The organism is Vibrio alginolyticus NBRC 15630 = ATCC 17749 (assembly GCF_000354175.2).
Lineage (GTDB): Bacteria > Pseudomonadota > Gammaproteobacteria > Enterobacterales > Vibrionaceae > Vibrio > Vibrio alginolyticus.
The window spans coordinates 2,595,217-3,334,467 of sequence record NC_022349.1; the positions used below are offsets into that span (position 1 = coordinate 2,595,217).

Annotated in this window: 656 protein-coding genes, 13 tRNA genes, 3 rRNA genes, 2 other RNA genes, 1 pseudogene, 1 riboswitch and 1 other annotated feature (1 of these 677 only partly in view); of the genes and pseudogenes, 409 read left to right on the forward strand and 266 right to left on the reverse strand. The window is 44.7% G+C overall.

Annotated elements, in window-relative coordinates; translation table 11 throughout:
• The 11 genes from N646_RS11955 to N646_RS12005 all read left to right on the forward strand — a co-directional run.
• On the forward strand, positions 1-206 hold the end of the coding sequence (locus N646_RS11955; protein WP_017820722.1) for an outer membrane beta-barrel protein. The gene continues 313 nt to the left of window position 1, outside the view; the window shows 206 of its 519 coding nt (coding positions 314-519); its start codon lies off the left edge, out of view; its stop codon occupies positions 204-206.
• A 64-nt stretch (positions 207-270) separates the two neighbouring features.
• Positions 271-2,973, forward strand: coding sequence for an SLBB domain-containing protein (locus N646_RS11960; RefSeq protein WP_005379474.1), 2,703 nt, complete (start codon positions 271-273; stop codon positions 2,971-2,973).
• Positions 2,974-3,155: 182 nt separating this feature from the next.
• A complete protein-coding gene (locus N646_RS11965; RefSeq protein ID WP_005379476.1) occupies positions 3,156-4,133 on the forward strand; it encodes a Wzz/FepE/Etk N-terminal domain-containing protein in 978 nt (325 codons plus the stop codon).
• Between the two features lie 81 nt (positions 4,134-4,214).
• Positions 4,215-5,492: a lipopolysaccharide biosynthesis protein gene (locus tag N646_RS11970; RefSeq protein ID WP_005379478.1), complete on the forward strand. Its 1,278-nt coding sequence runs from the start codon at positions 4,215-4,217 to the stop codon at positions 5,490-5,492.
• 54 nt (positions 5,493-5,546) lie between these two features.
• Entirely contained in the window at positions 5,547-6,563 is a 1,017-nt protein-coding gene (locus tag N646_RS11975; RefSeq protein WP_005379479.1) for an ATP-grasp domain-containing protein, read from the forward strand.
• A gap of 111 nt (positions 6,564-6,674) precedes the next feature.
• Positions 6,675-8,120 carry an asparagine synthase-related protein gene (locus N646_RS11980; protein WP_005379482.1) on the forward strand — a complete coding sequence of 482 codons (1,446 nt, stop codon included), beginning with the start codon at positions 6,675-6,677 and terminating at the stop codon, positions 8,118-8,120.
• Positions 8,117-9,229, forward strand: coding sequence for a glycosyltransferase (locus N646_RS11985; RefSeq protein ID WP_005379484.1), 1,113 nt, complete (start codon positions 8,117-8,119; stop codon positions 9,227-9,229). Before N646_RS11980 ends, N646_RS11985 begins: the two co-directional genes overlap by 4 nt.
• Before the next feature lie 33 nt (positions 9,230-9,262).
• On the forward strand, positions 9,263-10,345 hold the full coding sequence (locus tag N646_RS11990) for an EpsG family protein (RefSeq protein WP_005379486.1): 1,083 nt from the start codon (positions 9,263-9,265) through the stop codon (positions 10,343-10,345).
• A gap of 8 nt (positions 10,346-10,353) precedes the next feature.
• Positions 10,354-11,442 carry a glycosyltransferase gene (locus N646_RS11995; RefSeq protein WP_005379488.1) on the forward strand — a complete coding sequence of 363 codons (1,089 nt, stop codon included), beginning with the start codon at positions 10,354-10,356 and terminating at the stop codon, positions 11,440-11,442.
• Positions 11,439-12,701, forward strand: a complete 1,263-nt coding sequence (locus tag N646_RS12000; protein WP_021034099.1) for a TolB-like translocation protein — start codon at positions 11,439-11,441, stop codon at positions 12,699-12,701. The genes N646_RS11995 and N646_RS12000 overlap by 4 nt, the downstream gene beginning before the upstream one ends.
• Complete coding sequence (locus N646_RS12005; RefSeq protein ID WP_017820723.1) at positions 12,698-13,507, forward strand: glycosyltransferase; 810 nt, start codon at positions 12,698-12,700, stop codon at positions 13,505-13,507. The genes N646_RS12000 and N646_RS12005 overlap by 4 nt, the downstream gene beginning before the upstream one ends.
• A gap of 115 nt (positions 13,508-13,622) precedes the next feature.
• On the opposite strand, the gene N646_RS25085 is transcribed toward N646_RS12005, so the two are convergent.
• A complete protein-coding gene (locus N646_RS25085; protein WP_017820724.1) occupies positions 13,623-14,630 on the reverse strand; it encodes a sugar transferase in 1,008 nt (335 codons plus the stop codon).
• A 239-nt stretch (positions 14,631-14,869) separates the two neighbouring features.
• Positions 14,870-16,186 carry an MBL fold metallo-hydrolase gene (locus tag N646_RS12015; protein WP_017820725.1) on the reverse strand — a complete coding sequence of 439 codons (1,317 nt, stop codon included), beginning with the start codon at positions 16,184-16,186 and terminating at the stop codon, positions 14,870-14,872.
• A gap of 1,145 nt (positions 16,187-17,331) precedes the next feature.
• On the opposite strand from N646_RS12015, the gene wecA reads away from it, so the two are divergent.
• The 13 genes from wecA to galU all read left to right on the forward strand — a co-directional run bounded on the left by wecA (position 17,332) and on the right by galU (position 31,991).
• A complete protein-coding gene (gene wecA / locus N646_RS12020) occupies positions 17,332-18,414 on the forward strand; it encodes a UDP-N-acetylglucosamine--undecaprenyl-phosphate N-acetylglucosaminephosphotransferase (RefSeq protein ID WP_017820726.1) in 1,083 nt (360 codons plus the stop codon).
• Between the two features lie 61 nt (positions 18,415-18,475).
• Positions 18,476-19,759, forward strand: coding sequence for a UDP-N-acetylglucosamine 1-carboxyvinyltransferase (locus tag N646_RS12025; RefSeq protein ID WP_017820727.1), 1,284 nt, complete (start codon positions 18,476-18,478; stop codon positions 19,757-19,759).
• Between the two features lie 122 nt (positions 19,760-19,881).
• Complete coding sequence (murB, locus tag N646_RS12030; protein WP_017820728.1) at positions 19,882-20,823, forward strand: UDP-N-acetylmuramate dehydrogenase; 942 nt, start codon at positions 19,882-19,884, stop codon at positions 20,821-20,823.
• Positions 20,824-21,151: 328 nt separating this feature from the next.
• Positions 21,152-22,090 (forward strand): oligosaccharide flippase family protein, encoded by a 939-nt coding sequence (locus N646_RS12040; RefSeq protein ID WP_017820729.1) that lies wholly within the window; start codon positions 21,152-21,154, stop codon positions 22,088-22,090.
• 173 nt (positions 22,091-22,263) lie between these two features.
• Positions 22,264-22,605, forward strand: a complete 342-nt coding sequence (gene pssD / locus N646_RS23765) for a PssD/Cps14F family polysaccharide biosynthesis glycosyltransferase (RefSeq protein ID WP_315972168.1) — start codon at positions 22,264-22,266, stop codon at positions 22,603-22,605.
• Positions 22,592-23,059 (forward strand): PssE/Cps14G family polysaccharide biosynthesis glycosyltransferase, encoded by a 468-nt coding sequence (gene pssE, locus N646_RS12045; protein WP_017820730.1) that lies wholly within the window; start codon positions 22,592-22,594, stop codon positions 23,057-23,059. The genes pssD and pssE overlap by 14 nt, the downstream gene beginning before the upstream one ends.
• Positions 23,060-23,062: 3 nt before the next feature.
• Positions 23,063-24,028 carry a glycosyltransferase family 4 protein gene (locus tag N646_RS12050; protein ID WP_017820731.1) on the forward strand — a complete coding sequence of 322 codons (966 nt, stop codon included), beginning with the start codon at positions 23,063-23,065 and terminating at the stop codon, positions 24,026-24,028.
• The gene (locus N646_RS12055; RefSeq protein ID WP_017820732.1) at positions 24,022-25,155 is read left to right on the forward strand and encodes a glycosyltransferase family protein; all 1,134 of its coding nucleotides are present in this window, start codon (positions 24,022-24,024) and stop codon (positions 25,153-25,155) included. Before N646_RS12050 ends, N646_RS12055 begins: the two co-directional genes overlap by 7 nt.
• Complete coding sequence (locus N646_RS12060) at positions 25,152-26,366, forward strand: O-antigen ligase family protein (protein ID WP_017820733.1); 1,215 nt, start codon at positions 25,152-25,154, stop codon at positions 26,364-26,366. The genes N646_RS12055 and N646_RS12060 overlap by 4 nt, the downstream gene beginning before the upstream one ends.
• A 254-nt stretch (positions 26,367-26,620) precedes the next feature.
• Positions 26,621-28,726 (forward strand): YjbH domain-containing protein, encoded by a 2,106-nt coding sequence (locus N646_RS12065; protein ID WP_017820734.1) that lies wholly within the window; start codon positions 26,621-26,623, stop codon positions 28,724-28,726.
• 100 nt (positions 28,727-28,826) lie between these two features.
• Entirely contained in the window at positions 28,827-29,993 is a 1,167-nt protein-coding gene (locus N646_RS12070; RefSeq protein WP_017820735.1) for a nucleotide sugar dehydrogenase, read from the forward strand.
• A gap of 66 nt (positions 29,994-30,059) precedes the next feature.
• Positions 30,060-31,064: an NAD-dependent epimerase gene (locus tag N646_RS12075; protein WP_005379520.1), complete on the forward strand. Its 1,005-nt coding sequence runs from the start codon at positions 30,060-30,062 to the stop codon at positions 31,062-31,064.
• Positions 31,065-31,112: 48 nt separating this feature from the next.
• Positions 31,113-31,991 (forward strand): UTP--glucose-1-phosphate uridylyltransferase GalU, encoded by an 879-nt coding sequence (gene galU, locus N646_RS12080; RefSeq protein ID WP_005379521.1) that lies wholly within the window; start codon positions 31,113-31,115, stop codon positions 31,989-31,991.
• 97 nt (positions 31,992-32,088) lie between these two features.
• Here the strand turns inward: galU and tpiA are convergent, their stop codons facing one another.
• Complete coding sequence (gene tpiA / locus N646_RS12085; RefSeq protein ID WP_005384863.1) at positions 32,089-32,859, reverse strand: triose-phosphate isomerase; 771 nt, start codon at positions 32,857-32,859, stop codon at positions 32,089-32,091.
• A gap of 269 nt (positions 32,860-33,128) precedes the next feature.
• Here tpiA and N646_RS12090 point away from each other — a divergent pair, with 269 nt between their 5' ends.
• The 3 genes from N646_RS12090 (at position 33,129) to N646_RS12100 (ending at position 34,914) form a co-directional block, all read left to right on the forward strand.
• Entirely contained in the window at positions 33,129-33,476 is a 348-nt protein-coding gene (locus tag N646_RS12090) for a 5-carboxymethyl-2-hydroxymuconate Delta-isomerase (RefSeq protein WP_017820736.1), read from the forward strand.
• A gap of 162 nt (positions 33,477-33,638) precedes the next feature.
• A complete protein-coding gene (locus N646_RS12095) occupies positions 33,639-34,061 on the forward strand; it encodes a DUF805 domain-containing protein (RefSeq protein ID WP_017820737.1) in 423 nt (140 codons plus the stop codon).
• 586 nt (positions 34,062-34,647) lie between these two features.
• Positions 34,648-34,914 (forward strand): GIY-YIG nuclease family protein, encoded by a 267-nt coding sequence (locus N646_RS12100; RefSeq protein WP_374041202.1) that lies wholly within the window; start codon positions 34,648-34,650, stop codon positions 34,912-34,914.
• Here N646_RS12100 and N646_RS12105 read toward each other — a convergent pair.
• The 3 genes from N646_RS12105 to glpX form a co-directional block, all read right to left on the reverse strand.
• Positions 34,908-35,258: a DUF3135 domain-containing protein gene (locus tag N646_RS12105; protein ID WP_017820739.1), complete on the reverse strand. Its 351-nt coding sequence runs from the start codon at positions 35,256-35,258 to the stop codon at positions 34,908-34,910. The genes N646_RS12100 and N646_RS12105 overlap by 7 nt on opposite strands.
• A gap of 161 nt (positions 35,259-35,419) precedes the next feature.
• On the reverse strand, positions 35,420-36,040 hold the full coding sequence (locus N646_RS12110) for a helix-turn-helix transcriptional regulator (RefSeq protein ID WP_005379532.1): 621 nt from the start codon (positions 36,038-36,040) through the stop codon (positions 35,420-35,422).
• A gap of 699 nt (positions 36,041-36,739) precedes the next feature.
• Positions 36,740-37,747, reverse strand: a complete 1,008-nt coding sequence (gene glpX, locus N646_RS12115; protein WP_005383180.1) for a class II fructose-bisphosphatase — start codon at positions 37,745-37,747, stop codon at positions 36,740-36,742.
• A gap of 348 nt (positions 37,748-38,095) precedes the next feature.
• Here glpX and zapB point away from each other — a divergent pair, with 348 nt between their 5' ends.
• Positions 38,096-38,338, forward strand: a complete 243-nt coding sequence (zapB, locus tag N646_RS12120; protein WP_005379536.1) for a cell division protein ZapB — start codon at positions 38,096-38,098, stop codon at positions 38,336-38,338.
• A 135-nt stretch (positions 38,339-38,473) separates the two neighbouring features.
• On the opposite strand, the gene rraA is transcribed toward zapB, so the two are convergent.
• The 7 genes from rraA to priA form a co-directional block, all read right to left on the reverse strand.
• A complete protein-coding gene (rraA, locus tag N646_RS12125) occupies positions 38,474-38,980 on the reverse strand; it encodes a ribonuclease E activity regulator RraA (protein ID WP_005379537.1) in 507 nt (168 codons plus the stop codon).
• 76 nt (positions 38,981-39,056) lie between these two features.
• A complete protein-coding gene (locus tag N646_RS12130; RefSeq protein WP_005379538.1) occupies positions 39,057-39,974 on the reverse strand; it encodes a 1,4-dihydroxy-2-naphthoate polyprenyltransferase in 918 nt (305 codons plus the stop codon).
• 1,448 nt (positions 39,975-41,422) lie between these two features.
• The gene (hslU, locus tag N646_RS12135) at positions 41,423-42,754 is read right to left on the reverse strand and encodes an HslU--HslV peptidase ATPase subunit (RefSeq protein WP_005397950.1); all 1,332 of its coding nucleotides are present in this window, start codon (positions 42,752-42,754) and stop codon (positions 41,423-41,425) included.
• 23 nt (positions 42,755-42,777) lie between these two features.
• A complete protein-coding gene (gene hslV / locus N646_RS12140) occupies positions 42,778-43,329 on the reverse strand; it encodes an ATP-dependent protease subunit HslV (protein ID WP_017820301.1) in 552 nt (183 codons plus the stop codon).
• 115 nt (positions 43,330-43,444) lie between these two features.
• Positions 43,445-43,993 (reverse strand): cell division protein FtsN, encoded by a 549-nt coding sequence (gene ftsN / locus N646_RS12145; protein ID WP_017820300.1) that lies wholly within the window; start codon positions 43,991-43,993, stop codon positions 43,445-43,447.
• Between the two features lie 227 nt (positions 43,994-44,220).
• On the reverse strand, positions 44,221-45,228 hold the full coding sequence (gene cytR, locus N646_RS12150; protein ID WP_005379543.1) for a DNA-binding transcriptional regulator CytR: 1,008 nt from the start codon (positions 45,226-45,228) through the stop codon (positions 44,221-44,223).
• A gap of 324 nt (positions 45,229-45,552) precedes the next feature.
• Positions 45,553-47,757, reverse strand: coding sequence for a primosomal protein N' (priA, locus tag N646_RS12155; protein WP_017820298.1), 2,205 nt, complete (start codon positions 47,755-47,757; stop codon positions 45,553-45,555).
• A gap of 296 nt (positions 47,758-48,053) precedes the next feature.
• On the opposite strand from priA, the gene rpmE reads away from it, so the two are divergent.
• The 29 genes from rpmE (at position 48,054) to rplQ (ending at position 62,391) form a co-directional block, all read left to right on the forward strand.
• The gene (gene rpmE, locus N646_RS12160) at positions 48,054-48,275 is read left to right on the forward strand and encodes a 50S ribosomal protein L31 (RefSeq protein WP_005379546.1); all 222 of its coding nucleotides are present in this window, start codon (positions 48,054-48,056) and stop codon (positions 48,273-48,275) included.
• 456 nt (positions 48,276-48,731) lie between these two features.
• Entirely contained in the window at positions 48,732-49,043 is a 312-nt protein-coding gene (gene rpsJ, locus N646_RS12165; protein ID WP_004410492.1) for a 30S ribosomal protein S10, read from the forward strand.
• A 14-nt stretch (positions 49,044-49,057) separates the two neighbouring features.
• On the forward strand, positions 49,058-49,687 hold the full coding sequence (gene rplC / locus N646_RS12170; RefSeq protein ID WP_005379555.1) for a 50S ribosomal protein L3: 630 nt from the start codon (positions 49,058-49,060) through the stop codon (positions 49,685-49,687).
• 17 nt (positions 49,688-49,704) lie between these two features.
• Positions 49,705-50,307, forward strand: coding sequence for a 50S ribosomal protein L4 (gene rplD / locus N646_RS12175; RefSeq protein ID WP_005379556.1), 603 nt, complete (start codon positions 49,705-49,707; stop codon positions 50,305-50,307).
• Positions 50,304-50,606, forward strand: coding sequence for a 50S ribosomal protein L23 (rplW, locus tag N646_RS12180; RefSeq protein ID WP_004398471.1), 303 nt, complete (start codon positions 50,304-50,306; stop codon positions 50,604-50,606). Before rplD ends, rplW begins: the two co-directional genes overlap by 4 nt.
• 15 nt (positions 50,607-50,621) lie before the next feature.
• Positions 50,622-51,446, forward strand: a complete 825-nt coding sequence (gene rplB, locus N646_RS12185; protein WP_005383168.1) for a 50S ribosomal protein L2 — start codon at positions 50,622-50,624, stop codon at positions 51,444-51,446.
• A 21-nt stretch (positions 51,447-51,467) separates the two neighbouring features.
• Complete coding sequence (gene rpsS / locus N646_RS12190; protein ID WP_004394525.1) at positions 51,468-51,746, forward strand: 30S ribosomal protein S19; 279 nt, start codon at positions 51,468-51,470, stop codon at positions 51,744-51,746.
• A gap of 10 nt (positions 51,747-51,756) precedes the next feature.
• A complete protein-coding gene (rplV, locus tag N646_RS12195) occupies positions 51,757-52,089 on the forward strand; it encodes a 50S ribosomal protein L22 (RefSeq protein ID WP_005383164.1) in 333 nt (110 codons plus the stop codon).
• An 18-nt stretch (positions 52,090-52,107) separates the two neighbouring features.
• Entirely contained in the window at positions 52,108-52,806 is a 699-nt protein-coding gene (gene rpsC, locus N646_RS12200) for a 30S ribosomal protein S3 (RefSeq protein ID WP_005383161.1), read from the forward strand.
• A gap of 11 nt (positions 52,807-52,817) precedes the next feature.
• A complete protein-coding gene (gene rplP, locus N646_RS12205; RefSeq protein WP_005379577.1) occupies positions 52,818-53,228 on the forward strand; it encodes a 50S ribosomal protein L16 in 411 nt (136 codons plus the stop codon).
• A complete protein-coding gene (gene rpmC, locus N646_RS12210; protein WP_005379576.1) occupies positions 53,228-53,419 on the forward strand; it encodes a 50S ribosomal protein L29 in 192 nt (63 codons plus the stop codon). The genes rplP and rpmC overlap by 1 nt, the downstream gene beginning before the upstream one ends.
• Entirely contained in the window at positions 53,419-53,673 is a 255-nt protein-coding gene (rpsQ, locus tag N646_RS12215; RefSeq protein WP_005379575.1) for a 30S ribosomal protein S17, read from the forward strand. The genes rpmC and rpsQ overlap by 1 nt, the downstream gene beginning before the upstream one ends.
• 162 nt (positions 53,674-53,835) lie before the next feature.
• Complete coding sequence (gene rplN, locus N646_RS12220; RefSeq protein ID WP_004410450.1) at positions 53,836-54,207, forward strand: 50S ribosomal protein L14; 372 nt, start codon at positions 53,836-53,838, stop codon at positions 54,205-54,207.
• Positions 54,208-54,220: 13 nt separating this feature from the next.
• Positions 54,221-54,538, forward strand: coding sequence for a 50S ribosomal protein L24 (gene rplX, locus N646_RS12225; protein ID WP_005379574.1), 318 nt, complete (start codon positions 54,221-54,223; stop codon positions 54,536-54,538).
• Positions 54,539-54,561: 23 nt separating this feature from the next.
• The gene (gene rplE, locus N646_RS12230; protein WP_005379573.1) at positions 54,562-55,101 is read left to right on the forward strand and encodes a 50S ribosomal protein L5; all 540 of its coding nucleotides are present in this window, start codon (positions 54,562-54,564) and stop codon (positions 55,099-55,101) included.
• 17 nt (positions 55,102-55,118) lie between these two features.
• Positions 55,119-55,424 (forward strand): 30S ribosomal protein S14, encoded by a 306-nt coding sequence (gene rpsN / locus N646_RS12235; protein ID WP_004410442.1) that lies wholly within the window; start codon positions 55,119-55,121, stop codon positions 55,422-55,424.
• Positions 55,425-55,453: 29 nt separating this feature from the next.
• Positions 55,454-55,846: a 30S ribosomal protein S8 gene (rpsH, locus tag N646_RS12240; protein ID WP_005379572.1), complete on the forward strand. Its 393-nt coding sequence runs from the start codon at positions 55,454-55,456 to the stop codon at positions 55,844-55,846.
• A gap of 13 nt (positions 55,847-55,859) precedes the next feature.
• Entirely contained in the window at positions 55,860-56,393 is a 534-nt protein-coding gene (rplF, locus tag N646_RS12245; protein WP_005379570.1) for a 50S ribosomal protein L6, read from the forward strand.
• Between the two features lie 9 nt (positions 56,394-56,402).
• Positions 56,403-56,756 (forward strand): 50S ribosomal protein L18, encoded by a 354-nt coding sequence (rplR, locus tag N646_RS12250; RefSeq protein WP_005379568.1) that lies wholly within the window; start codon positions 56,403-56,405, stop codon positions 56,754-56,756.
• A gap of 14 nt (positions 56,757-56,770) precedes the next feature.
• Positions 56,771-57,274, forward strand: a complete 504-nt coding sequence (gene rpsE, locus N646_RS12255) for a 30S ribosomal protein S5 (RefSeq protein WP_004745894.1) — start codon at positions 56,771-56,773, stop codon at positions 57,272-57,274.
• A 7-nt stretch (positions 57,275-57,281) separates the two neighbouring features.
• Positions 57,282-57,458 carry a 50S ribosomal protein L30 gene (gene rpmD / locus N646_RS12260; protein WP_005379565.1) on the forward strand — a complete coding sequence of 59 codons (177 nt, stop codon included), beginning with the start codon at positions 57,282-57,284 and terminating at the stop codon, positions 57,456-57,458.
• 5 nt (positions 57,459-57,463) lie between these two features.
• Positions 57,464-57,898: a 50S ribosomal protein L15 gene (gene rplO / locus N646_RS12265; RefSeq protein ID WP_005383155.1), complete on the forward strand. Its 435-nt coding sequence runs from the start codon at positions 57,464-57,466 to the stop codon at positions 57,896-57,898.
• 20 nt (positions 57,899-57,918) lie between these two features.
• Positions 57,919-59,253 carry a preprotein translocase subunit SecY gene (gene secY / locus N646_RS12270; protein WP_005379562.1) on the forward strand — a complete coding sequence of 445 codons (1,335 nt, stop codon included), beginning with the start codon at positions 57,919-57,921 and terminating at the stop codon, positions 59,251-59,253.
• 38 nt (positions 59,254-59,291) lie between these two features.
• A complete protein-coding gene (gene rpmJ / locus N646_RS12275; protein WP_000868186.1) occupies positions 59,292-59,405 on the forward strand; it encodes a 50S ribosomal protein L36 in 114 nt (37 codons plus the stop codon).
• A 149-nt stretch (positions 59,406-59,554) separates the two neighbouring features.
• On the forward strand, positions 59,555-59,911 hold the full coding sequence (gene rpsM, locus N646_RS12280) for a 30S ribosomal protein S13 (RefSeq protein WP_005383154.1): 357 nt from the start codon (positions 59,555-59,557) through the stop codon (positions 59,909-59,911).
• Between the two features lie 18 nt (positions 59,912-59,929).
• Complete coding sequence (rpsK, locus tag N646_RS12285) at positions 59,930-60,319, forward strand: 30S ribosomal protein S11 (protein WP_001118870.1); 390 nt, start codon at positions 59,930-59,932, stop codon at positions 60,317-60,319.
• A gap of 27 nt (positions 60,320-60,346) precedes the next feature.
• A complete protein-coding gene (gene rpsD, locus N646_RS12290) occupies positions 60,347-60,967 on the forward strand; it encodes a 30S ribosomal protein S4 (protein ID WP_005383146.1) in 621 nt (206 codons plus the stop codon).
• Between the two features lie 24 nt (positions 60,968-60,991).
• Positions 60,992-61,984: a DNA-directed RNA polymerase subunit alpha gene (locus N646_RS12295; protein WP_005383143.1), complete on the forward strand. Its 993-nt coding sequence runs from the start codon at positions 60,992-60,994 to the stop codon at positions 61,982-61,984.
• Between the two features lie 26 nt (positions 61,985-62,010).
• Positions 62,011-62,391 carry a 50S ribosomal protein L17 gene (gene rplQ, locus N646_RS12300; RefSeq protein WP_005383141.1) on the forward strand — a complete coding sequence of 127 codons (381 nt, stop codon included), beginning with the start codon at positions 62,011-62,013 and terminating at the stop codon, positions 62,389-62,391.
• A 135-nt stretch (positions 62,392-62,526) separates the two neighbouring features.
• Here the strand turns inward: rplQ and N646_RS12305 are convergent, their stop codons facing one another.
• Together N646_RS12305 and N646_RS12310 are read right to left on the reverse strand one after the other, a co-directional pair.
• Positions 62,527-63,006: a DUF2780 domain-containing protein gene (locus N646_RS12305; RefSeq protein WP_017820297.1), complete on the reverse strand. Its 480-nt coding sequence runs from the start codon at positions 63,004-63,006 to the stop codon at positions 62,527-62,529.
• 153 nt (positions 63,007-63,159) lie between these two features.
• Entirely contained in the window at positions 63,160-63,780 is a 621-nt protein-coding gene (locus tag N646_RS12310) for an FKBP-type peptidyl-prolyl cis-trans isomerase (RefSeq protein WP_005383137.1), read from the reverse strand.
• A 232-nt stretch (positions 63,781-64,012) separates the two neighbouring features.
• Between N646_RS12310 and N646_RS12315 the strand changes: the two genes are divergently transcribed.
• Positions 64,013-64,609 carry a LysM-like peptidoglycan-binding domain-containing protein gene (locus N646_RS12315; RefSeq protein ID WP_017820296.1) on the forward strand — a complete coding sequence of 199 codons (597 nt, stop codon included), beginning with the start codon at positions 64,013-64,015 and terminating at the stop codon, positions 64,607-64,609.
• A gap of 91 nt (positions 64,610-64,700) precedes the next feature.
• Here N646_RS12315 and N646_RS12320 read toward each other — a convergent pair whose 3' ends face one another.
• Positions 64,701-65,162, reverse strand: coding sequence for a GNAT family N-acetyltransferase (locus N646_RS12320; protein WP_017820295.1), 462 nt, complete (start codon positions 65,160-65,162; stop codon positions 64,701-64,703).
• Positions 65,163-65,304: 142 nt separating this feature from the next.
• Here N646_RS12320 and dbpA point away from each other — a divergent pair, with 142 nt between their 5' ends.
• Positions 65,305-66,684, forward strand: coding sequence for an ATP-dependent RNA helicase DbpA (gene dbpA, locus N646_RS12325; protein WP_017820294.1), 1,380 nt, complete (start codon positions 65,305-65,307; stop codon positions 66,682-66,684).
• A gap of 54 nt (positions 66,685-66,738) precedes the next feature.
• Here dbpA and N646_RS12330 read toward each other — a convergent pair whose 3' ends face one another.
• On the reverse strand, positions 66,739-67,317 hold the full coding sequence (locus tag N646_RS12330) for a Crp/Fnr family transcriptional regulator (protein WP_017820293.1): 579 nt from the start codon (positions 67,315-67,317) through the stop codon (positions 66,739-66,741).
• Positions 67,318-67,414: 97 nt separating this feature from the next.
• Positions 67,415-69,376 (reverse strand): 2',3'-cyclic-nucleotide 2'-phosphodiesterase, encoded by a 1,962-nt coding sequence (gene cpdB / locus N646_RS12335; protein ID WP_017820292.1) that lies wholly within the window; start codon positions 69,374-69,376, stop codon positions 67,415-67,417.
• 275 nt (positions 69,377-69,651) lie between these two features.
• Here cpdB and cobA point away from each other — a divergent pair, with 275 nt between their 5' ends.
• From cobA to cysC, 5 genes are all read left to right on the forward strand, one after another.
• Positions 69,652-70,527 (forward strand): uroporphyrinogen-III C-methyltransferase, encoded by an 876-nt coding sequence (gene cobA / locus N646_RS12340; protein WP_017820291.1) that lies wholly within the window; start codon positions 69,652-69,654, stop codon positions 70,525-70,527.
• 59 nt (positions 70,528-70,586) lie between these two features.
• Positions 70,587-71,495, forward strand: coding sequence for a sulfate adenylyltransferase subunit CysD (gene cysD, locus N646_RS12345; protein ID WP_005379592.1), 909 nt, complete (start codon positions 70,587-70,589; stop codon positions 71,493-71,495).
• A gap of 18 nt (positions 71,496-71,513) precedes the next feature.
• Entirely contained in the window at positions 71,514-72,944 is a 1,431-nt protein-coding gene (gene cysN / locus N646_RS12350; protein WP_017820290.1) for a sulfate adenylyltransferase subunit CysN, read from the forward strand.
• A 250-nt stretch (positions 72,945-73,194) separates the two neighbouring features.
• Positions 73,195-74,919 carry an SLC13 family permease gene (locus N646_RS12355; RefSeq protein WP_017820289.1) on the forward strand — a complete coding sequence of 575 codons (1,725 nt, stop codon included), beginning with the start codon at positions 73,195-73,197 and terminating at the stop codon, positions 74,917-74,919.
• 24 nt (positions 74,920-74,943) lie between these two features.
• Positions 74,944-75,561 (forward strand): adenylyl-sulfate kinase, encoded by a 618-nt coding sequence (gene cysC / locus N646_RS12360; protein WP_017820288.1) that lies wholly within the window; start codon positions 74,944-74,946, stop codon positions 75,559-75,561.
• Positions 75,562-75,650: 89 nt separating this feature from the next.
• On the opposite strand, the gene N646_RS12365 is transcribed toward cysC, so the two are convergent.
• The 7 genes from N646_RS12365 to N646_RS12395 all read right to left on the reverse strand — a co-directional run bounded on the left by N646_RS12365 (position 75,651) and on the right by N646_RS12395 (position 81,279).
• Entirely contained in the window at positions 75,651-76,556 is a 906-nt protein-coding gene (locus tag N646_RS12365) for a TIGR03899 family protein (protein WP_005379599.1), read from the reverse strand.
• Between the two features lie 322 nt (positions 76,557-76,878).
• Positions 76,879-77,373 carry a DUF3299 domain-containing protein gene (locus N646_RS12370; protein ID WP_005379600.1) on the reverse strand — a complete coding sequence of 165 codons (495 nt, stop codon included), beginning with the start codon at positions 77,371-77,373 and terminating at the stop codon, positions 76,879-76,881.
• Between the two features lie 4 nt (positions 77,374-77,377).
• Complete coding sequence (locus N646_RS12375; RefSeq protein ID WP_017820287.1) at positions 77,378-78,637, reverse strand: ABC transporter permease; 1,260 nt, start codon at positions 78,635-78,637, stop codon at positions 77,378-77,380.
• Entirely contained in the window at positions 78,634-79,362 is a 729-nt protein-coding gene (locus N646_RS12380) for an ABC transporter ATP-binding protein (protein ID WP_017820286.1), read from the reverse strand. The genes N646_RS12375 and N646_RS12380 overlap by 4 nt, the downstream gene beginning before the upstream one ends.
• 52 nt (positions 79,363-79,414) lie before the next feature.
• Positions 79,415-80,068, reverse strand: a complete 654-nt coding sequence (zrgA, locus tag N646_RS12385; RefSeq protein ID WP_017820285.1) for a zinc uptake protein ZrgA — start codon at positions 80,066-80,068, stop codon at positions 79,415-79,417.
• A gap of 133 nt (positions 80,069-80,201) precedes the next feature.
• On the reverse strand, positions 80,202-80,501 hold the full coding sequence (locus N646_RS12390; RefSeq protein WP_005379608.1) for a DUF2607 family protein: 300 nt from the start codon (positions 80,499-80,501) through the stop codon (positions 80,202-80,204).
• 226 nt (positions 80,502-80,727) lie between these two features.
• On the reverse strand, positions 80,728-81,279 hold the full coding sequence (locus N646_RS12395; protein WP_005383122.1) for a YtfJ family protein: 552 nt from the start codon (positions 81,277-81,279) through the stop codon (positions 80,728-80,730).
• 215 nt (positions 81,280-81,494) lie between these two features.
• Between N646_RS12395 and N646_RS12400 the strand changes: the two genes are divergently transcribed.
• Complete coding sequence (locus N646_RS12400; protein WP_017820283.1) at positions 81,495-81,695, forward strand: DUF1107 domain-containing protein; 201 nt, start codon at positions 81,495-81,497, stop codon at positions 81,693-81,695.
• Between the two features lie 70 nt (positions 81,696-81,765).
• On the opposite strand, the gene msrA is transcribed toward N646_RS12400, so the two are convergent.
• Positions 81,766-82,404: a peptide-methionine (S)-S-oxide reductase MsrA gene (gene msrA, locus N646_RS12405; RefSeq protein ID WP_017820282.1), complete on the reverse strand. Its 639-nt coding sequence runs from the start codon at positions 82,402-82,404 to the stop codon at positions 81,766-81,768.
• A 167-nt stretch (positions 82,405-82,571) separates the two neighbouring features.
• On the opposite strand from msrA, the gene tamA reads away from it, so the two are divergent.
• Genes tamA through N646_RS12425 form a run of 4 tightly spaced genes read left to right on the forward strand, consistent with a single transcriptional unit; the run spans position 82,572 to position 88,849 of the window.
• Positions 82,572-84,284 (forward strand): autotransporter assembly complex protein TamA, encoded by a 1,713-nt coding sequence (tamA, locus tag N646_RS12410; protein WP_005383121.1) that lies wholly within the window; start codon positions 82,572-82,574, stop codon positions 84,282-84,284.
• Entirely contained in the window at positions 84,281-88,045 is a 3,765-nt protein-coding gene (gene tamB / locus N646_RS12415; RefSeq protein WP_017820281.1) for an autotransporter assembly complex protein TamB, read from the forward strand. The genes tamA and tamB overlap by 4 nt, the downstream gene beginning before the upstream one ends.
• Positions 88,046-88,089: 44 nt before the next feature.
• Entirely contained in the window at positions 88,090-88,437 is a 348-nt protein-coding gene (locus N646_RS12420; protein WP_005379626.1) for a gamma-glutamylcyclotransferase family protein, read from the forward strand.
• 49 nt (positions 88,438-88,486) lie between these two features.
• Positions 88,487-88,849, forward strand: coding sequence for a DUF2799 domain-containing protein (locus N646_RS12425; protein WP_005379633.1), 363 nt, complete (start codon positions 88,487-88,489; stop codon positions 88,847-88,849).
• Positions 88,850-88,922: 73 nt separating this feature from the next.
• On the opposite strand, the gene ppa is transcribed toward N646_RS12425, so the two are convergent.
• Positions 88,923-89,453 carry an inorganic diphosphatase gene (gene ppa, locus N646_RS12430; protein ID WP_005379635.1) on the reverse strand — a complete coding sequence of 177 codons (531 nt, stop codon included), beginning with the start codon at positions 89,451-89,453 and terminating at the stop codon, positions 88,923-88,925.
• A 127-nt stretch (positions 89,454-89,580) separates the two neighbouring features.
• A complete protein-coding gene (fbp, locus tag N646_RS12435) occupies positions 89,581-90,597 on the reverse strand; it encodes a class 1 fructose-bisphosphatase (RefSeq protein ID WP_005383114.1) in 1,017 nt (338 codons plus the stop codon).
• A 312-nt stretch (positions 90,598-90,909) separates the two neighbouring features.
• Here fbp and mpl point away from each other — a divergent pair, with 312 nt between their 5' ends.
• The 5 genes from mpl (at position 90,910) to thiQ (ending at position 96,483) form a co-directional block, all read left to right on the forward strand.
• Positions 90,910-92,268: a UDP-N-acetylmuramate:L-alanyl-gamma-D-glutamyl-meso-diaminopimelate ligase gene (gene mpl, locus N646_RS12440; RefSeq protein WP_017820280.1), complete on the forward strand. Its 1,359-nt coding sequence runs from the start codon at positions 90,910-90,912 to the stop codon at positions 92,266-92,268.
• Positions 92,269-92,273: 5 nt separating this feature from the next.
• Positions 92,274-92,912: a flavin prenyltransferase UbiX gene (locus tag N646_RS12445; protein WP_017820279.1), complete on the forward strand. Its 639-nt coding sequence runs from the start codon at positions 92,274-92,276 to the stop codon at positions 92,910-92,912.
• 37 nt (positions 92,913-92,949) lie between these two features.
• Positions 92,950-93,086, forward strand: a riboswitch (TPP riboswitch).
• 72 nt (positions 93,087-93,158) lie between these two features.
• Positions 93,159-94,151: a thiamine ABC transporter substrate binding subunit gene (gene thiB, locus N646_RS12450; RefSeq protein WP_017820278.1), complete on the forward strand. Its 993-nt coding sequence runs from the start codon at positions 93,159-93,161 to the stop codon at positions 94,149-94,151.
• 41 nt (positions 94,152-94,192) lie between these two features.
• The gene (thiP, locus tag N646_RS12455; protein ID WP_017820277.1) at positions 94,193-95,779 is read left to right on the forward strand and encodes a thiamine/thiamine pyrophosphate ABC transporter permease ThiP; all 1,587 of its coding nucleotides are present in this window, start codon (positions 94,193-94,195) and stop codon (positions 95,777-95,779) included.
• Positions 95,779-96,483, forward strand: coding sequence for a thiamine ABC transporter ATP-binding protein (gene thiQ, locus N646_RS12460; protein WP_005379648.1), 705 nt, complete (start codon positions 95,779-95,781; stop codon positions 96,481-96,483). The genes thiP and thiQ overlap by 1 nt, the downstream gene beginning before the upstream one ends.
• An 18-nt stretch (positions 96,484-96,501) precedes the next feature.
• On the opposite strand, the gene N646_RS12465 is transcribed toward thiQ, so the two are convergent.
• Positions 96,502-97,449 (reverse strand): LysR family transcriptional regulator, encoded by a 948-nt coding sequence (locus N646_RS12465; RefSeq protein ID WP_005379650.1) that lies wholly within the window; start codon positions 97,447-97,449, stop codon positions 96,502-96,504.
• A 92-nt stretch (positions 97,450-97,541) separates the two neighbouring features.
• On the opposite strand from N646_RS12465, the gene N646_RS12470 reads away from it, so the two are divergent.
• Entirely contained in the window at positions 97,542-98,618 is a 1,077-nt protein-coding gene (locus N646_RS12470; RefSeq protein ID WP_017820276.1) for an alkene reductase, read from the forward strand.
• 63 nt (positions 98,619-98,681) lie between these two features.
• Here the strand turns inward: N646_RS12470 and N646_RS12475 are convergent, their stop codons facing one another.
• The 4 genes from N646_RS12475 to argR form a co-directional block, all read right to left on the reverse strand.
• Positions 98,682-99,119, reverse strand: a complete 438-nt coding sequence (locus N646_RS12475) for a universal stress protein (protein WP_017820275.1) — start codon at positions 99,117-99,119, stop codon at positions 98,682-98,684.
• Positions 99,120-99,164: 45 nt separating this feature from the next.
• Positions 99,165-101,744, reverse strand: coding sequence for a TRAP transporter permease (locus N646_RS12480; RefSeq protein WP_017820274.1), 2,580 nt, complete (start codon positions 101,742-101,744; stop codon positions 99,165-99,167).
• Positions 101,745-102,035: 291 nt separating this feature from the next.
• Positions 102,036-103,004, reverse strand: coding sequence for a TAXI family TRAP transporter solute-binding subunit (locus tag N646_RS12485; RefSeq protein WP_005379657.1), 969 nt, complete (start codon positions 103,002-103,004; stop codon positions 102,036-102,038).
• 405 nt (positions 103,005-103,409) lie between these two features.
• On the reverse strand, positions 103,410-103,880 hold the full coding sequence (argR, locus tag N646_RS12490; RefSeq protein ID WP_005379659.1) for a transcriptional regulator ArgR: 471 nt from the start codon (positions 103,878-103,880) through the stop codon (positions 103,410-103,412).
• A gap of 359 nt (positions 103,881-104,239) precedes the next feature.
• On the opposite strand from argR, the gene mdh reads away from it, so the two are divergent.
• Positions 104,240-105,175 carry a malate dehydrogenase gene (gene mdh / locus N646_RS12495; RefSeq protein ID WP_005379660.1) on the forward strand — a complete coding sequence of 312 codons (936 nt, stop codon included), beginning with the start codon at positions 104,240-104,242 and terminating at the stop codon, positions 105,173-105,175.
• A gap of 113 nt (positions 105,176-105,288) precedes the next feature.
• Complete coding sequence (locus tag N646_RS12500; protein WP_005379661.1) at positions 105,289-105,480, forward strand: hypothetical protein; 192 nt, start codon at positions 105,289-105,291, stop codon at positions 105,478-105,480.
• A 94-nt stretch (positions 105,481-105,574) separates the two neighbouring features.
• Here N646_RS12500 and ispB read toward each other — a convergent pair whose 3' ends face one another.
• Entirely contained in the window at positions 105,575-106,546 is a 972-nt protein-coding gene (ispB, locus tag N646_RS12505) for an octaprenyl diphosphate synthase (protein WP_005383097.1), read from the reverse strand.
• A gap of 256 nt (positions 106,547-106,802) precedes the next feature.
• On the opposite strand from ispB, the gene rplU reads away from it, so the two are divergent.
• The 6 genes from rplU to folA all read left to right on the forward strand — a co-directional run bounded on the left by rplU (position 106,803) and on the right by folA (position 110,738).
• Complete coding sequence (gene rplU, locus N646_RS12510) at positions 106,803-107,114, forward strand: 50S ribosomal protein L21 (RefSeq protein WP_005383096.1); 312 nt, start codon at positions 106,803-106,805, stop codon at positions 107,112-107,114.
• A gap of 20 nt (positions 107,115-107,134) precedes the next feature.
• Positions 107,135-107,392: a 50S ribosomal protein L27 gene (gene rpmA / locus N646_RS12515; protein WP_005383095.1), complete on the forward strand. Its 258-nt coding sequence runs from the start codon at positions 107,135-107,137 to the stop codon at positions 107,390-107,392.
• A 212-nt stretch (positions 107,393-107,604) separates the two neighbouring features.
• Complete coding sequence (cgtA, locus tag N646_RS12520) at positions 107,605-108,780, forward strand: Obg family GTPase CgtA (protein WP_005383091.1); 1,176 nt, start codon at positions 107,605-107,607, stop codon at positions 108,778-108,780.
• A 195-nt stretch (positions 108,781-108,975) separates the two neighbouring features.
• Positions 108,976-109,776: a threonine/serine exporter family protein gene (locus tag N646_RS12525; RefSeq protein WP_005379664.1), complete on the forward strand. Its 801-nt coding sequence runs from the start codon at positions 108,976-108,978 to the stop codon at positions 109,774-109,776.
• Positions 109,776-110,249, forward strand: coding sequence for a threonine/serine exporter family protein (locus N646_RS12530; RefSeq protein ID WP_005379665.1), 474 nt, complete (start codon positions 109,776-109,778; stop codon positions 110,247-110,249). Before N646_RS12525 ends, N646_RS12530 begins: the two co-directional genes overlap by 1 nt.
• A 9-nt stretch (positions 110,250-110,258) precedes the next feature.
• Positions 110,259-110,738, forward strand: coding sequence for a type 3 dihydrofolate reductase (gene folA / locus N646_RS12535; RefSeq protein ID WP_017820272.1), 480 nt, complete (start codon positions 110,259-110,261; stop codon positions 110,736-110,738).
• Positions 110,739-111,007: 269 nt separating this feature from the next.
• Here the strand turns inward: folA and apaH are convergent, their stop codons facing one another.
• From apaH to lptD, 6 genes are all read right to left on the reverse strand, one after another.
• Positions 111,008-111,814, reverse strand: coding sequence for a bis(5'-nucleosyl)-tetraphosphatase (symmetrical) ApaH (gene apaH, locus N646_RS12540; protein ID WP_017820271.1), 807 nt, complete (start codon positions 111,812-111,814; stop codon positions 111,008-111,010).
• A 15-nt stretch (positions 111,815-111,829) separates the two neighbouring features.
• Positions 111,830-112,210 (reverse strand): Co2+/Mg2+ efflux protein ApaG, encoded by a 381-nt coding sequence (gene apaG / locus N646_RS12545; RefSeq protein WP_005379668.1) that lies wholly within the window; start codon positions 112,208-112,210, stop codon positions 111,830-111,832.
• 75 nt (positions 112,211-112,285) lie between these two features.
• Entirely contained in the window at positions 112,286-113,095 is an 810-nt protein-coding gene (gene rsmA / locus N646_RS12550; protein WP_005379669.1) for a 16S rRNA (adenine(1518)-N(6)/adenine(1519)-N(6))-dimethyltransferase RsmA, read from the reverse strand.
• Entirely contained in the window at positions 113,092-114,090 is a 999-nt protein-coding gene (gene pdxA, locus N646_RS12555; protein ID WP_005383085.1) for a 4-hydroxythreonine-4-phosphate dehydrogenase PdxA, read from the reverse strand. The genes rsmA and pdxA overlap by 4 nt, the downstream gene beginning before the upstream one ends.
• The gene (gene surA, locus N646_RS12560; RefSeq protein ID WP_005379672.1) at positions 114,080-115,363 is read right to left on the reverse strand and encodes a peptidylprolyl isomerase SurA; all 1,284 of its coding nucleotides are present in this window, start codon (positions 115,361-115,363) and stop codon (positions 114,080-114,082) included. Before surA ends, pdxA begins: the two co-directional genes overlap by 11 nt.
• A 59-nt stretch (positions 115,364-115,422) precedes the next feature.
• Positions 115,423-117,768 carry an LPS assembly protein LptD gene (gene lptD / locus N646_RS12565; RefSeq protein ID WP_005379673.1) on the reverse strand — a complete coding sequence of 782 codons (2,346 nt, stop codon included), beginning with the start codon at positions 117,766-117,768 and terminating at the stop codon, positions 115,423-115,425.
• A 266-nt stretch (positions 117,769-118,034) separates the two neighbouring features.
• Here lptD and djlA point away from each other — a divergent pair, with 266 nt between their 5' ends.
• Positions 118,035-118,889, forward strand: a complete 855-nt coding sequence (gene djlA, locus N646_RS12570; protein ID WP_017820270.1) for a co-chaperone DjlA — start codon at positions 118,035-118,037, stop codon at positions 118,887-118,889.
• A 142-nt stretch (positions 118,890-119,031) separates the two neighbouring features.
• Here djlA and N646_RS12575 read toward each other — a convergent pair whose 3' ends face one another.
• From N646_RS12575 to leuA, 5 genes are all read right to left on the reverse strand, one after another.
• The gene (locus N646_RS12575; RefSeq protein WP_017820269.1) at positions 119,032-119,814 is read right to left on the reverse strand and encodes a DUF547 domain-containing protein; all 783 of its coding nucleotides are present in this window, start codon (positions 119,812-119,814) and stop codon (positions 119,032-119,034) included.
• A 335-nt stretch (positions 119,815-120,149) separates the two neighbouring features.
• Positions 120,150-120,752: a 3-isopropylmalate dehydratase small subunit gene (leuD, locus tag N646_RS12580; protein WP_005383071.1), complete on the reverse strand. Its 603-nt coding sequence runs from the start codon at positions 120,750-120,752 to the stop codon at positions 120,150-120,152.
• Positions 120,753-120,763: 11 nt separating this feature from the next.
• Positions 120,764-122,164, reverse strand: coding sequence for a 3-isopropylmalate dehydratase large subunit (leuC, locus tag N646_RS12585; protein WP_005379681.1), 1,401 nt, complete (start codon positions 122,162-122,164; stop codon positions 120,764-120,766).
• Positions 122,165-122,358: 194 nt separating this feature from the next.
• Entirely contained in the window at positions 122,359-123,450 is a 1,092-nt protein-coding gene (gene leuB, locus N646_RS12590; protein WP_017820268.1) for a 3-isopropylmalate dehydrogenase, read from the reverse strand.
• 82 nt (positions 123,451-123,532) lie between these two features.
• On the reverse strand, positions 123,533-125,080 hold the full coding sequence (leuA, locus tag N646_RS12595; RefSeq protein ID WP_005379685.1) for a 2-isopropylmalate synthase: 1,548 nt from the start codon (positions 125,078-125,080) through the stop codon (positions 123,533-123,535).
• A gap of 519 nt (positions 125,081-125,599) precedes the next feature.
• Between leuA and N646_RS12600 the strand changes: the two genes are divergently transcribed.
• The 8 genes from N646_RS12600 (at position 125,600) to N646_RS12635 (ending at position 136,426) form a co-directional block, all read left to right on the forward strand.
• Positions 125,600-126,397 (forward strand): SH3 domain-containing protein, encoded by a 798-nt coding sequence (locus tag N646_RS12600; RefSeq protein ID WP_017820267.1) that lies wholly within the window; start codon positions 125,600-125,602, stop codon positions 126,395-126,397.
• 152 nt (positions 126,398-126,549) lie between these two features.
• Positions 126,550-127,098, forward strand: coding sequence for a phosphatase PAP2 family protein (locus N646_RS12605; protein ID WP_017820266.1), 549 nt, complete (start codon positions 126,550-126,552; stop codon positions 127,096-127,098).
• 3 nt (positions 127,099-127,101) lie between these two features.
• Entirely contained in the window at positions 127,102-128,148 is a 1,047-nt protein-coding gene (locus N646_RS12610) for an MJ1255/VC2487 family glycosyltransferase (RefSeq protein ID WP_017820265.1), read from the forward strand.
• Positions 128,149-128,703: 555 nt separating this feature from the next.
• On the forward strand, positions 128,704-129,663 hold the full coding sequence (gene calR, locus N646_RS12615) for a LysR family transcriptional regulator CalR (RefSeq protein WP_005379693.1): 960 nt from the start codon (positions 128,704-128,706) through the stop codon (positions 129,661-129,663).
• Between the two features lie 293 nt (positions 129,664-129,956).
• Positions 129,957-131,765, forward strand: coding sequence for an AMP-dependent synthetase/ligase (locus N646_RS12620; RefSeq protein WP_017820264.1), 1,809 nt, complete (start codon positions 129,957-129,959; stop codon positions 131,763-131,765).
• 449 nt (positions 131,766-132,214) lie between these two features.
• Positions 132,215-133,939 (forward strand): acetolactate synthase 3 large subunit, encoded by a 1,725-nt coding sequence (locus N646_RS12625; RefSeq protein ID WP_017820263.1) that lies wholly within the window; start codon positions 132,215-132,217, stop codon positions 133,937-133,939.
• 1 nt (position 133,940) lies between these two features.
• Positions 133,941-134,435: an acetolactate synthase small subunit gene (gene ilvN, locus N646_RS12630; RefSeq protein WP_005379697.1), complete on the forward strand. Its 495-nt coding sequence runs from the start codon at positions 133,941-133,943 to the stop codon at positions 134,433-134,435.
• Between the two features lie 110 nt (positions 134,436-134,545).
• On the forward strand, positions 134,546-136,426 hold the full coding sequence (locus N646_RS12635; RefSeq protein ID WP_017820262.1) for a sensor domain-containing diguanylate cyclase: 1,881 nt from the start codon (positions 134,546-134,548) through the stop codon (positions 136,424-136,426).
• 54 nt (positions 136,427-136,480) lie between these two features.
• Here the strand turns inward: N646_RS12635 and N646_RS12640 are convergent, their stop codons facing one another.
• Positions 136,481-137,125: a GntR family transcriptional regulator gene (locus N646_RS12640; protein WP_017633473.1), complete on the reverse strand. Its 645-nt coding sequence runs from the start codon at positions 137,123-137,125 to the stop codon at positions 136,481-136,483.
• 199 nt (positions 137,126-137,324) lie between these two features.
• Positions 137,325-138,737 carry a pyruvate kinase PykF gene (gene pykF, locus N646_RS12645; RefSeq protein WP_005392243.1) on the reverse strand — a complete coding sequence of 471 codons (1,413 nt, stop codon included), beginning with the start codon at positions 138,735-138,737 and terminating at the stop codon, positions 137,325-137,327.
• A gap of 433 nt (positions 138,738-139,170) precedes the next feature.
• Between pykF and N646_RS12650 the strand changes: the two genes are divergently transcribed.
• The gene (locus tag N646_RS12650) at positions 139,171-139,932 is read left to right on the forward strand and encodes a DeoR/GlpR family DNA-binding transcription regulator (protein WP_005379701.1); all 762 of its coding nucleotides are present in this window, start codon (positions 139,171-139,173) and stop codon (positions 139,930-139,932) included.
• 110 nt (positions 139,933-140,042) lie between these two features.
• Positions 140,043-141,875: a glutamine--fructose-6-phosphate transaminase (isomerizing) gene (gene glmS / locus N646_RS12655; RefSeq protein WP_017820261.1), complete on the forward strand. Its 1,833-nt coding sequence runs from the start codon at positions 140,043-140,045 to the stop codon at positions 141,873-141,875.
• An 84-nt stretch (positions 141,876-141,959) separates the two neighbouring features.
• Here the strand turns inward: glmS and N646_RS12660 are convergent, their stop codons facing one another.
• Positions 141,960-143,042, reverse strand: a complete 1,083-nt coding sequence (locus N646_RS12660; protein WP_017820260.1) for a glycerol dehydrogenase — start codon at positions 143,040-143,042, stop codon at positions 141,960-141,962.
• A gap of 353 nt (positions 143,043-143,395) precedes the next feature.
• Here N646_RS12660 and dhaK point away from each other — a divergent pair, with 353 nt between their 5' ends.
• The 3 genes from dhaK to ptsP (N646_RS12675) are packed head-to-tail and all read left to right on the forward strand — an operon-like array spanning position 143,396 to position 147,506.
• The gene (gene dhaK, locus N646_RS12665) at positions 143,396-144,454 is read left to right on the forward strand and encodes a dihydroxyacetone kinase subunit DhaK (protein WP_017820259.1); all 1,059 of its coding nucleotides are present in this window, start codon (positions 143,396-143,398) and stop codon (positions 144,452-144,454) included.
• A 15-nt stretch (positions 144,455-144,469) separates the two neighbouring features.
• On the forward strand, positions 144,470-145,105 hold the full coding sequence (dhaL, locus tag N646_RS12670; protein ID WP_005379705.1) for a dihydroxyacetone kinase subunit DhaL: 636 nt from the start codon (positions 144,470-144,472) through the stop codon (positions 145,103-145,105).
• Between the two features lies 1 nt (position 145,106).
• Entirely contained in the window at positions 145,107-147,506 is a 2,400-nt protein-coding gene (ptsP, locus tag N646_RS12675) for a phosphoenolpyruvate--protein phosphotransferase (protein WP_017820258.1), read from the forward strand.
• An 80-nt stretch (positions 147,507-147,586) separates the two neighbouring features.
• Here the strand turns inward: ptsP (N646_RS12675) and dhaR are convergent, their stop codons facing one another.
• The 5 genes from dhaR to N646_RS12700 form a co-directional block, all read right to left on the reverse strand.
• Positions 147,587-149,512: a dihydroxyacetone kinase operon transcriptional regulator DhaR gene (gene dhaR, locus N646_RS12680; protein WP_017820257.1), complete on the reverse strand. Its 1,926-nt coding sequence runs from the start codon at positions 149,510-149,512 to the stop codon at positions 147,587-147,589.
• A gap of 145 nt (positions 149,513-149,657) precedes the next feature.
• Positions 149,658-150,188 (reverse strand): MltR family transcriptional regulator, encoded by a 531-nt coding sequence (locus N646_RS12685; protein WP_005379708.1) that lies wholly within the window; start codon positions 150,186-150,188, stop codon positions 149,658-149,660.
• Positions 150,189-150,274: 86 nt separating this feature from the next.
• Positions 150,275-151,423: a mannitol-1-phosphate 5-dehydrogenase gene (locus tag N646_RS12690; RefSeq protein WP_005379709.1), complete on the reverse strand. Its 1,149-nt coding sequence runs from the start codon at positions 151,421-151,423 to the stop codon at positions 150,275-150,277.
• Between the two features lie 111 nt (positions 151,424-151,534).
• Complete coding sequence (locus tag N646_RS12695) at positions 151,535-153,487, reverse strand: PTS mannitol transporter subunit IICBA (protein ID WP_005379710.1); 1,953 nt, start codon at positions 153,485-153,487, stop codon at positions 151,535-151,537.
• Between the two features lie 597 nt (positions 153,488-154,084).
• Entirely contained in the window at positions 154,085-155,848 is a 1,764-nt protein-coding gene (locus N646_RS12700; RefSeq protein ID WP_017820256.1) for a lysophospholipid acyltransferase family protein, read from the reverse strand.
• A 233-nt stretch (positions 155,849-156,081) separates the two neighbouring features.
• Between N646_RS12700 and N646_RS12705 the strand changes: the two genes are divergently transcribed.
• The gene (locus N646_RS12705) at positions 156,082-156,801 is read left to right on the forward strand and encodes an SIMPL domain-containing protein (RefSeq protein ID WP_005379714.1); all 720 of its coding nucleotides are present in this window, start codon (positions 156,082-156,084) and stop codon (positions 156,799-156,801) included.
• Positions 156,802-157,024: 223 nt separating this feature from the next.
• Positions 157,025-157,300 (forward strand): hypothetical protein, encoded by a 276-nt coding sequence (locus tag N646_RS12710; RefSeq protein ID WP_005383040.1) that lies wholly within the window; start codon positions 157,025-157,027, stop codon positions 157,298-157,300.
• A 95-nt stretch (positions 157,301-157,395) separates the two neighbouring features.
• On the opposite strand, the gene N646_RS12715 is transcribed toward N646_RS12710, so the two are convergent.
• The 6 genes from N646_RS12715 to rpsU form a co-directional block, all read right to left on the reverse strand.
• A complete protein-coding gene (locus N646_RS12715) occupies positions 157,396-158,199 on the reverse strand; it encodes a MetQ/NlpA family ABC transporter substrate-binding protein (RefSeq protein WP_005383039.1) in 804 nt (267 codons plus the stop codon).
• Positions 158,200-158,461: 262 nt separating this feature from the next.
• A tRNA-Ile gene (locus tag N646_RS12720) sits at positions 158,462-158,537 on the reverse strand.
• Between the two features lie 155 nt (positions 158,538-158,692).
• Positions 158,693-160,555, reverse strand: a complete 1,863-nt coding sequence (rpoD, locus tag N646_RS12725; protein WP_005395986.1) for an RNA polymerase sigma factor RpoD — start codon at positions 160,553-160,555, stop codon at positions 158,693-158,695.
• A gap of 99 nt (positions 160,556-160,654) precedes the next feature.
• Complete coding sequence (gene dnaG, locus N646_RS12730; RefSeq protein ID WP_005379719.1) at positions 160,655-162,421, reverse strand: DNA primase; 1,767 nt, start codon at positions 162,419-162,421, stop codon at positions 160,655-160,657.
• Between the two features lie 149 nt (positions 162,422-162,570).
• Positions 162,571-163,014 (reverse strand): GatB/YqeY domain-containing protein, encoded by a 444-nt coding sequence (locus N646_RS12735; protein ID WP_005379720.1) that lies wholly within the window; start codon positions 163,012-163,014, stop codon positions 162,571-162,573.
• A 27-nt stretch (positions 163,015-163,041) separates the two neighbouring features.
• Complete coding sequence (rpsU, locus tag N646_RS12740; RefSeq protein ID WP_001145625.1) at positions 163,042-163,257, reverse strand: 30S ribosomal protein S21; 216 nt, start codon at positions 163,255-163,257, stop codon at positions 163,042-163,044.
• A gap of 230 nt (positions 163,258-163,487) precedes the next feature.
• On the opposite strand from rpsU, the gene tsaD reads away from it, so the two are divergent.
• A complete protein-coding gene (gene tsaD, locus N646_RS12745) occupies positions 163,488-164,504 on the forward strand; it encodes a tRNA (adenosine(37)-N6)-threonylcarbamoyltransferase complex transferase subunit TsaD (RefSeq protein WP_005379854.1) in 1,017 nt (338 codons plus the stop codon).
• 176 nt (positions 164,505-164,680) lie between these two features.
• Positions 164,681-165,496 carry an alpha/beta fold hydrolase gene (locus N646_RS12750; protein ID WP_005379855.1) on the forward strand — a complete coding sequence of 272 codons (816 nt, stop codon included), beginning with the start codon at positions 164,681-164,683 and terminating at the stop codon, positions 165,494-165,496.
• A 34-nt stretch (positions 165,497-165,530) separates the two neighbouring features.
• Here N646_RS12750 and plsY read toward each other — a convergent pair whose 3' ends face one another.
• Positions 165,531-166,142 (reverse strand): glycerol-3-phosphate 1-O-acyltransferase PlsY, encoded by a 612-nt coding sequence (gene plsY / locus N646_RS12755; protein WP_005379857.1) that lies wholly within the window; start codon positions 166,140-166,142, stop codon positions 165,531-165,533.
• A gap of 250 nt (positions 166,143-166,392) precedes the next feature.
• Here plsY and folB point away from each other — a divergent pair, with 250 nt between their 5' ends.
• Genes folB through N646_RS12770 form a run of 3 tightly spaced genes read left to right on the forward strand, consistent with a single transcriptional unit; the run spans position 166,393 to position 168,049 of the window.
• Positions 166,393-166,752, forward strand: coding sequence for a bifunctional dihydroneopterin aldolase/7,8-dihydroneopterin epimerase (gene folB, locus N646_RS12760; protein ID WP_005379859.1), 360 nt, complete (start codon positions 166,393-166,395; stop codon positions 166,750-166,752).
• The gene (gene folK / locus N646_RS12765; protein WP_005387457.1) at positions 166,749-167,231 is read left to right on the forward strand and encodes a 2-amino-4-hydroxy-6-hydroxymethyldihydropteridine diphosphokinase; all 483 of its coding nucleotides are present in this window, start codon (positions 166,749-166,751) and stop codon (positions 167,229-167,231) included. Before folB ends, folK begins: the two co-directional genes overlap by 4 nt.
• Before the next feature lie 14 nt (positions 167,232-167,245).
• The gene (locus tag N646_RS12770) at positions 167,246-168,049 is read left to right on the forward strand and encodes an undecaprenyl-diphosphate phosphatase (protein ID WP_017820255.1); all 804 of its coding nucleotides are present in this window, start codon (positions 167,246-167,248) and stop codon (positions 168,047-168,049) included.
• A gap of 52 nt (positions 168,050-168,101) precedes the next feature.
• Here N646_RS12770 and N646_RS12775 read toward each other — a convergent pair whose 3' ends face one another.
• Positions 168,102-169,322, reverse strand: coding sequence for a multifunctional CCA addition/repair protein (locus N646_RS12775; protein ID WP_005379907.1), 1,221 nt, complete (start codon positions 169,320-169,322; stop codon positions 168,102-168,104).
• A 137-nt stretch (positions 169,323-169,459) separates the two neighbouring features.
• On the opposite strand from N646_RS12775, the gene N646_RS12780 reads away from it, so the two are divergent.
• The 3 genes from N646_RS12780 to ggt all read left to right on the forward strand — a co-directional run bounded on the left by N646_RS12780 (position 169,460) and on the right by ggt (position 173,766).
• Entirely contained in the window at positions 169,460-171,076 is a 1,617-nt protein-coding gene (locus N646_RS12780; protein WP_017820254.1) for an ExeA family protein, read from the forward strand.
• Positions 171,076-171,762 carry a general secretion pathway protein GspB gene (locus N646_RS12785; RefSeq protein ID WP_017820253.1) on the forward strand — a complete coding sequence of 229 codons (687 nt, stop codon included), beginning with the start codon at positions 171,076-171,078 and terminating at the stop codon, positions 171,760-171,762. The genes N646_RS12780 and N646_RS12785 overlap by 1 nt, the downstream gene beginning before the upstream one ends.
• A gap of 273 nt (positions 171,763-172,035) precedes the next feature.
• Positions 172,036-173,766, forward strand: a complete 1,731-nt coding sequence (gene ggt / locus N646_RS12790) for a gamma-glutamyltransferase (RefSeq protein WP_017820252.1) — start codon at positions 172,036-172,038, stop codon at positions 173,764-173,766.
• Between the two features lie 88 nt (positions 173,767-173,854).
• On the opposite strand, the gene N646_RS12795 is transcribed toward ggt, so the two are convergent.
• The 3 genes from N646_RS12795 to N646_RS12805 all read right to left on the reverse strand — a co-directional run bounded on the left by N646_RS12795 (position 173,855) and on the right by N646_RS12805 (position 176,716).
• Positions 173,855-174,466 (reverse strand): TIGR04211 family SH3 domain-containing protein, encoded by a 612-nt coding sequence (locus tag N646_RS12795; RefSeq protein WP_005379900.1) that lies wholly within the window; start codon positions 174,464-174,466, stop codon positions 173,855-173,857.
• Between the two features lie 178 nt (positions 174,467-174,644).
• Entirely contained in the window at positions 174,645-175,904 is a 1,260-nt protein-coding gene (locus N646_RS12800; RefSeq protein WP_017820251.1) for an inorganic phosphate transporter, read from the reverse strand.
• A gap of 131 nt (positions 175,905-176,035) precedes the next feature.
• Entirely contained in the window at positions 176,036-176,716 is a 681-nt protein-coding gene (locus N646_RS12805) for a TIGR00153 family protein (protein ID WP_005379896.1), read from the reverse strand.
• Between the two features lie 212 nt (positions 176,717-176,928).
• Between N646_RS12805 and N646_RS12810 the strand changes: the two genes are divergently transcribed.
• Complete coding sequence (locus N646_RS12810) at positions 176,929-178,461, forward strand: CYTH and CHAD domain-containing protein (protein ID WP_005379894.1); 1,533 nt, start codon at positions 176,929-176,931, stop codon at positions 178,459-178,461.
• A gap of 40 nt (positions 178,462-178,501) precedes the next feature.
• Here N646_RS12810 and N646_RS12815 read toward each other — a convergent pair whose 3' ends face one another.
• A complete protein-coding gene (locus N646_RS12815) occupies positions 178,502-179,275 on the reverse strand; it encodes a potassium channel family protein (RefSeq protein ID WP_005387432.1) in 774 nt (257 codons plus the stop codon).
• A 105-nt stretch (positions 179,276-179,380) separates the two neighbouring features.
• On the opposite strand from N646_RS12815, the gene N646_RS12820 reads away from it, so the two are divergent.
• The 3 genes from N646_RS12820 (at position 179,381) to hldE (ending at position 185,091) form a co-directional block, all read left to right on the forward strand.
• On the forward strand, positions 179,381-180,637 hold the full coding sequence (locus tag N646_RS12820) for a methyl-accepting chemotaxis protein (RefSeq protein WP_005379890.1): 1,257 nt from the start codon (positions 179,381-179,383) through the stop codon (positions 180,635-180,637).
• 112 nt (positions 180,638-180,749) lie between these two features.
• Positions 180,750-183,593: a bifunctional [glutamate--ammonia ligase]-adenylyl-L-tyrosine phosphorylase/[glutamate--ammonia-ligase] adenylyltransferase gene (glnE, locus tag N646_RS12825; protein ID WP_017820250.1), complete on the forward strand. Its 2,844-nt coding sequence runs from the start codon at positions 180,750-180,752 to the stop codon at positions 183,591-183,593.
• A 67-nt stretch (positions 183,594-183,660) separates the two neighbouring features.
• On the forward strand, positions 183,661-185,091 hold the full coding sequence (gene hldE / locus N646_RS12830; protein WP_017820249.1) for a bifunctional D-glycero-beta-D-manno-heptose-7-phosphate kinase/D-glycero-beta-D-manno-heptose 1-phosphate adenylyltransferase HldE: 1,431 nt from the start codon (positions 183,661-183,663) through the stop codon (positions 185,089-185,091).
• Positions 185,092-185,268: 177 nt separating this feature from the next.
• Here the strand turns inward: hldE and tolC are convergent, their stop codons facing one another.
• On the reverse strand, positions 185,269-186,633 hold the full coding sequence (gene tolC, locus N646_RS12835; protein ID WP_017820248.1) for an outer membrane channel protein TolC: 1,365 nt from the start codon (positions 186,631-186,633) through the stop codon (positions 185,269-185,271).
• 229 nt (positions 186,634-186,862) lie between these two features.
• Here tolC and nudF point away from each other — a divergent pair, with 229 nt between their 5' ends.
• The 6 genes from nudF to parC all read left to right on the forward strand — a co-directional run bounded on the left by nudF (position 186,863) and on the right by parC (position 193,875).
• On the forward strand, positions 186,863-187,513 hold the full coding sequence (gene nudF, locus N646_RS12840; protein ID WP_017820247.1) for an ADP-ribose diphosphatase: 651 nt from the start codon (positions 186,863-186,865) through the stop codon (positions 187,511-187,513).
• Positions 187,513-187,956 carry a DUF1249 family protein gene (locus N646_RS12845; protein WP_017633603.1) on the forward strand — a complete coding sequence of 148 codons (444 nt, stop codon included), beginning with the start codon at positions 187,513-187,515 and terminating at the stop codon, positions 187,954-187,956. Before nudF ends, N646_RS12845 begins: the two co-directional genes overlap by 1 nt.
• Positions 187,957-188,017: 61 nt before the next feature.
• A complete protein-coding gene (cpdA, locus tag N646_RS12850; protein ID WP_017820246.1) occupies positions 188,018-188,824 on the forward strand; it encodes a 3',5'-cyclic-AMP phosphodiesterase in 807 nt (268 codons plus the stop codon).
• 47 nt (positions 188,825-188,871) lie between these two features.
• On the forward strand, positions 188,872-189,456 hold the full coding sequence (gene yqiA / locus N646_RS12855) for an esterase YqiA (RefSeq protein WP_017820245.1): 585 nt from the start codon (positions 188,872-188,874) through the stop codon (positions 189,454-189,456).
• 249 nt (positions 189,457-189,705) lie between these two features.
• Entirely contained in the window at positions 189,706-191,586 is a 1,881-nt protein-coding gene (gene parE, locus N646_RS12860) for a DNA topoisomerase IV subunit B (RefSeq protein ID WP_005387417.1), read from the forward strand.
• 3 nt (positions 191,587-191,589) lie between these two features.
• A complete protein-coding gene (gene parC / locus N646_RS12865; protein ID WP_017633605.1) occupies positions 191,590-193,875 on the forward strand; it encodes a DNA topoisomerase IV subunit A in 2,286 nt (761 codons plus the stop codon).
• Between the two features lie 37 nt (positions 193,876-193,912).
• Here the strand turns inward: parC and degS are convergent, their stop codons facing one another.
• From degS to zapG, 3 genes are all read right to left on the reverse strand, one after another.
• Positions 193,913-194,977: an outer membrane-stress sensor serine endopeptidase DegS gene (gene degS, locus N646_RS12870; RefSeq protein WP_017633606.1), complete on the reverse strand. Its 1,065-nt coding sequence runs from the start codon at positions 194,975-194,977 to the stop codon at positions 193,913-193,915.
• A gap of 190 nt (positions 194,978-195,167) precedes the next feature.
• Complete coding sequence (locus N646_RS12875) at positions 195,168-196,535, reverse strand: Do family serine endopeptidase (protein WP_017820244.1); 1,368 nt, start codon at positions 196,533-196,535, stop codon at positions 195,168-195,170.
• Between the two features lie 200 nt (positions 196,536-196,735).
• Positions 196,736-197,179 carry a Z-ring associated protein ZapG gene (zapG, locus tag N646_RS12880; protein ID WP_005379861.1) on the reverse strand — a complete coding sequence of 148 codons (444 nt, stop codon included), beginning with the start codon at positions 197,177-197,179 and terminating at the stop codon, positions 196,736-196,738.
• Between the two features lie 195 nt (positions 197,180-197,374).
• Here zapG and zapE point away from each other — a divergent pair, with 195 nt between their 5' ends.
• The 8 genes from zapE to sspB all read left to right on the forward strand — a co-directional run bounded on the left by zapE (position 197,375) and on the right by sspB (position 204,084).
• Positions 197,375-198,478 carry a cell division protein ZapE gene (gene zapE / locus N646_RS12885; protein WP_005387411.1) on the forward strand — a complete coding sequence of 368 codons (1,104 nt, stop codon included), beginning with the start codon at positions 197,375-197,377 and terminating at the stop codon, positions 198,476-198,478.
• 251 nt (positions 198,479-198,729) lie between these two features.
• Positions 198,730-199,158 (forward strand): 50S ribosomal protein L13, encoded by a 429-nt coding sequence (rplM, locus tag N646_RS12890; RefSeq protein ID WP_005372872.1) that lies wholly within the window; start codon positions 198,730-198,732, stop codon positions 199,156-199,158.
• Positions 199,159-199,173: 15 nt separating this feature from the next.
• Positions 199,174-199,566, forward strand: coding sequence for a 30S ribosomal protein S9 (rpsI, locus tag N646_RS12895; RefSeq protein ID WP_005372876.1), 393 nt, complete (start codon positions 199,174-199,176; stop codon positions 199,564-199,566).
• A 693-nt stretch (positions 199,567-200,259) separates the two neighbouring features.
• A complete protein-coding gene (gene petA, locus N646_RS12900; protein WP_005372877.1) occupies positions 200,260-200,850 on the forward strand; it encodes a ubiquinol-cytochrome c reductase iron-sulfur subunit in 591 nt (196 codons plus the stop codon).
• A complete protein-coding gene (locus N646_RS12905) occupies positions 200,850-202,115 on the forward strand; it encodes a cytochrome b (protein WP_005372880.1) in 1,266 nt (421 codons plus the stop codon). The genes petA and N646_RS12905 overlap by 1 nt, the downstream gene beginning before the upstream one ends.
• Positions 202,112-202,849 carry a cytochrome c1 gene (locus tag N646_RS12910; RefSeq protein WP_005372881.1) on the forward strand — a complete coding sequence of 246 codons (738 nt, stop codon included), beginning with the start codon at positions 202,112-202,114 and terminating at the stop codon, positions 202,847-202,849. Before N646_RS12905 ends, N646_RS12910 begins: the two co-directional genes overlap by 4 nt.
• Before the next feature lie 96 nt (positions 202,850-202,945).
• On the forward strand, positions 202,946-203,581 hold the full coding sequence (gene sspA / locus N646_RS12915) for a stringent starvation protein SspA (protein WP_005372897.1): 636 nt from the start codon (positions 202,946-202,948) through the stop codon (positions 203,579-203,581).
• A 17-nt stretch (positions 203,582-203,598) separates the two neighbouring features.
• Complete coding sequence (gene sspB / locus N646_RS12920; RefSeq protein WP_005372898.1) at positions 203,599-204,084, forward strand: ClpXP protease specificity-enhancing factor; 486 nt, start codon at positions 203,599-203,601, stop codon at positions 204,082-204,084.
• Positions 204,085-204,155: 71 nt separating this feature from the next.
• Here the strand turns inward: sspB and N646_RS12925 are convergent, their stop codons facing one another.
• Genes N646_RS12925 through N646_RS12940 form a run of 4 tightly spaced genes read right to left on the reverse strand, consistent with a single transcriptional unit; the run spans position 204,156 to position 207,606 of the window.
• Positions 204,156-204,824 carry a BON domain-containing protein gene (locus tag N646_RS12925; protein ID WP_005372899.1) on the reverse strand — a complete coding sequence of 223 codons (669 nt, stop codon included), beginning with the start codon at positions 204,822-204,824 and terminating at the stop codon, positions 204,156-204,158.
• Between the two features lie 21 nt (positions 204,825-204,845).
• On the reverse strand, positions 204,846-205,436 hold the full coding sequence (locus tag N646_RS12930) for a phosphoheptose isomerase (protein WP_005372901.1): 591 nt from the start codon (positions 205,434-205,436) through the stop codon (positions 204,846-204,848).
• Positions 205,437-205,439: 3 nt separating this feature from the next.
• Complete coding sequence (locus tag N646_RS12935; RefSeq protein ID WP_005372903.1) at positions 205,440-205,808, reverse strand: YraN family protein; 369 nt, start codon at positions 205,806-205,808, stop codon at positions 205,440-205,442.
• On the reverse strand, positions 205,795-207,606 hold the full coding sequence (locus N646_RS12940; RefSeq protein ID WP_005372905.1) for a penicillin-binding protein activator: 1,812 nt from the start codon (positions 207,604-207,606) through the stop codon (positions 205,795-205,797). The genes N646_RS12935 and N646_RS12940 overlap by 14 nt, the downstream gene beginning before the upstream one ends.
• Before the next feature lie 68 nt (positions 207,607-207,674).
• Between N646_RS12940 and rsmI the strand changes: the two genes are divergently transcribed.
• The 16 genes from rsmI (at position 207,675) to lpxC (ending at position 225,935) form a co-directional block, all read left to right on the forward strand.
• Entirely contained in the window at positions 207,675-208,538 is an 864-nt protein-coding gene (rsmI, locus tag N646_RS12945; protein WP_005372907.1) for a 16S rRNA (cytidine(1402)-2'-O)-methyltransferase, read from the forward strand.
• A gap of 168 nt (positions 208,539-208,706) precedes the next feature.
• Positions 208,707-209,088: RNase P RNA component class A (rnpB, locus tag N646_RS23290), an RNA gene on the forward strand.
• A gap of 175 nt (positions 209,089-209,263) precedes the next feature.
• Positions 209,264-210,214, forward strand: a complete 951-nt coding sequence (gene rsmH / locus N646_RS12950) for a 16S rRNA (cytosine(1402)-N(4))-methyltransferase RsmH (protein ID WP_005372918.1) — start codon at positions 209,264-209,266, stop codon at positions 210,212-210,214.
• Positions 210,215-210,219: 5 nt separating this feature from the next.
• Positions 210,220-210,537 carry a cell division protein FtsL gene (ftsL, locus tag N646_RS12955; RefSeq protein ID WP_017821489.1) on the forward strand — a complete coding sequence of 106 codons (318 nt, stop codon included), beginning with the start codon at positions 210,220-210,222 and terminating at the stop codon, positions 210,535-210,537.
• On the forward strand, positions 210,534-212,327 hold the full coding sequence (locus N646_RS12960) for a penicillin-binding transpeptidase domain-containing protein (RefSeq protein WP_017821488.1): 1,794 nt from the start codon (positions 210,534-210,536) through the stop codon (positions 212,325-212,327). The genes ftsL and N646_RS12960 overlap by 4 nt, the downstream gene beginning before the upstream one ends.
• 62 nt (positions 212,328-212,389) lie before the next feature.
• Positions 212,390-213,871 carry a UDP-N-acetylmuramoyl-L-alanyl-D-glutamate--2,6-diaminopimelate ligase gene (murE, locus tag N646_RS12965; protein WP_017821487.1) on the forward strand — a complete coding sequence of 494 codons (1,482 nt, stop codon included), beginning with the start codon at positions 212,390-212,392 and terminating at the stop codon, positions 213,869-213,871.
• A complete protein-coding gene (locus tag N646_RS12970; protein WP_017821486.1) occupies positions 213,868-215,232 on the forward strand; it encodes a UDP-N-acetylmuramoyl-tripeptide--D-alanyl-D-alanine ligase in 1,365 nt (454 codons plus the stop codon). The genes murE and N646_RS12970 overlap by 4 nt, the downstream gene beginning before the upstream one ends.
• Positions 215,232-216,314, forward strand: coding sequence for a phospho-N-acetylmuramoyl-pentapeptide-transferase (mraY, locus tag N646_RS12975; protein ID WP_005372931.1), 1,083 nt, complete (start codon positions 215,232-215,234; stop codon positions 216,312-216,314). The genes N646_RS12970 and mraY overlap by 1 nt, the downstream gene beginning before the upstream one ends.
• A 39-nt stretch (positions 216,315-216,353) precedes the next feature.
• Complete coding sequence (gene murD / locus N646_RS12980; protein ID WP_017821485.1) at positions 216,354-217,667, forward strand: UDP-N-acetylmuramoyl-L-alanine--D-glutamate ligase; 1,314 nt, start codon at positions 216,354-216,356, stop codon at positions 217,665-217,667.
• Between the two features lie 18 nt (positions 217,668-217,685).
• The gene (gene ftsW, locus N646_RS12985; protein WP_005372933.1) at positions 217,686-218,882 is read left to right on the forward strand and encodes a cell division protein FtsW; all 1,197 of its coding nucleotides are present in this window, start codon (positions 217,686-217,688) and stop codon (positions 218,880-218,882) included.
• Positions 218,869-219,936 (forward strand): undecaprenyldiphospho-muramoylpentapeptide beta-N-acetylglucosaminyltransferase, encoded by a 1,068-nt coding sequence (gene murG / locus N646_RS12990; protein WP_005372941.1) that lies wholly within the window; start codon positions 218,869-218,871, stop codon positions 219,934-219,936. Before ftsW ends, murG begins: the two co-directional genes overlap by 14 nt.
• 23 nt (positions 219,937-219,959) lie before the next feature.
• Positions 219,960-221,417 (forward strand): UDP-N-acetylmuramate--L-alanine ligase, encoded by a 1,458-nt coding sequence (gene murC / locus N646_RS12995; protein ID WP_005372944.1) that lies wholly within the window; start codon positions 219,960-219,962, stop codon positions 221,415-221,417.
• A gap of 192 nt (positions 221,418-221,609) precedes the next feature.
• Entirely contained in the window at positions 221,610-222,392 is a 783-nt protein-coding gene (locus tag N646_RS13000) for a cell division protein FtsQ/DivIB (protein WP_005372945.1), read from the forward strand.
• Positions 222,385-223,647, forward strand: coding sequence for a cell division protein FtsA (gene ftsA, locus N646_RS13005; protein ID WP_005372946.1), 1,263 nt, complete (start codon positions 222,385-222,387; stop codon positions 223,645-223,647). The genes N646_RS13000 and ftsA overlap by 8 nt, the downstream gene beginning before the upstream one ends.
• Positions 223,648-223,677: 30 nt before the next feature.
• Positions 223,678-224,916, forward strand: coding sequence for a cell division protein FtsZ (gene ftsZ / locus N646_RS13010; RefSeq protein WP_017633617.1), 1,239 nt, complete (start codon positions 223,678-223,680; stop codon positions 224,914-224,916).
• A gap of 101 nt (positions 224,917-225,017) precedes the next feature.
• Entirely contained in the window at positions 225,018-225,935 is a 918-nt protein-coding gene (gene lpxC, locus N646_RS13015; RefSeq protein ID WP_005381871.1) for a UDP-3-O-acyl-N-acetylglucosamine deacetylase, read from the forward strand.
• 113 nt (positions 225,936-226,048) lie between these two features.
• Here lpxC and N646_RS13020 read toward each other — a convergent pair whose 3' ends face one another.
• On the reverse strand, positions 226,049-226,507 hold the full coding sequence (locus N646_RS13020) for a DUF721 domain-containing protein (RefSeq protein WP_017821484.1): 459 nt from the start codon (positions 226,505-226,507) through the stop codon (positions 226,049-226,051).
• A 407-nt stretch (positions 226,508-226,914) separates the two neighbouring features.
• Here N646_RS13020 and secA point away from each other — a divergent pair, with 407 nt between their 5' ends.
• The 5 genes from secA to carB all read left to right on the forward strand — a co-directional run bounded on the left by secA (position 226,915) and on the right by carB (position 235,989).
• On the forward strand, positions 226,915-229,644 hold the full coding sequence (gene secA, locus N646_RS13025) for a preprotein translocase subunit SecA (protein ID WP_005381868.1): 2,730 nt from the start codon (positions 226,915-226,917) through the stop codon (positions 229,642-229,644).
• 155 nt (positions 229,645-229,799) lie between these two features.
• Positions 229,800-230,198: an 8-oxo-dGTP diphosphatase MutT gene (gene mutT, locus N646_RS13030; protein WP_005387387.1), complete on the forward strand. Its 399-nt coding sequence runs from the start codon at positions 229,800-229,802 to the stop codon at positions 230,196-230,198.
• Positions 230,199-230,308: 110 nt separating this feature from the next.
• Entirely contained in the window at positions 230,309-231,118 is an 810-nt protein-coding gene (dapB, locus tag N646_RS13035) for a 4-hydroxy-tetrahydrodipicolinate reductase (protein WP_005381860.1), read from the forward strand.
• Positions 231,119-231,599: 481 nt separating this feature from the next.
• Positions 231,600-232,739, forward strand: a complete 1,140-nt coding sequence (carA, locus tag N646_RS13040) for a glutamine-hydrolyzing carbamoyl-phosphate synthase small subunit (RefSeq protein WP_017821483.1) — start codon at positions 231,600-231,602, stop codon at positions 232,737-232,739.
• Between the two features lie 16 nt (positions 232,740-232,755).
• Positions 232,756-235,989, forward strand: coding sequence for a carbamoyl-phosphate synthase large subunit (gene carB, locus N646_RS13045; protein ID WP_005381854.1), 3,234 nt, complete (start codon positions 232,756-232,758; stop codon positions 235,987-235,989).
• Positions 235,990-236,064: 75 nt separating this feature from the next.
• On the opposite strand, the gene N646_RS24435 is transcribed toward carB, so the two are convergent.
• Both N646_RS24435 and N646_RS13055 read right to left on the reverse strand, forming a co-directional pair.
• On the reverse strand, positions 236,065-236,484 hold the full coding sequence (locus N646_RS24435) for a hypothetical protein (RefSeq protein ID WP_169644219.1): 420 nt from the start codon (positions 236,482-236,484) through the stop codon (positions 236,065-236,067).
• Positions 236,474-237,388 carry a hypothetical protein gene (locus N646_RS13055; RefSeq protein ID WP_017821481.1) on the reverse strand — a complete coding sequence of 305 codons (915 nt, stop codon included), beginning with the start codon at positions 237,386-237,388 and terminating at the stop codon, positions 236,474-236,476. The genes N646_RS24435 and N646_RS13055 overlap by 11 nt, the downstream gene beginning before the upstream one ends.
• A 249-nt stretch (positions 237,389-237,637) precedes the next feature.
• On the opposite strand from N646_RS13055, the gene N646_RS13060 reads away from it, so the two are divergent.
• Complete coding sequence (locus N646_RS13060; RefSeq protein ID WP_017821480.1) at positions 237,638-238,417, forward strand: TSUP family transporter; 780 nt, start codon at positions 237,638-237,640, stop codon at positions 238,415-238,417.
• On the opposite strand, the gene N646_RS13065 is transcribed toward N646_RS13060, so the two are convergent.
• From N646_RS13065 to gltB (N646_RS13110), 10 genes are all read right to left on the reverse strand, one after another.
• Positions 238,359-239,213, reverse strand: coding sequence for a LysR family transcriptional regulator (locus N646_RS13065; RefSeq protein ID WP_017821479.1), 855 nt, complete (start codon positions 239,211-239,213; stop codon positions 238,359-238,361). The two genes, N646_RS13060 and N646_RS13065, sit on opposite strands and share 59 nt — an antisense overlap.
• Before the next feature lie 128 nt (positions 239,214-239,341).
• Complete coding sequence (locus tag N646_RS13070; RefSeq protein WP_005387377.1) at positions 239,342-239,962, reverse strand: TRIC cation channel family protein; 621 nt, start codon at positions 239,960-239,962, stop codon at positions 239,342-239,344.
• Between the two features lie 69 nt (positions 239,963-240,031).
• Positions 240,032-240,853, reverse strand: coding sequence for a vitamin B12 ABC transporter substrate-binding protein BtuF (gene btuF / locus N646_RS13075; RefSeq protein WP_017821478.1), 822 nt, complete (start codon positions 240,851-240,853; stop codon positions 240,032-240,034).
• Complete coding sequence (locus N646_RS13080) at positions 240,853-241,806, reverse strand: cobalamin biosynthesis family protein (protein WP_017821477.1); 954 nt, start codon at positions 241,804-241,806, stop codon at positions 240,853-240,855. The genes btuF and N646_RS13080 overlap by 1 nt, the downstream gene beginning before the upstream one ends.
• A gap of 11 nt (positions 241,807-241,817) precedes the next feature.
• Positions 241,818-242,513 carry a 5'-methylthioadenosine/S-adenosylhomocysteine nucleosidase gene (gene mtnN, locus N646_RS13085; RefSeq protein ID WP_005381837.1) on the reverse strand — a complete coding sequence of 232 codons (696 nt, stop codon included), beginning with the start codon at positions 242,511-242,513 and terminating at the stop codon, positions 241,818-241,820.
• A 63-nt stretch (positions 242,514-242,576) separates the two neighbouring features.
• Positions 242,577-243,005 carry a DUF1499 domain-containing protein gene (locus N646_RS13090; RefSeq protein ID WP_017821476.1) on the reverse strand — a complete coding sequence of 143 codons (429 nt, stop codon included), beginning with the start codon at positions 243,003-243,005 and terminating at the stop codon, positions 242,577-242,579.
• 90 nt (positions 243,006-243,095) lie between these two features.
• Positions 243,096-244,508 carry an FAD-dependent oxidoreductase gene (locus tag N646_RS13095; protein ID WP_005381833.1) on the reverse strand — a complete coding sequence of 471 codons (1,413 nt, stop codon included), beginning with the start codon at positions 244,506-244,508 and terminating at the stop codon, positions 243,096-243,098.
• Between the two features lie 20 nt (positions 244,509-244,528).
• Positions 244,529-248,992 carry a glutamate synthase large subunit gene (gene gltB, locus N646_RS13100; protein WP_017821475.1) on the reverse strand — a complete coding sequence of 1,488 codons (4,464 nt, stop codon included), beginning with the start codon at positions 248,990-248,992 and terminating at the stop codon, positions 244,529-244,531.
• A 448-nt stretch (positions 248,993-249,440) separates the two neighbouring features.
• Positions 249,441-250,910 (reverse strand): glutamate synthase subunit beta, encoded by a 1,470-nt coding sequence (locus tag N646_RS13105; protein WP_017821474.1) that lies wholly within the window; start codon positions 250,908-250,910, stop codon positions 249,441-249,443.
• On the reverse strand, positions 250,910-255,460 hold the full coding sequence (gene gltB, locus N646_RS13110) for a glutamate synthase large subunit (RefSeq protein WP_017821473.1): 4,551 nt from the start codon (positions 255,458-255,460) through the stop codon (positions 250,910-250,912). Before gltB (N646_RS13110) ends, N646_RS13105 begins: the two co-directional genes overlap by 1 nt.
• 551 nt (positions 255,461-256,011) lie before the next feature.
• Between gltB (N646_RS13110) and N646_RS13115 the strand changes: the two genes are divergently transcribed.
• From N646_RS13115 to N646_RS13130, 4 genes are all read left to right on the forward strand, one after another.
• Positions 256,012-256,971: a TIGR01212 family radical SAM protein gene (locus N646_RS13115; protein WP_017821472.1), complete on the forward strand. Its 960-nt coding sequence runs from the start codon at positions 256,012-256,014 to the stop codon at positions 256,969-256,971.
• 35 nt (positions 256,972-257,006) lie between these two features.
• Entirely contained in the window at positions 257,007-258,752 is a 1,746-nt protein-coding gene (locus N646_RS13120; RefSeq protein ID WP_017821471.1) for a sensor domain-containing diguanylate cyclase, read from the forward strand.
• 237 nt (positions 258,753-258,989) lie between these two features.
• Entirely contained in the window at positions 258,990-261,344 is a 2,355-nt protein-coding gene (arcB, locus tag N646_RS13125) for an aerobic respiration two-component sensor histidine kinase ArcB (RefSeq protein WP_005381826.1), read from the forward strand.
• Between the two features lies 1 nt (position 261,345).
• Positions 261,346-261,819, forward strand: coding sequence for a hypothetical protein (locus tag N646_RS13130; protein ID WP_017821470.1), 474 nt, complete (start codon positions 261,346-261,348; stop codon positions 261,817-261,819).
• Positions 261,820-261,904: 85 nt separating this feature from the next.
• Here N646_RS13130 and arcA read toward each other — a convergent pair whose 3' ends face one another.
• The gene (gene arcA / locus N646_RS13135; protein ID WP_005381824.1) at positions 261,905-262,621 is read right to left on the reverse strand and encodes a two-component system response regulator ArcA; all 717 of its coding nucleotides are present in this window, start codon (positions 262,619-262,621) and stop codon (positions 261,905-261,907) included.
• Between the two features lie 361 nt (positions 262,622-262,982).
• Here arcA and N646_RS13140 point away from each other — a divergent pair, with 361 nt between their 5' ends.
• Together N646_RS13140 and N646_RS13145 are read left to right on the forward strand one after the other, a co-directional pair.
• Positions 262,983-263,390 (forward strand): DUF3293 domain-containing protein, encoded by a 408-nt coding sequence (locus tag N646_RS13140; protein WP_017821469.1) that lies wholly within the window; start codon positions 262,983-262,985, stop codon positions 263,388-263,390.
• 64 nt (positions 263,391-263,454) lie between these two features.
• A complete protein-coding gene (locus N646_RS13145; protein ID WP_005381822.1) occupies positions 263,455-263,937 on the forward strand; it encodes a putative 4-hydroxy-4-methyl-2-oxoglutarate aldolase in 483 nt (160 codons plus the stop codon).
• Here the strand turns inward: N646_RS13145 and N646_RS13150 are convergent.
• Positions 263,934-264,404, reverse strand: coding sequence for a hypothetical protein (locus N646_RS13150; protein WP_017821468.1), 471 nt, complete (start codon positions 264,402-264,404; stop codon positions 263,934-263,936). The two genes, N646_RS13145 and N646_RS13150, sit on opposite strands and share 4 nt — an antisense overlap.
• A 436-nt stretch (positions 264,405-264,840) precedes the next feature.
• Positions 264,841-264,960 (forward strand) — a sequence feature (Thr leader region).
• Here N646_RS13150 and N646_RS23785 point away from each other — a divergent pair.
• From N646_RS23785 to N646_RS13170, 5 genes are all read left to right on the forward strand, one after another.
• Positions 264,852-264,905: a hypothetical protein gene (locus N646_RS23785; RefSeq protein WP_229601119.1), complete on the forward strand. Its 54-nt coding sequence runs from the start codon at positions 264,852-264,854 to the stop codon at positions 264,903-264,905. (Overlaps the previous feature by 54 nt.)
• Positions 264,961-265,013: 53 nt before the next feature.
• Entirely contained in the window at positions 265,014-267,473 is a 2,460-nt protein-coding gene (thrA, locus tag N646_RS13155; RefSeq protein WP_017821509.1) for a bifunctional aspartate kinase/homoserine dehydrogenase I, read from the forward strand.
• A 20-nt stretch (positions 267,474-267,493) separates the two neighbouring features.
• A complete protein-coding gene (gene thrB / locus N646_RS13160; protein ID WP_017635074.1) occupies positions 267,494-268,450 on the forward strand; it encodes a homoserine kinase in 957 nt (318 codons plus the stop codon).
• Positions 268,447-269,727, forward strand: coding sequence for a threonine synthase (gene thrC / locus N646_RS13165; RefSeq protein WP_005381818.1), 1,281 nt, complete (start codon positions 268,447-268,449; stop codon positions 269,725-269,727). Before thrB ends, thrC begins: the two co-directional genes overlap by 4 nt.
• Positions 269,728-269,866: 139 nt before the next feature.
• The gene (locus N646_RS13170) at positions 269,867-270,526 is read left to right on the forward strand and encodes an NADPH-dependent FMN reductase (RefSeq protein WP_005382842.1); all 660 of its coding nucleotides are present in this window, start codon (positions 269,867-269,869) and stop codon (positions 270,524-270,526) included.
• Positions 270,527-270,636: 110 nt separating this feature from the next.
• Here N646_RS13170 and grcA read toward each other — a convergent pair whose 3' ends face one another.
• A complete protein-coding gene (gene grcA, locus N646_RS13175; RefSeq protein WP_005381814.1) occupies positions 270,637-271,014 on the reverse strand; it encodes an autonomous glycyl radical cofactor GrcA in 378 nt (125 codons plus the stop codon).
• Positions 271,015-271,340: 326 nt separating this feature from the next.
• Here grcA and nfo point away from each other — a divergent pair, with 326 nt between their 5' ends.
• The 3 genes from nfo (at position 271,341) to N646_RS13190 (ending at position 273,860) form a co-directional block, all read left to right on the forward strand.
• On the forward strand, positions 271,341-272,225 hold the full coding sequence (gene nfo / locus N646_RS13180; RefSeq protein ID WP_017821508.1) for a deoxyribonuclease IV: 885 nt from the start codon (positions 271,341-271,343) through the stop codon (positions 272,223-272,225).
• Between the two features lie 289 nt (positions 272,226-272,514).
• Positions 272,515-273,195, forward strand: coding sequence for a uracil-DNA glycosylase (gene ung / locus N646_RS13185; protein ID WP_005382846.1), 681 nt, complete (start codon positions 272,515-272,517; stop codon positions 273,193-273,195).
• Positions 273,196-273,308: 113 nt separating this feature from the next.
• Positions 273,309-273,860 carry a hemerythrin domain-containing protein gene (locus N646_RS13190; RefSeq protein WP_017821507.1) on the forward strand — a complete coding sequence of 184 codons (552 nt, stop codon included), beginning with the start codon at positions 273,309-273,311 and terminating at the stop codon, positions 273,858-273,860.
• A gap of 236 nt (positions 273,861-274,096) precedes the next feature.
• On the opposite strand, the gene N646_RS13195 is transcribed toward N646_RS13190, so the two are convergent.
• Entirely contained in the window at positions 274,097-274,282 is a 186-nt protein-coding gene (locus N646_RS13195) for a DUF3545 family protein (protein WP_005381805.1), read from the reverse strand.
• Positions 274,283-275,003: 721 nt separating this feature from the next.
• On the opposite strand from N646_RS13195, the gene N646_RS13200 reads away from it, so the two are divergent.
• Together N646_RS13200 and yaaA are read left to right on the forward strand one after the other, a co-directional pair.
• Positions 275,004-276,437 carry an alanine/glycine:cation symporter family protein gene (locus N646_RS13200; protein ID WP_005381800.1) on the forward strand — a complete coding sequence of 478 codons (1,434 nt, stop codon included), beginning with the start codon at positions 275,004-275,006 and terminating at the stop codon, positions 276,435-276,437.
• Between the two features lie 110 nt (positions 276,438-276,547).
• Complete coding sequence (yaaA, locus tag N646_RS13205) at positions 276,548-277,324, forward strand: peroxide stress protein YaaA (protein WP_017821506.1); 777 nt, start codon at positions 276,548-276,550, stop codon at positions 277,322-277,324.
• A gap of 109 nt (positions 277,325-277,433) precedes the next feature.
• Here yaaA and srmB read toward each other — a convergent pair whose 3' ends face one another.
• Together srmB and N646_RS13215 are read right to left on the reverse strand one after the other, a co-directional pair.
• Positions 277,434-278,657 (reverse strand): ATP-dependent RNA helicase SrmB, encoded by a 1,224-nt coding sequence (gene srmB, locus N646_RS13210; RefSeq protein WP_005381797.1) that lies wholly within the window; start codon positions 278,655-278,657, stop codon positions 277,434-277,436.
• Between the two features lie 107 nt (positions 278,658-278,764).
• Positions 278,765-279,484: a tRNA1(Val) (adenine(37)-N6)-methyltransferase gene (locus N646_RS13215; RefSeq protein WP_017821505.1), complete on the reverse strand. Its 720-nt coding sequence runs from the start codon at positions 279,482-279,484 to the stop codon at positions 278,765-278,767.
• Positions 279,485-279,814: 330 nt separating this feature from the next.
• On the opposite strand from N646_RS13215, the gene brnQ reads away from it, so the two are divergent.
• Positions 279,815-281,125 carry a branched-chain amino acid transport system II carrier protein gene (gene brnQ, locus N646_RS13220; protein ID WP_005381792.1) on the forward strand — a complete coding sequence of 437 codons (1,311 nt, stop codon included), beginning with the start codon at positions 279,815-279,817 and terminating at the stop codon, positions 281,123-281,125.
• 86 nt (positions 281,126-281,211) lie between these two features.
• On the opposite strand, the gene fldB is transcribed toward brnQ, so the two are convergent.
• Positions 281,212-281,730, reverse strand: coding sequence for a flavodoxin FldB (gene fldB / locus N646_RS13225; protein WP_005381790.1), 519 nt, complete (start codon positions 281,728-281,730; stop codon positions 281,212-281,214).
• Positions 281,731-281,887: 157 nt separating this feature from the next.
• Between fldB and xerD the strand changes: the two genes are divergently transcribed.
• From xerD to N646_RS13260, 7 genes are all read left to right on the forward strand, one after another.
• A complete protein-coding gene (gene xerD / locus N646_RS13230) occupies positions 281,888-282,805 on the forward strand; it encodes a site-specific tyrosine recombinase XerD (protein ID WP_005381788.1) in 918 nt (305 codons plus the stop codon).
• A gap of 59 nt (positions 282,806-282,864) precedes the next feature.
• Complete coding sequence (gene dsbC, locus N646_RS13235) at positions 282,865-283,653, forward strand: bifunctional protein-disulfide isomerase/oxidoreductase DsbC (RefSeq protein WP_005381786.1); 789 nt, start codon at positions 282,865-282,867, stop codon at positions 283,651-283,653.
• 43 nt (positions 283,654-283,696) lie between these two features.
• Entirely contained in the window at positions 283,697-285,436 is a 1,740-nt protein-coding gene (recJ, locus tag N646_RS13240) for a single-stranded-DNA-specific exonuclease RecJ (protein WP_017821504.1), read from the forward strand.
• A gap of 173 nt (positions 285,437-285,609) precedes the next feature.
• A protein-coding gene (prfB, locus tag N646_RS13245; RefSeq protein WP_102949721.1) for a peptide chain release factor 2 occupies positions 285,610-286,708 on the forward strand; the annotation gives its coding sequence in 2 pieces (ribosomal slippage) (positions 285,610-285,684 and positions 285,686-286,708; 1,098 coding nt in all).
• Between the two features lie 34 nt (positions 286,709-286,742).
• Positions 286,743-288,275 carry a lysine--tRNA ligase gene (lysS, locus tag N646_RS13250; RefSeq protein WP_017821503.1) on the forward strand — a complete coding sequence of 511 codons (1,533 nt, stop codon included), beginning with the start codon at positions 286,743-286,745 and terminating at the stop codon, positions 288,273-288,275.
• Positions 288,276-288,517: 242 nt separating this feature from the next.
• Positions 288,518-289,852: a cyclic-di-GMP-binding transcriptional regulator VpsR gene (vpsR, locus tag N646_RS13255; protein ID WP_017635067.1), complete on the forward strand. Its 1,335-nt coding sequence runs from the start codon at positions 288,518-288,520 to the stop codon at positions 289,850-289,852.
• A gap of 527 nt (positions 289,853-290,379) precedes the next feature.
• Positions 290,380-290,631, forward strand: a complete 252-nt coding sequence (locus tag N646_RS13260) for a hypothetical protein (RefSeq protein ID WP_005381776.1) — start codon at positions 290,380-290,382, stop codon at positions 290,629-290,631.
• A 131-nt stretch (positions 290,632-290,762) separates the two neighbouring features.
• Here the strand turns inward: N646_RS13260 and N646_RS13265 are convergent, their stop codons facing one another.
• On the reverse strand, positions 290,763-291,797 hold the full coding sequence (locus N646_RS13265) for an NADP(H)-dependent aldo-keto reductase (protein ID WP_017821502.1): 1,035 nt from the start codon (positions 291,795-291,797) through the stop codon (positions 290,763-290,765).
• 154 nt (positions 291,798-291,951) lie between these two features.
• Between N646_RS13265 and N646_RS13270 the strand changes: the two genes are divergently transcribed.
• Positions 291,952-292,263, forward strand: a complete 312-nt coding sequence (locus tag N646_RS13270) for a DUF6482 family protein (RefSeq protein ID WP_005381772.1) — start codon at positions 291,952-291,954, stop codon at positions 292,261-292,263.
• A gap of 15 nt (positions 292,264-292,278) precedes the next feature.
• On the opposite strand, the gene mutH is transcribed toward N646_RS13270, so the two are convergent.
• Positions 292,279-292,959 (reverse strand): DNA mismatch repair endonuclease MutH, encoded by a 681-nt coding sequence (mutH, locus tag N646_RS13275; protein ID WP_017821501.1) that lies wholly within the window; start codon positions 292,957-292,959, stop codon positions 292,279-292,281.
• Positions 292,960-293,577: 618 nt separating this feature from the next.
• On the opposite strand from mutH, the gene rppH reads away from it, so the two are divergent.
• The 5 genes from rppH to N646_RS13300 all read left to right on the forward strand — a co-directional run bounded on the left by rppH (position 293,578) and on the right by N646_RS13300 (position 298,916).
• On the forward strand, positions 293,578-294,099 hold the full coding sequence (gene rppH, locus N646_RS13280) for an RNA pyrophosphohydrolase (RefSeq protein WP_005381953.1): 522 nt from the start codon (positions 293,578-293,580) through the stop codon (positions 294,097-294,099).
• A gap of 2 nt (positions 294,100-294,101) precedes the next feature.
• Positions 294,102-296,348 carry a phosphoenolpyruvate--protein phosphotransferase gene (ptsP, locus tag N646_RS13285; protein WP_017821500.1) on the forward strand — a complete coding sequence of 749 codons (2,247 nt, stop codon included), beginning with the start codon at positions 294,102-294,104 and terminating at the stop codon, positions 296,346-296,348.
• A gap of 6 nt (positions 296,349-296,354) precedes the next feature.
• Complete coding sequence (locus tag N646_RS13290) at positions 296,355-297,146, forward strand: sulfite exporter TauE/SafE family protein (protein ID WP_005385965.1); 792 nt, start codon at positions 296,355-296,357, stop codon at positions 297,144-297,146.
• An 87-nt stretch (positions 297,147-297,233) separates the two neighbouring features.
• Complete coding sequence (lgt, locus tag N646_RS13295) at positions 297,234-298,055, forward strand: prolipoprotein diacylglyceryl transferase (protein ID WP_005381948.1); 822 nt, start codon at positions 297,234-297,236, stop codon at positions 298,053-298,055.
• A 9-nt stretch (positions 298,056-298,064) separates the two neighbouring features.
• Positions 298,065-298,916 carry a thymidylate synthase gene (locus N646_RS13300; protein ID WP_017636170.1) on the forward strand — a complete coding sequence of 284 codons (852 nt, stop codon included), beginning with the start codon at positions 298,065-298,067 and terminating at the stop codon, positions 298,914-298,916.
• Between the two features lie 70 nt (positions 298,917-298,986).
• On the opposite strand, the gene N646_RS13305 is transcribed toward N646_RS13300, so the two are convergent.
• Both N646_RS13305 and N646_RS13310 read right to left on the reverse strand, forming a co-directional pair.
• Positions 298,987-300,129, reverse strand: coding sequence for a flavohemoglobin expression-modulating QEGLA motif protein (locus N646_RS13305; protein ID WP_017636169.1), 1,143 nt, complete (start codon positions 300,127-300,129; stop codon positions 298,987-298,989).
• Positions 300,130-300,276: 147 nt separating this feature from the next.
• Positions 300,277-301,422 carry a Na/Pi symporter gene (locus tag N646_RS13310; RefSeq protein ID WP_025768431.1) on the reverse strand — a complete coding sequence of 382 codons (1,146 nt, stop codon included), beginning with the start codon at positions 301,420-301,422 and terminating at the stop codon, positions 300,277-300,279.
• Between the two features lie 386 nt (positions 301,423-301,808).
• Between N646_RS13310 and nhaR the strand changes: the two genes are divergently transcribed.
• Positions 301,809-302,699: a transcriptional activator NhaR gene (nhaR, locus tag N646_RS13315; RefSeq protein ID WP_017821499.1), complete on the forward strand. Its 891-nt coding sequence runs from the start codon at positions 301,809-301,811 to the stop codon at positions 302,697-302,699.
• 288 nt (positions 302,700-302,987) lie between these two features.
• Positions 302,988-303,296, forward strand: coding sequence for an ArsR/SmtB family transcription factor (locus tag N646_RS13320; protein ID WP_005381940.1), 309 nt, complete (start codon positions 302,988-302,990; stop codon positions 303,294-303,296).
• A 304-nt stretch (positions 303,297-303,600) separates the two neighbouring features.
• Here the strand turns inward: N646_RS13320 and rpsT are convergent, their stop codons facing one another.
• A complete protein-coding gene (rpsT, locus tag N646_RS13325) occupies positions 303,601-303,861 on the reverse strand; it encodes a 30S ribosomal protein S20 (RefSeq protein ID WP_005381938.1) in 261 nt (86 codons plus the stop codon).
• Between the two features lie 305 nt (positions 303,862-304,166).
• Between rpsT and murJ the strand changes: the two genes are divergently transcribed.
• The 6 genes from murJ to ispH all read left to right on the forward strand — a co-directional run bounded on the left by murJ (position 304,167) and on the right by ispH (position 311,771).
• On the forward strand, positions 304,167-305,729 hold the full coding sequence (gene murJ / locus N646_RS13330; protein ID WP_005381936.1) for a murein biosynthesis integral membrane protein MurJ: 1,563 nt from the start codon (positions 304,167-304,169) through the stop codon (positions 305,727-305,729).
• Between the two features lie 69 nt (positions 305,730-305,798).
• Entirely contained in the window at positions 305,799-306,734 is a 936-nt protein-coding gene (gene ribF, locus N646_RS13335; RefSeq protein WP_017821498.1) for a bifunctional riboflavin kinase/FAD synthetase, read from the forward strand.
• 64 nt (positions 306,735-306,798) lie between these two features.
• Complete coding sequence (gene ileS / locus N646_RS13340) at positions 306,799-309,627, forward strand: isoleucine--tRNA ligase (RefSeq protein WP_017821497.1); 2,829 nt, start codon at positions 306,799-306,801, stop codon at positions 309,625-309,627.
• 72 nt (positions 309,628-309,699) lie between these two features.
• Entirely contained in the window at positions 309,700-310,206 is a 507-nt protein-coding gene (lspA, locus tag N646_RS13345) for a signal peptidase II (protein ID WP_005385948.1), read from the forward strand.
• A 144-nt stretch (positions 310,207-310,350) separates the two neighbouring features.
• On the forward strand, positions 310,351-310,782 hold the full coding sequence (fkpB, locus tag N646_RS13350) for an FKBP-type peptidyl-prolyl cis-trans isomerase (RefSeq protein ID WP_005381922.1): 432 nt from the start codon (positions 310,351-310,353) through the stop codon (positions 310,780-310,782).
• Between the two features lie 23 nt (positions 310,783-310,805).
• Positions 310,806-311,771, forward strand: a complete 966-nt coding sequence (gene ispH / locus N646_RS13355) for a 4-hydroxy-3-methylbut-2-enyl diphosphate reductase (RefSeq protein WP_005381920.1) — start codon at positions 310,806-310,808, stop codon at positions 311,769-311,771.
• A gap of 46 nt (positions 311,772-311,817) precedes the next feature.
• Here ispH and N646_RS13360 read toward each other — a convergent pair whose 3' ends face one another.
• From N646_RS13360 to N646_RS13375, 4 genes are all read right to left on the reverse strand, one after another.
• Positions 311,818-312,288, reverse strand: a complete 471-nt coding sequence (locus N646_RS13360) for an arsenate-mycothiol transferase ArsC (RefSeq protein ID WP_017821496.1) — start codon at positions 312,286-312,288, stop codon at positions 311,818-311,820.
• Positions 312,289-312,362: 74 nt separating this feature from the next.
• Positions 312,363-313,091 carry a two-component system response regulator BtsR gene (btsR, locus tag N646_RS13365; RefSeq protein ID WP_005381917.1) on the reverse strand — a complete coding sequence of 243 codons (729 nt, stop codon included), beginning with the start codon at positions 313,089-313,091 and terminating at the stop codon, positions 312,363-312,365.
• Between the two features lie 31 nt (positions 313,092-313,122).
• On the reverse strand, positions 313,123-314,793 hold the full coding sequence (locus N646_RS13370) for a sensor histidine kinase (RefSeq protein ID WP_005381915.1): 1,671 nt from the start codon (positions 314,791-314,793) through the stop codon (positions 313,123-313,125).
• Positions 314,794-314,985: 192 nt separating this feature from the next.
• The gene (locus N646_RS13375) at positions 314,986-316,470 is read right to left on the reverse strand and encodes a carbon starvation CstA family protein (protein WP_005381914.1); all 1,485 of its coding nucleotides are present in this window, start codon (positions 316,468-316,470) and stop codon (positions 314,986-314,988) included.
• A gap of 280 nt (positions 316,471-316,750) precedes the next feature.
• Here N646_RS13375 and N646_RS13380 point away from each other — a divergent pair, with 280 nt between their 5' ends.
• Positions 316,751-317,092, forward strand: coding sequence for a DUF2799 domain-containing protein (locus N646_RS13380; RefSeq protein ID WP_005381912.1), 342 nt, complete (start codon positions 316,751-316,753; stop codon positions 317,090-317,092).
• A 115-nt stretch (positions 317,093-317,207) separates the two neighbouring features.
• Positions 317,208-317,480 (forward strand): hypothetical protein, encoded by a 273-nt coding sequence (locus tag N646_RS13385; protein ID WP_005381911.1) that lies wholly within the window; start codon positions 317,208-317,210, stop codon positions 317,478-317,480.
• 51 nt (positions 317,481-317,531) lie between these two features.
• Here N646_RS13385 and murQ read toward each other — a convergent pair whose 3' ends face one another.
• Both murQ and N646_RS13395 read right to left on the reverse strand, forming a co-directional pair.
• Positions 317,532-318,461, reverse strand: coding sequence for an N-acetylmuramic acid 6-phosphate etherase (gene murQ, locus N646_RS13390; RefSeq protein WP_005381910.1), 930 nt, complete (start codon positions 318,459-318,461; stop codon positions 317,532-317,534).
• Positions 318,462-318,497: 36 nt separating this feature from the next.
• A complete protein-coding gene (locus tag N646_RS13395) occupies positions 318,498-319,610 on the reverse strand; it encodes an anhydro-N-acetylmuramic acid kinase (RefSeq protein WP_017821495.1) in 1,113 nt (370 codons plus the stop codon).
• 99 nt (positions 319,611-319,709) lie between these two features.
• Here N646_RS13395 and nagZ point away from each other — a divergent pair, with 99 nt between their 5' ends.
• The 3 genes from nagZ to tyrA all read left to right on the forward strand — a co-directional run bounded on the left by nagZ (position 319,710) and on the right by tyrA (position 323,126).
• Positions 319,710-320,693: a beta-N-acetylhexosaminidase gene (nagZ, locus tag N646_RS13400; protein ID WP_017821494.1), complete on the forward strand. Its 984-nt coding sequence runs from the start codon at positions 319,710-319,712 to the stop codon at positions 320,691-320,693.
• A 207-nt stretch (positions 320,694-320,900) separates the two neighbouring features.
• Positions 320,901-321,977, forward strand: coding sequence for a 3-deoxy-7-phosphoheptulonate synthase (locus N646_RS13405; RefSeq protein WP_017821493.1), 1,077 nt, complete (start codon positions 320,901-320,903; stop codon positions 321,975-321,977).
• 21 nt (positions 321,978-321,998) lie between these two features.
• Positions 321,999-323,126, forward strand: a complete 1,128-nt coding sequence (gene tyrA, locus N646_RS13410) for a bifunctional chorismate mutase/prephenate dehydrogenase (RefSeq protein ID WP_005381901.1) — start codon at positions 321,999-322,001, stop codon at positions 323,124-323,126.
• 77 nt (positions 323,127-323,203) lie between these two features.
• Here the strand turns inward: tyrA and N646_RS13415 are convergent, their stop codons facing one another.
• From N646_RS13415 to ettA, 3 genes are all read right to left on the reverse strand, one after another.
• Complete coding sequence (locus N646_RS13415) at positions 323,204-324,205, reverse strand: M23 family metallopeptidase (RefSeq protein WP_005381900.1); 1,002 nt, start codon at positions 324,203-324,205, stop codon at positions 323,204-323,206.
• Between the two features lie 39 nt (positions 324,206-324,244).
• Positions 324,245-324,604: a PilZ domain-containing protein gene (locus N646_RS13420; RefSeq protein ID WP_017821492.1), complete on the reverse strand. Its 360-nt coding sequence runs from the start codon at positions 324,602-324,604 to the stop codon at positions 324,245-324,247.
• A gap of 230 nt (positions 324,605-324,834) precedes the next feature.
• Positions 324,835-326,502 (reverse strand): energy-dependent translational throttle protein EttA, encoded by a 1,668-nt coding sequence (gene ettA / locus N646_RS13425; RefSeq protein ID WP_005381894.1) that lies wholly within the window; start codon positions 326,500-326,502, stop codon positions 324,835-324,837.
• Positions 326,503-326,866: 364 nt separating this feature from the next.
• Here ettA and sltY point away from each other — a divergent pair, with 364 nt between their 5' ends.
• Entirely contained in the window at positions 326,867-328,813 is a 1,947-nt protein-coding gene (sltY, locus tag N646_RS13430; RefSeq protein ID WP_031777190.1) for a murein transglycosylase, read from the forward strand.
• A 13-nt stretch (positions 328,814-328,826) separates the two neighbouring features.
• A complete protein-coding gene (gene trpR, locus N646_RS13435; RefSeq protein ID WP_005381892.1) occupies positions 328,827-329,135 on the forward strand; it encodes a trp operon repressor in 309 nt (102 codons plus the stop codon).
• Positions 329,136-329,245: 110 nt separating this feature from the next.
• Here the strand turns inward: trpR and yjjX are convergent, their stop codons facing one another.
• Both yjjX and pheA read right to left on the reverse strand, forming a co-directional pair.
• Entirely contained in the window at positions 329,246-329,779 is a 534-nt protein-coding gene (yjjX, locus tag N646_RS13440) for an inosine/xanthosine triphosphatase (RefSeq protein WP_017821490.1), read from the reverse strand.
• 24 nt (positions 329,780-329,803) lie between these two features.
• Positions 329,804-330,982 carry a prephenate dehydratase gene (pheA, locus tag N646_RS13445; protein ID WP_017636154.1) on the reverse strand — a complete coding sequence of 393 codons (1,179 nt, stop codon included), beginning with the start codon at positions 330,980-330,982 and terminating at the stop codon, positions 329,804-329,806.
• Between the two features lie 108 nt (positions 330,983-331,090).
• Between pheA and N646_RS13455 the strand changes: the two genes are divergently transcribed.
• Positions 331,091-332,295 (forward strand): IS3 family transposase gene (locus N646_RS13455; RefSeq protein WP_102949714.1). Its coding sequence is split into 2 segments (ribosomal slippage): positions 331,091-331,442 and positions 331,442-332,295, totalling 1,206 coding nucleotides; the frame shifts between segments, so codons are not numbered across the junction.
• A 223-nt stretch (positions 332,296-332,518) separates the two neighbouring features.
• On the opposite strand, the gene hpf is transcribed toward N646_RS13455, so the two are convergent.
• The 3 genes from hpf to bamD all read right to left on the reverse strand — a co-directional run bounded on the left by hpf (position 332,519) and on the right by bamD (position 335,528).
• Positions 332,519-332,845, reverse strand: a complete 327-nt coding sequence (gene hpf / locus N646_RS13460) for a ribosome hibernation-promoting factor, HPF/YfiA family (protein ID WP_005381889.1) — start codon at positions 332,843-332,845, stop codon at positions 332,519-332,521.
• A 325-nt stretch (positions 332,846-333,170) separates the two neighbouring features.
• Positions 333,171-334,652 (reverse strand): MltF family protein, encoded by a 1,482-nt coding sequence (locus N646_RS13465; RefSeq protein WP_017821955.1) that lies wholly within the window; start codon positions 334,650-334,652, stop codon positions 333,171-333,173.
• Between the two features lie 147 nt (positions 334,653-334,799).
• On the reverse strand, positions 334,800-335,528 hold the full coding sequence (gene bamD, locus N646_RS13470) for an outer membrane protein assembly factor BamD (protein WP_005381876.1): 729 nt from the start codon (positions 335,526-335,528) through the stop codon (positions 334,800-334,802).
• 136 nt (positions 335,529-335,664) lie between these two features.
• On the opposite strand from bamD, the gene rluD reads away from it, so the two are divergent.
• From rluD to N646_RS13535, 13 genes are all read left to right on the forward strand, one after another.
• Entirely contained in the window at positions 335,665-336,642 is a 978-nt protein-coding gene (rluD, locus tag N646_RS13475; protein ID WP_005381875.1) for a 23S rRNA pseudouridine(1911/1915/1917) synthase RluD, read from the forward strand.
• 1 nt (position 336,643) lies between these two features.
• Positions 336,644-337,372: a peptidoglycan editing factor PgeF gene (gene pgeF, locus N646_RS13480; RefSeq protein ID WP_005381874.1), complete on the forward strand. Its 729-nt coding sequence runs from the start codon at positions 336,644-336,646 to the stop codon at positions 337,370-337,372.
• Positions 337,373-337,516: 144 nt separating this feature from the next.
• Positions 337,517-340,090 carry an ATP-dependent chaperone ClpB gene (clpB, locus tag N646_RS13485; RefSeq protein WP_017821956.1) on the forward strand — a complete coding sequence of 858 codons (2,574 nt, stop codon included), beginning with the start codon at positions 337,517-337,519 and terminating at the stop codon, positions 340,088-340,090.
• 523 nt (positions 340,091-340,613) lie between these two features.
• A 16S ribosomal RNA gene (locus N646_RS13490) occupies positions 340,614-342,166 on the forward strand.
• 95 nt (positions 342,167-342,261) lie between these two features.
• A tRNA-Ala gene (locus N646_RS13495) sits at positions 342,262-342,337 on the forward strand.
• A 10-nt stretch (positions 342,338-342,347) separates the two neighbouring features.
• Positions 342,348-342,423, forward strand: a tRNA-Glu gene (locus tag N646_RS13500).
• Between the two features lie 266 nt (positions 342,424-342,689).
• Positions 342,690-345,579: ribosomal RNA gene (locus N646_RS13505) — 23S ribosomal RNA — on the forward strand.
• Between the two features lie 94 nt (positions 345,580-345,673).
• A 5S ribosomal RNA gene (gene rrf / locus N646_RS13510) occupies positions 345,674-345,790 on the forward strand.
• Together the 16S, 23S and 5S rRNA genes with 4 tRNA genes alongside form the textbook arrangement of a ribosomal RNA operon.
• A gap of 77 nt (positions 345,791-345,867) precedes the next feature.
• Positions 345,868-345,944: transfer RNA gene (locus N646_RS13515), tRNA-Asp, on the forward strand.
• Positions 345,945-345,979: 35 nt separating this feature from the next.
• Positions 345,980-346,056 (forward strand) — tRNA-Trp (locus N646_RS13520).
• A 473-nt stretch (positions 346,057-346,529) separates the two neighbouring features.
• Entirely contained in the window at positions 346,530-346,862 is a 333-nt protein-coding gene (locus N646_RS13525; protein ID WP_005381768.1) for a DUF1904 domain-containing protein, read from the forward strand.
• A 12-nt stretch (positions 346,863-346,874) separates the two neighbouring features.
• Positions 346,875-347,711 (forward strand): penicillin-insensitive murein endopeptidase, encoded by an 837-nt coding sequence (gene mepA / locus N646_RS13530; RefSeq protein WP_017821957.1) that lies wholly within the window; start codon positions 346,875-346,877, stop codon positions 347,709-347,711.
• A gap of 323 nt (positions 347,712-348,034) precedes the next feature.
• Complete coding sequence (locus tag N646_RS13535; RefSeq protein WP_005381765.1) at positions 348,035-348,343, forward strand: hypothetical protein; 309 nt, start codon at positions 348,035-348,037, stop codon at positions 348,341-348,343.
• Positions 348,344-348,385: 42 nt separating this feature from the next.
• On the opposite strand, the gene N646_RS13540 is transcribed toward N646_RS13535, so the two are convergent.
• The 3 genes from N646_RS13540 to rdgC form a co-directional block, all read right to left on the reverse strand.
• Positions 348,386-348,640, reverse strand: a complete 255-nt coding sequence (locus tag N646_RS13540) for a YfhL family 4Fe-4S dicluster ferredoxin (RefSeq protein WP_005381763.1) — start codon at positions 348,638-348,640, stop codon at positions 348,386-348,388.
• Positions 348,641-348,642: 2 nt separating this feature from the next.
• Positions 348,643-350,043 (reverse strand): prephenate-dependent tRNA uridine(34) hydroxylase TrhP, encoded by a 1,401-nt coding sequence (trhP, locus tag N646_RS13545; RefSeq protein WP_005381754.1) that lies wholly within the window; start codon positions 350,041-350,043, stop codon positions 348,643-348,645.
• A gap of 165 nt (positions 350,044-350,208) precedes the next feature.
• Entirely contained in the window at positions 350,209-351,123 is a 915-nt protein-coding gene (gene rdgC / locus N646_RS13550; RefSeq protein ID WP_017821958.1) for a recombination-associated protein RdgC, read from the reverse strand.
• Between the two features lie 224 nt (positions 351,124-351,347).
• Here rdgC and phoB point away from each other — a divergent pair, with 224 nt between their 5' ends.
• The 4 genes from phoB (at position 351,348) to tnpA (ending at position 354,901) form a co-directional block, all read left to right on the forward strand.
• Positions 351,348-352,037: a phosphate regulon transcriptional regulator PhoB gene (gene phoB / locus N646_RS13555; protein WP_005381752.1), complete on the forward strand. Its 690-nt coding sequence runs from the start codon at positions 351,348-351,350 to the stop codon at positions 352,035-352,037.
• A 40-nt stretch (positions 352,038-352,077) separates the two neighbouring features.
• A complete protein-coding gene (gene phoR / locus N646_RS13560) occupies positions 352,078-353,376 on the forward strand; it encodes a phosphate regulon sensor histidine kinase PhoR (RefSeq protein WP_005383667.1) in 1,299 nt (432 codons plus the stop codon).
• Positions 353,376-354,335 (forward strand): PstS family phosphate ABC transporter substrate-binding protein, encoded by a 960-nt coding sequence (locus N646_RS13565; protein WP_017821959.1) that lies wholly within the window; start codon positions 353,376-353,378, stop codon positions 354,333-354,335. The genes phoR and N646_RS13565 overlap by 1 nt, the downstream gene beginning before the upstream one ends.
• A 131-nt stretch (positions 354,336-354,466) precedes the next feature.
• Positions 354,467-354,901 (forward strand): IS200/IS605 family transposase, encoded by a 435-nt coding sequence (gene tnpA, locus N646_RS13570; RefSeq protein WP_017633711.1) that lies wholly within the window; start codon positions 354,467-354,469, stop codon positions 354,899-354,901.
• An 82-nt stretch (positions 354,902-354,983) separates the two neighbouring features.
• Here tnpA and ppx read toward each other — a convergent pair whose 3' ends face one another.
• Together ppx and ppk1 are read right to left on the reverse strand one after the other, a co-directional pair.
• Positions 354,984-356,489 carry an exopolyphosphatase gene (ppx, locus tag N646_RS13575; protein ID WP_005381749.1) on the reverse strand — a complete coding sequence of 502 codons (1,506 nt, stop codon included), beginning with the start codon at positions 356,487-356,489 and terminating at the stop codon, positions 354,984-354,986.
• Positions 356,473-358,563, reverse strand: coding sequence for a polyphosphate kinase 1 (gene ppk1 / locus N646_RS13580; protein WP_017820555.1), 2,091 nt, complete (start codon positions 358,561-358,563; stop codon positions 356,473-356,475). The genes ppx and ppk1 overlap by 17 nt, the downstream gene beginning before the upstream one ends.
• A gap of 207 nt (positions 358,564-358,770) precedes the next feature.
• Here ppk1 and N646_RS13585 point away from each other — a divergent pair, with 207 nt between their 5' ends.
• The 4 genes from N646_RS13585 to phoU are packed head-to-tail and all read left to right on the forward strand — an operon-like array spanning position 358,771 to position 364,229.
• On the forward strand, positions 358,771-360,975 hold the full coding sequence (locus N646_RS13585; RefSeq protein ID WP_017820556.1) for an ABC transporter permease subunit: 2,205 nt from the start codon (positions 358,771-358,773) through the stop codon (positions 360,973-360,975).
• 30 nt (positions 360,976-361,005) lie between these two features.
• The gene (pstA, locus tag N646_RS25220) at positions 361,006-362,679 is read left to right on the forward strand and encodes a phosphate ABC transporter permease PstA (protein ID WP_017820557.1); all 1,674 of its coding nucleotides are present in this window, start codon (positions 361,006-361,008) and stop codon (positions 362,677-362,679) included.
• Positions 362,680-362,681: 2 nt separating this feature from the next.
• Complete coding sequence (gene pstB, locus N646_RS13595; RefSeq protein ID WP_017820558.1) at positions 362,682-363,500, forward strand: phosphate ABC transporter ATP-binding protein PstB; 819 nt, start codon at positions 362,682-362,684, stop codon at positions 363,498-363,500.
• A 30-nt stretch (positions 363,501-363,530) separates the two neighbouring features.
• On the forward strand, positions 363,531-364,229 hold the full coding sequence (gene phoU / locus N646_RS13600; protein ID WP_005381744.1) for a phosphate signaling complex protein PhoU: 699 nt from the start codon (positions 363,531-363,533) through the stop codon (positions 364,227-364,229).
• Between the two features lie 62 nt (positions 364,230-364,291).
• Here phoU and ppk2 read toward each other — a convergent pair whose 3' ends face one another.
• The 3 genes from ppk2 to N646_RS13615 form a co-directional block, all read right to left on the reverse strand.
• Positions 364,292-365,068, reverse strand: a complete 777-nt coding sequence (ppk2, locus tag N646_RS13605; RefSeq protein WP_005381743.1) for a polyphosphate kinase 2 — start codon at positions 365,066-365,068, stop codon at positions 364,292-364,294.
• Between the two features lie 70 nt (positions 365,069-365,138).
• Positions 365,139-365,882, reverse strand: a complete 744-nt coding sequence (locus N646_RS13610; RefSeq protein WP_102949775.1) for a copper homeostasis protein CutC — start codon at positions 365,880-365,882, stop codon at positions 365,139-365,141.
• A 283-nt stretch (positions 365,883-366,165) separates the two neighbouring features.
• Positions 366,166-366,777: a peroxiredoxin C gene (locus tag N646_RS13615; RefSeq protein ID WP_005381738.1), complete on the reverse strand. Its 612-nt coding sequence runs from the start codon at positions 366,775-366,777 to the stop codon at positions 366,166-366,168.
• Positions 366,778-366,977: 200 nt separating this feature from the next.
• Between N646_RS13615 and N646_RS13620 the strand changes: the two genes are divergently transcribed.
• The 3 genes from N646_RS13620 (at position 366,978) to aceA (ending at position 371,553) form a co-directional block, all read left to right on the forward strand.
• Positions 366,978-367,883, forward strand: a complete 906-nt coding sequence (locus tag N646_RS13620; RefSeq protein WP_005383681.1) for a hydrogen peroxide-inducible genes activator — start codon at positions 366,978-366,980, stop codon at positions 367,881-367,883.
• Between the two features lie 606 nt (positions 367,884-368,489).
• Positions 368,490-370,118 carry a malate synthase A gene (gene aceB, locus N646_RS13625; RefSeq protein ID WP_017820561.1) on the forward strand — a complete coding sequence of 543 codons (1,629 nt, stop codon included), beginning with the start codon at positions 368,490-368,492 and terminating at the stop codon, positions 370,116-370,118.
• 121 nt (positions 370,119-370,239) lie between these two features.
• Positions 370,240-371,553, forward strand: coding sequence for an isocitrate lyase (aceA, locus tag N646_RS13630; protein ID WP_005381733.1), 1,314 nt, complete (start codon positions 370,240-370,242; stop codon positions 371,551-371,553).
• A 123-nt stretch (positions 371,554-371,676) separates the two neighbouring features.
• Here the strand turns inward: aceA and N646_RS13635 are convergent, their stop codons facing one another.
• A complete protein-coding gene (locus tag N646_RS13635) occupies positions 371,677-372,126 on the reverse strand; it encodes a CBS domain-containing protein (RefSeq protein WP_017820562.1) in 450 nt (149 codons plus the stop codon).
• Positions 372,127-372,438: 312 nt separating this feature from the next.
• Here N646_RS13635 and N646_RS13640 point away from each other — a divergent pair, with 312 nt between their 5' ends.
• The 8 genes from N646_RS13640 (at position 372,439) to N646_RS13675 (ending at position 380,591) form a co-directional block, all read left to right on the forward strand.
• Positions 372,439-373,605 carry a trypsin-like serine protease gene (locus N646_RS13640; protein ID WP_017820563.1) on the forward strand — a complete coding sequence of 389 codons (1,167 nt, stop codon included), beginning with the start codon at positions 372,439-372,441 and terminating at the stop codon, positions 373,603-373,605.
• 268 nt (positions 373,606-373,873) lie between these two features.
• A complete protein-coding gene (gene queA / locus N646_RS13645) occupies positions 373,874-374,926 on the forward strand; it encodes a tRNA preQ1(34) S-adenosylmethionine ribosyltransferase-isomerase QueA (RefSeq protein WP_005381728.1) in 1,053 nt (350 codons plus the stop codon).
• 147 nt (positions 374,927-375,073) lie between these two features.
• Positions 375,074-376,210 carry a tRNA guanosine(34) transglycosylase Tgt gene (tgt, locus tag N646_RS13650; RefSeq protein ID WP_005381727.1) on the forward strand — a complete coding sequence of 379 codons (1,137 nt, stop codon included), beginning with the start codon at positions 375,074-375,076 and terminating at the stop codon, positions 376,208-376,210.
• Positions 376,211-376,387: 177 nt separating this feature from the next.
• Positions 376,388-376,717 (forward strand): preprotein translocase subunit YajC, encoded by a 330-nt coding sequence (gene yajC, locus N646_RS13655; protein ID WP_005381725.1) that lies wholly within the window; start codon positions 376,388-376,390, stop codon positions 376,715-376,717.
• A 21-nt stretch (positions 376,718-376,738) separates the two neighbouring features.
• Entirely contained in the window at positions 376,739-378,595 is a 1,857-nt protein-coding gene (gene secD, locus N646_RS13660) for a protein translocase subunit SecD (RefSeq protein ID WP_017820564.1), read from the forward strand.
• A gap of 14 nt (positions 378,596-378,609) precedes the next feature.
• Positions 378,610-379,557: a protein translocase subunit SecF gene (gene secF / locus N646_RS13665; RefSeq protein WP_005383689.1), complete on the forward strand. Its 948-nt coding sequence runs from the start codon at positions 378,610-378,612 to the stop codon at positions 379,555-379,557.
• A 164-nt stretch (positions 379,558-379,721) separates the two neighbouring features.
• On the forward strand, positions 379,722-380,138 hold the full coding sequence (locus N646_RS13670; protein WP_017633921.1) for a hypothetical protein: 417 nt from the start codon (positions 379,722-379,724) through the stop codon (positions 380,136-380,138).
• Between the two features lie 141 nt (positions 380,139-380,279).
• Positions 380,280-380,591: a hypothetical protein gene (locus N646_RS13675; RefSeq protein WP_017633920.1), complete on the forward strand. Its 312-nt coding sequence runs from the start codon at positions 380,280-380,282 to the stop codon at positions 380,589-380,591.
• Between the two features lie 70 nt (positions 380,592-380,661).
• On the opposite strand, the gene suhB is transcribed toward N646_RS13675, so the two are convergent.
• Entirely contained in the window at positions 380,662-381,465 is an 804-nt protein-coding gene (gene suhB / locus N646_RS13680) for an inositol-1-monophosphatase (protein WP_005381722.1), read from the reverse strand.
• A 231-nt stretch (positions 381,466-381,696) separates the two neighbouring features.
• Here suhB and trmJ point away from each other — a divergent pair, with 231 nt between their 5' ends.
• The 20 genes from trmJ (at position 381,697) to N646_RS13780 (ending at position 400,479) form a co-directional block, all read left to right on the forward strand.
• The gene (gene trmJ / locus N646_RS13685) at positions 381,697-382,416 is read left to right on the forward strand and encodes a tRNA (cytosine(32)/uridine(32)-2'-O)-methyltransferase TrmJ (RefSeq protein WP_005383693.1); all 720 of its coding nucleotides are present in this window, start codon (positions 381,697-381,699) and stop codon (positions 382,414-382,416) included.
• A 125-nt stretch (positions 382,417-382,541) separates the two neighbouring features.
• Positions 382,542-383,048, forward strand: coding sequence for a Fe-S cluster assembly transcriptional regulator IscR (iscR, locus tag N646_RS13690; protein WP_005381720.1), 507 nt, complete (start codon positions 382,542-382,544; stop codon positions 383,046-383,048).
• A gap of 28 nt (positions 383,049-383,076) precedes the next feature.
• Positions 383,077-384,291: an IscS subfamily cysteine desulfurase gene (locus tag N646_RS13695; protein ID WP_017820565.1), complete on the forward strand. Its 1,215-nt coding sequence runs from the start codon at positions 383,077-383,079 to the stop codon at positions 384,289-384,291.
• A 38-nt stretch (positions 384,292-384,329) separates the two neighbouring features.
• Positions 384,330-384,713 carry a Fe-S cluster assembly scaffold IscU gene (iscU, locus tag N646_RS13700; RefSeq protein ID WP_005381718.1) on the forward strand — a complete coding sequence of 128 codons (384 nt, stop codon included), beginning with the start codon at positions 384,330-384,332 and terminating at the stop codon, positions 384,711-384,713.
• Positions 384,714-384,783: 70 nt separating this feature from the next.
• Positions 384,784-385,107: an iron-sulfur cluster assembly protein IscA gene (gene iscA, locus N646_RS13705; RefSeq protein WP_005381717.1), complete on the forward strand. Its 324-nt coding sequence runs from the start codon at positions 384,784-384,786 to the stop codon at positions 385,105-385,107.
• 55 nt (positions 385,108-385,162) lie between these two features.
• Entirely contained in the window at positions 385,163-385,678 is a 516-nt protein-coding gene (gene hscB / locus N646_RS13710) for a co-chaperone HscB (protein ID WP_017820566.1), read from the forward strand.
• 21 nt (positions 385,679-385,699) lie between these two features.
• A complete protein-coding gene (gene hscA / locus N646_RS13715; RefSeq protein WP_017820567.1) occupies positions 385,700-387,553 on the forward strand; it encodes a Fe-S protein assembly chaperone HscA in 1,854 nt (617 codons plus the stop codon).
• 13 nt (positions 387,554-387,566) lie between these two features.
• Positions 387,567-387,905, forward strand: coding sequence for an ISC system 2Fe-2S type ferredoxin (gene fdx, locus N646_RS13720; protein ID WP_005381713.1), 339 nt, complete (start codon positions 387,567-387,569; stop codon positions 387,903-387,905).
• Positions 387,906-387,949: 44 nt separating this feature from the next.
• Positions 387,950-388,144: a Fe-S cluster assembly protein IscX gene (iscX, locus tag N646_RS13725; RefSeq protein ID WP_005381711.1), complete on the forward strand. Its 195-nt coding sequence runs from the start codon at positions 387,950-387,952 to the stop codon at positions 388,142-388,144.
• Between the two features lie 161 nt (positions 388,145-388,305).
• A complete protein-coding gene (gene pepB, locus N646_RS13730) occupies positions 388,306-389,604 on the forward strand; it encodes an aminopeptidase PepB (RefSeq protein ID WP_017820568.1) in 1,299 nt (432 codons plus the stop codon).
• Positions 389,605-389,699: 95 nt separating this feature from the next.
• Complete coding sequence (ndk, locus tag N646_RS13735) at positions 389,700-390,125, forward strand: nucleoside-diphosphate kinase (RefSeq protein ID WP_005381702.1); 426 nt, start codon at positions 389,700-389,702, stop codon at positions 390,123-390,125.
• Positions 390,126-390,498: 373 nt separating this feature from the next.
• Positions 390,499-391,626 (forward strand): bifunctional tRNA (adenosine(37)-C2)-methyltransferase TrmG/ribosomal RNA large subunit methyltransferase RlmN, encoded by a 1,128-nt coding sequence (locus tag N646_RS13740; RefSeq protein WP_017633913.1) that lies wholly within the window; start codon positions 390,499-390,501, stop codon positions 391,624-391,626.
• Between the two features lie 435 nt (positions 391,627-392,061).
• Complete coding sequence (gene rodZ / locus N646_RS13745; protein ID WP_005383707.1) at positions 392,062-393,012, forward strand: cytoskeleton protein RodZ; 951 nt, start codon at positions 392,062-392,064, stop codon at positions 393,010-393,012.
• Positions 393,013-393,018: 6 nt separating this feature from the next.
• A complete protein-coding gene (gene ispG / locus N646_RS13750) occupies positions 393,019-394,137 on the forward strand; it encodes a flavodoxin-dependent (E)-4-hydroxy-3-methylbut-2-enyl-diphosphate synthase (protein WP_005381699.1) in 1,119 nt (372 codons plus the stop codon).
• 26 nt (positions 394,138-394,163) lie between these two features.
• On the forward strand, positions 394,164-395,432 hold the full coding sequence (hisS, locus tag N646_RS13755; RefSeq protein WP_005381698.1) for a histidine--tRNA ligase: 1,269 nt from the start codon (positions 394,164-394,166) through the stop codon (positions 395,430-395,432).
• 126 nt (positions 395,433-395,558) lie between these two features.
• Positions 395,559-396,173 (forward strand): YfgM family protein, encoded by a 615-nt coding sequence (locus N646_RS13760; protein WP_005381697.1) that lies wholly within the window; start codon positions 395,559-395,561, stop codon positions 396,171-396,173.
• A 12-nt stretch (positions 396,174-396,185) separates the two neighbouring features.
• Positions 396,186-397,346, forward strand: coding sequence for an outer membrane protein assembly factor BamB (gene bamB, locus N646_RS13765; RefSeq protein ID WP_005381696.1), 1,161 nt, complete (start codon positions 396,186-396,188; stop codon positions 397,344-397,346).
• A 167-nt stretch (positions 397,347-397,513) separates the two neighbouring features.
• Positions 397,514-399,010 (forward strand): ribosome biogenesis GTPase Der, encoded by a 1,497-nt coding sequence (gene der / locus N646_RS13770; RefSeq protein ID WP_017820569.1) that lies wholly within the window; start codon positions 397,514-397,516, stop codon positions 399,008-399,010.
• Between the two features lie 59 nt (positions 399,011-399,069).
• Complete coding sequence (locus N646_RS13775; protein ID WP_031777263.1) at positions 399,070-399,945, forward strand: alanyl-tRNA editing protein; 876 nt, start codon at positions 399,070-399,072, stop codon at positions 399,943-399,945.
• Positions 399,946-400,254: 309 nt separating this feature from the next.
• A complete protein-coding gene (locus N646_RS13780) occupies positions 400,255-400,479 on the forward strand; it encodes a zinc ribbon domain-containing protein (RefSeq protein WP_005381691.1) in 225 nt (74 codons plus the stop codon).
• A gap of 13 nt (positions 400,480-400,492) precedes the next feature.
• Here N646_RS13780 and xseA read toward each other — a convergent pair whose 3' ends face one another.
• A complete protein-coding gene (xseA, locus tag N646_RS13785; protein ID WP_017633909.1) occupies positions 400,493-401,824 on the reverse strand; it encodes an exodeoxyribonuclease VII large subunit in 1,332 nt (443 codons plus the stop codon).
• Between the two features lie 231 nt (positions 401,825-402,055).
• On the opposite strand from xseA, the gene guaB reads away from it, so the two are divergent.
• From guaB to N646_RS13810, 5 genes are all read left to right on the forward strand, one after another.
• Positions 402,056-403,522 (forward strand): IMP dehydrogenase, encoded by a 1,467-nt coding sequence (gene guaB, locus N646_RS13790; RefSeq protein WP_017633908.1) that lies wholly within the window; start codon positions 402,056-402,058, stop codon positions 403,520-403,522.
• A gap of 99 nt (positions 403,523-403,621) precedes the next feature.
• Positions 403,622-405,175, forward strand: a complete 1,554-nt coding sequence (guaA, locus tag N646_RS13795) for a glutamine-hydrolyzing GMP synthase (RefSeq protein ID WP_005383721.1) — start codon at positions 403,622-403,624, stop codon at positions 405,173-405,175.
• Between the two features lie 165 nt (positions 405,176-405,340).
• Positions 405,341-406,864 carry a Na+/H+ antiporter NhaC family protein gene (locus N646_RS13800; protein ID WP_005381684.1) on the forward strand — a complete coding sequence of 508 codons (1,524 nt, stop codon included), beginning with the start codon at positions 405,341-405,343 and terminating at the stop codon, positions 406,862-406,864.
• A 212-nt stretch (positions 406,865-407,076) separates the two neighbouring features.
• Positions 407,077-408,780, forward strand: a complete 1,704-nt coding sequence (locus N646_RS13805) for a chitinase (protein ID WP_017820571.1) — start codon at positions 407,077-407,079, stop codon at positions 408,778-408,780.
• A gap of 182 nt (positions 408,781-408,962) precedes the next feature.
• Positions 408,963-409,553 (forward strand): acetate uptake transporter, encoded by a 591-nt coding sequence (locus N646_RS13810; protein WP_005381682.1) that lies wholly within the window; start codon positions 408,963-408,965, stop codon positions 409,551-409,553.
• 100 nt (positions 409,554-409,653) lie between these two features.
• Here N646_RS13810 and N646_RS13815 read toward each other — a convergent pair whose 3' ends face one another.
• On the reverse strand, positions 409,654-411,201 hold the full coding sequence (locus N646_RS13815) for an alanine/glycine:cation symporter family protein (RefSeq protein ID WP_005381681.1): 1,548 nt from the start codon (positions 411,199-411,201) through the stop codon (positions 409,654-409,656).
• Between the two features lie 307 nt (positions 411,202-411,508).
• A complete protein-coding gene (locus tag N646_RS13820; RefSeq protein ID WP_017820572.1) occupies positions 411,509-412,765 on the reverse strand; it encodes a D-amino acid dehydrogenase in 1,257 nt (418 codons plus the stop codon).
• Positions 412,766-412,871: 106 nt separating this feature from the next.
• On the opposite strand from N646_RS13820, the gene N646_RS13825 reads away from it, so the two are divergent.
• From N646_RS13825 to N646_RS13840, 4 genes are all read left to right on the forward strand, one after another.
• The gene (locus N646_RS13825) at positions 412,872-413,783 is read left to right on the forward strand and encodes a LysR substrate-binding domain-containing protein (RefSeq protein WP_017820573.1); all 912 of its coding nucleotides are present in this window, start codon (positions 412,872-412,874) and stop codon (positions 413,781-413,783) included.
• A 117-nt stretch (positions 413,784-413,900) separates the two neighbouring features.
• Entirely contained in the window at positions 413,901-415,169 is a 1,269-nt protein-coding gene (locus N646_RS13830; RefSeq protein ID WP_005381677.1) for an O-acetylhomoserine aminocarboxypropyltransferase/cysteine synthase family protein, read from the forward strand.
• A 208-nt stretch (positions 415,170-415,377) separates the two neighbouring features.
• Entirely contained in the window at positions 415,378-416,709 is a 1,332-nt protein-coding gene (locus tag N646_RS13835; RefSeq protein WP_017820574.1) for an aspartate aminotransferase family protein, read from the forward strand.
• Entirely contained in the window at positions 416,700-417,536 is an 837-nt protein-coding gene (locus N646_RS13840; RefSeq protein WP_017820575.1) for a BKACE family enzyme, read from the forward strand. Before N646_RS13835 ends, N646_RS13840 begins: the two co-directional genes overlap by 10 nt.
• A 78-nt stretch (positions 417,537-417,614) precedes the next feature.
• Here the strand turns inward: N646_RS13840 and N646_RS13845 are convergent, their stop codons facing one another.
• The 4 genes from N646_RS13845 to N646_RS13860 all read right to left on the reverse strand — a co-directional run bounded on the left by N646_RS13845 (position 417,615) and on the right by N646_RS13860 (position 422,492).
• A complete protein-coding gene (locus tag N646_RS13845) occupies positions 417,615-418,982 on the reverse strand; it encodes a Na+/H+ antiporter NhaC family protein (protein ID WP_005381672.1) in 1,368 nt (455 codons plus the stop codon).
• A gap of 180 nt (positions 418,983-419,162) precedes the next feature.
• A complete protein-coding gene (locus N646_RS13850; RefSeq protein WP_005383738.1) occupies positions 419,163-419,750 on the reverse strand; it encodes a DedA family protein in 588 nt (195 codons plus the stop codon).
• 204 nt (positions 419,751-419,954) lie between these two features.
• Positions 419,955-421,490, reverse strand: a complete 1,536-nt coding sequence (locus N646_RS13855) for a bifunctional GNAT family N-acetyltransferase/carbon-nitrogen hydrolase family protein (RefSeq protein WP_005381670.1) — start codon at positions 421,488-421,490, stop codon at positions 419,955-419,957.
• A 120-nt stretch (positions 421,491-421,610) separates the two neighbouring features.
• The gene (locus N646_RS13860; protein ID WP_005381669.1) at positions 421,611-422,492 is read right to left on the reverse strand and encodes a LysR family transcriptional regulator; all 882 of its coding nucleotides are present in this window, start codon (positions 422,490-422,492) and stop codon (positions 421,611-421,613) included.
• A gap of 398 nt (positions 422,493-422,890) precedes the next feature.
• Here N646_RS13860 and N646_RS13865 point away from each other — a divergent pair, with 398 nt between their 5' ends.
• Complete coding sequence (locus N646_RS13865) at positions 422,891-423,454, forward strand: porin family protein (protein ID WP_005383742.1); 564 nt, start codon at positions 422,891-422,893, stop codon at positions 423,452-423,454.
• 121 nt (positions 423,455-423,575) lie between these two features.
• Here N646_RS13865 and N646_RS13870 read toward each other — a convergent pair whose 3' ends face one another.
• The 3 genes from N646_RS13870 to N646_RS13880 all read right to left on the reverse strand — a co-directional run bounded on the left by N646_RS13870 (position 423,576) and on the right by N646_RS13880 (position 427,029).
• The gene (locus tag N646_RS13870; protein WP_005383744.1) at positions 423,576-424,715 is read right to left on the reverse strand and encodes a lipase family protein; all 1,140 of its coding nucleotides are present in this window, start codon (positions 424,713-424,715) and stop codon (positions 423,576-423,578) included.
• A gap of 3 nt (positions 424,716-424,718) precedes the next feature.
• Entirely contained in the window at positions 424,719-425,270 is a 552-nt protein-coding gene (locus N646_RS13875) for a DUF6795 domain-containing protein (RefSeq protein ID WP_017820578.1), read from the reverse strand.
• Between the two features lie 991 nt (positions 425,271-426,261).
• Entirely contained in the window at positions 426,262-427,029 is a 768-nt protein-coding gene (locus N646_RS13880) for a hypothetical protein (RefSeq protein ID WP_017820579.1), read from the reverse strand.
• Positions 427,030-427,357: 328 nt separating this feature from the next.
• Here N646_RS13880 and N646_RS13885 point away from each other — a divergent pair, with 328 nt between their 5' ends.
• From N646_RS13885 to N646_RS13900, 4 genes are all read left to right on the forward strand, one after another.
• On the forward strand, positions 427,358-428,002 hold the full coding sequence (locus N646_RS13885) for a recombinase family protein (protein WP_017820580.1): 645 nt from the start codon (positions 427,358-427,360) through the stop codon (positions 428,000-428,002).
• A 147-nt stretch (positions 428,003-428,149) separates the two neighbouring features.
• The gene (locus tag N646_RS13890) at positions 428,150-428,350 is read left to right on the forward strand and encodes a hypothetical protein (protein WP_005479249.1); all 201 of its coding nucleotides are present in this window, start codon (positions 428,150-428,152) and stop codon (positions 428,348-428,350) included.
• A 751-nt stretch (positions 428,351-429,101) separates the two neighbouring features.
• Positions 429,102-429,545, forward strand: coding sequence for a hypothetical protein (locus tag N646_RS13895; RefSeq protein WP_017820581.1), 444 nt, complete (start codon positions 429,102-429,104; stop codon positions 429,543-429,545).
• Between the two features lie 167 nt (positions 429,546-429,712).
• On the forward strand, positions 429,713-430,210 hold the full coding sequence (locus N646_RS13900) for an RNase H family protein (protein WP_017820582.1): 498 nt from the start codon (positions 429,713-429,715) through the stop codon (positions 430,208-430,210).
• Positions 430,211-430,260: 50 nt separating this feature from the next.
• On the opposite strand, the gene N646_RS13905 is transcribed toward N646_RS13900, so the two are convergent.
• The 3 genes from N646_RS13905 to smpB all read right to left on the reverse strand — a co-directional run bounded on the left by N646_RS13905 (position 430,261) and on the right by smpB (position 433,025).
• The gene (locus tag N646_RS13905; protein WP_226977252.1) at positions 430,261-431,994 is read right to left on the reverse strand and encodes a site-specific integrase; all 1,734 of its coding nucleotides are present in this window, start codon (positions 431,992-431,994) and stop codon (positions 430,261-430,263) included.
• 111 nt (positions 431,995-432,105) lie between these two features.
• Positions 432,106-432,473, reverse strand: a transfer-messenger RNA (tmRNA) gene (gene ssrA, locus N646_RS23800).
• 66 nt (positions 432,474-432,539) lie between these two features.
• Positions 432,540-433,025 (reverse strand): SsrA-binding protein SmpB, encoded by a 486-nt coding sequence (smpB, locus tag N646_RS13910; RefSeq protein ID WP_017820584.1) that lies wholly within the window; start codon positions 433,023-433,025, stop codon positions 432,540-432,542.
• A gap of 119 nt (positions 433,026-433,144) precedes the next feature.
• Between smpB and N646_RS13915 the strand changes: the two genes are divergently transcribed.
• Together N646_RS13915 and N646_RS13920 are read left to right on the forward strand one after the other, a co-directional pair.
• On the forward strand, positions 433,145-433,588 hold the full coding sequence (locus tag N646_RS13915; protein WP_005381641.1) for an SRPBCC family protein: 444 nt from the start codon (positions 433,145-433,147) through the stop codon (positions 433,586-433,588).
• Positions 433,578-433,937, forward strand: coding sequence for an RnfH family protein (locus tag N646_RS13920; protein WP_005381640.1), 360 nt, complete (start codon positions 433,578-433,580; stop codon positions 433,935-433,937). The genes N646_RS13915 and N646_RS13920 overlap by 11 nt, the downstream gene beginning before the upstream one ends.
• A 101-nt stretch (positions 433,938-434,038) precedes the next feature.
• On the opposite strand, the gene bamE is transcribed toward N646_RS13920, so the two are convergent.
• The 5 genes from bamE to nadK all read right to left on the reverse strand — a co-directional run bounded on the left by bamE (position 434,039) and on the right by nadK (position 439,307).
• Positions 434,039-434,398, reverse strand: coding sequence for an outer membrane protein assembly factor BamE (gene bamE / locus N646_RS13925; RefSeq protein WP_017820585.1), 360 nt, complete (start codon positions 434,396-434,398; stop codon positions 434,039-434,041).
• Positions 434,399-434,640: 242 nt separating this feature from the next.
• Positions 434,641-435,123 carry a GNAT family N-acetyltransferase gene (locus tag N646_RS13930; protein WP_005381636.1) on the reverse strand — a complete coding sequence of 161 codons (483 nt, stop codon included), beginning with the start codon at positions 435,121-435,123 and terminating at the stop codon, positions 434,641-434,643.
• A 21-nt stretch (positions 435,124-435,144) separates the two neighbouring features.
• Positions 435,145-436,809: a DNA repair protein RecN gene (gene recN / locus N646_RS13935; protein WP_005383750.1), complete on the reverse strand. Its 1,665-nt coding sequence runs from the start codon at positions 436,807-436,809 to the stop codon at positions 435,145-435,147.
• A gap of 166 nt (positions 436,810-436,975) precedes the next feature.
• Positions 436,976-438,157 carry a DUF3103 domain-containing protein gene (locus N646_RS13940; RefSeq protein ID WP_017820586.1) on the reverse strand — a complete coding sequence of 394 codons (1,182 nt, stop codon included), beginning with the start codon at positions 438,155-438,157 and terminating at the stop codon, positions 436,976-436,978.
• Between the two features lie 265 nt (positions 438,158-438,422).
• Positions 438,423-439,307, reverse strand: a complete 885-nt coding sequence (gene nadK / locus N646_RS13945; protein ID WP_005381631.1) for an NAD(+) kinase — start codon at positions 439,305-439,307, stop codon at positions 438,423-438,425.
• 146 nt (positions 439,308-439,453) lie between these two features.
• Here nadK and grpE point away from each other — a divergent pair, with 146 nt between their 5' ends.
• The 4 genes from grpE to dnaJ all read left to right on the forward strand — a co-directional run bounded on the left by grpE (position 439,454) and on the right by dnaJ (position 445,356).
• A complete protein-coding gene (grpE, locus tag N646_RS13950; protein ID WP_021034134.1) occupies positions 439,454-440,050 on the forward strand; it encodes a nucleotide exchange factor GrpE in 597 nt (198 codons plus the stop codon).
• Positions 440,051-440,467: 417 nt separating this feature from the next.
• The gene (locus tag N646_RS13955; protein ID WP_005381625.1) at positions 440,468-441,742 is read left to right on the forward strand and encodes a dicarboxylate/amino acid:cation symporter; all 1,275 of its coding nucleotides are present in this window, start codon (positions 440,468-440,470) and stop codon (positions 441,740-441,742) included.
• Between the two features lie 347 nt (positions 441,743-442,089).
• On the forward strand, positions 442,090-444,003 hold the full coding sequence (gene dnaK, locus N646_RS13960) for a molecular chaperone DnaK (RefSeq protein ID WP_005381623.1): 1,914 nt from the start codon (positions 442,090-442,092) through the stop codon (positions 444,001-444,003).
• A 204-nt stretch (positions 444,004-444,207) separates the two neighbouring features.
• Entirely contained in the window at positions 444,208-445,356 is a 1,149-nt protein-coding gene (gene dnaJ, locus N646_RS13965; RefSeq protein WP_005381620.1) for a molecular chaperone DnaJ, read from the forward strand.
• Positions 445,357-445,425: 69 nt separating this feature from the next.
• Here the strand turns inward: dnaJ and N646_RS13970 are convergent, their stop codons facing one another.
• Complete coding sequence (locus tag N646_RS13970) at positions 445,426-445,857, reverse strand: type IV pilin protein (protein WP_017820588.1); 432 nt, start codon at positions 445,855-445,857, stop codon at positions 445,426-445,428.
• A gap of 103 nt (positions 445,858-445,960) precedes the next feature.
• Between N646_RS13970 and N646_RS13975 the strand changes: the two genes are divergently transcribed.
• From N646_RS13975 to tadA, 6 genes are all read left to right on the forward strand, one after another.
• Positions 445,961-446,470 (forward strand): GspH/FimT family pseudopilin, encoded by a 510-nt coding sequence (locus tag N646_RS13975; protein WP_017820589.1) that lies wholly within the window; start codon positions 445,961-445,963, stop codon positions 446,468-446,470.
• Positions 446,451-447,068 carry a PilW family protein gene (locus N646_RS13980; RefSeq protein WP_017820590.1) on the forward strand — a complete coding sequence of 206 codons (618 nt, stop codon included), beginning with the start codon at positions 446,451-446,453 and terminating at the stop codon, positions 447,066-447,068. Before N646_RS13975 ends, N646_RS13980 begins: the two co-directional genes overlap by 20 nt.
• The gene (locus tag N646_RS13985) at positions 447,065-448,318 is read left to right on the forward strand and encodes a hypothetical protein (RefSeq protein ID WP_017820591.1); all 1,254 of its coding nucleotides are present in this window, start codon (positions 447,065-447,067) and stop codon (positions 448,316-448,318) included. The genes N646_RS13980 and N646_RS13985 overlap by 4 nt, the downstream gene beginning before the upstream one ends.
• Complete coding sequence (locus tag N646_RS13990; protein WP_005381606.1) at positions 448,308-448,718, forward strand: type IV pilus modification PilV family protein; 411 nt, start codon at positions 448,308-448,310, stop codon at positions 448,716-448,718. Before N646_RS13985 ends, N646_RS13990 begins: the two co-directional genes overlap by 11 nt.
• Positions 448,719-449,006: 288 nt before the next feature.
• Complete coding sequence (locus N646_RS13995; RefSeq protein WP_017820592.1) at positions 449,007-450,566, forward strand: AbgT family transporter; 1,560 nt, start codon at positions 449,007-449,009, stop codon at positions 450,564-450,566.
• A 212-nt stretch (positions 450,567-450,778) separates the two neighbouring features.
• Positions 450,779-451,327: a tRNA adenosine(34) deaminase TadA gene (tadA, locus tag N646_RS14000; protein ID WP_017820593.1), complete on the forward strand. Its 549-nt coding sequence runs from the start codon at positions 450,779-450,781 to the stop codon at positions 451,325-451,327.
• Between the two features lie 588 nt (positions 451,328-451,915).
• Here tadA and mltF read toward each other — a convergent pair.
• Entirely contained in the window at positions 451,916-453,493 is a 1,578-nt protein-coding gene (gene mltF, locus N646_RS14005; RefSeq protein WP_031777268.1) for a membrane-bound lytic murein transglycosylase MltF, read from the reverse strand.
• Between the two features lie 299 nt (positions 453,494-453,792).
• On the opposite strand from mltF, the gene purL reads away from it, so the two are divergent.
• On the forward strand, positions 453,793-457,686 hold the full coding sequence (gene purL / locus N646_RS14010) for a phosphoribosylformylglycinamidine synthase (protein WP_017820595.1): 3,894 nt from the start codon (positions 453,793-453,795) through the stop codon (positions 457,684-457,686).
• 296 nt (positions 457,687-457,982) lie between these two features.
• Positions 457,983-458,291, forward strand: a complete 309-nt coding sequence (locus tag N646_RS14015; protein ID WP_017820597.1) for a DUF3622 domain-containing protein — start codon at positions 457,983-457,985, stop codon at positions 458,289-458,291.
• Between the two features lie 90 nt (positions 458,292-458,381).
• On the opposite strand, the gene N646_RS14020 is transcribed toward N646_RS14015, so the two are convergent.
• The 3 genes from N646_RS14020 to N646_RS14030 form a co-directional block, all read right to left on the reverse strand.
• Positions 458,382-458,822 (reverse strand): hypothetical protein, encoded by a 441-nt coding sequence (locus N646_RS14020; RefSeq protein WP_017820598.1) that lies wholly within the window; start codon positions 458,820-458,822, stop codon positions 458,382-458,384.
• 118 nt (positions 458,823-458,940) lie between these two features.
• Entirely contained in the window at positions 458,941-461,127 is a 2,187-nt protein-coding gene (locus N646_RS14025; RefSeq protein WP_017820599.1) for a TonB-dependent receptor domain-containing protein, read from the reverse strand.
• 262 nt (positions 461,128-461,389) lie between these two features.
• A complete protein-coding gene (locus N646_RS14030; RefSeq protein ID WP_017820600.1) occupies positions 461,390-462,457 on the reverse strand; it encodes a succinylglutamate desuccinylase/aspartoacylase family protein in 1,068 nt (355 codons plus the stop codon).
• Positions 462,458-462,787: 330 nt separating this feature from the next.
• On the opposite strand from N646_RS14030, the gene N646_RS14035 reads away from it, so the two are divergent.
• A complete protein-coding gene (locus tag N646_RS14035; RefSeq protein WP_017820601.1) occupies positions 462,788-463,327 on the forward strand; it encodes a DUF3332 domain-containing protein in 540 nt (179 codons plus the stop codon).
• A 64-nt stretch (positions 463,328-463,391) separates the two neighbouring features.
• Here N646_RS14035 and N646_RS14040 read toward each other — a convergent pair whose 3' ends face one another.
• Positions 463,392-464,864 (reverse strand): aminoacyl-histidine dipeptidase, encoded by a 1,473-nt coding sequence (locus N646_RS14040; RefSeq protein ID WP_017820602.1) that lies wholly within the window; start codon positions 464,862-464,864, stop codon positions 463,392-463,394.
• A 1,024-nt stretch (positions 464,865-465,888) separates the two neighbouring features.
• Between N646_RS14040 and N646_RS14045 the strand changes: the two genes are divergently transcribed.
• The 14 genes from N646_RS14045 (at position 465,889) to pgpA (ending at position 478,763) form a co-directional block, all read left to right on the forward strand.
• Positions 465,889-467,178 carry an NCS2 family permease gene (locus N646_RS14045; protein ID WP_005381592.1) on the forward strand — a complete coding sequence of 430 codons (1,290 nt, stop codon included), beginning with the start codon at positions 465,889-465,891 and terminating at the stop codon, positions 467,176-467,178.
• A gap of 263 nt (positions 467,179-467,441) precedes the next feature.
• A complete protein-coding gene (gene gpt, locus N646_RS14050; RefSeq protein ID WP_005381590.1) occupies positions 467,442-467,906 on the forward strand; it encodes a xanthine phosphoribosyltransferase in 465 nt (154 codons plus the stop codon).
• 90 nt (positions 467,907-467,996) lie between these two features.
• Positions 467,997-469,244 (forward strand): esterase FrsA, encoded by a 1,248-nt coding sequence (frsA, locus tag N646_RS14055; RefSeq protein WP_017820603.1) that lies wholly within the window; start codon positions 467,997-467,999, stop codon positions 469,242-469,244.
• 115 nt (positions 469,245-469,359) lie between these two features.
• Positions 469,360-469,749 (forward strand): sigma factor-binding protein Crl, encoded by a 390-nt coding sequence (crl, locus tag N646_RS14060; RefSeq protein ID WP_005381584.1) that lies wholly within the window; start codon positions 469,360-469,362, stop codon positions 469,747-469,749.
• Between the two features lie 121 nt (positions 469,750-469,870).
• Positions 469,871-471,010, forward strand: a complete 1,140-nt coding sequence (gene proB, locus N646_RS14065) for a glutamate 5-kinase (protein ID WP_017820604.1) — start codon at positions 469,871-469,873, stop codon at positions 471,008-471,010.
• Between the two features lie 17 nt (positions 471,011-471,027).
• Positions 471,028-472,278: a glutamate-5-semialdehyde dehydrogenase gene (locus N646_RS14070; protein WP_017820605.1), complete on the forward strand. Its 1,251-nt coding sequence runs from the start codon at positions 471,028-471,030 to the stop codon at positions 472,276-472,278.
• Between the two features lie 206 nt (positions 472,279-472,484).
• Positions 472,485-472,934, forward strand: a complete 450-nt coding sequence (nrdR, locus tag N646_RS14075) for a transcriptional regulator NrdR (protein WP_005381578.1) — start codon at positions 472,485-472,487, stop codon at positions 472,932-472,934.
• Between the two features lie 7 nt (positions 472,935-472,941).
• Positions 472,942-474,069: a bifunctional diaminohydroxyphosphoribosylaminopyrimidine deaminase/5-amino-6-(5-phosphoribosylamino)uracil reductase RibD gene (gene ribD, locus N646_RS14080; RefSeq protein WP_017635684.1), complete on the forward strand. Its 1,128-nt coding sequence runs from the start codon at positions 472,942-472,944 to the stop codon at positions 474,067-474,069.
• 8 nt (positions 474,070-474,077) lie between these two features.
• Positions 474,078-474,731: a riboflavin synthase gene (locus tag N646_RS14085; protein WP_005383626.1), complete on the forward strand. Its 654-nt coding sequence runs from the start codon at positions 474,078-474,080 to the stop codon at positions 474,729-474,731.
• Between the two features lie 173 nt (positions 474,732-474,904).
• Positions 474,905-476,014 (forward strand): bifunctional 3,4-dihydroxy-2-butanone-4-phosphate synthase/GTP cyclohydrolase II, encoded by a 1,110-nt coding sequence (gene ribBA, locus N646_RS14090; RefSeq protein WP_005381573.1) that lies wholly within the window; start codon positions 474,905-474,907, stop codon positions 476,012-476,014.
• Positions 476,015-476,183: 169 nt separating this feature from the next.
• The gene (gene ribH / locus N646_RS14095; protein WP_005381572.1) at positions 476,184-476,654 is read left to right on the forward strand and encodes a 6,7-dimethyl-8-ribityllumazine synthase; all 471 of its coding nucleotides are present in this window, start codon (positions 476,184-476,186) and stop codon (positions 476,652-476,654) included.
• Positions 476,654-477,121, forward strand: a complete 468-nt coding sequence (gene nusB / locus N646_RS14100; RefSeq protein WP_005381571.1) for a transcription antitermination factor NusB — start codon at positions 476,654-476,656, stop codon at positions 477,119-477,121. The genes ribH and nusB overlap by 1 nt, the downstream gene beginning before the upstream one ends.
• 78 nt (positions 477,122-477,199) lie before the next feature.
• A complete protein-coding gene (thiL, locus tag N646_RS14105) occupies positions 477,200-478,165 on the forward strand; it encodes a thiamine-phosphate kinase (RefSeq protein WP_017820606.1) in 966 nt (321 codons plus the stop codon).
• 91 nt (positions 478,166-478,256) lie between these two features.
• Positions 478,257-478,763, forward strand: coding sequence for a phosphatidylglycerophosphatase A (gene pgpA, locus N646_RS14110; protein ID WP_005381569.1), 507 nt, complete (start codon positions 478,257-478,259; stop codon positions 478,761-478,763).
• Positions 478,764-478,821: 58 nt separating this feature from the next.
• Here pgpA and dxs read toward each other — a convergent pair whose 3' ends face one another.
• From dxs to xseB, 3 genes are read right to left on the reverse strand one after another with little or no spacing between them, the layout of a single operon-like run.
• Positions 478,822-480,687: a 1-deoxy-D-xylulose-5-phosphate synthase gene (gene dxs / locus N646_RS14115; protein WP_017820607.1), complete on the reverse strand. Its 1,866-nt coding sequence runs from the start codon at positions 480,685-480,687 to the stop codon at positions 478,822-478,824.
• Positions 480,688-480,707: 20 nt separating this feature from the next.
• Complete coding sequence (gene ispA / locus N646_RS14120; RefSeq protein ID WP_005383621.1) at positions 480,708-481,592, reverse strand: (2E,6E)-farnesyl diphosphate synthase; 885 nt, start codon at positions 481,590-481,592, stop codon at positions 480,708-480,710.
• Positions 481,593-481,613: 21 nt separating this feature from the next.
• Positions 481,614-481,856, reverse strand: coding sequence for an exodeoxyribonuclease VII small subunit (gene xseB / locus N646_RS14125; RefSeq protein ID WP_005381566.1), 243 nt, complete (start codon positions 481,854-481,856; stop codon positions 481,614-481,616).
• 263 nt (positions 481,857-482,119) lie between these two features.
• Here xseB and pomA point away from each other — a divergent pair, with 263 nt between their 5' ends.
• The 7 genes from pomA (at position 482,120) to rlmM (ending at position 489,014) form a co-directional block, all read left to right on the forward strand.
• Positions 482,120-482,881, forward strand: coding sequence for a flagellar motor protein PomA (gene pomA / locus N646_RS14130; RefSeq protein WP_005381564.1), 762 nt, complete (start codon positions 482,120-482,122; stop codon positions 482,879-482,881).
• A gap of 14 nt (positions 482,882-482,895) precedes the next feature.
• A complete protein-coding gene (locus tag N646_RS14135) occupies positions 482,896-483,843 on the forward strand; it encodes a flagellar motor protein MotB (protein ID WP_017820608.1) in 948 nt (315 codons plus the stop codon).
• Positions 483,844-484,054: 211 nt separating this feature from the next.
• Positions 484,055-485,503, forward strand: coding sequence for a tRNA uracil 4-sulfurtransferase ThiI (gene thiI, locus N646_RS14140; protein WP_005383617.1), 1,449 nt, complete (start codon positions 484,055-484,057; stop codon positions 485,501-485,503).
• A 510-nt stretch (positions 485,504-486,013) separates the two neighbouring features.
• A complete protein-coding gene (locus N646_RS14145; RefSeq protein ID WP_005383616.1) occupies positions 486,014-486,934 on the forward strand; it encodes a transcriptional regulator GcvA in 921 nt (306 codons plus the stop codon).
• Entirely contained in the window at positions 486,915-487,538 is a 624-nt protein-coding gene (locus N646_RS14150; protein WP_017820609.1) for an alpha/beta fold hydrolase, read from the forward strand. Before N646_RS14145 ends, N646_RS14150 begins: the two co-directional genes overlap by 20 nt.
• Positions 487,528-487,926 (forward strand): DUF423 domain-containing protein, encoded by a 399-nt coding sequence (locus N646_RS14155; protein WP_017820610.1) that lies wholly within the window; start codon positions 487,528-487,530, stop codon positions 487,924-487,926. Before N646_RS14150 ends, N646_RS14155 begins: the two co-directional genes overlap by 11 nt.
• Positions 487,923-489,014 carry a 23S rRNA (cytidine(2498)-2'-O)-methyltransferase RlmM gene (rlmM, locus tag N646_RS14160; protein WP_017820611.1) on the forward strand — a complete coding sequence of 364 codons (1,092 nt, stop codon included), beginning with the start codon at positions 487,923-487,925 and terminating at the stop codon, positions 489,012-489,014. Before N646_RS14155 ends, rlmM begins: the two co-directional genes overlap by 4 nt.
• Positions 489,015-489,078: 64 nt before the next feature.
• Here the strand turns inward: rlmM and N646_RS14165 are convergent.
• The 6 genes from N646_RS14165 to queF all read right to left on the reverse strand — a co-directional run bounded on the left by N646_RS14165 (position 489,079) and on the right by queF (position 497,883).
• Positions 489,079-490,283 (reverse strand): IS3 family transposase gene (locus tag N646_RS14165; RefSeq protein WP_102949714.1). Its coding sequence is split into 2 segments (ribosomal slippage): positions 489,079-489,932 and positions 489,932-490,283, totalling 1,206 coding nucleotides; the frame shifts between segments, so codons are not numbered across the junction.
• 134 nt (positions 490,284-490,417) lie between these two features.
• Positions 490,418-491,200 carry a flap endonuclease Xni gene (gene xni, locus N646_RS14175; RefSeq protein WP_005381982.1) on the reverse strand — a complete coding sequence of 261 codons (783 nt, stop codon included), beginning with the start codon at positions 491,198-491,200 and terminating at the stop codon, positions 490,418-490,420.
• 58 nt (positions 491,201-491,258) lie between these two features.
• The gene (ppnN, locus tag N646_RS14180; protein ID WP_005383611.1) at positions 491,259-492,635 is read right to left on the reverse strand and encodes a nucleotide 5'-monophosphate nucleosidase PpnN; all 1,377 of its coding nucleotides are present in this window, start codon (positions 492,633-492,635) and stop codon (positions 491,259-491,261) included.
• 291 nt (positions 492,636-492,926) lie between these two features.
• Positions 492,927-494,492 carry a GGDEF domain-containing protein gene (locus tag N646_RS14185; protein ID WP_017821754.1) on the reverse strand — a complete coding sequence of 522 codons (1,566 nt, stop codon included), beginning with the start codon at positions 494,490-494,492 and terminating at the stop codon, positions 492,927-492,929.
• A gap of 98 nt (positions 494,493-494,590) precedes the next feature.
• Positions 494,591-496,873, reverse strand: a complete 2,283-nt coding sequence (locus N646_RS14190) for a tetratricopeptide repeat protein (RefSeq protein ID WP_017635678.1) — start codon at positions 496,871-496,873, stop codon at positions 494,591-494,593.
• Positions 496,874-497,037: 164 nt separating this feature from the next.
• Positions 497,038-497,883 carry an NADPH-dependent 7-cyano-7-deazaguanine reductase QueF gene (gene queF / locus N646_RS14195; protein ID WP_017821755.1) on the reverse strand — a complete coding sequence of 282 codons (846 nt, stop codon included), beginning with the start codon at positions 497,881-497,883 and terminating at the stop codon, positions 497,038-497,040.
• A 108-nt stretch (positions 497,884-497,991) separates the two neighbouring features.
• Between queF and syd the strand changes: the two genes are divergently transcribed.
• Both syd and N646_RS14205 read left to right on the forward strand, forming a co-directional pair.
• Positions 497,992-498,537, forward strand: coding sequence for a SecY-interacting protein (gene syd, locus N646_RS14200; protein ID WP_005381970.1), 546 nt, complete (start codon positions 497,992-497,994; stop codon positions 498,535-498,537).
• Between the two features lie 2 nt (positions 498,538-498,539).
• On the forward strand, positions 498,540-499,316 hold the full coding sequence (locus N646_RS14205; RefSeq protein WP_005383605.1) for a Zn-ribbon-containing protein: 777 nt from the start codon (positions 498,540-498,542) through the stop codon (positions 499,314-499,316).
• A 126-nt stretch (positions 499,317-499,442) separates the two neighbouring features.
• Here N646_RS14205 and N646_RS14210 read toward each other — a convergent pair whose 3' ends face one another.
• From N646_RS14210 to metN, 3 genes are read right to left on the reverse strand one after another with little or no spacing between them, the layout of a single operon-like run.
• Positions 499,443-500,252 carry a MetQ/NlpA family lipoprotein gene (locus tag N646_RS14210; protein WP_005381966.1) on the reverse strand — a complete coding sequence of 270 codons (810 nt, stop codon included), beginning with the start codon at positions 500,250-500,252 and terminating at the stop codon, positions 499,443-499,445.
• A gap of 32 nt (positions 500,253-500,284) precedes the next feature.
• Positions 500,285-500,962, reverse strand: a complete 678-nt coding sequence (locus tag N646_RS14215; protein ID WP_005383604.1) for a methionine ABC transporter permease — start codon at positions 500,960-500,962, stop codon at positions 500,285-500,287.
• A complete protein-coding gene (gene metN / locus N646_RS14220) occupies positions 500,952-501,986 on the reverse strand; it encodes a methionine ABC transporter ATP-binding protein MetN (protein ID WP_017635676.1) in 1,035 nt (344 codons plus the stop codon). The genes N646_RS14215 and metN overlap by 11 nt, the downstream gene beginning before the upstream one ends.
• Positions 501,987-502,327: 341 nt before the next feature.
• Between metN and gmhB the strand changes: the two genes are divergently transcribed.
• The 4 genes from gmhB to treC all read left to right on the forward strand — a co-directional run bounded on the left by gmhB (position 502,328) and on the right by treC (position 507,275).
• Entirely contained in the window at positions 502,328-502,879 is a 552-nt protein-coding gene (gene gmhB, locus N646_RS14225) for a D-glycero-beta-D-manno-heptose 1,7-bisphosphate 7-phosphatase (RefSeq protein WP_005381961.1), read from the forward strand.
• 74 nt (positions 502,880-502,953) lie between these two features.
• A complete protein-coding gene (gene treR, locus N646_RS14230) occupies positions 502,954-503,901 on the forward strand; it encodes a trehalose operon repressor TreR (protein WP_017821756.1) in 948 nt (315 codons plus the stop codon).
• Between the two features lie 176 nt (positions 503,902-504,077).
• On the forward strand, positions 504,078-505,502 hold the full coding sequence (gene treB / locus N646_RS14235) for a PTS trehalose transporter subunit IIBC (protein ID WP_005383602.1): 1,425 nt from the start codon (positions 504,078-504,080) through the stop codon (positions 505,500-505,502).
• 87 nt (positions 505,503-505,589) lie between these two features.
• Positions 505,590-507,275 carry an alpha,alpha-phosphotrehalase gene (gene treC / locus N646_RS14240; protein WP_017821757.1) on the forward strand — a complete coding sequence of 562 codons (1,686 nt, stop codon included), beginning with the start codon at positions 505,590-505,592 and terminating at the stop codon, positions 507,273-507,275.
• Positions 507,276-507,379: 104 nt separating this feature from the next.
• On the opposite strand, the gene N646_RS14245 is transcribed toward treC, so the two are convergent.
• From N646_RS14245 to N646_RS14255, 3 genes are all read right to left on the reverse strand, one after another.
• The gene (locus N646_RS14245) at positions 507,380-508,279 is read right to left on the reverse strand and encodes a hypothetical protein (RefSeq protein ID WP_017821758.1); all 900 of its coding nucleotides are present in this window, start codon (positions 508,277-508,279) and stop codon (positions 507,380-507,382) included.
• Positions 508,280-508,410: 131 nt separating this feature from the next.
• Complete coding sequence (locus N646_RS14250; RefSeq protein ID WP_017821759.1) at positions 508,411-509,931, reverse strand: winged helix-turn-helix domain-containing protein; 1,521 nt, start codon at positions 509,929-509,931, stop codon at positions 508,411-508,413.
• A gap of 90 nt (positions 509,932-510,021) precedes the next feature.
• On the reverse strand, positions 510,022-510,624 hold the full coding sequence (locus N646_RS14255) for a YitT family protein (RefSeq protein ID WP_017821760.1): 603 nt from the start codon (positions 510,622-510,624) through the stop codon (positions 510,022-510,024).
• A 347-nt stretch (positions 510,625-510,971) separates the two neighbouring features.
• Between N646_RS14255 and glyA the strand changes: the two genes are divergently transcribed.
• Entirely contained in the window at positions 510,972-512,222 is a 1,251-nt protein-coding gene (glyA, locus tag N646_RS14260) for a serine hydroxymethyltransferase (RefSeq protein ID WP_005381985.1), read from the forward strand.
• 461 nt (positions 512,223-512,683) lie between these two features.
• On the opposite strand, the gene lipA is transcribed toward glyA, so the two are convergent.
• The 12 genes from lipA to leuS form a co-directional block, all read right to left on the reverse strand.
• Positions 512,684-513,649, reverse strand: a complete 966-nt coding sequence (gene lipA, locus N646_RS14265) for a lipoyl synthase (RefSeq protein ID WP_005391329.1) — start codon at positions 513,647-513,649, stop codon at positions 512,684-512,686.
• Positions 513,646-514,308 carry a lipoyl(octanoyl) transferase LipB gene (lipB, locus tag N646_RS14270; protein ID WP_005384137.1) on the reverse strand — a complete coding sequence of 221 codons (663 nt, stop codon included), beginning with the start codon at positions 514,306-514,308 and terminating at the stop codon, positions 513,646-513,648. The genes lipA and lipB overlap by 4 nt, the downstream gene beginning before the upstream one ends.
• A gap of 176 nt (positions 514,309-514,484) precedes the next feature.
• Positions 514,485-514,763, reverse strand: coding sequence for a DUF493 family protein YbeD (gene ybeD / locus N646_RS14275; RefSeq protein WP_005384135.1), 279 nt, complete (start codon positions 514,761-514,763; stop codon positions 514,485-514,487).
• Between the two features lie 139 nt (positions 514,764-514,902).
• The gene (locus tag N646_RS14280) at positions 514,903-516,081 is read right to left on the reverse strand and encodes a serine hydrolase (protein ID WP_005384132.1); all 1,179 of its coding nucleotides are present in this window, start codon (positions 516,079-516,081) and stop codon (positions 514,903-514,905) included.
• A gap of 91 nt (positions 516,082-516,172) precedes the next feature.
• Complete coding sequence (locus N646_RS14285; protein ID WP_017635670.1) at positions 516,173-516,976, reverse strand: septal ring lytic transglycosylase RlpA family protein; 804 nt, start codon at positions 516,974-516,976, stop codon at positions 516,173-516,175.
• Positions 516,977-516,978: 2 nt separating this feature from the next.
• On the reverse strand, positions 516,979-518,100 hold the full coding sequence (gene rodA / locus N646_RS14290) for a rod shape-determining protein RodA (RefSeq protein ID WP_005373004.1): 1,122 nt from the start codon (positions 518,098-518,100) through the stop codon (positions 516,979-516,981).
• Positions 518,100-520,016 (reverse strand): penicillin-binding protein 2, encoded by a 1,917-nt coding sequence (gene mrdA / locus N646_RS14295; protein WP_017821761.1) that lies wholly within the window; start codon positions 520,014-520,016, stop codon positions 518,100-518,102. The genes rodA and mrdA overlap by 1 nt, the downstream gene beginning before the upstream one ends.
• Positions 520,017-520,045: 29 nt before the next feature.
• Positions 520,046-520,516: a 23S rRNA (pseudouridine(1915)-N(3))-methyltransferase RlmH gene (gene rlmH / locus N646_RS14300; RefSeq protein ID WP_017821762.1), complete on the reverse strand. Its 471-nt coding sequence runs from the start codon at positions 520,514-520,516 to the stop codon at positions 520,046-520,048.
• A gap of 4 nt (positions 520,517-520,520) precedes the next feature.
• Positions 520,521-520,838 carry a ribosome silencing factor gene (gene rsfS / locus N646_RS14305; RefSeq protein ID WP_005373015.1) on the reverse strand — a complete coding sequence of 106 codons (318 nt, stop codon included), beginning with the start codon at positions 520,836-520,838 and terminating at the stop codon, positions 520,521-520,523.
• A gap of 88 nt (positions 520,839-520,926) precedes the next feature.
• Complete coding sequence (holA, locus tag N646_RS14310) at positions 520,927-521,946, reverse strand: DNA polymerase III subunit delta (RefSeq protein WP_017821763.1); 1,020 nt, start codon at positions 521,944-521,946, stop codon at positions 520,927-520,929.
• A 5-nt stretch (positions 521,947-521,951) separates the two neighbouring features.
• A complete protein-coding gene (locus N646_RS14315; protein ID WP_005373019.1) occupies positions 521,952-522,491 on the reverse strand; it encodes an LPS-assembly lipoprotein LptE in 540 nt (179 codons plus the stop codon).
• A 152-nt stretch (positions 522,492-522,643) separates the two neighbouring features.
• Positions 522,644-525,217 carry a leucine--tRNA ligase gene (leuS, locus tag N646_RS14320; RefSeq protein ID WP_005384121.1) on the reverse strand — a complete coding sequence of 858 codons (2,574 nt, stop codon included), beginning with the start codon at positions 525,215-525,217 and terminating at the stop codon, positions 522,644-522,646.
• 153 nt (positions 525,218-525,370) lie between these two features.
• Between leuS and N646_RS14325 the strand changes: the two genes are divergently transcribed.
• Positions 525,371-525,841: a zinc ribbon-containing protein gene (locus tag N646_RS14325; protein WP_005373024.1), complete on the forward strand. Its 471-nt coding sequence runs from the start codon at positions 525,371-525,373 to the stop codon at positions 525,839-525,841.
• An 83-nt stretch (positions 525,842-525,924) separates the two neighbouring features.
• Here the strand turns inward: N646_RS14325 and lnt are convergent, their stop codons facing one another.
• From lnt to miaB, 5 genes are all read right to left on the reverse strand, one after another.
• Positions 525,925-527,442: an apolipoprotein N-acyltransferase gene (lnt, locus tag N646_RS14330; RefSeq protein WP_017821764.1), complete on the reverse strand. Its 1,518-nt coding sequence runs from the start codon at positions 527,440-527,442 to the stop codon at positions 525,925-525,927.
• A 32-nt stretch (positions 527,443-527,474) separates the two neighbouring features.
• Positions 527,475-528,374 (reverse strand): CNNM family magnesium/cobalt transport protein CorC, encoded by a 900-nt coding sequence (corC, locus tag N646_RS14335; protein WP_005384118.1) that lies wholly within the window; start codon positions 528,372-528,374, stop codon positions 527,475-527,477.
• A 105-nt stretch (positions 528,375-528,479) separates the two neighbouring features.
• A complete protein-coding gene (gene ybeY, locus N646_RS14340; protein WP_017821765.1) occupies positions 528,480-528,944 on the reverse strand; it encodes an rRNA maturation RNase YbeY in 465 nt (154 codons plus the stop codon).
• Between the two features lie 2 nt (positions 528,945-528,946).
• The gene (locus tag N646_RS14345; protein ID WP_005373033.1) at positions 528,947-530,044 is read right to left on the reverse strand and encodes a PhoH family protein; all 1,098 of its coding nucleotides are present in this window, start codon (positions 530,042-530,044) and stop codon (positions 528,947-528,949) included.
• Between the two features lie 73 nt (positions 530,045-530,117).
• A complete protein-coding gene (gene miaB / locus N646_RS14350) occupies positions 530,118-531,542 on the reverse strand; it encodes a tRNA (N6-isopentenyl adenosine(37)-C2)-methylthiotransferase MiaB (RefSeq protein WP_005373038.1) in 1,425 nt (474 codons plus the stop codon).
• Positions 531,543-531,799: 257 nt separating this feature from the next.
• Here miaB and N646_RS14355 point away from each other — a divergent pair, with 257 nt between their 5' ends.
• A complete protein-coding gene (locus tag N646_RS14355; RefSeq protein WP_017821766.1) occupies positions 531,800-532,978 on the forward strand; it encodes a 2-octaprenyl-3-methyl-6-methoxy-1,4-benzoquinol hydroxylase in 1,179 nt (392 codons plus the stop codon).
• A gap of 135 nt (positions 532,979-533,113) precedes the next feature.
• Here the strand turns inward: N646_RS14355 and N646_RS14360 are convergent.
• From N646_RS14360 to lolB, 10 genes are all read right to left on the reverse strand, one after another.
• A tRNA-Leu gene (locus tag N646_RS14360) sits at positions 533,114-533,198 on the reverse strand.
• A 53-nt stretch (positions 533,199-533,251) separates the two neighbouring features.
• Positions 533,252-533,326 (reverse strand) — tRNA-Gln (locus N646_RS14365).
• Between the two features lie 50 nt (positions 533,327-533,376).
• Positions 533,377-533,461, reverse strand: a tRNA-Leu gene (locus N646_RS14370).
• Positions 533,462-533,490: 29 nt separating this feature from the next.
• A tRNA-Leu gene (locus tag N646_RS14375) sits at positions 533,491-533,575 on the reverse strand.
• Positions 533,576-533,621: 46 nt separating this feature from the next.
• Positions 533,622-533,698 (reverse strand) — tRNA-Met (locus N646_RS14380).
• A 284-nt stretch (positions 533,699-533,982) separates the two neighbouring features.
• A complete protein-coding gene (gene ychF, locus N646_RS14385; RefSeq protein ID WP_005393178.1) occupies positions 533,983-535,074 on the reverse strand; it encodes a redox-regulated ATPase YchF in 1,092 nt (363 codons plus the stop codon).
• 10 nt (positions 535,075-535,084) lie between these two features.
• Entirely contained in the window at positions 535,085-535,675 is a 591-nt protein-coding gene (gene pth / locus N646_RS14390) for an aminoacyl-tRNA hydrolase (protein WP_005384112.1), read from the reverse strand.
• A gap of 150 nt (positions 535,676-535,825) precedes the next feature.
• Positions 535,826-536,770 (reverse strand): ribose-phosphate pyrophosphokinase, encoded by a 945-nt coding sequence (locus N646_RS14395; protein WP_005393176.1) that lies wholly within the window; start codon positions 536,768-536,770, stop codon positions 535,826-535,828.
• A gap of 27 nt (positions 536,771-536,797) precedes the next feature.
• The gene (ispE, locus tag N646_RS14400; RefSeq protein ID WP_021034139.1) at positions 536,798-537,670 is read right to left on the reverse strand and encodes a 4-(cytidine 5'-diphospho)-2-C-methyl-D-erythritol kinase; all 873 of its coding nucleotides are present in this window, start codon (positions 537,668-537,670) and stop codon (positions 536,798-536,800) included.
• The gene (gene lolB / locus N646_RS14405; protein ID WP_017819988.1) at positions 537,667-538,305 is read right to left on the reverse strand and encodes a lipoprotein insertase outer membrane protein LolB; all 639 of its coding nucleotides are present in this window, start codon (positions 538,303-538,305) and stop codon (positions 537,667-537,669) included. The genes ispE and lolB overlap by 4 nt, the downstream gene beginning before the upstream one ends.
• A 134-nt stretch (positions 538,306-538,439) precedes the next feature.
• Between lolB and hemA the strand changes: the two genes are divergently transcribed.
• From hemA to ybaK, 8 genes are all read left to right on the forward strand, one after another.
• A complete protein-coding gene (gene hemA / locus N646_RS14410) occupies positions 538,440-539,696 on the forward strand; it encodes a glutamyl-tRNA reductase (RefSeq protein ID WP_017819987.1) in 1,257 nt (418 codons plus the stop codon).
• 29 nt (positions 539,697-539,725) lie between these two features.
• The gene (gene prfA, locus N646_RS14415) at positions 539,726-540,814 is read left to right on the forward strand and encodes a peptide chain release factor 1 (protein ID WP_005382222.1); all 1,089 of its coding nucleotides are present in this window, start codon (positions 539,726-539,728) and stop codon (positions 540,812-540,814) included.
• Between the two features lie 3 nt (positions 540,815-540,817).
• Positions 540,818-541,672: a peptide chain release factor N(5)-glutamine methyltransferase gene (prmC, locus tag N646_RS14420; protein WP_017819986.1), complete on the forward strand. Its 855-nt coding sequence runs from the start codon at positions 540,818-540,820 to the stop codon at positions 541,670-541,672.
• Positions 541,673-541,712: 40 nt separating this feature from the next.
• Positions 541,713-542,096 carry a SirB2 family protein gene (locus N646_RS14425; protein WP_005382225.1) on the forward strand — a complete coding sequence of 128 codons (384 nt, stop codon included), beginning with the start codon at positions 541,713-541,715 and terminating at the stop codon, positions 542,094-542,096.
• Positions 542,097-542,102: 6 nt separating this feature from the next.
• Positions 542,103-542,912 (forward strand): SirB1 family protein, encoded by an 810-nt coding sequence (locus N646_RS14430; protein WP_005384098.1) that lies wholly within the window; start codon positions 542,103-542,105, stop codon positions 542,910-542,912.
• A gap of 53 nt (positions 542,913-542,965) precedes the next feature.
• Positions 542,966-543,817, forward strand: coding sequence for a 3-deoxy-8-phosphooctulonate synthase (kdsA, locus tag N646_RS14435; RefSeq protein WP_005384095.1), 852 nt, complete (start codon positions 542,966-542,968; stop codon positions 543,815-543,817).
• A gap of 219 nt (positions 543,818-544,036) precedes the next feature.
• A complete protein-coding gene (ushA, locus tag N646_RS14440; protein WP_017819985.1) occupies positions 544,037-545,719 on the forward strand; it encodes a bifunctional UDP-sugar hydrolase/5'-nucleotidase UshA in 1,683 nt (560 codons plus the stop codon).
• Between the two features lie 102 nt (positions 545,720-545,821).
• The gene (gene ybaK, locus N646_RS14445; RefSeq protein WP_005384092.1) at positions 545,822-546,295 is read left to right on the forward strand and encodes a Cys-tRNA(Pro) deacylase; all 474 of its coding nucleotides are present in this window, start codon (positions 545,822-545,824) and stop codon (positions 546,293-546,295) included.
• 64 nt (positions 546,296-546,359) lie between these two features.
• Here the strand turns inward: ybaK and rluF are convergent, their stop codons facing one another.
• The 3 genes from rluF to N646_RS23820 all read right to left on the reverse strand — a co-directional run bounded on the left by rluF (position 546,360) and on the right by N646_RS23820 (position 548,466).
• On the reverse strand, positions 546,360-547,517 hold the full coding sequence (gene rluF / locus N646_RS14450; RefSeq protein ID WP_017819984.1) for a 23S rRNA pseudouridine(2604) synthase RluF: 1,158 nt from the start codon (positions 547,515-547,517) through the stop codon (positions 546,360-546,362).
• Between the two features lie 94 nt (positions 547,518-547,611).
• A complete protein-coding gene (gene smrA / locus N646_RS14455; RefSeq protein ID WP_005382233.1) occupies positions 547,612-548,193 on the reverse strand; it encodes a DNA endonuclease SmrA in 582 nt (193 codons plus the stop codon).
• A gap of 132 nt (positions 548,194-548,325) precedes the next feature.
• A complete protein-coding gene (locus N646_RS23820) occupies positions 548,326-548,466 on the reverse strand; it encodes a DUF3149 domain-containing protein (RefSeq protein WP_005382236.1) in 141 nt (46 codons plus the stop codon).
• 259 nt (positions 548,467-548,725) lie between these two features.
• On the opposite strand from N646_RS23820, the gene N646_RS14465 reads away from it, so the two are divergent.
• A tRNA-Pro gene (locus N646_RS14465) sits at positions 548,726-548,802 on the forward strand.
• 185 nt (positions 548,803-548,987) lie between these two features.
• On the opposite strand, the gene N646_RS14470 is transcribed toward N646_RS14465, so the two are convergent.
• Together N646_RS14470 and N646_RS14475 are read right to left on the reverse strand one after the other, a co-directional pair.
• On the reverse strand, positions 548,988-549,371 hold the full coding sequence (locus tag N646_RS14470; protein WP_005384085.1) for a hypothetical protein: 384 nt from the start codon (positions 549,369-549,371) through the stop codon (positions 548,988-548,990).
• A 151-nt stretch (positions 549,372-549,522) separates the two neighbouring features.
• Positions 549,523-550,395 (reverse strand): TraB/GumN family protein, encoded by an 873-nt coding sequence (locus tag N646_RS14475; RefSeq protein ID WP_005382001.1) that lies wholly within the window; start codon positions 550,393-550,395, stop codon positions 549,523-549,525.
• A 494-nt stretch (positions 550,396-550,889) separates the two neighbouring features.
• Between N646_RS14475 and N646_RS14480 the strand changes: the two genes are divergently transcribed.
• Both N646_RS14480 and N646_RS14485 read left to right on the forward strand, forming a co-directional pair.
• Positions 550,890-553,541 (forward strand): beta-N-acetylhexosaminidase, encoded by a 2,652-nt coding sequence (locus tag N646_RS14480; protein ID WP_017819982.1) that lies wholly within the window; start codon positions 550,890-550,892, stop codon positions 553,539-553,541.
• 439 nt (positions 553,542-553,980) lie between these two features.
• Positions 553,981-554,673 (forward strand): oligogalacturonate-specific porin KdgM family protein, encoded by a 693-nt coding sequence (locus N646_RS14485; protein ID WP_017819981.1) that lies wholly within the window; start codon positions 553,981-553,983, stop codon positions 554,671-554,673.
• A gap of 65 nt (positions 554,674-554,738) precedes the next feature.
• Here N646_RS14485 and N646_RS14490 read toward each other — a convergent pair whose 3' ends face one another.
• Positions 554,739-555,188 carry a DUF411 domain-containing protein gene (locus N646_RS14490; protein ID WP_017819980.1) on the reverse strand — a complete coding sequence of 150 codons (450 nt, stop codon included), beginning with the start codon at positions 555,186-555,188 and terminating at the stop codon, positions 554,739-554,741.
• 21 nt (positions 555,189-555,209) lie between these two features.
• Positions 555,210-557,906 carry a heavy metal translocating P-type ATPase gene (locus tag N646_RS14495; RefSeq protein WP_017819979.1) on the reverse strand — a complete coding sequence of 899 codons (2,697 nt, stop codon included), beginning with the start codon at positions 557,904-557,906 and terminating at the stop codon, positions 555,210-555,212.
• Positions 557,907-558,381: 475 nt separating this feature from the next.
• Here N646_RS14495 and chiP point away from each other — a divergent pair, with 475 nt between their 5' ends.
• The 4 genes from chiP to N646_RS14515 all read left to right on the forward strand — a co-directional run bounded on the left by chiP (position 558,382) and on the right by N646_RS14515 (position 563,431).
• Positions 558,382-559,503 carry a chitoporin gene (chiP, locus tag N646_RS14500; protein ID WP_017819978.1) on the forward strand — a complete coding sequence of 374 codons (1,122 nt, stop codon included), beginning with the start codon at positions 558,382-558,384 and terminating at the stop codon, positions 559,501-559,503.
• A 123-nt stretch (positions 559,504-559,626) separates the two neighbouring features.
• Positions 559,627-560,223, forward strand: a complete 597-nt coding sequence (locus N646_RS14505) for a YccT family protein (protein WP_005382008.1) — start codon at positions 559,627-559,629, stop codon at positions 560,221-560,223.
• A 177-nt stretch (positions 560,224-560,400) separates the two neighbouring features.
• On the forward strand, positions 560,401-561,828 hold the full coding sequence (gene gltX, locus N646_RS14510; RefSeq protein ID WP_005384075.1) for a glutamate--tRNA ligase: 1,428 nt from the start codon (positions 560,401-560,403) through the stop codon (positions 561,826-561,828).
• Between the two features lie 640 nt (positions 561,829-562,468).
• Entirely contained in the window at positions 562,469-563,431 is a 963-nt protein-coding gene (locus N646_RS14515; protein WP_006743033.1) for an OmpA family protein, read from the forward strand.
• 114 nt (positions 563,432-563,545) lie between these two features.
• Here N646_RS14515 and N646_RS14520 read toward each other — a convergent pair whose 3' ends face one another.
• The 3 genes from N646_RS14520 to N646_RS14530 all read right to left on the reverse strand — a co-directional run bounded on the left by N646_RS14520 (position 563,546) and on the right by N646_RS14530 (position 565,717).
• Positions 563,546-564,052, reverse strand: coding sequence for a hypothetical protein (locus N646_RS14520; protein WP_005382011.1), 507 nt, complete (start codon positions 564,050-564,052; stop codon positions 563,546-563,548).
• Positions 564,053-564,331: 279 nt separating this feature from the next.
• Positions 564,332-564,408, reverse strand: a tRNA-Arg gene (locus tag N646_RS14525).
• 175 nt (positions 564,409-564,583) lie between these two features.
• Complete coding sequence (locus tag N646_RS14530; protein WP_017819977.1) at positions 564,584-565,717, reverse strand: flagellar assembly protein FlgT; 1,134 nt, start codon at positions 565,715-565,717, stop codon at positions 564,584-564,586.
• Positions 565,718-565,886: 169 nt separating this feature from the next.
• On the opposite strand from N646_RS14530, the gene N646_RS14535 reads away from it, so the two are divergent.
• Together N646_RS14535 and flgP are read left to right on the forward strand one after the other, a co-directional pair.
• A complete protein-coding gene (locus N646_RS14535) occupies positions 565,887-566,525 on the forward strand; it encodes a FlgO family outer membrane protein (RefSeq protein ID WP_005382013.1) in 639 nt (212 codons plus the stop codon).
• 9 nt (positions 566,526-566,534) lie between these two features.
• Positions 566,535-566,966 carry a flagellar assembly lipoprotein FlgP gene (gene flgP, locus N646_RS14540; protein ID WP_005382014.1) on the forward strand — a complete coding sequence of 144 codons (432 nt, stop codon included), beginning with the start codon at positions 566,535-566,537 and terminating at the stop codon, positions 566,964-566,966.
• 102 nt (positions 566,967-567,068) lie between these two features.
• On the opposite strand, the gene N646_RS14545 is transcribed toward flgP, so the two are convergent.
• The 3 genes from N646_RS14545 to flgA all read right to left on the reverse strand — a co-directional run bounded on the left by N646_RS14545 (position 567,069) and on the right by flgA (position 568,699).
• The gene (locus N646_RS14545) at positions 567,069-567,494 is read right to left on the reverse strand and encodes a flagella synthesis protein FlgN (RefSeq protein WP_005382015.1); all 426 of its coding nucleotides are present in this window, start codon (positions 567,492-567,494) and stop codon (positions 567,069-567,071) included.
• A gap of 27 nt (positions 567,495-567,521) precedes the next feature.
• Complete coding sequence (gene flgM, locus N646_RS14550; RefSeq protein ID WP_017819976.1) at positions 567,522-567,836, reverse strand: flagellar biosynthesis anti-sigma factor FlgM; 315 nt, start codon at positions 567,834-567,836, stop codon at positions 567,522-567,524.
• A gap of 116 nt (positions 567,837-567,952) precedes the next feature.
• Positions 567,953-568,699, reverse strand: a complete 747-nt coding sequence (flgA, locus tag N646_RS14555) for a flagellar basal body P-ring formation chaperone FlgA (RefSeq protein ID WP_005382020.1) — start codon at positions 568,697-568,699, stop codon at positions 567,953-567,955.
• A 75-nt stretch (positions 568,700-568,774) separates the two neighbouring features.
• Between flgA and N646_RS14560 the strand changes: the two genes are divergently transcribed.
• From N646_RS14560 to N646_RS14640, 16 genes are all read left to right on the forward strand, one after another.
• Positions 568,775-569,701, forward strand: a complete 927-nt coding sequence (locus N646_RS14560; RefSeq protein WP_005382022.1) for a chemotaxis protein CheV — start codon at positions 568,775-568,777, stop codon at positions 569,699-569,701.
• A gap of 11 nt (positions 569,702-569,712) precedes the next feature.
• On the forward strand, positions 569,713-570,540 hold the full coding sequence (locus N646_RS14565) for a CheR family methyltransferase (RefSeq protein ID WP_005382024.1): 828 nt from the start codon (positions 569,713-569,715) through the stop codon (positions 570,538-570,540).
• A 303-nt stretch (positions 570,541-570,843) separates the two neighbouring features.
• The gene (flgB, locus tag N646_RS14570) at positions 570,844-571,239 is read left to right on the forward strand and encodes a flagellar basal body rod protein FlgB (RefSeq protein ID WP_005382026.1); all 396 of its coding nucleotides are present in this window, start codon (positions 570,844-570,846) and stop codon (positions 571,237-571,239) included.
• Positions 571,240-571,244: 5 nt separating this feature from the next.
• Complete coding sequence (gene flgC / locus N646_RS14575) at positions 571,245-571,658, forward strand: flagellar basal body rod protein FlgC (protein WP_005393132.1); 414 nt, start codon at positions 571,245-571,247, stop codon at positions 571,656-571,658.
• 17 nt (positions 571,659-571,675) lie between these two features.
• Positions 571,676-572,386 carry a flagellar hook assembly protein FlgD gene (gene flgD / locus N646_RS14580; protein ID WP_005382029.1) on the forward strand — a complete coding sequence of 237 codons (711 nt, stop codon included), beginning with the start codon at positions 571,676-571,678 and terminating at the stop codon, positions 572,384-572,386.
• A gap of 30 nt (positions 572,387-572,416) precedes the next feature.
• Positions 572,417-573,730: a flagellar hook protein FlgE gene (gene flgE, locus N646_RS14585; RefSeq protein ID WP_005382030.1), complete on the forward strand. Its 1,314-nt coding sequence runs from the start codon at positions 572,417-572,419 to the stop codon at positions 573,728-573,730.
• Positions 573,731-574,060: 330 nt separating this feature from the next.
• Entirely contained in the window at positions 574,061-574,810 is a 750-nt protein-coding gene (gene flgF / locus N646_RS14590; protein WP_005382031.1) for a flagellar basal-body rod protein FlgF, read from the forward strand.
• Between the two features lie 18 nt (positions 574,811-574,828).
• The gene (flgG, locus tag N646_RS14595) at positions 574,829-575,617 is read left to right on the forward strand and encodes a flagellar basal-body rod protein FlgG (protein ID WP_005382032.1); all 789 of its coding nucleotides are present in this window, start codon (positions 574,829-574,831) and stop codon (positions 575,615-575,617) included.
• A 30-nt stretch (positions 575,618-575,647) separates the two neighbouring features.
• The gene (flgH, locus tag N646_RS14600; protein ID WP_005382033.1) at positions 575,648-576,427 is read left to right on the forward strand and encodes a flagellar basal body L-ring protein FlgH; all 780 of its coding nucleotides are present in this window, start codon (positions 575,648-575,650) and stop codon (positions 576,425-576,427) included.
• 43 nt (positions 576,428-576,470) lie between these two features.
• A complete protein-coding gene (locus N646_RS14605) occupies positions 576,471-577,562 on the forward strand; it encodes a flagellar basal body P-ring protein FlgI (protein ID WP_005393118.1) in 1,092 nt (363 codons plus the stop codon).
• 16 nt (positions 577,563-577,578) lie between these two features.
• Positions 577,579-578,505, forward strand: a complete 927-nt coding sequence (flgJ, locus tag N646_RS14610) for a flagellar assembly peptidoglycan hydrolase FlgJ (RefSeq protein WP_031777218.1) — start codon at positions 577,579-577,581, stop codon at positions 578,503-578,505.
• 160 nt (positions 578,506-578,665) lie between these two features.
• Complete coding sequence (gene flgK, locus N646_RS14615) at positions 578,666-580,606, forward strand: flagellar hook-associated protein FlgK (protein ID WP_017819974.1); 1,941 nt, start codon at positions 578,666-578,668, stop codon at positions 580,604-580,606.
• A 13-nt stretch (positions 580,607-580,619) separates the two neighbouring features.
• On the forward strand, positions 580,620-581,813 hold the full coding sequence (gene flgL, locus N646_RS14620) for a flagellar hook-associated protein FlgL (RefSeq protein ID WP_005382037.1): 1,194 nt from the start codon (positions 580,620-580,622) through the stop codon (positions 581,811-581,813).
• 427 nt (positions 581,814-582,240) lie between these two features.
• The gene (locus tag N646_RS14625) at positions 582,241-583,395 is read left to right on the forward strand and encodes a flagellin (RefSeq protein WP_005382038.1); all 1,155 of its coding nucleotides are present in this window, start codon (positions 582,241-582,243) and stop codon (positions 583,393-583,395) included.
• A gap of 506 nt (positions 583,396-583,901) precedes the next feature.
• Complete coding sequence (locus tag N646_RS14635; RefSeq protein ID WP_017819972.1) at positions 583,902-585,035, forward strand: flagellin; 1,134 nt, start codon at positions 583,902-583,904, stop codon at positions 585,033-585,035.
• Positions 585,036-585,151: 116 nt separating this feature from the next.
• A complete protein-coding gene (locus tag N646_RS14640; RefSeq protein ID WP_017819971.1) occupies positions 585,152-586,276 on the forward strand; it encodes a flagellin in 1,125 nt (374 codons plus the stop codon).
• Between the two features lie 96 nt (positions 586,277-586,372).
• On the opposite strand, the gene crr is transcribed toward N646_RS14640, so the two are convergent.
• The 5 genes from crr to cysZ all read right to left on the reverse strand — a co-directional run bounded on the left by crr (position 586,373) and on the right by cysZ (position 591,303).
• On the reverse strand, positions 586,373-586,882 hold the full coding sequence (gene crr / locus N646_RS14645) for a PTS glucose transporter subunit IIA (protein WP_005382041.1): 510 nt from the start codon (positions 586,880-586,882) through the stop codon (positions 586,373-586,375).
• A gap of 121 nt (positions 586,883-587,003) precedes the next feature.
• A complete protein-coding gene (gene ptsI, locus N646_RS14650) occupies positions 587,004-588,728 on the reverse strand; it encodes a phosphoenolpyruvate-protein phosphotransferase PtsI (RefSeq protein ID WP_005389298.1) in 1,725 nt (574 codons plus the stop codon).
• A gap of 140 nt (positions 588,729-588,868) precedes the next feature.
• Positions 588,869-589,126: an HPr family phosphocarrier protein gene (locus N646_RS14655; protein WP_005382043.1), complete on the reverse strand. Its 258-nt coding sequence runs from the start codon at positions 589,124-589,126 to the stop codon at positions 588,869-588,871.
• A gap of 300 nt (positions 589,127-589,426) precedes the next feature.
• Positions 589,427-590,395 (reverse strand): cysteine synthase A, encoded by a 969-nt coding sequence (gene cysK / locus N646_RS14660; RefSeq protein WP_005382045.1) that lies wholly within the window; start codon positions 590,393-590,395, stop codon positions 589,427-589,429.
• Between the two features lie 164 nt (positions 590,396-590,559).
• Positions 590,560-591,303, reverse strand: a complete 744-nt coding sequence (gene cysZ / locus N646_RS14665; protein ID WP_031777216.1) for a sulfate transporter CysZ — start codon at positions 591,301-591,303, stop codon at positions 590,560-590,562.
• Between the two features lie 251 nt (positions 591,304-591,554).
• On the opposite strand from cysZ, the gene zipA reads away from it, so the two are divergent.
• From zipA to N646_RS14680, 3 genes are all read left to right on the forward strand, one after another.
• Complete coding sequence (gene zipA, locus N646_RS14670; RefSeq protein ID WP_017819969.1) at positions 591,555-592,511, forward strand: cell division protein ZipA; 957 nt, start codon at positions 591,555-591,557, stop codon at positions 592,509-592,511.
• A 90-nt stretch (positions 592,512-592,601) separates the two neighbouring features.
• Entirely contained in the window at positions 592,602-594,614 is a 2,013-nt protein-coding gene (gene ligA / locus N646_RS14675; protein ID WP_017819968.1) for an NAD-dependent DNA ligase LigA, read from the forward strand.
• A gap of 510 nt (positions 594,615-595,124) precedes the next feature.
• Positions 595,125-596,534 carry an OprD family porin gene (locus N646_RS14680; RefSeq protein WP_005382055.1) on the forward strand — a complete coding sequence of 470 codons (1,410 nt, stop codon included), beginning with the start codon at positions 595,125-595,127 and terminating at the stop codon, positions 596,532-596,534.
• Between the two features lie 40 nt (positions 596,535-596,574).
• On the opposite strand, the gene N646_RS23830 is transcribed toward N646_RS14680, so the two are convergent.
• The 6 genes and pseudogenes from N646_RS23830 to bcsE form a co-directional block, all read right to left on the reverse strand.
• Entirely contained in the window at positions 596,575-596,757 is a 183-nt protein-coding gene (locus tag N646_RS23830; protein ID WP_021707681.1) for a hypothetical protein, read from the reverse strand.
• Between the two features lie 617 nt (positions 596,758-597,374).
• The gene (locus N646_RS14685) at positions 597,375-597,836 is read right to left on the reverse strand and encodes an NfeD family protein (protein WP_017634826.1); all 462 of its coding nucleotides are present in this window, start codon (positions 597,834-597,836) and stop codon (positions 597,375-597,377) included.
• Between the two features lie 3 nt (positions 597,837-597,839).
• The gene (locus tag N646_RS14690) at positions 597,840-598,757 is read right to left on the reverse strand and encodes an SPFH domain-containing protein (RefSeq protein ID WP_005382060.1); all 918 of its coding nucleotides are present in this window, start codon (positions 598,755-598,757) and stop codon (positions 597,840-597,842) included.
• Between the two features lie 153 nt (positions 598,758-598,910).
• Positions 598,911-600,536: a cellulose biosynthesis protein BcsG gene (gene bcsG, locus N646_RS14695; protein WP_017819967.1), complete on the reverse strand. Its 1,626-nt coding sequence runs from the start codon at positions 600,534-600,536 to the stop codon at positions 598,911-598,913.
• Positions 600,536-600,712, reverse strand: coding sequence for a hypothetical protein (locus N646_RS24795; protein ID WP_017819966.1), 177 nt, complete (start codon positions 600,710-600,712; stop codon positions 600,536-600,538). The genes bcsG and N646_RS24795 overlap by 1 nt, the downstream gene beginning before the upstream one ends.
• Positions 600,709-602,291: pseudogene (gene bcsE, locus N646_RS14700) on the reverse strand (cellulose biosynthesis protein BcsE). Before bcsE ends, N646_RS24795 begins: the two are co-directional and overlap by 4 nt.
• A gap of 470 nt (positions 602,292-602,761) precedes the next feature.
• On the opposite strand from bcsE, the gene N646_RS14705 reads away from it, so the two are divergent.
• Genes N646_RS14705 through N646_RS14730 form a run of 6 tightly spaced genes read left to right on the forward strand, consistent with a single transcriptional unit; the run spans position 602,762 to position 613,514 of the window.
• Positions 602,762-602,959 (forward strand): hypothetical protein, encoded by a 198-nt coding sequence (locus tag N646_RS14705; RefSeq protein WP_021034149.1) that lies wholly within the window; start codon positions 602,762-602,764, stop codon positions 602,957-602,959.
• Positions 602,956-603,735: a cellulose biosynthesis protein BcsQ gene (gene bcsQ / locus N646_RS14710; RefSeq protein WP_005382068.1), complete on the forward strand. Its 780-nt coding sequence runs from the start codon at positions 602,956-602,958 to the stop codon at positions 603,733-603,735. The genes N646_RS14705 and bcsQ overlap by 4 nt, the downstream gene beginning before the upstream one ends.
• A 3-nt stretch (positions 603,736-603,738) precedes the next feature.
• Positions 603,739-606,378 (forward strand): UDP-forming cellulose synthase catalytic subunit, encoded by a 2,640-nt coding sequence (bcsA, locus tag N646_RS14715; protein WP_017819965.1) that lies wholly within the window; start codon positions 603,739-603,741, stop codon positions 606,376-606,378.
• Positions 606,368-608,653 (forward strand): cellulose biosynthesis cyclic di-GMP-binding regulatory protein BcsB, encoded by a 2,286-nt coding sequence (gene bcsB / locus N646_RS14720; RefSeq protein WP_017819964.1) that lies wholly within the window; start codon positions 606,368-606,370, stop codon positions 608,651-608,653. Before bcsA ends, bcsB begins: the two co-directional genes overlap by 11 nt.
• Positions 608,653-609,759: a cellulose synthase complex periplasmic endoglucanase BcsZ gene (gene bcsZ, locus N646_RS14725; protein ID WP_017819963.1), complete on the forward strand. Its 1,107-nt coding sequence runs from the start codon at positions 608,653-608,655 to the stop codon at positions 609,757-609,759. The genes bcsB and bcsZ overlap by 1 nt, the downstream gene beginning before the upstream one ends.
• A complete protein-coding gene (locus N646_RS14730; protein ID WP_017819962.1) occupies positions 609,750-613,514 on the forward strand; it encodes a cellulose synthase subunit BcsC-related outer membrane protein in 3,765 nt (1,254 codons plus the stop codon). Before bcsZ ends, N646_RS14730 begins: the two co-directional genes overlap by 10 nt.
• A gap of 60 nt (positions 613,515-613,574) precedes the next feature.
• On the opposite strand, the gene N646_RS14735 is transcribed toward N646_RS14730, so the two are convergent.
• The 3 genes from N646_RS14735 to N646_RS14745 form a co-directional block, all read right to left on the reverse strand.
• Positions 613,575-614,429 carry a co-chaperone YbbN gene (locus N646_RS14735; RefSeq protein ID WP_017819961.1) on the reverse strand — a complete coding sequence of 285 codons (855 nt, stop codon included), beginning with the start codon at positions 614,427-614,429 and terminating at the stop codon, positions 613,575-613,577.
• Between the two features lie 472 nt (positions 614,430-614,901).
• Positions 614,902-615,729, reverse strand: coding sequence for an SDR family oxidoreductase (locus N646_RS14740; RefSeq protein WP_017819960.1), 828 nt, complete (start codon positions 615,727-615,729; stop codon positions 614,902-614,904).
• Between the two features lie 44 nt (positions 615,730-615,773).
• Positions 615,774-616,688 (reverse strand): TIGR01777 family oxidoreductase, encoded by a 915-nt coding sequence (locus N646_RS14745; RefSeq protein WP_005382076.1) that lies wholly within the window; start codon positions 616,686-616,688, stop codon positions 615,774-615,776.
• Positions 616,689-616,942: 254 nt separating this feature from the next.
• On the opposite strand from N646_RS14745, the gene N646_RS14750 reads away from it, so the two are divergent.
• The 6 genes from N646_RS14750 (at position 616,943) to yfcE (ending at position 620,189) form a co-directional block, all read left to right on the forward strand.
• Entirely contained in the window at positions 616,943-617,677 is a 735-nt protein-coding gene (locus N646_RS14750) for a DUF1538 domain-containing protein (RefSeq protein ID WP_005382077.1), read from the forward strand.
• The gene (locus tag N646_RS14755; protein ID WP_005389639.1) at positions 617,674-618,465 is read left to right on the forward strand and encodes a DUF1538 domain-containing protein; all 792 of its coding nucleotides are present in this window, start codon (positions 617,674-617,676) and stop codon (positions 618,463-618,465) included. The genes N646_RS14750 and N646_RS14755 overlap by 4 nt, the downstream gene beginning before the upstream one ends.
• A complete protein-coding gene (locus N646_RS14760; RefSeq protein WP_005382084.1) occupies positions 618,455-618,805 on the forward strand; it encodes a P-II family nitrogen regulator in 351 nt (116 codons plus the stop codon). Before N646_RS14755 ends, N646_RS14760 begins: the two co-directional genes overlap by 11 nt.
• A complete protein-coding gene (locus N646_RS14765) occupies positions 618,802-619,209 on the forward strand; it encodes a CBS domain-containing protein (RefSeq protein ID WP_005382085.1) in 408 nt (135 codons plus the stop codon). Before N646_RS14760 ends, N646_RS14765 begins: the two co-directional genes overlap by 4 nt.
• 149 nt (positions 619,210-619,358) lie before the next feature.
• The gene (locus N646_RS24970) at positions 619,359-619,568 is read left to right on the forward strand and encodes a hypothetical protein (RefSeq protein WP_005382086.1); all 210 of its coding nucleotides are present in this window, start codon (positions 619,359-619,361) and stop codon (positions 619,566-619,568) included.
• A gap of 75 nt (positions 619,569-619,643) precedes the next feature.
• Complete coding sequence (gene yfcE / locus N646_RS14770) at positions 619,644-620,189, forward strand: phosphodiesterase (RefSeq protein ID WP_017634822.1); 546 nt, start codon at positions 619,644-619,646, stop codon at positions 620,187-620,189.
• Between the two features lie 39 nt (positions 620,190-620,228).
• On the opposite strand, the gene N646_RS14775 is transcribed toward yfcE, so the two are convergent.
• Genes N646_RS14775 through N646_RS14790 form a run of 4 tightly spaced genes read right to left on the reverse strand, consistent with a single transcriptional unit; the run spans position 620,229 to position 622,736 of the window.
• On the reverse strand, positions 620,229-620,507 hold the full coding sequence (locus tag N646_RS14775; protein WP_005382088.1) for a SelT/SelW/SelH family protein: 279 nt from the start codon (positions 620,505-620,507) through the stop codon (positions 620,229-620,231).
• Positions 620,508-620,528: 21 nt separating this feature from the next.
• Entirely contained in the window at positions 620,529-621,284 is a 756-nt protein-coding gene (locus tag N646_RS14780) for a sulfite exporter TauE/SafE family protein (protein ID WP_017819959.1), read from the reverse strand.
• A 46-nt stretch (positions 621,285-621,330) separates the two neighbouring features.
• Positions 621,331-621,846 carry a transmembrane regulator ToxS gene (gene toxS / locus N646_RS14785; RefSeq protein WP_005382091.1) on the reverse strand — a complete coding sequence of 172 codons (516 nt, stop codon included), beginning with the start codon at positions 621,844-621,846 and terminating at the stop codon, positions 621,331-621,333.
• An 11-nt stretch (positions 621,847-621,857) separates the two neighbouring features.
• Positions 621,858-622,736, reverse strand: coding sequence for a transcriptional regulator (locus N646_RS14790; protein WP_017819958.1), 879 nt, complete (start codon positions 622,734-622,736; stop codon positions 621,858-621,860).
• A 271-nt stretch (positions 622,737-623,007) separates the two neighbouring features.
• On the opposite strand from N646_RS14790, the gene htpG reads away from it, so the two are divergent.
• From htpG to hemH, 3 genes are all read left to right on the forward strand, one after another.
• Positions 623,008-624,912, forward strand: a complete 1,905-nt coding sequence (gene htpG, locus N646_RS14795; protein WP_017819957.1) for a molecular chaperone HtpG — start codon at positions 623,008-623,010, stop codon at positions 624,910-624,912.
• Between the two features lie 320 nt (positions 624,913-625,232).
• Entirely contained in the window at positions 625,233-625,877 is a 645-nt protein-coding gene (adk, locus tag N646_RS14800; protein ID WP_005382094.1) for an adenylate kinase, read from the forward strand.
• A 167-nt stretch (positions 625,878-626,044) separates the two neighbouring features.
• Positions 626,045-627,007 (forward strand): ferrochelatase, encoded by a 963-nt coding sequence (hemH, locus tag N646_RS14805; protein ID WP_017819956.1) that lies wholly within the window; start codon positions 626,045-626,047, stop codon positions 627,005-627,007.
• A 49-nt stretch (positions 627,008-627,056) separates the two neighbouring features.
• Here hemH and N646_RS14810 read toward each other — a convergent pair whose 3' ends face one another.
• Positions 627,057-628,445: a peptide MFS transporter gene (locus N646_RS14810; RefSeq protein WP_005382097.1), complete on the reverse strand. Its 1,389-nt coding sequence runs from the start codon at positions 628,443-628,445 to the stop codon at positions 627,057-627,059.
• A gap of 333 nt (positions 628,446-628,778) precedes the next feature.
• Between N646_RS14810 and rfaH the strand changes: the two genes are divergently transcribed.
• Positions 628,779-629,279, forward strand: coding sequence for a transcription/translation regulatory transformer protein RfaH (gene rfaH, locus N646_RS14815; protein ID WP_005382098.1), 501 nt, complete (start codon positions 628,779-628,781; stop codon positions 629,277-629,279).
• A gap of 115 nt (positions 629,280-629,394) precedes the next feature.
• Here rfaH and asnB read toward each other — a convergent pair whose 3' ends face one another.
• From asnB to nagA, 4 genes are all read right to left on the reverse strand, one after another.
• On the reverse strand, positions 629,395-631,059 hold the full coding sequence (gene asnB, locus N646_RS14820) for an asparagine synthase B (protein WP_005384979.1): 1,665 nt from the start codon (positions 631,057-631,059) through the stop codon (positions 629,395-629,397).
• A 230-nt stretch (positions 631,060-631,289) separates the two neighbouring features.
• Positions 631,290-632,879 carry a cation:proton antiporter family protein gene (locus tag N646_RS14825; protein ID WP_017819955.1) on the reverse strand — a complete coding sequence of 530 codons (1,590 nt, stop codon included), beginning with the start codon at positions 632,877-632,879 and terminating at the stop codon, positions 631,290-631,292.
• Between the two features lie 81 nt (positions 632,880-632,960).
• Complete coding sequence (gene nagC, locus N646_RS14830) at positions 632,961-634,175, reverse strand: DNA-binding transcriptional regulator NagC (RefSeq protein WP_005382105.1); 1,215 nt, start codon at positions 634,173-634,175, stop codon at positions 632,961-632,963.
• A gap of 2 nt (positions 634,176-634,177) precedes the next feature.
• The gene (gene nagA, locus N646_RS14835) at positions 634,178-635,314 is read right to left on the reverse strand and encodes an N-acetylglucosamine-6-phosphate deacetylase (RefSeq protein ID WP_005384983.1); all 1,137 of its coding nucleotides are present in this window, start codon (positions 635,312-635,314) and stop codon (positions 634,178-634,180) included.
• 489 nt (positions 635,315-635,803) lie between these two features.
• Here nagA and nagE point away from each other — a divergent pair, with 489 nt between their 5' ends.
• Positions 635,804-637,297 carry an N-acetylglucosamine-specific PTS transporter subunit IIBC gene (nagE, locus tag N646_RS14840; RefSeq protein ID WP_005384985.1) on the forward strand — a complete coding sequence of 498 codons (1,494 nt, stop codon included), beginning with the start codon at positions 635,804-635,806 and terminating at the stop codon, positions 637,295-637,297.
• Between the two features lie 276 nt (positions 637,298-637,573).
• Positions 637,574-639,244: a glutamine--tRNA ligase gene (glnS, locus tag N646_RS14845; protein WP_005382124.1), complete on the forward strand. Its 1,671-nt coding sequence runs from the start codon at positions 637,574-637,576 to the stop codon at positions 639,242-639,244.
• Positions 639,245-639,466: 222 nt separating this feature from the next.
• On the opposite strand, the gene fcrX is transcribed toward glnS, so the two are convergent.
• A complete protein-coding gene (gene fcrX, locus N646_RS14850; protein WP_005382141.1) occupies positions 639,467-639,916 on the reverse strand; it encodes a ferric iron uptake transcriptional regulator FcrX in 450 nt (149 codons plus the stop codon).
• A 200-nt stretch (positions 639,917-640,116) separates the two neighbouring features.
• Between fcrX and N646_RS14855 the strand changes: the two genes are divergently transcribed.
• Positions 640,117-640,620: a DUF4442 domain-containing protein gene (locus N646_RS14855; protein ID WP_017819954.1), complete on the forward strand. Its 504-nt coding sequence runs from the start codon at positions 640,117-640,119 to the stop codon at positions 640,618-640,620.
• 52 nt (positions 640,621-640,672) lie between these two features.
• Here N646_RS14855 and fldA read toward each other — a convergent pair whose 3' ends face one another.
• From fldA to N646_RS14870, 3 genes are all read right to left on the reverse strand, one after another.
• Positions 640,673-641,206 (reverse strand): flavodoxin FldA, encoded by a 534-nt coding sequence (gene fldA / locus N646_RS14860; protein WP_005382146.1) that lies wholly within the window; start codon positions 641,204-641,206, stop codon positions 640,673-640,675.
• Positions 641,207-641,254: 48 nt separating this feature from the next.
• Complete coding sequence (locus N646_RS14865; RefSeq protein ID WP_005393038.1) at positions 641,255-641,476, reverse strand: DUF2788 domain-containing protein; 222 nt, start codon at positions 641,474-641,476, stop codon at positions 641,255-641,257.
• Positions 641,477-641,588: 112 nt separating this feature from the next.
• Complete coding sequence (locus N646_RS14870) at positions 641,589-642,356, reverse strand: alpha/beta fold hydrolase (RefSeq protein WP_017819953.1); 768 nt, start codon at positions 642,354-642,356, stop codon at positions 641,589-641,591.
• A 92-nt stretch (positions 642,357-642,448) separates the two neighbouring features.
• On the opposite strand from N646_RS14870, the gene seqA reads away from it, so the two are divergent.
• Positions 642,449-642,991 (forward strand): replication initiation negative regulator SeqA, encoded by a 543-nt coding sequence (seqA, locus tag N646_RS14875; RefSeq protein WP_005382149.1) that lies wholly within the window; start codon positions 642,449-642,451, stop codon positions 642,989-642,991.
• Positions 642,992-643,083: 92 nt separating this feature from the next.
• Complete coding sequence (gene pgm / locus N646_RS14880) at positions 643,084-644,730, forward strand: phosphoglucomutase (alpha-D-glucose-1,6-bisphosphate-dependent) (protein ID WP_005382154.1); 1,647 nt, start codon at positions 643,084-643,086, stop codon at positions 644,728-644,730.
• 61 nt (positions 644,731-644,791) lie between these two features.
• Here the strand turns inward: pgm and N646_RS14885 are convergent, their stop codons facing one another.
• On the reverse strand, positions 644,792-645,565 hold the full coding sequence (locus tag N646_RS14885) for a DUF1853 family protein (RefSeq protein ID WP_017819952.1): 774 nt from the start codon (positions 645,563-645,565) through the stop codon (positions 644,792-644,794).
• A 231-nt stretch (positions 645,566-645,796) separates the two neighbouring features.
• Here N646_RS14885 and N646_RS14890 point away from each other — a divergent pair, with 231 nt between their 5' ends.
• Positions 645,797-646,555, forward strand: coding sequence for a Nif3-like dinuclear metal center hexameric protein (locus N646_RS14890; protein ID WP_005382162.1), 759 nt, complete (start codon positions 645,797-645,799; stop codon positions 646,553-646,555).
• A 91-nt stretch (positions 646,556-646,646) separates the two neighbouring features.
• On the opposite strand, the gene N646_RS14895 is transcribed toward N646_RS14890, so the two are convergent.
• Positions 646,647-647,936, reverse strand: a complete 1,290-nt coding sequence (locus tag N646_RS14895) for a citrate synthase (protein WP_017819951.1) — start codon at positions 647,934-647,936, stop codon at positions 646,647-646,649.
• A 396-nt stretch (positions 647,937-648,332) separates the two neighbouring features.
• On the opposite strand from N646_RS14895, the gene sdhC reads away from it, so the two are divergent.
• From sdhC to sucD, 8 genes are all read left to right on the forward strand, one after another.
• Entirely contained in the window at positions 648,333-648,725 is a 393-nt protein-coding gene (gene sdhC / locus N646_RS14900; protein ID WP_017634811.1) for a succinate dehydrogenase cytochrome b556 subunit, read from the forward strand.
• Entirely contained in the window at positions 648,719-649,063 is a 345-nt protein-coding gene (sdhD, locus tag N646_RS14905; protein ID WP_005382169.1) for a succinate dehydrogenase, hydrophobic membrane anchor protein, read from the forward strand. The genes sdhC and sdhD overlap by 7 nt, the downstream gene beginning before the upstream one ends.
• Positions 649,064-650,830: a succinate dehydrogenase flavoprotein subunit gene (sdhA, locus tag N646_RS14910; RefSeq protein WP_005382172.1), complete on the forward strand. Its 1,767-nt coding sequence runs from the start codon at positions 649,064-649,066 to the stop codon at positions 650,828-650,830.
• Positions 650,831-650,845: 15 nt separating this feature from the next.
• Complete coding sequence (locus N646_RS14915) at positions 650,846-651,556, forward strand: succinate dehydrogenase iron-sulfur subunit (protein WP_005382174.1); 711 nt, start codon at positions 650,846-650,848, stop codon at positions 651,554-651,556.
• A gap of 171 nt (positions 651,557-651,727) precedes the next feature.
• Positions 651,728-654,553 (forward strand): 2-oxoglutarate dehydrogenase E1 component, encoded by a 2,826-nt coding sequence (gene sucA, locus N646_RS14920; RefSeq protein ID WP_005382176.1) that lies wholly within the window; start codon positions 651,728-651,730, stop codon positions 654,551-654,553.
• A 28-nt stretch (positions 654,554-654,581) separates the two neighbouring features.
• Positions 654,582-655,790 carry a 2-oxoglutarate dehydrogenase complex dihydrolipoyllysine-residue succinyltransferase gene (gene odhB, locus N646_RS14925; RefSeq protein WP_017819950.1) on the forward strand — a complete coding sequence of 403 codons (1,209 nt, stop codon included), beginning with the start codon at positions 654,582-654,584 and terminating at the stop codon, positions 655,788-655,790.
• A gap of 213 nt (positions 655,791-656,003) precedes the next feature.
• Positions 656,004-657,170, forward strand: coding sequence for an ADP-forming succinate--CoA ligase subunit beta (sucC, locus tag N646_RS14930; RefSeq protein WP_005382179.1), 1,167 nt, complete (start codon positions 656,004-656,006; stop codon positions 657,168-657,170).
• Entirely contained in the window at positions 657,170-658,042 is an 873-nt protein-coding gene (gene sucD, locus N646_RS14935) for a succinate--CoA ligase subunit alpha (protein ID WP_017819949.1), read from the forward strand. The genes sucC and sucD overlap by 1 nt, the downstream gene beginning before the upstream one ends.
• A gap of 119 nt (positions 658,043-658,161) precedes the next feature.
• Here sucD and znuB read toward each other — a convergent pair whose 3' ends face one another.
• Positions 658,162-658,947 (reverse strand): zinc ABC transporter permease subunit ZnuB, encoded by a 786-nt coding sequence (znuB, locus tag N646_RS14940; RefSeq protein WP_005382183.1) that lies wholly within the window; start codon positions 658,945-658,947, stop codon positions 658,162-658,164.
• Positions 658,940-659,728 carry a zinc ABC transporter ATP-binding protein ZnuC gene (gene znuC / locus N646_RS14945; protein WP_005382185.1) on the reverse strand — a complete coding sequence of 263 codons (789 nt, stop codon included), beginning with the start codon at positions 659,726-659,728 and terminating at the stop codon, positions 658,940-658,942. Before znuC ends, znuB begins: the two co-directional genes overlap by 8 nt.
• A 78-nt stretch (positions 659,729-659,806) precedes the next feature.
• Between znuC and znuA the strand changes: the two genes are divergently transcribed.
• The 5 genes from znuA to N646_RS14970 all read left to right on the forward strand — a co-directional run bounded on the left by znuA (position 659,807) and on the right by N646_RS14970 (position 667,837).
• Positions 659,807-660,694 carry a zinc ABC transporter substrate-binding protein ZnuA gene (gene znuA / locus N646_RS14950; RefSeq protein ID WP_017819948.1) on the forward strand — a complete coding sequence of 296 codons (888 nt, stop codon included), beginning with the start codon at positions 659,807-659,809 and terminating at the stop codon, positions 660,692-660,694.
• 202 nt (positions 660,695-660,896) lie between these two features.
• On the forward strand, positions 660,897-664,274 hold the full coding sequence (locus N646_RS14955) for an AraC family transcriptional regulator (RefSeq protein ID WP_017819947.1): 3,378 nt from the start codon (positions 660,897-660,899) through the stop codon (positions 664,272-664,274).
• 832 nt (positions 664,275-665,106) lie between these two features.
• Entirely contained in the window at positions 665,107-665,334 is a 228-nt protein-coding gene (locus tag N646_RS14960; RefSeq protein WP_005382190.1) for a FeoA family protein, read from the forward strand.
• Entirely contained in the window at positions 665,334-667,610 is a 2,277-nt protein-coding gene (feoB, locus tag N646_RS14965; protein ID WP_017819946.1) for a Fe(2+) transporter permease subunit FeoB, read from the forward strand. Before N646_RS14960 ends, feoB begins: the two co-directional genes overlap by 1 nt.
• Positions 667,607-667,837 carry a FeoC-like transcriptional regulator gene (locus tag N646_RS14970; protein ID WP_005382192.1) on the forward strand — a complete coding sequence of 77 codons (231 nt, stop codon included), beginning with the start codon at positions 667,607-667,609 and terminating at the stop codon, positions 667,835-667,837. The genes feoB and N646_RS14970 overlap by 4 nt, the downstream gene beginning before the upstream one ends.
• 109 nt (positions 667,838-667,946) lie before the next feature.
• On the opposite strand, the gene N646_RS14975 is transcribed toward N646_RS14970, so the two are convergent.
• From N646_RS14975 to argS, 3 genes are all read right to left on the reverse strand, one after another.
• The gene (locus N646_RS14975) at positions 667,947-668,468 is read right to left on the reverse strand and encodes a YqhA family protein (RefSeq protein ID WP_005446434.1); all 522 of its coding nucleotides are present in this window, start codon (positions 668,466-668,468) and stop codon (positions 667,947-667,949) included.
• A 150-nt stretch (positions 668,469-668,618) separates the two neighbouring features.
• The gene (locus tag N646_RS14980; protein ID WP_005382194.1) at positions 668,619-669,047 is read right to left on the reverse strand and encodes an HIT family protein; all 429 of its coding nucleotides are present in this window, start codon (positions 669,045-669,047) and stop codon (positions 668,619-668,621) included.
• Between the two features lie 124 nt (positions 669,048-669,171).
• Positions 669,172-670,905 (reverse strand): arginine--tRNA ligase, encoded by a 1,734-nt coding sequence (argS, locus tag N646_RS14985; RefSeq protein WP_005388349.1) that lies wholly within the window; start codon positions 670,903-670,905, stop codon positions 669,172-669,174.
• Between the two features lie 220 nt (positions 670,906-671,125).
• Here argS and N646_RS14990 point away from each other — a divergent pair, with 220 nt between their 5' ends.
• The gene (locus N646_RS14990) at positions 671,126-671,722 is read left to right on the forward strand and encodes a VOC family protein (protein ID WP_017819945.1); all 597 of its coding nucleotides are present in this window, start codon (positions 671,126-671,128) and stop codon (positions 671,720-671,722) included.
• Between the two features lie 72 nt (positions 671,723-671,794).
• On the opposite strand, the gene N646_RS14995 is transcribed toward N646_RS14990, so the two are convergent.
• From N646_RS14995 to purU, 3 genes are all read right to left on the reverse strand, one after another.
• The gene (locus N646_RS14995; protein ID WP_017819944.1) at positions 671,795-672,163 is read right to left on the reverse strand and encodes a hypothetical protein; all 369 of its coding nucleotides are present in this window, start codon (positions 672,161-672,163) and stop codon (positions 671,795-671,797) included.
• 4 nt (positions 672,164-672,167) lie between these two features.
• Complete coding sequence (locus N646_RS15000; RefSeq protein ID WP_005382202.1) at positions 672,168-673,787, reverse strand: S1 family peptidase; 1,620 nt, start codon at positions 673,785-673,787, stop codon at positions 672,168-672,170.
• A gap of 206 nt (positions 673,788-673,993) precedes the next feature.
• Positions 673,994-674,827 carry a formyltetrahydrofolate deformylase gene (gene purU, locus N646_RS15005; protein WP_005382206.1) on the reverse strand — a complete coding sequence of 278 codons (834 nt, stop codon included), beginning with the start codon at positions 674,825-674,827 and terminating at the stop codon, positions 673,994-673,996.
• 218 nt (positions 674,828-675,045) lie between these two features.
• Between purU and N646_RS15010 the strand changes: the two genes are divergently transcribed.
• From N646_RS15010 to rnd, 7 genes are all read left to right on the forward strand, one after another.
• Entirely contained in the window at positions 675,046-676,986 is a 1,941-nt protein-coding gene (locus N646_RS15010) for an ATP-dependent DNA helicase (RefSeq protein WP_005382210.1), read from the forward strand.
• 29 nt (positions 676,987-677,015) lie between these two features.
• Positions 677,016-677,717 (forward strand): tRNA (adenosine(37)-N6)-threonylcarbamoyltransferase complex dimerization subunit type 1 TsaB, encoded by a 702-nt coding sequence (gene tsaB / locus N646_RS15015; protein ID WP_017819943.1) that lies wholly within the window; start codon positions 677,016-677,018, stop codon positions 677,715-677,717.
• Positions 677,718-677,777: 60 nt separating this feature from the next.
• Entirely contained in the window at positions 677,778-678,083 is a 306-nt protein-coding gene (locus N646_RS15020) for a hypothetical protein (RefSeq protein WP_017819942.1), read from the forward strand.
• Between the two features lie 41 nt (positions 678,084-678,124).
• Positions 678,125-678,682, forward strand: coding sequence for a Slp family lipoprotein (locus N646_RS15025; RefSeq protein ID WP_017819941.1), 558 nt, complete (start codon positions 678,125-678,127; stop codon positions 678,680-678,682).
• 6 nt (positions 678,683-678,688) lie between these two features.
• The gene (locus tag N646_RS15030; protein WP_005382215.1) at positions 678,689-679,543 is read left to right on the forward strand and encodes an alpha/beta fold hydrolase; all 855 of its coding nucleotides are present in this window, start codon (positions 678,689-678,691) and stop codon (positions 679,541-679,543) included.
• A gap of 106 nt (positions 679,544-679,649) precedes the next feature.
• A complete protein-coding gene (gene fadD, locus N646_RS15035; RefSeq protein WP_005382216.1) occupies positions 679,650-681,341 on the forward strand; it encodes a long-chain-fatty-acid--CoA ligase FadD in 1,692 nt (563 codons plus the stop codon).
• A 79-nt stretch (positions 681,342-681,420) separates the two neighbouring features.
• The gene (rnd, locus tag N646_RS15040) at positions 681,421-682,539 is read left to right on the forward strand and encodes a ribonuclease D (RefSeq protein WP_031777213.1); all 1,119 of its coding nucleotides are present in this window, start codon (positions 681,421-681,423) and stop codon (positions 682,537-682,539) included.
• A gap of 77 nt (positions 682,540-682,616) precedes the next feature.
• Here rnd and minE read toward each other — a convergent pair whose 3' ends face one another.
• The 3 genes from minE to minC are packed head-to-tail and all read right to left on the reverse strand — an operon-like array spanning position 682,617 to position 684,374.
• The gene (minE, locus tag N646_RS15045; RefSeq protein WP_005388332.1) at positions 682,617-682,880 is read right to left on the reverse strand and encodes a cell division topological specificity factor MinE; all 264 of its coding nucleotides are present in this window, start codon (positions 682,878-682,880) and stop codon (positions 682,617-682,619) included.
• 2 nt (positions 682,881-682,882) lie between these two features.
• Positions 682,883-683,695, reverse strand: coding sequence for a septum site-determining protein MinD (gene minD / locus N646_RS15050; protein ID WP_005388331.1), 813 nt, complete (start codon positions 683,693-683,695; stop codon positions 682,883-682,885).
• A gap of 16 nt (positions 683,696-683,711) precedes the next feature.
• The gene (minC, locus tag N646_RS15055) at positions 683,712-684,374 is read right to left on the reverse strand and encodes a septum site-determining protein MinC (protein ID WP_005382304.1); all 663 of its coding nucleotides are present in this window, start codon (positions 684,372-684,374) and stop codon (positions 683,712-683,714) included.
• 197 nt (positions 684,375-684,571) lie between these two features.
• On the opposite strand from minC, the gene N646_RS15060 reads away from it, so the two are divergent.
• The 4 genes from N646_RS15060 to N646_RS15075 all read left to right on the forward strand — a co-directional run bounded on the left by N646_RS15060 (position 684,572) and on the right by N646_RS15075 (position 688,362).
• On the forward strand, positions 684,572-684,853 hold the full coding sequence (locus N646_RS15060; protein WP_005382303.1) for a YcgL domain-containing protein: 282 nt from the start codon (positions 684,572-684,574) through the stop codon (positions 684,851-684,853).
• Positions 684,854-684,901: 48 nt separating this feature from the next.
• Positions 684,902-685,873, forward strand: a complete 972-nt coding sequence (locus tag N646_RS15065; RefSeq protein ID WP_005388330.1) for a lytic murein transglycosylase — start codon at positions 684,902-684,904, stop codon at positions 685,871-685,873.
• An 87-nt stretch (positions 685,874-685,960) separates the two neighbouring features.
• The gene (locus N646_RS15070; RefSeq protein ID WP_017634801.1) at positions 685,961-686,905 is read left to right on the forward strand and encodes a LysR family transcriptional regulator; all 945 of its coding nucleotides are present in this window, start codon (positions 685,961-685,963) and stop codon (positions 686,903-686,905) included.
• 257 nt (positions 686,906-687,162) lie between these two features.
• Positions 687,163-688,362 carry a NupC/NupG family nucleoside CNT transporter gene (locus N646_RS15075; protein WP_005382298.1) on the forward strand — a complete coding sequence of 400 codons (1,200 nt, stop codon included), beginning with the start codon at positions 687,163-687,165 and terminating at the stop codon, positions 688,360-688,362.
• Between the two features lie 68 nt (positions 688,363-688,430).
• Here N646_RS15075 and folD read toward each other — a convergent pair whose 3' ends face one another.
• Positions 688,431-689,291: a bifunctional methylenetetrahydrofolate dehydrogenase/methenyltetrahydrofolate cyclohydrolase FolD gene (folD, locus tag N646_RS15080; RefSeq protein ID WP_005382297.1), complete on the reverse strand. Its 861-nt coding sequence runs from the start codon at positions 689,289-689,291 to the stop codon at positions 688,431-688,433.
• Positions 689,292-689,494: 203 nt separating this feature from the next.
• On the opposite strand from folD, the gene N646_RS15085 reads away from it, so the two are divergent.
• Positions 689,495-689,571: transfer RNA gene (locus N646_RS15085), tRNA-Arg, on the forward strand.
• Positions 689,572-689,756: 185 nt separating this feature from the next.
• On the opposite strand, the gene N646_RS15090 is transcribed toward N646_RS15085, so the two are convergent.
• The 17 genes from N646_RS15090 to N646_RS15170 are packed head-to-tail and all read right to left on the reverse strand — an operon-like array spanning position 689,757 to position 704,971.
• Positions 689,757-690,980, reverse strand: coding sequence for a beta-ketoacyl-ACP synthase (locus N646_RS15090; RefSeq protein ID WP_017819940.1), 1,224 nt, complete (start codon positions 690,978-690,980; stop codon positions 689,757-689,759).
• Positions 690,977-691,702: a 3-oxoacyl-ACP reductase FabG gene (gene fabG / locus N646_RS15095; protein ID WP_017819939.1), complete on the reverse strand. Its 726-nt coding sequence runs from the start codon at positions 691,700-691,702 to the stop codon at positions 690,977-690,979. Before fabG ends, N646_RS15090 begins: the two co-directional genes overlap by 4 nt.
• Positions 691,699-692,163 carry a hotdog family protein gene (locus N646_RS15100; RefSeq protein WP_017634799.1) on the reverse strand — a complete coding sequence of 155 codons (465 nt, stop codon included), beginning with the start codon at positions 692,161-692,163 and terminating at the stop codon, positions 691,699-691,701. The genes fabG and N646_RS15100 overlap by 4 nt, the downstream gene beginning before the upstream one ends.
• The gene (locus N646_RS15105; protein WP_017819938.1) at positions 692,156-693,343 is read right to left on the reverse strand and encodes a beta-ketoacyl-[acyl-carrier-protein] synthase family protein; all 1,188 of its coding nucleotides are present in this window, start codon (positions 693,341-693,343) and stop codon (positions 692,156-692,158) included. The genes N646_RS15100 and N646_RS15105 overlap by 8 nt, the downstream gene beginning before the upstream one ends.
• 20 nt (positions 693,344-693,363) lie before the next feature.
• On the reverse strand, positions 693,364-693,975 hold the full coding sequence (locus N646_RS15110) for a DUF3261 domain-containing protein (protein WP_017819937.1): 612 nt from the start codon (positions 693,973-693,975) through the stop codon (positions 693,364-693,366).
• On the reverse strand, positions 693,972-696,314 hold the full coding sequence (locus N646_RS15115) for an MMPL family transporter (protein ID WP_017819936.1): 2,343 nt from the start codon (positions 696,312-696,314) through the stop codon (positions 693,972-693,974). The genes N646_RS15110 and N646_RS15115 overlap by 4 nt, the downstream gene beginning before the upstream one ends.
• Entirely contained in the window at positions 696,286-696,906 is a 621-nt protein-coding gene (locus tag N646_RS15120) for a LolA family protein (RefSeq protein WP_017819935.1), read from the reverse strand. The genes N646_RS15115 and N646_RS15120 overlap by 29 nt, the downstream gene beginning before the upstream one ends.
• Positions 696,906-697,352 carry an acyl-CoA thioesterase gene (locus N646_RS15125; RefSeq protein WP_005388315.1) on the reverse strand — a complete coding sequence of 149 codons (447 nt, stop codon included), beginning with the start codon at positions 697,350-697,352 and terminating at the stop codon, positions 696,906-696,908. The genes N646_RS15120 and N646_RS15125 overlap by 1 nt, the downstream gene beginning before the upstream one ends.
• Positions 697,352-698,905, reverse strand: coding sequence for an HAL/PAL/TAL family ammonia-lyase (locus N646_RS15130; protein WP_017819934.1), 1,554 nt, complete (start codon positions 698,903-698,905; stop codon positions 697,352-697,354). The genes N646_RS15125 and N646_RS15130 overlap by 1 nt, the downstream gene beginning before the upstream one ends.
• Positions 698,889-700,595: a glycosyltransferase family 2 protein gene (locus N646_RS15135; RefSeq protein ID WP_017819933.1), complete on the reverse strand. Its 1,707-nt coding sequence runs from the start codon at positions 700,593-700,595 to the stop codon at positions 698,889-698,891. The genes N646_RS15130 and N646_RS15135 overlap by 17 nt, the downstream gene beginning before the upstream one ends.
• Positions 700,588-700,956: an ApeI family dehydratase gene (locus N646_RS15140; RefSeq protein WP_005396010.1), complete on the reverse strand. Its 369-nt coding sequence runs from the start codon at positions 700,954-700,956 to the stop codon at positions 700,588-700,590. The genes N646_RS15135 and N646_RS15140 overlap by 8 nt, the downstream gene beginning before the upstream one ends.
• 10 nt (positions 700,957-700,966) lie before the next feature.
• Positions 700,967-702,367 carry an AMP-binding protein gene (locus tag N646_RS15145; RefSeq protein ID WP_017819932.1) on the reverse strand — a complete coding sequence of 467 codons (1,401 nt, stop codon included), beginning with the start codon at positions 702,365-702,367 and terminating at the stop codon, positions 700,967-700,969.
• Positions 702,368-702,371: 4 nt separating this feature from the next.
• Positions 702,372-702,932 carry a COG4648 family protein gene (locus N646_RS15150; RefSeq protein WP_017819931.1) on the reverse strand — a complete coding sequence of 187 codons (561 nt, stop codon included), beginning with the start codon at positions 702,930-702,932 and terminating at the stop codon, positions 702,372-702,374.
• Positions 702,932-703,189: an acyl carrier protein gene (locus tag N646_RS15155; RefSeq protein ID WP_005382279.1), complete on the reverse strand. Its 258-nt coding sequence runs from the start codon at positions 703,187-703,189 to the stop codon at positions 702,932-702,934. The genes N646_RS15150 and N646_RS15155 overlap by 1 nt, the downstream gene beginning before the upstream one ends.
• A gap of 15 nt (positions 703,190-703,204) precedes the next feature.
• Entirely contained in the window at positions 703,205-703,465 is a 261-nt protein-coding gene (locus N646_RS15160; protein WP_005382278.1) for a phosphopantetheine-binding protein, read from the reverse strand.
• Positions 703,466-703,478: 13 nt separating this feature from the next.
• Positions 703,479-704,246 carry a lysophospholipid acyltransferase family protein gene (locus N646_RS15165; RefSeq protein WP_005388305.1) on the reverse strand — a complete coding sequence of 256 codons (768 nt, stop codon included), beginning with the start codon at positions 704,244-704,246 and terminating at the stop codon, positions 703,479-703,481.
• Complete coding sequence (locus tag N646_RS15170; RefSeq protein WP_017819930.1) at positions 704,243-704,971, reverse strand: beta-ketoacyl synthase chain length factor; 729 nt, start codon at positions 704,969-704,971, stop codon at positions 704,243-704,245. Before N646_RS15170 ends, N646_RS15165 begins: the two co-directional genes overlap by 4 nt.
• A gap of 76 nt (positions 704,972-705,047) precedes the next feature.
• Between N646_RS15170 and N646_RS15175 the strand changes: the two genes are divergently transcribed.
• The 13 genes from N646_RS15175 to N646_RS15235 all read left to right on the forward strand — a co-directional run bounded on the left by N646_RS15175 (position 705,048) and on the right by N646_RS15235 (position 721,626).
• Positions 705,048-705,446 (forward strand): hypothetical protein, encoded by a 399-nt coding sequence (locus tag N646_RS15175; RefSeq protein ID WP_005382272.1) that lies wholly within the window; start codon positions 705,048-705,050, stop codon positions 705,444-705,446.
• Between the two features lie 27 nt (positions 705,447-705,473).
• Positions 705,474-706,541: a class I SAM-dependent methyltransferase gene (locus tag N646_RS15180; protein ID WP_017819929.1), complete on the forward strand. Its 1,068-nt coding sequence runs from the start codon at positions 705,474-705,476 to the stop codon at positions 706,539-706,541.
• A gap of 7 nt (positions 706,542-706,548) precedes the next feature.
• Complete coding sequence (locus N646_RS15185; RefSeq protein ID WP_005382268.1) at positions 706,549-707,793, forward strand: NAD(P)/FAD-dependent oxidoreductase; 1,245 nt, start codon at positions 706,549-706,551, stop codon at positions 707,791-707,793.
• 210 nt (positions 707,794-708,003) lie between these two features.
• A complete protein-coding gene (locus N646_RS15190; protein WP_017819928.1) occupies positions 708,004-708,744 on the forward strand; it encodes a transglycosylase SLT domain-containing protein in 741 nt (246 codons plus the stop codon).
• A 99-nt stretch (positions 708,745-708,843) separates the two neighbouring features.
• The gene (locus N646_RS15195; protein WP_017819927.1) at positions 708,844-710,052 is read left to right on the forward strand and encodes a DEAD/DEAH box helicase; all 1,209 of its coding nucleotides are present in this window, start codon (positions 708,844-708,846) and stop codon (positions 710,050-710,052) included.
• A 250-nt stretch (positions 710,053-710,302) separates the two neighbouring features.
• A complete protein-coding gene (locus N646_RS15200) occupies positions 710,303-710,965 on the forward strand; it encodes a potassium channel family protein (protein ID WP_005388291.1) in 663 nt (220 codons plus the stop codon).
• Positions 710,962-712,329 (forward strand): TrkH family potassium uptake protein, encoded by a 1,368-nt coding sequence (locus tag N646_RS15205; RefSeq protein ID WP_005388288.1) that lies wholly within the window; start codon positions 710,962-710,964, stop codon positions 712,327-712,329. The genes N646_RS15200 and N646_RS15205 overlap by 4 nt, the downstream gene beginning before the upstream one ends.
• A gap of 360 nt (positions 712,330-712,689) precedes the next feature.
• Entirely contained in the window at positions 712,690-715,674 is a 2,985-nt protein-coding gene (locus tag N646_RS15210) for a M6 family metalloprotease domain-containing protein (protein ID WP_017819926.1), read from the forward strand.
• A 172-nt stretch (positions 715,675-715,846) separates the two neighbouring features.
• The gene (locus N646_RS15215) at positions 715,847-716,659 is read left to right on the forward strand and encodes a hypothetical protein (RefSeq protein ID WP_017819925.1); all 813 of its coding nucleotides are present in this window, start codon (positions 715,847-715,849) and stop codon (positions 716,657-716,659) included.
• 176 nt (positions 716,660-716,835) lie between these two features.
• Positions 716,836-718,305 carry a protein adenylyltransferase SelO gene (locus N646_RS15220; RefSeq protein ID WP_017819924.1) on the forward strand — a complete coding sequence of 490 codons (1,470 nt, stop codon included), beginning with the start codon at positions 716,836-716,838 and terminating at the stop codon, positions 718,303-718,305.
• Positions 718,306-718,517: 212 nt separating this feature from the next.
• On the forward strand, positions 718,518-719,516 hold the full coding sequence (locus tag N646_RS15225; protein WP_017634784.1) for a TRAP transporter substrate-binding protein: 999 nt from the start codon (positions 718,518-718,520) through the stop codon (positions 719,514-719,516).
• Between the two features lie 70 nt (positions 719,517-719,586).
• Positions 719,587-720,261 carry a TRAP transporter small permease gene (locus tag N646_RS15230; RefSeq protein ID WP_005384308.1) on the forward strand — a complete coding sequence of 225 codons (675 nt, stop codon included), beginning with the start codon at positions 719,587-719,589 and terminating at the stop codon, positions 720,259-720,261.
• A 3-nt stretch (positions 720,262-720,264) separates the two neighbouring features.
• Positions 720,265-721,626: a TRAP transporter large permease gene (locus N646_RS15235; RefSeq protein ID WP_005382255.1), complete on the forward strand. Its 1,362-nt coding sequence runs from the start codon at positions 720,265-720,267 to the stop codon at positions 721,624-721,626.
• Positions 721,627-721,659: 33 nt separating this feature from the next.
• Here the strand turns inward: N646_RS15235 and N646_RS24975 are convergent, their stop codons facing one another.
• The 3 genes from N646_RS24975 to N646_RS15245 all read right to left on the reverse strand — a co-directional run bounded on the left by N646_RS24975 (position 721,660) and on the right by N646_RS15245 (position 725,068).
• Complete coding sequence (locus tag N646_RS24975) at positions 721,660-721,842, reverse strand: hypothetical protein (protein ID WP_021034161.1); 183 nt, start codon at positions 721,840-721,842, stop codon at positions 721,660-721,662.
• A 78-nt stretch (positions 721,843-721,920) separates the two neighbouring features.
• Positions 721,921-723,258 carry a sigma-54-dependent transcriptional regulator gene (locus N646_RS15240; protein WP_017819922.1) on the reverse strand — a complete coding sequence of 446 codons (1,338 nt, stop codon included), beginning with the start codon at positions 723,256-723,258 and terminating at the stop codon, positions 721,921-721,923.
• A 4-nt stretch (positions 723,259-723,262) separates the two neighbouring features.
• A complete protein-coding gene (locus N646_RS15245; RefSeq protein WP_017819921.1) occupies positions 723,263-725,068 on the reverse strand; it encodes a sensor histidine kinase in 1,806 nt (601 codons plus the stop codon).
• A 526-nt stretch (positions 725,069-725,594) separates the two neighbouring features.
• Here N646_RS15245 and tig point away from each other — a divergent pair.
• The 7 genes from tig (at position 725,595) to N646_RS15280 (ending at position 734,532) form a co-directional block, all read left to right on the forward strand.
• The gene (tig, locus tag N646_RS15250; RefSeq protein ID WP_005382251.1) at positions 725,595-726,902 is read left to right on the forward strand and encodes a trigger factor; all 1,308 of its coding nucleotides are present in this window, start codon (positions 725,595-725,597) and stop codon (positions 726,900-726,902) included.
• 105 nt (positions 726,903-727,007) lie between these two features.
• Complete coding sequence (clpP, locus tag N646_RS15255; RefSeq protein WP_005382347.1) at positions 727,008-727,634, forward strand: ATP-dependent Clp endopeptidase proteolytic subunit ClpP; 627 nt, start codon at positions 727,008-727,010, stop codon at positions 727,632-727,634.
• Between the two features lie 70 nt (positions 727,635-727,704).
• Positions 727,705-728,985 (forward strand): ATP-dependent protease ATP-binding subunit ClpX, encoded by a 1,281-nt coding sequence (gene clpX, locus N646_RS15260; protein ID WP_005382345.1) that lies wholly within the window; start codon positions 727,705-727,707, stop codon positions 728,983-728,985.
• A 130-nt stretch (positions 728,986-729,115) separates the two neighbouring features.
• Complete coding sequence (gene lon, locus N646_RS15265) at positions 729,116-731,467, forward strand: endopeptidase La (RefSeq protein WP_005384300.1); 2,352 nt, start codon at positions 729,116-729,118, stop codon at positions 731,465-731,467.
• Positions 731,468-731,658: 191 nt separating this feature from the next.
• Complete coding sequence (locus N646_RS15270; protein ID WP_005382341.1) at positions 731,659-731,931, forward strand: HU family DNA-binding protein; 273 nt, start codon at positions 731,659-731,661, stop codon at positions 731,929-731,931.
• A 201-nt stretch (positions 731,932-732,132) separates the two neighbouring features.
• Entirely contained in the window at positions 732,133-733,992 is a 1,860-nt protein-coding gene (ppiD, locus tag N646_RS15275; RefSeq protein WP_017819920.1) for a peptidylprolyl isomerase, read from the forward strand.
• A 255-nt stretch (positions 733,993-734,247) separates the two neighbouring features.
• Positions 734,248-734,532: a ComEA family DNA-binding protein gene (locus N646_RS15280; RefSeq protein ID WP_031777211.1), complete on the forward strand. Its 285-nt coding sequence runs from the start codon at positions 734,248-734,250 to the stop codon at positions 734,530-734,532.
• A gap of 98 nt (positions 734,533-734,630) precedes the next feature.
• Here the strand turns inward: N646_RS15280 and rrtA are convergent, their stop codons facing one another.
• The gene (rrtA, locus tag N646_RS15285) at positions 734,631-735,182 is read right to left on the reverse strand and encodes a rhombosortase (protein WP_005382331.1); all 552 of its coding nucleotides are present in this window, start codon (positions 735,180-735,182) and stop codon (positions 734,631-734,633) included.
• 3 nt (positions 735,183-735,185) lie between these two features.
• Between rrtA and N646_RS15290 the strand changes: the two genes are divergently transcribed.
• Positions 735,186-735,800: a tRNA-uridine aminocarboxypropyltransferase gene (locus N646_RS15290; protein ID WP_017819919.1), complete on the forward strand. Its 615-nt coding sequence runs from the start codon at positions 735,186-735,188 to the stop codon at positions 735,798-735,800.
• 6 nt (positions 735,801-735,806) lie between these two features.
• Here the strand turns inward: N646_RS15290 and N646_RS15295 are convergent, their stop codons facing one another.
• The 3 genes from N646_RS15295 to N646_RS15305 all read right to left on the reverse strand — a co-directional run bounded on the left by N646_RS15295 (position 735,807) and on the right by N646_RS15305 (position 739,034).
• Positions 735,807-737,129: an anti-phage deoxyguanosine triphosphatase gene (locus N646_RS15295; protein ID WP_017819918.1), complete on the reverse strand. Its 1,323-nt coding sequence runs from the start codon at positions 737,127-737,129 to the stop codon at positions 735,807-735,809.
• Positions 737,130-737,144: 15 nt separating this feature from the next.
• The gene (gene yfbR, locus N646_RS15300; protein ID WP_021707675.1) at positions 737,145-737,729 is read right to left on the reverse strand and encodes a 5'-deoxynucleotidase; all 585 of its coding nucleotides are present in this window, start codon (positions 737,727-737,729) and stop codon (positions 737,145-737,147) included.
• 90 nt (positions 737,730-737,819) lie between these two features.
• Complete coding sequence (locus tag N646_RS15305) at positions 737,820-739,034, reverse strand: pyridoxal phosphate-dependent aminotransferase (RefSeq protein ID WP_005384283.1); 1,215 nt, start codon at positions 739,032-739,034, stop codon at positions 737,820-737,822.
• Positions 739,035-739,251: the final 217 nt, after the last annotated feature.

Consider the following 739,251-nt stretch of genomic DNA (forward strand, 5'->3'; position numbering starts at 1 on the left):
CACTTTACGGTTTAGCTGGGTATTCAAGCGTTCAGCTTGATCTACAAAATGTAGGTTCTCACAAAGAACAAGGATTTAGTTTTGGGTTAGGTATGCACTACGCTTTAAATAACCAAAGCGCGGTGATATTTGAGTTCGTTGATAACGTCTCTGAAGACCAAGTTCGCCTTAACTCGATTACACTGGGTTTTCAGCACCGATTCTAATTTAAATACCTAGAGCTCAAACTTGGGGCTAGGGTCTTTTATTCAATTATTATAGTGACATACCATGTTTAAAGGATATTTCTCTATTGCCGCTTTTATATTGGCAAGTACGTTTGCGTCTTATTCAATGGCACAAACACCCACTCCAGAACAAATGAAAATGTTTCAAAATCTACCCGCCGACCAACAAAAGGCCTTGGCGAGTAAGTATGGTTTCTCCATTCCTTCTAGTTCATCTTCAAACAAGTCTCCTTACGAAAATCCTCAAGTAATCCAACCTAGAACTGAAGCTAGTGGCGCTGCATCTTCCAATATCGAAGAACAATGGCTCAAAAAAGGTGAGCAGGAAGAGATTAAACGCTTTGGTTTAGATCTTTTTGCTGGTTCTCCAAGCACCTTTGCTCCGATCAGTGATGTTCCTGTGCCAGCAAATTACACCGTGGGTGCAGGTGATGAAATCATTGTGCAGTTATTTGGTAAAGATAATGAAACGCATCGTTTACGCGTAAATCGTGCGGGCACAATCAACTTCCCTTCACTTGGGCCAGTAAATGTTGCAGGCATGCACTTTTCTGATGTTCGAGACTCTCTGACGCAACGTGTAAAAGAGCAAATGATTGGTGTGCGCAGTGATATCTCATTGGGTGAATTACGCACCATGCAAGTGTTTGTAATGGGGGATGCATATAAACCTGGTGCCTACACGGTTAGCGCATTAACGACAATTTCACAAGCTATCTATTACAGTGGCGGTTTTGGTGAAAGTGGGGCGCTGAGAGATATCCAGCTAAAGCGTGATGGTAAAATCATTCGTAAGTTGGATATGTATGACCTTTTACTAAAAGGTGATGCAAGTAATGATGTGCGCTTACTACCGGATGATGTTGTTTTAATTGGTTCTGTTAAGGATACAGTGTCTATAGAAGGGGAGATCAACCGTCCGGCAATTTATGAAGTCAAGGCCGGTGAAACTTACCAACAACTTATTCAGATGGCAGGTGGTTTTACTGCGAATGCTCATGTCGAGCAGTTGGAGATAAAACGCTACGCTTCACATGACGCTCGTGAGGCTTTGACGCTTGATTTCAATAAAACGCAAGATCGAAAGAGTAAAGTTAAAAATGGCGACGCCATCAAGATCTTGAAAAAAAGCGAAGAGCTTACTCGTTACGTGCAGATAGAGGGGGATGTTCGTCATCCTGGCTATGTGGAATGGCGCAATGGGCTTCGTGTTGCTGATCTTTTCAAGTCTGTTGACTCAGCTTTTAATTCTACAGCTGATGTTAACTATGCTGTTGTGGTAAGAGAGATTAATCCGCAACGTGATATTGAAGTGTTCCAACTAAGCTTAGCCAACGCAATTCTATCACCAGGTAGCCAAGACAACCTCCAGTTACAATCACGAGATCGCATATTGGTTTTCAACCGCTTTAATAACGAAGACTTGGATACATTCGCAACACAAGAGTCTGTTTCAAAAGCAAAAACGCTAGAACAAGCGCAAGAGCAAGCTGAGCTAGAACAACAGAAAGAACAAGAAGTGATGAGTTCTTCTGTTGCCGTTTCGCATTCAGTAAACGGTACGTTGAACAACCAGAGCACCACAGAGCAAGCGAAACCAGCTAAAATCATTTTCCGTGGTAAAGAGATTACAGAGGAAGACTTTGAAAAGCTGAAGCAAAACACTCGTCGCACTTTGCTTGCACCAGTATTGTTACAACTCCAACAACAGTCTCGTTTGGGGTTAGCCCCTCAAATTGCTGAAGTCTTTGGTGAAGTGAAGCACCCAGGACGCTACCCGATTACTCCAAGAATGACGGTATCAACGCTTATTGAAGCAGCTGGTGGTTTGACTTACAACGCATTCACAATTAATGCAGAATTAGCACGAACCGCGATTAATAGTGCGGATGAGCGTGCGTATATTGATGTTGAGCGTATTGATTTGCGTAAAGCAATCCAAGGCAGTGCTTCGGACGATGCAATTATCGTAGGCCGAGATCGTTTGAACATCCTAGAAAAGCCAAATGTGAAGCTACAAAGCACAGTCACTTTACAGGGTGAAGTTCGTTTCCCTGGAACCTATACCGTGCGCCAAGGTGAAACCTTAAGTGAGCTATTGGATCGAGCGGGTGGTCTCACAGAGTTCGCTCACCCCCAAGGAGCGATATTTACGCGTGAAGCATTGCGTTTACAAGAGCAGAAGCTTTTAAACCAATACGCCGCAGATATGCGAAAAGAAACAGCGAAGAAGACGTTCCGAGCCGATAGTAATATAGGTTCTGTAATTTCAGACCCAGAAAAAACACTAGCATTTGTTGAGGAAGCAAGTCGCAGCAAAGCACTTGGCCGTATGGTGGTACAGTTAAACCGTATCTTAAAGGGGGAACGCTCAGCAGACTTTATGTTAGAAGATGGAGACTTCCTCTTTGTTCCGACTTTCCGAAACACCGTTTCGATAATGGGTGAAGTTCAGGTTCCAATTACCTACTTGTTAGACAACAAGCTTGACGTCGATGATTACCTGAACAAAGCGGGTGGTGCTAAAAAACAAGCGGACGAAGACCGCATTTTTGTAGTGCGTGCAGATGGTTCTGTTTATAAGCCTTCATCTGGTTATTGGTTCGGAAATAGCAAAGAAGAACTAAAAGCTGGTGATACTATTGTTGTACCAATTGATACCGACTACCGTGATGCATTAAGCACATGGACTGCAGCAACGCAGATTCTTTATCAGACGGGTGTTGCGATTAATGCTCTGAAGTAAATGACTCCACCCTAGTTCTAGTTTGAATTAGGGTGGGAATTATTCATTGATAGCAATAGGTTCAGGCTCAGATATCTGAGTATACCTAATGGCTATAGCTATTGATTTATTGGCTGGAGCTCAGCCTCATCAAAGTCATTCTATTAGCGAAGATTTCGCTATAGCGAAGGAAATTTGATTAAATGGAACCACAACAAGAAAAGCAGGCTCAACAATTGGTTAGATATCCACATTCCAATGAGTTATACGACGCGCCTATTGATTTGCGCGAATTATTCAAGTCCTTGTGGCGAGGCAAATGGGTTGTAATTGCAACAACTTTTACTTTTGCTGTTGGCTCTGTGATCTATGCATTGAGCCTACCAAATGTTTATAAAGCGGATGCGCTGTTATCTCCAGCGGAAAGTGCTGGCGGTGGTGGGCTCTCGAAAATGGCAGGCCAATTGGGTGGGTTGGCTGCTCTTGCAGGAGTAAATCTTGGTGGAGGAGGTGCGTCTCAGACAGACCTTGCTGTCCAAGTTATGAAATCTCGTCAATTTGCTGAAGCGTTCATTGAGAAGTACGATCTATTGGTTCCTTTAATGGCGGCAAAAGACTGGGACCTAAGCAAGAATCAGCTTGTTTTAGATGACGAAATATATAACTCTAAGACTGGCATGTGGGTGCGAGAACCAGATGGTTTAAGAGGACCTAAACCAACACCACAAGAGGCTTATGAGGTATTTAGTAAAAATGTCTTAAGCGTAAATAAAGATGATGAAACTGGTTTGTACACAGTATCTGTACAACACTTTTCTCCTTATTTAACAAAGCAGTGGGTAAACTGGTTGATTGAAGATATTAATAAGGTTATGAGAGAGAGAACTATTTCAGAGGTATCTCAAAACCTTACCTACTTAAATACTCAATTACAAAAAACTTCAGTTGCTGAGATGCAAAGCACTTTTTATAGTCTAATTGAGGAACAAACAAAAAGCTTAATGTTAGCTGAAGTTCAAGATGAGTTTATATTTAAAACAGTAGATCCTGCTGTTGTTCCTGAGCTTAAGAGTTCGCCAAATCGTGCATTAATTTGCGTAATAGGAACTCTTTTAGGGGGGATATTAGGTATGATAATTATACTTGTAAATTATTCTTTTAAAGAAGATGAGATAAGTTAGAGCTATAAATTTAAATAGGCTTAACAGATCTTTTATTATTAACTATATAATAACGAATTATATTTTATTAAGATAAGATAATTGAATATTTTTAAGAGCAATAAGAACTCCGAAGTTGCAAGTGTATTCAAAGGAATGCTTACTCTGGCAAAAGGTGCTGTGTTTGCCAGAATTATAGGTTTAGTTAGTATTCCAGTTTTAACCCGAATCTATTCTCCAGAAGATTACGGTGTTTTAGCTCTTTACACGTCACTGATAGCTATATTAGCGCCTATTTTTACCTTTCGGTATGTGCAAGCAATTCCTTTACCCAAAACTGATAAGATGGCAATAAATCTTTTTTCGGTATGTCTAGCTCTGATATTGATGAGTTCTCTTTTTATTGCAGTAATACTATTTTTCTTCAGTGAAACTATCCTGAACTGGTTTGATATGAGAGCGCTTGCTCCATGGTGGCCTGTAATTGTACTTGGTGCAGCAGGAACTGCCTTATATGAACTATTTAGTCTTTGGGCTACTAGGAAAAAGCAATATAAAATAATAGCCAAAACACAAGTAACTCAATCTTTTTTTGGCAATCTTACAAAAATTTTAATGGGTTTGTTCAGTTTTAAGCCTGCAGGTCTACTGATCGGTCAGTTTATTGCTCAAAGCGGTGGTGTGGGAAGTTTTATTAAACAATCATTGCCAGATTTTATAAAGCTAAAAAGTCAGGTTACTAAGAGTCGTTCTACTTTTATATCTAGTTATTATCGTGGCTTTCCAGTATTTCGATTGCCATCTCAAATTCTGATGTCTTTGTCATTACAAGCTCCAACCTTAATGATGGCAGCATTATTTAGTAAAGAAAGTACAGGACAACTTAGTCTAGCTATGGTTGCACTAAATCTACCTATAACCCTTATAGTTAGGGCTGTATCTAAGGCTTATTATGCTGAAATATCGTCAATAGGAAAGAATAATATTGAAAAAATCCGCAGAATTACATTCTCTGTACAAAAGAAATTATTTTTAATTGGATTCCCTTTGACGATAGTGACGATGTTTGTGGCTGAGTATGCGTTTGTTGTCATTTTTGGTAATGAGTGGTTAAAAGCTGGACAAATGGCGGTAGTGTTAGCTCCTTTTATGTTGTTACAATTTACTTCCTTACCCTTGATTGAAGCAATAAATGTTGTTGGTTCTCAAATTCATTTTCTTATTTTAAGCATTGTCAGAGTGTTAGGTCTAATAATTATGTTTGTAGGTTCGATTTATTTTCATGTTCAAGAATCTACTTTTTTGATTATGTTAAGCGCTTATCTTACTTTATTTTACCTGTTCACATCTTTTTTTGTTGTCTTTTCTATGAGAAAGTAAGTTAGTCTCAGTATTTATTAAAAGCACAAGAACGAAATATTAATTGGAGAAAAAATGTTAGCTATTCACTCTCGTTCGGGTAGCTTCAGTGACAAATGGATTGATTATTGTCAGCTGAATGATATTAACTATAAAATAGTGGATTGCTACTCCGACGATATTATTGAACAACTAGAAGGTTGCTATGGTGTTATGTGGCATTGGGGACACAATGATCACAGGGCCGTATTGTTTGCGCGTCAATTAAGCTACTCATTGGCGGCAGCTGGTAAGCGAGTATTCCCAGATCCTGCAACAGCTTGGCACTTTGACGATAAAGTAGGTCAGAAGTATTTATTAGAAGCTATAAAAGCTCCATTAGTTCCTAGCCACGTCTTTTATGATAAAGATGTGGCTTTAAATTGGGCTTCAACAACAACCTTCCCTACGGTATTTAAACTTAGAGGAGGAGCTGGAGCTGAAAATGTGCATATTGTAAGGTCCGAAAGTGAAGCTCAAAAATTCATAAGAAAAGCCTTTGGAAAAGGGTATAAAGTAAAAAATAGGATCAACTTTTTAAAGGAGCGCTATTGGCACTTTAAACGCGATAAAACTCTAAGCAGCTTTTTAAATATTAGTAAGGGCTTTGCTAGGTTAGTTATTCCGAAAGAGGCTGAAAAAAACTTTCCAGTAGAAAGAAATTACGCATATTTTCAAGAGTTTATTCCTAACAACGATCATGATATTAGAATCATTGTTATAGGTAAACGAGCGTTTGCGATCAAGCGAATGGTAAGGGAAGGAGACTTTCGAGCTTCTGGTAGTGGTAATATTATTTACGACCCGCATCAAATACCCAAAGAATGTTTGAAAATTGCTTTTGATGTAACAAAGAAGTTGAACTCCCAGTGTCTTGCTTTTGACTTTGTTACGTTGGATGACAAACCTCTCATTGTTGAGTTGAGTTACTCTTTTGCGCGAAAAGGATATCTTGACTGCCCCGGGTATTGGAACAATGAACTAGAGTGGATTGAGGGAGCATTTTCTCCTGAATTCTTCATGATCGAAGACTTCATAAGCAAGAAGCTTTAAGCGTTTATATTCTTCTCTCAAATTAGTATAAATATTTAGAGTGGTAATTATTTTCAGGGCGGAACAAATTAAAAAACTTCGCCTATAGCAGTTTATTAAGGTTTTAGTAGCATGAGTAAGCTAGGTCTGGGAACTCGAACTTTCTACTCAGAGGGTGAGAATTGTATCAACTATAAAAAGCATATTTCTAAGTTTGATCTTCAAGGGCGTTTAGTAGATCCTATTTCGGTTATGGAGTTTTTGATGAAAAACTACATATTCTCGAACCGAACTATGGTTCAAGGAATTGAACGAACACCTTGGATGGCAAAGCGTGCGTCAAAAGATAGTGAGTCTTGGAGTTATTTAGATTTGCCTCCTCATCTTAAAGATAAAAAAAGTTCTCCAGAAGTAGCAAAAAAGCTAAAACAGTTACTAGAAATTGAAGCCCTTGAATTCCTTAACGGAAAAAGGAATATAGGTATTCTACTATCTGGTGGTATGGACAGCCGAATTGTTGCTGCTATCGTGAGGGAGCTACAGGTTACAGGTAAATATACTGGCGATGTTACCGCTTTAACATGGGGTTTAAAGGACTCTCGTGATGTAGTATATGCGCAGCGAATTGCACAAAGCTTTGGCTGGGAATTCAGCTATAAGCCTTTGACTGAAGAGGTGCTTTACAACAATATTTTTCTCACAGCTGAACGAGGCGCAGAATATTCTCCCGTGCATTTGCATGCAATGGCAGATGTTTCAAAAACTATTGGTATCGATGGAATTTTGGCTGGTAGTTATGGTGACAGTATTGGTAGAGGCGAATATTCTGGCAGAAAAACTTCTGAGCTGCCTCATATACTTGACCGACATATGAATCATTTTGCTTTTCTTCGAGCTTCTGTTGAAAAGGCGGCTATTCATGGTGTTCGAGCAGACTTAGAACGTGAGCGGTCTCGATTCCCTGGGCGAAGTGAGATGTCTTATCGAGAGATAGAAATGCAACAGCATTATATGCGCCGCCAGTTGAACGCTTGCATGGAAGTTATTGATGACAGAATTCCTTTGTACCAGATGTTTACTTCACCGGATGTATTTGGGTTTATGTGGTCGTTAGATCCTAGTTGTCGTACAGACGATAACTATGAACACTTACTTGAGTTGTTGCCTGGAAACTTATTGGATATTCCTTGGGCTAGGACAGGGCGTCGTTACAACAAAGCTAACAGTATCGTAGAAGATACGCTCACTAGTCGTAACAATTGTTATGGGAAATGGTTGAGACACGACCTAAGGAGCACCGTTTTGAATGAGATTAATAGTGGTGTATTGCAAGAGTTAGGTATATTTAATGAGAAGTCTTTAGATATGTGGGCAAAGCACTGGCCTAAAACAACTTATGCTAAGGCAGATCGTCTTGATGAAAAAATGGCATGGTTAGCATCATTTTCAGTTTTCGTTAGAAACAATAACCTTAAGTCACAAGTAAACAAATATAGTGCACTTGATGACTTCAATCGACTAAAGGCTTTTGCTTACACCAAGCTATATCATACAGCACTGAAGGTCAGCAAACGATGAGAAAATCAATAACATTTATTATTGGTGGCTTACGTGGCGGTGGTGCAGAGAAAGTTTGTGTAACTTTAGCGAACGGTCTTGTTAATCAGGGGTACTCTGTAGACTTAGTCGTATTGAGTCTAAACGGTGCTGTCAGAGAAAAAGAGCTAGCTTCCGAAGTGAACTTAATTAATTTAGACGTTAAGCATACCCGTTATTCAGCCGTTGCTATTTCTCGCTATCTTAAGCAAGCAAAGCCTAAAATAGTTTTATCTTTTAACCGCCAAATATCAGTAATGTTGGGTCTGATACGAAGTATCATGAGACTGAAATTTACATTGATTTCAAGAAATATCATTTTCTTATCTATAGCTGAATCAAAGAAAAAAGGCCTATGGCACGGTTTTATTGTTAAACATTTGATTAAGAAGTTTTATGCACTGTCTGATTATTTTATCGCTCAATCTTCTGCAATGAAAGTAGACTTGATTGATTACTTAGGTGTCGAAGCATCCAGAGTTGAAGTGATCAACAATCCTGTTTGCCAAATTGTTGCGAACTATCAGAAGCAAGTGTCACTTGGCACTATCGTAAATGAAGCCAGTATTGAAGACTATTTGCTATGTGTGGGAAGACTGGAAGAGCAAAAAGCTTTCCATTATGCGATTGAAGCCTTCTCGAAAGTGGCACCAAGGTATCCAGAGCTCCGCTTGAAGATTGTTGGGCAAGGAGGCTTGGAGAGTGAACTGAAGAAGTGCGCCGCTAAGTTTAATGTACTTAAAAGAGTAGACTTTGAGGGGTTTCAGGGTGATATGATTCCTTATTATGCCAATGCAAAGGCAACGTTATTAACTTCATTATTTGAAGGCTTCCCAAACGTGCTTGTTGAATCGATAACACTTGGGACTCCAGTTGTTTCATTTGATTGCCCAAGTGGTCCAAGCGAAATCATTGAAGATGGCATAAATGGATATTTAGTCGGCTATCAGGACGTAAATGAGTTAGCAGAAAAAATATCACTAGTCTGTGATGGCAGTATTATTAGAAAAAAAACACAAAGTACATCTGAACGATATACTATAGAGAAAATTTTGCAAAGTTATCAGTCTTTAATTGAAGCTAAGTCTTAATGCTCTTATCTTTTTACTAAAGGTTGAATTATAGTGGCAATATACTTCTTTCCATTCTTTCTGATTATGTTTTTTTCTATTATTTCTGTTAATAGAAGTCAGAGTGTAATCAATTTATCGCCAGCACTTTATATATTACTTGTGCTTTTTGTTGGCATTAGATATGCCTCAGTTGATTACTTTAACTACGAAGAAATTTACTATTATGTCGACAATGTTTCAGAGATGGGATTTCCAAACTATATCCCATCTTCTGGAGAAAAACCGACGGAAAGCCTTTATGCATTCTTAACACTATTTATTAAGTCATTTGGTGGTAGTTTCGAACTATTTGTTTTTTTTATTGCTTCTATATCTATAGGGATAAAGCTCTATGCATTTAAAAAAATGTCGAACTTCTTTTACTTATCAGTACTTTTATACATAGCTATCTGGATGCGGGCAGACTTAGGGCAAATACGGAATGGTTTGTCTTCTGCGATTACTTTAATGGCCGTCTACTATTTATACCATAGCAGGAAGTTGATTTTTACTCTCGCCGCGACATCATCTTTACTGGTACATATTGCTGCAGTGTTATCTTTTTTATTGATTTTTATGAAAAAGCTCGCGCGTCCGTGGATGCTGTCTTCAGTGCTCGCAGCATCCTTTGTTATGGCTGCTGCTGGTGGGTTCGGGATGACAATTGTTCTCTATATTGCTGAGTTTATGGGGCTGGGTAATGAATTTAGACTCGTCAGATACATGGATTCAAAGTTTGCTGAGTCATATTCTATATTTGGCGGTACCGTTTTAGTTCATTTATTAATTTCTGTATTAATCCTCTTGTTTTACAAGAGATTGGTTAAGGTAAACAAATATAATTCTATTCTAATACCCATGTATGTTTATGGATTTTCGATGATGCTGTTTTTTATCGATTATGGGATTATGTTTGCTCGTATAAAAGATCTTTTCTGTACACCAGCTTCCATCATAATATTGCCTTCTATTGTGTTGATTTTTCATAGAAGGTCTAGGCCGCTTATATATTTATCTTTAATAGCATTTTCTGCACTAATGTTTGTCACTACAGTTCAAAACGCAGAACCATATCAAACAATAATATTTAATTAGGTACAAACATGAGAATCCTCTTTGTTGTCAGTACATTGAAACACTCTGGCCCAACAAATCAATTGCTTAATATCATAAACAACCTTGATAGAAACATTTTTGAACCACACTTGATCACATTGTCTCCGGAGCCTCAACATAATAGCCGCTGGAAAGACTACGAAAGTGCAGGGGTCAATCTGTATTCTTTGAATCTATCTAGAATTAAAGGCATGTTTCTAGCTAGCTCAACACTGAAGAGTTTAATCAAAGAGATCCAACCAGACTTAATCCATACTCAGGGCATCCGAGCTGACAGTCTTGCCTCTTCAATTGCAGGTAGCATTCCATGGGTTATGACATCGAGAAACTTTCCACCTGAGGACTATATTAGTAAGTTTGGTCGAATTAAAGGAGCGTTGATGGTTAAGCAGCACTTTTCTGCTATGAAAAAGTGTCACAACTTAGTGTCATGCTCTAAAACGATCCAAGCACAGCTAAAGAGTGTTGGCATCGAGAGTGATGCGATTCAGAATGGTGTAAAAGACTTTGTAGAAAGCTCACAGGCTCCTTCGGTTTTGCAAGAATACGAGAAACCGGTTTACATTTCTGTGGGAAGTTTAATTCCAAGAAAAAACATGGAGTTATTGATAGATGCGTTTAATAGGCTACCCAATAAAAGTGCAGGTAGTTTGATTATTCTTGGCGATGGCCCTCTTAAAAATGACCTTCAGGTCAAAGCTGGGCCCAACGTGGGTCTTTTGGGCAATGTATCCAATGTAAATGAATATCTTGCTGCTTCGGATTATTTTGTATCTACTTCATTATCTGAAGGCTTACCAAATACAGTCTTAGAAGCTCTATCCGCAGGTTTGCCTGTAATATTATCAGACATTGACTCCCACCAAGAGATAGCACAAGAATCTAAACAAGCGTGTCAATTATTTTCTTTAGATTCCGGTACGCTTCATCTTAAACAAAAGTTGTCTCAAGCACCGATCGACTTTGATGAAAACTCAAAAAAAGAGGCGAGACGACTCGCAACAGAAGTGTTTTCTGCGAAGCAAATGTCTGAAAAGTATCAAGAACTATATCGTAAAATTTTGGAGGCACAGTGAGTAGTTATAGCGGGTTGGAACGTAATATTGCCAGAGTACTGAGGCGCTTTCCTGCGATCAAAGAGTTTGCAAAGTTCTGTTACTCTAGATTAATGTATGTTCGAGCTAAAAAGTCTTACAAGTTCAAATCTGAAGTGAGCCCTATCGCTTATTCCAACCAATCAAGGGAAAGCTTTTTTGGCTACTACGATAAGTCCCCGGAAAACAGCCTAGGAATGGTAATTACCCAATTATCTAGTCGCTCAACTAGTCTTTTACCTTCAATAGAAAAAAGTGTAGAAGTTGCTGTATTTGATAATAATCAAGAAATGTTATTAAGCTTGTCTGTCAATGCCTACAACTGGCAGCAAGGTTGCAGAGCGCATTGGCTAAATGAAGATCTTTTCATTTTCAACGACTACGATAGCGAAAGAAACATTTACATTGCGAAAATCTATTCAGTAAGTGAAAGAAAGCAAATTAAAGAGTTTAGCCATGCGGTGCAGGATTCTTTCAAAGACGAGTATTTTATTTCGCTAAACTATAAACGTCTGATGACTTTAAGGCCGGACTATGGTTACCGAAATACCTCACTACTAAAAGACAAAGAATTGCGTGATAATACCCAAGATGGATTATGGTTTGTAGATATTAAAACTGGTAATACGAAACTATTATTTTCTCTAGATGATGCTTGTAAAATAAATCCCACTCCAGACTTTCAGAGTGCGGTGCATAAATTTAATCACGTGATGATCTCACCATCAGGTGAACACTTTATATTTATGCATCGATATTTACTAGGTAAGCGTCGTTTCGATCGCTTGCTCAAGTTTGATATTACAACAGGAAATGTCACCTTGTTGAGTGACTTTGGTATGGTAAGCCACTGTTTTTGGGTTAACGAGTCAACGGTGCTTGGTTTTATGCGGGGTCCTAATGGAGTTGATGGTTATTGGCTTATTGATGTGGCTTCTGGCAACTTTACTCCATTCCAGCATGAGAAACTTTCAGGTTATGGGGATGGGCATCCTCATGTAGTCGGAGATTGGTTTGTGACTGATACATATCCAGACAAAGCTAGAATGCAGCATCTTCTTCTCTGTAACCTTGTCACTGGTGAAGTTAAACCAATTGGTGAGTTTTTCCATGGATTTGAGTTTTCAGGAGAAACAAGGTGCGACCTCCATCCTCGATTATCATCATGCGGGACGGCCGTTTTCTTTGATTCGGTATTTAGCGGTAAGCGTCAACTTTACAGAATGGATCTACCTAAATGAAATTTAGTGTTTTGCTCTCTGTCTATACCCAAGAGAGTCCCTCATACTTAAAAGAAGCAATGGAAAGTATTTGGGAGCGGCAGACCTTAAAGCCAGATCAGATAGTTTTAGTGAAAGATGGGCCTCTATGTTCTGAGTTAGAAGATGAAATTGTATCGTGGAAGGTCAAGCTTGGTGATGTTCTAACACTTGTTGAGTTGCCACAGAACATTGGGTTAGGGGGTGCATTAAATGCGGGCTTGAAAGCTTGTCGAAACGAATTAGTTGCGAGAATGGACACCGATGATATCGCATTGCCGCAACGTTTCGAAAAGCAAGTTGAATTTATGCTTCGAAATCCGAGTATTGCTGCCTCTAGCGCAACGATTGAGGAGTGGGATGAGAGTTTTAGCTTTCGTATTTCTGAACGCAAGTTACCAGTTAGTTCAGCAGAGTTACGCAAGTTCGCTATTCGTCGTAGCCCTCTTAGCCATCCAGTTTCTATTTTCCGAAAGTCGATTATAGAATCCGTAGGTGGGTATCCAGACTTACGGAAAGCTCAGGATTATGCTTTGTGGAGTCTTTTATTGAGTAAAGGATATCAGCTAACTAATTTACCTGACACATTGTTGAAAATGCGCTCGGGCAAAGAGATGCTTACTCGCAGAGGGTATTTTTACTTCAAGCAAGAGTGTAGGTTAATGCGCTATCAAAAAAGAATAGGTTTCTTATCAACGAAAAACTTGATAGTAAACACTTCATTAAAAGCGGTGCTGAGGCTTTCTCCAAGGTTTACTAAAAAGATTATCTATAGATTTGCAAGATAATTGTTAGCATACTTTTTAAGATATAACTAACTAAAGTAAATACAAAAAGAGCAGCGACCGTAAGGCGCTGCTCTTTTTTCATATCTATGATCCGTTCGATTAAATTCGCCGTGTTTTAGCGACCCATCCCAAATAACACCGTTTTGACTGTAAGGAAAAGAATCTTCACTTCCATCATCCAGTTTTGGTGTTTGATGTAATAGACATCGTATTTATGCTTCCAAATAGCATCTTCTACCGATGCGCCGTAAGGGTATTTTACTTGAGCTAGGCCAGTGACCCCAGGTTTAACGGCGTGACGAAAGCGATAGTAAGGAATGGCTTTTTCTAACTCAGAGATGAACACTTCACGTTCTGGGCGAGGGCCAACCATCGACATCTCTCCCTTTAGTACGTTGATTAACTGAGGGAGCTCATCAATGCGAGTTTTACGAATAAAACAGCCGACTTTCGTTACGCGAGCGTCATTTTTTGTTGCCCATTGGGCTCCGTTCTTTTCTGCATCGTTTCGCATCGAGCGAAACTTAATCACTTCAAACTCTTCATTATACTGGCCGGTACGACGCTGTTTAAAGAATACCGGACCTGGCGATTCAAGCTTGATGAGTAGTGCCGTAATAAGCCCTACTGGAATAGCAACCCATGACAGCATGAAAACAAACAACAGATCGATGAAGCGTTTTTGCCAGCTGTTCTTACGATTAGAAAGGATAGAAAAAGCTTTTTGGTGTAAGAAGTAGCCGCTGTGCAAAAGCTCAGTTTCAGTATATCCGAGTGAACGGTCAAAATAGCTCACTAATGGCTCAACCCAAGCACCTAGCTCTGTCGCCGCGACAAGAAACGCTTGCTGTTCAGGATCTAGATGCGAGCTTTTGAAGTGGCAAAGCGTTTTGCTCTTGAAGTCTCTAAGAGAATAGTTATTAACCTGAGCGTTAATCTCAGGATGCCTCTTAAGTACTTGAGCAATTTTTGCTTCGTCTTCTTTTGGACAGTAGATATAAAGGCAAGCATTTGATTCACTTGCGGATAACTCGTCCAATGCTGATGTTATGCTGATAGAATTATGCTTAGTTAATTCAGAAGCTTCTCGTTCTTGAAGCGTGTCGCTCATACTGTCTGTCATAGGAATGGAATAAGTTGTTATCGACTAGCCAATTGCTTACAAGTCGGCGATTATAATTTATTTCGTATAGAAATTATATCCCTGAATCCAGAACATGCTCATAACTTTGTTAATTTTCTTGAACCTGAGTCCTTGTTCATGACTTGTTTTTGAATCTTAACGTAATTATATCAATGAACTCGAAAAACTATGTTTGCGATATATTATATTGTCTCGAAATTAAATGATTGTTCATTTCACTATATAACGCAGTTATATCCGAGGGTTATCAGTTGTTGATAAAGCGATCTTTTCGACGCTTGTTCACCATGAATAAGGTGAACTTCTTTCGGAGGAGTAGGAATACCAGAAACAAACTGTATTAAATCTTCCCTATCCGCATGTGCAGAGTAACCTGACATGGTATGTACTTGAGCCTCCACTCTAACGCGCCTTCCTTCAATCAATATGTTCTCTTCTCCATCCTGAATTCGCCGACCTAGCGTCCCTTCTGCTTGATAGCCTGCAAATAACACATCATTTCTTTTATCTGGCAGCAATGCTTCTAAATAATTGACGACACGTCCACCTTCACACATACCAGAGGCCGCAACTACGATAGCAGCTTCTGCCGTGCTCGCGAGTCGATTGACGAGCTTTAAATGGTCAGTGTGGCTTTCGACGGTAATACATTGATCAAACGCAAGAGGGTGTCGGTGATGCTCGAGCCGCTCTTTCGCTTCAGCTCCCCAAAGCTTTTTAAATTGCCTATAGGTAGTAGTTACCTTTTTAGCCAAAGGAGAATCGAGAATAATAGGCAGAGAATCTTGCAAGGCGTGCTCATGAATAAGCTTTTCTATATCAAACAGTAACTCTTGAGTTCTCCCGACGCTAAAAGCAGGTATAACAATTACGCCACCATCCTGAAGTGCGTGCTCAATAATAGAAAGCAATCGCCTACTGCGAGACTCAACATCTTCGTGAACTTTATTGCCGTATGTTGACTCGATAAACAAATAGTCAGCTTTTTCAGGCGATACCGGGTCAGGTAGGAGAGGCGTGTTGCGAGGTCCCAAATCCCCTGAGAACACAACAACTTCATTGTTTGATAAATGAAACTCAACATATGCAGACCCTAAAATGTGTCCTGCTGGTTGAAAGCGAAGATAGGTATGTTCTTCTATCTCTATCCATTGGGAGTAAGAGCAAGGGCGAATAAGCGTTCGAATAAAATCGAGCAAGCTTTCCCTTTGATGGCGCCTCATGCCTAATTGGAGCTTTAATCCATCTTCTAACATAAGCGGTACGAGCTCAGCGGTGGCTTTCGTACAGTAGATAGGTCCCTTATAACCTGCAGCCAATAGCCAAGGTAGCCGACCAACATGATCGATATGAGAATGGGTTAGAGCAACCGCTTTGAGATCAGAGATAGAAAAGTCGATATTCAAACTCTCCTGCTGAGCATTATCTTGACCTTGTAGCAAACCACAGTCGATCAGCACACTTCCATTTTGTAATACGAGCTCGTGACAAGAGCCTGTAACCGTATTTTTCCCACCGTGGTGCAGTACTTTCATAACGAAACGACGCCTTTTCCTTTGTTAACCCACGCTTACGAGTATTTGCTTTTATATAGCGACACCTCGCGACGTAAAGACGGCTCAGTCAATCGCGCAATGAACAAGGTAAGCAGAAAGTGGTGAATAAGTGAGCGCATTGTAGGCAAGGATAATGAGAGTAAGAAAACAGCAAAACCGAAAGTTTAGAGAGACTTAGATATTCGTCATAAATTTGACTGTGTAGTATTGCAACCTGTTGTGATGCAATTCATATTATTGCAACTATTTTCACTTAGGCTTCTGAGATTAACGCGCTAGCTATACAAACATCAGCTATGCCGGAAGGAGTTTAATAATTAGTAAGTCAACAAAAAAGCGTCACGTTTATGGCGAGTTAAGTGTCAGAAAAAAGACATTTTTTTGCAAGCTTTTTGCACGTTCTACTTTTAGTTGCAACGTGTTTACTATACAATTCGTCTCCTGTTTGGAAACGCAACCATTAAACACTACGTATAAAACTTGCTTCTAGGAGCCAGACCTAGGGGCGGTAGCGTGCCTAAATCATCTGTTAGTCTCTTTCCTAACAGAAGAGAGACCAAGCAAGATAATTATTTAATAATAATAAGCACCTAAGTGCATTTCTGGCAAGATTGATTTATAAAAAACGAGAACTATTACAAATTTATGTAATTCCCTTTTGTCAGAGGGACGCTCAAAGCTAACAAAGTGGCGAGCAAATGTTGGTTAGGCATAGGTTACAATTTAAATCTCCATTTCTCATACCTATCAAAACCAAATACTAGGTTTATAGAAGTACATAACTACCGGTCCAAACCGTCAGTTAGTATGTTCAGCTTTGTATTTGGCCTGCCTATAAAAGGCTGAGAACCGATGGCCGTCACGAGCTAGTGTCGGTGGAACTCAGTTACTTACATATTCAATATTAGAAATTAGCGTTTGCAATGCGTTACAACCCACGTTGGCTAATGTGGTTTTGTCACGCCAAAAAATCACCTGCTCATTCTTAGAGTTCGGCGTGTCTAGATACGAGCGAAGCAAGAATCTGCAGTATCGGACCTGTGATGCAATGGAATCCGTAAAGGGAATCAGTCGGATGCGTTATAGATTTACCTCAAACTTATTTAATAACACAGTTGGCTATCATGAATAATGCATATTTATTTGTATTTATTTTGTCGTTCGTTCTACTTTTTGTTATGCGCAAGGTTGCTAAGCGCGTAGGTCTAGTAGATAAACCCAATGCAAGAAAGCTTCACCAAGGAGTAGTACCCCTTGTAGGAGGCATCTCCATTTTCTCTACTATACTGGTCGGGTTCCTTCTGTTCCTACCAATGAATGACAACCTATCACTCTACTTATCTTGTTCGGCTGTGCTTATAGTGCTCGGCGCATTAGATGACTACTACGATGTAAGTTTCAAAATTCGTCTTATTATCCAAGCTGGAATATCCCTTGCGATGATTTACATCGGAGGCCACAGCTTACACGATTTAGGCTACTTAATGGGGAGCGAAACCATTGCCCTTAATGAAGTCGCTGGCGCAGTGATCACCGTTATTGCGGTAATAGGCGCAATTAACGCATTTAATATGGTTGATGGCATAGACGGCTTGCTGGGCGGGTTAGCCTCGGTCACCTTTACAGCATTAGGTATTGTGTTTGCCTACAACGGAAACGAATATTTAGCCACGATCTGTTTAATGATCGTGACTGCGATGCTTCCTTACATCTTCATGAACTTAGGTTTCCCACTTGGTCGTCGCTTTAAAATCTTTATGGGTGATGCTGGCAGTATGTTTATCGGCTTTACAGTGGTCTGGATGCTGATTCGCGGCACGCAAGAACCAGGAGCGGTAGCCTTCAAGCCAGTCACAGCACTGTGGTTAATAGCTTTACCGTTGATGGACATGGCAACCATTATGATCCGTCGTATTCGTAAAGGTCAGTCACCATTCCAACCAGACAGAGAACATCTACACCATATTTGTCAGCGTATTGGGCTTTCACCAGGTGCAACGTTAATTTTCATCTGTTCGATGGCATCGATTTGTGCTGCGGTAGGCTTATGGGCTGATTTTACTAATGTAAGTGAATCAATAATGTTTATTACTTTTTTGGTTCTATTTGGCTGCTATTTCTTTTTAATCTCTCATATTTGGAAGTTCTTAACATATTTTAATAAAGTGTTTAATAAAAACCTCCATATAAGAACGGAACTAAAGTAACGGTTTGATTTTAGGCTAGCGTTATTATTATTTTATAATTTAATTTTTTGGAAAAATTGAGATGACTTTATATAAAGATATACTTGAAGTTGAGGGTGGACAGGTCCCTAAAGGTATTGTAACTGTATCTGGAGCTAAAAATTCTGCTACACGTCTTTTAGCTGCTGCCACTATTTGTGACGAACCTGTGACTTTAACCGGGTATCCGACAAACTTAGTTGACTCAAAGCATAAAGAAAGATTCCTTAATAATAATGGCGTAAAGACTAAAATTGATGGAGACTCTCTATATATTAATTCTGAAGCTTATGAGCCACGTAAACTCGATGATTATTTCTACCCAATTCGAACAACATATCTGTTAGTTGCAGGACAACTCAAGCGATCTAGAAAAGCTTACATACCGTATCCTGGAGGGTGTAATATAGGCGCGAGAAAATATGATGTACATATATCTATTTGGGAAGAGTTCGGTTGTAATGTCGAGGAAAAGGAAAATTGTATAGTTGTAACTGCTCCTGAAACGATAGAGTGTTGTCAATTCGAGTTTCCTATCTCGACTGTTGGAGGAACAGAAAACGCTCTCTTAATGGCCTCTATAGCCAAGGGCACCTCTGTATTATCTAATGCCTATATAACTCCGGAAATAGAAGATCTAATAGAGTTTTTAAGAAGAAGTGGTGTGGAAATAAATGTAATTGGACAAAGTTATATTAAAGTCACAGGCTGCAATGTATTAAAAGGGCATACTTATCACGTATTACCGGATAGGATAGAAGCATTAACATGGCTAGTATATGGTGCAATATCCGGAGGGGATATTTTAATAAAAAATGTTCCTTTTTCCTCTATGGAAATTCCATTAATGTACCTTAAGAATGCTGGGGTCGATTTTTTTCAAAATAGCGATAGTATTTATATTGGTCCTTCTTGTATGGTGGATGGGCATGCTCATTCATTCGAAGTCGCATGTGGCACCCACCCTGGAATTATTTCGGATATGCAGCCTTTTTACGTGATGTTAGGGTTAATGTCTGTAGGTAAATCTAGAATTCATGATTATAGATATCCAGAGAGAATTAGCTACTTGTCTGAGTTACAGAAATTTATAAACTTAGAACTAGAGGCATCTGTTGGACAGATAACAACGAATGGCCCTGTGATATTTAATGCATCCGATGCTTCAGCAACTGACTTACGCGGTACTATGGCTGCGGTTTTAGCTGCATTATGTGCTCCTTCTGGAGTCTCCAGAATTACAGGAGTTTCAATGGCACTACGTGGATATAATGATCTCATTATTAAATTAGATGGTTTGGGTGTGAAAGTGAAATATTCTAAATAATTTCTTGTTCTTAGTTATTAAAAGTAAATATAAGTTTTCCCTTGACGGACTTTAACTATTAAGGGGGAACTTAATAAATTATCTTTCACATGGATTAGGTGTTGAGAATTTTCTCCTTAAAAATGAATATAAAAGAAAATGTTAGTCTTAGTTCTTTTTCTCATTGGAAAATTGGTGGTAAAGCAAAGTATTTATCAATAGTAAACAATGAAAAAGAAATTTTAGAAGCGATAGAGTTTGCTAAGGTGAGAAATTTACCTTGGTTAGTTGTTGGAAATACATCAAATTTATTGTTTTCGGATTCTGGATTTGATGGTGTCTTAATTAAACTAGATGGAAAGTTTAAAGATATAAGTCTTTCCAACGATGGGGTTGTAAACATTGGATCTGCATGCTTTACCCCAACTACTGTAAGGAAATTAATTGCTAAAGGTTTTTCTGGATTGGAACACTTAATTGGCATACCTGCCTCATTTGGTGGAGTGATCTATATGAATGCTGGTAGCCAAAGAAAGTCTATTTCGAGTAATATACTCTCGGTATTATCTATTGATGAAAGTGGAAATATTATAGAGAGAAGAGTAGATAAATGTGCTTTTGATTATAGAGAAAGCTGTTATCAGTCATTGAATGAAATTATATTAAGTTGTAAATTGAAGTTACAGCCTGGATGCAAAATCGAGTTGAGAAGGAAATGTCTCGAAATTCTTAAAGAAAGGCGAATGAAGTTCCCTCGTAAAGAGCCTAGTTGTGGTTCCGTATTTGTTAGTAATCCGAAAATGTATGAAACTATTGGTCCTCCAGGAAAAGTTATAGAAGATGTTGGTCTAAAAGGATATAAGTTTGGTGGAGCTCAGATTTCGGCCATGCACGCAAACTTCATAGTTAACCGAGGAAAAGCTAGTGCAATAGATGTTCTAACCTTAATTAAGTTAGCATATAATGAAGTTTATCAGAAGACCGGATTTAGACTTAAGTCAGAAGCTATCTATATAACTAGAAGTGGAGAGCAATATAGAGCAGATATAGTTGCTAATAATCTAAAGAGATTTGTGGAGCTATAGTTATGGGCACCGATACTTTTAGGAAAAGTATAGCTAGATTGATCGGTAGTTCGTTCCTTGCAAAAGTGATATCAATATCTTTAACTCCAATATTAACCAGACTGTACGAACCAGAAGATTTTGGAGTTTATACAGCAGCGATGTCAATCATGACAGTATGTGGAGGATTAATATCACTTCGGCTTTGTGATGCTATACCTATTGCAAAGTCCAAAAGACAAGCAAGAGGAATTACAGAGCTATCTATTTTAATTAGTTTTTTTTGGCTCCAGTTTCATATTTTTTTGTTTCACCTTTCTATAATTCAAGTGAAGTCACGTTTAAATATATGGAAATATCAATTATCATATTTGGTGCTATATTGATTTCTGTATATGAAACTCTAACCTTTTACTCCGTTAGAAAGGCTGAGTATAAAGTCATTTCCATAACTCAGCTGCAACAGTCAGTTGCTGGTGGAGGAGTTAAAGTACTAGGTGGCTTGATTGGAGCTGGCAGTATTGGCCTTATTTTCGGCTCTGCGTTTCAACAAGGCTTTGGCATAGCATATATGCTAAAAAAATATAAATTATTTAATAGTAGTTTAGATGTGTTTTGTCGAAAAAGACTGCTGTTAAATTATGCAATATTTAGGAAGTATAAAGAGTATCCTCGTTTTAGGTTACCATCTAGAACTGTTCTTGCTATATCTCAAGCATTACCAATAATATACTTTACGAAGGAATATGGTAATGAATCAGTAGGTTTTTTAGGGTTGGCAATGTCAATGATATCTATCCCTGCTACTATGATTATAGGCAATGTAAGAAAAGTTTATTACGGGGAAATATCTAAGATAGGATTGTCTGAATCACAAAGAATTATGTCTTTGACATTGAGTATAATAATGAAAATGCTAGGTTTAGCTATAGTTTTTTCATTGATTTTATTTTTGTTTGCGGAGCAAGCATTTTCCGTATTATTTGGTGATAATTGGGTTGAGGCTGGGCTTTATTCTAAGGTTTTATCAATTCAAGTCGCAGCCAACTTTGTCGCTGGTCCAATTGTAGATGCATTTAATGTTATAGGTAAGGTAAGGTATTATTTCTATTTTAATCTCTTTAAACTGATACTTGTAGCTACTTCATTGTTTTTTTCATCTTTATTTTCTTTGTCTGAGATAGATACACTGGTTTTCTTATCTATATCAGTAGCATTATATTATATTATACAATCTATATGCATACTTACTCTTATTGGTCGGTTGGGATATAAAACTTATAGATAATCAGTGATTTTTATTCTTTGAGGTTTTGTTTTGGAAAAGAAAGGTCGAGTGATAGTTTGTTTTGGTAAAGGTGGACATGAAGCTCAAGCACTACGCCTCGTAAAAAATTAAAAGAACGAGATGATAGACTAAAATTTTTTGCCTTTACTGATTCGGAAAATATTAGTGTTGATATTTTTGATAAATGTTATTTAGCTACTGAAGTTCGAGATAAGTATGATGCGAAATTAATGAATATGATTAATGCATCTATAAAAAATATTAAAATTTCTTGGTATCTTGTTAGAAAAAATAATACAACAGGGATAATATCATGTGGTCCAGGTATCGCTGTTATCCCAGCTTTAGTCTTTAGGCTATTTGGGAAAAAAGTTATTCATATAGAAACATGGTCTAGGTTTACAACTAAGTCAATGGCAGGTGCCTTGATGTACTATTTATCAACAGACTTTTATATTCAGAATGAATCATTATCTGAATTATACCCGAGGGCTAAATATTGTGGAAGGCTTTAACATATTTGTTACGGTAGGTACAACTCCATTTCCATCTTTGGTCGAACATTGTAAGGATATAATTGTTAGAAATAATTGGAAGGCTGTTATCCAGGCGCCGGGATATGATGCCAATAATAATGTTCAATCTATAGAGTTTAATTCTTTCGTTAGTGATATTAATGAACTATATAATACTGCGGACTTAGTGATTTGTCATGCTGGGGCTGGCACATGTTATAAGTTGGCCGAATTAGGAAAAAGATTTATTGTTGTACCTAACTTAGAGCGTTCAGATAAACATCAATTAGATTTGGCTGGATATTTTGATAAGAAAAATTATGCTGTGGTTTGTTATGACTTGCTAGAACTTAAAAGTGCTATTAATAAGACTATATCCAATTCTTGGAATCCTAGCAAATATAATAAAGAAGAGTTTTTCTCTACAGATGAAATTATTTCTAAACTGGTATAGTAAATGAAAACATTAGTAATAACTAACATGTATCCAGACTCAAGAGGAAATAAAGGTATATTTGTAAAGGAACAAGTTGAAAGCTTAATAAGGTTTCATGGTTTAAACGTTGATGTATTCAACTTGGATAAACCTAAATTTGGTTTTTTTAGAAAGTATATATGTAATATTTTTCCTCTTGCCAAAAAAATATTTAAATATAATCCTAACATTATTCATATACACTATGGACTATCATTTTTCCCTGTTTTACTTCTACTGCCAATTATTAAACTTAAAGGTATTAAAGTAATTGTTACATTTCATGGCTCAGATGTTTTAGGTGGTTCAAGCTTAGTAAAGCTAATCAGCCAGTTAGCGTTTTATCTTTCTAATAAATCAATTGCAGTTAGCGATGAATTAAACGGTGTTCTAACTAATAAGCTAACAGAAAGCTCAAATAAGCTTTCTGTTATACCATGTGGTATAGATACTGATTTTTTCAATCCTAATAACAGGAACATACAAACTAACGAAAAAATTATTATATTTCCCAGTAGCCCTGATAGGCCTGAGAAGAACTTTGACTATTTTCTAGATGTATTTACTAATATATCAAAATCCCACAATGTTAAATATAGAGCACTTGAAAACTTGTCGAGGAAAGAAGTCAAGGAATTGTATAGTATTTCATCTTTAATGCTTCTCACATCGGATAGAGAAGGCTCACCACAAGTTGTTAAGGAGGCCTATGCATCCGGATTGCCTGTAATTAGCCGAAATGTAGGTGATGTCGAGAGGTTAAGCCATATTTGTACAGGAGTTTATGTGGTTAATTCAAAAGAAGAAATGATAATTAAGGTTGGCGAAGTATTAAAAGCTTATGAATTGGAAGGCATGAAAAGTGATGAGACAGAAAGTGTATTTTTAAACACTTATTCAAATAAGATAATATCTGGAAAAATAATGGAGTTATATAAACAATGTTGACATTTTTAGCTTTCACTATGGACCAGGGAATTGGAGGACACTATTATAGTTTAAAAGCTCTTTCTGAACAGTATGTTGACTCAAAGGTAGTAATTATTGGTCATACAAAACCAAGGGTGAAATATGATAATCTTACTTTTATATCAATAAGAGATAATGGATATTGTGGTGCCTTTAGTTTATTATATAAAATAATAAATGTAAACGATACATTACATTGTTTTGATGAGCATTCATTTAGCTTTGCTAGAGTCGTATCTATCTTTAAAAATAATCCTTTAGTCCTTACTAAGTGTGGAGGTAAACCTTTACGTTACTATCCAAGGTGCTATTCTATATCAGTGTTTTCAAAAGAAGACCAAGAGCATTTTCATAATAAGAACGTTTCAAGTTATTTGATACCTAATAGAATCAATAGAAACGAAATTATGGCTCTTGTAAATGAAAGAACGAAGGATAATTTGTTTTTCGAGCGTTCCTTTGAAAGAAGAGCAATATGCATTGCCCGAGTTGGAAGAAAGTATCGTAAAAAAATATTATCGGCAATTAATCTAAGTTATAAACTAAAAAAATTAGGACATGATCTTAGTGTAGATGTTGTTGGTGTATTGGAGGATGGGCATGTCTTAAGTGAATTAAAAGACTTGTGTAATTATTTATCTATACAAGATCGAATATTTTTCCATACTGATAAAAAAGTTACGACGGATGCTGTACGCTGGTTACCTGATTTTGACTTTTCAATTGGTACAGGGCGAGGTGCTATGGAAGCCATGTGCTTAGGTGTTCTCACACTAGCTCCAGTCTCCAACTTGGATATACCAATTTTTGTTGATGACAATACTTTTGGTTCTTTATTTGAAAAGAATTTCTCTGAAAGATCTGTTTCAACCCTCTCTGAGTCAGAAGCATTGACCAAGATATCTAATTTATTTACGAAGTCTGATTTTAATAGAGAGAGATTTTTCTATCAAAATATATTTAATGAATATTTTGATATATTGTCGGCACCAAAAAAATATGATGAAATATATTCAAAAGCTCAGCGGCAGAGTTTTTCTGGGATTGTTGATGTGTTTTGTAACTTCATTTACCTTAAGTATATAGAAAGGCAGAAGTTAAAATGACAACAGTTTTATGGGGTTTGCTCTCTCTTTTATGGTTATTAAAAACTATATTAGTATCATATGATTCTGTTGCGATTGGTATTATTGTTCCATTAATAATTGATATTCTTGTGATATTGTTTTTGGTTGGAGGTGACCATTTTAGAAACACGTTAAATAAAGGTGGGATTTTTAAGGTTTTAATTTATGTAAACATTTTTTTGATTTTTTCTACTGCTATTGGTGTTATTCAAGGATATTCTTTACTTACGTCTGTTTCTACTTATATTAGGCTTGTTACTTGTCAATGTATATTTATATTCGGTTGCCTATCATACTCTATTCCCAGAGTTAGAAAATGGTTTTTTGTAGTCGTTTTTTTATCAGTATTTATACACTTAATTGCTGGTGCTCTTGGGCCTGTACTTGCTCTAGGAGCAGAAGAAATTGATGGTGTGGTAAGGTATTCCGGGTTGGCTGGGAAAATAAATATTTTGGCCAATTTTGCTCTATTTTTTGCTGTTTTATTTTATGTTTATTATGATTCATCAAAAAGTAATTTGACCCTGTTAGCATTCTTATTGTCTGTTTTTGTTGTGTTCGTTACAGGAACAGTAAAGAATGCTATTATTCTTATATTATTTATAAGTTACTTGTCTTTGGTAAAGTCTAATCGAAAAATCATTATCATTCCTTTGTTTTTTATTATTATTGTCCCTATCGGTATATATATATTTCAACATACTTCTATCTCCGCTAGAGTGTCTGAATTTGTGGAAACAGGAATAAGTATTAATATTGAACAAGGAGAAAAAGTAGGGAACTCTTTTAACTGGAGGTTGATGCATTGGCGGTTGCTATTGTCTGACTGGTTTAATGAACATTTCTGGTTTGGAACTGGTTTAGGGCATTATGTGGTTTTGGATGCTTTAACAACTCAATCTGGTATTACTTTTGATCCTCATAATGATTGGATTAAATTTTTGTTGGAGTTCGGCTTTTTGGGTTTTCTATTTTTTATTTATTTCTTATGGAGATTACTACAGTTTACATTTTATCTTTCTAATAAAGATCCTCTATCGAAGGGTGTTTTTTACTCATTGTGTGCTAGTCTAATCGCCATGCTCTCTGCTAATGTGGTATATAGTTTACCTATATTTTATTATTTTTGGGCTTTATTAGGTTTTAGTTATTATAAGGGGTTAACTAATAACGAAGACAATTCCAACTAAGATGTATCATTAAAGCATATCATATGGTGATGCCAGTGTTTATATATGGCTAATGATTTAACCAAAATTATAAGTGCTTAGATATTGCTATTAACTAAAACTTATAAAGATACTCATTATGGACGATGAACTTGCTTAGTGCTCTACTCGGTATTTTATTAAAGTGATTTGGAAGTATCACATGCTAAAAGTAAGATGAGCTATTGAAATCGTAACTTTACTTAAGTGAAAACGTGAAATATTTGAATGAAACAATGATAAATAAAATTATAGCAGCTACATTGGTAAGTGGGACTTTATTTTCTTTCTCTCAATGTGCATATGCAGAAACTCCAGCTATATTAGTAAAAGAATTACCTTCTAACCAAAGTTTTACTGGTTTGACTTTTATACCCAATGCCCAAGTTCAAAACTACGGGAGCTTTGGCTTTGACTTTGCACATGGGTTACCGCTTAGGAATAACGTCTCTGATATAGAGTCTTTAACGTTCTCTCTCGGACTAATCGAAGGGTTAGAGGCACAAGGCCGAATCGTGACTGAAGACTATAGTTCTAATGGGTTTGTTGTGGGGAGTGTTAGAGACCTATCAGCCTCTTTTAAGTATCAACTTCCTTTTTTTAAAGATTTTAATAAACTCAAGTTGGCAGTTGGCGTGCAAGATCTTGGAGGAGAGTTAAACTACTTTAATACGAATTATATAGTTGCTGACTACTCTTTCGATTTTGCTCCAGTTCGAATGTCGTTGGGGTATGGTCAGTCAGACATTCCGCTTGGTGTTATGGATGGCCCATTTGGTGGTGTTGAGTACCAACCATTCAATTTCATTCAGTTGGTAGGTGAGTACGACTCAGAAGAGTTTAATTCTTCAGTAAAGATTTTTACGCCAAAAGAGCTGCTCCCGTATGATATAACAGCTTCTCTTAGTTATCAGGTCTATTCAGGCCATGACACTGATACTAAAAATGTATGGAATGCCGCTTTTTCAATCCCTCTGATATCTGATTACACACGCTCAGTTAGCTTTTCTCAAAGCGATATGTCTTTGAGAGATAAGCTTTTTGTAGAACAGAAGAAGTTTCAAGATGCTTCGATCTCAACTTTGGTGAGTGCGTTAAAAAACGAAGGTTTCGTTAATGTTCAAGTGGGGTTAGTCAATGGTAGAGTCGTGGTGGCTTTAGAGAACCGTCGATACAACCATAATCAAGCAGATGGATTAGGTGTAGCTCTGGGGATTGTATCGAGTCATTTTGGTCAAAATGCAGCGCAAGATATTGGCGCTGCATCGGATCAATTTGAACTTGTGATGCTTGCCAACCAAAAACCAGTGGTCAGCGTTTTGTCTAACTCTAACTGTTACCAAAGTTTTGTCAATGGTAGCGCAGCTTGTGATGACATTCAGTTTATCACGCGCGATTTGTCGGAAAGATTAGACATGGTTGATTGGAAAACGGAGCGAGTTAATTCAGGCACTTTAGATTCGCAGATAGTACTTTCCCCTATGGTAAGGCATGGCGTAGCAACCGAGTACGGTGTGTATGATTACTCTTTTGCCATGTCCAGCAACTTATACACCTACCTATGGTCTGGCGCGGCAATAGATGTTCGTCATATTTTACCTTTAGCAGAAAGTGATGATTTTGAAGAGGGTGGGTATTTCGAAGACAGCGCGTATGAGAGCGAGATTGATCGTGTAATGGTGCATCAGTTCTTCCGTTTACCATATGTCGATATTGCTAACCAGGTCTCTCTAGGCTTGGTTAAGTCGGATTATATCGGTGCGCGTAGCGAATCAGCTTGGTTCTCTCAATCGGGTAACCATGAGTTGGGACTAGAGATGAGCTACTTCCAACATCAAGACGAAAAAGACAAAAATGGTTATGCGAATCCAGATCGCCAAACCTTTTTAACTCGTTACACATTCTCCATGCCAGAGTGGGATTGGCAGTTTAACGCAACTGCTGGCGAGTTTTGGAAAGGGGATGTTGGCGCAAAATTCACGACCTCACATTGGTTTGAAGACATAGAAGTATCTGCAAGTTATCAGGTGACAAAGTTTAACGATACAGACGAAGAGCAGTTTGTCACTGTGTCGGTAAAGCTGCCATTAACGCCATGGCGTGATATGTCTCCGGGAGTGATACAAGTTCGTGGTAACGAGGCTTATGATTTCAACGTTACGACGCGAGTTGGCAACGATTATAATTACTTAGCGGCAGGCCAAGGGGATGAACTTGTGATGGATAATAGCATGCTTCGTCGCTACTTTAACCGAGGCCGTTATGGCCAAGAGTACTTTGAGCAGAACAAGCTGCGCATTCGCAACGCGTATTTGCGTTATTTGGGTTCTCAGTTAAATTAAGTTCTTGTCGCGAGTTTGAGCTTTCTAATTATTCACCACACTCTACCGAGAGTGTCGGTGTTTTGATATGCTAGCGTCAGTTAAATAATAGGAAATAAAAATGAAAATTGCTGTAGCAGGCACGGGCTACGTCGGTTTGTCCAATGCCATGTTATTGTCACAAAACCATGAGGTTGTGGCGGTTGATATTATCCAAGAAAAAGTGGACTTGTTGAATGACAAGAAATCTCCAATTGTTGATGCGGAAATCGAACATTTCCTTGCAAACAAAGAACTCAACTTTATCGCGACGATAGATAAAGAGCTGGCTTACAAAGACGCGGAGTTTGTTGTTATTGCCACACCTACGGATTATGACCCTCAAACGAACTACTTTAATACTTCTTCAGTTGAAGCAGTGATTAAAGATGTGATGGCAATTAATCCAGATGCAGTTATGGTGATTAAGTCGACTGTACCTGTGGGTTATACTGCGCGCATTAAAGAGGAACTCGGTTGTCAGAATGTTATGTTCTCTCCGGAGTTTCTTCGCGAAGGCAAAGCTCTTTACGATAACCTACACCCGTCTCGCATCATCGTTGGAGAGCGCAGCGAACGTGCAGAGAAGTTCGCTAACCTTTTGGTCGAAGGTGCGGTAAAAGAAGACATCTCGGTTCTGTTTACTGACTCTACAGAAGCAGAAGCGGTTAAGTTGTTCTCAAACACGTATCTTGCGATGCGCGTAGCTTATTTCAATGAGTTAGATTCGTATGCTGAAGCTCATAATCTTGACGCTCGCCAAATTATTGAAGGTGTTGGCTTAGACCCTCGTATTGGCAATCACTACAACAACCCGTCATTCGGTTATGGTGGTTACTGCTTACCAAAAGATACAAAGCAATTGTTAGCAAACTACCAAGAAGTTCCTAACAACATCATTGGTGCAATCGTTGATGCAAACCGCACGCGTAAAGATTTTATTGCAGACTCAATTATCAAACGCCAGCCAAAAGTGGTGGGTATCTACCGCTTAATTATGAAGTCTGGTTCAGATAACTTCCGCGCTTCGTCAATTCAAGGCATTATGAAGCGTATTAAAGCGAAAGGTATTGAAGTAGTGGTGTACGAGCCAGTACTTCAGGAAGATGAGTTTTTCCACTCTGTCGTTATCCGCGATCTTGAAGAGTTCAAACAAGTGTCAGATGTTATTGTTTCTAACCGCATGGTTGAAGAACTTGCTGATGTGGCTGATAAAGTTTATACCAGAGACCTGTTTGGTAGCGACTAATCAAAATGACATTATAATAAGCCAGTCGTAGTGACTGGCTTTCGTTTTATTAAGGTAATCAATCTGATGAAATACTTAGTGACAGGTGCGGCCGGTTTTATTGGTAGTGCAACCGTAGAGAAGCTAAATGCTGCAGGGAATGAAGTTGTTGGTATCGACAATCTAAACGATTATTACGATGTAAACTTGAAGCTTGCTCGATTGTCCCGTATTGAACATCCTATGTTCAAGTTTTTGAACGTTGATATTGCTGATCGCTCTGTGATGGAAACACTCTTCTCGACAGAGAAATTTGATCGTGTTATTCATTTGGCCGCGCAAGCTGGCGTACGTTACTCTTTGGAAAACCCTCATGCTTACGCAGACTCTAACCTAGTAGGACATTTGAATATCCTTGAAGGTTGTCGTCAAAATGATGTTAAGCACTTAGTGTATGCATCATCTAGTTCTGTATATGGCTTAAATGCCAAGGTACCATTTGCTACATCTGATAGTGTTGATCACCCGGTGTCACTGTATGCGGCAACCAAAAAGTCTAATGAGCTAATGGCTCATAGTTATTCGCATCTATACGATATTCCGACCACAGGCCTGCGTTTCTTTACCGTTTACGGTTCATGGGGACGCCCTGATATGGCTCCTTTTATTTTCACTAAAAAGATTCTTGATGGTGAAACCATTGATATTAATAACAATGGTGATATGTGGCGCGACTTTACTCATGTTGATGATATTGTCGAAGGTGTGGTTCGTATTTCGGATGTGTTGCCTGCACGTAATGATAGCTGGACCGTTGAAGATGGTACTCCTGCAAGTAGCTCTGCGCCTTACGCCGTTTATAACATAGGCCATGGTTCACCGATTAACCTAATGGATTTTGTTAAAGCGATTGAAGATGAACTGGGTATTGAAGCTAAGAAAAACTTCCGAGAAATGCAACCCGGTGATGTCTATCAAACCTATGCGGATACAGAAGACTTATTTTCTGCGACTGGCTACAAACCAAAAGTAACTGTAAAAGAAGGAGTTGCTGAGTTTGTCTCTTGGTATAAAGAGTTTTACAACAAATAATAAATAGCGAGCTGAGTGCTCGCTATTGGTTGAGTTAGGTTTAATAAAATGATTAAAAAGTGTTTATTCCCTGCGGCGGGTTACGGTACACGTTTCCTTCCTGCGACTAAGTCGATGCCGAAAGAAATGATGCCAGTGGTAAACAAGCCATTGATTGAATACGGTGTTGAAGAGGCGATTGAAGCCGGTATGGATGGTATGTGCATCGTCACTGGTCGTGGTAAGCACTCGTTAATGGATCACTTTGATAAAAACTACGAGCTAGAGCATCAAATTAGCGGTACAAGTAAAGAAGCGCTGCTTGATGATATTCGTTCTTTGATTGATTCTGCGAGTTACACTTACATCCGTCAGCGTGAAATGAAAGGCTTAGGTCACGCTATTCTTACGGGACGTGAATTGGTCGGTGATGAACCGTTTGCTGTTGTGCTTGCGGATGACCTATGTGTGAATGGGGACAAAGGCGTTCTAGCGCAAATGGTTGAGCTGTACAAACAGTTCCGCTGTTCAATCGTTGCGGTACAAGAAGTGCCGGAATCAGAAACGCATAAATACGGTGTGATTGCTGGCGAGATGATCAAAGATGATATCTTCCGCATTGATAACATGGTTGAAAAGCCAGAGCCAGGCACTGCACCTAGCAATCTAGCGATTATTGGTCGCTACATTCTGACACCTGATATCTTTGAACTGATTGAAAATACAGAGCCAGGTAAAGGTGGTGAGATTCAAATCACCGATGCGCTGATGCAACAAGCTCAATCTGGTTGTGTTTTGGCATACAAATTTAAAGGTCAGCGCTTTGATTGCGGTAGCGTAGAAGGCTACATTGAAGCCACAAATTACTGCTACGAGAACCTTTATAAGAAAGATTCCAGTGCGGAGCTCGCGAAAAAGCCAACCGTGAAAATTGCTGAGCCAGCGTAAGTCGGAACTTTCTATTAGGTACTCCGACGGTACAACACAAACAAAAAGGGATGCATGATGCATCCCTTTGTTATTTCTACTCTCAGTAAAAACGAGATTAAGCTTTTGCTTTAGCCGCTGCTTTAGCGATTGCTGCGAAGCTTTTAGCGTCTAGAGAAGCACCGCCAACGAGAGCGCCGTCGATGTCTGGTTGTGAGAAGTAAGCTTCAGCGTTTTCTGGCTTAACAGAACCACCGTATTGGATGATTACTTGTGCTGCAACTGCTTCGTCTTTTGCTGCGATTAGTGCGCGGATAGAAGCGTGGATGCGTTGTGCATCTTCAGCTGTTGCTGCTTTACCAGTACCGATAGCCCAGATTGGTTCGTAAGCGATGATTGCGCCGTTTAGAGCTTCAACACCGTAAGTGTCGATAACTGCGTTGATTTGACGGGCACATACTGCTTCAGTTTCGCCAGCTTCGTTTTGCGCTTCAGATTCACCGATACAGAAAACAGGTGTTAGACCGTTTTCTTTTAGGAAGTTGAATTTCTTAGCGATGAACTCGTCAGATTCGTTGTGGTATTCACGACGCTCTGAGTGACCGATGATGATGTGAGTAGCACCGAAATCTTTCAGCATTTCTGGAGACATATCGCCAGTGAACGCACCGCTGTTGTTTAGGTCAGTGTTTTGAGCACCTAGGATGATCTTGTTACCGCCTTCAGCGATTACGCGCTCTGCTAGGTCGATGTAAAGTGCTGGTGGAGCGACTGCTACGTCAACACCTTCAACGCCTTCAAGTTCAGCGTTAAGACCAGTTAGCAGCTCAGTTACCATTGCTTTGCTGCCGTTTAGTTTCCAGTTACCCATCACTACAGGACGACGCATAGGAATATCTCCCTTATCTTTAATGTAAATAGTCAATTAATGTAAAAAATCTACGTAGGAATATAACAGAATAATGTGAACAGATCATGATTGGCGTCATGTCTTGTCCGGCTTTCTTTACTGATTCGACCAAGCATCGATCCTGTTATTTTTGTCAAAAGCAACCGATTGGTGATCGCGTAGACAGAATGATAGTTCATTCCTCGGAAATTGCTGCTGAGATTGGTATTACTACGCGCTGGAATTAATTGTTGTAGAAAGGAATCAAAATGCCAAATCTCGTTTTAGAGTATTCAAACTCGGTGGAAGAACGCGTCAATGTTCAGGGGTTGCTGGAGGATTTACATAAAACGGCGTTAGAAAGTGGCCTCTTTGAACTCGCGTCAGTGAAATCTAGAACGCTCCGGTGCCACAATTGGTTAATAGGAGAGGAGGGTGATAGCCTCGACTTTATCCATATCAACTTTGATTTGTTATCTGGTCGCTCCCAAGAACAAAAGCGAGAACTGTCACGAGCCTTGATGGCGACACTTCAAGAGCAAGCTAGTCACGTGCACAGTTTAACGGTCAATATCCGAGACATGGATATAGATAGCTTCCAAAAGGTAGTGAACTAGGTGGTGCTGGATTGCCCGAGAATAGCGAGAGGTTATTGTTACGAATTCTCAGCCTGGCTCTGCTTGTTATATGGGCGTTGTGGGCACCCAAGCTATCGGTGTCCTTTCCAAACTATATCGACTCGGCTAATCTATAACCTTTCTACTTTGGGGTAAAATTTGATGTCGACTAAAGAGTTACTGTTTTCTTTTCAAGGACGTATAAACCGTAAAAACTACTGGATTTGGAACGTCATTTACTATGTGTCCATTCTAGGCTTTGGTGCCGGTATCAGCCAGCTGCTTCCTACTCTCTCCTATGTGCTTCTTCCTATTTTCTTGGTGGTTCTGCTGATCCCTGATTTGGCGATCACCACCAAGCGTTGGCACGACCGTAACAAATCGATCTATTGGCTAGCACTGAATATTCCGTTGATTATCGGACGAATTGCCACGCCAATGACCAGCCCTGCCGCGCAAGAGCCGTCGACCCCACAGATGTTCGTTGCTTCCATTTCTCTGATTTGTGGTTTATGGATTCTAATTGAATGTGGTTTCTTAAAGGGAACATCAGGACCAAACCAATATGGCCCTGAGCCGGAGTAATTGCTTCAAGTATCGTGCGTGCTGAAAGTAGATTCTTAGTCGCGCTAAGGCTCGCTAGAATGACAAACTCTTTTGATTTAGAGACTGTTAAAGCCACTGTCATTCTGAACAGCGAGGAACGAGTGTGATTCAGAATCTATCATCCGATTGTACGGTGGTTTAGGTGAGCGGGAAAGAATAGGAGCTTGCTGTTACTAGATTCTTAGTCTCGTTAAGGCTAGCTAGAATGACAAACTCTTTTGATATAGAGACTGTTAAAGCCATCATCATTCTGAGCAGCGAGGAATGAGCGTGATCCAGAATCTATCGTCCGGTTGAGCAGTGGTTAAGCTGAGCGGGAAAGAATAGGAGTTTACTGTTGGCAGGTTCTTAGCCTTGCCGAGACTCGCTAGAATGACGCTCCCCTTTGGTTTAGAGGTTGTTAAAGTCATCGTCATTCTGAACAACGAGGAACGAGTGTGATTCAGAATCTACGCACAGAGTGCTCCGAGTTTGAAATAAACTGACTGAGCTCGCGAATTACAATGGAAAAGTAACAGCGAATAATGAAGGAGAATGAATCATCGATAAGACACCTTGCGTTTATATCCTAACGTCAAATAACAACGCTGTTCTCTACATAGGTGTTACCAGTCAGCTGCCCCAAAGATTATGGCAACATAAAAATGGAGTAGTGGAAGGATTTACTAAGAAATACAACGTTCATAAGCTCGTTTACTTTGAGTTATTCGACGATATGGCTAATGCTATAAACCGAGAAAAGCAGCTCAAGCAGTGGAAGCGTGAGTGGAAGTTAGCCTTGGTAAGAGAAACGAACCCTAACTTTCTCGATCTATCTACTGAGTATCAGTAAAAGTCATTCCTATCTTTAAACGCATTTAAGCTAACCACATCCGCTTTTTTTGTCGGTGCCGCTTCCCCTTCTAGCGCTGCTTTGAACTTTACGACCTGTTTTCGCAACTCGTTCATCAATACCACATTGGTGTGATGAGGGTTTTTACACGTGCTGATGACTCTATCAATGTGGCTTTGTTGAGCCCACAATCTTTCTTTCATATCTTCTGATGCGCTTTCGATCATCTCTTTCGCCATCTCATGACGAAATTGCTCAAAAGCTTCTGGGTCTCGCTCTGCCATTCGAACCATTTCATCGAATGGAGGAAGCGTTTGGGGTGGGATATGACGTAGAGTAGACATCGATGCTCTCCAAATCCTTATGGAAATTGCTTTTAGTTACTAAAAAGCCTATACCACTAGAAAGAGGAGAGAGAATGAATTCTTCAGCCGTCTCACTTATAAGAGAAGCTTTCAAGCTTGAGATTGAATAAGTGCGGCATGTCGATGTTTGGTTGTGGTGGTTACTGCAGTTGTTGGATGCGGTAAACGCAGCGTCTTTGGCCACTAATGATGTGTTCGGTACGCTCTACTTTGGTGTCACGTCCAAGTAAAGACTGAAAGACACTTAATTCTGATTGGCACAAGCTTGGGCAGCGAGTTGCGGCTTTACAAATCGGACAGTGATTTTCGATTAAGATAAATCCGTTCTCATCTTTCTCGAGTTCAGCCATATAGCCTTCTTGCTCTCTTAATGTGACAAGTGTTTCTAGTTTGCTTTGCAGAGAGTCGCATTGCTCAAGATGCTGACGATAACTTTGTAACGTGAGTTTTTCCCTTTCTGATGTGACTTTTTCCAGTCCATCTTTGCCAAAGATATGTTCGACAGCTTCTATAAACTGAATGGTCAACTCACCGTGACGGTCAGCAAATTGCTCATGACCTTTTTGAGTGAGAGACCAATGACGAGCAGGGCGACCAACTTTCACTTTTACGTCATGGATAGAAAGAATGCCATCATCTTCTAAACTTTGCAGGTGCTGACGAGCCCCCATGGTTGTCATACCTAGCTCAGAGGAGAGTTGTTTTGCAGTGACGGAGCCATCACGCTTAACGATTTGCAATATCCTATCTACGGTCTTCATATACCCACCATTTATACGTCAGTACATATTATGCGCGATAGGGTTAGTAAAGAAAAGTGTTGACTTAATTTGAGTGTGGATTTGTAGGGGCTATGTTCATATGAGCCAATATATGTCGTCATTCTGAACGGCGAGAAATAAGGTGATTCAGAATCTATCGTCCGATTGTGCAGCGGTTAAGGTGACCAGGAAAGAATAGGAGCTTGTTACAACTAGATTCTTAGTCTCGCTGGAGCTCGCTAGAATGACGAGTTTTTTCGATTTAGAGCTTGCTATGGTAGCCGTCATTCTGAACAGCGAGGAATAAGGTGATTCAGAATCTATCTTCTGGTTGAGCAGTGGTTAAGGTGACCAGGAAAGAATAGGAGCTTGTTACTACTAGATTTTTAGTCTCGCTAGAATGACGAGTTCTTTTGATTTAGAGCTTATTAAAGTCTCCGTCATTCTGAACAGCGAGGAACGAGGTTATTCAGAATCTATTTTTTGGTTGAGTAGTGGTTGAGGTGTTCAGGAAAGAATAGGAGCTTGTTACTACTAGATTCTTAGTCTCGCTGCGGCTCGCTAGAATGACGAGTTCTTTTGATTTAGAACTTATTAAAGTCACCGTCATTCTGAGGAACGAGTGTGATTCAGAATCTATTGCCCGTTGTGCGGAAAGAAAGGCTCAAACTCAGATTGAGCGAGAGCCTCGAGAAATGCTTAAAGAATAATATCACGCACTTCTGGATCTTTACGATCTAGGTAGTGAGTCGACTTAATGCGACGAATAGTACGGCATCGACCACGCACGAGCAGCGTTTCTGTGGTTGCAATATTGCCTTGACGAGAGATACCTTCCAGCAAGTCACCTTTAGTGATGCCTGTAGCTGAAAATACCACATTGTCGCTACGAGCCATGTCTTCCATTTTGAGTACAACATTTGCTTTTACGCCCATTTCATCGCAGCGTTTTAGTTCATCTGCACCGTAAATGCGGTTTTCTTCAGTATCGCCTTTTACTTCGTGACGAGGAAGCAGGCGACCGTGCATGTCACCGTCTAGCGCTCGAATTACCGCTGCTGATACAACCCCTTCTGGCGCACCGCCAATACAGTACATCATGTCCACTTCACTGTCTGGCATACAAGTTAGAATAGAGGCAGCGACGTCACCATCAGGCACCGCAAAAACACGTACGCCCATTGCTTGCATTTCTGCAATAACGTCATCGTGGCGAGGTTTCGCAAGGGTAATAACGACTAGGGTATCAAGTGGCTTGTTCAGGGCTTTTGCTACGTTCTCTAGGTTTTCTTTTAACGGCTTTTCTAAGTCAATTACGCCTTTTGCACCAGGGCCAACAACCAGTTTTTCCATGTACATATCTGGCGCTTTAAGAAAGCTGCCTTTCTCACCTGCGGCAAGTACGGCTAGTGCGTTCGATTGTCCCATTGCCGTCATACGCGTTCCTTCAATCGGGTCGACTGCAATATCTACCTCATCACCACCAATACCCACTTGCTCACCAATGTACAGCATTGGCGCATCATCGATTTCACCCTCACCAATGACAATTTCACCACTGATATCTGTTTTGTTCAGTAGCGTGCGCATAACTTCAACAGCTGCGCCATCGGCTGCGTTTTTATCGCCACGGCCAAGCCATTTGTAACCAGCCAGAGCTGCACCTTCAGTCACACGGGAAAATGCCATTGCTAAATCGCGTTTCATGATGTCTCCAAGTAAGCAAGAGGGAAGAAGAATTTGCGCGGCGATTCTATCACAAGGTCGAGTAAACGTTTGCCTTTTTGCGAGGCTTTTACTTTATCTAACTTGAATTTGATCAATACTTAGGGCGATTTTCAGCGTAGCGAGACGCAAAATCCTTGCTCAAAAATGCTTCGGCGACAAGAAAAGTCAGCGTTTAGTGAGATTGCGCTGATTTTTTGACCGAATGATGCAAAATATCGAATATAGTGAGTGTTTCTCATCGCGACGCTGAGTAGAATGAACCTTATATAGGTTAGGTGTGCATCAATCTCGCACATCGTCCCAACGGAATAACATAGGTAGGCCAAGATGTCTTTTGAAGTACTAGAACAACTAGAATCTAAAATTCAAACTGCAGTTGACACAATCACTCTTCTTCAGATGGAAGTCGAAGAGCTGAAAGAAGATAAAGCTAAACTTGCGGAAGAAGCGAACGAGCTTCGCTCTCAACGTGAAGAGCTAGAGCAAAAAGCACAACAAGCACAGCAAGAGCACGCACAATGGCAAGAGCGCATTCGTGCACTACTTGGCAAAATGGACGAAGTGGAATAATTCGGCTTCTTCATTCCAAATTAAAAACACCCGCGTTAAGCGGGTGTTTGTGTTTTAGGGAAGTAGAAAATGTTAAGACAAGGCTAGGCGCTAAGAGCCAAGAGAAGACCCTATAACTTAGACACCTAAGACTCGCTATGCTTCTTCATCCAACTCTAAATCAATATTCAATGGTTCAGGCGACAGGATAATTCCGGTGCTATCAGCATAAATATAATCTTCAGGTAAGAAGCTGACGCCGCCAAAGTTGACTGGTACATCCAATTCGCCAATCCCCTGACTGGTCGCTCCAACAGGAATAGAAGCGAGGGCTTGAATGCCTAAGTTCATATCTTCAAGTTCATCTACTTCACGAACACAGCCATAAACGACAATGCCTTCCCACTCGTTTTCTTCCGCAATGGTTGCGATTTCTGCATCGATAAGGGCTTTACGTAGGGAACCGCCACCGTCAATTAACAAAACGCGACCAAGTCCATCTTGCTCTAATGTCTCGCGGATCAACGAATTATCTTCAAAACACTTGATGGTGGTGATTTGCCCGGCAAATGAAGCGCGACCGCCAAAGTTACTGAACATTGGTTCAACCACATCTACCTGATCGAGGTAGATATCACAGAGTGCTGAGGTATTGTATTCCATAGCGTACCTTTCTAAACAGAAATTGGTTGTCTTTGAGTATATCTAGGCATTAAGTCAATGCAATGACAATCCTTTTTTAACTTACTAGAGTTTGAGCTACCACAATTGTTGCAAACAAAACGTTGGTGACTAAAGAGCATTTCACGATGACTGGCATCATTGGTGCTATCTGAGCGGGCTTTTGTGTATGCCAAACCGCTTTACCATGATCGGCCACGAAATAAATACTAAGTAAAAATGGCAAGCTAATCCAAACGGGTTTGTCTTGAATTAACAAGTAAGCCGCAAAGGCAAGAATAGCACCGCCAAGTAAAACAAAGTGGTAATGCTTGGCTTTGCGTTGACCCAATCGCACTGCGACTGTGCGTTTACCACACTCTCGGTCGTTCTCGATATCACGCATATTGTTGATGTTGAGTACTGCAACGGCGAGTAAACCGCAGCCTAGAGCAGGTAAGAATAGCGTGGTATCTACGTGACCAGTATGCAAGAAATAAGTACCGGATACGCCGAGTAAACCAAAAAACAAGAAAACTGAAATATCGCCAAGCCCCACGTAACCGTATGGTTTGCTACCCATGGTATAAGCAATGGCTGCGAGAATGGCCAGAATTCCCAGCCCGATAAAAGTGACAATGCTTTCCAGTGAACTTAGTGAATAGAAAACCAACACCAAGCCTGAAATGGCGGTCAGAGCGATGTTAAAGATAATCGCCTGTTTCATCTGTTTCGCACTTACCGCGCCTGACTGCATCGCTCGTAATGGGCCGAGGCGTTTGTCGTTATCTGTACCTTGAACGGCATCGCCATAGTCGTTTGCCAGGTTGGACAGAATTTGCAGCAATGTCGCGGTTACGAAAGCCATGATGGCAATCGTCAGTGAGAAATGACCCGCCGAGTAGGCGAGTACGCTACCTGTTAAGATAGAGACCAATGCCAGAGGTAATGTTTTTGGGCGAGCGGCTTCAAGCCAGATCTGTAGAGATTGTTTCATGGAAATTTCGTGCTAGTAACCAATGTGCCCAGTATAAGCACAAAGAGGCAGATACGCTATTGACCTAAAACAACTCAACTAGAAGTCAAAGAGTCATTCAGAATCTATCATCCGATTGTGCAGTGGTGAAGGTGAGCGGGAAAGAAAGGCGTTTGCTGTTACCAGATTCTTAGTCTCGCTTGAGCTCGCTAGAATGACCAGGTCTTTTGATTTAGATGTTGTCAAAGTCACCGTCATTCTGAGCAACGAGGAACGAGGTGATTCAGAATCTATCATCCGATTGTGCGGTGGTGAAGGCGAGTGGGGAAAGAAAGGCGTTTGCTGTTAGCAGATTCTTAGTCTCGCTTAAGCTCGCTAGAATGACGAGCTCTTTTGATTTAGATGTTGTCTAAGTCACCGTCATTCTGAACAGCGAGGAACGAGGTGATTCAGAATCTATCGTCCCAATAGTGCCGTGGTTAAGGTGAGTTGGAAAGAATAGGCGTCTGCTGTTAGCAGATTCTTAGTCTCGCTTGAGCTCTTAGAATGACGAGATCCTTGATTTGGGTGTTGTCTAAGTCACCGTCATTCTGAACAGCGAGGAACGAATGTGATTCAGAATCGATCATCCGATTGTGCGGTGATTAAGGTGAGCGAGGAAGAATAGGCGTCTGTTGTTACCAGATTCTTAGTCTCGCTTGAGCTCGCTAGAATGACCAGGCCTTTTGATTTAGATGTTGTCTAAGTCACCGTCATTCTGAACAACGAGGAACGAGGTGATTCAGAATCGATCATCCGATTTTGCGGTGATTAAGGTGAGCGAGGAAGAATAGGCGTCTGTTGTTACCAGATTCTTAGTCTCGCTTGAGCTCCCTAGAATGACCAGGCCTTTTGATTTAGATGTTGTCTAAGTCACCGTCATTCTGAACAACGAGGAACGAGGTGATTCAGAATCTATCATCCGATTGTGCGGTGGTGAAGGCGAGTGGGGAAAGAAAGGCGTTTGCTGTTAGCAGATTCTTAGTCTCGCTTAAGCTCGCTAGAATGACGAGCTCTTTTGATTTAGATGTTGTCTAAGTCACCGTCATTCTGAACTGCGAGGAACGAATGTGATTCAGAATCGATCATCCGATTGTGCGGTGATTAAGGTGAGAGAGGAAAAATAGGCGTCTGTTGTTACCAGGTTCTTAGTCTCGCTAGATCTCGCTAGAATGACCAGACCTTTTGATTTAGATGTCGTCTAAGTGACCGTCATTCTGAACAGCGAGGAACGAGTGTGATTCAGAATCCATCATCCGATTGTGCAGTGGTTAAGGTGAGAGAGAAAGAATAGGCGTCTGTTGTTAGCAGATTCTTAGTCTCGCTTGAGCTCGCTAGAATGACGAGAGCTTTTGATTTAGATGTTGTCAAAGCATTCTCAACAAAAAGCCCAGAAACAAGGTTCTGGGCTTTGGTGGGATAGATTGCGGTTAAAGAATAAAGCGGCTTAGATCTTCATCTTCAATCGTGTCGCCTAGGCGCTCTTTCACATAAGCGGAATCAATAACGAATTTAGCGCCAGATTGCTCCGCTGCGTCGTAAGAGATTTCATCCATCAAGCGTTCCATTACGGTGTGTAAGCGACGAGCACCGATGTTTTCTGTGCTTTCGTTGACCGTCCATGCCGCTTCCGCGATTTGCGTGATGCCGTCTTCTGTGAATTCGATGTCCACATCTTCCGTTTTCATCAACGCAACGTACTGCTCTGTTAGAGAGGCTTTTGGTTCTGTCAGAATGCGTTTGAAGTCGTTACTGCTTAGTGCTTCTAGCTCAACACGAATTGGTAGACGACCTTGCAATTCTGGGATCAAGTCAGATGGTTTTGCCACTTGGAATGCACCAGATGCAACAAACAGAATGTGGTCTGTTTTTACCATGCCGTGCTTAGTTGATACCGTGCTGCCTTCAATCAATGGAAGTAGGTCGCGCTGAACACCTTCGCGTGAAACGTCTGGGCCTGAGCTTTCGCCGCGTTTACAGATTTTGTCGATCTCATCGATAAATACGATGCCGTTGTTTTCAACGTTGAAAATCGCTGCTTCTTTCAGCTCTTCTTGGTTAACCAGTTTTGCCGCTTCTTCTTCCGCTAACGCTTTCATTGCGTCTTTGATTTTCAGCTTACGTTTTTTCTTAGTGTCGCCAGCGAGGTTTTGGAACATGCCTTGCAGCTGGTTAGTCATCTCTTCCATACCAGGAGGCGCCATGATCTCTACGCCCATTTGTGGTGCGGCTACGTCGATTTCAATTTCTTTATCGTCTAGTTGGCCTTCACGCAGTTTCTTACGGAAGATCTGGCGAGTGTGAGAAGACTCTTCCGTTTGCTCTGCTTGACCCCAGCTATCACGTGCTGGTGGCAGTAGCGCATCAAGAATGCGTTCTTCCGCTTGCTCTTCTGCGCGGAATTTCACTTTCTCCATCGCTTGTTGATGCGTCATTTTCACAGCGACATCTGTTAGGTCACGGATGATGGTTTCAACTTCTTTACCAACGTAACCCACTTCGGTGAATTTTGTCGCTTCAACTTTGATGAAAGGGGCATTTGCCAGTTTTGCGAGGCGTCGTGCGATTTCAGTCTTACCAACACCAGTAGGGCCAATCATCAAGATGTTTTTTGGCGTCACTTCGGCACGCAAGCTTTCTTCAAGCTGCATGCGGCGCCAGCGGTTACGAAGTGCAATCGCAACCGAACGCTTGGCTTTTTCTTGACCGATAATGTGGCGGTTCAATTCATGAACGATTTCGCGAGGCGTCATTTCAGACATATTCTTTCCTTACTTCGTTACGATTACGCGGTTGGTTTTTCAGGCTCTACTGCTGAGTCTAGCTCTTCTACCGTGTGGTGATGGTTAGTGAAGACACAAATATCACCCGCGATATTGAGAGCTTTTTCCGCGATCTCACGAGCATCTAGATCTGTGTTTTCTAGTAGGGCGGTTGCGGCAGCTTGTGCGTAAGCACCACCAGAGCCAATCGCAATCAGGTCGTGTTCTGGCTGTACGACATCACCATTACCGGTAATGATTAACGATGCGGTTTCGTCGGCAACGGCAAGTAATGCTTCGAGCTTGCGCAAAGCACGATCGCTACGCCAGTCTTTGGCTAGCTCAACTGCCGCTTTGGTTAGGTGACCTTGGTGCATTTGCAGTTTGCTTTCGAAGCGCTCAAAAAGGGTGAAGGCATCCGCAGTACCGCCGGCAAAGCCCGCTAGTACTTGGTTGTTGTATAGGCGGCGAACTTTGCGCGCATTACCTTTCATTACGGTATTGCCTAGAGATACTTGGCCATCACCCGCGATGACGACTTTATTATTTCGACGTACAGATACAATGGTAGTCACAGTCGACCTCTTGATTATTTCTCTTTGGATTTAATTCAGTATATGGGGGAGGAGAAATGGGGATTCAAGGGGGCAAAAAGAAAGGCCCTAGGATCTTAGCTCCTAGGGCCTGAGTTTAAAGATTTTCTTTCCAAATCGCGCACGGCTCGATTTTCGCGCGTTGCAGTTTATGACGGTCACGTTCTGCATCACGTTTGAACTTATACGGACCTAGCACCACGCGATACCATGAACTGCCTTCTTTCTTACGAATCTTGCTCGACATCCCTTGGAACGCGATTGCAAGCTTGCGCTCTTCGGCTTGTGCCTGAGTTTTGTACGCGCCACACTGCATGATGTAAGGAATTTTAGAAACTTCAATTTCTTTGGCCACAACTTCAACTTCACGTTTCGGTAGTGACTCAACATATTCCCATTTTTCTTCTGGTGGTGGCGGCAAGTCTTTTTTCGGCTTTGGTTTGCTTACAGTGGTTGTTGGCTGCTTCACGACTGGTTGTTTAGGTTCTGGGTCGCTACTCAAAAGGTAAAGACCATAGCCAAAACCGCCCACGAGCAAGATAGCGAGCAGGCCACTGCGCCAAGGTTTTTTTCTTCTCGGCGGCTGTTTTTTTGTCGACTTTTTTGGGGCGCCTCGCCCCCGTCTTACATAATCTCTATTTGCCACGGTTATTTCTGGTCATCAAGGATTCTTGCAAATATGTTAATCCAGAACGAGTTGAGAAAACACCCTATTGATAGAATCTTGATAGCTAAAGCGCGACAACGCCCGAGTGTAGGGGAGTGTGTTTCTGTTCTCGCTTATATTTATTCGGGGATATACAAAAAGCAGGAGGGGTAAATAAAAAAGCGGCGCCTTAGCACCGCTTTGGGGATGAATACCTAATCTTTAGGTTAAGGGCGCTGTGGTGGCGCTGCACTTCCACGAATGACGAGATTAGTTTCAAGCAGACGCGAGCCTGAATGCACGTCGTGGCCTTTTAACATCTCGAGCATCATTAGCATCGCTTGTCGACCAATCTCATAGCGAGGTTGAGAGATGGTGGTCAACGGTGGATCGCAGTACTGAGCGAAGTTAATGTCATCAAAGCCCACAACAGAGAGATCTTGCGGTACTCGTAAGCCAAGCTTTTTCGCTTCTTGAATTGCGCCGATGGCCATTGTGTCACAGTGGCAGAAAATAGCCGTTGGTGGTTCTGGCAATTCGAGCAGTTTACGAACGGCTTTTGCTCCGCCATCAAAAGAAAACTCAGTAATGACACTATATTGTGGATCTTTATTGATGCCGGCACGGCGCAGGGCTTGTTGGTAGCCTTGCTGGCGGAACTGACACAATATTGCTGTATCTGGTCCAGAGATTTGAGCAATGCGTTTATGACCTAATTGAGTCAGGTAATTCACCGCTTCAAATGCTGAGGTCAGGTTATCAATATGTACTGTCGGAAGCTCGAGCTCTGGCGCAAATTCACACGCCATTACCATCGGAGGTAAGTTCTTTTGCTCTGGCTTACTGACATCGAATGGTAGATCTGTACCAAGCAGTAGCATTCCATCTGCCTGCTTAGTAAATACGAGGTTAACGAAAGAGCTTTCGCGTTTCTTCTGTTGTCCGCTATCGCCCAGCAGGACTAGATAGCCATGTTCCATGGCTGCATCTTCAATACCGCGAATAATTTCAGAAAAATAAGGATCACAGATGTCGGGAACGATAGTAACAATGGTTTTTGATTCGTTTCTACGTAAGTTACGCGCTAATGAGTTTGGAGAATAACCCGCTTCAAGTACGGCATCTTCTACTCTCTTTCTTGTAGAAGAAGAGACTTTCTCTGGATTCATTAAGGCTCGAGATACCGTAGCCGTAGACACTCCCGCAAGCTGGGCAACATCCTTCATTGTCGCCATAGTTTTTAACCTCTCATTTATTTTTTGCCAAGATGACGTTATTCCGGTTTGAAATCAGAGTAATCAAACCGAGTTAGAGCTGTATTTGCTCTTCGCTCAGTTCGTGTTAACGAGTGGGAAAATGGATTCTTCACCGCGATATCAATTTGTGGGAATAGTCATTGTTTTAATCTAAGCCTGTGCAAACAAGTCACTTTAGACTTTTCTAATTTGGATAGTCTATTCATTTCTAAAGTGAAAGTTACGGTCTGTTTAACAAAAATTGTAATCTTGGTGTGATTCTGGTCACATTAAATGGTAATTCATTACATAGTTAAACGTTTGCTAGCTGAGATCTTGTGGTTCTATGTCTAAATTCCAGCGTACTTTCTTAGCATTTGGCAACAACTCAATAGCAGGTTTGGCACTGGTTAATAACTTTTGCATCAATGAACGATGCTGAGTTTGCAGTAATAGTTGCCAACGGTATTTACCAGCCCGCTTGGCCAAAGGTGAAGGAGTAGGGCCTAACACCATGCAGGAATCATCGAACAGAGGGTGTGACTCTAACGTAAAGCGAACCTGACGCAGGAAGTCTTCAACTACCTCACTTTGGTTCGCCTCTGCTTTAAACAGAGTCAAGAAACTATAAGGTGGAAGCTGAGCCAATTTGCGTTCTTCCAGAGCAGTCATAGCAAAGTGGCGATAGTCTTTTTGAAGCAGGGCCTGCAGCAAGCTGTGCTCAGGATGGTGGGTTTGTAGGATAACCTCGCCAGGTTTACTTGCGCGGCCGGCACGACCTGCGACTTGAATAAACAACTGCGCTAGTCGCTCGGAAGCGCGGAAGTCACTACTATAGAGAGAGCCATCAACATCCAAAAGAGCAACGAGCGTTACATTTGGAAAATGGTGCCCCTTAGCCAGCATTTGGGTGCCAATCAGAATTTGATGTTCACCTTTACGAATCGATTCAAGGGCATCTTCCAAACTACCTTTGCGACGTGTGCTGTCTCTGTCGATGCGAATGGCGTTGTATTCTGGAAATAACTGAGCCAATTGTTGTTCGAGTTGTTCCGTTCCTACGCCGACGGTAACCAATTGGGTTGAACCACACCCCTGACACTGATGAATTACCGGTTGTTGTGAGCCGCAGTGATGGCAGCGTATTTCGTTGCTGTAATGGTGGAACGTATAGTACGCATCACAGCGTTTACATTCTGCAATCCAACCGCATTCATGGCACATCAAAGCGGGCGAAAAGCCTCGGCGGTTAAGAAACAACATTACTTGATTGCCAGCTTTTAAATGCTTGCGCATCTCGGCAATCAGTTGGGCAGATAAGCCACTTTCTAAATACTGACCTTTTACATCTAACACTTTATTGGTGGTTGGCACGGCAGAGCCAGCTCGTTGGGTTAGTGTTAAATGGTGATATTTGCCTGACAAGGCATTGTGCAATGTCTCCAGTGCAGGTGTGGCTGAGCCCAGAACAATCGGAACTTGTTCTTTATGAGCGCGCATTACAGCAACATCGCGTGCATGATAACGCAAGCTATCTTGCTGTTTGTAAGAGGTGTCATGTTCCTCGTCCACAATGATAATCCCGAGATCAGCAAAAGGCGCGAGTAGGGCAGAGCGTGTGCCGATAATGATTCCGGCCGCTTTGTCGCGTGCAGAAAGCCACGCATTCAGACGCTCCGTCTCGTTTAACCCGGAGTGGATGACGTCAACTGGCACATTAAAACGGCGTTTAAAGCGGTTGATGGTTTGGGGCGTTAAGCCAATCTCTGGTACTAAAACCAAGGCTTGTTTCCCTTGCTCTAAAACTGGCTTGATAAGGTTTAAGTAAACTTCGGTTTTACCAGAGCCAGTTACTCCCTCTAATAAATAGCAAGCAAAGCCTGTTTGGCTATTTACACTTGCAATAGCCAGCGCTTGTTCGTGGTTGAGCTTTGGCTTTTCGACGTCGCATTCAACGTGCTGTCCCCACTGGGTGATTACAGGCTTCTTCTCGATACGTTCAATCCAGCCTTTCTCTTCTAAAGACTTTAGTACTGTTGAGGCTATCTCTTGGTCGACAAATTCCTGGTGAGGCAAAGCGCCGTTAACCAACATTTGCAAGACCTTCTGTTGTTTGACCGCTCGACGATCAAGCCCTTGCATCAGCTTGTCTTTACCGGATTCGGTAATTTGCCACTCTTGTAGCGTCGCAAAATCTGCAGGCTTTCCTTTACGTAGAGCTGCTGGCATCGCATTGTGTAGCGTATCTCCAAGTGGGTATTGGTAGAACTGGCTGCACCAAGTCAGCAACGAATAAAGCTTTTCAGACCATATCGGCTGAGAATCAAGAACTGCTTTGATTGGCTTGAGTTGCTCTTTGGGAAAGTCCGAGTGATTAACCATCGCGGTGACGATGCCAACTAACGTTTGGCGTCCAAAAGGTACGGAAACGCGTCCACCAATGATCGGAAACAGGTGCCCCGGAATGGCGTAATCAAATTGTTTGTCGAGCGGAACGGGTAATGCCACTCTAGCAATGGTTGGACGCATAAATTCTTAGCTATTAAAAAAGAGGGAAAGGAAATGAGAGTCTATTAAAATCGGTATGGAAATTCGAGTAAAGCAATGCGATTCAGCGTGAATCGTGCCTCTATGATTAGTCTGGCTAAAAAAGTGGCGAAAAAGTTGCCAAATGTGTTGATCCGAGCAATGTGATTCTTTACTATATCGCGCCTTGAGATATGGCTTCGGCAATTAGTTGATGCGGTATCCCATTTTATTATTAATTGCGTGTGGTGTGCGGCTTAGATTCGTATAGCGACACGGCCTACTATTGAGGTTATCCCATGAAAGCTGGTATCCACCCAGAATACAAAGCAGTAAAAGCGACTTGTTCTTGCGGCAACTCTTTTGAGTTCAACTCTACTCTAGGTAAAGAGTCTATCCACCTAGACGTATGTGACAAGTGTCACCCATTCTACACTGGTAAGCAACGTATCGTTGATACAGGCGGCCGTGTTGATCGCTTCAACAAACGTTTCGGTGCACTATCAAGCGGTAAGAAATAATAGCAGCCGCTATTACGATTACAGTTTAGAAAAGGACGCTTCGGCGTCCTTTTTGTTTTAATGGCTACCAAGCGAAGAGGAATGTATGGGGTTTGGAATATTCCCGATTATTTTTCACTCAGCGCTTGCAACCTAAAGTGTGATCTGTATAATGCAGCGCACTGGTTAAGCCAGTTGTGAACCAATGAGCAGTGAGGAGCGAGCAAATCTAAGGATTTGTGAGGTAATGTATACTCAGCTTATGTTCGCGGTTAATACAATTAGCTATCTTTTCTTCGGAAAAACTATCCTCAAAGGTGACTTTGGCATATAGGGATAGTTAATCGAAAATTAACTGACAATGCGTCCTAATCTTGGATGCTACGGTTTCACATAAATCAATCGGCATTCTCTCGTCTTGACGAGTTTGAGTGGCGATATTGTTTGTGTAATTTATTAAATTTGGAGCTCTGTCTCATGCAGAACCAACGTATCCGTATCCGCCTAAAAGCTTTCGATTACAAACTAATCGATGCTTCTACAGCGGAAATCGTTGAAACAGCTAAGCGCACTGGCGCACAGGTTCGTGGTCCAATCCCACTGCCAACTCGTAAAGAGCGTTTCACAGTTCTTATCTCTCCACACGTTAACAAGAAAGCACGTGACCAGTACGAAATCCGTACTCACAAGCGTCTAATCGACATCGTTGAGCCAACAGACAAGACTGTTGATGCTCTAATGCGTCTAGACCTTGCTGCGGGCGTTGACGTTCAAATTAGCCTAGGTTAAGGGAGATTAGAAGTATGATTGGTCTAATCGGTCGTAAAGTGGGCATGACCCGCGTATTTACTGAAGAAGGCGTTTCTATCCCAGTAACAGTTGTTGAGGTTGAAGCTAACCGTGTTTCTCAAGTGAAAACTCTTGAAACTGACGGCTACGCAGCAATCCAGGTTACAGCTGGTTCTAAGAAAGCTAACCGTGTAAACAAAGCTGAAGCAGGTCACTTTGCTAAAGCTGGCGTTGAAGCTGGTCGCGGTCTTTGGGAATTCCGTTTAGAAAACGGCGAAGAGTTCGAAGTTGGTTCAGAACTAACTGTTGAACTATTCAACGAAACTAAGAAAGTAGACGTTACTGGTACATCTAAGGGTAAAGGTTTCCAAGGCGCTGTTAAGCGTTGGAACTTCCGTACTCAAGATATGACTCACGGTAACTCATTGTCTCACCGTGCTCCTGGTTCTATCGGTCAATGTCAGACTCCAGGTCGCGTATTTAAAGGCAAGAAAATGGCAGGTCACATGGGTGCTGAGCGTGTAACGACTCAAAACCTAGAGATCGTACGTGTTGACGCTGAGCGCAACCTGCTTCTTATTAAAGGTGCAGTCCCAGGCGCAACTGGCGGCAACGTGATCGTTAAACCAGCTGTTAAAGCATAACGTCTCAGGAGTAAGTAATGGAACTAATGGTTAAAGGTGCCGATGCACTAACTGTTTCCGAAACTACTTTCGGACGTGAGTTTAACGAAGCTCTTGTACACCAAGTAGTTGTTGCGTACGCAGCAGGTGCTCGTCAAGGTACTCGTGCTCAAAAAACACGTTCAGAAGTTTCTGGCGGTGGCGCTAAGCCATGGCGTCAAAAAGGTACTGGCCGTGCGCGTGCTGGTACAATCCGTAGCCCAATCTGGCGTACAGGTGGTGTTACTTTTGCTGCGAAACCACAAGATCACAGCCAAAAAGTAAACAAAAAAATGTACCGTGGTGCTATGAAGAGCATTCTTTCTGAGCTTGTTCGTCAAGAGCGTCTAATCGTTGTTGATAACTTCTCAGTTGAAGCACCAAAGACTAAAGAGCTAGTTGCTAAGCTTAAAGAGCTTGAGCTAACTGACGCTCTAATCGTGACTAGCGAAGTAGATGAGAATCTATTCCTAGCTGCTCGTAACCTATACAAAGTTGACGCACGTGATGTTGCTGGTATCGATCCAGTATCTCTAATCGCGTTTGACAAAGTTGTAATGACTGCAGAAGCAGTTAAGCAAGTAGAGGAAATGCTAGCATGATCACTGAAGAGCGTATCCTAAAAGTTCTACGTGCACCGCACATCTCTGAAAAAGCAACTATGGCAGCTGAGAAAGCGAACACTATCGTTTTCAAAGTAGCTAAAGATGCGACTAAAAAAGAGATCAAAGCAGCTGTAGAAAAGCTATTTGAAGTTGAAGTTAAGTCTGTAAATACTCTTATCACTAAGGGTAAGACCAAACGTCAAGGTCTACGCCAAGGTCGCCGCAGCGACGTTAAGAAAGCGTACGTTACTTTGAAAGAAGGTCAAGATCTTGACTTCGTTGGCGGCGCGGAATAACAGGAGTAGTTAAAAATGGCTATTGTTAAATGTAAGCCGACTTCCCCTGGTCGTCGTCACGTTGTTAAAGTTGTTAACGCTGACCTACACAAGGGCAAGCCATACGCACCTCTTCTAGAGAAAAACTCTAAGAACGGTGGTCGTAACAACAAGGGTCGTATCACAGTACGTCACATCGGCGGTGGTCACAAGCACCACTACCGTGTAGTTGACTTCAAACGTACTAAAGATGGTATTCCAGCGACAGTTGAGCGTCTTGAATACGATCCAAACCGTAGCGCAAACATTGCTCTAGTTCTTTACAAAGACGGTGAGCGTCGCTACATCCTAGCACCTAAAGGTGTTGTAGCTGGTGATGTTATTCAGTCTGGTGTTGATGCACCAATCAAAGCTGGTAACACTCTACCAATGCGTAATATCCCAGTAGGTTCAACAGTACATAACGTTGAACTTAAGCCTGGTAAAGGTGGTCAGCTAGCTCGTTCGGCTGGTGCTTACGCTCAAATCGTTGCTCGCGACGGTGCGTACGTAACTATCCGTCTACGTTCTGGCGAGATGCGCAAAGTTCTTTCTGAAGGCCGTGCAACAATCGGTGAAGTTGGTAACTCTGAGCACATGCTACGTGAACTTGGTAAAGCAGGTGCATCACGTCATCGCGGTATCCGTCCAACGGTTCGTGGTGTTGTAATGAACCCGATTGACCACCCACATGGTGGTGGTGAAGGCCGTACTTCTGGTGGTCGTCACCCAGTATCTCCTTGGGGTATGCCTACTAAAGGCTTCAAGACTCGTAAGAACAAACGCACTGACAAGTACATCGTACGTCGTCGTAACAAGTAATCTATATAAAGAGGAATCGCCATGCCACGTTCTCTCAAGAAAGGTCCTTTTATTGACCTACACTTGCTGAAGAAGGTAGAGAAAGCGGTGGAAAGCGGAGACAAAAAGCCTATTAAGACTTGGTCCCGTCGTTCAATGATCATCCCTACGATGATCGGTTTGACCATCGCTGTCCATAATGGTCGTCAGCACGTACCAGTATTTGTAACTGATGAAATGATCGGTCACAAACTGGGTGAATTCGCACCAACACGTACTTACCGCGGTCACGCTGCGGATAAGAAAGCTAAGAAGCGCTAAGGAGTAGATAATGGAAGCAATTGCTAAACATAACTTTGCTCGCATTTCGCCTCAGAAAGCTCGCTTAGTTGCGGATCTAATCCGTGGTAAATCTGTTGACCAAGCTCTAGAAATCCTAACGTTCAGCAACAAAAAAGCTGCTGCACTAGTTAAGAAAGTTCTAGAGTCTGCTATCGCTAACGCGGAGCACAACGAAGGTGCAGATATTGACGATCTGAATGTCGCAAAAATCTTTGTAGATGAAGGCCCAACCATGAAGCGTATTATGCCTCGTGCTAAAGGTCGTGCGGATCGTATCTTGAAGCGTTCAAGCCACATCACTGTTGTTGTAGCAGATCGCTAGAGACTAGGAGAGTAAGCAATGGGTCAAAAAGTACATCCAAATGGTATTCGTCTAGGCATCGTTAAGCCTTGGAATGCTACATGGTTTGCTAACACCAAAGATTTCGCTGACAACCTAGACGGCGACTTCAAGGTACGTCAGTTCCTTACAAGTGAACTGAAAAAAGCGTCTCTATCACGTATCGTTATCGAGCGTCCTGCTAAGAGCATCCGTGTGACTATTCACACTGCTCGTCCAGGCGTTGTTATCGGTAAGAAAGGTGAAGACGTTGAGAAGCTACGCGCAGCTGTAGCTAAAATTGCAGGTGTACCAGCGCAAATTAACATCGCTGAAGTACGTAAGCCTGAACTAGATGCGCAACTTGTTGGTGACAGCATCGCGTCTCAGCTAGAGCGTCGTGTTATGTTCCGTCGTGCTATGAAGCGCGCAGTACAAAACGCAATGCGCCTAGGCGCTAAAGGTATCAAAGTGGAAGTAAGCGGTCGTCTAGGCGGCGCTGAAATCGCACGTTCAGAGTGGTACCGTGAAGGCCGTGTGCCTCTACACACTCTACGTGCTGACATTGATTACGCAACTTCTTCGGCTCACACTCAATACGGTGTGATCGGCATTAAAACTTGGATCTTCAAAGGTGAAATCCTAGGTGGTATGCCAGCAGCTAACGCTGTAGAGCCTAAAGGCGACAAGCCTAAGAAGCAGCGTAAAGGCCGTAAGTAAGGAGTCGACAGATGCTACAACCTAAACGTACTAAGTTCCGTAAGGTTCAGACTGGTCGTAACCGTGGTCTAGCTAAAGGTACTGATGTAAGCTTCGGCGAATTCGGTCTTAAAGCTGTTGGCCGTGGTCGTCTAACTGCTCGTCAAATCGAAGCGGCACGTCGTGCAATGACACGTCACGTTAAGCGTCAAGGTAAAATCTGGATCCGTGTGTTCCCAGACAAACCAATCACAGAAAAACCACTTGAAGTTCGTCAAGGTAAGGGTAAAGGTAACGTTGAGTACTGGGTAGCCCAAATCCAACCTGGTAAGGTTATGTACGAAATGGGTGGTGTACCTGAAGAATTGGCACGTGAAGCGTTCCGTCTTGCGGCACGTAAACTGCCTTTCAAAACTACATTTGTAACTAAGCAGGTGATGTGATGAAAGCACAAGATCTACGCGAGAAAAGCGTTGAAGAGCTTAACGCTGAGCTAATGAATTTGCTACGCGAACAGTTCAACTTGCGCATGCAAGCTGCGACTGGTCAACTACAGCAAACTCATACTCTGAAAGCTGTACGCCGTGATATCGCACGTGTGAAAACTGTTTTGACTGAGAAGGCAGGCGCATAATGAGCGAAGTAAAACGTACTCAACAAGGTCGTGTTGTTAGCGACAAGATGGACAAGTCTATCACTGTTGCTATCGAACGTTTCGTAAAACACCCAATCTACGGTAAATACGTAAAACGTACGACTAAAGTACACGCACATGACGAGAACAACGAGTGTGGCCTAGGCGACACAGTTGAAATCGCAGAGTGTCGTCCACTGTCTAAGACTAAGTCTTGGACTTTGGTAAAAGTTCTAGAAAAGGCGAAGATTTAATCTCGTTAATTCTATGAAACTAAAGCGGCTCCAAAATATTTTTGGAGCCGTTTATTTTTTGACTACCCAATCACAAAAAAGGGTGGTACAATTCGCGTCCCTTTTAAAGAGGCAGCCCGACCCGTGATGGGTCTAGTTATTAATATTTAGCGGAGCACTAACATGATCCAAATGCAAAGTATGCTGGACGCAGCTGATAACTCAGGCGCACGCAGCGTAATGTGTATTAAGGTTCTGGGTGGCTCTCACCGCCGTTATGCACATATCGGTGACGTCATCAAAGTTACTGTGAAGGAAGCAATCCCTCGCGGTAAAGTTAAAAAAGGTGATGTTCTGAAGGCGGTGGTAGTGCGCACCCGTAAAGGCGTACGTCGTCCTGACGGTTCTGTCATTCGCTTCGACCGAAATGCTTGCGTATTGCTAAACGACAATACTGAGCAACCAATCGGTACACGTATCTTTGGTCCTGTGACACGCGAACTTCGTGGCGATAAGTTCATGAAGATCGTTTCACTGGCTCCAGAAGTTCTGTAAGGAGCACGTAGAAATGGCAGCTAAAATCCGTCGTAATGACGAAGTAATCGTTCTTGCTGGTAAAGACAAAGGCAAGAAAGGTAAAGTAACTAAGGTTCTAGCAACTGGTAAAGTTATCGTTGAAGGTATCAACCTAGTTAAGAAACATCAGAAACCTGTTCCAGCTATGGGTATCCAAGGCGGTATCGTAGAGCAAGAAGCAGCTATCGACGTTTCTAACGTGGCTATCTTTAACGCAGCTACTGGTAAAGCTGACCGTATCGGTTTCCGTTTTGAAGACGGCAAAAAAGTTCGTTTCTTCAAGTCTAACGGCGAAACCGTTTCTAACTAATAGAAGTAATTTGGAGTTCTACTATGGCGAAACTGCATGATTACTACAAGTCGTCTGTAGTCGCTGAACTGACCAAACAGTTCGGTTACACAAGCGTCATGCAAGTCCCTAGAATCGAGAAAATCACCCTAAACATGGGTGTTGGTGAAGCAATCAACGATAAGAAACTGCTAGAAAATGCAGCGTCTGATATGGCAACGATCTCTGGTCAAAAGCCACTTATCACAAAAGCGCGCAAATCTGTTGCAGGTTTCAAAATCCGTGAAGGCTACCCTATCGGTTGTAAAGTAACCTTGCGTGGCGAACGTATGTGGGATTTTCTTGAGCGTTTAATTAACATCGCTCTTCCACGTGTACGTGACTTCCGTGGTGTTAGCGCTAAGTCTTTTGACGGTCGCGGTAACTACAGCATGGGCGTTCGCGAGCAAATCATCTTCCCGGAAATCGACTTTGATAAAGTTGATCGAGTACGCGGTCTAGACATCACTATTACGACGTCTGCTGGTACTGATGAGGAAGGCCGTGCTCTGCTGGCTGCCTTTAACTTCCCATTCCGTAAGTAAGGTGAAGGGTTACTGTTATGGCTAAAAATTCAATGAAAGCACGTGAAGCAAAACGTGCGAAGCTAGTAGCTAAGTTCGCTGAAAAGCGTGCAGCGCTAAAAGCTATCATCAGCGATGTAAACGCATCTGAAGAAGATCGTTGGAACGCGGTTCTTACACTGCAATCTCTTCCACGTGATTCAAGTGCATCACGTCAGCGCAACCGTTGCAACCAAACTGGTCGTCCACACGGTTACCTACGTAAGTTCGGTCTAAGCCGTATTAAGGTTCGTGAAGCTTGCATGAAAGGCGAGATTCCGGGTCTTCGTAAGGCTAGCTGGTAATTGCCACTTAATCATTTGGAGTAAATCATATGAGCATGCAAGATCCGATTTCGGATATGCTGACCCGTGTTCGTAACGGTCAGGCAGCAAACAAAGTTGCTGTAAAAATGCCTTCTTCAAAGCTTAAAGTTGCAATTGCTGCACTACTAAAAGCTGAAGGTTACATCGTTGACTTCGCTGTTGAAGGCGAAGCAAAACCTGAGCTAGAAGTTACACTTAAGTACTTCCAAGCTAAACCAGTAATCGAGCAACTTAAACGTGTTTCTCGTCCAGGTCTACGTGTTTACAAGAAGAAAGATGAACTTCCTTCTGTAATGGGTGGTCTTGGTATTGCTATCGTTTCTACTTCCAAGGGTCTTATGTCAGACCGCGCTGCACGTAAAGCAGGTCTTGGTGGTGAAATCATCGCTTACGTAGCTTAATAAGGAGTAGACTATGTCTCGTGTTGCAAAAGCACCTGTCGCTATTCCAGCTGGCGTAGAGGTGAAACTAAACGGCCAAGAAATCACTGTAAAAGGTGCGAAAGGCGAACTAACTCGCGTTCTTAACAACGCAGTTGTAATCGCTCAGGAAGAAAATAACCTGACTTTCGGTCCTAAAGAAGGTGTTGCTAACGCATGGGCTCAAGCAGGTACTGCTCGCGCTCTAGTTAACAACATGGTTGTTGGTGTTACTGAAGGCTTTACTAAGAAGCTAACTCTTAAAGGTGTAGGTTACCGTGCTGCTATCAAAGGCAACGCTGTAGGTCTAACACTAGGCTTCTCACACCCAGTTGAGCACGAGTTGCCAGCGGGTATTAAAGCTGAATGTCCAAGCCAAACTGAAATCGTGATCACTGGTGCTGACAAGCAACTAGTTGGTCAAGTTGCGGCTGACATTCGTTCTTACCGTGAGCCTGAGCCATACAAAGGCAAAGGTGTTCGTTACGCAGATGAAAATGTGCGTACTAAAGAAGCTAAGAAGAAGTAAGGTAACACTATGGATAAGAAAGCATCTCGCATCCGTCGTGCTACACGTGCACGTCGTAAGATTGCAGAACTGGGTGCGACTCGCCTAGTTGTACACCGTACTCCTCGTCACGTGTACGCACAGGTTATCGCGGCTAACGGCTCTGAGGTTATCGCAGCAGCTTCTACTGTAGAAAAAGCGATCCGTGAGCAAGTGAAATACACTGGTAACGTTGATGCAGCTAAAGCAGTGGGTAAAGCTATTGCTGAGCGCGCTCTAGAGAAGGGCGTAACTGCAGTTGCATTTGATCGTTCTGGTTTCCAATACCACGGTCGAGTAGCGGCGCTAGCAGAATCTGCTCGCGAAGCTGGTCTGAAATTCTAAGGTAGGGTTGGAAGATGGCTAAAGAACAACAAGTTCAAGCGAATGATTTGCAAGAAAAGCTAATCGCAGTTAACCGTGTTTCTAAAACGGTTAAAGGTGGTCGAATCATGAGCTTCACTGCACTAACAGTAGTTGGTGACGGTAACGGTCGTGTAGGTTTCGGTTACGGCAAAGCTCGTGAAGTACCTGCAGCGATTCAAAAAGCAATGGAAAAAGCGCGTCGTAACATGACTACGATCGCTCTAAACGAAGGCACTCTTCACCACCCAGTGAAAGGTCGCCATTCGGGCTCTAAAGTTTACATGCAGCCTGCTGCAGAAGGTACTGGTGTTATCGCAGGTGGTGCGATGCGTGCAGTACTAGAAGTTGCTGGTGTACACAACGTACTATCTAAAGCGTACGGTTCTACGAACCCTATCAACATCGTTCGTGCAACGATCGATGCACTAGGTAGCATGAAGTCACCAGAAATGGTTGCTGCTAAACGTGGTCTAACTGTTGAATCTATTTCGGAGTAAGAACACCATGGCAACTATTAAAGTAACTCAAACTAAAAGCTCAATTGGTCGTCTGCCAAAGCACAAAGCTACTTTGCGCGGTCTAGGTCTTCGTAAAATCAACCACACAGTAGAACTTGAAGATACTCCGTGTATTCGCGGTATGATCAACAAGGTTTACTACATGGTTAAAGTTGAGGAGTAATCAGAATGCGTTTGAATACTCTAGCACCGGCTGCTGGCGCGAAAACTTCTGCGAAGCGAGTAGGTCGTGGTATCGGTTCAGGCCTAGGTAAAACTGGTGGCCGTGGTCACAAAGGTCAAAAATCACGTTCTGGCGGCAGTGTTCGTCCAGGTTTCGAAGGCGGTCAGATGCCTCTGAAACAACGTCTACCAAAATTCGGTTTCACTTCTCGTAAGAGCCTAGTGTCTGCTGAAGTTCGTCTAGCTGAGCTAGCGAAAGTTTCTGGTGACGTAGTTGATCTAAACAGTCTTAAAGCTGCTAACATCATCACTAAGAACATCGAGTTTGTAAAAGTTGTTCTTTCTGGTGAAATCAACAAAGCAGTGACTGTTAAAGGTCTACGTGTGACTAAAGGCGCTAAAGCTGCAATCGAAGCTGCAGGCGGTAAAATCGAGGAATAATCTCGAGGAACGAGGTACAGATGGCTAAGAAACCAGGACAAGATTTTCGTAGTGCTCAGAGCGGCTTAAGTGAACTAAAGTCGCGCTTGTTATTCGTAATTGGTGCACTTTTAGTATTCCGAGCCGGCTCTTTTGTGCCGATTCCTGGTATTGACGCTGCTGTACTTGCCGATTTGTTCGAACAGCAAAAAGGTACCATCGTTGAAATGTTTAACATGTTCTCCGGTGGTGCTCTTGAGCGTGCATCTATATTAGCATTGGGCATCATGCCGTATATTTCGGCATCTATTGTTGTCCAATTGCTAACTGTAGTTCATCCAGCGTTAGCTGAACTCAAAAAAGAGGGTGAAGCAGGCCGTCGTAAGATAAGCCAATACACACGCTACGGCACGCTTGTACTTGCAACCTTCCAAGCTATAGGTATTGCAACTGGCCTACCAAACATGGTCGACAATCTGGTTGTTATCAACCAAACCATGTTTACGCTAATTGCTACCGTAAGTTTAGTAACCGGTACCATGTTCTTGATGTGGTTAGGTGAACAAATTACAGAGCGCGGAATTGGTAACGGTATTTCGATACTGATTTTTGCAGGTATTGTTGCTGGATTGCCTTCTGCAATCGGTCAAACAATCGAGCAAGCGCGTCAAGGTGAATTGCATGTACTTCTTCTGTTGCTAATCGCGGTATTAGCTTTTGCAGTAATTTACTTCGTTGTTTTCATGGAACGTGGTCAACGCCGAATCGTCGTTAACTATGCGAAACGTCAACAAGGTCGTAAAGTGTTTGCTGCGCAAAGCTCGCACTTGCCTCTTAAAATTAACATGGCAGGTGTAATTCCAGCGATTTTTGCATCAAGTATTATCTTGTTCCCAGGAACATTGGCTCAGTGGTTTGGTCAAAACGGTGAGAGCAGCGCGTTCGGTTGGTTAACTGACGTGTCTTTGGCTCTTAGCCCTGGTCAACCGTTGTATGTAATGCTTTATGCAGCAGCAATTATCTTCTTCTGTTTCTTCTACACGGCGTTGGTTTTCAACCCGCGTGAAACAGCAGATAACTTGAAGAAGTCTGGTGCATTCGTACCCGGTATCCGCCCAGGTGAGCAGACAGCGAAATACATTGATAAAGTAATGACACGTTTAACCCTTGCTGGTGCACTGTACATTACCTTTATCTGTCTGATTCCCGAGTTCATGATGGTCGCGTGGAACGTACGTTTCTACTTCGGCGGTACATCGCTACTAATCGTAGTTGTTGTAATTATGGACTTTATGGCACAGGTACAGACTCATCTGATGTCTCAACAGTATGATTCTGTGTTGAAGAAAGCGAATCTGAAAGGCTACGGCCGTTAATCCGGCGGTAGACTCAGTTTCATTTACGGAGTTTAGCAATGAAAGTTCGTGCTTCCGTTAAAAAAATCTGCCGTAACTGTAAAGTAATCAAGCGTAACGGTGTCGTTCGCGTGATTTGCAGTGAGCCAAAGCACAAACAGCGCCAAGGCTAATTAGCAGAAATTTTTACTTGAAAATGAAGGTTGGGTCGAGTATATTCCTCGGCCTACCTTTTGCGTGCAAAAGAAGTAGTATTCCGCAGCGTATCCATAACGGGCTTTGCTGCGGCTAATTCTTTTATAGAAACACTTAGGAGTGAATAATGGCCCGTATAGCAGGCATTAACATTCCTGATCAGAAACATGCAGTAATCGCTCTAACAGCGATCTACGGCATCGGTAAAACTCGCTCTCAAGCTATCCTAGCTGAAGTGGGTATTGCTGAAAATGTTAAGATCAGTGAACTAACTGAAGAGCAGATCGATCAACTGCGTGATGGTGTAGCTAAGTACACTGTAGAAGGTGATCTACGTCGTGAAGTATCTATGAACATCAAGCGTCTTATGGACCTTGGCTGTTACCGTGGTCTTCGTCATCGTCGCAGTCTACCACTACGTGGACAGCGTACTAAAACCAACGCTCGCACCCGTAAGGGTCCGCGTAAGCCGATCAAGAAATAATCGGGAAGGTAGAGTACAATGGCTAAACAACCAACTCGCGCTCGTAAGCGCGTACGCAAGCAAGTTGCAGATGGCGTTGCGCACATCCATGCTTCTTTCAATAACACAATCGTAACCATTACTGACCGTCAAGGTAACGCTCTTGCATGGGCTACTGCAGGTGGTTCTGGTTTCCGTGGTTCTCGTAAGTCTACTCCGTTCGCTGCACAGGTTGCTGCTGAGCGTTGTGCTGAAATGGCTAAAGAATACGGCCTAAAGAACTTGGAAGTTATGGTTAAGGGTCCTGGTCCAGGTCGCGAATCTACTGTTCGTGCACTAAACGCCGCTGGTTTCCGCATCACAAACATCGTTGATGCTACACCAATCCCTCATAACGGTTGTCGTCCACCTAAGAAACGTCGCGTATAACGTTTCTAGGACAATTGGAGAAGAATCATGGCAAGATATTTGGGTCCTAAGCTGAAGCTTAGCCGTCGTGAAGGCACTGACTTATTCCTTAAGTCTGGTGTTCGCGCGATCGATACCAAGTGTAAAATTGATAACGCACCAGGTGTACACGGCGCTCGTCGCGGTCGTCTATCTGAGTATGGCGTTCAGCTTCGTGAGAAGCAAAAAGTACGTCGTATGTACGGCGTTCTAGAAAAACAATTCCGTAACTACTACAAAGAAGCTGCTCGCCTAAAAGGCAACACTGGTGAAAACCTACTTCAGCTTCTTGAAGGTCGTCTTGATAACGTAGTTTACCGCATGGGCTTTGGTGCAACTCGCGCAGAAGCACGTCAGCTAGTTAGCCACAAAGCTATCCTAGTAAACGGTAAAGTTGTAAACGTTCCTTCTTTCAAAGTAGCGGCTAATGACGTTGTTTCTATTCGCGAGAAAGCTAAACAGCAAGCTCGTATCAAAGCAGCTCTAGAAGTTGCTGAACAACGTGAAAAACCAACTTGGATTGAAGTAGATGGTGGCAAGATGGAAGGTACATTCAAGCGTATGCCTGAGCGTTCTGATCTATCAGCTGACATCAACGAACAATTGATCGTCGAGCTTTACTCTAAGTAAGGTTTAAACTAAAGAGAGGACACAATGCAGGGTTCTGTAACAGAATTTCTTAAGCCACGTCTAGTTGACATCGAACAAATCAGCTCGACTCACGCAAAAGTAACTCTTGAGCCATTAGAGCGTGGCTTTGGTCATACTCTGGGTAATGCACTTCGCCGCATCCTTCTATCTTCTATGCCAGGTTGTGCTGTAACAGAAGTAGAAATTGAAGGCGTACTTCATGAGTACAGCACGAAAGAAGGCGTTCAAGAAGATATTCTTGAAATTCTTCTAAACCTTAAAGGTTTGGCTGTGCGCGTTGCCGAAGGCAAAGATGAAGTGTTCATTACTTTGAACAAATCAGGCTCGGGCCCTGTGGTTGCAGGTGACATCACCCATGATGGTGATGTAGAGATCGCTAACCCTGAACACGTAATTTGTCACCTAACGGATGACAACGCTGAGATCGCAATGCGTATCAAAGTTGAACGTGGTCGTGGTTATGTTCCAGCTTCTGCGCGTATCCATAACGAAGAAGACGAGCGTCCTATCGGTCGCCTACTAGTAGATGCTACTTACAGCCCAGTAGACAAAATTGCCTACGCTGTAGAAGCAGCTCGTGTAGAACAGCGTACTGATCTAGACAAGCTTGTTATCGATATGGAAACAAACGGTACTCTAGAACCTGAGGAAGCAATCCGTCGTGCAGCTACTATCCTAGCTGAACAATTGGATGCATTCGTAGATCTTCGTGATGTACGAGTTCCTGAGGAGAAGGAAGAGAAGCCAGAATTCGATCCGATCCTACTGCGTCCTGTAGACGATCTTGAACTAACAGTTCGCTCTGCTAACTGTCTGAAAGCAGAAGCGATTCACTACATCGGTGATCTAGTACAACGTACTGAGGTTGAGCTACTTAAAACGCCTAACCTTGGTAAAAAATCTCTTACTGAGATTAAAGACGTACTTGCGTCACGTGGTCTGTCTCTGGGCATGCGCCTAGAAAACTGGCCACCTGCATCAATCGCTGAAGATTAATCGATACTAGTTAGAAGGATTAGGTCATGCGCCATCGTAAGAGTGGTCGTCAACTCAACCGCAACAGCTCACATCGCAAAGCGATGTTCAGCAACATGGCTAGCTCTCTAGTACGTCATGAAGTTATCAAGACTACTTTGCCAAAAGCAAAAGAGCTACGTCGCGTAGTTGAGCCTTTGATTACACTAGCTAAGACTGACAGTGTTGCTAACCGTCGTCTAGCATTTGCACGTACTCGTGACAACGAAGTAGTTGCAAAACTATTTAACGAACTAGGTCCACGTTTTGCTGCTCGTCAGGGCGGTTACACTCGTATCCTAAAAGCTGGCTTCCGTGCTGGTGATAAAGCTCCAATGGCTTACATTGAGCTTGTAGATCGCCCAGCTGCTGAAGAAGCTGCTGAGTAATCAGTTCGTAAGAACGAGAAAGCCGAGCATTAGCTCGGCTTTTTTGTATCTGTAATTCAGTAAACCTTTATATCCAGCCTGCATTTATTTCAACCCATGCAGACTGGCAATTTAAAAAGTGATTATCACTTACGCTTATTTACTAGTATTCCACAATCCGCCCAACGAACTTAGAAGCCCTTCGCTAGCGCCTTGCTTGTTCAAGTAATCCAAGATGACTGGAGCAAACTGACTGATCATAGATGGGTCTAAACCTAACGTATCGAATGCACTTTTGACTGCACTGATATTCTCAATATTTCCTAGTAAGCTTTGTGCTCCTTGCAAGTTTGAAAGTCCAGGAATCAAAGACTGTAATTCACTACTATTTTCTTGCGAAAGCTGGCTTTGAGCCAAAGCGAGTAGCGCACCACTGCCTCCGGCTGCTTGCTCAGTGGATACTGGTAATTGGCTAGTTAGCATGTCTGTTAATGGAGATGACTCGGTGTTCAAGCTGCTGCCGACCATGTCCATCAGGCCACTTTCTTTACTTTTTTGAGTGACTGAATCTAAGAATGCGTGCGCACTACCAATGTTGATTGATAGGAGTGCTAGAGTTAGGAGTGTTTTACGCATAGTACCTCCAAAGGTTGAGCGTTTTTTAAAAGTGATTTTATTTTTAAAGGCTATCAGAGTGAAAGGTTCAGAGGTGAGAAAGTCTATTCAGTTTAGACAAAAAAACGGCGCTAGTGCGCCGTTTTATTTAATCATAATTGAAAATGGTTTCAATTAGATAATATCTAATAGTTCTACTTCGAAAACTAAAGCTGCAAATGGAGGGATAGCCGCACCAGCGCCACGCTCACCGTACGCAAGATCTTGTGGTACGTATAGCTTCCACTTAGAGCCAACAGGCATTAGTTGTAGTGCCTCTACCCAACCTTTGATTACACCTGTAACAGGGAATTCAGCAGGTTGACCGCGAGATACAGAGCTATCGAATACAGTACCGTCAGTTAGCTCACCGTGGTAGTGAACGCGAACTGAGCTTTCTGCTGTAGGAACTGCACCAGTACCTTCAGAAATGATTTCGTACTGAAGACCAGAGTCTAGAACGTTAACTTCAGGTCGTAGAGCGTTGTCTTTTAGGAACGCTTCGCCTTCTGCTGCCGCAATTTTTGCTGCTTCTTGGCGAGCTGTTTCTGCACGAGTGTGAAGTTCTTGTAGTGCTTTGTTGATTTCATCAATTTCGATTGATGGCATGTCACCAGTTAGTGCTGTTGCAATACCCGCTGCGATAGCATCAACGCTAAGACCTTCAAGACCAGAGCCTGCAAGTTGCTGACCCATTTGCAGACCAATGCCGTAGCTTGCTTTTTGTTCTGCAGTTTCAAATTTAATTTCAGACATGAATGTCGCTCTTATTAGGAGTGATAAAGGTAACAGGATATCAGTTTCGAGCTTAGGTTTAAATGATTGCGACTGAATGCTTAATTGAGGCGGCCAGGTTGTGACTTATCTCTTACTCCAAGTGAAATTTCTGCTAATTTAATCCCAATTCCATTTTAGTTTGGTGAAAAACATATACTCTCCGCGTCGGTATTTTTATACTGACCGTAGAAGTATTAAGGGACTCATTACAATGAATCGTCGCAGAAAGAAAAAGCAGCAAGTCGACTATGTCGAATTGGTTAAACAAAAATTCGCTGCTATCGACTGGAAGCAGCCGTTCAACAAAGAGCAATGGTTGGAGCGTATACAGCCTGTTAAGCAGTTTTGGTTGCGTCTGCCTAAATTTCATCAGCGTGCTTTGATGGTCTTAGTGCCATTGATTCTGGTACTCCTTGTTATTCCTTTGCCAAATAAAACAGATCAACCAGTTGAGCAGACTGAGGTCGATCATCAACGCGTAGCGATTGAGCTGAACGCGCAGAGTTTAAGCCAGCAGAGAACCTCTCAGAACTCTGGACCGAAATCTGAAGACTGGAAAGAGTACACGGTTAAAAATGGTGATACATTAGCGCAGGTTTTCAGAAGTAATCAGCTCTCTATGGCGGATCTTAGCGCTCTAGTCAAAATAGAAGGCAGTGATAAGCCGCTAAGCCAAATAAAGCAGGGACAGTTGATTCGCTTTAAGCTTAGTGACGAAGGCGAGTTAGATATGCTACAGCTGGAAAAAAGCGGGCGGTCCGTTATGTTTTTCCGTTTATCGGATGGGACCTTTGGACGTAACAAGTAAACGCTTCAAATGAAAAGACGCGAAGATATAGCGTCTTTTTAGTTAGTTTTTCATAGCGATTAGTTTTCATAGTAACCAATCGAGTTGAAGCTTATAGCGCTACGGATTCTTTCCGCATATCCACATGAGGGATACCATCTTCAAGATAGCACTCTGAGATAACCTTGAATCCATGACTAGCATAAAACTGGATGAGGTGTTCTTGAGCACCTATATCTATTGTCTGTCCTGGCCATAATGTTTCGCATTGTGCCAAGGCCTTGTCCAATAATTTATGACCTAAGCCACCGCCTCGCGCGGTCTGCTTTGTCACCACTCGACCAATACTCACATTGTCATACGTAGTGCCTGCGGGCAGTAATCTTGCGCAAGCAACCAGTTCATCACCGTGATAGCCTATTAGATGATAAACGCCTTCCAGCGTGTCCTTACCATCAAGTTCAGGGTAAGGGCAGGTTTGTTCAACAACGAATACATCCACACGCAATTTCATCATTTCATACAGCTGCGTGGTTGTTAGCTGAGCAAAGGGCAAAGTAATCCAAGTGAGCATGTTGTTATCCGTAATGAGAATAGAGTGACTGACTTTACTTTGTTTTGAGCTCATACTCATTAACAAAGGTTAATTAGCACTGGTTTTCCCACCAAATCTGGTGATAATGTGCCCTCTTTCCATCTCACCTGAGGATATCCCCGTGAGCAAACAAACATTCGATCAAGTTGGGCTTAACCCAGCGTTACTCGCCACACTTGATTCCCTGAACTATACCCACATGACGCCAATTCAAGCTTTGAGCTTGCCTGCAATCCTAAAACATCGTGATGTCATCGGGCAGGGTAAAACGGGCTCAGGTAAAACCGCTGCATTTGGTTTAGGGGTTTTATCGAACCTCAACGTCAAACGCTTTCGTGTCCAGTCATTAGTATTGTGTCCAACACGTGAGCTTGCAGATCAAGTAGCGAAGGAAATTCGTACTTTAGGTCGCGGCATTCATAATATTAAAGTGCTTACTCTCTGCGGTGGGATGCCTATGGGGCCACAAATTGGTTCGTTAGAGCATGGTGCGCATATCCTAGTTGGTACTCCTGGTCGTATTTTGGATCACCTTGAAAAAGGCCGAATTGATCTTAGCGAACTGAATACCTTGGTGCTAGATGAAGCTGATCGCATGTTGGACATGGGTTTCCAAGACGCATTAGATGCAATCATCGATGCAGCGCCAAAGCAGCGTCAAACTCTACTTTTCAGTGCTACTTTTCCAGAAAAAATTGAGCAAATTGCGCAGCGTATAATGCAGACACCGGAAGTGATTAAGGTGGAATCGACGCATGATACTTCAAGCATTGCGCAGTACTTCTATAAAGTTGAAGGCTCGGAAGCGCGTGATGAAGCATTGGCGAATTTGCTGCTGACTCACCAACCAGAGTCCGCGGTTGTTTTTTGTAATACCAAAAAAGAAGTGCAAAGTGTCGCAGATGAGTTGCATCACAAAGGATTCAGCGTTATCGATATCCATGGGGACTTAGAGCAGCGTGAACGCGACCAAGCATTGGTGCAGTTTGCTAACAAGAGTGTGTCTATCCTTGTTGCAACAGACGTTGCGGCGCGTGGTTTGGACGTTGATAATCTTGATGCTGTCTTTAACTTTGAGCTATCGCGCGATCCTGAGGTTCATGTGCACCGTATTGGTCGTACAGGTCGTGCGGGTAGTAATGGTTTAGCGTTTAGCTTTTTTGGTGAGAAAGACGGTTTACGTGTAGCTCGTATTGAAGAATACCTAGAGATGGACGTGGTACCAGCAACATTGCCTGCCAAATCAAATCAGCAGCCATACCAAGCGAAAATGGTGACGATTAACATTGATGGCGGTAAGAAACAGAAAGTACGACCGGGTGATATTTTAGGTTGTTTGACAGGAAAAAATGGTATTCCAGGCTCTCAAGTCGGAAAGATTCACCTGTTCCCTGTGCGCGCTTATGTTGCCGTCGAAAAGTCTGTAGCTAAAAAGGCTCTACAAACCATTAGTAACGGCAAGATGAAAGGGCGCCAGTTCCGGGCGCGAATTCTTAAATAGCTCAAATAGCAGAGAAAAAGCTCTTCGTTTGAAGAGCTTTTTTCTTTTTTGAGTTTATTTGAGAGTGTGATCTTTGGTTAAGCGTGCTTTGATTCGACTCAAACTGATTGGCGTAATGCCCAGGTAGGCCGCAATTTGACTATCGGTAATACGTTGCTTTAAATCTGGGTAATGAGCGCAAAATAATTGATATCGTTCCTCTGGAGAGTAGAGCAACATAAAGCGTTCTTTGTTCTCTTTATTAACCAGTTGGTTTTCGAGTAGCTTTAAGTAAATGGCGTGCTTTTCTGCTCGCCAGTGATGCAACGTTTCAATTGGCAAGCAAAATAGCTGACAAGCGCTCAGCGTTTCCAATAAGTAAGGCGAAGGTTGGTCCTTTATTATGCTCTCAAACCCGATAACCCAGTCCTTCTCCCAATAAAATTCTTTACTGAATTCTTTGCCGTGCTCAGTAAGATAGCTTGCGTGGCATAGCCCCTCAATGATGAAGTAAAGGTGTGAGCTAAACTCCCCTTGGTGATTAAGAATGTGGCGTGTAGGCAGTTCGAGCAACTCACCATTTTCAATAAGTTGGTTTGCTTCTGTCTCTAAAAAGCCATGTTTGACTAAGTCTGAAAAAAGATCGCTGTGCATGTGATAACTCAGAAACGGTTTTCTTTATTTTAACGGGTTTTATTGATAACAAAAAAGCGGCTCATGAGAGCCGCTTAGTGTTGCTGTCAAATCAACCTTATTTATTCAAATCGATTTGATAAATCGCGAAACCAATGTCATCTGTTGACACGCGCTTCATTGGGTATTGTCCTTTCTCTTTGATGAATTGCGCCGCTTTATCGCTAGGGGAGGTTTCGAAACGAATATCTAGCTTGTTATCGGACTTAATCGGTGCGAAAGACCAGTTGTTGTCAGCGCTTGGTGTCACTTCTCCTTTTTCTTCACTCACGCGAGAAATATAAGTGGCGACGACAGAGCGGTTTTCATCTGGTGCGTCAAATGCAATGAAATCTGGGCCTGTACCAGGGAAAGTATTGCTATAAGCACGGTAGTTATTGGTTGCGATGATGAAATCTTGCTTCGGATTGACAGGCTTACCATTGAACGTCAGGTTCACAATACGCTGAGAATCTGGATTAATCACTTTACAATCCGCATCGTACTTCGGCGGTTGGGTAACGTCGATTTGGTAGTTAACCCCATCAATAACATCGAAGTTGTAAGTACGGAAATTATCCCAATCAATCAAAGATTGCGGTTTAGGATTGTTGATGTCGATGTGGTTGAATTGACCCGCACTGCACTCTAGCCATTCGCGAACTTCTTTACCTTTCACTTTCATCGCAACCAAGGTGTTTGGATATAAGTAAAGATCGGCCGCATTACGGAAGGTGAGCTGACCGGATTCTACTTCTGTAAAGTTATTCGGATCGTTCTTACGACCGCCGACTTTAAATGGTGCTGCCGCACTCAGTACTGGAATGTCAGAAAGGTCTGGGTCGCCTTGAATAAAGCGTTCTACGTAGTCTTTCTGAGCAAGGTTAACGATTTGAATGGTGGGGTCGTCCTGCACTAATGCCAAGAAGCTGTACATGACATCACTTGCTTTGCCGATTGGTTGGTTTACAAATTCACGAGTGCCTTTGTGATCTTCTTCTAACGCTTTCACAATATCTGCATCGGCTTTAGCTAATGACTTCTTATTTACTTTATCGAAGATAGGGCGTGCTTCTGCTTGGCCTTCGACGACTTGCCATCTGCCGTCTTTCTCTTTCAGCATCAAATCCATCACACCTACATGACTTCCCCAGCGACCAGGCATCACTGACGTTACACCATTGATGGTCCCTTTATCTATATCAACACCAGGTAGGTTTGCGAAGTCTTTCCCTGGGAAGACGGCGTGAGAGTGACCAAAAGCAATCGCATCAATACCTTCAACTTCTGTGAGGTAGTAAACAGAGTTTTCTGCGCCTAGTTTGTATGGATCAGTAGAAATGCCCGAGTGTGGAATCGCCACAATCACGTCTGCGCCTTCTTTCTTCATTTGAGGAATCAGTTTCTCTGCTGTTTCCTTAATGTCTTTAGCAAAGACTTTGCCTTCTAAGTTCTTCTTATCCCACACCATAATTTGTGGTGGTACAAAGCCGATGTAACCCACTTTTATTTGATGCGCTTCGCCGTTTGTGTCTTTAAATGTGTGAGTTTTGATGAGGTAAGGCTTGAAGTAATGCTCACCGGTTTGTTTATCAAATACGTTTGCGTTGATGTAAGGGAAGTTTGCCCCCTTCAACGTCTTTTGTAGAAAATCTAAGCCATAGTTGAACTCATGATTGCCAATATTGCCCACATCGTAGTCTAGCTGGTTCATCGCTTTGTAGACTGGGTGCACGTCGCCGGGATTAATCCCCTTTGCCGCCATGTAATCGCCCATTGGGCTGCCCTGAATTAAATCACCGTTATCTACTAGTACCGTGTTTTCTGCCTCGGACTTAGCTTGTTTCACTATTGTTGCTGCGCGACTTAAACCGATTTGCTGTGATGGTTGGTCTTTGTAGTAATCGTAATCCATCACGTTGGTGTGAATGTCGGTGGTTTCGATAATACGAAGCTTGATGGTATCGGCCATTGCTGGGCCAGCAAGCGTTAGCATGCCGCTTAATACTGCGAGGGAAATAGGATGAACTGCCACTTTCATTTGGTGCTCCAATTCAATGATAAGGGGAAATCGTACTGCGTAATGTATCAAACACAGATGCAACTTGATGATAAAGATACAGAAAACTGTGAACATTAATCAGTTTACTGAACCTTATTCATATTAACCGCCGACTTTTTCACGCTTTTGAATGAGACCAAACAAAAACTTCTTAGCAGATTTTTGAATAAAAAATGAAATTTTAGAATTTCAGGTAATATAAACGCCCCGCCATAATGCTTGCATAACGATATCAATGGACGATGAGCAAGCACATGGCAACGAACGATTCAGTCACTTCTTTTCCTAAACCAAAGCCCCGGTTAGTTTCTGACAACCCAGTCGCTGGTGTTACTCGTTTTGCAAAGCAATCGCTACAGCCTGGTGAAGTCGCCTTAGTAGGTGCAGGACCAGGCGATCCTGAACTTCTGACGGTGAAAGCACTGAACTGCTTGCAGCAAGCTGACGTGGTTTTGTACGACTACTTGGTGTCTGAAGAAATCATGGCATTGATTCCAAGCGATACGATTTTAGTGTGCGTTGGGAAGCGAGCTGGGCATCACAGTGTGCCGCAGGAGAAGACGAATCAGCTTTTGGTGGATTTTGCCAAGCAGGGCTACAAAGTAGTGCGCATTAAAGGTGGTGATCCGTTTGTATTCGGTCGTGGTGGTGAAGAGTTAGAAGTGCTTGCAGATGCTGGCATTCGTTTTCAAGTTGTCCCTGGCATTACCGCAGCAGCTGGCGCAACCGCTTATGCTGGTATTCCACTGACTCATCGTGATTATGCGCAATCGGCCATCTTTGTGACTGGCCACTTGAAAGAAGAAAGTGATGAGATGGATTGGTCCACGTTGGCGCGTGGGAATCAGACTTTAGTGATCTACATGGGGCTGATGAAATCACACTATATTCAGAATCAACTCATTAAGCATGGCCGTTCAGCGTCGACTCCGATTGCCATTATTGAGCGTGGCACGCAGATTCAACAAAAAGTATTTACGGGAGAACTCTCCCAACTCTCTGATTTATCGAAGGAAGCACAATCGCCATCTTTGATTGTTGTCGGAGAGGTAGTGCGACTGTCTCAAAAGTTAGACTGGTTTTTGTCTAGTACTGAATTCAACAAAAGTGCTATTGCCAACTCCATATAATTTCAGACCAAAGATTAGAGACGTAATGCGCCTTCAAGCTTAAAAAGGAAATACAAAACATGGACCAACAACGTTTAACTCACCTTAAACAACTCGAAGCGGAGAGTATCCACATCATCCGTGAAGTTGCGGCTGAGTTTGATAACCCAGTCATGATGTATTCGATTGGTAAAGACTCATCAGTGATGCTGCACCTTGCGCGTAAAGCTTTTTACCCAGGTAAGATTCCATTTCCATTGCTGCATGTTGACACCGATTGGAAGTTCCGCGAGATGATTGAATTTCGTGATCGCACCGCGGCCAAATACGGTTTTGAGCTTTTGGTACATAAGAATCCAGAAGGTCTAGCCATGGGCTGTAGTCCGTTTGTTCATGGTTCTTCTAAGCACACTGACATCATGAAGACTCAAGGCTTAAAACAAGCGCTGAACAAGTACGGTTTTGATGCGGCCTTTGGTGGTGCGCGCCGCGACGAAGAGAAATCACGGGCGAAAGAGCGCGTGTATTCATTCCGCGATAAGAACCATACATGGGATCCTAAAAACCAACGTCCTGAGCTATGGAAGACGTACAACGGCCAGGTCAATAAGGGTGAGAGCATTCGTGTATTCCCGCTGTCTAACTGGACTGAGCTTGATATCTGGCAATACATCTATTTAGAAAACATCGAGATCGTGCCGCTTTACCTCGCGGACAAACGCCCAGTTGTTGAACGCGATGGCATGCTGATCATGGTTGATGATGATCGTATGGAGCTTCAACCGGGTGAAGTGATTGAAGAGAAGAGTGTGCGCTTCCGTACCCTTGGTTGTTATCCATTGACTGGGGCCATCGAGTCTGAAGCAAACACTTTAACTGGCATTATCGAAGAGATGCTGGTGGCAACGTCGAGTGAGCGCCAAGGCCGAGCGATCGACCACGATCAGTCAGGATCGATGGAGCTTAAGAAACGTCAAGGTTACTTCTAAAGGATCTAAGGAAAGATAATGAACAGTGCAGTTGAAGCTCAATTAGCCGAGCTTGGTATCGAAGGCTATTTAACACAACACCAGTACAAGTCGTTACTTAGATTCTTGACTTGTGGCTCGGTGGATGACGGTAAAAGTACATTAATCGGTCGCTTACTCCATGACTCAAAACAAATTTATGAAGATCAGCTAGCGGCAGTGCACTCAGACAGCCAACGTGTGGGTACCACGGGTGAAAAGCCTGACCTTGCGTTGTTGGTCGATGGCTTACAAGCTGAGCGTGAGCAGGGGATCACGATTGATGTGGCTTACCGCTATTTCTCGACGCAGAAACGTAAATTCATCATTGCAGATACTCCTGGACACGAGCAGTACACACGTAACATGGCTACAGGTGCATCGACATGTGACTTAGCTGTGATTCTGGTTGATGCACGTAAGGGCATTCTCGATCAAACTCGTCGTCACTCTTTCATTTCCAACCTGTTGGGCTTGAAGCACTTTGTTGTGGCGATCAACAAGATGGACTTAGTGGATTACTCGCAAGAGCGCTTTGAAGAGATCCGCGACGAGTATTTGAAGTTCTCTGAGAATCTGACAGGGGATATTGATATTCAAATCATCCCGATCTCAGCGCTTGAAGGGGACAATGTGGTGGATAAAGGCCAAAACCTGACTTGGTTTAAAGGCCCATCATTGCTTGAGCTTCTTGAAACGGTCGATGTGGATCAAGAAAAAGGCGCGGGTGAATTCCGCTTCCCTGTGCAATACGTTAATCGTCCTAACCTCGATTTCCGTGGTTTTGCGGGGACCATTTCTTCTGGTTCGATCAAAGTCGGTGATGCCATTAAAGCATTGCCATCGGGTAAAACGTCAACTGTGGCACGTATTGTGACATTTGATGGTGATATCGAAGAAGCTCGTGCCGGATTAGCTGTCACTCTGACGCTAAGCGATGAGATCGATATTAGCCGTGGCGATTTGATTGTTCTAGATAATGCTCAAGTGGAAACCACAAACCATTTGCTTGCCGATGTGGTATGGATGACAGAGCAACCCCTGCAACCGGGTCGTGACTATGACATCAAAATCGCAGGTAAGAAAACCGTAGGTCATGTTGAAGCGATTCGTCATCAATATGACATTAATAATCTCTCGACTCATAGCTCGGCAGAGCTGCCATTGAATGGTATTGGTTTGTGTGAATGGTCTCTTAATGAGTCAGTCGCGCTGGACAATTATCAAGACTGTGCAGATACCGGTGGCTTTATCATTATCGATCGTCTGACAAACGTGACGGTTGGTGCTGGCATGGTTAAAGAGAGCCTCGCCGTGGTTGAGCGCGATTTGACGGGCATCTCTGCGTTTGAAGTTGAGCTTAATGCGCTTGTCCGTAAACACTTCCCACACTGGGAAGCAAAAGACGTCAGCCAGTTTCTGAAAAAGTAACTGGCTCACCCAAGTACGATAATTTCAGGCACTGTTTGCTGTTGTACTTGGGGTGTCGCTACCTAACTGAATTGCGAAATGTCGTTAGGTATTCTCCTAATACCAGAATGCTTCGGTGGAGCCCAAGAAACCGAGCATTCTGATGTTCTTTTCGCTTGCGCTGATTTTTGTCTGTTTACTCGTTTGTCGGTGATTCATGGATAAATGAGTCGTTGTTGTGCCCTTTAGGGCTATTTGGTAAGGAAAGGCTATGTGGGAACAAGGGTTTGTGTTAGCGATTTTGCTTGGCATTATCACTTGCTTGCTTGTCACGAAAATTAAGCCTAGTTATGTCTTTGCGGGTGCCGCTTTTATTGCATTCATGGCTGGGATGATGGATTCAGCCACTATCGCATCCAATTTTACCAACTCTTCATTGTTAACCCTGGTTCTATTGATTCTTGCATCCTGTGCTCTAGAAAAAACACTGCTGATCAGTTGGGTGAGCCGAAGTATCTCTGAGGGCCAGTTAGGCAGCGTGATTGCTAAGCTCGGTGTGTCGACCGCCTTGCTTTCTTCATTTACGAATAATACCGCTGTGGTTGTCTCATTGATTGGGGCGATTAAGCGTAATCAGCAGCATGCACCTTCGAAATTACTTATTCCCTTGTCTTACGCCGCCATTTTTGGTGGCACGTTAACTTTGATTGGTACGTCGACTAACTTAATCATCAACAGCTTTGTCGAAGACGCAGGCTTACCGAGCCTGAGCTTTTTTACACCTACGATGATAGGTTTGGCTGTGCTGGTGGGAGGGATGCTGATTCTTATCCCGCTCAGCTACTTGCTACCGAATTATGATGATCAAAACCAAGAAGATTTACCTTACTTTCTTGAGTCTCGCGTTGAGCCTGGATCACCGCTAGTTGGGCGTACGATCAGCGAGAATAATTTACGTGCGCTGCGCAAACTGTTTCTTGCAGAAGTGGTGCGCGATGGTGTTACTGTTTCTTCTGTGGGACCGGATTTTGTGCTCAACGCAAAAGACCGCCTGTTATTTTGTGGCGATGTTGAGAGCGTCGCGACCCTGCAAGAAATTCCGGGCCTCAAGTTGTTTGGTCAGCAGCACTTAAATGGGCAAAACTTTATCGAAGTTGTGGTGAGCTCGTCGGCGACGTTTTGCTACAAAACCCTCAAAGAGAGCCGATTCCGCGACCGATTCGATGCCGTTGTTGTGGCGATTCGCCGAGGCCACGAACGCCTAGAAGGTGGCTTGGGTAGTATTACCTTAGCGCCAGGAGACACGTTAGTTCTGGTTCCAGGAAAGCGTTTTGAGTCTGAACGCCGAGCTCATCGTAAAGAGTTTGTTTTAGTGCATGACTTGGACTCTAGCGCTCGGCTTGATACGAATAAGTCTTCCATTGTATTACTGGGCTTTGCAGCCGTAATTGGATGCGCTCTATTAGAGTTAGTGCCGATTATTAAAGGTCTAGCTGTGTACCTTATCGCGCTTATTGCGTTTGGTATTGTGCAGATTTCAGAACTGCGCCGCCGTTTTCCGATCGATATCGTCGTGATTGTCGGTTCCGCTTTGTCTATTGCTCAACTGATGATCTCTTCTGGATTGTCAGAAAGAATGGGAGTGATGTTTATTGAAGCGTTTAATGGCTGGGGAGTATTTGGTGCCTTGGTGGCGACTTATATCATGACATTGGTACTCACTGAATTGGTGACAAACAATGCCGCGGCTGCGCTTTCTTTTCCTATCGGCTATAGCATGGCGGTGGGTTATGGCGTGGATCCGATGCCATTCATCATGGCGGTTTTGTTCGGCGCGAGTGCGAGCTTTATCTCTCCCTACGGTTACCAAACTAACCTGCTGGTGTACAGCGTAGGAAATTACAAATTGACCGACTACGTGAGAATTGGAGTGCCAATTTCGATTGTGTACTCTGTATTAGTACTTACTTTGATCCCGGTCTTTTTCCCGTTTTAATTCCGATATTTACAAGGATACGTTATGACTGCCGAAACGACGGTAAAAGATGAAAACATTGTTTGGCACCAGCATTCGGTTGATAAACAGTTTCGTGCTGAATTAAAGAAGCAAAAACCTGCCGTATTGTGGTTCACTGGTTTATCTGGAGCGGGTAAATCAACCGTAGCAGGGGCGTTGGAAAATCGCCTTGCAGCATTGGGTTACCACACCTATTTATTGGATGGTGACAATGTACGGCATGGTTTGTGTAGCGATTTAGGTTTTTCTGAACAGGACCGTCGCGAGAACATTCGTCGCATTGGTGAACTGGCGAAGTTGATGGCAGATGCGGGTTTAATTGTTCTGTCGGCGTTTATTTCACCGCATCGTGCAGAGCGGAAGTTAGTGCGCGATTTATTGCCAGAAGGCGAGTTTATTGAAGTGTATGTCAATGCATCTCTAGAGGTTTGCGAAGGTCGAGATCCTAAGGGTTTATACCGTAAAGCCCGTGCGGGAGAGATTCCTAATTTCACTGGTATTGATTCGGAATATCAAGCGCCAGAGTACCCTGAAATCGATTTGCCCGCAGGAGAAAAGAGTGTCGAGGAGTTGGTGGATTTGTGCTTAATCGATCTTAAACAACGCGGTGTGATCCGATAAAAAAGCATGTAGATCATAGGTGACCTAAAGCTCTTTGAGCGGCTGGAGAAGTATTTGGATCATAGGTGGTCAAATGCTTCTCCAACTGGCTAGACAGTATGATGAACCGTACTTTTAGCTTCACTATGGACACTAAATCTATGATTTAACAGTGCAAGCATTTGATCGTAGTATTCGGCATGTGGTTTGTTTCCGAGCAAGGTACAGAGCTCATTGCCTGTGGGTGTGAAGCGGTAATATAAAAGGCGGACACCTTTACTGTTTACGTTCAGCGACAAGTTTTTACCTTGGTAGGTGAGGACCAACGGTGTCTCGATACTAATTTCGCCAGATTCAAGTTCGGCACTGTGAAGCAGCCCTAATTCAATTAAGAGCAACAAGCTTGAATACGGCAGTTGAAAACTTCCCATATTTAGGCTGTTGGCGACGTCTCGCTTGCCGAAGCTAAATATGCCTCCTTGCGCTTTGTAACCAATCAGCAGTTTTCTGCTGTGATCCCCTCCAAAACTGCACGCTAAAGAGGCGGCTCTTTGCAGAGTTTGTGCTTCCTTTGGTGACATATCTTTGAGGGTTTTCAACGCTTTCATGGATGTTGAACCCGGATTGGTCACTTCACGCTTCATCACTTGAGCCCATAGCTTTTGCATCGCGCTGTTATGGATGTCTTGAGCCATCTCAAAAAATCGATGCAACCAATCTTGGTCTGGCTCTCCCGCTGTCTCATCTCGGCATGAACTGTGCGCTAATTTTAAAATCTGTTCTAAGTTTTTTTGTCGCTGTTCTTGGCGTCTTTGCTCTCGCAATTGGGCTCTTTCAAACGCAGATTTGGCTGGCGGTTCGGTTTGCAGTAAGGCGTCAAGACCGTGTATTTGGGCTATGGTTTTTACCTTACTAGCACTGTCTTTTATGTAGCCTTGTTTCTTTTCTTGTTGCGTATTTTTTTTTGTGTCTGACTGATGTTCGATGACAACAGGTTGCTTTGTCGGGTCTGCCATTCGTTTTCCTACCAAGAACTGCGCGGTTCGCACGTTTAAATTTACACCTTATCTGACCAAGCGACCAGACAGGAGTTCTCAGTTTTTGAACGAATAGGGCTATTCAAAATGATAATGAGTTGTTAAAATTGTTATCGTTATTTTGGAGGGGCTATGAAGTTCTCAGAAGCAGGTAAACTCAAAAAGCACCTGTCGATAGCGTTTCTTTTGGTTATTTATGTGGGCGTATTAGCGTATTTATCTCGTTATATCGTGTAGCACAAAGCTAAAAAAGGCGCCAGTGTGACGCCTTAGGTGTAGCGAGGCTTATCGACGACTTAAATTACATATCGTCGTAGGCTTCTATTTCTGATCCCTCAATAACGTAAGCCGTTTCTGCCAGTTCGTGGTTTATCGTCTCGGTTTTCAACGTTCCAACCACATATATGACATCCCACAACTCTTGAACAGGCGCGCCTTTCGGAAACTTCACGTAAATGATCTGGTTTGGAGGCGGTGGTGGCACGTGAATACAAGCTCCAAAATATGGCACCAATAAAAATTCGGTGACGGTATCGGCATCACCTTCAAGTGGGATAACAAACCCCGGAATTTTAACTTGGCTTCCGTTCAGTTCTGGTCGAACGTTACCAATCTTGGACTGCTGGGCTGCACCACCACTGTGATCAGATGCGGGCATGCCTATACTGTCGAACAATTTACGCTCTTTTTCTGGAACAAGGTCAATCCAGTCAAGCTTCAATGGTTCTTCGCTGGCCATAACAGGCGCTGTGAATGCGACGACCAGCAAGCAACTTGCGAGTATTTTTTTCCACATTTTATTAAATCCTTATTGTCATTCCGTCACTCAGTGACTGTCGGTAGGCGCGGAGTGCGGGAATGAAACCAATCACAATACCAGCGCATTGTACGAAACCTAATAGCATCCACTCATAAGTAGATAAGATGCTTAAGGTGAGATGTATTCCATAGTGCTGTTGGATGATCGGCTGCGCGATAGCAAGAATGGCATACAGCCCAGTAACGCCAGTAATAATACCAGCAGCAGTAAGCAAGCTGGCTTCACTAATTAAGAGTGAGAAAACATGACGAGGCCTTGCTCCCATGGCACGCAAAATCGCCATTTCACGGCGGCGTTCCTGTAGGCTAGTTAATAGACTGCTTAACATACCTAACAACCCTGCGATCACGACAAAACCAGATACTGCCATTAGGGCTTGCTCTGCAACCGACATCATTCCCCATAACTCATGCAACGCAACGCCGGGCATAATGGCGCTGAGCGGCTCTTTGGGGTAGGTGTTAATTTGTCTTTGCAGGGCGAAAGTTTGAATACGAGATTTCAAACCAACGAGCATAGCGGTAATTTGTTTGGGCTGAAAGTCTCTGTTTTTGAGATCTTGTGCCTTGGGTGTCGGGCCCAAACGCGCACCACTTTCCCATCCGACGTGAATGGCTTCGATGGCTTCCAATGATACATGGACAGTTTTGTCGACTGGTGTTCCTGTAGGTGCAAGGATACCGACAACTTTAAATGGCAGATTGTCATGACGGCTAAAGCCAACGTCGCTAATGCCGTGGGCAATGATGATTTCGCTACCGATATCATAACCAAGTTGTTTAGCGACATCAGAACCTAGCACGGTTTCAAATAAACCATGGAATTCTCTACCCTTGCTAAATGTTAGTGGTTGCTTACTTCCAAACTTGTAATGCTCAAAGTAACTGTGATTGGTTCCCATAACTCGGAAGCCTTTATGCGAGTCGCCAAGCGAGATTGGAATAGCCCAATCGACTGAACGATGATTGGCAAACTCTTGGTAGCTTTTCCAATCGATGTTGTTGGTCGCATTACCAATACGAAACACAGAATAGAGCAATAGGTTCACTTGCCCAGAGCGTCCACCAATAATGAGGTCAGTGCCTGAAATTGTATTGGCGAAGCTATCCTTGGCTTGAGTTCGGATACGCTCGACGCCCAAGAGGAGTACCACTGAAATCGCAACGGTCATGATGGTTAGAATTGCCGTCGCTTTGCGGTTCATCAAGCTTTTCCAGGCGAGCTTTACAACAGCACTCATGATATGGCTCCTAGGCTAGATACTTGATTAATGTCGGGTAGATTGAGCGTGCGATCGAATAAGGGTTCGAGTGTTGGGTCGTGGCTAACGAATACCAGTGTGGCATTGGCTTGATTCGCTTGCTCCATAAGGAGCTCAATAAATGCTTTGCGATTGTCATAGTCTAAAGCTGAGGTTGGTTCGTCAGCGATCACTAACTCTGGATGTCCTATCAGAGCTCGAGCCGCAGCCACACGTTGTTGTTGACCAATACTCAATTCAGAGACAGGGCGTGTATGAAGCTCGTTTGGCAGGTGCAGTCGTTCTAGTAGGGCCTGAGCCTGTTCATTTAACGTTTGAGATGAGGCACCTAAATGGGCACGGTCACGTCGTATTTTACTGAACTGACATGGCAATAATACGTTTTCAAGTACGTTAAGGTACGGCAATAAATTGAACTGTTGAAAGATGTAGCCAATATGATTGGCGCGAAAGCGGTCTCTCTGACTGGCACTTAAACTAGCAAGGTCAGTATCGAGTACAGATAGAGAGCCTGAAGTTAATGTGTTAATCCCCGTCAACAAAGCGAGCAAGGTCGATTTACCGCAGCCACTTGGACCTTTGATAAACACATGCTCGCCTTGTGTAATGTGTAATTTAGGGATGTGGATGGTTGCGTTGATTGAACCGGGCCAGAAAAATTGGGCATCCTCTAGCTCGACAACATTTGGTGTGGTTTCAGTCATATTAAATCACCAAAGCTTTGGCGTGTAAGTAGGTACTTACACGCCACTCGTGTTATTTGATTACGATTTGGGTGTTATCTTTGCTTAATTTAATTGCTGATTGCATGGTATCAGTGAATATATTGACGCTGATGGACTCTGTAGTTGGGAACTGGTTAAACCAATCGGTTTGGATTTGGCTAAGCTGATTAACTTGTTCGCAACTGAAGCGATATTGCACCGAAAATTCACCGTGACCGCCATGATCGTGCGCCTCATCATGATCGTCATGGTGGTCATGTTTATCATGATGTTCATTATGATCATGGTGTTCGTGCCCTTCATGATCGTGATGTGCATGGTCATCATGGTCGTGCTCACTATGATCATGTTCCTCATGAGTTTCGCTTAGGTTGTGGCTCACGTAAGCTTCTTCAACATTACAATCAGCTTGTGAGTTAATAGCGAACAATGCGTTGCTGTCTTCGAGTGTAGCGACGGCTTGTTTAAGCGCTTGCTCTTGTTGCGCGTTTTCTGGAGCATGTTCGAAACCCACAACATCAGCTCCAGGAGCTGTAATCTCTACTAACAGATCTTTGCCATCTTGGGCGATATTAAACTCGACGTGACCATGCACATGAGCACCATGCTGGCGGTATTCGTTTGCATTCGCTGCTGTCGATAAAGTGAGGCCAATAGCAAGGGCTAAAACGTGTTTTGATGACATTGTATTTTTCCTAATTTTACTGGCATTAACCAAAGGCGGTATTGCTCAGATTCGAGTTTCACTAAGTTATTGTTCCTGACACACTAGGTGCGGAAATGAACTCAATAATTTTGAGTGTGGAATAGTTTGGAAATTAAGCAAAATAAGGAGGGGCACGAGCAGCGCCAAGAACTTCTTCGCCGTACACGAGATGCAAAAAAACATGATGATGCTGGGCGCGCGTAAAAGTCGGTGTAGAGAGGGTAGGTTGTACCTTTGCTATACCGTGCTGAACACCAGAAAATAGTTGGCAATGATGATGGGTATGATGGTCGGGCGTCAGATCGACTTGATGAAGTACAACCGCAAAGTTCCAAGCGATCAGCAACGCAACACTGAAAAATAAAGCAGTGCGATACCAATATCTTAGTGTTTTTTGCTGGTGGTGGTACATCTGAGCTCCTCTTACCGACTGTTATAATATAACACCCATAATGAATAAAAGTTCACTCTTTTGTTGGCTAGCAGAAAAATTTAACTCCACACATGCGTGCCGAAAAATATTGGTAATACTCTCTGTGGAAGTGTCGCACTTATAAAGAGCAGAGTTATCACTGCCCATGCTTCTAATCAAATTCATATAGCTCCTTACAACAAGAATAAGGAGCCATTCAATGAAGCTAGATGTTCTGTTTAATAAGCTCAATGACTTTTGTTATCTCATCTTGCTCAAGTGCGCCCTCTTTGACAAACAGAACTTTGCCCGTTTTGTCTTGAACAATAATGGCCGAGCTTTCTTCTTTCAGGTCCCAAGTATTAGCAACTACGCCATTTTCATCAAGAACCATGGATGACCAAGGAAACTCTTTTTTGCTGTCTTGAGCTGAAGACTTCACGAAAGAGCCTGTCCCCCAAATTGCATCATCTTGGTTGATGATAGTCGTCGTCTGGTAGCTTTCTTGTGGAAAATTTGCCGCTGTTATTGCCGACATTAAAGGGGCATTCATCTCTTTTGAACTGCTACGGCCTGCGATGGCTTGAATAACACGAACTTTGCCTTGCATATGTTGAGTTGCCCAGGGTTGGTATGCAACGCCTTCGCCTTGTAAAACAATCTCGCCGTAAGCGGCAACATTGACAGGAGGAACGCTTTTACCCACTGACAAGTTGTGTGCAAAGGTCAAGCTTGGCGTTAAGGCCAGTAGTAGAGGTAGGAGAGTCTTAGTTTTCATATTGTTATATTCCGTACGAGGTTTGGAAGCTTCCAGTATATATCCAGATCTTAGAAATTTGTAGGACCGTTGATAACATTTATTTAACGTATGGAGTGGTGTAATCTTGCGTTATATTTAGAATTTGCTAAAATGATTTCCGTCGCAAATTGCGCATTAAGATTGCAGAGGAAAAATAAGCAATCCGTGTTTTCTCAAAGGAATTGAGGTGAGTTATGCTACGTGAGTTTGCTGTATATCGACCATTACAAGTGGCCCGTTTTGTTAAAACGTTGTTCAAAGGTCAGTTTTTTATTGTTGGGGTTGGCTGTTTTAAGTTCGACAATGGCAAAGTGTTACTACCTGACGTCAACGATCATAAAAGGCTCACCATCTTTAAAGAAGTCAACCAAGTGATAGCATCATTATCGGCTTAGTTAGCTTGGTACCCACTTAGATTTAGAAAAGAGCGACCATATCGGTCGCTCTTTTTGTTGCTGGTTAGGTTTATCCTTGGAGGCTTGGTGGGAAGCAAACTCCCGTTCCTCCGATGCCACAGTAACCATCAGGGTTTTTCGCCAAATATTGCTGGTGGTAGGTTTCCGCAAAGTAATACGGACCTGCTGGTTGTATTTCGGTGGTGATGTTCGCGCGTTGCTCTTCTTGCAGTGCTTGCTGATACAAGAGTTTCGATTTCTCTGCGCTCTCGAGTTGCCCCGTCGAATAAGTGTAAATTGCAGAACGATATTGAGTACCTAAGTCGTTACCTTGACGCATTCCCTGAGTTGGGTCGTGTTTTTCCCAAAAAACAGCCAGTAGCTTTTCTAATGAGATGACGCGTTCATCGAAAACGACTCGTACGACTTCTGTATGACCCGTTTTACCTGTACAGACCTCTTCATACGTGGGATTGGGTGTGTACCCCCCAGCGTAACCGACCGAAGTAGATACAACGCCGTCGAGTTGCCAAAATACGCGCTCAGCGCCCCAAAAACAGCCCATTCCGAGCAAAATCTGCTGTTGGTGTGACGCAAGAGGCGCCTTTAGGTTAGATTTATTTACAAAATGATGATCGTCAATCTGCATTGGTTGATCTCTACCTGGCAAGGCATCTTCTATACTGATCAATGTTTGTTTGTTGAGCATGGTATTTGTCCTTCAATACGTGTCTTAAATTTGCGAACTTTTTCATTTCGTCTGTATCTGATGCTGTGATGACATAGACCGCGTTAAACCTATTAATATTACAGACTTAGAATCTAATTGGCGTTATCATTATTTACGTTTACTTAACCTCATTCAGCCATAAAAGCATGATAAAAAAAGCTCTCCCCACCATTGTTGGCCTGTTTGCCTTTTCTCATGGTGCCTATGCCGATGTTTCTTTGACTTTGAAAGGCATTGATGGCGCTTTAGAAGAGAATGTCAGTGCGTATCTATCATCTATTCCAGAGAAGGATTACTCCACTTCTCTGCGTTTTCAAGCGAGATTAGATCAAAGTATCACTGAAGCGCTTAACGCGCTTGGGTATTATCATGCAAAAATTTCATACTCTATTCCTGAAGCGAATGATGAGTTAATTGTGCTCATCAAGCCGGGCTTGCCAGTGAAAGTGAAAGTCATGGATGTGGTCATCACTGGAGAGGCCAAGGACGATGAAGAATTTGCAAAACTTATTGAGCGCTCTCCGCTCAAAGTTGGCCAAGTTTTGAATCAAGGCCAATACGACAGCCTTAAGTCAGGCATTCGTAACTTGGCGCTTCAGCGTGGTTACTTCAATGGTGAGTTTACGCTAAGTCGATTAGAGGTTATCCCTGATCTGAACGAAGCTAATGTCCGTTTGCACTACAGCAGTGGAATACGTTTCAATTTTGGCGACGTTTCTTTTATTGGCAACCACATCTGGGAAGACCGTGTCGCATCACTACAACCTTTTAAAGAAGGGGACCCATACAACGTTTCGAAGCTGGGCGAGTTTAACCAGAAGCTATCAAATACGGAGTGGTTTTCCTCAGTTTTTGTTGAGCCTGAATTGGATAGGCTTGATGATGGCCGAGACTTGCCAATTAAAGTGTCTTTATCTCCTGCTTCTAAGAATCAGATCGAGACGGGTATTGGTTACTCAACGGATGTCGGCGTTCGAGGAACGTTGAAGTGGAAGAAACCTTGGGTGAGCTCCCGAGGACACAGTTTCAACACTGCTTTATCCCTATCTAAGCCAGAGCAAACCGTGACTGCTTCTTACAAAATTCCTTTAGAAGATGTCGCTAACGATTATTATCAAGTTCAATATGGGCTTAAAAACCTAGACAACCGTGACACGCAGAGTATCGAGTCTAACCTTGCAGTGGAGCGTCATTGGTTAGCAGACGGTGGTTGGCATAATACCGTTTATGTTCGTCATTTGTACGAGAGCTTTACGCAAGGTTTACAAGATGATGAATTCAACTTCGTACTTCCAGGTGCGACATTTTCTCGGACTAGGGTTCGAGGGGGCAATATGCCAATGTGGGGAGACAAGCAAAGCATCACTATTGAGTATGGTGATACCGCTATGCTTTCTGAAACTAGAGTGCTCCGCTTAATTGGCTCGACTTCTTGGATTCGTGGTATTGGAGAGAATCATCGTGGTTTGTTCCGCTTAGAAGGTGGTGCGAATATTACCGATGAACTTGAAAAACTATCACCGTCGCTGCGTTTCTTCGCTGGTGGTGACAATAATATTCGTGGTTACGGCTATGAATCTATTTCACCTGTGGATGAGAGTGGCGCCCTGACGGGGGGTAAATACATTGTTAGCAGTACATTAGAATACCAATATCGTGTTTATGGAAACTGGTGGGCTGCAACGTTTTACGATATTGGTGATGCGTTTAATGAAACACCAGATTGGAAATCAGGTGCTGGTGTTGGTATCCGCTGGGCGTCTCCGGTGGGCCCTGTTAGTTTTGATTTTGCATGGGGGTTGGATGCAAAACCAGAACGAGAGTTTCGTATCCACTTCTCATTGGGGCCTGAGCTATGATCAAAATGATGTTTAAGTGGACCAAATGGCTGTCGCTCAGTTTGATTGGTCTATTGCTGTTGCTCATCATTATTGTCGCGACAGTTTTATTTACCCACCCAGGCCTCAAATTTGCCTTGTGGGGAGCCGAAAAAGCACTACCACAATTGCAGATTGAAAAAGTGCAGGGTTCATTGTTTCCTCGCTTCGAACTGCATAACGTCAGTTTTGTCGATGAGTCTTTGAATATCGACGCCAAAGTCGAGCGTTTAGCTTTGGCAGTGAACTTCCGCTGTTTCTTTGACCCTAAGGTCTGTGTCGATGAGTTAAGACTGCAGGGGCTTGACTTTAAGATGCCAGAGCTACCGCCAGCAAGCGAGGAGCAAGAGGAAACGCCACCACTGCGTTCTATCAGTACGCCAGTGCCAATTTTTGTTAATAAAGTCAGCTTTAATGACATCAATGTCAATGTGCTGGGCAATCAAATTGATTGGCAAACATTCTCGACCGCTTTGTCGATGCAGGGTGATCGTTTGGTGATCGCACCTACCGCGTTGAAAGACATTAATGTGGCTTTAGCACCAAGTGAGGCTAAACCTGAAGCGGCTGCCGAGGAGCCGAAAGAAACTGACGTTACGCCGCAAGATATTGTGTTACCCGAAGTATGGATTCCACTGACGGTTGAAGCGCGTCGTCTTGATATTCACAATTTCAAACTGGCGGGTGAAACGCCAGTGATCGTCAATCATCTTGGTTTGGTTGCAAGAGCAGGCGGTGAACGTGTTGATGTCAAAACGTTAGAGCTCGACATGCCAGAAGTGGAAGGCAAGTTGAGCACACAAGTGACGCTTTCTTCTGATTACCCTATCAAAGCGCAATTGGACGCGTTAGTGAAGCAAGCGGATGCGAAGGGACAAAAACTGTCGCTTTCGGTCTCGGGTTCGGTTGGTGATTTGTCACTAAATGCTACGCTTTCTGAGCTTGTACAAGCGGAGATCAAAGGTGATATTCAACCGCTTAAAACACAGTTGCCGTTTGATGTCGCGATTAAAAATGTACAGGCGCAATGGCCGCTATTTGGACAAAGCGATTACCAGGTTTCTGTACCAAGCTTGGCGGCAAAAGGCTCACTTGATGGCTACGAAGTCGCATTAGAAACCAAAGCTTCGGGCAAAGATATTCCCGCCGTTGATGTCGCACTAAACGGCAAAGGTACGCTAGAGCAAATTGACCTCGAAAGCCTTGTAGTGAAAACCTTAGGGGGCGAACTCTCTGGGAAAGTCATGGCCAATTGGGCCGCGCCAATCAACTGGCAAGCTGACTTGAACCTGAAAAACATTCAACCAGGTTTACAATGGAAAGAAGCTGAAGGGGATATCAGCGGTAACCTTTCGACTTCGGGGTCGTTAACAGAGCAAGGCGGTTGGCAAGTCAGTTTGCCTAAGTTAGACATTGACGGCATTTTGCGAGGGTATCCGCTGAATGTTGAAGGGCAACTTGAAGCGTCTGATAAAAACGGCAAAGGCGACGACATCCAACTTACCACTCAGGGTTTAGCGCTTTCTCATGGTCCAAACCAACTCAGTGCAAAGGGTAAGATCGATAAGCAAATTCTGATGGATGTTGAGGTTAACTTCCCTGATTTTGCGAAAAGTGTTCCGGATCTTGCAGGTAAAATGCAAGGTAAAGTCGCACTACGTGGTAGCTTGAAAGAACCAGACATCAATCTTGATCTCGCTTTAAATCAGATAAACTGGCAGCAACAGGCGAACGTAGAAACGATCACCTTAAAGGGTGATGTGAAGCCTCTGCCAGCACCAAAAGCGAACATAAGCCTAATTGCGAACAACATTACCTATGACGACATAAAAGTTGATAGTGCTGACCTTGAAGTCTCTGGGGATGAAAAACTGCATCAACTGACGCTCGATGTAGTGTCTGACCTGGTGTCGACCAGTTTAGAAATTGAAGGGACATTCCAGCAGAAACCAGAAATGATTTGGAATGGGGCGCTGCGCCGCTTGACGCTGAGCTCGCAACAAGGCCCGTGGGCGTTGCAAAAATCGACCGCGGTGAAGGTCAATATCGACAAACAGATCGCGAACGTTCAAGCGCATTGTTGGTTGCAAGCGGAGTCGAGCGTATGTCTAACCGAAGACATTAGTGTCGGTAAGAGTGGCCAGGCGAAGTTAGCCATCAATGATTTTGATTTTGACCAAATCAAACAATTCCTGCCGCCAGAAACCAAGCTGCAAGGCTCGGTTAATGCACAGGCTTTTGCTAAATGGGCACCAGAGAAAAAGCCTGAAGTAACCTTAAGTGTCAATATGCCAAAAGGCCAAGTTGAACAAGCGCTTGAACAGCCAATTAAAGTCGGTTGGGAAAGCTTCAACTTTAAAGCAGCATTAGCGAAAGACAAGCTTGATGCCGAGTGGCTATTTGATGTGAAAGATAACGGTGACTTGTCTGGTAAGGTTTCTTTACTGAATGTCTCGTCTGAAAAGCCCACTATTGATGGTAAGGTTTCACTCTCTACGTTCCACTTGGACTTCTTGGCACCGTTGATTGGTGAGTACAGCTTGTTTAAAGCAAACATGAATACTGACCTAGCGATATCAGGTGACGTTATGCATCCGAAGGTGAACGGTCAGTTCTTGATTGACCAAATGAAGCTACAGGGTGAAGTCACACCGATAGATATAAACTCAGGGCAGGTCGTCATCAACTTTAAAGGTCATCAAGCGGACTTGAATGCCGGAATTTTAACCCCGGATGGTGAGTTGAACGTTACCGGTGATGCCGACTGGCAGGACTTACAGAACTGGCGCACTAAAGCGCGTGTATTTGCTAAAGAGCTCAATGTTGATTTGCCTCCAATGGTAAAAATCAAGGTTGAGCCTGACATGACAATAGATGTGACCCCTCAGCTTGCGAAAATTGAGGGTGATATTAATTTGCCATGGGGAAGAATTGTCGTCGAAGAGCTTCCACCAAGTGCGGTAGGTGTATCGAGTGATACCGTTATTCTCGATAAAAACTTGCAACCAGTGGACGATGTGGCTGCGATGCCGTTTGATGTGGAAACGAACATCAACATTAAAATTGGTGATGACTTCCAACTTGCCGCTTTTGGCTTAAAAGGTGGGTTGAAAGGGAACCTAAACGTGACACAAAAAGACAAAGGTCCTTTCATCGTTGGTGAAGTGAATGTTGTTGACGGTTCTTATCGTTCGTTTGGTCAGGACTTATTGATTAAAGAAGGTAAGATCCTGATGAATGGTCCACCAGATCAACCTTACTTGTCTATCAAAGCGATTCGTAATCCAGACAATACCCAAGATGATGTCATTGCGGGGGTACAAGTGTCGGGCCCAGCATCTGATCCGAGTATAGAAATTTTCTCAGAGCCCGCGATGAACCAAGCCAATGCACTTTCTTATCTACTTCGTGGTCAAGATATTGATGGTGAAGCCGGTGGTAATGCAATGACGACTACCTTAATTGGTTTAAGCTTGGCGAAGAGTGGTCGTGTGGTTGGTGAAATCGGTGAAGCCTTTGGCGTACAAGATTTACAGCTGGACACTGCTGGGTCGGGCGATGATTCGCAAGTGACGGTGAGTGGTTATATTCTGCCAGGTTTGCAGGTGAAATATGGTGTCGGCATCTTTAACTCCCTAGGTGAGTTCACTGTGCGTTACCGATTGATGCAAGACTTGTATTTAGAAGCGGTATCTGGTGTAGATAGCGCCGTTGACCTACTCTATCAGTTTGAGTTCGATTAAAGTGCTTTAACCTAAGCATACACAGTCATGACTAAGGAGTGGTTATGCAGCATTTGATTTTTGTCTACGGCACGTTACGCAAGGGAGAGTACAACCATCAGTATTTGCGCTCGGCGCAGTTTCTTGGTTTACATGAAACGGATGCTCAATTTGCAATGTATGACTTAGGCCCTTATCCAGCGTTGTCTGATGGGCAACGCTCGATTCAAGGTGAGGTGTACCTGATTGACAGTGAAACCTTATCTGAGCTAGATAGGTTAGAAGATGTGCCAGTGGAGTATCGCCGAGAGAGCATCGTCACGCCGTTTGGCCAAGCTTGGATCTACTTATATCAAGATACTGAGCAATTAACCGAAGAAATCGCTTCCGGAGATTGGTGTCAAAAGGTGTGAGCTATACTGACATTATCAATAGCAACGAGCTAAACACTAAGGAGTCACGATGAAAACATTCGTAATTGGATCAATGGCGTTGCTTCTTGCTGCATGCGCACAAACAACACTACCGACTTCGAATAATGTGACCGATTGGCAAGTGTTTGGTAAGCAGTCAGCTTTAGATGGATTACGGGAGTTATCTGAGGAGCGAATTGCGAAGCTGGATGATGTTAACCATGCGACGGCAGAACTGATAATGGCTTATCAAGCGGGTTACCAGCAAGGCAAGCAAGAGTATTGCGAGCAAAGTGCTTATATGCTCGGTGTTATCGGGCGGCCGTATTTTGGCATTTGTGATGATGTTGACCCCTTCTTTCAACATGACTACGACGCTGGACGAATGTCTTCAGCAGGCGCACCTATCTAGTTGACACAGGTAAGATGAAAGCAAAAGAGCTGCCCTAGAGCAGCTCTTGTTAATTTTGTATCAGCAGTGATGCTTATTTTTTCTGAGCTCGCTCGTAAGATTCTAGGATTTCAGCTTTGGCGGCAGCAACATCTGCCCAACCATCCACTTTCACCCATTTGCCTGCTTCAAGCTCTTTGTAACGCTCAAAGAATTGCGTGATCTGCGCTTTCAGTAGTTCTGGGATATCGTCCACATCTTGGATGTGCTCGTACTCTTTCGAGATTTTTGAGTGGGGAACCGCAAACACTTTTGCATCTTCACCCGATTCATCTGTCATCTTCAAAACGCCAACAGGACGGCAGCGAATGACTGAACCTGGCATGAGTGGGTATGGTGTTGGTACCAATACGTCGACTGGGTCGCCATCAAGAGACAGGGTATTGTTCACGTAGCCATAGTTGCATGGGTAGAACATTGGTGCAGACATGAAACGGTCGACAAATACAGCACCAGAGTCTTTATCTACTTCGTACTTGATTGGATCTGCATTTGCAGGAATTTCGATCACGACATAGATATCTTCAGGCAGCGACTTGCCTGCTGGTACATGGTTTAAGCTCATTAGAATATTCCTTTTCATTAACGATGAGTCACACAAAAGCGGCTTCATCTGATGATAAATTCGCGTTTCACTTTAGCGACAAAAACGCGGCAGGTAAACACCTGCCGCGTTGGACAAAGGTCTGAAATTATTCTTCGTCGCGGTGCAGTTCAAGGAACTCTTCAACTTTGCGAACCATGTTCTTCGAACCCACAAAGAAAGGTACACGCTGGTGCAACTCAGTAGGCTTGATGTCCATAATGCGATTCACGCCGTCCGATGCAATGCCGCCAGCTTGCTCAATGAGGAATGCCATAGGGTTACATTCGTAAAGCAGGCGTAGCTTGCCTTGTGGGTGGCTTTGTGTGCTTGGGTAAAGGTAGATACCACCTTTCAGTAGGTTGCGGTGGAAATCAGCAACCAGCGAGCCAATGTAGCGAGAAGTGTATGGGCGACCGTCTTCTGGCACGTTTTCTTGGCAGTACTTGATGTACTTCTTCACCCCTTGAGGGAAACGAATGTAATTACCTTCGTTGATGGAGTAGATCTTACCATCATCAGGAATCATCATGTTTTCATGAGAAAGACAGAAGCTGCCGATAGATGGGTCGTAAGTAAAGCCGTTTACGCCGTTACCAGTTGTGTATACCAACATGGTGGAGGAGCCGTAAATTACGTAGCCCGCAGCCACTTGTTTGTGACCAGGTTGTAGGAAGTCTTCTTCAGTTGGTGGAGTACCGATTGGAGAAACACGACGGTAAATCGAGAAGATAGTACCAACAGAGACGTTCACATCGATGTTAGAAGAACCATCAAGTGGGTCCATCAGTACTACATATTTGGCGTTTTGGTTGAGTTCTTTATTGAACGCAACTGCTTCGTCTTCTTCTTCACTGGCAACGCCACACACTTGATCACGAGCTTCAAGCGCGGCTTTGAACTTATCGTTCGCGTAAACATCGAGCTTTTGCTGATCTTCACCTTGGACATTTTCCGTGCCTACAGCACCAGTGATATCACCGAGACCCGCTGCGTTGATTTCGCGGTTAACGATTTTTGCAGCTAAACGAATGGAGGCTAAAAGGGATGATAGATCACCGCTAGCGTGGGGGAAATCCGCTTGTTTTTCGACAATGAACTCGCCTAGGGTGCGCAGTCCTGACATGGTTAATCCTTACATTTTCATTTCATTGGGGGTAGTGCGCAAGTGAGCATCTCTTTATGGATGTTAAACGATTGCGCTGGATGTAAGTTTAAGTCGCAGATCTTTTTAATGGTAATGAAGTAACTGTTTGAGATCTCAATTTATTTGTAGACTTGTTTGAGGGATTCATCAGTAAGCAAGAGGTTGTACAGTCTGTGTTCAACCTTGTCATATTTGTGAAAGGGACTGCAAGAAGAAGGCTAAAGTCACTCGCTTTTCAGGCGGTAATCGCGATAATGAAAGCATTAACAAACGCATTACAAGGTTTAGTTTATGCACATTCATATCTTGGGTATCTGTGGCACATTTATGGGCGGCGCAGCGATTCTAGCGCGCCAATTAGGACATAAAGTCACTGGTTCTGATGCCAACGTTTATCCGCCAATGAGCACACTGCTTGAGTCTCAAGGTATTGAAATTATTGAAGGCTTTGACCCGTCTCAACTCGACCCTCAACCAGATCTTGTGGTGATTGGTAATGCGATGAGCCGTGGCAACCCTTGTGTCGAGCATGTGCTCAACACTAACATGCGTTACACCTCTGGCCCGCAGTGGCTCAACGAGTTTTTGCTGCATGATCGTTGGGTATTGGCGGTATCGGGTACACATGGGAAAACGACCACGTCGAGCATGCTTGCCTGGATACTTGAAGATTGTGGTTATCAACCGGGTTTCTTAGTCGGTGGGGTACTCGGTAACTTCGGAGTGTCTGCTCGTTTGGGTGAAAGCATGTTTTTTGTCGTTGAAGCCGACGAATATGACAGTGCTTTTTTCGATAAGCGTTCTAAGTTTGTGCATTACCATCCTCGCACTTTAATCATGAATAACCTTGAGTTCGATCATGCTGATATCTTCGATGATCTAGAAGCGATCAAGCGCCAATTCCATCATTTAGTGCGAACTGTACCGGGCAATGGATTGATCTTAGCGCCGAGGAAAGATCAAGCGTTAGCGGATGTATTAGAGCGTGGCTGCTGGACTGAAAAACAGTTCTCTGGTGAGAATGGTGACTGGCAAGCGCACAAATTAGTGCTTGATGGCTCAAAATTTGACGTTGCGTTGCAAGGCGAGAAGGTTGGTACCGTCGAATGGAATTTGGTGGGTGACCACAATGTGGATAATGCGCTGATGGCAATCGCTGCTGCACGACATGTTGGAGTCACTCCGGATCTTGCTTGCCAGGCATTAGGGCGTTTCATCAATACCAAGCGCCGTTTAGAGCTGAAAGGTGAAGAACAAGGTGTGACGGTTTACGATGATTTTGCGCATCACCCAACGGCAATTGAACTTACTGTCGGTGGTTTGCGTAACAAGGTAGGTGAAAAACGCATCCTTGCTGTGTTAGAGCCGCGGTCTGCCACCATGAAGCGTGGTGTACACAAAAACACACTTGCAGAGTCACTACACAGTGCAGATGAAGTCTTCTTGTTCCAGCCAGATAATATCGAGTGGTCTGTGCAAGACATTGCCGACCAATGCAAACAGCCAGCGTTTGTCGATGCGGATATAGATAACTTTGTAGCCAAGATCGTCGAACGTGCGCGACCAGGTGACCAAATTCTAGTCATGAGCAACGGTGGCTTTGGTGGTATTCACGGAAAACTTCTTGAGCAGTTAAAACAAAAAGCCTGATTGATATGCAAAACAAAACACAACCCTCTCACAAAAAAGCCATCACGTTGGCATTAACGGGGGCTTCTGGTGCTCCCTACGGCCTTCGTCTTTTAGAATGCTTGGTTGCGGCGGATTATCATGTCTACGTTCTGATTTCTTCGGCGGCTCGTGTCGTGATGGCAACCGAACACAACCTTAAGCTGCCAAGTGGGCCAGAAGCCGCAAAGCAAGCGTTGGTAGAGCACCTGAACTGCAATCCAAATAACATCACCGTTTGCGGTAAAGACGATTGGTTCTCGCCGGTTGCGTCTGGTTCTGCTGCACCTAAGCAAATGGTGGTTTGCCCATGCTCAGCAGGAAGCGTTGCGGCCATAGCACACGGTATGTCGGACAACTTGATCGAACGGGCCGCTGATGTAGTAATGAAAGAGCGCGGGCAGCTGTTGCTCGTGGTTCGCGAAACACCATTTTCAACGCTACATCTGGAGAACATGCACAAACTGTCGCAAATGGGCGTCACCATCATGCCAGCAGCTCCGGGCTTCTACCATCAGCCAAAGAGCATTGAAGACTTAGTGGATTTTATGGTGGCAAGAATTCTTGACCACTTAGGTATTGAGCAAGGTTTGGTGCCTCGTTGGGGTTATGACCAGCGCTCGTGAGCTGATTGTGTAACCACTCAAATACCTTTACAATCCATCCAACTCATCGGGGAGCAAACCCATTTAGCATTGAGTCAATCAATGCATTGGGGCGCTGAGACCTAAGTGTTTAACTAGGGACCCGTATTACCTGAACCAGATAATGCTGGCGTAGGAATTGAGTCTGGATATTGGAAATCCTTAATAGCCGCCTCAAACCCTGTGCCGCTCAACTTATTTCTCTGAAATACTCATGGAGAGCGAGCAGTGAAACCCACTCTAAATCTGATTGCCTTAGCTGCAATCGCCTCTACTTCAGCGTTTGCCGCTGAAAACACATTAACCATCTATACCTACGACTCTTTTGCCGCAGATTGGGGGCCGGGTCCTAAAATCGAGCAAGCTTTTGAAGCAAAATGTGGCTGTGACGTTAACTTCGTGGCATTAGACGATGGTGTGTCGATCCTGAATCGTCTTCGTCTTGAAGGCGGTAATAGCAAAGCCGACATCGTGTTAGGTTTGGATAACAATCTGATGGCAGAAGCGAAGAAAACCGGTCTGCTTGCCGAGCACAATGTGGATACGGCTAACACAGTGTTACCAAACGGTTGGAGTGACACGACGTTTGTACCGTACGATTACGGCTACTTCGCGTTTGTGTACAACAAAGAGAAACTGGCTAATCCGCCGAAAAGCATGAAAGAGCTGGTGGAAACGCGCGACGATCTGAAAGTGATTTACCAAGATCCGCGGACTTCAACGCCGGGCCAAGGCTTAATGCTATGGATGAAATCTATTTATGGCGACGATGTGACGCAAGCGTGGCAGAAGCTAGCGAGCAAAACCGTAACGGTCACGAAAGGTTGGTCTGAGGCGTATTCTATGTTCCTCAATGGTGAGTCCGATTTAGTGCTTTCTTACACCACTTCACCTGCGTACCACTTAATTGCGGAAAACGATTCGAAGTTTGCTACGGCGAATTTTGCTGAAGGCCACTACATGCAAGTTGAAGTAGCCGCCAAAGTGAAAGGGGCAAAAAATTCAGAACTTGCTGATCAATTTATGAGTTTCATTTTAAGTGATGAGTTCCAATCGGCGATGCCAACGGGTAACTGGATGTACCCAGTCACTGACGTTGAGTTACCTAAAGGTTTTGAAACTTTGAGTGTTCCAAGCAAGTCGTTGAGCTTTAGTGCTGATGAAGTGGCAAAAATGCGTAAGTCTTGGATTCGCGAATGGCAAAGCGCATTGACGTTTTAGCTGACGTTTCCATCCTCATCTGAATGAGATAGGTTTTACCTTTGAATTCTGTTCCAAAAATAGGTTTAGGGGTCGCGATGATCATCGCGACCTTTGTTATTTCTGCCCTAGGTGCTTTGATTGTTCAAGCCCCTTCACTTGATGTGTCTGTGGTATGGGGCGACCCGTACTATCAACATGTCACCAAGTTCAGTTTCTACCAAGCGTTTCTTTCCACATTGCTCAGTGTTGGCTTTGCCATTCCAGTAGCGCACGCACTTTCGCGTCGCCAATTTATTGGTAAATCATTACTGCTTAAGCTGTTTGCATCGACACTGGTTTTGCCGGTTTTGGTTGGTGTTTTTGGGCTGTTAGCGATTTATGGCAACAGTGGTTTGTTGGCGCAGTGGTTGCAAAGTTTCGACACTAAACTGCCATTCTCTATTTACGGTTTGAACGGCATTTTACTCGCCCATGTGTTCTTTAATTTACCTTACGCGGCACGATTGCTTCTGCAAGCCTTGGAGTCTATTCCTGCCGAGCAGCATAAGCTTTGCGCGCATCTTGGGATGAGCCATTGGGATAAGTTTCGTTGGGTAGAATGGCCGCGTTTAAGGCAGCAGCTTCCCCACGTTTGTGGGTTGGTGTTTATGTTGTGCTTTACCAGTTTTGCCACTGTAATGGCGTTGGGGGGCGGGCCAAAATCCACCACCATTGAATTGGCCATTTACCAAGCGATTAAGTTTGATTTTGATTTACAAGCTGGGGCGTTATTGGCGCTGTGGCAGATGCTGTTATGTGGACTGCTTGCTATTGGAGTGCAGAAGTTAACAAGGCCTGTTTCTATCAGTGCTGGAAGCACATCGGTACAGCAATATTTAACGAAGGATCATGGGTGGTCAAAAGCTTGGGATAGCTTTTGGATCATAGGTGCCTTTTTACTGGTAATACCGCCGTTATTGATGGTGTTACTGAGTGGCATCAACCAACAAGTTTGGACAGTATTAACCGATGAGCGTTTTTGGTCTGCGCTATTGAACTCCCTCAAAGTCGCCTGTGTCGCTAGCGCGCTTGCGGTCGCTGCAGGGGTGTCCATACTATTGACCAGTCGCCGTTGGCGGTTGCAGTACAAAAACACGCGAGCCGATCAGATTGAGTTAATCGGCACCGTTATTTTGGTGACTCCAGGTCTGGTGATTAGCACCGGTTTATTCTTACTACTGCGCGCATTTACCGATGTTTTTAGCTTGGCATTTTTTGTCGTGATTTTGGTGAACGGTTTGATGGCTTTGCCTTACGTGATCAAAACGCTAGCGCAGCCAATGCTGCACATTGAACAACAGTATCAGTATGTATGTGCCAGCTTAGGCATGCGTGGCTGGCAACGGTTTAAAGTGGTGGAGTGGCAGGCGCTACGCAAGCCGTTTGCACATGCGTTTGCGATCAGCTTTATGTTTGCAATAGGGGATTTAAGTGCCATAGCACTGTTTGGTGGACAAGAGTTTCGTACCTTACCTCTGTATTTGTTCCAGTTGCTTGGCAGTTATCAGATGGACGCAGCTGCGGTGGTATCGGTGACCCTATTGTTGTTGAGTGTGGGCTGTTTTGCCTTGATTGAGAAAGTATTGAAAACGAAGGAGAGAGCGTAATGTTAGTGTTGGATGATGTGCAGTACACCTACCAACGTGAACTGTTTCGTTTTGACTTAACGATTGAGCAAGGACAGATTGTGTCGCTGATGGGACCAAGTGGGGCAGGGAAGTCAACCTTGCTGGCGTTGGTGGCAGGATTCATCCATCCTGACCGTGGTGATATTTGTGTTGATGGTGAGTCCATTGTGCGTAAAGAGCCTTATCTGCGTCCGTTCTCTATGTTGTTCCAAGAGCACAATTTGTTTGCTCACTTATCGGTGCGTGACAACATCGGTTTGGGCTTACACCCAGGGCTAAAGCTTACGGTGGACCAAAATCGTCAGATTGAACAAGCCGCGCAGCAAGTTGGTGTTGCAGAGTACCTCGACCGTTTGCCAGAGCATCTTTCTGGTGGCCAGCGTCAACGTGTTGCCTTAGCGCGTTGTTTTGTTCAGCCTCATCCCATGTGGCTATTGGATGAGCCGTTCTCGGCGCTTGATCCGGTGTTGCGTGAAGAGATGCTGAGCTTGGTAAAAAAACTCGCAGCAGAGCGGGGAATAACTGTATTGATGGTCACGCACCATTTAAGCGATGCCAAAGCGATTGCCAGCCACTTTGTGTTTGTGGCAGATGGTAAAGTGGAAGCCGCGGGTGATATGTCTGCATTGAGTGAACAGCATGCTAGTGAGAAGCTTGCGGCATTTATCCGAGCAGCATGCTAGTGCCTGATAGTTGCTAGGTTATGCTTCTCCGCAACACAAACCATGCCGAGGGCCAAATTCAAATTGAGATCTTAAGCTCATGATATGGTCAATCATTGCTTGTACACGCCGTGGGCGGTTTGCTCCAGGACGATACACTAAATAAATAGGCATTGGTACCGTGTGCCATTGCGGTAACACTCTGACTAAGGTGCCACTTTCTAGCTCTTGCGTCATGTTCTGCACAGGTAAGTTAGCGATGCCTAGTCCTTTAAGTGCGCCTTTCAATATTGCTTCTACAGTTGTACTTGAGAAGTTACTGGTTATTGAAACATTGACGGTATTATCGTGTGAGATCAGCGTCCAAGGTCCTATTTCTGAAACATATTGATACCTCAAACAGTTATGTTTTGTCAGGTCTTCTGGCGTTTCAGGTACGCCGAACTCAGCTAAATACTCAGGGCTAGCAGCCAGGACTCGAGTGGTATAGCCTAATTTTTTCGCGATTAATCGATCATCAACTATCTGACCGACTCTAATTGCCATATCAAAGCCGTGTGAAAACAGATCAACAAAATCGTTCGATGCTTCTAACGCAATTTGTACTTTTGGCCATTGTTTTAAAAATGGCAAAAAGATGTGCTCCGCCATATACGCATCCAACGCTGGTGGCGCGGAAATACGCAGCCGGCCTTGGATCTGTTGTTCCATCTCCTGAACGTCATGGCCAATTGAGTGGAATTCCTCAACTAAGCTTGCAGCACGCTCTAAAACCATTTGGCCAGCTTCGGTGATCACTAACTTTCGGGTTGTGCGCTCTAGCAGTTTGGCTTCAAAGTGTTGTTCGAGTTTGGTTATGGCTTTGCTAACAGTAGATTTTGGTAGGTTTAACTCCAGTGCGCACTTGGTTAAGCTCAGTAGTCGACAGCTTGTGACAAAGATAGAAAGCGTTCTAAAGTCAATTGTTTCTAAATTGCGAACAATCACTTTCAATTATCCATATTGTTTCAATATTAATCTGATTATAGTCTGGCACCTCATCCTTAGCCATCAAGTTATTGTCATTTGAGGTAAACAACATGTCCAACTCTGTAGACTTATTTTCTCCTATCGAACTCGGTCAATTAGCATTAGATAACCGTGCCATTATGGCGCCTTTAACGCGAGCTCGTGCTGGTGCGGACCATATTCCTAATGACCTTATGGTTGAATACTACGCTCAACGTGCGAGTGCCGGACTTATCATTGCTGAATGCACCATGGTGATGGAAGGTACGTCTGCTTTCATGGCAGAGCCGGGCATTTACAGCGAAGAGCAAATCGCAGCTTGGAAAAAGGTAACGGATGCGGTTCATGAGAGAGGCGGTAAGATTGTACTGCAAATTTGGCATGCGGGACGAGCTTGTCATCCTGATCTGAATGAAGGAAAAACACCTGTAGCGGCGAGCGCATTGGCCATTCGTGATGAATTAGTCCATACCCCTTCGGGTAAGCAAGCATATACGGTACCACGAGCACTCGAAGTGGATGAGATAGCTTCCATTGTTGCGGCGTTTAAACAAGGTGCAGAAAACGCCAAGAAAGCCGGCTTTGATGGGGTCGAGATACATGGCGCCAATGGTTATCTTATTGATAACTTCCTTCGTGACGGTTCAAATTTACGTACCGATGAATACGGTGGCTCGGTTGAAAATCGTGCTCGATTTTTACTTGAGATAGTGAAAGAAGTCGTTGAGGTGTGGGGACCTGGAAGAGTCGGTCTGCGTACATCTCCGCTAAATGGATTTAATGACATGAAAGACAGTGATCCAGTTGGCTTGGTGAGTTACTTAGCAGAGCAACTTAATTCTTTCGATCTTGCTTATTGGCACGTGATGCGTGCGGATCTGAAAGGCGTACAAAAAGCAGATGTTCTCAAGCCAGCACGCGAAAACTATCAAGGTCACTTAATGGCGAACGTGGGCTACAGTGCACAAGAAGCGGCAACAGCAATTGCAGAAAACAAAGTTGATGTGGTCGCATTTGGCGTTCCCTTTATCGCAAACCCAGATTTAGTTGAGCGATTTAAGAAAAATGCACCTCTTAATGAGGCGAAACCAGAACATTTTTATTTGGGTGGAGCAGAAGGTTATACCGATTACCCAGTGATGGCATAACCCTTACTTGTTTAATATAAAAAGGACGCTAATGTTAGCGTCCTTTTTCGTTTCTGTATTTACTTAGCCTTGCGGTTTTACGACCATCACATTGATTGGAGAATATTCCACAACCTTACTCGCGACAGAGCCAAGCATTACTTTATTGATTTTAGAGCGCTTGTGGCTTGGCATAATGATGAGATCTGCGCCTAAACGTTCTGCATAATCAAGAATGGTCGCGTAGGCCTTGCCTTCAGCAACATGCACTTGGTAAACCACATCTTCAGCAATATGCTCATTAGCGAAAGCTTTTAGTTGCTGCTTCACGTCTTGCTTCATTTTGGCCGCAGCATCTTTCGGAAAGTATGTGGCAACCATCGACATGTGAATACCAGGTAGTACCGTCAGAAGATGGATTTGAGCATTTGCTTGCTTTGCCTGCCAAACCGCTAGTTCAACCGCTCGGTCTGAAAAGCCTTGGTCATTTAGATCAACCGGAACAAGAATTTGTTTGTACATTCAATGTCTCTCATTAAGGCCCCTTTATCCTCGGGGCCAAATCGGTTATGCGCTCAATTGTTCCTTACGAGCACGACGTTTTTGGTTCATGGCAAGCACCAGCAAAATCATTAAGCATGGTACAAACACCCACTCTTTCATCGGACGGTCTGCATCCTGGATAACCCACTTGATTTCCCAATCAAAGTCGATACCTGCGGACTCTGCTGGACTACCAAATTCAACCATATCGACAATCATTTTGTTGTCACTTTCGGTCAGCATCAGACCCATAGATGAAATACGTGCGTCTGCTGTTGTCGCACTGTCTTCGAATGGAAGACGAACCGTTTTCTCAATGTAGTCGCCCTCAAGGTTTTCACCGGCAACACGTAACTCCAATGATTCTCCTACATTTAGTGTTTCCGTGATTTGAGCTACCTCAACGCCAGGAGAAAGAACTTTCGCTGGGTACAGCATGTCCCACCAAAAACCTGGACGGAAAAACGAAAACGTCAGTACTAATAATAGGACTGTTTCCCACCACTTGTTACGCGTGAACCACCACCCTTGAGTTGCCGCAGAGAATATCAGCATTGCAATGATCGATGAGATGACCGTGAGTGCCAAATGCCACCAAGAGTCGATCCCCATTAACAATAACTGGGTATTGAACACAAACATGAACGGCAAAATAGCGGTTCGAATATCGTAAGTAAAACCTTGGATACCGGTACGAATTGGATCTGATTTCGCAATTGCGGCTGCTGCAAAAGCTGCAAGACCTACAGGTGGGGTATCGTCGGCCAAAATACCAAAGTAGAAAACGAACAAGTGCACCGCTATCAACGGAATAATCAAGCCATGCGCCGCGCCGAGCGTAACAATAACCGGCGCCATTAGCGTAGAGACCACGATGTAGTTCGCCGTTGTTGGCAGACCCATCCCCAGAACCAAGCTAATGATGGCGGTAAACAGCAGCATAAGAATGATACTGCCACCAGAGATAAACTCGACGAAGTCGGTCATCACTAGGCCGATACCCGTTAGTGTAACAACACCAACAACGGTGCCCGCTGCCGCGGTTGCAACGCCGATACCAATCATATTACGCGCACCAGAAACTAAGCTCTCGGCAAGATCGACAAAGCCATCTTTGGTTTGCTGAAGCATGTCACCTTGCTTTGACAGCAGTGCAATCAACGGACGTTGAGTCAGCAAAATGAAAATCATGAACACCGTTGCCCAGAATGCCGAAAGGCCAGGTGAGAAACGTTCGACAGTCAAACACCAAACCAATACGACGATAGGGAGTAGGTAGTGCAAGCCTGACTTAACGGTTGGGCCAGGATCAGGTACTTCTGTTAATTCTGCATCAATCTCAATTGCGCCATCTTGCACGTGATTTGCTGAGACTTTCACCAACCCAACGTACGCGATTAATAGTGCGACGGTAACAATTGGTGTCGCGGCATCGCCAAAGACGTCCTTTGTCCAACCCACTCCGTAGTAAACCAATGCGCTGATCACACACAATCCTAAGATTGTGCCAGTAAAGGACAGCAGACTTTGTACTAGTGTTGGGTTGTGGCGACGAGGAAGGCCTGTCATGCCTGCTTTACATGCTTCAAGGTGAACAATGTAAATTAAAGCAATATAAGAGATTAGCGCTGGAAGTAGGGCAGCTTTAATCACCTCAACGTAGGAGATACCGACGTATTCCACCATCAAAAATGCTGCTGCACCCATGATTGGCGGTGTTAACTGACCATTGGTTGAAGCCGCTACCTCTACCGCACCCGCTTTTGTGCCGGGAAAGCCAACACGCTTCATCAGTGGAATGGTAAAGGTGCCAGTTGTTACTACGTTTGCGATTGAAGAACCAGAAACCAGACCAGATAAACCTGATGCAACAACGGCCGCTTTAGCTGGACCACCTTTCATATGGCCAAGCAACGAGAAGGCAACTTTAATGAAGTAAGCACCAGCACCAGCGCGTTCCAGCATTGCTCCAAACAATACAAACAAGAAGACAAAAGAGGTAGAAACACCTAGCGCAACTCCAAATACGCCTTCAGTTGTTAGCCACAAGTGAGACATGGCCTTGTTCAAGCTTGCCCCTTTGTGCGCGATAACGTCAGGCATGTAAGGGCCTGCAAAGGTGTAAGTAAGGAAAACAGCAGCCACGACCATTAATGGTGGACCAAGTGCTCGGCGTGTTGCTTCTAAAAGGAGGAGCATACCGATAACAGCAACAACGATATCAACTGTTGTCGGTGCGCCTGAGCGTCCTGCTAGCTCGGTATAAAAAAGGTATATATAGGCTGCTGAAAAGCTGCCAGCCAACGCGAGTATCCAATCAACAAGAGGGATATGATCGCGAGGAGAATTCTTCATCGCTGGATAAGCAGTGAAAGCCAAAAAGATCGCGAAAGTAAGGTGGATAGATCGCGCTTCCGTGTCGTTCAGTACGCCAAAATTGAAAATAAATGGTAACGGGGATGCGTACCATAATTGAAATAGTGACCAACACAGAGGAACAAACCAAAGGATTCGTCCTTGCATTCCCGAAGGGCTACGTGCACCTGTGTCTGCCTGAGCCACCATTTCTTGCACATCTTGTGACGGAGCTTGATTCGTCGCCATGTACTTTTTCCTTATTATTGATGGTCCTGTCTGATTTTTATCGAGAACCACACTTCGCCTCTATCAGTGTAGTGAATGGAGCGAAGTTTGCTTTCGAGTATTTTGCTGCCTGAACTCAAAGTGTTGATTGTTGGATACTCTGTTAGGCGGCGTTTAAGTTTTCTTGGGTATGAGCTCGCAGTTTTCAGAAGAAAACTGGCGAATGAAGCATACAGTTAGAACGTGCTACAACCTGTATGCTCAAACAGGCAGAAAATATTCTTTCCTGCCTGTATGTAGAGTCTGAGGAAATTACTTAATTAGACCCATTTCTTTGTAGTATTTTTCTGCACCTGGGTGAAGAGGAATAGAAAGACCAGCTTTCACCATGTCTTCTTTCTTCAAGTTTGCGAATGCAGGGTGTAGACGTTTGAAGGTATCAAAGTTTTCAAACACAGCTTTTGCCACGTTGTAAGCGACATCGTCTGAAACATCAGAGGTCGTTACCATTGTTGCTGCAACACCAAAGCTGTTTACGTCTTTGTCTGTACCGCGGTACATACCAGCCGGTACTGAGCTAAAGGCGTAGTATGGGTTGTCGGCAACAATTTTATCGATTTTAGGGCCTGTTGCTGAAACTAGCTTCGCATCACATGATGTGGTTGCTTCTTTGATTGAACCGTTCGGGTGGCCGACCATGTAAATGAAGGCGTCAATTTTGTTATCACAAAGCGCCTGAGAGCGTTCAGAGCCTTTTAGCTCAGACGCCAATTTGAAGCTGTCGTTTGTCCAACCCATCGCTTCCATGACAACGCCCATCGTTGCACGGTCACCAGAGCCTGGGTTACCGATGTTTACGCGCTTACCTTTCAGGTCTTCAACGTTTTCAATACCTGAATCTGCACGCGCAATGATGTTGAAAGGTTCTGTATGAAGAGAGAACATTGCGCGTAGCTTCTTGTACGGGCCTTGTTCTTCAAACTTGCTCGTACCGTTGTAGCCGTGGTACTGCCAATCCGATTGCACGATACCAAAATCTAATTCGCCTGCACGGATAGTGTTAACGTTGTAAATTGAGCCACCAGTCGATTCTACTGAACAACGGATGTTGTGGTCTTTACGACCTTTATTTACCAACTTACAGATAGCACCACCAGTTGGGTAGTAAACACCTGTCACAGAGCCAGTACCGATGGTAATAAACTCTTGAGCGTTAACTGCGCCTGCGCCCATTACGGCTGCAGCGATAGCGCCTACTTTGAGAAGTTTGTTAAATGCCATGAATTTCCCTTCCTTATATTCATTATTTACCCGGAAATAACCATAAATCACTTCTGGAGTTTCCTATTTGGAAACGGCACCTTTTTCAATCCAATCGTTTGAAAAAGCGAGCGAATCATAACAAAAAATTGGCAGAAAATTATCCAATTGTTAAATGTTATAGTTGATAAGTCTGAATTTTGTATCAGGGGATAGGATTCAATTTGTGATTTAATTCTTTTTATAACAATTACTTAATTAACATTTAGTGACTGAAATGAAAAAGATCAATTGCGTGATGTTAATCACAAAATGGATGGTTAAAGAATGAGCGGAGTAAGCAAAAAATTTACATAAATTATGGGCTACAAAATGAGACTTCTTTTATAACCCACAATGAGTTAGCTGATTGAAGCTTTATAGAACTTAACCAGTATATTCGAACAGCTCGCACACTGATTTGAAGAGTTGCTCAGTCGTAATTGCCATGGTTGGCGTAATGAAAATGGTATCGTCACCTGCGACAACACCAAGAATACCTTCGGATTTACCGAGTGAATCAAGCAAGCGAGCAATCAACTGTGCTGCACCTGGGCCGGTGTGAATTACTACTAACGCTGCGTTACGATCGATGTCTAGTACCAGTTCACGCAGAGAGCTGCTGACTGTTGGGACACCTAGCTCAGCAGGAAGACAGTAAACCATTTCCATTTTTGCATTGCGCGTACGGACGGCGCCAAATTTAGTCAGCATACGTGAGACTTTAGATTGGTTGATACTCTCAAACCCTTGCTGTTTGAGTGCGTCAACAATCTCGCCCTGTGAGCCAAAGCTTTCTTCTTTTAACAGGGCTTTAAAGGCGCGAACTAAGTTGTCTTGTTTTTCTGAATTGCGCATAGTCATTACAAATCTCTTATTACGGGTCAGCAATTTTGCATATTCTCGCATATATATTCAGGCGGTGCCAAAGAGTCCCAGGATTATGTTAGATGCGTCACTGTAAACTATATACCACATAGAATTCTTTAGCGCGCTGAAGTAGGGCTGTATCTGTTTTCTTGAATTCCTTGTCATTTCAACAGAATAAAAGAATAATCCAAGCCCCATTTGTAGCACGGTAACAGCGAGTTGCGCGAGGTCGCAAAGCTAGCGTTAATTGATTGTAATCAAGTTGTGATTCCGATAGCTTTATTTAAGTTGGTTACAAACTACCCTACGAATACGTTTATAAGAGAAATACTCTCAAGGAGAACTACATGAAAGTAGCCGTTATTGGTGCCGCTGGTGGCATCGGTCAAGCCCTGGCCCTTCTACTTAAGAACCGTCTTCCTGCTGGTTCTGATCTAGCCCTATATGATATTGCTCCAGTAACTCCTGGTGTGGCCGCTGATCTTAGCCACATCCCTACGCCAGTTTCTATCAAAGGTTACGCTGGTGAAGATCCTACTCCAGCACTAGAAGGCGCGGATGTTGTGCTAATTTCTGCTGGTGTTGCGCGTAAGCCAGGTATGGATCGTGCGGATCTATTTAATGTAAACGCTGGTATCGTTAAATCGCTAGCGGAGAAGATTGCGGTTGTTTGTCCGAAAGCTTGTGTTGGTATCATCACAAACCCTGTAAATACAACAGTGCCAATTGCTGCTGAAGTTCTTAAAAAAGCGGGTGTTTATGATAAGCGTCGTCTATTTGGTGTAACAACGTTGGATGTTATCCGTTCAGAAACGTTTGTTGCTGAGCTTAAAGACAAAGATCCAGGTGACGTTCGCGTGCCAGTTATTGGTGGTCACTCTGGCGTAACGATCTTACCTCTACTGTCTCAAGTAGAAGGTGTTGAGTTTACAGCTGAAGAAGTAGAAGCATTAACGAAACGTATTCAAAATGCAGGTACTGAAGTTGTAGAAGCTAAAGCGGGTGGTGGTAGTGCAACACTATCAATGGGCCAAGCTGCATGTCGCTTTGGTCTGTCTCTGGTTCGTGCTCTTCAAGGTGAAGAAGGCGTAGTTGAGTGCGCTTACGTTGAAGGCGACGGCGAACACGCGACTTACTTCGCGCAACCTGTGAAACTGGGTAAAGAAGGCGTTGAAGAAGTACTAAGCTACGGCAAACTCAGCGATTACGAAAAGTCTGCATTAGACGGTATGCTAGAAACACTAAATGGCGACATCAACATTGGTGTTGAATTCGCAAAGTAATCTAGAAAGCCTATATAAGAAGAAAGCCGATCATTTTGATCGGCTTTTTTGATCCTTGATTTCTCAACTTCGTAAAAATGGTCGAATAAAACCACGTAGTGAAGGAGAAGATGATGGAAGCGAGTCGAATCCGTAAAGGCATGGTTGTTGAGTGCCAACAAGGCGTCGGTACGATATTAGTGGTCGATCATGAAGCAGAGACAGTATTATTGTCCAAACAAGGGACTGAACAGCAGCTCGCCGTTAGCTTTGATGAAATAGAAGATGATCCACAACTGCATGGCGGTAGTGACAGATATTACTAGCGCCTCGGGGCGTCGTCATTAGGTATCAAACGTAAAAAAGGAAGAGCATGCTCTTCCTTTTAGCTATAAGCCTTGCGTTATGGGTAGCTATTGATTACTTCGTGCGTTGTACAGCGACATGAGCCAGAGTAACAAGCGCTTGTTTGTATTCAGACTCTGGCAACACTGATAGTTCTGCGATTGCTTTGTCTGCTTCTTCTAGAGCTTTTTGCGTTGTGTATTCCAGAGAGCCTGCTTCTTTCATGACCGCAAGAATTTCTTCTAAGCGATCCATGCCATTCGCTTTCTCAATCGCTTCACGAATCATGATGGCGTTTTCTGGTGTGGTATTACGCATAGCATGGAGTAGAGGTAAAGTTGGCTTGCCTTCGGCCAAGTCATCACCCACATTTTTACCCATGTCTTCGCCATCAGAAGTGTAATCCATGACGTCATCAATGAGCTGAAACGCAGTGCCTAGATACTTACCGTAATTTTGCATTGCGATTTCCACATGCTCAGGAGCATCATTTAAGATTGCACCGATTTGAGTTGCGGATTCAAATAAGCGCGCAGTCTTAGAGTAGATGACTTGCATGTAGCTTTCTTCTGTCGTGTCAGGGTCGTTACAGTTCATCAACTGCTGTACTTCACCTTCGGCGATCACGTTTACGGCATTGCTCATTAGTTTAAGGATCTTCATGGATCCTAGTTCCGTCATCATCTGAAATGAGCGTGTATAGATAAAGTCCCCAACTAATACGCTAGCCGCATTGCCAAATGCTGCATTCGCAGTGGCTTTACCACGGCGCATGTCTGATTCATCTACCACGTCATCATGCAGCAAAGTCGCTGTATGGATGAACTCAATAAACGCAGCTGCCATTGTATGACCATTGCCTTGGTAACCAAGTGCACGGGCTGACAGTATCGCTAAAAGCGGTCTTAGACGTTTGCCTCCACCACTCACGATATAAAAACCGAGCTGGTTGATTAAAGAGACATCAGAATTAAGTTGGGCTTGAATTGTTTCATTCACTTTTGCCATGTCATCGGCAGTAAGCGCTTGGATAGTTTTAAAATCCATCGTATATCCGGCTGAAGTTAGACCCTGCAAGGCTTATTCGATTTATATAATTGTCGAATAATACACTAAAAAACGTTGATTAATACATTACTAAAGGGCATGATTGCCGCACTTTTCTTTGGCGATTAGCTTTTCGCCAATTTTTTCAAAATATGGCTTGTCATAGGAGCATCTATTCTGTAGAATCTGCGCCCTATTGATGATTAGTTTAGCGCACACCCTCAAGAAAGGCTGTGCGGAAAAAGCGGAGTAAAATATGTACGCTGTTTTCCAATCTGGTGGTAAACAACACCGTGTAAGCGAAGGTCAAACTCTTCGTTTAGAGAAATTAGACGTTGAAACTGGTGCAACTGTAGAATTTGATAAAGTTCTTCTTGTTGCTAACGGCGAAGACATCAAAGTTGGTGCTCCTCTTGTAGAGGGCGGCAAAATTGTTGCTGAAGTTGTACAACACGGTCGTGGCGATAAAGTTAAAATCGTTAAGTTCCGTCGTCGTAAGCACTCTCGTAAGCAACAGGGTCACCGTCAGTGGTTCACTGAAGTGAAGATCACTGGTATCAACGCTTAATCTATTAGGAGAGTTTAACAATGGCACACAAAAAAGCTGGTGGTTCTACTCGTAACGGCCGCGATTCAGAAAGCAAACGTCTAGGTGTTAAGCGTTTCGGTGGTGAATCTGTACTTGCAGGTAACATCATCGTTCGTCAACGTGGCACTAAGTTCCACGCTGGTAACAACGTAGGTATCGGTAAAGACCACACTCTATTCGCTCTTACTGAAGGTAAAGTGAAGTTCGAAGTGAAAGGTCCTAAGAACCGTAAGTTTGTAAGCATCGAAGCTGAGTAATTAGGTTTTTAACCAAATTACTTAATAGCTTTAAGCTGAATTCAAAAGCCCTGCCGAATCGGCGGGGTTTTTTATTTGTGGCAGTCGACATATCGAAGTTTCTCGCTAAGATCCTAAGCGATTTGAATCTGGGAGCTTAGATCTGTCATCTGCTAAAATTGTCGGATGACATAGTAAGATTTAATCCACGCACGAAGTAGTCGGAGTAAAAGATGAAGTTCGTAGATGAAGCGGTAGTAAAAGTTCAGGCTGGTGATGGCGGTAGTGGCGTTGTCAGTTTCTGGCGTGAAAAATTCATCACTAAAGGTGGCCCTGATGGCGGTGATGGCGGTGACGGTGGTGATGTTTATATCCAAGCTGATGAAAACCTAAATACTCTGATTGATTACCGTTTCCAGCGCTTCTACGAAGCTGAGCGTGGTGAAAACGGTCGCGGTGGTAACTGTACAGGTAAGCGTGGTAAAGACATCGTTCTTCGTGTACCTGTGGGTACGCGCGCTGTGGATATCCACACAAATGAAATCGTGGCGGAAGTTGCTGAACACGGTAAGAAAGTGATGATCGCAAAAGGCGGTTGGCACGGTCTAGGTAACACGCGTTTCAAATCTTCAGTAAACCGCGCGCCTCGTCAGAGAACATTGGGTACAAAGGGTGAAGTACGCGAAATTCGCCTTGAGCTATTGCTTCTTGCTGATGTGGGTATGCTTGGTCTACCTAATGCTGGTAAATCAACCTTTATCCGCGCAGTATCAGCAGCAAAACCGAAAGTCGCTGATTACCCATTCACGACTTTGATCCCAAGCTTGGGTGTCGTAAGTGTCGTACCAGAGAAAAGTTTTGTTGTTGCAGACATCCCTGGTTTGATCGAGGGTGCAGCAGATGGCGCTGGCCTTGGTATTCGATTCTTGAAGCACTTAGAGCGTTGTCGAGTGTTGCTGCACATGATCGATATTATGCCAATTGATCAGTCCGATCCGGTGCAAAATGCATTGACGATCATTGATGAACTAGAACAATACAGCGAAAAACTGGCAAGTAAGCCGCGCTGGTTAGTGTTCAACAAAGTTGATCTAATGCCTGAAGAAGAAGCGAATGAGAAGATCCAAGAAATCTTAGACGCACTAGGTTGGGAAGACGAGTACTTTAAGATCTCGGCGATCAATCGTAACGGTACTAAAGAGCTTTGTTACAAACTGGCTGACTTTATGGATAACCTACCTCGCGAAGAGGAAGAAGTGGCTGAAGAAGATAAAGTTAACTTCATGTGGGATGATTACCATAAAGATGCGATGGCGGGTAAAGACGTTATCACTGAAGATGACGACGACGATTGGGATGACTGGGACGATGAAGAAGATGACGGTCACGTTGTCTACGTTCGTGACTAATCAGAACGGTCAAACAATGCCTGTTTGCCTATAATTCATTAAGCCGCAATTATCTATTGCGGCTTTTTTTGTATCTAAATCATATTTAGGTGATGTGATTTACGGCACAATAACCGATACGTCGTGTTTTTTGAGGGTTAGTTTGGCCCTCGCGCGTATGAATGAGTAACACCCTAAAAGGAATTAGACTTATTTATGACTCTAGAAACCATACCGCCTAGAGAGTTGGCGGTATCTACTCAACGATCGATTTCTCGTCTTGTCGCCCAAGCCGGACAAATGCTACTTGCTCATGGTGCTGAAAGTACTCTTGTGAGCGATATTATGCGTCGTATTGGCCTTGCTTGTGGGGTGAATGAAGTTGCGGTAGCACTATCAGCTAATGCATTGGTTGTGACGACGGTAATGGATGGGCATTGCATCACCACCACCCGAAGCTGCGCTGATCGTGGCATCAATATGCGCGTTATTACGCAAATTCAACGAATCTGTATCATGATGGAACGTGGTTTGCTCGATTCAACCATGGCGCAGAAAAAGCTGAACGCTATCAGTCCAGAGCGTTATAACCGCTGGTTGGTGGTGTTTATGATTGGCTTGTCTTGTGCGGCATTCAGTCATCTAGCTGGTGGTGATTGGGGAGTCTTCATCATGACCTTTTTAGCTTCAGCTGGTGGCATGATCGTTCGCCAAGAAATTGGTCATCGTCATTTCAACCCTCTATTGAACTTTGCTGCGACCGCTTTTGTGACTACCTTAATTTCAGCACAGGCGGAAATTTACCAAATCGGTAATCTACCTACCGTAGCAATGGCATCGTCAGTATTAATGCTTGTACCTGGTTTCCCACTCATTAACTCTGTCGCAGATATGTTGAAAGGCCACATTAATATGGGGATTGCTCGATTTGTGATGGCTAGTTTACTAACGTTGGCGACATGTTTGGGGATCGTTGCTGCGATGAGTGTAACTGGAATTTGGGGGTGGGCTATCTAATGAGTTTATTTGATTTGATGTTTGGCCTGTTGAATGACATGTTTTTTGCGGCGATTCCCGCCGTAGGATTTGCATTGGTTTTTAACGTGCCACAAAGAGCTTTAGTGTATTGCGCTGTTGGTGGTGCGATTGGTCATGGTAGCCGCTACTTGATGATGCAGTTTGGCATTCCTATTGAGTGGGCAACCTTTTTTGCCGCGACGTTAGTTGGGATGATTGGTGTGTACTGGTCTCACCGTTTTCTCGCGCATCCAAAAGTGTTTACTGTGGCTGCTTTGATCCCGATGGTGCCGGGTGTGTTTGCGTACAAAGCAATGATCGCTATGGTAGAGATCAATCATGTTGGCTACTCACCCGAGCTTGTCGCAACCTGTATGGAAAACTTTCTTAAGGCCATGTTTATTATTGCAGGTTTAGCTGTTGGTCTTGCGGTTCCAGGGCTGTTATTCTATCGCCGCAGACCAATTGTATAAGGACCTAACATGATCATTAGTATGATTGCCGCGATGGCCGACAATCGCATCATTGGCAAAGACAATCAAATGCCTTGGCATCTTCCCGCCGATTTCGCTTGGTTTAAGCGTTGTACCATGGGAAAACCGGTTTTGATGGGACGCAAAACCTATGAGTCTATTGGTCGCCCTTTACCTGGTCGCTTGAATATTGTTATCAGCCGTGATGAGACACTAAAGATCGAAGGCGTCACTACCGTAACATCGATTGAGCAAGCTTTGGACGTGGCTGGTGACGTGGAAGAAGTGATGATCATTGGTGGTGGTGCGATTTACGCATCTTGTCTGCCGATGGCCAATAAACTGTATGTAACACACATTGAAGCCGCGATTGATGGTGATACTCAGTTCCCAGACTGGGGAGATCAATTTAAGGAAACTTACTCAGAAATGTATCAAGCCGATGAGAAGAACGCCTACAACATGCGCTTTACTGTGTTAGAAAAGTAATTCGAGATTAACACCGCGTAGTTAATACGGTAATGCCGTTCGTATAACAGCGAGCGGACATTCCAACCTACCGTCATCCTGAAAAGCGACGAAAGAGCGAGATTCAGGAGCCTCTATACGAGTACTTTGTTGTCAAAGGTATTTCTATCTATTCGCAGCGCGAGGATATTAGATTCCTAGTCTCGTTAAGGCTCGTTGGAATGACCCTACAGGAGGTGTTAAGTGACAAGTATTCTTCCTACTATGGATTATCGACTGTTATTCAGTGTTTAACTTAACGCATCCTGAGTAAAAATTTTCTTATCTTCCCAACGGATCATGGTTAGGCTTCCGCCCCAAACGCAGCCAGTATCTAGCCCGATGACTTCGTTGTTCATATAGCCTTGTAGTGCAGCCCAGTGCCCAAAGAGCACCGCTTTGTTTAAGTGGATACGTTTAGGCACATCAAACCATGGAATAAGTTCGTTACCGGAAACTTGTTGCGGTGGCAATTTACAATCCATATCCAAACGACCATCAGGGAAACAAAAGCGCATCCGCGTAAAAGCATTGATAATATAACGGTATCGGTCCAAACCCTGTAGAGAGTCATCCCAGGAATCAGGTTGATTGCTGTACATGTTTTTTAATAGCCAAGGCAGCTCTTCACTTTGGATGATGCGCTCAACTTCACGGGCACACTTTCTCGCTGTTTTTAGATTCCACTGCGGTGATATGCCAGCGTGACACATCACGAACTCGTCATGCTCGGCCAATAGAGGTTGCTGAGCTAGCCATGTCAGTAGTTCCTCTTTGTCAGGGGCCGTGAAAATAGGTGCGGTTCTATCTTTGTCTTTGACCTTTTTTATCCCGTGAGCCACTGCAAGAAGGTGAAGGTCGTGATTACCAAGCACGACGATTGCGCTTGCGCCAAGTGACTTCACAAAGCGTAACGTTTCTAGTGATTTAGGCCCTCTGGCGACCAAATCACCAGCAAGCCAAAGTTGGTCTTTTTTCGCAGAGAAAGATACTTTTTCTAGTAGTCGCTGCAATTCATCAAAACAGCCTTGGATGTCACCAACAATATAGGTAGCCACTGAATCTCCAATTTACTAATTTAAAACATTTGGAACAGCCAAGCGAAATGGTTCGATTTCGGTGATGAACTCTTGCCCTTTCTCATCCAGCATTTTGTAGTGTCCTTGCATAACGCCGACAGGGGTTTCTAACGCGGTTCCGCTACTGTACGTGTATTCATCATTGCTTGGAATAAAGGGCTGCTGGCCTACCACTCCGTCACCTTCAACCGTCATTTGCTTGCCATTCGAGTCTGTGATTAGCCAGCGGCGGCTCACTAACTGTACGGTTTGCTGGCTAAGGTTTTTGATGGTGATGATATAAGCGAAAACGTAGCGTTGTAGCTCTGGGTTGGACTGTTCTTCGATGTATTTGGTGTGAACTTGAATTTTGATGCAAGGTTGAATGACGTCCATGTGCACTCCTCAGAAACGTAATATCCCAATAATAATAAGCCAAACCTACAAGGGTTTGGCTCATTGTTTGAGTTCTTAGTGCTGCGGGTTATCCGCAAGCCAGTTCGCCATTGCGACGAATTGTTCTAGCGTCAGGTTCTCTGGACGCATGCTTGGATTAACACCTAGCTCTTCTAGTACTTCTGTGCTTAACAACGATTTGTAGCAGTTACGAACTGTTTTACGACGTTGGTTAAAGCCTTCACGACAAACGCGATCGAGCAAACGCAGATCTTTCGCCGGGCATGGCAGCTCTTCGTAAGGCACTAAACGAACAACGGCAGAATCCACTTTCGGTGGTGGAACGAATGCCGTTGGCGGTACTTCCAGTACTGGTACCACTTTACAGTAGTACTGAGCCATTACCGTCAAACGGCCGTAAGCTTTGCTGCCAGGGCCGGCGGCTAAGCGGTTTACCACTTCTTTTTGCAGCATAAAGTGCATGTCTTGAATGTCTTTATGGAACTCAAAAAGGTGGAACATCAATGGTGTAGAGATGTTGTATGGCAAGTTACCAAAAATGCGCAGCTTGTTGTTTGGCTTCACTAGTTGAGTGAAGTCAAAACGCATAGCGTCACCCTCATGGATGGTCAACTTATCTGCCAGTTCAGGGTGAGTACGTAGGCGTTCCGCCAGATCGCGGTCTAATTCGATAACTGTGAACTTATCTACTTCACGACCTACTGGCTCAGTGATTGCACCAAGACCAGGACCGATTTCAACCAGGTTTTGACCTGGTTTTGGGTTAATCGCTGATACGATTCCATCAATAATGTATGGATCGTTCAGGAAGTTTTGACCAAAACGTTTACGCGCTTTGTGTCCTAAATGGACATCATTTCTCATTGTTTCTTCTCTACCAAATCTATCGCATGCGTGAGCGCTGTTCGGAAACTCCCTGTATCCGCTTGACCTGTCCCTGCCAGATCTAATGCAGTACCGTGGTCCACCGATGTTCTAATAAAAGGTAGACCAAGAGTAATGTTTACTGAACGACCAAAGCCTTTGTATTTTAATACTGGCAACACTTGATCATGGTACATGCCTAAAACAGCATCAGCATCATTTAAATATTTTTCATTGAAAATGGTATCAGCCGGCAGAGGGCCGATCAGGTTGATACCTTTTTCTTGTCGAATTTTTTCCAGTGTCGGAGTGATGGTTTCGATCTCTTCACGACCTAAGCAGCCATCTTCGCCAGCATGAGGGTTAAGCCCGCAAACGTAGATGTTTGGTTGTGCGATAGCAAACTTTTCTACAAGGTCTTTATGAAGAATATCGATGATTTTTTCTAATCGCTCTTCGGTGACAGCTTTGGACACATAAGCTAAAGGAATATGTGTTGTAACCAGCGCCACGCGTAGTCCTTCCGTTGCTAGCATCATTACGACTAGCGGCGTTTGTGACTTCTCGGCGAAAAATTCAGTATGACCACTGAATGCAACACCTGCGCGATTAATCACCCCCTTATGAACAGGGCCGGTGACAATAGCATCAAATTCATCATTCATACAGCCTAAAGCCGCTCTTTCTAGCGTTTTTAGTACATAGTGGCCATTCGCTTCATTGAGCTCGCCTGCGACCGCAGGTTCTGATATTTGGATATGGTCAACGATAAGCGTGCCCGCTTTTTGTGCTTTAGGTGCTTCTTCTGGATTGTAATCAGACAGTTGGACTTCGATGCCAAGCTGCTTGGCTCGCTCCGTCAGCATATTCTTATCGGCACAGACGACAATTTGGTGCGCCCAATCTTCTTTCGATAGGGCAAGCACTAAGTCTGGGCCGATACCCGCAGGTTCCCCTGCGGTTACGACAATTCTACGAATTGTATTAGTTGTCATTGTTGTCATCCACGATTTCAACAAACGCACTTGCGCGTAGCTCTTGCATCCATGCGCCCGCTTCTTCATTAAATTTACGATTAAATAGAATACGGTAAGCTTTGTTCTTCATCGCTGAGTCAGTGCGGTCAACTTGGCGACGATCCAACACTTCAACGATATGCCAGCCGTGAACGGTTTTGAACGGTTCGCTGATTGAGCCAACTGGCAGAGTTTCTACTTGGTGCTTAAATTCTGGCACGTAAAGATCTGGTGTTTGATAACCTAGTTCACCGTCTTGTGCTGCCGAGCCAGGATCTTGACTGTATTGTGTTGCCAATTGAGCGAACGTTGCTTCACCGGCTTTGATGCGGCGTACAAATTCATTCAGTTGCTTCTTCGCCCCTTCGTCGCTCAGAATCACGGTTGGTTTAATCAAAATATGACGCGCATTTACTTCCGTTACCGCAACCGTTTCTAGGCCTTTTACATCCTCTATTTTTAGGATGTGGAAACCAACGCCACTACGGAAAGGACCAATAATGCTGCCTTTGTTTTGCATCTTGATCTGATCAGCAAAGATGGTTGGCATCTCTTCTTTACGCATCCAGCCCCAGTCACCACCTTGTAAAGCTTTAGGACCTTTTGAGTAGGTGTAGGCCATCTCCGTAAAGTCTGCACCTTCGTTTAGCTTTTTCGCGAGCGCTTTAGCTTCTGCTTCTACAGCTGACTTTTCTTTATCGTCAGAGAAGCGCAGTTGAATGTGTCCAATTTTGTATTGAACAGTCGCATTGGTTTCTTGTGATAGTTGCTCAGCAAGGCTATCGACCTCTGCTGGAAGGATATTAATACGGCGACGAACCAGTGCATTGCGAGCTTCTGATGCGGCGATTTCCTTACGAATTTGTTCGCGGAATTCTGGGTAACTTAAACCTTCACTTTCTACAGAAGCAGCGAGTTGTTCTACCGATTGCTCATTATTACGTGCGATCTCTGCAATCGCTTGGTTTAAACGGTTGTCGTCAATACGCACACCAATACGGTCTGCTTCTTGGCCTTGCAACGTATCAATGATAAGTTTTTCAACGACTTGTTCTTTTAACACGCTGGTAGAAGGTAAGCTCTTTCCACTTTGACGAGCGTTGGCTTGCAGCGTTTTCATCGCTGTTTCGATGTCGCTTTGTAGAACTACACCGTCATTCACGATGACCGCAACCTTATCGATCTCTACTGGTGCTGCAACCGCTCCGCAAGAGAGTAGGGTCGTGAATAAGATTGATTTCCAAATTTTCATTTAAAATTCCGTCAGTATTTTTGAATAGGCGTCTTATTCATTTAAGACGCCTATTTTGATTAATTGTTCAGATAGAATGGGCGGCCGTACTTAATCGCGTTGTCAGAACCATCCAGTTCTTTGACAGCAGTGTCTTCACGCTGGTTGGTCGCAAAGCCTTGAATACCGAAGTTAACGCTGAAGTTATTTTCGTATTCAGGTGATGCCCCGGTGCTGCCGATAGCTTGGTCTTCCCAACCAAGCAATTGGTTTGAGTAAGTGACGCCAATGTACCAACAGTCAGATTGGTAACGTAGGCTCGCTAACCATTCTAGGTCCGCATTTTCATTGAGGTCGTAGTAGTATTGACCACTCGCAGACCAGTTCGGGTTGAACTCGTAGGCCGCTACAATACCTGCTTGAGAAATACCTTTACGAGTAATTGTGTCTAGGTTTTCGAGAATGATCGTATCTTCGATGTATTCACGCGTAACGTAGCGATAGTTACCCTGAATAAAGCCGCCGTTGAATTGGTATTCCAAGGTACTGTTTGCCAACTGCATGGAGCTCAAATCAATATCGTATTGAATTCCACCGTGATAGAACAAGTAATCGTTGTAGTTGAAATCAGCTTCAATCGCCCATGATGAGTAATTGGTGGTCTCATCCGGAAGATTTGGGCTGTTGCTCAGTTTGGTCTTTTTATCGAAGTAGTAAATCTGACCAAATGAAACGTTAAGACGCTCTTTATAGTCATCATCAAAGAAGCGAGTACTCGCACCGTAGCTTAACTGGTTCGCCGAGGCGATTTTATCAATGCCACTGTACTTACGACTGCGGAATAGCCCGTAGTAGTCGGTTTGTAGCAAGGTGGTATCGTAGTTGTAGATGTTGGTTTGATCTTCTTCAGGTACGTACAAGTACTGTAGCTGAGGCTCCAGTGTTTGTGTGTAGCCCTTGATCCAGCTTGTATCTCGCTCTAAGTAAAGTTGCGCATGCGTACGGAACTCAGGAATAACACGAGAAACTTCATCATCCAACTGGTTTTGCAAGTTTACATCTGTCAAACCCGTTAAGTCTTGAGAGTAATACGTAGAGAGCACACGCGCTTCTGTTGTCCACGTTGCCCATGAGTTTGAGAGTGGTAATGTAAGCCCTGGTTCAATGTGAACACGGGTCGCATTTGGTCGCGCAGCATCGCTGGTATCGAAGCGGCTCACTTGGCTCTTCACGTCAAAGTTAAGGTAGTCTCCCCACAACGGCGTGTAGTAGTTCAAGTCTAACTGAGGAAGCAGGCGATAAGGGCGGTTCTCTTCTTTCAATAAGATTTGGAAGTCACGAACGGTTAACGAGGCATCCCAGAAGTCAGAACGATATTGTACTTGTCCTTCTTGAACCAGTTGACCATCTTCACGGTTACCAATGTCGGAGTCGAGATCGAGGAAGTAATCAATATCACTCACTTTTGAGTAATCGACTTTGACTATCCACTGTTTATTGATGATACCGTCGTGTTTAACTTGGTAGCCCCAACGAGACTCGTCCTGATATTTGCGATCACTATTGAGGTATTCGCCTTTGATTTCCCCATTTCCCCAACCATCTGTTAGGTAGCGGAAATCAGTATCGAGTTTTGTACCACGTTGCTGCATATAGAGCGTGGTGAGTGTCATGTCATATTGAGGCGCGATGTTCCAATAGAATGGCACCTCGACTTCCATACCATCACTAGAACCATACGATAAAGAAGGGAAGAGGAAACCCGTTTTGCGCGTATCTCCAATTGGCATGGTTAGATACGGCACATAGAAAACAGGCACATCTAACACTTCAAATCGAGGATGGTGCAGCGTCGCTGTCTCTTCATCTTGGTCAACATCGATGCCTGACGCAACCAATCGCCATGAATTATCGCCTTGAGGGCACGATGTGATAGAGCCGTCTTCGAGTTCATAAACCGACTGACCTGTGCGAGCGATATAGGCTGCAGTGCCTCGGCCTTGTTGGCAAAGGAACTGATAATCGGTGTTCTCAAGTGAAAACGTATCTTGATTAATGTCGTTAGTAACACGATCAGATCGAGCTTTGACTTGGCCGTCATTGAAAGTCACGTTGCCTTCGGCAACCACGACGTTGTCTTGTTGGTGCAGCGTTACGCTATCTGCGGTAATTTTCTTCTGGCCTTGGGTGACTTGTACATTACCTGAGTACTGAGCTTTGTCACCATTGATGGCTTGCAGGGTGTCAGCTTCTACCACTACTGGGGTATTAAGAGCGTCCTCCTCGCCACTTGTATCGACCAAACATTGATCTGTGGCGGGCATTTCCTGCACACTATCATGGATATTCGCTTCAGCTTGAGTGGTGGGTACAAACAAGGCGGTGCTGATAGAGGCCGCTAAAAATGTGCGGGAGAAATGTTGCATTGAATTGAACTTTCCTGTGTCACTACTACTCGATGGCTATAGGGCTTGTTGTACCCTAGCGTAATAGCCAAATGAATCAACTATAGTCGCATTTATCCCAGCGTATTGATTCACTGTGGCATAATGACGACAAAATAGCTGCAAAGATAAGCAGGCGAAATGGCCTAGCCGAAATAAAACTAATTCCATTATCATAAAGGAAATCGTTGCATCCGGCACTATAAGACCGCCGTCGTCGATAAAAATTCATTGATAGAGAACACATAATGCATATTTTTGGCAAAATTCTGGGTGCCTTTTTTGGCTTGTTACTTGGCGGGCCGCTAGGTTTACTCTTTGGCTTATTTATTGGCCATCAATTCGATAAAGCACGTCGCTTGAGTCAAGCCGGGTTCTCTACTGGCGGCTTTGGAAAAGGGCCAAGTCAAGCTCAGCGCCAAGAAGAGTTTTTTAAAGCGGCGTTTGCGGTAATGGGACATGTGGCAAAAGCGAAAGGCCAAGTCACCAAAGAGGAAATCCAACTGGCTTCAGCCATGATGGACCGCATGAATTTGCATGGCGAACAGCGTCGCGCAGCGCAAGACGCGTTTCGTGAAGGTAAAGACAGCGACTTTCCGTTAGAAGATGTTCTTGTTCGTGTGAAAATTTCGACAGCTGGTCGCTTTGACTTGTTGCAATTTTTCTTAGAGCTGCAAATCTCGGCGGCCTTTGCAGATGGCTCGATCCACCCGAGTGAACGAAATGTACTACACAAGATTGCACGTGGTTTGGGTTTCTCTTCTGAGCAATTAGAGCGTCGTTTGCAAATGCAAGAAGCCGCATTTCGTTTCCAAAGCCAGGGCGGTTTTCATGGTCAGCATCAAGGCCAATCTTCAGGTGGTAGCTGGCAACAAGCTTCACAAGCGGATCAGTTGGCCGACGCGTACAAAATTCTGGATGTGTCTTCAGATGCAGACAGTAAAACCGTTAAGCGTACTTATCGTAAACTGATGAACGAGCATCACCCGGACAAATTGATGGCTAAAGGTTTACCACCAGAGATGATGAACGTCGCGAAAGAGAAATCTCAAGAGATTCAAAACGCTTACGATCTTATTAAGAAGGTTAAAGGCTTTAAGTAGTCGGACGTTTTCTATCAAACATTTGGATGTAAAAAAGGGCACTCAGTGCCCTTTTTTTTCATGTCTTAGTCTTTGAGTTGCCGGTGTCTTTAGCTTTTGGCCTATTATGTCCCTAATGCTAATTGACCTCACATCCCCCAGTTTAGTTGGCTTGATTCAAGTCCCAATCGTATTCGTATTTCACTTTGCCAGAGAAGTTTTTGTATTGCGGTGCGTACTTTGCGATGTGTTTGAAGATTTGTTTTTCTCCACCAAAGTCCGTTGCAAACCAATCATAAATAGAAGACAGCTGTGCCGTGTTACCTTGGATAGATACGCCTTTGCTGCTGTTGATAAATGTTTTGGCGGCACTATCCAGTAGAGCTTGCGTGTTGCCAGCAGTGAATGCTTGAGATTGCAGATTAGGGCATCCTAGGCTGGCACAGTTAACCGCGTAATGCGTTCTTGGGTCATTCCAAATTGGACGCAAAATTCGATGTTCAATATCGTTTAAAGTTAGATCCTTCCCATTGACCACGACCACATCGTCTCCCCAAGGACCAAAGCTAAATAAACCACCTAGCTTGGTGATTGATTCGACTGGATAGTTATCCAAAATAAGATCTACCGTGATGGCGTTGTAAAGGTTTACCCAATAGGCATATTGCTCTGCTTGGTTGTATTGTAGAGGGTCTAGTTTTGCCAAACGCTGGATGTATTGTTTCAGCTTAGTTTTATCGACAGAGGAGACTTGGCTATAACGAAACAAGGTATTCTCGCCTTGTTCAACTAAATAAGTATCGAGCAGTTGTTGCCATTCTTGATGAGAAATTTGGGTTTGGTTGGCTTGATTCGATTGTTTCCAATATGGCCATAAGTCGGATTTAGGCGCGGACAATGTCGAGAAAGAAACCAGAGCACACAACAGCAATAACAGACGCTTCATAGAGATACCTTTGAATGAGATATTGTTGATAGTGTAGACCAGTTTAGTGCTTGTTTTCTTTCAGTAATCAGTGGCCTTTATTCGCTGTCATTCCGAGGAGCATAAGCGATATCAGGAATCTAATATCCACAAACTCTTGAGTAAAGACAGTATGAATCTGTACAGTGCGCTCTGGTAGTCGATCCTGAATCACGCTCCTTCGTCGCTGTTCAGGATGACGAATTTCAACAGAGGCGTTCGGCATTCCGTAAGCAAAGCGATATGAGATCAGTCACCCAAAACAAATCAAGGGCCGACAATTGCCAGCCCTTGATTTGTGTATTTACTAACGCGTCTTAACGCAAGAAGCTTGGAATATTCGCTTCGTACTCAGCAATCTTATCTTCGTGTTGAAGGGTTAGGCCAATGTTGTCCAAACCGTTTAGCAAGCAATGACGACGGAACGAATCGATTTCAAAACCATATTCTTTGCCGTTGGCACGAACGACATTCGCTTCTAGGTCGACCTCGACTTCTGCACCTTCATTTGCCTCAACAAACTGGAAGATTTCATCCACTTCTTGTTCAGTCAAACGAACTGGCACCATTTGGTTGTTGATCGAGTTGCCGTAAAAAATATCGGCAAAGCTTGGTGCGATCATCGCTTTGATGCCGTAATCCGCTAGTGCCCACGGTGCGTGCTCACGAGATGAGCCACAGCCGAAGTTTTCACGAGCCAGCAAGATAGACGCGCCTTGGTAGCGAGGTGCGTTCATCACGAACTCTGGATTTGGCTGTTCGCCAGCATCGTCTAGGAAGCGCCAGTCATGGAATAGGTGCTTACCAAACCCTAGGCGGGAGACCTTTTGTAGGAACTGCTTTGGAATGATGGCATCAGTATCAACGTTCGCTGCATCTAGAGGAACAACTAAGCCTGTGTGTTGTTTAAAGCCTGACATTGGTTTGCTCCTTAGTCTAGTTCACGAATATCTACAAAGTGACCAGCAATTGCTGCTGCCGCTGCCATCGCAGGGCTCACTAGGTGGGTACGGCCATCACGACCTTGGCGGCCTTCAAAGTTACGGTTTGAAGTAGACGCACAACGTTCATGTGGGCCCAAACGGTCATTGTTCATTGCTAGACACATCGAGCAACCTGGTAGGCGCCACTCAAAGCCCGCTTCTTTAAAGATAACGTCCAAGCCTTCCGCTTCTGCTTGCGCTTTTACTTGCTCAGAGCCAGGAACGATCAGCGCTTGAACGTGAGGCGCGACTTTGCGACCTTTCGCTACTTCAGCGGCTGCGCGCATGTCTTCGATACGTGAGTTAGTACAAGAACCAACGAAGACTTTATCGACGTTGTAATCAGACAATGACTTGCCTGCCTCTAGGCCCATGTAAGCCAATGCTTTTTCTGCCGATGCCTTTTCTACTGGGTCGGCAAAGCTTTCTGGTGCTGGGATAGGTTGATCTACCGCGATCACTTGGCCTGGGTTAGTACCCCAAGTGACTTGTGGTTTAATGTCTGCTGCGTTTAGCGTCACGACTGCATCAAACTGAGCATCATCGTCCGTTTTTAATGTCTTCCAGTATTCTACTGCTGCATCAAAGTCGGCACCTTGAGGTGAGAATTTACGGCCTTTGATGTATTCGAACGTGGTTTCATCTGGCGCAATCAAACCGGCTTTCGCACCTAGCTCTATCGCCATGTTACATACGGTCATGCGGCCTTCCATTGAAAGGTCAGTGATCGCTTCACCACAGAATTCAACCACGTAGCCTGTACCGCCAGCTGCTGTAGTTTCACCGATGATTGCTAGCACGATATCTTTCGCCGTGATACCCGGAGCCACTTTGCCTTTTACTTCGATCTTCATCGTTTTGGCGCGCGCTTGTTTTAGCGTTTGAGTTGCTAATACGTGCTCAACTTCTGATGTACCAATACCAAAAGCGAGAGAGCCGAATGCACCGTGTGTAGCCGTGTGCGAGTCACCACAAACAATGGTCATGCCCGGTAGGGTAATACCAAGCTCTGGGCCCATAACATGCACAATACCTTGGTATTTATGGTTGATGTCGTAAAGCGTAACGCCAAACTCTTCACAGTTTTTCGATAGCGTTTCCATCTGGATACGAGCCATCTCACCCGATGCGTTGATGTCTTTGGTGGTTGTCGAAACGTTGTGGTCCATGGTGGCAAAAGTTTTGCTGACCTGACGCACTTTACGACCTTTTTCACGCAAGCCGTCAAATGCTTGCGGAGACGTCACTTCGTGTACCAAGTGACGGTCGATGTACAAGATTGGGTTTTCCCCTTCTGCTGCGACGGCAACGTGTGCGTCGTAGACTTTTTCGTATAATGTTTTGCCCATTGTTTGCTTCCTTTCCTCATCGCCGTTGCCGCAATAACTGCGTTAGCGACACCCGTTTATCCAGTTATTTAGCTTATTTAGCGAACTAAACGCCTTAATATAAATGGGCTTGCTGCCTTGCTATTGCACCAATGACTTAGAGGAAAGCCATTGGTTGACCGAGGATTTAGTATTTATTATGAATCTGTTTTGTATTAAGAGTTTAAGACGTACTCAGCGATCTTATCGCCCATCTCAGACGTCGAAAGTGCTGGGTTGTCACCAGCAAGGTCACCCGTTAGTTCCCCCGCTGATAGCGCTTTTGAAACTGCCGTTTCGATGTCTTGTGCCGCCGTTTCCTCACCTAGGCTATAACGTAGCATCAGTGCCGCAGACAGGATTTGTGCCACAGGGTTAGCGATGTTCTTACCTGCGATATCTGGTGCACTGCCACCTGCTGGCTCGTACAGACCGAATTTGCTTTCGTTTAGACTTGCTGATGGCAACATACCCATAGAGCCTGTGATCATCGCACATTCATCAGAAATGATGTCGCCGAAGATGTTTGAACACAGCATTACGTCGAACTGAGCAGGGTCTTTGATAAGCTGCATAGTCGCGTTATCAATGTACATGTGTGACAACTCGACATCTGGGTAGTCTTTTGCGATTTCTTCGACTACTTCACGCCATAAGATAGAGCTTTGTAGAACGTTCGCTTTGTCGATAGAGCACACTTTCTTGCGACGTAGACGAGCAGAGTCAAAAGCGATTTTTGCAATACGTTCGATCTCAAAGCGGTGGTACACCTCAGTATCAAATGCTTTTTCTGTTGCGCCTTCACCTTCACGACCTTTCGGTTGGCCGAAGTAGATACCACCCGTCAGTTCACGGACTACCACGATGTCAAAGCCGCGACCCGAGATGTCTGCACGTAGCGGTGAGAAAGCTTCAAGACCTGAGTGAATTTGCGCTGGACGTAAGTTACAGAACAGTTGGAAGTGTTTGCGTAGTGGAAGTAGGGCACCACGTTCAGGTTGGTCATTTGGTGGTAAGTGCTCCCACTTAGGGCCGCCAACCGAGCCGAATAAGACTGCATCAGACTCTTCACATGCTTTTATTGTGCTCTCTGGAAGTGGACAACCGTGATTGTCGATCGCGATACCACCGACATCATGCTCGTCACGCTCAAACGCAATACCATGTTTCTTTTCGATTGCATCCAATACTTTATGTGCCTGCGCCATTACTTCCGGGCCAATGCCGTCACCGGGTAGGACGGCAATTTTGTACGATTTGTCTGTCATGTTAATCCTTTAAGTTTTCTAATTTTGAGCTTAATTATTTCAACGAGCGTGTTCTTTCCTGAGCCGTGTAGCCCGGTTGTTATTACACAGTCGCAATCTTTTTCTGCTTCATTTCTTCGATTTTATCTGCACGATGAATGCTGTTAATAACGTGCAATAATGCTTGGCCGGAAGCCTCAACGATGTCGGTGGAAACACCCGTACCGTGGTATTTGCGACCTTTGTAGTTGGCAATGATGTCTGCTTGACCCAAACCATCTTCACCTTCACCTTTCGCGGTTAGGTCGAATTTATCCAGAACGATGTCGTAGCCTGTCACGCGGTAGATACATTGGTATAGCGCATCAACTGGGCCATTACCGACCGCTGCTTCACACATTTCTTCATCACCGCATTGCATTTTGATGCTGGTGGTAGCCATTACGCTGCCAGACTGCACGCTTAGGTAGCTCAATTTGTAGAAGTCATCTTCTTCACGCAAGTTCGAGAAGTGCATTAGGGCTTCTAGGTCGTAATCGAACACTTGGCCTTTGCGATCAGCAAGTTTCAAGAAATCCGCATACAGCGCGTCTAGGTTGTACTCGTCTTCGTTGTAACCCATGGTATCCATATGGCTCTTCACGGCAGCGCGACCGCTGCGGCTGGTTAGGTTCAGAGCTTGGTTTTTTAGGCCAATAGACTCAGGGGTCATGATTTCGTAGGTATTCTTATTCTTCAACATGCCATCTTGGTGGATGCCTGAAGAGTGGCTAAACGCATTTGCACCCACAATTGCTTTGTTGCTTTGAATAGGCATATTGCATAGCTGGCTAACCAACTTACTGGTGCGGTGAATTTCATCATGCTTAATGCCAGTGTGAACGCCCAAAAACTCTTGACGAGTCTTGATGATCATTGCGATCTCTTCAAGTGAACAGTTACCCGCTCGCTCTCCAATGCCATTGATCGTGCCTTCTATCTGACGTGCGCCAGCTTGAACGGCGGCAATAGAGTTGGCAACTGACATCCCCAAATCGTCGTGACAGTGAACGGAGATGATCGCTTTATCAATGTTCGGAACGCGGTTAAATAGGGTTTCAATAATCCCACCAAACTCACTTGGTACGGTGTAGCCAACGGTATCTGGAATGTTGATTGTACTCGCACCTGCATTGATGGCGGCTTCTACCATGCGACATAGGTTGTCGATTGGAGTACGACCAGCATCTTCACAAGAAAACTCGACATCATCAGTGTAGTTACGTGCATGTTTAACGGCGTTGACTGCCATTTCTAGTACATCGTCGTAGCTGCGGCGTAGTTTGTCTTCTACGTGAATGGTGGAAGTGGCTAAAAACGTGTGGATACGGAATTGGTCAGCCACTTTTAAGGCTTCAGCGGCAGCATCAATGTCTTTCGCAACGGCACGCGAAAGGGCACAAACTCGACTGTTTTTTATGTTTTTTGCGATGGTTTGTACAGACTCGAAATCACCTGGTGAAGAGATTGGGAAGCCAGCTTCGATAACATCAACGCCGAGTCTTTCCAGCGCATAGGCAATCTGCAGTTTTTCTTTAACCGTCAAGCTTGCTGACAACGCTTGCTCGCCATCACGCAATGTGGTGTCGAATATAATGACCTGATCGTTCATGTTTGCTTCCTTCCTGATTTCTGCACTTTCGCGCAAGTGAATCGTTTACTTCCAGTATTTAGATATAAAAAAACCCGCATTCTCATGCGGGTTCTTAGAAATTGGTGTGGTTATTTTTCTTCCACAGCCTACCCGCGCGAACTGGTCACGATCAGGAGGAGGCTAAGCAGGATAGAAAAATGAGCTGACATAGTTGTTAAGCTTTCCACATAATTAAGTTAACAAATTAGTACCGCACTCCATGAAGCGCGTCAACCCTAAAGTCGATTTTTTATTCATATCGGATGAGTCTTTTCGTTTGCTTGAGAAAAATGATGCACTAAGTGAAACGGCATGATGCGATAGAAACGTGCTAGAAGAAGTAAGTTCTCATCAAGTTTGCGACGTTTCATTACCAAAACAAGCATCGGGATTGCGACTTGTCACACAAAGGTCCGAATTGTTTGGCAAAAGTTTTGAATGACCATTTATAGTAGTGCAGTTGCACTAGGTAAAAGAAATATAAGGGTTAGGGAAAGAATGAGGTTAACAAAACAATTTGGACGTTCAGCCATAGTATTTACTCTGGTCAGCTTGTCGGGTTGTCAGCTGTTTCAATCGCAGACCTATGTGGAAGTGGCTTCCCCCGTTGTTATGAATAATCACTCACAGAGCGTCATGGTCATCAATGATCAAATGGATCGATTTTTGAGTTATGAAGGACGCGAATCGTTCTTGAATCAGATGCTTGTTGCCCTTGAGTCTGACAGCCGAAATAAGTTTAAAGGTAAAGATCCGGAAACGTATTCTTGGTGGAAGATCCGTGTCCAGCCTAGTGAGAAACAGCAAGCGGAAGTTTTCCGACCAACCACTGAAGGTGTCGATACCTCAAACCCAGTAGAGTTTATGGATGTCTCTTACCGCTCTAAGACCACATTAAACCTACGCTCCAAACCGAGTCTTGAAGGGGCAAAGCTTGGCGTATTATCGAAAGGGGAAGTCTTTAATGTGCTAGCAAAAGTGGTTGATCAACCTTGGTTTCTCGTTGAACAGAAAGGAGTGATAAAAGGTTATGTCCATAAGGATTATGCGCGCAGCAATGTGATAAATCGTGACATTTTATCTACTCAGCCTAACCCTCTACTAGAGCCTAAATCGAGTAAAACGGAGCAAACGAGTATAGAGCATGAACTGTCGGGAAACTATACTTGCCGCTCACTGAGCTATGAGCTTACAAAAGATGGCGACATGACGACGGGCTCTTTGCGCGCCTGCCGCAAGAAGAGAAAAGTCTGGTATATAGACACCCCTCAACCGCAACCAGCAAACCCTTCTTAATGTTCTATTTTTATGGTTATGCCCAATAGATAAATTGTTGGGCACACCTTAATTTGGCCTTTGTCATTAATTGTCCAAATTCCCGTCATGCTGTTGTCACCTAAACCTCCTACTTTTCACACAAAGGTGTTGTCAAAGTAAGGAAAGGTCACATGCGAACCATAGAGACAATTACACAGCCAATTGCAACCATTGCTAAGTTTGATTTAGCGCTCTCTAGTGTTTGTCTTAAGCACCGTTTTAATCAAAAAGTCGCCAATATCAGCAAAGGAGTCTCCCACAGTGGTGACGGGCACCTTTACTTGGTGTTGGGTTTATTAGCTTGGTATTTAGATAAGGAGCAAGGAGTCTGGTTTTTACTGGCGGGTTTACTTGCTTTTGCTATCGAGCTACCAATTTATTGGACGCTGAAAAATAGTTTTAAGCGTCGTCGCCCTGAAGAGCTTAGTGCACTCCTTCCTGCTTTTATTACTCCCTCTGATCGCTACAGTCTTCCTTCAGGACACACTGCCGCTGCGTTTGTCATGGCGACGCTGATTGACCATTTCTATCCGAGCCTAGGCGTTGCTGCATTCTTTTGGGCAAGTTTAATCGGAACCGCGCGAATCTTATTGGGTGTGCACTTTTTTACCGATGTCATCATTGGTGCACTGCTTGGCAGTCTTTGTGGTGGATTAGCGATTGCGATGTTAGGAGGCTAATTGATGAAAATCTTGTACGGTGTTCAAGGGACAGGAAACGGACATATTGCACGCGCAAGGGCGATGAGTCATGCGTTTAAAGAGCACAATGTTGAGGTCGACTTTTTGTTTTCTGGGCGAGCGCCGGAAAAATACTTTTCAATGGAAGCATTTGGCGATTACCAGACTCGCCGAGGCTTCACCTTTATTACCGAAAAAGGCTCTGTAAACTACGCGAAAACAGCATTGAATAACAATTTGGTGCAGTTTTTCAAAGAAGTTAAGCAACTCGAACTGTCGTCCTACGATCTTATCATTAATGATTTCGAACCTGTGACTGCGTGGGCAGCCAGACAACAAAATAAGCCTTCTATTGGTATCAGCCACCAAAATGCTTTCCGTTATCCGGTGCCACTAAAGGGAGCAAGTTGGTTAGATAAATCCGTCATTGAATACTTTGCGCCTTCTCAACACCACCTTGGTTTGCATTGGCATCATTTTGATCAACCTTTGTTACCACCGATAGTGCATACCGTCGATAGCCAAGCAGAAAACGACGACTTCGTGTTGGTGTATCTACCGTTCGAATCGATTGAAGATATCTCGGACTTATTGTTCCACTTTAATCAACAAGCGTTTATCTGTTATCACCCGGATGTGATCGAATGTGAGCAGGTAGAAAACATAGAACTGCGCCCTTTATGCCACAGCAACTTCCAGCATCATTTGCATCGCTGTAGTGGTGTCATTGCTAATGGTGGGTTTGAGCTTCCTTCAGAAGCCTTGTCTTTGGGGAAAAAATTGTTACTAAAGCCACTCGCGGGTCAATTCGAGCAGCAGAGCAATGTTGCGACCTTAGAAGATTTAGGGCTTGCGATGTCGATGGAGAGCTTAGACATTTCCGCAGTACGCCAGTGGCTAAAGGAGCAACAAGCCGAAAGTGTGAAATACCCAGATGTTGCTCAGGCTATTGTTCATTGGGTACTGCAAGGTGCATGGGATTCAAAAGCAGAGTTATCCAGACAGCTGTGGGAGCAGGTTGATTTTCCAAGTTACGTGTCGAACATTTAAGTACGTTGTTCTAAGTACATTGTTCCTTCCATTTTTGACACGATTTTGTTGCAGCCTTTCTGTTTGGAAGGCTGCATTTTTATTCTTCCTCTCTCATTTCTATTCAGTGTGTATTTGCTGATAATTTGACTGATAAGTGCAAAATTCAATCAGAGATATAGCTGTCATCTGTTGTTCTTATTCCAACTAATAACTTAGCTAAATGCATGCTTGTGTTGACCGCCTGTCCTATCAATTTGCTAAATACGTCCTCAAAGAATGCATTTTTACGTGTTTTATAGTTTTTTATGTTTTTATCAAGTCTTTGTTATTTAACAAATAAATACCTAATTGGCTAAAATTTACTGATTAAATATCAATCTAGTTGCGAAACCGCAATCGATTAGTTGATAGTACAGTTCGAGCCGGAAGTATCCGGACGATAAATATAATAAAAAGTTAGGTTATCTATTCGTAAAATGATTCGAATCCAGCCGCCGTCTTTTGTGCGAGATGGGATTCTATTCGTTATGAATTTAATGAACAAAGTTGACGATTACAAAAGAGGCGCACTCAATGTTAGAGAAGAAAGACGCGATGAGCGCAATTGCTAGCTACCGTATGGAAAGCACTTTGCGTGGTGTAGATTTAAACCTACTGACAGTATTTGATGCTGTAATGCAAGAGCAAAATATTACTCGTGCAGCACATAACCTAGGCATGTCTCAACCGGCGGTAAGTAACGCCGTGGCACGCTTAAAAGTGATGTTTAACGACGAGCTATTCATGCGCCAAGGCCGTGGTATTCAGCCTACGCAACGAGCACGTCAACTGTTTGGTCCTATTCGCCAAGCACTGCAGCTGATTCGCAATGAACTTCCTAGCTCCGTATTCCAGCCAGAATCTTCGACTCGCTTATTCAAGCTTGCGATTTGCAGCCCTTGTGACATGCGTTTTGCTCCGAAGATCATGGCAAAAGTGAATCAACAAGCACCAAACGTTCAGCTTCATCTAGATGCAGAATTTGACCGTTTGTTGTCTGAGCGTATGCGCTACCAAGAAATTGATTTCGTGATCGACTACGCTCGTTTTGATGAGCAAGGTTTCTCAAGTACTGAAATCTTCAAAGATGAATTAGTGGTTATCGCATCAAAAACCCACCCACGCATTCAAGGTGGTGTGACGGCTGAGCAACTGCTTAACGAAAAGCATGCGAAGTTATCGAAAGTGCATGGCCAACGTAGTTTCTCAGAGCAAGCGTACCGTGAACTGGATTGCCAAGCGGCGTATGAAGGTTCTAGTTTAAGCAACCTACTATACGTGGTGGGTCAATCTGAGCTTGTGACTATTGCACCACGTTGGATGGCGGAAAATGCGGTAAACAGCGATCAACTGCAAATTCTTGATTTCCCATTTGCGAACAAAGAAATCAGCGGATTCTTAAGCTGGCATGAATCAAGTGAAAAAGATAAAGGCCACATTTGGCTACGCGATCAACTGATGATCACTTGTGGTGAAGTCGTTGCCGCAAAATAAGATGACGTTTGGTCTTCTCGATTAGACCATATTGGTAATCATCAATTTTTACAATTCATTGGTCCCCGAGCGATTTTTGTCTCTCGGGGCTTTTTGTTTTCGTAATAAACAATCTAAACAGTAAGTTAAATAGAGTAATCATTCAGCAATTTTAGGTACGTTCGCGACGTATAAGTGATAGTTGTCTCTTATTAGTGATAAGTTTGATACTGGTCAGTTGCGTTTTAGCAAGCCGTGAGTACACTTGTTCGCTCAATTAGCTTACGCCTGTAAGCCAAAAGGTAAGTAAAAGAATGGCCAAGTTAGATTTTCATATCGTTAAACGTATTCGTGAACAAATTGCGAACGGTGGTACACGCGTTGCACTCAAGCATAAAGTGGGTGAGGAGTGGCAAGGTATTACGTGGACGCAATTTGGTCAGCAAGTTGATGCTTTATCACTTGCACTTTTGGCTCAGGGATTAGGAGTCCAAGATAAGATCGGCATTTTCTCGAACAACATGCCGCAATGGACGATCGCTGATATCGCAGCACTGCAATTACGCAGCGTGACAGTACCTATTTACCCAACCAATACTGCCGCCCAGTCGGCGTACATCATTAACAATGCAGACGTCAAAGTTCTGTTTGTTGGTGAACAGCCTCAATTTGATGCAGCAGTGAGCATTTTCGACCAGTGCGAACAGTTAGAGCTCATTGTTGCGATGTCTGATGATATAGAACTTGGCGAGCATGATTTCGTTATCTCTTGGCAAGCATTTGTTGCCAAAGGCGACGCTACATATCAAGTTGAATTGGACGCGCGTTTAGATCAGGCAAAAGAAGATGATCTACTCACGCTGATCTACACCTCGGGTACAACAGGCCAGCCAAAAGGCGTTATGTTGGACTACGCAAACATTGCGGCGCAATTGGAAGGGCACGATCAGCGCTTGAGCCTTTCTCAAAGTGACGTGTCATTATGTTTCCTTCCGTTATCACACGTATTTGAGCGCGCTTGGACCTTTTATGTATTGTACAAAGGGGCGACCAACTGCTATTTGCAAGACACCATGCAAGTACGTGATGCACTGAGCCAGGTGCGACCTACCGTGATGTGTGCCGTACCGCGTTTCTATGAGAAGATCTTCTCTGCGATTCATGAGAAAGTGTCTCGCGCGCCGATTCATCGTAAGATCATGTTTACTTGGGCAGTCAACATGGGCGCAAAAATGGCCGCTTGTCATCAAGAAAAACGTCAGCCATCGCTCTTGCTGCGTAAGTCATACGCTTTGGCGGATAAGTTGGTTCTGAGCAAACTGCGTGCGCTACTTGGCGGGCAAATCAACTTTATGCCTTGTGGTGGTGCAAAGCTGGATGAAACCATCGGTCGATTCTTCCATGCGATTGGTATCAACGTTAAGTTGGGCTACGGCATGACTGAAACCACGGCGACAGTATCGTGTTGGGATGATAAATGTTTTAACCCCGACTCTATTGGTATGTCGATGCCTGGCGCACAGGTTAAGATTGGCGAAAACAACGAGATTCTGGTTCGTGGTCCAATGGTGATGCGTGGCTATTACAAAATGCCAGAAGAGACGGAAAAGACCTTTGATGAGCACGGTTTCCTAAAAACGGGCGACGCTGGTTACATTGATGAAAATGGCAACTTGTTCATCACCGATCGTATCAAAGAGTTGATGAAAACTTCAGGTGGTAAATACATCGCTCCACAAATGATTGAAGGTGCGATTGGTAAAGACCACTTCATCGAGCAAATCGCAGTCATTGCGGATACTCGTAAGTTTGTTTCTGCGCTTATCGTGCCTTGTTATGACTCGCTAGAAGAGTACGCGAAAGAGCTGAATATCAAATATCACGATCGCGTTGAGTTGATTAAGCACCACCAGGTGGTCGAAATGCTTGAGAAGCGGGTGAACGATCTTCAAAAAGAGTTGGCAAAGTTTGAACAAGTGAAGAAGTTTAAACTGTTACCAAGAGCTTTCTCTATGGATGATGGTGAGTTAACGCCAACTCAAAAACTTCGTCGTAAAGTCATCAATGACAAATACCAAGATGAAATTGAAGAAATGTATAAGGAAAAGTCGGATAAAAAGTAACTTAAGCTGACTTAGATTTTATATTGATGAAAAAATCCCCAGTGATGTGATCGCGCATTGCTGGGGATTTTTGTTTGCATTGATTTTTTCTGCTTTGCTCGTCAAATAACGCTATTTCGCACCCTATAGCTAAAACCTTATGAAATAATGTTCTTTTTTTGAGCGTTAATTTTTTAGGTTGTACTGTGAAATAGGAGATGTGTGGCTGCTATTCCTACTAACATTCTAATTACTAGTATCTTGTTTAAAAAGTAGACCAATCTCTCATTAGACCCTTTGATAATAAAACGTTACATTTGTTGGGTAACCTTGCGGGATGTTATGACGAACGCAAGACATAGCCGAAAACGTGGAAGTATTTCGATTAGGCTACGAATAAGACCTAGACTATGTAAAACCAGACCAATCCGTTGACCTTACGGTGAGGAAACTGGCTAAGGAGAGCAATTATGACAGCAATGTTGTCAGGCGCAGAGATGGTGGTTCAATCTCTGATAGAAGAGCACGTAGAGCAGATCTTTGGCTACCCAGGTGGCTCTGTTTTGGATATCTACGATGCACTGCATGCCAAAACCGATCAAATCAAACACGTACTTGTAAGGCATGAGCAAGCCGCCACTCATATGGCAGATGGTTACGCTCGAGCTACCGGTAAACCGGGTGTCGTACTTGTGTGCTCGGGGCCGGGCGCGACCAATACCATTACGGGTATTGCAACCGCGTATATGGACTCTATCCCAATGATCGTTATCTCGGGTAACGTACCGAATAGCCTAATTGGTAATGATGCTTTCCAAGAGTGTGACATCGTCGGTGTCTCCCGCCCAGTGGTCAAACACAGCTTTTTAGTAAAAAAAGCGGAAGATATTCCTGAAACAATCAAAAAAGCGTTTTATATCGCGACTACAGGTCGACCTGGTCCAGTTGTGATTGATTTGCCAAAAGATGTGATGAACCCGCAAATCAAACTGCCTTATCAATATCCAGAAACGCTTTCAATGCGTTCTTACAAGCCGACAACTTCGGGCCATAAAGGCCAGATTAAAAAAGCGCTTAAATCGCTATTAGAAGCGAAAAAACCAGTGCTTTATATCGGTGGTGGTGCGGTGATTTCTGGCGCTCATGAACATATTTTAGAGCTTTCCGACAAACTGAACCTACCCGTTGTGAGTACTTTGATGGGCTTGGGGGCATTCCCGGGTACACATAAAAACTCACTGGGCATGTTGGGTATGCACGGCACTTACGAAGCTAATATGGCAATGCATGAAGCGGATCTTATTTTTGGTATAGGTGTGCGTTTTGATGACCGTACAACCAACAACCTTGAAAAGTACTGCCCAAACGCAAAAGTGATGCATATTGATATCGATCCGTCATCGATCTCGAAAAACGTGAAAGTGGATTTGCCGATCGTAGGTTCTGCGGAAAAAGTGCTGACAACCATGCTCGGGCTGCTTGCAGAGCAAGGTAGTGGAAATGATCAAGGTGCTATCACTGCATGGTGGGATGACATTCAAGTATGGCGTGACCGCAACTGCTTGTCTTATGAAACGTCTCCAGAACGAATCAAGCCACAGCAAGTAATTGAAACGCTGCACAAGCTAACTAATGGTGACGCATATGTGGCGTCTGATGTGGGCCAGCATCAGATGTTTGCGGCGCTGTACTACCCATTCAATAAGCCGCGCCGTTGGATAAACTCTGGTGGTCTTGGCACCATGGGATTTGGTCTTCCGGCTGGCATGGGCGTGAAGTTTGCCATGCCACAAGAAGAGGTCGTGGTTGTGACTGGTGACGGCAGTATTCAGATGAATATTCAAGAATTGTCGACAGCCATGCAATACGACATTCCAGTGAAGATCATCAACCTGAACAACCGATTCTTAGGCATGGTAAAACAGTGGCAAGACATTATTTATCAAGGTCGTCACTCTAATTCTTACATGAGTTCTGTTCCTGACTTTGCAGCGATTGCAGAAGCTTATGGTCACGTCGGTATTCGTATCGAAACGCCTGATCAGCTCGAAGAAGGGCTACAAAAAGCGTTGGATATGAAAGATCGTCTGGTGTTTGTGGACATCAACGTAGACGAAACCGAACACGTATACCCGATGCAAATCAAAGGTGAGGGTATGGATAAAATGTGGCTAAGCAAAACGGAGAGAACTTAATATGAGACACATTATTTCATTGCTATTGGAAAACCAACCGGGTGCGTTGTCTCGTGTTGTTGGTTTGTTCTCTCAACGTGGTTACAACATTGAATCTTTGACGGTATCACCGACTGATGATGAAACCCTGTCGCGAATGAACATTACCACGACATCTGATGAGATGCAGTTGGAACAAATTCAGAAGCAGTTACACAAATTGATCGATGTGCTGAAAGTGCAAGAAGTCACCGAGTATGAGCACATTGAGCGTGAACTGATGATGGTGAAAGTGAAAGCCAGTGGTTTTGCGCGAGCAGAAGTGAAGCGGACGGCAGACATCTTTCGTGGCCAGATCGTGGATGTCACGGCTTCCCAATACACCGTACAACTTGCGGGTACGAGTGAAAAGCTAGATGCCTTCATTCAAGCGATATCCGAAGTGACCGAAGTTGTCGAAGTTGCTCGTAGTGGTGTCGTTGGCATTGCGCGAGGAGAGCGAGCTCTCAAACCTTAACTCTCTGATTGCATATAGAAAAGCCACTTAATCTAAGTGGCTTTTTTGTTTAGAAAATAACAATTAATGATATAATTGTCGTTTTAGTAAGCATGATAGGCATTAGACGTGTGAAAGTACCTAAGCGAGTCGGCACCTTATTGGCGACAGCACTATTTTTTAGTGCACTCACTGCCGCTTACTACTATCAGAAATATCTGACGTTGTTAGAAAACAATGTTGAGAACACCGCTCAAGAAGCGTTACATCAATTGGCCTATACTGGCCGTGAATACAGCAATATTCAGGATCAAATCGAAACGATCAGTGACCTACTTGGTCACAGCCAAAGTCTGTATGAATATCTGCGCCAACCTAACCGGGTGAACCGTTCCATCTTAGAAGACATGTGGATCTCGGTCGCAATCAATCAAAAGTTGTATAAGCAAATTCGCTTTCTTGATGTTTCTGGTCGAGAAAAAGTGAGGATTAATTATGAGATTGAAACAGGCGCTGCGTTGCCCGCGATCAAATTGCAAAATAAGTCAGAGCGAGATTACTTTCAATTCGCTAAGAACTTAGACGATGGCGAAATCGCTTCGTGGGGGATAGGTTTAGAACGAGAGTATGGCGAGTTAGTCTATCCCTATAGCCCGTCACTGCGTATTTTGATGCCTATTTCGCTTAACGGAAAGCGCGAAGGGTATCTTGTGCTTAATGTTGATATTGACTATTTATCCTCTCGACTCAACTATTCGTCAGTGCTTGATTTCCATATTGAGCTGATTAAGAGTGACGGATTTTACATTGATAGCCCTAAATCAGCTCGTTTGTATGGCCATATAATTCCCGCTCGCTCTCAATTTAATTTTGGCCGGATGTACCCAAACATTTGGCGTAGTTTAAATTCAAAAGATTCGGGCTATGCTTACAATGGTTCGAATTTGGTCGCGTATCGCACCATCCAGTTTGTTTCTAGCGAACCTCTTCATCTGGTTATTGATCTTACCAATGAGCAGTTATTATCCCGAGCTCAGAGGGATATTGATGACTTAATCCAAGAAGCGTTTTTTGTTCTAAGTTTGGTGCTCGGCTTCACTTTGCCGACGGCAGCCCTTGCTCTGCATTATCGGCGTCATAGTATGGAATCGAAGTTGGCTCGAGCTGCTCTTGATGGTATGACTGCGGTGATGATCTCGGATGTTTCACATAGAATCATCATGGTTAATCAAGAGTTTGAAAACATGATGGGTTACTCAACCAAGCATGCCCAAGGTTGGAGTGCACATCATTTAATTCTCTTACCTGAAGATCTCGAAGCAAACCTGAGTATCTGGAAAACACTGAAGAGTGAACACGTATGGGAAGGGGAGATTCGTTGTCGAACTAAGTTTAATCAAGTCTTTACTGCAATAATGCGTATTCAGGCGAATTTAACCAAATCAGGTAAAGTGAGTTATTACATTACGTCGCTGGTGGATATCTCTGGGCAAAAAGAGTTAGAAGAAAAATTACGAAACCTAAGCGAAAAAGATGGCTTGACGGGGTTGTGGAACCGCCGAAAATTTGAAGAGCAATTGGCGCAATATGCGGGGATTATTGAACGCTATCCTGATAGCCCTCCTGCTTGTTTGGCGTTGTTTGATATTGACCACTTTAAACGTATTAATGACGAGCTTGGCCACGACGAAGGAGACAAGGTGATTTGTAGTGTCGCAGAAACCCTCCTAGAAGAAGTCCGCAGCACAGATTTTGTATCTCGTGTCGGTGGTGAGGAATTTGCAGTGATTATGCCGCATACAACACTAGAAGAGGCTGAAATTGTATTGAACAGGCTACGTGTCGCGGTTCAAATGCGTAGTGATAGAGGCATTACTGTCAGTGCTGGGTATAGTGATTTAACCTCTGATCGTACAAGAACGTATAAATGTGCTGATATTGCTTTGTATGAGTCAAAAAGTGCAGGGCGTAACTGCGTATCGCTATGTCATAGTTATGATGATATTGCTTAGTGCTTTTACAAAAACGAAAAAACGGGGATAGACCCCCGCTTTTTAGTCTCAGCGTTATTCGCTAGCCAGTATGCGACATTGGTTGTCGATGGCGGCTTCGATACACTGTATTGATTGTCTCAAATAACGCTCTAGATAACCTAAAGCATCCTGACTCTTTTTGTCTAGCGATGCCTTCATCAGTATTTCTTGCTCATCGAGATTACAGTGCCCAGGGTTCCCTGTGCCTAAAATCTGCATCGCGAAGTATTGGTAGCGTTTAATTTGCGTGAGTAGATCGCGGAAAAACCCAAACATATTGACAGAGCCAGCACCTTCAAACAGCGCAGTAAGAAACTGATTTTGGCGCTCTTCCCATTCCCTCCAGCAAAAGCTTTCGCCAGGTTTTACTCGGGATAACTTGTGATAAGCAGTTAGTACATCCAGTTCCCATTTTTCATCGCCAATCATAATTGCCTTACTGAGTAAGCATGCGGAGACCATTTGCAGGCTTTCGTACAAGTCATGTAACTCATCTTTACATACAGGTGCAACCCAGCAGCCTTTTTGCGGCTCGAGTTTGACGTATTTGCTCCAAGATAATTGCACCAATGCTTCTCGAATGGGTGACGCTCCTACGTTGTACTTCTCTTTGAGTTCGGCAACCACGAGTTTTTGACCTGGTTTAAGCTCGCCATCGAGAATATCCTGACGGATCATTCTTAATACTTTGTCGGTAAGAGTGGGACTAGACACATACACCTCATAGAAACTTTAATCGTGACGATAAAATTAAACAGTACGAAATTCTGATAGAGGTAAATAATACAATTAGCCTATTATGAGAGCAAGAAAGCCATATAAAAAAGGAGGGCATAAGCCCTCCTTCTCAAGAAACTGAAGTGTTAAAAGTTCAGTCTTATAGCACGTGTACAGAAGCTGTGTTCGTAGTACCTGAAGCAACTAGAGCGCCAGAAACCATAACAACGATATCGCCTTTGTTACCTAGACCTGATTCTAGAGCAAGTTCTTTACCCGCTACGTAGAATGCGTCAGTGCTTTCGATTGAATCAACAACTACAGGAGTAACACCTTTAGTTAGAACTAGCTGTGCAGCAGTTTTCTTGTTAGTTGTTAGCGCTAGAATGTTTGCAGTTGGGAAGTACTTACGTACTGAACGTGCAGACTTACCGCCTTCAGTTGCAACAACGATAAGTGGAGCAGCTAGTTTCTCAGCTGTGTCTACTGCACCTTTACATACTGCTTCAGTGATGCGTAGGCGTGGGCTGTCTAGACGAGAACCTAGTTCAGCTTTTAGCGCTGAGTCAGTACGGTTCGCGATTTGAGCCATGATAGTTACCGCTTCAACAGGGTATTTACCTTTCGCCGTTTCACCAGAAAGCATTACTGCGTCAGTACCGTCCATTACCGCGTTAGCAACGTCGCCTGCTTCCGCACGAGTAGGACGTGGGTTGTTGATCATAGAATCAAGCATTTGAGTTGCTGTGATAACCATCTTACGTGCACGGTTACACTTCTCGATCATCATTTTCTGAGCGAAGATTACTTCTTCAGCTGGGATTTCAACACCTAGGTCACCACGTGCAACCATGATGCCGTCAGAAAGCTCTAGGATCTCGTCGAAGTTATCAACACCTTCCTGGTTTTCGATCTTAGAGATGATGTGGATGTTCTCGCCGCCGTTTGCAGCAAGTACTTCACGGATTTCTTGAACGTCAGACGCTTTACGGATGAAAGAAGCTGCTACGAAGTCAACGCCTTGCTCACAACCAAACTTAAGGTCGTTCTTATCTTTTTCAGATAGTGCAGGTAGGTTTACAGAAACGCCAGGAAGGTTAACACCTTTGTTTTCGCCTAGTGCACCGTTGTTAAGAACTTTACATTTAACTTCAGTTTCAGTCTTAGAGATAACTTCCATCTCGATTAGACCGTCGTCTACTAGGATAGTGTTACCTACGTTTAGGTCGGCTGCGAAACCAGCGTAAGTTACTGCAACTTTATCTTTGTTACCTACAACTGAAGTGTCAGTTGTGAAAGTGAATTCTTGACCTGCTACTAGATCAACATCGTTACCGCCTTCTAGCTTGATAGTGCGGATTTCTGGACCTTTAGTATCTAGAAGAATTGCTAGTGGTTTGCCAGTAGCTTCCATTACTTTACGGAAGTTCGCGATACGAGTGCCGTGTTCTTCGTAGTCACCGTGAGAGAAGTTAAGGCGCATTACGTTCATGCCTGCGTTAACTAGTTCAGTTAGCTTCTCTACAGATTCTGTTTTAGGGCCAATCGTACATACGATTTTGGTCTTTTTCATGGAAGATACTCTCCGGTAAGTATAGTTACAATTTGAAAGTCGGTTATTTACTCTGAAGTCAGGACGTTTTTGATGACATTTAGTACCTGTCACCCACCGATTTTTCGTCTCATTATTAGAACTTCAGATTCTGAAAGTCTTTCACCAAGTTTAGTCATTTTATGACTAAAAGATCGGCGATTTTGGTTACCTTTTTGTGACTAATCCCACTTTATATGCAGAAAGTTGCAAAAAAATAGCCTTCAATTCTGTAATTTTTTTTCTTTTCGGTGGCGAATTCTACCACTGAATGAATCCAATATCACTGTTTAAGAATTGTCTTAGGACAAGGTTTTATCGAGAAATATTAATTTTTTGGATCGAAATAAATGGACTTAAAAGTTTCGGTTTGACTATAATAAGTTTCACATCGAAACTTAAAATCAAAACTTAAATGTCGAAACGAAATACTCAATTAAGAAGACACGCCATATCTAACTTGGTTTCTGAACTAGGAGAAGTCAGCGTTGATGAACTTGCTCAGAAATTCGAAACCTCAGAGGTCACGATTAGAAAGGATTTAGCTTCTTTAGAGAAAAACGGCCAACTTCTACGCCGCTATGGCGGTGCGATTGCTATCCCAAAGGAAGTCATTCACGAAGAATTGGGCGCTAATGTTTCGACTCGAAAGTTAAGCTTAGCAAAAGCAGCAGCATCATTGATTCGCGATCATAATCGCATCGTGATCGACAGTGGCAGCACGACTGCCGCGCTGATTCAACAGTTGAATGACAAACGTGGCTTAGTGGTCATGACCAACTCGTTGCATGTTGCTAACGCCCTAAATGAATTAGAGAGCGAACCGACACTGCTGATGACTGGCGGTACTTGGGATACGCACTCAGAGTCCTTTCAAGGCAAAGTGGCCGAATCTGTATTACGAGCTTACGACTTTGACCAACTATTCATCGGTGCGGATGGCATCGATCTCGAGCGTGGAACCACGACATTTAATGAGTTGGTTGGCTTAAGTAAGGTAATGGCAGAAGCGTCACGTGAAGTGATCGTAATGATCGAGTCCGAAAAAATCGGCCGTAAGATCCCAAACTTAGAGCTCGCTTGGCATCAAGTTGATGTGTTGGTGACCGATGCAGATATCCAAGCAGAGCATAAAGTACAGATTGAACAACATGGCGTGAAAGTCATTTGCGCCTAATAATGTAATCAGTTTCATATTTTACTTCCCTCTGGATAAAGGCCTTTGCTTGCTGCCTCTATTTGAAATCATGGCTAGGGAAGAACAAAACTACAAACGGAGATAAACACATGTGTGGAATCGTAGGTGCAGTAGCACAACGAGATGTTGCAGAAATTTTGGTTGAAGGTCTACGCCGCTTAGAGTACCGCGGTTACGACTCTGCTGGCGTTGCGGTTGTTGATGGCGAATCAAACCTAACGCGCGTTCGTCGCTTGGGTAAAGTACAAGAATTGGCTGATGCAGTAGAAGAAGCAAAAGTGATCGGCGGAACTGGCATTGCGCACACTCGTTGGGCGACGCACGGTGAACCTTCTGAAATCAATGCTCACCCACACATGTCTGGTGATATCGCAGTGGTACATAACGGCATCATCGAAAACCATGAAGAGCTGCGTGAGTTGCTTCAATCTCGTGGCTATGTGTTTGAATCGCAAACGGATACAGAAGTTATCGCACACATGGTTGAGTGGGAACTTCGTACTTCAGAAACGCTATTAGAAGCGGTACAAAAAACAGCAAAACAACTTGAAGGCGCATACGGCACGGTAGCGTTGGATAGCAAAGATCCTTCACGCATCGTAGTAGCGCGTTCAGGCAGCCCGATCGTGATCGGTTTTGGTGTAGGTGAAAACTTCCTAGCGTCTGACCAACTTGCATTACTTAACGTTACGCGCCGTTTCATGTACCTAGAAGAAGGTGACGTAGCAGAAATTACTCGCCGTGAAGTCACTGTGTTTGATGCAACGGGTGAGCTAGTTGAGCGTGAAATTGTTGAATCTAATGCAGAGCATGATGCAGGTGATAAAGGCCAATACCGTCACTTCATGCAAAAAGAAATCTATGAGCAACCTAAAGCGTTGATCAACACAATGGAAGGTCGTATCACGTCAGATTCTGTTGTGACAGACGCGATCGGTGTGCACGCGGCAGACATTCTAAGCAAAGTAGAACACGTACAAATCGTGGCGTGTGGTACGTCTTACAACGCAGGTATGACGGCACGTTACTGGTTTGAAGACATTGCAGGTGTTAGCTGTGATGTAGAAATTGCGTCTGAATTCCGTTACCGCAAGTTTGTGACTCGCCCAAACAGCCTATTGATCACGTTGTCTCAGTCTGGTGAAACCGCTGATACCCTAGCAGCACTTCGCCTAGCAAAAGAGAAAGGTTACATGGCAGCGATGACCATTTGTAACGTAGCTGGCTCTTCTCTGGTTCGTGAATCAGATTTTGCGTTCATGACTCGCGCTGGTGTTGAAATCGGTGTGGCTTCAACCAAAGCGTTCACGACTCAACTTTCTGCACTACTTATGCTGGTAACGGCACTAGGTAAAGAGCAAGGCCGCATCAGCAAAGAGAAAGAAAAAGAGATTGTTGAAGCGCTGCATGCACTTCCTAAGCAAATAAACGCGGCACTTTCTTTCGAGAAAGAAATTGAAGCACTAGCAACGGATTTTGCAGACAAGCACCACACATTGTTCCTAGGCCGTGGCGAGTTCTACCCAATCGCGATGGAAGCGTCTCTAAAACTGAAAGAGATCTCTTACATCCACGCAGAAGCGTACGCGGCGGGTGAACTAAAACACGGTCCTCTGGCTCTAATTGATGCTGACATGCCAGTTGTTGTGGTTGCACCAAGCAACGACCTACTTGAAAAGCTAAAATCAAACGTTGAAGAAGTGCGTGCGCGTGGCGGCCTTCTATACGTATTCGCAGATGCAGACGCAGGCTTCGAAGGCGATGAGACAATGAAGATCATCACTATGCCTCACGTTAGTGAAATCACGGCGGCGATCTACTACACCATCCCAATGCAGTTGCTGTCTTACTACGTAGCACTGATCAAAGGTACGGACGTAGACCAACCACGTAACCTAGCGAAAGCGGTAACGGTTGAGTAATTACGCTTAACAGCAAAAATCCTGAGCGGCACATGCGAGAGTATGTGCCGCTTTTTTATTTAAACCCATTTTAAGGTTTGTGAGTTATTGACCCAACTGGTGAGCGGTTAGAATTGCAGAGTAGACATTTTCTGCCGTCACTGGGAATGGCATATTGTGGATGGTTTCTCCCTCGGCCGTTGAGGCTTCGGCGACCTCGCGCAACTTAGCGTGGTTAAGCTCTTTAACGCCCATATCAAATAAGTTGGTTGGTAGACCTACAGAGCGGCAGAATGCAAGAACCGTATTAATCTCTTCCATCGCTGCGTTTTCTAGTACCAGCTGAACTAGTGTGCCGAACGCGACTTTCTCACCATGATAGAGATGATGACACTCTTCAAGCTTAGTTAGGCCGTTATGAATAGCGTGAGCACCCGCTAGACCACTGCTTTCAAAACCGATACCGCTAAGGTATGTATTGGCTTCAATAATGTTTTCTACCGCTTTGGTGCTCACACCATTTTCTACTGCAGCTTTTGCTTTTACACCATCTTCAAGCAAGGTTTCATAGCAAAGTTTCGCAAGCGCTTGTGCTGAACGCGTCGCTAACCCACCAGCCATTGTTGCCTTACCAGAAGTCATGTTGGCACGAGCTTCAAAGTAGGTGGAAAGCGCGTCGCCCATCCCCGATACAAGTAAGCGAACAGGGGCTTTGGCGATGACTGACGTATCCATGATGACCATGTCTGGGTTTTTAGGGATCATCAAATATTCTGCAAATTCACCTTCAGGTGTGTATATCACCGCAAGCGCTGAGGTTGGCGCATCAGTCGAGGCAATCGTAGGAACCACCACGACAGGAATTTTTGTGTAAAACGCAACAGCCTTTGCTGTATCTAACGTTTTACCACCACCAATACCGACAATGACATCGTGTTTCTGAGTGGCACAAATGTCCGTGATGCGTTCAATCTCAACGCGTGAACATTCGCCACCAAAAATGTTCATAGCGAGTGGAAGCTTTTCGTCAGCAAAACTTTGTTTGACGTCATCACCAACCAGGTTAGTCACGAACTCATCGGCAATTACTAACGGACGTTCACCCAATGTTTTCACATAGTGAGCGATAGATGTAAGTACTTGTTCACCTTGGACGTATTTGCTTGGGCTGATAATAATTTTGTCCATAATTCAAACCTTTAACCTTTTTTATGTGTGTTTTGGACTGCAATGAATATCCATTGTAGGGATAAGGTTTATATTAGGTTTGGTGTGGTAAGTGGTGAAGGATATCTCTGGTTTTGTTCCATGCTTTTATGACCTTTGTGTCAAACCGACTGCCAGAAGTAATAAGAATCAGCATGCTTTATGGCGACGATCACTATTCAGGAAAATTTGTCGTTTTTCGTTTCATATTGAAACAATAATGCCGAAGTTTTTGTTTCAATATGAAACGGATTGATTTTTGTTGAGCACGCATTTTCTCTGTTTAAGATGAATTCATACCCTACATAAAAATATAAATGGAATGAGATAGAACGATGAAAAAGTTAATTAACCAAGTTGATGATGTTGTATTGCAGCAAATGGAAGGTCTGGCTTTATCTCGCCCAGAGCTAAAAGCGAACTACGAACCTCGTTACATGTGGCACGAGGAAACACCGGGGCAAGTGGCACTGGTTTCTGGTGGTGGCTGTGGTCATGAACCTTTGCACGCAGGTTTTATTGGTAAAGGCATGCTGACAGGCGCCTGCCCTGGAGAGGTATTTACTTCACCAACGCCAGATCAAATGTACGAATGTGGCAACCAAGTGAATACTGGTGAAGGCGTGCTATTTATCATTAAAAACTACACCGGAGACGTGTTGAACTTTGAAACGGCTGTGGAGCTGCTTCATACCGATGGCATCAAAGTTGGGTCGGTGTTGGTGGATGACGATGTTGCAGTCAAAGACAGCCTGTATACCGCTGGTCGCCGTGGCGTAGCTGGAACGGTATTGGTTGAAAAGTTAGTTGGGGCTGCCGCGAGCAAAGGTTATTCGTTGGAGCAATGTGAAGCACTGGCTCGTCGCGTTAATAATCACTGTCGTTCATTTGGCGTGGCGCTTAATGCTTGTGTTGTACCCGCAGCAGGTAAACCATCTTTTGTTCTGGAAGATGATGAAGTGGAGTTTGGTGTTGGTATCCATGGTGAACCAGGTATCAAGCGAGTGAAATACACCGATGTCGATACGTTAGTGGATGAAATGTTTGCTGAAGTTGCTGAAAACACACCTTATCAGCGCACATTGCATATTTGGAATCGTGACGAAGGTGAATGGGATGAAGTGGAATCCAGCATTGAGCCTTTCGCCGCTGAACACGACTACATCGTGATGGTGAATGGTATGGGTGGTACGCCAACTTCAGAGCTTTACGGAGTGTACCGCCGTCTGGCTCATAACTGCGAGCAAGCAGGGTTCCGTATCGTGCGTAATATGGTTGGTAACTTCTGTACGTCACTCGATATGGAAGGCGTTTCGATTACGTTGTTGAAGGCAGATAAAGAGATGTTGGAGCTGTTCGATGCTCCTGTCGATACGGCCGCGATCAAGTGGTAAGAGGGGGGAGCAAACATGCAAATTGAAAAACAACATATCGTTCACTGGCTAGAGTTATGTGCAAAAACGTATCAAGAGAATCAAGATTTTCTGACCGACCTTGATCGTGATATTGGTGACGCAGACCATGGTCTCAATATGAACCGTGGCTTTAAAAAAGTTGCTGAAAAACTGCCGCAATTTGCGGACCAAAATATCGGCAGCATTCTCAAGAATACGGGCATGACCTTACTTTCTAGTGTTGGTGGGGCAAGTGGCCCGCTGTATGGCACGCTGTTTATTCGCACGGCTGCCGCTGTCGGAACCCGAGAGCAACTAACGTTTGAAGAGTTGGTCGATGCACTAAAAAGCGGTGTGGATGGCGTGGTGTCTCGTGGTAAAGCGGAACTGGGTGATAAAACCATGTGTGATGTTTGGTTACCCGTTTTAGTTAGCGTGAAGGCGTCGTTAGAAAATGGCATGAGCGCCGATCACTTACTTAATGAAATGGTTGAGCTAGCAGAAACGAACGCGGTTGCCACGATTGAAATGTTGGCGAAAAAAGGGCGAGCAAGCTATTTAGGTGAACGCAGTATTGGTCACCAAGATCCCGGTGCAACCTCTTCTTTGTTAATGATTAAAGCACTACAGCAGGCAATAGCAGGTAATTAAGATGGTGGGAATTGTAGTTGTATCTCATAGTCGTCGACTTGCCGAAGGGGTGGCAGAACTTGCCACCCAAATGACGCAAGGCAAAGCCAAGCTTGCGATTGCTGCTGGGATTGATGATCCAGAGAACCCGATCGGAACCGATGCCATTGCCGTGATGGAAGCGATTGAGCAGGTACAAGATCAACAAGGGGTTGTTGTGTTGATGGATCTTGGCAGCGCGTTGCTTAGCACGGAAATGGCTCTGGACCTGATTGATGATCATGTGAGGGAAAATGTCACCCTTATCTCGGCACCTATTGTTGAAGGAACCATGGCGGCGTCGGTGGCTGCCGCCGCCGGACTGCCTTTATCGACGGTAGTCGAAGAGGCACAGAATGCGTTAAGCGTAAAACAAGAGCACCTTGGTGATCAGCCACTAACATCCGCTGAGATAGCGCCAGTATCAGAGAACTTTGAGCAAGAATGGACATTTGATTGGGTAGTGCAAAATCCGCATGGATTACATGCTCGTCCCGCTGCGGCCATTGTTGGTGCACTCGCGCCTTTTGACTGCCAATTATGGTTGAAAAAAGGCGAGCGCCGTGTGAACGCGAAAAGCTTAAACAGCATTGCGAAACTTGGCGTTCGTAGCCAAGAGACGATCACGCTGTGCGCACTCGGCTCTCAATCCAGTGAAGCAATCAAGGCATTTGAAGCCTTAGCTTATGAGCACTTCGGAGAAAAAGAGGCGGTTGAGCAAGGCATTATCGAACCTGAAGAAAGTTCAGATACTCTGCTCGATGGCATGGCCTCAAATCAGATTGAAGGTGCTGTTGTTGGTATTCGAGTCAATGACGGTATCGCTACTGCTCCTGCTGTCCTTTTTACTCATGAAATGCCAGCAGTGCCTGAACGTGATTTCCAAAGTGAACAAGATGAAATTGAACGGGTTAAGCGTGCGATAGGCGTGGTTGTTCAACATTTGCAGGAGCAAGCGAAGCAGCCGAAAGGGGAAATATTTGCTGCTCATAGCATGATGCTCAGTGACCCAGAATTATGGGCATCGGTCGAGTCGCGAATTCAAACGGGCATGATAGCCGAGCAAGCTTGGGTAGAATCACTGCAAACGTTGGCCGAAGAGTTTCGCCAGGCAGAAAGTCAGTACATGCGGGAACGCGAAGCAGATGTGCATGATATAGCACGCCAAGTTATGGTCGAAATGACAGGCGTAACGCCTAATGCCATCGACATTCAGGAACCGAGTATTTTGTTGGCCCGCGACCTGATGCCTTCTGATGTGGCCGGGCTTGATAAATCGAAAGTGCTTGGTATCTGTTTGAGTGAGGGAGGGAAAACCTCTCACAGTGCGATTCTTGCTCGTGCGATGGGGATTCCTGCCATCGTTAAAGCTCAGGGCTGCCTTGATGCTGTGCGTGCTGGTCAAGTGGTGACTATTGATGGCTTCCGAGGGCATTTATGGTTCTCTCCTTCAGATGCCGTACTGCAGGAATTAGAAGCTCAGCAAATTGAGTGGCAAAGCATCCGACAACGTGCATTAGCGAGTGCTCAGCAAGCCGCAGTCACCTGTGATGGTGTCCATATTCCAGTACTCGCCAATATTGGTGGACCGAAAGATATTGATGATGCACTAACATCAGGAGCTGAGGGCGTTGGTCTATTTCGGACTGAGTTTCTATTTCAAAACAGTGATGAGTTGCCGACTGAGGAAGCGCAATACCAAGTGTATCGTGATATTGCAGCCGCACTTGGTGATAAGCCACTTACGATTCGTAGTCTAGATGTTGGCGGTGATAAGCCTTTAGCCGCTTATCCTATGCCAGCAGAAGATAATCCATTTTTAGGTTTGAGAGGGGTGCGGTTGTGCCTTCAACATGAGTCATTGTTTACCGCTCAACTTCGAGCCATTCTGAGAGCCTTTCACGAGCAACCGAATATTCAATTGATGATACCGATGGTGGCTCAGGTTGAAGAAGTGAGAAAAGTAAAAGTGCTGTTGGCGCATCAAGCAAACCAACTCGGCTTGGATGCGACTCATTTGCCCGTTGGTATTATGATTGAGGTACCAGCCGCGGTGTTAAATGCTGATGCGTTAGCCCAAGAAGTCGACTTTTTCTCTATCGGCACCAATGATTTGACTCAATATGTTATGGCCGCCGATCGAGGTAACGCTGCTGTTGCTGAATTGGTGAACTACTTTGAACCATCGGTACTAAAAGCCATTGAGCTCACGTGTGCAGCAGGCGATCGCGCGGGCATACCGGTTAGTATGTGTGGTGAGATGGCTGGCGATCCAAATGCCACAGAAACATTGCTCCGCGTGGGGTTGCGAAAATTCAGCGCCAGTTCGAGCATGCTACCGGGACTAAAAGCGCAGATTCGTCAGTTGTCTGTCGATGTTTAATCGATACCTTATCGTTAGTACACCTGTACCGGCGTGCTTACGCCGGTTTTACTTTTGTTATAGGAACGCCAATTCACGACTTAATACAGCTTCATTTGCTCCTGCAGCCCAAACTTATTAATTTTTCTCCATAAGGTCGTGCGGCCAATTTGCAATGCTTTCGCCATATCATGCATTTTGCCATCACACTGATTCCAAGCCTGAACAATCGCTCTTCTCTCGGCTTCTTCTAACGTGATTACTGGCGTATTTTCTGCGGTATGGCAAGAATTCAGTTTAATGTCTTCAGGAATATCGTTCAGCTTGATTAAGTTGGAACTGCGGTTAAGCAAAATTCGCTCAGTTCGGTTTCTTAATTCAGAGTTGTTGCCTGACCAACGAAAATTCATCAACGCTTCCAGTGCGACTGGCTCTATCGAGATCGTCACATTGTGGCGGCGTTCATAATGGCTGATAAGCTGCTGGACGAGAAATTCAATGTCTTCTTTACGCTTTCGTAGTGGCGGAATATGCAGCTCGTTCGAGGAGATTTCATAATAAAGTTGCCGACCAAATGAGCGCTGAGTGACATACTCGCTGATCTCTGAAGCGGTGCTGGTAATAAGTTGAAAGTCTACGGGGATCAATCGCAAACTGTCGCTGCGGCTGACGAGCCCAGTTTTTAACAACTTAAGTAGCACGGCTTGTAAATCGGGCGACAGATATTCCACCTTTTCTAAAAAGAGCGTACCGCCATGGGCGAGCTCAAACTTTGAAGGCATGCCTTGCCCTTCGTCGTACCCCAGGGTTTCTTTGACCAGTTGCTCTGTATTGATGGAGCGGCAGTTGAGCGTAATGAATGGTCCTTCTTTGTAGGCGCTTTCGTTATGAATCGCCATGGCGAGAGTGGCTTTTCCTACGCCTTCTTCACCTGTAATTAGAATCGGTGATTTTGACTTTATGGCCCGTTTTGCCACGGTAATGACATGCTTCATTTTTCGTGAAATGACGGGCAAAGTGCTGAACGTATAGCGCGCACTGCCACCTATTTGTTGTTGAGCAAGTTCGCGAATTTTATCGATAGGGTGCAAGAACAATAAGTGTGTGCCGTCGTTGAGTGGACGCAAGGTGATGATCGCCTCAACAAACTCGCCACGAACCTCTACCGTTGTGAGTTTACGGTTTATGCTCGCACCTGACTCAATACTAGTAAGGACATTCGGTGGGAAGCGCAAAACAGAAAAGACTTCTTTATCCAAGACCTGACTGGCTTCAATGTTTAACAAACGCTCGGACTGGTGATTTACCATGGTGATGCGATTTTCTTCATCCCACGCTAGAAGGCCGTCATCCATGCACTCTAACGTTGCGTTATGCGCACAAGTGAGGCGGTTCATGTTTTCTTGTTCCGACTGAATGTGGATTTGCAAGCTGACTTCTTTCGCGCTCGACGCGATGATGACTAAGTCTTCTTTCTTATAGCTTTCCGCTTTTCTGAAAAGGCATGTTGTACCGCGTAATTTTCCAAATTGGTCAAAAACAGGCGCCGCTACAGAGGCATAAGAGTGCAAGTGGCGATTGAAATGTTCTGCAGCAAAAACTTCACATGGGATGTGAGTGTTGATACAGAGATTGACTGCATTTGTGCCAATTTTCCCTTCAGACAGAAAGCAGCCTTGTTTAATACCGAGTGCTTGCATCTCTTGTCGCATAGAGTCGTGCCCGACGGTGGAGAGAATACAGCCGTTGCCATCAGTCACCATCAATAGCAGGTCTTCGTCTCCTAGCATATCGTAAGTGTCTTCAAGTACGGTAGTGGCGCATTCGATGAGGTGCTCGTTGCGTTTCATCAGAGATGAGAAGGTAAAACCAGAGGCAATATGTGGTTTTGACCAGGTATAAGGGCTGCATTGCTTTATGCAACGCTCCCACGACTCGAGGACGGGAGTGCGGGAAAATTCTGGAGATACCCAGTGGTGTTTCTGGAAAAACTCCCACTTAGTTTTAGTGTCTTCGATTGAAAGCATGCGATCCCGTTTCAATACTAGCGATAGATTGGTCTGATGTTACAGAGACATCGGAATATGGACTGTGATGGCTTTCACGCATGTTGTATAGAAGAATGTGCAAAAAGAGGGGCGAGTTGAGGAGGCTTCCGTGCCAGTTTTTCGATTAAAAAGGGCTGTCTTTGCCGAGCTCATTGCAAATCTCGACAATGGCAAGTGAGAGCCCTGACTTAATGATTTGTTGTTGACGTTGCAGTTGTAGCTGATAAAACTCAAGGTCGATGTCGTCATCTGGTTCGCTGACTTCCAGTTGCACCATGCCCATTTTCTTCACCAAGTGCAGTTTCTTAATTGGTTCTAGAATATTCGGGTCAGTGAATTCGTAATCTGAAGCGTCACTATTGAGTTGGTTTTTGAGTTTGATGATGTCTTCGATGTCGTGGTAGATGTCATCGGGGAGCACTCCCAAGCCAAACAATAACTTCAAACGAACAGACAGATCGCCCAGCGGTCCAGAGTCTTGTAGCAGCGGACCGACAACCGATTGAACAGCGAAGTTATCTTTACGAAAGATTCTTTGCACCAACCCGTCGATCGAATCGTTAAAAACGTCGACTGCTGCAATGAAAAAGCCTCGTACCGATGGTGCGCTGTTTAATCGCTCAATGATCTCGGTTTCGTTGATGTTATCTGCCATATACTGAATACATTTCTAATTATTAGCTATCCCAACTCTTCAAGCAGAGAAGGACATAGAAGGGGAGCCGAGCTCCCCTAGGTAAATCAAAGTTGGTTGTAAAGTGTCTCGATTTGAGCCACTTCATCGCTGTCTTCTGCAAGACCTGTGTATGTCGCTAGCGTCTTCTTCACACCCACTTCTTTTAATGAGTTTTGTAGCTCTACGGCTTGTGGGTCAGTGTCGTTAGTGTACTTCAACGCAGCGGCAATGCCTTTCAAAAGTGTTTGATTTTCAGTGCCATACTCAATTGTACCGAGTAAAGGCTTCACTAATCTATCGTTTGCACCCAATTTTCGAATTGGTTGACGACCTACGCGGTCCACCTCATCCACTAAGTATGGGTTGGCAAAGCGTCCTAAAATCTTCTCGATGTAGGCGTTGTGCATGTCACGGTCGAAGCCGTAACGTTTGATCAGCACTTCACCACTTTCTTGCATCGCCTGTTTTACTTCAGCGTGAATGCTTGGGTCTTCAATTGCTTCACGAATGGTACGATGGCCTTTCAAGCAACCTAGGTAAGCGGTAATGCAGTGGCCTGTATTGAGAGTGAATAGCTTGCGTTCTACGAATGCCATTAGGTTGTTGGTTCTTTCCATGCCAGCTATGTCAGGGATTTCGCCCTTGAATTGCTGCTCATCCACAATCCATTCGCTAAAACTCTCTACAGTAACTTCTAGTGGGTCATCGTTCGCCGCTTCTGCTGGTGGTACGATACGGTCTACCGCTGAATCGACAAAGCCAACCAACTCGTCTGCTTTCGCGTGCAATGATTCATCCAAGTGTTTGTACACTTCACCTTTTAGGTGTGTGGTGCCACGAACCATGTTTTCACACGCTATGATGTTCAATGGTTTATCGTTACCTGCTGCAAAGCGTTTAGCAATGCCGGTAGCGATGGTTTTTGCAATGATGTCCAGTACGTTAGGGCCAACCGCTGTTGTTACCAAGTCGGTTTTTACAATGCGGTCAATGACATCTTCACTGGCTGAGTTTACTGCGGTGACGTGAGTTACTGTGTCGATTTGGCACTCAGTACCGACCACTTTTACTTTGTATTCTTGCTTGTGACTCAGTTGATCGACGAGTGGTGCGTCTACATCTGCAAATGTGACCTCGACTTCTGCATCTGCTAATAGTTTACCGATGAAGCCACGACCAATGTTACCTGCGCCAAAATGAACTGCGTTTTTCATAATTCTTACCTACCAATGTCTAAAATGTTGACTTACGAAACTAGGGGGAGGCCAACCGCATAGGGGGTGACAGCTGACCTCATTTGCCTCAGGAGCAAATTAAAGGGGTAATTAAGCCGCTTGTTGACCGCCAAGGATGTTTAGAATCTCTTCCACATCGTTGGTGCTGGTTAGCTTCTCAATTGCCTCCGGCTCATCGAGCGCGTTCGTAATGGTGGTAATCACCTGGATGTGCTCATCGTTCTTAGCGGCAATGCCGATAACCAGTTTCGCTACATCATCGTCGTCTTCAGTAAATTGGATACCCGATGGGTATTGGCAGATTACAATGCCAGTTTTCTTCACGCGGTCTTTCGCTTCTACCGTACCGTGAGGTACTGCGATAGATTCGCCTAGGTAAGTTGGAACCAATGCTTCACGCTCAAACATCGCGTCTACGTATTCTGGTTCTGCGTAGCCAAGTTCGACCAACTTGTTGCCCGCGAAGCGAATCGCTTCTTCTTTGTTGGCAGCTTTCAAACCTAGGTGAATGTTTTCACGCTGGATTTGGAACACCGACGTTTGCTGTGGCTCGAAGTTGTCGTCGTTTGCTGCCACGAGCGAAACTTTTACCATTTGGTCGTCATTGGCTGCGGATTGGTTTTGCGCTGCTAGTAGTTTGGTGACTAGCTGGTTGTACATCTCGCTGTCTAGGAAGTTAGTCAATGAAATGTGGTGTGCGTTTGGAGCATGCTTACGTGCACGATCCGTTAAGTCTTTATGAGTAATCACGATATCTGCACTCTCTGGTAAGCTGTTAATGGCAAGGTTGGTTACGTGGATGTTCAGACCTGCGTCTTGAACCTTTTTGCGTAGCATGCTCGCGCCCATTGCACTCGAGCCCATGCCCGCATCACAAGCGACAATGATGCTTTGTACTGTCGCTAGGTCTACGTCACCTTTGCTTTGGCTGTTTACCACCGCATCGTTTTTAGATGCAGATTTCATGTCTTTCATTTGTGATGTTGCTTTTTCTAGTGCTGCTTCATCACCGTCTTCTTCTGTTGACGTTTGAGTCTTCATTAGCAGTGCTGCTACGGCGAATGACACGCCTGTTGCTGCTGCAATAGACGCTAGAACACCAACGATTGAGCCTTTCTGAGTCATCAACAAGATTGCAAAGATTGAACCTGGTGATGCTGGAGAAACGATACCTGCGTTAAAGATAGTTAGAACGAATACGCCAGTCATACCACCTGCGATAGCCGCAAGGATTAGGCGAGGGTTCATTAGGATGTATGGGAAGTAAATCTCGTGGATACCGCCGAAGAAGTGGATGATTGATGCACCACCTGCCGTTTGACGAGCCGTACCTTTACCAAACACCATGTAAGCTAGCAGGATACCTAGTCCAGGACCTGGGTTTGCTTCGATTAGGAAGAAGATCGATTGACCTGTTTCAGACGCTTGTTGGATACCCAGTGGAGAGAAAATACCGTGGTTGATCGCATTGTTTAGGAACAGGATCTTCGCAGGTTCAACGAAGATTGAAGTCAGTGGTAGCAGGTGAGCAGAAACTAGGAAGTTAACGCCAGCCGCCAAGCCACCAGAAAGAATCTTTACGAATGGACCGATAAAGATGAAGGCAAGGATCGCACATAGCATGCCGATGATGCCCGCAGAGAAGTTGTTAACCAACATCTCGAAGCCACTTTTTACTTTACCATCGATGTAGTTATCGAATTTCTTGATAGCCCAGCCGCCCATTGGGCCGACCATCATTGCCCCCATAAACATTGGGATGTCTGTGCCGACAATCACACCCATTGTTGTGATTGCACCGACTACCGCACCACGATCGCCACCAACTAATTTACCACCGGTGTAACCGATAAGTAGTGGCAGCAAGTAGGTAATCATTGGGCCAACCATAGAGGCTAACGTTTCGTTTGGTAGCCATCCAGTTGGGATAAATAGAGCAGTGATAAAGCCCCACGCGATAAACGCGCCGATGTTTGGCATTACCATGTTTGACAGAAAACGACCAAAATTTTGTATCTTGATCTTGGCATCTGGTGATATCATAACAATTCCCCGTTCGATGTTCTGATGAATCTTGTTGTAGTAAACGGTTCGCCAAAACCGTTTGTTTGATTGCTTAGTACCCAATCAATTTACCACACATTTTCCAATTGGAACTGACAACGGGTTTTTCGTGATCTACGCCCGCATTTCTTAGGCTGAGAAACGGTTTTTAAGTGACCAAGTTCAACTTATTAACTTGTAACTTAATAACAAAAAGCCACTTTTAAATCTGTCAATAAAAATCTTAGTGATCAATCCGATCTTCTGACAAATTTAAAATCAAAATACTTTGTGACTTTGATCACTTTTGGTTTTTTTTGAAATTCGAATTAAATACTTGTAATGATCAATGTCACGTTTTGTGTTGAGTTGTGGTGGATTTAAAGTGTGACCTGGATCTGTTTTTGTTTTTTGTGAAAGTTTGTGACGGAATTGGTGAGATAAATGCTATCTAGATCTTTCGATAGATTGTATCTATAAGAGTCTTTTCGGCGCACTTCACGGAGCACGCCTAATTAGTTGATGAAAGGGTAAATAAAGAGAGTCGCCACACGGTTCTTCTTGTGATTCCCAACTCTCTACTTATAATCACTGTTCTTAATCATCGTTGCTATTAGTATGATAGACGAGGTAGTCATGAGCTTGCTCGCGTCCCATATACCTTGCCAACGTCTTTTCTTGAACATCGCGCAAATCCACCATAATCAATCCATCTAGAGCGTTATTGAATGCAGGGTCGACGTTGAAGCATACCAGCTTGCCATTGAGGCTTAAGTACTGACGCAGCAAAACGGGCACTCCTTTCCCTTCATCGATTCTGGCAATGACACGTGACAATAGCTGTAAATCACCCAGAGCGGTGAGCATGCTGGTATTCCAGTCACGGTGGTGCTCAGGAAGTGGGTTAGAAGGCGTGACGTATTCTGCACAGTTGTTGTCGTAGTGGTGCAGTGTCATTGATTGAGCCAGTAATTGACGTGCAGTATCGCTATAATCGTTGCTAATGCTTACCGGACCAAATAGGTGAGTGTAATCTGGGTTTTGATGAACGAACGTTGCGATGCCTTTCCACAGTAGCAGTAGCGCGCTCATGCTCTTTTGATATTGATGTGCAATCACAGAGCGCCCCATCTCAATGGATTTACCCATTTGGTCGATAAAGCGTTGGTCATAGTTAAACAACGTTCGTGAATACAGACCTGCTACGCCGCGCTTTTCAATCAGTTGATCAACCAGACCTAAACGATACGCGCCCACCAAGCATTGGTTCTCTCTGTCCCACACAAACAGATGCAGGTAATCATGATCGAAATGGTCAATGTCTATTGCTAGTCCAGTCCCTTCGCCAACTTGTCGGAAATTGAGCTCACGTAGGCGACCAATTTCATGCAGTAGGGAAGGGATACTCTGCGACTCCGTGCAGTAAACATCGAACTCACCACTTGTTAGCAGCTTGGACTCTTTTGGTAAGTTGTTCAGCTCTTCAAGCAATTCGCCTACGGGTAACCCTGCCGCTATTGGAGAGAGCATTTCTGATGAAGAAGAAGGCTTCACTGAATGGGTTTCACGATTGAGCAAGTAAGTGTTGAGCCGCAAATAGTTCACCACTTGATCATCGTTAAGTGTGTTGATCTCTTTGAATTTGATCACTTGGCCAAAAGATAAATCGATGGTTTGCGCATGTTTGTTTAGCAACTCTCGACCAAGCAGTAGGGTACGCAAAAGTGGATGGATTTTCCCTGCCATATAGAAGCGTTTCGAGTTCTGGCCACTGATGAATACTGGAACTGTCGTTGCTTTGTTTTTGCGAATTAGGCTACTTACGCTTCGACTCCACGCTTTGTCTTCCAAGCGTTGCTGTTTGGCATCGACTAACTGGGAAACCTCACCGGCAGGAAAGACAAGCAATAAGCCGCCACTTGCGAGGTGTTTATTAGCCGCTCTGAGGGCCTTCATATTTGATTTGACGGCGTCTTTGCCTTCAAACACATCGACACCAATGAAGAGCTGATCTAACTCTGGTACGGTTTTCAGGTATTGATTGGCTAGAATTTGGATATCGTCTCGTACCATCAACAAGAGTTCGGCCAAGATGACGCCTTCCACACAACCAAGCGGGTGGTTCGCCACAATGACGGTAGCACCTTGTTTAGGCACTGAGTCGAGTGAACCATGAGCAATGCGATAATCGATACCTAAAATATCCAACGTGAAGCGGAGAAAAGTTTTGGTATCGGCATTAACGGGGCGTTGAGCGTAGAACTTATCAAGCTGGTTTAAACCGGTTGCCCATTCAGCAACGTTTTCACCAATGCCAAACGGCGTTTTACGAGGGAGACGAAAAGGGGTTGAACTATCCATATTTACCTCAGCGTACAAGTTGCTGATTGGATAGTAGAAATTACAGATGACAGTTAAGAGGCAAAAGCATGAGCCTTTGGTGACAAACCAATGAAGCTTTATTGACTAAAGAAAACGGTATATCACTGTGCTATGAATCAAAACTCGCGTTATGTCTCCCTCTTAAAACAATAGATAGGCTATCTTATCTAGAACAAAGATTAAGCTAAGTTGATATTTATCAGGGGGAAATAATGGAACGAGTTTCCAATAAAGCAGCACTTTGGATTGGGCTAAGTTTGATACTTGGTCTTGGCATCCTTGGCTATTTTATGCAGCAGACGGCGGTGAAATACCGAGCCTATGAAAGAGTCGTGACAGTAAAAGGTTTGTCGGAGCGTGAGTATCCTGCTGATACGGTGATTTGGCCGATTCAATTTACTCTAGCGAGTAATGATATGGGAGCCATGTTTGATGAAATTGACCAGCAAACCCGTTTGATTTTGGACTTTCTAAGTGCCAAAGGGCTTCCTGAAACCAGCGTTTCCCTTTCTTCCCCAGCGGTCATTGACAGAAAAGCACAGCAATATGGGAGCGAGCAAGACATTGAGTATCGTTATTTGGCCTCGCGAACCGTTACGGTTTACAGCCAGAGTGTTGATGTTGTTCGAGCGGCAATCAATGAAATAGGTGAGCTAGGAAAACAAGGCGTTTTGCTTAACCAAGATCCTTATGCAAATCGTGTTGAGTACAGCTTTACTAAGCTGAATGATGTGAAGCCAGACATGATCGAAGAAGCGACTAAGAATGCGCGTGAAGTGGCTGAGAAATTTGCGAAAGACTCACAGAGTTCACTGGGTAAGATCAAACGTGCAACTCAAGGGCAGTTCTCGATTTATGACCGAGACAGCAACACGCCTTACATTAAGAAAGTACGAGTGGTATCGACGGTTCAATATTACTTATCTGATTAAAGTTGCGCTCATATAGTCAATAGTTGGTCGTTCCATCACCTTCTATTTGTAGAGGTATCTATGCTCTGTGATAGGGAAATCAGTCTTCGATGACGCTATATACAAGTACTTTTTTATAAAACTAAGTTCTTAACAGTGATGAGGTGAGTTTGATAATAATCAAGCTCACTTGTTTCTTATGAGCGTAAGTTAGTATGACTTATTGCTAGAAGGAATTAGTATCATGGCATACAAGCACTTTATTAGAGAACTACTGGGTTTAGCGATTGTTGTCTCTGTCGTCTTTGGCGTATTAGGCGTGATGTTAGAGCTCTTCGCACTGACGGCACTTTGGGAGCATCAGCAAACGATAGCCGATGTTTTCTTCCATGAATCTCTCTACTTCATCGTATTTTTAATCCCACCATACTTCCTCTGGAAGTTGATTAACCGTCCTGAATTGGTTTCTGCTGACCAAGCTTATTTGGCAATGAAGTTAGAGGCTGAAAGTCGACAATGAGTCGATTTAGTGAGTAATGAAAAGAAGAGGCTATGAGCAAACATTAGCCTCTTTTCTATCTGATTCGTGGAGCAAAATATTCGCTGCTTTATTGATTAAAAAGCTGCTTCGATTGTGCCTTTGAAAGTGCGATCGAGGTAATCACGAATCGCTTGAGATTGATAAATAGAAACGAACTTTTTATACGCTTCATTATTTTTGTCTGCGTCACGAGTGGCGATGACCATGACTGCTAATGGGGCGTCTTTTGCTTCAAGATAGATACTTTGTTTCTTCGGATCTAAACCAGAAGACATTACGTAGTTCATTGTAATCGCAGCCGCGTCCACATCATCTAATGTTCTTGGTAGCTGAGCGGCATCTACCTCGACAAATTCAAATGATTTTGCGTTTTTTGTGATATCAGTTAGGGCGGCTTTATGGCCAACACCCTGTTTCAGCTCAATTAAACCTGCATCGGCGAGTAGCAACAGACCACGACCACCGTTGGTAGGGTCATTTGGAAGCGCTATACGTGCATTGTTTGGAAGCTCTTGCAGTGAGCGATACTTATTGGAATAAAGCCCCATACGCATAAGAATGGACTGACCAATTGATACTAATTGGGCGTTATGGCTACTGTTGAAGTTGTCTAAAAATGGCTGGTGCTGATAGCTATTAATATCGATGCTACCATCGCTAAGAGCGGCATTAGGTGTCACGTAGTCAGAAAACTCAATGACTTCGACATTCAAACCTTGCTTTGCTGCCTCCTTCGCTACCGCCTCGACTACTTGTGCATGTGGTCCAACTGTCGCGCCCACTTTAATGACAGAGTCATCTTTTTCTCCACAAGCGCTTAAGCCGACTACTGTCGTGAGAATCAAAGCTAGTTTCTTTAAGTGACCAATACTTTTCATTGTAGCTCCATTTTTTGTTTTAGACGTCCATACGTTTATATGTCCATACTATCAGAAGTTGTCTGAGGGTCAATGGTTTAAATTACGAGCAGACATTTTGTTTCGATTGCTCGTATAGAAAGCCAGATAATAGTTAAAGAAGAGGGGAAGAAGAAAAGCTATTACGAGGTTAGTGACGAGTTACCGCAACCGAAACTGTACCCAAAGATATAAGATACAAAAAAGGCGTAGTAGGTATTAACCTGCTACGCCTTTCGAAATATGGTGGCCCCTCGCAGACTTGAACTGCGGACCAATCGATTATGAGTCGACTGCTCTAACCACTGAGCTAAGGGGCCTTAATAGGACAACGATTATAGGGGAAGCGTTGCAAGGTGTCTAGATACCAACTAGGGCAATTGCGCTTAGTTTTTATCCACTTAGAACAGTAGATAATAAAAAAGGTGACCTAAAGTCACCTTTTTTGATTTCTAAAAGCTTGTATGCGCTGCGATTATTCGTCTAGGAAGCTGCGCAGAGTCTCTGAGCGGCTTGGGTGACGAAGTTTACGTAGTGCTTTTGCTTCGATCTGACGGATACGCTCACGAGTAACGTCGAACTGCTTACCAACTTCTTCTAGAGTATGGTCAGTGTTCATGTCGATACCAAAGCGCATACGAAGTACTTTCGCTTCACGTGGCGTTAGACCTGCAAGCACGTCTTTTGTTGCCACTTTAAGGCTAGTTGCTGTTGCAGAATCTAGCGGAAGTTCTAGCGTTGTATCTTCGATAAAATCACCTAGATGCGAATCTTCGTCGTCACCGATTGGTGTCTCCATTGAGATAGGCTCTTTAGCGATTTTTAGAACTTTACGAATCTTGTCTTCTGGCATTTGCATGCGCTCTGCCAGTTCTTCCGGTAGTGGCTCGCGACCCATCTCTTGCAACATTTGACGAGAAATACGGTTTAGCTTGTTGATCGTTTCGATCATGTGTACCGGGATACGAATCGTACGTGCTTGGTCCGCGATTGAACGAGTGATTGCCTGACGGATCCACCACGTTGCGTAAGTCGAGAACTTGTAACCACGACGATATTCGAACTTATCTACCGCTTTCATCAGACCGATGTTACCTTCCTGGATCAGATCCAAGAACTGTAGGCCACGGTTGGTGTATTTCTTCGCGATAGAAATTACAAGACGCAAGTTCGCTTCAACCATCTCTTTCTTCGCACGGCGAGCTTTTGCTTCACCGATAGACATACGACGGCTGATGTCTTTAATGTTCTGTACGTTTAGAGAAGTCTCTTCTTCAATCATTTTTAGCTTAGCGATTGAACGACGGATTTCTTCTTCGTTACGTTTGATCTTTTCAGCGTATGGCTTGTCTGAAGCAAGAACTTCATCCAGCCAAGCTTCACTTGATTCATTACCAGTGAACAGCGCGATGAATGATTTCTTCGGCATTTTGCCGTATTCAACCACTGACTTCATGATCAGACGCTCTTGTGTACGAACGCGATCCATAGCAGTACGCAGTTCATTCACTAGGTGATCAAACTGTTTAGGCGTTAGACGAAACTCGCGGAATACGTCTAGCATCATTTCATTAGCAACGGTTGCTTTCGGGCTGTTATAGCCGTACTCGTTGATTGCTAATTGAAGATTTTGATAGGTGCTGCGTAGTTGGTTGAATTTCTCTAGCGCTAATTCAGGATCGATACCTACATCTTCTTCAGAATCATCTGAATCGTCATCGCTATCTTCGTCGTCATCAACGTCTTCATCGTCTTCTTCTTCTAACTGAGATTCAGTCAGTTCAGAACCGATGTGTGTTGCCGTTGGTGCAGCGGTGTCGTCAGCATCTGGATCTACAAAACCTGAAATTAGGTCTGTAAGACGTAGTTCTTCAGCTTGAACTTTGTCAAATTGCTCAAGAATGTACGGAATTGTGCCTGGGTATTCAGCAACAGACGATTGAACTTGGTTAATACCTTCTTCAATACGTTTTGCGATGTCGATTTCGCCTTCGCGAGTTAGAAGTTCGACAGTACCCATCTCACGCATGTACATACGTACTGGGTCTGTTGTACGACCAATCTCACTCTCTACGCTAGAAAGTGCAGCGGCTGCAGCTTCGGCTGCATCTTCATCGGTAATATTTGTGTCATCGTTCAGTGCTAAATCATCAGCATCAGGAGCAGTTTCTACTACCTTAATGCCCATGTCGTTGATCATCTGAATGATGTCTTCTACCTGTTCTGAATCTACGATTTCAGCAGGTAGGTGGTCATTTACTTCGGCGTAGGTCAGATAGCCTTGTTCCTTGCCTTTAATAACAAGTGACTTTAGCTGTGACTGCGGATTGTGATCCATAGACGGTATCCAACTTCGTAATCTGGTGAAGGAATCAGTATGCGAAATGCAAACCACTTACTATAACAAATTAAATCGTTGCTGACTAATTAAACAGGGTTACGCTTTTAAATCTAGCATAAGTGCTAGCAGCTCCCTTTTCTCTTCGGCTGATAAACCGACACTTCTTGCTTTGGCCTGCAGGTTTTCAATTTGTTTTTCTACGCACTGGGCAATAATTTTATCCAGTGAGTCTAAAAAGATTTCTTCTTGGTTGTCCTCATCGAGTGGAATGTCCCAACTCGCGAGACGAGACAGAAGGGTCTCATTTTGGCTGTTTCGCCAATGCTCTAATAATTGGCCTGTGTTGATATGGGGATGCGCTTGGCATTTATCAAGTACATCAACAAATAAACTTAGACCAGGAATGGGCAAATCTCTAACGCTAGTTAGATCTGGCACCATACTTACGTATTGTGGGTTTTGAATCAGTAACGCGATCACTTCTCGCATCGGCGTTCGCTTGATTTCTTTATGAGGTTGAGGCCTTTTATCCTCTTTACCTTGTTTTGAAATTAGCTGCTGTAGTTGGCGTTCATCAACCAAACCCAAACGGCGGCCAAGCAATTCTCTCAAGTATAGTCTTAAAGTGCCGCCAGGGACTTTATCAATGAGAGGAACCGCAAGAGTACTCAGTTTTGCCATGCCTTCTTTCGTGCTCATATCGACCTGCTGAGTCAATGAGCTGAACATGAATTCAGACAAGGGCATCGCATTAGACACTTGCTGCTCAAATGCTTGTTTTCCGTTTTGTCGGATATAAGAGTCGGGATCTTCTCCATCCGGCAAAAACATGAATTTTAACTGGCGACCATCAGTTAGGTAAGGCAATGCATTTTCCATGGCACGCCACGCGGCTTCACGGCCTGCGCGGTCACCGTCATAACAACACACGACGGTGCTTGTTTGCCTGAATAACACTTGCAAGTGATCGCCCGTTGTCGAGGTTCCCAATGAGGCAACGGAATAATCTACGCCATATTGAGCAAGCGCGACAACATCCATATAGCCTTCAACCACTAAAATTTGTGGTGGCTCACGGTACGCTTGTAGTACTTCATAAAGGCCATACAACTCTTTACCTTTATGAAATATCGGGGTTTCGGGTGAGTTGAGATATTTTGGTGTCCCATCACCTAATACTCTACCACCAAAGCCTATTACTCGGCCGCGTCTGTCTCGAATAGGAAACATCACTCGACCACGGAATCGGTCGTAGCGGTTGCCTTTATCGTTTTCAATCAACATGCCGCCTGTGACGAGCATGTCTTGGTTTTCTTTATTTTGGCCAAAGTTCTTACGAACTAAATCCCATTCATCAGCCACATAGCCGATGCCAAACTTCTGGACGATTTCACCAGACAGGCCGCGATCTTTTAGATACTCAATCGCCACCTTACTTGCTGGCTGTTTGAGTTGGTTACGATAAAATTGAGCAATGCTGCCCATTAAGTCGTACAGGTTACGTTTTTCACTGCTGCTTGCTTGTGGGCCTGACTGAAACGAACCATTACCGCCGCTACGTTGTTCGCGAGGAACATCTAAACCCAAGTATGAAGCGAGTTCTTCAATGGCTTCGACGAATTCTAGTCGGTCGAATTCCATCAAAAAATCGATGGCATTTCCATGCGCGCCACAACCAAAACAATGGTAGAACTGCTTTTCTTGACTGACACTGAATGAGGGTGTCTTTTCGTTATGGAACGGGCAGCATGCGCCGTAGTTTTTGCCTTTTTTCTTAAGTTTCACACGTGCGTCGATGATATCGACAATATCAAGTCGAGCTAGAAGGTCATCGATAAAACTGCGAGGGATGTGTCCAGCCATAAAACCTAACAAAAAAAGAAGATGATGAGTGGAGTGAATGCCTTAAAAGAATGAGCGTATTGCCCATTGATTTCATTCCATCCATCCAGATACAAACAAGCCGTGCGCTCCAAAGGATAGCACGGCTTGCTGCAATTGGGTGGGGTACCTTAAGCCAATTTAGCGCGAACTAAACCGCTTACTTTACCCATATCTGCACGCCCTTGAATTTGCGGTTTCAGAACGCCCATTACTTTGCCCATGTCTTGCATGCCAGCTGCGCCAGATTCAGCAATCGCGTTCTCGATGAGAGCCGCTACTTCTTCGTCTGTCAGTGGTTGAGGCATAAAGTCCTCAAGAACGGTAATTTCTGCTTGTTCCGCATCAGCAAGATCTTGACGACCCGCTGCTTCAAACTGCGCTACAGAGTCGCGACGTTGTTTAACCATCTTGGTCAATACTGCAAGAATGTCGTCATCGTTCAGAGTAATCTGTTCGTCAACTTCACGTTGCTTGATTGCTGATAGGGCTAAACGAATAGTACCAAGGCGCAATTTGTCCTTGGCTTTCATCGCTAATTTTTGCTCTTCTTTGAGTTGATCAATCAGAGCCATAACTAAATTCCTTTTGGAGCTCAGTTATTAGTACAGGCGAACGCGACGAGCGTTTTCGCGAGCTAGCTTCTTAGCGTGACGCTTTTGAGCTGCTGCTTTAGCGCGTTTGCGAACTGTAGTTGGTTTTTCGTAGTGCTCACGACGACGCACTTCAGAAAGGATACCTGCTTTTTCGCAAGAGCGCTTAAAACGACGTAGAGCAACGTCGAACGGTTCGTTTTCACGTACTTTAACTACTGGCATATGCCTTTCACCTCAGGGGTTATTCGTTAACGCTGGTATTCAACAGACCAAATCACAATTGTTAGGTCTCTTACCAGCTTGATCAAAAATGGTGCGGAATTTTAATCCGATCACAACTACTTTGTAAAGCCTTTTGTCGATTATTGTCTGTACAAAATTTGTTTGCAGCACCAAGGCGAGGTAATATGACGCCCAAATTTCCTCTATACAGAAAGCATACTGAGAAAACCATGCGCATTATTGGTATTGAAACCTCTTGTGACGAGACTGGCATCGCAATTTATGACGATGAAAACGGTCTCTTGTCACACAAGCTATATAGCCAAGTAAAACTGCACGCAGATTACGGCGGTGTGGTGCCTGAGTTGGCTTCACGTGACCACGTAAAGAAAACCATTCCTCTTATTAAAGAGGCACTAAAAGAAGCGAACTTAACTTCAAAAGACATCGATGGTGTCGCGTATACCGCGGGGCCTGGTCTTGTTGGGGCGCTATTAGTGGGTGCGACTATCGGTCGCAGTATTGCTTATGCTTGGGGAGTGCCAGCGGTACCTGTTCATCATATGGAAGGTCACCTATTGGCCCCAATGTTGGAAGATAACCCTCCACCGTTCCCGTTTGTGGCGGTATTAGTATCGGGCGGTCACTCTATGATGGTGGAAGTGAGAGGCATCGGTGAGTACAAAATTCTAGGTGAGTCGATTGATGATGCGGCGGGCGAAGCGTTTGATAAAACAGCGAAGCTAATGGGTTTGGATTACCCAGGCGGTCCACTATTATCTAAACTGGCGGAAAAAGGTACACCGGGCCGCTTTAAGTTCCCGCGCCCAATGACGAATGTGCCAGGTTTGGACATGAGTTTCTCTGGTCTAAAAACCTTTACGGCTAACACGATTGCTGCAAACGGTGATGACGAGCAAACCCGCGCGGACATCGCATTGGCATTTGAAGAGGCTGTGTGTGCTACGTTGGCTATTAAATGTAAGCGCGCGCTTGAGCAAACAGGCATGAAACGCATTGTTATTGCTGGTGGTGTGAGTGCTAACCGTCGTTTGCGAGCTGAGTTAGAGAAGTTAGCGAAGAAAGTTGGCGGCGAAGTTTACTACCCACGTACTGAGTTCTGTACAGATAACGGTGCGATGATCGCTTACGCAGGCATGCAGCGCTTGAAGAATGGCGAAGTGGCTGATATGTCAGTAGAGGCTCGTCCACGTTGGCCAATTGATCAACTAACACCTGTCGCTTAGTCAAATTTATGCGGTAGGTTTGAAACCGGTTCTTTGTAATAAAGGTCTCTGCTCCTCAGAGGCCTTTATTTTTAATTATTCAATGAACCGCCTCGTTTTACATTCTGACTGATGCGATCAGTTCGCGATTGTTTCAGTGCTAGGATGACGTGGAAGAATAAGAAATGGATATAACAATGAATAAGTTTGAAATTGAAGGTCAGCAACTTGCTTATCTAGATAAAGGTGAGGGCCCTGTGCTTCTATTTGGTCATAGTTACCTTTGGGATAGCCAAATGTGGGCGCCACAAGTTGAGGTTTTAAGCCAGTCATTCCGTTGTATTGTGCCAGATCTTTGGGCACATGGTGAATCGGACGCTGCACCTGCATCGACACAGTCATTGGCCGACTATGCACAACATATGTTGGCATTGATGGATCATTTAGATATCGAAGAATTCTCGATAGTGGGCTTATCTGTTGGCGGCATGTGGGGAGCTGAGCTAACGGCTCAAGCGCCGCAACGTGTTAAGTCACTGGTATTGATGGATACCTTCATTGGCTGGGAGCCAGAAGTTACGTATAAAAAGTATTTTGCAATGCTTGATACCATCAGCCAAGTCCAAGCAGTGCCTGCGCCAATTATTGAAGCCGTTGTGCCGCTGTTCTTTGCCAACAACGTCAATCAGGATAACCCTAAACTTGTCGCTTCATTCAAACGCAGTTTAGAAGAGCTGAACGGTGAGCGTGCGGTGGAAGTAGCTCGCATGGGGCGCATGGTGTTTGGTCGCCGTGATGTGATTGAAGATTCGGAAAAATTCGCTCTGCCGACGTTAATTGCGGTGGGCTGTGAAGATAAGCCTCGCCCGGTTTTCGAATCGTATTTAATGAAAGACTGTATCACGGGCAGTGAGTTGGTAGAAATTCCGCAAGCGGGACACATCAGTTGTTTAGAACAGCCGGAGTTCGTCAACCAAATGTTGTTGAACTTCCTGAATCGAGTTCATGCGTAACCAATGCATCCCTCTTTAAACGAAAAACTCGGCATTAAGCCGAGTTTTTTTGTGTCAGTTTCTTCTCGCCGATTTTTGGCTCGTCGCCAGACAAAAGCCGACGAATATTTTGATGATGCTTAAATACGATTAAGCAACACAGCATAGCAACAGGTAACGTGTATTGCGGTTTAAACATCCAAGTATAAAACGGAGTGACCAAAACCGTGACGAGAGCCGCTAAGGATGAATAGCGGAATAGCGCGGCTACTGACAGCCAAGTTAACATCACCAATCCTGTTAAGTCCAAACCAATCGGAGCGATAGCGCCAAGCGCGGTTGCGACACCTTTTCCGCCTTTAAAGTGGAAAAAGATGGGGTACATGTGGCCAAGACAGGCAGCAATGGCGATGACGCCAAGAATGATAGGGTCGATACCAAGAAAGTATCCGCCCCACACGGGGATAGTGCCTTTGAGCATATCGCACAACAAGACTGAAACAGCGGCTCCTCGTCCGCCAATACGCAATACGTTCGTTGCTCCAGGATTGTTAGATCCCACACTGCGTGGGTCTGGCAGTTTTAAGAGTCGACAGATCAAAACCGCACTGGAAACCGAACCTAATAAATAGGCGGCCATTGTCATTATCAGTGCCAGTGCGTCCATAGAAGTCCTTGATGGATTGGAATTTAATGCTCGGTTCCCGCGTAGTTGCTATCATACCCCGAATTTACATAATGCAGAAATCCTCACTGTGATAGAGCTTGCATTATGTGATTTCTTGTATATAAAGATGCTTTCGCAGTTTATACCTAAGTAACATTGTGATGACCAAAGTAAATGTTACTTAGGTATAGAATACTACGATCAAATTACCCCTCACGGGTATCCGACCTCTGTAATAGAAGGACATAAGATGGCTCTGGATAAAGTTTTTATTGAACAGTTAGAAGTAATCACCACAATTGGCGTGTACGACTGGGAGCAACAAATCAAACAAAAGTTGGTTCTAGATATTGAAATGGCACACGATAATAAACCTGCGGGCAAAAGTGATGATGTGCAAGATGCACTGGATTATTCGCAGGTGAGTGAGGCGGTACTTAACCACATTGAAAATGGTCGTTTCTTACTGGTCGAGCGCGTGGCTGAAGAAGTAGCAGAGCTTATCATGCTGCGTTTCTCAGTGCCTTGGGTGAAAATCCGCCTAGCGAAGCCTGGCGCCGTGCCGCAAGCACGTGCTGTTGGTGTGGTAATTGAGCGAGGCCGAGCATGATCACCACCTATATCGGTGTTGGGACGAACGTAGAAAGAGAGCAACATGTGCTTGCTGCGTATCAGGAGCTGCAACGGCTTGGAGAAAATCTCCTCGTATCACCGATATATGAATGCGAACCTATTGGTTTTAGCAGCAAGAATTTCTACAACTTTGTCGTTGCAATGCGTACCGAGTTGTCATTAGAAGAGTTGAGCCATCAACTACGCGAGATTGAATTTAAGTGGGGACGCGAAGAAAACGCGCAAAAGTATCAGGATCGAACACTGGATCTCGATATAGTGTTGTTCGGTGAGCGCGTCTCCAAGAAAAAACCTGAGCTACCTCGCAGTGATATCTACAAATATCCTTTTGTCACAAAGCCGCTGTATGATCTCGAACCGCAATTAGTGATCCCAGGCGATGGACGCACAGTCGCAGACATTTGGCATGCTATGCAGCCAGTCGATTCGCTCAAACCCGTTTCCTTTCATTTTTAATTTGAGTTGTTTACATGAGTTATTTTGAAGCCTTTATTTTGGCTCTGATTCAGGGGCTGACAGAGTTTTTGCCTATTTCAAGCTCTGCCCATTTGATCCTGCCTTCCGCTATTTTAGGATGGGAAGACCAAGGTCTAGCCTTTGATGTTGCTGTTCACGTCGGTACATTAATGGCTGTCGTGATCTATTTTCGTCATGAAGTAATCACTTTGTTTCAAGCGTTATTTGCTTCGATCTTTAAAGGAGATCGCAGTAAAGAAGCTAAATTGGCTTGGATGATCGTGATTGCGACGATTCCAGCTTGTGTGTTCGGCTTATTGATGAAAGACATCATTGAAGTGTATCTACGTAGCGCTTACGTCATCGCGACTACTACGATCGTATTTGGCCTGTTGCTATGGTGGGTAGACAAAAACGCTAAACTCGTTGCCGATGAATACCAAACGGGTTGGAAGAAAGCTGTATTTATCGGTATTGCTCAAGCCTTAGCGATGATTCCTGGAACTTCACGTTCAGGGGCGACCATCACAGCAGCGCTTTACCTTGGCTTTACTCGAGAAGCGGCTGCCCGATTTTCGTTTTTAATGTCGATCCCAATCATTACATTAGCTGGTAGCTACTTAGGCATGAAGTTAGTGACCAGTGGTGAACCTGTCCATGTTGGTTTCTTAATGACTGGCATTATCACATCGTTTATCAGTGCGTACATCTGTATCCACTTCTTCTTGAAGATGATTTCACGAATGGGCATGACACCGTTTGTGATTTACCGTCTCATTTTGGGCGTCGGTTTGTTCGCTTTTCTATTAAGTGCATAATTGATGTTAACGAAAAACGCCCGCGAAATCCGCGGGCGTTTTTGTTTGTTCGTTACTTCTTAAGTGCTGCTTTCACTGCTTCAATACGTCGTTTTTCTTGCTCGTCACGAATCGCAGGGCCTTTAAAGCCCTCTTTGATAATGGCTTGAACGTCAACTGCCGCTGCTGCTTGGTAGGCTTGCCTAAAAATATCCGCCTGTGGATATGGTTGCGTTTCCAGTCCTTTACGACCAGCGTGATCCGCTTGGCAGCAAAGCAAGATATCTTGCAGACGTTCGGACTTACGCCACACATCAAGTTTATTGAGTATTTTAATTATGGTTTGTGGTTTAAGTTCAGCCGCGCGATGAATATTGGAGTGCTGTTCGCACACCATCAAGGCTAAATCACGAAACTCATTTGGTACCCGGACACGTTCGCACAGCTTTTTGATCAGTTTTAATCCTGTATGGCAATGCATTTTGTGGCTTGGCCATTCGCTCTCTGGCGTCACGCCCTTACCCAAGTCATGCACTTGGGCGGCAAACCTGACGGGGAGTGAGTTACTCAATTTTGCGGCTTGCTCTGCCACCATCAAAGTATGGATGCCAGTATCGATTTCTGGATGCCACTTCTCAGGTTGAGGTACGCCAAATAGTGCATCAATTTCAGGTAACACCACGGTTAATGCACCACAGTCTCGTAGAACCGATAAGAAAATATCAGGGCGAGGAGTAGAGAGAGATTTATGCCATTCTTGCCAAACACGCTCGGGAGTCAGTGTGCTCAGCTCTCCGGACTCTGCCATGTGACGCATTAACCGCATGGTTTCGTCGGCAACCGTAAAGTTTAGATCAGCAAGCTTCGCTGCGAAGCGAGCGACACGTAAAACGCGTAGAGGGTCTTCAATAAAGGCGTCTGATACATGGCGTAGCAGTTTATCGTTGAGATCTTGCTGGCCACCATATGGGTCATGGATCGTGCCATCACTCTCCATTGCCATCGCGTTAATGGTTAAATCACGACGTATCAAATCTTCTTCTAAGGTGACGTTTTGATCGAAGAAACATTCAAAACCAGTGTAACCAGAACCTGACTTTCTCTCTGTTCGTGCAAGGGCATATTCTTCTTTACTTTTGGGATGCAGAAATACAGGAAAGTCTTTACCAACGGCGGTGTATCCTTGGGACAGCATCATCTCGGGCGTCGCGCCTACGACCACCCAGTCGTTGTCATAACTATCAATTCCGAGCAATTTATCTCGAACTGCGCCACCTACTAAATAAACTTGCACGAATTACCTCTTAATTTATGGATATGCCGTTGGACATTGTAGCAAGCAATGGTACTTTTCTTTACTCCTAAGAATAGAAGAAGAGCGTTTATACCATGTCTGACTATTCCCAGGTGGTTTTTTAGCTGGAGAGCCTAATGTATAAGGACTTTTTTGGGTTTGTCGAACAACCATTTTCGATTGTTCCAAACTCACGTTATTTGTATTTAAGCCAACGTCACAAAGAGGCAATCACACATCTCCAAGCTGGGCTAGGCGATGGCGGTGGCTTTGCTATGCTTACTGGCGAAGTAGGTACAGGCAAAACGACCGTCGCAAAAGCGATGCTGGCGAATTTGGGTGATAACACCAAAGCGGGTCTTATTCTCAATCCCACGTTTTCGAGTAGAGACTTGCTCGAAGCCATTTGCGATGAGTTCAAAATCACCTATCCGCCAGATGCAAACCTCAAACAGCTAAACCAGGTTATCCATCAATATTTGCTGCGTAATTATCGTTCAGGCTGGCAGACATTGCTGGTCATTGATGAGGCTCAACACCTTGCCGCCGACGTTCTAGAGCAGTTGCGCTTGTTGACCAACTTGGAAACCGATACCAGAAAATTGCTCAAAGTGTTGTTGGTCGGGCAGCCTGAATTGCAGCGGTTATTACAAACAACACAACTACGCCAACTTGCCCAGCGTATTACCGGGCGTTATCACCTGTTGCCGTTGGATGAAAAAGAGACAGAAGATTACATCGCATTTCGACTACATACAGCAGGTGGCGACCAGCAACTGTTTAATCGTGCTTCTTGTAAACTTATAGCCAAATACAGTCACGGTATACCGCGGCTCATCAACCTTATCTGTGACAAATCCCTCAACATTAGTTATCACCAGGGTAATGTGGTGGTGGATAAGCAAACCGTTCAGCAGGCCTGTGAAGAGGTGATGCAGTTTCAGGCAGATATTTATCAGCAAGATAAAAAAGAGCGCCGGACTTTCCGTTGGCCTGCTTGGGGCTCTGTCACGGTAGGCCTTATTGCTGCATTAAGTACGGGGTGGGCGGTCGTGAATTATATGCCAGCTCAAGCGACGTCAGTGTTGACACAAGTGACGGAGCCAAGAGTAGAGCCAACACCAACCGTCGTCAGCCAACAGTTAACGGATGAGCAGCGTGCTTTATTGTTAACACAAAAACAGTCGAACCTCGCTGTAAATGATTTGTATCGTTTGTGGGGGTATCAAGCATCGGTTCGCGATAACCTTTGTTTGTCAGAACCGCAGTCGACTATGCGTTGTGAGCGTAAAATGGCGACTTGGCCGCTGTTGATGCAACAAAATCGCCCTGTGATCTTGGAGTTGAATTATCAAGGTGATGTTGGGTATGTCATTCTATATGCCGTCGGTAATGACCAAGCTGAAGTGCTCAATGGTAAGCAGCGTCTCCGTCTGCCAATTTCATGGTTAAAGCCGTTGTGGCAGGGCAATATTATCGAACTGTGGCATGCTCCGCTGAATGAAACATTACGTTTAGACATGGAAGGCCCTGCGATTGAAGTATTAGACCGATTATTAGCAGAAGCGGTGAGTGAGCCACTGCTTGAAACGTCTATTTTTGATGGTGCGATGAAAGAGCGAGTCGAGTTATTTCAACGCTGGCAAGGAATTGGTGTCGATGGTATTGCAGGTAAGCGAACGCTAGACCGACTTCAGCAAAATGTTCAGCCAGATGCGCCTCAACTGGCGAGAATAGAGAAGGAGGACGCATAATGTCAGCTGTGAAACATATAGGTCTGTTCTTGCTGCCAATCACTGCTTCTGCTATTGGAGTCGCTTGGTACTTAGATCTCTTTGCACCGAGTGTTGAAGTAGATACAACGTCCCCGATAGAAAAGGTCGAAGTGGTATCACCTTTCAAAGTATTAGACTATCCAGAGAACACCCAGTTGGCCCAATTGCCAAGAGAGTGGCCAAGTGCAGAGCTATCGCGTGATTTTGGTACATTTACCACCCCCGATGAATACACGAGCCATACACCAAGCAGAGATGAAACACGCAACTCAGCATCAACCCAAACGACTTCTCCTGCTGAAGAGGACCTCGGGTTGTCTTTGGATGATCTGGATTTATCCTCATTATCTCCTGATTTAGCTAGGAAGGTCGAAAATGCCTTATCCCGAGATGATGACAACTCTTCATCACAAACGGCACGCGTGAACGATTTAGAGCGCAACGCTCACCAGTGGCAAGGGCGTCTACCTGCGCTTAATTTGCAAACCCATATGTACGCTAGTGATGAAAATCGCCGTTGGGTGAAAATTAACAATGTTGAGTATCATCAAGGGGATGTCGTTGATGATCAGGTCACTCTAAGAGAAATACAACCGCAAGCTGTGATTGTTGAGTTCCAAGGTGAGCAAATTCGTATACCAGCGTTGTATGAGTGGAAAGGCTAACTCTTGTAGAAACACATCAAGCCAGCGAAATCATATCGCTGGCTTTTTATTTTTCAGAGCATCTTTTGCATCTATTCTGGTGATGATTTTTAGATACTCAAACAAGCAAAATATAGCTTTTCTCAGTCGTTTAAATAGCACCAATATCATTCATCTATTGATAGCGCGATTCCAGTCAGCGTTGTGTAAAAAGACACCATTTTCACGAACTTCGGAGTAATGACTTGGTCCACGTTAGACCCCATCACATAATAGGAGTCTAAACAGAGACACATGCGTATTCTGATTTTTTCTTTAAGCATTGTTGCATCGACAAGCTATGCAGCAAAGCCAGACCCATTCCCAGTTACACCAGATAGTCGCGGGCAAGATTTCATGGTCAGTGCGACGAATCCTTACGTGAGCAGTACCGGTTACTCAATATTGAAAGAAGGCGGTAACGCTGTTGATGCCATGGTCGCGATGCAGATGGTGATGTCTGTCGTTGAGCCAGATATGACCGGAATTGGCGGCGGGACTTTCGCGCTGTTTTATCAACATGACGAGAAAAAATTTCTGGCCCTTGATGGTCGAGATGAAGCGCCCTCTAGCGCGAACCCTGAAATGTTTGTTGAGAATGGGGAAGTACTCAGTCGCAACGAAATATTAGGCCCTCGTTCTGTTGCGGTTCCGGGCACGTTGCGGTTGCTTTACACCACTCATGAACAATACGGCAAGTTGCCATGGGCAGAGCTGATTAAGCCGGCGATTACATTGGCGAGCAATGGGTACGCGATGAACAGCTACACCTACGACATCGTAGTAAGAGAGCAAAGCCGACTTGAGCAAGATCCGGAAGTGAAAGCCTTGTATTGGCAAGGGGACGATATTAAGCCGACGGGAACCTTGATGAAGAACCCTAAGATGGCTGAGACGCTGAGGAAGATCGCGCAACAAGGCGATAGTTACCTTTATGGTGGTGAGCTTGGTCAGCACATCGTAGAGACGGTTAATAGTCGTATTGACGACCAACACGAGAAGTTGTCTTTAGAAGATTTTAAACATTACCAAGTGAAGCAGCGTGACATCATTGAGAGCGACTACCGTGGGAATAAAATCGTCTCTTTTGGTTACCCTGCATCCGGTGGTCTGATGGTCTCCCAAAGCCTTGAGCTACTTGAGCCTTACGAACTCTCACAAATGGCGAAGACGGATGTTGAGCCTTGGCGCTTAATGACTGAGGCGATGCGCATTGCTAAGGCTGACCGTATCGCGTATGCCGGCGACCCAGATTTTGTCGAAGCGCCAACGGGTGAATTGCTGTCCAGAGAGTACTTGGATGAGCGTCGTGGACTTATTCCAAGTGAAGGGGTAGCAAAAGAGAATCCAAAAGCAGGGCACGTCACCGCAACACAATACGCGCAGTACCAAGGTTTTGAGAGCAAAGATACAGGGCATATTTCTATCGTCGATAGAGATGGAAATGCAATAGCAATGACTAGTACGGTAGGAACGGGTATGGGCTCGGGTGTGATGGTCGATGGCGTTATCTTGAACGCGCAGATGGCTAACTTCTCACCTCTGCCAACGGTTAACGGCAAACCTACGCAAAACTCAATTGAAGCGGGCAAGCGTCCACGTTCGGCTATTACGCCATTAATGGTGATGGACAGTGATGATAATTTGCGTTTGGTGGTTGGGTCACCAGGTAGTTCACAAATCCCGGGGTATGTACTAAAAACCGTGGTTGGGGTGCTGGATTGGAACTTATCAGCGCAAGAGGCTATTGACTTACCAAACATCCAGTATGGCACTAAGATAGACCGCACCAAGTCTTATGACCCGACTGGTTTGCTGGTGGAAAAGAAAACGTTCGCAGAAATGTTGGTGCCTGAGTTTATGGAGCTTGGCTACCCAGTGCACGTTATTCCAGTGGTAAGCGGTTTGAATGCAATTGAGCTAAAAGATGGCAAGCTTTATGGCGCAACGGATCGTCGTCGAGCCTCTAGTTCAATGGGGGAGTAGTACTCACTTCTATCAAACGAAGCAAACTAAAAAGCCAGTCAATATCGACTGGCTTTTGCGTTCTTTTTAAAGATAAAAGCGTAAGGGTTTATGCCCAACCCGCAGGAGAGCGCTTTCTACGAGGCATGACATGCGGAAGAATCAAACCAAATAGTAAACCTAAACCTGCGACACCGCCGCCATAAGTGAAGTACTTAAGCAGCATGTCATCTTTTTGTGTATCCAGTTTTGCGCGTAGCTCGCGGTTTTCTGTTTCAACAGAAGTAAGCTGATCACTGATCTCAGAGTATTTATTTTCTAGATCTGAAATTTGTTGGTTACGTGTTTCGAGAGAGGTAACAAGACCGGCTTTCTCTGCATCAGAAGTTTGACGAGCATTAGCAAGCTGCTCTTTTACTTCGGCTAGCTCTTTCTCAATGCGAGGAAGGCGAATTGCCATGCTCTCTTGGTTTGTCACAAACTTGCTTTGTACCCAACCAGTGCGACCACGGTCATCACGAACTTGCGTATAGCCAGTATCTCGGTTGGTTTTAATCAGTTGTACTTTAGAACCGGCGTTAACACTACCGATAATACGGTAGGTGTTATTTGGACCTGAGTGCATAAAAGTGAAGAGGTCATCAGAAATATAACGGTCTGCTGCTAGGGCCGCTGGCGCTGCTAGCAAAGTAAACAAAACCGTGATGATTAGTTTTTTCACAGTAAATCCCTTAACGATTTTTCTTGGAGACAGCGTTGGCACCGAATGATTGGAGCCGGAAATAGACGAATAGTATGCAGTTTCAAACCTCGGTGCAACAAAGAAGGGAGGCAAAGCCTCCCTTTCTGTGCGTTTGAGTCAATAATGACAAAGCGCTTACATTCTATTGACGAGTGTCTTAAGCGAACATCGCTTGAAGTCCGTAGAAGAATACTACGGCCAATAACGCACCCGCTGGTAGTGTAACGATCCATGATGCCACGATGTTACGAACTACGCCTAGGTTCAGTGCTGCGATACCACGAGCAAAGCCAACACCGAGAACCGCACCAACCAATGTTTGAGTGGTTGAAATTGGCAGGCCTGTACCAGACGCTAGAACTACCGTACATGCTGTTGCTAGCTGTGCTGCAAAACCGCGGCTAGGCGTTAGCTCAGTGATGCCTGTACCAACGGTTGCCATTACTTTGTGACCCAGTGTTGCAAGACCGACCACGATACCAATACCACCAAGAGGTAGAATCCACCAAGCGATGGCGCTTTTCGTGCTGATTTCGCCCATGTGTTCAACAGTCGATACGACAGCAGACAGTGGACCAATGGCGTTTGCAACGTCGTTTGAACCGTGTGCAAATGCCATCGCACAAGCGGTGATAACCATCAGAACGCTGAAGATACCTTCCACGCCAGAAAAGCTGCGGTCCTCTTCGCGATTAGCGAATTTTTTCTGGATGTATACGTAGCCGCCAATCATCACAAGTGCTGAAACTGCTGCTGCCCACATCCAGGCTTCACCATTGGTCAGGTGAAGACCAACGTGTTTTAGACCTTTTTTGATGGTTACAAGTGCAATCACCATTGTTGTGATGAACATGTAAACAGGTACAAAACGTTTCGCGTTAAACAGAGGGTTCTCAGTATCAAAAATCAGGCGCTGTGCGCTGACAAAGATAACGTAAGCAAAGAAACCTGAAATCACTGGCGTAATAATCCAGCTACCAACAATGCCTTGAACGCTGCCCCAGTCAACCGCTTCAGTACCTACTGATACGCATGCAAAACCAATGATTGCACCGATGATTGAGTGAGTCGTTGATACTGGCCAGCCCATGTAAGAAGCAAGAAGCAGCCATGTACCTGCTGCTAAAAGCGCAGACATCATGCCGTAGACAAGAACATCTGGTTGACTAGCAAATAAAGAAGTTTCGATTACACCTTTACGGATAGTGTCGGTTACTTCACCGCCTGCAAGGTAAGCACCTGCAAATTCGAAGATCATCGCAATGATGATAGCTTGTTTTACAGTTAGCGCTTTTGAACCTACAGATGTACCCATCGCATTAGCAACGTCGTTCGCGCCAATACCAATCGCCATCATGAAACCAAAAATCGCTGCAACAATAATCAGGACAGTGCCGTAGTTCGCAAGGATATCCATCGTAATACCTAGTTGTTTTATAACAAGCGGAACAAAATTTTACGCGCGCCAAACCATAAGACGATGAAAATAGTCATCGTCCCTATGACACGTGTTAATTATGCTCTTCGTTATGTCGTTAACTTTATGTTTTAAGATCGAGATAGCATGACTTCCAAACGAGCACCTACGCGCTGCGCTTGGTCGGCAATACCACCTACCCATTCAAGAATCTTGTACAGGAACATGACATCGATAGGGTTCATGTCAGCTTCAATCACCATCAACTGTTGGCGAAGTTCAATCTGCATGGCATCGGTATCATCTTCGATAACGTCTAATTGATGAATCATTTCAGCGACGAGCGTCACTTCACGGCCTTTGAAGCCGGTTTCTAGCAATTCATCAAGTTCATTGATTACCTTTTGCGCCTGATCGGCAGCATCAAGACAACGTTGAACGTAAGCGAGGAAGTTTGGTTGGAGAGCCTCAGGGATGACAAGTTGACGACCATATACACGGCCAGCAATGTCTTTTGCCAGGTTTGCAAGTTTGTCCTGTTGAGTCAAAAGCTCAAGCATGTCAGTACGGTCGACTGGCATGAACAAACCGCGAGGCAGTTTTAGACGGATTTCACGTTTCAGCACATCCGCTTCTTTCTCTAGGTGAGAAATTTGTGCACGGATTTCTGCTGCTTTTTCCCAATCACCCTTTGAAGATACTTCAAAGAATTTCACCAAGTGTGAACAACATTCGTTGACACACACAACGTGGCGTTGCAAAGGCTTAATTGGGGACTTTGCAAATAACCCCATAATTGTATTTACTGGCATGGTCATTCAACCTAATAACTATAACCTTAAAAAAACATACACCATTTCTGAGTGCTTGGCGAAATGTTGAACGATGGCTATAAAGGCGCGCATGGTAACGCATTAAATCGCTCATTAAAACTGTTTTAGATCATCAATCCGGCGATATTTCTCTCTTGCCGTGTGAGAAATTACGCAATATCCTGTTTCTATCTGCTTTGAAAGGTATAGCTATGGAAACCGAAATAGAACTGAAGTTTTTTGTTTCTCCTGAATTTTCAGAAACTTTAAAAGAAAAAATTTCTGAGACAAAAGTACTTCAGCATAGTTGTCGTGACTTGGGTAACACCTATTTTGATACTGCCGATAAATGGCTTCGAAAGCACGACATTGGTTTAAGAATTCGCCGTTTTGATGATGTATTCGTCCAAACCGTAAAGACAGCAGGACGCGTCGTCGCAGGCTTACATCAAAGACCAGAATACAATGCTGAGCACACTAGCGACGAGCCTAATCTGTCGCTTCATCCTCTAGATATTTGGCCTCCAGGTAAAGATGCAGAAACGCTGCAATCCGAGCTTATGCCATTATTCTCGACCAACTTCACACGTGAACAATGGCTGATTGGCATGCCCGATGGCAGTCAGATTGAAGTTGCCTTTGACCAAGGCTTAGTTGTAGCCAAAGGTGAAGACGAAGAAGAGAAGCAAGAGCCGATTTGCGAAGTTGAACTGGAACTTAAGTCAGGCCAAACCGAAGCTTTATTCACGCTGGCACGCAGCTTTTGCGAGCAAGGCGGTATGCGTTTGGGTAACTTGAGCAAAGCGGCGAAAGGTTATCGACTTGCAAGCGGTTATGCGGGTGATGAAGTAAAATCATTGGCACTTGTGGACAGTAGTCCGACGGATACCGTTGAATTTTGCTTGATCAACTCTTTAGAGCACGCTTTGTCTCATTGGCATTATCACGAGCAAATTTATGCTGAGCGTGACAGCGTGGAAGCACTGCGTGAAATCAGTAATGCCATTCGTTTCATTCGTCAAACATTGACTATTTTTGGCGGGATTGTCCCTCGTCGCGCGAGTGCGATTCTGCGCCAAGAGCTTAAATGGTTGGAAGAAGAACTGAGTTGGTTAGATGAGCATGCACACCTTGAAGAGCTCTTAGATGACAAAGGCAATGTGCTGCGTAAGTTGGATGCGCGTAAGTTCTTAGTATCTGAGCTGACTCAGCAGTTACAAGAGTTGCCAAGCCGTGAAGAAGTGCTAGGGTTGCTCAATTCCGCGCGTTACACAGGGTTACTGCTGGATCTAAGCCGCTGGATCTTAGCACGCGGTTGGCAGCCATTTCTTGATGAAAAAGCACGTGAAAAAATGGCAAGTAACATCATGCCGTTTTCAGTTACTCAGCTCGATCGCACTTGGGCTGAGCTAATGGAAGCTTTCCCAGCAGAGCGCGATTTGACGGCGCAAGAGTACGTTGATCAGCGTTATCGCTTATTGCGTAACCTCTATACTGGTATTGGTTTCGCGAGTTTGTATAACTCGGATGAGCGTAACAGCTTCCGTTTACCATGGGCGGATCTAGTGCATGGTATCGATGATCTGCTAATGCTGAACCACTTACTCCCGTTGGTTGATATGCTGGAAGACGCAGAAAAAGAGCAGTTAGAACGCTGGTTGCACCGTCAAGAGCGCTCAATTTTGCATGCAATGGATCAAACCCGAGCGATCAGTGTGGAAGTTCAGCCTTATTGGCGTGAATGATCGTTCTGGTGATAAGAACAAAAAATAGGACCGCATGGTCCTATTTTTTTGTCTCTGTTTTACGTTGTTGTAGCTCTTTTTCCATGAAATCGAGTCGTTCTAGTATTTGCGCTTGTTGGCTTAGGAGCTGCTCGAGCATACGTTCTTTATTGATTGAACTGTGCGTCTGTTGTTTCGTTGGGGCAGTAAGGATAGAGGTGATAAGACCCGAGATCATACCAAAGATACCCACCCCGCAAACAATGATGATGACAGCCAAAAACTTTCCTATGGAGGTCACTGGATAATGATCGCCGTAACCAACCGTTGAGATTGTTACAAATACCCACCACAAAGCATCGGCGCCAGTACGAATATTCGCTTCTGGGTTTTTCGCTTCGATAAACAGCATTGCACTAGAACCGAGTGTTATGAGGATAACCATCAATAGCAGTATAGAGGCGACCGTGGTTTCGCGGCGGTTTTCTTTGAGCTGATGCAAAATGAACTTTGACGAACGCAGTACTAATACCACTCGCATAATATGAAAAATACGAGCAAAGCGCAGGGGCTCTATCAATGGGATGCTCGCTACGAAATCTATCCAATGACGTTTAAGGAATAACCAGCGATCTGTGGACCGGATCAAATCAATGGTGAGCTGTAGTAGAAAAATACTACAGATTATGAAATCCAGACCGATAAGAACTTGACGGGTTTCGTGATCGATCGGGAAAAACAACAAGCCAGAGATCACAAATAGTGCCATAAAAGACAATATTAGTGACAACAGGCCCATCGGTCGTGTGCTGTCTTTGATATCATTGTTTTTCATACGAAGCTCAAAATAAATCGCGTAACCACGCAAAGCGCGAACATAACTATAAGTAATATAAAGATTATAGATAAAGACTATATAAGACTCGGTGGAGAACTGACAATGGAAAAGCTGGCATTTAAGCCATGGGAAAGGGTCATATCCGACATTCGACTGGTGCCTAAAATGGTCATGTTGATGGTCTTCAGTACTGTCCTGATCGTGGCAAAACAACTGTGGGACGCAAACACTTTTTACGACTCACTTTTAGCGGCGACACAAAACGCGCAAGTTGCCCAACAGCATTATGAAGCATATTTAACGCAAGTTGCTTGGCAAACCGCCTTATTGATTGTGGTTTTTGTCGTGCTCTTATTAGCGGCGGCTAGAGTGATGTTGCGTCAAACACAGTATCTGAGCGACGCGATCAAACTGATGGCGAGCAAGAACCTCTCTGTTCCATTTGGTATGGATTGTAAAGATGAATACGGAGACGTGGCACGTGAATTAGAAAAGACACGTCGACAATTGCACGATGTGATTCAAATGCAAATTAATGCGTCTGATGAATTATCAACGCTCACCGAAGTCATGACGCTGAGCATGTCGGAAACGAAGGAATCGGCGCAAGAAGAGTTTAACGAAATTGATCAACTTGCTACGGCGATGAGTGAAATGTCGTCGACGGTCCAAACGGTTGCGGAACATGCCCAGACGGCATCTTCTCTAACAGAGCAAGCTTCCGCACAAGCAATTTCTGGTCAGCAGTTCTTGCAAAGTACAATGGCGAAAATGAGTGAACTTTCGTCGGATATCGCTTCATCGGCACAAGCGGTTAACCAAGTTGAAGAACGTGTTGAAGCCATTGGTAGCGTTGTAGGGACGATTCAAGGCATTTCTGAACAAACCAACCTGCTTGCACTGAATGCGGCGATTGAAGCGGCGCGAGCTGGCGAGGCTGGGCGGGGTTTTGCTGTGGTTGCAGATGAAGTTCGTAACCTTGCCCAACGTACACAACAAGCGACGGTAGAAATTCAAGAGATGATCGCACAGCTGCAAACCAGTGCTGAATCTGCGGTAGAACTCATGGAAAAAAGCGTTGTAGAAGCGGCAGATGGAAACGAGCTGGTTTCTAATGCTGGATCTGAGCTCGATGGTATTGTTGGGCAAGTGACGCAAATCAATGACATGAACTTCCAGATCGCGACGGCGTCTGGTCAGCAAAGCAGTGTTGCAGAAGAGATGAGCCAAAACCTCACCAATGTACGTGAGTTGGTTGAAGCCTCAGTTGTTGTTGTTACCGAGCTGCTAGAAACCTCTGAAATGATGCAAAATAATGCAGGTGAGCTAGACAAGAAGATCAAATCTTTCCAAGTTTAATATTCGATCCCGAACTTTTGATAAAACGCCCACAAACCTTTTGTGGCGTTTTTATTTGCTTTCAGTCTGGTATAAAGAATGAGTTACCGTGCTTTTCAAACAAGGAAGAAAAATGCAGCTGCCTTCGCCACTGATTTCTATCGCTGAATCTGCCGTACAAAACGCCCAAGACGCAGGTTATTTTCCCCTTTGGCCCGATGAGGTTGCGCAGCAATTTCGTTATGTGGCGGGCTTAAGCCAGTTTATAACTGAAGCCATTCATCGCGATGAAGTCCTAGCCCGTGAGTTGCCAAGTATGTTAGCGCAGCCAAGTCGTCAGGAGTCTTACCGCTCACGCCTTGCTGAACTGTTGGAACAATGTCCTGATGAGATGTCTGGTCATCGCGTATTGCGTCAGTTTCGCAATCGAGAAATGGTGTACATTGCGTGGAAGGATTTCACGCATGCATGGTCTCTAGAGACGTCTTTAAGCCACTTATCTGAGTTGGCAGAAGCGATGATTTTTGAAACCTATCAATGGCAATATCAAGTGTGTTGTCAGGAGTGGGGCACGCCAACAAGTGAGGACGGTGAAGTGCAGCCGATGTTAATTATCGGCATGGGGAAACTGGGTGGTGGCGAGCTAAACTTTTCTTCCGATATTGATCTAATTTTCACGTACCCAGAGAATGGCGAAACCCAAGGCGCACGCCGAAGCATTGCCAATGCCCAGTTCTTTACTCGTCTTGGTCAACGCATCATCAAAGCGCTCGACCAACAAACCTTCGATGGTTTTTGCTACCGCGTCGACATGCGACTTCGCCCATTTGGAGAAAGTGGCCCCTTGGTAATGAGCTATGCCGCACTTGAAGATTATTACCAAGAACAGGGGCGAGATTGGGAACGCTACGCGATGATCAAAGCTCGGGTGATGGGATGTGAGATGTACCCGCAGTATCAAGAGCTACGCCAAATGCTGCGCCCTTTTGTTTTTCGTCGTTATATTGATTTCAGTGCGATTCAATCTTTGCGACGAATGAAGTCGATGATCAGTAGCGAGGTTCGCCGCCGAGGGTTGAATAACAACATTAAGCTAGGTGCGGGTGGCATCCGAGAAATTGAATTTATCGCTCAAGTTTTTCAATTAATTCGAGGTGGTCGAGAGCCTTCTTTGCGTAATCGAGGGCTGTTGGAAACGCTGCAAGGCATTGAAGAGCTGGCATTGCTTACTCCACAAGAAGTCAGCGATCTAGAAGCCGCATACAAGTACTTGCGTCAATTAGAAAACTTGTTGCAAGCAATGGCGGATAAGCAAACCCAGACGCTGCCTGATTGCGAAACCGAACGCTTAAAGCTCGCCACCGCGATGAAAATGAGCTGTTGGGAGCAATTAATTGAGCAAACCCAGCAGCATATGGCAAATGTTCACCAAGTTTTTGAATCACTAATTGGTGATGATGAAGAAGACGAGGGGACTACCGTTGCTCGTCATTTTCATGAGCTATGGGATATGGCCGACAAACAAGACGTTCTTGAGCATATCCTGCTGCAAGATATTCAGATTGAAGACTTTGCTTCATGCGCGAAAACCATCATCAACTTTAAAACCGATCTGGCCAAAAAAACGTTAGGCCCACGTGGACGCGAAGTGCTCAATCGTTTGATGCCGAAAGTGTTTGATGCGGTCTTTGCCCATCCTGATGCACAGTTTGGTTTATCTCGTGTACTTCATTTGCTACACAACATCTGCACTCGCACAACTTACTTGGAATTATTGGATGAGCATCCAGCGGCTCTGGTGCAGCTCGTACGTTTGTGTACCGCAAGCCCAATGATTTCAGAGCAGCTGTCTCGTTATCCTATCTTGCTTGATGAGTTAATCGACCCTGCGCAGCTGTACAATCCCATTCCATTAGACAGTTACCGTACAGAGCTGCGTGATTATTTGGCGCGTATTCCTGAAGATGATATGGAACAGCAAATGGAAGCGTTGCGTCAGTTTAAGCAAATTTGTATTTTGCGTATTGCAGCGGCAGATATTGCTGGCGCATTGCCAGTGATGAAAGTGAGTGACCATTTAACTTATTTAGCGGAAGCTATCGTGGATGCGGTGATCTGTCAGGCTTGGTTGCAAGTATCTGAAAAGTATGGCGAGCCAACGCATGTGAAAGATCGTGAAGGCAAAGGCTTTGCTGTAATTGGCTATGGTAAAGTCGGAGGGTGGGAGCTCGGCTATAACTCCGACTTGGATATTGTCTTCATGCATGACTGCCCAGTCAATGTCTACACTGACGGCAAAAAAGAGATTGATGGTCGTCAGTTCTACCTTCGTTTAGCACAGCGTATCATTCATATTTTCTCCACTCGCACCGCTTCCGGTATTTTATACGAGGTCGATACCCGATTGCGTCCGTCCGGTGCATCGGGTTTGTTGGTTAGCCCAACGGACGCGTTCGACGACTATCAACATCAAGACGCGTGGACATGGGAGCATCAAGCACTTGTCCGCGCGCGCATGATTTATGGTGATGAACCACTGGCGATCGCATTTCACAATACGCGGCATGATGTGTTGTGCAAAGCACGCGATCAAGCTGAACTGAAAAAAGACGTTGTCAAAATGAGAGAAAAAATGCGCGGTCATCTTGGGGGGAAAAAGCCAGGCCGCTTTATGCTCAAGCAAGATGTGGGTGGGATTACCGATATCGAATTTCTCGCTCAGTACCTAGTGCTCAACTATAGTCACGATAAGCCGAAATTGACGCGTTGGTGTGATAATGTGCGCATCTTTGAAACGCTCATTGCGCAAAATGTCATGGACGAAGACCAAGCAATGCAGTTGATACGTGCTTACACGACAATGCGCAACGAAATACACCGACGAAATCTACTCAATTTAGACGCTGATGTGGTGGAAGACAAGTTTGTTGCCGAAAGGGAGTGGGTAAAACAGGCTTGGAATCAGTGGTTCAGTTAAGACCATATATTTAGCCTCGATAAGGGCTGTGATAAACTCACTTCGATTTAATTTTTGGAGACCAACAATGAAACCAATTCTACCTGATTACAACAGCGCTGGTGTGCTCATCATCGGTGATGTCATGCTAGATCGTTACTGGTATGGCCCAACCGGGCGCATTTCTCCTGAAGCGCCGGTTCCTGTTGTAAAAGTAGAAAACAATGAAGAGCGTCCTGGTGGTGCTGCGAACGTTGCGATGAACATCGCATCACTAGGTGGCCATGCTCACATTGTTGGTCTAACTGGGGAAGATGAGCCTGCAAAAGTGCTGACGGAGACGCTGAGCTCACTCAATGTGAAGTGCGATTTCGTTGCACTGCCTGATTACCCAACGATTACGAAGCTTCGTGTAATGAGCCGTGGACAACAGCTTATTCGTCTCGACTTCGAAGACAAGTTTGAAAACACAGATTCTGCGCCAGTGTTATCTCGAATGGATGCCGCACTGCCAAACGTTAAAGCCGTGATTATGTCTGACTATGCAAAAGGCTCGTTAGAGCATGTTCAGGCATACATTCAAAAAGCGCGCGCAGCAAATATTCCGGTTTTCATTGACCCGAAAGGTGCGGATTTTGAACGCTACCGTGGCGCAACACTTCTTACGCCAAACATGAAAGAGTTCGAAGACGTTGTAGGTAAAGTGAAATCTGACCAAGAGCTAGTAGAGAAAGCACTGGCTTTGGTTGAAGAGTTTGAATTTGAAGCGCTTTTGGTGACACGCAGCGAAAACGGAATGACCTTGATTCGTCGTGGTCAGGAACCGTTCCACCTTCCAACTCAAGCGAAAGAAGTGTACGACGTGACAGGTGCGGGCGACACGGTTATCTCTGTATTGGCAGCGTCTGTTGCCGCAGGCAAATCATTTGAAGAAGCGTGTGCACTAGCAAACGCAGCGGCAGGTGTTGTAGTTGGTAAACTAGGCACGTCAACGCTTTCTGAGATTGAATTAGCTGAAGCGGTACATGGCAGCCAAGACACGGATTACGGTGTTATTTCAGAAAAAGCACTGATCGAAGCGGTGAAAAAAGCACGTGCTCGTGGCGAGAAAGTCGTTATGACAAATGGCTGCTTTGATATTCTACACGCTGGCCATGTGTCTTACTTAAACCATGCTGCTGAACTGGGCGATCGCCTAATCGTTGCGGTAAATACCGATGAGTCAGTAAAACGCCTTAAAGGCCCTGGTCGTCCGGTAAACCCAACCGATCGCCGCATGGCGGTGTTGGCAGGTTTGGGCGCTGTGGATTGGGTTGTACCATTTAGTGAAGATACGCCGCAGCGTTTGATCTCAGAAGTTCTACCAAGCTTGCTAGTAAAAGGCGGTGACTACAAACCAGAAGATATTGCTGGTGGTAAAGAAGTCATTGCGGCGGGTGGTGAAGTTCGTGTATTGAACTTTGAAGATGGCTGCTCGACCAGTGAAATCATTAATGCAATCAAAGGCGGTAAGGGCTAAGCCTGCTGTTTGTTAGCATTGAAATGCTATTTGCTCATAAAGGTCGCTAAGTGCGGCCTTTATGATACTTGATGCTAAGAGACACTTTTAGGCTCTGAACTACAAGTAATAAAAAACGCCAGCTGATAACTCAACTGGCGTTTTTATTTATTAAGACCTGAAGTATTCAATTCGCGGTTATTTTGCCGCTTTCAAACCTGCATCAACGTCTAAGATGTCTTGTTCGCTTAGCGTACCAACTGCTTGGCGTAGCTGAAGAACACTTAAAATGTAGTCGTAACGAGCGTTCGATAGGTTTTTGTTCGCATCGTATAGACGACGAGTCGCGTCCAGTACATCAACGATAGTACGAGTACCTACATCAAAGCCAGCTTCTGTTGCTTCTAGTGCAGAGCGTGCAGAAATAACCGCTTGCTCATACGCACGTAATGCGCCGATAGAGGCGTTAATGTTGTTGTTTTGTGCGCGAACATCTTTGACTACGCTACGGTACTGTGCTTCAAGATCTTCGCTTGCTGCCACGTATGCGTATTCAGCTTGTTTGGTTTGAGAGGTTACGTTACCACCTGTATATAGCGGTACAGCAAGGTTCACACCGATATTGAAGTTGTCACTAGTACGGTCACTATTGGCATTGCGGTTTAGGCCACTATTGAATGTGTTGTCCGTTCCTGAGTAATCTCCGTAATTGTAACCACCATCTAGAGAGAGCGTTGGTAAGTGGCCAGAGCTTGCTAGTGAAATATTGTCACGCGCGATGTCTTGAAGAATACGTGAAGATAGCAAGGTCAGGTTTTTGGTTTTTGCTTCATCAATGAGTGATTCAGCTGGTACGGTCGATGGGCTAGCGGTGAAGCGGCCAGTATCCAAAATGTTGAGATCTTTGTGCTCTTGGCCTGTAATTTCACGCAGTGACTCGTAGCTATTAGTTAGCGCGTTTTCTGCCAACACTTCGTCCGCTAGCACTTGGTCGTACTGAGCTTGTGCGTCATGCACGTCAGTGATTGCAGACAAACCTACTTCAAAACGCTGTTTAGTTTGCTCTAATTGACGACCCACTGCGGCTTTTTCTGCTCGTACGAAAACAAGATTATCTTGCGCGCGTAGAACTTCAAAATATGCTTGTGACACGCGAAGGATCAGTGCCTGTTGCGTCGCTGCGTAAGTCGCGTCTGCTTGGCGAGCGCTTTTCTCAGCAGTATCTAGAGAGATCCAAGATGCGCGATTGTATAGAGTTTGTGAGAAACTTACCCCAGCAGTTAGAGCATCTTGATCATTCGATGATTTGCCCAGAGCGCCATCGTTATAATCGTTGTCACCACGAGTTAAATTGTAACCCGCAGTAAGGTTAATTTGTGGTAATAGAGCACTACGGCTTGAGGTGATTGCTTCGAAAGCTTGGTCACGTTGTGCTGCTACACTGAGCAATTGTGGATCATTTTGTTTTGCCAAGTCGTAGATTTCAGCCAAAGAGTCTGCGAACGCAGACGTACTCATGCTACCTAGCGCTGCACTGATAAATAGTGGAAGCAATTTTTTCATTTTCTATTCCCGCGGTCCATAGATTGGTTAATTCTCAGTAGTTTAACTCAATTTGCACGATATTTACTCTAAAGTTTGCACTTTTTTACACGTAATTATCCACTTGTGCAATAAATTTTTAGCAAAGACTTAAATTAATTTGTAACTATTATACAAAAAGTTGAGCCAAGTCCTTTGAGCAAGCGAATAACAATGAGTAAACTACAGGATTCACTCAGAGAGGTGTTGAATGCAACAGCGTGACAAACAACAACAAGATTTTACTTCGCGAGATGTAAAAGTCATCTCGAAAGAAACCTTATTTGAAGGTTTTTTCAAAATGGTGAAATACCGCTTTCAGCATAGGCTATTTGCTGGTGGTTGGAGTGGAGTTGTCGAACGAGAAATGTTCGAGCGTGGTCACGCAGCAGCGATGCTTCCTTATGATCCAAAGACGGACCAGGTCGTAATCATTGAACAGATTCGTATTGGCGCGTTGGAACATGAACACCCTTGGCAGCTAGAAATTGTCGCCGGTATGATTGACCGCGATGAATCTGCTGAAGCCGTAATTCGTCGAGAGGCTGTCGAAGAAGCGGGGATTCAGGTGGGGCGCGTTGTACCTGTCACTTCTTATTATCCTTCGGCTGGTGGTTGCTCGGAAAAGCTAGACGTCTTTGTTGGTGAAGTGGATGCGTCTAAAGCGCACGGCATTCATGGTTTAGACTATGAGAATGAAGATATCCGAGTTCATGTCATGAGTCGTGAAACGGCGTATCAATGGGTGAAGGACGGGAAATTTGAAAATGGTGCGTCGATTATTGCGTTGCAATGGCTGCAATTACACCATCAAGAGTTAAAGTCAGAATGGGGACAATCCCAAACGGTGGAGAGTGAGTAATGGCACAATTGGCTGAAAAACAACAATATCATGTTGATTTAGCTGGTCTTATGAGAACGTATGAGACCAACTACGCTAAGTTGAACGCCTTATTGCCTGCTTCTGCCGAAGTTGGGGATGTACGTTGCTACCAAGCGGCGAACATGGTTTACCAATTGACCGTGAATGAAATCACAAAATACACCACAGTTGTTGAGATATGTCAGAGTGATGAAACGCCAGTGTTTCCTTTACCGACGATGTCTGTCAGGCTTTATCATGATGCGAGAGTAGCCGAAGTATGCTCAAGCGGAGAGTTCTCTCGCATAAAAGCTAAGTATGATTATCCCAATGACCAACTGATGCAGAAAGATGAAAAGCATCAATTAAACACATTCCTCGGTGAATGGCTGACGTTTTGTTTACGAAGTGGTATCAGTAGAACACCACTTGCCTTCAATTGATCGTCACGTCACTAAAGGAAAATAACAAATAACGATATAGTGGACGAATCAGGTTTTCATTTTGCAATCATCTAGTGACAGCATCAAACTTTTACAAATTACGGATACTCATCTGTTTGCTGCCGATGAGGGAGGTTTGCTAAGCGTAAAAACAGTCGATAGCTTTAATGCTGTTGTTGCTGATGTTTTACGCCGCAACGTGGCGTTTGATTACATCTTGGCGACGGGCGATATTTCCCAAGACCATAGTGCAGAATCTTATCAGCGCTTTGCCAACGGCATTGAACCGCTAGAGAAAGACTGCTTTTGGCTACCTGGTAATCATGATTACAAGCCTAATATGGGCAGTGTTTTGCCTTCGCCACAAATCAAAGCCGCAGAGCATGTGTTGCTTGGCGAGCATTGGCAGTTAATTCTTTTAGACTCGCAAGTTGTTGGCGTTCCTCATGGGCGCTTGAGTGATCAGCAATTAACGCTACTCGAAGAAAAGCTAGCCGAACACCCAGAAAGACACACACTTGTTTTGTTGCATCATCACCCGTTACTGGTGGGAAGCGCGTGGCTTGATCAACATACTTTAAAAGATGCCGAAGCGTTTTGGCAGGTTGTCGAGCGTTTTGATAACGTGAAAGGCATTCTCTGTGGTCATGTTCATCAAGATATGAATGTGCTTCACAAGGGCATTCGAGCGATGGCAACACCCTCAACTTGTGTTCAGTTTAAGCCTAACTCGGATGATTTTGCCCTTGATACCACTTCGCCTGGTTGGCGGGAGCTGCAACTACACGCTTGTGGCGATATTACGACCCAAGTAGGTCGGCTTCCTGATGGCCAGTTCCAACCAGACTTCTCTTCTAACGGCTACTAACGCGCCCGAGCTCTCTGTTCGGGCTCGCTTTTTTGTGCGAGATATCTATGAGTAAACCTTCACTTCTTCTCTATATCCATGGCTTTAATAGCTCTCCACTCTCCATGAAAGCGAATGTGATGAGAGCCTACTGCGAGCAACATAGGCCTGATATTAAGGTGATTGTTCCCCAGTTACCTTGTTATCCTCAGCAAGCGGCGAAAATGTTGTTGGATATTATCGAGCAATATAAAGACGACTATAAAATTGGTCTAGTGGGCAGCTCATTAGGCGGTTTTATGTCAACGTGGCTAAATGACAAGTTTGGGTTTAAAGCGGTAGTGGTCAACCCCGCAGTCAAGCCTTATGAGTTGCTAGTAGATTATTTGGGTAAGCAAACTAACCCATATACGCATGAAACCTATACACTTGAAGCTTGTCATATTGACGAGTTAAAAGCTCTTGATGTACAAAGCATCGCGTCGCCACATTCTTTTTGGTTATTGCAACAAACAGAAGATGAGGTTTTAGACTATCGACAAGCGGTAGATAAGTTTGCAGACGCTAAGCAAACAGTAGAACAAGGCGGTGATCACAGTTTTGTAGGCTTTGAGCGTTATCCTGCACAGATTATCGAATTTCTAGAACTGTAATTCGAAAGCGATTGGAAAAGGCTCATAGTTTTTATTGATATATCCAACCGTTTCTTGACATGGGCGGTATGCTTTCCGACTATGTTTTGCCAAAAGATCTTAAGGGTCGAGGACCCTGGCTACTTTGTTATGCATCATGTTTACAAACTCTTAGTGATGTGAACAGGGTGGCTTTTTCGTTTCCTGAGTATGGGTACGCCCATTGGTGATACTCAGGCAACAAGTAAACTTTGAGAATAATTCCGTATTATGACTGAACAATATAATGCTGGTGCCATTGAAGTACTGAATGGCTTAGAGCCAGTACGTCGCCGACCAGGGATGTATACGGATACAGCGCGCCCAAACCATTTGGGCCAAGAAGTTATCGACAACAGTGTCGATGAAGCGCTAGCCGGACATGCCTCAAAAGTACAAGTCATCCTACATGCTGACCAATCACTCGAAGTGATCGATGATGGTCGAGGCATGCCTGTTGATATCCACCCAGAAGAGAAAGTATCAGGCGTAGAGCTAATTCTATGTAAGCTACATGCGGGTGGTAAGTTCTCTAACAAAAACTACCAATTCTCTGGTGGTTTGCACGGGGTAGGTATATCTGTAGTAAACGCGTTGTCAAAACGCGTTGAAGTAACAGTTCGTCGTGATGGTCAAGTGTATGAAATTGCATTTGAACACGGCGAGAAAGTGTCTGATCTGACCGTAACTGGCACATGTGGTCGTCGCAATCGCGGTACCAGCGTACATTTCTGGCCTGATGCGAAGTACTTCGATTCGGCTAACTTCTCTGTGACGCGCTTAGTCAACAACCTGCGCGCAAAAGCGGTTTTGTGTCCGGGCTTAGAAATCACATTAACCGACAAAGTTAATGGCAAAGACTATAAGTGGTACTACGAAGACGGTCTTAAAGACTATCTTGCGGAAGGTGTAAAAGGCTATCCAGTTATTCCTGAAGAACCATTTACTGGTGAGTTCTTGGCGGATACTGAAGCGGCAAACTGGGCGGTAATTTGGCAGCCAGAAGGCGGTGAAATGATCACCGAAAGCTACGTTAACCTAATCCCAACCGCTCAAGGTGGTACGCACGTTAATGGTTTACGCCAAGGCTTGTTGGAAGCGATGCGCGAATTCTGTGAGTTCCGTAATCTATTACCTCGTGGTGTGAAGCTAACGGGTGATGACGTTTTCGACCGCTGTTCTTACGTGCTGTCGGTTAAAATTCAAGATCCACAATTTGCAGGCCAGACCAAGGAACGTCTCTCTTCTCGTCAAACCGCGGCATTTGTCTCTGGCGTTGTAAAAGATGCGTTCAGTCTTTGGTTGAACGAAAAGCCTCAGCTCGCAGAGCAATTGGCAGAAGTCTGTATCGCTAACGCGCATCGTCGTATGCGAGCGGCGAAAAAAGTCGTACGTAAGAAAGTGGCTTCTGGCCCGGCACTGCCAGGTAAGTTGACCGACTGTTCTGCACAGGACTTAAGTCGCACGGAAATCTTCTTTGTGGAGGGTGACTCTGCGGGTGGCTCGGCAAAACAGGCACGTGACCGTGAATTCCAAGCCGTGATGCCACTGCGTGGTAAGATCTTGAACACGTGGGAAGTCTCTGCCGATCAAGTTCTTGCGTCTCAAGAAGTACACGATATCTCAGTTGCTTTGGGTATTGACCCAGATAGCGACAACCTCGAGAGTCTTCGTTACGGTAAGATCTGTATCCTTGCCGATGCGGACTCGGATGGTCTTCACATCGCAACGCTGCTTTGTGCTCTATTTACTCGTCACTTCCGCGCACTAGTGGAAGCGGGTCATATCTATGTGGCGATGCCGCCTCTGTATCGAATCGACTGCGGGAAAGAAGTGTTCTACGCCCTCGATGATGATGAAAAAGATGGCATTTTAGAGCGCTTGTCGAAGAAGAAAGCCAAAATCAACGTGCAACGATTCAAAGGTCTGGGTGAGATGAACCCACTTCAGTTGCGTGAAACCACCATGGATCCGAACACGCGTCGCTTAGTGCAGTTAACCATTGACGACTCTACGGCGACCATGGAAATGATGGACATGCTGCTAGGTAAAAAGCGTGCAGATGACCGTCGTTCTTGGCTACAAAACAACGGCGACTTGGCAGAGGTGTAACGGATGTCTACAGAAATTACCTACGATGGCGTCGAACAATTGCCAATGCGCAAGTTCACTGAAGACGCTTATCTGAACTACTCGATGTACGTAATCATGGACCGCGCCTTGCCATACATTGGTGATGGCTTAAAGCCGGTTCAACGACGCATCATTTATGCGATGTCAGAGCTTGGTCTCTCTGCATCAGCAAAATACAAAAAATCTGCACGTACCGTTGGTGACGTGCTAGGTAAATACCATCCGCACGGTGATTCAGCGTGTTACGAAGCGATGGTATTGATGGCTCAGCCATTCTCTTACCGCTATCCATTAGTGGATGGTCAAGGTAACTGGGGTGCGCCAGATGATCCGAAATCATTTGCGGCAATGCGTTATACCGAAGCAAAACTGTCTAAGTTTGCTGAAGTATTGCTTGGCGAACTTGGTCAGGGCACGGTTGAATGGCAACCTAACTTTGATGGCACAATGAAAGAGCCACAAATGTTGCCAGCACGTCTGCCTCATATCCTGCTTAACGGTGTAACCGGCATTGCCGTTGGTATGGCAACAGACATCCCACCGCACAACGTTCGTGAAATCGCAGATGCGACTATTCATTTGATCGACAACCCGAAAGCAGAACTGCCGGACGTGATGCAGTATGTCAAAGGTCCGGATTACCCAACAGAAGCAGAAATTATCTCGCCGCAAGCGGATATCGAGAAGATTTACCGCAACGGTCGTGGCAGCATCAAAATGCGCGCGGTTTGGCATAAAGAAGGTTCTGATATTGTTATCACTTCTTTGCCTCACCAAGTATCGGGTGCCAAACTGCTTGAGCAAATCGCTAACCAGATGCGTGCGAAGAAGCTGCCAATGGTTGACGATCTTCGTGACGAATCGGATCACGAGAACCCAACGCGTATCGTTGTGGTGCCTAAGTCAAACCGTGTCGATTGTGACTTGTTGATGAACCACTTGTTCGCATCAACGGATCTTGAGCGCAGTTACCGCGTTAACTTGAACATGATTGGTTTGGATAACCGTCCTCAAGTTAAAGGTCTGGTGCAAATTCTATCTGAGTGGATCGAGTTCCGTCGTACGACTGTGCGTCGTCGTTTACAACACCGTCTAGACAAAGTAATGGCTCGTCTACACATCTTGGAAGGTTTGTTAGTTGCTTACCTCAACCTAGATGAAGTGATTGAGATCATCCGTACTGAAGACGATCCAAAAGCGGTGCTGATGGAACGCTTTGGTATTACCGATATCCAAGCGGATGCAATTTTAGATACCAAACTTCGTCATCTAGCGAAACTAGAAGAGATGAAGATCCGTGGTGAGCAAGACGAGCTAGAGAAAGAGCGTGAGAAGCTAGAACAGCTACTCGGTTCTGAGCGTCGTCTGAACACACTACTGAAAAAAGAAATCAAAGCAGACGCAGAGAAATACGGTGATGACCGTCGCTCTCCAATGGTTGAGCGTGCAGAAGCAAAAGCGCTGACTGAACGTGACCTCGTACCAAGTGAGCCAATCACGGTTGTGCTTTCTGAGAAAGGTTGGATTCGTCACGCGAAAGGCCATGACGTGGATGCCGAAGGCTTAAACTATAAGTCGGGTGATAAGTATTTAGCGCATGCTCGAGGTAAGAGTAATCAGCCTGCGGTATTCCTAGGTAGTGACGGTCGAAGTTACTCTCTGGAATCGCACTCACTGCCTTCTGCTCGTAGTCAAGGTGAGCCGATTACCGGTCGCTTGAATATTACGGCTGGTAGCAGTATTCGCCAAGTCATCATGAGTGAAGAAGATCAGCTGTGGCTGGTGGGTTCAGATGCAGGTTACGGCTTTGTATGTAAAGGCGCGGACTTGCTGTCTAAAAACCGCAGCGGTAAAGCGCTCGTCACTTTACCTGCCAACTCTGAGATCATGACGCCAAAAGAGATTGAAGATTTAGACTCTGATGAAATCTTAGCAATCACTAACCAAGGTCGCATGCTGCTGTTCCCAATCAAAGACTTGCCACAACTGGCGAAAGGTAAAGGGAATAAGATCATCAACATTCCTGCAGCTAAAGCAAAAGAGCGAGAAGAAGTACTATCTCACTTAATGTCTTTACCAAAAGGTGCATCGTTAACGCTGTACGCGGGTAAGCGAAAGTTGGGTCTTAAACCGTCTGACCTTGATAACTTCCGTGGCGAACGTGGTCGCCGAGGTGGGTTATTACCGAGAGGTTTGCAGCGAGTCACTCGCATTGAAGTTGAGCTAGATGATTCCGATACGACGGAAACACCGAGCGATAGCGAGTAACGCACAAATAAAAATCCCAGCCAATGGCTGGGATTTTTTATGCTTCTTGCTTGTCTTCAGCAATGGTGACTTTCAAGGTCATCTCTTTTCCTTTGCGAATGATACCGACGTCCACGGTGGTGCCAGGCCGTAAATCGGTGACGATATCCATAACGCTCTGACGCCCCTGAACCTTATTGCCATCAATACTGATAATGATATCTTGTTTTTGAAAGCCAGCCGCATTTGCTGGACCATTTGGATCAATACCAAGTACGACAATACCACCTATGTGTTCATTTCCAAGTAGGCGAGCAGTGACCGCATTAATGTCTTGGCCGTCGATTCCAATATAACCACGAATCACGCGGCCATCAGCGATGATTTTCTGCATGATCTTACTGGCTAGCGGCGCAGGGATCGCAAAAGAGATCCCGTAAGTTTCTAAATCTGTCGCTTGCTGAAAAGAGGCGGTATTAATGCCGACGAGCTCGCCTTGTGTGTTCACTAGGGCTCCACCAGAGTTACCTTCATTGATGGCGGCATCGGTTTGAATGAATGCTTGACGACCATCGCTAATAGATGAACGACCTGTGGCAGAAATAATGCCGAACGTTGTGGTTTGTCCAAGGTTGTATGGGTTACCGATGGCTAGTACTACATCGCCCACTTGTGGTTTGTAATTAGAGTTCAGAGGGATTACGGGCAAATTCGAACCTTCGACACGCAGCACGGCTATATCAGTACGCTTATCTGTCCCCACGAGCTGAGCCGCTGCGGCTCTGCCGTCTTGTAATGCCACAACAATTTGATCAGCTTGAGCAACCACATGATAGTTAGTAATGATGTAGCCTTTCTCACTAACAATGACCCCTGACCCCAGGCCTTGAGTTGAGAGTTTACTACGATCATTCTCAACATACTTACGACTGTAGATGTTTACCACGGCAGGCGCTGCTCTTCGGACCGCTTGATTAAACGTCAATTCGACTGATGCGATATTAACAGGTTGAGGATCAAGCGCGGCAGGAATTACGTTGTTGCGCAAAGATGGAACCGCCAGTAATACCACTGCGGCAGTAGCCAAGCCTAAAAAGACAGAACGTAATAAAAAGCTGAGCATATCCTCTCCATGCGTGAGCGCCAAAATGGCATCGAAGATGAAGAATAGCATTACATTGAAAAATAACAAAAGGGCAGCACGTCATCGCGCTGCCCTTTTCATTAGTTATTGAGCGATAAGGAAAAGTGATCGAGCCTTATCACTCAGTACTATGCATCGAAAACCTTATTTTCTATCACTTTGAAAGTGGTTAACGAATGACAAGATAAATAGTACGTTCACCACGTTGAATATTAAGAGCCAGTACACCTTTGTGTTTCTCTACGATTGTACGAAGCTCGGCAAGGTTTTTCACTCGTTGACGGTTCACTCCGATAATAATGTCACCTTGTTGTAATTGATATTGAGCAGCCGGAGAGTTATCTGCAACGCTCGATACTTTAACACCTTGGATTACATCACTTGGTGTTGTATTGCTTAACTCCGCACCTTTGAGTCCCTCATGTAATGTCTCCGCTTTAGCTTTCATATTCGTAGATTCGCCAAGCGTTACATTAAAGGTTTTATTCTTACCATCTCGAACCACACCTAATGTGATTTCTTTACCTGCGCCCAGTGTTGCCACTTTTGCGCGGAGCTCTGAGAAAGTATTAATCGCTTTGCCGTTCACCGATACAATTACGTCACCGGCTTTTAACCCTGCTTTATCGGCTGCGCTGTCCGGTACGACTTGACCAATAAAGGCCCCTTTACTCGACTCGTAACCCAGTGCATCAGCTAGCTCAGAGGTTACTTCGCCACCTTGCACACCCAACATGCCGCGTTTGACTTCACCAAACTCTAGAATTTGATCAGTGAGGTTTTTCATCATGTTTGATGGAATCGCAAAGCCAATACCCACATTACCGCCGTTAGGGCCTAAAATCGCAGTATTAATACCGATCAGCTCACCATTAAGGTTGACCAATGCACCACCAGAGTTACCGCTGTTAATTGCGGCATCGGTTTGGATGAAGTTTTCGAAGTTTTCAACGTTTAAGCCACTACGGCCAAGGGCTGAAACAATACCCGAAGTTACGGTTTGACCGAGCCCAAATGGGTTACCAATCGCAACCGTAAAGTCACCGACACGCAGTTTGTCGGAATCCGCGACTTTAATCTGCGTTAAGTTTTTCGCTTTCTCTAATTTAAGTAACGCAACATCGGCCATTTCATCACCGCCAACGAGCGTAGCGTCATACTCGCGCCCGTCAAAGAGGCGAACTCGAATCTCATCTGCGCCCTTGATCACATGGTAGTTAGTGACAATATGGCCTTTCTTCGCATCAATAATGACACCAGACCCTAAACCTCTGAACGGGCGCTCTCGCCTTTGTTCCATAGGAAAGTCTGGGCCAAAGAAAAATTGAAATTGCTCGGGAATGCGGCTGGTTTGTACTTGTTTACCTTCTACAGCAATACTCACAACAGCTGGGGTCACCTTCTCAAGCATTGGTGCCAAGCTAGGTAACTGTTGGCCATCCACATTCAAAGGTAATGCGGCAGTGGCTTGAACTGGGGCAATAATCGAACCCAAACTCAGAGATAGAACGGTGAGCGCAAGCAGTGGTTTTTTCATCCAATAACTCCTCTTGAAACATGTCTGCCAAAAAGAAATATCCGAACGGTTAGTTCACTTTGTTAATAACTAATATAGGGTCTAGTTCGGACAATCAAAAGGGGAGGCAGTGCACACCCAAGTTAGAGCGAAGGTGAGGGGAAAAAGTTCAAAAAAGGGCCGATACAAATGTATCGGCCCTAGATAGAAGTAAGAGAGGATTATGATGCTTTTGCGGTTACCGCTTCGGGAGCATTAATGATTTCTTTCTCTTGATCCTTCAAAAGACCGGTGGCGCCATTAGCGTAGTCTTTTGGTTGTTCGTTAAACTCTGGTTGATCTTCTGCAATGGTTTCAGACGACATTGCCGTTTTCTTATCAAACGGGTTGTCTTGTTCTGGTAAGTTTGGCAAAAGCTCAGAAGAGGTCTTGGCCATATGTTGGTATAGCTTGGTGTAATCTTTACCTAGGGTGTCCAACATTTCTGCGGTTTGTGCAAAGTGATCGACGAGCTCTTGACGTTGTTGCTCTAATTCAAACTTGGCCGCTTCAAGTTCTTTCTGCACAGACTTTTGTTTTTTGTATTCAGGGGTGGTTAGTCTACTAATGACTACGCCTACGATTGTACCGACCAGCAAACCCACAATGGCATAAATCCAAGGCATAACTGCTCCTTATAGTTGTTTTAACAAGTCTTTTACTACTTAGTTACACGCGGTGCTCGTCCATGTTACTATGGCTTGAACAGCCGATAAAGAAAAATAGCAGTATGTCTTCGGGGACTGATAACTACTTCTCTCTATTCTCAAAGTTGACCCCGAGGTAACCCTTTTCTCTATACCTCTATACGACTTAATACGATGACACCACTACAACAATATCAAAAAGACATAGCAGAACACGGGTTTCAGCGTGATGAAGCTCAGTATCAAGCGGTCGTTGCATTAGACAAGCTTTACCATGCTATCGTTGAATTTCAGTCAGCGCCTGTTCCTCAGCTTTCCAAATGGCAAAAGCTAATGGGGAAAAAAATCGACAAGCCTGAACCACCAAAAGGTCTTTACTTTTGGGGTGGGGTAGGTCGCGGTAAAACCTACCTTATGGATGCATTTTTTGATGCTTTACCGACCCAAAGAAAAATGCGCGTCCACTTCCATCGATTTATGTATCGAGTACATGATGAGTTGAAGCTGTTAGGTGATGTCGAAAATCCGCTATCAAAAGTGGCGGATAAATTTAAAGAAGAAGCCGATGTGGTTTGCTTTGATGAATTTTTTGTTTCCGACATTACTGATGCGATGATCCTTGCAACGCTACTTCAAGAAATGTTCAAGCGGCAGATGATCCTAGTCGCGACTTCAAACATTGAGCCGCAGAACTTATATCGTAACGGTTTGCAAAGAGCGCGCTTTTTGCCCGCGATCGATATGATTTTGGCACGTTGTGAAGTGTTGAATGTCGATAGTGGCGTTGATTATCGCTTAAGAACGTTAGAACAGGCTGAAATATACCATTACCCGCTTGATGAGCAGGCTAGCATAAACCTTAACAAATATTATCAGCAGCTGACTGGAGAGCGTCAGTTTGTTGCTCATCAAATCGAAGTTAACCACCGTCAACTAGCGGTGATTGAAGCAAGTGACGGGGTGCTGCATGCGTCGTTTGCTCAGTTGTGTCAAACTGCTCGCAGTCAAAATGACTACATTGAATTGTCTCGTATTTACCACACTGTATTACTGGCAGATGTTCAACAAATGAACCGAAAAATAGATGATGCGGCGAGACGCTTTATCGCGCTGGTCGATGAGTTTTACGAGCGCAATGTTAAGTTGATTATTTCTGCTGAAGTGCCAATGGCCGACTTATATACTGACGGGCAGTTAGAGTTCGAATTTAAGCGCTGTTTGTCTCGGCTTACTGAGATGCAAAGTCATGAGTATCTCGCGCGTGAACATTTGGCCTAGATCCAATGGGTTCTTAAAAAAGTGAAGAAAAAATTAGTGATTTGGCGCAAAAAAAGGTGATTTTTTCTTCGCTCTTCTCTATAATCCTGCGACCCACCGTTACTGCAGACCTGATTATCGAAGTTATTTCGAAATTGAAGGTCGAGAGTACCAACGACTCGAAGGGGTGATGACTGGGCTCTTAGACAGTGTGGGAGCACTATTGGGTGTTCCTTTAAAGTTTAAAATTTAATTAACGGGTTATTGTTAGCATGAAAACTTTCGTTGCTAAACCAGAAACTGTAAAACGCGACTGGTACGTTGTAGACGCTGAAGGTAAAACTCTTGGCCGTCTAGCAAGTGAAATTGCATCTCGCCTACGTGGCAAACATAAAGCTGAATACACTCCTCACGTTGACACTGGTGATTACATCATCGTTATCAACGCTGAGAAAGTTGCTGTAACTGGTAACAAAGCTAAGAACAAAGTGTACTACCGTCACTCTGAATTCCCAGGTGGTCTAAAATCTATCACTTTTGAAAAGTTGATCGATCGTAAACCTGAGATGGCTCTTGAGCTTGCAGTTAAAGGCATGCTTCCACGTGGTCCTCTAGGCCGTGCTATGTACCGTAAGCTAAAAGTTTACGCGGGCGCTGAGCACAACCATGTTGCTCAACAACCACAAGTACTAGACATCTAATTGGGGATTTCGAAAATGGCAGAGAATCAATACTACGGCACTGGCCGTCGCAAAAGCTCAGCTGCACGTGTTTTCATTAAACCAGGCAGCGGTAACATTGTAGTAAACAAGCGTAACCTTGACGAATACTTCGGTCGTCCAACAGCACGTATGGTTGTACAACAACCTCTAGAGCTAGTTGAACTAACTGAAAAGCTAGACCTTTACGTAACAGTTAAAGGCGGCGGTATTTCTGGTCAAGCTGGTGCTATCCGTCACGGTATCACTCGCGCGCTTATGGAATACGATGAGTCTCTACGTCCTGCTCTACGCGCAGCTGGCTACGTTACTCGTGACGCTCGTTGCGTTGAACGTAAGAAAGTTGGTCTACGTAAAGCACGTCGTCGTCCACAGTTCTCTAAGCGTTAATTTCCTCTTATCGGGAATTATGCTTTCAGAGTTACTCTGGAAACTGTGTACCAAAAGCTCGGCTCTATGCCGGGCTTTTTTGTATTTAAAGACATCATACTTGTCTTCAAGCAACGAACAGCCTTCACTTATCATCACACTCCGAGCAGGCCTTCTTATTCGTCCTCTTCGTCGAAAGGTTGTCAGTGCCGTTTTATATGTGTGCCTTATTTAATCGCGACTCACCACGCTTTCTCTTGTGATGCAGCATAGATGTATTCATCAGCAGGAATGTCTTTGTATCTTATTCTTCCTGTAACATGTTTTAAAATGACTTACGTTCCTTTTTGAGCATTCTGCGTGCTACAAAATTGAAAATATAAACACAGTAAGCTGAACGCGTAATACGAAATATTTCTCTGTGTAATTAACTGAAAACTACCAAGATAAAAGGTTTTATCCGCTTTCAGCGGGGCTTCTATGTGGTGCTTTCTTGTTACAAATCACATCAATTTTTTATAATTCTGCCGCTTTTGTGACGACGCGAGCGATTTGCCTCACAAATGTTACAAAAAGGTAGCTTTATCTTGTCAAAAAGTAGGGTTTTCTTTATCATTTCCCTCCAATAAATAGAACTAAATTCATTATTTGTTAGCCATGCTCTTATAAGCGGAATAATAACGATCCAAAGGGAGCAAATGGGAGAATGTTTGGATGAGCAACGCGCCTTTAAATAACGGTCGCAGGCGTTTTCTAACCGCTACAACGGCAGTTGTTGGTGGGTTAGGGGCAGTCGCCGTCGCCGTGCCTTTTATCAAATCATGGAATCCGAGTGCTAAAGCCAAAGCGGCGGGCGCACCAGTGGAAGTGGATATAAGTAAAATTGAACCAGGTCAGCTGGTTCGTGTTGAGTGGCAGGGAAAACCTGTATGGATTGTTCGCCGCACTCAAAGCGTTCTGGATAACTTAAAATCGATCGGTGATAAGCTTCGCGATCCACAATCTGAAATGGAGCAGCAGCCTGAGTACGCTCAGAATGAGTTTCGTTCGATTAAGGAAGAGTTTTTCGTCGCAGTTGGTTTCTGTACCCACTTAGGTTGTTCACCAACCTATCTACCTGACTCTTTCTCAGAGCAGGTGCAGGGCGTAAGATCTGGCTTCTTCTGTCCTTGTCATGGTTCTAAGTTCGACATGGCTGGTCGAGTGTTCCAAGGAGTACCTGCTCCGTTGAACCTTGTCGTTCCTAAGCACATGTATTTGAGCGATACCAAACTCATTGTGGGTGTTGATGAGGGAGATGCATAATGCAAGCAATGTTAGATTGGGTTGAAAAGCGTATTCCTGCAATGAATGCTTATAAAAAGCATTTGTCTGAATACCCAATGCCTAAGAACTTCAACTTTTGGTACCTTTTCGGTTCTCTGGCGATGCTGGTTCTTGTTAACCAAATCCTAACGGGTATTTGGCTAACGATGAACTATGTTCCTTCAGGTGACGGTGCATTTGCGTCTATCGAATACATTATGCGTGATGTAGAGTACGGTTGGCTTCTGCGTTACATGCATTCCACTGGCGCGTCAGCGTTTTTCGTTGTTGTGTATCTTCACATGTTCCGTGGTTTGATCTACGGTTCATACCAAAAACCTCGTGAACTATTGTGGATCTTCGGTATGTTGATCTTCCTTGTTCTCATGGCTGAAGCGTTCATGGGTTACCTACTTCCATGGGGTCAGATGTCATACTGGGGTGCGCAGGTAATCATTTCCCTGTTTGGTGCTATTCCTGTTATCGGTGATGACCTAACGCTTTGGATTCGTGGTGACTACATCATCTCTGGTGCAACGCTAAACCGTTTCTTCGCACTACACGTTATTGCACTGCCTATCGTTTTGCTTCTTCTTGTTGTTTTGCACGTATTGGCGCTGCACGAAGTAGGCTCAAACAACCCGGATGGTATCGAAACTAAGCTGCCAAAAGGCTCAATGGGCGACGATTACAAAACGCAATTCAAGTTCCACGATTACTACACGAAGAAATATGACATCATTGATTCGATTCCTTTCCATCCGTACGGCACGGTTAAGGACTTGGTCGGTGTTGCTGGTTTCTTGTTCTTCTTCTGTTACGTGCTGTTCTTTAACCCAGAAATGGGTGGGTACTTCCTTGAGCCGCCTAACTTTGAAGCTGCAAACCCATTGAAGACACCAGAGCATATTGCTCCGGTATGGTACTTCACGCCGTTCTACGCAATCCTACGTGCGGTTCCAGACAAACTATTAGGTGTTATCCTAATGGGCGCGTCAATTGCAGTGCTGTTCGTTCTACCTTGGTTGGATCGTTGTAAAGTTCGTTCATACCGTTACCGTAGCAAACTTCATCTATTGAATATTGTACAGTTCACTATCGCCTTTATCGCTCTAGGTATTTTAGGTGCGTTACCAGCGACACCAACGTACACACTACTATCTCAGATCTTTAGCTTGTGTTACTTCATGTTCTTTGTGTTGCTGTTCTTCTACAGCAAAAATGAAGCAACCAAACCATTACCAGAGAGGGTGACATTCAAATGAAGAAGTGGATTGTAATTCTATTTGCTATGTTGCCATCACTAGCGATGGCAGCTGGGGCCAATGTTCCGCTGGATAAAGCGAATGTTGACCTTACGGATAAAGCTTCGCTACAAAACGGCGCGAAGTTGTTCATGAACTACTGTTTTGCTTGTCACTCTACGCAATACCAGCGTTACGAGCGTGTAGCAACAGACTTGGAAATTCCAACAGACTTAATGAAAGAAAACCTGATTTTCAATCCTGAAGCGAAAATCGGTGATCTAATGGTCAATGCTATGCCACCGAAGCAAGCGGCAAACTGGTTTGGTGCTCCACCACCAGATCTTACGTTGGTTGCACGAGTTCGTGGTGCTGATTGGTTATACACTTACTTACGCTCTTTCTATGTTGATCCATCTCGTCCATTCGGCGTGAACAACATCGTCTTCCCGAGTGTTGGTATGCCGCATGTGCTTGAAGAGCTACAGGGCATCCCGACGCCGATTTACGATACGAAAATCGTAGATGGCGAAGAAGTACAAGTTGTTGTTGGTACTGAAACCGATGGCACGGGTGAGCTGAGTGAAGGCGAATATGACAAAGCGGTTGGCGATCTCGTTAACTTCTTAGTTTATTCAGGTGACCCAGTGCAGCTTGAGCGTCATGCTCTAGGCTGGTGGGTAATGGGCTTCTTAGTGCTTCTAACCATCGTTGTTGTGATGCTCAAGAAAGAGTATTGGCGCGATGTGCATTAATTGTGCTAAAATACCGTGCTAATTCCCAATTTTAATTGATGTACAATGGAGGCTTAGCCTCCATTGTTTTTATTTGTAAGTGTACTGGAGGGCTCCATGGCTGTAGCTGCCAATAAACGTTCTGTGATGACTCTTTTCTCAAGTGCATCAGATTTGTATAGCCATCAGGTTCGCATTGTACTAGCTGAAAAAGGCGTAAGTGTTGAAGTTGAGCTTGTTGACGAAGCAAACCTTCCTGCTGAGCTTGTTGAGCTAAACCCATATAAATCAGTGCCAACTCTTGTTGACCGTGAGCTAGCTCTTTACGATTCAAAAATCATCATGGAGTACTTGGACGAGCGCTTCCCTCATCCACCTCTAATGCCGGTTTACCCTGTTGCTCGTGGCAACAGCCGCTTGATGATGTACCGTATCGAACGCAACTGGTATTCACTCGCTGAAAAAGTGATGAAAGGTAATGCGGAAGAATCAGAAAAAGCACGCACAAAGCTGCGTAATGATCTTCTGACGTTAGCGCCAATTTTTGCTGAATATGAGTACTTCATGAGCGAAGAATTCAGCTTGATCGATTGTTACCTAGCTCCACTATTGTGGCGTTTGCCTCAACTTGGTATCGATCTTGTTGGCCCAGGTTCAAAAGAAATCAAGGTATACATGAACCGCGTATTTGAACGTGATTCGTTCCTTGCTTCTTTGACTGAAGCTGAACGTGAAATGCGCCTAGTTCGCTAAGCGATTTAAAACACGTTATGGATATTGCAAAAATGACTGCTCGCCGCCCGTATATGCTTCGCGCATTTTACGAGTGGTTAGTAGACAATGACTTGACTCCTCACTTGGTTGTGGATGCAACAATGCCAGGGGTGCGTGTCCCGGTTGAATTTATTCAAGATGGTCAAATTATTTTGAATATTGCGCCACGTGCAGTGGGTAATCTTGAGTTAGGTAATGATGCGATTACCTTCCATGCTCGCTTTAGCGGTCGTCCGCACTCAGTGATCGTGCCTGTGTATGCTGTTCAAGCTATTTATGCACGTGAGAATGGTGCTGGTACTATGTTTGAACCAGAAGAAGCGTACACTCACATCGAAGAAGAAGCGATGACCGAGGAAGAATCATCCCCATCGTTCACAACGGTTAGTGATGAGCCTTCTGAGTTAGTTTCTGATTCAGATGCCGAAGAGGACGATGCTCCTCGACCAAAAGGCAAACCAAGCTTAAGAGTGATTAAATAATAAAAAAGCAGCGTAACGCTGCTTTTTTCTTTTTAACTTGTTGAAGATGATTTCAAGCCAGACTTTGGAAATTACTCACTAATCGTAAAGACTTCGACGTTCTCTTCACTTTCTGTGCTTGCCTCACTTTCTATTGTTTGTACACCGTCACTCGGTAAGTCTACTTCAACAGGCTCCATTTCGCCGTATTGGAACCCTTTAATGACTTGTTTTACGCCTGAGATATTACGCGCGATTTCTGTCGCTCGATCGCCTTGCTCTGGCGTGACATAACCAAACAGAAAAACATCGCCATCTTCGGTGATCACTTTAACCTTAACACCATTAAGCTCAGAATCAGTAAGCAAAGCTGACTTTACTTTGGTTGTGATCCAGCTGTCATTGCTAATCTGGGTAACAGTGAGTGGCTCTTTTTGTTTGATTTGATTGTGTATGACTTTTACACCACTAACTTCTCGAGCCCTTCGCTCTAAAGCAAGGATAAGGTCTTGTGTCGGAGCTTGTCCCATAAGGACTACAGTCCCATTATATGAACTGGCAACGACACGAACTTCACCTTTAAACGGTGCTTTATTGCCGATCGCCGCAACTTCGAATTCGATGTTATTGTCCTGCCAGATTTGTTTTGTCGTGCGTGTGTCCGTGACAATATTCGCTGTGGTTGCTGCACCTGCGATAAACAAACCTGCGCAACCACTTAAACTCAATGCTGTTAATAAGATAACGAGGCTACGTAGCATAATTCTGATTCTCAGTCTTGGTTACTCTTCGTGAGCAGGGAAAAGCACCTGGTCAATAAGATCACAAAGACAATGGAGTGTTACCATATGTACTTCGTGAATACGTGCAGTGCGGTGTGATGGAATACGAATTTCGACGTCGTTCTCACCGAGCAGTCCTGCCATCTCTCCGCCATCTTTTCCTGTTAGCGCGATAATCGTCATGTCTCGAGTTACGGCTGCTTCCATCGCTTTGATAATATTTTTACTGTTACCGCTAGTCGACATGGCAAGCAAAATGTCGCCTGGTTGACCAAACGCTCGTACCTGTTTTGAGAAGATTTCCTGGTAGTGGTAATCGTTGGCCACTGCGGTTAGGGTGGTATTATCGGCGGTTAAGGCCATTGCTGGTAGGCTAGGACGCTCAGTTTCAAAACGGTTTAAAAGACAAGAAACAAATTGTTGAGCGTTTGAAGCACTGCCGCCATTACCACAACATAAAATTTTATTGCCATTAAGCAGGCTCGACACCATCGCTTGAGCTGCATGAGTAATGGCATCAGGCAGCGCCTCTGCTGCTGCGATTTGAATTTGAATACTTTCTGTAAAGCTGTCTTTAATGCTGTCTAGCATCGCTTATCCTTCAGAGATTGCGTTTTCTATCCAGTTGATATCTCGCCCATTATCATGAATGGCGATGACATCAAATCGATAATCGATATTGTGTTTTAAGCGCTTTTGTTGGCTAAGCCAAACTTGTGCGGTTTTGACTAGCTTGCGCATTTTAGCGTGCGTCACCATTTCTGCTGCCGAGCCAAAGTGATTGTTCTTACGGTATTTGACTTCAACAAACACAATAGTTTCACCTTGTTGGAAGATTAAATCAATCTCACCGACCTTAGTCAGAAAATTTTGTTCAATAAAGTTTAAGCCCTGGCGTTGTAAATACTGCTTCGCCAGAGCTTCATATTGATTTCCGATTTGGCGCTTACTAAAGAGCCCCACGCTCAGCCCAGCTTAGCTCACGCTGTACAACACAATTATTGTCGATACTTAAAATACCGGTTTGGCCGCCAACTGAGTAGCCCGGAACGACCTTCATTTGTGGCAGCTCCCCAATCAATTTATACGCATCCATACCCAGTGCTTTCAAACGTTTTTCCATGTTAGATTGCTCTGACCACAACTCGTTCATTTCAGCGGTCACGCTAGGGTCTGGGTCAATCAGCAATGGAATATCGCTGTAGATGATGCCTGTTAGATCTTCGTAAGTCGCGCCGCCACTGTTGCTACGCGAGCTAGAGAAAATTTGTGGCGCTTTGGCGTCTGGATTAATCGCTACCTCAATAAACGGCTTAATCAAGGTCAGTTCCGTGCTTCTAGCAACAATATAAACCGCATCGACATCACGACGGCTACGTGGCTGTGTTTCAAGCTTGATACGCATTAGTGATTGCATCTGAGCAATACGTTGTTTGCTTTCTTGTAGGCCAAATACTTCATTGATGTCTTTTTGAAGTTGGCGCTTGTCACCAAAATAACTTGCTGCGACTTTATTAGAGCTGTACTTGCGCCACTCTTTGTTGAACGCTTCAGTTACACGTTCACCAAAGCTGCCCTTTGGTGCCAGAATCAGAGGGAAGTTATAGCCTTCGCTGAACAAGTGTTTCGCTGCTTGTGCGGCTTCTTGTTCCGGTGATAATGCCAAGTAGCAAATATTGCTATCTGGTTGCACATCTTCGGGAATATTTAGCGCAAGGGCTGGAATCGTAGGACCATTTTCTGAGCCATCCATGGTTGTGTGCAATAGCTCAACGTTCTCTTTTTCTAGAGGACCAACAACAAAATCGATGTTTTCATTGATCAAACGTTGTTTAATTTGGTCGGCGTTATACGCATTAGTGTCTATTACCGTGAGGGTAGCGCTTGGATCACGGTTACGATCATTCATCATCGCAAACACAAAACCATCACGAATTAATTGCGCTTGTGGCGAGAACTTACCAGTAAGCGGCAGTAACAAAGCGGTGTTGTTTGGTTTAACAATGTCTAGAGAGAGAATGTTTTGAATCTCTTCTGGTGTGTAGATAGCGGCTGGGTGCGATGGGTTCTCGTTTAACCAGCGTTCTAGGGTATTTTTTAGTTGGGATAAGTTGCCCGACAGCGTTTTCGCATAAATAGCGAGTTGTAGCCAACCATCCAAAACATCTTCATTTGGCTCTGTTTCTAATGAGGTCAGTTCGTACTCGGAGTAGCTGCCAAAGTTCATCCAAATACGGCTAGAAATCTCTCTCTGCTCCGCGGACGATGCATATTGACCAAATGCAACCAGTTGGCGGTTTGCCTCAAACGCTTGGTTAAGACCTTGATAAGCGTCGGCACGCATCAAGTAATAGTCTTTCCATTGCTCATTTGGCAACTTCCACCAAGGTTTAAAATTCAACAATTGCAGCAACTGAGAGTAATTACCCTGTTTTTGCTGTATGGTCGCACGCGCTAGTTGCCACTCTGCTTGCTGAACTTCGGTTAACTGTTGACGAGCCAGGCGCTTGATCAACATTTCTGCTTGATCAAACTGGTTTGCTTGAATCGCGGCTTTGGTTGCCATGATCAACCAGTCATTTTGTAAACTGCCTTCCGTGCTATCAGCTTGGATCATATAGTTCTGAACAGACTGAGTAGGCTCAAGTGTTACATCAACGCCATCAGGCTGTCTTGGACCTGAAGAACAGGCGGCGAGCGTAATTGCTAGTGCAACAGGAGTAAGTATGCGTGGTACACTGAGTCTCTTATGGTTAATCATTGCCGTGAGTTCTCTATAATTTTGTACAAAATTGTCTCTATATTAATCGTTGAAGTGATGGTAAACAAATGACAGATAAAAATAAGTTGCCGAATGAGGGGCCAACTCTCTATATCGTACCGACTCCAATCGGAAATTTAGCGGATATCACCCAACGTGCTATCGAAATTCTGTCGACTGTGGACATCATTGCCGCTGAGGATACTCGACATACGGGGAAATTACTGTCTCACTTCAATATTCAAACCAAAACTTTTGCTCTACATGACCACAATGAGCAGCAAAAAGCACAAGTTTTGGTAGAAAAGCTGCTTTCCGGTCAGTCTATCGCATTAGTTTCTGACGCTGGTACGCCACTTATCAGCGACCCAGGATACCATTTGGTGACAAAATGTCGTCAAGCGGGCGTTAGAGTTGTGCCTCTTCCAGGTGCCTGTGCGGTCATTACGGCGTTAAGTGCCTCTGGCTTGCCATCGGATCGCTTTAGCTTCGAAGGTTTTTTACCACCGAAAAGCAAAGGTCGTAAGGATAAATTCCTAGAGATTGCTTCGGTAGAGCGTACGTGTATTTTTTACGAGTCACCGCACCGTATTTTAGACTCTCTACAAGACATGTTAGACGTTCTTGGCCCAGATAGAGAAGTTGTGTTGGCAAGAGAGCTAACAAAAACCTTTGAAACCATTCAAGGCATGCCGTTAGGTGAGCTGATTGAATGGGTGAAAAGTGACGATAACCAACAGCGTGGTGAAATGGTATTGTTGGTACATGGCCATCGTGAAACAACAGACGACTCACTACCTGAAGATGCTTTACGCACGTTAGGGATTTTGACCAAAGAGCTGCCTTTAAAAAAAGCAGCTGCTTTGGTGGCAGAAATACATAACTTGAAGAAGAATGCGCTATATAAATGGGGCTTAGAAAACTTAGACTAAGTGCCGCTAGCGAGATAAATGGTCAATGAGGGTTGATGTTTAGGCATCGGCCTTTTTATTAATCTATTTTTGGCACGTTGACTAAAAAGTCATCACTTAGTGCATTCATTTCATCATATCTGTGATCTAACTAGACTCTGAAGTGAGAACTCTATACAATCCGCCCTCGGAGCTGACTGGGTAGTCGCTGCTTTGTTGATGTCCTTCGGGAGACTGACAAAGGGGAGGAAAGTCCGGGCTTCATAGAGCAAGGTGCCAGGTAACGCCTGGGGGGCGCAAGCCTACGACAAGTGCAGCAGAGAGAAGACCGCCGATGGCCCGTAAGGGTACAGGTAAGGGTGAAAGGGTGCGGTAAGAGCGCACCGGACGACTAGCAATAGTTCGTAGCAGGGTAAACTCCACCTGAAGCAAGACCAAATAGGCCTCCACATTGCGTTGCTCGCGTAAGGAGGCGGGTAGGTTGCTCGAGCCAGTGAGTGATTGCTGGCCTAGACGAATGGCTACCGCCGCGCAAGCGGAACAGAACCCGGCTTATGTGTCGGCTCCACCTATTCGAGACCCATCTCTACTTCGGTAGTGATGGGTTTTTTGCATTTAATTGACGCAAACTATGTCATTACCAATAAACTTGGCGTAAATCACGTCTAACTTTAGACTTGTGGTGGCGATGATGTAGGAAATCAGTACACTAAAGAATCGCTTCAAGATCATTCAACGAGAAAGCTATGACCGAAACCTTCCAACATATTTCCGTGTTATTAAATGAATCCATTGATGGCTTAGCTATCAAACCAGACGGCGTCTATATTGATGGAACATTTGGCCGTGGCGGTCACAGCCGGACAATTCTATCTAAACTCGGTGAAAATGGCCGACTGTACAGTATCGACCGTGACCCTCAAGCGATCGCTGAGGCAGGCAAAATCAATGACCCTCGCTTCACCATTATTCATGGTCCATTTTCTGGTATTGCTGAGTATGCTGAAGAGTATGGACTAGTTGGAAAAGTAGATGGTGTTCTGCTGGATTTAGGCGTTTCTTCTCCTCAGTTAGACGACGCAGAGCGTGGCTTTAGCTTTATGAAAGACGGTCCGCTAGATATGCGTATGGACCCGACATCAGGTGTTCCAGTATCTCAATGGTTGATGGAAGCAGACCTCGATGATATCACTTGGGTCATTCGCGAGTTTGGGGAAGATAAACATGCGCGCCGTATTGCAAAAGCGATTGTTGCCTACCGTGAAGACGAAGAAAATGAGCCAATGGTTCGCACTGGTCAGCTGGCAAAATTGATTTCAGATGCCGCACCGAAAAGTTTTAAAGAGAAAAAACACCCTGCGACTCGTGCTTTCCAGGCTTTTCGTATTTACATCAACAGTGAGTTAGAAGAAATTGATACGGCACTTAAAGGCGCGGCGAGCATTCTGGCTCCTGAAGGCCGTTTATCTGTGATTAGCTTCCACTCTCTGGAAGACCGTATGGTCAAACGTTTTATCCGTAAAGAGAGCAAAGGGCCTGAAGTGCCACACGGTATTCCAATGACGGAAGAGCAAATTCGTGCTCTTGGTAGTGCGAATATGAAAGCGGTGAGCAAAGCGATTAAGCCAAGCAAACAAGAAATTGAAATGAACCCTCGCTCGCGCAGCTCTGTGTTAAGAATTGCGGAAAAGCTTTAATTATTATGACGAAATCCACTCCTAATCTTGCTAAGTTGATTGCAACAGATCTCCTCACTGTTGGTCGCTGGCCATTACTGTTGTTGCTATTGATCGTGGCATCGGCAATGGGAGTGGTATTTGCTACCCACCATGCGCGTCAAGCGATCACCGAAAAAGACCATACGTTGGTTGAACGAGAACGATTAGATAGCGAATGGCGTAACTTAATGTTGGAAGAAACTGCCCTCGCGGAACACAGTCGTGTTCATGACCTTGCCAAAAAAGAACTTGAAATGAAACGACCTGATGGCGATAAAGAAGTGGTTGTCACGCTCAAATGATTAGAAAAAAATCCAACACGAAACAAGCCAATAAGCGTAAACCTGTAGCAAAAGAGAAAGCGGCTACGGGGGATAAGAAAAACGATAACAAAGCAGTGAAAGTGGCGGTCGAAGAATCTTTCTTGATTCGTTGGCGCTTCCATCTATTACTGTTTTTTGTTTTTTGTGCATTTGCCCTTTTGGTGGCACGCGTAGCCTACATCCAAATCATTGAGCCAGATAACCTGATTAAACAAGGTGACCTACGTTCGGTTCGTGTTAAATCCATTCCTTCTGCTCGCGGTATTATTTCGGATCGAAATGGTGAGCCGCTTGCTGTCAGTGTACCGGTTGAGGCTGTTTGGGCAGATCCTGCCACGATTTTTAAAGAAAACGCGTTAAGCCAGACCAAAAGTTGGCATGCATTAGCGGATGTTCTTGGTATTGACCGACAAGGGTTAATAGACAAAATCAAGCGCAATGAAAAACGCCGCTTTATCTACTTGCAGCGCCAGGTCAGTCCGGCCATGGCGAACTATATTCGTGAGCTAAAGCTGCCAGGTGTTGGCCTTAAGTCGGAATCTCGTCGTTATTATCCTGCAGGTGAGGTTAGTGCTCACTTAGTCGGTGTGACAGGCATTGACGGGCATGGCCTAGAAGGTGTGGAGCGTAGCTACGATGAGTGGCTCACTGGCGCGGCGGGTAAGAAAACTATTCGTAAAGACCGTTATGGTCGTGTTGTGGAAAACATTGCTTGGCAAGACAAGCAAGAAGGTAAATCACTTCAGTTAACCATCGATCAGCGCCTACAGGCGATTGCGTATCGTGCGATTAAGCAAGCCGTTGCGGACCACCGCGCCACTTCAGGTTCTGTTGTCATGTTGGATGTAAAAACGGGCGCCGTATTGGCCATGGTTAATGCTCCTTCTTACAACCCTAACAATCGTAGCGATTGGCAAAGCTATCAAATGCGTAACCGAGTGATCACGGACTCAATGGAGCCCGGTTCGACCATTAAGCCTTTCGTTATTTTAGCCGCCTTAGAAAATGGGATAGCGGATAAAGATACCATCGTAGATACCGGTAATGGTGTTCTACGTTTAGGTGGTAGTCGAGTCAGAGATGTCTCTCGCGTAGGTAAAGCGAGCTTGACCACGATCCTTAAAAAGTCGAGTAATATCGGTGTGACGAAGCTAGCAATGCAAATGCTGGTAGAGGCGCTTCTTGGGCTGTACAGTTCAGTGGGTTTTGGTGAGCTTTCTGGCCTAAACCTAGTTGGGGAAGTGACGGGTATTTTTCCTACACGAACTCGTTGGTCGCCAATTGAGCGCGCCACGATTGCGTTTGGTTATGGTCTATCAATTACACCAATCCAGCTAGCCCATGCTTATGCGACGCTTGGAAACCTTGGCAAATACGAGCCTATTCATATTATCGAAAGCAATGATCATGACATGTCACGCCAAGTGGTGAGTGCGAAGTATGCGCGTCAAGTATTAGACATGTTGGAAACCGTAACTCAAAAAGGGGGCTCGGCTCGCAGAGCGGCAGTTCCTGGTTATCGAGTAGGAGCGAAAACGGGTACATCACGTAAAGCTTCTGCCGGTGGGTACAGCGACGAGTACATCACCTACACGGCTGGGCTTGCTCCGGTTAGCGATCCGCGAATTGCTTTAGTAGTGATCGTAAACGAGCCTCAAGGCGATGACTACTATGGTGGTTCGGTAGCGTCTCCTGTCTTCTCTGAAATCATGAAAGGCGCGCTACAAATACTCAATGTTGCACCTGACGAAAACAAATTCCAACAGTAAGCCCTGTGGTTTACTGAGCAAACAAAATTAAGAAAACCTGAGCCAAAGCTCGGAGAACAAATATGACTAAAGCCATCAGTATGGACGTGCTGCTTTCCCCTTGGGTGGATTGCCCTAGCTTATCGTCCGTTCTTGTTTCTGAATTGGAGCTCGACAGCCGAAGAGTTCAACCTGGAACCACGTTTGTAGCAGTGATTGGCCATGTTGTGGATGGGCGTAAATTCATTGCCTCTGCAATTGAGCAAGGTGCAAATGCAGCCCTGGCGCAAGCCTGCGATGTCAAAACACATGGTACGGTGGAAATCATTGATGATGTTCCCGTCATTTACATTGATAGGTTGGACCAACGTTTATCCGCAATTGCTGGAAAGCTTTATGCTTACCCTGATATGGATTTGATTGGTGTCACCGGCACCAACGGCAAAACCACCATTACCCAGTTAATAGCGCAATGGCTAGAACTGCTTGACCATAAAGCGGCGGTAATGGGAACAACAGGAAATGGCTTCCTCAATAACTTGCAACAAGCTGCGAATACAACGGGGAATGCCGTTGAAATTCAGAAAACGCTTTCCTCTCTCGCAAATCAACAAGCCACATACACCGCGCTAGAAGTATCTTCCCATGGCCTGACGCAAGGTCGTGTCAAAGCACTATCATTTGCGGCGGGCGTGTTTACTAACTTAAGTCGTGACCACTTAGATTATCATGGCACGATGGAAGAGTATGCCAATGCAAAGCTTGGGTTGTTCACGCAACACCAATGTAAACGTGCCATTATCAATGTTGATGATGAAGTAGGTCATCAATGGGCGTCGCAGTTAAGTAATGCGATCGCTATTTCGCTCAAGCCGAACACTGAATTTGAAAGCGCAATTTGGGCGACGGAAGTTAGTTACGCGGAGTCAGGGATTACTATTAAGTTCGATGGTAAATTTGGCTCAGGTGAATTGCACGCGCCTTTGATTGGTGAGTTTAATGCAACCAACTTAATGCTCGCTTTTGCGACCTTATTAAGCTTAGGTATAGAGAAACAAGCGTTACTCGAAACCGCAGGTCAACTGCAACCTGTACTCGGCCGAATGGAGTTATTCCAAACTAAGGATCGTGCCAAAGTCGTGGTCGATTATGCCCACACTCCTGATGCTTTAGAAAAAGCGCTGCAAGCTTTACGAGTTCATTGTGAAGGCCAGCTGTGGGCTATTTTTGGCTGCGGTGGCGATCGCGATGCAGGTAAGCGCCCAATGATGGCGGAAATTGCAGAGCGTCTAGGCGACAGAGTGGTGTTGACTGACGATAACCCACGCAGCGAAGATCCGGTTCAGATTGTGAAAGACATGTTAGCTGGGCTGTCAAAACCTGCTGAAGCGATTGTTCAGCATGACCGCTTCAAAGCACTGTCTTATGCCATTGAAAATGCTTCGCCAAACGACATTATCTTGTTAGCAGGGAAGGGCCATGAAGATTATCAGATTCGTAATGGCGAAACGATTCATTACTCCGACCGCGAGTCCGCAATGCAACTTTTAGGATTGAACTCATGATCAAAGTAACGTTATCTCAAATTGCAGACATCACTCGTGGCGAGCGATTCGGCGACGATCTACTTATCGACGCGGTTTCTACTGATACACGAACGATTGATCGTGGGGCTCTATTTGTCGCGTTAGTAGGTGAGCGCTTTGATGCGCACAACTTTTGCCAACAAGCGGTAGATGCAGGTGCCGGTGCTTTACTCGTAGAAAAACGCTTAGATGTGAATGTGCCGCAAATTGTGGTGTCGGATACCAAACTTGCATTGGGTGAGTTTGCTTCTTGGGTGCATCAAGCATGCCAAACACCTACCGTTGCTATCACCGGAAGTTGCGGTAAAACGACCGTAAAAGAAATGGTTGCGAGTATCCTGCAATTGAAAGGCAAAGTGTTATTCACGGCGGGTAACTTCAATAATGATATTGGTGTTCCGTTGACATTATTGCGCTCACAGCAGGATGATGATTATGCCGTGATTGAGCTTGGTGCTAATCATATAGGTGAAATTGCTTACACTACTCAGTTAGTAAAACCAGATATCGCGTTAGTGAACAATGTAGCCGCCGCTCACCTTGAAGGCTTTGGTTCTATCGATGGCGTGAAACAAGCCAAAGGTGAAATTTACCAAGGCCTTTCAGCTGGTGGTATTGCGATTGTTAACCTAGACAGCAATGGTGAAGCCAAGTGGGATGAAGTGTTAGCAGATAAGAAAGTCATTACTTTTTCACAAAGTAATACTGATGCAGACTTCTTCGCTTCTAATATCGTATTGAACGCCGCAGGTGAAGCAAGCTTTGACTTACATATCGCAGCAAGCTCACAAGAAATTGAACTGTCTCTGGGTATTATAGGTCAACACAACGTTGCGAATGCGATCGCTGCTTCTATTATTGCGTTACAAATGGGCGCCACATTAGAAGAGGTTCGTGCTGGCCTTAAACATTTGAACAAAGTGAAAGGTCGCGTCGAGGTTGAAGCGCTGAGCGAAAAGATAAAACTGATTGACGACAGCTACAACGCGAGCGTGCCAGCCATGAAAGCGGCAGTTGATTTATTGGCCGCTTTCCCAGGTCAACGCTGGCTGATTTTAGGTAATATGGCGGAATTGGGCGAGGAAAGTCTTGCACTTCATCGTCAAGTCGGGGAACATGCTGCCCCACAAAAATTTGAACATGTTCTCACATATGGTGCAGACGCCAAGGTGATCAGTGATCTTTGCCAAGGCATTCATTTTGAGACGCACCAAGAGATGATTGAATACATCAAGCAGCATCTAGACCAAGCCGTTCCTGAAAACCATACGATATTGGTGAAAGGAGCGAACGGTGCACGTATGTTTGAAGTCGCTGCTGCTTTGAAGGAGTATTATTAATGATTATTTGGCTTGCCGAGCTGCTACAGCCATACCTGTCTTTTTTCCGATTGTTTGAATACTTGTCTTTTCGAGCAATCCTAAGCGTATTAACCGCTCTAGGTCTGTCATTATGGATGGGACCAATCATGATCAAGCGTTTGCAAATGCTGCAAATTGGTCAGGTAGTGCGTAACGAAGGTCCGGAATCTCACTTTAGTAAGCGTGGTACCCCAACAATGGGCGGTATCATGATCTTAGCGGCCATCTCAATCACGATTTTGCTATGGACAGACTTATCCAATCCTTACGTATGGGCGGTACTGACAGTCTTACTTGGCTACGGTGCGGTCGGATTTGTTGATGATTATCGTAAAGTGGTACGCAAAAATACCGATGGCTTGATCGCGCGTTGGAAGTACTTCTGGCAGTCGTTGATCGCGTTTGTCGTCGCTTTCGCATTGTATGCTTACGGTAAGGACACAGCAGCAACTCAGCTAGTGGTGCCATTCTTTAAAGACATCATGCCGCAGCTTGGTTTGATGTATATCATTCTGACTTACTTTGTCATTGTAGGTACAAGTAACGCGGTCAACCTGACTGATGGTCTAGACGGTTTGGCAATCATGCCAACGGTTCTTGTTGCAGCAGGCTTCGCGGTTATTGCATGGGCGACCGGTAACGTTAACTTCTCTGAATACCTTCATATACCATACTTACCACATGCTTCTGAGTTAGTTGTCGTATGTACAGCAATCGTAGGTGCAGGCCTTGGTTTCTTGTGGTTTAACACGTACCCAGCACAAGTGTTCATGGGCGATGTGGGCTCACTAGCGCTTGGCGGTGCATTGGGCACCATTGCTGTTCTAGTTCGTCAAGAGTTGGTGTTGGTGATCATGGGTGGCGTATTTGTAATGGAAACGCTATCAGTCATCCTGCAGGTAGGTTCTTACAAATTACGTGGTCAGCGCATTTTCCGTATGGCACCAATTCACCACCACTACGAATTGAAAGGTTGGCCAGAACCTCGCGTAATCGTGCGCTTCTGGATTATTTCTATGGTTCTTGTTCTGATTGGTCTTGCGACATTGAAAGTGCGTTAATCGCGCTTTCCAAGAACAAGATTTACAGTGTGATCAAATATGGAACGTTGGCAAAACATACATAGTGTTGTCGTCGTAGGGCTCGGTATTACCGGGCTCTCTGTCGTTAAACACCTAAGAAAAAATCAGCCACAACTTGTGGTCAAAGTCATTGATACTCGTGTAAACCCTCCAGGTGCAGAGCGCTTGCCGGAAAGTGTTCAACTGCATAGTGGTGGTTGGAATACGGACTGGCTTTCTGACGCGGATCTTATCGTGACCAACCCTGGTATTGCGCTAGCGACACCAGAGATCCAAGCCGTATTAGCAAAAGGTACGGCAGTAGTAGGTGATATCGAGTTATTCGCTTGGGCGGTGCAGAAACCCGTAATTGCGATTACGGGCTCAAACGGTAAGAGCACAGTAACCGACCTCACAGGTGTGATGGCTAAGGCTGCAGGTTTGGATGTTGGCGTTGGTGGTAACATCGGTGTGCCTGCACTGGATTTGTTAGAACAAGACGCAGACCTATATGTACTCGAACTCTCGAGCTTCCAGTTAGAAACGACGTCAAGCTTAAAGCTCAAAGCCGCTGCGTTTCTGAATCTTTCTGAAGATCATATGGATCGTTATCAAGGCATGTCTGACTATCGACAAGCCAAGTTGCGTATTTTTAACCATGCTGCTCTTGCGGTCGTGAACCGTGATGATCAAGAAACCTTCCCAGACGCAGAGATGCCATTGGTGACATTTGGCAGCGACAATCAGGACTTTGGTCTCGAGGTGGATGGCAACCGTACTTGGCTGCTCGATCACGGTCAACGAGTTGTCGCAAGTGATGAGCTTAAGTTGGTTGGTAAGCACAACTTATCTAACGCTCTGGTTGCTTTAGCGCTATTAAAAGCTGCGGACGTAAACTATCACAAAGCATTGAATGCACTTAAAAATTACACGGGACTGACACACCGATGCCAGGTGGTTGCGGATAATCAAGGCGTCAAATGGGTGAATGACTCTAAAGCAACTAATATTGCCAGCACTATGGCTGCGCTATCTGGTTTGGAATCGACAGGCAAGCTCTACTTACTCGTTGGTGGTGTTGGCAAAGGTGCTGACTTCTCGCCATTAAAACCGATCTTCGCGACGCTTAACTTGCAACTGTGTTGCTTTGGCGCTGATGGCGATGAATTTATGCCACTGCATGAATCTGCAATACGTTTCGACACTATGGAAGATGTGATTCAACAAGTATCTTCGCAGTTAAAACCAGGTGATATGGTGATGCTGTCTCCTGCATGTGCTAGCTTTGATCAATTCGACAACTTTATGGCAAGAGGTGATGCTTTCGCTGCTCTTGCTCAGAAATATGCATAATTAAAGGTTACACACTTCGTGGGTTTAGGTAACGTTAAACGCAGTATTGGCAATTGGCTCAAGCATCCAGCCCCAGAGGCGATGTTTGATCGTCAGTTAGTGTGGATTGCACTGGGTTTGATGTTGACTGGTTTGGTCATGGTAACCTCTGCATCATTTCCAATCAGCTCTCGATTAACGGAACAGCCGTTCCACTTTATGTTTCGTCATGCGACGTTTCTCGTGCTGGCGTTAGGGACCTCCGCTGTTATTTTGCAAGTGCCTTTGCAAGAGTGGTTTAAGAAGAGCCATTACTTACTTTGGGCTTCTTTCGCACTGTTGATCATCGTGCTCTTGGCGGGTAAGTCGGTTAATGGTGCGTCTCGTTGGATTCCCCTTGGGCTGTTTAACCTTCAGCCAGCGGAAGTCGCGAAGCTATCGCTGTTTATCTTCATGTCTGGTTACTTAGTTCGAAAGCAAGACGAAGTACGACAAACGTTCTTTGGTGGCTTTATGAAGCCAATCATGGTGTTTGCCTTCTTTGCAGTATTACTACTTGGTCAGCCAGACTTGGGGACGGTCGTCGTGATGCTGGTCACGCTGTTTGGCATGCTTTTTATCGCAGGTGCAAAACTAACCCAGTTTCTCGCCTTGATGGTGGCAGGTATCGGCGCTGTGGTAGGTTTGATTCTCGTCGAGCCATACCGTATGCGACGAGTAACCTCCTTCCTTGACCCGTGGGAAGATCCATTTGGCAGTGGCTATCAGTTGACTCAGTCTTTGATGGCGTTTGGTCGTGGTGAATGGTTCGGACAAGGTCTCGGTAATTCAATTCAAAAACTGGAATATCTACCGGAAGCGCACACCGACTTTGTGTTTGCCGTACTTGCTGAAGAGCTTGGTTTCGTAGGCGTAGTGCTGGTCTTAATGCTGATTTTTAGCTTGGTGCTAAAAGCGGTTTACATCGGCAAGCGTGCATTTGAAGAAGGCGAAATGTTCGGAGGTTATCTGGCTTTCGGAATTGGTATTTGGTTTGCGTTTCAAACCTTGGTTAATGTTGGAGCTGCCGCCGGTATTGTTCCAACTAAAGGTTTAACACTTCCACTCATCAGTTATGGTGGTTCTAGTCTAATAATTATGTCCGTCGCAGTGTCCATACTACTGCGTATCGATTACGAATGCCGCTTGAAACGCGAGCAACAACAATCAGAACAACAAGCTAATGAAACAAAATAAACGTTTGATGGTGATGGCTGGTGGTACTGGCGGTCACGTATTCCCAGGTTTGGCGGTAGCAAAACAGCTTCAAGAACAAGGTTGGGAGATCCGTTGGTTAGGTACGGCGGATCGAATGGAAGCGGATTTGGTGCCAAAACATGGCATTGAAATCGACTTTATCAAAGTGAAAGGGTTACGAGGTCAAGGCGTTAAACGTCTTCTTGCAGCACCATTTCAAATTATCAATGCCATTATGCAGGCTCGTGCTCACATGAAACGCTGGCAGCCAGACGCAGTGCTTGGTATGGGCGGTTATGTTAGCGGCCCGGGTGGTATTGCCGCTTGGATGAGTGGTATTCCTGTTGTTCTGCATGAACAAAATGCAGTAGCAGGTTTAACGAACCAATGGTTATCGAAAATCGCTAAGAAGGTTTTTCAGGCTTTCCCAGGCGCTTTTCCAAATGCCGAAGTGGTTGGGAACCCAGTTCGTGAGGACGTGACTCAATTAGCAGCGCCAACTGAGCGCATGCAAGAGCGCCAAGGTCCAATTCGCATTTTGGTGATGGGTGGCAGCCAAGGCGCACGTATTCTTAACCAAACTCTGCCAGAAGTGATGTCGAAATTGGGCGAAGATTACTGTATTCGTCATCAAGCGGGTAAAGGTTCCGCCGAAGAAGTGAATGCAGCATACCAAGCTAATGGTGTGGTAAATGCAGAAGTAATGGAATTCATTGATGACGTTGCAGAAGCTTACGCATGGGCTGACCTTTTAGTTTGTCGCTCTGGAGCGTTAACCGTTTCTGAAGTCTCGGCGGCAGGTGTAGGCGCTATTTTTGTTCCATTCATGCACAAAGACCGCCAGCAAGCACTTAATGCTGACCACTTGGTGGATTGCGGCGCGGCGAAAATGATTGAACAACCAGATTTAACCGTTGAGTCTCTGACTCAGCAGATCCAACAATTGGATCGCCAAGCTTTACTTACAATGGCTGAGCAAGCGCGTGGCGCTGCAAAATTGAATGCTGACCGAGTTGTCGCACAAGCCATTGTCGCTTTGACCGAAAAGCGTTAACCGAATTATTGAGAATAGAATTGATGACAATCCAACATACACAAGACTTAGCTCAGATTCGCGCAATGGTGCCAGAGATGCGCCGCGTGAAATCCATCCACTTCATCGGTATTGGTGGTGCGGGCATGAGCGGCATTGCAGAAGTGCTGTTGAACGAAGGCTACCAAATCACAGGTTCTGATCTATCAGAGAACGCTGTGACAGAGCGTTTGGTATCAAAAGGTGCGACGGTATTTATTGGTCATCAAGCCAGTAATGTAGAAAAAGCCAGTGTGGTTGTTGTGTCAACGGCGATCAACGAAGAAAACCCAGAAGTGATGGCGGCACGTGAATTACGCATCCCTATTGTACGCCGCGCAGAGATGTTGGCTGAATTGATGCGATTCCGTCACGGTATTGCCGTTGCGGGTACACACGGTAAAACCACGACGACCGCTCTTGTTACTCAAATCTATTCTGAAGCCGGTCTTGATCCAACGTTTGTGAATGGCGGTTTGGTGAAAAGCGCAGGTACAAATGCGCGTCTAGGCTCGAGTCGTATTCTAATTGCAGAGGCAGATGAAAGTGACGCGTCATTCCTGCACTTGCAACCAATGGTGAGCATTGTTACCAATATCGAAGCCGATCATATGGATACCTATGGTGGTGACTTTGAAACCTTAAAGCAAACCTTCATCGATTTCCTTCATAATCTACCGTTTTACGGCCAAGCAATTGTTTGCATTGACGATCCTGTGGTTCGAGAGTTAATCCCACGTATTAGTCGTCAAGTGATAACTTACGGTTTTTCTGAAGATGCCGACGTACGTATTGAAGATTATCGTCAAGAGGGACAGCAAGGCAAATTTACGGTAGTACGTAAAGGGCGAGCTAACTTAGATATCACGCTGAATATTCCAGGTCGTCACAATGCATTGAATGCGTCTGCTGCGATTGCGGTTGCTACTGAAGATGATATTGAAGACGATGCGATCCTAAAGGCAATGGCTGGTACTCAAGGTACGGGAAGACGTTTTGATCACCTTGGCGAGTTTGATACTGGCAACGGCCATGCAATGCTTGTTGATGATTACGGCCATCATCCAACAGAAGTGGATGTAACCATTAATGCAGCACGCAGTGGGTGGCAAGACAAGCGTTTGGTGATGATTTTCCAACCGCACCGTTATAGCCGTACTCGTGATTTATACGATGATTTCGCGAATGTGCTTGAACAGGTGGATGTATTGATCATGCTGGATGTTTACGCAGCGGGTGAAAAGCCGATTGCAGGTGCTGATGGGCGCGCTTTATGTCGCACAATTCGCAGCCGAGGCAAGGTAGATCCGATTTTTGTTCCAGAAATCGAGCAATTACCTTCAGTTTTAGCTAACGTTATACAAGACGGCGACCTAATCTTAACGCAAGGTGCGGGTGATATTGGTAAAGTGGCGAAACAGCTGGCAGGTCTTAAATTGAATATAAACACGATGCTTGGCTGACACATATTGTTGATGCGAAGGACAGATAAAGACTCAGATCTCGATTTTGCGTCAATATCATTGTGATTTATTGCTATCAGTGTTTGATAGTTTACAAGAGCTCAGTATAATCCCAAGGTTAAAGTCAAGACTTTTACCTCTGCGTAATTATATGGGTAAAAAGTACACGACAAAAGTCAGGAAACGAAGACGTTGTTGAATATTGCACTGAATGACGAGCGACCAAACACGGGTAACAACCGTGGTCGCCAAGAAAAAATCTTGGGTGCGTTATTTTTCGTTGTGGTTGTGACTTTAATTTGTTCTGTTTTGTACGCGGCGATCAGTTGGATGTGGGATGACCAAAGGTTACCTCTCTCCAAAATAGTACTTCAGGGGAAACTGGAGTATGTCCAAGCTGACGATGTGCAGGCTGCATTTAGTCGAATTGATCACATCGGTACATTTATGTCCCAGGATATTGATGTATTACAGCAAAGTGTCGAAGCTCTGCCATGGGTAGCGCATGCTGCAATCCGAAAGCAGTGGCCGGATACAGTAAAAGTTTTTTTGACGGAGCATCAACCAGAAGCCATTTGGAATGGCAACGAACTGTTAGATAAAAACGGGTTCGTTTTTGATGGAGATGTTGCTCTGTTGCAAGAAGAAAAAGTGAAGCTGTACGGACCCAAAGATAGCGGACCGGAAGTCTTACAGACTTACCGTGATTTGAGTCCTAAGTTTCAGCAATTGGGGTTAGCGATATCGTCTCTGGTATTAAACGAGCGACGAGCTTGGCAAATCATCCTTGATAACGGTATTCGATTAGAGCTCGGTAAAGAGTCTCTTCTTGAGCGTATAGAGCGCTTTTTTAAGCTCTATAACAAGCTTGGCAGTGACACGCAAAGAATCAGTTATATCGATCTTAGGTACGATACAGGAGCCGCAGTTGGTTGGTTTCCTGAACAAGAGTTAGAAGAGAGTACAGATGACTAAGGCCGCTGATGACAACATTATTGTTGGTCTTGATATAGGCACTGCAACCGTATCGGCTCTAGTGGGTGAGGTTTTACCAGACGGTCAAATTAATATTATTGGCGCAGGTAGTAGCCCCTCACGCGGCATGGATAAAGGTGGCGTGAATGATTTGGAGTCGGTTGTAAAATCAGTACAACGTGCAATTGATCAAGCTGAATTAATGGCAGAGTGCCAGATCAGCCGAGTCTTCATTTCGTTGTCTGGTAAGCATATCGCAAGCCGAATTGAAAAAGGTATGGGCACGATTTCTGATGAAGAGGTGTCTCAAGAAGACATGGATCGCGCTATCCATACCGCAAAATCGATTAAAATCGGTGATGAACAGCGAATTCTTCATGTGATCCCGCAGGAGTTCACCATTGATTACCAAGAAGGAATCAAAAATCCGCTTGGTTTATCTGGGGTAAGAATGGAAGTGAGTGTCCACCTTATCTCATGCCATAATGACATGGCACGCAATATTATTAAGGCGGTAGAACGCTGCGGCCTTAAAGTAGAACAACTCGTATTTTCTGGGCTTGCTGCTAGTAATGCAGTAATCACCGAGGATGAAAGAGAGCTTGGAGTTTGTGTGGTTGATATTGGCGCCGGCACGATGGATGTGGCCATCTGGACTGGCGGTGCGTTACGTCACACAGAAGTATTTTCGTACGCAGGAAATGCTGTAACCAGTGATATTGCTTTTGCTTTTGGTACGCCAGTGAGCGATGCTGAAGAAATAAAAGTCAAATATGGCTGTGCTTTGAGTGAACTGGTCAGTAAGGATGACACGGTTAATGTACCAAGCGTAGGTGGACGACCATCACGTAGCCTGCAACGTCAAACGTTGTCAGAAGTGATTGAGCCACGCTACTCTGAGCTTATGGGACTGGTTAACCAAACTATCGACTCTGTACAAGCAAAATTGCGCGAAGAGGGTATCAAGCACCATCTGGCTGCGGGAGTTGTACTCACCGGCGGTGCTGCGCAAATGGACGGAGTGGTAGAATGTGCGGAACGCGTATTCCGCAATCAAGTAAGGGTCGGCAAACCGCTCGAAGTCAGCGGATTAACTGACTATGTAAAAGAGCCGTACCATTCTACGGCAGTTGGATTACTTCATTACGCAAGAGACATGCAGTCTAGCGACGATAGCGATTATAATGAACCTAAACGCTCATCTGTAACTGGCTTTTTCGATAAATTGCGTAACTGGATACAAAAAGAGTTTTAACCTGAGTTGCAGGATAAACGGAGACAACACATGTTTGAACCGATGATGGAAATGTCTGACGATGCAGTAATCAAGGTCGTTGGGGTTGGTGGCGGCGGTGGTAACGCCGTTGAACACATGGTGCGTGAATCCATCGAAGGTGTGGAATTCATCAGCGTCAACACTGATGCGCAAGCACTTCGTAAGACAAGCGTTGGCAATGTTATTCAGATCGGTGGTGATATCACTAAAGGTCTGGGTGCAGGTGCTAATCCACAGGTTGGCCGTGACGCAGCTCTCGAAGACAGAGATCGAATTAAAGATTCCCTGACTGGCGCCGATATGGTGTTTATCGCAGCTGGTATGGGTGGCGGTACCGGTACTGGTGCAGCGCCTGTTATTGCTGAAGTGGCTAAAGAGCTTGGCATTCTAACAGTAGCGGTAGTAACTAAACCGTTTAGTTTTGAAGGTAAAAAGCGTTTGGCATTTGCTGAGCAAGGTATCGATGAGCTCTCTAAGCATGTTGACTCTTTGATCACGATTCCAAACGAAAAGCTACTTAAAGTACTTGGTCGTGGTGTAACACTACTAGAAGCTTTTGCAAGCGCTAACGATGTTCTTAAGAATGCCGTTCAAGGTATTGCTGAGCTAATTACTCGCCCTGGCATGATCAACGTCGACTTTGCGGACGTAAGAACTGTAATGTCTGAAATGGGTCACGCAATGATGGGTAGCGGCATCGCCAAAGGTGAAGACCGTGCTGAAGAAGCGGCTGAAATGGCAATTTCTAGCCCACTTCTGGAAGACATCGATCTAGCGGGCGCTCGTGGTGTTCTTGTCAATATTACTGCTGGTCTGGATATGCGTCTTGACGAGTTTGAGACGGTTGGTAATACAGTGAAGGCATTCGCTTCTGACAATGCGACTGTTGTTATCGGTACTTCTCTAGACCCTGATATGACTGACGAAATCCGCGTAACAGTTGTAGCGACAGGTATTGGTAATGAGAAAAAGCCAGATATCACGCTAGTTGCGGGTGGTAAAGCTAAAGTGGCACCGACGCCGCAAGCTCAACCACAGCAACAAGCAGCGGCAACGCAAGCTGAAGAAAAACCGGCACAGACCTTGCAAAATAATCAAGTGCAAGAGAAGCCACAGGTAACTCCTCAGCCGACAAACACTGCTCCTTCTTCTCCAGCTTCGTCGAGCCAAAGTTCTGCGGCTCCAAAGCAAGAAAAGGAAAGTGGTTATTTAGATATACCGGCATTTTTGCGTCGTCAGGCTGATTAATCTTTAACCCATAAATTTGACATGGCTCAAAATTATGGTAGCATTCACGGTCGACGTTACAGACGGCCGTGTTTTGTAGCAAATTTTTGAGAGGCAAGCAGATGATCAGACAACGTACTCTGAAAGAAATAGTGAAAACAACTGGTGTGGGTCTCCACTCTGGTCGTAAAGTCACACTTACTCTGCGCCCGGCTGCTGCAAATACAGGTATCATTTACCGTCGTACAGATGTAAATCCACCTGTAGATTTTCCAGCTGATCCAGCTTCGGTTCGTGACACCATGCTTTGTACTGCATTGGTAAACGATGAAGGTGTGCGTATTTCAACTGTTGAGCACTTGAATGCGGCACTTGCTGGTATGGGCATCGATAACATTGTTGTCGAAGTAGACGCACCTGAAATTCCGATCATGGATGGTAGTGCAAGCCCATTTGTATACTTGCTACAACAAGCAGGTATCGAAACGCAAAATGCGCCAAAACGCTTCATCCGCATCAAAAAGCCAGTTCGTTTTGAAGATGGTGATAAATGGGCAGAATTTGTACCATTTAACGGCTTCCGTATGGACTTCGAAATTGAGTTTAATCACCCAGCGATTGAATCAGACGAGCAACGTTTGCTGTTTGATTTCTCGTCAAAAGGCTTTGTTCGTGAGATTTCTCGAGCACGTACGTTTGGCTTTATGCGTGATATCGAATATCTACAATCTCAAAACCTAGTTTTGGGTGGTAGTTTTGACAATGCTATCGTTTTGGATGATTACCGTATTCTTAATGAAGAAGGTCTACGCTTTGAAAATGAGTTTGTGACTCACAAAGTGTTGGATGCGATTGGTGACCTTTACATGTGTGGCCACCCAATCATTGGTGAATTCCGTGCCTTTAAATCTGGCCACGGTTTAAATAACCAACTGTTACGTGCTGTTCTTGCAGATCAGGAAGCGTGGGAGTGGACTACATTCGAAGAAGAAGTCGGCTCACCAGTAGCATTCGCAGAACCAAATATGGTGCTTGCGTAAATACTTGGCATTAGAATTAATAAAAAACCAGGCTTATGCCTGGTTTTTTGCTATTTGGCTTTAATCCTGGATTTATCAATAACATTCAAGTTTTCAGCATATTGAAATAACGTTCACTTACGATCTTCCTTTTCTGCTATATCGGCTAATCGTTTTAAACGCTCTTGAATTTTCGGTGGCGCCATGTCGGCAATCGTCATTAATGACTTTGCTGCAGATGCGGTTAGTGGTGGACGCTTAGGTCTGTCGTCTTGTTGAAAGCGGTTTCGATATAGTGAAGGATTGATCCTCACTTCAACGCTCATCAGCTTGGCAAAGCCTTGAGTACGAAGTTTATTTAGGATCATGAGGCGATCGTAATCGATCTTCATTTTGATCGCGGCACTAGAGACATCGATCAATAGATGGCCGTTACGAACATTCGCTACTCGGCAATGATCGGCCGTCCCCGTGGGTAAGACCTCTTGCAAAGCTTGGTTAAGCTGTAAGATTTCTCCAGCATGTTCTTGAATCTGCTTGAACTGTGACTCAGCAATAACATCTTCAGTCGAGGTTGGACGGTGATCACGCATAGGTAAAATCTAATTTTGTTGAGATATAGCTATTCTAGAGCAGCTTTCTATCAAGGTATAGTTTACATTAACGTCTTTAGCTTCAGTTTTACAATGTAGCAAGGTAAAAAGCAAAGTTTGCTCTGGATGGATTACACATATTGCGGTATGCAATATCGGCTAATCAGTCACCACTTTAAGTAAAAACTTCAGAGTGCTTCAAACAAATACGTCTATTTATGGTTGTATCGATTAAAAATCCTTACACTAAGCCACATTGTTTCAAAACTTAGCCTTGAAATATGGATGTTTGAACTCAATATCTTTGATAAATGATTTATCTCAGTATTCTTAGTTCCAAACTGGCAGAGACTGAAGGCATTATGAGTAGATCGGGAACGGTCTGAATAAAGAGAGATTCACGAAAAATGATAACTAAGCTACTGACAAAAGTGATTGGCAGTCGCAACGACCGAACACTGCGCCGCCTTAGAAAAATTGTAAAAGAAATTAATAACTTTGAGCCAACATTCGAAGCTCTAAGTGACGAAGAGTTAAAAGCAAAGACGGTTGAGTTCCGTGAGCGCCTAGAGAAGGGTGAAACTCTTGATAAACTACTTCCAGAAGCTTTTGCTACGGTTCGTGAAGCATCTAAGCGTGTCTACGGTATGCGCCACTTCGACGTCCAGCTTATCGGTGGTATGGTTCTAAATGCGGGTCAAATCGCTGAAATGCGTACGGGTGAAGGTAAAACGCTGACGGCAACGCTCCCTGCTTACCTAAATGCCCTAGCTGGTAAAGGCGTTCATATTGTAACAGTGAACGATTATCTAGCTAAACGTGATGCAGAGACAAACCGCCCTCTGTTTGAATTTTTAGGTATGACTGTTGGCGTAAACGTGCCAAACATGCCTCCTCAAGAGAAAAAAGAAGCGTACCAAGCTGACATCTTGTACGGAACGAACAATGAATTTGGTTTTGACTACCTTCGTGACAATATGGCTTTCCGTAGCGAAGATCGCGTACAACGTGAACGCTTCTTTGCAGTTGTCGATGAGGTGGACTCAATCCTAATTGATGAAGCTCGTACCCCTTTAATCATTTCTGGTCCTGCTGAAGATAGCTCTGAGCTATACACCCGAATCAACCTTTTGATCCCGCATCTTAAAAAGCAAGACAAAGAAGACTCTGAAGAATATCGTGGTGATGGTCACTACACTGTTGATGAGAAATCAAAGCAAGTATACCTCACAGAAACGGGCCAAGAGTACGTTGAAGAACTGTTGGTGAAAAATGGTCTTATGGAAGAGGGTGACACACTTTACTCTCCGACTAACATCAGCATGTTACATCACGTGAATGCCGCTTTGCGTGCTCATGTGTTGTTTGAGCGCAACGTTGATTACATCGTTACTGACGAAGGTGAAGTAGTAATTGTTGATGAACATACTGGTCGTACAATGCCAGGTCGTCGTTGGTCTGAAGGTCTTCACCAAGCAGTAGAAGCGAAAGAAGGCGTTAAGATTCAAAACGAAAACCAAACTTTGGCTTCGATTACCTTCCAGAACTATTTCCGCTTATACGAAAAACTGTCTGGTATGACAGGTACTGCGGATACTGAAGCGTTTGAGTTCCAATCTATTTATGGCTTGGAAACGGTGGTTATCCCAACCAACAAACCAATGATTCGTAACGATATGCCGGATGTAGTGTACCGTACCGAAGCTGAGAAGTTTGCTGCAATCATTGAAGATATCAAAGAGCGCGTTGCGAAAGGTCAGCCAACATTGGTTGGTACCGTATCGATTGAAAAATCAGAACTTCTTTCTAACGCATTGAAGAAGGCTAAGATCAAACACAACGTATTGAATGCAAAATTCCATGAGAAGGAAGCGGAAATTGTCGCTGAAGCGGGTATGCCTGGTGCGGTAACTATCGCGACCAACATGGCCGGTCGTGGTACGGACATTGTGCTTGGCGGTAGTTGGCAATCAAAAGTGGAAGCTTTGGAGAACCCAACTCAAGAACAAATCGATGCGATTAAAGCAGAGTGGAAAGTGGTACATGATCAAGTACTAGATGCTGGTGGTCTACACATCATTGGTACTGAGCGCCACGAATCTCGCCGTATTGATAACCAGCTACGTGGTCGTTCTGGTCGTCAAGGTGATGCGGGTTCATCGCGCTTCTACCTATCTATGGAAGACTCTTTGTTACGTATTTTCACTTCTGATCGTATGGCGAGCCTTATTCAAAGTGGTATGGAAGAAGGTGAAGCTATTGAATCGAAAATGCTTTCTCGCTCAATTGAAAAAGCACAGCGCAAAGTGGAAGGTCGTAACTTTGATATCCGTAAGCAGCTACTAGAATACGATGATGTGGCGAACGATCAGCGTAAGGTTGTCTACGAGCTGCGCGACGAATTGATGAACGTTGAAGACATCAGCGGTATGATCGAGCAAAACCGTGAAGATGTGCTAACCGCGGTTATTGATGAGTACATCCCGCCACAATCACTAGAAGATATGTGGGACGTTGAAGGTCTGCAAGAGCGCTTGAAAGCAGACTTCGATCTTGATGCGCCAGTGAAGCAATGGCTTGAAGAAGACGATAAGCTTTACGAAGAGGCGCTACGCGAGAAGATCATCAATCTAGCCGTTGAAGTGTACAAAGAGAAAGAGGAAGTGGTGGGTGCGCAAGTGCTTCGTAACTTCGAGAAATCGGTTATGCTTCAAACTCTGGATACGCTTTGGAAAGAGCACTTGGCAGCAATGGATCACTTGCGTCAGGGTATTCACTTACGCGGCTATGCGCAGAAGAACCCGAAACAGGAATACAAGCGTGAATCGTTTGAACTGTTTGAAGGTCTACTAGAAGCGCTGAAAACTGATGTGATTACTGTTCTATCTCGCGTTCGAGTTCAGCAACAAGAAGAAGTTGAACGTATGGAAGAGCAACGTCGTGCGCAAGCTGAAGAGGCCGCTCGTCGTGCTCAAGCGCAACACGCAGCAGCACAAAACCCTCTTTCTGAAGGTGAAGAATCTGAAGAAGGTTCAAGTCAGCCAATGGTACGTGATGAACGTAAAGTAGGTCGCAATGAGCCTTGCCCTTGTGGTAGTGGTAAGAAGTATAAACAGTGCCACGGCAAGATCGACTAACGTATTAGTCAGATAATTTTTTAAAGAGTCGCCTAGGCGGCTCTTTTTTTAAGCAAATTCTGTGGCTGTCGAATTTCATAAGTTTTGATAGCATCGGATAGTTTTAGAGATGCAAAGACCGTTGAAGTGTAACGGCTTGAGAGTTAGGAACCCCTATGAAAAGAATTCACATAGTCGCGGCTATTATTTTTAACCAAGACAAATCAAAAATTTTTATTACAAAGCGTCCAGACGACAAGCATAAAGGCGGGTTTTGGGAGTTTCCCGGCGGGAAAGTCGAGTCAGGAGAAAGTATTGAACATGCTCTAGCAAGAGAACTTGAAGAAGAGGTAGGAATTGAAGTTACTGAGCAAGCCCTTTTCGAGCATTTGGAATATGACTATCCAGACAAATCACTTAAGTTTGATTTTATTACGGTATCTAAGTTCAGTAATGAGCCTTACGGCCGAGAAGGTCAAGAAGGTCGCTGGGTTGAGATAAGAGAATTGGGTAACTATGCCTTTCCTGAAGCGAACGTGCCTATCTTGGAGCGTGTCGTAAAAGAGTTCGCTTAAGCCTGATGAACTTGCTTGTGGTAACCACGGTATGTTGTTAGTTTAAACAGATTAAGCGAAACGAGAGAACGAGAGCAAACCTCGTTATCCAGAGAAGGAGAGAAAGCGCAATGGTTCGTATTGCAATCGCAGGAGCAGCAGGCCGAATGGGCCGTAATTTGGTTAAAGCTTCACACCTTAACCCAGAGGCGACAGTGAGCGCGGGATCAGAACGACCTGAGTCCTCACTTGTCGGTGTCGATATCGGTGAACTTTGTGGTGAAGGCAAATTCGATGTGTTCTTAACGGATGATCTTGCTAAAGACGTCGATAATTTTGATGTAATCATCGATTTTACTGCCCCAGTAAGTACGTTGGCGAATCTTGAACTGTGTAAGAAGCATGGAAAGAGTATTGTGATTGGGACGACTGGTTTCAGTGATGCAGAGCGTGAACTGATTGACGAAGCCGCTAAGCAAGTGCCTGTTGTCATGGCTCCTAACTACTCTGTTGGTGTGAACCTAGTATTTAAGCTTCTTGAGAAAGCAGCCAAAGTGATGGGCGACTACTGTGATGTTGAGATTGTCGAAGCACATCATCGTCATAAAGTTGATGCTCCTTCTGGTACCGCTATCGGGATGGGCGAAGCCATTGCTGGTGCGATGGGCAACAAGCTGAATGATGTAGCTGTCTATGCGCGAGAAGGTATCACAGGTGAACGTACTAAAGATGAGATCGGCTTTGCTACAATTCGCGCTGGCGATATCGTCGGTGAGCACACAGCCATGTTTGCTGATATCGGGGAACGAGTGGAGATAACGCACAAAGCGACCGATCGTATGACGTTTGCTAATGGCGCCGTCAAGGCCGCTGTTTGGTTGAGTGCCAAACCAGCGGGCTTTTATACCATGACAGATGTTTTGGGATTGAATGAACTCTAAATACATAATTATTCGCCGGCGGTAGCCGGCTTTTTTATATCTATAGAATTATTTGTAAATGAAATGATTCTAACAGAAAGTATTTTGGTGCTTACTTTTGTCGTTGTTTTGGTTGTTTTGTGGGTGTTTTGGGTTTTGATATCTAAAAACTAATGTCTTTTTTGTCGAGTGAACGTTTGCGTGAAAAATTCATACTTTTTTGTGATCTCTAAAAAGTTCAAATTTGTAAAATTCATTAAACCTCTATGCCTCTCTATGTAATAGCATGTAAAAGTTATCTTTTTGGGCCTTACTGATTCAAAATGACCTTACTCGCTAGAAATTAATCATTTATTTTTGATTGTAGGTTGACAGGTTTCGAGTCCAACTTTAGAATACCGCCAATTTGTCTGAAATACCTATTTATGTAGATTTTATAGGTAAAGGAAGGCATGTTTGCAGTTTGATTTATTTTTTTTGCATTTTTATTCTGGAGGTTGTCTTGGGTAAATTAGCACTGTTGGTCCTAGAAGATGGGACAGTGTTCCGCGGAGTGTCCATAGGGGCAGATGGTCTTTCCGTTGGTGAAGTCGTTTTTAATACCTCGATGACGGGGTATCAAGAAATCCTCACTGATCCTTCCTATTCTCAGCAAATCGTCACTCTCACTTATCCTCACATTGGCAATACCGGAACCACTTCCGAAGATGAAGAATCCTCTTCCATTCATGCACAAGGCCTTGTGATTCGCGATCTTCCTCTAATCGCTTCTAACTTCCGTAACGAACAATCCCTCTCTGATTATCTTAAGTCTCAAAATATCGTTGGCATCGCTGATATCGATACTCGTAAGCTCACTCGTATCCTGCGTGAAAAAGGTGCTCAAAACGGCTGTATTGTTGCGGGCAACAACCTCGACGAAGCTTTGGCACTAGCGAAAGCAAAAGAATTCCCAGGCTTAAAAGGAATGGACCTTGCGAAAGAAGTTACAACAAAAGAAGCGTATCAATGGAAGCAAGGTTCGTGGACGCTTGAAGGTGGACTTCCAGAGGCGAAAGATGACAGCGAGCTGCCATACCACGTTGTCGCTTACGACTTCGGCGCAAAACGCAACATCTTACGAATGTTGGTTGACCGTGGCTGCCGCTTAACGGTTGTACCTGCAGAAACGTCAGCGGAAGAAGTTCTGGCACTAAATCCAGATGGCGTATTCTTATCAAACGGCCCTGGTGACCCAGAACCATGTACTTACGCGATTGAAGCAACCAAAGTGTTCCTAGAAAAAGGCCTGCCAATTTTTGGTATTTGTCTAGGTCACCAAATTCTGGCGCTAGCATCAGGTGCGCAAACGGTGAAAATGAAGTTTGGTCACCACGGTGCAAACCACCCAGTAAAAGATTTAGAGCGTAACGTTGTGATGATTACCTCGCAAAACCACGGCTTTGCGGCAGATGAAGCAACATTACCGGAAAACTTACGTGCTACTCACGTATCGCTATTTGATGGCTCTTTGCAAGGTATCCACCGCACAGACAAGCCAGCATTTAGCTTCCAAGGTCACCCAGAAGCGAGCCCTGGTCCACATGACGCGGCACCGCTATTTGACCACTTTATCGAACTAATCAAAAAACACAGCGCTTAATTCGGAGTAGTAGATAATGCCAAAACGTACTGACATTCAAAGTATTCTAATTCTTGGTGCTGGTCCGATTGTTATCGGTCAGGCATGTGAGTTTGACTACTCTGGCGCACAAGCGTGTAAAGCTCTTCGCGAAGAAGGCTACCGAGTTATCCTAGTTAACTCTAATCCAGCAACGATTATGACTGACCCAGAGATGGCAGATGCGACTTACATCGAGCCGATTCAGTGGGAAGTTGTACGCAAGATCATCGAGAAAGAACGTCCTGATGCAGTTCTGCCAACTATGGGTGGTCAGACAGCACTTAACTGTGCGTTAGATTTAGAGAAGCACGGCGTTCTCGCAGAGTTTGGCGTAGAGATGATTGGTGCAACGGCTGATGCAATCGACAAAGCGGAAGACCGTTCTCGTTTTGATAAAGCGATGAAGTCTATCGGCCTTGAGTGTCCTCGCGCAGATACAGCGAAGAGCATGGAAGAAGCTTACAAAGTTTTAGATATGGTTGGCTTCCCTTGTATCATCCGTCCATCGTTCACCATGGGTGGCACTGGTGGTGGTATCGCGTACAACAAAGAAGAGTTCGAAGAAATCTGTCGTCGTGGTCTGGACTTATCTCCGACCAACGAACTTCTTATCGATGAGTCACTCATCGGTTGGAAAGAGTACGAAATGGAAGTCGTTCGTGACAAAGCGGACAACTGTATCATCGTATGTTCAATCGAGAACTTTGACCCAATGGGCATCCATACGGGTGACTCAATCACGGTTGCTCCAGCACAAACACTGACTGACAAAGAATACCAGCTTATGCGTAATGCATCGCTAGCTGTTCTGCGTGAAATCGGTGTTGAAACAGGTGGTTCAAACGTACAGTTTGGTATCAACCCGAAAGATGGTCGTATGGTCATCATCGAGATGAACCCGCGTGTATCTCGCTCTTCTGCGCTAGCATCAAAAGCAACAGGCTTCCCAATTGCGAAAATTGCCGCGAAACTGGCTGTTGGCTTTACGCTAGACGAACTACAAAACGACATCACAGGTGGTGCAACACCTGCGTCATTTGAACCAACTATCGACTACGTCGTAACTAAGATCCCTCGCTTTAACTTCGAGAAATTTGCTGGTGCAAACGATCGTCTGACAACTCAGATGAAATCGGTTGGTGAGGTAATGGCGATTGGTCGTAACCAACAAGAATCTCTTCACAAAGCACTGCGTGGCCTAGAAGTTGGCGCAACTGGTTTTGATGAGATGGTCGATCTGGAAGCGCCAGATGCACTGACTAAGATTCGTCACGAACTTAAAGAAGCAGGTGCAGAGCGTATCTGGTACATCGCCGATGCATTCCGAGCGGGTATGTCAGTCGACGGTGTGTTCAACTTGACTCAAATCGACCGCTGGTTCCTGGTTCAAATCGAAGAAATTGTAAAACTCGAAGAACAAGTCAAGGCGGGCGGCTACGCAGGTTTGACCAAAGAAGTGCTTCGTCAGATGAAACGCAAAGGCTTCTCTGATGCTCGCTTGTCTAAATTGCTTGGTGTCGCTGAAAGTGAAATTCGCCGTGCTCGTGAGCAGTTTGATATTCATCCGGTTTACAAACGTGTGGATACATGTGCAGCAGAGTTTTCTTCTGACACGGCTTACATGTACTCATCTTACGATGAAGAATGTGAAGCAAACCCAACAGACAAAGATAAGATCATGGTTCTTGGTGGCGGTCCAAACCGTATCGGCCAAGGTATCGAATTCGATTACTGTTGTGTTCATGCATCACTTGCGCTGCGTGAAGACGGTTACGAAACCATTATGGTTAACTGTAACCCAGAAACGGTATCTACTGACTACGATACGTCTGATCGTCTGTACTTCGAGCCAGTAACTCTGGAAGATGTACTGTCTATCGCTCGCGTTGAAAAACCAAAAGGTGTGATTGTTCAGTACGGTGGTCAAACGCCACTTAAACTGGCTCGTGCTCTAGAAGCGGCTGGTGTGCCAATCATTGGTACTAGCCCAGATGCTATCGACCGTGCGGAAGACCGCGAACGCTTCCAAGCCGCTGTTGACCGTTTAGGTCTACTTCAGCCAGAAAACGCGACAGTAACAACGATGGAGCAAGCGGTTGAGAAATCGAAAGAAATTGGCTTCCCATTAGTTGTTCGTCCATCTTATGTACTCGGTGGTCGTGCGATGGAAATCGTATACGACGAGCAAGACCTGCGTCGCTACTTCAACGAAGCAGTAAGCGTATCGAACGAGTCTCCAGTTCTGCTAGACCGTTTCTTGGATGATGCAACCGAAGTTGATATTGATGCTATCTGTGACGGTGAACGCGTCGTTATCGGTGGTATCATGGAGCACATCGAACAAGCGGGTGTTCACTCTGGTGACTCTGCATGTTCACTGCCTGCATACACGCTAAGTCAGGAAATTCAAGACAAGATGCGTGAGCAAGTTGAGAAGTTAGCATTCGAACTCGGTGTACGCGGTTTGATGAACACGCAGTTTGCTGTGAAAGACAACGACGTTTATCTAATTGAAGTGAACCCTCGTGCTGCTCGTACGGTACCATTCGTATCGAAAGCGACAGGCGCTCCTCTAGCGAAAATCGCTGCACGTGTAATGGCGGGTCAATCTCTAGAGTCACAAGGCTTTACTAAAGAGATTATCCCTCCTTACTACTCAGTGAAAGAAGTGGTTCTGCCGTTCAACAAATTCCCTGGTGTTGACCCTCTATTGGGCCCTGAAATGCGCTCAACAGGTGAAGTAATGGGTGTGGGTGCAACGTTCGCAGAAGCTTACGCGAAAGCAGAGCTAGGTTGTGGTGCGGTTTATCCTGAAGGTGGTCGTGCGCTACTGTCTGTACGTGAAGGTGATAAAGAGCGTGTTGTTGACCTAGCTTCTAAGTTAGTGAAACTGGGTTACCAGTTGGATGCGACACACGGTACTGCTGTAATTCTGGGCGAAGCGGGTATTAACCCACGTTTGGTAAACAAAGTACACGAAGGTCGTCCACACATTCTTGACCGCATCAAGAACAACGAATACACCTATATCGTAAACACGGCTGCTGGTCGTCAAGCGATTGAAGATTCGAAAGTTCTACGCCGTGGTGCACTGGCAGAAAAAGTGAACTACACAACGACACTGAATGCAGCGTTCGCTACATGTATGTCTCATACTGCAGACGCAAAAGCGTCAGTAACTTCGGTTCAAGAGTTGCACGCTAAAGTGAAAGCGAGTCTAGACGCGTAACAGATAAAAATCAGTAAGCTCATTAATCAGGGCTTACATGACAACCTCATTGCCCGCTCATTTGAGCGGGCTTTTTTATATCGAGGTTTTTCTAAAATGAAGAGCATTAAAGTGTGCTAGGAACGATTGGTATGCTTCGCTTTTGAAGATCATTAAGCTAATGATGGCAAGCAATGTACCCAAAGATGAAGAAATAGTACTACCACTTGCTGCAACAAAATTAATGCTGCAAGTGAGAATGATAAAAGAGATAGTAAGTAAGTTTATTTTTGCAGCAATACTTAATCCTTTGCTTATTGTCAGAATGTTTGGAATGCATACAACAACAACCGTAATAGCTCCCAATGTAAGAAGGTAAGTATCTAGAGCAATGTGTTGAGTGAAAGAAAACCAGTCATTCCAAATGCTCAAGCTAATAGCCAGACCAATAGTCAATGCCAAGTATAAACATATACTTAGTGAGATGTTTGCTATGCTAATTGATTTAGTATTCAACTTTCAATTCCTCATAGATTCCAATTGCAAGATTTCTTAACTCTCCCGAATAACCGCTTCCTACTATGCTAATTGAGCCTCCAATTGCATCTAGAAGCTGATGAGAAATGGATGCGGATATTGTTGCTTGTGAATACCTCTTAGGAATTTCTCCTGACAACATTAGCTGTTTACGAGCTTTATTCGAAATGCTCGGAAGGTTTTTACGGATGATTTCTTTAGTTAATCTTGTTCTTTCTTGTCTGTTTAAGCCTTTTAGAATCTCGGGAACGCCTTTCTTAGTGGTTTGCTTAAGAGATTGAACCATTTTTATCGTTTGATATCCACTAGCGCCCGCTCCAGCTAAGGAGATGTAATCTAAAGCTTTAGTTGTATTTTGATACCACTCATTACTGTCTATATCCGATAATTTGTCTGGTGATTTAGATACCATACGGGTTCTTGCTACTCCAATAGCACATTGAGCTGTGGCAGCAACAGTAGCGGCGTGTGAGATATAGGACATAGTTACGCCCACAGGACCACTTACTGGTATTGTTAGCCCCGAACCAACTACCCCAATCCAGCCAATCGCTGCACCAATACAGCTAATGCTCGCTGATAGAAGCTCTTGATTGAATCTTGATTTTGACTCTTCCTGTTTTATTTTTTTTGCAAATTCTTGAGATGATTGTAATTTTATCGGTTCTCGTAGAATGATAAAGGTAGGATTGATATGGCATGTGGATTTAAAGTCTCTTAAGCGTACAACGGTGAATTTGTTATCAATATAAATTACACCCGCACCGCTAGTCTCTGGTTTAGCGTCAATAACGCTGAATAGCTGATTAACATTCACTATCTGTTCGATTTTTAAGCGTAATTGCTGCTCTTTTATTGATGGTCGAGTTAGTAAGGCTTCCATTATTTTCGTTTTTTATCAGATTAAATATTTCCTATTAAGACAGCATTTTCTTTTTCTATCAAAATATTAAGAGGCTCTTGAGGTGAGGCTCTATATTTGGATGTAATTGATATTTTTAATGTATCATTCTCTAGATTTATTGACTGATGAAAATTAGGAATAGATTGGTGTCTTGACTTTCCATTGGTAGTTTTGTGAATAAGTGCTACCGTTTCTTCCTCTTTGATACCTCTTCAAAAAGGAAGTGTAGTGGAAATCACGGTTGAAATTTTGTTGGCCTTATTTTTGGTTGCGACTGCCGCAGGCTTTATTGATGCGATGGCTGGTGGGGGAGGGCTCATTACGCTCCCTGCGCTTTTGGCTGCGGGGTTGAGTCCGACTCAAGCTCTAGCAACCAATAAGTTACAAAGTTCGTTTGGCAGTTTCTCTGCTAGCTGGTATTTCGTGCGTAACGGTATTGTTAGCTTAAAGGAAATGCGTTTTGCGATACTCTGCACTTTTATAGGCGCTGCAATCGGTGCCGAGGCTGTGCAGTTTATTGATGCTAGCGTACTCACCAGTTTGATCCCTGTTCTTTTGATAGCCATTTCCCTCTATTTTTTACTCGCGCCAAGTACGCGAAAAATCGATGGAGAACCAAAGTTATCTGAAGCGATGTTTGCGCTATGCATTGGTGGCGGAATCGGTTTCTATGATGGCTTTTTTGGCCCTGGGACTGGATCTATTTTTACTGTTTGTTTTGTTGCACTAGGTCACTTTTCTTTGGTCGAAGCCACAGCTAGAACCAAAATCCTCAATTTTACGTCAAACATAGCGGCACTACTCTTTTTTATCTTAGCTGGGTTGCCAGTGTGGAAGCTTGGCTTAACTATGGCTGTTGGCGGTTTTCTTGGTGCTCAGTTAGGGGCGAAGGTCGTGGTAAGTAAAGGACAAAAATGGATTCGTCCTCTAGTTATAGTGATGTCGATGCTTATGGCAACGAAACTTCTTTGGCAACAACATCAGCAATGGATTCTGTCAGTGCTTTAACTCGTTCGCTGCGATATGTGCTGTGACGTAAGCAGATATGTATTGGTCGAACTAACTGATCTAGCTCTTCAAAGTCATAGCAGAACTTAGATGTGATATTAAGTGTCGTTAGGATAGATTTAGGGATTAAAGCGGGAGCCATACCTCCCAAAGCCAGTTGTGCTGCCGCAGTATACGAATCCATTTCCATCAAAGGTTCGATTCCGTGTTTGGATAAAATAGCTTGTTGATATGTGTTGGCAGGGTTAGTTAGGTCATTGGTCAAAATAGCTTTAGGTAGTTGTGAAAGTGAATGTCGACTGACAATTGAGAAAGGTTCATCGGCGAGGTGAAGGCTCATTAATCCATGATGAGGTGGTAGATAGCCAGCGCAAAATCCCAATGTTGCTTTGCCTGATTTCACATTCTCAATAATGCGTGGCGTATGATTGGTCGATATTCGTATGTACTGATCATGGGCAAAGTGTTCTGCCATGATCATGCTGAGGTATCCAGCGACTAAGGTTTCAGAGCAGTCTATCTTGATCAAAGAAGTATCTTCTATTTGTTGTTGATCATAGATCTGACCTCTTAACTCATTGAACGTTGGCTCGATCGTGTTGATGAGCGCAAGGCCATCGGAGGTCAGCTTTATGTGCCGACCATTTGGCTCTATCAATTTTTTTCCTAACTTCTTCTCTAGATTTGAAATACGTTTACTCACGGCAGATTGACTAATATAGAGTTGACTGCCTGTGCGGCTCATGGTTTTTTCTTTACTGAGGACAAGTAACGTTTCAATACCTTCAAGCAACATAATGATTAATGAAAGTTAGGAATGGTTGAGATAATTTAGCGAATTGCCCAAGAATTGGCGAATCAAATGAGCATAAATGAGAGGAGCCGACACTTGGTCGACTCCATGGTGAGTGATGTTGTTTGTGTTTAACGGTTAATGGCGAAAGTTGGCAGGGATAGATGCCAACGAATCGCACCGAGACGTATAATGAGCGTTGAGATTACACCAGCGAGTAAAGCCGTTGAGTGGTCATAACCCATGTTTACCGCCATCGTATGGAAGATGCCGCCAATAATACATGCCGTAGCATAGACTTCACTTCTTAATACCATAGGAACTTCGCGAGCCAGCACGTCTCGTATAATGCCACCGCCACAGCCAGTAATAACCCCCATTATCACCGCGACCATCCCAGATGCATTGTAGGCGAGTGCCTTTTCTACTCCTATTCCCACAAACACAGCGAGACCGATGGCATCACAAACGGGTAACACCCACCATGAGAGTCGCTTGGGTCTTCGAATAACAAGCATGGTTAGTAGACACGTAACAAATATCACCCATAAGTAAGTCGTATCTGTTATCCAAAATACGGGAGTGGCACCAAGCGCCATGTCTCGGATTGTTCCGCCACCTATAGCAGTCACACTGCCGAGCACGATAACGCCGAATGGATCCATTTTTAAACGGCCCGCCAGTAATACGCCAGAGATAGCGAAAACAGCGGTACCGAACAAATCGATCATATAAAGCAGCATGGAGTCCATGTTACTTAGTACCTTTAAATAGTGTGAGAAAAAATGGGCGGAAATTGTACGGTATTTGCCACGAAATCGTTAGCGTTTTTGACGAACGCTTTTAAAGTGCTCACACACTTCCTTGATCGCGTTCAATGTGCGTGGTGTGGGACGGTTAATCCAATCAGAGTTTAGGGACCAGATGTGTTTGTTTTTAAGAGCAAGAAGCTCATTACTCCACTCAGTCCACATACCATCGTTACTCATTGCGTGACGAGAAGTAAAAATAACCTCTGGCTGGCGAGTAATGACTTGCTCGATGCTAACTTGAGGATAAGGCGCGCTAGATGCGGCGAAAATGTTCTCACCACCGCAAAAAGTAAAGACTTCACTTGGCCAGTTCTTTCCGGCGACAGTGATGATAGGCTTTTCACTCAACTGATAAAAGTAACGAACTTTCTCGTTCGTGTTGTACTGTTCTTTTAGTGTACTCAGTTGCGTTCTAAAATCTTCAGCGGCCTTTTTTCCTACTTGTGGAGTTTCGCTGTATTGGCTGAGTTGCTCGATATTATTGGCGATATCTTCTAATGAACCTGTAGTGGAGTAATAGATAGGAATACCGAACTGTTTAATTTTCTCCAACTCTTTAGCGGGGTTTCCGGCTGGCCAAGCAATCACTAAGTCCGGCTGAAGAGCAATAATACGCTCTAATTTAATTCCTTGATAATTTGAGACTCTTTCTAGCTGCTTTGCCTGTTCTGGATAATCGCTCATTTCGCTGACAGCAACAAGCTGCTCTCCTAGCCCTGCTGCAAAGGCAATTTCGGTGGCATGTGGAGCTAAACTTATAATGCGTTGAGCGGGTTGAGCGAAGGTCGCTGTCGAAACAAATAGCGTTAATGCGAAGCATAATTTATTCATCATAATCCTTGATAAATTATTCCTAAAAGCAAACTTTGGATTGCGATCCAAGCCAGGACGCGCCAAACGAGCAGCGTATGTATTTGTGAAAGGTGAATAGCCGATGGCGCAATGCGCCCACCGATTTTTGCGCGCTCTGCACGCACACCTTGATAGATAGCAGGGCCGCATAAAGACAGTTGTAGTTTGTGTCCGATAGTACATAACACCCAACTAGGTCCTGGTAAGGGCCAAGACTTCGCTTGCTGTTGTATTCCAGAGAGCACATTACTTGTATTCTTTCCGGCAGCTAAAAGTATGGCAAAGAGACGAAGTGGAATAATATCCAGAGTAGCAACCAGTTGAATCACAGGTTTACCAAAGGGCAAATATTGGCGTCGGCTAGGGGACCACACTCGCGCTAATTCTGTTGTGAGTCGATACATTAACGCACCAATACCACCTGTTAGTGCGTACCAAAATAGCACGCCGATCACGTTGCGGCTGTATCCCATAATCAGGGTTTCTGAGCCAGCTTTACCTATGCCAACGATCGAGAGGTTACCAGTGTCGCGATTAAGATATGGTTGCAGTAATGCTCGACATTGGGCTTTGTCTTCCGAAGAGATACTTGTGACGAGCTGTTTCGTTAACGTTTCGCTGTTGCGCCAGTCTAGCGCAAGGATCAATAGAACCAGTTCATATAAAGGGATTTGCCAAACAAATGGCTTTACTGCAATCAGTAATATCAAGCAAGGAAACAGCATCAAGCCTAGTGCAAGACTGCCTGAGATTACACTCTGTGAGTAATTGTGATTATTGTTCACTTTGTTGGCTAGCTGTTCTGCTAGCTTTCGCCATAAAGTGATGGGGTGCGCTGAATGGGGGATTGGCACTAGAAGGTGCAAGATCAGTGCGCCCCACATTATAAGGAGCGCACCGTTGGCATAAAATGACTGAAAAACTTCTTCCATGAATGAGTCGTTTACTTAATGAGTTCCAGCATTTTGAATACCATTTCGGAAGAGCTTTTTGCTGCTAGAGGTAGGAACTCATCAAAGCTCATTGGTGATTCTTTATCAGCGACATCAGAGATTGCACGCACAACAACAAACGGTGTGTTGAATTGGTGACAAGTTTGAGCGATAGCAGATGCTTCCATTTCTACAGCGATAACAGACGGAAAGTGTTTACGAATAAACTCTTGACGCTCAGCAGTACAAACAAACGCATCGCCAGTACAAATTAGGCCGCGAACCGCATGAGTGTTTTCCATTTGTGCTAGGGCTTTTTCTGCTAAGTCCATTAGCTTGTCATCCGCTTTGAATGCAGCTGGTTGACCGGCCATTTGGCCAATTTCATAACCAAAAGCGGTTACGTCTGCATCGTGATGACGAACTTCTGTAGAGATAACTACATCGCCAAGGTTTAAGCTTGAATCGAAACCGCCAGCAGAGCCTGTGTTAATCACAACGTCTGGTTGGTATTCATCAAGAAGGATTGTCGTGCCCACTGCCGCTGCAACTTTACCGATGCCCGATTGTAGTACGACGACTTCGACATCGTTAATTTGACCAGAGAAAAACGTACAACCTGCTTTATTTACAGTTTTGCAGTTTGTTATTGCTTGCTTCAGGATGGTCACTTCTTGTTCCATCGCACCGATGATACCAACTTTCATAACACTCTCTTTAGGTAAATATTTTAGTTGGCCGAGAGTATAGCACTCCCCGTTGGCAGTTTTCTATTTGATGAGCTTAGCTTGAGTGAGCTTTTCTCGTAATTGATCGGCGCGCTTTCTGTTTACGCCAAAGTCAGAGTAGCCCACACGAGATTCCGAGCGCACAATCAGTTGGTCTCCTGCTATTTTTAGTTCGAGGTCATCCACGAAGCGCATGATTTTAGATGTGCACTCGATACGAAGGTAGTTGCTTTCTTTCACCGCGGTTTTCGCGCCTGGCAGTTCAAGCGCAACTTGCTCAATAGCGTCGATGTTCGCTGAATCAACTAAGATGAATGGCGTTAGGTTGTATTTTTCTCGCGAGTCTTGGGTGGAGACGCAGTTTGGTTTGTCACCACAAGGTGATTGAGAACGATCCGTCATGGTTGTGACTCCTTGGCTACAAGCGGTTAAGCCGAGCAAAGTAATGGAAAGGAGAGCGGCTTTTTTCATTGTATTTACTCTTATAATTTGCTTCTAATTATATGGATACAAAAGAAAAAGGATCCAATAATAGGACCCTTTTTGTGAGGTTAACTGAGATTAAACTTCGAGGTAATCGAGAATGCCTTCTGCCGCTTTTCGTCCTTCATCAATTGCGGTTACGACAAGATCAGAACCTCGTACCGCATCACCACCCGCGAAGATCTTTTCATTGCTGGTCTGGAACTGGAACTCTTGCTTCGCTGGGGCTTTGATACGACCCCATTGATCCAAATCGACATCAAACGGTGCTAACCAGTCCATTTTGTGCGGCTGGAAACCAAACGCCATGATAACAACGTCTGCTGGTAGAACGTGCTCGCTGCCTTCAACGGGCTCTGGACGTCGGCGACCTGCTTCATCAGGTTCACCAAGTGCGGTTTTCACCACTTTGACCCCCGAGACTTTGCCTGACGCATCCACTTCCACTCCCAAAGGCTGAAGGTTGAACATGAACTTCACGCCTTCTTCCTTTGCGTTTTTTACCTCGCGACGAGAGCCTGGCATGTTGGCCTCATCACGACGATAAGCACAAACTACGTTGGAGGCACCTTGGCGAATTGAGGTACGAACGCAGTCCATTGCTGTATCACCACCACCCAGTACGACGACTTTCTTTCCTGCCATATCGATAAAGGGTTGGTTACTCTCAAGATCCATGACTTTGTAGGTGTTCGAAACTAAAAATGGCAGCGCGTCATACACACCCGGCGCATCTTCATTATCTAGACCTGCACGCATGTATTTATAGGTGCCAACGCCCAAGAAAACAGCATCGTATTCATCAAGCAGCTCTTGCATTTGGACATCTTTGCCTACTTCCATGTTCATGCGGAACTCGACGCCCATTTCAGTGAACACACGGCGGCGGTTTTCCATCACGCCTTTTTCAAGCTTGAAGGAAGGAATACCGAAGGTCAGAAGGCCTCCAATTTCAGGGTAGCGGTCAAACACGACTGGCTTAACGCCATTGCGCACTAGGATATCCGCGGCAGCCAAGCCAGCTGGGCCAGCTCCAATGATTGCAACCTTTTTATCGGTCCACTCCACCTTGGACATATCTGGCTTCCAGCCCATTTCAAACGCTTTGTCGGTAATGTACTTTTCTATGTTACCGATGGTGACGGCACCAAAGTCATCATTAAGCGTGCATGAACCTTCACATAGGCGGTCTTGAGGACAAACGCGCCCGCATACTTCCGGTAGGCTATTGGTTTGATGCGATAGTTCAACCGCTTCAAGAATACGACCTTCATTGGCAAGTTTTAACCATTGAGGGATGTAGTTGTGGACTGGGCATTTCCATTCACAATATGGGTTGCCACAATCTAAGCAGCGATCCGCTTGTGCAGTCGCCTGTTGTTTAGTGAACGGTTCATAGATTTCAACGAACTCGATCTTACGAACTTTTATAGGCTTTTTCGCAGGATCTACACGCTGCACATCGATAAATTGATAAACGTTCTGGCTCATGATTCAAACATCCTCCATGATTACTGTGCTTGAACACGCAGCTCTGCGGCACTGCGGCTCTGGTGACCAAGTAGCGTGCGAAGATCTGCCGCTTGTGGTTTCACCAAATAGAACTTTGGAATCCATTCATCAAAGTTCGCCAAAATATTTTCAGCATGACTCGACCCTGTTTCTTCAAGGTGTTCCGCAATTAGGCCACGCAAATGTTCTTGGTGGATGTAAAGATCGGACAATGAGATGGCTTCGACAGACTCAGTATTAACTCGACCTTCAAAGCTTTGGTTCTCATCCAGAACATAGGCAAAGCCTCCAGTCATACCCGCGCCAAAGTTCACACCTGTCGCACCAAGAATGGCAACAATACCGCCAGTCATATACTCACAAGCGTTATCGCCAGCACCTTCAATGACGGCTATCGTACCTGAGTTTCGTACGCCGAAACGCTCACCTGCTTTACCGGCTGCAAATAGTTTACCGCCGGTCGCGCCGTACAGACAGGTGTTACCAATGATGGTTGCTTCATTACACTTAAATGCAGTGCCAAGGTGAGGTTTGATAACCACTTTACCACCCGCCATGCCTTTGCCCACGTAGTCGTTCGCATCGCCCGTGAGGTAAAGCTCTACACCACCTGCGTTCCAAACACCAAAGGACTGGCCTGCGGTGCCGTCAAGATAGATTTTGATAGGGGAAGCCGCCAACCCTTGGTTGCCATAGCGTTTTGCTATTTCGCCAGATAAGCGTGCACCAACAGAACGATCAGTGTTGATGACATTGTAGAAGAAACTTGCCGATTGACTGTTTTCGACCGCATGCATGGCATCATCAACGATCTTTTGGTTGAGCTCAGCTTTATCAAACGGTTTGTTTGGCTCTGTCCAAAATAGCGGATGGCCCTCAGGTGATACTGGAGCTTCTAGAATATTGGATAGATCCAGCTTGGTCTGTTTCGCTGTAAATCCCTCTACTGACTCAAGTAAATCGGTACGACCAATCAAGTCCGTCAGCTTTTCAACGCCAAGTTCGGCGAGTAATCCGCGCACTTCGTCTGCCAGGCCGATGAAGTAATTCATCACCATTTCTGGTAGACCTTTGAAGTATTCTTTACGCAGTGTCTCGTCTTGAGTCGCAACCCCAGTTGCACAGTTGTTGAGGTGACAAATTCGTAGGAACTTACAACCCATAGCGACCATTGGCGCAGTACCAAAACCGAAGCTTTCTGCACCTAAAATTGCGGCTTTAACTACGTCTAAACCAGTCTTTAGACCACCGTCTACCTGTAAGCGGATCTTATGACGCAGACCATTAGCAACCAGAGCTTGTTGTGTCTCTGCCAACCCCAACTCCCAAGGGCTACCAGCGTATTTTACCGAAGTTAATGGGCTTGCTGCGGTACCACCGTCGTAACCCGAAATGGTAATAAGATCAGCGTAAGCCTTGGCTACACCCGTTGCGATGGTGCCGACACCTGGCTCGGAGACGAGTTTTACCGAAACCAGCGCATTCGGGTTGACTTGTTTAAGGTCGAAGATCAGTTGGGCCAAATCTTCAATCGAATAGATATCGTGATGCGGAGGAGGGGAGATCAGAGTCACGCCTTGTACCGAATAACGCAGTTTTGCGATTTCTGCGGTGACTTTGTGTCCTGGTAGCTGTCCACCTTCACCCGGTTTCGCACCTTGTGCCACCTTGATTTGCAGTACATCCGCATTAGTCAGGTAATGCGGCGTTACACCAAATCGGCCAGAAGCAATCTGTTTGATACGTGAGTTACGCTCAGTACCGAAACGGCGAGGATCTTCACCGCCTTCACCCGAGTTAGAGTAACCACCAAGACGGTTCATCGCCGTTGCAAGTGCTTCATGCGCTTCTGGGCTAAGTGCGCCAATGGACATTGCCGCTGAGTCAAAGCGTTTGAACAGTTCAGTGCGTGGTTCTATTTGCTCAAGTGGCAGCGGTGAGTCTGATTTTTTCAGCGACATTAAGTCACGCAGCATGGCAACAGGGCGTTGGTTTACCTGCTTAGCAAAGCTCTGATAGTCGTTACTTTCGCCAGATTTAACGGCCTGTTGCAGCGTGCCGACGACATCCGGGTTGTAAGCATGATACTCACCTCCATGGACGTACTTTAACAAGCCTCCATGATCAATCGATTTGCGTTTCGCCCATGCTTTACGAGATAAGTTTGTAAGATCTTGCTGGAAGTCGTCAAAATTCGCGCCTTCAATTCGAGTTGTGACGCCTTTAAAACACAGATCGACCACATCTTGGCTCAAGCCAACTGCTTCAAATAGTTGTGAGCAGCGGTAAGAGGCGATGGTTGAGATCCCCATTTTCGACATGATCTTGTACAGGCCTTTGTTGATGCCGTATTGGTAGTTTTGCATCACATCGCGGTAGTCTTTCTCTAGCGCTTTATCATCAATCAGTTTACCTAACGCTTCATAAGCAAGGTATGGGTAAACCGCAGTGGCACCAAAACCAAGCAAGACGGCAAATTGGTGTGGATCACGGGCTGTTGCGGTTTCGACAACAATGTTGGCATCGCAACGCAAGTTCGCGTCAATCAGACGAGTTTGAACGGCGCCGACTGCCATTGCTGCTGGAATTGGCAACTTACCTTTGACCAAGGCTCTGTCCGAAAGCACCACTAAAACCGTGCCTTCACGAACGACTTGCTCTGCTTGCTCACACAGATCATTAATGGCTTGTTTAAGATCTTTTTGTTGTGGGTCGTAGTTGATATCGAGAATGGTATTACGGTAATGATCGTCACTCAGCTCTAGTAGTTGCTGCATGTCTGAATAGAGCAGTACTGGAGAATCAAAGGTTACACGATGCGCGTGGCCATCGGTTTCACAGAAGACGTTCATCTCCTGGCCGATGCTGGTCGCCAGCGACATGACGTGTTTCTCACGCAGCGGATCGATTGGTGGGTTGGTGACCTGCGCGAACTTCTGACGGAAGTAATCAGTCACCAAGCGCTCTTTCGAAGAAAGAACCGCCATCGGGGTGTCATCACCCATCGAACCGACGGCTTCTTGCCCCATATCACCGAGGACACGCAATATTTGATCGACTTCTTCATTGCTCATGGCAAACTGCTTTTGATAAGTCTTAAGCAAGTCTTCATCAAAGCTACGCTCACCTACTTGATCTTCAGGCAGTTGAGAGAACGGTGTTAGTTTGCGAACGTTGTTCTCCATCCATTCGCGATAAGGGTGACGAGATTTCAGATCATTATCGATCTCGCTAGATTGCCAAAGCTTACCTTTACGAGTGTCGATGACGAGCAATTCCCCCGGACCTACACGACCTTTTTTGGCAACTTCATCTGGGGCGTAATTCCAAATCCCTACCTCAGATGCCAGAGTGATCAACTTGTCTTTGGTAATTACATAACGAGCTGGACGCAGACCGTTTCGGTCTAGGTTACAAGCAGCATAACGACCATCGGATAGTACGATACCTGCTGGACCATCCCATGGTTCCATGTGTTTGGAGTTGAAATCGTAAAACGCACGCAAATCCGGATCCATGTCAGGGTGGTTTTGCCATGCTGGCGGCACAAGCATACGCATGGCACGGAAGATATCCATGCCGCCAGCTAAAAAGAGATCTAGCATATTATCTAAGCTAGACGAGTCTGAGCCTGTCTCGTTCACAAACGGTGCTGCAGTTTGTAGGTCAGGCAGCAGTGGTGACGAGAACTTGTAAGCACGAGCGCGTGCCCATTGTCGGTTACCTTCAATGGTATTGATCTCACCATTATGAGCAAGGTAGCGGAACGGTTGAGCTAATGGCCAACGCGGTTGAGTGTTGGTAGAAAAACGCTGGTGGAACAGACAGATAGCAGATTCCATACGTAGATCGGCAAGATCAAGATAAAAGCGCGGTAAGTCCGCAGGCATGCATAGGCCTTTGTACACCAAAACTTGAGTCGATAAGCTACAGATGTAGAAATCCGGATCTTCGGTGATTTGTTTCTCGATGCGACGGCGTGCGATGTAGAGACGACGTTCAATGTCGCGTTCGCGCCAACCTGCCGGTGCAGAGACAAAGACTTGCTGAATATTTGGAAGCGAGTTGGCCGCAATTGGACCGAGTACTTCTGAATTAGTGGGTACTTCACGCCAACCAGCCACAGTTAGCGTCTCTTGCGCCAGTTCTTTGTTGACGATGTCTTTAGCGAGTTGAGCTTTGACTGGATCTTGGTTGAAGAAAATCATCCCTACGGCGTATTGCTTGCCAAGGTTGAAACCATTTTCTTCGGCAATAAGACGTAAATAGGAATCGGGCTTTTGTAATAGAAGACCACAACCATCACCAGTTTTACCATCGGCGGCGATACCACCACGGTGAGTCATGCGGTCAAGTGCAGAAATTGCTGTACGTACCAGCTTGTGGCTTTGTTCGCCTTCCATATGCGCGATCAAGCCAAATCCACAGTTGTCTTTCTCAAGACTTGGATCATAAAGAGCCATTGCAATTCTCCCTTTGCTTATCCGTCATCCCGACAGATATATCAACACTGCTTACGTTGATATCGATGACTAACCATGCGTCATCTTTATAGCTTTATGTATAATTATTCAGTAAAAGTTGTGAAATATTTAACATTTTTTGAGTGTTTTATTTTCATCAACTTCACAAGCTATAGCTTATTGTAAAAAAGGTCAAGTTATTAGTGGATCATCACGTGAATATACGATTTACCATTTAATAAGCTAAAATAGTTTAATAATTTCAAATAGATAGAAAATTGATTGTTACAAAAAAGTAACATTTGATTCTGTGGGAGATAAAAAAGACCAGCATAAAATGCTGGTCAAAATAGAAAGATTGGAAGGAATTGTTTTCTTTCTTCACCGATAGCCATCGATATTGCTGATGGCTATTAGGCAATTGAAAGAGAGAAGCATGACTGCTTCGTTAAGCAGAAAGCATCAGTGAATCTGCTTTTGCTTCTAGGTTTGTGCCACCCATTAGGTAATCATCGATAGCACGGGCACATTCGCGGCCTTCATTGATACAACGAACCACCAAAGATTGGCCTGTTCGCATATCACCAGCAGCAAATACGCCTTCTTGGTTAGTAGCAAAATCTTGAGTTGCTACGTTACCGCGATCGTCTAGTGCGATATCCAGTTGAGCAAGTACGCCTGTTGGTTCAGGGTGTAGGAATCCCATCGCTAGAAATGCCATATCACATGGAATCACACGCTCGCTGCCTTCTACTTCTTTGAAGCTTGGACGCTCGCCTGGTTTCGCATCTTGCCAAACGATATCAGCTAAACGAAGACCGGTAACTTCACCTTTGTCATTGCCGATGAACTCTTTGGTTAGGATATTCCAGTGACGATCAACGCCTTCTTCATGAGACGTCGAAGTACGTAGGATCATCGGGTACTGTGGCCATGGCATATTGGCAGGACGTTTCTCTGGTGGAATCGGCATGATTTCAACCTGAGTGATGCTTGCTGCACCGTGGCGGTTTGATGTACCTACACAGTCAGAACCCGTATCACCACCACCGATAACGACAACGTGTTTACCCGCGGCGTGAAGTTCTTCACCCTTAAGATCCATGTCGTTGGCACGGCGGTTATTTTGACCTAGGAATTCCATCGCGAAGTGAACGCCTTTTAGTTCACGACCCGGAACGGGCAAATCACGAGGAACGGTTGAACCACCAGTCAGTAGAACCACATCGAACTCTTGACGCAGCTGCTGAGCATTCACATCAACACCAACATGTTGGTTAACTTTGAATTCAATACCCGCTTCTGCCATCAGGTTGATCTTACGATCAATCACGTCCATACCCAGTTTGAAATCTGGGATACCAAAACGTAGCAGACCGCCTACTTTCTCGTCTCGCTCGAATACTGTTACAGTATGACCAGCGCTGTTTAGCTGCTCAGCAGCCGCAAGGCCAGCTGGGCCCGAACCGATGATCGCAACGGTTTTACCAGTGCGAGAACGTGGTGTTTTTGGTTTGGCGTACCCTTCACGATACGCTGTTTCTACGATGGTTTTCTCGATATTACAGATAGTGATTGGGTCTTGGTTGATGCCAAGTACACAAGCACTTTCACACGGAGCAGGGCAAACACGACCAGTAAACTCTGGGAAGTTATTGGTTGAGCTTAGAATGTTCCATGCTTCTTCCCAGCTATCACGATAAACCGCATCGTTAAACTCTGGGATGATGTTACCGATAGGGCAGCCGTTATGACAAAACGGCACACCACAATCCATACAACGAGAAGCCTGAGTATTGATCTTGTCACCAAACTCCTCGTTCAGAACGAACTCTTTGTTGTTCTTGATGCGTTCAGCTGGGTCGATCTTCTGTGGTAGTTCACGACCATGCTCTAAAAATCCAGTAGGCTTACCCATTATACGGCCTCCACTTGAGTTTCGTTTCCTTGAGACTGTGCTTCAGCTTTACGCTTTTGAAGAACCGCTTTGTAGTCACGCGGCATTACCTTAACCATAGAGGCTAGGCTTGCTTCAAAGTTGTCTAGGAAAGACTGAGCGACTTCACTTCCTGTGAATTGAACATGCTTAGTTAGCATGTCGAGTAATAGATCTCTGTCTTCTTGCTCGATTGGGTCTAGGTCTACTAGCTCTGGGTTCAGTTTTGACTCAAAGTCACCTGATTTATCCCATACGTAAGCCACGCCGCCACTCATACCAGCGGCAAAGTTACGACCTGTTGAACCAAGGATAATTGCTGCACCGCCAGTCATGTATTCACAACCGTGGTCACCGACGCCTTCTACTACTACTTTCGCACCTGAGTTACGAACACAGAAACGTTCACCAGCCATACCGCGAATGAAAGACTCACCCGAAGTTGCACCGTAGAAACACACGTTACCAACCACGATGTTGTCTTCCGCGACAATGCTTGATTTCGCATCTGGATAAAGTACTAAGGTACCGCCAGATAAGCCTTTACCCCAGTAGTCGTTCGCGTCGCCTTCCACTTCGAACTTCACGCCCTTAGCTAGGAATGCACCGAATGACTGACCCGCAGAACCTTTGAACTTCACGTTCATTGGCTTAGGTAGACCTGCATCTTTGTACACTTTCGAGATTTCGTTCGACAGCATGGTACCTGCAGAGCGGTCCGTGTTAACGATAGGGAACTCGGCATTCACCGCTTCGCCTTTCTCTAGTGAAGGAATTGCCGCTTTAATCAGCTTACGGTCTAGCACTTCTTCTAGGTTGTGATTCTGCTGAGCTTGGTTGAATACACCATCAGCTTCACGTGGTTGCTCAACGTGGAGAACAGGAGACAGATCTAGGTTCTTGTATTTCCAGTGAGAAATGTCTTGGCGAATCTTCAGCTTCTGACCTTGACCGACCATTTCATCGATAGTGCGGAAGCCAAGTTCAGCCATGATTTCACGTAGACCTTGTGCCATGTATTGGAAGAAGGTTACGACGTCTTCAACGCGACCATCAAAGCGCTCGCGAAGCGTCTTGTTCTGAGTCGCGATACCAACAGGACAAGTGTTCTTATGACACTTACGCATCATGATACAACCTTCAACCACTAATGCTGCGGTTGCTACGCCCCATTCTTCTGCACCAAGTAGTGTTGCCACTGCAAGGTCGCGAGGTGTCTTCATCTGACCATCCGCTTGAACCACGATACGGTTACGTAGACCGTTCTTCAGTAGCGTTTGGTGCGTTTCTGCCAAGCCAAGTTCCCAAGGAAGACCTGTATGGCGGATTGAAGACATTGGGGATGCACCTGTACCGCCGTCGAAACCTGCGATTAGTACAACGTCCGCTTTCGCTTTCGCGACACCAGAAGCGATCGTACCTACGCCTGCTTCTGATACCAGCTTCACGTTTACACGGCCTGCGCGGTTCGCGTTCTTCAAGTCGTAGATAAGCTGAGCCAAATCTTCGATTGAGTAGATATCGTGGTGTGGTGGTGGAGAGATAAGGCCAACGCCCGGAGTCGAGTGACGCGTTGCACCGATCCAGTCATCTACTTTATCGCCTGGTAGCTGACCACCTTCACCTGGCTTCGCACCTTGAGCCATTTTGATTTGTAGCTCTTCAGCGTTAGTTAGGTAGTAAGAGGTTACGCCGAAACGACCTGAAGCCACCTGCTTGATTGCAGAGCGTTCCCAATCGCCGTTCTCTTTGCGCTCGAAACGCATTGGGTCTTCACCACCTTCACCAGAGTTCGATTTCGCGCCAAGACGGTTCATCGCAACTGCCAGTGTGGAGTGTGCTTCGTAAGAAATAGAACCGAATGACATAGCGCCCGTCGCGAAGCGTTTCACGATGCTTTCAATTGGTTCGACTTCGTCGATAGAGATAGAACCTGCTGGGTTCTTAATGAATTCTAGCTGGCTACGCAGAGTTACTGCGTTGTCACCTTGTTTATCTACGGCTGTCGCGTACTGCTTGAACTGATCGTAGTTCTTGTTGCGCGTAGACTCTTGCAGTAGAGAAATGGTTTCTGGGTTGAATAGGTGCTTCTCACCACGCTGTTTCCATTGGTAAACACCACCAACATCCAGCATTTGAATTGGGATTTCGCGTTGTGGGTAACCGATGCGGTGACGGATCAGCACTTCTTTGGCGATATCATCAAGGGTTAGACCTTGGATACGAGAAACTGTACCTGTGAAGTATTTGTCTACCACGGATTTATGGATGCCCAAGGCTTCGAAGATTTGCGCACCATGGTACGACTGTAGCGTTGAGATACCCATCTTCGAGAAGATCTTCAGAAGACCGCCATTGATCGCTTTACGGTAGTTGTTGAACAGATCACGAGGGTTCGCTTCTGGATCCAACTTCTTCGTACGTTGAAGTTCAATGATGGTTTCAATCACTAGGTAAGGGTTAACCGCATTCGCACCGTAACCAAGTAGCGTTGCAAAGTGGTGCGTTTCACGCGCGTCACCAGTTTCAACCACGATGTCACACTTCGCACGTAGACCTTTACGGATCAAGTGGTGGTGCACTGCGCCAACTGCCAGCATTGCTGGGATCGCCGCGTGGTTTGAATTCACTGCGCGGTCAGTGAGTAGGATGATTGAGTAACCATCGATAACCGCGTCTTCTGCGTATTGGCAGATACGTTTTAATGCACGCTCAAGTTTGCCTTGATCTTCACTAGCTTGGAATACGATATCCAACGTTTTCGCTTGTAGGTGCTCGTTATCGATCGCACGCAGTTTTTCAAGCTCTGAGTTCGCCAGAACCGGCGATTCTAATTCGACTTTCTGACAGTGAAGTGGTGTTTCAGTCAGAAGGTTTTGGTCTTTACCCAAGTAAGTGTTCAGCGACATAACCATACGCTCACGGATCGGGTCGATCGGTGGGTTGGTTACCTGTGCGAACAGCTGCTTGAAGTAGTTAGAAAGATGTTGAGACTGATGAGATAGAACCGCAAGAGGCCAGTCGGCACCCATTGCTGATAATGGCTCTTTCGCGTCATTCGCCATTGGAACGATGATTTCGTTCACTTCTTCAGTGCTTACGCCAAACGCTTGTTGGCGGTGTAGAAGGTGTTCTGGCTTAGGTTGGCTGAACTGGTTGCTCGCATCTGGCAGCTTCTTCAAGCTCAGTAGGTTTTCTTCTACCCATTTCTCGTAAGGCTGTGCCGTTGCGATGGTGTCTTTCACTTCTTCATCGGAGATGATGCGACCTTGCTCTAGGTCTGCAACGAAGATACGACCCGGTTGTAGACGACCACGGAACTCTACGTTCTCTGGTTCAATATCCACAACACCAGATTCAGATGCCATCACTAGGAAGTTATCTTTGGTCACTGTGTAGCGAGAAGGGCGCAAACCGTTACGGTCTAGTGTCGCACCAACTTGAACACCATCAGTAAAACATACGGAAGCCGGGCCATCCCATGGTTCCATGATGTTCGCATGGTACTGATAGAACGCGCGACGTTTAGGATCCATGTTTTTGTTTTCTTGCCATGCTTCCGGAATCATCATCATCAATGCGTGTGGCAGGCTGCGACCAGACAGAACTAGGAGCTCAAGTGCCATGTCAAAGTTAGATGAATCCGAGCTGCCTTCCTGACAGATTGGAAGAAGCATGTCGATTTCAGCCTGAGTAAACAGGTCTGATTCTAGGATTGCTTCACGGGCTTTCATCCAGTTCAAGTTACCGCGAACTGTATTGATTTCACCGTTGTGGGCAATGTAACGGAAAGGCTGTGCAAGACGCCATTTCGGGAAGGTATTGGTAGAGAAACGAGAGTGTACCAGTGCCAGTGCAGTCACCATGGTCGGGTTTTGCAGATCAAGGAAGTACTGCGGTACTTGCTCGGTCGTTAACTGACCTTTGTACACCAATGTCTTGTAAGACATAGAGTTAATGTAGAAGTCGTCACCAATGTTCGAAACGCTTTCTAGGCAAACACGTACAGTGTAGTTACGAAGCACGTACAGTTTGCGTTCTAGTTCTTCAGGTGTGATGCCAGGGCCACCAGAGATAAACACATGCTCAAACTGAGGCTCTGTGCTTAGTGGGTCTGCACCGATCATTGAGTTGTCGGTTGGCAGAACGCGGTAGCCGATAACTTCAAGATCTAGACGCTGTGCATTACGTTCTAGAATGTCACGGCATTGCTCGCGTTTGTATTCGTCTTTCGGGAAAAGAACGACACCAACACCATACTTTTCAAACGAAGGCAGTTTAATGCCTAGCTTAACGGCTTCTTCTAATAGGAATTCATGAGGTTTTTGTAGCAAGATACCCGCACCGTCACCGCTGCATGGGTCACAACCTTGACCACCACGGTGTTCCATGCGAGCCAGCATATCCAATGCTTGAGTCACTACTTCATGAGATTTACGGTTTTTAAGGTGAGCAACAAAACCGATACCACAAGCGTCATGCTCCAGTTCCGGAGTGTACAGACCCTGTGGATTTTGCTCTCTATCTACCATAGATACATCCTTCCAGTTCAATGTCGACGCAAAAGTACCGGGCAGCAAATACTACCTAGACTATTGATTACGTCTTGTCCTTTATATTTATTATCGCCACCGATCTAGGTTGACCGGTCTTGATTCCTTTCCGTATCTCGCAGGAAAAGTTTTGCGAGAAAAACAATCCTTGGTGGTATCCCTTTATTTATTATCACTATCTAGTGATTTATATAGGTAGGAGTGGGATAACACCGACAAATCCCGCAGTGTGCTTTGTAATAAAAGTCACAAAAATAACGGGGTTGTGTAAGTATCCTACAATTTTGTCACTTCAGAATGCAATGAAAAACTCGGCGTTGTGACCCAATTTTTTCGTTTAATTATGCATTTTTAGTTTAACATTTACGCAACATGAACGATTTTTGTCTTTAATTATGCAAGTTTATTGATTTTGACCCGCATGATGGGTGTTTGAATTGATTAATATTGTGTGTTTTTTCTTGCAGGGATGTAATTTATTTACACAGATCGTAGTGAGATTGATTACGATTTATTGTTGGTGAGAATTTATGCAGTTACATGAGTTGGTCAATACAATCGGCCAAGATCTTCAGCGTCGATACGGTGAAAAGGTTCATAAGTTAACATTGCACGGTGGATTTAGTTGCCCTAACCGCGATGGCACGATTGGGCGGGGAGGATGTACATTTTGCAATGTGGCTTCGTTTGCAGATGAAGAAGTCCAGATAAAAAGCATTCACGAACAGTTAAAAGATCGCGCAGGTGAAATTCACAGAGCGAAGAAGTATCTCGCTTATTTTCAGGCCTACACCAGTACCTATGCAGAAGTACAAGTTCTCAAAAACATGTATGAGGAAGCACTAAAGGCTGCAGACATGGTTGGTCTTTGTGTGGGGACGCGTCCTGATTGCGTCCCTGATGCGGTATTGGATTTACTGTCGGGCTATGTACAGCAAGGTTATGAAATTTGGCTAGAACTAGGTCTTCAAACCGCAAACAATGACACCCTCAAACGTATCAATCGTGGTCATGACTTTGAGTGTTATGCCGAAATCACTAAGCGTGCTCGAACACTCGGAATCAAGGTTTGTACTCACTTAATTGTGGGTTTACCCAAAGAAACCCGCGCCGAAAATATTGAAACGCTGCAAAAAGTGTTGACCGTGGGAACGGATGGCATCAAGTTACATGGCTTGCATATTGTCGAAGGTAGCACCATGGCGAAAGCTTGGCGTGCTGGAAAGCTAGAAGCCCCTGAATTAGAAGAATATGTTGCGATCGCCAGTGAAATGATTCGTATGACACCACCAGATGTGATTTATCATCGCGTTTCATCAGCAGCTAGGAGGCCCACGTTATTATCGCCTCTGTGGTGTGAAAACCGTTGGCTAGCGATGACGGAAATTGGTCGAGATCTCAGTGCTCATGGTGCTCAAGGGAGTCTTACGGGGAATACCTTTATCTATACTAAACCGGAATTAATAGCAGATCGCTCAATAAATAACTGATATATTTTAACCAGTGTTCTTTGAAGGTTTAAACGATGGATCAGTTACTCAATTGGCTTTGGGGTGGTCAAGGCGGTTATGGCTATGTCGTCTTGTTGTTAATCGCAGGCGTGTGCGCGTTAGCACTGATCTATTTGCACTTTCAGACGTCACTTAAGCAACTAGTAACGGATTCTCCCTATCCAGTCATAGTGGTGGACACTAGCCATGCTCAGCTCTTGCTATCTAACCAGGCTGCGATGCAGTTATTAGGCATTCGCTCTTTGGGAACGGGGTATTTGTATCCTGCTTTATTCGATATTCATGAGCTTGAGCAGTTTCTCGATCGCTTCTCTAGTCGTCATTTTCGTCAGCAGGCTTTTGACTGGCGACTATCTGATAGTGAATCTATTAAAGTGGAGCTGTCAGGCAGAAAGAGTTTATTGCGCAATCATCGAGTTTGGATTCTTTATGCTCAGCCATATCAAGCCACTCACCAAGAGCAGCAACAAGAACTTGCACAATTAATCATCGCACGTTCGGCATTAGACTCACTTTCAGAGCTGATTTATACCCAAGACCGCCAAGGCAATCTGTTAACGACCAATCGAGCATTTGATCAATTCTGGCAAGGGCGAAGGGAAGAAGCTTGCGCATCCAAGACCTTGGGTGAGATGACCAGAAAAAGCGAACGTAAATGGACAACGGATCCACAAGGTCGAAGTTGCTTATTGGAAGTCAATCAAAACTCTCTTGTTTCGCCGAGTGGTGAGCTTATCGGTACGCTGTCTATTAGTCATGACGTGACTGAATGGCACAAGATGCAACAGAATCTGCGAGATGAAATGGAGCGTCGCAAAGATACAGAGGTGGCGCTAGCGCAAAGAGATACTATCTTACAAACGATTCTGGATGCCAGTCCGGACTCTATTGGTATTTTCAATGAGAACATGGTCTATCAAGCGTGTAATCAGCCTTTTGTTAAGGCGTTAGGCATTTCAAAAATTTCTGATTTGATAGGTAAGCGCCTCCAAGACGTGATTCCTAAAGAGATGTACGCGCGCTTAGCAGACAGTGACTTAGAAGCATTACGCCAGTTAGAGCCAGTTCGATACATAGATAAAGTCGTGAGTAGTGATGGTAAAAGTACGTGGTTTGATGTGGTGAAATCGCCTTTTAAAGATAAAGCATCAGGAACGAATGGTGTGCTGATCATGGCGCGTGATATTTCTGAGCGTTATCTTGCAGAACAAAAGTTGGAAAAAGCCAACCTAGAGTTAGAAAAATTGAGCTTTATGGATAGCTTAACTCAAGTATCGAACCGACGCCGTTTCGACGAACAGCTGCAGGTATTGTGGTACCACCACGCTCGAGAAAAGCTGCCGCTCACCATCATGTTATGTGACATCGACTTTTTCAAAGATTACAACGACTGTTACGGTCACCAACAAGGTGATGAAGCGTTAGTCAGTGTCGCTACCGTGTTTACACAAGTCATCAATCGTTCTTCGGATTGTGTTGCGCGTTATGGTGGCGAGGAGTTTGGTTTTATATTGCCGAATACCACCACGGAAGGTGCGCGCAACGTAGCGCAGCGTATTCATGAGAAAATTCTACAGCTTGATATGGAACACGACAGTTCAGAAGCATCTGAACGCCTTACCGTCAGTATCGGTCTGGTCTCTTACATTCCTCAGCATGGTGATGAACCCGAAATGGGCATCGCTATGGCTGACAGTGCGTTATACCAAGCTAAAGCTGATGGACGTAATCGCACCTGTATTCACCCCAGTTCTTGCTAACGCTTTGTGACCGCTTGCTCTAAGTTGATAGCTGATTGTTTAAATCACCGTATTAAACACGTTAAACTTACACAAGCCTGTGCGCTCGTTGGTTTATCTTTCTATCTCGTGTCACAAGCGTAGATCGCACCGTGTGTTTTTCACTAATCAAACAGACCTAAATTGCGTTAGGTCGAGTGCATTTACCTGTTTTTCATCATCGAATGGCGCTATCTAGCCACCACCATGGAGTAGTTAATGAAACCCATGAAAAATCTCGCCCAGTATTATGTCGACTTGCTAGTCAAACTGGGGATTGTTCGCTTCTCTATTTTGCTAGCCCTTGCGCTGGTGGCATTAGCTGTTGTGGTGCAGGTAGGGATTACTTTAGCTCTCAAAGGGCGAGTAGATGATATCGACATTGTCCGTTCGGTGTTTTTTGGTCTATTGATCACCCCTTGGGCGGTTTACTTCCTCTCTGTGGTTGTCGATCAACTAGAAGAGTCTCGCCAGCGTTTAACTAAGCTGGTGTCCAAACTGAAGGACATGCGTTCGCGAGATCAAGAGTTGAATTACCAACTTCAACAAAACATTGAAAAGCTTAACCAAGAAATTGAAGAGCGTATTAAAGCGGAAGAAGCACGTGAAGAGGCGATGCAAGACCTCGAGAATGAAGTTTTCCAACGTGAACGTACTCAGCTTGAGCTTGCCGAGCGTACGGCGCTGTTACGTTCTTTTATCGATGCGTCTCCAGACTTGATTTACTACCGCAATGCCGATGGTGTTTTCTCTGGCTGTAACCGCGCGATGGAAGAGCTAACTGGGAAGAAAGAACATCAATTGGTGGGGTTAAGCCCTTGGGATGTGTATAGCAAAGAAATCGCCGAGCATATCGTTGATACTGACCAAAAGGTTTTTGCCGATAATCAAGCAATTACTTACGAGCAATGGCTCGAATACCCAGATGGTCGCAAGCATTACTTTGAGCTGCGTAAAGTGCCATTTTACAGCAAAGATGGCCGCCACCTTGGTCTCGTTGGGTTCGGTCGTGATATCACTGAACGTAAGCGCCATGAAGAGTCGTTAGAGAAAGCAAGCCGCGACAAAACTACCTTCATCTCAACCATCAGTCATGAGCTGCGAACGCCGCTGAATGGCATTGTAGGCTTAAGTCGTATGCTTCTAGATAGTCCGTTGACAGAAGAGCAGCGTAAACACATGCAGACCATCAATGTGAGTGCGATTACTCTAGGTAACATCTTCAACGATATTATCGATATGGATAAATTTGATCGCCGTAAGTTAGAACTATTACCTGCGCCACTTAACTTCGAAGACTTCGTCGCAGAGATTGAGAGTATCTCAGCTCTGATGGCGGAACAAAAAGGGTTACGCTTTGACTTAGAACGTTTAAGCGACTTGCCAAAAGCAATTGAAGTGGATGCAACCCGTCTACGTCAGGTGATTTGGAACTTGGTCAGCAACGCAATGAAGTTCACCAAGGAAGGTGGCGTTGTGATGACAGTGAGCGCGGATGTCGAAGACGATTTTGCGACCATTATTATGGAAGTGGAAGACACAGGTATTGGTATCCCAGACGAAGAGCTAGATAAGATCTTTGCGATGTACTACCAAGTGAAATCAGGCAAGGACAACCTGCATGCGGTCGGTACAGGTATTGGTTTGGCGGTATCTAAGCAACTGATCAATATGATGGATGGTGACATTACGGTTACCAGTGAGGAAGGCTTTGGTAGCACTTTTACTGTATCGATCCACGTTCCGATTGTTGAACTAGCTGAGCCAGTCATTGATGCGAAACGCGACAATGTGCGCCTCAACATATTTATGGTCGAAGACATCGAGCTTAACGTAACTGTGGCTAAATCGTTACTAGAGAGCCTAGGGCACTCTGTCACCGTGGCAATGACGGGCCAAGAAGCGTTAGTGAACTTTGTGCCAGAAAAATACGACTTAGCGTTGTTGGATATCCAACTGCCTGATATGACGGGCTTTGATGTCGCCAATTATTACCGCAAGCATTATAACAATCTTCCTCCATTGGTCGCCTTAACTGCTAATGTAATGAAAGATCGTCGTGAATACTTAGATAACGGCATGGATGATGCGATCAGTAAGCCGCTGGCAGTGAATGCTATTCAGTCAGTGATTGATAAATTCTTCGCTCACCAGTTAGAACAACCTAAGGAAGTGGTGAGCGGTCCCGAAACAGTGGAAGAGCCAGTGCCTTCTCCTGTGATTGAGACACATTTGCTCGATATGGATATGTTAGAGTCTTACGTCGACATTGTTGGTGCAAAACCTGTCTACGACAGCATAAAAATGTTTGAAGATATGATGCCAGACTATATCGATGTCTTAGATTCGAACATGACAGCGAAAGATCAAGATGGGATTGTTTCTGAAGCGCATAAAATCAAAGGTGCTGCAGGTTCAATTGGCCTGAAACGTATCCAAAGTGTGGCGCAAAAAGCGCAATCGCCCGATATGCCAGCATGGTGGGAAAACATTTCAGACTGGGTTGAAGAGATCAAAAATGAATACCAAAACGATATTCAAGTCCTCAAAAGTTGGTTGGAACAAAGGAAATAACATGAAAAGAATCGCACCATTGGCATTAGCCATGGCATTAGCCATGGCATTAGCCATGGCATTGATGGCAGGCTGTAGTTCCGTTCCAAATGTGAATTGGCAACAAAACAGTCAGATTACGATTAATGAGGTTAATGTTGAGCTCAAAAGTAATTTATGGGTGAACCTCATGCCGAATATTGGGGACGTGGAAGAGCAAAGTATTCAAGGTGCACTTTACCTCGAAGGAGATCAGTTACTTCCTGCAAATCTAACGGCAGAAGCTCTTATTATTAAACAGGGGCAAAAAGAGTGGTTGGTGGACAGTGCGTCTTTAGATACTCGAACGCACAGTGAAAGCCGATGGGAGGTGGCGTTCTCGTCTCACATTGATGTGAACACAGAAAAATCGGTTGATATCGCAGTGCTTCTAGACGATGCGGGTAAACAGCGTTGGTTAGTCGAAAAGTACGTGAAGATTAACAAGGTTTATTAACCGCAATGATGTTGCATTAGTCGTTAGACCTAAAACAAAAAGGGCTTGCTCAATGAGCAAGCCCTTTGCATATTAGCGGTTAAATCTAGTCTTCTAGATCGCCACAGAAGCGGTAACCTTCGCCGTGGATAGTGGCGATGATTTCTGGCGTACCTGAAACAGACTCAAAGTGCTTACGGATACGACGAATCGTTACGTCTACAGTACGGTCGTGTGGCTTAAGTTCACGACCAGTCATCTTCTTAAGAAGATCTGCACGAGTTTGAATCTTACCCGGGTTCTCACAGAAGTGCAGTAATGCGCGGAACTCAGAGCGAGGTAGCTTGTAGCTATCACCAGCAGGGCTTACTAGAGAGCGGCTGTTGATGTCTAGTACCCAACCGTTGAATTCATACTTTTCTACCGAGCGCTTCTCTTCTTGCACCGCGTTAGAGCTCATTGAGCGACTAAGTAGGTTACGTGCACGAATAGTTAGTTCACGTGGGTTGAATGGTTTAGTGATGTAGTCATCTGCACCAATCTCAAGACCTAGGATCTTGTCTACTTCATTGTCACGGCCTGTCAGGAACATTAAAGCAATGTTCGCTTGCTCGCGTAATTCACGCGCTAGTAGAAGGCCATTCTTGCCTGGAAGATTAATGTCCATAATAACCAAGTTGACTGAGTTATCAGACAACACTTGGTGCATCTCTTCACCGTCACTGGCTTCAAAAACAGCGTATCCCTCTGCTTCAAAAATACTCTTAAGAGTGTTACGAGTTACTTGCTCATCTTCAACGATAAGAATCTGCGGGGTTTGCATTGGCGGTACCTAAATTTGTGACAAAATTGTGCTAATAGAATAAATTCTAGGCAAAAATATAACATACAGGTAATGTGATTTTGATAATAAATCAAGTTGATCAAAAAAACACTTCTTTCAGTTATCCGCCCTCCATGGAATTTTGCCAACTCACCAGTATCCAATGGCGACGTTTATTCTAAAGGGCTTGTTTACCTTTCATTTCCTGCTTTCAGTGGGGCCTGAAACGTAAACACCCTAAGATATTGAGCGGATTTTATATTGTTAACAGCATGCTAACAATGCTCAAATGTTAATTCCATTCAGTTTGTTGATTTATATCAATTGATGAAATGTAACTGTTATTAATCGTTTAAGACTTATGATAGAAAAAAGTAATAAGAACATAGACGCATCGTTATGGAATGCTTATTCAGAATCTTTTTTCAGATTCGAAGCCGAGTGGCGTGTTTCAAACTATGCTGTGATAACCGCTTGGAACCCATACAGTAACTTGAGGTCCAAAGAAGAGAACAGCATAAACAATCACGCGTTAGAAAAACAGCTACAGCACGTTAATTACGCGCCTGTCACGGTAGGTGATAGCGCTTTTACATGGTATGAGGAAAGCTTTGCCGTCGAGTTGTCGCCAGAGGTAGCCGTTGAATTGGCGAGTGACTTTCAACAAAACGCGATTTATTACGTCATTAATGACCAACTTTATCTTATTGCGTGCTCGCAGCCGAAAGTTTTTCATACGTTAGGCTCCCTTAAACCTCGGCTCGTATAGAAGGTATAGAAAAGGATACTGCTCACTGAAGCACCGCTTGGGTGAGAAAATTCACGGAGGAAATATGAGAGACATTACACCCGATATTTGTGACCAATTTGAAGACCAAGTGAGCTTGCTTACTTTACCATTGCAGAACTTTGGTCAACGTAGCGCTTTTTACGGTGAAATCGTTACGGTGCGCTGCTATCACGATAACTCGAAAGTGCGTGAAGTACTGGGCGAAGATGGAACGGGTAAAGTATTGATTGTTGACGGACATGGATCGTGTCAGAGAGCATTACTCGGCGATCAATTAGCGATACTCGGAATAGAAAATGGGTGGGAAGGTATCATTGTCTATGGTGCAATACGCGACGTAGCACAAATATCTCAAATGGACATTGGCGTTCAAGCTCTTGGAACTAACCCGTTTAAAACAGAGAAACGCGGGATAGGAGAGGTAAACGTAACCTTAACGATGCAAAACCAAATCGTTCAACCTAAGCACTACGTTTACGCGGACTGGAACGGTGTGTTGATTTCTAAGCAAAAGCTGGACTTCTAAAAACGAAAGCCTAAACCAACCTCAAAGCCTTGTTGCCAATCTTGGTAATCAAGAGTCGCGTGAAGATCCAGTTTATCGGTAATTTTTACGCGACTTGATACTTCAGCCGCGAGGCTACTGTCGTCTTGGCGAATACCTTCCGCTGTTTCATTCTTGTAAGAGCGAACTGTACTTTTCAGCGTGACACGATCATTAAAGTGATAGCTGATCCCACTCAAAAAACCACTTTGATTTTTGGTAGGAGAGTTATTGACTCGCGCACCGACATAAACGTCTACCGAATCAAAAAGTTCGTAAGCGTAACCCGTATCGATATTCCAAACATCAAAACTGTCAGACTGATAACTGTCGCTGGAAATGAATAGTTTATGAGGAGAAGGGGATATTTTACCTGGAAGCGGCGGAAGCTCGTTTGCTAGACAAACACCAGGCACAAAAAACAGCAACAGAAAAAGCCCTCTTTTCATGTTCACCACTCCTTGTGTCAACTTTTTTATTAGTATGCGCCCAAAGCTTCTCACTATTAAAGCATAGAATATGAAAGCTAGCTCACCTATTTTCTAAATAATTCGATCCTATGAACATAAGTCACAGTTAAGTTGTTGTTATGTGTCACAACCCTCTCGAATTATTTGATCGTACGTTTTATGGCAAAGATCAGACTAGTTATTAGATAAAAAACCGAACTGGTGATGATGGTTAAGTCCTTTACAAAAACTAACTGTAGATTTTTAAATGATCAATAATGTGTAATTAACTATAAATATCAATGACATTGCTTAGCAGAATTCTCTGAAAGATGGAAAAACAAACAATTTTTTGTTGACTATGTATCAGAAACTCGGTAAACGTAGAGTTAAGCAAACACAATTAACGTTGAATATTTATTTATGCCATCTAACAGCCTAGTAGTAATGACCACGACCATTATTATTACCGACACGACACATGTTGGGGCAGGCTGCTGAGCGAAAGAAATTCACAAAAAAGGCCTGTATCCAACAAGATACAGGCCTTTTTTTATGCTTTTTTATCCAGAATTTAGACAAATTTAAGAAGATATACCGGAGGAAGGGATGCGAGTATTGAAGTTTGGCGGATCATCACTAGCTGATGCAGATCGCTTTTTGAGAGCGGCAGACATTATTGCCAATAACGCTCAACAAGAAGAAGTGGCGGTTGTTCTTTCCGCTCCTGGTAAAACAACAAACAAATTGGTTGCGGTCATTGAAGGCGCATTGCGCAATGGTGAAGCAGAACTACAAATCAAAGAGTTGGAGGAGTCGTTTAAAACGCTCTTCACTCAAGTCCAAGCAGTACTACCCAATATCGATGGTTCAGCTTTCGATAACCAAGTGAAAACTTCTCTCTCTCAATTACGCCAATTCGTTCATGGCATCAATCTTCTTGGCATGTGCCCAAACAATGTTAATGCACGTATTATTAGCAAAGGCGAACGCGTTTCGATTCAATTGATGAAAGCGGTGTTAGAAGCCAAAGGCCAGCCTGCACATCTTATCGACCCAGTTGAATACCTATACGCAAAAGGTGATCACCTTGAAGCCATGGTCGATGTTGAAGTTTCGACTCAGAACTTCCGCCAGAATCCTCTTCCTCAAGGTCATGTGAACATCATGCCTGGCTTTACCGCAGGTAACGAGAAAGGTGAATTGGTAACACTTGGTCGCAATGGCTCTGATTATTCGGCGGCGGTTCTTGCGGCGTGTCTGCGCGCAGATTGCTGTGAGATCTGGACAGACGTAGATGGTGTGTACAACTGTGACCCTCGCTTAGTCGAAGATGCTCGCCTACTTAAATCTCTTAGCTATCAAGAAGCGATGGAGCTTTCTTACTTCGGTGCTTCCGTTCTGCACCCGAAAACCATCGCCCCAATCGCACAGTTCCACATCCCATGTCTGATCAAAAACAGCTTTAACCCACAAGGTGCAGGAACTTTGATTGGGCAAGACACTGGTGAAGACAATCTGGCGATCAAAGGTATCACGACGCTAAACGACCTAACTATGGTTAACGTCTCCGGCCCAGGTATGAAGGGTATGGTTGGCATGGCAAGCCGCGTATTTGGCGCAATGTCTTCCGCTGGTGTGTCTATTGTTCTTATTACTCAGTCTTCTTCTGAGTACAGCATTAGCTTCTGTATTGAGGCAGAAGATAAAGCAAAAGCGCAACAAGTACTGGCCGATGCGTTTGAGTTGGAACTGAAAGATAGCTTATTAGAGCCGGTCGAGTTTATTGATAATGTTTCAATCATAACGTTGGTTGGTGACGGCATGCGTACATCGCGCGGTGTTGCATCTCGCTTCTTCTCATCTCTTGCTGAAGTGAACGTAAACATTGTAGCCATCGCACAGGGCTCATCTGAGCGTGCTATCTCAGCCGTGATTCCTGAAGATAAAATCTCTGAAGCGATCAAAGCGTGTCACGAAAACCTATTCAACTCTAAGCACTTCTTAGACGTATTCGTGGTTGGTATTGGTGGCGTTGGTGGTGAGCTGGTGGATCAGATCGAGCGTCAACAGGCGAAGCTTGCGGAAAAAGGCATCGTTATTCGCGTGTGTGGCTTGGCAAACAGCAAAGGTCTTCTGCTTGATAGTGAAGGTCTGCCACTCGATCATTGGCGTGATCGTATGTCGGCAGCGACAGAAGAGTTCAGCCTAGCGCGTTTGATTTCTTTGGTTCAACGTAACCACATCATCAACCCAGTATTGGTTGACTGTACATCAAGTGAAGATATTGCGAATCAATACGCTGATTTCCTAGCTGCTGGTTTCCATGTCGTTACACCAAATAAAAAAGCAAATACAGCAAGCATGGCTTACTACCATCAGCTTCGCGATGTTGCGCGCAGCTCTCGTCGCAAGCTGATGTACGAAACAACTGTGGGGGCGGGTCTACCGGTAATCGAAAACCTGCAAAACCTAATCTCAGCGGGTGATGAGCTAGAGCGCTTCAGCGGTATTCTTTCTGGCTCTCTGTCATACATCTTCGGTAAGTTAGATGAAGGTATGAGCCTAAGTGAAGCAACTAATATCGCAAAAGAAAATGGTTTTACTGAACCGGATCCTCGTGATGACCTTTCTGGTATGGATGTCGCGCGTAAGCTTCTGATCCTAGCTCGTGAAGCAGGCATGTCTCTAGAACTAGAAGACGTTGTGGTTGATCAAGCACTGCCACCAGGTTTTGATGATTCTGGTAGCGTTGATGAATTTATGGCGCGTTTACCTGAAGCAGACGCCTACTTTAAAGAATTATCTGCAAAGGCAGCGGAAGAAGGCAAAGTACTGCGCTACGTTGGTGAGATTAATGAGGGCAAGTGCACAGTAAGCATCGCTGCGGTGGATGAAAACGATCCAATGTATAAAATCAAGGACGGTGAAAACGCACTGGCATTTTACAGCCGTTACTATCAGCCAATCCCACTAGTGTTACGTGGCTATGGTGCAGGCACCGAAGTAACGGCTGCGGGTGTATTTTCTGACGTGATGCGTACTTTAGGTTGGAAACTAGGGGTATAACAATAATGAGTTCAAGTGATATGGATGTAGTGGTTTATGCCCCAGCATCAATTGGTAATGTAAGCGTTGGCTTTGATGTGCTGGGGGCTGCCGTGTCTCCAGTGGATGGCACACTATTGGGTGACCGTGTATTGGTGAAATCTGGGGCTGACCCGTTCAGCCTTAAAACGGCGGGTGATTTTGTTGAGAAATTGCCAACTGAACCAAAAGAGAACATCGTCTACGACTGTTGGCTTGTGTTTGCTCGTGAGTTAGACAAAAAAGGCGTTGAGCTAAAACCACTTGAGATGACGCTAGAAAAGAACATGCCAATTGGCTCTGGTTTAGGCTCAAGTGCATGTTCTATCGTTGCTGCATTAGATGCATTGAACCGATTCCATGGACAGCCACTTAACGAGACAGAATTACTAGCGCTGATGGGAGAGATGGAAGGCAAGATCTCTGGTGGTATTCACTACGACAACGTTGCGCCATGTTACCTTGGTGGTGTGCAACTGATGCTTGAAGAGTTGGGTATCATCAGTCAAGAAGTACCTTGCTTTGATGATTGGTACTGGGTGATGGCGTATCCGGGTATCAAGGTATCAACGGCGGAAGCGCGTGAGATCCTACCATCTCAATACCGCCGACAAGATATCATTGCTCATGGTCGCCACCTTGCGGGCTTTATTCATGCGTGTCATTCTGGTCAGCCAGAACTTGCTGCAAAAATGATCAAAGACGTGATCGCAGAACCGTATCGTGAGAAACTGCTTCCAGGTTTTGCGAATGCACGTCAATACGCAGCGTCTGCGGGTGCATTGGCAACCGGTATTTCTGGCAGTGGTCCGACACTGTTCAGTATTTGCAAAGAGAAAGATGTCGCTGAGCGAGTTGCTCGCTGGTTAGAACAAAACTACGTACAAAACGAAGAAGGATTCGTCCACGTTTGTCGTCTAGATAAGCAGGGTTCGAAAGTAACAGGAAGTGAGCTATGAAGCTTTACAATATAAAAGAAAATGATGAACAAGTTTCCTTTGGCCAAGCCGTTCGCCAAGGGTTAGGCCGTAACCAAGGTCTATTTTTTCCATCGGAATTACCAAAATTTGAAGATATCGATGCGCTGCTTGCAGAAGACTTTGTCTCTCGTAGCACTAAGATTTTATCGGCGTTAATTGGAGATGAACTTACAGAGGAGCAAGTGAATGCTCTTGTTGATGCTGCATTCCAATTCCCTGCGCCAATTAATCAGGTCAAAGACGGTGTTTACGCTCTGGAACTGTTCCATGGTCCAACGCTTGCATTTAAAGACTTTGGTGGTCGCTTTATGGCGCAATCTCTTGCTGCGGTTTCGGACGGCGGCAAGATCACTATTCTGACTGCAACTTCCGGCGATACTGGCGCAGCCGTTGCGCATGCTTTCTACGGTATGGAAGACATCAACGTTGTGATTCTTTACCCGAAAGGTAAGATCAGTCCACTGCAAGAGAAGCTATTCTGTACGCTTGGTAAGAACATTCACACTGTCGCGATCGATGGAGACTTCGATGCGTGTCAGGCACTGGTTAAGCAAGCTTTTGATGATTCTGCACTGCGTGAAGAGATCGGTCTGAACTCTGCAAACTCAATCAACATCAGCCGTTTGATGGCGCAAATCTGTTACTACTTTGAAGCAGCTGCGCAAATGAGCAAGCAAGAGCGTGAAAACCTAGTGGTATCAGTACCAAGCGGTAACTTCGGTAACCTAACTGCTGGTCTATTGGCAAAAGCGTTGGGCTTGCCTATCAAACGCTTTATCGCTGCAACTAATGCCAATGACACGGTTCCTCGCTACCTAGAAACAGGTAAGTGGGAGCCAAAACCAACAGTCGCAACAACATCGAACGCGATGGACGTGAGCCAACCAAACAACTGGCCTCGTATTGAAGAGCTGTGCCGTGTGAAAGAGTGGGGCTTGGAGACGTTAGGTAAAGGTGCAGTATCTGATGAGCAAAGCGCACAGTCAGTGAAAGACTTACATGCTCTAGGCTATCTATGCGAACCGCACGGTGCGATTGCTTACCGCGTTCTTGAAGAACAATTGCAAGACGGTGAAACCGGTCTGTTCCTATGTACTGCTCACCCTGCGAAGTTCAAAGAAGTCGTGGATGATATTCTAGAATCCGATATCGAGCTTCCTGCGCCACTAGCGAAGCACGCTGCGATGGAGCTGCTATCGGAAGAGCTCGACGCAGACTTTGACGCATTGAAACAAGTACTGCGCCGCGTGCAGTAAGCTTCAAAGTATAGTAAGTATCAAAAACAGAAATAACGAGAGGTGAATGAGTAATCATTCACCTTTTTTATTGTCGGTAAGTTTTGACTCTCTTTATGATTGAGAAACGAACTTAACTAAATGAGATGGAAAGAGAAGCATGCATTTTTTGATTTTTCTTGGCTCAGTGAGAGACAGCACGCCACCACGACCAGCCCGTTTAGGAATGCGAGTCAGTAAAGCGTGTGAAAAACTCATCGCGAGTCAACATTCGCAACATACGGTCGAAATCATCGACCCTTTGAATTACGACTTTGGTGATGTGTTTAAGCCTGAGTTTGCTTATCACCGCTCTAAAGTTCCGCAGCACCTAAGTGAGCTAGCAGACAAAATCAAACATGCGGATGGGTATGTGATGGTTAGCCCGGAATATAACCATTCGATGAGTCCTGCCTTGGCGAACATGCTTAACCATTTCGGCAGTTCGCTGTTTTCTTACAAGCCGAGTGCTATCGTGACCTACTCTGCAGGGCAATGGGGTGGCGCTCGTGCTGCAGTGTCGATGCGTACCTTCTTATCTGAACTTGGATGTCTACCTGTCTCTGCGATGATCCACATTCCGAAAGCGCAAGAAGTCTTTGATGAACAGGGCGTTGCTGCGGATGAGTCGGAGCAGACGCAGTGGGACAACTATATGAATCGCACTATGCATCAATTGATTTGGTGGGCAGAAGGGGCGTCACTGCAAAGAGATAGGCTTGATCCAACCTCTGTAGCGCAAGCGTTTCAGAAAGATCCTTCGCAAAGAAATGCACCTTAGAGGCGAGTTGCTTTCCATTATAGAAAGGGGTTAGAAGGATTCTGAAACAAAAAAGCTTGGTCATTGCTGACCAAGCTTTTTAAATTCTAGCGAGCTAGTTTACTGAGAGATTATAGAGTCTCAGTAAAAGTACGAGCGATTACATCACGTTGTTGCTCTGGAGTTAGCGAGTTAAAACGTACTGCGTAACCAGAAACACGAATAGTTAGTTGTGGGTATTTCTCTGGGTGTGCAACTGCATCTTCTAGTGTTTCGCGTTTAAGCACGTTCACGTTTAGGTGTTGGCCGCCTTCGATACGAGGAGCAGTTTCGATTGCAACTTCACGGCTTTCGTATTCACCTAGGTCGCTGATTGCGATAACTTGGTCTGCTTCGTAGCCAGCAGTTGCAGCAACACAACGAGCTTCATTTTTTTCGCTATCTAATAGCCAGATAGAGTTTAGTAGGTCGTCGTTTGCCGCTTTTGTAATTTGGATACCTTGGATCATCACTATCTCCTAGACCACTTACGTGGTGATTATTGGTGTTAATTTTCGAATTTTCGTTGAGCTGAGTATTATATAGCTAATATCCACTATTTTAATATTGATTTAAGTCAAAAAACAACCAAAAACATTATTTTTATTAAGGTGATTTTATTGAGTTAAATCAATAAAACCTTTGAAAACAAACCAATTACAATTTATTTGATAATATAAAAAATATTTAATAACTGGTTTTGTTGTAAATTTACTACAAATTGAGATTAAAGTTTAAACTGGTTAACGCAACTATCTGTATTTAGGTAGCAATACTGAAAGTCTAAAGTGATTAAATGACAAACATGAAAAACAAGCTTGGGAATAAACTCATTGGTGCACATGTCTCTGCTGCTGGTGGGGTCGATCAAGCTCCGTTGAGAGCTCGTGAAATTGGCGCGAATGCATTCGCACTATTTACAAAAAACCAACGCCAGTGGGTGGCGAAGCCTTTAGAAGCAAAAACCATCAGTGCGTTTAAAGCGAACTGTAAAATGCTGGGTTTCGGAGCAGAACATATTCTTCCCCATGATTCTTATCTGATTAACTTGGGTGCGCCGGAAGAAGAAAAGCTGAATAAATCCCGCGCGGCATTTATTGATGAAATGGAGCGTTGTAATCAGTTGGGGCTGACTTTGCTTAACTTCCATCCGGGTAGTCACCTAAAGAAAGTCTCTGAACAGGAGTGCCTCGCGACGATCGCCGAGTCGATCAATCTTGCGCATAAAGCGGTGCCGAATGTGATCGCTGTTATCGAGAATACGGCAGGTCAAGGCACTAACTTAGGCTGGAAGTTTGAGCACCTTGCTGAAATCATCGAGCAAGTGGAAGATAAAGATCGTGTCGGCGTTTGTATTGATACCTGCCATACCTTTACGGCTGGTTATGACTTACGTACAAAAGAAGATTGCGAGCGCACCTTTGCAGAGTTCGACCGTATCGTAGGTATGCACTATTTAAGAGCAATGCATCTAAATGATTCAAAAGTAGAGTTTGCCAGCAAAGTAGATCGCCACCATTCGCTAGGTAAAGGAGAGATCGGGTGGGATTGCTTTGAGTACATCGCGAAAGACCCTCGTTTTGATGGTATCCCTCTGATTTTGGAAACAATTGATCCAGATATTTGGCAGCAAGAGATCAACACGTTGCGTCAATTCCATTTAGCGGCCATTGACAGTTAATGGCGTAACCACAAAGTTGGCACCTTTCTTTCTTAGTCATTGAACATCAATCTCTGAATTAGCAAAGAAGGATGCCAACATGTCTCGACCATTCTCTTTTACTCCTTATACTTACACTCGTCGTGTGCTTCGCTTACCGATGCCTAATCGTCACATTACCGGACAGGGGCATTTTCGAACGCCACAGAAGCATTAGTCTTTTATTACTTGTCTCAAGTTCGTGGTAAGTTTTTGTTTGTTTGAGTTTCGCTCGTTAGAATAGAAGCAAAATTTAGGACAGGAACTTTCCATGAATCAGTCACCCACTTGGCACGATGTGATCGGCGAAGAGAAAAAGCAGAGCTACTTTGTAGACACCTTGAATTTTGTTGAAGCCGAACGCGCCGCAGGCAAAGCTATTTTTCCTCCCGCAAAAGATGTCTTTAACGCGTTTCGTTTTACCGAGTTCAAAGACGTTAAGGTCGTGATTCTAGGACAAGACCCATACCACGGCCCAAATCAGGCGCATGGCCTGTGTTTCTCTGTACTTCCTGGCATTAAAACGCCACCGTCACTGGTTAATATGTATAAAGAGCTGGCGCAAGATATTGAAGGTTTCCAAATCCCTCAGCATGGTTTTTTGCAAAGCTGGGCTGAACAAGGCGTATTGTTACTCAATACGGTATTAACGGTGGAGCAAGGTAAAGCGCATTCACATTCAAAGACAGGTTGGGAAACGTTTACTGACCGAGTGATTGAAGCCATTAATCAGCATCAAGAAGGTGTAGTGTTCTTGCTGTGGGGGTCACACGCGCAGAAGAAAGGGCGCTTTATCGATCGCAACAAGCACCATGTGTTAGCTGCCCCACACCCATCGCCACTTTCTGCACATCGAGGCTTTTTCGGTTGTAAGCATTTCTCTCAAGCAAACCAGTTGCTTACATCACAAGAAAAAGCACCAATTAACTGGCATTTGCCATTAACTGTATAAATGAAGAGACAGCGATCATGGATGGTATGATCGCTGTTTTTTTGAGCACGCTCGAGGCTGATAGTAAATTTCTCATGTACACTTACTAAAAGTAGGTGTTAAGGAGAGACGCTATGATGATCGAAAGAATTCGACGCGAACATGGTTATATGGTTCGTCTGTTGGCGATACTGCGCCATAAGCTTAATGAGATAAAAAAAGAACGTGTAATCAACTATGCGTTAGTAAGCGAGATTGTTGATTACCTCTCTAATCATTCGGAGAAAGTACACCACCCGAAAGAAGATATCCTCTATCACCACTTTCTTGAACACTATGGTAAGCAACAAACCATGGAAAATTTAGAGAAAGAACATCTAGAGTTAGCGAGTAAAACCAGAGAGTTTTCATCCGTGATAGAGATGATCCTTCAGGATGCTGTTGTGCCACAAGACATGTTCGTCGCTCACCTAGAAGATTTCATTGAATCGCAAAGGCGCCACTTGGAGCTAGAAGAGCGAAAAATTTTGCCTCTCATTGAAGAGTTATTTACCACAGAAGATTGGCAGCATGTCGAGAGCTTATGGAGCGTCAGTGAGGATGACCCTGTATTTGGTGACACGATTGCTGATCGTTATAAGCAGTTGGCCGAACGTGTTCGTCAAAGTGATACTGAGTATGTTTAAGACTGAATGATGAAACCTGAGCGAGCGAAAGTCGTCTCTCGGGTTTGTGAGATACACTTCTTATTTATTGGGAATCAAACGAAAATTTCGTGTGCATATTTCTCGGCAAAAAGTACGGAAGATTCTCATTGAGTAATAATGGTATTCATACTTAAACCTTGGTACATAAACTCACGGTGTTTACGGTCACTGTAAACAAAAAACAAAAGGCACCCGTAAGGTGCCTTTTGTTTGAATTAGAGTTTAATGTCTTCCAAGTTATAATCGGTACAGACATCAAGTTCGCGCAGCTCTTTAAGCAAATTGCGTCTGTCGTTCATCTCTTCTATTTCACGCCACTTTCGCTTTACTGGTTTGGCACGAGATTTGGTTGTTGAGGTAGTATCCAGATTAAAAATGTCATCTAGTTGAAAGCCTTCCATAAGCCACCTTTACCTTTCTTAAGCTAAACTGTTGTAACCAGTCCTTGTGGAGTTTTTTAAGTACCACAATAGCCGTGAGAATAACCATGATATATTTCGCATTTGTGTCGGTAGCATGACATTTTCGTGCAAAAATATTCTCAAAATCACACTTTTTATTGCAACTATGTGGATAAAAAATGCACAAACGATCTCAAGAAAACGATTAAATAGAGAGATTTTCTATGTTAATTCGATTTGATGAATGGGTGCACTGCGCAAAGGTTAAAGTTGCATAAAATCAGTTTGATGAAATAGTGTTCAATTAGATGGTAAGTCACTAGCGTAAATTTATGTAACACCTTGTGAATACTAGCTTGTTCTTGTTTATACGGTTTACCATTCCATTTAATGAAGAATAATTATTTATGTTGGCGTTTGGTAATTGAAATGTTGCGCAGTTTGAGTGTTAAGTCTTCTATTTATGTTATTTTTTGGTGACTTTATAGTGAAAAATAACAATGTTATTCTTGTTGTTGCATATTGATTTTTGCGCTCCTAGGTTGCATTATCCGCCCGTCAAAAAATACGCTGGTACGTAAAATGGATGCATGAAGCGACGTTTACGATTCTAGATTGCCCATAAACATTACTTAAAAAGCTAAGCACACTTTGACACTTAGCAGGCAATTTGGTGGATGGCTAGGACGCATAGACTGGCGCAACTCACTTTGAGGTACACATGACAGACTTAATCAATTTGATGAACGATCTCCTCTGGGGCTCGATTCTGGTTTATCTTCTTGTTGGTGTTGGTATTTACTTCACCGTTCGATTAGGGTTCATTCAGTTCCGCCATTTCGGCCACATGTTCTCTGTTCTTAAGAACAGCCGTAAAGCAGACAAAGCTGGTATTTCCTCTTTCCAAGCGCTTTGTACTAGTCTTGCTGCACGTGTTGGTACAGGTAACATGGCGGGCGTTGCAGTTGCATTGACTGCGGGTGGTCCTGGTGCGATCTTCTGGATGTGGCTGATTGCAATGCTTGGTATGGCAACATCGTTTGCTGAGAGCACACTGGCGCAGCTATACAAAACCAAAGATGATGATGGCAACTACCGTGGTGGCCCTGCCTACTACATGGAAAAAGGCCTGGGCATGCGTTGGATGGGCGTGTTGTTCTCAGTTTTCCTAATCATCGCTTTTGGTTTGGTATTCAACGCCGTACAAGCTAACTCAATTGCCAATGCAATGAGCAACGCATTTGGTTGGAATAATCTGTATGTCGGTATTGCCGTTGTTTTACTGTCTGCAATTGTTATTTTTGGTGGCATCAAGCGTATCGCAAGAGTTGCTGAGATGATCGTTCCGATCATGGCACTACTTTATCTAGCTCTAGCGCTGTTCATCATGTTCTCTAACCTAGAGAAATTACCTGATGTATTGATGCTTATCTTTAAGAGTGCATTTGGTCTGCAAGAAGCAGCAGCAGGTGGTCTTGGCTACGCAATTGCACAGGCAATGATTAACGGTATCAAGCGCGGTCTATTCTCGAATGAAGCAGGTATGGGTTCTGCACCTAACGCGGCAGCTTCAGCAACACCTTACCCACCACACCCAGCGTCTCAAGGTTACGTACAGATGCTAGGCGTGTTCATGGATACGATCGTTATCTGTTCTGCAACAGTGGCTATCATCCTGATGTCTGGTGAGTATGTCGGTCAAGCAACAGAAGTGACGGGTATCGAGCTAACTCAGCGTGCATTGAGCTCACAAGTTGGCGATTGGGGCGGCATCTTTGTTGCTGTGGCAATCTTCTTCTTTGCGTTTACTTCAATCATTGCAAACTACTCGTACGCTGAAACGAACTTAATCTTCCTAGAGCACAATCATAAAGCGGGCTTAAGCATTTTCCGCGTTATTGTTCTTGGTATGGTGATGTTTGGTGCACTAGCTTCGTTACCAGTCGTATGGTCGCTTGCTGACGTCTCTATGGGTCTGATGGCGATAGTCAACTTGGTGGCGATCATCTTGCTATCTGGCATCGTGATTAAACTGGCCAAAGATTACAATCGCCAGCTTGGTGAAGGCAAAGTGCCAACATTTGATGCGAATGATTTCCCAGAGCTGAAATCTCAGCTTGAAGAAGGCATTTGGTACAACGATAAAAAAGACTAAGTGAGCTATCACTCATAGTTGAAAGCTATTAGTACGATGTAAAAAGCCATGCAGACAATGCATGGCTTTTTTTGTACCCTATTAAAAACAAAATTAGAGAAGGGAAAGTCATGCTTATCGTAGTTTCTCCAGCGAAGACTCTTGATTACGAGTCTCCGTTAGCGACAGAAAAATTTACTCAACCTGAGTTGGTCGAATACTCAAAAGAGCTTATCGATGTTTGCCGCAAACTGACTCCTGCTGATGTTGCCTCTTTAATGAAAGTGAGCGACAAGATTGCCGATTTAAATGTAGGTCGATTCCAAGAGTGGAGTGAAACGTTTACCACTGAAAACTCACGACAAGCCATTCTTGCATTTAAAGGTGACGTTTACACAGGGCTAGACGCCGAAAGTTTATCTGAAGCGGACTTCGAATATGCTCAAGATCATCTGCGTATGCTATCGGGTCTTTATGGTTTACTAAAACCACTTGATTTGATGCAGCCATACCGTCTTGAAATGGGTACCAAGCTTGCAAACGACAAAGGTACGAACTTGTACCAGTTTTGGGGCAATGTTATTACGGACAAGCTTAACGAAGCGATTTCTGCTCAAGGTGATAATGTCCTTATCAACCTTGCATCAAATGAATACTTTAAAGCGGTTAAGCCAAAGAATTTAGATGCGCAAGTGATCACGCCAGTATTCAAAGATTGTAAGAATGGTCAATACAAGGTCATCAGTTTTTACGCGAAGAAAGCGCGCGGTATGATGGCGCGTTACATCATTGAAAACCGTGTTGAGAGCGTTGCAGACCTGACTAAGTTTGATACGGTGGGTTACTACTTTGTGGAAGATGAATCGACGCCAACAGAGTTAGTATTTAAACGCGAAGAGCAAAAATAAAGCTGATTGAGACGTAGTCTACGTTAATCTCTATCAGCACAAACGAAAAAGGGTTGGCATTGCCAACCCTTTGTTATTTTCTAGCTTGAGCTACTTGGCCCCAACAAGATTACTTCTTCTTAGCGGTTTTCTTTTTCGCTACTTTTTTCTTGTCGTCTTTTTTCTTTTTCTTCTTAAACACAGGCTTTTTGTGTTTAGGACGCATCTCTTTCACGAAACGCTCTTTGATGTCTTCTTTCACATAACGTGCAACGCGATCCATCATTGGTTGGTCGTGTGCTTCTACGATTGAGATAGCGTTACCTTTCTTACCTGCGCGAGCCGTACGGCCGATACGGTGAAGGTAAACATCAGCCGTGCGCGGCATGTCGTAGTTGATAACGTGTGATACATCCGGAAGATCGATACCACGCGCAGCAACGTCCGTCGCGAGCAGCACGTTCACAGTTCCATCGCGGAAGCGAGAAATCGCATTGTTACGACGATCTTGCGGCATTTCACCTTGAATCCAAGAACATGGAATCTGTGCACTTTCAAGCTGCGCTCGTAGCTCAGCCAAACGCTCACGAGTCTTTAAAAAGACGATAGTGCGCTCAGCTTGCTGAGTAATAATGTGTTTTAGTAATTCCAGTTTGTGTTCAGCATCATCAGCTCGGTGGTACCACTGAGCAATTTTCTTACGCTCACGCAGCGGCGATTTTGCATCGATCTCTGCTGGGTCATTCAACAGATCAGCGGTAAAGCCTTCTACGCCTTTCCCTTCTAACGTTGCTGAGAACAGAAGGGTTTGCTTACGCCAGCGACATTCGTTAGATAGGCGATCGACAGTAGGGGCAAAACCCATATCTAGCATACGGTCTGCTTCATCAAGGATTAACCATTCGATTGCACGACAATCAAAACGTTCTGCATCAATGTATTCTTTTAAACGGCCAGGTGTCGCAACCACAATGTCTTGTGTTGTTGCAAGGATGTCGGCGTGCTCTTGGTACTGAACACCACCAGTGATGGTGAAAATGTTGAGTTTGGTATTTTTTGCCAAAGCACGTGCTTGATCGGCAATTTGCATCGCCAGTTCGCGAGTAGGCGTTAGGATCAAAATACGCGCAGGCCCAGGCTTACGACGAGGGAAGTCTTGCAAGTATTGCAATGCTGGCAGGACGAAGGCGGCCGTTTTACCAGTTCCTGTTGGCGCTGACGCTAGAATGTCACGACCGTCCAACGCTTGTGGAATCGCTTCTGCCTGAATTTTTGTTGGGCGTTCGTAACCCATCTCTTCAATGGCTTCAAGTAGGTTTTGGTCTAGATCAAGTTCAGCAAAGGTTCTGATCACAATGAGTTCTCCACAAGCAAAGCTTGGTTAATGGTTCGCCACAACAGCATAGAATACAAAAAGGTCGCACATTATAAAGTGATTGGTGATAAGGATCACATGTTATTTCACATCTTAAGATAAAACTCGCGAGTTAACTGGATGAAATCATCACTATAGCGGTCATTTGAACGGATAATTAAATGTGACGTTTGCGAATCGCAAGGTCGTTTTGACAGTTCAAATAACAATCGGTGTACTGGTTTCTTTTCTGATGGTTGCACACGACAGATCCTCGATAGATACCAACCTTGGTTTAATGCTAGCTCAATGAACTGCTCGCCTTCGGTGATTGGCAACACAAAACTAGCCCTCCCTTCGTCATCAAGCAAATGATAGCAACGCTGCAGCAATACGTTATGGCCTAGCGTATCTGTGTGCCTCGCGGTTGCACGTTGACTGTGTTTCGATTGCTCGCCGCTGTTGAAGTAGGGCGGGTTACAAATGATGCGTTGGAATGGATGTGTCGGCGTAAAGTGCAGTATGTCGGTGTGATGCACACTTACACGATCTGACCAAGGAGACTGGGCTATATTTTTTTGCGCGGCAGCAACTGCTGTTAGTTCGATATCGACCGCGGTTATTTGAGCTTCTGTAAAGCGTTGAGCACACATTAGGGCAAGCAGGCCAGTGCCAGTGCCAATATCGAGAATTTTAGCGTCGTTAGGGCTTTGAATCCAAGCACCAAGCATTACCCCATCTGTGCTGACTGGCATACCACTCTCGCCGCCCTCAATACAAAATTGCTTAAAATTGAAGCCTTTAGTTTTCAGTTTTTTGTTCTTCATGATTGTTTTATATTTGCTCAATAATTAAGTAGATTGCTCTATTGTTTATTAATTGTATAGATTGTTGTTTTGTTGGTTATTAAATTGTATTGTTAATTGATCGAGATAAAGAACTGGTCTGTTATTTGGATCTGGTTATATCCACTGCTTTTAAGTTTGAAAACTAAATTAATATGGTGTTTTTTTCTTAAAGGTTGCCAAATGATGAGTCTTTCGTCATTATGCGGCGAAAATTTTATAGATTGAACCACGTGTACTTATTGACTTTAGGTATACAAAAAGTGGTCTAAGCATACACAACATTCATTAATTAAAAGACAAGGGTTATCTGTGAAGCAGACGTTAAAACTAACAGATATTATCGCAGTAGGCTTTATGCTATTTGCGTTCTTTTTAGGTGCGGGCAATATTATCTTTCCACCTCTAGCGGGTCAGTTAGCGGGTGAAAACTTAATGCCAGCTATGTTTGGTTTCTTGCTAACAGCGGTAGGTCTACCTCTTATTACTATCGTTGCTATTGCTGTTGCTGGTGGTTCTTGGGATCACTTGACGCAAGATCTTCCGAAAAAAGCGGCAGTTCTTATGGCTGCACTGATTTTCATCATCATTGGTCCTGCGTTTGCAGCGCCTCGTACTGGCCTAGTGGCTTACGAGATGGCGGTGAAACCTTTCTTCCTTGAGGCGTCACAAACGCATCTGACAGCGTTCTCAGTGATCTTCTTTATCGCAGCGATGATGTTCTCATGGTTCCAAGGCCGTTTGATCGATCTTATCGGTAAAGTACTGACACCAGCATTGTTCGTTGGTTTGATCATTCTTGCTGTCGCTGTCTTCCTTGATCCTCAGGGCGATATGATTGGCGCGCACGGTGAATACCTAACGCAGCCTCTGACCAAAGGCTTCTTAGAAGGCTACAACACAATGGATACGTTCGCGTCATTGATGTTTGGTATGCTGATGGTTGATGCACTGCGCGGCAAAGGCATTACTGAGCGCTCTGCTACTACTAAATATCTGATCTATGCAGGTTGTATTGCTGCTGCTGGTCTTGCGTTTGTTTACATCTCACTATTTTACTTAGGTGCGACGAGTGCAACTGTTGCTGCTGGTGCTGATAATGGCGGCCTAGTGCTTAGCCAATACGTTCAAGCGTTGTTTGGTCCATACGGTCAAATCGTTCTGTCTGTCATCGTATTGCTAGCGTGTCTGACAACCGCGATTGGCTTGATTTCTGCGTGTTCAGATTTCTTCAGCTCGAAAACACCACTGTCATACAAGCAATGGGTACTGATTAATGGTTCTGTTTGTGCATTGGTTGCAAACGTTGGTCTTGCGCAGCTGATTTCTCTGTCAGTGCCAGTATTGTTTGCGCTGTACCCTGTGGCGATTGCGTTGGTTGCACTAACATTTGTGCGCAGCAAACTGCCGAATCCACGCTTTGCTTACCGTGCAGTACTGCTTGTATCTCTACTGTTTGCGTTGGTTGATGCGGCAAAAGTATCGGGTATTGATGTTTCTGCGTTTAACATGTTGCCACTATTCGAAGTCGGCATGGGTTGGGTGCTTCCAACATTTGCGGCTATCGTGTGCATGTTCTTCATCGCGAAACCTCGCCCAGAGCTAGCACAAGAAACCGCGTAATCACTTCGCGTTATCAAGATAATAAAAAGCCCGATGAATTACTTCATCGGGCTTTTTACTTTTTTAATGATTACGTGTTTGCGCTATCAAAGCGTGTCGTGGAATTCCACAAGAACTTGTTCACACCATTTTTCGATGCGTTCATCACTCAGTTCGTACTGTGAGTCTTCATCTAACGCAAGTCCAACAAACTTGCTGCCATCTTCGATCAATGCTTTCGATGCTTCAAATTCGTAGCCTTCATTTGGCCAGTAACCGATAAAGGTTGCGCCTGTGGCTTGTAATTCATCGTGAAGTAAGCCCATCGCATCTAAATACCACTCTCCGTAACCTTCTTGGTCACCCAGACCAAACAGCGCTACAACTTTGCCTTTCAGTGGCGTGGTCGCGATGTCTTGCCAAATCGCGTTCCAATCTTCTTGAATTTCACCAAAATCCCAAGTTGAGATGCCAAGGAGTAATAAGTCGTAGTCCGCCATTAGTGATAACGGTGTCTCTTTCACATTGTGAATGTCGACAAGGTCTTCACCAATAAGGGTACGAATTTTCTCTGCTGCCATTTCGGTGTAGCAGGTCGTTGAGCCGTAAAAGAGTCCGATTTTCATTATATTCGTCGTTATTTGTGTTGCTGTTGTGGAAGATTCTAACCATAAATTGAGGAAGATTGCAGCGAATATCCTATGTGGGATGATTTTTTATGGTATTGGATTGGCAGGTGCTTTAATCTAAATACTGTAAATATAAACAGATAAGGAAGCATTCATGACGGCACAACAGCCTGTCAATCAACAAGATTTTTCGCTTGTTGAGCAATTCTTAGATGCGATGTGGATGGAGCGTGGCCTATCAGAGAACACGTTGGCTTCCTACCGAAACGATTTAATGAAGCTGCTCGTGTGGATGGAAAAACATCGATACCGTCTTGATTTTATCAGTTTGTCTGGCTTGCAAGAATATCAAAGCCACCTTGTAGACTTAGATTACAAACAGACGTCCCGTGCGCGTATGTTGTCGGCTATTCGTCGTTTATTTCAATACCTGCATCGTGAGAAGGTGCGTGCTGATGACCCGAGTGCGCTTTTGGTTAGTCCTAAACTGCCACAACGTTTACCCAAAGATATTAGTGAAGAGCAAGTGGACGCGTTGCTCGAAGCGCCAGACCCGAATGACCCTATAGAATTGCGCGATAAAGCGATGCTAGAGCTACTCTACGCGACAGGGTTGCGTGTGACAGAGCTCGTCAGTTTGACCATGGAAAATGTTAGCTTGCGCCAAGGGGTGGTGCGCGTGACTGGTAAAGGTGGTAAAGAACGCCTGGTTCCTATGGGGGAAAACGCGGTCGATTGGATCGAGACGTTCATTCAACAAGGGCGTCCTGCGTTACTTGGTGATACATCATCTGATATTGTTTTTCCTAGTAAACGCGCAAGACAGATGACTCGTCAGACGTTTTGGCACCGTATTAAGTACTATGCTTTGATAGCAGGGATTGATACTGATCAGCTGTCGCCGCACGTACTGCGTCATGCCTTTGCCACGCATTTATTGAACTATGGCGCAGATCTCAGGGTCGTACAGATGCTTTTAGGACATAGTGACTTATCGACCACGCAAATTTATACTCACGTGGCGACTGAACGATTGAAGCAGATCCACAGTCAACACCACCCAAGAGCATAACAATGGTTAGATTCATCCATGTCTTCTTGGAAAAACGATTTTACATTAAGGTGAATTTCATGAGCGTATTACGCCGACTAACTCTGCTGACTTTACCATTTTTTGTTACCGCTTGTGGTGCAGAAGAAAGTCAGGCTCAAACGGAGACTCCTGCGCAACAAGTGGCGCCAGCTGCACAAAGCGGCTTTGATGAAGCAGCATTAAAAACTAAGTTCTCAAAGCTTGGTTTATCTATCGTTGATATTCAACCATCAGACGTCGCTGGCTTATTGGAAATTCAAACCAATGGCGGGATCCTGTTTGCTTCAAATGATGGTAGCCATTTTATCGCCGGTACGCTTTATGCCATTAATGATGATGGCAGTTACAAAGATGTCATAGCAGAGCGTCAAGCGCCGCTTAACGCCGAGAAAATTGCTCAGTTCTCCGATAGCATGATCGAATACAAAGCCGACGATGAAAAGTATGTTGTGACCGTATTCACTGATATCACCTGTGGTTACTGTGTGCGTCTGCATAGCCAAATGCAAGGCTATAATGATCTAGGTATTACAGTGCGTTACATGGCTTACCCTCGCCAAGGTGCAACTGGCCCTGTGGCAGAGCAAATGGCAACGATTTGGTGTGCTGAAGATCCGGCGTCGGCAATGCACAACGCGAAAGTGAATCGTACATTTGATAACCCTGCGAAAGACTTGAAACAGTGTAAAGAAACCATCCAGGCGCATTACAATCTAGGTCGCCAATTGGGTATTTCTGGTACGCCAGCAATCTTCTTACCGAATGGCGAAATGGTTGGTGGCTACCTACCACCTGCAGAGCTATTGAAACGTTTAAAGCAACTATAATCCTTTAGGAGCAGAGCCGGCAAAGTTGTCGGCTCTTTCAAGCATGATAGAAATTCAACGACGTCCTGAACCAGATCTTTCCCTTCTTCCTGATTCCATTCCTCCGATTCTTAAACGTATCTACATCAACCGTGGGATAACGGATCTTTCACAATTAGAAACGTCGGCCCGTGGGTTGCATTCATATCAAAAACTCGGGGGGATTGAGCAAGCTGTCGATCTTTTGTTTCAGGCGATAAAAGAACAAAAACGCATCATCGTTGTCGGTGATTTTGACGCTGATGGCGCGACAAGCTCAGCATTATCAGTGCTCGCGCTGCGTATGCTTGGTAGTCACAATGTGGATTACCTAGTGCCAAATCGTTTTGAAGACGGTTATGGGTTAAGCCCAGAAGTCGTTGACCAAGCCCTAGAGCTTGGCGCTGAGATGATCATGACGGTGGATAACGGCGTCTCATCAATCGAAGGCGTGCGTTACGCAAAAGAAAATGGCATTACTGTGCTTGTTACCGATCACCACTTGCCAGGACAAGTGTTGCCTGATGTGGATGCAATGGTGAACCCAAACCTTGAGAGCTGTAGCTTTCCATCTAAAGCGCTTGCGGGTGTAGGGGTCGCGTTTTATCTCATGATGGCACTATGCGTTCATATGCGAAAACACAATTGGTTTGCAGAACAGGGGATGCAAGAGCCCAAATTGATGGAACTGATTGACCTTGTTGCACTGGGTACCGTCGCCGACGTCGTTCCATTGGATGAAAACAACCGCATTCTTGTACACCAAGGCTTGCAACGTATTCGTGCGGGCAAAGCGCGTCCCGGCATCCAAGCATTAATTGAGGTCGCGAAGCGCGATGCGCGTCGTTTAGTTGCGTCTGACTTTGGCTTTGCTTTAGGTCCACGTATTAACGCAGCAGGTCGTCTTGATGACATGTCTTTCGGTGTTGAACTGCTGATGTGTAACAACATCCACGCTGCTCGTCGCATGGCAAGTGAATTGGATGGCTTGAACCAAACTCGTAAAGAGATTGAAGAAGGCATGAAGCAAGAAGCGATGGCTTTCTGTGAGCGCCTTCAGTTTGGTGAAGGCAATGAGCTTCCTTATGGCTTAGCCTTATTCCAACGTGATTGGCACCAAGGTGTGATTGGTATTTTGGCTTCGCGCATTAAAGAGAAGTTTCATCGTCCAGTCATTGCATTTGCTGATGGTGGAGAAGGGACGATTAAAGGCTCGTGTCGTTCTATTCCGGGGCTACACATGCGCGATGCGTTGGATTTCATCGACACGCAAAACCCGGGTTTGATCATCAAGTTTGGTGGACACGCCATGGCAGCAGGCTTAACGATTAAAGAGCAGGATTTTGAGCGTTTCAGTCGTTTGTTTGATGAAGTGGTAAAAAAGGAACTCGATGAAGCGGCGCTAAAAGGCGTGATCATGTCAGATGGCGAACTTAAGCCGGAAGAGTTCTCTATGCATGTTGCTGAACAGCTGCGATCGGGTGGCCCTTTTGGACAAGCTTTCCCAGAGCCAATCTTTGATGGTGAGTTTAAAGTACTGCATCAAAAGCTGGTGGGTGAGAAGCATCTTAAATTGATGTTAGAGCCGCTTTATAAAGGTCACCCTACCAATGTGATGATCGACGGTATCGCATTCAATGTTGATCTACGTCGATGGCCAGATGCATCGGTTAAAACAGTACGTCTCGCGTATAAGCTGGATGTGAATGAATTTCGTGGTAATCAATCATTGCAATTGATGATCGACCATATCGAAGCTAAGTAATACCTAGATTAACCTTTCTTATAGAGTACGGTTGCCCCTAAGTGGGTGTAAAATTTTATGACCGTGCTCTCTCTCACCGCAATCTGATTTCTCATCCGAAATTTTCCTGTATCTCGGTCACATTTTTCAGTAGAATTTCTCGGTTAAATTCTATTCTAAAATGTTGAGTAAACATGTTTGAAATCAATCCAATTAAAAACCGTCTGCAGGACGTGTCTCAGCGCACAAATGTCCTGAGGGGGTATCTTTGACTATGACGCGAAGAAAGAGCGTCTAGAAGAAGTCAACGCAGAACTTGAACAACCAGATGTATGGAACGAACCTGAGCGTGCGCAAGCACTGGGTAAAGAGCGTGCATCACTAGAAGCGGTTGTTGAAACCATTGATCTACTAGAGCAAGGTGTGGAAGATGTAGAAGGTCTTCTTGAGCTGGCTGTAGAAGAAGAAGATCAAGAAACATTTGACGAAATTGAACCAGAACTTGCTGAGTTGGAAGAGAAGCTAGAAAAGCTTGAATTCCGTCGTATGTTCTCTGGCGACCACGATAGCTCTGATTGTTACATCGATTTGCAAGCTGGCTCTGGTGGTACAGAAGCACAAGACTGGACTAACATGCTGCTGCGTATGTACCTACGTTGGGCAGAAGCGAAGGGCTTCAAAGCTGAAGTGATTGAAGTCTCTGAAGGTGAAGTCGCGGGTCTTAAGTCGGCAACAGTTCGCATCTCTGGTGAATATGCGTACGGTTGGTTACGTACTGAAACGGGCGTTCATCGTCTTGTTCGTAAATCTCCGTTCGATTCAGGCGGTCGTCGCCATACGTCATTTGCTTCTGCGTTCATCTATCCAGAGATTGATGAAAACATCGACATCGACATTAATCCTTCCGACCTACGTATTGACGTTTACCGTGCGTCAGGCGCAGGTGGTCAGCACGTAAACACCACAGAATCTGCGGTACGTATTACGCACGTACCTACGAACACAGTGGTTCAGTGTCAGAATGACCGTTCTCAACATAAGAACAAAGATCAGGCAATGAAACAGCTTCGAGCGAAGCTATTTGAGCTTGAATTGCAAAAGCAAAATGCGGAAAAACAAGCTAATGAAGACGCTAAGTCTGACATTGGCTGGGGTAGCCAGATCCGTTCTTACGTATTGGATGACTCACGTATTAAGGACCTCCGTACGGGCATTGAAAACCGTAATACTCAAGCGGTTCTTGATGGCGATCTGGACAAATTTATTGAAGCTAGCCTGAAATCAGGTCTATAAAGCTTTTCACCGACAAAAACAGGATACATCGAAAATGACTGATGCTGTTCAAAACGAAACTGTACAAGAAGCCTCTGCACAAGAAGAGAACAAGCTAATTGCTGAACGCCGCGCTAAACTGGATGCAATCCGAAAGAGCTGCAAAGCGAACGGCCATCCAAACGACTTCCGTCGTGACGCACTAGCGGGCGACCTTCAGAAAGAGTTCGGTGAAAAGACGAAGGAAGAGCTAGAAGAGCTTAACCACGTAGTAGCAATCGCTGGCCGTATCATGGCTAAACGTGGTCCATTCTTGGTAATCCAAGAAACTTCTGGCCGTATCCAAGCTTACGCTGACAAAGCGGTTCAAAAAGTACTTAAAGAAAAATACCAAGGTCTAGATATCGGTGACATCATCGGTGTTAAAGGTGCACTTCATAAGTCTGGTAAAGGTGACCTATACGTGAACATGGAAGAGTACGAGTTGCTAACCAAAGCACTACGTCCACTTCCAGAAAAGTTCCACGGTCTAACTGACCAAGAGATGCGTTACCGCCAACGTTACGTTGATCTGATCGTTAACGAAGACTCTCGTCAAGCGTTCGTAGTACGTTCTAAAGTAATGTCTGCAATCCGCAACTTCATGATCTCTAAGCAGTTCATGGAAGTTGAAACGCCAATGATGCACGTTATCCCTGGCGGTGCGAGTGCGCGTCCATTCATCACGCACCACAACGCACTAGACATGCCAATGTACCTACGTATCGCGCCAGAGCTATACCTGAAGCGTCTAGTTGTTGGTGGTTTTGATCGCGTATTCGAAATCAACCGTAACTTCCGTAACGAAGGCCTTTCTCCACGCCACAACCCAGAATTCACAATGATGGAATTCTACATGGCGTACGCAGACTACAAAGATCTGATGGACCTAACTGAAGAACTACTAAGCTCAGTGGCGCAAGAAGTTCTAGGTTCAACGTCAATGCCTTACGGTGATGAAACGGTTGAGTTTGGTGGTACTTACACTCGTATGAGCATGTTCGAAGCAATCAAGCACTACAACCCAGACCACGCGCAAATCCAAGCGCTAACAGAAGAAGACCTACAAAACCGTGATCTAATGGTTTCTATCGCGAAATCTGTTCACGTTGAAGTAGAACCTTTCTGGACATGTGGTCAGCTTCTTGAAGAGATCTTTGGTGAAACAGCAGAACCTAAGCTAATGCAGCCTACGTTCATCACTGGCTACCCAGCAGATATCTCTCCACTAGCTCGTCGTAGCGATGACAACCCGTTCTTTACAGACCGCTTTGAGTTCTTTATCGGTGGCCGTGAAGTAGCGAACGGTTTCTCAGAGCTTAACGATGCTGAAGACCAAGATGCACGCTTTAAAGCACAGGTTGAAGCGAAAGAGTCTGGTGACGACGAAGCAATGTTCTACGATGCAGACTACATCACTGCTCTAGAGCACGGCCTACCGCCAACAGCAGGCCAAGGTATCGGTATCGACCGTTTGGTTATGCTACTGACTAACACGCACACTATCCGTGACGTGATCTTATTCCCTGCAATGCGCCCGCAAGCGTAATTCGATAGGATGAGTAAAAAACCACCTTCGGGTGGTTTTTTTTGCCTTTTAGTTAAGCTGATTCAAGTTGTTGCATTTGCCTTTTAATGGGATATGCAAATAAACATTCGCCAAATCTCAATCTATTGCATAGTCTTAATACTGAGACAGACGTGAGGGGGCGGAGTCTCGATAATGTTACCCGCTCGCAAAGATAAGTTTGTGGCACAAAATTTCTATTAACAATGAAAAAGGGTTAGAGAATGGCTGGGCAGTTTAAGATGGATTCCATCCCGGGATCGCTTGTGGTAGTTGGCGGTACTTATGAGCCTTGGTTATCGGTACTGGAGCAAGTGGGCTGGAAGTGTCACCAAGTAGGTGACTTACGCAAAGCTAATACGCTGTTAGAAGATATTGGTCCATGTATCGGTATTGTTGATCTCAGCCATGACGAGTTCAGCTTGAATGGTTTGGCGAACTTAGTCAGCTCTCACAAACACGTACGTTGGTTAGCGTTTATTCGTGAATCTCAGCTTGGCACTGACACCATATGCCAGTTCATTGTTAACTTTTGTATCGATTTTTTCACAGCGCCGATCCCAGATGCACAGTTATTAAGCACAATAGGTCACCAGCTTGGCATGCTTAAGTTGGAGAAAAAAGTTTGGCCTAGTTTTGGTAGCAGTTTAGATATGGGTTTGATCGGTGAATCTATCCCGATGAAACGTTTACGCGATCAAGTGAAGCGCATTGGTCCAACGGACGTCAGTATTCTGATTTCTGGGGAAAGTGGGACTGGTAAAGAGGCGGTTGCTAGGGCCATCCATAAAGTCTCTTCACGCTCTCATAAACCGTTTATGGCAATTAACTGTCGCGCACTCAATGAACAACGTTTCCAAGCTGAAGTATTTGGTATTAACGCCGATGAAGATATGGAAGCATGCCTGCTTGAACAAGCAGATGGCGGCACCGTGTTGTTTAACGACATTCTTACCATTTCAAAAGAGCAGCAAATGAATCTGCTGAGATTCTTGCAAGAAGGCACCATTGATACCAAAGATGGCGTAAAAGCGGTTAACGTGCGTATTCTTGCTGCTAACTCGTCAGATGTTGAAAAAGCTTTGATTGACGGTGACTTCAATGAAGAGCTTTACCATTACATCAACGTTTTGCGCATCAATGTCCCTAGCTTGAAAGAACGTGCGAGTGACATCGCATTGCTGGCTCGTTTCTACTTACAAGAGTTCTCAAAAGAGTACAACTCGCAAGCAAAAAGCTTTTCTGAGGATGCATTCAAGGCACTGACACGTTATTTCTGGCCTGGAAATGTGCGTGAGCTGATGAACCAAGTGAAGCGAGCGGTATTAATGTCCGACAGCGTAATGATTGAAGAGCATCACTTAGATTTACCTCAACGTAATGACTCAAAGCGCAGCTTGAAATCAATCCGTGAGAAGAGTGAACGTGATGCGTTGCTAGTTGTTTTGGAATCTCATTCTGGTCAAGTTTCAAATGCGGCGAAAGAGCTAGGAGTTTCGCGTGCAACCATGTATCGACTACTTAATAAACATAATTTGATTTCCGAACAAGCCATGTAGTTGGCCTTTCCCTGTGTCAAATAGGCGAATAAATACAATAAAAGAGTGGCCACAGAGCCGCTCTTTTTATTTTTTGTTTGGTTTGATTTATAAAATCCGCAAATTTATATATTCCTCAGGTGAATATGTTATACATAAAAGTATATGAAACTAAATTGAGGTGTATTGATTTGTTTTTAATCAAAAAGGCAAAAAATGTTTGATATATATTCATCAAAGCTTACAATTTAACCGTAACTCAGTGAGTTATACCTTTCATAAACGGATTAATTTTTAGCTAGGAGGCGCAAGATGAAACATTACGTTGTTAACACCACTGCTTGCGCTGATCGTATGCCTATCGCTCCGATAACCCTTAAATCGGATGATACCAATACCACTGGCTCACAAGATAAAAATTAATCCGTAACCTATCATATTTATTACTAGGCTGCGGAAAAGTAGCGGCTTAGTATCAACAGAATATTTCTGTTCATTTTACGCACTATTTTTCCCAGTCGAATACATCGATAATCGGAGAAAATATTATGCGTCACTCTATTTACCTACAATTGGCCACTTTGCTATTGAAAGCAGACCTTAAACGCGAAGAAAAGCAATGGCAGCGCACCATACGTCGAACTGCTCATGATATTCCATGGACGAATGTTCATCTATTGAGAGATATTGGTTTAGATCGCGATGGTCGTTCTACACGTGCCAATGTTCCGGATGCAGTAAAAGTTGAACGTCGAGTTCGTCACCTTCGTCGAGTCTTAACGTCGCGAATAATGACGTAATCGTTAGCGTGTTGGGCTGACTGAGTTGCTAACGAGTCATTCAACACGCTTAACTTTTTATATGAAGTATGACTTCATTGGATAAACAGCTGATCTTGAAGATCAGCTGTTTTCGTTTGAAGGTGGTACTGTTAAGGGCAAGGATTCGAGTAAGTTGTACCTATTGCTTGAATTTCAGTAAGTAGTTCGTCGCTAAGTTGCAAATCAATACTGTCGATATTGGCTTTTAATTGGTCTAGGTTTGTTGCTCCGATAATGTTAGAAGCAACAAATGGACGCTGATTGACAAACGCGAGCGCCATTTGTGCAGGGTTTAGACCATGCTCTTGAGCTAAATTGACGTAAGCTTCGGTCGCTTTAACACCTTGCGGAGTGAAGTAGCGCGCAAAACGCTCCCACTTAGTGCATCGAGCGCCTTCAGGTTTTGCCCCGTTTAGGTATTTACCACTCAGGCAGCCAAATGCCAAAGGAGAGTAGGCAAGTAACTGAACGCCTTCGTAATGGCTGATTTCAGACAAGCCAACTTCGAAGCTGCGGTTCAATAAGTTATATGGGTTTTGAATGGAGACAATTCTTGGCAAATCGTGTTTTTCTGCCAAACGCAGTAGCGACATCACACCCCACGGCGTCTCGTTGGATACGCCGATATAGCGCACTTTACCTGCATTCACTAATTCAGTAAGCGCTTCCAACGTTTCAATTAACGTGACTTCTTCTTGTTTGTCAGGGTATGGGTAGTTGAGTTGACCAAAGCAGTTGGTTTGACGCTGCGGCCAATGTAGTTGGTACAAATCGACATAATCGGTTTGTAGACGATTAAGGCTGTCATCAATCGCTGTATGGATGTGGCGACGATTAAGGCTCATGTTGTCTCTAATGTGAGGAACATTGCGAGGGCCTGCCACTTTTGTTGCCAGTACTACTTTTTCTCTTTTGCCGCTTTTTGCTAACCAATTACCGATGTATTGCTCGGTAAGCCCTTGTGTTTCCGATCTTGGCGGTACAGGGTACATCTCTGCGGTATCGATGAAGTTCACCCCATGATCGAGGGCAAAGTCGAGCTGTTCAAAGGCGTCCTTTTCTGTGTTTTGCTCGCCAAACGTCATAGTGCCGAGGCAGATTTTACTGATCTCAAGTGATGAGTGCGGTAGTTTTGTGTATTGCATATCACGTCCTTGAAGAGTTACCGACTAAATAAGTGACTCCAATATAGGGGATTTTTAGCCGCAATCGCAAATGATTTACGTATAAAGGGAGAGCAAACTCGAAAGCTACAGTTAGCCTAACTACACTTAAATAATCGTGTGAAGGAGGTATGTTATGCAGAAGCATCAATTGGACATGTGGCTACATGGTCCACATAAAGATACTTATAAAACTCCCAAAGTATTTGTGATTGGGTGTTCTGATGTCTCTGACTATCTTTTAGCTGTGGAGTACAAGCATCAACTTGAGCCGATTAAAGACGGTGAAGACCCGATACATTTTGGCTCTCTAGACTTAGTAAAAGAAGAACTATTGAGGCTAGGGGTCGATAAAGCGTATTTAAGGCTGCGCAATGCGTATGACGAATGTGGCACTGAAGAGGCAGCCTCATACTGCGATATTGAGTTATCGCTCGTGACGCACTAAATAGCTGATATGGTTTTATTCTGGTTGAGTGTTAATGTAGTGCTTGAGTAAGATCTGTTCAGTAAACTGTGTTCTAAGGTAAAAGCCTCGGGGCAGAGTTTTCATCGGCTTACCATTTGAGTTGTATGCTTCGGTGAGCGCTTTTGCATTTGCGGCTTTAGGGCGAAGATGCAGCGCTTCTCCGTGTCTGGCGGAAATTTGATCAAATCTTCCCAAGACGATCATCTCCATTAACTCTTCCCAGTCATTTCGCAAAATCCGTTCTTCTTCTTCATCTGGTGACCAAATGAGTGGACTGCCCACACGTCTTTCAGCGAGTGGGATTTCTCGTTCTCCTTCTACGGGTACCCAAAGCACGCGAGATAGCTTGTTTCGAACATGACTTGTTTCCCATGTAAGACCATGAACACCAGTGAGGGGAGCCACAGAAACAAAGGTTGTTTCTAAAGGTTTGCCAGAATAACTGATCGGAATACTTTTCAACTCGATCCCTAGTTTTGCGAAATCTTGTTGAGGTTTACTGCCAGCTGGAGCGCCCAAGTGCCATTCGAGTAATTGACCCACCCAACCTTTATCACGTTTTAAGTTTTCAGGAACAATCATATTCGCCTCGGCGGCCAACTCAGCAAAACTGAGTCCTGCCATATCATGCGCTCGTTCCAATAGCTCTGCTTCTGTTTGTGGTTCTGGTTTCATAGTTACAAGGTGGTATTACAAAAAATATAGTTTATCAAACTCCGACCAAATCTACTGTTTAAGATTTCACCGAGGCGGTGTAAGAACGATCAATTCATAACTTATCCACAGGTGGAGGAGGTATTGATAAGATCCTGGCGGGGTCTGTATGAATAAACAGGGGTTAAAATGCATTTTTGGGGTTGATTTTGTTGTAATCATCTAAACGAATAGCAGGTGAGTGTGGATAAATAGCCTGTTGGTGGATCTTTGACCGATCTGAGTTTGGTGAAAAGATCATCAAGAAACTGAAGATCGAATTATCGTTGTTTTTAAAAATAAATACTTTTTTATCAATGTTTTATGTTTATTTTTTGTTTCTTCATCTGTTTTGCTTTTGATGGGATTGAACTGAATTACTCATTTGAATTGAATTCTTCACAAAGTTATTCACAGAAAAGGTGAATAAATGTGGGCAATGTCTCACTCTTGTGTTGATAAGGTATGGTTTGATTAAAAGATATCCAAAAATGCTGAAAAGGTAATAAATCTTGCTCATATCACATCAGTAAGTTTGCTAGTAATGGGGATATGTGGAAAAATCACGGTAATAAAAAATTTATTCATAGAGGTTAGCCAGTGATAGATGGCGATGGTTACCGACTTAATGTTGGTATTGTGATATGTAATAACCATGGTCAGGTCTTCTGGGCTAAACGATACGGGCAACACTCATGGCAATTTCCACAAGGTGGGATTGACGAAGGTGAAACCCCTGAACAAGCCATGTTCAGGGAGTTATACGAAGAAGTCGGTTTAACGAAAAAAGACGTTAAGATCATTGCAACAAGTCGTCATTGGTTAAGATATAAGCTACCAAAGCGATTGGTGCGTTGGGACTCCAAGCCTGTTTGTATCGGCCAAAAACAGAAATGGTTTCTGCTGAGATTAGAATGCGATGAGTCTCGCATTAATATGCAACGCGGAAAATCCCCTGAATTTGATGGTTGGCGCTGGGTAAGTTACTGGTATCCAGTTAGGCAAGTTGTTTCTTTCAAGCGAGATGTTTATCGACGAGCGATGAAAGAATTTGCATCCTTAGCCATGCCTTTTCGAGAGAGAAAAGCGAAAGGGAAAAGAAAAAAGCAACGTAGAGGATAATCATGCTCAGTCAGCTAAGGGAAATAGTTGAGAAAGTCTCCAGGGTCGATGATGTGCATCTGGCACTCGATATATTGGTGAAAGAGACTTGTGCTGCCCTTAGTACTGAGTGCTGTACTATCTATCTTGCTAATGAAGAAATGCAGCGCCTTGAGTTAATGGCAACTCAAGGCCTTATTTTTGAAGGTGATAGTATTCATATCAACTTCAATGAAGGCTTGGTTGGGTTGGTAAAACGAAGCGCTGAACCCCTTAACCTTGCCGAAGCCTCAAAACACCCCGAGTTCAAATTCTTTCCTCAACTCGGCGAACAGATTTACCACTCTTTTTTAGCTACTCCAATCATTCATCGTAAACAAGTTTTAGGTGTGTTGGTGATCCAACAAAAAACGCCGCGCTTGTTTAGTGAAATGGAAGAATCGTTTCTTGTTACCTTATCCGCTCAGTTAGCGGTGCTCATTGCACATGCGCAGAATCTTGGGCATTGGCAGTTAGCATCTAAACCCACGGTATTAAAAGGTTTGCCTGCGTCTACTGGTGTCGCGATTGGAGAGTTTTGGTTCGACAATACCCAGCCGAGTTTATCGGATGTTTTCCCTTCGTCCACGTTAGATAAGGAACGCGAGCACGAGACATTACTGGTGGCCATAGAGCGAGCGTTAAATGACTTTCGCCGTATGCGGAAAAAGCTGGACAGTGAAATCAACAAAGATGCGCTGGCGATCTTCGATCTGTTTACTCACTTACTGAATGATCCGATGCTTCGCGGTGATTTGAAGAAGCAGATTGAAAAAGGAGACAGGGCAGACTGGGCGTTACGCCAAGTTGTAGAGTCATACTCGAATCGATTTGCCAGAATGTCGGATGTATACATGCGTGAAAGAGCGCAAGATATCCGAGAGTTAGGGCAAAGGCTGCTCTATTTTCTGCACAACAGTGAGCAAGAAAATTCTGCAATTGATCGTCCCATTATTTTGGTGGCGAACGAACTCACTGCCACCTTGCTCGCTTCTGTACCTAAAGAGTTTTTGTTAGCCGTCGTATCATTAGAGGGAGGCGCAAACTCTCACGCTGCCATTTTATCTCGAGCTCTTGGGGTCCCTGCAGTCATGGGCGCCAACATTAATCTGGATGTGGTGAATGGCAAACTCGGGATAGTCGACGGCTATACGGGTGAGATCTTCTTAGAGCCAAACCGTCAGTTGTTGCGAGAGTATCGCAGCTTAGTAAGCGAAGAGTCTGAATTGTTTGCCATGGTAAACAAGGACCTCGCACTCCCTGCGGTTACGCAAGATAATCACCATATCGAAATTATGCTGAATGCGGGACTCAGTGCAGACAGTAACATTGCCATCAACACAGGTGTTGATGGTGTTGGGTTGTACCGAACTGAGATTGCATTTTTACTTCAGCATCACTTTCCTTCGGAAGATGAGCAGTATCATCAATACCAAGCAATACTTAACAGCTATCCGAATCAACGAGTAGTGATGCGTACTTTGGATATTGGTGGTGACAAACCTTTGCCGTATTTGCCCATCGAAGAAGATAATCCGTTTCTAGGCTGGCGTGGCATTCGTTTTACATTGGATCATCCAGACATTTTCTTGATCCAGCTGCGTGCAATGTTAAGAGCGAGTGCAGAAAGCGGAAACTTAAGTATCTTATTGCCAATGGTGTCAGGGGTAAAAGAGCTAGACGATGCCATTAGCTTGATTAATCAAGCTCACAGCGAAGCCGTTTTGCTTGATGATAGTATTCAATTCCCACAAATTGGGGTCATGATTGAAGTACCATCGATGGTGTATCTGTTGCCAACGATCGCTCACCGTGTTGATTTTGTTTCTGTCGGGACAAACGATTTAACTCAGTATTTATTAGCGGTAGATAGGAACAATTCGCGCGTCGCGGATGTCTATGAATCTATGCATCCTGCGGTACTGTTAGCGCTTAAGCAAATCCATGAGGTGTGTGATAAATATCAGGTGCCCGTGTGTATTTGTGGTGAGCTAGCGGGTGATCCATTTGGCGCTCTTCTCTTACTTGGGTTAGGGTATACCAGTTTGAGTATGAACACCTCCAACGTGGCTAAGGTGAAATATTTGATTCGTCATAGCCAACAAGAAGAATTAGAAAAATTAGCGGAGCAAGCAATGACAAAGTCCTACGGGGAGGACATTCATCAAATGATGCATGACTTCTTCATCCAACAGGGTTTTGCGGGCTTTATCCGTGCAGGTAAAAAGTAGGAAATCGTGACCGTCTCTTTATTTTTGTTATTGTTGGCGCTAGGCGCTTTTGTGGGTGTGATGGCGGGGTTACTCGGTATCGGTGGTGGTTTGATTGTTGTTCCTGCCTTGTTGTATTTGCTTCCTCTTGCTGGGATCTCTCCAGAAATGAGTATGCACATGGCCTTAGCCACTTCGTTAGCGAGTATTATTGTCACGTCTGGCTCATCGGCGATGAATCACCTTAAGCTCGGCAATGTCGATATGTTTGTCGTAAAATGGTTGATGCCTGGTGTGGTCATTGGTGGCTTTGTTGGTGCCAATATTGCTGAGTGGATCCCTACACACTATTTGCCGAAAGTGTTTGGTGTCATTGTTCTTTGCCTGTCAGTACAAATGTTTCGTTCCATTAAAGTTACGAGCAGTAAACCTATGCCGAGCAGCCCTGTGACTGTAGTTTACGGCACGGGAATTGGTGTCGTATCAAGCCTTGCTGGTATTGGTGGTGGCTCACTGTCGGTACCATTTTTAAATAAACATGGGATAGAGATGCGTAAAGCGGTGGGCTCATCCTCCGTTTGTGGTTGCGTGATTGCTATTTCTGGTATGATCGGCTTCATCTTACATGGCTATAAAGTGGAAGGCTTACCTTCATACAGTATTGGCTATGTTTATCTTCCCGCTTTATTAGCGATTGCTATGGCCTCGATGCTCACAACAAAAGTGGGTGCGAAGCTCGCAACTAACCTTCCAACTGCGGTATTAAAAAAGATATTCGCGGTGTTCTTAATGTTTGTTGCAGCGACCATGCTGCTCTAAGTTTGTACCCAAGTCATTCTCGCTGAACCAAGCATCTAGAGGTTACTTGGGTATATTTATTTTGTTGTGATAAGAAGAGAATGATTTATGTCTCAGGGATATATTGAATTTCCCAATATTGATCCGGTTTTAATCTCTATTGGTCCTGTTTCGGTTCGTTGGTACGGTTTGATGTACCTTGTGGGCTTTATGTTTGCTCTATGGTTAGCGAACCGACGTGCAGATAAGCCTGGAAGTGGTTGGACACGAGAGCAGGTTTCTGATTTGTTGTTCGCAGGCTTCCTTGGCGTGGTGATTGGTGGCCGTGTAGGCTACGTGCTTTTCTACAATTTTGAGCTCTTCCTGGCTGACCCTTTGTATCTATTTAAAGTGTGGACCGGTGGTATGTCTTTCCACGGGGGCTTACTGGGTGTGATTACTGCGATGTTCTGGTATGCACACAAAAACGGGCGAACTTTCTTCGGTGTTGCTGACTTTATCGCGCCGCTTGTGCCATTTGGTTTGGGTATGGGGCGTTTAGGTAACTTCATGAACAGCGAGTTGTGGGGCCGAGTAACGGATGTGCCTTGGGCGATCGTTTTCCCAAATGGCGGTCCACTGCCACGTCATCCATCGCAGCTTTATGAAATGGCGCTTGAAGGTATCGTACTTTTCTTCATCTTGAATTGGTTCATCAAGAAACCTCGTCCTCTAGGTTCTGTTTCAGGGCTATTTTTAGCTGGATATGGTACATTCCGCTTCTTAGTTGAGTACGTGCGCGAACCAGACGCTCATTTGGGTTTATTCGGTGGCTTTATTTCCATGGGACAGATTTTATCCCTGCCTATGGTGGTTATCGGTGTCCTCATGATGGTTTGGGCATACAAACGTGGTCATTACAAAGACGAATTACCACAAAAGACGAAGTAAGGTATTGGTGTGAAACAGTATTTAGATTTGTGTCAACGCATCGTTGACCAAGGTGTTTGGGTTGAAAATGAGCGTACAGGCAAGCGCTGCCTGACCGTAATCAACGCGGATTTAACCTACGATGTTGCGAACAATCAATTTCCGTTGGTCACCACACGTAAAAGTTTTTGGAAAGCAGCCGTTGCAGAGCTACTAGGGTACATTCGTGGTTACGATAATGCGGAAGATTTTCGTAAGCTGGGCACGAAAACCTGGGATGCCAATGCCAACCTAAATGATGCCTGGTTGAATAACCCATACCGTAAAGGCGAAGACGACATGGGCCGTGTCTATGGGGTTCAAGGGCGCGCCTGGGCGAAACCTGATGGTGGTCATGTTGACCAGCTACGTAAGATAGTGGATGACTTAACGCGTGGCGTTGATGACCGCGGTGAAATCTTGAACTTCTACAACCCGGGTGAGTTCCACATGGGGTGCTTGCGTCCTTGTATGTACAGTCACCATTTTTCATTGCTGGATGATACGCTTTACCTGAATAGTACTCAGCGTTCGTGTGATGTACCGCTTGGCTTAAACTTCAATATGGTTCAAGTTTACGTGTTCTTGGCGATTATTGCGCAAATTACGGGCAAGAAACCTGGTCAGGCATTTCATAAGATTGTGAATGCTCACATTTATGAAGACCAGCTTGAACTGATGCGCGATGTTCAGTTGAAACGTGAGCCATTAAAAGCGCCGACGTTCCATATCAACCCAGAGATTAAATCTCTAGAAGATTTGGAAACATGGGTCACACTGGATGACTTTTGGGTTGAAGGGTACGAGCATCACGATCCTATTCGTTACCCATTCTCAGTGTAACGAGTATCGTTCTTCAAGATATAGAAAAAGCTCCGAATGGAGCTTTTTTCTTTTTTGTACTTAGAAGGTATTATTTTAGTGCACTGACAATATAACGGTGAATTGGGTTGGTCTGCATCGGTTTGGACAGTGCCGGGCTAATAAACTTAGGTTGAGTGAATATTTCTTTACTCACTAATGAACGGATAAGCTCAAAGTACTTCAGCTCCGTTTTCCCGCACAACAATAGTGAAAAGTCATCGCCCAATTTATCATAGGCATTGAGCACCTCTCGGAATCCTCTAAGATACAAGTAATCCTTCGTTAAACCTCCACCTCGATACACTCGGGCAGTCGTTGTAAATGCTTGAAGATCAGAAGCTTTATACTGTTCTTTTAATAGCATGAACGTATGGCGGAAATCGCGATCCTTGATCATCGACTCTACTGCCAGAACTCGTAAGGCTAAGGTTCTTAGGCGCTTGATACTGAAATGTCCTGACAGATACTCACATAATATAGCCAGCCCTTCTTGAGTGTTGGTATTGGCAGGACAACCTAAGCTCAGGACTTTTAGCGGTTGTTGACGACCGTTAAGCGTAGTCAGGAGATGTACTCCCATTTCATGATGTGCAAGAGCCTCCAGCTCATCAGTGGTGATGTACGCCGCGTGGTTAATTTTGACTCGAGACCCTGAAACTAGTGCGTTTGCTAACATCCCGTCTAACACCTGTATTTCACATTCATACCCATTGCGTTGAGCAAAATTTTGCATGAAACGTGCTATTGCACGGCTATCGTGCTGAGGTTCTTTTTCTTCTTCTGTAGGAAGGTGCAATATGAAATGGGCGTTGGCAATATCTTTGGCGCTCGGTTCCCCATAATAGCGTAAGGAGTTATAAAGAAACTCTTGCGTGCCGATGGTATTCACTTGATCCAGTTTATCTGCATAAGACTGAATTACATCCGCGTATAGCCTCTGCAGTTGGGTGTCTTGAATGTTTTCTAGAGGTAGCTCATATAGGCGTCGCTTTGCGCTGTGGGTATCTACGTTAGTAATTGAATATTGAAAATTAGGCTCTTGAGAATATTTGTTTTTAATGAAACGTTCTCTTTCTTGAGCATAATTAAGAGGATTCACGCTACTGAGGATATCAATATCAGCAACCAGTTGGGTTAGGTTTTCGTCTATTGCGAGTAGCTGATCAGAAATAGCGTCATTAAGCTGCGTCATGTTGTCGACTCCAAATGAGATAGCTCAGCATAAGCATGCTGATGTGGCTCAAATTATCACCGGACAATCGATTTGAACAGTTTAATTATCATAAAAAAGGCTCCACGATGTGGAGCCTAAACAATAAGCGATGGTATGTCGTTGTTGTTACGTTGTTAGGGCTAGAATTGCACCTGGTAGAATAACGAATACTGACATTAGGTAACCACCAACAACAGCTTTATTCTTAATAGCCATTTCAGAAATCATCTCAGCGCCTTTAACCGGAATCTCACGTAGGAATGGAATTCCAAAGATAAACAGCGTCGCCATGATGTTAAACACTAAGTGGACTAGAGCGATTTGTAGTGCGAATACTGCGAACTCTCCAGATACCGCTGTCGCTGCTAGTAGTGCCGTAATACAAGTACCAATGTTAGCACCCAGAGTGAAAGGGTAGATATCTCGTACTTTCAACACGCCAGTACCAACCAACGGAACCATTAAACTTGTCGTGGTTGAGGAAGATTGTACTAGAACGGTCACGATTGAGCCTGATACGATGCCGTGAATAGGACCACGACCGATGGCGTTTTTCAAAATTTCACGTGCGCGACCAACCATTAGGCTCTTCATCAATTTACCCATCACTGTGATTGCAACGAAGATAGTCGCAATACCCAAAGCAATAAGCATGACGCCGCCAACAGTATCACCGAAGGTAGAAAGTGGCTCTTTAATTGCGCCTACGACTGGCTTTGTAATTGGTTTAATAAAGTTGAAGCCCTTAATGCTCATATCACCAGTAGCAAGCAGTGGAGAAACAAGCCAGTGAGAAACTTTCTCTAAAATGCCGAACATCATTTCCAACGGAAGGAAAATAGCGACAGCAAGCAAGTTGAAGAAGTCGTGAATGGTTGCACTTGCAAATGCACGTTTGAACTCTTCTTTACAGCGCACGTGGCCAAGAGACACAAGCGTATTGGTCACTGTGGTACCAATGTTAGCACCCATCACCATAGGGATAGCGGTTTCTACAGGTAAGCCACCTGCAACCAAGCCTACAATAATAGACGTTACAGTACTTGAAGACTGAATTAAGGCTGTTGCCACCAAGCCGATCATGAGACCTGCAACTGGGTGTGCGGCAAATTCAAATAGCACCTTAGCTTGATCGCCAGTTGCCCATTTAAAGCCACTACCAACCATAGATACTGCTAGAAGAAGCAGATATAACATGAATGCCAAGTTAGCCCAGCGTAACCAACGAGCTGTGCTCGAAATTGGTGCCACTGTTGAAGTAGCTTGGTTCATCATAATTTTCTCCGTTGACCTTTCAGTTCATTTTTCGGTCTGTAGTTGAATCTGCGGGCGATGTTAGAGAACAAATATTTCAGTAATATTACAGATTTCTTGCTGTGAGAGATTTTTATTGTTCTTTTTGATAATGGCGTAAAAGAGGAAGAAAATTAATTTTTAACCTGTTGATTTTAATGATTAAATTTTGATTTCGTTTTGTTTGGTTTTTGCGTTTTTTTTGTAGAGAAAATGCGCATCAGTTCAACTTTTATGACAGTATTGACTTTATACTTTCGGTAAAACTTATGCTTTTGTAAGGTATTGTATGGTTTTGTCGAGTTTATTGTTTGTCTCTGTCACATTTGGTATAAAAAGTATCACTTTCTTTTCGGGACTCGATCATGTCACATCTAAACTACAACCATCTCTATTATTTCTGGATGGTGTGCAAACAGGGCTCTGTAACTAAGGCGGCTGACGCGCTCTTCCTGACACCGCAAACCGTGACAGGACAGATTAAAGCGCTTGAAGAGCGCATGAAAGGAAAGTTAACCAAGCGTAATGGTCGTACAGTTGAGCCCACTGAGTTAGGTCAGCTTGTGTTTAAGTACGCCGACCGGATGTTCGGTTTGAGCTATGAGATGTTAGATATCGTCAATTACAGCCAGCACTCGAACATTCTATTTGAAGTTGGTGTAGCCGATGCATTATCTAAACGCTTGGTCAGTAAAATACTGATGACGACCGTCCCGGAAGATAACAGTATTCATTTACGCTGTTATGAATCGACCCACGAACTGCTACTTGAACGCCTTTCTCAGCACAAGCTAGATATGATCCTTTCGGATTGTCCCGTTGATTCTACTCAAAGTCCTGGCCTTTATAGCAAAAAGTTGGGTGAAAGTAGCATGAGCTTTTTTGCTTCTTCTGAAATTGAAAATGTGCGATTCCCTGAGATCTTGGAACAAAAAAAACTTCTGATTCCCGCGAGCCGAACGGCTATGGGGCGTAAAGTTATTCAATGGTTTGATCGTCAAGGCCTTCAACCCAATGTGCTAGGGGAGTTTGATGATGTTGCGTTGATGAAAGCTTTTGCTCGGTACCACGATGATGTGATTTTCTTGGCACCGACCGTATACATGTCGGAGATTGAAGACGACCGAAATTTACAGCTAATTGGCCATGTCGATGGGCTAAAAGAAGAGTACTACGTGATTTTTGCGGAACGAATGATCCAACACCCCGCGGTAAAAAATGTTTGTGATGCTGATTTCAGTCAAATGTTTGAGTAAACCCGTATCGTTGCGTAAATAAATAGATTACTATCAATAAAAATATAATTCTAAATAATATCTAAGTAAGCAAGATACTTGTTTTAGTGAGCAAAACTATTAATTATTGATGGCGCACCAATTAAAATCCTTGGTGGATAATATTGGTGTATCACTAACAACTAAATTAGAGATTCTAATAATGAAGACTCTGGAAGTGTATCTTGATTTTCTTAGATATATAAATCAGTGCAACACAACAAGCTGGCCAGGGTTGGAATAAGTAAGTTGTAGCTAGAGGTCCAACACATGAATCTACAAGAAATGGAGCAGAACTCCGCAAAAGCCGTCGTGTTGCTCAAAGCGATGGCAAACGAGAGACGCCTACAAATCCTTTGTATGCTGCATAACCAAGAGCTGTCCGTGGGAGAGCTGTGTGCAAAGTTAGAGCTAAGCCAGTCGGCATTATCTCAGCATCTTGCTTGGCTTCGCCGTGATGAGTTAGTCACGACAAGGAAAGAAGCACAGACGGTGTACTACACATTAAAGAGTGATGAAGTGAAAGCGTTAATAAAAACACTGCATAGTCTTTATTGTGCTGAGAGTGCTCAACATTAATTAAATAGTCCTAATATACTGCTCATCTTAGAGTGTGAATCTAACTTGTTGGAATATTTGAGAGTGGCGTTAAACCTTTGATGATAGGGTACTACTCATCGACCAATTTGCTTTGTTCTCAAGTGTTTTATTAGTGCTTTCTAGTTTGAGCGTTATATGGGTAATGAATAAGCTGATATCTTTAAATGGGACATTCAGAAAAAGAAAAGCTGGCATTGCCAGCTTTTTTTATTAAGAAAACTTTGTAGATATAAAAAAACCGACACAAGGTCGGTTTTTTCTTCACTGTAAAATCAGGACTCTATTAAAGAGCTTTGATTTGTGCAGCGAAACGAGACTTATGGCGAGCTGCTTTATTCTTGTGAATAAGGCCTTTAGTTGCCATGCGGTCTAGGATAGGTGTAACTACGGCGAATGCAGCAGTTGCAGCTTCTTTGTCGCCTGCTTCGATAGCAGCAACAGTTTTCTTCATGTAAGTACGCATCATTGAGCGACGGCTAGCATTGTGCTGACGACGTTTCTCAGCTTGGATAGCGCGCTTCTTAGCAGATTTACTATTTGCCAAGGGTCTAACTCCCAAAAACTTAGTTCTGTGACAATTTAAGGGCGAGGAATATCCCTCATTTGCGCTTAAATGTCAAATGATTTGTGCAAAAACCGATCTAAGCCAAAACAAATTTTGGTAAGAGAGGTTATCGCGGTTAAGATGGCGGGGATTCTAACAGCATTTTTATACCAATGCTAATAATTATCCGCGAAAGGCACACTTATTCCTTACAACCCGCGGATAGATTTTTGACGTCTATTTGCAGCACCTGTCAGAGAAACAGTATAGGGTTAGCTGTCTTATGGTGATATTCCGAGGTTACAGTGAGTAAACGACTACTCAAGTCTGGCATGATCGTCAGTGCTATGACATTTATTTCCCGCGTTCTTGGCCTAGTTCGTGATGTTGTAGTGGCAAATTTAATGGGGGCAGGAGCAAGCGCAGACGTTTTTTTCTTCGCCAATAAAATTCCTAATTTTTTACGACGTTTGTTTGCTGAAGGTGCTTTTTCCCAAGCGTTTGTACCTGTTTTAACGGAAAGCCATGCTCAAGGCGACATGGATAAAACTCGGGAGCTCATTGCTCGTGCAGCGGGCACATTGGGGGTGATAGTCTCAATTGTTACCATCTTAGGTGTTCTAGGTTCCGGTGTGGTGACTGCACTGTTTGGTTTTGGTTGGTTCCTAGACTGGATGCATGGTGGTCCCGCGGCTGAGAAGTTCGAACTTGCTAGCGTGATGCTCAAGATTACCTTTCCTTATTTATGGTTCATCACTTTTGTTGCCCTATCGGGAGCCATTCTCAATACACTAGGTAAGTTTGCGGTTTCTTCGTTTACTCCCGTCTTCCTCAACGTAATGATCATTTTGGCAGCATGGTTTATCTCGCCGCAGATGTCACAGCCAGAGATTGGTCTTGCCATCGGTGTTTTCCTTGGTGGTTTGGTTCAGTTCTTATTTCAAATCCCTTTCCTTATTAAAGCGGGGGTTATGGTTAAGCCGAAATGGGGCTGGCGCGATCCGGGCGTGGTGAAGATCCGAACCTTAATGATTCCTGCTTTGTTCGGTGTGTCGGTAAGCCAAATCAACTTGTTGTTTGATACTTTTATTGCCAGCTTTCTGCAAACCGGTTCGATCAGTTGGTTGTACTATTCAGATCGCTTGTTGGAATTCCCGTTAGGTCTGTTTGGTATTGCTATTGCAACGGTGATTTTACCAGCATTATCACGCAAACATGTTGACGCACAAAATGAAGGATTCGCACAAACCATGGACTGGGGGGTGCGCATGGTGATCTTACTTGGCCTTCCTGCAATGCTTGGTTTGATGGTACTGGCAAAACCTATGTTGATGGTGTTATTCATGCGAGGTGAGTTTTCGCCACAAGACGTACATCAAGCATCATTGTCACTCTTTGCTTACGCTTCAGGCTTGTTGAACTTTATGCTGATTAAAGTGCTCGCTCCGGGTTATTACTCGCGTCAAGACACTAAAACGCCAGTGAAATACGGCATCATTGCGATGGTGACCAACATGGTATTTAATGCAATTTTTGCGTACTTCTATGGCTACGTTGGCTTGGCTATCGCGACGGCACTATCGGCATTTGTGAATATGGCACTGCTGTATCGTGGCCTGCACATCGCAGAGGTATACCAAATCACTAAGCGAACCGTCTTCTTTATTATACGTTTAGCTATTGCTGGCGCGGCGATGGTGGCGGCAATCTTATGGCAACTGGAAGATATGTCAGTATGGCTGGGCTGGAGCTTTGCTCACCGAAGCGCGGTGCTAGGGATGTTGATCGGTTTAGGAGCCGTGGTTTACCTAGTGGTTCTATTTTTAACTGGTGCGCGTTTAAAAGACCTAAAAGCTGGGACAGACTGAGGGTGATTAGTATATAATCCGTCAGTTTCACACAGTGTAAAGTAAAACAGAGGCAGAAAGCAGTATCCAATGGAACTGATTAGAGGCATTCACAATATCAACCCGCGACATCATGGTTGTGTGCTGACTATTGGCAATTTCGATGGTGTCCATAAAGGCCATCAACAAGTATTGCAGCAAGTGTCTGAGCAAGCGGACAGGCTATCCTTGCCTTCTGTTGTGATGACCTTTGAACCTCAGCCGATGGAGCTGTTTGCCAAAGACAAGGCACCTGCAAGGTTGACGCGATTACGCGATAAGTTCGTGCAATTGAGTAAGCTCGATATTGACCGCTTACTGTGTGTCAATTTCAATCGCCATTTTGCAAGTTTAACCGCGGAAGAGTTTATCCGTGACTTGTTGGTCGAGCGTTTGGGTGTTAAGTTTCTTGTCGTTGGTGATGATTTCTGCTTTGGCAAAGGCCGTACAGGTAACTTTGCAATGCTGCAGGAAGCAGGGGAAAAATACGGCTTTGATGTCGTAAGTACCCAGAGCTTTTGTTTACAACAATTACGTGTCAGCAGTACGGCTATCCGTCAAGCGCTGGCGCGTGACGATTTGCATTCCGCGCAAGAGATGCTGGGAAGAAACTACAGCATCAGCGGTCGTGTTTCTCATGGAAGAAAGCTAGGTCGAACCATTGGGTTCCCTACTGCAAATATTCCTTTGAAACGCTGTGTTTCTCCGGTTTCCGGAGTCTATGTTGTTCAAGCGCTTGGCTTAGGAAATAAGCCAGTTGGTGGTGTTGCTAATATTGGTCAAAGACCAACCGTCAATGGTGTTCGCCAACAGTTAGAAGTGCACTTATTCGACTTTCATGCCAATTTATATGGCAAGCAACTAGAAGTGGAACTTTTGCATAAACTTCGAGATGAGCAAAAGTTTGAGTCGTTTGAAGCACTTAAACAACAAATCGAATTGGATGCTGAAGCAGCAAGGGTGTGGCTGCGTCAGCTTAAGCGTTGAGCGGTTTATTCCACCGTTCAACATAATGTCTAATTTTCGCCCAATATAACGGAATTAAGAATCGATGAGTGAGTATAAAGATACCCTGAACTTACCTGAAACAGGGTTTCCAATGCGCGGCAACCTGGCCAATCGTGAGCCAGAAATGCTTAAGCGTTGGTACAAAGAAGATCTTTACGGTGAAATCCGTAAAGCTAAGAAAGGCAAAAAGTCATTCGTATTGCACGATGGCCCTCCTTACGCAAATGGTGACATTCATATTGGTCACGCACTAAACAAGATTCTTAAAGACATTATTATTAAATCCAAAACACTTTCAGGTTTTGACGCACCTTACATCCCAGGCTGGGACTGCCACGGTCTACCAATCGAATTAATGGTAGAGAAGAAAGTAGGTAAGCCAGGCCAAAAAGTGACAGCAGCGGAATTCCGCGAGAAATGTCGTGAATACGCAGCTGGTCAGGTTGAAGGTCAGAAAGAGAGCTTCAAACGCCTTGGTATCATGGGTGAGTGGGACAAGCCATACCGCACTATGGATTTCGCAACTGAAGCGAACATTATTCGTGCTCTTGGTAAGATCGCAAGCAATGGTCACCTGCTAAAAGGTTTCAAACCTGTTCACTGGTGTACAGACTGTGGTTCTGCTCTTGCTGAAGCGGAAGTAGAATACAAAGATAAAGTATCGCCATCTATCGACGTTCGTTTTAAAGCGGCTGACGAAGCGGCACTGCTATCTAAATTTGAACTGACAGAAGGTCATGAAGGTCACGGTGACGTATCTATCGTTATCTGGACAACAACACCTTGGACACTGCCAGCAAACCGCGCAGTATGTCTACGTGATGATCTAGAGTACGTGCTTATCCAAACAGAAGGCGACAACGCTGAGCGTATTATCGTTGCTGCTGAGCTGGCGAAAGACGTAATGGACCGTGCGGGTATCGAGCACTTCCACAACCTTGGCTTTGCTAAAGGTGCGGATCTAGAGCTGTCTCAATTCCAACACCCATTCTACGATTTCACTGTACCGGCGATCCTTGGTGATCACGTTACGACTGATTCAGGTACTGGTGTTGTTCACACTGCTCCTGGTCACGGTCAAGAAGACTTCGCGGTTGGTAACAAGTACAACCTAGAAGTAGCAAACCCAGTTGGCTCAAACGGTGTTTACCTACCAGATACAGAGCTATTTGCTGGTCAGCACGTATTTAAAGCGAACGATGCAGTAGTAGAAGTACTAAAAGAAAAAGGTGCACTACTACACCACCACGCTTACGAGCACAGCTACCCACACTGTTGGCGTCATAAGACCCCAATCATCTTCCGTGCTACACCTCAATGGTTCGTTTCTATGGACCAAGCTGGCCTACGTGCTAAAGCATTAGAGTCAATCAAGAATGTAGAGTGGATGCCTGAGTGGGGTCAAAGCCGCATCGAAGGTATGATCGAAGGTCGCCCTGAGTGGTGTATCTCTCGTCAACGTACTTGGGGTGTGCCAATTGCTCTGTTTGTTCATAAAGAAACAGCAGAACTTCATCCAAACACGCTAGAGCTGATCGAGAAAGTCGCTAAGCTGGTTGAAGAGAAAGGCATCCAAGCATGGTGGGATGTAGATGCCGCTGAACTACTAGGTGCTGACGCTGACCAATACGAAAAAGTGCTAGATACGCTAGACGTATGGTTCGATTCAGGTGTCACTCACTTCTCTGTTGTTGATGCTCGTGAAGAGTACAACGGCAACAGTGCAGACCTATACCTAGAAGGTTCTGACCAACACCGCGGTTGGTTCCAATCTTCTTTAATTTCATCTATTGCGATGAAAGACGAAGCACCTTACAAACAAGTACTGACACACGGTTTCGTGGTTGACGGTCAGGGTCGTAAGATGTCTAAATCTATCGGTAACGTGGTTGCGCCAAAAGACGTAACCAACAAGCTAGGTGCTGACATTCTTCGTCTATGGGTTGCTTCTACAGACTACACTGGTGAAGTTGCGGTTTCTGATGAAATCCTAAAACGCAGCGCAGATGCGTACCGTCGTATCCGTAACACAGCGCGTTTCTTCCTAGCTAACTTGAGCGGCTTCAACCCTGAAACAGACATCGTTCCTGTTGAAGAGATGGTTGCGCTAGATCGCTGGGCGGTTGGTCGTGCACTAGCAGCACAAGAAGAGATTGTTAAAGCATACGAAGAGTACAACACACACGGTGTAACTCAGCGTCTAATGCAATTCTGTTCAATCGAAATGGGCTCTTTCTACTTAGACGTAATTAAAGACCGTCAGTACACAGCAAAACGTGGCGGCAACGCTCAACGTAGCTGTCAGACTGCACTTTACTACATCGTAGAAGCGCTAGTTCGTTGGATGGCGCCAATCATGTCGTTCACTGCAGATGAAATCTGGAACGAAATGCCAGGTCAACGCGACAAGTTCGTATTCACTGGTGAGTGGTTCGACGGTCTATTCGGTCTTGCTGAAGGTGAAGAGCTGAACAACGAATTCTGGTCTGAGATCCAAGCGGTTCGTGGTGCGGTAAACAAACTTCTAGAAGATGCGCGTAAAGAGAAAACCATTGGTGGTGCACTACAAGCTGAAGTGACTCTATTTGCTGATGACGCACTAGCGGCGAAGATCAACAAACTTGAAGATGAACTGCGCTTTGTTCTACTAACCTCTGCGGCGAAAGTTAAGCCTCTAGGTGAGAAGACGGATGCAGCACAAGCCACAGATATCGAAGGCTTATTTGTTGAAGTAGCAGCAGCTGAAGGCGAGAAGTGTGATCGTTGTTGGCACCACACGCCAGACGTAGGCACAATTGAAGGTCACGAGAAAATCTGTGGTCGTTGTGTGTCTAACGTAGACGGCGAAGGTGAAGTACGTAAATTCGCGTAATTGCCTAGAACGACTGAACTTTTTTTAAATTAACAGCCCCAGTATTTACTGGGGCTGTTTGTAGGTAAAGTAATGAGTGAAAAAGCACTGACGTTAAAGCAATCTGGAGTTCGCTGGCTGTGGTTAGCAATTCTGGTATTTATTGCAGATATTGGCATCAAATTGGTGGTGATGGACAACATGGGCTACGGATGGGCAAACCGAATTGAGGTGTTGCCATTCTTCAACCTACTTTACGTTCATAACTACGGTGCCGCTTTCAGCTTCTTGAGCGATCAAGCTGGTTGGCAGCGCTGGTTATTTACAGGTATCGCGTTTGTTGTTACGGGTCTTTTGACCTACTGGATGAGTAAGCTTCCAGCAAAAGAAAAATGGAACAACATTGCTTATGCACTGATTATTGGTGGTGCAGTGGGCAACGTGTTTGACCGCGTCGTTCATGGCTTTGTTGTTGATTACCTAGACTTCTTCTGGGGTAACTACCACTGGCCAGCATTCAACCTTGCTGACATGGCGATCTGTATTGGTGCGGCAATGATTATTCTGGATGGCTTCCGTAAAAAAGACGCTGACAAGTAATCTTTTGCGGTATATCGAATAACCCTAAGCGTCGTCCGTTGATTCGAGCGACGCTTTTTATTATGTTGGAGCGCCAATCAGCATATCAATGTATAAAAAGACCAAGCTGACAGCGTAATAACCCAAGAACAAGGAAGCATTAACGTGACAACAATAACCAATGAATCGGTAGTAACCCTTCACTTTACGATTAAAATGAAAGACGGATCGGTTGCAGATAGTACTCATAACATGGGTAAACCAGCGAAGTTTGTTATGGGTGATGGCAGCTTGAGTGAAAACTTTGAGCAATGCTTGATCGGCCTCGAAACAGGCGCACAAAAAGCGATTGAGCTAAAGGCAGAAGACGCGTTTGGTATGCCAAACCCTGATCATATTCACTATATGGATCGCACTAAATTTGTAGGTGATGCAGAAGTGGAAGTTGGTACAATCATGGCCTTCAGTGGCCCTGATGGCATGGAAATCCCGGGCATTATTACAGAGATTGCAGGCGATTCAGTCACTGTGGACTTCAACCATCCTCTAGCGGGACAAGACGTGACTTTCGAAGTTGAAATTTTGTCAGTAGAATAGCGAACCCAATAAAGATAATTTCCATGAGCAATGAAATGAAAATCCTGTTAGCTAACCCACGTGGTTTCTGTGCTGGTGTTGACCGCGCGATTAGCATCGTAGAGCGTGCGCTAGAGATGTATCAGCCACCTATCTATGTTCGACATGAAGTGGTGCATAACCGTTTTGTGGTTGAAGGTCTAAAACAGCGTGGTGCTATCTTCGTTGAAGAGCTGCATGAAGTGCCAGACAACAACATTGTGATTTTTTCTGCTCATGGTGTATCGCAGGCGGTTCGTCAGGAAGCCAAGCAGCGTGATTTGACCGTATTTGACGCAACGTGTCCTTTAGTAACCAAAGTGCATATGGAAGTGGCGCGTGCGAGCCGTCGTAATATGGAAGTGGTTCTGATTGGTCACGCAGGTCACCCTGAAGTCGAAGGTACGATGGGGCAATACGCCAGTGAAACCGGTGGTATGTACTTGGTTGAAACTCCAGCCGATGTTGAGAAACTGAAGGCGATTGTGAAAGATCCATCCGATCTTCATTACGTAAGCCAAACGACGCTTTCTGTCGATGAAACTGCCGATGTTATCGAAGAGCTACGCCGCGTGTTCCCAGATATCCAAGGTCCACGTAAAGACGATATCTGTTATGCGACACAAAACCGCCAAGATGCCGTACGTGAATTAGCTGGTGACGTAGATGTGATGGTTGTGGTGGGTTCTAAAAACTCATCAAACTCTACACGTCTTAAAGAGCTAGCTGAAAAGCTAGGGACACCTGGCTACTTAACCGACTGTCCGGAAGATATCAAACCCGAGTGGTTCGAAGGCAAAACAAAGGTCGGCGTGACTGCGGGAGCATCTGCTCCGGAAGAGCTCGTTAATCAGATTCTAGAGCGAATCAAAGAACTCGTGGGTGCCGAAGCGGTTGATGAAGTACTTGGCCGTGAAGAGAATATGTTCTTTGAAGTACCTAAAGAACTGCAAATCAAGCAAGTGGATTAGTCTCCATTTATCGAATATTCAAAAGGCGACCTGTGGGTCGCCTTTTTTACATCTCTCTTAACTCATTTAGGTAATCACGAATTTGGTCTTTTCCTAAACCATCGATAATCATATCAGACATCTTCGTGATTCTTCGCTCAAGCGACTGAGCAACCTTTTCGCAATGTGCGTACATGTCTTCATCAGAACCATCGGTCGGAAAAGCATCAACTTGCCAGTTTACTCGAACACCACCTGCAAGCCACTGAGGAGCGGTTTCTTGATGTAAAGAATCACAGAGAATAATAACGATGTCGGGAAGAAACTGAGTTCGCTCCTCCCATGAATGCGTGTGGATATGCGGAATGGGGAGTTGGTGGTCATCTAAGTATTTTTGCACCAATGGGTGCACCTTGCCTGTGGGATGTGAGCCTCCACTGGTGACACTAAAATCTGCTGGCAGGATATTGGTTGCGATTGACTCCGCGAGGACGCTTCGTCCAGCGTTGTGCTTACATATGAATAATACTTTATACATCGTCGCCTCGTCTTTTCAGAGCGTCCTATTTATACGCTAGCGGAAACTCAGCGATGATGTGTGAAGTTTTTGTGTTAGTGGCTAATGCCGAGCATCTCTTTGAGCACCTTTAAGTAGCGGCGGCTTACTGGTATCTCAAAGCCTGTTTTGGTGATGATTTCCGCTAACCCATTTTCCAGTAACTTGATTTCGCTAATCGCTTTAATACTGACTAAGTATTGACGATGGCAGCGGACTAGAGGGGTTTTCTCTTCCAACGTTTTTAATGTCAGTTGGGTGCTCGCGGTTTGGCTGGTGGAGCGTACATGCACGCCGCTGATATCACTGTAAGCACATTCCACCGTGTCGGTGGCCATGATAACGATGCGGTTGTGTCCGATGCACGGTATCTGATCCAACGTGTCAGGTGTAATAGCAGACAGTTGTTGCGTTAGGGCGGATTGGCTAATGACTTTGTTTAGTCGTTTGACCGTTTTAGTTAACCGGCATGGGTCGACAGGTTTGAGCAAGTAATCAAAGGCATTGTCTTCAAATGCTTGAATCGCATACTGATCATAAGCCGTGACAAAAACCACATAAGGCATGGTTTCTGGATCAAGCATCCCAAGTAGTTCAATCCCCGTGACTTGAGGCATTTGGATATCGAGAAACACCACATCAGGCTTAAGTTCATTGATTTTTTTTAGGCCAAGGATTGCGTTTGAGGCATCGCCCACGACCTCAACTTGGCCTGTTTCATCCAGTAACTCTGCTAGCTCTTCACGAGCAAACTGTTCATCATCAATGACGAGTGCGGTTAACATCCAACATTACCTTTATTGCTTCAGCGTGCTTTTATGATTTTGGGGGAATGATAAAGCTCATTTTAGTAAATTGATGTGGCTCGCACGTAATTTTTAGCGCTGCATCACGTCCAAATTGATTAGTGAGACGTTTGTCGACAATTTCTAAACCTAGCCCTGAGTGGTTTTCTTTTGGCGGTTCAAAACTGCCTGCGTTGTCTTCGACGGTAATCAAGTGACCTTGTGGGTGTGCTTCGCTGTATATATGAACTTTACCACCTTCAAGCATGTTTGAAATGCCATGCTTAATGGCATTCTCAACCAAAGGCTGGAGTGTAAAGCTTGGTAATTTGATGTCCAGCAATTCAGGTTGAATATCGATTTCAACCTCTAAGCGGTCCGTAAAACGCGCTTTTTCGATGCTCAAGTACGAGTTCACATGTGCAAGCTCTTCCTTTAGCGTCACGGTATTAATGTTCTGCTTTAAATTGCTGCGGAAGAAGTGCGATAAATTTTGGATTAGCTCGCGCGCTTTGTCAGGGTCACGACGAGTAATCGCACTAATAGTATTGAGTGCATTAAACAAAAAGTGTGGATTCACCTGAGCGTGAAGCAATTTTATTTCTGCTTGGGCGAGTAAGGCTTGTTGTTGTTGGTAATCGCCATAAAGGATTTGGCTAGATAGAAGCTGGGCTATTCCTTCCGCCATCGACATGTTGGCCGTCGAGAACAATTTACGCTTCGGTTCATACAGCTTTATGGTACCAATGACCTCTTTCCCTGCACGCAGTGGGATGATCAGCGCAGATCCGAGCTTGCAATCTTTTGCAATGGAGCATTGGTATGGACGCTCCGCACCATCAAGATAAATGATGTCGTTTTTCTCCATGGAGTCTAATGTGCTTTGCGATGAAATCGGCGTGTTTGGTTTATGGTGATCATCGCCAATGCCCACAAACGCTAAGATTTTTTCTTGGTCAGTAATCGCGACAGCGCCCACTTTGGTTTCTTCGTAAATAATACGCGCGATTTTCTCTGCGTTTTCGGTGTTGAAGCCGTTGCTTAGAATTCCCACTGAGCGATCTGCAATGGTGAGCGCTCGACGCGAAAACGTCGCAGAAAACTTTTCAAAGATTGCTTTTCTGTCTTGCAGGATACTCATGAACAACGCCGCACCAAATGAATTCGCGATGATCATAGGCGCTGCAATAGCGGACACCAGTTCATAGGCTTGATCAAAAGGTTTCGCGACGGCGAGCAGCAAAATCATTTGCACCACTTCTGCAACAAACGTAACGCTGAATACGACGCTTGGATTAAACAGCAATGCGCCTTTATTTCGCTTGATAAGGTAAACGTGGAGCAAGCCACCAATTACGCCCTCGGCGGTGGTTGAAATTGCACAGGCTAGGTCAGTAAAGCCACCAAGAGAGTATCGATGAATGCCACCAGTAAATCCGACGGCGAAACCTACAACAGGTCCACCAAACAGCCCGCCCATAACTGCGCCGATCGCACGAGTATTGGCAATAGCATCGTTGATGTGCAGACCGAAATAGGTGCCGAGAATACAAAAGCCAGAGAAGAGTACGTAACAAATTAGGCGGTGGCTTAAGCGCGAAGAAATACTCAGCAAAGGTAAGATGATTGGCGTTTTACTTAGCATGTAAGCCAAAACTAAGTACACACACATCTGTTGTAAAAGGGAGATGACCAGTTCCATAGTGAACCTAACCTAGAATCAATGTTGTTATTGTATACCTAAGTAACCTCAAGATGCTTGGCTCAGATAGATAAGAACAGCTAAGTAAATGATGCTGTGCTTTCTGAGTCTTAAAGTGACTTGGGTATAAAACAAAAAGAGCCTGCAATTGGCAGGCTCCTATCTTAGTCACTCAGATGTGACGAGTATTTATTACGCTGTTTCTGATACGGCTTGTGGTTTCTCTTCGTCAGCCAGTTCAGTTTCACCTTTACCCTTAGAGGTTTTGATAACGTAACCTGTCACAGCTAGGGCAAACACAATACCTACGATAGTTGATAGTTGCATTGGCAGACCAAAACCTAGCGAGCTGTTGTTTAAGATGAACGTGACACATACCGTGGTCATGAAGATAGCTGGGATAGTGGTAATCCAGTGCAGCTTGTTGTGACGCAGTAGGTAAGCGGACGCAGTCCAAAGCATCATTACCGCTGTTGTTTGGTTTGCAAAACCGAAGTAGCGCCAGATAATGCCGAAGTCTACTTGAGTTAAGATACCGCCGATAACGAACAGTGGAAGTGCCATCAGTAGACGGTTACGTAGCGTTTTTTGTTCCATGTTGAAGTATTCAGCAAGGATCAAGCGGCTTGAACGGAACGCTGTATCGCCAGACGTAATTGGTAGGATAACCACACCCAGGAACGCAAGGATACCACCGAACACACCTAGCAGACCAAATGATGCGCTGTATACCACGTTACCAGGACCACCGTTTTTCACAGCTTCGGATAGAGCGTCTAGAGAGCCGAAGAAAGACAGAGCGATAGCACACCAAATTAGCGCGATAACACCTTCACCAATCATTGCACCGTAGAATACGAAGCGACCGTTTTTCTCATTTTCCATACAACGCGCCATCAGTGGAGACTGAGTTGCGTGGAAGCCAGAGATAGCGCCACATGCGATAGTGATGAACAATGCAGGCCATAACGGCATGTCATTTGGGTTGAGGTTAGAGAACATGTCCGAAACTTGGAAGTCACCCATTACTGTGTGTTCGCTAGAGAAAGCAACGGCTGTCATTAGGCCAACAGACATAAAGATAAGTAGGGCGCCAAACAGTGGGTAGAAACGACCAATGATTTTATCGACGGGAACAATCGTCGCAATGATGTAGTAAGCAAATATAGCAATAACCATTGTAGTCATGCTTACGCTCAAGCTTGTTTGATCATTGATGAGGTTAGTAATCATGCCAGCAGGGGCTGAAACGAACACTACGCCAACTAGAAGTAATAGGACAATGGCAAAAATATTCATAAAGTGTTTTGCGCCATTACCTAGGTAGCGACCTGTAATGGTAGGTACAGATGCACCGCCGTTACGCACTGAAAGCATGCCTGAGAAGTAATCGTGTACTGCACCAGCAAAAATACAACCGACTACAATCCAAAGCATCGCCGCAGGACCGTATAGTGCCCCCATGATCGGGCCAAAAATTGGACCAACACCTGCGATGTTAAGTAGTTGAACTAGGTAAACTTTCTTTGTTGACATTGGAACGAAGTCAACACCGTCCGATTTGGTGTGAGCTGGCGTTTGGCGTTTTTCATTGATGCCGAAAATCTTCTCGACGAAAGCGCCGTAGATGAAGTATCCGCCGATTAGGGCTGCGACACAGGTTAGAAACCACATCATAGCAATTGTCCTTGGTCTTAGTTGGGTAGGGTAATTTTTTAATCTCAGGATGCATGTTATGCGTCACTTGTGTTAAATGCATTCGGTTAGTAGATGAGTGGTCGAATAGAGCACTGAGTGGTCGATATGCTGCTTGAGCGGTTTTTAAAAATGGCGAAAGGTTGATGACAGTCTTGAGCGGCTGATTTGAGTCATCAGTGGTTAAATCTGCAAGCTCAGCGGCAAGCGCCAATAATTAGTGGTAAGCTTATTTTTGAAAACAATTACTTAAGGAAGAACCATGAAAAAGGTAACGGTAGGTCTGGCACTGGCTTTACTTGCAGGATGCACAGCAACGACAGCAGATCTTGCCAAGTCGGGAGATTGGCATCAGATCGGATATCAAGATGGCATAACCGGACACACATCGCGCACGATGAGCGAGCTTCGTGAGTTGGGTAGTGTTAAGCAAAGTGACTACGACCAAGGTTATTTAGAAGGTTTACGTGAGTACTGTAATCCTGCTTTTGCGTATCAAATGGGGTTATCTGGTCAGTATTACGAAGGGGTTTGTGAAGGTACTGAGCAAGCGCAAAAATTCCGCATGGAATGGCAACGTGGTTGGAATGAATACTCAAATTAATAGTCAATAAAGCCGTTGTTACACTGTCTGCATCACATAAATGTGGCAAAATCTTCCTTATTAAACTATGTTCATACTGCTTGATAGTGAGCACAGAAAAAAAAGGAATCACATTATGTCAACGCAAATGGCTGGTGGCTGGAGTCCATTTCATGAACTCACAGCAGAGAATAAAGAAGTATTTGCTAAAGGTATCGAGGGGTTTGTCGGTGTCAAATACTCCCCTTTGGTTGTGGCTACTCAAGTCGTAGCCGGACAAAACTATGCGTTTTTCTGTAATGCAGAAGTTGTCTACCCTGGAGCACAACCATACCCAGCAATGGTTCATATGTTCAGTGACCTTGAAGGTAAAGTCGGTATTACTCACATTGAACGATTAAACTACTAAATTAAGCCATAAAAGGCGCCTGACTTTTAAATAAGTGAGGCGCTTTATTGATTAAGATTGATTAGTTTGCGCGATCACGACTTTTCTTAAATATCCTTGCTTGGCGTTCAGTTGCTCAGTCGCGCTTTCTCTATCCAGCCCGGTTAAAATCATCAAAATCGCTAACTTGGCGTCGTAGTCCGTTTCTTTGAGCGCCGTTTTAGCCTCTTGGTTAGTACAATCTGTTGCTTGCATAACAATACGAGCCGCTCTTGCAACTAGCTTTGCATTCGTCGCTTTCACATCTACCATTAAGTTCTGATAACTTTTGCCCAGGCGAATCATGCTTGCGGTAGTGAGCATGTTTAGTACGAGTTTTTGTGCCGTCCCTGATTTTAAGCGAGTGGACCCCGTTAACGCTTCAGGTCCAACAACGGGGCTAATCGCAATATCGGCAATATCTGCAATCGGAGAGTCAGGGTTACAAGATAGTGCTACAGTGGTGGCACCAAGCTCGTTCGCATACTCTAAGCCACCAATCACGTAAGGTGTTCGTCCACTTGCCGCAATACCAACGACGACATCGCGTTGTGTTAGCGTATTCTCTTTAAGATCTTGCTCGCCTAATGTAGGGTCGTCCTCCGCCCCTTCTTTTGCACGGAACATTGCCTCTTTTCCACCGGCAATAATACCAACGACCATCTCTGGATCTGTGCCAAAAGTTGGTGGGCATTCTGAAGCGTCCAAAACGCCAAGTCGACCACTGGTACCCGCACCGATGTAAAACAACCGACCTCCGACCTTAAATGCTTCCGTGATCTTATCAACGGCTTCAGCGATCTCAGGCAATACTTTTTCAACGGCAAGAGGAACGAGTTTGTCCTGTTGGTTGATGCGTTGAACAATATCGAGAGAAGGCAGCAAGTCGATGTCCATGGTGTCTGGATTTCGCCCTTCAGATACCAGATGGGATAAAGCTGCGATAAGTGCATCGTTCGTCATAATGAATTAAGCCTTTTTGTTTAGGATCTATTGCCCTTAATTTTTTGAATAGAGTACACCCAGTGAAGCGAGACGACTTGCCCCCGTAACTTCCGGTAAGTTGCTAGGGAGGCCGTGAATATGGCGCTGCGCAAGCCAAGCAAACGCCATTGCTTCCATGTAGTCGCCATCAACGCCTTTTTCTGCCGTTGTCGCAACGCTCCATTGTGGCAATAACTTAGCTAGTCGCTGCATCAAAAGTGGGTTTCTTGCTCCACCGCCACAGACCAATAGTTGAGGTGTGATGCCATGAGAAAACTTGTCGACTTCGTTGGCAATGGTAATTGCAGAATACTCGCAAAGTGTACGTTGTACGTCTTCGATTGGTAAATTGTGATGGGCCAGTTGTTGATGCAGCCAGTCAATATTGAACAGTTCTCGTCCGGTACTTTTAGGGGCTGGCATGGCGAGGTAAGCTTCTTTGAGTAATTGAGTCAACAAAGTAGCGTTTACCGTTCCTTTAAGTGCAAACTGTGCATCTTCGTCGAAGCTTTGCCCAGTATGCAGCGCACACCATGCGTCCATCAACATATTGCCCGGGCCTGTGTCATAGCCAATGACTGGTTGTTCTGGATGCAGTACCGAGATATTGGCAATGCCTCCAATGTTAAGTACCACAGTTGTGGAATCCTGCATCGCAAAAATGCTTTTATGGAAAGCAGGGACGAGTGGGGCACCTTGTCCACCTAGCGCCATGTCTTTACGACGAAAATCCGCTACCGTATCAATGCCTGTTTTGACCGCGATAATGTTTGCATCGCCCAATTGAGTGGTAAACGGCAAGTTTCCGGTAGGCTGATGGAATACTGTTTGACCGTGATTACCAATCGCACGAATTTGCTCTACGACGTAACCAGACTTATTGAGCAGCTGTAACACAGCATCTGCAAATAGGTGGCCGAGCTGGTGGTCAAGTTCACCTATGGCTTTTAAATTTGTTGCTTGACCGGTACAAACAGATAACAGCATGTCTTTTAGTGCTGCGGGCATTGGGTAGTCGTCATGCGCAATCAGGCGAACGTGCTCATCGCTTATTTCAACTAGAGCGGTATCAACACCATCCATACTCGTTCCAGACATCACACCAATGTACAGTTCGTTAAATTTCATAGCCGATCTCGTCAATTCTTCATTCACTTATTGTAAAGCAAATCTGAAGCGAATAACCTCATCGAATACGAGATATTCAGCCGATTTTGAGGAGAAAACATGGGACCGTTATGGGTTGACGTTGCGGGGTATGAACTGACCGCTGAAGACAAAGAAATCTTGGAGCATCCTACGGTTGGTGGCTTAATTCTATTTGCTCGCAACTATCATGATAGCAAACAGCTTCAAGCACTTACTCAATCCATCCGAAAGGCGGCTAAGCGCCCGTTTTTGATCGGTGTGGATCAAGAGGGCGGCCGAGTGCAGCGCTTTCGCGAAGGTTTCTCATTAATTCCTGCTGCTGATGAGTACGCTAAACATCAAAATGGTGAAGAGCTTGCTCGTATGGGCGGTTGGTTAATGGCAGCAGAGCTGATTGCCCATGATATTGATTTAAGCTTTGCCCCGGTACTTGACCAAGGCCATCAATGTAAAGCGATCGGTAACCGTGCATTCGGTGAAGATGCCGATACCATTCTTCGCTATAGCACTGCATATATGCAGGGAATGAAGAGTGTTGGCATGGCAACGACAGGCAAGCACTTCCCTGGACATGGTGGCGTGATTGCAGACTCACATCTAGAAACACCATACGACGAGCGCAGTGATATTTTTGAACAAGATATGGCGATCTTCAAAGCGCAAATTGATGCCGGTATTTTAGATGCCATGATGCCTGCTCACGTGATTTTCCCACACTATGATGCTCAACCAGCCAGCGGTTCTGAATACTGGTTAAAACAGGTCCTGCGTCAGCAATTGGGTTTTAAAGGTTTGGTTTTTTCGGATGACTTGACCATGGAAGGCGCTGCGATCATGGGCAGCCCTGCCGAGCGAGGTGCTCAAGCATTGAGAGCTGGCTGCGATATGTTGTTAATGTGTAATAAACGAGAAGCGCACGTTGAGGTATTAGACAACTTACCGGTTTCAACCGTGCCACTCGCGGATGGATTACTGAAAAAACAGTCATTTTCTCCAAGCGAACTTAAGCTATCTCAAGAGTGGAAAGCGGCGAGTGAAGCGATGAAACGCTTGACTAGCTAAACCTCTTGTAAAAGATTCAAAACAGCGATTAGAAGCCAAAGTTAATTATGCTTTGGCTTTTTATTTGACTGTAAAGTTAATTTTACACTAAATGTTTTTTATTCTGTACGCTTGTTTTTCTTTTTTAGCCTGTTATCTTGTCGTTAAAGCTTAGTTGTCTCACCAAAGGTTTGGTTGGGTGTAAAAATAAATATACAGGTTAGAGTTATGCAGAAAAGTGAGTTGAGCAATATTAATATTATCGAAGAACAGGTTCTTATTACTCCGGAGGAACTAAAAACCAAGCTTCCTTTGAGTGAAAAAGCACGTCGCTTTATTCAAGAGTCTCGTCAAACTATCGCTAATATTATTCACAAGAAGGATCACCGCCTGCTTGTTGTATGCGGTCCATGTTCTATCCACGACGTAGAAGCGGCGAAGGATTACGCAAAGCGCCTTAAAGCACTCTCTGAACAACTAAGTGACCAACTGTATATTGTTATGCGTGTTTACTTTGAGAAGCCGCGCACCACGGTCGGCTGGAAAGGCCTGATCAATGACCCACACCTAGACGGCAGTTTCGATATTGAACACGGTCTGCATGTTGGACGCGAACTTCTGGTGGAGTTGGCAGAGATGGAAATCCCGCTCGCGACTGAGGCTCTAGACCCAATTAGCCCACAATACTTGGCGGATACTTTTAGCTGGGCAGCCATCGGTGCTCGTACGACGGAGTCACAAACTCACCGTGAAATGGCAAGCGGCCTGTCTATGCCAATCGGTTTTAAGAATGGCACCGATGGCAGTTTGGCAACCGCAATTAACGCGATGCAAGCTGCGTCCTCTAGCCACCGTTTTATGGGAATTAACCGTGAGGGACAAGTCGCACTGTTGACCACCCAGGGCAATGCTAATGGACATGTGATCTTACGTGGCGGCAAGCAAACTAACTACGATTCGGTATCAGTCACTGAGTGTGAGCAAGAGATGGCGAAATCTGGTCTTGATGCTTCATTAATGGTGGATTGCAGTCACGCCAACTCACGTAAAGATTACCGTCGCCAGCCACTAGTCGCGGAGGATGTGATTCATCAAATCCGTGAAGGTAATAAATCTATTATCGGTCTTATGATTGAAAGCCATATCAATGAAGGAAATCAATCTTCTGACTTAGCTCTTGAAGAGATGAAATACGGTGTATCTATCACTGACGCATGTATCAATTGGGATTTAACTGAGGCACTATTACGTCATGCACATGAAGAGCTAGTGCCTTTCTTAGAAAATCGTCTAAAGGCTAATTAATACAGGATTTAAGGAACATCAATGGCAGTTGAACTTAACGCATTACGCGATCAGATTGATGCAGTCGACAAGCAAATGTTGGAGCTATTGGCTCAGCGTTTAGCGCTCGTAGAGAAAGTTGGGGAAGTAAAAAGCGAACATGGTTTGCCAATTTATGCTCCAGACCGCGAAGCGGCGATGTTAGCTTCTCGTCGCGCTGAAGCTGAAAAAATGGGAATTCCTCCGCAGCTTATTGAAGATATTCTGCGTCGAACAATGCGTGAGTCTTATGCCAGCGAGAAAGATTCCGGTTTTAAGTGTTTGAACCCTGATTTACGCTCAGTTGTTATTATTGGTGGTAATGGTCAATTGGGTGGCCTGTTTGGGCGTATGTTCAAATTGTCGGGCTACCAGGTCAAAGTTCTCGGCAGTAAAGACTGGGATCATGCGGATGAGATTCTAGACAACGCGGGTTTAGTCGTGGTCACGGTGCCGATTCATCTAACGGAAGGGGTGATCGAAAAACTGGGGAACTTGCCGCAAGACTGTATTCTGTGTGACCTGACTTCTATCAAATCGAAGCCTCTGCAAGCAATGTTGAATGTGCATCAAGGTCCTGTGGTTGGTTTGCACCCAATGTTTGGCCCAGATGTTCCGAGCCTTGCCAAGCAGGTTATTGTGTACTGTGATGGCCGTGGTCACGAGCATTACCAATGGCTATTGCAACAGTTTGGGATTTGGGGCGCAAGCTTGTGCCAAATCGATGCACAAGAGCACGATCATGGCATGACGTTGATTCAGGCGCTGCGCCACTTCACGTCGTTTGCTTACGGTATGCACCTTAGCAAAGAGAATCCGAACATCGATCAGTTGTTGAAGTTAAGCTCGCCAATCTACCGCCTTGAATTGGCGATGGTGGGACGACTGTTTGGTCAGGATCCGAACTTGTACGGTGATATCATTTTCTCTTCTCAAGAGAATATCGATATGATCAAGCGATTCCATCAGCGTTTAGGTGATGCGGTAGCGATTCTGGATAGCAGAGACAAAGCGCGATTCATCGAAAGCTTTAAGCAGGTGAGTGATTGGTTTGGTACTTATTCTCAACAATTTATGAATGAGAGCCAAAACTTACTCAAACAGGCGAATGATAATATTCATCGCGGCTAATCACGGGTCATTTAGCCGTGCAGAGTCCGAAACAAAAAGAGCAGCGTAAGCTGCTCTTTTTCGTGTTGATGGACAAATCAGTTCGTCGCAGTATTACTCGTATCTTCACTTGATACTGTGTTGATACTAGTATCGCGATAGGGTGAATTGGTTAAATTGACTTGTAGACGTACAACGTTATCAATCAATTGAACCAAAGGTCCCCATTTCACTTTTTTCTCTTTTTCAAAGACGTCATTGAAGTTTTCTGGCGTCCACTCCATTAAGTATTGAGGGTTGAGTGCTCGTCCGAGAAAGCGTACTTCATAGTGCAAGTGTGGCCCTGTGGAGTTGCCAGAGTTACCGCATTGAGCAATGATGTCGCCTTTACTAACAAACTGACCGCTTTTCACTTTGAAGCGTTGTAGATGAGCAAAGGAGCTCATAAAGCCAAATGAGTGACGAATGGTGACATAGTTACCATAACCACGATTGCTCGGGCGAACGGTTTCCACCACACCGTCAGCCGGTGCCAGGATCTCTTCTCCTCTTTTACAAGTCAGATCGATACCAGTATGAACATGCCTCTTACCTGAAATCGGATTAATACGACTGCCGTAAGAAGAAGAAATACGTTGGTATGTGACTGGACTGTCATTTGGTATCAAACGGAACATCGTCGCGCGAACAGCAGAATCGATAGCGGCTGCGTCAATTCGCTCCTCTAACCCCATGCTGTTCTCATCGATCATCAACTCTTCGTCTGCGAGACCTAAAACCGATTCAACGTCGAATACCCGTTTGCCCAATAGCTGAATTTGATTGTTTTTGTCCGTCAAAGACTGGGAAAGTGAATGATTGGTATCAAGCTGCTCTTCGTAAAGAGCCGTCACTTCGGCCTTTTCACTTTCCAGTTTGGCGATGATTTGTGTTAGTTCGTCTTTATTGTGCATCTGCTGCTGATTAAGGTACCACGCACCACCAACGACGGCGGGTAATGCCAATACCGAAGCAAATACTGCTAGGACCGAACTGCGGCCCAAATAGAACTGCTGATCGCCGTCTTTCGTCGGGATCTGCATGATGATTTTTTTAGACATAGTTATTGTTACTTAAATAGGCGTTCATTTATTTTTCTCCTAAAAACCAGAGAGGTGCTCTAACTCTCTATTCAGAAGGTCGTTATTGCCTACATTCAATTCTATAAATCGTTTTAGTTGGCTAATGCTTTCGATGTCTATCTTAGCGATCTTCAACCTCACCTCACACTTAGAGACATCCACAACTTGCGCTTTTAACGTAATCAATTGTTCGGATTGATCAAATGAAAAAGTCACATGGACCGGAAGGGTTGGATCCAAAGCCTCAGTCTCTTCCACTTTCATGAGTAAACCATGCAAGGAAAGATCTTGAATCCTAGCTTCAATTGCCAAGTCACGTTGTTCTATCTTAGCTGGAGCTTGATGGAGAATACGTGAAAAGCGTCGTCTCTCTGTCATATGAATATTCTCGTCAGGTCGTCAAACAGAATTGAATAGTATATCAATACGAACAAAAAGTGTTCGATTGTTGTTTGAAAAGTGTCGAGGTCGCTACAGAGTGACGTAAGTGCAATGTCATGTTCTTAACGAATGAGACGGGCTAATGAGCTCTTTTTATAACAAAGAAAACAAAGGCCGCTATGATAGCGGCCTTTGTACAAATTACAATCAAACTTTGTGGGTTGCGATTACTTCGCAATACGCTTGTATTTGATACGGTGTGGTTCTGCGGCTTCAGGACCCAATGTTTTCTTCAACCAATCCATGTACTCTGTGTAGTTACCTTCGTAGAAGTTAACTTGGCCTTCGTCACGGTAGTCAATGATGTGGGTCGCGATACGGTCAAGGAACCAACGGTCGTGCGAGATAACCATTGCACAACCAGGGAACTCTAGTAATGCTTCTTCTAGAGCACGCAGTGTTTCAACGTCAAGGTCGTTGGTTGGTTCGTCGAGTAGCAACACGTTGCCACCCGCTTTAAGCAGCTTCGCAAGGTGGACACGGTTACGCTCACCACCCGATAGTTCACCAATAATCTTTTGTTGGTCACTGCCTTTAAAGTTAAAGCGTGAACAGTATGCGCGAGCTGGGATTTCGAAGTTGTTGATCTTAATGATATCAGCACCTTCAGAGATCTCTTGGAATACGGTTTTAGAATCGTCCATGCTGTCACGGAACTGATCGACCGATGCCAGTTTTACTGTATCGCCCATCTCAATTGTGCCCGAGTCTGGTTGTTCAGTACCACTTAACATCTTGAATAGCGTCGATTTACCTGCGCCGTTAGCACCGATGATACCAACAATCGCACCTTTAGGGATGCTGAATGACAGGTCATCAATCAGAACACGACCGTCAAATGACTTGGTCAGGTTCTTCACTTCAATAACCTTATCACCTAGGCGCTCACCTGGTGGGATAAACAGTTCATTGGTTTCATTACGTTTTTGGTGATCAGAGCTTTGCAGTTCTTCAAAGCGAGCCATACGTGCTTTTGACTTCGCTTGACGACCTTTAGGGTTTTTACGTACCCACTCAAGCTCTTTCTCGATAGTCTTTTGGCGAGCACTCTCTTGGGAGGCTTCTTGTTGTAGACGAGCGTCTTTTTGCTCCAGCCATGAGGTGTAGTTGCCTTCCCATGGGATACCTTCACCACGGTCCAGTTCTAAGATCCAGCCCGCAGCGTTATCTAGGAAGTAACGGTCGTGGGTGATGGCTACTACGGTACCTGTGTAATCCACTAAGAAGCGCTCTAGCCAAGCCACTGATTCTGCATCTAGGTGGTTGGTAGGTTCATCAAGCAATAGCATGTCTGGCTTAGAAAGTAGCAAGCGACAAATAGCCACACGGCGGCGTTCACCACCTGATAGGTGCGCAATTTTTTGGTCCCATTCAGGTAAACGTAGTGCGTTTGCTGCACGCTCAAGCGCATTTTCTAGGTTGTGACCATCTTTCGCTTGGATAAGGGCTTCTAGCTCGCCTTGCTCTTTTGCAAGTGCGTCGAAGTCTGCATCTGGTTCAGCGTATGCTGCGTAGACTGCGTCCAAACGTTTCAGAGCGTCAGCAACGTCAGCAACCGCTTCTTCAACAACTTCACGAACGGTTTTTGATTCGTCTAATACTGGTTCCTGAGGTAGGTAACCTACGTTTAGACCAGGTTGTGGACGCGCTTCACCGTCGATATCCGTGTCGATACCTGCCATGATACGTAGCAGTGTGGATTTACCTGCACCGTTCAGACCTAAAACACCGATTTTCGCACCAGGGAAGAAGCTCAGAGAGATGTCTTTAAGAATTTGACGCTTAGGTGGCACAATTTTGCTCACCCGCGACATGGTATATACGTATTCAGCCATTGCCGATCGTTCCTAAATTAACTGTCATTCAAACCCATCATTTTATACCAAGTGCTTTGTTTTTGTTACCGCATTGCAAGAATTTCCCTAACGAATGGATTTCTTATTTTGAGCTGACCGGAAACTTACACGGTTAGGGTATACACTTTTGTTATTCGTTAAGAATGACGAAGTGTTTTCTATGCGAGTTAGAAACGCTTTGTCTCCATCGTCTTAAAAGTTTGACGAGTACAATTTTTAATACACTAAGTTGCTTTACATGGACATCTGCATTCTGTGTAAATAGATGCATGTGTGAAAATTGCCTTAACATCACATGAACTCTAACAAAACTAGGCTTTAGGGCAGTATATGTCTGGGGAAAATGACACAAATGAGATTCAACGTATCTGAATTGGCTAAAAACGTATGCTGCGCCGCCGCGTTGTGTGCTATGAGTTTGAGTGCTAATGCCGCGCTGAGTTTGGAAAAGCAGCGCGAAGTATATGAGCAAGCTCAAGATTTATTAGATAAAAATGACATCGACGGATACCTTTCGATTCGTCCTAAAATTTCTGACTATCCACTAACGCCTTATGTGGATTACCGCACTTTTATTAGACAGTTACCGGAAAAGTCACCACAACAGGTGAACGAGTTTATTTCTGAGCACGAGTCTTTTCCATTTTCTCGTCGAGTTCGCGCTCCATACCTCAATCATCTTTATAAGCAAAAAGATTGGAAAACCATTACTGAGTTTCAAAAAGTCATTCCTAGTGGTGAGCGTTACCAATGTATTTTCTACGTCGCTCAATTAAAGCAAGGCAAGAAAGTCGCGGCGTTTAAAGGGGCTGAACATATGTGGTTACGTGGCATCAGCATTGCTGATGAGTGTGACCCATTATTTGAAGCATGGGACAAGGCGGGTGAGCGTACCGATGAACTGATTCTACAGCGTATGTTACTGGCGTTTGATGCTCGTAATGGCGGTTTGATGAGTTACTTGCTCAAACTGCCTAAATCAGCGCAGGCAAAGCAACAAGCCAAAGAAATGAAAGCGTTGTTTGATAATCCTTCAAGTGTTGCGGAATTCGCGAAGAAAAAACCTGCGAATGATTTTAATCGAGCGCAAAGTGAATATGCGTTAGAAAAGTTGGCTCGCATGAACACTAGCCAAGCACAAGGTGCGTACGATGCTGTCATTAAAGGACAGAAGTTTTCTCCAGAAAAAGCGCAAGAACTTGCCGACTATATTGCATTTCGATTGACTCGTACGGAGTCTGAGTCATTAGCTAAATGGCGCGATGATAAAACGAAAACCAGTCAGTACTTACCGTTGATTGAAACGCGCATCCGCTTAGCGATTCAAAATGCAGATTGGAAAGGCGTACAAGAGTGGATTGCTGTTCTAAATAAAGAAGAACAAGCCACGCTACGCTGGCAATATTGGCTTGGAAGAAGTGAAATAGCGTTAGGTGATGACATCGCGGGGAAACAGCGTTTAGCAACTCTGCTTGGGCAACGAAACTTCTACAGTGTGGCTGCCGCCAATGCAATCGGGCAATCAATCAAATACCCAACGCATACGGTTAAGTTGGATAAGAAAGTTGTTCAACCCTATCAAGACTCGTTAGCTCGTATCGAAGAGTTGATCGCGACGGATAAAATCGCAGCAGCGAAGAGTGAATGGGCACACTTACTGCGCCGCGTAGGGAAAGATGAAAAGGCGATGTTGGCGGCTTATGCATCATTTAAACGTTGGCATAACCTAACGGTGACCGCGAGTATTCAAGCGCAGATGTGGGATAATATCGAACTTAGGTTCCCAATAGCACACCGCTGGTGGTTTAACTTTTATGCGAAAAAGCACAACATTGATCCCGTCACGATGATGTCTCTCGCTCGACAGGAAAGTGCGTTAGATGTTGAAGCCCGCTCTCCAGTTGGCGCTCGTGGTCTTATGCAGATCATGCCTGCGACGGCGAAGTACACGGCACGTAAATATAAGTTGAGTTATCAAGGTACGCAGGATCTCTACAATGTAGGAAAAAATATCGAAATTGGTAGCCATTATTTGCAAGGTTTATTAGAGGATTACGATAATAATCGTATTTTTGCTCTTGCTGCTTATAATGCAGGTCCTAACAGAGTAAAAACGTGGCGAGAGCGTACCCAAGGAAAAGTGGATGCTTATGCCTTTATTGAGGCAATTCCATTTAAAGAGACGCGCGGTTATGTGCAAAACATCTTGATGTTTGAAACATACTATCGTGATCTTTTGGGTATCGATGGCGCGTTCTTGAATCAACATGAGATCAATACCAAGTATTGAGTGAGGTAACTTGATGTCGCACGAACCCGAGTACAAAGACTGGCAACAGATTATTGAGCTAATTCGAACAAGTATGGGCACCCAGCAAGATGACATGCTGTTAACTATGCTGATGTCACGTGATGAGAGAGAGTCATTAATATCACGCGTTAATATAATTAACGAACTTCTTAAAGGAGAATTATCTCAACGTCAGATCAGTCAGATGCTTGGTGTGGGCATTGCCACCATTACTCGAGGCTCTAACGAACTAAAGTCGAAATCTGATGAAGAAAAAGACAAGTTGAAAGTCTTGTTAGAACAAGTTGCGGTATCTAAGTAGACAGTATATCCAATTTGCTTTTAGGCCTTGGTGTTACAATTGACTAAGATAACGTATTGCAAAGGGCGGAAATATCCGCCCTTTTGCGTATCTAGAGAATAGGCTGAGTGTTATAAATTTGAAGGAAAGTGCTCAGGGTTTGTGAATGGAATTAAAGCCAGAATCAAGGCTTGGTGATAGACCGAGCTTCGAGTTAGCTGGTTTTGGGTTAGCAGGCTAATAGCGCCACCTTTCTGTTTGATATTATCAGTACCAAACACTTCGTCCATTACATCTCCCAATTCATTCGCATCCTTGAGTTTTTCCAAGACTTTTGGCGGCAACATTAAGCTTGCAGAACGAGATTCACCGCGGTGAGTCTCTGACTCAACCACCATCCAAGCAAACGTCACGTTTGCTTCAATTCCCGCTTCGAGACCGACATAGTAATCCGCGTTTGGCATCTCTACTTTTGCGTTTTTAACGCGGTTTAGCGCACCACGATGAGTTTCTTCATTCGTCATGGGCTGATCTGCAACCTCACTCGGTACACTGATGCCAACGAAGTTGAATTCTTGATGCGAAAATGCATTACGAAATGCACTTTGAACTGCATTAATTTTGGCTGGGTTTAGCGATGCGATTACAACTTTTTGGGTTGCCATGATCTTTTTTCTCACTGGTGTCTATTAACTCAATTTTACTTGCGTAGGCTTTACGTTCTCACTCGGGTAACAGCCTAATACTTTCAAGTGCTTAGTGATTTTTGTTAGCTCTTCAAGTGCCTGTTGCATTTCTGTCGAAGCAAGATGTGATGTCAAGTCTACGTAGAACATCTCCTCCCACGGGTTCCCCATAATTGGGCGTGATTCTAGCTTGGTCATATTGATGCCGTAACGTTGCAGCACTAATAGTGTTTCAACCAATGAACCTGCCTCTTGGGAGGTCGACATGATCAATGTGGTTTTTGCTGGAATCTGAGTAGAAACTTCAACCGGTTTACGAGCAACCACGATAAAGCGAGTATGGTTTTCGGTTTGGTTTGCGATGTTGCCTTGAATTGCTTGCAAGCCATATAGCTTACCGCTTGATGCATTACCAATTGCAGCCACATCATCACGATCCATCTCTTGGACTTTCTGCATTGCATCTGCTGTGCTCGCGCAGGACTCCAGCTTTACCCCTTTCATACGGCTTAAAAACTCACTGCACTGTTGGTGTGGCTGAGGGTGAGAATACAGCGTTTTAATATCTTCCAGACGAATGTCTTTTTTCGCAACCAAGCAGTGTTCGATTGGTTGAGTCAGCTCTCCAACGATGTAAAGCGTCGTGTGTTGTAGTAAGTCATACACTTCATTAATAGAGCCTGAGCTGGTGTTTTCGATTGGCAGAACGCCATAATCAGCATGGCCAGATTCAACCGTTTGAGTCACTTCTTTAAAGTGCTCGCAGTTGAGCTCGATAAGCTCTGTATTTTTACGACTGAAGTATTCGCGACTTGCCAAGTGCGAATAAGAGCCTTTGGCTCCTAAAAAAGCGACGCGAGCAAGTGGCTTACGGCTTTGCTGTGGGTTAACGAGATTTTGCAGATAACTTTGTTGAAGCAGAACTGAGTCTTCAATGATGGTATGGAAAAGTTTAGTGATGTACTGCGCGTCAAGTTCGTATTTATCTTGGCCATTAGAAATCAGCTTGACCAATAATTGCTGTTCACGGACGGCGTCGCGAACAGGCTTTGAGGTTTGTACTTTGCTTTTGGCTACTTCAATGCTGAGTTTACGGCGCTCAGACAATAAGCTGAGAAGTTGGTCATCCAACTCATTCAAGCGTAAACGAATTTCTTCGAGGGAAATAGGTTGGTCAGTCATCAATTCTTTCCTTATAAAAAAGCCTCCCGATTTGGGAGGCTTTCTGTTTGTTTTTGTGCCGTCCTAAATAAGGTTGACACTTTCCCCCCAAAAAAATTGGAGAGTGTTATGAAATCAACAACTAAAAGAACTCAGCGCGATTACTCCCTCGCTTTTAAACTCACTGTAGTTGATGAGGTTGAAAAAGGAAGCCTCACTTACAAACAAGCCCAAGAGAAGTATGGCATCCAAGGTTGCTCTACGGTTTTGGTTTGGCTTCGTAAGCATGGTCGACTAGATTGGTCTAAAGGGACACCTAACTTTATGTCCAAAGGAGACTCTATGGCCGAGTTCAATTTACCTCCTACACCAGAGCAACGTATTAAAGAGCTTGAGAAGCAGCTCGAAGATGCTCAACTCAAAGCCGACTTCTTTGAAGCTGTCGTGAACGTTATGGAACGTGACTATGGTGTTAGAGTGACAAAAAAGCACAAAGAAGCGTTGTCCAAGAGAAAACCATTGTAGGTTTGAGCGTTACGAAGTTTTGTCAGTTAGTACAAATCTCTCGCCAAGCTTATTATAAGCAATGCCAAACTCAATCTCGTTGTGAACATCATGAGCATGCTGTCATTGGCTTTGTCCGTGAAGTCAGGCTGAAGCAGCCACGCATTGGCACGCGTAAACTGAAGTTCTTAGCAGCAACAAAGGGCATTCAAATAGGTCGCGATAAGCTCTTTGAACTTCTCAGAAAGCATCGGCTGTTAGTGAGAGCAAGACGAGCCTATCACCGAACGACTGACAGCCGTCATCGATTTTTCTGTCACCCAAACAAAGTGAAAGATGGGCTGACACCAACGAAGCCAGAACAACTGTGGGTTGCTGATATTACTTACTTGCCAACTCAAAATGGAGAGAGTTATCTCAGCTTGGTTACAGACGCTTATTCAAGGAAGATTGTTGGTTTTTATGTGGATGACAACATGAAAACTCAATCAGTTAAGCGGGCATTTATCTCAGCTCTCAGGCAACGGCAGAGTGAAGAAAAGCTAATACACCACTCAGATAGAGGCTCACAATACTGTTCGAGGGAATATCAAGATATCCATAAGAAACATAGAGTGACTTGCTCAATGACTGACGGGTATGACTGTTATCAGAATGCTTTAGCTGAGCGTGTAAATGGGATACTCAAAATGGAGCTCTTGCTGAAGAAACCGAAAGATCTGAAAGAAGCAAGGACGATGGTAGCAGAGTCCGTAGATATCTATAATCAAATGAGGCCTCATACGGCTTTAAAATACAAAACGCCCGATGAAGTACATCGAGCGTTTTAGTTAAAAAGTGTCAACCCATATCAGGACGGGTCATTTGACTTTTCTTTCACAAACGAGTTCGCCCCTCCAACTATGGGAGGAAAAAGAAGTCAAAAATAAACAGTGAGGTTAAATGCATAAATAGTGCTTAATTTATGAGTGTTTAAACACAATAAGCAAGGCAGGGGAGAGCGTCAAGCAAAAAAATAGCGCCTTTCGGCGCTATTTCCTCAATCTGTTCAGTTTACTCTTCTTCTTCCACTAGCTCAGGCTTACTTGCACGTCGAGCTTCAGGTTTGTGGGTCAGCTTGTTCAATTGTCGTTCTAGTTTTTGCTCCACTTCGTTGATAGCTGCGTAAAGATCTTCGTGAGTTGCTGAGGCAATGAGCTGGCCTTTAGGAACTTTGATAACCGCTTCGAATTTCTTCTGTTTGTTTGGTTCCTCACTGAAAGTTGCTTGGCAACCAATTAGGTCTACTTGCCATTTCTCCAGTTTTTTAAATTTGCTCTCAATATGAGCTCGGATTGCAGAGGTGATTTCGATGTTTTTGCCAGTGATATTCATTGTCATAAGTGCTTTTCCTCTGTTGCATCCCTCATGGGTTGAGTTCAGATTACCGCTTTAAGCATAAAAAAATGTGATTCAGATCATTATTTTGCTCGGGTTTTTTATGATGAAAAATGAATGTGATCTCACTCAAGAACTTCTGAGATTTATCGTGAAATTGCTTGTTATCGGTTAGTAAATCCGTAGATTGGATAGAGTACTCAGCTGAAAACGGCCTCGTTTTTAGGGAAGTTTTACGGCCTAATATTTGAGGTGGTTAAAATTTAACTACACGTAAGGTGTGATGACGATCACTGAGTCTTTCCAATGAATCCATTTAAAAAGCCGCTTACTGTACAAGCGGCTTTTTACTGTCTGGCATTTGGCTGACTTTTCGTAGCGGTATCATGAAAATGGGGTCTTTTGGGGCTAGTGAAACCCTTTCTAGACTTTTGACTTGGTCCAAGCTTTCTAGTTGTTTGTATATTATGTAGTAGCGATTAATGCTTGTGACGTACCCAACCGTTGAGCTTAAACTTTTCCGCATAACGACTTCCACGTTATTAAACCAAACATTAGGATCGTAACCTTGTTGGGCTGCACGCTTACGAATACGCTCTACATTGCCGGGGCCCGCATTGTAAGCCGCCAATGTAAAGTAGAGTTTATTTTGTGCAGTGATATCAGGATCACTGAAGTACTGCTTACGCAAAAAGGCTAAGTATTTCACTCCAGCATGAATGTTGTTTTCTAATTGTCGAACATTTTTGATATTGATATTCGGATCTTGAGCGGTGCTGGGTAGGACTTGCATTATGCCAACGGCACCTCGGCTTCCAACTAGGTCGTTATTAAATCCTGATTCCTTGTAAGCGATTGCAGCGACCAGTAAATAGTCGATATCGTATTTCTCACCATAGCGTGAAAATAGCGCCGCGAGTTTTTCTAGTTGAGCAATTTTCTTAGGGTTAAGAGCTCTGTTCAACCATCCCGTGTTATCGATGTATTTACCGTAAATAACGTTACCGAGTAGTGTCCCAGAGCGAGACTTCTGGATGAACTTATTCACGACGGCTTTTAATTTGGGACTATTTTCTCGCATTGCCCAAGCAATTTTGCCATTTTTGCGGATAGGGATTTTTTTATGGACCCGAATATCATCCATCACTTTCAGCCAAAGCTTGGCTTTATGGCTATCGAGAACAATGGCTCTGACGTAACCATTGTTGAGCATTCCGACCAGCTCATAATCTTGAAGTGTTTCTTCAATAAAGTGCACGATAACAGGCGGTAAGCCTTTTTTGTTTAGTTTCTTATTTAGTGTCTGAATGCTTTCAAAGTAGCTAGAGCTGGCGCGCACCCAAATCTCTTTGCCGCTCAATTGTTCGATTTTCGTCATCGTTGGTGTGCTTTTGTTTGTCACTACCCACTCTTGAATGTCAGTGAGAATGGGTGAACTGAACTCCACTTTCTGTTTGCGCGTGTCGGTAATAGTCAGGTTGGCGACAACTAAGTCACCTGAACCGTTTTCTAAGGCTGGCAGTAGCTGGTCGCGGGCAACAGGAATAATTTGTACGTTAAGCTTTGGTTTGAGTTTACGAAGGTCTTTTTCGAAATGTGCCAGCAATTCCGCGCCTATGCCTTTTGGTGTGCCGCCCTCAATGTAGTAAAAACCTAAATCAGCAGAAACTAAGACGCGCAGTACATTCTTCTCCTTGATGACATCGAGGTCCCCAGTATAAGGAGGCTGTTTGAGCGGCGAGATTTGCAGTGCGCAAACGGAAGCAGACAATAGGAGCAGCATAACTGCGCAAAGCTTAGATATCGTCACGTTCACATCCTTTTTATAAAGGGGGAGGAGAACTTTAAGCATATGTGGAGCTAGGAAGATCATCAAGCAAGGGCTGAATACACTATTGAGAGTAATAAAAAACCGCCACGGTAAAAACGGTGGCGGTTCAGTTTAAAGCAAGTTCAATTACTTCACAGGGTTGAGCTCGATAAGCTTTTCAGTTCTTGCTACGGCGTCTTCCAAACCAAGTTGCTTGTAGGCCTCTAGCTGGATAGTCAGTGACTTACGTGCAGCTTCTGTGTCTGGATACGCTTTTTGTAGCTCTTGGCTGCGATTAATAGCAGCGACCCAAGCTTCACGGCGAAGGTAGAAGTCAGCAGTCGCTAAATCATAGTTCGCTAGACGGTTTTTCAGCGCGACCATACGTTTTTGTGAATCTTCTGCATATGGGCTATTCGGGTAGCGTTGAAGTAGTTTTTTGAAGTCATCAAACGCTTTTTTTACCGGTTCAGGATCGCGATCGCTTCGATCTACGCTGAATAAATCATGCATAAAGTTACGATCTTGCGCCATGTGGCTTAGACCTCGCATGTACAGCACCCAATCCATCTTTTCATGGGTTGGGTTTAAACGCATAAAGCGAGAAATGGTTGCCAAGCCCAAAGCAAGGTCGTCGTTTTTGTAGTACGCATAGATTAGGTCAAGCTGCACCTGTTCTGAGTAGGCACCGAATGGGTAACGTGAGTCTAATGCTTCCAGTTTCTCAATTGCAGAAAGCCAATTACCACTTTGAAGAGAAATCTGTGCGTCTGCATACAGTTCCGAAGGCGGCACATCAGGAACGATTTCTTCTTTGCTTGCACATCCAAACAGAAGGGATACCGCTAAAAGGCCTGTTAAAGTCTGACGTTTCATATCAGGAGTCTGTTCCTTGAATCTAAATATTTCTTAAGCTGCCGTTACTTTCTTTCCAGTAACAGATACAATGACGTAATAGTCTATTTTTTCACAGTCGTGAGCATTAGTCTCACAGTTTTTAAAAAAGTTCGATATGGCTCAGCAGATTGTATTAACAAATACCGTAAAAGATAGCCAGTTAGGTCAACGTTTAGACCAAGCTATCGCCGAATTATTCGCGGACTTCTCTCGCTCGCGCCTAAAAGAGTGGCTGCTTGATGGGAAAGTTCAAGTTGATGGTGAAGTTGTCACTAAACCTCGTACCAAAGTAATGGGTGGCGAGGAAATTACATTGCAAGCCGAGTTAGAAGATGAAGAACGCTGGGAAGCGCAAGATATCCCGCTAGATATCGTCTATGAAGATGAAGATATTATCGTTATCAACAAACCTCGTGACTTTGTGGTTCATCCGGGCGCTGGTACGCCTGATGGCACTGTGCTTAATGCGTTGTTGCATCATTACCCTGATATTGCAGAAGTACCTCGTGCAGGTATCGTGCACCGTTTGGATAAAGACACAACGGGTTTGATGGTGGTGGCGAAAACCGTTCCTGCACAAACTCGTCTGGTTCGCGCACTGCAAAAACGTAATATTACTCGTGAGTACGAAGCGATCGCTATTGGTCGTATGACTGCGGGCGGTAAAGTGGATCAACCTATTGGTCGTCACTCTACTAAGCGCACGCTTATGGCGGTGGCACCAATGGGCAAACCAGCAGTAACGCACTACCGTGTTGCTGAACGCTTCCGCGAACACACGCGTATTCGTTTGCGTCTAGAAACGGGTCGTACGCACCAGATTCGTGTGCACATGTCTTATCTTCAGCATCCGCTGCTCGGTGATATTGCATATGGTGGACGTGCTCGCATCCCGACAGGTGCGTCTGAAGAGCTAACGGCAATGATCCGGGGCTTCGATCGCCAAGCATTGCACGCAGTAATGCTGCGCTTTGAGCACCCAATTACGGGCGAAGTTCTTGAGTTTCATGCTCCAGTGCCTGATGACATGGTTGTGATGACTGAAGCGCTTCGTCAAGATACAGAAGAGCACGGCTTACCGGAAGAATTCTAATATGAAGACGATCATTCCGAACTGGCCAGCGCCTAAAAATGTCAAAGCTTTCGCCTCAACACGCATAGGCGGATTTTCGACAGGCCCTTACCAAGGGCTAAATTTAGGTACTCACGTTGGGGATGATTTGTCTTTAGTAGAGAAGAACCGAGCTTGGTTGGCGCAACAGGCAAGCATGCCAAATGCGCCAATCTGGTTAAACCAAACGCATTCAACCGTTGTGGCTCAAGCAAATGAACCAACAACACAGGTGCTTGATGCGGATGGTGTATTTACTTCTTCAAGCCATGTTGTTTGTTCAGCGATGACCGCCGATTGTTTACCTGTATTATTGACTAATACACAAGGTACGCAAGTAGCCGCTGTTCACGCAGGTTGGCGCGGCTTAGCAAATGGCATTGTCGAAAATGCGTTAGCGTTGTTTTCTGGTGAAGTGATAGCGTGGCTTGGCCCCGCCATTGGCCCTCAAGCCTTCGAAGTGGGTGAAGATGTTCTGCAAGCTTTTGTTGATTTTGATTCACAGGCGAATCAAGCATTTGCTCCACGCGATATCGACGGTAAATGGTTTGCTGACATGTCGGTGCTGGCAACGCAACGTCTAAACCGGGCTGGTGTGACACAAGTGTTTGATTCTGGACTTTGTACTTACCAAGATAAAGCCTCTTTTTACTCTTATCGCCGTGATGGTAAGACTGGTCGACAAGCAACCTTTATTTGGATCGAAGACTAGCTATAAGCACCAAAGTGCTAAGATGCATACTACTATTTTTGCAAAGCTATCTTTATTCATTCACTCCCTTGAAATTCCCCACCCGAGTATCCATCTTTCTAACTGTCAAAAGAATTTCCTTTAGTTGAGGTTAGGAAGGTAGATATGCGTCTTGATCGATTCACAAGTAAGTTTCAAATCGCTATCTCTGATGCTCAATCACTAGCGTTAGGGCGCGATCATCAATATATCGAGCCAGTTCACCTCATGGTGGCTTTGCTTGATCAAAATGGCAGTCCAATTCGTCCATTGCTTACTATGCTGGATGTGGACGTAACGCCTTTACGCTCTAAATTGAGTGAAATGTTAGATCGATTACCAAAAGTCAGTGGCATCGGTGGGGATGTTCAGCTCTCTAGCTCGATGGGCACATTGTTTAACCTGTGTGACAAAGTGGCGCAAAAGCGTCAAGACTCCTATATCTCGTCTGAAGTCTTCCTGCTTGCCGCTTTAGAAGATCGCGGACCATTGGGGCAATTGCTCAAAGAGATCGGCTTAACAGAGCAAAAAGTCAGCCAGGCAATCGAAAAGATCAGAGGTGGTCAAAAGGTCAATGATCCGAATGCAGAAGAGCTTCGTCAAGCATTGGAAAAGTTCACCATAGACCTTACCGAACGTGCAGAGCAAGGTAAATTGGATCCTGTTATCGGCCGTGATGATGAAATCCGTCGTACTATCCAGGTATTGCAGCGTCGTACTAAAAACAACCCTGTGATTATCGGTGAACCAGGCGTAGGTAAGACAGCAATTGTTGAAGGCTTAGCGCAGCGCATAGTTAACAATGAAGTACCTGAAGGTCTGCGTGGTCGCCGTGTGCTATCACTGGATATGGGCGCACTGGTTGCTGGCGCGAAATACCGTGGGGAATTTGAAGAGCGTTTAAAATCAGTATTGAATGAACTTGCTAAAGAAGAAGGCAACGTCATCCTCTTCATTGATGAACTACACACTATGGTCGGTGCTGGTAAAGGTGAAGGCTCAATGGATGCGGGCAACATGCTAAAACCGGCATTAGCTCGTGGTGAGCTGCACTGTGTTGGCGCAACAACATTGGATGAATATCGTCAGTACATCGAAAAAGATGCAGCATTAGAACGTCGTTTCCAAAAAGTGCTGGTGGATGAGCCGACCGTTGAGGATACCGTGGCGATTTTACGTGGCTTGAAGGAGCGTTATGAGCTTCATCATCACGTCGAAATTACTGACCCAGCGATTGTTGCTGCGGCGAGCTTGTCACATCGCTATGTCTCCGACCGTCAGTTGCCGGATAAAGCGATCGACTTAATCGACGAAGCGGCTTCAAGCATTCGTTTACAAATTGACTCTAAGCCGGAGTCCTTGGATAAGCTTGAGCGTAAAATCATCCAACTCAAAATTGAGCAGCAAGCACTAAGTAACGAGCACGATGAAGCGAGTGAAAAGCGTTTGAAAGCGCTTAATGAAGAACTCAATGAAAAAGAACGTGAGTACGCTGAACTAGAAGAGGTTTGGAATACAGAAAAAGCAGCTCTTTCTGGCACTCAACATATTAAGTCTGAGCTTGAACAAGCTCGTATGGACATGGAGTTTGCTCGCCGTGCTGGCGATCTAAACCGTATGTCGGAGCTTCAATATGGTCGTATTCCTGAACTTGAGAAGCAGTTAGATCTTGCAACCCAAGCTGAAATGCAGGAAATGACGCTATTGCGTAATAAAGTAACCGACAACGAGATTGCAGAAGTACTTTCTAAGCAAACCGGCATTCCGGTATCCAAGATGCTAGAAGCGGAAAAAGAGAAACTACTTCGTATGGAAGACGTGCTGCATAATCGTGTGGTAGGGCAAAGCGAAGCGGTCTCTGTTGTATCGAATGCCATTCGTCGTAGTCGAGCTGGGCTTTCTGATCCAAACCGACCAATTGGCTCCTTCTTATTCTTAGGTCCAACTGGTGTGGGTAAAACAGAGCTTTGTAAGACACTTGCGAGCTTTATGTTCGACAGTGAAGATGCGATGGTCCGTATCGATATGTCTGAGTTCATGGAGAAACACTCAGTGGCAAGGTTGGTTGGTGCTCCTCCAGGCTATGTCGGATATGAAGAGGGTGGTTACTTAACTGAAGCGGTTCGTCGCAAGCCGTATTCGGTAATTTTGTTAGACGAAGTAGAGAAAGCGCATCCGGATGTATTTAACATTCTGCTGCAAGTTCTCGATGATGGGCGTTTAACGGATGGTCAAGGTCGTACTGTTGACTTCCGTAATACGGTTGTGATCATGACATCTAACTTGGGTTCATCTCGTATCCAAGAGAATTTCGCAACATTAGACTATCAAGGTATCAAGAGTGAAGTGATGGATGTGGTTAGCAAACACTTCCGCCCAGAGTTCTTGAACCGTGTTGACGAAATCGTGGTGTTCCATCCACTTGGTCAAGAGCACATTAAGTCCATTGCTTCTATTCAATTGGAACGTTTGGCGAAACGACTAGAGGAGAAAGGCTATCAACTAGAAGTTTCCGACAAAGCACTCGACTTGATCGCTCAAGTTGGTTTCGATCCTGTGTATGGTGCGCGTCCTTTAAAACGTGCAATTCAGCAGAATGTCGAGAACCCGTTAGCCAAATCAATTCTTTCTGGTGAAATCGTTCCAGACAAGACAGTGCAGCTAATTGTTACTAATGACCAAATTTGTGCTCATCAATAATTGTATGGATACAGTAAAATTGAGATAAAAATCACACTAAAGGGGCCGTTTGGCCCCTTTTCTATAGTTTTTTAGAGTCTTTTGTCTGTTTTCTATACGAATAAACTAAAAAGGTGAGTTTTTTTTAAAAAATGCACTTGTGTTCTTTAATGAACTCCCTATAATGCGCCTCCGTTGTCATGGGAAAGCAAGTGAAGCGGAACCTAAACAACTACGGTTAGTGAGTTAAAATTAACTCGCAGATAAATAACTTAAAAAAGTGTTTGACACGATAAGTTATCTAGCTAAAATAGCCGTCCACTTTGAAGAGAACTTCGAAGTGTGCTCTTTAAAAATATAGACCTATCAATCTGTGTGGGCACTCGTTGATGATAATCCAATTAGAAGCTTAGGCTTCAAATTAGGTTTCAATGATACGAAGTGACCATTGAATCGAAAGATTCAGCACAGTCAATTCAAACATTACTTCTGCTATTTATTAGCGAAAGGAATGTTCAGTATTCATTGAGCCGAACAAAATCTTAAATTGAAGAGTTTGATCATGGCTCAGATTGAACGCTGGCGGCAGGCTTAACACATGCAAGTCGAGCGGAAACGAGTTATCTGAGCCTTCGGGGGACGATAACGGCGTCGAGCGGCGGACGGGTGAGTAATGCCTAGGAAATTGCCCTGATGTGGGGGATAACCATTGGAAACGATGGCTAATACCGCATAATGCCTACGGGCCAAAGAGGGGGACCTTCGGGCCTCTCGCGTCAGGATATGCCTAGGTGGGATTAGCTAGTTGGTGAGGTAAGGGCTCACCAAGGCAACGATCCCTAGCTGGTCTGAGAGGATGATCAGCCACACTGGAACTGAGACACGGTCCAGACTCCTACGGGAGGCAGCAGTGGGGAATATTGCACAATGGGCGCAAGCCTGATGCAGCCATGCCGCGTGTGTGAAGAAGGCCTTCGGGTTGTAAAGCACTTTCAGTCGTGAGGAAGGTAGTGTAGTTAATAGCTGCATTATTTGACGTTAGCGACAGAAGAAGCACCGGCTAACTCCGTGCCAGCAGCCGCGGTAATACGGAGGGTGCGAGCGTTAATCGGAATTACTGGGCGTAAAGCGCATGCAGGTGGTTTGTTAAGTCAGATGTGAAAGCCCGGGGCTCAACCTCGGAATAGCATTTGAAACTGGCAGACTAGAGTACTGTAGAGGGGGGTAGAATTTCAGGTGTAGCGGTGAAATGCGTAGAGATCTGAAGGAATACCGGTGGCGAAGGCGGCCCCCTGGACAGATACTGACACTCAGATGCGAAAGCGTGGGGAGCAAACAGGATTAGATACCCTGGTAGTCCACGCCGTAAACGATGTCTACTTGGAGGTTGTGGCCTTGAGCCGTGGCTTTCGGAGCTAACGCGTTAAGTAGACCGCCTGGGGAGTACGGTCGCAAGATTAAAACTCAAATGAATTGACGGGGGCCCGCACAAGCGGTGGAGCATGTGGTTTAATTCGATGCAACGCGAAGAACCTTACCTACTCTTGACATCCAGAGAACTTTCCAGAGATGGATTGGTGCCTTCGGGAACTCTGAGACAGGTGCTGCATGGCTGTCGTCAGCTCGTGTTGTGAAATGTTGGGTTAAGTCCCGCAACGAGCGCAACCCTTATCCTTGTTTGCCAGCGAGTAATGTCGGGAACTCCAGGGAGACTGCCGGTGATAAACCGGAGGAAGGTGGGGACGACGTCAAGTCATCATGGCCCTTACGAGTAGGGCTACACACGTGCTACAATGGCGCATACAGAGGGCGGCCAACTTGCGAAAGTGAGCGAATCCCAAAAAGTGCGTCGTAGTCCGGATTGGAGTCTGCAACTCGACTCCATGAAGTCGGAATCGCTAGTAATCGTGGATCAGAATGCCACGGTGAATACGTTCCCGGGCCTTGTACACACCGCCCGTCACACCATGGGAGTGGGCTGCAAAAGAAGTAGGTAGTTTAACCTTCGGGGGGACGCTTACCACTTTGTGGTTCATGACTGGGGTGAAGTCGTAACAAGGTAGCGCTAGGGGAACCTGGCGCTGGATCACCTCCTTATACGATGATTATTGCGATGAGTGTCCACACAGATTGATATGGTTTAGATTTCAGAGCAAAATTGGTTCTGCATAAAATGCTGAAGCAATTTATGTGGGGCTATAGCTCAGCTGGGAGAGCGCTTCGCTGGCAGCGAAGAGGTCATCGGTTCGATCCCGATTAGCTCCACCACATACTCAGTGTCCCGTTCGTCTAGAGGCCTAGGACACCGCCCTTTCACGGCGGTAACAGGGGTTCGACTCCCCTACGGGATACCATCTTTAAACATTCTCTCTTGAGAGTTTTTAAAAATGGTTACTTCATTAGAAGTGATTAGCTCTTTAACAATTTGGAAAGCTGACAAAACAACAATTTATTGTTGTTTGTAAAGTTCTCAAAGTATTCATTTATGAATACAACTAATAACACATTCAAGTGTTCTTGGAATTTGAGTCCGGCAAAATCGAATGTCTCTCGCTCATTCAAATAATGAGAGACAACTTTGGTGATTTGAACATCAACTCGAAACTCCTTCGGGTTGTATGGTTAAGTGACTAAGCGTACACGGTGGATGCCTTGGCAGTCAGAGGCGATGAAGGACGTATTAACTTGCGATAAGCCCAGATTAGGTAGTAAAAACCATTTGAGTCTGGGATTTCCGAATGGGGAAACCCAATACCATAAGGTATTACTGTTGAGTGAATACATAGCTCAACAGGGCGAACCGGGGGAACTGAAACATCTAAGTACCCCGAGGAAAAGAAATCAACCGAGATTCCGAAAGTAGCGGCGAGCGAAATTGGACTAGCCCTTAAGCTTTACACGCGTTAGACGAACAGCCTGGAAAGGCTGACGATACAGGGTGATAGTCCCGTAGTTGACGACGTGTGTTCAGTGAAATCGAGTAGGGCGGGACACGTGATATCCTGTCTGAATATGGGGGGACCATCCTCCAAGGCTAAATACTACTGACTGACCGATAGTGAACCAGTACCGTGAGGGAAAGGCGAAAAGAACCCCTGTGAGGGGAGTGAAATAGAACCTGAAACCGTGTACGTACAAGCAGTAGGAGCAGGCTTGTCCTGTGACTGCGTACCTTTTGTATAATGGGTCAGCGACTTATATTCAGTGGCAAGGTTAACCATCTAGGGGAGCCGTAGGGAAACCGAGTCTTAACTGGGCGTTCAGTCTCTGGATATAGACCCGAAACCAGGTGATCTAGCCATGGGCAGGTTGAAGGTTGAGTAACATCAACTGGAGGACCGAACCGACTAATGTTGAAAAATTAGCGGATGACTTGTGGCTAGGGGTGAAAGGCCAATCAAACCTGGAGATAGCTGGTTCTCCCCGAAAGCTATTTAGGTAGCGCCTCGGACGAATACTACTGGGGGTAGAGCACTGTTAAGGCTAGGGGGTCATCCCGACTTACCAACCCTTTGCAAACTCCGAATACCAGTAAGTACTATCCGGGAGACACACGGCGGGTGCTAACGTCCGTCGTGGAGAGGGAAACAACCCAGACCGCCAGCTAAGGTCCCAAATTACTACTAAGTGGGAAACGATGTGGGAAGGCTCAGACAGCCAGGATGTTGGCTTAGAAGCAGCCATCATTTAAAGAAAGCGTAATAGCTCACTGGTCGAGTCGGCCTGCGCGGAAGATGTAACGGGGCTAAGTAGTAAACCGAAGCTGCGGCAATGTACTTTAGTGCATTGGGTAGGGGAGCGTTCTGTAAGCGGTTGAAGGTGTGTGGTAACGCATGCTGGACGTATCAGAAGTGCGAATGCTGACATGAGTAACGATAAAGGGGGTGAAAAACCTCCTCGCCGGAAGACCAAGGGTTCCTGTCCAACGTTAATCGGGGCAGGGTAAGTCGACCCCTAAGGCGAGGCCGAAAGGCGTAGTCGATGGGAAACGGGTTAATATTCCCGTACTTCTTACAATTGCGATGGGGGGACGGAGAAGGCTAGGTGGGCCTGGCGACGGTTGTCCAGGTTCAAGTGCGTAGGCTGAAGAGTTAGGTAAATCCGGCTCTTTCTAAGGCTGAGACACGACGTCGAGCTACTACGGTAGTGAAGTCATTGATGCCATGCTTCCAGGAAAAGCCTCTAAGCTTCAGATTGTAAGGAATCGTACCCCAAACCGACACAGGTGGTCGGGTAGAGAATACCAAGGCGCTTGAGAGAACTCGGGTGAAGGAACTAGGCAAAATGGTACCGTAACTTCGGGAGAAGGTACGCTCTCGACGGTGAAGTCCCTCGCGGATGGAGCTATTGAGAGTCGCAGATACCAGGTGGCTGCAACTGTTTATTAAAAACACAGCACTGTGCAAAATCGCAAGATGACGTATACGGTGTGACGCCTGCCCGGTGCCGGAAGGTTAATTGATGGGGTTAGACTTCGGTCGAAGCTCTTGATCGAAGCCCCGGTAAACGGCGGCCGTAACTATAACGGTCCTAAGGTAGCGAAATTCCTTGTCGGGTAAGTTCCGACCTGCACGAATGGCGTAATGATGGCCACGCTGTCTCCACCCGAGACTCAGTGAAATTGAAATCGCTGTGAAGATGCAGTGTACCCGCGGCTAGACGGAAAGACCCCGTGAACCTTTACTACAGCTTGGCACTGAACATTGACCCTACATGTGTAGGATAGGTGGGAGGCTTTGAAGCGCAGTCGCTAGATTGCGTGGAGCCGTCCTTGAAATACCACCCTTGTAGTGTTGATGTTCTAACGTCGACCCCTTATCGGGGTTGCGGACAGTGCCTGGTGGGTAGTTTGACTGGGGCGGTCTCCTCCCAAAGCGTAACGGAGGAGCACGAAGGTGGGCTAATCACGGTTGGACATCGTGAGGTTAGTGCAATGGCATAAGCCCGCTTGACTGCGAGAATGACAATTCGAGCAGGTGCGAAAGCAGGTCATAGTGATCCGGTGGTTCTGAATGGAAGGGCCATCGCTCAACGGATAAAAGGTACTCCGGGGATAACAGGCTGATACCGCCCAAGAGTTCATATCGACGGCGGTGTTTGGCACCTCGATGTCGGCTCATCACATCCTGGGGCTGAAGTCGGTCCCAAGGGTATGGCTGTTCGCCATTTAAAGTGGTACGCGAGCTGGGTTTAGAACGTCGTGAGACAGTTCGGTCCCTATCTGCCGTGGGCGTTGGAGAATTGAAAGGGGCTGCTCCTAGTACGAGAGGACCGGAGTGGACGAACCTCTGGTGTTCGGGTTGTGTCGCCAGACGCATTGCCCGGTAGCTAAGTTCGGGATCGATAACCGCTGAAAGCATCTAAGCGGGAAGCGAGCCTTGAGATGAGTTCTCCCTGATACTTTAAGTATCCTAAAGGGTTGTCGTAGACTACGACGTTGATAGGCAGGGTGTGTAAGCGTTGTGAGGCGTTGAGCTAACCTGTACTAATTGCCCGTGAGGCTTAACCATACAACACCCAAGGGGTTTTGATGGACTCAATGAAAGAACATTGAATGTGTAAGAACGAGAATTAAAAAAACAGCTTTCCGAATTAAAGAATTTGCTTGGCGACCATAGCGTTTTGGACCCACCTGATTTCCATGCCGAACTCAGAAGTGAAACGAAATAGCGCCGATGGTAGTGTGGGGCTTCCCCATGTGAGAGTAGGACATCGCCAGGCTTTAGTTTTATTTTCACTTTTTCGAAAAGTGAAGACAAAAGCGGACGCTTGCTTATTAAAGCGAGTGATACCACTGCGGAGTGGTAGTTCAGTTGGTTAGAATACCGGCCTGTCACGCCGGGGGTCGCGGGTTCGAGTCCCGTCCACTCCGCCACTTATTTGAGCGTCGTCTCAATAAACACGAATTACAGGGGTGTAGCTCCAATTGGCAGAGCAGCGGATTCCAAATCCGCGTGTTGGGAGTTCGAATCTCTCCACCCCTGCCATACTCTAAAGCCTCAGCAGTAATGCTGGGGCTTTTTTGCATCTGAAGAAAAGAGAATCTGACTAGTTGGAGAGTTGTCGATTCCTCTCATACCAAAGTATCGGGGGATTGAAAGTTCATATCTCCGAGATATTGGTCCACTTCACCTATCCCCCATGTTCATAAGCTCTGGCTTAGGTCAGGGGCTCTTTTATTCCTAACGTATAGTTTCGACGTTAGGTGTATGTTTATCCAACGAATATGGCATACCTTTGCTTCAGATAGTTTTATTTTCTAGTAATGTAATTACTAAATGTTGATGTATCGCTTTGCTCTTTCTGTTTTACCTTCGAATTTCATAACACTTTTTCTTCGTTATCGAGCACATCTGATTCACAATCTATTGAAAGGTCAGTGGTTACATTGGCTTGGATGATTACTGACTTGGTTCCTGTTATCATCATGCATTAATGCTAATAATTAGGAAGTAAGTTTATGCCACATTTTCGATTCCGTGCTGTAGAGCCACAAGCTGTTCAGGCATTATCAAAACCCCTTACGGATGAACTTCAGCCTCTAATGGACTGTCCGCGTGAGGATTTTACTTTTGAGTATATCTACACTACGTTTTTCAATGAGGGTGAGGTGAGTGCTGCATATCCTTTTGTCGAAGTGCTTTGGTTCGACCGTGGCCAGGAAGTGCAAGATGAAGTTGCCAAGCTTATTACGCAACAAGTGCGCGGTATCGCTGGTGCCGATATTGATGTTGCAGTTATCTTTTCCGCCTTATCTCCTAAAGCTTATTACGATAATGGCGAACACTACTAAAGGTTAAAGGCTATGAGGCTGAGTTTCATTGTAACTTTGGGTTTATGTTTCTCAGCTTCAGTATGTTCTACTCCTTGGGAGTCTGCGGTTAATCCTACCCGAAACTCTTCCTCCTCTATTGGTAGTTATGCTAACGGTTGTTTAGATGGTGCATTACCCTTGCCTCTCGATGGCGTTGGTTATCAAGTCTTACGTAGTAAAACGAAGCGCTACTATGGGCACCCTAAAACGATAGAGTTTATTGAAAATCTGGCGCTTAAAGCTCATCAAAATCTCAACACCACTCTGCTAATTGGTGATTTGTCTTTACCTAGAGGTGGAAGGTTCTCCTCTGGTCATTCTAGTCATCAAACCGGGTTAGATATCGATATCTGGTTAAGACTTGCTGACCAACCGCTTTCTTATAACGAATTACAACTTCCTAAACCCATGAGTGTGGTGGATTTAAAAGGTTATTCCATACTTAATCATCGCTGGGAAGAGCGGCACTTTAAGCTAATTCGGTACGCTTCAAAAAGTAAGGATGTTGCACGAATTTTTGTACATCCTGTTATTAAGGAGCAACTTTGCTTGCAAGAAAACGGCAAAGATCGTTCTTGGTTACGTAAAGTACGTCCATGGTGGGGGCATCATTACCACTTTCACGTCAGGTTATCTTGTCCTGATTCGAGCGACTATTGTGTTGATCAAGCACCACCTCCAGTAGGTGATGGTTGCGGTGCTGAGCTTGCAAGTTGGGCCCCGAAAGCAAAACCTACTGATCCCCCTCAACGGGTAAAAACAACCTCTAAGCCCAAACGAAAAAAAGTCGTTCCACCTCAATGCTTGCCGCTTATCAATCCAAATTAGTGTTACTCTTCAGGTTTATCTGTACTTGGTGATCTCTTTTATGAAACTGGAGAAACATCATACTTTTGTCTACATTGAATAGTACCAATACAAAAACTAACCCAATCAGTTTTGGGGACATATTATAGAAATCTAAATTAAACAAAGAGTTGTAGTATGGGTAAGTTGTAACTTCTCTGTTTAGAAAAAGATCTTTCGTCACGATACTCTGGTTTCTTAGCAATATGTCTGTCAGTTGGCTAAAAAGCGATAACAACGCAGACAAGTGTGTAAGGCAGGGATATCCCCTTTTCCTGTTAGAAGAGTAAATCAAGGACAAAACCATGACTATGATTTGTGCAAAAGAATTTGCAGAGTGGTTAAGACACAGATTTAGCAGTGATACTAAAGGAGTCTCTTTGACTCGAGAGGATGTGAATCACCTGACTGGGCGTCAACGCCTTGATCCGGGTTTTGTTAATGATGTGCATTATGAGCTGATGCAATATGGGATGGCTTTCGTTACTGATACGAGCCGAGAAAACTTTTATTTAATACCTGTTTCTCAAGCGGAAAATTGGCGTGAGAGACTAGAGTATCATTTTGAAAAAGAGCTATTCTGCAATATTATCCCTATTGAAAAATCAGGTTGAGAAAAGGTTCAACTTTGATGCCAAAGTTGAACCTAATTGCTCTTATGCTAACCCTTGAATAATCACGAATTTTTCAAGCAACTGCTCTTCAGTTTCGACATGGTTCGGATCAGTGATTATGCATTTTGTAATTGGACACACTGACTGACAGGTCGGCTTTTCGTAATGCCCCTTACACTCTGTACATAGCGCTGGATCAATTTCGAAAATGCTCTCTCCCATACTGATTGCCCCATTGGGGCATTCGGGATCACACATGTCGCAGTTAATGCATTTATCAGTAATGAGCAAGGCCATGGTTACTTACCAGTCGGATTACGGGTGTCCTGCCCTGAGTTTAGGTTACGCATTAATAGGCCATATTCTAAATCTAGCTCTGCTGGTACTGGAATGAATACAAAGTGACCGTTTCCTTTCGCGTCTTCAATAGACTCTGACTTGCGGTTTTCCATTGCCTCTAGCGTGAAAACAATATTGCCTTTTGGCGTCATTAGTTCAAGGCTATCACCGACAAGAAACTTATTTTTTACTTCTACTTCAGCCATGTCACCACGACGTTTGCCTGTGAATTCACCAACAAACTGTTGAGCATCAGAGACTGAGTAACCGTAATCGTAGTTTTGGTAAGTATCGTGTGTATGACGGCGTAGGAAGCCTTCAGTGTAGCCACGGTGAGCTAGGCTTTCTAGTGTACCCATTAGGCTTTCATCGAATGGTCGACCTGCTACAGCATCATCAATCGCTTTACGGTAAACCTGTGCAGTACGAGCACAGTAATAGAATGATTTAGTACGACCTTCAATTTTCAATGAGTGAACACCCATCTTAGTTAAGCGTTCAACGTGCTGAACCGCTCGTAGGTCTTTAGAGTTCATGATGTAAGTACCATGCTCATCTTCGTAAGCCGCCATTTTTTCTTCTGGACGGTGCGCTTCAGAAAGCAGAACGACTTCATCTGTTGGTTTGCCGCGACCAATTGTGGTTTCAGGGCGCTCGTCTTGTACTTCGACAGGCTGTGCTTCAGTCGGGTCGAATTTCTCTACGATATCACCAGCGTCGTTTTCTTTACCCTCTTCAACTTTGTATTCCCAGCGGCATGCGTTAGTGCAAGTGCCTTGGTTAGGGTCACGTTTGTTGATATAGCCAGAAAGTAGGCAACGACCTGAGTAAGCCATGCATAATGCACCGTGAACGAATACTTCAAGCTCAGTTTCAGGGCAATGCTCACGAATTTCTTCGATTTCTTCTAGAGATAGCTCGCGAGAAACGATCACACGTTCCACGCCATTCGCTGCCCAGAACTTAACGGTCGCCCAGTTTACAGCGTTCGCTTGTACAGAAAGGTGAATTGGCATTTCTGGGAAAGCTTCACGAACCATCATAATTAGGCCTGGATCTGACATGATCAATGCGTCAGGACCCATCTCTACGATTGGCTTAAGATCACGGATGAACGTTTTTAGCTTCGAGTTGTGTGGTTGAATGTTACATACCACATAAAGCTTTTTGCCTAGGGCGTGGGCTTCATCGATACCGATTTTTAGGTTCTCGTGGTTAAACTCGTTGTTACGTACGCGAAGGCTGTAGCGAGGTTGGCCAGCGTAAACTGCATCTGCCCCGTAGGCGAATGCGTAACGCATGTTTTTCAGGCTGCCCGCTGGAGATAGTAGCTCAGGCACGAATGCTTTCTCAGTTGTCATTGCTCAATTCTCTTTTATCTGATCACAAGTCAGGCCAATTCCACCTAATGGAAATGGGGCGCAAATTTTACGTCAAAATGTGAACTGTGACTAGGGTAATTGTGCTTCAGATAGAAAAACGCCCTCAAAAAAAGTGAGGGCGTTATGGTTAACCTTTATACAATATTATGCGTTAGGATTCGGTAAGCCGCCTAGCGCATCGTATAGGTTGGGAAGGAAAGCACTGAACTCTCCACACATTAGAGAGAAGTCTGCATCAAATCGAGCTGCTTGATCTTCACGTGGAATATCATCGTTTTGATCTTTCAATTCATCAGAGAATTTTAGACGTTTGATGCCTGCATCTTCCGTCATAATGAACTCAATACGATCTTGCCAATTAAGCGCAAGTTTCGTCACGACTTTATCCGCAGCGATGTGGTTGCGGATTTCATCAGTGGTGAGCTCTTGCTTCTTACAGCGAATCACACCACCTTCTTCAAGTACGGATTTTAGCTCAGCTTCGTCCATCATGCTGATACCTTGAGGTGTGTCACCGCTTTTCACCCACTCGGTTAGCGTAGTTTCAATCGCCACTTCTGGAATAGCAGGAATAACAGGTAAACTACCCATGGTTTTACGAAGCAATGCTAATACATCTTCTGCTTTTTTGTAGCTGCTTGCATCAACAAGGATATAACCTTCTTTTGGCATGATAAGCACGTGAGTGTGGCTGCTGCGGCTGAATGCGCGCGGCAGTAAATCCATTACGATGTCATCTTTCAGGTTGTCTTTCTCTTTCTTCTTCAGAGGACGACCTTCTTGCGCTTCCATTGCTTCTACTTTTGCATTCAATGATTCTTTGATCACAGAGGCAGGTAGCATTTTCTCTTCTTTCTTGGCGCAAATCAGAATGCGGTTTTCTGACACGTGAGTCATCATATCGCCATGTCTACCCATTGCACTGACCCAGCCAAATTTCTGTTTGTCTTGACTGCCACACGGGGTGAATCGGAATTCAGACAGCTGAGTTTCTAGTTGTTCGGCGTTAAAAGTAACCTCGCGGTTAACGCGGTATACCAGACAGTTTTTAAACCACATAAATCTTCTCTAGGCTTGATGACAAGGGACTAATCATAGGGAATTTTTGTGCTGATGTCTTAATAGAAATGAAAAATATCCGAATGAACCTCAAAAGAAAGTTATATGAAAATTTGTTTTCAAAGGTCACAAAAGTGTCATAATTGGTAGTGATAATGCTTATGCAAAGAGAGGCGCTTTGTCTCTTAAATTCATTAGCTCAACGAACATAAGGTTACTCAATTATGTCTAGAAGGATTCTGGTTGTTGAAGACGAAGCTCCTATTCGCGAAATGCTGTGCTTCGTACTTGAGCAGAAAGGTTACCAAGCGGTAGAAGCGGAAGATTACGATACTGCAGTAACCAAACTGGCTGAACCCTTCCCTGATTTAGTTTTACTGGATTGGATGTTACCAGGCGGTAGTGGCATTAACTTCATCAAACATATGAAGCGAGAGGAATTAACGCGCAACATTCCAGTTGTGATGCTTACCGCTCGTGGTGAAGAAGAAGATAAAGTGCGTGGTTTAGAAGTTGGTGCGGATGACTACATTACTAAGCCATTCTCTCCTAAAGAGTTGGTTGCACGCTTAAAAGCGGTCATTCGTCGCGTTACTCCGACTGCACTAGAAGATGTAATTGATGTACAGGGATTGAAGCTTGACCCTGTATCGCACCGTGTTACGGCTAATGATGCGCCATTAGACATGGGCCCTACAGAATTTAAGATGCTTCATTTTTTCATGACGCATCAAGAACGCGTATACAGCCGTGAGCAGCTATTAAACAATGTTTGGGGCACCAACGTGTATGTCGAAGACCGTACAGTCGATGTTCACATTCGCCGCCTGCGTAAAGCATTGGAAGCTGCAGGGCATGATAAGCTGATCCAAACTGTTCGTGGTGCTGGATACCGCTTCTCGACGAAGGCATAAATTAACACGCAGCTTATCGGTACCATTTCTGGAGTTATGAGTGGTTGAAAGATTAACGTGGAAAAAGCTGGCCTGGGAGCTGGCTTTTTTTTACACCCCATGGGTGATAGTAGGTTGGATATTCGGTTATATGCCGTGGTTGCTTTTGGCTGCTACGGCATTGCAGCTTGTGTGGCATTTGCATAACCAAGTACGTTTATCTTCTTGGTTATGGGATGAAAAACGCCTCACGCCACCGTCAGGTAGCGGTAACTGGGAATCTTTGTTCAATGGGTTGTATCGCTTACAACAGCGCCAACGCCGCAAACGAAAAGAACTTACTAATCTTATTCGTCGATTCCGAAATGGTGCAGAATCGCTACCCGATGCGGTAGTGGTATTCCGTGCTGAAGGAAATATTGTTTGGTGCAACAAGCTGGCTCAGCACTTACTGGGCTTCCATTGGCCAGAAGATTCAGGTCAACCTATCTCCAATCTCATTCGTACACCTGATTTTATCAAGTACCTCAACAAGAAAGACTTTTCGGAGCCATTAGAAATGCGTTCACCACTCAATGTCGAACGCATGCTAGAACTACGTATCGTACCGTATACCGAAGGTGAACATTTGATGGTGGTGCGTGATGTTAGCCAGTTAAAACAACTTGAGGGAATGCGTCGCAACTTCTTTGCCAACGTATCTCATGAACTGCGTACACCAATGACGGTGCTACAAGGTTATCTTGAGATGACAGAAGACCCTGATATGGTCGTGGGTCCAATGTGGAGCAAAGCTCATGGTGTCATGACGGAGCAGCTTAACCGCATGAACAGTTTGGTGAACCAACTACTGACACTATCTAAAATTGAAGCGGCACCTATGCATGAGCTTGAGGAAGTCGTGAATGTGCCCGCGATGCTTGAAGTGTTAGAAAAAGAGGCGGTTAGCCTTAGTGGGGACAACCAACATAAATTGAAATTTGATGTTGATGCAAGCCTACGCGTGTTGGGCGATGATGACCAGTTACGTAGTGCTATCTCTAACCTCGTTTATAACGCCGTCAAATACACACCACCTGGTGCGAACATTAATGTTCGTTGGTTCCAGACCTCTCAAGGCGCATGCTTAGAGGTGGAAGATAGCGGTGATGGTATTGAACCTCAGCACCTACACCGACTTACCGAGCGTTTTTATCGAGTAGATAAAGCAAGATCACGTGATACTGGAGGAAGTGGTTTAGGGCTAGCCATTGTAAAACACGCGCTGAGTCACCATGACTCTCATTTAGAAATTCACAGTGAAGTAGGCGTGGGCAGTAAGTTTTCTTTCGTATTGCCTGAGCGTTTGGTGGTGAAATAATGGCGTTACGATTGGCAAAAACATTCAGTTTATTCGCGCTTGTTTGTTCCTGTATGGCTGGCGCTCAAGATAAACCATTGCCGAGTTATCATAAAACGACGGGGATTGTCGGGAACTTGCTCTCTGTTGGCTCCGATACACTTGCGGGTATGACAACGCTTTGGGTTGAAGAGTTTAAATCCATTTACCCGAATATTAATGCGCAAGTCCAAGCATCTGGCTCTTCTACTGCCCCTCCAGCATTGACCGAACAAACAGCTCAGTTTGGTCCCATGAGCCGCCCTATGCGTTTAAGAGAGGTTGAAGCGTTTGAACGTGAACATGGCTACAAGCCAACGGCGCTTAGGGTAGCCATCGATGCAATCGGTATTTTTGTTCATCAAGATAATCCAATTCAAGGTCTTAACTTTAGTCAATTAGATGCTTTGTTTTCTGCCACGCTACGCTGTGGTGAAAGTCAATTTGTAACAAACTGGCAGCAACTCGGCCTTGAATCACAGTGGGCAAAGCGAAACGTACAGTTGTTTGGTCGTAACTCCGTTTCTGGAACTTATGGTTACTTCAAAAGTAATGCCTTGTGTGGCGGCGATTTCAAGACCCGAGTTAACGAGCAGCCAGGCTCCGCGTCAGTTGTGCAAGCTGTAGCGTCAACCATCAGTGGAATTGGTTATTCCGGTGTCGGTTATCGAGTGGCAGGTGTGCGCTTAGTCCCTGTGGCTAAAATGGGAAATGACTACGTGACTCCAACGCGAGAACATATTGTTAGTGGTAAGTACCCACTATCACGTTACTTATATGTTTACGTGAATAAGCACCCTGATTACCCATTAACACCAATTGAAGCTGAATTTATTCGCTTTATCTTTTCTGCTCAGGGACAAGCGTTGGTTGAGAAAGATGGTTATGTGCCCATTACGGCAGACTTTGCAGAAGAAGAGTTAAAAAAAGTCGGCCTGTAAGCCGACTTTTTATTTTCAGCCCTAAACCACCTACTTCAGTAGGTGGTTATCATCCGTTTCGGCTTTGCCTGTAAAACTACTCATGCTAAATGCGTCTTTGATTTTTCCAGAAGTCAAAGAGGACAAATAACATGAGTAGATACAATCAAGCTTCCCACGTATTTTGGCGTTGTCAATACCATATAGTGTGGACGCCAAAGTATCGATTTAGGATCTTGAAGAACAATATAGGTAAAGAAGTTTATCGATGTATTTATGTTTACTGTAATCAACTTGGATGTGAAGTCGTAGAGCTAAACGTACAAGTTGACCACGTACATTTAGTTGTAAAGGTCCCACCAAAGCTTTCGATATCCAAGTTGATGGGGGTATTGAAAGGCAAAATAGCCTTAAAGCTATTTAGCAAGTTTCCTCACCTTAGGAAGAACAGGCTTTGGGGTAATCACTTTTGGCAAAGAGGCTATTTTGTCGATAGTGTTGGAATCAATGAAGAAATAATACGCCGATATGTAAGACATCAAGAGAAGCAAGAGCGAGTAGAGCAGCAGCAATTGGCGCTGGACTAAACAAAGGCCCCCTTTTAGGGGGCTCACACAAAGCCACCTTCTTTAGAAGGTGGTAATTTACTTAGGTATGGGCAGTACGAGATCAGAAAGTGAGTGTCCACTTCGCGCTGTCCCAACGTTCTTGTTCTTCCTGTAAATCCGCGTGAAGTAATTTATTGTTTTCTAGCCATGCTTCATCTGTGCATGTGAGAATCCATTCGTCATTTTTGATAGATAAGGTGATATCAGGCAATGGATCTTCATTACGCTGCCCATTTAATACGATAGAAAGTCGTAATATTTTGATGAGGCTTATAACGTCACTCTGTTTATAGAGGTTGAAATCTGGTAGTTCTTGCAATTTGAGCGCTTTACGCTGGAAGCGAGCTAATGTTGCAAGCACTAATTGCTGCTCACGGTTGAAGCCTTGTAGGGTGGAGTGCAACAGAATATAAAAAGAGTGGCGATGGAAACTACGCAAGTTAATACTTAATCCGACTTCATGAAGCAACGCTGCCCACTCTAGTAAGTCAAATAACTCACTCTTTTTCTTAATGCCTAGTTCAGAGCGTACCTGACATAACATCTCACGTGCATGCCCCTTAACACGAGCGGCATGCTCTAAGTCGACTCGGTGCTTGTTGGCTAAATTTTCTGTGGTGCGCATGCGAATATCGGAGCGCGCAAAACGCTCTTCCATTTCGTACAACAGGCCTTCGCGCAGAGCACCATCGGAGAAAAACATCTGCTCAATGCGAAGCGCTTTGAAAATCGCGGACAAAATCGCTACGCCTGCTGCGAATACGGGTTTACGTTCTTCTGTTAGACCAGTCAGTTCAATATCTTCAATTGAATCAAATTTACACAGAGTTTCGATAAGTGTATCCAGTCGACTCGCTGTGATCAGGCCATCTTCAAAACCTAATCCTACTAGCACTTCTTGAATCGCTTTGATGGTTCCTGATGAGCCGAGAGCAATATCCCAGCCCTTTTTACGATATGTTGAGGCGATGGACTCGAGTTTTTGTTCGGCCGCTAACATCGCCTTACTGAAGTTTTTGCCTGACAGTTTGCCGTTTTTAAAGTATTGCTCTGTAAAACTGACGCATCCCATCTGTTTACTGTTGAGAAGCTCAGGCTCAAATTCTTGTCCAATAATCATCTCGGTACTGCCGCCTCCGATATCGATGACTAGTTTGGAGTTGGATTCTACTTGAGTGTGCGCGACACCTAAGTAAATCAGGCGGGCTTCTTCTTCTCCAGGGATAATTTCTATTGGGAAAGGCATCACTTCTTTTGCACGCTCGATGAAAAGGTGGGCATTTTTAGCGCGTCTTAGTGTGTGTGTGGCGGCGATACGCACATTTGACTCATCAAGCCCTTGCAACCTTTCAGCGAACATGGCTAAGCATTCTAGCGCACGCTCCATTGCGGCGTGACTTAAGTTCAATTCACTGTCGAGTCCTGATGCTAAGCGAACACGCTGTTTATGACGGCTAACCAGTTGTAAGTCACTGCCTACAACCTTGGCCACTACCATGTGGAAACTGTTTGAGCCGAGGTCTATCGCGGCAATGTAGCGAGTATCTTGTTCAAGTATTTGAGGCATCTGAATTTTGTTTTCTAGTTTGCTTTTCTATATTTTTAAGATAGTCATAGATAGCGATTTGAGAACGAACTTTTTTGCGATTACCTCGTGGTACGTAAGCGTTGCTCATTTCCTTATCTATAAAACGAGCCTTTACTGTATCGGTAAAATGGATATTCGTTATATCAATAATTCTCTGTTTCAAACGTGGATCACGGACTGGCGCCGCCACCTCAATGCGGTGATCGATATTTCTTGTCATCCAGTCAGCAGAAGAGATATAGACTTGCGGATCGCCATCGTTATGGGTAATCACCACGCGTGGGTGTTCCAAAAAGCGGTCAACAATACTGATGATGCGAATATTGTCGCTGATCCCCTCAATGCCCGGTACTAAGGAGCACATGCCGCGAATGATCATATTTATTTTCACTCCCGCCGTACTTGCTCCATACAGCTTATTGACGATGCCTTTATCGACTAGGTTATTGACCTTGATCGTAAGAGCGGCTTTTTTCCCTAGCTTAGCATTCGCAATTTCATTATCAATTAAGCGGTAGATTTGGGTTCGAGAATTACGAGGAGATACCATAAGGTGATTGAACTTCACTGGTCGGTATGGGTTCTCAATGTAACCGAAGACATTACGGACTTCATTAGTGATTTCTTGATCTGCCGTAAGAAGGGAGAAGTCGGTATAAATTCGTGCCGTCTTCTCATGGAAGTTGCCTGTGCCGATGTGTGCGTAGCGAATAATTTCTTCACCTTCGCGTCGGCTAATCATCAGTAGCTTTGAGTGAATCTTAAGACCAGGCGCACCAAAGATGACGTGCACACCCGCTTCGGTTAATACTTTTGACCATTCGATATTGGCTTCTTCATCAAAGCGAGCTTGCAGTTCGACGACCACAGTGACATTTTTGCCGTTGTGCACTGCATCAATTAAAGAGTTCATCAAGCGAGAATCTTTCGCGACGCGATAAATGTTAATCTTGATACTAAGTACTTTGGGATCGAAGGAGGCTTGGCGCACTAACTCACTAATGTGGTCAAAAGTGTGGTAGGGATAATAGAGCAGAATATCTTTCGCTTTAATCGCGTCAAAGCTGTTGGCATAACCTTCGAAATCGGCACATTTCATTGGCGGGAGAGGTTTATTTTCAAGATATTCTCGTCCAACATTTGGAAACCCGATGAAGTCTTTAAAGTTGTGATAGCGTCCGCCGGGGATAAGATTATCGTAGTTAGAGATATTAAGTTTGTTACACAGAAACTCTAACATTTGAGGCGGCATATCGCGTTCGTAGACGAAGCGAACGGGCTTTGCTGTCAGTCGCTGATTGACACCCTCTGACATTTGTTCAAGCAAGCTGTACTCGATTTCATTGCGTAAATCGTATTCAGCGTCACGCGTCATTTTCATCGCATAGCCGCTAAGCTCATCATAATCAAAAAAGCCTTTGAACAGCTCGTCCAAACAGTGGCGGATAATATTATCAAGTAAGATGATGGTTTTTCGACGCTTTCCTTTCTGTTCTGGTACCATCACAAAGCGGGGAAGGTGATCGGTCGGAATTTCGATCAGAGCGTACTGGTAATGTTCTTCTTTACGCAGTTCTACGGCGATGTAAGCGTACTCGTCTTTGAGAAATTGCAGAACATCGATCTCGTCTTTCATTAGGAGGGGAGTGATATGCGGCATTACCTCTCTACGGAAGTATTTCGCGATCCACTTTTGTTGCGATTCATCCAGTTGTTGCTCGTTGACCAAGAAAATGCGACGTCGCGCCATTTCTCGAATCAACTCGCTGTAAAGCTCATCAAATTGTTCGTTAAGCTTTAGTGCTTTCGACTGCATTTTGGTTAACAGTCGTTTAGGGCTATCACTGCCACCGCGCTCTTGGCTGATTAGGATTCTGCGCTTCACGTCCGCAAAGCGTACTTTGTAAAATTCATCTAAATTGTTGGAAAAGATCCCAAGAAAGCGAATACGTTCGATCAAAGGGACGGTTTTATCGGCAGCTTCTTGTAATACTCGTTCGTTGAAAGACAACCAACTCAGCTCTTTTTCTATATATAGTTTTTCTGCGCTCATAACCTTACCTAGCCAAAAGTGAAGTATTACGTACTCATCTTGGAAAAATGGATGAGTGAGAACATTATGAGATTTTCATTACAGATTTATTTCATACCACGCATTGCATAAGAGTTGTATTCTTTTCAGGTGTTTAATGTGATCTGTAATATAATTGTCATCTTAACGACATATTCTAGTACTAAGTCAAAAAAGGTAGAGATATAAATGGCACAAGCCGAGTTTTCATTGCAGGAAAAAGATAAGAAACGACTGATAAAAGATCGTTTAGTTCGACTTGCAGTGACATCCGGTGGTGTCGGCGTACTCGCGGCGCTTATTTTGATCTTTGTCTACCTCGCCATGGTGATCATTCCGCTTTTTTCTGATGCGGAGATCAAAACCAACCAAGCCATTCGAGCCACTCATATTGAAACACCACTTGCGATTTCAGTGGATGATTACGCTCAGCTCGCGTTCGTTCTAACCCAAAGTGGTGAGATTCAATATTTGTCGATGGACGATCCTACGAAACCTGCGGTGTATACACAGCAAATCGCCCAGAAACCCGTCGCTTTCTCTCAATCTGCTCCTGGGCTAGGTTGGTATGGATTTGTTGATGGGCAGGGTAAAGCGAACCTTTTCAAGCCAGAATTTAATGCTACATTGAGAGAAAATACACGTCCTCCGGAAGTGATTGAGCTAGACACCAGCATGGATCTGACACTAAGTACGCCTCAAGATCCTGTGACTCAGTTTGTATTTGCAGCTTCGACGCCCTTACCAACGGTTGTTTGGCAGACGCAAAGTGGTGAAGTGAAAGCTCGCTGGCAAGTGGCTTCGTCTTTGGGTACGTCTCCTACAACGATCGATTTTACGTTCTCTTCAGGCTTTAATACGCCTCAGCAAATGTTGTTGACACCTGACGGTGAAACGCTTTATTTGCGCGATGGCTCTGAGTTGATCGTGTTAAAGAAAACCGCACGTAAATTTGCTGTGCGAGAGGTGGTCGATCTCACTCAAGGTGATAAGAAGCATTCCGTTCGTACGATAGACTTATTGGCTGGTGCTTACTCGCTTTTGGTGACGCACAACGATGGTCGGGTGTCGCAATGGTTTGATACGCTGCAAGAAGAAAAACGCACGTTAACGCATATTCGTGATTTTAAATTGGCATCAGAGCTTAAGTATTTGTTGCCGGATTCTCATCGAAAAGGATTTTATAGCTTTTACACCAACGGCACGTTGCAAAGCCATTATACAACCAGTGAAAAACTGGTGTTGTTTAAGCGTGCGTACAATCAAGCGCCCGCAATCGCAGCAATGTCTAACAATGAACGCTACTTAATCACTTGGCAAAATAATGCGTTAAATGTTGCGGAAGTGGACAATGCCTATCCGGAAGTTTCATTGTCTTCATTATGGCAAGAAGTGTGGTACGAAGGGTATCCTGAGCCTGAATTTGTGTGGCAATCGACTTCGGCGAGCGATAACTTTGAGGCTAAGTTCAGCCTAGTACCTATTGCGTTTGGAACGATAAAAGCGGCGATGTTTGCGATGCTGTTTTCAGTACCGCTCGCAGTGCTAGGTGCTATTTATACGGCTTACTTTATGTCGCCACGCATGCGTCGTGTAGTAAAACCGTCGATTGAGCTAATGGAAGCACTGCCGACGGTGATCATAGGTTTCCTCGCGGGATTGTGGTTCGCGCCTATTGTCGAAGATCATTTGATTACGATCGTCGTTATGCTGTTTGTTTTGCCCTTGAGCACCATGATTATGGGCGGGCTATGGGCATTAATACCGCAACCTTTGCGGAATCGTCTGCCTAATGGTTGGCATGCTTTAGTGCTCATGCCTGTCATATTGGTACTGATTGGGCTTGGAGTGTGGATTTCGCCTACGATTGAGCAGACGTTCTTTGGTGGCGATATGCGCTTATTCTTAACCGAGCATGGTATTGGTTACGATCAACGCAATGCATTGGTGGTGGGGTTAGCGATGGGGTTTGCTGTTATCCCGACGATTTTTACCATTGCCGAAGATGCCATTTTCTCTGTACCGAAGCATTTATCGGATGGCTCTTTGGCATTAGGGGCCACGCCTTGGCAAACTTTAATCTATGTTGTCTTGCTTACTGCAAGCCCAGGTATTTTTTCTGCCATTATGATGGGCCTGGGACGCGCTGTTGGCGAAACCATGATTGTATTAATGGCAACGGGCAATACGCCATTAATGGATTGGAATATTTTGGAAGGATTGCGCAGCCTGTCGGCGACCATCGCCGTTGAGTTGCCAGAGTCGGAAGTTGGAAGTTCGCATTATCGCCTGCTGTTCCTAGCTGCATTGATTTTATTTGTGTTTACGTTTGCAGTAAACGCGCTTGCGGAGTGGGTTCGTCAGAGACTGAGAGATAAGTACCGTGCGTTGTAATAATGGTTTGAATAAAGAGCGAGTAATAACGTGTTAAATTGGATTCGTTCTGGCGCACCGTGGATATGGCTAACAGGCGGTGCAGTCAGCATCAGTTTGTTGTCGGTATTAGGGTTGTTACTCCTTATCGGCTGGAAAGGCCTGACTTACTTTTGGCCAGCGCCCTTGTATCAGTGGAATGTTGCAGCGCTGACACCTGTACAAGGCGAAGTGCTACATGAAAATACTATTCTGATTGGTCAAGTGTATGAGCGCAGCTTTGTACCGAAGAGTTATTTGCCTGAAAGCGCAGCACAACAGTTAGAAGACGATGAAGATTTTGCCACGCGACTCAGTATCAAAATCGCCAACCGAGAGTTGTATCCCGCCGATTTTATCTCCGTATTGCAAATGCAGTTGGATGAGCCCACGACGCCAGAAGAGTGGGCGGTGATAGAGCGCAGTAGCGGTGGTTATTTCTTTGGTAAGCTGGTGGCGTTTCAAGATGGCGATAATATATACACCAGTGATATTCAATCGATACTAAATAAAAAGCTTGATGATGCAGAAACTCTGCGCCATGAGATTGATTCTTTGGTGGTCGATCAGCTTAAAGAGCTTGGTTGGAAGCTAGAGCAGTTGCGATTAGAAAAGCGCAAGCATGAATTGAATGACACGCTGACAGAAAGCTTCTTAAAGGAAAATCAGACGAAAAAAGAGCAGATAGAAAAAGCGCTTGCGACGTTAGATTTGCAACTTGATGGTTTACGACTTCAGCTCTCTGACTATGCCTTGATTGCCGAGGATATGACGGGGTCACAAGTATCGATTCCGCTCGAAGACATTTTGGACTACTGGTATCCAAACCAAATGTCACTGCCTGATAAAGTCATGCATTGGGGAAAACAGGTTTGGAAGTTTTTATCTGAAGATCCAAGAGAGTCTAACTCCGAAGGAGGCGTGTTCCCTGCGATATTTGGTACGGTTTTCTTAGTACTCATCATGTCGATCATTGTGATGCCACTCGGGGTGATCGCCGCTATCTATCTACATGAATACGCTAAGAATAATGCTCTAACCAGAGTTATTCGTATTGCGGTTATAAACCTAGCGGGTGTTCCATCGATTGTTTATGGCGTGTTTGGTTTAGGTTTCTTCGTTTATACGATTGGTGCCTCTATCGACAACGTATTCTATGCGGAGAAGTTACCGGCACCAACCTTTGGTACGCCGGGTTTGTTATGGTCAGCACTAACTCTTGCCGTGCTGACGCTTCCAGTTGTGATTGTGACGACAGAAGAAGGTTTAACTCGAATTCCGAGCTCCGTACGACATGGCTCTCTGGCACTTGGTGCAACTCAGTTCGAAACGCTATGGCGCGTGGTTTTGCCTATGGCGACGCCAGCTATTATCACAGGTTTGATCCTTGCGATTGCGCGTGCAGCTGGCGAAGTAGCGCCACTGATGCTGGTGGGGGTCGTGAAATTGGCATCCAGTTTACCGGTTGACGGACAATTCCCTTATGTGCATTTGGATAGAAAGTTCATGCATTTAGGTTTTCACATTTACGATGTTGGCTTTCAAACCTCCAACATCGAAGCGGCGCGACCATTAGTTTATGCCACCTCTTTCTTACTCGTGACAGTGATTGTCGGGCTAAACTTAACAGCAATCAGTATTCGCAATAATTTACGAGAAAAATACAGAACGTTAGGACAAGATTAAGTATGTTTAATTTTGATAGTACATTAGGTTATGAGCCACCATTGGACGTTCATAATTTAACGGATGAACAAACAGCAATCTCAATCGAGAACCTTAATCTGTTCTATGGTCAAACTCAGGCGCTGCATGATATTTCGATGCAAATTCCCAAAGGGCGAGTCACCGCTTTTATCGGTCCTTCAGGGTGTGGAAAGTCGACGTTATTACGTTGCATCAATCGCATGAACGACTTAGTGGAAGGGTGTCGAGTCACAGGCAAAGTACGTCTACATGGCAAGAATGTTTATCATCCCAATGTCGATGTTGCGACACTTCGACGCCGAGTGGGGATGGTGTTTCAAAGACCCAATCCATTTCCTAAGTCTATTTATGAAAATGTAGTTTATGGCTTACGCTTACAAGGTGTAAAAAACAGCCGCAGTTTAGATGACGCAGTGGAGCGATCCTTGCGCTCGGCGGCGTTGTGGGATGAGGTAAAAGACCGCTTGCATGAGAACGCATTTGGCTTATCTGGTGGTCAGCAACAGCGCTTGGTCATTGCGCGCGCGGTGGCGATTGAGCCGGAAGTCCTGTTATTGGACGAGCCAACATCAGCGTTGGATCCAATCTCAACTTTAACTATTGAAGAGCTTATCAATGAGCTGAAGACTCAATATACTGTCGTTATCGTTACCCATAACATGCAACAAGCGGCGCGAGTGAGTGATCATACTGCATTCATTCATATGGGGAAGTTAATTGAATACTCTGACGCGGACTCGATCTTCACCTCGCCAATGAAGAAGCAGACCGAAGATTACATTACGGGTCGCTACGGTTAAGTCGCGACTCTATACGGAATAAGGAACATCATGCACTTTGGACGTCATATTTCAGGACAATTTAACGTAGAGCTAGAATCGATTCGTACTCATGTATTAACCATGGGAGGCTTGGTAGAACAGCAGCTTTCGTATGCTATTCAAGCCTTGCATAAAGAAGACATCGAACTGGCGCGTAAGGTTGTGCGTGACGATCATAAAGTGAATGCGATGGAAGTCTCGATCGATGACGCTTGTACACGCATTATTGCTAAGCGTCAGCCAACGGCAAAAGACTTGCGCTTAATCATGGCTATCATCAAAACGATCACTGATTTAGAACGTATCGGTGACGTGGCGACACGTATTGCTTACGTTGCCATTGAAAGCCCATCATCAAAAGAACGACAATTCCAAGTGTCGTTAGAGCCTCTCTGCCGTCAGGCAATTAATATGCTGCATCAGGTTTTAGACGCGTTTGCCCGTATGGATGTAGAAGCGGCAGCAGAGGTGCACAAACAAGATGACAAACTAGACGCCGAGTATGAAGCGGTGATTCGTCAGTTGATGACTTACATGATGGAAGATCCAAAAAATATCCCTAATATTCTGCAAGTGATGTGGTCTGCACGCGCGATTGAACGCGTGGGGGACCGCTGCCAGAACATCTGTGAATACATTATTTACTTTGTGAAAGGGAAAGATGTACGCCACCTAGGTGATCAAAGTATTGATGACGTACTGAAGTAACTGACTTCAACAAATAGACCAGCTTTTAGGCTGGCCTATTTATTAGAGAGAAGGAAAGCACGTTAATATTTATCAGGAACGAAGGTCTGATCATCAATGGGCGCTCTGACGTAACCTTCTTTATTGAGTTCAGGTAATTCGATGGGTGAGTACTCAAGTGCTTTGTAATCAATCTGGCTTAGTAAATGACTGATACAGTTCAAGCGCGCTTTTTTTTTGTCATCAGAAGGGACGACCCACCAAGGGCAGTTTTTCGTGTCTGTATAGGCAAACATCTTATCTTTTGCTTCCGAATACTCCGCCCAGCGATGACGTGACTCTAAATCCATTGGGCTGAATTTCCAACGTTTGATCGGCGTATTAATTCGACCTAGAAAACGTTTTTCCTGCTCTTCGTCTGAAACCGAAAACCAATACTTGATCAGAATAATCCCAGATCGTTGCAACATTCTCTCGAATTCAGGGCAAGAGCGTAAAAACTCCTCGTATTCGTCTGGAGTACAGAACCCCATGACTTTTTCGACACCTGCTCGGTTATACCAACTTCGGTCAAATAAAACGATTTCACCAGCAGATGGTAAATGAGCGACGTAACGTTGGAAGTACCATTGCGTTTTTTCTTTTTCGGTCGGTGCAGGCAGAGCCACTACGCGACAAACACGCGGGTTTAGCTTTTCTGTAATTCGCTTTATCACTCCGCCTTTGCCCGCAGCATCACGGCCTTCAAACAGAACCACCACTTTTAACCCTTTGTGTTTGACCCACTCTTGAAGTTTTACGAGCTCAACTTGAAGGTTTTTGAGCTCCTTTTCGTATTCCTTTTTCTTCAATTTAGACATACACCTTTCCTCACTCCTTGATAAACAATATGTTAGCACTCAAAAGCTATGCGCGTGAGGTTACGGTGGTCTATTTGAGAGTTGCTACGACATCGGTTATGGCTTGTGTACTTGTGATGGGGATTAAAAAATCATCGACATCGGATGCGCCCATTTTGCTTTGTTCAGCAACAAAGGTCATTTGGCTAGGGCGTGTGGTTTTGCCTGACAGATGGATTTCAGGAACTTGAGTGTCTTCTACTAACGCACGTACGTTACTCGCATTAACGCCAGCCCCCGCCATGATTGCTATGCGTCCTTGGGCTTGCTTAACCAAAGCTCTAAGCACATCGATCCCTTGTGGTGCTGAAGGCGCAAGACCGGAGGTTAAAATACGTTCACAACCTAAGCTGATCAGTTCTTCCAAAGTTTTTTCAGCGTCACGACACTGGTCAAAGGCACGATGGAAGGTCACGCCTAAGCCAAGCGCTTGAGCAAATTCACACAGCGCAGCCGCGTAAGGCATATGAATATCACCGTCTTGAGTGAGCACGCCGAACACGACACCGCTCAAGCCTGATTGGTGAGCCGCTTCAATATCCCAACGCATCATTTCGATCTCTTCTTCATTGTAGAAGAAGTCACCTTGGCGTGGGCGGATCATGGCATAAACTGGAACACTCGAAAGCTTAGCCGCTTGCTGCATAAAACCATAACTGGGTGTTAGTCCGCCTAAAGCCAAAGAGGAGCAAAGTTCAATCCGAGTGGCGCCGCCAGCAATGGCGTAGTGCAGAGATTCAATATTATCGATACAGACTTCTAGGTGAGTAACCACGTTCATTTATCCTGCTAACGTTACAAATAGGTGTTGTGGCTAAGATATTAACAGGGCAAGTAAGCAGAATCTGTATGGAGGGGATGATAAATATAGGTAAAGTTTACGCTAAAGCGTTACCTCATTTTGGCGGTTTATCTGAAGGAAAAAGAAAGCCCAGAGCAGAGGCTCTGGGCTTTGATAGGACTTTACTTAGACTGATTGGCGTTTGCGGTTTTCCGCATTAGCTTTTTGCTTTATATACATCCAACCATCACACCCGTTGAGCTAGGGTGAAGGTCTATTATTTTTTGCCTAGGTCAGCTGCGTGCTCAGATAGGAACGCTGCAACACCTTTTGGAGATGCGTCCATACCTGCTTTACCTTCTTCCCATTGTGCAGGACATACTTCGCCGTGCTTCTGGTGGAAGTTAAGAGCGTCAACCATGCGTAGCATTTCGTCGATGTTACGGCCTAGTGGTAGGTCGTTAACTACTTGGTGACGTACAACGCCTTCTTCGTCGATTAGGAAAGAACCACGGAAAGCAACGCCTGCTTCTGGGTGCTCAACGTCGTAAGCTTTACAGATTTCGTGCTTAACGTCAGCAACTAGTGGGTACTTAACTTGACCGATACCGCCATCTTCGATAGCAGTGTTACGCCATGCGTTGTGAGAGAACTGAGAATCGATAGAAACACCGATTACTTCAACACCTTTAGCTTGGAAGTCAGCTAGACGGTTGTCGAATGCGATTAGCTCAGATGGGCAAACGAAAGTGAAATCTAGTGGGTAGAAGAATACTACTGCTTTCTTACCTTTAGTGAACTCTGCAAAGTTGAAGTTTTCAACGATTTCACCGTTACCTAGAACAGCTGCTGCAGTAAAATCAGGGGCTTGACGACCTACTAGTACCATTTTTTTTGCTCCTAAAAAGTATGGTTAGCTCCAAACCGAATTCAGTTGTGTCGGTTTGGTTCGTGTTTGTACGAGACAAACTATAGTACAGATTGTAGTATTGAAAAAAGCGAAATAAATAGATTGAGTTAATCGAAAAAAACGATAATAACAAAACTCTTAACTCGATCACTGGAACGGCGGTAGATACAAATACAATTATGAATAAATGGCCCAGTTTGAAGCAGTTACACTATTTAGTCACACTGCATGAAACAAGACATTTTAGTGACGCTGCAGAGCGTTGTTTTGTCAGTCAGTCGACTTTAAGTAAGGGTATTCAAAACTTAGAGGAATTGATTGGTTGTCCCTTATATGAAAAGAAAGATAAAAAAAGTCCACTGGTTTTTACCCAAACAGGAGAAATGGTAGTAAAGCAGGGGCGAGAGCTGTTAGCAAAAGGGCAAGATTTGGTCGAGCTTGGACGTATGTGCCAAGGCGACGATATGCAAGGCCAGCTAAAAGTAGGATGTATACCAACAATTGCTCCGTTTTTACTGTGTGATTTGGTACAAGAGGTGAACTACCGTTTTCCACAACTGAATCTTTTATTAAGAGAAGACACGACGACAAACTTACTTCAAGCGCTCAGACATGGTGAGCTGGATGTGCTTATTTTAGCGTTACCAGTCGAAATTGATGGGATGGAAAGCCGAGTAGTGGGTAAGGATCCGTTTCGAATGGTTATAAGCGCTAATCAAGCCCAATCGGTCCCTGTGCCGATTCGTTACGCGGATTTACCTGACGAATCCGTCTTTCTACTAGAGAAAGAACATTGCTTAACGGAACATGCGGTATCAGCGTGTAAATTAACAGACAAAGAAAAAATCAATCCGTTTACGGCAACCAGCCTCCATACACTGGTGCAAATGGTTGCGAATGGTTTGGGAACAACGTTCATTCCTCAAATGGCTATCGACCATGGCTTGCTGCATAACCAGAATTTAGTCGTGATCGATCCTCCCGGTAAACAAGCTTATCGCGAAATAGGCTTAGTTTGGCGTCCGAGCTCGTCAAGAACGAAAACATTTAATCAACTTGCAGAAGTCGTTTCAGAGCTGCTTTAGCTATTAGTATTAGCCCTTACTTCTCCATTATTTATCTAAAAGCGCACTGGAAACAGTGCGCTTTCTAGTATTTTATTCTGTTGGTAAACTTTGACTTGTAAAATTTTACAGCTCTTCTTTGATGAAGCTTTCATAAAATAGTGAAATTTCACAATGTTAATTTTACACAAAGCCCTGCATACCTTGTTTGACCCCTGTTTAAATACATCTCTTCAGCCCTTGTGAATACAAGGTGTTTGTTTACCAGTCTATATTCATACGCTTGTTTGAAATGATAAAACGACTTTAAATTTAATGTAATTTTATTACGTAATAACTTACAAAATAAGGCGCTTGATAGATGGTTTTTACCTTGCGGAATAAAACTTTGAATTTTCTGTTTTGTTTATATTGGGGGTTTCACTAAACCCCTTGTTGATATAGCTTATTTAAAGGCCGATACGACTTATGTCTAGATTGAAAATACACGTAGCATTACGCAATCTATCGGCATGGCTAGACGAGTTGAACACAAAGTTAAAGGATGTAATTTGTTGTTCATAACTTACAAATGTAGCTTTACGCTGACTGCCCAAGATTGATAAAGCACGTTAAGGATGAATGATTATGCTTGCTCAGACAGAACAAAAAACACAACAACTAAAGCAAACCCAAGGCATGCTTGAGGTGAATGGAGTCGTTGCTCCAGAACATCAAGCAATTTTCCCTGTTGAAGCCCAAACCTTTTTATCTCTACTGTGTGAAAAATTTGCCGGACGTGTTGAACAGTTGCTGGAAGCAAGAGAAGAGAAGCAAGCACGTATTGATGCTGGTGAGCTACCAGATTTTCTACCAGAGACACAAGACATCCGTGAAGGAAGTTGGAAGATCCTAGGAATCCCACAAGATCTGCAAGATCGCCGTGTGGAGATTACCGGACCAACTGACCGCAAGATGGTGATTAACGCACTGAATGCGAATGTAAAAGTGTTCATGGCAGACTTCGAAGATTCAATGTCTCCTGCATGGAGTAAAGTGCTGGATGGTCAAATTAACTTGCGCGATGCTGTTAATGGCACCATCAGTTACACCAATCCTGGCAATGGCAAACATTATCAGCTGGAAGATGACCCAGCGGTGTTGATCTGCCGTGTTCGCGGCCTTCATTTAAAAGAAAAACACGTTACGTGGCACGGTCAGATCATTCCAGGTGCGCTATTCGATTTCGCTCTGTATTTCTATAACAACTACAAAGCGTTACTTCAAAAAGGCAGCGGCCCTTATTTCTACCTTCCAAAACTGCAATCGCATCACGAAGCGAAGTGGTGGAGCGAAGTGTTCCATTTCACGGAAGACTATTTCGGTTTGGATACAGGCACCATCAAAGCGACTGTGCTGATTGAAACCTTACCAGCGGTATTCGAAATGGACGAGATTCTGTTCTCGCTTAAAGAACACATCGTTGGTTTGAACTGTGGTCGCTGGGATTACATCTTTAGCTATATCAAAACATTGAAAAAACACTCAGACCGAGTACTGCCAGATCGCCAAGTGGTAACGATGGACAAGCCATTCTTAAACGCTTACTCGCGATTATTGGTACGTACTTGCCATAAACGAGGTGCTTTCGCGATGGGAGGAATGGCCGCATTTATCCCAGCTAAAGACCCGAAAGAGAATCAAAAAGTATTAGACAAGATCCAGACTGACAAATCGTTAGAAGCTAACAACGGCCACGACGGTACTTGGGTGGCTCATCCAGGTTTGGCTGACACTGCTATGGAAGTCTTTAGTGCTGTGCTGGGTGAGCGCACCAACCAGTTGGATGTGAGCCGTGCAGAGGATGCGCCTATTACTGCAGCCGAACTGCTTGAGCCTTGTGAAGGCGAGCGCACTGAAGGCGGAATGCGCCACAATATTCGCGTTGCGCTGCAATACATCGAAGCTTGGATTTCTGGCAATGGTTGTGTGCCGATTTACGGACTGATGGAAGACGCTGCAACGGCAGAAATCTCACGCGCCTCTATCTGGCAATGGATTCAACACGGCAAGTCGCTAGACAACGGATTAAAGGTCACTAAAGAGCTGTTCGAGCTCTATCTCAAAGAGGAGATTGAAGTCGTGAAGCAAGAAATTGGCGAGCAGCGCTACCATGCAGGTCGATTTGAAGAAGCAGCAGACTTAATGGCAAGGCTCACGACGAGCGATGAACTGACCAACTTTTTGACAGTTCCTGGTTATGACTACCTGGATTAATAAAGAATAACTGTAACACCAATAACGTGAAGGATTTTCAAAGGCAGATAGGGAAGTACTGCCTGAGAACGGAAACTCAACGCACACGCATAAAGTGCAAATTATAAAGAGGGATAGACCAATGACTAACTTAACTCGCCGCCAACAAATTGAAGCTCTGGAAAAAGACTGGGCAACTAACCCACGCTGGAAAAATGTGAAGCGTACTTACACTGCCGAGGAAGTGGTGGAACTGCGTGGCTCTATGGTGCCTGCAAACACAATTGCACAACGTGGTGCAGACAAACTTTGGTCACTGGTCAACGGTAGTGCGAAAAAAGGTTACGTAAACTGTCTTGGTGCGCTAACGGGTGGTCAAGCCGTTCAACAAGCTAAGGCAGGTATTGAAGCGATTTATCTGTCAGGCTGGCAGGTAGCGGCGGATAACAACACCGCTTCGACGATGTATCCAGACCAATCTCTTTACCCAGTAGATTCTGTACCGTCAGTAGTAAAGCGTATCAACAACTCATTCCGTCGTGCAGACCAAATTCAGTGGGCTGCTGGTAAGACGCCTGAAGATGAAGGTGGTATTGATTACTTCCTACCTATCGTAGCGGATGCTGAAGCGGGCTTTGGTGGTGTGCTTAACGCTTACGAACTAATGAAATCGATGATCGAAGCCGGTGCCGCGGGCGTTCACTTTGAAGACCAGTTAGCATCGGTGAAAAAGTGTGGCCATATGGGTGGTAAGGTATTAGTTCCTACGCAAGAAGCGGTACAAAAGCTCGTTGCAGCTCGTTTGGCTGCTGACGTAGCGGGTACAACAACATTAGTTATTGCTCGTACTGATGCGAATGCGGCGGATCTCATTACTTCAGATTGTGACCCATATGATAAAGACTTCATCGAAGGTGAGCGTACTCAAGAAGGTTTCTACCGCGTTCGCGCGGGTATCGACCAAGCGATTTCTCGCGGCCTGGCTTACGCACCATATGCAGACTTGATTTGGTGTGAAACGGCTACGCCATGTTTGGAAGAAGCACGTAAGTTTGCAGAAGCAATTCACGCTGAATACCCAGATCAATTGTTGGCGTACAACTGTTCGCCGTCCTTCAACTGGGAGAAAAACCTAGATGCAGAAACTATTGCTAAGTTCCAACAAGAGCTTGCAGACATGGGCTACAAGTACCAATTCATCACGCTAGCAGGCATTCACAACATGTGGTTCAACATGTTTGAACTGGCGCACGCTTACGCTCAAGGTGAAGGTATGCGTCATTATGTTGAGAAAGTTCAGCGTCCTGAATTCCAAGCAGCTGAAAAAGGCTATACGTTTGTTGCGCACCAACAAGAAGTAGGTACAGGTTACTTCGATAGAATGACCAATACTATCCAAGGTGGTAACTCTTCAGTGACAGCATTGACAGGTTCGACCGAAGAAGACCAATTCTAATTGGCAGAGAAACACTTCCTTAATCAGCGTCAGTAATGGCATTTTGAGCGGCAACCCTGCCGCTCTTTTTTCGTTTAACCGGTGTAAAAACGAAACTTACAACAAAGAGAATACGCTTGCGTACTACTCTTCCTGCTCGATTTCTTCAGGTTCCACTTCTTCTTGCAGTTCCAATAAGTTAATCGCAATGGTCACAAAGTCACTGTCAGTAATGATGCCGACCAATCGACCTTTGGTGACAACAGGTAGACAGCCAACTTTATGCTTTTGCATATAGATAGCGCTCTCTTTGAGCCCCGCGATAGGCTCTGCCGTCATGATATTGGTGTGCATCATTTCGTAGAGCGGTGTGTCTAAAGTAAAAGATTGTTCAGCCTCATCTGGGTGCAAGCTCGATTCTTGAGCAGCAAGAATGTCGCGTTGAGTCACCAAGCCTTGTAAGTGGTTATTGGCATCAACAACCGGAATGTGTCGAATATCAAGCGCATCCATCATGCTTTTTGCATCACGCAAGGTGTGCGTGCGCAGTAAGGTATGAGGATTACGAGTCATCATGTCTTCAACCTTGATCATAGAGACCTCCAGCGGCATTGTCCTTCTCTTAAATATAGAGAATATTTTTCTGTATATCTGGGAGCTAACTCGTTTTTCATCAATTAAATAGCACAATGCTGATGGGCTGCGTAATCTGTGTTTTATTGATGTTTTTATTAATTTGAATAAGTCGGTTTGTGTGCGAGTCAGTTGGCATTTTTAGTTGATATTGAATGTGTTCCCAAGGTAATCCAATGAATTGAATCGCACATTTTTATTCGCTGGATTTTCCAAGATTCTTCTCTCGAAGAAGATACGTCCAGGCTTACCAAATTGAAGACAGCAACCTAGATGAAACGAACAACGTGTAACAAACTTATTGCGCTGGCAGTGGCGGCATTCAGTGTGCCATCAACACAGGCGATTGTGTTAGGAGATGAACAAACCGATCCTGTTGACCGCGTTACTTTGCGAGCAAGTAACATGGCAGAGTTTCCGCTGTGTGGTGGAACGATGCTGACAGAGCAATGGGTACTGACTGCGGCGCACTGTGTGGTGATGGGACAAGGAACCAATGAAGCAACCTACTATGTGACCCCGCCGGGTGAGCTGTCGGTGAATGCGAATGCGTATGAACTTAATTCTGCAGGGCTTGATAACTTTTATCCGGTGTCTCACGTTGTGGTTCATCCGGATTACACCCGGATTTCAAAAGCTGAGACCGACAGTAATGGCAACGTGAAACCTATCCAAACCGGTTTAGATTCAGACATCGCGTTGCTGTATCTCACGCGCCCAGTGGCAAACGCGAACTTTGCTGACCTAGCGAGTAAAGTTGACATGGAGAGTATCGAAGCACGTTTGGTGGCGGATTGGAACGATAATTACCTGACCAATCAACGTGTCGAAAATGTGCAAGTGTTTGGATGGGGGGCTACTCAGCCGGATGCTTCTGAACCTTCTAATACGCTCAAAACCACCATTAGCACATTTTTACCCATCGACAAATGTTATGAGCGTTTAGAAATTGGCAGCAGTTTTCCGGGGATCATTGATTCAAGAGACAACCAAACCAAAATTTGTACGCTACCAACACAAAACCATGTATTGGAGCCAGATAGCCATACTCAATATGGCAACTCTGCATGTAAAGGTGACAGTGGTGGCCCGTTGGTCGATGTGGCGACCGGCAAACAAATTGGTATTGTTAGTGGCGGCCCCCTTATTCTACCAACGTGTGGCTCTTTGACGATCCCAAGTTTCTACACCAAGGTGAGCCACTATTACGACTGGGTACAGTCTTACATCACTGCCGATGCGCCACCAAGTCGTTACATCATTGCGCCGAATTTTATCAAAAGTGCTAACAATGAAAGTGGTGACAATAAAGAGTGTCACGATGGCATTGCGACCAATAACTGTGATTTCAAAGGCTCAGATGATGAAGGTGGCAGTCTAGGGTTTTGGTTATTGGGTTTATTCGTGCCGTTATTCTTGTGGCGAAAGCGTGAGGTTTGATAGGGCGATTGGAATGCCAAACTAATAAGCAGCGGTATACGCTGCTTTGCTTTTTTCATGTTCTCTCTTTTGGGCTCAAATTAAAAATAGTGCCAAGTCATCGAGGCTTTTCACGTTTTATTACACTCTTCACCATGGCTTTTACTGCTATATTCTGGTGATTTGCTTGCTATTGCAGCATGTAAACATATACTAGTCTGCTGCGAAAAACTCGTCGCAATTTTATCGTCGCCTAGACGTGATTTGACCAATAGATAAGACAAGTAACATGCAAGTATCAGATTTCCATTTCGACCTTCCAGATGAACTCATCGCTCGCTACCCTCAACCAGAGCGTACCGCTAGCCGACTGCTGCAAATGGACGGCAATACCGGAGAGCTCATTGATGGCACATTTACTGATGTATTGGGCCAAGTTCAACCCGGTGACTTAGTGGTGTTTAATAATACTCGTGTTATTCCTGCTCGTCTTTTTGGCCGCAAGGAATCGGGCGGTAAATTAGAAGTGCTGGTGGAGCGCATGTTGGATGAGAAAAGCATCCTAGCGCACGTTCGTTGCTCTAAATCACCAAAACCAGGTACAACCATTATTGTTGGCGAGAATGATGAATATTCAGCAGAAATGGTTGCACGCCATGATGCTTTATTTGAACTGAAATTTAGTTCTGATAAGACGGTACTAGAAATTCTGGAAGAAATCGGCCATATGCCGCTTCCTCCTTACATCGACCGTCCAGACGAAGATGCAGATAAAGAGCGTTACCAAACGGTATATAATCAAAAGCCAGGTGCGGTTGCGGCACCGACAGCGGGCCTTCACTTTGATGATGTTCTCTTGGAGAAAATCAAAGCGAAAGGTGCAGAGTTTGCTTACGTTACTTTGCACGTTGGGGCGGGTACATTCCAGCCAGTAAAAGTGGAAAATATCAACGATCACCACATGCATGCCGAGTACGTAGAAGTACCACAAGAAGTCGTCGAAGCAATTAAAGCGACGAAAGCGCGTGGCGGACGAATTATTGCTGTTGGTACAACATCTGTGCGCTCACTTGAAAGTGCAGCGCAAGACGCATTGCAAAAAGGGACTGAGCTGGCCCCATTCTTTGGCGATACAGAAATCTTTATTTTCCCTGGTTACGAATATCAGCTGGTGGATTGCTTGATCACCAACTTCCACTTGCCTGAATCAACATTGATCATGTTGGTGAGTGCATTTGCTGGATACGAGAACACCATGAATGCTTACAAACATGCGGTGGAAAACAAATACCGTTTCTTCTCGTATGGCGATTCAATGTTCATCAAGAAGAAAACGGCGTAGTTAAAAATAGATTTACGAGTGCTAGCAGTAAGCTAGGAAATAAAGCATCCATTGCTTTGTCTCTCGCAAGGAAAAGCGACCGCTCCTTAAAGTAGGGTAGAGCCCTAAACACTCAGTCAGACTGTTTCTCTGACACCCGGAGGCATCGTGAAATTAAAATTCGATCTTAAGAAGAAAAACGGCAATGCACGTCGTGGTCAACTGACTTTCGAACGCGGCACTGTTCAAACTCCTGCGTTCATGCCAGTAGGTACTTACGGTACCGTTAAAGGTATGACACCAGAAGAAGTAAAAGGTACTGGTGCAGAAATTCTGCTAGGTAATACGTTCCACCTGTGGCTACGTCCTGGTCAAGAAGTGATGAAAATGCACGGTGACCTGCACGATTTTATGAACTGGCACGGTCCTATTCTTACTGATTCAGGCGGCTTCCAAGTATTCAGCCTTGGTAAGATGCGTACGATCACTGAAGAGGGTGTTCACTTTCGTAACCCAGTAAACGGTGACAAGATTTTCATGGACGCAGAAAAGTCGATGGAAATTCAAAAAGACCTGGGCTCTGACATCGTTATGATTTTTGACGAGTGTACGCCTTACCCAGCGACACACGATGAAGCGAAGAAATCGATGGAAATGTCATTACGCTGGGCACAGCGTTCACGTGACCACTTCGAGAAGCTAGAAAACCCGAACAACCTATTTGGTATTGTCCAAGGTGGTGTTTACGAAGATTTACGTGATGTGTCGGTAAAAGGTCTAACGGAAATCGGTTTTGACGGTTACGCGGTTGGTGGTTTGGCAGTAGGTGAGCCTAAAGAAGACATGCACCGTATTCTTGAGCATACTTGTCCTCAACTTCCTGAAGACAAACCTCGCTACTTGATGGGCGTAGGTAAGCCAGAAGACTTGGTTGAAGGTGTTCGTCGTGGTATCGACATGTTTGACTGTGTAATGCCAACGCGTAACGCACGTAATGGTCACTTATTTGTGACTGGTGGTGTGATCAAGATCCGTAATGCGAAACATAAAACGGATACAACACCATTGGATCCGCATTGTGACTGTTACACTTGTCAAAACTACAGCAAGTCGTACCTTCACCATTTAGAGCGTTGTAATGAAATCTTAGGCGCTCGCTTGAATACAATCCATAACCTGCGTTACTACCAGCGTCTGATGGAAAGCATTCGTAAAGCAATTGATGAAGATCGCTTCGATGAATTTGTTACTGAGTTCTATGAGCGTCGTGGTCGTGAAGTGCCACCACTAGCAAAAGAGCAGTAATTGAAAAACTAAAAGAATTAAAGCCTTTGGCATGTCGCCAGAGGCTTTTGCTAATAAAGTAGGCTAACGCACGTTATTTTTGAGAGAGCGATCTCTATTAGTTACTCTCAGACTTGAATCTAAAATGCGAAAGCCCAATTTGTTTGATTATCAATAAAATATAATGAGGATGTTTTAATGTTTATTTCTCAGGCTCACGCAGCAGCAGAAGGCGCGCCAGCAGGCGGTGGTTTTGAAATGCTAATCATGCTTGGCATGTTCGCAGTGATCTTTTACTTCATGATTTACCGCCCACAAGCGAAACGCGTAAAAGAACACAAAAACCTAATGGCTTCTATGGGCAAAGGCGACGAAGTTTTAACTAGCGGTGGCCTAGTGGGTAAAATCACTAAGATTGCTGAAGACAATGACTACATTTCAATTGAGCTTAACGCGAACAATGAAGTAGTAATCAAGAAAGACTTCATCACTGCAGTGCTACCAAAAGGTACGCTTAAGTCTCTATAAAACAGCTAAAGGATCCTCGCTGTGCTAAACCGTTATCCATTATGGAAGTACTTGATGGTGCTTTTTGCCATCATCACCGCTGCGTTATACGCACTTCCAAATATCTACGGTGAAGATCCGGCTATTCAAGTTACAGGGGCGCGTGGCGCCTCTGTAGATATGTCAACGCTGGATGCTGTCACTACTGCTCTTAACAAAGAGCAACTTTCTCATAAATCCATTGCTCTCGAAGATGGATCAGTTCTTGTTCGTTTTAACGACACTGACACACAAATCAGTGCTCGTGATGTCATCAGCGAAGCGCTAGGCAAAGACACAATTGTTGCACTTAACCTTGCACCTTCTACACCCGATTGGCTAGAAGCGATTGGCGCGTCACCATTGAAGCTAGGTCTTGACCTTCGCGGTGGTGTTCACTTCTTAATGGAAGTGGATATGGATGCAGCGATGGAAAAGCTTGTTGGTCAACAAGAAGAAGCTTTCCGTAGCGAACTTCGTGACGCCAAGATTCGTTACCGTGCAATCCGCCCTTCTGGAAAAGAAGCGGTAGAAGTGTTGTTGCGTAACGAAGAGCAATTAGCAGAAGCGAAAGCAACGCTAGAAAAGAATCACCCGGACATGATTTTTGTCGATTCTGATTCAAATGGCCGTTACGCTCTTACTGCCACCTTTACTGAGCAACGTTTACAAGAGATCCGTAACTATGCTGTTGAGCAAAACATTACGATTTTACGTAATCGTGTCAACGAACTAGGTGTTGCGGAACCATTGGTTCAACGTCAAGGTGCTAGTCGCATTGTGGTTGAACTGCCTGGTGTTCAAGACACTGCTCGTGCAAAAGAAATTCTCGGAGCTACGGCAACGCTTGAATTCCGTGAAGTTGATGATAAAGCTGACCTATCGGCAGCGGCAAATGGTCGTGCGCCAGCAGGTAGTGAAATCAAGATGGACCGTGATGGTCGCCCAGTTGTGCTTAAGAAGCGCGTTATTCTTGGCGGTCAAAGCATCACAGATGCAAGCTCAAGTGTTGATGAATATGGTCGTCCACAAGTTAACATCTCGCTAGACAGCGAAGGTGGTAATAAGATGTCTGCGTTCTCTAAGAAGAACATTGGTAAGCTAATGGCTACCGTGTTTGCAGAATACAAAGACAGTGGCCGTCGTACGCCTGAAGGCAAAGTTATTCTGGATAAGCATGAAGAAGTCATCAACCAAGCAACGATTCAATCGGCTCTTGGTCGTAACTTCCGTATCACAGGTATCGACTCTGCTGCAGAAGCACACAACCTAGCACTTCTACTACGTGCTGGTGCACTGATTGCACCTATCTCTATCGTTGAAGAACGTACCATTGGTCCATCAATGGGCCAGCAAAACATCGATATGGGTATCCAAGCATGTATCTGGGGTATGGTTGCCGTAATGCTATTTACGCTGCTTTACTACCGCGGCTTTGGTTTGATTGCAAACATCGCTCTAATGGCAAACTTGGTGCTTATCATTGGTGTTATGTCGATGATTCCAGGCGCTACCATGACGCTTCCGGGGATAGCCGGTATCGTGTTAACAGTCGGTATGGCGGTTGATGCGAACGTACTGATCTTCGAGCGTATCCGTGAAGAAATTCGTGATGGACGTAGTCCACAACAAGCGATTCACCAAGGTTACGCGAATGCATTCAGCACGATTGCTGATGCGAACATCACAACACTAATTACTGCAATCATTCTATTTGCGGTCGGTACAGGTGCGGTGAAAGGTTTCGCAGTTACTCTATCTATCGGTATCTTAACTTCAATGTTCACCGCCATTATTGGTACACGTTGTATCGTGAACCTGATCTACGGTGGCAAACGCGTTGATAAATTGTCGATCTAAGGCTGGGAATTAATATGTTTCAAATTCTAAAAGCAGAGAAGACGATCGGCTTTATGCGTTGGTCGAAAGTAGCATTCGTTTTTTCAATTATAATGATTGCTGCTTCTATCTTCACTTTGTCAACCAAGTGGCTTAATTGGGGTCTAGATTTCACTGGCGGTACGCTTATCGAGGTCGGTTTTGAACAGCCAGCAAACCTTGAAGAGATTCGTGCAGCACTAGATTCAAAAGGCTTTGGTGATGCGACAGTACAAAACTTCGGTAGTGCTCGTGAAGTCATGGTCCGTCTTCGTCCACGTGATGACGTTTCTGGTGAAACGCTAGGTAACCAAATCATTGGTGCTATCAAAGATGGTACTGGCGAAAGCGTAGAAATGCGTCGTATTGAGTTCGTAGGTCCCAACGTTGGTGATGAGCTAACAGAAGCTGGTGGTCTAGCGATCTTGGTATCGCTGATCTGTATCCTGCTTTATGTATCGATGCGATTTGAATGGCGTCTAGCGGCTGGTGCGGTAATGGCATTGGCTCACGATATAATTATCACGCTAGGTGTCTTCTCGTTTCTACAAATTGAAGTTGACCTGACCATCGTAGCTGCGCTACTGACGGTTGTGGGCTACTCACTCAACGATACCATCGTTGTATTTGACCGGATTCGTGAAAACTTCCGTAAGATGCGTAAGGGTGAACCTTCGGATATCATGGACGCTTCAATCACTCAAACATTGAGCCGTACATTGATTACGTCGGGTACAACCTTGTTCGTAGTAATTGCACTGTTCATGCAGGGTGGTGCTATGATTCACGGCTTCGCAACTGCACTTTTACTCGGTATCACTGTTGGTACTTACTCTTCTATCTACGTAGCATCAGCACTAGCGCTGAAACTGGGCATCCAGAAAGAGCACTTGATGCCACCTCAAGTAGAAAAAGAAGGTGCAGAGTTCGACGAGATGCCATAAGGCAGATTGAGAACCGAAAACAAAAACCGCTGAGCAATCAGCGGTTTTTTTATGCCTGATAGATTTGAAAGTTTCATTTTTTTTTGAGGTACTTCCAGCTTGAATTGTAGTTTTTTGATTGAGTTGAATATCGGAAGTATGTTCAACAATTTCGGGAGGAAATAATGTCAAGGCAAGCTGAAATAAAAGTACAGTTACTGAAGTTTGTAGAGATTTCTTACAAGCACAATAAAGGTGTTACCACCAAGCTAGTTACTGGAGGGAAAAGGTTCAAGTTAGCAGTTGATGAGTCAGGTAAAGTAACTTTATCTGGTGAGCTTGGATTTACTAAGTTTGAAGTTTCAAAAGAAATGGTTGAAGAGCTGGGCATAAAATTAAAAGCCGTTTCTGTTACTTTTAAAACTACTCGTGATGGTGTTTTGACATACAGTGGGAGTGTTTCTCTTTTTGGTGTTGTTTCCTTTGGAGTTACTGGGCAGGTAAATGTCCGTGAGCTTTTAGAGCAGTGCGAGTGGGGGCTTTGTAAGTACAGATTTAAGCCGAGTAAAATTGATCAAGCGCTCCGTGAAGCTGGGGTTTAGTTGGTTATGCTAAATAGAATTCTACCTATTCCGGTTTTACTAAGTGTTTCAACGCCCTGCATCGCAAGTCCACTCCACGATACTTACCTTGATATACGTAATAATTTATACAAGATGCAGTATATAGAGGTGGTAGAAGCTATGGCAGGACCAAATCTATCGATTGAAGAGCTGAACAGTATTAAGTCTCACCCAATAAAATTTGGTCATCAATTTCCATTTTTATCATCTATCCCATCAAGTTTGGTTACAGAGCTGTCTTACTTTGAAGAGTACAGTGAGGATGGAGGAGTTGGATGTCTTTCTGTAAACGGCTTTGGTGATGTATACCAGCCAGTCACGGTTTCGCTGCAGTTTTTAATGAAGGAACAAATATGGAAGGTTAAGCACGTAAAAATAGACCACTTATCTGACTACGACCGTTTCTACAAACAGGCTGATTGTTCGAAATAAAAAAGCCCCGCTCAATGAGCGGGGCTTTCTAAAGTCATCAGCGTGACGGGCTAGATATGACTTTCAAATCTTACTTAAGGATCGCGCTGTTACCGTTTTCGCGGATGTGCTTAAGGATAGATTTTACGCCACGAGCGCTTGAAGCAACGATGTTACCAGACTTCATGTAGTCAGTGCCGCCAGCAAAGTCTGTTAGGATTGCGCCAGCTTCACGAGCAATAAGCTCACCTGCTGCCATATCCCAAGGTTTTAGGCCTAGTTCGAAGTAACCATCAACACGGCCAGCAGCCACGTAACAAAGGTCTAGAGCAGCAGAGCCGCTACGACGGAAATCAGCACACTCAGTGAATAGCGCACCAACGATCTTGATGTAAGACTCAGCGTGTTGTTTCTGCTTGAATGGGAAGCCTGTTGCTAGAACAGTACCTTGAAGGTCTTTTAGTTGAGCAACACGAATACGCGCACTGTTTAGTTGAGCGCCGGCACCGCGTTGTGCAGTGAATAGCTCGTTTTGCATTGGATCGTAAACACAAGCAACTTCAGTTTTGCCCTTAATACGAACAGCGATAGAAACCGCGAAAGTTGGGTAACCTTTTACAAAGTTAGTGGTGCCATCCAGTGGGTCGATGATCCATTGTACGTCTTTATCTTTACCTTCGATAAGACCTTGTTCTTCAGCAACGATACAGTGCTCAGGGTAAGACTGCTTGATAGTATCGATGATGATGTATTCTGCTTCTTTGTCTACGTTAGTGACAAAGTCATTAGTGCCTTTAAGAGTAGATTCTACTTTATCAGTGTTTTCTAATGATTTAGCAATATGATTGCCTGCCTTTCGCGCAGCGCGAATAGCAATGTTTAGCATTGGATGCATACGAATTTCCCAACGGATGTTAAAGAACAAATGAAAGCGGCGGCGAGTATACCAGAGATAATTAAAAAGGGAAGTGGTTATTTTTTACTCTAATTGCGGCCGACTGAGTGTACAGATCATACTGCGGACGAGAACAATAACCAAGAATGAGAAGAGAGGTCTGCTTGCCTCTAGGGTGTCTTAAAAAACTATGATAACATTCTGCGGTTTTAATTTAGGTAGCAAACACAGATGTTGGATCAAGTAAAAATTGTACTCGTAGGTACCTCTCATTCAGGCAATATTGGCTCAGCAGCTCGAGCAATGAAAGTGATGGGTTTAAACCAACTAGTATTAGTCGATCCACAATGTGAAGTGGATGAACAAACTCTTGCTTTAGCTGCGGGTGCTGGTGATATTGCTCAAAATGCAAAGATTGTCGGCACATTAGAAGAAGCGGTTGAAGATTGTGGCCTTGTTGTGGGTTCTAGCGCCCGCTCTCGTACATTAGAATGGCCAATGCTCGAGCCACGTGAATGCGGTGAGAAATTTGCAGTTGAAGGCCGAAAGCATCCGGTTGCGCTCGTGTTTGGCCGAGAAAGAACTGGTTTGACAAACGAAGAGCTACAAAAGTGCCACTACCATGTTTGTATTCCCGCTAATCCTGAGTACAGCTCGCTTAACCTAGCGATGGCTGTACAAACTCTCAGTTACGAAGTGCGAGTTGCACACTTGAACTTAGAGCAAAGCCAGTTTTCCCCAAATGAATCGGAAGAATACCCGCGTCATCGAGAACTCGAAATGTTCTTCGAGCATCTTGAAAAGGTGATGGTTGAGACCCAGTTTATTAACAAAGAGCAACCTGGACAGGTGATGAATAAGTTGCGCCGTTTGTTCTCTCGTGCTCGACCAGAAACCCAAGAACTTAATATTCTACGAGGCGTTTTGACTTCGATAGAAAAGAAGTTCTGAGTGAATAATAACCACTTTAGGTGTAAGGATGAATACCTGAGTAAAATGGTCAAATAAATACTTGACCAAATTACTCAGGTATGGAAAAATCTTAACCATTACAAACCATGTGGATACGGTGTGGTATGAAACTTACATCTAAAGGAAGATATGCGGTGACAGCCATGCTGGATGTGGCACTGCATTCGCAACAAAACCCTGTACCTCTGGCTGATATTTCAGAGCGTCAAGGGATCTCGCTCTCTTACTTAGAGCAGCTATTTTCAAAATTGCGTAAAGCAGGTCTCGTTGCCAGCGTTCGTGGTCCTGGTGGTGGTTACCGACTTGGTGCCGACGCTCACAGTATCGCTATTGGTACCGTGATTGCTGCCGTTGATGAGTCAGTAGATGCAACCAAATGCCAAGGTAAAGGAGATTGCCAAGGTGGAACACGTTGCCTTACTCACACGCTGTGGCGTGACCTAAGCTCTCGCATTAGTGACTTTTTGAATAACATCACTCTTGGTGAGTTGATGACAGACAATGAAGTACTCGAAATTTCTGATCGTCAGGACATTGATCTGGCGGTAACCCATGGGCTATCAAACAAAAATACAACCGCCGCGCCCATCGGTGTAAACGTCCGCTCTTAGCGGTCAGCTTTTTACATTGGAGTAGAGAATGAAACTGCCGATTTATCTTGATTATTCCGCTACATGTCCAGTTGATCCACGTGTTGCTGAAAAAATGGTTCAGTACATGACAATGGATGGCACATTTGGCAACCCAGCGTCACGTTCGCACCGTTACGGCTGGCAGGCAGAAGAAGCGGTCGATACTGCTCGTGAGCAAATTGCTGACCTTCTAAATGCAGATCCTCGCGAAATCGTATTTACATCTGGTGCGACAGAATCAGACAACCTTGCGATTAAAGGTGCAGCGCACTTTTACTCGAAGAAAGGCAAGCACGTAATCACTTGTAAAACAGAGCACAAAGCCGTTCTTGACCCATGTCGTCAACTTGAGCGTGAAGGCTTTGAAGTGACTTACCTTGAGCCAGAATCAAATGGCTTGATCGATCTAGGGAAGCTTAGAGCAGCCATGCGTGATGACACGGTGCTTGTGTCTATTATGCATGTAAACAACGAGATTGGTGTGGTTCAAGACATTACAGCGATCGGCGAACTGTGCCGTGAGCGTAAAATTGTTTTCCACGTGGATGCTGCGCAATCTGCTGGTAAATTACCAATCGACGTTCAAGAGATGAAAGTTGATCTAATTTCACTTTCTGCTCACAAAGTTTACGGTCCTAAAGGTATCGGTGCACTTTACGTACGTCGTAAGCCTCGTATTCGTCTTGAAGCGCAAATGCACGGTGGCGGTCATGAGCGTGGTTTCCGCTCTGGTACACTTCCTACTCACCAAATCGTAGGTATGGGTGAAGCATTCCGCATTGCAAAAGAAGACATGCAAAAAGATTACGATCATGCTTTAGCGCTTCGTAACCGTCTTTTTGATGGCGTGAAAGACTTAGAAGCAGTGACGGTAAACGGTGACTTTGAGCAGCGTGTACCACACAACCTAAACATCAGCTTCGCATTCGTAGAAGGTGAATCACTACTAATGTCGCTTAAAGATCTAGCGGTATCTTCTGGTAGTGCTTGTACGTCTGCAAGCCTTGAGCCTTCTTACGTTCTTCGTGCCCTAGGCATGGATGACGAATTGGCTCACAGCTCGGTTCGTTTCTCGTTTGGTCGTTTCACGACTGAAGAAGAAATTGATTACGCAATTGAACAAATCCGCGTTGCAGTGACTAAGCTACGCGACATGTCTCCTCTATGGGATATGTACAAAGAAGGGATTGATTTGAGCACTGTTGAATGGGCTCACCATTAATCTCAGGGATTGAAATAGAGGATTCGAGGTAATTTATCATGGCATACAGCGAAAAAGTAATTGATCACTACGAGAACCCACGTAACGTTGGTTCATTCGATAAAGAAGATCCATCAGTAGGTAGCGGCATGGTTGGCGCTCCTGCGTGTGGTGACGTAATGAAGCTTCAAATCAAAGTGACACCTGAAGGTATCATCGAAGATGCGAAGTTCAAAACATACGGTTGTGGTAGTGCAATCGCATCAAGCTCACTAGTAACTGAGTGGGTAAAAGGTAAGTCAGTTGATGAAGCGGCAGCAATTAAAAACTCTGAGATTGCTGAAGAGCTAGAGCTTCCACCAGTGAAAGTTCACTGTTCTATTCTTGCTGAAGATGCAATCAAAGCAGCGGTTGCTGACTACAAGAAAAAACACCAAGAATAATTATTCCGTAATATAATGGGAGCTTTGACGCTCCCATTCCAATCGAAATTTAGACAGACTAAGGTGCAGTATGGCCATCACAATGACAGAATCAGCGGCAAGTCGCGTAAGAGCATTCCTAGATAACCGAGGCAAGGGTATCGGTTTACGTCTTGGAGTGAAGACGACTGGTTGTTCCGGCATGGCATACGTACTTGAGTTTGTTGATGAGCTCAATGAAGAAGACGAAGTATTTGAACTCTCTGGAGTGAAAATTATCATCGATCAAAAGAGCTTAGTGTACCTAGATGGTACTGAATTGGATTACGTGAAAGAAGGGTTGAATGAAGGTTTTGAATTCAACAACCCTAACGCGAAAAGTGAATGTGGTTGTGGTGAAAGCTTCAACGTCTAATTGATTGTCCTTCTGGGCAAACGAGTCCGGAAGGCTTTACTAGGACCCGAACTTAATGAATCACTTTGAATTATTTGGGCTACCAAGTCAGTTTAAGCTGGATGGTAGCCTTCTTTCTTCTCAGTTCCGAGAACTACAAAAACGCTTCCACCCGGATAACTTTGCAACGGGCTCAGAACGTGACCGTTTGATGGCGGTGCAAAAGGCGGCGCAAATCAACGATGCCTATCAAGTTCTGAAAAATCCTATTTCTCGCGCCGAGTATATCCTCGCAGAGCAAGGTGTTGAGATCCGAGGTGAACAGCAAACAATGCAAGATCCGATGTTCTTAATGGAGCAAATGGAACTGCGCGAAGAACTGGAAGAGATTGCTGACAGCTCCGATCCCGAATCGGCGCTTTTTGACTTCGATTCTAAGGTCAGCAAAATGTACAAACAGCATCTGGCAAGCGTCGAGCAAGAGCTTGATGATGGTCTATGGGCTGAAGCCGCAGACCGAGTTCGTAAGCTAAAATTCATTGCCAAACTAAAGAACGAAATTGAGCTAGTCGAAGACAAACTCCTCGGCTAGTAAGCGTGACAAGGACCTATCATGGCACTACTTCAAATCGCAGAACCGGGCCAAAGCTCGGCACCTCATGAGCATAAGTTAGCAGCGGGTATCGACTTAGGTACTACCAACTCTTTGGTTGCTTCTGTACGTAGCGGCGATGCAACTCCACTTGCGGACGAGCAGGGCCGTACTATTTTACCTTCAGTCGTTAATTACGCTGAGGAAACGTTAACGGTCGGCCACGAAGCTAAAGCCAAAGCAGAGTTTGAACCAGAGAACACGATTATCTCTGTAAAACGTTTGATCGGTCGTTCATTAAAGGACATTCAGTCCCGTTACTCTTCACTTCCTTATCGTTTTAAAGAGAGTGAAAACGGCCTGCCAATTCTGCAAACACCTCAAGGTGACAAAAACCCGATTGAAGTATCTGCGGACATCCTAAAAGTATTGGGTAAGCGAGCTGAAGATACGTTAGGTGGTGAGTTAGCAGGTGTCGTTATTACCGTTCCTGCTTACTTTGATGACGCGCAACGTGCAGGTACAAAAGATGCGGCGAAATTAGCTGGTCTTCATGTTCTCCGTCTACTTAATGAACCAACCGCTGCGGCAATTGCTTATGGCCTAGACTCTGGTCAAGAAGGTGTGATTGCGGTTTACGATCTAGGTGGCGGTACTTTTGATATCTCTATCCTACGTTTATCGAAAGGCGTATTTGAAGTATTAGCAACAGGTGGCGATTCTGCATTAGGCGGTGACGACTTCGACCATCTATTTGCCGATTATTTAATGGAGCAAGCGGGTCTAGAAGCTCCGCTTTCTGCAGAAAAGAACCGTACACTGTTGAACATTGCTACTGAAGCTAAGATTGCTTTCTCTGAGCAAGACAGTGTTGACGTTGACGTTTTTGGTTGGAAAGGCACCGTGACTCGCGAGCAGTTCGAAGATCTGATTCGTCCGCTAGTGAAGAAAACCCTGATGTCTTGTCGTCGCGCATTAAAAGATGCGGATGTCGACGCAGATGAAGTACTCGAGGTCGTCATGGTTGGTGGCTCAACCCGTACATTGCTGGTTCGTGAAATGGTAGGCGAGTTTTTTGGTCGCACACCCCTGACAAGCATTAACCCTGATGAAGTTGTTGCAATCGGCGCGGGTATCCAAGCTGATATCCTAGCGGGTAACAAACCTGACTCTGAAATGTTGCTTCTTGATGTGATTCCACTGTCGCTCGGTATTGAAACCATGGGTGGTTTGGTCGAGAAGATCATCCCCCGCAACACTACGATTCCCGTTGCGCGTGCGCAAGAATTTACCACATTCAAAGATGGCCAAACGGCGATGAGTGTTCATGTGGTACAAGGTGAACGTGAAATGGTTGATGACTGTCGTTCACTTGCTCGCTTCTCGTTAAAAGGTATTCCTCCGATGGCAGCGGGTGCGGCACATATTCGCGTGACTTACCAAGTTGACGCAGATGGCCTTCTTTCTGTTACGGCAATGGAGAAGAGCACTGGTGTTCAATCAGAGATTCAAGTAAAACCTTCTTACGGCTTAAGTGACAATGAAGTGGCGGATATGTTGCGTGATTCAATGACGCACGCAAAAGAAGACATGCAAGCTCGTGCCTTAGCTGAGCAGCGTGTTGAAGCCGACCGAGTGATAGAAGGTTTGATTGCAGCGATGCAAGCTGATGGTGATGACTTACTATCAGAACAAGAGAAACAAAACTTGATTAAAGCCATCGAAGCCTTGATTGAGCTGCGTAATGGTGATGATGCAGATGCGATAGAGCAAGGCATTAAAGATACCGATAAAGCGAGCCAAGATTTCGCATCACGCCGTATGGATAAATCGATTCGAGCTGCGTTGTCAGGTCAATCAGTAGACGATATATAAGAGATAAGTAGTTATGCCTAAGATTATTGTATTACCACACGACGATTTGTGCCCAGAAGGTGCAGTGTTGGAAGCAAACTCTGGTGACACCGTTCTAGACGTAGCGCTAAAAAACGGTATCGGTATTGAACATGCGTGTGAGAAGTCATGTGCGTGTACTACCTGCCACGTAATCATCCGTGAAGGTTTTGATTCACTAGAAGAAAGTGAAGAACTAGAAGACGACATGCTAGATAAAGCGTGGGGTCTAGAGCCTGAGTCACGCCTAGGGTGTCAGGCGAGAATTGCTGATGAAGACTTGGTGGTAGAAATTCCTAAATACACACTAAACCACGCTTCAGAAGATCACTAAAACTATCTTCCCAATATAGGGAAGAAGCAAAAGGAAGATGAGCAATGAAATGGACAGATTCTCGCGATATCGCGATTGAACTTTGTGACAAGTTTCCAGATGTCGATCCAAAAACAGTGCGTTTTACCGATCTTCATCAATGGATCATGGAGTTAGATGAGTTTGACGATGAGCCAAACCGTTCTAATGAAAAGATTCTAGAAGCCGTTATCATGTGCTGGATGGACGAAGCAGACTAAGTCTGTAAAACACAGCCTAGTTAACAATTCTTACTAAAAAAAGCGGACCTTTAGGTCCGTTTTTTTATCCAATTGACATTTTTGCCCTACATAATGCTAACATCCGTGAGTTATTAAAAAGAAGCAGCGTAGGCAACGCTGCTATAAGACAAGGAGAAACCATGTCTACACAGATGTCTGTATTTTTAAGTCAAGAGTCGGCAGCACCACATTGGGGTGAAAAAGCACTGCTTTCATTCGCTGAAAACGGCGCAACTATTCACTTAGGTCAAGGTCATGATCTCGGCGCAATTCAACGTGCAGCTCGTCAGCTAGATGGCCAAGGAATTCGTTCTATTTTTCTTTCTGGTGATAACTGGGATCTAGAGAGCGTATGGGCTTTCCACCAAGGGTTCCGTAACCCTAAAAAACATGGCTCAGTTGAGTGGGCAGCATTGTCTGATGAAGATCAAGCAGAGCTTCAAGCTCGTATTACTTCGACTGATTTTACCCGCGATATTATCAACAAAACGGCAGAAGAAGTTGCTCCTCGTCAGCTAGCGACAATGGCTGCTGAATTCATCAAATCTGTTGCGCCGAAAGGCACGGTGACAGCACGTATCGTCAAAGACAAAGACTTGTTGGCAGAAGGTTGGGAAGGTATTTACGCAGTAGGCCGTGGTTCTGAGCGTACTTCTGCGATGCTTCAGTTAGACTACAACCCAACTGGTGACGAAAACGCACCTGTATTCGCATGTCTTGTGGGTAAAGGCATCACCTTTGATTCCGGTGGTTACAGCTTGAAGCCTTCTACCTTCATGAGTGCAATGAAAGCAGATATGGGTGGCTCGGGTACTATAACTGGTGGCCTAGGATTAGCTATCTTGCGCGGTTTAAACAAGCGCGTAAAACTGATCTTGTGTTGTGCTGAGAACATGGTTTCTGGCCGTGCCCTTAAGCTTGGCGACATCATCACTTACAAAAACGGCAAAACCGTTGAGATTATGAATACCGACGCGGAAGGTCGCTTGGTGCTTGCAGACGGTCTTATCTACGCCAGTGAGCAAAAGCCTGAGTTAATCATTGACTGCGCGACACTAACAGGCGCAGCGAAGAATGCGTTAGGTAACGATTACCATGCGCTAATGAGCTTTGATGATGAGCTATCGCATCAAGCGCTTACGGCGGCAAACCAGGAAAAAGAAGGCTTGTGGCCGCTACCACTTGCTGATTTCCATCGAGAAATGCTGCCATCTAATTTTGCCGATTTATCGAATATCAGCTCTGGTGATTATTCTCCAGGTGCAAGTACTGCAGCTGCATTCTTGTCTTACTTCGTTGAGGACTACAAAAAAGGCTGGTTACATTTCGACTGTGCGGGTACGTATCGTAAAGCCGCTTCTGATAAATGGGCTGCGGGAGCAACGGGTATGGGTGTTCGTACACTTGCTCGTTTCCTCAATGAGCAAGCTGGAAAATAAGATTGATTGCAGCACTCTCTTGTTTGAGTGCTGCTCTTACCCAGTAAGTCACTTTAAAAGCACAACTATTATTACAAGTACAGAAAGGAAATTTTATGGCTCTAGAAAGAACATTTTCAATCATTAAGCCTGATGCTGTAGAGCGAAACCTAATTGGTGAAATCTACAATCGTATTGAAAAGGCTGGCCTACGTATCATCGCTGCCAAAATGGTTCACCTGACAGAAGATCAGGCAAGCGGCTTTTATGCAGAGCATGAAGGTAAAGAGTTTTTCCCTCCTCTAAAAGAGTTCATGACATCTGGTCCTATTATGGTTCAGGTATTGGAAGGCGAAAATGCGATTGCACGTTACCGCGAGCTAATGGGTAAAACCAACCCAGAGGACGCGGCATGTGGCACTTTGCGTGCTGATTACGCACTCAGCATGCGTCACAATTCAGTTCATGGTTCAGATAGCCCTGAGTCTGCCGCTCGTGAAATTGAGTTTTTCTTCCCTGAATCAGAAGTTTTCTCTCGCTAACTCGTTCATGCATCACTTTTGCGTGATGATCTAGTTCGTAATAACCTCGGAATTGTCCGAGGTTTTTTATTCCGCGTTCTCCATTTCACCTGCGAGTTCATTCGTAATTATTCGCGAAGATGTTGGCTAATCTGAGCATCTTACAGGGGTGAAAGCTTAGTTACGTGTGTTTGTTCTCACTGTTTTCTCTGTACCACTTCTACGCTTTTGTTGTCGGTTGTCTAATCATTATTCTCACCGTAAAGTCTGATTAAAATTTAATCGTTTTTATTTTAATGCCTTAGCAAACTCAGGGTCTTACACCCCTTGTTGTAGCTGCATAAAGGCTGTACAATTCGCGCCCTTATTCTTGTTTCAGTCATTGAGAGGCAACATGACCACTGAAAAAATCAATCTACTCGACTTTGATCGCAAAGGCATGCGTCAGTTTTTCGCGGAAGAACTTGGCGAGAAAGCGTTTCGTGCCGATCAGGTTATGAAGTGGATCTACCATTTCGGTGTAGATGACTTCGAAAAAATGACAAACATCAACAAGAAGCTGCGCGAAAAGCTTTTACACAAGTGTGAAATTAAAGCACCAACTGTAGCAGAAGCTCAGCATTCTTCAGACGGCACGATCAAGTGGGCAATGAAGGTTGGTGATCAGGATGTAGAAACGGTTTACATTCCAGAAGATGATCGCGCAACGCTTTGTGTATCTTCTCAAGTAGGTTGTGCATTGGAATGTAAGTTCTGCTCAACAGCACAGCAGGGCTTTAACCGTAACTTGAAAGTTTCAGAGATCATCGGTCAGGTGTGGCGTGCTGCACGTGAAATTGGTCTTGAGAAAGAAACAGGCCGTCGCCCAATTACGAACGTCGTGATGATGGGCATGGGTGAGCCGCTTCTTAATATGAAGAACTTGATTCCTGCATTGGAGTTAATGCTGGATGACCTTGGCTTTGGTTTGTCGAAGCGTCGCGTAACCGTATCAACATCAGGTGTCGTTTCTGGTCTTGATCAGATGACGGGCAAAATCGACGTTGCGTTAGCGATCTCTCTTCATGCGCCAAACGATAAGCTGCGTAGTGAAATCATGCCAATTAACGATCGTTGGGATATTCAAGATTTCCTAGCATCCGTTCGTCGTTACATTGCTTCATCGAATGCAAACCGTGGCAAGGTAACAGTCGAGTACGTGTTGCTTGATCATGTGAACGATGACATGGACCATGCTCGTGAACTGGCTGAATTGATGAAAGACACACCATGTAAGATTAACTTGATTCCGTTTAACCCGTACCCAGGTTCACCTTACAAGAAACCAAGTAACTCACGTATTGATCGCTTCCAAAAAACATTGATGCAATACGAGCACACAGTTACGGTTCGTAAAACACGTGGTGATGACATTGATGCCGCATGTGGTCAGTTGGTCGGTGATGTAATTGACCGAACTAAACGTACGGCAATGCTGAAAGCGTCACGCGGTGCCGATACCATTGAAGTGAAAGCTGTATAAACGACCGGAATTCAAAAATAGCCAGAGCCATTCGCTCTGGCTATTTTGTTTATTGTTTAGGACATTTTCGCCAAGATTTGGGACTATCACTCTTCAACCTAAGGTTATTTGGGTATAATTTCGAATTCCTTTGTCAAAGTTTGGACAAAAGCTTGAGCTATCTGTTAGTTTGAGTGTAAAGAGTTTTTGTCTTCGTTGCGCATTCGCTTATCATGATATGTAACACTAACGATGACACCGATAATTCTCAGCACTTTCTCACATACGTTTTGCTGATTTTTGCAAAACGGGTATTCGCACTCAGATCGCTGAGAGTTTCTTAAAATTATTATTTTTGGTTAACGCGTTTTGGCTAGCTATCTTTAAAGAGGCTTAAGAACAATAACGAAAATACATGACCACGTTAGCCACTAAAACAGATTAAATACCGCCATTATGACAGAACACGAAAATACGAATGAAGTGCCACTCTCTATTGAAGCTGGCACATTACTGAAAAACAAACGTGAATCCTTGGGAATGAGCCAAAAGCAAGTTGCCGACCGCCTGAGGCTTCGCATTTCTGTGATTGAAGATATTGAAAATAACCGATTTGAATCTCAACAAGTCGCGACATTTACGCGTGGTTACTTACGCTCTTACGCTAAATTCGTAGGTCTTGATGAGAAGGTGGTTTTGACGGCGTTAGAGCAGACTGCCGATGCTCAGCCTCAAGAGCAAGAAATTGAAATGCAAAGCTTCTCTCGTAAAACAAAAGACGAGAAGCACAATAGCCGTATTATGCTCCTTACTTGGGTTATCGGGCTAGTCATTATTGGCATTTCAGCTGCATGGTGGTGGCAAAACCAACAAGAGAATAGCCTAACTAAGGAAGTAACGGATTCAAGTGTTGAAGCGCCGCAGCCCACTGCTCAAGAATTAGCTGATATCGATTTGATGACGGCTGAAGAGTTAATCGCAAGCACTCCTGAAGAAGTTGCTTCAACTAATGAAGGTGTTGCTGAATTGACTGAAGCACCCGTTGAGCAAGGGGCGGATCCTTTGCTGACTGAAACTGAAAATACAACAAGCGTAGATTCTGAAGAACCTGTTGCCGTGATTGAAGCGGCGGAAGAGGAACAGCCTGCGCCAGTAGTACCTGAAGGCATGACACTTCTTACTATGAAGTTTAAAGCGGACTGTTGGATTCAAGTAAAAGACACCAATGGTAAAACGCTGGTAAGTGGTACTCATAAGCCAGGACAAGATGTAGAACTTACCGGAAAAGCGCCATTTAAAGTGATATTAGGCGCACCGGAAGGGGTTACAATGACATTTGCAAGTGAACCTGTCGACCTTTCTGGGTATACTTCAGGCAAAGTAGCTAGATTCACTCTACCGTTATAAAAAATTATGCAACACGAATCTCCAATTATTCGTCGTAAATCGACGCGTATTTATGTGGGTGATGTGCCAATTGGTGATGGTGCGCCAATTGCAGTACAGTCAATGACTAACACTCGCACGACTGACGTAGAAGCGACAGTCGCTCAAATCCGAGCACTAGAAAAAGTCGGCGCAGATATCGTTCGAGTTTCTGTACCTACGATGGACGCAGCAGAAGCTTTCAAACTGATTAAACAGCAAGTTTCTGTACCATTAGTGGCTGATATTCATTTCGACTATCGTATCGCGCTGAAAGTGGCGGAGTACGGAGTTGACTGTTTACGTATCAACCCAGGTAACATCGGCAATGAAGAGCGCATTCGCGCTGTTGTTGATTGCGCTCGCGATAAAAATATCCCGATCCGTATTGGTGTCAATGGTGGATCTTTGGAAAAAGATCTACAGATGAAATACGGTGAGCCTACGCCAGAAGCCTTGGTTGAATCGGCGATGCGTCACGTAGATCATCTCGATCGTCTTAACTTTGACCAATTTAAAGTTAGCGTGAAAGCTTCAGACGTTTTTCTTGCGGTGGATTCATATCGTCTGCTGGCGAAGAAAATCGATCAGCCTCTTCATTTAGGTATCACAGAGGCGGGTGGTGCTCGAGCTGGCGCTGTTAAGTCATCTGTTGGCTTAGGTATGCTGTTATCTGAAGGGATAGGCGATACGCTGCGTATCTCTTTGGCTGCCGATCCAGTTGAAGAAATCAAAGTCGGTTTCGACATCCTTAAATCTCTGCGCATTCGCTCTCGAGGCATCAACTTTATTGCGTGCCCAAGCTGCTCACGCCAAGAATTCGATGTGATTGGTACGGTGAATGCACTGGAGCAACGTTTAGAAGACATCATCACGCCAATGGATGTGTCTATCATCGGTTGTGTGGTAAACGGCCCTGGTGAAGCAGAAGTTTCTCACTTAGGTCTAGCAGGTAGTAACAAGAAGAGCGCATTCTACGAAGATGGTAAACGCCAGAAAGAGCGCTTTGATAACGATGACCTTGTGAATAAGCTAGAAGCTAAGATCCGTGCGAAAGCAGCTATGATGAATGGCGAAAACCGCATCGAAGTTAAAGTACAAGATTAATCTCAACGAGAATTACGGTAAGTATTGTGGCAAAAACAATTCAAGCAATTCGAGGCATGAACGATTGCCTCCCAACTCAGTCGCCACTGTGGCAAAAACTAGAAAACACAGTGAAAAATGTAATTAGCGCATACGGTTATAACGAAGTGCGCATGCCAATCGTTGAAGAAACAAACCTATTCAGCCGCGCTGTTGGTGAAGAAACAGACGTCGTTTCAAAAGAAATGTACACCTTTGATGACCGTAACGGCGACAGCCTAACACTTCGCCCTGAAGGTACGGCGGGTTGTGTACGTTCATGTATTCAAAACAGCCTTATCAACCGTGATGAACAGCGTCTGTGGTACATGGGGCCTATGTTCCGCCATGAACGTCCGCAGAAAGGTCGTTACCGTCAATTCCACCAGTGTGGTGTTGAGGTGTTTGGTCTAAATGGTCCAGATGTTGATGCAGAGCTTATCATGATGACGGCGCGTTTATGGCGTGAGCTAGGTATCAATGAACATGTTCGTCTTGAGCTGAACTCTATCGGTTCTCAAGAAGACCGCGCAGACTACCGTACTGCACTGGTTGCATTCCTTGAGCAACATATTGATGTGCTAGATGAAGATTGTAAGCGTCGCATGCACACGAACCCACTGCGTGTTCTGGATACGAAGAACCCAGACGTTCAAGCTATTTTAGGTGATGCGCCTCGCCTTTCAGATTACTTGGGTGAAGAATCTAAAGCACACTTCGCAGGTCTATGTGAACTTTTAGACGCTGCAGGTATCAAATACACAGTTAACGAACGTCTAGTTCGTGGTCTGGATTACTACAATCGCACGGTATTTGAGTGGATCACTGAGAGCCTAGGTGCTCAAGGCACTGTATGTGGCGGTGGTCGTTACGATGGCCTTGTAGAACAATTAGGTGGTAAACCAACACCAGCGGTTGGCTTTGCAATGGGCCTAGAGCGTCTAGTACTGATGCTAGAAACGTTGGAACTGACAGACGTTCGTCGCAGTGTTGACGTGTACGTAGTCACTGCGGGTGAAGGCACCATGATGGCAGGAATGAAGCTAGCAGAACAGCTTCGCGAGTCTGTTCCAGGCGTTCGTGTGATGAATCACTTCGGTGGCGGTAACTTCAAGAAACAGTTTAAACGCGCAGACAAAGTTGGTGCTGTTGTAGCATTGGTTCTGGGCGAAAACGAAGTTGCGGATAATACCGTAGTACTGAAAGACTTAGCTGGTGGTGAGCAAGAGACTTACAACCAAGCAGAAGTTGCAGAAAAGATCGCAGCACTGATTTAAGTCTTTTAGTAATCTAACAAAATTACATCCTAGTTCGTAAGCTAAGGCTCCCAAATGTGGAGCCTTTAAACGAAATAGGAACAATGGCAGCTAAGCTGCCATTTACATGTTTTAAGAGGACAGGAAGTGGAACTTTACGATACTGAAGAACAACAAGTTGAAGCCATTAAAGACTGGTGGAAGGAAAACGGCAAAGCCGTCATCATCGGTGCGGTTGTTGGTTTAGGTGGTCTATTCGGCTGGCGTTACTACCAGGATTCTGTGATTCAGGCGAGTGAAGCAGCTTCTCAAAGCTACACGACAGCAATGAATGCTTTGCAAGACAAAGGCACTGATGCTCAAGCTGACGTGAAAGCTTTCATTGAGTCAAATGAAGTAAAAGAATATTCAGTATTGGCTGCGCTACAACTTGCTAAAGCACAAGTTGAAGCTCAAGACCTTTCTGCTGCATTGGAGCAACTGAAGTGGGCGCAAAGCAACACTCAAGATGCTGCGTTGTTACCATTGATTAGTTACCGCATTGCGCGTATTGAGACGGAAATGGGTAACTTCGACGCTGCAACGGCAGAGCTAAGTAACGTCACTGATACAGCATGGACAGGTCGTATTGCTGAACTTCGTGGCGATATTGCGATTCGCCAAGGTGACAAAGATGCTGCGTACGCTGCGTATACTGAAGCTCAGCAAGCGGCAGATGCAAGCCCGACACTACAAATGAAATTGGACGATCTGGCGAAATAAGGACCGCATTGGATGAAAAGAGTCTTTAAGAAAGCCTTGCTAGGGGCGTTAACAATGGGAGTACTTGCCGGTTGTGCAGGTGAGAAAGACACCATTGTAATGGCGCCACTACCTCAGGTAGACAGTCAGTTTACAACCAGTAGTGAGTGGAGCACATCGGTTGGCGATGGTGTTGGTCATTACTTTTCAAAACTATCCCCTGTATTTGCGAATGATACATTGTTCGTGGCAAGTCGTGATGGCTTAGTAAAAGCGCTGGATCCTGAAAACGGTAAACAACGTTGGCAAACGGACCTAGAAGAAGATGTCATTGCTCGTCTCTCTGGTGGTATCACAGCGGCATACGGAAACCTTTACATTGGCTCTGAGAATGGTGAAGTCATCTCTCTTGACCAAGAAACAGGTGAAATTGTTTGGCGTGTAAAAGTTGGTGGTGAGGTACTGGCGAAGCCAGTTGCAGATTCAGGCCTTATTATCATCAATACTAGCCGAGGCATGCTGATTGCCCTTAATGAGAGTACAGGTGAGCAACGCTGGGCATTGAGCACAGAAGTGCCGAACTTAACTTTACGTGGCGACAGTACTCCGACTGCAATTGGCGGCGGTGTATTTTGGGGAACGGCAAATGGCCGACTCGCAGCTGCTATCGTTGAGCGTGGTCAGTTGATTTGGCAACAGCCTGTTGGTACGCCAAAAGGCGCGACAGAAATTGATCGTTTGGTTGACGTTGATTCATCGCCAATTGTGCTAGGCGGTACTCTTTTCACCATTGGATACAATGGTCAACTTATCGCCATTGACTTGCGTTCAGCGAACCCGATTTGGAAGCGTAATTACTCATCTGCGACAGACATTTCTACAGATGGTAGTCGCATCTTTGTGATAACGGAAAAAGATCATGTTGTTGCCGTTGATTCACGAAGCGGGACTGAGTTGTGGGAAAACAGCTTGCTTGAGCACCGACAACTTACAGCGCCAGTTATTGTTGGCAATTATCTCGTTGTCGGTGACACGCTTGGTTACCTTCACTGGATGGATCGTTCAACGGGCGAATTTGTTGCGCAGCAGTTTGTCGATGATAGCGGCTTGGCTGTTGGCCCGACGTTATTGTCGGATGGTTATGTGATTACAACTCGCAACGGCGATGTAAAGAAACTAACCATTAACGAATAATATCGTGATATAATTCACATTCGGCTCCTGGCTGGTGACAGCTAGGAGCCGTTTTGTTGTTTGAATTTATTAACCCTGACGTGGTTATAGGTAAAAAGCTGGTTTGATTTGGCATCGAGCAAGTCGTTACCTATAACTACAGAAGAAAGATTATTGTAGAGGTTGTTATGGTACCTGTTGTAGCTCTAGTAGGGCGTCCGAACGTAGGTAAATCTACACTATTTAACCGATTGACTCGCACTCGTGACGCGTTGGTTGCGGACTTTCCAGGCCTAACGCGAGACCGTAAATATGGCCAGGCGAGACTTGGTGAAGAGCACGAATTCATTGTGATTGATACTGGTGGTATCGATGGCACAGAAGAAGGCGTGGAAACAAAGATGGCAGAACAGTCATTAGCCGCGATTGATGAGGCTGATGTTGTATTGTTCCTTGTTGACGGTCGTGCTGGTCTGACACCTTCAGATGAAGCAATTGCTGCGCATCTGCGTAAAATTGAAAAGCCAGCGATGCTGGTAGTAAACAAAATCGATGGTATTGATGCCGATGCGGCGTGTGCTGACTTTTGGCAGCTCGGCGTGGATGATATGTACCAGATTGCGGCCGCTCATGGCCGTGGTGTGACCGCTTTGCTTGAGCGTGCTTTATCTCCATTCTTTGATGATCTACTAACAAGTGAATCTGAAGAAGGTGAGATTGAAGACCTGACTGGATTCGAAGACGAAGAGCCTCTTGTTGAAGATTACACTGAAGAAGACGCAGAAGCAGAGTTCAAACGCCTTCAAGAGCAGCCGATTAAGTTGGCGATCATCGGTCGTCCTAACGTAGGTAAATCGACACTGACTAACCGTATTCTGGGTGAAGAACGTGTGGTTGTATACGATATGCCTGGTACAACGCGCGATTCTATCTACATCCCGATGGAGCGTGATGGACGCGAGTACGTACTAATTGATACCGCAGGTGTTCGTCGTCGTGGTCGTATCAATGAAACGGTTGAAAAGTTCTCTGTTGTTAAGACGCTGAAAGCGGTAGAAGATGCAAACGTCGTTCTACTGGTGATTGATGCACGTGAAAATATTTCAGACCAAGACCTAAGCTTGCTTGGTTTTGCACTGAATGCTGGCCGCTCAATTGTCATCGCCGTTAACAAGTGGGATGGTCTAGACAGTGACGTGAAAGAAAGCGTGAAGAAAGAACTGGACCGCCGTCTAGGATTCGTCGACTTCGCGCGTATCCACTTTATCTCTGCGCTGCACGGTACTGGCGTTGGTCACTTGTTTGAATCTATTCAAGAAGCATATAACTCGGCGACAACGCGTGTGGGTACGTCAGTACTGACGCGTATCATGAAGATGGCTGTGGATGATCACCAACCGCCAATGGTTCGTGGTCGTCGTATCAAACTCAAATACGCACACGCAGGTGGTTACAACCCACCGATCGTTGTTATCCACGGTAACATGGTTCGTGAATTGCCAGATTCGTATAAACGTTATCTGATGAACTACTTCCGTAAGTCTCTGGAAATTATGGGAACACCGATTCGCATTAACTTCCACAACAGTGATAACCCATACGAGAACCGTACGAATAAGCTTACGCTATCACAAGAGCGTAAACGTAAGCGTATGATGTCGATGGTGAAAAACCGCAATAAATAATGAAATTCGAATACCCAAGTTTCTACTTGGGTATTTTTTTATCAAAAGTAATCGTAAAAATGACTATCACAGCAACAAAGACTCGTTTTTGTCATCAAACATGGCAATTAGAAGCACAAATACAGCTCGTTCAATCTACGGAAGAAGTGACTTACGTTATTACAGATGTCACGCCGTTCCATCCCGTTAGTCACATATGGCCGGATCACCCTGCAGACAAAGGAACGTTGAAGGTGAATGGGGCTGAGCATGACGTAGTAGATTGCCAAGTTGGAGCAGTGGAGCAGGAGAGTGGTGCTTTGTATGTGGGTAGTGACATCCCTGTAAAGCGTGATGCTGAAGGTTGGGTGTTTGTCGTCGTGCATGTTTTATCACGTACGGAATCATTTGCAATTAATGACTTGGTAACATTAGCGGTAGATAAAGACTATCAAAATGCTTTGAGTCGAGGCCACACTGCAGGACACTTAGCGTATTTGGCGTTGAATAAAGTACTATCGGAAGACTATTGGCGAAAAGACGCAGACCGCAAAGACCCACATGGTTATTATGACTTTAATAGCTATGCGCAAGTTACTAGTTATGTCACTCCAGACAAGTGCCTCGATACGTACCGTTTAGGCAAAACACTCCGTAAAAGAGGATTAAACAGTGCAGATATGCTGAATGACCTCCAGGCGATTGCAGAAAAAGTGAATGGCCAACTGGTTGAATGGCTTCAAAGAGATGCGATGATCACCATGGAATGCCACGGCGATAGATTAACGGATTCTCGCTATTGGAAGTGCGATTTAGGGGAAGGTCAATTAGCGGTAATCCCTTGTGGTGGAACGCATGCGAGCCATTTAAATGAGTTTGCTTTTATCCAAGTTAAACTCGTTAAGCTCGACGCTCAAACTATCGAAATGCACACCAATGTAAACACTGCTTTTTGAATAAGATCTTTTTATTAAATTCTGATTTTTCGTTTAATTAAATCTCTCTAGGGTTTTTTATTCTGTCTTAAATTGGAATGCAGAATATGTAACTTATGCTTTCGGTGTGTGGTTATATAAATATTCTTTTAAGGGGTGATCGCTGATCAAGGAGTAAATATCAGACGATCAGTATAAGATCCTACGTATCAAGTATGGTTAACGCCTCGTGAAACTTGTTGGGGCGGTGATGAAGATCAACATACTTGTTCGTTATTTTGAGTAGCATGCGTTACTCGAAATTGCTTAGTTTAGAGAGAGGAACGGGATATGCAGCAGAACATTTGCCCGACTTGCAATGTCGAACTGGAATGGACAGGACAATACCATTGTGCACAGTGTGAATCGGATTTTAAAAAGGTAGGTTTTTGCCCTGATTGTGAGGCGGAGCTGGAGAAGCTGCAAGCATGCGGTGCTGCGAGTTACTTTTGTAATGTGTGTAATGAACTCAAATCAAAATCACGTGTCCGATTTGAGTTCCAGAAAGTCAGTTAACCAGAGTTTGTATTCAGTTAACGGTAGAACGAACGTCGCCTTCGGCTAACCGGGTAATCAATACATCTCCCGACTTTACATCTGAAGATTGCGTAATTACTTTACCTTGCTCAGTTTGAGTAATTGAGTAACCTCGTTTCAATGTCGCTAGTGGGCTGACGGTGTCTAACTTCTCTGCAGCAATCGCGAGTTGATGGCGCATAGTCAGTAACTTGCGATCCATTGCATCCATGAGCTTTTGCTCAACACGTTCTAGCTTCGACTTCTGCTCGGCAAGGCGTGTTACAGGAGAATTTAATTGCAGCCGATAATGTTGACGCTCGATTCGCTGTTGACGCAAGGCAATAAAACGACTCATCGCTCGCTGTAAGCGCATGTCCAACTCATCTAACTGTTGCGTCTGACGTTGCAAGCGATAGCTTGGGTGCTGTCTCTCTAGACGGTGCACTAATTGAGCAGATTGCTGCTTTTGTTGTGCTAGGTAGTAACGCATCGCACTCGCTAACTTATGCTGGCGGGTAACTAAAGCTTGATCTTTGTGGCTGTTATCACGGCTTACTAGCTCAGCGGCTGCTGATGGAGTAGGCGCGCGTACGTCGGCGACAAAATCAGCTATTGTCACGTCAACTTCATGTCCAACGGCGCTAATAATAGGAATTTGGCTTGCTGCAATCGTGCGAGCTAATATCTCGTTGTTAAAGCACCATAAGTCTTCTAATGAACCACCACCTCGGCCCACAATTAGTACATCACATTCATCACGGCTGTTAGCGCGACCAATGGCTTGTGCAATTTGAATGGCTGCGTCCTCACCTTGTACCACTGTCGGATAAATCACAACAGGTAGGGAAGGATCACGACGTTTCAATACGTCTAAGATATCGTAAAGCGCGGCACCAGTTTTCGATGTGATGACGCCAACACGTTTAGGGTGCTCAGGCAAAGATTGCTTATTGATTTGCGCGAACAACCCTTCTGCTGCAAGCTTCATTTTCAGCTCTTCAAACTCTTGTTGAAGACGGCCATCACCTTCCGGTTGCATGCTTTCGATGATCAATTGGTAGTCACCGCGAGGCTCATAAAGAGACAGACGAGCTTTTACTAGGACTTGATTACCGTTAGCGGGTTTGAAAGTAACGCGGCGATTGTTACCACGAAACATGGCACATTTAACTTGAGCGCGAGAGTCTTTAAGAGTGAGGTACCAGTGACCAGAGACAGGAGCTGAAAAGTTGGATATCTCTCCGACGAGCCAAACGATCCCCATTTCGTTTTCAAGGAGTAAACGAACTTCTGCGTTGAGACGAGAAACAGTAAAGATGTTTTGATTGGTCTTGGAGAGCACAGCTAATCTCTTAGACGTGAGTATGGAAATTAGCGGCAATATAATACATAGCAAGGGGGTAATTGCAAGAAAAAAATTAAAAAATTTGTGGTCAAGCGATTGCGTTAACCGTATAATCCCTCCGCAATATCTAATCCAAATGTAGCTTGTTGCTAACACAGGTTACCCTCATTATGCGAAACGATGAGATTGGATTGTTCTTTTTACTCCTCTAATTGTGAGATATTGCAAATGCTAAGAATTGCCAAAGAAGCGCTGACATTCGATGACGTACTACTTGTGCCAGCACACTCCACCGTTCTCCCAAACACAGCTGATCTTCGCACTCAGCTAACTAAGAACATCACCCTAAACATCCCAATGATTTCAGCGTCTATGGACACTGTTACTGAAGCTCGTCTAGCAATAGCGCTAGCGCAAGAGGGTGGCATTGGCTTTATCCACAAGAACATGTCTATTGAGCAGCAGGCAGCCGAAGTTCGTAAAGTTAAGAAGTTCGAAGCTGGTATGGTAACTGACGCGGTTACTGTAAACCCTGACGCGACCATCGCTGATGTTGTTGCACTCACTGAAAAACATGGTTTTGCAGGTTTCCCTGTTGTCACTGAGAGCAATGAGCTTGTTGGTATTATCACTGGTCGTGACGTTCGTTTTGTGACGGACCTTTCTAAGAAAGTATCTTCAGTAATGACGCCAAAAGAGAAGTTGGCAGCAGTTAAAGAAGGTGCAACACGAGAAGAAGTGCAAGAGAAAATGCACGAAGCTCGTGTAGAGAAAGTATTGGTTGTGAATGATGAGTTCCAACTAACCGGTATGATTACTGCGAAAGACTTCCACAAAGCAGAACGTAAACCAAACGCATGTAAAGATGAGCGTGGTCGCCTACGTGTTGGCGCAGCCGTTGGTGCTGGCGCTGGTAACGAAGAGCGTGTTGCTGCTCTAGTTGAAGCAGGCGTTGACATTCTACTTATCGACTCTTCACACGGACATTCTGAAGGTGTACTAAACCGCATCCGTGAAACTCGCGCAGCATACCCAGATCTAGACATCATCGGTGGTAACGTAGCAACTGGTGCTGGTGCTAAAGCACTAATCGAAGCTGGTGTAAGCGCAGTGAAAGTGGGTATCGGCCCTGGTTCTATCTGTACAACTCGTATTGTAACGGGTGTGGGAGTTCCACAAATCACTGCAATCGCAGATGCGGCAGAAGTGGCTAATGATTATGGTATTCCGGTTATTGCTGACGGTGGTATCCGTTTCTCAGGTGATATCTGTAAAGCAATCGTAGCTGGCGCATCATGTGTGATGGTTGGTTCTATGTTTGCTGGTACTGAAGAAGCGCCGGGTGAAGTGATTCTATACAATGGCCGTTCTTACAAGTCTTACCGCGGCATGGGTTCTCTTGGTGCTATGTCTCAAGGTTCTTCTGACCGTTACTTCCAGTCTGACAACGCAGCGGACAAGCTAGTACCAGAAGGCATTGAAGGTCGTATCGCATACAAAGGCCGTCTAAAAGAGATCGTACACCAACAAATGGGTGGTCTACGTTCAAGCATGGGTCTAACTGGTTCTGCAACTATCGAAGATATGCGTACGAAAGCTGAATTTGTACGTATCTCTGGTGCAGGTATGCAAGAGTCTCATGTACACGATGTTCAAATTACTAAGGAAGCGCCGAACTACCGTCTAGGGAACTAATTACCTAACGGAAACGTTTGCTTTTTCCTTGAAGCATTAAGAAGAGGCGAGTACACTCGCCTCGGTTTTAATCACTTAGCCTTAAAAAGACTGCTCAAAATGACTAAAAATATCCATGACCAACGTATTCTGATCTTGGACTTCGGTTCTCAGTACACTCAATTAGTAGCACGCCGCGTACGTGAAATCGGCGTTTACTGTGAACTATGGAGCTGGGATGTAGAAGAAGCGGATATTCGCGAATTCAACCCAGATGGCATTATCCTATCTGGCGGTCCAGAAAGCGTAACGGAAGAGAACTCTCCACGCGCGCCTCAATATGTGTTTGATTCTGGTGTTCCTTTGCTTGGCGTATGTTACGGCATGCAAACCATGGCGGAACAGCTAGGAGGCAAAGTAGCGGGCTCTAACGAACGTGAGTTTGGCTACGCTCAGGTTAAAGTTTCTGGTGAATGTGCTCTATTTAAAGACCTTGAAGCAACTCAAGACGTTTGGATGAGCCATGGCGACAAAGTAGTAGAGATCCCAGCCGATTTCGTAAAAGTTGGTGAGACAGACACTTGTCCTTACGCTGCGATGGCGAATGAAGAGAAGAAATACTACGGTGTTCAGTTCCACCCAGAAGTGACACACACAAAAGGTGGCCTACAAATGCTTGAGAACTTTGTTCTTGGCGTATGTGGCTGTGAGCGTTTATGGACATCGGAATCTATCATCGAAGATGCGGTTGCTCGTATTAAAGAGCAAGTGGGTGACGACGAAGTTATCCTAGGTCTATCTGGTGGTGTTGATTCATCGGTAGTTGCGATGCTGGTTCACCGCGCAATCGGCGACAAGCTAACGTGTGTATTTGTTGATAACGGTCTACTTCGTCTAAACGAAGGTCAACAAGTTATGGATATGTTCGGCGACCAATTTGGTTTGAACATTATCAAAGTTGACGCTGAAGAACGCTTCCTCAAAGCACTTGAAGGCAAGTCTGACCCAGAAGAGAAGCGTAAGACTATCGGTCACGTATTCGTAGATGTATTCGATGAAGAGTCTAAGAAGCTGAAAAACGCGAAATGGCTAGCTCAAGGTACGATTTACCCTGATGTAATCGAGTCAGCTGCATCTAAGACTGGTAAAGCGCACGTGATCAAATCGCACCACAACGTGGGCGGTCTTCCAGATGACATGGAAATGGGTCTTGTTGAGCCACTACGTGAGCTGTTCAAAGATGAAGTTCGTAAGATTGGTCTAGAATTAGGCCTGCCTTACAACATGCTTTACCGCCACCCATTCCCAGGTCCTGGTCTAGGTGTTCGTGTTCTTGGTGAAATCAAGAAAGAGTACTGTGACTTGCTACGCCGTGCTGATGCTATCTTTATTGAAGAGCTTCACGCTGCAGACCTATATGACAAAGTATCTCAAGCGTTCACGGTATTCCTACCAGTACGTTCTGTTGGTGTAATGGGCGATGGCCGTAAATACGACTGGGTTGTATCACTGCGTGCAGTAGAAACCATCGACTTTATGACGGCACACTGGGCGCACCTACCATACGACTTCCTAGGTAAGGTATCTAACCGTATTATCAACGAAGTTGATGGCATTTCTCGTGTTGTTTACGACATTTCTGGTAAGCCACCAGCGACTATCGAGTGGGAATGATTTTCCTCTAGACAGTTGAGTTTATAAGAACCAGCCTTCGGGCTGGTTTTTTTGTACTTCAAGTTTGTGAAGAGGTGGCTCAACTTTTTTGTGAGAGATATATACATGCGGTTAAATTAAATATATATTCATTTTAATTGTTTAATTATCATAAATGGTATTGCTATGGAACAGGCTGACGTTACCTCTCTCATTCCCATCCTTATTACTCTTTTCCTCGCGCTGACCACAAGAAATGTCGTTGTTGGTTTATTCGCGGGTGTGGTGAGTGGTGTCGCTATGCTCGAAGGGACATTTGTCGAAAAAGGGCCACTAGACTCGTTTAGTGCACTGATGAAAAGCTATCTACTGCCGCAATTAACTGACAGCTACAATGCGGGCGTCATTTTGCTCTTGGTCTTTATTGGTGGCTTTGTTGCCTTGATGGAGAAATCTGGCGGTGGTGTGGCGTTTGCTAAAAAGGTTACTCAATGGGTTGCGAGTAAATGCCAAGCTCAACTGTCCGCATGGTTCGGTGGTGTGGTTATTTTCTTCTCAGACCTTGGTACACCACTGATTGTTGGCCCTGTTTTTCGCCCTTTATTTGATAAGTTAAAAGTATCACGCCAAAAATTAGCTTTTATTATCGACTCTACTTCCTCTCCCGTCGCAATCTTGATCCCTTTTATCGGATGGGGCGTTTACATCATGGGATTGATTCAAAAAGAGTTTACTGCCCTGAATGTCAGTATGAGTGATTGGGATGCTTTCATTGGTGCGATCCCGTATCAGTTTTACGCCTTTCTTGCGATCGCGATTGTGCCGATTGTCTCTTTCTTCAAATTAGATTTCGGACCGATGGCGAAGGCTGAACAACTAGCAGAGCAGGGCTCCGACTTTGGGAAAGTGCAGGAGTCCATGAATGTGTTTACGCATAAAAATGCAAAATCTAGTTTTGTATGGGCACCTTTGCTCGTTATGCTGGTGGTTCTATGTACCATCCTCGTGCCACACGGTTTTCCATTTCAAAAAGTGGCAGGATCAACGTTTAGAGCTGCACTTTCTTCTGCATATTTCTTTGCGGCCTTCACTTTAATTGCGCTGATGGCGTTTTATGGCGTAAGAAAGCTTTCGGATGGTATTCAGGTTTATCTGAAAGGGATGTCAAACATGATGTCAGTGGCGGTGATTCTGGTATTGGCTTGGGCGCTTAGCTCGGTTGGGAAAGAATTAGGTGCAGCTGCATACATTGCTGAACAAGCTCAAGCCGGTTTCCCTTACTGGTTATTGCCAGCGGTTGCGTTTTTACTGGCCGGTATTATCTCGTTCGCTACGGGATCATCTTGGGGGACGTTTGCCATCATGATGCCATTAGTGATCCCAACTGCCGTCGCGATTGATGCACCACTGTTGGTTTGTATTGGTGCGGTATTATCTGGTGGCTTGTTTGGCGATCACTGTTCTCCCATCTCTGAAACTACGATTTTGTCGTCGACAGGAGCGGGGTGTGAACAGTATGAGCACTTCCGTACACAATTACCTTACGCATTACTCAATGGAATGATCGCATTGGGGTGTTTTCTTTTAGCTGGAATCAACGCCTCACCAGTGATTGTGCTTGCCGCAATTATTTCTCAGTGTGTGGTTTATTTTGTGCTGTCTAAACAAAAGTCAACCGCGAAGCTAGAGGTGGTTTCGGCAGAACAATAAAGAGAGAAACATCACAAAGCGGAGGCTCATAGGGTCTCCGCTTTTCTTTTGAGTCAAGGTAACATTTTTCTTGTGACAAAATGTGTGTGAGGACCTATTTATTCATTTTGTCTCGCAGAATCAACGTACTTGGCTCGGTGTTTCGTATATATGATCCACTATATGTCTAGTTATTCCTCGTATATTGTATTGTTGAAATCCGGAGACTAGACATGTTTGCACTCAAACATCTTCCTCTTGCATTGAGTTGTGTCTTAGCAGCACAAGTGAATGCGAGTATGAATATTCAGCCCGATCCGCAAAATCCGAATGGTTATGTTATTGCTCGTGGTGACGTTCAAGCCGTAGAGCAAAGCAAAACTTCTGATCCTATGTATGCCATTTGGTCACAAGCATTAGAGACACGCCCGAACTCAGTGGTTGAAGCGATTGTTCCAGGGGCGACAACCAACCCAGAAAACGTGAAGCGTGTAGAGCGTGTATTCCCCGAAAGTGAGTGGGACTTCCTGACTCAAATGGCGGCACCTGAATACACTTACACGCGTTTCCTACGTGCAATTGGTAAGTTCCCTGCATTCTGTGGTGAGTACACAGACGGTCGTGATTCGGATGCAATTTGTAAAAAATCGATCGTGACAGCGTTTGCTCACTTTGCACAAGAAACCGGTGGCCATATTTCGATTGATAACGTATCGGATAATCCGCTAGGGTTGGAAGAGTGGCAGCAAGCTTTGGTTCATGTGCGAGAAATGGGATGGTCTGAAGGGCAAGAAGGTTACACAACAGGTTGTGGTCAAAATGACTGGCAAAACAAACGCTGGCCATGTGAACCTGGACAAGGTTACTTTGGACGTGGTGCAAAACAGCTTTCTTACCATTTTAACTATGGCGCGTTCTCTGAAGTGATGTTTGATGGCGATGCATCTGTATTGCTGAAAAATCCAGGCTTGGTTGCGGATTCGTGGCTGAACTTAGCATCGGCTATCTGGTTCTTCCTAACCCCACAAGCACCGAAACCTGCAATGCTACATGTGATTGACCGTACTTGGGGGCCTTCACAGCGTGAGCTTGATGCTGGCATTGGTTACGGCTTTGGTACCACCATCAACGTGATCAATGGTGGTATTGAGTGTGGGGAGCAAAACAAAGATAAAGGTCAACCTGTTAACCGTATTCGTTATTGGGAAGGTCTTGCCGCCCATTATCAAATTCCAATTGAAGCCGATGAGACCAATACCTGTTGGCAGCAGACGCCTTACGGCAGTCTGAACCTAAATGGTGCGACAGACGTGCTTTACACCAACTGGGATGGTAACTGGAAATACTACTCAGATCGTCCTGGAGGTCACTCATTTGAATGTGAGCTTGTTGGTTTCCAAACGGCTTACTCTGCGCTAGTTGCGGGTGATTATGAGAAATGTGTAACTAACTTCTACCAATCTCATGCGGGTTGGCCAGAAGTTCGTGTAGTTGACAAGTTAGACTCTGTGGATCCGGTTGAGCCGCCTGTAGGTGGTGTGGCAGCTTGGGATTCTGGCAAAGTATATAACACGGGTGATCAAGTTTCTTACCAAGGTGCTGTTTACGAAGCGAAATGGTGGTCACAAGGTAATGAGCCAACGAAAGGAGACCCGTGGAAGCTGGTTTCAGGCACTCCTACGGAGCCGCCTACAACGGAACCTGAACCACCGGTGACTGAGCCAGAGCCGCCCGTCACAGAACCTGAGCCGCCAGTAACCGAGCCAGAACCACCAGTGACAGGCAATTTTATTCAGTGGGAGCCGGGTGTAACGCAAGTCGCTAACGGCGATAAAGTGACGTACCAAAACAAATGTTTTGTTGCGAAAAATGGCCCAGGAGTGTGGGAAAGCCCAACGCAAAGCAACTGGTTCTGGGACGAGATTTCTTGTCAGTGATCGAGTGAAAAACAACCTAACCATCTATAAAGACTCTGCTTTTTTGCAGGGTCTTTTTTTATATATGTAGTGGTTTATTTATGGAATCTAAGTTTTCAATAACAGCTTTTCTCTTTTGTTCTGCAGCCCATTAAAATTCGCGCGCATTTTTTATCAACATTTTTGAAAAAAGGTATTTGTACATGTCGACAAAACTGGCTAACCCAGCACCGCTAGGTCTTATGGGTTTCGGTATGACCACTATTCTGCTCAATATTCATAATGCAGGATTTTTCCCAATTGACTCTATGATTCTAGCGATGGGCATCTTTTACGGTGGCCTTAGCCAAGTAATCGTTGGCATCATGTGCTTTAAACGCGGTGATACATTCGGCACAACTGCGTTTACTTCTTACGGTCTATTTTGGCTAACATTGGTTGGTCTAATCGTAATGCCTCACATGGGTCTTCCTGCAAGCCCTGCAAGCTTTATGGGTTGGTACCTAGCGCTTTGGGGCATCTTCACTGGTTTCATGTTCATTGGTTCTCTATGTTACCCAACAGCGAAGCAAGTGGTATTTGGCTCTCTAACTATCCTGTTCTTCTTGCTTGCTGCTCGTGATTTCACTGGTAGCGAAGTGATCGGTGCTATCGCTGGCTTCGAGGGTATCTTCTGTGGCGCAAGTGCAATTTACTTCGCAATGGCACAAGTACTGAACAACGAATTTGGTCGTGAAGTGTTACCTGTAGGTAAAGCAAAAATCGCTCGTAAAGTTGAAGCGGTTATCGCCTAAGCTGCTACTCATAATGAAGAAAGGGGGATTAACCATTGGTTAATCCCCCTTTTTTATGTCCTCAATCGGACCACTGCTTTTTCTTATTTATGTGATAACGCTATGTTGATGGTTGCTCAACAGTTTCTGCGCTATTGCTGTCTGCCGTTGGTGCTTTACCCGTTTTACGTCGGTACTTATCTTCCCAGTAATCTGCGCCTTTAATGCCCAGTGCAACAGGGTTAAATGTAAAATCGGTCACACCACGTTTTTGTTGCTCTTCGTAGTCGTTCAGTGCTTTGAGTGCAGGCTTCGACATAAAGAAGATGATCAAAATACCGATGATGTTTAGCCACGCCATCAGTCCTACGCCTACATCACCCATCGCCCATGCTAAGTTGGCGGTTTTCACGGTTCCGTAGAACACGGATGAAATAATGATGACTTTCAGAATAAACATCAGTCCATTTACTTTGAACGTACGACGAATGTAAGCAATGTTCGTTTCTGCAATGTAGTAGTAAGCCAGAATGGTCGTAAACGCGAAGAAGAATAGAGCGATTGCGATGAATGGTTTACCCACGCCAGGTAGTGCGCTTTCGATCGCCATCTGTGTAAACACAGGACCATTTGCACCAATATCCGCTGGTAGGTTTTGAACCAGGAATGTACCTTCAATCGCACCATTTACGTTGTACGCGCCAGTGATAAGAATCATGAACGCGGTTGCTGAACACACAAGTAGTGTATCGATGTAAATAGAGAAAGATTGAACAAGACCTTGCTGAGCTGGGTGATCAACACTCGCTGCTGCTGCTGCGTGAGGACCAGTACCTTGACCTGCTTCGTTGGAGTAGACACCACGTTTTACACCCCAGCCGATTGCTGCACCAACGCCTGCCATTGGTGTGAATGCGTCACCAATGATCATGCCGAAAATGCGTGGAACCTCACCAATGTTTAGAAGGATGATGACAAACGCAGTAATGATGTAAGCTAACGCCATAAATGGCACAACGACTTGGGTAAAGTTCGCGATACGCTTTACGCCACCAAAAATGATGAAAGCCAAAATGACACAAACAACCGTACCAGTGAAAATTTTAGCAAAACTGAAGGTACCAATAGCGGTTTCAATCATGTCACCTGAGCCAAATGCGGCTTCTACTGCGTTACCGATACTGTTCGATTGAACGCCAGGAAGTAGAACACCACAAGCAAAGATGGTCGCGATAGCAAAGATCCAAGCGTACCATTTTTGTCCCATTGCTTTCTCAATATAGTAAGCAGGGCCACCACGGAACTCGCCTTCGTCTTCTTCTTTATAAATTTGTGCAAGTGTTGATTCTGCGTATGCGGTTGCAGCGCCAAAGAAGGCTACGACCCACATCCAGAATACGGCGCCTGGGCCACCGAAACCGATAGCAGCAGCAACACCAGCAATGTTACCTGTACCTACACGGCCAGACAGTGAAACGGCAAGTGCCTGAAATGATGATATCCCTTTTGTTGAACTCTTCCCTGAAAGTAATAAGCGCCACATCTCAAAGAAGTGACGAATTTGTACAAAACGCGTCATGATTGAATAGAACAAACCTGCGCCAAGGCACAAATAGATCAGTACCGGGCTCCAAATAATTCCATTCAGAAAATCAACTAATGACTGCATGAGTATTTTCCCTGTTAGTTGTGTTTGTGGTTGTTTTTCACACAATACATTACCCTTTATGTAATGCAATTGTTAACTTTTTTAGCTACAAATCCTTTGTAGCGTGATGATGAACACAGAATGGAGAGTAGTTGTTAAAATTTGGTTCTTGTTGCTTATTTGCTCCTTTTAGGTAGAAGATTTGCTTGATGATTAATTATGCAGCACATTGTCATTTAAATGTGCTGCGATTTTGATGAGTTAAAAATGCCAGTGGTTATGCATTTTGTGGAGTAAGTGTCTGCCTGTTTTTTGTTCAGTCATGTCCTCAGGCGTAACGACAAAGGTTAAGCTCCGCATTATCCATCACTTTTGTTTTTTCACCTTTCATTACGCTTGCTAGCAATTGACCTGAACCACAAGCCATCGTCCAACCCAGAGTTCCGTGTCCGGTGTTAGTAAAAAGGTTATCGTATTTAGTCGCGCCGATAATTGGTGTGCCATCAGGCGTCATTGGCCTAAAGCCGCTCCAAAACTCAGCTTGGCTGAAGTCACCACAACGAGGAAAAAGATCACGGATGACCATTTCGATGGTGTTTTTGCGCTTTTGTGGAAGGGAAGCATCAAACCCTGCTAATTCTGCGGTGCCAGCTACGCGAATTCGGTCATCAAATCGAGTCATAGCGACTTTGTAGGTTTCATCCATCACAGTAGATCGAGGAGAGAAGTGTTCATCTTCCATCGGGATGGTGAGTGAATAGCCTTTGACAGGGTAGACCGGAATATCAATATCGAGTTGCTTGAGTAGCGCTGTAGAGTAGCTGCCAGAGGCCACCACATATTGGTCTGCTTTAAATTGTCCTCGGTTCGTTTGGACACCTATGATCTTTTTACCTACTGTAACCCAATTGCTTACTTCAGTATCGAACTCAAATCGGACACCGTGTGCCTTAGCAAGCTCCGTTAGTTGTTGGCAAAATTGATGGCAATCGCCCGTTTCGTCATCAGGTAGATGCAAGCCACCAACCAGTTTGTCTTTCACAAGTGCAAGCCCTGGCTCTTGTTCAATACATTGTTCGACGTCCATTAGCTTAAATCGGGTTCCGCTTTGTTCAAGGAGCTGCATGTCCTTTTCAATAGCTTGCAGCTGTTGATGTGTTCGGAATACTTGCAAGGTCCCAAACTGACGTCCTTGATACTCAATGGCGTGTTCTTGGCGTAACTGTTCTAAGCAAATACGGCTGTGGTTAGCGATCGAAAGCATGCGAGCCTTGTTAACTTGATAGCGAGGTAGGGTGCAGTTCGCGACCATTTTACTCGCCCAGCGGATCATGTCGGCATTCAGAGTGGGTTTGATTTTAAGTGGAGCATGCTCCTCCATTAACCACTTAATGGCTTTAACAGGAACACCAGGCGCAGCCCAAGGCGAAGAATAGCCATATGAGATCTGCCCGGCATTGGCGAAGCTCGTTTCCATGGCACTGCTTGGTTGGCGGTCAATGACGGTAACTTGATAGCCTGCTTGAGATAAATACCAAGCAGAGGTTAAGCCGATAACGCCGCTGCCTAATACGATGACTTCCATTGATGCACTCCACACATTTATCAGAGTGCTCAGTTTCTTTTCTTTACCTTTTGTTAACAATCGATATAAATTACACACAGCGTTTAGAAAAACTATAGGCTCAAGGATGAAAAGTAATCTGATAAGTGGCTTGTGTCTATTTAGCCAAGTCGCGGAGTACAACAGCTTTACTGGTGCTGCAAGACATTTACACCTCACCACTGGTGCCATAAGCCAACAAATTATTCATTTGGAAGCGTTATTAGGTTTTACTTTATTTGAACGCCACTCTCGCGGTACTCGTTTAACCGTAAAAGGCACTCAGTTACACCAAGCGACGCAGTTTCACTTTTCGGAACTGAGCAAATTGCTTGATGAGCTCAAAGTAGAAAAACAAACCAATGAAATTCGTTTGAAGTTGACGCCTTCTTTTGCTTTCAAATGGTTAGTCCCAAAGCTCGAAAGCTTCCATCATGATAATCCGGATATCCAAGTACAAATCTTTGCGGAAGGTGCGCTGGTAAATAGTGAGATAAAAGACTATGACGTCGCAATTGACTATGGTCTTCATCCTTATAGAAATGCTAACGCGGAGCTGATTTTGGATGAGCATCTGCTGCCGGTGATGAGTCCAAAATACCTTGAGGATCATGGCTGGCTAAAAACGTTGCTTGGTGAACAAAAAACCTCAATGCCAGTGAAGCAATGGCAAGAGGCGACGCTACTACACGATGCGATGCCATGGGAAAAAGCGACGCGTGACTATGAGTGGCTATATTGGGCGTCAGCGATGGGGTTGGATTTTAAAACCGATATCGGACACTTTTTTAATCGAACGGATATGGCGATGTCTGCAGCCGAAGCAGGCGTTGGGATTGCGATGGCACGAATGGCACTGATTGAGGATGAATTGACGACAGAGCGTTTGGTTTCTCCATTCAAACCGATTCCTGCCAATGCAGGGTATTACTTGATCATGAACACACGTACGAATGCGACAGAAACGTTTCGTCACTGGTTACTTGGACAGTTGAATTAGCGTTTTATCTCTGTGATTCATCCCTACGTTATTTGTTGAAAAATTGGGCAATATAAGTTTTAAGCAAGGTAAGTGCTTTGCTTGCCGCTATTTGAGTGATGAAAGACAGGGAAGAACATGAAAGACGAAACGCTATCCATCCATTTTGGTTACGAAACTGACCCTACCACTAAATCTGTCGCGACGCCGATTTATCAAACAGTCGCGTACGAGTTTGACAACGCGCAGCACGGCGCTGATCTGTTTAACTTGGAAGTGCCTGGGAATATCTACACTCGCATCATGAATCCGACTAACGATGTTCTGGAAAAACGCATGGCGGCGTTAGAAGGCGGCATTGCTGGATTGGTCGTGAGTGCGGGGAGTGCAGCGATTAACTATGCAATTCTGACCTTAGCGCAAGCGGGCGATAACATCGTTTCTACGCCGCAACTTTATGGCGGTACTTATACCTTGTTTGCGCACATGCTCCCAAATCAAGGTATTCAGGTGAAGTTTGCTAAAGATGACAAGCCAGAAAGTTTGGCCGAATTAATTGATGAAAATACCAAAGCGGTGTACTGCGAGAGCATTGGTAACCCTGCGGGTAATATCATCGATTTAGAACGTGTGGCGGAGCTTGCTCATGCACAAGGCGTACCTGTGATTGTGGATAACACCGTTGCGACGCCAGTGCTTTGCAAACCCATCGAATTTGGTGCGGATATCGTAGTTCACTCTCTCACTAAATACGTTGGTGGGCATGGCACCACATTAGGTGGCGTGATTGTGGATTCAGGTAAATTCCCTTGGGCGCAGCACAAAGACCGCTTTCCTGTTTTCAACCAACCAGAACCTTCTTACCACGGCGTGGTGTATACCGAAGCGTTTGGTGAGGCGGCATTTATCGGGCGTGCGCGTACCGTACCACTGCGTAATACCGGAGCCGCATTATCACCGATGAATGCATTTATGCTTATGCAAGGGCTAGAAACGTTACCGCTGCGCATGGAGCGCCATACCGAGAACACACTCAAAGTGGCTGAATTCTTGGAACAGAATGACAAAGTCAGTTGGGTAAGTTATGCCGGATTACCAAGTTCTGAACACTTTCATCTCGCCGAAAAATACATGAAAGGTAAGCCTTCTGCGATTTTGTCGTTTGGTTTAAAAGATGGTTATGACGCTGGTGTGCGTTTTTATGATGCTTTGAAAATCTTTAAGCGTTTGGTGAACATTGGCGATGCAAAATCATTGGCTTGCCATCCTGCATCGACGACTCATCGTCAATTGAGCGAAGCAGAACAAAAACAAGCTGGTGTGTCTCCAGAGATGATTCGTTTATCGGTGGGTATTGAACATATTGACGATATTCTAGCCGATTTAGAACAGGCACTAAACGCGTAAAACGATTCTTTTTTTAGCTTTGGGTTACCCATAGGCCAGTCTTTAAAAAAGCTGGCCTATTTTTATTTTATTGTTTAAATATCAAGGGTTTTGGTGTTTTTGGTTTGTGGTATTCCAAAAGCTCATAGAGGGTGAGATTTATTCTCTTGTCACGTTTGGGTTTGTTCCTGATGATGTGTGCATGTATTACACATTGGAAGGGACTCAAATGTCTTACGTATTTCACCGTCACTGCCATGCCACGCTGCCAATCATCGATAGAGGTGAAGGTGTTTATCTATTCGATAAGCATGGAAAGCAGTATCTCGATGCTTGTGGTGGGGCTGCGGTATCAAACCTTGGCCACAGTCATCAAGCCGTTAAAAAAGCGATGTTGGAACAGATCGAGCGAGTGCCGTTTGCTCATACTGGATTTTTTACTAGTGATAACAGTGAGCGCCTAGCAGAATTGGTTTGTCAGCACATGCCTGAACAGTTCAACCATGTGTATTTAGTCAGTGGCGGATCAGAAGCGGTGGAGTCGGCACTAAAAATGGCGCGGCAGTATTTCGTGGAATCAGGTAAGCCAGAGAAAAAGCAATTCATCGCGCGTCAGCAAAGTTATCACGGCAATACCTTGGGGGCTTTGGCTGTCGGAGGTAATGAATGGCGACGTGAACCGTTCAAACCCATCTTACACCCGAGCCATCATATCGCCCCTTGCTATGCTTATCGTTATCAGCAGAGTCATGAGTCGGAATTGGATTACTCATTGCGAGCGGCGAATGAGCTAGAGGCAAAAATTCTTGAGTTGGGGGCTGATAATGTCATGGCTTTTGTCGCCGAGCCCATTGTGGGAGCCACCGCTGGAGCTGTGCCTGCCACACAAGGTTATTTCAAGCGTATTCGCGAAATATGCGACCAATACGATGTGTTATTGATCTTGGATGAAGTCATGTGTGGCGTTGGACGCAGTGGTAGTTTTTTTGCGTTTGAGCAAGAAGAGGCAGACCCCGATCTGGTGTGTATGGCTAAAGGGCTTGGTGCGGGTTATCAACCTATTGGCGCGGTGGTTGCGAATGATCGAGTCTACCAAGCTATTGCCGGTGGAAGCGGTTTTTTCCAACATGGCCATACCTTTATGGCGCACCCTGTGGCGTGCGCTGCTGCCGTGGCAACCATTCAAACCATCTTCCAAGATGATTTATTAACGGCGGTGAATCAGCAAAGTGCTTTGCTGCGTAATGAGCTTACTTCTGAATTGGCCCATTTACCGTACATTGGCGACATTCGTGGTAAAGGCTTATTTTTTGGCATTGAGCTGGTGGCGGATAAAGAAAGCAAGGCGCCTCTGAGTAAAGCCACATTGGCAGACAAACGCATCAAACAGCAAGCAATGGAAAATGGCTTAATGTGCTACCCAATGGGAGGAACGATTGATGGCGTTAATGGGCACCATATCTTGCTTGCACCGCCATTCATTATTCAGCCTCAACATATTGATGAGCTAGTTGGCAAACTCTCATTAACGCTAAAAGAGGTAGCGAAGGAATGGAATTAGAAAATCGATGTATACGAGAGCCTATCGCTATTATCGTGGCCCCAAACGGTGCAAGAAAAACTAAGCACGATCACGCCAGCTTACCCATGACAACAGACGAACTGGTTGCAGAGGCTATCGCTTGTCAAACGGTAGGGGCTGCCATGATCCATTTGCATGCTAGAGACGCCAACGGACGTCATTCATTAGACATCGACGACAACATGGCAATTTACCATGCCGTGAAAGAAGCGGTGGGACAAAACATGATGGTACAGCTCACCACAGAGGCGGTGGGCTTGTATTCTCCGCCACAACAGATGGCGTTAGTTAAAGCTGTGAAACCAGAAGCGGCTTCTTTCGCATTGAGGGAGTTAATCCCTGAGCGCGCAAGTGAGAAAGAAGGGCATGCCTTTTTCCATTGGGTGGCAGAACACAACATCGTGAGCCAAATTATTCTCTACGATGCAACCGACATTGAACGTTATTTCCAACTGCGTGATGCGGGCGTGTTACCTAAAACGCATCAGCATGCATTAGTGGTGTTAGGGCGTTATCACCAAGCTCAACAGTCTTCGCCATGGGATTTACGAGGTTTGAATTTGGCGCGTTTTGTCGAGGAAGAAATTCGATGTGCCATTTGTGCTTTTGGCGCGCGAGAGCAAGACTGTTTAGCGAGTGCGATGTTACTTGGATTCGATGTGAGAGTGGGGTTTGAGAATAACCACGTCGATGTGGCAGGCGAATTAGCAATCAGTAACGCGGCTCAGGTGGAAGCTCTACGCGATGTGGCGTATCGCTTTGCGATTCCTTTACACAGTGCGCAAAGTTTGTGTTCAGTTTTATAGTGAATCTGTTTGAAACAAGGAAAATAAAGAAGAACGGAAAGTAAAAAGGCTCCATCGGAGCCTTTTCGGTATTTGTCGTTAGTTCTCAGTTTGCGCTACAGGTTGACGAGCGGGATGTTTGATAAACACCGCGACAACAGCCGCTATCGCTAATGCAAAACAGTAGTAAGAATTGGCAACTACTTCAAGTGGCGAGAGGTTGAACACGGAACCTAGCAGCAGTACTTGAGCACCGTAAGGCAACACGCCCTGCACCACGCATGAGAAAATGTCTAATAAGCTTGCTGAGCGGCGAGGAGAGACATTATTCTCTTCCGCCAGTTGGCGAGCAACGCTGCCCGATACAATGATGGCTACGGTGTTGTTTGCCGTACAGCCATTGACCATTGAAACCAAACCTGCAATACCTAGCTCGCTTGCACGACTGTTCGCATGCTTAGAGTGGCTAGAGCCAAACGCGTGGATAAGGCTACTAACGAAATTTGTTAGAAAAGCAAGACCACCTTGGCGACGCATCAGTTCACTCAAACCACCAATCAGCATGGATAACAAGAAGATCTCTTGCATGTTACCAAAGCCTTTATAAACGTCTTGGGCTAGATTAGTCAGTCCGTAATTGTCAATTGATGCCAAGCTCACGCCGCCAGCCAAAAGGATACCAATCGACAGAACCACAAACACATTCACACCAGATACCGCTAGGATCAAAATAGTGATGTACGGCAAGACTTTTAGCCACTCAATATCGCCAGTTGCAGGCACTTGAGTCGCGGTGCTGTTGAAAGCGAACACTGCAATCGCGATCAACGCGGCAGGCAAAGCAATACGAATGTTCTCTTTAAACTTGTCTTTCATCTCACAACCTTGAGAGCGTGTCGCCGCGATCGTGGTGTCAGAGATGATAGAAAGGTTGTCACCAAACATAGCGCCGCTCAGCACAACGCCTGCGGTTAACGGTAAGCTCATCCCGGCTGATTCAGCAATGCCTAAGGCTACGGGTGCAACGGCTGCGATGGTACCCATCGAAGTGCCCATTGCTGTTGCGATAAAAGCAGAAATCAGAAAAATGCCCGGTAAAATCATACTGGTTGGAATTGCGGATAAACCAAGGTTCACCGTTGCATCAACACCGCCAGAGGCTTTTGCTACCGCAGCAAAGGCACCAGCAAGCAGATAGATCATACACATTGCGATGATGTCTGGGTGGCCAACACCACGCATGAAGTGTTCGATTGAGCGGTTAAGTTTCTCTTTACTTAAAAGAAACGCAATGATGATGGCTGGTAATACCGCGATGGGTGCAGGCAGCTGGTAGAAGGCAAATTCCACGCCTTGCAAAGATAAGTAAGTGCCTACGCCAATAAATAGCGCAAGGAATACAATTAATGGGATCAGTGCGACCGCAGACGGTGCAACTGTTTTAGTTGTTTGTTGGGAACCGGACATGTAAACGACAATGTTAATAATAAGAGAGAAGAGCAGACTAATATCACATTTACGCATTGTCAACGTCTAGACGTCTAAATGGCTGTTTAAATTTTACACGTAAAGAAAAAGATAAAAGCTCGTGTTGCGTATCTCACTGATACCACGAGCTTTAGTTATGCGCTAATGAAGAGACTGTCGTTATTGCATTGATTTGGCTTTTTTGCGTTTAACAATACCTAAAACCATCCACGTAAATAAGACAGCAGCAAATGCCCATACCAGATATTTGTATTCGGTGTACAGGTTGCTCAACACGCTTAAATGTTCAAATGCAAAGTGAGTTAACAAGCTGAATACCAATACCCAAACCGTCGCCGCGAGGGCGTTACCGAGCAAAAACTCTCTACGTGGCATTTTCGCGATACCGCATGCAAGAGGCATAAATTGCTTCATTCCTTCAATAAAGCGGCTGACCACCAAGCACGTAGGGCCGTATTTCTGGATAGTCAATTGAAGCGTTTGCATCTTCGGGCCGGAAATGTAGCCTTTTTTATCTAACCACCCCTCAAAGTAATAACCGATTAAGTAGCCACAGGTATTACCAAAAAAGCAGCTCAGCCACGATACCATCATTACCATACTTAGGTTCATGACTTGTTCTGACGAGAGCAAAGATGCCGCGATCATCAGTGATTGACCAGGCATCGGGATACCTATCCCTTCTAGAAATATACTGACAATCAGCGCAACGTAGCCGTATTGCTCAAGCAAAGGCTTCATTGACATGAGAAGTTCGTTAATATGTTCCAAAAGCTTTCCCCTAATAAAAGCGGAACGAAGTTGGAGTGATACTCCGAATGTCCTATTGGGTCAATTCTTGTTTCTCACCGTTGAGAAAAACTGACATGCCTCTGATAATTGCGCAGAATCAACCTGCAGCTGGCTTTACTCGCCGCCACGCTCTTTGGTAGCGGCGAACTAGGGAGATCCTTATGACTCTTTGGCTTTGGTGAATGCGCCATACAAATCAAGGCGGCGATGACGTAAGTTGGTGACAGAGCCTTCGGTATTAAGCTGTTTCAACTTAGTCAAATCAACATCAGCGAAGATTATCATTTCGGTGTTGGCGCTTGCTTCTGTCAAGGTCGCATCGTGTGGGAAATAGATATCCGACGGTGAGAATACGGCAGATTGTGCGTACTGGATATCGACATTATCAACACGAGGTAAGTTGCCGACACTGCCCCCAATTGCAACGTAGCATTCGTTTTCGATGGCTCGTGATTGGGAACAGATTCGTACTCGTTGGTAGCCATTTTTTGTGTCTGTCCAGAAAGGAACGAACACAATTTGTGCGCCTTGCTCGGCGAGCATTCTTCCCAACTCTGGGAACTCGCTGTCATAACAAATCAGTATGCCGACTTTGCCTGCATCGGTTTCGAACACCTGAACATTGTCACCACCGTCGATCACCCAGTCTTTTTGCTCATGGGGCGTGATGTGAATCTTATATTGAGCGTTTATTTCACCATCTCGTTGCAGTAAGTAGGCCACATTATACAACTTGCCATCTTCGATGACGGGCATACTGCCAGCAATAATGTTGATGTTGTAGGTGACTGCCATCTGCGAGAAGCGGTTTTTGATCTCTTCTGTAAAGCTAGCCAAAAAGCGAATTGCTTCGACGGAATTTTGGTCGTTTTGCAAGCCCATCAGCGGCGCGTTAAAGAATTCAGGGAATAGGGCGAAATCGGCTTTGTAGTTCGCAAGAGAAGAAATGAAGAACTCAGCCTGATCGAGCAAGTCCTCTAAGTCATTCATGGCGCGCATTTGCCACTGCACAACACCAATACGAATCAGCGTTTTTTCTACATCATGTACGGATTGAATATCCTCTTCGTAGAAGAAGTTATCCCACTCCAGCAGAGTTGCGTAGCCTTTAGAAGCACTATCCTCTGGCAAGTAACCACGCATAATACGTTTGACATCGAAGTCGTTTGCAAGCTGAAAAGACAAAATAGGATCGTGAAGCTCACGGCGTTTTATCTTGTCGATGTATTCAGCCACGCTCAGTTCGTCAGCATATTTGTGGTAATTCGGGATGCGACCACCGGCTAAAATTGCTTTGAAATTCTTACTCCGGCAAAGTTCTTTACGCGCATCATACAGACGGCGACCTAAACGCAGCCCACGGTAGTCCGGGTGAACAAATACATCGAGACCATACATGGCGTCACCGGTCACTTGGTTTTGGATGACGTTGTTCTCGGTGATGATGTCGGTGTACAGGTGAGGAAGTGAAAACCGGTTGTAGTCCACTTTGATTGTTAGCGCTGCGCCGACAATTTTTCCGTTATCCTCAATACAGATTTGTCCATCAGGAAACTGATGAATAAGATCCATGATGGTCAGGCGTGGCCATGAGCCACCAACATCAGGAAAAACAAGGTCCATTAATTCCGCGAGCTCTGGGTAATCGGTCGGCTCAATGGTGCGTAAAGAGAGTCTTGGCGTGTTGCTGTCCATATCCTACTATCCATTTATCCTTTTTAAATAGTATGGATGAGAATGCCATAAATTTGAGCAGACAGATACCGAAGTCTTTGAGTTGTTTTGGTTTACCTAAACGAGTTTAAAGAAACAACATTAACTTAGCTTGCTCTTCAGCCATTCGTGAAATGCCACTACTTTTTTAGCTGAAAGTCGATAATTTGGAATCATCACGTAATAACCATAACCGCTCTGTAAAGAGAGGTTGAGAACATGCTGAATGTCCCCTCTTAAAATCGAATACTGCGCCATAAAATCAGGAAGCAAGGCGAGCCCTTTTCCCATTCTGACAGCTTCGCAAGCTAGGTAAAAATGTTCGACGCCTACAGGTTGATAGGTAACGGGAGATTCTACAGTGTAGACAGTTTTAAATTGCTCCCATAGCTGAGGGCGAGTGATTTGAGGTATAAACGGATAATTACTAACAGCGTGCACACTCTCAATTGCAGGAGCATTTGTGCAACCGACTAATAACAATGTTTCTTCGCACAGTAAGTGGCTGTATTCATAATGTGTGGATAATGGAAGGCAGCGAATATGTAAGTCACTTTCGTTGCTCGAATCTTTGACGTTCCCATCCCCGGTACAGACTCTTACTCGGATGTTAGGATGTTGCTGGTGGAAGTCATCAATATTAGGTATCAACCAAAGGCTGGCAAAAGAAGGGGTTACGTCCACGGTGAGTAATTCTTGCTTTGAATCTGACTGGATTAAGTTGGCAGTTGCATGCTGAATAAGCTCCAAAGCTTCTGTGACTTGCGGCAGATAACGCTTGCCTTCTTCGGTTAACTCAATACCACTCGCCCTTCTTTGTATTAAAGGTAAACCCACCAATTGCTCCAGCGATGCGATTTGTTTGCTTACTGCGCTTTGCGTAATACATAGGGCATCCGCTGCTTTAGAGAAACTGAGGTAATTAGAGACCGCGACAAACGTCCTTAATGCTCGAATAGAAGGGTATTCACTGCCTTTTAACATACTTCAGTTCCATTAAACTCTGCTTAGGCAAAGAGTAGAGTATTCACGGCTTGAAGCAAAGTAAGATGCAACGTATGTGTGATTAGCTTCCTTTCTTATAAAAACTAGCTAAGCGTTTTTTGACTGATTAATCTACAAGAGTATTTTAGATGTTTATTTAATTTCTTTGAAAAATCTACAAATTAACAAGAATCTTTTTCACATCATCGATTAACCTCAATTTAGTATTGTTTATATAAAGTAAACAGACAGATCTTTTTTTCTGTTTTTGTTCGGCGTTCTTTAGAGGATTGTCAGTATTCTATAAAATTAAATATATTTTTCATTAATTTAAAGTTGGCATTGCATTTGCTCTTTACTATTCGAACCTTCAATGGAACTTATATTAGGAGAACGAAATGAAAAGCAATGTTGTTACTTTGATTAGCCTTTTTTCTTTAGCAACGTTTAGTACTTTATCACATGCTGCGGACTCCAACGATCATGGTGTATATGTTGGCGCCAACTACGGTTACTTAAAAGTTGATGGACAAGATGACTTTGATGATGACAGCGATGTTATTCAAGGTTTAGTTGGTTACCGTTTTAATCCTTACTTAGCGTTGGAAGGTGGTTACATTGATTTCGGTAGCTATGGTAATAACCTAGCAAATGCCGAAACGGACGGTTACACCGCAGCACTAAAAGTTACAGCCCCTATTGCTGATCGTGTCGACCTTTACGCAAAAGGCGGTCAAATGTGGTACTCGACGGATTACGACGTTGCGGGCTTCCAAGGCAACAAAGATGATGAAGGTGTATTCGCTGGTGCCGGTGTGGGTTTTAAAGTTACTGATAACTTCTTAGTTAACGCAGAATATATGTGGTACGACGTAGAACTCAATGCGGAGAATGTCGCGAACGGTGCAAACACGGAAACAGACTTTAACCAAGCATCACTAGGTGTGGAATATAGATTTTAATATTGTTAACAACTCTAAGCCCTAATAAAAAGCGAAGCCTAAATAGCTTCGCTTTTTCTGAACTCAATCTAGTTGAGGATAATAGAGCGTTTTTTAGAATAATTGTTCGTGCCTTTTACTGTCACTCTACTATATTTAGAGCATTTCTAACATGACTATCTAACCTTCTTACTAGTCTCGAAAAACAAAGTTTTATCACTCTATAAGTAATACTCGATAGGTCGATCGCTGCGCTACCTGACATTACATTCATGTGACCTAAAATACCGCGAACGTGTTCTGTATACTCGTTTTTTAGTTTTGAGATGTACGCCATAGCTTTAGCTAGTTGATCCCAAGCAGTAAGGCCTACAGTTGCTATTTGTTGTATTATATGACCCAGACCTGAAATTCTTAATAAGGTCAAAATTGAAGAGACTATTTTACTTACCCAACCATCAGTCATCCGAGCATTATATCTATTGTTGAAGTCAAGAAATACGTTGCGTTCTAGGTAAGCTTGAGATTTGGGTTGTAGTGCCGACCACTCATTACTTGTAGCGGTATTGACATAACCCGGAACAGATTTTTTTCCTAGTCCATGAGCGCAGAAGTAGATGCCAGAACTTCCATCTAGCCGATACTCAATACCACCGTGAGTAAATGGCCAAAGAGGAGACATAGGAACTGGATCTGCGCCATGAGTGCAGCGATAGGAAGAATCTAACTCCCTTCTTGCGTATGGTTTAAAGCCAACTTTTGGTGCGCCAAAAGTATATAGGTGTACGCTATAGCCGTACTGACTCTTCACCCAATCTGCCGCTAATGAAGCAAGAGCACCACCTAAACTATGACCTACACAGTGTATTGCCTTCGGTGCTTTCATGTTCTTTTTCGAATAACCAGCGATGTATGCTGCAAGTTGTGGCTTTATCGTATTGAAGAGATTTACAAAACCTGCATGTACCCTGTAACCGGATGAGGTACCTGATATCCCAATGTTTCCATCGGTCATAATGTCGCCGATGTTTACTTGAGTGCCACGGAAGGAAAATACCAAAGTATCGGCAAACTCGCCCTTACCTCGACCTATCGCTACAAAATCTGATGTCATTCCACCAAATCCCATAAAGCCACTTGTCGTTCCTTTTTTGACATCATTCCTTAGATCAAATGTAAAAAACTTTGCTATATAACCACTAACGTTACGAACATTAGTTGCGAATACAGAATAGGGGATTTCTGCGATTCTAGATGATAGTTTTGGTGAGAGTGATTGCATTCTTTAATTTCCATATAAGTCAGAGTCAATATATCCAAATAAATCACATTGACTATTTACGTAGTAGTCATCGTTTTCGTCATCATCAATTGAAAAAGCAAAGTACTTAAGAGGGTTTGCTGCATCACAGACTAGATTAGCCATATTGTTTTTTACGTAATCCTCTATTTCATAGCCATCGAACGAACCTTCCCAAATAATAACGCTTTCATCAATATCTAGTTCTGTGGTTAAAACAATAGTTACATAATGTTCAATAAGCGGGATCTTAACGCTCTCTTTGTTCTCATACACAGGAGAAAATTCAAACCGACCATTGCTGTCAGTAAATGTTGATAAGTCTATTGATTTTCCTGAAGCGCTTAAACCAATATTAAGACTAACCTTTTGGTTATTAATCGGCTTCCCTTTTTTTGTTATCACACCATTGATTTGTGGTGTGTATTGGTTAACTTTATCGTTATTCAATATACTCTCTCCAAAACTCATATTAATGCTCAACAATATGATTGTAATAAATCCAAATAAGTAATTTCTCACATCGACTTTTTTCATTTTAAAAATCTATAAATCTATATGTATTGTGTGTTTTTACAATATTTAATTTTAACTATGTGATTCATATTGCATTGCTCTGTAACTTGTGAATTTGAAAATTACATTTTTAGATTTATGTTTATCTATTTGACCGATTTTTATTAGCATTAATAAAGTTTAAATCTGGAACACTCAGTCTGCGCTAATCTTAGGTAGTTATATTGTATTGGGTTTTTGAGGCTTTCATTAGGTAATGTGAAAGCAAAATAAACGAGAGCTACCGAATGATAAAAACTCTATAAATACTAGGTTTCAGACAATGAAATCGTATTGAAAACAGTTAATTATTCGCTTTGTCAAGAGGTGTTTTTATTGCTTTACATCGTAATGCTAGATTGACTTGATAATTTATTTTTCCGCCAATTGTGATAACCAAGAGCAAAAGAAAAGGCTTATTTAGTATCTTTTGATGGTTAGTGATAAACCCAAATTGTTCTACTTTAACCCATCATAATTCTATAACTTAGATTTAGCACTCGTAGTTGTTGATAACTCAAAAACTTAGAACACTTTAAATCGAAGAACATATAGACACACTTTTGTCCTTGGATGAGTTCTTCTGAACTTCCGTGTAGTTTTGGTGGTGTATTTATGAGCGTATCGTCTGTTACTTAATACTCAACGAGTTTTTAAATCGGCGTACGTTCAGAGTTATGCAGTAATGCTCGTGAAAAGTTATCAGGTAGCATGAGTGCGTGAGAAAAGAAGACAATGTGGATAGTGGATAGTGGATAGTGGGTTGTTGATACAAAAAAGGCCACCCGAGGGTGGCCTTTTCCAAACGTTTGGTGGAGCTGGCGGGATTCGAGAGTTCGTCGCCTTTTCCTATGTAAGTCTCTGATATACAAGGAAGGTACATCAGTGGTTTACTCGAAATGTAGCACACCTTGTAGAACACTGCTAGTTCGGTTCAGTTCCGACTTTGGGAGCTGAACTGTTGGGTGTGTTACTAGGGTTTAGCATCATCGTTTATCTTACCTAGTAGTTGAATGGCATTTGTTGAAACGCTATCTTTTAATTCTCTCTGTATGGGCAGTAAAGCATCACGAATTTTTCCTAGCCTCTTTATTAGGGCTTCAATTGTCTCTATATTTAGGAGATTGCCTCCATTTTTAAAGCTAAGTTTTGCGGTTTCTTCTATTAGGGCTCTGAAGTCGAAAACTATTGGTATCAACTTTTTGTGAGCTTCTTTTAGTTCAGGAAGATAAAGATCTACAAGAAGGTCAGCCTCACAAATGAGGTCCTTCGGTTCGTTTTTTTCTAAACCTGCGTGATATTTGAATTTTTCTCCGAAATAACTCGGAAGACCATCAACGCAAGTGTAATACTGTTCATATTTTATTCGTTTTAGTTGGGTTAACTCTTGTTTGTTCCAGACTTGGTGCGCTAAGTCTTGACTCACTTGTTCTGTTGCTCTGGTTAGCTCGACTTGTTGGGTTATCACTTGTGCTAGTTTTTCTGATAGAGCGTCGATTTTTGCGGATTCAGTTTGTAGGGTTTCTTCACGCAAAACCTTTAAGTGGCGTTGTAATTGAGACTCGATGGCATCTAATTTTCCGATGACCTTGGCGTTTTCTTTTGCGTGACTTTTTATGTAAGAAATACAATAGCCTAACACTAAGCCGAATAAGATAAGTACGACTGCAAGCAAGGGATGTGAAGATAGTCCGAGTTGCATTAGAGAGGTTAAAGTTTCCATCTCAGATGAAGTAATCATGTATTTTCCTCAAGAAGCTCTTATTGCTGGACGGATTAGCGGAGCTAAAGCTCGACCTGAATTTTGTTAGCAATTTTGTCTGGGCATGTAAGTATAATTGTGGTTGCCTATTTTCCCCCATCCCCCCCCAGGAAGGATACCGATGGATTTTTACTTTGAGATATAACCCTCTAACGATAAAAATATATTTTCAGTGTTTTCTTTAGGTTATGCCCAAATGCATACACTCTAAGGGTGTTATTTTTGTGCGCTTTAGGTGTTGACTTGTCGATATGCATACAATAAGTTAAGCATACAGCAACCTAAAGCACTCGTTCGAGGTATGACAATGACAACTCAATCCAATGACAGTAACTCAATGGTCTTTGCTTATGTCCGTGTGTCGACTAAGGAGCAGAACGTGGACAGCCAATTGAGTGACATCTCAAAGCTTTACCCTGATGCGGAGGTTACGACAGAGAAAGTGTCGGGTACTGTGCCAGCTAGAGAGAGGGCAGGGCTATCGGTTCTTCTTGGTAAGCTACGTAAAGGAGATACTCTAGTCGTATGGTGGGTTGACCGTTTAGGGCGTGACTATCGAGACGCTGAATCGACTATACGTGAGCTTCTCGACAGGGGTGTGTGCATTAAGACTATCAACCAAGGTCTGACGTTCTCATACTCAAGCAAAGATGATGACATGCAGAACATGGTCACTGACATCCAGATTACCATGCTCACGGCTATGGCTGCGGCAGAGCGTAAGAATCGCTTAGCGTCGGCTGAGGCTGGAAGACAAGCGCTTAAAGCTAACCCTGCGAAGTGGGCTGAGAAGTTCCAAGGACGCAAAGCTAATACCAAGCAGCATCAGCGTATCATTGAGTTGTTACTTGAGGGCAAGTCTATCCGTGGTGTCGCTCAGGAGCTTGGCTGTAATGCAAGTACCGTACAGAGAGTGAAGAAGAAGGCGGTTGAAGCTGGCACCGTGTTCTAAGTGTCGGCTGATTGAACAATAAGCACTCACTTAGCAAGCTCTTGCGTGACCATATTCAAGTTATTGTACTCACTAGTGACTACACATAACACAACCAAGTTGAGTTTCGGTATCTTTAGCTCACCTTAAGCACAAAGGAGCATTGATATGAACGACGTCTTAACTATTAAAGCCTCTAATCATCTTGATACTCAAACGCTGCTTACAACGCAAGACTCGCAGCTGCACCAAGAGGTGTGGGGGCATGTTAAAGCGTTAGTAGAGCTTGGTGTCTTTGAGGACGCTACAAATGGCATTGAGAATGTCTTAGCGCCTTACATGGCGGAGGTTAACGCCGAGCTTATCTAGGTCACTTGGGCGGGTGCAACGCCTGCCCTTGTCTGTTTTAGTTGGGTCAAACCATCGAGGTATCAACGCTCTCATCCCCTGCCTTTACGCTCTCTTTGAGTCTCAACGCAATGCCAATCGAATTACGACTGCCTATAGGGCGCAGCCCGATACGGTGAGTCTGACAGGGTGTTAATAACCTGTAATTACGACTGCCTATAAGAACAAACCCAATGCGGACTGTAGCCGCCAAACCACAGCAAGAAGTCACACATCAGAGTCACGCACTGAGTGGGCTTCAAGGCCATCACCTCGTAACCTCTCGGCTCATAGAGAGTGAGTCTTAATGCCTTGGGCAAGCAGAGAGACAAAGAGCAATACATGCACCAGACGCAAAGCTTAAGAGTTCTCTTTAAGGGAAGCTTTAAGCTTGTAAGACGTGCTGGTGTAGGGCGTGGATACTTAAAGTCTGTCTTTAAGATGTGATTGTGGTTATTAACAATAACAATCACTTACTTAAAGCTAACTCTAAGCTCAACTTAAAGTAGCTCTCATAGATACTTTAAGCTCTGCGTCTTCTATCTATCACCTCATATCATTCCTTTCAGCCCGCTTTACGTGGGAGTGTCATGACAACGGTAGTCAATCATTTCAAATCCCCTATTGGAGAGTTCCTAGTAGCGTTTAGCTTGTCTTTAAGGTTCTTCTTTGAGCTAGCTATGGTTCTCTCTTTATGTTTTCTCTTTATATAGGTGCGGAAACTAAATAAACCATGAAATACATAAACTTAATGTCATTTGACGATGAGGCATGGCTTGACGTTGAAGGATATGAACTACCCGACTTTGCAAGTGATGATACTACAGCGACATCTAGAAGCGCGACAGGACGACCAGCCAAAAGAGTATCGATACAATTGCCCCAAATGAATACGGACAAACCACCAGCTTGGCTTGATGATGTCGTCTCTGGTGTACTCAACTGCTACTTAGAGAGGAAGAGTACAAAAGGAAGTAGCGGCAAGAAGGCTTACGTGGATAAGTACAAGTTGATGGCCTTGCTACAGCAACATTCACGAGTGTACACGTCAAAGTCAATTCAAGAGCTACTTGGTGTCAAGGAAAGGCAGGCTCAGAAGTATATGGAAGTGCTTTCAACATTAAGCATCTTTGTTAACTCTAAGAATGAGGTGGTCAATCTATCTCAAGCTGCCTGATTGGCTCTCATCACTCCACAACTCACAAAAGGCCACCACAAGGCCACTTCACTTCAAACCCAACGCTTAACCGCAAAGCCATGCTGTCAGTTAGTCACTACGAGTCTTTCGTTGGTGTAGTTGGCTATGTGGGGCTTTCGGTGTGGCTTTACGATTAAGGACTTAATATGAATACACAACTTCAAACGACACATCTATTACACAACGCTCAGCACCCACTAAGTATCTATTGCGATGGTTCAGCACCAGACAATCAGCACGGGTGTCTTCAAGGGGGTGTTGGTGTCGCTGTTTACGACGCTCTTGGATATTGCATTCAGGAGTACTCATCCTCCGTTCGCAGGGCTGGTGGTGTCACCAGTCAAAGGGCTGAGCTTCTGGCTCTCATCATTGCCTTACTTGTAGCAGGTGAGGGGGACAATGTCTTTAGTGACAGTCAGTACTGCGTGCGGGGCTTCAATGAATGGCTTGATAGCTGGAAGCGTAACGCTTGGCGCAACTCAAGCAAGAAGCCTGTCGCTAATCAGGACTTATGGATGCTGATAGATGAGCTTAAAGCTATTCGTCCACGTGTTAGCGTTGAGCACGTAGCTGGTCACTCTGGTATCAAAGGTAATGAGCATTCAGACTGCTTAGCGAGACAAGCCGCCGAAGGTAAAATGTAAAATGAAAGGTAACACTTGGGTAGACGTCAGGTGTTACCTTTTAATTTGTACTAGTTAGATAGTGCATAGGGCTTTATGTCGAAGTCGAACGTAATGTTGTCCAATATAGGAGCTAATGCTGATGCGACATAAGCTTTACCATACCGTCCAAACGTTTCACTTCCGTCCCCATGACCCACATAGGCTGCTGCATGACTGCGGGATACGCCTGATTGCTTCAGGGCGTTGATGAAAGTGTGCCTGAAAGAATGGTAAGCCTTATGTTCGTTCTTGGCGTTAGGCAGCACTTTGTCACGGAAGCGAGCAAACCATTTGGATGGTGCTTGTCCATACCCATCTCTTCCTCTCTTAAGCTCAGGAAAGACGCGCTCATGAGTGAGGTTCTGTGCGTAGTCAACGAACCCTAGTTCAATTAATTTAGGGTGCAGTGGAATAGTGCGAATTGAACTCATATTCTTGGTTTTCTGGTCTTCTTGAGTATTGGTGATGGTCATAGTCCAAAGTCCGCTCTCATCATCTCTACGAACGTCACATACATGCAACTGACACAACTCGTTGAGACGAGCACCTGTATAAAGCCCTAGTACAGGTAGCCAGTAATAGTGTGGGTGTTTACTCTCACCTCCTTGGAAGTATGGATGCTGAAATAGGGTCTTTAAGTCAGACTCAGTGAACGCGCTACGCTCATCAGATGCCTTTTTCTTGGTCTTTACTTTGAGTCCTTTAAAGGCATTCTTGGACGCGTACTCATTCAACACGCACCAGTCGAAGAATGAGCTAACACCAGTCATTGTGTCATTTGCTGTGCTCACTGCCATCGGTGTCGGTTTGAGAGCAATGACATCATCAACAGGTAAGCCCTTAAAGCTCGACACTTTGTTGAGGTTCGCTGGTAACTGCAAGAGTTTATCCTTGAACATCAAAGCATCAGCACGCTTGAGAGAGTCAATAGGACGGTCGCCCAAGATGTATAGCATGAGTCGCATACGAGCCTTGTAGCTTTCAAAGGTCTTGGGTTGCATGTTGTCTTTTTCTCTATCCTTGAGGTAAAGCTCTACGCATTCAGATAACAGCAAGCTTTGATGTTCGCTCTCCGTCGGAGCTTGCGTTCCCCTTAGCTCATGAAGGTAGGTATCAGACGCATTAGGTAACTCAAGACGCTCTGCCATCACATCTGTGAGCTGAGTAGTTAATGAGGATAATCCTTGTATCGACTTTCTACAGCTCTCGGTGACAAGTTGTCTTTGAGTTTCAAATGGCTGCTCTACAAAGTACTCGTAGTGCTCTGACTCCATCGCACCCTCAATGATACGCCATGAGCGCGAAAGCTTGGCGTCATACTCACTCAATCTATTTTCGGCAAGGTCGCACATTAGTTCGCATAAATCATCTCTCATTGCCTCAATACCCGTAAAGACGCTCTCACGCTCTTTTAGTGGCGCAGTAAAGACTTGTGCGTGTGGTAAGCTCTGAGCTCCTACTAGGTTGTCAGACGTCGCTTGAGTGATTTCTTTGTGTTGAGCTTGGCTAGCTTTGACGTCAACGAGCACTTCAAGTGGGTTACTTGCGTAGCCTTTAGGTTTGCTTGTCGTTGTTGCAAGAGTCTCATGCTGCGCAAATAGGACGTCATGCTCTACAGATAGCTGACGCGCTCTAACACGAGCCTCTGCGACAGACTTGGTGCGCAGTGAGATTTTGATGGACTTTTTGTTGCCAAAGAATGGCTGAGAGTGGGTTGGGATACGGCGTTGATAGTACCAGTTACCGTTTGCCCGTTGTGTCATGTGCAAAGTGTCATCTCCGTCCATATGTAGAACAGGATGTACCTCAATTTCTCTTTTCATAGGCATGTATAAAAAGAAAGCCCCTGAAAAATCAGAGGCTTACATGATGTTTGGTGGAGCTGGCGGGAGTTGAACCCGCGTCCGAAAACCGTTCATCATTGGTACTACATGCTTAGTCGATCTTTAATTTCGCCACCCACCTGCGAACCGACACGCTAATGAATGACTAGCCTGAATTAAAATTCGCCGTTCATCTCTCAGGCGGGAGAATCCGGGCTAGCGCGTTTGGGTTTGATCCCTCGTTGATCCCCGTCTTACGTGCGGAAGCTAGGGCGAGAGAGCTCTTAGCAGGTTATTAAGCTGCTAGTGCGTAGTTTTCGTCGTTTGCGACTATTTTTTTGCGGTTTGTTAACGAGGCCTACCGCACCTCGGCATGCACCTCAGACTTCTGAATTCCCGTCGAATCCTAAATCAGCCCCAGGTAATATTCGCATAGTAACAGAAAAGCATTGGCTGTCCAGTACTATGCGTTTAAGTGGTCAAGATTAACGCAGCGCGCTCTTCATTACGCGTGCTTTTTCTCTTGCCCAGTCTTTTTCTTTTAGATCCGTACGTTTATCGTGCAGCTTTTTACCTTTTGCTACGCCAATTTTTAGTTTCACCCAAGAGCGAGACCAGTACAGTGAGAGGGCCGTTAATGTCATACCTTCACGGTTTACACGTCCGAATAGGTTATCCAGTTCACGACGACTCATTAGTAGTTTACGCACACGTATGGGATTCGCCACAACGTGTGTCGATGCCTGATTTAAAGGAGTGATTGTCATGCCACTCACAAAGGCTTCACCGTCACGCATAAATACGTAACTTTCAGAAATATTGGCTTTACCTTGGCGAAGGGCTTTCACTTCCCAACCTTGGAGCTCCAAGCCAGCTTCGATTTCATCATCGATGAAATACTCGTGGCGAGCTTTTTTATTCAGCGCGATAGTATTGCTACCCGCTTTTTGTTTCATTTTTTTCTTTGCCATAATAGCGTCATTATACGGGTTGGATATCGGATAGGAAATCCTTTTATTTGCGCAATCGTGGAATAAAAGTAAAATTGGCGAGTAGCTTTAAATCTGTACATGTATCGATAGGAGTATGTATGAAGCAAGTCAGCCGTTCTGCGCTTGTGTCTTTTAGCGCCGAACAGATGTTCAATCTGGTTAATGATGTTGCTAAATACCCTGAATTTCTGCCTGGTTGCTCGGGCTCTAGAATCATTGAGTCTTCGGGGAATGGTATGGTGGCTTCTGTCGATGTGGCGAAGGCTGGAATCAGCAAAACGTTTACGACTTCAAATGAGTTGATCCCCGGTCAGGCAATTATGATGAACTTGGTGGATGGCCCGTTTAAGACGTTGCGTGGTGGTTGGATTTTTACCGCGCTAGATGAACAAGCTTGCAAGGTTGAACTAAAGCTTGAGTTTGAATTCTCAAGTAAAATGATTGAGATGGCCTTCGGTAAGATTTTTAACGAGCTTACTAGTAATATGGTAAATGCATTTACTAAACGCGCAAAACAGGTCTACGAGTGTTATGAGTATTGAGTCAGATATGATTCACGTTGAGGTTGTCTATGCTCTTCCTCATGAACAGCGTGTATTTAACTTAGTGGTAAATAATCACGCAACGGTAGAAGAGATCATTCGACAATCCGGTGTATTGGAGTTGTACCCTGAAATTGATTTGTCCAAGAACAAAGTGGGTGTGTTTAGTCGTAACGTGAAGTTAGATGCGACCGTTCGAGATCGAGATCGAATAGAGATTTATCGTCCGTTACTCGCCGATCCGAAAGAGATTCGCCGTAAACGGGCGGAGCAGGCTAAAGCCGAGGGGAGTGCAGACCCAGTCACCGGTGGCAAGCCTAGTTCTGTACGTAAAAATAAGCAGGATTAATATAAACCCAATAGCTCATGTGAGTTACTCAAAGTTTGACTAACGTGATTTCTATATAATAAAAAACCTCCCAAACGGGAGGTTTTTTTGCAAAAGTCAGTTTACTGAATTTGCTCGTAAAATGCGTCACTTTTTGGAAAGTCACCACTGATGTCTGCGAGTGTGCCTTGGTCATTAAAGTTTACAATCAGATCTTTCTGTACTGGTTCGCCATGGCCAGGAGTATGATGATAGATGTAATACCAAGTGTTTGGATAGCCGTTTTCAATAAGCATTGGCGACCCTAATACGAAGCGAACCTGTGCTTTAGTCATCCCAAACTTTAATTTATCAACCGCACTTTGTTCTACATAGTTGCCTTGGTTGATATCAATACGATAAACCAGTCTTTCCAATACCGAACATCCTGTCAGCAATGTCATTGCTAATGGTACGGCAACTAACCACTTCTTTAATTGCATAATAATTTCTTAGTAACCTTTAAAATACTGCGCTGATAATAAACAAGCTCGACGCAGATGTAAAAAGCTATGCGTCGTATGGTAGACAATCTGACAACGAATTTTGAGTTGAGTTGCATTTATTCACCGATATTAGGCGGTAAATGTCACCACATGACGTATTAGTTAGGTGACGAAGAGCAAATTTCAATCGGAAGTAGGGTGATGGACGCTTTCAGCGGTGAGCAAAGCCTAGTGACTCGTTAGTCGGTTTTGGCGAATTCGCGTAATGCATCACCTGAAAAACGATAATACTCTTTTTCATGAATTAGTGTTGCACCAATTGAGCGGTAAAACTGACCTGCGGTAGGGTTACTACTTTCAGCTGTCCAGTCCAACCTTTGGCATCCACACTTGATCGCCAAAGATGCCAGATACTTCATTAACTTGAGACCAACCCCTTTTCCTCGAACCTTCGAAGATACGAACAGATCTTTTAAGTACATCTGCCCTGAGAGTTTTGGGGCAGGGAACATGACGGTATAAGATGCAAAGCCTACGACGTCATCATTATCGTAAACCGCAATGATATTAACACCAGAATGTTCAGAGAAGACTTGGCTCTTTAGATAATGGACCAGATCGTGTTTTGATGAAGCTTTTTCTTTGAAGTAGTAATGTTCTAACTCAATAAAAATAGGGATGAGATCTAAGCAGTTGGTTTTGTGTATTGCTCTGATATCCATATCTCATCCCTTGTCGATTTATTAAGCGGCGATAAGCAGTTCTTTTGCGTTTGCCAACGTTGAGTCGGTTATTTGACTACCACCAAGTAAGCGAGCTAATTCTGCCACACGTTGTTGTTCATCTAATGCGTGCATTTGGGTTTCGGTTTGGCCTGCTTTGGTTTGCTTAGCAACAAACATTTGTTGATGGCCGCATCCGGCAACTTGAGGGAGGTGAGTGACACACAATACTTGAGTAGATTCGCCAAGCTTGCGTAGCATTTTGCCCACTACGGCAGCTGTTGGGCCACTAATACCTACGTCCACTTCATCGAAGATTAAACTTGGTGTATCTACTTTCTGAGCGGTGATCACTTGGATAGCTAGAGAGATACGTGATAGCTCACCGCCTGACGCAACTTTTGCTATAGGTTGCAATGGTTGTCCCGGGTTGGTCGATACTAAGAAGCACACGCTGTCCATGCCAAGCGGCGATGGGTGCGTGTTGTCATTGCTAACTTCGATACTGAATACTGCTTTCTCCATGCTCAATTCGTGCATGCTTTGTGTGATCAGTTTGTTCAGTTCTTTTGCGTAACGGCTGCGTGATTTGTGCAGTTTTTCTGCTTGTGTTAGAAAGCTTTGGTACTTGTGTTCTACTTCTTGAGCAAGTTCATCTAAACGTTCATCGGAGCAATCTAACGCTTCTACTTGGGCCAGAAGATCTTGATGATGCTGGTAGAGTTCTTCTGGCATTACGTGGTGTTTACGAGCTACAGACATCACTTTAGAAAAACGTTCTTCTACATAAGCCATACGAGCTGGATCAACATCGATGCCATCTAAGTAGCTGCGTAATTCATTCTTCGTTTCTTCAAGTTGAATCATCGCTTCTGACAGCATGTTAGGTAGCTCAGATAGCTTTTCATCTAATTCGGCTAATTGAATTAGGGAGTGATTGGCCGATTGCAAAATACCAAGCGCATTGACTTCTTCACCTTCGTAAATAAGTTCGATGGCTTGCTGACAGGTAGTGGCGAGTTCACCACTGTTGGATAGTCGTTTATGCTCTTGCTCGAGCTCTGCAAATTCTTCTTCACCTAGCGATAACTCATTCAGTTCTTTGATTTGGTATTCAAGCAACTGTTTTTGCGCCTGGTTTTGCTGGCTATTTTCTTTTAGCTGCTTGAGGTTATTATCCGCCTGACGCCAATGCTGGTAAGCACTTCGTGTGCTTTTTAGTAGGTTTAAATGCCCAGCATATTGGTCGAGCATGGCCATTTGGTGCTCACTTTTCATCAATTGATGATGAGCGTGCTGCCCATGGATATTGATAAGTAGCTGCCCTAGAGATTTGAGTTGTGATAGTGGAACAGGGCTGCCATTAATGAAGGCTCTTGAGCGGCCTTCTTTTGTGATAATACGACGCAAAATACACTCACTGCCATCTAGCAGATCGTTATCTTCTAACCAACGTGTTGCATGTAAGTTGTTGTCCAATAAAAAAGCGGCGCTAACTTCGGTTTTCTCTTCACCTTGTCGCACCATGCCGGCATCGGCTCGTCCGCCTAAGCAGAGCCCTAAAGCATCGATAGCAATGGATTTACCCGCGCCTGTTTCACCTGTAATGGTGGTCATGCCCTTAGAAAGCTCGAGTTGTAAAGACTTAACAATCGCAAAGTTATTAACACTTAGATGAGCCAGCATTTTATTTACCTGTATAACTGAACAATACTGTATAAGAGAACAGTATATACTGTTTCTTTATACAGTAAAGTCAGGTAAGGAAAATTTTCTTTGTAGGCTGTTTTTTTGTGATGAAGTGGGAAAAATGAGCCGATGTGATTACAACGACTCATTAAAATTGAACAGGTTACGGACGAGTTGGGTTAATCGTTAGTGGTTCTAGTGTGACGACTGCATTCACACCTGCACCTGGGTGATCTACGTATGAAGTATCTTGCATTAGAGTGTAGTAAACGTCGACGAAGTCATCATCATTCGTGAGTACACCATCGGGGATAGTGTCGATGATCTTGTTCGTGATTTGCGGAATAATCGCGTAAGCCTGAACTTCTGGATCTGGAATCGCTTTCAATACTTCTTCGGCAACTTGAACAAGGAGTTTTGCCAATTGTTTATAGTCTGTGCCGTCATCTTGCTCCATGAGCACAATGTCTGCCGCACCCCAGCGGTAACGAGACCAGTGAATAATGATCTGATTCGGATAGTAATCTTGGTTATCGTAGTCTAAGTATGGAAGCTCCACCAAATCGAGAGTAGGTTCATCACGACTTGGATTGACGCCCGTTACGATAGCGTAGATTTCTGCCTTGCCAGAGATCCAAGGTTCTTTGTCATCGGCTAGACGGATCTTTTTCAACTGCGTGGTTTGAATTGGAGCCGCTTCGCTATTTGACAATAGCGGTGTATTTTGGCGTTGTTCATCAGCAATATATGGTTGAACTAAAGCTGGTTGACCGAGTTTTTTCATCTCAGCTTGCATAGCTTGCAAGCCTGCTTTTAGCTCTGCAGAGCTATTGTTATCAACGACAAGCACAGGTACCTCAGGGAGCTGGTAAACATCGAGTTGATGGATGTTGCCATAAACATCAAATGCTTCGATGTATTGCCAATTCTCATCATCACCACTTGGTTCAAATGCAAATAATGGCTCGACCTCGCCACTTTGCCATGCTGTTATCATGGCTTCATTTGCCAAGCGAACTTCTAACAACTGATCTGAGTATTCAGAAATACCTTTCCAGCTACGAATTTGAGTGTCAGCTTGTACAAGCTGGCGGCTGAACTCTGAGTTAGGGTTTTGCTTAACAAATGCTGATACAGAAACGTTAGTCTGTTGCGGAGTAATATCTCTTCTCAGCATGGGTTCAATGGCAGCATAATTCTCACTCAATTGTTGAGCTAGGGCCCGTTTCGTCTTAGTGATATCTTCCGCTTTTGCGTTGGACACACTGTTGACTTGCGTTTCCTCTGATTGGCAGCCAATAAGTGCTAATGTACTGAGAACAGACAGAATGATGGTTTTCTTCATAATATGTCCTTTATTGATTGTATGAAATAGAGTTAATACTCTATTCATGGTGAGAATATCACCGGACATAGATCATTGAATTTGCTTTTCTATCTTTTGTGTAAAGTTTGCCCACAGGATCAAAATTTATAAGCTTCTCTTTAATGATGACAAATATCGTGTCGCCTCACTACTTTGTGTCTATTTCTTGTCTAAGAAAGCCAAAAGCCAGTAGCAATTGAGCTGCTGGCTTTTTTATTGAAGTTATTACCCTGAGTAACAAGTGTTAGAACAATTTACTAGACCAGCCAAGCTTATTCCGTAAGACGTGATAGTAGCTGTAGTCTTTTGGATGGATGAGCTTTAGTACATTTGGACTTTGATAGATGTGAATTTCGTCGCCAGGGGTAACTGGAAGTGAGACTTGTCCATCACAGCTAACTTCTTGTGTTCCACGGTTTTCTGGTGATACCACCAATTTAATTCGACGTTTTCCATCAACCACCAAAGGTCGACTCGACAATGTATGAGGGAACATTGGCACGAGTGAAATGGCATTCAAGCTAGGAGAAAGAATTGGGCCGCCGCCAGAAAGTGAATATGCCGTCGAGCCAGTCGGAGTGGAGACAATCAAACCGTCGGCCCGTAAAGAGAAGGCGAAGCTTTCATCAATATACACTTCAAATTCAATCATATGAGCAATTTGCCCTGGGTGAAGTACGGCTTCGTTTAGCGCAGCGTTATGGCTCTTTATTTGTCCGTGGCGGTGTACTTCCGCCTCTAAAAGAAAACGCTCCTCTTCAATGTACTCACCGTCGAGTACCGCTTGCAGAGACGCTTGGAAGTCGTCTGGGTTCAAGTCAGTTAAGAAGCCCAAATTTCCGCGGTTCACGCCTATAACTGGTACATCAAATCGGGATAAAATTCTTGCTGCACCTAGCATGTTGCCATCGCCACCAACCACAATGGCTAGATCGGCATTTTTTCCTAGTTCAACTAAGCTAGCAAACTGACTCTGTGGGATATCATCCAGTATTGCGGCAAGGCGATCGTCAATGAATACTTTATAGCCCTCAGAGGTCAACCATTGGTACAACTCTTTATGAGTTTGAATTGCTTGTTGATCTCTTGGTTTTCCGATAATCGCGATCACGTTACATGGATTTTTCATAGCATTTCCGCATTAAAGAGGCTTGAATCAGGAATCTTCATCCCCATAATAATGGCAAGTCACCTAAATATGCGAATTTTTATGTGGTTAAAGCCCGCAAAAACGCGCATGGCTTTAAGGGCATTATGTTGAATTCTGGAGATATCATGAGCAACGAAGAAAACAAAGTTACAGAAGAAGAGCTTGATCAAATCATCGAAGAGGCTGAAAAAGTAGAAGCTGAAGCACAAGAAGTTGAAGCTGAGCTTGAAGAGCTTGGTGATGAGACAGACGCTAAGATTGCTCAACTAGAAGCGGCACTATTGTCTAGCGAGGCAAAAGTAAAAGAGCAACAAGATGCGGTGTTGCGTTCTAAAGCTGAAGTAGAAAACATGCGTCGTCGCACTGAGCAAGAGATCGATAAAGCACGTAAGTTTGCGTTGAACAAGTTTGCAGAAGAGCTGCTTCCTGTTATTGATAACCTAGAGCGTGCAATTCAAGCGGCAGATACAGAGAATGAAACTGTGAAGCCGTTCCTAGAAGGCGTTGAACTAACCCATAAAACGTTTGTAGACGTTGTCGCGAAATTTGGCTTGAAAGCAATCAACCCTGAAGGTGAAGCATTCAATCCAGAGTTCCATCAAGCGATGTCGATTCAGGAGAGCCCTGATCATGAATCAAACACTGTTATGTTTGTTATGCAAAAAGGTTACGAACTAAACGGTCGTGTGATTCGTCCGGCAATGGTAATGGTTGCTAAGTAACTTTAACTCCCTGTTTTTTAAATATAAAAGCGCCCATCATTTTTGATGGGCGCTTTTTTGTTTTAAACATAAATGACTGCATCGAACTTCGTTGTATATCGATAAATGAAAATTTGATCCCCTTCATATTTTTTCCTATTGGTTAATTATTTTCCTATAGGAGATTTTCTCTCATCTCGCTGCGTGTTTATTAACGGAAAGGGCTATAAGTGATTGTAATCATTCGCTGTGTGAATGTTTGTTCTGCATAGGAATGTAAATATAGTCATTTTTTCTAAAACAATTTCGTTAACAAAAATGTAAATTATCACTTTATTTTGTAACTTCGGTGTGTATGATTTGCGACTAATGCTTTAAAAGTAAGCATATATAACTACAAAAATGTAAATAGTAAACACAGCATATCGGAGATTTATAATGGATAAATCGCTTTCTAGTAAGATTTTTATAGGCTTGTTTGCCGGCCTTGTGCTGGGGACAGCAATTCAGTACTTATTTAGCGGTATTGCGATTTTTGATACATACCTACTTGGAGCAGCAGAAGGTGTTGGCGGCATGTTCGTCTCACTGATCAAATTGCTTGTTGTTCCTTTAGTTTACGTTTCAATCGTATGCGGCATTGTTGACTTGAAAGATATCAGTGCATTTGGTCGTCTTGGTGGAAAAACTTTTACCCTTTACATTCTTAACACCATCATTGCGATTACGGCGGCTTTGACTGTCGGCTTGATCTTCCAGCCAGGAGCGGGCGCTAATCTAGCAGGAACGGTATCTGAGGCTGTACAGCTGACAACGACAGAGACGCCGGACATTTTCTCTTTAGTTGTTAACATTGTTCCTAGCAATCCTGTACAAGCGTTTGCTAGCGGCGACATGCTGCAAATCATCTTTATGGCAATTTTGACGGGGCTTGCAATTCAAGCTTTGGATTCTCGTGGTGGCCCAGCTATTCGCACATTCAAAATGGCAAATGAAATCATGATGAAATTGGTTGGATTAGTGATGAGTCTTGCACCATATGGTGTGTTCGCACTAATGATTCAACTAGGTGCAACGCTAAACGCCAATACATTAATGTCCGTTGCCGGTTACGTGGCTTTGGTGGTTGCGATGTTGGTGTTTTGGATCTTCTTCTTCTACCCAATGGCAGTGAGTATTGCGACAGGAACTTCTCCAAAGACTTTCCTACGTGCAACTCGTGAGCAGATTCTTTTTTCTCTATCTACCGCGAGCTCAAACGCGACTATCCCGGTAACGATGCGCACACTGACAGAAAAGCTTCAGGTCTCTAAATCGGTTGCTGGCTTCGGTGTACCACTGGGCGCAACGATGAATATGTCTGGTGTGTCTATCTATATTGCTCTAGCAACGATGTTTGTTGCGAACGCTTTTGGCCAGCCAATTAACACCGCAGACATCTTCACACTTGGCTTAACTATTCTTCTGTTATCTATTGGTGCTGGCGGCGTTCCTGGGGGCGGCGTGGTAATGGTAGGCGTTTTGCTTCACCAACTGGGTTTACCACCTGAAGGTTTAGCAATCATTGCAGCGGTCGACCGTATTAATGATATGTTCTGTACATCATCTAACGTTGTCGGCGACACGGCAGTGAACACCATTGTTGCAAAAACAGAAGGTGAGATAGGTAAAGAAGAAGGTGTTGATGCTGAGCCTGCTCAAGCGAACGCCTAATACCTTGAATCATTTATTTTAACCCTAATATTGAAGCGAGCTCTTATGAGCTCGTTTTTTATTTAGGAAGAGTCGGACATAAATAAATTTATCTGGGAAATGACGTTTTGTTGCGCTACAGCAGTGTGACGAGTTCCCAACTAATCAGAAAGAAACACATAAATTTCGAAAAAAGACGCTTTTTTTTAATTCTGCCCTTGAAAAGCATTTTGCCGCCCTTATCTATGTGGCATAGAGAAGCAAACATTGATTATTTTTGTTTGTGAGCAAGGGTTGAAACCCGATTCTCCTCCCCCCACATTGGGGTTATAACCAAACGAAAATAGAATTTATTCGGAGATAGCCAGATGGGTAAAATCATTGGTATTGACTTAGGTACTACTAACTCATGTGTTGCTGTATTAGACGGCGACAAACCACGTGTAATTGAAAACGCAGAGGGCGAACGTACTACTGCATCGGTTATTGCTTACACTGACGGTGAGACGCTAGTAGGTCAACCAGCGAAACGTCAAGCAGTAACTAACCCAGAAAACACGCTATTTGCAATTAAGCGTCTAATCGGTCGTCGTTTTGAAGACGAAGAAGTTCAGCGTGACATCGAAATCATGCCTTACAAAATCGTTAAGGCTGACAACGGTGATGCTTGGGTAGAAGCGAAAGGCCAAAAAATGGCAGCTCCTCAGGTTTCTGCTGAAGTTCTTAAGAAAATGAAGAAAACTGCTGAAGACTTCCTTGGTGAGGAAGTAACTGGCGCAGTTATCACAGTACCTGCTTACTTTAACGATGCTCAGCGTCAAGCGACAAAAGATGCTGGCCGTATCGCAGGTCTAGAAGTTAAACGTATCATCAACGAACCAACAGCAGCTGCGCTAGCTTACGGTCTTGATAAGAAAGGCGGCGATCGCACTATCGCGGTATACGACCTTGGTGGTGGTACATTCGATATTTCAATCATCGAAATCGATGAAGTTGAAGGCGAGAAAACATTCGAAGTTCTAGCAACTAACGGTGATACTCACCTAGGTGGTGAAGACTTTGATAACCGTCTAATCAACTACTTGGTTGATGAGTTCAACAAAGAGCAAGGCATCAACCTTAAAAACGACCCACTAGCAATGCAGCGTGTTAAAGAAGCAGCAGAGAAAGCGAAAATCGAGCTTTCTTCTACTTCTCAAACAGACGTAAACCTACCTTACGTTACTGCAGATGCAACTGGTCCTAAGCACATGAACATTAAAGTGACTCGTGCAAAACTAGAATCTCTAGTTGAAGACCTAGTACAACGCTCTCTTGAGCCATTAAAAGTAGCTCTAGCTGACGCTGACCTATCAGTAAACGACATCACTGACGTAATCCTAGTTGGTGGTCAGACTCGTATGCCAATGGTTCAAGCGAAAGTTGCTGAGTTCTTTGGTAAAGAAGCGCGCCGTGACGTAAACCCTGACGAAGCAGTAGCAATGGGTGCTGCAGTTCAAGGTGGTGTACTTGCTGGTGACGTTAAAGACGTACTACTACTAGACGTAACTCCACTGTCTCTAGGTATCGAGACAATGGGTGGCGTGATGACTAAGTTAGTTGAGAAGAACACAACTATCCCAACTAAAGCGAACCAAGTTTTCTCTACAGCGGAAGACAACCAGAGCGCGGTAACTATCCACGTTCTACAAGGTGAGCGTAAGCAAGCGATGTACAACAAGTCTCTAGGCCAATTTAACCTAGAAGGCATCCAGCCTGCACCACGTGGTATGCCACAAATCGAGGTTACGTTTGACCTTGATGCGGATGGTATCCTACACGTGTCTGCGAAAGACAAGCAGACTGGTAAAGAGCAGAAGATCACTATTCAAGCTTCTGGCGGTCTAAGCGATGAAGACATCGAGAAAATGGTTCAAGAAGCAGAAGCTAACAAAGAAGCGGACAAGAAGTTCGAAGAGCTAGCGACTGCACGTAACCAAGCTGACCAAATGATTCACGGTACTCGTAAGCAAGTAGAAGAAGCTGGTGAAGCGCTACCTGCAGAAGAGAAAGAGAAGATTGAAGCAGCAATTTCTGAGCTAGAAACAGCACGTAAAGGCGAAGACAAAGAAGCTATCGATGCTAAAGTTCAAGCACTAATGACTGCTTCTCAAAAGCTGATGGAAATCGCTCAACAACAAGCTCAAGCGCAGCAAGCACAAGGTGCTGACGCAGGTGCACAGTCTAAAGAAGACGACGTTGTAGATGCTGAGTTCGAAGAAGTTAAAGACGACAAGAAATAATATTTCTTAACCAGATGGCTGCATAGCCATCTGGGGTCGATAAGACTTCGTGTGCGGGCGTTTGGGGCAACTCTTACGCCCGTCTGTTTGTAAACGCTGTCTTTCTAGTTAAGTATGTTGCAGACAAGTGCACTTACCTAGAACGATACAAACACCAAGCGGTGAATCGATGCCGTTTGTAGTAATTAACTGGTGACGAAGAACATGTCAAAACGTGATTTTTACGAAGTATTAGGCGTAAGCCGTGATGCCTCAGAGCGCGATATCAAAAAGGCGTATAAGCGTCTAGCGATGAAATTCCACCCAGACCGAAACCAGGGTGATGATTCTGCGGCGGACAAGTTTAAAGAAGTAAAAGAAGCGTACGAAGTTCTGACCGACCCTCAAAAGAAAGCGGCGTACGACCAATACGGTCATGCAGCTTTTGAACAAGGCGGCGGTGGTTTCGGTGGCGGCGGCTTTGGCGGCGGCGGTGCTGATTTCGGCGACATCTTTGGCGATGTATTCGGTGACATCTTTGGTGGTGGTCGTCGTGGCGGTGGTGGCCACCGTGCCCAGCGAGGTGCTGACCTACGTTACAACATGGAATTGACGCTAGAAGAAGCGGTTCGTGGTGTAACGAAAGAGATCGAAGTACCGACACTAGTACACTGTGATACCTGTGATGGTAGTGGCGCGAAGAAAGGTTCATCTGCTGAAACATGTGGTACCTGTCATGGTCATGGTCAAGTACAGATGCGCCAGGGCTTCTTCGCAGTGCAACAAACCTGTCCTACCTGTCACGGCAAAGGTAAAATCATTAAAGACCCTTGTAATGAGTGTCATGGTCAAGGTCGTAAGCAGAAAACAAAAACACTTAACGTTAAGATCCCAGCAGGTGTTGATACTGGCGACCGTATTCGTCTATCTGGCGAAGGTGAAGCGGGAGAAATGGGAGCACCAGCGGGTGACTTGTATGTACAAGTGCACGTGAAAGAGCACCATATCTTCGAGCGTGATGGCAACAACCTATACTGTGAAGTGCCAGTAAGCTTTGCGATGGCAGCTCTAGGTGGTGAAGTTGAAGTACCAACCCTAGATGGTCGCGTAAGCCTAAAAGTGCCTTCAGAAACGCAAACAGGTCGTATGTTCCGTATGCGTGGTAAAGGTGTGAAAGGCGTTCGCGGTGGCGGTGTTGGTGATCTTATTGTTAAGTTGGTTGTTGAAACACCAGTAAACCTAAGCTCACGCCAAAAAGAACTGCTCAAAGAGTTTGAAGAGTCTTGTGGTGGTGAAGCGGCGACAAAGCACAAGCCTAAATCAGAAGGCTTTTTCAACGGTGTGAAAAAGTTCTTTGATGATTTAACCAGCTAAGACGTTAGTGAAAAGCACAAATACAAAGGCCTGCTAAAATGCAGGCCTTTTTGCATCTCGGTGTTCTTCCTAATTCCAGCAATCACTTGGTTCTTCGACATTTGTTGACGTTAAAGTAATCGTTTTAGAACCAGTCAAGCACTCGTCGTCGTCTTGTCCCAGAGCCGATTTTGCTGTTGCTGTAATGGTATAGGCCGTACTTGCAGAGCTCGCAATATCGAAAGAAAATCTATTTGTGTCTGAGTCACATAGAGTGCATGTGCCTCCAGAGAGAATATGACTCCAGTCGTACCCACCATCATAAGATGTCTCTAGCTCTAGCTGAATTCGACTAAGATCGCTCAAGGCAACCGTCCTATGAGACTTGATTACATGATTAGTGTAAGAGGGGTATGCGACTGCAGCAATGATCCCGACAATCACTACAGCTACCAGTAATTCGATCAATGTCATCCCTCTCAATCCTTTTTTGTAGCCGTTACAACGAGAAATTCGAATCATCACGAGTAGTTTCCTTTTCACTTTTCCGCCTATTTTTGGCAGGTGATAGCATCTGTGCAAGATGAATTACGGCCCTTTTGCCGTTTACATAGGAATTTGGGAAATGCCTCGCGGGTTTACGTTGTTGGAGCTTCTTATTACTGTTGCTGTACTGAGTATTATATTGGCGTTTGCAGCTCCAAGCTTTAGCCGTGTTTCACAAACTGTGCAAATGCAGCGATTAGCAACTGAATTAGCTGGTTTTCTAAGCCAAAGTAAGTCCGAGGCGGTAATGAGAAATCAAAAATTATATATTCATTTCTCTATGGCTAAAAACGTCGTTGTCAGTCAAGGTGCATGGTCTCTACAGTTAACTAACTCGTCTAGCGGCTCTGGGGGCGTAATTTTAAGCCTTTCCGGCTCTGCCTACTCTGAATTATCTTTGAAGCACAGCTACGAGAATCAAAAAATAAGCTTCGATGAGGTCCGTGGACGACCCCAAGGAGGAAATATAGAGTTTTTCCCAACTAATGCTCAAAACATAAAACTACAAGCAAAGCTCTCCAACCCTCCCGGAAGGATAAAAATTTGTAGTAACTCTGGAGCTAAGTTATATGATTACCGTCAGTGCTAACAAACGCTATCAAATAGGTAGCTCTTTAATCGAATTGATGATTAGTTCTTTAATTGGGTTAATTGTCCTTAGTGTAGTGGGCTCTATATTCTTGAGTTTACAAAAAACAGCAAAGGAAAAAAGCTTAGGGCTAAATTTATTGCAAGGTCTGAATATCACTTTATCTGTTATGAAAGAAGATATTCAAAGAGCAGGTTATGATGGTGGGAACGGTAGTTCACTCAAATTATCCGGAGCTACAGGAACCATAATGCTGAGCGGCGCCTCTTCTGTAGGGCTTGTGTATTTTAAAGAGGACTCAGCTGCCAATGAAGACTATCGAAATATTAAGTATGAGAAGAGAGATACTCGGTTTTTTATATGTGAAAAAGGTGTTGTGTCTCAAACACAAATATTATCTTTTGATGGTATAGATTTTTGTCGTTCTCTATTTGATGATGATATTTTCCAAGTTACCCAATTCACCGTTAGTTCAGAAACAGTGACTAATGGAGGAAATGTAAGTTCGGTCACGAGCGTTAAGTTAGGTTTGAAAACGATTGATGGAGCCTTTAGTGAAGTTGCGGAGTTTTCTATCAAACAAAGGAATTGGCAATGACATCTAAATATAGCTATTCCGGTTATACCACTTTGCTTGTGACTTCTATACTTTTATTACTTGCTTTAATTGCATCATTAGCATCATCCAAAGGTGTATTTTTTCAAATAAAAGTTGCGCAAAACGAAATAAAATCTCGACAAGCACATTGGTTAGCGGAAGGAGGTGTTGAATGTGCATGGGCGCAATTTAGAGTTAATAATATTGTACCAGCCGTAATAACAGATTGTGGCTCAGGGCTTTGGACGATTCCGAGTTTTACGAGTACTTCCAATGGGTATTTGGTTACTTCTAATGTTGGATTTACAAGCATTAGTAAGGAGATTATTTTGGGAGGTAACTTGAGTTATGGTGCAATGCAGTCTAGTGCAGACATTTATTTTCATTCTAGTGCAACGTTCTCTACTCCAGACCCAGGGGAATTGAGCAGCGATGGGTGGGAGTGTATTGCGTTAAGGTATAAAAAGCGCTTTTACTCCTCTTCAGTTGATAATAAAGGCGTAATTCATGGAGAGTCTCCCTATGCCGATTTTAACAACCCTACAAATAAAGATTGTGCAAACACGACGGCAAACCGTCATCTCTCATCTAGTGTTGGCGGGGTTGATGCTGGTGATGATTTTACTCAAGATACAGATTTAAAGCCATTTGAATCCTTCTTTGGAGTAAAGGCTGAAGAGCATAACGATGTCCGAGATAATGGTGTATTTCATGTTATGACGGGCTCAGTGGCTGATGGTATACCTAATTGTGGTGCTGCTTTAACAGCAGAAATTCAGTCAGGGAAGCATCATTTATGGGTGGAAGGGAGCTGTGAAATCAAGCAATCGGAATACAATGATTTAGTGAATGCTACATCATCGACCAATGGCGTAACAGTGCTCATTCATGATGGTCTTTTCTCCGTGATGGGACCACCGAGCTCCGGCGCTACATCAAATAAGTTTAAAGGGGTCTTGTTTCATTTCAATCATGATTATACCCCGACAACAGCGGATTGGGTTGGGTTCGAAGCCAATGCTCACCTAAATCATGTGCCAAGTGTTGTTGAAGACTCATACAGGACAATAGCTTCTTATTATCAGCATGGTTCTTTTACGGTATCTGGTGGTCAATATTTTGATAGTGAAGATCAGGCAGCGGTTTTCTTCGATTCTTTGGACTTTAGATACAATAAAGATGTGATAGACAATTCAAGGAATGCGCATGCAATTCCTAGATGGAAAAAAGGCTCCTGGAATGATCTCTAAACAAAAAGGTTTTAACCTTCTTGAAGTTCTAATTTCTTTTCTACTTATAGGTGTTGGGGCACTAGGTTTAACTAAGCTAAACGTGTATTTAGAACGCGAATCCGAATATGCCATAAAAAGTATTGAAGCACTTCGTCTAGCAGAAAACCAGCTCGAATGGTTCCGGACGCGTGGTGCTTCTGCGGCGATGTCTACCATCACACCTGCAAATTTTGCTTCTATTGCAACAGGCTCTTCTGTTACTGGATCTTATGTCGTCGAGTGGGAAGTTCCAGCTGCCACGGTTTCAGGAACACTGAAAACTATCACCATTACCTCTAGCTGGAAGGATAGAATTGGCGAGACGCGATCAGTGCAGCTTAAAACGATGATCTCACAATACAGTGAATTCGAAAACTAAGTTCAATTGCATACATGGGCTGGGACAAATGCGGGTGTAATTCCTGTTTAATACCGGATTTGTCACGGTTAATAAATAGTTTTTGAACTGTTAATTGAGTTGATGTGCTACTGTTTTTATTATGTTTAATTGAAGTGGTGTTTTTGCAAAATATGTCTCCAATTATGAAAAAAAATCTAGAACCTTGTGCTTTCTCCATTAGTGTTTACTAGAATACTCGTTGGATAGTAGGTCGTTATAATTATTCAAATAGGCCTTGGCACCAACATCATTCACTATGGAGTTACCATGAGTAACCAAGCTGTAAATAAGGCACCATCATCGAAGCCGAGCGGGATGGAGCGCTTTTTAAACTTTATCGAGAGGACAGGTAACAAAATTCCTGATCCTGCGATTTTGTTCTTCTGGGCATTGATCATTACTTGGGCGGCGTCAGCACTTTTGTCGAATGTATCATTCGATCTTCCAAACCCTCGAACGGGCGAAGCTCTTAGTATCACCAACTTACTTACGGGCGAAGCGCTAGCAAGTTTCCTTGCTAACATGGTGACGACGTTTACTGGCTTTGCGCCACTGGGTATCGTACTTGTCGCAATGCTAGGTGTGGGTGTTGCAGATTCTTCGGGCTTTATTACGACGGGTCTTAAGAAGATGCTGAACTTCACGCCAGCTAAGCTTCTTACTCCAATGCTTATTTTGGTTGCCATTGTATCGCATACTGCGGCAGATGCAGGCTATGTTCTGGTTATTCCTCTTGGCGGTATTATCTTCCATGCGGCAGGTCGTCACCCTTTAGCAGGTATTGCGGCAGCATTTGCAGGTGTATCTGGTGGCTTCTCTGCAAACTTTATCCCTTCAGGTATCGATCCGCTATTGGCTGGCTTTACGCAAACTGCGGCGCAGGTTCTTGATCCTGAATATGTGGTTAACCCATTAGCGAACATCTTCTTCACTGGCCTATCCTCTATCATTATTGTGGGGATTGGTTGGTACGTGACAGAGAAAATCATCGAGCCTCGTTTATCAAAAATGCCAATTGATGATGATGCGGAAACCGCGCCAAACCTAGGTTCATTTACTGAACTGGAATCAAAAGCATTCCGTTATGCAGGTTGGGCAATGATGGCGGGTATTGCTTTACTTGTTGCAGCGTTAATTCCAGAAACATCAGCACTTCGCTCGCCTGAAGGTGAAATTACTGCCTTCTCAGCACCGATAATGAAGTCTATCGTGCCGTTGATCTTTATTCTGTTTATCATTCCTGGTTACGTTTACGGTAAAGTGTCTGGAACGTTCAAGACCAGCAACGACATTATCAAAGCGATGGCTGATACTATGTCAACCATGGGCGCATACATTGTTATGTCGTTCTTCTGTGCTCAGTTCCTATCTGCATTTGCTCAGTCAAACATCGGTACGATGCTAGCGTTGTATGGCGCAGAAGGCTTAAAAGCGATGAACCTACCAGGTGAAGTGACCATCATCGGTATGATCCTTCTAACCGCGTCTGTAAACCTACTTATTGGTTCGGCATCGGCAAAATGGGCTTTAATTGGTCCAATCCTAGTGCCAATGCTAATGGCGGTTGGTATCTCGCCTGAGCTGTCTCAGGCGGCTTACCGTGTGGGTGACTCTGTATCGAACATCATTTCGCCTCTAATGGTATTTTTCCCTCTTGTTGTGGTTTACTGTCAGCGTTATGTGAAGTCGGCTGGTATCGGTACGCTTGCGTCACTAATGATGCCATTCTCGATCGCAATGCTGATCGGTTGGTCTATCTTCCTAGTTGCTTATTGGATGGTAGGTATCCCGCTAGGCATTCAAGCTCCTTACACTTACACAATGTAAAAACGTGTAGGGTGTGAAAGCCGCTAATTGGCAGCCAAAAAGCGCAGGTCTTCGATCTGCGTTTTTTTGTTCTCGTAAAACGAACATCGATAGGTCTTGTAACTAGTTTTTTGGAGTTGCAGACTTTGTCCCGTGATGTGTTGCTGTAGTGAAACCGAAGTTGGTGATAAAATTCCTGACTTCAATCGTTTTTTGTTTCTTTGGAGCCTCCTTTGTCTAACCATCCGTTTTCCCCTCAAGATGAATTGTTTATGCGCAGAGCGATGGAGCTTGCTGAGCAAGCAGAAGCTGAGGGGGAAGTACCTGTTGGCGCAGTGCTTGTCAAAGATGGTGAAATTATCGCTGAGGGGTGGAATCGCTCTATTGGTACTAATGACGCTACCGCACATGCTGAGATCCAAACGCTGCGTAAAGCAGGCCAAAAGCTAGAAAATTACCGCCTTCTGGATACGACGTTATATGTAACACTTGAGCCATGCCCAATGTGTGCCGGAGCCTTATTGCATAGCCGCGTTAAGCGGGTTGTTTTTGGAGCGCCAGATTTAAAAGCTGGAGCAGCAGGAACAGTGCTTAATTTGTTTGAAAGTCAAGCCGCTTACCATTACGCCTTAATTGAAAAGGGGCTGCTAGAAGATGAGTGCCGTACTCAGCTACAAGCGTTTTTTAAGCGCCGCCGAAAGGAAATTAAAGCGAAGAAGCAAGCACAAAAAGCATTAGAAAATGGAGAGAGCGAACAAGGTAGTAGGAGTTGTGAGGGCTAGCAAACACCTACAACGTGGTAGATGTTTGCTTGGACGCACTAGTGATTGACTAAATGTACAAAAACACGATTACGTGAACTTACTTTCTTTTTCATACATGTCAGTTTACGTTTACGTCGGATAGCAGCTACTGTGTTATTTAAACGCTTTGACTGCACTCTACGTCTTCTCATATTCAAAACCTCCTGCAGACAAGACTTTTACCAGTAAAGTGCGGCTCATCGATGCTTGGCAATAGGCTCGATAATCGCACTAAACATTGTATGGTTTAAACGTTCTTCATTTGACTTCTGCATTGCACAGAGCCAGCAAACAATTTCAATACGATGCTTAATAATAGGAGTGACGTTATTTCGGCAGAGTGTAGCCGAAAGCGCCGCTTCATCAAGTGAGCTAAACCATGTGGTTGTAAAGTAATCTGTTACAAAGCAATCAGTTTTACTAACGATGAAGAAAAGGCGACCAACCAAAGGAATGGTTGAGTGTGGTTGGTGTCACTCAGAATATTGGAGTCTAGATAAGTTTTCGTTAGGACTCAACAAAAATGACGAGCTTCATAGGCTCGTCATTTTTTAGTTTACCGCGGGTTTATTCTTCAATGCTTTCTTGTTCGGTGTCTTCTTCAACCGTGACGTCAGAAGCGCCAGAGACTTGTTCTACGACGGTCTCTACTGCGCCCGATATCAAAATGTCGGGGTTGAGCGGCGGAATCACTTGCAAGTCATCGCTATTCTCATCAATCGCTGGCTGTTGGCTGACATGACCAATGATGGATTGGTAGTAACGTCGAATATTTTCTACGTAATTACGCGCTTCATCGCCTCTGGCGTACCCATAGCGAGTTTGGCTGTAATAGCGCTTCTGACGCAGTAAAGGCAGCCTATCTTTTACATCGGCCCAAGCGTTCGGATCGCCACCTTGTGCTTTGGTGAGTCGTCGTGCGTCCATCATGTGGCCGTAACCAATATTGTATGAAGCTAACGCAAACCATATTTTTTCATGCTCGTTGATGCTATCAGGCACGCGACCTACAATGCGACGTAAGTACTCGACACCACCACGAACAGATTGCTCAGGGTCTAAACGGTTTGTTACCCCGACGCTTTTCGCTGTTGGCAGAGTAAGCATCATCATCCCCCTAACACCCGTTGGCGATTTTGCTGTTGGTTTCCAATGTGACTCTTGATAAGCCAATGCTGCAATTAAGCGCCAGTCGAACTCTTCGCTGTATTTTTGGAATAAAGGTGCCCATTTAGGCAATTTGTCATCCAGAGCTCGAATGAATGCGCGAGTATCAACGTAGTCAAATGCTTCAATATGACCAATGTACTTTTCTTCGAGGGTGGACAGTTCTCCTGATTGTTTGATGTTACCGAAAAACTCTATCAGCATCGCATACAAACTTTCGTCTTCAGAGCGTCGAGTAAACCAAGATACTGGTTGATCTTCTGTAAGTTCAAACGCGAGCGCAAGATCGGGGTAAAGGCGTTGAGCAAGGGAAAGTTCCACCGAATCAGTCACAGTAAAACGTAACTCACCCGTCGATACGTATTTGAGTAAGTCTCTCGTGTCAGCATCACCAACAATTTCAAACTGAAGTTCTGGATACTGCTTCTTTAACGCTGTTAGGGTCGGAACATATTGCGATTGTTCAACGATCTTTAATGTTTGAGCGCCTGCATTTGTATCTTCGTCGGACTCGTCGTCTTTCGAGGCTTGGTATTCAATGAGTTGTTCGATATCACGTGGTCGAAGTTGCCCTTTTTTATATACCACTTGTTGGCTTACATAATAATAGGCAGGGCCTGGTCTAAATCGTTTGACTGCTTGTGACGTTTGATTTAAACCCGTAGCGATGATATCGATATCTCCTTTCTTAAGAGCAGGAAAAAGCTCAGCCTGGCGAAAGGCTGGTTTAATCTCGAGTTTGACGCCGAGCTGCTCCGCAAACTGACGCGCCAATTCGTAATCCAACCCTGCGGGACCATCGGGACCTATGTAGTAGGAAAGCTGATTGTTTAGCGTGCCAACACGAAGCACACCACGTTCTTGAATTTTTTCAAATTCACTTTTGGGCTCCGACTCAATCTGGCAAGCAGAGAGTAAAAGAACAGAAACTAAAATTAGAGCACTGCGCTTGAGCCGGTTGAAGTGACTTATTTGCATTAATAGGTACATCTTGGAAAATTTCTATTTGCCTTTATATCAAAGCGAGCTCATGGGGCAAAGTGAATCACACACTTATAACGTGACATTGTGTGTTTTATCGACATTTTAGTTGTAATTCAAATTTGACAAAAAAAATGACGCAAACGGTTGCTTTTGGTGTTACATCACAAAAACAATTACTATATAATGCGCTCGCAATGACGAGGTGGAATCGGCATAGGTTCGACAGGGCTTATTTTAAGTGTCTGAATTTATTCCAATATCACCTTAATCAATTGCATAAGAGACCTAAGCACATGAGAATTTTGCGTGGCTCCCCAGCTCTTTCTGAGTTTCGTGTTAATAAACTACTGGAACTTTGTCGTGAACAAGATCTGCCTGTAACTGGCATTTATGCCGAGTTTATGCACTTTGCCGATCTAAAGTCAGACCTTGATGACCAAGAGTTAGAAAAACTTGAAAAGTTACTAACTTACGGCCCAACCATCGAAGAGCATGAGCCTGAAGGTCTTCTACTTCTTGTCACGCCTCGTCCTGGCACTATCTCGCCTTGGTCTTCTAAATCTACCGATATCGCTGTTAACTGTGGTCTGGATAAAGTGAAACGTCTAGAGCGTGGTACGGCTTATTATGTCGAATCTTCAGTTGTTCTATCAGAAGCTCAAGCTGACGCTGTTAAAGCGTTAATTCACGACCGTATGATGGAAACAGTATTCACAGAATTTGAAGCCGCATCAGCATTATTTACTGTTGCAGAGCCTAAGCCTGTCGCACATGTTGATATCTTAGCTGGCGGTCGTCTTGCGCTTGAAGAGGCAAACGTTTCCCTTGGCTTGGCACTCGCAGAAGATGAAATTGATTACTTGGTAGAGAACTTTACTAAGCTTGGGCGTAACCCAAACGACATTGAATTGATGATGTTTGCTCAGGCGAACTCAGAGCATTGTCGCCACAAAATTTTTAACGCAGATTGGACTATCGACGGGGTAGATCAACCTAAGTCTTTGTTCAAAATGATCAAAAACACTTTTGAAACGACACCTGACTATGTGCTGTCTGCATACAAAGACAACGCAGCCGTTATGACAGGTTCTAAAGCGGGGCGTTTTTTCCCTGACCCTAAATCTCGTCAATACACGTACCACCATGAAGATACGCACATCTTGATGAAGGTAGAAACGCACAACCACCCAACGGCAATCTCTCCGTGGCCGGGCGCATCGACTGGCTCAGGCGGTGAAATTCGTGACGAAGGCGCGACGGGTATCGGCGGTAAGCCAAAAGCGGGTCTGGTTGGTTTTACAACCTCTAACTTACGTATTCCTGGTTTTGAACAGCCATGGGAAACCGACTTCGGCAAGCCGGGTCGTATTGTGAATGCGTTAGACATCATGCTTGAAGGTCCTCTTGGCGGCGCGGCATTCAACAACGAATTTGGTCGTCCAAATCTATTGGGTTACTTCCGTACTTACGAAGAAAAAGTCACTTCTCATGCGGGTGAAGAAATTCGTGGTTACCACAAACCAATCATGATTGCTGGTGGTATGGGTAACATCCGCGATGAACACGTACAGAAGAAAGAGATCCCTGTAGGTGCGAGCCTAATCGTACTTGGTGGTCCGGCAATGAACATCGGTCTTGGTGGTGGTGCGGCATCTTCCATGGCATCTGGTCAGTCAGCAGAAGATCTGGACTTCGCTTCGGTACAGCGTGAAAACCCAGAGATGGAACGTCGCTGTCAGGAAGTGATCGACCGTTGTTGGCAGTTAGGCGACGATAACCCAATCGCATTTATCCACGATGTGGGTGCAGGCGGTATCTCTAACGCATTGCCTGAACTTGTCGACGACGGTGAGCGTGGCGGTAAGTTCCAATTACGCGATGTACCAAACGATGAGCCGGGCATGAGCCCACTGGAAATCTGGTGTAACGAATCACAGGAACGTTACGTTCTAGCGGTAGCGCCAGAAAACATGGAAGCATTCGACGCAATCTGTAAGCGTGAACGCGCACCGTATGCAGTGGTGGGTGTAGCGACAGAAGAGCGTCATCTAACGCTAGAAGATTCTCACTTCGACAATACGCCGATCGATATGCCAATGGATATCCTGCTTGGTAAGCCACCGAAGATGCACCGCGACGCAACCACACTAAAAGTGGAAAGCCCTGCCATTGTTCGTGATGGTATTGAGCTTAATGAAGCGGTGGATCGCGTACTTCGTCTTCCTGCTGTTGCAGAAAAAACATTCCTAATTACTATCGGTGACCGAACAGTAACGGGTCTGGTTGCTCGTGATCAAATGGTTGGTCCTTGGCAGGTACCAGTAGCAAACTGCGCAGTAACAGCGGCAAGCTACGACACTTACCATGGCGAAGCAATGTCGATGGGTGAGCGCACGCCAGTGGCATTACTAGACTTTGGTGCATCGGCTCGCCTAGCAGTTGGTGAGTCACTAACGAACATTGCGGCAACAGACATCGGTGATATTAAACACATTAAACTGTCTGCGAACTGGATGTCTCCAGCGGGTCACCCAGGTGAAGATGCGGGTCTTTACGAAGCAGTGAAAGCGGTGGGTGAAGAACTGTGTCCTGCTTTAGGTTTGACTATCCCAGTTGGTAAAGACTCTATGTCGATGAAAACCAAGTGGGAAGAAAACGGCGAGAGCAAAGAAGTCACATCTCCACTGTCGCTAGTTATCACGGCATTTGGTCGTGTGGAAGACGTACGTAAGACCGTGACTCCACAACTACGCACTGACAAAGGAAATACTTCTCTAGTTCTTGTTGACTTGGGTAACGGCAAAAACCGCTTAGGTGCGACAGCATTGGCACAAGTATACAAACAGCTGGGTGACAAACCTGCTGACGTAGATAATGCAGAGCAGCTAAAAGGCTTCTTTGATGCAATGCAAGCGTTAGTACGTGATGACAAGCTAGTGGCTTACCACGATAAAGGCGACGGCGGTCTGTTTGTTACACTGGCTGAGATGGCATTCGCGGGTCACTGTGGCGTAAAAGCGAACATCGCAGAGCTGGGTGACGATGCGCTGGCCGTTCTATTTAACGAAGAGCTAGGTGCGGTTGTTCAAGTTAAGAATGATGATCTAGATTCAGTTCTATCTACTCTGGCGGCAAACGGCTTAGAGGCATGCTCACATGTGATTGGTTCTGTTGAAGCTTCAGACGACTTTGTTATCACTTCTGGTGATGCAGTTGTGCTTGAACGTTCACGTACCGAACTACGCGTTATCTGGGCTGAAACAACGCATAAGATGCAAAGCCTACGTGATAACCCAGCGTGTGCAGACCAAGAGCACGAAGCTAAGAAAGACAACTCTGACCCGGGTCTAAACGTTAAGCTCAGCTTCGACGTAAATGAAGACGTTGCAGCACCGTACATTGCGAAAGGTGCTAAACCTAAGATGGCAATTCTACGTGAGCAGGGCGTTAACTCCCACGTCGAAATGGCAGCAGCGTTTGACAGAGCAGGCTTTGAAGCAACCGACATCCATATGAGCGATATCCTAACAGGCCAAGCGGTACTGGATGAATACCATGGCCTAGTAGCTTGTGGTGGCTTCTCTTACGGCGACGTACTAGGTGCGGGTGAAGGTTGGGCTAAGTCTATCCTGTTTAACGCACAAGCTCGTGAACAGTTCCAAGCCTTCTTCAACCGTGAAGAGACGTTCTCTTTAGGTGTATGTAACGGTTGTCAGATGCTATCAAACCTGAAAGAGCTGATCCCAGGTGCAGACTTGTGGCCACGTTTTGTGCGCAACGAATCTGAGCGTTTTGAAGCGCGCTTTAGTCTAGTTGAAGTTCAGAAATCTGATTCTGTATTCTTCGACGGCATGGCTGGTTCGCGTATGCCAATCGCGGTTTCCCACGGAGAAGGACGTGTAGAAGTACGTGATGCAGAGCACCTAGCAGCGATTGAAGCATCAGGTACGGTTGCGGTTCGTTACGTGGATAACCTCGGTAACCCAACACAACAATACCCGAACAACCCGAATGGTTCGCCAAACGCGATTACCGGTTTAACAACAGCAGACGGTCGCGTAACTATCATGATGCCTCACCCAGAGCGCGTATTCCGCACAGTTGCAAATTCTTGGGCTCCGGAAGGTTGGGGTGAAAATGGCGCTTGGATGCGTATGTTCCAAAATGCCCGTAAGAATATCGGTTAATTAACCAAAGGTTAATGTAGCTTAAGTAAAGCGTTGGTTGAGAGACCAGCGCTTTCTTTTTTCTTATCACTCTTTTTTTCTTCGTCGCTCTTTCTAGTGACTTGGCGAAACGTTGCTTTGTTCTGCCTCTTCTTTGTCATCTATTATCTAGCGTAAAAAACTTGCAGCGTTTAGATTACTTTTATGCTCTAATACCGCGCTTACCAAGGGATGGTGTTAAACAGCTCAGCTTAGATGGAGTTATCAAGTTGACCGAATCCCTGATTGATCCCTAAATCCCTTAGGAAATGAAAGAAATGTCTAAGAATCCAAAATTTGCTATCCGCGTCACTGAAAAACGTAACGGCTGGAGCGCAGAAATCACTCGCCAAGTGACATCTCGTAAGACTGTAGTATCAAAGCGTGAAACAGGCTTTGACAGCGAAGAGAAAGCACAAGCTTGGGCTGAACAAGAACTGGCTGGATTTATCCAAAACCAAGTGGTTCGTAACGAGCGTAAAGCAGCGCAACGTCAAGAGCGTGAAGCAGAACAACTAGCGGCAAAAGTTCGTAAAGAAGAAGCCCGCAAAGCACATGAAACCGAAGTAGACACTGACGAAGAATAAGTTTAAATCGGTGAGATGGTGACGTTACCCATCAAACAAATAGTGAAAATGCCCTGAGTTTTGTCTCAGGGCATTTTTTATTTATATCGGCTAAAAACAATCCGATGATACGGACAGGCTAAACGTGCCGTCTTCAGGGGCTGCAAATTGTTTATTGCCAGGAAGAAGGTGAGGGTTATTAGCATAAGTGCGATTTGTCGATTTGACCTTTGCAGAATGTCTTTCCGGTAAATCAAAGTGTTGTAAGCCGTCAGATAGATCGTTTGCTTCACCGTAGTCGAAATGTGTTGCGACGTCTTTGGGCTGCTTGGCGTAACGACAGTGATCCGGCTTACCATCTTCGTGCCAAGTTAAAGAGTTAGTTTTTGCATCTAGATTCAGGTTATTTGCTGTTGGCTGTGCGTAAAAATCTTCTGAAACTTGGTGCTTGCTTTGTTCTTGTAAGTAGTCTGCAATGTTCTCAGAAGCTTGCGCTAGGCTACCTACAGGGAAGAAGCAAATCAGAAGAAGCCGTGTTTTTAGATTGTTCATAATGTGTATGCAAGCAAAAGGAAATGATAATACTGATAAATAAAACGGCGTGCAATTATGGCCATTGGATACGATATAACAGGGCAGTTAATGTCTGCCCTGCATCTTTTAGGTATGGTTAGTATTGATAAGTGAGGTGCAGTTTGACTTCGCGACCAGGCGAAGGCACGCCATTAGATAGGTATGCTTCGTAGTAACGATCGGTTAAGTTTTTCACAACCGCGCCAACGCTCAAGCCTTCGACTTGTTGTATTTCCCAAACCACGTAAGCGTTTTGTAGCGTGTATTGCTCACTTGGCGATTTCACTTTTAAATTATTACCGCTTGCCTTGGTTTTGGTTTGCGCATCATACCAGCGGACTTCCCAGCCCGTACGTAAACCAGGAATCCATTCGTAACCTAAACCCAGATTAATGTTTAATGGCGGTACATCAGGATGATCATCATCTGAACCTGTAGAGTCAGATAGGCTACCTTTGTTTTTGCCGCGAATGTAACTTGCTGAGAAATTACTGTAGAAATCTTCAATCCGGTATTGTGAAATTAGCTCAAAGCCATAGTTTTTAAAGCCATCTAGGTTTGTATTCCAGCTTTGTAACTCAGTAGTATTTTTGTCGAGGTTATCGCCCGTTCGTATATCAACTGTGTCGCTAACATCGTTATAGAACATAGTTAACTCTGTTGCGAGGTTATCGCGAGAGTTCACCAGCCCTTCCGTTAAGTTGATAACGCTTGCTTGATAAGCATGGATACGAGACACGTCCAGATTCAAAGCAGTAGCCGTAGCGGTAGCTCGCGCATATTGCACTGAGTAGATGTTATCAACGGTTGGTGCTTTTAAAGCGTAGGCGTAGGAGGCGTTTAAACGCGTATTATTGCTCGCATCAAAGTCGATATCCAAACGTGGGCTAAAGCCTTTATGCGTCGTTTCACCGTAGTTATGTCCGGCAGCTGGATCATTATAATCCGGCGCAGCGTTCCCTTTTCCTTCACTCTTGATGTATTCGTAACGCAGAGAAGGTGTGATTGTTAGGCGGTCTGTTGCTTGATAGTGATCAGCAATGTAAGCGGCATAAATTGACTGCGTGCCAGATGGTTCGTAGTAAGGGGTGTACCAACCGTAGTTTTTCGCTTCATTACTGTCGTATGATGCGTTGAATACTAACGAGTCTCTATCGGTTTTTTGATATTGAAGCCCAGTGACTAGAGTGTGGTCTCCGAATTGCGCTTGGTTAAACACATCAACGTAATCACGCTCGTAACTCAGCCATGACTCATGACCGTAACTGCCAACAGAAACGAACATTTTCTCGAATGCTACGTCAGGGCGAACCCAATGACGATCGTTTTCGGAACGTGCCATTTTGATATTGAAATCAATATACGGGTTAGTCGGCATGTAGTGGTAAGAGATGGTCGTGGTGTTGTCCGTGTATTTGTTATCGACGGTGTAAGCGTATTGGGCTTTTTCTAATGAGCCGTATTTCTTGATATTGTATTCGGTGATGTTAGGCATTTTTCCGCGGCGGTTAGCCCAAGGTTTACGACCTTCATCTTTGTAGCGAGTGTGGCTAATTTCAAACTCGTGATCGTTGTTTTCATAACCGACTTTTACGAGCATGTTTTCTTGCTCATAACCTGAGTAATCCAGCGTTTCACCACCACCGACTTTAATGTCATCAGAATCTTTTACCGAGCCATTCGCTAGAAAATAAAAACCAGCATCGTTTTTACCATAGAGTGTTAGCGTGTAGGCATTCTCATCGCCGTTGTTGTTATATGCACTTGAGATGCGAGCACCAAAGTTTCTTTCGCCGTACAGGAGATCATCGACATTTTTGGTTTTAATGCGAATGGAGCCACCAAACTTCCCGTTGAGTGCTCGATAGTCGTGCGCGCCCTTGATAATTTCTGCTTCGCCAATTAAGAACGGATCAAAAAAGAAGGTACCGTAGCGGTATTGTTGAAAGCCAATTGGAGCGCCATCGACAAAGACGGCGATATCGCTTGGATCATCAAAACCACGAATGTTAATACGTTCGCCACCAGAACGACCGCCACCATCTATTGATGCACCGGGAACGGCATCGATCATTGAGGCAAAATTAGAGTACTGTTGCTCTTCAATCTCTGACCAATTAATGGTGGTTTGCGCAGGCTCAGCAATGGTAATGGGTTTGGCATAACGAACGCCTATGACTTCAAGCTCTTCATTTGGCGCTGTCTCGGCATATGAATAAAGAGGGAAGAGCAAAGCCAGTGAAATGAGATTTACTTTGAATGGATGACTTATTAATCGTTTCATATTGATGATTTATAGTGTTTTTATGAAGCTCGGATTATAAGAACATTATTACGATTAATAAATGATAATGAGATTAATTATCAAATGTGTTTTTGCGACGGATTGTAAAGTTTTTTATCCATTCGTGGAAACTACGATAAGTATCGTTAGCGTACATAAAACAAAAAGCCCAGCATCATGGACGCTGAGCTTATTGGCTTTAAACAAGATAGTGCGAGCACTGTTGCTCCTTTGAGCTAATCAGGCGCCTACTTGATAGGAATTACTGAGTTTCTAACGGTATCTGTCCGGTTGTCAGCGGCTCGGCATCGAATTCAGTGAGGCCTTCAATATAGCTTTCGACTGCTTGCTCTAAAGCATTATCACCTTGGTTAAAATAGGCAAGGTGGAAAATTGCATCGCCTTCGTTCACCAATGGTAATGTTTGTTGACCGATAACCAAACCACGCTTCGGGGCTTTTAGTTCTATCTCATCATGACCAAGAGGAGAGCTAATATAAGCGAGCGTTTCCCCCTGTTCTACTTTGTCTCCCAGATTAACGACAGTACGCAAAATGCCGTTACCTGACGCGCGAACCCAGCTAGTGGACTTCGCTATGATAGGCTCAGGCAGCTTTTTCCTGCTCGCACGCAACATACCAATGGCTTGCATTACGCGCCGAACCCCGAGTACACCAGCGCTTATCGAAAGTGGATCAAAACGCAATGCTTCGCCAGCTTCGTAGGTGAGCACTGGAATATCGCATTTTTCTGCTTCACTGCGTAAAGAGCCATCACGCAATGCTGAATCAACAATCACTGGCGTCGCAAATGCTTGAGCAATACGCAGCGTTTCTGGGTTGCTTAAGTTTGCGCGGATCTGTGGCAAGTTCGTGCGATGAATTGCCCCTGTGTGTAGATCCAAAATGTAGTCACAACGCTTGGCAATGTTGTTAAAGAACCCGTGTGCCATACGAGATGCAAGTGCGCCTTTTTCACTGCCAGGAAAGCAACGGTTGAGATCTCGTCGGTCGGGCAAGTAACGAGATTTATGGATGAAACCAAAAACGTTAACGATAGGTACTGCAATGACAGTGCCTTTCAGTTTTTGTGGATCCAGTTGGTTAATGATCTGACGAACGATTTCTACGCCATTAAGCTCATCACCATGGATAGCAGCATTCACCATTAACACTGGTCCTTCTTGTTTCCCATGGATGATTTCCACAGGAATAGATAAAGGCGAATGTGTATATAGCTTCGCTGCTTCAAATTCGATCTCTAATCGTTGCCCTGGTTGTATTTGATGTCCTAAGAGCTCAAACACTTTGCTTTTTTTACTTCTGGCCATAAACCATCTCTGTCAAATGCGTCATCAGCAATGTAACAATTGCTGCAAAATCGCACTAATCATTCTCATTAAGGACACGACAAATTACTTTAATCGTCATGCGTGAAATTTTGGTATGTGTGAAGTTTTTGTTTTCAATATGATCTTTTCTATCAGTTTAATACATAACAAGACATAGAGAAGAGAGCGCAATAATAGCCTTAAAAAATGTGACTGTATTAAAAATAATACTGTTCATGGAGGACAAAAAAACGGACTTTTAACCCTACTTTTTATCCGATAATATCCGCGCCGAATTTGAGGTTTCACACTTTCTAACTAGAGGTTTTGATGAAAAAGGCAATTGCTAAAATTGGTGCATTGACTGCGGTAGCAGTTTCACTTTCAGGTTGCGTAGGTAGTAATGCCGTGACAGGTTATGTCATGGGGTTTAACTTGAAAGCTGTTGACAACCGTTACGCTCGAGGTGGTCTAAATATGCTTTTAGCGCCTGTTTATGGTGTCGCGATCGCAGCGGATTATATCGTGTTTAACTCTCTAGAATTTTGGACGGGTAAGAACCCGTTAAATGGTAAGCCACATATCTTCGATACAAAGGTAGATACTTACATTGATGTCAATCACCAGTTAGATAAGTCGTTAACGACGGCACCAATCGCACCATTAGCGGATAACCGTGTCATTGAGCAGGGGCGAATGCAGAAAATCGATGAGAACACTGTTCAAATGGATATTACTTACAGCAACGGTGAAAAGGCGACACTCATGGGTGTGCGCGATGGTGAGTTTGTTACTTACTACATTGATGGTGAAGTTGTTGCACAAACCTCAATGGATGAATTAGCCGCTTACGCGCAAAACCGTGTGTAGTTGGGTTCAACTAAACCAAAAAAAGGGTGCCGTATGGCACCCTTTGTCGTTTTTCGTGATTGAATTATGCTTTCTCTGGAATCGCTTCTAAAAGCGCGACCATCTGATCCCAGTACAACTGAACAGTATCAATCTTCACTTTCTCATCTGGAGAGTGAGGGAATTTTATTGTTGGACCGAAAGAAACCATATCCATGTGTGGGTATGGTTCTTTAAATAGGCCACACTCAAGACCAGCATGGATGACCATGATGTTCGGCTTATGACCGTAAATGCCTTCATACATATCACGGAAAATTGCCATGATCTCGGAATCTGCATCTGGCTTCCAGCCAGGGTAAGCGCCTGAGAACTGAATTTGTGCGCCTGCTAGCTCAGTAATCGAGCGCAACATGCTTTCCACTTGGCTACGGCCAGAGTCAATGAGAGAACGAATCAAGCAAAGCACGGTGACTTTATTTTCTTCTGTGCTGATCACACCAACGTTTAGAGAAGTTTCAACAACGCCTTCCACCTCATCACTCATACGGATTACGCCGTTTGGACAAGCGTTAAGTGCCGCAATGAATCGTTGCTGATCGGCGATTGAAAATACTTGCGCGTCAGTCGTGATCACTTCATTAAAGGTTACGATACCTGTTTCGATTTTACCCAATTCAGTTTTAAGCAGCTCAGTGTAGTGGTTGAACAGCTCAGCAAGCTTGTCTTGGTTTTCGACAGGAAGCGCGACAGTAACAAACGCTTCGCGAGGGATTGCATTACGTAAGCTACCGCCACGGAATTCGACTAAACGTAAATCAAGCTCTTGAGCATGACCGGCAAGGAAACGACCAAGTAATTTGTTGGCATTACCGCGACCTGTGTGAATGTCACAACCTGAGTGACCACCTTTTAGGCCTTTCAGCGTCAGTTGGCGTGTTACAAAACCTGCAGGCGTTGATTCTCGAGAAATATCGAAAGTCATGGTGCCATCAACGCCACCTGCACAACCCATGTAGACTTCGCCTTCTTGCTCAGAGTCTGTATTTAGAAGAATCTCACCCTCTAACCAACCAGCTTCAAGGCCAAATGCGCCAGTCATGCCTGCTTCTTCATCAATCGTCAGCAGAACTTCGAGTGGACCGTGCTTAATATCTTTAGATGCCAATACAGCAAGGCAAGAAGCCATACCAATACCGTTATCTGCACCAAGCGTCGTGCCTTTCGCAGTTACCCATTCGCCATCGATGTAAGGTTGGATTGGATCTTTGGTGAAGTCGTGTTCAGTGTCTTCGTTTTTCTGCGGCACCATGTCGATGTGTGCTTGAAGTACAACAGCCTTCTTATTTTCCATTCCTGGTGTCGCGGGCTTTTTGATGAACACGTTACCGGTTGGATCACGGCGAACGTCAAAGCCTTGCTCTGTTGCCCAGTTGATAATGTACTGTGCTAATGCTTCTTCATGTTTCGATGGATGAGGGATAGAACAAATCTTATCGAAAAACTGCCAAAGTGGAGCAGGTGATAAGGTACTGATCTCAGAATGGAACTCAGACACGGAGGACTCCTTTTGATGTGCTTTGCCAAATATATACCGTAAAAATATTATCAAGGTAGCATTAAATGCTAGACGATTTGGCCTTCAAATTGCCGTTAGCATACCACCAGATAAGGAGTACGAGTAGTCGCGATCACAAGGATTTCTCTCAGAACTGTCACAGTTTGTGAATACAATAACAAGCACTATGTGTTCTCTATCATATATTCTGAAAGTGGCTTTATTTTTTAATTCATAAAATTGTAATTTAATTACACATAAACTTTGATAAAGGTCAATTTGTGCATTTTTTGTGATTCCAATCACTAAAATGCTTGTAATTAAATTTCTTGGTGGTATATTTGTAACCAGCTTCTGAGAGAAGAATGAAATGCTCAAAGGATGAGTCCGTTTTATCGCCTCCAAGGAACCGAGAAATCAACGAATGTTTAATTGATTTAAAAGGTGATAGTTATGAAAGGTTTACCAAGTACAATGTTCTGGAATAGCAAGTCTGTTTACACCGGTAACTTTGTATACCCAACAAGCTTTGGCTACTAAGTGAAGTCAACGCATGTGACTCGAACAGTTTGTTCACCCCTATAAATTGGAATTTTTTTTCAGTGATAGTGCTGACATGATTCACCGCCACCCAAATTGGGTGGCGTTTTTTTATCTCTATTTTCTCTTCCTGACTCACTTATTGCCATCAAAGCCTTCTTCTATTCCCCATTCTTCGGTTTTATCGACTTTTCCATCAAATCTGTTAGATACCATGTTTAAAATGGGCCTTTTTCATCTGAAAGTTTAGTACATTGCTCAGTTTTTATTCTCTTTTAGAGAACTGTGTTATCTGGGTTACCTATTGTTTTATAAGAATATATTTCTTTGCTTGCTATGATAGATTAGAGAATGTGTTTCATATCCAAAGAAAAAAAACGCATTAGAGTGAAGATTCTATCTAGAATTTGCTATTTGATAACTTTATAATTCCCGCCAATCGATTACGCAACCGTTTACTTTTTTACCTTTACAGGATTCGATCATGCTCGAGAGGCTTTTTAAACTCAGTGAAAATGGCACAAATGTGCGTACTGAGATCATTGCAGGTGTTACGACCTTCCTAACTATGGCTTACATTATTTTTGTAAACCCAGCGATCCTGTCGGATACCGGTATGGACCGTGGCGCCATTTTTGTCGCGACTTGTCTTGCTGCCGCAATCGGCTGTTTTATCATGGGATTTGTTGCCAATTACCCAATCGCACAGGCACCAGGAATGGGCCTGAACGCATTTTTTACTTACTCTGTTGTATTGGGAATGGGTTATACGTGGCAAGTTGCGTTGGCGGCTGTATTTGTTTCTGGCCTTCTGTTCATTCTTTTAAGCGTATTTAAGATCCGTGAGTGGATTATTAACTCGATCCCGCATTCTCTACGAACAGGTATTTCAGCTGGTATTGGTCTTTTCTTAGCGTTTATCGCATTAAAAAATGCAGGTATCGTCGTTGATAACCCAGCGACATTAGTTTCTATGGGAGAGATCACATCATTGCCATCTGTATTGGCCGCGATTGGCTTCTTTCTTACGATTGCACTGGTTCACCGTGGTGTGAAAGGTGCGGTGATGATCGCCATTCTTGGCGTTACAGCGCTTGGTCTTCTATTTGGTGATGTGCAGTGGGGCGGTATTATGTCAACGCCACCAAGCATTGCGCCAACTTTCATGCAACTGGATTTCTCTGGTTTGTTTGAAGTAGGCATGATTTCCGTCGTATTTGCTTTCCTATTTGTCGATTTATTTGACACCGCAGGTACGCTCGTTGGCGTTTCTCAAAAAGCTGGTCTAACTGATGAGAATGGCAACATCCCTCGTTTAAACAAAGCGTTACTTGCAGACTCAACAGCAACGTCAGTAGGTGCATTACTTGGTACCTCTAACACGACATCTTATATTGAAAGCGTTTCTGGTGTAGCTGCGGGTGGGCGTACTGGTCTAACAGCCGTGGTTGTTGGTGTACTCTTCCTACTTGCTCTATTGTTCTCACCACTTGCGGGTATGATCCCTGCTTATGCAACGTCAGGTGCGCTATTCTATGTGGCGATCTTGATGCTGTCTGGGCTAGTAAGCATTGATTGGCGTGACCTAACTGAAGCGTCCCCAGTTGTTGTGACTTGTTTAGTTATGCCGCTAACATTCTCGATTGCAGAAGGTATCACGTTAGGCTTTATCGCATACGCAGCGATCAAGTTATTCAGCGGTAAGGGCCGTGAAGTGTCGATGAGTGTATGGGTGATGTCAGCCATCTTCATCGTTAAATACCTCGTCGGTTAATTTCTCGAGCAAAAAGCCAGTGTGGATTTATTCACGCTGGCTTTTTCTTTTTTACGTTGTTCACAGAAGACGGTTTTTCTGCGGAATAGGTAGAGAATTTTGATATCACCGTTGGTATTAGCGGTGTGTTTCGGTAGAATAATCGTTTGCGCAGCTTGAAATCCTCGTCTCCAAACATTTTGGAGAAGTTAGTGAGCATTCCGCTTTTGAGTGACTTCGCTAGATTTTGAGGATGCATATTTTCAAATTATTAGGTTATTACAATGAGTAAAAAATTCATTATCACTTGGGATGCAATGCAGACTTACTGCCGTGAACTGGCTGAAAAACAAATGCCAGCTGAGCAATGGAAAGGAATTTGGGCGGTAAGCCGCGGCGGTTTGGTTCCTGGCGCTATTTTGGCTCGTGAACTTGGTATTCGTTATGTTGATACAATCTGTATTTCAAGCTACGACCATGATCATCAGCGCGATATGACGGTACTAAAAGCACCTGAAGGTGATGGCGAAGGTTACCTAATCGTTGAAGACCTAGTAGACAGTGGTGATACAGCGCGCAAACTACGTGAGATGTATCCAAAAGCGAAAATGATCGCTGTGTGTGCGAAACCATCAGGCAAAGAGCTGCTGGATGATTACGTTGTAGATATTGCTCAAGACACTTGGATCGAGCAGCCTTGGGATATGTCAATCCAGTATGCTGAGCCAGTAAACCGCAAGCAAAAATAAGCGCGGTTAAAGAATATTGAGAAATGCCCCTTTATAGGGGCATTTTTTTATTATGATATTAAATCATGCTAATAGCCTAGGGTTCTTCCTATGTCTGAAGACGTCAGTAAAAATCTTTCCGAAACTTTGTTCGTGAAACATAAGCAAGCAAAAGAAACCTCCGCGCTTACCCAGTACATGCCGACCAGTAAAAAAATACTTGATGAACGAGAAGCGCAAGGTGATCGTGCTTGGTATCGTCATTTGCGTCGCTTGCAATGGGCTTGGCAAGGATTGTCTCCGATCGAAATGGAAGGCGTACTGTCTAAAATTGCTTCATCTTCTCACTCGCGAACCAATGATGATTGGTTAGACACTGTAATGGGTTATCACAGTGGTAACTGGACATTTGAGTGGATCAAGCTTGGTATGGATCATCAGAAGCGAGCAAATGAAATGCAAGGAGAAGAGGCAGCGGATGAACTCTTCACTGCTTCTTTGTGTTTTAGTATTGCAGGCTACCCACATTTAAAAAATGACAATTTGGCATCGCAGGCTCAAGTACTGGCAAACAAAGCGTATTCTGACGGCGCAGAAAAAACTAAGTACACCATCAAGCAAATTGAAGTGCCTTACCAAAATCGCAAAATCATCGCGAACCTCCATTTACCAAGAACGGATAAACAGTTGCCTGTGGTCATGGTGAGCGCTGGTTTGGATACTCTACAAACCGACATGTGGCGTTTGTTCCGTAATCGTCTTGCACCGCGAGATATTGCGATGTTAACCGTAGACATGCCTTCAGTAGGGCATAGCTCTCATTGGCCCTTGACCGAGAATTCAAGTTGCCTACATCAAGCGGTATTGAATGAGCTTTACTCGCTACCTTGGGTTGATCATCACAAAGTGGGGTTAGTTGGGTTTCGTTTTGGTGGTAATGCCATGATCAGACTCTCTTTTGTCGAGCAGGAAAAGATCAAAGCTTGTGTCGCTCTAGGCGCACCCGTACATGATATTTTTACTTCCCCTCAGAAGTTACAAAAAATGCCGAAGATGTATTTAGATCTTTTGGCTTCCCGTTTGGGGAAAAATGCGGTTGATATTAATAGCATGGCTGGTCAGATGATGGCGTGGTCATTGAAGGTTCAGGGCTTCCTGAGCAGTCGAAAAACCAAAGTGCCTATTTTGGCTTTGAGTCTTGAAGGCGATCCAGTGTCGCCACACAGTGATAATCAACTTGTTGCTCTATTTAGCCAGTATGGTAGAGCAAAAAAAATCAGTTCCAAAACAATTACAAAAGGATATGAGCAATCCCTCGATTTAGCCATAAAGTGGCTAGAAGATGAATTATTAAGGTGACAATTCTCCTAAATTAGTTAAGAGTGATATATCTGAGCAAAAAACAAGCTCATGATAATTAAAAATAATAATCATTCTTGGGTGTTTACTTTTAACTATGAAAACGGAGATTCATATGTCAGAGACGACTCAGGGCCCGACTCACTTTCGCTTGATGTCAAAGTTGAAGGCGATAGGGCCTTACCTGCGCGAACCACAATCGCAAGAAGGGCGCTATTATTTTGATTGTTTATCTGTATGTGTAGACGACAAAAAATCGCCTGAGAAGCGTGAATTTTGGGGCTGGTGGATGGATTTGGAATCCATCGAGGGAGGCTTTACTGCTAAATATCATATTGGCAAGTACAACAAAGAAGGGCAATGGGTATCTGAAGCCCTTCCCAAAAAAGTGGTAGAGGAAGTGTATCTCACGCAGAGCACATTCCATCAAAAGCTGGTTGATACTTTAGAAGAACACTTCAAATTAGAAGTCGAATATCACACGGAGTCTTTCGATTTCGCTTAATTTGGTTGTTTTCATTTAATACCAAACAAAAAGGTGCGAAAACGCACCTTTTCTCTTGTTAATTCCCTATTTGATTGTTAAAACATCCTCTCTTTATTTGTTTTTCACTTCAGAAGACATCATGACAACGAATCAACAAAATGCAGTTGTTTCACAACCACAAACTGTCGTTGTGAAACTGGGTACAAGTGTGCTGACAGGCGGCACTCTGGCACTCGACCGTGCACACATGGTTGAGTTAGCACGCCAGTGTGCTGAGCTTAAAAAACAAGGCCATTCAATCGTAATGGTTTCGTCTGGTGCGATTGCAGCAGGCCGTGAGCATCTTGGTTACCCCGCATTGCCCAACGAGATGGCGAGTAAGCAGTTACTTGCCGCGGTGGGGCAGAGTCGCTTGATTCAAACATGGGAGTCTTTGTTTGGTATTTATGGTATCAAGATCGGCCAAATGCTACTAACCCGTGCCGATTTAGAAGATCGTGAGCGATTCCTTAACGCGCGTGACACTATTAATGCGCTCGTTGCGAACGATATTGTTCCTATCGTAAACGAAAATGATGCCGTTGCGACTAGCGAGATTAAAGTTGGCGATAACGACAACCTTTCCGCTTTGGTAGGCATTTTATGTGGTGCAGATAAGCTCTTGCTTTTAACGGACCAAAAAGGTCTGTTTACTGCTGACCCTCGTAGAGATCCGAACGCAGAGCTTATCAAGGAAGTAAAAACCATCGACGATACGCTGCGTAAAATCGCAGGTGGAAGCGGTACAACATTGGGTACTGGTGGTATGGCAACGAAGCTGCAAGCCGCAGACATCGCTCGCCGCGCAGGTATAGAGGTTATTATTGCTGCTGGTAGTGCGCCGAATGTTATCTTTGACTCTTTAAGTGCTGAACCTCAGGGCACGCGCTTCCTACCTTGCGCTGAAGCCTTAGAGAACCGTAAACGCTGGATTCTAGCGGGACCTGCGGCATCGGGCGACATCATTATTGATGATGGTGCAGTCAATGCTGTGGTCGGCAAGGGCAGTAGCCTACTTGCTAAAGGGGTCATCAAAGTTAGTGGTGACTTCGCACGAGGCGAAGTGGCGCGTGTAACAAACGCTCACGGTAAGTTGGTGGCTCGTGGCATCAGCGCCTACTCAAGTGATGACCTAACTAAAATTACGGGTAAGCACAGTAAAGATATCATCTCTATTTTGGGTCATGATTATGGCTCTGAGGTGATTCACCGCGATGATTTGGTCGTCATTCAGGAATAGAATTAGAGGGAAGCAAAGTGGATTTAACGAATATGGGTAAAGCTGCTAAAGATGCAGCTTTCGAATTAGCGACAGCGTCAACTGCGCAAAAAAACCAAGCATTAGCCATCATTGCTGATGAGCTAGAAGCAAACTCTGCTGCTATTTTGGCGGCAAACGCTAAAGACATCGAACTTGGCCGTGAAGCGGGTTTAACCGATGCGCTGCTCGATCGCCTTTTGCTTAATGAAGAACGATTGACTGCAATTGCGAATGATGTTCGCAACGTCATTAGCTTGAACGATCCTGTAGGCAGCGAAATAGACAGTAAGGTACTGGAAAATGGGATGTCACTGTCTCGTCGTCGCGTGCCGCTTGGTGTCGTGGGCGTAATTTATGAAGCGCGTCCAAACGTAACCATTGATATCGCAGCGTTGTGCTTGAAAACCGGCAACGCAAGCATTTTACGTGGTGGCAAAGAGACCTTTTTCTCGAATATGGAATTAGTGAAGGTTATTCAGTCTGCGCTCGCAAAGGCGAACCTTCCAGCCGCTTCTGTGCAGTACATTGAAAAACCAGATCGTGAGCTTGTTTCTCAATTGCTTAAGTTGGACGATTACGTCGACATGATCATTCCACGCGGTGGTGCTGGCCTACACAAAATGTGTAAAGAAAACAGCACGATTCCGGTGATTATTGGTGGCTTTGGTATCAGCCATATCTTTGTCGACGAATCCGCTGATCTAGAGAAATCCCTGAATGTGGTTGAGAACTCTAAAGTTCAACGTCCATCTGCGTGTAACTCATTAGATACGCTGCTCGTGCATGAAAAAATTGCAGTGCAATTCCTACCAATGATCGTAGAGCGCATGAACGATAAAGTGACCTTCGTGACAGAGCCTAAGGCAAAAGTACTGATGCCTCAAGCAACACAAATTCGCGATGCTGTTGAAGGTGACTTTGATACGGAATGGTTGAGCTACACTCTTGGTGTAAAAGTTGTGTCTGATGTGAAAGATGCCATTGATCATATGCGTGTCCATAACGCGAGCCACTCAGATGCGATCATGACCAATAGCTTGGAAAACTCAGAGCTGTTCATCAATTCTGTCGGTTCGGCGGCGGTTTATGTGAATGCTTCAACGCGCTTTACAGACGGTGCGCAATTTGGCCTTGGCGCAGAAGTCGCAGTATCTACGCAAAAGCTACATGCACGCGGTCCGATGGGCTTAGAAGAGCTAACTAGCTACAAGTGGGTTGGTAAAGCGAACTACTTAGCACGCAGTTAACACATTCGACGAGATCTTGAGTGAAAAAGGGGCCTTTGCGCCCCTTTTTGTTTTGTCTAACATACCAATTCCGCTACACTACATGAGCTTTTATTTCGGTTTGAAAGCGTTATACCCAAATAGCTTTAATAGAGTCCGTATAACCATGAACGCGTGGTTATCCGTGATTGCTCATGAGGTTATTTTGGTATAGATATGGAGGTGATATGCATTGTCCTTTTTGTTCCGAGAACGATACCAAAGTTATTGATTCCCGCTTAGTGGCTGATGGCCATCAAGTTCGACGTCGCCGTCAGTGCTTGGCGTGTAGCGAGCGTTTCACTACGTTTGAAAGCGCAGAGTTAGTGATGCCTAAAGTGATCAAATCGAATGGCAACCGTGAACCATTTGATGAAGATAAAATGGTTGGCGGTATTCAACGCGCTTTAGAGAAACGCCCAGTGAGTGCCGATTCTATAGAGTTAGCGATCAGTATGATCAAATCACAACTGCGTGCGACGGGTGAGCGAGAGGTTCCGAGTGAAATGATTGGTAATTTAGTCATGGACCAGCTCAAAGAGCTCGATAAGGTGGCTTACATTCGTTTCGCTTCCGTTTACCGCAGCTTTGAAGATATTCGCGAGTTTGGCGAAGAGATTGCCCGCCTAGAAGACTGAGTAGCTCATGACTCAACACACTCTTGAAAGAGCGTTTTCTGATTTAGATTTCGCCATGATGTCACGAGCTATTAAGTTAGCGAAACGTGGCATTTATACCACCGCCCCTAATCCAAATGTAGGGTGTGTCATCGTTCGTGATGAAGAAATTGTCGGTGAAGGTTATCACCATCGTGCTGGTGAGCCGCATGCCGAGGTGCACGCGATGCGCATGGCGGGTGAAAAAGCAGTTGGTGCAACCGCTTATGTGACGCTAGAACCTTGCTCTCATTACGGCCGTACACCGCCATGTGCCGAAGGGCTGATTAAAGCCAAAGTGGCACGTGTGGTTTGCGCCATGGTAGACCCAAACCCGAAAGTTGCAGGTCGCGGCATCCAGATGTTACGTGATGCCGGAATTGAAGTACAAATCGGCTTGTTAGAGCAAGATGCCCTTGCCCTTAACCCTGGTTTTATAAAGTACATGCGTACAGGCATGCCGTTTGTTCAATTAAAAATGGCAGCCAGTTTGGATGGGCAAAGCGCACTCAGTAATGGTCAGAGCCAATGGATCACCTCCCCAGCGGCCCGCCAAGATGTGCAGCGTTATCGAGCGATAAGTGGTGGCATTCTTTCTACTAGCAAAACGGTGATTGATGATAATGCATCACTCAATGTGCGCTGGGATGACTTACCTAATAGTGTTCAAGCGCAGTATTTACAAGAAGAGCTTCGTCAACCAGTACGTGTAATCTTAGACCGTCAGAACCATTTAACTGATGCGCTCAAGCTGTTCCATACCGATGGAGAACGAGTTATTGTTCGCTCTGATGGAGACTGTATCCCTCTATTGGACAGCGCTGACCAAATTGACTTATCAACGACATTAAAACGTATCTCGGATGAGCACCACATCAATCACTTATGGGTTGAAGCTGGAGCTACGCTAGCGAGTGCGATGATAAAGGCTAATCTTGTAGATGAGCTCATTGTTTACCTTGCGCCAAAACTCATGGGCAGCGATGGTCGGGGGCTTATCGGTGCTTTAGGGTTAAGCGCTATGGCTGACGTCATAGATTTAAACATTACAGACGTTCGTATGGTTGGGGTAGACATTCGCATCACCGCCACCATAAAACGTAATGAAATTAGATAAGAAATAGTATGTTTACAGGAATAGTAGAAGCAGTGGGCAAGTTAGCTGCGATTACGCCGAAGGGCGAAGACATCACCGTCACGGTTGAAACGGGTACGCTTGATATGTCAGACGTTAAGTTAGGCGATAGCATTGCGACCAATGGTGTTTGCTTAACGGTAGTTGACTTCGGAAGCCACTATTACAGTGCTGATCTGTCATTAGAAACCTTGAAGAAAACTGGGTTTGCTGATTACCAAGTAGGCGATAAGGTGAATCTAGAAAAAGCCATGTTGCCAACAACGCGATTGGGTGGACATATCGTTTCTGGCCATGTCGATGGGGTTGGTGAAATTGTCGAACGCAATTCAGTTGGCCGTGCGATAGAGTTTTGGGTTGCAATGCCTGCGGAAATTAGCAAGTACGTTGCAGAGAAAGGCTCGATTACTGTTGATGGTATTAGCCTAACCGTCAACGACTTACGTAAAAATGCTTTTAAGCTGACGATCGTTCCTCATACGAGTGAAGAAACTACGATTGACCAGTTTCAAGTGGGGCGCAAAGTCAACTTAGAAGTTGATGTACTTGCGCGTTATATGGAGCGTTTACTGCAAGGACAACAAGAAGATAAGGCCGAGTCTCGTATCACGATGGACTTTTTACAGCAAAACGGTTTTGCATAAGTCTTGGGAGTGGCTGCGTGAGGCATGCGATAAAGAGCAGACTCACAGAACACCGCGAGATTCATTGACTTGCTTAATGCAAAGCTCAAACTATTGACCTAACTAGCATTCACTGCAACGTAATTTTTCATTGCTGTCGCAATAACAAATTTAGAATAACGGGATAACAGACTATGCCAATCAGTACGCCACAAGAAATTATTGATGATATTCGCGCAGGCAAAATGGTCATCCTAATGGATGATGAAGACCGCGAGAATGAAGGTGACTTGATCATGGCTGCCGAGCATATTACGCCGGAAGCCATCAACTTTATGGCAACTTATGGCCGTGGCCTGATTTGTTTAACCATGACCAAAGATCGTTGCGAAAGTCTAGGTCTGCCACCAATGGTGCAAGACAATAATGCGCAATACACCACCAACTTTACTGTTTCGATTGAGGCAGCAGAAGGGGTAACGACTGGTATTTCAGCCGCAGATCGCGCACGTACCGTTCAAGCAGCAGTCGCGCCAAACGCTAAAGCTGCGGATTTGGTGCAGCCTGGTCACATCTTCCCTCTCGCAGCTCAAGACGGCGGTGTACTGACTCGCGCAGGTCACACTGAAGCTGGCTGTGATTTGGCTCGTCTTGCTGGTTTAGAGCCAGCATCGGTGATTGTTGAGATCTTAAATGACGACGGCACGATGGCTCGTCGCCCAGATCTAGAGATCTTTGCAGAGAAGCACGGTATTAAATTGGGCACTATTGCCGACCTAATTGAGTACCGCAATAACACTGAGACAACGATTGAACGTGTGGCAGAGTGCAAGTTACCGACAGAGTTTGGCGAGTTCACGTTAGTCACGTACAAAGACACCATTGATAACCAAGTGCACTACGCAATGTGCAAGGGCGATTTGAAAGAAAAAGCGCCACTGGTTCGCGTTCATCTTCAAGACGTTTTTACCGACTTACTACGTAGCGATCGTAATGCAGAGCGCAGCTGGACACTAGATAAGGCAATGAAACGCATTGGTGAAGAAGGCGGTGTGCTGGTTGTTCTTGGCCATGAAGAATCGACCGATCTACTTATTCATCGCGTGAAGATGTTCGAAGCGCAAGACAAAGGTGAAGCCCCAACGCTTGCTAAAAAACAAGGCACGTCTCGCCGTGTTGGCGTTGGTTCACAGATTCTTGCGGATCTCGGTGTACATGATATGCGCCTTCTGTCATCGACCAACAAAAAGTACCACGCGTTAGGTGGTTTTGGTCTGAACGTTGTTGAGTACGTCTGCGAGTAACAACCGAACAATAAGTTCCTAGTCTTTGACGTGCTTAACTCGTCAATGGCTAGGAACCGGTGATTTGCCTCCAATTTCCATTAGATATTGCTCACAAATTTGTGCTAGAATCCGGCGATTCTCACTTGATGAACATATTTCACTTATAAATAGAGTTAAAGGAAAGCTTATGAAAGTGATCGAGGGTGGCTTCCCAGCGCCAAATGCAAAAATTGCTATCGTTATTTCTCGTTTCAACAGTTTTATTAACGAAAGCCTACTTTCTGGTGCGATCGATACACTAAAGCGTCACGGACAAGTAAGCGAAGACAACATCACGGTTGTGCGTTGTCCAGGTGCCGTAGAACTACCTCTAGTAGCTCAGCGTGTTGCTAAAACTGGCAAATTCGACGCTATTGTTTCTCTAGGGTCTGTTATTCGCGGTGGAACGCCTCACTTTGACTATGTTTGTAGTGAAATGAACAAAGGTCTAGCACAAGTGTCTATGGAATTCAGCATTCCAGTAGCATTTGGTGTTTTGACTGTTGATACGATCGATCAAGCGATTGAACGCGCAGGAACCAAGGCTGGTAATAAAGGTGCAGAGGCTGCACTAAGCGCACTTGAAATGATTAATGTACTATCTGAAATTGATTCCTAATGGGGGCCAGTGTGAAACCAGCCGCACGTCGTAACGCACGTCAATTCGCTCTACAGGCGATCTACTCATGGCAAATTACTAAAGAGAATGTTGCCAAGATTGAAGAACAGTTTTTGTCTGGCGACAAATACGATGAAGAAGAACTTCATGCATCTGAGCCAGCGCTTGCTGCTCCAGAGACAGACGTAGCTTACTTCCGTGAACTATTAAGCGGTGTTGTACTTAGCCACGCTGAGCTAGATAGCAAAATTCGTCCATACATTTCTCGTCCTATGCAGGATTTAGATATGATGGAACTTGCTCTTCTTCGCCTTGCTATGTACGAGATGACTCGTCGCGAAGATGTTCCTTACAAAGTTGTTATCAATGAAGCGATTGAACTTGCAAAAGTTTTCGCAGCAGAAGATAGCCACAAGTTTGTGAATGGTGTACTCGATAAAGCAGCACCTCACATTCGTAAGAAATAACGATTTCTTCAATGAAAAGGTCAGCACATGCTGACCTTTTTTGTATCAAAAGCTTTTACATCAAAAAGTAAGTGAATTATGTCTGGTGAATTTAATCTGATAGACAAGTACTTCGTCGGTCGTCAGAGCCAACGTAAAGATGTCCATCTAGCCGCTGGTGATGATTGTGCTTTGGTCAAAGCGCCAGCTAATGTTCAGATTGCGATTAGCACGGATACATTGGTAGCTGGAACGCATTTCTTAGTCGACGCGAACCCAGCATGGGTCGCACACAAAGCATTGGCTTCTAACATCAGTGATTTGGCGGCGATGGGCGCAACGCCTGCGTGGGTGAGCTTTGCATTAACGATGCCTGAGCCAGATGAAGAATGGCTTGCTCCTTTCTGTGATGCATTTTTCGAACTGGCTGATTACTATGGTATTCAGTTAATAGGCGGTGATACCACCAAAGGGCCATTGTGTCTGACACTCACGGTGCAAGGTTTTGTACCTGAAGACAAAGCGCTCACGCGATCCGGAGCCAAGCCTGGGGATTGGGTATATGTAACGGGAAACCTTGGCGATGCAAAAGCTGGCTTGGATGTGATTCTAGATGACTCTCTGCGCAGCAGAGCCGGCGCGGAAGCACTAGAGCGAGCTCATTACCTTAGTTCTCCGCGTGTGCTTGCTGGACAAGCTCTTGTTGGCTTAGCCTCGTCGGCGATAGATATTTCAGATGGTTTAATCTCTGATATTAAGCACATTTTACAGCGATCTCAGGTTGGGGTGAGTATTGATGTCTCTCAGCTACCGATCTCTTCAGAATTAGTCCAGTTTTTAGATGATAAGATCAGCGCGCAGCAGTATGCTTTAGCAAGTGGCGAAGAATACGAGTTGTGTTTTACCGTGCCGGAGCAAAATCGAGGCTCGTTACAAAGCGCTTTATCTCATACTGGCTGTAAGGTCACATGTATTGGTCAAATCCGACCAAATGGAACCTTCGAGCTGCATGATAACAATCAACCACTTGATTGGGACTTAAGTGGCTTCGACCACTTTAAATGATCTGAGCTAAGCTCTAGCCAAGAGCCTGTTACTATTGAGTAACTCGCAGGCATGACGATTGAAACCAAACTAGCAGTATAGGTTTAAGGATATGACCAACCCTCTTTCTCTGATTTCATTAAAGAACCCGTGGCATCTATTGGCGACGGGTTTTGGCAGTGGATTATCCCCGTTTATCCCTGGAACAATGGGCACACTGGCGGCCGTGCCTTTCTTTTTGTTGTTGGCACAATTACCATTTACGGCGTATGTCATTGTTGTTCTGATTTCGTGTGTGATCGGCATTCAAATATGCCAAGTGACGTCTGCAGACATGAAGGTGCATGATCATGGTTCAATCGTATGGGATGAGTTTGCGGGCTTTTGGATTACGATGAGCATTGTACCTGCACTGAATATTCCACTCACTGAATGGAAGTGGTTGATCACTGGCTTCATCTTATTTCGTTTTTTCGATATGGTAAAACCTTGGCCAATTGGGTGGCTAGATAAGCGAGTTCACGGTGGGCTGGGTATTATGGTTGATGATATCGTGGCGGGAATTATGGCTGGTGTTGCCCTGTTTCTAGTCGCAAAATACGCTGGCTGGATGAATTAAACCATGAACTAAACACTGGACGTAAAAAAGGGATGCCATGAGCATCCCTTTTTACATGCTATTTTGCTAAATAATCCAAGATGGATTTTTCAATTCCTTTTGCATCGAGACCAAGCTCTTCATGCAGTTCATCTTGTGTTCCCTGATGAATAAACTCATCTGGTAAACCTAGGTTCAACACAGGTTTAATGATTTTATCTTTCATCATGAACTCAACGACACCAGCACCAGCACCACCCGCGATAACATTTTCTTCTAACGTCACGAGCACGTCATGATCTGCGGCTAATTGACGAATTAATGCTTCATCGAGCGGCTTCACAAAGCGCATATCAGCAACAGTGGCGTTAAGGTATTCTGCCGCTTCTAGCGCGTTACCCAAGAAAGTACCAAAGTTCAGAATAGCAACTTTTTCACCTTGGCGAACCATGCGCCCTTTACCGATTTCTAACGCTGTAAACTCAGTTTCGATTTCTACGCCCATGCCGCTACCACGAGGGTATCGAACCGCACTCGGGCCAGCATGTTTATGGCCAGTGTAAAGCATTTGTCGGCACTCGTTTTCGTCGCTTGGCGCCATGATCACCATGTTCGGAATACAGCGCATAAAGCTCAAATCGAACGCACCTTGGTGAGTTTGACCATCTGCGCCAACGAGACCTGCGCGGTCGATCGCAAACATCACTGGTAAGTCCATGATCGCGATGTCGTGGATCAATTGGTCATAACCACGTTGCAAGAAAGTCGAATAGATAGCAACGATTGGATGATCGCCCGCAATTGCCATGCCTGTTGCCAGTGTCACAGCGTGCTGCTCAGCAATCGCCACATCAAAGTATTGGTCTGGGTACTCTTTTGAGAAACGCACCATACCTGATCCTTCGCGCATTGCTGGCGTAATTGCCATTAGCTTAGGATCTTGGGCCGCCATGTCACATAAAAAGTCACCGAAGATCTTTGAGTAAGTTGGCTTACCGCCACTGCTCTTCGGCAGACAATTATGCGTTGGATCGAATTTAGGAACACCATGGTAGCCGATAGGATCTTTCTCGGCAGGCTCATAACCTTTGCCTTTCTTGGTCATGATGTGTAGGAATTGAGGGCCTTTGAGCTCACGCATGTTTTTTAGCGTTTTGACGAGTTCATTGACGTCGTGTCCATCAATCGGGCCAATGTAATTAAAGCCGAACTCTTCGAACAGAGTACCAGGCACTACCATGCCTTTGAGGTGTTCTTCCGTACGGCGAACCAACTCTTTAATAGGTGGAACACCAGACAACACTTTTTTACCGCCTTCACGGATAGAAGTGTACAAGCTGCCAGAAAGTACTTTCGCAAGGTGGTTATTCAGGGCGCCGACGTTTTCTGAAATCGACATTTCGTTGTCGTTCAAAATCACCAACATATCAGGATGAACGTCGCCAGCGTGGTTCATGGCTTCGAATGCCATGCCTGCTGTAATTGCGCCATCACCAATCACACTGACAATTTTACGGCCTTTGCCTTCTTTTTGTGCGCTGATGGCCAAGCCAAGACCTGCACTAATCGATGTCGAAGAGTGGCCGACAGATAAGGTGTCATATTCACTTTCTTCACGCCAAGGGAAAGGGTGTAGACCATCCTTTTGGCGAATTGTTGGCATTTTATCGCGACGTCCGGTGAGGATTTTGTGCGGGTAAGCCTGATGACCAACATCCCAGATCAATTTGTCGATAGGGGTGTTGTAAACATAATGCAGAGCGACAGTTAGCTCTACGGTGCCTAAGCCAGACGCTAAGTGTCCGCTAGATTGGCTCACTGAATTTAGCAGATACGTTCGCAGTTCATCACACAGATTTGGTAATGTTTCTTTCGGAAGAAGACGTAATTCTTCCGGTGTATTTGCTAACGCCAGTGTTGGGTACTTTGAAATATCAAGAGTCATATAAATGCGCGCTTATAGTGTTAATTTTTGCGCTCGATGACATATCGGGCGAACTCTTCGAGTAACTGAGTATTGTATGGGATAGCTTCCAATGCTTGAAGTGCTTCCTGTAACAGAGTGTGAGCTTTCTCTATGGCTCCCTCTAAACCCAGCAGGGAAGGATAAGTGCTCTTATTCAGACCTTGGTCGGAACCTTGAGGCTTACCCAGTGTTTCTGTGTCACTGATGATATCAAGAATATCGTCTTGAACCTGAAACGCCAAACCAATTGCTTTTGAGTAGCGCTCCAAGTGAGGTAGAACCTCGATACCTTTCTCACCAGCAGCTAATGCACCTAATTTTACCGCACAATCAATCAGAGCTCCGGTTTTTTTACGGTGTATCTCTTCCATTTCTTCAAGAGAAACTTGGCGATTTTCCGCGCCTAAATCTAAGGCTTGCCCTACACACATGCCGCTGGCACCAGAAGAATGCGCTAATGCTTTGATCATGTTGATGCGTTGAGCTTCTGCCGCCGGGCTTAATTGACCATCAGCAATGATAGTGAAGGCAAGGGTTTGTAGTGCATCACCTGTCAGTATTGCGGTTGCTTCATCAAACTTAATATGACAAGTTGGTTGACCTCGACGCAGTTCATCATCGTCCATGGCTGGCAGATCATCATGAATGAGTGAGTAGGCATGTATACATTCGATAGCAGCGGCGGGGGTGTCTAAGTCTTCAGGTTTACAGCCGAGCATTTGACCTGTGATGTAAACAAGAAAAGGGCGAACGCGTTTTCCACCTAGCAAAAGGCCGTATTTCATTGCTTGAATCAATGGCTGCTCTTGATATGGAAGCTGATCGAGCCACAAATTCAATTGCTGATTGTTTCTTTGTTGAAAAGACGTCAATGTCTGTTGCATCACATTGCTCACTACTGATTGTTATTCTGAATCTGGTTTGAAGTCACTCAGTGGTGCTTCATCATCTTCACTAAGAAGAATGCTCACGCGCTGTTCGGCGTCGCTTAATTTAGTTTGGCCTGCACGAGCTAAGGCAATGCCTCGTTCAAACTTACGCAGGGCATCATCTAGAGCAAGATCGCCATTTTCTAATTGATCAACCAAGCTATCAAGCTCTTCAATGGTTGCTTCAAAGGTCATGTTTTCTGGTTTCTTGACCGCCATCTTTTTTCTGCCTTAATCAAGCCTCGGGTAAGATGCACGAAAGTTACCTTAGCCTAGTAACTTGGTCAAATTTAACCTTATATAATTGTCACAAAATTAGCGTTCAACGAGTCTAAGCGGTGAAACCCCATATTTTGGTTGAGGTTGTTAGGTGTAATTTGTGATCCATTAGCTAAGATTTTTCTAAAAATTCTGCGCGAGTTGTCGATACAGGTAATAATCCGCCCAATGGCAGTATTTGAGTATAGCGTGAGGAGTGCTTTGTGGATTTAGCAACCCTATTAGGTTTGATTGGTGGTTTTGCATTCGTCATTATGGCGATGGTGCTTGGTGGCAGCATCGGCATGTTTGTCGATGTCACGTCGATCCTTATTGTCGTTGGTGGCTCAATATTCGTCGTGTTGATGAAGTTCACAATGGGACAGTTTTTTGGTGCGACAAAGATTGCTGGCAAAGCCTTCATGTTTAAAGCGGATGAACCCGAAGACCTGATCGCAAAAATTGTGGAAATGGCCGATGCGGCGCGTAAAGGTGGTTTTCTTGCTCTTGAAGAGATGGAAATAAACAACACATTCATGCAGAAAGGCATTGATCTACTGGTTGATGGCCATGATGCCGACGTTGTGAGAGCGGCACTCAAAAAAGACATCGCGCTTACGGATGAACGACATACGCAAGGTACTGGTGTATTTCGCGCCTTTGGCGACGTTGCTCCTGCGATGGGAATGATTGGCACCTTGGTTGGTCTTGTTGCGATGCTTTCAAACATGGATGACCCTAAAGCGATTGGACCAGCAATGGCCGTTGCACTCTTGACCACATTGTATGGCGCGATCCTGTCCAATATGGTGTTTTTCCCTATTGCGGATAAACTTTCTCTTCGCCGTGACCAAGAAACGCTAAATCGCCGTTTGATCATGGATGGCGTATTAGCGATTCAAGATGGCCAAAACCCGCGAGTGATCGATAGTTACTTGAAGAACTACCTCAATGAAGGTAAACGTGCCCTTGAGATTGACGAGTAACTTGGAGAGTCGTGATGGATGATGAAGATAACAAATGCGATTGTCCGCCACCTGGCCTCCCGTTATGGATGGGGACATTCGCAGATTTGATGTCGCTGCTGATGTGTTTCTTTGTTCTTCTGCTCTCGTTTTCTGAGATGGATGTACTGAAGTTCAAACAAATTGCAGGATCAATGAAATTTGCCTTCGGTGTGCAAAATCAGCTTGAAGTGAAAGACATTCCCAAAGGCACTAGCATTATTGCCCAAGAGTTTCGACCGGGTAGGCCGGAACCTACTCCGATTGATGTTATCATGCAGCAAACCATGGACATCACTCAGCAGACGCTCGAATTTCATGAAGGGGAGTCTGAGCGAGCTGGTGGCACAAAACGTGATGAAGGCAAGTTAACGGGTGGGCAATCGCCAGAAACGTCAACTCAAAACAATGAGTCTGCCGAAGCGGACATGCAACAACAGCAATCTAAAGAGATGTCGCAAGAGATGGAAACCTTGATGGAAAGCATCAAGAAAGCCTTAGAGCGAGAGATTGAACAAGGCGCCATTGAAGTTGAAAACCTCGGTCAGCAGATTGTTATACGTATGCGTGAAAAAGGTGCATTCCCTGAAGGATCGGCCTTCTTGCAGCCTAAGTTTCGTCCTTTAGTTCGTCAGATTGCAGAGCTAGTAAAAGACGTGCCAGGCATTGTTCGAGTATCTGGCCATACAGACAATCGACCGCTAGATTCGGAACTTTATCGTTCTAACTGGGATCTCTCTTCTCAGCGCGCAGTATCAGTCGCGCAAGAGATGGAGAAAGTGAGAGGCTTCTCTCATCAACGTTTAAGAGTACGAGGCATGGCGGATACGGAGCCCTTGTTACCGAATGATTCTGATGAAAATCGCGCGCTTAACCGACGGGTTGAAATCAGCATTATGCAAGGCGAGCCTCTCTACAGTGAAGAAGTGCCGGTAATTCAATAACTAGGCTTTAGTTTTAAGTCAGTAAAGAGATAAGAAAGCGAGCAGATTGCTCGCTTTTTTTGTTTTTCCAATCCGCTTGGGTGTATAATCTTGCGCCTTAAAAGTGAGCTCAGACTACTTTTTGTGACTGAAACGCGGTTTTACTGCGTATGAAGTATTGAAGTTGAGTGTCACTCTTTGTTGATTGCGAAACTAACCTGCGAATTAGACTATGAAATTTATTGTAAAGCCCCATCCAGAAATTTTTGTAAAAAGTGAATCTGTGCGTAAGCGCTTCACAAAGATTTTAGAGTGCAACATTCGTAACATCATTAAGAGCCGCACGGAGTCTGTCGCGGTATTTAACCGTCGTGATCACATTGAAGTGACCTCTGAGAGTAACGAATTCCACGCTGAAGTTCTTGAGGTTTTGACTCATACACCAGGCATTCACCACGTACTGGAAGTGAAGCAAACTGAATTTAAAGACTTGCACGATATCTTCGAGCAAGTGCTAGAACTCAACCGTGCTGCACTCGAAAATAAAACCTTTGTTGTACGTGCGAAGCGTCGTGGCAAGCATGACTTTACCTCCATTGAACTAGAGCGTTATGTAGGCGGTGGTTTAAATCAAGCGATTGAAAGCGCTAGTGTTAAGCTACGAAACCCAGACGTGACGATCAAGGTAGAAGTCTCGAACGACAAGCTAAACCAAGTATTGTCTCGTCATAAAGGCCTAGGTGGTTTCCCTCTGGGTACGCAAGAAGACGTGTTAAGCCTGATCTCGGGTGGTTTCGATTCTGGTGTTTCAAGCTATCTTCATATCAAGCGTGGTTCAAAAGTACATTACTGCTTCTTTAACTTAGGTGGTCCAGCACACGAAATCGGCGTTAAGCAGGTTTCTCACTACCTATGGAACAAATACGGTTCTTCAGCAAAAGTACGTTTTATCTCAGTTGATTTCGAGCCTGTGGTTGCGGAAATCCTAGAGAAAGTCGATGACGGCCAAATGGGCGTGATCTTGAAGCGTATGTTCATGCGTGCAGCAGGCATGATCGCTCAGAAGATGAAGATCGAAGCATTGGTAACAGGTGAAGCGCTAGGTCAAGTATCGAGCCAAACGCTAACCAATCTACGCCACATCGACAACGTAACAGACACGCTGATTCTGCGTCCGCTTATCAACTGGGATAAAGAAGACATCATCAATCTAGCACGTGAAATCGGCACAGAAGATTTCGCGAAGACAATGCCAGAATACTGTGGTGTTATCTCTAAGAAGCCAACCGTGAAAGCGGTGAAAGGCAAGCTAGAAGCTGAAGAAGAGAAATTCGACTTTAGTATCCTTGAGCAAGTGGTTCAAGAAGCTCGCATGATGGACATTCGTGATATCGCGAAAGAGTCTGAGCAAGCCGCACCAGAAGTAGAGCAAGTTCAAGCGGTAGAAGAGCACGCGGTTGTGCTAGATATTCGTAGTCCTGAAGAGGAAGACGATAACCCACTTGAAATCGAAGGTGTGGATGTGAAACATATCCCTTTCTACAAGCTGGGTACACAGTTTGGTGACTTAGACCAGTCTAAGACATACCTACTTTACTGTGACCGCGGTGTGATGAGCCGTCTGCAAGCGCTTTACTTGCAAGAGCAAGGCTTCAGCAACGTAAAAGTTTACCGTCCATAGCTGACTGTTAAAATACGTTAAAAGGCGCAAATTGAGACATCAATTTGCGCCTTTTTTGTTTTTGATCGCGTTACAGACAACCATTACTTAGCATAATGTTGAGGCTTATCGCAAAGCCATACACTTTGTGTTGATATAACGATAATTAATCCGAAAGAAGAGTAATAAAGTGATATTGCTGCCAGATATGCGGATGAGATTTTTGATAGATAAAAAAACACCGCCTAATTTAGGCGGTGTAACAAATTTGACAGACAGGTCAAAAATAAATACAGGAAGTATATGTTTTGTCACAGGGAGTGTGGACAAAACATTATGGTAGAAATCTACCTAACTCGAAATACGAGTTTGCAAACACAACATCGCAACAACGAAGCCAATTGATTTCCAAAGAAATCAAGCCGTTCAGGCCCGTGTTGCGGGGTGAAATATAGAATTTATCTGGCTGTTCGACAACGGACATTTTATAATGTTTCAGATTAAAAAAACTAATCCTATTAGAGGTCCCATATGTCTCGCAGATTGCCTCCATTAAATTCGCTTCGAGTCTTCGAAGCGGCTGCTCGTCATCTCAGTTTTACACGAGCAGCAGAAGAGTTATTTGTTACTCAAGCCGCGGTCAGTCACCAGATTAAAGCGCTTGAAGAGTTCTTATCATTGAAGCTCTTCCGTCGACGTAATCGTTCTTTGTTGTTAACAGAAGAAGGCCAAAGTTACTTTCTCGATATCAAAGATATTTTCACCTCGATTGCGGAAGCGACAGATAAGGTGTTGGAACGTAGCGAAAAAGGGGCATTGACGATTAGCCTACCGCCGAGTTTTGCTATCCAATGGCTTGTACCTCGTTTGGCCGATTTTAATGCTCAAGAGCCCGATATCGATGTTCGTATTAAAGCCGTAGATATGGATGAAGGCTCACTGACTGATGATGTTGATGTGGCGATCTACTATGGCCGTGGGAACTGGCCAGGTTTGCGAGCAGATAAATTGTACCAAGAGTTTTTGATCCCACTTTGTTCACCTTCATTACTTTTGGGTAACAAACCATTAGAATCTTTAAGTGACCTCAAATTACATACTTTGTTACACGATACTTCGCGTAAAGACTGGAAGCAGTTTGCTCGTCATTACAACATTGAAGGCATCAACGTAAACCACGGTCCTATTTTTAGTCACTCAACGATGGTGCTACAGGCTGCTGCGCACGGTCAGGGGGTCGCGCTCGGTAACAACGTACTCGCCAAACCTGAAATGGAAGCCGGACGACTCATTGCACCATTCGACGAGGTGTTGATATCTAAGAATGCATTCTATGTGGTGTGTCATGAACAGCAGGCAGATATGGGCCGAATCGCAACGTTTAGAGATTGGATGTTAGCAACCGCGAGAAAAGAACAAGAGGAAGTATTGGATGAATCACTGGATAGCTGAGGGACCTGAAAACGGACCGCTGTTTATTTTTGCTCACGGCGCAGGTGCGGGGATGGAGCATGACTTCATGACAGCTGTCGCCAAAGGATTAGTGGAGCAAGGTATTCGTGTAGTGCGTTTTAATTTCCCTTACATGGTGAAACGTTCGGAAGATGGCAAAAAGCGTCCGCCCGATCGCGCGCCAAAGTTGCTCGAAGCATACAGCGAAGTGATCGCTCACTTTACTTCTTCTCCCGTGGTTATTGGTGGTAAGTCAATGGGCGGTCGTATGTCGAGCTTGTTGGCTGAAAATGAGCTGGTGGCGGGCATTGCCTGTTTAGGGTTTCCATTTCACCCGCCAGGAAAGCCAGAGAAATACAAAGGCGAGCACTTAGCAACCATTGAGAAACCTACGCTGATTCTTCAAGGGGAACGAGACACCTTTGGTAAGCGTGAGGAATTCGATGATTTCGTCCTTTCGTCACAAGTAACGGTGAGCTTTTTACCTGATGGTGACCACAGCTTCAAACCGCGCAAGATCTCAGGTCATACTGAAGTAGGTAACATTACACTCGCGATAGAGCAGTTAGCGGCGTTTATAAAAGAGGTGTACAGTGAAAAGTAAGTGGTTACTCTCATTCTCTGGATTGTCTGGGCTGCTTTCGGTCGCTCTTGGAGCATTTGCTGCTCATGGGCTAAAAGCGACACTGGCCCCTTATTTGCTCGGTGTATTTGAGACCGGAGTTCTGTATCAATTTATTCACACGTTGGCGATTGTGTTTTGTGCCATTCTGTTTCTGCTCAATTTGGGACAAAAAGCACAAAAATATTTTTTCATTGCGGCGATTTGCTTTATTATCGGCATCTTTTGTTTTAGCGGCAGTCTTTACGCGCTGGCGCTGACGGGCATTAAGTGGTTTGGGCCAATTACTCCTGTGGGAGGATTACTGTTCATGATTGGTTGGTGTCTGTTCTTTTTTGCTGCGTTCAATATCAAAGAGGTCTCCAAGTGAAACAACTAATGCTCTATTGCCGTTCTGGCTTTGAGAAAGAGTGTGCTGGTGAAATTCAGGACAAAGCGACACAGTTGGAAGTGTATGGCTTCCCTCGTGTGAAGAGAAACTCAGGTTATGTTGTCTTCGAGTGTTACCAAGATGGAGATGCCGACAAACTTGCGAGAGGTTTAGACTTTAAGTCTTTAATTTTTGCTCGACAAATGTTTGCGGTAGCAGCTGAGTTTCAATCGTTGCCAAGTGATGACCGCATTAGTCCAATTTTGAATGAACTAGCAGACATTGAAGCATTCCCTCGTTGTGGTGATTTGAGAATTGAAACGCCAGATACAAATGAAGCGAAAGAGCTACTGAAATTCTGCCGTAAGTTTACCGTCCCAATGCGTCAAGCGTTGCGCGGCAAAGGCTTAATGCTGAACAAAGATAACGCGAAAAAACCAGTACTGCACATTTGCTTTGTTGAGCCTGGCCACTGTTACGTTGGTTACTCTTACACTGACAACAACTCACAGTTCTTCATGGGTATCCCTCGCCTTAAATTCCCAGCAGACGCTCCAAGTCGTTCAACACTTAAACTGGAAGAAGCATTTCATGTCTTTATTCCACGTGAAGAGTGGGATGAGCGTTTGGCACCAGGTATGTGGGGTGTGGATTTAGGTGCATGTCCAGGCGGTTGGACGTACCAATTAGTGAAGCGCTCAATGTTCGTTCACTGCGTTGATAACGGCATGATGGCAGACAGTTTGATGGAAACTGGCCAGATCAAACACCATATGGTGGATGGCTTTAAGTTCGAACCAGACCGCAAGAACGTAACATGGATTGTTTGTGACATGGTGGAAAAGCCAGCTCGTGTTGCTCACCTGATGGGACAGTGGCTGTTAAAAGGTTGGGCAAAAGAGGCCATCTTTAACCTTAAGCTGCCAATGAAAGGGCGTTATGACGAAGTGCTGCAAGACCTTGAAAATCTGAAGCAGTTCCTCATTGATAATAAGGTAAAGTTCAAGCTACAAGCTAAACATTTGTATCATGATCGTGAAGAGATCACGATTCATATCCAATGTCTGTCGAATATTTCACCTTACTAACTTTATTCCCTGAGTCTTTTGGGGATAGTGATGACCCGTCCTGATATGGGTTGACACTTTTTAACTAAAACGCTCGATGTACTTCATCGGGCGTTTTGTATTTTAAAGCCGTATGAGGCCTCATTTGATTATAGATATCTACGGACTCTGCTACCATCGTCCTTGCTTCTTTCAGATCTTTCGGTTTCTTCAGCAAGAGCTCCATTTTGAGTATCCCATTTACACGCTCAGCTAAAGCATTCTGATAACAGTCATACCCGTCAGTCATTGAGCAAGTCACTCTATGTTTCTTATGGATATCTTGATATTCCCTCGAACAGTATTGTGAGCCTCTATCTGAGTGGTGTATTAGCTTTTCTTCACTCTGCCGTTGCCTGAGAGCTGAGATAAATGCCCGCTTAACTGATTGAGTTTTCATGTTGTCATCCACATAAAAACCAACAATCTTCCTTGAATAAGCGTCTGTAACCAAGCTGAGATAACTCTCTCCATTTTGAGTTGGCAAGTAAGTAATATCAGCAACCCACAGTTGTTCTGGCTTCGTTGGTGTCAGCCCATCTTTCACTTTGTTTGGGTGACAGAAAAATCGATGACGGCTGTCAGTCGTTCGGTGATAGGCTCGTCTTGCTCTCACTAACAGCCGATGCTTTCTGAGAAGTTCAAAGAGCTTATCGCGACCTATTTGAATGCCCTTTGTTGCTGCTAAGAACTTCAGTTTACGCGTGCCAATGCGTGGCTGCTTCAGCCTGACTTCACGGACAAAGCCAATGACAGCATGCTCATGATGTTCACAACGAGATTGAGTTTGGCATTGCTTATAATAAGCTTGGCGAGAGATTTGTACTAACTGACAAAACTTCGTAACGCTCAAACCTACAATGGTTTTCTCTTGGACAACGCTTCTTTGTGCTTTTTTGTCACTCTAACACCATAGTCACGTTCCATAACGTTCACGACAGCTTCAAAGAAGTCGGCTTTGAGTTGAGCATCTTCGAGCTGCTTCTCAAGCTCTTTAATACGTTGCTCTGGTGTAGGAGGTAAATTGAACTCGGCCATAGAGTCTCCTTTGGACATAAAGTTAGGTGTCCCTTTAGACCAATCTAGTCGACCATGCTTACGAAGCCAAACCAAAACCGTAGAGCAACCTTGGATGCCATACTTCTCTTGGGCTTGTTTGTAAGTGAGGCTTCCTTTTTCAACCTCATCAACTACAGTGAGTTTAAAAGCGAGGGAGTAATCGCGCTGAGTTCTTTTAGTTGTTGATTTCATAACACTCTCCAATTTTTTTGGGGGGAAAGTGTCAACCTTATTTAGGACGGCACATGATTAGAATAGAAAAAGCGCCTTCAAATGGCGCTTTTTTAATATCTGAGGGTTTCATGGTGTGAAACTACCATCGGGCACTACTCCGCTTTGTTTGGCCCTAAAAAGCGAATATCTTGCAAGTTAAAGCCTAGTTCTATATCGCACTTTAAAGCGGCGACGCGTTTACATAAACGAGCAGACTCAATGTGCTCATCCAATTTTTTACGGTATTTCGGTACGAGATCTTCACTAGCGTAGGCAGCTTCAATACTCTCAAACTGAGTGAGAATCTCTTTCGCTGCTTTCGGGCCAATTCCAGGTACGCCCGGAACCTGGCTAGAGCTTATCCCTGTCAATCCCCAGTAATCCGCTAGTTGACTTGGTTTTACGCCGAACTCTTTTTCGATAAATGGTTCATCTAACCAACGATGTTGGAAATAATCACGGATTTGTAGGGTAGGGGAAAGTAGCTGGCAGTAACCTTTGTCAGTCGAAACGATGGTGACTTTTTCACCATGGCTGGCCACTTTCGTTGCGAGTGTAGCAACCAAATCATCTGCTTCATCGCCTTCAGACAGCAATGAATCAATACCTTGCTCCCACCACGCTTGTTGAATCGCATCTAACCCTTGCAGTAGTGGCAGAGGCATTGGTTTTCGGTTTTGCTTATAGTCAGGGAGAATTTCAGCGCGCCAACCTCTGTCTTGTTCGTGGTGATCAAAAACTGCGATGATGTGTGTCGGGTTGGCCTCTGACAGAATGCGAGTGAGGGTTCTTTGCGTTGTGGTTATAGTTCTTGCTATGTCGGTTGGATCTGGTTGTGCTGAGTGCACTCGGCGGATCAGGTTTAGGGCATCAATGATAACAAGATGAATAGACATAATGACTTAGCAATAAAAAAGGGGCGTAATGCCCCTAGTGTAACGAATGCTAGCCTGACTATCGACCACCAATTTCCGGGTGAGCGATTCGATAACACGGTTCGTAGTCTGAACCGCCAGGTAATTTCATTCGGTGCTGTTCGACAAAGTCTTTTAGCAACTTATCGAGTTTTTTCATGAGGACTGCGTCGCCATGAATGGTGAAAGGCCCTCTACGTTCTATTTCTCGAATGCCTTCAGCCTTTACGTTACCTGCCACTATGCCAGAGAAGGCTTGACGCAAGTTGGCCGCTAAAACTTGCGGTTCTTGATCTAGGCTTAAATCCAATTGTTCCATCGACTCATGAGTAGGCTCGAATGGCAGTTGGAAGTTTGGCTCAATTTTCAATGACCAGTTAAAGCTGTACGCATCGCCTTTCTCTTTTCGGTGAAGGCGTACCGAGTCCATGGAGCGTTTCATAATACGAGCGACTTCTGCCGGGTCGTCAATGATGATCTCGTAGTGCTTTTGCCCTTCCTCACCAAGTGTGTCGCGAATGAACTCATCAATAGAGCGGAAGTACTCTTCACTCTCTTTTGGTCCTGTTAATACGATAGGCATTGGTTGATCGGCGTTATCCGGGTGCATCATGATGCCAAGAATGTACAGTAGCTCTTCCGCTGTGCCCGGGCCTCCTGGGAAAATAACGATACCATGAGCCATACGGACGAAAGCTTCCAAGCGCTTTTCGATGTCGGGCATGATGACCAGCTCATTTACTATTGGGTTTGGTGGCTCGGCCGCAATAATCGAGGGTTCGGTTAAACCAAGATAACGTTGCTGAGTATAACGTTGCTTTGCGTGCCCAATTGCTGCACCTTTCATCGGCCCTTCCATTGCGCCAGGGCCGCAACCTGTACAGATGTTAAGTTCACGCAGGCCCAGTTCGTTACCCACTTCACGTGTGTACTGATACTCCACTCCATTGATAGAGTGACCACCCCAACATACGACAAGATTCGGTGCGATACCTGGAGTTAATGCTCTGGCATTACGAAGAATGCCGAACACGAGGTTCGTAATGTGAATTGGGTTAGTAAGGTTGAGCCGTTGGGCGTCTGCCAAATGCATGTTTACGTAAACGATATCACGCAATACGGAGAACAGATGCTCTTGGATACCTTTAATTATTTCGCCGTCAACAAAAGCGTGCTCTGGCGGATTAGTCAGCTCAAGCTTAATACCACGCTCACGACGCACGACGTTGACATCAAACGATTGGTATTTATCGAGCAGTTCTTTCGAGTTATCGGTATGGCTACCGGAGTTCAACACCGCTAATGTGCAATTACGGTACAGCTGATAAAGTTCACTCGAGGCTGTGTTCTTTAAGCGCTCTACTTCTAGTTGAGATAGCAAGTCCATGCTACCAGCGGGGCTTATATGGGTAATCATAACGCCTCCTTGTGTTGCATTAATTTGAGGGAAAGTACCAACTTACCTTTTTGGTGTTATACGTATGGTTTGATGAAAGGTAGTTGGCCGATTTGGTTTTATGGTTATCAACTCCCAAGCAACCTCAAGATGATACATTTGCCTTCTATAAATACATCATCTTGAAGTGACTTGGGTTTTTACAGCTTAGCAGACTAAAAGGGAAGAAATGTGATAACTCGTTGAAAATTGGTGGTTATAAAGCGTAGATTGCACCAAATTTGGTTTGTTTGCTCGCTTTTTGTACGAATCTTAGCTCCAGTTAAGCTGGTTTGTTCCACGTTTTTTAGCGTCCGCAAGCATCTTGCCAAGACGATCGAGCACATACTCTGGCGTATCGGACTCTTTGAAAGACGTCGATACAGCAGCTAAGGTAATCATGATATTTTGCTCACGGAACTTAAAGGGTAATTGGCTAATATCACGCTGGATATGCTTAATAAGATCCAGTGTGTATTCTTCAGATTGTTCCGGGACGAGTAGAATAAACTCCTCGCCACCAAAGCGAGCCACTGTTTCCGTTTCTGATACGCGCTTGTTAATAGTACGAGCGATGATCTTCAGCGCTTTATCGCCAGCCGTATAACCATAGCTATCATTCACCGCTTTGAAGTTGTCTACATCAAACAGCACAACACGAAGGTTTTGCTGAGAGCGAATCCAACGGCGATACTCTAGCTCTAGTCGATCGTTAAATGCAGTGCGGTTATAAACTTTAGTCAGCGAGTCGAGCAACATACGCTGAGCTTGGTCATCTAAGCGTCGACGATAATCTTGCGTAGTTTCAAATACCGCTTCGAGTTGGTTCTTACTGTAACTTAACCGCTCTTGCAGCGCTTGCTCTCGCTCTTCCGTCATTTTCAGTCGCTCTGTTAGCGACGCCATTTTTTCGAGAAGAGGCGTGATTTCTTTTTTCACAACCGCGATATCTTGAGCTTGATTAAGTGACTTTTGGCTTAATTCAACCAAGCTGTTCATTTCTGTGTTGAGCTCTTGGCGGTGTTCAAAGTAGGTATGATGCTGGTCGACGTTCTGATGAACGGTTTTTAGGTTACTTGCGAGAGAAGTGTTCAGCTGATCAAGGAATTGGCTAGACGCCTCGCGCTCGAACTTTGTTGCTTCGACAACCAATTTCAGCGTTGAGAGCGTAAGCTCAATGAGAGACTCGGCACTCACGCCAAGGAGCAACTTAGCGCGAATATCCAGCAATCTATCGCCTGATTCTCCCTCGAAATCCAGCTCTGTAATAGTATGTTGGAGGTCGCTGGCTAAGCACTCAAGCTGAGATCTGTCGGGATTGCTTTCAAATTCACTAAGATGTAGACGTGAATTAGACGTGATGATTTTCAGAGCGCGTTCGTAAATACTCAGTAGCTTAGTGGCTTGATCAGCTTTATTGCTGGCGTGAACTTCAGAGAAACTCATCAGGTTCCGTAGTTCACGTTTTAACTGCGCAGGTAAGCCCGTGACACGTTGCAGTGTTTCACCACTGTGCTTGATTTGTTCGTCAAGGTAACCGTTTTGTTTATCCATCGTCTTCGACTGCTGTTTGAGCATCCTCTCTAATACCGCTAAACGCGGGATAAGAGTGCTGATATCTTTTTGATGTTGCAGCTCTTGTTGGATTTCAAATAGGTAGTTGGATACCTGAGTATTCGAACCCTGGCAAGCTGAAGACAATGATGCCACAACGCGTTTAAGAACTTGTTGTTCACGTTTGAATTTGAGTGAAGTATCACGATGAGTCAGTCTGAGTTGGTCAAGTTGACAACTCAGCTGATGCAGCTGCGACTGAATATCGGATTCCAAGATTCCCATGAAGTGACTACGGTTAAGTCCATGTACTACTGACAATTATCTGATAATAACAAAAAACTTTATAGCGTCATTAGTTATTACGTTCAACAGGCGTTTAATTATCCATTTTTTAATATTTTCTTGATGTCGTCCTCATTCTTGTAGGACGAATGGATCTTGATCAGGCCTTGGCTAATGGCATGTTGACAGGCAGTTCTTATGTTACCTGTTGCAAAGCTAGCAGCAGGCGCATTATCGATGGCTTTTAAGAACACCCAGTGGCTTTGCTTATCCTTCAAGCTGACTTCTCGTGCGATGTGAGTCGCAAGCAACAACAGATCGAGTAATTCCTCATCGTTAATTGCAGTGTAGGCTCGGGGTAAGAACGGATAATCACTGATGCCCATACGAATAATACGATTGACGTTGTGCTGCTGTGCGAACTCATCCACCCAAGTCTGGAATTTTTCGAACATGACTTCGGCAGAAGCATCACGGTCAGCGTTCGGTTCTATGTAGAGTAAGTTCGCATCTGAGAAATGGTAAAGACGCGACGGTTTTTCTATTTTTTCCGCAAGGAAGTCGCCAAATGCCCGTTCTAGTTCTAGACCTGCCTTATAGCCGTTATGGACGTACATGCTTCGTAAGAATGGCAAATCGATCATAACAAAGCGTAGGCGATCATTAAGTGGTTCGTGGATCAATTCACCCATTTGCCATTGCTCGAAAGTTTCGCTCGACTTTTTCAATGAGCGAGAAAGCTTAACATTCAGCATACGCAAGTTACGTAAACGAGAGCGAGAGTGGGTGAAGAGGTCGTTACGCAGTTTTTCGATTTCACTTGCTTGGCGCTGCATAATGACACCACGGCGCATAATGAACAAAAACATGACCAAGACAGTAATAAACAATGCAAATGAGATTTTCTGGAATTTACGATGCTCTCTTTCCACTTGCTCTAAGCGTTCTGATTGACCGATGTAATGGATGGTTTGTTCGGCAAATTCTTTTTGCTGACGGAACGCATCCTCACTGATTTGGTTAAGCTGCTTTTGTTCTAGACGAACGAGGTTGGTGTATTTTTTATAAGCTTGCAGAGAAAGTTTGTATTCGCCTGCCTGCTCGTAACCCAAACCAAGTAAACGGTATGACTGCTGCTTAATGAAGTTGTTATTTTCAGGTGACTTTTCAGCAAGCGCTAACGCCAGCTTTGCATTAGTAATGACGTCTTTACTGTCATTTTGATGATAAGCCAGACCTGACTGAAGCAGGGCAGCCTTTGCTTCAAGCTTAGGAATATTGGTGTATTCTAAAAGCTCTTTAGAGCGGTCTAAGTACTGCTCTGCTAGCGCGTAGTTATAGAGTTGTAGGTAGGTAGCCGCCAAGCTTAAGCGAATTTTAATGATTCTATTGATGTTCTTACTGGTACTTTCATGGTCAAGCACGTTGAAGTAATGCACTAACGCAAGGTTAAACTTACCCTGATAAAAGTAGATGTCGCCCATTTGCTCTAGGACGTCCGCTAGGATCGGAGAGCTAGGGTAAGAGTCATAAAAATCTGCGGCTTGAGATAAGTATTCGATCGCTTTGTCGTACACTCGTCGCTCCTGGAAGAGCCTAGCCAAAAGGCGATTCACTTTTGCTAACCTTGCACCACTGTTACTTTCAATAGATTGCCAATAACCGTATAGCAGTTCTGACAAAGCCAAATTGTATTTCTTGCTATTGAGGTAGAACTCGCCGACGGCTGTGTAGTAGTCGATCAAGGCTAACTCAGAGCGGCTATCGTCAAGCATGGTCTTTGCTTCAGAGTACAAGTTTTCCGCTTTAATGATATCGCCACTATGTGAAGCGAGGAGTGCTCTTTGCATCACTAGTCGGTAGCGAACACTGTCGGTGCGTTGTAATACGGCATCGGCTTCATCGAGCTGTTGTTCAATTTGGTTAAGCGTATCTTCCGCTTTTGAGTAGTTTTCGTCGTACATCCAAATCATTTGGTTGCGCATCAGTTGGAGATCTAAGTCCATGTACGGCAATTGATATTCTTGCGCTAAGCGTTCCGCTTTATTTAGGTGCTCGATAGCCGAACGAACATTACCCATGGCGTAATCTGCCTGAGCGATAATCTTGTGCGCTTCGATGGTGCTGCTTGGTGTGCGAACGCTACGATCTGTTTCGTCGCGAGACATGGCTGAAGGGCTGTCACTTTCTTTGCGTTCTGTTAGTTCACGCTGTGACAAATAGTTGGTTGCCGCTTGTTTTGCTTGTGATGGCTCTATTTCCGCCAATTGTTGTGCTTCGTTGAGTAACGCGGACGATAAAATGGTTGCATGAAGTGGCTGTACAAACAGCAAGCAAAGAAAGCCAATCAATTTGAATAGACGCGAACTGTCCCAAAACATCCTTTCGTTCCCTCGAACTGTTTTTAGATATGGCGATAACGGCGAAAAGCCTCAGTTAGCCGTTTAAATGCGGGTTGAAGCCATTTGATATAGTAACATGCTTGGACAATAAAAACGTCCGGCAACCCTTTAGATTGCCGAACTTATTTCTGTTGCCTATGCGTTTACTGACGAGCCATACGGTGATTGTGAGCTGGCTTATCTTGTTCCGTTGAGCGGTAAGGGTTGATATCCAAGCCTCCACGGCGCGTATAGCGGGCAAATACGGTCAGTTTGCTTGGTTGGCAGTATTTCATTAGATCCGTAAAAATACGCTCTACACACTGCTCGTGGAACTCATTGTGCTCGCGGAAAGACACTAAGTAACGTAACAGCTTCTCACGATCTATTTTTGCGCCTTGGTAGCGAATTTCTACACTGCCCCAGTCGGGTTGGTTAGTGATCAAACAGTTTGATTTCAATAGGTGGCTATGTAGCACCTCTTCAACTTGTGCTTCACCTGCCGCACCTCCAAGCAAATCGGCATCAAAATCGTAACTGGTGATGTCAATGTCTTGGTCATCTATACATTCACCGTCCATTGTTACGATAGGTTGATTGGTATAGTGGGTCACTGGATTCACCTCAACCAGCACCTTTTCACCTGCGCATTCAGACAGGTCTTGTGTTAAACGCTCAGTCACTTCTTCCCAGCTTGCAAAGCGGGTTTGGTTATAGCTGTTTAAGTACAGTTTGAAAGACTTCGATTCAATCAAGTTTGCGCTGGTGGCTGGAATGTATACTTCGCCAACGGCCACTTGTGGTAAACCTTTACTATTTAACCAAGACAGTTCATACAGCGTCCAAATGTCGTGCCCCATGAAAGGCAGAGTATCGCCTAACTGAAGGTCATCTCGGTTCAGGCTGCGAGGGACTGGTTGCAGCAAGCTTGGGTCATACTGGTTCGCATACTCGGTCGTTTTACCTAGTGTTAGGCCAGCAAGCTCTTTAGCGTCAGAATATTTGCTCATACTTTGTGGTCGTTTTCGATTAGAATGGCGAGAATTTTACTGAATCCGCTGGTCAATTGCCATCCGGCAAGTACGGCTATCTGATAAATAAGGAATGAGGAGACCTTCATGACCCAAAACGTTACTCAGGCGCTACAAGAGTTCAGCCTGCGCTACCAACAAGCTTGGCAAGCTAAGCACAATGAGTTGCCAAGCAGTGAAGAGCTTGCAGAGCTTGTTTCTCCTTGTGTCGAAGAGAAGCGTGATGGAAAGGTGCTTTGGAAAGCGGTCGCACGTGATGAAATGGCCGATTTCACCAATGTGGAAAATGCGATTGAGTTGTCACTGCAAGATGATGTTAAAGCCTTTTATGGTTCTCAATACTGCGCCGATATGGAGGCAACTTGGCAAGGTAATTCGTTGACGCTGCTGCAAGTCTGGAGCGATGACGATTTCGTGCGTCTACAAGAAAATATTCTTGGTCATTTGGTGACGCAGCGCCGCTTGAAACTTAAACCAACAGTATTTATCGCAGCGACAGATGAGGAAATGGATGTGATTTCTATTTGTAACCTCACTGGCAATGTGATTCTAGAGCGTTTGGGCACCTCTAAACGTGATGTATTGGCAGATTCATTGGTTGAGTTCTTGAATAAGTTAGAGGCTGCCGTCTAAGTATGTATGTTGTTGAGTTGCAGTTTGAGTGTTTTGATAACACCACCGTCAGCGCGGTAGACAAAGCCATTAATGGCTTGATGGATGCTCTGCGTTACAACGGCCAAGTATTAGGTCGTGAATTTCCGATAGTGATGGGAGAAGGTGAATTTTTCGTTCGTGTTGTTTGCCCAGAACAAGACAGCTTGCATCCACGTTATCACTCAGATTTCGTCAAAGTGTGCATGAACCGTTTGTCGGATGCGTCTTTGCTTGCTCCGAAAATGCGTATGCTGGGGCGTGATTTGAATTCAGAACAAGCAGCCGAAGAAGAGACACCTAGCTGGCAAGTGTTGTACACGACTTATGTTCATACGTGTTCGCCTTTGCGAAGTGGTGAAACCCTGTTGCCAATTCCTTTGTATCGTAATGAGCCAACACTTAATGGAGACCATAAAGCCGTCATTAAGTGGCAGACTGAGTGGCAAGCGTGTGATGAAATCCAAATGGCAGGGGGTTGCCGAGCGGAACATGCGGCGCTGCACGAAATTTGCGATGTGGATAGTGTGCTGTTTCGCCGAGGTTGGGACTTACGTGGCCGTATCGAATACATCACGAAGATCCCTACGTACTATTACCAGTATCGTGTCGGAGGTCAGTCGCTGGAGAGCGAGAAAGCGCGCAAGTGTCCAAAATGCGATGGCGAGTGGCTACTCGATGAGCCACTACATGACATATTTCATTTTAAGTGTGATGACTGCCGAATCGTGTCGAATATCTCTTGGGACCACCTTAAGTAGCGAATTGAAGCTACTTAAATGGTTAGATAGAGAAATAAAAAGGGCTGATGTTTTTACATCAGCCCTTTTAGGTTTAGAACGTTTACGTTTGGAACGTTGTTTTCGGTCATGTTTTGAAAAGTGGGATTACCAACCTTTCACAACACCACCTTTGAACAGCTCTTTTGCCGCTTCGTAAACTTCTTCCGTTTGGTAAGCTTTTACGAAGTTTTGTACGTTTTGCGCATTAACATTTTCTTCGCGAGCGACAATTAGGTTTACGTATGGTGAGTCTTTATCTTCAACGAACACGCCGTCACGCTCTGGCGATAGGTCGATAGAGCTTGCGTAAGTGGTGTTGATGATAGATAGCGTTACGTCATCCAGTGAACGTGGAAGCTGTGGGGCTTCTAGTTCAATGATTTCGATATTTTTAGGGTTGCCTACGATGTCACGTACTGTAGCGAGTAGACCAACGCCATCACGTAGCGTAATCAAACCTTGTTGCTCAAGAAGCAGTAGTGAGCGACCTAGGTTAGTTGGGTCGTTTGGTACTGCGATGCGTGCGCCATCTTGAATTTCATCAATTGATTTTACTTGCTTTGAGTAACCAGCAATAGGGTAAACGAATGAGTTACCCGCGATAGCCAGTTTGTAGCCGCGGTCTTTCACTTGTTGGTCTAGGTATGGTTTGTGCTGGAACGCATTCGCGTCTACTGAACCATCATCCAGAGCGGCGTTTGGTGTTACGTAATCGGTAAATGTTACTAGCTCAACGTCTAGGTTGTATTTCTCTTTTGCTACTTTAGCGGCAACTTCGGCTACTTGTGCTTCAGCACCAGCAATAACGCCAACTTTTACTTTGTTTACGTCTACTTCTTTGTCGCCGCAACCCGCTAGAGCAAGAGCAGAGGCGGCCGTTGCTACAGTCAAAAGACCTTTAAGGCTAAATTTCATCTTTATCTCCTTATAATTTGTATTTTTGATGCTTATCTGTGGTCTACACGGCGCACCACTGCGTCGCCGATAGACTGAATAATCTGTACTAGAACAATCAACATCACGACAGTCACGGCCATGATAGTTACATCGTAGCGGTGGAAACCGTAACGAATGGCTACGTCACCTAGGCCGCCGCCGCCTACCGTACCCGCCATAGCTGAGTAGCTAACGAGAGTGACCAAGGTAATCGTTACTGAGTTAACAATAGTCGGCATTGCTTCAGGTAGTAGAACTTTTGTGATGATCTGTGTTGGTGTCGCCCCCATTGACTGCGCTGCTTCCACCAAGCCTGTCGGTACTTCTAATAAAGCACCTTCAATAAGACGAGCGACAAAAGGAATGGCGCCAATAGTCAGTGGGACGATTGCTGCGGTTGTGCCGATAAAGGTTCCAACTAGCATTTTTGTCACTGGAATAATCGCAACCATCAGTACGAGGAATGGCACTGAACGACCAATGTTAACGATAGCGCCTAAGCCGCTATTTAGTTTGGTGTTTTCAAGTAGGCCGCCTTTCTTAGTAATATGGAGGATTACGCCTAATGGAATACCCACAGCAAAGCCGACTAATCCGGCAACCGCAACCATGTAAAGCGTTTCCCACGTTGCACCTAAAAGTAGTTTGCTGTTTAAACTCAGCCATTCAGAAATCGTATTAAAGGACATAACCAAGTACCTCTACTTTTACGTTGTGCTTACGCAGGTATTCAAGAGCTGCGTTGTCATCTTCTTCGTTACCAAATAGCTCTGCGACCATCATGCCGAATTTCACGCCACCAGCGTAATCAAGGTCGGAACTCAAAATACTCACATCAATATTGTATTTACGAGAAATTTGCGACATTAACGGTGCATCGACGGTTGCGCCAGTAAACTCTAAGCGAACCAACGGGTAGCTGCCATCAACACGCTCTGCTTGCAGACGTGCTTGGTAATCTTCAGGAATGGAAAGATCCAGCGTTGAGCGAATGAATTGGTGTGCTAGCTCTGTCTTAGGGTGCGCAAAAATATCGCCAACGGTGCCTTTTTCCACCAGCTCACCACCACCGATGATTGCTACTTCGTGACAGATGCTTTTTACGACTTCCATTTCGTGAGTGATAAGTAAAATCGTGATGTTGAGTTTGCGGTTGATCTCTTTCAATAACTCAAGGATAGATTGAGTTGTTGCTGGATCTAGTGCGCTAGTGGCCTCATCACAAAGCAGCACGCTAGGATCGGATGCCAATGCACGAGCAATTGCCACACGCTGTTTTTGTCCGCCACTTAAGTTAGATGGGTAGCTCTCGTGTTTGTCGGCTAAGCTTACAAGCTTTAGCAACTCAGTTACTTTTGCTGTGATTTGCGATTTGTCTTTACCTGCCAGTTCTAGTGGCAGTGCTACATTATCAAACACAGTACGAGACGAAAGCAGGTTAAAGTGCTGGAAGATCATGCCAATGTTACGGCGTGTTTCGACTAGTTGTTTTTTGCTGAGTTTGGTTAGATCTACACCATCAACGATGATGGAACCAGAGGTCGGTGCTTCTAGCATGTTGACACAGCGAATCAGCGTACTTTTACCAGCACCTGATGAACCGATAACACCAAAGATGGTGCCTTTGTCGATGTGTAGGTTAATGTCTTTCAGGGCAAGGATTTCCTTACTGCCTTGGTAGAACACTTTATTGACGTTTTTTATTTCTATCATGTTTCAACCTGCCCAAAGATACGGGGAACTTCGCTGTCAAAAACGGCCTTTGACAGAACTTAATGTTGAGCTTTATCTCAATTTTCAGTTGATGCTATGGGTTAAGCAGAATGAAGTCAATAGATATTTTTACGTCTAGACGTCTAAATGTATGGATGTTCTGTTTTGAAACGAAGATGTATAGATAACAAGCAGGAGGTAGACGGCGGGGCACCCTCAGATTTACCGATTCTTGCCCAACAAATCAACCGTTTTGTCGAGGCCTAGAATGAATTAGATAGTGTTGAAGTTTATAAGGTATGTAATAATCTGATTAAACCGAGTTAATAGAGAAATACGTTTTGGCAAAACCTGCTGTTTTTATCGATCGTGATGGCGTGATAAACGTTGACCACGGCTACGTTCATGACGAACATGATTTTGAGTACATTGATGGTGTATTTGAAGCGACGAAAGCGCTAAAAGATAAAGGCTACCTTCTAGTGTTAGTGACGAATCAATCGGGCATCGCACGCGGTAAATTCAGTGAAGACCGTTTCTTGTCTCTGACTCAATGGATGGATTGGAACTTTGCTGATAATGGTGTTGAGTTCGATGGTATCTATTACTGTCCACATCATCCAGAACATGGCATTGGCGAGTACAAGCAAGATTGTGAGTGCCGTAAGCCAAAACCAGGCATGTTCATTTCTGCGCGTGACTTCTTGAAGATCGACATGGAGAAATCTGTGATGATCGGCGATAAAGCTGAAGACATGATGGCAGCAGAAGCGGCAGGCGTTGGCACTAAGATTTTGGTTCGCACTGGTAAGCCAGTAACGGAACAGGGCGAAGCCATTGCAACGGTAGTATTAGATAGCATTGCAGATGTGCCTGCGTACTTAAACAAGTAATCTTCATTACTGACTGAGATAAGGGAAGCCACTGCTTCCCTTTTGTTTGATTCCTTCTTTTAATCTGAACACTTATGAGCAAAAAACTCACCATTCTTGATATCGCAAAATTGGCAGGCGTGGGCAAATCAACAGTAAGCCGTGTGCTTACTAACGATCCAAAAGTGAAACCGCAAACGCGTGAGAAGGTAGAGCAAATCATTCGTGAATCAGGCTACGTCCCATCAAAGTCGGCGCAGTCGATGCGTGGTGGCAGTCAAAAGGTTATTGGGGTTATCATCTCCCGTTTAGATTCACCATCAGAAAATCGCGCCGTTGGTACCATGCTCAATGCTTTGTATTCCGCTGGTTATGATGCGGTGATCATGGAGAGCCAATTCGATCGCGATAAAACCAATGAACATTTGGATGTGCTTAAACGTCGCAACGTCGATGGGGTGATCGTGTTTGGCTTTACTGGATGTGATGAGCGAGCATTGGCGGAGTGGGGGAATCGTATCGTCGTGATCGCGATGGACACGCAAATGGTTTCTTCGATCAACTACGACAACCAAGGTGTGATAGACATGGCTTTGTCTCATCTTGAGCAGCAATCTTTATCTCACATTGCTTATATTGGTGTTGATCCTGAAGACAAAACCACTGGCTTAGCTCGTCTAAATGCTTATAAAGCTTGGTGTCAACGCAAGCAAATTGCACCTTGTTTCCAAACGGGTAAGTTGAGCCATGAAAGTGCTTATCAGTTGGTAGACAAAGTCCTTCAATCTGATACTCAGGCCATCGTGTGCGCCAGTGACACTATCGCGTTGGGCGTGATTAAGCGTCTTCAAGAGTTAGGCCGTGAAGACGTGGTTGTGACAGGTGTTGGTGGTAATGAATTGCTCTCTTTCCTTTTCCCTAAAGTATTTAGTGTCGATCCAGGTTATACCCTTGCAGGTGAGAAGTCCGCTAACATGCTGATCAATCAATTAAATGGCGATGAGGAAGTGGTTCACTTTACTCAACAGCCTATCGTTTGTTAATCCACACTAAAACGATCTGCTCTAAAATTATACTGTGATCATTCTCAATTAATGGGACTGTTCCCATTTTGTTTTTTGTCTTCGAATGGCAATATTAAAATTAAGAAATGGGAATGTTCCCATTTATAAAAACAAAATGATGAATCGAATGTATCCAATACAGGGTGGACAAAGTTATGAGTAAGATTGCGCGTAAAGACGTGGAGCGTCTTATTGAGCTGGTCGGGGGGCCGGACAATATTGCCAGTGTAAGTCACTGTTTAACTCGCTTGCGTTTTGTTCTAAATGATACGGACAAAGCAGATACGAAACAGTTAGAAACATTACCGATGGTGAAGGGCTGTTTTACCAACGCAGGCCAGTTCCAAGTGGTTATCGGTACTGAAGTGGATGAAGTTTACAAGGTACTGATCGGACTGACGGGTAAAAGTGAAGCCAGCAAAGACGAAGCGAAGAACGCTGCTCGTCAAAACATGAATATCGTTGAGCGTGGTATTTCCCACCTTGCAGAAATCTTTGTACCACTGCTACCTGCGATCATTACCGGTGGTCTGATCCTTGGCTTCCGTAACGTGATTGGCGACATCAAGATGTTTGATGGTCAAACGCTAACGGAAATCAGCCAGTTTTGGGCAACGGTACACTCTTTCCTATGGCTAATTGGTGAAGCAATCTTCTTCTTCCTACCAGTTGGCGTGTGTTGGTCGACAGTGAAAAAACTCGGCGGTACTCCGATTTTGGGTATCACATTGGGTGTCACGCTGGTTTCGCCGCAGTTAATGAACGCTTACCTAATTGGTAAGCAAGTACCTGAAGTTTGGGACTTTGGCTTATTCGCCATCGAGAAAGTGGGCTATCAGGCGCAAGTGATTCCAGCAATGCTTGCTGGTATGGCTCTGGCGTTTATTGAAACCAACTTAAAACGCATCATTCCGTCTTACCTTTACCTAGTGGTCGTGCCGTTTGTCTCAATCATTGTGTCTGTGATTCTTGCGCACTCTATCATTGGTCCATTCGGTCGTATGTTGGGTGACGGCGTTGCTTTCGCAGCAAAAGCAGCCATGACGGGTGACTTCGCAATGATTGGCTCAACCATCTTCGGCTTCCTATACGCGCCATTGGTCATTACTGGTATTCACCACACCACCAACGCGGTAGACCTTCAACTGATGCAAGAGCTAGGCGGCACGCCAATTTGGCCTCTGATTGCGCTTTCAAATATTGCTCAAGCGTCTGCGGTCGTCGGCATCATTATCATCAGTAAAAAACACGGCGAGCGTGATATCTCAGTGCCTGCAGCTATCTCTGCTTACCTTGGTGTGACTGAGCCGGCGATGTACGGCATCAACTTGAAATACAAGTTCCCAATGCTGAGCGCAATGATCGGTAGTGCGTGTGCTGCTGCTATTTGTGGTAGTGCGGGCGTAATGGCGAACGGTATCGGAGTGGGCGGTTTGCCTGGCATCTTATCTATCCAACCGCAGTTCTGGGGCATTTTTGCTTTGGCTATGTTAGTCGCAATGCTGGTACCTGCCGCATTAACGTTAATTCTTTATAAGCGTGCACAAGCCAAAGGTGAGCTTGAGCCTGCAAACGCGTAATTCTATTTGAGGCAGTGACTTGGCTGCCTCCGCCTATTTTTCTTTTCAAATTTTAAGTTTCCGATTACTGGTAAGTGAGTGTTAGAAATGGCTATGACCAAGCATGATGAGAGCTGGTGGAAAACCGCAACCATCTATCAAATTTACCCAAAAAGCTTTTGTGACAGTGGCAGTAAAGGCACGGGCGACATCAAAGGGATCATTTCTAAGCTGGATTATCTTAAGCATCTTGGTGTGGATGCGATTTGGCTGACGCCGGTTTACCAATCACCAATGATCGACAACGGTTATGACATATCCGATTACTACTCGATCAACCCTGAGTTCGGCACTATGGAAGATTTCGATACTTTGCTAGCAGAAGCGCATCAGTTGGGCATTCGTATTATCATGGACATTGTAGTGAACCACACGTCGACAGAACACAAGTGGTTCCAATCCGCACTGGGTGATAAAAACAGCCCATACCGTGATTACTACATTTGGAAAGATCCGGTAGATGGTGTAGAACCAAACAACTGGCAATCTAAGTTTGGTGGTAACGCTTGGGCGCTGGATGAAAAAACAGGCCAGTACTATTTGCACCTTTTTGCTAAAGAGCAAGCGGACTTAAACTGGGAAAACCCAGTAGTGCGTGAAGAAGTGAAAGAAGTCATCAGCTTCTGGGCAGAAAAAGGAGTGGATGGTTTCCGTCTCGACGTTATCAACCTGATTTCCAAGCAGCAAGATTTTCCAAGTGACGATATTGGTGATGGTCGTCGTTTCTACACGGATGGTCCACGTGTGCACGAATACCTTCAAGAGATTAGCGAATCTGTGTTTCAAAAATACGGCAGCGTGACGGTGGGTGAAATGTCTTCCACCACACTAGAGCACTGCCAGCAATATTCTTCGCTAGACGGCAAAGAGCTATCCATGGTGTTCAACTTCCATCATCTGAAAGTCGATTATCCAAATGGTGAAAAATGGACCAAAGCGCCGTTTGATTTCATTCAGTTAAAACAGATCTTCAATCATTGGCAAACGGGCTTAAATGGCAAAGGGTGGGGGGCGCTGTTCTGGTGTAACCACGACCAGCCACGCGTTGTGAGCCGATTAGGTAACGACGAGCAATACCGTGTTGAATCTGCCAAGATGCTTGCGGCATCAGTGCACATGATGCAAGGCACACCTTATGTTTACCAGGGGGAAGAGATCGGCATGACCAACCCAGGTTACACCGAGATCAGCCAGTACCGTGACGTAGAAAGCACCAACATGTATGACATTATGGTCAACCGTGATGGTGTATCACACGAGGAGATGATGGCGATTTTGGCGCAGAAGTCGCGTGATAACTCACGTACACCAATGCAATGGAACTGCCAAAAGCACGCTGGTTTTACCGAAGGCACACCGTGGCTTGAAGTGGCGCAGAATTACTCTGAAATCAACGCAGAAGCAGCGGTTGCTGATTTGAACTCGGTGTTCTACTTCTACAAACGTTTGATTGAGCTACGTAAACAGGTTCCGGTGATCACCGATGGCCGTTATGAAGATTTACTGCCAGAGCATCAACGCATTTTTGCTTACGCTCGCCAGAACGACAAACAAACGCTGCTGTGTATCAATAACTACTACGCTGAAGAGGTGGAATGCGTTCTGCCAGAACGTTTTGAACTGAGTAAAGCGAAAAACTTGCTATCCAACTATCAAAACTCAGCGAGCGCAGTCGCGTCAAACCATCAAGTGTTACGACCTTACGAAACTCGTATTTTATTGATAGAAGAATAAACTCGGGTGTCATCACCCCTAGGATTGATGTTCGAGATGAAGGCTTTGGTGTGCTCCCCAAAGCCTTCTTTTATTGAGATGCCGTATCTCTAAAAGATGCGAGCTTATTTTGTTTCAATCGCTGTTAGCTGCACTTTCTCTTCGTTGATTTGTACTTGTTGTACTTTTAGTAGTTCGATTTGCTCAATCAGACCTAAGCTCGGATTAAACCAACGTTCTGCCGAAGTGGCGAACTCCATTGAGTCCATATCATCACAGTTTAGGTTGTAGATGTTCTCTTCCATCAGGTATGCCGCTTCAATTTTCTTGCCTGAGATCGAGAACGCTTTACGCATACCAGTCTCTCGGATTTGCTGTTGCCAAACCACTTGGCAAGATGCTGTCATAGGAAGGTTTTGTACCCACTCATGATCTTCAAAACGGTCTAGAAGGTTGTGAACTGCGTAGCCTGTAAGAGTGGTTTGCAGAGACATAGTTTCTTCACCGATGTCAATATTCGGGCTTTTCTCTTTTACGTCGTCACCGTTTAGGCGGAAAATCGGACCGCTGTGCATAAGCATGGCAATAAACTGATGACCAATGAAATAAGCGTCAGTGATTTCATGGAGTGCACCATCTGATCCTGCAAAGTAAAGCGTATTGCTCTCTTCGTCGTCGTTGTACTGCTCGTCTGAATAGTAGAACTGTTCGGCGCCGTAGTTCACCAAGTCATTAACCAACTGGACCATTGCCTCGCTGTTTGGGATTTGTGCCAATGCTGCCAATATTTGCTCGCTATCCATCGCTTGGAAGCTCAGTTTCATGTCGCCCTCTGGTTGGCCATCCAAGCTAAACGAATAGCTCAATTGTGTGTTTGGTACAGGAGCGAAGATTGAGTTGTGAATCGAGACGTCGAAACTTTCTTGAGGCATTTTGTTTGGATTCGCACTGCCAGAAGACGAACCTCCGCCACAGCCGTAAAGAGCCAGAGTTGCTGCTGCGATAAGCGTCATTTTGTTTAGCATGGTTTACATTCCTGATTGATAAGGCCGTTTCATGTTGGGCCGTTGCTTGAATGCGAGCATGCTAAGTTCAGTGAGAGAAAAAGGGCAAAAAACAAAAGCTAACAGGGGTTAATGAAAGCTTAATTTTATATTTAGGTCTTTGTTTTGTTTGGGGTTATTTCGTTGGCTACGTTAGTGCAATACTCGTTAATGAGCGCTTTCCATCGGCTTATGATTTCTTGATCGGTCACACTAACATGCAACGTTTTCCACGGTTGGAGGCAAGTCTCTTTTGATTCAGATTGAGAAAGACGCTCAAACAAGGTTTCGGAAGGTAAAACGCGCAGCAGCGCCACCAGTGATTCCATGTAGTTGAGACGGAACTGTTCAAGTTTGTTCTGCTTATAAGCAATGTGAGACACAAAGGTATAAATCAGTGCGTTTTGGATACGTGAGTCGCCATCTGGTGTCGTTAACAGAGCTTTTGCCCTGTCTAAGTTACCTAATTTGAAATGCAATAGACCTAACCAGAGGCTCAGCTCATCTGGCAAAACATCAAACGACGATTGTACTTGAGTTAAATACGCTTCCAGCTTTTGATGTTCGTGCTCGTATAAGGCGAGATGTCTTGCCGTTGTTATAGCCGCAAACTCATCAGATTGTCGGAGAGGTTGGCTAGAAAAGGCATTCTCGAATAACATTTTTTTGTGAATATCCGAAAGCTGCCACGTACTTGCCGAAGGTGCAGGCAGATTGAAGTATTGCGCGACATCCGAGTGCATTTGGAAAATATCCGATTGTAAGTCAGATAAACGCAGTGTGTACTCATTGCGAAACGCTAGCTTGCCCGTCGCAGGATAAATAAGGTTCATCTGCGCTTTCAAGATGCCCTGTTTTGTGCCGTCTTTTAACTCGATATTGAGCTCGTAGTCGCTGGTCTGCATGTTTCGTGCGCCAGGGAAATATGGCGCATGACCGATAGGATCAAGAAAGTAACTGGGAGCATCTTGGTTGGCGATGTCGGTGTATGGATATTCGACCTGTTGTTGCAGCAAGATGGCTTTGACCAGTATGCGGTATTTTCGCGCCTGAGAGCCGATTGAATCGACACGGTTGAGTAGTAGCTCGACTTTGGGAATCAGTAGTTGATGACGTGTTTGTTGTGTTGAGATTTCTTGGCGTTGCCATAACAAGCTTGCGAGCGTCACGCTACAAACTGCAAGTATGGCACACAAGCTATAAGCAAAAATCAGCTTGAAGTTCTTATTCCTCGCAACCTGAGTTGGGATAACGCGTCGATGGCTTTTCGCTGGTGGCACCAAACGAATATTGGCAGGGTTAAGAAAGTAGCCTTTGCGGGGGTAAGTGACTAAAAGCTTAGCGGCATCGTATTCGGGTAAGTACTGCTGTAGCAGGGCACGTAAGGTGCTAATGCGGTTCGTGAGCACATTCTTAGAGATGAACTTGCTCTGCCAAATGGTTTCAATAATGGTGTCAGCAGAGAGTGGGTGGCCAACGCTTGTTAACAGCAGTTCTAATAATTCAATGGTGCGAGGTTCAAGATCAATCGCGATAACATCTTGATGAAGGGTCTGTGTCTTCGGGTTATAGATCAGCTCTCCAATCGCAATATAACTGTGAGTCTGTTTAGCTTGTTGCAGAAAGTCGCGCATACCGTACCGATCTATTTGGAAATCGCGAAGTATTATATAGCGATTGGAGCGCGAAATCTTATAAATCGCGCTTCAATCATTATCAAAAATTTATGAACCGTAGGTCACGGAATAGCGGTGCGGTTTGTGGTTCATCGCTAACACGAGATTGAGTGCAAACGCCCCCAAAATTGAAAGGCCAATCACTTCTGGTGTGACAAAGAAGAATGAAGCAAATAGGATACATGCATCGATTGCCATTTGGCTTTTGCCAACTGAAATGCCAAATTTGTCTTGGATAAACAAACACAGCACGTTAAAGCCACCCAAGCTGGAGCGATGTCGGAATAGGATCAGCATACCGAGCCCCATTAAAAGCCCGCCTGCGATGGCGCAATAAACTTCATTTACCGATTCGAGCGAGATTAGCAAATAAAGATGATCGGCAAAGATAGAAACCAACGCGCCAGAAATGGCACTATTAATGGCGAAATGACGGCCGAAGCGTTTCCATGCTAGTAAGTAAAAAGGACTGTTTGCTAAAAAGTACAGCACACCAAAGGTAAAAGGTGTAAATTGGCTAATAAGCAGAGCCAATCCAGTCGTGCCTCCCGTTAGAAGGCTCGCGGATTGGAGAAAGAAAACGCCTTGAGCTACTAAAAAGGTACCCGTGAGAATCGCTATCCAGTCTTCTTTTAATGAGTGTTTTTCCATCAATATTGCAGTCATTAGTGATAAATAAGGCGTGCATAGTAGTAAAAAGATGATCTTTTCGGTAGCTAGAGGGTAAAATTTACGGTAAACCTATGTAATTGCTGTTTTACAGGGTGTAAAGCACAAATTTGACAGGCAATAGATTGTCGTTATGCGATTGCAATGCTGGCATGATAAACATTGCTTGTCATCATGAAAAAACTGCATGAGAAAAATTGTAAATTTCTCTTTATGACCTAAATCAAATTATGTAGAATGCGCGCCATTAGGGTGACGAAAACGTTTGCGTCGGGTCATTCAACAGTTTTTTTGCAACTTTCAGTACTAATCTGAGTCAGGAGATACAGATGCTTAAGCGTGATATGAACATCGCAGATTACGATGCGGAACTGTTCGCAGCTATCCAGGAAGAAACTCTTCGCCAGGAAGAACACATTGAACTTATCGCTTCTGAAAACTACACAAGCCCACGTGTAATGGAAGCGCAAGGTTCTCAGCTAACGAACAAATACGCTGAAGGCTACCCAGGTAAGCGTTACTACGGCGGTTGTGAGTACGTAGATAAAGCTGAAGCACTAGCAATTGAGCGTGCATGCCAACTATTTGGTTGTGAGTACGCTAACGTACAGCCTCACTCAGGTTCTCAAGCAAACAGCGCAGTTTACATGGCGCTTCTTAACCCTGGCGATACAGTTTTAGGCATGAGCCTAGCACACGGTGGTCACCTAACTCACGGTTCACCAGTAAACTTCTCGGGTAAGCACTACAACGTTATCCCTTACGGTATCGATGAAGCTGGTCAAATCAACTACGACGAGATGGAACAGCTAGCACTTGAACACAAACCTAAGATGATCATCGGTGGTTTCTCTGCTTACTCGCAAATCGTTGATTGGAAACGCATGCGTGAAATCGCTGACAAAGCAGGTGCTTACTTATTTGTTGATATGGCGCACGTAGCTGGTCTTATCGCCGCCGGTGAATACCCAACACCAGTACCGCATGCTCACGTGGTCACAACAACGACGCACAAAACACTAGCAGGTCCTCGCGGTGGTCTTATCTTGTCAAATGCTGGCGAAGATATGTACAAGAAATTGAACTCAGCAGTGTTCCCTGGTGGTCAAGGTGGCCCTCTAATGCACGTTATCGCTGGTAAAGCAGTAGCGTTCAAAGAAGCGATGGAGCCAGAGTTCAAAGCTTATCAAGCTCGCGTAGTGAAAAACGCAAAAGCAATGGTTGGTCAGTTCCAAGAGCGTGGCTACAAAATCGTATCTAACGGTACAGAAAACCACTTGTTCCTTGTTGACCTAATCGACAAAGATATCACTGGTAAAGACGCAGACGCGGCACTAGGTGCAGCAAACATCACTGTAAACAAGAACTCAGTACCAAATGACCCACGCAGCCCATTCGTAACGTCTGGTATCCGTGTAGGTACGCCAGCGATCACTCGCCGTGGCTTCACTGAAGAAGATGCAAAAGAGCTAGCAAACTGGATGTGTGACGTTCTAGATAACATCGGCAACGAAGAAGTTATCGAAGCGACTAAACAGAAAGTGCTCGAAATTTGTAAGCGTCTACCGGTTTACGCCTAACTATTCTTCATAGAATGAGTCAATTCCGGTGTCGAACATACTCACTTGCTCGTGCAAACTCCGTGTGTTCTCCTAGAACTCGACTCATCTATTTTGAACATTGATATACTAAAGGTCCTCAATTGAGGGCCTTTTTGTTTGTCTGGCGTTTGGAATGAGATATAGCGAAGAGTGTGTGATAAGGAGATGGCTACCAACACTGTCCCTTTCAATATATCCAAACCGCGTCATTCCGACGAGCCTAGGCGAGAGCAGGAATCTTGTTGAGGCACACTCTTTTACTCAGCGTTTCCCAAAAAATCATCAGTACGTTGGAAACTGATTCTCAATCACGCTCGTTCCTCGCTGTTCAGAATGACGGAGGTAGAATGGCTTTTTATCATCATTTGACAGATACAAAAAAGGTTGGCACTGAGCCAACCTTTTCTCTTCAAAACAAGCTTTTCAAAACAAGCGAGAGCTTATTTAATCTCGATACCTTGAGCTTGCATATCGGCATGGTAAGAAGAGCGCACAAATGGACCACACGCTGCATGCGTGAAGCCAAGTTCTAGTGCAACTTCTTTTAGCTCGTCAAACTCAGATGGTGGAACGTAACGTTCTACTGGCAAGTGGTGACGGCTTGGCGCTAAATACTGGCCTAGAGTCAGCATCGTTACGCCGTGTGCGCGTAGATCTTTCAGTACTTCGATGATTTCTTCTTTGGTTTCACCAAGACCCATCATCAAACCAGACTTGGTCGGTACATCGGGATGCTGCTCTTTGAACTTCTTAAGAAGCTCAAGTGACCATTTATAGTTCGCACCTGGGCGAGCTTTACGGTAAAGACGTGGCGCTGTTTCTAAGTTGTGGTTGAAGACATCTGGCGGATTGTCTTTCATTAGATCAAGCGCTACATCCATGCGACCACGGAAGTCAGGAACCAGTGTTTCAATCTTAATATGCGGGTTTAACGCACGGATCTCGCGGTTACAATCGGCAAAGTGTTGTGCACCGCCGTCACGCAGATCGTCACGGTCAACAGAAGTGATTACTACGTATTTCAGCTTCATATCGGCAATGGTTTTCGCCAGTTTTTGAGGCTCTTCTGCTTCCGGTGGTAATGGGCGGCCATGAGCAACGTCACAGAAAGGACAACGACGAGTACAAATAGCACCTAAGATCATGAAGGTTGCTGTACCGTGGTTAAAACATTCCGCTAGGTTCGGGCAAGATGCTTCTTCACATACGGAGTGAAGTTTATTCTTACGCATCGCCGCTTTGATGTCTTGAATTCGTTGGCTGTCGGCTGGTAGCTTGATCTTCATCCAATCAGGCTTACGTAGCACTTCTTTCTGCTCTGTAGGCATGTTCTTTACGGGAATCAATGCCATTTTATCGGCGTCACGATATTTAACGCCTTTTTCCATCTGGATTGGTTTGCTCATGCTTTATTACCTTGAGAAGGTGCTTCTGTGCTGAATTCTACTTGCTCATAATCGAGCAAAGTAACGAGTTCTTCTATTAATTGTTTTTCTACGGCTTCTACATTGTCTGGGCCGCCAAATTGGCTGACCTGAACCATTTCCATACCTTCATAACCACAAGGGTTAATACGCAGAAACGGTGTTAAATCCATATTTACGTTCAAGGCTAAACCATGAAACGAGCATCCTTTACGAATGCGTAAACCGAGAGAGCATATTTTCTTACCGGCAACGTAGACACCTGGTGCGTCAGGTCGTGCGGCTGAGTCAATATTGTATGCTTTTAGCGTGTTGATCACGAGGTTCTCGATTGTGGTAACGAGATCTCGTACACCTAATTTTTTACGGCGTAGGTTGATCAAGAAGTAGGCGACCAACTGACCAGGGCCATGATACGTAACCTGGCCTCCGCGATCACTTTGTACAACAGGAATATCGCCAGTGTTAATCAAGTGCTCAGCTTTACCTGCCTGTCCTTGCGTAAATACTGGGTTATGTTCTACCAACCAGACTTCATCACGGGTTTCTTCTGTGCGTTGGTCGGTGAACTCATGCATCGCCTTCCATACAGGCTCATAGTCTTGGCGGCCAAGTCGTTTTACAACAAGTTGGTGTTGCATGGGAATTCCTGTTGCTAATATATAAAGTTTTTGGATTATAAACCGGATAACCCTGATGCTCTACCGCTGCGTAACGGATTTTTAACTGAAAGTGATGTAAAGCCTCGTTATCTCTTTGATAAATAAAAAGAAAGCAGCCAAGGCTGCTTTCAAAAAAAATTTAATATATCAAAAAATTATAGAACCATGCGTACGATGTCAATTTCACCTAACTCTTTGTACAGTGTCTCAACCTGCTCGATAGAGGTTGCAGTAATGTTGATTGACACAGAGTGGTAGTTGCCCTTAGCACTTGGTTTAACGGTCGGGCTGTAGTCACCTGGAGCATGGCGCTGAATAACTTCAAGAACAAGCTCTGGAAGTTCAGGCTTTGCATGACCCATTACCTTGTAAGTAAATGAACAAGGGAACTCAAGCAGGTCTTTTAATTTTGCATCAGAGTTGATGGTTAGCATATCGATAACTCCAGTAGATATTCGTTGCGGTGCGAAATAGTACAGTCAAATTAGGGGGAACTCAAGACGAGGAGCTCAAACTTAAAAAGCCGCCCATTCAGGCGGCTTTGCGAATAAGTTTGCTACTCTAATGTTCTTTTTAGAAGAAGCTCTTGAATAACAATACGATGTAATCCCACATGCGGCTAAATAGACTACCTTGCTCTACGGTTTCTAGTGCCATTAGTGGGTATTCGGCAATATCTTCACCATCGATCTGATAGTATAGCTTACCAACTACATCACCTTTATTAATTGGGGCTTCTAGCTCTTTTTCAAGGACGAAGCTTGCTTTTAGGTTTTTCGCTTCACCACGCGGTAGTGTTACGTAAGTATCTTGGTCAAGACCCAGTGCTACGGTGTCTTTGTTACCCATCCACACTTTTTCTTCTACGAACGTTTCACCTGCTTTGTGCGGTGCCACTGTTTCGAAGAAACGGAAGCCGTAGCTTAGCAGCTTTTTACTTTCTGACTTACGAGCATTGGCATCTTTAGTACCCATAACGACCGCAACCAAGCGCATTTGACCTTCAGTTGCTGAACTTACTAGGCTGTAACCCGCATTACTTGTGTGACCCGTTTTGATACCGTCAACGTTCATGCTCTTATCCCAAAGTAGACCGTTACGGTTGTATTGGGTGATGCCGTTGTAAGTAAATTTCTTCTCTGAGTACACTCGGTACTCATTTGGTACGTCACGGATAAGTGCTTTACCCAGCAGAGCCATGTCGTATGGTGTTGAGTACAACTCTGCGTTATCTAAGCCATGAACGTTGGCAAAGTGCGAGTTAGTCATACCCAATGTGTTGGCCCAAGCGTTCATTAGGTCAACAAACGCATCTTCTGAACCTGCAATATGTTCTGCCATCGCAACACAGGCATCGTTACCTGACTGGACGATGATACCTCGGTTCAGGTCACGTACTTTAACTGTTGTGCCTACTTCAATGAACATCTTTGATGAATCAGGGAAGTTTTTCGCCCACGCATTTTTACTGATGGTGACATCATCATCTTCTGAGATATTACCACGCGCTAGCTCTTGGCCGATTACATAGCTGGTCATCATCTTAGTCAGACTAGCTGGAGACAATTTTGTGTTCATCTCTTTCTCTGCCAGTACTTTACCTGAATGGTAATCCATCAGCACGTAGCCCTTCGCCGCGATTTGAGGGGCATCTGGAACAACGATAGGTGATGCAAGAGCAGATTGAGCGAAAGTTGCAGAAAGGGCAACCGAAGAAACGAGAATAGATTTCACAAACTTATTTTTATTCATGGTAATTCAAATTTTTGGGTTAACTGCAGACATCTTATCAGAATCCCTAGTTATGTAAGAGGGGGATCAAAGAGAAATTCATGACACGAGGTCATTTGGCAGTGTTGTGTTTTTTAATAAATGCAGACGAATAGCCGAGCAACTTTACTTTATCTAATGTGGCTTGCGTCAGGGAATAGTCAGTAAATGGCCCTAACAACAAGCGATAAGACTCTTTCGCACTCTCTAGGAAAGTTTCTGTATCCAATTTTTGACCAAGCTCGGTACCTAAAGTTCGCGCGCGTTCTTCATTTTTTGATGATGCCACTTGAATAACGTACCTAGGGTGCGCTTCTAATGACTTTTTGTCCGTGGGCTGATTGATACTGATCACTTCAATTTCCACGTTCGCGGTGCCTGTTTTTATGACATCTAACTTGTGCGCGGCGGCATAGCTTAAATCAATGATACGGCCATCGTGAAAAGGACCTCGGTCATTAACTCGTACTATGGTGGTTTTGCCGTTGTCAGTATTGGTAACTTTTACGTAACTTGGTAACGGTAGCGTTTTATGCGCTGCCGTCATTGAGTACATGTCATAGATTTCGCCATTAGAAGTCAAATGACCTTGGAATTTTTTCCCATACCAAGATGCGCGGCCTTTTTCTTTAAAGCCTTTCGCATTGCGAACTATTTTGTAGTCTTTGCCTCGCAAGTGGTAATCTTTGTTCCCACCTAGGCTGTACGGTTCATATTTAGGATGCGCATCCTCGATGTGTTCGACTGAAAGCGGTGTATCCGGTGCAACATCGGATTCGAGTTCGTAACGGCCTTCTTGTTCTTTTTGGCTAGTTGATGAACAACCTGCCAAAATAAGAGCAGAGAAAACCAAGGAATATAAAGCGCGTTTTTGCATGTCTAGGTCGCCTTAGAGAATGCTTTTCGGTGCGTATGAATCGACATCAGAATACCAAAACCAGCCATCAAGGTTACCATTGATGTGCCGCCATAACTGATGAGTGGCAACGGTACACCTACTACAGGTAGGATGCCACTTACCATGCCAATATTTACAAAAATATACACGAAGAAGCTGAGTACAATACTGCCTGCCATCATTCGTCCAAATGCGGTTTGCGCTTGGCTGGCGAGATATAAACCTCGTCCAATAATAAATAGATAGATGGCTAAAAGGCAAAGGAAGCCAATCATACCCCATTCTTCAGCAATTACTGCAAAGATAAAGTCAGTGTGTCGTTCTGGAAGAAATTCTAGTTGTGACTGCGTACCTTGCAACCAACCTTTGCCGGAAATACCACCGGAGCCAATCGCAATTTTACTCTGAATAATGTGGTAGCCCGCTCCTAGCGGATCAGATTCCGGGTTAAATAGAGTACGAACTCGCACTTTTTGATACTCTCGCATCAAGAAAAACCACAGAATTGGAATGAAACCACCTAATGCAATCGCAGCACCAGCGATGATTTTCCAGCTAATGCCGGCGAGGAAGATAACAAAAATACCGGAAGCGGCGATCAGGATCGAGGTACCTAAGTCAGGCTGCTTTGCAATGAGAATGGTTGGTAAGCAGACCATAATCAGTGCAACAATGAGTGTTTTTAGCGTTGGTGGAAGGGGCTGTCTACCGACATAGCGAGCCACCATTAATGGCACTGCGAGCTTCAATAGCTCTGACGGTTGAAAGCGCACAAAACCGAGGTTAAGCCAACGCTGCGCGCCTTTCGATGCTTCACCGAAAAACAGCACGCCGAAAAGCAGTATAACGCCACCAACGAACATCAAAGGTGCCAAGCTTTCGTAAGTTCGTGGAGAAAGCTGTGCAAGGACGAGCATCACAACGAGTGAAAGCACCATTCGCATGGCTTGGCGATCCATCATCAGTAAACTTTGGCCACTGGCGCTGTACATGATCACCAGGCCAAACCCCATCAGGGCCAGTATGCCAAGTAGGAGTGGTAAGTCGATATGGAAGCGTTCAAACAGGGCGCGATTTTTACCTGTAGAGGGATCCATCTTCATTACTGTTTTACCTTTTTCTTCGCATTGTTTTCAGGCTCAATTTCTTCTGGACCAAGAACGACTCGGTCAAAAATTTTCCTTACTACTGGGGCACCGTTACTAGAACCACCACCGGCATTTTCTAGTACTACAGTGACGACCACTTTAGGATCATCAAATGGTGCAAAGCCAGTAAATAACGCATGGTCACGTAAGTGCTCGGCGATCTCATCGGCGTTGTACTCTTCGTTTTCACCCAGACCGAAGACCTGTGCAGTACCTGATTTACCCGCTGTTTCATAATTCATTTTGTAGAATGAGCGGCGAGCTGTTCCGCGCGTGCCATGGTTTACCCGACGCATGCCTTCTTTCGCCATATCCCAGTACTTTTTAGGCACATTCTTGATTGGTGGGTAAGTCACGTATTCTGTCGTTTGCTGCTCTTCGAAGTCGTTACCATTTTCTATCGTCGCTTTGAGCAAGTGAGGTGCGATCACTTCTCCCTCGTTTACTAATACGGAGGTTGCTTTGGCGATTTGCATTGGTGTTGCTGTCCAATATCCTTGGCCGATACCCACAGGGATCGTATCACCTTTATACCATGGGGTTTTATGGCGAGACATTTTCCAGTCACGAGTCGGCATATTCGCCTTACTTTCTTCGTAGATATCAATGCCAGTGTAATCACCAAAACCGAACATCATCATCCAATTCGAAATACGGTCAATACCCATGTCATAAGCGATTTGATAGTAGAAGGTATCAACAGACTCTTCGATCGACTTAATGATATCGACGCGCCCGTGCCCCCAACGCAACCAGTCACGAAACGGGCGTGTGTTGGAGTTTGGTATGCGCCAATAACCAGGGTCATTTCGTGTGGTGTTAGGTGTGACGACACCTTCTTGCAGCGCGGCTACCGCCATAAATGGTTTGATGGTAGAGGCCGGAGGGTAAATGCCAAGTGTAGTGCGGTTGACCAAAGGACGGTTTTTATCGTTCAAAAGGGCACGATAGTCTTTACCTGAGATTCCGTGCACGAACGAGTTAGGATCGTAGCTAGGACTTGAAACCATAGCCAGTACACCGTTGTCTCTAGGATCGATCACTACAGCACTGCCTCTGCGGCCATCCAATAATTGGTGTACGTACAGCTGCAAGTTGATATCAAGGTTTAAAACGATGTCTTTTCCGGGTACAGGTGGAACGTACTTTAACGTACGAATTACTCGGCCGCGGCTGTTTACCTCGACTTCTTGATATCCGGCTGTACCGTGTAAGAGGTCTTCGTAGTATTTTTCAATACCCAGCTTACCAATGTCGCGAGTGGCTTGATAGTTTGCGTCTTTTTCTTCTCGGATCAGGCGCTGCATGTCGCGATCATTGATTCGAGAAACGTAACCAATCACGTGGGTTAAGACTTCGCTGAAAGGGTAGTAGCGCTTTAAGGTCGCACTTATTTCCACACCCGGAAAGCGGTACTGATTGACGGAGAATACCGCTACTTGTTTTTCGTTCAGTTGGGTAAGCAGTGGGACCGATTTAAATCGACGAGTCCGTTTACGCTCGTGGTGGAAACGTTCAATCTGGTCTGGTGTAATTTCCAGAATAGTTTGTAATTCTTGGATGGTTGCATCAATGTCTTTAATTTTTTCTGGGGTCAGTTCTAAGTTAAAGACGGGACGGTTCTCTGCCAGTAAAACGCCATTTCGGTCATAAATTAGACCTCGGTTAGGCGCGATAGGCACCACTTTGATGCGGTTATCGTTCGAGCGGGTTTGATAGTCTTGAAACTGGTTCACCTGAATGTTGTACATGTTGGCAACCAGAGCTCCCATCAAGACAACAATGCCGATAAAAGCAACAATAGCGCGGCTGGCAAACAGACGCGCTTCGGCTTGATAATCTCGGATTTGACTGCGGCGTTTACGAATCATTAACGCTTGGCTCTAAAGTTAAACAACGATTATTCGCGATGATAAGGGTGGTTAGCGGTGATGCTCCACGCTCGGTATAAGCTTTCTGCCATTACGATACGCACTAGAGGGTGGGGTAGCGTTAAGGCAGATAATGACCAGCTTTGGTCTGCTGCAGCTTTGCATGCAGGAGCGAGTCCTTCAGGACCGCCGATTAATATTGATACATCACGGCCATCTAATTTCCAAGCTTCTAACTGCTCAGCGAGTTGAGGAGTGTCCCATTTTTTACCTGGGATATCTAACGTGACGATACGGTTGCCTTTTGGTACCGCCGCGAGCATCGCTTCTCCTTCTTTTTGCAGGATGCGAGCGATATCGGCATTCTTACCACGCTTGCCAGCAGAGATTTCAATCAACTCCAACGGCATATCATGCGGGAAACGGCGACGATATTCTTGAAAGCCTTCCTCAACCCATTTTGGCATTTTTGTGCCAACAGCAATTAGTTGAATTTTCAAAAGATTAACCCCAGAGTTTTTCTAGCTGGTAGAGTTCGCGGTGCTCTTCTTGCATCACGTGAAGCATGGCGTCGCCCATATCTAGGACTACCCATTCACCTTCGTTTTCACCTTCCATTCCTAGTGGCTCAAGACCGGCTTTTTTCACTTCTGTTGCAACATGGTCAGCGATGGATGAAACGTGGCGTTTGGATGTACCAGTACAGATGATCATGTAATCTGTCACGCTTGATTTATCTTCCACATTTAGGACGATAATGTCTTCCGCTTTCATGTCGTCGGCTTTATCAGCTAAAAAGTCTTTCAGTTCTTCGCGAAGCACTCGGTTTTCCTCGGTTTGTCTCTTATCTCTACAGTGTTTTACATTCTTGCTTGCAAAACAGGTCGCGCACTATATCACGCTTTGATTTTTAAATTGCCAGCTTAATATCAGGAGAGCAGGTTTCTAAGCTCAACTGATGAATAGTTGGCCATACAGACTCGTCATATTGAGTTTTGGCTTTTATCTCTGCTTGAGCCAACAAGGAGAGCAATGCACAAATACGACTCGCCGATAAGCGGGTCAGTGCTGCGTTATAGAGTGGACGCTTGTTTTGCCAAACTCGATATTTCTCAAATACCTGGTTCATTCCCATTTGAGTTAAGTCTTGATGCATATTTAAAAGTTGGCTCAACTCTTTTTGTACACTTCGAATCAAGATCACGGTCTCGACTCCTTCCGCCTCAAGTTGGCGAAGAATACGTTGTGCACGGTTTGCTTTACCTGCCAGTAAGGCGTCGATCCAGTTAAAGGTAGTGAAGTGATTATGGCGACTTAGGGCTTCCTCTAAACGTATGATAGTCAGCTCACCATCCGGATAGAGTAGGGCCAATTTCTCTAAGCTTTGTGACAATGCAAATAGGTTACCTTCATGCCATTGAGCCAACATTTGCAGTGATTGTTGATCGGGTTTTAGTCCCAACGTGCGGCAACGTGTCTGAATGAACATAGGTAAGCGTTGTAGATCTGGCGACAAGCAGCTTACCCAATCGCCTTTTGAGCTTAATGCTTTGAACCATTTCGCATTTTCTTGGGCTTTGGTCAGTTTGCTACCAACAATGACGAGCATGATGTCATCATGAAGCATATCACACAGTGTTTGCAGCTCTTTGCTGACGGCGGTTGTTACGCCACTTTCAGGAATTTCAAGCTCAATCAGTTGACGGTTTGAAAACAGGCTCATCGCTTGGAAACAGTCGTAAACTTGATTCCAGTCGATGCTAGCATCCACCGCAAAACGGTGTTTTTCCTCAAAACCTTGCTGAAACGATGCCTTTTGGATTGCTTGGCGGCTTTCTTGAATCAGTAACGGCTCATTACCAAAGATTAGGTAAACCTGTTTAACGTGTTTAGTTAAATGATCCGTTAATTTATCGGCATAAATTCGCATAGTGATTAAGAGTTTGTGTTCGCTGGCTCAGAGATTTGTCCTGCTTCATATTCGGCACGAATACGGCCCAACTGGCGCATCATTTGTTTTGCAGCTTGCAAGCGCATCTCGTCTTCAATTACGTCACGCTCAACAGATTTTGCAAGTGCAGTCAACGGGTTGTCTAGGTAGTTGCGGTTTACTGTTGTCGTAAAGTTTTTAGAACCATAGCCAGGAATCGTCACACGGTATTTTACTACGTATGTCAGCTCTTTTTCTGCTGCACGGCTATTTTGATAAAGCGATAGTGTACGCTCATCGATTGTCGCTTCCGTCAAATGAAGGTTGGGTACCGTCGATGATGGTTGAACAAGTTCAACTTTGTTCAGTTCGAGTTGAGAGCGAACATAGCGAGTTAATTCACTGTATTCATCGTAGCTGGAGAAAGACATAGTGTGCAGCTCTTCCGGTACGGAATACTCGCCGCGAAGGTGAAAACCACAGGCAGAAAGAAGCCCCGCTAATACCAATACCACTGGTAGTTTAATCAAAGAGAAAAAGCGCATTGATTGTATTCATCCTAAATTGAAGGGGTTATTTACCTTAAACCACTCATGTGAATGGTTTGAGGTAAATAAACAGGGTAGAAAACTACCCTGTTTAATGACTCTTGGTTAACAAATAAGTTCGCTACACAGAGACAAATTGACAGCTGCGATTAGTTTGCAACGATGTTCAGAAGTTTACCTGGAACGTAAATGACTTTACGAATAGTCAGGCCATCAGTGAACTTAACCACGTTTTCGTCGTTTAGACCAAGCTGTTCGATATCGTCTTTAGAGATATCCGCTGGGACTGTTAGCTTCGCACGTAGCTTACCGTTAACTTGAACAACGATGGTTTTTTCGTCTTCAACTAGCGCTTTTTCGTCAAACGTCGGCCATGCCGCGTTATCAATGTCTGTTTCACCTAGTGCTGCCCATAGCTCGTATGAGATATGCGGAGTGATAGGGTAAAGCATGACAACAATAGCTTTCAGTGCTTCGTCAAGGATTGCACGATCTTGCGCAGATTCTTGAGGCGCTTTCGCTAGTTTGTTCATCAGCTCCATGATCGCTGCGATCGCGGTGTTGAATGTTTGACGACGAGCGATATCGTCCGTCACTTTCGCGATAGTTTTGTGAACGTCGCGGCGAAGTGCTTTTTGATCACCAGAAAGCGCTGAGGTATCTACTGCTTCTGCTGCGCCTTTCGCTGTGTGCTCTTTCACTAGTTTCCAAACACGTTTTAGGAAGCGGTTCGCACCTTCTACGCCAGACTCTTGCCATTCAAGTGTCATGTCCGCTGGAGACGCGAACATCATGAATAGACGTACTGTGTCAGCGCCGTACTTGTCTACCATTTCTTGAGGGTCGATACCGTTGTTCTTAGACTTAGACATCTTGATCATGCCTGAGTGCGTTACATCACGACCTTCAGTGTCTTTAGCAGAAGTTATGCGGCCTTTACCATCACGTTCAACGGCTACGTCTGTTGGAGCTACCCACTCTTTGCCGCCTTTCTCGTTCTCGAAGTAGAACGCATCAGCCAGTACCATGCCTTGACACAGTAGTTGCTTGAACGGTTCGTCAGAAGTTACGTAACCCGCATCGCGCAGTAGTTTGTGGAAGAAGCGTGAGTACAGTAGGTGCATACAAGCGTGCTCGATACCACCGATGTACTGATCTACTGGTAGCCAGTAGTTTGCTTTTTCTGGGTCTAGGATGTCGTCCGCTTGTGGTGAACAGTAACGCGCGTAGTACCAAGAAGATTCCATGAACGTATCGAACGTATCTGTCTCACGTAGAGCAGGTTCGCCGTTAAAGGTTGTCTTCGCCCACTCTTTGTCTGCTTTGATTGGGCTGGTTACGCCGTCCATTACCACGTCTTCTGGAAGAATCACTGGTAGTTGGTCAGCAGGTACTGGGTGAACTTCACCGTCTTCAGTCGTTACCATTGGGATTGGTGCGCCCCAGTAACGTTGACGAGATACACCCCAGTCGCGTAGACGGAAGTTTACAGTCTTAGTGCCTTTGCCTTCTGCTTCTAGCTTCGCTGCAATTGCATCGAACGCCGCTTGGAATTCTAGGCCGTCGAATTCACCAGAATCGAACAGTACGCCTTTCTCTGTGTATGCCGCTTCAGAAATGTCTAGCTCGCTGCCATCAGCAGGCTTGATAACAGGCACGATGTCTAGACCGTACTTCGTTGCGAACTCGTAGTCACGTTGGTCGTGTGCAGGTACTGCCATTACCGCGCCTGTACCGTAGTCCATCAGTACGAAGTTTGCTACGTAAACAGGAACTTCACGGCCGTTCAATGGATGAATAGCAGTAAGGCCAGTAGCCATACCTTTCTTCTCCATTGTCGCTAGCTCAGCTTCTGCAACCTTGTTGTTCTTACATTCGTCGATAAACGCTGCAAGCTCTGGGTTGTTCTCTGCAGCAAGAGCTGCAAGAGGGTGGCCGGCTGCGATGCCCACGTAAGTCACACCCATTAGCGTATCTGGACGTGTTGTGTAAACTTCTAGGTCTTGTTGACCCTTAACTTCAAACTTCAGCTCAACGCCTTCAGAGCGGCCAATCCAGTTGCGCTGCATGGTTTTTACCATTTCAGGCCAACCTTCAAGCTTATCTAGGTCGTCTAGTAGCTCTTGAGCGTATTCAGTGATTTTGATGAACCATTGAGGGATTTCTTTTTGCTCTACAGGCGTATCACAACGCCAGCAACAACCGTCTTCAACCTGCTCGTTTGCAAGAACAGTTTGGTCGTTAGGACACCAGTTAACAGAAGAAGTCTTTTTGTAAACTAAACCTTTCTCGTAAAGTTTAGTGAAGAACTCTTGTTCCCAGCGGTAGTACTCCGGTGTACATGTTGCGAATTCACGGTTCCAATCGTAACCAAAGCCTAGAAGCTTAAGTTGGTTCTTCATGTATTCGATGTTTTCGTAAGTCCAAGGTGCTGGCGCAGTTTTGTTTTTTACTGCTGCGTTTTCTGCAGGTAGACCGAATGCGTCCCAACCGATTGGTTGCATCACGTTTTTGCCTTGTAGGCGTTGGAAACGAGATACTACATCACCGATAGTGTAGTTGCGCACGTGACCCATGTGCAGTCGACCACTTGGGTATGGGAACATGGACAGACAGTAGAATTTTTCTTTATTTGGGTCTTCACTTACAACAAAGGTTTTGTTGTCATCCCAGTGCTTTTGAACTTTTTGTTCAATATCTTGTGGGTTGTATTGTTCTTGCATCGATGGTATCCGTTATCTTGGAATTTGTGAGTTCGGTTAGAACAGACTTAAATAGATCGTCATAGAATACCTAAAGCTAGGGATCACAACAATAGCCAATCTGTACCCATGCGCCCTTAAGTGACGCAGGTAGGAGAAAGATGGAGGTCAGTTATGCCTAAACGTAAAACAGGTTATGAGGAAATGCTCGAGGATGTGATTGAAACCTTGAAGCACAGTCCGGAAGAAGTTAACAAAGCGATTGAGACGTCGGGCAAAGTGGTGGATGCTGCTAATGACTTGACCAAAGATGAATTGGCTTTAATCAAAGCGTACCTTAAAGCAGACTTAAAAGAGTTTTCAGAGAGTTACGAGGATAGCAAAAGCGGCCCGTTTTACTTAACGATTGCGGACTCGATATGGCAAGGGCTGTTAGAGATTACTGACCGAACTAAAGTTGAGTGGGTTGAGTTGTTCGATGACTTAGAGCATCAAGGGCTATATGAAGCAGGAGAGGTGATAGGCTTAGGCACTTTAGTCTGTGATGAATGTGGTCACAAGACAACGTATAACCACCCAACTGTAATCATTCCGTGTATTAAATGTGGTCACAAAGGCTTTACTCGTCAGTCATTAAAGCCATAAATGGCGCGTAACGACAGTATAATGCTATGAATAAAAAGAGGCTTAGTCGCCTCTTTTTTGTCTTTTCTACTTTCAAGCTGTTATCAGCTCTGTTTTCTTCTTAAGCCGAGCGCCAGCGCTAAACTTAACCCAACCCAAATATACAATGGCCAAGTACCAACGATTCGATATGGCGTTTGTCCATTGGTTGGGGTGAGCTCTGCGCGCAGTACTGCAGTTTCAAACTGCGGTACTTGCTCAACGATTTTACCTTTGTGATCGGTTACCGCTGTTAATCCGTTGTTAGTCGAGCGGATGAGCGGTTTACCTAACTCTAAGGCACGCATACGGGCGATCTCCATATGCTGAAGAGGACCGATAGAGTGACCAAACCATGCATCATTTGAAAGCGTTAGAATGAAGTCTGTTTCGTCAGTCACATTTTGACGCACTTGCTCATTAAAGATGATCTCATAGCAAAGCGCTGGTGCCATGTGCATGCCATTCGCAACGATGTTTGGCTGCACAAAAGCCCCACGGCTAAACGACGACATCGGTAGGTTAAAGAATGGCGCTAATGGGCGCAAAATATCTTCAAATGGTACAAACTCACCAAACGGTAGTAGGTGATGCTTATGGTAACGTTCGCTTAAATCGAAGCTGTAGTCACCGTATGGTGTGATGCCGAGGGACAGAATACTGTTGTAGAACTGTCGATCTTCAGCTTGGTTGACGACACCGGTGATGATTGCGCTGTTATTCATTTTTGCAGCGCTGTCGATATTGCTCAAAAATGAAGGCACTTCAATTTCAAAAGCGGGAATTGCTGCTTCTGGCCAAACGATAATGTCAGCATCCCAGTTTTCACGAGTTAAGTCAGCGTACTTCATGATGGTTGGCCAGCGTTGACTTGGTAGCCACTTTAGGTTTTGGTCTACGTTACCTTGAATCAGCGCGAGCTTAGTCGTGTCTTCTGGTCGGGGTGTTACCCAATCGTAGTTGCGAATCCCAAAGCCAGTACTGAGTAGCACCGCAGGGATAATCACCATCAGCCACTGCTTATGAATCCATGCATAGGCTAACGCCCCTGCGCTGATAAGGATAAATAGAGTAAGCAGTTCTACGCCGCCAATTGGTGCAAAGCTTGCGAGTGGAGCATCTATCTGGCTATAGCCTAGCCATAACCAAGGGAAGCCAGTCATCACCCAACCACGTAACCAATCACTGATCAGCCATAAAGCAGGTGCAGCGAGAAGTGCTTTTGTGAGCGTAAATTGAGGAAACAGCTTGTTGTTGAGCCAAGCAAATAAGCCTGAATAAACAGCCAAGTAGGCAACAAGCAAGCCCATTAAAAATAAATTGGCAATGAGCGGCATACCGCCAAAACCGGAGATACTGACGTAAACCCAGCTAACGCCAGTTGCAAATTGACCTAACCCCCAAGCATAACCAATCCATAGTGCGCGTTTCGGAGTTTGGTTAGCAAGAAGAATCAGTAGAATTGCTGGGCTAAGAATGGCAATAGGCCACAGCTTGTAAGGAGCGAAAGCGAGTGTAGTAGAGGCGCCAACAAAAGCGGCCACTAAGGGCCGCTTAAGGCGATGAAAGAGTTCATTCATCATTGTAATTTCTGAGATTCCCAATGGGTATCGCGTTACTCTTGAGTGGCTTCAACCAGGGTTTCTTCGTCTGGGATCGTCACTTGGAGTTGAATGACACGACGGTTATCGGCAGCGGTGACTTTGAAGTTGTAGCCTTCAATTTCAACCAGTTCACCACGAGAAGGTAAGTGACCAAAGGCAGTCATGACCATACCACCAACGGTATCAACTTCCTCATCGCTGAAGTTGGTTCCGAATGTCTCATTAAACTCTTCGATGGTTGTCAGCGCTCTGACAGCAAACGTATGCTTGCTCAGCTTACGAATGTCCGTCTCTTCACTTTCATCGAATTCATCTTCAATATCCCCGACGATTTCCTCAAGGATATCTTCAATGGTCACAAGACCAGAAACACCACCGAATTCATCGACAACAATGGCCATATGATAACGTTCTTCACGGAATTCTTTCAGCAGTCGATCAACGCGTTTACTTTCCGGTACCACAACCGCTGGTCGAATGACTTCTTCGATATCAAATGGATTACTGCCTGAGCCTAAGTATTTAAGTAAGTCCTTCGCTAGAAGTATGCCTTCCACATGGTCTTTATCTTCGCTGATCACAGGGTAGCGAGAGTGTTGAGCATCGGTAATCAAAGCAACCAAGGTATCAAGGTCGTGAGTACGCTCAACTGTAACCATTTGCGAACGCGGGATCATAATGTCACGCACACGCATTTCGGAGATTTCCATAACACCTTCAAGCATATCGCGAGTGTCATGGTCAATCAGGTCGTTGACTTCAGAGTCGCGGATAACATCCACAAGCTCTTGGCGATCTTTTGGTTCGCCCTGAAATAGTTGACCTAGACGTTCAAAGAAGGACTTTCTACTCGGACCTTCTGCCTTTTCTTTCTTATCTTCGTTAGAAGAGGGAGAATTATCTTCGTTCATTGTTTCTCAATTAAGTAACGCTATCAGAAGTGTGATAGCACACATAGAGAGGCGAACACGAGAGTCATTTAGGTGGTTCGCCTTTCCCTGTCGAGTGGCCAATAGCTACTCTTTTTCAGCAATGTAAGGATCTTCATAACCCATACCTTGCATGATTTCGGTTTCGAGGGACTCCATCTCTTCGGCTTCGTCATCCTCTATATGATCATAACCTAGCAGATGCAAGCTGCCATGTACAACCATATGCGCCCAATGTGCTAGCAGAGGCTTGCTCTGTTCAACCGCCTCTTTTTCAACAACTTGGCGGCAAATAATCAAATCACCAAGTAAATCTATTTCCATACCAGGAGGTGCTTCAAATGGAAACGACAACACATTAGTTGGTTTATCTTTGCCGCGATACTCATGGTTGAGCGTATGACTTTCTTGTTCATCAACAATACGAATGGTGACTTCGGCTTGTGGCTGGAAGAGAGGAATTGTCTTATCTAGCCACAATTGGAAATCTTGCTGCGAAGGCAAACCTTCTTCATTTTCGACTGCCAGTTGCAGATCAAGTTCAATCACCATGGTTATTCCTTAGTTGAAGCAACTTGTGCATTCAGTTCGGCTTTTGCTGCTTCTAGTAACTTCGCATCGCGTTCTTCACGACGGCGTTTCTCGAACTCTTTACGCTCTTTCTGGTCTTGCGCTTCCCACTTCTCGTACGCGTTAACGATACGAGCAACCACAGGGTGACGTACAACGTCGTCGGCTAAGAAGAAGTTAAAGCTGATGTCGTCAACTTCGCTTAGTACTTCAATAGCATGACGAAGACCCGATTTCGCACCACGAGGTAAGTCAATCTGCGTGACATCACCAGTGATAACCGCGCGAGAGTTAAAACCAATACGCGTTAGGAACATCTTCATCTGTTCAACTGTGGTGTTCTGACTCTCATCAAGAATGATAAAGGCGTCGTTTAGAGTACGACCACGCATGTAAGCAAGAGGAGCAACCTCAATCACGTTACGTTCAATCAGCTTCTCTACTCGCTCAAAGCCCAGCATTTCAAATAGGGCGTCGTATAGCGGACGTAGGTATGGGTCGACTTTCTGGCTTAAATCACCAGGCAGGAAGCCCAATTTCTCACCAGCTTCAACCGCTGGACGAGTAAGTAGAATACGGCGGATCTCTTGGCGCTCTAGTGCGTCAACAGCTGCTGCTACAGCAAGGTAGGTTTTACCTGTACCAGCCGGGCCAATACCAAAAGAAATATCATGCGTGACCATGTTAACCAAGTACTGCGCTTGGTTTGGCGTACGTGGTTTGATCACACCTTTCTTGGTTTTGACGAAGACTTCTTTACCATGCTCGATGTTAGACTCAGTATTCTGCTCAAGAACACCAGACTCTTTGATCGCTAGATGGATTTGCTCAGGCTCAATATCTGGGATCTCACCTCGTACAGGTGCGGTATCAACATATAGAGTTTTCAGGATATCCAGCGCAGCTGATGCGGTATGAGGTTTACCGACAATCGTAAAGTGGTCACTACGGTGGTTAATTTCAACGCCTAGACGACGTTCTAAATGCTTGATGTTGTCATCGAATGGACCGCACAGGCTAGCTAGTCGGCGGTTGTCTGAAGGTTCTAGGTTAATTTCTAGAGTTACGATTTTATTGCTCAATGTTGCCTCTCATTTTTTGCCACTTAGTGAGAGCCTGATAACGACCAGGCTCTCTATGGCTATTTATACGAGCTTACGGCGTAAAAGTAGCTACACCCAGCTCATCTTCGCGACGTGTTTTCGCCATCATCTGCGTTGGGGAAATTACACTACGAAGATCCATGTCTTTTTCAGTACGTACTAGCTCACCACGCAGTGAGTTTGCAAATACGTCTACGATCTTCACATCAACGAACTGACCAATTAGGTCTGCACTACCTTCAAAGTTTACTACACGGTTGTTTTCTGTACGAGCGCGTAGTTCCATTAGGTTTTTCTTCGAAGGACCTTCAACTAGAACACGTTGTTCTGTGCCAAGCATTAAGCGAGAGTAACGCATCGCTTGAGCATTGATAGTTTGCTGTAGTTCGTAAAGGCGCTCTTTCTTCACTTGTTCTGACACATCACAAGGATAATCCGCTGCTGGCGTACCTGGACGTGGAGAGAAAATAAAGCTGAAGCTCATGTCAAAGTCTACATCTTTGATTAGCTTCATGGTGTCTTGGAAGTCTTTGTCTGTCTCACCAGGGAAACCAACAATAAAGTCTGAACTGATTTGAATATCAGGACGAGCTTTACGCAGTTTACGGATGATCGATTTGTATTCGATAGCGGTGTGAGGGCGTTTCATCATCGTTAGGATACGGTCACTACCACTTTGCACAGGTAAGTGCAGGAAGCTCACAAGTTCTGGCGTATCTTCGTATACTGCGATGATGTCGTCTGTGAATTCTAACGGGTGGCTCGTCGTGAAACGAATACGGTCGATACCATCGATAGACGCAACCAAACGAAGCAGTTCTGCAAATGAACAGATCTCACCATCGTGCATAGGACCACGGTACGCGTTTACGTTTTGACCCAGAAGGTTTACTTCACGTACGCCTTGTTCAGCAAGTTGGGCGATTTCGAACAGTACGTCATCCATTGGACGGCTTACTTCTTCACCACGAGTGTACGGTACGACACAGTAAGTACAGTACTTAGAGCAGCCTTCCATAATAGAAACGAATGCTGTCGCACCTTCAGCGCGAGGTTCAGGTAGGCGGTCGAATTTTTCGATCTCTGGGAACGAAATGTCCATAACTGGTGCATCATCGGACTGAGATTGTTTGATCATCTCAGGTAGGCGGTGCAAAGTTTGTGGGCCAAAAATAACGTCAACGTATGGTGCACGTTCACGAATATGGTCACCTTCTTGCGTTGCTACACAACCACCTACACCGATAACTACGCCAGGTTTTTTATCTTTTAGTGTTTTCCAGCGGCCTAGCTGGTGGAAAACTTTCTCTTGCGCTTTTTCACGGATCGAACAGGTGTTAAGTAGAAGTACGTCTGCTTCCTCTGGCTCTTCCGTCAGCTCGTAGCCGTTTGCAGCATTAAGCAGGTCGGCCATTTTTGATGAATCGTATTCGTTCATCTGGCAGCCCCAGGTTTTAATTAGCAGTTTCTTACTCATCTCACTTTCGCTCGTTCAGTTGTACTTAAATCGGAGAGCTATTGCTCAAATTATAGCCGCCATCACGGCGGTAAGCGGCGTATTGTACTGCTTTAAAAAGCACCTGACTAGTGATCTAGCTAATTCTCTGCAAAGCCTGATGAAATCTAGTTTTTCGCCCTATGCAGAACAAGGTTTTTTGTTAAACAATTTTGTAAAAATAGCCATGGAAAGTACAATAAAAAACGCCAATTAATCAGCACGATGAAGAGTGAAAAATGAACAAGTATGACATCGCCGTGATCGGTGGCGGTATGGTTGGGGCAGCCGTCGCTGTTGGATTTGCCAAGCAGGGCAGAAGCGTTGTCTTGGTTGAAGGTACAAAACCTAAAGTTTTTGATGCCGCTCAGGCGATGGATATTCGTGTATCTGCAATCTCGCACCAGTCGGTGGAGTTACTTGATTCACTCGGAGCATGGTCAGAGATCAAGAGCATGCGAGTTTGTCCTTATCGTCGCTTAGAAACTTGGGAGCACCCAGAGTGCCGTACTCGTTTTCACTCTGATGAATTGTCATTGGATCAGCTAGGTTACATCGTTGAAAATCGCCTAATCCAATTAGGTCTTTGGCAAGTCTTCTCTCAGTATGAAAATCTAACCGTGATGTGTCCTGAGCGATTAAAAGCCATTGAGTTTGCAGATGTAAACCTTGTGACACTAGAAAGTGGGGAGCAGTTTGAAGCTAACTGGGTGATTGGTGCTGATGGTGCAAACTCTAAAGTTCGTCAATTGGCTGGAATTGGTGTAACTGCGTGGGATTACCGACAACACTGCATGTTGATTAACGTGAAAACAGAATTGCCTCAGCAAGATATTACTTGGCAACAATTTACACCTTCAGGCCCACGTTCATTTTTACCTCTGTGCTCTTTGAGTAACGACGATGGTCAAGTAGTAGGCCAAGGTTCTTTGGTTTGGTATGACTCGCCTAAACGTATTAAACAACTGTGTGCGATGGGTAAACCTCAACTAAGGGAAGAAATCTTACGTCATTTCCCTGCTGAATTAGGCGATATTGAAGTTTTACAGTTTGGCTCATTCCCACTCACTCGTCGTCATGCGCAAAGCTACTCAAGCAAAAATTGCGTGTTAGTGGGTGACTCTGCTCATACGATCAACCCGCTTGCAGGGCAAGGGGTAAACTTAGGCTTCAAAGATGTAGACGTTCTCCTTTCGGTAACAGAACACCAAGAAAAGCTGGAAGATACCTTACTCGCGAAATACGAACGCGCACGTCGACCTGACAACTTACTCATGCAGACGGGCATGGACTTTTTCTATAAAGGTTTTAGCAACGATCTTGGGCCATTGAAGTTCGTACGTAATGCTGCATTGAAGCTTGCTGAAAACTCAGGGCCAATTAAGGCTCAAGTACTGAAATACGCGTTAGGTATGTAGTAAGCTACTCAAATCACAGATAGAAAAAAAGCGAGCCATGAGCTCGCTTTTTTAATTCGGCAAATCTAATGATTTCCCGAGTCCAGAACCAAAAAAAGAAAAAACCCAGCAAAGTCATGCTGGGTTTTCCGATAATGGTGCGGAAGGAGAGACTTGAACTCTCACACCTTGCGGCGCCAGAACCTAAATCTGGTGCGTCTACCAATTCCGCCACTTCCGCAACTTAATCTATAGATATCAAGATAATTGGTAAAATCTCAATATCGTTGTATATGGCAGGGCTACCTGGATTCGAACCAGGGAATGGCGGCATCAAAAGCCGCTGCCTTACCGCTTGGCGATAGCCCTACAGCGTAAATAGTCAAAGACTACTTAACCTCTCTTATCGAGAGAAAGAATGGTGCGGAAGGAGAGACTTGAACTCTCACACCTTACGGCGCCAGAACCTAAATCTGGTGCGTCTACCAATTCCGCCACTTCCGCGTATTCTCATAGTGTAGATTAATTTAAGATGGTGCGGAAGGAGAGACTTGAACTCTCACACCTTGCGGCGCCAGAACCTAAATCTGGTGCGTCTACCAATTCCGCCACTTCCGCATCTTAAATCTACGTGACTGATAGCTTATGCTAGCAATCCAATCAATGGTGGCTACGACGGGATTCGAACCTGTGACCCCATCATTATGAGTGATGTGCTCTAACCAGCTGAGCTACGTAGCCAAAACCATATTTTTTGTTCTCAACGCTTTGTTGCCTTGTCGTTGGGAACGGCGCGCATTATGCGAAGTTGAGTGAGATCCGTCAACAGTTTTTTTTAATAAATTTCGGAAAAAACCTCGTTCGCTTCCTTTTTAAACAAAGAGGCGTGTTTATGATCTAAAACTGGAAATAAATTAGCTTGCAGTTGCGTAATTTATTTTTGTTCATTTACTTAAGGTATTAAAAAAGCCAGCTTAACAGCTGGCTTTTAGTGTAAATGAAGTGTTTAGAATTCATTCATTTAATTAAACATTGAAGCGGAAGTGTACAACATCGCCATCTTTTACGATGTAGTCTTTACCTTCTAGACGCCATTTACCTGCGTCTTTTGCGCCATTTTCACCATTGAATTGGATGAAATCGTCGTAACCAACTACTTCTGCACGAATAAAGCCTTTCTCGAAGTCAGTGTGGATCTTACCTGCCGCCTGAGGCGCAGTTGCACCAACAGGGATTGTCCAAGCACGTACTTCTTTAACACCTGCTGTGAAGTAGGTGTGTAGAGTCAGTAGTTCGTAACCAGAGCGAATTACACGGTTCAGGCCCGGCTCTTCGATCCCCATATCTGCTAGGAATTCTTCGCGATCTTCATCTTCTAGTTCAGATAGTTCAGATTCGATAGCTGCACATACAGGTACAACGACATTGTTTTCTTTTTCTGCGAACTCACGAACCGCATCTAGATATGGGTTATTTTCGAAGCCATCTTCGTTTACGTTTGCAATGTACATAGTTGGCTTCAGTGTTAGGAAGTTTAGGTAGCCGATTGCTGCTAACTCTTCTTTAGATAGCTCAACTGTGCGTGCCATGCCGCCTTCAGTTAGTACTGGTAACAGTTTTTCTAGTACGGTTAGTTCAAATTTTGCGTCTTTATCGCCGCCTTTTGCCTTCTTCGCGTTACGTTGAATCGCTCGCTCACAAGAATCAAGGTCAGCCATTGCAAGTTCAAGGTTGATCACTTCGATATCTTCGATAGGTGAAACTTTACCTGAAACGTGAACAATGTTTTCGTTTTCAAAACAGCGTACAACGTGGCCAATCGCGTCTGTTTCACGGATGTTAGCTAGGAATTTGTTACCTAAACCTTCACCACGTGATGCACCAGCAACAAGACCAGCGATGTCCACGAACTCCATCGTCGTTGGAAGAACTCTCTGTGGGTTAACGATCTTAGCTAGTGCGTCTAGACGTAGATCTGGCACAGGAACCACACCAGTGTTTGGTTCAATGGTACAGAACGGGAAGTTTGCTGCTTCGATACCCGCTTTAGTTAGTGCGTTGAACAGAGTTGATTTACCTACGTTAGGTAGACCAACGATGCCACATTTAAAACCCATGATAGTAACCTTATTCAGCTTTGAACGTGTGGAGGCGATTTTGTGCTTTAGATAGGCCATCCTTAATCAGGATATCTAGACAACGAACAGCCTCATCAGCTGCTGCATCTAAAAGCTCTTGCTCTTTAGCTGGCGCTTTACCTAATACAAAACCCGCCACTTTATCTTTGTGTCCCGGATGACCAATGCCAATACGAAGACGATAAAAATCTTTGTTATTGCCCAGTTTGCTAATGGTGTCACGCAGACCGTTGTGTCCACCGTGACCCCCACCTTTTTTAAACTTAGCGACACCTGGCGGTAAGTCTAGCTCGTCATGAGCAACCATGATCTCTTCAGGTTTAATTTGATAAAATTTCGCAAGCGCTGCGATCGATTTACCTGATAGATTCATGAAGGTGGTTGGGATAAGCAAACGGAGATCCTGGCCATTGACCATAATGCGTCCTGTTAGACCAAAAAACTTTGGTTCGTTCTTCAGTGTAACGTTGTGAACGCGTGCTAATTCTTCTACAACCCAAGCGCCCGCATTGTGACGAGTTCTGGCGTATTCTGGTCCTGGATTAGCAAGACCAACAAGAAGTTTGATTTGTTGACTCAAGGTTAGGATCTCTCTGGAATCTCAAAAAGCGCAGTATGATAGCACAGAAAACTCGCGGTGGGCGACCAAGGGATTTTCTAGTTATCAGTACAAATAAAAAACACCCCAAAGAGGGGTGCTTTTGAAATCAGTGTAACTGAAATGTTCGTATTAGTTGAACATTGCAGAGATTGACTCTTCGTTGCTGATACGACGAATCGCTTCAGCTAGCATGCGAGATAGGCTTAGTGTTGTCACTTTACCTGTTGCAGCCATCTCTTTAGACAGAGAGATAGAGTCAGTTACGATAACTTGGTCAAGAACTGAGTTCTTGATGTTATCCGCAGCGTTGCCTGAGAATACTGCGTGAGTAGCGTAAGCGAATACACGCTTAGCACCGCGCTCTTTTAGTGCTTCAGCTGCTTTACATAGTGTGCCACCTGTGTCGATCATGTCATCAACGATCACACAGTCACGACCTTCAACATCACCGATTAGGTTCATTACTTCAGAAACGTTTGCACGTGGACGACGCTTATCTACGATTGCGATGTCGATGTCGCCTAGTGCTTTTGCTGTTGCACGAGCACGAACAACGCCACCTAGGTCAGGAGATACCACTACAGGGTTATCTAGACCGCGAGCCTGCATATCTTCAAGTAGCACTGGCGTGCCGAAGATGTTGTCTACAGGTACATCGAAGAAGCCTTGAATTTGCTCTGCGTGTAGGTCGATAGTTAGAACGCGGTCAACACCAACGTTAGATAGGAAATCAGCAACAACTTTTGCAGTAATTGGCACACGCGCAGAACGTACACGACGGTCTTGGCGAGCGTAGCCGAAGTAAGGGATAACTGCAGTGATACGGCCTGCTGAAGCACGGCGCATTGCATCAATCATAACAACCAATTCCATTAGGTTGTCGTTAGTCGGTGCACAAGTGGATTGAATGATGAAAACATCGCTACCACGAACATTCTCATTGATTTGAACTGCAACTTCGCCATCAGAAAAGCGAGAAACAGATGCATCACCAAGAGAGATGTAAAGACGATCAGCAATACGTTGGGCTAGTTCAGGTGTTGCGTTACCAGCAAATAGCTTCATATCAGGCACGGTGGAAACCTCGGGTTTGCGTCCAGTTTAAATAGGTCGGTGTGAGGCTGATTGGTATTCAGCCAAAGTCTCTTTTAATGGCGAAATATTGCGCCCTTGAGCGACAAATGCCGAGACTTTATCAGAGAGTTGTGCAAGGATAGTTTCTGCTTCAGATTTGCTCGAAAATTCAGCAAAAACGCAAGATCCTGTCCCCGTCAATCTTGACGGCGCGTATTGTAGCAGCCAAGAAAGTTGCTTATCAACCTCTGGGTAGAGCATTCGTACAATTTTTTCGCAATCGTTTACGCTTGGCGTATTTAAAAGTGTTTCTAGATCTCGTTTTGGGGTGTTTCGCGTCAAATCTGGATGACAAAAAACGTCGACGGTTGCGATAGATACATTCGGTCTGACGACTAAATACCACTTTTCTTCGGGATAAGCAGGAGAGAGTTTTTCACCAACACCTTCAGCAAAAGCTGCAAATCCGCGCACAAATACGGGCACGTCTGCGCCCAGTTTTAAACCAATTTCAGCCAGTTCGTCGTCAGTTAGATTCAGTTGCCATAAGTAATTCAGTGCCACTAATGCTGTAGCTGCATTCGATGAGCCCCCACCAATGCCTCCACCCATAGGCAGCACTTTCTGTAGCTCAATATGCGCGCCAAAAGGGCAGTTTGAGTAAGTTTGAAGCGCGGTTGCTGCTTTCCAAATTAAATTGTCTTGAAGGGGCACACCTTCTATGTCTGGAGAAATCGTAATATCACCAGAATGGTTCGCTTGAATGGTGAGCTCATCGCCGTGATCGACGAATTGGAATAAGGTTTGTAACTCGTGGTAGCCATTCTCTGTACGGCCGTTGATATATAGAAAGAGATTCAATTTCGCTGGTGATGGCCAGCGTGTTGAAAGTTCAATCATTGGGTGATGTTCCATTTTGTGATCACTAGATTTATTTTGACATCAGCTGTGGTGAGTTTCAGCTTATTTGGCAGAGGGAGAGACTGTTCATGCCATTGAACGTCGCCATATCGTTGATAAGCAATACTCCAATCATTTAAACCAATTTGTTTGTTTAACGCTTGCAGTGTATTGGTTGGAGACAGTTGGAATTTGTCGGCATCGGTCGGTAGACCTAATAGCCAGTCAGGCATGTGATCGACGGGCATCATTAACCCTGTAAGACGGTAAATCAGCTGGTTAGCACTGCGAGAAGAAAGGACCTGATCGTCGTAAGTTTCTACTGTGGCGCCTTGTGGGGTGATGGTGAGCTTTAATGCCGTTTGTCCGAGAATCGTTGTTAAACGCAACTGGCTTAGTGCTGAAGAATGTTTCCAGTAGAAGTTTAAATTTTGTCTTTGGTCTGGGCCAATATAACCAAGTTTCCCCGTTGCTTGAAAATCTCGGATGGTTTCGAGTCGCTGCTCATGAGCTTGCCATTCAACGCTGGTAACACTTTCAGGAACGGACGAACAACCAGCGAGCAGTAAGCTCGACAAGAAAAAAAGAATAAAGGAGCGTAACGTCATGTTTGATGGCTTATTAATCAGTTTCATCGGGAATCGCTCACAACTATAGCATTGAAAAGTCGCACTTAGGAAAACAAATCCGGCTTACCCTTTCAATAAATGCGTGCTTACAGTAAAATTCTGGACCTATTTTATAACCTATCCCAGAGATACCACGTTAGATGTCCTTGCTTGCTATTGGAATTAATCACAATACAGCGTCTGTCGACTTGCGAGAGAAGGTGGCGTTTGGTCCGGATAAACTCGGCCCTGCACTCGAGCAACTTAGAGAGCACGAAGCAGTTAACGGCAGTGTGATTGTTTCAACCTGTAACCGAACTGAGTTGTACTGCGATGTTAAGCAAGGAGCGCGAAGCAAGTTGATCGATTGGCTTGCTCAATTTCATCAAGTGAGCCGCGAAGATTTAATGCCGAGTTTGTATGTTCATGAAGAACAAGCTGCAATAAAGCATTTGATGCGCGTATCGTGCGGTCTTGACTCTCTGGTGTTGGGTGAGCCTCAAATTTTGGGGCAGGTAAAGCAAGCATTTTCTGACTCGCGAGATCATCAAGCTGTCGATGCCTCGATTGATAAACTGTTTCAAAAGACGTTCTCAGTCGCCAAACGGGTGAGAACAGAGACAGATATTGGTGGTAATGCCGTGTCCGTGGCTTATGCGGCATGTACACTGGCAAAACATATTTTTGAGTCGTTATCAGATTCAACCGTGCTTTTAGTTGGTGCGGGTGAGACGATTGAATTGGTCGCGAAGCATTTAGCGTCCAACGGTTGCACAAAAATGATTGTCGCGAACCGCACTAAAGAGCGCGCGCAAGGCTTAGCGGACCAATTTGGCGCAGAAGTGATCAGTTTGAACGAAATTCCTGAACATTTGGCGAAAGCGGACATTGTGATTAGCTCAACGGCGAGCCCATTGCCTATTATTGGCAAAGGTATGGTCGAAACGGCTCTAAAGCAGCGCCGACATCAACCTATCTTGTTAGTCGATATTGCGGTGCCGCGAGATGTAGAGTCGGAAGTCGGTGAACTGAACGACGCATATCTGTATTCTGTTGATGACTTGCAATCTATCATCGACAGCAACATTGAGCAGCGTAAAGTCGAAGCGATTCAAGCTGAAGCGATTGTTAGTGAAGAAAGCGCGGCATTTATGACATGGTTGCGTTCACTGCAAGCCGTCGATAGTATTCGCGACTATCGCAAATCAGCCAACGAAATTCGTGAAGAGTTACTGAGCAAAAGTTTGCAATCTTTAGCGGCAGGCGCAGATCCGGAGAAAGTGCTGCGCGAGCTGAGTAATAAACTCACCAACAAACTGATTCACGCTCCAACTCGCGCATTGCAAAGTGCAGCAGAGCAAGGCGAACCAGCAAAATTAACGATTATCCGCCAAACACTTGGCTTGGATGATCTATAACTCACGCTTTTTATTAAGAAAACGACACTATGAAAGCCTCTATTCTGACTAAGCTAGAAACGCTAGTAGAACGTTACGAAGAAGTTCAACATCTTCTTGGTGATCCTGATGTAATTGGAAATCAGGACAAATTCCGTGCTCTATCAAGAGAGTACTCTCAGCTAGAAGAAGTAACCAAGTGCTTCCAAGCTTATCAACAAGCACAAGAAGATCTTGTCGCCGCTGAAGAGATGGCAAACGAAGACGACGAAGAAATGCGTGAAATGGCGCAAGAAGAAATCAAAGAAGCGAAAGCGACGATTGAGCGTCTTACTGATGAGTTACAGATTCTTCTTCTGCCAAAAGATCCGAACGATGATCGTAACTGTTTCCTAGAAATTCGTGCAGGTGCGGGTGGCGACGAAGCGGGTATCTTCGCGGGTGATCTATTCCGTATGTACAGCAAGTACGCAGAAAAGCGTGGCTGGCGCATCGAAGTCATGTCTTCAAACGAGGCAGAGCACGGTGGTTACAAAGAGATGATCGCGAAAGTAAGCGGCGACGGTGCATACGGCGTGTTGAAATTTGAGTCAGGCGGTCACCGTGTACAGCGTGTTCCTGCAACTGAATCTCAAGGCCGTGTGCATACTTCTGCTTGTACAGTAGCAGTAATGGCGGAAATCCCTGAAGCGGATCTGCCTGAAATCAAAGCAGCAGACCTGAAAATCGATACGTTCCGTGCATCTGGCGCGGGTGGTCAGCACGTTAACACCACGGATTCTGCAATTCGTATTACCCACTTACCAACGGGTACGGTAGTAGAGTGTCAGGATGAGCGTTCACAGCACAAGAACAAAGCGAAAGCAATGGCGGTTCTTGCTGCTCGTATCGTTCAAGCGGAAGAAGAGCGTCGTGCCGCAGAAGTGTCTGATACACGTCGTAACCTTCTAGGTTCTGGTGACCGTAGTGACCGTATTCGTACATACAACTACCCACAAGGTCGTGTGTCTGATCACCGTATCAACCTGACCATCTATCGTTTGAACGAAGTGATGGAAGGTGACCTGCAGAGCTTGATTGATCCTGTGATTCAAGAGCACCAAGCAGACCAACTTGCGGCGCTCGCAGAGAACGGCTAATCGATGAGCCAAGTTCAATCGATTGAGCAAGCACTGAAAAGTGCGACGGCGAAACTGGCAGAAGGCGGCAAAGAGTCGCCTTCTCTCGATGCAGCTGTCCTTCTTTGCCATGTCCTTGGCAAACCAAGAACTTACCTACTTACCTGGCCAGAAAGAGCATTAGAAACCGAGCAACAAGCTCAATTTGATGCACTCTTGGAACGACGCATCGCTGGTGAGCCCGTGGCTTACATCATTGGTGAACGTGAGTTTTGGTCTTTACCTCTTAAAGTCTCGCCATCCACATTGATCCCAAGACCAGATACTGAACGTTTGGTTGAAGTCGCATTAGATAAGACTTTCGGACAAACGGGACCGATCTTAGACCTTGGCACAGGAACTGGCGCGATAGCTTTAGCATTGGCGTCTGAAATGCCAAATCGCCAAGTGATGGGCGTAGACCTTAAGCAAGAAGCGAAAGCACTTGCAGAGTACAATGCTGAGCAGCTAAACATCAAAAATGTGACCTTTGCTCAAGGCAGTTGGTTTGAGCCTATTACAGAAGGTACGAAGTTTGCTTTAATTGTCTCCAACCCGCCATATATTGATGAAAAAGATCCACATTTATCCCAAGGCGATGTGCGCTTTGAGCCAAAATCTGCATTAGTTGCTAAAGAGAATGGCTTAGCTGATATTCGTCATATCTCGGATCTTGCTCGTCAGTATCTTGAAGTGGGCGGTTGGCTGGCATTTGAACATGGTTATGATCAAGGTGAGGCGGTGCGTGAGATAATGCGTGGCTTTGGTTACCAACAGGTCGCTACGGAAAAAGATTATGGCGGTAACGATCGAGTAACACTTGGTTGTCTGGCCAGTTAATCATGGAAGTCAGCAAACACTAACTAAAAAGAGAAGAAAAATGTACGTAGCTCTAAAACACATACACTTAGTGACGATCGCTCTCAGCGCGACGCTACTATCGATCCGATTCGTGTTAATGATGATGAACTCACCGAAGCGAAATAATCGCTTTTTGAAAGTGTTTCCCCACATCGTTGATACTGCATTGCTAGTGTCAGGTATCGCGCTTATTTTCATTACTGGTTTCATCCCGTTTACCGATGCCGCACCGTGGTTAACAAACAAAATCACCTGCGTACTGGCGTACATTGCGCTTGGATTCTTCTCATTGAAACTTGCGAAAAACAACCTACTGAAGATATTTGGCTTTTTCGGCGCATTAGGTTGGTTGGTCATGGCTGCAAACATTGCTGTGTCTAAGAGCCCTACGTTATTTGGATAAGACGTCATGTTAGAGTTTTTTGACGAAGATTTTGACAATATACCGTTGGTGGAAGGTGCGCTTGAGCTCAACAAAGCGATTAACCCAGAAACCAAAGTACATTGGGCGAAACAAGAGTTAGAGCGTCTTTACAAAGATGCAGAAGCCACGCTTGTTCATGAAACCGATGAAGAGCAACGATTTGATGCATTCCTACGACTGTTTTTCCACGAGTGGGGATTCAAAGGCGACGAGCAGGAATACTTTATTTCGGACAACAGCTTCATCGATAAAGTGTTGGAGCGCAGAAAAGGTATTCCTGTGAGCTTAGGTTCGATTTTGTTATACCTAGGCAAAAAGCTGGGGTTCCCGTTGAAGGGAGTTACTTTCCCTACTCAGTTCCTGTTAAAAGTCGACTGGATGCATAAGAAGCCAGACTACATCAATCCATTTAATGGTGAGTATGTAGGTGAAAGGATTCTTCAAGCTTGGCTTATTGGCCAGGAAGGACCGCTAGCTCAGCTAAAGCCTGAACATTTTGAGGAAGCTGACAACCCAACAATTATTGGTCGCTGGTTGGCATTGATTAAAAGTGCGATGTTGCGCGAAGAGCATTATACGCTGGCATTACGTTGTACGAATCTTGCTCTAACGTTTGTGCCAGATGATCCATACGAAATTCGTGACCGTGGTTTTATTTTCCAACAGCTAGAGTGCCCTCAAGTAGCGGTATCAGATTTTCAGTACTTTATTGACCAATGCCCTGACGATCCGGCTTCTGAGCTACTAAAATCACAAGTTAATGTGATGAGTGAAACGCACGTCACACTTCACTAATTTTATCGATGTGCCGAACTGTGGCGTATCGTGGACAGAAAAAGAGAATCAAAATGGAACAGAAAATCGTTAATATCGGCGACATTCAGGTTGCTAACGACAAGCCATTCACCCTATTTGCAGGTATGAACGTTCTTGAGTCTCGTGATCTTGCGATGCAGATCTGTGAGCACTACGTAAAAGTAACGGAAAAACTTGGTATTCCTTACGTATTTAAGGCGTCGTTTGACAAAGCAAACCGCAGTTCTGTTCATTCATACCGTGGTCCAGGTCTGGAAGAAGGTATGAAAATCTTTCAGGAGCTGAAAGACACTTTTGGTGTAAAGATCATCACGGACGTTCACACTGAAGCACAAGCTCAACCTGTCGCTGACGTGGTAGACGTTATTCAGCTTCCTGCATTCCTAGCTCGTCAAACTGACCTTGTTGAAGCTATGGCTAAAACAGGTGCGGTTATCAACGTGAAGAAACCTCAATTTATGAGCCCTGGTCAAGTGGGTAACATCGTTGAGAAGTTCGCAGAATGCGGTAACGACAAGATCATCCTATGTGAGCGCGGTTCTTGCCACGGTTACGATAACCTAGTTGTAGACATGCTTGGTTTTGGTGTGATGAAAAATGCTTCGAAAGGTAGCCCAATCATCTTTGACGTAACGCACTCACTACAAATGCGTGACCCATCAGGCGCAGCATCTGGCGGCCGTCGTGAGCAGACAGTTGAGCTTGCTAAAGCGGGTCTAGCGACAGGCATCGCAGGTCTATTTATCGAAGCGCACCCAAACCCAGACCAAGCGCGTTGTGATGGCCCATCTGCACTGCCTCTAGACAAGTTAGAGCCATTCTTAGCACAAATGAAATCGCTTGATGATCTGATCAAGAGCTTTGCAGATATAGATATCAAGTAAACGCCAGATGACTGGTGGTAACAAATACTATAGCCAACCGATGTTGGCTATTTTTTTATCTGAAAAACTGTAAATTCTCAAACTTGTTACTGATGAATTTGTTATTGCTAAACAATGCATCATAATTATTAAATCAATGTGTTAGGGTGCACGTGGTTTTCAAATAGATCCAATGCTTAAAATGTGCGTCAGTAATCCCAATAAGAAAAAGGTAAATAAATGAATCAGCGTCTGATGATCAAAACTGTTTTGAGTGCCGCTATCTTGGCCTCGTTAGCTGGGTGTGCTACGCAACCTGTACCAGAATGGAATGCCGATACAACCTATAAATTGACCGTATTGCACACTAACGATCATCATGGTCGCTTTTGGCAAAATCGATACGGTGAATATGGCATGGCGGCGCGTAAAACGTTAATCGATGATTTGCGCGAAGAAATACAGGCTGAGGGGGGGAGCGTGTTATTGCTTTCTGGTGGTGACATCAACACAGGAGTACCTGAGTCTGATTTACAAGATGCCGAGCCGGATTTTAAAGGCATGAGCAAAATTGGTTACGATGCGATGGCTCTAGGTAATCATGAGTTTGATAATCCATTGGATGTGCTATTCAAGCAGCAAGAGTGGGCAAACTTTCCGATGTTGTCTGCCAATATTTACGATAAAAATACTGGCAAGCGTTTATTCCAACCATACGCGATGTTTAAAAAGCAGGGCATTAAAATTGCGGTCATTGGCCTTACAACCGAAGACACAGCGAAACTTGGCAACCCTGAATTCATTGAACAAATTGACTTCCGTGACCCAAAAGAAGAAGCCAAGAAGTTGATTGCAGAACTGAAAGAGACAGAGTATCCAGATCTGATTTTTGCTGTCACGCATATGGGACACTATGAAAATGGTAATAGAGGCATCAATGCTCCTGGCGATGTGGCGTTAGCTCGTTATTTGAATGACGGCGATCTCGACATGATCGTTGGAGGACACTCACAAGAACCTGTGTGCATGGAAGGTCCAAACGTTATCAAAAAGAACTTTAAACCAGGTGATGAATGTCAGCCCGATAAACAAAATGGTACCTTTATTGTTCAGGCACATGAGTGGGGGAAATATGTGGGACGCGCCGATTACGAGTTTCGTAATGGCGAACTCTCGATGGTGAGCTACGATCTAATCCCTGTAAACTTGAAAAAGAAAGTTAAAGTTGATGGTCAGTCGCAACGAGTCTTGATCCAAGATGAGATTAAACAAGACGAAATGATGCTTGAGTTTCTTCGTCCTTATCAAGAAAAAGGTCAGGGCAAACTAAACGTGAAGATTGCAGAATCTAACGGTAAGCTTGAGGGTGACCGCAATGTGGTTCGTTACCAGCAAACAAACTTAGGTCGATTAATTGCAACGGCTCACATGGAACGTGCGAAAGCAGATTTCGCCGTAATGAATTCTGGCGGCGTTCGCGATTCGATTGCAGCAGGTGAGATTACCTACAAAGATGTGCTGACTGTTCAGCCATTTGGCAATATGGTCTCTTACGTTGATATGACGGGCAAAGAAGTATTGGATTACCTAAATGTCGTTGCAACTAAACCTGTCGACTCTGGAGCTTACGCGCAGTTTGCCGGCATTGCGATGAGTATCAATAATGGTGAGGTAACCAATGTGTTCATTGGTAATAAGCAACTTCGCTTAGATGGTAATTACCGCTTTACCGTACCAAGCTATAATGCTGCTGGTGGAGATGGTTACCCTAAAATCGACGATCATCCAGGGTATGTAAATACAGGTTTTACCGATGCTGAGGTTTTGAAGGATTATTTAGAAACACATAGCCCTATTGATGTTAATGAGTATGCCCCTTCAGGTGAAATCACGTATTTAGTTGATACGGCGATTGATCAGTAACCCAACAGAGAAAAAGCGATTGACTCAAACTCGCTGATATCATTAACTAAAAGCGCAGATCCAATTCAATCTGCGCTTTTTGTTTTTATGAGGAGAATCTTGATGACTCCGGCCATTAATCTTGCGAAAAAGAAAAAAATTCCACACACGATTCATCAGTATGAGCATGACCCTAGAGCCGATAGTTATGGCTTGGAGGCTGCTGAAGTACTGGGGCAGGATCCGAAAACAGTATTTAAAACCTTGCTGTTCTGCTTGAACGGGGAGCCAAAGAACCTTGCGGTTGCGATTATCCCTGTTGATCAAAAGCTGAACCTAAAACTGGCGGCGAAAGCAGCGAAGGGCAAAAAGGCCGATATGGCTGATCCGGAAATCGCCCAAAAGACCACAGGTTATGTCGTTGGTGGAATTAGCCCACTAGGGCAGAAGAAAGCCTTACCTACTTTTTTGCACGAAAGCGCAGCAGAGCAAGACAAAATCTGTGTGAGTGCTGGTAAACGTGGTTTAGAAATTGAGTTAGCCCCGAGAGATTTGCTGAGCTTAACTCGTGGTCAGTTTGCACCTCTTTGTTTGTAAACTCATGACAAATAAAAAGGACGCTCATGAGCGTCCTTTTTTGATCTTGCCTGTCAGTGAAGCGTTACTTCTTCAGACTCAATGTACCACCAGTGCGTTTAGCTGGTTTGCTTGGTTTCGCGGCATTTGGGTTCATGTAATGCTGCTTAGGCTTACTCAGTGATTGAGGCTTGTTTGCTGAATGCGTATTGCTCGATGCATCTGGTTTACGGTGCGATTTACCATGCTCGCCTTGCGGTCTGCTGCGTTCACCTTGTGATTTCGCTTTGTAATGTTCTTTAGCTGGACATCCGCCTTCATCATCACGCTGACGACGCTTTTGTTGACCTTTTTTCGAGTTTGGTGCATGACGGAATTCATCAGCATTGTTACCGCGGAAAGTTCGTGTCTTCTGGTTACGACGAGCAGTAGAATCTTGGTTTTCTTCACGGCTATCAAACAGCTTCGCGTCGGTCGCTTTACGAATGTTGCGACCTCTAGAGTCTGTTTTTGATGCTTCTTCTGTACCTACCGAGCCTTCACACATTGCTAGGATCTCTGCCACTTCTTCGTCACTTAGATAACGCCATTTTCCATTCGGAATACCATCAAGAGAGATATTCATGATGCGAACGCGACGCAGCTTGAATACTTCATAGCCCAGCGCTTCACACATGCGACGGATCTGACGGTTAAGTCCTTGAGTGAGCACAATACGGAAAGAGAATTTAGTCTCTTTTGTTACCTTACAAGGTAGGGTGACTGTGTCGAGAATCTTAACGCCACTCGACATCTGTTTGAGAAACTCGCCTGTAATTGGCTTGTCCACGCGTACGACGTACTCTTTTTCGTGGCTGTTGCCTGCGCGAAGGATTTTGTTCACGATGTCGCCATCGTTGGTCAAAAAGATCAGACCATCAGAGGGTTTGTCTAAGCGGCCGATCGGAAAGATACGTTTTTGGTGGCCGATGAAATCAACGATGTTTCCAGGGACGTCTCTCTCAGTTGTACAGGTGATGCCTGTTGGTTTATTGAGAGCGATATAAATCGGCTTCTCTTTTGCTGCCACTGGCTTACCATCCACACAAACATCATCACCAGGTAGCACTTTTGTCCCCATTTCAGGTTTGTTGCCATTAATGGTGACACGGCCTTGCTCAATTAGTCTGTCTGCTTCACGGCGTGAGCAAAACCCCGTTTCACTGATGAATTTATTTAATCGTTTAGCGTTGTCTTGTGACATTTTTGTCTCCTAACGTTTCACAACGGCGAATGAAGCTCCCTTCCTTTAAGGGGAAGGAAGAATAAGGGCGGGCATTCTAGCATTAGGGTGAAATTTAGCCTAACCGTTTTTGGTGACGTTCGCGGGTTTCTAATTTCTTTTCCGCACTTTTTCTAAGTAGGACGTAAACGGCTCCAGTTCCACCGTGAAAGCGTTGCGCACTATGGACGCATTGGACTTCCTTTATTTGTCGTAGCCAACTGCTAACAAAGCTTTTCATCATTGCAGGTGGATTTGAGCGTTCTCCTCGACCATGGACGATAACGACCGTTCTAATGTCCATTGATAGGCATTGCTTTAAAAACGTCACGACTTCATCACGTGCTTCTTTCAATGTTTTACGGTGCAAATCCAAGCGAGCTTGGATTGGATACTTACCAAGGCGAAGTTTGCGGTAAACCCCGTCCTGTACACCATCACGTTTGAACTCAACAAAGTCCTCTGGCTTGAGCATTTCAGCGTGATCAAGTGATAGGTATTCTGGGTCATCTTCCGTTAACCAGATTGCTGCTTCGCGTTTTGCGAGTTGTGCTTCTGTTACTTGGTGTACTTTTTTGTGTTCGGTGGTGTCTTGAGTGATTGGCTTTACATCGCCCATCATCTGTTGAAATAGATCAAAATCGTCGTCGTGAGACATAGCAGTAATCTCATTAAGAACAGGGAAGAATAATAGGATTATATCAATGAGTGGTGCATTGAGATCAAATAAAAAACCGGAGTAGGCAAGTAACCGACTCCGGTGCAAAGCGTTTCTAGAGCTAAGCGAGATCTAGTGAGGAGATTTGTCGTTCATGATCTTGTATATGAAGAAACCGCCGTAAAATAACATCAGACCAATTGCCCCAAAAATTACTATCATTGACGATAGACCCACTGCATTACCAAATAGGAGATCAAGCCAAAAGTCCATACGTTTCCTCCAAGATGTTCCCGACAGGAATAAACTAAATGGCGGTGTCTTGTTGCACACTGATCTGGATCAATTATGTTGCTAAGGTTAATAAACTGTATTTTGTTGTGAGTTATCAGTCACATTTTACGTGCTAGTGTTCAGTTATTCATCAAACGAATTAAGACCTAAGGTTTTTTTGTAAAAAGCACTTGCGCCACAGTTCAGAATCCGTAATATACGCATTCGTTGACGGGGACAATTCCTCAGTTAAACATCTCGGTGAATAGCGCAGCTTGGTAGCGCATCTGGTTTGGGACCAGAGGGTCGGGGGTTCGAATCCCTCTTCACCGACCACTTTTAGAAAGCCTGCTCAATGAGCAGGCTTTCGTCGTTTTTAGTGCTAGTAATTTTAGACTTCAATAGTATCGAACCAAATGGGGTTCGCCTGAAGTTAGAATATGGCTCTTCATCGACACATATTGAGAGGAAGGCTCTACAGAAATGTAGGGCCTTTTCATTTTTTAGAGCGAGTAAATTTATTACTTGATGTCACACGAGATAGTATTGATAGGAGTTTCAGAAGTAGTGAAACAGACATAAGCGGTCTTTGGGTGATTTGGCCCAATCTTGACGTAACCCGCTTTTAAATCGTCTTCATCAAACGTTACTGAGTGAGATTTGCTTGTATTTCCATCATAGTAAACCGCTTCAAAGCCTTGGTTCATCATATGTGCAACGCGATTTCGAGTGTGGGCTGTTGAAAACGTGATGTTCGCGCAACGCATCATTGGTTTTTCGGTAATAAGAAATTGACCACTCTCTTTATCTAAAACACCGCCTTTTACTTCCGGAGTTATATCAATAGCTTGAAAAGCTTCTACGTTGCATGGCGGTTTAGCATAAGACAGCGAAGAAGTGAGCATAATTCCAATCGTGTATAGGAATAAATATTTAAATTTCATATGAGTTGTTTTGTATCCACTTAGCTTAACGGCGTTTTATAAGAAAGTTTGAATGAATTTTAAATGGTTGTATTTAAATAATTGTATTTAAATGGCATTTTTCAAACAATCACTAGATATCACAATTTGCTTGGCGCGTCTTACCCAGTGGTTTGATGTTAAATCCCCGATTTTTAAGCAGTTCAATCAGGTTATCTTTACCTACTAAATGCAAGCCACCAACAACAACGGTGTAACGACCCGATTGCTGAGGTAGAACACTGCCAGTGTCGAGTTTTTTAGCCCAATCTCGATTACGCTCGTATAAAAAGGCTTGGTTAAACTCTTCTGTTGTATGATCGGTCAAAGAGGCTTCGACCAACATGCTACCATCACCACTCTTCCAACTCTCTATCAAGCATTGAACCAACTCTTCTCCGCCATCATATTCTTCAATTGATGAGAGAAGTATCTCTTTACCGCCTTCTGATTGACCTGCGATTAAATCGATTTGGAATTGCACGGACTCCAGTGGAATGACCGGGATTTGCTTTTTATCAGCGAGTCCTATTAAGTGCATGTCGACCCCTTTATCAGAGACATACCCCAGTTTGTTGACTAAAGCGAGTTGGATGGTGAATGCTGCCATCCAAGGTGGGGAATTTAGGAGTTGAGTTTCTGGCAAACCTAAATCTTGGGCAATTTCAATTAAGTGGCGACGTTGAGCTCTGTCTAAAACATCTTTAGAAAGAATGGTTGTTTGTGGGTAAACCAAGCCTTCAGAATTCCTGACGTCTGCTTCAATAATCAACCCTGCGCTTTGGCTTAAATGCTGGATGACCGTTCTAGGGAGTGGGTACATCGTTTTATCCCCCACATGTACCGAGCCAATAATCATAAGTTCGGTTTCCCCTTTTTTCGCTAACCAATGCTGTGGCTCTGCATAAGAGGAAAAAGGAGTCAAAGTAACAAGTAGAGATGATATGAGCGTCAAGAGACGAAACATAGAATGGTCCTCAGATAAGATACCTTTAAACTTTATACGCAAAATAGCGTGAGGTTAAGTGCAATTTCTCCAGTGGGGTATTCGACAAAATCGTCATTTCTAAAAATATTGACGAGTTTTGACGACGAATAAATGAGAGTCACTTCACGAAAGGTAAATAGGTAATTCGCTTACTAATGGTTCACAAAATAATTAGGCGTGATCCAAATCTTACAAAATCAGTCGTAACTCATGAATATAAGTGACCTAGATCGCAGCAAACTCGTCAAAACAAGTTGTTCGATTTTGACGTGTATTGTAACTCCATGAAAATTAGATTTTTATTGTTTTTGCTGAGTGTCATTTTTTGAGCTGGATCACTTCCTATTTCTATTTATTTTACGCTTAGAAATAACAGGTTGTATGTTGAATGTAACGGTTAGGTACCTCGCATTTGAGGGGCCGAGATTTTTATCATTGTCGTTTTGAACCACTGACTTTTTTGGGGAAGTAAGATGTTTAAACCTAGTCTGATTGCTGTTTCTGTTATCACTACATTAGCAGGTTGCTCTGCGCTGCAAAGCTCTGAACAACAAGTTGTAAATTCGTTGGCTAATAATCTTGATATTCAATACCAAGTGTTGACTAACCACGGTGCAAACGAAGGTCTTGCTTGTCAGGACTTAGGGGCTGAGTGGGCGTCTTGTAACAAGGTAAACATGACGCTGGTTAACCAAGGTGAAGCGGTTGACTCAAAAGATTGGGCTATTTACTTCCATAGCATTCGTCTGATTCTGGATGTTGAAAACGAACAGTTTAAAATCTCTCGCGTAACGGGTGATCTACACAAACTAGAACCAACAGATAAGTTTGATGGTTTTGCTGCGGGTGAAGAGGTTGTGCTTCCTCTTGTTGCTGAATACTGGCAGTTATTTGAAACTGACTTCATGCCAGGCGCTTTCGTTGCTGCACCAAATGCAGAGCCTAAGATGATCGCTTCTCTTAACACAGAAGACGTTGCATCTTTCGTGACTGGCCTTGAGGGTAACAACCTAAAACGTACGCCAGATGACAACAACGTATTTGCGAGCGCTGTGTCTCGTTTCGAGAAGAACGAAGATCTAGCAAAACAAGACGTATCAACCACGTTACTACCAACGCCAATGTCTGTTGAAGCAGGTAAAGGTACGGTAGATATCGCGGCGGGTATTGCGCTGCCTAAAGACGCATTCGATGCGGCTCAATACGCAGCAATTCAAGGTCGTGCAGAAGTGGTAGGTGTGGATGTTCGTGGTGATCTTCCTGTAAGCATCACTGTTGTTCCTGCAGACTTCACCGGTGAATTGGCAAAATCTGGTGCTTACGAAATGAGCATCAAAGGCGACGGTATTGCGATTAAAGCGTTTGACCAAGCAGGTGCTTTCTACGCAGTACAATCTATCTTTGGCCTGGTAGATAGCCAAAATGCTGATTCTCTACCACAACTGTCTATTAAAGATGCGCCGCGTTTTGATTACCGTGGTGTGATGGTGGACGTGGCTCGTAACTTCCACTCTAAAGACGCGATTCTTGCAACGCTTGACCAAATGGCCGCGTACAAGATGAACAAACTACACCTTCACCTAACGGATGATGAAGGCTGGCGTTTAGAAATCCCGGGTCTGCCTGAGCTGACTGAAGTGGGTGCTAACCGTTGTTTCGATTTGGAAGAGAAAAGCTGTTTACTGCCTCAGCTTGGCTCAGGTGCAACGACAGACAACTTTGGTTCTGGCTTCTTCAGCAAAGCAGACTACGTGGACATCTTGAAGTACGCGAAAGCGCGTAACATCGAAGTGATTCCTGAAATCGATATGCCAGCACACGCTCGTGCAGCAGTGGTATCAATGGAAGCACGTTACGACCGTCTAATGGAAGAAGGTAAAGAAGCAGAAGCGAACGAGTACCGCCTGATGGATCCTCAAGATACATCGAACGTAACGACGGTTCAGTTCTACAATAAGCAAAGCTTCATCAACCCATGTATGGAATCTTCAACTCGCTTTGTTGATAAAGTGATTTCAGAAGTAGCAGCAATGCACCAAGAAGCGGGCACGCCGCTAACAACATGGCACTTTGGTGGTGACGAAGCGAAGAACATCAAGCTAGGCGCTGGTCTGCAAGACATCAACGCAGAAGACAAAGTAAGCTGGAAGGGTAACATTGATTTGTCTAAGCAAGACAAGCCATTCGCACAGTCACCACAATGTCAGACGCTAATTGCAGACGGTACGGTAAGCGATTTTGCTCATCTACCAAGCCACTTTGCAGAAGAAGTGTCGAAGATGGTGGCAGAGAAAGGCATTCCAAACTTCCAAGCTTGGCAAGATGGCCTTAAGTACAGTGAAGGTGAGAAAGCGTTCGCAACAGAAAACACACGTGTTAATTTCTGGGACGTTCTTTACTGGGGTGGCACATCATCAGTGTACGAATGGTCTAAGAAAGGTTACGACGTTATCGTTTCTAACCCAGACTACGTATACATGGACATGCCGTACGAAGTTGACCCGAAAGAACGTGGTTACTACTGGGCGACGCGTGCAACAGATACTCGTAAGATGTTTGGTTTTGCACCAGAGAACATGCCTCAGAACGCAGAAACCTCTGTAGACCGCGATGGTAACGGCTTCACTGGTAAAGGTGAAATCAAAGCGAAACCTTTCTATGGTCTATCAGCACAGCTGTGGTCTGAGACAGTACGTAACGACGAGCAATACGAGTACATGGTATTCCCTCGCGTACTGGCAGCCGCTGAACGTGCATGGCACCGTGCTGATTGGGAAAACGACTACAAAGTGGGTGTTGAATACTCGCAAAACTCTAACCTAGTAAACAAAGCTGCGCTAAACCAAGACTACAATCGCTTTGCGAACGTACTTGGCCAACGCGAACTGGCTAAGCTAGAAAAAGCGGGTATCGACTACCGCCTACCTGTACCAGGCGCGAAAGTTGAAGAGGGTAAACTGGCAATGAACGTTCAGTTCCCGGGTGTGAAGCTTCAATACTCTCTAGACGGCAAGAACTGGCTAACTTACGTAGATAATGCTCGTCCAAATGTGAAAGGTGAAGTGTTTATCCGTTCTGTGTCAGCAAGCGGTGAGAAAGCAAGTCGAGTGACCAGCGTGAAATAACTCGATTCTTGTAAGTTAATTTTTTGGCAAAGCCTCAACATCATGTTGGGGCTTTCTTTATTTTTTGAGGAAATTAAGCGTGATCGATGTCTAATTATTTTTCATTGATAAATAAGTTTTTGGTTGTAATGGTCAAGGTTATTGTGAACTTGATCGACTTAATCTGCTAAATATCAATAAATTATCTGTTTACGATCACACTTCTATTTTTTGAATAATTTTATAAAAATACGATAAGTGCCTGTATTTTCCATGTTTTTATCAGGGTTGTTGAGCTTCGGTTTGAACAAGATCACTTTTTAAAATGTTTTATTTTCCATCGCGAATTAATTAAAACAATATTGCGAACGCCAAGGAGGCACATTCCAAAGTTTGCGATAAAAGGGAAGAGATGCCCTCTAAAACTATCGCATAACGTGAATAAATAAAGGCAGTAATTATGAAAAATATTTTTGCACTGAGTGCTCTTTCTCTCGCTTTCGCTTCTAATGCTTTTGCTGGTTCTTCTTACGTAACAGGTAATGTTCAATTCCACGATGATGGTCGAATTCATGGTTCGGACGTTACGTCTACACTGGAAGCTGGTCATACTTTTGATAACCAATTCGGCGGCTTTACGGTTTATACCGAATTTGATGGTATTCAGTTGGGTAAACTGGAAACAGAAAACGGTGGCGCAGGTAACACAACACCAGCAATAACTGTGGGTGGTGAGCAGTCATTTAATATTACCGATCATTTATGGGTTGCCGCGGGTTACCAACACCTATTCTCTGCTGGCGAGAACGTACAGTACCGTCCATTGGTTAAGATCGGTTACAACTTCGATAACGGCATCTCCTTAAGTAACCGTACTCGTGCGCACATTGATGCGACAGACGCAGATGCGGATACAGATTACCGCATGGACAACCGCATCGGTTACGTGATGAATGAGGATGTGACGCTAAGCTACAACAACGTCTACATGATTGAAGCGGAAACCATGGACCACGAGCTTCGTGCAACGTGGACTCGTAAAGGTGTTCAACCTTACTTTGAGTTCCGTAGTCAAGCACACGGTGCAGAAAACGCGAGTGGTGACAGCCTAGTGAATAACGCTTTTGTATTTGGTGCCTCTTACGGCTTCTAATTTTATATTTGTCTTAACTATCCATTAAGAAAAAGCCCAGCGGTTTGTCTCGCTGGGCTTTGTTTTTATTTGCCGTTGCCTTCGTGGTGGCTATATTCGAACACTTGTCCTTTTTCGTTAAAGGCGTAAACGGTGTAGCTGTCTTTTTTGTCGCCATATTCCATACCAGGGGAGCCCATTGGCATGCCCGGTACTGATAGGCCTTTTGCGTTACGTAGTGGATTTTTCAAAAACGCTTTAATGTCTTCGGCTGGAATGTGACCTTCAAACAGATAGCCGTTGATCTCTGCCGTGTGGCAAGAGTAAAGCTGTTCATTCTTGATGCCTAGATCGCGTTTGATGGCGTTCATGTCATCGTGCAATTTTTCTTCGACCGTAAAGCCGTTCTCTTCCATGTGTTTTGTCCATTCTCCACAACAGCCACAGTATGGCGATTTATGGTTAATGACATCGGCTGCCAATACGTTGGCGGACACGGTCGCAAGCATTGCAAAGGTCAATAGTTTCAACTTCATAATACCCTCAAAAAGAAGTGGTTATTTTACTGAAAACAGTCGTAGTCGATTTGCATTACTAACGACAGTAATTGAAGACAGTGCCATTGCCGCTCCTGCGACAACAGGACTGAGCAAAAATCCAAACGCTGGGTAAAGCACGCCAGCGGCAACTGGAATACCCAACGAGTTGTAAACAAAGGCACCAAATAGGTTTTGCTTCATGTTTTTAAGTGTAGCGCGAGAGAGTTCAATCGCATGTACTACCGCCATTGGTGACGTGTTCAGGATGGTCATTTGCGAACTTTCAATGGCGACATCACTGCCGCTACCCATGGCAATACCTAGGTTGGATAACGCGAGAGCAGGGGCGTCGTTAATGCCATCCCCCACCATTGCCACGACATGTCCTTGAGATTGAAGTTGCTCAATGTGCTGAGCTTTCTCATCTGGCATTACTTGGGCAATCACTTCATCAATACCAAGTTCTTGGCCGATAGCATTGGCAACGTGTTGGTTATCGCCCGTCAGCATTACCGTTTTGATGCCTTGCGATTTTAATGCAGAGAGCGCTTGCTTCGCATCTGATTTGATCGGGTCGGCAATGGCGATCAGACCGATCAGTTCGCCGTTCAATGCCACAGCTACCGGAGTCCACGCATTTTTTGCGCATTCATCGATGGCAGGTTTTAGTGCGCTGGTCTCGACGTTCTCTGCTTGCATAAATTGAAGCGAACCAATGAGCAGCGGTTTATCTTGATACGTCGCCAAAATGCCGCGTCCGCGAACGTTCTCAAACTTGTCTAATGAGACGTCTTTTGCGTCGTGTCGTTTGGCGTAATCACATACCGCTTTTGCCAGTGGGTGCTCAGACTGACGCTCTGCCGCATACGCTAAAGCCAATAGATCTTCTTGGCTGGTGGCGTGAGTAAACACTTGCTGAACGCTAGGTTTACCTTGGGTAAGTGTGCCAGTTTTGTCGAACACAACCGTGTCGACTTTGCTTGCCAATTGCAGGGCGTCGGCGTCTTTGATCAGAATGCCGAGCTCTGCGGCTTTACCCACTCCCACCGTGACAGAAAGTGGGGTTGCTAAGCCTAGGGCGCAAGGGCAGGCGATGATCAGGACGGTTGTGGTGACCACCAGCATATAACTCGCTTTTGGCTCTGGGCCAACGGCAAACCAAACGAGCGCGGCCAGTATTGCTATACCAACAACGACAGGGACAAACACCGATGAAATCTGGTCTGCCAGTTTCGCGATGGCTGGCTTACTGCTTTGCGCTGTGCGCACCATGCGGATGATACGAGCCAGCATGGTATTTGCGCCAATGCCCGTTGCCTCAATGACTAATCCACCATCGGTGTTTAATGTCCCGGCAGACACTTGAGCCTCTTGCGCTTTTAATACTGGTACTGGTTCACCAGTGAGCATCGACTCATCAATGTATGATTCACCTTGAATCACAACACCATCAACAGGCACTTTCTCGCCTGGTTTGATACGCAGTTTCATGCCTAACGTGATTTGCTCAACCGCGATTTGTTGGTCGCCTTGTTCCGTAATTACCGTAGCTTGCTGAGGTTGCAGGTTAATCAACGCTTGTAAGGAACGTGTTGTGTTTGCTTTGGCTTTTGCTTCTATATAGTGCCCAAGAGAAATTAAGCCGATGATCATTGCACTCGCTTCAAAGTACACGTGGCGTGAAGCAAGAGGGAACCAGTCTGGGAAAATCACCACAAGCATCGAATAGAACCACGCTGCGCCAGTACCGAGCGCGACTAACGTGTCCATGGTGGCGCGCTTGTGAGTAGCTGCTAACCAAGCGTTACTGAAGAAGTGTTTCCCTGCTGTGGCAAGAAGGAGTAAACATACGATACCGATCGCGCCCCAAGCTAATTGGTCGTTGGTGTTGCGAATCATCATATTGCCGCCAGCTACGCCCCAAATCATTAAAGGGGCACCGACGACAAGGCCAGCAATAGCATCCAGTTTAAAGCGTTTTTGTTGCTGACGTTGTTGCTGTGCTTGCTTTTCTTGCTGGGTTGCGGCGTCTTGTAGGATCTCTGCTTGGTAACCGGCTTGTTTTACCGATTCAACAATTGCGTTAAGGAGGTCATCAGAGTCTTGGCTTGCGAATACTAGTGCGCTTTGTTCTGCAAGGTTGACCTGTGCTTTCTCAACGCCTTCTACGTTAGTAAGTGCTTTCTCTACTGAAGATACGCAACTCGCACACGTCATGCCTTGAATCAGCATTTGCAATTGAATACTCGCTGGTGGCACCTGCGTATCTTTAATATTGCTTTGCTTTTCTACCGGCTCGGTCTCTGGTGAGCTTTCGTTCTCTACTTCAACAGAATCAAGGTTGGCGGTATAGCCGAGTGTTGCTATTAAGTCGATCACTTGTTGCTCGGAGAGGAGGGTACGAATCTCTAAGTGCGTTGTTGAAGCCTCAAAAGAAATAACGTCTTGATTAGATTCTAATAAAGATGAAAGTTTTTTGACGCAACCGCCACAGCTTAAGCCTGAAAGGTTTAGTTCGTAGTGATTTCCTGCTTGGTAACCAAGAGATTCAATCGACGAGACGAGCTCTTTAAGAGAAGACTCGGTTTTGACCTCTACTTGCGTCGGGGACAAATTGAGGATCTCCACATCGTGATTCGCATGTAAAGCATTCTCAACTTTTCTCGCACAGCCCATGCAGTTGAGCCCTGATAAAGGTATAACTAACTGATACATAATCTGCACCTCAATAGTAGTGATGCTATGAGCTTAAACCTTCCTGCAAGGGTAAGGTCAATACCCATTTGCTACTCACAACAATTTCGTCAAAATCTCTCGAATCCCACAAGTGCACGGTCATTTTACTTGCGAGTGATCTCAAGGTTTTTTCTCTTTGAATATAAAGTTCCGTTAAAACACCTAAAAGATGAATGAAGTCGCTCACGTTTTTTAGATGCTCTCAATGTCAGTTCAGTGTCAAAACGTACTTTTAACGTTTTTATTTTTATATTTGATGTTAACTAATTGTTTTTATTGATTTATTTTATTTTTGATCTTCTCATTTTGAAGTCGCTCAGATTGCTGTAGGGAAAGTTTTTTAGTGCGAAAAAAGTTTGTCATATTTGCCCCGTCCAAACACTGTTTCAAGTTCCTGCCATGTCCTAGTTAGTGAATTTGAAAATGGAAAAAACTAAAAATATAGGGGTTTATAATGTCTTACCTAAAGAAAAGCCTACTTGCCACGGCAATTACCGGCATGATGTTCAGTGGTGTTGCATTTGCTGATGGTGCAAACAGTGACGCAGCAAAAGAGTTTCTAACCAAAGATTCATTTTCTTATGAAGTTTACGGGATCATCGCGATGCAGGCCGCGTACCGCGATTACGATTCTGGCAGCAAAGCAACGGACGATGACTTGGGTGGCATGCAGCTAAACAACGAATCTCGTATCGGTTTCCGTGGTAAGAAACAATTTGCTAACTTCGACCCTACTTTTATTTGGCAAATCGAAGGCGGTTATGTAGACCCTAGCTTTGGTGGCGAGGGCGCAGGTCTTGGTGAACGTGACACATTCGTCGGTTTTGAAAGTGCATCTTGGGGGCAAATTCGCCTGGGTCGCGTTTTGACACCTATGTACGAATTGGTTGACTGGCCAGCATCTAACCCTGGCCTGGGCGATGTATACGACTGGGGTGGTGCTATTGGTGGCGCCAAGTACCAAGACCGTCAATCAAACACTATCCGCTGGGACTCTCCAATGTTTGCTGACAAATTCTCCCTAGATATCGCAGCTGGTGCAGGTGATAAAGCAGGTCTAGGTGAAGGGGATGACTACTGGGGTGGTATCGCTGCACACTACAAAATTGGTCCTATCCAGTTAGATGCGGCATATGAAGGTAACCGTAATATCAAGATGGAAAGCCAAACGTGGGAAAACAACACGTACTTGGTAGGGGCACAAGGCTGGTTTGATAACGGAATCTCTTTCTTCGCGCAATACAAATACATGGAGGCGGACGCAAGCAATGGTGTGAGTGAAAAGCAAGATGCAATGTCTGCCGCTATCATGTACACCACGGGTGATTGGCAATACAAACTGGCTTACGCCGCTAACTTTGATCTAGAGCGTGATGGTAAGAAAATTAACGATACAGCGGATGATGTGTTATCAGCACAAGTTATGTATTTCGTAGACCCATCGGCAGTGCTGTACGTACGTGCTCGTACTCTAGACTTTGGCGACGGTGCGTCTCAATTAGATAAACCAACAGAAGCACGTTGGAAGTCTGCTGACTACGACGAGTTCTCTGTAGGTGTTGAATACTACTTCTAACTAAAGAAGCAGCTAAAAGGGCGGAAACGCCCTTTTTATCTTGATACTTATTCAAATAAGCCTTTGAAATGACTGGCCTGTAAATTTTAGAGGCTTATCTAAATTGGTATAAAGTGAGAAACCATGATGAAAAAAACAACGACACTTCTCGGACTTTGCGCAATGCTTTCGGCGCCAGCTTTTGCTGCTCAACTCACTCTGCAATCTGAATTAGTTCCTCGCGTTCTCAACGGCGAGTTCGTCTACCCTGAGTGGATATCCAAGAACAACAGCATCGAGTTAAAGGATGGGGAAAACCAATTGGCGGTAACGGTTGGACAAATCGTATTTGAAGATGGAAAGCGCCGTAAATTCGATTCGCAGCCGCTGGTATTAGAGTTTGATGCAGAAAAAGACACCGAGCTTTCTCTGACTTATCAAACATTCCGTACTATTGAAGAGGCGAGAGCCTTCGAACTCGATCCTAAAGTGGTATTGAAAGACAAAAACGGAAAAGAAGTGGCATTCTCTATGGTTCAACTTCGTAAAGGTGGTTTGCAAGGTTTTCGTGATTACGAACGAGAAGTTGCCGACTATAATAACGCAATGAATAAAGAATCGACTAAGGCAAGCATTGCGTCTTCTCCAGCGGAAACCAAAACAATCAAAGCATCGTTTAATGAATTGAGCCGTGAAGAGCAGCAAGAATTTATGCAATGGGCAATGCGTAACCTGAAGTAATTTCGTCTCGTGCTTTAACAGTAAATAGCAGGGCTGTGCCTTTTTGGTTCTGCCCCGTTTTTATTTCTGTTGTCAAACCGATTGTAGAATTGACTTACGGTGGTAAAATGTCGCCACTTTTATCCTTGACATTACAACGAGAGATCTCTCGTTGCTCATTACCCCTAAGGAACTCAAATGACGGTTAAAACTCGTTTTGCTCCTAGCCCAACTGGCTATCTACACGTTGGTGGTGCGCGTACTGCACTTTACTCTTGGCTATACGCTAAAAACCAAGGTGGTGAATTCGTTCTACGTATCGAAGATACAGACCTTGAGCGTAACTCTCAGGAAGCGGTTGATGCAATTCTTGAAGGCATGGAATGGCTAGGCTTGGAGTGGGATGAAGGTCCTTACTACCAAACTCAACGTTTTGACCGTTACAACGAAATGGTTGATAAGCTTCTTGCTGAAGACAAAGCTTACAAATGTTACGCGTCTAAAGAGCTGCTAGATGAAATCCGTGCAGAGCAAGAAGCAAATAAAGAAATGCCTCGCTACGATGCTAACCATCCAAAAATCAAAGCAGCAAACGAAGCGGCAAAAGATGGCGATCCATGTGTTATCCGTTTCCGTAACCCGAAAGAAGGCAGCGTAGTATTTGATGATCAAATCCGTGGTCGCATTGAAATCCGCAACGATCAAATGGATGACCTAATCATTCGTCGTACTGACGGTTCACCTACTTACAACTTCTGTGTAGTAGTGGATGACTGGGACATGGGTATCACTCACGTTGTTCGTGGCGAAGACCACATCAACAACACGCCTCGTCAAATCAACATCTACGAAGCACTAGGTGCGCCAGTACCAACATTTGCACACTGTGCAATGATCCTGGGTGATGACGGCGCGAAACTGTCTAAACGTCACGGCGCTGTATCAGTCATGCAATACCGCGATATGGGTTACCTGCCTGCGGCACTAAACAACTACCTAGTGCGCCTTGGTTGGTCTCATGGTGACCAAGAAATCTTCTCTCAAGAAGAGATGATCAATCTATTTAGCCTAAACGCAGTATCTAAGTCAGCGTCTGCTTTTAACACTGACAAACTGCAATGGTTGAACAACCACTACATCAAGAACTCAGATCCTGCGTACGTTGCTGAGCATCTACAATGGCATCTAGATCAACAAAAACTAGACGTAACGAATGGTCCTGCTATCACTGACGTGATCAAGCTAGTGGGTGAGCGTTGCAACACGCTAGTTGAGCTAGCTGAGCAAATCCGTTACTTCTATGAAGATTTCTCTGAGTTTGAAGCGGGCGCAGCGAAGAAACATCTACGTGGCGTGGCTAAAGAGCCTCTAGAACTTGCATTAGCGAAAGTGGAAGCACTAACTGAGTGGACGACAGCGAACATCAAAGATGGCGTTATCGCAGCAGTATGTGAAGAGTTGGAAATCGGCATGGGCAAAATCGGTATGCCATTACGTGTTGCTGTAACAGGCGGCGGTCAGTCTCCTTCTGTCGATGCAGTAATGGAGCTGGTTGGAAAAGAGCGTTGTATTGCTCGCATTAAGATGGCGCTTGAGTTCATTGCTGAGCGTGAAGCAAACGCATAATTGCTTTGAACTGAACGTTCTTTTGAATAAATAGTCACAAAGCCGCGGTGAGCAACCGCGGCTTTTTTGTATCTTCAATTTAGATAACGAGAAACTTTCTCTCATATTGGTGAATGAAGAGATGGTTTCACCTGTAATTTACCTCAATATGGATAAGATTTTTTAATCCAAATATCGTTGGCATGAATAAAAAACGAGCGATTATATATCAAATATCTGATTGATTTTTATCCATGTTCCTTAAAGTTCCATTTTGTTTGTCTCATTTTTAAGAAAAATCTTTGCTTTAGCTATGTTGTTCCAAAAAACAAAGCAAACGTTTGCGTCGTGATTGCGTGGGGATTTTTTTGCTTAAGATCACATGTTGTCGAGATTTTTGATGACAATAAATTGACAGAATTGGGATTTTTCTCGCGATTTCTTAGCGTTATAGTTCATCCCGTCAGCGATACCGAGATGGCGATATGTATCACTGAGCAGGAAATGTACGTAAGTTGCTTCCATAAAAAAAATGCATGTGCATAAAAAGAAGCTGACTAAGTATCTCACTCAAGGAATGAATAAAAAGAATTGAAATACAATGTCAGTCAGACGGCGCATTTCGGCATCTAACAAAAGAACTTCTTTAGAGGAATCAATAATGAAAAAATTAGCAGCGGTAATTTCAGCGTCTCTACTTATGGCTTCAGCAGCACAAGCAGAAGTATACGTTGGTGGTAAGATGGGTAAGTCATGGATGGAAGACGCGTGTGTAGCGGGCCAGGCTTGTGACAAAGACGATTCTACTCTTGGCGCTTTTGTTGGTTACGAAATGAATAAATACTTCGCAGTAGAAGCGGGTTTCGACAACATCGGTGATTTTAACCAAACTTCTTTCGGTGGCCACGTAGAAGCAATCACTCTTGCTCCTAAATTTAGCCTACCAATCACTGAAGACATCGCACTTTACGGTAAAGTGGGTGGCGCTTACGTAATGTTTGATGGCAAAGATGATTACTCTTACCTAGGCGCGGCTGGTCTTGAATTCAACCTAAGCCAAAACGTAACAGCTCGTGCGGAATACCAAACACTGACTGACATCAGCAACGATGTAACTCGTGCGACAGGTAACACTGCAACACTAGGTGTTTCTTTCAAATTCGGCGGCAACGATGAGCCAGTAATCGTAGAAGAGCCAGTTGTTGTTGAAGAAGTGGTTGTAGAAGAAGTGGTAGAAGAGCCAGTTGTAGTTACGAAAACATTCGAAACTCAAACAATTGGCACAGGTAGCTTCGATCTAAACAGCACAACTCTAAAACCAGAGAGCGCTGCAAAACTTGATAACCTAGTTGCTTTCCTAAACGAGCACCCACAAGCGAACGTTGAAGTTGTAGGTTACACAGATACGTCTGGTCCAGCAGCTTACAACCTAAAGGTTTCTGAAAAACGTGCTGAGTCTGTTGCTAACGCGCTCGTTGAAAAAGGTATTGATTCATCACGTATCCAAGCTCGTGGCGAAGGTGAAAATAACCCAATCGCTTCAAACGACACTCGTGAAGGTCGTCAACAAAACCGTCGCGTAGAAATCGTTGTTCCAGAATTTGAATACCAAGTTCAGCAATAAGCTCCTATTCGACCGTAGTATAGAAGACTGAAGCTGAAAGCCCCAAAGAGTTCGCTCTTTGGGGCTTTTTATTTCTCTTTAAAAACTGACTGAAATGTTCAAAGTGGCTAGGTATTACTTAAGATCAATGCTGTTTAAACGCCCCATAAATGTCAGGATCTCCAAGTTATCTTTATGTGCTTCTAACAACGCTTTTTTGGTTTGCATGTAGGCGGCAAGTTTGCCGTACTTACTAATAGAGCGAACCACCGTTTTATATTTATACTCACCGTCATCATTGAACTCTCGCCACTTGGCGATGTAACACGTATCTCGGTTGTCAGGGTTTTCAAGAGTAGGGTTAGGCTTGTGAACGATTTTAGGCTCAACGCTATGTGGAAGCCTGGTCATTAAGTAAGGGTCTTTCAAAAGACGTCGCCAGAATTTGCCCCACATTTGCCGGCCTAACTCGTTTCTCAGCTTAATGGCTTTTTGTAAGCCTTTCTTTTCTCCAATACGAACAAATCCTACCGAGCGGTGTAGTACCGTATCCTCGGGGGTATGGATATGTATCTTAAAGGCTGTCTTGCCTTTAGAAATAAAGCGGTGTCCAGTGTTAGTTATTAAATTGCTCTTAGACATAGTGCTAACTAATAATTTTATTAATAGCTAAAAGGGTAAGCAAAACTCATAGATAATTAAAGTAATAAAATACAAAACTGTAAATAGGGCTTGTTGAAATGATTTCAAGGGGAAGAAGTCAGATCAGTAGAAGGGTTTATCCCGTAACCGAAACACCCGATCCGATCATATTGATTACTGGGAAGATTATCTAACACGGTGTACTAGGGGGAGCAGTGCGAGGCTTGAAATTGAAGATACAAAAAAGCCTTAGCTCAAGTGGGAGCTAAGGCTATGATATGGCGCCCCCAGTAGGATTCGAACCTACGACCTGTCCCTTAGGAGGGGACTGCGCTATCCAGCTGTGCCATGGGGGCGTAATACCAATAGTTGCAGTTCATTGCACTGTTTTACTGAGTTCAAATCTAGCAATCTACCAGATCTGTATCAGCATCACGTTGAACGATTCGCTACGGTCATTGGTATAATCAAATAAGATGCGCTGCCTATGATATTCAAAAGTGAGCATATCTCAAGACTTAATGTTTGCTTTTATAGGATCTTGTTCATTACGTCGCCAATTTGAACGCTAGATGCTAAATTTGGCTGATCAATCGTCAGTTCCGCTTCGTGTTCGTATATGCGTGATACCGTTAATGTAATTTCGCTTTGCGAGACTTTGTTTCTTGGCAATCCATTTTGGTCGATAAACGACGCGGTGTGCCAAAGCTGCAATTTGTCTCCCTCTTTTACGCCGTGCATACGGCCGAGATCCATCGTTACGGTATTACCGAAGACTGCCACAACCTCTGGCAATGTAATTTTGCAAGACAGCTCCGACTCCAGATCCAACATAATATTGCGACTAACGCGAAGCATCATCTCGCCATAGGTCGATGCCCAAAAACGTGCACTACGAGTGTCCACTTGACTCGTCTTAGCAAATGGCCAACGCGCGACCTCACGGTAGGCTTTGTTGAGGATTTTATGGCCAGTTTTACCATCAAATACTTTCATTTCTAACGCAAACTGACGATTGATGATGTCATCTTGCAATAGTTGAGATTCGACCGTTGCAGTGAGATCGGTTATGACCCCTCCAATGATGTATTGTGCGCCATTGTCTTGTGCGATCATTTGAGTGCGAGCAGGATAGTTGCTGCTTATTGAGTAGTCCGTTGTACCAACAGACACAAAGCTGCGTGAGGTTTGATCAAGTTGACGGTTCACTACGTGGCTAAAATCGTCACCAACTTGATAAATTTGTCCCATCACTGCTTGTTGTGGTGATGCGACCTCAATATTGCCGACCAGCATTGTCTTTTTGTATTGATCGGTGTGGCAACCCGTTGCCGATGGATAAATATCAACGCGGATTTTTACCTCGACTTTACCGCGACGTTTGCGTTCAGACTCGACCAAAATGTAACGGACTTCATGATTGGTAAACTGGTATTCGTTGCGGCTTTCTTCTAATAGCGGCATCAAGTTGCTAATACTGCCAATATCTGCGCCCGAAAAATTGACGGCTTTGAACAGCGCGTCTTCCAACGCATGGAGCCTTGCCGTCTCTTCTGAAGAAACGATGGTGGCAACGCCTGTGACTTCATACCAAGATGCCATTACCTTAAAAGGCACAAGCATCACTAAAGTGATTGAAAACAGACTGTTTAATATTTTTTTCATTGGTTACAACCGTTCGGGTATAAATATTGCTTTAACAAATTCAGTGAAGTTTGGTGGGTTTTTCTTCGTTAGGCAAACAAAGAAAAGCAAAGACTGTTCCAATATTCACTTTCTTGGAAAGGAATTAATAAAGAACGGTATCACCTAAGATTATCTGGAGAATCAAACCATGAAAAAGTGGCTTGTCGCCGCATCGATGATGACGCTTCTGACATCGTGCGCGTACTCACCGATTTACAATGGTAAAGAACCGTACTCGGGAAGCCAGTTCATGCTGATGGATAGTCCGCGTCATACGATGGACTTTTTCATTGAGAGCATGACAGAAGACCTGATGGTTTCTAATGTGGCAGTATCAGCGCGGACACCGATTGCGATTACCTCGTTTGTTGATCTACAAAATATGGATGCAACAAACTGGTTAGGTAACTCGGTCTCTGAAGGTTTTATCCATCAGTTTCAGCGCCGAGGGTTTAAAGTGGTTGATTTCAAAACTACGGGCTCTATTCAAGTGACGCAGCAGGGCGATTTTGCTTTAAGTCGTGATTGGCAAGATTTAGCTCAAGAGCAGCAAATTCAGTATGTACTGACCGGAACAATGTTGCGCCAAGAGGGCGGAGTGCTTGTCAATGCACGCGTGGTTGGCATGCAAAGCCGTGTAGTTGTAGCGACAGCGCAAGGTTTCCTTCCGGCTGACCGTATTGGGCGTGACTTAGATACGTTAAATAGCATCCGCACACAAGATGGTGTGTTGATTCGTTCTGACCCTACCATTCGTCAGCCGTACACTGTGATTCTCCGTCCATAGGATAGAAGCATGAAGAAGTTATTATTTATTGTTGCCACACTGATATTGGTTGGGTGTCAGCCATTACAACAGATGCGTCAAGATGAAATCTTAGTTGCGGTGGGCTACGCTAGCGTCAGTGAGCAAACAGGCCGCACAGTAGAAGAAAAGCGTGTACGAGCAATGCGCGCATCAAAAATTGATGCTTATCGTGAGCTAGCAGAGCAAGTTTATGGCATGCGTGTTAGTGGACGTGCAGAGCTGCAAGACCAGCGTTTGGGTATTGAAAGCACCACTGGTGCCGTCGATGGTGTAATTCGTGGTGCAGAAGTTGTGCGTAGTTATCTTGTTGAAGACAGTTATGTGACTGAGCTGCGTCTGGATATCCGTAAGATGGATAAGCTACGTGATTATGGAGAAGTTCAGCAGGTGCCTGAGAAGCGTCAGCAAACCTTGTTTTAAACCATTTCACTAGACAGATAATCTTTTTGAGCGGCTTATTGGTAACAATGAGTCGCTTTTTTATATCTACGTGAGCGCGGGAATTGAGGGTAGGAGTGACGTTTAAGCTTTTATATTGGTGCCAAGCGTCGAGATAGTGTGGGTTTTTCCGCCCGCATTGTAGGTCATGCCAACTTTGCCATGAGTTCGCTGAAGCATGTTGTTGAGTTTATTGAAGCTCAGCTGTGCGCGACTAAGCGATTCGCCATTTACTTGGTTAACTTGTTGACAGTCGAGGACGATCGATTGGATTTGAGCAACAACCTGACTTAGGTGCTCATCTTCAGTAAGTTGATTGACGTGCGGGTGAGAGGCGATTCGCTGATCAGTTGTTCTGAGCTGATCAATGAGCGTCATCTTCTGTTTGGCAATGTTCTCAATCTCGGTAGAGACACGCGCCGTTATTGCTTGTGTTTCTTGGCGTAAAACAGCGGAAAGTGCCTTAGCATTTTCTAGCTGGAAATTAACGAGATCGACTAATGCTGCCATAAAACACTTACCTTCGGCCTAAGCCAGTTAGCTTTTGCCTTGCAATTCGTTTTCAAACTTAATCATGTTGTCAGCCAATTTTTCAGGATCGACTTTGTATGAACCGTTTGTGATAGCTTCTTTGATTGCTGCAACTTTGGCGCTGTCATATGCCGGAGAAGCTGCCATATCCTTCTGGAGTTTACTGACGGCTTTACTTTGCTGGCTGAGTGATACTGCGTCTTGTTGCGCTGGCGCCTTTTTTGATTCTGTCGTGCTGGTAGCATTGGAATCGTTACGTGTAGGAGCACGACTTGTTGTCGTCATCATTTGCCCTGAACGTATATTATCTATACCTGCCATGTTTAACCTTTGCCTTGTATCGTAATACTGGTATCCAGACTATCGACCAGCGCAAAAATAACTTTAGTCATTTTTTGCATTTTTATTGATCAGTTTAAACACGCTACCAGTGGGTATTAAAAATTAACAGTGATTTCCGCAATGTCAGTCACTATGCCTTCTATTATACGTTGTGACTTATCATTTTTCACTCTTACTTGATCGCCAGCTGAACCATCCTGCAATGCTGTGCCTTGCGTTGTGATCGTCATGCCAGAATTCACCGCTTTGATAATGACCTTTTCATTTCGGCATACCACACAAACATCATTTCTCTCTACGACATCGCCTAAACGAACATTACGCTTTAGCTTTGCCCCAACCACTTGATCGTAGCTAGAAAATCCATCTTTACGAAAGCGCTGTAGCTCGATCATGGAAGTGGTAACATCCGATGCGCTGACGATTTCTCCTCTCCCTAATGTTCGTGTCGCGACGATCATTGGTACTGATACCGAGATCCTCACAGGGACATAGACTTTCCAGTCATCCGGTTGGCATTCCACTAACACATTGATGTTACTTCTCGTGCTGCTGGTGGAAGAGGCAGATGTATCTAATGGAACAGGGCAATCCGTTGCTTTTATTCTCGAGTCGATCTCTGCCGCATTAACAGATAGCTCGCCACCATCAGGCTGATCAACCGTAGCAAGAATATGTTGTTCTGCTGCTGTTTTTATTTGCTCGATCTGATTATCTGAAGCTGAATGAACAAAAAAGCTAAACATACTGAGCAAAATGCCGATAGACTTAGCGTACTTTGTAATTAGCGCTCTACATATTGTCATAGTCAATGGTGTCGAAGTGAAAGTGAAATACGCCATACTGTCTCCCTGGTATCGTGCTTGCCAGTGGTAGAGTATCATTTAAAACAAAAAGTTTGAGATGGAGATGAGCATATGACGGGGATTCTTGACTCGGTGAATCAGCGTACGCAACTCGTCGGTCAGAACCGATTGGAATTATTGACCTTTCGACTGATGGGCCGACAGCGCTACGGCATTAACGTATTCAAAGTGAAAGAAGTACTACAGTGCCCTAAGCTGACTTCAATGCCAAATCTACACCCTCTGGTTAAAGGTATCGCTCATATCCGCGGCCATACCGTGTCCGTTATTGATTTGAGCCTGGCAATTGGTGGCCGCCCAACCACTGATTTAGATAAATGTTTTGTTGTTATTGCAGAATTTAACCGTACGATCCAAGCATTTTTGGTATCATCGGTTGAGCGTATTATCAATATGCATTGGGAAGCGATTTTGCCACCGCCAGACGGCGCAGGTAAAGCGCACTATTTGACTGCCGTGACAAACATTGACAATGAGCTGGTTGAAATCCTTGACGTTGAAAAAATCCTGGCAGAAATTGCGCCAGTTGATGAAACGATGGATTCCGCTATTGGCGAAGAAATCGCACAAGCAGAGCAAGAAAAGCCTATTGTACGCCGCATACTGATTGCTGATGACTCGACGGTCGCGCGTAAACAGGTAGAGCGTGCGATTACATCCATCGGTTTTGAGGTCGTATCTGTCAAAGACGGCAAAGAAGCGTACAATAAGTTGATTGAAATGGCTCAAGAAGGCAATATCTACGATCAAATTTCGTTGGTTATTTCCGATATTGAAATGCCAGAAATGGACGGCTATACCTTAACGGCTGAAATTCGCAGACATGCCGATTTGAAAGACCTTTATGTTATCCTCCATTCTTCATTAAGTGGTGTATTCAACCAAGCTATGGTTGAGCGTGTAGGTGCCAACACCTTCATTGCGAAATTTAACCCAGATGAGTTGGGTAACGCGGTTAAATCTGCATTAACACAATAAAAGAGACATTAATGACTGCTATTACAATCAGTGATCAAGAGTATCGTGACTTTAGCCGTTTTCTAGAATCGCAATGTGGCATCGTGTTAGGTGATAGCAAGCAATACCTCGTGCGTAGCCGACTGAGTCCTTTAGTGACGAAGTTTAAGCTCGCATCGTTATCAGATTTGCTACGTGATGTTGTTACAGGGCGTAATCGAGAATTACGAGTCGCCGCTGTGGATGCGATGACGACTAACGAAACCTTGTGGTTTCGAGATACTTATCCGTTCACGGTTTTAGCTGACAAATTATTGCCAGAAGTAGCGGCAAGTAAGCGCCCAATTAAGATCTGGTCTGCTGCCAGTTCATCGGGCCAAGAACCGTATTCTATTGCAATGACGATCCTGGAAACGCAACAGCGCAAGCCGGGCTTGTTACCAAACGTGTCCATTACAGCCACAGATATTTCGGCAAGTATGCTCGAGATGTGTCGTGCAGGGGTGTACGACAACTTGGCTTTGGGTCGCGGGCTTTCACCAGAACGTCGTCGCACCTTCTTTGAAAATGCGGACGGTGGTCGCATGAAAGTCAAAGATAACGTCAAGCGTTTGGTGAACTTTCGTCCACAAAACTTGATGGACAGTTACGCACTGATGGGTAAGTTCGACATCATTTTCTGTCGTAACGTATTGATTTACTTTTCTCCAGAAATGAAATCTAAAGTGCTTAACCAAATGGCGAGCAGTTTAAACCCTGGTGGTTACTTGCTGTTAGGGGCATCAGAGTCGCTAACTGGTCTGACTGATAAATTTGAAATGGTGCGCTGTAATCCGGGCATCATTTACAAGCTTAAATAGCGGTATCTCTTCATTGATAGAAAAGCCTGACTTCGTGTCAGGCTTTTTTGTTTGTTACCTTTCTGCGCCGAGCGCTTCATGTATCACTCAATTAGTTGAAGCGCGTTTTTGCCTTGTGCCCTCAACACGGTGTATCTTTATTAAGTGAGCAAAGTGATACGACATGACATTCCAGTTACTTTGGCTCACTTATTGCTATTTCAATTCACGGTAACCACTAGGTTGGTGTAATGCTTTAGGTTTTGGCATGCTAATTGCTTTTTGGTTATCAATCACGGTCAGTTCTTAATTGTAGAGGCAAACATGGCTATATCTTTTGACAATGCACTAGGCATCCACCAGCACACGGTGGGCGTACGTGAGCGCAATGCAGAGGTGATTTCCACCAACATCGCACAAGCAAACACGCCTGGTTACAAAGCAAGAGGTTTAGACTTTGCGAAGGAATTGCAAGCGGCAACATCTGGGGCAAGCATTGGTCTTAGTCGCACAGATGGTCGGCATATTCCTGCCACTACGACGTTGGTTGGGGACAAGTTATATCGTCTTCCTACGCAACCAGATACGGGAGATGGCAACACGGTAGACTTGGATTTAGAGCGTAACTTGTTTATGCAAAACCAAATCAGACACCAAGCATCACTCGACTTTCTAGGCAGCAAATTCAAGAACTTAACCAAAGCAATCAAAGGGGAATAATTTAGATGAGCTTATTTAACGTTTTCAATGTGACAGGTTCCGCAATGAGCGCTGAATCCGTTCGTCTGAATACTACCTCAAGCAACTTGGCGAACGCCGACAGTGTCAGCAGCTCTGCGAAAGACACTTACAAAGCGCGTCATGCCGTGTTTGGTGCAGAGTTAAGTAACGCCATGCGTGGCGGTGATACGGTGCCAGTGAAAGTGATGGGTATTGTAGAAAGTGATAAACCGCTGAGTGCGGAGTACAACCCAGACCATCCCCTTGCAAACGAAGAAGGCTACATTTACAAGCCTAACGTCAATGTAATGGAAGAAATGGCAAACATGATTTCAGCTTCTCGTGCATACCAAACTAATGTACAGGTCGCTGATTCTAGTAAACAAATGCTGCTGCGTACGCTGCAGATGGGTCAATAAGGATAAGGGGGTAGCGTATGGCCGGAATTAACAACGTTGGTCAAAGCGGCTTGTCCTATATCGACCAGCTTAAAAGTCTACAAGAGAGTAACAAGAAAGCGGAAGAGAGCACGGGTAAGCAGGACCTAAAACAGGAAGACTTCTTATCATTGCTCACGAAGCAACTGTCTCAGCAAGACCCTTTTAAGCCGGTAAGTAATGACCAGATGATTGCGCAAATGGCTTCATTTGCGACCGTTGATGGCATTGGCAAGATGAACACTCAGTTTGAGAGTTTGAATTCGTCAATGACATCAAATCAAGCGTTACAAGCTTCCTCTTTGGTAGGGCGTGACGTATTGGTCCCAGGAGCAGCAGGTGTGAAGCAGGACGACGCTCCAATGGCGGCAATGGTTAAGCTTTCACAATCTATCGATAATCTGTTTGTTCGTGTAGAGGATGAAGCTGGCCAACTGGTTCGTACCTTTGAGGTAGGGGCGAAACCAGCCGGCGACACGCGTGTGCTTTGGGACGGTAAAGATGAAAGCGGAAATCCACTGCCAGCTGGCAAATACAAAGTGAAAGCGTCTGGCTTAGTTGAAGGGGAGTCGCAAGAGTTCCCAGTATCGACGTATGCCAACGTAAACAGCGTATTGCTTGGCAAAGGTGACGGAAACGTATTACTCAATCTGGCTGGTTTTGAATCGCCAGTTCGACTTGCAGAAGTATTGGAAGTCGGCAAAGCGTAGTCATAGCTCGCTAGATTAGGAGATTTTGGAATGTCATATGTATCTTTAAGCGGTTTGTCCGCCGCCCAACTGGATTTGAACACCACCAGTAACAACATTGCTAACGCCAACACGTACGGCTTTAAAGAATCCCGTGCTGAGTTTGCTGATGTTTACTCTAACTCTTTATTTACTAACGCAAAAACCACGCCGGGTGGTGGTGCGCAAGCAAGCCAAGTGGCGCAGCAGTTCCATGAAGGCTCAAGCATTTACACCAACAACCCAATGGATCTGCGTGTTTCGGGGACAGGTTTCTTCGCCGTGGCGAAGGAGCGTCTGACTCCACAACAGAATGAACTGACACGTAATGGTGCATTCCATTTAAATAAAGAAAACTACATGGTGACCGCGAACGATGAGTTCTTATTAGGTTACCAAGTGGATCCAAGCTCTGGTGAGGTTTCTTCATACGAGCCACAACCCATCAATATTCCTGCTGAATTTGGTAAGCCAAAACAAACAGCAAACATTGAAGTGGGTGTGAACTTGCCAGCGAACGGCGATTTGAAAGATCCAACGCAGTTTGATTTTTCAGACCCAGATACATACAACCGTTCAACCTCTTCGACAATTTATGACTCGATGGGTCAGTCTTACAAGCTAACGACGTATTACTTGAAAGATCAGACTCAGCCAAATACATGGAACACTTACTACACCGTGACAGATAAAGAAGGTGAAAAGCCTTTAAATGTTGCGGCTGGTGATGCGCAAACGCCAACAGGTCATGTGGGGCATACCATGAAGTTCAACAACGATGGTACGTTGGCGAGCTTGAACAATGGTCAGCCAATCACTTCTGTGGCTCTGGGCGATCCGGCGACGAACACGACACCAGTCGATATGAATGGTGCCGATCCTGCGCAGACGCTTAACTTCGGCTTAGGCTCAGCAACACAGTTTGCGGCTCCGTTCGAACTGACTAAGTTTGACGAAGACGGTGCAACGACGGGCTTCCTAACCAAAGTTGACTTCGATGAAAACGGCAGCGTATTGGGAACTTACTCAAACGGTGAAAACGTTACATTGGGTCGTGTTGCTCTCGTACGTGTTCCAAACGAGCAAGGTCTGGATAAGAAAGGCGGCACTCAATGGGATTCAACGCAGTTCTCTGGTGACAAGATCTGGGGTGAATCAAATAAAGGCTCTTTCGGCACCATCAATAACGGTATGCTGGAACAGTCAAACATTGATATGACGCAGGAGTTGGTGGACCTGATCTCTGCTCAGCGTAACTTCCAAGCAAACTCACGTTCGCTAGAAGTACACAACCAACTACAACAGAATATCTTACAGATCCGCTAGAGCACTAGCTGGGTCATTCGATACTCTGCTTGAGTAAGCAATGGCGTGTGATTGCTTCTTAGTAATTGCCGCTTTGTTCATTTTCATCATGACATTCATCTGATGCTTAGCCTGAATACACCTCACTCAGGCTAAGCATGCTTTGATCTACGATTTGCCGCTGTTGCCGCCGTATGGATCAAAACCTTGCCTCTCGTTACAGTTTTCTGCCTCTATTGACCTCTTTTAATTGTTGATTTTTAATTCAAAGTATTGATTAATAAGTCTATTTTTGTTTTGGCATAACTATTGCTTTTACTCCGTGTACAGAGAGATTTTTTGGAGTAATTTATGGATCGCGCACTGTTTCTCGCAATGAGTGGCGCCAAGCAAAATATGCAGGCACTACAATTGCGCGCTAATAACTTGGCTAACGTAAGCACGACCGGATTTCGGGCTGATTTAGCACAGGCTCGCTCAATGCAGGCTTATGGTGAAGGCCATCCTTCACGTGTATTCAGCATGACAGAGCGTCCAGGGCATAACTTTGCTCAAGGTAGCGTGATTACAACAGGGCGTGATCTGGATGTGACGATTGAAGGCAGCGGTTGGATATCGGTACTCGATCATACAGGGAAAGAAGGGTTGACCCGTAACGGCAACCTAAAAGTCGATCAAAATGGCATGCTTACCAACGCAAGTGGTCATTTGGTGCTGGGTGAAAACGACGCGCCGATTACTTTGCCTATCCCTCTCTCCAAAATTGAAATCGGTCGGGATGGCACCATCTCTGTACTTCCTCAAGGTGCCCCGGCAGAAGAATTCCAAGCGGTTGATCGCATTAAGCTCGTTAAGCCTAATGATCAAAGCTTGTTTAAAGACACCAATGGCTTATTTCGCCATAAAACTCCAAACCAACCTTACGAAGCAGACGCGACTGTTAGTCTCCAGACGGGAGCGATAGAAGGCAGTAACGTGAATGCCGTAGGTGAAATGACCGCATTGATTGACTTACAACGTCAGTTTGAAATGCAAGTCAAGATGATGAGCACAGCTGAAGAAATGGATAAATCTTCAGATTCACTGCTTCGTATGAGTTAACAGAGTTAGAGGTTCACTATGCATCCAGCACTATGGGTAAGTAAAACAGGTCTAGACGCCCAACAAACCAACATTGCCACGATTTCGAACAACTTGGCGAACGCTTCTACTGTCGGCTACAAAAAGAGCCGTGCAGTATTCGAAGATTTGTTCTATCAGAACATCAACCAACCTGGCGGCCAGTCATCTCAGAACACGGAACTGCCAAGTGGTTTGATGTTAGGTGCGGGTTCTAAAGTGGTTGCGACGCAAAAAGTGCACACGCACGGCAATGCACAGACAACGACCAACGCACTGGACATGATGGTGGAAGGCGACGGTTTTTTCCAAGTGACATTGCCGGACGGCAACATCGGTTATACCCGTAACGGTCAGTTCACGCTAAATGGTGAAGGCACGTTAGTCACGTCGGGTTCTGGCTACCCTGTAGAGCCTGAAATTGTGATTCCAGAAGATGCGATTTCTATTACTGTCGGTACGGATGGTGAAGTGTCGGTTCGCGTCCGAGGTCAGCAAGACAACCAAGTCGTTGGTCAGCTAACCATTACAGATTTTGTTAACCCGGGCGGCCTAGAGCCAATTGGTCAGAACCTTTACTTACCAACGGGTGCCAGTGGCGATCCACAAGAGGGTGTTCCTGGTTTGGACGGTTTGGGTGAAATTCGTCAATCCATGCTGGAAGCGTCCAACGTGAATGTAACGGAAGAGTTGGTCAACATGATCGAAGCCCAGCGCGTTTACGAAATGAACTCAAAAGTGATCTCGTCAGTCGATAAAATGATGAGCTTCGTTAACCAGCAATTGTAACGATTAAGAGCAAGATTTGAGGAGCTCACGATGAAACGTATTTGCCTACTCGCTTTGATTGCTACGATGTCGGGCTGTGCCATGTTGGAACCGATTGAAACGGATGAAGTGACACAAGCAACCACTGTGGTCGACGCAGTAGAAGGCGATAAATCGAAAGAAGAGAGCAGCGGTATTGTAGATACTTTACGTGGTAGAAGCGATCCGGTTGCTGGCGACCCTGCTTGGGCTCCAATTCATCCGAAAAACAAACCTGAGCATTACGCTGCTGCAACAGGTTCGTTGTTTAGCGCCGAGCACATTACCGATCTCTACGACGATTCTAAACCACGTGGTATTGGCGACATTATTACCGTAACACTGGATGAGACAACCAGTGCGACGAAAAGCGCAAATGCCGATTTATCGAAAACCAATGAAGCGCAAATGGACCCGCTTCAAGTGGGCGGAGAAGAGCTGCAAATTGGCGGAAAATATAATTTCTCTTATGACTTAAACAATTCCAACTCATTTGCAGGTGACTCTTCTGCAAAGCAGAGCAACAGCATCAGTGGTTACATCACTGTTGAGGTGATTGAAGTACTGGCAAACGGGAACCTCGTGATCCGCGGTGAGAAGTGGATGACGCTAAATACAGGTGATGAGTACATACGTTTAAGTGGCACTATTCGTCCGGATGATATTAATTTCGACAACACCATTGCATCAAATCGTGTTTCTAACGCAAGAATTCAATACTCAGGGACTGGTTTGCAACAAGATATGCAAGAGCCAGGCTTCTTGGCACGATTCTTTAATGTAGCGCTATAACACGCCGTTCTGACGGCAATTTGACTGCAAGAGATAAGTAAGCATGAAAAAACTCCTTTTAGTACTGATGAGCGTTGCTCTGTTTTCTACCGTAGCCCAAGCCGCACGTATCAAAGACGTCGCGCAAGTGGCAGGTGTACGAAGCAACCAACTCGTGGGTTATGGTTTGGTTTCAGGCTTACCTGGTACGGGTGAAGCGAACCCGTTTACAGAGCAAAGTTTCGCCGCCATGCTGCAAAACTTCGGCATTCAGATGCCGCCGGGCACAAAGCCAAAAATTAAAAACGTTGCCGCAGTCATGGTTACGGCAGAGTTGCCGCCTTTCTCTAAACCGGGTCAGCAAGTGGACGTGACTGTCTCTTCCATCGGAAGTGCTAAAAGTTTGCGTGGTGGTACGCTACTACAAACGTTCCTCAAAGGTCTCGACGGTCAAGTTTACGCGGTTGCTCAAGGTAACTTAGTGGTGAGCGGCTTCAGTGCTGAAGGCGCTGACGGTTCTAAAATCGTAGGTAACAATCCAACCGTTGGTCTTATCTCTAGTGGTGCGACAGTAGAGCGAGAAATTCCAAACCCATTTGGTCGTGGTGATTACATCACGTTCAACTTGCTTGAGTCAGACTTCACAACGGCTCAACGTATGGCGGATGCTGTAAACAACTTCCTTGGCCCACAAATGGCGAGCGCTGTTGACGCGACATCAGTGCGCGTGCGTGCTCCTCGTGACGTCAGTCAGCGTGTTGCGTTCTTATCGGCAATCGAAAACCTAGAATTCGACCCGGCAGATGGTGCAGCCAAAATCATCGTTAACTCACGAACGGGCACTATTGTAGTTGGTAAGCATGTACGTCTTAAACCAGCAGCAGTAACGCATGGCGGCATGACGGTTGCGATCAAAGAAAACCTGAATGTTAGCCAACCTAACGGCTTTTCTGGTGGGCAAACCGTAGTCGTACCAGACTCGGATATCGAAGTCAGCGAAGAGCAAGGAAAAATGTTTAAGTTCGAACCAGGCTTAACGTTGGATGATTTGGTCCGTGCCGTGAACCAAGTCGGGGCTGCGCCTTCGGACTTGATGGCAATTTTACAAGCATTGAAGCAAGCTGGTGCCATTGAAGGCCAGTTGATCATCATTTAATGGTTAGGAGGTAGGTATAATGAACAATCCTAACGACATTGGTTTTATCCATGACATCAGTTCTCTGGACACTCTGCGTCAAAAAGCAGTGAAAGAGGGAAAAGATGGCGAGCAAGAAGCATTGCATGCGGCTGCTCGTCAGTTCGAATCGATCTTCACCTCCATGATGTTGAAATCCATGCGTGAAGCCAATGAGGGCTTTGAGTCCAACATGATGAACAGCCAAAACGAGAAGTTCTACCGACAAATGTTGGATGAACAGATGGCGAGTGAATTGAGTTCGTCTGGTTCAATGGGACTGGCCGATATGATTGTTAAGCAATTAACGGCTGGGCAAGGGAACGACAAAAAAGAAACGGCTATGCGTGATGCGGCAAACAATGCTGCGGAATATCGTCGTGTTGACCCGAAAAAAGCGCGCGAGATTGAACAGCGCTTGATTGAATCTGGTCAACTATCTCGACCAAGCAATGAACCCACTCGATTCGATTCACCAGAATCCTTTGTTAACTCGATGAAGCCATACGCGGAGAAAGCTGCGAAAGCCCTAGGTGTCGAGCCATCTTTGCTACTTGCGCAAGCCGCTTTGGAAACGGGGTGGGGACAAAAGGTCGTGAAGAACGCGCGTGGCAGCAGCAACAACTTATTTAATATCAAAGCAGATCGAAGCTGGCAGGGTGACAAAGTGACGACTCAAACTTTAGAGTTCCACGATAACACGCCAGTGAAAGAGACGGCAGTGTTTCGCTCCTACTCAAGTTACGAAGACAGCTTTAATGACTTTGTACGATTTTTGAATGACAACCCACGTTACGATACAGCATTGCAGCAACGCGGGAATTCAGAGTCGTTTATTCGCGGTATCCACAGTGCGGGTTACGCGACCGATCCGAATTACGCAGATAAAGTCCTGCAGGTGAAGGATAAAATCGAAAGTATGTAATGTTTCTGCGACAATTTATGACGTTCTCGAAGGCTTGCCATAGTGCAAGCCTTCACTTTATCTGAACATCTACGCCTTTCTATCACTTGGCACATCTTTTGCTTTTAATGTGTCTAGGTGATCGGTTTTGCCGATTTATATTTCGTTTTCGGGGGCATGTATGGCGTCAGATCTTCTGAATGTAGGTACTCAAAGTGTGCTTACTGCTCAGAGACAATTAAACACCACTGGTCATAACATTTCTAATGTTAATACAGAGGGTTATAGCCGTCAGTCTGTTATCCAAGGCACGAATGATCCGCGCATGTTTGGTGGTTCTACCTACGGCATGGGTGTGCATGTGGAAAATGTTCGCCGCTCGTGGGATCAGTTTGCCGTGAATGAACTGAACCTGTCGTCGACCAACAATGCCAACAAAACGGATACCCAAGACAATCTTGATATGCTCTCTAGCATGTTGAGCTCCGTAGCATCGAAGAAAATTCCTGAGAACCTGAATGAGTGGTTCGATGCGGTAAAAACCATGGCAGATACCCCGAACGATTTAGGGGCACGAAAAGTGGTATTGGAAAAGGCGAAAATCTTCTCTGATACATTAAATGATTTCCACGAAACCGTGCGACTGCAATCTGATGTCACCAATAAAAAATTGGATATGGGCATTGAGCGCGTTAACCAACTTGCGTTGGAAATTCGCGATATTCATCGACTGATGATGCGTACTCCCGGTCCACATAATGACCTGATGGATCAGCATGAAAAGCTGGTTACTGAGCTGTCAGAGTACACCAAAGTTACCGTAACCCCACGCAAAAATGCCGAAGGGTTTAATGTTCATATCGGCAATGGACACACTCTTGTTTCTGGCACGGAAGCAAGCCAGCTCAAAATGATCGATGGCTATCCGGATGTTCATCAAAGACGCTTAGCAATGGTGGAAGGGGATGGCATTAAAGCGATCAAGTCTGACGACATGGATGGCAAAATCGGCGCTTTGCTTGAAATGCGCGACAAACACATTCCACAACTGCAAGATGAAATGGGCCGTTTAGCGACGGGTTTCTCCTACAAAATTAATCAGCTGCAATCTCAAGGTCTGGATCTTAACGGTAAGATAGGTAAAGACGTATTTACCGACGTGAACTCTGAGCTGGTGGCAAAATCTCGAGTTTTTGCTGCGCCTGACTCTCAAGCTGATGTTGCGGTTTACATTGATGATATTTCAGCGATCAAAGGTGGTGAATATTCGCTACGTTATGATGGCGACCAGTATAGCGTGACAACACCGAAAGGTGAGCAAATGTCGTTGAACATTGATCAATCAGATTCTTCGTTTGTTCTGGATGGTATGAAAGTGCAAATCGGTGAAGGTCTTGCCGCTGGTGAGCGCGTATTATTGCGCCCAACACGAAGTGGCGCAGCCATCATCAAGATGGAAACCAATGATGCAAAAGCCATTGCCGCGCAAAGTTATGAAGCTTCAACCACTTTTGCTCAAGGTAACGCCAAGTTCAAAATTCGTGAGGCGGGGGATGTTAAAGAGTTTGAGGTCACCGTACAACCAGCCGACGAGAAACATGATAAGCCATGGTTAAAGATCACGGACAACAAAGGCAATTTGCTATCGGACAAATACTCATACCCGCTAGACAAAGATAACCCGATGATTGAAATCTCAGTGCCGAAAAGTCATCCGCTGTATAAAAATGGCGATGCGACTGTATTTGAGCTGAGCGAAGGTGCGCTGATGAATGACAAGTTCACCGCGAACTTGGTGCCTTCGGAAGGTGGTAATGGCAACTTGAGAAAAATGCAGAAGATCCAAACAGATAAGATGATGGACGGAAAATCCAGTACTTTGATCGATGTTTATCACAACCTCAATACCGAAGTCGGATTGAAATCTTCTACAGCAAACCGATTAGCCTCTGTCGCTCGCTTAGAGCATGAGGCGGCACAAGAGCGCGTTGCTTCTATCTCTGGCGTTAACCTCGATGAAGAAGCGGCCAACATGATGAAGTTTCAACAAGCGTACATGGCTTCATCACGTGTGATGCAAGCGGCGAATGATACCTTCAATACCATTTTACAACTGAGGTAAGGAGAAGAGATAAGTGCTAACCCGAATTTCTAGTTTCCATAACTATCAGTCCGTACAAAATGATTTGCGTCGTCAAGAGAATAAGGTTCACCACAACCAAGAGCAACTTGCTTCAGGGAAAAAGTTACTGAAACCTAGTGACGACCCCCTCGCTGCGCATTACATCCAAAACATTAGTCAGCAACAAGAGCAGCTACAACAATATCTTAGCTCTATAGTGTTGGTGCGTAATCGTCTAGAAAACCACGAAGTTAATATCGCCAATGCGGAGAATTTTGCCGACGAGTCGAAGCGCTTAACGATGGAGATGATTAACGGTGCCTTTTCTGCTGAAGACCGACAAGCAAAGAAGCGTGAGTTAGAAGAGATTGCGAACAACTTCCTTAACTTAGTGAACTCGCAAGATGAATCTGGTAACTACGTGTTTGCGGGTACTAAGCCAAAAAGCCAACCATTCTATCGCGATAAAGACGGTAGTGTTCAATACGCTGGGGACGATTATCAGCGCAAAATGAAAGTCTCCAGCATGCTTGAGATGCCAATGAACGATCCTGGCAGCAAGCTGTTTATGGAGATACCAAACCCATTTGGCGATTATCAGCCGAATTACGATCTACAAAACGGCTCTGAGCTGTTGCTAAACAAAGCTACTAACGTTGACGCTAAGGATGATGCGGCGTATCGCGTGACATTTGTCGATATGAATAACGGCAAATTTGGTTACCAATTAGAGCGTAACGGCAAAGTAGTGGATGCCGATGAGTTTTCTCCAGAGAAAGGGATTGAATACAAAGGCCTGAAAGTGCACGTAAAAGGCCAAATTACGCCTGGTGACAGCATTGAGATCGAAAAGCGGGCAGAGTTCAGCATTTTCGATACCTTCAAGGATGCAATGGCATGGTCAGACAAATCGGTTTCGGATACGTCGGCGACTGCTAAATTGCACCAAATGACAGAAGAATTCCACGCTGCTTTTATCCATTTGAATAAAGCGCGTACAGATGCCGGTGCTCGATTGAGTACGCTGGATATCCAAGAGCAAAATCATGAAGACTTTAATTTGTCTCTGGCAAAAGCGAAGAGCAACTTTGAGGACTTGGATTACTCTAAAGCCGTGATCGAGTTCAGTGAAAACTCGCGAGCGTTACAGGCATCGCAACAAGCATTCGGTAAGACCAAAGATCTAACGTTGTTTAACTACATCTAGTATGACACTCATACACATTGTCTGATTTTGATGCCTTATGTGCAAAGCCTTAAGCGCGATAAGTCGACGTAACCTGAGAGTCTGAGATGTCATGCGGCACGATTTTACCCAAAGCGGCAATGATGCGGGAGGCAAGTCGGGCGGCAACAGGGCAGCGTTCAATACCCTTGGGCTAAGATGAGGCTGACAAACCGGAAATAGCTTAATGATAAGGCTAACTTATTGTTTATTTGATTCTTTTAAAAGTAGTTAAATAATTTACGCAAGTTGGCACACAAATTGTATTGAAAATATCAGAACAGATTTAGAGATTCTAAACCCTGCGTTTAAGGCAGATTTAGCAAGTAACTTTTACGGTCAGTGCTTATCCAAATGAGAGTAAAGCTGGCCGCTTCGCAAAAGCTTGCGAACTCAACAGGAGAGCAAAATGGCTGTAACAGTTAGTACTAACGTCTCCGCGATGACCGCGCAGCGTTACCTAAACAAAGCGACTGATGAATTAAACACGTCGATGGAGCGCTTATCTTCAGGACATAAGATTAACAGTGCAAAAGATGATGCGGCAGGTCTACAGATCTCTAACCGCTTAACTGCACAGTCTCGTGGCCTAGATGTCGCAATGCGTAACGCGAACGATGGTATCTCGATTGCACAAACCGCTGAAGGTGCGATGAATGAGGCAACCTCTGTCATGCAACGAATGCGTGACCTTGCGATTCAATCATCGAACGGTACTAACTCTCCGGCTGAGCGTCAGGCGATCAACGAAGAGTCAATGGCATTGATTGACGAGCTAAACCGTATTGCAGAAACCACTTCATTTGGTGGTCGTCGTCTATTGAACGGCTCATTCGGTGAAGCGGCATTCCAGATTGGTGCGAGCTCAGGTGAAGCCATGATCATGGGACTCACCAGCATTCGTGCGGACGATACTCGCATGGGCGGTGTGACCTTCTTATCTGAGAACGGTAAAGATAAAAACTGGAGCGTTGACCCAGCTAAATCTGACTTGAAGATCACGCTACCAGGTATGGGTGAAGACGAAGACGGCAATGTTGATGATCTAGAAATCAACATTAATGCCAAAGCGGGCGACGACATCGAAGAGCTTGCCACTTACATTAATGGTCAGTCTGATATGATTAATGCGTCTGTAAGTGAAGATGGCAAGTTGCAAGTTTTTGTCGCGCATCCAAACGTTCAGGGTGAGATTTCTATTTCTGGTGGATTAGCATCTGAGCTTGGCCTGAGTGATGAACCTATCAGAACGTCAGTACAAGATATTGATATGACCACGGTACAAGGTTCTCAAAACGCGATTTCTGTGCTGGATTCGGCACTGAAATACGTAGACTCGCAACGTGCAGACTTAGGTGCGAAGCAAAACCGTCTGAGTCACAGCATCAACAACTTGGCAAACATCCAAGAAAACGTTGACGCATCGAACAGCCGAATTAAAGATACAGATTTTGCGAAAGAAACCACGCAAATGACCAAAGCACAAATTTTGCAACAAGCAGGTACATCGATTCTTGCTCAAGCGAAACAGTTGCCAAACTCTGCAATGTCACTATTGCAGTAGTTTACTTAGCCTGTACTCAATACATTCAGACGTGGATGGGAATGCAGGCTTTTGGCAAGCAGCTTTACAATAGAATGAGCGGCTCTCTCATCTCTCACCTGCCAATCATTTTCAATGTAAAGTTGCACTCGGTATGCCGGAAATGTGTTCATTTCTCTTGATCTCCACATAGGCTCTGGCGACCAACCTAGCCCCAGTTCTCTCAAAGGAAAAGGGGCTTTTTCTTTTCTAATCTTCACGTCTATCGTCTGCGAACTTACCTTTAATTGTTTCCTTTTACTGGTTTTCTATACAGTTTAGCCCTCTCGGCTCGATTTGTGGAAACTTGAGCACTTTTTCTTACTTTTCTTCAATTTTATTAGCTAAATCTCGCAATGTTATTTTTTTAAACTTTTTTCTAAAGCTTCTGAATTTGGTGTCGTTAATAGAGGTAACTTTGAGAGAACTACTTGGTTTTCCGAGACGTCGGAAACCGCTACACCGGAAAATCAATTGGAGAAATCACCATGGCAGTGAATGTAAACACTAACGTATCAGCGATGACCGCTCAGCGTTACCTAAACAACGCAAACTCAGCTCAACAAACTTCTATGGAGCGTTTGTCTTCGGGTTTTAAAATCAACAGCGCAAAAGATGACGCTGCGGGTCTACAAATCTCGAACCGTTTGAACGTACAAAGCCGTGGTTTGGATGTAGCGGTTCGCAACGCGAACGACGGTATCTCGATTGCACAAACTGCTGAAGGTGCAATGAATGAGACCACTAACATTCTTCAACGTATGCGAGACTTGTCTCTGCAATCAGCAAACGGCTCAAACTCGAAATCAGAGCGTGTGGCGATTCAAGAAGAAGTGACCGCGCTCAACGACGAACTAAACCGTATCGCAGAAACCACTTCTTTCGGTGGTAACAAGCTACTAAACGGCACACACGGTGCGAAATCGTTCCAAATCGGTGCGGATAACGGTGAAGCAGTGATGCTTGAGCTAAAAGACATGCGCTCAGACAACAAAATGATGGGCGGTGTGAGCTACCAAGCTGAAAGTGGTAAAGGTAAAGACTGGAACGTTGCTGAAGGTAAGAACGACCTAAAAATCAACCTAACGGACAGCTACGGCCAAGAGCAAGAAATCAACATCAGCGCAAAGGCGGGTGACGATATCGAAGAGCTTGCGACTTACATTAACGGCCAAACTGACCTAGTGAAAGCCTCAGTAGACCAAGACGGTAAACTGCAAATCTTCGCTGGCAACAACAAAGTTGAGGGCGAGGTCGAGTTTTCAGGCGGTCTATCTGGTGAACTAGGCTTAGGCGAAGGCAAAAAAGTAACAGTAGATACTATCGACGTAACCTCAGTTGGTGGCGCACAAGAATCTGTTGCTATCATCGATGCGGCACTGAAATACGTAGACAGCCACCGCGCAGAGCTAGGTGCATTCCAGAACCGTTTCAACCACGCAATCAGCAACTTGGACAACATTAACGAGAACGTGAATGCGTCGAAGAGCCGTATCAAAGATACAGATTTCGCGAAAGAAACGACGGCAATGACCAAATCACAAATTCTATCGCAAGCGTCAAGCTCAATCCTTGCGCAAGCGAAACAAGCGCCTAACTCAGCGCTAAGTCTGCTAGGTTAATCAATTTAACAAAGCAAGAAACCAAAGCCAGGCTCATCCCTGGCTTTTTGCTTATTGGCTATAACGATTCAGATGTGTCCTGACAGTATGTTCGATAAGGCATTCATATCGATTAGATGATCTCTTTAAATTCCAATGTTTCTGCGATGGTGGCGCAGAGACACCTGAGTCAAGCAGCTGCGCAAAATGTTGAGTCACAACGCAACCTAACTTCGGGGTTTCGAATCAACTCGGCGAGCGATGATGCGGCAGGTTTACAGATATCGAATACTCTCCATGTACAAACGAGAGGGCTTGATGTCGCCTTAAGAAATGCGCACGACGCTTTTTCTGTTGCTCAAACAGCGGAGGGAGCATTGCACGAAAGCAGTGACATATTGCAACGCTTACGCTCTCTGGGGCTTCAAGCAGCAAACGGCAGTTATGACTCAAGTGATCGGCAAAGTATTCAATATGAGGTCGTAGCGCTGCAAGATGAGCTTGATCGTGTCGCGATCACGACAACATTTGCGGATAAAAACCTGTTTGATGGATCTTACGGTTCACAAAGTTTCCATATTGGCGCGAACGCTAATTCAATCTCTTTGACGTTACGTAACATGCGTAGCCATATCCCAGAGATGGGAGGGCAGCATTATGTTGGTGATGCGGTCGATAAAGATTGGCGAGTCACTAAAGATAACCAAACCCTAAAAGTCGAATACCAAGACAGTAAAGGGCAAACCCAAACGGAATCCATTGGACTCAAATTGGGTGACCGCATAGAACAGGTCGCCACTTACATCAATGCTCAACAATCGATAGTGAATGCTTCAGTAACGGAAAACAACGAACTGCAATTCTTCGCTTCTACGATGAAGGCGCCAGAGGGTGTGGTTCTCGAAGGGAGTTTAGCGGATGAGCTTGATGTGAGCGCTGGTCAATTAGTCACAATGGATGACATCGATATGTCGACGGCAGGTAAGGCGCAGCTTTCAATTGGGGTGATTGATGCAGCAATTAAGTATGTTGATTCGCACCGGAGTGAAATTGGCAGCTTTCAGAACCGTGTAAACGGCTCGATGGATAACTTAAATACTGTGAATCGGAGTGTTACAGAATCCAAGAGTCGAATAAGAGATACAGACTTCGCAAGAGAATCTACGGAAATGGTGCGTTCTCAAGTGCTCCAAGATGCGACAACTGCATTACTCGCTCAAGCGAAGCAAAGGCAGAGTTCGGCACTTGGATTACTTAGCTGAGCGGATTTCATTGATGTAAGTCGATCAGAAACAAAATTTCAGGTAATAAAAAACGCTGCCAATGGCAGCGTTTTTTCGTGTTCGATTAAGTAAAAATTACTTAGTTACACGTAGAACTGGAGTTTCACCAACAGTTACAGAACCAGAAAGCTTGTTTAGCTCTTTGATTTCGTCCATGTTAGAGATAACAACTGGAGTTAGCGTTGACTTCGCTTTCTCTTCTAGAAGAGCTAGATCGAATTCAATTACAGTGTCGCCAGCTTTAACAGTTTGACCTTCTTCAGCGATACGCGTGAAGCCTTCGCCTTTTAGTTCAACTGTGTCGATACCGAAGTGAACGAAAAGCTCAACACCGTCGTCAGACTCGATAGAGAACGCGTGATTAGTTTCGAAGATCTTACCGATAGTACCGTTTACAGGAGCTACCATTTTGTTGCCTGCTGGCTTGATAGCAATACCGTCACCAACGATTTTCTCAGCGAAAACAACATCTGGCACGTCTTCGATGTTTACAATCTCACCAGAAAGTGGCGCGATGATTTCGATAGCACCAGCGTCAGCGCTGTCATCAGATACAAGCTTCTTAAGTTTGTCAAACAGACCCATTGTGTCATGCTCCTAAGGTTTGGTTTTATTCTGTCGAATTATAGTATACCAATATAGCTCATTAGACGACTTTTTTCGCCGTCTAATGGCCATTAAGTATTGAATTACTTGGTACTACCGATTACTGAGCTTTCTCAGCAATAAACTTTTCTACCACGGCTTCGATTTCTTCTGCTGTCGGTAGAGAAAGGGCTTCTTCAGCCATTGCTTTCACTTCTGCGAAGTTAGAGTTACGAACAACTTTCTTCACTTTAGGGATTGAAATGCCGCTCATTGAGAACTCGTCCAGACCCATACCTAGAAGTAGAAGTGTTGCACGCTCGTCACCTGCAAGTTCACCACACATACCAGTCCATTTACCTTCTGCGTGAGAAGCGTCGATAACTTGCTTGATCACTGTAAGTACAGCTGGTGATAGTGGGTTGTATAGGTGAGAAATCATCTCGTTACCACGGTCAACCGCTAGCGTGTACTGAGTTAGGTCGTTTGTACCGATAGAGAAGAAAGACACTTCCTTCGCTAAGTGGTGTGCGATCGCAGCAGCAGCAGGAGTTTCAACCATAACACCGATTTCGATGTTTTCGTCGAACGCGTGGCCTTCAGCGCGTAGCTCTTCTTTGTACTCTTCGATCGCTTTCTTAAGCTCACGGATTTCTTCGACAGAGATGATCATTGGGAACATGATACGCAGTTTGCCGTGTGCAGAAGCACGTAGGATGCCACGTAGCTGATCACGAAGGATTTCACGACGATCTAGACTGATACGTACAGCACGCCAACCTAGGAATGGGTTCATCTCTTTTGGAAGATCCATGTATGGGAGATCTTTATCGCCGCCGATATCCATAGTACGGATGATCACAGCTTGACCGTTCATTGCTTCCGCAACTTCTTTGTACGCTTGGTACTGTTCTTCTTCAGTTGGTAGCGCAGTACGGTCCATAAATAGGAATTCAGTACGGTACAGACCAACACCTTCACCGCCGTTACGAAGGATACCGTCACAGTCTTTCACTGTACCGATGTTACCGCAAACTTCTACACGGTGACCGTCAGTCGTTTCTGCGTGTAGGTCTTTCAGTTTCGCTAGCTCTTCTTTTTCAGCTAGGAATGCTGCTTTAACCGCTTTCGCTTCTTCTAGCTCAGCTTCTGATGGGTTAACAACAATCTTGTTGTTCATTGCGTCAAGAATCAGCATGTCGCCATTCTTAACTTTCTTCGTGATGTCGTTAGTACCAACGATAGCTGGAAGCTCAAGTGAGCGAGCCATGATTGAAGTGTGAGATGTACGACCGCCGATATCACAAGCAAAACCAAGCACGTAGTCTAGGTTGATTTGTGCAGTTTCAGATGGCGTTAGGTCGTAAGCAACAAGAATTACTTCTTCGTTGATATCGCTAAGCGAAACAATGTTGATGCCTAGTGCGTTCTTAACAAAACGAGAACCGATATCGCGGATGTCAGTTGCACGCTCTTTTAAGTATTCGTCGTCTAGAGACTCAAGAGCACATGCTTGCTCTTCGATCACTGAGTGGATAGCGTGATCAGCAGTCATCTTGTCGTTTTTGATAAGTGCTAGGATTTCCTCTTCTAGCTCTTCGTCTTCAAGAAGCATGATGTGACCTTCAAAGATCGCTTCTTTTTCTTCGCCAAACGTTTCAAGCGCTTTTTGCTTGATAGTTTCTAGCTGAGCTGCAGATTTGTTACGAGCGTCAAAGAAACGCTGAACTTCAGCTTCTACTTGATCGTCAGAAATAGTGTTTGTGTTTAGGACAATTTCATCTTCTTGAAGTAGTAGTGCTTTACCGATTGCAATACCAGGAGATGCTAGGATGCCTGAAATCATAGCCTTACCTTAAGTTTGGTCAACTTTATAAAACGGGAGAATAATGGGTGCGCTAACGAATAGTTTTAGCTTAGTTTTGAGCCTATTTCCAACGAAGCCATTTTGCTTTCACAAAATGGCTTCTGGAGTAGGAGACCGGATTAGTGTAGTTGGTCCATTAGAGCAACTAGGTGGTCAACTGCTTGCTGAGCTTGTGGGCCTTCAGCAGAAATAGTAACTTGAGTACCTTTTACTAGGCCTAGTGTTTGTAGTTTGAACAGGCTCTTAGCGCTAGCGCTTTTACCGTTAGAAGTCACAGTGATGTCTGCGTCGAATGCTTTTGCTTCTTTAACAAACTGTGCAGCTGGACGAGTGTGAAGGCCGTTTTCTGCTGTGATTTCTACTTGCTTCTCGTACATGTGATATACCCCAATAAATGTATTTTTTTGTTAGTTTGTGACCAGATTTTAGCTTAACTGCTTTACATCTTGTGCGCTAGCACGGGAAGAGTTCAAAGCGCGTCAGTTCTGATACTAGTCAAAAGTTTGGTAACTACGCAACTGTTTGCGTGCGTAATCACTTTGAAACCTTTTTGTGTTCTGCTTCTTTATTTTGAAGCTAGAAATAAAACACCCTGATATTACCAAAGGTAGGGCAGGGATCAACAAAAAAGCCCCTAAACGGGGCTTTTTTAAACTAAAAATTGATTTGAACACATATTATTGTTGGTTCTCTTTTTCGGTAAAGATACCTGCAAAGAGTGCTGTACTTAGGTAACGCTCACCGGAACTTGGCAAGACAGTTACAATTGTTTTTCCTTCAAATTCAGGTAGTTCTGCAAGTCGGTTCGCTGCAACAACCGCTGCGCCAGATGAGATACCAGCTAGGATACCTTCCTCTTCCATTAGGCGACGAGCCATCTCAATCGCTTCTTCTGAGGTAACTTGCTCAACACGGTCAATAATGTCTAAATCGAGGTTACCAGGGATGAAACCAGCACCGATACCTTGAATTTTGTGTGGGGCAGGTTGGATTTCTTCGCCAGCAAGTGCTTGTGCAATAACCGGAGACTCTGCTGGCTCAACTGCAACAGAAGTGATGGCTTTGCCTTTTTCACCTTTGATGTAACGGCTTGTACCTGTGATAGTACCGCCCGTACCAACACCAGCAACGAATACGTCGATTTCACCGTCTGTCGCTTCCCAAATCTCAGGGCCCGTAGTCTTTTCGTGGATTTCTGGGTTCGCTGGGTTGTCAAATTGTTGAAGAAGTAGGTACTTCTCAGGGTTGCTTGCTACGATTTCTTCTGCTTTAGCAATCGCCCCTTTCATGCCTTTCGCCGCTTCAGTCAGCTCAAGGTTCGCGCCTAGTGCTTTTAGTAGCTTACGGCGTTCTAGGCTCATTGATTCAGGCATGGTCAATGTTAGCTTGTAACCGCGAGCAGCCGCTACGAATGCTAGAGCAACACCTGTGTTACCACTGGTAGGTTCTACAAGCTCTACACCTGGCTTAAGAAGGCCCGCTTTCTCTGCTTCCCAAATCATGTTTGCACCGATACGGCACTTAACACTGAAGCTAGGGTTACGCGCTTCAATTTTCGCGAGAACTTTGCCTTTACTTACTTTGTTTAGACGAACGAGAGGTGTATTACCAATAGTAAGAGAGTTATCTTCGTAGATTTTGCTCATAGTGATGTTCCTTCATTACACGTTGTGTGAATATGGATAGAAGAATATGCGGTATGAAAAAAAGGGAAAAGGATTAAAAAGTTATATCTTATTAGGTTGGCCCAGAACTTGATAAAAGAAAAGGGAAAAGCTGGCGCTGATCCCTTTCCTTAATCTCTAATCGACTATCGTTGGTGCTTAAACTCCGCGACCCACATAGCGGTTGCACCACATATTGCTACAGGCATGACAATGAGGTTCAAAATTGGGATCGTCGTAAATACAGACACCAATACCCCAAAGCCATAGGCCTTACCTTGCTTTTGTTTCAATTTGTAACGCATGTTGTTAAATGGGATTTTGTGGTTATCAAACGGGTAGTCACAATATTGAATCGCGAGCATCCAGGCGGTAAAGATAAACCATAAAAATGGGCCTACTGTTTGTCCAAGGGCAGGGATGAGCAATAACAGGAATAGGCCTATTGCTTTAGGTAAAATGTAAAGGAGCTTTCTCCACTCACGAGCTAAAACGCGAGGAACATCTTTCAGGACGGCAGTGAAACCATCATCATTTACTTTTTGTCCCGTTAAGTACTCTTCCACTTTTTCAGCCAAGAGGCCATTGAATGGCGCGGCGATAAAGTTCGCGAGCGTGCTGAAAAAATAGGAGAAGGTAGCGAGTATCGTTAGAGCGAGTAAAGGCCAAAGAATGTAAGTTAACCAGGATAAAAACTCAGGCAGCTGCCCAATCCAGCCTTCTATCCATATATTAAGGTTTGAAAATAGATAGAAGATGGCACCACCTACAAGCAAGATATTTGCAAGTAGAGGTAAGATGACAAAGCGCCTGATTTTAGGAGCTAGTGCCAATTGTATCCCGTATAGAAAATAACCGAACCCGGTTCTCTGCTGATTGTTTTTCTTCATGTCTATTTTGGCTTCGTGTAAATGAAAACTCATTGTACCTGTGAGGACTTTTCTTTCAAAGCCCTGACAAATGACGTCTTGTTAAGTGGAATCGTGGCAAGAATCACAACAAAAAACGGAACTTCTTGCATTAAGTTGTTCTAAATCTACATATAGTTTTGGTAAAGTAAACGTATCATTCAGATTTATTGCACTTGGGTTGCTGCTCAAGGAACTGCGAGTAGTAAAAACAAGTATATTGAGAGTAAATAATGCAGGAATTGCGATTCGTACTCATTGTTGTTGGCGCATTAGCCATCGCGGCATTACTGTTTCATGGTTTATGGAGCAGTAAAAAAGAAGGCAAAGCAAAGTTTGGTAACAAGCCACTTGGTAAGCTGGATGTTGACCAAGAAGACAAAAATGATCTTGTTGAGAAAGAACGAGATTTCGCTCCCGCTCCTGAAGATGACTTTGAGATCATTCGCAAAGATCGCAAAGAACCAGATTTTGGGATGGCGAGTTCTTTCGACAACAAGTTTGAATCTGACCCGTTATTCGGTGGTCCATCTGAAGTCAAACAGACGCAGCAGGAGCCGGATGACATCCCTTCATTTGTTGCAGAAAAAGATAAAGAAGAGGACGTTGAGCCTGTTGTTCAAGCAACAGTAGCTGAAGAGCCATTCCAGCCTGCTGTGGAAGAAGAAGTTATTCCCGCCGCGTTTGATATTACGGAGAAAGAACAGCAAGTCGAAACGGTTAGTGAGCCTGTCGTTGCAGAGCCTAAGGAAGAGCCAAAGCCAGAACCTGAAATGCAAGTGATTGTATTGAATGTGCACTGTGCTGGTGAAGAGCCATTTGTTGGTACTGCTTTATTTGAAAGTATGCAACAAAACGGTCTAATTTATGGCGAGATGGATATTTTCCATCGTCATGTCGACTTGTCCGGTAACGGCAAAGTGCTGTTTAGCGTCGCTAATATGATGCACCCTGGTACGTTTGAACATGCTGATCCTGCTGAGTTTACAACGAAGGGTATTTCATTCTTCATGACATTGCCTTGTTATGGCGAGGCTGAACAGAACTTCAACTTAATGCTCCGAACTGCGCAGCAAATTGCTGATGACTTAGGTGGTAACGTACTTGATGACCAGCGCAACTTAATGACGCCAGATCGTTTAGCATCTTATCGACGTCAAATAGTTGAGTTTAATGCCGCTAACGCATAATCTTAACAGCAAATAATAATAGGGCTCCGGATGGAGCCCTTTTTCTTGGATTTCCCAACCTCACCGATTGAAAATACACGGGGCTTTACTATGTCTGAATCAGTACTTCAGCGACTAGAAGAACTAAAAGAGTCGTTGCATTACCACGCTGTGCGTTACTACGTGGAAGATAACCCAGAGATCCCTGATGCCGAGTACGACCGTTTAATGCGAGAGTTACTGGATATTGAAGCTGAGAACCCTGACTTAATAACCGTAGACTCGCCAAGCCAACGTGTCGGTGGGCAACCTCTCTCTGCGTTTAGCCAAGTGACACATGAAGTACCGATGCTTTCGCTTGATAACGCGTTTGATGATAGTGAACTCGATAGTTTCCACAAGCGCGCACAAGAGCGCGTGGGCAGCCAGAGTGTGAAAGAATACTGTTGTGAGCCTAAATTGGATGGACTCGCCGTAAGTTTGTTATATGAGAATGGCGTTTTAGTTCAGGCGGCCACTCGAGGCGATGGTACTACGGGTGAAAACATCACAGAGAATGTGCGTACGATTAAAGCTATTCCTTTAAAACTCAGAGGTAATGACTGGCCAAATCGTCTTGAAGTTCGTGGTGAAGTCTTTATGCCGAAAGCTGGGTTTGAAAAGCTCAATGAATTAGCAAGGAAGAAAGGCGAGAAAATCTTTGTTAATCCACGTAACGCTGCGGCAGGTAGCTTACGACAATTGGATTCACGTATTACGGCTTCTCGTCCGCTTAGCTTCTATGCATACAGTGTAGGCGTGGTGCAAGGTGCAGAATTGGCAGCAAGTCATTACGAACGCTTTTTGCAAATCAAATCTTGGGGACTGCCAATGTGTCCGGAAACTAAGCGAGTTGAAAGCTTGGCGGATGTAAAAGCTTACTACCAAGATATATTGCAGCGTCGTGATGCCCTCCCTTATGAGATCGATGGTGTCGTTATTAAAATTGACGATATTGCCGTGCAAGAGCGTCTGGGTTTTGTTGCTCGCGCTCCACGTTGGGCGATTGCCTACAAATTTCCAGCTCAGGAAGAAATGACGACACTGAATGAAGTGGAGTTCCAAGTCGGTCGCACTGGTGCGATTACACCTGTTGCTAAACTAGAGCCTGTATTTGTTGGTGGGGTAACGGTAAGTAATGCGACGCTTCATAACGCAGATGAGATAGAACGTCTGCAAGTCAAGATTGGTGATCACGTTGTGATCCGCCGTGCTGGCGATGTTATTCCGCAAGTCGTTTCTGTCATCAAAGAGCGTCGACCAGAAACAGCTCGAGATATTGTTTTCCCAACTCAGTGTCCTGTTTGTGGTTCGCATGTTGAGCGGATCGAAGGAGAAGCGGTAACACGTTGTATGGGGGGCTTAGTTTGCCAAGCCCAACGCAAACAAGCGCTAAAACACTTTGTTTCTCGTAAAGCGTTAGACGTTGACGGTTTAGGCGATAAAGTGATCGAGCAGCTTGTTGATCGTGAGATGGTGAAAACTCCTGCTGACTTATTTAAGTTATCAGCGGGGATTTTAACCGTACTAGATCGCATGGGGCCAAAGTCTGCGCAGAATATTGTGAATGCGTTAGAAAAATCCAAAGAAACAACTTTACCTCGGTTTTTGTATTCACTGGGGATCCGTGAAGTTGGCGAGGCAACCGCAGCAAACTTAGCAATGCACTTTAAAACGTTGGGAGCGATCCAAAATGCTACCGAAGAGCAGTTGATTGAAGTGCAAGACATCGGTGCTGTGGTTGCTCAACATATTACGACTTTCTTTAGTGAAGAACAGAACCAAGCGGTGGTTAAAGATTTGCTTGAACAAGGAATTCATTGGCCAGAGATTAATACTACTGAGCAGGTGGGGGAATTACCATTAGAAGGTAAAACAGTAGTATTAACGGGAACACTTTCTCAACTGGGGCGTACAGAAGCCAAAGAAGCCCTCCAAGCACTGGGGGCTAAAGTGACGGGTAGTGTTTCTAAGAAAACCGATATTTTGTTTGCTGGTGAAAATGCAGGTTCGAAGCTCGCAAAGGCACAAGAACTGGGTATCGAAATTAAAACAGAACAAGACTTACTCGAATTGATGAATTAAGTCTTCTCAAAAAAGCTAAAAAATAACTAAAAGCCCCGTATGGTAAGCATGCGGGGCTTTTTCTTGTTCATAATTAAGTGTTTTTTTATTGAGTAATTGATGCCTTTGTTCTTTTCAGTGATCAAGATCGAACCTTGGGGTATTGGTTTTTTTGGCTTTTTTAGTCTGCGAGTGACTTCAAGTTGATACTTTCAGGCTAGATTTAAATGTTTGATTTTAAATGATATTTTGTTGAGTTGTGTTGGTGTTGTTAAAAATAAGATCTGGATCAATAAGTTATATGGAACTTTGGAGTGGCTCATATTTTTTTAGAAAAAAAATAAGTTCCATTTGGATGTTTTTAGCTGCGAAGTTAGTCTTAATCACGTGGATACACGGTGTGTATGCAGGAACTAAAAAAAGCCAAATTAGAAATAATGAGGTTTGATCAGGAATTTACTTCTCTCCTTCGGCGGCCAACTAAAGGTGAGATAGAAAAATACAGCTATATCCATTTTTAGGAGTTTTTCCATGGACAAATTTTTTAAGGTTTCAGCGTTAACCGCAGCAATGTTTGGTGTTGTTGCTGTCGCTCCAGCTACAGCGTCTACTGAAAGTGCAGCAGGTGGCGAGTACGTAGAGAAAGTGAACGAATTTATGCAAGACTCAAGTCTGAATGCATTATTCATAGTTGATACTCGTTCACGAACTCGTACAACAGGTAAGCCCGGCGGTGAAAATGGTGACCGTTGGAGTCGTCTAAACTACTCTTCTTACAACGCAATTTTAGACTTCACTTCTGGCTACCACGATGGTTGGGTGGGCGCTGATGTTGCGGCTTACTACTCTGGCGATCTTTACAACGATAGTCTTTACAATTCAAACGAAGGCTACCTATGTAACGAAATCTCAACTTGTAACAACCTAGACTGGGGTGCAGGTGATGGTCAGCAGCTTAAAGTTTACAAAGCAGCGCTGAAATTCAAAGCAAACGAAAACTTTAATGCTCGTTTCGGTATGTTACAGGCTGGTGGTAACGGTACAATCGGTAACGTTTGGAGCTTTGTACCTGGTACTTACCGTGGTTTCGAACTAAACGCTAAACTTGGTGATTTCAACCTAAGCTACTTTGGCGCAGACCAATTTACAGCACCTTGGCTGCTTCACGAAGATGATTACGCACCAGCGCTTTGGTCTGACACTTCATGGAGCTACCTACACTCTCTAGGCCTAAACGGTAACCTAACTGACAGCTTGTTTATGCAACTTGGTTTGGGTCAAGCTACTGGCGTTCAATATGCAAATGGTGTTGACTGGGGTGCAGGTCAAGTAACTAGCTACCACAACGAAACTGACAACACTTCTTACAAGGCTTACTTGAAGTACACTGTTAGTGACCGTACAACTCTAGCATTTGATTTCTACGGTGTTGACGATGATGTGAAATACGATGGTCTAGGTTTCCACACTGGTCTATCTTTGAATCAATCTTTCGGCAAGCTAGCTTGGATGTCTGAGTTGCGCTACACAGACACAGATAACCGTGCGGACTTCGTTCCTCGTACTATTCATACATATGGTATGAACAATGGTACTTGGTCTCAGTGGTGGGACGCGCTGTCTGACTGGAACAAAGCGGGTGAGCTAGCATGGTACAACCGTCTATCTTACAACCAAGGTAACGGCTGGAACTACTACCTAGGCTTTGGTTACGGTACTGGCGCTGACTCTGCAGCAAGCGGAGCATCAGGTGACTGGGATTACGAAAGCGAATACGCAGTTAACGCAACAGTATCTTACTCACTACAAAGTGGCGCGCTTAAAGGTTCTACCATTCGTTTACACGGTACAATCCTAGAACGTGATGAGTACGCAGGTGCTGGCGATGCGGATGAAACAGACTTACGTCTACAAGTTCTTATCCCTTACAGCTTCCACTAATACTTAATTAGATAATAAAAGGAGCCGCTAGGCTCCTTTTCTATTTCACTTCTCGGCCGTCGTATATTTTGCAATATAACGGTGGCAACATATGTACATTACCGTTTGGCAACTCACACTTTATCTCTGGGCCTAACGTACGACCACCGGATGCACCATTAGCATGAGTGGTTAACGGAATTATGGCAAAAGATATTACTAATAGACCAGATAAAAATCTCATAATAATCACCTTAATATAAACTTTAAATATCTACGTGCTTGTATAAACCGTGACTACGCAGAAAGGCAAGGTTGAATAGGGCTATTATATCAAACTAAGCTCTTACTTCTTTACTATTCCCATTCCCCACCTCTAAATCGACACATTTCACTTGGAATATTCGTAACGTCGCCACTTGGCATCTTACATTCGACTATAGGTCCCAAATTAGTTGTACCGCCGTTTCCGTTGTTGTAGGCAAAGGAAGAAAAAGAAAAAATACCGCACAACATTAAAAAGAGAAGCTTATTCATAGTACATCCTCTTACTTACCAAATAAAAAGCACTCAACTTAAATGCTTATGCGTTAAGTATGTATCCGAGGATAAAAAGATCAAAAAATAATTCAATAAAGTTTTATTTTTTAAAATAAATTTAGATCGATAATTTACCTAGATATATTTCTATCTTATTGATTGTCGTGTGTTGAATAATTAAATAATAGGAAATGGTAGGTAGGGTATTAATAATATTACTAATACTTATTTTTTTCTCGATTTTAATTAAGGTAATGAAATGAAAGCAGTTGTTTAGATTAAAGTAATGGAGCATGATTTGCCCCATTACTTTGGCATAAATTAATTAGAATCAGGCTCAATGATTAAAATAATACCTTCAACATCGGTGATTCTTACGCGGGTACCGGCTGGAAGTGCTTGATCCGATTGTGCGGACCATGTGGTATCGGCTACCTTGATGCGATTGAGCCCGACGGAAAAGTCTTCTTCAAGGATAAGAGTACGCCCAATTAACTGCTTGTACTTTTGGTTCAGATCTCTTTCTTGGTCTTCTTGCTTGTCTTTAGACCATTGTCGTCGCCACCAAAGCCAGGTGGTGATTAAGCTGAAGCTTGCAAAGCAAAGCCATTGCAATTGCCAGCTCATTGGCAAAACGGTCATGAGTGCTCCAACGATAAGTGCAGACATCCCGAGCCAGAGAAAATACCCTGCGGTACCAAGTAGCTCAACTGCTAAAAGAGCAAAGCCAAACGCTAGCCAATGCCAGAAAGAGATACCTTCCAACAAACTAAAAAAGTCCATAAATTATTCTTTATCTTGCTGTTTAAACATTTCTGCTATCCCTGCAACCGAGCCCATTAGTCCGGTTGCTTCTAATGGAAGCATAATGATTTTACCATTTTCGGCTTGACCAATGCTCTTGATCGCTTCGGTATAACCCTGTGCAATGAAGTAATTGACGGCTTGCATGTCACCTTTTGCAATGGCTTCGGAAACCATGTAAGTCGCTTTTGCTTCTGCTTGCGCGGCACGCTCACGTGCTTCTGCATGGAGAATAGCAGACTGCTTTTCGCCTTCAGCTTTTAATATCTCTGATTGTTTATGACCTTCGGCCTTTAATATCTCAGCTTGGCGAACCCCTTCTGCTTCAAGAATTTCCGCACGCTTATTACGCTCGGCTTTCATTTGCGCATTCATTGCAGCGGTCAGATCGGCTGGTGGCTGGACATCTTTAATCTCAATTCGTGTGACTTTTACGCCCCAAGGGTTTGTTGCTTGGTCAACAATCGCCAACAGCTTAGAGTTGATCATGTCGCGTTGGCTCAGCATTTCGTCCAGTTCCATTGAACCTAAAACGGTACGAATGTTCGTAAGGGTCAAGTTTCTAATAGCGTGTTCTAAGTCGTTGACTTCATAAGCCGCTTTTGCAGCATCGATCACTTGAACAAATCCGACAGCGTCAATAACCACGTTAGCGTTATCTTTTGAAATGACCTCTTGCGCAGGAATATCGAGAACGCGCTCCATCATGTTTACTTTTTGACCAACTTTATCAACGAATGGAATGATCAAGTTTAAACCCGGCTTTAATGTGTGGGTGTAGCGTCCGAAGCGTTCAACTGTCCAGTTGTTTCCTTGCGGAACCGTTTTAATGGCTGAAGATAAGATAACGACAGCAAGAACGACGAAAATACCGATGGTGATCAGTGAATCAATTGGCATGAGTTATTCCCTTAAGTGCATAATATTCGATCCATTTTTACCTATTTATAGACAATAGACAATTGAAGTTCTGAGACCTTTGAGAGGTTATTGGTTTTTTATATGACAAAGGCCGGAAACACCGGCCTTTGTCATTGCATGGTTTTACTCTCGCTATTTTGCGGGGTATTCAATCCAACTTGAACCATCAAGAGAAACATAATATTTCCCTTGTACTTCAATCACAGTAGAGCCTGAGTTCTGCGCGACAACTCGTGTTTCTGGTAGGTTCTCTGTCAATATTGAAGGGCTAAACGTCTTACTTTGATAAATGTTTTTATCCAGGATATTCGAAACGAGCTGCGACAATGCCAGATAGCTAGATGGCTCGCTTACGTGTTCGGTGTCGCCCTGACGCTGAATTCCTTCTCCGAAGATTTTAATTCCTACCGGTGTATGAATGATTGTCGGTGCAGGAATTTCTCGCATACCCGAAATTTGCATGCGGTCTCCTCGCATACCACCACCATGTTCTGGTACCAAAGCGACAACGATGTTGCGTTTTGAGGACTCTAAGGTTTTAAAGAACGCGTGGAGATCATCAAGCAAATTCTTAAGGCGCATTTTGTAGCTAGCAATAGATGTGCTTGAATTCGCATTGATGATCCTGTTGCCATCATGTAGTGAAATTGAGTTGTAGAGTGCCACGACTTTGTCGTCACTACTGTTAAGTCTTTGCTGCCACCAGTTATCCAATACTTGCTTATCGCGGAAGATCGAAGAGCCATCAAAAGATTTTTGGTAAGGAGTTAAGTCTTCTTGAGACATAAGAGCCGCTTGTAAGTCGCCGTCTTTTTTGATCAATTCAAGGAAGCTATCAAAGACACCATTGTGGTTCATCAGTAAATTTTCTGTGAAGCCTAGTTCTTTCAAACTTTCGAACAAGTAGCACTGCTTTGATGGTGCTGGCTGGAACAGTTGACTGTGTTCCTGTTGACCACAATTGGCTCGTAACAGACGAATGACCGCAGGCCCGCTGTATGACGTTGCAGAGCTAAAGTTGTCGAACATGATGTCAAATTCTTTGAATAGAGGATGATCGGCCAGTCCTGCAATTTCGATGTCATCCCACGCGACCGAGCAAATACTCAAGAACAACAAATCGAAAGGAGCATCCATTGCGCTGTTGGTATCGAATGCCACACGTCGAGAAGCTTCTTTAGAAAAGAAATCTGCAGTTAACGTGTTGAGACTGGCATCATTAATTTCCGTTATTTGAGGTTGTTTGCTAGCAGTAACCTCGGTTGTCGGCTGTTGTTGAGCTACTTCTGCAGCCACTGTTGTCTGAGGTTCAGTCGTCATAGGAATACTTATATAGACCATCGCAATAACCACAAAGACTGAAACTCTAACGAACTTGCTCAAAATAAAGTACGCACCACACAAAGCGAGCAATCCGAGTATTGCTTGGAATGATAAAAATCGTCCCAAAAGCTCGACCAGATAACTCAATTCAAACTGCATTAACTGTCCCGCTTGAGCCCAAAGACGGTCTAGAGGAGGTAGGTAAGAATCGTAATGCAAGAGCCACGCTGCGGCGACAAATACAACGATATGACGTACCGCATTTAGGCTTTTCATCGAGATAGGAAGCAGGATGAAGATCAACAGCGCAAAGTTTTCTATTGGATGGAAATCGATGATTCCTTGAAAATAGAGCGCTGTTTTTGCGATAAAGTAAATATTCCACCAGCCCAATCCTATAGTAGAGGGGGTAGAGTCATGAGAGTGCGATATCATTACTTAAGCTTCTTAGTATTAGTGGCTGATGTATCTAGCTCAAAATAGCGCGAGCGTTTTAAGTGCTTGTGGTAAAAGCGTCGGGTAGCGTTTACTAGGTCACGGATAAAGTATCCTAGGAGTAGGCCAATACCTGAGCTGATAATCACGGTCAGTAAAAAATCGTTAATATTCATGAACGCTCCTTGAGCTCGATGGTTTTTTTCACAGCAAACAAAGGAGGAACATCAGTAATGGAGTTAGTGGCGGTATGGAATATTTTCCTCTCTGTCGCCAGAGCTGAAACGTCGTCGGATATGACGGCTTCATCTTGAACGATGAATTTTAACTCTGTTTCGATATCTAATTGAGTATCAAACGTGTGAGTTGAATGAAATAAGTCTCTCACTGGGAACTCAAATATATTGTTGAGTGCAATATCAATATCGCTATGTCGAATAGCACTGAACAAGACATATAGAGCTTTGTTGCAGGCTGTCACAACGTCGCCATCTCTTCGAATATGGCAAAGACGTAAACATTCCTCTGCCGTCATACCTGGTAATAAGTTCAGCTTGATAAGCGCAAAGTTCACATTTGAGTGTGTTGAGTGGGAAATGACGTCAATACAGTATTGGCTAAAGTCCTGGTTTTGTAAGTAGCCTTTGCTACCAAACTTAAGGTCATACTTTAAGAGCGCCTCTAAACTGTCAGGAATTGGGCGTGTAAGCATCTGGCCTTGAATTGCTTCAACCTGAGTCATAAAGCGCATTGGGGGGATTTGCGCGTGAGAAATGAAGTTTGCCCCCGAGCGAAGTAAGAACTTTTCATCTGCATATCTCAGACATTGTTGGGTCTCCCTGACAATAATCTTTAGCTGACGGCCATACGCGGACCTTAAACGGTAGCAATCTAACGCGATCTGTTGAACTTCGCTTTGGTTATCACAGCTGAAAACAATAGTTGAAGAGCGAGGGTTGTCTAGCATCGCTATGAGTCCTTGATTGCTCTCTGCCACACGCATCCCTTTTGGGGCTTTCACGCTTTCTCTGAAAGCTCTTCTGCTGACATAGATTCTATCGCTATCCGATTTGTCTTCTGGCATGACATGAGATTGATGCGTTTCGTAAGACGTTGCTTTTAGTGTTTTATCTTTAGTTTTAGTGAGAATGTATTCGTGTTGGGTAATTACACCGTGTTTATTGGACCAAAAATCCACAAGATAGCAGTAGCGAGCGTCATCTAATGATGTCATGGTCGCCAAACCTGCAATGTGTCTATTATGAGAAATAAGAATGGGCTTTAATAGTGAAGTCGTCAGATGCCCATATATACAAACACTAATAGTGACTTTTTTATTATTTGCCAGCTCATTTAAGCTTTGTAGAAAGACACTTATAAAATCATCATTAGTTGATGATAGTAGCGAGTCTGGAACAACTAATAGACATGTAGAAAACTTCTTTATGTTCGTTTGGTGAATGTCTTTAGCAAGATTTATAGCTTTGGGTGTTTTTTTTGTGAATTTATGACTAAGAAAAAACACTGTTCAAGGTGGGTTTTAGATAAGTCATTGAATTTCATTAAGGCTTCATCATTCAATGTGGACAAAAAAGTTTCTTTGTCTGTAAAGCTTGTAAGTGAAGTGTTGTCATTTTCCGGTAGTGTACTGAACAAATAATCAATAAGCATCTGTTTATGAGTAAATAAGTTTACATAAACAGAGTTTATCTCTCGTTCGTTTTTAATAGCAGATGATTCAGAGAGTGATGACATAAAGAGCCTTAAATCAATAACTTAATGTGTTTTGTGAAGCTCACAATCCGTTGTATGCTAATCGTTACAATTTTGATTTTCTTAGTGACAAGAAAATGACGCTAAGATATTAAACGAAATTGATCAGAAATTAAAATAGTTATAGCATGTGCTTCACATGATGTTTATGAGTTTAAAATCAATAGTCTCTAAGTCTATGATTCTCATTTAAAATATTTAAATTTCTTATGTGTATTAAATGGATGGTAACAATTCATTATTGTAATCCTTTTTTCTGAAGTTAAATATTATTTAGGCCTTTGTTATTTATATGGGCTATAAATAAACTTATTCACATTCATCATCGTTCTATAAATATGAGACGCATAGGTCGATGCGTCAATTTTTTAACAATGGAATTTATACTGAAAATGATAGTGGCGGGATTGCTGTTATCTCAGTTTAAGCTCCGTTACATTGTGAAAAATTCTATGACTGAGTCTGCAAAAGATATTAATTCGATCTACTCTTCTTATAACTTAACTCAATACACGTATATTGAAACAACAGAAAACGAGTCTTACGTACAAGTTAAAAATAAGTGGCAAGTCTTCAAAGCCAACGGTGCTCGTAATGTTCTATCTTTGGTACGTAATACGCAGAAAAATTCAGAAACGGAAGCGATATGAAGCGCCTTCTATTTGTTAGTTTAAAAGGCGGCTGTGGCTCAACGACCGTCGCTGCGAATTTGGCACAAGCGTTAGTTAAGATAAATAAACAGGTACTGGCCATTGAGGTGGTGCCTAATAGTTTACTGCAAGCTCATCTTGGCTTGCCGAGGGAAGAGCAAGGAGGCTGGGCGAAACAACTTCTTTTAGATAAGCCTTGGACCCAGGCTGGTTATGAAAGCCCACAAGGTGCACTTTTTTTACCGTTTGGCCATCTGAATTCTGAGCAGTTAAAAGCGTTTTTTAATGAGCGTTCTCACTATCTATCAATGCTAGGTGAAATGACGTTGCAAGTGAGCGAAAACCGTGGTGAGCAGTGGCTGCTTTTTCACGCCGACTTAGCAGAGCTTACTGATCCTGAAGTGCGATCTTTTGTCGACTCAATGGATATGATTGTGGTGGTGGTAACGGCAGACGCCCTGAGTTATCTCACTCTTCAATCTTGGCTACAACATGAAGAGCTATCGAGATTGCTTCGCTCTGATAAATTACGTTTTTTGGTGAATAAATATCAGCCAGAAACCGAAATTGGTCGTGATTTCATGTTGGTGCTGAAAAAGGAACTTAGCGAATCCTTGATTCCTGTTTCGATTCATCGAGATACGGCATTGCTTGAATGTGTGGCAAACCTGACGACCGTTCAACACTATTCGCCATCGAGCCAAGCCGCAAAAGATTTTCAGTCTTTTGCTTTTTGGTGTGTATCAGCGTTATCAAGCGCTCAGGACCAAAGCTAATTTATGCGAAGTCTTAATCTGATTTTCCAACGTTGGGTAGTGGACCAATTCAGACTGCAGAAGAACGCTTACGAGCAAGCCTGGAATTGTAAAACAAACTGGGTTGGTGAGTGTGCTTTGTCTTTTTGGTTTTCATTGAGTTTTGTATTTTTAAAGCCGGTTATTTCGGGTGTTCCCTCATGGAAACTGCCTTTGGTTTACTATCCAAACGTTAATTTTGCTGCGCCAAGATGGTTTGAACCTGTACGTTTTATTATCCAAAGCGTGTGGTTGCTTTGCTTCAGGCAAAACGTAAATGTAAATACAGCATGGTCCAAAAAAACCAGCAGCTTAGCGATGACTTTAGCCGAGCAAATTCGCAATGCGTTCTACTTGCCATTTGAATTGGTTGCAAAAGGCGTCCGCTGGTTAGAACAGACAGCGAACAACATCAAAGATCCACAAGTTCGAGAGCGTATTAAAGCAAGTAAGTCAGCGATGGCGTTGAACTACACCTTGTTGTTTTTCGTGGTGTTAATCGCTTTGCTTTGTTTTACGGTGCCATTTGGTTATCAGGCTCAGACTGTCTTTGTGCTGTTACTCTGGGCATTAGCGATGATGGTCCGTCGCATGCCGGGTCGTTTTCCTACCATGCTTTTGATCATCTTGTCGGTTACGGCCTCATGTCGATACTTGTGGTGGCGTTATTCGTCTACCCTGAACTGGGACGATCCTGTTGCTTTGTTTCTAGGGGGCGTTTTACTTCTAGCTGAGACGTATTCTTGGATTGTGCTGATGCTTGGCTATTTCCAAAATATCTGGCCATTGAATCGCAAACCAGTATCGATGCCACCGGATCAGTCAACTTGGCCAACCATTGACTTGATGATCCCTACTTACAACGAAGATCTCGATGTTGTGAAAGCGACGGTTTATGCCTCGTTAGGTGTCGATTGGCCGAAAGACAAACTTAACATCCACATTCTGGATGACGGCAAGCGTGATAGCTTCCGAGATTTCGCCAAAAGTGTAGGGGTGAACTACATCCGCCGCCCAACGAATGAACATGCGAAAGCCGGTAACATTAACTATGCGTTGAAGCAGACCAGCGGTGAGTTTGTTGCGATTTTTGACTGTGACCATATTCCTACACGAGCATTTTTTCAGCTCACAATGGGGATGTTCCTGAAAGATCCAAAGTTGGCGCTTATTCAGACGCCGCACCATTTTTTCTCACCGGATCCTTTTGAGCGTAACTTATCGAACTTTCGTAACGTGCCAAACGAAGGCAACTTGTTTTACGGCCTGATTCAAGATGGTAACGACTTATGGGATGCGACTTTCTTCTGTGGCTCGTGCGCTATTTTACGTCGAGAGCCTTTAGAGGAAGTCGGTGGTATTGCAGTCGAAACCGTGACGGAAGATGCGCACACGTCTCTGCGCATGCACCGTTTAGGCTATCGTTCTGCATATCTTAAGCAGCCGATTTCTGCTGGTTTGGCGACAGAAACATTGTCTGCACACGTTGGGCAACGCATTCGTTGGGCTCGCGGGATGGCGCAGATATTTAGGGTCGATAATCCATTGACTGGAAAGGGGCTTAAGCTCTCTCAACGGCTTTGTTACGTCAATGCCATGCTGCACTTTCTATCTGGTATCCCGAGGATTGTATTCCTGATCGCACCCTTGGCTTATTTGTTGCTGCATTCCTACGTGATTTATGCGCCAGCGCTGGCGATCATTTTGTACGTATTACCCCACATGATTCACGCCAGCATGACCAACTCTCGTATGCAGGGTGACTACCGTTATTCGTTTTGGGGTGAGGTATACGAAACCGTGCTTGCTTGGTATATCGCAAGGCCAACAACGGTGGCTTTGTTTGCGCCCCATAAAGGGACATTCAACGTAACGGCAAAAGGCGGTTTGGTTGAAAAGTCTCACTACGATTGGGTGATCTCTCGACCATATTTGGTTTTGGTTGCACTCAACATTTTGGGCTTCGCTGTAGGGATTTACCGAATGGGGTGGGGGCCTCAAAATGAAATCGGTACAGTTATCGTGAATCTCGTATGGACGATGTACAACCTGTTGATTTTAGGTGCTGCCGTTGCGGTTGCAGTAGAAGCTAAACAAGTGCGAAAAGATCACCGAGTAGAGGTGGCGATTCCTGTCGCGGTTAGGCTTAATTCTGGGCATTTAATACAAGCGCAGATGAAGGATTTCTCTTTGGGGGGCGTGCGCATAGAAATTGACGGGGTCGATGAACCAACCTGTGCTTACTTACTCGGTCAAACCTTAGAAGTGATCCTCAATCGAGGTGGCCAAGAATTCGTGTTCCCTATGACGGTTGCCTATGCTCATAAGGGGATATTTGGTTTACAACTCAACGAATTGTCTCATCAACAACAAATCCAATACGTCCAATGTACATTTGCACGTGCAGATACATGGGCGAAATGGCAACAAGGTTATCAATCAGATAAACCTCTATCGAGTATGCAGGCTGTACTGCAAGTCGGCTTTAATGGATACAAACGCTTGCTGCAACATTGTCCTAAGTTTGTTCAGGTCAGTGTGGATGCACTTTTATTTTGTATCGAATTTATTTGGTCACTAAGACCTCGTTATGTCCCAATCAGGACCTCAAGTCATGCTAAATAATAAAAAACTAACAGCGTTGACAACGGCTATCACTCTCATGTGTATGTCGTGCAGTCTCGCGGCACAAGAAGTAAGTCAGCAACAAGCAATGCCTTTGGCACAGCAAGATGCTGAAGATTCGACCGTGTTTAAGCGCGTCATCCCATTTAGTCAATTAGGTTACAGTGGTTCAATTGCTATCCAAGGTAGTGAGGCCAGTGCTTATATTGGTTTCGGTTCGCGACTCGATGAGGTGGTATCTAAAGCAACGTTGCACTTTGATATCACACCTTCGCCAGCGTTGCTCTCTTTGGTTTCTCACGTCAAAGTGTATTTGAACAACGAACTTATGGGAGTAGCGTCAATCGTCGATGGCCAGCAAGGCAAAAAGTTGAGCTTATCTATGCCGCTGGACACTCGTTACTTTAGTAATTACAACCAAATTCGCTTTGAGTTAATAGGGAATACTCAGAAAGACTGTGCTAACCCCAATGACTCGAGCATTTGGGCTGAGATTAGCCAAAGTAGTCGAATTGAGATGCTTGCTCAAAAGACAGTGCTGGAAAGTGACTTGAGTTTGTTACCGGCTCCTTTTTTTGATGTCCGTGATTTCAGCCAGTTAAATCTGCCTGTCGTGATGGGTAGCAAATACGATTTAGATGATGTCAAGGCTGCCGGTGTCTTGAGCTCTTACTTTGGTGCTCTTGCGGGTTGGCGTGGTGCTCAATTCCCTTTTAGTGTCGACACGTTACCTAAGCGCAACGCCATTGTCTTTGTTACCAATGACAACAAACCTGAGTTTCTGAGAGATTTTCCAGACACGGATGGCCCTCGTCTTCAAGTCATCACTCATCCAACAGACCCGTACGTGAAGTTTCTTCTGGTGACAGGCCGTGACAGTAAGGATCTTAACATTGCGGTGCAAGGTTTGGCGTTGGGAAACCAACTTCTTACTGGACCAATCGCGAAGATTAATGAAGTCAAACAAATCAAACCACGAGTCCCGTACGATGCGCCAAACTGGGTGAGTACGGCTCGTCCTGTTGCATTGTCTGAGTTAGTCGAACAAAAAAGCATGCTGCAAGTGGAAGGCCGAACGCCTCCACCAATCAACGTAAGTTTGCGTTTACCACCCGATCTCTTTACTTGGCAAAGCCGTGGTATACCGATGGATCTTAACTATCGTTATTCACCGCCTGCTGCGGATCATTCCGGCTCTCGTCTGACTTTGAGTATTAATGACCAATTCATTGAGGCGTTCAACCTAACCACAAAAGGTCAAGGTGGAGAATCTAACCGTATACGTGTTCCTTTGTTAGATGATGGCATTCTAAGTGGTGATACGTTTGTTCGCATTCCGGCTTTTAAGGTGGGTAGTCAAAACCGAATCGAGTTCGAATTTGGCTTTGCTTCGGTGACCGATGGGCAGTGCCAGGTAACGCAGCCAAGTAAGCAATACGCGGTTATTGATGGTGATTCTACTATTGATTTTAGTGGTTTCCCCCACTACATCGAAATGCCAAATATGCGCGCTTTTGCTACATCCGGTTTTCCTTACACTCGCATGGCTGATTTGTCAGAAACTGCTATTGTTGTTCCAGAGAGTGCTCCAAAAGAAGTGTTGCAAACCTTCTTAAACGTCATGGGGTCATTGGGACGTGACTCTGGGTACCCAGGTATTCAGGTGCTTTTGACAGATAAATGGAATGCTGAGCAACTAAAAAATAAAGATATCCTGACGATTGGTGTTGTGGATGCATTAGAAGAAGCCGCTAATAATCCTGACCAAGTTAACTTAGTGGTTAAAGAGGGTCAGAGACAAATTCGCCTACCAAGCAAAAATGAAAAGCAGCTCGGAATGAACTGGATGAGTCCAAGTGATGCTCGTCAAGCCGCCGCAGATTATGTTTCTGTCGAGGCAGAAGGCTCTTTTGCTGCTATTTATGGTGCAGAATCGCCATTTACGAAAAAACGCAGCGTCATTTCTATTATGGCGGCTCACCCGTCAGATTTTTCGTCGGTTGATCGCGCGTTGGCTGACTCCGGTAAAGTGGAGCACATGTTTGGCTCGGTGGTGACGTTGAGAAATAACGAAGTAGCAAGCTACAACGTGGGTTCGCACTACTATGTCGGTAAGCTTCCTGTGTGGCAGCTCGTTTGGTATCACTTCTCTAATCACCCAGTCATCGTTGCGTGCTTTGCCGCCTTGCTAGTGGTGATCGTAACCATTGTGCTTTGGCGCGTATTACGTCAAGTCGCGTCTAGACGTTTAGAAAAAACTGAGGAAGAGGAATAATGAAAAAACTCATCTCGTTCCTTATGTTGTTCGTGTCTCCTTACTTGTGGGCTAACACCTGCGAGTGGCCACAATGGGAAACATTTAAGTCGGTATACATGGAGCAAGGCCGAGTCGTTGATGGCAGTGACGAGCGTATGATTACAACCTCGGAAGGCCAATCTTACGCATTGTTCTTTGCCTTGGTTGCCAATGACCCTAAAACCTTCGATCAGGTTTTAAAATGGACTCAATCACATTTGGCTGGTGGGGATTTGACGGCAAGGCTTCCTGCTTGGTTGTGGGGAAGAAAAGAAAATGGTCAGTTCGGAGTCTTGGATTCTAACCCAGCGTCAGATTCTGATTTGTGGATAGCTTACTCCCTTGTTGAGGCGGGGAGATTATGGAATAACTACTACTATCAGACCCTTGGACATCTGATCGCGAGTCGTATTTTACGTGAAGAAACCGTCAACATAGCGGGAGTTGGAACGGTATTGTTGCCAGCTCCAACGGGCTTTGATGCCGACGGCCAGTACCGTGTGAATCCGAGTTATGTTCCGTTACAACTGATTGCTCGTATGCAGTCGCTGTACCCGCAATACAACTGGGACTCAATGTATAAGGCAAGTGTTCACATGCTAGAGAAAACGATGCCAGCAGGCTTTAGCCCAGACTGGGCAACATTGAGAAATGGTCGTTATAGCTCAGATGTGGTTACAGGGCCGATGGGCAGTTACAACGCGATCCGCACTTATCTTTGGGCGGGTATGCTAAATGACCAAGTTTCAGAAAAAGCAGTATTAGTGCAAAAAATGCAGCCGTTTGTCGCGGCAACCAAAGCCGTTGGTGCGCCAGCGAGAGAAGTAAATACTGAAACGGGTAAATATACCCAAGCAGGAAGCGCAGGTTTTTCTGCTGCGGCTCTTCCGTTACTCGCGGCTTCTGGTGAATCTGCGCTGTTGGAGACGCAGTTTCGTCGTGCTCAAAATGAACTTGTGGTGGACAAAAACGATCATTATTACGACAACGTATTAAGTCTATTTGGGCTTGGTTGGCATGAAGAACGTTACCGTTTTGGTGTGCAAGGTGAATTGCTTCCTGTACGGAGCGAGAGATGTCAGTAACAGGATACGTGTTATGGTGGATTCCACTGGTTGCTTTGGCGGCTGGTGGCGTCGGCACTGTGCATGCAGAAAGCTTTAGCTCAAAACCTCTGACAAAGTCGCAGCTCGCACAGGTCTACAAGCCTATCGAGCTGGTTCAATTTTCCACATCATTAGCACGAGTTGACTCGGTTGAGTGGTTGGTTGAGCAGCTAAAACTGGCGGATGCGATTGGCCGAGATGATATTGTCGAGAGTACTCTGGAGAGGCTGTTCGCGATTGAAGAAAGCAATCCAACGGGGCTTTTCTATCAAGCGAATATGTATCTGAAACGTAAGCAGCCAGAATTAGCAAAACCGGTATTTGAGCGCTTAATCAGACAGGCGCCTCATTCGACTCAAGCGAAAAACTTGTCATCGATTATGGCTATTCAGGGAGAGAAAAGAGCGGATTATCAGCGCGCTCAGTTGCTTGCAAAATCTGGTCGTTACGATGAAGCGATTCAAGCTTACAAAGCCCTTTTCCCAAATGGAATGCCATCACCAGCGTTACAACTTGAACTCCTACAGTTGCAAAGTAATTTGCCTGGCAGTTGGATCTCGGTGAAACAGGGACTGGAACGTTTAAATGCAAATTATCCTAGTGTTCCGTCTTTTCAACTCGCGTTAGCCAACCATATTCGCAAAGAGAATCCTGCTGATCCATGGATTCTCGATACCTATAAAAAGTTAGCGCTTGCTCCTTCGGTTGGAACAAATGCGGCAACGTCGTGGTTGCGTGCATTGGATCAATTGCCTATTTCAGATCAAGTTGTTCAGCAATATGCCATCTTAGCTAGCTACTACCCGTCTGACATGGAGATACAAAGAGCGAATCAAAGCGCGAAAGATCGCTGGAAAAAGGAAAAGGAACTACGCAAAGACCCCACCTATCTCGCCAAGCTCAAAGGGTTAGCGTTGCTCGAGGAAGATAAAACCGGCCAAGCAGAAGCTCAGCTGCGTTATGCGTTGACGACTCGTCCGCAAGATCCTGAATTGCTTGGTGCTATGGGTAAGGTTTATCTACGTAGAGGGCAGCAACAAAAAGCGCTCGGATACTTTAAACAGGCTCAGCACTTAGATCATAATCCTGACTCGGCCTCAAAATGGGCAGCGCTAATCGAGACTTCTCAATATTGGGCGTATCTTGATCAAGGTGATGCCTTGGTCGAAAAAGGCCAGTTTAAGCAAGCAGAAAGCGCTTATCAAAAAGCGATTCAAGTAGATAAATCCCAACCTTATGCTTATTCATCATTAGGCTCTTTGTATCTGGTACAAGAAAATTATGCCGCGGCAGAGAAGGTTTTCAAACAAGCTTTGCAACTGGATAGCAGCAATAGCTCTGCATTGCGTGGTCGCTTAGATGTTCGTATTCAGCAGCAAGATTGGTCTGGCGCGGAAGCACTCGCGCGCAGTTACTCAGCCCCACAGCAGAAAGTGGTCGCTGAAAAAATAGCGAGCATCAAGTCGGAAGTTATTTTGACTCGTCTGCGGATCGCAATCGCTCAAAATGATCAGGCAACGATGAAAGCGTCCGTAGAGGAATTGATTGCGCTACAGCCAACCTCCCCATGGTTAAGGCTTGATATTGCTGACGTGGTTCATTCAATGGGCGACAAAGTACGCGCGGATACGCTGATGTCCGATTGGGCTACATCTAGTAATGACCCTGAAATGAAATTTGCTTACGCGCTTTATCTCGCGCAGGACTTCAACGTGAATGAGGCCATCGCTGAGCTAGAGAGTATCGCACAACATGATATGACAGACGCAATGCAGCGCAATTTAACCCGCTTGAAGCTTGATGCTCAGTTGAGAGACATTCAAACGCGTTACTTAGCTTCTCCCGAATCAGTAATGGCGACATTACGTGCGCTAGAGTCGGATTATCAAGGTCAAATTCAACCGCTCGCTCGTCTAGTGAGTGCGTGGTTAGACATTGATGAAGTTAAGGAAGCTGAGAGGATTTTCCGAAACATTTCGCTTTCAGAAGATTGGTCAACCGATGACAAACTGGCTTACGGCAGCATGATGGTAAGCTTGAATCACTTTGAAGATTTTGATCGTTGGTACGCGGACTTAGCATTAAATTCCGCAACACAAGATTTAAGTGCTTCGGAAGCATTACAGCTTGATGAACTCAAAACCCGTCGACTGTTGAGTCAAGCGGATCTGATGCTGGTTAATCAACAGCCTAAGCTTGCGTTGGATTTGTATGAACAAGTTTCTTTAAAGCCTGAGCCATTTAAAACTCAAGCAGAAATTGGCATGTTGCAAGCTAGTGCTTTGACTGGATATGAAGCGACGTATCACGACATGCACCTCATTTTGAATAAAAAGCGCGATAGCTTAACTGCGGCACAGTTGATGACAGTGGCCGCGGTGTTTAATCAACAAGGCTATCGAAATGACGCTAATGCGCTAAATCAGTTGTTGGATGCGATGCCTGATGCTGACGCATTAGCATTTCGCAATAGCATGTCTATAGCAATGGAAAATCAACAGTGGGCGTTAGCTGAAACACGCGCCTATCAAGCCTTAAATCGTGACCGAATGGATAAAAATCGTGAACCTGAAGAGGCGAAAAAAGAACCCCTAAGCTTACGCGAGCTATATGATACTGCTGACGACTACTGGTTGACTCGTAACGTCAAATCGGACATCGATAAACTGCATGATCGGAGTGATGGGCATGTCATGATTGGCTGGGATTACAGTGCACGAGATGGCCGTAATACTTCGAATCAAGTGCCCATAGAAGCCCGAATCCCGATAGAGAGCTGGGATGGGCACCTATTGCTAAAAGCCGATTATGTTTCTATCGATTCAGGTCAGTTGGACTATTATGAAAAAACCACCGATTCTGACAGCACTTCGTTCCAAAATGACGCATCAGGTATGGCATTTGGAGTGGGCTGGCAGGCTGAAGATTGGTTGGTCGATATCGGCACGACACCAATTGGTTTCGACCATACCACATGGGTTGGTGGTGTGCGCATCAATGGGGACCTGGGTGAGTTCGGTTGGACGGCAGAAGCTTCGCGTCGCCCAGAGACCAGTAGCGCGCTTTCTTATGCTGGAATGTCTGTCCCTAGCGGCACGACTGACCCTCAAGGGACTAAATGGGGCGGAGTTGCTCGTACTGGTGTGAAGTTGAGCTCAAGTTGGGACATTGGTGGCCCTTACGGTTTTTGGAGTAGCTTGCAGTATCATGTTTTGACTGGTGAAAAGGTTGAGGACAACACTCGTTTAGGCGTGCTAGGTGGAGCGTACTACAAGTTAATTGCAACGGATGACCAGCGTTTAAGTATAGGTACGAACTTAATGTACCTTGATTACGACAAAAATCTGGGTGAGTACACGCTAGGTCACGGTGGCTACTACAGCCCGCAAAGTTACTTCTCGGTGTCTTTACCTATCAACTTTTATGGCCGATACAACAGTTCTTGGTCATATCAATTGAGTGCATCCGTCTCTAACTCTTGGACTAAGGAAGACGCGCCATACTTATCGACAGTAGCGGAGTCAGACAAAGGTGGTGGTTTTGGTACGTCGTTGCAAGCGGCGGTGGAAAAGCGAGTCAGCAAACGTTGGTATCTTGGTGCGTTAGTCGATGTACAACGTTCTGAGTTTTATACACCAAACCATTTCATGCTTTATGCCAAGTACACCTTTAATGATCGTTGGCAACCAATAGAGTATCCGCCAGCAGCACCAACGTTGTATAGCGACTTCTAACAAAAAACAAAGGCCGGAAATCCCGGCCTTTGTTGTCTTATTCCTAGAAGAATGCGGCGCTTAGTACAAAATTGAGTAAAGCTGGCGACGATATCTGCTTGCTAATGCGTTACCTTGACCTAGCGCACTGAGAATATCCATAAAAGTCTTCTTCACGTCACCGTCTTGGGCGCCCAAGTCTTTTTTAAGAATATTCCACAGCAGTTCCAACGCTTCTTCATCCCGACCAACTTGGTTGTATTGTACCGCCAATTCACAAGCGAGTTCGAAGTTTGCCATGTCTGCTGCGTATGCTTGTTCTAGTCGCTGTAACTCAGGGCTATCTGCAGCCTGCAAATGCAGCTCGAGCTTGGCTATTAGGCTCTTGTAGTAGTTATCTTGATACTCGAGAGGGATAGCGTTCAGTAGTTCTTGGGCAATATCAAATTGTTTGGTTTCTAGCAAACAATCAGCCATCGCGAGTTTCACATCACCACGCTCTTGCAGCTCTGGCGGCAAAGTGTGGATGATGCTCAAAGCCTGAGCATGCTCACCTTGCTGAAGAAGTTCACTGACTTGTTTTAATAGTTGCTCATCTGGGCTTGGCAAATGCTTTTGTAGCATGGTAGCAATGGCATCAATTGGCTGGGGGCCTCCCAGACCATCGACGGCTTGACCATTTATAAACAGCGCGATAGTTGGCAATACTTGCACGCCAAATTGAGACGCTAAAGCGGGCTGATCTTCACAATTTAGTAGAGCAAGCGTAAATGCACCGTTGTACTGTTGAGCAAGAGATTGCAACTCAGGGAGTATCTGTGCGCTTTCTGGCTGAGCGTTGGCCCAAAAGTGGATCAAAACGGGCGTGTTCATTGATCCTTCAAGCGTTTCGCGAAAGTTCTGTTCTGTTATCTCAACGATAAATGGGGATTGCATCAGAGTATCCTTGCCTTGTGTCTTGTCGTTGATATTAGATATGGAGTTGATTTAGGTGAAATTCAAGCGACATTCACCATCAATAATGAATCATTCTATTTTGAGAAAACGTGAGGTAATAGAGTGAGGTTATTGCTGCTCAGGTGTTAGATAAAAAGAAAACGCTGCCGAAGCAGCGCAATTCTAATGCTATTTGTTAGTGCGGTATCAAAATAGGATGAACATGGTCAACACTACACCCACACTAAGCCAGTTAAGCTGATTTAATGTCATTGTTGCCTCGCAGTAGTATAAACATTGCTACAAAACGTAATGGGTGGCGATACCAAATCTAAGCAACTCAATCACTTTGGGCGAAAGAATCCCCGCTGAATTGCGTAGAAATTGATTCGTTTAGTTGAGGTTTTTTTAACCTACATGTTCATAATGACATCACATTGTTACGGTGAAATTACATTTCGACAAAACTTTTTTATGCAGCCTGTCGCAAAATTTTATCAAGTGCACGGGTTGGTAATAGTCTTTTCAAGACTGCGAATAATTTAGTCGGTGTAGTAATTCGATAACGAATTTTCGGTGAAACGCTAGTTAATGCATGAAGAACTGGTGCGATGCAAGACTCTGCAGGCAAAACAAATCGATTATTAGACTTGTCGTTGTTGAGTCGCTCTCTTTGTCCTTCATAAGCATCACGATGGGGGCTAGATTCAATATCAACCCACTTCTCAAAGGCTCGTAATGCATTGTTTCTAAATTGAGTTTCGATCGGTCCTGGTTCTATCAATGCTACTTTGATATTCGTATCCGCAAGCTCTAGCCTGAGCGTATCTGTCCAGCCTTCTAAGGCAAATTTTGATGCATTATAGGCACCACGGTATTTCATTGCGGCAAAACCAAGAACAGAGCTGTTTTGTATGATGCGTCCTTCGCCTTGCTGGCGCATATGAGGAAGTACCTCTCTGACCAACTGGTGCCAACCAAAAAAGTTGGTCTGAAATTGATCTTGAAGAGCCTCGGTGGGTAAGTCTTCCAGTGCTCCGGGCTGACCATAGGCACCATTATTGAACACTGCGTAAAGCTTACCTTCTGCTAACTCTAGCGCTTGCTTCACGCCCGAAGAAATGCTTTCTGGGCTATTTAGGTCTAGATTGATGCAGGTTAGCCCTTCATTAATTAGGCGCTGGACATCTTGTTCTTTCCTACAAGATGCAATGACATTAAATCCCTTGTTTTGTAGGGCGTGAGCGCACACGTAACCGATGCCGGTTGAACAACCCGTAATAAGAATCGACTTTTTCATAATTTAATTTAAGACTCAGAAACCTTGATTAGAGCCATCATTCATCAGCTCCGGTCATGAAGCAAGTGCTTGAGTGCTGGCTCTATTCTGGAGTAGCTAAATTTAAAGCCCAGTTCGGTGAGTTTTTTGGGTTTGGCTCTCATGCTATCAAACAATAAGCAGGAAGATTCTCCCATTAGGAGTTCCATCGCCCATTTAGGCGTGAACAAGATATGCGGACGTTTTAGCGTTTTAGCTAGTGTGCCGCTGAATATACGATTAGTCACAGGATGGGGGGCGCACATATTGAATGCACCGTGGGCATGTGGTGTTTCAAGCAAGTACATGATGGCGCGGACCATATCTAGGATGTGAATCCAAGGCATGTACTGATTACCGTTCCCAAGTGGGCCGCCTACGCCAAGCTTGTAAGGTAATAGCATTTTTGCCAACGCACCACCATTAAGGCCGAGTACCACGCCAGTTCTCAGTAGACAAACCCGTGTTTGTTCCGACTCTGCGCGCTTGGCTATTTGCTCCCACTTTGCACAAACCTCGTGAGGAAAGTCGTCGCTATTAACATGTAAGCACTCATCAAACGGATGGTCTTGTTGATCACCATAGTAGCCAACTGCCGAGCCACTAATAAAAACAGAGGGAGGTTCGGTACTTGCGTGGATCAGCTCAACAATTTGCTCGGTAATTTTCCAACGACTTTTGCAGATTTTTTCTTTTTGCTCGCTGGTCCACCTTTTATCCGCAATTGGCTCACCTGCAAGATTAATGACGGCATCAACGTGATTGAGATCGGCGAACGACTCGAGCGAGTCAAGGTATTCGATATTACCCAGATCAGCATGCTGTAGGCGTTGTTTTGCTCGCTCTGGAGAGCGTGTAAGTAGCATAACCTGGTGAGTTGATAGCAGCTTGAGCAACTCCGAGCCAATAAACCCAGTGCCACCTGTGAGTAATATCTTCATGTTATCTCTTTGAATGTACACGTATTAGAACATTATAGTCGTTTTGTGCTTAGCTTGATCATCTCAACACCATTATTTCTGGGATAGTGACAAGCTGGCAGAGATACTATTAACTTCACATATTAGAAAATATGTAACTAAATGTTATAGATGGCGCTAGTGCATTCACGGTAGAAGAGTGAAATCTATGCCAGACTAGAAGTTATCGCTCATTGGAATGGCGTAATCAGTTTGCACAATCAAGGAGGATAGGCATGGAAGCATTTGTTGCGCTTTTTCGAGCGCTCCTCAATAGTGCTCGTGACTTATTACCCATCATCATTGTTATCACTTTTTTCCAATTAGTCGTTTTGCAAGAGCCGCTGCCCAACCTGGTCTCCATTCTTTTTGGCTTGTTGCTTGTCGTTTTAGGATTAACCTTTTTTATCTTTGGCCTAGAACTTGGTCTTTTTCCTATCGGAGAGAGTATGGCTCAAGCCTTTGCAAAAAAAGGCAGCGTGTTTTGGTTATTAGTCTTTGCGTTTTGTTTGGGGTTTGGCACCACGATAGCTGAACCTGCATTGACCGCGGTAGCGGAAGAAGCCTCAGAAGTTGCGGCAGAGGGCGGAATGATCGCTAACTCAGAGCAGTCCATGCAGGATTACGGAGAAGGACTTCGAGTAACAGTAGCTCTCTCTGTGGGGATAGCCATCGTTATCGGCGTTTTGCGTATCTTAAAAGGGTGGCCGATTCATTACATGATAATTGGTGGCTATGTAGGCGTTGTAATACTGACGTGGTTTGCACCTGAAGCCATTATTGGCGTCGCTTACGATTCAGGAGGTGTAACCACGTCCACCATAACAGTACCTCTGGTCACTGCACTGGGCGTCGGTTTAGCGTCTTCTATTAAAGGGCGTAACCCTATGGTGGATGGCTTTGGTTTAATCGCTTTTGCCTCGCTGTTACCGATGATGTTTGTGATGGTTTACGGAATGGTCGTAACATGATTTCAATTGATCATTTCCTAGACACTTTATTATCGACCGTTCGAGACGTCGTTCCCATCGCCAGCATTATTTTTGGTTTTCAGTTAGCGGTGTTAAGGCGTCCTGTTAGCAACCTTAAGAAAGTTTTGCTTGGGTTCGTTTATGTGATTTTCGGGCTAGCTCTTTTTTTACTTGGATTAGAAATGGCGTTGTTTCCACTTGGGGAGACGATGGCTGTGCAATTAACGGCGCCGGAGTTTTTACAAGAGTTCAAAGTATCTGTAGGGAAAGCCTTAATGTGGGTCGACTATTATTGGGTTTACACCTTCGCCTTTTTTATAGGCTTTAGTACCACGATTGCAGAGCCTTCTTTAATCGCTGTAGCGATAAAAGCAAACCAAGTCTCTGGAGGCAGTATCAGTATTAACGGCTTGCGCGTAGCCGTTGCGTTTGGGGTGGCAATTGGTATTGCATTAGGGAGTTACCGGATTGTCGTGGGCGATCCCATTCATTATTACATCATCGCGGGTTACATCGTCGTTGTGATTCAAACGTTTTACGCTCCCAAGCTTATTGTTCCACTCGCCTACGATTCTGGAGGCGTAACAACTTCTACTGTCACTGTCCCACTTGTAACTGCATTAGGGTTAGGGCTTGCTTCGACCGTCCCTGGAAGAAACCCAATGATTGATGGCTTTGGCTTGATCGCGTTTGCCAGTCTATTCCCTATGATCTCTGTGATGGGCTATGCGCAAATAACCCAGTGGCTGAATAAAAACATCTCGGAGGAAGAAGAAAATGCGCTTTAAATTGATACTTGCGTTTGTTGAAGACAGCAAAACAGACAAGGTGTTGGACGCTGCACGCGATGCTGGTGCGACCGGTGCAACAGTGATTAACAATGCTCGCGGGCAAGGTTTAAATCAAAAGCGAACGTTTTTTGGTTTAACGCTAGAAGTGCAAAAAGATGTGCTGCTGTTTGTGGTCGAGGAACATCTCTCTCGACACATATTAGAAACCATTAATGAGGTTGGTGAATTTGACAGAGAGTCGGGACAGGGGATTGCTATTCAGATCGATATTGAAGATGCAGTCGGTGTCGCGCATCAAGTCGAGACATTGACCAAAGTAGTCGAGGATGAATTATGAGTGATCAAACGATAATTAGAGTTCGAGATGTTATGGCGGCAACGTATGTAATGGTTGATGGACTGATGACCGTATACGAAGGCATAACGCTAGCGAAAAAATACCAAGTCAAAGCGCTGGTGGTGAAAAAGCGAGATGATAATGATGAATATGGCATCGTGTTGATGAATGATATCGCCAAAAAGGTGCTGGCGAATAATCGTTCTCCTCAGCGCACAAATATTTATGAAATCATGACCAAGCCCGCTTTGTGTGTCGAACCAGATATGAACGTAAAATATTGTGCCCGTTTGTTTGAGCGATTTGGCATAAGCAGAGCGCCGGTCATTGAAAGTGGCGAGGTCATTGGGATGGTGAGTTATAACAATATTGTCATCAATGGTATGGTGCGAGAAGAAGTGTAATAGGTTGATATAAATGAAAAATCAACGAATTTTTTCTCAAGTCAGCGACTGTTACAAAGAACTAAAATATTTAATATATGTTAGGTTGCATATGTGTTAATTCACCATTATTCTTTGCGCCCTAAGCCTAATGTCGAGGAATCTGTATCATGCCTTTAGTCTCTTGCCCCGTGTGTGAGAAACAAATCTCAAAACGCGCTCATGCATGTCCAGGATGCGGAGAGCCCGATCCGCTGCACCATCTAGCCAAATCAAAATTTATGTCGATGGTGTTTTGGATACTGGTGTTGGTTGGAACAGCGTATGCAGCATGGTTCTATGTTTTGCCTATGGTCATTGAATCATTGCGCTATCAGTAGTATTCAAACCGTCGTAGGTTGAGCTGCTAAAAAAATGCCGTAGAATGACCTCATACTTTTTGAGGAGACAATGTCGTGAAACTATTTTTTGCCTCAGACCTGCATGGCTCTTTGCCAGCAACTAAAGAAACCATTGAGCTATTTCTGGCCTCTGGTGCGCACCACCTGATTTTGCTAGGAGATACGCTAAACCATGGGCCGCGAAACCCTATTCCGGAAGGCTACAACCCTCCACAGGTAGCAGACTTATTGAACCAATACAGTGATCAAATTATTTCTGTACGTGGCAACTGTGATAGTGAAGTGGACCAAATGCTATTGAAGTTTCCAATGATGATGGATTACTCATGGGTGCTACTTGAATCTGGCAAGAGAATCTTTTTGACTCATGGTCACTTGTACAACTCTGAAAAACGGCCGCCACTGCGCGAAGGTGATATCATCGCCCACGGGCATACACATGTTCCCGTCGCAGAGATGCAAGATGGAGCCATTATATTCAACCCAGGCTCGATGACATTCCCACGTAATGGCTTACCGAGAAGCTTTGGTACTCTAGAAGACAATAAGCTAACGGTAAAAACGCCAGAAGGCGAAGTATTAGCACAAACCATGATTTAACGGTTTTACTAAGTAAAAAAATAGGGAGCGAATTGCTCCCTATTTTGTGTCTGAATGTCCTAAATCGCGTTCTGGGTCGATAATGTCTCTAACGCGCTGTTTTAGCACCTTGGCTTCAGGAAAGCCGCTGTCTTTTTTCCGTTCCCAAATTTGCTGGCCATTACAGAAAATTTCGAAGCGACCACCTGTGTCTGGGTGTAAGCTGATTGTTTCTATTTCTTCACTAAAAGTATGCAGTAATTCTTGCGATAGCCAAGTTGAACGCAACATCCAGTTGCACTGGCGGCAGTAATAAATATCAATGATTGCTTTATCCATGAAACTTTCCTTTTAATCTTTTTAAACCAGCAACTTGATGCCCACCGCAAACGTGAGAATTTCGAATGCAACTTTAATCACTCTGTTACTGTATCGAGTCGCGGCCCATGCGCCTAAACTGCCGCCTAGAAAAGAGCTTAACAATAAAACAGGTAACCAAGCCCAGTGAATAGGCGCCCCTGCCTGTACGACGGCAATGCCTCCAATGCCATTCCAAAACAGGCCGACACAAATCATGGTGTAAGCAACGGCTTGTTTGTAGTCGTAACCAAACCAGCGCACCAAAAATAGTGTCACGAGCAAACCAGAACCTGCGGTAAGAGATCCGTTAATGATGCCGATAAACAGTAAGCCAATTCCACCAATAACCCAACCAATAGGATGACGGTTGCGTATTACTTCAGCTTGGCCTAGCGATGTCTTAAGTCGCGAGTAGATACCCAGCGCTAGGATCATCGTGCCGAGCATCTTTTCCGCGATACCATCAGGGATCTGTACAATTAAGTTAGCCCCTAAAATCACGCCAATACTGCCGGACAAGATAAGGTAGAGCGCGACTTTCCATTTAATAGTGCCTGATCTTAAATGCGTGCTTGCTGCGCCTAAGCCTAAAGCGACCGAAGCCACCTTATGTGTGCCTAGCGCAACGGAGAACGGTAAGCCGAGAAAGATGAGTAAAGGGAATTGAAGCAAGCCTGCTCCGCCACCGGAAAGTGAAGCCAGCGTGTTGGCGATTAGTGAACCGAAAAAGAGAGTAGTGGTATCTAGCCAATCCATAAGCAAAACAAAGGGGGCGTCTTGCCCCCTTATCATCCAATCAAAATTAGTTTTTAAACAGTACCGAAGAACCGTGGTTCAAGCTAGTGAGCAATAGTGTTTTTTCGTTCACGACGTCAATACGACGACTTTGCTCCGCATCTAGCTTAAAAATTTGAGTAATTAAACGTAGCTGTGCTTCGGAAAAGTCTTTTGATTGAGAAGATGAAATATCTTTAAACTCCGAAGGCGAGACCAACAAATAGTTGTCACTTACTTCCCAGCGGCCTTTTTCCGAGATATTTATCGTTGATTCTGCGGTTGAACCTTGAGCGAATAGTTTTATATTTGCTACGCGAATATAGTCACCATTAGGGAGATATTTCACGTTTGATTCAACATTAACTCGGCGTAGTGGGCCGACAGTATCGTCAGGCAAGCTGTCTGTAATGACTGTCACCATGGTCGACTGCCATTCGTTTGCTGTGAGGAGCTGCTCCACTTTTAGGTCACTTCCCCAATACAACCAACTACTGAAAAGAACGGATACGGCCAAAACCGCAGATGCTAATTTAATCTTCATATTGGCCTCCTTTATTTGCAGATGTCTGTTGGATCGTTTTGACCTGCGAAAATACGCAGTGTTACGTTCTCGTAAGAGTGGTTACTGTCATGAATGTAGTTCAGAATCAGCTGGTTATTTTGTCCACCAGTGGCAATCACTTCAACTGGCAACGAGTCTTCTGCATGGTGCTTCACGTAGCGCTCAATGCATTGCTCTATTGAAGGCAACCAGTTGTTGATTTGAGGGTGATTTACAGGTGTCATCACTGGTACATTTTGATACTCACCAATCTGACGGAATTGGGATTCCGCAGGGTTCGTGAATAACAATACGCAAACAGGAAGCAGCAGAGACAAAAAGATAATGACACGCGGTAGCCAGTTAATCGTGTTAGATGCTGGCTTCGGCTGAGTTTTAGTCGGCTCTACTTGAGGCTCAAGATCAGCAGTAGTATCGGTCACTATCTCTGTTGGTGGTGTATCGCTCGCTTCTAACTCCACTGCTGGCGCTTCGTGTTCAGAAGCGGTTTCTTCAACGTCAGTGTTAGAGTCAGTAGAAAATGGGCTCAAGCGTTCCACTGAACAAATGAGTTGGTAGCCACGTTTAGGTACCGTTTTAACAAACTCTGGAGATTTTGTTGAATCCTTCAACATCTTACGCAGAGTAGAAATCGCTTGAGTCAGGCTTGAGTCATCCACCTCAAAACCTTGCTCACGCCAAACAAACTCGTGAAGCTCGTTACGGGTTAAAACTTCGTTTGGTCTCTCTGCCAACATCAGAAGTATACGGCTTTCGTTGCTTCCTAATCGTACAACGTCGTTGCCGTTTTGTTGGTCAGCGAGCGAATTACTATTTGGATCAAAGGTGAACCTTTGAGCAAGTAGAAATTTGGTGCCAATGTTAGTCATTTAGTTCTTCTTAGATGGATGATGTTGTAATTATGGTGATTTATGTCACAAAATTACCGGGGCGCTTGGAGTGCGCACGACATTTTAGATGCTTTTAGACGGGTAGGATAATTAAAATTTTCTAAAAAAACACCGTTTTTAGCAATATTGACCTTGAATTTACATTTGTCAGCCACATGTTAAATGACATCTCGGTAAGGTGATTTCAAGGGGAAAGTCACAAACTTGTCCCTATGAAAAAGCCAATTAGTTTAGATGTTATGGAGCACACATGAGCGAAACCGTATCTCAAAATAAAGAAACTCGTGGTTTTCAATCAGAAGTAAAACAACTACTGCATTTAATGATCCATTCTCTTTATTCAAATAAAGAGATCTTTTTGCGCGAGCTGATCTCTAACGCATCAGATGCATCAGACAAACTGCGCTTTCAGGCGTTATCTAACCCAGATCTATACGAAGGTAATGCAGACCTTTGCGTGAAACTGTCGTTTGATGAAAGCGCAAATACCTTAACCATTTCTGATAACGGTATCGGTATGAGCCGTGATGATGTGATTGAGCACTTAGGAACAATCGCAAAATCTGGAACAGCCGAGTTTTTCTCAAAGCTATCTGAAGAGCAGAGCAAAGACTCTCAGCTTATTGGTCAGTTTGGTGTTGGTTTCTACTCGGCATTTATCGTTGCTGACGCCGTTACCGTGCGCACTCGCGCTGCGGGTCTAGCCGCTGATGAAGCGGTACAATGGCACTCAGCGGGTGAAGGTGAGTACACCATCGAAAACATTACCAAAGAGTCACGTGGTACCGACATCATTCTTCATATGCGTGAAGAGGGTAAAGAGTTTTTGAATGAGTGGCGTCTACGTGACGTTATCAGTAAGTACTCTGATCACATCGGCATTCCTGTTTCAATCCAAACTGTCGTTCGTGATGACGAAGGCAAGGAAACAGATGAGAAAAAGTGGGAGCAAATCAACAAAGCCCAAGCACTGTGGACGCGTAACAAATCTGATATTTCAGAAGAAGAGTATCAAGAGTTCTACAAGCACGTATCACATGACTTTGCCGATCCATTGGTCTGGAGTCATAACCGTGTAGAAGGTAAAAACGACTACACGAGCTTACTATACATCCCATCGAAAGCACCTTGGGATATGATGAACCGCGACCACAAATCAGGCTTGAAACTGTACGTACAGCGCGTATTCATTATGGACGATGCAGAGCAATTTATGCCGTCATACTTACGCTTCGTACGTGGTTTAATAGACTCAAACGATTTACCGCTAAACGTATCGCGTGAGATCTTACAAGACAATAAAGTGACTCAGTCTCTACGTAATGCTTGTACTAAGCGCGTGCTAACGATGCTCGAGCGTATGGCCAAGAATGACGAAGAGAAATACCAATCATTCTGGAAAGAGTTTGGTCTTGTGATGAAAGAGGGCCCTGCGGAGGACTTTGCAAACAAAGAGAAAGTCGCAGGTTTATTGCGCTTTGCTTCAACTGAAGTGGACTCTTCTGAGCAAACTGTGGGCTTGGCGTCTTACGTTGAGCGCATGAAAGAAGGTCAAGATAAGATCTACTACTTGACGGCAGACAGCTATGCAGCTGCGAAAAACAGCCCTCACTTAGAACAGTTCAAAGCGAAAGGCATTGAAGTTATCTTGATGTACGACCGCATTGATGAGTGGCTGATGAACTACTTAACTGAGTTTGATGGTAAACAGTTCCAGTCAATCACTAAAGCTGGGCTTGATCTAAGTCAGTTTGAAGATGAAGCAGAAAAAGAGAAGCAAAAAGAAACCGAAGAAGAGTTTAAGTCGGTTGTAGAGCGCACGAAGTCTTACCTAGGCGATCGTGTGAAAGAAGTTCGTACGACCTTCAAACTCGCATCTACGCCTGCTGTTGTGGTAACGGACGATTACGAAATGGGCACTCAAATGGCGAAGCTTCTTGCGGCAGCTGGTCAAGCTGTGCCGGAAGTGAAATACATCTTTGAGCTAAACCCTGAGCACGAATTGGTTAAGCGTATGGCTGACGAAGCCGATGAAGAAGCGTTTGGTCGCTGGGTTGAAGTTCTGCTTGGTCAAGCAATGCTAGCGGAGCGAGGCTCTATTGAGGATCCAACAGAGTTCTTAGGAGCCGTTAATCAACTTTTGACTAAGGTGTAATAACCTCTGCAAATCAAAAAGCTCGCATTTCGCGAGCTTTTTGTTTGTTGTCGCAAAATTTTGCATCTCAAGTGCTGAGTTAATAATCAATAGGGCATGAAAGAGGGTACTGTTAACATTCTTTAGTCTTAATACACTCTTTGCTCAGAGAACCTGTGATAGAATCTGCGACTTGAATGTGAGTAATAAGGCGTGTATTTTTGCTCGCCTATATACGTTATACCGAAACTTATCGTTGCAGGTGCTTCTCAGGTTTGATGTCTAAGAGGTCAGCTATTGTGAGCTTCGGTATAAATCTTAAATATTAAAGAGGATAAATCATGCGCATCATTCTTCTAGGTGCTCCAGGTGCAGGTAAAGGCACACAAGCAAACTTCATCATGGAAAAATACGGTATTCCACAAATCTCTACTGGTGATATGCTTCGTGCTGCTATCAAAGCAGGTACAGAGCTTGGTAAACAAGCTAAAGCTGTTATTGACGCTGGTCAGCTAGTTTCTGATGAAATCATCCTTGGTCTTATCAAAGAGCGTATCGCTCAAGAAGACTGTGCAAACGGTTTCCTACTAGATGGTTTCCCACGTACTATCCCTCAAGCTGACGGCCTAAAAGAAATGGGCGTAGACGTAGACTACGTTATCGAATTTGACGTTGCAGACGATGTGATTGTTGAGCGTATGGCTGGTCGTCGTGCTCACCTTCCTTCTGGTCGTACTTACCACGTGGTTTACAACCCGCCTAAAGTGGAAGGTAAAGATGATGTAACTGGTGAAGATCTTGTTGTTCGTGATGACGACAAAGAAGAAACAGTACGTGCTCGTCTAGGTGTTTACCACGAGCAAACTGCGCCACTAATCAACTACTACGGCAAAGAAGCTGAAGCAGGCAAGACTAAGTACCTTAAGTTTGATGGTACTAAGCAAGTAGCTGAAGTTAGTGCGGATATCGAGAAAGCACTATCTTAATTTGCTGAAGTCAAAAATTTAATATTTTGATATATTGAAAGCGGCCCAAGTGGTCGCTTTTTTTAGTTTACTCGTAAACATATATCTAATTAACTTCAGCTCGGCTATTCGTTACTTCGAGGTTACTTAAATATATGAACCAAGCCGTTTACCATGAATAGGATGTTATGAAAGAGAATAATAAACAGGGTGTACTCCTAGTTAACCTGGGAACTCCTGACGCACCAACCGCTCCTGCCGTAAAGCGCTTTTTAAGTCAGTTTCTTCATGATCACCGAGTGGTAGACATGACTCGATGGCTTTGGTGTCCACTATTGCACGGCGTTATCCTTCCTATCCGAGCTCCTAAAGTTGCCAAACTCTATCAATCAGTATGGATGGAAGAGGGCTCGCCGTTGATGGTGTACTCTAAACGCCAAACTGAAAAGTTAGCACAAAAGCTTGATATACCTGTAGAGCTTGGTATGACGTATGGTAACCCAAGTTTACAATCAGGCTTTGAAGCCCTATTGGCGCAAGGCGTTGATGAAGTCATTGTTTTACCTTTGTATCCGCAATACTCGGGCACAACAACGGCAGCGGTTTCTGACGGAATCACTAAAGCATTTAAAAACCTGCCGGTGATGCCAGGCTTTAGCTTTATTCGTGATTATTACAATCACCCGAAATATATTGAAGCGTTAGCGCATTCAGTTCGTGAACATTGGCAAAAGAATGGCCAGGGAGATTACCTGCTGTGTTCTTATCATGGTATTCCAAAACGCTATGCTGACAATGGTGATGTTTACCCACAGCATTGTGAAGAGACGACTCGCTTGCTTGGGGAAGCGTTAGGTTTAAGCGAACAACAAATTGGCATGACGTATCAGTCCCGATTTGGGAGAGAAGAGTGGCTTCAACCTTATACCGATAAGACCCTAGAAGCACTTCCTGCAAAGGGTGTGAAAAATATTAATGTTGTGACCCCTGCATTTTCGTCAGATTGTTTAGAGACGTTGGAAGAGATCTCGGAAGAGTGTAAAGAGATTTTCCTTGAAGCTGGTGGCGAAAACTTTACCTACATCCCTTGTTTGAACGATAGTGAACTTCATATCGAGATGATGGTTGAGTTAGTTCAATCTAAACTTTAGATACAAAAAAGGGTCGCAATAGCGACCCTTTCTACGTTTAGTTGAGCGATCAAGCAACTTGTACTTGCTGCTCTTCTACTTGCTCTGCCGTGCTGTGCGTATTTTCAGCGCCATGCATCCAGCGAACGAGTGTATTAGAGAACAGGAGCAAAATTACGCCACTTACGGTTGCGCTGACCGCAATACCACTAAAGATAGCCATAGCGCCTAACTCGCCTACGTGAGAGCCCACATAGCCCGCAACATAGTTAGCAATCGCATTACAGCCAAACCATGCACCCATCATAAGTGAAGCTAAGCGAAGCGGTGCTAATTTAGTCACCAATGAAAGACCAATTGGTGATAAACACAGCTCGCCTAATGTGTGGAAGAAGAAAGCGCCGACCAACCATAACATCGATGTTTTTACTGTTGTATCTCCACCTTGTTCTAGCACTGCGCCAACCATACAAAGGAAACCAATCGCTAAGAAAAATAGTGCCATTGCAAATTTCACTGGCGAAGTAGGTTCACGTTTACCCAATTTTACCCAAAGGACGGCTAGGACTGGCGCTAGAGTAATAATGAAAAATGGGTTTAGTGATTGGAACCACGCAGCAGGAACTTCAAAACCACCAATCATGCGATCAGTATATTGTTGAGTGTAGATGTTCATCAGGCCACCTGCTTGTTCAAAGCCTGCCCAGAAGACAATAGTGAATAAGCTCATGACCAGAATTACTTTTAGTCGATTCACTTCTTCTTTGGTGAGTGGCTGCTTCGTGGTGGCGTTTTTGTTATTTAGATCTCGTTTCGCCGCTGGTTCGCGGCCAATATCACCAAGCCATGATTGAGCCAGTACCATTTGCATCACTAGGCTAACCAGCATACCCACACCAGCGGCAACAAAGCCAGCTTTCCAACCGTAAGAGGTTGTCACAGAGCCAGAAACGACGCCGGCAAGTAATGCACCTAAGTTGATACCCATATAAAAGATAGTGAATGCGCCGTCACGACGGTTGTCACCTTCTTGATAAAGGTCGCCAACCATGGTTGAGATATTTGGCTTAAAGAGACCGTTACCAGTGATAAGTAGGCCAAGACCTAAATAGAAACTGTGTAGCGAACCAATACCTAAAGCATCAGCAGGAAGTGCAAGAGTAAACTGGCCGATGGCCATTAACGCGCCACCAAGCAAAATTGAGCGACGTTGACCTAAATAGTTATCTGCTAGGTAACCACCGATAAGAGGCGTGATATACACAAGCCCTGTGTATATGCCGTATAGGTCTAATGCGTCTTTGGTTGACCAGCCAAGGCCGCCATTCATTGTTGTATCAGTAAGGTAAAGCACGAGAATGGCACGCATTGCGTAGTAAGAAAAGCGTTCCCACAGTTCAGTACCGAACAATAAGAACAGGCCACGTGGATGACCAAAATATTGATGTTGGTTTGACATAAGCTCTTCTAATAATAGTTATTACATTTTTTAACGACTTCTACGTATACAATGCAATTCAACGAGTGACAAATAATAAAATTTTGCCATTCAACTATTTTTGTTTGTTAAGTGGCTGTTTTTGGTTGGATTTGCAGATTATATGATGGTGTATTGGTTGTGTTACAAACTTAATTTCCATTTTTGCCTATGGACTTCTTTATCGTAAGTTGCTGAAAAATTTCGTTAATGCGAGCGATGTATAATCATACTTTTATAGATAAACTGAATATCAATGACTCAACTTTGGCTTAATGCTAGGATAAAAACAAAATAGAATTGGCTAGTAAAAAGATGAAACGTTGGTATCTACTTTATTGTAAACGTGGGGAGCAGGTTAGGGCGAAACAACACCTTGAAAACCAAGGTGTAGAGTGCTTTTATCCAACTGTAGAAGTTGAGAAGATTTTGCGCGGTAAAAGACAAAAAGTCGAGGAACCGCTGTTTCCTTGTTACGTATTCGCTTACTTTGATTATGAGCAAGGGCCAAACTTCACCTCAGTCCGCTCTACTCGAGGTGTTGTTGACTTTGTGCGTTTTGGTGCTCAACCGAAAGAAGTTCAAGGTGACTTGGTCTTCGAATTGATGCAGCTAGAAAAGTGTTGTAATGACAATACCGTTTCTGAATGCATGCCAAAACCAGGCGATCAAATTAGAGTTAAAAGCGGTCAATTTGCGGGCATAGATGCCATCTTCCAAGAACAAGATGGTGAGAAACGCTCAATTATGCTAGTTCAGATGATCACCAAGCGTGTGCCTGTCAGCATAGACAATAGTGATTTAGATTTAAAATAGCCTAATTCCATCAAACATAAAAAGAGGTGCAAAAGCACCTCTTTTTGATCGTATCTAATTTTCTGTCTGTTTTAAAAGGGTTGGACGAACCGACCCTTATCTTTATCGTAGAGAATTAGTATGAGTCGTTGTGAACGGTCTGTACTGCACGACCTGATGGGTCAACACAGTTTTGGAACGATTCATCCCATTCAATCGCCTTCGCTGAAGAACACGCTACTGAAGGGCCTCCTGGTACACACTCTGCTGCTGATGGAAGTGGGAATAACTCTTCAAATATTTCACGGTACACGTAGCCTTCTTTTGTCGTTGGCGTGTTGTATGGGAATCGATATTGAGCTGTTTCCATCTGCTGGTCTGTCACTTTCTGTTCCGCTACTTCTTTCAGCGTATCGATCCAGCTGTAGCCAACGCCATCAGAGAATTGCTCTTTTTGACGCCATGCGATCGATTCTGGCAGGTAGTGCTCGAAGCACTCACGAAGGATGTGTTTCTCCATTTTACCGTTGCCACACATCTTGTCTGCTGGGTTCAAGCGCATTGCTACATCTATGAACTCTTTATCTAGGAAAGGTACGCGTCCTTCAACTCCCCATGCTGCCAGCGACTTGTTAGCACGAGCACAGTCGAACATGTTCAGAGCAAGCAGTTTACGCACTGTCTCCTCGTGGAACTCTTTCGCGTTTGGCGCCTTGTGGAAGTAAAGGTAGCCACCAAAGATTTCGTCAGCGCCCTCACCAGACAATACCATCTTGATACCCATCGCTTTGATCTTACGACCCATTAAGAACATAGGTGTTGATGCGCGGATAGTCGTCACGTCATACGTTTCAATGTGGTAAATCACGTCACGAATCGCGTCCAAACCTTCTTGAATCGTGTACGTCATTTCGTGGTGAACGGTACCAATTTGGTCGGCAACTTCGCGAGCGGCTTTCAGGTCAGGCGCGCCTTCTAGGCCAACAGCAAAAGAGTGCAGTTGAGGCCACCAAGCTTCAGACTTTTCATCATCTTCAATACGCATCGCTGCAAAGCGTTTTGCTACCGCAGATGTAATAGAAGAATCTAGACCGCCCGAAAGAAGTACACCGTAAGGCACGTCAGTCATTAGTTGGCGTTTAACAGCCGCTTCTAGCGCTTCAGTCAATTCTTCTTTGCTAGTGCTGTTGCCTTGTACTGCTGCGTACTCGTTCCAGTCACGAACATAGTAACGTGTTGGCTCAGTATCTTTAGAGCTGTAATAGCTACCAGGAGGGAATTCACTTACTGTTTTACATACTGGAACAAGAGCCTTCATCTCTGATGCCACATAGTAGTTACCATGCTCATCGTGACCTTGATAAAGAGGGATAATACCAATATGGTCACGTCCGACTAAATACTCATCTTTTTCTTCGTCGTAGAGCACAAAAGCGAAAATACCGTTTAGTTCTTCAAGGAGATCTGCACCCATATCTTGGTAAAGTGCAAGAATGACTTCACAGTCTGAATCGGTTTGAAATTCGTACTTTCCTTCGTAACGAGCACGAATTTCTTTATGGTTGTAGATTTCACCATTGACGGCAAGGATGAGCTTCTTATCAGGGCTGTATAGCGGCTGTGCACCACTATTTAGACCAACAATCGCCAAGCGCTCGTGCGCTAAAATAGCACGCTCTGAAGAGTAAATCCCAGACCAGTCTGGGCCACGGTGACGAAGTTTTTTCGACATCTCTAATGCGATAGGGCGCAATGCGGCTGCATCGCTTTTAATGTCTAAAATGCCAAATACTGAACACATACTACATCCTTACTAAACTAAACAATTTCTAATCGGTATGGTTTAAATTTGCCATTACTAATAAAAAAAGCAACGTTTTGTGATTAAAAAAATGATAAAAGGCCTTGTTGTATGGAAAATATTTAACTCAACCGTTGTTTTGGTGAATGAGATCAAGGTTTGGTATAAAAACTATACAAAAAAGGCTTTCTATCAATAGAAAGCCTTCCGAAAAATATCAGTGCTGTTGCTTATTTAATTGGTGTGAATTTAGGTTGAAGTTGTTTACAGACGTGTCGAGCAAAACCGCTACCAGCTTCACTATAAATATTGAATGCTGCGTCAACGCCATTTTCAAGTAAGCCTTCCAATTGATCTGGGTATTCGGCGATAGCGGCAATTTGCCCTTTATATTTTCTGCGTTTAAGCTGCTCAAGTGCTGTTTGGTTACCTTGATGATGTGGCATTGCAAGCAGAACCAGTTTTACATGACCTGTATCTAAAATTCGCTCCCAGAAATCCGGGTCGGTGGCATCACCAGAAATCACATTTCTTCCTTCTGAACGATGATGATGTGCAGCGTCTTCACGAATTTCTATACCCAATGAAATTTTGCCATAGCGTGAGCGTAGCTCATCATAAGCGCCCGTTCCAATACGCCCCATACCTAAGATCAATACTTGGGCATGACCTGGGTTGATGAGTTGGTCGCGTTGATTGAGCTTTTCTACCGCTGTCTCTTGCAGCCACTTACCTGAATGTCGATAAATTTTATGGCTAAGGCGGTTAAGTGGCGCGGAAATTACAAAGGATACCGACACCGCAACCGCAATCGCAGCAAGCATATCACTTGGCATCCAGCCCATTTTATAGGCCAACCCAGCAACAATAAGACCAAACTCACTGTAGTTAAATAGTGATAAAGAGGCGAGCAAAGAGGTACGTACTCGAAACTTAAAATGATTAATAGTGACGAAGTACAAGAGTCCTTTGATTGGTAGCAGTAAGATAAATAGCAGGGCGAGAACGACGCCATTCACGCTCAATGAGGCGGATAAACCAATGTTCAAAAAGAAGCAGACTAAAAAGAGCTCCTTCATATTGAATAATGACTTGGATAGTTCTGAGGCTTTTGGGTGACCTGCGAGTAGCATGCCTAAAATTAGCGCGCCCAAGTCTGGTTTCATCCCGACCAACTCGAATAGCCCAGCACCGATAACAAGCGCGAAGAAAATACCGAATAGCACTAGCATTTCGCCGTGGCCAACTTTATCGAGCAGCTTATAGAATAGAGGACGAAGGAAAGGCAGTGCGAACAAACCGATGGCATACCATTCTGGGACTTTTCCGGTTGAAGCAGTCAGGAATACTACGGCAAAAATATCTTGCATAACCAAGATACCGATCGCGAGTGTGCCGTAGGTCGCGTTCATTTCGCCTTTTTCTTGCAATGCTTTTACGGCAAAAACGGTACTAGAGAACGATAGTGCAAAAGCTAAAAGCAGGATTTGGCTGCCGTCCATACTGGCTAGCGAAGTCAAGCCCAGTAGTTTTAAGCCGGATAACGCTAGGGCAAAAAAAGCGGTAGAGAGTATGTTGTGGGCGGTTGCCCCTCCCCATATTTCTTTGGACAGCAGGGTTTTTACATCGAGTTTGAGTCCAATAGTAAACAGAAGAAGAGTAACACCAAGATCTGCGAGAGTGACGATAACGTCATTGCTTTGGTAACCAAATGCATGCAAGCCAAATCCAGCTAGTAGAAAACCAACGAGGGGAGGGAGGCTGCATTTAAGCGCAATAAAACCAGCTAAAAAAGCGGCTGTAATTAGAATAATTTCCATACTGTTAAGCTGTATTCCTGATATACAAAAACGGGCTGTGAAAACACAGCCCGAGATTGTAACTCAATTGGTTGTATAAACTTAGTCTTCCAGTAACTTTTGTAACAAAACTCCGTTCAGCATAGCGCGTTTAATCATCGCAAATGCGCCCATCGTTGGCTGCTTATCAATGTGAGAAGCCACGATAGGGAGGTCGTTATGGAAAGTTTTAAGAGATTGATTCTCTACATTGCGTTGAATTGCAGGGAAAACAATATCTTGTGCTGCAGTAATATCGCCAGCAATTACAATTTTCTGTGGATTAAATAAGTTAACCGTAATCGCAATCGCTTTACCTAGCTGGTTGCCCACTCGCACTAAACTCTGTTTCGCAAGTTCATCACCATTCATTGCGTGCTGACATACCGCTTCAATTGTGATGTTTTCAAGGTCGGTTAAGCTTGATTCGTATCCTTGAGTAATCAGTTGCTTCACTCGTTGAATAATCGCTGGGTTTGCAGCTACGGTTTCTAAACAGCCAAAGTTTCCACATTGGCATTGCTCACCAAGCGGGTCAATTTGGATATGACCAATTTCACCGACGTTGCGGTTAAAACCAAGAAAAACCTGGCCGTTAACGATAATACCTGCGCCAGTACCGCGGTGGACGCTAACCAAAATAGAATCCTGGCAGTCTTGGCTTGCTCCAAAGTAGTGCTCAGCCAACGCCATGCCACGTACGTCGTTGCCAACAAAGCATGCTGTATTAAACTTCTCTCCAACAATTTCACCGAGAGCAAGATTATCGATATCGGTATTAGGCATGTATTCGACCACGCCAGTTGTTGGGTTAACAAGGCCCGGTAAAGTGATGCCGATAGCGATGAGTTGATCAATTTTGTCTTCGCAACGGCTTACGAAATCTTTTAATAAATCGATAAGCCCTGCGATTAAGTCTGCTTGGTTAGTGTAGTGCAATTCATGCTGATCTTCTGCAAGCGCGGTGCCACCTAAATCGTATAAACTGAACTGTACGTAATCTCGACCTAAGCGAACGGCAATCGAATGAAAAGGTTTGACTTCAGTAGTCAAAGAGATCGCACGACGACCACCAGTTGAAGCTTGTTGGGCGACCTCCTTAATAAGGCCGCGCTCTAAAAGTTGGCGGGTTATTTTGGTAACACTAGCAGGCGCGAGCTGACTCACGTCCGCGACTTGAATACGGGAGATAGGACCTTGCTGATCAATCAGCCTATATACCGCAGCGCTGTTAAGCTGTTTTACTAAATCTACATTACCAATCTGTCCGCCATTCATGCTTAATTTTGCTCGTATTGTCCGTTAACAACCGTCGCTTTTACTTTAAAGTCACGATCGAAAATAGTCAGGTTTGCAACCATCCCTTTTCGAACTCGGCCAAGGCGATCCTCAACACCAATTGCTGTTGCTGGGTATAACGTGGCCATTCGTAGAGCTTCGTCTAAAGCGATCCCCGCGTGCTCAACTGAATTCTGAACTGCTTCAATCATTGTCAAAGCTGAGCCGCCTAGCGTGCCATTTTCATCAACACACTTACCATCTCGGTAATATACTTTCTTACCGACAAAAATAAAGTGATCAATGTTAGCACCTGCTGGAGCTGTGGCATCCGTCACCAAAACAAGCTTTTCACCTTTGATTTTATGAGCAATTCGGATGTTTGCGTAGTCGACGTGAAAACCATCAGCAATAATGCCAGCATAAACGTCAGGAGTATCGTAAATTGCACCAACAACTCCTGGTTCACGACCAACCATTGGTGTCATTGCATTAAAGAGGTGTGTAGCAAAAGTAATGCCTGCTTCAAAGCTTTTACGTGCTTCGGCGTAGGTTGCATTTGTGTGGCCAATTGAAACCACGATGCCAGCAGCCTTTAATCGCGCAATATGCTCTGGGTCGTTATGCTCAGGTGCTAGTGTTACTTTCGCTACGATATCGGCGTTTGCGCAGATAAGGTCGATCATGCTTTCGTCTGATGGGCGAATAAAATCGACGTTATGGATGCCTTTTTTCGCGACGTTAAGGTAAGGACCTTCGAGGTGTAAACCAAGCGATTGATTTTGATATTTGTTGTGGTACTCACGAGCTGCGGCAATTGCAGTTCGCATATCTTCATCAGATGATGTAATGAGTGTTGGCAGGAAGCTAGTACAGCCAGATTTGAGGTTTGCCTGGTGCATGATTTGCATGGTTTCAGGGGTAATTGCATCGTTTAGCATTACACCGCCACAACCGTTCAACTGCAGATCGATAAAGCCTGGACTTAGATTAGCGCCTGCAAGGTCTTTTACTTCGATGCTTTGAGGTAGCTCAGAAACCGGCACAATAGATTGAATAAGATCGTTTTCGATGATGACCGCATGATCGGTAAGAACATCACTACCGGTATAAATTTTACAGTTACTTAGCGCGTACATAGTCAGCTAGTCCTTATAGATGAGAATTCAATTTCTATATCGTTATCTAAGTAGAGACTGCTTCAGTCATATGGGTACTTAGTTTGTATCACTGAATTAGATAACGAGTCACATACAGCAAGTCGCGTTTTATCGATGTTATTGTCATAGTAACTAACTGAAAAGTAATAATTGTATGGTTTTTTATGATTCTTTTTCAGAGCAAAGTTACAGTGATTTACCCGCCTAGATACCAAAATAACACTGATTCTGCCTTGCATAAAGTGCGAGAATATTATCTTTAAAACGCCATTTTTTCGTATAATAAAATAAGTTTTATGATCTCGCTAGCAAAAACCTTCCGAAAGGGCAAATTGTGGTGATTATGATCACAAACGGTGAGCTTTTAATTTGCGGAGCAAAATTAATATCATAAACTTAGGATGACTAAATTGGACGGCTGAAATAAGTCATTCAACATAACATCTAATCCTATAGGGGGAACTTAAGGTGAACATTCTCGGATACTTCCAGAAGGTGGGTAAGGCGCTTATGGTGCCGGTTGCCACACTTCCTGCAGCAGCAATACTCATGGGTATTGGCTACTGGATCGACCCAAATGGCTGGGGCGCAAACAGTGCACTTGCTGCATTTCTTATTAAAGCTGGTGCAGCGATCATTGACAACATGTCAGTATTGTTCGCTGTTGGTGTTGCTTATGGAATGTCTAAAGACAAAGATGGCGCCGCTGCACTTTCAGGCTTCGTGGGCTTCTTAGTTGTCACAACGCTTTTGGCCCCTGGTGCAGTATCACAAATTCAAGGCATTGACCCAAGTGAAGTACCTGCTGCATTTGGTAAAATCAATAACCAGTTCGTCGGTATCTTGGTTGGTATTGTTTCTGCTGAGTTGTACAACCGTTTTTCTCACGTAGAGCTGCACAAAGCACTGGCGTTTTTCTCTGGCAAGCGTCTTGTACCTATCCTAACGTCTTTTGCTGGTATCGTTATTGCGTTCATCCTGATGTACGTTTGGCCATCAGTTTACGGCGGTCTGGTAAGTTTTGGTGAAAGCATTCAAGGTATGGGTGAAGCAGGTGCAGGTGTTTACGCATTCTTCAACCGTCTTCTAATTCCTGTTGGTCTGCACCATGCACTAAACTCAGTGTTCTGGTTTGATGTCGCTGGTATTAATGACATTCCAAACTTCCTTGGCGGTGCGAAATCATTAGCTGAAGGCACGGCAACGGTAGGTGTTACGGGGATGTACCAAGCGGGCTTCTTCCCAATCATGATGTTTGGTTTACCAGGCGCTGCTCTAGCGATGTACCATACTGCGAAATCAAAGAATAAAGAGAAAGTGGCATCTATCATGATTGCAGCTGCGTTTGCTTCATTCTTTACAGGTGTAACAGAACCACTTGAATTTGCATTCATGTTCCTTGCTCCAGGACTGTACGTTCTTCACGCAGCGCTGACTGGTCTATCAGTTTATATCGCGGCATCAATGCAGTGGATTGCAGGTTTCGGTTTCTCTGCTGGTTTAGTCGACTTAGTATTGTCGACTCGTAACCCGCTAGCGGTAAACTGGTACATGCTCATTGTACAAGGTCTTGGTTTCTTTGCGGTTTACTACTTCGTGTTCCGTACCGTGATTGTTAAGTTTGGCCTTAAAACACCGGGACGTGAAGATGATGAAGAAGCTTCATCTAACGTGGCTGGATCAAGCAATTCTTCAGAGCTTGCTCGTCAGTACTTGAAAGCACTTGGCGGTCATGACAACCTAAGTTCTATCGATGCCTGTATTACTCGTTTGCGCCTTTCTGTGAAAGATATGAGCGTTATCAATGAGAAAACTCTGAAAGATCTTGGAGCTATGGGAGTTGTGAAGCTAGGTACAAACAACCTACAAGTTATTCTTGGTCCACTAGCAGAGATTGTTGCTGGTGAGATGAAGAATGTATCTAAAGATGAAGACTTAAGTGGTGTTCAGCTACCAGCTTAACTGTTTAATAGTGGTGTGATTGTTTGTTATTGGTATTGCAAACAATTGATACTACAACATCGCAAAAGGCCTCCGCAGGAGGCCTTTTTTCGTTTAGGCCCTTTGAATCTGCTTTGCTTTCACGCTAACTCGATAAATATTGTCGTTTTAGAGCGAGTTCTTGTTGTCTAATTGCTTAGAATTGTGGATCATTAGGAACAATGTACTCTGTGAAACCATACTTGGATACAGGGTTCCGTTTTCTCTGACAATACTAATATTTTTGAGGTGCTATAGATGAGTGAAGCTGATGCTCGTCCATCAAACTTTATTCGCCAGATCATTGATAAAGATCTAGCGGATGGTAAACACACTAGCGTGCATACTCGATTCCCGCCGGAGCCAAATGGCTACCTGCATATCGGTCATGCTAAGTCTATCTGTTTGAACTTCGGTATTGCTCAGGACTACCAGGGTCAATGTAATCTGCGTTTCGACGATACAAACCCTGAAAAAGAAGACATCGAATACGTTGAGTCTATCAAGAAAGATGTAAACTGGTTGGGCTTTGAGTGGAGTGGTGAAGTATGTTACTCATCAAACTACTTCGATAAGCTTTACGAATATGCAATTGAATTGATTAACAAAGGCTTAGCGTACGTAGATGAGCTAAGTCCAGAGCAAATTCGTGAATACCGCGGCACACTAAAGGCGCCAGGTAAACCAAGTCCATACCGTGACCGTTCTGTTGAAGAGAACTTGGCGTTGTTTGAAAAAATGCGCGCTGGTGAATTTGAAGAAGGTAAAGCGTGTCTTCGTGCTAAAATCGACATGGGTTCTTCATTCATGGTCATGCGCGATCCAGTTTTATACCGTGTGCGTTTTGCTACGCACCACCAAACTGGTGATAAGTGGTGCATTTACCCAATGTACGACTTTACGCACTGTATTTCTGATGCATTAGAAGGCATTACGCACTCTATTTGTACGCTTGAATTCATGGATAACCGTCGTCTGTACGATTGGGTTCTAGACAACATCACGATCGAAAGCCGTCCACATCAATACGAGTTCAGTCGTTTAAACCTTGAATATACAGTGATGTCTAAGCGTAAGCTTAACCAGCTAGTTACTGAAAAACTGGTTAATGGTTGGGATGATCCACGTATGCCGACTGTCTCAGGTCTGCGTCGTCGTGGCTTCACACCTGCATCTATTCGTGAGTTTTGTAAGCGTATTGGTGTAACGAAGCAAGAAAATATGATCGAGTTTAGTTCATTAGAATCTTGTATTCGTGATGACCTAAACGAGAACGCTCCGCGTGCAATGGCTGTACTGGATCCTGTTAAAGTTGTTATCGAAAACTTTGAAGCAGGCGCAGTAGAAAACTTGACAGTTGCCAACCACCCAAATAAACCAGAAATGGGCGTGCGTGAAGTGCCATTCACGCGTGAATTGTGGATTGAGCGTGAAGACTTCCGTGAAGAAGCGAACAAAAAGTACAAGCGTTTAGTGCTAGGTAAAGAAGTTCGTTTACGTGGTGCTTACGTGATCAAAGCTGAGCGCGTTGAGAAAGATGCCGAAGGCAACATCACAACGATCTTCTGTTCTTACGATGCAGATACGCTAGGTAAAAACCCAGCAGATGGTCGTAAAGTGAAAGGCGTTATTCATTGGGTGTCAGCTGATAAAGCTCTTCCAGCGGAAATTCGCCTGTACGATCGTTTATTTACGGTGCCAAACCCAGGCGCAGCGGAAGATTTTGCTTCTACTATCAATCCTGAATCATTAGTTGTGATCAATGGCTTCGTCGAGCCTAGCCTAGCTTCTGCAGAAGCAGAAAAAGGTTACCAGTTTGAACGTATGGGTTACTTCTGTGCAGACTCGAAAGACTCTTCAGCAGATAATCTAGTATTCAACCGCACGGTTGGTCTACGTGATACCTGGGCAAAAATTGAGAATCAATAATCTCAATTAATGCTGAGAACGATGAAAAAATGCCAGCAAACGCTGGCATTTTTTATACCTAATCCCACAGAGTGCTATATAGATGTGCAAAACTGTGGAGAAAAAAGATGGGTGTTTAGTAGCTTTTGTTCTGTAACCAAAGTACTGACGTCTAAGGTACTGACTTCTAGAAACAAAAAACGCCAGCATGTGCTGACGTTTACTTTTTAAATTAACAAACCCTTATTTTTTCGGTTTGTGTGCATCTGGATTGTCTTTACAACCACCATCGCTACACTTGCCGTACAAGTATAAGCTGTGGTTTGTTAGTGTGACATTGTACTTAGCTGCAATCTCTTTTTGACGTTCTTCAATAAGATCGTCAGAAAATTCAATTACCTCACCACAGTCTAGGCACACTAGGTGGTCGTGGTGATGTTGAGTCGATAATTCGAAGACTGACTTTCCACCTTCAAAGTGGTGACGAGTTACAATACCAGCATCGTCGAACTGGTTTAGAACTCGGTAAACAGTTGCTAGGCCAATTTCTTCACCTAGATCAATCAACTTTTTGTACAAATCTTCAGCACTGATGTGCTGGCAGTCTGGCTGCTGAAGTACTTCTAGAATTTTTAGCCTCGGAAGGGTTACTTTTAAACCCGCATCCTTCAGCGCCTGATTATTATCTGACATATACTTTCCCGTTGGATCATCTGCAGCGATTTAACAGAATTCAATCTTCCTACCATTATAGGATAAGCGTTCGGAACATTAAACCACGAACTTCAAAGGGTTAATAGAATCTTTTTGTAAATTAGAAACAGGTCCATTATATTACAGCTCTGACCAGTTACAATTGTGTAACATTAAGCTTGGAGAGGGCAGGGATAGCGATGAATAGGCGACTAGCGAAGATATACAAACCAGGAATTGTAAAGTTCGCACTCAATATTTGGCCTCCTTTTTGGGGGGCGGGTATTAAAATCTTACATATTTCTCAAGACTTCCGTACTGTAAAGGTACGTTTAAAGCTTCGCTGGTGGAATAAAAATGCCAATCGCACCCAATATGGCGGCAGTATTTTCTCTTTAACTGATCCTATTTACTCGTTGATGCTGATGGGGATTCTACGAGAGGAATATTATGTGTGGGATAAAGAGGCAAGCATTAACTTTATTAAGCCGGGGCAAAGTGATTTGTTTGCAGAATTTGAGGTCACTGAAGGGATGCTGGAAAACATTTATCAAATGACACGGAATGGAGAAAAGTGTTTTCCTGAGTTTATTATTCATGTAAAAGATAAACAGGGGAATGTGGTTTCAGAGGTTCAACGCAAGCTTTATGTAAGAAAGAAACCTCAGTATCGCGAAGAGGAAGTACTTACCGATGCTGTGTGACAATACATACAAAAAGACCTCCAAGTGGAGGTCTTTGCATCATTCAATTTGATTAGCCTTCTAGCTCCGCTAAACACATCTCTTCATAGATCTGTTTAACCCAGCTTTCAACACGCTCGTCAGTCAATTCTGGTTGGCGGTCTTCATCAATACATAGACCTACGAATTGGCTTTCGTCACCTTCAACAAGTGCTTTAGACGCTTCAAATTCGTAGCCTTCTGTCGAGGTATGGCCAAGAATTGTGCCGCCTTTAGATTCAACGATATCACGGACTGTGCCCATCGCGTCACAGAAGTATTCTGCGTAGTCTTCTTGGTCGCCACAGCCAAAGATAGCCACTAGCTTAGTAGAGAAGTCGATTTGCTCAAGCTCAGGGAAGAAGTCATCCCAATCACATTGTGCTTCGCCGTAGTACCAAGTTGGGATACCTAGAAGAAGAAGATCGAAGTTATCAATGTCTTCTTTGCTGCTTTTCGCGATGTCTTGAACGTGAACTAGATGTTTACCTAGTTGCTTTTGAATCATCTTTGCAACGGCTTCAGTATTACCTGTGTCGCTACCGAAGAAGATACCTACACTTGCCATAGAGTCTATACCTTTACATTGTTTGTTATTGGCGATGTTACTAAGGGTTTAACCTAACCCTGAGCCTTCCCAAGTTAGCTGAATTACACCTTTTGCAATAAAGCCAGCACAGCCTAGGAAAAGGACTAACCACACAATACGACGACCAAAAACAGGTACATTGCCTTGCTTTAGCACATCTTTTATCGCCATCCCGATGAAAAAAAAGATAGCAGCAAAAAGAAGATCGAGCCCAATAGACTCGAGCATATCCATATAGTCGTAAAGCATTTTAGCCCTTCATGCCGAAAAATCTTGGGCGCACTATACCACTGTTAAACGGTAAAGTTAATGCACTACAAGAAGGGTTATTTCAATAATCTAGTGTTGCTTTTCGAATTTGTTAACTCGAAATGTATTTTCGAATGACTCTCATTACTTCTGTCGGTTTCTCGGCGTGTAACCAGTGACCAGTGCCAGCGATAATGTGTGCTTTAGCATGGTTAAATTGTCGCTTCACTGCCGGCTGATGTTCTGGCATTAAGTAGTCAGAGTCGCCGCCTTTGATAAATAAAGTTGGGATATCTGTTGGTGTGATTTCTTGCCAGCCAATAATTTGGTCATAATTCTCAAAAAGGCTCGGTACGTTAAACCGCCAATCCATCTTATCGCCATTTTTGTACAGTGATTTAGAGAGAAATTGTCTTACACCATCGAGTTCAATATGTTGAGCTAGGATATCCATGGCTTGCTGTCGATTTGCTGGTTTTTCATTAATAACAGCATGTAAGCCGTTAAAAACATTATCGTGACGGTTCGTAGTGTAGGCTACAGGCGCCATGTCGAGAACGACTAACTGCTTGACTACATTTGGCGCAATGTCCACAAGAGCCATCGCGACTTTTCCGCCCATGGAGTGACCAATAACAATAGATGGCTCAACGTTTAAGTGCTGAAGGAGCTGAGCCACATCTTTTGCCATATCGGTATAGTTATGGACTTCGGAGTGGAAAGAGAGGCCGTGATTTCTCAGATCAATACTGATCACCGTGTGATCTTTAATAAGATCGCGGGCGAGTAGACCCAGATTACTTAAACTACCAAACAATCCGTGAATCAAAACAACTGTTTGGCCTTGGCCTTCCTGCTTATAGTTGAGTAATGCTGACATTTTATCTTATTCGTGATGGGTTTAACGTGGAGTATCCGCGTGGATCTCGTTATAATCCCCCAGAGTTTAAACATTGAGAATGTGAAAAGCGAATGAAAACAATTGAGGTTGATGAGGATCTATACCGTTATATAGCTAGTCAAACTAAGCATATCGGTGAAAGCGCCTCGGATATTTTGCGACGCCTTTTAAACCTTGATGGTCAGTTGCAGGAAGCTAAAGCCGCGCCTGTAGTAGAGAAGCCACAAGGGATTGTAGTAAGTAAAGATGCGGGTAAAACGGAATCTGTTGATGTAGTGAAAGAAATGCGTTCGCTGCTTATTTCTGATGAGTTTGCCGGTCTAAAAAAAGCGATTGATCGCTTTATGTTGGTATTATCGACCTTACATAAATTGAATCCAGAAGGTTTCGCCCAGGCTACGAATGTAAAAGGACGCAAACGCGTGTACTTTGCAGATAATGAAGAAACCTTGCTAGCAAACGGTAATACGACCAAGCCAAAAGCCATTCCTGGCACACCGTTTTGGGTTATCACGAATAACAATACAAGTCGTAAAAGACAGATGGTTGAACAAGTGATGGCACACATGGGGTTCCAACCTGACTTAATAGAAAAAGTAACAGGTTCAATCTAAGAAACCTGATAGAAGCCTCATAATGCGTCGCAGTGAGCGGATATTATGAGGCTTTTTTAATTTTATTTGTATTGAAAGAAAGGATGTCAAACATGGCTATGCACCCTCGTGCTGGGCAAAAAGCGCAGCAGGAAGATCTTCACAATATCCCAGCACTCGTTGCTAACTACTTCTTACTTCAACCAGACGCGGCAAACGCAGAACACAAAGTTCAATTTGGTACTTCTGGCCACCGCGGTACTGCAGACAAGCACACTTTTAACGAAAACCACATTTTAGCGATCGCTCAAGCGGTAGCAGAAGTTCGTGCTGAGCAAGGCACAATTGGCCCGTTGTTTGTGGGTAAAGACACGCATGCGCTATCTGAGCCTGCTTTCTCAAGTGTGATTGAAGTACTGATTGCAAACGGTGTGAAAGTGATTGTCCAACAAGACAACGGTTACACGCCAACACCGGGTATTTCACACGCGATTCTGACTTACAACATCAAACACGATGAAAAAGCAGACGGTATCGTTATTACCCCATCACATAACCCACCACAAGACGGCGGTATCAAATACAATCCGACACATGGTGGTCCTGCAGAAGCTGAGTTGACTCAAGCTATCGAAGATCGTGCGAACGAATTGATTGCTGAAGGTTTACAAGGTGTTAAACGCCTACCACTAGCAGAAGCAAAAGCATCGGATCTGTTTGTAGAGATGGACTTGGTGAAGCCATACATTGATGACCTGGTGAACGTTATCGATATGGAAGCAATCCAAAAAGCGAACCTGAAGATTGGTGTAGATCCATTGGGTGGCAGCGGTATCGATTACTGGCGTCAAATTGGTCAGGCATACAACCTAGACCTAACGCTAGTAAGTGAATCTATCGATCCTTCTTTCCAATTCATGTCGCTAGATAAAGACGGCGTTGTGCGTATGGACTGTTCTTCTCCTTACGCAATGGCGGGTCTATTGGCACTGAAAGACGAATACGATTTAGCATTTGGTAACGATCCTGACTACGACCGTCACGGTATCGTTACGCCAAAAGGTTTGATGAACCCGAACCACTTCTTAGCCGTTTGTATTGACTACTTGTACCGTCATCGTGACGAGTGGGGTAAAGATGTCGCTGTTGGTAAAACACTAGTTTCAAGTGCGCTGATTGACCGTGTTGTTGCGGATCTAGGTCGTGAGCTATGTGAAGTGCCTGTTGGTTTCAAATGGTTTGTAGACGGTCTGTACACTGGTAAGTTTGGTTTCGGCGGCGAAGAAAGTGCTGGTGCGTCTTTCCTTCGTAAAGATGGCACGCCTTGGTCAACAGACAAAGATGGCATCTTGCTATGCCTTCTAGCAGCAGAGATCACTGCGGTAACGGGTAAGAACCCACAAGATTACTATGAAGAGCTAGCGGCGAAGCACGGTGAGTCGAAGTACAACCGTATTCAAGCTGTAGCAAATGGCCCACAAAAAGACGTATTGAAGAAGTTGTCACCAGAAATGGTTGCGGCTGAAACTCTAGCAGGTGATGAGATCACTGCTCGTCTAACGCATGCACCAGGCAATGGTGCTGCGATTGGTGGCCTTAAAGTAACGACAGCTAACGGTTGGTTCGCTGCTCGTCCATCAGGCACAGAGGACATCTACAAGATTTACTGTGAAAGCTTCAAAGGTGAAGAACATCTGAAACAAATCGAAGCTGAAGCACAAGAGATCGTTAATCAAGTGTTTGCAGCCGCTGGTTTGTAAAACATCCAATGGTCAATGTATCTAGCAAAGGGTTGATGTGAAAACATCAACCCTTTCATGTTTAAGTGCCCCGAACCGCTTTATCTCCGGGCCATGAATCTGGTACCACAAACCAGAATTGACCGTCTTCCGTTTGTGCGTGTATGAATCGATCTAAAGGCTTTTCAATAGGTTGAGAGAAATCGTCTGTACCGATCGCCCAGCATGGTTTATGTAAATGATAAAGGGGTTTACCAATTAAATCCCATTGACTTTGATAGCACCAGTAACCACTAATCTGACTTGGATTTAATTCATAACCCAAGCACTCCTTAGGGGGTGGCTCTGGAGTAAACGGATTGATATAGAGTCGTCCTTGCATCATTAGGCGCTCTTGTGGGGCGTCGTTTAACGGAATTATTTTTTGAAATTCCGGGCGATCGCTCATTTTCAATTGATGAGTAAGCATTCTATTCAGTTTTGTATGCAGCTGGTCGTGAGCATTCGGACCATACCAAACGCCGTTATAAAGAAGATAAAACTTAATCGCCACTTCCCAGTGTTCTATTTGATTTGATTCTGTATTCCGCAACACCAAATCGACAGCACCAATGGTCTTACCTTCCGCGTCGTTTAACTGAATTTCTTCGGCAATAATCTGATATCGTTCTGAATTAGAAAGAGCCGCAGTGCATAGGTGCTGATATAAAAAACCCAGCCTCGGATTACCATTGTATTGTTCTGAGCTATTCAAAGGTTTGACCGAGACATCTTCTAAGGTTGCAAACGGAGGGGTTAACTTGAAAAGCGGAGGTGAAGTGGCGATCCATTGGTAAAAGCGTTGCAGTTGGTTCATCCGTATCCCTAAATTTATGGTGAGGCGACAAGCTTTGTTATTGTAACTAAATTTGCTTTTGAGGGTAGGGTGGCTAGCATCGATATTAGGGTTCGAGATACACTTTAAAGACCTAAATGATATCAAGGTGCCAGATGTCAAAACGTTGTTGTATCAACTAGGTTGCACTCTTTCGTCTGATTCCATCGAGAGGTTATTTAGGTTTACATGCGCTAGAAATTGGAAGTAATAATGAATAACTTAAAGTTAGAACAGATTCTTAATGACAAACTGTCACCGCAGTTAATTAAAGATTACGCACCAAATGGGTTACAGGTAGAAGGGAAATCAGCGGTAAAGCGTGTTATCACTGGCGTAACCGCCTCTCAAGCCTTAATCGATAAAGCGATTGAGCTTAATGCAGACGCATTGCTTGTTCATCATGGCTATTTTTGGAAAGGTGAGCCTGAGCCAATTCGTGGCATGAAAGGTAAACGAATTCGTAGCCTGATCAAAAATGATATCAACTTATATGGTTATCACCTTCCTCTAGATATTCATCCAGAGCTAGGCAACAACGCTGAATTAGCTCGCTTACTTGAAATCGAAGTAGAAGGTGGGCTTGAAGGGCACCCTCAGTCAGTTGCTATGTTTGGGCGCTTGAAAAAGCCGATGTCTGGTGTTGAATTTGCGAGTAAGATCAACCAAGTTCTTGAAAGAGAGCCTCTGCATATCGCTCCAGAGAATACTGATAAGATGATTGAGACAGTCGGCTGGTGCACTGGTGGAGGGCAGGATTTCATTGAACTTGCTGTACAGCACGGGCTGGATGCATTTATCTCTGGAGAAATTTCAGAGCGCACCACTTATACCGCTCGTGAAATGGACATTCATTACTTTGCTGCAGGTCATCATGCTACTGAGCGTTATGGTGTTCAGGCCTTAGGCAAATGGCTAGCGGATGAATACGGCCTACATGTGGAGTTTATCGATATAGATAATCCGGTTTAACGTTCGCTATTCGTAACGTTAAGTGCTGAAAAGAAAAAGGGTTGAGACGAAAATCTCAACCCTTTTGTTTGTCTATCTTCGTACTAAAAGATCATTCACGTTCGTGAAGTGGAGAAAACTCACGTTGTGTTTCGCCAGTGTATAGCTGACGAGGACGACCAATGCGGTTCAGTGGATCGCTATGCATTTCGTTCCAGTGAGCAATCCAGCCGATGGTACGAGAAATCGCGAAGATAACCGTAAACATAGAAACTGGAATACCAATCGCTTTAAGAATGATACCTGAGTAGAAGTCTACGTTCGGGTACAGCTTCTTAGACACGAAGTACTCATCAGAAAGCGCAATGCGCTCAAGTTCCATTGCAACGTCTAGCAGAGGGTCTTGAATGTTTAGCTCTTTGAGAACTTCATGACACGTTTCGCGCATTACTGTCGCACGTGGGTCGTAGTTCTTGTAAACGCGGTGACCAAAGCCCATTAAGCGGAATGGGTCATCTTTGTCTTTCGCGCGGTCTACATATTCAGGGATCTTATCGACGCTGCCAATCTCTTCTAGCATTCTCAAGCAGGCTTCGTTCGCACCACCGTGAGCAGGTCCCCAAAGGGATGCAATACCAGCGGCAATACATGCAAATGGGTTCGCACCAGAAGAGCCAGCTAGACGTACAGTTGATGTCGACGCATTCTGTTCGTGATCCGCGTGTAGAGTGAAAATCTTATCCATCGCACGGGCAACCACAGGATTTACTTCATACTCTTCGCAAGGGTTTGCGAACATCATATGCAAGAAGTTCTCTGCGTAGCTAAGGTCGTTACGAGGGTAAATAAATGGCTGACCGATAGAATATTTGTAACACATCGCCGCCAGTGTTGGCATTTTTGACAGCAGGCGGTACGCTGCAATTTCGCGGTGTTCGTCGTTGTTAATGTCAAGAGAGTCGTGATAGAAGGCTGCAAGTGCTCCAACTACACCACACATTACCGCCATTGGGTGAGCATCGCGTCGGAAGCCATGGAAAAAGCTTGCGATTTGCTCGTGTACCATTGTGTGACGAGTAACGGTCGTTTTGAATTGCTCGTATTGTTCTCGGGTAGGGGCTTCACCATAAAGAAGGATGTAACATACTTCTAAGTAATCTGCGTTATTGGCTAATTGATCAATCGGGAAACCGCGGTGCAAAAGAATACCTTTGCCGCCATCGATGTACGTGATTGATGATTCACAAGATGCAGTGGCAAGAAAACCTGGGTCAAAAGTAAAGTAACCATTGGCTCCCAGCTTACGAACGTCAATTACAGGTGTACCTAGCGTACCGTCCATAATTGGCAGTTCGATTGGCGCTTGACCTTCAACATGAAGGGTCGCTTTCTTATCCGCCATAACAATCTCCTTTGTTTATTATTTAATCCGTCCAGGATGTTTATGTGCCATTTTTGTACTGTTGTTAAAGCTTAAAGTCAATTTTTCTCCATCTTTGTGTGCACTTGTTATGATTTTTCTCATGAAAATCGTTAAAAATCTGTTCTATGTAGCATAATTTGTTACACCAATTGTATTAGAATGTTGCTCGCCGTATATTGGCAAAGAAAATTTTAGTTAAATCCTTATAAATTCGGGGCTAGAAACAAAGAGTGAGGTTTGTTGCTGGATTCCGTTTGTTAACAAATCGTTTACAATTATCTGGGTGGTTACTCGCGATATTTGTTAAGTAGATGTTAACTTTTGTACGTTTGGAAGCTGAAATTGGTTATAACAATAAATGCTCAATGGAGCTGAGTGAGCAAGCCCGTGAAAGAAAGAAAGTCAAGACCTGTTAATTTAGATTTACAGACCATCCACTTTCCTATCACAGCAATCGCATCCATCCTACACCGTGTGTCTGGGGTAATTACGTTTGTTGCGGTGGGTATATTACTGTGGTTACTATCCATTTCTCTGTCATCCCCAATGGGTTTTATGGAAGCCGCTGACATCGTCGATAGCTTCTTCGTAAAATTCATCCTGTGGGGAATTCTTACTGCACTTGCCTACCACATCGCAGGTGGTATCCGTCACTTATTGATGGATCTGGGTCACTTTGAAGAACTAGATTCAGGCACGATGAGCGCTAAAGTCGCGTTTGGTGCAACAGCAGTATTATCATTATTGGCGGGGATCTTGGTATGGTAAAACACGTATCTTCATTTGGTCGTAATGGTGTACACGATTTCCTACTAATTCGTGCAACTGCAATCATTATGACGCTATACACGATTTATCTGATTAGCTTCTGTGCATTTTCAGATATCTCTTACGCATCTTGGACCCAATTCTTTGGTGGTACCTTCACTAAAGTATTCACCATGTTGGCACTTGTCTCGATCCTGATTCACGCTTGGGTTGGTTTGTGGCAGGTATTAACTGATTACATTAAGTGCGCGAAACTACGTGGCGCACTACAACTTGGTGTTATTGCCGTTCTATTCGGCTATGTCTTCTCTGGTCTATTTATTCTGTGGGGTGCGTAAGTGTCTATTCCAGTTCGTGAGTTTGATGCCGTAGTAATCGGCGCTGGTGGTGCAGGTATGCGCGCTGCACTACAAATTTCAGAACAAGGCCTATCATGTGCTTTGTTGTCAAAAGTATTTCCAACACGTTCTCATACTGTGTCTGCACAGGGTGGCATTACTGTTGCTCTGGGTAACTCGCACAAAGACGATTGGCAATGGCACATGTACGATACCGTTAAAGGTTCCGACTACATCGGTGACCAGAACGCGATTGAATACATGTGTAAAAATGGTCCTGAGTCAGTTATCGAGCTTGAAAAAATGGGTCTTCCATTCTCTCGTTTCGATAACGGTACCATCTACCAACGTCCATTCGGTGGTCAATCTAAAGAGTTTGGTGGTGAGCAGGCTGCTCGTACAGCCGCTGCTGCAGACCGTACTGGTCACGCACTTCTTCACACGCTTTACCAGCAAAACGTAAAACACAAAACAACCATCTTCTCGGAGTGGTACGCTTTGGATCTTGTGAAAAACCAAGACGGCGCAATCATGGGTTGTACTGCGATTTGTATGGAAACGGGTGAAATCTGTTACTTCAAATCGAAAGCGACCATTCTAGCTACAGGTGGTGCAGGTCGTATTTACGCATCGACCACTAACGCGCACATCAACACGGGTGATGGCGTTGGTATGGCGCTTCGCGCAGGCGTTCCAATGCAAGATATGGAAATGTGGCAGTTCCACCCAACAGGTATTGCTGGCGCGGGTGTTCTAGTGACGGAAGGTTGTCGTGGTGAAGGTGGTTACCTTCTAAATAAAGATGGTGAACGCTTCATGGAACGTTATGCTCCAAACGCGAAAGACCTTGCTGGTCGTGACGTGGTTGCTCGTTCAATGATGATTGAAATCCGTGAAGGCCGCGGTTGTGATGGCCCTTGGGGTCCACATATCAAGTTGAAACTTGATCACCTTGGTAAAGAAGTACTTGAATCACGTCTACCAGGTATCTGTGAACTGTCTCGTACATTTGCACACGTTGACCCAGTGAAAGAGCCAATTCCAGTAATTCCAACTTGTCACTACATGATGGGTGGTGTACCTACTCAAGTCTCTGGCCAAGCAATTAAGCAGAAGGCCGACGGTAGCGAGATGGAAGTTCAAGGCCTTTACGCATGTGGTGAGATTGCTTCTGTATCGGTACACGGTGCTAACCGTCTTGGCGGCAACTCATTACTAGACTTGGTCGTATTTGGTCGTGCCACTGGCTTGCACCTTGGCGAAACGCTAGCAGCGCAAGCGGAAGCTCGTCCTGCAACAGAATCTGATATTGAAGCGTCTCTAGCGCGTACTATGCGTTGGGAAAACAGCACTGGTGGTGAAGATCCAGTTCAGATTCGTAAAGACCTACAAGCATGCATGCAAAACAGCTTCTCGGTATTCCGTGAAGGCGATGCGATGGCAACCGGTCTAGAAGAGTTGAAAGTGATTCGCGAACGTTTGAAAGATGCACATCTAGCGGACAAGTCTTCAGAGTTCAACACGCAGCGTATTGAGTGTCTAGAACTTGATAACCTGATGGAAACCGCGTTTTCAACTGCCGTTGCAGCAAACTACCGTACAGAGAGTCGTGGCGCACATGCTCGTTTCGATTTCCCTGAGCGTGATGATGAGAACTGGCTATGCCACTCTATCTACAATCCGGAAACAGAAGCGATGACTAAGCGTGATGTGAACATGACGCCAACGCATCGTGAAGCTTTCCCGCCGAAAGTACGTACATACTAAAGGGAGGATACGACTATGAAATTAAACTTCTCTTTATACCGTTACAATCCGGATGTGGATACTAAGCCTTACATGAAAGAGTATACCCTTGAGGTAGACGAAGGCTCAGACATGATGGTGCTTGATGCATTGATTCTGCTAAAAGAGCAAGATCCAAGCATCGCGTTCCGTCGCTCATGCCGTGAAGGGGTATGTGGTTCTGATGGTTTGAATATGAATGGTAAAAACGGCCTAGCGTGTATCACACCGTTATCTGCTCTACAAGGCGATAAGATAGTTATTCGTCCACTACCAGGGTTACCTGTCGTGCGCGATCTTATCGTTGACATGACGCAGTTCTATGATAACTATGCGAAAGTTAAACCGTTCTTGATTGATGATGGTGCATTACCACCATCACGTGAGAATCTACAATCGCCTGATGACCGTGCGCATTTAGATGGATTGTACGAATGTATCATGTGTGCATGTTGTACAACGTCTTGCCCATCATTCTGGTGGAACCCTGATAAATTCATCGGCCCAGCTGGTCTTCTCGCAGCGTACCGTTGGCTAATTGATAGCCGCGATACGGCAACAGATGAACGTTTGTCTGATCTTGATGATGCATTTAGCGTTTTTCGTTGCCATGGCATCATGAATTGTGTAAGTGTTTGTCCTAAGGGATTAAATCCGACGAAAGCCATCGGTCACATTAAGTCGATGTTGGTTAATCGTTCGGTTTAATTTACTCGCTCTTAGGAATGTCGCAGTGTTGCGGATCACCCGATATGACCGCTTCACTGCTTCAGTAATATTCGAGTAAAGAATACAAAAATTGCCGACCGTATTTTTAGTCGGCTCTTATAGCTCGGCAAAGACCGAAGCAAACGTGAAAACTACTGGTTAAGGGAAAATATGCACAACGGCGTGATGAAGGCATGGCTCGAGTCTTCACACTTGGCTGGCGCCAATGCAACGTATGTAGAGGACCTCTACGAACTGTATCTAAGTGATCCCGATCTGGTAAGTGAGGAGTGGAAACGTGTTTTTGAAGGCTTGCCTAAGCCATCAGAAGAAGTGGCAGAACAACCACATTCACGTGTCCGTGACTACTTCCGACGACTCGCTAGAGAAACAAAGCATTACAATGTCCAAGTTAGTGACCCAGATGTCGATGCAAAACAAGTAAAAGTTCTACAGCTAATCAACGCATACCGTTTCCGCGGGCATGAAGCTGCAGAATTAGACCCACTAGGTCTATGGCAACGCCCAACAGTGGCGGAGTTAGACCCTGCTTTTCATAATCTTACCGAAGATGACTTCGAAGAAACTTTCAACGTAGGTTCTTTTGCTGTTGGGCAAGAAACCATGAAGTTGAAAGATATCTATGAAGCCCTCAACAAAACTTATTGCGGTTCCATCGGTGCTGAATACATGCACATGACTGACACAGAGCAAAAGCGTTGGATTCAGCAACGCCTTGAGTCTGTCGTAGGCCAGCCATCATTCAACAAAGATGAGAAGCGCACATTCCTAGAAGAGCTAACAGCCGCTGAAGGCTTGGAGCGTTACCTCGGGGCGAAATTCCCAGGTGCAAAACGTTTCTCTTTAGAAGGTGGTGATGCGCTGATTCCGATGACGAAAGAGTTGATCCGTCATGCGGGTACAAGTGGAATGCGTGAAGTGGTTATCGGTATGGCTCACCGCGGTCGTTTGAACATGCTGGTGAACGTACTTGGTAAGAAACCTCAAGACCTGTTTGATGAGTTCGCCGGTAAACACGACGAAACTTGGGGTACGGGTGATGTGAAATATCACCAAGGTTTCTCTGCTGATTTTGCGACTCCTGGCGGTGATGTTCACTTAGCACTTGCATTTAACCCGTCGCACCTAGAAATCGTAAACCCAGTAGTCATGGGCTCAGTTCGAGCACGTCAAGATCGCTTGGGTGATAATCAAGGTAGCAAAGTGCTTCCTATCACCATCCACGGTGATTCTGCAATCGCTGGTCAGGGTGTGGTTGCCGAAACGTTCAACATGTCTCTTGCTCGTGGGTTCCAAGTTGGTGGTACGGTACGTATCGTCATCAACAACCAAGTAGGCTTTACGACGTCTAATCCTCGTGACACGCGTTCTACGATGTACTGTACCGATATCGCGAAGATGGTGCAGGCGCCAATTTTCCATGTAAATGCAGATGACCCAGAAGCAGTTGCTTTTGTTACTCGCATTGCATTGGATTACCGTAACGAGTTCAAGCGCGATGTCGTGATCGATCTTGTATGTTACCGTCGCCACGGCCACAATGAGGCGGATGAGCCAAATGCGACTCAGCCTTTGATGTACCAGAAAATCAAAAAGCATCCTACACCACGCAAATTGTATGCAGATGTTCTGATCGATAAAAATGAATCAGATATCGAGACAGCGACTCAGTTAGTCAATGAGTATCGCGATGCATTAGATCGCGGTGAAGTGGTTGTTAAAGAATGGCGTCCAATGGCGTTGCACTCTGTAGACTGGTCCCCTTACTTAGGGCACGAATGGGATATGGAGTGGGATTCAAAATACGACAAGACACGCCTTATTGAGCTAGGCAATCGTCTGTGTCAGTACCCAGAAAGCCATAAACTGCAAAGCCGTGTTAATAAGCTATACAACGACCGTCTAGCAATGATGACCGGTGAAAAAGCCATTGACTGGGGTATGGCTGAAACATTGGCGTATGCTACATTGGTTGACGATGGCAAGCGTATTCGTCTTTCTGGTCAGGACTCGGGTCGTGGTACTTTCTTCCACCGTCACTCGGTTCTTCATAACCAAACCGATGCAAGCACTTACATTCCATTAGCGAATATTCATGACAACCAAGGGCCATTCCAAGTCTTTGACTCAGTATTGTCAGAAGAAGCTGTGTTGGCGTTTGAATACGGTTACGCAACAGCCGAACCAGGTGGTTTAACTATCTGGGAAGCACAGTTTGGTGATTTTGCCAACGGTGCACAAGTTGTTATCGACCAGTTTATCTCGTCAGGCGAGCAAAAGTGGGCGCGTTTGTGCGGTCTTACTATGCTTCTACCTCATGGTTATGAAGGTCAAGGCCCTGAGCACTCATCTGCACGTTTAGAGCGTTACCTTCAGCTTTGTGCTGAGCAAAATATGCAGGTTGTGGTTCCTTCAACACCGGCTCAGGTGTACCACATGATTCGTCGTCAGGTTGTACGCCCAATGCGTCGACCTCTCATTGTTATGTCGCCGAAATCTTTGCTGCGCCACCCTCTATGTACTTCAACGATTGAAGACTTGGCGGATGGTACATTCCAATCTGCAATTCCAGAAGTAGATGATTTAGAACCAAGCAAAGTGAAACGTGTCGTGTTCTGTGCTGGTAAGGTTTACTTTGACCTACTAGAGCAGCGCCGTAACAACGAGCAAGACGATGTTGCTATCGTGCGTATTGAACAGCTTTACCCATTCCCAATGGAAGAAGTACAAGCAGCAATTGCTCAATACACTAACGTTGAAGACTTCGTGTGGTGTCAGGAAGAACCTCAGAACCAAGGTGCTTGGTACTGTAGCCAACATAACTTCCGTGCCGCTATTCCTGCAGGTGCAAATCTTAAATACGCAGGTCGCCCAGCTTCTGCTTCGCCAGCAGTTGGCTACATGTCGGTGCACTTGAAACAACAAAAAGCGTTGGTTGAAGACGCTCTGAACGTGAACTCAAAAACTTCGAATTAAGAACTAGAAGTTAAAGGAAGAAACAGATATGACAATTGAAATTCTGGTTCCAGATTTACCTGAATCAGTTGCTGATGCAACCGTAGCGACATGGCACAAACAACCAGGCGACGCAGTAGAGCGTGACGAGGTTTTGGTTGACATCGAAACAGACAAAGTTGTGCTAGAAGTTCCAGCTCCGGAAGCTGGCGTTTTAGAAGCTATTGTTGAAGCAGAAGGTGCGACAGTACTTTCTAAACAAATCATTGCTAAATTGAAGCCAGGCGCAGTTGCAGGTGAACCAACTGCAGACAAAACAGAAGGTACTGAAGCATCTCCTGATAAGCGCCACAAAGCTGCGCTTAACGAAGAAAGTAATGACGCATTAAGCCCAGCAGTGCGCCGTTTATTGGCTGAACATGGCTTAGAAGCAAGCCAAGTGAAAGGCACTGGTGTTGGTGGTCGTATTACGCGCGAAGATATTGAAGCGCATCTTGCGAACGCTAAATCTGCGTCAAAAGAAGACTCGCCAGCAGTGGTAGACGTGCCGGCAGCGGCTCGCAGTCAGAAGCGTGTTCCAATGACTCGCCTTCGTAAGACAGTTGCTAACCGTTTGCTAGAAGCGAAGAACAACACGGCAATGCTAACGACGTTTAACGAAGTGAACATGAAACCAATCATGGACCTTCGTAAGCAGTACAAAGATCAGTTCGAAGAGCGTCACGGTATTCGTTTGGGCTTCATGTCTTTCTACGTGAAAGCAGTAACAGAAGCGCTTAAGCGTTACCCAGAAGTAAATGCTTCGATTGATGGCGATGACATTGTTTACCACAACTATTTCGACATTAGCATGGCGGTATCAACGCCACGTGGTCTAGTTACACCTGTCCTAAAAGACTGTGACAAGCTTGGTTTCGCTGATGTTGAAAAAGGCATCAAAGAACTGGCTATCAAAGGTCGTGATGGCAAGCTAACGGTAGACGAGCTAATGGGCGGTAACTTCACTATCACAAACGGTGGTGTGTTCGGTTCACTAATGTCTACACCAATCATCAACCCACCTCAATCAGCGATTCTTGGTATGCATAAGATCCAAGAGCGTCCGATGGCAGTGGATGGCAAAGTTGAAATCTTGCCGATGATGTACCTAGCGTTATCTTACGATCACCGCCTAATTGACGGTCGTGAATCAGTTGGTTTCCTAGTAACGATTAAAGAGTTACTAGAGGACCCAGCACGTCTCCTATTAGACGTTTAATATCGCTAAAACGTCTAGTTATCGTAGGTAGCTAGACGTTAAAAATTTCAATGGCTAGACTAGCTCAACGTTTGGCCTTCATTTGAATCCTTCAGTATGAGAACTCATGATGAAGGATTGATTTGAGAAGACCCTACAGACGTACAAGCAGCCAAGACTGCAGCGTTATGGAAATAATAAATCCCTTAAGGGAAAAACAAACGGAATATCGAAATGAATTTGCATGAATACCAAGCCAAACAGCTGTTTGCAGAATTCGGTTTGCCTGTGCCAGAAGGCTACGCGTGTGATACACCACAAGAAGCTTTTGAAGCCGCAGGCCGTATCAGTACAGCCAAGAAAGTAGTTAAATGTCAGGTTCACGCTGGTGGCCGTGGTAAAGCGGGTGGCGTAGAGCTACACGATACAAAAGAAGGCGTTAAAGAGTTTGCACAGAAGTGGTTAGGTAAAAACCTAGTAACTTACCAAACAGACGCAAATGGTCAGCCAGTAACAAAAATCCTTGTTGAAGAAGCTTCAAATATTGCGAACGAACTATACCTAGGTGCGGTAGTTGACCGTGCTAGCCGTAAGATCGTTTTCATGGCTTCTACCGAAGGTGGTGTGGAAATTGAAAAAGTTGCGGAAGAAACGCCGGAACTCATCCACAAAGCAGCAATTGACCCACTAGTAGGTCCACAAGCTTACCAAGGTCGTGAGCTAGCGTTCAAACTTGGTCTTGAAGGCGACCAAATCAAACAATTCGTTAAGATCTTTATGGGCCTTGGCACTATGTTTTCTCAGTACGATCTTGCTCTGCTAGAGATCAACCCACTTGTGATTACTGGTGAAGGCAACTTGCTATGTCTTGACGGTAAGATCAACATCGACTCAAACGCACTGTACCGTCAGCCTAAGCTTCGTGAAATGCACGATCCTTCACAAGAAGATGAGCGTGAAGCACACGCAGCTCAGTGGGAGCTGAACTACGTAGCACTAGACGGTAACGTTGGCTGTATGGTTAACGGTGCAGGCCTAGCAATGGGTACGATGGATATCGTAAACCTACACGGCGGCAAACCAGCTAACTTCTTAGATGTAGGTGGCGGCGCGACGAAAGAGCGTGTTGCTGAAGCATTCAAGATCATCCTATCTGATGACAATGTGAAAGCGGTACTTGTTAACATCTTCGGTGGTATTGTACGTTGTGACATGATCGCAGAAGGTATTATCGGCGCGGTTAAAGAGGTAGGCGTAAGCGTACCTGTTGTTGTTCGTCTTGAAGGCACTAACGCTGACCTAGGTCGCGAAGTTCTTGCTAATTCTGATGTTGATATCATTGCTGCTGAGTCGCTAACTGATGCTGCTCAGAAAGTTGTTGCTGCTGCGGAGGCTAAATAATGTCTGTATTAATTAACAAAGACACTAAAGTAATCTGTCAGGGGTTCACTGGTGGTCAAGGTACTTTCCACTCAGAGCAAGCTATCGCATACGGTACGCAAATGGTTGGCGGTGTGTCTCCAGGTAAAGGTGGCCAAACTCACCTAGGTCTTCCTGTATTCAACACAGTTCGTGAAGCAGTAGAAGCGACTGGTGCAACAGCGACAGTCATCTACGTACCAGCTCCTTTCTGTAAAGATGCAATCCTAGAAGCGATTGACGCGGGTATCGAGCTAATCGTAACGATTACTGAAGGTATCCCTACTACAGATATGATCGACGTGAAAGTGAAGCTAGAAGAAACTGGCGTTCGCATGATTGGTCCTAACTGTCCGGGCGTTATCACTCCTGATGAGTGTAAGATCGGTATCATGCCTGGTCACATCCACAAGAAAGGCAAAGTAGGTATTGTATCTCGTAGCGGTACTCTAACTTACGAAGCAGTTAAACAAACCACTGACGAAGGTTTCGGCCAGTCTACTTGTGTTGGTATCGGTGGTGACCCAATCCCGGGTTCAAACTTCATTGATATCCTAAAACTGTTCCAAGAAGACCCTGAGACAGAAGCGATCGTTATGATCGGTGAGATCGGTGGTACTGCAGAAGAAGAAGCAGCAGCATACATTAAAGAAAATGTAACGAAGCCAGTGGTTTCTTACATTGCTGGTGTAACTGCACCTTCTGGTAAGCGTATGGGCCATGCTGGTGCGATTATCTCTGGTGGTAAAGGTACTGCTGAAGACAAATTTGCTGCACTAGAAGCGGCTGGCGTTAAAACTGTGAAATCTCTAGCAGAGATTGGCCAAGGTCTACGTGAAGTGACGGGTTGGTAATCGACCACACTACTTAATAAGTATTAAAAAGCCTGCGATTTCGCAGGCTTTTCTTTTTCCGTTTCCGTGGGTTTATGTTTGTTGTTAGCAAGGTCTTTCGCGTTTAATACTCAATGCGATTATGCTTTGCTTTTAATCAGCTGGCTCAGCATGAATAAGGATGTTGCGCTGATCACTACGGAAGGGCCGGCCGGTGTATCGAAGTGCCATGATAGGCTAAGCCCCATCAGTACTGCCACTGAGCCAATAATGGATGCGAACAATGCCATTTGCTCTGGTGATGAAGAGACTTTACGTGCTGTTGCTGCTGGGATAATTAGGAGCGAAGTCATGATCAACGCGCCAACGAACTTCATACCTACTGCGATTACTACACCCACCATTAGCATTAACACCAATCTAACTAAGTCTGTATTCACGCCCTCAACAGCGGCAAGTTCTTCACTAACAGTGCTAGAAAGCAGTGGGCGCCAGAAGACGTACAAACACGCACTTACCGCAACAACACCTGCGTAAATAAACATCAGATCTTGTGGAGAGACGGCAAGTAAGTCCCCAAATAGGTAGCTCATTAAATCGACGCGCACGTTTTCCAAAAAGCTAACCGATACTAAACCGATAGAGAGTGCACTGTGTGCCAAGATACCTAACAACGTGTCTGTAGCCACAAGTTGTTGCTTTTGCAGAGTGACAAGCAAAACGGCCAGAGCTAAACAGCAGACGAGTAGCGCAAGGTAGAGATTTACGTTGAGCAAGAAGCCCAGCGCTAGGCCCATTAACGATGCATGAGCTAGGGTATCTCCGAAGTAAGCCATTTTACGCCAAACGACAAATGACCCAAGTGGACCGGCAATGATCGCGATACCAATACCAGCAAGAATAGAAGGTAGGAGAAACTCAATCATGATGGTGATGTCCGTGTTTATGGTGGGAGCATGATGTCGCATCACCGCTTACTGGCGTTCCGGATAAATCGTGATGATGGTGCTCATGGTCGTGATGATAAAACGCGAGAGACTCTCTCGCTGCATTGCCAAATAGTGCGATGTAAGAAGGGTGCTGAGTAATAGTGGCAGGTGAACCTGAGCAGCAAACATGGTGATGCAGACAAATAACATCGTCCGTTTTCGCCATCACTAAATGTAAGTCATGCGACACCATAAATACGCCACAATCAAAGCGATGACGAATGCTCTCAATTAAGTCATAGAGATCGATTTGACCTTGGATATCCACACCCTGAGCTGGTTCGTCTAATACCAACAGCTGAGGACGCTGAAGCAGAGCGCGAGCCAGTAACACTCGTTGGTTTTCACCACCGGATAAGCGATGCATATTACTATTAAGTAAATGTTCAGCGCCAACAAGCCTTAATGCATCAATGCACTCTTGCTTACTGTATTTTCCTGCTAAATTTAGAAAGCGGGTTACATTCAATGGAAGGGAGTCATTGAGCTTCAACTTTTGAGGAACGTAACCAATTTTCAGTTTTCTTTGTCGGTTCAACTTGCCGCTAGTCGGCTTTTGAAGACCTAAGATAACTTTGACTAACGTTGATTTTCCCGCTCCATTGGGACCAATTAGGGTAGTTATTTTGCCCTTTTCTAATTCCATACTAATGTTATCGAGAACTCTGCGGCCATCGAACTCGACGCATAACTGCTCAAGATGGACTAAGGAAGACATGAATGAAACTCATTTGCAAATCAATAATGTTATAATGTAACATTATCTCACTTTCCACGCCATATCCCAAGTAAAACTATGAAAAGAGCATTAATTCTTGCTGCCTCAGCAATGTTAACACTGCCAGCACAGGCGGTAACGGTACTGACGAGTATCAAACCTATTCAGTTGTTAGTAACAGAGCTTACTCAAGGAGTAACTTCACCAGACGTGTTATTGCAGCCTAACACATCACCCCATGACTACGCTTTGCGTCCATCGGATGTTAAAAAGGTCGCTTCGGCTGATTTGGTTATCTGGTACGGACATGATCTTGAACCGTTTCTAGAGAAAGTTGTTTCGGATAGATCGAATACTTTGACTATTAGTCAAATTCCAAATCTAGAATTGCGTGAATTTGATAGTGAGCACAACCATGACCATGATGGGCACGATCATGGCTCACATGATCCGCACTTTTGGCTAGGTGTAAGCCAAGCACAACAAGTGGCCAAGGCTGTTGTGAATCAACTTGTATCACTTGATCCGGAAAATGCAGCTCAATATCAAGCGAACCTCAAAAAGTTTGAACTCGAGCTAAAAGACACTGACCAACAGATAAAGCAGAAGCTGGCACCAGTAAAAAACAAAGGTTACTTTGTATTCCATGATGCTTACGGTTATTTCGAAGATCGTTATGAACTAAATCAAATGGGGCATTTTACTGTGAGCCCAGAGCGCAAGCCAGGAGCGAAGACCTTAATTCAAATTCGTCAAAAGCTAAGTGGTGGAGATGTGGCTTGTGTATTTTCTGAACCTCAGTTTACCCCGGCTGTCGTTCAGAGCGTAATGAGAGGCAGTGACGTCGCTAAAGGCGAGCTTGACCCGTTAGGGAGTACAATTGAAGCAAAACCTGGCAGTTACTTTACTTTTCTCAACAATATGGCGAATAGTTTTGAGCAATGCTTGAACAAAAAGTCAGATTAAGTGCTGTCGTAATGTAGGAGTAGTCTTTTTAACGTGATCCAGTAGTAAGAATTACAACCTTTGGTAAGGCGAGCCTTTTCTCAGAAAGTAATTGAGATATCATTACCAATAATTATCAGCTCAAAATAACCGTATCAATCCATGTTTTACAAACGATGAACGGTCACTTTCAGAGCACAAATTGATACAAAAGGTTTTCGTCTTGCTACGCCAATTAGCCCTTGCTCTGTTGGGCTTTGTCTTATCCTACCAAGCATTTGCGCTTCATAATGCAAATGCAATCTTTTACCCTTTGCCAACTCAGGCAAAGGGTACTTTTATCGCGGCTAAAAAGTTGTTCTTGGGTGAAAAGGGTGGTTTGTGGATTCATGACGTACACGGGAGAGTCCTGTTTTACGATGGTCAAACTATATTGCCTAAATCAGGTAGCTTCCTACAAACGTCGGCCAAGCAGTTGGCCTATCATAAAGGTGCTTTTTGGACCTTTATTGAAAATGAGGTCTATCGAACTTATCCAAATCAGGAGCGACGTTTAGTCTTTAGTTTAAATCCAGGCTCACAAATAAGAAAAATAGGGTCTTCAAAGAACTATATTTGGGTGAGTGATGGCGCGCATTTCTATACCTACAATATCGACACTAGCGAGTTAAACTCTTTCTCTCTATTGCAGCTCTATCAACATAGTAATAATAGCTACGTTTACATTAATGATGCGGTGCTAGTTGAAACGAAGTGGGCACTAGCAACGACTTCCGGCTTCTATCTTTCTGAAGGTGATAAGTTTGACCATGTCGCTGCCTCAGGTCAAAACTACATTGAGAAAGTCTATTATTCACACACGCGAAGAGAAATTTTGATAGGTACATTGCGTGGCGCTTTAATTTTCAACATTTACCAGCCTGATAAAGAAGTGATTAGAATTGGCGGCTCACATGTTTTGACATTCGCAGAGACAAATCAAGAGTATTGGGTGGGGACAGAGCATGGCCTTTATTTGTACTCATTTTTTTCAGGTGAGGTCACCGAAGTCGCGCCTGCAAGTTTTCTTGAGTTAGAGTTAGATAACACGAAGATTTATTCGTTGTTGAGTGACAATATGGGAGGGATGTGGATTGCGACTAACCAAGGTATTCGTTATTACTCGCTATTTAGTAAAAAATTTGAACGAGTGACCTTTAGTAGTTATGACTCACACACCCTATCAGGACGAATTCGGCAAACTATTGAAGGTCCTGATGGTGCGCTTTGGTTTGCTGATGACCGAAAGATTTATCGTTCAGGAAAGAGTGGGATTAACCAAGTCTTAGAGTTGGAGTCGCAGATCAATGAATTTGCGTTTCAAAACGGCATGCTTTGGCTTGCAACCTCAAAAGGGCTGGAAATATTTGAGCTAAATGGTCTCAACAAGATTACATTTCCTTATTTACAGGTTATGGCCGGACATGCCGTAGAGCATGTGACCGTTGATGGTGATGACCGTCTTTGGGTATCAAGCGGATACCATCTTTACAATGTTGATACTGCTGCACAAAGCGTACGAAACTTTGGAAGTGAGTGGCTAGTAAGTCAGTATTTGCCTGCTAAGGTTACGCGCCTATATGATACTGAAGATGCCCTATTAATAGGCACCGATCATGGCGTATACCAATACAGTAATGACAACATCCAGTTTATCCGTTTTTCAGAAAAGTTTGGTGAATCATTAGACATGACCACGGCGGTTGATGGCAGCCAGTGGTTTGCTTCATCTTATGGTGTGTTTAAAACTGATACACGAAGCGATGAAAAACGTGTTGTTGAAATGAGTGAGCCCAACGCCAGACCTGCTTGCTTGATCAGAGACAGGCAAGGTATATGGTTAGCTTCCTCTGTCGGTTTAAGCTATTACCACCTTTCGGGTGAGTTAGTGAAACATTACTCATCGTCATCAGGCTTAATGAACAATGAGTTCCTCCCTGGTATTTGTAGCGTTATACAGCAGACAGAAATTGGTGAGCGAGAGCTTGTTCTGGGGTCGAAGTACGGACTCGTAAAAGCAGAAGCATCCAAGCTGCTTGTATCTAATCCCCCAGAGTCTAAGTTTATTGTTAGCCAAGTTGTGCTTGAAAATGAAGTTCTGCAAGTTGGTAGTGCCGATCTGAATGGGATCACACTGCCATATGGATCTTCGCTGAGTTTTTTATTCGGTGTGATGCCAAAACCAGACAGTCAAAATTTGTACTATCGATTGAACAACGATGACCCATGGCAAACGTTAGAGGGGGGCCAACTGACACTCGAGCACCTTAGTTCCGGTGAATATCACTTGCAGGTCAGTAATGAGTCTCAAGTTGCCACTGGAGTCGTTGGTTTAGAATCTCACTTTATCGTCCTTCATCCTTGGTATCTATCGCGATTTGCTATTTTAGGCTTTGTCGTAGCTAGTATTGCGGTCGTCGCATTACTTGTTTTCTGGCGCTCTCGCTACGTTGTACAGGCTAACCGTGATCTAGCAGCTCAAGTGACTCTCAAAACGAATCAGTTAAGACATCAAAGTAGAGTGTTGCTTACGAGCAACCAGCAATTACGTAAACAGATTCAAGTTAGAAACCTACTCGTAGACCATGTAGCTCTATCCATAAAATCAAGCGTCGACTTTATTGTGGCGAAACTACCTATGCCTCTCGATACTGCGACGGAGGATCATTTGGCTAAAACGAATTGGCAGTTAAATGAACTCAAAAGTGTTCCAAGTGATGTAAGTGGTGGGAGTCAGAACTACAACTTGAGTCAGATAACTCAGTCAGTGGTTGATGTATGGCAAGATGACTTTGCAAAAGCGGGTATTTTGGTAGAGCTAGAAGATGAGAGCAAGCAGAGCCGGGTTGCTCTGGAAAGTTTTAATCTTGATGTTATTTTCAATAGCATTTTTGCCAATATCATCAAGCGCTCTTTCCGAGGTCAAACGGTTAGAATTATGCTAGAAGAGGGACATGATATTGTGTCATTGAGCTTTCTTGATTACGGGACGCAATTACCTAATAAAGTCGCGACTGGGCTTCCATCTAACTTAAATCACTCTGAGTTGAGTATTGACCACCTTGCCCAACTAGTGACAACGAGTGGTGGTTATTTGGCTGTCTTCTCTTCTGATGCTCAAAACAAAGTCGAGATTACATGGCCATCTGCGAAGGAAAGGAGTTATCTGGATGAACCGCAGCAAGAACTCAATCCTGTAACTATTGCAGAAGATCAAGTCACACCAGAGAAAGAGTGGTTGCAAAAAGTCTATCAATTAGTGGCAGAGCATTACCATGATCCTGAATTTGGCACTGCGTCAGCCGCTAAAATGCTGTATATGTCTGAACGCTCTTTGCAGAGACGTTTTAAATCTGCCTCGTCAAGAACGTTAAAAGACTATGTCACAGAGGTTCGTTTGGAAACGGCGTGTGAAAAGTTATTGGCGGGTGAGAAAATCAGTGAAGTCGCCTTTAACTGTGGCTTTAATGATCCATCTTACTTTAGCCAAAAGTTTAAGCTGCATTTTGGTTTGCCCCCTTCCAAGTTTGCTTTGACTCAAGAAAGCCAAGAAATTAACTAGAAAACCTTCATTATACGCTCCCTAGTTAATAGTTAAGATGCTGGGGAGCTGCATACAGTGCTCTATTATTGCTGCAGTTGCTAACGCAGTAAGTTTCATTGTTTCTTCATCACATCTAGCCTACAAATCCATTCTCAACACGTAAGCACGATCACGTTCTATCTGTTAGTCGCGATGTTCATAGCAATAAGCATAAATGGCTTCAAGAGAATGATTTACTGATAGTTGCAACAAATAAATGACAGTTGTATTGCTGTATCAAAAGAGCGTTGTTCATTTGGGTGAATGATGGCATGCGACATTCGTGAAAACGAAAACTGTGTTGAAAAGATGGATAAGGTAAAGAAGTTTTGAAAGAGGTGAAAAAAATATCGTGGTATAGCCGGGGGGACTATACCACGGGTGTCAAGGACACCTTCGCTTGCTGCCGGAGTGACATGTTGCCATGCCACCTCTGGAATTTATTAGAGAGGTTGCCCTCTCGATGGAGTAACTATACGAGAGGTTACTTATTTTTCTTATAAAAATAACGCCATGTTTATATGAGAAAAGCGACAACGTTTTGTTTTTTAATTAACCCACTGTTTTAATTTGCATTTTTTGTTTTCTATCTTGGTTTGTGACATTTTTGTTTCGTTAGGTGTCATTTTTAATTGTTAATTTTGACGTAAATAACGAGAGGAAATTTACGAAGTTAACGTTTGAAAGCGTGAAAACATTTACGGAATCTTTGATTTCACACAAGGATTGAAGGGGTATAGGGGAGTAATATTGGCAACCTAAACTTATTAAATAATAATATTTCTCATTAGCAATACTCTTAAGGGCCACTATGAAGTTATCAGAGATTAATCCTGGCGATACGGTGACGATTCGGTTGTTAGATGGTCTTTCATCAGATATCAGAAAGAAACTCATGGTAATGGGGCTGCTTCCCAATACAGAAGTCAAAGTGATTCGACGTGCGCCAATGGGCGATCCTTTACAAGTCGAAGTCCGTGGTGTGTCTGTCGCATTGCGAGAAACAATTGCTCAGAAAATTGAAGTGGAGCGAGTGTAATGCAATATCAAGTGCTAACCGTAGGTAACCCTAATAGTGGTAAAACGACGCTATTTAATGGTTTAACTGGCGCAAAACAGCAAGTTGGTAACTGGGCAGGCGTCACGGTTGAAAAGAAAACGGGACAATTCAAGCATGCTGGGGATGAGTTTTTGCTCACTGACCTTCCGGGTATTTACTCATTAGACAGTGGTAATGATAGTAATAGTATTGATGAATCCATCGCATCGCGTGCGGTTCTAACTCATCCTGCTGATCTCATTATTAACGTGGTGGATGCTACAAGTTTAGAGCGCAGCTTATATATGACGCTGCAACTTCGCGAACTTGGTCGCCCTATGATTGTTGTCCTCAACAAGATGGATGCGCTAAAGCGTGAACGTCAGATGATTAACGTTGCAGAGCTTGAGAAAACGTTAGGTTGTCCGGTTGTCAGTTTATCTGCAACCAATAAAACTCAAGTGGCAGAGTTTAAAGAAAAGCTTCATAAATCCATCGTTCAAGGAGTGCCACTTAAAGAATTGTCTTTGCATTACGGTGAGAAGATGGAGTCGGCAATTCAAACGGTTTCCGCACTTTTTAACGACCAAAACGTCGCTCATCGTGCACTAGCGATTCGTGCGCTTGAAAAAGACACAATGGTGCTCAATAGTCTTTCTGATATTGATAGAAGCAAAGTCTTGGAAGTCATTACGACGTTAGATTTGGATATCGATTTGCATGTCGCGGATACTAAGTACACGCATCTGCATGAACAGTGTAAAAAAGTTCGCCGAAGCGAAGGCAAGTTAAGTCGTAGTGTGACTGAAAGACTCGACCAGTTTATTTTGAACAAGTGGATTGGAATTCCTTTCTTCTTTGTTGTTATGTACCTGATGTTTATGTTCTCGATTAACATCGGTAGTGCATTTATCGACTTTTTTGACATTGGTGCGGGCGCATTGTTGGTTGATGGTGGACATCACTTGTTAGATGGTCACCTACCTGTTTGGCTGGTTACGGTGATTGCTGATGGTTTAGGCGGCGGTATTCAAACGGTTGCTACCTTCATTCCGGTTATCGCGTGTTTGTACCTGTTCCTAGCGGTACTTGAGAGCTCAGGTTACATGGCTCGTGCTGCGTTCGTGCTCGATAAAGTCATGCAGAAAATCGGCCTACCGGGCAAAGCATTTGTACCGTTGGTTCTTGGTTTTGGCTGTAACGTACCATCAATCATGGCGACTCGTACTCTAGACCAAGAACGTGAGCGTAAACTGGCTGCATCTATGGCGCCATTTATGTCATGTGGTGCTCGTCTGCCTGTATACGCGCTATTCGCTGCGGCATTCTTCCCAGGTTCTGGCCAGAACATTGTATTCGCACTTTACCTACTTGGTATTGTGGCAGCGATCTTCACAGGTCTTTTCCTTAAGCACACGCTTTACCCAGGTAGCAGCGATAGCCTAGTGATGGAAATGCCAGATTACGAGCTTCCGACGCTACAAAACGTGGTGATCAAAACTTGGCAAAAGCTAAAGCGCTTTGTACTTGGTGCAGGTAAAACCATCGTTATCGTTGTTGCTATTCTGAGTTTCTTCAACTCATTGGGTACTGATGGCAGTTTTGGTAATGAAGACAGCGAAAACTCGGTGCTTTCTAAAGCTGCGCAAGTTGTAACTCCAGTATTCGCGCCAATCGGTGTTCAAGAAGATAACTGGCCAGCGACGGTTGGTATCATTACCGGTATCTTCGCAAAAGAGGCGGTAGTTGGTACGCTTAACAGTCTATACACCACGCCAAGTGACGGTGAAGACGCAGAATTTGATCTAATGGGCAGCCTAGAAGAGGCAGTAATGAGTATCCCTGAAAACTTAGCCGGTTTGAGCTACTCAGATCCACTAGGCATTGAAGTGGGTGACTTAACTGACTCAAATGCCGTTGCCGAAGAACAAGAAGTCGATGCTTCTATCTTCGGTAACATTAAATCGCAGTTTGCTTCTGGCAATGCCGCATTTGCTTACCTAATCTTTATCCTACTGTACACTCCTTGTGTGGCGGCGATGGGTGCTTACGTACGTGAGTTTGGTCATAAGTTCGCACGCTTTATCGCGGTTTGGACAATGGGCTTGGCTTACCTATGTGCGACGTTCTACAACCAATTGACGCATTTCGCAGATAGCCCAGTGACAAGTGGTATTTGGATGGCTGTGATCGTTGCTATCTTCTTTGGTACCTACCGCGTGTTCAAACAAGTTGGTAAGAAACAAAACGGTGCATTAGAGGCGCAAGTAGCATGATTTTAAAAGAGCTTTATCAATACATTGCAGACAAAGGAACCGTCTCCCAGTCAGATCTGGCTAAACAGTTTGGGATGAGTGAAGATGGCGCCGACGCGATGTTAAACGTGTGGATTAAGAAGGGCAAAATTAGCCGCCTAGTCGACACTAATAAAGCTCATGACGTGACTCGTGTTCGCTACTCAGTGACTAAACAAGATGGTTTGTCTTTGACAGTCACCATGTAGCGATTGTCAAAATTAGTCACCTAAAAAGTTATTACGTAAAAACGACAAAGCCGCATCAGCAATGATGCGGCTTTTCTTTTGCTGGTTATTGTTTGTGAATACAGCGAAATTAATGCTCTTCAGAGTGTTTAGTCGCGCCTAACCCTAGGAACTTCAAACCAAGACTTAAAACTAAAATCGAAATAGGTAATGTTAAGATCGTCCAATCTAAGCTGTCGAAGTTAATCAGCACGAGCTCTAAGAACTTCACAAACAAGATCACGATGATGACTTCAGCCAAAATGTTTTTTAGGTGGCCGATGTTTGGGGTTCTGATCCAATGCAAAACCGACGGTTCTTGTGTTTTCGCTTTAGCTTTGTTGGAAATAAACAGTGTGTAGATGCCGTGAGCAAAGATGAACAAAACTAGTGCGACAAGAAACGTATCCAGTGACTTGATCAAATATGCGATCGCGATGTCTGCTTTATCTAAATGTGCGAGTGCTTCTGGAGGTGTTTGATTAAGAATGAAGACCGCAAATGCCGAATAGGTTTTTGCTGCGCCCATAAGAAAAAGCAAGAATGAAGCAGCCATAGAACAGATAATGGCGATCCAGCTGACGTATCGGAATGTGTTGAAGACTTGTTTCATGATGACCCTCTCTAACTGAGCTGGTAGTCTAAACAAGTTTTATTTTAGTGATAATCCCAGAAAAATGAGAAAGATTGTTACAAATACGTATTAATCTTTCTCTGTCTATTTCAGCCGTATTCAAAGGCGAATTATTTTCGCTAGCAGTGCTTATGCTTTTTGGAAAATAGAGCTCAGTGACAGCACATTTTTAATGCGACCAAGCAATTCGTTTTGCTCTTCTTCTGTACGGAATTCACCTTTGGTGTTCCCCCAAACCGGTCCCGGCCATGCTACGTCATCTTTGAAGCGAGCAATATGGTGAATGTGCAGCTGTGGCACCATATTACCTAGCGCACCAAGGTTTAGCTTGTCTGGACGGAATGTTGCTTCCAGTGCTTGGCTTACCGCTTGAGACTCTAGCAAAAACTGTTGCTGTTCTTGCATTGGCAAGTGGTGAAGCTCTTTTAGGTTTGCACGTTTAGGGACCAAGATAACCCATGGCACGGCGTTATCTTTATGCAGAAGCGCCACACACAGTGGGAAGTGGCCGATAACGGTGGTGTCTTTTGCCAGTTGAGGGTGCAGTTCAAAACTCATTATGTTGTCCGATTTGAATTGAATGACATCAGTATACGCCAGATAAAACAAAAGGTTGACGCTTTCACGTCAACCTTTGTCATCATTTAGCTTGTGCTACTTAAGCTACCTACGTAAAAGCGGATTACATACGCTCTAGAGTATCAATACCTAGTAGAGACAGACCTTGCTTGATGGTCTTCGCTGTTAGCGCTGCTAGTTTCAGGCGGCTTTGTTTCACTGCTTCGTCTTCAGCAACTAGGATAGGGCATGCTTCGTAGAAGCTAGAGAACTGACCTGCTAGTTCGAATAGGTAGCTACACATGATGTGTGGTTGGCCTTCGCGAGCGACAGATTGAACCGCTTCTTCGAACTGCATAAGCTTAGCAATAAGTGCTTTCTCTTTCTCATCAGTGATTTTGATGTCACCTTGGAGAGCGTCCATAGCAACACCAGCTTTAGCGAAAATAGAAGCTACGCGAGTGTATGCATATTGCATGTATGGTGCTGTGTTACCTTCAAACGCTAACATGTTGTCCCAATCGAACACGTAGTCAGTCGTACGGTGTTTAGATAAGTCAGAGTATTTAACCGCTGCCATTGCAACTGTTTTAGAGATCTTCTCTTTTTCTTCCGCATCTAGTTCAGGGTTTTTAGATTCGATCAGCTGTGCTGCACGAACTTCTGCTTCATCTAGAAGGTCGGCAAGACGAACCGTACCGCCCGCACGAGTCTTGAATGGCTTACCATCTTTACCAAGCATCATGCCGAACGCGTGGTGCTCAAGAGATACTGACTCAGGTACGTAGCCTGCTTTACGAACAATTGTCCAAGCTTGCATTAGGTGCTGGTGTTGACGTGAGTCGATGAAGTAAAGCACACGGTCTGCGCTTAGCTCTTCATAACGATATTTTGCACATGCGATGTCTGTTGTTGTGTATAGGAAACCGCCATCGCGTTTTTGAACGATAACGCCCATTGGTTCGCCATCTTTGTTCTTGTATTCATCTAGGAATACAACTTGCGCGCCATCATCTTCAACGGCAAGACCTTGTTCTTTTAGGTCTGCAACGATCTTAGGAAGCATGTCGTTGTACATGCTCTCGCCCATCACGTCGTCACGAGTCAGTGACACGTTTAGACGGTCGTAGTTGCGCTGGTTTTGGATCATGGTTACATCAACGAGTTTTTTCCACATTTCTGCACAGTACTCGTCACCGCTTTGCAGTTTCACAACGTAGTTTCGCGCCTTTACTGCGAAGTCTTCATCTTCGTCGTACAGTTTTTTCGATTCGCGGTAGAAGCCTTCAAGGTCCGCAAGTTCCATAGAAACTTCGCCAGACTCTTGTTGTACACGCTCAAGGTTTGCGATAAGCATACCGAACTGAGTACCCCAGTCGCCGATGTGGTTCGCACGGATCACTTTGTGACCTAGGAACTCAAGAGTACGTACTACCGCATCACCGATGATGGTTGAACGTAGGTGACCAACGTGCATTTCTTTAGCAACGTTTGGTGCAGAGTAGTCAGCAACGATAGTTTGAGCTTCGTCTGCTGCAACGCCAAGACGTGAGTCAGCCAGTGCTGCTTCCGCTTGTTTTGCTAGGAACTCTTCGCTTAGGAAAATGTTGATGAAACCAGGACCAGCGATTTCTGTCTTGCTTGCAATACCATCTAGGTCTAGAACATCCAGTACTTTCTGTGCAAATTCTCGTGGGTTAGTACCCAGTTTTTTAGCAACGCCCATTACGCCGTTTGCTTGGTAGTCACCAAATTGTGGCTTTGCTGATTGGCGTACTGCCGCAGGACTGCCTGCAGGTGCGCCAGCGGCTTCTAGAGCCTGAGATACTTTGTCATTAATAAGTGCTTGGATATTCACACGCGTTTCCTTCAATTCAAGGACGAAGAACTCGGCGAAGTAAGTGCCGAGTTCTGTTGGAGTTCACAAAAATGGGGCTAATGATAACAACTTTATTGCTTTTCATACAGAGAGGAATTGGGGAAATTTATACTTTTTCGATTGAATGGAAATGTGGTTTGGTTTGCGTTTACTATTGCGCTCAGAGTAATGAGATAAATCGCCCCATAAGAGAGCCACAATGACGACTCAACTAGTTGAAAAACGCCTAGCGCCTAAATTGATGATCCAAGATCTGGATGCATTTATGGCGAAGATTGAAGAGCTTGCATCCCTGTTAAAACTGGATCTGAGCTTTGCTCAAGCTGACCATATTGCGCTGCGAATTAATGATACTGAAACAGCAAAAGCCGCGCATGAAGCATGGAATCAATACGGTAAGGTGATTTCACAAGCGAAAATCAACGGTCGCCCAATCATCGTTATCGAATTCGATAAAGCGTTGGAAAGCCGTGGTTGGAAGATTGAGTGTCTGGAACTGCCATACCCTGCGGAAGGCAAAATCTACCCAAATGAAAGCTGGGAACATGTGGAGTTTGTGATTCCGTCTCATGCCGAAACTGCAGACGAGTTTCTTGCTGATTTGAAACACACTTACCCAGCGTTTGGCGCGCGTTTTAATGAGTTGGAAGAGCTGGGTGTGAAGATCAAACTGTCGAGCCCGAAAGGGGATGGCGAACGCTTGAATAACCCAACAGTGGCGTTTAAGTACCAAGGCATTTGTATCAAACTGCACCCGCATTCACTTAAGCGTATTGTGGAGTCTGAGCAGGCGTAAAACGCTAGGGTGAGAATTGCTGAGTTGCGATAGGCAAAAAGGGAGCCGAGGCTCCCTTTCGTAAGCGAATCACTATTTAGCCAGTGACTTGCTTTTTGGGTTGGTAATGGAAAGTTTTTTGCCTTTCAACTCTTCATCTAAAGGCAGTGTAAAAGTTTTGGCAAACGGCATTCGTTTACAATGATCCGCCTTGTCTCTAACGATAGTAATAAGAGCTTCTGTCTGTGAGCTTTGCTCTATTTTTAGGCTAAAGTCCTCGTTTTCACTGCAGCCGTTAGACTCTGTGATAAATGAAATTTGACTCTCACTTGTCCTATAAGTCTCTACCATCATTGCTTGGTGCTCAGACGTCTGGTTTGTTTGCAGTCCTGCGTTTGCTGAACATGCAGTTAAACTGATAGTGCCCAAACCAAGTAGGAATATCTTGAGTCTATGTTTCATCTCGTTACCTTTTTTTGCGTCGTACGAATGAACCTGCAGCCATTAACACCAGTAGGCCAATAGATAAACTGCCGCCTGAACTAGACTTTTTATTAACGTCGTTACCAGCATCGCCCGTATTATCTGTGCTGACTGACATATTTATGTTGCGAACAAATGCTTGCGCGCTGTAAATGCCACTTGAAAACGGGTGTTGGACGTATTCAAACGTTATCGTATTAGATGCTTTGTAAAGATCGATCTGGATCTCTTTATAATCGAGGAGTTGGTTGGTGCTATCGTAAATTTCACCATTAACTAAGATGAACAAGTAATCAAAACCATCGGACATTACTTTGAGATCCATGGTAAGTTTGCCCTTCGGAAGATCGGTCAAAACCAGCTCAGATACACCAGGATAAGCTCCCATATCCGCTGATTGCAGTTCACCATTTTCAGCCGTCCAAGCGTTTTGACCGGTATAAACATTTGCGTCTGCTAGCGGAATGGCATTACGCACTGATCTGCTTGCTTTATCTACACCTGAATACTCGAAAGTTGTTGTGAGTCTGGACAGTTTCGGATGATCGGTAAAGAGCTCTATCGTTGTTTCTGATCCCGAATAGCTAGGTTGGTAGCCGACGGTAATTTGACAGCTTTGCGAAGGCTTTAAGGTACCAGTACAAGTGCTTTTCTCGATGGTACTTCCGTATGATATTGTGCTTTGGTAGATGTTGAATGGGATAGTATCGTCATTACGAATAGTAAAGGTCTCTTGCTGCGCTTTTCGCTCAACGAAACGAAGATCTCGGTACTTAGTGAAGCTGATAGTATTGCGATGGCTATCTATCCATCCATTGTGTTGAAAATGAGCGACGTTGGCGTAAACACCATAAGCGTTTGGTTGAGCACATCCATCCCCCCAGCTGACCACGCCTAGCAATTTGTTGATACCGTTATCATCAACGATGAGTGGACCGCCGCTATCTCCTTGGCAGCTATCTTTACCTCCCCAATAGTATCCGGCGCAAATACCGTCATCTGATACATTAGAGTAGTTTCCTGGTAGGTTTTGGCAGGTAGCTCGATCTACGTATTCCAAATCTACTTGTTGTAAAACGGTTGGGTATATTCGGTCTGTCGTGGACGTATTTCCCCATCCAGCCACGTGCAACTTGTCTCCTACGCGTACGCTATCTAAAAGTTCTGGCGTTGCCAGGTCAATAGTTGCGCTATCGATATTGCGTTCTAATTCAATAAGAGCGATGTCATTGTTCGTTGTTATGTTGTTATATTCATCATGTGAATAGATATTTTTAATGGCGATGCGCTGTGCTTGAGACTCTCTGTTTTTGTCATAAAGACCAAGAACGATATCCAGATCGTCCGCATTAAGACCTTCCACACAGTGCGCAGCAGTTAATACGTATTTTCCACCTAGGAAACTGCCACCACAAAAGTGACCAATAGATGTAGGTTGTCCTTTACGTACCAGTGAAGCAATAAATTTCCAGTCGGAAGTGTTGGCAGGTTCGCCGCCGATAATGCGAGTGGATACATCATTCTGAACAGGCTCAAGAGTATCTGCGATTGTGGTTGCTGGTAAAGTCAGCCCAATCAGAAAAGCCACTAACGTTTTTTTCATTTTAATTCCGTAATATTAACGTGGTTTATTATAAGGAGGGCAAATGATAAACGGAATCATTCTCTCAGTAAATAGTTGTGGAGAAATGAAAAATTATAACGTATCGGTTTAACTTTGATGGTTAGAATTGGAGGGGGGATCTTCTGAAAAGATGAAACCCGCCAAGTTGGACGGGTTTCACTATCGTTGTAACTAGTACGGAGGGATTACAGGATCACTGTCTTATTCCCATAAACAAAGACGTGGTCATTGATCACTTTATTCAAAGCCTTACTCAATACGTTCTTCTCTACATCGCGTCCCGCTTGCGCCATATCTTGGGCATTGAATGTATGGTCGACAGGAATTACGTCTTGCTTGATGATCGGCCCTTCATCTAAATCATTAGTCACGAAGTGTGCTGTTGCACCGATGATTTTCACACCGCGATCGTAAGCTTGTTGATATGGCTTCGCGCCAATAAAAGCAGGTAAGAAGCTGTGATGAATATTAATGATTTTGTGGTGATATTTCTCAACAAACGTCGGCGTCAATACGCGCATGTATTTAGCTAGCACCAAAAAGTCAGCATCGTATTGATCGATCACTTCTAGCATCTTCTGCTCGTGTTCTTCACGGCTAAGGTTTTCATGGGTCACGTGGTGGTAAGGAATGTCGAAGCGTTCAGTGAGAGTTTGCAGTTTGTCGTAATTCCCCACCACAGCGGCGATCTCAACATCTAGGCTTCCATCGTAGGTTTTCATCAGAATATCGCCTAAACAATGCGCTTCTTTTGTGACGAGAATGACGATGCGCTTACGGCGAGAGCCAACCAATTTACGCTTAGCACCTTGCGGGAGAGCTTGGTCCAAGTCGGCAAGAAACGTTTGATCGTTGAAGTACCCCTCCAACTCCGTTCTCATGAAAAAGTGGCCACTGGTATTATCAACAAATTCGTTATTGTGAACGATGTTGAGTTGGTGCTTGTAACAGATATTAGTAATTTTCGAGATGAGACCCGGGGCGTCAGAACAGTGGGTCAACAGTGTTTTCTTTTCCATAAATCAGGTACTTCCATGCATTAATATTTTAGCGTACGAATTTGTTATTATTCCCTGGCGGGTGTAACTGTACTGCCATGTTTCACCATAAATAATCTATTCTTACGTTGGTTTCAACAAAATATCCGCGTGTCGCCGCAAGCTGGTCAGATTGTGGGCTGATGTCACTCCTATTCCTCTGATATACTCTCGATAATTTTTCAAACTCAATACCAAGCATGATCGCAAAAACTTTTTCCTCTGATGGCGCGTTAGGTAAGGCCATTCCTGGCTTTCAAGCTCGTCAGCCACAAATCGATATGGCGGAAGCCGTCAGCAGTGCGATCAAAGATCAAACCCAGTTGGTGGTGGAGGCAGGAACCGGAACCGGTAAGACCTTCGCATACCTAGTCCCTGCGCTGTTGAGCGGTAAAAAAGTGATCATCAGTACAGGCTCGAAAAACTTGCAAGAGCAGTTGTACCATCGTGACTTACCGCTCATGGTCAATGCGCTTGGTTTTTATGGCCAAGTGGCGTTATTAAAAGGGCGTTCTAATTATCTGTGTTTGGATCGTTTGAGCCGCCAAATGGTCGAAAGCCACACTAATGAATCTGACCCGACATTATTAACTCAACTTGTTAAAGTGCGTGCTTGGTCATCAGAAACCAAAACAGGTGACCTTGGGGATTGTGATGATCTACCAGAAGACAGCATGATCATTCCGACCATCACCTCAACCAATGATAACTGTTTAGGTAAAGAATGTCCGAGCTACACTGATTGCTTTGTATTGAAAGCGCGTAAGCGAGCCATGGATTCCGACATTGTTGTAGTGAACCATCACTTGTTTCTTGCTGATTTAGCGATCAAAGAAACAGGATTCGGTGAACTGATTCCAGAAGCCGATGTGTTTATTTTTGATGAAGCTCATCAGTTGCCAGATATTGCGAGCGAATATTTCGGCCAGTCAGTTTCAAGCCGCCAAATTCACGATCTTGCCAAAGACATTGAAATAGCCTATCGCACCGAAGCCAAAGATATGCGTCAATTGCAAAAAGTGGGCGACAAACTCATGCAAAGCGCAATGGACATGCGGATTGTATTGGGTGAGCCAGGCTTTCGTGGCAACTGGCGTGAGGCGTTGCAATCAGGTTCTATTAAGCGAGAATTATTGCGCTTAACTGACAGCCTCGAATTGGCGATTGATGTACTCAAAATAGCCTTAGGGCGCAGTCAATTACTGGATACCGCCTTTGAACGAGCAAATTTGATCAAAGGCCGTATCGACCGGGTATGTGATGTCGATATTACCGGTTACTCATACTGGTACGATACCTCGCCTCGTCATTTCGCTCTGCACATTACGCCTCTTTCTGTCGCGGACAAGTTCCATGAGCAAATAGAGATTAAACAAGGCGCTTGGATTTTCACGTCAGCAACCCTAGCCGTATCGGGCGATTTCAAGCACTTTACTGAGCGCCTTGGCCTCAAGCCTACAAAGCAATTTTCTCTGCCGTCCCCCTTTGATTATCAAAAGCAAGCGCGCCTTTGTGTGCCAAGGTATTTGCCAGAGCCAAACAGTAACGGCTTAGCGGATAAGTTAGTCCGAATGCTTGCTCCGGTGATTGAAGAAAATGATGGTCGCTGCTTCTTTTTATGTACCTCGCACAGCATGATGCGTGAACTAGGTGAGAAGTTCCGAGAAGTACTTGAGCTGCCTGTGTTAATGCAAGGGGAGATGAGTAAGCAGAAAACCTTGGCGGAGTTTATGGAACTGGGTAACGCTTTACTCGTGGCGACGGGCGCTTTCTGGGAAGGGATTGATGTTAGAGGTGATGCGCTGAGCTGTGTTATTATCGACAAATTACCGTTTACCGCCCCTGACGATCCGTTACTCAAAGCCCGTATCGAGGATTGTCGATTACGTGGCGGTGAACCATTTGCTGAAGTACAAATCCCGGATGCAGTGATTACGTTAAAGCAGGGAGTCGGGCGATTAATTCGAGATCAGAAGGATCACGGTGCGTTGATCATTTGTGATAATCGCCTCGTCACGCGAGACTATGGTGGTATTTTCCTCGGAAGTCTACCACCTATCCCAAGGACGCGAGACTTAGATGGAATCAAAGCATTCCTGAAAGCAGAACAATCTGTCACAGACGCAAGTGCTGAGGCATAACCCAATAAATGAGAGTTGTAGAGAGTTAAATGAGCGCAAAAATTCTTGCTATCGATACAGCGACTGAAAACTGTTCAGTTGCGTTGTTGGCTAATGATCAAGTGATTTCACGTAGCGCGGTTGCACCACGCGATCACACCAAAAAAGTACTGCCAATGGTTGATGAAGTACTCAAAGAAGCTGGCCTGACTCTACAAGAGCTGGATGCGTTAGCGTTTGGACGTGGTCCAGGTAGCTTTACTGGCGTTCGTATCGGTATTGGTATCGCACAAGGTTTGGCGTTCGGTGCTGACTTACCTATGATCGGCGTTTCAACGCTGGCTGCAATGGCTCAAGGTAGCTATCGCTTACATGGTGTGACCGATGTCGCTGTGGCTATTGACGCACGTATGGGTGAAGTTTACTGGGCACGTTACACTCGCCAAGCAAACGGTGAGTGGGCAGAGATGGATGCAGAGTGCGTAATTCCACCAGCACGTCTCGTTGAAGAAGCACAAGCAGACGACAAAACGTGGACGACAGCAGGTACTGGTTGGGATGCTTACCAAGAAGTATTAGCAGACCTACCGTTTAATTTGACGCATAGTGACGTTCTGTACCCTGATTCACAAGACATCGTGATTCTTGCTGAACAAGAATTTAAAAAGGGTAATACCGTGCCGGTCGAAGATTCGAGCCCTGTTTATTTACGTGATAATGTGACATGGAAAAAACTTCCTGGTCGCGAATAGTCCGTTTTTCATTAACCTGACAAAAAGCAGGGCGTTTGCCCTGTATTTTTATGGAGTGCTATGGCGTCGATTAATGGCTTGCCTCCTTCTTTGATTCCCGGTGCAAATCGCACTCATAAAGCCAGTCAAAAGAAGCAGGTAAATAAATCACAAACAAAGCAGCCTGTAGGTCAGCCTTCAAAGGTTGCTAACGCCGTGGCGCACTCCATAAAACACGTGGATGAGTCCCAAATTCACCGAGCTCAAGTGCAATATGACCTTCCTGAAGGGGGCGCACGTAAAGCAATGGAGCAGTACATGGATGTCATGAATCGAGCTAAAAAAGAGGAACTGGCTCAATTACTTGGTGTCGATATTTACGTGTGAGATCTCCCCAGCTTGGGGTTACTAATATTGAAAGGTGGTTTATGAAGGTTTTTGGACGGTTTTTTCTCGCATTATTTGCTACGGTTGGTTTGTCTGCGTGTAGCTCTTTGCCAGAGGAGCTAAATGCAAGCACAGAATTGGTCGTTACAGACTATAAAGCGTTTGCTGAGTCTCAGGGGCAAGTGAGTGAAGATGTTCGCCTTGGTGGAATCATCGCTAAAGTGGATAACTTTAAAGATAAAACGCGTCTAGAGATTGTAAACCTTCCTATCAGTGAGTCTGGTAAACCTGATATTGATGAAGAGCCTACGGGGCGTTTTGTCGCCTATTTTGATGGCTATTTAGAGCCTGTCGCCTTTAGTGAAGGCCGTTTGGTGACGGTTGTAGGCAAAGGAGCAGGGGAAGAAGAAGGAAAGATCGGTGAGCACGGTTACATCTTCCCAGTAATTAAGGGGGAAGGGTACCGTTTATGGAAAATTGAAGAACGTGTACGCATGTATGACTCGCCAACCTACTTTTACCCATGTTACTCGATTAACTGCCGCATGTGGCGTAATGATTTCCCGCAAGACGGTAAAGTGATAAAACAGGTCAAATAATCTGCGATGCATGAGCGTCAATTCGAGCTTCCTGCCGGCAAAATGGCAGCCCTTGAGATAGGGAACGAGAAAACGGCTGACTTGTCAGTCGTTTTTCTTCATGGGTGGTTAGATAATGCGGGCAGCTTTAAAGCGCTCATGGAGCAGTTGAATCAACTTAATCCTCACTTACACCTCCTCGCCATCGATCATTTTGGTCACGGTTTATCGAGTCATAAATCTCACGATAATTATTACCCCTTTCACGACTATATTGCCGATTTGTATCAGTTTTTGGACGAATTATCACCAAACAGACTGATATTAGTAGGGCATTCACTTGGTGCTTTAATCGCAAGTTGCTATAGTGCAGCGTTTCCAGAGCAGGTCGAAGCTCTTGTGCAAATTGAGGGAGCAGGACCTCTTCATGAGGATCCTACTAACAGTTTGCCTCGTCTTCGCGATGGCGTTTTAAGTCGAATAAGACAGCAAAACAAGCCAGAGCGAGCCATTGCCTCCTTCGATCTGGCGTTAAAATTACGCATGCAAGCCAACCAATTAACCGCTGAGCAACTTCTACCGATAGTCGAGCGTGGAACAGAGCAGCGAGGAGATAAATGGTATTGGCGGCATGACGCCAAGTTAAAATGTGCGTCGCTTTACCGAATGGCGCAAGCGCATGCTAACTCGATTACCAGCCAAATACGTTGTCCTCATTTGATTGTATTAGGCGATCAAGGATTTCAGAATTTACCATCTAACCAAGCTGATTGGGGAGAGAACCCACCGCAAGTGGTTTCTGTCAAGGGTGGTCATCACTGTCATTTAGAGCAAATACTCGAGGTCGCAACGCGAATTCTTGGTGTAGTTAACAAAATTTAAACAAGTGTTTGAGAGTTGCGTGCTCAAGCACGTTCGCTGTGCTGTAATAGCTTTCAAAATAAAAAGGACGCTATTTTTTAGCCAGTTATAAACGAGGAGTAACATCGTGGATAAACCATGGCTTTCACGTTATCCAAGTGACGTACCTGAAACCATTAATCCAGAGCAATATGAGTCTTTGGTAGAAATGTTTGAACAGTCTGTACAAAAATATGCAGACCAACCAGCATTCATGAACATGGGCTCGGTTATGACCTTCCGTAAATTGGAAGAGCGTAGTCGCGCATTCGCAGCGTATCTGCAAAACGAGTTAAAACTGCAAAAGGGTGACCGTGTTGCTCTGATGATGCCAAACCTACTGCAATACCCAGTGGCGTTGTTTGGTATTTTGCGTGCAGGTTGTATCGCCGTAAACGTTAACCCACTTTACACTCCTCGTGAACTTGAACACCAATTGAATGACTCAGGTGCGACGACGATTGTGATTGTGTCTAACTTTGCGAATACGTTAGAACAAATTGTCGATAAAACACCAGTCAAACACGTAGTGTTAACCAGTCTTGGTCAAATGCTGCCACGAGCGAAAGGTACGATTGTCGATTTTGTCGTGAAGTACGTTAAGGGCATGGTGCCTAAGTACGATTTACCTGGTGCAATCTCAATGCGTCAGGCTCTACGTAAAGGTCGTCGTCTACAATACGTTAAACCGTTTATGTCTGGGGATGACATTGCATTCCTGCAATATACGGGGGGGACGACAGGTGTCGCGAAAGGTGCGATTCTGACTCATCGCAACATGATTGCGAACGTTCTACAGGCAAAAGGCGCGTACGGACCGGTTTTATCTCCGGGGCGTGAATTAGTCGTAACAGCGTTACCGCTGTATCACGTATTTGCTCTTACCGTAAACTGTCTGCTGTTTGTCGAAATGGGTGGTCGTAACTTACTTATTACCAACCCTAGAGATATTCCAGGGTTCGTGAAAGAGCTACAAAAGCATCCGTTTACTGCGATTACGGGCGTGAATACCTTATTTAATGCATTGGTCAACAATGAAGATTTCCACGAGTTGGATTTCAGTAATCTACGTTTAGCCGTTGGCGGCGGCATGGCAGTGCAGCGCTCAGTGGCAGAAAGATGGCAAAAGACCACGGGTTGCTATTTGCTCGAAGGTTACGGTCTAACAGAGTGTTCTCCGTTGGTGGCGGCATATCCGCATGATCTTGTTGAATACAATGGCTCTATTGGTCTGCCGGTACCATCAACAGAAGTTCGTATCGTGGACGAAGAAGGCAACGCTCTTGCGAATACTGAAACTGGTGAACTTCAAGTTCGTGGTCCTCAGGTTATGCAAGGTTACTGGCAACGACCTGAAGCAACGAAAGATACGATTAACGAAGACGGCTGGCTATCAACTGGCGACATCGTTAAGTTCGATGACGAAGGCTTCCTGCATATCGTTGACCGTAAGAAAGACATGATCTTAGTATCAGGCTTTAATGTTTACCCGAACGAAATTGAAGACGTTGTAGCACTACACGGCAAAGTACTTGAAGTTGCTGCTATTGGTCAGCCGCATGAAGTGTCTGGTGAATTAGTGAAGATTTATGTCGTGAAACGCGATCCGAGCTTGACCAAAGACGAAGTGATCGCGCATTGTCGAGAACACCTAACTGGCTACAAAGTTCCGAAGTTGGTTGAATTCCGCGAAGACTTACCTAAAACCAATGTCGGTAAGATCTTGCGTCGTGTTTTACGCGAAGAGAATGACGCTGAACTTGCGAAGAAAAGCGCATAAGCCGATTTCGTCGAGTCGAGAGATTTAAAAAATGATAGAATGCCAGCGTTTTGCTGGCATTTTTTATAGCGAGAAGTATGTGAACTATCAAATTATTACTAAAAACAAAGACCTAGAAGAGGTTTGCACTCATGCCCGAGAGGCAGACGTAGTGATGCTGGATACCGAATTCGTTCGTATTCGCACTTTCTACCCGCAGTTAGGTCTGATTCAGCTTTTCGATGGTAATCGCCTCTCGCTGATTGATCCGACTGAATTAACGGATATGACGCCGTTTGTAGCGCTATTAAAAGATACTTCTGTGCTAAAAGTGCTGCACGCATGTGGTGAAGATTTAGAAGTTTTCCAAAACGCTTTTGGTTGTACACCATTCCCTATGGTGGATACGCAGCTGATGGCCGCTTTTCTCGGTCACGGCCTATCGACAGGCTTCGCATCGCTGGTGGAAGAATATTTAGGCGTAGAGCTCGACAAAAGTGAATCACGTACCGACTGGATGGCTCGTCCACTGACACAAAAGCAATTAGATTATGCTGCCGCAGATGTTCATTACTTGTTACCGTTATACGAAAAGCTGTTCGATAAGGTGACGCAAGCAGGTTGGTGGGAAGCTGTACAGCAAGAAAGTGATTTACTCGTTTCGAAACGTATTCGCGTAACCAATGAAGAGAATGCCTACCTTGATATTAAGGGCGCTTGGCAATTAAAACCTTCTGAGCTGGCGATTTTAAAGCCATTGGCGACGTGGCGTTATCGTGAAGCAATCAAACGAGATTTAGCGCTGAACTTTATCTTCAAAGAAGGTGATCTATTAACGGTCGCTCGTCTTGGTTTAACGAACTTTAAGAAGATGGAAGCAGAAGATATTGATATCCGAGCGATTAACCGCCATGGCGCGAAGATTGCCGCGATTGTTAAACAAGCGAAGCAAACACCTTCTGAAGAGTATCCTGCGAAAATTGAGCGTTTAATGGACTATCCGGGTTACAAGCAGGTCTTCAAAAATATGAAAGACTTGGTGAAATCGGCTTCGCAGAAGTCAGGTTTAGCCACGGAGTTCCTTGCCTCTAAAAAGCAGATCAATCAGTTGATCAGTTGGGTTTGGAAAAAAGATCGTGACCCAGAAGTATTGCCTGATTTGATGCAAGGGTGGCGTTTGGATTTACTCGGCGACAAGATGAACAAAGCATTAAAGTAATGAAAGATGAAAAAGGTTGGCCTCGATGCCAACCTTTTTCGTTCTAATTAGAGCATTCGTCTTGCGAGAGAAACTGATTACTTTTCTTCGTCTGGTAGCTTCACATTTAGCTCAAGAACTGAGATATCGTCGTCTTTGTGCTCAAATGTTAAGTCAACCATATTTGGATCAATTGCCACGTACTTGCTGATCACCTTCAAGATGTCTTCTTTTAATTGAGGCAAGTAAGACGGCGCAGGATCATTTTGGCTGCGGCGCTCTGCGACAATGATTTGCAAACGCTCTTTAGCTAGATTCGCAGAAGTTTTCTTCTGTGGACGGAAAAATTCTAATAATGACATGTCTAGCCTCCAAAGAGTCGTTTAAAGAGTCCTTTCTTCTCCTCAGTAAGGAAACGAAATTCAACCTGATTGCCTAATAAGCGATCAACGGTGTCAGAATAAGCCATACCCGCATCGGTGTTATCGTCAAAAGTGACTGGCACACCTTTGTTTGACGCGTTAAGCACGGCTTGGCTTTCTGGAATCACGCCCAGTAGTGGAATATGTAAGATCTCCTCTACGTCTTCAACGCTTAGCATTTCGCCTTGAGTGACGCGAGATGGGTTGTAGCGAGTCAGTAGAAGGTGCTGTTTTACTGGCTCTAGCCCTTGTTCTGCACGCAGTGACTTGGAATCTAAAATACCGAGAATGCGGTCAGAGTCACGCACAGAAGAGACTTCTGGGTTCGTTGTGACAATGGCTTCATCGGCATAGTACAAGGCCATTAACGCGCCTTGCTCGATACCTGCTGGTGAATCACAAATAATGAAATCAAAGCCCATTTCATCAAGTTCGCCGAATACGCGCTGAACACCATCTTTTGTCAGTGCGTCTTTATCACGAGTTTGAGAAGCAGGAAGAATAAATAGGTTGTCCGTGCGCTTATCTTTGATCAGCGCTTGGTTTAATGTCGCTTCGCCGTTAATGACGTTCACAAAGTCATACACGACGCGGCGCTCACAGCCCATGATTAGATCGAGGTTACGCAAACCGATGTCAAAATCGATCACCGCGGTCTTTTTTCCCTTAAGAGCTAGACCAGAGGCGATGGCTGCGCTTGAAGTGGTTTTACCAACGCCACCTTTACCAGACGTTACTACAATAATGCGTGCCATTTTTTTCCTTTTTAGATTAAATCGCGAGAACTTCTAAATGTAATGATTCATCGGCTTTACTGATCATTACTTTCTTTTGCCAGTACTCGCTTTCAATTTGATCGCTTAACCAGTAGTCACCCGCAATGGATACCAGTTCTGCTTGTAAATCGTGGCAAATAATACGCGCTTCCTGCTGACCACTTGCTCCTGCAATCGCACGACCTCGAAGTGTGCCATGGATATGAATAGAGCCGTCAGCAATGACTTCAGCACCTGCACTTACGTGCGCTAGCACCACCAAATCACCATCTTTTGCGTAGATCTGTTGTCCTGAGCGGACAGGCGTACGAACTACTTTCGTTGGTGCCATTTTGGCAGGTGCTTGGCTTGGCGATTTGCTCGCCGACATAATGGCGAAGCCAGCTTCGGAAGCAAGGTTTTGTACACGCTTGTCTTTACAGCCCGTTACACCGACTGGAATAAAACCGGCATCTGAGATGCCTTGTTTAAGCTTAGGGAAATCAATGTCGCCTTGTACTTTTGCTATATTGATTACCAAAGGCGCGGATGCAAAAAAAGAAGGTGCTTGAGAAACTTTTTCTTGCAAAAATTCGACAGTCTTTGCGATCTCATTGTCAGAAAGGTGTAAAACTGACAATGTAAAACTGCTACCTTTAAGGTCTGGTGAATGGGTCATCGTGGACTTCTTGCCTTTATTGAAAGAGCGTTGCCTTAAACTAGGTATGTCATGTTATATTTCATCCTTTGACGCAGCAAGTTCTCTCGTGGGCAAATAGGTGAATTAATCTCAAATTTGCTATTAAGTTTGCGAGAATTTGACGTTTACAACCTAATCCGCACTCAACGCGGCTAAATCAGCATAAAAGGCGTGTCATGCTTTGTTCTATTTATAAAAGCTCGAAAAAAGAAGGTACTTATCTCTATATTCCGAAAAAGGATGATTTTTCACAGGTTCCTGACACCTTAATGCAGATGTTCGGTAAGCCTATCGCTGTCATGACGATTAAACTTGATGGCCGTAAATTGGCACAAGTTGATATCGAAAAAGTGAAGGCTTCATTACAAAATGATGGCTTCTTTCTTCAGGTTCCACCGCCGCCGGAGAACCTATTAGAAAAGTACAAAGAACAAAAAGCCCAGCAGAAAGGCGAATAACGTCATCGTTTTTCATCTGGGATTTCTGCCTTGCTCAAGGAGGGCAATATGAAAAAGATACTGGCTACCATGCTTAGCGTTGGTATGTGTACCTCGGCTTTTGCAAGTAGCGAGGGTTTTGATGAATACTTGAATAAGCTGCGTGCTGAAGCTCGTGATAAAGGTATCTCAGAGCAGGTCATTAGTGCTGCTTTTGCTAATGTTGAGTACAAGCCCCGAGCAGTCAAAGCCGACCGAAACCAACCAGAAAAGAAACTGACATTGGATGAGTACATTCCTCGCGCGGTGCCTGAATGGAAGGTGAAGCAAGCCAGACAACTCTACAAAGAGCATTACACCGAGCTAAAGCGTATAGGCGATGAGTACGGTGTCCACCCGCGCTTTATTGTGGCACTTTGGGGAGTTGAAAGTAACTTTGGTAAGTTTACCGGCAACTTTAAAGTGATTGATGCACTATCCACAATGGCATTTGAAGGCCGTCGTGAAGAGTTTTTCCGTAAAGAGACTATGTCGGCACTTCAGATCCTCGATCAAGGCCATATTGAGCTAGAGAATTTTAAAGGCTCATGGGCTGGTGCGATGGGTCAATGCCAGTTTATGCCAAGCTCTTTCCTTCGTTTTGCTGCTGACGGCAACGGTGATGGTAAAAAAGACATATGGCAATCTGAAGCGGACGTGTTTGCATCAACCGCTAACTATTTGAGCAAGTCTGGTTGGGATGATAAATATACTTGGGGTCGCCAAGTTAAGGTTCCTAAAAATATTGATCGCAGCCTAGAAGGGCGCACGGCTGAAAAAGGCAAATACCTTCAAGAGTGGAGCCAATTAGGTATCACAAAATATGACGGTAGCCCGTTGCCAAAACTGGATGAAGACATCAAAGCATGGTTGATCATGCCGGACGACGAGAATGGTCGTACGTATCTGGTTTACAATAACTACAACGTATTGATGAAGTGGAACCGCTCTTACTACTTCGCACTTGCTGTGAGCCACTTGGCTGACCGCATTAAATACTGATCTGCCACAAACAATTCGGCATCCAGTCTTCAATACAAGGGCTCTTCGGAGCCCTTTGTTTTTTCTATAACCAAATCGAGGTAAAGCGTGTTATCTGAACGTGCCGCACAAATGGTGATTTTCTCCGCTCTTCTTAAACATAAAAGCTTCACAGCTGCTGCAAAGAGCTTAGGCGTGTCGGTGTCTCATGTGAGTAAACAGTTGAGTCAGTTAGAAGCGTCTCTTGGTATCAAGCTTGTTCAACGCACTACGCGAAGCTTTACGCCGACTGAGGCAGGGAAAACCTTTTTTCATCACTGTGAGCAAGTGGTACAAGCGGTGAGCAGCGCCACATTAGAGATGGAAACCCAGCGGGATGAAGTAGCAGGTTTGGTACGTCTTGGGTTGTCACAATCATTTGGTACCTTACACATTATTCCAGCGATTCAAGAGTTACGCGAACTGTATCCTCAACTTCAAGTGGAAGTACATCTGTTTGACTATAAGGTCGATATGTTGGCCGAAGGGCTCGATTTATGGGTAACCAACAACGAGCATTTGCCTGAAGGTTACATTGCGCAGCGTTTGACGGATTGCCAGTTTGTTGTTGCGGCATCGCCAGATTACTTATTGAAACATGACACGCCAACAGAACCGGATGACCTATCTGCTCACAACTGCCTCATATACAGAAGCTGGGAGCGTGACTATACGGGGTGGGCGTTTACCAAAGATCAGCAAGAATTGAATGTAAAAGTTTCGGGTAACTATTCAGTGGATCTGGCAGAAGCCGTTCGGGATGCGGCTATTGCAGGTTGGGGTATTGCCTACCTTGCCACTTACTTGCTGGGGGATGAGTTTAGAACGGGTAAGTTAATACAGCTGTTACCTGACTGGAAAGCCAGCCAGTCGATGCCGTTTTATGCGGTATACCCAAGCCGCCAGCATATGCCAAAAAAAATATCCGCGGTGATTAACTTTATCAAACAGAAGATCGGCAACCCTTGTCATTGGGACCAACGTTTGGCGCCTTACATCTCTATTCCTAAGTAACAGGATCAATGACGTTGTAGAACGACACATAAAGTGATTCACTTCACAAAAATTTTTCCTGAACCAGAAACATATTTTCCATATGGAAATAATTAAAATAAGCAAACGTTTATCTTCAATAAATTCAAGTGGTTATTTTATTGGTTAGTTATTGGTCGCTTAAACTTTTCACACTGTTAACATCCTCAACTTGCAGCATTTTGAGTCCGCTATACAATCCGGTGCCTTCCATATCCCCCTTCTGTCGGATTCATTTTATGAACTCAATTATTGGTATCGTAGCCATACTATTCCTAGCATGGCTACTTTCTACAAATAGAAAAAATATAAAGCTGAGAACGGTGTCGTTTGCGTTTGCTTTGCAGGTACTGTTTGCGTTGTTGGTTTTATATGTACCAGCAGGACGAGATGCGCTGAATTCAGTGAGCAGTGTTGTGTCGAATTTGATCAACTATGGTCAAGAGGGCATTGCGTTTTTATTCGGTAATTTGGCGACAGGGGGCTTCACCTTTGCGATCAATGTTCTGGGTATCATCGTTTTCTTCTCCTCTCTTATCTCAGGTCTTTATCACATTGGTGTGATGCCAAAAATCATTAACTTTATCGGTGGTGGTATTCAAAAGCTGCTAGGTATCGGTCGTGCTGAGTCTTTGTCTGCTACGGCGAATATCTTTGTTGGCACCATTGAAGCACCATTAATGGTAAAGCCTTACCTAAAACACATGACTGACTCGCAGTTCTTTGCAGTTATGACAGGTGGTTTAGCGTCAGTTGCTGGCGGAACGTTGGTTGGTTACGCATCACTGGGTGTCGACCTCAATTATCTTATTGCTGCTGCATTTATGTCGGCACCTGCCGGCTTGTTGATGGCAAAAATTTTAATGCCAGAAGATACGGATAAAGCAGCAGATATCGACATTAGCCAAGTTGAAATTCCACGTGCAACTAACGTGGTTGAAGCATTAGCCGATGGTGCCATGGCGGGTGTACGCATTGCTGTATCGGTCGGTGGTACGTTACTGGCGTTTATTAGTGTCATTGCAATGCTAAACGGCATGTTAGGCTGGATAGGTGATCTAATTGGGACACCATTAAGTTTTGAGCTCATCCTAGGTTTTGTGTTTGCGCCAGTCGCTTGGTTGTTGGGTATACCATGGCAAGAAGCAACCACAGCAGGCTCGCTGATTGGTAACAAGATTGTGGTGAATGAGTTCGTCGCTTTCATCCAGCTTGCAGAAGTGAAGTCTCAACTTAGTGAACACTCACAAGCAATCGTGACGTTTGCTTTGTGTGGCTTTGCAAATATCTCAAGCATGGCGATGCTGATTGGTGGGTTGGGCTCTTTGGTACCAGAAAAGCGTGCATTTGTTTCTAAGCATGGTTTCCGTGCGATTATCGCTGGTGTCATGGCGAACTTAATGAGCGCTTCTATTGCGGGCGTGATTTTAAGTCTGTAATTGAAATAGATATCAACAATTAGCAAAAAGGCTCCTCGCGGAGCCTTTTTCGTATCTGAAGTTTTACGTTATTTGTCTGTGTGGAACTGTTCGCAAGCGAGCATCGTGTTCTCAATTAAACTTGCGACGGTCATTGGGCCAACGCCACCAGGAACAGGAGTAATAAAGCTCGCACTTTCACGTGCTTTGTCGTATTCCACGTCGCCAACTAGTTTGCCTGAATCAAGACGGTTAATACCGACATCGACCACCACTGCGCCTTTTTTAATCCATTCACCAGGGATGAAGTTAGGCTTACCAACCGCAACCACGACAACGTCAGCTTGACGCACATGACTCTCTAGGTCTTTGGTAAAACGGTGACATGTTGTTGTTGTGCAGCCCGCAAGCAGCAGCTCAAGTGTCATTGGACGACCAACAATGTTTGATGCGCCAACCACAACCGCATGTTTACCACGCAGCTCAATGTTGTAACGGTCGAGTAGGGTAATGATGCCCTTTGGCGTGCAAGAGCGAAGCTTTGGAATACGCTGCGCAAGACGACCAACGTTGTAAGGATGGAAGCCATCCACGTCCTTCTCTGGGTGAATGCGCTCTAAAACATGTGTTGTGTCTATGCCCGCAGGAAGGGGTAATTGCACTAGAATGCCGTCAATTTCATCATCGTTGTTTAATTCATCAATCAGCGCTAGTAACTCTTCTTCTGAGCTAGACGCAGGAAGGTCAAAAGACTTAGAAACAAACCCAACTTCTTCACATGCGCGGCGTTTGCTACCGACATAAACCTGAGAAGCAGGATCTTCACCAACTAGAACCACTGCTAAACCAGGAGCACGTAGCCCAGCTTCAACACGTGCTTTAACACGTGCAGCCACTTCGGATCGAACAGTTTGGGAAATGAGAGTTCCGTCTATATTTTGAGCAGTCATGACTTTCCTTATAAATTAAGAAGGCAGATTATCTGCGGCGCATTGTCGCAGAATTTCTTATTAACATCCATACGCAAACGTTTGCTTTGTGGTGTTTTTGAACATTAAGCGTTTTAATGGACTTTTTTTAGGCATTCAGATCAGAATGTTATGAAAACCCGTTGATTTACCCGTTTGAACTCGTATAATCCTGTCCCTGTAGCGCGCCCTTAGCTCAGCTGGATAGAGCACGTCCCTTCTAAGGATGTGGTCATTGGTTCGAATCCAATAGGGCGTGCCATTTATTCAAAAGCCTCGATAACTCTTTGAGTTGTCGGGGCTTTGTCGTTTTTAGGTTTTTGGCTGTAATTGCCACTCTATCTACAACTTTTGAATGGCATTCTAGCCATTGCAATTTCTAGCAATCTGGATAGCCACCAACAAAAAAGCGCTGGTTAACCAGCGCTTTTGCATTTACTAAGGGCATTACATCTTTTTAAAGATGATGGAGGTGTTGATGCCGCCAAAGGCGAAGTTGTTACTCATCAAATATTTCACGTCCAGCTCTCGGCCTTGTCCGGCGATGTAGTCTAAATCACCACATTGCTCGTCGAGGTTTTTTAGGTTGAGCGTTGGGTTGAACCAGCCTGTGTGCATCATTTCTAAACCTAGCCACGCTTCAATCGCGCCACAGGCGCCTAGTGTGTGGCCAAAGTAGCTCTTGAGTGAACTGATTGGCACTTTGCCCAGAGCATTCGCTGTTGCGTTGCTTTCCGCAATATCGCCGCGGTCGGTGGCAGTGCCGTGAGCAGATACATAGTCGATCTTCTCAGAAGGAATGCCCGCGTTTTGCAAAGCCATTTCCATACAGATTTGCATGGTTTCCATCTGTGGTTGAGTGACGTGTGCGGCATCACAGTTGCTGGCAAAACCGATGATTTCTGCATAGATTTTCGCGCCACGAGCGACGGCGTGTTCGTACTCTTCCAGAACTAGCGTTCCCGCACCTTCACCAATCACCAAACCATCGCGATCGGAGTCATAAGGTCTTGGTGTGCTTTTCGGGTCTTCATTCTTCAGACTGGTGGCAAAAAGGGTATCGAAGACCGCGGATTCCGTTGGGCACAATTCTTCAGCGCCACCAGCAACCATGACCGTTTGGTAGCCGTGCTTGATCGCTTCGTAGGCGTAGCCGATTGCTTGGCTGCCAGAGGTACATGCACTGCTGGTTGGGATCACTCGGCCTTTCAAACCGAAAAATAGACCAACGTTCACTGCCGTGGTATGCGGCATCATTTGCACGTAAGTCGTTGCGGTGATCGCTTTGGTGGTTTTCTCATTCAGCATGACACCAAATGCACCGATTGCATCAGTACTGCCTGTTGATGAGCCGTATGCGATACCCGTTTGACCATTGGTGAGTACGTCGTTACCAATCAAACCTGCTTGGCTTAGTGCGTTTTCTGTTGCGACGGTCGCCAATTTGGAAACACGCCCCATGCCGCGTACTTGCTTGCGCTTGTAGTGCTTTGGCAGTTCAAAATCTAAAATTGGTGCCGCGAGCTTGGTGTTCAAACCATCATACTGTTCGTAAGAAGGCATGTATTGCGTCGCGTTCTGGCAGTCACGCAGTTTTGGTTCGACAGATTGCCAATCGTTACCAAACGCAGTCACGCCTGACATTCCGGTTACAACAACTCGACGGCTCATACTAGGCCTCCGTTTACCGAAATGACTTGGCGAGTTACATAGCCTGCGATGTCAGACATAAGGTAACTGACTAAACCAGCAACTTCTTCTGGCTCTCCCATGCGGCGCAAAGGAATTTGTGGCATCGCATGTTCTTTCACGTGTTCGTCTACCATGCCTGTGTCGATAAGTCCTGGAGCAACGCAGTTGACGGTGATTTTGCGTTTTGCCAGTTCAAGCGCGAGTGATTTTGTTGCACCAATTACGCCCGCTTTCGCTGCGCTGTAGTTAGTTTGACCACGATTCCCCATTAGGCCAGAGACTGATGCAAGCGTAACAATTCGGCCGCCTTTGCGCTTTTGCACCATTGGCATAACACAAGGGTGAAGAACGTTGTAGAAGCTGTCTAAGTTGGTATGAATCACACCATCCCATTCTTCTTCGGTCATCGCAGGGAAAGCGGTATCTTTTGTGATGCCAGCGTTGTTCACGACGCCATAGTAAGCGCCGTGTTCGGCGATATCGGCTTCTAGCTTCTCACGACAATCTGCACGATCACTGATGTCGAATTGGATAAGACGACAGCTACCACCATGTTGTTCGATGGTGTCTAGGGTATTTTGTGCGCCTTGTTGATCGCCCATGTAATGGACGATGATTTGGAAACCATCTTTGGCTAATTGAACGGCAATGGCTTTACCGATGCCTTTGCTGGCACCTGTAACGAGGACTTGTCGGGTCATTGTTGACTCCTGATTTTCATTTCTTGTAATTTTTCTTCTGATGGAACGTAAACGTTCAATTGGCAAGTCGCTACAACAGTTCCTTGTAGCTCAATACGGGCTGAAAAAACCGCCATACCGTTATCTTCCATAACTTTTTCAGCATACACATCGAGCACCTGTCCGCGAGAAAACGTATCGCATTCAGACGTGTATCGACGGCTACCAAGCAAAAAGCCAATCGGTGGCGCTTGTTCTTTCATTAATGCGTGGTAACCAGACCACGCCGCGACAGATTGCGCCATAAACTCAATGCCAACGTAAGCTGGCACAGTTTGAGAGGCCGAGTCGAAGAACGGATTGTGTTCTGCGATATCAACCTGGCAGTGAATCGTATCTTGTTGAACATCCAAGGCACGATCGACCAAAATCATTGGTTTGTCGTGTGGCAAAAGTTGTTCGATGGGAGGAAGTTTAGTCATGAGCGTAACCAAAAATAAGACTAATATTATTGCCACCAAAAGCAAAAGAGTTGCTGAGAATCGCTTTGTTACCCAGTTTGGTTGGCGTCTCAACTAACGATATATGGATATCGTCTGCTTTGGTTTCGCAGTGTTGTATTGGCAAATCAAGGTTGTACTTGAGAATATGCCAAGCGATCGCGGCTTCCGTTGCACTTGCAGCGCCTAATGTGTGTCCGGTAAGTGGCTTTGTAGAGCTCACAGGGACGGAGTCACCAAAGCAGCGGTGAATGGCTTTGCTTTCCATCGCATCGTTTAACGGCGTTGCTGTGCCATGCGCGTTGATGTAACCAATGTCTTGTGCTGTTAGTCCTGCATTGGCCAACGCTTTCTTCATCGCTTCTTCTGCGCCTAACCCTTCTGGATGTGGTGCGGAAATGTGGTGCGCGTCTGAGCTATCGCCAGCTCCGAGAAGAGCAACGGGCGCGGGTGTTTTGCTTAGCAACATTAATGCTGCGGCTTCGCCGATATTGATGCCGTTACGATGTTGGTCAAACGGTTTACAAAGAGTATCGGATAGGGCTTCTAAACCGTTAAAGCCGTTTAGTGTGAGGCGACAAATGGTATCCACGCCACCCACAATGACGGCATCAACAATGCCCGAGCGAATCAGGCGTTGCGCGGTTAAAAAGACACGACCACTAGAAGAACAGGCGGTTGAAACTGAGTAATGTGGGCCGCTCAAATCAAAGTAGGCGGCAATAAAATCGCTGCAGTTGCCAAGCTCTTGTTTGGTGTAATGGTAATCGGCAGGAAACTCGCCGTTTGCCAGCTTATCTCCAAACGCGATTTCGCCATCTGAAATGCCAGATGTGCTGGTGCCGATCACGACCGCGATACGGTCACGACCATATTTAGCAATGGCGTCACGCACGTCGCCTTCGATTTGCTGCAAAGCCGAAAGTGCGAGGCGGTTGTTTCTCGTATCAAACTGGCTGAGTGCGGGTGGTAATTGCGGTAACGCCTGTGCGATTCGACCGATTACTGTTTGGCGGCCTGAATTTAAAATATCTTGGTCAACCACCATGTTGGATGGCTTCGCTCCTGATAAACACTGGTGGATGAGCGCATCATCTTGTCCCATGGCAGAGTGAAAGCCACAGGCCTGAATATACAAAGGTTGAGAAGAGCGAATAGGCATATTGTTATTCTAAATTGTTCTTAATTAATCTGATGTTGCAGTGTTTGAATAGAAATTGAAAACTGATGTTTGAGGTGGTGAAAATCAATCTTACCCTCTAATTTGTTAGAAGAACTGTATTGAATCTCAATGATCTTTTCACCGTCGCTATCAAAGATGGCGCGAGAATTATTTTTATCAATCATTTGCCACCTTACCTCATTTAACGATCCTTCCCAAGCGGAACTCGGCCAGAGCGTGATCATCAGGTTAAATAATACCTGTTCTGGCTGCGGTAGCGTACCTTGCAAACCGTTGAGTACTTCGGTTTGGATTTGTTCTCCATCGTAAGACAACGAGAGCACTCGCGTCCCCCAAGATGAGAAGCCTGCCAGTACCACTTCGTTGCTAGTCACTTGCAGTTGCACCGGAAGTTGCTCAGATGTGGGTTTGTCGTCAATTACCCAAGAGGCCGTAATCAATTGGCTGGCCGTCAACTGATAGCCCAAGCTGGCTGGAGTCGGTAAGTTAACTTGGGTGTTCTCAGCAATATCGACTTGAGGTGTCGATTGGTGAGGTACCAAGCTGCATGCACTTAAAAACAGACTCAGTACGATTAACGTCGCGCAGCGAAAAGCATGGTTAAAAATCATGACGTCGTTCCCTCTGTTTTAATCGCAATCGGAGAGAGCAGCCAAGCAACAAAAATACCACTTAACACCGTAATGCCGAAACTGTGAATCGCGTGAGTTTGGCTTAGTGACAGCAACCCAAATGACAGCAGAGTGGTTATTGCCGAAAGGGTGATCGCCAATAGTGTGCTCACGCTGCGCGCTTTCTCGGCAAAGAAAAGAGTGTAATCGATCCCGATACCAAGAATGAGTACTAAGCCAAGCAAGTTGAACAGGTTTAATGTTGTTCCCATCGCGACAGCAGTTGCCAGACCGCACGCGCAAGCAATCAATGATGGCAGTAAAACTCGCCAACTGTGTTGCAGACCGTACCGCTTGATTAACACCAGAAAGATCACAGTACTGGCGGCTGCCAATAGCTCCATGATTTTGATTCGGTATTCACCAAATAGGGCGGAAATTTCTTCTGCTTTGTTTAGGTAGACAACGTCAGGCTGCGATTTGGCAAAAGACTTAACAACGGCGGAGTCTTGCAATTGGTTTAACACCACTACCGTTGCCGATTTTCCTTTAATTTTACCCAAATGGAGAAAACGCACAGGCGCTGATACTGGGTTTTGCAAGTACTGATCAACCGTGACAGGGATAAAGTCGGCGTCCATTTTCGGCTTTTTATTTAAGCCCAGTCCGGATGCAAGTGGGCTGGATTGTGTTGCGTAAAGATCGCGAATCAATTGATAGTCTTGTTGCTGACGTTCCACTGAGCTCAAGTAGCGGCTCAGACTCTGGTAGCTTTCGATGGTGCTGTCCGCTTTCCACGCTTCTAATGTTGGCGTCAAAGACTCCAGTTTTTTCATTAGGTTTTCGTCATCGTCGGCGGTAACGACCAACATTTGCTGCGAAGATTGCATGCCACTGAGCGTCGTAATCAAGGTTTCTTGCTGCTTGAGATCTTTCGGCATCGTTTGCAGCAGACGAATGTCGTCATCGTAGTTCAATTGCAGCAAGAAAAAGCCACTCGCAACCACACATAACATCGGTAATCCGACTTTAATTCGAGGTTGATTCCAAAGCGTTAACCATTTCGCCAACAGTGATTGTCCCGGTAAATTCGAAATGGAGCGCGATGGGTTACGAGCCAGTATCGGATACCAAGCCACCACGGTGATGTAAGCGGCAATCAGACCAATGGATGAAAACAGCGCAAGCTGCTGCAAACCAGGAAACGGTGCCACTAACATGCCCAAATAGCCGATCAAACTGGTGATTAAGCCAAGTGTGATCGCTATGAAAATATGCTTTAACCCTTGCTCGCTATCCCATTCATTTCCCGCCGCAAGGCGTTCGGTTAGGTAGTGGAATGCGTAGTCGATAGACACGCCGATTAAACTTGCGCCAAACACTAAGCTGAACAGATGGACTTTTCCAAAAATCCACGTCGTAACGGACAACGCAACGAGCAAACCAATGGTGATGGAAAGCAGTGCCAGAGACAGTGGCATCACACTACGAAAGACCAACACGAACAATGCAATGATACCGAGCAGAGAGAACACACCTATGGTACTGATCTCCGATTTGGCACTTTGCGTACCAAAGTCGGCGTAAAATAGAACGCCAGTATGTGCCACTTTAGCGCCATATTTCTGCGCGACGCTTTGCTCTAGCGCTTGAATGTCAGGGACGGCAAGCTGCCCAGTTAGGCTATAAGGCGAGTCTTTTAGCTCAGCAGTAATAAGCAAGTATTGAGCACCGTCTTTTTCGACGGACAGATAGCCGTTATCCAATCGGAAAGAGGACGATTGCTGGGTAACTTGGCTTAAATAATCACGAAATAGCAAGAAAGGATCATTTTGTAACTCTTGCCCAGTCACTCCAGAAAAGGGGTTGTACAGAGATTGAATCACATGCTGCACTTGCTGTTCTGGATTTTTGCTTAAACGCTCTCGTTGTTCAGGCGTCAGCAATTGGAAACGGTGCTTAAAGTAGTAACTCGCCCAAGTTTGCTGCTCTTGAGGTGAGATTTTTCCCACCACATCGCGAAAATGATTACTTTGTCGTAACCCCTTATCAAATTCAGTGGCCGCTGCAAAAAGGGCATTTTTGTCCGGCGCTGTGATCACGAAAATGACTTTGTCGCTCATACTTGCCGAGACCGACTCAAAGGCTTGCTCAGCCACTGGGTTTTGTTGGTTCTTCGGCAACAGTTTTAAAATGTTGGTCTCAATCGGAGATTCTGCACTCCAAACCCACTGTTTGAGTAGCAACGCGCCCGCTAAAACAACGAGATTGAGCCAAACCAGAGCAAGGGTATGAGTGCCAAGACTGAGTTTAGAAACGGAATTGAGCGTCTTCGGCATCCGTGAGTTCCTGAGGTAGAGAGGTCTGGTTTGTAAACGTGATTTCGGTCTTATCGCCGCGCAGCTCTTGTAGGGTTAGGCGATCAATATGCGTTTTACCGGAAAGGGTGATGGCTTTAAACACCGCATTTAATGGTGACTGTTTGGGCACTAAAACGAGCTGCCACTGATTGTTCTCAACTGAAAAATCGAGTGTGAATTGTTCTTGCAGTGCAGAAGTATCCCCGTGGAACACGGATAAAAACACATGACTAAAGTAGAACGCCATTGGGTTTTCTTGTGCAGAGATCGTTTTCGGTGCTTGGTCGGCAAAAGTTTGACGAAGTTTGTTTTCCGTCAATACCAAATTGACTGCGAAAGGTTCTGTTTGTTGCCACAACAAGCCATGTGTTTTGCTCAGTGTGAACTGACCTTTAGAGGTTAGAGGTTGACTGAACATTTCCAGATGACGCTGCTGCGTAAAATCTCCGCGCACGATTTCATGCTGAGACAACTGCTGTTGAAGCGACGCCAAATCTGTTACGTTTGCTGTCGGTGTGGCCAGTGCTGGAACAGAAAATATCAACAAAAAAGAGAGTAACCACTTTTGCATTAGTTCAGGCTCCCATGGTTGTGCCATTGCTCTACTTTATCTAAAAAAACTGCTGGAGAAACAAAGCACATCTCTTGCTTTTCAATGGATACAGCGACTTGCGTTGTATGCGCTTTGCACATACGTTGATTCGTTTCGGCGTCGTAAATCACGTAATCCACACGCAAGCGGTTTTCCCACTCAGTGAGTTGCGCGGTAATACGAATGGTGTGATTAAACGGAATCGCCTTCACGTATTTAACGCGCGTATCGATGATCGGCCACATGTACCCAGAGTCTTGCATATCGCGATAGCTGTATTGAATCTTCTCCATCAGCACACGACGCGCTTCTTCAAAATACCGAAAGAAGTTGCCGTGATAAATCACGCCCATCGGGTCAGCATCTTGGAATGAGGTGACCATTGTCACCTCCGCTTCTAATGGGTAGAGAACCTGCTCTTGCATTATACCTCCGCGTAGAGTGGCCAATGACGTTGCTGAATGCGTTCAATGAAATGACGCAAATCTTGTTCCAATGGGCGATCTTCAATCACAAATTCAAACTCGCTCAGTACGGCGTCACGAATTACTCGCAAACTCTGACTCATGTGGTGTTCGTCCAATTCGTTATGACGGCGACGAATCTCAACCGCTTGAACGCTTGCTAGGAGTGAAGCCGCAGCAACTTGCTCTGTTAACTCAAGTACGCGTAAGCAATCACGAGCCGCAATGGTGCCCATGCTCACTTTGTCTTGGTTGTGACATTCGGTTGAGCGAGAAAAAACGCTCGCTGGCATGGTGTTTTTCAACGCTTCTGCCGTCCAAGCTGAGATACCAATCTGAACCGCTTTAAAGCCGTGGTTGATCGGTTTACGCTCGCCTTCTGCACCGGTTAAGTTAAACGGCAGGCCGTTATTGAACTTGTAATCCATCAGTTGCGCCATCTGACGGTCCAGCAAGTCAGCTAAGTTGGCAATGTTCACTTTCAACGTATCCATCGCCATTGCGATATGACCACCGTAGAAGTGACCGCCGTGCAGAACGCGCTCGTTGTCGCCATCGATAATTGGATTGTCGTTGGCACTATTTAGTTCATTCTCAATCAATTGACGTAGCCAAGGCAGTGAGTCTTGCACCATGCCAATTACGTGTGGCGCACAACGCAGCGAGTAACGATCTTGCAGTCGGTCGCTATTGCGTGGCGGACGTTCAGCATTGAGATCATCACGCAGCCAAGCTGCAACTTGCTGTTGACCAGGGTGAGGTTTTACCGCAAACAACGCTTCATCAAAGTGGAAATCGTTACCTTGCATACCTACAGAGACCATTGCGGTAATCTTGGTGCAAAGCTGCGCTAGGTATTCTGCACGTTTGTAGGCAAGACAGGCGAGGGCCGTCATCACGGATGTACCGTTCATTAACGCCAAACCTTCTTTTGGTTTTAGGCGAATTGGCTCAATGCCCAGCTCTGCGAACACTTCTTGTGTTGGTCGCACATCGCCTTTGTAAAGCACTTCACGCTCGCCAATCAAGGTCGCCGCTAGGTAAGAAAGAGGCGTTAAATCGCCGCTTGCGCCCACCGAGCCTTCTTGTGGAATACGCGGCGCAATGTCGTGGTTGATAAGCGTAACGATTTGGGTCAACAGATCGTGAGACACGCCAGATACGCCCTGCGACAATGAACATAAACGTGTTGCCAACACCGCACGAGCTTGCTCATGAGAAAGGATTTGACCTAAGCCACAGCCATGGAAGCGCGTAAGGTGCAACGGAAGTTCATCCACAAGAGCGGGTGGAATCGCCACTGTACATGAATCGCCGTAACCCGTGGTCACGCCGTAAATAACGCCTTCTTCTTTCAGTAACCGTTCCAGAAACGCCACGCCACGATCGATTTTCGCGGTAAATTCTGGCGAGGTGTTCATGCTTGCCTTTGCACCTTGAGCAATGGCAACGACATCTTCGATGGTTAAAGATTGGGCACCAAAAGTGATGTTGTGATTATTGTTGTTTGTCATGTGGCTGATTACTTAAAGTCCAGAAGTTAAAAAAGTTGTACCACTGTAACGGCGCTTGCAGTGTGTGGTGTTCTAATCTGTGTGCGTACTGTTGAACAACGCGTTCTAGTGCCTGCTGACGCTCCTTGCGCGGTAGCGTGATTTGGTCACTAAAGTGTTCAAAGTACACATTAAAATGCGGAGTGTTCGCTTCATCGTCGCGTAGGCCGAAGAGTAGATAGACCGGCGCTTTTAATACCGAGGCTAGCATGAATGGGCCTTGCGGGAATGGGGCAGGTTTACCAAGAAAATCTGCCCAAACGACACGATTTTCTTTGCTGGTGGAAGTGCGATCGCCAACGATCACCACCCATTCGCCTTGCTCGATTTTTTGTTGAAGCAAAATCGCGGTGTCTGGTCCCATTGAGCTGACTTGAATCAGATTCAGTTCCGAATTTGGGTTTACCGCCTTCATTACCGCATTAAATTGTTCAGCGTGTTGGGTAAATACCAAGGCATTGATTTTGACATGAGAGTGTCGACGACCAAGCGCACGGCAGAGTTCGATATTGCCAAGGTGCGAGCCTAAAATGAGCACGCCTTGTTTTTTCTGCGCCATCTCTTCGAAATGATGCTGGCCGTGAATGGTTAGGTTAGCGACGTTAAAGTCACCTTGCCAGGCAGCCAGTTTATCGAGCATGGTACGCCCAAAGGAAAGCAGATGATGATAGCTGTCCAACTGCTTTGGCAGTGCGATGTTCTGCTGCGCTGCGTAGTGCTGTAAGTTGTTCAGGTAAACCTCAGACGCTTCACGGGCAGATTTACCCGTGAAGTGGTAGTAGCGCATGACTAGCTTTAAAATCAGGTCGAACGCTTTTCTACCGAACAAGCGGTAAACCGCGAGCAAGGTTTTGATGCCTAAAATCGTGCCTTGTTCTTTTCGTTTCGACCAGTGGGCATTGCTGTCGTCTGTGTGACTGTGCTTTCTGGCGAGTAGCGAAGGAATGCGCGGCAACATGCCAAAAAATAGGCGAGTGTGCATCCAGCTTATCTTGACGTTATCCCACAATGCGTCGAAGTGGGAAATGCCACCTTCAGGGTAGATCACGCGCGTTGGAACAAAATCAATATCGACGCCTTCCCAGTACATTCGCACCAGAATTTCGATATCAAAATCCATGCGTTTGCCGATGCTGTACTTGTTCAACACGGCGACCGTTTTCGCCACTGGGTAGGCGCGAAAACCGCACATGCTGTCTTTGATAGACAGTGACAAGGTTTCTATCCACACCCACACGTGCGTAGCGTAGCGACCATACAAACGGGATTTAGGTACGCTCTCGTCGTATATCGGTTGGCCCGAAATCAGGTTATCTGGTTTTGTTTCGCTGGCGCTGAGCAATTTCGGCAATGCTTCTAGGTCGTGCTGACCATCTGCGTCGATTTGAATGGTGTGCGTAAAACCAAGTTGGTGAGCTTGATGTAGGCCTGCCATCACCGCGCCACCTTTGCCTTGGTTTTCACTCAAACTAATCAGTTTTATCAGCCCTTGTTCACTCAAAGCAGAAAGCGCTTGTTTGGTGTCTTCATTGCTGCCGTCGTCCACGACCAGCACTGGCAAAGCGAAAGAGGATAACGATGCCACCACGTCTGCAATTGTGCTGCCGTGGTTGTAGCAAGGAATTAAAAAGCAGGGACGGTAATCACTCACGTGACTCACCCAGTTTCATTTTGCCTGAAGAGTGAGTCACCAAGGTTTCACCGTTTTTCGATGTGTACTTAAAGGTCAATTTCTCGCGCTCATTGTCCCAAGAGAGTGAGAGACAAACGTCGGCGTTTGGCAGAATCGGCTCTTGAAATTTGATGACTTCCATTCCTTTAAATACCTTGGGAGTGTTCAAATATTGAACGGCGTAGAACAACGCCCAATCAATTTGAGTGACGCCGGGTAAAAGAGGGAAGTGATTGAAATGACCTTGGAAATCTAAGATGTCAGCATCCACTCGCAGCGACAGCTCCGCGGTATGGTCACTCACTTCAATATTCTGAATAGTTGGTTTTCTTTTATCCATGTTACTAGCTTTATTGGAATAGTTTTTCAATTTCAGCAACTTGGCGTTTGCCTTGGCTGTTCAATGGAATTTCGTCGACCACTCGGAATTTTCTCGGGATAGCGATCGGTTCTAGCCAATTGCGCAGTGCCTTGCGAAGCTCAAGCCAAAATTTGCCTTTACCAAGTTCATTAAGCACATCGCTGCCTTGATCGTTAAGTACGATGATCGAGACTAATGTGAGGCGACCAGATTCTTCCATTGGGATCACCACGCTTTCTTGAATCCACGGCAATTGCTCTAAACGTTTTTCCACTTCGACAAGGGAAATACGCTTTTCTTCGACTTTGACGATTCGGTCAGTGCGTCCACGCAATTCAAAAGAAATGCTATCATGGAAATAGCATTCATCCGCAGTTTGGTACCAAGTGTTTTCATCAATGTGTGGCGAGCGGAGCTTTAAACAATTTTCATGGTTAAGCTCGGCTTCAACACCAGGGAATAACGTCCAGGGAGTGCTAGCTACGTGCTGCTGACGGTAAGCGATGCCGCCGGTTTCTGTGCTGCCAAACACTTCAATAGGAAGTGACCCAAACAACTCCTGGCTGTGCTGCGCCGCTTGGTTTGGCAAGGGGCCACCAGAAGAAAATACACACCGAATCGCAACCGGATCGTGCTCTTCACTGAGTCGTTTTAGTAACGCAGGGCTGCTTACTAGCGTGGTGTCAGCGTCAGCGTGATGGACAATTTGCTCTGGGAACTCAAGGTTGTGTGCTGAAAATGGACGTGCGGAGCACAAAGGCCACAATACGCGGAACAGCAAGCCGTAAATGTGTTGATGAGAAACGGTGCTTTCAACGCGTGTGCTGGCAATCGTGTCGCCCCATAGGTTATCTAGAATAGCAACTTCGATATCGAGCTGTTTCAGCGTTTTTGCAATGGCTTTTGGTGTGCCGCTTGAACCCGAAGTAAATAGCGTTACTGGTATTTCTGCCAGGTTTAATTCACGCCAAAAATAAGGTTGTTTGGCCTCTGGCTCGCTAATCACGGTGGTTTCTAGCAATGATTGAGCTTCGATCAAAAGCGAGCTCACGAGTTCTGGAGCCGAGACATCGGCATCATGCAGCAACAAATCGTAGTGCTCACTGAGCTCTTTGAGTGCTTCTGGTTGGTAATTACCAGGTAATACAATGGATTTTCCTGCATAACAACAAGCAAAAAAGCCAACGGCAAACAGGTAGCTGTTGCCAAAACACAACGCAATGTTTTGCGTTGGTTGGGTTTCTAGCTGTTGAGTAAGTGTTGCGACGTGCTGTTGGAAATCACCCCACGTGATAACCGTATCGCGATCGTAAGAGACTGGGGATTGCTCAGACCTCTCTGCGATGAACAAGGTCGCAAGGGAGGTAAAGCTCGAATACGTTGTATTCATACGATTAGTGTTCCTTTCGAACAAATTGACGCACGATCCATTCTCCAGCGAACAAGCCACCAGCAAGTAAGTAGCTGATGAGGCCGTTATAAAGCGTCCATATTTTTACTGGTAGGAAACAGGTATAGAGTGCAACGGCAGCGTTGAGCGTAAAAAAGGCGCACCAAACCACCGTCACTTTGCGAGTGTAAGCCACGCCACTAGCCGGAAGGTCGGGTTCTTGCAAGCGAGCAAGCCTCTCTATGATCGATTGCGGCTGTTTTAAGCTCAGTCCAAATACACACAGCATACATAAATTGACAACGACAGGGTAAAACTGAAGCCACCCGTGTTGTTTAAACACCATGCCAAGTGTAATTAGAACAATGCCAACAGCGCCCGTAGCGAGCGCCAAGAATTTAAACTCTTTTAGTGGGGTCTTATTTGCGACGAAAACACGCAAAAGTAACGCAGCAATTAACAAGCCCCCAACTAAGTTCAAGCCATATTTATCTATACCGAAATAGACGGCGAAGGGGTAGGCAAGCAGTACAATTGCAGACAGACCAGTCAGCAATTGGCGCATTAACTTTCCTTCAATAACTCAGTAACAGCGTTAACCACATCGTCAACGGTTCTTACTGCACTAAACTCTGCTGGCTTGATTTTTTTGCCAGTGACATTCTGTAGGTGTACGACCAAATCAACGGCGTCAATGCTATCAAGATCGAGATCTTGGTATAAGTGCGCATCTGATTGAATGTCGGCTGCGTCAATTTCGAACAGCTCAACAAGCGCATCTTTAACTTGTTCAAATACTTGATCTTTATTTACATCAGTCATGAATATACCTACAACTTATTCATTAGTTTGAGAAGAAACGTATTTCGCTAGATTTGCTACAGACGCAAAGTGTTCGCGCGTATTTGAGTCGTCGGCATCAATAACGATGTTGTATTGTTTTTTTATTGCGAGTCCAAGCTCAAGCGCGTCGATAGAATCTAAGCCAAGTCCATCACCAAAAAGTGGTGCATCCGTTTCAATATCATCTACGGTTAAATCTTCAAGGTTTAAAGCATCAATAATAAGTTGCTTAATGTCGTTGTGTAACTGTTCCACTGGGACCTGCTTATTAATAAAAGTTTTCTGGAAAAATGTTTTCAGCTAGGTGCTGTTGTAAGCGTCGCGCCGCTATTGTCGGCGACGTAGTTTGCTTTATAAAGGGGGTAATCTCAACTTTATCCTTAACTTCAACCCTGAAAAAGGGCTTTGTTGCCGGTACTTGATACCATTTTTTCTCTTTTGTGAGGAAACTTGGCGTTACCGTAATATGGACAACTCTTAAATCTCGTTCTGTTCTTACCGCAATTTGTGCTGCACCGCGTTGTAATTTCGGCTCTACACCTGGTGTTGTTCTTGTTCCTTCAGGAAATATAAGCAACACGTTGCCTTTGTTAAATCGTTCATCACAAAGTGCTAATAAATCATCCGGTGCTTCATTGGGAATATATCCGGCTGCTTTTACGATGTGCTTCATAAAAGGATTCGACCATATTGCCGATTTTACTAAACAGTCGCAGCGATTTAATTGTGAAGCAATGAGAACGTAATCGATTAAACTAGGGTGGTTGGCAACAATTAAACAATTACGATCTTGTTGAAGAATATCGGCACCAATAATTTGATAATCGATTGCGCCACTCAACTTCATCAATTTACAAAATGTGTTGAATGAATATCGAATCGCACCCTGAACTTTATATTCGCGTTCCGTTTGGTCTGAAACAAAAATACGAATGGTCGGAATAACAATGAAACTCAGTACTAAACCACCTAACCCAAATACTGAAAAACAAAAGCCTGTTGCTAGCACACGCCAATACTGATTTAAGCGAGTCATTTTTTGTGCCATTCCCAAGCTTGTTGCGGAGCGAAAATAGTCCACTGGCTTTTATCTAACAAGTATTGTTGCAAAAATACTAAACCTTGAGGAAGAGGATGACCGGAACGTTCTGCGTTTATGGAGCTTTGTATCGCGAACTTGTCTCCATGAGAAAGTATTAAGCCAAGTCCAAACCCTTGGTATTGTTGGTTTTCATATTCTAAATAAGAGTCAGGCATAGGCTCATCAAAATCAACAAGCAGTACTTTTTTGTCAGGATTGTCGGACAAAAACAGCCATGCTTCTAATATTGCGCTTTGGAATGTGTTTTCTGCCGCAGCGATAGAAGTTAGGGGAATGGGTTGTTTAGTTGCGATAGTGGCAAGCCCTGCGGCGGTATTGTGCACCGATTGAGAAAAAGCCATCGGAGACGCCTCTTCTCCATTAATTATATCTTCAACTAGTGCGACGCTGCGATGCAGTTCACCATGACGGCTTGAAAATACAAGGTAATCAACTTGATGTTGATTAAGCATTTCGATTGCAGTTTGTACCGCCAGTTTACTGAGTGGGCTCATTCTTCTGCGCATCATCGCAGGAATATTTGCAACATTGATTTTGCCATCTTCTGGCCATTTTATCTCTGTTGCCCATTGTTTCCATTCATTGGATTCGGATAAACCGAATGAATTCGCTGTCCACGCATCAATATTGAACGAAATGTTGATCTTCGAGTTTGGCATATTGGGTTAAATTGTTTATTTTACAGCTCGATACAAATTGGGGTTGACCCAAATTCACAATAAAAAGGAAATTATCATGTCGCGTTTTAAGCTGTATGTCTCGTTATTATTAACTTTGCTTCTTGTTGGTTGTGGACGAGTACAACCTGTAATGAATGTGGAGGATACTCCAGTTGCTTATGATCTTCAAAATAAACAAGTAAAAATGGCCATAGTGCAATCAGCAACTAACCGAGGCTGGACGATCGAAGAAGTAAGCCCTGGTGTTCTTATTGCAAAAATCCACGTTCGTAAACACTCTGCAGAAGTAAAAATCCCATACAATAATAAATATTACTCAATTATTTATCTCAACTCAGTAAATCTCAAAGCAAGTGATGGCAAAATCCACCGCAATTACAATCGTTGGGTAAACAACTTGAATGTTGATATTCAGCGAGCTATTGCATTGTTGGGCAATCAATCTCAACAATAAAACTATTAATTGCAGTTAGGTTTTTCCGTGTTAAATCAAAATAATGACCCTTTTAATGCTTTTGAAGCGAAGACAGAAGCTCAGAAGTTATCTTTTGCACCAATCGTGTTCCAGACCGCCAAAACGCTTCGAGATTTAGGTATTTTAGCCGTTTTAGACAGCGCTGGCGCTCAAGGCATGAGTGCCACAGATATTGCCGAGAAAACGGGAGTATCAGAATATGGTGTTAAAGTACTGTTGGATATGGCGATTAGTGCGCATATTGTTTTATGGGAACGACCTAACTATTCGCTTGCAAACCTTGGTTTTTACCTTCTTCATGATGGTATGACGAATGCAAACATGGATTTTACGGCAGATGTTTGTTACGCCGCGATGATGCATTTGACGGAAGCAATTCAAGAAGGTAAACCGTCAGGTTTGAAAGAGTTGGGCAATTGGGAGACCATTTATCAAGGTCTATCGACGTTACCAGAACAAGCCAAACAGAGCTGGTTTAAGTTCGATCATTTCTATTCGGATCGCTCGTTCCCACTTCTGCTTAAAGAAGTATTTGCAAGCAAGCCAAAGCATCTTGTGGATATTGGCGGAAATACGGGAAAATGGGCGATTCAGTGTTGTAAACATGACCCTGACGTTCAAGTGACGATTGTTGATTTACCACAGCAATTAGAAGTAGCGATGAAGAATGTTTCAGAAAACCAGTTCGTCGAGCGTGTACGTCCATACCCTGCAAACATGCTGGATAAAGCACAAACATTGCCTGGACACGCTGACGTATGGTGGATGAGCCAGTTCTTGGATTGCTTTTCCCCAATTGAGATCCTCAATATCCTTAAAAAAGTTAAAGCCCAGTTAACGAAGGGAGATACTATTTACGTATTGGAGCTGTTTTGGGATGCTCAAAAATACGCGGGAGCTTCCTATAGCCTTAATGCCACTTCTCTTTATTTTACCTGTTTAGCTAACGGTAATAGTCGCTTTTATCGCAGTGATGATTTCTTAGAAATTGTCGAAGCGGCAGGTTTATCTGTCGTTGAAAGAACCGACAATATTGGCCTTGGTCATACCTTATTAAAACTACAAGCAAACTAAATTCAGAATGAAAACAGAGCTCAAGCAAGTTGTTGTCGTAGGAGCGGGGCCATCAGGTTCAACCGTTTCTGCGTTATTAAAATCGCGTGGCATAGATGTTGTTGTCTTAGAAAAAGCGACTTTTCCACGCTTTTCCATAGGAGAAAGCCTGCTCCCTGCATGTATGGAAGTTGTTGAACAAGCAGGAATGACCAATGCAGTAAAGCAGTTTGGCTTCCAGTATAAAGATGGTGCTGCATTTCGTCGTAATGGCGTATACACCCAGTTCGACTTTACAAACAAATACACGCCAGGACCGGGCACGACGTTTCAGGTTCAACGTGCCAGCTTTGATAAAGTATTGGCAGATAGCGCTGAAGAGCAAGGCGTAGAGATTCGCTATCAGCATGAACTGCTCAATCTAGTGTTTGAAGGGAAAAAGTCTCGATTAGAAGTGCTCGACTCAAATAAGAAGGCTTATCAAATCGAAGCAGATTTTGTGTTGGATGCCAGTGGCTTTGGGCGTGTTTTGCCACGCTTGTTGGAGCTAGAAGAACCTTCTTGTCTTCCGCCTAGAAAAGCGATCTTTACCCATATCGAAGATCATATCTCTCCCCAAGAGCCGGAATACGATCGCAACAAAATTTTAATTTCAGTTCATCCTGAAAATCACGACGTATGGTACTGGCTAATCCCATTCTCTAATGGTACCTGTTCGTTTGGTGTGGTGGGTGAGCCAGAATTTTTCGAACAATACCCAGAAGATAAGATTGCAGCGTTGCAGCAGTTAGCCAATGAAGAGCCGGGTTTGGCTGCTTTATTGCGAAACGCGAATTACCCGAATCCAGCAGGCGAGTTGGGTGGCTATTCTGCTAACGTCAAACGTTTAGCGACAGAGCACTACGCGTTGCTTGGTAATGCTGGTGAGTTTCTTGATCCTGTATTTTCATCGGGTGTCACTATCGCCATGAAATCGGCAGAGTTTGCAGCGGACTGCTTGGTTCGTCAGCTGAATGGTGAAAAGGTTGATTGGCAAGAAGAGTACTCGCAACGCTTAATGGTGGGAGTGAACACATTCCGCACTTATGTGGAAGGCTGGTACAACGGCACGTTGCAAGATGTGATTTTCTATCAAAACCCGAACCCACGTATTAAACAGATGATTAGTGCGATTTTGGCTGGATATGCTTGGGATACGAATAATCCTTACGTTAAACAAAGTGAGCAGCGTTTGTCGACGCTTGCAGAACTGGTTCGGGAAGCTGAACTGTAAGAATATACATTCGCTTATCCGAGAATCAGTAAACTTAGGTCTTACCAAAAAATTGGTAAGACCTTTTTAATGCCTCTTTACTTTTACTTCTAGCGTGTTGGAGACACATTGACCACTTACATCGGCGTGTATCGAATTTGAGAATTTTTATGGTGACATTGATCACATCCAGGATTCCTGTTGCTGATATTTATATTAAATTTGTAGGAAATGGATTACATTCTGGGAGTGTTCCCTACATCCGGCTTCGTTGTGAAAACGGTTTATAAGCAACTGTATAAGTTAGTAAAGTTCCAAAAACTACATCAAAAAAAAGACAAGTTTCTTACCAAATCAATTCGCTTGGTGAGTTCGAGCCATCGACTACGCCAAACGCTTCCTCTACTTTCTAAAATTGTCGAAGAACATGACGCATCAACGGTCTCTTCGATTGCAGATCCCGAGAACGCGGTCGCGTGGGGAGGTAAAGTTTCTCCAGAGTTCAAATCTAAAGTCATTCGTATTAGTAAAGAGCTAAAGATCAATCCTAATCATCTTATGGCGTGCATGGCATTTGAAACTGCTGAAACTTTCAGTCCAAGCATCAAAAATGGTTCCGGAAGCGGGGCTACAGGGTTAATTCAATTTATGCCCTCTACCGCAGAATCATTAGGAGTGAACACAAAGACTCTTGCGAGAATGAGCGCGCTTGAACAACTTGACTATGTGAAAGCGTACTATTGGCCCTATCGAAATAAAATTAATAGCTTAGAAGATGCTTACATGGCCATTCTCTACCCTGCTGCGATTGGTAAACCGCTGTCTTTCGTTTTGTTCAGACAAGGCTCAATAGCCTATCGACAGAATGCAGGTATCGATCGCCACAACACGGGGAAAATCACGCTTAATGATGTTTCCTACAAAGTGAGGAAAAAATTAGAAAAAGGTTTGCAGCCCAATTTCATGGGCTAAGATTGTGTCATGTTCCTAGTTTTTCGCGCATGAATCCTTCTGTTACTTCACGGGGATTCTGATACACTACGCGCCCATTTCCTCTGTTGAGACCTTTCTATGCCATTTTCTAAGTTTGGTTTAAGCGCATCGATTGCTGATGCAGTAAAAGCGCTAGGTTATGAAAAACCCACTTCTATCCAACAAAAAGCCATTCCAATCGTATTGCGTGGCCGCAATTTAATTGCAGCAGCGCAAACGGGCACAGGTAAAACGGCCAGTTTTGTTCTGCCAATCTTAGAAAAGCTTAGTCGAGGCGAAACGCAACATAAAAAACGCGCTCGTGCGATTATCCTAACGCCAACACGCGAACTGGCGCTTCAGGTTCATCAAAGTATTGAAGCTTATGGTAAAAACTTACCATTACGCTCAATGGCGATGTTTGGTGGTGTGGATTATGCACCACAAAAACAAGCCTTGATCGAGGGTGTCGATATTGTGGTAAGCACGCCTGGGCGCTTGATTGATCTGTACGGTCAACGCGCGATTCACTTTGATGAAGTGGAAATGCTAGTGCTTGATGAAGCCGACAAAATGTTGGATATGGGATTCATCGATGCGATCGACAAAATCGTCGACTGTATGCCAGAACATGTGCAAAGTTTGCTGTTCTCAGCGACGTTATCTAACCCTGTTCGTGACTTGGCGAAAAATGCGATTATTGATCCTGAAGAGATCACGATTGCAAAGCACAGTGCCTCAAAATCAAATATTAAACAGTGGATCACGACCGTCGATAAAGATATGAAGTCGTCGCTGTTAAGTCACTTGCTTAAAGAAAATGACTGGTCGCAAGTACTGGTATTTATTGAAACTAAACACGGCGCAGCCAAACTGGTAAGCCAACTTGAGAAACGTGGCATTGTGGCAGAAGCATTCCACAGTGGCCGTAATCAGCGTGTTCGCCAGGAATTAATAGAAAAGTTTAAAGCGGGTGAAATCCAGTACTTAGTCGCAACCGGCGTTGCTGCGCGCGGTATTGATATTGATAATCTGCCAGTTGTCATCAACTACGATTTACCTTACCCAGCGGATGAGTATGTACATCGTATTGGTCGTACAGGTCGTGCTGGCGCGAAAGGTGAGGCGATATCACTGGTTTCAAAAGACGACTTTAAGAACCTCTGCATGATTGAAAGCCGTTTAGGGCACTTGCTAGAGCGAGTGGAAATTGAAGGTTTTGCGCCAAGAAAGCCAGTACCAATTTCAATTTTAAATTACGTGCCTAAGAATAAACGTAAACCGCACGATAAGCGCGAATCAAAATAGCCAGTTTATCCCATGATCTAAAAGCCGCATTCTTGCGGCTTTTTGCGTTTTTAGGCATCCAATAATGTAGCCATCGCGACGGTTTCTATTCGGTAATGAGGAAAAAAGTTAATCAGTGTCATACGCTTAACACGTAAAGTGAATCAAGGTGCGTTAAGCTTTTGTCAATTATCTGTCCGCAGGTTTGCACAAGGTAAGGAATGGGCGCAAACTTTTTTGCTTGCTAATGAATGCATAAGATGGGGCACAAATGAAAACAGGTGATAAGCAATTCGCCGTTATTGGTCTTGGCCGATTTGGTTTGGCAGTGTGTAAAGAGTTACAAGATTCAGGCGCTCAAGTTTTAGCCGTTGACATCAACGAAGACAGAGTTAAAGAAGCTGCCAGTTTTGTTAGTCAGGCGGTTGTGGCTAACTGTACTCACGAAGAGACGGTTGCTGAGCTCAAACTTGATGATTACGACATGGTGATGATTGCCATCGGAGCGGATGTCAATGCCAGTATTCTTGCGACATTGATTGCTAAAGAGGCGGGAGTAAAGTCAGTATGGGTTAAAGCCAACGACCGCTTCCAAGCTCGTGTTCTGCAAAAAATTGGCGCAGACCACATTATCATGCCTGAGCGTGACATGGGGATACGTGTCGCGCGTAAAATGCTCGATAAACGGGTTCTTGAGTTCCACCCATTAGGCAGTGGCTTAGCTATGACGGAGTTTGTGATTGGCTCTCGTTGGATGGGTAAGACACTAAGTGATTTGGCTCTGTGCAAAGTCGATGGCGTGCAAGTGCTAGGGTTTAAACGGGGCCCAGAAATTACCAAGGCACCTGACCTTAATACCACACTAGAAATTGGTGACCTAATTATTGTGGTCGGCCCTCAAGATGCGCTCGCAAATAAATTAAAATCGCTATGACGTATTTTCATCAGAAAGGTGTTTTTTACGCACCAGATGGTAAACAAGAGAAAGCGAAAGGCAACGAACCGCGAATTATATTGCTCAGTTTTCTCGGTGTTTTACTGCCTTCTGCGGTATTGCTAACCTTGCCAGTTTTTTCTGTTACGGGCCTGTCGATAACGGATGCTTTGTTTACTGCAACGTCCGCTATTAGTGTGACAGGGCTTGGTGTTGTCGATACTGGGCAACACTTTACGCTTGCGGGTAAAATCTTGCTGATGTTTTTAATGCAAATCGGTGGGTTGGGGCAGATGACTTTGTCGGCGGTCTTACTCTATATGTTCGGCGTGCGTTTGAGTTTGCGTCAACAAGCGCTGGCGAAAGAAGCATTAGGGCAAGATCGGCAAGTCAATCTAAACCGACTAGTAAAGCGGATTGTTGTTTTCGCGCTTGTTGCAGAAACGATCGGGTTTATTTTTCTCTCTATCCGCTGGGTCCCTGAAATGGGCTGGCAGACTGGTATGTTTTACGCCTTGTTTCATGCAATTTCTGCATTTAACAACGCTGGGTTCGCGCTGTTTTCTGACAGTATGATGAGCTTTGTGAATGATCCGTTGGTTATCTTTACACTGGCGGGGCTATTCATTTTTGGCGGGCTTGGTTTTACTGTTGTGGGTGACATCTGGCTAAACTGGCGCAAAGGTTTCCACTTTTTGCATCTTCACACCAAAATCATGCTGATTGCGACACCGATATTGCTCTTAGTCGGAACGATGATGTTTTGGTTACTTGAGCGAAGCAACCCAAACACAATGGCGTCTTTACCTGCAACAGGGCAATGGTTGGCGGCATTCTTTCAATCTGCGAGTGCTCGAACGGCAGGGTTTAATAGTGTTGACTTGGCGTTGTTTACCCAGCCAGCCTTACTGGTCATGATTGTTCTAATGTTAATTGGAGCGGGTTCCACCTCAACGGGGGGCGGTATTAAAGTTTCCACATTTGCTGTTGCGTTTATGGCTACGTGGACCTTTTTACGCCAAAAGAAACATGTGGTTATGTTTAAGCGAACCATAAATTGGCAAACTGTGACTAAGTCATTGGCAATTATCGTTGTGAGCGGAGCCATCCTGACAAGCGCAATGTTTTTATTGATGCTTACCGAGAAGGCCAGCTTTGATAAGGTTATGTTTGAAACCATTTCCGCATTTGCCACAGTGGGGCTCACCGCCGGTTTGACTGCGGAACTTTCTGAACCTGGTAAATACATTATGATCGTGGTGATGATCATTGGTCGTATTGGGCCGCTCACGCTTGCCTACATGTTGGCACGTCCTGAACCTACCTTGGTCAAATACCCAGAAGACGCCGTTCTTACAGGTTAATATAGCGTTAAACAATGGCCGCGCGACCATTACGAGCATTGATTAATAGCAGTGCTCGTACATTTATAGAATATGTGGAATGTTGCCCAGTTTTACCTACAAATTCGTAGAAGTTCATTTCTTCTTCCTTTCGTTTCGATACTATTCATTCACTCAATTTATATTCTCAGAAGCTACGCTCATAACAGCGTTTTGGAATCCGACGCTTTTGTAGTGTGACACCAAACTACGTCGTGTTATCTGAGCGAATTGATACCAGCCTTCGTCAATAGTCACTCAGTCTTACTCTATGCCCATAGGGTTACTTTGTGCTTGTTGTGCTTGGTATGAATGAACGAATCGAAAAGATGGAGTCGTACTTTGAAATTCAACACACTCGCCATGGCTATGCTAACTGCGCTTCTTGCAGGGAAGAGCATGGCAACTACTCCGCCATCACCGGTTTGGCATACTATTGCGTTGAGCGATGGTAGCTCCAGTGAGGCAATTCTACGTGGAACGGCAGATTTCCACTGGTTTGAAGATAAGCAGGGCAATGCCTTACTTCAGGAAGACGGCGTTTGGTTTTTCGCGCAGATTCAGCGCGAGTCAGACACGCCAATATTGATCTCGACAGGTGTGGTGAAAACGCAGTCGAGTGAGCCACCTGAGTCGGCGAGGTTTCGCCCGGATTTACAAGTTAAACCGCAATTATCTTCTCTAAAAACCATTGAACCGATGGCACGAAAAAACCTACTGCGTTCGGCGCAAGGTTACCAGGCGATGAGCAGTTCAACGGTGAAGCAGCAGCCCCTATTGGTTGTGCAAGTTTCGTTTGATGACCAAGCAATGGTGCATGATTTTGAGCAACGCGTATTTAATACCAATGGTCAAAGCGTTGTGGATTACTTTGATAAAAACTCTCAAGGTAAATTCAAAGTTGTTCCTGCACTTGAGAGTTACGGCACCGCCAATGACGGTGTGATAGATGTGACTGTGGCACAAAGCCACCCTAACTGTCACTCTAGTTCGACTGATAAAACATGCACCGCCAAGTTGAATGCGGTTTTCACCGAGGCTTATCAAAAACTGGATCCATACTTTAATCTTTCGGCCTACGACAGCAATCAAAATGGTACCGTAGAACCGTCAGAACTCTCTGTCATGTTTATTTTTGCGGGGGGCGATCGTTCAACAGGGGTTCTCAACCGTCCTGCTATTTGGCCGCACAAATTCTCTCACGATGATGTCACACTAGATGGTAAAAAGATCACAGACTATTGTGTGTTCGCTGACTATCAAGTTGATCATCAAGCGACCTTGGGCGTGATCGTACACGAGCTTGGCCACTTAATGCTTGGCTTACCGGATTTGTACGCAAGGAACAGTGATGCCTCGATCGGCTCTTGGGGCGTGATGGGTGGCGGTTCATGGGCGCAGAAACCGGGAGATTCATACGCTGGTGACACTCCGGTGAACATGAGTGCATGGAGCAAACACGCTGCTGGTTTTGTTGTACCAACGGTAACTCATGAAAGTCCAGCGCCTATTTCTGTGAACAACGACGATGTCAAGCTGGTGTATCTCGACCCGTACTTGAAAGAGTTTGGCCCACGTGTTTACTTGGAAAATCGCACCTTTAGCGGTTACGACCGAGCATTGGCGGCTGAAGGTATCCTGGCGACGTCGGTCAATGTCCAGAACCGCTTTAATGATGTTGGCGCGATGCAGGTTCAAATCATGCAGGCTGATGGTCTGAATGAGTTAGAAAATGATGGTAGGAGTGACGCTGACGATTTGTACCCTAATGGTGGCGATGTCATTTCAGATACATCGACCCCGGGTCTGAGAGCGATCACAGGGTTTGATACTGGGGTTCGTATTTCCAACATTGCCAGCAACACCAACGGCGGTAGCTTTTCTCTTGAGCATACAAACGAACCAAATAAATCAGCATGGCTGAACTCTCTTCATCAAGGTTATGTGTACGCGAGTGGGAGTAACACTCTGGCGGTGTCACTGGACTTGAATAGTGATACAGAGCTTGATGGCCTTCAACTTTACGCGCAAAGAGATAGCGCTCAAAGTGACATGATTTATCGAGTTTGGCGATTCCCATTTTCTGGAAACATTGGCTATCGATTAATATTGAATCAAAACAACGCTGAGCTTTTACAGCAAGGTAACTTCCAAAAGTCATCTCGAATTTTATTCCCTCAATCAAGCCAATTGAGTGCGGGTCAGCATTTATTGGTCGTTGAATTGGAAGGCGGTCAATTTGATGCAAACTTTGACTTCGGCCGCTTGCTAAAAACTGAAAAAGCCTCCCTACCTGTAATGTGGACTGGTGATTACAGTGAGATTGGCACGTTTGGTCTAGAAAAAGCCGGGTTCTCTTATATTCCGTTTGCAGCATTATTAAATGTGGATGCGAGCAACTTGGTTGAAGCGAAATCTGATTCGTTACAAACCAATAAAAATACGCCAATCAAACTGAACCTGATGGACAATGATTTCATGGCGGTAGGGTATCAGTTCAATGTGGACATTGTGCAGAAGCCTGAGCACGGCACCATCTCTGGCAACCAGTACCAACCTGAAGCTAACTTCGTTGGTCTGGACACTTTCCAATATCGTTTGTTGTCGGTTGATGGTGCGTACTCATCTTCAATCGTGAATGTGCAGGTGGAAGTGCTTGGCAGCAACGAAGCGCCAGTGGCCGTGATTGATGTTGATAATAAAGACATGACGGTTGGGCAGCGAGTCACGTTGTCTGCGTTAAATAGTACGGATGCTGATGGTGACGTGTTGAGTTATAAATGGGAGCAGTTGGCTGGCACTTCAGTTTCTCTTGGCAATGCAACCAGTGTTAGCACAAGCTTTACGGTGCCTCAAGGTGCAAAAGCGGGTGAGGTTCTGACATTCCGTTTAACCGTGACTGATCCTAGTAATGAAACGTCCAGTGCTACCGTCGATTTAACCATGAAAAACGCAGCGCCACTTACGCTTGCAGATACGGCGACCGTTGCCGTTGGTGAAAGTATTCTGATTGATGCAGCGAGCAATGATTCGGATGTGAACGGCGATAAACTGGTTGTAGAAAGCGTACAGAACGTAACGGGTGTGGGAAGTGCGAGTGTAGAGAATGGCAAAATCCGTTTTCAAGCACCGGATAGCCCTACTGACGGCATCAAGCTGCAATATACGGTTTCAGACGGTCATGGTGCCACTGCTACGGGGGAAGTTATCGTGACGGTTGTTGCTTCTTTGAAGACAACGACATTCAAGAACTCTGAAGGTAGCGGCAGTGTTTCTTATTGGGCTTTGATGTTACTTGCAACATTAGGCTGGCGACGTCGCGTCTAAAACGGTATTGAATTGCGGTATAAGCCACTCACATTGAGTGGCTTATTTTTTATCTGATCTATTTTGGTTTCGTTCTCATTGTCTTATGAGATGTGTTTCTCATTATTTTTAAAGCGATTTTTCTACTCTGCGGTTACCCTAGGGGCCGATTTTTATGAACTAAGGATGTTATATGTCTACCGAGGGCTTTTCTGTTTCGGAAATATGCCGAGAAGCGGCAGTGATGGTCAGAAGGAATCTACTCGCAATTGTTATTGCTTGTATTCCGTTGATTATCGTGCACTCAATTTTTGCTTTTATGTATCCTGAAATGACGGGGCAAGATCAAGCGAACGTTCAAGAAGGCAATGTCGCAGGATTTTATTTCGTCACAATTATTTTGTACCCACTTGTTGCCGCTATGGCGGCTGTGCGTGTGCATCGAATTTATTTAGCCGGCGATTACATGCACTCTGCGTTGGATGTATTTCGTTTGTCAGCTCGAGAATTCCGTTTCATAGGCTGGTGGATACTGTTTGGACTGATGATGATGCTCGTTATTGGTATCCCGATCTTTGTGTTGTCGTTTATCTACATTGCAGAAAGTGGTGAAGCCGACTTTGTTGCTATGGCTATTATCACAACGATTGCAAGCATTCCTGGCTATTGGGTAATGGCGCGATGGTCATTTGTGTTGCCAGCGACTGCAATGGATCATCAGCCGCGCAGTTTGCGTCGTTCGTGGAACCAGAGCAGAGCATACAACAAACAAGTATTCATTTTGATGGGACTAATTCCATTGGGTGCGGGCTTGCTCAGTCAGCTGATCTTTAGCCACTTTACGAATCTCTTTATGTTGAGCTTCGTCGGTGTGGCCTATGGTATTTTTGGCGCGTACCAGCTGGCATTGTTATCGTTGAGCTATAAAACGGTAGTGGATATCGAACGCGCTCGTTTTGATACGACATCACAGCCACCAAAAACGGGTGAAGAATTTTCCGCTTAACCCTTTGATCGTTTTTACATGCTACCTCTGTTTAGGAGACGGTCTGCGGCAGGTTGATACCTTCCTGCCGCCTTCGCGTTATTCACGCAAAATACCCATGCCCATTTCATGGCTGAATGACAGGGACATTCACACGTATACTCACAACAGTACTTCTTTTTATTAAGGAACCCTACATGTCCATTTGGCAACGGGTCAATTTCACCCATCGCTTTAGTCAATTACCGTCAGCGTTCTATACGTTGGTCGAGCCACAACCCTTGGACAACACTCGCTGGGTCGCTTGGAATGGTGAGTTTGCACAGCAGTTTGGTTTACCAGAAGAGCAAAACGATGAGTTATTGGCGGTTTTTTCTGGGCTTAGTGAATTCGAACAATTTCGTCCTCTTGCGATGAAGTATGCAGGCCATCAGTTTGGCGTTTACAACCCAGATTTGGGCGATGGACGTGGATTACTGTTGGCAGAAATTGAGCATCAGGATGGTACTTGGTTTGATCTTCACCTCAAAGGTGCAGGGCTAACGCCTTACTCGCGAATGGGAGATGGGCGAGCGGTATTACGCTCAACTATCCGTGAGTACCTGTGCAGTGAAGCCATGGCGGGCCTTGGGGTTCCCACGACACGTGCTCTCGGTATGATGGTCAGTGATACACCTGTTTATCGAGAAAAAACGGAATCGGGCGCTTTGTTACTTCGAATGGCTGAAACCCATGTTCGATTCGGTCACTTTGAGCATTTCTTTTACACCAACCAGTTAGCAGAGCAGAAGCTGTTGGCGGATAAGGTGATTGAGTGGCACTTTGCTGATTGTGCATCGGCGGAGAAACCATATGCCGCGATGTTTGACGCCATCGTGACTAAAACAGCCGAGATGATCGCATATTGGCAAGCTTTTGGTTTTGCGCATGGTGTGATGAATACCGATAACATGTCAATTCTTGGGCAAACTTTTGATTATGGTCCGTTTGGCTTTCTTGATGATTATGAGCCGGGATACATTTGTAATCATTCAGACTACCAGGGTCGTTACGCATTTGATCAACAGCCTAGAATTGCGCTTTGGAACCTGTCAGCACTGGCGCATGCGCTATCGTCACTCGTTGAACGAGAAGATTTAGAATCGTCGTTGAGTCAATTTGAAGTTCATTTAAGCCAGCAGTTCAGCCGCCTCATGCGTGAGAAGTTGGGCTTAAAAACTAAGATAGCGGAAGACGGGCGTTTGTTTGAAGCTATGTTTGAGCTTCTTCACCAGAACAAAACGGACTACACTCGCTTCTTCAGAACACTTTCAAACCTTGATAATGCGCCTTCCCAAGCCGTAATCGATTTATTTCTCGACCGAGAAGCAGCGCGAGCTTGGCTTGAGCTGTATTTAGCTCGGTGTGAGCTAGAGGTTGATGAACTAGGGGGCCTGATTTCAACCGAACAGCGTTGCAAACAGATGCGTCAAGCCAATCCCAAATACATCTTGCGTAACTACTTGGCTCAGTTGGCGATTGATAAAGCGGAAGAAGGGGACTTTAGCGAATTACACCGATTGTCCGAACTGTTAAAACGCCCATTTGATGAGCAACCCGAGTTTGATGATTACGCGAAATTGCCACCGGAATGGGGGAAGAAAATGGAGATAAGCTGTTCTTCATAAATGGGTCATTTCCCACCCATTTGTATCTTGTTCTTGGGTGGAATTCACTCGTTACACTTCTGATTCATGTTAATGGGCTTTGTTAATTTATTGAAATGAATATAAATTTTAACATGGTCCATTAATTGCTCTTTGTTGAACATCCGTACCCATCGCCTAACACCTAGTTACTCATGGACGGGATGGGATGTGATTCAACAAGGAGAATAATAATGTTTAAGCCTCTAACTCTACTATCTGTCTCTGCACTTGCTGTTACCAGTTTTAATGCTGCCGCAAATTGTGACCCGGGTGAAACGGTCATCAAGTTTAGCCATGTAACGAACGCGGACAAACACCCTAAAGGCATCGCGGCTTCGTTACTTGAAAAGCGCGTCAACGAAGAGATGAACGGTAAAGTCTGTATGCAGGTGTTTCCTAACTCAACACTTTATGATGATGACAAAGTGTTGGAAGCGCTACTGAATGGTGATGTTCAACTCGCTGCTCCTTCTCTTTCTAAGTTTGAGAAATTCACCAAGAAGTACCGCCTTTTCGATCTTCCTTTCTTGTTCGATGATGTCGACGCGGTTGACCGTTTCCAAAACTCGGAAGCGGGTGAAAAGCTGAAAAATTCAATGAAACGTCGTGGCCTACAAGGCATTGCGTTTTGGCATAACGGCATGAAGCAAATGTCAGCCAACAAGCCGCTCATTTCTCCAACTGATGCTGAAGGACTTAAGTTCCGTGTTCAAGCGTCTGATGTACTCGTTGCTCAGTTTGAGCAGCTAGGTGCTAACCCACAAAAAATGTCGTTCAAAGAAGTTTACGGCGGCTTGCAAACTAAGGTTATTGATGGTCAAGAAAATACTTGGTCAAACATTTACGGCAAAAAATTCTTCGAAGTTCAAGATGGCATTACGGAAACGAACCACGGAATTCTGGATTACTTAGTTGTGACGTCAAACGACTTCTGGAAAAACCTACCAGATGATCAGCGCGAGCAGTTAAATACCATTATTCAAGAGGTAACTGCGCAGCGTAATGCTGAGTCAACCAAAGTAAACCTTGCGAATAAGAACAATATCATCGAAGCCGGTGGTGTGGTTCGTACTCTAACGCCAGAACAGCGCCAAGAGTGGGTCACTGCACTTCAACCAGTATGGAAGAAGTTCGAAAAAGACATTGGTTCTGACCTAATCGAAGCCGCTTTGGCGTCTAACCAAAAATAATAACAGCTAGCACATTTAGCCCTCTCAAACTGAGGGGGCTCTTTCCCCCTACAGACGACGTGATGTAATTATGGAACAGACTTTTTTTGCCAAGGCTGGACGAATCACCGATGCCATTGAAGAGACTTTGATTGCTTTCTTCTTGGGTGCCATGACCTTGCTGACCTTTGCCAATGTCATCTTTCGTTATGTCTTTAACGACAATATTCTTTGGGCGCTTGAGCTCACCGTTTTCATGTTCGCATGGATGGTGTTGGTTGGCGCATCTTATGGTGTGAAAAAACACTTTCATATTGGTGTCGATGTCATTATTAACATCGTTCCGGAAGGTAAACGAAAAGCCCTGGCGCTTTTTGCAGCAATGTGTTGCTTAGCCTTCTCTATTTTGCTGTTAATTGGCGCTTGGAACTACTGGTATCCGTTCGCTACCGACCGAGCGTGGTATGAAACGGACGATATTCCGATGCCTGAAATACTCCAGTTCATGGCCGACTGGTTAAATGAGGGAGAGCGTTATGAAAAGCTGCCACGTTTTATTCCTTACTTCGCTTTGCCACTTGGAATGGCGCTACTAACGTTTAGATTTGTTCAAGTCACGTGGCAAATCGCTACTGGTAAGCTCGATCGCTTGATTGCAGGACATGAAGCGGAGGAAGAGCTCGAATCTCTTAAAGCTGAGATGAGTGACGCTGAAGACGTAATGGCTCCAAAGGCCTCGCAAGACGCTAAAAACAAGGAGCAATAAGCCATGGATATCTTATTTCTATTTTTGATGGTAATTGGCTTTATGCTGGTTGGCGTGCCAATTGCTATTTCGCTGGGCCTTTCCAGTGTTCTTTTCCTTTTAATGCATTCGGATGCCTCTTTAGCGTCAGTTGCTCAAACGCTGTTTAATGCATTCGCGGGCCACTACACGCTATTGGCTATTCCATTCTTTATATTGGCTTCAAGCTTTATGTCGACGGGTGGCGTAGCAAAGCGGATCATTCGTTTCGCCATTGCCATTGTAGGCTGGTTCCGCGGCGGTTTGGCGATGGCTTCGGTTGTAGCGTGTATGATGTTTGCCGCGTTGTCAGGTTCCTCACCTGCAACGGTTGTTGCCATAGGTAGTATTGTTATCGCAGGTATGATCAAAAACGGTTACTCAAAAGAGTTTGCCTCTGGGGTAATTTGTAACGCAGGTACGCTAGGGATTTTGATCCCACCTTCGATTGTGATGGTGGTGTATGCAGCCGCAACGGATGTGTCAGTTGGACGTATGTTCCTTGGTGGTGTGATTCCCGGTTTGCTGGCGGGTGTCATGTTGATGATCGCGATTTACATTGCCGCGAGAATCAAGAACCTTCCAAAGCAACCTTTTGTCGGTTGGAAAGAAACTTTTGATGCCGCCAAGGATGCAAGCTGGGGCTTGTTGTTGGTCGTCATCATTCTTGGTGGTATCTATGGCGGTATCTTTACGCCGACAGAAGCCGCTGCGGTTGCTGCTGTGTACTCATTCTTTATTGCTAACTTTGTATACAAAGACATGGGGCCATTTGCAGACAAGAAAAACACTAAACCTGCGCTCGTTAAAATCTTCCAAACCTTTGTTCATAAAGACACGAAACACACCCTGTATGAAGCGGGCAAACTCACCATCATGCTGCTGTTCATCATTGCTAATGCCTTAATTTTGAAGCATGTTTTAACGGAAGAACGCATCCCGCAAATGATCACCGAGTCGATGCTCTCGGCTGGTCTCGGACCAATCACTTTTTTGATTGTGGTGAACGTCTTGTTGCTGATTGGTGGTCAGTTCATGGAGCCATCAGGCTTGTTGATCATTGTTGCGCCGCTCGTGTTCCCAATTGCGATTGCATTAGGTATAGACCCAATTCATTTGGGCATAATGATGGTGGTGAATATGGAGATAGGAATGATAACGCCGCCCGTGGGTCTTAACTTATTTGTGACCGCTGGTGTTGCCAAAATGTCGATGATGAACGTAGTGAAGGCAGCATTACCCTGGGTTGGAGTGATGTTCTTGTTCCTAATTATCGTCACATATGTACCATGGGTTTCGACTTGGTTGCCTACTACCTTGATGGGGCCGGAGATCATTACCAAGTAATGGAAGCCAGAAAGTAGAAAGAGGTGTGAGAATTCACACCTCTTCGTCTATTGACTTGTAACAAGTTTTGCGCGGGTCTGAATTAATTCGACGTTCATAGTGTCGCCACCTCTTTTTATTTTTACGACGCTCTTCACCGAATCTTCTCTCTTCTTGATAGCAACCGTCTACGAGCACGGTATCTGTAACAATCGGTATTCTCACTTTTTCGTTCATATCTATAACAACCATGATAAACCCGTTGTTAAAAATTATGATTCAAGTTGAATATAATGCCAGCTATTTGAACGTGTTTTATTTGTAAAGGTCTTTATTTATTTGGTAGCGCTGCATCTTGTCGTAAAGGGTTTTTCTTGGCACATTCAATTGGCACATTGTCTGTTTAATACTACCGTTGTTTTCTAATAAAGCGCCTTCAATGGCTGCTCTCTCAAACTCCGCCACTTGCTCTGCAAGGCTTGAGGAAGACTTAGCGACTGGGTTTGATTCTCCCAACTGAATTAACTTACCCAATAGCACAAAACGCTCTGCAGCATTTCTGAGTTCTCGAACATTGCCAGGCCAGTCATGGCTCATCAGTTGCGCTAGATCTTGGGGTGACAAGCTAGGTGAGCTTTTGCCATAACGTGAAGCTGCTACCAACAGAAAGTGGTGAAAGAGGGCTGGAATGTCTTCTTTTCGTTCGCGTAGTGGCGGGAGATCCAAGGTCACGACATTGAGCCGATAATAGAGATCCTGACGGAAAGTACCTTCTTCAGCTGCGTGTTTTAAATCGACCTTTGTTGCGGCAATCACTCGAATATCTAAAGGCAATAATTCATTTGAACCGACACGCTCAATCACGCGCTCTTGTAATACCCTCAATAAACGAATTTGGGCTTGGATAGGCATCGACTCGATCTCATCCAAGAAAAGTGTGCCGCCTTGTGCAAACTCAAATTTACCGATACGACGGCTTTCGGCGCCAGTGAATGCGCCTTTTTCATGGCCGTAGAGTTCACTCTCAATTAAGTTCTCTGGAACCGCTCCACAATTTACGGCGACAAAGTTTTGGTTCCGGCGAGAGCTTTGCTCATGTAAAGAACGAGCGATTAACTCTTTCCCTGTACCGGTTTCACCAAACAATAAAATATCGGCGTCGGTATCGGCGATTTGGGTGATGGTCTCTCGTAATATTTGGATGCTAGAGGTTTCACCAATAACTCGTGGACCAAGGGTTTTACTGGCTTTAAGTGACAGGCGCAGTTTTTCATTTTCATTGGTTAGTTTGCGCTTCTCAATCGCCCGCTTAACCGTTTCAACCAAATGCTCTGGCGCAAAAGGTTTCTCAATAAAGTCGTAAGCGCCTTGATGAAGGGCTTGCACTGCCATGGAAATATCACCGTGTCCAGTGATCATGATGACGGGTAAGTTTGCATCGCGTTGAGTCAAAGTTGTTAGCATATCCATACCAGAAATGCCCGGTAAACAGATATCAGTGACCACGACGCCAGCTTCTTCTCCTTGCTGCATCGCTATTAAAGCCGATTCTGCATCCACAAAAAACTTGGCGTCGATATCCGCAAGTTCAAAGGTCTGTTCTATAGCGAGTCTGAGATCGGCCTCATCATCAATAAAAAACACCTGACACATGATCTTATCCTTTTGATGGTTCAGTGTTGTAAGAAGTGATAGGTAAACACAATGAGAATCGAGCGCCGCCTTGTTCTCGATTATGGGCACATAATTTTCCATTCATACTGGCTAAGATTTGTTGCGAGATAGAGAGACCCAAACCTAAACCGTTCAGTTTAGTGGTTAGAAACGGCTCACATAAATCAGAAAGTGAGAAAGAGCCAAGTCCTGGGCCATTATCATCAACATGAATCCAAACTAAATCAGTGTGCTCATCGTGTTCTACAGATAATTCTACCTGTTTGTCTTGTTGTTCTTTGAGTGCTTCTATCGCATTAGTCAGTAAATTGACCAACACTTGCTCCAGTTGAATAATATTGATCTGCACTTCAACATCATGCTCTGGCAAATTTGTTTCTAACGTGACGCGCCCTGATTTAAATGCGGGCTTCATCAGTTCTTTTACAGAGGCTATCACAGGGAACAATCGAGATTGAGCCAACTCGTCACCACTGGTTTTTTTGGCGAAAGAGCGAAGTTGCTGACTGATATTTGCCATACGGTCAGTGAGAGCAGAAATGCGAGTGAGATTATCTTCCACTCGCTCATATTTTTCTTTTTTTAGAAACAGCTTGCCGTTCTCCGCAAAGCTACGAATTGCTGCAAGTGGATTATTCAGTTCATGGCTGATACTGGCCGACATTTGTCCTAACACCGCGAGTTTCGCTGCTTGCACCAATTCATCTTGAGTAACGCGTAAAGTTTGCTCGGTATCGATACGCTGTGCGATCTCCGCTTGCAACTCGGCAGTCCGTGCCATGACTTGATATTCCAACTTTTGATTTGCTTCTTGTTGAATTCGTTCAAGTTGCAAGTGACGCTGTTGACGGTGATAGATAAGCTGACCAATTAAAAACAAAACCATGAATGCTAGAGTGAGTACAAAGATGTAACCCATGGTGAACCAAACGATCGACTGTTTAGGAGACAGCACACGAATTGTCAGTTTGAGTTCGGGAAGGGGCAGCGAAGAGACCACCAAGGTTCCTTTATTGTATGGGTAACCCTGTTTAAGCTCAGAATGCACCTCGTCCAAACTACCCACTAATCCAAGCGTTTCAATTGGCGCATCAAGATATTGTTGGCTTGCCCAAACTTGCTTTTTCTCTTTTTTTGTCAGTGGTTGTAAGCTTTTGAGTAGCCATTCACTTCGGCTACTCATGAAAACAATTCCGTATGGGTCGCTGGCGACAAAAACACTGTTTGGTTGCTGCCAGTTGTCCTCTATCTTACTTAGGTCCATCTTCACCACGACGACACCAAGTACACCGCCAGCGTATATGATGGGATAAGAATAGTAGTAGCCACGTTTACCAGATGTTGAGCCCAGTGCGTAGTATTGGCTTCTTTTGCCTACAATGGCTTGTTTGAAATAAGGGCGAAATGCAAAATTTCGCCCGATAAAGGAGCGCTGTTTACGCCAGTTGCTGGCCGCGATCGTTGTACCCCATTGATCGATTAAGTACGTATCCGCTGCTTCAATCACGCCATTAACGGATTCTAAATACCGATTAGTGATTTCCAGTTGCGCACTGTTGTTGGGGTGCAGAAGCGCTTGATAAAGTGGATCATCTTTAGCGAGAAGATTTGGGATATGGGCGTACTTATCGAGTTTATTTTTTATATGGCCAGAAAATTGCTCAAGCTGTGATTGGTGTTTATCAAGTAGAGATTGATAACTGGTCTGCCAAACCCAATGGCCACCGATAATTGCGCACAGGAAATAGAAAGCAAAAAATGTCAGCAGAATCCGTTTTTTTTGCGACATCCTTACACTCCTTACAACTTCCTTTGGTCACGTAAGAAAATGTTAATAGTTTGTAGGAAGGATTAGGGATTTAGTTTTCAACTCTGTGGAGTAAAACAAGAGCAAGATCTCTTTTTAGGCTTTTCGATAAAAAAACCGGTCGATTCTCTTGAAAAAGTCGCTATTGTCCCCATTCTAGATATGCTGGCGATGCTTAGACGGTGTCTGAATCGCATTTTTGAAGAAAAAATGGGTCAGCATTCGAGAATTTAGCGCAGACAATGTCCACATAGTGGCTATTGGCTCGACAGGGTTGCGACAGATCGCTAGAATGTCGCGTCTAAAAATTCTGTCCTGAGGCTAATAGGAGATACCTTTGGTTATTTTATCGAAGATATCACTGATTAGTCCGGTACTGACAACCAGTATCGATACTCGATTTTAAATTAGGTGTTCGGACAGAACACTACACAAGGATGAAGCGTAAGCTCCTCTGAGTTTCGCTCATACGCTCGGAAAACCGAGCCACTTTAGAGGTTTATATATAATGCAAGTTACTGTTGAAACGCTAGAGGGCCTAGAGCGCCGTCTAAACATTACTGTTCCAGCTGCAAACATCGAAGACGCTGTAACAGCTGAACTACGCAACATCGCTAAAAACCGTCGTTTCGATGGTTTCCGTAAGGGTAAAGTGCCTCTAAAAATGGTTGCTAAGATGTACGGCAAAGCAGTACGTCAAGACGTTCTTGGTGAAGTAATGCAACGCCACTTCATCGAAGCTATCGTTAAAGAGAAAATCAACCCAGCTGGCGCTCCAACTTTCGCTCCTGTAGAGAACAAAGAAGGTTCAGACCTAGTTTTCACTGCAACTTTTGAAGTTTACCCAGAAGTTGAGCTTAAAGGCCTAGAGAGCATCACTGTTGAAAAACCACTAACAGAAGTTAAAGATGCAGACGTAGAAGAGATGATCGATACTCTACGTAAGCAACAAGCAACTTGGGTTGAAGTTGAAGAAGCAGCAGAAGATGGCAAACGCGTAAGCATTGACTTCGTTGGCTCTATCGACGGTGAAGAGTTCGAAGGTGGTAAAGCTGAGAACTTCCCTCTAGAAATGGGTGCTGGTCGCATGATCCCTGGTTTCGAAGACGGTATCGCAGGTAAAACTGCTGGTATGGAATTCGACATCGACGTGACTTTCCCAGAAGATTACCACGCTGAAAACCTAAAAGGTAAAGCAGCTAAGTTCGCAATCAAAGTGAACAAAGTTGAAGCTCGTGAACTACCAGAACTAAACGACGAGTTCGTTGCTAAGTTCGGTGTTGTTGAAGGTGGTGTTGAAGCACTTAAAGCTGAAGTTCGTAAGAACATGGAACGCGAACTTAAGCAAGCTGTTAAGAACCGCATCAAAGAGCAAGCGATTGACGGTCTAGTTGAGCAAAACGACATCAACGTACCATCAGCGCTTATCGAGCAAGAAATCCAAGTTCTACGTCAACAAGCTGCACAACGCTTCGGTGGTAACCCAGAAGCTGCTGCTCAGCTTCCACGTGAACTGTTCGAAGAACAAGCTAAACGTCGCGTAGTTGTTGGTCTTCTACTAGGTGAAGTAATCAAATCTGAAGAGCTAAAAGCGGACGACGAGAAAGTTAAAGCGCTAATCGAAGAAATGGCTACTGCATACGAAGATCCATCAGAAGTTATTGCTTACTACGAGCAAAACGAAGAAATGATGAACAACATGCGCAACGTAGCTCTAGAAGAGCAAGCAATCGACGCGATCATCGCTAAAGCACAGGTTTCTGAGAAAGAAGTAGGCTTCAACGAGCTACTTAACCAACAACAACCTGCTGCTTAATAAGCAATATCTTGCGTAGAAGGTTGACTTAACGTTAACTATTCTGCTAACAATGGTCCGTATGATAGTCATCATCCGGGCCATTTATTTTAGGGACATAAGAATATGAGCTACCAAGAAAAAAATGCAATGTCGCCAATTATGGACGCGCTAGTACCAATGGTGGTTGAACAAACTTCCCGAGGCGAACGTTCTTACGACATCTACTCACGTCTGCTGAAAGAGCGCGTGATTTTTTTAACGGGTCAAGTGGAAGACCACATGGCAAACCTTGTCGTGGCTCAGCTACTTTTCCTAGAATCTGAAAATCCAGATAAAGATATTTTCCTATACATCAACTCACCAGGCGGCAGCGTAACAGCAGGTATGTCTATTTACGACACCATGCAGTTCATTAAGCCAAATGTGAGCACAGTATGTATGGGTCAAGCATGTTCAATGGGTGCCTTCCTGCTTGCAGGTGGTGCGCCAGGTAAGCGTTACGTACTGCCTAACTCTCGTGTAATGATCCACCAACCATTGGGTGGTTTCCAGGGTCAAGCTTCTGATATCCAAATCCATGCTCAGGAAATCCTGACGATTAAACAGAAGCTAAACAAGTTGTTAGCAGAACATACAGGCCAACCTCTTGAAGTCATTGAGCGCGATACTGATCGTGATAACTTCATGTCATCAGAGCAGGCTGTGGAATACGGTATCGTGGATGCAGTGTTAAGCCACCGTGGCGAGTAATTTGCCAGCGCATTTTGGCAAAAATTGATATACACTCATTCATGAAGAGTAAAGGCTAAGAGGTTAGCGAATGACAGATAAAAGCAAAGAAAGTGGCAGCGGTAAATTGCTGTACTGTTCTTTCTGCGGCAAAAGTCAGCACGAAGTTCGCAAGCTAATCGCAGGTCCGTCAGTGTACATTTGCGACGAGTGTGTCGACTTATGTAACGATATTATTCGCGAAGAAATCAAGGATGTTCTCCCTAAGAAAGAATCTGAAGCGTTACCAACGCCAAAACAGATCCGTGAACACCTTGATGACTATGTGATCGGGCAAGATTACGCGAAAAAAGTGCTCGCAGTTGCGGTATATAACCACTACAAGCGTTTACGCAATGGTGATACAACGAGCGAAGGTGTGGAGCTTGGTAAGAGTAACATCCTTCTAATTGGTCCTACAGGTAGCGGTAAAACACTACTTGCGGAGACATTAGCTCGATTCTTGGATGTGCCATTTACAATGGCAGACGCGACGACACTAACCGAAGCCGGTTACGTAGGTGAAGACGTTGAAAACATCATCCAAAAGCTTCTGCAAAAATGTGATTACGATGTAGCTAAAGCGGAACGCGGCATCGTTTACATTGATGAAATTGATAAGATTTCACGCAAAGCTGAAAACCCATCTATTACGCGTGACGTATCTGGTGAAGGTGTTCAGCAGGCGCTACTAAAACTTATCGAAGGTACGGTTGCATCGGTTCCACCTCAAGGTGGTCGTAAGCATCCTCAGCAAGAATTCCTACAAGTGGACACATCTAAGATCCTGTTCATCTGTGGTGGTGCTTTTGCTGGCTTAGACAAAGTGATTGAGCAGCGTGTTGCAACAGGTACAGGTATTGGCTTTGGTGCTGAAGTTCGTTCGAAGAATGAATCGAAGACGGTAGGTGAGCTATTTACTCAAGTTGAACCTGAAGACTTAGTGAAGTATGGCCTCATTCCAGAATTCATTGGTCGTCTACCTGTAACAACAACACTGACTGAGCTTGATGAAGAAGCGTTGATTCAGATCCTATGTGAACCGAAGAACGCACTGACCAAGCAATATGCAGCATTGTTTGAGCTAGAAAACGCTGAACTTGAATTCCGTGAAGATGCGCTGCGCGCTATCGCGAAAAAAGCAATGGAGCGTAAAACAGGTGCTCGTGGCTTACGCTCGATTCTTGAAGGCGTGCTACTTGAAACCATGTACGAATTACCATCTGCAACAGACGTTAGTAAAGTCGTGATTGATGAGTCCGTCATTAATGGCGAGTCAGAGCCACTGCTTATTTACAGTAACGCAGACAATCAGGCAGCTGGAGCAGAGTAAATTCAGCCATAATGAAAAAGGAGGTAAGTAATTACCTCCTTTTTTTATTTCTCTTATTGAATCCAAACAATTAGCCCCCATATACTGCCTTAAGTAATACGTTAAACGTGAAAGCGGAAGAGAGAATTATATGAACTTGGAACGTTCCGAGCGTATCGAGATCCCGGTACTACCTCTACGTGACGTAGTGGTCTACCCACACATGGTTATTCCATTGTTTGTTGGTCGTGAGAAATCGATTAGCTGTCTAGAAACGGCGATGGAAACCAACAAACAAGTTCTTCTTGTGGCACAAAAGCAAGCGGATACTGACGAGCCTACGGTTGACGACCTATTTGACGTAGGTACGGTAGCCACCATTCTCCAGCTCTTGAAGCTTCCGGATGGCACAGTAAAAGTATTGGTCGAAGGCCAGCAGCGAGCAAAAATCAATCACTTTAAAGAGAGTGACTTCTTCCTAGCGGAAGCTGAATTTGTTGTTACGCCAGAATTGGATGAGCGTGAGCAAGAAGTGATTGTTCGCAGCGCGATTAATCAGTTTGAAGGGTTCATTAAGCTAAACAAGAAGATTCCACCAGAAGTGCTAACGTCACTTAATGGTATCGACGAAGCCGCACGCTTAGCGGATACCATTGCGGCTCATATGCCGTTAAAGTTGGTAGATAAGCAGCAAGTACTTGAAATTGTTGACGTCACTGAGCGTCTGGAATTCCTGATGGGCCAGATGGAATCAGAGATCGACTTGCTGCAAGTTGAAAAACGAATTCGTGGTCGCGTTAAAAAGCAAATGGAAAAATCTCAGCGTGAGTACTATCTGAATGAGCAAATGAAAGCGATTCAGAAAGAACTTGGTGAGATGGAAGACGCACCAGACGAGTTCGAAACGCTACAGAAGAAGATTGACGAATCAAAAATGCCTCAAGAGGCACGTGAAAAGACAGAGCAAGAGCTGCAAAAGCTTAAGATGATGTCTCCAATGTCTGCTGAAGCAACAGTGGTTCGTAGCTACATCGATTGGATGGTCAGCGTTCCTTGGGCTAAGCGCTCAAAAGTTAAGAAAAACTTAGCGAAAGCAGAAGAGGTTCTTAATGAAGATCACTACGGTCTAGAACGCGTCAAAGAACGTATCCTTGAATACCTGGCTGTTCAAAACCGTATCAACAAGCTAAAAGGTCCTATCCTTTGTCTTGTTGGTCCTCCTGGTGTAGGTAAAACGTCTCTTGGTCGTTCAATTGCTTCAGCTACAGGCCGTAAGTATGTTCGTATGGCGTTGGGTGGTGTGCGTGATGAAGCGGAAATTCGTGGTCACCGTCGTACTTACATCGGCTCATTACCAGGCAAATTGATCCAGAAGATGTCGAAGGTTGGTGTGAAGAACCCGCTGTTCTTATTGGACGAAATCGACAAAATGTCTTCAGATATGCGTGGTGATCCGGCATCGGCTCTACTAGAAGTGCTTGATCCTGAACAGAATAACTCGTTCAACGATCACTACCTAGAAGTGGATTACGATCTCTCTGACGTTATGTTTGTTGCGACATCGAACTCGATGAACATCCCGGGCCCATTGTTAGACCGTATGGAAGTTATTCGTTTATCTGGTTACACCGAAGACGAGAAGCTGAACATTGCAAAACGTCACCTTGTTGATAAACAAGTGAAGCGTAATGGCTTGAAAGCGGATGAGATCGTCATTGAAGATTCTGCGATTATTGGCATCATTCGTTACTACACGCGTGAAGCGGGTGTCCGTAACTTAGAGCGTGAGATTTCTAAGATCTGCCGTAAAGCAGTGAAGAATATCTTGCTGGATAAGGACATCAAGTCAGTAACGGTAACGATGGACAACCTAAAAGAGTACTTAGGTGTTCAACGTTTCGATTACGGTAAAGCGGATGAAAGTAACCGAATTGGTCAAGTAACTGGTCTAGCTTGGACAGAGGTGGGTGGCGATCTATTAACGATTGAAACTCAATCAATGCCAGGTAAAGGTAAGCTGACACAAACGGGTTCTCTTGGTGATGTGATGCAAGAGTCTATCCAAGCAGCAATGACAGTGGTTCGCTCTCGTGCAGAAAAGCTAGGTATCAATACTGACTTCTACGAGAAGAAAGATATTCACGTACACGTACCGGAAGGCGCGACACCAAAAGATGGCCCAAGTGCGGGTACAGCAATGTGTACGGCATTGGTTTCTTCTCTGACAGGCAACCCTGTGAAAGCAGAAGTAGCGATGACGGGTGAAATCACACTGCGTGGTGAGGTTCTACCTATCGGCGGCCTAAAAGAGAAGTTACTTGCGGCACACCGTGGTGGCATTAAGACAGTGCTAATTCCAAAAGATAACGAGCGTGATTTGGAAGAGATTCCTGATAATGTTATCGCTGATCTGAAAGTTATCCCTGTACAGTGGATTGATGAAGTACTGAAAGTCGCACTAGAGCGAGACCCGACGGGCGTTGAGTTTGAGTCTCAAAAATAGTGATGTGTAGCAAAAATAAGTAAAAGTTTACGCTGATAAGCCCAAAAAGGCTTGTCAGCGTTTTTTTTGGGCGCTAAGTTAGTTTCGATAGCTGCCAGCCCTTGATGAATAAGGGGTGGAGCATATTTTCTTAACAATGGAACGAAAGTCATCACAAAAATAATCACAGATGACACAAAGGGGAAATTACAGTGAATAAAACTCAGTTAGTAGAACAAATCGCAGAAAATGCAGATATTTCTAAAGCGTCAGCGGGTCGTGCTCTAGATGCATTCATCGAAGCAGTAAGCGGAACTCTTCAATCTGGTGATCAAGTCGCTCTAGTTGGCTTTGGTACATTCAGCGTTCGCACTCGTGCTGCACGTACTGGTCGTAACCCAAAAACTGGTGAAGAAATCCAAATCGCAGAAGCAAAAGTACCAGCTTTCAAAGCTGGTAAAGCACTGAAAGACGCTTGTAACTAATCACGGCGTTTTTTCTGTAACCGGCCATTTGCTTAACTTTTGCTCAAACAATAAGTTTCGAACAAAAATTTACAAACTTCGAGCCGAACTTTCTTAAATTATGCGCATCATACTGATGCGCATTTCTTTTTCTGATATTATTGCGCCATTATTTCTATTAGATAGAAGCAGTAGGCTTCAATTGTGGAGAGCAGTTAAATTATGATGGATCGACTACGCGAAGGCGTGAATAGCATCGCGGTCAAAATTATCCTTGGACTTATCATCCTGTCTTTCGTATTTGCAGGTGTAGGTAGCTACATCGTTGGTGGTAGCAACAACTCTGCAGCGAAAGTCGGTAACACTGAGATTCCTCGTGGTGAGTTCGAGATGGCATACCAAAATGAGCGTAACCGTATGCAAGCTCAGTTGGGTGACTACTTCTCTCAAATGCTGGCTGACCCTGCATATGTTGAATCTTTCCGCAAATCCGTTTTAGATCGAATGATCAATGACGTGTTGCTTGACCAACAAGCTGAAGCTTTGGGTCTGCGAATCAGCGACACTCAAGTGCGTAGCATGATTCTAGACATGCCTCAGTTCCAATCTAATGGTCAGTTTGATCAAGAGATCTATCAAGCCTCTTTGCGTCGTGCAGGCTTTTCGCCAGACTCTTTTGCTGAGTACATGCGTCGTGAATTGGTTCGTGAGCAACTGCTGAATGCGCTACAAAACAGTGAATTTATTCTGCCGGGTGAAGTACAAGCAGAAGGCAAGCTGTTCACTCAAACTCGTGATATTCGCACGATTCAGATCGACTTAGCGGAGTTTGCGAAAAATATTGAATTGACCGACGAAGAAATTCAAGAGTACTACAAAGCAAACCCAGACAACTTTACACGCCCAGAGCAGGTTAAAGTCTCTTACATCGAACTGTCAGCTGAAGCGCTAAAGGAACAAGTTAATGTTTCTGATGCTGAGGTGAAAAAGTACTACGACGAGCACTTAAACAAATACTCTTCAGAAGAGCAACGCCGTGTCGCTCACATTCTTGTAGAAGGGGACGATGAAGCAAAAGCGCAAGCTATCCTAGGTGAGCTAAACGCGGGTGCAGATTTTGCGACGCTTGCTCAAGAGAAATCTGACGATTTTGGCAGCGCTGAAAACGGTGGTGACCTAGGTTGGATTGAGCGTGATGTGATGGACCCTGCTTTTGAAGAAGCGGCATTCGCACTGAAGAATCCTGGCGATACGTCGGGTCTAGTAAAGTCGGACTTTGGCTATCACATTATCAAGCTTGAAGAGCTAAAAGATTCTGTGGCGAAGCCATTTGAAGAAGTCGCTGCTGAAATCAAACAAGAGATGGTTGACCAACAAGCGATCGATCAATTCTACGAGTTGCAAAATGAGCTTGAGCGCGTAGCGTTTGAATACCCAGACTCATTGTATGATGCTTCTCAAGCGGTTAACCAAGAAGTGAAGACAACGGACTTTATTTCTCAGGTTGATGCACCTGAAGTGCTTCGTAGCCCTGCGGTAATGCAAGCTATCCTAAGTCCTGAAGTTAAAGAAGATGGCCTAAACTCTGAAGCTATCGAAGTTGCGCCTGAGCATATTATCGTTGTTCGTGTTGAAGATGCGCGTGACGAGACAGTTCTTCCATTAGAAGAAGTGAAAGATCAGGTTGTTGCAGAGCTATCTCGTGTTAAAGGTGAGCAAGAAGCGATGGAACTTGGAACACAAGTCGTTGCGGCATTGAAAGAAGGTAAGACGAACGTGCTTGCTGAAAACAATCTTGCCTTTGGTGAACAAGAGACAGTAGATCGTCGTTCTCCGTTGGCAACAACGGTATTCGCGATGTCAAAACCAGTCGATGGTAAACCAGTATACGGTCAGTCTAAAGATCTTGAAGGTAACATCATTATCATCGAGCTTGATGCTGTAAACGCAGAGCTAGATAGTGAGTTAGAAGATCAAGTTGCGATGCAAATGCAGCGTGCATCTTCTCAGCAAGATTTATCATCTGTACTAGCCGTACTGCGTGCAAATACTGACATTGAGTACTTTGTTGTGAGCAACTAAGCACAATTAGTGTAATTTGTATGTTGAATAAAACGGACCGCATAAGCGGTCCGTTTTATTTTTGTCTTTATGAACTTCAATCATCAATAGGCATTACTTAAATTAGTGCGCGTTTAAGTGATAGCGGCCGTTGTGAATTCCGGGTCATCTCAGTTTGTTAAATGCATAACCATATTGCTTTCCATTGCAAACTTGATAGTGACTCGCTCTCGACGACTGTTTTTAGCCTACTATTTTGGAGATTGTATGTTCAATATGAAATGGATTTTGACATTGTGCTTATTTGTTTTTGCACCTTTTAGCATGGCTGCGGATTCAGCCACTGACAAATATGAAGGAATTGAAATTACTGTAAATATCAACACGGCCACTGCTGAAGAAATTGCGACCATGTTGAAAGGTATAGGTGAGAAGAAAGCGCAGAGTATAGTGGACTACCGCGAGGAACATGGCCCTTTTAAAACGGCAGCAGATTTGAAGAGCGTAAAAGGCATAGGTGAAGCGACAGTTAAGAAAAACGAAGACCGCATTTTACTGTAGCTTGATGTATTGCAGATATTGAGTCTGAATTCAGAACAATATCTGTTTCCCTATTACTGCTTTCCCGAACCAGCCCCTCTTTCGTGGTTCGGGATTTTTTATCCGAATAAACGACGGCGAAGGCCTTTTTCCAGTAAAGCCATTACTAACCCACCGAGTGCGCCAAACATATGAGCATCAATAGCAACGTTTGCACCGATAAGCTCAGCAGTACTGCTGGATGGGCCATAGACCTGCTCCCATGCTACTTTGGCGATTAGCCCTCCGACTAACAACACACTGCTTCTTCTGCTTTCAAAGACTTCTCTGAGCGCCCAAAATCCAAACAATCCGTGTAATACGCCGGATAAACCCACGTATACCGACATGTTGGTAAACAAATTCAGCGCACCAACACATGCACATAAGATTGAAAAAACGATAAGGAAGTTACGAGTGCTTGGGCGAAAAATAAAAGTAATGATCCACAATCCGGCGAGGTTCATTCCTAAGTGCGCAAAGTTGGTATGTGTGAGATTTCCTGTTACGATTCGCCACCATTCACCATGGCGTATATTGTAGCTGTGCCACTCGGTTAGGCTTGCCATTGGTTCAAATTGAAGTATCAAACAGATCACGCTGATAATACTCAGCAAGGTATAAAGGTTCACTCTATGTCTCGTTATTGTTCTCGTTGTGGAAAATCGCAAAAAGCGTGTATTTGCCAATGGATTGTACCGCTGGCAAGCGAGGTAGAACTTATCATTCTTCAGCACACGAGTGAAGAACATCGTCCGCTTGGTACGGCACGGATTCTCAATTTGAGTTTAGATAACTGTATTTGTTTGATAGGAGAGGACTTTTCTTGTGATGATGTCTTAAATCACTTATTAGCGGATAAGTCATATCAACATTTTGTTCTTTACCCATCAGAAGAGTCACGATGCATTTCTGAAATCACTCAAGCGAGTCATAGTGTATCTAAGAAAATACGTTTGATTTTGCTCGATGGTACGTGGAAAAAAGCGTACAAAATGTGGCAACTCTCAAGCAACTTACATTCATTCCCAACCGTGCAGTTGCCTAAGCAACTACAAGGGCACTACACCATTCGTAAGGCGCCCTCTGAGAATAGCTTATCGACAGTCGAGGCTGGTTATCATTCGCTTCGCTTGCTTGAACCCGAGCGAGACTTTACACCGCTGATGCGTGCCTTTGAAAAGATGATCGAATTCCAAATCGCCCAGATGCCTCCGGGCGTTTTTGAAAAGAATTACTTGAAAGGTTGAGTGTTACTAAAGAACGATGGAAGAGAAAAGTTGGCGGTGTAGCTTTTGCGCGTGACCATCGGTCATTGCAGAAATATAATCGGCGATGACCCTCATCTTATTGCTCTCGCTCTTCGCCTGACACCACAGATCTTTTGTATGAACGGGTAGTAATCGCTCTGGGTCTGCTGTTAACGCTTCAAAAATATCCATAATAATTTGCTGACCCTTATACTCAACGATCTGGACCTGCGGGACTTGGATAACGAAGGTGCTGACAAAGTGCTTGAGTACGTCAAGTGCACGTGCCATCTGTGGTTCTAAACACGCATTCCAAGACAGTAACGGGTTATTAAACGGCTCATCCACCGCTTTGATTGAAATGCTGGTCAGTAGCGCGTTAACCATACCACCGATGGCATCTTTCCGCTCATGGTGCTTACCGCTAAATAGCATCTGTCCGATGGAATCGATATGAGCTTCAAACCACGGGTCGCCACAGTCCACTAATTGACTTGCTGCGCCTTCTTGCCATTGCTGACGTGTCACCATACCAAGTACGATTGCATCTTCTAAATCATGAACACCGTAGGCGATATCATCTGCTAACTCCATGATTGAGCAATCGAGTGATTTAAAACGCGTTTTACTGTGCTCAAACTCCGATTCTGGCGTTGAACGCATCAGACTAAGCAATGCCTTGTCGTTGTCAGAAAGCGGTGCAATTACCCAATCAAATAAGTCTTTATCACAATCATAAATGCCTTTAGCTGGGCTCCAATCTTTTGCTTTTAGTTTACGTTGATGCTCGGCTGGTTGAGGCAACTTGACGGAGCGTGTTTGACTAATGAGGGCAGGGTACTTAATCAAACCAAGCAGTGTGCGGCGTGATAAATTCATTCCGAAATGCTCGGTATAAGGCTCTAACTTAGTGACGATACGAAAGGTTTGGGCGTTCCCCTCGAAGCCGCCATGTTCGCGCATTACGTAGTTTAGAGCGACTTCTCCCCCATGACCGTATGGAGGATGCCCGATGTCGTGAGCCAAACATAATGAATCAATTAAGCTGTCTGATGGTAATAGTTCACGGAACTCTGGTTGTTTTTTCTTTAACTGGGCGACGATACCGGTCCCGAGTTGCGACGCTTCTAAGGAGTGCGTTAACCGACTGCGGTGAAAGTCTTCCAAGCTATTGCCGTGTACTTGGGTTTTTGCTTGTAGGCGTCGAAATGCAGCCGAGTGAAGAATGCGCGCTCGGTCTCGTTGGTACGGGCTCCGATGGTCGTCTCGACGGATTTTATGCTCATCATCATGGCGCTCTTGCCATTGCGGGTGTAATTCAAACGACACGATTATCTCCGTAAGCTAACTGATTTCATCTAACGATAATTCGAAACTTGGGGCAAAGGTATTGAGAAAGTAATCCATTTCAGGCGTTCTGCGTTCTTGCAAAGTGACGTCTAAGCGTTTTTTTGCCAGAGCGAACTCATGGTTGCCGGCGCTTAGTTCTTCGAGACATTTTAAATAGGCACAGATGGAATCGGCTTGCTTAACGATTTTTGCGTCCTCTTCATGTGCAGAGTGAGAAAGAAGATAGGGGGCAAAATCATCTCGGAACTCTTCCGGTAACATTGAGAGTAATTTTTGCTCCGCTGCCGATTCTATCTTCTTATATTCTTTGGCAATTTCAGGGTTGTAATACTTCACTGGAGTCGGAAGATCACCCGTTAATACTTCACTGGAGTCATGGTACATGGCAAGAATCGCGATGCGTTCTGGATTAAGGTTGCCGCCGAACTTTTTGTTTTTAATGAGGGCAAGGGCATGAGCGACAAAAGCAACTTGTAAGCTATGCTCTGAAACGTTTTCTGGTGAGACGGACCGCATTAAAGGCCAGCGTTGGATCAGCTTCATTCGAGCCAGGTGGGCGAAAAAATGGCTTTCTTTCATGGCTTTCTCCGTTTCTGGTGTAAAAAAGGAACTCACTAGGAGTTCCTCTAAGCATATGAGAGATCAGCACTAATTACTACCAGTGATTCATTACTGGCTGTAGGTTGATAGGAATCTTTCAAAACGTCCAATGGCGATTTCTAGATCTTCAACGTGCGGTAGTGTCACGATGCGGAAGTGGTCTGGTTTTGGCCAGTTAAAGCCGGAACCTTGCACCAGTAAGACTTTCTCTTGTTTTAAGAAATCTAAAACCATCTGTTGATCGTTCTTGATGTTGTACATTTTAGTGTCGATTTTCGGGAAGAGGTACATCGCACCCTTAGGTTTGACACAAGAAACGCCAGGAATCTGATTGATCAGTTCATACGCTCGGTTGCGCTGCTCTAACAAGCGTCCGCCAGGTAAAATCAGTTCATTGATACTCTGGTATCCACCTAACGCGGTTTGAATGGCATGTTGCATTGGTACGTTTGCACATAAACGCATCGATGAAAGCAGCTCCAAGCCATTCACGTACCCTTGAGCCAGATGTTTAGGCCCCGTTAAGAACATCCAGCCACCACGGAAACCACAAACACGGTAGGCTTTTGAAAGGCCATTGAATGTCATGACTAGCACGTCTTCAGTGAGTGTGGCGACTGAGGTATGTGTTGCACCGTCGTACAACACTTTGTCGTAGATCTCATCTGCGAAAATGATCAGTTTGTGCTGGCGTGCTATCTCAATCACTTCAAGTAGGAAGTCACGGCTGTATACCGCACCTGTCGGGTTGTTCGGGTTGATCAGAACAATGCCACGTGTCTTTGGTGTGATTTTCTTTTTGATGTCTTCAAGGTCTGGGTACCAGTCAGCTTCTTCATCACATAGATAATGAACCGGCTTACCACCAGATAGTGCAACTGAAGCTGTCCATAACGGATAGTCTGGTGCTGGGATCAGCATTTCGTCGCCATTGTTTAATAGCGCTTGCATGGCCATTACGATCAACTCAGACACGCCGTTACCTACATACACATCTTCGACATCTAGCGAGCGTATACCTTTACGCTGATAGTGTTGGACCACAGCTTTACGAGCAGAGTAAATACCTTTGGAATCACAATAGCCTTGAGAAGTCGGCAGATTACGAATCACGTCGACTAAAATCTCATCAGGGGCGTCAAAACCAAATGGGGCAGGGTTACCAATGTTTAGCTTTAGGATTTTATGCCCTTCTTCCTCCATGCGCTTAGCATGTTTGAGTACAGGACCCCTAATGTCGTAGCAGACATTGTCGAGTTTTGACGACATCCCGATATTTTGCATTGTTTAATTCCTAAAAATTCGTTAATTTCTTTATTAAAATACAATAATTTGTTTTTTATTAGAATATATATCTGTAAATAATCTGTCTGCTGGTTAGGTTTTGCTCGCTTGCTATCACAGGATTTTGCAAAAGATCGCATACGACCTTGATTTGCTTTGGGTCTAAACTTAGAGTAGCCGTCAGTTACCATTTATCCTCACATACAACGAGGTTGAT

Bases quoted from the DNA above. Each gene is read 5' to 3' on its own strand.
- fldA (WP_005382146.1), bottom strand. From the start codon at position 641,206: ATGGCAAGTGTAGGTATCTTCTTCGGTAGCGACACAGGTAATACTGAA.
- N646_RS14205 (WP_005383605.1), top strand. From the start codon at position 498,540: ATGTATGTTGTTGAGTTGCAGTTTGAGTGTTTTGATAACACCACCGTC.
- N646_RS13970 (WP_017820588.1), bottom strand. From the start codon at position 445,857: ATGATTCGAATTTCTCGTTGTAACGGCTACAAAAAAGGATTGAGAGGG.
- N646_RS15140 (WP_005396010.1), bottom strand. From the start codon at position 700,956: ATGGATAAAAGAAAACCAACTATTCAGAATATTGAAGTGAGTGACCAT.
- flgK (WP_017819974.1), top strand. From the start codon at position 578,666: ATGGCGTCAGATCTTCTGAATGTAGGTACTCAAAGTGTGCTTACTGCT.
- N646_RS15145 (WP_017819932.1), bottom strand. From the start codon at position 702,367: ATGAATACAACGTATTCGAGCTTTACCTCCCTTGCGACCTTGTTCATC.
- N646_RS13850 (WP_005383738.1), bottom strand. From the start codon at position 419,750: ATGTCAATGAAGCCTTTGCTTGAGCAATACGGCTACGTTGCGCTGATT.
- N646_RS13840 (WP_017820575.1), top strand. From the start codon at position 416,700: ATGGAATTAGAAAATCGATGTATACGAGAGCCTATCGCTATTATCGTG.
- fldB (WP_005381790.1), bottom strand. From the start codon at position 281,730: ATGAAAATCGGACTCTTTTACGGCTCAACGACCTGCTACACCGAAATG.
- N646_RS13895 (WP_017820581.1), top strand. From the start codon at position 429,102: ATGAAATACATAAACTTAATGTCATTTGACGATGAGGCATGGCTTGAC.
- N646_RS14890 (WP_005382162.1), top strand. From the start codon at position 645,797: ATGAATAACTTAAAGTTAGAACAGATTCTTAATGACAAACTGTCACCG.
- rpsN (WP_004410442.1), top strand. From the start codon at position 55,119: ATGGCTAAAAATTCAATGAAAGCACGTGAAGCAAAACGTGCGAAGCTA.
- folB (WP_005379859.1), top strand. From the start codon at position 166,393: ATGGCTCTGGATAAAGTTTTTATTGAACAGTTAGAAGTAATCACCACA.
- rpsH (WP_005379572.1), top strand. From the start codon at position 55,454: ATGAGCATGCAAGATCCGATTTCGGATATGCTGACCCGTGTTCGTAAC.
- ybaK (WP_005384092.1), top strand. From the start codon at position 545,822: ATGACTCCGGCCATTAATCTTGCGAAAAAGAAAAAAATTCCACACACG.
- N646_RS13810 (WP_005381682.1), top strand. From the start codon at position 408,963: ATGTCGACAAAACTGGCTAACCCAGCACCGCTAGGTCTTATGGGTTTC.
- lnt (WP_017821764.1), bottom strand. From the start codon at position 527,442: ATGATGAATGAACTCTTTCATCGCCTTAAGCGGCCCTTAGTGGCCGCT.
- N646_RS15195 (WP_017819927.1), top strand. From the start codon at position 708,844: ATGCCATTTTCTAAGTTTGGTTTAAGCGCATCGATTGCTGATGCAGTA.
- rpmJ (WP_000868186.1), top strand. From the start codon at position 59,292: ATGAAAGTTCGTGCTTCCGTTAAAAAAATCTGCCGTAACTGTAAAGTA.
- N646_RS15100 (WP_017634799.1), bottom strand. From the start codon at position 692,163: ATGACTAAACTTCCTCCCATCGAACAACTTTTGCCACACGACAAACCA.
- calR (WP_005379693.1), top strand. From the start codon at position 128,704: ATGTTAGAGAAGAAAGACGCGATGAGCGCAATTGCTAGCTACCGTATG.
- rplP (WP_005379577.1), top strand. From the start codon at position 52,818: ATGCTACAACCTAAACGTACTAAGTTCCGTAAGGTTCAGACTGGTCGT.
- N646_RS15305 (WP_005384283.1), bottom strand. From the start codon at position 739,034: ATGCAAAATATCGGGATGTCGTCAAAACTCGACAATGTCTGCTACGAC.
- rpmE (WP_005379546.1), top strand. From the start codon at position 48,054: ATGAAAGCTGGTATCCACCCAGAATACAAAGCAGTAAAAGCGACTTGT.
- xerD (WP_005381788.1), top strand. From the start codon at position 281,888: ATGACGGCACAACAGCCTGTCAATCAACAAGATTTTTCGCTTGTTGAG.
- zapG (WP_005379861.1), bottom strand. From the start codon at position 197,179: ATGCCTTGGATTTATGCCATTGTGGGTTTGCTGGTCGGTACAATCGTA.
- N646_RS14520 (WP_005382011.1), bottom strand. From the start codon at position 564,052: ATGTCTAAGAGCAATTTAATAACTAACACTGGACACCGCTTTATTTCT.
- N646_RS13905 (WP_226977252.1), bottom strand. From the start codon at position 431,994: ATGACACAACGGGCAAACGGTAACTGGTACTATCAACGCCGTATCCCA.
- N646_RS13145 (WP_005381822.1), top strand. From the start codon at position 263,455: ATGAGAGACATTACACCCGATATTTGTGACCAATTTGAAGACCAAGTG.
- galU (WP_005379521.1), top strand. From the start codon at position 31,113: ATGATTAAAAAGTGTTTATTCCCTGCGGCGGGTTACGGTACACGTTTC.
- N646_RS12525 (WP_005379664.1), top strand. From the start codon at position 108,976: ATGACTCTAGAAACCATACCGCCTAGAGAGTTGGCGGTATCTACTCAA.
- N646_RS12370 (WP_005379600.1), bottom strand. From the start codon at position 77,373: ATGTGGAAAAAAATACTCGCAAGTTGCTTGCTGGTCGTCGCATTCACA.
- N646_RS13540 (WP_005381763.1), bottom strand. From the start codon at position 348,640: ATGGCCTTGCTCATTACTGATAAATGCATTAACTGCGACATGTGTGAT.
- N646_RS13860 (WP_005381669.1), bottom strand. From the start codon at position 422,492: ATGTTAAAAGGCAGTGAATACCCTTCTATTCGAGCATTAAGGACGTTT.
- N646_RS12470 (WP_017820276.1), top strand. From the start codon at position 97,542: ATGTCCAACTCTGTAGACTTATTTTCTCCTATCGAACTCGGTCAATTA.
- trmJ (WP_005383693.1), top strand. From the start codon at position 381,697: ATGTTGGATCAAGTAAAAATTGTACTCGTAGGTACCTCTCATTCAGGC.
- N646_RS12600 (WP_017820267.1), top strand. From the start codon at position 125,600: ATGAGGTTAACAAAACAATTTGGACGTTCAGCCATAGTATTTACTCTG.
- ftsZ (WP_017633617.1), top strand. From the start codon at position 223,678: ATGTTTGAACCGATGATGGAAATGTCTGACGATGCAGTAATCAAGGTC.
- N646_RS12485 (WP_005379657.1), bottom strand. From the start codon at position 103,004: ATGGCATTTAACAAACTTCTCAAAGTAGGCGCTATCGCTGCAGCCGTA.
- bcsZ (WP_017819963.1), top strand. From the start codon at position 608,653: ATGAAAAAACTCATCTCGTTCCTTATGTTGTTCGTGTCTCCTTACTTG.
- tamA (WP_005383121.1), top strand. From the start codon at position 82,572: ATGATAAAAAAAGCTCTCCCCACCATTGTTGGCCTGTTTGCCTTTTCT.
- N646_RS14020 (WP_017820598.1), bottom strand. From the start codon at position 458,822: ATGAACAATCTAAAAACACGGCTTCTTCTGATTTGCTTCTTCCCTGTA.
- rpsE (WP_004745894.1), top strand. From the start codon at position 56,771: ATGGCTAAAGAACAACAAGTTCAAGCGAATGATTTGCAAGAAAAGCTA.
- yajC (WP_005381725.1), top strand. From the start codon at position 376,388: ATGTTTATTTCTCAGGCTCACGCAGCAGCAGAAGGCGCGCCAGCAGGC.
- pykF (WP_005392243.1), bottom strand. From the start codon at position 138,737: ATGAAAAAGACCAAAATCGTATGTACGATTGGCCCTAAAACAGAATCT.
- N646_RS14680 (WP_005382055.1), top strand. From the start codon at position 595,125: ATGGACAAATTTTTTAAGGTTTCAGCGTTAACCGCAGCAATGTTTGGT.
- N646_RS15290 (WP_017819919.1), top strand. From the start codon at position 735,186: ATGTCTCGTTATTGTTCTCGTTGTGGAAAATCGCAAAAAGCGTGTATT.
- ispE (WP_021034139.1), bottom strand. From the start codon at position 537,670: ATGATTGAACTTTCAACACGCTGGCCATCACCAGCGAAATTGAATCTC.
- phoB (WP_005381752.1), top strand. From the start codon at position 351,348: ATGTCTAGAAGGATTCTGGTTGTTGAAGACGAAGCTCCTATTCGCGAA.
- N646_RS13805 (WP_017820571.1), top strand. From the start codon at position 407,077: ATGTTTGCACTCAAACATCTTCCTCTTGCATTGAGTTGTGTCTTAGCA.
- guaA (WP_005383721.1), top strand. From the start codon at position 403,622: ATGACTAAAAATATCCATGACCAACGTATTCTGATCTTGGACTTCGGT.
- pgpA (WP_005381569.1), top strand. From the start codon at position 478,257: ATGACCAACCCTCTTTCTCTGATTTCATTAAAGAACCCGTGGCATCTA.
- N646_RS24970 (WP_005382086.1), top strand. From the start codon at position 619,359: ATGCCTTTAGTCTCTTGCCCCGTGTGTGAGAAACAAATCTCAAAACGC.
- ftsL (WP_017821489.1), top strand. From the start codon at position 210,220: ATGACGAAATCCACTCCTAATCTTGCTAAGTTGATTGCAACAGATCTC.
- N646_RS12530 (WP_005379665.1), top strand. From the start codon at position 109,776: ATGAGTTTATTTGATTTGATGTTTGGCCTGTTGAATGACATGTTTTTT.
- N646_RS12425 (WP_005379633.1), top strand. From the start codon at position 88,487: ATGAAAACATTCGTAATTGGATCAATGGCGTTGCTTCTTGCTGCATGC.
- N646_RS13070 (WP_005387377.1), bottom strand. From the start codon at position 239,962: ATGGACTCCATGCTGCTTTATATGATCGATTTGTTCGGTACCGCTGTT.
- rpsS (WP_004394525.1), top strand. From the start codon at position 51,468: ATGCCACGTTCTCTCAAGAAAGGTCCTTTTATTGACCTACACTTGCTG.
- syd (WP_005381970.1), top strand. From the start codon at position 497,992: ATGACCCAAAACGTTACTCAGGCGCTACAAGAGTTCAGCCTGCGCTAC.
- aceA (WP_005381733.1), top strand. From the start codon at position 370,240: ATGACTAACTTAACTCGCCGCCAACAAATTGAAGCTCTGGAAAAAGAC.
- rpmA (WP_005383095.1), top strand. From the start codon at position 107,135: ATGGCACACAAAAAAGCTGGTGGTTCTACTCGTAACGGCCGCGATTCA.
- N646_RS13260 (WP_005381776.1), top strand. From the start codon at position 290,380: ATGCGTCACTCTATTTACCTACAATTGGCCACTTTGCTATTGAAAGCA.
- rraA (WP_005379537.1), bottom strand. From the start codon at position 38,980: ATGGAATACAATACCTCAGCACTCTGTGATATCTACCTCGATCAGGTA.
- N646_RS12025 (WP_017820727.1), top strand. From the start codon at position 18,476: ATGACTTTATATAAAGATATACTTGAAGTTGAGGGTGGACAGGTCCCT.
- N646_RS12365 (WP_005379599.1), bottom strand. From the start codon at position 76,556: ATGGCAGACCCGACAAAGCAACCTGTTGTCATCGAACATCAGTCAGAC.
- N646_RS12040 (WP_017820729.1), top strand. From the start codon at position 21,152: ATGGAAATATCAATTATCATATTTGGTGCTATATTGATTTCTGTATAT.
- rpsM (WP_005383154.1), top strand. From the start codon at position 59,555: ATGGCCCGTATAGCAGGCATTAACATTCCTGATCAGAAACATGCAGTA.
- ppiD (WP_017819920.1), top strand. From the start codon at position 732,133: ATGATGGATCGACTACGCGAAGGCGTGAATAGCATCGCGGTCAAAATT.
- N646_RS14745 (WP_005382076.1), bottom strand. From the start codon at position 616,688: ATGAAGATATTACTCACAGGTGGCACTGGGTTTATTGGCTCGGAGTTG.
- tsaB (WP_017819943.1), top strand. From the start codon at position 677,016: ATGAGCGCAAAAATTCTTGCTATCGATACAGCGACTGAAAACTGTTCA.
- minE (WP_005388332.1), bottom strand. From the start codon at position 682,880: ATGTCATTATTAGAATTTTTCCGTCCACAGAAGAAAACTTCTGCGAAT.
- leuB (WP_017820268.1), bottom strand. From the start codon at position 123,450: ATGACAGACAAATCGTACAAAATTGCCGTCCTACCCGGTGACGGCATT.
- N646_RS12770 (WP_017820255.1), top strand. From the start codon at position 167,246: ATGAGTTATTTTGAAGCCTTTATTTTGGCTCTGATTCAGGGGCTGACA.
- N646_RS11965 (WP_005379476.1), top strand. From the start codon at position 3,156: ATGGAACCACAACAAGAAAAGCAGGCTCAACAATTGGTTAGATATCCA.
- priA (WP_017820298.1), bottom strand. From the start codon at position 47,757: ATGCGTCCAACCATTGCTAGAGTGGCATTACCCGTTCCGCTCGACAAA.
- murC (WP_005372944.1), top strand. From the start codon at position 219,960: ATGACAATCCAACATACACAAGACTTAGCTCAGATTCGCGCAATGGTG.
- N646_RS14045 (WP_005381592.1), top strand. From the start codon at position 465,889: ATGCTCGAGAGGCTTTTTAAACTCAGTGAAAATGGCACAAATGTGCGT.
- seqA (WP_005382149.1), top strand. From the start codon at position 642,449: ATGAAAACAATTGAGGTTGATGAGGATCTATACCGTTATATAGCTAGT.
- N646_RS12295 (WP_005383143.1), top strand. From the start codon at position 60,992: ATGCAGGGTTCTGTAACAGAATTTCTTAAGCCACGTCTAGTTGACATC.
- fdx (WP_005381713.1), top strand. From the start codon at position 387,567: ATGCCTAAGATTATTGTATTACCACACGACGATTTGTGCCCAGAAGGT.
- grcA (WP_005381814.1), bottom strand. From the start codon at position 271,014: ATGATCCAAGGTATCCAAATTACAAAAGCGGCAAACGACGACCTACTA.
- treB (WP_005383602.1), top strand. From the start codon at position 504,078: ATGAGTAAGATTGCGCGTAAAGACGTGGAGCGTCTTATTGAGCTGGTC.
- N646_RS15190 (WP_017819928.1), top strand. From the start codon at position 708,004: ATGGATTACATTCTGGGAGTGTTCCCTACATCCGGCTTCGTTGTGAAA.
- cgtA (WP_005383091.1), top strand. From the start codon at position 107,605: ATGAAGTTCGTAGATGAAGCGGTAGTAAAAGTTCAGGCTGGTGATGGC.
- N646_RS24795 (WP_017819966.1), bottom strand. From the start codon at position 600,712: ATGAATATTAACGATTTTTTACTGACCGTGATTATCAGCTCAGGTATT.
- N646_RS14085 (WP_005383626.1), top strand. From the start codon at position 474,078: ATGTTTACAGGAATAGTAGAAGCAGTGGGCAAGTTAGCTGCGATTACG.
- flgG (WP_005382032.1), top strand. From the start codon at position 574,829: ATGCATCCAGCACTATGGGTAAGTAAAACAGGTCTAGACGCCCAACAA.
- N646_RS14705 (WP_021034149.1), top strand. From the start codon at position 602,762: ATGACTGAGTCTGCAAAAGATATTAATTCGATCTACTCTTCTTATAAC.
- N646_RS15020 (WP_017819942.1), top strand. From the start codon at position 677,778: ATGGCGTCGATTAATGGCTTGCCTCCTTCTTTGATTCCCGGTGCAAAT.
- ggt (WP_017820252.1), top strand. From the start codon at position 172,036: ATGCGTATTCTGATTTTTTCTTTAAGCATTGTTGCATCGACAAGCTAT.
- N646_RS13170 (WP_005382842.1), top strand. From the start codon at position 269,867: ATGCATTTTTTGATTTTTCTTGGCTCAGTGAGAGACAGCACGCCACCA.
- N646_RS13835 (WP_017820574.1), top strand. From the start codon at position 415,378: ATGTCTTACGTATTTCACCGTCACTGCCATGCCACGCTGCCAATCATC.
- bamD (WP_005381876.1), bottom strand. From the start codon at position 335,528: ATGAAACGTCAGACTTTAACAGGCCTTTTAGCGGTATCCCTTCTGTTT.
- N646_RS14255 (WP_017821760.1), bottom strand. From the start codon at position 510,624: ATGGAAAAACACTCATTAAAAGAAGACTGGATAGCGATTCTCACGGGT.
- queF (WP_017821755.1), bottom strand. From the start codon at position 497,883: ATGAGCAAATATTCTGACGCTAAAGAGCTTGCTGGCCTAACACTAGGT.
- surA (WP_005379672.1), bottom strand. From the start codon at position 115,363: ATGAAAATTTGGAAATCAATCTTATTCACGACCCTACTCTCTTGCGGA.
- lon (WP_005384300.1), top strand. From the start codon at position 729,116: ATGAACTTGGAACGTTCCGAGCGTATCGAGATCCCGGTACTACCTCTA.
- N646_RS12820 (WP_005379890.1), top strand. From the start codon at position 179,381: ATGGAAAAGCTGGCATTTAAGCCATGGGAAAGGGTCATATCCGACATT.
- N646_RS14025 (WP_017820599.1), bottom strand. From the start codon at position 461,127: ATGAAACGATTAATAAGTCATCCATTCAAAGTAAATCTCATTTCACTG.
- N646_RS11980 (WP_005379482.1), top strand. From the start codon at position 6,675: ATGAGTAAGCTAGGTCTGGGAACTCGAACTTTCTACTCAGAGGGTGAG.
- N646_RS14355 (WP_017821766.1), top strand. From the start codon at position 531,800: ATGAACAAGTATGACATCGCCGTGATCGGTGGCGGTATGGTTGGGGCA.
- rplQ (WP_005383141.1), top strand. From the start codon at position 62,011: ATGCGCCATCGTAAGAGTGGTCGTCAACTCAACCGCAACAGCTCACAT.
- N646_RS15155 (WP_005382279.1), bottom strand. From the start codon at position 703,189: ATGACTGATGTAAATAAAGATCAAGTATTTGAACAAGTTAAAGATGCG.
- bcsG (WP_017819967.1), bottom strand. From the start codon at position 600,536: ATGATATCGCACTCTCATGACTCTACCCCCTCTACTATAGGATTGGGC.
- carB (WP_005381854.1), top strand. From the start codon at position 232,756: ATGCCAAAACGTACTGACATTCAAAGTATTCTAATTCTTGGTGCTGGT.
- rplC (WP_005379555.1), top strand. From the start codon at position 49,058: ATGATTGGTCTAATCGGTCGTAAAGTGGGCATGACCCGCGTATTTACT.
- purL (WP_017820595.1), top strand. From the start codon at position 453,793: ATGAGAATTTTGCGTGGCTCCCCAGCTCTTTCTGAGTTTCGTGTTAAT.
- N646_RS13955 (WP_005381625.1), top strand. From the start codon at position 440,468: ATGGATAAATCGCTTTCTAGTAAGATTTTTATAGGCTTGTTTGCCGGC.
- N646_RS15170 (WP_017819930.1), bottom strand. From the start codon at position 704,971: ATGCCAAACTCGAAGATCAACATTTCGTTCAATATTGATGCGTGGACA.
- ppnN (WP_005383611.1), bottom strand. From the start codon at position 492,635: ATGATTACCCATATAAGCCCCGCTGGTAGCATGGACTTGCTATCTCAA.
- N646_RS14730 (WP_017819962.1), top strand. From the start codon at position 609,750: ATGTCAGTAACAGGATACGTGTTATGGTGGATTCCACTGGTTGCTTTG.
- trpR (WP_005381892.1), top strand. From the start codon at position 328,827: ATGTCGCACGAACCCGAGTACAAAGACTGGCAACAGATTATTGAGCTA.
- thrB (WP_017635074.1), top strand. From the start codon at position 267,494: ATGGATGTAGTGGTTTATGCCCCAGCATCAATTGGTAATGTAAGCGTT.
- N646_RS13370 (WP_005381915.1), bottom strand. From the start codon at position 314,793: ATGGAACTGGTCATCTCCCTTTTACAACAGATGTGTGTGTACTTAGTT.
- pepB (WP_017820568.1), top strand. From the start codon at position 388,306: ATGTCTACACAGATGTCTGTATTTTTAAGTCAAGAGTCGGCAGCACCA.
- arcA (WP_005381824.1), bottom strand. From the start codon at position 262,621: ATGCAAACCCCGCAGATTCTTATCGTTGAAGATGAGCAAGTAACTCGT.
- N646_RS13615 (WP_005381738.1), bottom strand. From the start codon at position 366,777: ATGGTACTAGTAGGTCGTCAAGCCCCTGATTTTACTGCAGCAGCTGTT.
- N646_RS13385 (WP_005381911.1), top strand. From the start codon at position 317,208: ATGTCAACGCAAATGGCTGGTGGCTGGAGTCCATTTCATGAACTCACA.
- nudF (WP_017820247.1), top strand. From the start codon at position 186,863: ATGCAACAGCGTGACAAACAACAACAAGATTTTACTTCGCGAGATGTA.
- hemH (WP_017819956.1), top strand. From the start codon at position 626,045: ATGAAAGAGAATAATAAACAGGGTGTACTCCTAGTTAACCTGGGAACT.
- flgP (WP_005382014.1), top strand. From the start codon at position 566,535: ATGAAGAAGTTATTATTTATTGTTGCCACACTGATATTGGTTGGGTGT.
- N646_RS13875 (WP_017820578.1), bottom strand. From the start codon at position 425,270: ATGAAAAAAGTCGATGTGAGAAATTACTTATTTGGATTTATTACAATC.
- N646_RS13120 (WP_017821471.1), top strand. From the start codon at position 257,007: ATGGATCAGTTACTCAATTGGCTTTGGGGTGGTCAAGGCGGTTATGGC.
- N646_RS13830 (WP_005381677.1), top strand. From the start codon at position 413,901: ATGAAAGACGAAACGCTATCCATCCATTTTGGTTACGAAACTGACCCT.
- adk (WP_005382094.1), top strand. From the start codon at position 625,233: ATGCGCATCATTCTTCTAGGTGCTCCAGGTGCAGGTAAAGGCACACAA.
- rluF (WP_017819984.1), bottom strand. From the start codon at position 547,517: ATGTCACAAGACAACGCTAAACGATTAAATAAATTCATCAGTGAAACG.
- N646_RS14655 (WP_005382043.1), bottom strand. From the start codon at position 589,126: ATGTACGAGAAGCAAGTAGAAATCACAGCAGAAAACGGCCTTCACACT.
- N646_RS14790 (WP_017819958.1), bottom strand. From the start codon at position 622,736: ATGACTAACATTGGCACCAAATTTCTACTTGCTCAAAGGTTCACCTTT.
- crr (WP_005382041.1), bottom strand. From the start codon at position 586,882: ATGGGTCTGTTTGACAAACTTAAGAAGCTTGTATCTGATGACAGCGCT.
- clpP (WP_005382347.1), top strand. From the start codon at position 727,008: ATGAGCTACCAAGAAAAAAATGCAATGTCGCCAATTATGGACGCGCTA.
- htpG (WP_017819957.1), top strand. From the start codon at position 623,008: ATGAGCGAAACCGTATCTCAAAATAAAGAAACTCGTGGTTTTCAATCA.
- ptsI (WP_005389298.1), bottom strand. From the start codon at position 588,728: ATGATTTCAGGCATCCTAGCATCTCCTGGTATTGCAATCGGTAAAGCA.
- glpX (WP_005383180.1), bottom strand. From the start codon at position 37,747: ATGAAACGCGATTTAGCAATGGCATTTTCCCGTGTGACTGAAGGTGCA.
- N646_RS13980 (WP_017820590.1), top strand. From the start codon at position 446,451: ATGATTACCGTCAGTGCTAACAAACGCTATCAAATAGGTAGCTCTTTA.
- ftsA (WP_005372946.1), top strand. From the start codon at position 222,385: ATGACTAAGGCCGCTGATGACAACATTATTGTTGGTCTTGATATAGGC.
- bamB (WP_005381696.1), top strand. From the start codon at position 396,186: ATGAAAAGAGTCTTTAAGAAAGCCTTGCTAGGGGCGTTAACAATGGGA.
- N646_RS12700 (WP_017820256.1), bottom strand. From the start codon at position 155,848: ATGGATAGTTCAACCCCTTTTCGTCTCCCTCGTAAAACGCCGTTTGGC.
- N646_RS15235 (WP_005382255.1), top strand. From the start codon at position 720,265: ATGGATATCTTATTTCTATTTTTGATGGTAATTGGCTTTATGCTGGTT.
- N646_RS12480 (WP_017820274.1), bottom strand. From the start codon at position 101,744: ATGGCGACGAATCAAGCTCCGTCACAAGATGTGCAAGAAATGGTGGCT.
- N646_RS14975 (WP_005446434.1), bottom strand. From the start codon at position 668,468: ATGAAACAAGTCTTCAACACATTCCGATACGTCAGCTGGATCGCCATT.
- N646_RS15280 (WP_031777211.1), top strand. From the start codon at position 734,248: ATGAAATGGATTTTGACATTGTGCTTATTTGTTTTTGCACCTTTTAGC.
- rsmI (WP_005372907.1), top strand. From the start codon at position 207,675: ATGACAGATAAAAATAAGTTGCCGAATGAGGGGCCAACTCTCTATATC.
- miaB (WP_005373038.1), bottom strand. From the start codon at position 531,542: ATGAGTAAGAAACTGCTAATTAAAACCTGGGGCTGCCAGATGAACGAA.
- ung (WP_005382846.1), top strand. From the start codon at position 272,515: ATGAATCAGTCACCCACTTGGCACGATGTGATCGGCGAAGAGAAAAAG.
- N646_RS13620 (WP_005383681.1), top strand. From the start codon at position 366,978: ATGAATAAATGGCCCAGTTTGAAGCAGTTACACTATTTAGTCACACTG.
- N646_RS12095 (WP_017820737.1), top strand. From the start codon at position 33,639: ATGTCGACTAAAGAGTTACTGTTTTCTTTTCAAGGACGTATAAACCGT.
- minD (WP_005388331.1), bottom strand. From the start codon at position 683,695: ATGGCACGCATTATTGTAGTAACGTCTGGTAAAGGTGGCGTTGGTAAA.
- N646_RS14215 (WP_005383604.1), bottom strand. From the start codon at position 500,962: ATGTCCTTTAATACGATTTCTGAATGGCTGAGTTTAAACAGCAAACTA.
- N646_RS15220 (WP_017819924.1), top strand. From the start codon at position 716,836: ATGTCCATTTGGCAACGGGTCAATTTCACCCATCGCTTTAGTCAATTA.
- gltB (WP_017821475.1), bottom strand. From the start codon at position 248,992: ATGGCTCTTTATGATCCAAGTCTTGAGAAAGACAACTGTGGATTTGGC.
- rpsU (WP_001145625.1), bottom strand. From the start codon at position 163,257: ATGCCAGTAGTTAAAGTACGTGAAAACGAACCGTTCGACGTTGCTCTA.
- N646_RS12575 (WP_017820269.1), bottom strand. From the start codon at position 119,814: ATGAAGCGTCTGTTATTGCTGTTGTGTGCTCTGGTTTCTTTCTCGACA.
- mtnN (WP_005381837.1), bottom strand. From the start codon at position 242,513: ATGAAAGTTGGTATCATCGGTGCGATGGAACAAGAAGTGACCATCCTG.
- ppk1 (WP_017820555.1), bottom strand. From the start codon at position 358,563: ATGAGCGCAGAAAAACTATATATAGAAAAAGAGCTGAGTTGGTTGTCT.
- N646_RS14135 (WP_017820608.1), top strand. From the start codon at position 482,896: ATGGATGATGAAGATAACAAATGCGATTGTCCGCCACCTGGCCTCCCG.
- N646_RS13055 (WP_017821481.1), bottom strand. From the start codon at position 237,388: ATGGAAGCCTTACTAACTCGACCATCAATAAAAGAGCAGCAATTACGC.
- N646_RS12390 (WP_005379608.1), bottom strand. From the start codon at position 80,501: ATGTACCACCACCAGCAAAAAACACTAAGATATTGGTATCGCACTGCT.
- ispH (WP_005381920.1), top strand. From the start codon at position 310,806: ATGAGCAATGAAATGAAAATCCTGTTAGCTAACCCACGTGGTTTCTGT.
- N646_RS13825 (WP_017820573.1), top strand. From the start codon at position 412,872: ATGAAAAGTAATCTGATAAGTGGCTTGTGTCTATTTAGCCAAGTCGCG.
- N646_RS12355 (WP_017820289.1), top strand. From the start codon at position 73,195: ATGTGGGAACAAGGGTTTGTGTTAGCGATTTTGCTTGGCATTATCACT.
- N646_RS12640 (WP_017633473.1), bottom strand. From the start codon at position 137,125: ATGATCCGTCAGGATATTCTCGATGGCGAGCTTAAACCAGGTCAAAAA.
- flgC (WP_005393132.1), top strand. From the start codon at position 571,245: ATGAGCTTATTTAACGTTTTCAATGTGACAGGTTCCGCAATGAGCGCT.
- tolC (WP_017820248.1), bottom strand. From the start codon at position 186,633: ATGAAAAAATTGCTTCCACTATTTATCAGTGCAGCGCTAGGTAGCATG.
- N646_RS15245 (WP_017819921.1), bottom strand. From the start codon at position 725,068: ATGTCGCAAAAAAAACGGATTCTGCTGACATTTTTTGCTTTCTATTTC.
- N646_RS14640 (WP_017819971.1), top strand. From the start codon at position 585,152: ATGATCTCTTTAAATTCCAATGTTTCTGCGATGGTGGCGCAGAGACAC.
- N646_RS15115 (WP_017819936.1), bottom strand. From the start codon at position 696,314: ATGCCGAAGACGCTCAATTCCGTTTCTAAACTCAGTCTTGGCACTCAT.
- mutH (WP_017821501.1), bottom strand. From the start codon at position 292,959: ATGAAACCAGAACCACAAACAGAAGCAGAGCTATTGGAACGAGCGCAT.
- ligA (WP_017819968.1), top strand. From the start codon at position 592,602: ATGTCTGAATCAGTACTTCAGCGACTAGAAGAACTAAAAGAGTCGTTG.
- hscA (WP_017820567.1), top strand. From the start codon at position 385,700: ATGGCACTACTTCAAATCGCAGAACCGGGCCAAAGCTCGGCACCTCAT.
- apaG (WP_005379668.1), bottom strand. From the start codon at position 112,210: ATGGACGTCATTCAACCTTGCATCAAAATTCAAGTTCACACCAAATAC.
- N646_RS14030 (WP_017820600.1), bottom strand. From the start codon at position 462,457: ATGGCCAGAAGTAAAAAAAGCAAAGTGTTTGAGCTCTTAGGACATCAA.
- cytR (WP_005379543.1), bottom strand. From the start codon at position 45,228: ATGGCGACAATGAAGGATGTTGCCCAGCTTGCGGGAGTGTCTACGGCT.
- N646_RS14895 (WP_017819951.1), bottom strand. From the start codon at position 647,936: ATGGCGGATAAGAAAGCGACCCTTCATGTTGAAGGTCAAGCGCCAATC.
- N646_RS14485 (WP_017819981.1), top strand. From the start codon at position 553,981: ATGAAAAATATTTTTGCACTGAGTGCTCTTTCTCTCGCTTTCGCTTCT.
- N646_RS12105 (WP_017820739.1), bottom strand. From the start codon at position 35,258: ATGTCTACTCTACGTCATATCCCACCCCAAACGCTTCCTCCATTCGAT.
- ettA (WP_005381894.1), bottom strand. From the start codon at position 326,502: ATGGCTGAATACGTATATACCATGTCGCGGGTGAGCAAAATTGTGCCA.
- N646_RS13640 (WP_017820563.1), top strand. From the start codon at position 372,439: ATGAAACGAACAACGTGTAACAAACTTATTGCGCTGGCAGTGGCGGCA.
- ushA (WP_017819985.1), top strand. From the start codon at position 544,037: ATGAATCAGCGTCTGATGATCAAAACTGTTTTGAGTGCCGCTATCTTG.
- N646_RS12620 (WP_017820264.1), top strand. From the start codon at position 129,957: ATGGCCAAGTTAGATTTTCATATCGTTAAACGTATTCGTGAACAAATT.
- treC (WP_017821757.1), top strand. From the start codon at position 505,590: ATGGCTATGACCAAGCATGATGAGAGCTGGTGGAAAACCGCAACCATC.
- mpl (WP_017820280.1), top strand. From the start codon at position 90,910: ATGCACATTCATATCTTGGGTATCTGTGGCACATTTATGGGCGGCGCA.
- N646_RS14250 (WP_017821759.1), bottom strand. From the start codon at position 509,931: ATGCGCGACTTTCTGCAACAAGCTAAACAGACTCACAGTTATATTGCG.
- frsA (WP_017820603.1), top strand. From the start codon at position 467,997: ATGTCTGAAGACGTCAGTAAAAATCTTTCCGAAACTTTGTTCGTGAAA.
- N646_RS13890 (WP_005479249.1), top strand. From the start codon at position 428,150: ATGAACGACGTCTTAACTATTAAAGCCTCTAATCATCTTGATACTCAA.
- N646_RS13310 (WP_025768431.1), bottom strand. From the start codon at position 301,422: ATGAACCAAGCTACTTCAACAGTGGCACCAATTTCGAGCACAGCTCGT.
- N646_RS13420 (WP_017821492.1), bottom strand. From the start codon at position 324,604: ATGACAGAGAGACGACGCTTTTCACGTATTCTCCATCAAGCTCCAGCT.
- gltB (WP_017821473.1), bottom strand. From the start codon at position 255,460: ATGGTAGATAGAGAGCAAAATCCACAGGGTCTGTACACTCCGGAACTG.
- N646_RS14690 (WP_005382060.1), bottom strand. From the start codon at position 598,757: ATGCCAATTGATTCACTGATCACCATCGGTATTTTCGTCGTTCTTGCT.
- argR (WP_005379659.1), bottom strand. From the start codon at position 103,880: ATGCGCAATTCAGAAAAACAAGACAACTTAGTTCGCGCCTTTAAAGCC.
- tsaD (WP_005379854.1), top strand. From the start codon at position 163,488: ATGCGCATTATTGGTATTGAAACCTCTTGTGACGAGACTGGCATCGCA.
- rplN (WP_004410450.1), top strand. From the start codon at position 53,836: ATGATCCAAATGCAAAGTATGCTGGACGCAGCTGATAACTCAGGCGCA.
- rplF (WP_005379570.1), top strand. From the start codon at position 55,860: ATGTCTCGTGTTGCAAAAGCACCTGTCGCTATTCCAGCTGGCGTAGAG.
- N646_RS12925 (WP_005372899.1), bottom strand. From the start codon at position 204,824: ATGCTACGTAGCCTCGTTATCTTATTAACAGCATTGAGTTTAAGTGGT.
- purU (WP_005382206.1), bottom strand. From the start codon at position 674,827: ATGGAAAAGAAAACACTGTTGACCCACTGTTCTGACGCCCCGGGTCTC.
- N646_RS14325 (WP_005373024.1), top strand. From the start codon at position 525,371: ATGCCTAAACGTAAAACAGGTTATGAGGAAATGCTCGAGGATGTGATT.
- cysN (WP_017820290.1), top strand. From the start codon at position 71,514: ATGAACAGTGCAGTTGAAGCTCAATTAGCCGAGCTTGGTATCGAAGGC.
- N646_RS13140 (WP_017821469.1), top strand. From the start codon at position 262,983: ATGATAGAAAAAAGTAATAAGAACATAGACGCATCGTTATGGAATGCT.
- tamB (WP_017820281.1), top strand. From the start codon at position 84,281: ATGATCAAAATGATGTTTAAGTGGACCAAATGGCTGTCGCTCAGTTTG.
- flgF (WP_005382031.1), top strand. From the start codon at position 574,061: ATGGATCGCGCACTGTTTCTCGCAATGAGTGGCGCCAAGCAAAATATG.
- N646_RS13900 (WP_017820582.1), top strand. From the start codon at position 429,713: ATGAATACACAACTTCAAACGACACATCTATTACACAACGCTCAGCAC.
- N646_RS15150 (WP_017819931.1), bottom strand. From the start codon at position 702,932: ATGCGCCAATTGCTGACTGGTCTGTCTGCAATTGTACTGCTTGCCTAC.
- treR (WP_017821756.1), top strand. From the start codon at position 502,954: ATGAGCAAAAAACTCACCATTCTTGATATCGCAAAATTGGCAGGCGTG.
- N646_RS13695 (WP_017820565.1), top strand. From the start codon at position 383,077: ATGAAACTGCCGATTTATCTTGATTATTCCGCTACATGTCCAGTTGAT.
- pdxA (WP_005383085.1), bottom strand. From the start codon at position 114,090: ATGACAACTAATACAATTCGTAGAATTGTCGTAACCGCAGGGGAACCT.
- N646_RS12065 (WP_017820734.1), top strand. From the start codon at position 26,621: ATGATAAATAAAATTATAGCAGCTACATTGGTAAGTGGGACTTTATTT.
- ppa (WP_005379635.1), bottom strand. From the start codon at position 89,453: ATGAGCTTAAACCATGTACCAGCAGGCAAGTCGCTGCCTGAAGATATC.
- N646_RS14960 (WP_005382190.1), top strand. From the start codon at position 665,107: ATGAAGTTATCAGAGATTAATCCTGGCGATACGGTGACGATTCGGTTG.
- N646_RS15185 (WP_005382268.1), top strand. From the start codon at position 706,549: ATGAAAACAGAGCTCAAGCAAGTTGTTGTCGTAGGAGCGGGGCCATCA.
- N646_RS12305 (WP_017820297.1), bottom strand. From the start codon at position 63,006: ATGCGTAAAACACTCCTAACTCTAGCACTCCTATCAATCAACATTGGT.
- N646_RS14475 (WP_005382001.1), bottom strand. From the start codon at position 550,395: ATGTTTCGTCTCTTGACGCTCATATCATCTCTACTTGTTACTTTGACT.
- N646_RS14685 (WP_017634826.1), bottom strand. From the start codon at position 597,836: ATGGACTTTTTTAGTTTGTTGGAAGGTATCTCTTTCTGGCATTGGCTA.
- ppk2 (WP_005381743.1), bottom strand. From the start codon at position 365,068: ATGTCTAAATTGAAGAAAAAGGAATACGAAAAGGAGCTCAAAAACCTT.
- nfo (WP_017821508.1), top strand. From the start codon at position 271,341: ATGACAAACATGAAAAACAAGCTTGGGAATAAACTCATTGGTGCACAT.
- pstB (WP_017820558.1), top strand. From the start codon at position 362,682: ATGTTTAATTTTGATAGTACATTAGGTTATGAGCCACCATTGGACGTT.
- yjjX (WP_017821490.1), bottom strand. From the start codon at position 329,779: ATGGCAACCCAAAAAGTTGTAATCGCATCGCTAAACCCAGCCAAAATT.
- rplX (WP_005379574.1), top strand. From the start codon at position 54,221: ATGGCAGCTAAAATCCGTCGTAATGACGAAGTAATCGTTCTTGCTGGT.
- iscR (WP_005381720.1), top strand. From the start codon at position 382,542: ATGAAACTTACATCTAAAGGAAGATATGCGGTGACAGCCATGCTGGAT.
- N646_RS13380 (WP_005381912.1), top strand. From the start codon at position 316,751: ATGAAAAAGGTAACGGTAGGTCTGGCACTGGCTTTACTTGCAGGATGC.
- N646_RS14755 (WP_005389639.1), top strand. From the start codon at position 617,674: ATGATTTCAATTGATCATTTCCTAGACACTTTATTATCGACCGTTCGA.
- N646_RS13020 (WP_017821484.1), bottom strand. From the start codon at position 226,507: ATGCGTGATCACCGTCCAACCTCGACTGAAGATGTTATTGCTGAGTCA.
- ychF (WP_005393178.1), bottom strand. From the start codon at position 535,074: ATGGGTTTTAAATGTGGCATCGTTGGTCTACCTAACGTAGGTAAATCA.
- N646_RS13775 (WP_031777263.1), top strand. From the start codon at position 399,070: ATGACTATCACAGCAACAAAGACTCGTTTTTGTCATCAAACATGGCAA.
- lipB (WP_005384137.1), bottom strand. From the start codon at position 514,308: ATGCAACACCAACTTGTTGTAAAACGACTTGGCCGCCAAGACTATGAG.
- N646_RS13090 (WP_017821476.1), bottom strand. From the start codon at position 243,005: ATGAAAAAAGCCGCTCTCCTTTCCATTACTTTGCTCGGCTTAACCGCT.
- N646_RS12005 (WP_017820723.1), top strand. From the start codon at position 12,698: ATGAAATTTAGTGTTTTGCTCTCTGTCTATACCCAAGAGAGTCCCTCA.
- yaaA (WP_017821506.1), top strand. From the start codon at position 276,548: ATGCTTATCGTAGTTTCTCCAGCGAAGACTCTTGATTACGAGTCTCCG.
- N646_RS12910 (WP_005372881.1), top strand. From the start codon at position 202,112: ATGAAGAAGTGGATTGTAATTCTATTTGCTATGTTGCCATCACTAGCG.
- mdh (WP_005379660.1), top strand. From the start codon at position 104,240: ATGAAAGTAGCCGTTATTGGTGCCGCTGGTGGCATCGGTCAAGCCCTG.
- folD (WP_005382297.1), bottom strand. From the start codon at position 689,291: ATGACTGCTCAAAATATAGACGGAACTCTCATTTCCCAAACTGTTCGA.
- plsY (WP_005379857.1), bottom strand. From the start codon at position 166,142: ATGGACGCACTGGCACTGATAATGACAATGGCCGCCTATTTATTAGGT.
- smrA (WP_005382233.1), bottom strand. From the start codon at position 548,193: ATGTCTCACGACGACGATTTTGATCTATTTCAACAGATGATGGGCGAT.
- ybeY (WP_017821765.1), bottom strand. From the start codon at position 528,944: ATGGTGATTGAACTTGATCTGCAACTGGCAGTCGAAAATGAAGAAGGT.
- thrA (WP_017821509.1), top strand. From the start codon at position 265,014: ATGCGAGTATTGAAGTTTGGCGGATCATCACTAGCTGATGCAGATCGC.
- N646_RS15000 (WP_005382202.1), bottom strand. From the start codon at position 673,787: ATGAAAAAAACGTTAGTGGCTTTTCTGATTGGGCTGACTTTACCAGCA.
- N646_RS14980 (WP_005382194.1), bottom strand. From the start codon at position 669,047: ATGAGTTTTGAACTGCACCCTCAACTGGCAAAAGACACCACCGTTATC.
- N646_RS14750 (WP_005382077.1), top strand. From the start codon at position 616,943: ATGGAAGCATTTGTTGCGCTTTTTCGAGCGCTCCTCAATAGTGCTCGT.
- N646_RS12810 (WP_005379894.1), top strand. From the start codon at position 176,929: ATGGAAACCGAAATAGAACTGAAGTTTTTTGTTTCTCCTGAATTTTCA.
- zapE (WP_005387411.1), top strand. From the start codon at position 197,375: ATGACACCACTACAACAATATCAAAAAGACATAGCAGAACACGGGTTT.
- N646_RS15225 (WP_017634784.1), top strand. From the start codon at position 718,518: ATGTTTAAGCCTCTAACTCTACTATCTGTCTCTGCACTTGCTGTTACC.
- cysC (WP_017820288.1), top strand. From the start codon at position 74,944: ATGACTGCCGAAACGACGGTAAAAGATGAAAACATTGTTTGGCACCAG.
- N646_RS15120 (WP_017819935.1), bottom strand. From the start codon at position 696,906: ATGCAAAAGTGGTTACTCTCTTTTTTGTTGATATTTTCTGTTCCAGCA.
- clpB (WP_017821956.1), top strand. From the start codon at position 337,517: ATGCGTCTTGATCGATTCACAAGTAAGTTTCAAATCGCTATCTCTGAT.
- N646_RS13525 (WP_005381768.1), top strand. From the start codon at position 346,530: ATGCCACATTTTCGATTCCGTGCTGTAGAGCCACAAGCTGTTCAGGCA.
- secA (WP_005381868.1), top strand. From the start codon at position 226,915: ATGATAACTAAGCTACTGACAAAAGTGATTGGCAGTCGCAACGACCGA.
- corC (WP_005384118.1), bottom strand. From the start codon at position 528,374: ATGAACGAAGATAATTCTCCCTCTTCTAACGAAGATAAGAAAGAAAAG.
- N646_RS12800 (WP_017820251.1), bottom strand. From the start codon at position 175,904: ATGGATATCCTTGCGAACTACGGCACTGTCCTGATTATTGTTGCAGCG.
- N646_RS12905 (WP_005372880.1), top strand. From the start codon at position 200,850: ATGCAAGCAATGTTAGATTGGGTTGAAAAGCGTATTCCTGCAATGAAT.
- tyrA (WP_005381901.1), top strand. From the start codon at position 321,999: ATGGCAGTTGAACTTAACGCATTACGCGATCAGATTGATGCAGTCGAC.
- N646_RS14280 (WP_005384132.1), bottom strand. From the start codon at position 516,081: ATGAATAAAAATAAGTTTGTGAAATCTATTCTCGTTTCTTCGGTTGCC.
- sdhD (WP_005382169.1), top strand. From the start codon at position 648,719: ATGGTAAAACACGTATCTTCATTTGGTCGTAATGGTGTACACGATTTC.
- ptsP (WP_017821500.1), top strand. From the start codon at position 294,102: ATGCTCAGTCAGCTAAGGGAAATAGTTGAGAAAGTCTCCAGGGTCGAT.
- ppx (WP_005381749.1), bottom strand. From the start codon at position 356,489: ATGCCTCAAATACTTGAACAAGATACTCGCTACATTGCCGCGATAGAC.
- N646_RS14915 (WP_005382174.1), top strand. From the start codon at position 650,846: ATGAAATTAAACTTCTCTTTATACCGTTACAATCCGGATGTGGATACT.
- N646_RS12130 (WP_005379538.1), bottom strand. From the start codon at position 39,974: ATGAAACAATCTCTACAGATCTGGCTTGAAGCCGCTCGCCCAAAAACA.
- N646_RS14515 (WP_006743033.1), top strand. From the start codon at position 562,469: ATGAAAAAATTAGCAGCGGTAATTTCAGCGTCTCTACTTATGGCTTCA.
- queA (WP_005381728.1), top strand. From the start codon at position 373,874: ATGCAAGTATCAGATTTCCATTTCGACCTTCCAGATGAACTCATCGCT.
- ileS (WP_017821497.1), top strand. From the start codon at position 306,799: ATGAGTGAGTATAAAGATACCCTGAACTTACCTGAAACAGGGTTTCCA.
- N646_RS13360 (WP_017821496.1), bottom strand. From the start codon at position 312,288: ATGTATAAAGTATTATTCATATGTAAGCACAACGCTGGACGAAGCGTC.
- N646_RS12690 (WP_005379709.1), bottom strand. From the start codon at position 151,423: ATGAAAAACGCAGTTCATTTTGGCGCAGGTAACATTGGTCGTGGCTTC.
- N646_RS13375 (WP_005381914.1), bottom strand. From the start codon at position 316,470: ATGATGTGGTTTCTAACCTGTGTCGCAGCCCTAATCGGCGGATACTTC.
- dhaR (WP_017820257.1), bottom strand. From the start codon at position 149,512: ATGCTTTCAATCGAAGACACTAAAACTAAGTGGGAGTTTTTCCAGAAA.
- ispA (WP_005383621.1), bottom strand. From the start codon at position 481,592: ATGCAACAGACATTGACGTCTTTTCAACAAAGAAACAATCAGCAATTG.
- dhaL (WP_005379705.1), top strand. From the start codon at position 144,470: ATGCAAATTGAAAAACAACATATCGTTCACTGGCTAGAGTTATGTGCA.
- flgD (WP_005382029.1), top strand. From the start codon at position 571,676: ATGGCCGGAATTAACAACGTTGGTCAAAGCGGCTTGTCCTATATCGAC.
- N646_RS13740 (WP_017633913.1), top strand. From the start codon at position 390,499: ATGACCACTGAAAAAATCAATCTACTCGACTTTGATCGCAAAGGCATG.
- N646_RS23820 (WP_005382236.1), bottom strand. From the start codon at position 548,466: ATGGACTTTTGGCTTGATCTCCTATTTGGTAATGCAGTGGGTCTATCG.
- N646_RS13865 (WP_005383742.1), top strand. From the start codon at position 422,891: ATGAAAAGCAATGTTGTTACTTTGATTAGCCTTTTTTCTTTAGCAACG.
- proB (WP_017820604.1), top strand. From the start codon at position 469,871: ATGACAACGAATCAACAAAATGCAGTTGTTTCACAACCACAAACTGTC.
- ispG (WP_005381699.1), top strand. From the start codon at position 393,019: ATGCAACACGAATCTCCAATTATTCGTCGTAAATCGACGCGTATTTAT.
- flgM (WP_017819976.1), bottom strand. From the start codon at position 567,836: ATGGCAGGTATAGATAATATACGTTCAGGGCAAATGATGACGACAACA.
- rpsC (WP_005383161.1), top strand. From the start codon at position 52,108: ATGGGTCAAAAAGTACATCCAAATGGTATTCGTCTAGGCATCGTTAAG.
- N646_RS14735 (WP_017819961.1), bottom strand. From the start codon at position 614,429: ATGCAATCCCCATTTATCGTTGAGATAACAGAACAGAACTTTCGCGAA.
- sspB (WP_005372898.1), top strand. From the start codon at position 203,599: ATGGATATTGCAAAAATGACTGCTCGCCGCCCGTATATGCTTCGCGCA.
- rluD (WP_005381875.1), top strand. From the start codon at position 335,665: ATGGCTCAGCAGATTGTATTAACAAATACCGTAAAAGATAGCCAGTTA.
- N646_RS14970 (WP_005382192.1), top strand. From the start codon at position 667,607: ATGATTTTAAAAGAGCTTTATCAATACATTGCAGACAAAGGAACCGTC.
- glnS (WP_005382124.1), top strand. From the start codon at position 637,574: ATGAGTGAAGCTGATGCTCGTCCATCAAACTTTATTCGCCAGATCATT.
- rplU (WP_005383096.1), top strand. From the start codon at position 106,803: ATGTACGCTGTTTTCCAATCTGGTGGTAAACAACACCGTGTAAGCGAA.
- N646_RS14480 (WP_017819982.1), top strand. From the start codon at position 550,890: ATGTTTAAACCTAGTCTGATTGCTGTTTCTGTTATCACTACATTAGCA.
- rplD (WP_005379556.1), top strand. From the start codon at position 49,705: ATGGAACTAATGGTTAAAGGTGCCGATGCACTAACTGTTTCCGAAACT.
- N646_RS15175 (WP_005382272.1), top strand. From the start codon at position 705,048: ATGTCGCGTTTTAAGCTGTATGTCTCGTTATTATTAACTTTGCTTCTT.
- N646_RS14150 (WP_017820609.1), top strand. From the start codon at position 486,915: ATGAATCACTGGATAGCTGAGGGACCTGAAAACGGACCGCTGTTTATT.
- N646_RS14035 (WP_017820601.1), top strand. From the start codon at position 462,788: ATGAAAAAGGCAATTGCTAAAATTGGTGCATTGACTGCGGTAGCAGTT.
- msrA (WP_017820282.1), bottom strand. From the start codon at position 82,404: ATGCTCAACAAACAAACATTGATCAGTATAGAAGATGCCTTGCCAGGT.
- N646_RS13885 (WP_017820580.1), top strand. From the start codon at position 427,358: ATGACAACTCAATCCAATGACAGTAACTCAATGGTCTTTGCTTATGTC.
- rpsK (WP_001118870.1), top strand. From the start codon at position 59,930: ATGGCTAAACAACCAACTCGCGCTCGTAAGCGCGTACGCAAGCAAGTT.
- N646_RS11995 (WP_005379488.1), top strand. From the start codon at position 10,354: ATGAGAATCCTCTTTGTTGTCAGTACATTGAAACACTCTGGCCCAACA.
- odhB (WP_017819950.1), top strand. From the start codon at position 654,582: ATGACAATTGAAATTCTGGTTCCAGATTTACCTGAATCAGTTGCTGAT.
- N646_RS13200 (WP_005381800.1), top strand. From the start codon at position 275,004: ATGACAGACTTAATCAATTTGATGAACGATCTCCTCTGGGGCTCGATT.
- N646_RS12705 (WP_005379714.1), top strand. From the start codon at position 156,082: ATGGAACGAGTTTCCAATAAAGCAGCACTTTGGATTGGGCTAAGTTTG.
- N646_RS14635 (WP_017819972.1), top strand. From the start codon at position 583,902: ATGGCAGTGAATGTAAACACTAACGTATCAGCGATGACCGCTCAGCGT.
- nagA (WP_005384983.1), bottom strand. From the start codon at position 635,314: ATGTACGCGCTAAGTAACTGTAAAATTTATACCGGTAGTGATGTTCTT.
- N646_RS13395 (WP_017821495.1), bottom strand. From the start codon at position 319,610: ATGAAATTTAACGAACTGTACATTGGTGTGATGTCTGGAACGAGTATG.
- murB (WP_017820728.1), top strand. From the start codon at position 19,882: ATGAATATAAAAGAAAATGTTAGTCTTAGTTCTTTTTCTCATTGGAAA.
- N646_RS13995 (WP_017820592.1), top strand. From the start codon at position 449,007: ATGAGTAACCAAGCTGTAAATAAGGCACCATCATCGAAGCCGAGCGGG.
- gpt (WP_005381590.1), top strand. From the start codon at position 467,442: ATGAGTAAAAAATTCATTATCACTTGGGATGCAATGCAGACTTACTGC.
- N646_RS12660 (WP_017820260.1), bottom strand. From the start codon at position 143,042: ATGGACAAAATTATTATCAGCCCAAGCAAATACGTCCAAGGTGAACAA.
- N646_RS23830 (WP_021707681.1), bottom strand. From the start codon at position 596,757: ATGAGATTTTTATCTGGTCTATTAGTAATATCTTTTGCCATAATTCCG.
- sucC (WP_005382179.1), top strand. From the start codon at position 656,004: ATGAATTTGCATGAATACCAAGCCAAACAGCTGTTTGCAGAATTCGGT.
- bcsB (WP_017819964.1), top strand. From the start codon at position 606,368: ATGCTAAATAATAAAAAACTAACAGCGTTGACAACGGCTATCACTCTC.
- parC (WP_017633605.1), top strand. From the start codon at position 191,590: ATGTCTACAGAAATTACCTACGATGGCGTCGAACAATTGCCAATGCGC.
- murD (WP_017821485.1), top strand. From the start codon at position 216,354: ATGGAACGTTGGCAAAACATACATAGTGTTGTCGTCGTAGGGCTCGGT.
- N646_RS12605 (WP_017820266.1), top strand. From the start codon at position 126,550: ATGCGAACCATAGAGACAATTACACAGCCAATTGCAACCATTGCTAAG.
- secY (WP_005379562.1), top strand. From the start codon at position 57,919: ATGGCTAAGAAACCAGGACAAGATTTTCGTAGTGCTCAGAGCGGCTTA.
- N646_RS13320 (WP_005381940.1), top strand. From the start codon at position 302,988: ATGAATCTACAAGAAATGGAGCAGAACTCCGCAAAAGCCGTCGTGTTG.
- N646_RS12050 (WP_017820731.1), top strand. From the start codon at position 23,063: ATGAAAACATTAGTAATAACTAACATGTATCCAGACTCAAGAGGAAAT.
- N646_RS14810 (WP_005382097.1), bottom strand. From the start codon at position 628,445: ATGTCAAACCAACATCAATATTTTGGTCATCCACGTGGCCTGTTCTTA.
- N646_RS13985 (WP_017820591.1), top strand. From the start codon at position 447,065: ATGACATCTAAATATAGCTATTCCGGTTATACCACTTTGCTTGTGACT.
- rplO (WP_005383155.1), top strand. From the start codon at position 57,464: ATGCGTTTGAATACTCTAGCACCGGCTGCTGGCGCGAAAACTTCTGCG.
- ptsP (WP_017820258.1), top strand. From the start codon at position 145,107: ATGGTGGGAATTGTAGTTGTATCTCATAGTCGTCGACTTGCCGAAGGG.
- cobA (WP_017820291.1), top strand. From the start codon at position 69,652: ATGGCAACGAACGATTCAGTCACTTCTTTTCCTAAACCAAAGCCCCGG.
- N646_RS24975 (WP_021034161.1), bottom strand. From the start codon at position 721,842: ATGAACGAAAAAGTGAGAATACCGATTGTTACAGATACCGTGCTCGTA.
- N646_RS12400 (WP_017820283.1), top strand. From the start codon at position 81,495: ATGCTACGTGAGTTTGCTGTATATCGACCATTACAAGTGGCCCGTTTT.
- petA (WP_005372877.1), top strand. From the start codon at position 200,260: ATGAGCAACGCGCCTTTAAATAACGGTCGCAGGCGTTTTCTAACCGCT.
- N646_RS13535 (WP_005381765.1), top strand. From the start codon at position 348,035: ATGACTATGATTTGTGCAAAAGAATTTGCAGAGTGGTTAAGACACAGA.
- rdgC (WP_017821958.1), bottom strand. From the start codon at position 351,123: ATGTGGTTTAAAAACTGTCTGGTATACCGCGTTAACCGCGAGGTTACT.
- N646_RS12785 (WP_017820253.1), top strand. From the start codon at position 171,076: ATGTCAGCTGTGAAACATATAGGTCTGTTCTTGCTGCCAATCACTGCT.
- thiI (WP_005383617.1), top strand. From the start codon at position 484,055: ATGAAATTTATTGTAAAGCCCCATCCAGAAATTTTTGTAAAAAGTGAA.
- minC (WP_005382304.1), bottom strand. From the start codon at position 684,374: ATGACCCATTCACCAGACCTTAAAGGTAGCAGTTTTACATTGTCAGTT.
- N646_RS12420 (WP_005379626.1), top strand. From the start codon at position 88,090: ATGCAGCATTTGATTTTTGTCTACGGCACGTTACGCAAGGGAGAGTAC.
- N646_RS14530 (WP_017819977.1), bottom strand. From the start codon at position 565,717: ATGAAAAAAATATTAAACAGTCTGTTTTCAATCACTTTAGTGATGCTT.
- lspA (WP_005385948.1), top strand. From the start codon at position 309,700: ATGAGTGAAAAAGCACTGACGTTAAAGCAATCTGGAGTTCGCTGGCTG.
- N646_RS13975 (WP_017820589.1), top strand. From the start codon at position 445,961: ATGCCTCGCGGGTTTACGTTGTTGGAGCTTCTTATTACTGTTGCTGTA.
- chiP (WP_017819978.1), top strand. From the start codon at position 558,382: ATGTCTTACCTAAAGAAAAGCCTACTTGCCACGGCAATTACCGGCATG.
- dsbC (WP_005381786.1), top strand. From the start codon at position 282,865: ATGAGCGTATTACGCCGACTAACTCTGCTGACTTTACCATTTTTTGTT.
- N646_RS13105 (WP_017821474.1), bottom strand. From the start codon at position 250,910: ATGGGTAAGCCTACTGGATTTTTAGAGCATGGTCGTGAACTACCACAG.
- N646_RS15240 (WP_017819922.1), bottom strand. From the start codon at position 723,258: ATGTGTCAGGTGTTTTTTATTGATGATGAGGCCGATCTCAGACTCGCT.
- prmC (WP_017819986.1), top strand. From the start codon at position 540,818: ATGAGCCAAGTTCAATCGATTGAGCAAGCACTGAAAAGTGCGACGGCG.
- N646_RS12330 (WP_017820293.1), bottom strand. From the start codon at position 67,317: ATGCACAGCGATCTTTTTTCAGACTTAGTCAAACATGGCTTTTTAGAG.
- N646_RS13265 (WP_017821502.1), bottom strand. From the start codon at position 291,797: ATGCAATACACAAAACTACCGCACTCATCACTTGAGATCAGTAAAATC.
- dnaG (WP_005379719.1), bottom strand. From the start codon at position 162,421: ATGGCTGGACACATCCCTCGCAGTTTTATCGATGACCTTCTAGCTCGA.
- glnE (WP_017820250.1), top strand. From the start codon at position 180,750: ATGCAGCTGCCTTCGCCACTGATTTCTATCGCTGAATCTGCCGTACAA.
- N646_RS14145 (WP_005383616.1), top strand. From the start codon at position 486,014: ATGTCTCGCAGATTGCCTCCATTAAATTCGCTTCGAGTCTTCGAAGCG.
- hscB (WP_017820566.1), top strand. From the start codon at position 385,163: ATGAATCACTTTGAATTATTTGGGCTACCAAGTCAGTTTAAGCTGGAT.
- N646_RS12310 (WP_005383137.1), bottom strand. From the start codon at position 63,780: ATGTCTGAAATTAAATTTGAAACTGCAGAACAAAAAGCAAGCTACGGC.
- tnpA (WP_017633711.1), top strand. From the start codon at position 354,467: ATGAGTAGATACAATCAAGCTTCCCACGTATTTTGGCGTTGTCAATAC.
- N646_RS15205 (WP_005388288.1), top strand. From the start codon at position 710,962: ATGACGTATTTTCATCAGAAAGGTGTTTTTTACGCACCAGATGGTAAA.
- N646_RS14185 (WP_017821754.1), bottom strand. From the start codon at position 494,492: ATGGGAATCTTGGAATCCGATATTCAGTCGCAGCTGCATCAGCTGAGT.
- N646_RS14885 (WP_017819952.1), bottom strand. From the start codon at position 645,565: ATGAACCAACTGCAACGCTTTTACCAATGGATCGCCACTTCACCTCCG.
- zrgA (WP_017820285.1), bottom strand. From the start codon at position 80,068: ATGTCATCAAAACACGTTTTAGCCCTTGCTATTGGCCTCACTTTATCG.
- N646_RS12375 (WP_017820287.1), bottom strand. From the start codon at position 78,637: ATGAGTGCTGTTGTAAAGCTCGCCTGGAAAAGCTTGATGAACCGCAAA.
- rfaH (WP_005382098.1), top strand. From the start codon at position 628,779: ATGAAACGTTGGTATCTACTTTATTGTAAACGTGGGGAGCAGGTTAGG.
- wecA (WP_017820726.1), top strand. From the start codon at position 17,332: ATGAATAATGCATATTTATTTGTATTTATTTTGTCGTTCGTTCTACTT.
- N646_RS14605 (WP_005393118.1), top strand. From the start codon at position 576,471: ATGAAAAAACTCCTTTTAGTACTGATGAGCGTTGCTCTGTTTTCTACC.
- rpmC (WP_005379576.1), top strand. From the start codon at position 53,228: ATGAAAGCACAAGATCTACGCGAGAAAAGCGTTGAAGAGCTTAACGCT.
- rplR (WP_005379568.1), top strand. From the start codon at position 56,403: ATGGATAAGAAAGCATCTCGCATCCGTCGTGCTACACGTGCACGTCGT.
- N646_RS15230 (WP_005384308.1), top strand. From the start codon at position 719,587: ATGGAACAGACTTTTTTTGCCAAGGCTGGACGAATCACCGATGCCATT.
- der (WP_017820569.1), top strand. From the start codon at position 397,514: ATGGTACCTGTTGTAGCTCTAGTAGGGCGTCCGAACGTAGGTAAATCT.
- N646_RS12625 (WP_017820263.1), top strand. From the start codon at position 132,215: ATGACAGCAATGTTGTCAGGCGCAGAGATGGTGGTTCAATCTCTGATA.
- N646_RS13190 (WP_017821507.1), top strand. From the start codon at position 273,309: ATGATGATCGAAAGAATTCGACGCGAACATGGTTATATGGTTCGTCTG.
- zipA (WP_017819969.1), top strand. From the start codon at position 591,555: ATGCAGGAATTGCGATTCGTACTCATTGTTGTTGGCGCATTAGCCATC.
- ribBA (WP_005381573.1), top strand. From the start codon at position 474,905: ATGCCAATCAGTACGCCACAAGAAATTATTGATGATATTCGCGCAGGC.
- N646_RS14285 (WP_017635670.1), bottom strand. From the start codon at position 516,976: ATGCAAAAACGCGCTTTATATTCCTTGGTTTTCTCTGCTCTTATTTTG.
- N646_RS15065 (WP_005388330.1), top strand. From the start codon at position 684,902: ATGAAAAAGATACTGGCTACCATGCTTAGCGTTGGTATGTGTACCTCG.
- sucA (WP_005382176.1), top strand. From the start codon at position 651,728: ATGCACAACGGCGTGATGAAGGCATGGCTCGAGTCTTCACACTTGGCT.
- N646_RS15110 (WP_017819937.1), bottom strand. From the start codon at position 693,975: ATGATTTTTAACCATGCTTTTCGCTGCGCGACGTTAATCGTACTGAGT.
- pgeF (WP_005381874.1), top strand. From the start codon at position 336,644: ATGAAGACGATCATTCCGAACTGGCCAGCGCCTAAAAATGTCAAAGCT.
- lptD (WP_005379673.1), bottom strand. From the start codon at position 117,768: ATGCAACATTTCTCCCGCACATTTTTAGCGGCCTCTATCAGCACCGCC.
- rsmH (WP_005372918.1), top strand. From the start codon at position 209,264: ATGACCGAAACCTTCCAACATATTTCCGTGTTATTAAATGAATCCATT.
- kdsA (WP_005384095.1), top strand. From the start codon at position 542,966: ATGGAACAGAAAATCGTTAATATCGGCGACATTCAGGTTGCTAACGAC.
- ybeD (WP_005384135.1), bottom strand. From the start codon at position 514,763: ATGCTAACCATCAACTCTGATGCAAAATTAAAAGACCTGCTTGAGTTC.
- N646_RS15165 (WP_005388305.1), bottom strand. From the start codon at position 704,246: ATGACTCGCTTAAATCAGTATTGGCGTGTGCTAGCAACAGGCTTTTGT.
- N646_RS14625 (WP_005382038.1), top strand. From the start codon at position 582,241: ATGGCTGTAACAGTTAGTACTAACGTCTCCGCGATGACCGCGCAGCGT.
- dnaJ (WP_005381620.1), top strand. From the start codon at position 444,208: ATGTCAAAACGTGATTTTTACGAAGTATTAGGCGTAAGCCGTGATGCC.
- N646_RS12320 (WP_017820295.1), bottom strand. From the start codon at position 65,162: ATGCTCACTTGGATTACTTTGCCCTTTGCTCAGCTAACAACCACGCAG.
- flgH (WP_005382033.1), top strand. From the start codon at position 575,648: ATGAAACGTATTTGCCTACTCGCTTTGATTGCTACGATGTCGGGCTGT.
- N646_RS13305 (WP_017636169.1), bottom strand. From the start codon at position 300,129: ATGACGCAGCTTAATGACGCTATTTCTGATCAGCTACTCGCAATAGAC.
- N646_RS14315 (WP_005373019.1), bottom strand. From the start codon at position 522,491: ATGCGCTTTTTCTCTTTGATTAAACTACCAGTGGTATTGGTATTAGCG.
- N646_RS13990 (WP_005381606.1), top strand. From the start codon at position 448,308: ATGATCTCTAAACAAAAAGGTTTTAACCTTCTTGAAGTTCTAATTTCT.
- N646_RS13635 (WP_017820562.1), bottom strand. From the start codon at position 372,126: ATGATCAAGGTTGAAGACATGATGACTCGTAATCCTCATACCTTACTG.
- N646_RS14430 (WP_005384098.1), top strand. From the start codon at position 542,103: ATGTTAGAGTTTTTTGACGAAGATTTTGACAATATACCGTTGGTGGAA.
- murQ (WP_005381910.1), bottom strand. From the start codon at position 318,461: ATGACGAACGATGCACTTATCGCAGCTTTATCCCATCTGGTATCTGAA.
- guaB (WP_017633908.1), top strand. From the start codon at position 402,056: ATGCTAAGAATTGCCAAAGAAGCGCTGACATTCGATGACGTACTACTT.
- N646_RS14210 (WP_005381966.1), bottom strand. From the start codon at position 500,252: ATGAAATTTAGCCTTAAAGGTCTTTTGACTGTAGCAACGGCCGCCTCT.
- N646_RS13820 (WP_017820572.1), bottom strand. From the start codon at position 412,765: ATGGAAGTCATCGTATTAGGCAGCGGCGTTATCGGCTTAACCTCTGCT.
- N646_RS15075 (WP_005382298.1), top strand. From the start codon at position 687,163: ATGAACTCAATTATTGGTATCGTAGCCATACTATTCCTAGCATGGCTA.
- djlA (WP_017820270.1), top strand. From the start codon at position 118,035: ATGCATATTTTTGGCAAAATTCTGGGTGCCTTTTTTGGCTTGTTACTT.
- toxS (WP_005382091.1), bottom strand. From the start codon at position 621,846: ATGAAGATTAAATTAGCATCTGCGGTTTTGGCCGTATCCGTTCTTTTC.
- mutT (WP_005387387.1), top strand. From the start codon at position 229,800: ATGAAAAGAATTCACATAGTCGCGGCTATTATTTTTAACCAAGACAAA.
- tig (WP_005382251.1), top strand. From the start codon at position 725,595: ATGCAAGTTACTGTTGAAACGCTAGAGGGCCTAGAGCGCCGTCTAAAC.
- dxs (WP_017820607.1), bottom strand. From the start codon at position 480,687: ATGACTCTTGATATTTCAAAGTACCCAACACTGGCGTTAGCAAATACA.
- rpoD (WP_005395986.1), bottom strand. From the start codon at position 160,555: ATGGATCACAATCCGCAGTCACAGCTAAAGTCACTTGTTATTAAAGGC.
- nhaR (WP_017821499.1), top strand. From the start codon at position 301,809: ATGTCACATCTAAACTACAACCATCTCTATTATTTCTGGATGGTGTGC.
- N646_RS15010 (WP_005382210.1), top strand. From the start codon at position 675,046: ATGATCGCAAAAACTTTTTCCTCTGATGGCGCGTTAGGTAAGGCCATT.
- N646_RS13270 (WP_005381772.1), top strand. From the start codon at position 291,952: ATGCAGAAGCATCAATTGGACATGTGGCTACATGGTCCACATAAAGAT.
- N646_RS12060 (WP_017820733.1), top strand. From the start codon at position 25,152: ATGACAACAGTTTTATGGGGTTTGCTCTCTCTTTTATGGTTATTAAAA.
- nagC (WP_005382105.1), bottom strand. From the start codon at position 634,175: ATGAATGGCGGACAGATTGGTAATGTAGATTTAGTAAAACAGCTTAAC.
- N646_RS14190 (WP_017635678.1), bottom strand. From the start codon at position 496,873: ATGTTTTGGGACAGTTCGCGTCTATTCAAATTGATTGGCTTTCTTTGC.
- rpmD (WP_005379565.1), top strand. From the start codon at position 57,282: ATGGCAACTATTAAAGTAACTCAAACTAAAAGCTCAATTGGTCGTCTG.
- N646_RS13565 (WP_017821959.1), top strand. From the start codon at position 353,376: ATGGCGTTACGATTGGCAAAAACATTCAGTTTATTCGCGCTTGTTTGT.
- N646_RS13080 (WP_017821477.1), bottom strand. From the start codon at position 241,806: ATGGAAGAAGTTTTTCAGTCATTTTATGCCAACGGTGCGCTCCTTATA.
- bcsQ (WP_005382068.1), top strand. From the start codon at position 602,956: ATGAAGCGCCTTCTATTTGTTAGTTTAAAAGGCGGCTGTGGCTCAACG.
- recN (WP_005383750.1), bottom strand. From the start codon at position 436,809: ATGCTGGCTCATCTAAGTGTTAATAACTTTGCGATTGTTAAGTCTTTA.
- N646_RS13915 (WP_005381641.1), top strand. From the start codon at position 433,145: ATGAAGCAAGTCAGCCGTTCTGCGCTTGTGTCTTTTAGCGCCGAACAG.
- N646_RS13065 (WP_017821479.1), bottom strand. From the start codon at position 239,213: ATGTTGCTTGAAGGTATTGAAACGTTACTTGTCCTCAGTAAAGAAAAA.
- N646_RS13675 (WP_017633920.1), top strand. From the start codon at position 380,280: ATGGCAGGACCAAATCTATCGATTGAAGAGCTGAACAGTATTAAGTCT.
- N646_RS15215 (WP_017819925.1), top strand. From the start codon at position 715,847: ATGTCTACCGAGGGCTTTTCTGTTTCGGAAATATGCCGAGAAGCGGCA.
- N646_RS14865 (WP_005393038.1), bottom strand. From the start codon at position 641,476: ATGCTTTACGACTATATGGATATGCTCGAGTCTATTGGGCTCGATCTT.
- N646_RS12395 (WP_005383122.1), bottom strand. From the start codon at position 81,279: ATGAAAACTAAGACTCTCCTACCTCTACTACTGGCCTTAACGCCAAGC.
- rplM (WP_005372872.1), top strand. From the start codon at position 198,730: ATGAAAACTTTCGTTGCTAAACCAGAAACTGTAAAACGCGACTGGTAC.
- pgm (WP_005382154.1), top strand. From the start codon at position 643,084: ATGGCTATGCACCCTCGTGCTGGGCAAAAAGCGCAGCAGGAAGATCTT.
- N646_RS12110 (WP_005379532.1), bottom strand. From the start codon at position 36,040: ATGAAGACCGTAGATAGGATATTGCAAATCGTTAAGCGTGATGGCTCC.
- sucD (WP_017819949.1), top strand. From the start codon at position 657,170: ATGTCTGTATTAATTAACAAAGACACTAAAGTAATCTGTCAGGGGTTC.
- fbp (WP_005383114.1), bottom strand. From the start codon at position 90,597: ATGTCAGGACTGCGCACCCTAGGCGAGTTCATTGTCGAAAAACAAGCG.
- N646_RS12090 (WP_017820736.1), top strand. From the start codon at position 33,129: ATGCCAAATCTCGTTTTAGAGTATTCAAACTCGGTGGAAGAACGCGTC.
- N646_RS12805 (WP_005379896.1), bottom strand. From the start codon at position 176,716: ATGCCAGTAAATACAATTATGGGGTTATTTGCAAAGTCCCCAATTAAG.
- iscU (WP_005381718.1), top strand. From the start codon at position 384,330: ATGGCATACAGCGAAAAAGTAATTGATCACTACGAGAACCCACGTAAC.
- N646_RS14765 (WP_005382085.1), top strand. From the start codon at position 618,802: ATGAGTGATCAAACGATAATTAGAGTTCGAGATGTTATGGCGGCAACG.
- btsR (WP_005381917.1), bottom strand. From the start codon at position 313,091: ATGTTAACCGCACTCGTCATTGATGATGAACAGTTTGCTCGTGAAGAG.
- N646_RS13405 (WP_017821493.1), top strand. From the start codon at position 320,901: ATGCAGAAAAGTGAGTTGAGCAATATTAATATTATCGAAGAACAGGTT.
- cysZ (WP_031777216.1), bottom strand. From the start codon at position 591,303: ATGAAGAAAAACAATCAGCAGAGAACCGGGTTCGGTTATTTTCTATAC.
- N646_RS12380 (WP_017820286.1), bottom strand. From the start codon at position 79,362: ATGACTGAAACCACACCAAATGTTGTCGAGCTAGAGGATGCCCAATTT.
- N646_RS11975 (WP_005379479.1), top strand. From the start codon at position 5,547: ATGTTAGCTATTCACTCTCGTTCGGGTAGCTTCAGTGACAAATGGATT.
- N646_RS12735 (WP_005379720.1), bottom strand. From the start codon at position 163,014: ATGGCTCTGATTGATCAACTCAAAGAAGAGCAAAAATTAGCGATGAAA.
- smpB (WP_017820584.1), bottom strand. From the start codon at position 433,025: ATGGCAAAGAAAAAAATGAAACAAAAAGCGGGTAGCAATACTATCGCG.
- glmS (WP_017820261.1), top strand. From the start codon at position 140,043: ATGTGTGGAATCGTAGGTGCAGTAGCACAACGAGATGTTGCAGAAATT.
- N646_RS13115 (WP_017821472.1), top strand. From the start codon at position 256,012: ATGCAGTTACATGAGTTGGTCAATACAATCGGCCAAGATCTTCAGCGT.
- N646_RS13150 (WP_017821468.1), bottom strand. From the start codon at position 264,404: ATGAAAAGAGGGCTTTTTCTGTTGCTGTTTTTTGTGCCTGGTGTTTGT.
- lpxC (WP_005381871.1), top strand. From the start codon at position 225,018: ATGATCAGACAACGTACTCTGAAAGAAATAGTGAAAACAACTGGTGTG.
- feoB (WP_017819946.1), top strand. From the start codon at position 665,334: ATGCAATATCAAGTGCTAACCGTAGGTAACCCTAATAGTGGTAAAACG.
- holA (WP_017821763.1), bottom strand. From the start codon at position 521,946: ATGCGAATTTATGCCGATAAATTAACGGATCATTTAACTAAACACGTT.
- rplW (WP_004398471.1), top strand. From the start codon at position 50,304: ATGATCACTGAAGAGCGTATCCTAAAAGTTCTACGTGCACCGCACATC.
- N646_RS14995 (WP_017819944.1), bottom strand. From the start codon at position 672,163: ATGAAACATAGACTCAAGATATTCCTACTTGGTTTGGGCACTATCAGT.
- N646_RS13930 (WP_005381636.1), bottom strand. From the start codon at position 435,123: ATGGATATCAGAGCAATACACAAAACCAACTGCTTAGATCTCATCCCT.
- N646_RS14990 (WP_017819945.1), top strand. From the start codon at position 671,126: ATGACGACTCAACTAGTTGAAAAACGCCTAGCGCCTAAATTGATGATC.
- nadK (WP_005381631.1), bottom strand. From the start codon at position 439,307: ATGAAAAATCCATGTAACGTGATCGCGATTATCGGAAAACCAAGAGAT.
- arcB (WP_005381826.1), top strand. From the start codon at position 258,990: ATGAAACCCATGAAAAATCTCGCCCAGTATTATGTCGACTTGCTAGTC.
- pheA (WP_017636154.1), bottom strand. From the start codon at position 330,982: ATGACTGACCAACCTATTTCCCTCGAAGAAATTCGTTTACGCTTGAAT.
- mltF (WP_031777268.1), bottom strand. From the start codon at position 453,493: ATGCAAATAAGTCACTTCAACCGGCTCAAGCGCAGTGCTCTAATTTTA.
- mepA (WP_017821957.1), top strand. From the start codon at position 346,875: ATGAGGCTGAGTTTCATTGTAACTTTGGGTTTATGTTTCTCAGCTTCA.
- bamE (WP_017820585.1), bottom strand. From the start codon at position 434,398: ATGCAATTAAAGAAGTGGTTAGTTGCCGTACCATTAGCAATGACATTG.
- hpf (WP_005381889.1), bottom strand. From the start codon at position 332,845: ATGACAATGAATATCACTGGCAAAAACATCGAAATCACCTCTGCAATC.
- N646_RS14565 (WP_005382024.1), top strand. From the start codon at position 569,713: ATGACTGCTATTACAATCAGTGATCAAGAGTATCGTGACTTTAGCCGT.
- thiL (WP_017820606.1), top strand. From the start codon at position 477,200: ATGTCTGGTGAATTTAATCTGATAGACAAGTACTTCGTCGGTCGTCAG.
- vpsR (WP_017635067.1), top strand. From the start codon at position 288,518: ATGGCTGGGCAGTTTAAGATGGATTCCATCCCGGGATCGCTTGTGGTA.
- nrdR (WP_005381578.1), top strand. From the start codon at position 472,485: ATGCATTGTCCTTTTTGTTCCGAGAACGATACCAAAGTTATTGATTCC.
- lysS (WP_017821503.1), top strand. From the start codon at position 286,743: ATGACTGATGCTGTTCAAAACGAAACTGTACAAGAAGCCTCTGCACAA.
- N646_RS12715 (WP_005383039.1), bottom strand. From the start codon at position 158,199: ATGAAAAGTATTGGTCACTTAAAGAAACTAGCTTTGATTCTCACGACA.
- hldE (WP_017820249.1), top strand. From the start codon at position 183,661: ATGAAACCAATTCTACCTGATTACAACAGCGCTGGTGTGCTCATCATC.
- N646_RS14015 (WP_017820597.1), top strand. From the start codon at position 457,983: ATGTCTAAGAATCCAAAATTTGCTATCCGCGTCACTGAAAAACGTAAC.
- lgt (WP_005381948.1), top strand. From the start codon at position 297,234: ATGTCTCAGGGATATATTGAATTTCCCAATATTGATCCGGTTTTAATC.
- fcrX (WP_005382141.1), bottom strand. From the start codon at position 639,916: ATGTCAGATAATAATCAGGCGCTGAAGGATGCGGGTTTAAAAGTAACC.
- flgE (WP_005382030.1), top strand. From the start codon at position 572,417: ATGTCATATGTATCTTTAAGCGGTTTGTCCGCCGCCCAACTGGATTTG.
- tpiA (WP_005384863.1), bottom strand. From the start codon at position 32,859: ATGCGTCGTCCTGTAGTGATGGGTAACTGGAAACTAAACGGCAGCAAA.
- N646_RS14490 (WP_017819980.1), bottom strand. From the start codon at position 555,188: ATGAAGTTGAAACTATTGACCTTTGCAATGCTTGCGACCGTGTCCGCC.
- N646_RS12970 (WP_017821486.1), top strand. From the start codon at position 213,868: ATGATCAAAGTAACGTTATCTCAAATTGCAGACATCACTCGTGGCGAG.
- znuA (WP_017819948.1), top strand. From the start codon at position 659,807: ATGAAAAGAGCATTAATTCTTGCTGCCTCAGCAATGTTAACACTGCCA.
- dapB (WP_005381860.1), top strand. From the start codon at position 230,309: ATGGTTCGTATTGCAATCGCAGGAGCAGCAGGCCGAATGGGCCGTAAT.
- nagZ (WP_017821494.1), top strand. From the start codon at position 319,710: ATGGGACCGTTATGGGTTGACGTTGCGGGGTATGAACTGACCGCTGAA.
- leuD (WP_005383071.1), bottom strand. From the start codon at position 120,752: ATGTCAGGCTTTAAACAACACACAGGCTTAGTTGTTCCTCTAGATGCA.
- N646_RS13800 (WP_005381684.1), top strand. From the start codon at position 405,341: ATGGAACAGGCTGACGTTACCTCTCTCATTCCCATCCTTATTACTCTT.
- rplB (WP_005383168.1), top strand. From the start codon at position 50,622: ATGGCTATTGTTAAATGTAAGCCGACTTCCCCTGGTCGTCGTCACGTT.
- N646_RS15200 (WP_005388291.1), top strand. From the start codon at position 710,303: ATGAAAACAGGTGATAAGCAATTCGCCGTTATTGGTCTTGGCCGATTT.
- N646_RS13130 (WP_017821470.1), top strand. From the start codon at position 261,346: ATGAAAAGAATCGCACCATTGGCATTAGCCATGGCATTAGCCATGGCA.
- folK (WP_005387457.1), top strand. From the start codon at position 166,749: ATGATCACCACCTATATCGGTGTTGGGACGAACGTAGAAAGAGAGCAA.
- N646_RS15130 (WP_017819934.1), bottom strand. From the start codon at position 698,905: ATGACAAACAACAATAATCACAACATCACTTTTGGTGCCCAATCTTTA.
- gltX (WP_005384075.1), top strand. From the start codon at position 560,401: ATGACGGTTAAAACTCGTTTTGCTCCTAGCCCAACTGGCTATCTACAC.
- mrdA (WP_017821761.1), bottom strand. From the start codon at position 520,016: ATGATTCGTAAACGCCGCAGTCAAATCCGAGATTATCAAGCCGAAGCG.
- xni (WP_005381982.1), bottom strand. From the start codon at position 491,200: ATGTCTATTCATCTTGTTATCATTGATGCCCTAAACCTGATCCGCCGA.
- N646_RS15060 (WP_005382303.1), top strand. From the start codon at position 684,572: ATGCTTTGTTCTATTTATAAAAGCTCGAAAAAAGAAGGTACTTATCTC.
- N646_RS14775 (WP_005382088.1), bottom strand. From the start codon at position 620,507: ATGGATAAAGCAATCATTGATATTTATTACTGCCGCCAGTGCAACTGG.
- lolB (WP_017819988.1), bottom strand. From the start codon at position 538,305: ATGAAACTGATTAATAAGCCATCAAACATGACGTTACGCTCCTTTATT.
- N646_RS12815 (WP_005387432.1), bottom strand. From the start codon at position 179,275: ATGAAAAACAATGATATCAAAGACAGCACACGACCGATGGGCCTGTTG.
- N646_RS12750 (WP_005379855.1), top strand. From the start codon at position 164,681: ATGAATAAGTTTGAAATTGAAGGTCAGCAACTTGCTTATCTAGATAAA.
- N646_RS13215 (WP_017821505.1), bottom strand. From the start codon at position 279,484: ATGAAGAACAAAAAACTGAAAACTAAAGGCTTCAATTTTAAGCAATTT.
- trhP (WP_005381754.1), bottom strand. From the start codon at position 350,043: ATGACAACTGAGAAAGCATTCGTGCCTGAGCTACTATCTCCAGCGGGC.
- sspA (WP_005372897.1), top strand. From the start codon at position 202,946: ATGGCTGTAGCTGCCAATAAACGTTCTGTGATGACTCTTTTCTCAAGT.
- N646_RS11960 (WP_005379474.1), top strand. From the start codon at position 271: ATGTTTAAAGGATATTTCTCTATTGCCGCTTTTATATTGGCAAGTACG.
- glyA (WP_005381985.1), top strand. From the start codon at position 510,972: ATGCTTAAGCGTGATATGAACATCGCAGATTACGATGCGGAACTGTTC.
- N646_RS12650 (WP_005379701.1), top strand. From the start codon at position 139,171: ATGTCGAAACGAAATACTCAATTAAGAAGACACGCCATATCTAACTTG.
- N646_RS13195 (WP_005381805.1), bottom strand. From the start codon at position 274,282: ATGGAAGGCTTTCAACTAGATGACATTTTTAATCTGGATACTACCTCA.
- iscA (WP_005381717.1), top strand. From the start codon at position 384,784: ATGGCCATCACAATGACAGAATCAGCGGCAAGTCGCGTAAGAGCATTC.
- N646_RS25085 (WP_017820724.1), bottom strand. From the start codon at position 14,630: ATGACAGACAGTATGAGCGACACGCTTCAAGAACGAGAAGCTTCTGAA.
- ndk (WP_005381702.1), top strand. From the start codon at position 389,700: ATGGCTCTAGAAAGAACATTTTCAATCATTAAGCCTGATGCTGTAGAG.
- N646_RS13920 (WP_005381640.1), top strand. From the start codon at position 433,578: ATGAGTATTGAGTCAGATATGATTCACGTTGAGGTTGTCTATGCTCTT.
- crl (WP_005381584.1), top strand. From the start codon at position 469,360: ATGTCAGAGACGACTCAGGGCCCGACTCACTTTCGCTTGATGTCAAAG.
- N646_RS12055 (WP_017820732.1), top strand. From the start codon at position 24,022: ATGTTGACATTTTTAGCTTTCACTATGGACCAGGGAATTGGAGGACAC.
- N646_RS12875 (WP_017820244.1), bottom strand. From the start codon at position 196,535: ATGAAAAAACCACTGCTTGCGCTCACCGTTCTATCTCTGAGTTTGGGT.
- thiQ (WP_005379648.1), top strand. From the start codon at position 95,779: ATGTTAGTGTTGGATGATGTGCAGTACACCTACCAACGTGAACTGTTT.
- prfA (WP_005382222.1), top strand. From the start codon at position 539,726: ATGAAAGCCTCTATTCTGACTAAGCTAGAAACGCTAGTAGAACGTTAC.
- rsmA (WP_005379669.1), bottom strand. From the start codon at position 113,095: ATGAGAAATGATGTCCATTTAGGACACAAAGCGCGTAAACGTTTTGGT.
- N646_RS14470 (WP_005384085.1), bottom strand. From the start codon at position 549,371: ATGCTCACTTCTTCGCTGTCTTATGCTAAACCGCCATGCAACGTAGAA.
- N646_RS15105 (WP_017819938.1), bottom strand. From the start codon at position 693,343: ATGCCTATTCGCTCTTCTCAACCTTTGTATATTCAGGCCTGTGGCTTT.
- bcsA (WP_017819965.1), top strand. From the start codon at position 603,739: ATGCGAAGTCTTAATCTGATTTTCCAACGTTGGGTAGTGGACCAATTC.
- thrC (WP_005381818.1), top strand. From the start codon at position 268,447: ATGAAGCTTTACAATATAAAAGAAAATGATGAACAAGTTTCCTTTGGC.
- phoU (WP_005381744.1), top strand. From the start codon at position 363,531: ATGCACTTTGGACGTCATATTTCAGGACAATTTAACGTAGAGCTAGAA.
- N646_RS11985 (WP_005379484.1), top strand. From the start codon at position 8,117: ATGAGAAAATCAATAACATTTATTATTGGTGGCTTACGTGGCGGTGGT.
- N646_RS14505 (WP_005382008.1), top strand. From the start codon at position 559,627: ATGATGAAAAAAACAACGACACTTCTCGGACTTTGCGCAATGCTTTCG.
- znuB (WP_005382183.1), bottom strand. From the start codon at position 658,947: ATGATTGAGTTTCTCCTACCTTCTATTCTTGCTGGTATTGGTATCGCG.
- rodA (WP_005373004.1), bottom strand. From the start codon at position 518,100: ATGAAGATGGATCCCTCTACAGGTAAAAATCGCGCCCTGTTTGAACGC.
- murE (WP_017821487.1), top strand. From the start codon at position 212,390: ATGACTAAAGCCATCAGTATGGACGTGCTGCTTTCCCCTTGGGTGGAT.
- rpsJ (WP_004410492.1), top strand. From the start codon at position 48,732: ATGCAGAACCAACGTATCCGTATCCGCCTAAAAGCTTTCGATTACAAA.
- rplE (WP_005379573.1), top strand. From the start codon at position 54,562: ATGGCGAAACTGCATGATTACTACAAGTCGTCTGTAGTCGCTGAACTG.
- N646_RS14825 (WP_017819955.1), bottom strand. From the start codon at position 632,879: ATGGAAATTATTCTAATTACAGCCGCTTTTTTAGCTGGTTTTATTGCG.
- mraY (WP_005372931.1), top strand. From the start codon at position 215,232: ATGATTATTTGGCTTGCCGAGCTGCTACAGCCATACCTGTCTTTTTTC.
- grpE (WP_021034134.1), top strand. From the start codon at position 439,454: ATGAGCAACGAAGAAAACAAAGTTACAGAAGAAGAGCTTGATCAAATC.
- N646_RS12015 (WP_017820725.1), bottom strand. From the start codon at position 16,186: ATGAAAGTACTGCACCACGGTGGGAAAAATACGGTTACAGGCTCTTGT.
- hslU (WP_005397950.1), bottom strand. From the start codon at position 42,754: ATGTCTGAAATGACGCCTCGCGAAATCGTTCATGAATTGAACCGCCAC.
- N646_RS13095 (WP_005381833.1), bottom strand. From the start codon at position 244,508: ATGAGCCAGAACGTTTATCAATTTATCGATGTGCAGCGTGTAGATCCT.
- leuS (WP_005384121.1), bottom strand. From the start codon at position 525,217: ATGCAAGAACAATACAACCCACAAGATATTGAACAAAAAGTTCAAAAG.
- N646_RS12695 (WP_005379710.1), bottom strand. From the start codon at position 153,487: ATGATATCACCAGATGCCAAGATCAAGATACAAAATTTTGGTCGTTTT.
- ribH (WP_005381572.1), top strand. From the start codon at position 476,184: ATGAAAGTGATCGAGGGTGGCTTCCCAGCGCCAAATGCAAAAATTGCT.
- N646_RS12610 (WP_017820265.1), top strand. From the start codon at position 127,102: ATGAAAATCTTGTACGGTGTTCAAGGGACAGGAAACGGACATATTGCA.
- N646_RS15090 (WP_017819940.1), bottom strand. From the start codon at position 690,980: ATGAGCCGTCGAGTTGTTGTAACCGGAATGTCAGGCGTGACTGCGTTT.
- N646_RS15030 (WP_005382215.1), top strand. From the start codon at position 678,689: ATGCATGAGCGTCAATTCGAGCTTCCTGCCGGCAAAATGGCAGCCCTT.
- asnB (WP_005384979.1), bottom strand. From the start codon at position 631,059: ATGTGTTCAGTATTTGGCATTTTAGACATTAAAAGCGATGCAGCCGCA.
- N646_RS13855 (WP_005381670.1), bottom strand. From the start codon at position 421,490: ATGGACAGCAACACGCCAAGACTCTCTTTACGCACCATTGAGCCGACC.
- recJ (WP_017821504.1), top strand. From the start codon at position 283,697: ATGATAGAAATTCAACGACGTCCTGAACCAGATCTTTCCCTTCTTCCT.
- metN (WP_017635676.1), bottom strand. From the start codon at position 501,986: ATGATAGAAATAAAAAACGTCAATAAAGTGTTCTACCAAGGCAGTAAG.
- N646_RS13880 (WP_017820579.1), bottom strand. From the start codon at position 427,029: ATGATTACTTCATCTGAGATGGAAACTTTAACCTCTCTAATGCAACTC.
- N646_RS12500 (WP_005379661.1), top strand. From the start codon at position 105,289: ATGGAAGCGAGTCGAATCCGTAAAGGCATGGTTGTTGAGTGCCAACAA.
- cpdB (WP_017820292.1), bottom strand. From the start codon at position 69,376: ATGAAAGTGGCAGTTCATCCTATTTCCCTCGCAGTATTAAGCGGCATG.
- N646_RS13780 (WP_005381691.1), top strand. From the start codon at position 400,255: ATGCAGCAGAACATTTGCCCGACTTGCAATGTCGAACTGGAATGGACA.
- rpsI (WP_005372876.1), top strand. From the start codon at position 199,174: ATGGCAGAGAATCAATACTACGGCACTGGCCGTCGCAAAAGCTCAGCT.
- cysK (WP_005382045.1), bottom strand. From the start codon at position 590,395: ATGAGCAAAATCTACGAAGATAACTCTCTTACTATTGGTAATACACCT.
- ispB (WP_005383097.1), bottom strand. From the start codon at position 106,546: ATGGATTTTAAAACTATCCAAGCGCTTACTGCCGATGACATGGCAAAA.
- N646_RS12845 (WP_017633603.1), top strand. From the start codon at position 187,513: ATGGCACAATTGGCTGAAAAACAACAATATCATGTTGATTTAGCTGGT.
- N646_RS12475 (WP_017820275.1), bottom strand. From the start codon at position 99,119: ATGTACAAACAAATTCTTGTTCCGGTTGATCTAAATGACCAAGGCTTT.
- N646_RS12685 (WP_005379708.1), bottom strand. From the start codon at position 150,188: ATGGCAGATAACATCAACGAAACCGAGATCATTGAGCGATTAAACAGC.
- N646_RS14740 (WP_017819960.1), bottom strand. From the start codon at position 615,729: ATGAAAAAGTCGATTCTTATTACGGGTTGTTCAACCGGCATCGGTTAC.
- leuA (WP_005379685.1), bottom strand. From the start codon at position 125,080: ATGAACGATCAGGTCATTATATTCGACACCACATTGCGTGATGGCGAG.
- folA (WP_017820272.1), top strand. From the start codon at position 110,259: ATGATCATTAGTATGATTGCCGCGATGGCCGACAATCGCATCATTGGC.
- aceB (WP_017820561.1), top strand. From the start codon at position 368,490: ATGCTTGCTCAGACAGAACAAAAAACACAACAACTAAAGCAAACCCAA.
- fabG (WP_017819939.1), bottom strand. From the start codon at position 691,702: ATGACCCGACAAGTCCTCGTTACAGGTGCCAGCAAAGGCATCGGTAAA.
- N646_RS14560 (WP_005382022.1), top strand. From the start codon at position 568,775: ATGACGGGGATTCTTGACTCGGTGAATCAGCGTACGCAACTCGTCGGT.
- rpsQ (WP_005379575.1), top strand. From the start codon at position 53,419: ATGAGCGAAGTAAAACGTACTCAACAAGGTCGTGTTGTTAGCGACAAG.
- N646_RS14855 (WP_017819954.1), top strand. From the start codon at position 640,117: ATGAATAGGCGACTAGCGAAGATATACAAACCAGGAATTGTAAAGTTC.
- N646_RS14245 (WP_017821758.1), bottom strand. From the start codon at position 508,279: ATGCTAAACAAAATGACGCTTATCGCAGCAGCAACTCTGGCTCTTTAC.
- xseB (WP_005381566.1), bottom strand. From the start codon at position 481,856: ATGGCGGTCAAGAAACCAGAAAACATGACCTTTGAAGCAACCATTGAA.
- N646_RS12780 (WP_017820254.1), top strand. From the start codon at position 169,460: ATGTATAAGGACTTTTTTGGGTTTGTCGAACAACCATTTTCGATTGTT.
- N646_RS13870 (WP_005383744.1), bottom strand. From the start codon at position 424,715: ATGCAATCACTCTCACCAAAACTATCATCTAGAATCGCAGAAATCCCC.
- yfbR (WP_021707675.1), bottom strand. From the start codon at position 737,729: ATGAAAGAAAGCCATTTTTTCGCCCACCTGGCTCGAATGAAGCTGATC.
- rpsD (WP_005383146.1), top strand. From the start codon at position 60,347: ATGGCAAGATATTTGGGTCCTAAGCTGAAGCTTAGCCGTCGTGAAGGC.
- degS (WP_017633606.1), bottom strand. From the start codon at position 194,977: ATGCTCAGCTTTTTATTACGTTCTGTCTTTTTAGGCTTGGCTACTGCC.
- N646_RS12930 (WP_005372901.1), bottom strand. From the start codon at position 205,436: ATGCTAGACAGCATTAAAGACAGCTTTACAGAAAGTATTCAAATTCAA.
- N646_RS14545 (WP_005382015.1), bottom strand. From the start codon at position 567,494: ATGGCAGCATTAGTCGATCTCGTTAATTTCCAGCTAGAAAATGCTAAG.
- N646_RS12070 (WP_017820735.1), top strand. From the start codon at position 28,827: ATGAAAATTGCTGTAGCAGGCACGGGCTACGTCGGTTTGTCCAATGCC.
- suhB (WP_005381722.1), bottom strand. From the start codon at position 381,465: ATGCATCCAATGCTAAACATTGCTATTCGCGCTGCGCGAAAGGCAGGC.
- N646_RS14760 (WP_005382084.1), top strand. From the start codon at position 618,455: ATGCGCTTTAAATTGATACTTGCGTTTGTTGAAGACAGCAAAACAGAC.
- N646_RS13815 (WP_005381681.1), bottom strand. From the start codon at position 411,201: ATGCAGTCATTAGTTGATTTTCTGAATGGAATTATTTGGAGCCCGGTA.
- zapB (WP_005379536.1), top strand. From the start codon at position 38,096: ATGTCTTTTGAAGTACTAGAACAACTAGAATCTAAAATTCAAACTGCA.
- N646_RS14425 (WP_005382225.1), top strand. From the start codon at position 541,713: ATGTACGTAGCTCTAAAACACATACACTTAGTGACGATCGCTCTCAGC.
- secF (WP_005383689.1), top strand. From the start codon at position 378,610: ATGTTTCAAATTCTAAAAGCAGAGAAGACGATCGGCTTTATGCGTTGG.
- N646_RS12960 (WP_017821488.1), top strand. From the start codon at position 210,534: ATGATTAGAAAAAAATCCAACACGAAACAAGCCAATAAGCGTAAACCT.
- rplV (WP_005383164.1), top strand. From the start codon at position 51,757: ATGGAAGCAATTGCTAAACATAACTTTGCTCGCATTTCGCCTCAGAAA.
- N646_RS12075 (WP_005379520.1), top strand. From the start codon at position 30,060: ATGAAATACTTAGTGACAGGTGCGGCCGGTTTTATTGGTAGTGCAACC.
- iscX (WP_005381711.1), top strand. From the start codon at position 387,950: ATGAAATGGACAGATTCTCGCGATATCGCGATTGAACTTTGTGACAAG.
- ribD (WP_017635684.1), top strand. From the start codon at position 472,942: ATGACTCAACACACTCTTGAAAGAGCGTTTTCTGATTTAGATTTCGCC.
- N646_RS15025 (WP_017819941.1), top strand. From the start codon at position 678,125: ATGAAGGTTTTTGGACGGTTTTTTCTCGCATTATTTGCTACGGTTGGT.
- cysD (WP_005379592.1), top strand. From the start codon at position 70,587: ATGGACCAACAACGTTTAACTCACCTTAAACAACTCGAAGCGGAGAGT.
- N646_RS12940 (WP_005372905.1), bottom strand. From the start codon at position 207,606: ATGATTAACCATAAGAGACTCAGTGTACCACGCATACTTACTCCTGTT.
- N646_RS15125 (WP_005388315.1), bottom strand. From the start codon at position 697,352: ATGCAAGAGCAGGTTCTCTACCCATTAGAAGCGGAGGTGACAATGGTC.
- N646_RS13585 (WP_017820556.1), top strand. From the start codon at position 358,771: ATGGCACAAGCCGAGTTTTCATTGCAGGAAAAAGATAAGAAACGACTG.
- N646_RS13415 (WP_005381900.1), bottom strand. From the start codon at position 324,205: ATGTCTAAAAAAATCATCATGCAGATCCCGACGAAAGACGGCGATCAG.
- N646_RS13845 (WP_005381672.1), bottom strand. From the start codon at position 418,982: ATGTCCGGTTCCCAACAAACAACTAAAACAGTTGCACCGTCTGCGGTC.
- N646_RS14870 (WP_017819953.1), bottom strand. From the start codon at position 642,356: ATGTCAGCATTACTCAACTATAAGCAGGAAGGCCAAGGCCAAACAGTT.
- clpX (WP_005382345.1), top strand. From the start codon at position 727,705: ATGACAGATAAAAGCAAAGAAAGTGGCAGCGGTAAATTGCTGTACTGT.
- flgB (WP_005382026.1), top strand. From the start codon at position 570,844: ATGGCTATATCTTTTGACAATGCACTAGGCATCCACCAGCACACGGTG.
- ribF (WP_017821498.1), top strand. From the start codon at position 305,799: ATGGAACTGATTAGAGGCATTCACAATATCAACCCGCGACATCATGGT.
- znuC (WP_005382185.1), bottom strand. From the start codon at position 659,728: ATGTCTTCCTTAGTCCATCTTGAGCAGTTATGCGTCGAGTTCGATGGC.
- N646_RS13940 (WP_017820586.1), bottom strand. From the start codon at position 438,157: ATGAAGAAAACCATCATTCTGTCTGTTCTCAGTACATTAGCACTTATT.
- N646_RS12315 (WP_017820296.1), top strand. From the start codon at position 64,013: ATGAATCGTCGCAGAAAGAAAAAGCAGCAAGTCGACTATGTCGAATTG.
- N646_RS14535 (WP_005382013.1), top strand. From the start codon at position 565,887: ATGAAAAAGTGGCTTGTCGCCGCATCGATGATGACGCTTCTGACATCG.
- leuC (WP_005379681.1), bottom strand. From the start codon at position 122,164: ATGGGCAAAACATTATACGAAAAAGTCTACGACGCACACGTTGCCGTC.
- rodZ (WP_005383707.1), top strand. From the start codon at position 392,062: ATGACAGAACACGAAAATACGAATGAAGTGCCACTCTCTATTGAAGCT.
- ilvN (WP_005379697.1), top strand. From the start codon at position 133,941: ATGAGACACATTATTTCATTGCTATTGGAAAACCAACCGGGTGCGTTG.
- hemA (WP_017819987.1), top strand. From the start codon at position 538,440: ATGTCCTTGCTTGCTATTGGAATTAATCACAATACAGCGTCTGTCGAC.
- N646_RS13670 (WP_017633921.1), top strand. From the start codon at position 379,722: ATGTCAAGGCAAGCTGAAATAAAAGTACAGTTACTGAAGTTTGTAGAG.
- yqiA (WP_017820245.1), top strand. From the start codon at position 188,872: ATGAGTAAACCTTCACTTCTTCTCTATATCCATGGCTTTAATAGCTCT.
- N646_RS14780 (WP_017819959.1), bottom strand. From the start codon at position 621,284: ATGGATTGGCTAGATACCACTACTCTCTTTTTCGGTTCACTAATCGCC.
- lipA (WP_005391329.1), bottom strand. From the start codon at position 513,649: ATGAGCAAACCAATCCAGATGGAAAAAGGCGTTAAATATCGTGACGCC.
- N646_RS12710 (WP_005383040.1), top strand. From the start codon at position 157,025: ATGGCATACAAGCACTTTATTAGAGAACTACTGGGTTTAGCGATTGTT.
- flgA (WP_005382020.1), bottom strand. From the start codon at position 568,699: ATGGCGTATTTCACTTTCACTTCGACACCATTGACTATGACAATATGT.
- btuF (WP_017821478.1), bottom strand. From the start codon at position 240,853: ATGAATAAATTATGCTTCGCATTAACGCTATTTGTTTCGACAGCGACC.
- N646_RS12445 (WP_017820279.1), top strand. From the start codon at position 92,274: ATGCAAAACAAAACACAACCCTCTCACAAAAAAGCCATCACGTTGGCA.
- parE (WP_005387417.1), top strand. From the start codon at position 189,706: ATGACTGAACAATATAATGCTGGTGCCATTGAAGTACTGAATGGCTTA.
- dhaK (WP_017820259.1), top strand. From the start codon at position 143,396: ATGAAAAAGTTAATTAACCAAGTTGATGATGTTGTATTGCAGCAAATG.
- dnaK (WP_005381623.1), top strand. From the start codon at position 442,090: ATGGGTAAAATCATTGGTATTGACTTAGGTACTACTAACTCATGTGTT.
- sltY (WP_031777190.1), top strand. From the start codon at position 326,867: ATGACACAAATGAGATTCAACGTATCTGAATTGGCTAAAAACGTATGC.
- nusB (WP_005381571.1), top strand. From the start codon at position 476,654: ATGGGGGCCAGTGTGAAACCAGCCGCACGTCGTAACGCACGTCAATTC.
- murG (WP_005372941.1), top strand. From the start codon at position 218,869: ATGAAACAAAATAAACGTTTGATGGTGATGGCTGGTGGTACTGGCGGT.
- N646_RS14495 (WP_017819979.1), bottom strand. From the start codon at position 557,906: ATGTATCAGTTAGTTATACCTTTATCAGGGCTCAACTGCATGGGCTGT.